This window comes from Acidobacteriota bacterium, from assembly GCA_016703965.1.
Lineage (GTDB): Bacteria > Acidobacteriota > Blastocatellia > Pyrinomonadales > Pyrinomonadaceae > OLB17.
In genome coordinates this window covers 1-922,746 of sequence record JADJBB010000021.1, presented here as the reverse complement: position 1 = coordinate 922,746, position 922,746 = coordinate 1, and the positions used below count along the sequence as shown (strand labels likewise).

The following is a 922,746-nucleotide window of genomic DNA, read 5'->3' as shown; positions in this document are numbered from 1 at the left end:
GGGAAAATCTGCCGAGGCTATCGCTTTGATCGAGTCCGCAAAAAAAGCCGGTCAGGACGTGACTGCCGACGCTTATCCGTACACCGCGTGGGCGTCAACGATCACTGTTCTCGTCCCGAGCCGCAAACATGAAGATCGAACTGAAGTTGAGACTGGAATTGCAAACGTGGGTGGTGCTGATAAGATCCTGATAACAAGCCATTCGGCGAACCGCTCGTACGAGATGAAAACACTCGCGGAAATTGCGGCATCGAAAAATATTACGCCGGTCGATCTTTACATCGAGATCGTCAAAAACGGCGGTGCGGGTGTTGTTTGTAATTCGATGAACGAAGACGACGTCAAAGCGTTTTACCAACGCCCATGGGTAATGGTCTCAAGCGACGGCGGCATCGGCAGCCGTCATCCGCGTGGAACCGGAACATTCACCCGCGTCCTCGGCAAATTCGTCCGAGAAAACAAATGGCTCTCTCTCGAAGAAGCCGTTCACAAAATGTCAGCCATGCCCGCCGCGCGTTTAGGCCTGAAAGACCGTGGTCTGATCAAAAAAGGAATGATCGCTGATCTTGTATTGTTCGACGCGAATACTGTGATCGATAAAGCAACATTTGCCGAGCCCCAGACGTTTTCGACCGGCATTCGCGCGACATTTGTAAATGGAACCAAAGTCTGGGACGGAGAGAAAATAACCAACAATACGCCCGGAGCGATCCTTAGACGGAAATAATTTTTAGCCCGCCAGCGCGTTCCGCTGGATCTCAAACAGCCGGTTTATTCCCGTGTCGGCAAGGATCAGCATTTCGTCCATCTGCTCACGCGAAAAGGGTTCGCGTTCGGCGGTGCCCTGTAATTCGATGAATTTGCCGGTGCCAGTGCAAACGACGTTCATATCGACGTCGGCGTTGGAATCTTCGACGTAGGCGAGATCAAGGATCGGCGTTACCTCAATAATACCAACGCTGACGGCGGCGACTTCGCTGATGATCGGATTTGTCTTTATCACGCCCGTCTTTACGAGCTTTCGGCAAGCAAGAGCAAGCGCGACGTACGCGCCGGTAATAGACGCACAGCGTGTTCCGCCGTCGGCTTGGATCACGTCACAATCCACATAGATCTGGCGTTCGCCCAGCAGTTTTGTATCGACGATCGCTCGCAAACTGCGGCCTATCAGCCGCTGAATTTCCTGCGTTCTGCCTGAAGGGCCGTTCTTCGTCTCACGCTGGGTACGAGTATTCGTCGCCCGCGGCAGCATCGCGTATTCGGCGGTGACCCAGCCGAGCCCTCTGTTTCGCATGAACATCGGCACGCGGTCCTCGACCGAAGCCGTGCAAATAACTTTCGTCCCGCCAACTTCAATCAGTGCCGAGCCTTCCGCATACGGCGAGATATTTGGCGTGATCTTGGTATTGCGGATCTGATCGTAGGTTCGGTTATCGGTTCTGATGTATGTCATGCTAATTTCTCTTCGGTTCCTAAACGGCCGGAACCTCTATCGCCTCGAGTTTTGAAGGCTTCGTGCCCAAAAATCTTTCGGCGACCCGTGAAAATCGATCCGCTGCGTCGGTGACGAAGAAATGGTCGAGATCGTCACAAAGTTCGCGAGTGCCGGCGACCAAATTCGGATTCCCGAGGCCTTTTTCCAGCAGCAGCTTTTCGACCTCTTCCGCCGTCGCTTCGCCTGAATCAACAAGCTTAACATTCTCGCCGACGGTTTGCTGAATCACGTCCCGCAGGATCGGATAATGCGTGCAGCCCAAAACCAATGCGTCAGGCTGAAATTCCTTCATCTGAGCCAGATATTTCGCCGCGATCGAATAGGTTTCCGCCTCGCCCGTCCAGCCTTCTTCGGCGAGCGGAACGAAAAGCGGACAGCCTGTTTGATAAACTTCGGCAGTCTCAGAGGCTCTTCGGATCGCCTCAAAATAGGCGTTGCTGGCAACCGTCGCCTCGGTCGCGATCACGCCGATCTTTGGGTGTTCGATGCCTTTTGTGATCTCAACCGCCTTTCGCCCGCCCGGACCGATCACGCCGACGACATCAAGGCCGATCTTCTCTCGGATCTTTGGCAAGGCCAAAGCCGACGCCGTGTTACACGCCACGACCAGCATTTTTATGCCCCGCGATGCCAAAAATACTGAATTCTCGATCGCATATCGCTCTACGGTCGCGAGAGATTTAGTTCCGTACGGCACCCGAGCAGTATCGCCAAGGTAAATAAAATGCTCGTTGGGCAGACGGTTGTGCAAGGCCCGGTAAACCGTCAGCCCGCCAACGCCCGAATCAAATATGCCGATCGGTAAAGTTCTCATTAACTAGTTTTCCCAGCGCGCGATCGAAGCAGGACGAAACCTGCGATCCCGACGGCGATCAGTAGCGCGAGAATTCGAAAAATTGGGCTTTGAGTAAGTGAACTGATAGTCGAAAATAACCAGCTTTCCGGTACGTCCTTAACGGGTTCGGTCGAGAGCCCCTGTTTCATTTCCAGACGCTTTTTTGCACCTTTCAAAAGGTCTTCAACCTTCTCCATTGCCTCTTTTTCGACTACGGCGTGAGCCATTCCGCTCAGCACACCGCCAAGCGAATCCGAGCGAGAAATGCTCGTAAATATTAGATATGTCTCAGCAGATTCGCCGGCACCTAACCGGATGAACCACGAAAACCCGAGTGATGCGTCGACGTAATGGCTTGCGTAGATCTGCTTTGTCGCCAGCGTCAGAACGAGATCATCGTTCACCTTCCGCGAATACCCTAGACTGTGTGTCAGTGTCACGATCGGCTTCAGCCCCGAATCTACGTTTGACCAGTCCAGCCTGCTCTCAGCTCCTGAAAGCTCCAATGCGGGGAATTTCTTCAGATAATTCACAAATTCCGGAGCAAGGCTGTGGACCATAACCGATTGCTCGAGCAGCACGCGGTATTCGTCGACCAAACGAACAGGATCTTTCTGATCCACATATTCGATCAGTGCCTGGTCACCGCGCTTACTGTAATCGTTGGAATATTCGACGAGCATCTGCTTGAAAAGGCTCGTCGCCTGAATCTCTTGCTGGGCCGAATTCCAATCAACTTCTGTCTGGAAACGCCTGATCATCCGCGCCGAAAGCTTAAGGTCACATTTACCGACGATACAGTTCTTAATGCTCTCGATATCTTTATCCTTAAGGGTGAGAGCTGCGAGGTCCTGTAAAACAGGCGGTGACGACAACCTGCCGCCATCGAGCAAAGCTCTGTTGTCCCTCTGGCTCAGCACCTCGCGAAAAGCCGCGAGGTCGATGCTTTGGACATCCCGCAACCGCACCGCCCCAAAGACAGATACCTTTCGTTTATCCTTCAGTTTTAAGACTTTAACGAGAAAGTCGCCGTTATTGAGCGTTGTGATCTCGTCTGCGGATAAGGCCGCATCGTCGGTAATAAGCCTGACGAATTTCTCCTTCGAGAGCTGCGCGGACGCGATCGGGGTCGACACAAATAGCAACCCGACCAACCCAAACATCAATAAACTCGCGGCTCGACGGCATCGCATAAGACCACACTTTCCTATTCGATTATCACCCAATTCTGCAAATAATAAAACGGACCTGAAACTTCTATTTTGAAGTCTCAGATCCGTTTTTTGAAATGGTGGAGGCGGCGGGAATCGAACCCGCATCCAAAGGTTGCGACCAGTAAAATCTACACGTTTAGTCGAGTTCACTTATGTTTCGCATACGATGAGCAGATGAACCGACAAGACCTCTTCGTACGCTAACCCGGCTAACATTTCGGGCTTCGTTCGCAGGTGGTGAACGAGCCCTAGCTTGTACTGAGTTATGCCTTACGCGGTCGCTACAAGCTGACTTCCGGTAAGACACTTGAGGTTAGTATTTAAACTAAGCTGCAAGGGCTAATTCTTGATTAGCATTTGTTTTTTGCAAGTTTTTTTAACGAGCTCACAAGCAAAAAGCCCGACGTGCATTCAAAGATCTATACAAGCCCCTGTCGAAGCCTGTCGCCCCCATTAGGGAAAGCTAGTCTACCCCATTGAGATGAAAAACAAAAGGTAGACGTTGCCGACCATTTCGAGGCGCAAAAACCGCCAATTTTCGATCGAGATCCGAGTGAAATTTTTTGTCCGACCCCAAATTTTCCAATTTTCACCCCAATTCCCCCCAAACCCCCATTTTCACTGCCATTGGTCAAACTACTTTCCCAGATTGTTCACACCAAAACCCGAGATTGGTAGAGTAATTCCCAAGTTTGGTCAAACGTTTTCCGAGACGAAAACCACCAATTTCCGGCACGCACCGATACCAAATTTGACGAATTCCGGTCCGCCGTCGATTTTCTTTCGATGGGTACCAAGATGGGGATAAGATGGGAAATCGCGCAGAAAATTGAAAAGAGGTCCCCCCTTGCGCTACTGCGATCCTCATCGACGGCAATCGGATATTTTTGAATCGCAACATCGCAAGTCTGACCACAAAATTTTATAAGAACTGCAATATCGCACGCCTGAGTCGTCAACACTCCGGTTTCGTAGGAAGCCGGAATGCTTGAGAAATTACGATAGCAGGCGTATGATTGCGGAAAAATAATCCCATCTTCCCAATTATGAAATATCCCAGAAAAGACGTCCGCAGTTTTGGTTTTGCGTTAAAGCACTCTCGACCAGTTATCTTTGGCTTGGTCTTATCGCTATTGGTGATCTTTGCGCTTTTTCAGAACGGCGGACGGGTCGTCGAGGCTGATTCGAGCATCGGAAATGTTGCTGTCTGTTCAAATCCCCGAGCCATTACCGTTAATCCCGTGACAAATAAAATCTACGTAGCCTGTACCGGCGGCGGAGTCGCTGTGATTGACGGTTCTAACAACTCCACCTCCGGAGGGGGGAGTGGGGATCGGCCCTACGCCGTTGCAGTCAACCCCGTAACCAGTAAAGTGTATGTTGCAAATCTCGGGGGCAATAACGTAACCGTTACGGATACAAATGACAACTCGACCGCGACCGTGACTACCGGCACGAATCCATATGAGATCTCAATAAACTCGATCACAAACAAGATCTATGTCGCCAATTCAGGTAGCAACAATGTAACAGTGATAGACGGAATAACCAACTCCACAACAAACGTTTCCGTTGGCGATTTACCCGTTGCCGTCGCGGTCAATCCGGTAACGAACAAAATATACGTAGCTAATAGTGGTAGCGGGAATTTAACCGTCATTGACGGTGCGACCAACTCGACAACAACGGTTGCGGCTGGTACGGGCCCCCGTGACATTGTCGTCAACCCGGTGACGAATAAGATTTACGTCGCGGTTGAATTCGGTTCGAGCGTAAGAGTAATAGACGGAACTAACAATTCGACGATAAGCGTACCGGTCGGTACAAATCCATACGCCGTCGCGGTGAATCCGGTCACGAATAAGATATATGTTGCTAATCAGGGTAGCAATACCGTGACGGTAATCGATGGTATGAATAACTCGACGTCAACCGTTCCAACGGTGCCAAATCCAGGTGCAGTCGCGATCAATTCGGTTACGAATAAAATCTATGTCGTTGGCGGAGGCGTCACGGTCATCGATGGTGCAAACAATTCGACGACAAATTTGGGAGCGGGTGGCATTCAGCCATTCGCCGTCGCCGTTAATCCCGTAACGAATAAGGTCTATGTCACGAATCTACAAAGCTCAAATGTGACGGTTATTGACGGTTCGTACAACACAACAGTAACAGTAGCGGCTGGTACCACGCCGATTGCCATTGCAACAAATCCAGTGACCAATAGGACGTACGTTGCGAACCGCGACAGCAACAACGTGACGGTAATTGACGGGACTAACAACACAACTGCAACCGTTCCCGTTGGCATAAATCCTCATGCGCTTGCGATCAACCCGACAACTAACAAAATCTATGTGGCGAATCGTAACAGCAACAGTGTTACCGTCATCGACGGCGGCAGCAACTCAACAGTCTCCGTGCCCGTTGGCAGCAATCCACTTCAGTTTTCGATCGCCGTTAACGCAGTTACTAACAAAATCTATGTTGCTAATTACGGAGACAACAACATTACGATTATCGAGGGTTCAAATAACTCCACGACTAGCGTGGCGGTGGGAATAGGACCATACGGGATCGACGTGAATCCGGTTACGAATAAGATCTACGTTGCGAATTCCGGTAGTTCGACCGTAACAGTGATAGACGGCAACAATAACACGGCGGCGACGGTCCCAGTCGGTGAGCGTCCAAACTTTGTTGCTGTAAATGCGGTGACAAACAGGGCTTACGTTGCCAATTTTAATTCTAATGACGTGACTGTGATCGATGGAGCCAATAACAATACCATAACCGTGCCGACCGTTTTGCAACCCATTAGTTTGGCAATCAATTCGATTACGAATCGAGTCTATGTTGGCCCAATCGGCGGCAGTCTAATGACTATAATTGATGGTTTCACCAACATCTCGACGACGTTACCGGTTGCGTCAAGAGGCTTGGCGGTAAATACGGCCAACAATAAGATCTATGCAATAAATAATAATCCCCTAACGGTGATAGATGGGACAAATAATTCGACCACGACAGTTGCAGTCGGGTCGGGGTCCGAAGCCATCGCGGTCAATCCGATTACGAATAAAGTATATGTCGCTAATATAGGGACCTCGAATGTATCGATCATCACCCCTGCTCCTAGTAATTCGATCCCACTCAATACCGTTGCAGAGCCTTTTCCCTCAAATACGACACCAAGTGCAACTCCAACGTTCACATTGACCGCAACGTCTACGTATTCTCCGACCGTACCTCCGCCAAGGAACATTTATTTCCAGATGGACACGACCAACGGGACATGGACAAGGGCCACGAATTCCGGAAGCACGGCGACGACAGTTACGGCAAACGCAATACCCGCTACTTTGCAGAGGGGATTGCACACTATTTATTTCTTTGCGACCGACGGTTCAGACGCGACTTCGATTAATCCGATCACGGGTGAGCAGTTGGTAGAGACTGAATCTGTTGAACTAGGTACAAGTTCACCGGAATCTAGTCCGGTGATTGGCGGGATCAATGCGTACTCGTTCCTAGCGAATATTCCGTGCACGTTCGGGGTCACCCCAAACTCCCAGAACTTCGGGTCGTCGGCTGGAGCAAGCTCGGCAACGGTGGAAACAAATGGTTGCTCCTGGAACGCGGTCAGCAATAATCCATGGATAACGGTCACTGGAGGAAATTCCAGATCAGGTAATGGCTTGTTCTCTTTTTCCGTAGCGGCGAACAATGGTCCGGCGCGAACGGGAACCATAACGATAGGCGGACAGACGGTCACGATAAATCAAGCAAATGCCTGCACATATTCAATTTCGCCGTCTAATAGCAATATTTCCGCTAACGGCGGGAACGGTACGACAAACGTGACCAGCGTCACTGGTTGCACATGGGCTGCCGCCAGCAACGACGCTTGGATCACTATTACAGGCGGAAGTTCAGGGAGCGGTAATGGAACCGTTTCATATAGTGTTCAACCAACGAACGGTCCGGCACGGACGGGAACCTTTACAGTTGGCGGACAAACTTTTACGGTCTCTCAAGCCTCCGGTTGCACGTATTCACTCGCACCAACGAGTACGAGTATCGGTTCAGGAGCAGTTGGTAGTAGTTTCGCTTTAACTACCTCAAATAGCGGATGTACTTGGACATCGGTAAGCAATAATCCCTGGATAACGATCAGCGGAGGAACCAGCGGAACGGGCAATGGAACAGTCTTTTTTAACGTTCAGGCGAACACCGGCCCTGCACGAACCGGAACGATAACCACTGGCGGACAGACATTCACGATCGATCAGGCGAATGGTTGCACGTTCGCTCTTTCCGCTCCGAGTGCCAATATCGCGGCTGGCGGAGGAAACAGCAGCTTCACGGTCACAACCGTTGCTGGTTGTTCTCGAACGGCCGTCAGTAATGACGCCTGGATAACAGTTACCGGAGGAGGTTCGGGCACTGGCACTGGAACGGTTTCCTTCAGTGTGCAGCCAAACATCGGGCCAGCTCGAACCGGGACCATTACAGCGGCGGGACAAACATTTACGATAAACCAAGGTTCCGGATGTACGTTCTCGATCTCGCCGACGAGCGCAAATGCTTCGGCAACAGGCGGCAATGGAAGTTTCGCCCTTACAACGGTCGCGGGCTGTAATTGGACGGCAGTTAGCACCGTGCCGTGGATAACGATAACCAGCGGAAGTTCCGGTTCGGGTAATGGCGATATTTCATTCAGCGTGGAAGCAAATACGCTAAATGCCCGTTCGGGAACTATTACTGCAGGCGGAAGAACGTTTGCGGTGAATCAGGCTACGGGCTGTACGTTTTCTCTATCATTACAAAGCGTTAGTATCGCTGCTTTTGCCAGCACTGGCGGGTTTTCGATCAATGGCATTCCGGCGTGCTCTTGGACGGCAGTAAGTAACGATCCGTGGATAACAATAACCGGCAACAATTCCGGCAACGGCAGCGGCAATATTTCATTCACGGCAACGGCTAACTCCGGACCACCGAGAGTTGGGACAATAACTGCTGGTGGACAGACCTTTACGGTTAATCAGGCAAATGGCTGTGCATTTGCGTTTTCGCCAAATGGCACTTCGTTTTCGGCGAGTGGCGGAGTGGGTGGTTTTAACGTCACAACAAATAGCGCTTGTATTTGGACAGCGATAAGCAACGCAAACTGGATAAATGTAACCTCTGGCTCAGGTACGGGGAACGGCTCAGTTACATTTTCTGTTCTGGGTAACAACGGGGCCGCTCGAACTGGTGAGATATCGATCGCATCGCAGATATTTACTGTCAACCAACTCGCACCAAATAACCTGGTGTCGATCACAGGTCGTGTATTAACGCCTACCGGGCTTGGGGTTCGCAATGCTCTGGTAATACTAACTGACTCCCAAGGAACACGGCAGACCGCTACGACGAGTTCCTTTGGCGTGTACACGTTTACCAGCGTGCGATCGGGCGAATCATATTTTCTAGGGGTTAGCTCAAAGCGTTATCGGTTTGCTCCAAGATCTATAACTCCAACTGCAAACATGACGGATATCGACCTGATCGGATTGGAATAGCGCCGTTCAGGGATCTTGATGTTATCTTTTTAGACGGCGGGAAAGCTCGCCGTCTTTTTTTATGGATTTTTTTGAGTTGACTTTAGAAACTATTGATGTGACTTCGGTGGCGCGGCGGGTTGTGCCGGAGGGGTGTGGGGCGACGGTTACGCTTGATGGGTATGCTCGGCGGTTTACGCGGGTTAGGGAGACGGGTGAGGTTCGGGAGACGGAGTATTTGGTTTATGAGGCCTATGAGCCGATGGCTCTGAAGGAGATGGAGAAGCTGATCGGGCGGGTGAAAGGCGAGTTTGAGATTGCGAATGTGGGGATCGTGCATCGGTTGGGACGGCTCGCGATCGGAGAGACGAGTGTCGTGATATCGGTCGCGGCTCCACATCGTCGGGCCGCGTTTGCGGCTTGTGAGTGGCTGATAAAGGAACTAAAACGGACGGTGCCGATCTGGAAAAAGGAAGTCTATGCCGATGGCGAGGTCTGGGTCGAGGGCGATGCAGCGGAGCACATACCAGCGACAGAAGAAAAATGAATTGCCTCCAGCTTTAGCTGGAGGTCAACGGCAATTAAGATTGGGCTTTAGCCAAATCGCGATACCTATACGGGCCCGCGAACGTTTCGGCTGAAGCCTATCTTTTTTACACAAAAAAACCTCCAGCTAAAGCTGGAGGCAATTGAAAAAACTCTTCATAAATTTAAGACTTATTTCACCGGCGCACCTGATGCCGCCTTGTCGCCTTGCATTCCGAAGGGGATGGTGGTGCGGCCTTCGGTGGAGCGGCTGAGGAGCCATTTGCCGTCGGTGGGGCGGAAGACGCCGAGGTCGGTGCGGCCGTCGCCGTCGAAATCTCCGGGCGAAGGCACGTCGGTAGCTAGGCCGAATTTGGTGTAATCAGGCTCCTGCGTGGTGCTCTGATAGATGTACCAGACGCCGTCGGACGGGCGATAGACGGCGAGATCGGCTTTGCCGTCGCCATCGTAGTCGGCGGGAACCGGTTTGTCTTCGCCGAGGCCCCATTTCGCGACGAGATTTCCCTCTTTCGAACGCATGATGTGCCACGTGCCTTCGGATGGGCGAAAGAGCGCGACGTCGGCGATGCCGTCGCCGTTGTAGTCAGCGGGAACAGGCTTGTCTTCCTTGATGCCGTACGGGATCGTGACCGAGCCAGCGGTCGAAAGGTTGATCCACCATTGGCCTTCGGACGGGCGATAGACTGCCATGTCGGCTTTGCCGTCGCCATCGTAATCAGCCGGTGCGGGAATGTCGGTGCCGAGGCCATATTTTAACTGGGTGATCGTGCCGGTCGAGCTTTCGATGATGTGCCAGGTTCCCTCGGAAGCACGGTAAACGGCGATGTCGGTCTTGCCGTCGCCGTCGTAATCCGCCGGGACGATCGTGTCCGTCGCGACGCCGAAGGTCGTCTGAAAACCGCCTTCGCTCGACCGCGAAATATGCCAACGTCCGTCAGCCGGACGAAAAACCGTCAGATCCGACCGCCCGTCGCCATCAAAATCAAAAGCCACATGCTTCTGCTGCTGAGGCACCGCCAACATCGAACCCGCCAAGCAAAGAACTGCCGAAAACAAACCTATCGCCTTTTTCATATTCGCTCACCGCCGTATTTCTGGATAATAACATCTTTAGAGATGCTTCGGATAGGGTTTTGCGATGCTTGCGGTGTTTCGCTTTAGCCTCCGGAGACAGCGGTAAATATCGCAAGCTCATCGCCATCGCGGATGATCTCGTCGCCAGTGGCGTATTCCTCATTGATCGCAAGCAGTAATTTGCGGGACGCGAGCTCGGGCGTTGCGGCCAGCAATTGTTCGAGTGCAGCTTTGCTTGTGCTCCCCGGCACGATCTCAATTTCGTTGGAGCGCTTACCGGCAGCGTCCGCGATCGCACCGAAGAAAAGGACCTTTACTTTCATAGGGTCTAGCTTATTAAATTCCTCATATAAAAGTCATAGCCGCTGTATAATTAATACAGATACTATGGCCGCTGCAAAGATCAAGATCGCAAAGCCCAACGGTATCGAGATCGGCTCTCGTGCAGCGATTCGGCATTTTGTTGACGATTCGTTCGACCGCATCACCGGGGCGAGGCTGATCGGCGGGAATTCCGTCCGGCTCCTGGTCGATGCTACGGAAAACTATCCGGCTTGGATGGATGCGATCGAGAATGCCCGTGAGCGGATCTATTTTGAGAGCTATATCATCCACGATGACGAACAGGGCTACATTTTTGCTGATGCACTGATCAAAAAGGCGAAGGAGGGAGTCGAGGTAAAACTTATCTACGATTGGCTCGGCGGCGTGGGGAAGACTTCACGATCCTATTGGAGGCTCCTTCGCAATAACGGCATCGAGGTAAGGAGATTCAATCCGCCGAGCCTCCTCGACCCGTTGGCGATCCTCAACCGTGATCACCGAAAAACCCTCGTCGTCGATGGCCAAACAGCTTTTATCAGCGGGCTTTGCATCGGCAAAGCGTGGGTCGGTGATCCAGAAAAAGGAATTCCGCCGTGGCGCGACACCGGCGTGCAGGTAACCGGTCCGGCCGTCGCGGATGTGGAGGATGCATTTGCTAACGTCTGGGCAGCGATCGGCAGCCCGCTGGAAAGAACCAGGCATCGTAAACATAAAAGAAATGACGACGCAGGATCAGTTGCTCTCCGTGTTGTTCAGAGCGAACCCGGAAAAGCATGCGTTTACCGAACGGATCAACTGCTTGCCGCGTCGGCACGGGAAACGATGTGGATCAGCGATGCGTATTTTGTGGGCATTCCGTCTTATCTTCAGTCGCTTAAAGACGCGGCCGGCGATGGTGTAGACGTTCGGATCCTGGTTCCTCAAGCAACGGACATAATGATCGTTCGGGATACGACCCGTTCAACTTACCGTCCACTTATCGAAGCAGGTGTGCGCGTCTTCGAATGGAACGGGCCGATGATGCATGCAAAAACTGCAGTTTTTGATGGGAAATTCTCGCGCGTTGGTTCCACGAACTTAAATATTTCGAGCTGGTTCGGAAATTATGAGTTGGACGTGCTGGTCGAGGATGAAGGGTTTGGCCGGCAAATGCAGGAAATGTTTATAACGGATCTTGCCGGAGCTACGGAAATAGTCCTTGAGGACACATTCCGTAAAAAACGCCTGCATCGCACCAAACGCCTCAAGCCCCGTAACGGAACCGGAAGCGTTCGGAAAGCAACGGCCGGAGCCCTGAACGTGGCGACATCCCTAGGCGCCGCTATGACGAACCGCGTACCGCTCGGTGCTGCCGAATCTCGGCTGCTATTTATCGTCGGAACGCTGCTGCTGCTTCTCGCGGCCCTTCTGATCAAATTCCCTCGAGGTGCATCAACGCCGTTCGTGGTGCTGCTCCTACTTTTCGCGATCCCGACTCTAATAAAAGGGATCAGAGCGTATTGGAGACAAAGATGAGCAAACTTCGCATCGCGACCTACAATATCCATAAATGCGTTGGGATTGACCGCAGATATTCTCCGGAACGCATCGCCGAAGTTCTTGAGGAGATAGATGCCGACGTTATCGCCCTTCAGGAGGTTTTGTGTCATTCCCGGGAAAACCGGCGTGATCATCAGGCCGAGTTTATTGCAAATGCTTTAGGGATGGACTTTCGATTGGGTGAGAACCGCAGGATACGAGGCGGCGAATACGGGAACGCGACGCTGAGCCGACTTCCGATCGATTCTTTCCGAAATCACGAGATCACGGTCAGCCGGTATGAGCCTCGTGGCTGTCTGCGGACCGAGATCAGGCTGCATGACGGAAGGGTTTTGCAGTTTTTTAATCTGCACATGGGAACTTCGTTTTTTGAAAGGCGAAAGCAAGTCCACAATCTGCTTGCCGATCATGTATTGGACGCCCACGGATTGGCAGGTGACAGGATGATCGCCGGCGACTTTAACGAGTGGATCAGCGGCATCACGACGAAGCTTCTACGCTCAAAATTCAGAAGCGTCGAACCAAAGCTCCATCTCGGTACGAGCCGCAGTTTTCCGGGATTCCTACCTCTGATGCATTTAGATCACATCTACTTCGACGATACTTTTACGCTCACGAACGCGACTTTGCACAGAACTAAGCTTTCGCGCGTCGCCTCCGACCATCTGCCGATATTCGCTGATTTCGAGTTCTGATCTATCTACCGAATTGCTCCGTCTATCGGACTCGATGCGGACGCGTAAAGCCGCTTAGGCATACGACCGGAAAGAAATGCGAGGCGGCCGGCTTGGACGGCTAGGTTCATGGCGGTGGCCATGGCTGGGGCGTCGTGGGCTTCGGCGATTGCGGTGTTCATGAGGATGGCGTCGGCACCGAGTTCCATCGCAATGGCGGCGTCGGATGGGACACCGACGCCGGCGTCGACGATGATGATCGCGTCGGGCAATTGCTCACGCATTATTCGCAAATTCGAAGGGTTCTGCACGCCCATTCCCGAACCGATCGGCGCGGCGAGCGGCATCACGGCGGGGCAGCCGGCGGCGAGCAGCTTTTTGGCCATTATCAGGTCGTCCGTGAAATACGGCAGGACGATAAAGCCTTCTTTTACCAATATTTTAGCGGCTTCGAGAGTTTGCTCGTTGTCGGGCAGCAGCGTTATTGGATCGCCTATAACTTCGAGCTTTATCCAGTCCGTTTCAAGTGCCTCGCGTGCCAGACGAGCCGTGCGGATCGCGTGGTCAGCGTCGTAGCATCCTGCGGTGTTGGGCAGGATCTTCATGGTTGGCGAAAGGTGGTCGAGAAAGGATTCGGTCGAGCCGTCGAGCGGCACGCGGTTTACCGCGACGGTCACCATTTCGGCACCTGAAGCGACATGCGCCGCCTTCATTTCGTCATACGAACGATATTTGCCCGTGCCGATTATTAGCCGTGAAGAAAATGTGGTGCCTGCGAGTGAAAATTGATCTGACATTACTCCAATTTTTACTTATGTAGAGAAAGAAAACAATTCTCCACACGGCAAGAAGAAAATTAGCCACAGAGGCCACAGAGAGACTGAGAGGAAACGTTTATGGACTATCGGCGGCAATCGGTAAGGATCGGAAGAGTCGGAACATGTCTCATCTTCCTCTGTGTCCTCTGTGGCTAACGCGTCATCCGCCGCCAACAAAATGGACGACCTCGATCTTGTCTGCGTCATTAAGGACAGTCTGCTGCCAGTCGGTTCGTCGAACGACGGAATTGTTTAGTTCAATGGCAACGCGTTGTTTTGGAAGGGAAAAATGCTCGAGCAGCCGATCTAGATCGATCGCGTGCGGGACGAAGCGCTTTTCTCCGTTAAGAAATATTTGGATCTCCGACATTATTTCAATAATCCGTCTTCGATCTGATTATTTCAAATTTGAGATCTGAGATTTGAAAGGGCAGTGGCGAAGCATGAAGATCCTATCTCGCCGCAGTCAACTTTTCACGGATCCATGCCTAGCCCGGCGTAACGACCCGCCTTAGCTCTATCTCTTCCCCGTCAGCGATCGCCCGGATCAGAAGGGCGGCGCGGCCGGCTTGGAAGTGAGGTAGCTGCAGATGTACGCGGGCGAGGCCGTTGGCGTCGGTCGTGGCGTGGAAGATGACCGGGCGAAAGCTCGACCCGAGGACCTTGATCATGATCTGCGCATTGGTCACGACCTTACGTTCGGTGCCGCGGCAGATCATAATGCTGACCGTTCGGCGGTCGCCGCCTTTGAATTTGCTGTCGCTCAGCAATTCGAGGCTGAGCTTTTGATTTGTTGAGCGTTCGAGGCCTGAGAGTTCGCTGACGACCGCTACGGCATCATCCGGAAGTATCTCGATCTCATCGTCCTCGATGATATGTACCGCGTCGAGAACCAGTTCCTCCTCAAACATATCGCCCGGAACCAGCCGGATGACTTTTTCGGTCTCCACCATGCCGATCTTGATCGGCGCTCGCGGAACCACGGGTGCCCGGTCGATCACAGGAACGGCGGGCAGCGGCACGGTGACACGCGGCGTTTCGGTAATGGCCTCAGCGAGTATCGCGGCGTCTGCCGGCTGAAGAAGCGGTTCGGTATCGGGTTTGATCTTTGCCTTCCCGCCAGCGGACGCGGCTCGCGTCATTTTCACGAGCTCATCAATGCGCCCGGCCTTGACCGCGGCACACATGAGCTTGTGTTGGCGGGAGAGACGTTCAGTGACTTCTTTTTCGTCGTAATCGACTACGCTAAGGTCTTCGTAGGTCGAGCGCTTGCTCGCGAGGATCGTGCCCTTGTCGTAAACAAGCGTCATGATCATGCGGGCGGGCGCACCTTTATCCTCGGTCTGCACGTGATACGTGATTCCCTGATAATCGATGTCGGTGTTGAAGCCTGAGATCACAAAACTATTTTAACGGAATGAGGAGGAAAAAGCGGCGAAAAAGAGCGCGCGTCAGCCACCTTTAAAATTATCACACGCGTTTTGAATGGGTCAACGAATAAATCATTTACAGTCAGTAAAATGCCAATTATTCGGGCTATGACTGCCTTGACACTCCTAAGCGGTTAAACTACGATTTAGTTTGAGCCAAGAAACGCTGATCTTATTGCGGAATGCGAGCCATTTCTACGGTTTTTTGCGGTTAATAAGTTAAAAGAAGATGTCGGAATACAATGTTTTCGATTACGTTCCCATCGGGATCATGTTTTTGGTCGCGGCGGGATTTGGCGCGAGTCAGCTGCTCGTCACTCAGCTTATCGGCCCGCGTAAACGTACGGCCACAAAGCTTATGCCGTATGAATGCGGCAAGGATCCGGTAGGCGGGGCACGCGATAAATTCTCAGTGAAGTTTTACGCCGTTGCCGTTATCTTCCTCCTGTTCGATATCGAAGTCCTGTTCATAATCCCATTCGCCGTAGCGTTTAAGAGCCTACTGGCCGAAGAAAAGCTGAGCGGCATCGCATACGGCACGATCGCGTTTGTCGAGATCCTTATCTTCGTCGCTACGTTGGTGATCGGATACATCTACGTCTGGAAGAAAGGCATCTTCGATTGGGGCCTGCAGGCTCGTGCGGAAGCTCGCCAAGAGGCGAAAAACCTGGCGAAACGCCGGCGTGAAGAAGCTGTTGCAAAAATGAAGCTTGCAGCTTAGGAAGTCGTGAGTCGTCAGTCTGGAGTGGCGAGAGTTCCTCCATCTCCAGATCGCCACTCCAACTTAAAGAAATATGGGTTTAGAAAACACTCTATTCGAATCGCTGCCCGATGTCGTCACCGTAAATCTCGACGCCGTGGTTAACTGGGCACGAAAGAGCAGCCTATGGCCGGCGACGTTTGGGCTTGCATGCTGCGCGATCGAGATGATGAATTCCGCGGCCAGCTCGCGTAACGATCTTTCGCGATTCGGGGCGGAAACCTTTCGGGCTTCGCCGCGGCAGGCGGACGTAATGATCGTTTCGGGACGCGTTTCGCGTAAGATGGCACCGGTACTCCGCCGCGTCTACGACCAGATGCCTGAACCAAAATGGGTTATCTCGATGGGAGCCTGCGCGACCTCGGGCGGTGTATTTGATAATTACGCCATCGTGCAGGGCGTCGATAAGATCGTTCCGGTCGATATTTACATCCCGGGATGTCCGCCGCGTCCGGAAATGCTGGTACATGCGATCCTGATGCTTCAGGACAAGATCATGAAGGAATCGGTCAAGGATCGTCGAGACACGTTCGAAGCTGAATCGCGGCAGTCGATTGCTCCCGGAACGCTGCCTGTAACCGAGGCGACTGCCCTGGAACGCGAAATGCACGCCGAGGTCGATGCCGGAACAGCTACGCGGCCGTATTCGGTGCCGTCAAAGCACGAAAGACGACGAAGTTCGTAACAGGTTTATATGACTGAGAAACTCCACGGTTACGTGGAACAGATAAAAGAAAAGAACGCAGATTGGGTCGTCTCGGTTGTCGAGGGGCACGCGTCTTCGCCTAAAGGTCTTGCTTACCGAGGACGAGCCGAATGTCAGCACCGTATCGATGCTCTGGCAAACCGCAAATTGGCACGAACGCGAGACTTACGACCTGGTCGGGATAAAATTTGACGGCCATCCTGATCTGCGGCGCATCTTGCTGCCATCGGATTTTGACGGCCATGCATTGAGAAAGGACTATCCGCTGCGAGGCTACGAGCCTTACAGCATGAATTAATTATGGCGACAGCTGTAGAAAACATTCCAAGCCAGTTCGAGGTTCTCGACCAGCCTCTCGAGTCTGAAATGACCCTCTCGATGGGGCCGCAGCATCCGTCGACCCATGGCGTTTTGCGTCTGGATCTCAAACTCGACGGCGAACTTGTCGTCAACGTCGTTCCCGACATTGGCTATCTCCACACCGGCATGGAGAAGTTGTTCGAGTACAAGAAATATCAGCAAGGCATCGTCATCACCGATCGGATGGATTATCTAAATCCGCTCGGCAACAACCTGGCATATGTAATGGCGGCCGAAAAGCTGCTCGATCTGGAGATCCCCGAGCGGGCTCAGGTCATTCGCGTCCTGATGTGCGAACTCCAGCGGATAGCGTCGCACATGGTATGGCTGGGCACGCACGCTCTTGACCTCGGGGCGATGTCGATGATCTTTTTCTGTTTCCGCCAGCGGGAGAAGATCCTTAACCTGATCGAATCTGCCTCCGGCGGCCGCATGACGCCGAGTTATTTCCGGATCGGCGGGCTTATGATGGATCTGCCCGCCGGATTCGATAATCGCTGCCGACAGTTTTTGGATGACTTTCCGGAGGCACTCGAAACTTTCGATACACTCGTCACCGGTAACACTATCTGGATGAGCCGCACAAAAGGTATCGGCGTGATCGACAAAGAAGAAGCCATCAACTGGGGACTGACCGGCCCGAGCCTGCGCGGCAGCGGCGTCAACGTCGATATACGCCGTACAAACCCGTACTCGGGATACGAGACTTACGATTTCGAGGTTCCGGTGGAAAATGACGGCGACGTTTGGGCGAGATTCATGGTACGCATGCGCGAACTTCGAGAATCGCACAAGATCATTCGCCAGGCTCTGGAAAGATTAAAACCGGGGCCGATCAAAGCTGATAGTCCGAAGATCGTTCTGCCTGATCGCGATGATATGCGAAAGCATATGGATTCGCTGATCCACCACTTCCTGATCGTCGCCGAGGGCTTCAATGTGCCCGAAGGCGAGGTTTATCACGCGATCGAAGCCTCAAAGGGCGAACTCGGCGTTTATATGAAATCGAACGGCGGTCCGAAACCCGAACGCGTCCATTTCCGCGGCCCGTCATTCGTAAATCTCGCCGCTCTGCCCGTAATGAGCGAGGGCGAAATGGTCGCGGATGTCGTGGCGATCATTGGGTCGTTGGATATTGTTCTGGGAGAGATCGATCGGTAGATATGGCCGGGGAATATGATTCAAAACTCGACCAACTAACAGGATTAGTTGAAACGTTAACCAAAAAGGTTGACAGGTCTATTGGAGGCCTTGACGAATTAAGATTGGAAATGCGGGGTCTCCGTACTGAAGTGAATGGACACACTTCCCGCTTCGATCGAATAGATAGTCAAATTGCGGTGGTGTCGGGTCGACAGGGCGATATCATTAGCAAAGTAATTGATATCCGAAAAGAGTTAACCGCGACCTCTGCATCGATTAACGATCAATCCGTTAAGATCCTGGAGATGTGGAACCGGCTCGTGGATATTCAGGGCACATTTTAATACTTGGACGAAAGAGTTATAAGTATTGAGATGGAGGTTAAGAATCTTGCGAATTTGATAAATGAAGTCATCGTTAAGATGGACGCAAAGATCAATGTTCAGTCCAATATTGAAGAAATTGATCGGCGCATAACGCGAATAGAAGAAAGACTGGCAGCGTAAAAATGGCAGCAGCTACCCCTACAAGTTTCACAGACACAGTTCTCGTCACCGACGAGGTCGCGGAGTTTTCTCCGGCGGTCGTCGAGGAGATGAGGTCGCATTTAACAAAATATCCGGCGAACCGAACCCGTTCGGCACTGATCCCTCTGCTATTTGTCGTACAGCGGGAACGCGGCTGGCTCGATAACGCGGGCGTGAATTTCCTGGCGAAGTTCCTGAATCTCGAGGTCACGGACGTATGGGAAACCGCGACGTTCTATTCGATGTTCAACCTGCGAAAAGTTGGGCGTCACCACATCCAGATCTGCAAAACGCTCTCGTGCAAGATCATGGGCGAGCCGGATATCACGGAGCATATTTGCTCAAAACTCGGCATTCATCCCGGCGAAACGACCCCGGACGAGAAATTTACCGTCACAATGGTCGAGTGTTTAGGCAGCTGCGGTACGGCACCGATGATGCAGATCGGATTTGATTATCATGAAGATCTGACGATCGAAAAAGTAGATAAGATTTTGGCGGATTGTAAGTAGCATGAACTATAAAGTTGCGTTACATCAAACCGACGAAGGTTTCAGCGTTTCATGCCCTGCATTGCCAGGATGCTGGTCACAGGGCGAAACTGAGCAAGAGGCTCTGGATAACATCCGGGAAGCCATTCGTGAATATCTTGATGTAGTTGAGATGAACTTGCTCGGAGCCGAAATCAGAGAGGTGGAGGTCGCGGCATAATGCCGAAGATCTCCGGCATTAACCATCTGAGAGCGGTTGGAGCTTTAGAAAAAGCTGGATTTTGGATTGCGAGACAAGGCAAGCATATTGTCATGACGAACGGTGAGCGAATCGTAACGATTCCCCGCCACAATCCGGTAAATGCCCTGACAATGGGCGGGATCGTTAAGGATGCGGGATTAACGGAAGCCGAATTCAAGCGATACCTTTAGAATATGAACAACGTAGGCGTACGGCTTACGTTCAAAAGAAAATGGAAATTAAAGCGATCGGCTGCGAGCCATTGTCACTCAAGCGAATGCACATCAAAGATGGGCACACGCTAAAGGTGTATCGCGATACCGGCGGTTACAAATCACTGGAAAAGGCACTGAAGATGTCGCCGGCGGACATCATCGAGGAAGTTAAAAAGAGCGCGCTTCGCGGTCGCGGCGGTGCAGGCTTCCCAACGGGAATGAAATGGTCGTTCGTGCCGAAAGACTCACCGAAGACCAAATACGGCGTCTGTAATGCTGACGAATCGGAGCCCGGCAGTTTCAAGGACCGCTATTTGATGGAACGCGATCCTCATGCTGTTATCGAGGGCATGATCATCGCCGGTCATGCTCTGGGTTCAACAGTTGGATACATTTACGCCCGCGGGGAATACCATTATTTGATCGACGTCATGGACGTCGCGATCGCCGAAGCCCGCGAAGCAGGCCTGCTTGGCAAAAATATACTTGGCTCCGGCCTCGATTTCGAGCTTCATACGCATACCGGAGCCGGAGCGTATATCTGCGGCGAAGAGACCGCTTTGCTCAGTTCACTCGAAGGCTATCGCGGACATCCGCGAATGAAGCCGCCCTTCCCTGCCGTCGAGGGGCTTTACGCTTCGCCGACGGTCGTAAATAATGTCGAGACGTTCACGTCCGTTCCACAGATCATTGAAATGGGCGGTATTGAATGGCGAGATCTCGGCACTGAAAAATCGGGCGGCACAAAGCTTTGGTCGATCAGCGGCCACGTCAAAAAACCGGGTGTTTACGAGCTTCCGATGGGCTATTCCGATATGGAAAAGTTCATTTACGAGGATTGCGGCGGAATGCTTCGCAGCGATAAAAAGCTGAAGGCTGTGATCCCGGGCGGTTCCAGCGTTTATATCATGCGTGCCGATCAGATCATCGGCAAGAAGGTCACGCTCGATTACGAAGGCCTCGTTGCGGCGGGTTCCCTGCTCGGCACGGGCGGCATGATGGTGATGGACGAGACCGTCGACATCATGGATACGACCAAAAATCTGACCGAATTTTACAAGCACGAATCCTGCGGCTGGTGCACACCTTGCCGCGAAGGAACCGACTGGCTCGTCAAGATCTTTAACCGTATCTCAACCGGCGACGGCAAGCCTGAGGACGCACAACTCTTGCTCGACATTTGCGATAACATCGAGGGTAAATCGTTCTGCGCACTCGGCGATGCGGCGGCGTGGCCCATTCAGTCGGCGATCAAGCAGTTTCCGGAAGATTTTAAGAAGTGGCTGGTCGACAAGGCCGCTTCGAACGGCGTTCAGCCGAATATTTGACAACTAAATGACCGCGAACAAACTCCTTAGATCAGCTGCGTACTTTGCACAGATCGGGATACTTGTGTTCGCATTCTCTCTTGCGGCTTTTGGGCAGGGCAAGAATCCGGTGATCCTTGTGCCGGGACTTTGGGGATCGGAACTTCGTCACAAAGATACCAACGAACGGATCTGGTTCAAGGCGTTCAAGTCGAAATCTGAAGACCTTCGCCTGCCGATCAACCCGGATCTTAGTAAGAACCGCGACAACCTCGTCCCGGGTGATGTCTTGAGAGAAGTAAAGCTCGGAGTCTTCCCGGTAATCGATGTATACGGCGGTTTTCTAAAGGCGATGGCGGTTCGCGGCGGTTACCGCGAGGAAAAGTGGGATTCGCCTTCGGAAGATGGTTTTGCGGATTCGCTTTACGTTTTTCCGTATGATTGGCGGCTCGATTGCGTTGAGAACGCAAGAATGCTGGTCAGGAAGGTCGAGGCTCTAAAGATAAAGCTCAAGAAGCCTGATCTAAAGTTTGATATTGTCGCCCATTCGATGGGCGGACTCATCGCCCGGTATGCCGCGATGTACGGCGATGCTGACCTTCCGAGTGGGAATGCTAAGCCTCAGCCGACGTGGGCGGGCTCGAAGCTCTTTGATAGGATCATTCTTTTAGGTACGCCGAACGAGGGCTCCGCTCTCGCTTTGGGCAATCTAGTAAACGGTTTCACTGTGAACGGAATGCGTATCGATCTACCGTTCATGGAGGACTCATCGAAGTTCACCGTTTTCTCGATTCCGTCAGCCTATCAGCTTTTACCGGCTCCCGGCACGTTCCGGGCGTTTGACGAAAACCTACAGCCGTTGGCCATCGACCTGTACAACCCAAAGGTTTGGTCGAAATATGGCTGGAACCCGGTGGATGACAAAGATTTTGAGGCTGAATTTAAAGCCATCAAGAAAGTAGATGCCGAGAGCTTTTTTGTGGCGAACCTCAACCGGGCGAAGCGATTTCATGAAGTTTTGAACGCCGCGGACGGCAAGTCGGATGACATAGAATTCTACGCGATCGGATCAGACTGCCGAGCGGCACTTGATGCAGTTGTTATTTATCAGGACGTGAAGACGAAAAAGTGGAACACACTTTTTCAAGCAAATGATCTCACTACGTCCAGCGGCAAAAAGATCCCGGCTGAAGACGTGAAAAAAGTAATGTTCACGTCAGGCGACAGAATCGTCAGCAAACGGTCATTTGCCGCGGAGACGCTATCTAAAGTGACGGGTTCGTCGGTCTTTAATAGCAGATCGAACCACTTTATTTGCGGCGAGCACGATAGACTCGCTGCTAACTCGAGAATTCAGGAGTACATCATCGGGCTCTTGAGCAAACCTACTGAGACGATGATAAAGGAGAATTAATTGTTATGGGAAAAGGCGATAAACGTTCACGACGCGGAAAAATATTTGCAGGCAGCTTCGGCAAAACACGCCCGAAGAAAAAAGCAACGGCGGTAAAACCGGCAGAAGAAACAACAGCGAAGAAAAAAGGCAAGTAGCCGCTCGCTCGAACCGTGAATTTAGCAGATCGATCAGCGGACCGTTAGAGCCCGCCGAAACGCGGTATTCGAAATAGAATTAATGTCAGAACAGATAAAAGTAACAATAAACGAACAGGAATATGAGGTCGACAAAGGTGCTCGGCTGATCGACGTGTGCCGTGAGAATGGCCATGGAGTTCCATCGTTTTGCTATTACCAGGACCTTGCCGTTCAGGCTTCGTGCCGTATGTGCCTGGTTCGCATCGACAAAATGCCGAAGTTGCAGACCTCGTGCACGATCAACTGCACCGACGGCATGGTCGTCACCACGCAGAGTGAAGAGGTCGAAAAGGCTCAGCGCGCGATGGGCGAATTCCTGTTGGCAAATCACCCGCTAGATTGCCCGGTATGCGATCGCGGCGGCGAATGCGAACTCCAGGAGGTCATTTTCGACTGGGGCGACGTCGAACAGCGTTTCACGGAGAAAAAGAACGCTGACCCCGAAAAATATCTTTCACCGATCGTCGCCAACGACCCGCAGCGCTGCATCTTGTGCAAACGCTGCACACGCGTCTGCGACGAATGGATGGGCGAGGACGCGATCGAAGCCGGAAACCGCGGCGTGAATACCGTCATCGGAACCTACGGCGGCTGGCTGAACTGCTCGCAGTGCGGAAACTGTATAGAGGTCTGCCCGACCGGAACTCTGCTCGACGGCGTTTATCGCCACGAAACGCGGCCATGGGAACTCGAACAGACGGTTACGACCGACGTTTACGGCTCGGACGGAATGCAGCTTTCGATCGGCTCGCGAGCAGGTAAGGTTCACCGTATCGTTGCCCGCGACCGCTACGTTAATGGCCTGAATGGTGAGTTCCTCGACGTGAAGGCCCGCTTCGCTCACGAATTCATCAATCACTCGGACCGTATCAAAACGCCGATGATCCGCTATTCCAAGGGCGGTAAACTCATTCCCGCAACATGGGATGCAGCGATCAAGTTTGCGGCGGACAAGTTAAAAGTGCATGGAAAGAACGTCGGCGTCATTGCGAGCCCGCGACTGACGAACGAGGCCGTTTTCACTCTCAAGAAATTTGCGACGGACGTTGCTGGCTCAGGAAATTACGCCGTTTCGGATGCGAGCGATGTTGCGGCGGTTTTCGACAATCTCAGTGCCCCGCTCTGCACGCACAAAGAAATTCGCCACGCCGCGACCATCGTTCTAATCGGCGGCGAGCCTGAAGAAGAGCAGAGCTACACGGCAAAACAGATCCGCCAGGCCGTACGTAACGGCGGTGCCGAATTCATCTGCATCAACGATACGCCGATCAATCTTTCGCGGCGTGCGACGCAGTTCGTTCATGTTAATCCGGGAACCGTCGATGCGTTCGCATTAGGATTCGTTGACGAATCGAGTGATGCAATGATCGCAGAAAAATGCGGTGTTGATACCGCTGTGATCGAAGCCGCAGGTAGAATGATCGAGGAAACACAGGGCGATCTGATCATCATGATCGGGTCAGACCTATCGATTGACGCACAGGCTCTGATCGCCGGGTCTGTTGGAAAACTGGCTGGCGAAGGCCGCCGGGTTTTGCTCCATCCACTTGCGAAATATAACAACTCGGTCGGTGCTCACGATGTAACCTCGGGCCGCAAGTCGGTCGATGAGGTCGTCAAAAATTCAAAAGCATTGCTGATCGGCGGCAGCTTGCAGGATGCAAGCGTACTTGCGGGCAAGGATTTTGTCGTCGTTCAGGAGCTTTTCCAGACCGAGACGACCGATCACGCGGATGTCGTTTTCCCGGCAGCGAGTTTTGCTGAGGTTGACGGAACGTTTACGAACAACGCCGGCAACGTCCAGCGTGTCCGCAAGGCCATCGAGCCCGTCCATCAGGCAAAACCTGACTGGATGATCACGAGCCTGCTTGCAAAAGAAATGGGAACGCCGATAACGGCTGAACTTTCGGTATCGGCTATTTTCCGCACGATCGCCGACGTTGTTCCGGCATACGAAGGCCTTCGTTATCCTTCGCTGAAAGATGAATCATCGCCTGTCCAGGCAAAATACGCTCTTGTGAGCGGAAAAGATATGTCGGCCGAGATCTCGGCTGTTAAGAGCTGGCTCGATTCGGTTCCAGCCCGCGGAGAGAAGAACACAACAGTCCCGAAAGTCGGCCATAAACTGCATCGCCTGACGACGATGACGAGCAAGACGCAGCAGTTCCATCTGCTCGCGCACGGCAATCCGAAACCGGCAAATCTGTTAGTTTCGCCGCTTGTGCAGTTCGGGCTTGACGGCAAGCCGCGTGAAGAAGGTTTGGCTGAGGCTGCGGCCGTGGGAGTTTCGGACCGCTCCGCTCCCGGTAAATAGTTTTTGATATGGAATCTGTCCTAAAAACTGCATTTCCTTTTATTGTCTACGCGGCTGCGATCGGCGGAGCCTTCGGCGGCGTGATGATGATCGTTGCCTACACAGTGCTCGCCGAGCGAAAAGTGTTGGGATGGATCCAGGGACGCGTCGGGCCAAACCGCGTCGGGCCGTGGGGACTATTTCAGCCATTCGCCGACCTTTTGAAATTTATTTTCAAAGAAGATCTAACGCCTGATAAATCGACGAAATTCGTATATTTCCTCGCACCTTTGGTCGCTTTGACGTGTGCGTTGATGCCGATGGTCGTTTATCCATTCGGGCCGCGCATCGCCGATCCGCTGGGCTGGCTAGTTCCATATGTTTCCGGGGTCGCGTATCTGGGCGATGCCACGGCGTGGATCGCTGAACAGGCGAGGAATATGCCGCTAACTATTGCCAGCATTGATGTTGGCGTACTTTTTGTGCTCGGCATTACTTCGGTCGGCGTTTACGGCATTGCCCTCGCAGGCTGGTCGTCGAACAGCAAATATTCGCTCATGGGCGGCCTGCGTTCATCGGCACAGATGATTTCGTACGAGCTCGCTATGGGAGCCTCGGTGATCGGCGTCGTCATGCTGGCAGGAACGCTCGACCTGAACGGCATTATCCTCGCTCAGACGCAATCGCCGTTCAAATGGTTCATCATTCCGCAGTTCATCGGCTTCATGGTGTTCCTGATCTCGGCATTTGCGGAAACGAACCGCGTGCCGTTCGACCTGCCTGAGGCAGAAACAGAACTCGTCGCCGGTTTTCACACTGAATATTCGGCACTTAAATTCGCACTGTTCTTCATGGCGGAATACGTGAACATGTTCACGGTTTCCGTGATGTGTACGGTCTTGTTCCTCGGCGGATGGTACGTGCCGGGTCTCGGCCATATTTTTGAGCCAGGCTCGATCCCGTACGCTTTGATAAGCCACGTTGCGTTCATCGGAAAGATAATTGCTTTCTTGTTCCTCTACATCTGGATCCGCGGGACGCTGCCGCGTTTCCGTTTTGATCAGCTGATGAACTTCGGCTGGAAATTTTTGCTGCCGGTCGCCATCGGAAATGTGATCCTGACGATCGTTATTGTGTTCTTTTTGAATAGGTAAGGAGAGTGGTTGGTTGTCAGTGGCGCGTGGTCAGTGACAGCCAAGTCGGACGCGTTCTGACTGACCACTAACTACCGACCACTATTTATGGTATCGACCGTTCTATTTTTCATGTTTGCGGGCCTCGCGATCGCTTCGGCGATATCGATGGTCTATCACAAGAATCCGCTCTACAGCGCGATCTCGCTGGTCGGCGTCTTCATTTCGCTTTCGTGCATCTATGTGACGCTTGCGGCTCCGTTCATCGCCGCCGTGCAGATCCTCATCTATGCCGGAGCGATAATGGTGTTGGTCGTATTCGTCATCATGCTTCTGAACATGGACGAGGACCGGCCACTCAACCGCTTGAAATATCTCTACGCACTCGGCGGCGGACTTGGCGTTTTGCTGCTCGCACAGACATTTTTCATTTTTTACGCGGTAATGCGTGCTCCTAACGTTCCGGCTGATCAGGCACTAAGTGCCGGTAAGACGATGACCATCGGCCAGGCAATGTACACGGAATATCTGCTGCCGGTCGAGATCGTCGGCGTTCTGCTGCTGATGGCGGTGATCGGCTCGGTCATCCTGGCGAGGCGTTTGAGCCCGCCGCAGTTGGAACTCGTTATCGACAACGAGCTTGAGATCAGGCACGAAGAAGAAGCCAAGGACGGGCTCGGCATCGCCCTTTAATAGTATGGAACCAAGTTTAGCCAGCTATTTGGCACTTTCAGGAATACTTTTTACGATCGGCTGCGTCGGCGTTATTTTCAAACGCAACGCGATCGGGATGTTCATGTGCATCGAGTTGATGCTCAACGCCGTGAACCTGACATTTGTCGCATTCTCGCGATACTACGGTGACACGACCGGCCAGCTTTTTGTCTTTATGGTCATGGCCGTCGCCGCCTGCGAGGCCGCCGTTGGCCTCGGTATCATCATCGCATTCTTCCGCAACAGTATGTCGGTCGATGTCGATGACGCGAATTTGTTAAAGAATTAGTAGATGGCACTCGAGATGCGGGAAATTTGCGAGCAGTGCGAACAACCTCTCGCGGCAAACGGCGAAGCATACATTTGCTCATACGAATGCACATTTTGCCCCGATTGCACGAATAGGATGAGTTCGGTTTGTCCGAACTGCGGAGGCGAGTTGGTTCCGCGTCCGAAGAGAAAAGGATAATGGTTGAAAATAACCTTTTAAGTCTAATAATTTTTGCCCCGCTCGCCGGAGCCGTGATCAATTGGCTGATCGGCGGACGGCTGAAGAATGAGCTGTTTAGCGGAATTGTCGCATGCTCGACGATAGCGATCTCGGCGGCGGTAGCGTTTTATGTCGCGTTCGTGGCGGGCGGCGGAGCTTTGTTTATCGACAAACCGGTTCTGGACCATCTCTGGACGTGGATACAGGTTGGTAATTTCCGTGCGGACTTTGGTCTCGGCATGGATCGTCTGAGCGGCATTTACGCCTGTTTTATTACGTTTGTCGGGCTGCTCATTCACATCTTTGCGACGGGCTACATGCACCAGGACAAAGGATTCTATCGCTTTTTTGCGTATCTGAACCTGTTCATGTTCTCGATGCTGACCTTGGTCCTTGCAGATAATTATCTGCTGATGTTTGTCGGCTGGGAAGGCGTGGGGCTCTGTTCCTACCTGCTGATCGGCTATTACATAAAGAAAGACGAAGCCCGAAAGGCAGCCAAGAAAGCTTTCGTCATGAACCGCATCGGCGACTGGGGCGTGCTTGTCGGCATCTTTCTCGTATTCACGCTGACGGGTTCGATCTCGTTCTTTGATAAGACCGTTGACGGCCAGCAGGTGCATAGTGTCTTCACCTTTGTGGTTGAAAATATGTCGGCCGACCCCTTCACGTGGGGAGCGATCGTTGCCGGCGGCCTGACCTCGGTTGGTGTGTTGCTCTTCATCGGGGCAACAGGTAAATCCGCTCAGATCCCACTCTTGACGTGGCTGCCGGACGCGATGGCCGGCCCGACGCCTGTTTCTGCACTTATCCACGCCGCGACGATGGTCACGGCGGGTGTTTATCTCGTGGTCCGTTCGAATGCGATCTATCAGTTCGCACCGACCGCGATGTGGATCATTGCGATCATCGGTGCAGCTACCGCGATCTTTGCGGCTTCGATCGCGATCGCACAAAACGATATTAAGAAGGTTCTCGCTTACTCCACCGTTTCGCAGCTTGGATTTATGTTCCTCGCCGCCGGTGTCGGAGCATTTACAGTCGCGATCTTTCACGTGATGACGCATGCGTTTTTCAAAGCGTTGCTCTTCCTCGGTTCAGGTTCGGTCATTCACGGAATGCACCACGAGCAGGACATGCGGAAGATGGGCAACCTGAAAAAGTACATGCCCATTACGTTCATCACGATGGCGACCGGTTGGCTGGCTATCTGCGGTATTCCGATCTTTGCCGGCTTTTTCTCGAAGGACGAAATTCTCTATAAGACCTTCGCCGCCGATACCTATTTCCCGCAGCGTCCATTCCCGGGCGAAGAGATCCTCTGGGTGATAGCGACGCTAACCGCGGTTCTAACCGCAGTTTACATGACCCGAATGATGATCATGACATTCGGGGGCAAAGAGCGTTTTCACGATGAGATCGAAGGCGAGCACCACGACGCACACTTAGGTGCGCGTCGAGCATGCGGGACATGGGACAGATGACGCACATGCCGCGGACGATGACGAAGAGGAACATCATCATATGCCGCACGATTTCAAGCCGCACGAATCGCCGTGGTCGATGACCGTGCCGCTGATCGTACTCGCCGTTCTCTCGACCTTTGGGGGACTTGTTGGAATTCCTTACGCTATGAGTTCCTTCTTCGGTGGGGGCGACATCAATGTTTTCGAACACACGCTCGACCCAGTGATCGCAGAGAAGCACGAAGTGCCGCACGGCCTGGCGGAAGGCGACAAGAAAGCCGGATCGGAGCACGCGACCGAAAAACCGACCATCAAAACTGAGGAACACGGGGAAACTCATTCGCCTGAGGTCATTGCAAAAGAACGCTGGCTCGCACTTCTTTCAACGGTTCTTGCGGCAATCGGCATCGTCATCGGCTTTGTTTTATTCAAGAACAATCCGCTCCGTAAGATGCCGAAGATCCTCGAGCAGAAATGGCGGCTCGATGAGCTCTACAATGGCTACATTGTTGACCCTATCACGCGTTTTTCACGCGTACGGCTCTGGAAAGGCTTCGACGTTGGATTTATCGACGGCATCGTCAACGGGATCGCGAGTTTTGTCATGGAATTTGGCAACGTCGTTCGCAGCACTCAGGTCGGCTTTGTCCGCAGCTATGCCGCGATCATTGTGATCGGTGCTTTGGCAGTTGTCGGATACTTTATTTATTACGGTTTGAAACTTGTAGGTTAATGGAACGCCGGCATCTTGCCGGCCGGACCTGCCGGCAAGATGCCGGCGTTCCAATATGGACTTCTTTAACGAAAATCTCTTAACGATCCTCATCCTGCTGCCTTTGGTTGGAGCTGTACTGACACTTGCTCACCAGATGTTCTGGAAACAGGAAGGCCAGCTTAAGTGGGTGACGCTTGGGTTTACATTGCTCAATTTCGTCGTCTCGCTTGCTCTGTTCTCAAAATCGGCGATCGCAGGTCCGGGAGGGTTCTTTTTTGAAAAGAACGTTCCCTGGATCAAGGCGATAAATACGAATTTTCACGTCGGCGTCGACGGGCTGAGCTTCTGGCTTGTGATACTGACGACGTTTATTATGCCGATCGCGGTGATATCGACGTGGCATGCTGTCGAGAAGCGCGTCACGGCGTTCTACGTCTTTCTGCTTCTGCTCGAATCAGCGATGATCGGCGTGTTCGTCTCGCTCGATCTGCTCGTTTTCTACCTGTTTTTCGAAGCCTCGCTCATCCCGATGTTTTTCCTCATCGGCGTCTGGGGAGGTGAGAATCGCATCTACGCGGCGGTCAAATTCTTTATTTTTACGGCACTCGGCAGCTTGTTGATGCTGGTCGCGATCATCGGGCTTTATTACATTTACGCTGATCAGACCGGATTTGGCGGTTCATTCGATTTCGTGTCGATACTAACGGCGATGAAGAATGGCACGCTTGTATTGCCGCCGCAAACGGGAATGCTCTTGTTCCTCGCGTTCGCATTGGCATTTGCGATCAAGGTGCCCGTCTTCCCGTTCCACACGTGGCTTCCTGACGCGCACACCGAGGCTCCAACCGCCGGTTCCATTATCCTCGCCGCTGTTTTGCTGAAGATGGGAACGTACGGTTTGATGCGTTTTAACTTCTCGCTCTTCCCAGATCAGAGCCGCGAAACGGCGTGGATATTCATCACGCTCGCGATCATCGGCATCATTTACGGAGCTCTCGTTGCGATGGTGCAGCCTGATGTGAAACGCCTCGTTGCGTATTCATCGGTCGCCCACATGGGCTTTGTGATCCTGGGAATGTTCTCGTTCACTGAGGCCGGAATGCAGGGCGCACTTTACACGATGCTCGCTCACGGCGTGACGACCGGAGCATTATTCCTGCTCGTCGGCTATATCTACGAACGCCGTCATACCCGCGAGATAACGCAGTTTGGCGGGATCGCAAACGTAATGCCGATCTATGCGACGGTTTTCGTGATCACCACGATGGCCTCGGTCGGATTGCCGTTCCTGAATGGATTCGTCGGTGAATTTCTGATCATGGTCGGGATGTTCACGTCGAAAGTTCTTCCGGTAACCGCGAGCGTCAATTGGAACTACGTCGCAGCAATGGTAGCCGGAACAGGTGTCATCTTCGCAGCGGTTTATCTGCTCTGGATGGTTCAGCGGGTCTTTTTTGGCAAGGTCACGAACGAAAAGAATAAAACACTCGCCGACCTGAGCTGGCGCGAGATCGGCCTGATGATCCCGCTGATCATTCTCATGGTTTACATGGGTGTCTTCCCGAAACCGATCCTTCACCGTTCAGAGAGTGTTGTAAAAGCGATCCAGGAACGGGTGATGCACCAGGCTGGCGGAACGATCGAGCACGCGGATGCCAAGACACCGAGTGAGGCCCCGAAGGCGGAGCACTAAAATCGAATTTTTGAAAGTAAAATGAACACGTTCTTTCTTGCAGACCTATTAACACCGAACGTCAGCATCTCGATCATTCTCCCTGAGCTGATCGTTGCTCTCGCCGGTATTGTCGTAATGCTTTACGACAGCTTCTTTCCAAAACAGCGAACTGTTTCAGGAGTGATCTCCCTGCTCGGCCTCGCCGCTGCCGGCGTTGTGCTGGCGACGATGTGGGGCGGCGATTCGCCCGCATCCGGCTGGAACGGCATGATCGCCCACGACAATCTGCGGCTTGCGTTCTCGTTCGTGTTTCTTTTTGTTTCTGCAATGACCGTGCTCATCTCAACGGTTTGGGTCGAGCGTGAAGATGTCCCGGTCGGTGAATACCATTGTCTGCTCCTGTTCGCGACATTCGGAATGATGATGATGTCGGCTGGCAATGATCTTGTGATCATTTTCCTCGGCCTCGAAACGCTTTCGATCGCGACTTATGTAATGGCTGGCCTTAGAAAGAGCGATCTCAAATCGAACGAATCCGCGATGAAATACTTCATCCTCGGCTCGTTCGCATCAGCATTCCTGCTCTACGGAATGGCCCTGATCTACGGAGCAACCGGCCAGACGAATCTGACCCAGATCGCGTTAAAGATAGCTGATCCTAACTTCCCCGGCCTGCTTCTGGTTGGCGGAGCAATGATGATCATCGGCTTCGGATTTAAGATCGCAATGGCTCCTTTCCATGTATGGACACCGGACGTTTACGAGGGAGCTCCAACGCCGATCACCGGCTTTATGGCCGCAGGCCCTAAGGCCGCAGCGTTTGCCTCATTCCTGCGAGTATTTGTTCTTGGCCTGCCTCTCATCGCGGGAGCTCAGGCTTCCGGCTACCTGCACGAAACCTGGATCACGGCGCTTTCAGTACTGGCAATGGCAACAATTATTGTCGGCAACGTATCAGCGATAATGCAGGATAACGTGAAGAGAATTCTCGCGTATTCATCGATCGCCCACGCCGGTTATGCCCTCGTCGGTTTTATCGGAGCGGGACTGGCCAAAACCACCCAAGCCCGTGACGAAGCCATCGCGGCCGTCGCGTTTTACCTTCTCACTTACGCCGTTACTAATCTCGGGGCCTTCACAATCGTCACTCTGCTTGCTCAAAAGAACGACCGCCGCACCGATGTCGAGGATTATAACGGTATCGGCTTTAAATCACCTGTACTGGCATTTTCGCTATCACTGTTCATGCTCTCGCTCTTTGGCCTGCCGCTGACAGCGGGATTCATGGGCAAGATCCTGGTGTTTCGCCCGGCGCTCGAAGCGGGAAATCCGCTGGTGACGACGCTGGTCGTTGTCGCTGTCATTGGCTCGGCGATCTCTGCCTACTACTATTTACGGCTTATCGTCGTGATGTTCTTCCGTGAGCGAACGACCCAATGGATCGAGCCGAAGATGTCTGCACCGCTTACAGCAGCACTGGTCATCGCGATCCTCGGCGTTTTTTACCTTGGCATCTTCAGCGATGGATTGATCCAGAAATTTGCTAAATCGCCTTCCGGTGCGGTTATCGCGGCTGATAGATAGTTTCGATGGATATTGCCGCTGACATTGCCGTCGCTCTGGCCGACGATTGGCTTCCCGTTATTTACCGCGACAAGATCCGTGCTCAGCGAACCCGCTCGCTCAAGGTCGAGGTTCCGGCCCGCGAAAATAACGCTGAGATCCAATACACACTGCTGGGAATCGAACTAAAGATCGGGAAACACCGTTTCGCCTGTCCGGATCTGGCGACTGCCCGGTACATGCGGGTCTTTGCCCGTTTCGGCTGTTCGGATTTTGCGATCCCGTACGACATTTCAAAGATCTCCGCGACCGCCGACGAGCTTGAAACGTCATGGCAGCGAACCCTGCTGATCCTCGGATCCTTGGTTCAGGACAAACCGGCGAGAACGGCCGCTTCGCTCCGGACTAGACTCGTAAAAGCGATCAGAACCCAGATCGAAGCTATCGGCCCGGGTGATGCAATGCCTGCCTTTGATCGACAAACGCGGCAGCGTCCGTGATGTTAATTTTTCCCACCCGGCAGATCGCGCCTTTACCGATCTTTTATTGATGTTATAATCGTGTGACACGCTGTTAACAGCGTGATAATGCGAAATTAATACAGATATGTTCGACGCCGTGGCCCAAGTAACCGAACCCGAAAAGCTCCCGTTTCCTTACAACAAGAGCACATATTGCCGTTACGAACCGATCGAGAAACGGATCGATTATGCCAAGGTACTGATCGTAAACGACTTGCTGCGTTATGAATCGGACATTTCGGGACTCGCATACAAAGACTGGGGCGAAACGCTTGAAGCGAAACTTGCCTTCGAACGAAAGGTCGCCGGCATGGCCTGTAACAATATCGCCAATAACGTCCTGAGGCTCGTAAAAAATCCTAAGACGATGACGGTCCATTTGTCTGAGGTCGCCGATGCCGCTGAAAAGTTCATGCCGGACGCGATCGTGATGAGCGGAACGTTTGCGGATTTCGACTATTACAATCCTGCCCACATCGCCAGCACCAAAAGATTCCTCGCCGAAACGAAGATCCCGGTTCTGGCTATATGCGGTGCGCACCAGCTCGTGGCAATGGCCTTTGGAGCCAAGCTTAGAACGCTCGACGATCTGGAGCTTGCCGAAAAACGAACTGACCGCATTGTCGAGTACCAGTATCGCTTTGTAAAGATCATTGATAAGTCAGATCCGATATTTGAAGGCAACGATGATAAAAGGTCCGGCATTTGGCAGGAATACACGACGAACGACGACATCCTGCGCGTATGGCAGAATCACGGCGTTCAGGTTGTTGGCGTTCCTGCAGGCTTTAAGCTGCTCGCTACGTCCTATCTCTGCAAGAATCAGATGATGGTCAAGCGAAACGACGGGCAACTGATCTACTGCGTTCAATTCCATCTGGAGAAATCATTCGAGGATTGGTCAAAAAATCCCACTCGCTGGGAACATCCGAATGAATCGCGCGATGGCCGCATTTTGTTTGAAAACTTCCTTCGCCTGGCTTTGGCTCACGGGAGCAACGCTTAGCGCTTTGCCGCAAGCGGTCTCATCATTATCTTCTGGCCGACCGGCTTTCCGCTCACATACTCCTTGTGACATCCGCCCATGAAATCCCCGAGTAAGTATTGCGTCTCAAATCCTTTTGCGGCAACGCTCATAATGAAGGTGGTATTGTTTGTTTCCCCCGTTTGCAGCCTCAATTTCCCATCGTCGAACTTCCCAACCATCTGATCGGTTTCCCATTTAAACCAGGCGGCCTCGTATAGGTACTTAAAATCCTCGATATTGTAGCTATTGATATATCTTTCAGCCTTGTCCTTTGGAACCTCGAGGAAGGTCGTATCGCCGGTCCGTTGCCATGAGACGAACTTCTTCGGCGAGCCGTACAGAAACTCCGCGATCATCTCCTCGTGTTTTTGCCAGCCATTGTCCGCTCTGTTTTTCGGCATTAGGTAGAAAAGCTGATAGTTCACGCTGCGGGCCGGAACGGTTCGTTCTGGATAGTCTAGCCGAATGGTCCTGATCGACCCGCCGCAGTACTGGGCGTTTGTCCTCGATGCGAGAGCAGTGAGAGCGGCGATCGCTATCAAGCAAATTACGAAGCAATTTGAGCATCTAATAACTCGATCCATGATTTTCATATTAAGGGAACGCGCTCGACCGGATTATTTTGCACCGTTCGGTTTCTTGACTTTCAATTTACCCTGTAATATCACTCATATGGTACCGAAAAGGAGAATTTTTATGAGACGTACGATCTTAGCCGCGGTTTTTGCGGCATCGGCATTATTGACCTTGAACGTTGGCGCCAACGCCCAGACGGATGAGCTTCGAGCGGCGACCGGCCTGCCGATGAAGATCGGACAATCGGCGGTTTTTGGCCAGATCACGTTAAAGAAATTCTCCGCAAATGAGCCGAAGCCGACGCTGAACGTCATTCTTCTTGAAGGTGGTTCTCAGCTCGAACGCGTGCAGCCGAACGATGCCGGCTGGTACAAATTCGAAAAATTCCCTCGCGGATCGGCGACGCTGATCGTCGAACTGAATAACAATGAGATAGCCCGAATGGTCGTGACGATCGGGGCAAGCCGGCTGATCAGGCAGGATTTTGAGCTGGATTGGGCCGAGGCAAAACGGCTGGGTTTGACCGGTGTCGTCTCCGCAAAGGACTCATACCAGCGAAACGCCGAGGCGGCGAAAGCTTTCGATATGGCAATGAAGCACATCAAGGAGAAGAACCTGGATAAAGCCACATCGGAACTGAAGGAGATCATAGCCAAAGACCCTAAGGACTATGTAGCCTGGACCGAGCTCGGGACCATTTATTTCAAGAAAGACAATCTCAACGACGCCGAGGCGTGTTATTTCAGGGCTATCGAGCAGAAGAAAGATTACGTCGTGGCGCTACTTAACCTCGGCAAACTCTACATCTCTCAAAAGAAGGCTGATGATGCCGTACTGGTACTCTCAAATGCGGTCAAGGACAATGCGGACTCGGCCGACGTTCAGCAGTACCTCGGCGAAGCGTATCTGCTGGCCAAGAAAGGCTCGCTCGCCGTCAGTCACCTTAACGAAGCTATCAAGCTCGCTCCGATGGAAAAGGCAGAGGTTCACCTTCGCCTCGCGGCCCTTTATGATGGGGCGAAGTTGAAGGACAGAGCGTCCGCTGAATACAAGGCGTTCCTGGCAAAGAAGCCGGACTACCCGGAAAAAGCACAGCTCGAGAAATACATCGCTGAGAATCCGCCAAAATAGTTCTGTTTTATCAATAAAGAAAGAGGCTGTCCGAATATGATCCGGACAGCCTCTTTTTATTGGAATGCCTTGCACTATGACTAGAAATCGTAGCGAAGGGCGAACTGCATGATCCTTGGCGAATTACGCATATCGGTGTAACGGCCGAACGATGCGGTGGCGGCAGATCCGGTATAGCCGATCGTCGTCGCTGCCTGGCCGTCGAAGAACGGCGTGTTCGTTACGTTGAAGACATCCCAGCGAAACGTCAGCTTGTGGCCTTCGCGATAAGGCATGTCAAAGGACTTTGCGAGACCCGCATCGATGTTGAACGATCCGGGATAGCGAACACCGTTTCGGGTTCCCGTTTCGCCCGGATGCGGCGTGCGGAACGCAGCGTACGCAGCGTTCGGATCTGCGAACAGGTTGGGCAGCGTGCAACCGGTCGTGCATGATGAAGCCTTAGCGCCATAATACGTTCCAGTCGCAACCGGACGAAGCTGCGTGTTGTAGCTGCGGATGTTCCAGTTCGTCTGCCAGCCGGTCGAATCGTACCAGCCGTCAACCACCGGATAGCCCGAATCGTAACGGAAAATTCCACTCATCTGCCAGCCGCCGACCAGTGCGTTGAGCACCTTGTTCATGCCAGAGCCGAACTTGCGGCCCTTGCCGATCGGGATGTCCCAAATACCGTTGAAGTTAGCAACGTGCTTGAGGTCAAAATCGGACGGCGCACGCTGATCTCTAAGCCTGAAAGCATTCAAGATAAAGGTCGAACCGAACAAGCCGCCGGTCTGAAGGCCTGACGAATCATCGAGCGATTTGGCAAACGTATAGTTAAAGTCCCACGTTACGCCGGCCGAAAGACGCTGACGGAATGTGAGTGTCGCACCGTGATAGTCAGAGGTACCGACCGTTCCAAATGCTGACAGTGAGTCATATTGGCCCTGGAAGAAGTAGCGCGAACCAGACGCCTGATCGAGCAGCTGCATCGTGTAGGTCCAGTCACCCGCATTCGGCTGCAGGCCGTAAACGGCTTGAGTGTTGGTACAAGTTGCTGGTGTACCAGTCGGGCACCCAAAGTAGTTCCGGAGCGTGCCCGGAGCCCACATATTGTCGTAGAACGGGATCGATGCAACGGTCGATGCGGCCGCACCAGCCTGAAGCTGGCGATCAAGGATCGTCCCTGCCTCGTTAAAGCTGACGCCGGAAATCGGGTCACGGATATCACGAAGCATCATCACGTCGCGTCCAGCCAAAAGGTTGCGTGCGAGACGTCCGACGTACGCGGCATCCATCCAGATATTGCCAGGAAGTTTGCGGCCATAGCTGATGTTCCACGAATAGTTGATCGGCGACTGCAGGTCCTGGTCAAGCGAAGTCTCGATCTTGCCAGCTCCCGGATTTCGGAATGGTGCCGTCTGCGGGAAGCTCAGATTTGCCGGTGTGATGATGTTCGGCAGTGTTCTGATCGACATGCTTGGGCCCGTGTAAAGCGGTGCCGGATTGGTCGTCAGATTAAAGGTGTTAACATTGATACTCGATGCAGACGAGAATCCCAGTGTGTTGGATCCGTCCCAATTGGTCGCGAGCTGCTGGCCGAAATAATCATTGGTGATCGAAAAACCAGCACGAAAGACCGATTCTGATTCCTTGCCGAAAAGCTTACCCAAAAATCCGGACTTAAAATCCGGCGACCATGCGACCGAAAGACGCGGCTGGAAGTTATCTTTATCCATCGGGTAGATACTGTCCTTGCCGTTGACCTTGCCGGCGAGACGAACGGAAAGCGGCTCTCTGTAGTTGCCGCCAATGTTCATCGCTAACCTCGCATTTTCAAGATACGTCGACAATTGGATGCTCGGAACGGTCTCGTAGCCCTGAGTCTCGTAAACCGGAACGCTGAGGCCGTATCGCAAGCCCATGGTGAATGTTACGTTCGGACGGAACTTCCATGAATCCTGAACATAGAAATCATATTCTTCTGTCTTGAATTCGCGTTTAATACCTGTGTTTGCACCAACGAGCGAACCGTCGGTCTTGAAATTAAAGTTTGCGCCGTAACCGCTCAAGCGACCAATAAGCGCAACCAAAGCTCCCTGTGTTGGAACGTCCCATGCCGAAGCAACGCTTCTGGTTGCTCCCGTCTGGGCGGTAATGTACTGGTTGATCGCTGTTCTGGCAGCATTGCTCGCGTACGCACTCGGGTTTGTCTGGCCGTTGTCGAACGCTTTGGAAAAATCAACTCGAGTGTTCTTGATCAGACGAATGTTGGTACCGAACTGCCACGTATGGTTACCTTTGATCCAGGTAATATCGTCGGTGATATTCGTAGTCGGATTGGTGCGGTTGAATGTACGGACAAACCCGCTCGGCTGAAAGATATAACGGAACGAGATCGCCGGATCATTCGAGTCGCCCTGGTTGCTGAATGCGATACGCGTCTGGCCATAGCTGAAGCGGTTGGTCAGATTGCTGCTCAGCAGCCATGTGTGCGATGCCGCAAAACCCATCGGGTGGCTCCATGTATTGGTCGCCGGCGTATCAGGAAAATACGGAGCGGCACCGGTGATATCCTGCTGATAGTTGCCGCGGAGCGAGATCACATGCTTCTGATCTCGGGTCACATTCCAGTCGATACGTGCGGTGTGAGCATTTTGCTCAACTGGCGTCGAAGCGTTGAATCGGAAACCACCACTGTTACGGCCATCGCCGAGCGTGTTGTCATTAGCTCGATATCGAGCCGAAACCGTCGAGAAAAGCGTTGGAACAAGCGGGTTGACGTCAACCATCGCGACGTTGTTGATCGTGAAGGTATTTATCGCCGCGGTTCCGATGGTCCAGGATTGGCCGGTATTATCGACGAACTGGATCTGCCCGGCTCCGAGGCTTGCGAGCGGGACGGTGCGGGAAACCGAGGTTCCCTTTGCTTCGCGCATTCCTTCGTAGTTGTAGAAAAAGAAAAGTTTGTCCTTAACGATAGGGCCGCCGAGACGTCCGCCAAAAAGATTGCGGATCAGTTTTGGCCGAGGGATCTTTGGATCGCCCACTGCCGCACGTCCCGATATCACGTCAGGATCAGTCGCGACAAAACTGCCGGCTGCGTTGTTGAACCAATCATTAGCACTCGTCGCGGTGTTACGATGATATTCGTAGAGTGCTCCGGTGAATTTGTTTGAACCGCTCTTCGTGATCAGCGAGATCTGGGCACCCGATGAACGGCCTTTGCTGGCGTCAGGATTCGATGTCGTAACGCGAAACTCGTCGACCGAGTCAGGGTTGACACGCAGAACCGGCGAGAAAGCCGAAGCATTTTGTTGGTTGTTAACGTCGATACCGTCAAGTGTTATATTCGCCTGGTCAGAGCGTCCGCCCGTAACCGAGCCGTCCGGTGTAACACCGGCCTGAAGGCTCAAAAGGTTAGCGACGTTTCGTCCCTGCAGCGGAAGCTGTTCGATCTGACGTGAAACGAAGGTATTACCGAGACTGGCGTCAGCGACGTTGACGATACTTTCCAGTCCGCCGGCGTCAACCATAACGGTCTCCGTGACCTGGCCGATCTCGAGGACGACGTTGATCGTGCTCGAGCTGTCGACCGCCGCTTTGAAATTCGCGACCGTAGCTTTTTTGAAGCCGGTCATCTCGACCTCGATCTTATACATTCCGGGTGCGGTCGACGGGAATGTGTAAACGCCAGCATCGTTTGAGACCGCTGAACGTCCAGAGCCACCTTGAGCACCAATTAGTTTTACCGTCGCGCCGGCTACGGCCCGGCCCTGCGGATCGGTGATGCTACCGGTTACGGTCGATGTACCTACTTGCGCCAAGGCAGACGCAGTAAAAAGTACGATCATCAGAGCTGATGTTAAAAAACTAACCATCAGGTTCCTATTTTTCATACATTTCCTCCTAAATTACCTCTTGAAAACGCCTTCCCAAAGTTTTTCCGGGATGGCCAAAAAATCCACTCACGCCAAAACCAGGGTCCGTATTGCCGTTGGACCCGAGGTGCGTTTTTTGGGATACAAATAGCTAGTCATCTAAAGATTAATTACCCCTCCAAGGGTATGAACTAATGCTAAGAACGATCTGAGCGTAAATTTTCTATCACAATTAAATGGATGGACGATTTGGTCAAGGCACACAGCGTGCCATCAAACGGGATACTGGGGCTATAACGCTGTGTTGGCGGCAGAATAGCTTTATCAGCTTAAAAAATACGGTTTCAAAATGCCAAATTGGGGATTTTTGCCTTGATCCGGCTTGCCGTCGCCTCGCGAAACGAAGGATCTCGGTCCCTCATTCGAGCGGTTCGGGCTCAAAATGTGGAAGTTTCGAATAGTTTTATGGAGAAATTTTCAAATAAATGGATAAGATCCGTTTATGTTCACATTGATCGTTCTTTGATCGCCGCGGCGTCGGTAAGCCGCTTTGCTAGTATCTCTGCGTTTTTGGCGGCAGTCGCCCCCATCCCGGCGGCCGAGACGATCGTGGGTGCGACCGGATTTGCAACATCACCCACCACAAAAACGCCTTCAATATTCGTCGAGCATGCGGCGTCGACTTTTATATAGCCGTTTTGATCAAGCTCGATCTGGTCCTGAAAAAGGTCGGTATTTGGCATGACACCCACCCTGATCAAAACCGCATCCGCCGCCATAACAGAGCTTTCAGCCGTTGCTGTATCGAATAACTCGACTGCGCTGACATTAGTGTTCCCACATATCGATGTGATGCGGGTATTCAGCCTGAAAGTCACATTCTGCATATGCGAGGCAGTCTCGATGAAGTGGGGCCGAGCTCGAAATTCATTGCTCCTGTGGACAAGCGTAACGGTTCTCGCATTTTCTCCGAGAATGATCGCATTCTCAAGAGCAGCATCGCCGCCGCCAACAATTACAACGTCCTTCCCGGCAACAGTTTCCCGATTCCTTACTCCGGAATCAAGGATCCCGCGCCCAACGAATTCATCCTCGCCCGCCACTCCCAATTTTCGCCTGCGGACTCCGGTAGCGATAATGATCGCGTTCGAAGTCAGGCTCGCGCCATTTTCCATCCAGATCGTCTTTGACGCGAGGTCAACGCGGCTGATCGCTACGCCGGTGCGGCGTTCGACCTTACCGTGCACGACCTGAGAAAGGAAGCTATCGCGGATCTCCTGTCCGGTCGACTCCTCTATTCCGGGATAGTTTCTTATCAGATTGAAGGTCCGCAATAATTGGCCGCCAAACTCTTCTTCTTTTTCGAGCAATACAGCTCTCATTCCCAGATCAGAGCACCAAAGAGCTGCCGACAAACCCGCTGGGCCGCCGCCGATAATTATCACGTCGTAGTCGGGAATGATATTTGTCATCGGATCGAAAATGTTACGAATTTTTGTCAACGGGAAGCGCCAATATTTGTCACATTCAGGCATCGGCGGCGTATCGCGGCCGGGCGAGACAGGATCCAGCAGCCTGTTTACAGCCATTATTTTAGGCATAAATACTAGTTTTAACAATGCGTGCCGCACCGCGATCATCGTGGCATCGGTATTGCCTTTGAGTCCCGTGCCGAATTGGGTACTTGCTCATGTAGCCCATTCCAAAACTCTCAAAGAACCGAACTTCCCGCCTGACACATTATGAGATTAGATTTCGACACTAGTTCCACCGCTTTTCCGCTTGTTGAAAATGAAGTCCACGAAAACGCCTTTTCGGCCAGCTCGTGGGACTTTGACTCGCTGCTAAAAAAGGGCATCGCTGCCGCACAAAGCGGTGACCGCGACCATGCTCGAAAGTTGCTCTCACAAGCGACTGCTCTCAACCCCGCAAGCGAGGACGCCTGGATGTGGCTCGCTTCGATCAGCGATTATCCTGAGGAGCTTCTCGCATTCCTCAATCGCGTTCTAGAGATCAATCCGGCAAACGAGAAGGCAGCGGAATGGCGTTCGGCAACGAACTCTTTGCTGGCGAAAACCTTCGTTCAGCGTGCTCTCGCCGCCCGGAACGATGGTTCAATGGCACTCGCGTCACAGTGCCTCGAACAGGCACTGGCCCACGATGAAAACTGCGAGCCCGCATGGTTCTGGAAAGCCGCTCTCGCGGCTTCAGATGATCAGAAGCTCGAATTTTATGATCGGACCCTAGCCCTCAATCCTGAGAACACCGACGCAGCCGAAGCCGTCGAGAAGATCAATTTTTCCCGTACCGTCGCCAGACTTGAGGAAGCAAGTGCGTTTGTCGCCGCCGGCGAAACCGAAAAGGCGGCAGAACTGCTCGAACCTTTGTTCAACCACGAATCCCCGGAGATCCGCGAGAACGCATGGTTGATCATGGCGGATACCGCCGGCACTGACGACGAGAAAGTCGAATTTCTCAATAAAGTCCTCGAGGTCAACCCCGCAAATCAGCACGCACAGGATACGATCACCGCGATCAAACGCTCGCGTTCGAAGGCTGCCTTCGACGAAGCAAGATCCGCCGCCGCAACCGGTGACCGACAGAAGGCACTGGATATCCTCGATAATTTTGTAAAAGATGTTCCCGATTCGGGCGACGCCTGGCTGCTCAAATCGCACCTTTCGGTCTCGCTCGACGAAAAGGTCGAAGCTCTCGAAAAAGCTCTCGAAATAGATCCTGAGAATGCCGCCGCCCGCTCCGGCCTCGCGTTTCTCTCCCTGACATTTGGCTCGGCCCCCGAACAGAAGGAAGAAGTAAAGACCGAAGCCCCTGAAGAACTTGTTGCCGCACCGGTCGAAGAAACTGCTGCATCGGAAGAAGTGTTCGCGCCGGAACCGGTCGAAACAGTTCAGGAAGAGCCGGTTTTTGCGATGGAAGCTCCCGCAATGCCGGCCGCCGAATCGGAAGCTTTCGTTGACGGATCGGTCGAAGAATCGCGTCCGACGCAAGCTCTCGACGCCGCCGTCGAATTCGCATACCGCCAGACGGAAGAGACATTCAAGATCGAAGAACCGCAACCCGTCGTCGACACTCAGGTCGATGCCGCCTCGATGTTCGAACCTGAAGCCGCTCCTGCGGCCGAGGAAGATACACACGAAACTGTCGCATTCAGCAGCGAACCTACCGAAGTGATGGAATTCACGGCACCGCCTGAACCGCATCGCTCGGTCGAGGAAATGTTCGGCCCGGTCGTCGAAGATGCAGATCCAAGCACCGAGACGATGGACAGCCTCGCTCCGTTTGTTCAGGAAGCTTTGAACCCGGATCCGTTTATCTCAGAAGCACCGGTTTCGCACTTTGATCGGATGTTCGAAGAACCCGCACCAGTTGAATCTCCTGCATTTTTTGAAGAAGTTTTTGGATCTGTTGAACAGGTCGCTCCGGCTGCGAACGCCTGCCCATTCTGCTTTTCGCCGAATGATGCTCAGGCTTTTGAGTGCGTTTCGTGCAATGCGACCCTCACGCTCTCTGACCTCGAAAAGCTCCTCGCCGGCACCAACGCAAACCGTGAAATCGTCCAGAATGCCGTCACCTCTATGGAGGCAGAATGGAACATGCGCGAATTTTCCGAAGCGGAATTTACCGCTCTCGCGATCGGCCATTTCAATCTCGGGAACAGCGACGCCGGATTCAGGTATCTGCAGGAAGCGTGCAGGCTCAACCCGAATAACGTAATTCTCTCGGGCCAGGTCAACACCATCGCTATCCGCATGGAAGAGATGCGCCGCCAGTCAGAATCCCACCTGGCAATGCCGAAAGGCAAAAAGATACTGGTCGTTGACGACAGCCCGACCGTCCGCAAATTGATCTCCGGCAAGCTTGAAAAATCAGGCCATCTCGTCGTCTGTGCCGTTGACGGCGTCGATGCACTCGCCAAGCTTGATGAAGGAATGCCGGACCTCGTTCTGCTCGATATCACAATGCCGCGTATGGACGGTTACGAGGTCTGCAAACAGATTCGTGCAAATCCGGCCGGAAAAAATCTTCCCGTTGTGATGATCTCAGGCAAGGACGGTTTCTTTGACAAGGTCCGCGGCCGCATGGCCGGAACCAGCGGTTACGTCACGAAGCCATTCGGCCCGGAAACTCTCATGAAAGCACTCGAAACCTATCTGCTTCCAGACGAAGTCGAGGTTAGCTAGATCCTGCCTAGACCGCTCATGCCCCGGCGGTAACGATGGACCGAGAAAAACTCCAAACATTTGTAATGGCTGCCGAGGATGATCTCGCATCTGTCCGAAGCAGCCTTCTTATAGTCGCTCAGACTGGTGACGCGTCGGACCTCGACGTTCCGCGTCGCAATCTCGCACGCCTTAAGGCCGCATCTCTCGCGAATGAGATGCCCGCGATCGAAAAGCTCTGCTGCGAATGCGAAGAGCTGATCGACCAGTTCAGTTCGGCTGAGAAGATCTCGCCCGGTGCCGCTTATTCGGCACTGGATATCGTCGCGCGTATCGAAGCTGCTGTTTGGGACGTTCCGATGCACTCGGAAGATTTCTTATCTGATATTGCCGGTTTCATCGAGGCGTCATTCGATGATCTGATGCCGCGAAAAGAGCATATACCGGAGCCGGCGGCTGAAGAATTTGAGATCGACGAAGAAACGCTCGACATCTTTCGCTCCGAGGCCGACGATCTGCTCTCGAATATCGCCGAAAATCTCGGCATCCTTTCCGAATTCCCCGCCGACCAGAATGCTCTGTGGGAAGTTCGCCGCAATGCCCACACTTTCAAAGGCGCCGCCGGCATCGTCGGGCTTAAAGAGGCGTCTGAGACCGCTCATCGGATGGAAGACCTGCTCGACAAAATGGTCGAGACGCGTTGCGAAGCCGTGCCCGAGATCCTGAGTTTCCTCGTCGCATCCTCAAAACGCCTTACCGATATCGCAGCCGCCAAGTCTTTTGACGACGACGGAGACCTGGACCGAAGGTACGCTGCCGCCATGGCGTGCTTATCCTTGTCAGGCAATGGCGACAAACCACGGCCCGAAAACTCGGCGGCTACGACCCAAGCCCCGACCCGACCCGACCCTTCCAGATCAACGACGACACCCATCGTCCGCGTCTCGCTGGACAGGCTAGACGAACTGATCAAACTCTCAAGAAGCTTGATCGTTAACCGTTCTGCAGTCGAGGAAAGGATCGCGGACTTCGGCCTGATGAACGATCAGAGCGCCGAGGCGATCGGAAAATTTGAAGTTCTCTTAGAAGCTCAAAAAGCGCTGACAGACGAGATCCAGACGAAACTGCTTCGCATTCGTATGGTCAAATTCGGCACGCTTGAGACACGGCTCGGCCGCAATGTGAACGTAACCTGCACGGACGAAGGTAAAAAAGCGGTCCTCGAGATCGAGAATGGCGAGGTCGAGATCGACACGCAGGTGATCGACGCTCTGATCGAGCCGATGCTGCACCTTCTGAAAAACGCCGTCGTTCACGGCATCGAATCACCGGACACGCGCCGCCTGATCGGCAAACCGGAACGCGGCCGCATCGTCGTCAGTATCGAAGCTGATGACGAAGCCATCGTCTTATCTGTAACGGATGACGGCGGCGGCATCTCTCCGACGAAGCTGCGGGAAAAAGCAATAGCCAGCGGGATCATCACCGAGCATCAGGCCGATTCGATGAGCGACCGCGACGCACTGGAGTTGATATTCAATCGAGGCCTTACCACCGCCGACAAGCTCGACATGAACGCCGGTCGCGGAGTCGGGATGAGCATCGTCAAAGAAGCGATCGAGAGCCGCGGAGGCACTGTGATCGTTAAGTCAGAACCGCAACGCGGAACGACGTTTACGATACTAATGCCGCTCGGTACACAACCCGCCAGTGTGGAGAATATAGCCGTCTCTGTGGCCGAAAATACGTCATCTGATCTGCCGCCGCTCGTCCTCATCGTCGACGACAGCCCGAGTATCCGCCGCCAGTCCACCAAACTCGTCGAGCAAGCCGGCCTCCGCGTCATCACCGCCAACAATGGCGCCGACGCCCTCGAGCTGCTGCTCAACGGCGAATGGGAACCCGATCTTATTCTCTCAGACGTAGAAATGCCGCAGATCGACGGCTGGGGTTTCCTCGAATACATAAAGACCGACGAAAACTTCGGCCACTTCCCCGTCGTCATGGTCACATCCCTCGACGCCGAGAACCATCGCCAAAGAGCCCTCGAGCTGGGAGCATCCGATTACCTGATCAAGCCCCTAAAAGAAAACGACCTCGCACGAGTCATCAACACCATAATCCGCCCCAAGTCACAACAGCCCGCGTAAACAGAACGGGCGGCCAAAACGAAAACATTAAAACGCACGATTCGGAAGCCCATAAACCTCTCTTTCGTGCCTTTTCGTACTTTCGGCGTGACGCTGAATTGATCCCGCTCGGTCTTCCGGTCGCTAATTCTGGGCTATCGATTGGATTTCTTTTGGATTGTCGACTTGTTCGACTTCTGACAAAGTGAAACGGCTAACGATCATAGATCATTATTCTTTCGTGAAGGCTTTGCTGGTGGTGATGGTCCAGATATCGGGAACCGGTTGAGCGAACGAGATGCTCTTAGTAAACACCAGCTTTGAACCTTGATAGTCGCTGAATGCCTGGATGTCGCTGACTTTTCCCGCGACATTTAAGAAACCGGAAACGCGGTTCTTCCCGGCGTCATTGATGAAGTAGCTGCTTTCGATAGCGACGCTGTCACCTTCAAATACGGGACTGCCGTCCTCTGAGGCTCCTGACCTTATGATCCAAACTCCGGTTCCATTGTCGCGGTTCGGAGATCTGGTGGTAAATACCGCGCCCGTCTGATCCAGGAACTTTTCAAAAACGCGTAGATGCTCAGTCCAGCCACAGGCGTCGAGGTAGCCGCCATTAGGGTACATATTCCTGAGATGAACGCGGTCGCCAATAACGAGTGGTTCGTCTTTTTCTTTCCCGCTTGCCGAAATAACTTCCCAACTGCCGGAGCCATTCTCGCGGTTTGGGTCTATGTGGGTTGATACGAACATTGTCTCGGTGGGAACTTGTTTGAATTCCGGTTTGGTCCAAACGGCTCCCCACGCGTCGAGGTACGAGCCGTCGTTCGGGTAACGATTTTGAAGATTAACGATCGAGCCGATCTTAACTTGCGATCTTTCATCCCCTATAGAGCGATTCGCAACGTCTCCTCGTCGGGATTTTATCCAGCTATCGTCATTATCACTCGATACGGAAGCTCCGGCGGTGGTCTGAGTATTTTTCCAGTAAGACGAAAAGCCGAGGCCGGCGAGCACGACGACTAAAACCAGAACCGCCGCTGTGACCAGAAATATCCTGGACGAGCGAAAGCTCGATAATGCGGAATGCCGCGAATAGGCCTTTTTCTCGTCTTTTTTTACCAGCGTACTATCGTCGATCGTGATAGTTTCTTCGCCGCGGAAATACTGGACGGTTTGTTCCTCTACAATTAGTGTGTTCTCTTTCGGGTAGGAGATCGTCACCTCCGGAGTGAACCGGTATCCAAGCTTTGGAACGGTCTCGATGACACGCGGGCCGCCTAAATTATCTTCCAGTAACGTTCTAAGCCACGAAACATTTCGGGCAAGCGTATTTTCCTCGACATAAGTTCCAGGCCAAACCGCTTCAAGCAATTCATCCTTTCTCGTCGTGCGTCCGGCGTTCTCGACAAAGAAAAAAAGAAGGTCAAACTGCTTCGGCTTGAGCGGAAGATGCTCATTACCGCGCCGCAAAAGACGCTCCGAGGCGTCTAGCGAGAATTCACCGAAGTGATAAAACATCGATGTTTGTTGAGGTTTAGCTCTATCCAAAAGAAATCCTAAAATAATCCAAAAAAAATCAAGACCTTTGGGAGCGGTTCGAATAAATTACCAAAAATCGATTAAAAGTTTAAGCCGAAACGATGAAAATCAGCCGAAAAATTGAAATGTGGGTCAAAACCGACCGCCGTTACATCATTCAAGAGTCGCCCGCGACCTCACCCGTGAACTGTCCGGCCTGCGGCGAGCAAATGCTAACCGCTGCATCATCGGCCCGCATTTTAGGCATCACGCAGCGGCGTGTTTTCCAGATAGTCGAGATGGGCGGTGCCCATTACTCGGATAACACGGCCGATTCGGAAATGATCTGTCTTTCATCTCTCTCGGCATTTTTAGACGCAGGGCGAGGATACACAGGCAGTTCGCTGCCGCTCGTGATCGAAGGCTCGGCAGACAGTTTCTCGAGCCCGTTGGAGGTTGATAGAAAAATAAACTAGGAGAAAAAAATGAAAAAAATAATGTTCTTTACGATGTTGTTGGGTTTGATGTTTGTTTTTAGCAGTACTGCTTCGGCTCAAGGTGTGGTCTTCAAGATTAACGGTTCCGGAAAAATGCGGCCCTTGGTTGGGGAGAAAATTACGTTTACGGTTCACACGCTCAACGCCGATGTGCCTGAACTAGGACTTAAGAAAGGCGTTAACGTCTGCTTGATAGGAGTATTTTCAGGCGGACAGCAGGCAACCATCTACTTAAAGATCGATTGCTCTAAGACCAAGATCGGAAACAACATCGCAAAGATCACTAAGGTTGATAACCCGGTCCCGGAAATGATCAAGGGCGATATCGTAACACTTGATCTGCCGAAAAGCGCGTTTACCATCTCTCGCGGAAATACGGTTTTCGGCAGGACATATTACAAATTCTAAACGACGTTTCGCCTTGTAATTGTACACGGCGCAGCTCTTAGCTCTCCCTATCACGATAGAAAAGGAGAATCTAGTAAATGAAATATTCGATTTTAATAAGCACCCTGTTTTTGCTTGTCATCGTCTCCGCAGGCGATGTATCAGCTCAAAACTGCCGGCCCAATGCAAATCAGATCGCAATTTTTGACGATTGGAAATTCGAAGGAAAGTGCAAGGTACTTGATATTGCAGGATATGCGACGCCCGAGGCGTTGGGATTTGATAACGACAGTATCTCTTCGATCCTGGTTGGCAAAAATGTACAGGTCGAGATCTGCCAGAACGACCTTTATAAAGGTACCTGCGAGACGCTGGTAAGTGATAACGATTTTCTGGGAAACACGAGCGTTGGCAACGATTCGGTCTCATCGATCCGGATCACACGCAAGGGGCCGGGCGGCCGCACTTCGGCAGCGGCGGCGACCGGAGTAGAAGGGCTCAGAAAGCTCCTTATGGGCTCCTGGATCTTCGATACAGATAAGACCGTCAAGATCGTTTACGGCGTAAGCAGCTACAAGTCCTACATCAAGGGCAAATACAGTCGGACCTCACCATATAAGCTCATCGAGCCAAATACTATCGAATACTCCAACTCAGAAGGCGCGATCCGTCAGGGGCTACTCCGCTTTGAGAACAACAACAGGAAGATGGTTCTGGAACGGCCCGATATCGGCGAAACATTTACATACACACGGGTCGGCAAATAGTTTAAAGATGACCGAAAGGAGACACAGAAGTGAAGAGATCATTTTCAATAGGAGTTTTGTTAGGGCTTTTGATGTTCGCGGCAGCGAGTGCGTCTGCCCAGAACTGTGTGCCAAACGCCAACCAGATAGCCGTTTTCGAAAACGACAATTTTCAAGGAAGGTGTAAGGTGATCAACATTGGCGATTTCCCATCACCGCAGCAAATGGGCTTCGATAATGACAGCATTACTTCGCTCAAAGTTGGAGCGAATGTTCAGGTTGACGTTTGTGGCGATGACAATTATCAGGGAGGGTGCCAGACCTACGGAGAGGATGCCCGGACACTAGTTGGCACGAATATCGGAAACGATTCGATCTCTTCGCTCAGGGTGTACCGCAAGAACGCTCCTGCCGTTATTAAACCGCAACCGGCAAATACGAAACCTGGAAACACAAATAAAATGGACGTATTCGGCGCCTTGGACCTCGTCGGAACCATAGACAAGCTCAGGGGAACCTGGCTGGGCAATTCCTTGGATGGTAAGCCGCGAAAATATGTATTTACGAACGACGGCGAACTATTCGTACTCGACCCTGATGGTAATTATGCGTACAGTCGGTTCATTTATTCGGTTAGAGACAGTCAGAACATTGAAGTGCTCGGAAACCAATTTCAAGTGGTCAAGGCAAAAATGACGCTGAAAGGCGATCGGCTTACACTGGCTTGGGAGACCACGCCGGCACGTACAACTGAACTAAGAATTGAATCTGACACGCCGGCCCCGAACCCCGGGACTGGCTGTGGAGACAGATGTGCACCGATCGGGAATTGGGTAGGTGTTCCCGGGAGTCCTACGGCCGGTGAACGTGTATCCGTGTTATTTGATGGGGGGTACGATGTTCATTGGCTGTCTTCCCAGAACGGTGGAGCGTGGAAATTGGACAAATTGGGGTATTGGGGAGGGATGAGCTCAGCGAATCTTAAACTTTCGCGCACGGGTAGCGAAGAATTGCACAAGGTGTCGTTTTCGGGAGATACAATGACGCTCGAAGAAAACGAAGTGAAAAAAACATACCAGCGTCTCAAACTTCCTAAGAAGTGACTTTCGGACTACGATCAGCCGAATCTACCAGACTAAGAAGACCGCTTCACAGACGACTGCAATACCTGCGAGAACGGGGTAACTGCGGATCGCGAGGAGACTTGTGCCCCGAAATCCTCGAGTTCGAGGCATACAAAAAACGGAGAAAATTGAATATGAAGAAACTAATTTTTATCGGATTGTGCCTCGGATTCATTTTCGCGGCCGCCGAAACGGCTTCGGCCCAATTTTGTAAACCAAATGCCAATCAGGTCGCCATATTTAACGATTGGCGGTTTGAAGGGGCTTGCAAGATCCTGAACCCAGGCAATTACCCCACTCCGCAGAGTATGGGAATGCCCAACGATAGCATCACATCGATCATGGTTGGTGCGAACGTCCAGGTCGAGCTTTGCGCGGATAACGATTTCCAAGGGGCTTGCCAGACTTTCGATTCGAACAACGATTTCCTGGAGAATACGCGTGTGGGGAACGATAATGTTTCGTCACTCCGCATCGTCATGAAGAATAACGCCGGCGGAAACCCGAATCCGCAGGGTGCCGCAGGCGGAACCGGTCCATTTTGCAGGCCAAACATCAATCAGATCGCGATCTTCAACGACGCCCAATTTGGGGGACAGTGCAAAATATTGAACCCGGGTGACTTCCGCACGCCACAGAGTATGGGGATGCCGAATGACAGCATCTCTTCGATCATCGTGGGGGCGAGCGTGCAGGTAGAACTCTGTGCTGACGACGATTTCCAGGGCGCATGCCAGACGTTCGGTTCCGATAACAATTTTCTTGGCAACACTCGCGTCGGGAATGATAATGTCTCGTCGCTGCGTATCTTTAGGAAGGGCGCCGCCGCCGGCAACCCGAATCCTGCGCCGCCACCTGTTGCTCAGCAGCAGGCCCCGCCCCCGCCTGCGAATCTGCCACCTCCAACCGACGAGGTGATCTTTGTTTTTAAGAACAAAGCCAACGTAACCAACTGCACACCCAATCCCGGCTGGGCAAAATGTATCCAGATGGCCGAACCAACGATCAGGATCATGGCGACCAAGGCCGTAAGCCAGTCAGCGATGAACGGCGTGGCAAACGTCTATTCCGAGATGATGAGGCGCCTCGGCCCCAAGTATCCGAAGAACAAGCTGGATACATTCATCGTTCACGTGACAAACGCCGAACCGTGGTCGGAGCTGATCAACCTGGCACCGATCGGGATGGCGTATCCGCAAACACCGTATGAGCGCAGCGGCGATAACCTTCGCGGCTACGGAAACCCTGATAATCTCTGGATCACGGAAATGATGATCTGTAAAACGGGCGTCCAGACGAGACGGACCCCGGATACCCAGTATCGGTCATTCGACCAGGTTGTCCATGAATTCGGACATTCGCTTCACTCGAATTACCTTACAGACCAGTTCGTAGACAGTACATTCAAGTTCGATAAGTCGATGACGCCGCTGGAGAGCTTCCCGTATCGGATCCAGCAGTGGTTTCGAGTACCCAACATGGATGTGGTTCCGATTTCGCCAAAAGAGGATTCCTTTATGAAGGGCTTCTTCACCGCGAGAGCTACTTTCTCGTGCGACGGTTACAAACCATAGATCACTCTCGACGCCGGGGAACACCCACGTTCCCCGACGTCTCACCTTTGACCAATCTCCGAAATACCTCTACCAATCTCACACAAACCGCTCAAAAACCCGGTATTTTCCTCTACCAATTATGACCCGTTTTTTGCCCCTAGCCGTGCGGTGCGGATAGCTGAAAGGCCGTATTTATCTGCCTCTCACATGTCAACGCAAAAAAAGTGTGAAACGATTCACACTTTTTATTGGGTATTTCTTGGTAAAGTTTGGCGAAAAGTGAAAAAACAAGAAAAGTTCGCTGTCAGCAGTGAGCTGTCAGCAGTCCGGGCTGAACGCTTCTTGCCTGCTCACCGCCAACTGCCTACCGCCTACTTTTCAACTGACCGGTGGTTTGCTCGGGCGGATCTCGACCTTGCTGGGCAGCGTTCGTGCATCCATTTTCAAAAGGTCGATGACGACCTCGGCGATGTCTTCGGGTTGGATCTGCCACATCTTTTCGGCGGACGGCGTGTCGTTGCCGAAATAGGTATTGACGCTGCCGGGGCAGATGTAGCTGACCTTGATGTCGTCCTGGCGAACCTCCTGCATGAGGGCCTCGGAAAAGCCGTTAAGGCCGAATTTTGAGGCGTTGTAGGCTGCCATTTTGGGATGGGCGTTCTGGCCGGCGAGCGATGAAATGTTAATGATGTAACCGCCGCCGCGTATCTTCATCAGCGGCACCGCGTAATGGCAGGCATAGTAAACGCCGAACAGATTGGTTTCGACCGTTTGCCGAAACTCATCCGGCGTGATCTGCTCGACCGTTTTCCCCATGATCCCGATCCCGGCGTTATTGACCAGAATATCGACGCCGCCGAGCACTCGCTCGCAATCAGCCAGAATCGAACGCACCTGTTCGTCATTGCGGACGTCGCAACTGCGTCCTACAGCCTTGCCTCTCAACGCCAGCGTTTTAAGTGCTCCCTCGACGGCCGAAACGGTTCGTCCGCAAATAAAAACACTCGCTCCGGCATCTAATAATTTCTCAGCTATCGCATAGCCGATCCCCTTGGTGCCGCCCGTAACGACGCCGACTTTGTTAGCTAAATTCATAATTTGTTATGGCTTAAAATCGGAATCACTTCTTAAAACTACTTCTGAGATCTGAGTTTTGGCGACTCGGTATTTCTGAGCTCCTTCCAGAGGACGATAAGAGTTCCATCCACGTCAAAACCAACTGTCCGGAACAGGACTATTACATCACGCCGTTTATCATAGTCGAGTTCATTGAACACAACTCCCTGAAACGACTGTACAACTTCGCCCCGATAAGCGATCGACCTCAGTCCGTAGGTCATATTCATCTCTGCAGCCGCTGTATTTGCGTAGCGAAATCCACCCGCTTCGACCCCAGCCTCAAACTTTCGATTGGTTTCTGTAACCACCTTGATCGCGTCTGCCGGCTGAAACTGAGGCAGATACGCCACACCGTCTGACATAAGATCTAAGCTCTCGATCGGAAGATCCCCGAGCTTTACGAGGATTCCCTGCGTCAGCGCCCCCGGCGTAATAAATTTAGCTCCGCTAAAGGAAATATCGGATACACCCCGCATTCGGTAACCATGCTTCCGGAAAGAATAGGCATTGCCGGCACCGGGGAATGGATATTTTAAGCAATCACCCTCGGGCCGGGCCATCCCGATGATCTCGGCACACCCGAGGTCGGGCGTTATTCTAAAAATGCCGGTATTCGGCCGCGATAAAAACGAATCGAAAACAGACCTGATCTCGGGGGCGATGGCTACTGTGGAAAGCTCGTTTGCCATCGGCACCCTGTAGAGAGGATCGACGTACTTGGTAAGCATCTCCTTATTCTCACCCGCCTGCTTTATCTGCTCATCCTTTGGCTTGTTTTTTAGTTTGGTGATCTCATAATCAGAGTTGCGATTATACGCGGGTGTCGGAGTGCCGACCGTGATCGGAGCGGGCGTGGCTGAGACTTGAAATGCGAGCGCCGACGTAAATACCGCGGAAACAAGCACTACGCAAATTGCAGCTAAATACTTCATCTTCTTTTGTGGCGAAAGCTCTTTTTTCCTTACTATCTGGGATCGGCGATCTTCGGAGAGTCTAGATTCCGCATCTCGCGCCACAAAAGCGTTAAGCTCCCGTCAGGTGACATCCTAACTACGCGGAACGCCACAATTATGTCCGTCCTCTTATCAAACGATAATTCGTTAAACCGTACCCCTTCAAAATCGCGTGCAACATAAGCTTTATAAGCGATCGAACGCAGCAAATACGTCACATTTATCTTGGCCGGCACGACCTTGGAATAGACATGTTCGCCATCGATCACTCGCCTTGAAAATGACAGATTCTGCTCTCTTATCTTTTCAAACTGCGTTGCCGGCACAAAATCTGTCATGAATTTCAGCCCCGGCGAGCTGTCGTTCAGATGCTCAAGCTGAACGTCACCGATATTCGCCAAAAACCCTTGCGAACCCTGGCCAAAGGCCAAAAAGCTGCGTCCGTCATAGATCAGATCAGCAAAACGCCACTGCCTGTGCGTGCGTGTGCGAAACGAAAAAGCCGCCCCGCCGCCCGGAATTTTAAGCATATCGCATCGGTCCGATCGGTTAGTCTGGAAGGTGATCTCGTCGCATCCGTAGTCAGGCATCAGCCGCACTAACCCGAAATTCTTATTCTTGAGAAGGTCCGCGTATTTTGATAGGTCTTCTGTATCCGGAGCGACCGCCCTTTGTTCCTGGTCGGTCGGATTGCGATAGAGCTCCCGTATTCGCTCAAGCTTCAGACGTTCCTCGACGGTTCCATTCGAATTAATTCGATTTATGTCGTCCCGGCCGTCTGCACGAGTGCGCTCATTGAGCGTATGAGACAGCAAACTGGCTTCTCTTTCCTTTTGACGTACCACGCCCGTGCCTGCCTGACCATAAGCGATCGAACCGGAAAGCAGGGTGATCGAAAGAGCTAGAGAAAGGAACTTCATACTAACTGCCTTTCAACTTGGGGATAAGCAACTCGTTTACAACCTTGGGGTTTGCTTTTCCCTGCGATGCCTTCATCACCTGGCCAACAAAGAAGCCGAACAGCTTTTCGTTACCTCCGCGATATGCATCGACGTTTGCCTGGTTAGCGCCGATCACTTCATCAATGATCTTTTCGATCGCCCCGCTGTCCGAAACCTGCTCAAAGCCTTTATCTTTAATAACCTGAGGAGCAGGTTTGCCAGTAGCGAACATCTCAATGAGAACTTCCTTGCCCTGATTATTGTTGATCGATCCGGAGCTGATCGTATTCAAGAGCTCGGCGAGATCCTCGGCAGTCGTCAGACTCTCCACAACGCCCTTTCCGGAATTGTTAAGCTCGCGCGTAAGCTCGCCGAGTATCCAATTCGCAGACATTTTTGGATTCGCGGTGATGCGGGCCGTAGTCTCAAAATAGGCCGCAAGATCCTTGTCGGTAACGAGCTGCGACGCATCCGAAAAAGTAAGCCCATAAACCTCGATGAACCGGTCGCGCATCGTATCGGGCATCTCAGGCATTTCTCTCTTAACCTGCTCGATAAACTCCGGCGAAACTCTTACCGGCTGCAGATCAGGTTCGGGAAAATAACGGTAATCATGCGCGTCCTCTTTACTGCGCATAAATCGCGTGCGGTTGTTCTTCTCATCCCAAAGACGCGATTCCTGATTTACCTCTTCACCTTTTTCGTGAGCCTCGATCTGACGCTCGATCTCATATTCGATCGCCTTTTGCATGAAACGAACCGAGTTTAGATTTTTTAGCTCAACCTTGTTTCGAAACGCAGTTTCACCGACCTTTCGAACCGAAACATTCGCCTCGCAGCGAAGGTTTCCCTTCTCCATATCTGCATCACTCGCCCCGACCCACTGCAGCGCACGGCGCACGTGATTCACGTAATCATAAGCCTGCCACGACGAGCGAAAATCCGGCGAAGTAACGATCTCACCAAGCGGAGTCCCAGCCCGATTCAGGTCGATGTAAGAATATTTGTCTGTCTCAGGAAGTCCTTCGTGAACGTTCTTCCCCGCGTCTTCCTCAAGGTGCATCCGCTGAATGTGAATGGTCATCGGCTTCCATTCTTCGACGCGTCCATGCTCATCCCGGTCCGCGGTGAGAATGGTCAAATGCCCATTGGCTGAAAACGGTTTATCGTATTGTGAGATCTGATAGCCCTTCGGCAGATCGGGATAGAAATAATTCTTGCGGGAAAACACCGATGTTTCCTGGATCTCAAGCCCCAATGCCAAAGCGGCGCGGGCCGCGAGATCGATCACCCGTTTGTTCAAAACAGGCAACGCCCCGGGCAGACCCAGACATGTCGGACACGTATTCGAATTTGGCTCGCCGCCCGTCTCGACCGCACACGAGCAAAAGATCTTAGAATCTGTCGCCAACTGAGCATGGATCTCCATGCCAATAACTGCTTCCCAACCTTCTTTCATAAATAATTATCTGCGCACCCGCTTGAAAGCCGGCTGCGATGGAGTGCGGCTGCCTGTCGGCCAAAACGTTCCGCCGCCAATATAGCCTGACTGCTGATAAACATACTGCGGACGCGGCGACCTATATCTCCGGCCATTAGACCAATAATAGATCGATCCATATCCTTGCGGCTGTGGGATGTGCAGGATTTGGACAGACGGCTGCTCATACACGCCCATCGCCGCGTTCAGACGTTCACGGTCGAGTTCCTCGCTTCTCAGTTTTTCGGATAGCCGTTCCGTTTCGATACGGCTGTGTTCCCGCCGCCGCTCCAATTCCGTCGGAGACGGCATTCCGAGGCGTTCGTAGTTTTCGCGATATTCGCGCTCCGCCGCCAGTCGAGCCTGCCGGTATTTCTCAAGGTCGGCATTTGTAACGGTCTTATTTTGCGCCATAGAGGAGATTGCCGTTGCCGCAATAAAAAACATCAAAGCCGCGATCTTAAATCTCATAACTATCGTCTCCAGTTTTTTGATTTTAACACGAAGTTTGATGCTAACGATAGCAATACAGTTAACCGCGAAAACCGCGAAAGGGACGAAAAAAGAAAATTCCTGATTCCGCCCCTTTTCGCTACATTCGCGGTTAATACGTCTTAGAATCCGAAGCTCAAACCGACGCGACACGTGGCCTTGGCCGTACGAAATCCGTTCTCGAAATATTCCTGGTTAAAAACATTCTCGATCGTGCCAAAAAGCCGCAGCGTCATCTTCTCGCTCTTGATCCCAAACGTGTAACCACCGGTCAGGTCGCCCTTTCGATTTCCCTTGAACCGAAACACATACGTTTGGAAAGATGTGTTGCTAGAGATCGGGGCAAGATACGTCGATGTAGCAAGAAAATCTAGGTTTACCCAGAATCGTTTGAATCGTTGTGTCGCCACAAACGTGAACTGATGATCAGGAATCCCGAGCGTCTTCAGATTCGAATTCCCCGTGACCTGCGGCGTCCGCTGGAGGCTGTTGGTGACCGTGTACGATGCAAAAATGTCCGTTGAACGAGTCGCCTTTGCCTTCACGCTAAATTCGCCGCCCCGAACAATACCGCCTTGCTGATTCACATAACCGCCGAATGGACGGGACGTTGAGCCAATATTTGCGACCACATTTCCGTAACCAATAATATCCGTCAGCTTTGTATAGAAGTATGTTGCGGAGAGCCGAACGCGTTCGCTCGCAAGATTTTGCTCGATTCCAGCGTCAAACGCGATCGTTTTCTCAGGCTTCAAAAATGGATCGCCGATAGCGGTAAAACTCGGTGTGCCAAAACTTGAAAAGAACGAACCGTACCGTTCGTACAAAGACAGAACGCGATAGCCATTACCCACATGAGCACGAAGTTTGGTCCCCGAAGTTCTGAAAAAATACGACGCAGCCCCGTCAAATGTGGTTGCAGTCGGCGGATCGCTGAGCGTCAGGTTGCTATACAGCGCGTTCGTCAAACTAAATCCCGGCCGGTCGAGGCTGAAACTCTGTACACGGGCACTACCCGCAAGCTGCAGACGCCCGTCCACCAAACTGACCAGATCCTGCACGTAAAAGGTGCTGCTCTTTTGACCGGCCCGTGTGAAGAAATTGCCGGTTCCGCTCGCCGTCCGGCCATCGTTGCCATATTTCTCACTCTCGAACTCATACCCGGCGGTAAATTGATTAGCGTCATTCGGCGTCCAGTTGATGTGGGCATTTGCGGTCTGGACCGCACCGTCGTAAATGCTGGTCGATGCACTCTGAAACCCTGAACCGAGAACGCCGTTATCGTTCGTTCGTTTCGTTTGCAGTCCCTGAAAGTACCCGCCGATCACAACCCTGCTGTTAATGACCTGGTTTACGACAAATTGACCGCTAAAAAATCGCGATCTTTGTTTGTTATCCGGATCATTAGCATCCGTGCAAAAATTCACATTCGGGTTAGCAGATATGATCGACGCGTTACTCGATGGCGGTGTGCCCAAGGTGTCGGGGCTGGAGTTCAGCCTTACATCTGCATCTGAAAAGAAGACGCGGCCCGAGATGTTTGTCTTCGAAGATGGATCAGCGTCGATACGCGTTTGAAAATTCGTATTGTTCGCATTGTCCTGGCCGTCTATACCTTTCGTATAAGCGGTCCGTGACAATGCCGCGTTTATGCCGAATCTGCCGTTTTCGGCCCCATGCGAAATATTGCCGCGAAACCGTCCCAGCCCGAGGCCGCCGACAGCTCCGCCGATCTGGCCGTGTGTACCTTTTCGAGTTTGCGGTGTCTGAAAATCGATAGTGCCGCCGATCGCGTTCGTGCCGTAAACCGACGAACCCGAACCACGCAAAACTTCAACCTTGCTGACGCTCGTCAGCGTAAGATCGCTCAAAAACGCCGACGCGTCGCCCGTGATCGCCGTCACATCGCGAAACCTGATCCCATCGATCAGAATGGCCGTGTCCTGATTTCTCAAACCCCGAGTCTTGATAGACGCTAGGCGTCCAAAACCACCCAGTTGCTGTACACGAAAACCCGGGATCGAACGCAAACTATCTACCAGGGAAAAATCAGCCCGATCACGCATTTCCTGGCCGTCGATAACGTCGACGGTTTTCGAAACTTGCTCTATCGTCTGCGTTCGATTGGCCGCAACGACGACAACGTCAGCGAGTTCACCTGCCGAAAGCTGGCCGTTTTTCACGCTGACGCTCGCCTGTTTATTGCCATAAACAAGCAAATATCTGCCGTCCTCAATTCCCTCGAATCGATAAACGCCGTCGGCATCGGTCTTTGTCTCAAATGATCCGCTCGCGGATAAGAGTCGTACGGTTTGATTAGCGACGATCTGTCCCAGGTCTTTTAAGCGGCCGTAAACTGGCGCGGTTTGCTGCGCCGTAATACCGATGCACAATAACGAAATAAAAAAAACTAATCTAAAAAACTTCATGAAGCTCCTTTTCTACCCATCGCAGAATGGTTCAAAACCCAAACGATCGAGCAAAGTTCCCGGCTTACCTAATTTCAGACTTTGGATTGCCGATTTTTGATTCTCCGAAAGAAATCCAAAATCTAGAATCCGAAATCTAAAATCGAGCTCACGGTTGCGTGGGCAGTGTTGGACTTTCACCAAACTTCCATTGCATCGAATGTCAAAAGTGATTGTTGATCGTTGATGGTTGTATTTTCTTACATCGATCCGCGATCAGCGATCAACCATCAATATATTGCCGTAACACGTAATTTACGACTCGCTGGATTTTCATCCAACAAAACTTTTACTCCGAAAACGTCTTGAACATTGTCGGCAGTTAAAACTTTTTCAGGCGGTCCCGCCGCGGCAATGCGTCCTCGGTGCAGCATTATGATCTCGTCGGCAAATTCCGCCGCGAGATTCAGGTCATGAGTGATTACGATCGCCGAGTAATTACTTTGTGAGCACCGCTCACGAACCAGCCGAAACATCATCGCCTGGTGTGCGAGATCTAGATTCGCAGTCGGCTCGTCGAGCAACAGGATCTTGGCTCCAGTTGCCAACGCTCTCGCCAACACAACTCGCTGTCGCTCGCCGCCAGACAAATGATTCATCAATCGCGTTTCAAATCCGCTGAGGTCACAATCCGCTAACGCTTTTTTCGCGAATTCGATATCCGCATCACTCTCCCAACCAAACGCATTCCCGTGAACGAACCGCCCAGACAGCACGAACTCCAAAACTGTTACTGGAAACCGCGTTTCATTTTCCTGAGCGACTACTGCAATATTCTCAGCTATCTCACGCCGCGAAATGTCAGCGAGACGTTTCCCATCGAGCGTGACCTCGCCCGACGACAGCGGCAGCGTGCCGTTCAGAGCTTTTATCAGCGTAGTTTTCCCCGCTCCGTTGGCACCAAGAAGAACGACGACACAGCCCGGCTCCAGCGAAAACGAGATCTCCTGCAAAACCTCGCACGCTCCATAACTTATAGTGGCATTTCTCACATCCAACATTTTCTTAAACAGGGATAAAGGGGATAAAGGGGATAAAGGGGATAATTGCCTGTTTTGAAATCCCTTTCATCCCCTCCATCCCTGTTAATTTCTCCGCAACAAATAAATAAACATCGGAGCACCAATTAACGCCGTGACAGCGCCGACTGGTAGTTCCCTGGGAGCGATCGCCGTCCGCGCGATCGTGTCTGCAAAGACCACGAAGATGGCTCCAGCGATCGCCGAGCACGGAACGACCAAACGATTGTCGCTCCCGACGCTCAATCTCACCAGATGCGGGACTATCAAGCCCACGTAACCGACCGAACCGCTCGCGGCAACAGCCGCACCGACAACCAAGCTTGCGGCACCGAAAACCAGCATTCGAACGCGGCCAACCTCGACACCAAAATCAAATGCGTCGCGTTCGCCGACCATCATCAGATTCAAGGCCCGAGCCTGCGACATTAGAACGATCGTGCCGACGATCACGGCTCCAAGGCTGAGATAAACGCCGTTCCGCGTGGCTTGCGAAAGGTCGCCGAGGAGCCAAAATGTGAAGCTTCGGAGCTTCGCCGCGTCCAGCAGCGTCGTGAGCATCACGATCACGGACGATAAAAAAGTGGTGACGATCACCCCCGACAAAATCAACCGCTCGACATTCATCCCCGCCCGGCTCTTCGCCATTCGATAAACGGCGACCGTCGCGAGCCCCGCTCCCGCAAACGCAAGCAATGGCCGCGTGATCTCAAGGCTCTGAAAAAACACGAACGCTAGCATTGTTCCGAGCGCCGCTCCATTCGAAACTCCCAACAAGTAAGGCTCAGCCAACGGATTTCTTAGTAGCGATTGCAACCCTGCCCCCGCCACCGCCAAACTCGCGCCGACGCAAGCCCCAAGCAATATCCTCGGCAAACGGATATCAAAAAGTATCGAGGCCTGCTGCTCGTTCAGATCAAATATTGGCAACCGTTCGGCCCCCAAGAGCACAGCCAAAATTATCGCGGCAGCCAATGCAGCGAGTAATGCTAATCCGATAATAATGGCCTTACGATTCACGATGGTTAATTCGAAATAAGGTAGACGTGAAAAATCTTAAGTTATAACTTCTCACTCGAAACTTATTACTTATTCGGGAACTTCTCCGGATGCAGATCCTTCGCGATCTGTTCCAACGCATCCACCAACCTAGGCCCCGGCCGCGACAGCAGATCGGCATTTACCTTATATACTCGACCGTTTTTCACCGCCGGAGAATTCTTGAAAACCTCATTAGGTTCGCGGTTGTCCTCACTGTCCGACAAGATAATGGCTTCAGGATCTAGAGCCAATGCTGTTTCTTTGCTTAATTTCGGATACGCGGTCTCGACCTGGCGGGTCACTGACTCGGCAGCCGCTTTGCCGAGCGCTGTTGTTAAAAATGATTGATTTCCTATAGTAAATAACGGCTCTTTCGATATCTGAACGAAGACACGCGTTCGAGTGTCGCCCGCCGTCTTTTGGATCGTATTAATTCGTGTGGTCAGGTCTGAAATGAGCTTAGAAGAAATGTCCTTTGACCCAAATATGTCCCCGAGATCGCTTAGGTTCTTCATCAGAGCATCGAGTGAATCTGCTTTCGTCACATAAACCGCTATCTTATTCGCCTCAAGCGTTTTCATGAACGCCTCGATCTGCGAAGCGGTCGAAACAAAAACAACATCCGGCTTTAGCGCGATGATCGATTCCATGTTCGGATTCATCGTGTCGCCGATCTTCGCAATTGACTTGGCAGCTTCCGGGTAGTTGCAGAATGTCGTCACGCCAACAAGCCGGTCGCCTGCACCGACGGCAAAAATATTTTCGGTCAGATTTGGCGCAAGCGAAACGACCCTTGTTATCTTCACCGGTACTGCGACGGTTCGACCGAGATCGTCAGTAACCTGTCGCATGGCGACGGTTGCGGGTGCGTTTGTATTAGGAATCGAAACATTGCTCCGGCAGCCCGCAAATACGGCGACTGCGAAGAACATCACTGTCAGCACCTTTCCGCTTTTTATTTTTTTTAACTTCAGCTTTCTACTCCTTCCCCAAAACCAAAAACGCCTCGTTTTATCGCAGTCGACGTACATCGACCAGAAAAACAAGGCGTTCCAAAATATTAAAATAGAAAGCTCGTGTCTGCCTGCGATGTTTTGACGCGAAACATCTACCAACGGCAAATACGTTTGAGGCAGGAAATCTGACTTATCGATTTTGAATTTTAGATCGCTGATTTTGGATTGAAAAATAATCCAAAATCTAAAATCGCAAATCCAAAATCGCATCACAGTGACGCGATCGTGCGGGAATCTCACCCGGCTTACCCTGTTTCTTTGCTGGTCACAATAGACCTGCTCCTCAGACGTTTAATTATCAATACCACAGTATCAGGGCTAGCGGTGTTCGAGTCAATCGCCAGGGACAATCGCTATTTCTGGCCGAAACACTCAGCTGGCACATTCTCGAGCGTGTTGACCATGAGCATGTCCACAACAGCGTTAAAGTCGCCGCCGGTTTCCTCGTATACGCGAAGCTGCTCATCGGCCGAGGTGCCGCGATCAAGGATCGTATGAATATGCTCGATCTCATGACGCGAATCGAGCGGGTCGACCACATCGTCAACAAATTCAAGCAGTTCGCGTATCAGGTCCCGCGCCGGAACCTCTTTCTGTTTGCCCAGATCGAGCATCATACCGTCAAGCCCGTAGCGGATCGCCCGCCATTTATTTTCGAGGATCAACCGGCGATGATAGATGCGGAAACCGAGATTGCCGTCGTTGAGCACCATCAATTTCGCAACGATCGCCTGGAACAAAGCAGCGATCGCGATCGTGTCATCAACTCGGGTCGGGATGTCGCAAATACGAAATTCGAGTGTTGGGAAAAGATGATGCGGACGCACATCCCACCAGATCTTCGACCCATTCTGGATGCAGTTCATCTTGACCAGCAGGTCAACATAAGCCTGATATTGCGCATAAGATTCGAACGTGTCGGGTATCTCGGTACGCGGGAATTTCTTGAAAACCTCGGACCGATATGATTTCAGCCCCGTGTTGAAACCCAGCCAAAATGGCGACGATGTCGTCAAAGCCAGAACATGCGGCAGGAAATAACGGGCCGCATTCATAACCTGAATACGTTTTTCCATATCGGGAATACCGACATGGACGTGGAGCCCAAAGATCAGCAGGCTGCGGGCCACCATCTGCAATTCGTCAACCAGTAATTTATATCGATCACCGTCGTAGATCTCCTGTTCGGACCACTTCGAAAAAGGATGCGTCGATGCAGCGACGATGGCCATTCCCTTCTTCTGTGCAAGGCTCGAAATGATGCACCGCAACGTCGAAAGGTCTTCACGCGCTTCCTTAATGTTTGCGCAAACGCCAGTACCGACCTCGATCATCGACTGGATCATTTCAGGCTTGATCTTCTCACCAAGCAGCAGCTTGCCTTCCTCGAGGATCTCAGAAACATGCGATTTTAACTCGCGCGTTGTAGGATCAACGATCTGAAATTCTTCCTCGATGCCAAGCGTGAATTGATCAAACATAAGTTTTTTTTGATTCCAAAGTCCAAGAGTCCAGATTCGCTGATCTTTATGCTATTTCACTTAAGAATGTCTCATCGTCGGCACTTAGGTCCTTGAATCTGACTCCGACGCCATGGCCCGGGTCCGAGTAAACGACCGTGCCTAGAATATTCATCGAGCGTTCGCCAATGTTAAGAGCCATTACGATCGGCGTGCCGACGTCGAGCGGGGCAGTGGTTGTCATATACAAGCCGCCCGAGCCGATATCGCGCGTGTTTGCAATGCCGGTGCCATCGCCGCCTTCGAAGCGGACGTCAACTATCAGCTTTTTACGGTCGGAGGTACGCCGTTCGGAGGGCAGACGTGCGTCACTGAGGTCTGTTTCAGTCATAAATTGTGTGAGTTCTTTCCAGTTAAGATCTGTGATGAATCTGTTTCACATTCTAACTCAAAGTATTTGTATTACATAGAGAAATTTGACGTGAATGTCGCGAAATTCGCGGCAGCGTGACCGGAGGGGCAAGCATCCTTGCTTGCCGCTCCAGTCATGCTTCGCTTAGCTTTTTCCGCCGAGCTCTTTTGCAACCTTCAAAAACGCTTTAGCTGCGTGCGAAAGTTCGGAGTTTCGGCGATAGATGATGTTCAATTTACGTTCGAGCTTCATTTCCTTCACCGACAGCTCTTTCAATAATCCCGCATTGATCTCGGCTCTCGCAGTGATACGCGGGACGAGGGCAAGGCCGACTCCGCGGGCGACAAGTCGTTTAATTGCTTCGAGCGAAGGCAGCTCGACGGAGATATTGAGCCGCGTTTTATGCTTTTCAAAAGTCTCGATGACCTTTTGCCGATACGGTGACGGCGCATTATGGGCGACGAAGGTCTCGGTACCCAGGTCTTTTATCGAAACCTCAGTAAATTTTGCGAGATGATGTTTTGGCGAAACGACGAGCACGAGCTCGTCGCTCATCGCGCTGATCGAACGCAGCGATTCGTCATTCGGCGTGAACGAAATGACTCCCAGCTCGACTTCGCGGGCGGTTATTTGTTTTGGGATGCGGCTGGCGACGCCGCGCTGAACTTCGATCTTGATCAGCGGATGCTGTTTTCTGAATTCCTCGATGACCGGCAGCAAATAAAAAACGGTATGTTCGTTCGCGCTGATGGTGACCTTGCCATGCTGCAAGTTCCGCATCTCGGTGATTGCCTGCTGGGCATGCAGCCGGAGGTTGAGCATCTGCTTGGCATGGCTGAGTAAAACTTCGCCTGCAAACGTAAGTGTTCCATCCTTCGAAGAGCGGTCAAAGAGCTTTTCGCCGATCTCGCTTTCGAGGCGGCGTATCGCCTGGCTGATCGCGGGCTGTGTTCGATTCAGAACTTCGGCTGCTCGCGAGAAACTTCGCTCGCGAGCGACTGTCACTAAAACTTCAAGCTGGTTAATATCCATCGCGTCCCGGCGGAGAGAGTCAAACCTATTTATATACCGTCAGTGTATTGCTAAATCGCCCGAGTGCAAACCCGTGCGGCCCCTCAACGTACTCACCAAATTATAATTTCATAACTAGACATTATGCAAATATCAGTAACATAATATTGACTTATTATATTGCGGTTGTATAACATCAGGCTATGTGGCGGCAAACCCTGCGCTTTTGCCGCCTCAACCTCAGGAGAAAAATACTATGAGTAACACGAGAATCGCGATCTTCGACACAACGCTGCGTGATGGCGAGCAGTCACCCGGCTGCTCTATGTACCTTGAGGAAAAGATATCTATGGCCCGCCAGCTCGAAAAGCTCGGCGTTGATGTGATCGAAGCCGGATTCCCCTTCGCATCCGAAGGCGATTTCAAATCGGTCGTTGCCGTCGCGGAAGAATGCCGCAATACGACGATCGCCGCATTATGCCGCACGGTCACCTCTGATATTCACAGTGCAGCAAATGCACTGAAGAAAGCCAAACGTGCCCGCATTCACACATTTGTCGCGACGTCTGACATTCATCTCCAATACAAGTTGAAAAAGAGCCGGGACGAGGTCATTGAGATGGCTTCGCACGCCGTTGCCGCTGCTCGCGAATGCGCCGATGAAGTCGAATTTTCGGCCGAGGACGCAACCCGTAGCGATGTCGATTTTCTTTGTCAGGTCTTTAATGCTGCCGTCGATGCCGGTGCGACCATTCTGAACGTTCCCGACACGGTTGGCTACACGCTGCCAAATGAGTACGCCGCGTTGATCGCCGCCGTGAAAGAACGCGTGGTCGGTGATAAAGACGTAACCATCAGCGTCCACTGTCACAACGATCTCGGCCTCGCCGTCGCCAACAGCCTCGCCGCGATCGAAGCCGGAGCCACGCAGGTCGAATGCACCATCAACGGCGTCGGTGAACGTGCGGGCAACGCTTCGCTTGAGGAATTGATAATGGCAATGACCGTTCGTGCGGACAAGATGCCGTACAGCAACAACATTGTCACGACCGAGCTTTATCCGACGAGCCAACTGCTCTCCTCGATCGTCAGCTTCGGCGTCCAGCCGAACAAGGCTATCGTCGGACGTAATGCTTTTGCCCACGAGGCCGGCATTCATCAGCATGGAGTGTTGAGCAACCCGCTTTGTTACGAGATAATGACGCCTGAATCGGTCGGCGTGCCGAAAAACAGCATCGTCCTCGGTAAACACTCTGGCCGCCACGCGCTGATCGCCCGGTACGAAGCTCTCGGGTTCAACCTGAACGACAGCGAGATCGCCAGCATCTACCCGCGTTTCATCGCCCTGGCAGACCGCAAAAAGAACGTGTACGACCAGGACCTAATGGCCCTCGCTCCAGCTCGCGGGCCGACGGCAATTGCAGCCTAGAGAAAGAGTTTTAACCACAGATGGACGCAGATAAACACAGATAAAGAAAGGCTATCTGTTCTAACTTATCTCCCTATCTGCGTCCATCTGCGGTTAATCTGTGTCTTCCTGCTGCTTTTCGACTTTGCGTTCAAAACGCTGAGTATTGAATTGAATATATGAAGATCACGATCCTGCCGGGTGACGGTATTGGGCCTGAAGTTTGTCGGCAATCGGTCAATGTTTTGACTGAGGTTGCAGCTGCGTTTGAGATCTCCATCGAGACCGAAGAACATCTGATCGGCGGTTCCGCGATCAAGGCGACCGGCTCGCCATTCCCTGCCGAGACCGAAGCCGCTTGCATCAGCAGCGACGCCGTTCTGCTCGGTGCGGTCGGAGCTCCGGAATTTGACCATCTCTTGCCCGAACATCGGCCCGAGATCGGCTTGTTGAAACTTCGCCAGGCCCTCGGCGGATTTGCCAATCTTCGCCCGGCTGCGGCCGTTCCGGCACTGATCGATTCTTCACCGCTGCGCCGCGAGATATTCGAAGGGACCGACCTGCTCATCGTCCGCGAACTGCTCGGCGGGCTTTACTTCGGCACACCACGCGGCTTCAACGAAGATAATACCGTAGGTTACAACACGATGCGCTACTCCGTCACCGAGGTCGAACGGGTGGCCCACGTTGCTTTCCAATCAGCTCGCGGCCGCCGCAAAAAACTTACCTCGGTCGATAAAGCAAACGTCCTCGAAGCCTCACGCCTCTGGCGTCAAACCGTTACCAAGGTTGCTGAGCAATATCCCGACGTTGCTCTCGATCACCTGTTTGTCGATGCCTGTGCGATGCATCTCGTAACCGATCCGAAGCAGTTCGACGTGATCCTGACGGAAAATCTTTTCGGTGACATCCTCTCAGACGAAGCCGCCGTTCTGACCGGTTCGCTCGGTATGCTTCCGTCCGCAACGATCGGCGGAAAGGTCGATTTTTACGAACCGATCCACGGCTCGGCACCTGAAATTGCCGGCAAGAACATCGCCAACCCGCTCGGCGCGATAGCGTCAGCGGCGATGCTCTTGCGATACACAGCCAAAAATGAATTGGCGGCGGCTGCGATAGAAAAAGCTATAAACTGGGTACTCGAAAAAGGCCACCGCACCGCAGACATCGCCGGAGCCGGCGGAAAAGTAGTAAATTCGACCACCGAAATGGGCGCAATGGTCGCCAGCCGTGCCGTCGAATTTGCGAATGTGAATAACGCGTATCACGCGGTTTAATTGAATGCAAAAGCCCGCGCATTAGCAAGGGCGACTCAAGCGGCCTAATTGAGAGTTGACATGTTGTATCATATATGATACATTGTTTCTCATATGTCTTACTGCGAGAATTTTGTCAGAATTAACTTCAGATCTAAGCATGGCCGTGCCCCAACCCGGACGAGCTAGTGTTTTTTCCAAATGAGACGATTTCTGGCTGTAAATGCAAGTGGATAAGGCAGTTAAACCGTCTCACTTTGTCCACGCAAGTGAGACGGCTAATGAATTGAACGCTGGTGTACAGTTTCATATGAAAACCCTCTACGACAAGATATGGGACCGCCATCTGGTCCACGCCGAGGCAGGAAAACCTTCGCTCCTGTACATCGATCTGCACTTGATCCACGAAGTGACCAGCCCTCAGGCTTTTGAGGGATTACGGCTCGCGGGGCGGAAACTTCGACGTCCGGAACTCACGTTCGGCACGATCGACCACGCCATCCCGACGATCAACCGCAATCTGCCGTTCAAAGATCCGATCGCCGCACAGCAGGTCAAGACCTTACGCGAAAACTGCAAAGAATTCGGCGTCGCTCTCTATGACCTCGACCGCATCGAACAAGGGATCATCCACGTTTTCGGCCCGGAACAAGGCCTGACGCAGCCCGGAATGACGATCGTCTGCGGCGATTCGCATACTTCGACGCACGGTGCTTTTGGAGCGCTTGCCTTTGGAATTGGCACTAGCGAGGTCGAGCATGTGTTTGCAACGCAGTGTCTGCAGCAGGATAGGTCAAAGAATTTCTGCATCAACGTCGAAGGTGAGCTTCCCTTCGGCGTGACGTCAAAAGACGTTATCCTCGGCATTATCAACGAGATAGGAGCCAACGGCGGTGTCGGCCACGTGATCGAATACACTGGCTCCGCGATCCGCAGCCTCTCGATGGAAGGCCGCATGACCGTCTGCAACATGAGCATCGAGGGCGGCGCAAAAGCTGGATTGATCGCTCCGGACGAGACGACATTCGAATACATCAAGGGCAAACCATTCGCTCCGAAAAACTGGGAAGCGGCGGTCGAAGATTGGAGATCACTCACGACCGACGAAGGTGCTCATTTCGACAAGACCGTCGAGATCGACGCCGCTTCGCTCGAACCATATGTCACGTGGGGAACTTCGCCGGATATGTCGGTTAAGGTCAGCGACGCTGTTCCCGATCTGAGCGATGCACGCGATGAAAATGAGGCGAAGTCGTTCGAGCGGATGTATCAGTATATGGGCGTTGAGCCTTCGCAGCGGATCGACCAGATCGCGATCGACCGTGCATTCATCGGCTCGTGTACAAATTCCCGCATCGAAGACCTCCGCGAAGCCGCCAAAGTCGCGAAAGGCTACAGCGTCAGCGGCCGCGTGAACGCGATGATCGTTCCCGGCTCGATGCAGATAAAACGGCAGGCTGAAGAGGAAGGTTTGGCGAAAATATTCACCGACGCCGGTTTCGAATGGCGCGACGCCGGATGCTCGATGTGCCTCGCCATGAACGAAGACATACTCCAACCGGGCGAACGCTGCGCATCGACCAGCAACCGCAATTTCGAAGGCCGCCAGGGCCGCGGCGGACGCACACACCTCGTTTCACCCATGATGGCCGCCGCAGCGGCGATCGCAGGGCATTTTGTGGATGTGCGGGATTGGAAGTTTAATGACTAGGGAGGAAGTTACAGGGAAAGGGATGGAGGAGATATCGAAAACCCTCCATGCTCAAACAACTCTTCTGCAGCATCCACTTTATCCCCTTCATCCCTGTAAATACTTCCTCTGCAACGTGGCGGTGAAATACTATGGACAAATTCACGACATTCGAAGGCTTGGTCGCTCCTTTGTTTCAGACGAATATCGACACCGACCAGATCATCCCAAAACAATTCCTCACCCGCATCGAACGCACGGGTTACGGCGCGTTTTTGTTTAATGACTGGCGGTTGAACCCGGATGGTTCGCCGAGGGCGGATTTTGTTCTCAACGATCCAAAATACGCCGGAGCTTCGATCCTTGTTGCCGGAGCAAATTTCGGCTGCGGATCGTCGCGTGAGCATGCTCCGTGGAGTCTGCTGGATTATGGCTTTCGGGCAGTGATCGCTCCGAGCTTTGGCGATATCTTTTTTAATAACAGCCTGAAGAACGGCTTTCTGCCGGTTCGTCTGGATGAAAAGGTCGTGGAGGGCATCGTCGAAAAAGCGAAAACGCTCGATAATTACAAACTCACCATCGACCTCGAACACAAAACCGTCACCGACGATCACGGCCTCAATGCTTCATTCGAGATCGACGAATTCCGTCGCTTCTGCCTGCTCAACGGGCTAGACGACATTGGCCTGACGCTGCAAAACGAGGGCAAGATCACCGAATATGAACAAAAGACCGGCATTGCATCACACTTCGCCACTGCGTAACGTGTTTGCATTTTATACCGCGTCAAGCTACGATAATTGTTCGTTAAACTGAGATTTTATAGGTTTAGCTTGGCCGATAATAGCGGCTTTTTTCATTATGGGATTTTCGACCGTCGCCATTCACGCAGGCAACGAACCTGACATTGCCACGGGGGCGGTCAGCGTTCCGATCTACCAGACATCTACCTACAAGCAGGAAGCCCTCGGCAAACCGACTGGCGGTTACGAATACGCTCGAACCCAAAACCCGACCCGCTCGGCATTAGAAAGAAACATTTCAGCTCTCGAGAACGCCAAATTCGGCTTCGCCTTTGCGTCAGGAATGTCCGCGATCGACACGACGCTAAAGCTCGTAAAAGCAGGCGATCACGTCATCCTCGGCGACAACACCTACGGCGGAACGTTCCGGCTTTTTAACCGCATTCTGAAAGATTACGGCATCGAATTTGACCTCGCCGACACTTCGGATCTCTCGAATCTCGAAAAAGCATTCAAGCCGAACACGAAAATGGTCTTTGTCGAAACGCCGACAAACCCGATCATGACCATCACAGACCTGAAGGGTGTTTCCGGCCTTGCCCATGCAAATGGTGCGAAGGTCGTCTGTGACAACACTTTCATGTCGCCATATTTTCAGCGGCCGATCGATCTTGGTGTCGATATTGTGGTTCATTCCACTACTAAATATCTGAACGGCCACTCGGACAGCGTGGGCGGCTTTGTCGCTCTCAACGATGAGAAAGACGCAGAATGGATCGGATTTGTGCAGAACGCGATCGGAGCGATCTTGTCACCAATGGATTCGTTTCTGGTTCTGCGCGGAACAAAAACGCTTGCCCTCCGCATGGAAGCACACGATAAGAACGGCCGTATGGTCGCAAACTTCCTTGCCGAGCATCCGAAGGTTGAAAAAGTTTACTATCCCGGGCTCGCCTCACATCCGCAGCACGAACTGGCAAAACGCCAGCAGACGGGCTTCGGCGGAATGGTTTCGTTCGAAACAGGTTCGCTCGATAATGCACGAAAAGTTTTAGAGGGCGTTAAGCTCTGCACGCTGGGTGAAAGCCTCGGCGGCGTCGAAAGCCTGATCTCGCATCCGGCCTCGATGACACACGCGTCCATTCCTGAGGCAACGCGTGCTAAACTAGGAATTACTGACGGCCTGGTACGAATCTCGGTCGGGATCGAGGATGTCGAAGACATTCTGGAAGATCTTGATCAGGCACTTACTTAGGTTCAAAGTTCCAAGTTTCAGGTTCCGAGTTTGTGGAATTCGTGCTAATTTGATTTAACTTGGAACCGGAACTCGAAACTGATATCTATGTTTACTGTTGAGACACACGCCGCCTCGCACATCGGACGCGTCCGAAAAGGAAACGAGGACAACTACCTTCTGCTAAACATCTCGGACGCCAAGGCGTGGACGAGCTCGCAGGAGGACGGCGAATTTGTCATCGAAAGCCAGAAGTTCGACGTGACCGCTAACGGCGTTGTTATGGCGGTATCTGATGGTATGGGCGGAGCTTTAGCCGGCGAGGTCGCGAGCACAATGGCGGTCGAAACGGTGAGCGAAAAGATGCTCGACGAGGATTCGGATCAAACGTTAACGCCGGAGGAACAGGACCACTACCTCATCAGCAAACTCTACAACGCCACCGTTTTCGCCAACTATCTCATTCACCAGCAAGGCCGGACCGACCCACAGTTTCAGGGCATGGGAGCGACTTTTACCGGGATAGGTGTTACGCCTTCGTCAGCAGACATTATTCAAGTTGGTGACAGCCGCGCCTATCTTGTCCGCAGCGGCAAGATCTATCAGGTTACTAAAGACCAATCGCTTGTCCAACAGCTGATCGACGCTCACCAAATTTCGCCTGAAGAAGCTGAAACACACACACTTAAAAACGTGATCCTCCAAGCCCTTGGTGCCCAGAACGAGATATACCCTGTCTCTGCGCGGGTTACGCCTTGTAGGAATGATGTTTTTATTCTCTGCAGCGACGGCCTCTCAAATAAGGTAGGCGCGACAGACATGCAGCGGATCGTTCTCGATAATCAAGATGGACTGCAGAATGCTTGTGCGGAACTCGTTAAACTCGCCAATCAGAATGGTGGTGAAGACAACATCACGGTCGTCATCGCTAAATTCACTGGCGAGGGTCTCTCTGAACCGGTTGAAGAAGGCGTCAAGCTCGAACTCATAGATCTCGGCGGCATCCACGATACTGCAGATCAGGACCTCGGTGATGAAGATACGACCGAGATCATGAACCGCAGGCTCGAGGATTAATTCTCGTTGCGCCACTCGGGAAGTTCATTCGTCACCCGTCGAACGTAGATCGACGAGCCTCTAACTTCAACCACTTCGACCTTTTCGCCCTGGATCAAATCTGTTTCGCCCTCGATCGGATAGGCGGTCCACGTCGAACCATAAACTTTTACGGCTGCTTCGTTCAGCGCCCCTTTGCTCGCCTCCGACACCGTTCCAACCTTTCCGGGCAGGCCATCAACGCCGGACTTCATAGCATTCTTGTCATCGTGCGAAAAGTAGGCCGAGAAGATCGTCCTAGACATTGCCGTCAGGCTGATCGAAGTTATCGCAAATACAAGAAACTGCAAGAACAACCCGCCACCAAGCACGCCGACCAGAGCTGCAGCTATCGCTCCGATACCGAACCAAAGCAGCACAAACCCAAGCGTAAATATCTCCGCCACGATCAGCACGACACCCAAAACAAGCCACGGTATCCAAGCAAGTTGATCCATCAACTAGAATATACACGAATTAGCATGAATTTGATCACTGGTTTCAGGACTTTGGACTTCCGACTTCACTGACAAGTGACCCAAGACAACTGACAATGACTTCCTACTCGTGGTAATCTCTTAACACGGTTGCTGGGGTGGCGGAATTGGTAGACGCCCAGGACTTAAAATCCTGTGTCCTTAGGGACGTACGGGTTCGATTCCCGTCCCCAGTACCACTTAATCCTCAAGAACTTATCAATTTCTCAACGTACTTTGCGGTTTATTTAGAAACTGAGACGGAGTATTTGATGTTCGTCGCTGGCTTCAAGTTTTTTGCTGTGAGCACGATCCTGGTGATTGTCCGATCATTCCATTTTGACTTAAAGCTGCTGTATTCGGGGCCTTCCATAGACGGTTTTTCTAACGCAGATACAGCCCAGGCATTCGCATCATAACTCAGGACGACGACTTTTCCGCTAGGCATGGTAAGTCTGATCTTGCCTGGCTCCGAGATATCACCATCGCATACCGTCATAAAAACTTGCTGCAACGAAACAGGTTTTGCTATCGAATAATCATCAACGATAACTACAGTGTCGGCCTCACGATCGAGTTTTACGGTTCGGTTCCAGAAATTTATCCCAGCTTCTTTGGGATAGGCTTTCGAAATATCCATCGAGAGGGATGTAACGTTGTCATCCGATGAGTGCTTAACGTTTGAGGCTGTGAAAACCTTGCCAGCTTTCTGGCCGAAGCCGTTTATGATCGGCAGGTTGTGATATTCGGATTGCGTGAACCACAGCTCGTAGCGTTTTGATGAGAACGTTTTTGAGGTGTAGTTGCCGCGTCCGGTGTCGATAATCACTGGCTCGTTCCCTAAATAAACGATAAAGTCGCCAACATCATTGTGGTTGTGACTTTCGTCATTGTGCCCGGCGTGTGAGGCTAGGAAGAGACCGGATCTGGTTCTGGCCGTCATTGCCTCGATGTCCGAGAACCATGCGTCTGTAACCGGTGTGTAAGAGATTGTCGCGCTTGGCAGGTCTTTCACCGTCAGATAATTATCGATCCGTCGTGGTTTTTGAAAGCCCTCGCCGATCGTTAGCTTGTTTCTAGAATAGAGATATTGGCCAAATTCACTCAGCTTTTCGCCCTTGATCGCTTTTCCAAATCGATAAAGCAGCAGACCATCACCGCTGAATTTCGGATCTGCATCAGCAAAATCAACGAAATAATTATCCGCGATGTGCATCTTGTAGATGTAGGACGCCATCTTTTTGATCAACGGGTTATCGTAGATCGAGACGCGGCCGTTGGTCGCACTTTTTAGCACCTCAAGCGAATCAAATACACTGCCTCCCGCCGCGAACCAGTAGCTCGGCCCTTCGTCACAACCGCCATCTTCGCCGAGGCCGTTGATGTAGATATCGAGCCATTTCATGTACTGATAAAGGTTTTCCGCCCGCTTTGCCTCGTCCGGTTCGAGCAGGAGATTGGCGGTCATCAGGTTGGACATGATCCACGGGTTCCAGTTATTGACCTTCGTTGTGGCGTCTAGCCAGTTGTAGCGTTTTGCCTGTTTGATCGGTTCAAAGATCTTGCTGTACGCATCTGAGTAAATGCGTTTTCGCAGCAAAGGCGAAACTTTGTCGAGCTTTTCGCCAACGAAATAATCGGTTAACGCGAGCGTCGCCGCAGTTTCCGCGCCAAATAGATCGACCGTTGGATCGTCAGCGTCCGGCAAACCACTTCTTGCCTTTTGTACGGCGAGATGAGCCGGAACGCCCCAATACGTTTCTTCACATATGGCCCAGACGTAATTCGCAATTGCATCGGTAAATCGGCCTTTGTTCTCGATCGATTCTGCTAAGACGAGATCCATCAACTGATTACGGCGGCCAAACGACTTGGCCTCAAACCGGCCGCGATCGCCATTTCTCACATATTCGAGGATCAGGGTTGCCGGGATCTGCGGTATCTCTTTGGCGAGTGCCTGCTCACCTTTCTTCACGATCTCGTCTAGCAGGGTCTGCGGCACGCGGGCCTTCCATTCGGCCGGAGTTTTCGGGTACGGCTTCCACGCCGCCTTTGAGATAAGGCTGGCTTTTACGTCTTCGAGCTTGTAACGTGTTGCGAGCAGATTTCGTTGAGTGATCTGTCCAAAAACTGGACCCGAAAGGAGGATCAGGAAAATAATATATCGGAGCATATGACCCTTTTGGATTGGCATTATCTTGTAACACGATTATCTCGAAATTAGCTAATAGCTGTGAGCTCAAACGAGATAGCTAATCATGCTAATCTGAACTAGATGGGGGATTCGAACAAACGATCGCAGGCGATATTCGTGATCGCAGGTCCAACGGCGTCGGGCAAAACCGCTCTCGGGGTTGAGCTTGCTCTTCGTGTTGGTGGCGAGGTGATCAATTGCGATTCCGTGCAGATCTATCAGGGAATTCAGCTTGCTACCGCCAAACCCAGCGATGAAGAAATGCGAGGTGTGCCGCATCATTTGATCGGCTACGTGGATCCGAATATCGATTACACCGCGGGCGATTGGGCCCGCGATGCGGCAGCGAAGATCTACGAGATAGAATCTCGCGGCAAGGTTCCGATCCTGGTTGGCGGAACAGGATTTTACCTCCGTACCCTGCGTCAGCCATTGTTTGAGAGTCCAAAAACCGATACAGAATTGCGTGAGCGTTTCCGAACGATCCACAAAGATCACGGTTCTGAGCATCTTCATCGCATGCTTACTCGCGTCGATCGACAAACTGCCGAAAAGCTCGAACCTCGCGATTACATTCGCGTGATCCGTGCTCTCGAAGTTTATTTTCAAACTGGCGAGCCTCTCTCCAAACAGCAGTCAAATCTGCCAGAGCCTCCTGAATTTGCGGATCGGCTGAGCATTTTAGTACTCGATCCGCCGCGAGCCGAATTGTATGAAAAAATTAATGCCCGGGCCGAACTGCATTTTGCAGCAGGGCTCGTAAATGAAGTGAAACAGTTACTTGCAGACGGCGTAACAGATAGAGGGAATGCACTCGGCGCTCACGCGTATCGCCGGGTTTGTGAGTTTCTTCGGGGTGAGCGAACCCTGGAATCTGCTATCGAGCGATCAAAACAGGACGTTCGCAATTATGCCAAACGGCAAATGACGTGGTTCAGACGCGAGCCGGGCGTTATCTGGCTTGCTGGTTTTGGGACTGACCCGGCGATCATCAGCAAACTTTTCGAGCTGACCGGGAAGGAAGGTGGAACCACGAAATGACACGAAAAAGATAGCACTTGTTTTCGTGTTATTTCGTGGTTTTAGAACCGCTCTGACGAAAAAGATTGTCGTCTTGAGATTATTTGGTATAATCTCAGCGGGTTCCCTTACTAGAAAACTTAGACTTGAGGAATTGTTATGGAAAAGCAGGCTGCCCAGAACATTCAGGATGCCTTTCTAAACTCAGCTCGCCGCGAGCGGATAACGGTCGTAATTCATCTCCTTCAGGGGGCTACCGTTTCCGGGCGCATTAAGAGCTTTGATAAATTTTCGGTCTTGCTGGACGTCGGCGGCCCTGATGTATTGATCTTCAAGCATGCGATCTCCTCGATATCGCAGGAGCGGCGGCCCGCACCTGAACACCATTCGGCTTGAACGGCAAATTCATTACCTTTGAGGGCATCGACGGCAGCGGCAAATCGACACAGTTGAAAATGCTGGAGGCTGTTCTACGCAATAACGGCGTTGACCTCGTCATCACCCGCGAACCCGGCGGTACCGCACTCGGCAGAGCCTTGCGTGAAGCATTCCTCGAGACAACCGAACAAGTCGCACCAATGGCCGAGCTGCTGTCATTTGCCGCTGACCGGGCCCAACACGTCGAATTTCTTATAAAACCCGCGATCGCAAATGGCCGCGTTGTCATCTCAGATCGCTATGCGGACGCGACATTCGCATATCAGGGAGCCGGCCGCGGATTTCCGGAAGATAAAGTTCAACAAGTCATCGACCTTGCCACCGGTGGCCTAAAACCCGATCTCACTCTCTTTTTCGACATCGACGTTAGCGAAGCCATCAACCGCATGGCCGCTCGCGACGAATCCCACGCCAAACGCAACCGAATGGACGACGAGACCGCCGAGTTTTATACTCGGGTAAGGAATTCATACCTCGGTATCGCGGAGCGCGAGCCTGATAGGTTTAAGGTCGTGGATGCTTCCGGATCTATCGAAAAGATCCATGAGAAAGTGAAATTGATCGTCAACAATATGTTGGCCCAATAGTTGTAAACTTTTTTGTGCTTTTTGTGCCTTCTCGCGGCTAACCATTCTGGATGTTCAAAAATCTCGTCGGAAACGAACACGTCAAACAAACCCTGCGGCATCTGATCGCCAAGGGACGTGTGCCGAATTCCATGCTGCTTGCTGGCGACGAGGGAATCGGTAAGCGGCAATTCGCGATCGAGCTGTGCCGTTCGCTGATCTGCCAAGATCTTACCGATGGTGAGGCGTGCGGTGACTGTCCGGCGTGCCGCCGTGCCGGAACCTTCGCCTTCCCCAAACCCGACGACAAAGACGCCCACAAACGCGTCATTTTCTCAGATCACCCCGACGTCGGAATGGTCATCGCCTACAACCGAAACATCTCAGTCGACGCGATCCGCCATCTTGAATCCGAAGCCAACTTTCGCCCGTACGAAGCTCAATCCCGGTTCTTCATCATCGATAATGCCGACAAGATGAACGATCCGTCGGCAAATGCCCTGCTCAAAACGTTGGAGGAGCCGCCTGCAGGATCGCATATCTTCCTTGTTACCTCACGAGCCGATTCTATGCTGCCGACCATACGTTCTCGCTGCCAGATGCTAAGATTCGCTCCGGTTGGCACCGATGAGATCGAAAAATACCTGATCGCCGACCGTGCCTTCACCCACGACGAAGCCAAACTCGCCGCCCGGCTTTCACGCGGCAGCACTGGCAGAGCCGTCGCGATAAATATCGAGAAATTTCGCCAAAGGCGCGACCGCATGCTCGCAGTTGTGACTAATGCTCTGGAAACGAGCGACCGTGCGGCTCTGCTTCGCATCTCAGAAGAGATTAATGACGCTAAGAATAAGGATACCTTCGAAGAAAGTATCGACGTTCTCGCATCGCTTCTCCACGACGTATGGACGCTGCGTGTCAGCGGCGATGATCTGCGAGTGGTTAACTCCGATCTGTCTGATCGTCTCGGTGGCCTCGCTCGCCGGCCGGAAGCAGACAACATCCCCTCGTGGCTTGCCGACATCGACACGATGCGAGAGAATTTTGCTGTCAATATCAATCGGAAGATCGCCGCGGACGCACTATTCGTTTCGATGGCGTCTAATTAACATGCAGGCTGAACAGAACATTCCAGCGATCGATCTCAGTCCGATGACCGAGCGAATAGTCGCGGGCCTCGGGGCCGTTGTTATGGTTGCTGGATCGGGAGCGGTCGCGTATTTTGACCCAGCCAAAGCTAGTCTTTTTCCCGTTTGTCCGCTGTTCGCATTAACGGGCTGTGCGTGTCCTGGATGCGGATTGACGCGCGGGTTTCACGCATTATTTCGCGGCGATATCATCACGGCCCTCGATTTTAATGCATTGATCCCGTTATGGGCTTTGATCTGTGGTTGGGTGACGGTTTCGCTTGTCTTACTGGCAATTCGCGGCCGTGGACTCTACATGTGGCCGACCCGGCCTAAGTTCATGTACGCTTTTATGGTCGTCCTGGTGACATTTGGCGTATTGAGAAACATTCCTGCGTGGCCGCTGACGATCCTTTTTCCTTGATAGCTTAACGTCAGGACAACGAGCTTTTTTTTAACGCAAAGTCGCAGAGAAACAAAAAACGCAAAGGTAAGAAGGCCGCTACAAATTAGCTTCTACATCCTTCCTTTGCGTCTTCGCGACTTTGCGTTAAAAATTTCTTAAGTGATCTGAACTAGCGGTTTCGCTTCGAGCAGTGATTTCGCACCCGCACCTTCTTTTCTCAGAATTTCGACCTCTTTTACAAATTCCTCAACGATGTCAGCTCCAGCGACCTTTCGCATCGGGACGCCGTCTTTGAAGATCATGCCGACCTGGCGGCCGAAGGTGATGCCGAGCTGCGAATCGTGGGCTTCGCCGGGACCGTTGACGGCACAACCCATTATTGAAAGATGGAGCGGTTCCTCGACGTGGGCGAGGCGGCGTTCGACCTCGGTAACGATCTCGACGAAATTATCGATATCGAGCCGTCCGCAGGTCGGACACGCAACGACTGTGACGCCGCGTTTGCGGAGTTCGAGTGATTTGAGAATTTCCCAGCCCACGCGAACTTCCTCGTGTGGTTCTGCCGCCAGAGAAACACGGATCGTATCGCCAATCCCTTCGTGAAGGAGTATTCCAAGCCCGATCGCGGACTTGATCGTTCCGCCAAATGGCGTTCCGGCCTCGGTCACGCCGAGATGCAGCGGATAATCGACCTTTTCCGCCATCAAACGGTACGCCGCGACCATGCGGTTTACATCGGACGCTTTGAGCGAGATGATCGTGTCGGAAAAGCCAAGATCTTCGAGAATGCGGACATGGCGCATGCCGCTTTCAACCATTGCCTCGGGTGTCGCAGTGCCGTATTTTTTGAGGAGGTCTTTTTCGAGCGAACCACCGTTAACACCAATGCGGATGGGTACTTTACGAGCCTCCGCGGCGCGCACGACCTCACGGACGCGGTCGATCGACCCGATGTTTCCGGGATTCAGACGGAGTTTATCGATTCCTGCGTCAAGAGCTTTGAGCGCGAGTTTGTAATGAAAATGAATGTCCGCGACGATCGGCACATTGGTGCGTTTGCGTATCTCGTACATCGCCGCCGCCGCATCATCGTCAGGCACCGCAATTCGGACGATCTCGCAGCCGGCCGTGACCATTTCCTCGATCTGATGGATAGTTCCGTCGACGTCAGTCGTGTCGGTCTTCGTCATCGACTGCACCACGACCGGTGCTCCACCGCCGATCTGAATGTCGCGAACCATTACTGGTCTTGAAACTCGTTTCATATAACGGAACGCAGGCTGCCAGCCTGCGTTTCTCCAAAATATTATGTTACAAACTCGCAGGCTGGCAGCCTGCGTTCCGACTATCTTCCGATCAACCTAGATACGTCAAAGAAAATAACCGTCACCATCAGCAACAGGACGATCGCGAGGCCGCTTAGCTGGATTCTCTCTTTCGCCGCCATCGACAGGGTTTTACCGAACCAGGACATTACTTTCTCGATACCGAGAACCATGATCTGTCCGCCATCGAGCATCGGAATAGGCAGCAGGTTCATCACGCCAAGGCTAAGTGATATGTACATCAAAACCGAAAGCAGCCCGAAAAATCCGCTCGCAAAAACTGTCGTTACAATGACTTGGCCGATTCCGATCGGGCCCGAAACTGTGTCGCGCGCCGAGCGTTCGCCCGTTCCAACCTGACCGAGGGCTTTGCCGGTGAGACGTAAAATTCGCAGGTTTTGATTGACCGCTTCGCTAAACGCTCCGACAACGCCGACCGGTTCTCGCGTCACCATTAGAGACGAGTCGAAACCGATGCCGATACGCCATTCGCCGTCCTTCTGGACAGCGCTGGTCGTGATCTCGCTGCGTTGACCGTTGCGGTTTACGACGAGCTTGATCGGCTGATCTTTCGCTTCGCCGACCAGGATCTTCATCTCCTGGCTGTTGCGAATGGCTTTTTCGTTGACCGAAGTGATCCAGTCGCCCTTTTGCAGCCCTGACGCTCCAGCCGGCATCGTCGAATCGATCGAGCCGACAATTACGGGTTCAGTTCCCGCATCAGGTGCCATATCGAGAAAACCGCCCGATTGGCCATTTTCAGTTACTTTCGAGGGGGTGATCTTGAGATCTTTGCGCTGTCCATTACGTTCAACTGCTATCAAGACTTCTTTTTCCGGGATGAGCAGTGCATCGTCCTGAATGCGGTCCCACGAGGGATTTTCGATGCCGTCAAAACTCACGATTCGGTCGCCCGCCTGAAGTCCGGCTTTTGCCGCTGCACCGTCAGTCTTAACAAATCCGACGATCGGAGCGGGATTAGCCGGGATTCCGTACATCAGGTTCAACGTGAACGGTATTGCAAGAGCCAGCACGATATTCATGAACGGTCCGCCGATCATCACAAAGAACTTTTGCCAACGCGGACGCAGTTCGTATAGCTCAGAATCCGGAACTGGTTCTGCCGTGCTATCTTTAGCCTCAAGCGGCCCGGCTCCGTCATCGCCATAGAGTTTTACATAAGCTCCAAGCGGGATCGCCGACACTCGGTAATCCGTGTGGCCGATCTTGACCCCGAATAAACGCGGCCCCAAACCAAAGAAAGAATATGCCTCGACCCGCATCCCAAAGATCTTGGCCACGATGAAATGGCCGAACTCGTGGATGTTTATGGCAACACCGAGGACGAAAACTATAGCTAAAACTGCGATCAGAATATCTGGCATTTCAATAAATCCTACTAAAGGCTGTCAGTTAGACACACACTAACACGTTCCGGTTGCAGATAAACTCAGTTAGCTGCCACCGTTTTACTGAGTTTCATTATAGCGCGTGAGCGGGCCCATGTGTCAGTTTCCAAGATCGCCTCGAGGCTGTCGGCAGGCCGAGCTTCGTGTTCATCCATCACCGCTCGGTTGATCGCGGCGATCTCACTAAGCCTGATATTGCCATCGAGAAAGGCCTGAACGGCTATCTCGTTCGCTCCATTAAGAACTGCGGGCATCGTACCGCCGGTTCGAAGCGCCGAATACGCGAGACCGAGGCATGGGAAACGATCGAGATCGGGCTCTTCGAAATCTAGGCGGCTCAGCGTCGCGAGATCGAGCGGCGGCGTGCAGTTTTGCTGGCGAGACGGATATGTTAGAGCATATTGAATGGCATGCTTCATGTCGGTAACGCCCATCTGAGCAATGATCGAGCCGTCGATCATTTCGACCATCGAATGAACCACGGATTGCGGATGCACGACCACCGAGATCTGATCTGCCTCAAAGCCAAAAAGCCATTTAGCCTCAATGACTTCCAAGCCTTTGTTCATCAGTGTCGCCGAGTCGATCGTGATCTTCTCGCCCATTTTCCAATTCGGGTGATTGAGAGCTTCGTCGCGCGTGGCGTCTTCTATTTCTTCTCTGGTTTTCGTACGAAAAGGCCCGCCGGATGCGGTCAGGATGAGGCGTTTCACCTCTGTTGGATCTTCGCCCCGCAGGCATTGGTGAATGGCATTGTGTTCGCTGTCGACCGGGAGGATCTCCGCACCGGAACGCGCGGCAGCGGCGGTCATTAGCTCTCCGGCGATCACCAGGGTTTCTTTATTGGCTATAGCTACTCGCTTTCCGGCCTCGATCGCCCGCAGCGTCGGAACGAGACCGACGGCCCCGACAATTGCGGAAACTGCTGTCTCAGAGTCAGGATGGGTGGCTACCGAAACGAGCCCGTCATCACCAACTTCGATCTGCGGTATACGGCCTCCGATCCGTCCAATTTCCAATTTGAGCTGATCGGCGGATGCCGCGTCCTGGCAGGATACAAGTTCCGGCTGAAACCTCGCGATCTGCTCGGCAAATTTGAGTATATTGCGCCCGGCGGCCATCGCCACTACGCGAAAGTCGCCTAAATGTTCGATAACTTGGAGGGTATTGCAGCCGATCGAACCGGTGGAGCCTAGAATTGAGATTGGCTTCATACAGGATTTATAGAATACCACAATAAGTTCTTCCGATCGCCGTGTCGCGGGTATTGGCAGCCAGGGCTAAACGGTGGCCCGATCAGCTCATATTCTTTCTATCCTGCCTCTGAACAAAATCCTGCGGAGCTTCCATCCGGTTTAGCTTCAGTTCGCCTGCGGCCTGTTTGTCGGCGAGAAACTGATTGAATTCCGATGATCTGTTTTTCGGAACACTAAGCGTCCGCCATTCTGACGAGCGAAAGTGTTTGGCCAGGAAAACGATCTGCCCGATGTGATACGCATAATGCGTCATCTGCCGGTTCAACGCCTCGCAGATCGAGTGCGGTTCGCCGCGGATCGTTACCTTTCGCGAAAAATCTTCCACCGTCAGCGGCTCGATGTTATCGAACAAAACCTTCCAGCCTGATTCCCAAAACGCCATCAGCGATTCGCGGCTATCACCGGTCAGCTCAAATTCGGAATCGCGATCGCGAAAGTCTTTCTCACCATCTGTCGTCAAAAAATCGGTCCAACGCGATCTCAAATTGCCGGCTATGTGCTTCACGATCAGCGCGATCGAGTTCGCCTCAGGATCGATCAAGGCAAAGAAATCTTCATCGCTGACCTGCTCGATCGCCCGCTCGGCCAATTTTTTATAGTTTGCGAACGATTGGATCGCGTCTGAGTGATAATTCCTGATAATTTCGGTCATCTTGTTCTCTCAATATCCGCCGCATCAAGATATGTTTTGGACAGTTCCAGTGCTGCAAATATGTCGCGTGTAAAGTTCTTTCTGCCGACCCTTTCGACGAATCCGCTCTTTCGCATTATTCTGTAGACGCCGCGGGAAACCCCTGAAAATACCAGCACCTGGCCATTTCCGGCGGCCTCGTTCGCCAGCTCTTCAAGAACATGAACGCCACTCGCGTCGATGGTCGGGACTTGTCGCATCCTGAGGACGAGAACCTTAGGCTTCGTCGCGACTATACGGATCGACTCCTTGAATTGCCTGACAGCACCAAAAAATAACGATCCATAGATCTCAAAGACTTCAACACCCTTCGGGATCTCGATTCCCGCCATGTCACGTCCCCGAAACTCCTCATCCTCTTTTAGATTCTCAGTTATCAGGTCGACGTGCGTTTCGGTCGACATCTTTTGAAGGAATAGGAAAGCAGCGAGAAGTATCCCGACCTGGATCGCGACCGTCAATTCAATGAATACCGTTAGAAAGAAAGTTGCCAACAGGACGGCAATATCGCCTCGGGGACTGCTGAGCAAATGCTTGAATTCCCGCCATTCGCTCATGTTATAGGCGACAACGATCAGGATCGCCGCGAGCGTGGCCATCGGGATCATCGCTGCCCACTTGCCAATGAACAGAAGCACAAGGAGCAGAAATACGCAGTGTATGATCGCCGAGACGGGCGTCGTTCCGCCGCTCTTGATGTTTGTGGCGGTTCGGGCAATTGCCCCGGTTGCCGGAACTCCGCCGAACATCACAGAGACGATATTGCCCGCGCCTTGGGCGATAAGCTCCATGTTCGAACGATGGCGCGTTCCCATCATTCCGTCAGCGACCACAGCCGCAAGGAGAGATTCGAGGCCCGCAAGTATCGCGATCGTGATCGCCGGCGAGAACATGTCCTGGACCATCGCCCATGTCACGACCGGAAAATGCGGCATCGGCAATGTGTTCGGAACACCGCCAAATCGGGATTCGATCGTCGCGACCGGTATTTGAAAATACTGGACCACGAACGTCACCACGAGGATCGCGATCAGTGGCCCGGGCACGCGGTGCGTCACCTTCGGCCATAGAATGATGATCAATAATGAAGCCGCTCCAACCGCGATCGTGTATGGATCGATCGTTGCAGCGTGACGAACGTATTCGATCCATTTTTCGACAAAATCAGCCGGAACTTTGTCGATCTTCAGCCCGAGAAAATCGCTGACTTGTGACGAAAAAATGATGAGAGCAATGCCCGATGTAAATCCGATAACGACGGGATATGGGACGAATTTGAGAAAGGCTCCCATTCGGGCGAGCCCCATAATTATCAGTAAAACGCCCGCGATCAGCGTCGCTACAACCAGGCCGTCGTAGCCGTATTTCTGTACGATGCCGTAAACGATGACGATGAACGCACCGGTCGGCCCGCTGATCTGCGCACGCGATCCGCCGAGTACAGCGATCACGAATCCCGCAAAGATCGCCGTATAAAGCCCTTGCTCCGGCTTAACGCCGGACGCTATCGCGAGGGCGATAGCCAGCGGCAATGCCACAACCCCAACCGTCAAACCGCCCAAAAGATCGCCCTGAAACTGTTTCAGCGTGTATCCCTCGCGTAAAACAGTTATGAGCTTCGGTTCGAGTTTGCGGTACATTGGCGTTCCTGGTTAGATTATTCGTGTGCCGTCTTACTTTGCGTATCGCGATAGTAATCTTGAATAAAATCGCGCATGGGGAATTGCCACCAGCCAATGCCGAATTTTTCGGCTTCTTCGCTGGCCTGTTTGGCGTTCCAGCCGTCGTGCTTGATGCGATAGACAGCCATCACCGTTCCCGTTCGGTCGGCACCGCGGCGGCAATGGACGAAGACCGGTTGATTTTCCGGGAAGATCGATCGCGGACTCGATAGCCTCGATATCCTTTATGCTGGGACGACTCCAGTTTGCGAGCGGCATGTTGATGAACCGCAGCCCGGCGGCCTCGGCGATTTCTTTTTCCCGGCGAGCTCGTTCATCATCGTCGCGAAGGCTGATGACCGTAGCGAAACCTTGCTTCTTCAGCTCGGCAAACCCTGCGTCCTTAGGCTGCCCTCCGCGAGCTAGTTTGTCATTGACACGGAAGAAATTCGGCAAATCCTCAGATCCCACGCTGGCGTGCGATAGAAAATAAGACGTTAAGATCAGAACCAGAACTGCTGCTGCCGCGACGATACCGCGTTTTGCGTTACTCATATTATCTTGGATGCTATCTCAGACCGCGGATATGTATTCTGTTCACCGGTGCTCAGGTTCTTAAGCGTCACCGTGTTCTCAGCTATCTCGCTTTCGCCGATAACGCACACCCAAGGCACTTTTATTGAATCAGCATACTTGAACTGCTTACCAAGCTTATCAGCTTCAGGATAGACGGTCGTGCGGACGCCAGCCGTACGAAGTTCGGATGCAAGTTTCAGCGAATCGCCGATAGTTTCTTTGCCCGCGATCGTCACCAGCACGTCGGCCGGCGTCGATTCAGCGATCTCAGGCGGGAACATCCCGCGTTCTTCCATCACAACTAAAATGCGCTCGAGGCCGAGCGAAAACCCGCAAGCGGGGATCTGTTCCTTGCCAAACATGCCGATCAAACCGTCGTAACGTCCACCGCCGCCGAGACTGCCAGCGAGATCGGGGACGCTGATCTCCATGATCGCTCCGGTGTAATACGAAAGTCCTCGAGCAAGACTCGGATCTATGAGGATCGGAGACATCTCGGCGTATTTCAGTATCTCGCCAAACTCAGTTAGTGTTTCATTGCTAACGATATTGATGAGGTTGGCAAGAATCGTGGGGTTAATATCCTTTTCCTGATTATGGATCTCAGTCGTTTTCGCGAAGATCTCCATAAGCATCGTCGCCGCCTCGTCTGAGACCCCGCGAGAGTTCAATTCCGCCGCAACGCCGTCGGCACCGATCTTGTCGAGCTTATCTATTGCCACGAGAGCCTCGGTATGGAGCTCGCCGGGAACTCCGGCTTTGTCGAGAATGTCGGTCAATACGCGTCGGTCGTTGAGGCGGATCGTGAAATTGTCGAATCCTAGCTTCTTCAAAATTTCGCTGACGGCCGAAATAAGTTCCCCCTCGACGACCATCGAACTCGAGCCGATCGCATCAACATCACACTGATAAAACTCCCTAAAACGCCCGCGAGCCGGGCGATCAGCCCTCCAGACAGGCTGTATCTGATATCGCTTAAAAAACTTTGGCAGATCGTTCTTGTTATTCGCAACGACACGCGCGAGCGGAACGGTTAGATCGTACCGCAGGGCAAGATCGGAAAGGTCGGATTCTCTAAGCTCCTGTCTCCCGTCTCCTGTCTCCTGTCTCAACTTCTCGCCGCGTTTCAGTATTTTGAAGACCAGCTGATTCCCTTCTTCTCCATATTTGCCTAATAAAGTTTCGATGTTTTCGACAGCGGGCGTTTCGAGAGGCTCAAAGCCGTAGGATTCGTAGACTTCCTTGATGATGCCGATGACGTAGTTGCGTTTTCGGACGTCAGCGGGCAGGAAATCGCGCATTCCGCGGGCCGGGTTTGTACTTGCCATAAAAAACATTTTAGCCACGAATTACACGAATAGCACGAATCAGAATTCTTATTAGTGAAATTTGTGTAATGAGGATGTCTGAACGGTCCCGCCTTGGCCGTGGAGCGGCCGCAGAAAATAGCCAGATGCGAAGCTTCTGGTAAAGTAGTCGCGTGACCTCGCCGCGTCGGAGATGCGGTAAGATTAGCTGGTGCGGCTTCACCGCACTTAGATTCAGGGAATGCCGACAACCAGAAGCTCCGCATCTGGCTATTTTCTTACGCCGCTTCACGGCGAAGATTTTAATTTAGCCACTACCGCTCCACCGCCTAAATTGACTTTTCTTATTCGGGAGATTCGTGTAATTAGTGGCTAAATCCTTTTCACGATGCCATCAGTTCGACGATGTTTTCGATGTCGAACGAGAACGCGAAGACGGTTTCATCGTCCGACCTGACAATGCAGCCGCCCTCGCCGAGAACATCCAGCCCGGACGTTCGGGTTTCGATCACAATTCCCTCGTCAAACGGCGACTCGCAGGGCAACGCCGGATCGATAAAGACCGGCTTTCGTCCCGTCGACCGAAGAATCGCGCCAAGCTCGGTCAGCGTGTCGATGTTAACGATATTCAGCAAATTGCTGACGACGGTTTGGTTAATGTCGCGTTCCTGATTAAGGATCTCATCAGTCGTCAGGAAAAGCTCGGCAAGGACGGTCGAGGCATTTTCGGAAACGCCGGCCTCCTGCAATTCCGCCACAAAGCCCTCGATGTTGAATTTGCTAAAGCCACGAATAGCAGCAAAGGTCTTCTGCCGCAGTTTCGCGGGAACGCGAACCGTCTCCAATATGCTCGCCAACACGTCACTGTGACTAAGATAGATCGCAAAATTCTGCACGCCCAACCGCTCAAGCGTCTCATTCACCGCAAGTATCGCGTTCGCCTCGATCGAACTGTCGTCACTGCCGATATTCACCTGGAATGAAGCGCCGCTTTCAAGTCGTTCGAAACCGTAGCGCTCGCAAATTTCCTTAATAACGCTCGTCACGTGATCGCGTTTTTCAACATCACGAATCCCAGTGACTGCTTTGGTACTTGCCATGCTGCTATTTTACCGCAGAGAGGGAGAGAAAGAAATTTTGACCACAGATGGACACAGATCACGAGTTAGGGATTTGCCCGCGAAATACGCGAAATGACGCGAAATGTGATGAAAACAGAATGGCTGGGCAGCAAAGCCAAGTGCTGCCTTAGTTCTTCTGTTTTTCGCGCACTTTCGCGTATTTCGCGGGGAAGATCGGTCTTGATCTTGGTCGCGAGTTAGGGCTTTTGCCCGCGAAATACGCGAAATGACGCGAAATGTGATGAAAACGGAATGGCTGGGCAGCAAAGCCAAGTGCTGCCTTATTCACTGCCTTAGTTCTTCTGTTTTTCGCGCACTTTCGCGTATTTCGCGGGCAAGATCGGTCTTGATCTTGGTCGCGAGTTAGGGCTTTTGCCCGCGAAATACGCGAAATGACGCGAAATGGGATGAAAACAGAATGGCTCGCAACAAACCGAGTGCTACCTAGTTCATTTCCTTAGTTCTTCTTTTTTTCGCGTACTTTCGCGTATTTCGCGGGGAAGATCCGTCTTGATCTTGGTCGCGAGTTAGGGCTTTTGCCCGCGAAATGACGCGAAATGACGCGAAATGGGATGAAACCAGAACGACTCGCAGCAAGTCGAGTGCTGCCTCGTTCATTTCCTTAGTTCTTCTTTTTTTCGCGTACTTTCGCGTATTTCGCGGGCAGGATCTTTTCTGATCAGGAGTACTGATCTTTAAGTTCAACGTAGTTTCGCCACGACTTTTCCAGCATCGCGAGTTCGTCGGCAGTGAGTTCACGTTTTACTCTGGCGGGCGAGCCGACGACGAGAGAATTTGGCGGTATTTGCGTGCCCGGTGTTATCAACGCTCCCGCTCCGACGAGCGAATTGCGGCCGATCCGTGCCCCGTCCATGATTATCGCTCCCATGCCAATTAGACAACCGCTCTCGACATAGCACGCGTGCAGCGTGACACGGTGACCGATGGTGATGTTCTCTTCGAGGATGGTCGGCAAACCTTTGGAGCTGACATGGATCATCGTCATGTCCTGCACATTAGTCCGTGCCCCGACGCGAATATAATTCACATCCCCGCGAAGCACCGACCCATACCAAACGCTCGCATCCTCACCGATCTCAACGTCACCGATTATGACGGAATCGTCGGTCACGAAGGCGGTTTCGTGGATCTTTGGGTGAATGGAATTAAAGGGTTTTATCATGAGAACGCTTGGAAAGGTATCTTGATTTGTTCCGTGTTATTCCGTGCGATCCGTGGTGAAATTCCAAAGAATTAACCACGGATCACACTGAACGACACGGAACATGAAACGAAATTGTCATATCTTGATCGCATTATCTGGCAAATTTTCTTCGAATCGTCCCAACGGCTTGCTCCAGTTCCGTTACTTTCAATAGTTTTGCCGCGATCACGAATGAGACCGCACCCGCAGCGATCGGAACGAAGGCCTCGACTATTCTGAGCACGAGCGTCGCCGAGCCGTAATGGCCGAGCAGAGCGTGATAGCTCGCGTACGCAGCAACGGACATTACTGCTGATGCAGCCGCGATCTTTAGGAACGAAAAGATAATGTTGCGGCCATTGAGCCGCTTTATGCGGCCACGCAAGATCAATGCGAGGGCAAAGAAATTAACGAGAGCAACGATCGACGTGGCCAAGGCAACGCCGACATGGCCGTATCCACGCGGCGTTTCGGGCGTGACGCCGTAATTCGAGAGCCATTCGCGAAGGAAGTAGGAACCAATAAGGTTAACGCCGATCGACGCGAGAGCTATGATCATCGGCGTCTTGGCGTCGTTCAGGGCGTAGAAAGCGGGCGACAGGATCTTGATCGCGGCATAACCCGTAAGGCCGACAGAGTACCCGGCCAGCGCGGCAGCCGTCATACTAGTGTCCATCGCGTCGAATTTCCCGCGTTCATAGATCATCCGAACGATCGGCTCGCCCAGAATTATTAGCCCGCATGCCGACGGCAGCGTGAGCAGAAAGACCAGATTCATCGACGAAGAGATCGTATCGCGAAGGTCCTTAATTTTCCCTTCACTCGCGAGACGCGACATCACCGGAATTGCCGCCGTTCCTACAGCCACTCCGAAAACGCCGATCGGCAGCTGCATCAGCCGGAACGAGTAGCTGAGCCAGCTATTTGCCCCATCTATCCCAGCAACGAAATACGTGTTTATCATCACGTTTACCTGAACGGCCGACGTGCCGATTATCGCAGGCCCCATCAAGGCCATTACCTTGCGAACGCCTTCGTCTGCAAAGCTGAGTATCGGGGTAAAGCGAAAGCCAACGCGGATCAGCGACGGTATTTGCATCAAAAACTGCGCAGCTCCGCCAAGTAAAGTTCCGATCGCCATCCCGATAATTGCCCATTGCGATGCGAAGTCCGGGATAGCGGTCTTGTCATTTGACTCGGTCCAACCACCGCCGCTCAGCCAGTAAGCTACACCGAGCCCCACAATTATCGAGACAATATTGAAAACCGTAGAGGCCGAAGCCGGAACCCCAAAAACGCCTTTAGTATTCAAAACCCCCATCGCCAGGGCCGCCAGAGCGACCAGCATTATGAACGGGAACATTATCTGCGACAGCGTCGTCGCAAGTGCGGCTTTCTCAGGCGAGAAGCCATCTGCGATCAGCCCCACGAACTGCTTCGAAAATATGATGCCGACGATGCAGATCACGCTCATCACGACCGCAAGCAGATTGAGCACCAGGCTCGCGAGCCGCCAGGCTTCTTTTTCGCCCTTGTTTATCTGGTAATCGGTAAAAACCTTAACGAAAGCAACTGACAAAGCTCCCTCGGCAAACAGGTCGCGAAGGACATTTGGGATACGAAACGCCACGACATAGGCGTCATATAAAAACCCGGCACCAAAATACTTGGCAAAGATGACCTCACGCAGTAAACCCAAAACGCGCGAGAACATGACCGCGATCGAGACGATACCGGCAGAGCGGGCTACGCTGGTTTGTTTTGTCGCGGGTTTGGTTTCGGCCTCATCTATCGCCGCTGGTTCGGCAAGCGATTCGGGAGTTTCGGTCATCCCCTCTGACTCAGGTGCCGGCGTGTTTGTATTGTTGTCGCTCATCGGTCGAGCCGAAATTATCTCACGTTGGGTGCTAAGAAAAAAGACGATGTCTCGTGTTTGGCACTTAGCAGGAAATAAGGCTTTTTCTCTGAGGCTGCTGACCTATTTTTGGCGTACTGTTTTGCGACAAAATTGGTAAAGGATTTTGCACAAAAACACCTTCGACCAATCTCCCAAATAACTCTACCAATCAAGGCATTTATGCACGACAGAGCGGCCAACTCCTTTGACCAAACCAGTCTTTTCGCGTTTGATAACGCCGCAAACAGGGCTTTTTGTGAAAAGTGTGAATCGTTTCACACTTTTTGAACCCCAATTAGGCCTGCGCATGATTTTGCACTTTTTTTTCACCCCAAAAATAAAAAAAGAGGCTGCCTTTTCAGACAGCCTCAGATCGTTAAAGTTGTTCCCGCATTTCTAGTTGCCGTACGCGTAACCCGTCGGATAGCTGACCCGAGTTCGCGCGAGCCTCGTATCGAGTGAGATCACATCGTAGGTCATCGGCATCGCTCCGCCAAATTGGCCCTGCACGAGCGATACAAATCCGTTCTGGAAGCTCCGGAATTTGGCAACGCCGCCTCGCATGTTAAAGATAACGAACAGCAGCCGGCCATTCCGAGTGTTGACCTCACCAGCCAAGGCGCTGACACCGCCGTCTGTGTTGGGAAGCGTGCCGGTTTTACCAACAACGCTGCCGCGGGCAAAATCCGCGTCAAATCTTCCTTCGAGCGTTCCCTTATCGATCCCGGCTACCGGCATGATATCGGCAAACGTCATTTTGTAGCGTGCTAAGTCATTCCTAAGCGAACGCAGCAACTTCATCATCGCGTTAGGCGTCACACGGTTGTACCCAAGGCCGCTCGACGTTGCGATCGAGAATTCCTGCGGTTGGACACCGGCATTTAGCTGAACGAGCCGGGCCACCGCAAATGGACCACCGACAAGGTCACCTAATTTCTCAGCCAGGAAATTATTTGAGTAACACATCGTCGCCTTAAGTATCTCGCGAAGCTGTGTGGACTCATGGGTAAATAGCAGATTTAGATTGCTAGGTATTGGCTGGACATATGTCGAACCCGTAAAAGTTACGCCCGGGACGAAATTGACCTGATTAAACTTGCCGGAATACGACAAATGGTTCAGCCAAAGCTTAGTTGCAGCAGCGTTGCGCTTCGACATGTCCATCGTCGAAGCCAGTGTTTGGGCAGAAACGAGCGACGAGCCGGAGTAGTTCATCACGAAATTATCCGTCACGATAAGGTCGCCCGATACGGTTCGAACACCTAGCCGATTTAGCTCATAAGCCAACGTAACAGCATGCTGGTATCCAAACATCGGGTCTTTGCCCGATACATAAAGGTTGCCGTTCAGTGTGCCTGTATTGCGATCGATCGCGCCATCTGTATAGACGTTGGTCATGAACCGAAACTCCGGGCCAAAAGTCTTAAGAACCGCGTATGTGGTTGCGATCTTTACATTTGACGCCGGATTGAAGGTAAAGTTCGAGTTGCTCTCGACCACGACGTTCCCGTCAAGCGATTCGACTAAAATACCGGAATATCCCGGAGGCTGCACCTCGGCCAGAGCCGGAAACAGCGTTCGCATTCCACCCATCGGAACTGCTGTCGAACTGCCGGTTTTCGAAACCAGAGGCGTCGGTGTAGGAATTACTTGATTCGACTGACTGGCCGAGTAATTCTCGTTCTTTACCTGAATATCCTGCAGCAGCGGCGATTTGGATTGACCAACGCTCACGGCTGTCAAAACAAACGGAAGTAGAGCGACAAGTAATGATCGAAGAATATTTTCGGCAGGCCTTTTCATTGAACTTTTATCGCTTGTTTTGATCGGTAGGCAGGATGGGCGCCAAAGTCGTCTGACGCAATTAAGAGAATAGCACAGAGGCTGCCAAGTTTTCAAATTTTTGGATTTTCCATGTCCACGCCATAAACCGAGTCGCCGTGTCCTAAGATGATTTCAGGTCGGTCAGCGATGCATCCGATCAATGAAATGCCTACTGACTGCTTTTTTATACACAAATCCAGTCAGAAATGAAAGGTTTTTTAGGCGGAATCGCTAACAGTACGATTTACGTGGTCCCGGCAGCCGCGGCTTTTTGCAGGTACTTGACCATGGTGATCTGGGTTCCATCGTCAGTTTTATTGATATTGACCTCATCCATCAAGCCCTTAATAAGTTTCAGTCCCCACCCTCGCCGGGCCGCGTCCGGGGCATTTGGGTTAGGCTGTTTATCGGTAAGCCGAACACCACGGTTTGTGACGGTGATCGTGATCTTGTCGGCGGCGACTGAGAATTTTTGATGAATTCGGCGGTCAGGACTAAGTGAATGTTCTGTGGCGTTTATGCAAGCCTCGACAAGTGCGGTCTTGATCTGATTGATCGATCTGGTAGGAAAGTTGTGCCGTTTCGCGATCTCTTCGACGGTATGGGCTGCGATCATTTCTGTATCCTCACCCATGGGCACGACGATCTCGTAATCGTCGGCAGAATCGGCCTTTTCCGGCGACATATCCGCATTGAGGAGCGAAGCTAAGAGGTCAACCTGCTTGCGGCTCGATCCTAGTGCCCCGCGATCGTTAAGGACACCGATAGCTTCGGGATCGAATCCTTCCGGAGCGATCAGCCAAAGTTGGTACGCAGCAAAACCGGAGGCTACCGCTACCATTTCGAGCCGATCACACCAAAATTCTGTGACATCGCGCTTCGCTTCGAGTTTTGAATCGATCTGGACGACCACCCACGCAACTTCGTCTCTATTGGCGTTGTCACGGAACCCAAGTCCGACCGCCGAACGCTCTGGCTCGCACTTTTCGTTGAGTTTCGGGTAAAATGCCGACGTTTTCGCTGTGTAGACGATGTGCGGCAACTCGATGACCGTATTGTCCTCTTTCAACAATTTCAGGACTCGCTCGTCATCAACTCCTTTGAGTTCTTCCTTGAATCGCGAGTAATCGAACAATGCCCCGGATATGCGCCGTCCGTCAAATGCAGTCAGCAACCCACGAAGGCCGATCGACGAGGTTTGGCGATAAAACCGGGCCAAAAGCTGAGGCGCCCGCTTTATATTTTTCGCGAGAGTATCACCGACAACTGTCGCCCGCTGTTCGCGATCCATCTCCAGACGTTTCCGTCCGGCGATCCAGTCGCAAAGGACGATGTTTTCCGGGTCGAGCACCACCGAATCGGAGCTGACATTTAGAATTTCGGCTTGGTGAAGTGAATCCAGCAGAACCTCAAATTCCGGATCTGGCAAATGCAGATGCCGTCTCCAGTAATTTACGGGTACGCTGCTGCTCCGCGCGGCAATATTCTCCGCCAAAAGCCACATGACCTTAGATCGATGGGCCGCATTCGGTACCAGTTCGTCGATCAAATCATCAAAATAACAACCGATCCGCCCACCAAATATCTCGTCCGTGTAAACCTGTTCGACGTGCTCAAAAGAGTTCAGGTCGTGCCCGGCTGCCAAGGCGGCAGCAAAGATCGAGCTGATAAAACCAGCGTTAGAAACCAGTTGGACCGCAACGAGATCACGGGTTTGCTCGTTCATCTTTACTCCACTCTTCCTGGAGAGATATTTAGCAAATGCTCCCGCTTCCTCAAAAGAAAAGGTGTCGAACGGGATGGTGTCGAATTCTGTACTTGCAAACAATGCCCGACGACGGCCAGCAAGTACAATTGGCAGCGATGCGCGTTCAAAGGTACCGCTCACAGCATCAAACAACGCCTCGCCGCCGCCCAGTTCCTTAGCGACGTGCAGGTTGTCAACCAACAGGAATGGCCGCGCACCGTTTGCCGCAGCACGTAGCGGAGCACCCAGGCAATTTCGTATCGAGCTCGGGTCGTCAAGTCCTTCCTGCACGGACATTTCCACCAGCCGATCGACCCAGTATCCGTCCTCAGGTACCGCCAGATCAGCAATTTCATTCAAGTCAGGAGCGGACTCGATTATTTTAGGATCGGCACGGCGAAATGCTACGGTCTGCTGCAAGAACTCGCGGAGAAACCTCCTGGCGGCGTTATGAGCGGTTCTATCGCTTTTCCTGAACTCAAAGTAAAACGGGATCGTTTCGCCTTGCTCAATGAACAACCGGTCGTAAGCATGCCTGAGAAGTTCGGAAGTACCGATGCGTGGTGCAACGAGAAGAAGAAGGCCGCCTGAACCGTCTCTGGCATGCTTGAGCAGCCTATCGACATGCGAGGCCCGACCAACAAAATCGGTCTGATCCGTTCTCGCGAATATCCTTTTCACCAAAGGTCTTCTCATCGGGCTACTGCTAATTCTTCGATCTAAAAGTCTAGTTTTTCAAATGGAAGGACGCGATTGCGGCCTCGTTTTTTCGCCTCATACAATGCCTTATCAGCTGCTTTAACGAGATCGATCGCGGAGCAGAGATCGGCAGAACAACTTGCAATACCGATACTTATCGTAACGCGGCGATGCGGGAATCTAGTTTCGGCAATGTTGCTCCGAATACGCTCGGCAATTGCCCCAGCTTCTTCACCGGTCGTCTGTGGAAGCAGGATCGAAAACTCCTCACCGCCGTACCGGGCCGCAACGTCAGCACCGCGCAGCGTCTCGCGAATAACGTGGCCAACGAGTTTGAGTGCCTCGTCGCCGGCCGGATGGCCGAATTGGTCGTTGTAAGATTTAAAATGATCGACGTCGATCATCATAAAACTCATCGGAAATCCGTGCCGATTAGAGCGTTTTACCTCTTCCATCAAGCGAGCCTCGATATATCGGCGATTTAGAAGCCCCGTAAGAGCGTCGGTCACAGACAACTGTTCGAACTCACCCGCTTTTTCCTTCAGCGAAGCACGATCGATGGCAACCGCTAGCTGCGGAGCGATTGCGTTGAAAAGATTGAGTGAGCCCCGATCAAAAGGCTTTCCCGTCACTCTGTCAGCAAAACTCATCACTCCGATAGTACGGCCCGAGATCGACAGCGGACAACTTATGAACGATGCGGTCTTGTAATTTCGGCTTGCTCCCGCCGGCGGCAAGCCAGTTTTTGCGACGTCTGGAACGATGATCGGTTTATTCTTATCAAAAACGAGCCTTGCTACACGAGCCCCGACGACCTCGTCCTTGCCGGGGCGGCCCAAGCCGCCAATAAGAGCCATCAACTGGAGCGACTGCGACCGTTCGTCGAGGATCATTAATGACGCTCGCTCTGCCCCGAGCATCTCGGCCGCATTCTGTGTGAGCTTTAGCCAGAGGTCGTCCGCATCAATGTTTTTCAGGCTTTCGCTGAATCTTCGAACAGCCGTCGAGAGCGATTCGCCGCGTGCGACCTGGCTGCGGAGCCGCAGGATCTCAAGCTGCGGAGCGATCGACTGGCAAATACGCGCGATATGGCGTTTTACTTTTTCCTCCTCGATGTTTTCGAGGATCGCTATCGCGGCCGATATCTCGCCGCCGAGGCCGATCGGGAAAAGGTACATCGTCCGCGGCTTCGCTTCGGCTCCTTCTTTAGGCTTCTCGTTGATCTCAAGCGGCATTTCTTTCTGAGCCGCTTCGATCAAACGATGGTCGTCCGAAGCAATACCAAGCCGAACCTTGCGGTTTTTCATTTCGCCGTATGCTGCGGCGTTTTCAAGGCGTTTGTCGTTTTTTTCGAGCCAAACGGTGGCTGAGAGACCATATTGAATTGCGATAAATTCAAGGATCGAATCCGCCGCCTTCGGATAGTCGACCTTTAAAAGCGACCCAAAGAAAGAGCGCCACGCACGAGCTTCAGCAGCACGCTTTTCATTAGATCTTGGTTTTTCCTCAACGATGGCCTCTATTTCTGGTTCACTGTTGACGGGTGCGGGCTCGGTTTGGGATTCAGTAGCTTGCCTGATCTCAAGAAACGGCTCGTCATCCACACTTTTCTTTTCAACCGATTGCTGAACAGCCTTTTGGGGCGTCGGTACGAGGCCGAGTTCGCGGTTGAATCGGGCAACGATATTTGATTGAGCCGAAACAGGTTTTGGCCGTGGCGGCTCGATGTTTTTTGCCTCGATTATCGGCTGAACGGTATTTTCTGGACGCGTATGGCTTGGTTCCGGTGTTTCTGCTAACTCAGGTTCCACAGCTTCAACACGTAACGTTCTTGGCATCAGGACCTCGATCTCGGCGGCAGCTTTGTCGAGTACGGACGCAGAACCGGCGAGCAGAACATTCTCAAAAAACTCAGCCGGAGAATGATCTTTCCAGTCGCCAGATATCGCCCGCGTGGTAGCCCGCCGGTAATTTTCGGCTTTTATAAAGGTACGCCCGATTATTGCGACCAGTGGAACGCCTTCGTCATCGACGGGCACAACGCGGCATTCCAGCCCTGCGTGGCACGTGAATGAAACAGTCGCACCGACCTCTGATGCCTCTTCGAACGCGGTGCCGCAAAATGCTTTGCAATGCGTGTTGAATTTCCCGGCCGGATTGAGACTGCGACAGATCGAGTTATTGTTCGCAACATAGATCTCGGTCGAGGCCTGATCGACAAGGGCCACCGCGATGCCGTTTTTGTCAGCCAGTCGATCTATTGCTGCTTTGTCCGATATTCCCTGCTGCACTTTTCGTTTTCTCGCAAAAATAATTGGTTCCCGCCCCCTATGATATTCGCTCGGCGTTACCTACATCGATTTGTTATGTACCAGCAAAAACGGTTAATAGGTGGATAGTTTCACGAAAAAATTAGACCGGGGAACGAACGGTCGTAATCCTCTTCAATTGTCTATTGTTCGCTATCGTACTTTCAAACGCTGCCAATACGAATAATCTGTATTGGCAGGTGCGGCTCACTGTGAGCCGCTTCGATAAATAAACATTTTTTCGCAATATTCACGGAGGTAAGTACGATGATCAATGATTACGAAGCAACAGTGCCGATGACCGGAGGTTATGCAGAAACATCTAGCACCGATACGAATGGTGACACGATCTCAATCCTGAACGGCTTGATCCAGACATGCCGCGACGGGCAGGAAGGATTCAAGGTCGCTGCCGAAGGCATAGAGCGATCGGAGCTGAAAACGGTTTTCTACGAATTCTCGCAGCAGCGTGCTGATTTCGTCGGCGTTCTCCAAGAGCTTGTCCGTTCGCTCGGCGGGGATCCGGAAAACAGCGGCAGCGTTTCCGCGGCTTTGCATCGCGGATGGATGGATATCAAATCCCTCGTTACGGGCAAGGATGAGGAGGCTATCCTCAACGAATGCGAACGTGGCGAAGATTACGCCAAGGACGCGTATGCCGAGGCCCTGAAAACGGCCTTACCGGCCAACATCAACGACGTCTTGGTCCAGCAGTCACAAGCCGTATTCGCGGCTCACAACCGGATAAAGGCTCTAAGAAATGCTGAAAGCCAAAAGGCTGCAACGCCAGGCTCTTTCTAAGGAACCCCACACCGTAATACAAAGATAGGCTGTCCGGAAGGGCAGTCTTTTTTGTTGGCGGCCGGACGTTTCTAGACGCTAAAACCGGTTCAAAATAGCTTCCTCAACCGGTGACATTTCGTGTTTTTTCACTTTTCGCTATTGTTTACCAAAAAATACCTTATAAAGAATGTGGCACGTGCCACATCTTTATAGAATTGATCGTCAAAAGGTAGATAAATACTTGGTTTCAGCGACTAGATACGGCCTAAACCGGCCTAGATCCGATGCTCGATTGGTAGAGGAAATGACGGCGTTTCGGGGCCCTTATCGGGAGTTTGGTAAAGGTATCTGGGAGATTGGTCAAACGTGTTGTTGGAGTGAAAACTCTTCCGAATCGCAACTAAATTGCGCCAAACCGGCCGCAGCATTTTCCTCGATATTTGGGTGCGTCGCGCTGATGCGGATGCAGGCAGCCTGGTGGCGCGGTTTGATCTCGACCAGTTGCGGCGATATCGTTTTGCATTCGGGGATGGCGTATTGGCAGCGGGTGTGGAAATGGCAGCCCGCAGGCGGGTCGATCGGTGAAGGGACATCGCCTTTCAGAATGATACGCTCGCGTTTTGCCTCCACCTCCGGGTCGGGGACAGGTACGGCTGAGATCAGGGCTTTGGTATACGGCATCAGCGGGTCACGGTATATGTCTTTGCCGTCGGCGAGTTCGACGATGCGGCCGAGATACATCACGGCTACGCGGTCCGAGAGGTGGCGGATAGCGCGGAGGTCGTGCGAAATAAAAAGATACGTCAGCCCTTTTTCCGCCTGCAGACGCTGCATCAGGTTCATGATCTGGGCCTGGATCGAGACATCGAGAGCTGAGATCGGTTCATCGGCGATTATAAATTCGGGATCGACCGCGAGTGCCCTTGCAATGCCGATACGCTGACGCTGGCCGCCTGAGAATTCATGCGGATAGCGTTTCGCGAACCGTCGGCTCAGTCCCACCGTTTCCATTAGATCCTGAACCATCGCATCGACCGATCTACCGTTCGCAAGGCCGAAAGTGCGTATCGGCTCGCCGATAATGCCGCCCACCGTCCTTCGCGGATTGAGGCTCGCGTACGGATCTTGAAAGATCATCTGCAAATGTTTTCGCTGCTCGCGCATCGCTGATCTGGGCAAGTGCGCGAGATCCTGGCTGTTGTAGATCACCTTGCCGCCGGTCGGTTCGGTGAGCCTTAAAATAGCCTTTCCAAGAGTCGATTTCCCGCAGCCCGATTCACCGACGAGGCCGAGTGTCTCGCCTCTTCTGATATCGAGCGAAACTCCATCGACCGCCTTGACCGTTTTCGCGGCGCTGAACAACCCGCCGCCTGAACGGTAGTGGACCTTCAGATCCCGGATCGAGATAAGGTTGTCGTTTTGTTCGGCCATTCTTATTTGATCGGCGGCTCGATGGTAACAGGTGATTCGGTGTCGTAATTCACCGTCACGTGTTTCAGCATGCCGTTGGAATATTCGACATATATCTTCATCGGAAGGCCTGACGCTTTAGATATCCAGCTTTTTGATGTAAACGGGTAATTTCCGACCGGCGTAACATTCTTGTACGAATAAACGAGGGCCGGTTTGCCGTCTAACATTTCCTCGCCCTCGAATTTCACGTCCGAAAGCGATTTTAGACCTTCGTCGGTAAACGAATCACGCAGATTCGGTATCGTTTTCGCATCGCCGGGCATCTTTGACCACGAGCCGCCGGCCGCCTTCATGTACGATTGGCCGCCGATCATTATCATCTCCATTCCCGCACCGGTTCCGGCGAGGTAGCTGATGTGATAGCGGTCGGGAGCGACGTAATCGATCTGCGACTTGATCTCGGTTTGCCCGACGCCTTCCGTCTTGGCGGAGAACGACTTAAGATCGATGAATTTTTTCGAGGCCGCAATAACGTCTGCCTTAGGATCCCTGCCACCCGAAGCCGAACCGCCGGAACTGCCGCTTCCGGAGCCAGATCCGCCGCCCTTTAGCGAATCAATGAACTTGCAGCCCAAACCAACGCTGCACAAGAGCAGCAGTATCAAGGTCAATCTCTTCATAGCGACTCCTCAAAAACTTCCTTAGCAAAATGGCAAAGCGAGCGATGGTTCACGTTTATCTCGACGAACGGCGGAAACTCGCTGCGGCAAATGTCCTGCGCCCGGTCGCACCGCTCGGCGAACGGACAGCCAGGAGGTAAATTGGCAACATCCGGCGGCAAACCGGGGATCTGATACAGCGGCTCGCCGTGCTCGTGGAGCGGATCCGGAACAGAACGGAGTAAGCCTTTTGTGTACGGATTTGCCGGCCGGTCGAAAAGTTCGAGCGTCGGAGCTTGTTCGAAGACCTTGCCGGCATACATAACGATGATCTTGTCCGTCATTCCTGCCACAACACCCAGGTCGTGGGTGATCAGGATGACACTCGTGCCCATTCGGGTTCGTAGATCTTTGATCAGTTCCAGGATCTGTGCCTGGATGGTGACATCGAGTGCGGTCGTCGGTTCGTCGGCGATGAGTAATTCGGGATCGCAGCTCAGGCCCATTGCGATCATCACGCGCTGGCGCATACCGCCTGAGAATTCGTGCGGATAGCTGTCCATGCGCGATTCGGCGTCTGAGATGCCGACCATTTTGAGCATCTTTATGGCGTGTTCGCGTGCCTGCTGTTTTGTGTGGCCGAGGTGAAGCTCCGTGACCTCCATCAGTTGCCGCGAGATCTTCATGAACGGATTGAGCGACGTCATCGGGTCCTGAAAGATCATCGCGATCCGTTTGCCGCGAAGCTTTCGCACTGCGTCCATCGGCAATTGCAGCACATCAACGCCGTCAAATATCACACGGCCGCCGGCGATCTTGCCCGGCGGTTCCTGAATGAGCCGCATGATCGAGAGATTCGTCACCGATTTCCCGCTGCCCGATTCGCCGACGATGCCGAGCGTTTCGCCCTTTTTCAGCTCGAACGAGATGCCGTCAACGGCCTTCACCACGCCATCCTCAGTCGAGAAGTACGTCTTCAGGCCATCCACGGTCAATATGTTTTCGCCGTCTTTCGTCATTTCTTAGCGTCGCACTGCCTCAGCCCCGTTTTCTCGGTGATATCGATCTCGGTTATTAGATTTCGCTTGCCGTATCGGTTGTAGTAAAAATTGATGCCCGGATATTCGAACCCGTCTTTCGGCTTGCCGTAGATCTTTTCCGTTTCCTCTTTGGTCGATCTGCCGAGCACGATCCCCTTGGTCGTTTTGCCTTTGTACGGCGATTTTATTTCGATCAGAAAGATCTCTTCGGTCTTGTCACTCTGGCAAAAATAGAACGAAACTCCGGCATTGTCATAGGTCATCTGGTACGAATACTTCTTATTGACCTCCCAACGATAGACCTTGCCAAATTTCTTGATCACATCCTTCGAGGTCGATCTGCCGACAACAATTCCGTCGATCCCGACACCTTCTTTAATGATTTTTAACCCACCGGGCTTGGCCGGTTGCGTCGGCTTCGCCTGAGCCTTGGCCGTTGGTTTTGTCTGCAATGCCGGTTTTCCCGGTAATAACTGGCCGCTTACTATTACTGCGGAAAATAGAATACTTACGCTTAAAAAAATTACCTTTCTCACTAACTAAAAAAACATCTCCTAGAATTTCCGCGTCTGCGGATCGAGGGCATCACGAATACCATCGCCCAAAAAGTTCAATGAAAACAGCGTCAAAGCCATCGTCAACCCCGGAAAGATCAGCTGCCACGGGAATATCGCCACATTCTTGATACCGTCTGCGGCAAGGCTGCCCCACGACGCGAACGGCGGCTGAACGCCGAGCCCAAGGAACGACAGAAATGCCTCGCTCAGCATCACGCTCGGCACCGTCAGCGTCGCGTAAACGATCACCGGGCCGAGGGCGTTCGGGATCAGATGACGAAAGATAATGCCGAAATTTGAAACGCCGGTCGCTCGTGCCGCCATGACGAATTCCTGATTTTTAAGGCTCAGTATCTGCCCGCGAACCACCCGAGCCATCGTCAGCCAGGAAACCAGCCCGAGGGCGAAGAACAGAAGGAATATCTGGCTTAAAGCCTGATTTCCCGCCCCGCCAAAAGTTTCCGAAAGGAACTTTATCCATGCCGGGGTTCCCGCTCCGCCAAAAACGCTTAGCAAAACGATGACGATCAAAATGTACGGGATCGAGTAGAAAATATCGACGATCCGCATCATGATGTTATCGGCCCGGCCGCCTAGAAATCCCGCGACCGCTCCGTACGAAACACCGACGATGAGCGAAACCGTCGTCGAGATCAATCCGACGATCAGTGAAATGCGTCCGCCCTGCAGTACACGTGCGAAAATATCGCGCCCGGCATCATCTGTGCCCATCAGGTGCTTGAACGACGGCGGCATTGCTCTGACCAGGGCACGGTCCGTCGGAATAAGATCGTACGTATATCCGGTCGTCCAATAGATGATCGACGGTCCAATTGTCACGCCAACCAGCAGCACGCCAAGCACGACCAGGCCGAAGACCGCGAGTTTGTTCCGCAGCAGCCGTTTCCAGGCGTCACGCCAAAGTGATGTGCCTTTTATTATTTGGACTTCGTCCGGCATATCTATTCGTAGCGGATCCGCGGATCCAAAAATCCGTATGTCACGTCGACTATCAGATTAAAAACCATGATCATAATCGACAAAAAAGCGACCACTCCAAGTATTAGCGGCTCATCGCGGTTGAAAACCGCTTGAATAAACACGTTGCCGAGGCCGGGGATCGCGAACACCTTTTCGACCACGACCGTTCCCGCGAGCAAAGCGGCGAGTGCCGGGCCCGTGAAAGAAACTACCGGGATCAAGCCGCCGCGGATAGCGTGGCGCAGCAGCACTGACCAGTCGCTCAGGCCCTTCGCCCGGGCCGTTCGGATGTAATCTGATCGCATTACCTCGAGCATTCCGGCACGGGTCAGGCGCGCTATGTAAGCTGCATAAATTCCCGCGAGCGTACACACCGGCAAGATGAGCGAGGAAATGCCGTTCCACCGAGCCGGCGGCAGCAGGTAGAACCAGAAAGAAAATATCAGAACGAACAGCGGCCCGAGCACGAAATTAGGTATCGAAAGGCCGAGCATCGCTAGCCCCATGGAACCGTAATCGAACGAAGAATTTTGCCGCAAAGCCGCTACTGTTCCCGCCGAAAGCCCCAAGAGCAGCGCCAGCAGATAACCAAGAATACCGATAGTCGCCGAATATGGCAGATGCCGCCAGATGATCTCGTTGACCGACTGGCCCTGATACTTCAGCGAATCGCCAAAATCGCCGCGAATGATGTTTGACATCATTATCCCGTACTGCGTGTACCAGGGTTTATCGAGCCCATATTTCTTACGGATCGTCGCCTCGACCGCCGGCGGCAGCTTTTTCTCAGCCGTGTAGAAATTTCCCGGAGCGACACGGATCAATCCCCACGTCAACGTCACAACAACGAGAGCCATGGGGATAATGACCAGCAATCTGCGTAGGATAAAACTAAGCATCTATAATCTTTTACTTCGCCGCTGCCTTTTGCGTACTCATCAGATCCTGCAGCTGTTTATCAACCTGAGGATCGCTGTGCGAAAGGATATTTTCGACATCCGTGTCCCATTTGGCCGGATCTCGCTCAATGTAAACAAATTTCCACGGCAAGAGCGTTCCAGGATTTGGGTACATACCTTTGACGTACGGTTTCTTCATCCAGTTCGTCGCGTTCGTGGTTAGCGGGACGGATGGCTGCTGTTCCATTAGATAAAATTCCGCCCGTGCGAGCATTTCAAACCGCTTTGTCGCATCAAGCTCGGCATTGGCGTCGTCGAGCATCTTGTTGAACTTAGGATCGTTGAAACCGGAATCGCCGTTATTAGGATAGCCGTAATGAAGCGAGATAAACGTGTACGGATCCATATAGTCGCCCGACCAGAGACTTTGGGCAAAGCCAGTGTAGTTTACCTCATGACGATCCTTCAAGAATGTCTTGAACTCCTGACTTTTCAACGGAACGGTGACACCCAGATTCTGTTTCCACTGCGCCTGGACGAATTCGGCGACCGATTTATTACTCTCGTTCGTATTGAACATCAGCGAAACAGTATCCGTGGGAAACGTCGGGCAGACAAAGCCGTCACCGCTTTTCTCTACTGGAAAACCCGCATCGGTAAGCATTTTACGAGCCCCGTCGGCGTCAAATTTATTATTTTTGGCCCATTCCTCGGGCGGCACTCCGCGCTCTTTTCTGACCTCCTCGCTTATCTTTTCACGGGCCTTGTCATATGCGGGAAAGATGCCCGCCGGCGTTATGTCGTAAAGCGGTTTTGTGATTATCCGAAAATTTGAAAGAGCGACGCGGTCAACCGCCATTGCAAACGCCTTACGCACCTTTACGTTGTCGAAGGGCGCCTTCCGGATGTTCATGCTGTAGTACGCGGTGGAGCCCTCCGGAAAATTAAGGTATTCGTCTTTGTAATTCTTAACCTCGCCGATCCACGACGTCACAACCGAGTGATTAAGAAACGCGTCAATGGAACCGGCTTTGTAGAGGTTGAGGATCGTTGAATTTTCTTCGATCGGATAGAGAGCGATACCATCCAGATGAACATTGGCCGCGTCCCAGTAATTTGGGTCCTTTTCCAGGACCAGAGCATCGTACGGCCGATGTTCTTTCAAACGAAAAGGCCCGCTGCTCACAATATTCTTCGGTTTTGTCCAGTCTTTGCCCCATTTATCGATGGCCTGTCTCGGCACCACGCGGAAAAACTGATGAGCCAGTAAACCGACAAAGAATGGTGCACTCTGGCGCAGCGTTATGCGAAGCGTGTGATCATCGATGGCCTCGACGCCAATATCCTCGCCTTTGACCGGGACGAATTCAGCCCCGTCGACCGCCGCCTTAAGTTTTGGATCGGCATCGAGCTGCTTTGCACGTTTCTTCTCATCGCCATCAAGCATCAGCCGCGTCGGCGAATGCTGAAAGGTATGGAATGCGCTCTCGGGCCCGATGGTGCTTCCGAGTTTTTCCTCGCCCTTAAAATCCCTGGCTAAAAGGAATGAGTCGCCCTTTCTAACAAAGACCTGACCGGTGTTGAACCCCTCAGCATACTTTATAAAGAAACCCAGTTCCGTCGATGAAGAAATCGTCGCCGGGGCAAATCCGCGGCGAAAACTATAAACGAAATCATTAGCCGTGATCGGCGTACCGTCACTGAATTTCGCATTGTCGCGCAAGTGAAAAACAAATTCGTCCACGTCCGCGCTAATCTCCCAACTTTGAGCGATCGCGGGTATCGGCTGCAGATCTTTTGGGCCGTATTCTACGAGGCCCTCGTAAAGGGCCATGTAAACGCGGGCCTCGGGCTGGCCGGACGACACGTGCGGGTCGAGCGTCTCGGGTTCCGAGCCGCTGACGTAGCGGAGAACGTTATCGGTGGGCGCGACAGTTTTTCCAAAATAGCGGCCGCCGCCAGGCGGCGTACACGCGGACAAAAGCACGCCTATCGCAAATAATGCGAACGCGTTACGCATTCTGCCAATTCTATGTCTCAACATAAGGATCGCAGGAAAAACGGACCAATTGTCGTTGCTTTATAGACCGTCAGTGTAAAACTACCGCCCAGATCGCGGCTGCCAGTTGTTGTCTATACTAACCTCTTTTAGTGAATGCGCGTCAAGGGCGTTCATCTCAAATCCCCGAATGTAAGGCTTCACGAGAGAGTAAGATGTCGGAAAATAAAGTGGGATAACCTTTAGTTCGTAAACCACATCAGCCTCACTGAGGATCGGCGATCCTTCGGGCTTTTCGACCGGCGGCTCAGTATCATTCAGGTCAAACGGCCCGCCTTCGGGCGATGTTCCGGGGTCCGACAACCGCTTTTCTTCGAGGAGGCTCTCAGCCTCGGCCTTGATCTCAGCCGGAGTTTTTTCGATCTGCGTTTTTTCCGCTGAACCAAGAACGGATTCGATATTGACAAGTTCGTCATTCGCCGGCAGAACAACGCCGCGTCTCAGCAGGTCGTACTCACCGCTTTTTTTGATCTCATCGATCTCGGACGACTCTTTTACGGTGATCACGGTGTCAAGGTTTAGATTCTGCTTCCACATGCGGGCGACCGAACGGGCGACACGCTGCTGGACGTCATTGCGATTGATGACGAGGCGGATCCGCGGGAAACCTTCGCCATTTGGGAAGCCGGCCTTTTCAAGCAGCTGCTTTGCCTTAGCTGTGTCGAGAGCAAGCGGCTCTTTACGCGTCTCGCCGAGCGGAAAGAATGAATACGCTGGCTGATTCATTCCCTCGAGGTCGCCATCGGTCAGCTTTGCCCGGTCGATCGCCACTGCCAAAGCCTCGCGGACGCGGCGGTCATTGTAAGGAGCTTTTGTCTCGTTGAATTCGTAAAAATTGAGAGCACTGTGGGCCGTGCGGCGGAAATCTTCGTAAGGCGTGAGCAATTTCAAGGCCAGGGGCTCGAATGAAGCGTTCGTGATCACATCGACTTCGCCTTTTTTGTAAGCGTTGAGCGCATTTTCGGCCGAACTCGCGGCGACAAAACGCACGCGTTCGAGAGCAATGGCTTTACGATTCCAGTAGGTTTCCGAGCGTTCCATAGAAATACCATCCTCAGCGACCTTCGTTATCTTGAACGCTCCGTTCGTCACCGTCGCCGGATCGATACGCGGGCCTTCATCACCTGCGGTACCCTGATAAACAGGCCGGAAAATGGGATTCGCAACAAGCTTTGGAAAATCCCTGTCCGGCAGGACAAGCGATATCTTTAACGTAAGATCATCGAGGGCTTCAACGCCAAACTGTGGTGTGGCAGGTGTTGCTTTTACTACCGGAGCCTGAGGCGTCTCGGCGGGTTTTGCGGTCGGCTGCGGGATCGCCATTTGAGTTTTTGGCACGATCTCGGCACTCCGGATCATTTCACCGCTGACGGTATTTTCCGACGGAACGGCCTGCAGAAAGTCAGTAGGAGCACCATTGTCAGTCTCCGTTTTCGCTTCCATTCCAACGATGTTTTGGAACAGATAGGCGGTCGATAGCTTGTCCTGAAGGGCGGCAAGACGCTTCCACGAAGCGACAAAATCCGTTGCCGTTACACGCTCGTTGTTGGACCAGCGGGCGTCCTTTCGCAGCGTGAAGGTCCAGGTTTTTAGATCGTCGCTCGATTCCCATTTCTCGGCAACGCCGGGTATTTCGTGCAAACTCTTGCTGTCAAGGTCGGTCAGCCCTTCATAGGCTGCTCGAACAATGTCGGTTTCCGGTGCGGCTGAGGCTTTCGCCGGGTCGAGCGATCTTGGCGTTTTGCCGTTGCTCCAGCGGAGTTCCTGCTTTGGCGGCGGGACGGTTTGGGCAAAAAATGGCTCGACCTTTGGCTGCTGAAGCTCAGAACAAGCGGTTAACAGCAGAGCCAAAAGCGCGACAAGAGCGGTCGGTCCAAGACGGACAAACTTAATTGCCTTCGGGAATTTTCGAGCCGCTTTCCTCATTAGAAAACTACTTGATGGAGCTCAACTCTTGGAATACTTCGACCACCTGCTCGCGGGTCTCTTCGAAGCCGCGGGAGGTGTCGATCAGGTATTGGGCAAACCGTTTTTTCTCTTCCTGCGGCATCTGGGCGGCGATGCGTTTCCGGGCGTCTGTTTCGCTCAAATTATCGCGTAACATCAGCCGTTCCAATTGTATCGCGCTTTCGCACCAAACGACAATTAGTTTGTCGAAGCGCTTGTAACCGCCAGACTCGATCGTAAGGGCCGCGTCGATGATCGCGATGCCGTTCGGATCCATTGCAGCCACATTTTTGATCCAATCGTTTTGAGCATCAAAAACGCGTGGATGAATGATCGAATTCAGCAAAAGCCGCTTTTCCTCCCCGGAAAAAACGATTCCCGCCATTTTTTTGCGATCGAGTGATCCATCGGCTTGCAAAACATCCCCGCCAAACTGCCGGACGATCTCGCTGAGCCCCTCGGTCCCAACCGCCACCACATCACGCGCCGTCTGATCGGCATCGAGAATATGGCAGCCAAGTTCGCGAAAAACGCTGCAAACAAACGACTTGCCAACCGCAATAGAGCCTGTGAGGCCGACTGTGAGCATTCGAATTATTTCCGAAATAGCTGAGAACTGAAAGCTAGTAGCCGAAGGCTATCTTCCATGCCGCTCCGCCAGTTTACCAACGTTATATTCGGCGATCTCGGCCAAGGTCAATCCTAGTTCGTCGGCGCAGGCTGAGATGTACCATAGAACGTCACCGAGTTCGTCCTTTAGTTTCAGCCGGGTTTCGTCGGTAATAACTCCGCCGTGATCGCGTTGGATCTTCTTGACGATATTCGCTACTTCGCCCGCCTCACCCGTCAGCCCGAGAGTCGGGTATTCGAGGTTTTCCATCCGGCGAGGGTAAAGAGCCGTCTGGCTTGCTTCTTTTTGATATTCTTCAAAGTTCATATTTTTACTTGCCGCAAGGAGGCAAAAAAGCGCAAAAAAGGATCTATTTTTTGTATCTTTGAGCTTTTCCGCGGCTAATCTAATCTTCTTCTCACCCTCGCTGCCTCGACCGTATTCTTCATCAGCATTGCGACCGTCAATAGCCCGACCCCGCCGGGAACGGGCGTGAAGTTCGCGGCCTTTTCCATCGCATCCCTTGGATTTACGTCACCGACAAGAGTGGATCCACGCTTTTCGATCGTTGCGAGGCGTTTTTCGAGATCTTCTGCGGGGAACATCTCGTTCGCTGTCGCCGCGTCGGAAAAATTGTTTATACCGACATCGATCACCGTCGCACCTTCGCCAATGTGTTCGGCGCGGATAAAACCCGCGCGGCCGATCGCGGCGACCAGAATGTCAGCCTGCCGCGTGATCGCGGGCAGATCTTTGGTACGCGAATGGCAAATGGTGACCGTAGCGTTTTCCTTGAGCAACAGCATCGCCATCGGCTTGCCGACGATGTTGCTGCGTCCGACGATGACGGCGTGTTTGCCGGCGATCTCAATGTCAGAACGCCTCAGAATTTCGATCACGCCCGCCGGAGTGCACGGAGCGAGCGCCGGATAGCCCTGCGTCAGACGTCCGGCGTTGATCGGGTGAAAGCCATCTACATCTTTGGCAGGATCGATCCGTTCGAGGATCTCGCGTTCCTCGATGTGTTTCGGCAGCGGAAGCTGGACGAGAATTCCGTCAACATCATTGCGGGCGTTCAATTCTTCGACGACCGCAATGATCTTTTCCTGGGTCGTTTCAGCCGGAAAATGGAGATGCTCGGAAATGATGCCAAGTTCCTCCGCCGTTCGCACCTTGCTGCCGACATAAACTGAGGAAGCCGCATCTTCACCGACACGCACGACGACGAGGCACGGGGAAAATCCGTGTATCTCACGAAGATCAGAAACCTCACTCGCAACCTCGGATTTTATTAGATCCGCGATGACCTTGCCGCTTAAAATTCTTGCTGTCATATGTATTTTTTGATTTTAACGTATGTGCCGAAACTTTGCTAAAATCAGGGCTAATGAAACGCTCTTTCGCCCGATCTCTGCTAATTCTGCTATGCGTGAACCTCACCTTTTCGCAGAATATTGCCGAAGCAGAAAAAAAGATCTCGCAGGCGGTAGAATCCAGGAGTTACGACACGGCACTCACGGAACTTCTGAACCTGCGGACAAGCGACGTGGCCGCGTTCAACACTAAAGATCACGACTACCTGCTTGCCCGAATGGCAGAATCGACCGGCGATCTCGCTCTTGCGATGTCCACATACCGGACGGTTGCAGATCGGAATTCCCCACTTAAGCCATACGCTCTAAAACACCTTGCGCAGATCGCTCGTTCGACCGGGAATTTGCTCCTCGAACGAATTTATCTGAATGAGATCCAAATGTTCACCCCTGAAAGTTTGGCGGCAAAAGCTGCGGTCTATCGGCTCGCCCGCAACAGCTTCGAAGTTGGGAATTATGGGGAAACAATAAGGATCCTGAGCAGTTCTCCTCGGGATACGACCAAGGCTGTGGATATTGCGACCGACCGGGAAACAAAAGGACTGCTCGCCGAGGCCTATTTCCGAAACGGGCAGACACAGCAGGCGCACGACGCTTTCGCGGCGCTGCTCGATTCCGTTCCGAATGCCGCACAGCCCGACGATATTGCGCTGATCGCGGTGCGCGATCTGGATGCCATCGATGGTGGTGAAAAAGGTAAAAAGGCTCCTGCGCTTGCCGAGGCTGAGCATTTTCGGCGGGCGAATGTCTATCAATTCAATCGCGAATTTGCGGACGCTCGCCTTCATTACGAAGCCTTGATCGCGAACTTTGGTACCGGAACGAATGCGGCGAATGCGGTCTTTCAGATTGGACGCGGCTTTGCCCAGCAGGCCAATTTTGTTGAGGCTTTGAAATGGTACGAACGCGTGATCGAGCAGTATCCACAAAGTACGGCAGCGAAAGATGCTCTGCTCCAGGCGGCATCGGCTTATGGACGAGTTGTGCGTCCGAAGGAAGCGACGAAGCGTTACCAGCTTTTCATCGACAAATATCCGGACGACGAGCGGCTCGACCGGGCGTACCTCAATATCGTCGATATTCTCCGAGACCAGGGCGAAGACACCGACGCGATCAGAGCCTGTGAGAAGATACGCGATGTTTTCAAAGGGAAACCGCCCGAGGCGATCGCCCTGTTTACCGAAGCCCGCATTTATTTTGCCCGCGAAGAATGGCAGAACGCGGTCGATACGCTTGAAAAACTTAAGTCGTTCAACGACCTCGGCGGTGCAACCGTTCCGGGCGGAACGAGCGTCAGCGAGGTCACGTTTCTAAATGGTTTTGCTCTCGAAAAGCTGAATAAATTCCCGGAGGCGATCGAAACATACCTCTCGATCAATGACGGACGGGGAGAATATTACGGCTGGCGGGCGACGGAACGCCTAAAAGCTATGGCGGCGAATGAAACGGCAAAACCGTTTTTTTCGCAAGCCATCGGCAGAGCTTCCGCCGCGTTGGCCAGCGGTGATGCCGAGGCGAAGAGAAAAAATGCCATTGCTATATTGCGGCTTTCGGACAATGCGGATATCCGCGAACGAGCCGTTTCTGTCTTAAGATCCACGGAACCGCCATTGCCCAAAGGGCTCGATCGGACCGAACCGAAAGCCGTTAAGGGAAGATCTTTAGCTGATAAGTTCATAGCTCTCGGGCTTTATGACGAGGCTGTTTTTGAGATCGAGGCGGCAGCAACCGATCGTGCAAAATTGCCGTTAGAAAAGTTGCTTGCAGATCTGGTGGCATTCGAACGCGGCGACCGGGCTGATCGCGTGATGGAGTTCGTCGAGCCGATCTGGCGTTCAGTTCCTGCCGATTTCCCGATCGAGCTAATGCCGCGCCGCCAGATCGAGATGCTGTATCCGGTGCCATTCAAGGAAGAACTGCTAAAATTCGCCCCCGAACGCGGCGTCGATCCGCGTTTGCTGCTCGCGATAATGCGTCAGGAATCGCGATTTCGGCCCGATGCAAAATCGAACGCTGCGGCCCGCGGGTTGATGCAGTTCATTTCGACCACGTCCAATCGGGTCGCAGCCGAATTGAACCGCGGCAATTTTCAACAGGACGAACTCTATTCACCGCCGACGGCCATCTTGTTTGGCTCGCAGTATCTTTCAACGCTCTTTAGAACATTTCCCGGCCAAGCCGACGCGGTGGTTGCGAGCTGCAACGGAGGCGAAGACAATATGACCCGTTGGCTCAACCGTTCGCGATCGAATATTCCGGAGCGGTACGTTCCCGAAGTTGTCTATTCTCAGTCGAAAGATTACGTTCAGCGCGTAATGGCGAGCTATCGGATGTATAGATTTCTCTACGACGAACAGCTTCGGCCGACCGGGCGTTAAATTTAGGCCGTGCTCGATTTATATGAGCGGTCGATATATTCTTAAAGATAATGCGTGCTTTTATCATTGCGATTTTCGTTGCTTTTGTGTTTTCAGGGTGCTCAGGCACGAGCGGTCCCGGCCCGGCTAGTGCCTCGGCCAAACGCTATCCGATCAAAGGAAAAGTAGTATCGGTCGATAAGGCCGCCAAAAAAGCCAAGATCGATCATGAACGTGTCGAGGGCTATATGGAACCGATGACCATGGACTTCCCGATCCATGCCGATTGGGCATGGGATGAGCTCACGCCCGGAGCTGAAATAAAAGGCGATCTCGTCGTTGATAATGCGGCAAAAGAACCGTACTGGATCGAGAACATCGGGATCATTGCTGCCGCAAAGCCCGGCCAACCGGTTCCCGAAATCAATGAGAACTTTGCACAGGTCGAGAAAGAGGTTCCAGAATTTACACTCACAAATCAGGACGGAAAAAAATTTTCGTTGAAAGATTATCGCGGCAAGGCTCTGGCGATCACATTCATTTATTCACGCTGTCCGCTGCCGGATTACTGCATCAAGATGTCCACGGCATTCAGCGATCTGGCCTTGCAGCTAAATACTGATCCAGAATTTAAGGACAAGATCAGGCTGCTCAGCATCTCGTTCGATCCGGAAAACGACTCGCCGGAGAAGCTCAGATCTTATGGGATAGGCTACTTGGGCAAAGGTGCGAAGCCCGATTTCACTGTGTGGCAGTTGGCCGTAGGGGCAGATGCTGAGGTGCGAAAGATCGCCGACTTCTTTGGCCTGAGATATGAAGTTGACGCCAACGACAAAACGCAGATCAACCACAGCCTGCGAACCGCGGTCATCTCGCCCGACGGTAAGGTCGTAAAGATAATTCCCGGGAACGAATGGACACCGGCCGAGCTTCTGAGCGAACTTAAAGGCTCACTCGCGAAGCCGAATTAAACAAAACTAACGAGATAGACGTACCACCCACATCTCGATCCGAATAACTTAAGGAGCGTATATGCGAAAAATATTGGTTCGTCTATCGGTTTGTGTTCTTATCTTCACCGTCGCAGCTTCGGCTCAGAAGCGGATCATCACAGAAAAAGATCTGTTTGATTTTAACTGGATCGCCGATGCTCAAATATCACCTGATGGGTCGAGCGTAGCATTCGTTAAGGTCAACGTTAACGCGGCAAAGACCAACTACGACACGTCGATCTGGACCGTTTCAACCAGCGGAACAGAAGAACCGCGTCGGCTGACGAGTGGGATCCGCGATTCGTCCCCGCGTTGGTCGCCGGATGGCAAGTTGTTAACGTTTGTCCGGGGAGCAGAGGCGGGCGGTGCTCCTCAGCTTTATATGCTGTCGATGGCCGGCGGCGATTCGTGGGCATACACATCCGTCATTCGCGGAGCGGGCGGGCCAATTTGGTCGCCCGACGGCAAGTGGATCGCCTTCGGAAACAGTGCGAACGCCGAAGATCTCGCCAAACAAGGCAAGCCCGCGGTACCTGCCGAACGTGAGAGCGACGTTCGTGTCATCACGCGTGCCGTTTACCGATCCGACGGCGGCGGTTACACCGACCCGACGCACCCAAATCACCTTTGGGTCATCGCCGCACCACGCAGCCCGGAAGAAAAACCAACGCCTAAGCAGCTCACCAGCGGGCCCTACAGCGAAGGCGGCTTTGTCTGGTCAAAGGACAGTTCGTCGATCTACTTCACCACCAACCGCGTCGCCGAGCCATATTACGAAGACCCGGGCACGCAGGTCTATTCCGTCGCCCTGTCCGGCGGTGAACCGACGCTGCTGACAAAACTTGATATGGGCGTAGGCGGCCTGACCTTGAGCCCGGACGGCAAGAAATTCGCGTTCGTCGCATCCGCTCCGTCGAAGCCGGTAAAATCCTACACTCAGCCTGACCTATGGGTTATGGATGTCGCGAAGAATGCCCAGCCCATAAATCTGACCACTGCCTTTGATTATGATGTTGCCGGCGGAGTCGGCGGCGACCAGGCACCGCCCCGAGGCGGCGGTGGCGGCGGGATCGCGTGGTCACCTGACGGTCGATCGATTTTGAGCACCTACGGCAAAGAGGGATCCGCTAATATAGGACGTTTCGACGCATCCGACGGAAAATTGGCCGATATCACGACTGGTAAACAAGCCGTTTCCGGTTTTCGCTTGACGACGGACGGCTCGAAAATGGTTTACGCTGTTTCTACACCAACCAAGATCGGCGACCTTTATTTATCGGAAAAAGGCGGCCAGCCGAAGCAGCTCACTCGGATCAACGAAAAGCTTTTCTCCAAGCTCAACATGACCGAACCCGAAGAGATCTGGTACACGAGCTTTGACGGCAAGAAAGTTCAGACGTGGGTGCAGCGACCGCCGGATTTTGACCCGAGTAAGAAATATCCGCTGATCCTCAACATCCACGGCGGACCGCATGCGGCATACGGTTATATCTTCGATCACGAATTCCAATGGATGGCTGCAAAGGGCTATGTCGTTGTTTATCCAAACCCACGTGGCTCAACGACTTACGGCCAGGAATTCGGCAATATCATCCAGCACAATTACCCGGGCGATGACCATTTAGATCTGATGGCGGCGGTCGATGAGGTGATAAAACGCGGCTATATCGACGAGAAAAAACTCGGCATCACCGGCGGCAGCGGCGGCGGCGTGCTGACAAATTGGGCCGTTACAAAAACGAACCGCTTCGCCGCCGCAGTCTCGCAGCGCGATATTTCGGACTGGGCGGCTTGGTGGTATACCGCCGATTTCGCGCAGTTTCAGCCAAGCTGGTTCAAAGGTGCTCCGTTTGAGGACGAAGGCTTCAAAAAACGCTCCGCCATCACTTACGTAGACAAGATCCAGACGCCTATGATGTTCATCCTCGGCGAAGCCGATTACCGCACGCCCCCGACTGCCGGCGGCGAAGAGCTTTTCCGTGCCCTAAAATACCGTAAGATCCCGACGGTCATGGTCCGCTTCCCCGGCGAAGGCCACGAGCTCTCACGCTCAGGCCAGCCTTGGCACCGTATCGAGCGTTTGCAGCATATTGTTGGATGGTTCGATAAATGGATGTTGGGTGCGGCTAAGCCGGAATACGAAATTCCGCAGGTGAAATAGAAGTGCTTAGATCAAAAAACTTGGTTTCCAGCAACGATCGTACGAACAACATCGCAACCACTTGCCGAAAAAACGAGGGCCGCATGAATATCACCGATCGGTTGGATAGCAGGATGGTCGAGTGAGATAACAGCGATGTCTGCCTGTTTCCCGGGTTCTAAAGTTCCAATAATCTTGTCGAGGCCAAGGGCTTTGGCGCCGCCGAGCGTTGCGGTTTCGAGTGCTTCCCTTGGCTCAATGAATCGTGCCGAGCCTTCGCGGTTGCGGGCGGCGAGGACAGCAAAGCGGGCTTCTTCCAGCAGGTCGCAGACATTGTTGCTGGCTACCGAATCGCTGCCGAGGCCGACATCAATGCCGGCGTCGAGAAACGCTTCGAAAGGTGCATAGCCGTGCCCAAATTTGGCATTCGATTTCGGGCAATGGGCGATCTTGGCTCCGTTCCACTCGATCCTTTTGATATCGTTCGACGAAACTCTTACGCAATGAGCGAGCAGCGGTTGGGCCGAGAGAACACCTAAACGCTCCAGATATTCGATCGGCGTTGAGCGCGGACTTTCCCATTCAAGATCGAACCGCTCGTAAAATCCTCTGAATAATCCCGTCCCGTGAGCCAAGAGTTCCGTTTCGTCCGCCGATTCGGCGACGTGTATCGAGAGCGGAACACGGTTGATTATCGAGTATTGAGCGATCAGTTCAAACAACCGCGAGCCGACCGTGTAGGGCGAGTGAGGTGATAATCCGACCTTCACGAGCTCATTCTCTTCATTGCGGAGGGCTTCGTATTTCGCGGCGAGTTTTAAAAAATCTTCGTCAGCGGTGCGATTGTCAGGCGAGAATTCAGTTTCCTGAAAAACGATCCCGCGCAGACCGACCTGTTTCAAAGCCGCGATCCCCGCATGGCCCATTCGCCCTATATCACCAAAACAAGTGACGCCGGCACGGGCTCCTTCGCGAGCACCTGCGACAGCCGCGTCGCAGATGTCCTGATCAGAGAGTTCCGCACGCAGGCCGTTCAATTTAAGAAGCCATGCGCTAAAATCGTGTTCCACATCATCGAGACTCCCGCGCATAGACGTTATCTCGAGATGTGAATGGCAATTCACAAATCCCGGCAAGATCGCCGCGTTACCCATGTCTTCAAACTCTGCCTGGGGAAATCTTGCCGAAAGATGCTCAAGGGTTCCGACTGCGACTATTGAGCTGCCATCGATCGCAACCGCACCGTTTTCGATAGGTGCGGTCGAGATCGGAAGAACGTATTTTCCTGTAAGTAACCTCATATATCACTGCCGCCCCTGTTCCGAACGGTAACGAGCAAGGATCGAGGTTACGTAGCTTTTGGTTGACGCGATACCAATGCGATCGACAAACTCACTCTCAGAGACCGTAGTTACATCGCTTTCCTTCGCCCATTCCTCAACGCGGCTTGGGCCGGCGTTGTATGCAGCGAGGGTCATTGAGGTTTCAGCGGGACGGCCGCGGTAGCGTTCGCGAAGCTTTTCGAGATACCAGCAGCCAACCTGAATATTACGCTCAGGTTCGGCTAAAAATTCGTTCACATTGTCCGACGCCTGCCTCTCGAATTCCTTAAATCCAGTTTCCTTTGCCCATTCGCGAGCGACAAGGGGTGTTACCTGCATCAACCCAACCTCAGCGTCAGCCCCAATCTTCCACGAACGGAACCACGTTTCTTCATATATCAGGCTCCAGACAAGCTTTTCATCGAGGCGATAAACGCGGGCCTGCCGCGAAATGAGTTCGTCGTATCGATGCTCCCAGTAGGATGGAAAGAAGTAACCGCCCGTTACTAACAACATGGCAATAATGATCAGGCATGACAAAAGATACCGGAACATTTGAAAGGTTTGGCCTTACGCGCCGCGAGACGATCGGAGTTCTACTGTTTCGTTATTATCTGAGGATCTATCGTCGCTCTGTTCGACCTGAAAATGCGCAATTCGCGTTGAACGCGTCCCCGAACGAGCTGTCTCTGCAAAAAGATCAACATCGTAATCGGATTCGAGCGCCATCTCGCGGCGGATCTCAAGTAGAACTTCTAAAAACTTTGGACGACGATACATATACCTTAGTGAACAATTGTTCACCGTTGGTACAGATTCGTCAACAACGAGGGCGGTTTGTTCTCGAGTTTATTTTACTGGACAAGCGCGATCGTTGATACGTCATCGTACATAGGCGCCGCAAGACCAGCATCTTGCTTCTCGGAAAGAAAGGCTTTTAACTCAGCGAACCGCATTGGTTTGGCAAAAAGGAATCCTTGTCCACCTTCGCATTCTAAGCGGGTAAGCAGATCGCGCTGCGCTTCGGTCTCGACGCCTTCAGCAACAACCTTGAGTCCCAGGGTTCTTGCCAGATTAATTATTGCGCGAACAATTTCGTCGTTATTGCCAGCTTCGTCGATCATGGACACAAATGATCGGTCGATCTTCAACGCCGATATAGGCAATTTCCTGAGATAGCCAAGATTGGAGTATCCGGTGCCGAAATCGTCAACATCGATCTCTATTCCCATGTTACGAAGTTGGTTCAACATTCCGACGGCGCGGTCCTGATGCTCAAAAAAGACCGATTCGGTGATCTCGAGTTTTAGGTCAGTCGGAGAAAAACCGGTTTCAGCCAGAATATCCTCAATGCTCTTTACTAGTCCGTTCTGGCTAAACTGCCGGCAGGAAAGGTTTACACTGACAGAATACTTGTGCAGGTCTGTACTTCTGCTCTGGAGTGAACCGATCTCTCGGCAGGCACGCCGCAGTACTTGTTCGCAGAGACGGTCAATTAGGCCGATCTCTTCGGCAAGGGGAATGAACTTTGTAGGGGCGATCTTACCAAGCTCGGGATGATCCCAACGAGCAAGCGATTCAAAACACTCGATCTCGCCGGATTTGAGCGAGTAGATCGGCTGGTAAAAGACTTCTATCTCTTCCCGTTCGACCGCACGGCGAAGATCGGTCTCGAGTTTGAGAATCTCCTTCGCGGCACTGTGCATCTCTTCGTCAAAAACCTCATGACGCGCCTTACCGGCTCGTTTTGCCTGATACATTGCCGTGTCAGCATCTCGCATCACATCTTCAGATGCTGAGTGTTTATCGGTTGCGTGCAGAATTCCGATACTTGCCGAGCTATAGACCTCGTGGCCGCGCAGGTCGAACGGGATTCCGAATTTCTGCTGAATGCGCGAAGCGATCCGCGTTACCTCGGCCGTATCGAACGTGCCTTCGACCAATATCGTGAATTCATCGCCACCCAGGCGAGCAACGAGATCGGACGGACGCATACATTCTCTCAAGCGGGACGAGATCTCCTTGAGCAGCTCATCACCGATCAAATGCCCGAGACTGTCGTTTACGTATTTAAATCGATCCAGATCGATAAACAGAACGCTCACTTTGTACTCGTCAACGAGCCGTCGTCGCTCCAAAGCGCGGTCGAGACTCTTCATAAAGAGCAAGCGATTCGGCAGTCCCGTTAGAGCATCATGCGTCGCATCGTGCTGCAGTTTTTCTTCCGCACTCTTTTTATCCGTGATGTCCTGTATCTGAAAGATGAGGTTCGGCTGTTTCGTTTTAGTATCATTCGCCGCTGAGACGCTCCAGGATGTCCAGACAGTCCGCCCGGTTTTGTGGATATAACGCTGCTCCATCTGACAGTTAGCGATCTTGCCGGCGAGTAATTCGTGAACTTTGACGAGCGTTAGTCCTAGGTCCTCAGGTAGGGTTATGGATTGGAAATCAGTCGCGAGAAAATCGGTTTCGGTGTACCCGAGTATCTCAGTCAATGCATGGTTTGCCTTTAGCCATTGGCCGGTTGGCGATACCAGACCAATACCGATCGGAGCGTAGTCAAAGGCACTTCGAAAGCGTTCCTCTGATTCCCGTAACGCGTCAGACTGAGACTCCATGATCTTTGCGTACTGCTCGGCCTGTTCCGCCTGCTGCATCGAGATCTCAACGTTCTTGAGATACATCCGGTACGATAGAAACACGAAGAAAATGACAGGGAATGTTGCGAGCAGAATACCAAGGCCTAAAACATCTGCAACCTGAACAAGCAATCCCGCGCTTGCGGCTCCGACGAAGTACGAAAAGAATGTCCAGATGTATTTCGTCTTCCACGTTTCCCACAAAGGGATGTGGTCTTTCAATGCTCCGTGGATCGACGCGAAAGACGTATTAACAAGGAACTGAGTAAGCGCGATAAGCGAGAGGGCGATAATAAAGCTGGAAGTGTTTTCACCGTGCCCATGCAGTTGATTTTCGGTGTAAAGCCCTGACATCTTCAAAACAAGCACCACGGCACTTGTTGAAATAGCCATGGTTGCCGAGTTAAAGAACACCGTTAGCTTGCGATTACAAAAGCGCCATGATGAAGCCGCAGCCTCGATCGCTGCCAGAATTACGGCGAACTCGCCGCCATATAGGATAAGGGCAAGAAATATAAAGATATCAGATACCGATATATGCGATTTGAATCGCGGTATCTGGATCGTAATGCGCGACCCAACTCCGATAGTGAAGACGAAGAGAAGAAGCAGATAGACGTCGATGACCGCGACACGGACTGTTGCGAGCGCAAAGAGTACGCACACAAGTCCTGCGACTATAACGGTCGCCATATATCTATCGGATATCTTTGTTCGATCCATCTTGATCAAGTTTTGCCGGAATTTTTTTCGGCTAAACAGGCGGTAAAGCGTTGGTTAGGAACGGGACGTTTGGTGTGAAAGAGGTTAACTAAAAGATAATAAAGGGAAGGCCGTAAACCACGCCTTCCCTATTATCAGTTAACTTAACATTTTTGTCTACTGTTATTTTTTGTTAAACAAACAACGTGGTGCACTCATCCGAACTTCGGAATCCGGCTTTTTCGAAGCTGCGGTGAGCAGATCCGAAATCCACATTGCTCAACAAGCAAACATTAGCGACGCGTGAGAGAAGTTCGACTGTGAGGGCCGAAAGACACTTGGGACCGATGCCTTTTCCGCGATATTCCTCACCGACGAAAACACCTTCCAGGTAGGCGACTTCGCTCGTCTCAGCGATGATATCGGCCTTGAAGACCAACTTATCACCGTCGAATACAACGAACACGCGGCCCTGCTCGATGCGTCTTGCGACTCTCTTAAGGAAACCTTCCCGGTCACGGATCATCGGATCGACGCCGCATTCGATAAAGGCAACCTCAGCCTGAGCCTCGGCTATCGGCAGCAGCTCACTTGCGTCCGCCAATCTAAGTCCGCAATCGGTTCCCTGAACCATGAACGGGAAAGCGGCTTCGAATAGACGCTCGACGCAGGTTAGACGCGGCTGACGGAGCCCGTCGGTCATGTGGTTCCAGAAGGTCTGGGCAGCGTCACCACTCGACATGATCAGGTGGATCGGTGTCTCTGCGGTTTTCGCTACGAATGCAAGGGCTCTGATAGCGGCGTCCGTGTGGGCTTCGACGAGTGTCGAGTGACCGATGAGGGCCACGCCTTCCAGCTTTCCTTCCGAGTTGCGATATCCGTAGAACTTACCACGATTCAATTCGCTGACGATACCGTTATCAGTAATGAAGCTTGTCATCACAACCGTGTGAACCGGACGGATCGTCAAAAATGCTAGTACTTCTGCGGTGTTGTTTTCTTGTAGTTCCCGAACTTTACTCAGATCGGGCGTGATCGATACGAAGGGCATTCCCGATTTTCGACGCACTTCGAGCGTGTTGGCATTTAATGTATGCAGCATGATATTTTCTCCTTTTTTACAATTCTTATGTGGTTAATTGTTGTAAATAGATACCTACTGCATTGAGGGAGTATCTTCGCCAAATAAGACGCTGTCACCGACCAGGACTCCGTCGCCGACTAGTACGCCGTCTCCAACTAGTACGCCGTCTCCGACGAGTACACCGTCCCCGACGAGTACACCGTCCCCGACGAGTACACCATCGCCAACGAGCACACCATCTCCAACTAGTACGCCGTCTCCAACGAGTACGCCATCGCCAACGAGTACGCCGTCTCCAACGAGTACGCCGTATGATAGCCAGGTCGTTCCGGAACCAGTTGGTCCGCCATTGCTGGTGACCACGTTTCTGTTTACGTTGAGGCCTGTGGTGAATGCACCGCTGGTGGTTAGGTTGAAGCCGCCGTTAGCAAAACTGACACCCTGGCCAAACGTGTTTGCACGATTGTAGACCGTCTGGTACTGCGACACGAGGTTCTGTCCGGTCATGAACGTGTGGTCGCCGGTGATGAGTTGTGCCCACTGGAATGAGCCTGAGCTTGGGGTCGGCATTGACCAGCCTGCGGGGACGGTTGAAGTGCCCTTTGCCATGCCGTCGAATTCAACGTCCGTACGGAGCGACCTTGCGAGTCTGACGGCACCGTCGATGTTGAGTTGGCCCGCTCCCTGTTCGAAGGTGTTGGCACCGGCGACAGGCTGAGCGGTGTATTGCATGATCATTTTAACCATGCCGGGAGTGAGTTTTGGGTTGACCTGCATGAGCAGGGCAGCCGCACCGGAGACGACCGGAGCCGACATTGAGGTGCCGCTCATGGTCATCGTGGCATCGTCGGTGGTTTCACCTGCAACCGGCGCATTAATGAGGCTCGGGTTGAGGAGAGACATCACATTGCCGACGGCGTTGTAAGAAATAAGTCTGTTGCCCGGAGCGACGATGTCCGGTTTGATGAGGTTGTCATAGACGCGCATGCCGTTCGCTGTGGTGAAAAAGCTGCGTGTCGGGCCGCGTGAGCTGAAGCTGGCGACCGTATCGTCGCCCGGATCCGAAGTTCCGTAGCTGTTTGTTGCTCCGACCGTGATCGCATAAGGGCTGTTGCCCGGCGAGTGAATGCGGCCGTACGTTCTGACACCGTTCGCGTTTTTGCCCAAGTTACCTGCGGCAGCAATGACGACGATGCCGGCTTGTACCATTTCCTTGACCTTATTGCAGATCGGGTCGTTCATGTAGCTATCGACTGCGGTAGTGCCCAGGCTGAGGTTCGCGACCTTGATGTTGTAAGTGCCTTTGTTCTGGATGATCCAGTCAAGGCCGTCAAGCAGCCACGAAGTGTTGCCTTCGCCGTTGTTGCCGAGAACTTTAACGCTGATGATGTTCGCATTTGGAGCGATGCCTTTGTACGCGTTGTTGCGATTCGAAGCACTTCCGACCGCGAGGCCCGCGACGTGTGTTCCGTGGCCGTAGTTGTCAGACGTTGCGTTTTGCTGCGAGCTTGTGAAGTTCACGTTCGCCGTAATTCTCGAAGCTCCGTTCTTGAAACCCTTGTGATTAGATTGAATGCCGGAATCGACAATGGCAACGCCAACGCCAGTTCCGTCGAGCGTGTAAGCCGAACGGCCGTTCATCGCAGGCTGCGAACGCATCGCGGCGGCTCCGGTCGTTTCTTCGATGTGGCCGGTCACGGTCAGCGGACGATCCGGCGAAGCGTAGTTGATCAAGGCCGCTGCTTGAGAGCGAATTGAGGGCTGAAAGCGGAAGATTGACGACCAGCGTTTCGCTGCGGCCAATGCGGTCGGTGATGCGTGCCTGGCCGCTTGCGAGAAGCGAGCGAAGAGCACCATTGTCGGCATCTTTTGCCTGCAGAACGACGTCGACGCGTTTCTTGCCAGACGGGTCCTGCTGCATCATTTCGCGAAGGTCAGGCGAGATGTTGTCGCCCTTAAAGCCTTCATCCTTTTTCGTGTCTGCCGAAGCTACAGCCGAAGCAGTCGCCGCGGCATTTGTACGGTCATGGACGAGAATACCGTCAAAATACTTCGCGATCTCAACCTGCGAATCGATACGCTGTTCGAAATCTTCGAACGAGCTGGCACCGATCACAATTAGCTTTCCTTCAGCGATCGCCGCAAAAAGATCGTTTTTGACCGAGGTGGAACCGACGAGGTTCGTCAGTTCGTCGACAAAGAGGATCGTCTGGCCTTTCGACGCGACGGCATCTTTCACAAGGGCATTGACAGCCTCTGCGATCGCCGCCGGGGTGCGGGCATTTGAAAACAAAACATCAGTTTCCAGTTTTAAGATCGTCTTGTTTGCGAGGTTCGCCGGAACGGTTCCCTTCGCAATACGCAATGCGGCCTGCTCGACAATTGCCTGCTGGACGCCTTTATTTTCATTGACGACGACCGGCTGGCGGACACCTTCTCCCAACACCTTGATAAGACGCATTGTCTCTGCTTCAAGGCTCAGGTCTGCACGCAATCTACCTTCACGGCCTAGCTGCGTCAGATCGGTGGTGTACTTAGCGGTCGCTGTCGAAACAACGTTGTATTTCTCAGAACGCAACGCGTCTACCGCGAATACGTTCGAGAATACGAACGACGCGAGTATCGCAATTGCTGCGAATCTCCTTGTCGTTGTAAAACCGAAAACTGATATTTTCATTTCCAAATCTCCTTAGTGGGACCAAAATTGACGGCGCTTGCCGCCGATTTCCATAAATCAAAGCGCGTGCCAAAAGACTAACCTGTTGTGTATGCGTCACTTAGGGATTTTTCATTCGTTTAACGTTGTTTGTATTTGAATCAGTTTGAACGATGTTGACCGGTCATCGTGACCGATAATCGTTCATTTCGACAAAATTTGAATGCGGCTCATTGGTCAGAGGAGTGGAAAGCCGACTGGCGGTGTAGGTACCTGATTGGTAGAGGTAAATCGGAGATTGGTCAAACGTGTATTTCCAGCGTTTTTCGGTGATCTACGAAGATCTCCGGACCCAAAGAACCCAAAAGGCCCTCCGTGACACCTATCCTCGGAAATCACCGCCGCGATCCCGCAAAGCTATGCACGATCGCGACCGGCAACGCCCGGAAAAAATACCCGATAGCTATCGCCTCTCGTCGATCTATAGTCGGCCGCGACGCTTTGAATGGAGTGCTCCAGAGACACCACCTGCACACGATCGCCGAAAAAGAATCGAAAGCCCGCAGCCTGAGCCTCTCACCCAACGCGAAGCGTGACTGGAGCGGCATGCATCCCTGCTTGCCACACTGCGGCTTCTGCAGTGTTAAGCTCTGAATATTCCACAACCTGCTTCGCACCTCGACGCACTAGCACCGAGGAAGCCTCGGCGAGACAAGCAAAGATGCATGTCGCTCCTGTCACACTTCCCTTTGTTGCAATTTGAAATATTCCTTGCTATGTTGACCGTACGTTGCATTTGTGCAACAATTAATAAAAGGAGAATAAAGAAAAATGCTAGATCAATGGGAAGTTTTCACCGCCGGGCCGACGAAGCCGAAGGAAGACCGCTTGTACCTATCACTCAACCACAAAGGCCAGATCTTAATTAACCGCCGGGCTCTCGAGGCCATCGGCTCGCCTGAAGCTGTCGAGCTGCTCTTTAGCAAACCGACCTCCAAGATCGGCATCCGCCGCGTCTCACCAAAGATGACCAGCGCCTTCCCCCTAAAAGACCGCCCCGACAGCTACGCAAAAATGATCCATGCCAGCCCCTTTTGCCGAAACTACAACATAAAAGTAAAAGGCACCGTCGCCTTCAACCACGTAGAATTAGACAACGAGGCCATGCTGATCCTCGATCTGGCGAATACGTCGAGGGTGAGTAGAGTCCCAGGTCAGAACCACCTTCGGTAGCGGGTGGTTTAACGACGGCGATCCATCGACCCGATATCAGAATTGATCTCCAGGCTTCGCCCGAGTGATTTCCAGGGAGCTCAGCCCGCGTAGCGGGTGTCGGCATAAAGCCACGGGGCGTAAGCCCGTGGAATGTGCGAATCTTTGGGCCCAAGCCCGCGAAGCGGGTGACAGAGCTTTCAGGTCCTATTTGATCGCGAAGGTTGTGGGCTGGCGCCCGCTACGCGGGCTTTGATCTGCCTTGTTTCCGTTCCACGGGTTTACACCCGTGGCTTTATGCATGTCACCCGCTACGCGGGCTCCGGATCAACATATCAGGCGAACGATGGTGATGGCAACTACGCTTCCTTGAGTGAGAACTCGCATGAACGTCCGGGAGCGAATAGAATGTCCAAAGCCGATCGTCAAATTAAAAAACGGCCGGTTCCGCAGTTGGAACCGGCCGTTCAGCTAGGTTAATTAGGCGATCAACGCATTGCCGATGTGTTGTCACCGTTGATCAGGATATTTTGTGACGAAGTTACGTCACCGACCAGTACTCCGTCTCCGACCAGTACGCCGTCCCCGACGAGTACCCCGTCTCCGACCAGTACTCCGTCGCCGACGAGTACCCCGTCCCCAACTAGTACTCCCGAGGCTAGGAAGATATTGCCGCCGCCCATCGCCGTACCGTTGCTGGTTAGAACGTTTTGATTGAGGGTAAGTCCGGCAGCATACAATCCATTGAACGATGGCGAGCCGCTTGTGTTGTAGCCGATGCCCGACTCAAACCAGCGGTTGTTCAAATAGACCTCCTGGAATTGAAGAGCAAGGTTCTGTCCCTTTAGGTAAAAGTGATTTGTCAGAATACCCTGAGCCCACGAGAACGTGCTTCCACCGATGGTCGATGTCGCCGTAGGAAATGTCTGACCCGCCTGGACAAGGCCATTGCCCTTTTTAAGGGTGTTATAGTCCTTATCAAATTTATACACGCGAGCCATCTTCACTGCACCGTCAATGTTCAGCTGGCCGGCACCTTGTTCGAGCATGTTAACGCCCGTAAGCGGCTGGGCCGAATATTCCAGGATCATCTTGACCGTTGACGGCGTGAGATTAGGATTCATCTGGAATAACAGTGCCGCCGCACCTGAGACCATCGGAGTCGACATCGACGTTCCGCTGAGGTACATCACGTCGTTGTCTTCTCCTGAGAGATCCATCGGCGTGGTCATTAACGACGGGTTGCTGGTATAGAGCAGTGCGCTGTTGCGAGCCTTGGCTCCGACGATCTTGTTGCCGGGAGCTACCAGGTCAGGTTTGATGACATTGTCGTAGTGCTTGCCGGTCGCATCCGTGTAGTAGCTGCGGGTGGGGCCGTGCGAACTGTATGTCGCCATGATGTCATCGCTGCGTGAATCCGTTCCGAGGCCGTTGCTGGCACCGACGGTCAGTACCGAAGGGTCGTTCCCCGGCGAATGGACCTGGCCGTAGATCTTCTGTCCGGCGGCGTTCTTGCCGTGGTTCCCGGCTGCCGCGACGACGAGGATGCCGTAGCTGTTGAGGCTCTGGACCTTTCGGCACAGCGGGTCGTTCGTCCACGTATCGATCGACGGAACTCCGAGGCTCAGGTTAGCGACACGAATGTTATGTGTTGCCCGATTTGTGATGATCCAATCCAATGCCGCGAGCAGCCCGGCGGTCGTGCCTTTGCCCTGGCTGTTCAGCACTTTCAGGTTAAGTATCTTGGCTCCGGGTGCGATACCGCGATACGAGCCCGTGTCGCGGGATGCGTTGCCCGCGGCGATCGAGGCGACGTGCGTTCCATGTCCGTAATTGTCTTCGGTCGACGTTTCGCCCGGGACAAAGCTCATATTTGTCGCGATCCGCGAACCGCCGTCATTGAAGGCGAAATGTCCCGCGTGCATACCGGAATCGAGTATTGCGATGCCAACATTTGCTCCATTCAGCGTGTAGGCCGAGGTGCGGCCAAATCCGGCTGCCTGAGCACGCATCGCGGCAACACCCGACGTATTTTCAACGTGGCCGAGAGCCTCGATCGTTCTGTTTGGCGAAACGTAGTTGATCGTCCCGCTTGTCGAGAGTTCATTCAGGGTCGAGAGCGGAAGATTTACGACGAGCGTGTCGCTGCTGCCTATGCGGTCGGTCACGTTCGCCTGTCCGCTTGCGAGCAGGGACCGCAGGACCGAGCTGTCAGCATCTTTTGCCTGCAGTATCGTATCGACGCGTGTCCGGCCAGTTGGGTCTTTCTCCATCATTTCGCGGAGATCAGGCGAGATGTTGTCACCTCTGAATCCGGTTTCCCCGGCACTTGATCTTTCCTCATTGACGGCAACGGCATTGCTGCGGTCAGTTACGAGAATACCGGCAAAAAAACCGGCGATTTCTGGCTGCGAGTCGATCCGCTCGTCATAATCGAGGACCGAGCTGGCGCCGATCATTACGAGCTTTCCGTTGGCAATTGCCGTAAAGAGATCGTTTTTGACCGATGCCGAACCGACGAGGTTCGTCAGTTCATCGATGAAGAGGATGGTTTGGCCTTTCGACGCTATCGCATCTTTGATGATCGCGTTGACGGCCTCCGCGATCGCCGCCGGGGTACGAGCATTTGAAAACAAAACATCAGTTTCCAGTTTTAAGATCGTCTTGTTTGCGAGGTTTCCCGGCACGGTTCCCTTCGCAATACGTAGTGCGGCCTGCTCGACAATTGCCTGCTGAACCGCTTTATCCTCATTGACGACGACCGGCTGACGGACACCTTCGCCTAACACCTTGATGAGACGCATCGTCTCTGCTTCAAAGCTCAGGTCTGCACGCAATCTACCTTCACGGCCTAGCTGCGTCAGATCAGTGGTGTACTTAGCGGTCGCTGTCGAAACAACGTTGTATTTCTCAGAATGGATCGCGTCTACCGCGAATACGTTCGAGAAGACGAACGAAGCAAGGATCGCGATCGCCGCGAATCTCTTTGTCGTTCTAAAACCGAAAATCGATATCTTCATCTCTAACTCCTATGATCAGGACATATGGCGAGTCGTACCGCCGCGATTGCTATTACAAGGCTCGTGCCACTATGCTAAATATTTGATATATATAGGTTTAGGCGTTTTGAAGGTTTGACGTCGGAGATAAAGTCGATCAGATCGATGGTTTTGACCGGTCAAATTGACCGAAGATCTGTCACTTCGGACTGGAGGTCATCAATACGAGATCGATCGCGAAACTCGATCAAAAAATTAAAGGTTTTGGATAAATGAACGAAAAGAATAGTGGGACGGCCGGAGTTAGTTTGTTCACCTCCCAGTGCGTAACTTCGACCGGTCCCATTTTGAACACCTCCCGGTGATGCTGGCTATGAAATGCACGGCCAGCGTTCTGAGACGAAAGAGACGCCCGGCGTTGGGAGACGCGGGGCTTCGTTGGGAAAATTCGTCGGGGGAGAGTTTCGTGTTTTCGTCGGGGCGAGTCGAAAAAGGTTCCTTCAGTTGTCACCTGTTCTCCGATCAAGGAGTAAATTACCTTCCGGGGCCGCCAGACGGATGATCTATTATTCAAACCCTGTGCCGCTAACCTATCTCGCTGATAGAGATAGAGTTAGCGGCTTTTTCTGTTTTACCGCGTTCGAATCAGTGTCAATATGAACGATTCCGAGTCGGTCACGGCGATCGAATCATTCGATATGACATGATCTCGGGCGCAAAAAAACAGGGAAGGTTTTACCCTTCCCTGTTTGATAAACAAGCTTTTGCTGAACCGATCCCGATCAGATATTCAGAACGTCGATCAGTTCCTGCACAGCAGCGGCTGATTTATGCAGAGCGGTGCGTTCGTCGTTGGTCAGGCTGATCTCGATGATCTGCTCGACGCCGTTCTTGCCGAGTTTGACCGGGACGCCGACGAAGAGATTTGAAACACCATATTCGCCTTCGAGGAAGACAGCACAGGGTAGGATCTTTTTCTTGTCCTTAAGGATGGCTTCGGCCATTTCGACCGCTCCGAGCGATGGAGCGTAGTATGCCGAGCCGGTTTTGAGCAGGCCGACGATCTCGGCGCCGCCATTGGCGGTGCGGGTGATGATCGCGTCGAGTTTTTCCTTTGAGATAAGTTCGGTGATCGGGATGCCGGCAACTGTCGAATAACGCGGCAGCGGAACCATCGTGTCGCCGTGGCCACCGAGCACGAAGCAGGTAACATTCTCGACCGATACATCGAGTTCCTCAGCCACAAAGCAACGCATACGTGCTGAATCAAGCACGCCGGCCATTCCCAGAACGCGGTTCTTAGGGAAACCAGAACGACGGAACGCAACCTGTGCCATAGCATCGAGCGGATTCGAAACGACGATGATGACCGCGTTCGGTGAGTATTTAGCGACCTGGTCGGTTACCGAACCGACGATGTCGGAGTTGGTTTTCAAAAGATCGTCGCGGCTCATACCAGGTTTACGCGGCAAACCAGCGGTGATGATGACGATATCCGAATTCGCGGTCTCCTCGTAGCTGTTGGCACCGACCAGCTTCACATCAAATCCGTCGATCGGAGCGGCCTGTGCCAGATCGAGGCATTTGCCCTGCGGGGTGCCTTCGACGATATCAACCAAAACCACGTCGGCCAGCTCTTTGCTAGCGATCCAATGAGCAGCCGTCGCACCGACGTTTCCTGCTCCGACAACCGTTACTTTGTTTCTTCCAGCAGCCATTATTTTATTCTCTCCAAGATAATCGAATTTATACGTGTTTTATTAAAGAATCTATTTTATGATGTGTGGAAAGTTCCCGCAAACAGGTCTTACAAGATTATGAAAATTATATCGTTTCGTTCGGCGGTGTGCGCCGCTCTGATCTCCATAATGTGCTCGGCAGGTTTTGCTCAGATGAGCCCTTCGTCCTTCTCGGGCAAACGCGTCAAACGCATCGTCGTGCGCAACGCCATGGTGGTCGACGGCAGCGGGAAACCGGCGGCCGGGCCGTTTGATATTGTGGTGGAGAATGATGTGATCACGCAGATCGTATCCTTCGATCCGGTCGCGGCGAAAGAGGGCAAGGCGAGGCGGCCTGAGAAAGGCGATCTGGATATCGATGCGACGGGCAAATACGTTTTGCCCGGGCTGATCAATCTGCACGGCCACACGCAGGACGAACGCGCGGGCATTCCGATGCCGGTCGAGTACGTGACAAAGATGTGGCTCGCGTGCGGCATCACGACGGTGCGGGACGCGTGGGCTTCGAAGAAGGTGCTCGGGTTTCGCGATCAGATCAACGCCGGAACACTCGTCGGGCCGCGGATCTTTCCATATGGCGGATATTTCGACGCTCCGACTCCCGCGACCGCCGAACAGGCACGCCAACGCGTTCGCGATCTGAAAGCCGCCGGCTACGATGGCATCAAGCTCTACACCATCGACCGCGACCTGATGGCAGCGATGATGGACGAAGCGAAAAAACAGGGCATGCGCGTAATGCATCACGTCGGCGTCGAAGAAACGAACGCGTGGGACGACATAAAAGGCGGCACGACCAGCATAGAGCATTGGTACGGCATTCCCGACGCCGCGATCGAGAGCGGCAGGCAAAATTTTCCGGCGACCTACAATTACAACAATGAAGTCGACCGCTTTCGCTACGCCGGACGCTTGTGGCGTGAGGCTGATCCTGCAAAGCTCGACAAAGTACTCGACGGAATGGTCGCCGGCGGCGTTGCCTGGGACCCGACGCTCGTCATCTACGAAGCATCACGCGACCTGCAGCGTGCCCAGACGAATCCGGCGTTTGTGGAATACTTGCATCCTGTTCTCGAAGAGTATTTCAAACCAAACCCGGCCAATCACGGCTCGTATTTCATCGGCTGGAGCACTACCGACGAGACCTTTTGGAAGGAAAATTACCGTATCTGGATGAAAGCCGTCTATGATTTCGAAAAGAAAGGCGGCCTGATCGGCACGGGTGAGGATGCCGGTTTCATCTACCAAATGTACGGCTTCGGCCTGATCCGCGAACTCGAACTCCACCAGGAAGCCGGCTTCTCACCACTCATGGTCATCCAGCACGCAACCTCAAACGGTGCCAAGATCCTCGGCAAAGAAGACACGCTCGGCCGCGTTCGCGTCGGCTACAAAGCCGATCTGATCGTCGTCAACGGCAACCCGCTCGAGAATTTCAAAGTCCTCTCGCCCCTCGGCGTCGAAGAGATCCGCGACGGCAAAACCGTCAAAACCGGCGGCATCGAATGGACCATCAAAGACGGCATCCCATACCACGCCCCGACATTGGCAGGCGAGATCAGGGCGATGGTCGCTGCCGCGCGAAAGGGTCAGAAGTAGGTCCGATCTTGATATCGTTTTGGTGAGGAAAGATGTAACGGTCTAACGAAAACGAATCCCAAAGACTCTTCCTCGCAGCTAAATACCGCAGCGTTAAAGAAAGCGTACACGGCACTCAATGACGCCGCGTAGCGGCAACCTGAATTTAGCCGTGGGTTTAAACCCACGGATCCAGCGATTCATATGATCTCGTCGCGTAGCGACGAATGAATATTATGGATCGGATTCAATCGTCGCTACGCGACGACGATCATTTTTCGCGCAATCCGTGGGTTAAAACCCACGGCTAAATTCAACTGATCGCTACGCGATCTATGATGAAAATCGTATTAAAGTTAAACAATGAAATTCGAAAAACTCGTCCCAAACATCTTTTACGTCGACATCGCCGATGGGTTGAAATTCTTTGTCGATTGTCTGGGTTTCACGATCAAACATGATGAAATACCATCGCACAAACCATTCTGCGTACTCGAACGAGACGGCCTGCGGATCAACCTGTTCCAAAACGCCAACCTCGCCAAAGAGCACAGCCCCGAGTTCAGGTTAGTGACCAAAAATATCGAAGAGGTCTACGAAAAAGTCTCCACGTCCTATCCCCAATTCCTCCACCCAAACCTTCCCAAGATCACCCTCCGCCCATGGGGAGCCAAAGAATTTGCATTGATGGACGGACAGGTTGGGGTGGTTATTCAGGAGTGGTGAAATACACCTGATGCAAACCGAGGACTACGAAGGGCATCCCATTCGGTAATGAAGAATTGTTTTTATTTGTTCATCGTCCTTTTTGGATTATCGACCGTAGTCCATGCGGATTCATGGAGATTGCCCACGGTCGAGAAGTATTGTTCTGCAAACAAGAAGTATTGCTTGAAGGTTGAACCGAAAAAGCTCGAAAGCCGGTTAGCTTATTTTCAGGACAAGGTTGACGAGACAGATAATGCTGGAGCTGTAAAGGGTATTCCGCATAACATCTGCAAAGGAACCCTCTCCGCGAAAGGAAAGACACTTTGGAACGTACGACTTGATAATGACGTCGCCCCGGTTAGTGTTCTTATTTCCGACAACGGAGACTACGTCATAACGTTCGATAACTGGCATGGCGTAGGCCACGGCGATAATGTTGTTGCGATTTACAACGGTAAAACGGGCACTCTGATCAAGAAACTCGGATTGACAGACTTTCTGACGGAAAGTGACATAGACAATCTTCCGGCAAGCACCAGTTCAATTCACTGGTACGGCACCCACCAAATTGATTATGAGATGAGCCAACTCATCCTAAAAGTGGTCAAGCCTGCGAAGGATGAACAATTCTTCGATATTCGTGTAAATCTCCAAAACGGTGAGGTCTTGGATCAGGTGAAAGACAAAATCCCATCTCTCCATTTCCTCCTTTCCTCAAAACAGGCTGAAGAGAAAGACCCCGTTTTCCCGGTCAAAGAAAATACAACGACCTGTGCGTCAATCGACGTGGCTTCGCAAATCTCCACCGCCGATCTGAATAAGAGGATTGTTTCAAGCGAAATGCCCAACTATCCACCGGCCGCAATAGCAGTCAGAGCGATAGGAGAATCTGTTTTTGAGCTAGTCATTTCGCCCGAGGGTGAGCTCGAGTGTGTGGTTCCGATTTCCGGCCATCCATTATTGAGAGCGGCCCTTATGAACGCGATGAAAAAGTGGAACTTTGAGAAAAGTGAGGCTAGGTATGCAGGAAAAATTATTATAGAAGGTAAATTCGTCCTGATGCTCAACGGCAACGTCATTAAGGAATAATAGCTATTTATACTTTTTCCGCAATCGGTTTTCGACTCGCAAACACTTCAGGCTTTCGTGGTGGCAACGAAACGGACTTTACGCCAGATGTCCGTTGGCGTACGCGAGCATCTTCGACGATAGCATCAATATCATGGTTAAACTTCGCCGCGTTTTCTTCGCGGATTCGCCGCACTTCCTGAATTAATTCTGGGCATTCGTCACACAGGGTTCTTTTATTAGTATTTCAAAAGTTGAACGAATCCGGCCTGCTCAAAATTGTGGTCAGCGGTCAGCGCATCGGAAATATCTCGATCCTGCATTATCACAAAACGCGAACAATCAATGAGGCTCCAATTCTTATCTTCTCGTTCGGTGAGCAAGGTCCACGAACGATGGTCGAGCGATTCGTCAACGTGAACTATCTCGACCGAATCAGATGACTTGATGCCGTGAACGTAGGTAATGATTCGAGGTTTCGGCAGACGAAGCGGACTCATCAAGACAGCCGTAAGTTCTGCGATAATGTAGTTTGAGGTGACGAGCTTTGCTCCAGATTGTCGGATCGCGGAATAAACGGCATCAGCTTTCTTATGAAAGCCTTCATTGCGATCGAGCAGGCTTGCCCAACCGGAAGTGTCGACGAATACAGGTTTCATTCATCCTTGCCTCGCATTTCCAGCAGCACAGCCTCACCAATATACTTGTCATGATTGGTTCCCCAATCGCCGATACCGGTATCGAGAGTGCCGATCAGCCGGTCTAGCGGATCGTCACCGAATTTCGGATAGTCGCGACTGATGATCTCCTGAGCGACAAATTCCTCGATAGGCTTGCCATTCTTCGATGCCTTTTCCGCAAGATTCTTATAAACCCGCTCTGGCAATTCCAATGTCAGTGAATGTGTCATACAACCGCCTCAGGCACAATTTTATCACATGCAATCCATTCTCAAAATCAAAATCTTCGCGGGCTTCCCGAAACCGTTCGGTTGCACTTGACATTTGCAACTGATTGGTTGCATACTCTTGCTTGTGAGCATGAAGCGAGACATTTTTCAGGCTATTGCGGATCCGACGCGGCGGGCGATCATTGCTTTGATCGCTTTGCAGGCGATGACGCCGAATGCTATTGCGGAGCATTTTGACACGTCGCGGCAGGCGGTTTCTAAGCATTTGCGGATATTGACGGAATGCGATGTGGTGACGCCGGAGCAGCGGGGGCGAGAGATCTATTACCGGTTGGAGATCGACAAAATGAAAGAGATCGACGAATGGTTAGAGCAGTATAGAAAGATCTGGGAAAGCCGGTTTGAGCAGCTTGATGTGTTGCTTACCGTGTTAAAACACCAAGAAAAACAGGAGCGAAAGATATGAAACCAGCCGAAGCAAGCCTGCCGTCAGATACCGAGGTGCTCGTAAAACGGAGCTTCGACGCTCCCGCCAAGCTGGTGTGGCGGGCCTACGTGGAACCGGACCTGATGCGTCGTTGGTGCGGTAGCACGCCCGGTTGGACGATGCCTGTCTGCGAGATGGATATGCGCGTCGGCGGCGAGTATCAATGGCGTTGGCGGAGTGACGCGAACGGTATGGAGTTCGGATTCACGGGGGAGGTTCTTGAGGTCGTTGCGCACGCGAAGATCGTTCATACGCAGATCTTCGATCCCGGCAATATGGGCATTTCGATGGGCGGTGAACCGTCGATCATTACCGTTACTTTCGACGAGGTCGACGGTATCACGAACGTCGCCACCACGATCAAATATGCCTCGCAGACCGACCGCGACGCAGCCCTCGAAACCGGCATGACGGACGGCATGGAGATGAACTACCAGCGACTCGATGGAGTTCTAGCCGAAATGTAATGAGCGATAGTTATATGGATTTTATAGTTAATAAAGAGACGAAGACGGTCACGATAACAAAAGAGTTTAATGCCGGGCTGAGGTTGGTCTGGGACGCATATACAAAGGCGGAACTGCTCGACCAGTGGTGGGCGCCGAAGCCTTTTGCGTCACGGACAAAGGTCATGGACTTTGCCGTTGGCGGCAAGAGATTTTACGCAATGGTCAGCCCCGAAGGCGTCGAGCGTTGGGTTTTGCAGAAATATACTTCGATCACGCCGAAAAGCAATTTCAAGCTCTTCAATACATTCGCCGACGCGGACGAAAATGTAGAATTACCGGGCTCTGATTGGGACCTGAGTTTCAGCGAGCAGGACGGAAAGACGACGGTTCACGTTTCTATCTACAACGAATCCTTGGAACGCCTCGAGCGCATGATCGAATTCGGCTTCCGCGAAGGTACGATGGCTCAATTGCAAAATCTGGAAGAGTTGTTGAAAGAGATGTCAGTGGATCGAGGTGCCGCGTAGCGGTTGTTTGAATTTAGCCGTGGACGTTTGTCCACGGGAATTGAGAATAATTGATCCTCGTCGCGTAGCGACGAATGAATGTTATGGCGCGGAATTCAATCGTCGCTACGTGACGCGAATCATTCATTTGACGTACCGTGGACAAACGTCCACGGCTAAAATCATCTGATCGCTACGCGATCCAGGAAACTCATGAAAGTACAAGACCAGTTAAAAGAGTTTATTGCCAGTCACTCGGAACCAAAGCGCGGCGAGATGCAGGCATTGCACGACCTGATCCGGCAAGTAAGTCCGGGTTGTAAATTGTGGTTTCTCGACGGCAAAGATGCGAACGGTAAGGTCGTTTCTAATCCGGATATCGGGTACGGATCCCGCCCACATAAATACGCCGATGGCACGGTCAGCGAGTTCTATCAGATCGGCCTGAGCCCAAACAAAACCGGGATATCTGTCTACATCCTCGGCATCGAAGACAAGAAATACCTGACCGAAACATACGCCAGCACCCTCGGCAAAGCGACCGTGACCGGGTATTGCATCAGGTTCAAAACTCTAAAAGATATAAACACGGATGTCCTCGAAGCGGCAATTCGATATGGGCTTATGGGCTCAGAATGAAAAAGGTCTTAAACTCTTGGTTTATGACCGGGGCGGCGACGACTGCGGTTCAGGTCGTAATAGAAATGGATCTATGGTAATGAACAGGCTGGAAGAACTTCGGTCCGCCAACTTATCGCCGCGTTTAATAGATAGTTAAAGGAGACAAATGAAACAACCAATTCGTGGTCTTGTTGCTTTGGCAATAATAATAGGGCTGACTCTAGCTTCGCTTGGTACAGCACAAACTAGGCAGATCTCGTCGGGTGTTGTTTTGACAAACGTATATGAAGCTTTTGGTAAAGACAACAAAGAACTCAAACAAGATTTCGGTTTCTCGGCCGTTGTCGAATACAAAGGGAAGATGATCCTGTTTGATTCAGGAACAGATGCCAATGTCTTTGAACGAAATCTCAAGGCGTTGAAAATTGACCTTAGAAAGATAGATATTGCCGTTGTGTCGCACGGACACTATGACCACATCGGCGGCTTTGATTACCTCTTGAGTGTCAATCCAAAAGTTAAGATCTATGCCCCTGCGGATTTCTTTTCGCTGGGAGCACCGATCAAATTTCCTTTTCGTGAAACCGAACCCGACGCGGCAAAAACATTGCCAAAGGAAATGCAATACTTCGGCGGCGACACCGTCATCGAAGGTATGATAACTGTGCCGACCGGCCGATTTTGGAGATCTGATGTGGAATACCTGACCGTGGCCAAGGAGGTTCTGCCGGGGGTAACGATCATTGCGACGACTTCCAAACTGATGGGAACATTTATCAAATACCCGCCGTTTGACGAGAATCCACAGTTTATCGGGATGCCAGAATTATCGCTCGCTCTTGCGACGGCAAATGGCGAAATTATTATTTCCGGCTGCTCGCACAGCACGATCGAATCCATCATTCAGGAAACCAAAAAAGTTCGCAAAGAAAAGATCTATGTTGTGGTCGGCGGATTTCATCTAATTCCATACAAACGGGAATATATCGAAGGCCTGGCACAGCGAATGAAGGACGAATACCAGGTCGAGTCCGTAGCGCCGGCCCACTGCTCCGGACAGCTCGGCTTTTCAATTTTCCAAAAAGCCTTTGGCGATAAATATAAGTTCTTCGGCCTTGGCGAACGTCTTGTTTTATAGACGCTACTGACGCATCGATGTACCGAGGACGATCACTCCCTTTCCGCAGTGTCGTATCGGTGCAGCATCTTTAGATCCCAAGCAAACGCACTGCTTATCCGACATATCAAATTGAGAGGCGTCAAAACAATGAGAAAAATAATTGCAGCGGAATTCATGACGATCGATGGTGTCATACAGAACGAGGAAAATGATGGCGACGGGTTTAAGTATGGCGGGTGGTTTTTTCCCTATGCGGACGAGGTGACGGGCGGCGTGGTGCAGGAGCGGCTGGCTAGACGGATGGATCTGCTGTTGGGGCGGAAGACCTTTGACGGTTGGGAGACGTACTGGCCGACGCATTCGAACTTCTGGCCGAACGTCATGACCGCAACGAAGTACGTCGCTTCGAACACACGCGACTCCAGCGATTGGCAGCCAAACGTATTCCTCAGCGGCGACATCGCTGAAAAGATCCGCGAGATCAAACAACAGGACGGCCCCGACATCTACGTCATGGGCAGCGCCGATCTGCTCCAGACCCTTTTCAAAAACGACCTCGTCGATGAGATGGAGCTAATGATAATCCCGATCACCCTCGGCACCGGAAAACGCCTCTTCGAAAGCGGCACCATCCCTGCGTCCTTCAAGGTGACAAGCAGCCAGATCGCCCCGAAAGGCATCATCTGCGTCACATACCAACGCGACGGTGACGTAAAAACCGGAGCCCCTCAGATAAAAGTGGACGATTAGTGCGCTCTGCTGTAGTGCAAGTTTGTCGTCCTACATCTCTTTAAGAAGAAGACTCTTTGCGGCCGGAATATTCGAGGGCGGCGATAGAACTTATCAGCCCGAGCGCGATGACAACGATGCGTATATATTCGAAATTGACCCAGGTCGTCACTTTGCTCTTGAGTTCTACGGGATCGAAATTCGTCGTCGAGCCCATATACATATTGATCGGGACAAAGATAGCGAAAGTTCCCGCCATGACGACGACCGCGATCAAAAACGTTAAGCCGGCAAATAGACGAACATTGCCCTTTTCACGCCAAACGGCAATTAACGCCACCAACGATGTCAGCAAACATCCGAACTGGGCGATCGCAAAGAAATCTGCGGGACTTCCGATACGCAGAAAATCCACGTATCTGACCACATCGGCAACCTCGCCGGACTTCCAGTTAGTGACGAGCACGAGCGATTCGTAAATGTGTCCGGAAAAGTGGAAACAATAGAACAGGACGGCGGCAAACAGCAATATTCGCTTCATAGTAGTTGAAGCCTCCTCGGTTGCTTTGACTTGAATTAGTGCAACACCTTTATAGTCCTTTGCTGCATAATAACCAAACGCCGAATGTTACTACTTAATAATGTTATTCCTGGCTACGAAGGCAGCCCGTGCCGAGAATGCAATCATCTGATTTCATAGTCTTTTGAGACGTGTTCGCGGCGTGAGAAAAATTATTACTTGGAGACCAAATATGAAGACAACAGCTTTTATTCTGATAATGTTCCTGTCCGGCGTTGCATCGGCACAGCAGAAACCGGTTACGGGCTATGCACCGGTTAACGGATTGAAGATGTATTACGAGATCAATGGAAGCGGAGAGCCGGTGGTGCTGCTTCATGGGGCGTTTATGGCGATCACGGACGACTGGCGTTTGTGGATCAACGAACTCGCCAAAACGCGGAAAGTCATTGCCGTCGAAATGCAGGGCCACGGGCGGACTACCGACATCAAACGCGATATCACTTACGAAAACCTCTCGGACGACGTCGCCGGACTGCTTGACTATCTTAAGATCCCGAAAGCGGATATTGTCGGTTACAGTTTGGGTGCAGGCACGGCGATGATGACGGCGATCCGGCATCCGGAAAAAGTGCGAAGGGTCGTCAGCATGTCCGCCCCGATCCGCCGCGACGGCTGGGTCAAAGAAGCTAACGACGCATGGCCCAATTTCTCGCCGGAGCTATTCAAAGGCACGCCCGCCGAAACCGAACGGGAGAAACTTAATCCTGTGCCGAACAGCTTCACGGATTTCTTCAACCACATCAAAGCCGCGGCAATGAGGCCATATGATTTCGGCGCCGACAATCTGAAGGCCACAAAAGCTCCATTCTTCTTCATCCACGGCGACGCCGACGGCGTACGGATCGACCACATTGCCGAAATGTACCGCCTCAAGGGCGGCGGCAACACCCACGCCGACATGCAGCCGCGTTCCGAATCGAGACTCGCCATCTTGCCCAACACAACCCACGTCACACTAATGGACCGCATGACAACGATCGTCCCGATGGTGAACGACTTTCTCAAAGCGAAGCAGCCGAAACAGTAGAAAGGCGAACTATCATCAGATCTGGCACTAATTCGCCCAATACAATTTTCTAAGTCTTTCTGTTAGTGAGTGATCGCTTTAGCGTCTTTTAAGGACGCTGCATGCTTCCAAAGTTCATCAAATATGGCGTAGTAATTTTTAAACATATCCTCATCAGCGAGACCTGTATTCGTGAATAAAATGACACCTACTTTTTGAGTCGGGTCATAAAGCATTTCCGTTTTTACTCCGGGGTCGGCTCCTCCGTGTCCGATCCTGGTTGTTTTGGCTTTGGTAGCCCAGAAAATTCCGGAGTTTGTTTCGGTTAAATCGATATTTTCAGGTTTATTTGACGCGGTATATTGAAATTTAAGCATTTCCTCAACCGATCGCTTTTTTAGAATTCTGGCTCCGTTATATTTCCCCGAATTTAATAAACAGACAAAGAACTTCGATAAATCTGAGACCGATGTACGAACTCCGCCATCAGGGTAGGTTGTTAGGCCGTACAACTGAATAGGTTTAATGCCGTCTGGTTGTTTATCATAAAGTTTTGAGTGGTTGGCCAGCTTAATTTCGGAAAAGAACCAACCCGTATCGTCCATCTTCAACGGTTTGAAAATATATCGTTTACTGTAAGCATTCAATTTCATACCGGTTCTGATTTCAACTATGTAGCCTGCTAACCCTGCGGCAATATTGGAATACTCCCGATAAGATCCTTGTCTTTTATTCAAATAATTATCCTTCGAATAATATTTACCGTTCGTTTCAAAGTAGTTTTTCAGAAACTCTCCCAACGGTTCCGGAGAATCGCCGCCGGAATGGTACGAAGTCCTATAGATCGAAGATCGGTCTGTGATCCCGGAAGTATGTGTGGTCAGATTTCTCAATGTAATCCTATCATTGGGGAAAAATGGATTAATCACTTTGAAAGGCAGATAGCTATTAATATCTTCGTCAAGAGATACTTTTTTTTCTTCAACGGCGCGCATCAAAGACGCTCCCGTAAAAGTTTTGCTGATCGATCCGATATTCATGATCGTATCTGGCGTGAAGGTTGTTTTCGTCTCTTTGTCAGCATATCCATATCCTTTGATCCAGACCAATTTTCTGTTCACAATGATTGCTGCCCCAAGTCCAACCAATCCTGATTCATTCATTTTCCTTTCAACAAAGCTATCGAGCGAATTCTCTTTTTTAGCCGGAGCTTGTCCCACAGCAAATTGCACGGCGAGCAAATACAACGCGAAAAGAGTCAAAAAACGATTAGACCGAACGAGATTCATGCGCATAAAAATATGTACCCTTTAACAAAAAACATCGAGCCATTAATTGTATCGCTAAAGAACGAAAAGTAGGGTTGGACTTGATGGAATGAAGACAGTTAATCCGACATGGAGTAGAATCGAAATGTTCGCTGTGTTTCTGTGGTGATAAATCCGGGAGAAAAATATATGGCAAAGGTAACGGGCATCGGCGGGGTATTTTTTAAGAGTGCGGGCAAGGGAGCGGATCTCGCGGCGTGGTATGAGAAAAATCTCGGCATCAGCCTCGAGAGCTGGGGCGGCTCGATACTGAAGTGGACTGACGATAAAGTCGTCGACGGCGGCATGACGGTCTGGAGCACGGCCGACAGCGAGTCAAAATGGTTCAGCCCGAGCGAGTCCTCGTTCATGATCAACTATCGCATTGACGATATGGATGAAATGCTCGAACAGCTCAAGACAAATGGCGTCGAGATCATCAAAGGCCCCGACACGGATTTCAACGGAAAATTCGCCTGGATCATGGATCCCGACGGCAACAAGGTCGAACTCTGGGAACCGGCGGTTTAGCCGAGTCAGAACCGGCCCCATTTATCACAAAAGTGAGAAAGCCCGACGTGCTCTCCCCTTCACGTCGGGCTTCTTCAATATGGCCGGGACTTAATGTTACGGCCACACTTTTGATGTCAGGTCTTCCTCATCGACGACCCAGTCGCTATGGCTCCCGGTTCTGACACGTGTTTTCAATAGTCGAGCACCGGAAGAAGTACTTCCTTTTTCAACTCGATCTCAAATTCCTGGTCCTTTCGCAGCCTCACGTCTTTGCCTTTTCTCAACAAGGCGACTGTTCCACCTGCCCCGGCACCGGCGGCTCCGCCAATCAGCGGGCCCGCAGTAGTTCGGGTTGCCGCTCCGATCGCGGCCCCGGCGGCGGCTGCTCCGAGGATGCTGAGTGCGGTGAACGCATTCGAAGACCTTTCCGCAAGCGGTTTGATCATCGTGCCCTCGATCCGGCGAGTTTCGCTCGGGAATTTGATCGTCTCAAATACCACATCAAGGCTTCCGCCCTGGCTTCCTCCGGCGGCAGTTTTTACCGCTTTTACGCGGCCCTCGACGACGGTTCCGATCGGCAGAACGACTGCTTCGCGAACTTTGACCGGTTTGGCGATGGTCGCGAGGAATGTGTCGTTCACGCTCGATACTTTCGAGTTGATCTCAGCATCGAGCTTAAGCGTGATCCGCGTCCCGGCCGGCAGACGATAGATCGAATCCGCCTGAGCGTACAAAAGAACTGAATTTGCAAATATCAATAGCGAGAGTGCCGTTAACTTTCCTACACAAGCGAAGCGGTGCATAAAACCAACCTCCAATCTTCGCGTTCGTGCGGCTCTCCGCCTCACGCGAATCTATTTAGCAATGACCGTGCCATCGGCCACAAGTTACAAATAAAAGGCAAGAATGTCGAGAATTGCACACTTTTTACAATCACTCATTCTGCTTGACGAACCTTTTATAACCGTTTCGGGTATTGGATGCACGAAATGGGAGAAGTGTTGGAAGTGAGCGGTTGGCGGTGAGCAGTAAGCGGTAAGCAGCAATCAGTAAGCAGTTCGATGATGCCGTCTTGCTCCAACTGCTCACCGCTGAACGCTGAACGCTCACTCCTCACTGCAAAATAGGATGCCCGCCGCCTTTGCTGTGGTCGGCGGTGGCGTTATAGCGGCGGCGATCGTTGTGATAGAGCACGATGTGCTCTCCCTCATAGCGGACGACGTCGGAAATGCGGTCAAACTTGTTCTGATGCTCCGCGATAATGAACGCGCAAGGCGTGTACGCGAGCACCATTCCGGCGGCGTAAATATAACCGCCCTGATCATATACACTGCCCGCATATTGCTGCGCACCGACCGCAAAATCAGGCGAATACTCACCCGCCGCATTTTTCGTCCGATCGGCCCTGGCGATGTAGATCGTGTAATCCGAGTAATTCAAACGGGTCCGGTAACCATTCTTTCGAGATACGGCAAATAGGTCAGTCAGCCCTTTGTCGATGGCATTCAAGACGGTCGCCGTCGGCCTATTTACGGCGTAGATCGTCGCGCCTTTCGGCGTTTTCGCGGAGATGGTAAACCGGTCGCCCGTAATGCTTTGAGCCTTCGCTGTAACGCTCGAGTTCTGTCCGTACGCAATTGAGCCAACGCAGGTCACGACAGCAAACATCCAAGCCAGCGTTAAGAGTGATAGTTTTTTCATATTAACTCCCAGTTGCGTCAGTGCAATTAGGATACCAAACCTGCCTTGCCGCCGGTTGGATTTGAATCGCGGTACAATTTTGCAGTATTATTCGCCTTTCTAAGGTTCCAACCAAGATCTTCTAGTTTTATGTATCTGAAACAACCTTTTATTTACTTTCCCTATAAACGATCGGCCACAATTGCCGCAGCAATATCACTCCTGGTGGTCGGAGCTCTTTTTCGAACCGAAGGAATCTTGGTTCGTGCTGATTCAGTTATCGGCAATGTAACGGTTGGCACAGGCCCGAGTGCCGTTGCTGTAAATCCAATAACAAATAAGATCTATGTCGCGAACGCCGGAAGTTCCACCGTGTCGGTCGTTGATGGTACAAACAACGCGACAGGTACGATCCCGGTTGGCACGAATCCCTCTGCGATCGCGATCAACGCAGCGACAAATAAGATCTACGTAACCAATCGCGGTAATGGCACCGTGACTGTAATCGACGGTGCGGACAACTCCGCAGTGACACTTTCGGTCGGTTCGTCACCGGGGGCGATCGCGGTCAATTCGGTAACGAACAAGATCTATGTGACCAATCAGAATAGCTCCGATGTGACAGTTATTAATGGGATCGATAACTCGACTGTGAACGTCCCTTCAGGGGCATTTCCTGACGCGGTCGCCGTAAATATCGCTACGAATAAGATCTATGTAGCTAATATCAATAGTTCGACGGTCACGGTCATCGACGGTGACACCAATTCTGCGACCAGTGTCGCCACCGGGATCGGCCCGCATGCTTTGGCGGCCAATCCGGTTACCAACAAGATCTACGTTGCTAATGGCGGATCAAACGGTACCGTCACTGTCATTGACGGGACAAACAACTCAACTACGACCGTAGCGGTGGGTGCTTTCCCTAACTACGTCGCCGTTAATCCGGTTACGAATAAAGCGTATGTTACGAGTCATAGCGGTCAGTTGACGATAGTTGATGGTGCTGATAACTCTACAACCTCGGTGTCCACGGGTCTCGAATCATTTGCGGTGGCGGTCAATGCGGTCACAAATAAGATATATGTTTCGCACCAAAACAACGGGGGGCTTGTGTCGGTTATCGATGGAGCGAACAACTCAACCACAAACGTTGCGACCGGGGCATCGTTTCAAACAGCGATCGCCATTAACCCGGTCACCCATACGACCTATGTCGCCAACCAGGGGAGCTCGTCTATTTCGGTTATCGATGGTTCTGACAACAATAAGGAATTCGTGCCGGCAGGCTCGGGTCCACATCGATTAGCGATAAACCCCGTCACGAATAAGATCTATGTCGCCAATCAGGACAGTGCGAATGTAACGGTAATTGATGGAAATAATAACGCTGTTTCGACAGTTGCCGCCGGTTCAATTCCCTACGCCGTTGCTCTCAATCCGATCACTAATAAGATCTATGTAGCAAACTGCGGTGCCTGTGCACCCGGGGGGTCTGGGCCCGGCAGCGTCACGGTCATAGACGGCACTAACAACTCAACTGTCACGCTCACGGCGGGCTCGGGCCCAAATGGAGTTGCGGTCAATGCTGTAACGGACAAGATCTATATTACTAACTTCTTCAGCGGTGATGTGACGGTGATCGACGGAACCAATAATTCGACTTCGACCGTCGCAGTTGGGAGTCGCCCCGTTGCGGTGGCGGTTAACCCGGTCACCAATAAAGCCTACGTCGTGAATCGTGACAGCTCAACTATAACTGTGATCGACGAGAATAACGCGACGTTGAATGTACCCGTCTCCCAGAATCCCCAAGCAGTTGCAGTAAATACGGTAACAAACAAGATCTATGTTTCAGGCGGGCTCAGCGATGTTGCCGTGATCGATGGAACCAATAACACGATATCGACTATTTCGGTCGCAAATAATCCCACTACTGTTGCAGTTAACTCGAGAACAAATAAGATCTACGTTCTCAGCTGTCCTAGTTGCGGCATAGGCGGCCCGGGAATAGTCACGATATTGGACGGGGCGAATAATTCGACCTCGTCGGTCGCTGCGGGCGGCGGTTCCACCGACCTAACCGTTAATCCTGCCAATAATAAGATCTACGTTTCCAATTTTAATGCCAACACAATTACAGCGATCGACGGAACCAATAACTCATCATCAATCGTATTTAGCGACCGCTCTCCCTTAGGCATAGCAGCTAATCCAATAACCAACAAGGTATATTCCGCTACGTTCGGTTCCAGAACCGTAACCGTGATCACGCCGAACCGGACAGGTACGAGTTCGCTCAATACGACTGTCACACCTCTTCCCGGAAATACGACGACAAATTCAAGGCCGACATTTACACTGACAGCCAGTTCAGCGTTCTCGCCCAATGCTCCGCCGCCAAGGAACATCTACTACCAGTTCGATACGAGGAACGGGCCGTGGACCAAGGCGGTCAATACAGCTAGTACGGCGACATCTCTCACCGCGACCGCGGCACCGATCGGCGTTTTTGCAGGGCTGCAAAATGGTATCCACACCTTGTATTTCTTCGCTACCGACGGCTTCGATTCGACGTCGATCAATTCAGCTGTGAATGAACTGGGCGATGCAGCAAGTCTGGAATCGTCATCCATTATAGGCGGTGTTAATGCCTATACGTTTTTGGTAAGCGCCCCACAATTCCAGGTTGCAGCGTCTATTTCCGGGCGGGTTTTCACACCAAATGGCCAAGCTCTAAGAAACACAGTCGTGAAGCTCACGTACGAGGCGGGCAACAGCACGACGGCAACGACAAGTTCGTTCGGCGTTTATCGCTTTGATGGGCTACTACCCGGTTCGACCTACACCCTCAGCGTTGTTTCAAAACGTTATCGATTCACACCAAGAGAATTGACTGTTAACACGAGTCTGACAAATGTGGATTTCGTTGGATTAGAATAGGAATTTACTGCGAGATGAATCGGAAAGCGATTACCGCCAAAATAATTAACAAGACGATCACTGCCCCAACGATCTGTGAGCGGGAAAATCGCATTTAATTTACCCAACTCGACTTGGCGGGGCCGTCGAGCAATAGCGCCGGATTTATCTTGAACTGCAGCATTTTCGCCGTCTCACGCCCGCCGTCGCCGCCTTTTCGCTGGACGGTGATTCGGCCGATCTTGAGGTTGCCGTTGCGGGTTAGCTCGACCTTGCCCGCGGCAAAAAAGGCGATCGTTTCGGCATCAGTTTTGATCACCCAACGCGTCTTGTCCGTCGCCTTCATCGCGACCATTACCCAACCCGCGGCGTGCGAACCGTCGCCCGCGAAAAGATCCGAAACGATCTCTGCCTTTTTCGCGGTAAAGAAATCGATCACCGCCTTTTGCGAAGCCGCATCGAGTTCGTTTAGGTACATACGGTTGGTTTCACGAGAGGGTTTGATCGGCGGTGTTTCTCCGACGAACAATTTAAGCGCCGCCTGAACATCCGCGGGCATTTTCCACATCTTTGCATAGGTCGCGAGCCAGCGTTTGTCGATCTGGTTAAATCCGGTCGGGCTGGAGACGAGCTTGATCGAGATCCCCTCCCGACTGGAGCGCAAGCGTCCCGCTTGCCCGCCTTCAGTATTTTTCTCTCTCGTTGTCACCACGACTTCAACGTCTGCCTTCTCGCCGTGTGGCTTCGCGGCAACCACATTCTCGATCTCGGCGAGTTTGTAATTCATCGCGACGAGCCAATCCTGTGCGTCTTTGTCGCCTTTCCAATTGTTAAATTTGTCACGGATCTCGTCCTCGTTCTTGAAGCCGTTCTTAGCAGTATTCGAACCGAGCGCGACCTTTGCGGCGCTCGACGTTTGCCCGTAAGCGCCGGAAAAGCAGCCGACGATCAGCAAAAACAGGAACAATAGAACGATACGTGAGCGAATTAACATCGTTTGAAAAGAAATTTGATTGATAATATTCGAGTCTTGGCGTAATTTCAATGAAACGAGTTGAGGAAACATGAAATGCCGAACAGATCCTTCCGCACAGTAAACATTCTTGTAGCTCTAGCGATAATTGTACTCGCTTCAGGCATGCTCGTGGCCCAATCCGGGCGCCGCCTTCCAAAGGGCAGTCCGCCAATTGTAACCCCGACACCGACACCGGAGCTGGTTCAGCAGTCAAAACCACCACCGCAGCCGGACTTTATCCTGAAGGTCTATTCTGACATCGAACTAGGCAGCACTTTCGGCTTGCCGATGCCGGAAAGGATGCAAAGGTGGGCGGTTGAGAGACTGAAAAAGACGCCACTGCTCGACGTTCGCGATGCGGGCCTCGTCAATCGCCGTGATGCCATCAAACAAGCGAAAGTCGAGACCGCGGCTTATGTCGTCCTGCTCGAGCTCGAGGCCGACCCGTTCGTGCCCTATGGAACGAACGCGGTTCGCGCGATGCAACTCCATCTAACCGTTTATCATCCGGTGACGGCGAAAGTTAAGTTCAAACGAACACTCGCAATTGGTCAGAATTCGACTCGGCTGCCTGGTACGCGAACAGTCTTGCAGGCTTGTAATCCGGGCCTGTATGGCAACGAACTGCTTCTCCTTGAGGCAAGCATTGAGGCAGCGGATTCTGTGATGAACACGTTCAACGTCCCGCTGCCGCCGCTCTGCAGCGGAACGGGGATCTAGAGAAAAACGATGGATACAGCAACCAATATCCTTATAGGAATTGTCGCCGCTCTGCACCTTTATTTTCTGGTTCTGGAGATGTTTTTGTGGGACAAAGCGCCAGGTTTCAGGGCGTTCGGCCACACTCCGGAGCACGCTGCGATCACGAAAAAGCTGGCTGCAAATCAAGGCCTATACAACGGGTTTCTTGCCGCCGGGTTGATCTTTGGCATCGTCGCCGGAGCTCACGACGGTTTTCACATAAAGATCTTTTTCCTCACCTGCGTGATCGTTGCCGGAATTTTCGGCGCGGTCACGGTCAGCCGAAAGATATTTTTCATTCAAGCACTACCGGCGCTCATCGCACTTATTTTGCTGCATCTGCACTGATGCCCAAAGTAATAGCCGGTCGTTCGGCATAGGTTTATACTTGCAAGCTACATATGCCGGATATCAAGTTAGTTACAAAAGTCATTTTCGGCCTGCTTTTTATCGCGGCCGGAGCTAATCATTTTCGCGATCCAAAATTTTACGAGGCGATCATGCCGCCGTATTTGCCGTGGCACTATGCACTGGTGATCATCAGCGGCATCGCCGAAGTTGTGCTTGGGATCGGGCTTCTGATACCGAAGGCCAGCGTCTATTCGGCCTGGGGATTGATCCTGCTGCTGATCGCGGTTTTCCCGGCGAATATCCACATGACCATGCACCCTGAGCTTTATCCGAACATTCCCGTCATTGGGCTTTGGCTGAGATTGCCGTTGCAGGGCCTACTGATCGCGTGGGCGTATTGGTACACCCGTTAGCTGGCGATCAATATATCGCGTGCCAGAATGTCAGCGTTTAGCGAACCGCGTGTCACCTGATCATAAACGAAAATGCGATCGCGGCCTTCGCGTTTTGCCTGATATAGGGCGGCATCGGCTAGTTTGATAAGGTCTGCCTCGGTCATATCAAAATTAGCAAAAACAGTAGCTATCCCGGCGCTTACGGTCAGGAATTCGCTGGTCAGAGATTCGCTGTGACGAATCTGCATTTGACGGATACTTTCGACCGCCTCTTCGGCGATCTGCAGAGCACCGGCGGCATCGGTTCCGCCGAGGACCATGGCAAATTCTTCGCCGCCAAATCTTGCCACGAGGTCGGTCGGACGGTGAATAGTTCCGGCAAACGCCTCGGCAACTCGCTGCAAACAATCATCGCCGGCGTGGTGGCCGTACGTGTCGTTGTAAAGCTTGAAATGATCGATATCGATCATGATGAGCGATATCTCTGTCTTAAAACGCACAGCCCGGTGCCATTCGTCAGCCAGAAATGCTTCAAATCTTCGACGGTTACCGATCTTGGTAAGGCCGTCGGAATTGGCGAGATTTTGTAGATTCTCGTTTGCCTGGGCGAGTTCGGCGGTGCGCTCGGCGACGAGCCGTGTGAGCTTTCGCTCACGGGCTTCGAGTTGGTGAACGCTGATCTTCCAGATAAGCAGAAGTCCGAGTGCCGCGATCAAAACACAAAGGAAAATAAAGGCCCAGGTCTGGTAAAAATAGGGCCAGAGGTCCAGTTTTACGGTCGCATCATGCTCGCTCCACACGCCGTCGCTATTGGACGCCCTAACGCGGAACGAGTAATTTCCGGGCGGCAGATACGAGTAGTTTGCAACTCGACGCGTTCCGGCTTCGATCCATTCTTCGTCGTGGCCTTCCATTTTATATTGGAATTTTATCTGTTCCGGCTTGATCGTACTGATACCCGTGTAGCGGATCTCAAGGTCCTGATGGCCCGGCTCTATAGAAGCACCGCCCAGAAATCCGATGGATCGCCGCTCAGACAAGACGTCTTCGACCACGACATTCGGCGGCTGGGGATTTGGCGTTTCGGCGGCCGGATCTACTATCGAAACTCCCTCTTGCGTCGGGAACCATATCTTTCCGTCCTTGTCTCTCAAACTTGCCGGCTGACGGCCGCCGTTACATTCGTTCGAGAGCATTCCGTCCTCTTTTCCATAGCCCACGCTGTTAATGTTTGTGATGTGGCCATCGGCAAGGTCGTTGAGCTCCTGTTTTTTAACGCGATAGATGCCCCGATTTGAGCTGATCCAGAAGTACCCGGCTCCATCCTCCTCGATCGCAAATACACCGCTGCTATAGAGGCCGTTCGATTCCTTGTAATTCACGAACTCGCCGTCCTTGAACCGGCTCATGCCTTCGTCGTAAGTACCGATCCAGAACGTACCGGCCTTGTCCTCATAGATCGTGCGCACGTAGTTGCCGGCGAGGCCTTCTCTTTTTGTATAGTTGGTGAACTGTCCGTTCTCGAACCTGCTTAGGCCGCCGTAGCCGCCAAACCACAGAACACCTTTTGCGTCCTCGTGGATAAAGGTCATGAACTCGTTGGGCAAACCGTCTGATGTGTTGTATCTTGCGACCTGGCGATAGTCGCGAAACTGGATCAAGCCCTTATTCGTTGCGGCCCAGACATTGCCCTGGCTGTCATTTTTGATCGCGAAAACGTGCGAGCCGTCGAAAATAGATTCCGCTTTGCCGTTTGAGACGACAAAAATGCCGCCGCCGTTCAGGCCGACCCACATCTTGCCGTTCGCGTCCTCATATAATGACTGCACCGACATACGCCCGGTGTGCCACTGCTTGTTCTCTGGAACCGTCGTATCGACGGGCCTGATATCAAGAGCCTCGAACTTTCCGTTGCGATAGATGCTCAGGCCTTTTGTCGAGCCGATCCAGATATTGTCCTCGTGGTCACGAAGCATGGGATAGATCTCGGAATGATCGATCCCATCGGCCGTACTGTAACCCTGAATGACCTGTTTTCGTCGGCGGATCAATCCTTTGTCCGTGGCGAGCCACGTCGTGCCCTCGCGGTCGTTGAACAGGTCCACGATCGACGTACTCTTCAAACCGTAGCTAGTGCCCCATATACTCAGAGCGTCGCCATTGAACTGGACCAACCCGACACCGGTGCTGGACGCGCCGCCGCTCGAAAGCCAGACGCTGCCGTCCGCTTCCTGCCAGAATGAATGATAGATCGAGTTTGATGGAAGTCCGTCCTTGTCACTAAAGGTCTTAAGAACGCCGTTCGTGATGCGGTGGACCGAATTTTCACCCAGCCAAAGCGACCCGTCGCGGTCCTCAAAGATGTTAGGACGGAATTTGAGATCCGTGAAATCGATCGGGATGAAATTACTCTGGCCTTCACGCTCCTCAAAAACACCGTTGCGCGTAACGGTCCAGCGGATACCGAACTTACCGTTAACGATCTGATCGGCTTCGTACGGTATCTGTTTCTCGACAAACTCAAATTTGCCATCGTTTAGGTGATACCAACTGCGGCCCGTACGGTCCTCGTCTTCGCTCAGAAAGCGCAGTTGGCCGTCGGGCTCCGCCTCGATCTTTCCGATATAGTGGCCCGGAACCTGATCTGACGAAAGCGTTGTAAAAACGCCATTTCGATAGATCGTCAAAATGCCGTCCTCCATCGTCGTGGCGTAGATGGTACCGTCCTTGTCGGCATAAATGCCCGTAAAACGGTTGTTTGCGATGCCTTTTGTATTTCCCTTATTGAATGTCGTGAACCGTAAGCCGTCAAACCTAACGAGCCCGTCGAACGTGGTAAACCAGAGGTAACCATCCGGCGTCTGCGTTACCTGGCGAACGCCATTTTGCGGCAGGCCGTTATCGGTCGTCCAGGAATCGAAACGATATTGGCCGAGAACGCGGAATGACGCAGCCAGGCCAACTATTAGGCAAAAACCGATCAATAACTTTCGTTGGAGATTCATTAGGAGAGCACGTTAGCGAGGAAATGTGGAGGAAGAGGGACAAAAACGGAGAGCGTATCGATAACGCCAAATATTATTAAACAACAATGTTCAAACTGCCGTCAATAGTTTTGTTTTTCAGGAGAGAAAAGATCTTTAGTACATCTTCGTCACATCGACGCCAGTGTAATAATGTTTGATGATCTCGTCATATTTCACGCCCATTTTAGCGAGGCCGAACGCTCCGTACTGGCACATCCCGACGCCGTGGCCCCAACCGCGGCCCGTAAAGGTATAGCTGGCAACCGTCGACCCGCTGTAGCGTTTATTGATGACAAAAAGCTGTTCGTTGAGACGCAAGGCCGAACGGATCTTGCCGCCCTTGAGGATCTTGGTACCGTTGGAGCCAACTATCTCAAGCTCTACTGCCCGTCGCGAATATCCAACTTTCTTAACATTCAGATCATAGAGCGTGCCGATGCCGCGAACATAGCGTGAGAGCCGCGACTGTACATCGCCGGCCCCGAGAGATTTGTTCCAAAGGACGAAGGGCGACAGGTTTTCAGCCGTGGTTGGCGTATCGGTCGGTTTGATCTCAAGATATTTGACCGCGCCGAGGGCATCGAGCTGATAATTGACCGTCTCCCCGCCAACGAGGGCAGCTTCCTTGACCGGATACATCGTCGCTCCGAATTCACGGAACAGAAACACGTCGGGCCGTATCACGAGCTGCTTTTCTGTCTTTCCGGTTCTCAATACGAGTTTGCCATCGATCGAAGCTTTCGTAGTTGCGGTCAAAGTCTCGGTCATCCACTTTTTCTTTTCGTAGATCTGGCGGATCAGGCGCAGCATCCTGGCTCTTGAGAATGGCCGGTTCGGCTTTAGCGTCAGGTCGGGATGGATCGCGAAATATCCGTCGCGGAGCAGCAGAGCAAAGTCAGCACGCCTTTCCTTTGGGATCTCTGCGGCATCATCGAAGGAAAGCTGATAGTTAATGTCAGAATCGGTCAGCATCGTGTCCGCGTAACCCGGCGCGTAGATGAAGCTGGAAATGATGCGGGCGAGTTCGGTCGGCTTAGCCGTGTTTTTATCGACGTTCGGATAGGTTTTGCCGAAGCGGCCTGCGAGATTATTTAGCCAGTTCGACATTTCGCTTTCAGTCGGAACGTCCTCAAACCAATCATCCGTCATCTGCGTCGTCGAAAGTTGAAAGCCGTTCGAAGCAAGCACGGACATCAGCCGGACGAGCTCGAGATTTCCCTCGTCGCGGAGTTTGGCAGGAATTCGTGAGGTCTTTACAAAGAACGGCTCGAAATGGCGACGGCCTTCGAGCGAGCATTCGACGCCTTTCAGGTACGGCTCGCTCTTGTCAAAGATATTTTCGCCGTCCTCGGTTCGTCCGCCGCAGGTCGACGTGAAATATGCCATGATCGGCTTGCCTTGGTACGTTGCAACCATTCCCCGGGTTGCTTGAACCGCCTGGGTTCCCATTTTCGTCTCGATCGAAACGCCCTTATAAACCTGCGACCAGATCGTCGGCACCATGTCGAAACCCTGTTTCCCGTATCCGCCGATATTCGCGATCGCATAGGTTCGAGCGGCGACGGCCTGCGCCTTTTGAGCCTCGAGCTGAGGCAAGCCGAGTTCCGCCGGAACAACGCCAAGCAGGTAATCTTCGAGCGGAACTACATTGACGACGGTGAGTGAGCCGCGAGCGTTAACAAAGACCTCGATCTTGCCGCGGTAGGCTTTTCCATTGAGGCGAACGGGATTTGACCGCTCGTTGACGGACCCAAAGGCGATCGATTTTAACGATGAATATCTGGCAGGCTCGCTCGGGCCGTTGACAATAACCTCACGCAGGTTGGCGGCGACCGTTCCCGTCACATTGGGTTGCGTCGAACCCGTTGGTTTGATCAGGCTGCGAACCTCTGATGGGCCGCCGGCCTTGAGCTGCTGCGACAAAGCGATGGCGTCTTCAGAAACAACCGTCTTTTTCTCAACGACCACGACAGCATCATCAAACCCCTTTTCCGCAAGTCTTGCCTTTAGTTCGTCCGCTTCAATACTAGATTCCTTGACTGAACCGACCCAGATCTTCCAGGTGTTCGATGCAGTGTCGAGGCTCGTTAGTGCCGTTTCGCCGGTGGCCTCCCGGATCTCGTAAGCCATCGTGTTCGCATCATTTTGTGACGGCAGGTTCTGAAATTCAATGCGGTAATTCTCGATCTCGGGCGGCCGATAAGCCCTCGCCGAAACCGTCACCCGGGTGGTCGCCAGCAATTTGGACGGCTCGTCCGGGCTCACCGCAACCAGCGATGAATCGGTTGTGGTGATCGATACAGAGCTCGAGTTCGTCGAGAGCCCGATCCTGATCATCGGCTCAGAAGCAAGCCTCGTGAATTCAATAGTGTCCGCCGAGATCGTACCGACGATCAAGATAACGAGAGCAAATACCGAGATCCAACGTCGAATTGCCATCTTTTAATGATATCAAATTAATTCTTTGCAGATGAGCTCTTTTCCCGAGAACTTCTTCCAGAGCACGAAACTTAATTGACGCAGCGGACGAATGCCATTTTTAAACCTATGGGAAGAACGCAGCCGGAATTTACAACTGATCTCGCAACGGTACTCGAACGGGTTGAGACGGTCGACCCGATTCGATACGCCCGTACGAGGAATTTTATCGACGGCGATGTAACTTATCTATCGCCGTACATCTCGCGTGGCGTTATATCGACGAAATACGTGTTGAAGCGAACCCTTGCTCGCGGGTTCGAGCCGCGAAAGGTCGAAAAGTTTATCCAGGAACTCGCCTGGCGTGAGTTTTACCAGCGAACGTGGCAGGTAAAAGAAGAGATGATCGACCGCGATCTGAGGCAGCCGCAGGAAGGTGTCGCGAATTCACAGATCGCCTCCTCGATAGTTAACGCAGTTACCGGGATCGAGGCGGTCGATTCGGCGATCAAGGAATTTTACGAAACGGGCTATCTACACAACCACGTCCGAATGTATACCGCGGCGATCGCCTGCAACATTGGCCGCAGCCATTGGCGTACACCCGCCCGCTGGATGTACTACCACCTGCTCGACGGAGACTGGGCGAGCAACGCGATCAGTTGGCAATGGGTCGCGGGAACGGCGAGCAGTAAGAAATACTTTGCGAATCAAGAGAACATCAACCGCTATTGTCACACGCGTCAGACCGGCACTTTTTTGGACGTTGACTATGCCGATTTTGATTCAATGAATATTCCGGCGGAACTATCGGAAACAACCTCGCCGGTTATGACTACATATCTGCCCGAAACAAAACAGCTCGAGATCGATAAGTCGATCCCGACGCTGATCTACAACAGCTACAACCTCGACCCGAATTGGAATGCAGATCTTACAGCAAACCGCGTCCTTCTACTCGAACCGTCGCATTTCCTGCGCTATCCGGTCTCGTCCAAGGTAATGGACTTCATACTGGCTGTTGCTCAAAACGTCGAGGGCATTCAGATGTTCGTCGGCGAATTCGGAGATCTATTAAGAAATTACGGGCCCGCAGACATCAGGTATAAGGAACATCCTCTGAACGGTCATTACGTTGGCACCGAGGAGAGCCGTGATTGGATGTTCGACGTGCGTGGGTATTTTTCGTCGTTTTTCTCATTCTGGAAAAAATGCGAGCGTCAGCTTAATTAACTTCTTATGCTTATTAATTATAATGAGATCACCGAACTCGACCGTATCTACCGCCTAAATCTGATCAATGCGATCACCGGTATCAAACCTGCAAACCTGATCGGCACGATCTCGGCTGATGGGCGGACAAACCTTGCTATATTCAGCTCAGTCGTCCATCTCGGCAGCGATCCGGCGATCATCGGAATGATCCTTCGCCCGGCGGGTGAAGTTCGTCGCCACACGTATGAGAACATCATTGAGTCCGGCGTTTACACAATAAACCACGTTACACCGGCGATCATCGAGCGAGCTCATTACACATCGGCAAAATTTCCGCGTGATATATCAGAGTTCGACGCGTGCGGTTTGACGGAGGAGTATTTGGATGGCTTCGCAGCTCCGTTCGTTCAGGAAAGCTCTATCAAAATAGGTTTGAAGTTCGAAGAAGAGATACCGATCGAACGAAACGGAACTTCGCTAATCATCGGCAGCATTCAGGTCGCGTCGGTTCCGGACGAGGCAAATAACGACGGACACCTCGACCTCGAGAGATCTAACACGGTCGGCATCTCAGGGCTCAACAGCTACTACACGGTGCAGAAGAAAGCTCAATTTCCTTACGCGCGGCCGGAAGAACTGCCGAAATTCGAGTAAATGCTTGAATGCCGGCTATTTTTCTAGAGCATTGAATATGAACGGAAATGTCCCCCAACTTTGTCCGCGATGCTGCGGGCGGAAAGCGAACAGGATGATCCTGCCTTTTCCGTACGAAGCCTCAGCGAGAGCTGTTTTACCGTTCACGAATTTTTCACCCAGCATCCAGCCGGACAATAACGCATCTTTTTTTGCGTAACGTGCGATCGTCCTGACCTTCTTATCATCGGTTACGTCAAAAGCCGAGCTGTTCGTGAAATATGCGGCCGTGTCCGCCCGCAGGCCTTTTGCGAGCGGGTCGTTTGTTTCAACTTCGAGCTTTACGACCGAACCGGGATTATAGAATTCACTGCGTTTCAGGCCGGTGACCACGTTCTTGATCGGCAGGTTAAATCGCTTTATCGCCATTTCGCAGGAATCGTCAAAGCAGATCAGTGTGCCGCCATCGGAGACAAATTTCTTGAGATTTTCGACTCCGGGCTCGCCGATACCACCCGCGAGTTCGGCTGGATATCGATCCGCGCTTAAGCCCTTTACGATCGTGTTTTCGCCGTCGGCAGGAAGTATCAGAGCATCGACTTTTAGCTCACCACCGCGAATGTCTTTGTCGGTGATCGAACGATACGGTATTTGAAACGTATCGAAGACGAGCCGCGTCCAGCCCTCGTCCATCGATCCTGAGTAACTCTTGTAAAGACCGATCTTAGGATTCGTCTTCAGCGGATTCGGTTGTTTTGCGAACGGCGTTCCCTGCGGCCCAAGGTTCATCACGGCTCGTGCCTGATCGATGTTCTCAACCTTTTTGAGCGTCGATCTGTCTTTTTCCAGGTCACGGATCTGCCATACGGTTTCGGCCTCGACACCCATCTGAAGCGGCAGCGTCCAGCCGGCGACATCGTACGGTACCTCAGCCTCTCCATTGGCATTGCGGCGGTCGGGATAGACCTGCTTCTCAAACAGGCTGAGGACGTTATTCTTCTGCGGCTGATTCACGAAGACAAGAAAGCTGCCGAGGGGCATTTCGTGAAAGACCTGGGTCGCCTTTTCGTGCTTAACGTAAAGCTCCTGTGTCATCTGGTAAACTTCCATCCCCTGAGCCATCAAGATCTCGAGAAAACGCGATACTGTACCTGCATTCGGCTGCCCTGCGGGCACGATGAACGCGACTGGATCTTCGCCTGTTGGAGACAGATTTGCTTTACCAAGATCATAGAAATTCTGGAGATATCGCGGGCGGAATTTTGCCGCCATTTGAAGTAGGCTTCGCGACGCGGACATCTCGATATTCGCGATGTCCACCGGCCTCCAAAGGCCGCCTTCCCAAGTGTCGGGATAGTTGGTCGCAGGCTCGAGCAGATTCGAAAGGCCGCGGGTCGCACGGTTTCTCGCCAGGTCTTCTTTCTTGATCGTGACCGGCGACATCAGATTCGTGCTGGCAGCTTCGGACAGAATACCGATCGAATTGTGATAGTAAGGAGCGGAGCGAAAGCCGCCATGCCACCATGTGTCGTACGTCGAATTAGTTGCAACGCCTGCTATATTCTTTGCCTGTAGATCGGCGGCCATTTTGTATCCGATCAGTCCGACCTCTCGCAGAATAGATGGCGAGATTCTGGGATTAATCGGATCAAAGAATGGCGGGATAATGAACCGCGAGTTATTCTGCCCTTGTTGGTGAACGTCGTAAACGAACTGCGGAAACCACTGCTGCCAAAAGAACTTTGTGATCGTCTGAGTCTCGACGAGGTTGAGCATGAACCAGTCACGGTTGTCGTCGTGGCCCGCATAGTGATGATAGAGTTCAGGCGGCGAGGTGCCTTCGCTCTTAGTGCCGAGCGTTTTGCGGTACCAGTTCGCCACAATGTCGATACCGTCAGGGTTGGACGACGGGATCAGGAGCAGGATCGTGTTGTCGAGGATCTCTTTGGTTTCGCTATCATTCGCTGTCGCAAGTTCGTAGGCAAGATTCATCGACATCTGCGACGCAACGATCTCTGTCGAATGGATCGAACATGAGATCGAGACGATCGTTTTACCGTTCTTGATCAGGTCGGCAAGTTCTTTTTCGTCCTTTACGGTTCGCGGGTCGGCGAGTTTTGCTGAGATCTGACGGTATTTCTCAAGATTCTTGATGTTGTCCGGCGACGAAATGAATGAAACGATCAGCGGATTTCCATTCGTCGTTTTTCCGATCTCCTTGACCGCGACCTTGTTGCTGGCTTTATCGAGCTTCGTAAAGTAATCGTTGATCTGTTTCCAGTCAGCGATCGTCTTGTCATCCGTCGGATTAAATCCAAGAACTGATTTCGGGCTCGGAACTTGAGCGGCGATAGCGAGGCTAAAGAATGTTATTAAACCGCAGATCCGCAGGGCCGCGGAGAAAGAATGGGCAAATTCACTAATGTTGAACTTACGAAATCGAGTAGAAATGTTCATAATCTTAAAATCCTACCCTCAGCGTCTTTGCGACTCTGCGGTAAAAACCAAATATGGCGAACGAATATCTTGAAGCGGTAGAGCAAAATCAGAAACTGACTTTTCCTGTTCAGAAGTCTAACAAATCGAGCCTTGCCGGGAAAATACGGTATTGGTGGAGTTGGTTTGTAGCCTGTTCGCTTTTGCTCTTCATTGCGACGCCCGCACTGTTATTTCTTTGGATAATTAACCGCCGAATGTGGCTTTATCCGCTGGCGCAATGGGGAGCGAGAACATGGCTTCATGCGTGCGGTGCAACGGTTAAGGTGACCGGGCAGGAGAATATAGACCCGAACCGCAGCTACGTTTTTGCTTCGAATCACCGTTCGTACCTCGATACCGCAACCTTGTTTTTCTATGCCGGACAGAAGATGGGTTTAGTTGCAAAAGCTGAGCTGCTGAAAGCTCCGGTTCTCGGCCAGGGCATGGGCTTCGTGAATATCATCGCCATCGACCGCAGCAACCCCGAACGCGCTGTCGCCTCGATGAAAAAAGCTCGCGAGGTGATGGACGATGGCTATTCGTTCGGCGTCTTTGTCGAGGGAACGCGCGGAATGCCGGGCGAACTGCTGCCCTTCAAGAAAGGAGCATTTCACCTCGCACTTCAGACCGGTTCGGCGATCGTGCCCGTGGCGATAAAAAATTCTGATTGGATGATGGGTAAGCGAACGGGCGTGGCTTTCAGCGGTGAGATCGAAATGGTACTCCTCAAGCCGATCGAGACCGAGCGGAAAACCGCTGAGGACCTGATGGATCTGCTCAAGGAAACGAGGCTTGCTATCGCCGAGGAACTGGGAGATAGTGAAAAATAAAAAGAGCAGAGACGCGATAATTACGCGCTCTGCTCTTTACTTTTAACTTTGCAATTTTAACTATTAGCTACTCCGGCTTCTTCGCCGTCGGTTTAGGGGTTGGCGTCGGCGTTGGCGTTGGGTCGTCGTCGAGGATCCTGACCTCCGATCGGCCGACCGAGTACTCTGTGTACCTTACGCGCATCCTGATTCGAAGAACGGCTCCGTCATCAAAAACAAGTTCATCATCAGCCCGGGCATCTGACGGGAACCAATATTTGCCGTCGATCTGCTCCCTCGTGGTTTCGACGATCGGGAATTTATTTTTCTTGGTCTCAGGCAGGCCTTTGCCGCGGGATTTTACGATCATCAGGTCATCGACATCGACCCAGATCCGGCCCATAAAATATCTCTGCTTTGTCTTGCTCGCGTCCGGCATGACCTTTGGCGCAACGTCAAATACGTACAAATTCAGCTCATCGATCTTCTGCATACCGACGTATGAAAACTTGTATTGCGAGACCATCGATGGCTCGAGCGCGAACGGATTGACGCCGCCGAGATCCTCAAGATCCTCCGGCGTAACCATTCCGGGTGGAGTCGTTGCGATCGGAGCGAAAAGTATCTTCTCAAATCGAACGCCCTCAGAATTGAAGGTCATGTATGAATCACGCCGGTAGGTGCCCGCGATCTGGCCGCCCAGCCCGATCTCGTTGACCGTGGCATACCGCTTGAACGCGTAACTTCGCAGTGCGACGCGAAAATCACCCTCATTCTCAGTGACCTTTTTAATTATTCGATCGATCTCCGCCTGGCTGAGCTCTTTCCGCGTTATGTTATCAGCAACCTGCGCCGAGGCGATCATCGAGACAGCCGCGAGGAGAAGTAATAAGACAAGGTTCTTTTTCATTCTGTTTAGATTATCTTACACGAGCTAAAAGCATAGATGCCAGACGAAGCGAAATAGTTGACAGGCGAAAAGCAGTTCATTGAACGAGGGCACTTTTGGCAGCTATCATACGCACAAAACAAAAACGGGCTCGAAAGCCCGTTTTTAGTGAGAATTAGAAATTTATTTTTAATCAACAAAGTCGATCTGCACTCTGTGAGGAATGATGCCTGCCTTGTGGCCCTCATCGAGCAATAGCCGGACGGCCTCGCGGCCGCGGTCGCCGTAGTCGAGCGTCAGGTCATTGACCCACATCGCGACGAATCGATCGGCAAGCTCCGGCTGCATATCGCGTGCGAACTGCATCGCATATGCAAGCGCGTCCTCGCGGTTCTCCATCGAGTAGGCAATGCTGGCGTGCAGGTATTTCGAAACTTCTTTCATCAATTCCGGACCAAGGTCGCGGCGGATGACGTTACCGCCCATTGGGAGCGGCAGCGAAGTTTTCTCATGCCACCATTCGCCGAGATCGAGAACCTTATACAAGCCCAACTGATGATAGAAAAGCTGGCCTTCGTGGATGAGCAAACCTGCGTCGACATCGCCCTTCAAAACTGTGTCGATGATCTCGTCAAACGGGACGACGACGTGTTCAAAATCGGCGTTATAGATCTTGAGCGCGAGATATGCACTCGTCAGTTCACCGGGAACCGCGATCTTCATTTTGCCGATGTCTTCGGCTTTTTTGGGTTCTTTCGACACAACGATCGGGCCATATTTATCACCGATGCTTGCTCCGTGCGGCAACAGTGCGTATTTGTCCGCGATGTACGCGTAAGCGTGGAAGGAAACGGCCGTCACATCAAAGACGCCGTTTTTGGCATCTTCGTTGAGCGTTTGAATATCCTTGAGCGTGTGCTCAAACTTCAGGCCTGGGGTCTCAAGCTTGTTTGTAGCAAGCCCATAAAACATGAAAGCATCATCCGAATCGGGCGAATGAGCAACAGTGATGGTCCGTTTTCCGGGAGTTTCGTTAGCGTTTACTGGCATACTTCTAAACCTGGGAGGTGTACACATTGGTGTCGTACAAAACCCTTATTCTACCGTTTTCAGCGTGTTTGGCAAATAGGCCGTCTAACTCTTTGACCATCTCGTCGAAAACAGCATCGGACTCGTTCGGCATGTAGGAAGACGACAGCATACGGCCTTTAATTCCATCGAAATCGAAATCCTGATGATTTGGAAATGTCGTGGCGGCGTATTCCGTTCGAAAGAAATCCGATAATTGATCTCCAGCGATATTCTCGTGACGAACATTGCCGTAATCGTAAGCGTATTTGATGAGGAATGCCTCGTAGTCCACCAAAAATGGGGTGGAATCGAGCTGCCGCTCGTTCCAGATCAGCACGATATGGCCGCCGGGTTTGAGAATTCGGTTAAATTCGGTGCGAGTTTTCTCCGGCTCGAACCAGTGAAATGCCTGGGCCGCAACGACGAGGTCGACCGAGTTTTCTGGAAGCGATGTGTCCGTCGAGTTTGCGTCGACAAGCTCGAATTCAGGAAAGCCAGCGAGATATTCGACAGCCGCCTCACGCATCGCGGCGTTTGGCTCAATTCCGATAACGCGGTTCCCGTTTTCGAGGAATATCCTGGATGAAATGCCGGTTCCACAACCGATATCGGCGATGACCGAATCTAACGTCAGGCCACACTTTTCCGCCAAATAGCCGATGATCGCCGCCGGATAGTGCGGACGATATTTTATGTAGTTGGCAACGCGGTTAGAAAATCTTTCGACGGAATCGGTCATTTTAGTCCCCCGCGAGGAAAAAGCCCATCTTCCAGACACCTCGTTTCTTGGTAAATCCGGCGCGGTAATCAATGCTGCTGCGGACAAATTCGTTTTTCACATAACCCTTTTGCCCGCCCAGGGTTTTAATCTCCCACCACTCGGGATATTCCGACTTGCCGCTCTTAGGAATGGTTTCAGGCTCGATCTGAACGATATTGTACGAGAGTTTGCCGATCACCTCGGCATTCATGTTGGGCTGTTTGCGAAGATTCACGTTGTTGCCAAAGATGACCTGATAGTCAAAAGCGTCAAGATCCTCAGGCCAAGTCGTAAAAGTATATGGTGCCATGAATGTCGTCGTTCCACCTTTTTCGAACGTTCCGCCGTTCTTGAGAACCGTCAAGAATTCCTTCCAGAACCTGCTGTTCTTAGACGTTAACTTCCAGTCGCGTTTGAAGTTTGCGATACCGTCAACGCCGCCGAAGCCAAGTTGTATCTTTGGATCGACGATCGAAAGGACATACTTCGCGTCACGCCGCTCCGTGGCGGCGATCAGTTTGGTGCGGAAAGCCAGAAACGAAGAGTCTTTCGCCGCCTCATCTACCGGTTTTACGTACCTTTCCTGGGCAGCATTACAAATAGTAAGAATTGACAGCACAAACAAAATTGAAACGGATCTTTTCACGGGATCTCCTCCTTAACTTCCTCGCCCGTCCACTGCGATCTCTTCGAATGTGGTATATCGAACTGATCCAGGATGCGAAAGCATAGATGCTCTACAAGGTCGTCGATTGTCTTAGGCCGGTGATAAAAGCCGGGACTTGCAGGCAGAATGCTGGCTCCGGCGTGCGTGAGCTTGAGCATATTTTCGAGATGGATCGCATTGTAGGGCGTTTCACGCGGGACGAGGACGAGCCTGCGCCGTTCCTTTAGGCATACATCCGCCGCCCGATGGACGAGGTTCGTACCGGCTCCCGAGGCGATCGAACCTATCGTTCCCATTGAACACGGCACAATGATCATTCCGGCCTGTTTATTCGACCCGGAGGAAGGCTTCGCCGCAAAATTATCGAGCCGCCAGAACCGGATGATCTTTGATCCGGCCTCGAGGCCGAGCCACGCATTGATCTTCGCGGCGTCAGGATCTTTTAGATTAACGCCCATTTCGACCTGGGCGACGGTCGCGGCCGTGCCGGACATGATGAGATTGATGGTCTCCACAACGCCGCTCGCTGCGAGCAGCTGCAGGGTTCGTTGTGCATAGATAGTGCCCGAGGCACCGGTGATCGCAAGTGTAATTTCCATATCAGGCCAACTATGAGTTTAGCGGTGTACGAGAAACTAACAAAGTCAGAAAGCTCCGTCAGAGCTCGGCACAGTTACAATTGCAACCAAATCTAGGCTAAAGTTATCCAATTAGCTGCCTACCCTTTATTTGATGGCTTTCGCCAGACAGCTTTCAGGCATCACATCTGCGAAACATTATGTCGAGATACAAAACGATCCCGCTACTAACCCTTATCTTTCTCTCGGCCTTTGCCGCGTTCGCACAATCGACGGGTAAATCGCCCGTTATCATAATTCCGGGCATAACAGGTTCCGACCTGGTAAATCCTAAGACCGGCAAGACTGTCTGGTTCAGCCTGAAACGCGATAAGGAAGATGACTTGCGGCTGCCGATGAGGTCGCCGGTACTTAGTGCAAACCGCGACAGTTTGGTTCCCAAAGATATTATCCGCAAGGTCGAACTATCGGTTCTGCCGGATGTCGAGGTCTATCAATCGCTCATCGACGCCCTCAAGAGCCGCGGCTACACCGAAGGAAATTGGGACAAGCCTGAGGCGTCGGATGTCTTCTATGTGTTTCCTTACGACTGGCGGCGTGACAACGTCGAGACCGCCCGTCTGCTTTTTCAAAGGATCGAAAAGACAAAACGCTTGCTCAAACGACCGAAACTTAAATTTGACATCCTCGCCCACTCGATGGGCGGCCTGATCGCACGTTACGCCGCGATGTACGGCAAGGCAGAACCGCCCGCAACCGCTTCGCCCAAGCCAACGTGGGCCGGAGCCATTCACATCGACAAATTGATGATGTTCGGCACACCGAACGAAGGCGCGATGGATTCGCTGAACTCGCTCATCAATGGCTATCCGATCGTCGCCGACCGGAAACTGCCGTTCATTGATGACCTGCGGCCCGAAGACGTTATGAGCAATCCGTCGGGCTTTCAACTGCTGCCGCACCAAAATTCGGCCCGATTCCTTGATGAGAACCTCCAGCCCATGAATGTTGATATCTACAATATCGACACCTGGATCAAATACGGTTGGGGTGCTATCGCGGATCCAAAGTTTCTGAGCAAGCTGAAAGGGGCACCGCAAACCGGGGACGTGGTTAAGAAGACGAATATGTCTGAGCCCACCAACGGACGGAGCTACGACGATCTGCTTGTTGAAAAAACCACATATGCTCAGGTTCGCTCGTATTTTATTTCCGCACTCACCCGCGCAAAACGCTTTCAGGCCGCACTCGATGCCCCTTCACCTTCGACGCCGATCCGGATCTTCGCCTACGGCGGGAACTGCTCCGAAACACTCGATGCTGTGGTCATCGTCCGCGACGAAAAGAACAATCGGTGGGAAACGATCGTTGAACCTAAGAATTTTAAGGGAACGGGCGGAAAAGAAATTAAGAAGGATGCAGTTAAGGCCGCTATATATGCCATCGGTGACGGCCGCGTAACGCAGCGCTCATTGCTAAGTGAAACAAGTGTCAATGGAGGCCCGGTGATCGAGAATATAGCCTTTGCGTTATCATTCTTCGCCTGCGGCACGCATACAAAACTCTTTCTAGCTCAGGCGATCCAAGACAGCTTTCTCAGCGCCTTGGTTGTGGAGAAGGCTATGCAGCCTTAGGGGTTCAGCAGGACGAACAACCGATCGGCCCAATCAGACTTCGCACTTCTCAATATCTCGTATTGGGCCTGTGCCATTTCTGTTTTGCCTAATTTGATGTACGCGCGGCCGAGGTTATAGCGGGCCTTTTCGAAATCCTGATTATAGTTGATCGCTGTGTTCAGAGGTTCTACGCTTTCCTCAGCCTTGCCGGCTTCGAGCAGGCTTTCGCCGAGATTCCCGTAGGTTTTGGCGTCAGGGCGATATATCTTTAAGGATTCGAATATAGCGGCTGCGTCCGCATATCGCTTAAGCCTGAACAGCGCAAGGCCGAGCTTGTCCATGGCGTTCGCGTGATCTGGTTTGATCGCGATCGCCCGGCGATAGGCCAGGATCTCTTCGTCAGTGCGGGTCAGTTTTCCGAGCGCCAAACCGAGCGAATACTGTGTTTCCGCATTACCGTCATCGAGCCGGATCGCCTGGCGGAAGGCATCGACCGCTTCCTTATACTGGCCCAAAGCGTAGCTCGATGCTCCAATATTGACATTAACCGCCGCCCAATCAGGCCGGATCTTTGCCGCCTGCCGGGATGCCCGCAAGGCGTCGGTATGTTTTTCTAGAATGCCGTAGCAATAACCCGTCTGATACCATGCCTCGGCATACGTTGGGTCAGTGTCCGCCGCCTTTTCAAAATATGGAACTGCACGAGCATAATCATCCCGCGAAAGTTGAGCCAGGCCTTGCGAATACAGACGCTCGGCAGCCGATCGCTTATTCTTTTGCGTTTCTGAATTTAGTGACGAGAAGGTTTGGAGCTCGGTAACCTTGAGCTGCGAAATTCGTTCGGCAGGCACGGCAAAATTCAGGCTTTGGCCCTCGGCTGCCTGAAGCGTCGCAACGCCGATCACCTGCCCCGCCATATTTACCACGGGCGAACCCGAGGAACCCGGCGATATGGGCGCAGTTATCTGAATGATCTTTCCATAACCGCCGATCTCGCGTACGGCAGAGACGATTCCGTTCGAAACACTGCCCTCGAGCCCGTACGGGTTGCCGACGACAACTACCGATTCCCCTTCCAACGGCACCGCCTTGACGATAGGCAACGGGTTCGCCGAGCCTTTTGGCACATCGACCGAGAGCAAGGCGAGGTCGCCTTCGCCATCGATCGCTAAAACTCCCTTTACAGTGTATTTCTTGCCGTCGAGCAAATGGATCTCGACGCGGGAGGCTCTTTCGATGACGTGCCGGTTCGTAATTATGCGATCGCCGGCGATAAAGAAACCGCTCCCGCGCGAAAGGGTAACATCCTTTGCATCGAACGTCTCGATCGCGACGGCAGACGGCTTTATCCGCTTGACGAGCTCCGGCAAGAAGTCCTGCGCGTTGGCTGTTCCCGCGAAACACGCGAAAAGCACGAAAAAGAGGAGTATTGATCTGAGTGGACGCGAACTCATTGCTGCTTTCGGAATTATAGGCGTTTTAGACCGAGGTAACAATGATTTCTCGTCAACACGCCGCTGAATGACCGATCAAGCCGCCTTACTAATTTCTAAAATTTAATGTTTTTGTAACATCCCGTTCATACGCTATTAAGTCAGTCCGCCTAGACTGTCGATTACGCAGTAGAAATTTCATACAATCAGACAATCGATATGCAGCATACAATTCTGATCATCGAAGATGATGCGGACATAGCTGAAGGGTTGCAGTACAACCTCAAGCGCGAGGGTTTTCGCACATTGATCGCCGAGTCAGGTGAGAAGGGTTTGCGTCTCGCTCTCGACGAAAAGAACCGGCCTTCGCTGATCCTGCTCGATCTGATGCTTCCCGGAATGAGCGGCATGGAACTCTGCCGCCGTCTTCGCCGCGAATCCCTCACCGAAAAAACGCCAGTCATCATGCTTACCGCCAAAGCAGCCGAAGGAGACAAGATCCTTGGCCTCGATACCGGAGCCGATGATTACATCATCAAACCGTTCTCGATCAAAGAAGTGATAGCCCGCGTACGTTCCGTTCTGCGGCGGGTCGACACGGAAACTTCGCCAACCTACTCTGACCCTCAGTTGACCGTCGACTTTGCTGACATGCGGGTCACGTGCACGGATCGTGCGGTTAAGCTCACGCGAAAAGAATTTGCCCTGCTCGAGCATTTGATCCAAAACTCCGGCCGCGTTGCCTCGCGTCAGCAGCTGCTCGACAACGTCTGGGGCTACAGCTATTTCGGCGACACCCGTACGCTCGACGTCCACATCCGGCGCCTCCGGCAAAAGCTGGATGAATGCGGCTCATGTATTGAAACCGTAGTCGGCGTGGGTTATCGTTTTATCGGATGTAAGTAATATCTGCTCTCAAATATGAATGCCGCCGTGATCGAGCTGCCTGCAACGCAGACCTCGAACCAGATACTGCAAAAAATACTCGACACGACACGCGAAGGCGTGATCGTGGTCGACTCTACAATGCGGATCGCTCACTGTAACGTACCGGCGGCGGTGGCGTTTGCCCGTGACGGCGGGCTGGAACTTGAGACAAAACGCCTCAGCGAGGTGATCCGCGACCTGGACCTGCACGAAGCTTTTCGCAAAGCGATAGTCTCTCAAATATCGAGCGATGTCCGCCTCGAATTGCCGACCGCCGAAAAGCGAAAATTTGACGTTCACATTGCACCGATCGAGCTCAGCGGCGAGAATTTTTCGATCGGATTCTTTTACGAAACCACCCAGATCGACCGGCTCGAGATGGTCCGTCAGGAATTTCTTTCAAACATCTCGCACGAGCTGCGAACGCCGCTTACCTCGATCCTCGCCTTTGTCGAAACGCTCGAGGACGGCGGTATCGACGACAAAGAGAATAACCTCCATTTCCTCAACGTCATCCGTCGGAACGCCGAGCGGATGCACAGCTTGATCGCTGATATCCTCGAGCTTTCGCTGATCGAATCAGGCAATGTCGCCGTCAATATCCGCGAAATTCGGCTGCACACTGCCGTGCAGGACGTGATGAATACCCTCTCGGCAAAGGCGAAAGAACGCGAGATCGCCCTCCGAAATCTGGTGCCGGAGCAAGCGGTGATATTCGCGGATTCCGTTCGGCTCGAACAAATGCTAACGAATCTGATCGACAACGCGATCAAATTTAATCGTCACAGCGGCTCAGTTACGGTCGATTTTGACCAGGCAGATGGCCGTGACGTAATATCTGTCGAGGATACCGGCGAAGGCATTTTGCCGGAACATGCACAAAGGATCTTTGAGAGATTTTATCGGGCGGACCGAGCCCGTTCGCGCGAGATCGGCGGCACCGGCCTTGGCCTCGCGATCGTCAAACACCTTGCCCGTCTGCACGGCGGCGAGGTCGCGGTGACATCAACACTCGGCTCTGGAACGACCTTCAGGATCGAACTGCCTTCTTAAACCCGGGAACGCAGGCGCCCTCGCCCGCAAGCGTCCTGCTTCGAGTGTGCTAAAGTATGCAGTAATCGATCAAGGTGAACAATTCTGATCAAGGTCACACCGGAGGAACCGGCTTTGCAGGCCAGGGCTCCTAAGTTCCAAGGGCTGTAAACGCCTCACCCGCGAACTTAAAGTGCGTTTCCTCATCATTGCTGACCGCCCCGAGTTTCTTATAAAACTCGATCGCCGGCGTATTCCAATCCAAAACCTGAAAATCGATGCGATCAAAGCCGCGATCAGCAGTAATACGGGCGATCTCCTTCAGCATCGCCTTCCCGTTTCCACCGCCCTGGAATTCCGGCTTTAGATAGATATCCTCGAGATGCATCCCGCGTTCACCGCGAAAGCTGGAGAAATTTGGATAGAAAAGTGCGTAGCCTGCCAGCATATCGCCACTCCGGGCGACCAAGCCCTCAACCATCGCATCGGCTCCAAACAAGGCGGCGTAAAACCGTTCCGCCGTTGCCGTGCAATACTCGCTCAGCTTTTCGTACTCGGCAAATTCCTTTAGAAGCTCCAAAACGCCCGGAATGTCGCCGGGTTCCATTTTTCGAATCGTTAAAGTCATACAGGTCAGAACCGCCTGCGTAAGCGGGCGGAACAAAGATCAATTCCAAACAACTACCTAGCCTTGCACCAACCCAAACTATAAGCACACTTACGCAGCCGGTTCTGCCAAAAGGGCTGTCCATTTTACCGGACAGCCCTTCGTTCAAAATTACAAAAACAAAACTATGGCTTTTTCTTTGCCGGCGTCGTTACCTTCTGCGGCGTGACGTTCTGTTCTTTCTTCAGCGTTTCGATCAAAGCAACCGCGTCGGCTTTGAATTTGTTCGTGTCCGGCGCGATGCCGACGAATTTCTGGAGGAGATTTGATCCTTCCTGCAGCTTGGTCTTATCGTTGTTGATATAGCCAATGTTGACGAGGCTCAATCCCGCTCCGACAAGTGCATCAGGGTTATCCGGCGTTGTTTCCAGGATAGCCTTGTAGGCGACGATAGCATTGTCCGAATCGCCGACTACGCGATAAAGGTCTGCAAGAGCCAGGCTCGCAGCGGCCTTTTTTGCGGCATCCGGCTCATTCGCCTGATATTCCGGGATCATGACCTTAGCTACTTCGATCACACTTGGATCGACCTGCTCGGTGCGTACCGCCATCTGGAATACCTCGACAGAGCCGCGGAGCGTTCCCATCTTATTGCTGTCGTAGTTCGCTTTGTCGGTAATATCGGTAGCCGGTGCATCCTTGAGAACCTTCCACGAGTTCAAGTATCCGGCCGCCGCGTCCGCAAAATCTTTCTTAGCTTTGTTAAATGCTTCGACCTTGGCAGTTACATCAGATCCGGCTTTGATGCCGACGTTGTAGCTGTCAACGCCTCTGGTTCTCAGGGCGATGCCGCGGTTGTTGTAAAAGATCGGTGCGCTGCCGACGTAAAGCGGATCGGCTGCGATGCCTTCATCATACTTCGTGATCGCAAGGTCCATGTTCTTGGCGGAGAAAGCTTCGTTGCCGGCCTTGAGAGCAGCGGTAACGATCTCGTTGGTCTGCTGGGCTTTCTTGTTCTTTTCCTCGACCTCTTTCTTTTTGGACTCGTATTCAGCCTGAGCCTTCTTCATTTCCTCGGTGTTCTGAACCGCTTCCGGACTTCCGGCCGCCACCTTCGGCTTAGCTGCCTGGGCCCTTACATCAGCCTCAGCCATCTTGCTGCCGTCACCGGGATTCATTGTGATCAGGAGGCGTTCCTGTCCGGCTTTGACGTTCGTCAGATAGGTCGGTGCCGCACCCGGTGCCGAGACGGATAGAATGAACGTCCAGCCGAGCTGAAGGCCGGCGAAGTTGAATTCACCACGCTTATTCGTCTTTGCGGGCGGCGAACTCGCCTTGATGTCGGTTCTAAAAACCTCAACCAATGCTCCCTCAACCGGAACTCGCGTACCATCGGCCTTTAGCATTTCGACGGTGCCGGTTACCGGGGCATTCTGGGCAAAAATGGCGACACCGCCGACAAAAATAACGATGCCGGCAAAAATGAATGAAATTAATGACTTGCGAAACATATACGTCCTCCGATATTAACAAACGACCGATATTGGCGACTCGTAAGATGCGCGAACCTTATCGAGGGTTTGTAATAATTCCCTCTATTCTAAACCAATTTCCACGAAATTCCGAAGCAAGAGCGGGCCGCCTAATAAGTTTACCGCTAAAAATCTGATATACCGAAAACTTGCAGCGATCCGAAGTGGGAACATTGCCCTAGTTTTTGAAGACAGATAGAAAGGATCAAGCGGATGACCACCGATCTTCCTAAATACTTCCGCTTTGGTCCGCGTTCAAAAAGCGATGTAACTAACTCTTGTGACTTGCCGCACATCGCGGTGGGCCGAGCCCTGTGATAATCTACTCAATTAAATTTTTGGAGCGTCACAGCTCCCACGTGAGATACATGACCTACAGAGTTTTCAATTTCAGTGCCGGCCCGGCGGCGATACCGCTTCCAGTTCTAGAACGGGCACAGGCCGAGCTTCTTTCAGTCAACGGCATCGGAATGAGCGTGATGGAGATCAGCCACCGCTCGACGCAGTTCGAAGCCATCCTCGCGGGAGCCGAACAAGGCCTTCGCGACGTTCTGAACGTGCCCGACAATTTCCGCATTTTGTTTATGCAGGGTGGGGCGTCGATGCAGTTCTCGATGATACCGATCAATTTTCTGGGTGCGGACCAAACAGCCGATTACGTCATCACCGGTTTCTGGGGCCGCAAAGCCCTTGTCGAGGCCCAGCGTTGCGGCAACGTCAACGTGATCTACACCTCCGCCGAAAGCGGCTATCGTACGACGCCGGGTCAGGCCGAGCTGAATTTCAGTCCGGATGCACGCTACGTCCATTACGTCGCGAACGAGACCATCGAGGGAGTTGAGTTTCAATACGACATCGAGGGCGCCGGCATTCCGGTCATCTGCGATATGTCGTCAAATATCATGTCGAAACCGGTAGATTTCGATAAATTCGCGATGGTTTACAACGGCGCCCAAAAGAATATCGGCCCGAGCGGTATCGCTGTCGTTTTCATCCGCGAAGATATGCTCGAGATCATCCCGCAAGGCCTGCATTCGCTGCTCGATTACCGTAATGTTGCTGCCAATGATTCGATGGCGAATACGCCGAACACCTGGGCCATCTACATTGTCGGCCTCGTGTGCGATTGGCTCAAAGAGCAAGGCGGCCTCGCAGCGATGCAAAAGCGAAACATCGAAAAGGCCGGTCTGCTGTATAACGCGCTCGACACCAGCGACGGTTATTTCACCGGCCACGCGAACCACGATGTACGTTCCATGATGAACGTAACATTCAAACTGCCGACCCCGGAACTCGACGAAAAATTCTGCGCCGAAGCCGAACAAAATGGCCTCGACGGCCTACGCGGCCACCGCTCACTCGGCGGTATCCGAGCCTCGATCTACAACGCCTTCCCGAGAGAAGGCGTCACGGCATTGGTCGATTTTATGCAGGATTTCGCCCAAAAGAACGGATAAAGACTGGAGCGCAAGCGTCCTGCTTGCCAACGCCGGTTCCTCCGGCGTAACGGCGATTCGGATTAAAACCACATTGCATCCCTATCGGCGCGTTTTTCACACGCTTAGTAAGGCCGCTGCCAGCTCCGCTTCCTCACCTTCGCCCACCGTCCGGAGGTCGATCATCACGCGGTCGTCAACAATTCGGGTAATGATCGGTGTAGGAGCATTACGCAGTGCGAATTCCAATCGCGAAGCGGACAAATGAGTATGACTAACAGCTATCAAAGCGGTTTCCGGCGTCACATTTGGCGCAGCTCCGCCGCCGACGGCGGAAACGCCATCGACAATTTCAAATTTCAGATCTGAAATTTGAGATGCCGAATCCCGCGGATCTTCAGAAGCAGCGACAGCCGAGTTGACGAATCGCTCTGCTCTTTCCCGAATTTCGGCCTTGGTCATCGACAGCATCCGCAACACCGGAACGTCATCGGCCTCGGAGCCTCTGCGATATACCTCGAGCGTTGCTTCGAGCGCCGCGTAGGTCAGTTTATCGACCCGCAATGCCCTGTACAGCGGATGTTTTCGTAAGCGTTCAATATATTCAGCCTTACCGGCAATGATGCCGGATTGTGGGCCGCCGAGGAGTTTGTCGCCGCTGAATGTAACGATATCGACACCCGCCGCGATCGAGACATTCACCTGCGGCTCGTCTGTCAGCCCGAGGCCGCTGAGGTCGATCAACGCTCCCGATCCAATGTCTTCGTACAGCACGATCCCGGATCGATGTGCCAGATCGGCGAGTTCGTCCAGGCCCGGCATTGAGGTGAATCCGACAATGCGGTAATTCGACGGATGAACCCGGAGGATCACGCGAGTCTGCTCATTGATCGCCTTTTCGTAATCAGCAAGTTTTGTGCGATTTGTCGTCCCGACCTCGCGAAGAACCGCTCCGGATTGGGTGAGAACATCCGGCACGCGGAAATCACCGCCGATCTCGACCATTTCCCCCCGCGAGATGATCACCTCGCCGCCGAAACCGAACCCTGTCAGCACAAAAAACGCCGCTGCGGCACAATTATTGACGATCAAAACGCTCTCGGCTCCGGTCAGTTCAGCCAGCAATTCCTCAGCCCGCTGGCCGCGTCTGCCGCGTTTGCCGGTATTGATGTCATATTCGAGCGTGCAGTAACCGGCGGCATCGGCGATCGCCATACGTGCGTTCTCCGAGAGCGGAGCACGGCCGAGATTGGTGTGAATGACGACACCTGTGGCGTTAATAACACGATGGCTGCCGGCCAACCGTTCAAGTCTCCAGGCTTCTGATAATTTGCTCTCCGCATTGCAAAGAAGGTCGTATTTTGAAAGCTCCGAGCTTGGATCTGACGAAATTTCGCTCCGCAGTTCCGCGATCACAGCACGGGCAAGCACTGCGGCATGTCTCTCGCCGGCGGCCGAGATGATCGCGGAACCGGTCTCTGAACGCAGCACCTCATCGACGGAGGGCAGATTACGAAGCACGGAATTTGGAGCTGAGGCTGATGGCATATTTTTATCTTATCCGAAGTAGTTGAAGAAAAACATGGAATTCCTGCCGTGTTATAGCTATTATTTAAATAGCGGCTCCCCGCGCCCGCTTCTCACCCAAAGGAAAATCAAGATCATGGCTCTAGGAAAACAATACGGCAACCAACTAACGCGCAAACAGGAAGAGGTCGAATTCGATCAAAAACTAAGCCGGCTTGAGGACGACATCCGCAAGCTGAAGATCGATTTTGACATCTATTTTAATGGTGCCACAAAACGTGCTCCGCTCGAGGCTCGCGCCCGGCTTGAATCAACCATAAAACGCCTCGCCGATCACCGGACCATGAGCTTTGCCCAGCGATATTACCTCAATACGCTCGTCTCCCGATTCACCTCGTACCGCGAACTCTGGCGGCGAACTTTGAAAGCCAAGGGCGAGGAAATGACGTAAGAGAAAAGAAGTAACCACGAAATAACACAAAAAAGACACAAAAAACTTGTGTCTTTTTGTGTCTCTTATAGCATTTTCGTGACTGAGACTTTTGCATGAAAACTCCTCTCCAAAAAAGACGAAAAAAGGCAGCCTTGCCCGACTGCCTTTTTTCTGATTTTACTTGGGAGTTGCCCCTACGCGACTTTCATCACGTTCTCGGCCTGAGGCCCTTTTGGACCGTCGGTTACTTCGAACTCAACTTCCTGGCCCTGGATCAGGGTTTTGTACCCGTCACCGCCAATGGCGCTGTAATGAACGAAAATATCCTGTTCGCCGGGCTGCTCAATAAATCCGTAGCCCTTTGCGTTGTTAAACCATTTGACCTTGCCGATAGCTTTTGACATCACTCTGTAAATCCTCCTAAAACTTCTAGTTCCTCATATAATTTTTCTGCCCACCTTTATCGGGATCATGGCAGAAAACAAACCGCCCCACACACTGCGCCAAAAACGGCACGGCTTCCGGTGCGGAAAAAGTTCTACTTCGCACGTCTCATTACAAATAAATCGAGACCTTAAAATGCAAGATCTTAGTTGTATTTTGCTTGGGTTGTGTTAATAGACGAATGGAAATTTAACCAAATCTCGAACTTCTGTCAAGGGATTTTTCCCCATTTCGGGGAAAATTGACATAAATATGCCGATACCGCAAGATAAAGCCAATATTTGCGGACTAAAGAGCCTCCAACCATGTCATCTGAATACGGTCAAAACGCACTGCTTACTTACAACGAATACCTGAAAGTTCCGTCGCTGCTCGAGCAGCAGCGAACGCTTTCGGACCCAACGAGCCACGATGAGTTACTGTTCATCATCATCCACCAAACCTACGAATTGTGGTTCAAACAGATCCTTCACGAGATCGACGCAACCATAAAATGGCTCGGTGAAGGCCGTATGTTCCGGGCGAATCACAGCCTTCGCGGTGTGGTCTCGATAGAGCGGATCCTGGTAACGCAGATCCACATTCTGGAATCGATGGCACCGATCGGTTTCCTCGAATTTCGCGACAAGCTCAATCCGGCGAGCGGTTTTCAATCAATGCAGTTTCGCGAGCTTGAATTCGTTTCAGGAGCAAAGGACGAGAAGATCCTCGCTTCGTTTAAGAACGATGAATTTGCCTTCGAACGCCTGACCCGCAGATTTGGCGAACCAACGCTCGCCGATACCTTTTGGGAACTCTGCGCCCGAAGTGGCTTAACGGTCCAAACCCACGATGACCGAGTTGCCGCAACCGTCCAGATCCTCAAAGATCCTGAAAAGAACGCCGAACTTTATAACATGCAGGACCTGCTCATCGAGCACGACGAACTGATCGTCTCTTGGCGCCACAACCACATTCTCATGGTCGAGAGAATGCTCGGCATGAAACGGGGTACGGGCGGCTCAGACGGTGTTGGCTATCTCATGACCACGCTCTCGAAAAAATTCTTCCCTGAGATATGGGAAGCCCGAACCCACTTAAAGATCGCACCACTTGCATAACGCCATGTTCAAAAGATACTTTTCGCTTGCTCTTATCCTGCTTCTAGTGGGCGCCGCCTTCGGTCAGAACGTCCGCATAACGATCCTGCACGTTAACGACGTCTATCAGTTTGCACCCGTCGAAGGTGGAAAACGCGGCGGATTGGCTCGCCTTATGACGCTCAAAAAAGCCGCGATGGCTGAAAACCCGAACACGATATTCACGCTTGGCGGCGATACGCTCTCGCCGTCGGTCGAGACCCGCACGTATCGCGGGGCACAGATGATCGATGCCTGGAATGCGGTTGGGCTCGACCTCGCGGTTTTTGGAAATCATGAGTTCGACGTCAAAACCGCTGAACTTCTCGCTCGGATGAAGGAATCGAAATTCACGTGGCTCGGTGCAAACGTGATCGACGTGAAAACCAAAAAGATCTTCGCCGATACACCGCCGTATGTCGTCCGCGAATTTGGCGGCATCAAGATCGGTTTCGTCGGCCTGCTGCTGCCAGAGACCAAGCAAACATCGTCGATGGATGAAACGCTGACCGTCACCGATTACTGCTCGACTGCGAAAATAATTGTCAAGGAAATGCGTAAAAAAGCGAAGGTAAACGCGGTTGTCGGCCTGACGCATCTTTCCATGGCCCAGGACAAAAATCTCGCCAAATGTGCCGATTTTGACCTTATCCTCGGCGGCCACGAGCATACTCTGCTCCAGTCATCATCGAACGGAACGCCGATATTCAAAATGACGGCTGACTCCCGCGAACTCGGCAAATTTAACTTGAATTTTGACGCGAAAACGAAGCGGCTTGAGAGCTTCGATTGGGAAATAATACCCGTAACAGACAGGATCGCCGACGCACCGGAGTTTGCTCCGGTGATGGAGAAATATCGCGGCTTGCTCGAAAAACTCGCCGAGCGGGTCGGAGCCACGACCGAACGGCTCGACGCCCTTTCCATCTCGTCGCGAACCATGGAAACGAATATTGGCAACTTCATCGCCGATTCATACCGCAACGCGGGCCAAGCTGATATCGGTTTTGTCAACGGCGGCTCGATCCGTGCTGACCTTGTCTACGAGCCCGGCGTACTGACAAAACGCGACGTGCTGTCGATCCTGCCGTTCAACAACCCGATCGTAAAGGTCGAGCTGACCGGCAAACTCCTAAAACAGATCCTCGAACACAGCGTCGCCCGCAGCGGCCCGGGCGAAGATGGAGAACCGGGCAGATTCCCGCAGGTTTCGGGCCTGAAATTCTCATATGATCCAAAAAAACCTGCAGGCAGCCGCGTCGTCGCCGTGACGGTTGGCGGCTCGCCACTCGATGAAACGAACACCTACACACTCGCAACATCAGACTTTCTCGTATCGCGCGGCGGCGACGGCTACACAATGTTCAAGGACGCCAAGGTCGTCTCATCAGCCGCCAACGCTCCAAAAGATTCCGACGCCTTCGAAGCCGCGATCCGAAACGCTCAAAACTCGACCATCTCGCCGGTTGTTGAAGGGCGAATCGTGAGAGTGAACTAGGATCTGATCTCTTCCTTGGCGACTTTGCGTTCGCACTTTGCGGCTTTGCGGGAAACCAGCAAGACATTTCCCGCAAAGTCGCAAAAGATATAGCAGGGCCGCAATGAAAAGCCTATCTACTCTCATTCCCCAGCCGATCCACACTTTTCACAATCACCCTCTCGATCTGTCGATCAGCTGATAGTACGATCGACCGCTCGCTTGCTGGTAGGACCGAGCTGCTCCAGCCGTTTTTGTCTTTAGCGTAGACGACGAACCAGAACGCTTTTCGGCTGCCTTTTTCGGTCCAGGAAACAGTGACGCGATCTTGGCCGCGTTTTATCTTAACTGTTGGTGACGCAGGGCGTTTGGTGGTGATCCATGGGAATGCGGGTATGACCGCGTCGCGTTTGTAGACCTCGCCCGCGAGTTTGTTTTGGATGCCGCCCATGTCTTTTCTCAACGACCTTTGGCTGAAGAAGATCGCTCCGTGGGTCAGCTCGTCCTGGTGCGTCGCTGCGATCTGTGACGCGATCTCGCCTGCGGTGAAGGTCGGCGTTTCGCCGATTCTGTACACAGGAATTCCCGGCCAGATATGACGCTTTTTCACATTTTGAGATTTCCACCAATCGAGCAGATTCGGAAAACTCAGCCCTTTTCTCGCAGTTTCCCAATATAGCTGCGGGGCCAGATAGTCGACCGTTCCGTCCTGCAGCCATTTGCGGGCATCGGCGTAAAGCTCGGCGTAGGCGTTGAAGCCTGCGATATCTTTATCCGGTATCGGCTGCCAGATTCCGAATGGCGAGATGCCGTAAACGACCTCGGGTTTGATTCGTTTGATCTCGCGTCCCACTGATTCGATGAATTCGTTTACATGCGAACGACGCCAATCGGCACGACTCGGCGGTTTCTTTTCGATCCCGCCGGGAGCCATCTGATTGATAACGTACAGATAGTCCCGCCAATTTTGTTCATCCGGAAACTCGATCTTCTTGCCTTCGGCGTCAGTCTCGGCGTACGGGTAGAAATAATCGTCAAAGTGAACGCCGTCGATATCATAGCGGCGAACCACATCCTTGATCACCTTAAGCGAATGTGCCTTTGCTCGCGGATCGGTCGGGTCGAGCCACATCGACCTGCCGTATTGGCGAACTATCGACGGCTGTTTTTTGGAAACATGATCGTCCGACATCGTTTTCGCCGATGGATGATACGCACGATACGGATTGAACCACGCGTGAACTAGAATGCCGCGTTTGTGAGCCTCAGCAACCATGAACTCCAGCGGGTCGAACGCTTGAGAGCGTCCCATCTGTCCCGTCAAAAACTCAGACCAAGGCTCAAGCCTTGACCGGTACAAGGCATCCGCCATCGGCCGCACCTGAAACACCACCGCATTGAGACGCAGCTTTTTCGCGAGATCGAGGATCGCGATCAGCTCGGCCTTTTGTTCAGCGATCGGCAGATTTTTCTTTGTGGGAAAATCGATGTTATCCACCGTCGCGACCCAAACCGCACGGAATTCACGATCGATCTGCGGCAACGGCTGGGCGGCGACGCAGATCATTGAGTTCAGAATGAGGAATAGAAGCATTCCAAGATTGCTATACATACTTGCTCACATTGTTGTATTTTCCGACTTTTCGACTGGAGGGTGAGCATCCTGCTCGCCCTTAAACGCCTGGTATTTCGCTGCAGTTGCGAGAAAACCATGGGAGAGCAGGATGCCACCCTCCAGTCGCGATCAAACAAACACAGCGAAGACCTCATTCGAAAACAGCTTGCCCTTTCTAGTCAATTTCAAGTTAGAACCGCCAAGATCGATCAATCCATTCTCAGCAAGATCGTCGAGTGCACGATGATACTTTTCCACCAGATCAAAACCAAATCGCCGGTAAAACGCGTGTTGATCGATCCCGGATTCGAGCCGCAGACCGAGAAATATGAACTCGGAAGCGATCTCGATGTCCTCACGCATCACTTCGGCAGTTTTGTTTTCCTCGATCATCGAGACGTATTTCGCTGTGTCGCGTTCGTTAGCGTATCGCTGGCCTCCATCAAACGAATGGGCTGAGACGCCAAAGCCAAGAACGGGATCGAGCGTCCAGTACTTACTGTTGTGCCGCGACTCAAAGCCGGGGCGGGCAAAGTTTGAGATCTCGTATTGCTCGTATCCGGCGGCGGCGAGGCGGTCGAGCATTAGTTCGTACATCTCGGCGGCGAGTTCGGGGTCAGGGTCGGGCTGGCGGCGGCTGCGAACCTGCTCAGCGAGCGGCGTGCCCTCGTGGATCTCGAGCAGATAGAGCGAGAGATGTTCGGGGTTCATTTGGATCGCTTCGTCGAGGTTGCGTTCCCAATCTGCTAGGGTCTGGCCGGGCAAACCGGCGATCAGGTCAAAGCTGACGTTGTCAAAACCAGCCTCGCGAAGCATCCTGAACGTCTGCCGTGCGTCATTGGCATCATGCCCACGGGCGAGCAGTCTGAGCGAGCGTTCGTCGAAGGTCTGCACGCCGAAACTCGCGCGATTTATCCCCAACGAACGGAATGCCTGCAGCGTTTCCGGTGTGACGGTCGCGGGATTCATCTCCATTGTGATCTCGGCTGCGGGGTCAACGCTGAATTTCGAGTGGACGGCATCTAGGATTCGTTCGAGTTGATCCGGCTTCAGCAAAGACGGCGTGCCGCCGCCGAAGTAGATAGTGTCGATGTCAGAACCGCCTGTATAAGCGGGCGAAAGTGCCGTGGGAATCGAGCTAGATCGCATTCCAAGTTCGTTCCGCCCGATTACGCAGGTGGTTCTGACCTCTTGGCAGATCGCATAAACATACCGCTCGACCGCATCATTGCTTCGATAGATGTCGGTCGCGAAATCGCAATAGGAGCAACGCGACTTGCAGAATGGGATGTGGAGATAGATTCCGGCGGGCATAACGACTATTCTATGGCGTGGAGGCGTTTAGCAAAAGATGAACACTGAACAAATATCGTATTACGTAAACGCTGGCTCCTTCGGCTTGGTCGTAATGCTCTGGTTTATTTTCGGCTGGACCTTCCTGATTCGCAAGAAACCAACTTCGGCACCAGATACGAAACGCGCACCCAGATCCTGGGCCGGACTCATTCTCCAAGGGGTTGGGTTTGGTCTCGTCTGGGCGTTATACCGCGTTCCTTTTGGATCACCGTTGATAAACGGTCAATTCGCCGTGAACATCGTCCTTCAGATCGTCGCTGTTGTGCTTGCGGTCGCGAGCATCTGGCTTGCTGTATCGGCGATCAATGAACTTGGCAAACAGTGGAGCCTCGCAGCACGACTGACCGAGGGCCATAAGCTAATAACATCAGGAGTATACGGTATCGTTCGACACCCTATTTACACTGCAATGTTCGGGATCATGGTAGCAACCGGAATTATTTTTAGTAATTGGATAGCGATTCCTGCCGCCGTCGTTATCTTCGTGATTGGAACAAAGATCCGGACAGATCTTGAAGAAGCCCTCCTTCGTGAAGCCTTTGGCGAGGAGTTCACGAAGTGGGAGGCAAAAGTGCCGGCGCTCGTCCCCTTTATCAAATGACGCAAGCCTCTAAAACGGCTATCTCTCAGGAACCATCTCAGGTTGATAGTACAAACCCGCTCCGGGGCCCAAAGGCAACCCAAATGTGAACCACACGATCAAGAAAACTGTCCATCCAATAAAGAAGACCAATGAATATGGCATCATGAGCGACATTATCGTACCAATACCAGCTTTAGGATCGTATTTCTGAGCAAAGGCTACGATCAGCGGGAAATATGACATCAGAGGCGTAATAATGTTGCAAACGCTGTCGCCGATACGGTACGAAGCCTGAGCGAGCTCGGGCGAGTAACCGAGCAGCATGAGCATCGGAACAAAGACCGGTGCCATCACGGCCCACTTGGCTGAGGCAGAACCAATAAACAGATCAAGGAGTATGGACAGGACGACAAACGCGATGATCAGCGTGATGCCGCTAAGCTGAAGCCCCTTGAGCAGTTCCGCACCTTCAACCGCAAGTATCAATCCCAGATTGGACCAGTTAAAAAATGCGACAAATTGCGAGGCAAAGAATGCCAAAACAAGATAGACCGCCATGGTCTTCATCGAGTTTTCCATCGCGGCGATCACTTCTTCTACCTTTTTAAAAGTTCGCGAAGCGAAGCCATAAACCAGTCCGAGTAAGACTCCGCCAAAGAAAATAAATGCAATGATCCCGGATAGAAATGGTGATTTCAGCAAGCTGCCGGTTTTAGGATCGCGAAGAAATCCACTGGGCGGGATCGTTCCCCAAAGTATGAGGCCCACAAAAACAGCAGCAGCCACCGCAGTCCATAAAAGAGCTCGTTTCTCGACAGGTAAAAGCTTTTCTAAACTGTTAGCCTTAGCCTCACCCTGGTATTCACCGAGACGGGGAGCTATCACGCGTTCCGTCATCCAGGCTCCCAAGACGGTAATAAGAAATGTCGACGCGGCCATGAAGTAGAAATTTGAAGCGGGAGTAACGACGTACGCTGTCTCGATGATCCGGGCTGCCTCTTGCGTAAGCCCGGCCAGTAGAGCATCGGTAGGGCCGAGCAGCAAATTCGCGCTAAAGCCGCCGGAAACGCCGGCAAATGCAGCCGCTAGTCCGACCAGCGGATGCCTCCCAACCGCCAGGAAGATCATTGCGGAAAGCGGGATCAAAACAACGTAACCGATATCGCTGGCCATATTCGACATGACCCCGGCGAAAATAACGACCACCGTGAGAAGCCGACGAGGAGCGGACAGCACCAAAGCTCGCAAAACAGCCGAGATAAGGCCGCTTGCCTCAGCCACGGCGATTCCCATTATCCCCACAAGAACGACTCCAAGTGGAGCGAAACCCGTGAAGTTTGTGACCAAGCCGGTTAGGATCCGGTGCAATCCATCCACGCTTAACAGATTTACCGCTTTTACGGTCTCGCCGGTTCCAGGATGAACTACGGAAAGGCCGGACCAGGAAACGATGGCGGACAAGATCAAAGTTACAACGGCAAACCCAACGAAAAGAAGGGCCGGATTAGGTATAGCGTTTCCGACCTTCTCGATCCGGTTCAGTAACCGGCCAAGAAATCCGAATTCTGGCGATGATTTTGCAGCAGTCGTCATGTTTCAAATTCTCCGTTTTCAGTAGATCTCACGTAGTAATATCCAGCCCAAAGGTGTGGACGGAAATGTACGAACTTGTTGATTTAGCTAGGAGACCGCAGCGAAATCGCGACACGGGTTAATCCTTACGATAAAGTAAGGATTATAAGAAATCAAGCTTAGTGGAACGGGATCTCAATTTTGGTTAGTTGCTTAATCGGTTTTCAAGGCCATCCGACCAAGCACGCTCAAGGTCGTCAGCCGGCAGCGAAACAGCCCTGGTACCGTCGACAGAGATATCGAGTACGGAGGCACCAACCTCGCCAATAATCTGAAATGGGCAGGTTCCCACAACGGCCTTAACCTTTTCAAGCACCTCGGGAGCAAAGCTAACGACAATACGAGAAGGACTTTCGCCAAATAGAAGAGGATCGATCGCCAGGCCATTGGAGCTAATATCGACAGTAGCTCCCGTCGTATGGCGTCCGAGTGACGAAAAGCAGCTTTCCGCGATCGCGACGGCGATGCCGCCGTCCGAGCAATCGTGGGCCGAGGACAGAAGCATCTGGTCGGCGAGTCTAAGCAGCGTGTCCTGGACCAGCTTTTCGGCTTCGAGATCGATCTGCGGAACTTTGCCGTTCGCTATCAGTTCGTCGGTCGTGTAGCCGAGAATGGTTTGGCTGTATTCGCTGGCAGCGAGGTCGTCTTTTGTTTCGCCGAGGACGGCGATGATGTCGCCTTCGTTTTTGAAGCCGTGGGTGATGATCTTTCGCGTGTCATCGATCAGGCCGACCATGCCGATCGTCGGCGTCGGCAGAATTCCTTTTCCGTCCGTTTCGTTGTAGAACGAGACGTTGCCTGAAACGATCGGCGTGTCGAACGCATTACACGCGTCGGCAATGCCATCGATAACCTCAGAGAAACTCCACATCACCTCAGGCCGCTCGGGCGAAGCGAAATTAAGGCAGTTCGTGACCGCGATCGGGGTTGCCCCGACACAAACGACGTTTCGCGCAGCCTCAGCAACCGCGAGTTTTGCACCGTTTTTGGGGTCGATCGCGGTGAATTTGCCGTTCCCGTCCAAACACATCGCGATCGCGCGGCGGGTTTCCTTGACGCGAATGACCGCCGCGTCAGCTCCCGGCGTGATCACCGTGTTCGTGCGAACCATCGTGTCGTACTGCTCGTAAACCCAGCGTTTGGAGCAGATGTTGGACGACAAGAGAAGCATTTTTAATGCTTCGTTTGGGTCTTCGGTCCTTGGCGTTTGCCGGAACCCACCCGCTAACGCAGGTGGTTCTGCCTTTTGTGGCGCTGTCATCGGCCGATTGTATTTCGGAGCTTCGTCTGTCAGTGCCATGACCGGCAGATCGGCCATCAGCTCGCCATTGTGGACGATCTTGAGGCGGTCGCCTTCGACCACTCGGCCGATGGTCACGCAGTCGAGGTCCCACTTGTTAAAGATCTCGACGACCTCTTTTTCGCGACCCTTGCGGGCGACGATAAGCATTCGCTCCTGCGATTCGGAGAGCAGCATTTCGTATGCGGTCATACCGGTTTCACGCTGCGGAACGAGCGTCAGATCTAGCTCGAGGCCGTTGCCTGCACGGGCAGCCATTTCGACGGACGAACTCGTGAGCCCCGCAGCGCCCATGTCCTGGATGCCTTCGATCGCTCCGCTGCGCATGGCTTCGAGACAGGCTTCGAGAAGGAGCTTTTCAAGGAACGGATCGCCGACCTGGACCGTTGGGCGTTTTTCGAGGGCTTCCTCATCAAACTCCGCCGACGCCATCGTCGCTCCGTGAATACCGTCACGTCCGGTTTTTGCTCCTGCGTACAAAACTGGATTGCCGATACCTTCAGCCTTGCCGAAAAAGATCTGGTCTTTGCGGACGATGCCTAGAGCGAAGGCGTTCACGAGCGGATTTAGACTATACGATTCGTCAAAAACGACCTCGCCGCCGACGGTTGGCACGCCGAAGCAGTTGCCGTAATGGCCGATGCCTTCGACGCAGCCTTTGAGGATGGAGCGGTTGCGGGCTTGGACCTTTTCGTCGGATCCAGTCACCACGGCTCCCGGTTCTGACCCGAGCGGACCGAATCTAAGCGAATTCATCGCTGCGATCGGCCTTGCTCCCATTGTGAAAACGTCTCGCAGGATTCCGCCGACGCCGGTTGCGGCCCCTTGGAATGGCTCGATGAAGCTTGGGTGATTGTGCGATTCAACCTTGAACGCCACGCACCAGTCGTCGCCGATATCGACCACGCCGGCATTCTCGCCGGGCGGTACGATCACACGCGGGCCGGTGACGGGCAGACGCTTGAGATGTACGCGCGATGACTTGTAAGAACAGTGCTCTGACCACATCACACTAAAGACGCCGAGCTCCGTAATATTGGGCTCGCGGCCCATTAATTCTATGATCTTTTGGTACTCGTCAGGTTTGAGGCCGTGCTGTTCGACTATCTCGGGCGTGATACTGGTCATCGTTTATATAGAGCGAAAATGCCACCTAAAATAAACAAAAGAGTTTATGCGTTTCGGATGTTATTATCAAACCTGCACGCATAAACTCTGTGTTAATCGGACTGTGATATCAATCGTCACGGAGCCGCCGGTGCTCCAAAAGCCGCCCATTCCTCTCTCGCGGGGCCATAGATGCCGGGAACTTTGAGTCCAGCTTGACGCATCAGAACTGTCATTCGTCCTCGATGATGGGCCTGGTGAGCGATCAGATAAAAAAGCGTCATTCCGCGCGACCAAGTTTCACCGTACATGTCGTCTTCGATCAGAAGCGTTTCTGCGGTCCAGTTTTTTGAAACCTCATCACCAACCGATTTGCCGCCAATACCGTATATGCGGGCGATCTCGGCCGCACTTGTCGGGCATTCACTATCCGGGGCCGGAGCGTCGATGTTGAGGCCAACGAGCCCGAGCATTTCGTGCAGTGTTATCGCCAGATGCCACGCCAGATAGCCGAGCGTTCGCCCTTCGTCATTGACCTTCTGACCTAGCGATTCGTCGGTCAGGTTGAGCAACACCTTGCCTGTCATTTCCGCCTCGTAGTCCCAGGCAGTTCGAAAATCTTCTATTGTTCCGAACATAATATTTGCATTCTATGGCATAAGGATCTTATCGATCTCTGCCGTCACCGTCTCGTATTTAACCTTGCCCATCCGAATATACGCCGTCTCGCCCGAAGGCGCGAAAAGAATGGTTAGCGGAAGGTTACCGCTCCAGTCCTTGGCGACCATTGTGATCGCTGCGCTTTCATCAGCCGTTTTGAGTAGATAAGCCGGCATTTCGGCTTTTACCTCGGTGAGAAATTTAGGGACAAGCGTCTTGATATCGGCGAGGTCATCGAGCGAAACCGTCACAAGATCGATCTTACCTTTGTACGCGGTATCGATCTTTACGAGATCGGGAAACTCTTCGCGGCATGGGTCGCACCACGTCGCCCAAAAATTTATAAGCAACGGCTTTCCTTTCGGCTTTATCAATGCCTTGAGCCCTTCGATATCGATCTGGGTAACGTTCGGCACGGAAGCCGCGGCGTTCTTGGCAGGCGTTTTGGGCTTTTTCACTTGCGAAAAAACCGGTAAAGCGACCGTAAACATGAAGACGGCGCAGAGCGCCGTCTTTGCGAAAAAAACAAGCTTATTAGACATAAGATCTTTCTACTGAGCCGCGATCTTCTTTATCGTGCAGCCAAATGCGTTCTTGCGTGTATTTACAACCTTCTGACCGGCGAGCGATTGATCGAAAGCTGTTCTAAGGTACTGCTCTGTGATGGCCTTGCCCGAACGGTCGTTGTCGATCGCACCGTGATATAGAAGCACATTTTTGGCATCCACGTAGTATGCCTCAGGCGTCACGCTGGCTCCGAGTTTGTCGGCGAGTTTATTGCCTTTGTCGATAAGCATTGGGAACTTGAAATTCTGATCGGCGTCAGTCTTAACCCAGTTAAAATCTTCAGTCGAATTGGAATTTATCCCGATAAAAGTTATGCCTTTCGCCTTATAATCTGCGGCAACCGCGTTTATGCGTTCGATATATCCCTTTACAACCGGGCACTGTGCCGACAAGAACATCACCACCGTACCATTTTTACCCTTCAGGCTGTTAAGGCTATGCGTACCACCGTCTGTGCCGGAAAGAGTAAAGTCATCCATCGTGACTCCAACCGCGATTCCCTGTGCTCTGCCCGCGATCGCTAAAGCGAGCACTATAGTGAATAGAAAAATAACTCTTTTCATTTGAAATTCCTCCAGGTCAAAAATGATCTAAATTTAACTAAGTTTAGCAATGAATACCGCTCGGTTACAAGTTTTTCCTTTTATTACGCCAGTCCCTGTAAAACGGTTTCGCTTCCGTTTCCAACAATATTTCTTTTTTGATGCAGCAAATCCCAAATATGGCTATAATTATGCGAACAAAGTCTTTACTATCCATTGGAACTTAAGTGTTGAATTCAGGCGAAATACTCTCGCACTATAAGATCGTTTCCGCGATCGGAGCGGGCGGAATGGGCGAGGTCTATCTTGCCGAGGACTCAAAGCTCGGCCGTCAGGTCGCGCTTAAAGTTCTGCTGAGCGAGGTTTCCGGAGATAAAGATCGGGTCAATCGATTCGTTCAGGAAGCTAAGGCCGCGTCAGCTCTTAATCATCCGAATATCCTCACGGTTTTCGAGATCGGAAATTACGAGGGGTCGCAATACATCGCGACCGAGTTGATAAAGGGCTTTACGCTCCGCGACCACATAAGGAGCGAGCCGATCAGTCTGATCGCTTCACTCGACATCGCACTGCAGATAACCGCCGCACTTGGCGCGGCTCACGAAGCCGGGATCATTCATCGTGATATCAAACCGGAAAATATCATGATCCGGCAGGATGGCCTGGTGAAGGTGCTTGATTTCGGACTAGCAAAGCTTTTGCCTAACAGCGCCCAGAGCATCGAAACGACTCTGCCGCACCTCAATACAAAGCCGGGAATGATCGTCGGTACGGTCGCGTACATGTCGCCCGAACAGGCTAGGGGAAGGCCGATCGACCCGAGAAGCGACATTTTTAGCCTTGGGATCGTGCTATTTGAGATGTTCGCCGGCAAGCGGCCATTCGAAGGTGAAAGCCATCTTGATCTGATCAGTTCTATCCTTAAAGACGATCCGCCCGCACTTCGCCAGGTCGTACCTGATCTGCCGCGGCAACTCGAACGTATCGTCGATAAAACGCTTAGGAAAGACCGCGACCATAGGTATCAAAGCGTCAGAGATCTGCATATAGACATAGAAGACCTCAGAGACGAATTGAAATTTGAGGCAAAACTCAACAAGAGCGTTCATCCGACCCTCGAACGAGCGATCCACGAAACGAATCAGGACAGCCTGCTGAATACGCAAAGCAAACTACGCTCTGCTCTTACAACCAGCATCTCAAAAACCCGAAGGTTCACAGTGCTACATGCTCTGGTCTTTGTACTTTTGACGGCTTCGATCGTTGGCTCCGTCTGGTATTTCCGGCCCGCGAGCGGGTCAAATGCAATCACGGCAGTCTATAAAACTACGGAGGTCGCCAGTTGGACGAGTGCACCGGGGGAACTGTTCGGAACGGCAAGTATCTCGCCTGATGGGAAACTAGTCGCTTTCGCCTCGACGCGTTCAGGCACCAAAGGCATATGGGTAACGCAGACTAACTCAACGGATGCGATCCAGGTCACGAACGATGCGTTCCCAAATACCGATCCGATCTGGTCGCCAAAGGGCGATGAGATCGCATTTGTATCGCAGCGGCCAGGAGCGGATGGCTCACCAACCATAGGTATTTGGCGTGTTGGTGCCCTCGGCGGTACGCCGCGGTCTATCGCCGCGTTCACTGACGGCAGCAGTCAGCTTCGCCGCTGGACCTCCACCGGAAAGATCTATTACGAGCTGAACGGTGAACTCTACGCTGTCGAAATAGCCAGCGGAACCACTCAGAAGGTCACATCGTTCGGCGACAACAAGGCGAAATGGACAGACATTTCGGCCGACGAAAAAACGATCGCCTATGCGACCGGCACAGACACCGATTGGGAAATATTCTCGAGCGATCTGGCAACCAAAAAAGTGACTCAGATCGCTAAAGGAAAGGGCAAGCTCGATAAGTACATCGCGTGGCTGCCTGAGAAGGGTCAGCTTTTTTTCAGCACCACGGCGGATGAGGTCCAGCAAATGTTCGCCACGACATCGGGATCGGGAGTGAATGAACGGATCGCGACCCCGGAATCGGAAAGCAGCATCGTTGACGCCGCGCCTGACGGCCGCTCCATCATTTTGAGTTCGGCGAAAGAGGAATCAAACCTCTGGGGCGTTCCAGTTGCGGGTGGGGCTGAGAATCCAGTCTCCCGCGACCTCAATGCGAAACTCTGGCCCGATGTCTCGCCTGACGGCCAGCGAGTCGTTTTCCAATCCGTAAAGGGCCTTAGCTCAGGTAACAGGCTTCTGAGATCCAACATCGTCGTAAAGTCGCTAAAACCGGCAACCGACAGTGAGCGACCAACAACGATTGCTGAGAACGGTTTTCTTCCTGCTTGGTCGCCCGACGGCTCCGCCGTGGCATATCGCAAGATCAACGGGCAAGAACACGAACTCTATCTCGTGAACGCTAGCGGTGGCGGCGAGCGCCTGCTTGCGGCGACCGGTATTTCACGTGTTGGCTATTCGATCTCCCCATACAATCAGGTCGAGAGCCGTTACTATGATTGGGCTCCCGATAGTTCCTCGATAGCCTTTGTCCGTGAACAAGACAAGATCGCGAACCTCTATTTAGTGTCACGTCGAGATGGAGCCGAGACGAAGCTCACAAATTTTAGTGAACCTGGGGTTGTTTTAAACGCTCCGGAGTGGTCGTCGGACGGCAAGCGAATAGTATTTTCGTATCAATACAAGAACCGCGACGAAAACGGAAAAGCCAAGCGTGGATTGAAGGTCGTTGATATTTCAAGCGGGCAGATAACTCAGGTTTTTGAAACCGACCGCATCTTCCGCCTTATTGGCTGGACATCCGACGAGAATGGGGTGATTATAGTCGAACCGAGCAAAGAATTTAGTGGGCTGCCGCCCGAAACGAAAGTTATCCGAATCGCTATTTCAGGCGGTGCCGAGAGTCTGGTCACGAGTCTTAAGAACATATATTTCTATAATATTTTCCTGTCTAAAGACAGAAAGCAGCTGGCGTACGCCGCGCGCGATCAGAACCTGGACAATATCTGGGTTCTCGCGACGGCAGGAGGAACGCCGCGGAGGCTGACGAATAACAACGATTCAGGATCGTATTTCTCAAAACTCGCGTGGGTACCTGACGGTAGTTCGATCGTATTCGGTAAGCAAACGCGATTCAGCGTGCTATCGTCAATGAACTTTTCGAATTCGGAATAAGGGAGATAATTATGAAGAAATCACTTGCAAAGTTTGCTCTTTTTCTTATAGTTGCTGCCGTCATTACGACCGGTTGCAGTGCACCATCGGACCAGAACAAGAACACCGCGTCAACTAACAAGTCGAACACTCCGGTCCTGCAAACGACGCCCACCTGCGATGATGCTGAGATAACGAGTCTCCTGGAAAAGACCTATTCGTCGCCACCTTTTGCTGCCGATTCCATGTATTTTAATTACTTCTCGAAAGGCTGCGTAGTCACCCTTTACGGCGGCGTAAGCAGCGCGAGTATTCGTCAACAGGCGATCCTTGCCGCAGAGGATACCAAGGGCGTTTCCAAAGTAATAACTGACAAGTTCTACCCAAATACAACAACTACTTCGAAGCCTATTCCCGGATCTTGCGCATGTCCGGACGGTTACAAACCCTGTGGGGATATATGTATTCCAAACGGCGATCAATGCAACATAAAAGGGGAGACTTGCAAAAAGATCACGGCTACGACGGTGCCCGGTAACAAGGCTCCCTAACCTAAGGGTCGCCCAGTATTGAAATAGCTCCCTTAGGTCAAAAACACGAGGTTAAAGTATGAGGTCATTTAATTTACTCCGTTCATTACTTTCCGTTTCGGTATTTGCCATAGCTTTTTTCGCAACCGCCGGCTCGAATACTGTTCAAGCACAAACCTGTCCGAAGACCGACGAAGAGACCGTCGTCGCTATCGTCGACGCGATCAAAGCCGACAGCGTGCTCGCGCCGCAGCTTTCGCATATCGTCGTTGGGTCGGTGAACAAGTTTGTAAAGCTGCAGGGCTGGACCGATAACTCGAAGAATTACCAGCGTCTGATGGATCTCGTGCGGGACGTCGGGTGTCCTACAGCGATCAACGTAAATAGATTTGAAGAGACTCCGCCGCCCGCCGACAGCCCGCTTCGCCCGCAGCCCGGCGGATGCGGCCCTGGTACAAAGCAATGCGGTGACGTTTGCATCCCCGAGGGCGACACATGTTCTGCCAAGGGAACGAAAGCGACAGACTGACCGTTGCCTCAGATCCGCTTTGAGCCTAAACTGGTTATGTATACATAACTGGTATTTTTGTCATGAAAACTTATAGCGACATCCTCAGTCTAATCGGCAATACGCCCCTCGTGCGTATCAATAACATCACCAGAGAGCACAAGATCAAGGCTCAGGTTTACGCCAAAATGGAGAGCCTGAATCCGGGGTATTCCGTCAAGGATAGGATCGGAATCTCCATGATCGACTGGGCCGAGCGCGAAGGCGTGCTCAAGAAAGGTGGGACGATCATCGAGGCGACGTCGGGTAACACTGGCATCGGCCTGGCCCTAGTTGCAGCGGTTCGCGGATACAAATGTATTTTCGTGCTTACTGAAAAAGCCTCGACCGAAAAGGTCCGCTATCTTAAAGGTTTAGGTGCCGACATCGTGGTGTGTCCGGCCGCGGCAAAGCCCGGAACGCCCGACCATTACGTGGCGACGGCGAAACGGATCTCCGAGGAAACCCCGAATTCCTTCTATCCGGACCAGTACAATCATCCTGAGAATCCGGCAGCCCATTACCGCACGACCGGACCTGAGATCTGGAACGATACTGACGGCAAGATAACGCATTTTGTCGCAAGCATCGGTACCGGAGGCACCATCAGCGGCACGGCCCGTTATCTTAAGGAGATGAACCCGAATATCAAGGTCATCGGCGCTGACCCGTACGGTTCGATCTTTAAGACGTATAAAGAATCCGGTTTCGTTCCCGAAGCAACTCCCTATTTAGTAGAGGGGATCGGGCAAAATTTGCCGGTTGGAAACGCCGACGTCGGGATCATCGATGAGATCATCAATATCACCGACCGCGAGTCCTTCAACTCCGCACGAGAAATGGCTCGCCGCGAAGGTATTTTTAGCGGTGGATCAGCGGGAACGATCTTCGCTGCCGCTCTAAAAGTCGCTAAGGATCTTAGCGAGGACGATATCCTGGTATTCATCGTCTGCGATACGGGTGAGCATTATCTATCTAAGTTCTACTCAGACGAGTGGATGAAGGAAAAACTGATGCTAGAGCCGCAGCGGATCACTGCGGGATTGATCGCAGAAACCAAGAACTCGGGTTCGCCGCCGGTCCTTATTTCAGTCTCACCAGATCAGACTCTAAGCTCCGCTCTGAGCCTGATGAGCGAGAATGGAGTGACCCAAATGCCGGTTTTGGAAGAGCATAGATCAGTCGGCAGCATTCGCGAAAGCCACGTACTCGCCAAGCTTCTCGAAAACCGTGAACTGCTCGACGGCAAGGTCGGCGATGTCATGGACGAGAGTTTTCCGGTCCTCGAGGCCGACGCAAGCCTGGTTCAGATCAAGGCGAAACTAAAAAAATATCCGGCAGTTTTGATCGAAGATTTTAAGCGAATTACTGCTATAATCACTCGGTCTGACGTTTTGGATATTCAAAAATAAGCGGGTTTGTGCTGTTGGGCTAGAACGATGAGCAACGGATCCAATTCAAACAACGGCGAATGGCAAATGCCAGATCCGATATTTCGGTCCTCTGCGGGAAAGACGCCGAAGTCTGCCAAGAAGTACGTAGACCCTGATGATATCGATACGGAAGCTCCGGAGTTTTCTGAAGCAGATACGGATGAATTTGATACTGAGCCTATCGATCAGGAAGAGATAGATACGGAAACGCCAGACGCTGAAGCCGAAGAAGAAACGAGAGAATACCCGGTCGCGCCTGTTGACGATGAACTCGCTAGCCCAACCGTTCGGACCTCCGAAAAGCAAACGAAATCAGCCGGCGGATGTGCAAAAAGCATGTTGATGTTGGTCGGCTTCACGACGTTTGCGGTTCTAATGGTCGTTGCGATCTTGATTTACTATCTATTCTATTACACGCCTGCAAACACGACGTTCTAGCTATTCTTCACGCTTTCCGTGCGTAACTGTAGTCTTCCATTTCCCGCCGACCCAGGTTTTTGTAGTGATCGTGGTCATTCGGTCGTCCGAGGCGGTCGCGTCTTCTTCGACCGAGCGTATCTTAAACGGCTTGTTGTTGACCACGATAAATTCCTCGGCAATGTGATAGCAGCAACCGCTTTTATCGAGCGTGCTCAAGCGTTTCCGTTTCTTATCGACCTCGAACATTCCGAGATGCTCACCGAGAGCTGAAAACTCCTTGCTGTAAACAAACTTCCCCGCCGCCCGCGATGACAAGTAAACATTGTATGAAGGCCCGCCGTATGAACCGTTTGCCCCGTTGCAGATTGCCACGTCTTCCATGCCGTCAAAATTGAAGTCACCAACATTTACAACGCTCTGGTCGTCATAAAGCAGTGAAATATTGGTCAGCGGCTGTCCCGCCTGAGAAAGTTGGATCTGCGTATCGTCTAGTTCGATGACCTGATAAGGTTTCGACCCGTTCTTCTTGAAAAACGAGAACGACGCTTTGCCGGTGCAATAACCGTCATCACATTTCTCGACCTTTACCTTGATATCGAAATATTTCGAGGCGTTCTTCACGTCGAACGTCGTTTGAACGAACGCCGACGTACTAAACACGAGAACAAGTGCGACCACCAATCCCTTCATAATCTAGGTTTACTACAACTGTCGTAACTGGCGACTTAAACTACGGATGCGTCATGTCTTCAGCCTTGACGAGTTCATCAAAACGTTCAGCGGTCAGAAGCTCAAGTTGGACGGCAGACTCTTTGAGAGAGATGCCTTTCTTGTGAGCATTTTTGGCAAGTTTGGCCGCGTTGTCATAGCCGATATGCTGATTGAGCGCCGTCACGAGCATAAGCGAATCTCTAAGGTAGTGGTCGATCTGCTCGCGATTCAGCTCGATGCCCTTTATGCAGTAATCAACAAATCCGTGGCAAGCGTCGTGTATCAGCCTGACGGAATGCAGGAAATTGTGGATCATCACGGGCTTAAAAACATTGAGTTCAAAATTCCCCTGTGAACCCGCAAATCCGATAGCAGCATCATTTCCAAACACCTGAACGGCGACCATCGTCATCGCCTCGCTCTGCGTCGGATTGACCTTGCCTGGCATGATCGAACTTCCGGGCTCGTTCTCCGGCAGCGAGATCTCGCCGATGCCGCAACGCGGGCCGGACGCGAGCCAACGGATGTCGTTCGCGATCTTCATCAGCGAACCGGCGAGAGTTTTCAACCCGCCCGAAGCAAACACGACCTCGTCGTGTGCCGACAAAGCAGCAAATTTGTCAGGATGCGATTTGAACGGCAGACCTGTAAGTTCGGCGATCTTTGCCGCTGCGCGTTCTGCGAATTCCGGATGAGCATTCAGCCCCGTTCCGACCGCCGTTCCGCCGATCGCGAGATCCATCAGGCCGGGCAAAACCATCCCGAGCCGTTCGATGTCGCGCTTGACAAGATTTGCCCAACCGCCGAATTCCTGGCTGACCGTCACCGGCGTCGCGTCCTGCAGATGCGTTCGACCGATCTTAACGACGCCCTCGAATTCATGTGCTTTTGCCTCGATCGCGTCCTGAACCTTTTGAACCTCAGGGATCAATGCAGTCAGACGTTCCGCTGCCGCGATGTACATCGCCGTTGGGAAGGTATCATTCGACGATTGCGATTTGTTCACGTCGTCATTCGGATGTACCGGCTTTTTCGAGCCCATCACGCCGCCGGCGATCTCGATCGCGCGGTTCGAGATGACCTCGTTGGCGTTCATGTTCGTCTGCGTTCCCGAACCTGTCTGCCAAACCCGAAGCGGAAAATGCGCGTCGAGCTTACCCTCGATCACCTCGTCCGCGGCCTGAATAATGAGAGCGAGCTTGTCATCGGGCAATTTCCCGAGGTCGTTGTTCACGATCGCGGCGGCTTTTTTCAGAATTCCGAGAGCCCTGATCACCTCACGCGGCATGACATCGAACCCGATATCGAAATGCTTCAGCGACCGCTGCGTCTGAGCTCCCCAATACGCCGAATTCGGCACCTCGATCTCACCCATCGAGTCAGTCTCAATACGTGTTCCAACTGCTTTTTCTGTTGCTTCTGACATAAATTTGATTTCGAGACACAACCTGATTTTATATCAGTTTTGTGAATGAAAAAAGATGATCGGACGTCAAAACCGAAGAATACATACTTGAATCCTTTTACTAATACTAAATGACGCCGATATCCGTAAGGCAGCGTTTGATACGTTCGAACGAAAGGCCGATATTGTTATCGAGTCCGACCGAAAACCGCACAAGCCCCTCGCTCAGGCCCATCGCTTCGCGTTCCTCGATCGGTATTTCAGAGGATGTGCTGTGCCCGGGAGCGCTGAAAAGGGTCTTAAAATACCCGAGGCTCACGGCGAGATATCCGACCTTTTCCTGCTGCATTCGGGTCATTAGATCGTTTGCACTGCCAAGCGTGCCTACATCAACAGCAAGCATTCCGCCATAACCGTATCCGGGATTCATTAGGCGTGTCAGAAGCTCATGCTGCGGATGTTCCGGCAAACCCGGGTAATAGACATTCAGGCCGAGAGCCCGCAGACTTTCTGCCAGGAACATCGCGTTCACACTATGCTGGCGCATGCGCAAATGCAGCGAATGCATGTTTTTTAAGATGCTCGCCGCCCTGGTGCTGTCGAGAACGGCGCCCAGCAGCATGGAAGCTCCCGAATTGATATCCGTTAACCGATGAATAAACTCATCGCTCGCGCAGACTGCACCGGCGACACAGTCACTAGTACCGTTGATGTATTTCGTCAGGCTGTGGACGACGACATCCGCCCCGTGCCGTATCGGCGAAAGTATCATCGGGCTAAAGGTGTTATCGACCACGAGTTTAATGCCGTGCTTCTTACAAAGTGCCGACAGAGAAGGGATATCAGCCACCTCGAGCAGCGGGTTGCTCATCGATTCGCAATAGATCACCCTGGTCTTGTCGGTTATGAGTGAGCGAACCTTTTCGAGGTCAGCGAGATCGGTGAAATGGGTCGTAATACGGAATCGGGGAAGGAAATTCTTGAATAACGCGTAGGTTCCGCCGTATATCGTTCTGGATGAGATGATCTCGTCACCGCTGTCGCATAATTGCACGATAGTGGACGAGATCGCAGCCATTCCGGAGGCCTTTGCCTGTGCCGATTCGCTGTCTTCCATCCGGGCAAGTGCGTCGGAGAGAAACTTGTTCGTCGGGTTCCAGTGCCGCGAATACAGAAAACACCCTTCGATCTCATGGTCGAAAAGCTCTTCCATGCGGTCCGGGGTCATGAAAGTAAAAGTAGACGAATCGGTGATCGACGGGTTTACGTCACCAAACTCACCAAACACCAGAAAATCTTGTATTGCGTTGCTGGGGTCAAAGTTTGTACTCATATGATCGTCCTGAAAGGGTGAATTCTGACTTTGTCGCCGGCCTATAATCCCGCCAGAAACTACTTCTCATGGTTTTTTCCGGCTGCGCACCAGACCTTTTACGAACTGACAAACAGGTAAAATATTTCCAACGTCTATTTTGGCGGCGGTATATTGTGAGGCGGCCTTGTCTCCATCGGCAAGCCGGCGGCCTGCCATGCTACCGTTCCGCCGGTGACGTTGAGGACGTTATTAAATCCTGCATCCTTCAGAATTTCAGCCGCCTTCTTTGACCGGTTTCCTGTCTGACAGATCAGGTACACTGGCTCGTTTTTTTCGAGTTTGTCGAAACTGGCGGTAAGCGTATCGAGTGGGATATTTTCGGCTCGAGCGGCGTGACCGCCCCCATATTCCTCAGAGGTCCTAACATCAATGAACTGCGAGTAAGCCTTCGAAACAGCGGTTTGAGCGGCGGCCGGCGAGATCTCTTTTATTTCGGTCGCGACATTTGGAACGCCGGAATCAGTATTTTTTGTCGAGGCTTTGTCACAGCCCGTAACGAAAAGTATGGCAAAAGTAATAACTAGTAAGTACTTCATAAGCTCTCCTACTTAGAGTTGGCGCAGGCGGTCGCCGAGATCTTTGTTTCGAGTCCAGCCTCGATCCACGCGGCGGTTCCGCCGGTTACGTTAAATATTTTTCGAAACCCGGCATTTTCCAAAATGCTTGTCCCGAGACTTGAACGATATCCGCCCTGGCAGATCACGTAAGTCGGTGTGTTCGGATCGAGTTTGTCAAAATCCACCGCCAGCCGGTCAAGCGGTATATTAATGGTCCTGTCAGCATGCCCGGCGGCGTGCTCGGCCGGGCGGCGGACGTCGACGAATTGGAGATATTTCTCGGTTTGCGTCAGTTCGCTGACCTCGTTTACCGACACTTGTTCGATGCTTTTCGTCTCGCCTTTGTAATTGTGGAGCAGGATGAAGCCGGTCACCGTTTCATGCCCGACGCGGGCGAGCCGCGTGCAGGCCTCATCGACCTGAGTTTCGTTGTCGGCAACGATCGCGATCGGCGTTCCGATCGGCACGAGCGTTCCGGCCCACGACGCAAATTGGCCGCCGAGGCCTATATTTATAGAATTCGGGATGTGCTTTTCGCCGTATTCGAGATTCTGCCGAATGTCGATCACGACACCGTCAAAAGCCTGTATTTCCTCGGTTGAAAATTCTTGCGGTTTCGCCAGATCCGTCAGCGGAGCTGAACCTTCGAGATTTTTAGCTGCACTTTTTGGAAAATACGCGGGAACCTCCGGTTGGTCGGCGGCGACGATCTTTACGAACTGCTCTTTCGTCATCGGCTGCAAAGCGTAGTTGAACTTGCGCTGATTGCCGAGGGTCGACCATGTTTCTTTCGAGAGCGATTTGCCGCAAAGGCTTCCGGCTCCGTGGGCCGGATAGACCTCGGTTTCGTCCGGTAACGTCAGGATCTTTTCGTGGAGCGAATCATAGAGCATCCCGCCCATCTGCTCCGCCGTAAAGCCCTTCGATCCGATCAGATCAGGGCGGCCCACATCGCCGATAAAGAGCGTATCGCCGGTAAACATCTTCTGCGGTGCGGACGGATCTTCGGTGTCGGTCGCGACGATCGTTATACCTTCCGGCGTATGGCCGGGCGTCTCAAGGAATTTCAGAGCGATAGCTCCGACATGCAATTCATCACCATCGCTGACCTTATGGGTTGGAAATTGCGTATTCGCCCGCTGACCATAAACGATCTCTGCTCCGGTCTTCGCCGCAAGTTCGACGTGTCCGCTTACAAAATCAGCGTGCGAATGCGTCTCGATTATATATTTGATCTGTTGGCCGTGTGACGCGGCTTCTTCAATATACTGCTGCACGTCACGCTGTGGATCGATGATCGCGGCTTCCGTGCCGGAGCCAATATAGTAAGAAGCGTGCGAGAGACAACCTAAATAAAATTGCTTAAAATACATAACTCTTTCTCCAATATTCCTATCTTATCAATTCTAAAAGATTACAGAGTAGTTTTTGACCACCAGAAAAGCGGCCACTCCCAAAACGAGGACTGCGAACATACTCTGCAGACGAGCGGCCGGGATCCGATGCGACAGCATCGTGCCGACGAACGCTCCGCCAACCGCTAGAGCCATCACTTCTATAGTGATCGTCCAATCAAAAACGCTCTGACTCATATGGCCGATAAGTCCCGCGGCGCAATTCAGGAAAATAACGAACAGCGATGTTCCTATCGCCTTTTTCATATCCAGCCCGCCGAAAAAAACCAGTGCCGGGACGATCAAAAATCCGCCGCCAACCCCGAGAAACCCGGTCAATACGCCGACGCCCAATCCGGCAAAGATCCCCTGAAATGGATGCGCCTTATGCGGTTTGTCGCTGATCGCGTGATTTCGCCGCCAAATCATCGATATGGCTACGACAAACATCAAGAGTCCAAAGATCAAGAGCAAAACCTCCGCTGAAACAAGCTTTGTTAAAGGCGAACCGATGAACGCTCCGACAATTCCCGAGAGACCGAATAGCAGCCCGCTTGAAAGGTCTACGTTATCCCTCCGCCAATGCAGATACGAGCCAAGGATACTCGTCGCGCCCACCACGGCAAGCGACATTCCAACCGCCTCATGCGGGCCGACACCAAGAAGGTAAACCAGTATCGGAACCGTCAAGATCGATCCGCCACCGCCTATCAGGCCGAGCGACAAGCCGATGACCGCGCTCAATATTAATCCAATGATAAATAATGCAGACATTCTAATTCCTATTTCGCCTGGGCTGGAGCTTCACACGCAGCAGGAGCCCTGTTCCATGGCATTCTCGCGAGGATCATTCCCATAGCGCATGTATCCGTGGCTGCCGAGAACATCAGGCCGGCTCCAACGAGAGCCGAAACGACGATCACGTACGGCGAAAGGAAAACACTCAGAAGAATACCCGCCACCACAAATAGACCCGCAGCAAATCGCACTTGACGTTCTAGCGACCATACCGTCGATCCGCCCTTTACGATAGGCAGGTTTGCTCCCGACCAGGCCGTCATACCACCCTGTATGACATGAATGTCCGTAAACCCCTTCTTCATCAACCTTTCGGCGGCTTGGTTGGCTCGATTGCCGGAACGGCACATCAGATAGACCGGTTTCGTATGATCGATCTCCGCCTCATGCTTCTCAAAATTTGAGAGCGGCATGAACTGAGCATCGGCGATCCGCTCGCTGTTGAACTCCGAAAACTCGCGTACATCTATCACTTGGCATTCGCCGCCGGTGTCCAAGAGCTCATTTATTTCCTGTACAGTGGCCTGTTTGATCATTATTGTTGAAATTCCTCGTATTAAGTAATATACTCACTTCATATATGAGCATATAACTATATCGTTATATTGTCAAAAGAAAAAATGAAGGATCATCAAAAAATGAAAGGTGAAACGGTAGGGTTGGTGGCCGCTAGATTTAAGGTTCTCGCCGAACCCATTCGCCTCGAGATACTACAATATCTGGAAAACGGTGAGGCGAGCGTGACAGATGTCACGAAAGCTGTAGAGTCGACCCAACCGAACGTGAGCAAACACTTAAGGATCCTACAGAACGAGGGCCTTGTTGCGAAACGCCAGCAAGGAAACACGGTATATTATAGGATCGCGGATGAATCCATTTTTGAGCTTTGCGATCTGGTTTGCTGCAGTTTGAAAGAGCGATTTTTGGCAAGAAGTTCGATTTTCGGCTGAATATTTTATCCATTGCGAACATATTCGATAATGAATCGCGGCGGCTCACCTTCCTCCCCCGGCATTTCGACAAAATCAGTTTGTGTCAACCCGTTGTGTTTGAAACGCGAAAGATCTCTGCGCGACATCGGCCACGGAAGAATATCTGGCTCGACGTCGTCTTCGCGGCCGCGCGTGACAACAACTAGTTTTCCGTTTTGCGCAACAAATCCCGCGATCGCATCGACCACCTGCGGCCGCATTTCGAGCGGCAGCGGCTGGATGGTGTAGATCTCCAGCACAAATTCAAAAGCCCCGAGCCAGCCGCGAAATGGCTCGAACAGATCGCATGTTTCGAAAACGATATCAGTGTCGCCGTGCAGCTTTTTCGCCCACTCGATCGCGGTCGGCGAGATGTCGAAGGCCGTCACCTTGAATCCCAGATCGAGCAAATATCGGGCATCGTCGCCCAGCCCGCAGCCGACGACCAACGCCGTTCTTCCATTGCCCGCTAACGCGGTCGATTCAGCCCACGCTCTGAAATACTTGTTCGGCGTCAGATCTGCCCACGGGATCAGATCGTTATTCCCAGCTGATTCCTTGTAAAGAGCCTCAAACCAGCCGGTCACATCGCCGCGTTTTGCAAATTCTTCCTGTAACTCCCGCGTTCTCGCACGCGGATCGGGCACGAGCTCATCTTCAGAATTCATACAAACCTCTATTGATACTTTACGCCTCGAGTTCACGCCTTTCTACCTGAGAGGCTTTATACGCCGGAAAGGAGTAAGAATTATGCGAGATATCATCACGAAAATCCTACTGATCATGTCGCTGGCCTTAACAACGATCTTTCCGCAGGAGATCTATGGGGCGACGGTCGAAAAACGCGTTTTGTTTCCGAAAGGAAAAGGCAAGATGACCTTTCGAGGCAAGCTGCCGCGTGAGTTCGATTACGATGCGTACGTTTTCTCGGCTAAAAAGGGACGCTATATCACCGTAAAACTGATCACAGCCGACAGCGACGCTTACGTAGCAGTGTATGAAACAAAAACCCTCGGCCCGGACGAGGACGCGATCTTGCCAAACGACAAGCGTTCCATCGAATGGACCGGCCAGCTTCCCGTGGGCGGCGAATACAGCGTTCAGGTCTACGACGCGTCCGAAAACACCATGAGCAGAGCCGCTTATACCATTGAGATAACGCTGAACTGAAACGAGAGCCTGATGCGGCGGTGACAAGCGCGATCACTTCTGTCATGAACGCATCCCATCTTGGTCCGATCTCCGCGGCATTTCGGGCCCATCTCGGCACCCATCTCAAAATATCGGCAGCTAAGGCTTCATCTGACCGAAACGGATCGAAAATGGGCATTTTGGAGGCAGAAAACACATTCGACCAATCCAGCATTTACCTCTACCAATCCGGGGAATTTTGACACGAATGTGGTGATCTACCTCTACCAATTCGATGACGTTTTCGGCTGTCGCGGACGGTAAGGGCATCGCTGGAAGTGGCTGTTTATCGAGGGTAGGGCGTCGATTCACAAAAAAGTGTGAATCGATTCACACTTTTTCGGTCGGATTTTTGGTAAAAATTCGCGAAAACTAAAAATTACAAAAAAGTTCACGCGAATCTCACGATGCTCGAGACCAAAATTAACATCCGAAAACGAGTAATTTTACTCAGTTGGTGAGCCTGATTCCTCCCAAGCGTGCCAGCCGCCGGTCATCGACCAGACGTTCGTATAGCCCATTTTTTGCAAATTATCGGTCGCAAGTGCTGAGCGAAAGCCGCCGCCGCAGTAGAGGATGATCTCGGCATCCTTGTCGGGGATCGTCTGAACGATATCGCGTTCGATGACGCCGCGGCCCATGTGTCTCGCACCGGTAGCGTGGGCCGAGGCGTACTCATTGTCCTCGCGAACGTCTATCAGAGTCGCCCCATTCGCCACGCGTTCCTTCGTTTCGTCCACCGAAATCTCGCGCACGTTCGGCATAACGTCATTTACCAGTATTAAGAATTCATTTGAGTGTTCCATAGATTTCCTATAAGATTACCGCAATTTCCACGACAACTGACCGTTCAGACAACATAGTTTTTAACGAAACTAGATTTTTAGATCATAGGAGAAGATTACATGAAGAATATTTCACTATTTTTGGTTGTACTATTTTGCATCGGCCTCACAGGCTGCAGCAAAGACGCGGAGATAAATGCGTTTATCACAGACTTTGACGCCGCGACGAAAGAGATCGTCGCCAAGATCGATGCCAACCCCACGGCTGCCGGGATGGACGAAGCCCAAAAGGCGTTTGATGGGAAAAAAGCGAGCCTGAAGGCAAAGTTTGACGGCATTAAAGGTGCTATGGGATTTCAGGTGAGCGCGGACACGAAGAAAAAGCTCGAGGAGAGCATGGCGAACAGCGGGAAAGCCCTGCTCGACGTTTCGATGAAAAACGCAATGAAACTAGCGACGGACAAGGAAGCCACTGCTAAATTTAAGACGCTTCTGAATGATTTTCAATCGACTTTCGCGGTAACAAAGTAGCTCCGCAGCGGATGGAAACTGACGCGGTGAGACATCGAGGCTCACCGCGTTTTTGTTTGTATGCGGTTAACTCGCTATAATTCTCCTTTGGCTATATATCTCACTTTTTATCAGAGGACACTACATTGGCAGAACAATTTGACGTAACAATCATCGGATCAGGACCAGGCGGCTATGTCGCTGCGGTCCGCGCGGGACAGCTTGGACTAAAGGTCGCGATCATCGAGAAGGAAAAAGATGCTCGTCTCGGCGGCACCTGCGGCCTTCGCGGCTGTATCCCGACAAAAGCTTTGCTCAACGCGGCTCATTTGTATGAAAAAGCCAGCCATTTTGAGAACTTTGGCCTCAAAGTCACGGGATTGAGCTACGACTGGGCAGGCGTTCAGAAATATAAATCCGATGTCGTCGCCAAAAACTCAGCCGGCGTGACCTATCTGATGAAAAAGAACAAAGCCACCATATTCAACGGCTTTGGCAAGATCGTCGGAAAAGGCAAGGTCGAGGTCGCTCTCGCTGACGGCAAGAAGGAGACGATCGAAACCAAGAACATCATTATCGCTACCGGTTCCGTGGTGCGTCCAATTCCGGGATTTGAAACCGACGGTAAACAGGTCGTCAATTCCGATCACATTCTTGAACTCACCAAGGTTCCGAAGTCAATGATCGTGATGGGCTCCGGAGCCGTGGGCGTGGAATTCGCGAGTGTCTACCACCGTTTCGGCTGCGATACCACGGTAGTCGAACTGATGGACCGCATCGTGCCGATCGAGGACGCGGATGTTTCGAAAGAACTCGCCCGCTCTTTTAAAAAATCCGGCATCAAATGCGAGACCGGCATCAAACTCGACAAACTGACCAAGGACAAAAAAGGCGTTAAGGTTTCCGGTAAGAATTCAAAAGGTGTTGATGTGACTTTCGAAGCTGAAATGCTCCTCGTCGCCGTCGGCCGCATGCCGTCGATCGAAGGCATCGGCCTCGAAAATACCAAGGTCGTTGTCAACCCGCGCGGCACGATCAAGGTCAACGAATACTGTGAGACCGACGAACCAAACGTTTTCGCCATCGGCGACGTGATCGACACCGCCTGGCTTGCTCACCTCGCGTCGAAGGAAGGTATTCTCGTCGTCGAAAAGATCGCCGGCAAAAAGGTCGAGCCGATCAAACAAAATCTCGTCCCGAACTGCACATACTGCGACCCCGAAGTCGCCAGCGTCGGCCTGACCGAAGAAAAAGCCAAAGCCGCAGGCTACGACGTAAAGGTCGGCAAATTCCCGTTCTCGGCGTCGGGTAAAGCTCGCATCCTCGGCGAGACTGACGGCTTCGTCAAGATCGTCTCCGAGAAAAAATACGACGAGGTCCTCGGCGTCCACATCATCGGCCCCCACGCCACCGAACTCCTTGCCGAAGCCTGCGTCGGCATGGCTCTAGAAACAACTGCCGACGAACTAGGCCGCATCATCCACGCCCACCCAACCGTTTCCGAAGCCGTAATGGAAGCCGCCGAAGGTGTGCATGATCTGACTATTCATATGTAAAGCTTTCGAGCATTCGTATAGCGTAATTGGAACGAGAGGCTATCTGCCTCTCGTTTTTTTGTTATACTTCCGCTAACCAAACACAACTTAGAAAGTTCAGATCTCCGAGCAGAAGCGGCCATGAACAAATACAAGAATCTTCACAAATGGATGATCATCCCGCTGGTCGTCATGCAGCTAGGAATATTCATGGACTATTGGGGCGACTTCTCTGAGAATGCGTGGTCGGTACATGTCCATTATTGGACGGGAACGGCCTGGTATCTCTTTCTCATTCTTCAGCCGTACTATGCGACCCACGGCCAGATAGTTAGACACAGAACGCTTGGGATAATCGGTATGTTCGTCGCCGGCGGCGTCTGCCTGACGGCACTGAGCATGATGTATCGCGATTTCGCGTCAGCACAGAATTCGATCGCCAATCCTGAGCGATTCGGCCCGTTTCAAGCCTGGTTCTTTTATGGAGTCGCGGCGGTCGAGATCGTGATGATGACAGCATTCGGCTATGCGGTCATCAAGAGCATAATCCATCGCAAAGAGATCGAAAATCATTCGTGGTGGCTGATCTCGACAGTATTTTTGATAATGATGCCTGCGTTAGCACGTGGGATACAATTCGCTTGGATCGGTATAAACTTTAGTGACTGGCCAAACGTCAACATAATGACGCCCGTCTACATTGGTCAAGGTCTACTAATCGGAATGATCGTGCTCGCCGCGTGGAAATTTGGCACACTAAGGCACCCTGCGACCTATATCGCAATTGGCGTTAACCTCTTTGTTTGTCTTCTCGAGCCGCTCGGCCGCTCAGCGACTGTCGTGGCGTTCTTGAAGGCCTTGATCAAAGGTTAGGTCTGGCTCTTTACGGTATAGACATCCTCGCCTCCGTCCATTTCCCTCTCGTAAAATCCGGAAACTTGATCGGCATCGAGCCTTTTTGGACCGATATTTCGCTCAAAGGGCCGGGAGCCGACCACGCGGCGGCGTCGTAGACGTCCATGTCGGGGACGAGGCCTTCGCGGAAGCATTGGACTAGACGCCAGCACATTAGATAATCCATGCCGCCGTGGCCGCCGAGTTTGCGGGCCTGTTCGCCTTCGAAACGCCAGAGGTCGTGTTCGTATTTGGCTTTGTAGGCGTCGATCGGCTGCCATTGGTGGCCACCTTTGTCTTTTTCGATATAGATGCGCGACGGGTAATCGCGAAACACGCCGTTGGTTCCCTGGATCAGATTAATTCGGTCGTACGGCCGCGGTGTCGAAACGTTGTGCTGAACCATGATCGTCCGGCCTTTGGCGGTTTTGATCAGGTTTGTGCTGTAATCGCCGCATTTGTAGACTTCCTTTTGACGCGGGTCGTCAGCCGCGAGCTTTTCTTTTCTAAATTCCTGCAGCCCCAGACTTCCCGAGTTCATCGCCACCATGTGGTCAAAACGGTCGCCGCGATTGATGTTCATGTAATTCGCGACCGGGCCGAGGCCGTGGGTGGGATAGAGATTGCTGTCACGTAAAGTGTGATGCCTGCGGCGCCATAAACCTTCATCACGAGTCTCAAACAATATCTCCCGCAGGTCGTGATTGTACGCACCTTCGCCGTGCACGATATCGCCGAGCAATCCGGCTCGGACGATGTTCAGGATCAGCAGCTCGTCGTAATCGTAGCAGCAATTCTCCATCATCATCATGTGCTTTCGGGTCTTTTCTGAAGTATCAACGAGAGCCCACAGATCCTTAAGCGTGTATCCCGCCGGAACCTCACTGCACGCGTGTTTCCCCGCATTCATCGCCGCCAAGGCCTGCGGCACGTGCCATTCCCAGGGCGTTGCGATATAGACGACATCGATGTCGTCGCGTTTGAGCAATTCCTCGTAGCCGAGATCGCCTTTGACGTAAACTGCCGGTGCGGGCTGGCCGGCTTTCTCAAGGATCGCCTTAGCTTTATCAGCCTTTTCCTGAACCACATCGCAAACCGCCGTGATCTTCACATTCGGAATATTCACGAATTCGCTCAGAATGCTGCGTCCGCGAAGTCCGGTGCCGATCATCGCAACCCGAACCGTATCGCGCTTTTCGAGCGGCACGCCGATCATCGTTTTCCCAACCGGGGCCGAACCTGCGATCAGTTCGCTGAGCACAGTCTCATTCTCAGCCGCAGCCTTCGTTTCAACGCCAAACAGGCTCAGTCCCAGCCCCGCCAACGCAGTATTTCGCAGCATCTCGCGGCGAGTTTGTTTGTTTTCGCTCATTTTTGTAGTTTCCTGATGAAGATGATAGAACTCCTTAATATTACACCTGGAATTGTTTCCCCTCAAACCAGTTTCCCGTTACAATTAGGTTTTTATGAATGCCACCGCCACATCCTATCCGCGTAACAAGATCAAGATCCTTTTGCTCGAGAATATTTCTGACGCTGCCGTCGCTGAGTTAGAGGCTGGTAATTACCATGAGATCACGCGACTTGGCGGGGCTTTGAGCGAGGCCGAGCTGATCGAGGCAGTGAAAAGCGTGCATCTGATCGGCATCCGGTCTAAGACGCATATCTCGAGAGCGGTTATCGACGCGGCGGACAAACTTCTTGCCATCGGAGCCTTCTGCATCGGCGTCAATCAGATCGATCTGCAGGCGGCGACGGAAAAGGGCGTCGCGGTCTTTAATGCTCCTTATTCTAATACGCGGTCCGTCGCCGAGCTTGTCATCGGCCTTTGCGTGATGCTGATCCGCAAAATTGCGGATAAGAACGCGGCCGCGCATCGCGGTGAATGGCTGAAAGAAGCAAAAGGCAGTTACGAGCTTCGCGGCAAGACACTTGGGATCATCGGCTACGGTAACATCGGTTCGCAGGTTTCGATAATGGCAGAGGCGATGGGGATGCAGGTGGTCTATTTCGACATCGCCATCAAACTGCCGCACGGGAATGCAAAACAGATCCGTGAACTCTCAGACCTGCTTGAACAGTCCGATATCGTTACTCTACACGTTCCGTCGGATGCGACCACGCGGAATATGATCAATTCCGAAACGCTCCATAAAATGCGGAAAGGCAGCATCCTGATCAATTACAGCCGCGGAGACGTCGTTGACCTTGATGCTCTGAAAACCGCGATCGACGAAGGCGTGATCGTTGGAGCCGCGGTCGATGTTTTTCCGCAGGAACCTGAAAAGAACAGCGATAAATTTGAGACGGTTCTTCAGAATCTGCCCAACGTCATTCTCACGCCGCATATCGGCGGTTCGACCGAGGAAGCCCAGGCAAACATCGGCCTCGACGTGACCGCAAAGCTCATCAAATACCTCGAATTCGGCACCTCCGAAGGCTCACACACCGTTCCGCCCGTTTCCCTGCCGCCGCAGGCCGGAACGCACCGCATACTGCACATTCACCAAAACATCCCCGGCGTCCTCGGCGAGATCAACTCACGACTCTCAGCCCGCGGCATCAACATCGTCGGCCAGTATCTCAAGACCAACGAGACGATCGGCTACGTCATCCTCGATATCGACTCGGCCCTTTCAAAGGATGCGTTCGAGATCCTGAAGGACGTGGGCGGCACGATCAAAACGCGGATGATCTACTGATCGAAACCCAAAAAATCTGGGGCGGAATTTTTCTGTAAAAACATGCGCGGTCCCCAAACGCACTCAAAAAGTGTGAATCGATTCACACTTTCCCCAAAACGCCCGTATTTACGACAGTCTGTAACCAAAACCACCCGATTGGTCAAAGGAAAATCACCTCTACCAACGACAAAAAGCCGAGATTGGTCGAAGGACTTTGCGAGATTGGTCGAACGTTAAATGGAAGAAAAAATGCCTGCAAAAAAGCACTTTGTCGGGTTTGAAAACCGCCTTACGCTCCGAGCGCCAAACTCCGACTGGAGCGGCGAGCATCCCTGCTTGCCACGCTGCGGCCTCCGCAGTGTAATGCGCGTGATCGTTCTCGACCTGGTTTGATCGCCGACGCTCAACACCGGCAAAGCCCAGGTGTGCAAGCAAGGATGCTCGCCGCTCCAGTCCGGTCGTCACACCATCAGATTTTCTTATAACTGCGTGCATTTTCATGCTACGATGCACGCATGAAAACTCTTTTGCTGATTTCCCTGTTGGCGGGTTTGTCGTTTGGTCAGTCCATCCCACAATGCAATGTGGCGGTTGAAAAGCTTCCAGTGGTGCATGGCATCAGATTGAGAATGCCGGTGTCGGAGCTCGTCAAGCTTCCAGTTGTCGAAAAGCCTTCCCGCACGCCCGTCGGAGCGCGGGATTTCGAATCCGAGAAGCGAGTCGAAACCAAGGGTGGCAAAGATCGTCCGCTGTTCTACCTGCGCACTTTTGACGAAAAGGTATTTGCGCTTGTGGTTTATGACGAAACTATCTCGGCGAATATTGACGATTTTGTGTTAAGACTCACGAATACCCTCAACTTGCCGCTCAGTTCCTGGTACAAACATTCCAACTCTCAGATCATTTCCTGTCAGGAGTTTGAAATAACGGTCAACCCGACACCTAATTATCTAACGCTGCTCGATCTCCCAGGCTCCAAAACGGTCCTTCGTGCCGCAGAGGCTGAAATTCAGAAACGGTGGAAGCCGTAGCCATCAAAACTGCCATGGCCGAAAAACCTTTACATTATTGCCGCCGCAAACTACATTTGTTGAAAAGGGGATTTTGCAATGAGATTTAGATCGGCGGACGGTGTCTTTCGTTTTTTTCTTTCTCTACTGATCGTTTTTGGTTTCGTGATCGCGCCTGACGCGGCTTTGGCTGCGTCGGTGGACCGGACTGCGCTTTCGGCGGATCAGCGGGTGGTGCAGGTTTTGTCGCGATTGACTTTTGGGGCGCGGCCGGGGGATGTGGAGCGGGTGAGGAAGATGGGCGTTGAGGCGTTTATCGCGCAGCAGCTTGACCCGGATTCGATCGATGATTCGGCTTTGATGAAACGGCTTGAGAAGCTGCCGACTTTGAATCTTTCTACGCCTGTTCTCGCGGAGCAGTATAATCCGCCGAAGCCCGTTCAGTTGGCAGTGGGCGGTGGGCAGTTGGCAGGGGCAGGAACACCGACGCCGGCTCAGGTGGCGGTTGGCAGTGGGCAGTCGGCGGTCCCACAGATGGTGAAGCCGATGGAAATGCAGGCGGCAGAAATGCAGCCTTCGCCGACCCCGACTGTGAAACCCAGCCCCACGCCGACGCCTAAGAATCCGCAGATGGTGATCACGGAATTGCAGCGGGCTAAGCTCTTGCGGGCGGTTTATAGCGAGCGGCAACTGGGTGAGATGGTGGTGGATTTTTGGGAAAACCATTTCAGCATTTACGGGAATAAGGATGCGACGCGGTGGATGATGACTTCGTTTGACCGTGATGTGGTGCGGCCGTTTTCGTTTGGAAGGTTTCGCGATCTGTTGGGAGCGACGGCGAAGTCGCCCGCGATGCTTTTTTACCTCGACAACTGGCAATCGAGCCTTTTGAAAGAATATCCCGCGACCAAAGACAAACCGGCACGCAAATCGGGCGGCATCAATGAGAACTACGCCCGCGAGCTTTTGGAGCTGCACACGATGGGCGTCGATGGCGGTTACACGCAGAAAGACGTACAGGAAGTCGCCCGCTGCTTCACCGGCTGGAGCATTCGCAAACCCAACGAAGAAGGGCTGTTTGTTTACAATCCCGGCAATCATGACAATGGCGAAAAGACCGTGCTCGGCGTCAAGATCCCGGCCGGCGGCGGCATCGGTGACGGCGAACGCGTCCTCGATATTCTTGCCAAAAATCCGAAGACTGCGCAGTTCATTTCGACAAAGTTAGCCCGCCGTTTTCTTGGTGACAACCCTTCGCCGGTGGTCATCGACCGGGCGGCGAAAACGTTTCTCGCGACCGACGGTTCGATCAGGGAGACGCTGCGAAGCATTATCACTTCGCCGCAGTTTTTTAACACGGCCTCGTTTCAGACGAAGGTGAAATCGCCGTTCGAGTTTGTCGCCTCGTCGCTCCGCATCACAAATGCCGAGACCGACGGCCAGCGGCCCGTGCTCGACTGGATCACCAAAATGGGCCAGCCCGTTTACGGCCGCCTGACACCAGACGGCTACCCCGACAAAAGCAGCGAATGGCTCTCAAGCAACGACCTGCTCGCCCGGTTCAATTTCGCCTCCGCCCTCGCGATGAACACGATCAAGGGCACGACGGTAAATACCGCCAAGCTGATAACGCACGACAAAACGCCATTAACCCGGGCCGGTTTCGCTCGTCAGATGATCATCGGCACAGTCTCCGACAAGACCCTCGCCGCGATCGAAAAACTAACCGTCGATCTGCCGCCGCCAACCATGGTCCAAACCTCGGCCCCCGCAAAACCCGAACCCGCCGACGCACGAGAAAAAGCCCTGAATAGCCAGCTCGTCGCCCTTGCTCTTGGTGCGCCGGAGTTTCAGAGGAAGTAACCGACTGGAGCGGCGAGCATCCCTGCTTGCCACACTGCGGCTTCCGCAGTGTTACGTTCGCGGGCTTTCTCAATTTGATTCTGGCTCAGGGCTTTACACCGATGAAGCATCGATGTGGCAAGCAGGGATGCTTGCCGCTCCAGTCCGCCGCTCCAGTCGGCCGCTCCAGCCCGCGCTTCAGTCGGTGTCTCTTTCAGTGCGAGTGATTATCGGTTAGAATCGAACCCATGAAAATTGCGAAGATCGCTATATTTGTGTGCTCTGTTTGCGCGCTTTCGATGACGGCATTTGGTCAGTGGGTCAGGCAGACGGTTGAGACGAAGGCCAGCTTTCGCGGGCTTTCGGTTGTCAGCGAAAAGGTCGTTTGGGCGAGCGGGACTGGTGGAACTGTGATCCGAACGGTTGACGGCGGTGCGACGTGGAAAGTGATAGCCGTGCCTGATGCAGCGAAACTCGATTTTCGCGACATCGAGGCGTTCGACGAGAATACTGCCTATATTCTCAGCATCGGCAATGGAGACAGCTCACGTATATATAAAACAGTTGACGGTGGAGCGACGTGGAAACAGCAGTTCGTCGGAACGCAAAAAGAGACGTTCTTCGACGCTCTCGCGTGTTGGGACAAAAACAACTGCCTCGCCATGAGCGACCCCGTCGGCGGGCATTATTATCTGATCGCGACCAAGGACGGCGAAAAATGGGATCCGGTCGTGAGCAACAAAATGGCCGCGACGATCGATGGTGAAGCCGCCTTTGCCGCGAGCGGAACCTGCCTGATCGCGAATGGCAAAACTAACGCCTTCATCGTCTCCGGCGGCGACGCGGCCCGCGTTTTCAAATCGACTGACCGCGGCGTGACGTGGACGGTCGCAAATTCGCCGATCGTCTCCGGCACCTCAGGCAGCGGCATTTTCTCGATCGCCATGTGGGACACCAAAAACGGCGTCATCGTCGGCGGCAACTACGAAAAGCCTACTGAGAATAGATCGAATCTTGCCTTCACCACCGACGGCGGAACGACTTGGACCGCCGCGAAGGGCCTTTTCGGCTACCGCTCGGGAGTCGCCTACGTTGACAGCAAACACATCGTTGCCGTGGGTTCGGGCGGCTCGGACATGTCCGTTGACGGCGGCAAAACCTGGACGAATATCGACAAGCTAAATTGGAACGCCGTGCAGGCAAAAGGCAAGAAGGCCATTTGGGCCGTCGGAGCCAGCGGGCTCGTCGCGGTGATGAAATGAGCTTCGCGTGGTACGACGTCATCGGCACGCTCGGAACGGCGATCATCATCATCACTTACGTTCTGCTCCAACTCGAGCGGGTGCGGAGCGAGCAATTGCTCTATTCGCTGCTAAATGCCGCCGGGGCGGCGTTGATCATCATTTCGCTTTGCTTTAACTTTAATTTCCCGGCGTTCGTTGTTGAATTTTTCTGGTTATTGATCAGCCTGTTCGGCATAGCGAAATATATTTGGCTGCAGCAAAACAAACCTGAGACGAAGTAAGGATTAGGTCGCTTATGGTTTTCCTGATCCTCAACTTTTTCCAGTACACGGAAAAGAAGTACGCTGACCCAACATTTAGCATCTTTATGGGGCTCGGAGCCGTTACCCTTTTGGGTATTGGCGTTTATTATGCAGTAAAAATTGGCACGAAGAAGCGAGCGGCAAATGATAGGATCTGGGAAGAAGCTACGACGGCTCTTGGGCTGATACGTAGTGAAGACTGGAGTTTTGGCGTAAAGCCCATGAAGGGTACGATAGACGGTCGTGACGTCGTGTTTTCATCGCTTAGCGTGGAGCTAAAGTACTCGTGGACCCATCGGCTCTATCGTTATAACCTGTGCCGTCTTTCATTCAACTCTCCGCTGGGAACGGCATTTGGCGTGATACCGAAAACGGCCAATCTGTGGCAGAACGTGGGTGGAAATATTCCTTTGCACCATGCCACTTTTAATGAGCATTTTAAGGTTTGGGCGGAGGACAAAGACTTCCTGACCGAGCTTTTAACAACGCCCCTTGATGAAGAGGGTGGGCCGAAGCTCACCGATGAGCTGGCGGATCGGGCGGATCGGCAACAGCAGTGGGTTCATTTTACCGAATCGATTCTAGAGTTCGGTTACCGTTATAAAGATCGTTATGACCTGAAAGAGAACGACGATCTCGAAGCTCAGCTTCGAAAGACCTTCAGCGAGGCTGTGGAATTTGCTGCGAGGGTCGAACGCCGTGTCGAAAGGCTCCGCCAACGGACGCCTTCGATCCACTTACAGGATCAACTATGAAATGGATCGTCGAAAGAGCTAGATATCTCTCATACATTCCTATATTCGGGATGCTTGTTGGCGTGCTCGCTGCGATCTATGTAGGCGCGGAAAAGACGGTCAAGGTCGTTCAGATCGCGGTGTTGCATTATGAGACCAACAGCCCGACACTCTATATTTTATTTGAGGCTCTCGACAGTTTTCTGGTGGCGGTCGCGTTGCTTGTTATTTCGGTAAGCCTTTATGAACTGTTCATCGGCGGGCTAAAGGTGCCGGATTGGATGCTCGTTAAGAACCTCGACGAGTTGAAAGCAAAATTCGGCTCAGTGCTGATCCCGATCATGGCTGTGAAGTTCGTGCAGAAGCTTTTGCAGTCAGACAGCTCACTCGAAACACTGTATTACGGGATCGCCGTCGCTCTCGTGTCCTTTGCATTGACCGCATTCAACTTCGTCGCTGACCGGCACAAAGAAGCCGACAGGTCTAATGAATCAACCGAAAACGAGACGCGGGCGGAAGACCTTAAGATCAAATAGCATAATTATGCATAGCTTCACGAGCGTTCCATTCAAAGCTAAGACATTTCACGGACTCTCTGAAGTCAATGGGGTGGCAAAATTTTCCGGCGCCGGGATCGTGCTTGAGTTTGAGACCAAGCTCTTTGGCCTGATCTCAGACGGCGTAAAGGAAAGCCGCATTCCGATCGGCGAGGTGATGGACATTAAGTTCAGGAAAGGAGTGTTCAAACGGGGTGCAAAGATCGAGATCCGCACGAAATCCCTCGCCACCATGGTCAACCTGCCGAATGAGGACGGCAAACTGATCCTCAAGCTAAAACCCGAGGATTTCGACCGTGCCCGCGAAGCCGTCGACCGCCTCGTCCGCGACATCGCCACCCACGAAGCCGCCCTGCCGCCAGCACACACGCCGGTGAGTGTACTATTTGATGCAGGTGAGGATGAGACGCAGGAGTTGAAGAATGAGTGACTTATTTGAATGGGATCCTAATAAAGCGAGCAGCAATTTCAGAAAACACGGCGTGTCTTTTCAAGAGGCTACGTCGATTTTTGGCGATCCGCTCTCGATCACGATCTCAGATCGGAAACATTCTGACATCGAAGACCGATTTCTAATTACCGGATATTCTAATGCAGGCAGGCAAATAGTTGTCTCTCATGCCTTCAGGAATGGTAAGATTAGGATAATTTCGGCAAGAATAGCTACACCGGCGGAGCGAAGAAATTATGAACGGAATAGATGAAGAAGATGACGAAATGCTTGACGAATACGACTTTTCCGATGGTGTTCGCGGGAAATATGTTGATCTCGTCGCCGCGGCAGGCTTGATCAGGCTTGAGCCTGACGTGGCCAAGGTTTTTACGACCTCAGAGTCAGTAAACGCAACTCTGCGAGGTTTGTTACCTGTAATTAACGCTCAAGCTGAAAAGCTGCAGCACAACTGACTGTTTGTCCGCCTCCGCAGGAGTCCGACTATGAGACGGAGAATCGTAATTGTTTTTCTCAACATCGCGATAATGTTCGCACTTCCCGTTTATTCTCTATCTAAGACTACCGGATCTAGCTGCTTCGAATATCGACCACCTTCACGGGCAGTAACCTATTTTCGCTCAGTTAAGCGTAGTGTTAAGAAATTGTTCGGTCTGTACAAATATTCCTGTATTCTAATTAACCAATACCCAAACGTAGATCGATTGATCCTGAATCGAGGCATCATCGATCTTTCCTCCGGAGTAAACACCTCGGTGGAAGTAACAACCGAAGCGGCGGATCACGAAAACGATGTACTAACTCACATGTACGACGTTTCGGGCGGCAGCATCGTGGGCGTTGGCAGAAATGTAATTTGGAGGCTTGATGGCTCTGCTCCTGGCCGTTACTCGATCAGAGCGTGGGTGGATGATGGTATGGGTGACTGCGGACGGAGCCTAACCCAGACTATTGTAGTAGTAGACTCCGAGAATTAAAGTAATGCACACGAAAGATCTTAGGAGATCTTCTAACCGATAGCTTAAGCAAAACAAATGGGATCAAGGCAGTTCTCGAAACTGCTTTGATCCCATTCCACAAAATCTACTTAATTACTGAGCCATTCTCGGATCTGGTTTCGCCACAACCTTGTATTCCTTTGGCGGATCGACGCCGAGGAGGTTTTTGACGAAGTAATCCCAGCGGCGGCGCATCATGTAGTTCGAGTCGGCGCCGTAGCCGTGACGGGCGTTCGGGAAGATGATCAGGTCAAAATCCTTGTTGGCTTTGACGAGAGCATCGACCACGAGATACGTGTTGTACGGCGGGACGTTGTCGTCCATGTTGCCGTGGGCGAGCAGGAGTTTGCCCTGCAGGTTTTTAGCGTATTCCTGATTTGCCTGCGTTTTGTAATTATCGCCCGAGAGAAGGCCGATGTAGCGTTCGCCCCAGTCGTCTTCGTAGTTGCGGTTATCGTGATTGCCCGATTCCGAGATGCCGACCTTGTAGAATTCCGGATGGCGGAACATCGCCGCGGCGGTCGCAAAACCGCCGCCCGAATGGCCCCACACGCCGACGCGGGTCGTGTCCATGTACGGATACTTCGCGGCGAGCTGCTTGATGCCTGAGATCTGATCTTCGAGTGTGTTGTCGGCCATGTTGCCGTAGCAGACGTCGTGGAACGATTTCGAACGGTCAGGGTTACACGTTCCGTCGATGATCACGACCACAAATCCGAGTTCCGCGAGAGCTTGATGATCTCCGCGCGAAGCCGAGAACGAACGTCCGCCCACGCCGCCGCCCTGCGGGCCGGGATAGATGTAGTTGATGACCGGATATTTTTTCGCGGGATCGAGATTTGTCGGCGTGAACATCAAGCCGTAGAGATCCCATCTCGCGTCGCGTGATTTGACAGTGATCGGCGTGACCGGCTTCCAACCGGCGGCACGCAGACGCGACACGTCGGCCTTTTCGAGATCAGCGATCTTTTTTCCGTTCGTATCTCTTAAAACCGCGACAGGGGGCACATCGGGTTTGGAATAGTTGTCGACGATATACTTGCCATCCGGCGAAAGTGTTACCTGGTGGTTGCCGTCTTCAGGAGTCAAAAGCTGGAGGCCGGTTCCGTCAAAATTAATCTTGTAGAAATGCGAGAAATACGGATCACGTCCGGCTTCGCGGCCGTTTGCGTTGAAGTATATGACACGCGCTTTTGGGTCGATCTTCTCTACCGCCGTGACGACAAAATTGCCTTTCGTGATCTGGTTCTTTACCTTGCCGGTCGTCAAGTCGTAGAGGTATAAATGGCCCCAGTCATCGCGTTCCGAGTACCAGATCGCTTCGTTGGTTGTTGGGTAATATTCCCAGTTCTCACGGCCCTGGCCTGATTCGTACTGTGTTTTAACGACTTCCTCAAATACTTCGCGAATGTCGCCCGTCGCGACGTTTGCGACCCGCAGTTTTGCTACCTTGTGGTCACGCGAGCTTGAGATAAATGCAAATGTCGCTCCGTCGTTGCTCCAACGCATATCGCCCGTTGAAATATCGTCGCCCAAAGTGCCGCGATGCTCGTCCGGCGCCATCTTGAATCGAACCATCTTACCAGTCTCAACATCGATCACGACGCGATGGAGCTTGGCGATCTCTTTGTCGGTCGGAAGCGGATATTTCCAGGCTTCGAGCTTTCCGGCTCCGACTGCGGTCGATGCGAGATACATATCGCTGACATGACGCTGATCCTGCTGAAAGGTTGCAACCTTTTTCGAATCCGGCGACCACAGAACGATCGGGCGGTCGCTGTGCCTCCAGCCGGCGTTGTCTGTCGCGTAGCCGAAATCCTTTACACCGTCGGTCGTTAGCTGCGTTTCCTTGCTCGACGCGATGTCTTTAACCCAGAGATTCCAGTCTTTGATATAAACCTGTTTCTTACCGTCCGGCGATGTCGATACCAGACCGCCGCCGCCAAATCGTCCGCCAGGGCCGGCCGGTCCGGCTGGAGCGGTGACGCCGATAGCTGCCGCGGTCGCGCCCGTCTGACGTGAACCGTCAACCGGGTTGATCATCACAAATTCCCGCCCCGTAGCGGTGAGAACGCTGTACCAAAAGCGCCCGTCCGGCAAAAAAGTAGGCCGAACGCCGGCACGGTCAACGAACGGAGCCGTGCCCGACGCCAGCATCTTGGAAGCGCGATCATAATCGGCCGAGCTCAAAGGCTGCTGGGCAAATGCCATCGAGGCGAATGCCAGTAAAATAGACGCAAAGGTAACTATCGAGATTCTTTTCATTGGGTTTCTATCCGATCCTGAATTTTTGGTTGCGACAATTCATTTGTCAGTTCTGTAGTGAGTTGAAACATATTCTATCTCACACACGGCTTTTGTCACAGAAAAGCCGCGTATTTGATATTATTTTGATTTCACGTTTCTAGGGTTGTATTACGCAGTCGGGAGAAAAAAGTATGCCGAAATATGTGATCGAGAGAGAAATTCCGGGCGTTGGCGATTCGACAGCCGATGCTCTGCAGGCGGTTTCGCAAACATCGTGCAGCGTTTTGAAGGATCTCGGCCCGCAGATCCAATGGGTCCAAAGCTATGTGACCGGCGACAAGATCTATTGTGTGTACATCGCCCCGAATGAGGATATGATACGCGAACACGCCACGCGCGGCGGCTTTCCCGCCAACCGGATCTCCGAGATCAAGGCGATCATCGACCCGACCACAGCAGAAGTCTAAATGGCCCAAAGAGAAATAGAACTTGGCCGCCAAACGGCGACCCACGTCATCGCACCCGCTTACATCCAGCGCGCGGTCTTTATCGCCGTCCTCTCCTTCATGTTCTTTCTGGCAATGATCTTTGCCGCCTACATTCGTCCGCACATCCTGTATTTCTTTCTGGCAACGGCATTTCTGATCGTTTATCTGATAACGATGTTCTCATTTGTAATGCAGCGAAAAGCCAATGTCGAGGTTTACGAAAATGGCTTTAGATACCGGAAGAATATCGTGCTATGGAATGAGATCAGGGAGGTGAGCGAGAACGGTGTGGTTAGTTTCGGAAGCGGAAAAACACTGACCATTCCCAGTACTCTGAACAATGCTGGGAATGTTGTTAGTGAAATAAGACGGCGTGCGTCGATCTAAGCGGCGAAGCGACTGGAGCGGCAAGCATCCCTGCTTGCCACACCGAGGCTTCCTCGGTGTTCGACTATCGCAAACTTTTATCAATCTCGGTGCATAAGCGGTTTTCAACCGCTGGCAAGCAGAGATGCTTGCCGCTCCAGTCACCGGTGCTCCAGTCTGTTTCTCTTAATCTCACATTTTTTGTATTCTTTTAAGTTGACCTATCGTTTGTGTCGGTCAGCGGAGAATTTATGAGCATTGAAGTCGTAATGCCCCAGATGGGCGAATCGATAACCGAGGGAACCGTTTCGAAATGGCTGAAACAGGTCGGTGAACGCGTTGAAAAAGACGAGCCGATCCTCGAGATCTCGACCGATAAGGTCGATGCAGAAGTACCGAGCCCCGGAGCCGGGGTTCTGCTCGAAGTCAGAACCGCAGAAGGCGAAACTGTCGAGGTCGGAACTGTGGTAGCGGTCATCGGTGAGGAAGGTGCCGTGAGCAGTGAGCAGTCGGCGGTCAGCAGTCAGCCCGCGCCTGTCGCAGAAGCCGCCGCAGCCGTTGCTCCGCCGGAGCCAATAGTTCCAGAACCTCAGCCCGAGATCGAAGCGATAAAAATGCCCGAGCCTGAACCTGCTGCTGCTCCTGCAACTTCAACTTCAACTTCTTCAACAGAGGTCGTAATGCCCCAGATGGGCGAATCGATCACCGAGGGTACCGTTTCAAAATGGCTGAAGGCGGTCGGTGACGAAATAGAAAAAGACGAGCCGCTGCTCGAGATCTCGACAGATAAGGTCGATGCCGAAGTTCCCTCGCCAGCGGCTGGTAAGCTTCTCGCGATCAATGTTGAGGAAGGCGAAACGGTCGAGGTCGGGTCGGTTTTAGCGTTGGTTGGCGGTGGGCAGATGGCAGTAGCCAGTACACCTGCGGCTGCTCCGGTTGCAGTTCCGACTCCCGAACCAACACCGGTTGCTCCGGTTACTCCGCCAGTTCAGGCGGCCGCAGCTGCGGCTTCGTCGGCTCCGGTCTCGACGCTCAAAGTTTCTGGCTCGCTCGACGAGCTTCGCCGTCAAAAATCGAGCCCGCTCGTTCGTAACATCGCAAAAGAACACGGCATCGACATCACCAGGATCCCCGGCAGCGGCCTCAGCGGCCGTGTCACGAAGGACGATATCCTGTCGTTCATCGAAACCGGTGCAGCGCTTCGCCCGCAGGATCTGCTTGTGAAGGGTGCCGCGTCCGTCGCTGTTCCGTCAACGGCATCCGCTTCGAAGCCAAGCTTTACTGCACCGCCGATAGTGACCGCAATGGACGACCGCGTCGAGAAGATGTCGGTGATGCGGAAAAAGATATCGGAACACATGACGTTCTCAAAACAAACGTCGGCACACGTGACGAGCGTTTACGAGATCGACATGACTAATGTCGCAAAGTTCCGCAAGGCGAATCAGGACGCGTTCACAGCAAAATACGGCACAAAACTTACGTTCATGCCGTTCATCTTTCAGGCTGTAACCGCCGCGATCCGCGAGCACCGCATCGTCAATTCGCAGATCGACGGCGACAACATCGTTTATAAGGGCGATATCAACATCGGTATGGCCGTCGCGCTTGATTGGGGGTTGATCGTTCCGGTCATAAAACGTGCGGGAACTCTCTCGCTCGCCGAGCTTGCGACCACGGCGAACGACCTCGCCGATCGTGCACGAACCAAAAAACTGATGCCCGACGAAGTTCAGGGCGGAACATTTACCGTAACAAATCCCGGGGTTTTCGGCGGCCTGTTCGGCACACCGATCATCAATCAGCCGCAGGTGGCGATCCTTTGTGTCGGCACGATCGAAAAACGACCGAAGGTAATGACCACACCGGACGGCGACGATTATATCGCTATTCGCCAGATGGCATACTTTGCCCTGACGTACGACCATCGGGTGGTTGATGGGGCTGATGCCGAGAAATTCCTAGCCTATATGAAGGGCTATCTTGAGAGTGCCCCGTTCAGTATTTGATCTTTACGAAATTATCTCTGGATTCGCGGCTGTTTTTACTTGCAGCCGCGAATTACATTTTCACTCCCGTTTTACGGGCTTCATAATAAGCTCTTATACCGCTAAAGAAAATTCTTTATGCCTGTTTGGGCTTTATGTATACTTTAATACTGTGACTAGACGCTTGGGTTAGTAATCTAACAGACAACGCGGCCCTCTCGGCTAGCGTCTAGTATGAGGTTAGCTCATCAACCAAAGTTTATCTTAGAGGAGTCAGTTGTTATGTATAAAAAATTATCAGTTTTGGCCCTGGCGTTAACGCTTGGCGTAGTTTCGGCTTTTGCCCAGACGGGACAGGTCAGAAACGCAGTTGCCGGTCAGAAATACAAGATCAAAGGCGTTGTTGTAGCTAAGGAAGATACGAATACTTTTGTTGTCCGCGATTCGGTCGGGGTCGATACCCGCGTCGTTATTGCACCGAACGCGAGTATTAAGAACAACGGGTTCTTTGGCGGCGACAAATATCCGGTTGCGGCTCTCGTCCGCGGCTTGATGATGGAAATTGAAGGAATCGGCGAAAGCGCCGGATCGGTTTCCGTGAATAAGGTTCGATTCGACAAGACAGCCCTTCAGACGGCACAGGCGATCGATTCACGCGTGACCCCGGCCGAGGAACGTCTCAGTGCTGCCGAGCAGAACGCCGAACGCGTCTCCGGCCAGATCGATGAACTGATGGCCATCTCAAATGCTGCCAAAGGTGGAGCTAAAGCTGCTCAGGACACCGCTGATGCGGCAGTTGCCGGAGTGAATGCGACAAACAAACGCATCACCGACATGGACGACTATATCGTTCAGTCAACAGCGACCGTGAACTTTAGGGTCAACAGTGCCGTGCTTTCACCGGAAGGCAAATCTTCGCTTGACCAGCTCGCCACCGCTGCACTGACGATGAAAGGCTACATGATCGAAGTCACCGGTTTCGCCTCTGCCGAAGGCAGTGCTAAGGCCAACAAGGCTCTTAGCGACCGCCGTGCTCAGGCTGTAAAGGAATACTTGATCGAAAACCACAATATTCCGCTTCGCCGGATGAGCACGTCATATGGTTTTGGCGAACTTCAGGCAGTCGCCGATAATACGTCCAAAGAAGGCCGTGAGCAGAATCGCCGCGTCGAGGTTAAGCTTCTTGTTAGCCGCGGCCTCAACCAGACCGTCGAGGTCAAATCGAGCAACGATATCAACGAAAAGTAATTTGTTCGAATATTGGGCACCTGAAGCGACGGAAACATCTGTCGCTTCGGTGTCCTCTTATTTTGCCGTTCGTTTACGGAGTTCCTAAATGCGTAATTCATCTTGGTTCGGCCTGGTCTTAGCCCTTTTCGGCGGTATTGCCGTAAACGCACAGACACCGACCCCGAAACCCGCCGACGATGAGGTAATTAAGGTCGAATCCCGGCTCGTGGTCGTGCCGGTTTCCGTAACTGACGCCAATGGCGAACCAATTCTTGGACTAAAAGCTGAGAACTTCCGCGTCGGTGAGGACGGTAAAGCTCAGATCATCGATCAGGTTACAAATGCCGAAGCCACACCGCTGGAGATCGCTCTGCTCGTGGACGTTTCCGGCAGCGTTAACCCGCTTTTTGATTTTGAGATAAAGGCCGCTGCCCAGTTTCTGGAAAGCGTAATGAAAGGCGACGACAGGGCCACGATCTTTTTGATAGGCGATAAGCCGATCTCAGCAATGGCGAGGGAAAACTCGGCCCAGGCCGCGATCCGGGTTCGCTCGATCATGCCCTCGGGTAAGTTCACGGCGTTTTACGACACGGTTTCCGCTGCTGCAAAATACCTGCAAAAAAATGCTCCGGTTCGCAGCCGCCGCGTGATCGTTGCCTTGACCGATGGCGAGGACAATTGGAGCGACCTGACCCGCGAAGCGGAAAAAGCCAATTATCGCGACATCGACGTCAATTCACTCACCCCGGAAAAGCGAAATCAGCTCGCCGCACGGACTGACGCGGCTCATTTGCAGGCTCAAGCCCAGATCCTTCGTGACCTGCAGAATGCTGATTCGGTCTTTTACGTAATCAATCCGGCGGGCGATTCGTACAAACTTAACAAGATAAGTAAGCGTGCGCAGATCGGTTTGGAGCGGTTTTCAGTCGATACGGGCGGAACGGCATTCTTACCAAAATTCCTCTCGACCAACATGAAAGATCCGCTGCTAAATGGGATCAATTCGAAGCGTAACGAGGAAACGCTTGATCGCATCTTCAAGCAGCTGACCGGCGAACTACGTGCCCAATATTTGATCCAGTATTATTCCGACGCTGATTTTCCGGTCAATAAGTACGTCAAGCTCGACGTCGGCCTACAAAATTCCGGCGGCCTCCGGCTGCGTTCGCGGCAGGGATATTACGTAAAGTAAAAAGGCACTGGCGTTTGCTCGGAATGCTTTTACATCGTTCTTTCGACTTCCCGAATAACCACTTCACCTTTTACTTCGGTCATCGTTTTCTTCTTTTTCGTCGGCGGCACGGCGATCTTGCCCATGACATACGGATCTTCTTTTGGCTTATTGGAATTCGTGTCTGGGTTGATCGCGATAGCTCCCATCAACGGCCTCGGTTCCGGGGTAGGCGTTGAGTACGGGATCATTTCACCGACGACGACACGTGTCGCCTTCGAGAATATCGAAACAAAGAACACGCCTGTCAAAATAGCCATCAGCAGCGAAGCCGCTGCGGTCGCGAAAACGCGTGTTCGATGTTTCACACCGGCCAAACCGACCGGGCAATCAGTAGTAATAACGCTGCCGTCGGCACGCTGGTAGAACCGGACGCAAAGACGGCCTTCCGCATTGAGGATCAACGATTCAGCTTCGGTCTTCGTCATTCCTGAAAGGTTGTAAACATTCAGCTTACAGTCGCCGCAAAATCTCTTCCGTTCGTCGCCGTACATTTCGTTCCAGTCAGCCGAACATGGGCTCGCGATCTTTACATTCTCCAAAGGGCTGTCAAATTCAGGCATATAAAAGCTCCGTTCAAATAGATTCAGCAGTTGCTGTTGTTCTATTGAACGGAGCCTGAAAAGTTTCTTGCGTAAACTAGACGTTTATTTGTTTGATGATCGCAGCGAAAGAGCCGGATCTTAACTGCTCGAGCGAAAGCCCGGTCCGTTCCAATGCTCCCTGTTCGGTTAACGCACCGCAGTTGATCGCCCTAGTGAAATAATTTAGCAAGCCCTGTCCGGTAGCCGCATCGTCAAAATTATTGCCGACCAGGGTCGCCTGGGCTGCTTTTTCAAGGAAATTATTCAGCCGGTCGGACGTCTGGTCGAGGCCTTCGAGAAAGAAGGAGTAAACAGCGGCGTAACGGGCCGGAATTTGTGCCGGATGAAGGTCCCAGCCCTGGTAAAACCCATTCTGCAGTGCCCAACGGCAATTATCGTAATGAAGCCGCCATGCTGAACGAACCACTGCTTCGTTCTCCGTGATCTGCTCCGCAGATAGAGCATCTCCCCGATGCGGGGCGATCGGCATTACCGTTGTTACACCATCCGAGAGATAAACGCCGGTCCTAGCGAGCGAAACCTGCATGATCTGCCGGGCAAGATCGCACGAAGGATGCCGCAGATCCTGGTACTGGGCGGTGACCCCGCAATCGGCGGTGTAATCGAACGCACCGAAATGAGCGCCCCGACATCGTCCCCTGGCGGCTGCGACGAGTTCCGGCAACGCGGATCGGCCGTCCGGCGAAATGATCGACTGCACCGTCTCGATCATGATCTCGATCTTGATGATCCCAGGTTTGAGGTTTAGTCGGGCTTCGATCTCATCGAGAATGTCGGCGAGAGCGGTCACTTGTGCGGGCGAAACGATCTTTGGGAGCGTGACTACAAAATTCTCCGGCAATCTTCCGTCCGTTTCGCGGCATAAAGCCGTAAGATATAGGACAAGTGTTCTGATCGACCGCGCGAGGGTTTCCGGGCTGAAGGATTTGATCCGAATGCCAAAAAATGGCGGCAGAGTTCCGGCAGCCAGAGCCTTTGAGGTTTCCTCCGTAGCGGTTACGGCGTGGCCGTCCTCTTCGGCATCCGTTCTTACCCCATAGCCATCTTCAAAATCGATCCTCAGATCCTCGATAGCTTCTCGAGCCAGTTTTTCGTTAACACGGGCATGGACGATCTCACCCAGGGCAGACGGCAGGCCAAAAATACTGGCAAAAGCACCACTGTCATGAGCAAAGCCCGCCAGCGACTTTGCCGCGATCACTCCAAGCTTATTTGTTGTGTCTGCTTTAAAGAGATGCGCTCCGCCGTAAACCGTGTGGATCGGCTGGCGCTCGGGGCGTTCTCCGGGATATTGATCAGCAATAGAGGCTAAGGCTGGACTCAACTGAGCGGTGACCCTTTTCACCATATCAGAGGAAAGTGTGCTGTTCATCGAGGTATTTTCTACGACTCAACGGCCTCGAAATGTCGAATATCCAAAGGGACTCAGCAATAGCGGCACGTGGTAGTGCTGCATCGGATCCTTCACCACAAAACTAATGGTGATCTGCGGGAAAAAGCACTCAATGCTCTTCAGCAAAAAATACGGGCCGATCTCGAATATCAACCGGTAGTGTCCGGGTAAGAACACGTCTTTCGGCTCGAGCAGATCGTTTATTCGCCCGTCAACGTCGGTGATACCTTCGGCGATAGCCTGCCAGCCGGCTGAATGTGTCTTCCGTTCAAGTACAGCGGGAATTCCTGCACCGGGACGGCCTGAGGTTGTGTCGAGTATGTATGTTGTTATCCCGCTCATTTTTCTAGTAGTTTGTTAAGCCTGCTCACGAGAACTTTCCTATGTTCCTCGGCGGCTATCTGTATTTCCGTCTCAACGGAGTTCCCAAGACGCGCCCGGCATATTGCGAGCATTTCATCGGAACTCTTCCCATTAGGCCACACCACAAATATAAACCCGAACTTCGCCTTATACAAGCTCGCTAATTCCGCCAGTTCTATCGCGGGAAGATCGACCTGCAGGGTCGAGAATGCGGCGGCCCATTCCGCAGGCGGCAGGGCGAACCATATCGAATCCGCCGCCTCATACAAGCTGTCAAGCATTACAAACGGACGCTTCTCGGCCATACTCCGAGCCCAGAGCTCCGAACCGCTGCATGAACGAAATACATCCATCGCCTCGTCCGCTGATAGGTCGTTAAGCCAGGCTAAATTCTTGTATATTTGAAAAGTTTCCAATTGCTTGTCATTTATAACACAAATAAGAACTTATGCTCCATAAAAGGGAGCTCAGTGTCGGCTAATTAACCACTGCCGGGGCTCGCATTATTGTGAACATCATGAAAAAGTGTGATCTTAGTTTGTTTTTCGAACAAACTTTGTGTACCTTAATCTGGAAAACCCCTCAAGTGCGATAAGTTTAGATGAAAAAGATATACCTTCATGGAGCAAAAGACCAAATCGCGCGACATAATACGATCCGGGATATTAACAAACAGATCGTACTAAATTATGTTCGAGCTAGATCTCCGATCTCGCGAGCCGAGATCGCTCGCGAGACATCTCTGCAGCGTTCGACCGTTTCGGCGATCGTAGATAATTTGACGGCCGAAGGGCTGATCGAAGAGATAGGAACAGGCGATTCGACAGGTGGCCGCAAGCCGACATTGCTGCGGCTGCGAACGGGAACGCCAGCTGTTATCGGAGTTGATGTGACGCCTCGGGAGACAACTATCGTTCTCGCCGACCTGACCGGGAGCATTATGCGGAGCGAGGTCTTTCCGACCTCTCCGGACATCGGCTACATGAACGAGCAGATCCTGTCGAAGGTGACGCACTTTGCCGACAACAATCCAGGAACCGGCCTGGAAGTCGGGATCAGCATTCCCGGCATCGCCGACCAGGAATCCGGCAGAATGCTGTATATACCGTACTTTCAATGGTCAGATTGGGACATCGGTCAGCGGATCCACGCAGCCACCGGCTTGCCCGTGATCATTGACAACGACGCAAATGCGGTCGCTCTCGCCGAGCTCTGGTTCGGGTCAGACGAGATAAAGAGAACGCGAAACTTCATAATGCTTCTGATCGCCGAGGGTATCGGAACCGGAATCATCGTCGACGGCCAGGTCTACCGCGGCGAGAGCGGCGCGGCGGGCGAATTCGGCCATATGTTCGTCGGCGAGAATGCACCGGTCACGTGCTCGTGCGGCCGACGCGATTGCTGGGAGGCACATGCCTCTGAAAAAGCGATAATTCAACGGTATGGTTCGGTAAATGGCCACGGTGCGGCAGCTATCGATATCGAAAGATTTATCGGCCTGGCAAAAAACGGCGAACGTCAGGCGACAAGGGTTTTGAACGAAACGGCAAGATATCTTGGTATCGGTATATCCAATTTGATCATCGGCTTCAGCCCGGAGACGATCGTCGTCTCGGGGAGCATTGTTAAAGCGTGGGATCTGATCAGCGAAGAGATAAATGAGATGGCAAAGCGCAGTATTCGCCACGAACTCGTCCGAACTAACATCGTTCCGTCGGCTTTGGGTGATAATCCGACAATATTGGGCTCGATAAGCCTAGTTCTGTCGAGAAAATTTGCCTCGGCAAATTAATTTTCAAGTTTTTTTTTGATTTTTGGCGAATTTATTCTTGACATCGGGTTACGTTTATATTAAAACTTTGTTTGTTTACACAACAAACAATAATTCTGTTTCTCATTGGCATTTTCCGTAATTTAGATTTCTGGTTGGCAAGCTGCTCGATTTATTCGGTGTCTGCGATGCTGATCTTAACTTTTCAGAGGTGATCAGTCGTATGAAAAAAAGCAAACTACTTACATTCAAGCGGATCGTTATGTTAACGATCTCGATCCTGAGCGTCGTAACGTTCGGCATCGCGCAGACGGAATCTGCCCGGATCTCGGGCTCCGTCATGGACGCTAACGGAGCAGCCATCAGCGGCGCAACCGTTAGCCTTAGATCGATCGGCACGGGCCGCGAAGTCAAAACGGTCAGCGGAGCAGACGGAACATACAGCATTCTGTCGCTGCAGCCGGGCCGCTACCAGATCGAAGTTGGTCAGACCAATTTTAAGACGACCAAACAAGAGATAACTCTCGAGGTTGCACAGAACGCGGATCTCAATTTTAGCCTTGAAGCAGGCGCGGTATCCGAGACGGTGACGGTCACGAGCGATATTCCGCAGGTAGATAGTACGACATCTGCACTAAGTCAGGTGATCCAGGGACGAGAAGCGGTAGACCTTCCTCTTAACGGACGAAATGTTCTCGAACTCGCCCGCCTGACCCCCGGCGTCACACAGGGAGTTCCCGCTGGATTTGCGACGGGCGTTTCCGGCAATGCCGAGACGTACCGAGCGCGTAACACCGGCGGTGCGGCTTTATCGGTAAACGGCCAGCGAACACAGGCGAACAATTTCCTGCTCGATGGCGTTGATAATAACGAATCGCTGGTAAACACGATCAACGTATTCCCTTCGGCTGAAGCGGTTCAGGAATTCCGCGTCCAAACGAGCGTCGCAACGGCTGAATTCGGCCGCGGCGGCGGCGGTATCATCAATTCCGTCGTCAAATCGGGAACTAATGATTTCTTCGGCAGTGCATTTGGTTTTGTGAGAAATGACAACCTTGATGCAAGGCCGACATTTGAACAATCGAAACGCGAATTTCGCCGCGGACAGTTCGGCGGCACCTTTGGCGGAGCGATCTGGAAAGACAAGATCTTTTTCTTCGGCGATTACGAAGGCCTTCGCCAGTTTCTGCCGGTGAGCCAGGATTTTGCGTCGGTACCGACTGCCGCCTTCCGCACGGGTAATTTTTCGACGCTTACTACCCAGCTGAAAGACCCGCTTACCGGACTGAACGTCTGTGTAAACGGAACGACGACGAACGGGATCCTTTGCACGAACGGAAACGGCGTGGCATTCAACCGCCTCGACCAGCTCGCTGGCAATCGTCTCAATCCCGTTGGATTGAAATATCTCCAGGCGTTCCCGCTGCCTAACAACGGAACAGGATTCCAGAGTAACTACGTCTCGACACGTGTCGAGAACACGAACACTGACACTTTCGATATCAGAGGTGACGCTTCCCTCTCGACCAACAATCAGATGTTCGGCCGCTTTAGCAAAGGCCGTTTTCGTCAGACGACGACCTCAAGGCTGCCTGATCTGCCGGCCGGATTTGGTTCGGGAACGAACCCGACCGATACACAAGGCTTAGTTGTCGGCCTGAACTCGGTTCTGAGTTCGAGGGTCGTAAATGAATTTCGTATTCAGGCGAACCGCATCAAATTCGGCTATACCCCTCCATTCTTTGACCGGGCCATCTCAGCCGATCTTGGAATTCCGAATGCAAACCGCGATGCTAACCTCGGCGGCGGGGCATTGATCGGCGGCTATAACGGCCAGCTCGAATATACGGGTGATTTCGGCCCGTATCTGGTTCCGCAGAACACATATCAGATCGTTGACAGCGTCAGCTTCACGAGCGGGAGCCATACCTTAAAATTCGGCGGTACGATCATCCGGCGCGATGTCGCCCTCTATCGTCCGAACCGCGGTAAAGGCTATTTCTTCCTGATCGGTAACGGCGACCCGTCGCAGTGCGGCGGTGCAGCTTCGACGGGCAATGAACAGGCCGACCTGCTTATTGGATTCGTCTGTAACTATCAGATCGGCCCGCCGTTCGGAACGGTCGGCACGCGAAACTGGGAGAACGGCCTGTTTGCTCAGGATGACTGGAAGGTTTCGAGCAGACTAACGCTGAATCTCGGCCTTCGTTATGAATACTTCACAAACCCGACGGAAATGTACGGCCGTCAGGCAAACTTTGATCTCGCCACCGGACGCCTCGTCGTTGCGTCAGGCAACAAGGATTCGCTAACCGATACTGATACCAACAATTTCGGCCCGCGTATCGGATTCGCGTACGATCTTGACGGCAAGGGCAAATCATCGCTTCGCGGCGGTTACGGTTTGTTCTACTTCCTCGATCGCGGCGGTATCGACAACCAGCTTGCCCAGAATCCACCTTACAGCGGATTCTCGCAGTTCAACTACACCGACGGCGTCCGTATCACGCTTTCAGGACGTGCCCCCAATAACTCGCTTGATTCGCGTCTCGCGACCGGTGCTTTGCCGCTGGGCAGCGTCTCGGATGTTAATTTAAACAATCCTCAGAACGTCACCGTCCTGGCTATCAGGCCGGATAACAAGACCTCGAACATTCACCAGTTCAACATTCAGTACCAGCGTCAGCTGACCGATAACACGGCACTCAGCGTCGGTTACGTTGGAACTCGCGGCCGCAACCTGGCTCTTTATTACAACCTGAACGGAAACATCCGCGAAGCCGGAACGAACGTCGCGTGTCCTAACGGACGCACGACCGCACCGTGCTACACGAACGGCGGACGTGTCAATGTTCGCGACGACAACGGCAAATCGCAGTATGATTCGCTTCAGGTACAGCTCAATCGACGCTTTTCGAACGGTTGGCAGTATCGTGCGGCTTACACCTATTCGAAGACCAAAGATAACGGCGAAGGTGCCTTCGACAGCGTTGCGGATCTTAACCTCAACTTTGTCGAGCCGTTCGCGACCTCGCGTCTCGATTTCCCGCATGTCTTCTCGTTCGAAACGGTTTACGATCTTCCGTGGGGAACCGGACGACGTTGGGGCACCAACTGGAATCGCGGTTTGAACGCGGTACTTGGCGGATGGCAGATCAACGGCATCTTCCGTGCACAGAGCGGCCAGACCTTCGACGTTCGTCGCGATGGTGTGAGAGTTGACCTAACCGGCGATCCGTATACCGGCAACAACAGCCTGTATCTGAACCGCTCAGCGTTCACTAACGCACCGGCGACTCGTTTCGGCAATCTCGGACGCAACAGCCTTCGCGGGCCGTCGGGTCAGCAGGTTAATATGGGACTAAGCAAGGATTTCGGGATCACGGAACGGGTTAAGTTCCAGTTCCGTGCCGAGTTCTTTAACCTGTTCAATACGCCGCAGCTTACGCCGCCGAATACCGATCTGAACAACACCAGCACCTCGAACGGTTTTGGTACGATCACGTCGACCTATGGATTTACGAATCGTCAGATCCAGTTCGGAGCACGTCTGCAATTCTAGGCAGCACGCTCAACGGAGCGTAGCCTAAAGTTGTTGTTTTTCAGGGCGTGAAACATAATGTTTTCACGCCCTGATTTTATAAAGAGACGATGGACTTACGCGACAAATATGATCTGGCAGGAGCGGATCGAACCAGATTCGCAGCTGACGGCCATATTTTACTGAGGTCGGTCGCGACGGCGGATGAGATCGCTGCATTTGGGCCCGCGATCCGCGATGCAGGTTTCCGCTATAACAACGAATCACGAAATATCGAAGAAAGAGATACATACGGCAAGGCGTTCCTGCAGACGACGAATCTATGGATGCGGGATACTACTGTCAAGAAATTTGTCTTTAGCCGAAGATTTGCCCAGCTTGCGGCCGAACTGCTTGGCGTAGAAAAGGTTCGGCTTTATCACGATCAGGCTCTCTTTAAGGAGGCGGGCGGCGGTGCGACGCCTTGGCATCAGGACCAATATTATTGGCCGCTCGATACCGACCGCACGATCACAATGTGGATGCCGCTCGTCGATATTGACGAAACGATGGGAATGATCACCTTCGCATCCGGCTCACATGTAAAAGGGCCGATCGGAAGTCAGGCGATCTCGGACGAGAGCCAGGAAACATATGAGGCTTACATTCGCGACGAAAAGTTTGAGATTTCAAAGGCCGCGTCGATGAAAGCAGGTGATGCGACATTTCATCTGGGTTGGACGATCCACGGAGCGGGCGAAAATCGGTCGGAATCGAGACTCCGCGAAGTGATGACGATCATCTATTTCGCGGACGGAGCCCGGATCGCAAACCCGCAGAACGAGAATCAGATCGCCGATCTGAACGCCTGGCTGGACGGAAAAGAGCCGGGGACGCTTGCGGACGGCGCGCTAAGCCCGGTTTTGAATTAGTAATTTTATGCCCAATAAATTTCCGCGAGCTTCAGGAATTCTTCTTCATCCGACTTCGCTGCCCGGCAAGTATGGCATCGGCGATCTCGGCAGCGAAGCTTACCGTTTCGTCGATTTCCTGGCTGCGGCTCGTCAAGCTTACTGGCAGATCCTTCCGCTTGGGCCGACCGGATTTGGCGATTCACCTTATCAATGCTTCTCGGCCTTTGCCGGCAACCCGCTGATGATCTCGCCGGAAATGCTGATCGAGGACGGCTTGATCACCGAAACGGACCTTTCCGACCTGCCGGATTTTGAGGAACACAAGGTGGATTTCGGAGGCGTTTATAATTGGAAAACCCAACTTCTCCCCCGGGCCTTCGAAGGTTTTCATCACATCACCAGCGTGGATCTTCGCGGCAAATTTGAGACCTTTTGCCAGCAGAACGACTTCTGGCTGGATGACTACGCCCTTTACCGAGCGGTCAAATTACAACAGGATCAAAAGGCTTGGTTCGAATGGCCATCAGCCCTTAAATTGCGAGACGGCAATGCCATCGAGGAAGCTCACGAGAACCTCTACGACCAGGTCCAGGCTGAAAAATTCTATCAGTTCCTGTTCTTCAGGCAGTGGTTTGAGCTCAAAGAATACGCCAATCGCAAGGGCATCAAGATCATCGGCGATATTCCGATCTTCGTCGCTGCCGATTCAGCCGACGTATGGTGCAATCAAAAAAAATTCAAGCTGAACGAGGACGGCACAGCAAAGGTCGTTGCCGGTGTTCCCCCTGACTATTTTTCGAAGACGGGGCAACTATGGGGCAATCCGATCTACGATTGGGACGCTATGCAGGCTGACGATTTTCGATGGTGGATCGCTCGCGTTGCATCAACACTGCAAACGGTGGACGTCGTTCGCATCGATCATTTTCGCGGGTTTGCAGCTTCGTGGGAAGTTCCGGGAAAAGACAAAACTGCCGAGAACGGACGCTGGGTCGACGTGCCCGGAAAGGAGCTTTTTATCGCCCTCAAACGCTCGCTCGGCGACCTCGCCATCATTGCCGAAGACCTCGGCGTCATCACGCCAGATGTTGAAGAACTGCGTGACGGCTTCGGCTATCCGGGAATGCGTATCCTGCAGTTCGCCTTTGGCGGCGACGCAAAAAATCACGATCTGCCGCACAACTACATCAAGAATTGCGTCGCCTACACGGGCACTCACGACAACGATACAACGGTCGGTTGGTACAACTCACAGGCCGGAGCAGGCTCGACCCGGGACGAAAAAGAGATCAGCCGCGAACACGACTACTGCCTGAGTTACCTCGCTTCAGATGGTAAAGAGATCCATTGGGACTTTATCCGGGCAGTATGGGCGTCAGTTGCGGATACGGCGATCGCTCCGATGCAGGATGTGCTGGGGTTAGGCACGGAAGCCCGTATGAATTTGCCTGCGTCAGATTCGGGCAACTGGTACTGGCGATGCAGTCGTGCCGATCTTTCTGAAGAGAACGCAGCCAGATTGAAAGAACTGTCGGAAATTTATGGCCGGAGCGTCGGAAGCTAAGAAAAAGACCAAGAATGCAAAGGCAGCTCGAACTTCAGCCGCTCCTCGCTCGAGGACGAGAGCCTTGCGGAATTGGTTTGATGATCTTTTTGAGAGGCATGTGAATGTCTTCTTTGTCGCTGGAGCGATGTTGTTTTTTGTCGCAATGCTGGCTCTCAAATTCTCGTTCTATTACGTCGAAGGCCTCGCGTCAGTCGCTCTCCTGATCTTTGGGGCGGTATTTCTCTGGAAATACCATGACGCAGTCTTTCCGCTCCGTTTCAAGTTTTCCGAAGACTCGGTCTGGCTTTATGTCGGATTGTTTGCCTTCTTGGGATTTATATTCGACGGGGCCGGAAACGCCTTCTACAACAAGCCGCTGGAGCTTCTTTGCCCTACAGCCTCAAGGCTGGCGAGAGAAGTAGTTTCGATAGAAACATCTGACGGCACTGAATTTGGCCAGGCTTTCATATGCGTGTCGCGGATCGGCGGCGAAAATGTCGAGATCGCCTGGTACCTGGTGGACATGATCCGGATCGCTGAATACATCGTAATTGCCTTTGTTTTGATCGCGGTGTGCCGCGCAATACTTTTTTGGAAACATGCAAAATAAAATACGCCTCATAATAGTCTTGCTTTTAGCTGCCTACGTTCTACCGGCGGCGGCTCAGACCCCGACAGTCGAAAAAATAGATCCGCCGAATTGGTGGACGGGAATGACGATCAACCCGGTCCGCGTGCTGCTTCGCGGCACCGGCCTGAAGAGTGCGACGGTCACAGTTCCTACCGGTTTGAGTGCCGGCAATTACAAACACAGCGAGAACGGCCATTATCTGTTCTTTGATCTTACGATTCCACCAACAACGGCTCCGGGCATAAAGAAACTGTCGGTTAACGGAAACGGTAAAACAACTACATTCGATTTTGAGGTCAACTCGCGGCCGTCGGCAGTTGGGAAATATCAAGGATTCTCGCCGGACGACGTCATCTACCTGCTGATGCCTGACCGGTTTGCTGACGGTGACACTTCAAATAATGACCCCGCGATCTCAAAAGGCCTTTACGACCGCAGCAAAACGCGGCGATATCACGGCGGCGATCTCGAGGGCATCATCAGCAAACTCCCCTATCTCAAATCGCTCGGAGTGACCGCGATCTGGACGACACCGATCTACGACAACAACAACAAGCTCGACGAAAAGGAAGTTTACGACGGGGAAAAAACCACGGGATACCACGGCTACGGCGCGGTCGATATGTACAGCGTCGATGAGCATTTCGGCGATGTTGATAAATTAAAAGAGCTGGTCGACAAAGCCCACGCTATGGGCCTCAAAATGGTCCAGGATCAGGTCGCCAACCACACCGGGCCGTATCACGTCTGGGCAAATGATCCGCCGACACCGAGCTGGTGGAACGGCACCGCCGACAATCATCTCTCGAACAACTGGCAAAAATGGACGACGATGAATCCGCGCGCGTCCTACCAGACGCAGCGGCGCAATCTCGAAGGATGGTTCGTCGATATTCTTCCCGACTTTAACCAGGACGATCCCGAGGTCGAAAAATACCTGATCCAGAACAGCATTTGGTGGATCGAGCGAGTCGGTTACGACGCGATCCGTATGGATACGCTGCCGCACGTGCCGCGTACCTTTTGGGCGAAATGGGGAGCCGCGATCAAGCGTCAATATCCAAAGGTAAACATTCTCGGCGAGCTTTTCGACGGCGATCCGGCATTGCTCTCGTATTTTCAGACCGGCCGCAAAGGCCACGACGGCATCGACACGCAGATCGACACGCTCTTCGATTTCACAACGTATTACGCGATCCGCGATGCGTTCGCCCAGGGAAAATCGATCCGTGCGGTCTCACAGGCATTCGCCCACGACTGGCTCTACCCGCGGCCCGAGGTTCTCTCGACTTTCCTCGGCAATCACGACGTCGGACGCTTTCTCGGCGAACCCGGAGCGACCGTCGAAGGCCTGAAACTCGCAAACACGCTCATCATGACCTCACGCGGCACGCCGATCCTTTATTACGGCGACGAGATCGCCATGAAAAGCGGCGGCGACCCGGAAAACAGGCGTGATTTCCCTGGCGGTTTTCCGGCTGACGGCATCGACAAGTTCGCCGCACCAGGAAGAAACGCGGTGGAAAAAGACGTTTGGGATCACCTGGCAAAACTCGGAAAACTCCGTCAAACATTCGAACCGCTCCGCCGCGGCAAAACCATTGACCTGCTCGACGAAGAACAGCAGATGGCGTACGCACGCATGACCGACAAGGAAGCAATTGTGGTCGTTTTCAACAACGAGACGAAGCCTGCAACGGTAACGTTCGATGTGTCGATGATCAAGCAGACGAAGACCAATGGCTCGTTTGTAGATCTGCTTGACGAGCCTCGGTCCTTCGAAGTAAAGAACGGCAGCGTAAATGTCGAGCTGCCGGCTCGTTCTGCTCGCATTCTGCGCGGCGTAACTCTGCGATGAAATTCGTTCTAGACCTATTCCTATTTTTCGCGTCCTTTTCGCGTATTTCGCGGGCAGATAAAACGTTATGCAAAACAAACCAAAGTTAACATTCTGGCAGATCTGGAACATGAGCTTCGGCTTTCTCGGCATCCAGTTCGGCTGGGGATTGCAGATGGCGAATATGTCGCCGATCTACAAATATCTCGGCGCTGATGAGAGTTCGCTGCCATATCTCTGGCTTGCCGGGCCGCTCACGGGGTTGCTGATCCAGCCGATCGTCGGGGCGATGAGCGACCGGACATGGACGCGGCTCGGGCGTCGCCGTCCGTTCTTTCTGGTCGGTGCGATCATCGCGAGTATTTGTTTGATCCTGATGCCGAATTCGTCTGCAGTTTGGATGGCGGCGAGCTTGCTTTGGATAATGGACGCGTCGATCAATATCACGATGGAACCGTTCCGTGCATTCGTCGGCGACAAACTGCCTGAGGAGCAGCGGACGCTCGGATTCGTGATGCAATCGTTCTTTATCGGCATCGGATCGACGCTCGCGAATGCCCTGCCATACATCCTTACCTGGCTTGGCGTGGTTGGAATAATGAAGAGCGGCATTCCGTATTCAACGCTGATCGCATTCATCGTCGGAGCGGCGGCATTCCTGAGCGCGGTTCTTTGGACTGTCTTTACGACAGACGAATTTCCGCCGGATGACATCGAGAGTTTTCGCAGAAAGAATGCCGAGGGCAGCATCGTCGGGAATATCCTAAAAGAAGTCGGTGACGCATTCCGCGAGATGCCGACAACCATGAAGCAACTCGCGATCGTCCAATTTTTCACGTGGTTTGCTTTGCCGTTCATGTGGCAATTCTACGGGCTGACCGTTGCTCGTCACGTTTTCGGAGCGGTCGACGACCATTCTGACCTATTTAAGCAAGGAACCGAATGGGGCGGCGTGTGCTTTGCGATCTATAACCTGGTTTGCTTTCTTGTCGCCTTCGGCATTCCGCCACTCGCTGCAAAGATAGGCCGCAAGGGCGTACACATGATCTGCCTGACCTGCGGCGGCCTTGGGCTTATATCGACGTATTTTGCTGGTAATCCATACTTTCTCTGGATCGGAATGATCGGCGTCGGCATTGCCTGGGCTTCGGTCCTTTCGATGCCCTATGTCATTCTCGCCGGAGCGATCAAGCCGGAAAGAATGGGCGTTTACATGGGTGTTTTCAATTTGTTCATCGTTATTCCGCAGGTCGTTCAGAGTTTCCTGACGCCGCAGATCTACAAGTCAATACTTGGCAATAACCCACTGAACGCGGTCATCCTCGGCGGCATCTCAATGCTCGTCGCGGCAGTCTCCGTACTGGTTGTAAAAGATATCGGAGCAGCGAAGATCGAGGGAATCGGCGGCGGCAGCCACTAATGTCATTATGCAGAAGCGAATTTTAATACTCTCGGTAATTTCCATCTTTCTTGCGAGCTGCGTTTTTGGCCAGCAGCCATCGCGGGACGTTTCTAAGGAAACTGCTCGCAGCTCGCAAGATTGGATTCGCGACGCGGTTATCTATCAGATCTGGGAACGCGCGTATTCGCAAAAAGGCGATTTTAATTCGATCACGGCAGATCTCGACCGCATTAAGAACCTTGGCGCCGATGTTTTGTGGCTGATGCCGGTTCATCCGATCGGGCAGGTCAAGAAGAAAGGTTCGGTCGGTTCGCCATATGCGGTTCGAGATTATTACGGCGTCAATCCCGATTACGGAACGCCCGCCGATCTCAAACGCCTCGTCGCCGAAGCCCACAAACGCGGCTTAAAAGTCATCATCGACGTCGTCGTCAACCATACCGCCTGGGACAACAAACTTATCACCGAGCATCCAGAATTCTACAAAAAGAATGAAAAAGGCGAGATCATTCCGCCCGTTCCTGATTGGGCAGATGTCGCGGGGCTCGATTACGAAAAACCGGCCGTTCGGAAATACATCATCGAGAATTTCAAAAGCTGGATCCGCGATTACGACCTCGACGGTTTTCGGTGCGATGTGGCGCTGTTCATTCCGACCGATTTCTGGGAAGAAGCCCGAGCCGAGGTTGATAAAGTAAAGGCAAATACCATATGGCTCGCCGAAGCCGAAAAGGCGGACCTGCTCGTGAAAGCTTTCGATGTCGATTATTCGTGGAATATGCACGGCGCTTTGACCGAGGTTATGCAGGGCGTAAAGCCAGCGTCAGCCTTGAGGAGGATATGGGAAGAGCAGGCCGCGACTTTCGCGAAAGGCTCGATCCGCATGCGTTTCTCCGACAATCACGACGAACGCCGGGCGATCGTGCGATTTGGCGAGAAAGGTGCTCTCGCGGCTCAGACGCTCGCCTTCACGCTCGACGGTGTGCCGCTGATATACAACGGAATGGAAGTTGGCGATACCGCCGAATCCGGTGCTCCGGCACTATTCGAAAAGCTGCCGATCTTCTGGCAATTCGCTGAACGCCGGCCCGAATTTCCGCGTTTCTACAAGGCAATGACTTCTTTGCGAAAAAGCAGCGTCGCCCTTCGTCGCGGCGATGTTAATTGGCTAAAGAATTCGGACGAGAACCGCGTCCTGACGTTCACACGCCGCTCGGGCAATGAGGAACTGCTGATCGCGATCAACATGACCAACGCACCGTTTTTTGGCTCGGTCGAAGCAAGCGGAAATTTTGAGGAGATCACGCCAAACATCGGCAACCCGCTGCCGCCTGACGATGAAAAATCAAAGCCGCCCGCGAAGGCAAATGTCGCATTGCCAACGCTAAGTTTAGACAGTTTTGGGTTTAGAATATTCAAACGAAAGTAAAACTCGTCTAAACCGATATGAAAAAGCGACTTATCTGGCTCACATTCGTAATTGCTCTCTTGCCATTGGCAGCCTCGGCTCAGTCAAAAACGCCGAAGACCGTGCGAGATTTCTTCATGGTGCTGCCCGACAAATATTTCAGCCTCGATTGCTGCATGACCATGCCGAGATCGAAGCAAAAGCCAGAGTATTTGAAACGGTATCTCAAGGTCGAAGACACCGCTAACGGCTACATGAGCGGCTATGGCGACGCGGCTCAGGAAGGCTTTGTGATGGCCCTTTTCAAACGTCCGAACGGCAGCTATCTGATCGGCTTTTACACCTACGGCGAAGGCGGCATTGAGGATACGCCGTGGACAGTTTTTCTCGATTATAAAGCCGGGAAATGGACCGACGTTTCGCGTAAATCGATCGCGAATTACAGCAAAGAAAAATACGTTTACGAATTGCCGCGAAACGGTACGACCGTTCAGGTCTTTGAGAAAGACGAGAACGGCACCGACTGGAACAAAGGCAAAAAGCTCCACGACCTTGTTTGGAAAGATGGTAAGTTTACACTATCAAAATAGCTCCTTCGATCGATCCAAGTAGCAGAAAAATGCGAAAACTTACAGGCTTGCTTTCTCTTATCTCATTATTTTTCATTTCAGCAACTGTTCCCTTGGGCCAGACTGCACCGAGAGTGTACGTGCTTAACGCGAAAACTCTGCAGGAACGCCGCAAAGCGGTTCTTGATCCAAAAACCGCCGCGCAATACGTACGTTCGATCAAGCGGCTGACGTCAGACGCTGACAGGGCCCTAAAGGTCGAGATCGCTCCCGTTACGTCGAAAACTGCCTCACCGCCGAGCGGCGATAAGCACGATTACATGAGCCAGGCTCCGTATTTCTGGAAGAATCCGGACACGAAAACCGGCTTCCCATACATCCGCCGCGACGGCGAGCGAAACCCCGAGATCCTGCAATATCCCGATCACACGCTGATGGACGACATGGTAAAGACCGTCGAGACGCTGTCGATCGGCTATTACTTCACCGGAAAAGAAGAATATGCCGCACGAGCCGCGACGATCCTGCGGATGTGGTTCCTCGGTGCAAAAACGAAAATGAACCCGCATCTGGAATACGCGCAGGCAATACCGGGGCTGAATACGGGACGCGGTATCGGGATCATTGAGACCCACGGCCTGATCCGCGTCGTTGACTCGATCGGATTGCTCGCGGCTTCAAAAGCCTGGACAAAAGACGATCAAGCCGGCCTCGAAACCTGGTTCGGCAAATACGTCACGTGGCTCACCGAAAGCAAAAACGGCCGCGACGAGGCTGCGGCTAAGAACAATCACGGCACGATCTACGACGTTCAGGTCGCATCGTTCGCTTTGTTCGCGGGTAAACCCGATATCGCCAAAAAGCTGATCGAATCGGCAAAAGCAAACCGCATCGCCAAACAGATCGAGCCCGACGGCAAACAGCCGCTCGAGCTCGAACGCACCAAGGCGTGGAGCTACAGCACGATGAATCTGGGCGGATTTGTTGAGCTCGCCCTGCTCGGCGACGCTGTCGGCATCGACCTCTGGAGCTATCAAACATCGGACGGCCGCAGCATTCGTAAGGCGTTCGACTGGCTGTATCCCTTCGCCGACGGCAAGAAAAAATGGGAATACCAGCAGATCGAGCCGCTCCTCGGCGAACGCCTCTACGACCAGATGAGGAAAGCCAAAGATAAATACCGCGACGACAAATTCAAGGCCGCGTTATCGGCGATCCCATCCATGTCACCAGACGACCGCGACTGGCTTTTGCTGCTTTAGTCGAGTTTTACCTCAGATGGACACGGATAGACACAGATAAGAAAAGATGGAAATCAGCGCTAAAAGCAAAACGTGGGTAATCTTTCCTGTGTACCGTTTCTTATCCGTGTCCATCTTTATCCATCTGTCGTTAATTCTTTTCTCGCTCGCCATCACAGCCCAAACCATCTCACCCGGCGGCCCAGGCAAGGACGCCCAGTGGGCGACCGCCGGTAAACAAGCCGTCGGCACATCCGCTTCGCTCGAATCAAAGGTCTGGTTCACACTCGCTCAGGGCGTGATGACCGAGGTTTATTATCCGGATGTGACGGTTGCGAATGTTCACCTCCTGCAATTCCTCGTCGTCGATCCCAAAACAAAAAAGGTCGAAACCGAGCAGGACGACGCGATCCACGAGATCAAAGTCCTACGGCCTGATTCGCTGACATTTCAGCAGGTGAATACGGCGAAGTCAGGGAAATGGAAGATCTCTAAAACCTATGCAGCCGATCAAAAAAGTAACTCCATCTTGATAAAAGTTGAATTTCTGCCAAAAGTGAGCGGCCTGCGATTGTACGTCTTTTACGATCCCTCTCTGGCAAATAGCGGCATGCACGACAGCGGCGCGTACTACCTCGCTAAGCCATCTGATCCCTCGGATCAAAGATCAAAAGATGTTCTCTCCGGATTCGTTGGCTATGACGGCGAGATCTCATCATTTCTCCATATCAGCGGTAAGATGGAAGAAGCATGGACAGGTCCGATCGGTCCGAACGATGGTCTTACACAGCTTCGCAAGGGTGGAACGATAAACAGCCGACAAACAAATGCTGAAAGTGGAAATATCGTTCAGATCGCTCGCGTTACACACCCTAGGAACTTCGTTGTAACTCTGTCGTTTGCTCGAACGATCGATGACGTAGTCAAAGAGCCATTCAGATCGTGGATTCAGTACGCGTTCAAAGATTGGACTACACCACCAAAACGGGAGGCCTCAAAATTTGCAGATTATGTCGAACGCCTTTTTGTTGAGTATGAACGCGAGTGGGCCGATTACGTCAAAACCATCCCTAAAGTCGATCCCAAATTCCAGGCCCAGTTCAACATGGCTGCGATGCAGTTAAAGGCTCTTGAAGATAAGACTGCGCGTGGGGCGAATATTGCTAGTTTGACGGTTCCGTGGGGCGGTGGTGAGAATGCGAACGAAAATAATGTCGGCGGATATCATCTCGTTTGGGCACGCGATCTGTATCAGGTTTTTACGGCGTACATGGCGCTTGGCGATAGGGCGGCGGCGGAGCGGGCTTTGGATTTTTTGCTGAAGGTTCAGCAAAAGCCGGATGGCAGTTTTCCGCAGAATTCGTGGCTCGACGGCAAGCCTTTCTGGGGTTCGCTTCAGATGGACGAGGTCGCTTTTCCGCTGATTATGGCGTGGCAGCTTGGAAGGTTTGATAAGGCGACTTACGAAAATCACCTGAAAAAAGCGGCCGATTTCATCGTCAAAAACGGCCCCGCGACGCCGCAGGAGCGTTGGGAAGAGGAATCCGGCTATTCGCCATCGACCATCGCCGCCGAGATCGCCGGGCTCGTGTGTGCCGCCGACATTGCAAAGCGAAACGGCGATACAGCCTCCGCCGCAAAATATCTCGCAACCGCCGACAATTGGCACGCCAATATCGAAAATTGGACCGCGACCAAAACCGGCAAATACGGCGACGGCAACTATTACCTCCGCATCACCCAGAACGGCAAACCCGATGCCGGTGAAATGATCGAGATCAATAACGGCTCCGGCACCTATGACGAACGCGACATCGTCGACGCGGGCTTCCTCGAACTCGTACGCCTCGGCCTCAAACCCGCGAACGATCCGCTGATCGCCAAATCGGTAAAGGTTATCGACCAAGTCATCAAGGTCACAACGCCGAACGGTGACGGCTTCTACCGCTACAACCACGACGGGTACGGCGAAATGGATGACGGACGGCGTTGGAACTTTGACGGAAAATATACAGGGAAAGGGCGTTTATGGGTTCTGCTTTCCGGCGAACGCGGCCAATATGAAATCGCTCTTTGCAATGAAACCATCAAAAAGATCCAACTTGATGGATTCAATTGCAACGAAAAGGAAATGGATGGTTGGCGATATAATCGGCTCGACGCGATGGCGAAATTCGCCAACGAAGGCCTCATGATCCCCGAACAAGTCTGGGACAAACCAGATCTCAGATCTCCCGATAAACAATTCGTCCCCGACCTGAAGTTTGGCGAGGGCACCGGTTCGGCAACGCCGCTTGCGTGGTCGATGGCACAGTTCATTCGCCTCGCGACGAATATCAAAGCCGGAAAAAACCTTGACACGCCGCAGGTGGTTTACGACCGATATGTTAGTGGAAACCGATAAGACATCCTTTATTTTCCTTGACTTAGAACCAGATTTCGCGTAAATTTTATCAACTTCTCAGCAGACAATTTAGTTATTCTCGTATAAGCAGCAGGTTCGTCTTTATGGCATCTAATCTGGTATCGATTCAGCGGCGAGGATTTGGTCAGACGATGCGCAGGGACAACTGGTGGGTCGCGCCGCTGCTGACCTTCATTGGGCTTGGAGCGTTCGTTGTGTATTCAACGTGGGCAGCATTTCAGGGCCAGCATTACAGCTTTGGCAATTATTTGTCACCGTTCTATTCGCCTGAGATATTCGGAAATTCGCCTCACGCGCTCTTCGGCCCGCCGCCGAGCTGGCTGCCGTCGTGGCTGCCGTTTTCGCCCGCTTTGCTTATCCTGTGGGCTCCCGGCGGATTTCGGTTCACGTGCTATTACTATCGCGGAGCCTACTACAAAGCCATGTGGGCCGATCCGATCGCCTGTGCCGTTGGCGAACCGCGCAAAGGCTATCGCGGCGAAAACTGGTTCCCGCTGGTTATGCAAAACATCCATCGCTATTTTCTCTATCTTGCACTAATATTTTTGTTCTTCCTCGCCTACGACGCGTGGAATGCGATGTGGTTCCTCGGCCCAGACGGCAAACAGCATTTTGGCATCGGCGTAGGAACTATCGTCCTGACGGCGAATGTCTTTTGCCTCGGCTTCTACACCCTAAGCTGCCATAGCCTGCGGCATCTCGTCGGCGGCGTTTATGACGTGCTTTCGAACAAACCGATCAGGAAAAAAGCGTACGGCTGCGTCAGCGCGCTGAACAAACGGCACATGTTATTCGCGTGGATCAGCTTGTTTGTGGTCGGGTTTTCGGATATCTACGTGCGGATGTGCTCGATGGGCGTTTGGAAAGATTTCAGATTTTTTTAGCGATGAGACGTTCTTTGGAAGGAAGGAATAACTGATCTAACGAGCATCAGTTGCCACTAGCTTCAGCTAGTGGAGAGAAGTAGATAAGGAAATAGGCTTTAGCCGAAATATTCTTAAAATAAAGCTACGCAAACTTGAGCACGTATGCCTTGGATAAGGGTCTGGTTACATTTTGTTTGGGCGACAAAAAATCATGCTCCACTTCTCAGTGACAACATCCGGCAGTCTGTTTTTCAACATATCCGAGAGAATGCCAGAACAAAAGGTATATTTATCGATCACATAAACGGATACATAGATCATGTACATTGCTTGATATCGCTTGGCAGCGATCAGTCGATAGAAAAGATAATGCAGCTCTTAAAGGGCGAGTCCTCATTTTGGATTAACAAAAGCGGACTCACCAACCATAAGTTTGAATGGCAGAACGAATACTTTGTTGTTTCGGTAAATCCGGCGGGTTTGAACAGTGTTCGGCGTTATATAGCAAGTCAAGAGGAGCATCATCGGCAAGCAACGTTTGAGCAAGAGTTCGATAATTTTCTCGTCCGAGCTGGTTTTCATAGATTTCCTGATTCGCACTAGTTTCGGCTAAAGCCTTGTCTTTTGTTTGCTGAGTCCACTAGCTAAAGCTAGTGGCAACTGATAAGAATGGATTATCCAATATTTGAACACGACGTTATCGTCATCGGTGCTGGTGGAGCGGGGCTTCGGGCGGCTATTGAGGCCTCGGGCTCGGGTGTGAGCGTCGGGCTGATATGCAAGTCCTTGCTCGGCAAGGCTCACACCGTGATGGCTGAGGGCGGCATGGCGGCGGCGATGGGGAATGTCGATGACCGCGACAATTGGCGGGTACATTTCGCTGACACGATGCGCGGCGGCCAATACGTAAATAACTGGCGAATGGCCGAGCTTCATGCAAAAGAGGCCCCGGACCGCGTCAAAGAATTAGAGGCCTGGGGTGCAGTTTTTGACCGCACAAAAGACGGCAAGATCCTCCAGCGAAATTTCGGCGGGCATCGCTATCCGAGGCTTGCTCACGTTGGCGACCGTACCGGTTTAGAGCTGATCCGTACGCTCCAAGATCACGGTATTCATCAGGGCATTGAGGTTTACATGGAGGTCACCGTGCTTTCACTGCTGAAAGACGGTGATCGCGTGGTCGGCTGTCTCGCATATGAGCGTGAACACGGGCGTTTTCGCATTTATAAATGCAAGGCGTTGGTGCTGGCGACCGGCGGCATCGGGCGGGCGTACAAGATCACTTCTAATTCGTGGGAAGGAACTGGCGATGGCCACGCTCTCGCTTACGACGCCGGAGCTGAGCTGATCGATATGGAATTTATCCAGTTCCACCCGACCGGCATGGTCTGGCCGCCGTCGGTTCGCGGAATTCTCGTCACCGAAGGCGTCCGCGGCGAAGGCGGCATTTTGCGTAACAGCGAAGGCAAGCGGTTCATGTTCGACGACATTCCGGACAACTACAAAGACCAAACCGCCGACAACGAAGAGGAAGGCTGGCGATACGTGACCGGTGACAAAAACGCCCGACGCCCGCCCGAACTCCTTACCCGCGACCACGTCGCCCGCTGCATCATGCGCGAGGTCAAAGCCGGACGCGGTTCGCCGCACGGCGGAGTTTACCTCGACATCGCCTGGATCAAAGAAAAGATACAAAACGCACCGGACCACATTAAGAAGAAGCTTCCGTCGATGTATCACCAGTTCAAGCAGCTCGCGAATCTCGACATCACGACCACACCGATGGAGGTTGGGCCGACGACGCATTATGTGATGGGCGGCATTCGGGTTGATGCGGATACGCAGGCATCGACCGTACCTGGATTATTCGCGGCAGGTGAATGCGCGGCAGGTATCAACGGTGCGAACCGTCTCGGGGGCAATTCACTCTCAGATCTCATCGTTTTCGGCAAGCGAGCCGGTGAATATGCCGCGATCTTTGCCAAAGAGAACGGCCACGGCACGATCGACAACGACCAGGTCGCCAAGATCGCGAAAAGCGCACTCGAACCATTTGAACGAGAAGGCGGGGAGAATCCGTACACGATCCAACACGATCTGCAGGAATTGATGCAGGCAAATGTCGGCATCGTCCGCACACAGGACGAGATGATCGAGGCTCTGAACGGCCTCGATATTCTCAGAAACCGAGCCGCACGGACATTTGTCCCCGGCAACATCGATTTCAACCCCGGCTGGCACACGGCACTCGACCTGCACAACCTGCTCATCGTCTCCGAAGCCATCGCCCGGGCGGCAATCGAACGCACGGAGAGCCGCGGCGGCCATTTTCGCGAAGATTTCCAGGCAAAAGATCCGGAATTTGCCAAATTCAACTTCGCCCTCAAAAAGACCGAAGACGGCGCGATGGCGATCTCAAAAATTCCGATTCCGGAAATGCCGGATTATTTGAAAGAGGTTATTAAGGAAATGGGATAGAAAGATAGTAACCACTAAAATACACGAAAGAAACACGAAAAAAGAATTCCTAATTTGGTGTTTTTTTGGTGTCCTTTCGTGGTTCCAAAATCTTATGTCCGAGTTGTTGTATAAGGAAGAGGTTTACCTGATTGCGGGGGCAATGTTCGAAGTATATAAGACGCTCGGGATCGGCTTCCTCGAACCAATTTACCAAGAGGCTTTGGCGGTTGAGTTTACAAAAAGATCGATTCCGTTTGAACGTGAAAAACCGTTGGAATTGTATTACAAGGATGTATTGTTGGAAAAGAAGTATTGTCCTGATTTCGTGTGTTTCGGAGAGATAATTCTTGAGCTCAAGGTATTGCCGAAGCTTTCAAATATTGAGGTTGCTCAACTCCTAAACTATCTAAAGATCACAAAAATGAAATTAGGAGTCTTAGCAAATTTTGGAAGCACACCGCATCTCGAATGGAAACGATACGTGCTTTAACTCATTTTAGTGCTTTTTCGTGTTTTTTAGTGGTTACTATTTCCTATGGCACAAGCAACATTTAGTATCAGACGTGGTGGGCGTGAGACGGCGGAGATGGTCGATTATCGGACCGATGTGACCGAGGGAATGGTTGTGCTTGATGCGGTGCATCAGATACAGGCTGAGTCGGCACCGGATCTGGCTTGCCGTTGGAACTGTAAAGCCGGCAAGTGCGGTTCGTGCTCGGCTGAGATCAACGGCATGCCGAAGCTGATGTGCATGACGAGGCTCGATACTATTCCGCTCGACGAGCCCGTGACCATCGAACCAATGCGAGCCTTTCCGCCGGTCAAGGATCTGATCACCGACGTAAGTTGGAATTACGAGGTCAAAAAACGCATCAAGAAATTCAAACCCCGTAAACCAGACGCCGAGGACGGAACATGGCGAATGCAGCAGGAAGATATCGACCGCGTGCAGGAATTCCGTAAATGCATCGAGTGCTACCTATGTCAGGACGTCTGCCACGTGCTTCGCGATCATGAAAAGCACCAGGAATTCATTGGCCCGCGATTTCTGGTCTATACGGCTGCATTAGAGATGCACCCGCTCGATACGGAGAACCGAACCGAGGATCTAAAGGAACTATTCGGCATCGGCTACTGCAACATCACTAAATGCTGCACTAAGGTTTGCCCGGAGCATATTACGATCACCGATAACGCTATCATTCCACTCAAGGAACGCGTGGTTGACGAACATTACGATCCGATCGGAAAACTGGTAAAATTGTTTAGAAAGAAGTAGTCGGATCGTTAAATGAAGTATTCACAGGCCGCTTGGGCCGAAAAAAGAGCTCGCGGCATCGTCCGTTTTTTGTTGATCGAGGGTGTCCTATTCACAGGCGGCCCTTTTGCCGTTATATTGCAGGTTGTCGGCTATTTCTTTTTAGCGGATGCTGATCAGACGTTTGGGCAGTATTTCACCATGACGCGTACTTGGGTGACGTTCTTTTTTCATGGTACTCTGTTCGGCGGGATCATGGGTTTTATTAACTGGCGGCGAAATGAAAAGGCTTTTGCTGCCCAGAGTATGGATGTACAGTAGCTCTCTCGAAGGGAAACTAACATGTTCGAATTAAAACCGTTACACGTCGAGGCGATTCCCGCCGCACTCGAAAAAGCCAATCGCTATCGCCTCCTCAACGAACCCGGAGCAGCCGAGAGCATCTATCTCGATATTCTCGCCATAGATCCTGAGAATCAGGAAGCCCTGAAAAATCTTGTCCTCGCGATGAGCGACCGTTTTGGCAAGGACTACGCGATCGGCGATGCCCGGATAACTGAATTCGTCACGCGCATCAAGAGCGACTACGAACGCACATACTACACAGGCATCATGTATGAGCGTCGTGCCAAGGCAGTTCTCGCCAAAAATGGTATCGGCGCATACGAGCTATTTCGTCAGGCAATGGACTGCTTTGAAACCGCCGAAGCGATGCGGCCCGCCGGAAACGATGATCCGATCCTGAGGTGGAATGGATGTGCCCGCATCATCAACCGCAACAACCTCGAACCTCGCGACATGCCGGACGATTTTATCGAGTAGTTTGCTTGCGGCTTAGCGTGGCTTGTGCGATAGTTTATTCGCTGCAAACAGTTGTATTATCACTAGCTTGTTCTATTAAGTATTTTTGTTAAGGAGACAAATATTATGGCAGGTAAATTTGAGTTAAAGGTGAGTGCAAACGGCAAATATCACTTCAATCTAAAGGCCGGCAATGGCCAGATCATCCTCTCGAGCGAAATGTATGAATCGAAGGCCGCAGCTGAAAATGGCATCGCTTCGGTGCAGAAAAATGGCGGCGACGACGCTCGCTTTGAACGAAAAGAATCATCGAACGGCAAACCGTATTTCAACCTCAAAGCCTCGAACGGCCAGGTGATCGGAAAAAGCGAAATGTATGAGTCGGTCGCCTCTATGGAAAATGGCATCGAATCCGTCAAAAAGAACGCTCCCGACGCAACGACTGTCGAAGTCTAGTGCTTTTTAGATCAAAAAAATAACAATAGCCCTGGCGTCGAGCTCGGGCTATTTTGCTGTTAACTCGGTTAGTAACCACGAATAAAACACCAAATTGAATTGATTGCTTTAGTGCCATTTCGTGTTCTTTAGTGGTTCCGGTCTTATCTCTATGTATAGAACAATCCTTGGTATCGAACGTCTCCTTTCCGACAAGATCGGCCTTATTCGAGGGCTTCGCATCGGCCTTGTATGTAATCAGGCCTCGGTCATTCCTGATACATTTGTCCACGCGGCTGACGCCTTTGGTGAATGCAGCGAATTTCAGCTGACAACGCTCTTTGGCCCGCAGCATGGGATTCGCGGCGATGTGCAGGACAACATGATCGAGACACCGCACACTGTCGACGAACGCACAGGCAAGCCCGTTTACTCGCTCTACAGCGAAACGCGCGAACCGACGGAGGATATGGTCAAGGACATCGATGCCTTTGTCATCGATCTGCAGGACGTCGGCTGCCGCATCTACACGTTCGTTTATACGATGGCGAACTGTATGCGGGCGGCGAAACAGTTCGGCAAAAAAGTGATCGTCTGCGACCGGCCGAATCCGATCAACGGCCTGGGCGTCGAGGGGAACATCACTGAACACGAGTTCAAATCTTTTGTCGGCCAATTCGAATTGCCGACCCGACACGGAATGACGATCGGCGAGCTCGCGCAGATGTTCAACGAACATTTCGGGATCGGCTGCGACCTGACGGTTGTAAAAATGGGTGGCTGGGGCCGTGAAATGTGGGGCGACCATACCGGTTTGCCTTGGATCCTGCCTTCGCCGAACATTCCGACCGTCGACAGTTGCGTCGTTTTCCCTGCGACCGTTCATATCGAGGGCACCGAGATAAGCGAAGGCCGCGGTACTACCAAACCATTCGAGCTGAACGGCGCACCGTTTATTGATCCTTACGAATGGGTTCGCGAGCTGGAAAAATTCAACTTTGAGGGAGTTAAATTCCGTCACGTCTTTTTCCGCCCGACATTCCAAAAATGCGCCGAACAAACATGCGGCGGCGTCCAGATCCACGTCACCGACCGCGAGGCCTTCACGCCCGTCATCGTCGGAATCGCCATGATCAAGACCGCCTACGATATGTACACAGAGCACTTCCAGTGGAAACAGGAAGCGTACGAATATGTCTTTGACGTAAACCCGTTCGATGTCGTCTGCGGCACGGATAAGATCCGTAAACAGATCGAAAGCGGCGTCTCGCTCGCCGAGATCGAGGCAGATTGGGCCGACGGGCTGGCCGCGTTCCGCGAGGCGAGGAAGCCGTATTTGATGTATTGATCAAATTTAAGACGGCTTAAAGCTGACGATATTTTCTGCCATTCCTTGAAACACGAAATAGTGGAACGGCAGGACCGAGTACCAATATAGGCGGCCGAAAAGGCCCTTGGGACGGAACGTGGCTGTTTGTTTCAGATAGTCTTGCCCGTCCTTTTCGACGATCATGAATTCCAGCCAGGCTTCGCCGGGCAGCTTCATTTCGGCATAAAGCAATAGCCTTTTTTGCGATTTGTCGGCAACCAAAACACGCCAAAAATCGAGCGTATCACCCGCGTTAATGCTGTTGAGGTTGGTCCTGCCACGACGAAGCCCGACGCCGCCAAACATCTTGTCCATAATGCCTCTGATCGACCACAGCCAGTTCGTGTAATACCAGCCGCGCTTCCCGCCGATCGACCAGATGTTGTCGAGCACCTGATCAACGTCAGTTGTGATCGGGATATGCCGTTCGTCAACAAAGCACCCGTTAACCGGCACTTCTAGATGCTCACGCAAGGAATTGTCCCGATAGCTCGAGACGAGCGAATCTTTCCAGCTTGAAAGCACACTGTTCTGACCAATTTTTTGAAAAGCGAGCTTCACCGACTCTCTGTAGGTCATCGGTTGAATACCGAGTCGTTTGCCGAGATCGTTTGGCTCCGCGATGACCTCGACTTTCATACTATTGACCAGATTGACGGCGAGCCGGTAGGACGTGCTCGTTACAAAATACAGCCAGTATGACGAAAGCTTTGGCGTCATTATCGGAACCGTAAAAATATACCGTTTCAATCCGCGAACTTCCGCAAATTGGAGCAGCATTTCCTTGTACGTCATTACGTCCGGGCCGCCGATGTCGTAGGACTGTCCGTAGGTGTCCTCGCGCATCAGGACGCCGGTCAGATATTCGAGTACGTTGCGGCTAGCGATGGGCTGGGTCTTTGTATTCAGCCATTTCGGCGTGATCATTATGGGGAGCTTCTCGGCCAGATCGCGGATGATCTCGAACGAAGAGCTTCCCGAGCCGACAATTATCGCGGCCTTGAGCGACGTCACCGGAACCTTGCTAGTACGCAGAACCTCGTCGACTTTCTTCCTTGACGCTAGGTGTTTCGAGAGTATTTTCTCGTTCGTGATCCCGCCGAGATAGATGATCTGTTTCGCGGATGTTTGGTCGACCAACTTAACAAAATTCGATGCGGCGGTCTCCTCCAGCTTTTCGAATCCGGACGAGTCGTCGTCACTCATCGAATGGATCAGATAGTACGCGGCATCGATCTCCTGCAGCTCAGGTCGAGCTGAACTATCCTTTAGAAAGTCGATCTCGACCACCGAAACTTTCGGATCGGCATAGAAACCATCGACGGGAAACCGGGCCTTATCGCGGACCGCGCAGACGACCTCGCACCCCTGCTGTATTAGAAGAGGCAGAAGTCGCTTGCCGATATAGCCGTTGGCTCCGGTGAGTAGAATTCTCATTAATGGTAGTTTACTACCATAGCGTGTCTAGACATCGATGCTGACTCGACCAGATCAAAACCGCTAGGTCTTTTTGCACCGACGTTTTGGCTTCGAACACTTGCCCGCTAGCAGTTTACAACGTTTTTGATATGAATATTCCGGTTTCGCAGGTCGATGCCGCCTTCGAGGATGGATTTGAGATTGCCGAGGTAGAATGTCCAGCCGTAGGAACAATCGACGTAAATTCCGCGGTCGGGATCGTCAGGAATTCGGCTTTGCGTTAGTTCAACGACGCTCTCGTCGCTTTCTTCTTTGATCGTAACGGTTACCAGGCAGTTCTGCGTAAATGTGAAAGCAAATCGATCGTGGCCGTTAGCCTCCGCGATCATGCCGCTCTCGCTCACGTCATCGAGATACCCGTGCCATCGCCAGTGATAAAGATCGCCGGGCTCGACCGGGCGATCTTGATTGCGTGGGCTGCCGTCGGCACCGGAATATTCCGCCGCCCGCAGGAACCATCGCTCGATCTGGGACGGGATCGCCCACGCCTCATAGATGGCGTGGATCGGCGAACCGACCGTAATTCGACGCGTGAATGTGCTCCAGTCGCGAGCCATTCTATATAACTCCTAAAACCAGCTTTTCTTGCTCTTACCGCCGAAGATGCTGCCCAGCACACCGCGAACGATGCTGTTGCCGATCTGGCGGCCGATCGAGCTGCTGGCGGAGCGGGCTACGCTTTTCGTTACCGATTCGATGAGCGAATCATTACGGCTGCTGCTCTTCGCTGCCCGCTCTTCGTCCTTTGCTGCCTTTTCCGCTTCCTTCGCGGCGGCCTCGGCTTCGGCAAGCTGCTGCTGTTCGGCGGCGCGTGCCTCGGCTTTGACCTGCAGCAGTTCGTACGCGGATTCCCGGTCGACAGCGTTTTCATAGACACCGGCAACAAGCGAATTTGCGATCAATTGTTGACGCTGTTCGGGCGTGATCGGCCCGATATGTCCGGCCGGCGGCACGACGAAAGCACGATCCACCATGGTCGGAACGCCCTTCTCATCGAGCGTCGAGATCAAAACCTCACCGACGCCGAGTTCGGTGATGACGGTTTCAGTATCGATCTTCGGATTTACGCGGAACGAGCTCGCCGCCGCACGAACGCCTTTCTGCTCCTGCGGAGTGTAAGCCCTGAGGGCGTGCTGAACACGGTTGCCGAGTTGAGCGAGAACCTTTTCCGGAATATCGGCCGGGTTTTGCGTGACAAAATAAACGCCGACACCCTTGGAACGGATCAGTCGAACGACCTGCTCGACCTTATCGATCAGAGCCTGCGGAGCGTCTGAAAAAAGCAGATGCGCTTCGTCGAAGAAGAAAACGAGCTTCGGTTTTTCAAGGTCGCCGGCTTCGGGCAGCGATTCAAAAAGCTCGGAAAGCAGCCAGAGCAGGAACGTCGAATATAGTTTTGGAGCATTAATGAGCTGATCGGCCGCGAGCAGGTTCAAAACGCCTTTTCCGCCGACGGTCTGCATGAAATCTTCGAGCTTGACGGCTGGTTCGCCAAAGAATTGATCGCCGCCCTGCTCATCGATCTGCAAAAGCCCGCGTTGGATCGCACCGACCGAAGCGGTCGAGACGTTGCCGTACTGCAGCGTCAATTCATCGGCATTCGTGCCGACATACTGCATCAGTGCCTGCAGATCCTTCAGGTCGAGCAGCATGAGCCCGTTGTCGTCGGCCCACTTGAACGCGATCGACAGCACGCCTTCCTGTGTGTCGTTGAGCTGCAAAAGCCGCGAGAGCAGCAGCGGCCCCATTTCCGAAACCGTCGCCCGCAGCGGATGCCCTTGCTTGCCAAAAACATCCCACACCGTCGCCGGAAATTGTTCGAAAGCGGGCGTGATGCCGAGCTGGGTATTACGCGCGTCGATCTTCGGATTGCCGCCGCCAATTTGCGTAACCCCGGTCAGGTCACCTTTGATATCGGCCATAAAAACCGGAACACCGCGCGAGCTAAATCCCTCAGCTAGCTTTTGCAGCGTAACGGTTTTACCCGTTCCGGTCGCACCTGTAATAACGCCGTGGCGATTGGCCATCTGCGGCAAAAGGAAAAATTCGTTGGCATCAATTTTGGCAACGAGAATTGGTTCTGTCATATATGTGTAGTTATCGGTGGTCAGTTGTCAGTTGTCAGAAGCTCCTAACTGGCCACTGACAACCGATAACTGACCACTGCTCTTAGCAATTTTCGTACTTCCAGTTCCTCGCCTTGCCCTCAGCGAGCCATTCGATGGTGGTGGCCAGCCGTTTATCGCGAGTCGCTTCTGATTTCGCTCCTGATATCCATTCAACGTAATCCTTCTTTTTCGAATATGGAAAATTGTTAAACGTCGCGGCCGCAGCCTCGTCGCGAGCGAGGGCTTCGAGTAAAATATCGGGCACGACCAACTCTTTTCTTTCGGCAGCAGGCTTCGTCTTTACCACTTTTACACCGTCGTCGTTGAGCTTTACGGCCTTGATGATGAGCGCCTTCATCGTCTCGTCGTCGGGCAGGTCGCTGATCGCGGTGATCCGCCCAAAGCTGCCCATCGCCGTCTTTTCGCTCGGCAAAGCCGCATCGTCCATCAGCGAATGCTTCCAAAAACCGAAAGCACAATGCCCCTTGAACGACGCCATGCTGCAAAACATCCCTTTGTAGTCGAAATGCGGAAAGCTCCACTTCATAGTCTCCGTCAGATCAGGACAAGCCTCGTGAACCAGAGCCCGAATGTGGCGAAGTATCGGCTTCGCAAAATCGTTCGACTTCTCAATATACGCGTCAACTCGCGGATCTATCGTCGGCATAGCGCTACTATACTGCAAAAACTGTTCGTTGCCGAAGCCCGCAAGAAGTAAGGGCTCCCTTATCAGTTTCTTAAAAAATCCATTCCCCCGAGATCCGGATATTTGTCGCCTTTTTTAAATACGATCGCCGGTGCGTCCTTCCTCGATAACTGCTTCCATACGAGCGTCAAGACTCCCGCTTCGTCCCTTCGAATAACGCGGAATACATAGACCGAATCGTTGCGTTCTTTATATCGAAGAACCCTCTCAAGACTCAATTCACCATATGGCGTTTTATAGGTTACGTTTCCCTTTCTATTAAACTCGATCTTTCTTACTGCGAACGTCGGTCCGGCGGATGTAACAACACTCTCGGAAAAGACGTAACCACCTGCTGCAACTCCTTTCGTAAAGAGTTTAGAAGACGCTTCTGCTTCCCAAGCTGTGGTGGCCGGCACATAATGAATAAGGTGTTTAACAGGGAGATGAGTAGCGGTCACATTCTCGATCGCCATGTCGCCGAGCGACACCATGATCGATTGAGAAAATAGTCCTTTGCTAATAAATCGATCCTTCAAATAACCGACGTCGCCGCCGCCGTATTTTCCGGCCCTGAAAGAATAAAGTGAACTGTCCGGCACAAATCCCCTACAATCGCCGGCAACGTTGATCAATCGCTTTTGAACACAGCCTTGGTCGGGAAACAGTTTGAAGATGCCAGTATTTTCTCCTTTCAGAAATTCCGCATATCGCAAGCGGTCAGCCGCATCAACACTGCGTATGGCATCAAGTTCCTTGATACTGGCTTTATCAAGCCCTTTCCTCCCGGAAGTCCGCGGCCGCCATACTCCTACCTCCGTCCTCTGAGTCTCAAGCGCGGGCCAGTCGGACGGCGGTTGTGAGAAAGTCGGTATAGCCAAACCTGTCGAGATCAACGACATCGACATAAAAAGCCAGAACTTCATATGTGCCAATACCTCCGCAGATCGTGAAATGCACCGTATTATATCCGATTTTCTTTGCGAATAACCAATTTCAACCCTGACCATTTCTCGTCTACCGCACAAACTTTGACGTCCACCAGCCCGAGCGGAAACGCGGCTTCGCGGATGGTATCCTCGGTGATCTCGGTCGGCAGCTTCGCCGCCTTTTTGTACCACGAGACCCAGATCGAACCGTCCTGTTTAATACGATGCCGAAGCACCGCAAGCTGGGAAAAAAGCTCGTCGCGGCTGTTCGTGAAAAGATGCGCGATCTCTATATCGGCCCGCTGCCCGCCCTCAAAGATCTCCACCCCATCCGGCACCGGAGCAACCAACTGCCCATAATCATCAGGCGCATTCACAGCCAACACCGCCATGCCCGCCTTCATCCCCAACTTCTTTGAGAGCGGCGTTGCCGAATATCCGGTATTCATAAATTCAACGTGGCCCGCGTAGCGGGTCTCAGCATAAAGCAACGCGGCGTAAGCCCGTGGATACGGTAAAAAATCTACCAAGCCATCGTAGACGGCAGCAGAACGTGGTGTCAACGATCTGGAATGAACACAGACAATTTTCATCCGCTATCGCGGGTTCCAATATATCGTGCGCTTATCCACGGGTTTGCACCCGTGGCTTTATGCTTACACCCGCTACGCGGGCTGACGATCATCACATCACCTATTCGGTTCTGGGCATCAATTTGTTCTCTTCTTTCTCTTCCTCGGGCCGACGGTGATAGTTACTGTTTCGGTTAGCTTTAGGTAGAGGCAGCCGGCGGCGTCGGTCGCGGGGTCGATGAATTTTTCGGCGGCGGTGATGCGGATGCCGAAGTGTTTGCAGAACGGGTTTGCGTAGATGACGCGGCTGCCGCCGTGCTGCTGAGGCTTGAGCGTAAAAGCGTTGGCAGCGGTAACGCATTGGGTCGGTTCGAGGACGATCATGTTCTTTGGCCGGTTGTAATAGAGATAGACCGCCGTCGGGCGGCCCATCATCTGGTGGAGCTTGCCGTTTATGAAGATCTTGCCCTTGGCATCGATCGTCGCGTGGACGCGTTCCGAATACGGAACCGTCGGACCGCCCATGAATTTTTCACATTGTCTGTCGAGTGTTTGCATAATTTTCCGGATCTTTGAATTTGGATTTTAGGTTTTAGGTTTTAGGTTTAGGCCGTTGCCTGAATATTTCATAGATAGCACACTATCCCATATAAGTCAAGCTTTTTTCGTGCCCGTTTCGTGTTCATTCGTCACCAATAGCCTTTAAAGACCACAACACGGATCACGCCAAGATCCAGCTTTGCTTTCGCCGCTCTTGCCTGACGCTCGCGGCCTTTGGCGATTTGGACGGTTTTACGAAATATCTCGGAAAAGCGGTCAGGGATGTGTCGCGTTTGGTCATACAATATGCACTTTGGTCCTACAAACGACACATTGAGCGACACATCTTGCAGTGCGTTCTTTTCTTGAATGATCGTAAACGCAAATTCTCGCTGATCATTGGTAAACAACGGATCGGACGCCAGTTGCGATTGATTTAATCATCGAATTGCTACATAATCGATAATTTTGATATTTACGAGTGCACCGATACCGTACGTTCACCTGTCGGTGGCCGTTCGGACAAAGATAACAACACAATATGAACAGTTACGTGATTTATTTAGTGCCCGCGTTGGGAGTTTTGGGGTTGATCGTGATGGCGATCAAGTCGGCATGGGTCAGTAAGCAGGATGCGGGTGACCCGAACATGCAGGAGCTCGCCGGCTATATTGCCGACGGAGCGATGGCGTTTTTGAAGGCCGAATGGCGAGTGCTCAGCGTCTTTGTTCTATTCACCGCCGTACTGCTCGCTTATTCCGGAACGATCCATGAGGTAAACGGCAAAGAGATCCACTCGAGCTGGGTCATTTCGATCGCCTTTATAATCGGTGCGGTTTTCTCCGCGACCGCGGGCTACATCGGGATGAAGGTCGCGACCAAGGCAAACGTCCGCACGACCCAAGCTGCCCGCACAAGCCTCAAACAGGCACTGAAAGTCTCATTCACCGGCGGAACGGTGATGGGCCTCGGCGTTGCCGGCCTGGCGGTTTTTGGACTGGGCGGCCTGTTCATTGCCTTCCTCGCACTGTTCGCGGGCCTGGGAGCAAATCAAGTAAAGACAGCGATCGAGGTGTTGACCGGTTTCTCGCTCGGAGCTGAGTCGATCGCACTCTTTGCACGCGTCGGCGGTGGTATTTATACCAAAGCGGCCGACGTCGGGGCCGACCTGGTTGGTAAGGTCGAGGCGGGAATTCCCGAGGACGACGTTCGTAACCCTGCGACCATAGCCGATAACGTCGGCGATAACGTGGGCGACGTTGCCGGTATGGGAGCCGATCTTTTCGGTTCGTACGTCGCGACGATCCTTGCAACCATGGTTTTGGGACAAGAGATCAAGGTAGTGGATTCATTCGGCGGCATGTCGCCGATCCTGTTGCCGATGGTTATCTGCGGTCTCGGCATCGTTTTTTCGATCGCCGGCTGCGCACTGGTCACGATCAAGGACGATAAATCCAGCGTCCAAAATGCTCTGAATATCGGCAATTGGTCGTCGATCGTGCTAACGGTCATCGCTTCGTATTTCGTTGTGATGTGGATGCTGCCCGAAAACTTGACGTGGTCCAACCCGGCTCGTGGAGCCGCTTTCACCCGAAACGGTGTATTCGGTGCTATCGTCGTCGGCAGCATTGTCGGTGCGATCATGAGTATCGTTACTGAATATTTCACCGCCATGGGCAAAAAGCCGGTGCTGTCGATCGTTCGCCAATCCTCAACCGGGCACGCGACAAATATCATCGGCGGCTTGTCGGTCGGCATGAAGTCGACGGTCATCCCCGTACTGACGCTCGCCGGCGGTATCATCGCTTCATACTATTTTGCAGGTTTGTATGGTGTGGCTATTGCCGCTGCCGGCATGATGGCGACAACAGCCATGCAGCTCGCGATCGATGCCTTTGGCCCGATCGCCGACAACGCCGGCGGTATCGCGGAAATGAGCCAGCTGCCGCCTGAGGTACGCGAAAGAACGGACAATCTCGATGCAGTCGGAAATACAACGGCCGCAACCGGAAAGGGCTTTGCGATCGCATCAGCAGCCCTGACATCGCTCGCTTTGTTCGCAGCTTTCGTCGGAATGGCCGGCATCGACCGTATCGACATCTACAAAGCGAACGTCCTCGCCGGCCTGTTTGTCGGTGGAATGATCCCGTTCATCTTTTCGGCGTTGTGCATCCAGGCGGTTGGTAAGGCCGCGATGGAAATGGTTGAAGAAGTTCGCCGCCAGTTCCGCGAGATTCCGGGCATTATGGAGCACAAAGCTAAGCCGGAATACGAAAAATGCGTTGCCATTTCAACCAACGCATCGATCAGACAAATGATGATGCCGGGAGCCATCGCTCTGATCACTCCGGTTCTCGTCGGGTTTACATTCGGGCCCGAGGTTCTGGGCGGCTTGCTCGCGGGTGTCACCGTATCCGGAGTTCTGATGGGGATCTTCCAGTCAAATGCCGGCGGTGCATGGGACAATGCGAAAAAGTCGTTTGAAAAAGGCGTCGAGATAAACGGAGAGATGTACTACAAAGGATCGGAGCCCCACAAAGCATCTGTTACAGGAGACACGGTCGGTGATCCGTTCAAAGACACATCGGGTCCCTCGATGAACATCCTGATCAAGCTGATGTCAATTGTGTCGTTGGTCATCGCACCTTTCATTTCCGGAATTTCGAGATAGATCCTCGCGTTCTGGACGATTATTAAGACTATTGGGCCACTGTCAGAACTACTGACAAGTGGCCCGATGGTTTTTAGGCATACCAATTTACGATCTTAGGTATCACAAAAACCGTGCTGCGAGTGAGGTATCTTCACACGACAGCAACTTCATGCTAAAGTTTTCCGAAGATTATTTACGTCCCTTCATCAATGCTGGCCACACGGCCGTGCATTTTAACCAAAAAGGTAATTTAAAGAGAGATTTAGTTATATTATGAAAAATGTACTCAGCACCGTCGCTCTCGCTTTCATTTTCTTAACAGCATTACAACTATCGGCGTCGGCCCAGGATGAACGCCCCGGTATCAAGATCGATGCGATCGCGAAGGCGGGTGATAAGGTCGGGGATTTTGTTCCCAAAGGTTGGAAGATCGAGGAAAATGTCTCTGGCGACCTAAATGGCGATGGCATCGCGGATCATGCGTTAAAGCTGATCGAAGACATTAAGTCGACGCCCGATGAACCCGCGGACCGTAACCGTGCGCTTGTTCTCGTTTTTGCCAACAATGACGGTAAACTTACGCGGGCTGCTGTCTCAGACAAACTGCTGCAATGTACGTCTTGCGGCGGTGCGTTTTACGGGGTAGTTGATGCTCCCGCGAACGTGAAGATCGAGAAAGGCGTTCTCATCGTTGACCAAGACCGTGGTTCTCGCGAGGTGACCGAGACTACATATCGGTTTAGATATGACGAGCAGCCCTCGATGTTTATCCTGATCGGCTTTGATTACACGAGCCGCGACCGTGCGAATGGCGAAGTTTCGTCGGAAAGTACGAATTACCTCACCGGCAAACGGATCACCACGACCGGCAAAGGCAAGAAAACCACGACGAAGACTACGACTGTCCAGAAAATGCGTTACAGCCTCGAGGAAGTCGATGCCGACAAGTTTGACGAAGAAGCGACGAACCGCTTGGGGTTGGGTTGATCATTCCTGGTGCAGCCAGATGAAGGAACGGCTCGATGAACTCCTTGGCTCGTGGCGGCTTTGCGATAATTACGTTCGGGCTCCTGAAACATTCATAAGATCAATGAATCTCTGAAACAAATACTCAGAATCATGCGGCCCGGGAGCTGATTCGGGATGGTACTGGACGCTGAAAACCGGCAGGGTTTTGTGGCGTAGGCCGGCAACCGTGTGGTCGTTGAGGTTGATGTGCGTGACCTCGACGTCCGCCGGCAGGCTGTCGGCATCGACCGCGAAACCGTGATTGTGGGCGGTGATCTCGATCTTGCCCGTAGTCAGGTCCTTGATCGGCTGGTTGCCGCCGCGGTGGCCGAATTTTAGTTTGTAAGTCGATCCGCCAAATGCCTCGCCGATCAGTTGGTGACCGAGGCAAATGCCGAACATTGGTTTTTGTGAGGCGACCAGCTTTTTGATCTCCGCGACCACTGACGTCATCGATGCCGGATCGCCGGGGCCATTTGAAAGAAAAACGCCGTCAGGTTTTAGAGCCATTACCTCGTCTGCGGTCGTTTCCGACGGCACAACCGTAATCCGGCAGCCGAACTTGGCAAATTCCCGCAGGCTGTTAGTTTTAACGCCAAAATCGTAGGCGACGATATGGTATTTCTCTTCGTCAGCAGCTGGATAATCGTATTCTTCGTGAGCCGTGACAGCACTGGCTAGTTCGCGGTTAGCCATCTCGGGTGAGGCGAGGACTTTGTTGAGAAGCGACTGAGGGTCGAGATCGACGGTGGAGATCACGCTGCGCATCGCTCCCTTGTCGCGAATGTGGCGGACTAGGGCACGCGTATCGATATGCTCAATGCCGACGATGTTATTTTGCTTTAAGTAATCCTGCAGCGACATTGTCGAGCGAAAATTCGACGCGATGCGGCTCGCTTCCCGGACAACAAAACCCTCCACCCAAGGGCGGCGTGATTCGACGTCTTCGGCGTTGGTACCGTAGTTGCCGATCAGCGGATACGTCATGCAGACGATCTGCCCGGCGTAGCTTGGGTCGGTCAGTATCTCCTGATAACCGGACATCGAGGTGTTGAACACCATCTCGCCAAACGCTTCGCCGTCCGCCCCAAAAGAAACGCCTGAAAAAGTCCGCCCGTCCTCAAGAACCAAGATCGCCTTACTCATAAACCCTAGATTTTACCGCATTGTTCCATTTTGCAGAAGCCCACGCGTCAGCGAGGGCGTTTCACACAAACTGAGCTCTTCGCCCTTGTTCAATCAGAGCCTTTTCAGTGGTTCGCATGACCAGAGATCGTTCAATTTGCATTTCCAACACCGTCTCACTTTCGTGGACAAAGTGAGACGGCTTAAATATCGTGTTTCCAACGTTTTACCGTCAAAAATCGTCTCATTTGCGAAAAACAGCACACAGAAGTGAGGCGGGCTCACATATCCCACTTAGGTGCGCAAAAATGGGACGGGTTAATCTGCTGATATCAAACACTTTACAGCCAAAATTCATCCCATTTACGAAAAATGCTAATGCCAAAGTGGGATGGCTTACATTTTTAACCCAAGCGAGTATTTTTACGATGCTTTATAAAACTTATCAAAGATCCTCGTGCATCCGCTATTAATACGTTTCGGAACGCAACAATGTTGCAACGATAGCACAAATTATCCCAAAAGTCAAGATATTTTTTCCCGAGAGGCCCAAGCCCGACTGGAGCGGCACGGTTGCGTTTCGCAACACTGGCAAGTATTTTTTGCCAGTACCATCCCTTCTTGCCGTACTGCGGCTTTCGCAGTGTAAGGGGTGTGATCGTTCTCAACCTGGGTTTGATCTCCGCCGCTCAACACCGGTGTGGCAAGCAAGGATGCTCGCCACTCCAGTCAGGATCTTTTCCTTTTCTTCGGTTCCACAAACAGCCCAGCCGTGTATTTCTCATACAGTTCGAAGAGGAAGACCATGCGGCCGGCTTCGGTGGTGAAGGGTTGGGGGCGGCGGGCGAGGTCGACGGCGCGGTCGAGGTCGTTGTGGGCCTTCACCAGCGTGGGCGGCATTGTCAGCGGGTCGTAGAGATCGGCGAGCGAACTATTTGGAAACCCGGCACGCGCATCCAAAACTCTCTGAGCGGCAGTCTCGATCGCTTCGATCTTAAGACTTTTCGAGTACGGGGAAAAGGGGAAAACAGGGTCATCTATGAAGTTAAGCCATGAGTCAAGCGCACTTCGTCGGTCGCACCGAGTTTTGGTGTGATTCGAAGTCATGTTCGTTTCGACAATAACCAACCCGCCTCCTTTTATTGTTAGATTTACTTTCAGTTCGCACCGCCGTTTGTGGCGAGTGCCATCATCTATTCGTGCACAGATTTAACTGGCTACATGAAACTAGATCGGCTCATCCCGACGCTTTATCGAGATGGCTGGCCGTGCCATCAGACCTTCAGAGACTGAAGATTTCTCTTCACCTCTCCTGACCCCTCGCACAGGCCAACTTCGCCCCGCCGGTTGCAAACTGTTCGTAGCTGATGTTGTCACGAAGCATGACGTAACAGTTGATGAGCAGTTTGCGGGCCGCTGCGACTTTTGCTTTCGGGCGGCCGCGTCGACGGCTAACTTGTAAGTAATGTGCCTTGATCCCATGATCGCGGCACGTCTGGGCGGCCTGACCGAGCAGATGCCTCGTGAGTCGCGAGCCATGCTTGCTGATCGAGCCTATTCGTCTCTTCTCGCCGGAGCTTTTCTCCAGCGGGTCCAGTCCTACGAACGCGACTACCTCTTCCTTGCGTCGAAAGCGGCGGACGTCGCCTAGTGTGTGAATGAGTGCCAGAGCGGTGACCACTCCGATGCCCGGATGCGTCATCAGAAGGCGCGTCTTTGCATCTTTATCCGCCTCCTCCGCAAGTTTCGCGTCAAAGGCCGCTATCTCTTTAGACAATTCGTTGTATAAAGAAAACCGCGATATGACGATGAGCCGCTCCATATCGGTCGAAACCGCATCGAGAAGCTCTTTCTGCCGTTTAAGTGTCTGAAGCCGAAACTTATCGAGCCCCTTCGATCGAGCGAACGCCTGTAGCGTGTTTGCGATCGATGTACGCTTCTTCACCAGAAAATGCCGATGATTGAGCATCGTGAGCATCTCGCGGCTCCGCTCGCTCCTCGGCGTGATCTCGGGAAACGAGCCGTTCACCAGGAGATCCAGGATCGTCTCCGCATCACGAAAGTCGTTCTTGTGTCGCGACAACGCAGCTCGCCTGATCAGCCTCGGATCACCTATCTTTACCTTTATTCCGTTTTCAAAGAGCAGCTTTTCAAACCACCACAAACAACCCGTCGCCTCTACCCCGACAACCACCTCGTCTCCAAACTTGCGATAAAACGCCTTCAAAGACTGCTTGTCCGAATGCAGAAACTGCCGATACCGCACCTCTCCATCCCTCTCGTCACAATAAGCAACCGTCTGCTCGTATGGGTGAAAATCAACCCCGATGTATACTGTCATTGTTGATTCCATCGGGTCAGTTTCTTGTCAAAACTCTGAGTGTTTTCTAACACTCGACTCCGATGGAATCAACTTCATAACATCAGGCCTGCAATTGTGCAATTCTTCTACTGACCGCCGCGTGATCGTGGCTCAACTGACCTTTGTTAAAAGTCTTTAGTTACTTCTCTTCGAAACGAGTTTCTTTCTTTGCGGGCGGTGTTAGCGGGATGCCGTTTTCGTATTCGCCATGTTCGAGAAATCCGATATTTGATGGCTTCCAGTAGCGGAAAAAGGCTTTGCCGTAGATGTATTTTTCGGGAACGAGGCCCCAGTAGCGGGAATCGGACGAATTATCGCGGTTATCTCCCATAACGAAGTAGTGATGCTCATCGACCTTTTTCACCATCGGCGGCGGCATTGTCTGGGTGTATTCCTTGTCGAGATAGTCCTCGTTCAGCTCCTTACCGTCCACGAGGACACGCCCGTTTCTCAGTTCGACCGTCTCACCTGGCAATCCGATGACACGCTTTACATAAGATTTGTCAGGATCGTTCGGGAACCAAAAAACAACGATGTCGCCACGTTCGATGTGGCCCCAGCTTACGCTCTGGATGCGGTAGTAAACCAGCTTGTTAACCAAAAGGCGTTCGCCATCATGGAGCTGCGGCAGCATCGACGTGCCCTCAACAACAACCGGCTGCACAAAAAAGACTCCGAACAAGATGAAGACGATGATTATCAGGAATATATCGCGGATCAGCTTAAACCCTTCGGACCAAAGCCCCTGACGCGATTCTTTGGCGATATGGGTGACGTCGATATCACGGTCGTCAAAGACCGAAACGAGTCCAAATTCAACCTGATTTTTCTTCCGTAGATCCAACATAATTCGGCATTGCGCCTTTTACACGCGGGCGATTGGTGGTTCGCCCCTCAACCTTTTATAATCCGCCTTGTCGACTCAGTTTGTCAAAGGAAATTTGCCATGAACCCAGCTATCCGCTCACTATTTCCGGCCACGGAAAAATACGCTTACCTCAACAGTGCCGCCGTTTCACCGATACCGACCACGGCTATCGAGGCGATCAACTGGCAGCTCTCCGATGTCGCAACGAACGGATCGGTAAACTTCAATGAATGGGTCGCTACCAAAGGTAGATGTCGCTCGATCATTAGTGAGATGCTAAATGTCCGCCCCGAGCAGGTCGCTTTCTTGCGAAATACGTCGGATGGATTTGCGTCGATCGCGAACGGCCTAACCTGGAAGGCGGGTGACAACATAGTCAGTTTTGCCCGGGAGTTTCCTGCGAATTTCTACGCCTGGCGAAGTATACGCGATGATCACGGCGTCGAATTAAGACTGTGTGAGGAAATCGGCGGCCGCGTCGACGTCGACACAATGATCGCGATGATCGATGCGCATACCAAGGTCGTTGCCATCTCCGCTATCCAGTTCGCGTCCGGTTTCAAAGCGGATCTGGAACGCATCGGCCGTGCAGCTCGTGCGGTGGACGCTTTATTTTGTGTGGATATCATTCAGGGTTTGGGACAAATGCCCTTCGACCTGCCGGCTCAGTTCGTGGATGCTTCGTGCGGAGCAAGCCACAAATGGCTGTGTGCTCCTGAGGGCTGCGGTTATATCTATCTATCGGACAGAGCACGTGAGCGCGTCAAACCAACACTTGTCGGCTGGATCAGCGTCGAAACGCCTTGGGATTTTGAGGACCGTGCTCAACCGTTCAAACCGACCGCTCTCGCATGGGAAAGCGGGACTGGTCCGGCATCTCTGTTCTATGGCTTAGAACAGAGTCTAAAACTCCTTCACGATGCCGGGGCCGTTAATATTCAGCGGTATTTAGAGCAATTATCCAACTACGTTTGCGACGGCCTCGCCAGCAAAAACTACGACATCATCAGCTCGCGGTCCGCGGAAGAAAGATCAGCCATCGTTTGTATCAAACATCGCGGCGGGATCCCGTCAAACCATATCGCGGCCGAACTCGAAGCCGTCGGCGTCATCGTCAGCCCGCGCGGGGACCGCCTGCGGATCGCACCACATTTTTATAATAACGCTGAGGATATTGAGAGATTGATCAATGCTCTGCCGGCCTAGTCGCCAAGCAATCTGTCCGGAACGATCTCAGGCGTAAAACCATCCAGATTAAGGCGTGTCATTCCGCCAGCGTCAGTATAGGCGTACATCTTGGAGCGTTTGCCGTCGCGGAAATAGAAGAAGAAATAACCAACCACAAGCCCGACGAAGATCGACGCGACGATCCCGCCGACGATCACCATAAGGGTCGATAGGAAAATATCAGCCGTCGTCAGCACAAACGCCCGCTCCGCACTTATGGCAAAGGGATTTTTGCCGAGCCAGGTTATCTGCTTTTCATATTTGACCTGATCGATCAGAGCGTTTGCGGCGGAGCTGCCCGAGGCGTCCATGACAACGACGTTGTAATTGCCGATGCGGCGATTGAAAGTTTTTCCGTCGTTATTCGCGTCGATCGCAGCGTTGATCTTCTGGTCTGTCTCGACGGAGACCTGCGGGCTGGCGAATTCCACGATCAACAGCTTACCTGCTTCATACTGTGCCGTAACGGCTTCGGTTCCGGCGGTGAAATCGATCAGATCGATGATCGGGCGTTCACCGAGCGCTTTCTTGAGATCAGCAGAGCTAAGGGCGAAGGCCGTCGATTCGCGCCGATTCTCCCAATCCGGAAGATGCTTAACCAGAACAGGTACACCGTCGATCTCTGAGATCTCCTGGCTTTTGTATGGTATCGAACTAACACCCTGGCCGAGCGCGGTTAAGCTTAAAGCACACGCCAGAAGTAAAGCGGCGAAGGAACCTCTTAAAATAACCTTGATAGATTTCTTCAACATTCGGCCGGACTGGAGCATATATCTTAGCAATTCATAAGATTTTAGCATTCTTTCAGGCGATCGGCCTGAAAAAGACATGTATACATCATACACCAAAACGTGTAGCGCTTGACGGTTCCGTCATACGGAAAGGTTTATGCATCTGGAATGTGATGAAATTCGAAAAGAGAAATATGCCTACAAAATGGAACAAAATCCTTTCAGAAGCGTCAAATTACTGAATAGATATTGATTCTCATTGTTTGGCACGGCAATTGAAAGGTCATATTGACGAGGGGGGAAATACAATGACAACAGATACATTAAATTTTCCGGTTTTTCATAGCGAACAGGGTATAGATACAGATGAGGTCTTTTTTACCTCGAATGCAAAAGTAATGGACCTCGGCACAGCCAAGGATTTTGACCTGACTAAGGCAGCCGCGAACGGCGACATGGGAGCCTTTGAGGAGATCTACAAACGTCATCACAGACGTGTTTATTCGATCTGCTTGCGGATGCTCTCGAGCCCTACCGAGGCCGAAGACCTGACACAGGACGTCTTCATACAGCTATACCGCAAGGTAGGCAGTTTCCGCGGCGACTCGGCCTTCACGACCTGGCTGCACCGCATGACCGTAAATCAGGTTCTCATGCATTTCCGCAAGCGGACCGTGAAATACGAAAAGACCACCGAGGAAGGCGAAACGCCTGATCAGATGGTCACCGGAACAACCGATCCCAATAAGATGCGGATCGTCGACAAGATCGCCCTCGACAACGCGATCGAGCAATTGCCGACCGGCTATAAGAATGTCTTCGTCCTGCACGATGTCGAAGGATTCGAACACGAAGAAGTCGCCCGCATCCTGGGCTGCTCAGTCGGAACTTCGAAATCACAGCTTCACAAAGCTCGACTCAAATTGCAGAAGCTTCTTAAGAAAAAAGCAAACCCGAGAATGATCGGTGTTACCGCATAAACAATTCGAAATCATATGATATTAAGGGCCTCTCAGAAATGAGAGGTCTTTTTCTTTTGCGTCGAACCATCAAAATAAAGCATCATTCTTTCTTAAGAACGAATAGAATATCCAAAATCAAAGATTTATCGTATAATATCGTATTATTTATACGATTCTAGTTGATTTCATTCTTGAACATAAGGTAGAACTATATATGGAAAATCTAAAGCCAAAAGATGCTGCCGACCTGATCGGGATCAGTTATCCAACGATCAAGCAGTGGATCTACGAAGGCAAGATCAAGTCGATCAAGACGCCCGGCGGCCACCACCGCATCCCGGCGAGTGAGGTCGAGCGGGTTTCCGGCAATAAACCGGAAGCCGGGTTGAAGAAGAGCAAAGCTATCTCGCGTATCCCGGAACTGATAAGCGTGAGGAATCGCCTTAACGGCGTTGTTACCAATATCAGCTATGAGGGCCTCTTCGCTGAGATCACAGTCGATGTGGGTGGGCAACGGATAGTTTCGATCATTACGCGTCAGGGATGTGAAGAAATGGGCCTGCGTATCGGAATGAATGCCTTTGCTCTTTTCAAGGCGACGGAGGTCATGATCAGCCGAGGATAGACATCTCGAGTGCGGCTTTAGTTTTCCTAATAAATTAAAAAGGGGAAGTTACGGATGCCGAACGAGAACGTGTTAGAAGTTGAAAGAAAAGTACGAGATCATTTTCACGCCGATGCAGAGCGATTCGATGCGATCTACAAGAAAGAAAAAGGTGCCTTTGCAAGTTTTGTCGATAATCATTGGCGGGGCGTAGTTCAAAAGCGTCTTGAGGTCAACGTAGCAAAGCTGCAGCCGCTCGCAGGCAAAAGCGTCATGGACGTAGGCTGCGGTTCCGGGCGATTCTGCTTTGAGTATGCCAAGCACGGTGCAACTCGAGTGCTGGGTGTTGATTTTGCCTCAGGAATGATAGATATCGCGAATGAGTTAGCTCGCGATTTTGGTGTTCAGGAGCAGTGTGAGTTCCGGGTCGGAACATTTCCCCAGATAATCAATGACAGCGATCTGCCTTTCGACGCTTCGACCGCGAACGGCTTTTTTGACTACGTCGCAGAGCCGATCCCGATCATCGAAAAAATGCGGGAAATGACTCGCGGAACGATGATCATGAGTTTCCCCAAAGCCCTCGAGTTTCGCATACCGCTGCGGCGGATACGGTTTTGGCTGAAGGGAACTCCACTATTTCTCTACAGAAAGAACCAGCTGACTCAAATTCTGGAAAAAGCCGGTGTTACAGATTACGACCTCATCGATCTCGGACGGGATTATCTGATCGTCGCCCGCGTTTGACCCGCTTTTTCGGCCCCTAGAAAAATAGGACTTTTTCAAGCCCCGGTATCTGCTATGCAGATACCGAGACACTTTTACTGCGTGAGCAAAACGCAACCTGAGCATTTTTATACAAACTCTAACGGAAAAAAACTTAAGAAAATGATGAATACGAAAACCCCAATAACCGTCGCAAAAGGTGACGGGATCGGACCTGAGATAATGGATGCCACGATTAAGATCCTCTCCGCGGCCGAAGCCCGGATCGACGTCGAATTGATCGACATTGGAGAAAAAGTATATTTATCCGGAAATACGGCCGGCATTGCACCGGAAGCGTGGGATTCGCTCCGCAGGACCAAGGTTTTCCTGAAAGCTCCGATCACCACGCCGCAGGGCGGCGGTTACAAATCGCTGAATGTTACCGTTCGTAAGACTCTGGGACTCTACGCGAACGTCCGCCCTTGTGTGTCCTATCACCCTTTTGTCGACACCAAGCATCCGGTCATGAACATGGTGATCGTCCGCGAGAATGAGGAAGATCTATACGCCGGTATCGAACATCGTCAGACCCGCGAGGTCTATCAATGCTTAAAGCTAATTACGCGGCCGGGCTGCGAAAAGATAGTCCGTTATGCGTTCGAATACGCACGCCTGAATAACCGTAAAAAAGTAACTTGCTTTACCAAAGATAACATCATGAAAATGACCGATGGGCTTTTTCATAAGGTTTTCGATGAGATCGCGGCCGAATACCCGTCGATTGAAAATGAGCACTGGATCGTCGATATCGGTGCGGCAAAGCTCGCAGATACGCCGGAAAACTTCGACGTGATCGTGATGCCGAACCTGTATGGCGATATCTTGTCGGATGTCGCTGCCCAGATCACGGGATCGGTCGGCCTGGCAGGTTCGGCAAACATCGGCGAGAGCATTGCAATGTTTGAGGCGATACATGGTTCGGCCCCGGATATTGCCGGGCAGAATGTTGCGAATCCGTCCGGGCTGCTGCATGGGGCGATCATGATGCTCGTCCATATTGGCCAGCCGGACGTGGCGGAGAAGGTCCATAACGCCTGGATCCGCACCATCGAAGACGGGATTCATACCGCCGACATTTTCAAAGAAAATACAAGTGCTAGAAAGGTTGGAACATCGGAGTTCGCTGAGGCCATTATTGAACGACTTGGCCAGAAGCCTCTTACGCTTCAAACGGTAGAATATGCAAAGACCGGCGAGGTGATTTCAACAAAATACACACCGGCTCACGAGCTCGGCAAGATAGTCAAAAAGACGGTCGGTGCGGACGTATTCGTTGAATGGAAAAGCGGTTCACCGGACGATCTTGGCAACAAAATGCGCGAGGCCAACGGCTACGGATTCGAGCTTCAGATGATCACCAATCGAGGCGTAAAGGTCTTTCCAGGCGGTATGCCGGAAACCTTTTGCACAGATCACTGGCGGTGTCGGTTCATGGGAACGGGCGATTCGGTCACGACGGCGCAGATAGTCGAACTGCTAAAGCGGATCGACGATCTAGGCATCGAGTTCATCAAACTCGAGAACCTCTGCACCTTCGACGGCGAGATCGGATACTCACTGGGCCAGGGGCAGTAGATCAGCTAGGCGTTAAACAAATTAAACACGCAGTATGGATGATCTACACTCAACCGCCACCATGCAATACCGTTCATTCTGGATCGGCTGCTCGGATGATGCATGTTTAGAGTCCGGGTGGCCGTCAGAAATCAGGTCGGAGACGGTGATACACACTAGTCTCGCAAACCAGATGCCGCATGGTGATCTGGGAATCCTCGCGGCCCTCGAGTGGGCGATCAATGTACACAATATCGAGCGAATAGTGATCTGCGGCCACTATCGCTGCAAGGTGATCGAAGCTGCAGCCAAGGGCGATACCGGTGAGATCGTTGGACACTGGCTATCGCCCTTGAAAAAGATCGTCGCCCAGCATCAAGAATGGCTTTCGGAACTTTCGTCGGAGCAAAGACTTGACGCTCTTTGCGAACTAAATGCCGTCTATCAAGCATTGAACACCAGCAAAAGTGCCGCTATTCAGGCAGCATGGAGAAAAAACCGCACGATCTCGCTGTCGGCGGTTATCAATGATCTATCGACGGGACGTCTTCGCGACCTTAACTTTGTCCTGACGGCCGGATCCGATCTTCCTAAAGAATTTGAATCGGCGATCAGCTTATTGAAAGACCGCTGGCTGGTTCTGACGGGATCTCCAACTCTTTGAGAAGATCCCTAAAATGCCTTCGCTCCTGCCTCCGCTACGGCGTGGTCCTGATCGCCGCTGCCGCCGGAAACGCCGATCGAACCGACAACTTTTTTGCCCTTTTTGATCGGAATACCGCCGGCGAAGATCATGACCTTACCACCATTCGATGCGTGAATGCCGAAGAACTGGTCGCCTGACTGGCTGTGCCCGGCGAGGTCTTTGGTTGAGATGTCGAACGCCCGCGATGTCCAGGCTTTTTTGATCGAGATATCAATGCTGCCGATCCACGCGCCGTCCATCCGTACGTGGGCGACCAAATTGCCGCCCGCATCCGCGACCGCAATGTTCATCGGCTGCCCGATCTCCGCTGCCTTTGCTTCGGCAGCTGCAATAATTCTTCGTGCGTCTTCTAAATTGATCATTACATTCCCCTTATTCTAATTGTCTTCTAAGAAACCGACTCAATTATCTCAATATCCCGCCGGGCTAGTTCCGCAACAAACTTCTCTGGATCGATAGCTTTTTCTTGCGGCGTCGCTCCGCGCGAGATAACATCGCCACTGGCCATCATTTGGGCGATGATGGAGGCTGGGAAGGCGGTTGTTCGCATCATGGCTGACATTCCGGTCTGCTCGTCAAGTTTATCGACGATATCGTACCGAAGCTTTTTCGTTTCGCCATTTTGACTACCGACGAAATCGACGCGTACGAGTACGTAATCGGGCCCATCGGCGGGCAGGTGCTTTTGCAAGAGCTCGCCGAAGACCTTTCGTGGCTTCACCTTCTGAAAGTCCACGACCATTTCTTCGCTCGAGCAAAGCCCGAGGTCGATCATCGTTTTGAACTTGTCGCAGTGTCCTGCATACCGGATCGTTTTGTAATCAAGCTCTTTGATATTGCCGAGAAATGTGTCCGGCAGCGTCGATGTACCGCCGCTGGTTTGAAACGCCTCGAGTGGCGGAAAGCCAGCAAACTCTAGTGATTCGAGTTCTGTCATCGAATCGACTTCGACGATCTTGCCGTCACGTATCACGCGGGCGACCTCGATGTATTCGTTGATCAGGCCTTCGACTGAGAAGACAAGCTGGTAATTCAGCGGTGGCTGCGGGTGCTGCGGCAGGCCACCAACTCGGATGTGGATCTCGTCAACCTTTTCAAACTTCGCGGCACCGTGCATTGCCAAGATGGAGACCATCCCGGGAGCAAGTCCGCAGTCGGGAATTATGTTGATCCCAGCGGAATTCGCCTCAGCGTCGAGAGCTAGTTGTTCGTCAACAATGTAATTATTCCCGCCGAGATCGCAGAAATTAGCTCCAACTTCGATCGCTGCCTTTGAAAGCGAAACGTTGTACCAATAATTCACGCACGAGATCACCGAATCGTGGCCGCGAAACAGTTCGACGATATCATCATAGTTCGAAGCATCGATCTGCTTTGCAGTAATATTCCCGCCAACCGAAACTGCAACAGCCTCAGCCTTAGCCATATCAAAGTCTGCGACAGTGACGCTTTCGACAGCGGGAGAATTGTGAATTAAATCAAAAACAGCGCCGTGCCCCATTCGCCCGGCGCCGAGAACTAGTATTTTCATAAATGTTTGTTCGCTGATGATTGTTCGTTGATCGTTGTTAGAGATGTTGAGATACTTGGCAACAACGAACAACCATCAACGATCCACGATCAAAACTTTCTATCCCCAATCATCCAATTTCTCAGGCTCGAGAGCCGCGAGGGTTGCTCCGGCTACTTCCCAGACCTTTTTCTTCCATTCGCGAAGGTTTTCGGTCAGCATCAACGCGGCCTGGGGATGAGCTGCATTGCGTTCGAGGCGAATCACCTCGGCCGTTACCGATACTTCGTCATCAGGGTTTTCTGTCACGGTCAGATGTACCTTTCCGCCGACCAGCGGCAAATGACGGGGCAGGTAAACGAGCGTGCCGTGAGGGCCGACGTTGTCAGTGAGGCCTTCCTGAATGACCTCTTTTCCGTTCGCATCTTTCCACCGGACACGGATCGGATATGAGATAACATGCCGCGCTCCCTGACGTCTTTCCCGCATAATTGATCCTCCCGAAAACTTCGTCGATTACCGCTTGTAAACAACCCCAAATATAGCCTGAGATCGCCCCCTAATTCTACCAAAATCGAATTTTTTTCACACACCTAAGCGCCTTATAATTCAGCAATTGCATATAGCATAAGGGCTTGCGGTTTTTACCGCGTTGGACAAACATTTCCCAAACTGATATTCTCATAACAAGTTCCGACTCAAGGGAGGACGGAAACAGGTCGAAATACGTCGGCCGAAACAGTCTTCGTGCGATGCGAATAGTGGCTGATGACCCAAATCTCAGACGCTATTTTTGCATTTAAACGGGGTACGTAATAAATGGAGAAGATTGATGAAAAAGCTCGTTAGAGGAGGCGCGATCCTGTTGGTCCTAAGCATGTGCGTTGTCTTTATTTACGCAAATGTTCCGGCAGAATCCACTCTCGTTATAGCGAATGATTCGCAAACTACAATTGAAAACACTATTTCCGATAATTTGGAAAGCATTTTAATAGAACCACAGACGGACGATACCAACAAAAAACTGGTCAAAACGACTGGTTCGGTACGAGCATCAGGCATGGGAGCCAGCCGCGGGGCATTCTCCGCGACCGCCTATTGCCTCTCTGGAAAAACAGCTTTGGGCCACGGCGTTCGCCGCGGTATCATCGCCGCAGATCCCAGGGTGTTAAAGCTCGGTTCTAAAATAACGATCGATGCCGGCCCTTGGAGCGGAACCTATCTGGTTTCGGACACAGGCGGTGCGATCAAAGGTAAAAAGCTCGATATCTGGGTTCCCAACTGCTCCGAAGCCCGCAAATTCGGCCGCAGGTCAGTTCAGGTTTTTTCAACACAATAATTAAAAAAGTAATTTAATAAAATAATATTAACGCCCCGAGAGATCGGGGCGTTTTTTTTGACTGGAGGGTGAGCATCCTGCTCGCCCTATTGCCCCGAGATTCCGATCAGCTTAACACCGAGGAAGCCTCGGCGTGGCAAGCACGGATGCTTGCCGCTCCAGTCTGTAACCGCCCGCCGACATTCTTCGTCTAACCTAATGCGATACACAATTCGCTTGACGGGCCGTGCTTAAAGCGGAACGGCATAACTGTCTTTGGACTGAATCAACAGGAGGTAGGCGGCAATGAGGAAAGGTCTTGTTTTTCTGGTGCTCATATTTGGATCAAAGATCGTAGTATTCGGCCAGGATTCGCCGCCGGTTTTGAAGGGCAACGAACCAGCCGTAAAAGCCACGCCGCCTGTTGTCAAAGAAACAAATGCCCCGTCCACTCAGCCCGCCGCGAAGCCCTCGCCGTCGCCTGACGACGAGATCATCAGTGTCGAGACCAATCTCGTGACCACGCCGGTTTCCGTGCTAGACCGTAACGGCCGCTTTATACCTGGGCTCAAGAAAAAGGATTTCAAGATCTACGACAACGGCGTGCTGCAGGACATCACGTATTTTCAGTCCGAGGAACAGCCATTCACGGTCATCCTGATGATCGACATCAGCCCTTCGACCAAATATAAAATGGACGAGATCCATTACGCAGCTGTTACGTTCGTCAACCAGCTCCGGCCGACCGATAAGGTTTTGGTCGTGGCATTCGACCAAAGAGTCAGGCTGCTAACGGAGGAAGCCACCTCGGACAAACAAAAGATCTATTCCGCGATCTACAAATCGACTTTCGGCAGCGGCACAAGCCTTTACGAAGCCGTTAGCATCGTCACAGATCTCGACCTGATCAAGGTCTCAGGCCGAAAGGCTGTCGTGCTTTTCACCGATGGAGTGGATACCACGTCGCGGCAGGCGAGCTTTGAATCGACCGTTGCCGGCGTTCAGGAAGTCGATGCCCTGATATATCCGATCCGCTACAACACCCAGCAAAGCGTCGGCGGTGTGGTCTCGACCGCGACCGGAGCCCCGGCAGTACTTCCTAAGGACATTGCCGATCTGATGGCAGCTCGTGGGATTACGATCGACCCGCGTGTGATGAACACCGGAGCCCGCGGAACTTCGCCGGCGGCGTACGCCAAAGGCAAAGAGTTTCTCGAAAAGATCGCCGAAGCCAGCGGCGGACGCATCTTTGAGGCTGATGATCTCAAAAACCTCGAGGCATCGTTTGCCGGTGTTGCCGAGGAGCTCCGTCGTCAATACTCTATCGGCTATTACCCCGAAAATCCGGGTCAGCCCGGCGAACGCCGTTACGTGAAGATCAAAGTCATCCGTCCAAACACCGTCGTGCGAGCAAAGAACGGTTATGTGATCCGGCAAACTAGAAGCAAGCTAGATCGAGCGGATGGCAGCGGTATATTTGCTCTAAGATAATGAGCCTGCAAAGTCCGTGCGAAAACTAGGGCCGATCACGCGAAGTTAGGATTAGCATTCTTGACTGACCGGCCTTGGCGACGCGGGGGCTTACGCACGTCGTTCTTGCTCCTGAAACATTCGTTTCTTGCCCTGCGTATCTTATTTCAGATACACTCAAAAAATTCACAAAAGATACGGTTCCCATATTTCCGACTGGAGATATGACGCCATCATTTCAGGAGAACCTATGCGCCTAACCGATCCGTTTAAGAAAATTCTTGCCCTTCTCGCGATGTTCGTGCTCGTCCTACCCTTTCCCCTTTCTGCTCAGGACACGAAGCCGGACGAGAAAAAAGAAGAGAAGAAGTCCGAAACTCCGCCGCTGCCGTTGAAAGTTGCTGAGACACTGAAGTTTACGACGAACGAAGGCACCTGGATGTCGCTCGACGTTTCTCCTGATGGGAAATGGATGACGTTTGACATGCTTGGGGACATTTACACGCTGCCGATCGAGGGCGGTGTGGCAAAGCGGATCCATGGCGGGATGTCATTCGAGAGCCAGCCGAAATTCTCTCCTGATGGTCAATGGATCGCGTTCCTATCGGATCGCAGCGGTGCGGAAAACCTTTGGGTAATGAAACCCGATGGTTCCGACGCAAAGGCCATTACAAAAGACACCAAGTCGATGTTCGTATCGCCGTCGTGGACCGAGGATGGCAATTACATAATGGTCTCAAAATCGGACCAGTCGATCGGGCCGTTTCATCCCTATATGTATCACAAGGACGGCGGTTCGGGCCTATCGATCGGACCGCCGCCACCACCGCTTCCGGGGCCGGGCCAAGCCGGGCCGGCGACTCCGCGAATGAATATGATGGGTCTTCAGGCTTCGCCGGACGGGAAATTCATATATTGGGCCCAGCGAAGCGGGGCATTTGAATACAATGCAAGATTCCCGATGTGGCAGGTCATGAGATTCGACCGCGATACCGGCGAGACCTCTCGGATCACCAATACTCAGGGTTCCGCCATGCGGCCGGTGCTCTCGCCGGATGGTAGGAACATGGTTTACGCCACGCGTTACGAAACGAAAACGGCTCTCCGTGTTCGGAATCTCGAGAGCAGCCAGGAACGTTGGCTGATCGGAAATGTCACCCGCGACGATCAGGAATCGCGGGCTACCCGCGACACCTTTCCGGGCTACGATTTTATGCCAGACGGCAGATCGCTCATCGTTCCCGTAAACGGCAAGATCGCGAAGGTCGATTTTGCAAGCGGCGCGGCAACTGATATTCCGTTTACCGTGAATGTCGAAGCTGAGATCGGGCCGCGGGTTCATTTCGATTACCGGGTTGACGACAGTTCAACCGTTAACGCTCGCCTCATCCGTTATCCAGCTATCTCGCCGGATGGCAAACGCGTGGCATTCACTGCATTCAGCAAGCTTTACACAATGGATCTCGCAGGCGGCACGCCAAAGCGTCTTACTACCAGTGACGAGGGTGAATTCATGCCGACTTGGTCGCCCGACGGTAAGAATATCGCTTATGTAACATGGACAAATGCGGGTGGGCACATATATTCCATTTCCGCCGAAGGCGGGAATGCTCGAAAGCTAACGACAGCAGCGGCGTATTACTCATCGCCGGTTTATTCGCCCGATGGTTCGAAGATCGTCTTCATCACCGGAGCTGTCGACGATCAGCTATTTGCGGACATACGCGAAGGCCATGAGTTTTCGTCGCCGGAAGAAGAGATCTTGCATCTGGGATCAAATCCCCGTGAGATCACCGGGCCGGGCGGCTCGACCGGAACCGACCTGAAATATATCCCAGCAAATGGCGGTGTCTCAACTCTGATCGCTTCTGCCCAAGGCGGGCGTTCGCCCCATTTTTCGGACGATCCGAACCGCGTGTACCTGACCACCGGCGGCGGCCTGGCTTCGATCCGGCTGGATGGTTTCGACCGCCGTGTGCACGTGCGCGTGACCGGAAAAGGTACGCCTCCGCAACAGCCGACCGCAAGCGTGATGCGAATTTCGCCCGACCGCAGCCGCGTGTTTCTTGAGCTGCAGGCAAGCATTACATCGTCACAGTGCCGCGAACAGGCCGCGAAACGGTCAACGTCAGTCTCGCTTCGCCGACCTCGAATGTTCCCGTCAAAAAGATGTCGGCCTTCGGCGGCGACTATCTGGATTTCGCTCGTGACGGCAAGAACGTTAGCTGGTCGTGGGGAACGAAGCTTTATCGCCAGTCGGTCGATTCAGATAAGCCGAGCGAATACGACATCACCGTCACGACCGCCCGCAGTAAGCCGAAAGGCAGCGTCCTGCTTACCGGAGCTCGTATTGTTTCCATGAAAGGCGACGAGGTTATTGAAAGAGGCGACCTTCTAGTTACCGACAACCGAATCGCCGCTCTCGGTCCAAAGGGCAAGGTAACTGTGCCGGCGGGAACGAAGGTGGTCGATGTGACCGGCAAAACTATCATTCCCGGTTTCGTCGATGTCCACGCCCACATGTGGCCGCCGCGAGACCTGCATCAGGACCAGGTATGGCAATATCTCGCTAATCTCGCTTACGGCGTCACCACTACCCGTGATCCTCAGAGCTCGACAACGGACGTATATGCCTACGCAGATCTGGTCGAGACGGGCGAGATACTTGGGCCCCGTGTTTTCACGACCGGGCCGGGCGTTTTCTCGAATCTAGGTCTCGACGATAAAGATTCGGTAAATAATTATATTAAACGCTACCGCGATGCCTACAAAACCGACACACTCAAACAGTATGTCGTCGGCGATCGCAACATTCGCCAGATGGTCGCGATGGCATGTACAGACAACAAGATCACGCCGACCACCGAGGGTGCGCTCGACATGAAGCTCGACCTTTCTCAGATGATCGACGGATATTCCGGCAACGAACACAGTTTGCCGATCCAGCCCATATATAATGATGTGATCCAATTCGTCGCGAAGACGAAGACGTTTTATACGCCGACGACTCTAGTCGCATATGGCAGCCCGTGGCTCGAAAATCATTTCTTTGAGACGACCGATGTACTCAAAAATCAGCGGCTCGCCCGCTATATCCCGCGCGAACTGATAAACGGAATGATGCGGCGACGGCCGCAGTGGTTCGCTCCTGAGGAATACAACTACGGCGGTGTCGCGAAAGGTGCAGCCGCGGTGGTCAAAGCCGGCGGCCGCGTCGGCATCGGCGGTCATGGCCAGATGCAGGGCATTGGGGTTCATTGGGAGATTTGGTCGATCCAGTCCGGCGGCCTGAGCAATCTCGAGACACTTCGTGTTGCCACCATCTTTGGGGCCGAAGCCATCGGCCTGTCGCAGGACGTCGGCTCACTCGAGCCCGGCAAGCTCGCCGACCTGCAGATCCTCGACGGCAACCCGCTCGCAGATATCCGCAACACGAACACTATCAAAATGGTGATGAAAAACGGCGAGCTCTTTGATGCTGAAACGCTTAACCAAGTCTGGCCGCAGCAAAAACCGCTCGGTAAACAGTATTGGTGGGATCTCGATCCGAAGTAAGAAGCGGAACTCGGAACAGCGGCTCTGGTATGGGCGGGAAGGGCAAACTCTTTTCCGCCCATTACTGCGCTAGATCTGAGTTTCACCGTGAGGTCTTTCCGTGAAAGATCGATGTCTAACCCATAACCACAAAAAAGAAAACCTTGACATTAAACAATGTTTAATCCATTATCGATAGTGGAAAAGCCCGCCAAGACGGTGCTTTTCGAATGCTCTTTTCAGGCATAACGATTCAACTTCCGCGTTCTTTTCAATTTAGAAAACCTCCTCTCGAATTCCATTTCGATCGTTCCGTCCCATTCTAATGGAACAACCTCTCCACCTCGAAACCAATAGCGATGTCACCCTGCTGCCTGCGGGGGCGAGGTTTGATCGCGACAGCAGCGATGATGCCCAGCCAACGGGCATCACGATATTGCCGTTCGACGATCTGCACGTTACAGACGGCGGACGCTCAACGCTGCAAAGCCTGGGCGATACGATCTTTAATTCGATCAGCGATGCGATCGTCATCGTCGATCAGGATGCGGTTATAATACGGGTCAATCCAGCGACGTTGACGCTCACAGGGTTTACCGAAAACGAATTGCTCGGCAAGCCCATCGACGTGCTGTCACGCAACGGCAGCATGTTCGGAAAGATATTCCGTCGCACTCTCGCCAAGAACAGCTTTTCGCAAAGGCTCGAGACATATTGCCCACGCAAGGACGGAAGCCATTTTCCGGTCTCGGTCTCAGCGTCAAAGATATTCGATCCTGAAAGCAAAACGTATAATATCGTCTGTGTGGCCCGGGATGTTACCCGGGAAAAGCGACTCGAGGCAGAATCGCGTGCGATCTCAAAGATCATCCACGGCGTGACGACCACCGCAAACCTTGACGAACTGCTCCTGCTTATTCACCGAACGATCAAGAAGATCGTCTATGCGGAAAACTTCTTCGTAGCCCTTTTCGACCCACAGACAGAGATGCTGTCGATGCAGTTTTGGGTCGACAAATACGACCCAATGCCCGCGCCGCTGAAAGTCGGCCGCAGCATGAGCGCCTACGTATTTCGCACGGGCAGGTCGATGCTGCTAACGCACGAGGATTCTATGCGCCTGATAGCTGAGGGCGAGGTTGAATCAGTTGGAACCGACTCGCCGATCTGGCTCGGCGTCCCGCTCAAAACGCCCGACGGCTCTATCGGCGTGCTGGTCGTTCAGGATTACGAAAACACTGATACCTACACCCAGCAGGATGTCGAACTTCTTACATCGGTCGCTGACCAGATCGCGATGGCCATCGAGAGAAAGCGGGCCGAGGAGGCTCTTCAGCTCAGTCACCAGCGATTCGAACTGATCACTCGAGCAACCAGCGATGCAATTTGGGATTGGAACCTTTCCACGAACGAATTGTGGTGGAACGAGGGTTTTCAAAAACTGTTCGGCTACATCGGCGACGAGATCGGAACGGACCTTTCCTCCTGGACCGCACGGCTGCACCCTGACGATCGCGATCGTGTGACCTCCAGCGTTCACCGTCAGATTGAAAGCGGGCAGCACAATTGGACCGACGAGTACCGGTTTCGTCGCAAAGACGGTTCCTACGCTTTCGTGGTTGACCGCGGTTATGTTGTTTACGGCCCTGAGAACAAACCGATCCGAATGCTCGGGTCGATGATGGATGTCACCGAGCGGAAATCGCTTGAGGCACAGCTCACCCACCAGGCACTGCACGATCCGCTTACCAAGATCGCAAACCGGGCTCTCTTTCGCGACCGAGTTGAGCACGCTCTCGCCCGATTGACCAGAAACCATGTTTCGATCGCCGTGCTGTTCCTGGATCTGGATAATTTCAAATCTATCAACGATTCACTCGGCCACGCGGCTGGCGACAAACTCCTGGTCCACGTCGCCGAGCGTCTTCAGGACTGCCTTCGGAATTCCGACACCGCCGCCCGCCTTGGCGGTGATGAATTTGCCGTACTGATCGAATCCGTCACCCACGAAGACGAATCGGTAAACATAGCTAACCGTATCCTCGAGGTTTTCCGTGAGCCGTTCTCGATCGAGGGCAATGAGGTTTACGTTGGTACCAGCATCGGGATCGCCGCTGGCTCTGTTGAAACGTCCGGCTCAGAAGAACTGCTCCGGAACGCCGACCTCGCAATGTACCTCGCTAAGGGCCGCGGAAAAGGCAAATACGTCGTCTTTGAAACCAAAATGCACGAGGCCCTAATGGAGCGTATCGAGCTAGAGGCAGACCTCAGGCGCGGTATCGATGAACGAGAGTTCGTCCTCCACTACCAACCCATCTTCGACCTGCGGTCCAAACGCATTCTCGGGATGGAGGCACTCGTCCGATGGCAGCACCCACGATCCGGACTGATCCCGCCGATGAAATTCATCCCACTCGCCGAAGAAACGAACCTGATCGTTCCTCTTGGCGAATGGATACTCGGTGAGGCGTGTCGGCAGGTACAGGAATGGCGCAGCGGATCTGATGCCGCGGCCAACATATCTGTTACGGTGAATATATCGATCCGGCAGTTCATGCAGAAGGAGCTTGCCGACATTGTCAGGAAAGCACTCGAAGCAACTGGCTTGCCGCCGCGGTCGCTGATCCTCGAGATAACCGAGAGTTTCATGCTCCAGGATACAGAGGCCACTATACTGAAACTTCACGAGCTGAAAAAACTCGGCATTCGTCTCGCGATCGACGATTTTGGAACGGGCTATTCCAGCCTTAGTTATCTTCAGCGGTTCCCGATCGATATCCTAAAAATAGACAAATCTTTCATCGACAAGCTTGGCCAGGGCAGCGAGGGTAACGCCGTCGCACGGGCTATCATCATGATGGGCGATTCGCTTAATCTAAAAACCATCGCCGAAGGGATCGAACATCCTGACCAGATCACGGTTCTCCAATATCTTGGCTGCGAAGCCGGCCAGGGATATCATTTTGCAAAGCCGTTGACAAAAACCGAGATGGACTCGTTCCTGCTTGCGAATCGAACGTCAGTTTAGTTTGATCTGAACAAAGCAAGCCTTCAAATGAAAAAGCCCCGTGTTCCGACACGGGGCTTTTCGATCTATATATGCTAATACATATATATTATCCGATCGACACGCTTCCCTTCCTCCTGGCTGCGTAGACCCTTGCCATCGTGCGGCAATTGTCGAAGATCTTTGACGTAACCGGGCCTGATGCGGGCGAATCGACTGTGCCAGCCGCACGGCCGGCTTTGATGAGCCAGCCCGCAACCGCAGCGGCGTTTAGGTCGTATGTCGGTGTCCATTCTTCGTTGATCGGGGCGAGCCCATTGGCATCCTCGAGCGAAGCGGCGGTGAGCAATTCGCTGAGATCGTCCTCGCTCAAAACCGGCTCCGCATCCCAGGCGGTAAGTTGTTTTAATTTATCTAGTGAATTCATAGTTTTTTTGAGTTGGAGAGTTGCAGAGTTGCAGAGTGAGTTTCCAAAATCGTCCGTTGCTTTCACAACTCAGGTACTCTGGCACTCTGCAACTCTGCTAACCATTAAGCTTTGTCCGCGATGAGCATGGCTAACGCCGTCGGCCGTACTACCTTGGCGCCGTATACGTGGAGGCCTTTGACCGCGTCGCCAAATCTTTTTTCCGGCTTGTAGGTCTGCACGTCCACGATCTGCTCGGCGTACGAGGTCGCGATCGAATGACCGGCGATTATCTTGTATTTCGCGCCGGACGTATTCGGTACGTTGTTGGATTTGATGATCGAAAATCCGGCCGCCGCACCGACCTCGCCATTGCGGATCGCGATGTCCGAGCGACGCGTTCCTGCCTTTACGAACCGCTCGTCCTTAAGCAGCAGCCCGTGAAACCAGGCCGGCACGATGACGAATCTGCCGTCGATCGGCGTGTTCGCCTCATCGAGAAGAACGCCCAGATCGACGAGGTATTCGTAGGCGTTGTCCTTGGTCGGAACCTCGGGCGATGCGTTGGAACCGATCTTATTGTCTGTGACGACCGCAGCTTCCATCGCGGCGGCAAGGAATGTATCAGCATGATCACGCAGTGACCACGAGGCTCGGCGCATCGCTTCGTCGAGCACGTTGACGTTCTGCTGGGCACGGTCGACGCTGTCAACATAGAAGTTGAAGTATTTCGCCTGATCGATCAGCAGCGTCTGCTCGGCATCGGTCAGCGTTTCGGGGTCGCCGATGTCTGTGTCCTTGGTATAATCGTCAACCGTCACGTCGCCGATCGACGCGATCTTGACCGTATTTCCGCTCGCACGGATCTCACCTTCGTAATCGCGGTTACACACATTCGCCTGTCCATATACAAGCGATCTCTCAAGAGCGACAAGCAATCTCGCCGCCCATACTGTTGGTATAAAATCTAAAGCCATATTCTTAATTTCCTTTTTTTAATCGCCACCAGTTTTAGCTAGTGGGCCGTTTTTTAGCTAGTCCAGATCGTTTTCCGTGGCGTTCCGTGTTTTCCGTGGTTAAGATCTTTTTTTTCCACCACGGATCGCACGGAACGAACACGGAACAAGAGAAATGGGCATTCCTTACGCTTGAGCCAGCGTCCGCTTCACCTCTTCCCAGTCGAGCTTAGCGATCTCGGTGGGTTTCATTTTGGCGAGGGTATCTTTGCTAAGACGCGGGACCGGTGCAGTTCCTGCACCGGCATCGATTGACGCGGGCGGCGTGGCGCCGCCGAACTGCTCGGGAAAATCGCGTCGCAGACGATCGACGACCGCCGCCGCATTCGTGAGCGAACCGTCATCCGCAAACTGCAGATCACCCTTTACCGCCTCAAACAAAAGCTCCGGCGACCTCGCCCCAATCCGCTCCAACTCGCCCGTTATCTGCCGGTGAGCCGAAGCCGTTCGGATCGTCGCCTTGAGCTGTTCGTTCTCAGCTTTTAGTTGTGTAACCAAGTCAGAACCGCCTGCGTAAGCGGGCGGAACGACGACTGATGTTTCGTCATTCGTTTCCGCCGAACCGCCGGCGGACAATGCCGGTACAAACGGCAATTCTGGTTGTGTATTTATTTCAGTTTGTTTCTTCATAATTTCTTCTCTTAGTTGGAAGCGATAACTAACGCATTTCATCCATTTCCTTTACATCCGCGACGCCATAGCCTGCTTCGATCAACGCTTTATCTACCGGCAATCCGATCTGTCGTTTGAGCAGGATGTTTTCGAGGAATTCGCGTTCTGAGAGCGGCGATGGGTCTTCCCATTCGGTGATGAGTTTTGCGTCGCTGCCGTGTTCGATCTTGAGGGCGAAGGCCATCACGTCGGCCCAGACCTGGCCGAAGTTTTCCTGGCGGTCACGGACCTTGGCGATGAAGCGCGTCTCTGATTTTTTCAGAGCCTCGCCGCTCGGCAGGCCGGCGTTGACCTGCAAAAAATAATGCAGCGGCGTGCCCGTAACCGACGCCATGTCGATGCGAAAACTGTCCTTCACTTTCAGGAACTGCTCTAACTGGGCGGTCTCAAAATCGCCAAATTTTGCGGAAGGATTTCCCGCGATCCACAGATGATCGACACCGCTTTCGAACGGAGCGATCGTCTTGCCCTGCTCGTCATATTCGACCTCGATACCGGCGGCCCAGCGTTGGCGAAAGGCGGAATATTCCATCGCGACCAGCATGTCGAGCACGGATTTGTTCAGCCCGTCCTGCACCGGCATCGCTGCCTCAAGCTCGGAGCGCCCTAACTGGCCCAGGTCGGCGTTGTTGGCAAAATGAAACACCGGAACAACGCCGTACGGATTTGCGATCACGGAATCTACCGCGTCACTGGTCTCGTCTGAGAACGCGATCATATCCGCGGGATCGGGCAATGTATCCGCTTTCGTCCGGCTGATAAACCGCTCGATGCGGTCCGGATAGAATAAGTTCAGACGTATACGTTTATCCGCATTTGTCCATGCCTTGGCGGCCCATGCAATGCTTCCGGGATCCCCGTTATCATGGACAACCGTAATGCCTGATGCGGTATTCGGGTAGAGCACGCGCCATTCACGTTCGGCCAAACGAACATATACGCATCACCGCATTTGAGAGCTTCCTTGTGAACCTCGCCCGCCCTCGACGCCATCCGATTACGAAACCAGATGTTTCGAGTTGCCGCGTTTACTGAATTAGCTGAGTTGTGAGTTGATGCCTCGACGCTGAAACCAGTGACGCGGAGCTTGTCGCGAACCGCGTCGCAGATCACGGGGCAGAGGTTGAGTGCGAATTCGCGAAACAGTGTTCCGAAGGTGTTCTCGAATTTCTCGGTCGCAAACGCCAGATCGTGGTCGCCGTTGTAATAGCGGATCGGCTTGTCGTATCGGCCGCTGTTCGCACGGAGGTTGGTTAGTGCTTTTTCAATGTCGTTGTTCATATGTGGTCTTCTTTTTGTTTTATCCAGCCGCCACTGGCGAGCAGGATGCTCGCCCTCCAGTCATTTCAGAACTGCGATCGTCGCGGCTCCGATCAGGATGTCGCCGATGCGTCGCCAGGGCGATGGCTTTTTCTTTTTTAAGGTCTCGATGAATTTGTCTTGCGACGCGATGACCGTGTCTTTGGCGGCGATGGTTTCGTTCTTTGCGGCCACAGCGGTTTTTAGTGCTTCGGATTCGCTGCGACGCGTTTCGTTTAGCTCAGTGAGCAATGCGGTTGCTGCCTTTTCGGTTGTGAGACGTTCGGTTAAGGAACGGTTTTCGCTTTCTAGTGACGCGGCGAATGTTCTTGTCTTTTCCAGTTCAACGGCGGTCGCCATGCAGGCCGCGATCACGTCACTCGCACGGGTGGCCGAGCTCGGCGAGCTTATTGCAGAGTTCGGCGTTGGTCGCGGTGATTGTGCGTGTGCGACGCGCGGCGTCAGCGGTGCTGCGAGCATTACGGCTATTAAGCTTAAGTTTTTCCAGTTCTTCATCTTGTTTCCTCGCGAGTTGATTAACCTCGGTGAGTTTGGTTTCGAGATAGTCGATCTTTTGTTTGTATTGTGCGGCCTCGAGTTCTTTCGCGGCGGCCGTTTGCTGGTTTTCGTTTGCAATCGCTTTTGCGGCGGCTACTTGAGATTCGAGCTTTGCGATCTGGTGATTTGACCAGCCGTAGCTGAGCAGCGTGGCCGCAAAGACCGCGGCTGTCGCAGCAGCTATGTAGATCTTTTGTTTAGTAATCATAATTTCTGTCTGGAACCCGACTGGAGGGTGAGCATCTTGCTCGCCAATGCTCTGGCATTAAGTCAATGGCGAGTTGGATGCTCACCCTCCGGTCATTTCTTTTCGCGTCGCGTGAGATAGATCTGCACGACGACGTCGATCGTTTTGCCAAGCGTGAAAAACGTGATCGGCAGCACGATCGCCGAGACGATGGAGATCAGCGTGCCAGCTTCGATGGTCGTAATGATCGACGAAAGCGAGCTGATCCAGGCTAATAGAATGTTTTTTGTGTCGTTCATATTGGTAGTCAGCAGTTGGCAGTGAGCAGTGAGCAGTTTTTAGGAACGTGCTTCTCTTATTTTTCCGAGCGTTATTTGTCGATAGAGGTAAAGGAGCGTCAGCGACGCGGCGATGATGGCGACGGTGATCCAGACAATGCGCGGCATGCCGACGAGAACGCCTAAGATGCCCCAAATAGCTTGAGAAAGTGATCCGGCTACCGTGGTCCAGAGCGATTTCGCTGCGTCCTTACGGGTCGCAACGGCTGTTACCACTCCGTCGACACGGTCAAATTTTTCGGCCGCCGAACTCGTAATGTCAGAGACGGTTTGCAGAACGGAGCTTTCTTCGTTCTGATCCGCCCTGATCTCGGGTTGAGGTGACCCGGCGTCTATCGGTCCGCGTGTCTCGCCCTCTAACTCAGCGGGCAGACGAACTCCGTGTACGGTGACCGGCAGCCGCAATTCCCAATTCCCTATCGCGATCTGGTCGAGGAAGAATTTTGTGCGGTAGTTAGTTGCCTTGAGTCTTCTGATCTCGGTGAGCCAGCGGTGCCGGGCCCTAACGTATTCCGTGATCCAGCTTTTTTCGAAGGCGAGCGGTTCCGGTTTGGTCGTCCGCACTGTGCTGTTTACGCGGGCCGATATCAGTTCCCACGAACCGTGTGTCACCGAATCATAAACGACCGCCAGCGAAAGCGGCGTTACAAATCTCATCCGCTCGCAGATCTCCATCGCGGGGCGCAAATAGCGTTCATAAGCGACGAGGCGTTGAGCGGCCTTCATTTCACCCGTGATCGCGGCGGTTTTCAGGGTTCGTTTAAAGAGCTCGTTGCCTGCCAATTGCTCGATCGCCGCAGTGGTTTTCTTCGCGAGCACCGGCAGAGTGGAGGTAAAGATCTCGCGGCCGAGCTGCCCGCCGTTTGCCAGATATTCTCGAACGACCGCCGCCAGCGAGCCCGAGCGGTGCGTGAACTGATTGATCCCATACGAAACGCCCGCACCGTCATTCAGCACCACGCATGCCGCATAATCGCCGAACGGTTTTGACGTTTCAAATACATGGACGATCGCGAGAGCCTTCAATTTGTCGTTTTCTGTAAATGCCATAGTTTTATGTGTTGTATTCTGTACAATGATCGGACGACTCGGGGCGACAAGTGTGTCGAGGCTTTATTCGCCGCTTGCGTTTCGTCCGACCGTGAACAGGCTATGACAAAGAACAATAAAATGAAATGCCATTATGCACAGATCGTTATATTATGCACACATTGATATGTTTTTCTCACATTGTATAGTTTTGCGTAAATTGTATAACTTTGCACAAAAGGCCCGAGCGGCGGCGTGCAAGATCTGGCTGATCTTCACAGGTGCGTATAAACATTTGTTTTATTTCGGCGTTGAAAAATTGCAGTTCGACGGTCATTTAGAAATTTCGGTGCGACGAATAAATACCGGCTATAACGCGGCCGCGAAAGTCTAAATGATTGAATCTGTGTTAACTAGGTGTCTTTTTGTATTGAGAATGCGGGAAAATGCGCCTATACTTCGGCTATATAGCAAGTTTTAAAAGCCTTAGCGCTCAGTCGCTCAAATTTTCGCGTCCGCCGGGCGCCTTCGATACCAATAATCGTTTCTCGGCCTTTCAGGAGTCGTTATGTCAAAAAAAGTTAATTCGTCCCGTCGTTTGATCATCAGCTTTGCAATTTTCGCCGTTCTCGGTGCACTAGCCCTCGCCTTCAATTCCGCCGGAGCAAACGCTGCGGGAAATTCGGTTGTAGATTCCATCAAAGGCTTTTTTGGGGTTCAGCTCAATGTGTTGCCGGATGATACCAGACCGGATCTATCGTCAGGGATCGTCATCAGCCAGGTTTACGGTGGTGGGGGAAATAGCGGAGCGACATACACTCATGACTTCATTGAACTTTTTAATCGAGGTTCGGTTCCTGTAGATGTAACTGGTTGGTCTATCCAGTACGCCTCATCGAGCGGTACGACGTGGGCAAATCAAACGAACCTGCCAAGTGTGACCATACAGCCGGGAAAGTATTTCCTTATTCAGGAGTTCTCGCAAGCGGCGGTCGGATTGTCTTTGCCTACGCCTGATTTGATTGCTTCGCCAGCGATAAACATGAGCGGAGCCTCGGGCAAATTGGCTCTTGTAAATAGCACGACAGCGTTAACCGGATCATGCCCCACTGGAGGTGGTATTGTAGATTTCGTCGGATACGGAACTGCCAACTGTTTCGAGGGTTCGGCAACAGGAACCCTCAGCAACACAACGGCAGCTATCCGCGGAGCCGCGGGCTGTACCGAAACAGATCAAAACGGAACGGACTTTTCCGTCGCAGCTCCGACGCCAAGAAACAGCTCGACGGCAGCAAATCTGTGTAGTGGTGGCCCAACTCCAACCCCTACGCCAACACCAAGCCCAACCCCAACTCCGAACGATCTGACCGTGACTATTTCGCCGAGTTCGCCGGTTTATGGCGGGTCGGTGGTAAGTTCGCCGGCGGGTATTAGTTGCCCATTCGTTGCTTGTACTGTTTTTTGGGGGCAGGATCAAAATGTCCAGTTGACCGCGACCCCGAATTCGGGCTTTGTTTTCACCAATTGGAGCGGCGACTGCTCGGGAACAAACCCGGTAACAAATATCGTGATGAACAGCAGCAACAAGACCTGCACTGCTAATTTCACGGAGGATGCTCCGACTCCGACGCCAACACCGACTCCAACTCCAACTCCAACTCCAACTCCAACTCCGACTCCAACGCCAACTCCAACACCGACGCCGACTCCAACGCCGACACCGACGCCAACTCCAACGCCGGCACCGACGGCGACACCGACGCCTTCGCCGACGCCGGCTGGATGTGTTGTGGATCCGGTCGTTATCAACGCGAATGACAACGGTCCGGGCAGTTTGCGTCAGGCGGTTATTGATGCGTGTCCGTTCAGCACGATCAGGTTTAGCGGGGACTTTGAGATCCTCCTTACGTCGGGTAACATCGTGATCGATAAGCCGTTGACCATCGATGGCGAAACCAACTCGGTAATTGTCAGCGGTAACAGCAGGAGCCGCGTCTTCTATATCGGTTCGATCTTTAGATCTGGTGAAGCTCCTGACGGCGAGTCGCTTGACGTAATTCTCAAGTCGCTCAGGATCCTCGACGGACGTGAATTTGCGGGCGGTTGTATCTTTACCTCATTCGGCGCGAATCTTACGATCGAGCGATCGACCTTGGGGGTTTGCAGAAACAACCTTCCAAACAGCCCTGAAGAGGAAGTAAACGCACCGACGGGCGGCAATGGCGGTGGAGCTATCTACGTTGAATTCAGCTCTACCGTCAACATCATCGAATCATCCCTTGAGAACAACAACTCGGGCTTCGGCCCCGGCGGAGCGATGTATGTTGCAGGCAATGCCAGCGTAACGCGTTCCACTCTTTATAATAATTCAAGCATCGGTAGCGACGGCGGAGCGATCTATGTGAGTGGATTCATCACCCGTCCGGAAAGCCCTGATGCCGCTGTCAGCGGCCAGCTCAGCCTGGTCAATTCGACCGTTTCCGGAAACTCGACCAGCGGTGCGGCTCGTGGCGACGGCAGCACCCCCGGGTTTGGCGGTGGTATCTACGGCGGTCCCGGGTCTGTGATATCGCTTACAAATTCGACCATTACCGACAACTTTGGCGGATCGAACGGCGCAGGTGTCTATGTTGAAAACCTAATGGGCCGCGGTGATGTAGTTGGCTTTGGCGTGACCGCCCGTACGACGCTCATTGCTAAAAACGGTAACGGTGCGTCAGACGTCGCAGGGCAATTCAATTCGCTCGGATATAACCTGATCGGCAATGCCGGCAGTTCGATTGGTTTCTCCAGTGGTACCAACGACATCGTTGGTACTCCACAAACCCCGATCGACCCGCTCCTTATGCCTTTGGCAGATAACGGCGGGCCGACATTAACTCATAGCCTCAGTCCCGGAAGTCCGGCTATCGATAAAGGAGCCACCGCTCCTGATGTATCCTCTGACCAACGAAATCTGACTCGTCCGGTCGATGATCCCCTAGTTGCAAACGCTCCGAACGGAAATGGCTCGGATATCGGTGCGTTCGAAGTTCAAGGTGTCGCGCCAACGCCAACGCCGACTCCAACTCCAACTCCAACTCCAACTCCAACTCCGACGCCGACGCCGACGCCGACGCCTACGCCAACACCGACGCCGACACCGACGCCTTCTCCGACGCCGACGCCGACGCCGACTCCGACTCCGACGCCAACGCCGACGCCGACTCCAAGTCCGACTCCAAGTCCGACGCCGACGCCGACGCCGTCTCCAACGCCGTCTCCGACGCCGATCCCTGTTGGGCCTCTGTTTGCGGTTAACTCGGTCACGCGTAACGAGACGAATTCGGGCACGACCGCGTTTATCTTTGAGGTCACGATCACTCAGTTGCCGGGTCTCGGACAACCGGCTCGAACGGTTGATTTCACCACTGTTGACGGAACCGCATTAGCCGCTAACAACGATTATGTGCCGCGTTCCGGAACGATCACCTTCACTTCGAATTCGCCGACGCTTCAGACCATAGCCGTTACGGTTAACGGCGACATCACGTTCGAGGCAAATGAAGTGTTCTTTATGAGACTCTCGAATCCGGTCGGCGGCAGCATTATCGGCGGCGACGGGGTTGGAACGATCTTTAACGACGACGTTGAACCTTCGTTCTCGATCAATGATGTTTCGGCGAACGAAGGTAATGCGGGAACGACGCCGTTCACGTTTACGATCACTCGTTCGGGCAATCCGACTTCGTTCAGTTCGCTGGTGACCTATTCCACGGCGAACCAGACGGCAACGGCACCTGGCGATTACACGGCGGTCTCGAACGGTACGGTCACATTCTTACCGACCGAGACGTCGAAAACAGTCACCGTTCTGGTTAACGGCGACACCGCTGTCGAGCCGAATGAGACGTTCCTCGTCGACATGACGACCGTTTCGAACGGCATCATCGGCAGAGCGACCGGAACCGGAACGATCCTTAACGACGACGGCGGAATAACGCCGACGCCGACGCCGACGCCGACGCCGGCCGGAACCCCGACGCCGACACCGACACCGCTTCCAACGCGGCCGGAAGGCGACGTGGTCGACGGCAGCGGCGGCCCGCTGGGCGACAATCAGGTCCTGTCGAACGACGTTTCGTACATCCGACAGGTCGTTCTCGGCAACCTGCCGGCGATCCCGGCGGGAGCTCAGTTCCAGGCAGCGGATGTCAATCTCGACGTTCCGGGAGCCTGCGGAAACGCCCAGATCGAGGCCGGCGACGTGACCGTCATCCGCGGCTACAACCTCGGAGTGCTCAACGGCGTACCGATCACCACCAAACCGGTCTGCGGCCCGACCGCTCCGGTTGCGACGCGGACGGATTCGCCTGAAGTTGTTGGACGCATCATCCGTGCAGTCAACACCACGTCCACGGCAGGACAGACGGTAGCCGTCTCGTTCCAGCTCGATTCGCAGGGCGACGAGGCTTCGGCCAGCTTTACGGTAAACTGGAACCCGGCAGTGTTCACATATGTGAGCTCAACCGCAGGTGCCGGCGTACCAACGGGCACGAACCTTGGAGTCAACACCAGCCAGACGGCAGCAGGACGCCTCGGCGTATTGCTTGATGCTACGAACACGTATGCAGCAGGCACCCGCCAGATCCTGACGGTCACGTTCACGGTTGCAGCAAACGCTGCAGTCGGAACGTATCCGGTGACCTTCTCGAGCACCCCGACCGCCCAGAGCGTGTCGAATGCTCAGGGAGCCTTGCTTGCTACGACCTATGAAGCAGGCAATATCGTCATCGGCCCAACAGCCGCTGGTGTGACCGTCTCGGGAAGGATCACGAATGCCAACGGCCAGGGCGTGAGAGGAGCAACGGTCGTTATCACCGATCCGACGGGCAGCCGCAGGTCGGTGACGACAGGCTCATTTGGCTTCTATAGCTTCGAAGATGTCGAAGCCGGCCAGAGCTACGTCATCGGCGTCACGTCGAAACGCTACCGCTTCGGTTCACGGGTCGTTAACGTGACGGACTCACTTACTGATGTCGATTTCGTCGGACAGGAATAGGCTTTCCTGTTCATTTCATCTAACCAAGAGGCGGCCTTAGCGGGCCGCTTTTTGTTTGACGCGGTCAAAATGGGTAGTGGGTCAATATGAAATAATACTGGGGACGGGCCTAGCTCGGCGACCTCTGCGTCTTACTTTGCGACCTCTGCGAGGCTTAAAGTTGGTATGTCTTCAAGTAGATTCCTCGCAGAGTTCGCAGAGAGAAGACGCTGAGATCGCACTCTATTGAGGATCACAATTTCAAACTGACCCACCAGCTAAAATGAAAAATTATTGACAGTAGTGGACAATTCGAATACACTTTAAGTTCTCTCTCGTGTTGAGATCTCGGATAATTTGAGATATTGAATTCCTGCGATCGCTGCCCGTCGTAGTCTTGGGAGTCGTAAAAACCGCTACTTTTGCGTCCATACCTATGCCGGAACAATTTTTTTCTATTTAGAGGAGCCAGTAAAGATAATGAGTAATTCAGCAGTTTCGTCGGGTCGCAAGACTTTTTTAATGTTTGGGGCCGTTTTATTTTTGGCAGTTTCAGGGTTTGTCGCCGGATCGGCCAATGCTCAGGGCGGGCGCGTCATCCGTGCAACCAGCGTCGCGGTGAATGCCGGCCAGCAGGCGGTTGTGCAGATCCAGTTGGATTCGCAGGGTAACGAATCGTCAACGAGCTTCAGCTTTAACTTCAACCCGGCTGTTTTGACCAACCCGGTCGTCACGATCGGAAATGGCGTTCCGGCTAACTCAAATCTTGGCACCAACACGAATAATGCTGCCGCCGGGCAGATCGGCGTCCTGGTCGATTCGACCAACACCTACGCCGCCGGCACCCGCAACATCGTGACCGTTACTTTCACGGTTCCCGCGAATGCCCCGATCGGTTTATATCCGGTAACGTTTGGCGATACGCCGACGTCGCGCAGCGTATCGAGCGCAGTCGGTGCTTTGCTGCCAACGACCTACACTAACGGCAGCGTCCAGGTCGGTTCGACCGCCGCCGGAGTTGATATCTCAGGCCGTGTCGTAACCCCGGATGGCCGCGGTATCAGAAATGCTTCGGTCTTCATCACCGACGCCTCAGGTGCACGCCGCCAGGCAACGACCAGCTCATTCGGCATCTACCGCTTCGCAGACGTCGAATCCGGCAAGACCTACACCATCAGCGTCGCCTCGAAACAGTACCGCTTCACCCCACGCATTATCCAGGTCGTCGATACCCTGACTGACTTCGATTTTGTTGGACAGCAGTAACTAGTACCTTTCTTAAGGAAAAGGCCGGGAGAAGCGATTCTCCCGGCCTTTTCGTTTGTTCCGTCCTCCGATTGGAGCTCCGGGCGTACCCGCTTGCCCGCTTGCCCGCGGCGAAGCTCGCGGTTGGCTGAGGTTGCTACAACTCCGGCGCGCCAGCCCTTCAGGTGTTGAAAGCGGGACGCCCAGCTTGCCAATCAAAAAGGGCTGCCTTTTTCAGACAGCCCTTTATTCTTATCGATCAATAAGACCTTACCAGATCTCACATACCTTCTCGCGGATCATTTTGGCCGGCGCTTTGCAGCCAAAGGCTTGGGCAAATTCGGGCATGTTTGAGAGCGGGCCGTTGACGCGCCATTTGGGGAGCGAGTGCGGGTTGCCGGCGACCTGCTGGCGTTCCGCCTCGGGCGTGTATTTGCCCGCCCAAACCTGTGCCCAGCCGAGGAAGAAACGCTGTTCGGCGGTGAATCCGTCGATGTCCTTAGGACGCGGTTTGCCCTGGAGCGATTTCAGATAGGCGTGGTACGAGACCGTGAGGCCCGCGAAATCACCGATATTTTCGCCGAGCGTAAGAGCTCCGTTGATATTCAGGCCCGGCTGCACTTCGTAACCATTGAACTGATCCACAACACATTTGGTGCGCTCGTTGAATTTAGCTGTGTCCTCGGGCGTCCACCACGATTTCAGGTTACCCTCGGCATCAAAGCGGGCTCCCTGATCGTCAAAACCGTGAGTGATCTCGTGGCCAATGACCCCGCCGATCGCTCCGTAATTGAGAGCGTCGTCCGCATTAAAATTGAAGAATGGCGGCTGCAGAATGCCGGCCGGGAAAGTAATATCGTTATTCTGCGGGCTGTATGAGGCATTGACCGTCGGCGGCGTCATGCCCATACGCGTCTTGTCGCGCGGCTTGCCGAGGTCCTCGAAATTCCGCTTGATCTGAAACGCCGCCGATCGCAGAGTGTTGCCGGCAAAGGACTTGCGGTCGATGGTCAACCCTTTGTAACCGCGAAGCTTATCCGGATAGCCGATCTTGCGCTTGAAGGTCGAGAGCTTTGTCGCGGCCTGTTTTTTCGTCTCCGGACTCATCCATTTCAGGCCTTCGATCCGGTCCTTCATCGAAGCCATGAGGTTATCGATCAGCTCATTCATACGAGCCTTGGCGGCAGGAGTGAATGCGAGCTTCGCGTATTCCATGCCGAGGGCTTCGCCGAGATTGCCGTCAACCGTCTGCACACAGGTCTTCCACCGCGCCTGGCGTTCCTTCTGGCCGCTGAGGTATCTTCCGAAGAAATCAAAATTCTCATCCGCGAACGCTTTCGGCAATGCCGAGGCCGTCGCGTTCACCGCCATGAAGCGAAAATACGCCTTCCAGTTTTCCACCGGAACGTCGCTCATCATTGCATTCATTTCCGTGAAGAACTTCGCCGGAGCGATGTTTACATCCGGCATTGAGGGAACGCCGCGTTCCTTCATATACTCGCTCCACAAGAAATTTGGCGTTAGCTGCTGAGCGGCGGCCATCGTGATCTTGTTATAGCTATTATCAGGATTGCGGCGCTCTACCGGCGTAAGCTGAACCTTAGCAAGCCGCGTCTGCATTTCCATTACCGTCGCGGCGTGGGCGGCAGCGGCAGCGGGCGTATCGCCCAGGAGTTTGAACATATTCGTCACGTAAGCAACAAATTTTGCACGCGTTTCGACCGATTTCGGATCGTCCTTAGTGTAATAATCGCGGTTCGGCAGGCTGGTGCCGCCCTGCGCTGCACTTAGGATGAGTTGATTCGAATCCTTCGCATCGGCCGCCGCTCCAAATCCAAAAACCGCGGGCAAGCCGGCATTGTGCATTCGTGCGATCTGCTTCAGCACGTCGTCGTGCGTCTTTACACTGTCGATCTGGGCGAGGAACGGCTTGAGCGGCTCGATGCCCGACTTTTCGATCGCATCCTCGTTCATGCAGGTTTCGTATAGGTCGCCGATCATCTGCGGGTTCGATCCCGCTTTTGCTTTTTCCCGAGCTGCCTTTTCGAGCACGTCTTTGAGCAGAGCATTGTTTGAATCGGCAAGCATATTGAATGTGCCCCACCGCGATTCTGTCGGCGGGATCTGCGTGGTCTTCAGCCAGGTTCCGTTGGCGTACTGGAAAAAGTCCTCGCAAGCGTCGGTCGACTTGTCCATGCGGGCCGTGTCGAAGCCCGAACTTTGTGCAAAGGCACTCGTGCAGATCGAAAGCGCAATTCCCATTACCGCCATCGATCGAAATAAACTATTTCTCATGTGTGATACTCCTGAAAGGTTTTTTGTCTAATACGGATGATATAGGAAAAAGTATACCAATATTACAAAACCGGCTTAAAATTAGCGGCCACACGATCTCGCAGTTCGGCCGCTAGCTCCTTGCGATCTAAATTAACAACCGGCGCATCGCCAAAAGTTATCACCGCCGTATATTCCGGCGCCTTAAAAAGCCGCCACATGTGGGCGAAAAAGCTGATGTCTTCCCACCAGCAGACGAGAATGTGTGCGGGCAATTCTCCCGCCGGGGCCTTGTAGCTTAGCGTAGCGTACGAGACCGGGATTTCGGCCCTCGCGGCAAATTCGAGGAACGAGGAATTGAAAGGATAGATCTGATCGCCTTTGGTCGAGATGCCCTCGGGAAAAACGACCACACCTTCGCCGGCGTCGAGGCGTTCGACGATGAGTTCGCCGGCACGCGGAATGTCGCGGCGGTTCGAGCGGTCAATGAAGATCGAGCCCATGTCGCGGCAGATGCGCCCGGCGAGGAACCACGATTCGATCTCTGCTTTAGCGACGAAGACGCCCTTCACCACAGCTCGTAAGGCGGCGATATCGGTGTAGCTGAGATGATTGGCGACCAGGAAAAATGGCGGTTTCGGCGGCGTGCCGACGACCTCGATCTGCATGTTCGAGATGCTGACAAAGCTCTTCGTCCAGGCTCCAAAGATCACCTGCCGCCAGTAGATCTTGTTCGGGACAAAGAAATGCGTGACGAACCAAAACGAGTGCAACCCGATCGTCGATGCGGTGAAAAGCAAAAGTCTGACAGCGGCTCTGATATTCCTCATCGATTTGTATCGTCGATCTTCTTGAAATTATATCTTACGAGAAATTTCATCGCCATCGGTTTGGTGCCGCGCATTGCCGGCCGCCAATTCATCGCGCGAATGTTACGTTCTACGGATTCGTCCAGACCGAAACCGGCCCACCGAACGGGTTCGATGGCGACGACCGTTCCCTTTTCGTCGAGATATATGACCGCATCGACCGTCGCCTTAACGTCGAAGAGAGATGCCTGCGTCGTGTATTCCGGCTTTGTCCGACGGTAAGGTATCGGTGCTTTGAGATCCTTGCCCGCCGCCGGATCGTCAGGAACCTCTTCGTAATTAGGCAGTTCCGCTTCGCTCAACTCCAGTTTAATGGCGGTTTTCAATTTCAGTCCGATCTCGTCCGAAAGAGCCGCGACGGAATCACTGAGTTGCCGTGCGGCGGCCTCCGGTCTCGGTGCTTCGAATTTTTGCAGTTTCCAATAGATAAGCCTTCCGGTTCGCGAGCTCACACCATATATTACAGCGTACGATTCATAGTATTCCGCCCGCTGAAACGCGCTCCGGCGCTGTGTCGCTGACCTTATTAATAAGAAGGCATCGCAGCCGATCGCGGTTCCGATGAGCTTTGATTGCCCGGTGGTGAGATTGAACGGCGTGTCGGGCGAAACCGACAGATACGCCGATTCCGCCAAAGAATCGTCGAGAACTTTAAGTTTTTCGTTAAGACGTTCCCCCAGAGTTTCCGCAAAACTGCGGCTCGCCGCTGCTTTGTCAGGCGTTAGAAGAGCGACAGTCTGAGCATCATTTGCGACAGCCGAAAGTACAAGCAAGCAAAAAAGAAAAATGTAAAAACCGATCTTCCCTTGCACCTTTGCCCCTTCGCGTCTTTGCGTTAAAACTCCGTCCTTCCCGCTCAAAGTGTTAAACACTTCCGTGATAAAGCTCGCCGATCTTGCCCTTCAATTCAGCCGGAAAACAAATGCGGTGGATGCGGTAGCCTTCCTGCAGGCCGCGGACCGCAGCACTGACCGACGATATCTCACGGATCGCCGGACGCGAAAATCCGTCCTCGACATAGATCAGGTCCTTGTCATCCGCTGAGCCTTTTCCGTAGAAGGAATAGGGCGCATTCCGGGCGCTGTCCTCGACAAAATAGTAGTCCGGATCGAAGCCGCCGTCGGCGACGATCTGCCGCGCTTTTTCGATGAATTCCACTCGCTCGGGCTCGGGCATATCGAGGTCGAATGCCTTGAAAAGCCGTCGGTCGAGGAACCGTTTCGCGAGGTCCGCGAGGATCGGATCGGATGCATGCTGCCAGCGTTTTATGCTGAACATCACGTCCATATCGTCGAGTTCGAGGTGCTCTTTCAGGTTCAGCTTGTCGCCCGAAAGTATTTTATCCATTGGCGTTCCGCCCGCCTGCCAGATCTCGACACCGTTTCTTACAAGGAAAAGCGCGCGGCTCATCAGCACTTTCAGGATCGCCTCGGCCGAGCGCAGCGTGCGGTGAAAATACACCTGGCGGTACATGTAATATCTCGCCTGCAAATAATCTTCGACGGCGTAAATACCGGGCGCCGAAACGTACAGGTGATCGCCCGCTTCGTTGATCTCGATCGACTTGATTATCCACTCCAGATCATAGACGCCGTACTTCGCTCCGGTCATCAAGCTGTCGCGAAGGAGATAGTCCATCCGGTCGACGTCGAGCTGCGACGAAACGAGCTGCGCCAGAGCTCGATGCCTGTAATCGCCGCGGATGATCGACGCCACATCGGCAGCGAGATCGGGCGAAAAAGTGTTTAACATTTTCCCGATCCCGGTCTCGCTGCTCAGGACTGCTTCGATCGTAAATTGCTCATGATGAAACCCGAGGATCGACTCGATCACATGCGAGAATGGCCCGTGGCCGATGTCGTGGACGAGGGCAGCAATGCGGACCGCGGTTTGGGCTTCGTCAGGGATCTGATAGCTAAGCCGGAGCTTCGCGATCATACGCGTCGCGAGGTGAAACGCCCCGAGCGAATGGGTGAACCGCGAATGCTCGGCCGACTGGTAGGCAAAATAGGCGAGCCCGAGCTGGCGGATCCGCCGCAGCCGCTGAAATTCCGGCGTATCGACAAGCGAAACGGTCAGACGGCCTTCGGGCGAATCCGTGTTCACGCGAATAATGTTGTGGACCGAATCACGGTAAATTCGCTCTGCCAATCTGTTCCTCCAGATCCGAACCCGACAAATGAATAAGACTTGTTCTCATTATCAAAGTATCGAGTTCAGATTGTAAACTCCAGTTCGCCGATGCTAGCAAAACGAGGCGGCGAAGAATCGTATAAAATCGTATAGATGTATATGACTACAGCAATATCAGATTTTCTCCTACACCATTAGAAAATTTTCAAAAATCCAAAAAAATATCCATCAATTTGGAGATTTTTCAAAATCTTGAATCATCTTGCATAAAACCCGCGCGCTCCGGCGCGCCGCACTATGCCGTAAATCATCTATTTTCAATATTTTACGAGATCTCTCGGACAGAACACATCTTTGGCTTCTAATTTGTATACATATCTGTGAAAACTTGTTCAAAAAATGATTTTGACAGATTTTGTAAAGGATATAGTTAAGGAGAAAATCATGAGAAAAAATCTAATTTTTATTTCATCGATCGTACTGAGCGTCGTGCTTTTCAGCATGAGTGCATTTGCTCAGTCACAGTTCGGTGCAATTTCCGGAACCGTTTCCGACCAGAATGGTGCTGTTGTGCCTAATGCGTCGGTCACCGTTTCAGGTGTCAGCATCGGTTTCAGCCGTGTTGTCACCACTGATTCAAATGGTTTCTATGCTGCCCGTCAGCTGCCACCAGGAACGTACAACGTTTCGGTCGGTGCTGTTCAGGGTTTTGCAGCACAGACATTGAAGAATCAGCTTGTTACTCTCGAAACCACGAGCACCGTTAACATCACCATGTCCGTTGCCGGACAGGGCGTTTCGGTTGACGTCTCGGGCAGCGACCTCGTCGCTCCTGTTGACGCTACGGATTCGAAAGTTCAGACCAACGTTGGAGCAGCGAAGATCGCTTTGCTTCCTAAAGGCGTTGATTTTACATCGATCCTGAAGACGGCTCCTGGAACACGCGGCGAAGGACTCGCCGGCGGTTTCTCGATCGACGGTGCTTCGGGTTCTGAGAACGTTTTCGTTATCGACGGCCAGGAAGTTACAAACTTCCGTACCGGTACACTCAACGGTGTAAATGCTATTCCGACCCAGTTCGTCCAGGAAGTTCAGATCAAATCTTCGGGTTTTGAAGCTGAATTCGGCGGCGCGACCGGCGGTGTGGTCAGCGTTGTTACTAAGGGTGGCTCGAACGATCTTCACGGTGAATTTGGTTCGCAGTTTGCGACCTCGAAGTTGAACGGCAATCCACGTCCGACGCTTCTTCGCTTCACCAATGGTTCTGGCGCAACGTTTCTTCAGAGATCAGAGTATTTCACGGCTCCTAAGGCCGGATTTACGAACTGGTTCCCAACGGCTAACCTTAACGGTGCGCTTATAAAGGACAAAGTATGGTTCTCAGGCAGCTACACGCCGCAGATCTATGAAAGCAATGTTACGACGGATTTCTACACAAATGCTCCTGCAACGCAGCTTGGCACCCAGGCAGCAAGAACTTTCGTTCAGCGTCAGACATACAACAACAAAACAACCTATGAGTATGCATTCGGACGTATCGATGCAGCTCCGATCAATTCGCTCCGCTTGAGCTCGACGTACCTCTGGAACCCGCAGATCAACGAAGGCGTTATTCCTTTCGGTACGACAAGCTTCGGCGGTACGCCTGCTACGGTCAACTTTGGCGGTTCGATCGGTACGCTTTCGGGACAAGACCTTTATAGCCGTCAGGGCGGCCGTGTCAGCTCGAACAACTTCACCGCTCAGGCTGCATGGACGCCGCTTAGCAGCGTGATCGCCAGCTTCCGCTTTTCCCGCGGATTCCTGAATGAAAAGGGTAACAACTACTTTGTTCCTAGTGCTACACGTTATGTCTGCCAGAACGGTTCGAACACGATCACCGGTGCCTGCACAACAGGAACCGTTGACGCAGCCAACAGCCAGACCGTAAAGGACGTTTCTGTTCGTACCAACTACGAGGGTGATTTCACCTACTTCTCAAACCTTGGTGTCCGTCAGGAGATCAAGGGCGGCTATCAGCGTTTCCGTATCAAGAACGAAGTGGATTCGGGCTACGTAGTACCTGGCCGTCTTGACTTCTACTACGGCTTCACTGCTAACGACCTCGGTGCTCCATACACCCAGCTTCCTCTCTGCGCAACTGGTCAGACCACCAACTGCGTAGTCGGAACTGGTGAATTGATCCGCTTTGGTGCTTTTGGTGTCGGCCAGAACACAAATCAGTCGATCTACGTTCAGGACAAGATCCAATTCGCCGGCCGCTTTACGGTCAATGCTGGTATCCGTATTGAGAAAGAAGACCTTCCTTCGTTCAACGGCCTTGCCCCACCGATCAACTTTGGTTGGGGTGATAAGGTAGCTCCACGTCTTGGTTTTGCTTTTGCACTAAATAAGGCGGGCACCTCCAAGATCTTCGGTAGCTATGGCAAATTCTATGATCGTTTGAAATTTGAACTTCCTCGCGGATCGTTCGGCGGTAACTTCTACCGCGTTGATTTCTTCGACATTCTTCCGACGACCGGTAACTTCCGTTCGATCACGACCTCGGGTGTCATTGGTAACTTCAACGACCGTCCGGGTGGTTCGTGCCCAAATACCGGCTTTATCGGTTCGGGAATTAGCCGCTGCCAGTTTGATTATCGTATCGCGTCGAATGACCCTAATGCGACGATCTTTGATGGTAAGGTCGATCCGGATGCGAAACCATTCCAGCAGGATGAATTCACGGTTGGTTTCCAGCACGAGCTGAGCCGTAACTATGTTTTCGGTTCGCGTTTCGTGTACAAGGATGTCAAACAGGCAATTGAAGATGCTGGTATCCGCAACAACGAAGGCAGCGAAGCTTACATTCTCGGAAATCCGGGTTCGGGCCTCCACCTTCAGGTTCTTCAGCAGCTCGGTTACACCAAATCGATCAAACCGCAGAGAAACTACAAGGGCCTTGACGTTTCGCTTGATCGTAGATTGTCAAACAACTACTACTTCAACCTTAACTACACCTGGAGCCGTCTCTATGGTAACTACTCAGGTCTGGCTAGCTCGGACGAAGCAGGACGTACGTCACCAGGCGTCAACCGCTTCTTCGACCTTCCGTTTATCGGATTTACTGCAAAGGGAAATCCTGACAACGGCCTTTTGGCTACTGATCGTACGCACGTTTTCAACGCGTATGGTGCTTACATCTTTGATTGGAAAGGCAGCAAGACCAATACGACTGAGTTCGGTGGTTACACGACGTTCCAGTCGGGTACGCCTCAGTCAACCCTCGTTGGCTTCGTAGTTCCGCTTTTCCTTAACGAACGCGGTGACCTCGGCCGTACTCCGATGTATACACAGACCGATATCAACATCACGCACAAATACAAATTTGGACGTGATGGTCGATTCACAGTCGCTGGCGATCTGAACATTCTCAACCTCTTTGACGAAAAGAATGTCACCAGCATCCAGACGACACTTTCAGCGGTTACCACGAGCCCGTCGACTTTCGGTCTCAATGAAGTAGCCGGTGCGAATGCATGGACCGCAGGTTCACTTCGCAGCCAGTTGCTTACCTATCTTGAAGGTACGCCAACCGCTCTGAACCGCAAGCTCAACACTTTCGGTCAGGCAAACGGCTATCAGGGAGCACGTTCAGTTCGCTTCGGTCTTCGCTTCTTCTTTTAATTAAAAAGAAACTGGTCCTAGGACATTCCACCGCCCGGGTTCGCCCGGGCGGTTTTTTGCGCACTATGCCGGGAAGACGTAGATCGTCCGGCGGATCATGAGAGCGGACTGAGGAGATAGGTGGGAATGTAAGAAGGTTCGCGGGTATGTAAAAGCGGGCCGAAGCGCATAGGATGAAGTAGTAAGACGAAAGCCCCGAACCGTCACCACACCTTCCCATCTTCCTACCATTTAGGACCCCATCTCAGTTTCCTCGCCATCGGGCCTCAGATCCACCCGTTCCCCCCCCGCGATATTCAAGAATAGGTAGAGTATTTTGGTCCAACGGACGTTTGACCTATCTCGCAATTACCTCTACCAATCAGGCACTTTTAAGCCGCTGCCGGGTGATTCACATTTGACCAATACCACCTTTTTTGGCCGAAAAGTGGTAAAAATACGCCATATTTTCAAAAGTGTGAATCGATTCACACTTTTCGACTGGTAAAGTTCAAAAACAAAAAAAGATCACCCCAAAAAATTGAGGTGACCATGTTCGAGATCTCTGATTTGAGCCGCGTGTCCTAGCCTAACCGAAGCTGGCTGATCAGCCGTTTGATCTTTTCGGCATCGGGATGATCAGGCTTGACCTTGAGATAATGCTCAAGCTCATCGGCCGCGAGCCTTGTGTTCTTGAGGTTGTAAACATAAAGCAAAGCGAGGTTCCACGAGGCATCGGCGAGCAGGCCGTTCGATAGCTTCTTTGCCTTGAGCATCGACTTCTCCGCATCGATATAATTCTTGCCCTGCCTCAATGCTATACCTAGCAAGAGATTTATATCAGCCGAGTCGGGAGCGATATCCGCCGCCTTCTTCGCAGCTTCGATGGCTCCGGGGATCTGCTTTTGAGCGTATCTTGCAAAGGCAAGGCCGTACCAACTATTCGAAGATTTCGCATTGATCGTCGATGCTTTTTCGAACTGAACTGCCGCATCTGCGTAACGCTGCATTTTGAGCTGTTCCACACCTAAGCGATCCAGTGCGAGAAAATAATCCGGAAAGAGTTTGATGGCCTGTTCGAGGCCAGCAACCCCTGCGTCAGTCCGATTAGCGGCAAGATCGACGATTGCCCTGTCATAAAGTGTCTTGGCGGTTTCCGGGGTCTCCTGAGCGAAGACCACCTGTGCTGCCCCGGGCGAGCCCTTTGCATCGCGCCGTGCCTTTAGGTAGAAATCCTTATATTGGATATCCGAGACATTCCTGCTACCAACACTCGTTACCAGTTCCACCTCTTGTGTTTGTTCTTCATAGTCCGTACCAAATGGACGAACACGCACCGAATAGCGACCGGCGGTGAGGTTCCCAAAGGTGAATGAACCAGATCCATTGGTTTTCGTACGCTGAAGGACGGATTCGACATCGTTTCGCAGTTCGACATAGATGTCCGCGAGAGCCCGGCGATTAGCTCCAAATACCTGGCCGGTGATCCTGCTTGTTGCCTGCTGGCCAAAGGTGATTCCCTGAAACAGCATCACACAGCAGGAGATAAGAAGCATAGACGCGGAACCGCGAACTACCAATTTTTTCATAGTACCCAACCCTCCAAAAAAATGATGCTGCGGCCCGCGGGGAAAGCTCTAGCTGAGAAAATGCCCCATCTTTTCCTTCTTGGTCCGCATATATCCGGCCGCCTCTTCCTCAGCAGCGACCTCGATCGGAATTCTCTCAACGATCTGCAGGCCTGCCCGCTCCAGAGCGGCTAGCTTGTCCGGATTGTTCGATATCACCCGAACCTTGCACAAGCCCAGATCGAACAAGATCTCAGCGCACTGCTGATAATCACGCGCATCGACGGCAAAGCCGAGTTCCTCATTAGCCTCGACCGTGTCGGCACCCTCGTCCTGAAGAGCGTAGGCACGTATTTTATTGATAATGCCAATCCCGCGGCCTTCCTGCTGCTGATAAACGATGGCTCCGCGGCCCTCTGCCTCGATCATTTCCATCGCCCTGTGAAGCTGCGGCCCACAATCGCATTTGACCGAGCCGAAAACGTCTCCGGTCAGGCATTGCGAGTGTATCCTAACGAGCGTCGGCGTCTCGCCATCCATCTCTCCCTTATATAAAACAACGAACTCCTCTTCGCTGATCAGCGAACGATATCCGGCGATCCTGAAATCACCGGTCTGTGTCGGAAGCTTAGCTGATGCCACCCTTTCTACGGTTATTGCGCGCGTCGGCCACGGACAGTCACAAGCGCTTTCCGCGAAAATCGAATTCTCTAGCATTTGAACTCCTATAGACGAAATTATACTCCCAATTTCAAAGAAATTGTATAGTTAATTTCGTCCGAAACCGCGTTTTGGATTAGTAATAGAAGGAAAATCGCGTGTTTTGCGTGAAATAGCTGCGAACCAGCCGGCGCGAGCCGATCATTAAGCAAATCCGGGCTCACTTTGATGAAGTGATGCTCCCGGATCCGAAGTTAAGTGCAGCTTTTCATCGGAGTATTGAAGTTGATATAAACGCCAGTACAATCCGCGTTCTGTAAGCAATTCATTGTGGGTTCCCATCTCCCGCAGCTCGCCGTGATGGAGCACGATTATCCGGTCGCATTTCTGTATCGTGGAGAGCCGATGGGCGACAACGAGCGATGTTCGCCCGTTCATTACACGCTCGACCGCCTGCTGGATAAGCTGCTCGGTCTCAGTGTCGATCGAGCTCGTCGCCTCATCGAGAATAAGTATCTTTGGATCGAAAGCGAGAGCCCGGGCGAATGAGATGAGTTGCTTTTGCCCTACCGAAAGGCCGGCACCGCGTTCGCGAACCTCCGATCCGTAACCGCCGTCGAGCTTTCGGACGAATTCATCGGCGTGAACCTCGCGGGCCGCCCACTCAACGCGCTCACGATCGATCGCGGCGCTGCCCAGCTTGATATTATTCTCGATCGTTCCGCTGAACAGAAAAACATCCTGCAAAACGACTGCAAAATTAGAACGCAGAGCCTGCAAGTCCCATTCGCGAACGTCCACCCCGTCCAACAGGATCCTTCCCTTCTGAACGTCGTAGAACCGCATCAGAAGGTTAGTGATCGTGGTTTTCCCCGAACCCGTGTGTCCAACCAGAGCAATGCTCTCAGCAAGATCGACCTTGAATGAGACATCCTTCAGGACCCAATCCTCACCCTTGTACGCAAACCAAACATTCTGAAATTCTATCTCGCCTGATGCCTTTCCCGTCTTTACTGGCTTATCGGGTGTGGTTATCTCGACCTCACGATCGAGTAGAATAAAGATCCGGTGCGAAGCAACGATCGCTGCCTGCAGCACATTAAATTTATCCGATAGATCGCGGATCGGCTGAAATAACTGGAGCGAATACTGAATGAACGATGCCAAAATACCGACCGTCAAAGCCGATCCTGCGGCCGCAAACCCGCCGAGTGTCTCGAAACCAAAGGCAACGATCACTAAAGCAATACCAATAGAACCAATAAAATCCACCAGCGGATAAAAGATCGAGTAGTAGTAGATCGTCTCGATGTTCGCGGTTCGGTAATCATCATTGATCTCGCGAAAACGCCCTTTCGCCTTCGCCTCGGCGTTGAAAAGCTGAACGGTTTGGGCCCCGGAAATGTACTCCTGGAGAAATGCATTGAGCTTCGAATTGCGGGTCCGGACGCGGTCAAAGCCATTGCGGGCGTGTTTGCGAAACCAGTTCGTCGCCGTAAAAAGCAGCGGAACGGTGATCAGCGAGACCAAAGCAAGCTTCCAATCGAGCCAAAACATTATCCCGATGATCGCAAAAATGATCACCAGATCGCCCAGGACATCGATCACCCCGGACGTAAAAAGCTCATTGAGAGCATCGACGTCGCCAGTCAAACGCGTCATCGTCCGTCCGACAGGATATTGATCGTAATATGCTACTTCCTGCTTTTGTAGCTTGGTAAAAAGCTCTGTCCTGAGATCGAACATAACCTTCTGCCCAACATGATTTAGCAGAACTTCCTGTGTGTAGGAAAAGAGAAATCTTAGGAGAAATACGCCGAAAAACGCGAGTGCGAAGAGCCAAACGCCGTCAACACGTTTCGGTGTTATGTAGTCATCCACCGCCATCTTTGTAAAAAATGGCTGGGTGGCGATCAGGATGTTTGTCAACAGCGTTAGAACCAACGCGATCGCCGCAAGCCGCCAATACGGGCCTAGATAACGCAGTAGACGGCGAGCAACTCGGAAGTCGTAAGTCTTCCCGATCGCGTCTTCCTCGTGATATTTGCGGACCTCTTCTGACATTGGCAAAGCTTGATTTTAGGTTTTGAGATGTAGATTCGCAAAGCGTTAACCGTGTATTCTGTTTAGGTGAACCGCTTTCTCACAGAACACAAAGACAACTGGCAGCGGCTCGAAGATCTGCTTTCGATGCTCCACGGTACCGGTTTAAAAGGGCTTTCAAGGATGGAGGTCCGCGAATTTGGCGAGCTTTACCGCCGCGCAGCGTCGGATCTTGCTATCGCCCGAGCAGAGACACGCGATCCGAAATTAATAAATTATCTCAACAGTCTCGTCATCCGGGCACACGGTCGTATCTATCGTGCCGAGAGCCAAGGCGCGGGATTGATCTGGAAATTTTTTACTGAGGAATTTCCGCAAACATTTCGTCGCAACTGGCGATATATGGCTGTCGCCTTTGGACTCTTCGTGGGATTTGCTCTCTTTGGATTTATCGCAACCTGGATCGATATCGATTTTACTCATTTTGTCATGCTTTCCGGCATAAGCTCTGAGATCACGGCGAATAATCAGTGGTGGAAAGGGCTGAATGACGCAAATCAGATCGGCGCGACCAAAATCCTCTCGAATAACATTCTTGTCACCTTTCGTGTATTTGCGATGGGAGCGTTCTTTGGGATCGGGGCGTTTTACGATCTCGCATTCGAAGGAGCGAGGCTCGGGAGCGTATTTGCTGCCTGTTATAAGCTAAACCCGCCATTTGGGAATGCCCTCGCAAGCTTCGTCGTCGGACACGGCGTGATCGAGCTTTCTACCATTTTCTTCTGCGGCGGAGCAGGAATGATGATCGGCTACGCGATGATAGATCCAGGAGATCTGACACGTGCCCAGGCGCTGAAAAAGAAAGGTCTGGAAGCCGCTCGTATTGTGATCGGATGTGCCTGTTTTCTCGTCATCGCGGGCACGATCGAAGGATTTCTTTCACCTTCCGACCTACCGCCGATTGTAAAGATCGCAACCGGCGTGGGCACCGGCATTGCAATGTACTCATATCTGTTTCTGGCAGGACATCCAAAAGAAGTCTAATTACTAGAACACAGTGTTCTCGATCGATCGGATCTCGACGCCAAACGCCAGTTTTGCAGAACGTTTCATGGCTTTCGGATCGCCTGACGTGAGAAACTCATCAACTCGGTCGGTGTCTATCTCCCATTTCGAGATCTTTTTTACGAGCGAAGTAGCAGGATCGATGAACTCCGTTTCTGCCGAAACCAGCTCCCTGAGTAACGGTGTTATTGCGGGATAATGCGTGCAGGCAAGTAGAATATGTGTGCAGTTTTTTATCGGATCGAGGATCTTTTTTGCCTCGCGGCGGAGTTTGTCAGATGAGATATCGCCACCCTCGATCAAGCCGGAGAGGGGTTGCGCAATTCGCTGTTCTATCTCTAAACCATGAGCCGCAAACCCGTTTCGATAAACCCGGGAAAGCAATGTCCGTCGTCCGCCGATGACGGCGAGTTTGGTTGGATTATGGCTCATAGACGCAGCGATCGCGTTGTCGATCATACCTTCGATCTTTATACCTTGATCGGTCAAGAACGGGATCGCGGTACTTGCTGCGTTGCAGCCAATAACAAGATGCGTGACACCTCGTTTTTTCAAGGAAGCCACCACGCTGTTCAATCTGGAAACGAGTTCCGGGCGCGTCATTTTCCCGTATGGAGTTGCTCCGGTGTCGGAAAAATAGACGACGGGCACGCCAAGCTCTTCTTTCACCAGCTTGTAGATGCTGATGCCGCCGATTCCCCAATCAATGATCGCTAACTTTTTCATCACGGATAGGATAGCTTGACCTCAACGCCGCGCTCGACCGGGCCGCTGTCGAATGCGACGATCCGAGAGTTCCACGCCATATTGAGCGTCTCGATCTTCTGTCCCGGGAAGCGGCTTTCGAGATACCATTTCATCTCGTGCTCAGAGCGGATCGGGTTGTACTCGAGCATTTTTTTCCAATCGGGATGCGATACAAGCTTTTGCAGGGCAGCATCAAAAGCGGCATTTTTTTTCTGCTCCGCTTTCGTTTTCAGCTTATCTTTTAGCAATCGCGGATACTCGCCTATGGCGACCGGAACCGTCACCATATCAATGATAAGAAACTTGCCGTCTGGCTTCATGACGCGTTTGATCTCAGCCAAAAGCGGATCCCAATCCAGATATCTAAACGACATCAGCGACGTTACCGCATCAAATGAATTGTCCGGGAATGGCAGTACGGGCCCGTTTATTTGCTGAAAAGAAATGTGTTCATTTCCCGCATTCTTAAGTTTTGCCCGCTCGATGATCCCGCCGGATTCATCAACGCCGATGCCGGAACCGATGCGTTCACGCAGTGCATAAAGCAATGCACCGTTTCCACAGCCGATGTCGAGCATGTCGATCTTGCCCGAGGGAAGATGTTCGTTGAGCCAATCCCATTCGACCTTTCGAACACGAATATCCTGAAACGCGGCGTCATAAAGCTCGGCAACATGGTCGTACGAAGTATCTCCATCCGGTGGACGCGGCTCGAAACGTTTCATTTCCTCGGCAGGCATAAATCCAAGCCGCTTCTGGGCCGAAGCCAGAAAACCATGCGATTTCCGGCCTTTGCAGCCGATCGTGTAGAGCTTTCCGTCGGTACCATCACCTGCCGCGACGTATCTTTCTTTGCTTCGCGAGAACGTCGTGTACCAAAAGAACCCGTAGGTCGGCACATTAAAAGTTCGGGCAAAAAACGGTGCAAACCAACGTGCCGACCGGCAGCAATGAAACGCGGCCGTTCCATCCTCGGCAAACGGTATCTCTATCTGCTCCCATTCGTACGGCGAAAACTGTTCAGGAAATGCGACCGTTCCATACATCGGCCCGTACATCCCGGAATGGCCGACAAAATGAAACTCGCTGATCTTCCTTCCGGCATCGCGAATCTCGGCGATCGCTGCCAAAATATCCCGCTTGCTTTCAACCGCCCGCGTAACAATATCGCCCGAAAAACCACCATCACGCCTCTCAGCTGCAAGCGTCTTCGCCACCACCGGAAACTGATTGCCGCCGAGACGATATTTGGTTGTGTAAACAATTAGAATTACAGAATCAGCCGGCATAGATCGATAAAATTTTTCCCGTCTAATGATAACGAAAGCTCAATCTTTCACATAGACATAAGTTCGCCAGATCGTCAACGCACTTACCTATCTGCTCAAAAGAAACTCACGAATCTCACGGACGATCCTTTCCTTCAGCTTTGGATCCCGATAAAAGCTATGGTAAGTGTTGCGAAGAACTACGACCTTACCGTTCGCCATTTCTTTTCTGAACTGCTCGATATTCTTCCATTGTCGAGGCTGGACAACAGTCTCGACAAATGCCTGGGCTATTTTCCGAGTAGCTTCGTCCGTCTCGGGCTTGAGGCCCCAGTGCTCTTCAGTAATAGCATAGTAACTCAAGGCGGGGGCCTTTATCTTTGTGTAGGATGGGCGGAAGCGGTCTTGAGATCTCATCATCGCCGCTTCTATTCTTGTGGAAGGATCGTCGGCCGTTTGGCTTAACAGCGGATCCAATTTCTCAAGTGCGGAAACGTCTCGGCGGTCGTAAGCTGCATCCAGATACACAAGCTTGATAACACGTTTCGGGTAGATTGTCGCGAACCGGGTCAGTTCGTCGCCGCCCGCCGAGAATCCTATTAGGTTAACCCGTTTGATCTTCATCCCATCAAGGAACTTTCGTACATCCTCGACTAGATTATCTGTTTCGTAGCCGCTCTCGATCTTTTCGGACTGCCCGTGTCCGCGGCGGGTCAATCCCAAAACACGAAATTTGTCGGTGAATTTCGGAGCCATTTCATCAAAGTTGTGAGCGCTGCCAGGAAAACCATGAAGAAATAGGATCACCTCACCCATGCCGCCCCAATCCAGATAATGAAGTCTCACGCCGTTCACGGTGAAAAAGTCACTCTTGTGCGGCGATTCATCTCTTGGAGAAGCCTTTACAGTGGAAGCGACTGGAACAGGGCTCGTTTCCTGTGCAATGACATTCTGCATTGATAAAAGAACTGCAACAAGAAAAATTATCAGTAATGATTTCAATGCTAACCTCCTGCTTCAAGTCTCCCCATTCGATCGGCTCGGCGATCTTTGAGCGTTTTCGTGCCAGTTGTTAAAGCAATCCTCGCTCCTTCACCTTCAAATAAGCCTCGAGCAGTTTGGGTGTGAGCGTCTGCGCTGTGACATCAAGGGCCATTCCGCCAAGAGATTCAACCAGTCTGAGTGCAGATTCTCGCTGGTGGATCATTTCTTCGGCGGCAGATTGGGTAAAGACATCTTTGATGTCCGCCGGCGATCGGCTGACGGCGGCGTTCAAGTCGCGGTCACCGATGGTCGCAACGAGCGGCAAGTGTCTGGGACGGAGCAAACGGAGCGAATTTATCAGTTCTTTTGAACTATCTTTATCAACCAGATCCGTAAGTACCACAACGAAAGCACGTTTTTTCGTATTAGAAGCGATGTACTGGAAGGCACGTGCGTACGACGGCTCGATCAACTCGGGCTCAATATCATGAAGCGCTTCGAGAACGGCGTCAAGGTGTTCCAGGCCGCGTTTCGGCGGCAGGTATTTGAGAATACGACGGCCAAAGACAACGAGGCCGCAGTTGTCACCGGCACGAGCCGATGCCGACATCAAGGCGAGGCTCGCGTGGAGTGCAGTGTCGAATTTAGTCTCTTCGCCAATGCGTCCGGTCATAAGACGGCCGGCATCGAGGGCAATAATAACGGTCTGATCGCGTTCGATCTGGTACTGGCGCGTGGTTAGTTTTGACCGTCTTGCGGTTGCCGTCCAGGAGATATGGCGAAGTTCATCGCCGCGAACGTAATCGCGCATCGACTCAAATTCACGGCCCTCGCCTCGGCGGATCGCCCTCCGTTGGATCGCGAGAAATGACCGGGCACCGAGAGCCTTGAGTTCCATTTCGCGTGCCCGCCGCATATTGGGATAGACCTTTACCGACTGAGCCTCGCCCAGCGAAATTTGACACCACACCAGCCCGAACCTTGACAAAAATCTGACAGCTGTCATCCCAAATTCATATCTGCCACGCTTTTTTGGAGTTAGATGGTAGAAGAATTCCGCCGTAGTTTGCCCTTGAACGGAAAACTCCGCTTCTCGCGTCTCATCGAGCTTCATTGCCGAAGGGAATTCGTCTTTGATCCGCAGGTGTATGGTCCGCTCGGTGGCGTTGTCGATCCGAATGCTGACCTTAGTTGGATCGCGGATAGCGAATCTTTTGTCGAATTCACGGGAGAGTTGAAAGCCTTCTGGAAGCCTTCGGCTGGTAAAATAATCGGCCACCGCGGCGGCAATTAGCAGAATATCAAACGCTAATACGCCATATCTCAGCACGGCAAAGTTCCACGATAGCGACAGCGGAATAGCCGCGATCGCCAGCAGAATATAAAAGCGGCGTGAAAATACAAATCGCATCGAAGGCTTGATTATATCATCCGAGCTTACGATCCTCAGCCGAATTAATAATTACCGCGGATACAACTTTTCGGCCCGATAGAGGTTCAAATAGGTGTTCGAGGGAGAAAAACCGTGAAAGCTTTATACACGATCCTGATCTGCCTGCTCCTCACAGCCGGAGTTTATTGCCAAACCGATCCACCGGCAACTCCCGCTATCGAAGAGGTCTACCTAGCTAGAGACAATGGCGAGGAGAAGGCAGGGGAACAGGTCACAGAATTCCGCACGACCGACGTGCCCATTTACTGTGTTGTGTTGCTCGATTCGGCCGCGAAAACGGTTGTGAAGATGAATTTTGTCGCCGTGGCAGTTGCCGGAGTCAAGCCTGAGACAAAGGTTGTAACTGCCTCATATACGACGAACGCCGGTCAGAACCGCGTTAATTTCACAGGCCGCCCTGAAGGCAAATGGACGCCCGGAACGTACCGCGTGGACTTATATGTAGACGGCAAGATCGCAGAGAATGTGCAGTTCGAGATCAAAGGTACGGGAACGGTAAACGGAATTACTTCGGCCGCGAAATATATGCAGCCAGCTGCAGAACCGCCCAAACCGAAGCCGGCAAAACGGCCGCGACCCTAACATCAAAAATGCCCGCCAGCTCTAAAGCTCGCGGGCATTGTTCTTTTCTGGGTATCTCTAACGACTACCAGCGATTCTCACGACGGCCTCCGCCGCCCCCGCCATAGCCCCCGCCGCCATAATTATTGCCGCCCCCGCCATAGCCGCCTCGGCTGCCGCGATCTTCACGCGGTTTTGCCTCATTGACCTTGATCTGACGTCCGGCAAATTCTTGGCCGTCGAGTTCCGAGATCGCTTTTTCGCCATCAGCCTGGTTCGCCATTTCGACAAAACCGAAGCCTCGTGAACGGCCGGTTTCACGGTCCTCAACGACGCTCGCCGAATCGACAGCTCCGATGCCGGCGAATAAAGCTTCGAGATCCTGGCTCGACGTCTGGAACGAAAGATTACCTACATACAGTTTCATTGACATAAAAATATTACCTTCTTCCCGTGATTTGCGGGAACATCCAAAGAAGTATCGAAAATCGGAGATATTCTTAGCAGAAACCAAGATATCCGTGCCTTCGAGCGTCTCAAGAGAGCTACTTCCAACCAAAAAACAACCAACCCTCTTAAAATCTCTAACGCGTCGGACAAAACCTGAGTGTTATCGGGGGCACATCACCGTTAATGTGCGAGAGCAGGACTACCTGAAAATAATAATTAATCCAGATCGATAGATGCAAATGTGTGCGGTCGAATAACATTCTATTTATCGCTTTTGGCGACTAGGTCGGATCAAAAGCACGCCGATAACCAGCCATATCATTGTGGCTGAGGTGAGGCATATGGGCACAAACCAAATGGTGGCTGCATGATTTACAAAAGCTACGAATGGATCGTCCGGGGTATAGAACACCGTTACCGGATCTCCTTTAGCATAGGCATCAATAAAAACGGTTTTGCCCACATTCGTATAGATCTTTTGCTTCGCCGCCGTCTCGAATGAAACTGCATAATCATAGAATGTGGCCGGCACTTTTCCTTGCGTAGTTGAGATCGTAATGTTCGCTATTACCCCGACGGACTTGGAGTAGGTCATGATCTTGACCAAGTTCAGAGCTGAAAGGATCGATACGATCAACAGCAAGAACAGCGGCACTGAAAAAACCGCAGCACGTGCTAATAGTAATGAGCCGTGACCGTCGAATTCTGATTGTATCGGTTCGTCCATAAACCTATTTTATCGCCTGCAGTCATTTTGGCGAGGTGGTGAGCGGGGTTATGGAAGACTTCCGAACTAAGAATTGGTTTTTGCTGAAGGATCATTGAATCGCCGCAAGAATTTCGCCCAGCTTTTCTTGCGCGATCGCTTCACCCAGAGCGATAAATTCGGCCCTTTTCCCGATCTGGTCAGCCCTTAAATGGGCGATCCGGGGTTCTACCGACACGTCCGCCTGATTGCTTTGATTTTTCGAAGAGGAACTGAGCAATATCAACGCGGATTGAAGAATCATCCCGAGAGCAGTTCTTGGCTTTCCGAGAAAGTTCGACCCGCAGGCCAGTAAATCGACCGCTATCACGACGTCTGCTCCTAATTGCCTTACCGCATTGGTCGGCGTGAGCGATACCGCTCCGCCGTCTATGAGTGTGCGGCCCTTTTCATCGGTCATCGGAGCAAAAACGCCGGGAACCGCGCAGCTTGCCTGGATCGCAAATATCATGTCACCCTTATCCCGCAAAACGACCTCTTCACCGCGTCGGAGGTCACACGCGACCGCGGCAAAAGGGATCTTTATACCTTCGAATCTTGTTACCGGGAAATGACTCGCAAGAAAGCGGCCCATCGGTGCATTTGACAGCATAGCAATAGGCGACATCGATGGCCTGGTCATATTCGTCCAGCCCACTTTTTCTGCCATTGCGAGGATATCCTCGATCGACATTCCGGACGCAAATGCACCGCCGATGATCGACCCGGCCGAAGTTCCGGCAATCATGTCGATCGGAACATTATTCTCGACCAGTACCTTCAGCACACCGATATGAGCAAACCCGCGTGCTCCGCCGCCGGAAAGTGCAAGGCCGATCTTTTTGGGCATAAATATTAACCGCCTGTTACAAACCTAATTGATTTTAACTACTCATTATGGAAAACTTAAAGCCCTAAATGACCTTGCACGAATCAGCCCCTTTTCCACGTCAGAGCACGATCGCCGATATTGCGGCGGGTGAGCAAGCGTGCCCGGTTTGTTCGCGGGATACGCAGGATGAATATGTGCCGCTCGTTTCGCTGCCTGAAGATCTGTCAAAGCTGATCCGGGCGAATGCTCCTGATACGGCGGACTTTCAGGCTGTTTGTGCACGATGTGTGAGGCTTTTTGAGCGAGCGAAGGACCACATCATTGCCGACGCAGCGATGCAAAAGGACGGTTCGCACGTACTTTCGACGCCGCTGCGGCTGGATGCCGACGAGCGTTTTACTGGAAAAGGCGTGACAATCGCGTTTCTCGATTCGGGCTTTTATCCGCATGTCGACCTGACCACGCCGCGAAACCGCATCCTCGCATACCGAAGCCTGATCGACCAGGACGGCGATCTTTCGTCGCTGTTTCAGCCGGACGTTGCGAGTTGGCACGGGATGATGACCTCGGTCGTGGCAGCCGGGAATGGCTCGCTATCGAACGGTTTCTACCGTGGAATGGCTCCTGACGCTGACGTGGTTCTCATCAAACTCGCCCGAACCGGCCGCATTACCGACCAGAACATCCAGGACGGCCTGGAATGGGTACTCGAAAACCGCGAGAGATACAACATTAGGGTCGTCAATATCTCGGCCGGCGGCGACGAAGAGTTAAGCTATCTGCACGATCCGCTTTCGCAGGCGGTCGAGGCTTGTTCAGCAGCCGGGATCACGGTTGTTTGTGCGGTTGGCAATGCCGGGCATCTACCAAATCACCCGGTCGTACCGCCCGCCAGTGCTCCATCGGCGATCGCGGTTGGCGGTTTGGATGACAACAATTCGATAAATCGTGCAAAACGCGGAATGTACCGCTCGTCCTATGGTCCGACGATCGACGGGCTGCAAAAGCCTGAGGTTATCGCGTCATCGATCTGGGTTCCCGCTCCGATACTCCCGAACACACCGACGGCTCAGCAGGCGGCACTGCTTGAGAAGCTCGATAAGGCTCAGGACGACGAGCTCCACGGAATTATTCACGAATACCGCGGCACCGACCCCGAGCTTGACGCAGCTCACGACCGGCCCGTGCATAGCATTCGCCAGATCATTCTGCTGAAAATTCGCCGTGAGAACGTCATCACCAAGCACTACAAATACGTCGATGGCACATCGTTCTCGGCTCCGATCGTCTCGTCGCTTGCAGCACAGATGCTCGAGGCCAATCCGGACCTTACGCCGTCGCAGATCAAAAAGATCCTCATCTCAACATCCGAACGCCTGCCTCAATATGAGGTCGACCGCCAAGGCTGGGGCGTCATCGATCCGCGTCGGGCGGTTGAGGCGGCTCTTTCACTTCGCTAAAGATCCACTTTTTGGGAGAAGAATTTTGTGCAAACGGTTCTGTCGCCGCTTTAAAGTGTGAATCGTTTCACACTTTTCAAAATATGGCGTATTTTCGACATTTTTAGAGCAAAACAGGGCGATTGGTGAAAGGTGAATCGCCCTCTGCCGCCCTAAAACCCGCTGATTGGTAGAGTAAAATGGCAGATTGGTCGAAGGTTTTTTTCATAAAATTACTTTACCAACGGCGGAAAAATTTGTGACCTGCCCGCCATCGATAGCATCTTGCATCGAAAATCGAGATGGGCGGGTTGATGGTGGCACGATGGGAAGTATTAATGAAGAGAACGCAGAAAACAACCTTTTCAGCTCTTTAAAAAGCTGATCGACCGAGGATCTGTGAGATCCCCGGTCGATCAAGTTCATTCCGGCTAGTTTATCTAAAAAAATTATAGTCCGTTCGCATTCCCCGCCGGGCGGTTGGTCAGCGGCGGCGGACGCGGGCCCGTTCTGGGCGTTCCGAGCGGGGTCGGCTGCGTATTTGCGGGCGGACGAGTGTTCGCGGGCGATGGCGTGTCGGTCGATTCCGGCGTTGGAGTCCGAACAGGTGACGGCGTTGGGCTCGGTTTTGGCGTCGGCGTTGGCGAAGGCCGCGTGTTCGCGTTGGCATTCACGTTCGTGTTCATGTTGAAATTCGAATTCAGATTGAAATTCGAGTTCATATTCGAATTCGTATTGAAATTCGCATTAAAATTGAAATTCGAGTCGAATCCGAGATTGGTATTGAGGTTTGTATTCTGATTGGCGTTGATATTGACGTTCGTGTTGGCGGGGGTGTCTTTTTTCAGCAGCCAGAAGATACCGACGCCGACGCCGAGCACGAAAAGCGTGCCGATGATCGTCAAAAACACTGTCCTCGCCGTATTCGGCGGGGGAGGCGGAACGACGAAGCCCTGGGCCGTCCGCGACCTGACCGTAGAGGTCTGCGTCTCCGAAGTAGGAATTACGATCCGCTCTGATTGCCCCTGCGAATCGTACGCGATCGGCTGATCATCGGGAATAAGGGGTTTGCGGCGGATGATCGTCTCCTGGCCAAAATCGTCATCCTCGACCGTCTCGCTCGGGATCGCGGTAAACGTCGGCTGTGCCTCATCGAGGAGCGGCGTGCCGTCCTTAGTACAAAACCTGATCACCTCTTCGTCGTAACGTTCGCTGCAGACCGGACAGTATTTCATAAGGTTATTTGTGCGTGGTGAGTAGATCTAAAAGCGTCCTCTAGACACTTACGCATCTTATCACGAAATGTTTTGAGCAGTGCAAAGCCGGTGCGTTCTGCGGCGATCGTCGTCAGGCGACATCTTCTTTCACATGATCTGCACCGCCGCAATTTAAACGGATCCTGGTCGGCTATATGTCTTTATTTTTTGCTTCATCGTAATAGTTTTGCCTCTTATTCGGGATCAGGGCGTGTCTGGAGCATGTTGAATAAATTCATTTTCGTCGCGTTTCTTACCGTCGGTTGTTTTCTTTCCGTTTCGTCCCAAGTCCGGACGTGTGATCTCACAGAGGCTGACTTACCACTTTTTGACCGCGTCAGATATGGAATGACGGTTCAGGATCAGCGTGACGGCACGTTTGGAATCGGAATTGGACAGGGAGCAGGTCCGCTTTGGCCGGGCCCGAATGATAAGCCCTTTTTCGAATATCAAGCGGTAACCTTTAGAGCCGCCAAGGTTATTCGAATCGTTGGATACCATCGGCCTGACGCTTCGACCAAGCCGGTTCCATTGGTGAAAGCAATGACTCAAAGATATTCAATTCCGACTGCAGCTTGGCACTTTTGGGATATGGATGAGCAAGCGATTGCCTATTGCAAGGGATTTACAATCCATATCACTTACGCAACGACGACGGTTTCTCCTTTCTCTGAGAGTGAAACGGAGCAATAAAGCGCCACATCATTTGGCTCTGCGGATAACCTGATTCGAATTTCCCGCAAAGCCGCTAAGCAGGACGCAAAGAACGCAAAGTAAGAGCTAAAACTCAAACCTGAATCCAAATATCGGCAACCTTTTATCCTCGCCCAGCATTCGCGGGGTTCGGCGGTTGAATTCGTAGCTTGGCTGGACGACGCTTCGGTAGTTTGTAAGGTTGAAAATGTCGATATACGGTGAGATCGAAACGCGTTTGAAGGCGAAACGACGCTCGGCCCGAAGGTCGAAGCTCGCGAAATTTGGCAGCCGAAGCGCGTTTATATCCGATGCGGAAGCGATCCGTTGGATGAAGGTTCCCGCCGCGACCGTTATCGCCGTTCGGCGCGTGTATGGCAGGCCGCTTGCGATGCGGTATTTGGCGGCGATGTTGAATCCCTTGAAACTCGTGATGCCGATAAGCGTGAGCTGGTGCGGGCGTTCGAGATCGGATGGCATCTCGAGGCCGCCCGCCGTCAATTTGCGGTCAGATATAACGTATCCATACGAAGCCTGCCCGGTAAGAAAGCCCGTCAGCGCACGATGCACCGACACCTCAAAACCACTCGCCGTCCCGCTGCCGGAGTTAAAATATCGCCCGTTCGACACAAAAGCCGGCGTTGGCCCGACCTGCTGGACAACGAGATCGCTGTAAGATTTGCGAAACGCCTCGACGCGGATGCGTGTGTCCTCACGAACCATCCATTCCACGCCGCCGATAATGTGCGTTGCGGATTGGGTTTTCAGATCCTGGTTGAGCGGCGTCAGCGAAAATTGGAAAGCCGAAGGCGGCTGGCGATAAATGCCGGTCGCAAACGTCAGTGCGACTGTGTTCGAAGCATTGAACCGGGCCGCAAACCGCGGGCTCGCGAGCGTTTCGCCAGTCAGACCGTAATGGTCCAGACGAATGCCCGGTGTGATAGAGAAACGGTTCGTCACATTGACGACGGCTTGTGCGTATAGATTTCCGGACGTGCTGTTCGACAGCCGAAAGCGGTACTGCCGCGTCGGTGCGACGTATTCTTCCTCAAGCGGGCTGTAGAGATTTCCGGCCCGCTCGAAGGTGTAGTAATTTACCCCGTCTATTTGCAGAGCACCGCCAAACGAGAGTCGCACCTTCTGATCCGGCATCCACGAAACGTCTTCTTTCACGCCGGTCTGCGAATCGCGCAGGTTACGCTGGCGCTGTAGGACCGATGTATACGGAAGGTAAAACATTCCGTCGTTGTGGGCAATATTGTGCCAAACGGTCGTCTGGGCGAGCGTTTTGGCATTGATGGTCGTGCTCAGCGTCGTGCCGAGAATATGCCGCTGCGACGTTCGCCGCATGCGAAAACGGTCGGTGCGGCGGTCGATATTTTGGGCCTGAGCGTCGGTCTGGTTGAAGGTTTCGAAGAAGTTGAGTGCCGTGAACGTCAGCTTATTTCGCGGCGTCAGGTCGTAGACGAATTTGTTCGTGAAATCGAGCGTTCGCGGATAACCGATGATGCCCGCGTCAGCAATTCCGGCGACATCGAGAGCAACGTCGATATAGCTGCGGCGGGCTGAGAACAGCCAACTGCCGCGTTTAGCGATCGGCACATCGAGGCTGCCGCCCATCGTTCCGGAATCGGCAAAAAGCACGCCCTGCACACGCCGTCGATTAGCCTCGCGAATTCCGACATCCAGCACGGACGACATCTTGTCGCCGTATTTCGCCCCAAAACCGCCGGCAGAAAACTCTGCCCGGTCGAACGCATCCGGCGGTAGTATCGAAGCCCGCCCGCCACGCGGCCCGTCGTATTGGTCGGTAAAATAGGTGAAATCACGGACCGGAATATTATCGATGTAGGTAAGATTCTCATTCGGCGTACCGCCGCGAACGATCAGATCGGCAAACTCGGCCGAGGCAGCCGTTACTCCGGGCAAAGAATTGATCGCCCGCAGCGGATCGCCGCCGCTGCCCGGCGTTGTACGCAGGTCTTCGCGCCGAAGCGTCACGCTGCTCACCGCCTGATCGACATTCTCGGTAAAGGTCTCGCTCCGCACCTCGACCTCAGCCGACAGTGTCACATCCAGCTCCGCATTCACCACCGTATCACGCCCCGCCGTCACGCCGACTTGGTTGATCACAAGCGTCGCAAAACCCGCGTACGAGATGCGGATCGCGTACACGCCCTGTGCAACCTCGAGCCTGTAGTTGCCCTTCTCATCAGCCTGAGCCTCTTGGGCTCCAGCGATCTCAACCCTCGCGGCAACCGGCTGCCCGGTCGATCGCTCAGCCACGCGGCCGGTGATAAACCCTTTGTTTTGAGCACTAACAATACACGTTAGCGAAAGGACCAGAATCAGCCAGAGAATCAACTTAGTCATAATTTAGGGATGATGATAATTCAAACCGGTCAATTATAAAATCACCGGTTGCGAATGCCCGCAGTTCGAGCGGGCTTCTGAATTTTCTATTGCTCGATGTATCCTATTCACTATGCAAAAGCGTGAGAAATACAAGGTCGGGCTTGTTCAGATGTCGATGGGTGAGGATGTCGATGCCAACCTGAAAAAGGCAGTCGAATTTGTCCGCGAGGCGGCCGCGAACGGTGCAAAGATCATCTGTCTGCCCGAGATGTTTCGGTCGATGTATTTTTGCCAGTCGGAGGATCACAGCCAGTTTGACCTTGCGGAATCGATCCCGGGGCCGTCGACAAATGCGTTGGCAAAGGTCGCGGACGAATTCGGCGTTACGGTTATCGCCCCGATATTCGAGGAACGAGCACTCGGCCTCTACCACAACAGCCTCGTCATCATAAAACCTCACAAAGAGGTCGCCGGCGTCTATCGCAAGATGCACATTCCGGACGACCCTGCATACTATGAAAAGTTTTACTTCACGCCGGGCGATATGGGTTTTAAGGCGTTCGACACCGACTTCGGCCGTATCGGCACGCTGATCTGCTGGGACCAATGGTACCCCGAAGGCGCGAGGCTGACGGCGCTTCGCGGGGCTGAGATCTTGTTTTATCCGACGGCGATCGGCTGGCATCCTGACGAAAAGGCTGAATTCGGCCACCAACAGCAAGATGCGTGGCGGACGATCCAACGTTCACACTCGATCGCCAACGGAGTTTACGTCGCCGGTGTAAACCGCGTCGGCCACGAGATCATGATCGACGGGACGCCGGGAATCGAATTCTGGGGCCACACCTTCCTCAGCGATCCGTTCGGCGTCATCGTCGCTGAAGCCACCGACGAATCCGAACAGATCGTCTATGGCGAGGTCGACCCGTCCCGAATCCAGGAGATCCGCCGCCACTGGCCGTTTTTGCGTGATCGGCGGATCGATGAGTATGGGGATATTACGAAGAGGTTCATCGACTGATCTCATCGGCCGGAACGCAGGAGCCCTCGCCTGCAAGCGTCCTGCTTTGAGGACGCTGACTATCTTGGTGATTCGACACGTTGAAAAATAATTTACTCCGTCACGCCGGAGGAACCGGCGTTACAGGCGAAGGCTCCTGCGTTCCAGTCAAATAATGTCCTCAAACGAACTAACAAACTCGCCCGCCTCGCTCGGCTTTTGCATGCCCGCCGAATGGGAGCCGCACGAGGCGGTCTGGCTTGGTTGGCCGCACAACGGTTCCGATTGGCCGGGGAAGATCGCGGCGATCCATTTTGTCTACGGCGAGATCGTTCGGCGGATCGCGGAGAGTGAGACGGCGCGTATCATCGTCAACGACGCGAAACATGAGGCTAAAGCTCGCGGCATTTTGAACAAGATCGGCGTTTCGCCCGAGATGGTCGAGTTCTTCCAGATCCCGTCGAACCGCGGCTGGACGCGCGATTTTGGGCCGATCTTTGTAAAGAATGAGACGGAAACCGCGATCGCCGGATTCAAATTCAACGCCTGGGCAAAATACGACGATCACGAACTCGATTCGGAGATAGCCAAAAAGCTCGCCAAAAAACTTAAGAAGCAATATTTCCCGATAAAGCACGACGGCAAACCCTTCGTTCTCGAAGGCGGTGCCATCGACGTCAATGGCAAAGGCGATCTTTTGACCACGGAAGAATGTTTGCTGGATCAGGAAGTGCAGGTCCGAAATCCGGGATTATCAAAGATTGAAATTGAGCAGGTTTTAGCGGAAAGCCTCGGCGCGACGAACGTGCTCTGGCTAAACAAAGGCATCGCAGGCGATGACACGCACGGTCACATAGACGACCTGTGCCGCTTCGTCGATGCCAAAACCGTGGTTCTCTGTCGTGAATCAAATCCAAAGGATGCCAACTACGCTTTACTCGAAGAAAACCGCGAACGCCTCGAAGGCTTTCGCCTACAAAACCGTTCAAAGATCAACATCGAGTTCCTGCCAATGCCCGAGCCGCTCCACTATCGCGGCCAACGCCTGCCGGCAAGCTACGCAAACTTTCTGATAACCAACTCATCCGTCCTAGTCCCAACTTTCAACGACGCCAACGACCGCATTGCCTTAAATAGACTCGCCGAGCTCTTCCCCAAACGAAAAGTCATCGGCATCCACGCCGTCGATCTCGTCTGGGGCCTCGGAACGCTGCATTGTTTATCTCAGCAGCAACCCGCGTAATTTACGCAGCTCTGCGGATCCATTCCGCCTCGTATTCCGGAAACACGATGATCGCAGGATGAACGTCAAAGGCTTTTGCTAGTTGCTCACCTCGACGTTTGCCGATCGAGACCTTGTTATTTTCGAGCAGGCTCAGATTAGTAATGCTGATGCCCGAACGGTTACACAGCTCCTGCTGCGTCCACCCTTTCATTTCTCTAAGGATCTGAATAACACGGCCCGTAGATAAAGAGATATGCGGTTCGGCGGGTATAAAATCCTTGTTTTTCATTACTAAATTCTCCTAATATTTGTGCGGAGTGATCTCAAGTACGAAGACGGTTACAACGTCATTCTCAACTGAGTATATGACCCGGTATTGGAGGCTAAGTCGTGAAGACCGCTCACCTTCCCGCTCGCCTTTGAGTTTCTCATCGTGAAAGCCCGGGAATTCACGAAGTTTCTCGGGTCCATGACGGTATATAAGTTCTTTCCAGACTTCATATTTCTCAACTACCTGCGGAGGCAATTTCCTCGCGGCTTTTCGAATATCACGATGCTCAAGTATCTTCCACATCTTCTTATTTAATAACTTATCATTTTTAATAAGTCAATGGTTAATTCAGATACTCATGCCTCTTCTCGCCTATCTCCACCGGAGCATCAAATACCGAAGCTTCCTCTTCCAGATTCCAGATCTCGTACAAAACCGCAGGGCATTCTGTGATGAAGCGGGACGGTTTTTGGAGAACCGTTTGCCGGTTGTAGTCGGTCATGAGCAGCGGATATGTGAGGTAAAGCTCGTCCTTGGCACGCGTGATAGCGACGTACCAGAGGCGGCGTTCTTCTTCTTCGCTGTCGATCTCGCGAAGCGAGCGAGGCGAAGGGAATTTGCCTTCGGCGGCCCAGATGAGGAAGACGGCTTTCCACTCGAGGCCCTTTGCCTGATGGACGCTGGTGAGCGTGAGCAGTTCGTCTTCGTCGCCGCCTGAGACGATCTCTTCGCCGACGAGCGGCTGCGGCTCTTTGAATCGCTCGGTCGATAGCAGGGCGAGTTCGGAGAGGAATTCGTCGGTCGTTTTGTAGCGTGTTGCATACGCCCCGAGGCCTTTTAGATCCTCAATGCGTGCCTCGGCGTTTTCGTAGTTTTCCTGTAAATACTGCTCGTAACCGTGGGTCAGGATCAGCTCGATCTGTTTCGAAGGGTTGTCACGATTTTCCTGGCTTGAAAGTAGTTCGAGCAGGACGACGAAGGATTTCCACGGCTGGCTCGCCGCAAAACGGCCTCCAACAGCTCGGATCGATTCGAGAGCAAGCGTTCCCGCCCGCAGCGACGCTGCTTCGGCGTCAGCGTTTCCGGCCGCTGGATTAATGGCAAGCTCGTTCGGTCGTGGCCCAGTCGTTACGATCGCCTCGAACACACGATTGGCCGTCGCATTCCCGACGCCGGGAACCATCTTTAATATTCGCTTCCACGCCAGTTCGTCTCGCGGGTTAACGATCACGCGCAGGTACGAGATGACGTCCTTTATATGTGCCTGCTCGAAAAACCGCACGCCTGATTGGATGCGGTATGGGATGTTTCGTCTCGTCAGCTCCAATTGCAGCTCGATCGAATGGTAATGCGAGCGGTACATGACGGCGATGTCTTCGAGATTGATTCCTTCTTCGCGAAGCTCCAAAATTCGCGAGGCTACGAACGCCGATTGCTGCTCGACATCGCTGCACGGCACCATCGCCGGTTTGAGATCACGCGAACGCTTGACCGCCGTCAGCATCTTTGGGAATTGCTTGCGGTTGTGCGAGATCGAGGTGTTTGCGAGGCCGAGGATCTCGGGTGTCGAGCGGTAGTTTGTTTCCAGCTTGTAAAGAGCGGCCTCGGGATAGCGTTTGGGAAATTCGTAGATATTCGTAAATTCCGCACCACGCCACGCGAAGATCGATTGGGCATCGTCGCCGACGACCATGACGTTGCGGTGTTTGACGGCGAGCAGGTCGATGATCTCGGCTTGGAGGCGGTTGGTGTCCTGATATTCGTCGACCAGAATGTGTTGGAATTGATCTGCGTAAAGGGCGTGGATCTCCTCTTTTTCGATCAACAGGCGTTTTACGTTGATCAGCAGATCATCGTAATCCATCACATTCCGCTCTTGTTTACGGGCTTGATAGATCAGATCGATGCGTTTGATCTCATCCGTAAGCGGTTCGAAATACGGGTATTTTCCGACGATGACATTTTCGATCGGCAGGTCGGTGTTGTTTGCGTACGAGATGATGCCCTGGATGACGTCGGGTTTTGGGAAGCGTTTTGCTTTGGTATCGATCGAGGCTTCGTCGATACAAACGCTGATAAAATCGTTCGCGTCTTCGCTGTCGAGGATCGAATAATTAGAATCAAACCCGATGCTGACCGCGTGCCGCCGCAGGATCTGATTCGCGATCCGGTGAAACGTCCCACCCCAGACGCGATGAACGTTCTGCGAACCCGTGAGCGATTCAACCCGCCGCAGCATCTCTTTCGAGGCACGATTAGTAAACGTCGCGAGCAGAATCCGCTGCGGCGAAACGCCGTGCTCGATCAGATACGCCACCCGATAGGTGATCGCCCGCGTCTTGCCCGTGCCCGCACCCGCGACCACCAAGGCTGCCTTAGGCTGCGCCGTTACGACCGCAAACTGCTCGTCATTCAGTTCAGCGCGGTAGCGCGTGAGCTTTTCGGGCAGCGAATTCTTATCGCGTTTTACGACGTATTTTTTCATCTGTGCAACGTAATATTATCACGGATGACAAAAAGTCAGAACCACCCCGCGAGAGTGCTCGCTCTCGGGCTTTCTCGGCAAAAAAGCTTTACAATCAAAAACTCTGCGTTTAAACTCGCACTCAGCTTATTTTTAGGAGAAGTAAAGAATGCAGAAGATGTTGAAAGTTACAGCGGTTTTGGGCTTTGCCGCCGCCGGTGTTTTTGTTTTTTCCACGAGTAATGCACGGGCTATCGCGGCCGCTTCGCCGGCGGAATCGCTGGAATCGTCCCGTTCGCTTTATCGTACGCACTGCGCGAGCTGCCACGGCAATGACGGGCGTTCAAATACCGAAAAGGGCCGCAAGCTCGAGGCAGACGACATTAGCGGCACCACCGACAGCATCGAAAAGATATCGCGGATGATCGCCAACGGAAAGGGCGACATGCCCGGCTTCAAGAAGAAGCTGACCGCCGCCCAGATAAAATCGATCGCGAATTACGTTAAAACCCTTTAACAAAACGCCGCCGAGGATTACCATCGGCGGCGTTTCCCTTTTTAACTCGCTTAATCGCTAAGTTGAACAGAATTGAGGATATTTCTGAACGCGTTGTTGTAGTTGTATGACTCATCGCTCGGAACAACGGTCACGAGGTAGAACAACTGGCCGTTTCTGAGCTGTGTAGTGTAAACCGTAACGACCTCAGTTCGTCCCGTCACAGGCGAACGTCCCGACATCTGCGTAGTGTAACCATTTCGCCCGCCAAGATTGCGGCTAACGAGGCTGCCATTCTGCCGCAGGTAAGAATTGCCCTGCAGCGTCTCGTCAACGTACGCCTGCGACTTGCTGCGAAGGCTCGAGCCCTGGCCCTGATAGACGCCGACCATTACGCCGTGAGTTATTCCCTGATCGCCGAACGCACCTTGCGGCGCAAACTGAGATCCATCTTGGCCGCTGAAATCCTGCCAATTGCTCGGGACACTGATCCGCAGCCATTCTACGCCCGAATATGCACGAAGACGGGTCGAAGGATTCGGCACATTATTAGAATATTTGCCGGATGCGGTTGGATTTTCAGTAGGTTGTCCAGAGCCGCTCTTGGTTATCTCGGCCATTGTTCTCGCGGGCGGCATAGCACGGAATTTCGCCTGTGTCCGCTCGAAATCGCGGGTGATCTTGATCGGATTTCCCGATACACGCAAATACTGGGCTTCGCGGTTGATCGCCTCAAAACGGTTGCCCGGATTCGGATGGCTGCTCATCCATTCCGGCCCGCCGCCACCGCCTTGCTGCTCGATCGTGCGAAACATGTTTGCCAGATCCCGCGGATCATAACCGGCATCCGCCATGATCTTTGCACCGAGCATGTCGGCTTGAGATTCGTATTCACGGCTGTATTTGGCTTGCCAAACGGCAGCAGCCATTGCACCGGCCTGCGCTCCGGCTTGGCCACCGAGAATAGCTCCGCCCAGAATGAGGCCGATCGTACCTAATGTATTCTTTGCGCTGGACTGTTTCGTTGCCTGAGCGGTCGCGTGCCGAAGGGCTACGTGACTGATCTCATGGGCCATGACGCCGGCCATTTCGCCCTCATTTTTGGCTGCCTCGATCATTCCGCGGTTGATGTACATTGGGCCGCCGGGCAGGGCAAATGCGTTGATATCGCTCGCATTGACCCATTTGAATCGATAATTGAATGCCGGCTCATTGAACTGGCGCGGGATCGAGGCAACCAGGCGGCTCCCAACGCGTTCGATATACGCCTGGGCATCGGAATCGTTGATCAGCGGAAACTGCTTCTCGACCTCACGCGAGGCCTCGCTGCCGAGCTTTACATCCTCCGAAACCTTGTATTTATTCTTCGGCGCAACGATCTGCGTCTGCTGGGCAATAGCCGCAACAGGCACGATCCACATTGTCGCGACCATTGCCGCGACGGTAATTCTCTTGACAAAATTTTGTCTATTCATAAACCCTCCGAGATCTTGTTTCCACGATTCTAATGCGCGTCTGCTTTCAACACAATGACGCGGTACGAGGCGCAGGTAAGATGAGATACTGGTAACGACAGTTCGCCGCAAAGGATGCGGGCGATATTATCAAAATGTTAATAAGATGTTACAAATACGCTCCAATCTCCCATCCGCTTTTAAAAGTTAAGTATAATGTAACCTTTCCGGCAGCGGCTCTGAACTATAATCGTCTGAGCACTTTATGAGCGAACATACGCATGCGTCATCGTTTGAGCCATACCCGGAATCTTTCGGCGCCTTCGCCGTTGATACGATGAACACCAGCGAAAAAATAGCCCAGCTCGACCTGCTTCGCGATAAGATCCTGCTGCTTGGCGGCAAGACCGAGGAAGCGGTTGATCGGGCCGTACGCTCGCTGACCGAGCGCGATACGGATCTCGCACGCAGCGTTTGTGCAAATGACGAGCTGATCGATCAGATGGAGCTCGAGATCGACCGATTGTGCGTTGATATTCTGGCTTCCCAGCGTCCGACCGAGCATGACCTGCGGCTTGTAGTTTCGGTCGCGAAGATCACGCCGATCCTCGAGCGTATCGCCGATCATGCCTCAAGCATCGCCGAAGCCGCAATAATCCTTAATAACGAACCGCAGATCGACAGTTACGTCGATTTTTCGATGATGGCCGAGATCGCTGCAAGAATGCTAAGCGAGGCCCTCAATGCGTTCACGTCAGAAGATTCGGCCGCATCGCGTGAGATCATTGCTCGAGACCTGACGCTCGATAAATGCTACGGCCGCGTTTTTGATGGTCTGATCCAGACGATGGCAAGAAATTCTGCTGCCGCAAATGGTGCCGCGCGTCTGCTCTTCGTTGCGAAACACATTGAGCGTATCGGCGATTATGTAAAAGATATTTGCGAACTGAATGTATACCTGACCGAGGCGGTATTTATAAAACACAGTTCGCGCTAGTCAAACGCTATAGACATGGGTCTGGCGTTGGAATATATTAGTTTCACATTTCAAAACTTAGTATCGGAGACATCGAATAATGGCTTTTAGCTTTTTACCGAAGGAAGACAAATATTTTGCGCTATTTTCGCAAATGACAGAAAAGATACAGGAAGCTGCGGCTGTCCTGGTCGAACTCATGAGCGGACAATATGAGAATTTCGATGTCCTGTCGAAAAAGATCAAGAATATTGAGCACGAATGTGATGAACTCAATCACAGCATCACGACAAAGCTGAACAAATCGTTCATTACGCCATTCGATCGCGAAGATATCTATACGCTTTCGGTTGCGCTCGATGACGTCTGTGATTACATTGACGCGGCGGCTCGGGCGGTTGTGATGTATGACATTCGCGAGTCAGATCCTTTCGCCGTTGAACTCGCGGTCGTACTGCAGAAACAGGCCCATGAGATCCATGGAGCTGTCTCCTACCTCAAAGTCGCAAAAGGCATGGAGCAGCATTTGCTTGACATCCAGCGTCTCGAAAACGATGCGGACGATGTCTATTTCCGGGCAATGGCGAATCTCTTTAAGAATTCAACCGACGCGATCCGGGTGATCAAATGGAAGGAGATCTACGAAATTCTCGAAAACGGCACCGACCGCTGCGAGAGTGTCGGCAACATCATCGAGAGCATTATTCTCAAGCACAACTAGGCTGTTCGTGATCTAAGACACCAAGACTATGGAACCCGTTACAGCTCTGGTCATATTCATTATCGCCGTCGCATTGATATTCGATTACACGAATGGCATGCACGATGCGGCGAACTCTATAGCTACCGTCGTTTCTACGCGCGTCCTTTCGCCCGGCGTTGCTGTGATGTGGGCGGCGTTCTTCAATTTCATCGCCTTTGCTGTTTTTGGCACCGGCGTTGCAAAAATGATCGGCGGCGGCCTCGTCGACCTCAAACCCATCGCGTCAGACCAGCATTTGCTTGTGCTGCTCGCCGGGTTGGTCGGTGTTATTGCCTGGAACCTTATCACCTGGTATCTCGGCCTGCCGACATCGAGTTCGCACGCGTTGATCGGCGGTTATGCAGGTGCCGCAGTTGCCGCAGCATGGGGATTTGGCGTTATCATTCCGGCAGGTTGGTATCTCACTCTCAGCTTCATCATCGGGGCACCGCTGATCGGTATGACGCTCGGCTTCGTGCTGATGACGTCGGTTTACTGGCTGTTCCGTAAAATGCCGGTTTCGAGGGTCGATAAAGGCTTTCGCGTCGGCCAGCTACTTTCCGCAGCCGCGTATTCGCTCGGCCACGGCGGTAACGATGCTCAGAAGACAATGGGCATCATCACAGCGGTGCTCGTAGCAGGTAACATTCTTCAGCCGGCCATCATTCCTTGTAAAGATCTCGCGGCTACCGCACCTTGTACCGGGCTTCCTGATATCCCGCTTTGGGTCGTGCTCGCAGCACACGGAGCGATCGGCCTCGGCACACTGACCGGCGGCTGGCGTATCGTCAAGACCATGGGATCGAAGATCGCAAAGCTCCAACCCGTCGGCGGATTCTGCGCTGAGACGGCAGGCGCGGTCACACTCGCCTTTGCAACCCATTTCGGTATTCCTGTCTCGACCACGCACACGATCACCGGAGCCATCGTCGGCGTCGGCTCAGCCAAACGCTTCTCCGCCGTAAAATGGGGCGTCGCGGGCCGCATCGTTTGGGCCTGGGTTCTCACCATTCCGATGGCGGGTATCATCGCAGCGATATCTTATGGGATAATTCATTTGATCGATAAAGCTGTAACGGGCCGCTAACTGTCAGAACCGCCTGCGTGAGCGGGCGGCAGGCTGTCTGGCTTCATCCAACATTTGTTTACCAATAGCGCTTTTCGACTCTGGGTTCGTTCCATCCGCTTGCGCAGAGGGTTCTGACCCGACCACCGCCGCTTGCACAACCTCTGTTAAAAGCGCAATCATTCGAGTATGTCAGCCGTTCTCGAACAAACCCGTGTCATCGAAGATTACCTGGTCATGCCCGACGCTGAGGTCGCTGAGCGGATCGAAGAAGCACGCCGCGAACTCGGGCCGCGTGTCGTCATTCTCGGCCACCATTATCAGCGCGACGATGTGATAAAACACGCTGATCTGACGGGTGATTCGTACCAGCTGTCAGTGATGGCTTCGCAGACCGAGGCGGAATATATCGTCTTTTGCGGCGTCCATTTCATGGCGGAGTCTGCCGATATTCTCGGCAAAGACCACCAGCGTGTCATCCTGCCCGACCTCGGAGCCGGATGCTCGATGGCAGATATGGCCTCGATCGATCAGGTCGAGGATGCGTGGGAACAGCTTCGCGAGATCGGCGTGCTTAAAAACAAGGTCGCGCCGATCACCTACATGAATTCGACCGCACAGATCAAGGCCTTCTGCGGCCGCAACGAAGGCGTCGTTTGCACATCGTCGAATGCGATACCGCTCTTCGATATCTATCTGAAGGAATTCGACAAAATGTTCTTCTTTCCCGATCAGCATCTGGGTAGGAACACCGGTTCGAAATTCGGCATTCTGCTCGACAAAATGGTGCTGTGGAATCCGCACGAGGAACTCGGCGGCAATACCGAAGAGCAACTTCACGAGGCGAAACTCATCCTCTGGCGTGGCCATTGCTCAGTCCACGGCCGATTCAAAGCCTGGCACGTCGACAAGATCCGCGAAGACCATCCCGGAATGCAGGTCATCGTTCATCCCGAATGCCCTAAAGAGGTGGTCGATCTCGCCGATCTTGATGGCTCGACCTCATTCATCATCAAAACGGTCGAAAACTCGCCCGTCGGTTCAAAATGGGCGATCGGCACTGAGGTAAATCTCGTCAACCGCCTGCAGGCACGCTTCCCCGACAAGGAGATCCGCCTGCTCGCCCACGACCTCTGCATGTGCGCGACCATGTACCGCATCGCCCCGCAAAACCTCGCCTGGGCAATGGAAAATCTGGTCGACGGCAATGTCGTCAATGAGATCGTCGTCGATGACAAAACCAAGCATTTTGCAAATGTGGCGTTGAAGCGAATGATCGATTTTACCGAGACCGGTCAGAACCGGGAGCGATAACGACTGGGTTTTTCGCCCGTGGTTAACTCAACATTCATGTGTCTTGTCATACTAGTTAAGATCCCACCCAGATTGGTATCAGATGTATCAGAATTTACCGAGAAGGGCACTACTTCAACGCTAGCCCTCAATCTCCATGGCACTACTGGGTTTTTTAATTCTGGTGACTTGGTTTTCAGCATCTGCGAGCTCGGTGAGGGCTGCGCGTGCAGCATGCTTTCCGATGATGCGGATTGGAACCATCCGTTTTGGGACTTTCGACCAGAGGTTCTGAAGGACCTCGCCTCTCTTCTAACGCGAATTGGCGAGAGTGTAATCGAAGAATTGTCGGTCGAAGCGTTGTGGGCGGGTGACGAGTCGCGTGAATCGATCTATCTCTCGCTTCCGCAGCTCGAGCAGTTAGTTCTAAAAAACCAAATCGGCACCAAAACACAATATCGAGTCTTGGCTAGCTAAAACGATAGAGGCGATTTTTACCAACGCCGCACGGCCGCATTTCATCCCACACTTAACTCTCCCAAATTGCACTATTTTGCTTTCGCTCTCCGGAGGATCTATGAAAAAACGTATTTCAATATTTTTATTTTTACTATTAACTACTGCAGGTGCAGCATTTGGACAAACGTCCTGGCTCGACCGTCCATTGAATAACTGGAACAACGGCAACGGAACCGTGCCGAATGCTCCGCGTACGCTTGTTGCGATCAGTGCGCAGTGTCAGAGCCAGATCCGTCAGCCGGACAGCATTGCTGATCGCGCTGTGACGCGGGCCGGTTGGTCGCTTTTCGGCGCAGCTCAGACGTTCGGACAGGTAGCGGTTGTTAACGCCATGTCGGGAACTGACGGCATGTGCCGGCCTTCGCTGTACAACACATTTGTTTTTGTTAACGGACGCTACGCAGGTTCACTTTCGCCGACCACGATGGAATCGCGGTCGGACGGTTCACTTTCGCAGGCGAGCCTTACGGGCGTCGACAGCATTACAGCGGAATTTGCGCGCTACCGTTCGAGTGACGCGCTATGCTGCCCGTCGCAGAAAAGCATCGTGACATACTCGATCACAGCCGGAGCCCGGACGCTCGTTAGGGCAAACGACGTCAGCACCGTCCAGACCTGCGATACGGACAATGGCGGTGTTTCGACGCAGGATAATGTTGTTTCAGGGACGGTCACATATCGCCAGCGGATCGCTCTTCCGGCGACAGCGGTACTCACCGTCAAGCTCGTTGACGTTTCGCGAGCAGATGCTTCGGCAATAACGATCGTCGAACAACGCGTTGATACCGCAGGCAAACAGGTGCCGTTCTCGTTCGACATGGCCTACGACCGCACAAGGATCGTCGAGCGAAACCGCTATGCCGTTCAGGCCGAGATCCGCGACGCCGGCCGTCTGATCTACATTACAGATACGAGTTATCCGGTGATCACGCAAGGCAATCCGAAAAATGTCGAGATCGTCCTCGTCCCGGTCGGCGGAGGCGGACAAGGAGGCGGCGTTCGCAATAATACGATCCGCGGCACTGTCACCTATCTGCAAAGGATCACGCTTCCTACAAATTCGGACGTTAAGGTTTGGCTTGTTGATACCGCAAACCCGACCGGCGCGGCAGTTGCGGAAACCACGTTTGCGACCGCAAATAAACAGGTTCCGTTCCAGTTCGAACTCCGATATGAACAGCGTGACCTGGATCGCCAAAAGAATTACGAGCTGCGGGCCGAGATCCGTTCGAACGGTGTGGTTCGGTTCCGCACTGCGAATGGCACGCCGGTCAACCTTCGCAGCAATCAGAATATCGACACGATCGAGCTGATCCTGGCCGCAGGAGCCGACGAGGCTGCCGTCATCACGGGTAAGAGTATTTCGCTGTCGAAATTTGGCGCGGGTTCGCTGAAGATCGGTACGGGACCGTCCCAGTTCATTCTCCGAGGCGCTGTTACCGTCGCCACTGACGGTACGGCGACAGTGACCGTGGGTTCAACCGTATTTACCGGAAAGCTGACCTTTTTCGACCAAAGTCGACTTCGCATCACGGTGACCAATTCGGGCGATGCAGACGCGAGCGGAGAGATCGAGGTCTCGTACACCGACCGCCGGTTGAATTCGATATCGGGCGTCAATCTGATGCTTGATGGACAGGAAGTGGCTTTGAGATTCTAATCTTGGTCTGATCGACAAGCGGTATATAAGCCCGCGCATGAGCAAGGGCGGATCATTCAACGTGGATGTTTCGCCATTACTCACGCGCGGGCTTCCGCACAGGAAACGCGGCTCATTTTTGTGGGGCTTGCTTTATTCCTACGCCGGTAACAAAATATTAGAAAGAGGTACAAATATGAGCGAAGCTGACAAGACGGGAATTTCACGCAGGCGGTGCCGCGAGATAATGACAAAAAACGTACGAACGGCCTCGCCTGAGATGAGCGTTAGAGATGTTGCCGCGTTGATGCGTGAGGGCGATATGGGAGCTGTTCCGATCGTCGATGCGGGCAAGCTGATCGGTATCGTCACCGACCGCGACATCGTCGTCCGTGTGGTAGCCGAAGGGAAAGATACAGCGACACCGGTCTCTGAAGGGATGACAACCAAGCTGTTTACAGTTACACCCGACGAGTACGTTTTCGAAGCCATCCGTCTGATGGGCGACAAACAGGTCCGCCGCGTTCCTGTTATTAATGAAAGTGGAGATCTCGCCGGAATTATTGCAATGGCCGACGTCGCCCTCGAAACCGAAGACGAACGCGAGATCGCAGAAACGCTGGAAGAGATCTCGAGCGGCAGTGCTTTCTGGAGTAAGAACTAACACTAACGACCGACTACCGACAACTGTCCCATGGCCAAATCAACCAACCGTTTATTTCAATTCACCGGAACGTCAAAGGATGTCCGTTCCGGACAGCTTTGGTATCCGGCGGCTGATGTTTACCAGACGCTGGACGGCTGGGTTGTGAAGGTCGAGCTTGCCGGGGTTTCGGCGGAAGATATCCAGATCGATATTCAAGGCAACGTTCTATACGTCGCAGGCTGTCGAAAGGACAAGTCGTGCGCGACCGGCGTTTCTTACCAACAAATGGAGATCGCCTATAGCAGTTTTGAAAAGACACTGCGGTTTCCGGCGACGATCGACGGAGCGTCTGTGATGCACGAGTTTGAGAATGGTCTGTTGATAATCAGCCTGCGCAAGGCTCAATAGGAAAATATGGCTGACGAAATTATTCAGGAGCAGAAACCGGAAGCAGCATCTCAGATGCAGATAGCCGTACTTCCGCTGCAAAATACGACGCTGTTTCCGGAGACGATCGTTCCTCTAGCGGTCGGTCGTGAACGATCGACACGGGCGGTTGAATCAGCGCTTGCGACCGAAGAAAAGCTTATTGCCTGCATTACGACCAAGACCGAGAACGTGACGGGTGACGATGCCGGATACGACGATCTGTACAAAGTCGGAACGCTTGTGAACATCAAGCGAATGATGCGAAACGAAGGCATCATGCAGCTTATCGTTCAGGGGATCAGTCGTTTCGAGGTGTTGGAATGGACGGGCGAACAGCCTTTCCTAAAGGCAAAAATACAGGTTCTTCCTGAGCTTCGCCGCGTGGATGCGGAGGAGATCGAGGCTCTGAAACGCAATATTCACGGCATGATCCAGGAGGCCCTGGCTCTGCTGCCGCAGGTTCCGCCCGAGGTCCGAATGGCGATCATGACGCAGGAAGATCCGGTTCAGCTTGCCTATTTTCTAGCCTCAGTTCTCGATCTTGGTACTGAGACCGAGCAGAAAATGCTTGAGTCGAGCACCGTTGACGGCCTGCTGACGCTGACCCACGCCGCTCTCGCCCGCGAGGTCGAGATCATGCAGATCCGCTCGAAGATCGCGACCGAGGCGCAGCACGAAATGGACAAATCGCAGCGTGATTACGTCCTGCGCCAGCAGATGAAGGCGATCCAGAAGGAGCTCGGCGACGAAGATTCCGGCGAGGCCGCCGAGGCGTCGCAAGTTCGCGAACGTTTAGAAAAAGCCGATCTTCCCGACGAGGTACGCAAAGAAGCGACACGCGAGTTGAAACGCATGGAGCAGCTTCCTCAGTCGGCACCTGACTATCACGTCATTCGCACATATCTCGATTACATTCTCGAACTGCCGTGGCGAAAGGCGAGCGAGGAAAAACTCGACCTGAATGAAGCCCGCAAGATCCTCGACGAAGACCACTACGGCCTCGAGGACATCAAGGAACGCATTCTGGAATCGCTCGCGGTCGTCAAACTGCGGCCCGATTCGAAAAGCCCGATCATTCTATTTGTCGGACCTCCGGGAGTTGGTAAAACATCTCTCGGCCGCTCGATCGCACGGGCTTTGGGGCGTGAATTCGATAGATTAAGCCTCGGCGGAATGCGCGACGAGGCAGAATTGAGAGGCCATCGCCGCACCTATATCGGTGCGATGCCGGGCCGAATCCTGCAATCGCTGCGGCGGGTCGGCGTGAACAATCCGGTGATGATGCTCGACGAGATCGACAAGCTGGGCAACGATTTCCGCGGCGATCCGGCGTCTGCTCTGCTTGAGATACTCGATCCGGCGCAGAACAACACGTTTCGCGATAATTATCTCGACCTGCCGTTCGACCTCTCAAAGGTCTTTTTTATCGCGACCGCAAATCAGCTGCAGCCGATCCCGATGCCGCTTCGCGACCGAATGGAGATCATCCAGCTCGCCGGTTACAGCGACCGCGAGAAGCTGAACATCGCCAAACAATACCTCGTCCCCCGTCAGATCAAGGAAAACGGCCTGACCGACGAGCAATTGGTCATCACGGACGATGCTCTGAACCTTCTGACATCGCGTTACACTCGCGAGGCCGGCGTTCGGCAGCTTGAGCGAACGGTCGGCAATCTTGCCCGAAAGGTCGCCCTCAAAGTTGCCCAAGGCCTGACAGAACAGGTCACGATCACCGCCGAGGAGATCAAAGGCTATCTCGGGCCGCCGCGTGTTTATCCTGAGGAAGCCAGAAAAGAACTTCCGCCGGGAGTTGCGACCGGAATGGCATGGACGGAAATGGGAGGCGAGGTTCTGTTTATCGAGGCTACGTTGTTGCCCGGCGGCAGCGGTTTGACGCTTACCGGCCAGCTTGGCGATGTGATGAAGGAATCGGCGCAGGCCGCCCGCAGCTACCTGTGGTCACACGCTGCAGAATTCGGCATCGATCCCGATCTGATCAAGCAGAACGGCATTCACATACACGTTCCTGCCGGCTCGATCCCAAAGGACGGGCCGAGTGCCGGTGTGACGATGGCGACCGCTATGGCTTCGCTCTACACGGGCCGCAAGGTCCGCTCCGATACATCGATGACCGGTGAGATAACGCTTTCCGGCCTTGTTTTTCCGGTTGGCGGCATAAAAGAAAAGGTGCTCGCCGCGCACCGAGCAGGCATACGGCGTATCATTCTGCCATCGCGAAATGAGGCTGATACTGAGGAAATTCCGGAAGATGTGCGGAAGGAGCTGGAGATCATTCCGGCCGCGTGGATCAGCGAAGTTCTGAATGCTGCTCTGGAGACTCCGAAATCCGGCCAAGGTGAAAGTCCATTTATCGTCGGCAGTGCCGAGCCGAGCGTAGACGGCCAGAGCGAGCGGTTGATCGTCAAGGAAAATTAACGCGGCGGAACCCGGACCCGTGAAAATATTGACAAACGGAGGCCTGGCTAACATAATTACAGGAGGTTCGCCCCATCTGATTTACCCGGCTTCTGTATTTTTGCCTCTGGTTTATCAACTTAGAAAAATCCATCGCAAAAAATTATTTGGCTGCGAGTAGGTTATTAGGACTGACATTGCGGCTTCCCCATGTGGAAGGATCGAAGACAATCATGAACTTTTTTGGAAAATTCTTTACTGTTAACCGGCTTGCATTGCTTGCTATAGCCGCTTTCGCGATATCGGCGACGGTTGTGATGCGGCCTGAGGCAACAAAGGCGAGTGACGACAGTCCGCTCGGCGGACGCACCTTGACGGTTGTATCAACGTCAGGCCAGGCAGGAACTCCGGTTACGGTTTCGATCGAATTGGATTCTCAGGGCGATGAGGTTGCATCCAGCTTTTCGCTTAATTTCGATCCGGCGATCCTCAGCAATCCGGTAGTTGCACTCGGCTCGGGAGTTCCGGCGGGATCCAACCTTTCGGTCAACTTGAATCAAGCGGCTACTGGCAGGATCGGCATCCTCGTCGATTCGACAAACCCGTTCCTGGTTTCGCCGCCAAACCGACAAGTTATTACCGTAACCTTCAACATCGCCGCAAACGCTCCGACCGGTGCAACCGCTATCACGTTTGTCACGACTCCGACGCCGTTAAGCATATCCAGTGCCCTCGGAGCACTCTTGCCGGCCGTATATCAGGTCGGCACCGTAACGGTCACGCCACCGGCTGTTTCATTCGTGACCATCGGCGGGAAGGTTACGACGCCGGCGGGCCAGAATCTGAGGAACGTGACGGTAAACCTAATTGATTCGAACAACGTTAGAAGAGTCGCGACGACGAGTTCGTTCGGCATCTATAGTTTTGCAAACGTAGCGACCGGTCAGAGCTACACTCTTACGGTCACCTCGAAGCGGTACCGATTCTCGCCGCGAATAGAAACGATCACAGCGAGCGTTTCGAATCTTGATTTTGTCGGACTTGAATAAGTAAAGGCTTGTTGAGCTCATTCTTTTTTCTAATAGCGGCCCTCCGGGCCGCTTTTCTCATCTCAGTCGACTTAAATGCGAAACTTCCGGCATTCTGATAATCTTATTGGTTGGTTCCCGGTACTAGTTCTTTATGGATCTCAACCTGATTAGAAATTTCTCGATCATCGCCCACATCGATCACGGCAAATCGACGCTCGCCGACCGGCTATTGCAGATAACCGGTGCAGTTGCGGAGCGCGATATGGAGGCACAGCTGCTCGACGACATGGATCTCGAGCGCGAACGCGGTATTACGATCAAATCCCACGCTGTTCGTCTCGATTACAAGGCAAAGGACGGCAAAGACTACGTTCTGAATCTGATCGACACGCCGGGCCACGTGGATTTCACCTATGAAGTTTCGCGTTCCCTCTCGGCCTGCGAAGGCGCTCTGCTTATCGTTGATGCATCTCAGGGCGTCGAGGCACAGACGCTCGCGAACACTTACCTTGCTCTCGAAAACGACCTCGAGCTCGTTCCCGTACTAAATAAGATCGACCTGCCGTCTGCTGAACCTGACCGCATAAAGGAACAGATCGAGAACATCATCGGCCTCGATGCGAGCGAAGCTGTTTTGACCTCAGCCAAATCCGGCCTCGGTGTCGAAGACGTGCTCGAAGCGATCGTGGCGAAAATACCGCCGCCAAAAGGCGACCGGAATGCGCCGCTGAAGGCTCTTATTTTCGACAGCTGGTACGACTCATATCGCGGCGTCATCGTGCTGTTTCGCGTCATCGACGGGACGATCAAGAAGGGAATGAAGATCAGATTCTTCAACACCGGCCGTGAGTATCTGGTTGAAACCATTGGCGTTAATCGCCCTCGTCCAACGCCCATCGGCGAACTCGGACCCGGCGAAGTTGGATTTATTACCGCTTCTATCAAGACCGTCGCGGACGTTCAGATCGGCGACACGATCACGGATTCCGCTCGTCCGGTGACCGAAGCTCTGCCTGGATTTAAGGAAGTGAAGCCCATGGTCTTCGCGGGGCTTTATCCGATCGACTCGGCACAGTACGAAGACCTTCGGGACGCGATGGACAAGCTGCGGCTGAACGATTCGTCGTTCTTTTACGAGCCGGAAAGCTCCACCGCACTCGGCTTCGGCTTCCGCTGCGGGTTCCTCGGGCTTCTCCACATGGAGATCATTCAGGAACGGCTGGAGCGCGAATTCAACCTCGAACTCATCACAACCGCACCCGGCGTGCGTTATCGCGTGACTACTACCGACGGCGAGGTGGCGGAGATCGACAGCCCTTCGAAAATGCCTGATACCGGCCGCATCACAAAGATCGAGGAACCTTACATCGAGGCCACGATCCTCACCAACGATGCTTTTCTGGGCGGCATTCTTCCGCTGCTCGATGAGAAACGCGGCGTGCAGAAAAAATTTGAGTACATCACCACCGATCGCGTGATGCTCATTTACGATCTGCCGCTCAATGAGATCGTGCTTGATTTTTACGACCGGCTTAAGAGCGTTTCGAAGGGTTACGCGTCACTTGATTATCATGTCTCGGGTTATCGTGAAAGTAAACTCGTCAAGCTCGACGTCCTAGTTTCAGGCGAGCCCGTTGACGCGCTCTCCATAATTCTTCACACGGACACAGCCACCGCAAAAGGCCGTCTGCTGACCGCCAAGATGAAGGAACTCATCCCGCGTCAGATGTTCGAAGTCGCTATCCAGGCGGCCATCGGCAACAAGGTCATCGCCCGCGAAACCGTCAAGGCCATGGGCAAAAACGTCATTGCCAAATGCTACGGCGGCGACATCTCACGCAAACGCAAACTACTAGAAAAACAAAAAGAAGGCAAAAAGCGAATGAAAAAAGTCGGCCGCGTGGAGATACCGCAGGAAGCTTTCCTGGCCGTATTGAAGGTGAACGAAAGTTGATCTACTTTGCCTGCGATTTCGCTTTGTAGTTTGGTCGAGCGACCTTATACATCTCCCATTGTATCTTTTCCATCAGGCCATCGTTGTACATGTCGAAGTGCGTTTTGCCTTCGAGATAGACGATGCTTGCATCGCTTCCGAGCTTCTTAAGTTCAGCCTCTAGCAGGCGTACCGATTCGTCGAGATGAAACGTGTCGGCCGATCCAACCCAAATGTGCAGCTTGCCCTTCAGTTTTGGCCCGAGAGCTTTCCAGTTTTCACGAAGCATTTTTGAGATATCGTACTTTTCCCAGGCTTTGACGATAACGGGATCGATAGCACCGGTATCAAAATCGTAGAGCTTCATCGGTTGGCCATCGTCACCTTTTGGTGAGAAAACCGCGTTGAACGACCCCATCTGTCCGCCGTAGTATCCAAGCACGCGTTCCTGCTGTGCGTACTGGCGAAGTGTCGCGAGATCCTTTCCCTTGTCTCGAACAAGGCCATATTCTTTGCCGTTGGCGTCCGAATAGACGTTCTTGTTCGCATAAAGATCGGGACCGGTAAAGTTGCGAAAATCGACGGGATCCGGCGATGTTGACCAAGTACCGCCAAAGAATTCGGGGTTGTTTACCATTGTCCAGAGCGTCGTCCAGCCACCGGACGAATGTCCTGTAAGAAAGCGGCCACTCGCTTTTGCGTCCATACGGAACTGCTTTTCGAGATAGGGAATGAACTCCCTGACGAGCGCGGTTCCCCACGGACCGTTGTTCGCCGAATCTGCAAAGACGCTGTGGCCGAGCGGCACTTGTGCCTCGAGAAAAACGCTTATCATTTCAGGACGTTTTCCTTCTAGGATTTCCTTTTCACGCTGCGGTGCCCCACGGAGCGGGTTCAGATGAGTGCCGCCGTAACCGCTCACGTTGTAGATCACCGGATATTTTTGCGTTGTTTTGTCGTAGCCCGGCGGCAGTATCACCGATGCCTTCATCTTGATCGGCCGCCCCCAAAATGCAGACAGCATAGGGCTCTCAAACTCGACAAGACGCGCATTCGCCGGCACATCGATCTTTCGTTGGGGTACCGCTTTGTAGAGCTTTAATTCTGCTGTCAAAAACGGAGCTGTCGCTTTCACTACCTCGCTGTAAACATCGCCCGAGCCGGGCCCGTTGTAGGTATAGGAGTAGTCGCGATCAAGCAACGCAAAGATCTGATAGTTTCCGGCCGGTGCGGCAGAAAAAGCTGTAGGAAACGATAGTGAATCCGGATCGATCTCGATAGATCTACCCGTGGCGAGACCGGAAACCTCGGTGCCTGAGATCCACACAGCCTGCGGATCCATTGGATCGGAGCCAAACCCGTCGGTCGGTTTGCCGTCATCCTTTCGCATAAAGATCAGAAGCCGGCCCGATAGCGGTTCGGTGACGCCGTCGATCTTCTCAGCAACATTGATCTTCAAACGGATAGGCGCCGCCGCTGCATGCATGGCCGTAAACGCCGAAACAACCGACAATACCAGGCTGAAGAGAACTATTCGATAACGTTGATTTTTCATGTCTGGTCAATCTCCCTCACTTTTGAACTAACGGTGATACGGCATGAAAAGTTCTATTCGAATCGCCGCCCGGACCACGCATTTAAGGATCGGTCATTCCTGTTTCTTAGCTCGTGTAGTTCGTCCCGCCTGATTATATTCAAGGCCGGTAACCTTACCCTCTGCATTCTTGACGAACGTGATCGTCGCATCAACGACCTTCAGAAAGAAAGTTGTCTCGCTCTCTGCAAACATTTCTACCGCTCGCGGTTGTCCAGGCGGGAGAAAGGTTAACCCATTTCCGCCCTTGCCGATAACAAATGATAGTCCTGGGGCTACAGTGTAGGTACCAACGTAAATATCTTCCGCTGCGGGATTGAGCGAGATCTCCTTACGTTCTTTGGGTAGCTCGTATTTCTCTCCATAGAGGATCGCGAGCAGGTCGTTGCCAATGACATTTGCCATTCCCGCTGTGTTGTTGAGCAGGACAATTACAACCGAATTATCAGCCGGAATGCGAGTAATATAGGTGTTAAACCCATCGATGCCGCCGGTATGCGATTGCATTGAGCGGCGGTTCCAAGGGCCCATTCCCCAGCCGTAACCGTAGTTTCGTTTTTCGGGCGTGAAAATTATGTCGAGCGACTTTTTCGACAGCAATTTTTCAGAATTCAGAGCCTCGCTCCAACGCAGCATGTCGGCGGTCGTGGAATACAATGCTCCGGCGGAAAACGGAGCCTTCATGTTGATCACATCCGCAACGACATTGTCACTGCCCTTTTTCGAATAGCCGACCGCGAAGTTCTTGCCAGCCTGTTTCCCGTCGTCGTAACCGCTGTCGGGCATTTTTAGCGGCTCGAAAATATTGGCTTTGAGAAACTCTGAATACCTTTTGCCAGAAGCTTTCTCGATAATCAAACCGAGCATCAAATAGCCGGTGTTCGAGTATTCAAAATCGCTGCCGGGAGCAAATTTCAGGGGCAAAGATCGCACTAGATCGAGAACCTGAACAGTCGAGAGATCTTCACTCTTCTTAGTCCGCCATTCGGGAAGAGCGGTGAAATTAGGTACTCCTGCGGTGTGCGTCAGCAGTTGGTGGATCGTTATCGCCTTCCACGCCTCGGGGCAATTGTCGAGATATTTGCAGGCGTTATCCTGAACACTGAGTTTTCCTTTCTCCTGCAACAACATGACGGCCGCCGCCGTGAACTGCTTTGTCAGGGATCCGAGACGATATCTCAGGGCCGGAGCGTTCTGTGTTTTTGTTTCGGCATTTGCGAAGCCGAACCCCTTGCTCACCAGAACCTTGCCGCCGCGAGCAACTAGGACCGAGCCGCCAATTTTTTTCACGTTCCAGTACGCGTTAAGATACTCATCAACTTTCGCATCAATGCCGGGAGCCGCCCCCGTTTGGGCCAAACTCGTGAGGCTGAGCGATGCAAACAGGAGAAAGAGCGTTATTAGATTTCCGATAGGCTTTGTCGATTTCATTAGGAATCCTCGATTGTTGATCTTATGGCGCAGTTATTTCTCACCGTGTTGGGTAAGGCGTAGCGAAGGCGAAAAAGGTATCACTTTTTTTAAGATGCCTTGATAAAATCCGCGACTTTTGTCTCGACTACATTTCGTATTTCTTTAAGCTCCTCGTCGGTGTCGGCTTCAAACCGCAAAACGAGGATCGCTTGAGTGTTCGAAGGCCTCACCAAACCCCAGCCATGCTCGAACTGAATCCTAGCTCCGTCGATAGTAATTACATTGTGCTCACGGGCGAAGTAATCGGCTATGCGGTCTACGACATCGAATTTTATGTCGTCGGGGCAAGGCATTCGCAGTTCGGGAGTGGCGTAGGTTTTTGGAAGGCCGGCAAAGAAGTGTGAGAAAGGCTCATCGGTGTTCGAGAGCATTTCGATTAGCCTAGCTCCGGCATACGTCGCATCGTCGAAACCGTAGAATCTGTCAGCAAAGAAGATATGGCCGCTCATTTCTCCGGCTAACAGAGCACCGGTCTCTTTCATCTTGGCTTTGATGATCGAGTGGCCGGCTTTCCACATCAGAGGTTTGCCGCCGTGTTTTTCGATATCGTCGAAGAGCGTTTGGGTGCATTTTACTTCGGAGATGATAGTTGCCCCCGGGTTCTCGGCGAGGACGGAACGCGAGATCGGTATCATCAGTTCGTCGCCCCAGATGATCCGGCCGGTTTCGTCAACGACGCCTATTCGGTCTCCATCGCCGTCGAAGGCAATGCCAATATCTGCCTTATTTTCCCGAACAACGGCGACCAGATCGTGGAGATTTTCTTCGACAGTAGGATCTGCGTGGTGATTTGGGAAGGTTGAATCGGGTTCGGCGTATAGTTCGACAACCTCGACTCCAAGAGATTTATAAACCGGAACGGCCGTAACGCCGCCCATTCCATTTCCGGCATCGACAACGACTTTCAGCCTGCGGTTTCCGAGATTAACTCGCGATGCGATATCTCGGCAATATTCGTCGAGAACCTCGATTGTCTCGACCGCACCGTTTCCCGTCTCGAATTGACCGGCGAGCGCAATATCTCTGATCTCACGTATCTGTGACCCAAAAAGGGATGCCGTTTCGAGACTTACCTTAAATCCGTTATGATCGGCCGGGTTGTGCGAGCCCGTGATCATAACGCCGCCGTCAACGTTTTGTGTAAATGTTGTGTGGTATAAAACCGGCGTCGGAACCATTCCGATCTGCACAACATCGCAGCCCGAGGCATTCAAGCCACGCGTCAGTATCTGGCAATATCTGGGTGAGCTTTCGCGTGCGTCAAAGCCGATCGCTATGCGTTTCGCTCCGTTGTTTCGCAGGAAAGTGCCGATCGCGCGGGCGAGAGTTGCGACGATTTCGTCGGTAAGTTGTTGGCCGACGATGCCGCGGATATCGTATTCCCTAAAAATGTTTGGATCCATATAGTCTCGGGCAAAGACAATTCTTACGTATCGACGCCTGCCTGGCAACGCGGGAGGCAAGAAAATCGAGTGTGCCGCGACCCGATTTTTGCTATACTTTCGCTTTTACGGCGGGGCAACAGCCGCCGCTCGAACCGCATCGAATTTATGCGTCAAATAGTAATTATGAGAAGATCGCCGCTTTTTCTTTCATTCCAGATCCTGGGCCTGTGCGTCGTTTTTGCAACGGCCATTTCGGCCCAAACCGTGAAACCCGCTCCGACCGCAACTCCGCCGGGCGATGATACAGGTTCAACCAAGGTTTTTGAAGTTCGGCTTCCGGTCACGGTCACAGATAAGAAAAATCTCGTTAGTGGTCTGACGAAAAATGACTTTCTGATCTTCGAAGATGGCGTGCAGCAAGAGGTGACCTTTTTCTCGGACGAGAAAACAAATCCGCCTGTTTACGTTGGCGTTCTAATGGATACTTCACCGTCTGCTGCGGGCAAGATCAATTTTTCTAAAGAAGCGGCCAAAAATTTCATTTTCACCGTGACAAGGCTGCGAAAGGATAAAGCCGCGTTCATGACCTTCGACCACGAAGTGACGCTACAGCAAGATTTTACTGACAAACTTGATCTGCTCGACCGTGCCGTCGATAAAGTGAAGAAACCCGGATCGCAGACCGCGATGTACGACGCGGTCTGGCAGTTTACTGACGAAAAGCTGAGAAACGTTCCGGGTCGCCGCGTCATCGTTATCATCACCGATGGAGACGATACGTTCAGCCGAGCTGAGCTAAAAGATGCGATCGATATCGCCCAGCGAACCGAGACAACCATTTTCGGCATCTCTACAAAAGCCGGTTTCCTGGGAACAGTTCCCGGCGTTGAGGCTGGAACGGTCAAGGATAAGGGTGACAAATTGTTGACGCAGCTCTGCGAAGACACGGGCGGTGAAGCGTTCTTCACCGGCGACATGATCGAGTTGGAGCGGGCATTTACCAGAATTTCCCAGGAATTGCGATCGCAGTATCTCGTGACATACAAGCCAGCCAATCAGAATTACGATGGCCGTGAACGTAAGATCGAGGTGAAACTTGCGGATAAGGAAAAGGCCGGCAAATACAAGATACGCACGAAATCGAGCTATCGGCAGATCAAAGATACGTTGAAGTAGGAGTTTTGCAACAGATGATTTCGAGAAACAGGATCCTGGCCGCGCTGACAGCAGTTTTTTCGCTGGTTTGGCTGATCGGGTTTGCTGAGGCCGACGCCCAGCAAGCTCCGCCTAATCCTCAGACGAAGTCGGCAACACCAACGCCGACCGCAACGCCTCCGCCGGTCGACGATCCCGAAGTGATCAAGATCGACAGCGACGTCGTAAACATTCTGTTTACCGCTCAGGATAAGAACCGCCGTCTGCTAACGACCCTCGGCCAGGGCGATGTCAAACTGCTCGAAAACGGCGAGCCGCAAGAGATCGTTGCCTTTTCACGGCAGGTCGATCTGCCGCTGAGCCTCGCGATCCTGATCGATGTTAGTGCTTCGCAGGAGCGAACGCTGCCGGAGGAGAAACTGGCGGCTATTTCTTTCCTTGAAACTGTAATTCGCCCCGCAAAAGACGAGGTCTGCGTCGTATCCTTTACGGGCGAAGCCACGCTCGAACAGGGAATGACAAACAATATGCAGCGGCTTCGCCGAGCGGTGAGCGCCGTGCGTTTCAATCCGCCCTCAGGCTATATTGGCGGCGGCGTTATCGCTGGAACACCACCGATCTCAGGCGATAATCAGGCCGTGCAGGGCTCGACCGCGATCTGGGATGCGATCTGGGTCACGTCGGACGAAATCCTTGGACCCGCGCCGGAACGCACACGCCGGGCGATCATCCTGCTTAGCGATGGCGTCAATACATTCGGCAAAAAGAAGCTGGATGACGCCGTTCAGGCGGCTCTTAGATCAGAGGCGGTCATCTACTCGATCGGTATCGGCGATAACTTCTACAGCGGCGTGGATAAAGGCTCACTAAACAAGATCTCGGAACGAACCGGCGGACGCGCATATTACCCAAGGGACGAAGGCGAATTGCGGGATGCATTCAAACAGATCCAGGACGAGATGCGGTCTCAATATTTGATTGCCTACGAACCAACGAATCAGAATCGTGACGGATCGTACCGAAAGATCGAGATCCAGGTGACGAACCCGAAACTAAAGGACGAAAAGGTAAAAGTAACGCATCGGCAAGGCTATTTTGCCAAGACGCAGAAAAAATAACGAACTACAAACTTAAGAATTGGATCACACTACCTTAGGGTCGCTGAGGAATTGTTATCCTTTTTTCTCCATCTCCGATCAACCGTGTTCCGGCCAATTCAGCCACCACTGGTTGCCAAATTGATCAACGAAGCCGGCCGAACGCCCATATCCGCGCTCACCCGGTTCTTGGTTGCCCATCGCACCATTTTCAACGGCCTTAGAGTAGAGTTCATCAACTTTTTCCGTCACCAAATACATCGGAGCCGGAAACGGCGGCCAGGCCTCGCTCGCCTGCCCGAGCAGGATCGTCCCGCCATTTAGGCTAAACTCGGCATGCATAAGCGATTCATCCGGATGCCGCACGATCAGCTTCTCCTCGGCATCGAAAACCGCTTTGATAAACTCGATAAACTCGTCCGCTTTCTCAACAACGAGATACGGCATTATGGGTTGGTAATAGTCGGGAACGCTCATAGCTCTAAACCTCTATAGATCTCGCGGCGATGACCGATCCTCAACAAGAAGATGTTCTCAGCATCTATGGAGAAGATCATTCGATAATCACGTATTACTACCACCCGGAAAACCCCGGTTAATCCAGTCATTCGCTTTACGTTTAAAGAAGGTCAAAGATATTTACTGCGAGTTTGGTTGCGGTTTGAAAAGCTTCTTCCTGAACATCCCCAGATAAACGTCGGATGTCCCGCCCGAACCTGTTTGTCCTCTGAATTTTTCTATTGGACGAAATCGGCAAAGCTCGTCACCTCGGTGAAATCCTTATCTTTCTGCTCAGTTCGGGCCTCCTGCAAACCTTCCAAAAATTCAGCGTTGTAGAGTTCGTTGGGCGAGACGATCCTGCCGAGAAAAGTCTGTAAGGTTTGATAAGCCTTTGTCACTTCGCGTAATTCATCTTCAGATATTTCCAGAGTGATGCTTTTCATAATGTCCAAATTATGCCACAAATATTAAGCGAAATATACAATATTTCTGTTTCGTTTTAGGACGTCGCAACCGACGTGATCCACCAAGTATTCCCGAACGGATCTTTAACGCCGCAGCTTCGGCCGTAGTCCTGGTCGTCTGGCGGCATGATGATCTCTGATCCGTTTGCAACGGCTTTGGCATATGTTTCGTCCGCGTTCTCGACATAGACGAACATGTTTGCCGTCTGCGGCGTCCATTGATCTCGGCTGTTTGAGAACATGACCGTACAGCCGCCGATCTGAGCCTCGCAATGGCCGACGATGTCGTCTCGCATACTTTCGTGCGTGATGTCGGCGTCAAAAACCGTCTTGATAAACTCGATGAAGCCCGTGGCGTCCTCCATCATTAAATACGGCATTACCGCCTGATGTCCTTTTGGTATTTCCATAGTTTTAACCGCCTCCTAGAACTCTCGTAATAATATAGTAGAATTTCTATTTCGACGATGAACAATAATTCAAGGAATAGCATTTTAGAGAGCCTCGCGAGGCTTTTATTCGAAAACAAGGCCGACATTGTCGCCGCCAACAAGCTCGACGTCGAAGCCTGTCCACCCGACAATGAGGTGATCCTCGACCGTCTTAAGGTCAGCGAAGAGAAGGTGGATACGATGATCGCGTCAGTAAAAAGCGTGATGAATTCACCTGACGTTGTTGGGCAGGTGATCTCGTCATATGTTCGCGAGGACGGCCTGCGGATAGAGAATCGCCGCGTTCCTTTCGGCACTATCCTGATCATCTACGAAGCACGTCCCGACGTCTCGATCGAGGCTGCGATCATCGCCCTCAAAGCCGGAAACAAGATCCTGCTCAAAGGCGGCAAGGAAGCTAGAAACACCAATCTGTTTCTCGCGAAACTCTGGCAACTAGCTCTCAAAGAAAATGATGCGGACCTGGAAATGGTTCAGTATCTCGACCTCTCCCGAGAAGAAACGCGGAGCCTGATCCGCGGGGAATTCGAAAAATTCGACCTCGTTATTCCTCGCGGCGGCGAGGCGTTGATAGATTTTGTTCTGCGAAATTCGACAGCTCCGGTGATCGTCAGCGGACGGGGGAACAACTTTCTGTACATCGACAGCGAAGCCGATTTTGACATGGCGATCAAGATAGCCGTCAACGGCAAGCAGCGTCTGAGCGTTTGCAATGCTCTGGATAAGATATTAGTAAATGCGGATCTGCCCGATCTCGATGCCAAAACACTGCAGCTGATCGCTGCCTTGCGTGAGCAGAATATCGAGATCATCGGCGACGAAGAGCTAGTCGAAATAGATCCGACGGTGACGCCGATCCCAGATGAGGACATTTGGTACGACGAGTTTTTGTCCGCAAAGATCGTCATCGGCGTCGTCGCCTCAACGGAGGAAGCGATCGAGACGATCAATGAATACTCCGGCGGGCATTCGGCCGCGATCGTCACGGCAAATAGCGAGACGGCCGATCGATTTCTGAACGAGGTCGATTGCGCAGCGGTATATCATAACGCCTCGACCCGGTTCACCGACGGAGGCCAACTCGGGCTCGGAGCTGAGATCGCGATCTCGACTCAAAAGCTCCATTTCCGCGGCCCGCTCGGAGCAGAGCATTTGCTGACGAATAAATGGTTCGTGTACGGCAACGGGCAGCTAAGGAACTAAATGGCCGGAACGCAGGCGCCCTCGCCTGCAAGCGTCCTGCTTTGAGGACGCTGACGAACGCGGTAATGTTGCACGTTGAAGAAACCGACGCTACATCACGCCGGAGGAACCGGCGTTGCAGGCGAGGGCGCCTGCGTTCCGGCCTTTATGAAGAAAAAGTTAGTCCTAAAAATAGGAACATCAACGCTCACGAGCGGTACAAAACTGATCTCTCGCGGTAAGATCGAGGACATCGGCCGGCAGATATTGGAATTGCGCGACGAGTACGACATCGTGCTCGTCTCATCCGGTGCGATCGCTGCGGCGAAGCAGTACATCAATATCAAAGACAGCGGAAAACCGGTGGAATCGAAACAAGCTATGGCCGCGATCGGCCAGCCGCTTTTGATGCGGATATACAACGAGGTCTTTAGTGATTTTGGCATTCCAACCGCCCAATGCTTGATGACGTATCGTGATTTTGAGAATGAAACTTCGCGGCAAAACACTCTTAATACGATCACCGAACTACTCAAATACAACTACCTACCGATCATCAACGAAAACGACACCACCTCGGTCGAAGAGATCCTGCTCGGCGATAACGACAAACTCTCAGCCCTCGTCGCGACGCTAATTCACGCCGATCTACTCGTGCTCGCGAGCGACATCGACGGAGTTTTTGACAAGAACCCTCACCTTCACACAGATGCGAAACTTATCGCTGAAATAAATGATATTGACGAAGCCCGCAGCCTCGTCGAAGAACGCGATTCCGGCCTCGGAACCGGCGGGATGAATTCTAAGCTTGAAGCAGCGATGATCTGCCAGCACGCAAATACCGAGACATGGATCGTAAACGGCGGCGTTCCCAACTTTATGGTCAACGCCCTCGCGGGCAAGATCCCGTACACAAAATTTACTACTTCATGAACTGGGCGGGGGCAAGCGGCCGATTGGTAAATCGAGCCTTGAGAACAGCTCCCTTGAACCAATAGACCTTGTTCTGGCGAACGCCGATCGATGTAATGCCTTTGCCAAACGTTTTGAAATTGATCTTGCCTGCAAGCTCCAGCTTTCCGTCCACATAATGCCGCATTTCCGTGCCATCATAAACAAGAGCGATATGATACCAACGACCAGCCTGATGTTTAAAATTCTCGGCAAATAACGGCATTCGGTTATCGCCGGATTTTAGAAAGGTATCTAGAAACCATTCGTTTCCGTTCAGCCTGGTTTCAAGCATCGCACGGCTCTCAACGTTTTCCGTGTCCTCAACGTGCAGCCACCGCTGCTCTTTTTCACCACCAGCGTCAGGCCGAAAGACGGCTTCGATAGTAAATCTGTAGGCACCGGCGAGCGGATTGTTCGAGATAAATAGCCCATCCCGCATACCGTTAAAAACAACAGCTTTGCCGCGGTCGGTTTTGACGACTTTGGGGGCTCCCATTACTTCGACGTCGTGGCCGCCTATCTTTTTGATGTTATCGACTTTCCAGATGACGGAACGCCGGGTAATTTCACCAATCTGGGCATAACCCGCCAAAGCGGAAACGAGAATGAGTAGAATGGAAAAGAGCCGCATCGAAAGAGTTTAGTACGGGAACATCTCAACCTTTGTGACGACGCCTTTTTTCATGCGGATCACCCAAAACACGCCGTATTCAGTATCGAGCAGATTTCGGAATAGCTCCTTTTTCGCCAAAAGATTAGCGAGCGCCGGGATCGTATTGCTATGGCCGACGATGAGGTAATGATCGGTCTTGGTCGGCATTATCTTGGCGACGAGATCAGCCTGTTTTGTTGGATCATAGGTCTGGATCTCTTTATTTCGCTTTTTCGCGATCGGTTCCACAGTTTGTTTCGTCCGCTTATAGTCGGTAGCGAATATTTCGTGTGGTTTATATTTCTTCAGAACCTTTGCGAGCCGCTCAGCCCGCTGTCGGCCCTCAGGCGACAGATCCGGATCGCCCTTATCGGTATCGACCGGCGGCATTTTCTCAGCATGACGGACGAGGACGATGGTTTTGTTTGTTTGAGCTGAAGCGTCAGCCAAGGCAAAAAACAGAAGCGCGGCGATCAACAAAAGCCAGGTTCTCATATAAGGAACTATCTCTCTTCCCAACAAATAGTTAAGTCCGATCATTTAAATTGGGTTATTTCCAGGGACTTGAATGCCCAGTCACGATCCGAGTTGATCAACAGCGAATTATATCCAGCATTCTTAACATTCAGAAGAAAAAAGACATGATTTTCTGCTTTATCTATTACTTGTTCGTCAACTGGTAAAGGGCCTTCGGCGGTTACATCCGACCCTAAAAAAACTTGCTTTTGCCCGCTAACCCGATCTCGATCGATACATCAAGGATGTAGATCCCAGGTTTTGCCACATAGTAGGACAAAAACACGCCGTCAAGCGATTTTCCGGCGGTTCGACCCCGCAGATAAACCGTATCCGCCCACGGAATTACACCATTGGCGTTACTAAAACTGATCTCGGCGCCCGCTAAATTCTGTTCCCCCGAGTTCTTTATCAAGGATATGAATTGAGCCGGGGCAAGCGTTCCGCTATTGACCTGCTCGGGAGGTACGCTGGGTAATTTTGTTTTTACCAGCGTCTTTATACGACTTAGTCTATCAGTTGCCGTGATCGGTTTTATAACCACTGGCTTATAGTCTTTTGGCTTCCTAAGTACGGTTTGCCCGATCGCAGAAATTGAAAAAACCGAAAAGACCGCAAGCGTCGCTGCTAGCGAGATTCTCATATCTTTAGCTCCTAATTTTCACGTGATATTAGCCTATGTACCGGACGGAGGCAAGTACGGTGTTGGCTCTAAACGAACATCTTCCCCGGATTCAATATCCCGTTAGGGTCGAACACTTTTTTGATGCCTTTCATGACCTCGAGTGTCGGTTTGTCGATGGCGTAGTGCATGTATTGGGATTTTACGTAGCCGATGCCGTGTTCGCCGCTGATGGTACCGCCGAGTTCGACTGAGAGTTGAAATGTTTCGGACACACATTTACGGGCTCGCTCTATCGAGTCTGGGTCGTCGCGGTCGCACATGAAATTAACGTGGATGTTGCCGTCGCCCGCGTGGCCGAAGTTGGCAACGAAAGTGCCGTGCTTTTTCCCGATCTGCTCGACCGCGGCGACGAGCTCCGGCACGCGCGAACGTGGAACCACGACATCTTCGTTTATTTTCAACGTACCGTATTTCATCAATGATGGTGAGATAGCACGCCGAACGTCCCAAAGTTTGTCTTCTTCCTCTTTGGATTTGGCACGCAGAATATCGAATCCGCCGTTTTCGGCGATGATGCGTTCGATGGTGAGCGCATTTTTCTCGACTTCCTCGCGGGAACCATCAACCGCGACGAGCAAGATCGCCTCAGCCTCCTTCGATAGCCCAAATGCAAAATTCTCCTCAACAGCCGCCACGCAAAACTTGTCGATGACCTCCATTGCCATCGGAAGCAAGCCTTCCGGCGTGAATTTGGTCAGGACTTTGCAAGCGGACTCCATCGAGCGAAAATTTGCCCGCACGGTCGAGGTCGCTTCGGGCATCGGGAGCAGTTTCAGCGTGGCCTCGGTGATGATGCCGAGCATCCCCTCGCTGCCGCACATCAGGCCGGTCAGATCGAATCCGACAACGTTCTTAACCGTCTTGCCGCCGGTTCTGATGATCTCGCCCGTCGCTGTGACGACCTCCATGCCCAGAACGTGATGTTTCGTCACGCCGTATTTCGGCGTTCGCATTCCGCCCGCGTTTTCCGCAATATTTCCGCCAATAAACGAGTCCTTGTACGATGCAGGATCGGGAGCGAACATCAATCCCTGCTTTTCAACCGCTTGCTGTAATTCAAACGTCGTAATTCCCGGCTGGCAGATCGCGTAGAGATCGTCGGCATTGATCTCGATGATCCTATTCATCCGGTCGGTCCCGATCACGATCCCGCCATCAACCGGGACGGCTCCGCCTGTGTAACCGACCCCGCCGCCGCGGGCAGTTACGGGAAACAAAAATTCGTTGGCGAGTTTCAATATCTCGACCATCTGGGCTGTCGATCCCGGGAAAACAACCGCCTCCGGCGGAAACTTCTCCTTAACAGCATCAGCTCCGTAGGGCTCTACCTTTTCGGGATCGACGATCACATTTTCTGCGCCAACGATCGCTCGCAGCTTCTCTAAAACGTTCGGGTTTGAGGCGGCGGTCGTTTGCCGGCCGTGTGATTTGAAATGGATCGATTCGAACATATTCCTGACCCTGCCTAGCTTTTATGATACCCAATCGATCACTTATCTGCTAAATTAGGCTGTATCGACACAATCTCTCCCAAGCAGGTTTTAAGCACACAAATTCTAAAGGATGGTAAACGAGGCGTCTTTTTTATGTCTGAGACTGAGAAGCAAGAACTAAGATACGATGAGTACGAATTGGCTGAGACCACCGATCTCGACGATCATACGCCTGACCCGCCTTCGGGACTGCCGCTTCACTTCAAGATATTAATCGGCCTAGCGGTTGGCGTTTTGGGCGGCCTCGCCATCAACTGGTCTCTGGGCGGGTCCAATCCATGGATCAGTTGGATCGTCGACAATTTTACGCGACCGATCGGCCAGCTTTTTCTGAATCTTCTGTTGATGATCGTGGTCCCACTCGTCTTTTCATCGCTCGTCGTAGGCGTCGCAGGCATAGGCGACATTCGAAAGCTAGGCCGCATCGGCCTGAAATCTTTCGGGTACACCATCATCATATCTGCGATCTCCGTCATTATTGGATTAACGCTTGCAAACACGATCAGGCCCGGCGAACGCATCAGTCCCGATACTGCTGCAAAACTCGAGGCCGAGTTCAGCACGGCTGGCGCAGCGGCGACTGACGCCCAAAAGAAAGCCTCCGAAGCTTCAAAGGCAGACAGTGTTTTGATGCAGGCTGTAAAGACCATCGTTCCAAGCAATATCTTCAATTCGATTTCCAGTGCGAGCCCTAATATGCTCCACATAATGTTCTTCGCCCTGATCGTGGGCGTCGCCGTCACTTTACTTCCCGACAACGTCTCCAAACCATTCATCGAGATAAATCAGTCACTATTTGCCGTAACGGCAAAAATAATCGATATCGTGATGAAGTTTGCTCCCTACGCCGTTGCGTGCCTGTTATTCAATAACATCGCTCAGTTTGGGCTCGAACTTCTTTTTTCGCTTGGGTGGTTTGTTGTCACCGTGCTTCTCGGCCTTAGCATTCACTTTTTCGGCGTATTCTCGCTCTCCGTTTGGTTGTTGTCGAAGATAAGCCCGATCGAGTTTCTAAAACGTATACAAACCGTCATATTAACAGCCTTCTCAACTTCTTCATCGAACGCGACTCTTCCAACGGCTCTTCGCGTTACTCATGAAAATTTGGGTGTTCCTAAGGATATCAACAGCTTTGTTCTTACCGTTGGGGCGACGGCAAACCAGAACGGTACAGCGCTGTACGAAGGTGTGACTGTGCTGTTCCTCGCTCAGCTTGCGGGCGTTGAGCTGACGCTGTCAGTCCAATTGATGGTCGTCTACCTCGCAATTCTTGGCGGCATCGGTACTGCGGGTGTGCCGAGCGGATCAATTCCGTTCATTATCGGAATTCTGTTTATGATCGGCATCGATCCGGCGCTGATCGCGGTTATTCTCGGCGTGGACAGACTGCTCGATATGTGCCGAACGACCCTGAATGTTGTCGGTGACATCACTGCCGCTACCTTCGTTGCTCGAAGCGAAGGTTTCGAATTGCTGGCGAGTTCGGAACAGCATACGGCCTAAGCTCTCGACCCAACCCCCGAGAGCTTAGGCCGCCGAGTTCAGTACCAAATTCTTTTGATTTCTGCTAGACTCTGTCAAACCAGACCCATTCGAAATTAGAGGCTTGCTCAAGCCGCTTTCTGCCTGTTTGGAGTAAACACAAATTATGAAACTGCCAAAGATCTCTTTGACATGGAAGATCATGATCGGTCTCGTGCTGGGAATTTTCCTCGGCTGGCTGATCCGCGAGATCGATATCAAATCCGGCGACCATCATGTTTTCGGAATGGAGACGCAGACGCTGCTGTCGTTCATTCGATCACTGTCGACGCTTTTTTTGAATCTCATTAAATCGATCATCGCACCGTTGATCTTTGCGACGCTGGTTGTCGGCATTTCCGGTACGGGCGATATTAAGCAGGTAGGCAGGATCGGTGTAAAATCGCTCATCTACTTCGAAGTCGTTACGACACTAGCTCTCGTCATTGGACTCGCGGCGGTGAATATTACGCGACCAGGTGACGGTGTTTCGCTTGCGGGGATCGCGAAGGGCGAAGATAAAGCAGTCTTAGCACAGAAAGCCCAAACATATTCCAAGGAATCGACGGAGGCAGCAACAAAAGCAGCGGAGCTTCGCGCCCAGGCCGCGACCAATCCGAATGCTCTGGCTGAAGCAGAAGTTCAGACGTCGATCGCTGCTCAAAAAGCGGCGGACGCGGTGGCAGCAACATCGAAAGGCCTGACCGCTCCGGAACCTCCGGCAAAACCGCAATCTTTCGGCGACATTATCGCTCATCTGTCCCCAACATCGATCATCAAGGCGATGGCCGAGGGTGATGTGCTGCAGATCGTAATATTCTCCGTAATTTTTGCGCTCGCAGTGACGGCGATAGGTAAAAAAGCTCAAGCCGTTGTGGATTGGTGCCAATCACTGGCGGATATCATGTTCAAATTTACTGAATTTGTAATGAAGTTCGCCCCAGTCGGTGTCGGTGCGGCCATGGCATATACCATCGCGCATAATGAACAAGGTTTAGGTGTATTAAAGAACCTAGGTGCGCTCGTTTTGACCCTTTACGGAGCTCTGATCGTCTTCGCGGGTGTAGTCCTCTTGCCCATTGCTCTGGCATTCAAAGTTCCGCTTAAGGATTTCTTCAACGCGGTCAAAACCCCAGCGTCGATAGCGTTTGCGACTACGTCAAGCGAATCCGCTTTGCCAAAAGCGATGGAGAATCTCGCTCGGCTAGGCGTTCCGCGTCGAATTGTCGGTTTCGTTTTGCCGACGGGCTACAGCTTTAATCTTGACGGAACAACGCTATACCTTGCTCTAGCTTCAATATTTGTCGCACAGGCAGCCGGAGTCGAATTGTCATGGACTCAGCAGATCATCATGCTCGCCACGCTGATGCTCACGTCTAAAGGCGTCGCGGGTGTCCCGCGTGCGTCGCTCGTCATCCTGCTGGGAACATTGGCCTCATTCGCTCTGCCGGTTGAGGGCGTTATCCTCATCCTCGGCGTCGACGAACTCATGGACATGGCCCGGACAGCCATCAACGTCGTCGGCAACTGCCTTGCCACCGTCGTCATCGCCAAATGGGAAGGTGCGTTCCGAAACGAGGAATGGGAACGTGAAGAAGCCGAACTCGAGGCGGTCACCGGCCTGGAACCGATAGTCGGAACGTAAAGGACCTATATGTTCCCGATCGGCGACGACAACTCTGACAGGCGTATTCAACCGATAGTGAACTATTCGTTCATCGGTATTAATATTCTTGTGTTCTTGCTGCTGCAGCAGCTCGGCGGAAATGATGCGTTTACCTACGCGTTCTCGCTCGTTCCCAGGGAGATCACCACGGGCGTCGATCTAACGGGTGTGCAGATAATCCGCGATTCGTTCGGAAACACGGCTCAGATACCGCAATACGCAACACCGCTGCCCGTGTATTTCAACTTTCTCAGCTCGATGTTCATGCATGGCGATATCATGCATATCTTCGGCAATATGCTGTTCCTCTTTGTTTTCGGGGACAACCTCGAAAACCTTCTCGGACACATCCGGTACGCGGTTTTTTATATCGTGGTCGGCGTTGCTGCCGCAATGGCTCAGATCTTGATGAACTCCGATTCGATCATCCCGATGCTCGGAGCATCAGGTGCGATCTCGGGTGTTCTGGGCGGATATTTACTGATGTTTCCAAACCGGCAGGTTAAGGCATTGATCTTCAATTTTCTCACGACCGTGCCAGCTTATGTCGCTCTCGGGATCTGGATCGTTTACCAGATCGTACTCGGTTATCTTTCACCATCAAGCGGCGGCGGGGTCGCTTATGCAGCTCACATCGGCGGATTTGTCGCCGGGTTCGCGTTGATCAAGGTTTTTGCCATCGGTCGTCCTACATAAAAACCGCCGACGGCCAGAAGGCTGGCTGCCGGCGGAAATTCTTCAGACAGAATAAATCTATTGCCGCTGAAATTCGGGAGTTCCTAGGACGAGGCTGACCGCCTTAAAAACATCCGGATTGCCTGTCGGATTCAGTAACCGAGCCTGGCGGTTTTGGCCGCCTTGCTGGCCAGGCGTTCTCATATTTGGAACCTCGACCTCGTCTGTGAGCTCTTTTCCTGCCTTCACGTCGGGAAGCGGCTGCTCGAGCTGCTTCAAAAGATTTGCCTTGGTCGCCGGTGAGATATCGCCATCCAGTATCTCAGCGATCGCTCGGTCGAGCGATTTTGCCTTATCTGTGGTTGAAAAGTCCTTTAGATCCACGCGGGTTCCGGGGATACGATTACTTGCGATCGCTACCGCAAAATTAAGCCGTTCGAGCAACGCACCCGTATTCACCCAGTCCTCCGCCGTATCCGGATAACCGGTCGGTGCCTGATATCCATACGGAACCTCACCAAGTTTGTTGAGCATTGCAAGAAACGCCGGGCTCGCATTCGTATTGCCACCGAGTGCACGGATCGAGCTGACGGCGAGTTCAAATGGCGATTTGATCTTCGCACGGTAAATTTCGGGTGCGAAAAATTCTTTATCGCCGAAAAGAGCTTTTAGCGTGGTCTTAATGTCGCCTTTCGACTTTTGAAAAGCCTCCGCGACGCGGCCGACCAGAGCGTCGCTCGGGTTATCACTGACGAATTTATTCGCGAGCTTGCGGGCGATGAATTTCGCCGTCTGCGGTCGCGAAACGAGAATGTCGATGACCTTAAGGCCGTCCTTAACGCCGCCTTCGTTTACTGTCTCGCCAAGAACCTTTTTCGGATTCGGATCGTGCCACCGAGGATTGAAATAGAATTCGCCGCTTTCGACATCGTCAGGAATGCCCGCTTGTTTTTGAAGCCGTGCGAGACGCTTTTCTTCGGTACCGTCGATCATGCTCGCTGCCGCACGGCGATAACCGCGCGGATCTGTGATAGTCCAACCGGTGAACGCTTTAGCAACCTCGATGATGTCAGCCTGCGTGTATCCACCATCGACACCGAGCGTGTGTAGCTCCATTAGCTCACGGGCGTAATTCTCGTTAATGCCGCGTTTTGGACGCTGCTGCTGCTGATTTTGCGCGGCTTTCATATCCCTCAGCCGCTGATCGATCTGTTCGTCGGTCACGCCGAATTGAGTCTTGATCCGCTCGCGTGCCTGCCTCGGCAGCTTGCCGTCGCGAAGCATCGACTGAAGAAATGCCGCCGCTGCCGGATTTACCGCTCGTGCGTTGGGCGATACGGATTCGAAATTATCTAAAAAGAACAGCATCGCCGGGTGCTGGGCGGTTCCGACAACGAGATCCTTGAAGTTACCAAGCGCGTTCTTTCTCAGGACGTCGCGTTCATAGCTCGGTATGTACCATCTAACCGCTGCTTTTCCGGAAAATACATTGAAATGGTTTTGCCAAAAATCGACCATCACTTCCTGCAGCTGTTTTTCCGAATAAACTGCACGTAACACGCGATTTGCGACTATCTGCGGAACCAATTGACCCGCAGGTTTGAGGTCGTATTTTGCGTAGATCTGCTGTATTTTGTCACGGCGTTCCTGCTGCTCTTCCTTTGTCATAGCATCAGGATCTTTAGGGGCTTCAGCCGGTGTAGCCGCAGTTTTTTGTGTCTGGGCGTTCGCCTGAGCCACTCGGCCGCCTTCTAATTGGCGAAGCAGAGCCCCCGGATTCGGATATTTTGCAAATACCTCAGCCGTTGACATATTAAAGACCTCGAGTCCTTTAACTTTAGCTTCGGCAACCGAATCGTCGATCGCACCGGGATTTAGCTGCTGGTCGATGTACCTTTGCAGCCCGATCGCTTTAACCTTCGCGACATCACCAGGACGAGCTCCGAAGCCGAGGCGGTTGAGGACGTGAATGATCTTCTGATCCTCGCTCAATGGCTTTGCAATGCTTTTGGCGTCAACCCTTAGCACCATCGCCGGAGCAAGCATTGCTGCTATCGAAGCGGCAGCAAAAACCTTTTTTAGCAGAGAAATGCGTTTATTCATGATGTATTACCCCGTGAATGATAAATGTGGAAAAAGTATTCCTGCCAACTTAGACGCCCTCACGGTTCAAAAGGACGAAGTAAATAGACAAGAGCGGTCCAAATTCTTGAAAACATACAACAATAGCCTAAGGCATCACATCCAAGTTTAGACTTTAGGCCGCTCTAGGCTAAAATGACCGTTAGGTCGCGTGAATAGTAGAGGAAAAGATGAAATCGAATAAGCTCTCGTTTGTTATGTTGTTGTGCCTGATCGCTCTAGCAGCCTTCTCGGCTGTGGCTCAGGACGACGTGTTTAACGATCCAACCGTTGACTACAGCTTTACCATTCCGGAGGCAAAGTGGAAGATGACGGTGAAGCCGTCCGCCACCAGCCCTAACGTTGAGTACGTTTACGGCGACCGTTTCGATGGACACCTTGAAGTCAGAAAACTCTCGATTCCCAAAGGTTCGATAATGGCGGACGTCGTCCAGGACGAAGAACAGAAGCTTCAGTTCCGGCCGGGATTTGTCTCGGGAAAAGAAGAGCTGATCTCCGGGAAACTGAAAGGCTCCGTTTACAATTTTGAATACGTTGCAGCCGGACGCAACATGAGCGGTAGGTTTTATTTCTTAAAGGCGAACGACACGACAATTTATATTCTGCGTTTTACGGGGCAGAAAGATTCACTTCGCGGGCTGCGAAATCAAACGGATTCGATCGCCAGGACCTTCAGCGTTAAGGCAGGCTAAGGTTACATTTGGCTCCGTTCTTAAAGATGTAGCCACTACTCACGCGTTTACAAAGTTCTGCAAACTGTGCGGCATCGATCTTTTCGAGCCGCATTTTTTGCGTCACGGCACTATCAAGTTCTGTCAGGATCTTAATATCGAACCTTTCAGCTTTGCTTAACAAGCTCCACGCGGTCTGCCCGCTAACCTGATACTTTGCGCAAAGGCGTTCGGCCAGTCCGCCTTCATTTTCCGCGTCGAACCATTTTAGAAAATCATCGCGGCCCAAACCATCCGTACACTCAGCAAGGAAAACGATCGTCCCTCCCTCGTTGCACGCATGCGATGCGGCCTCAAGCGCCTTGTGCGCCTGAATCATGTTAATGTCGTACGGAAAGCCGCCGCAGCTGACGACAACGAGATCACGTTTTTCAGGAATAGTGACGGTGTGTGCCGCCCCGTAGGAATGGCAGGCTGCTCGATGCGATACTTTCCAGTTACCGCAAAACAGATCGACGGCATCGCCTTTGTCATTTACCACCGTGGTAATCGCAAATGCCGGATCGATCTTCGCTACGACCTCCATGAATGATTCGTGAACCGCATTTCCATCAAGCAAACTCGTATCAACTCCATTGCGGCGCGATTTTGTCGAGCAATCGAATGCCAGCTTGTGCGTTTCCGATATCGTTCTTGCCGAGGCAAGACCCGGGCATACAAGCTTTCGCCCGCCCGTAAAACCTGCGAAATAATGGAACGAAACGCCGCCTATCAGGATCACGTGGTCGTGTTCAACGAGGGCTCGATTCAGCTCGATCGGGATACCGCCGGACGTTTCGCCGAGTTGGATAAGCTGCATCAGATCTCGCGGATCGTGATCGAGCGTTTTTATTCGCTGAAATATGAATGGCGTCAGGATTACGGCTTTTTCTTCGTCCGTTACCTTGCGGTGAATGCCGGTAGCAAAGATGATCCGGATGTCGTGCGGTGCGGTCCCGTTCGCGATCAGGCGGCGAACCACGAGGTTTATGATCTGTCCGCACGCCGTTTGCCGCGTGGCATCTGGAACGACGATCAGGACTGACTCGCCCGCGTTTACGACCTCTTCGAGAGCTGGCGAATCTATCGGCTGATCAAGTTTCTCACCGATCTCGATATCCGACAGCGCAGTTTGTTCGGAAGCTTCGCCGAGCACCTCGAACCGTTCGTCGTGATCAAAGGAGATAGTTCCGTGTCCGTATTTAAGGTCAATGATTGGCATCGTAGGGTCGATCTGGCCATTAATGCTGCTTGGCAGGCTCGAAACAACGTGAACCGGTTTCACAAACGTAGATCGCGTCGTCTTCGCGGCCGATGGTTTCCATCTGGATCGTCAGATGATCAATTCCAAATGAGGCGTGAAGACGGTCTCGAACCTTTACCAGCAAATCTGAATGAACGACGGTTTCGTCATGACTGATATGTGCGGACAGTGCTTCCATGCCCGACGATATGGTCCAGACATGGAGGTCGTGGACACCGGCGACACCGGTAGTTTCCAGAATAGTGTTTTCAACGGCGGCAAGGTCAATATGCTTTGGCGTTCCCTCGAGTAAAACGTTTACCGAATCCATGATGAGCCGCCACGAGCCAAAGATAATTATCAGGCTGATCGACACGCTGCAGAGCGGATCTGCCCATAACCAGCCGAAAGCTGCGATCAAAATACCTGCGACGATCGCCGTCACGGAGCCGAGCAGATCGCCCATCACATGGAGCCACGCTCCGCGCATATTCAGATCATGCTGATGACCGTGATGCAGGAGCTTTGCGGCGACGATGTTTACGATCAGGCCGCCGACCGCGATGACCGCGAGCCGCGTTCCGTTGATCACCGGCGGCGTTTGCCAACGTTCGTAGGCTTCGTAGATGACCCAGATCGAGAGCAGAACGAGCGCGATTCCATTTACAAAAGCGGCGAGGATCTCGAGGCGATAATAACCAAATGTCTTCTTAGCAGTCGCCGGCCGGCTTGCGAACCAGATCGCCGAGAGCGTCAGCGTCAGAGCCGCGACGTCAGTAAGCATGTGGCCTGCGTCGGCGATGAGCGCAAGCGAATTGGTCAGCCAACCACCGACCGCTTCGACGAGCATGTATAGAAACGTCAGCCCGAGCGCGAATTTCAGCCGCCCAGTACGGCTCAGGTTCGAATCGCTATGTTCATGACTGTGTCCCATCTAGATTAGTAGCGCCTGAGCACCGCACCGTTGCGAAGAGATATGATAAATCCGCTGCGGTTGCCGCGATCATCGGTTATCTCGACGGCCGACTCAACCGACGGGGAGGATATCTGCATTTTGAACGCCCCATCACTTCCCGAATTTGTCTCACGGCCCTGCGATTTTACCGTGACACCCGGCCGAGTCCGGCCGCTCAGAATGTAAACATTGCCGCCGACACGTTCTACGCTCCACTCAGATGCGTCGATAGTAATACTCTCTCCCGCGCGAACTACCATGAACTTCCACGGGTCATTCCAATTTGTCACCTGACCTGAGCGCCCCGTAGCTTTGACCCGCCAATAGTAGTTTCCGGGTGAAAGAGCCGCTAGCCGGAAATCACGGCCCGTCAGCCCGCTGCGGTCAACCATTATGGCGTCAGAAGCGAATGTCGGGGATCGCGAAACCTGCAGATGATAGCTGGCCGCCGGATTTCCCTCGGCATCCTGCCAGCTAAACCCAACATTTACGCCGCTGCCCGAATCAACTAGCTGCCCCGAGTTATCAGGCGAAAGTGGACGCGGAGCCTGCATCAACCGCTCTTTCTCCGACAGCTTTCCGCCTTTGACCGACGCAAATTCGTTCTCGCTAATTGTCGTTTTCTCGCCGCCGATGGTCGTTTCCACGCCGCCGCGACTGATGCGGATCTCGCCCTGATTGGTTTGCGAATCGGCATCGAATGTCGCATCAGTATTTGATAGAAGCTTGTTCTCTGAATCCGCGACCTCGACGATGTTATTCGTATCCTGCGCCTGTTCATCAGTGCGAACGTTCAGCTGTCCGTCGTCGAGCATGACGCGCACGTTGCGACCGCCGAGAAACGTTTTGTTGTCCTTGATCGTGATCGCACCGTTCGGCCTAAGCTGGTACCGCGAGCCGTCGATCATCTGAATGATCGCCCGGCCGTCTGACATCGTCTGGATTATATCGCCAGGTGAAGCGTAAGTTGCCTTGGTAACAAGGATCGTTTCGCGAGTCGCTGCGCGTGTAATTCGCACCTCTCCCTCGAATGAGAGAATGCGGGCGGAATCTTTAGGAATATCTTCTTTTTCGTCCGGTATGAACCAGTTGTGCTTCGACGCGTACCAAGTTCCGCCAGCCAGTGACGCAGCGATGACGATAACCGCGATAGTGCCCCAGATCGTGCTCTTGCGGATATTCCACCAGTCAACGTAAAATTTTCGGTACTGATTGTCCGGCATTTTCGTGGCTTAGATAAACTCTTCCTCGTCCGAAATTAATTCTTCTTCTGCATCCACTTCCTCCGCTGGAGCGGGAAAAACCATCGAGATCAGGATCGAAAGCAAGATCGCGCCGGCGACGACGCCGAGCGAGATATTGATGACCGCCTGCTCAAATTCGTGGTTATTGTAACGCCGCAGAAAATCGGCAAACGCCGAAGTGCTGCCCTCGCCCATTGCCATCATCAGCCCTGTTCCAAGCAGAGGCAGCAGCATTTTTGCACCGATAAATGTGAGCACGAATGCGAGGCCGTATTTCAGGTAATGAAACTTGCTGGCAAGATCGGCCAGCAGGAAAAAGAACGTCCTGAGACCGAGTATCGCGAAGATATTCGAAGTATAAACAATGAACCGATCGGTCGTGATCCCAAATATTGCAGGGATCGAATCGACCGCGAAAACCAGATCAGTAAACTCGATGACGATCAGAACGAGCAGTAAAAGCGTTCCGGTTTTGACGCCATCTTTGACGGTGAAGAATTTCTCTTCGTCGTAATGCTTGCTGATGCGGATGTATTTGGTCGCGAGCTTAACGATCGCACTCTCGTGCGGCTCGAAATTATCCTCGTCATTCCCGAACATCTTCAGGCCCGTGTAGACCAGGAACGCTCCGAAAATATAGATGATCCAGTGAAACCGCTCGACCAGCTCGGCTCCCGCAAAGATCATCACCATACGCATTACAAGCGCACCCATGATGCCCCAAAACAGCACGCGATGCTGAAATTTCTTGGGAACTTTAAAGAAAGTGAAGATGAGCAGGATGACGAAAAGATTATCGACCGAGAGCGAGAGTTCGATCAGGTAGCCCGTCAAAAAGAGTTTCCCTTGGGCAAGGGCGAGATTCCAGTCGCCCGTGTGATTGCCCACCTGAAAATAGACGAACACATTGAAGGTAAGGGCTAATGAGACCCAAATGATGCTCCAGACAATGGTTTCCTTACGCGTTGGCGCGTGAGATTTGCGGTTGACGATACCGATATCGACAAAAAGCGCCGTCAGCACCACACCAAAAAAGGTTATCCAAACCCAATAAGGGTGCTCAACAGGTGTCATAAAAAATAAGCGTTAAAGTGTTTTCTCGATCCTATCTATGATCCTTCTCAAACCTTCGGCATCGACCCTGGAAAAATCATTCAGCCTTTCGCTGTCAACATCCAGCACGCCAACCACCTCACCATTCGCCGCCCTGATCGGCAGAACGATCTCTGATCTTGACGCCGACGCACAGGCGATATGCCCAGGGAATTCATCTACATTCGGCACGATCACGGTTTCACCGGTCGAATAGGCGTGGCCGCAGACACCCTTGTCAAAATCTATCCGCGTACAAGCCAACGGCCCCTGGAAAGGTCCTAAAACAAGCTGGCCTTCCTTCTTCAAATAAAACCCGACCCAAAAGAACCCGAAAACTTCCTTCAGCACCGCCGCGACGTTCGCCAGATTGGCGATCAGGTCCGTCTCGCCCTCGATCAAAGCCGCGATCTGCGGCACGATCTCGTCATAACGGGTCGTCCGGTCAGCCCCAAGCGAAAATGCAACTGCTTCAGCCATAACCTTTAAGTTTACTTGGTGCAGCGATATCGGGCAAATGATTTGTTTTGGATGCAATTGCGGAGTCAAGCCAAAGAAAATAGCCGCTACTTTTCAGTTAGCGGCTATTTTGTTGAAATGTCTGCCAATATCTAGTTTGATCTGAAGCGTCTTACGGCCTCAAGAAAAACGCTTTGTTCCTGACGCGGCGGACCTGGTTGCGGCTCGAATGCGGAGCCAAGATGAATGACACCGCTTCCATCCGCGGGAAGCTCGAATATTCCCTGCGAACCACGCACGGTTGTCAGAGCGGACGCCTGGCCATCGGCCGGTTTTAAGAAAAGTACATAATTCTTGTTATTGACCATTTTCAACAGATAGGGCGTTAGACTCATCAGCAGGCCGCCACCCGCTTCTTTTGCAAGGCCGCCGGGCAATCTTACGGTTACGGTGTCCAGCCCGCAGGTAGCGACCCCTTGAGAATGAGCTATTTTAGGTTGCCGGAAGGAATCGTAAGCGAATGAAAAACTAAATCCAATCGCTCCAAGCATGATGAGGAAAAATACATATCTCCTCACGGCTTGTCCTCCTTTTTCGATGGCTCAAACGGAATCCATCGATTCTCCTGAACCGGGTCTCTTCGCATAAATTGACCGATCGCAAAGCCCGTACCATCAGCAAAGAAGATGAAACTTGCTTCGATCTGTATCTTATTTACATCGTCAATGTTCATTCTTTTAGAGATGAACCGAACCATATTTTCATATTGTTCCGCGAGCGAGATCTGAATCTTCTCCCCTTTTTGGATGCTGAGCGGTTTTACTGGCAGCTCTGCCGGATTTACCGGTCTGCCGGGGCGCTTTCCGAGGAGGAATACACAGTTCATCTGGTTGCCGGTCGCTTTGGTTTCCGGAAATCGGATTCTCATTTCTATTCCGACGATTTCCTGTTCTGAAATATTCTCGGCGTCAAATGCGACCTTCGCGATCCATCCACGATTTTCGCGGAAACTTTCGCCAAAAATTCTTCCGGAGGTTCCTACCTTCAGTTCGGAGAACTTTATTTGAGGATTGGTTAGCGGGGTGCCCAAGCTTATTTGTTTGTCAACTGTCTGAGCAAACACTTGAGAAGTTCGTGCATAGCTGCCTGCAATAAATCCTGAAGCCAGAACAAAACCTGACAGCAAAGCTAATTTTAGGGCAAAGCGGAAACTCATTACCCTGGGCTGAAAAACAGACACAAAGAACTTTCGCAAGTTCATGAAATCTCCTTAATGCTGCTGCAACAGCGGAATGGGTGATAGCCGTCGATCAGGACGATCGAACGACCGGGATGTTAGAGTTCAGGGGTAGAACTTAAAAAGGAGTATAGCCCCTTCTGCAAAATCGCGTCAATTTTTTTCTTTTTAGAACTCCTGAGACGGTAAACGCTTGTAATATATACTGTTCGAATGGAAGAACTCGGCAAGATCCTATCTATCGCCATCGGCGGAGCTTTCGGAGCGGTCGCTCGTTACCTGATCAACGTCTCGCCCCTAAATGCGGTTTTTGATAAATTCCCGCTGCCGACGTTCGTTATCAACATTACTGGTTCTTTTCTGATCGGATTCTTGATGATCCTGTTCGCGGACAAATATTCATCGAACGAGAACCTGAGGATGGCAATAATTGTTGGTTTTCTCGGTGCTTTTACGACTTTCTCGACCTTTGAAATGGAGATGTTCGGGCTCTTTAAGGAAAGGCAGTTGATCACCGCTTTTCTGTATCTCGCCCTTAGCGTGATCGTCGGATTTTTGGGCGTAGTCGCAGGTGTAAGTTTAGGACGCCGGGTTGTTTAGCCGCCGTTTTGCTTCGCGGACGAGATCGACCGCTTTTTTGGCAGTATCGGCGGTCGCGGTCAGATGTCCCATCTTGCGGCCGATACGCGGTTCGACCTTTCCGTAAAGATGCAATTTCACGTTGGGCAATTCTAACGCTGCGGCCCAGTTCGGCTCGCCGTTCGACCAAACATCGCCCAGCAAATTCGCCATCGCCGCCGGACGGTAAAACTCGGTCGAGCCCAACGGCAAACCGCAAACGGCCCGCAATTGCTGCTCAAACTGCGACGTCACACACGCGTCAAATGTCAGATGCCCCGAATTATGGGGCCTCGGCGCAAGTTCGTTAACGAGCAGCTTTTCGTCACGCGTCAAGAAAAACTCGACACACAACGTGCCGACATAATCCAGAGAATCCGCGATGCTGCGTGTGATCTCAACCGCGTCAGCAAAGACCTTCTCCGAAACAACCGCCGGTGCGAACGATACGTCGAGGATGTGATTAGCATGCTCGTTCTCGATGACGCGAAAATGGGCAAAATTACCCTTCCGATCACGGGCACAGACGACAGAAACCTCTTTTTCAAAATCGACGAAAGCCTCAAGCACAGCGTCGGCTCCGTTCAGCCCGGCGAAAGCGGCTTCTACATCGCCCGCCGCTTTGATCTTCGCCTGCCCTTTGCCGTCGTAGCCGAATCCGGCCGTTTTTAGCACGCATGGAAGCCCGAGTTCGCTGACCGCGGCCCGCAATTCGTCGATAGTCTTAATATGCCGAAACGGCGTGACGGGAAAACCGTTTGACGACAAAAACGTCTTTTCACGCAAACGGTTCTGCGTCGTGTGCAGTATCTCGCCCTTTGGAAAGACCTCGACAAACTCCGCCGCCGCATCGACTGTCGCTGCAGGGACATTCTCAAACTCAAACGTCACCACATCCACACTCTGTGCAAACGTCCGCACCTCGAACAGATTGTCGTAACCCGCGCAGGTCTCGATATCCGCCACTTGCCCGGTCGGCGTGTCGCTCTCAGGCGAAAAGGTATGCACGCGATAGCCCATCTTACGAGCCTCGATCGCAAACATACGCCCGAGCTGCCCGCTGCCGAAAACGCCTATCGTCGAACCCGGAAGGATCATATAAATCTCTGGAAAAACAAGAGATTAGCACAGAGTGTTGCGGAATATCGAAGTGGCGAAAGGAGTTATTTCTAAAACTGACGGATTCTGATTAGGGGATATTTTACCGCTTTCGCGACGCGATCTGCGTGTCTTGTTTCCGTTCTCTTTCTACCTTCCGATTGACCTGTTTGCTTCTATCGCTGGATGAGATGACTGAATGCAGTGCGGATTCAGGAAGCGGTAGCGATGCCGCTGGATTCGGAGCGGCAAGTTCTCTGGTCGAGTTACCATCGAACATAGAATAGATATATGGCGAACCGACGGCGATCACCGCCGCGATGGCCGTGACTGCCAAATTCCGCTGCCACCTCGTGAACCGCGAGTGAACACCTTTAGGGTTATCGTTTGCAGATTCCTGCGGGCCGAGCCAACGATTGCACCGCCGGCAGTGAGTGTTTTTGACAACATTCGCCGACGTACAATATCTGCAAGCTCTTATATCTCTGCGCATTTTGATAAAAACGAGAGTCGTCCAAGACGCTCTCGCTGTAACAAATGCACAATGATAAACAAGTTTTACTTTTTACTAATATTATTTTTCGTATCTTTGTTTCGGAGCCGTTCGAGCACTGCAGCACTCTCGAGTTCACGCAACGCGTCTGCGGCGATCCATTTGGCGGAGGTCGTGCCCTGCTGCCTAGTTCGCATCGCTGCCTGCACAGCGAGGCCATTTAGAGTCAAGCTGCGTTTGCCGATCTGTCGAAGCGCCCAATTGACAGCCTTTTTAACAAAATTTCGTGGATCTTCCGAGTGTAGCTCGATGAGCGGGAAAAACGCGGCAAGCTTGTCGTCCGGAGCCTTCTTATCATGAACCGCCAGGTAAGCCATCATCGAAAAACCTGCGCGTTTCTCAAATTCCGGCTCGCGAGCCGTCCACTCGACGGCTTTTTCGTAAGCATACGGCGTCCGGCAAAATAGATAACCGCAGGCACCGTCGACCGTTGCCCAATTGTCAAAATCGCAACACCACGCGTCCATCTGCTCCGGCGTGACGAGCTTAGGATCGTCGATCAAATACGCGACGGCACGCGCCTCGTATATCTCGCTCCGCCAAAGCTCCCCGGCGACCGCATGGCGGTCGGATACCAGCTTCTTGACCTCTTTGGCAAACGCTTTAACCTCAGGGGCCGATATCCCGAGCAGTTCCTTCGTTCTTATCGCATATCGCTCGTAAACGCCTGTCCGCGACGGATCGGCGAGTTCGCGAAGCTCGGAAATGATCTCTTCAGCGGTCATTTATTGAGCGGGACGAGCGGCCTCGGGAAAATCAATGTAAACGTCTGCGACAAGGTTCGCGATGATCCCGGGAATGGCCGAATCGAGATTTGCGAACACGATAACACTCAATTTGTCCTCGGGAAAGATCGCGAGATCTGATCTGAAACCAGCCAGACTGCCGCCATGACCGAGCCGTTTCTTACCGCGATAAGCACCGACCACAAACCCATATCCATACGGGGCCAACTGGCCGTCGTTCAGCTTATAAGCAGTCATCATCGACGCCAGAGTCTCTTTCTTCAACGGTCCGCCGTTCTCGAGGGCGAGATCGAATTTGATCATGTCTTTGAGATTCGAGTAAAAAGCACCGCTCGGACGCAGGGCTCGATATGATTCCGCATTCGACATTTTTGCCCCGTCAATGACGTAAGCTCCGGAACGATTCTGGATAATGTCAAAATTCGAGGTCGTTCGCGTCGCTGACATACCCAGCGGTTTGAAGATCAGTTCGCTAAGATAATCGGGCCACGCTTTGCCGCTCACGCGAGTGATGATCTCGGCGAGCGAGAAGTAACCTACGTTGCAATATTGATATTTCTCGCCCGGCGCAAAAACTAGCGGCACAGGAAAAGCTGTCTTGATCACGTCGTAATTCGGCTGGAGCTTCAGCGGATCAAAGCCCGGAGCCTCGCGGATGATGCCCGACGTGTGGCTCAGCAGATTGCGGATCTTGATCCCTTTCCACGTATCCGGAGCTTCTGGAAAATACTTCCCGACCGGATCGTCGAGCCCGATCTTGCCTTCCTCTACCAGTTTCATCACTCCGATGGCGATGATCGGTTTGCTGATCGAACCGATCTTGAACGCCGTCTCGCTCGTTACCGGAACGTTCAACTCGACATTCGCCAGGCCATAACCCTTTTCCCTTGATCACCTTGCCATTGCGTATCACCGCGACCGCCACGCCGGGAATCTTCTGCCGCTGCATCTCCGCCACGACGACCTTATCAACCTCATCGCTTTGAGCCGAAACCCCAAGAGCCAGCGTGTAAAATAAAAGAGCGAGCCCAAAACTCGCATAAATTCTGCTGAGATAAAGACGTTTGTATTTACTGATCATTTTTTCTCCTTATCCAGCTTAGAACGAAGAACGCTTTTGGTTTGTTCACTGCGAAATTTATGCAGTTTCTTTCGAAGATCGGGACGCGAATTCGCAAGTATCGAGATCGCCAAAAGCGCCGCGTTCTTGGCTCCCGCTTGCCCGATCGCTAGCGTTCCAACCGGAACGCCAGCCGGCATCTGAGCGATCGAAAGCAGCGAATCGAGCCCCTTCAACGCTCGGCTTTCAACCGGAACGCCGAGCACCGGCAAAACTGTCTGCGAAGCGCACATTCCCGGCAGATGAGCGGCGCCGCCGGCACCGGCGATGATGACCTCGATGCCGCGTTCTTCTGCCGTTTTTGCAAATTCGAATAGCAGATCAGGCGTGCGGTGCGCGGACACCACCTTGCTCTCGTGCGCCACGCCAAATTCGTCGAGCGTCTGCGAAGCGATCTCCATCGTCGGCCAGTCCGACTTGCTGCCCATTATTATCGACACCAGCGGTTGGGCGATCTTGGATTTTGGATTTTGGATCTTGGATTTCAATTTTTCGCTGACTCCTGTCTGATCACTGATTCAAACTTGTCCCACGCGGCGATCGTGCTTCGCCAGTAGACGATCTCGCCGTCCTTGTTGATAACGATATTTTTTGGATAAACGGCGACGCGAAAAGCCTTGATCAGGGCGTCTGCGTCCGTGGTCTGCGGATAATCGAATCGCTCTTTAGACAGATATTTCTTGACGTCGCCCGCCGGATCGGCCGTTATCGCGAGGAAAACCACATCCTCATGACCCGCGAATTTCGCCTTTAGTTCATTCAGTTTCGGCTGATGTGCCCGGCAAGATGCACAGCCGATAAACCAGAAATTGAGCACCACGACCTTGCCTTTCAATGCAGCCAGATCGACGCGGTTTCCGTCGAGCGTTTTGACCGAAAACGCAGGAGCCGCCATGCCTTCCTGCGGGACCTTTTGCAGTTGAAATTCTTTCGTGCCGTCTGCCAGCGTTTTTACGATCGTGGCATCGGGGTAGTTGAAATTCGCCATTCTGATATCCACGAATTCGTTATTCGACACCAAATTCCCATCCGAATCGCGAAAGATCTCCTTCGAGCCCTGCGAGAAAGACGACCCTGCAAGACACAGGACGACCGCGAATATCGATAGAAAGGAAAACTGACGCATATTCTTAATAATATCTCACTTTGCCTTTATCCTCGATATGGTCTTTCCTTTCAATTCACTCGGCTTGTCCATATCGCTGATCGCCAATTCGACCGCGGCCGACAGCAGATCTCTGACCGCGTCGTTTCGATAGTCTTCGCGTTTTGCGACCGGGATATGACGCATTAGATTTCCGGTTCCTTTCAAAAGCTTATGCGGATCTGGCAGCAGCGTGCCCTTATTCAGGCCGAGATTTACGTGATTCGTGTAGATCGGTAAAACGCAGAACGTGTCGGCCAGCCGGTCTGACAGCGAAAACCCCGCCGTCAATGCGTGCGTATGATAAAGCAGTTCATTGCTATCCGGATATATCTCCAAAACAAACTCCCGCAGATCAATAAACAGCTCGATCAGCTCTGGCTGCTTGAATTCCAGCAGGTAGAGAAAGTCCGGGTGTATCTGTCTGATATTCATTGCGGATCAAACCGAATAACTCATTTCGTTCGAAGCGTTGCGATGATCGCGATCATTCTTTCGAGGCCATTCTCGTTTTTAGACGATGCACGAGCATTCAGATCGCCAGTCTCGTTTGTCGCGGCAGTCAGCGTTCCCGTGCTTGTTTTTACAACCGACCACACAACATCGTCTTTAATAAGCCGCGACCTTAAAAATGGCTTTGTCTCGGTATCTGAACCGGAATGTATTCCCTGTCCCTTTTTTATCTCGACGAACCCGTAGAGATCAGACGCCGGATCTTTGGCGAGGATGTTGTACCCGAGCTGCCCTTCTTTTCCGCGGGCTTCTGCAACGCGTAATGTTTCAGGTATCGAAATATAGTAATTCGATTCGCCCAGCCGTGTTTCGACCAGGCCAGCTTCAGTCGATGGCATAACAACGCGTAAGGCCTGCGGGCCGCAGCCAGCCGAGAACAAGAGCAAAGCCACGATCAACAAATGGATATGTACGGTAGAGCTCTTCATACAATCTGTCGGAGAGGTGTGAGAAGAATAATCTTACGAGCGAAATTTACCTTTTATCTCAAAGCAACTTAAGATAGCGTTAATTGTTTAGTGTACTAAACAAGATCCTGAGTTCTAAATATACGCTCAAACTCAGCAATAAAACCGGTCGATAGACCCAACCTTTATATTAAAACAGGCGATAAAATGGCAGACAAATCAAAGATCTATTACACATTGACGGACGAGGCTCCGATGCTCGCGACGTTTTCTTTTTTACCGATAGTTAAGGCGTTTACCAAGGCTGCGGACATCGACATTGAGGTTCCCGATATCTCGCTCGCGGGTCGCATTTTGGCTAACTTTCCGGAGTATCTGACAGGCGAACAAAAGACACCCGATGCACTCGCACAGTTGGGCGAACTCGCGACCAAACCGGAAGCCAACATCATCAAGCTTCCAAACGTCTCGGCCTCCGTTCCGCAGCTTGAGGAAGCGATCTCCGAACTTCAGAAACAGGGCTATGCGCTGCCAAATTACCCCGTCGAGCCCAAGACTGACGAAGAAAAGGCCATCAACAAGAAATATGCCAAGGCCCTCGGAAGTGCCGTAAATCCGGTCCTGCGAGAAGGAAACAGCGACCGCCGGGCCCCAAAAGCCGTAAAGAATTACGCCAAGGTCAATCCGCACCGGATGGGTGTGTGGGCCGCCGATTCGAAAACCTCGGTCGCGCACATGACCAGCGGCGATTTCTTTGGGACGGAAAATTCTACAACTGTTGAAAACGACGGTAAATTCCGCAACGTTTTCTACGGCAGCGACGGTTCCGAAAAGGTTCTGAAGGACTTCGCTCCGTTAAAAGCGGGCGAGGTGATCGATTCGTCGGTGATGACGCTTTCGGCGTTGACATCGTTCGTCAAAGAAGCGATCGCTGAAGCAAAAGAGAAAGACGTTCTGCTTTCAGCTCACCTGAAAGCGACGATGATGAAGATCTCTGACCCGATCATTTTCGGAGCGATCGTCGAGACCTATTTCAAGGACGTTTTTGAGAAATACAAGGACGTTTTTGCCGAGCTGGATATCAATCCGAACTACGGCCTCGCAACGCTAAACGAGAAGATCTCGGGACATCCGCAAGAGGCTGAGATCAAAGCGGACATCGCAAATACCATTCAAAACAGTGCGAAGCTCGCGATGGTCAATTCCGACAAAGGCATCACGAATTTCCACGTTTCATCAGACGTGATAGTCGATGCGTCGATGGCGGCTCTCGTTCGAGGCGGCGGCAAAATGTGGAACGCGGAAGGCAATGAAGAAGATACGGTCTGCATCATCCCCGACCGCACCTATGCCGGATTTTACGCGGCGATCATCGACGACATGAAGCAGAACGGAGCGATCGACCCGAAAACTTTCGGTTCCGTTCCAAACGTCGGCCTGATGGCTCAAAAGGCCGAGGAATACGGTTCGCACGACAAAACATTCCAGATCGCGGGCGAAGGCACGGTTAAGGTCGAGGACGAAAACGGAAACGTCCTGCTCGAACAAAGCGTGCAGAACGGCGATATTTTCAGAATGTGCCAGGCCAAAGACGCTCCGATCCAGGACTGGGTAAAACTCGCGGTAAACCGTGCAAGACTTTCCGACACGCCGGCAATATTCTGGCTCGATCACGACCGTGCACACGACGCTCAGATCATCAAAAAGGTCGAAAAATACCTCAAAGATCACGATCTTACCGGCCTTGACATCCAGATCATGGACGTCAAAGACGCCGTTGCCGCGACCTTAAAACGTGCGCGCGAAGGCAAGGACACGATCTCGGTTTCGGGCAATGTTTTGCGTGATTATCTGACCGATATGTTCCCTATTTTGGAACTCGGAACCTCGGCCAAGATGCTCTCGATCGTCCCGCTCATGAACGGCGGCGGTTTGTTCGAGACCGGAGCCGGCGGCTCGGCTCCGAAACACATCCAGCAGTTCCTGCAAGAGGGTTATCTGCGTTGGGATTCGCTCGGCGAATTCCTGGCTCTGCAGGCAAGTTTCGAGCACGTCGCACAGACCACGGGCAATAATAAAGCCCAGATCCTCGCCGATGCCCTGGACGCGGCGAATGCAAAATTCCTCGCAACCGACAAATCGCCTGCCAGAAAGGTCGGCCAGATCGACAACCGCGGCTCGCATTTCTATCTGGCGATGTATTGGGCCGAAGCTCTAGCCGAACAAACCGCGGACGCCGAGATCGCCGCAAAATTTGCTCCGGTCGCCAAAGCTTTGCAGGAAAACGAAGCAAAGATCAACGATGAACTGATCGGAGCACAAGGAAAGCCACAGGATGTCGGCGGATATTATCATCCGGATCCTGACAAGGCATACGCTGCGATGCGGCCTTCCGGCACGCTGAACGCGATCGTCGATGCCATCTAAAGCACTATGTTAGCAGGCTAACATAACGTTAGCCCGCTAACTAAATGGCAACTTTCATCTGAAATTAGGCGTCAATACAAATGTTCAGCTCGTTTTTGGTGATTTCTTTCACGAGCCGAAACGGTGCAGTGGCTGGCGTAAAAACCCAGCCATCTCCCCATTTCTAATACAAAGCTTCTAGTTAAGCAAAATCCGCGTTATTCGATCTTAGCTCCGTTAGGAGCGAAATGTTTGTAGAAGACCCATCAAGGATCTCTCGCCGAGCTCCATAGGAGCGGAACCATCTCCGTGACATAACAACGACGGTGTCGCCCCTGAAGGGGCTGGACAATATCTTCTGACGATCCGTTTCTACAAACATGCCGCTCCTACGGAGCTCGATCATTCGTCTCGATCAACCTTCTTATCTTGGCGGCCTTGCTTCTTAAGGCTTTGCGTTGAAATCTCTTCGAACCAAAAAACGGGTGGGACGATGCCAGCTCTCCCGCTACCCTTCAAACACATCTTTCTTCGCAAAGCCGTCTTTTTTTATCTTTCTCAATTTGGTTCTCAGTTCGCTGTCGAGTTTGGTGACGATGCGTCGCAGCTTCTGTTCGGGGCGGGCCATGAAATAGGTGACGTGGGTGGTTTCGTAGCCGTTTGGCGAGTGGGGTGAGAAATAGTAGTTCGACACGCAGCGGCGCACGCCGTCGGCCTTGACCTCGTTGACGGAGTGGAATGACTTGTCGTTCGTCGACATCAGGACGAGGCGGTTGAAGAGGCTCGGGATCTCGATCGGTGTCGTTACATTCGCGTCCCAGAGTTCGAGATTGCCGCCGTTCGCCGCGTCCCAATCGGGCGTGATGTAGTAGAGCAGGTTGAGCACGCGGTAATTCTGCTGTTCGCCGTCGTGAGAATTGTCGATATGCGGATTCAGAAAATGTCCGCGCGACATCGCACTCAGGCCGCCGGCATAAAGATGCGGATCGCCGACCGCGTCACTGATGCCCGTGAGTTCGGCGACGCGCTCGATCACCCGCTTTTCCTGAAAAGCGAAGGTGATGTCCGAAATTATCGGGTCAAATTTGTCGAGGCTTTTCGAAGTATGCTTCCGTTCACGAAACGTATCCATCAGCCGCATTTCGCTTGGCGGCGGAAACGCATCAGAGACGCGGCGTGCGACGTCATACGGCAGCAGATCGTCGATGGCCGTAAAATGAGCCGCGACACCCTTGTCCGCCGCAAAGTCAGCTTTGATCGCGTCGCTGTTTTGGTTGAGCCGGTCTATTATGAGTTGAACAAATTCCTCGCGCATCTTTACATTATCGGATATTGGCGGCCTATTAGAAAATGACTGAGTTCCGGGTTGTAATTAGCCGCAGATAACGCAGAAAAAACGGATAGGCGCAGATAGATCGTAATTTATTTATACATATCCGCGTCATCTGCGGTTAGATCAACTGAGATCTCCACGAAGCTGGGTAGCGGGGAGTTTTCAGAGATGTCTACGATAATAATCTGACCATTTCACAAACGTGTGCGTCTAAGGTTGTGGCTGATAAAATATTTTTCACGGGATAAGCAATTATGGATAGACGATATTTTTTGAAAACGAGCGGCATCGGGCTGGCGAGCTTTGGGTTTATGGCGGCGGCGCCGGATTTTTTGCATCAGTTTGCAACTGCGGCTGCTGTGCGAGAAGGCTACGGCAAGAAGAAGGTGCTGGTCACGATTTTCCAACGCGGAGCGGTCGACGGCCTGAACATGGTCGTGCCTTATGCTGAAGACTCGTATTACAGCCTGCGTCCCACGATCGCCATTCCGGCACCGAACAAACCGAACGGTGCGATCGATCTCGATGGATTCTTCGGCCTGCACCCGAGCATGAAACCGCTCGAATCGTTCTGGAAAAACAAAAATCTCGCTATCGTGACCGCCGCCGGTTCGCCTGACAATACGCGTTCACACTTCGACGCTCAGGATTACATGGAATCCGGGACGCCCGGCAACAAAGGCACTAAGGACGGTTGGCTCAATCGCGTCCTGCAGGGCACGGGCGGCAAGGACGATTCGCCATTCCGTGCCGTCGCGATGACGCAGCAGCTGCCGCGTTCGCTCTACGGCCGCTCGCCTTCGGTCGCGATGGCAAATTTGGCTGATTTTTCGATCAAAGCCGGTGTCTATTCGAACAACATGAAAGGCGGTTTCGAAGGGCTGTATCAGCAGAACGCCAAAGATTCGCTCGGCGAGACCGGAAAGGAGACTTTCGAAGCGGTCAATTATCTAAAGACCGCCAATCCCGCGCAGTACAAACCCGAAAACGGTGCGGTTTATCCGACAACCGGTTTGGGACGCTCGCTCCAGCAGATCGCCCAGCTTATCAAAGCCGGTGTTGGATTAGAGGTTGCGTTCGCCGAAATGGGCGGCTGGGACACCCACACAAATCAGGGCCAGGGCAATAACCCTTCACAGGGCCAGCTCGCTAATTTGCTCAAGGATTTTGCGTCGGCGATCGCTGCTTTTGGAACAGATCTCGGCAAACGTATGGACGACGTCGTTGTGATCACGATGTCCGAATTCGGCCGCACCGCTAAAGAAAACGGTTCACGCGGAACCGACCACGGCCACGGCAACTCGATGTTCATCCTCGGCGGCAACGTCAAAGGCGGCAAGGTCTACGCCGACTGGAAGGGCCTCAAACCCGACCAGCTAAACGAAGGCCGCGACCTCTCGGTCACCACCGATTTCCGCGACGTCTTCGCCGAAGCCGCGAGTAAACACATGGGAGCGAAAGACCTGTCTAAGATATTTCCCACCTACTCCGCGACCAAGGAGAAATTCAGAGGATATCTAAGTTAAGAAATTAACAAAACGAGAGACACAAAAAGCCCGGACGCAAAGTTCCGGGCTTTCGTGACTTTTGGAGTTTGTTTCGGATGACCGGTCATGGGCGACATGACCGGAACGGCAGATGGATGTAGTGATCAATTTCGATGATGACGCTATTGATGTTTGTGGATGACGAACGGTTTGCGCCGCCGCGGTCCGCAAAAACACGTTTGACCAATCTCACAAATACCTCTACCAATCCAGGGTTTTAGTTTGACCAGACCGGCAAAAACCCTTGACCAAAGTCAATAAAACCGGGCATCCTGCGTGATCTGCTAGCCAATGCCTAACTATGGCTCAAAAATCCGACGTTTTTCGTTCCACATGCTGGATGCTATTCCATTTTTCTCAGTCTCAAGCGAAGAGCCTGAAGCTTGATAAATCCTTCGGCATCGATCTGGTCGTATGCTCCGGCATCGTCTTCGAAGGTGACGATGCGCTCGCGGTAGAGCGAATTCGGAGATTTGCGGCCTAGGATCGTGACGTTGCCTTTGTAGAGCTTGATGCGGACATCGCCGTTAACCGTTTCCTGGGTTTGGTTGATCATCGATTTGAGGATCTCGAATTCGGGGGCGAACCAGAAGCCGTAGTAGATGGATTCGGCGAATTTTGTACCGAATGAATCTCGCAGGCGGCCGACCTCGCGGTCCATGGTGATGGACTCGAGGGCACGGTGAGCGGCTTGCAGGATCGTCACGCCGGGCGTCTCGTAAACGCCGCGTGATTTCATTCCGACGAAGCGATTCTCGACCAGATCGACGCGGCCGATGCCGTGTTCGCCGCCGAGGTAGTTGAGCTTGGTCAGCAGATCGACCGCACCGTATTTTTCACCGTCGATCGCGACCGGCTCGCCTTTTTCGAACGAGATCGTAAGTTCCTGAGCGGTGTTCGAGGCGTTTTCGGGTGATTTGGTGAGCAGGAAGATGTTCTCCGGAGGAGCGGCCCACGGGTCTTCGAGAATGCCGCCTTCGTAAGAGATGTGCATCAGGTTACGATCCATCGAATATGGTTTGTCGGCGGTCGCGGTAACGGGAATACCGTGTTTCGCACAATACGCTATCAGATCCGCACGTCCCTTAAATTCCCAATGCCGCCACGGGGCCACGACCTTGATGTCGGGCTGCAGAGAGTAGTATGTCAGCTCAAAACGCACCTGGTCATTGCCCTTTCCGGTCGCTCCGTGAGCTACAGCGTCGGCTCCTTCCATCTGCGCGATCTCGATCTGACGTTTAGCGATAACCGGCCGAGCGAGCGATGTGCCGAGCAGGTAAACGCCTTCGTATAAAGCATTTGCTTTGACCGCCATCCAGACGAAGTCTTTGACAAACTCCTCGCGAAGATCCTCGACGTAGAGTTTCGAAGCACCGGTTGCCTTTGCCTTTTCCTCGAGCCCGGTCAGTTCTTCGCCCTGGCCGACATCGGCGCAGTAGCAGATGACTTCGCAGCCGTAAGTTTCCTTGAGCCACAAAAGCATGGCCGACGTATCGAGGCCGCCGGAATAGGCGAGGACGATCTTATTGATTTTCTTGGTCATAGCAATGGATATTTTAAAGCCGATACCGATCCGATAGCAGTTTTCGGCGCTTTCAAAAATAAACTACAATTATAGCCGTACGGAGATATAAATGACCAAATCAGGCCAACTTTGGGGCGGGCGGTTCACGGAAAAACCGGATGAAACGTTTGCAGAATTCAACGATTCGTTTCGGTTCGACAAACGGCTGTTCGCGGCGGACGTTCGCGGCTGTATCGCGCATGCGAATGGATTGAAACGGGCTAGGGTAATCACTAATCTTGAAGCGGTATCGATACTGGAAGGCCTTGATGAACTCATCGAGCATGCCGCAAGTGATCCCGCGTTTTTTCTCCATTCGAATTCCGAAGATGTCCATTCATTCATTGAGGGAAAGCTGATAGATCTCATCGGCGATACCGGACGAAAACTGCACACCGGACGCAGTCGTAACGATCAGGTCGCGACCGCATTTCGCTTGTGGCTGCGTGATGAATTAGACGCGATATCGTCGTTGATTCATCTTGCCCAGTCATCGCTCGTATCGCTTGCAGAACGCCATCGCGAAGCCGTTTTGCCGGGCTACACACATCTGCAGCGGGCACAGCCCGTGATGTGGGCACATTGGTGTCTCGCGTATTTTGAAATGCTGAAACGCGACAGCGAACGTCTTGCTGATGCCCGCAAACGTGTCAATATTTTGCCGTTAGGTTCGGCAGCACTTGCAGGTACGAGCTTCCCGATCGACCGCGAATCTGTGGCTGCCGAGCTTAGATTTGAAGGCGTTTCGGCAAACAGCCTTGATGCAGTTTCGGACCGTGATTTTGCGGTAGAATTTACCGCGGCGTGCTCGCTGATCATGGTCCATCTTTCGCGGCTGGCTGAGGATCTGATCATATATTGTTCGAACGAATTTGGGTTTGTAACGCTCAGCGATGCGGTTTCGTCGGGATCAAGCCTGATGCCGCAGAAGAAAAATCCGGACGCTCTGGAGCTGCTTCGAGGCAAAGCCGGACGAGTTTTCGGCCACCAGATGGGTTTGCTCGCCACCATCAAAGGCCTGCCACTCGCCTATAATAAGGACATGCAGGAGGACAAGGAAGCCGTTTTTGATACGGTCGACACCGTGAGCATTTCCCTCCGAGCCGCATCGATCGTGTTGGACAATGCGACCTTGAATGAAGAAAGGGCTCTCGCAGCTGCAACAAAAGGATATCTCAACGCCACCGAGCTCGCGGATTATCTGGTTAAGAAAGGCGTGCCGTTTCGAACCGGACACGAAATCGTCGGGCGTGCCGTTCTGTATGCGATCAGCGAAGGAAAAGAGCTTCATGAGCTGAGCGTCGAACAACTGAAAGAGTTTTCGTCCGAAATCGGCGAGGATGTAGCGGATGCGTTGAGTTTAGGATCGACGCTCGGGGCAAAGGATGCCATCGGCGGTACGTCGCCTTCGCGTGTGACAGAAGCCTTAACAGCCGCTCGTGCATTTCTCGATAAGTAGATGGAAAGATCAGTTCTACTAAAAAGTGTTGCCGAGAATGAGCTAATGCAGTTCCTCGGCGTCAAGATCATTGAGGCGACTGGCGATCGTGTGGTGCTGACGATGGAGGTCACCCCAAAGGTTCATCAGTACGTCGGCATTATGAACGGTGGAGTTTCACTGTATCTTTGCGAAACGGCCGCCTCGATCGGTGTTGTGGCGGGAGCGGATCTGACAAAGGTGACTCCGGTCGGCGTGGAGATAAACGCGAATCATCTGCGGGCGGTGAGCAAAGGCGTTTTGACCGTTGAGGCTTCGCCGATACATTCGGGCCGTTCGATGAGCGTTTGGAAGATCGAGATAACCAACGATAAGGGAAAGCTGGTTTGTACTTCGCGGCTGACGATGTTCATTCAAAACAGAGCCGCGTACCGGCCGGAATGATCTAAATGCACGGTTTTACGCGAAATCTGATCACGGAATGGCGGCGGCTCGGGTTGCCGTTTGGAGATGAGACCGTGGTCGTTGCGGTTTCGGGCGGTGCGGATTCGTTGAGCTTGCTGCTTGGAATGCAGGAGCTTCGCCAGCGAGAAAAACTCGCGGTTCGGCTCGTCGCTGCTCATTTTAATCACGGCATCCGCGATGGCGAGAGTGATGCGGACGAGGATTTTGTCCGAAAACTCGCAATAGAACGAAAGATCGAACTAGCCGTCGGCCACGGCAAAGTCAGCCGCGAAGGCAATCTCGAACAAAATGCACGTCTGGCTCGCTACGAGTTTCTCAAAACCACTGCGGAAAATCTGAACGCTCACTGCGTGCTGACCGGACACACGATAAACGATCAGGCCGAGACCTTTCTTCTAAACCTCATCCGCGGCAGCGGGCCAGACGGATTGAGCGGGATGACGGCCGTGAGGAATCTTGGAAGCGAAACCGCTACTCTGCTTGTTCGTCCTATGTTGACGTGGGCGAAACGGTCGGATACGGAAGGCTATTGCCATGATCTCGGCGTCGAGTACCGCTACGACACGATGAACGAGGACACGGCTTTCAAACGCGTCAGAATTCGAAAAATTCTGCTTCCATTGCTTGAGGATTTTAATCCCCATATCATCGAAACGCTCGCGAATACGGCGGCTTTGATGCAGCAGTTACCGAAATCGACCGAGCAGGGAAACCGTTTGGAACTCGGAGACGAACTGTTACTTGGAGACCTGAAACAGCTCTCGGAAGCCGATCTGAAGGGGCTGATCCGAGACTGGTTAGGGCGTCATCGTGGAAGCACGAGGCAATTGGCTCTGAAACATATAGAGGCGGTTGCTCGTTTGATAGTGAGCACAAAGAGCGGCCGAAACGTCGAATTGCCGGGCGGCCAAGTGATCAAAACAGGCGGGCGCTTGGTTTATAAGGAAAATAAGGTTGAAAAAAAGGGTTTGGACATCTAAAATCGAAGGTTGGCGTTTGAGATAGTCGCAAGTGGCATTTGGCACAACGCATTAGCGTATCTCTTCATCCAAACAGCATTGTGAAGCTCTGCTAAGAGCTGATCCGGAGGCTATAAATTGAGTTCTAAGGCAAAACAGGTTTTATTGTGGTTAATGATCATCTCGAGCGCTCTCGTTTTCGTCTGGTATTTGCAGACGAAGCAGACAACTCCGCCGAAGGAATTATCTTTCGACGCCGCACTGACACAGATCAAAAACAAGGACATCAAAGAAGTAACGGTCAAGCAAGATTCGCTCGAATTGGTAAGCAAGACCGACAATCAGAAGCTGTCCACGCGTCTGGATCTGAGCGATTCGACACGCGATCAGATCTTTGCTGCAGCAAAAGAAACTGACACCGTCATCAAGCTCGAACCCCCATCAAGCGGCCTCGGTTGGCAAATCCTTGTCACCCTTTTGCCGTTCATACTTCTCATGGGCTTCCTCGCTTTCACCCTGCGACAAATGCAGGCTGGCGGGAACAAAGCTCTCAGCTTTGGGAAATCAAAGGCAAAGCTGCTCAATAACCAGCAAAAACGCGTTACCTTCAAGGACGTGGCCGGTGTCGACGAAGCCAAAGAAGAGTTGCAGGAGATCATAGAATTTCTTAAAGATCCACAAAAGTTCCAGAAGCTCGGCGGCAAAATTCCTAAGGGAGTTTTGATGGTTGGCCCTCCGGGAACCGGTAAAACTTTGCTTGCCAAGGCAGTTGCCGGCGAAGCAAACGTTCCTTTCTTCTCGATCTCGGGTTCTGATTTCGTCGAAATGTTTGTCGGTGTCGGAGCTTCGCGTGTTCGCGACCTTTTCGAACAGGGCAAGAAAAATGCTCCGTGCATCATTTTTATCGATGAGATCGACGCAGTCGGCCGCCATCGCGGTGCCGGTCTAGGCGGTGGACATGATGAGCGTGAACAGACGCTGAACCAGCTTCTCGTCGAGATGGACGGTTTCGAATCGAATGATGGCGTTATCCTAGTCGCTTCGACCAACCGACCTGACGTTCTCGATCCGGCACTTCTTCGTCCGGGCCGTTTTGACCGCCGCGTTGTCGTTGGCCGTCCAGACGTTCGCGGACGTGAGGGAATCCTGAAGGTTCATACCCGCAAGATCCCTCTCGACGAAAAGGTCGACGTGAATGTAATCGCCCGCGGAACCCCGGGATTCACCGGTGCAGATCTCGCCAATATTGTTAACGAAGCCGCTCTCAACGCCGCTCGCTATAATAAAAAGGTCGTGACAATGAACGACTTCGAGATCGCCAAAGACAAGGTAATGATGGGTGCCGAGCGTAAGAGCATGGTCATTTCTGACGATGAAAAGCGTATCACTGCGTATCACGAAGCTGGCCACACACTAGTTGGACTCAAGGTCCCGAGTGTCGATCCGGTTCATAAGGTTACGATCATTCCCCGTGGAATGGCGCTGGGCCTGACGATGTATCTGCCGGAAAAAGATCGCTTGAGCGCAACGAAAGAGTATTTGCTCGGCAACATCGCAATGTCGATGGGCGGCCGTATCGCTGAAGATATTTTCATTGGCAGCATCACCACCGGTGCCTCGAATGACATCGAGAAAGCCACTGAGATCGCCCGTGCAATGGTCTGCGAATACGGCATGAGCAGCCTTGGGCCGCTGGCTTACGGTAAAAAGGAAGAGCAGATATTCCTCGGCCGTGAGATATCACAGCACCGCGATTACTCTGAAGACACCGCGATCAAGATAGACCAAGAGGTGCAAAAGATCATCAATGAGCAGTACGCTCTAGCTGAGACCATCATCAAAGAGAATCGAGATGCCATGATCCGCTTGGCTGAAGCTCTGCTGGAATTCGAAACGCTCGACGGTGTGCAGATACGCCGAGTGGTCGCGGGTTTACCTCTAGATAGTGACAATTCGCCGACAACTGACAACGACGGCACGTCGGAGAAAGAAGAGGCGTCGAACAATTCGTTCAAAAAACCTATTCTGCCGCCGATCACCGGAAATAATCCGGCAACCGCGTAAAGTCAGAGCCGGAAGCGATAGCGACGTAGTTACCTAAAAAGGCAAAAGTAAGCTCGGCTTTACTTTTGCCTTTTTCCTTTCTACCTTTGCCCTTATGAAGTCATGGCACACATCTCGCCGTCAGATCCGTCTTGAACGTCCTCTCGTGATGGGAATACTGAACGTCACGCCTGACAGCTTTTCTGATGGCGGTAAATATTTGTCGGCTGACGCCGCATTGCGCCGGGCTGAAGCCATGATCAACGACGGAGCCGACATCCTCGACGTCGGCGGCGAATCAGCTCGTCCCGGGAGTGCGTCTGTTTCCCCTCAAGAAGAAATATCCCGAACAATTCCCGTTATTAAAGCGATCGCGGCTCGCTTCGACACACCGGTCTCGATCGACACAACAAAATCATCAGTTGCAAAAGCTGCTATCGATGCCGGAGCAGAGATTATTAACGATATTTCAGCCCTTCGATTTGACGCAAAGATCGCGAAAATCGCGGCAGAGTCGGGATCTGGCCTTGTTTTGATGCACTCTCGTGGCGAATTTGAGTCTATGCATTCGCAGGCGCCGCTTGACGACATATTTACGGACATGAGAACCGGTTTTCGACGGGCGATCGATCTTGCATTGACGGACGGCGTCCAGAATGGCCGCATAGTTCTGGATATCGGGCTCGGATTTGGGAAGACCTTTGGACAAAACTTAGAGTTGATAGCAAAACTTGATAAAATCATCGCTGATTTTAGAGATTACCCGATGCTCGTCGGCTCGTCGCGAAAATCTTTCATCGGCAAGCTTCTGGACGGAGTACCGACCGCGGAAAGACTGTACGGCAGCCTTGCAAGTGGAGCGATCGCGGTATTTAATGGAGCATCGATCCTGAGGGTTCACGATGTAAAGGAAACGGTCGATGCGATAAAGGTCGCGGTTGCTATTCGAAAGGAGAAGGGTGTATGAGATTTTCGGTCATTTTTCTGCTACTTTTGCTTTCGTCGTTGGCAGGAATTGGTTTTGCTGACATCCCGCCCGATCCGGGCTACAAACGCGTTTCGCTAAACCTCATAATTCAACCGCAAGAAGATTTCAGTGATTACCGCTTTTTCGTCAAAACCGGCGCTCAGTTAAATGAGATCAAGCTTAGATCGGGCGAGCAATTTGTAATTAAGCCTCAGGGCGGCGGGTCTTATTATCGTTCAGGTACATTGCTCGCAATTCCAAAAACTTCCCTTGCGAAGCTCAGCGAAGCTGCTATCGGCAGCGAACTGAACGAAATGCAGAAGGCCATTTATGATGGCAAGGTTCCTGAATCGATCGAGCTGGTCAGACACAGCTTCATTCGCGACGTACCCATCAAGGATGCGGCGAGAATGAAGGATCCGGTCTTTAAGATCGAAATAAGTGAATCGACCGTGAAGGCTACATTGGTAGCGGGAAATACGACCGAAACGGAAGTTAACACGACTCAATATTCCCGCGAACCCAAAACCCCATTGTTCTGGGCCACTGTTGGCGGTGGCTCGCTTTTGACACTGGCTTTTATCTTTCTTGGCGTCTGGGTTATACGGCGTTCAAAATCAAAACCTAACGAGTTCGGGCGATCAAATGAAGTATTTTAGAGTTATACCACTACTTGCGATCCTGTTTTTGTCATCGGGTTTTACTGACTGTTATAAACCGGTGACCAACTCCGGTTTGCCGAAGAATATAAAGGTAGTGGCGGTCCCTGCGTTTCAGTTCGAAGCGAAGGGCTTTCGATACAGAGTCGAATCGCGATTTACTGAAGCCGTCAGCCGAGAGATCATAAAACGGGGCAACGGATTAAAGGTTCAGGCTTCACGTACTGGAGCAGATGCGGTCCTCGAAGGTACGATCCGCGATTTCAGCTTTACCGGCGTCCTGCTCGACAGCAGCGGCCGTGCCCGGGTTTACGAAGTTACGATCGTAACCGCTGTCACGATCCGCGACCTCCGCGAGGACAAAATACTCTACGACAATCAGAATTTTACGTTTCGCGATTCGTTTGAATTCACATCCGACCCTAGGTCGTTCTTTAACGAAGAAGACCCCGCAGTCGAACGCATGTCTCGAGCCTTCGCAGAAGCCGCAGTATCCGCTTTCGTTAACGGAATGGGCGTGAAGGATGATAAGAAGTAGTTCCTCCGCGTATGTCTGCGTCAATTCTCTTGTATGGTTCTTACCCGTGAAGATCTTCGTAATCAGTTAACGCGACATGAGATCGCACCTGTCTATGTTCTTTTTGGACAGGAAACATACCTGCGCGATATCGCGGCGAAGTATATTACCGACAGAGCTTTCGCACCTGGAGATTTTCGGGATTTTAACGAGACGGTTTTCAGTTTGGACGGGGAAGATAATTTGCAAAGGGCGTTGGCCGCTGCAGAGCAGCTGCCGATGATGGCGACGCGGCGGGTCGTTCGGGTGGATAATGTTCGCGTTTCGGCAACTGGCTTCCGGGATACGATCAACGAGCATCATGAAGCTGCTCTAACCGCTTATCTCGCTAATCCCTCTCCAAGCTCCGTGGTTATATTTATTGCGGACGAACTCAACGGCGTCAGGAAGATGGGTAAGTACCTACGCGAGAAGATGACGGCCGTCGAATTTACTCAGCTGGATGACAAACAGTTTGCCGACTGGGCGCATAAAGCGGTTATCGATGCAGGTGCGGAAATAGACGATCTAGCCCTACGCCTTTTTATATCGCGAGTGAATAAAGATGTGCGGCGGCTTTCGAATGAGATCAACAAACTCGCCGCTGCCGCATTGCCTGAGAAGCGAATCACCGCCGAACTTATTGACGCTCTCGTTCCTAACTCGAAGGAGCTGAGCAACTTCGATCTCACCGATCATCTCGTTGCCGGCAGAAAAGATAAGGCTCTGGCCGCTCTAAAGAGAATCCTGGATGACGGAGCCGAACCACTCGCGCTGCTCGGGCTGATCTCCTACAATTTTCGCCGTCTATTAATAGCAAAAGATATGATGGATCGGTCCGCTCCGCGTCAAGAGATCGCGTCCGCGGCAAAGCTATTCGGGCGCGGCCAGGACGAATTTCTCGCATCCGCCCGTCGGGTGGACAAAGACAAACTCGTAAACGCCATTCAGCTTATTTCTAAAGCAGATCTCGCTATAAAGACCTCGATCGGCGGCAGCGGGAACGCCGGTTCGCGCCTACAGATCGAAATGCTTGTCTGCGAATTGGCTCTATGAACTAGATAGGCATCAAGCCTGATGCTCGGTTGAAATAGTTGTAGAGATCGTTGTAATCGCCCAAGGCCCGGTTCAAGATGAGCGGAAGCTGCGTGAGGTCTTTCGAATTAACGATCAGGTTTAGATTCCTAAGGAAAGCATCGTGGGCGTTCATCGTTACGCCTGTATCCTCAAGCGAGATCAAGAACAATCGTCGACGCTCCGACGAATACATAGCGTTTGCCTTCTGCTGGATAACAGCCGCTCCGCCCATATCGGCCGCGAAATCCGGTGAGAAAATTAGGATCTCTGTCTTGCCTTCTCTCAACCTTTCGTTAGCCTGCGCTGGCGTTTGAGCAACGTAAACTTTGTAGCCGGATTTCGCCAGCAACTTTGCCGTTTCATCAGCCCGCTGTCCTAGACAGAGTAGTATCCGACGCGGCTTTTCTGCTATTGACTCGTCCTCTACGGCACTTTTGTCGGACTGTAGAGCTCCAATGAGAGATCTTAAGGCACTGTTTATCTGAAAATCGTTTTCCTTCGCCGCAAAATCCTGTGCACCTTCGGACGCTGCTGCTGCCGGCTGATTCGCCGCAAGCTGGTCAACCGTAGAAAGGCCTTTGCCGGACGCATCTTTTTGCACACGTAGCAGATTCTGACATCTGGGACATCGAACCGAAAAGTTCCCACTCGGAATTTTCGATTCGTCTAATTGTAAAGAAACAGAGCAATTATCGCAGCGTATTATCATGGCAGTAGTCAATCAGCAGTGCTCGGTCGAGTGGCCAGTGGTCGGAGGAGCAGAAAAAACGGTCGCGATCGCTTTTCGACCACCGTTCACTACCAACGGTCCAAGCTTATTCGATCATATTCAGAACAGAATCAGGATTATCAGTCGGCGGCGGCGGCATCATTGGCGACATAGACGACGCCGGGCGAGTAGCCGGTTGATGCTTCTTAACATAATCTTCGGTCGATGAAAGTCCCTTCAGATGAAGTAGAAGATTGTTTTGGTTGGTTGCAAACGAGAGCCCGTCTTCCATTGTGATCTGCTTGCTCTCGATCATATGGCGAATGACGGTATCAAAATCCTGCATTCCGTCGATCTCTCCGTCGCGGATCGCGTCCAGGAGCGACTTGCCCTCCGTCTCACCTTTTTCAATATATTCACGGGTACGCGGATTCGACTTGAGGATCTCGACAGCGGCGATTCGACCCCGTCCGTCTGCGGTTGGGATAAGACGCTGGGAGACGATGTACCTAAATGTCTGGGCGAGACGCGTCCTAATTATCCGCTCCTCATTTTTCGGATAAAGTCCGACGATGCGGTCGATAGTTTTCGAAGCGTCGATCGTATGTAGCGTTGAGAGAACCAGATGGCCCGTTTCGGCTGCCTCGAGGGCTATCTCCGCCGTCTCAAGGTCACGCATCTCACCCACCAAGATAACCTTCGGCGCCTGTCGGAGAGCTGCACGCAGTGCCGAGGCAAAATCTTTTGTATCTGCACCGACTTCGCGCTGATTTATGGTCGATTTCTTGTGTGTATGCAAGAATTCGATCGGATCTTCGATGGTTACAATATGGTATGCTTTGGTCTCGTTTATACGATCGATTATCGCTGCGAGAGTCGAACTTTTACCGGAACCGGTCGGCCCAGTCAGAAGTACTACCCCGTTCCTGATATCGGCGATCTCCGCTAGTTGTTGCGGCAACTTCAACGCCTCAAAACTCGGTATCTCATGCGGAATAACTCGCATCACTATAGAGTACGAATTCCGCTGCTGAAAAATATTTACGCGAAAACGGCATTTACCCGGTAACGCATAGCTAAGATCGGCCGTGCGATATTTCACAAGATGTGACGCAGCGTCCGGATTATCCCGAACGAGCGACATCGCTATCATTTCGGTTTGAAACGCCGAAAGCTTTCCAAGCCCGATCGGCGACGCCGGATAGAGCACGCCGTTGATCTCAACCTGCGGTTTTTGGCCACACGAGAAATTAAGATCGCTGACGTTCTCGGACACGAGCAACATCTGCTCAATTATGGGTGCTATATCAAGCAAACTCATGGTTTGGAAATACTCCTGCGAGGTGGACTGACAAGGAGGGAATCTCTGGTATGCAATTACGGCGATCACTAACGGTTCTCGCCGACACGAGTATTATCAACTATTATGGATCGCAAATGCAAGTTTATTTTCAAACTTACAAAACATTATTTATCATTGCGTTCGGGAGGTAAGTATTGCGAAATGCTTATATTGATCTGCGATGTTATCGGGTTCTGAGAGAATTGCTCCGATCATTGCCGCCGAATCAGCGCCAGCCTGAATTACCGATCTGAGCTTGTTACCACTTATCCCACCGATGGCTACAAGCGGAAGATCACCTATCGACTGGCGAATGGTCTTTATCGCTTCGGTTTCAACCACGGGATCGGGATTTTCTTTCGTAGTCGTCTGAAAGATCGGCCCATACGCAACATAATCAATCGGAAGGTCGACGGCTGCAATGACCTGTTCGATTGAATGCGTGGAGAAACCAATGATCGCCTCGGGACCGAGGATCTGCCGTGCAAGTTCGGGTGACAAGTCATCCTGACCCAAGTGCACGCCATCGGCCTTTAACGCTCGGGCAATATCCACACGGTCATTTATAAGGATTTTCACACCGCGCCCACGGGCAAAGTTGATCACCGCGTTTGCTTGCTCGAAAAAGTCGCGGGGCGAAGCATGTTTTTCCCGAAGTTGGATAAACTCCGCACCGCCGGCAACAAGCCGCCTAACTTGCTCAAGATGCGATAGGCCGGAGATCTGCGTATCGGTGATGGGATAAATTCTTGGTAGATCGAGTTTCAACCTTTTAGAGTTCAGTCAATTGTTCCTTTTTTCGAAAGTGGCTTAACTTTAAACAAAGAGCGACTTGATCATTAGGAAGCAATCCTCGCCATCGCTGTAGTATTTATTTATTCGCTGCACTATCGTATAGCCGCAGCGCTTATAAAGTTCCTGTGCAGAAGTATTGCCAACCCTAACCTCAAGCATAACCGTACCTATCTCACGCTGGAGCAAGGCATTTTCAAGGTGTTCGAGAAGGCGATTGGCGATGCCGCGACGCCGATGTTCGGGGGCAACGCCGATCGTCGTGATATGAGCTGCGTTTCGCTCCTTGACCATCACAAATGCAAAGCCGACGATCTCGTTTGACGGCGTAACCATACGGTAGCTCAGCGTCCGAGGTTCGTTAAGCAGGTAATCGAAGGTATATTTTGTGTAATTGTCACCGTTACGAAAACACCGCAGGTTAAGCTTGAGTACCTGAGAAAGATGATCGTGCGTCAGCGGCCGGATCGAATACGTCATCGGCGGTGCCGGAACGATATTTTCAGGCTCGGAAAAGATTCCCGGCACAAAGAAATTTCTAATTGTCTCAAGTACGGCCATACGAAATAGTTTCGAGTAAAGGAATCTTAGAGTACCAGAGTGCCGGAGTCACCGCATGATACTACCCTTTTCCAGGCTTCAAAACTTGATAACTCACCAACCGTCTAAACTACAAACATGCAATCGCCATAGCTGTAAAACCTGTATTCTTCGATGATGGCATGACGGTATGCACTCATTATAAGTTCGTGACCGCCAAAAGTAGAAGTGAGGACAAGGAGTGAGCTTAGGGGCAGATGAAAATTGGTTAGCAGAGCATCGATCGCCCGAAATTTGTAGCCGGGCGTGATCGTCAGATCGGCCGAATGCGAACCGGCTAAAAAGCTGTCGTATCGGGTGAGAGTGGTCTCCAGAGCCCTTGTCGCGGTCGTCCCAACGGCTACAATACGGCGTTTTTCTGATTTCGCACCGTTTAAGATCTCGGCGGTTTCGTCGCTAATCGCATACCTTTCAGCCGAAACTTGGTGCTGCGTAAGATCATCAACCCGAACCGGTTCAAAGGTTCCGTAACCGACATGCAGAGTAATCTCGGCAACCGTAACCCCAATATCTTTAATGTCCTCGAGAACCTCGGGAGTAAAATGCAGCCCGGCGGTCGGTGCGGCAATTGCTCCGCGATTTTTAGCGAAAACCGTCTGGTACCGTTCCCTGTCTGAGTCTATTGCCGAGGATTCGCGTTTAATATATGGCGGAAGCGGTGTCATTCCGATCTCGTCGAGTACCTCGTAAAAATCCCGTGTGCATTCAAACCTTACGAACACCTTCCCATCTTCCGTTTTGTTAACAACCTCAGCGGTCAACTCGTCGCCGAAATGAACTCGTTTCCCGCTATGCAAACGTCTTGCCGGCCGGGCAAGCGTTTCCCAGTTGCCGTCTGCCGTTTCGCGCACGAGAAATAGCTCGATGTTTGCTCCCGTTTCGCTTCGACCAAGTAATCGGGCCGGAAAGACCTTTGTATTGTTCAAAACCAGCACGTCGCCGCTGCGTAGAAACTTCGGCAGGGCTGCGAAACGCCTATCCGAGAAACTCTGCGAAGAACGATCAACGACGAGCATCCGCGAAGCCTTTCTGTCCACAAGAGGTTCCTGAGCGATCAGCTCCGGTGGAAGTTCAAAATTGAATTCCGAAATCAGCATAACTACTTAGGCAAAATAAAACGGCACACTCGCTAAAAGTGTGCCGTTTTTCTAACACCGGACCATCTGAAAGCCGGACGATCCGTCTAAACTAAAACCACCTTTGTTTGATTAATTTTCATATTATCACCCCCAGTGGAAATAGTATGCCACAAAGCTTTTTGCAAAAGCTAGCAAATTTTTGAAATAGTTGACCTTAGGTTATCCGGTTGCTCTCGGCGCTACGGAAGCTCTCGGAAATGACGAACCGAATGACCCTGATGGCAATGCCGTCCCCAAAATAGCGGTCGGCCAAAGCAGTGGTCTTGACCTATCGGTTTCGTAGTTCTATTATCTAAAGTTCGATGCCGGGGTGGCGAAATTGGTATACGCACCAGACTCAAAATCTGGCGGGCTTAACGCCCATGTCGGTTCGACTCCGACCCTCGGCAAACCTTCTTCTCAACCGCTGTTCGTTTTCGAGCCACATCATTCCGCGAATGGATACATAGTGATTTGCCACCCCGCGGCCATTCACAGTGAGGTATTTGGGATACGGCCGAAAAAACTGTCCGCGAAGAAACGGATAGTTTCTCGAATGAGAGCCTAATCCGAAACGTGATGATGATTAGGATGTGCTCTACTTGTTCAGGGGTGAATGTTTGCTGGATTAAACCTCTCAGGTAGACATACGTCGGAAATCTCACCGAGATCCTCTTTGGTCGCGTTCTTCGCTGCGAGCTCAGCATTCACCTTTTCGATCATGTTTCTAGCCTGCAAACTTCTCACTTGATGAATCATGAAACATAGTGATCAGCTGTAGATGATTCAAGCCAAAGGTCTGGAGATCGTTAAACTGAACACAAAAGTTCCGACGCTGTGTCTGGTCACCGGCCCACGTTTTTCATCCCAACTTTCCCCTTAGAACTTTCAGACCGGGTTTCCTGTTAATCAGATCGATCAGGTTTCGTCTGTGCGGTATTGCCCTTCTTACGATCCTATTTTGTTGTGGAATATGAGTCGGCAAACACAGGAACTCCGGGAAACGGAGTTTCCGAGGTGATGCGGCGCACAGTCAAACAATTGTTAACGATTTACTCTATAAGAAAGGAACGTGCAAAGATCCACGGCACCCTTTGTAAAAATGGCAGGCTTACGCAAGCGATCGTCCTCGACGCGGGCAAAAGTGGGTGGAGCTCGAATATTAAATTCGACGAGATGAGGAGTATTCTAAACTCAGAAGCTTTGTATGATACACCAGAAAAGCTGTTTTGAAGTGTAGTACCCAGTTAGGGTATTACCCCGCAGAAATGTGATGGAAAAAGCTCAAAAACCTTACGGCAGTACGGCGGGATCGAAGGATGAAGAGGTCGAGGCGAATATCTATGCTGGTGAGACAAGTCAATCAAAATCGGGCAATAGATCCGAGAACGTTCAAAAATGGCTCATCAGATCTGGCGTTTTAGCGGTCATTGTTTTGCTTGTCGTCGCAGTCGTATGGCTTATGCGGCGTCCGAAATCCGTTGACTTGGTGGAACCAAAACCCGCAACCATCACCGAGACGATCTCAGGCAGCGGAACCGTCGGCGGCGAGACGGAATCAAATGTGGGAGCTCAGTTACAAGGCATTGTACAAAAGCTCTATGTAAAAGAAGGCGACAGCATCGTGCGGGGCCAGCAATTGGCCCTGATAAAAAATGATGTCGCCGAGGCACAGATCTGGCAGGCTCGATCCGCCGTCGTCACCGCTCGAGCGCAGTTAGCTCAAGTATCTCGTGACGCATTAGGTTCCGATATCAATGCTGCGGTGGAGCAGGTCAATCAAGCGATCGCTCAGGTCGAACAGCAGCGGTCGGTAATCGCCCAGACGGAAAAGAGTGTCAATCAGGGCAGTTCAGTACTTGAACAACTCCTATCTGAAAAGGACTTGGCAGTAAAGGAACTCGGGCGAAGCAGTTCTCTGGTAAAAAGCGGTGACATTTCTCGCTCCGAATATGATCGTGATTTAAATATTCTTAAGGTTGCCGAAAAACGAGTCGAAGCACAAAAACAGGCGATCGAAGTGTCGCGGGCCAATGTTCGTTCTGCCCAGTCGGGCCTTAAATCGTTGGAAGCCAATGTTCGAGTCCTGCAGTCCCGGCTTCGCACGATACAGGGTGGAGCAAGAGACGAAGACATCAGAGTAGCCCAAAGTCGGGTTGCTGAAACGGAGCGGGCTCTAAGTGTTGCCGAAGAGCAGGCCGGAAATGCGTCCGTCACCGCCCCCTTTGCCGGAACCGTAACAAAGATCAATGCGGAGACGGGGCAGTCTGTTGGCAGTCTCGGGGTACTTACGCTGGTCAGCGTAGAACCTGAAATTCGCATTGATGTCGATGAAAGCAATCTTTCGGTATTGAAGGTGGGTCAAGAGGCAGTTATCTCGTCCGACCCATTTTCCGAGAATGCCTTTAGCGGCAGAGTTTCCGAACTGGGAGCGGCGGTGGATCAGGTTCGCGGGACGATAACAATAAAGGTGATCCCCGACAATCCGCCCGATTGGCTTCGGCTTGGCCAGACGATAAACGTCAATATAATTACGGCCAAAAGCGTCAGCCGTCTGTTGATTCCTCAGACCGCACCGGTGCGGGTCGGCGACGAAACGGTGGTCTTTATCATCGTAGACGGCAAAGCTGCCCAGAAGCCAGTCGTCACACGTCTGCCAACAAAGGACGGCGTGCCGGTGATCTCGGGGCTTGAAGCCGAAGATCGAATTATCGCCGCGCCTACAAATATTAAGGTGGGAGACCGTGTGCAGCCGAGGTGATTTTGATGAAACCATTCGGTGACATAGTAATTTCGGCCTTGATCCCAAAGTCCTACCGTTTCGAGTTTCGTCTCGCGGTGCGGCATCTGTTTTCAGGTGGCTTGCAGACCCTTTTGACAATTAGCGCCGTGGCGACCGGCGTCATAATCGTTATATTCATTACGTCCCTGATCTTCGGTCTGCAGAACATGATGTCTGTTCTATTAACAGAGTCGATCCCTCACGTAACGGTGCAGGTCGAAGACCCGAAACCCAAGCCTCTTGAGATCCCCGAGAGCCCTACGTCAAGCCGAATTGAAGTATCCGCGTCGCGACTGAAGTTTATCGACAACTGGGACGAAGTGGTCACTATGCTCAGAGGATTGCCCAATGTTAGTGGCGTCGCTCCGGTAGTAAACGGCCAGGGGTTTGCCTCGAAGGGTGCAAATCCGATCGGGGTTTCGGTAGTTGGGGCCGATCCCGAACTTTTAGATGTCATTACGCCGATCATAAGGGATCTGGTTAGCGGCAGATACAAGAGCTTGAGCAGCGACGAGATCGTCATAGATACGGAGCTTGCAAAGGATCTGAACGTTACGGTTGGCGAACGAATAAGACTCGCGTCAAGCTCAAATCAAGCCGATTCATTCACAATTGCGGGGATCTATAATCGTGGCCAGGGCCGCGGAAGTGCTTATGTAACACTTCGTAATGCACAGAGTCTTTTCGGACTCGGCACTTCGGTAAATATCATCTACATAAAGGTTTATGACATTTATGCGGTTGAGGACCTATCGAACACGATAATGGCATTAACAAAATATGAAGCTCGGCCGTGGACCCGTGACTATTCCCGAAATCTGACCAATTTGCAGATGATGGGCATATCGGCTTATTTGATCTCAGCCTTTAGCCTGATCGCATCCGCGTTCGCGATCGCCTCGGTTCTAATTGTTTCAGTACTTCAAAAATCTACTGAGATCGGCATCCTGAGGAGTATGGGAGCCCGGCAGTCTCAAATATCGACAGTTTTCGTGTTTCAAGGCTTGGGTGTTGCGATCATTGGAAGTTCGGTCGGAGCGGTACTAGGCACTACGATCGCCTACCTCATCAGTTTGCCGACCAGAGCGGCCGTGGCCGGGCAGGAACCGCTTGCCCTCTTTCCGGTAAAGATCTTTCCAATGTATATCGGGCTTGCAATGCTGGCAGCGATCATCACGACCGTGATCGCCGCAGTTCTGCCCGCACGGCGGGCCGCCAAACTCAATCCGGTCGACGTAATGCGATAAGACACAGGAAAATGGGCAGTTCAGCCAGTACACAGGTAGCAGACGAGCGATCAAAGGCCGAATTGCCTATTGTTATCGAAACGCGGGGGCTGAAAAAAACATACTTCGGCAAGATCGATGTACCGGTGCTTTTTGGTTTGGACATCGAGATCCGGGCACGCGAATTTGTTGCGATCGTCGGCCAGTCAGGCAGCGGCAAATCTACATTGCTCAACATCTTAGGTGCACTGGATATCCCGACGGGAGGCACAGTTTTGATAAACGGTGTAGACATTTCGACCCTGGACGACGATGGCCTGGCCCGCCTTCGAAGCGATGACGTCGGCTTTATTTTTCAGGCGCATTATCTACTTGACGAATTCACATGCATTGAAAACGCCCTGATGCCGATAACGATCCGTAGAGGCGAGGCATCGGATGAGGAACGCGAAATGGTTCTGGCACTGCTCAAGCGGGTCGGGTTAGGTGACCAAATCAATAAACATCCGGATGAAATGAGCGGCGGACAGAATCAGCGCTGTGCAATTGTGAGGGCGTTGGCGAATTCTCCGAAGATAGTGCTCGCCGACGAACCGACGGGAAATCTCGACAGCCAGTCCGGTGCCGAGGTCTTCGAAATGATGCGTGAGATGAACCGTGAAAGCGGAGTTGCATTCGTCATGATCACACACGACGATCGTCTGGCTCAGGCCGCCGACCGCATATTGTTAATCCAGGATGGAAATATTTTAGAAATAAGCAAAGAGGAACATCGCCGAAAGATGAGTATTTTGGCTGAAAGTGCGAAATTACGGGAATAGGGAAAAGAAACTCAGCAAGACCAAGATACAAGTTTATGTCGCATCTTCGATGGGAGTACTGTTGGCAGATTCATTCCGGCGTTTTTTTTCGGCTCGAAAAATGGATTCGCTCGAACTATCTAACAACTTCAACTGAACACGGGGCTCGGTTGGCAATCGCAAGAGCAACACAACCGAGAGAATATTTTTCCGACAAACTTGTTTCGGATGTCGCACCTAGAAATATCGCATCGGCATTCCATTTTGTTGCTGCACTAATCAACACCATTTGGGGGTTGCCCGAATATATATGCAGAGTTGCGGGATAGCTGACTTCACGCAATAAATGTATGGCATCGCGAGCCAAATTATTTGCCCATTTTGTTTCGCCTTCCATTCGCCCCTCTACCATACCCTCGATAGGCTGAAAAACCCGGCCCGGCTTCAACAAAGTAAAAGGATCGGTAACAGTAACGAGACGTATAGTGGGCTTTGTCTTCCACGGGCGGGACGCGACCTTTCTTATTGCTGTAATTGAACCCGGTGAGCCGTCAAATCCAACAATGACCGTGAGATTTGAATCAGAAGGTGGAGACCTAAAGCGAGATATTCGAACGGTGCATCTCGCCTCAGCTAAAACAATTTGTGAAGTGCTTCCAAGGCCGGTATCTTCGTCGGACGAAAGTCCCCGTTCGCCTATCACAATAAGATCAGGCCTAAACTTACTTGCCTTTTCCAAAATTTCGCGGGCCGGCGAACCGCAAATGACTTCGACTTCAACGCTCCAATCCGGAAAAAACGAAAGTAATTCTTCCTGTGCGAGACGGACATTTGCCATTGTTTCCGTCATGTTTCGGTCGATCTGCTCGCGGTGTTTTTGAAAACAGGCTTTCTCTTCCCTATTTAACTGGCCAATGATGATGCGTGGAGCCCCAGTCGGGAGCCAGATCTCACACACCGAAATAATTATTATCTGAGCTTTTTTCGGTAGTCCACTAGATCGCAATTCCCCAAGAACCCCGTGAGCATATCCCGAACCATCGTAGGCGATTAGAATTTTTGAGATGTCGGAGCCGTTTTCTACCATAATGATCCTATCGCCAAAGGTAGTCACTGATCTAACCATCCGAAGTCTTAGAACCAATAAGACGTGCTGTATCACGAGCGATCAGCAATTCCTCGTTGGTCGGGATGACAAAAATCTTCAGCCGTGATCCTCCGGTGTTAATGATTCCCTCTTTTCCGCCGGTCATTGATTCATTAAGCTGCGAATCTACCTCTCCGCCAAACCACGACAAGTAGTCACAGATCATCCGCCGAACCTCGGAGGAATTTTCGCCGATACCGCCGGTAAAAATGAGGGCGTCTGCACCATTCATAGCCGCTAAATACGATCCTATATACTTACTCGCCCGGTAACAGAAGATCTCGATCGCAAGGCTCGAGCGGCGATCCCCGTTCTCCTTCGACTCGGCGAGCAATTCGCGCATATCGTTTGTTAGGCCGGACAGTCCCAACAGGCCTGACTGTTTATTGACCAGCGATTCGATCTCTAACGCCGACAGACCTTCTTTGGCGGCAACAAAGTCGATGATAGCCGGATCGAAGTCGCCTGCTCGGGTTCCCATTACGAGGCCTTCGAGTGGCGTCATTCCCATCGAAGTGTCGATCGACTTGCCGCCTTTGATCGCAGTTGCGGAACAGCCGTTGCCGAGGTGGAGAGCGATCACATTTACCTGCTCTCGCGGGATATTCAGCAAAGTGCGGTACCGGTAAGCGACGTATCGATTTGAAGTGCCGTGAAATCCGTAACGGCGAATCTTGTGACGCCGGTAGAGTTGATAAGGCAAGGCATAGAGAAATGATTTTTCTGGCAAAGTCTGGTGAAAAGCAGTATCGAAAACGGCCACTTGGACAATTCCCTTCCCGAAGATCTCACGGGCCGCGCGAATTCCGCTAATGTTGGCCGGATTGTGAAGCGGTGCGAGTTCGATGCAGTCTTCGATGCCTCGGAGGATGTCGTCACTGATAATTACCGATTCGGAAAAGTGTTCGCCGCCGTGGACGACCCGGTGGCCAACTGCTTGAATGTCGCCCAGACCGTTCACCTCGGCGATCTCTGAAGCGTCGGATACTATCCACCTAACAATCATCTCGACCGCCGATCTCATATCCCTGATCGGGGCCGCCGAGCGTTGCGGTGTTTTGCCTTCAGCGGTTTGCGTAATGATCGCGGCCCCGCCGATGCGCTCAATAGTGCCGTGAGCCAAACGCTTGTCATCATTCTTCTCGATGCGATCGAGGTCAGTGGCTATAAGTTGAAACTTAAGTGACGAGCTGCCGCAATTTAAGACCAGGATATTCATGATTTTAGTGCTGAATCCTTAGAATAGCCCAGCCACGCCCGTACGGAGGTTTCTCCTCGTAAATATTTTTACGACCTCTACAATCCCGACCGGCAAAATGACGGCGAATAGAATCACTATAAGATCGGTTCCCGTTGGCGGGACGGTATCAAGAACTCGAGCGAGCGGCGGAAAGTAGATCGCAAAGGCCTGCAGAACTATGACGACGCCCGTGGCGGCAAAAATATATGGATTACTAAAATCAAAAGCAGAGCGGGTTTGCGATCGGCAATTATAAAGGTGCCCGAGTTGGGCTCCCACGACGGCAAGCAGCGTTATCGTGCGAGCGTGTGCCCCTTCGCCGTAAGTCTGGAAAGCCCAATAATAAACGGCGATGGTTACGGCCGCAAGCATTATTCCCTGCCACGAGATCGTGAATAAAAATGGTCCGGACAGCAGATTTTCCCGCAGTTTCGGACGCCGACTCATTGTTTCCTGAGAGGGAGGTTCTACAGCCAGAGCAAGTGCAGGAAATATATCGGTGATTAGATTTACCCAAAGAATTTGTAAAGGAAGAAGGGGCAACGGATAACCTGCCGCGATCGGGATGAAAATAACAATTATTTCGCCCAAGTTACTCGAAAACATCAGGTGAACAAATTTAGTGATATTAGCATAGATCGATCGTCCGCCTTCGATAGACTTTACGATCGTTGCAAAGTTATCGTCCGTTAGAACTATGTCGGCGGCTTCTTTGGCGACTTCGGTGCCGCGCAGTCCCATCGCAATTCCAATATCGGCACGCTTCAGGGCTGGAGCGTCATTCACACCGTCGCCGGTCACCGCAACTATCTCTCCCGCATTCTGCAAGGCCTCGACGATGCGCAGTTTGTCTTCCGGCGTAACGCGAGCAAAAACGTTTGCGTCCCTCGCCATTTGCGCGATCTCTTCGCTATTAGCGGCTGTTAGATCGTCTGAATGGAATGCAAAGATATCTTGCCCATCACTCAGGCGAAGTTCCTCGGCGATCGCCCTGGCAGTATTTATCTGATCCCCTGTCAACATGACGACGCGAATTCCCGCTTGCCGTGCTTGCCGGACAGCGGTGGCCACGCCTTCGCGTAACGGATCGGTCATCCCGGCGAAACCCAAAAACGTGTAGCCGTTTGAAATCTCTGCGTTTGAAGAAGGATTGAATACCTCGTCTAGCGGTTTTTCCGCAAAAGCCAGGACACGTAGAGCCCGGCTCGCCATGGATTCATTGATCTTTAAGAATTCTCGGCGAAACCCCTCGTCGAGAATTCTAATGCTTCCAGCGGTCGTTATGAAGTGGCTACAGATATCAAGCACCACTGCGGGGGCACCTTTCATCCCGGCAAATTGTTTTGCATCGCCACTCTCAGACACGGTGATCATCCGCTTCGTAGAAGCATCGAAGGGATGCTCAAAGATCTTTTTATACTTTGATCGCTCAGCAGGGGCGTTTAGTCCATATTTATCGGCCGCGATGAGCAACGCCGTTTCGGTAGGATCTCCGATGGCTCGCTTGTCTTTTTCGAGATCGGGATCAAATGAAGCTTCGTTACACAAAACACTCACTCGAAGGAGACGGAGGAACGCATCATTTGGCGATGCGGTTAGTTGGCTGTCTGAAAGTTTGATCACTTCACCATCAGAGAGCTGAAATTCCTGAACCGTCAGTCTATTTTCGGTCAGTGTGCCGGTCTTGTCTGTGCAGATCACCGAAGTGCTTCCAAGTGTTTCGACGGCCGAAAGTTTGCGTACGATCGCATTTCGGCGGGCCATTCGCATTACGCCGAGAGCCAAGATCAGAGTGGTAACGGCGGGCAGGCCTTCCGGAACTGCGGCAACAGCAAGGCTTATCGCTACTTCGAACATCAGCCAAAGATCGTCTCCGCGCAAATAGCCCGCAATCATGGTCGCGACGGCAACCACGACCACAATATAGACAAGCCACTTGCCCATCACCTGAAGTTTTAGTTCGAGAGGTGTTTTTCCCGGGGAAGTTTCATTCAATAAGCGGCCGATGCGGCCAATTTCGGTTTTTTCACCAGTGGCAGTCACAACCCCGAGAGCCCGTCCACGTACAATGTTCGATCCGAGGTATAACATCGATCGGCGTTCGGCAAGCGGAGCCGAAGCCGATACGGCACCACTCATCTTTGCAACCGGCAAGCTTTCACCCGTTAGTGACGATTCATCCGTATATAAATTGGCGGTCTCTACGAGTAGTGAATCAGCCGGAACGCAGTCGCCGGCGGTTAAAACGACAATGTCACCCGATACCAGATCGCTTGAATCGACGATCCGCTCACCACCTTCACGCCGAACACGCGCAAATGTGTGCGTCGCTTTCCGCAACGCATCGAGTGCTCGCCCCGCCTGCCACTCGATCGCAAAACCGATCAGAGCGTTTAGAACGAGCACCGTCAAAATAGCTACCGCTTCGAGCCGACTTTCGGTAAACCACGCGACGACGGCCGCAAATGCCAACAGCCAGATCACGATACTGGCGAACTGCCTCAGAAAGATCTGCCACCAAGCGGGTCCTTTGGAAGTCGCGATCGTGTTTGTACCGTCGCGCAACTGCCTTGCTAACGCTTCATTATTTGAAAGGCCTTTTGATGGGTCGACTTTAAGAAAATCTGTGATCTTATCTACCGAATAGGAATAGGGAGCAGCTGAAAGCGAATGGAGCGAATCTTCTTTTCGGAGAACGTTGTTGGAATTATTTATTCCATTATTTTTGTTTGACATCGTGATACGCGATCTCACCTATCGCATAGACAAAGAGCCTAATAACTCCATTTCCAGTCCCGAATCTCGGGCATGTCGTCGCCAAATTCGTTGATGTATTGACGATGCTCAAAAAGGCGATCACGCATTATTTGTTTGACATGAGATCCACCGTTTTTAATTTTTGGAACGCGGTCAACAACATCCATAACCAAATGAAAGCGGTCGAGGTCATTTAGCACGACCATATCGAACGGTGTTGTAGTGGTGCCCTCTTCCTTGTAGCCGCGAACGTGCATATTGTGATGATTGGTTCGGCGATATGTTAGGCGGTGGATCAGGGTTGGATAACCGTGAAAGGCAAAGATGATCGGCTTGTCAGTAGTAAAAATCGAATCAAAATCATCGTCGGAAAGTCCGTGCGGGTGGTCCGATTCCGGCTGTAATTTCATCAGATCGACGACATTAACGAAGCGGATCTTTAGCTCAGGGAAATTCTGACGGAGAATATCGACCGCCGCCAGAGTTTCAAGCGTCGGCACGTCGCCAGCACAAGCCATTACAACATCCGGCTCGTCGTTAACCCCACAGCCCGCCCATTCCCAAATACCGATACCGGACGCACAGTGCTTAGCTGCGGAGTCAATATCGAGATACTGGAGAGACGGCTGCTTTCCCGCAACGATGACGTTTATATAATTGCGACTCCGCAAACAGTGGTCTGTGACGGAGAGAAGCGTGTTTGCGTCGGGCGGAAGATAAACGCGAACGACCTCGGCCTTTTTATTGATCACATGGTCAAGAAAGCCGGGATCTTGATGAGAGAATCCATTGTGATCCTGCCGCCAGACGTGCGAAGTGAGCAGGTAATTCAGTGATGCGATCGGCCGGCGCCAAGGAGTATTGCGAGTAACCTTCAGCCATTTGGCGTGCTGATTGAACATCGAGTCGATGACATGAATAAACGCTTCATAACACGAGAACAATCCGTGTCGTCCGGTAAGCAAATAACCCTCAAGCCAGCCCTGACAGAGGTGTTCGCTCAAGATCTCCATTACGCGGCCATCGGGAGCCAGATGATCGTCAGTCGGAAGTATCGGCTGAACGGAAACCCGGTTCGTCGCCTCAAAGATGTCGCCGAGGCGATTCGATGCCGTCTCGTCCGGCCCCATGACGCGAAAGTTCTGTTTTGCGGCATTACTTTTCACAATGTCGCTTAAAAAATGGCCAGTAACGCGCGTTGCCTCCGCCTTTATCGTTCCGGGTTTTGGGACATCAACGGCATAGTTTCTAAAATCCGGCATTTTTAGATCCTTGAGCAACCGACCCCCGTTTGCGTGCGGATTAGCTCCCATTCGCCGCTCGCCTTTTGGCGCGAGATCTGCCAGTTCCGGGACTAACTTCCCTTCGTCATCAAAGAGTTCCTCCGGTTTGTAGCTGAGCATCCACTCTTCGAGCATCCTGAGATGCTCTGGCTTGGTCGCGAGTTCCGCCAGAGGTACTTGATGCGAGCGAAAGGAATTCTCAGTGGGCAGACCGTCCACAAATTTAGGCCCCGTCCAGCCTTTTCGCGAGCGTAAGACGATCATCGGCCATTGAGGGCGACCCGAAAAGCCGTCAATGCGAGCCTCTCGCTGAATTGCCTTTATTTCGGCGATCACGGTTTCCAAAGTCTCCGCCATGAGGGGATGCATGATGTCGGAGTCATGTCCCTCCACAAAGTAAGGCTTGTGACCGTAGCCGATAAGCAGACTGGTAAGTTCCTCGTCACTCAATCGGCCAAGAACCGTTGGGTTTGCGATCTTATAGCCGTTTAGGTGCAATATGGGCAATACCGCGCCGTCCCGAACGGGATTCAGAAATTTGTTCGAGTGCCAGCTTGCCGCCAATGCCCCAGTTTCGGCTTCACCATCTCCGATGACACACGCCGCGATCAGATCAGGATTGTCAAAAACGGCTCCATAAGCATGCGCAAGTGAATAGCCTAATTCGCCACCTTCATGGATCGATCCTGGAGTTTCCGGCGCTACATGGCTCGGGATACCGCCGGGAAATGAAAATTGCTTAAACAGCTTTTTCAGGCCGTCGGCATCTTGCGAGATGTTAGGATAAAATTCACTGTAGGTGCCTTCGAGATATGTGTTAGCAACGATCCCCGGCCCACCGTGTCCGGGCCCCGCTATATAAATGACATTAAGATCGTGTTCTTTGATAAGCCGATTGAGGTGAACATAAATAAAGTTCAGACCGGGCGTTGTTCCCCAATGACCGAGTAATCGACGTTTTACATGGTCGATCTTCAACGGCTCACGGAGCAGCGGATTATCTAGTAAGTAAATTTGACCGACCGAAAGATAGTTCGCCGCCCGCCAGTAAGCGTTCATCATCTGCATCAGATGATTTGATAGCGGCTTTAATTCTGTCTCCACAGTGATTCCCAACTAACGCAACGTGAAACGCCGATCGGCAAACTCGTACCTATGCGATCATCAACCGCACTTCTTGTTTAGACGGGACTTTGCCTGTCATTACGACCTTTTCGTCAATGACGATGGCTGGCATCGACATAATGTCGTATTACATGATATTCTGGATGTCTTCGATCTTTTCAATGTTGGCTTCGACACCTGTCTCGGTTAATGTTTCGCGAATGACCGCTTCGGTAAGTTTGCATTTCGCACACCCTGTGCCTAGGATCTTTATCGTTTTTATGTTTCGATTCTAAACGTTTTACGTTTACCTCTCTGTGCGTTGCATCACACCCGTCAGATCCGTTCCGGGTGCGACGGTGTTAAACACGGTCCCGAATTTCTTCACATTGTCGTGGAGCAACTCCAACCGCTGTTCGGATTCATCGGTATCGACAACGATCTTGTATGTGATCGATTCCAATCTCGGCGGCACGTCCTGTCTCACGCCTTCGATCCTGACGGTCACGCCTCGAAGCGAAAACTTGAGGATCGGCGTCACGCGTTCGATGCCCTTGATTATGCACGCCGTTATGGCCGCCAGTAACAGTTCGGCGGGATTGAAGGCGTCCGGGTTTCCTGCCATGTCCGTGTCAAGCCGGATCTCTGCTGATTTACATCTAGCCAGACTGCCGTGTTCGTCGACACGAGCGGATTCGACGTGAAACGTTAACTTATCTTTTTTGTTCTCCATATCATTCACAATAAACAAATATTACTAATCAAAACCAATATTCTCGGGCGTCGGTCCAGCACAGCAAAATTATGCTAGGCTCGATCTGAGTCGACGCTTGGTAGCTACCCTCAGTGGGATTCACAAGATCCAGTTAAAGAAATACCCAGAGACAATAATGCAGGTCGTGACTATGCCGAAAAAGATGGCGATCAGTTTGATGGTCATCACGTTTTTGAGCAGCATTGCCTCGGGAATCGACAGCCCGACGACTGCCATCATAAAGGCGAGCGAAGTCCCGATCGGGATGCCTTTGGTGACTAAGACCTGAATAACTGGAACGATCCCGGTCGCATTCGCATACATTGGGACACCGATAGCAACGGCAAGCAGGACGGCATACCACGTATCTTTGCCGATTTAAGCCTCAAAGAATCCTTCGGGAACATAGCCGTGCATTGCGGCACCGACCGCGATGCCGATGAGAATGTAGGGCGTCACGCTCTTTACGATACCGAGGGCCTCGCGGGCGATCTCGGGCAGGCGTTGGACAAATGTTTTCGGTTCGGCCACAAAGGCTTCGCGATCGGCTTCGGCTTCTTTCCAGAGTTTGTACACCCAATCGGTCAATAAATGTTCGGCTTGAGCCGATCCATTACGATGCCACTGACAACGCCAAGCCTTATGCCTGTTGCGACATGGATCACTGTAGTTTTTAGCCCGAAAACCGATAAGAATCGCAACAGCTACCTCGTTAACAAGCGGTGAAGTCACCAGAAACGCAAACGTCACGCCTAGCGGAATACCGCCCCGCACAAATCCAATAAACAGCGGCATGGACGAGCAGGAACAGAACGGTGTCGCCGCCCCGAACGTGGAAGCCAGCAGGTACTCGCCGCCATAGAGTTTGTTTCGAGAAAGGAATGAGCGTATTCTTTCTATCGGAAAGTAGGCATTCACAATGCCCATCACGAACGTGATCAAAAATAGTAGAATTGTGATCTTGATCGTGTCAAAGACGAAGAAATTGAGAGCGTCACCCAAAGCTGAGCCCTGTTCGATACCAATCATGCTATAGATCAGCCAGTCCGACAATGATTGAACCCAGTCAAACATACTTACTATAAGCATCGCCGCTCCGGAAACGCGCATCGGGAAGCCTAGTGCAACAAGCGGTGATCAGATCCGGGACATAAAGCGATCGCGTTTTACATGAACTAAGAAATCTGGATAATCGGAATTTCAGGTAAACCTTGTCATCCTGTTCCCTTTCGACAACCCTCTCAGTTCGGATCCCCGCACTTACATTCTTAACGATGCCGCTATGACCCGGTTTTGGTTCCTTAAAATCTGACCTCCTTGAAGTTGCAGTTGCGATAAAAACGATAACTACCACCGAAAAAATGATCAATTTAATGCTGTGCAATGAGAGTAATATTTTAATGAGTTTCACGATCTTGTCCTTTGATCGGACTCAGTCCGAGGCCGGAATGGCACTTGAGTTCCGAGTCGGTAGCAAACGGATTCCGAAATATTGTTGAGCATAATTGCGAATAAGCTCTCAGCTATATTTTCTCGCTATCTGGCGAATTTCTTGCACGAACCTTTTCCTATCCAAGAAAAGGGTGGCCCTCAATTCCATGATGAACCGTATTTGATAAGACGCCTTCGATCCTGCTAATTTGATTTGACGGTCCGTGGGCAATAACGACATAATTGCCAGCCTTAATTTGAGCCTCATATTCGATAATGCTGTTTTTTGGAATACCGAGGCCGTAGAGCCCTGCACCCAGTGCACTCAAGCCTCCAACGACGACCGCACCTTCGAGAGCTGCAATGATCCATCCGATGATTTGGCCGGCAAGCAGAACCGGACCAATTCCGGGAATAACAAAGAATGCCGAACCGAACAATAGACCCCATAAACCACCCCAGAAAGCCCCGCCTCGACCCCAGGCTTTCATCCGGTCGCCATTATTGTAGTAACCGATCACGTGTTCTTCGGTATGAAAGTCCTTGCCGACGATAGACAACTGCTTCATATCAAAGCCCGATCTCTGTAATTCTCGTACCGCCTTTTCCGCCTCTTCGTGGCTGTCGTAGACCGCTAGAACGGATTCGCGCTTGATCGTGAGTGCCTCTTGTACCTTTGCTTTAACCTGTCCTGCTTCTGTTTGCATTTTCACCTCAATAATCTATTCTCTATCCGAAACTCGCCAAGAGGCGTCATAGCGATTGAACCCTCCGCCATCTAATGCGTAAAACCCAACACACTAAAACTAATAAGACCAAGGTTATCCTTTTCTACGGCTACAGTTGGTGCTGTAGCACACACGATCAAAAGGTGAATAATCCTTGTGTCCTAAAATGCGGCGATAATTGAGCCCTTTATGACAACCGAAAACCCATCAAAGATATCTGTCTACGTTGAGCTCGCGGGAAATATCGCAGTACCAGTGGCATTTGTCGCCGCTGTAAACTGCGAAACTAGGACATTGCGATCTTGTTCCGGGGAGCCGCAAAGTTCCAGACATGACGGTCTCTGGATAAAAAAGGTTGCTGATCCAAAGAACACGCAACAAAGTATGACGGGTGGCGCCGTTCTACCCTGGTCGCTGACTAAATTTTCGCGGCCAGAGAAGTTACCCTAATCCCGCTCGGGGTTCTCAGAATCTCCCATAACAACGGATATCTCATGGGTTTGCCCGTCTTGGATCAAAGGAATATCCCCCGATGGTAATATCGTTCCATCAAGGCGAACCACTGCTACGCCGCTGCAAATGCCAGATGGGTTTTCTACCTTTATCTTAAATAGCGTTTTTTCCCGGCGATAGTTAATCTCAAAACTGCGCCAGCTTCGGGGAATACAGGGCTCAATTGTTAGAACGTCTCCCTGAAGATGAAAACCAAGTATCGATTCTAGTGCCGCGCGATACATCCAACTGGCTGCGCCTGTGTACCAGGTCCAGCCGCCGCGGCCGATGTGATTTAGTTCGTTATACACGTCACCCGCCACGACATACGGCTCGACCTTATATTTGTGAAGGCCCGCGCGTGTAGAAGCATGGTTGATCGGATTAAGTAAAGCGAAAAGTTCGCCGGCTTTGTCTCCGTCACCGAGCATTGCAAAAGCGATGACCGTCCAGATCGCGGCGTGAGTGTATTGTCCGCCATTCTCACGAACACCGGGAAGGTAGCCTTTAATATAACCGGGATTCACAGGACTTTTATCGAAGGGCGGCGTAAACAGAAGTATTAAGCCGTCGCCACGCCGTATCAAATATTCGTCAACCGATGCCATTGCGCGCGCTGCCTGCTGCGGGTTCGCCCCGCCCGAGATAACGCTCCAGGACTGCGCGATGGAGTCGATCTTGCATTCCTCGTTTTCAGCTGATCCAAGCGGGGTGCCGTCGTCAAAATATGCTCGGCGAAACCAATTTCCGTCCCAGGCGTTCTTCTCAAGGGCGCTTTTCAGATCTTCCGCATGTTTAAGATATATTGCGTTTCGATCTTCTTCGCCCCGGACCTTACAAAAGGGCGTGAACTCTTTTAGTGTGTTGATCAAAAACCAGCCGACCCAGACGCTTTCGCCCAGTCCCTTGTTACCAACGCTGCTCATCCCGTCGTTCCAGTCGCCTGATCCCATTAGGGGCAATCCGTTTATGCCGGTCGCGAGACTATGGTCGACGGCTCGGGCACAGTGTTCAAACAGGGTCGCGGTTTGCACGGAAGTTGTCGGCTTGGTGTAAGAGTCGTCCTGTCCTTCAACAAGCAACGGAGCCTCAACAAATGAAACCATCTCGTCGAAGACTAACTGATCGCCTGTAACATTGACGTAAAAGCTTGCGACGAATGGCAACCATAAAAGGTCATCTGAGAAACGTGTGCGAACACCCCTATCCGATGGCGGATGCCACCAATGCTGCACGTCGCCTTCTTCAAATTGATGGGCCGCAGCGAGCAGGATCTGCTCACGAGCTATCTCGGGCTTCGTATAAACTAACGACATTACGTCCTGCAATTGGTCGCGAAACCCAAAAGCCCCGCCGGATTGATAAAATGCGGAGCGTGCCCAGACGCGGCAAGCGAGTGATTGGCACAAGAGCCAACGGTTTACTATCGTATCTAGAGACGCTTCTGGGGTACGCACTTCGATCGCACCTAGCAGATCGTCCCAATAAGCCGTGACGGCGGCGAATGACTCTTTAACAGTGTTCAGTGCCGTAAACTTTTTAACGGTCTTTTCTGCTTCCTCGTTCGATTCGCATTCGCCTATCAAAAATACGATCTCCCGTACTTCGTCGGGTTCGAGTTCGATCATTGTCTGCAGTGCAGCGCAAGGATCCAGGCCGGCACCAATACGGCCCGACAACTTTTCGCGTTTCAGGGCAGCGGGATCTTCCAGGCTCCCGTTTCGGCCCACAAACTCCTTTCGATCGCACGTGAACGAGGTTAATTTCGCGCTCGTCGCAACAAAGGCAACGCGTCCGGCAAACTCATTATTGTATGGATTCCGTGCGCGGATAAAGCTGTTTGTGTCGTCGATTACGGTAATAATGAACGGCGCCGTTTGGCTGCGGTCAAAACCCAGGACAAGTTCACTGTAGCTCGTAATGGATAACTTTCGCCTGCGGCCGGTTCGATTGTGGAGCCTCAACAGAGATATCTTTACGGTTGCATCGAGCGGAACAAATTGAACGAGCTCCTGGGAAATACCATGGCGCGGATGCTCAAAGATGGTGTAGCCCTGACCATGTTTGATCGTATACGGTTCCGATTCCCGAATTGGTAGGGCTGTGGGTGTCCAAACCGACCCCGATTCTTCATCTCGCAGGTAAATTACTTCGCCGGGCGGATCGCTGACGGCGTCGTTGGACCACGGCGTGAGTCTATTTTCGCGGCTGTTTACCGACCACGTAAATCCCGATCCCGTTTCCGAAACCTGAAAACCAAACTCGCTGTTGTTAGCGATCACATTCAGCCAGGGAGCCGGTGTCCATTGCCCGTCACCCAAAACCGTGACATACTCCTTGCCCTCCTGACCAAATCCACCGAGGCCATTAAAAAAGGATAGTTCTGGCTGCGGCGTCGCTGGTTCAGGATAGTGTCGATTCGGACTTTTGGCGACAAAAGGCCTCGGCAAAGATGTCTCGACGGTTTTACGTAAAAGTTCGTCTTCCAGGCCGCCACGCTCGCCCACGATAACTACACGGGCAACAACATGGAGAAGAATGCGGTCGGCTTCTGGTATTTGATCCGTTCTTCTTAGAAAGATCCCTCCGGTTTTATCCAGCAGATTCGCTTCGCCGCTCGTACGGACAATTCTTGTCAATTCATCCTGAAGCGTCTGCATATAGCTCTGCGCGTTGTCATTAAGGATGACCAGATCAAAGATTAGCCCCTTCAGCCGCAAATATTCGTGAGCATTCAGCATCTGACGGGCAAGCGGCAGGTCTTCGGCACGGTTGATGCGAACAAGAACGACGGGTAGGTCGCCCCCGATTCCATACGGCCAGAGGTCCGACTGTGCTTTGGTATTTAGTTTCAAGACACCCGGACGGGATCGGAGGGTAACATCTGTGTAGAGGATGTGAGCGGCAAGGCGCTGAAATAAATATGCACTCTCCGGCTCAATGTTCAAATGGCGCATTTCGACCTGTGAACGCGTCCACGCCAATGTAGCTTCACGATCGAAGATGCTAACGTCATGATATTTATCGGCAAGCCGCAACGCCTCGTCATGCGAGGCCGCGACCGCCGTTGAAAATGTCACGCAAGCCGTTTCGCGGGGCTCGATACGCATGCAGCATCGCAATGAAAAGATCGGGTCCAGCACCGATCCCACTGTATTTGAAAGTGGGCGGTTTTCTATTACAGCCCTCGGCCCGCGAGTATCATGTCCACGTCCCAGGAACCGGGCCCGATCGGTTTCATACTGGACGGCTCCTACGGTTTCGGCGTCGGTCGCGATCGTGTGTATTGCCCAGATAGGTTCATCCGTTTCGGCCCGCGGACGCCGTTTGGCGATGAGGGAATTTTCGTCGGAATTAAACTCCGTTTCAATAGATAGGTTGCTGAACGCAGGATGCGCGGCATCGGCTTTTGGCGGTGCCAAAACAATTTCCGCGTAACTTGTGACCTCTATCTCTATCGCTTTTGACGAATTATTGGTAACTGCAACACGCCGAATTTCGGCGTTGTCTTCGGGTGAAACAATTATTTCTGTGCGTGTGTCGGTATGGCCGTCACTTCTTTTGATCACCGCTTTATCTTCGGAAAAGGCTACTTCGTAAAATTCCGGCTTACGGCCTAACGGCTGATAGCCGCCCGACCAAACGTCTCCGCTTTCCACATTACGCAAATAGACGAAACTGCCCCAAAGATCTCGTGTAGTATCTTCACGCCAACGCGTTACGGCAATATCCTTGTGCGTTGAATAACCGGCCCCGGAGGTAGTTACCATAACGGAATATATGCCGTTGGACAGAAGCTGAACGCGCGGCGTAATCGTGTTGGGGGTGTTGAAAACCCGTGTCACCCGTCCGGAAAGTTGCCGAACCACACGCCCCGACAGCACCTCTTCGGCACGCGGATGAGAGGCCGGAGCTCCGTGTGGAATCCGCTCCTGCAGCAGTAACTCAGTTGCTTTAACGAGAGGTTCGGAATGGAAACGTTCCTGTATGACATTGGCGTGAACCAGATTGTTAAGCGCAACTAGGATCATTCCCTGATGATGGGCCATGTATGCCTTTACGATCGCAAAGGTTTGATCATGCGGCAGGCGTTCCGTCGTGTAATCGATAGATTCGTAAAAGCCGAAACGGGCGAGCATCCCATTTGTTGCGAGATGGCGAAGGTTGTTCATCGCTTCGTTCGGAGAGATCGCTGCGGCCAGTGCGGTAGCGTAGGGAGCAACGACTAGATCTTCACTCAAACCACGTTTTAGTCCCAGTCCCGGAACACCAAATGCCTGATATTGGTAATTTAGTTGTAGATCCCGGGCATTGAACGCACACTCCGAGATACCCCATGGAACGCTGTTCTTCGCACCATACTCGATCTGTCTTTGCACGACGGCCTTGTAGGTCTGACTTAGTAGCGTCTCTTCATAGTCGTGCATCACGAGGAGCGGCATCAGGTATTCGAACATCGTGCCGGTCCAGGAGACTAGTGCACGGCTTGAGTCTACCGGGGTCAGTGATCGCCCCAGGCGAAACCAATGTTCCTGCTCGACCTCGTCCTTCGCAATGGCGACAAAACTGGCTAACCGAGATTCGGAGGCAAGCAGATCATAAAACGAATTGTCACGCTTTTCCTTGTCCACGTTGTAACCGATGACAAACACCTTTCGTTCCTCATCCAGAAGAAAATCAAAGTTCATTTCTTTGACGATCTCTGAGCTTTGCGAAGCGTAGGAATTCAGATTTGCCAGCGTCCCGAGGGCCGATTGCTCGGCCTTCTTGACCTTAGACATCAGAATCTTGAGAGCGTTGTCTGCGGCGTCAAATCCTGTTCCGCCTACCTTCGAACTCTCGATCTCCAATGTAATCCGGGAGAGTCGAAGCAAAATGCCCTCGTAAAGTTCGGGGAGTTGAGATAACGAAGGGAATAGATTTAAAAGATCCGTTAGTTCCCTCCATTCCTGCTGAATTGAGGGAAAATCACGGTCGATTATCTGGGACAATTTGGAAAAGTCCTTTTCCTGCCAGGGAATAAAAGTTTTGATGTCCCGGAGAAATGTCTGAGCTTGATGCGATAGATCCGACGACCAGAATCCTAACTCGTTAAAATGTTTGCTGCCGTGTTCCAGAGTCAGAGCCCGTGTGATATCCCCTATGACCTCGATATGAGATATCAGGGATTCCAGCAATTTTACCCAGGCATCAGGTGTTTCTACCGGTTGATTTTTTAACAGTCGGAGACTGGCGTCGATCTCCGAATGAAGCTGTTTAATGCTAACCCCTTCGGTACGCCGATTGACTACCCCCATCTGATTTGCTTCTTCACGCATCATTTGGAGTGAATCGGCGAGTCCTTCCATTACGTGCGTGTCGAGCAAATTACGATTCAAGATCTCCATAACGGCTTGCTTGACGGCCAGCAAGTGACCGGCGAGATTCCCGCTGTCCACACTGGAAATATAGCGAGGGGCAAGTGGCGCGAGCGTTTCAGTGTTATACCAGTTTAGGTAGTGTCCGCGGACTTTTTCGAGCTTTCCAAGCGTGGCAAACGTAAGTCCTAGTCTTTCGGTCAACTCAAGCGTGCCTATATAACCAAAATCATGAGCAGAAATTGTCGACAGCAGCAAAAGGCCAATATTTGTGGGCGAAGTGCGGTGAGCGATCTTCGGCTGCGGGTCTTCCTGAAAATTGTCAGGCGGCAGCCAATGCGACTCGTCACCAACAAACGTCTCAAAAAAGCGCCACGTTCGCCTGGCTATCATTCTTGCCAGTTTTATCTGCTCATCGTTTAGGGGGCGCCGTATGTTTGGCGGACGTAGACTTACCCGATACGCGATTAGAGGCGAAACCATCCATAGAAGTAAGAATGGAGCGGCGATCAGCAAAACTGAGGGATGAAACCAGAGAACCAGTATGAAGCTGACGATGGATAAAATAATCGCGACTCCCATTGATCGCAGGTAAGAAGCGGGGTCGTGTTTCGTATCAACCTCGCTTTGCGCGGCCGTCTTCCACTCGAGCAGATTCTTTTGGGATATCAGTACGCGATATAGAGTGCGAATGACCGCGTCAGAATTCGAATATGCCTGATAAGCCAGCACGGCAAAGACGATCAATACCTGCTGTGTGTTGGTCTTTACATCGCCCAAAACACTCCAAAAATGACTCGTCCACGGAATACCCCGGGGATGCGTCATTATATTGGTCTGCAAATGAGCGTAAACGGGAAAGGCTAAAACGAAGACGATGAAGGACGTCCACCATAAGGCAGGCCCGGGCATTAGGGTCCAAATGGTCAGAAGCCACAAAAAAATGGCGGGAGCTACCAGGCTACGACGTAGATTATCGAGAATCTTCCAACGCGAGATTACAGGCAGCTCGTTCCGCATATTCTTACCTTCGCCGTTCTTGACCCACGGCATAAGCCAGGCCGCAATCTGCCAATCGCCACGAACCCAACGATGCGAGCGCTTTGAATATGTATCAAAATGCGTCGGAAAATCGTCGAGCAGTTCGATATCGGTTACTAAACCACATCGAGCATATAGACCCTCGAAGAGGTCATGGCTGAGGACGCAGTTCTCGGGCACCCGGTTTCTCAACGCTGCTGAAAAGACGTCGACGTCATAAAGCCCCTTGCCAGTGAAGCTTCCCTCACCAAATAGGTCTTGATAGATATCCGAAGAGGCAGTAGTGTATGGATCAATGCCCGTATTTCCAGAAAATATCCGGGCAAAATAAGACCGGGACGCACTTGTCAGCGAGATGCTGACCCGCGGCTGCAAAATGCCAAATCCTTTAGTTACCCGCTGAAGACCCTCATCAAAAAAGGCCCGATTTAGCGGATGGGATGCAATGCCGATGAGTTTGCGGGCCGAATCACGCGGCAGTTGGGTATCTGAATCCAGAGTTATTACGAATTTTGTTTTTCTAAGGAGCTCTTCTTCCGCTGTTACGATCGTGAAGCTGGTATTTTGGCTACCACGAAGCAATCCATTAAATTCTTCGAGTTTTCCGCGTTTACGCTCCCAGCCCATCCATTTTTGTTCGCTTTCATTCCACAGGCGTCGACGATGGAAAAGGTGAAATTTCTGACCATTGGTCTGTCTATATTTTCGATTTAAATCTGCGATTCCAGCGTTTGCGGATTCTAGAATTGCCGCATCTTCCATCATTTCTTCAGTCGCGGCATCTCCAAAATCACTGAGCAGGGCAAAATATATGTTGTCGTTATTATTGGCCAGGCTGTAAACCTCGAGCTTTTCAAGCATGCCGGCAACACTCGATTCGTTTGTTAAAAGAGTGGGAATCACAACGAAGGTTTGAGCGTCGGCCGGTATCGCTTTGGAAGTCTCCATTTGAGGCAGAGTCCGCGGTGGGATCAATAGAGTGAAATCCCAGTTCAGAATGCTCAAGGCCATTTCACTCGCCGGGATCAAAGACATTAGGGCAAAGAACACGATAAGCGGCAAACCCGCTCCAAAATGCCATGCAACGGATACTAGCAAGGTGACGGTTAAAACTGTCAAAAATGCTGCAGAACCAAGGTAGGCAAATGCAGGAAACTTGAGGATAAGGGAGACCAGCTTTTCAGAGAATTTATAACGGTAGGCAAATTCCTTTTCGAGGATTGCCACACCCTTATCTATCAGAAAATAGCCGATATGAGATTCTCTCAGATCCTGAGCGTGTGTCGGAAGTGCTGCGGCAGCCAGTTCAACAACTTTGTCCGCAACCGTTAACTCGTCTGTTTTCGTCCGTTTCGCGATCCTCTCAATAACTTTGCGGTAACGGTCACGCGTGGCAAAGTTCATGTCCGAATAGACTTCGGCAGGATCCGTTTGGAGCAGTGGGTCGATCAAACTGACATTCTCAAAAAAAGTGTTCCAGTCGATCGTTGAGAGCAAACGCATACTCGTGATGGCATTTCCGATCGTGACCTGGGTGGTAGCCTGACGCTGATATTCCGCATCAACAATCTCGTGTATGCTCGTCCCTTGTTTATTGAGCCGATCTGACAGCCATTTATATCCGGCAGCAATTAAAAGGTCCTGATCGCGTAATTGACGGGTGAACTGCTCCACATACGCGCTTCCGAACGTCGTTCTTTTGCCCAACCTTTTTTTCAATAATGGCAAGACTTCATTCGGTCGCGTGTTAGCGAGTTCCAACAATTCATCCGCGAGATCGTCAGCTTCTTCACGCTCTTCGCGTGCGACAACGATGAGTTGGGCCAATCTGCGCAGATTTTCTACCAATGCAAAGCGGAGCGTGATCGCGACCGCCCATAATTCACCGATCGTTAACGGTGTGACCGCCTGATAAGCTCGAAGAAATCTAGCAAGCGTGTCAACCTCGAGTCGGCTGTCAGTGTGGGCGATGATCGACATGGCGACCGCATATATTCGCGGAAACCCGGCAAACTCTCCTTCCGACAGTTTTGGCAGCTCACGATAGAAACCAGCGGGAAGATCCTCTTGAATCTCACGCAGTTGTTCCTCAACAATGTGAAAGTTGTCCACAAGCCACTCTGCTGCCTGAGATACTGCTCGTTCTTCACGAATAGCATTAGCCAGAGAATAGTAGGCCGCAATCAGCACCTCGCGATTATCTTCAAGTCGTGGGTGTAATTTCTGAAATCGTTTAGGGAAGTCAACCGATTTATGCTCGTTCGCCAGAATGGCCGCAAACTGTTCTAGGCGTTCGACGCTATAGAGCTCACCGCGAATCGGATCATAATTCTCGTTTTGATTAAAAATATTCTTAAAAAAATCGGACTTCGAAAAAGATAGCTTCGCCATGTTCTTTTTATTTTTTTAACTCAAACCTTCCGGATTCCTAACTTGACCCAATAGCAAAAAGCGGGTGGTTCAGGTTTAACCCTAAATCACCCGACGAGGCCGCGTTCCCTACAGCAAAGTAATGCGGCACTCGCCGCGTCCCTTAAAACCCGTCATCCCCGCTCCGCCCGACTTTTCAGTGATACTAGGCGCCGGGGATAGTGAAGAGACTTTAGATAAGGCTATTAGAAAACCGAGGGAATGTTTGTGTGCTGTCGTACATTCAGCAGAGTTATAGAGGAGTGTGTGATGTGGGCGGCTTCGCTAACGTTCGCGGCATCCACCGCCAGAGCAAAGCGTACGATCGTTTTCCCATTTAAAGATAAGAGCTTCAATGCTACCGAGTTTAAGTCCTCTAAAAAGAATATCTTGCACAAACACCCGACGCCTCGATCAATTCAAGCATATATGCGACTATGATCGGCTTTGCTCATTTCGATGGTTTGCCCGTACTCGATAAGCAAAATGCGGTCGGCTTGTTGTGCCAGCCGGTCGTCATGGGTGATCATCACAAACGCAACACCTCTTTCTCTGTTCATCTCCCGCATCAAACTAAAAACTTCTTCACCTGAATTTCGATCTAGGTTGCCCGTTGGTTCATCAGCCAGAATGATCTTAGGAGAATTTGCGAGCGAGTGGACGATTGCGCATCGCTGGTTTTGGCCGCCACTCATTTCATCTGAATATTTATGGTCTGCTCGCTTTATCCAACTCGGTGCAGAAGTTCCAGAACTCGCGCAGTTTGCTCATTGTTGGGTTCCCCGTGCCGAATTGTGATCGGCATCAATGCATTTTCAAGACAGGTAAACTCATTGAGCAAATAGTGGGACTGAAAGATAAATCCGATCTGTTCGCTTCGGAGGTGAGCCAAACCGTCTTCGTCAAGATCCGAAATATCGATGTTATTTATGAATACCTTTCCGGCAGTCGGAACGTCGAGAGCACCCAGAATGTTTAGCAGGGTTGATTTACCGCGACGCCACCGATTGCCTATCAAACCCCTTCCTCACTGCCTCCCGCCTGAACTCATTGTCATATTTCTTAATGATTTCCAGAGAATCGAAAAGGCGGAATTCGAAATTTCACGTCTGAACCCAGAACTATTCTTAGAAATTCTTTATTTCCTTACCAAAGATATCCAAGTATGTCGTGGCGTTCGCATCGTCTGCTACCGAAGGAGATCGTTGCGGCTTTTCGAGATGGTCAGAAATGACCTTTTAAGACATTTCCGATCAAAATATCACAATCTATTTCAAGCAAAAATAAGTGGACACGGCCAATGATCTTAACCGTGTCCAAGCGTTAGATCGCCTACGATCTGCAGAATTCGGGGAGTGAAGCGGTAGCGTCTCGATGTGATCGTGAAGGTCAACGTTACTCCGTTCGGTACATTGGTAAATGAGAAAATACCGAACGAACTCGTGGTCGTGGTTCGACGAACACCCTGAGTATCTATGATCGAAACCCGTGTGTTCCGCAGAGCGATCCCGGTCGGGGTCACGACACGGCCTGAAACCGTAACGCCCGAGGCTAGTTTGCTGATGAAAACATCTGAGGCTCCACCGACGTTTGGTGCCTGTATAGGACTGGCTGTCGGGAAATTGACCGAGGCTGTCCGGCCGAAAATGTAAGAGTTCCCAAACGAATCGATGGCTATGTCGGCGCCCGAGTCGAGGCCTTAAAGAAAGCATCCGCCGTTGAGGAAACGGCGGCGGCCTCTGGGGTGTTGGAGTTACCCGTGGACGGAAGATAATCGACGGTACGTTGATTAAAAGTATTGTTAAGAAATTCCTTTACAAGGTTGGGAAACTCAGTGTCCCACCAATCGATGAGTCCCGGCCAGCGCGCAAGTCCCGATTGGTTTGTGTACCGAAGCAATTTTGGTTACTTGCGTAAGATTCAACTCATCCGTCGACAGGCCCGTTGGACTTAGACCAAGCCATTACCAATCTTTGAATGAAAGTAGTGGAGAGAAAGTGGATAGAATATGATTTTGTTTTTCCTATTTATTGCATTTAATAGACTTACAGTCTTATTAGGCTCCGACCCTCGGTACCACATTCTTGGAGATACGATAACCGGCGCTCAAGCCGGTTTTTTTGGAGCTAAAATTGAGATGAATTTTTGATCCAAACCCGAATTTTCCCGATTTTCCCCCATTTCCTGCAAAATGCCCATTTTTACTGACTTTGGTCAAAGGACTTTGCCTGATTGTTCACACGAAAACCGGAGATTGGTAAAGTAATTCCCGAGATTGGTCGAACGTGTTTTGAGACTGGAAAACATCAATTTTCGGGGCGCACCGATGCCAAATTTGATGAATTTCGATTCGCCGTCGAATCTCTCTCGATGGGTACTAAGATGGGGATAAGATGGGAAGCGTGCAGAAAATAGAGTCAGTCGCCTTAAAGTCCTTCTCAATTCAAAATTCGACATTCAAATTTCTGCATTGCTTCCCCCACTGATCCCGGAACTTCAGGTGAGAGATGTGCCAAAAAGGAATTTGTAAGACGTTTAACTATTGACTTACTTTTTATGCTCGTGCTACGATTTTGTTTAGGTGGTAAATATGGAAACAACATCTACGACCAAGGGCCAGGTGGTGATTCCCTCAGCCGTTCGTCGCAAGTTGGGCATCAAGGCTGGCACGCGGTTCAGCGTCGAAGTTAACGAAGAAAATACGCAGATCATCCTCACGCCTATCACACGCGAATACATCAAGAGCATGGCCGGAAAGTTCCGTGATCTGCCGCTTATTGAGGATCTGGAGCGAGAGCGTCGGTTGGATAGGGAGCGTGAGGACCGCAAGTTCGATAACCTGCTCGGAAGATGAAAACTCGCCAAACCATCGTATTCGATTCGTGGCCGATGATGGCGTATCTTCAGGGCGAGCCGCCCGTTGACCGGATAATCGACATCCTCGCCGATGCTAATGATCGCGGCGATACCTTATTAATGTCTGTCGTCAATGCAGGCGAGGTCTGGTACTCCATCGCGTCGCGCCGTGGTCCCGAAGCGGCCGATAGTGCTATCGCGATCATCCGCAGCCTCGGTATCGAACTCGTCGACGTCGATTGGGAAACCACCCAGATCGCCGCCCGCTTCAAAGCCAAAGGCGGCATCTCCTACGCCGACTGCTTCGCCGCCGCCCTCTGTCTCAGAACCGCGAGCCGTAGCGACCGGGCATCCTGCGTCCTGCTCACAGGCGACCAAGAGTTCAAACGCGTCGAAGACGAGATCACCATCACCTGGCTCTAGAACTTATTTCCTTTCCTAATTCGTTATTCGTTTTTCAACATTCTGCATTTCCCGGCCTACACTGATACAGGAACTCCGGATTCGCGAGGTACCGAAATGAGTGAGCACATCGTCAAAGTCACGTATACCGAAGAGTTGATCCGTTCGGCGGCCAGGTCTTATTGGAGGCGGGGCTTCGGCAATGCTGGGCTGATCGCGCTTGGCTTGGTTGGTTTTTGGTGCCTTGTGATGGCGTGGCTTCGGGTAGATTCGTGGATACTTAGCTTCTTCGCAGGTGCGTGGGTCATCTGTCTAGTGGTCGTCGTCGTCATATATGTCGGCATCCGCAACCGAGGGTTAAATATCTATCGCAAGATGGACAATAAAACCGCGACGTTCACCTTCACCGAAACAGGCATCGCTATCGAAGCCGACAACGGCAAATCCGAAATTCCGTGGAAGACGATCGATACTGTGATCCAGTATCCCGATCAATGGCTCTTCAGCATCTCCAGCAGCTACCTCACCCTCCCAACCGCCTCTGTAACGACCGAAACCAAAGAGTACATCCTCGCCCACTGCCCCAAAACCAAATGACTGGATACCTATAGGTCGTTCGTCATCCGAAATTCGACATGCAATATTCTGCATTTTGTTTCCCTCCACTGATCCAGGAACTGCGGGTAAAGGAGGTTCGAAAAACCAGGAATAGGGCTTTAAGAATATTCTCTGCGAATTTGCTGGGAACATAGGCAATAGTCGACGCATAATAACTATGTCGAAAGGCTCTTTAAACCTGGGTCAGGTTTAGCGATTGCAATTTCGTACGACTAACAACCGTACTCATCTGACAACGGTAATTATGAGGATGAATAAGCCTAAATGTAAAATAGAATCTCAACTGCCTTATGCGACGCTATTACTCATCGCGAAATCGTAATCGGACACTGGACATAGGCGCCGTATATCTCAAAGTGGACGACTTATATACATTCTTTGAACAGAAGCAATATTTTAAAGAAAAATTAGAAATAAGTGGTAACTCGGTACCCGAGACCGCCCGCCGTTTAGCAAGTTTGGCACTACAGTTTTGTCCTTTTCCCATTAAAGCTTGGCCGGAGGGCCTAAAGACTGAGGATGCCATATTTGATCTGCTGGAATTTCTTTTCGATCATATATCGAAACCCGGTGAATTAGTGTCGATGAGTAACGAAGGTTATCAATATTACGACTTCATAGACTATGACGAGGCACAAGGCAAAAAGGAGTTTCGAGAACTGGCGAATTCCTTCCTTTGCGATTACCGGGATGGATATGAAATTTCAGCGGAAGGGCGAATTCTGAGCTTAGACCCGGAACTTGGTGGTATTCTAAGCGCCGAAATCATACCCTATAACAAGGTCAAGGTTGACGATAAGGTCCGCCTTGCGATTCTAAAGTGGCGCAACCGCCATTTGGATTTGTCACAGCGAAAAGACGCAATCCGTGAATTGGCCGATGTCTTTGAATGGCTGAAAAAATCGGGCGACCTCGGGAAAGTTTTTTCAACTAAGGACGATTCTGATCTATTTAATATTGCGAACAATTTTCATATTCGTCACCACAACCCAGCTCAATCCTCAAACTACGACGAAAGAATTTGGTGTTCATGGATGTTTCATTTCTACCTCGCATCTTACCATGCGCTTGTTCGACTTTTAATTCGAAGGGCCGAGGCAGCTTCTAATGGGAAGGGCGTGGCGATGTCATAAATTTCTGTAGCATCACCGAATTCGAAGTGAGTCTTTAATTCAAAAGTGGAGTCTATTCTGTTGCCTTTTCAGGACAGCTACCCTGTCAATCGATGGTGGCACTGGTTTAAAAGTGTCGTCAGTTCTAGTCAATGAGTATTTCTTGGATTGAAACGCACGGAGGCTCTTGTAATCGATTTCACCAACTAAAATAGTATTATTAAGTCCGCCTTTGAGTTTTAGCAAATCTTTTTTGACTGTCGACGACGGTTGAGTAAGCCTCGAGTCCCCGAATTTGCTGTTGTTAACCTGAGCGACATAACAGTGAATATCTCTGCTCAACGATTCGACGATATTTGAAAAATAACTTACGTCGGCGTTCCACTCGGAAGCAACGATCAGATCCACTTTTGACTGAAACAGTGTCCGATGGGATATGTCAGCCAGTTCTATGCAGTAATATGGAGCAAGGTACAGACCGCGCCAATTAATCAAATCGTATCGAAAGATTTCGGGTTTAGGGATCGTTAATCCTCGTCCATGGACTTCTAACATTTCTTTCGGGGAATAGTGGTTTTTTAGGCGCAATAAAACGACGCAATCATTTACCCCACGCCAAGTGAAGGGAACCAATGTCAACAGAAGGTTGTGCGAGATATTATTGGCGACCCAGTGTTCCAGTCCGGCAACAACAAGTATTTGATGCTGAGCCGAGAATCGAGCCAAATCATGAGCCCAAGCATAGGGCACGGAACATTCTGGTAAGAGGACTGCTTGAACGTTTTCAACTCTCGATGCTTTCAGGAGTTTTGAAAGCACATCATAACGTGCAACGTCGAGCTTAGGTTTTCCTTCGATACTTGCGAGGAAATTCGACTCATCAAGACTCATATTTGCAAACGAAATACGAGGCTTTGCGGTGAATTGATTCTCTAGATCAATCTGAAATTCGCGAATCGAGAAGTCCCCTGAAGATCCTAAAAATGACTGAACCGGAACGGGATTGCTTACAAATAGATTTTTTCGGCGTTTTTCAGCGGATTTTCCGGGAATGCGCCCCGTGTGCATGCGATTTATCCTTTCATAGATTTCAAAGGCCCTGTCGAGGTAATAATTTGATTCTCCAAAAATCGCTGAACGTCCGCAATCATCAGTATTGTTTGCGGGAGTGCACGTATTCTGCATCACGTCAGCGTTTGCAGTGGACAGACAACATTCCCAAAAATGGACTGGTCGCGGCGATGTGTCTAGGAACTTTTGCGAGAAGCTGAAAGGCGATCTCCTCATTTTTCACTCCCATGGAATAGTGGCTCCGCAAGGTTTAGATCAAGTTCTTCGGCTGCCTCGGTAAAGCTTAGTAAGGGTTGCGTTACATAGTTATGCCGGACCATATTACTACGCCGGTACCTAAGAACGAAAGATTCGTCAATCTCGATGCCATATTCTTCAATGGGACTTCGTACAATCGTATGCCATGGAAATCGCTCAGTTTGCAAGGAAATCTTTGTTCGTCGACTGATTTCCGGATGTTCTGCTACAAATTTTGGATTAATACTCAAAGCGAGTTCGAGAGATGCAAAAAGATGTCGAATCAAGGATCTTTTTATCAGCTTGAGAAGACGAGGCGGGTTAGATGTCACGAGATAGATTTTGTCTATCTCTCCCAGCGTATGGGTGAAAAAATTTACAAACCCTTTTCTGTCGTTAGTTATGATCAATAGAGTAAAAACCTTCTCCCACGAGCGATAAAAAATCAAGGTGTTAAGCCCTTGAAAAAGCTTAACAATCTTGCTCGATTCAATTTTTTTCTCCTTGCCACTTCTTCTAAGCGCCGCAAAAATCGAATTCGCTAGGTACACGCTCATACCATATCTATTTTCTTTATAATCTTTAAGGGTCCGGATTTTCCCCTCCGAGTCATCAAAGATTAGGTGATAGGCTTGCTTCTCAAAATACTCTTCCATCAACGCGGAGTCAGGAAGATCTCTAAACTCACTCGATTTAATGCGTAATTCGTGCTTAAGCTTATCCAACGCAGCAATTGACTGAGTGTGATCGAAGAAGAATAGTAGGGTCTTATCTGGCTGTACTGAACAGCCGTCCGCGCAGCCGAGTTTAAACCGTCTGTCATCCGCGTTTTTTGTTCCAACTAATGTAACTAAAGGGTAGAGAGTCCTTAAAACATACCGTTCTAGTTCAGATAAATCCTCCCATGAAAAATCCACAACATCATCATTTTTAGTGGTCTTTGTATAATTTTCAAAGCTGAACTGCGACCCTTGGCATCCGACGTTGCTATCTAAAGCCAAGTCCGGATTCGAAATCACAATTAGAATGTCATCCACATACCGTCCATAGTAGAGCGGGCGCAAATTGCTTACGACTGCATCATCAAAATTTCTCAAGTACCAATTCGCTATGACATATGACGAATTTAGCCCAATCGGCAGAATTATTCGGTCATTATCTTGAATTGAAAATTCACCTGAATCAAGCTCTTTTAGCTTTTGATTGAATCGAGAGTGGATCTCCTTAAACAAACCGTGGAGGAAATCGTTCTCAGGAATGGAACACGCCTTTTCAATCTCACTAAAATTGATTGAAATTGAATAGAAATAATTCTTAACATCCAGACTTAAGATTGCTATGTTTTCGCCTTTAGCTAAACGTTCGCTCGCCTCTCGCATTCCGTCATCCCGCCATTTTTGGTATTGACGAAAGTACGGTTTGAACAAGGCAGTTCCACCCACTAACTCGGCTGTTCTGTCGACTGTTGAAACGCCCTCGGAGCCATCACTTGCGGTCAGAATCAACCGATTTCCAAGACAATGCGGGGAAAGTAGCCGATCAAGTTTATATCCGTATCTCATTATCCAAAGTGTAGCGACAATGTGAAGCTCAACCGGTAACTCGGCGAAGATCGTGGTCCGCGTTACCTCGTATTTCGAACTTATACGTTGATTAGTGACAAAGTTACCTAGCTCTTTCTCGCTACTATGGGGGGCGACTACTTTCTTTGGATATGCGGTTGCAGAGATTTGATTTAAAAAGAAGTTAAAGAACTCCCCGCCCACCTCAGCAGACTCAAGAGCCTTTTCGATTATGTCGAATTTCTTTAGAAAATTCAGTTCTTTTTCTGAATCATCTTCAAGTCCGTAAATCTCGGGAAATGAAGGGGTTGATCTATCATTTAGTCCGGTTTCAAAGATTGCGATCTGTCGACGCTGAATTACCTCATTCAAATCATAATAAATTTGCTTTTTATACTTGAAATAAGCGGTTCTAACGTCGCCCCATTCTTCCGGCTGATATTTTAACTTCAATCTTATCCTAAGCCTCCATGCGGGGTTGAATAGCTTGATCACCTATAGATGTGATACGACTTATACCATATTATTGGTACACCTGAAAGGGTTATTGCGACGTTAGTCGGTTAGAAGTTCTCATTTATGCGCAGACCGCTATGTCGCCTTTGATGGCTTGAGAGTATCGGGGCTCGGAGTCGTTGGGAAACAAAACCACCCCTAGTACAAGTGGGCTTCTGGCCTGATCCACATCAAACTGTTTGAGAGGTCGAACGTCACGACGCATTGGCTGAGGAAGGGTTGGCCTAGGTTGCCGTCCATTATTAGGTCGGTGACCATGACGGGGGTGTCGATGGGGATGCCGTTGGCGGCGAACCGTGGGTTGTCGCTTTAGCACTGGGCGCGTTCTGCCAGGCCAGAAACCGCACGGCTACAATCAGATCGCCGCGATGCGGCGGCGGCGGTAATACTAGATCGTGGGAACGTCAGGGTTTTTAGCCGTTGGCAAGCAGGGATGGTTCTGGCAAAAAATACTTGCCATTGTTGCGATACGCAACCGTGCCGCTCCGGTCTTTAGACCTCGATCAGGATCTCGACTTGGATCCTTCTTTTGGCTTCGTCGAGGAAGCGTTCGATGGCGGTGGCTATTTTTTGGTTGGTTAGGATCTGGCGGAGCTCGGGGCGTTTTTCTTCGAGGGGCGGGAGGAGAAGGCCCGGGGTGCGGCGGCGGAATTCGGGGGTGTAGATGTCGCGGTAGTATCGCTGCTCTTCGTCGGCGGTGACCACGACGAAGGAGCCGAAGCGGAAATCGATGTACTTTTCGATCGCGACGCGCTGGGCGATCAGGCTTTCGAAGGCGTCGTCCTTGACCGAGGCGAAACCGACCTGTTTGAGACGCGTTTCGAAAGCGGCGGTGGTCGGGAAATAGCTGAGCGTTTCGGCGATCTTGGCGGCGATCTCTTTGTCCGTAGGCGCCGCGCGCGGCAGGCGTTCGGCCTCGAGAGCGAAGATGCGCTGGTTGATGAGGATCTGTAGCGCACGGTTGAGGTCTTCGGAACTGGGCTTTTCGAGCGTGATGCCGGGCTGCAGTGCCATCTGCCAGAGAATGTCGGAGTAGGTGATGAGCTGCGGTTTGCGCAGCCCATCGGTGACGACCGCGACCGTTTTGTCCACAACCTCCTGGGCATGGATCGAGAACGCCGTCAGCAGCACGAACAACGCAATTATCGCTTTTTGGCAAGATCTCATGTTTTGTTAGTTTTTCACTCGTTCGGGTGCAGTGTCAATGACTGGAGGGTGAGCATCCTGCTCGCCCGTGGCGTATCTTCTTCTCACCCGAAGATCTTCACCGTCGGATGCCTCGGTGTGGCGAGCAAGATGCTCACCCTCCAGTCACGTAATTCGCCCTTGCTTACGCGCGGGCTTGTGCCACGGGCCGTTAAACTTCTTGACACAGTGTTTAATATCGTTTTTAATTAGAGAGGAAGTTTTCTGATTGCTTCCCTTATCACTTTGCTCCTAAACGGCCGTTCACATCTATCCGATTCACCCGGCTGACCGTAAATAATGCTGACATCTTCGCCGCCGAAAAAAGACGCGAGCAATTCTGCCTTGGCAGCGCCTGCGGAAGATAACTCTAATGAACTTAGGTTCATATCGGAGTTAGGGCGGAGCCTGCTCTTTACGGTGCACCCCAAAAAAGTCGCGAACCGCGTCGCGGGCGCCATACTCAATGGAGTAGATGCGGTGACGTGCGTGTTTGTTGCCGAGCTTGACAGCATCGGCTTGATCACCTGTGAAATGGGCCGCGATGGCGAGTGTGAGGATGGTTTGCTGCGACGCGAGAAGTTTGAAAAGTGGCTGAGTTTTATGCCGCCGCAGGTTGGGTATTCTGAGACCGACGCAGCGGAATTCATGATCGCGGGCCAGGAACATGCGAGTGAATATATCTCACCGCTTCACATTAACGGCGAAATACGCGGAGCGATCATCGTCGGATTTGAGACTGCGGAGGAATTTTCGGAACGCAAAACACGCCTGATCGAGGCCGCTACCACGATGGCCGCGATGAGCGTGAATCTGTCGGCTCATTACGAACTCGCGCTGCACAATTCGATCAACGAGGCTCGCGAGGAACATCGCAAGTTTACGGAATCTGTGCTCGACGCATTGCCGGTTTCGCTTTACGTCGTCGACCGCGATTACCGCATCGTCACCTGGAACCGCCACCGCGAGGTCGGCGCTCAGGGAATACCGCGTGATATCGCGATCGGCAGGAACGTTTTTGACGTACTTGAAAAATACCCGCAGGGACGCGTTAAAGAGGAATTTGAACGCGCTTTCCGCACCGGCAGGATCGAACGCATCGAGCAGCAAACAGTCGCGGACGACGGTTCGACGCGGCATTGGATGGTCAGCAAAGTCCCGATGAAAAACGCCGACAACGGCGACGTCACGCACGTGATCACGGTCGGCGAAGACGTCACAATGCGTGTCGAGGCCGTGCAGGCCGTCAACCGTGCCGAAAAACTCGCCGCGGTCGGCCGTCTCGCCGCTGGTGTTGTTCACGAAATAAACAATCCGCTCGCCACGATCGCCGCCTGTGCCGAAGCTTTGGAACAGCGCATCGACGAAGGTGCTTTCGAAATGTCGGAATCTGCCGACGACCTGACCGAGTATCTCGGCTTGATCAAAAGCGAGGCGTTTCGCTGCAAGACGATCACGACCGACCTTCTCGATTTTAGCCGCATCCGCGCGGGCGAACGTACGCCGATCGATGTGGGCGACGTCGTCCGCTCGACGGCGAATCTTATTTCTCACCAAAAACGCGGCGAAGGCATTTCGCAGCGAGTCGATATCGAATCCGACCTGCCGTACGTTTCAGCCGACGGCGGCCAGATACAGCAAGCCGTGATCGCCCTCGCGACGAACGCGATCGACGCGATGACGGAGGGCGGAATTCTCACATTCCGAGCCTTCACAAAGGGCAGCCGCGTCGTCATCGAGGTCGAAGACACCGGTTCCGGCATTGCGCAGGAAGACATGTCGAAGATCTTTGAACCCTTCTTCACAACCAAAGAGGTCGGAAAAGGCACGGGTCTCGGCCTCGCGGTCTGCTACGGCATTGTTTCCGAACACGGCGGACGCATCAGCGTTCGTTCGACGGTTAACAAGGGCACAACCTTCAGCATCTTCCTTCCAGTGGCCAGATAGCCGCAATTCTTCCAACCCCCAAACAAATGGCAAAACTATTAGTAGTCGACGATGAGAAGAACCTTAGAATGGTGGTTCAAAAAGAAATGGCCCGCCAGGGCCACGAGGTCGAATGCGCCTCTGACGGCGAAGCCGCGTGGGAAATGCTCGAGGAGCAGGACTTCGACGTGCTGCTGTGCGACATAAATATGCCGCGGCTCGACGGCATGGGATTGCTCCGACGCACACGCGAACGCAGCCAGAATCCGCCCGAGGTCATCATGCTCACGGGTCAAGCGACCGTCGAATCGGCGATCCAGGCAATGAAACTCGGCGCGTACGATTACCTCACCAAACCCTACCGCATCGGCGAACTCTCGGCTCTTGTAACCGCCGCCGCAGAAAAACAGCAGCTCAAGGTCGACAACCAACGCCTGCGCGCCCAGATCGCTCGAACACATCAATCGCTGCCGGAGATCGTTGCCGAATCGCGGCAGATGAAGGAAGCGTTGCGGCTCGTGCAGCGTGTGGCTCCATCGGATACTTCGGTAATGATCACGGGCGAATCGGGCGTGGGTAAGGAGTTGATCGCGCAGGCGATCCATCGTCTGAGCCGCCGTGCGGACAAGCCTTTTATCGATCTGAACTGCGCAGCTTTGCAGGATACTCTGCTTGAGAGCGAATTGTTCGGCCACGAAGCGGGAGCGTTTTCGGGAGCACGGGTTCGTAAACTTGGGCTGTTTGAGATAGCGGACGGCGGGACGATATTTCTTGACGAGGTTATGGAAATGCCGATGCAGCTTCAATCGAAACTGCTGCGGGCACTGGAAACGCGTTCGTTCTTCCGCGTCGGTGGTGTGAAAAAGGTCGAGGTCGATGTTCGGCTAGTTGCCGCAACAAATCGGAACAAAGAGCAGGCGATCAATGACGGCATTTTCCGCGCCGATCTGATGTACCGGATCAACAGCTTTGAGATCGTTATCCCGCCGCTGCGTGAGCGTCGCGAAGACATCGAGCCACTCGCGCGTCACTTGCTCCACAAACTAGCCGGAGCCGGTGCACCCGAAATGTCCCCCGCGACGATCGAGGCTCTTTCAGCATTTGACTGGTCAGGCAACGTCCGCCAGCTCCGCAACTGCCTCGAGCGCGCCTTGTTGCTCTGCGACAACAACATGATCACGCCTCGCGAACTGCCGCCCGAGATCGCATTCCGAACCGAAACCCCGAGCGTCTCAGTCAGCTACAACGCCCCGCAGGCAACGCAGAGCGTCGGCACATTCCAAAATTCCCCATCAAACAACCTCCGCGACGTCGAACGCCAACAAATAATCGGAGCCCTCGAAAAAACCGGCTGGCACCGCGGCAAAACCGCCGAATTGCTGGGCATTTCGCCTTCGACGTTGTATCGACGGTTGAGGGAGTATGATCTGGATGTGAGGTAACGTGAAAGAAACCGGTCAAAACTATTGCGAAGAACGAACTGTTAACTCAAACGGTAAGTCCCATCGCCGGAACGAGCTAACTTTTGGCTTCTCGGCTTCGAACTTCTTGATCGGCAGATTTCCCTTTCCTAAAACGTCGAGAAAATCTTTAGACAACGAGCCGAGCGGGCGAGTATCTGAATACGCGTGCGTTCGGAGTTCGCTTTCGGATCCGTTCGCAAAGACAAGATAAGTTTCATTGAGAGCGAAATGATAATCGCAGATGGATCCCCTGTTATCACCATTCGAGCCCCACATTTCATCCGTCACCAAGACGACGTTTGAAGCTGGCATCTTCCGGGACTCCATTGCGAAACGCACATTGGATCACCTTGCGAAGTACCCGAGTAAGCAAATCTATGTGGCCCTCAGCGTTACCTTTCCGACCCCGCTCAGGTTGACATGCTGTCGAGCCTGCCACAGATCGTAGTTGTACTGCATTGCCAACCAGCTTTCAGCGCTTCGTCCGAGAGCTTTGGAGAGCCGTAAAGCCATTTCCGGGCTGACGCGGTTTGTTCCGTTCAAAACCCGGCTTAACGTTGAAGCCGCGACTCCAAGTTTTGCTGCAAGCTCGCGGCCGCTTATGTTGTTAGGCTCCAAATAGATATCGGCAATGAATTCGCCGGGATGTGGCGGATTGTGCATGGTCATTAGTGATAATCCTCGTAATCTAAAATGTGAGCATCGCCGTCATGAAATTCAAACGTCATACGCCAGTTCCCGTTGACCCAAACCGACCAGCGAGAAATCTCTTGACCTTTGAGCCGATGGAGCCGAAAACCCGGAATCTCCATATCAACGATCGATTGAGCAGTATCTAAAGCCGCTAATAACATTCGGAGACGTTTGGCATGGTGCGGCTGAATGCCTACGACGCTTCCCGATTCAAAGTACTTCTTGAGCCCCTTGTGCCGGAAAGACTTGATCATACCTAACTATACACCGTTGCCCAACACGCAACAAGCAAATTTGTTATGCGCTCAAGATCTTAATTATGTACAAGAACCGTTGTTCCGAAAGCGGCATTAGTTTCTTTTTGAAAAGGACGTTTTGACCCTCGAGGGCCTTTTGAAGGTTTTCGCCGCCGAAGAAGAGGAGTTGGGATTTGCCGGACCATTTGATCAGGCGGGGCAGTTTTTCCGTGAATTTATCGAGAGCACGGCAGGTTACTGCTTCGCAATGGCCGAGGTTTGTTTCGGAGAATTGCGTTGGCGATAGGCGCGTGCGGTGTTTTAGTCTGAGTTTTTCGACCGCAAGGGTTAGGAACTTGGACTTTTTTTCTTTTGATTCGATAAGCACGGCTTTGAGGTCTTCGCGGGCGAGCAGGCACGGTATCGACGGCAAGCCGCCGCCGGTTCCAACGTCGGCGAACCAGATGCCGTTCGGCAGATATTCGAGCAGCGTGAGCGATTCCAGGATGTGGCGAGTCGCAAATTCCTCAGGCGTTGACGGGCCGACAAGGTGGAGGATTTCGTTGTGTTCCTGGATCAGGTCGTAATAGTCGGCGAGCCGCTCGACGGCGTCGTCAGCAAGCTCGATGCCGAATGTCGCCTGGTTATCTCTGAGACCTTTTATGAATTCTGTTCGCATAATAGTGAGTTTCACGCAACGTCGCTAAGAACGCAAAGAAAATCGGGAGTCGACATAGTACCGACTCCCGACTCGTAAAATTGGTGCGGACGAATGGAATCGAACCATCACGGGATTGCTCCCACAGGCTTCTGAGACCTGCGCGTCTACCAGTTCCGCCACGTCCGCACGTTTGGCGAACCTTGAGAATACTAATTCGGTACGAGAAATTCAAGATGACAAGTCAGAACCGCCTTGCGTAAGCGGGCGGTAAGGCGGCCGAGATCCGAGGATATTGGGTAATATCGCGATCGTTCCGCCCGCTTACGCGAGGCGGTTCTGACATTTTTGCTATATTGGATACGTGCCAAGCCATCTCGCCGACAATCTGAATGACATCCGCGAGCGTATCGTGAATGCGGCAAAATGCTCGGGCCGCGATCCATCGGACATAAAGTTGGTTGCCGTGAGCAAAACGCATCCGGTCGAGACATTGCGGGAAGCGATGGATGCGGGAGCCACGGTTTTTGGTGAAAACAAAGTCCAAGAAGGCGAATCGAAGATCCGCGAGATCGGCCGCGGGGATGTTGAATGGCATTTGATCGGCCATTTACAATCAAATAAAGCCCGCAAGGCGGCACAGCTTTTTGACGTTATCCAATCCGTCGATTCCATCGAACTCGCGGAGCGGCTCGAGCGTATCTGTATTGACGAAGGCCGCGTTGAACTGTCGGTTTTCGTGCAGGTCGATCTGGCGGGCGAAGAGACTAAATCCGGCATTCCTGAGAGTGAACTGCCGAAATTAGTTGCTCATTTGAAAACCTGTAAACGGCTGCGATTTGACGGTTTAATGGTTCTTCCGCCGTTTTTCGATGATGCTGAAGTGACTCGGCCATTCTTCTGCAGATTGCGAGCGATCCGTGATGAACTCGCTGCTCAAAATGCGTTTTCGAATGTCCGCGGTGAGCTTTCGATGGGAATGAGCCATGATTTTGAGGTCGCGATCGAAGAGGGTGCGACGGTCGTTCGAGTGGGAACGGCGATTTTTGGAGGAAGAGTTTAGCCACAGAGAACACAGAGGGCTTACTTTGTAACGATATGCTTTCAGGTTTAGTTTATCCAATATTTAGCCTCATTGTCTGGTGCGTTTTTGGCGTGTTTCTGGGCATTTTGCTGTTGCGGCTGATATTTAATTACAGCGATCCAAATCCCTTTGGCAAGGTCGGCAGGTTTGGGTTTAAGGTGCGAAAGGCGACTGAGCGGTGGGTTTATCCGGCGACGAGGTTTTTTGCGATGTACCGCATTGATACGAGGCTCGCACCGCTGGTGACGATATTTATCGGGCTTGTTATAACCTACTTTTTCACGCAGATAATCGGGAATACTTTTTTTGTGATCGATGGGCTCTCGGCCGGTGTGATGGCCGGGAATCCTAAGGTGATCATCGGTTTTATTCTCTACGGTTTGCTTAGCATTCTGGTGCTGTTTATCTTCCTGCGATTTCTGGCTTCGTGGTTCGTCTTTTCGCAAAAGACGTTCTTTGCGCTCGTCATCAAAGTAACCGACCCGATCATGCTGCCCGTCCAGCGGTTGATACCGCCGATCGGGATGTTCGATATTTCGGCGATGCTCGTGCTTTTGGTTATCAGCTTTTTGCAGTCGATAGTGCTGAACATATTTGTCCGAGGCTAGGAAACATCGGCTATTCGTCGTCCTCAGCCTCATTTTCTTCCGCTTCGTCCTCAGGTTTTACGCCGGCGGTCATCAGTTCAAATGCGGGCAGACGTGCGATGCCGGGCATCGGGACCTCGCCCTTGACCGAGAACCAGATGATCTCGTTCAATTCGCGAGGGTTTGCCATGTCCGCATGTTCGAGATCCTGCCGGTCTGTCATTCTCATAAACTCAAGCATTGCCGTCGTTGGTTTCTCGGGCGGGTAGAGGTTATCGAGCGCCACGCTTGGCAGGATCGCGGAAAACGGCCGTGTGTCGGGTGTGGTTGTAAATATATCGATCGGCGTCGCATTCGCGTCGAGGAAGTTCATCGGCGGCATTCCCAGACACACCTCGATCGTGCGGATCAGGCTGACCGTGTTATGAAACTCATGGACGAGAGCCCCGCTGCGGTTATAGGCCGAAATAACAAGAGCGGGTGAACGGTGGGCATCAACATGGTCGGGCCCATCCTGTGCATCGTCCTCTACGACAAAGATCGCTGTGTCTTTCCAATACGGACTGTTCGAAACTTCCTCGACGAGGCGGCCCAGGGCATAGTCGTTTTCCGCGACGTAGAATTGTGGGGTCGGAATCCCCTTGTTCAATCCGGCCGTGTGGTCATTCGAGAGCCGGACAATAGACAGATTTGGCAATGTATCGCCTTTTCCGGACTGTTGATCTGCAACGAAACCGCGAAATTCCTTTTGCCAATCGCCAAACCGCGAGCTGCCGCGAAGCTTTGGGTCGGCATGGTCCGGCTGGATCGCCGGATCGAATTGCGTTGCCGATTCCCTCGCCATGCGGTAAGAATCGACGGTCATAGAATCCGGCGTTGAGGTGTCATAATTTCGTGCCGTTGGCGAATAATGCCCTTCGAGCGAGCGCTTGGTCGCAAATGCAGTGACCGTCGGTGAGATATCCGGATATTTTTTGGATTGGCGTGTATTTACCTCTTTAACGTCTTCGGCGGAGACGGTTGCGACAAACTCGCCGTAATTACGGTAGCTTAGCCCCGCCCGCTTGGCGGCGTCCCATAGATAAAGTGTTTCCGGCTCGGCAACGTCGCGATCGCCTTGCAGATATGGGACGTATTTCTTTTGAAAGTTAGCAATGTCCTCGGCACTCGCCGGAAGGTCAAAAACCGAAGGTAAGGCGACCGGCGGCCTTCCCGATGGCGGCTCATACGAAGGCAGACGATTGAATCCCTCATAATCATAGGTACGGCCGCGGCCCGAATAATTCCAGCGAAACGCCTTATCGACGTAATCATTCGAAAAAGCCGCTGTCGACCAATTATGCCCGTCGGGGCTCGCTTCAGCATTCACAAAGAATCTATCAAGCACGCCAAACCGTAGGGCGAGCGCACGCGCGTTCGGGGTAATATTTTGCTTTTGTCCGCTCGGCGATTTTGCTGCGTCACCGGCTCCGAATATCGCGACTGACGGATCGCCATCCGCCTTTTGCCCATTGCCGGCAGCGGTAAGATCACCGAAGACCTGATCGTACGTGCGGTTCTCACGAATGACATAGATCACGTGTTTGAATGGAGATTTGCCGCCGCCAAAGATGCTTTTTTTCTCGCGGCCGATCAGTCCGTTATTCCGCATCGCCGTCTGAGTATAAGTAAAGAGCTGCGGCTCGTCCGGAGCGGTCACCACACTTATGTTGCCTGAAACAACCACCGCACTGTACATTCCCGTCTTGCTGCGGCCGGCGGGAAAACTCTCGTTCGGCATGTTCGGATAAAAACCGGAATCGTTACTTGTATGGGAGGAATTATCGGCTCCGGTGCCTTTGCCATTCGCAATAAATACCTGATTTCCGACTACTGCAACCGCTGATGCGTAGTTTCCGGTTGGAATGAACCCGGCCAATTTCGACGGGGTTTTCTTAGACGGTATCTTCGCGAGGCTTATCTGTGCTACGGCATTCGCGTGAGCATTCGCGACGTAGAGAGTCTGTTCGTCCTCGCTCAGTGCTAGACCTTCCGGGCTCGCTCCGTTCAAGGCAGTTTCCGCAAGACGGACGTTTATCGTCTCGATCACCTTGTCCGTAACAGTATCGATCACCGAAACCGCGTCGGCGTCCGAATTAACAACATAGAGTCGCGTCTGCTGACGGTTGAGAAGCATCGCGGTCGGATGGCGTTCGACGGCTATGTGCCTGACCTGTTTTGGCCGCAGCGGATCGACAACCGCGATCGTCGCGTCACCCCACAGGGAAACGTAGGTTTTCGCGACCTTTTTCCCTTTGACGACGAGTTTCACGTCGTACGGATACAGCATCTGTGACGACCCGGCGCGATGCAGATCTATTCGCTGTAAACGGCGCGAATCTCGCAGGTCAGAAACGACACCGAGCGTGTCGCCGAGATTGTTTGCGACAAAAAGAGTCTCGCCATCAGGACTAAGGCCGAGGCCTGTCGGATAGACGGCGGCGACATTGCCGTTATAATTCGGCGATGGAGCATTTTCAGTAAATCCCGATACATCGATCGACGGAGCGTCGAATTTGGCATCAGGCTTGTTACCCGGAAGCAAAGGCATCGGCAACGCCGGATCAAAACCCATGATCCAGATCTTGTTTTCATACCCGCCCGAAACATAAAGCTGAAATGTTCCATCTGCCTTTGGCGTTTCATTAAAAACCAAGCCGACATTCGCACTCTGCGGCGACGGGAAATAAACGTTTTGAATTACCCTGGGTTCCGGCTTTAAGTTGAGATCAATGACCGAAAGCGTCTGCTGCGCCTTGCTCTTGGAATTTACCTGAACGCCGTAGCCGCTGTTTACCGCGATCAAATACCGGCCTTTGCCATCCGGGCCCGTTTTATCCGGCGTACGAACAAAATTCACCGTAAGCGGAGCAACCGCGGTCATACCGGTCGCAGAGTCAGCGATAAGCCGTCCCGCAGGCGTCGTTTTCCGATCGGCGCCAGTTTCTTCGATCGCGTCAGCCACGACCTTTGGCGATCCGGGAATGCCGAAATACAAAAGGCCGGCCGAGCAGACCATTATCAAACCTAGGACCCCAACCGAACGGACGCGCGATATTTTAAGCATTGTGATTTCCCGGAAAAGACAGATTTGTCAGCTATAATAACCCGAAACCTGTTAATTCGGTATTAAAAAAGCGTGTCAATTAACCTTACAGAACATCCGGACGGCATCGTCGTTGCCGTCCGCGTCATACCGCGTGCGTCGAGGAGCGAGATCGTTGGCGAACACGACGGTTCGCTAAAGGTCCGCATCTGTTCGCCGCCGGTTGACGGAGCTGCGAATGCCGAAATTATACGACTATTTGCCAAGCATTTCGGTGTTTCTAAGAGCGAAGTTTCGATCATCAGTGGCGAAACTTCGAAAAATAAAAGAATTAAGATCGAAAACCTGTCAGTATCGAAGTTTGAGGAGCTAATAAAATGAAGAATCAAATTTCGTTCATGTCAGGTTTATTCGATACGCAGGCAACGATCCCGGCGGTTGCAAACGACCGGCATTTTGGCGAGGATCTCGCGAAATGGATGATCGTAAAATCGAAGGGAAGCGAGTTCGTCTTTCATACACCGGTAAAAAGCGCGGACGGTTGGTCGGAATCGGTCACCGCAAATGGCGAGAATTTTATCCTCGATTTTGGCATCGTGAACGAAACGATCGGCGACGAATACGCCGGCTGGACCATCACCATCGATAAGCCGCGTACCTGGGGACTATTTGGTTCAAAAGACTCCCCTTCGCGCGGCCGGCTTTGCGATCTGATCCACAATATCCTGCGTGACGAGCGGCAGATCCGCGAGGTGCAGTGGAGCTAAAGGCATCAGTCATTTTTGCGCCGTAATAATGTTGCGTGATATATTCGTTTATTCGATTTTAGTTCAACAAAACAAAGGTTTTTTATCACATGTCAGGACATTCCAAGTGGCACACAATTAAGCACAAGAAAGGTGCTCTCGACGCTAAACGCGGTAAGATATTTACCAAGCTGATCAAAGAGATCACCGTCGCGGCCCGCACCGGCGGCAGCGGCGACGTTGACGCGAATGCACGTCTGCGAAAGGCTGTCAGCGACGCAAAAGGGCTCAACATGCCCAATGACACCATCGATCGCGCCATCAAACGCGGCACCGGCCAGCTCGAAGGCGTCGCATACGACGAGATCACCTACGAAGGCTACGGCCCGAACGGCGTCGCGATCCTCGTCGAGACCATGACCGACAACCGTAACCGCACGGTCGCTGAGCTTCGTCACCTGTTCTCGAAGAACGGCGGCAACCTCGGCGAAGCCGGTTCGGTCGCGTGGATGTTCGATAAAAAAGGCTACATCGTAGTCGATAAGGCCGCAAAATCAGAAGACGAGCTATTCGAGATCGCTATCGAAGCCGGAGCCGATGATATGCAGGACGAGGGCGATGTCTTCGAGATCTACACCGCCCCCGACGCCTTCGAAGCCGTGACCGACGCAATTAAAGCCGCCGGCATCGAGCCCCAGGCCGCTGAGGTCTCAATGATCCCCCAAAACTACATCGCGCTAACCGGTGCCGACGCCAAAACCATGATGAAACTCTACGACGCCATCGATGACAACGATGACGTGCAGAAGGTTTACGCGAATTTTGATATTGATGAGAGTGAGATGGAGTAGCGTGTGTCTCACTTTGTTCCGCCCTTTTTGCTGGCTGGGCCATGATCGTAACTGAGTATTCGCGCCATTTTCCACACGCCTTCATTTAAGAGCCACAATTGTAAGAATCTGGCACGCCCGTCGAGGAATTCAGGTTTGCCTTTCTGGTTTACGTAAAATACGTGTTCGCCGGAGATGATTGCGCCGTAAATTACTTTGCCATTTTCCAGTGGAAAAACTTGCACTGTTCGTTCAACCGCTACACGCCGTAAATGCGAATTCGGATCGCCGCAAAGTCCATTTTTCAGAGCGTTCATGAAATTCTCATGTCCAATTGTCGGTCCACCTTTGTCATGGAAAAACTCGACATCGTCCGTGAACATCGGCCCAAATGCAGAAATGTCGCACTTGTTATAAGCCCTCCAAAAAGCAGCGTCTTTGGCAAGTATCGTCTCATTCAACCTCTCTAAATCCTGTTGGGCAGAGACATTTAGCCAACAAAAATTTAACAAAAGGAAAGCAACAATGATCAAGCTCTGTTTTGGCATAGTTGAAAGTCAAAACGTATTTTGCGGGAGCAATGTTCGTAAAATTATCGTCCCGTTTGACGCCTACTTCAACGTCTCCAACACTTTCATCGCCTGATTCCGATATCCAACCATATTCTTATCCGAATACGAGGCCGTGGAGCGAAGATATTCATTCAGAGCTCCGCGGGCTTCGTCTTTGCGGCCGGCTTCGGCGTAGAGCATTCCCAAACGCAGAATTACATTTTTTGATTCGGGCAGCATTTCGACGCGAGCTCGAGTGACGTAGCTTTCGAGTTCGCGCATGGCGTCGGATTTGTTTCCGGCCTGGTAATGAGCGACAGCGAGCTTTTCGGTCAGGGCGGCGGCGTAGATCGGAAGATCTTTGCGGGCGTCGAGGAAATTCCGGATCGCCAGGTCGTATTTTTTCTGCTCGACGTAGGTTATCCCGAGCGATTCGTACACCTGATACGTGGCATAGGCGTCCTGCTGGTCCGCTGGGGTTGCGAGAGCAGCTTGCAGATCTTTTTCCGCATTGTCGAACTGTTTTACAGCGTTGTAATTGCGGCCGCGGCCGTAATAGGCACGCATCGTGGGCTTTTTGGCGATCGCCATCGAGTAAGCTGCGATCGCATCCTCATATCTTTTTTCCTCCGCGAGAGCACTTCCAAGTTGGAGTGAGGTGAACGCCGAATCGTCGATGTTCTTTGTCCAGGTCCAAAGAGCGAGTTCGTTGGCCCACGCGAAGTTGTATCTGACCGTCTGAACACCAAACAACAACGCCACAACACATCCGGCGATCAGCAAGTTCCTTTCGCTCAGCACCTTCCCCGCGAGCGGCACGAGCAGCATCAACGCTCCGAGCAGCGGCAGATAGAGATAGCGATCGTGGACGATCTGTTCGGACGGGAATGCCGTCGCGTTCATCGCCGGGATGAGCGGCAGCAGGAAGATCGCGGCCGCGAGCATCGCACGTTTTGACGATCGAGCAACATATATAACTCCCGCGATCGCTGCAAGGGAGATGAAAAGCGGAACGACAAAATTCAACCCTCCGATCTCTTTGACCGGAGAGAGCGGGTAATTGATGGCGATTAAGATGGGAGCGAAGATCTGCTTCAGATAAAAAGCAAACATTTGCGGCACGCTAATCACTGCATCAAACAACGCCACCGCATCATCCGGCGGCCTCGCGATGGCACCGATAATACTGAGCCTAATAAGAAAACATGCGACTGCCGACGCAGCGAGTGCCAGCAACGGTGTGTTCAGCGAACTCTGCCTTACCTCAGTACCGTCGGTATCATCCTTGAGAACAAAATAATAGATCGGCAGGCAGAGAATGCCGATCTCTTTTGAACCGAGAGCGGCTGCATAGAACAGGATCATCAAAAGTAGATCTTTGTTCGACCGCGAGCTGCGATAGCTCGTCGCAAACCACAACGAACCGAGTAACGTCAGCGAAAATAACAGATCCGGTGAACCTGCGATCCATGCGACAGACTCCACGTGAACGGGATGAACCGCAAAGATCAACGCGATCACAAACACCACGACCGCTGAATATTGCCAACGCCGCAAAAGCAAAAATGCGAGCACGCTGACACCAGTATGCAGCAGCACGTTAACCACATGCCATCCCAAGGGGCTCGTGCCGAAAAGACGGAAACAGACGATATTCAGCAGCGTAAACGTCGGCCGCCAATAGTTGCTCGCCGCCTGCGTACCGTCGCCCTTGAACGCCCAAACGTCGGAGCTTAAGGCTTTCCAAAACAGCGAATTATCCTGGATCAGCGTATTGCGGATGATCTGTCGCGTGTCATCATAGACAAATTCTCCGGTCAACGAATTCGCAAAAACGAGTACACAAACAACTGCGATCGGGACCAACCATTTTAGTTCGTTGCGATATTTCACGGTGAACCTATTTTGCACCGCTCCGCGCCTCGCCTTCAAGGTGAGCCGCTAAAAATTGTTGAGGACCTTTGTGTGTCCTTCTTATGCAGATATCCAAACAAGCGCGCGGCATATTGAAAAGGTGAGTTAGCGTCGTCATGCCGTTAATGTGATAACAATCGTTTCACCTCTTCAAGTTCGGGTGCCGTATCGAATAGCTGCCCGTTCGCGAGCCTTTACCGCCTCGATCTCGCGGTCGCGGGGCGGGGCGTTCGTGACGTAGGAATTCAGCATTTCCTGAGCAGCCGCTGCGACGCGTTCGACAGCGAGGTTGAATGCTTCTTCGTTGGCTTTGGACGGTTTGGTAAACCCGGATAGCTTACGAACGAACTGTATCGCTGAGGCGTTTACTTCGTCTGTAGTCGCTGGCGGATCGAAATTAAAGAGCGTTTTGATATTTCTGCACATAACGTTATTCCACGTCCCGAAGTGTCAGGAAGTTTCGAACTGATCGGACACAGTGGTCAATGTTAACTAAAGATCCGACGCCCATTCGCGAACAACGCGGGCGATCTCGGCAAAAATGTCTTCGGTCGACTGGCGAGTTCTTTTAAGGATCTTGAAACTGTGATCGGCTGTATCCAGAAGGTGAAGCGTTGCTTTGTTGCCAAGGCCATTCACGACCGGCTCAAGCAGATCAAGCTCACCGAGGGCATCTCTCGTGCCGCTCAGGAAAAGCATCGGAATGTCGATCAGCTTGAGATGCTCAGCCCGCTTTGTCGCCGGCTCACCTGCGGGATGCAGCGGAAAGGCAAAGAACACCAAACCTCTCACGCCGTCGATCGGCTCCTCACTCTGCGCGGTCGAAGTCATCCGCCCGCTAAACGAGTGCCCGCCCGCAAGTATCGGCAGATCCGGCGCCGCCTCACTCGCAGCCCTGACCGCCGACCGTATCGTCTCAGTACAGGTCACCTGCGAATTCCTCCCGCCACCTTTTTCCGAATAAGGAAAGTTATAACGAAACGTCGCGATGCCCTGCTCAGCCAATCGTTCAGCGATCGTCGCCTGCATCGGCGTTCGCATATTCGAACTCGCCCCGTGTCCGAGGACGAGCAGATGCGTCGCATTTTCGGGCCGCATCAGAATTGCAGAGACTTCGCCTTTTTCAGGCGTTGCAAGAAACCTTAACTCATCGAAAGCATATGGCATAAAATATGTCCGAGCATTTTATTTTTCACGTGGCCGATCCTGCTCAAGTGATTTTAACAAAACACCTTCGAGTAAATGAGGCAAATTGTTGGTTAACGCGTCAAGTGGTTCCACTTCAACACAGCGTTTGGGATCGAAGTCATCAACTACCTTTATTACCTTGCCGTTAAATCGCAGTTCAATTACCCGAGCAGGTTGATCGGTTTCCCTTTTGTTGCATTTGTCCCGAAGTTCGGTGGCAGGTTCTGCAAAATTCGAGAGATGAGTCTCAGATACCTGAGTCCACAAGGTCTCTAATTGCTCTGTAGACAAAAGTCGCTCCTCACTAACCTCTTTTTTGGGATATAGGAAAGTAACCGTAACCTTTCCATTTGATTCGACAAGATATCTGGTTGCAGCTAACGGGATAAAAAAGTTACCGTTTCCTTCGTAATAATTCAATTGAAAATCAGGCGGTATCCTCTCTCGACCATTAACGGGTTCCGGCTGAAATTCTGTTGAACTCAAACACCCAGTCGTCAGGATCGCAGACAGAGCCAGAGATAATAAGTGTATATTTTGCAAAATCGGTTCTCAATCAATTACTTCTGCGGCACCAATTTTACGCTGAGGTCACAACCGACGGCTTCGGCGTAGCGTTTGAGGGTCGCGATCGAAGGTCTATGTTTGCCAACGCCCTCAAGTCTTGAGACCGCACTTTTCGTTGTTCCCATTTTTGCGGCGACAGCGTCCTGGGTTAAGCCCGCCCGGGAACGAGCTCGGAGCATTTGTCGAGCGATCTCGTACTCAAGCTCAAGGGCCTCGTAAGCTTCCTTGAAGCCAGGCCGTTTGTAAGCCTCTTCGAGCATCCCTTTATGGTCATGCTTTACCGGTTTGTATTCACGATCAGTCATTTCTTTACCTTCTTGACCCTATTGCGGGCTATTGTGATTTCCCTCTCAGGCGTTTTCTGTGTTTTCTTGATGAACGCGTGAATGATGATGACTCTTCGTCCTAAAAGGTAACAATAAAATGCACGTCCAATTCCGCTTCGTCCCCGAGGTCTGAGTTCGAACATTCCATCTCCCATTGCCCTGGAATGCGGCATTCGAAGTATCGGCCCAAATTCTTCGACTAGCCCCAGCAATCTCAGATAGTCGGCGTAGAGATCAGCTGGCCACGCCATGATCTCGTCCTTGAGCTGTTGATCGTAATATCCGACCTCGAACTTCATAGTAAATGTTAGCAAATGTGCTAACTCACATCAACGGATAATTTTAGAGATTCGTAACGTCCACGCAAATTTCCCGTTTGATCTATTTCTAAACTCGTCAGGAATATCTACGGTAAATCCATTCGCCGTTCGTTTCCATGACAGTTCTTTGTCGAAACCAAGAAGGCTGACTTTTGCTCCGTCCGCAGCAACTATCCCTTCAATGACCAAGCTCGCAGGCGGGGCTGTTTCATTTTCGTCGGCCATGTAGATCGCGAAGACAGTTCCGTCACGCAGCGACGTGAAGGCTACCTTGCCTTGTTTGTAGGGGGCGATCGGGCGTGTGTTGTAGATGGCTTCGTTGTTGATGCTCATCCAGGCGGCGATGTCTCGCAGGCGGGTGTAGGCGTCGGGGGCGAAGTCGCCTTTGGGGCTGGGGCCGATGTTGAGGAGGAAATTCCCGCCCTTTGCGACGACGTCAACGAGCGTATGGATCAACTGACGAGAAGGTTTGTAGACATCGTTCGGCACGTAAGACCATGAGGTCGCCATGGTCATGCAGGTTTCCCAAGGGTACGGCAGCGGTGCGTCGGGAACTTTTTGCTCGGGTGTGCGGTAATTCTCAAATTGCCCGTGAACGTCACGGTCGACGATGATAATTCCGGGCTGATTTTTGCGTGCCATCCCGGCGATCCGCGGCATGTCGATATCCTGCGGCCATGGCACGCGGCCGCTGCCCGCGACCGGATCTTTCGGCATGCCCGGCCGAACCCAACCGCCGTCGAGCCAGAGGATATCGACCTTTCCGTAGCCGGTCGTCAGTTCGTCGATCTGGTTATAGGTGAAGTCTTTGAACCGATTCCATTTGTCGGGATGCTTGGTGGTGTCGTAATTCGTATTACGGTCCGGTGTCGCCCAGAATGGATCCCAATAATTGTCGCTGTGCCAGTCAGGCTTCGAAAAATACGCTCCGATGCCAAAATTCTCGCGGCGGAATGCTTTAAAGATCTCTTTCGTTACATCAGCTCGCGGGTTCCGGTGAAACGGAACGTTTGCGGCGGTGATTTTGTAGTCCGAAAACTTGGTATCGAACATATTGAAGCCGTCATGGTGCTTCGTAGTAAACACGACGTACTTCATCCCCGCATCGCTTGCAGCTTTTGCCCATTTGTCAGGATCGAATTGGACCGGGTTGAATGTCGTGGGAAGCTTCTCATATTGCTTCACGTAATCGACATAATTACTGCCTTTCGGCCGGCGGCACCAATCGACGTCCTCCGCGCAGATCGACCACGATTCAACAATTCCCCACTGGCTGTAAGGTCCCCAGTGCATCAACAGACCAAATTTCCAGTCCTGCCATTGGTCGAGTTTTTTGAGCACAAGGGAATCTGTTTCCGAGACATATGGCTCCGTTTGGGCCAGTGCGGAATGGGTGGTAAGAAATAGTAAAACCGAAACGCCGATGACACTGATGGATCTGAGGAAAATCATTATGGATCCGTAAACGAATTAGGTTATTTGAAGATCGAGATCACGGATACCCGAATCCCCTTCAACTTTAGTGTCGAAAGATCACCGATACTTTTCATCATGATGTTATTGTTCGCCGTGAACAGCTTTGCCGGACGCGCATAGCTTGGCTTGTTGAGCGAACCGCGAACGAAGTCGGCATTTGAGATACCGATTGCATTACGGTCAGCGTAGCTTTGGCTGGTTATCTGATACAAAACCCAGTCTCCTCGCTCAGCGTTCGCGAGAACCACTGCGGGGCGAAGTTTCGAAGCCGTCAGATCGCTGAATGGGAAGCGGACCAGAACTACTGTTCCAACTGAAGGTGTGACCAAGCCTTGTCCTCCTCGTCCTTGAGCCAATCGGCAGCTAGTGCGTTTTCACTCAACAACGCTGTTTCCGGGATGTCGGGTTCGGACATTTCTTCGAGTACGGTAACGATCGCACGATGTCCTCGGGGTAGAAGCAGATCATTCAGCACTCTTACCTTACCGCTTTCATCTATTACTGCTTCGACAGTCTGTATCATATGGGAAATATTTTGCCGCTATTTGGCGGAAAGAGCAAGGATTTGCCCGAGATCTCAGGCGTGAAAATTCTTCTTTAGCCTCTGCCAAACCTCGAAATATTCGCTCTGCAGCTGCGACGTTTCCATCGCAAATTTCGTCGGCCGAATTATATAACGAGATTCGAACATGAACGCCATCGTGCCTTCGAGTTTTTGCGGTTTGAGATCGGCGTTCGATGCTTTTTCAAACGCATCGAGGTCGGGGCCGTGGGCGGACATTTGGTTGTGGAGCGAGCCGCCGCCGGGCACGAAGCCTGTTTCCTTCGCATCATAGGCACCGTAGATGAGGCCCATGTATTCGGACATGTAGTTGCGGTGATACCACGGCGGGCGGAAGGTGTTTTCGGCTACCAGCCACCGTTCTGGGAAGATCGCAAAGTCGCAATTCGCGACGCCCGCCTCGCCTGACGGAGAAGTGAGAACAGTAAAAATGCTAGGATCCGGGTGATCGTATGAGATCGAACCGATCGTGTTGAAACGACGCAGGTCGTAGCGGTACGGGGCGTAGTTGCCATGCCACGCGACGACGTCGAGCGGCGAGTGATCGATCTCGCACGACCACAGATTTCCCGCAAACTTAGCGACCTGTTCGAACTCGCCCTCGCGATCCTCGAACCACGCGACGGGCGTCTCGAAATCGCGCGGATTTGCGAGGCCGTTAGCTCCGATAGGGCCGAGGTCGGGCAGGCGAAACTGTGAGCCGTAATTCTCGCAAATGTAGCCGCGGCACTTTTTGTCGTCCGGATGCGGTTCGACCCGAAATCTCACACCGCGAGGAATACAAACGATCGAACCCGGCCCCGCTTGTATCGGTCCTAATTCGGTCAGGAAACCTAACCTTCCCATCTCCGGCACGATCAGCATCTCGGCGTCGGCGTTATAAAAATAACGGTCGCCCATGCCTTTGTTAAAGGTGTAGATGTGAATCCCGATGCCCATCTGTGACATCAGATCGCCGTTTAGAGCTATCGTCGTGATCCCGTCAATAAAATCGGTCGGCTCATCCGGAACCGGCAGCGGATCCCAACGAAGCTGATTCGGCGTGACGTCGATGTCATCGGGCTTACTTTGCCACTTGCCGTTGCCTATCCGCTCGAAGGGACGATGCATGACAGACGGCCGAATACGGTACGTCCACGTACGCTTATTTCCCGCACGCGGCACCGTAAACGCCGTTCCCGAAAGCTGCTCGGCATATAATCCCAACGGAGCCTTCTGTGGCGAGTTCTGGCCCACGGGCAATGCCCCCTCGACTGCTTCGGTCGCAAATTCGTTGCCAAAACCAGTTTGGTATTTGAGGTTCATAGGTTAATTTACAGGCATAAAGGAGATAAAAGGGATAGTAAGATCGATCTCTTTTATCCACTTCATCCCAGTCTAAAGTTTCTTACATCGGTACACGCGGATTCGCCCCATCGAGCTTAACGATCAGCTCGCCAAACAATGTATTTGCCCACGCGAACCATTTTCTTGTGAATTTCACAGGGTCGTCTGGGTTGAATGATTCGTGCATGAATCCGGTGCCGGCGTGCGTGCGTTTGATCATGGCGAGGCAGTTGGCGATCTCTGCGCTGTTGGTCGAGGTCAGGGCCCGCATCGTGATGCCGATGTGCCAGATCGAGCGTTTGCCGGTGTGCGGGCTGCCGACTCCTTCGGCGGCGTTGCCCTTAGCAAAATATGGATTCGAATCACTCAGCACAAACCGCCGCGTGTTCTGATAGATCGAGTTTGTGACCGGAACGAAACCCAGGTACGGGATCGACATCAGATTTGGCACGTTCGCGTCGTCCATGAACATCGCGTTTCCAAAACCGTCGACCTCGTACGCGAAAATTCGGCCGAATTTCGGATGGTCCACGACAGCGTGCCTAATTACCGCCTGCTCAACCTCAGTGGCAAGCGAGCGGCATTCGGCGGCGAATTTCGCATCTTTTACGACCGCCTGAAACATCTCTGCCAAATGACGCAGTTCAACAACCGCGAACATATTCGACGGTATCAGGAACGGCAGTATCGTAGAATCGTCAGACGGACGAAACGCCGAACGCAGCAATCCGCAGGGTTTTACCGGATAGCCCTCGCCCTGAAACGGCGGTGCGTCGAACATGTCCGTCGTCCGGCGAATAAACCGGTACGGGCTCGGGCCGTCTTTTAGCTGTTCGGTGCGGAATGTGCGATAGATCGTCCGCATCGCTTCCTCCCATTCGGCATCAAATGGCGTCGCGTCGCCCGTCGTCTTCCAATACTGATACGAAAGCCGCATCGCATAACAAAGCGAATCGACCTCCCATTTCCGTTCATGAACGCCGGGCTTATTCTTAGGCAGATCGTCCCAGCCCTTACCGTTCGGGTCTTTAAGAAACGCATTGGCGTAAGGATCGAGCAGGATCGAAAACGCGTGGCGATGTATCAACCCGCGGATCATAACCCGCAGCTTCTCGTCCGTCTTAGCCAACGGTAAATACGGCGTAACCTGCGCCGTCGAATCGCGCAGCCAAAGAGCGTCAATGTCACCGGTTATGACAAAACTGTCCGGCTTTCCATCCCTTGTCCCAGTAAAAACAGTCGTGTCGAGTGTGTTCGGATAGCAATTCTCAAACAGCCAGGCGAGTTCCGGGTCCTTGATCCGAGATTTGACAGCAGCGATCTGCTGCTCGACTGCGGTACTGACAAACTTTCGATCGCCAATCGCGGGCCTATGCGACTCGAAGGTCTGCGTAGCGGGAAAAGCGTTCTTCTCCATAATCAACGTCAAACCCGCAGCCGTTGCAAAACCGATGAAATCTCGTCTATCCATTTATCGAAGTATATCGGAACCGAGAAAAATTTTGCCCACGAAACACGCGAAACTCACGAAAAAAGTTTGCTTTAATTTCGCACTTTTCGCGGGTTTCGAGGGCAAATTTCTTACAGGTTTCCTCGTCTACGCTGCTCTTCCTCTATCGAGACAAAGAGAGCCTTAAAGTTACCTTTCCCAAAGCCTTTACACCCTTTGCGCTGGAGGATCTCGTAGAAAACCGTCGGCCGGTCTTCGACCGGTTTAGTGAAGATCTGAAGGAGATACCCCTCGTCGTCGCGGTCGACGAGGATGCCGAGTTTTTTGAGGCTTGGGATATCTTCGTCGATGTCACCGACGCGGCTCGACAGATCGTCGTAATATGTGTCGGGAATGGTTAAGAATTCGACCCCATTTTCCATCAGCTTGGCGACGGTCGAGCGGATGTCGCGGCATAGCAAAGCGATGTGCTGAGCTCCGGCGCCTCGATAAAATTCGATGTATTCCTGGATCTGTGATTTGCCGCCTTTGCCCATCGCCGGCTCATTGATCGGGAATTTGATATTGTGTCCGCCGTCCGACATGACGATCGACATCAGAGCCGAATACTCGGTCGATATATCGTTATCGTCGAACGTTATGTAACGGAAAAAGCCCATCACATCGCGGTAAAAATCGCACCATTTGGTCATCTGGCCCAGCTCGACGTTGCCGACGATGTGATCGACCAGCATGATACCCGTCGGCTCGCCTTCGACTTTTTGCTCGACAAAGCCGGGCAGGAAAACGCCGTTGTAATTGTGGCCGTTATTGTTGTTGTACGAGAGAAACGAATGGATCGTATCGCCATAAGTAGCGATCGAAGCGTGGCGAACTACGCCATGCTCATCGCCGTGATCGTGCGGTTCCTCGACCGGCGTCGCTCCGCGCCGTACTGCCTCATGAAAAGCATGATCGGCATCCTCGACCAAAAACGCAATATCATGTACGCCGTCGCCGTGCTGCTTGATATGCTCAGACCCAGGATGCTCGGGCGACATCGGCGTCGATAAAATAAAATTGATATTCGACTGCTTCAGCAGGTAGCTCGTCACCTCACGATTCCCCGTCTCAAGCCCCATATACCCGGCCCGCGAAAACCCGAACGCCTTACGATAATAAAACTCCGCCTGCTTAGCATTGCCGACGTAGAATTCGACGTGGTGGATCTTTTTAAGTCCTAGTGGATTTTGTGTAGTCATAGAAAAAGTTTAATTAACGTTGTTTCGAAGAGAATCAAGGATTTTATAAAAGCCCTTCCAATAATTGCGGAATCCGTTCTGAGCAGCCGCGTCAGGGCTTCCATAGTAACCAGAACTCAAAACCTCTTTGAAATTAGTAGCAAATAATTCTTTGCCCTGTTTCCCAGATGGCCAGACTAAATCGAAGTATTGCCACGCTAATCCCTCATTACCCGTGTAGATCAAATTTAACATTTCCGCCCAAAACGCTTCTTCGAATTGTTCGCCATCGTCCGTGTATGGCTCCAGGCTGATTTTCAGCCTAGCTGTTCTAGCTAAATTCTTAATTGCCGAGAGTGTCGGGGGAGGCTTTTTCATTAATTCAAAATTTGGGCGTAGTACTCCGTTGTTAAATTCAAGAATCACTCGCGGCATTGGCGAACATGCAAAACACGCATTCCAGTAGGCAAAATTGTTCTCGCTGGTTTCAAACCGCAATCCTCCGGCCGGATTCAAACTTTTGGCAACAAGTCCCGCATGCTGAGTGTCTAGCTCTTCGATCAAATCAACCGTTCTTCCCAAATTAAAAAAGAATGTTGTGAAACAGCAGTGACTACCGCCCGAATAGTAATCAATCATCACGTCGGGAATTCCATCTCCCGTCTTATCTAGTGTATTTCTAATCAGAGCGGATGCTTCTTTCGCGGATTTGAAGGCGGAAACAAACACATCGTCGGCAAATGAATAACCCACGGAACCCTGCCCGAAACTCCGAAGTATCTTCTTCTTGAGACCGTCTTTTTCAAAAACGACAATTGACAGACCGGATTCATCCCCGACCTCGGGAGTCGTATAAATTCTAATGTCGTAACCGTTGATTCTCCGCAAGGCTTTTTGTTTTGACCCATTGGGAAGGGTAAACCCTACTGCATACTGTACTGTAATGTTTTGTCGGTCTTTTACCTCAGAACCCTCATCATATTTTAAAACTAATGTATATTCACCGCTCGAAGGAGCAGTGAATAATAGGGCATCGTCATCACCACCAATTGCAAGTGGCTTTCCAGAAGGGTCCAAGATGCCAGAATGAAGAATCAGTTCATCGCTAACTAGCCACGAGACATCAACAATGTCATTTTCGGTTAGCCGTAAAGCAAACACCTTTCCGTTACCTGGCGTTAGCGAAAAGGTCACTGGCTGAACCGGCTTTAATAATTGAGGCTGTTCTGACACGACAGAACTACTTCGAGTTTGACTGACAGGTGTATTGTTGCCAACAGGTTGGCCCCAATCATTCTTAAATAAATATTCAAGTTGCCGCGTTACTGTAATCGGCTCGTTTTGTTTTTTTTCTGGTTCGAAAAGTATGTTTTTAGCGGCAACCCTTGCCATATCCGATAGACCATCCGGCAATCCAGTGACAATCTCAATATTCCCAATTTTGCCCGAGGCCAAAAACGTAACGGCCAACCTTACAGTACCTTGAAGCTTATTTTTTCGTGCTTCTGCTGTAAATTCCGCTTTTGGCATTAGTACGATTCTGAACGGTTCCGAAGCTGTTTGCGTGGGGTTAGCAAAGAAAGGCGTTCTCTGATCGATTTGGGCTGCTGAAGCCCCACTGAGCCAAAATGCTAAAACCACCGACAGACCAAGTTTAAATATCGTCTTCATCGTGTCTAGATACTTCCACTTAAAAACTCTCACTATCGAGCATACATAAGTTTTCTGCCTCTGTCAAAAAAAGGCTACGCTATTTTCCAAAGCTTTCAATATACTTCCGCGTCACTTCTTTCAATTCTGCATACGACGGAATCACGTACAGGATCTTTTGCATATCGCTGTAAGTGTATTCGTGATTGATGACCTGCTCCAGATCAAAAGGTCGGCGTTCGACCTGGTCGGAGAAGGCATGTTCGAGTTCGCCGAATGACGAGAGCAGGCCGGCTCCGTAGGCTTTGATGTCGCCTTCGTGCTCGACCATGCCGAATTCGACGGTGAACCAGTAGAGACGGCCGAGTTCTTCGAGCTGTTTGTCGGTCGCGATCCTTGCTCCGTGTCCGATGAACTGCGAGAAGTCGGCAAAATTCGGGTTCGTGAACATCGGAATGTGGCCGATGGCCTCATGGACGATATCCGGTTCGGGTGTGTATGCCGGGTGCGAATGGTGGCGGATGTACTGCGTGCAAAGCATGACGCGGTACGAGAGCCAAGAGAGAAATCCGCGGGTTTCGACCAGCCCTTCGATCGGGGCGAGGCGAAATCCGGTTAGCTCTTTCAAACGGCGGTTCATTTCCGATAGCTGTGGTATCTGGTCGGTTCGTATGCCGAGATCCTTTTTTGCCCGCAGATAAAAAGGGCTCGCATACCGCTGCTGTAATTCCTCGAGTTCTTCGGCGACGTAGCGCCATACGCGCTGTTCGCGGGCGTTGTAGTCAACATCCGTGATCTGACCGGTTTCGCGAAAACTCTTCGCACACTGCGCTATATAGTCGCGGCGTGCCCGGTATTCCTTGTCATTTGCACCGGGATGGTCGAGGTGAAGTTCGTTGATGTTCTCGAACTTAAGATCACGAAATTCCGGCAGATCGTCATCGGAAACGCGGAAATTTGCGATCTCGACTTCGGGCTCGGTCGCGGTTTGGAAGGTTTCGGTCAGCATTTGTGCAGCGGCTCCTGTCATACGTTCGATGGTCGCAAAGAGGTGAGAAGTTATCCTCGAATTAGTTATTTTAATGGATATGACAAATCCGTTGAATGGCATTCGTAAGGAATTATGCTAAATTGCCTTTAGATTATTAGTTTGTTAGCAGGAATGGCTTTATGATCGACGAGATCGACCGAAAGATATTAAAGGAACTCCAGGAAGACGCCCGGACTAGCTACGCCGAGCTCGGTCGAAGGGTCGGACTAACAACTCCGGCAGTGATCGAGCGCGTTCGCAAGCTCGAGGATGCCGCGATCATCACCGGTTATCGAGCGGACATTGACACCGCGAAAGTCGGCCTCCCGATCACAGCTTTCATCCGCATGAGCATCACCGGCGTCGATTACAGCCACATCATCGAGGTCGTCCAGGGCTCGACCGAGGTTCTCGAATGCCACCGCGGAACCGGCGGCGATTCGTTTATTATGAAAGTCGCCGTCGCCTCGGTCGAACACCTTCAGGAAGTCATCGACCGCCTCGTTCCCTATGGCATCACAACCACGACGATCGTTTTGTCATCGCCCGTGAAGCGAAGAATAATTGAGGTCTGAATAGAAAAGAGACTTTCCGAGCAAGTCGAAAAGCCTCTTAGAGAACAGGCAAGCAACCCTATTTTGCGTTCAGCTTCGTCTGTAGATCATCGTAAGGAACTAGCTACGATCATGCCGGGCATGTTGACCGGGGAACCGATCTGAGCCAGAAACCCTCCCTTTACGTCGCCCGTTTTGAATGTAGTAAAGCCGATGCGATATAGTCCTGCGGTCAATGCCCGCATCGGATCGCTCAGTTCGCTGGTCAAACGCATAAGTGAATTATATTTGCTGCCGCTCGGGTTTGCGGGCATTTCGCTGCTGTCGTCGTTGCGGTCGAAAGTGTTCCAGGATGCGGATTTAGCTTTTGATTTGATGTCCGCTGAGCTGAAGATCCCCGACGCTTTGTCGAATGCGATCCAGGTGTCGAAATAGCTGGCTTTGTCGGCTGCGTTCTTTTCGTAGTTGCCGCTGATAAAATCGGTCGCTGACGGTTTTTCGCCGTCGGGAACGGGCGAGATCATCCGAATCCCCAACTCCGGCGCCGCGACCGGAATCCAGACGTAGATGTAATAGTATTTCTTCCCACCTTTCTCCTCATCCGGTTTCGTGTCGCCACTGACGTAGCCATAATAGCTCGTAACGGACGTGTACGGCAGCCTGATCTCTTTGCCCATGATGCTCTTCTTGCCCAGATCGGCACCGAATTTACCTAGTTTTTGAGCTTGTGCGAATGTGCCACATGTGGCAAGCAGAAGCATGATTAATAGTGTCTTTTTCATTGTTTTGTGTATGTTTTTCCAATCTATGTGATGGCCGGACCAATTGAGGTCCGATCGAAAAATGGTTCCGCATTTCGGGTATTCAAACGAAGCAGAGACCGGTTGTTTTGCTCGATTTTCTCGAATTTTACGTAGACGTAGCCTTAAGCCATACGATGATGTATGCCATTTTTAGTTCCTCCTTGGGTTGTGTTTGTTAAGCCTTTGCCGGCGTCAGTTCCAGTTTCCGATCAGGACGAAGCCTGCCCAGAAATATGGATGGGCGAACGATTTCCCGTTCGTCTTGCCGGTAATAAGTCTCTTTTGGGCCCTTTGCAAAGCCTCAGCTTTCGTTAATTTGGGATCGTCTTTTCGCTCGCGATAGAAGCTCTGCATCAGGAGCGAGGTGCTCTCGTCATAGACGGCCCAGAGTGTTGCAAGTACGGCCTTACCGCTTTTTGCCTGGATCGCAGCGGCCAGGGAATCAACCTCAAAACCCCGCGAATCGGTCGTCAGAGCCGTATTACAAGCCGAAAGTGTAACTAGCTCGACGTCACTGAAATCTATGTCTGCCGAATTTCCGATCTCTTCGAGAGACAACACTTTTCCGTTGCCTAAAAACAGGAACGAATTCGACCAGTTGTCCCCGAGCCGGAAATGGCTGGCGAGATGAACAACATTGAACTTTCGCTTGCCGTCAGCATTTCGAGCGGCGAGCGATTCTTTTAACTTATTGAGCGTAAAATCTTTATCCAGATATCGCTTTCCACCCAGGATGCCGGTTTCGGACGGATTGCTTTCGTCGTGAATGATCGCCATCAGCTCTTCGCGGGTTCCGGGCAGAGCGTCGAGCTTCATCGGTTGGCCCTTTGACTCCGGAAAACTGACGGTTTGTTCTTCAGAGATTCCCATCCCTAGAGCGGTCCAATCCGCGCTGTTTCCGGACAAACGCTCACGTGTTCGCGGCGTTAGCACGACGTTCTGGTACTTTTCGCCGAGGTACGTCACGCCGTCGGGCGAGAGGGCGGCGATCGGAATGTACCTAAGCGTTCCGTCGAGCGACCAGACAAGCGTTTTGGCTCCTGAGGCGGCGAGTTCCTTTTCGACAGGCTTTACTAGAATGTCGTAAAGCTCCTTTCCGAGCGGCCGCGGATCGATCGAAGTATCCTGCAAGGCGTCCCTGAAACGCCGCACTTTTTTGTTCAGCAGACCGGTTTCGATCTCGGTCTTGCCATCGATCTGGATCGTCGGCGTCGTGAGGATGACGCGGTATCGCCGCTCGGTGACTACGGTGTAGAGCGAGACAACGCCGGGGCCGAGATCCCTTGCGGTCGATTGCAGTGTCGAGTCAGCCGCGACTCCGGCAGCGTTGTCGGTGCCGATCTCGTTGACGAGTTCTTTCTCGAGAAAGAGTTTGAACGCTGCGGTGATGTCTGCAGCCTGAGCGTTGAGCTTGGCGAGCTTCTTTTGTTCGTCCGCGGGTTGGGCTTTTGCGGTTGGAACTCCGTCGAGAGTGAAGTTCCTTTCCTGCGTTGCTCTCACATCCGCTGCGATCTCAGCTGCACGGTCAGCGAGGTGTCGATATCGCTCAAGTAGCGCTCGCTCCTTCGCGGTTAAAGTAGCCCGGCGGCCGAGGCTTTTGATCTCGCTTTGGTCGCGTTGGACGAAGTCCGAGAACTCCTCTTCTTTCAGCATTTGCAGGACTTCGTTAGCCTCCGCAAGCCTGCCTAAACCAATCAGCAGATCTGCAAGAAAGCGGAACTTGTCGGTGAGCTGGTTATTGTAGGTTCGTACGCGGACATCTTTCGACTGCCGCATCGCCTGGCGGATCTGCTGGTATTCGTTGACCGCCTGTTTGCCGTAGAAGGCGGCAACCTTTGGATTTGCGTTTGCCCACGACTCCATCTGGCTGATGCCGACGGCGACGCTGACGCTCTCGATACCGTTTGCCTTCCAGATCGCCAGAACATCGCGATAAAAGCTAACCGGTTTTGGCTGATCGCTCGAGCCGGCCATTCGGGGATCGTTGAAGATCGACTCCGGCTCCTCGCGGTAATACACCGTGAACGGCTGATTAAAATACTGGACGTAATAACGCTCTGAGCCTTGCGAAAACCGCGGATCGAGGCGGTCTCCGTTCCGGTCGTAACCGCGTTTTGGCGGCACGATGGCTAGCTCGTCGTATTTGAAAACGGTTCGCTTTCCGACGAGTTCGTCATATAGGAACCCGAGTTTAGCTAGCGACCGCTCATCAAGATCGCGGCCTTTCAGAGCGCGAAAGATAGCGAGAGCTTGCTCGTAGGTTTCCGATGCAAGCGCATTTTTCTCATTCTGAGCATATGCCGAACCGAGACCGAGATACGAACACGCAACCGCTCCATCATCTCGAAGCTCGGCATAAGCTTTCGCGGCGTTGGCAAAATTCTCGGCGGCCAGAACCGGTTTCTGCTCCCGCAGATAGATCCTGCCCATCTCGAATGCCGAGCCAGCCTCACGGCGTTTGAAAAACTCCGGCGGCAGCGGACGCGGGCTAACCGGCTGTGCTGTGACCGCCGCGGCGAAACATACACAAACGAGTGCCCACGCCCTTAAGATGTTCTCTGCTCCGATTTTCATACGCTTGCTTGCGTATAGGGAACGGACCACGGCCCGTGAACCTGCAAAAAACTTTTAGCTAGTTCCACGCGACCCTGCTTCGCAGCCGCAAAATGCACCGGTCTTTTCCCATGATCTCAAAAACCGAAAGCATCGACGGACCAACAGCAACTCCCGTCAGGAGCGTTCGGGCACCGTTCATGATAACGCCAAGTTTTGTACCCTTTTCTTCGGTGAAGGCTTTTACGACCTCTTCGATATTTGCTTCGGAAAACGGTTTGTCGGCAAACTCTGTTTCGAAACGATCGGCGAGTTTGGGCAGCCAGATTTTCAGATCCGGGAACTTATTCAGATTCTTTTCGATCGCTGCCTGGTCAAAATCATAGTCTTCGCTGAAATACGCACGGCCCTGTGAAGAGAAATCCTTGAGCGTGAAAAACCGCTGGCGGATAAGGTTGATCGTTTGGATGAACCAGTCGTACGAGCCGTGTTCCGGCAGATCGACGGCGACTCCCGCTGGGCGTTCGTCGGCTCCGGCGTCGGCGGCTGAGCTGATCGTCTCGGTTAAGGCACGGCCTTCGGGTTCGTATTCTTCGCGCCAGAGCTTGGCGGACTTTAGTTCGGCTTTGACGAATGGCAGCAGCTCGCCGACGGGCATTGTGCGGATGTATTCGGCGTTCATCCATTGGGCTTTGTCGTCGGTCCATTTGCGCGGATCATTTTCAGTGAAATTGAAAACCGCGTTCGAGCGGTGGATGCCATCGAGCGAGAATTTTTGGACGAGTTCTTCGAGCGAGTAGATCTCTTTCTCTTCACCCGCCGACCAGCCGAGCAGGGCGAGGAAATTGCGGAACGCGGCAGCGAGAAATCCCGCATCGCGATATGTCGTCATCGAGACTACCTCACCATGTTTGCGCTTCGAAAGCTTGCCTTTGTTGGGCGCCATGATCAGCGGCAAATGCGCAAATGTCGGCGGCGTGATGCCGAGGGCTTCGTATATAAGGACTTGCTTGTGGGTGTTCGTCAGGTGATCCTGCCCGCGAATGACGTGCGTGATCGCCATCTCGATATCGTCACAAACCACGGCGAGATTATAGAGCGGATGGCCGTCGGAGCGGAGCAAAACCAGATCTTCCGTCTCGGTGTAATCTCGTTCCTGCAGGCCGTAAACCGCATCTTCAAATGAAGTCTTGCCGGTCACAGCGACTTTTAATCTGATAGCAAAGGGTTCTCCGGCATTCGCACGGGCTTCACTTTCCTGCGCGGACAAATCGCGGTATGGATTATCCCGCATGTTCTTTTCGCCCTGATTTGCACGTGCTCGATCTTTGATGGTGTCCTTAACGTTGGCATCGTTCGGCTCCGCCTTGGGCGTGAAATCGCGATAGGCTTTGCCCTCAGCGAGGAGCTTTTTGGCAGTTGCACGATGCTTGTCGGCGTTGTCGGATTGGAAAACGATCTCTTCGTCATGGCTCAGTTCCAGCCAAGCGAGGCCGTCGAGAATCGAGCGGGTTGATTCCTCGGTTGAGCGGGCGAGGTCCGTGTCCTCGATGCGAACCAGGAACTTGCCGCCCGTGCGCCGTGCGCAAAGATAGTTAAAAAGCGCGGTTTCGCGCTGCCAATATGTAAATAACCCGTCGGGCTCGGTGCGAATCTTACTCTTACAGTCATAACGAAGTAGTTTCCCGTATCGACGAGCAGAACGCAAAAGCACTACCGAAGCCTGGCCGCTATTCGCTTACTTGCCCACAGGTTTCTGCATTAGTGCATTTAGTTCAGTCAATTGTTCGGAAAGCTCGCTGATCTTGCGCAAAACATCGCGTTTGAATTTTGCATCCTTGATCTCATCTTTTCCGTCAACGAGGAATGAACCGTTGGGATCGAGAACAAGTTTGTCTATGTCGTTGCGATCCTCGAGGCCATTTTCATGGGCGATGATATCGAGGTCTTCTTTCGTCAGCAGTTCACTCTTCAACGCGGCTGCATCTTGCTTGCCGTTCTTGATGAGTGTTTTAGGCCCGCCTTCAGTTATTAATTCGATCGTCGGTGACGCATATTTAAGGCGTGCGAGGATGTAGTTTATAAACAGCAACGCGAGGGCTCCAACGAGGCCGCCGATCAGCGAATTATCCTGGCCTATTATTGCGTTTTGAACAGTATTCGAAATCGACAAGATCACGACCAGATCAAATGGGTTGAGCTGGGCTAGTTCGCGCTTGCCGAATAAGCGGATCATCACGATCAGCACCGCGTAAACGATCATGGGCCGCAAGATCTTTTCGGCCCATGTCGCGGTCGCGTCCAATGTGAACATATTGGTCCACGTCGATGCCTCGAAAATTGCCAGGTGAAACTCAATAAACATACCGTTACTCCATCAGGTCGAATGCTTTATCGAGTTTACTGGTCGGACAGTGGATTGCACAGAGCAGCCGTGCGAGGCAAGACATAGACCCCGGTTCTATTCATTCAGCCAAAATCTCTTTTTTCCGCAGGATCGCGGCACTCAGCAGGGTCACGATAATGCCGACCGGTAGTATCTCCATCAGCGTCATTCCAAAACGAATGAACGGATTCTTATACATTTCCATCATCGAAGCCATTTCGGCCATTGTCTTATCGATCTCAGCCTGCGGCGTGCCCTTCTGCTTGAGCTGGCTGACGTAATGTTCGGTATATTCCTCGACGAACTTATTCGACGGGCTGACCTGCATGTAAACTTCCCAGCTCGATGCATAGACGAATGATGCCAGCAGCGTGATCAGGAAACCGACCAAAACGCCTTTCCAGAAGCCGATCTTCCGTCCGTTCTGGTTATCGCGAAATGATTTGATCCCAAAAAACACCATCGACAACGCGACTAGCATCGAGCCGTAGCCGAAGTATTCGCCGTTGTCGAAATTGATGATGCCCTTTGACCAAAGGTACATCGAGATCAAGAAAAGGCTCGTGATGATAGCCCCGGAAATGAGGCCGTAAGTGATAACAATTTTTCGCATAGAAATTTCCTCCGTTTTTGCGAAATATTACGTGAGCCAGGCAGAAATACAATCGGCCGAAAGTATGAATTCGCGTCGATACGGCCAAATCATACTTAAGTTCTAGGGCAGAATGCGAAGTTCCTTGGCTTTTTGTATCGCCTGCGTGCGGCGTCGGGCGTCGAGCTTGAGAAAAAGGCTGGAGAGGTGAGTTTTGATCGTGCTGGTCGAAACGAAAAGTTTATCGGCGATCTCCTGATTCGAAAGGCCGAGTGCGATATTTTCGAGAACTTCGTATTCGCGTTTTGTAATGCAGAGGCGTTTTAGTCTTTCGACATCGAGCGTAAAGCCGTCGGTCTGAACTGACTCGACCGGTTTTTTGTGAGTGAGCCGCCAACCGATCCACGCGCCTAAGGCTATAAAAAAGACAGCGACAAGGCCGAGATAGAGTTCGAGCGTCAGGCCGCGAACAAAAAAGCGGTATTCAAAAAACTTCAGCAGCCCCATTAGCAGAGCCATCGCCACGCCGTAAAGTAAAATGCTTCTACGAAAGGTCATCTCTGAACAACAATACCCCAAAAAAGCAAAAAGCCGCCAAATTCGCATTTGACGGCCTTTCTAATATTAATGGCGGAGACGACAGGATTCGAACCTGTGGTAGTCTTTTGGACTACAACGATTTAGCAAACCGCCGCTTTCAGCCGCTCAGCCACGTCTCCATCCCTGCCATTTAGGCAGAACTCAATTCTAGCCGACAAGCAAACTTTGTCAAGTTTATCGCATCTTAAGTTTACAGAACGGCCCCGATCCGCCTTGACAGGCTTGATTTTTGCGAACAAAATACCAAAGTTACCGATATTGCCGTTTAAAATGCTTTTTTCTACACGGACACAACAACTGCTCCTGACGACATTTGTGATGCTGATGGCGATCGGCGTCGCACCTGCTTCTTCGTCTGCGGCCATTAATGTGACAGTAGAAAAGGCCGGACCGCTCGGTGTCGTCAGAGGATTTGTTCGTGACGATAGCGGAAGCCCGATCGCTGATGCTGCTGTCGCGATCTTTCATTCAGGTACAACAAAACTTCTAAAGCAGGTTACCGCGGGACGCGACGGTAGTTTCCTGGCCAAGATCGTTCCTGGCACGTACACGGTTCTCGCGGTCGCCCAAGGGTTTAATCCGTCCTATATTTTCGGTGTTGATGTTGGACGTTCTACTGAGATCAGCTACGGTTTCAAACTGGAACGAGCAGGAAACGGTAATACGCTTCCTGAAAAACGCCTCGACAAGAACAGTTCCAAATGGCGGATACGTGCCGCGCAGATGCAGCGGGCTATCTATCAGAATCAGGAAGGCAGCACGCCGATCGATGACGACGCTGTAGCGGAAAATGACGATACAGATGATCGCACGGTCCATCGCAAAGGGCAGACGGTTTTTGAGACTTATTTCGCGGGTTCCGATCGTGGCTCCTACTCGGGTATAAATTTTGCGACCTTCATTCCGGTCGGCGAAACCACGGATTTTGTAGTTGCTGGCCAAACCGGAATTGGCGGACGTTCGCCGCAACGGTTGGAAACTTCGCTGAAGCTAAATCCGATAGACGGGCATCAGTTACGATTCAATTCGTCGGTCGCGAAACTCGGAAACGTCGCGGTCGGTAATGAAACAAAACAGCTCGGCCAGATCTCGATACAAGGCCTCGACGAGTGGAAGATCCGCGAAGGAGTGATCCTGGTATATGGCCTCGACTACTCACGGTTTTTCAGCGGCAGCGATGACTCGTCGCTTTCTCCGCGAGTGGGGCTGCAGTTCGATATAAACGCAAAGACTCGCCTGCGCAGTGCCTTCACCACCCAGACCGAAGAAAAGACCTGGGCAAACGCGATCGATCTCGAAGGGCAGAATGTTGCGTTTTCAGACCCGGTTGCCGTAGAAGACCTTGTCGTGGAGTATGGCAAGCCGCAGATCAATCGCAGCCGCAGGTTGGAATTTGGGATCGAGCGAATAATCGATAACCGGTCAAGCGTAGAAGCCAACGTATTTTTTGACACAACGCTTGGGCGCGGCGTCGGTATCAATAGCTTTGCTATCGATAATCTCGGCGGCGACGGTTTTGGTGACTTCGTTGCTAACCAACAGGGCCGGGCTCAAGGAGTTCGGGTCGTTTATTCTCGCCGCGTTAGTGATATTTTATCGGCTTCGGTCGGTTATTCAGCTGGAAATGGTCAAAAGCTATCGAACGGGGCGGCGGTTACCTCACCCTCCAAACTCTTTGAAAACGATTTCTTTCAGACGTTTTTCGCTCAGCTTGCGGCGGATCTAAAAACCGGAACCAGCGTCAGAACGATATATCGACTTTCGCCGCAGGCGACGGTTTTTGCGATCGATCCCTTCAAAGGGCGGCTCGCCATCTACGATCCGGGTTTGAGCGTTTTCGTTACGCAATCGCTGCCGACTTTGGGGCTTCCGATCCGTGCCCAAGCGATCGTTGACGCACGAAATATTTTCGATTTTCAATCGGGTGTCTTCGGTGAAGAAGGCGGCCTGAGGCTAAACGCTCACCGTAGAATGGTGCGTGGCGGCATCCAAGTTAGGTTCTAAAAACATCCGCAGAGAAGACGGTTTTTGCACAGAAAGATTTTCCTTCTCTGTGGCGCTGTTATCAATGCGGATTTTGTTTTTTCCAAATTATTGGATTCTCTAGCAAAATGCTGAATTCCCGCAAAGCACGATTTAGTTTTCCCGTCGGATTTACCGGCATTTTTCGAACAAAATCGACTTCCCAAACAAAGTTTGAACATTTTTGCATTTGGAACGCATTTTGCGTTGTAAATCCATTGGCGCAGTATGCCTTTTTAGGATGAAAGAAAAAATGCTGACAAGTTGGAGCCTTATATGGCTTCTAGCGTCCGTGCTGTTCGTTACAGCCGGGGCTTTGAGCTTGTCTCAGCGTGCATTTCAAAACCTCCCCCCCACGGATGGCGTGCTCTGGAGCCAACGTGCAGACGGGGTGTATGCCGAGAAAGTGACAACGGCTCTTGCCGGATCGCGAGCCGGTATCCCGGTTGGTGCAAAACTTACCGGCATCGGGCTGGATAGCGATAATCTGGAGGAGATCACCTCAGTCGCAGATGTCGCGATGTATCTCGACGCAGCCGGAGTTGGCGGCAGCCTCACGTACTCTTTTCAGAAGCCGTTTTACACCTCCGCGGACAATAATTACGTCGCCGATCTGCGAAATATTGACTCGGTCGAAAGGTGGACTCCGTCAATAATTTTCCTGACCATCGTTGGGTTCGTTTGGCTAGGAGTAGGAATATTTGTTCTTTTCAAACAGGGCAGCAGTTCCCCTTTTGTTCTCCATTTCGCGATGGTATGCCTCGCGGCATTCGTTTTTCACACATATCGTTCCATCGGCATCGGCCGCGATTTTGATCTCGCGATCGATCTGCTCGACAACATCGCATTAGCATTTTTCTCTCCGCTTTTTCTGCATTTTTGCATAAGGTATCCGGTCAGGAGCGATATTTTTTTCGGTCAGCGTTGGAAAACTTACGTTCTCTACGTTCCGGCCGCATTACTTTCTGTAACTCTCATTTTCTTGTCGCTCGTGCCTCAATTCTGGCCGGAATCGGGAACGACTGCTGCACTGGCCAAGGTATCGGACAGCCTAAATCTATTCGGCTTCCTGTATCGAACGAACTTTTTTCATTTCGTTGTCGGCGTTTCGGCGGGAGCGTCGCTGCTCGTATGGCGGTTCTTCAAGAACAGCCAACCGGTCGTTCGACAGCGTTTGGAAATGGGCGATGTGGGGAACGATCGCGGCCATATTTCCAGTCGTCGTAATGCAACTGATCACGCGGTTCGGGGTCCAAATACCGGAAGATAATTTCAGCGCAGCGATCACAACGCTGCCGCTCGCTCTGATACCGTTAAGTTTTGGCCATTCGGTCGTTCGCTATCGGCTGATGGATGTCGATGTCGTTGTTCGGCGGGCTCTCGTTTACGCGATGACAACGGTCGCAATCGCCATGATGATCGGAGCAGTTGCTCTCGGATTGGTTTTCCTTGCGGTCGGCAACAATCTCTCGCCTACCGAGATCACGCTTCGAGCCCTGATCGCGATCGTGGCAATGGGAGCGATCGTGCTGCTCAGCGAGCCGCTTAAGAAATTTCTGCAGGAACGTGCTGATCGCTTTTTCTACGGCGAGCGTTACGATCTGCGGCGCAGCCTTCTCGATTTTGGCAGAACGTTGTCAGCAACTACTGCTCTTGATCCTTTGCTCGACGGGCTCGCTCAGCGGCTGCGGCAGGTTCTGGATGTGCAAAAGGTCGCGATCTTTATCGAGGATGACCAGTCACCTGAAAATTATCGCCTGGCGAAATCGGTGGGCTTAAGTGAGGAATATAAGATCCCAAACGATTTTCGCACGATGATCCGCCAAAAATCGGCGGCCAAGGGTGTTGTTCGAGCAGACGAATTTGATGCACCAGAATTCGACATTACGCTGGCAGACGTAAATGGAAATGGCCACAGTAAAGCCGTTATTCGGCAGGAGCTTCATTACTTTGTCCCGTGCTTAGCGGGCGGACAAATGATAGCCGTTATCGGCCTGGGACGAGCGACGGACGGCTCGCTGCTTTCTTCAGAAGATCTCGATATCCTTAAAACCGTCTCAGGATACATCGCCGTTGCAATCGAAAACAGCCGTCTTTACGGCCAGCAAAAACAACATACTGAGGAACTCGCCCTTCTCAAGGAATTTAACGAGTCGATCGTAGAATCGGTCAACGTCGGCCTGCTTGCGGTTGACGAAGACGGCCGAATCATTCGATGCAACTCGCCATTCGAGCAGATGATGGGCCTCGATCGCGATCAGGTTGTGGGCCGCGTTGTTGAAGATATTTTTGACCAAAGTTTTGCTTTGAATCTCGAAAACATCCTCGGCAAATCTCGGTGGCACTTAACGGAGATCCGTAACGCTTACAAGCTGCATACCTACGACAAGGGCGGCAAATCGCTCATTCTAAACGTCGCCGTCGCTCCGCTCCGATCAGTTTCAAACCAACAAACTGGAGCCATCATCGTCCTGGAAAACGTCTCGTCACGTGTAAAGCTTGAAGAAACACTACAGCAGAGCGAAAAACTTTCAAGCATCGGCCTGCTCGCGGCTGGCGTCGCTCATGAAGTGAACACGCCGCTGACAGGCGTTTCCAGCTACACGCAAATGCTGCTCGGAATGATACCCGAGACCGATCCGAAGCACGCCCTCCTGCAGAAAATGCAGCGCCAGACGGACCGTGCCTCGAACATCGTGGGAAATCTACTTAATTTTTCCCGTACCGGCAATGCTGAGGAGTTTGGCGAGATCCAGATCAACAAGCTCTTGAATGATACGCTTCAGCTGCTCGAACCTCAGCTTCGCAAATCGAGTATCGAGATCGTTAAGGAATACTCAGAAGATCTGCCGATGATCTCAGGCAGCGGCGGTAAATTGCAGCAGGTGTTCACCAATCTTATTCTCAACGCTCGCGATGCGATGTTTGAGAACGGTACCATCAGGCTCCGCACTTTCGCCGGAAACGACTACGGCGTGGTTATCGAGGTGATCGACAACGGACAGGGAATCCCGACCGCGAATCTCAAAAAGGTCTTCGATCCGTTCTTCACCACCAAGGGCGTCGGAAACGGAACGGGCCTCGGACTTGCCGTGTCGTACGGCATCGTTCAGGAACACAATGGAGCGATCGAAGCTTTCAGTGCTGAGGGTGAAGGAACGACTTTTCGCCTTATCTTTCCGGCCGCAAAGGATGCTATCAAACAAAGAGCGGTAAGCTAAGCGATCATCTTTTCATTTGCGGTTCTCGCAAAATACAGAGCAACCAGAAAAGCCACGAACATGATCCCTGAAGCCGTCCAGAATGTGCGGTACAGCGTGGAATCATCAACCAGATTCAGCGAATTATTCAGAAGCAGGCCGCCGAGAACCGGCCCGATCACGCGGGCCAGAGATGCTCCGGACTGCATGATCCCGAGCGTTCGGCCTTGATCTTTTTCAGAAGCCGTTTTTGACGCAAGACTTGTCAGGCCCGGCGATGCCAGGGAATTTCCAAATGCGAGCAGCGCGGTTCCGAGCAAAAGAACTGTAACTCCTCCATATCCGGGCCCCACGATCGGAACCAAGAAAAGGCTCGCCACCATCATCAAACACCCCGCAACAACCAATGTAGACTCGCCGAATTTTTGTACCAGGCGATTGAATAGAACGCCCTGAGCAATAATTGCGATTATCCCGATAAAGGCGAATAAATAACCATTCTGCTCCGCCGTAAAGCCGAACCGAAATGCCGTGTAGAGTACAAAAGCATAGGTCATGATCGAGAACGCGGTGACAAGCAGGAAGTAGACGATATTGATCTCTCTAAACTCCTTGTGGGCAAACGATTCGAATATCTCCAGGAAGCGATTCTTCCGTTTTGGTGCCTCAGCCCGCTTTTCGGGGGTTAGCGATTCGGGAAGAATAAAATAGAGAACTATTGCGTTAACGAGCGACAGCGCGGCGGCGAAGAAAAATGGTACGTGGACGCCATATTTGCTGAGGATCCCCGCACCCGCAGGCCCGAAAACAAACCCTAGCCCAAATGCCGCACCGAAGAGCCCCATTCCTTTTGCCCGATTTTCCTTCGATGTAACGTCAGCGATGTAGGCCTGGGCGGTCGAGATATTCCCGCCTGTTATCCCGCCAATGATCCGGCCAACAAATACAAGGAGCAATGTGCCTGCAAAACCTATGACAAAATAACCGGCCGCCGAACCCAAAATGCTAATAAACAGCACGGGGCGCCGTCCGTACCGATCAGATAATCGGCCCAGGATCGGCGAAAAGAAAAACTGCATTAGTGAATAGGTCGCGACCAGAAACCCGATCTGTAAAGGTGTCGCATTGTACGGGTCGGTATTCGCGTAGTACGGCAGGATCGGGATCACCATTCCAAATCCGATCAGATCAACAAAGATCGTAACGAAAATGATTATAAGTGGGGCGGTGAAGAATTTTTCGTTAGTCGTCGTCTTCGTCTCGTCTTGCATTTTTATCAAACTGAACCCGGCGGTAAAGATCCGGAAGGGGAATGGTTAGATCGACTGAGGCTAGCTCGACAATATCGCTCTTTTCATTGAAATAATAAGTTATCCAACCGCCATTTGGCTGACGGCGATGGACCTCAACGTTCATCTTGTGCTGGTCGACAACCACATATTCCTGAACGCTCGGCATCTGCTGGTAGAAAAGAAGCTTTTCGCGGCGATCGATCTTTTTGGTCGAAGGCGAGGTTACCTCAATGATGAGTATTGGGTTGTTTCGAAAGTATGGATCGTCCGGGGTTTCCTCACAAGAAACCAATACATCAGGGTAATAGTAAACCTTGCTTGTAACTCTAACTTTGATATCGCCGAAAAAGGGCTCGCACTTTGACCCGCGAAGATGCATCGAAAGCGTTGTGACTATCTCACCTACTATTCGGTTATGATTGTCACTACCACCCGCCATCGCGTAGACTTCGCCATCAACAAACTCATGTCTTATCGGACTTACCTTCTCTCCTTCGAGATAGTCCTCAACGCTGAGCTTGGTCTTTAGTTTTGGCAAACCCATACTCAAATTTTAGCAAAGTTTTGATTCATAGTAGAATATTGTTTCAGTAAACCACAGCTTGCCGGAGATATATATCGAATGTTCAAATCCACGATTGTTCTTGTTCTGCTTGCCGCATTTTTATTTGCTATGAATCAGGAAACACCTGCTCAAAAAAAGCCGGCTCAAAAGCCGACGCCGGCGCCTGTTGTTAAGGCGGTTCCGCCTGAGATCAGCTATACGGTCTCGATGTCCAAGCCCTGGACCCATCTGCTCGAGGTTGAGATGAAGGTCAAATGGGCACAAATGCCTGAGAAAGCCGAGCTGAAAATGCCGGTCTGGACGCCGGGCAGCTACCTGATCCGGGAATATGCACGTCACGTGCAGAATTTCTCGGCCAAAGATGCCTCGGGCAACGAGCTCACGTGGGCAAAATCGAACAAAAATACCTGGGCTATCGATACCAAGGGCGCAAAGGAAATAGTTGCGAAGTACCTTGTTTATTCGAATGAATTGACCGTTCGAACCAACGAGGTGAATGATGAACACGCCTTTTGGAATAACTCAGCAGCATTGTTCTTTGTAAAAGATCATTTGGCTGCTCCATCGACGGTAAAGGTTAACCCGTACGGTAATTGGCGGGTCGCAACAGGCCTTCCGCCGGTCGAAGGCCAGGCAAATACGTTCAGGGCAGAAAACTACGATGTTCTTTATGATTCGCCATTTGAGGTTAGTGATTTCAAGGAATACAAGTTCGATGTTCAGGGAAAATCGCACCGGTTTGTCATCACCGGCGAGGGCAATTATGATCTGAAAAAGCTGGCTGTAGACACGGCCAAGATCGTTGAGGAGAGCTATAAGATATTTGGCGAGCTGGCTTATGACAATTATACGTTCATTGTAAATACACGCGGCGGTGGTGGTTTGGAGCATTTGAACTCAACTGCTCTTCAGACGAACCGATTCGGATTCAAGCCCGACGCCCGCTACAAGGGCTTTCTGGGCCTCGTTGCACATGAATATTTTCACAATTTCAACGTCAAGCGCATCCGCCCCGATGCTCTCGGGCCTTTCGATTACGAGAACGAGAACTACACCAAGCTTCTCTGGGTCGCCGAGGGTGGAACTGAGTACTATTCGAATCTGCTTCTCGTCCGTGCCGGGCTTATCTCAGATAAGGAGTTCCTACGTCAGCGAGCGGCTGGGATCCAGGCACTGCAGAATCGGCCGGGCCGGCTCGAGACCAGCGTGGAATCCGCAAGTTTCGATGCGTGGATCAAGTATTACCGGCCTGATGAGAACGCGGTCAACAACCAGATCTCTTACTACGACAAGGGCGAGATCGTAAATATGATGCTCGATATGGCGATCCGGGCCTCGTCGGGCGGTGCGAAATCGCTGGACGATGTGATGCGGCATCTCTATACGGAATTCTTCAAGAAAGGCAAGAACTATACGCCCGCCGATTATCAGAAGTCATGTGAAACGATGGCGGGAAAGAGTCTCGATGATTTCTTTGCGAAATACGTTCGCGGCGTTGCTGAGATCGATTACAACGCGTTCGCTAACCCATTCGGGCTCAATCTGAACATGAAGACGCCGAACGCTTCCAAGGCCTATATCGGTGCCGACACCGCCGAAGCCAACGGAGTTCTCAGCATCCGCTCGATCTCGGCCGGAACGCCGGCTTACGATCAGGGCCTCAACACCGGTGACCAGATCGTGGCGATCGACGGCTATCGGGCGAGTACTCAGTTCATGACAAGCTATCTGAATGAAAAGAAGCCGAACGACAAGGTCAAGCTCACGATCTTCCGGTTCGACAAGCTGCGCGATATCGATTTCAAATTGGGAAATGATAAGAGACAGGAATATGATTTCTCTGTCATTTCCGGCGCTACCGAAGAGCAGAAGAAACTCTACAAACAGTACCTGAACGGTGACCTCTAAACCGGTCGATATTTGTCAGAAAATAGAAGCCGCTGCGGATCTCAGGCAGCGGCTTTTTTGCTTCAGAATCGGAGCCCCGCGAGTGGAACTTCTGTGTAAGATCACTTTTCACCAAACTTTACCAAGAATTACCCAATAAAAACTGTGAATCGATTCACACTTTTACCGATACCAAGGCTGAGACCCTCATAAATACTGGCTTTTGCCCACTCTTCCGTCGCCGCCGGAGGCAAAAACAGCCGTGCGATTGGTAGAGGTGAATCACCCCATTTTTCACTGTTTCACGAAGTTTGGTAGAGGTATTTGGGAGATTGGTCGAAGGTCTTTGCTAGACGCGCGGATTATACTTTAGAGCGAAGCTGTTAAGGAAGAATTCCTTGCATTTCACATCTCAAGGGAATATTCTGATTTTTACTTTCAAAAAGCTTGAAAGCGACCTTTTCCACGGTTGTCTTGCCTCTCTGATCGTCTGCAACCTTTCTATCGCAAGACATTCCGGCTCTCCCGCGAGAGCATAGATTGTATATTTTTTTGCTGAACATTCTTCAATCCCTAACTGGAGGACTCTCACGGTGGAAGAACAAATTTTAGATTTTCAGGAACACTTGCTCGAACATTTGGATGAAGATTGGACGGTAGAGATGATGGCTAAAAAGACTGGTATCTCGCTGTCTCATTTCCCCGTAGCCTTCAAAAGGGTTCTCAAAAACTCGCCAGCGGCCTGGCTAAAAGAAAAGCGTCTGGAAAAAGCAATACATCTCATCGAAATAACGTACGACCACATCGACCAGATCGGCATCCACGTCGGGATACCTGACCCCAGTCATTTTGCCCGCGACTTCAAGAAGAAATTCCGCCTTACGCCGACTCAATACCGCAGCCTTTTCCATAAAAGACACCGCCACAAAAGCGAAAATGGACAGGAATGATGGTTTTGGCTCAGAATCCGTTGTTTTGGCTCAAGAATAGTTGTTGACCCACTTGATTTCCGCCTCATAATTAACATAACGGCACAATTTCTCAATAAGGGGCTAAAAAAATGAAAAAATCTACAGTAACGTCTTTTATATCTTGTCGTATTTTGGTGTTTGGGGTTGTTTTAGGTTTGGCCGCTTCGGGTTTTTTGACTGAGTCAATAAAAGCACAAGGTGAACGTGTAATTAGAGCGACAAATGTGTCAGTACCCGGTGGTTTCGCGACTCCAGTCACAATTAACTTTCAGCTCGTTGCTCAGGGTGACGAATCCTCGGTAGGTTTCAGCTTCTACTATCCGCAGACAGTGCTGAGCGACCCGGTCATTAGAATCGGCAGCGGGGTTCCTGCCGAATCTTCTATCGCGACAAACACTACTTTACCGGGTCAGATCGGCATTCGTATTGACTCGACGAACACCTACAGCACCGGTACAAGAAATATTGCTAGTGTCACTTTTACATTTCGGGGGAATGCCCCGGTCGGCGTCTATCAGATCGCGTTCGCTAGCGTTCCGATACCGCAAAGTGTTTCTAATGCAACGGGAGTCCTACTTCCAGCCACATACGAACCAGGGTATGTTGTAGTTGGTGCAGCCGCGGCCGGAGTCGAAGTCTCGGGGCGAGTTCTTACATCGGATGGCCGCGGGATCAGAAATGCTATCGTTGTGGTCACCGACGCAAATGGCATCAGTCGTATCACGACAACTAGCTCTTTTGGCCACTATCGATTTACCGATATCGAAGCAGGTCGCTCTTACACGATTGGGGTCAATTCGCGACGATATCGTTTTACGCCACGCATACTTCAATTCGTCGATACTTTGATTGATTTCGACTTTGTCGGTCAGCAGTAACTCATAACTTTTATTAAACAGAAATGTAATAACGGGAAGCCAGATCTAAGGCTTCCGAGGATACCACTACGAGAATATTGACTTTATTTTTGTCTTTTTTGTGTCTCTCGCTTTGCATCAAAGCCGTAGAGTATCCTATCGACCGACTCGACCAGCGTAGTTTACCGCTCGATAGTACCTATACTTATGATCGAACAGGAAGCGGCATCCACACTTACCTTGTCGATGACACATTGCGCTATACCCATCAAGAATTCGGCGGACGGGCCGATATCGTTTACGATCCATGCAATTTGAACCCTTCAAGTCCTGGGTTGAATCATGGAACAATGGTTGCGGGATTATTGGGCAGTTCTTCGTACGGTGCAGCCACGAGCAGTTATATTCATTTGGTCTCGAATTGCTCACCGCCGCCAAACTACCCAAATCCACTTATTGCTGCCGCCAACTGGATTACAACAAATAGGATTGATCCGGCTGTCGTCGTTATCTCTTACAATTCCAGGTTCTTCGGCGCGGCTGAGGTGACTGCGATTAATACATCTATCTCATCGGGGGTTACTTGGGTAGTCGCTGCGGGCAACGATTCAGCAGATGCGTGTCCGCAAACTCAACTCGACGCAATTGTTGTGGGTGCGTTATATATCAATAGTGCCGAATACTTAACCAGCTATTCGAACTATGGTAGCTGCGTAACCCTGTTTGCGTCGGGCGGCGGAACCAGCACGACCAATACGAGCGACACCGCGACCACCTCTTTTTATGGAACGTCAGCCTCAACTCCGTGAGTTGGAGGGGTTGTGGCATTGATGCGTGAGGCCGACCCTAACGCTAGCCCCACAACAATAAAACAGCGGCTGATCGATTGGTCAACGAAGGGCGAAATATCCGGAAATCTAAACGGATCGCCTAACCGCATCGCCTATTCGCTTGAGACAACTATTTCGGGCAAAGTAACAAATGCGTTCGGCATAGCTCTATCTAATATAGCGGTTAAACTGACCGACTCAAATGGTGGGTACAGACTTGCAACGACTAGTTCATTTGGACTGTACAGATTCGAGAACGTTATACCCTACGACGACTATACGGTGACAGCTTCCAGCAAACGATATAGATTTGCTCCACAAGTTTTGAATGATGTAACCGTAAGTTTGACGGATGTGGATCTAATAGGACTCGAGTAACGCTGGATGATCCTAAATCGTTTGGGCATGATAAGTCTTTGAATTACCTTTCGTCACATCGAGAAAATGGGGTCAGTTAATTTCGCATTTCCTTTTCTTGTCCACTGTTCATTGTTTGGCCGCTACTGACACGCGATTGCCGACTTGGTATTATTCATTGATGCGTTTGGGTCGTTTACCATATCGGGTTTTGGTATTGCTGTGTTTTGTCGCGGTGTTGGCGGGTTGTGAGAGCAGTATGTTCAAGCAGCAGAATGTCGCGCCGCCGACGGTTGGCAGTGTGCCGGCGGTTCGGTTGAATTTCCGGTATGAGGCTGATGTTCCGGCTCCGGCGGCTGATGCCGGCAAGCCTGCGGCGGAGACGCGGAGCGAGGCGATCCAGGCTGATTTTGATAATGCTCGGCCGCAGGAAATACTCGACAAAACGATCGCGTCGCCTGACAAAAAGCGGATCGTAGCCGTTTATCATAAGGTCACGGACTACAGCTCGGAGTATCGGCTCGATATGTACTCGGCGGACGGCAAGCTGTTGAAGAAGCTGACGTCGGACACGATGGCAGTGCATTTTCCGGATACGATCGTCTGGTCGCCTGATTCTTCGTCGCTCGCATTTGTTGCAATGATACGGGTTGTTGCTCCGGATCTGGGGTTGACAACATTGCCGACGCCTGCACCTGTTGTTCCGCCAATTGATAACGCGAACACTGCCCCTGACGGCAACACCGCCGACGTGACGGCACCAGCCGCACCGACACCGGCCGCACCGACTGGAATTCTCACGTTTCGTACCGAGCAGATCTACACGTGCACGGCGGACGGAACGGGCGTAAAAGCGATCACGGAGAACGAAGGAATTATCTACTTTTACTACGCCTGGTCGCCCGACAGCACGATGCTCGTGGCTCTGGCTGCGACAGCTCGCGAATGGAAATATCTCGAGGTCATGGCCGCCAGCAAGGGCGAGGCACTCGTTCCGCAGGGACGTCCGCGGATAATCGAAAAGAACGGGCGCGAACGCCGTCTCGATGACAATTTAACGTCAGTCAGGCCGGTCTGGTCTTCGGATTCGACGAAGGTCGCGGCGGCTTTTGATACGCAGGTGCGAATTTACGATGCGGCCGGTGTTAACCCCACACAGGCGGCGATACCGCTTCGCAATCAGCTCTTGATCTCGTCGCAGGCGTACGACCGCAATCAGCAGCGGATCTCACAGGGCGGCGATGCCAATGTTGACGCAAACACACAGGCACAAGCGACGCCGGATCAGCCGCTTTCGACGCTGCCCGATGAGAAACTGCTCGTTTCCTACAACCCGATCGTCGAGATCGCCTGGACGGCCGAAGACACGCTTTATCTGCAGACCGCGTATCTAAAACGCATGAAGAACGAGGCCGACAGCGTACGCAGCTTTGCCCGCTGGCACCGGCTGATATTTACAGCTCAACCGACAATTACATCAAATAGACCATGAGATACGAATCGATCGCCGATATCTATTCGGCAAACCAGAAGTTTCGGGATGAATTTGCCGCAACCGTAAGCGGTATTTCGCCCGACGAAGCGACCGCTTTGCCCGAGGGCGAGAAATGGAACATCCAGCAGATCGTTGAGCACGTTTCGATCGTCGGATCGGGGATATCGCAGATATGCGCCAAACTGCTTGCCGGTGCAAGGGAAGGCAACATCCCATCTGACGGCAGCTTTAAATTGTCCGCGAATTTTGGCGAACGGGCGGCAGCCATCGCCGACACAAAGGTCGAGGCCCCCGAACGCGTTCACCCGACCGGCGAGGTCAGCATCGGCCAGGCTCTCGCCACGCTCGCGGCGGCAACCGAGGCTTTTGCCTTGCTCCGGCCAGACCTTGAGAGCTACGACCTCTCGGCCCATACCTTTCCACACCCATTCTTCGGCCCGCTAAACGCCGGCGAATGGCTCGTCATGGCCGGCCTCCACGAACATCGGCACGCAGCCCAGATCGAACGTTTGTTGGCGAAGGTCAGGGGATAGATCTTTGATTTTAGATCTTTGATCTTTGGTTCCTGGCTGTTTTCCCGCAAAGTCGCAAAGGGGGCAAAGTCCGCAAAGTTAAGATGTCGCTAAAGGATGGTCGATTGTGGTCATGTGCCAAAAAACATCCATATTCCCAAGCCTGTGAAGCAGCCGACATAATAAAAGCTACGCGTGGAGCCTTTGGCGGAACATGTAGATCGTGTCGTTTAGGTTAGGGCTTGTAAAACGGGCGTAACGGCGACCCGACCAACTTCTATCGCCTGTTACACAGGCTTGATAAACCATAAATGCGACAACCCCAGGTTCCGCTCTGCTTTACCTGGGGCTAACATTATTACGCTGCTTCGCAGCTAAAGGAATCCCTGGCTAATAGTAGCCTTGCCGTCGACCCGAAAAAATTTTTGCGATCACCGCAGTATTAGAAACGACATCGTCCCAGCAATAAAAAACCCGGCTGAATGGAGGGTGTATCCAGCCGGGGAACGACTTCAAACAATATTTCATCATAGCGAACTATCGGCACGTCTGAAGTCATTAGTGTGATGTAGCTCGCTTTACAAATCGTTGCTATAAATCGATGTTAATGCCATTTTTATGGCGGTGGCGACTTTTACTCAATAAGTTTTTCTTGTACTATCTATCAGCAATACTGAATACAGTGATTTTTTTATGGACAAGTTTAAGATACGCGGCGGCAAGCCGCGCTGAGAGGAAAGATCGAGATCGGCGGAGCGAAAAATTCAGCCCTGCCATGCCTCGCGGCGACGCTGCTGACGGCGGAAACGGTGACGCTGCATAACGTGCCTTATGTTAAGGACCTGATCACGCAGCGTCGTTTGCTTGAGGATCTGGGCGCTACCGTTCTAACACCGGAACTGCGTACGCACAAGGTTACAGCGGGAAAGATCGAGACATTTGAAGCTCCGTATGAGCTGGTCAAAACAATGCGCGCGAGCGTCTTGGCTCTCGGGCCGCTGCTTGGTCGGTTCGGGCAGGCAAAGGTGAGTTTGCCCGGCGGTTGTGCGATCGGAACGCGTCCGATCGACCTGCATCTGAAGGCTTTTGAGCAATTGGGAGCGACGGTTTCGCTGGAATCGGGCGATGTTGTCGCTCGCGCTCCACAAGGTCGATTGATCGGCGCGATCATCGATTTTGAAAAGGTCACCGTCACCGGAACCGAGAACGTGATGATGGCCGCCTCGCTCGCCAGAGGCAAAACCATCATCAAAAACGCCGCCAAGGAACCCGAGATCGAGGACCTCGCCGACCTGCTTAATAAGATGGGAGCCCGCATCAAGGGTGCCGGAACCGCAGTGATCGAGATCGAGGGTGTCGAAGCTCTCGGTGGAGCCGAGCACACGATCATTCCCGACCGTATCGAGACCGGAACATTCATGGTCGCGGCCGCGATCACCGGCGGCGAGATCGAGATCAAAAGCTGCCGTCCCGAACATCTGACCGCCGTCATCGAAAAACTTCGCGAAGCCGGAGTCGATATCGAAGAACTTAATTCCAGCACGCTGCTCGTAAAGGTCGGCAGCGGCGGCTTGAAGGCTATCGATATCACCACAAAAGAGCATCCGGGTTTCCCGACCGACATGCAGGCGCAGTACATGGCGCTGATGACGCAGGCCGAGGGCGAATCGAAGGTGGTCGAGACCATATTCGAAAACCGCTTTATGCACGCCTCGGAGCTTATCAGAATGGGCGCCGACATCACTATCCACGGCAATACGGCGGTCGTTCACGGCAAAACAAAGCTTATGGGCGCCCGCATTATCGCTTCTGATCTTCGAGCATCGGCTTCGCTCGTTCTGGCAGCACTGTGTGCCGAAGGCGAGACGACGATCGACCGCGTTTACCACATCGACCGCGGCTATGAAACGATCGTCCGCAAGCTGCGATCGCTCGGTGCCGATATCGAACGCGTCAAGGAAGGCATCCCCGCGACCGAGGCGGCAGGCTAACATCGGACGCTGACTCATTCATTTATATTGCGTTATGGATAAAATCACGATAGGCATTATGCTCACCATCTTGGTCTTTGCTGGATGTGATTCGAAAACTTCCACCCAGAGAGACTCAGGAGATTTGTCGTCGATCTATCCTTCGAATGTAACCAAAGTTGAAAACGCCTTACCACGCCAAATATTGCTGTTAATCGGAAGGGGCGGTTGTTGCAACGGACATATAATTTACATTGGACTAGACGGAACACTTGACTATTCTGTTGGTGTATATCACATGGCAAATCCAAATTTGGCGAGTGCCAGAGTTCCTGAAATAGCCGTGTTCGATACTAGTCAAATTACCCGCAACGAGCATTATGCACCGAAGAAGGTCAAGCTTTCTGATAGTGCCCTTAGAAGGCTCTCCGAGACAATCAGAAAAACTGAAACGATCTCATTTATGGATAGTAGAGTCGTTAAAGATGCCTACCAATTCAATTTATACATAGATGAACGTCTAGTTGCATCTGGTTATAGATCAATCGATCAAGCTCCGCCTGAAAAACTTCAGGAACTTCTAACACTTATTATTGATCAGGTGGGACTTTACGATCTCCCGGGCATGGCATAGTGAGAATCTGAGATGTGAAGCTCCAGGTCGCAACGCTGTCAGACGCGTCCATAATTTACGATTCCAACCGTCTGTGGTTTAATAGCGTCATAGAAATATGAGCGCTGAAGACTGCATTTTTTGTAAGATCGCCGATGGCCGCATACCGTCCACGCTTGTCCACGAGGACGACGTGTGCGTGGCGTTCAACGATCTAAGTCCGCAGGCTCCAACGCATATTCTGGTCATTCCGCGTGAACACATTGATTCGCTCGACAAAGCCGGTGCGGAACACTCGGCCGCTCTCGGACATTTGCTGACGACCTCTGCGGAGATCGCGCGGAAACAGGGCTTTGCCGAGGATGGCTACCGCGTCGTGATCAATACTAATTCAGACGGCGGACAGACCGTTTTTCACCTTCACGTACACCTGCTTGCAGGCCGACAGTTCATCTTCCCTCCGGGCTAAGGCGGCATTTTTTCCAATATTGTTATGAAACCGATCCTTGTATTAATTGGATGTTTGTCGCTCGCATTGGCGGGGTGCGGCGGTGCGCCGTCAAATGCAAACAACGCTGCTGTTTCAACTGAAAACACCAACACGGCCCCGGCCGTCTCACAGTTCGCGTCTATCACCGACGCTAACGCGGCACTGGCCGAGGGTAAGCGTTTGCTTGACGAAAATCAGACCGAGACGGCGATCGAAGCTTTAAAACGAGCGGTCGAACTCGACGCCGACCTCGCCGAAGCTCATTTTCAGCTCGGCGTTGCTTATGCATTGCTCGAGATGCAGAACGAGCAGTCGGGCAAGGTGACGGAACCGGCTTCGAATTCAAAGGAAGCAGCGAAAAAGACAAAATCGGAAAAAGCTTTTGAGGATGCGGTCAAAGCGTATAAGAAATGGCTGGCCAAAAACCCGAAAGACGATAACGCCTACTATTATCTCGGCCGCACCTACGCGAAGCTAATGCAGGATGACGATGCCGAGGAAGCCTTTCAGGAAGCCGTCAAGCTCAAACCGGAAGACAGTGAATATCAGACAGAGCTCGGCAGTATCCTGATAAAGCTCGCCAAATACAGCGAAGCGATCAAGCCGCTAAAAAAGGCGATCGAGCTCGACAGCTCCAACGGCCGTGCCGCAGATCTGCTGGAGGACGCGGAAGCGGGCAAAAAACGGGTCGATTACGTTTCTACCGACAAAAACTCGAACATGGCCGTCACAGGAAAAGGAGCGAACTCGAATTCTAATTCGAACTCAAGCTCAAATTCGGCGATGCCGTCTAACTCCACTTCGCCTAGACCGCCCGAGGCGAACACTAAACCCAAAAAGCCCGAACCGGAGCCAAAATCTAAGAAAGGCGATCCCAAAGATGACCGCCCGAGAACCGTTCCCGGCAAACCGTAGCTGCGTTAGGATGACGCAAAAACACACACTTCCTGGCACAAGTGTGTCAACTTGACATCGTAGATACAAAGCGACACATTATCGTTAGCTTTTCATATGTTTGGCGAACGATCCAACCGACATACCGAACCGTCCTCCGCGCTATCACTCGAACGCCGGATGAGCATGCACGAGGCCCGCGAGGCGATCATCGACCGCCTGGCCCGCGACCTGCCGACCGACATCGACCTCGAACGCTTTCTGAACGTTGTCGTTTCCGAGATCGGCCGCATGCTCAACGCCGACCGCTGTGACCTGCTCCAGCTCAGCGAAGGCAAAGACCTTGTCATCAGCCACGAATGGCGAAAGGACAAATCGGTCCCCAAAAGCCACGGCACGACGATACCGTTCGACACGGCAAAGCTCGCCGAGCGTTTTGATATCACAAAACCCATCCGCATCAACGATACCTCAGCAGCGAAAGATCCGACTCTGAAGTTCTTTGCAAAAGCTCTCGAAACACGCTCTTTGCTGGTGATCCCGATCATGCTGAATGGGAATGTGCTCGGATTGCTCGGCCTACACGACACGCACGAGCCGCGTCAATGGCTCGACGAAGAGGTCTCCTTTCTCGAATCCATCGCCCGCCAGCTCGCTATTGGCTATCAATACACGAGCCTCTACGTCGCCCAGGAACAGGAAAGCCGCCGGACAAACGCCCTGCTTGAGATCGCAAATACGCTGAATTCGCACTCGGATTTCAAAGAAGTTTCGGAACTCGTGATGGAGCGTGCGATCAACCTTGTCGGTGCCGATTACGGAGCTCTAGGTGTGCTGGATCAATCCGGAACACGCATTTCGCTCGCCACTTTCAAGTCTGCCGAAGGCATAAAACTCGGCAAGATCCTGAAAATGATCGAGCAGCACAACAAATCGCTCGCGCTCGATTCGTTTGCAAAACTAGGCGAACTGCTGCGTGAAGGCAAGACCCTCAAACTAGCCGATTCCGAGTTGCCGTTTGCGATTCGTTTGTTTTTTAACACACAGCTTCGCGGCAAGGCGGCGTTGGTGACGCCGGTACACGTTGCGGGCAAAGCGTTCGGGCTGCTGGGCTTTGTATGGAGCAAGCAGAGCACGTTCGAGGACCACGACATCGCCTTGATCGAGGGCATCGCCGACCAGATCGGCACTGCGCTCGAACGCGACCAACTCTCGACCGAGGTCATGCGGCTCAAGAGCGAACTGCACCAGAAACAGAGCGAGATCGTCGGCCAGGCACCGGGCATTCGGCGTGCGATCGAGCTCGGACTCAACGTTGCCGATACGAACACTACCGTTCTGATCCTTGGCGAATCCGGCACCGGCAAGGAGCTGATCGCAAATCTGATCCACTACAACTCGGGCCGCGAAAGCATGCCTTTCGTCAAGATAAACTGCGGTGCGATACCGGAAACCCTGCTCGAAAGTGAACTTTTCGGCCACGAGAAAGGTGCGTTTACGGATGCGCGTTCGCAGCGGCAGGGACGGTTTGAAGAAGCGAGCGGCGGAACCTTGTTTCTCGACGAGATCGGCGAAATGTCCTTGCAGGCGCAAGTTCGGCTGCTGCGGGTTTTGCAGGACGGCGAATTCACGCGTGTCGGCGGCAAGCACGTCCTGAAAACCGACGTCCGCGTCATTGCCGCGACCAACACCGATCTCGAACGAGCGATCGAGGACGGCACGTTTCGCAAGGATCTTTTTTACCGCCTGTCAGTTTTCCCGATCTCGCTTCCGCCGCTGCGGACACGGGTCGAGGACATCAATCTGCTGGTCTTTCATTTCCTCGAGGAATACAAGAAAAAATCCGGCCGCTTTATCTCCGGAATATCAAAAGAAGCGATGCGTGCACTCGTCAATTACAACTGGCCCGGCAACGTCCGTGAGCTGGAAAATGCGATCGAACGTGCCGTCATCATCGCCTCGGGCCGCCAGATCGAACTCGACGACCTACCCGAAGCCATCAGTCGCACTGCCGAGAATTCGTCCGCCCCCGCCCGGTTCGAACGTGCCTCAGCCGCCGGCGAAGGCCGCAATATCGGTATCAATATCCCCCTACCCTCCGCAATGGACGAGATCGAAAAACAAGTGATCGAGGCCACGCTCGAATACACCGACGGCGACAAATCACAGGCTGCACGCCTGCTAAACATCGGCCGCAAAACGCTTTATCGCAAACTGGAAATTTACGAGGATGATATTACTGATAACTAGCTAAAAGGAGATCTTCATGTCCGCTACAACATTGGAATGGCTGGTTATATTGGTCTTTTTCCTGCTTCTAGTTGGGGCAATGGCAGGCGAGATCGGTTGGCTGGTCGTGAAAAAATGGACGACCGTTGGCCGTGCAGCCGCTCTCGTTATAACGAGCAACATCGTCAGCATGACGATCGGTTCGTTTCTCGTCGGGGCTATTATGCTCATCCTTTTCATGATGGTCATGGGCCCCGCTGGCCGCGGCAGCGACGCTCCTGAAAGCGCCTATGTTATTGGTATCGCTCTTGCTTTGATCATCCCGCCTGTTCTACTGCTTGCAGCAAAACGCATCATGCTTGCCATCCTTAAGATAAGATCGGGTTCTTCAGCCTGGGTTTATTCAGCAGTATCGACGGTTCTGACATTTTTGATAACACTCGTGCCGACAGCCGTCTTTATTTACGTCATCTCCAGAAAATAGCTCCATGGACATTGCATCGCTATGGAAATAATCGTCGGCACAGCCGGTCACATCGATCACGGTAAAACCGCGCTGATCAAGGCTCTATCTGGCGTTGATGCCGATCGTCTGCCGGAGGAAAAGCGGCGTGGTATCACGGTCGATCTTGGATTTGCAGAGATGAGTATCGGCGACGTGCATTTTGGCTTTGTCGATGTACCCGGACATGAGCGTTTCGTTAAGAATATGCTTGCCGGTGCCAGCGGGATCGACATCGTCATGCTGGTGATAGCTGCAGATGAAGGAGTGATGCCGCAGACCCGCGAGCATTTCGATATTTGCCGATTGCTCGGTGTCAAAGCGGGGATAGTCGTTCTTACCAAGTTAGATCTGGTCGATGCCGAGACGCTGGAATTCGCCAAACTCGATGCCGCGGAGCTGGTAGAAGGATCTTTTCTCGAACACGCACCGGTCATCGCGGTCAGTTCACGCTCGGGCTCAGGGATCGCAGAACTGAAAGAAACGCTTTTGGTAGTTAGTCGCGACCTGCCGGCGCGAAATGATCACCTCATCACGCGTCTGCCGATCGATCGCAGCTTTTCCGTCAAAGGATTTGGTGCGGTTGTGACTGGAACGCTTGCATCGGGAACAATACGCGAGGGAGAGGACATTGAATTGCTTCCCACAAAAGCAAAGGTCAGAGTTCGCGGCGTACAAACGCATGGCAAAGCAGTCAGATCCGCCTCTGCCGGACAGCGTGTCGCGGTCAATCTCGGCGGCATAGATCATTCGAAGATCGAGCGTGGAATGCTGCTCGCTGAGCCGGGTGTTATGCGGCCAACGCAGATCTTTGACGCCGAGATCGAGGTTTTGGCGGATGCTGCAAAACCGGTTCGATCGCGTCAGCGGGTACGCGTTCACATCGGAACCGTTGAAGCCCTGGCGAGAATTCAGGTTCTAAATGAAGCGGGCGAGATCGCGGAGGGCCAAAAAGATCTCGTCCAGATACGACTCGAAACTTCAGTCGTTGCGGTTCCTTGCGAGAGATTCATAATCCGCCGCTATTCACCGCAGCTTACGATCGCCGGCGGAATTGTGATAGATAATTCCGCAGTAAAACACCGCCGCAAAGACCTTTCGAAGGTACGGGAATATCTCAATAGTCTTTCAAACACTGAAAATTCGAGTGAAAAAACACATCTCCTGATCACCGCGGCAGGGCCTTCGGGGCTGAGTTTTGCCGATCTGCGATCCCGAACCGGACTCCAACAAAACTTGGTCGAGAACGCAACAGAAACACTGATCTCGGCAGACGAAGTGGTAAACGCCGAAGGGAGATTTGTCGAAAAGGCTGCATTTGAAACTTTAATAGCCTCGGTTGAGAACGCGGTTGGCGAGTTTCACAAAAGTGACCCGCTCGCCAAAGGAATTTCCAGAGAAGCACTTCGCGAAAAACTCTTCGCATATCTTCCAAATGAGATATTGCATGCGGTCATTACGGAGTTGGAATCAGCGGGCACGATAGCTTTAGACCGCGAATCAATTCGTCTGAGTTCGTATCAAACAACGCTTTCACCTGCAGAGGCTGCGTTGAAAACCAAGATCTTCGAGGCGTACCGAACCGCAGGGCTGGAAGTGCCTAAGGTCGAAGACGTTTTGAACGGTGCGGTCGCGGGAACCTCTTTCACACGAAACGACGCCCGAAAATTCTTTCAGCTATTTCTCGATTCCGGAGAAATTGTTAAAGTTAGCGAGGAATTCTATTTCCTAAAAAGCAAGATCGCGAAGCTTGTCGAAAAGCTAAAGCAGTTTGCGGCCGCCTCGGGCGATCGCAGCATTGACATGGCGCAGTTTAAGGATCTCGCCGCTGTTTCGCGAAAGTACGCGATACCGCTGATCGAGTATTTTGACCGCGAACGCGTGACCGTTCGCCGCGGCGACATACGTATCATTCTGTAATGCAAAAATTCCTGACAGCACGCTGGAAAGACCTGATCATGGCCAACTACGAGGTTGACCCGTCGATTCTGATCCCGCGTCTGCCCGCCGGAACCGAGCTAGATCTGCAGGACGGGAAATGCTTTGTCAGCCTAGTCGGGTTCATGTTTCTCGACACGCGGGTTTTGGGCATTCCGATACCGTTTCACGTCAATTTCGAAGAGGTGAATTTACGCTTTTACAACAAACGCGAGGTGGACGGCGAAACCCGGCGAGCAGTGTGTTTTGTTAAGGAGATCGTGCCCAGATTTGCGATCGCAACTGTCGCACGCGTCATGTACGGTGAGCCGTACGAATGCTGGACGATGAGCCACGAACGCACGGAAACCACCGTCTCCTACGACTGGTCAAAGGGCGGTAGCACGAATCATCTGAGCGTCGACATCGGCGAAAGCATAGGCGTTCCGGCAGCAGGATCGCACGGTGAATTCATCATCGAACACTACTGGGGCTACACCAAACGCGGCGACTCACGCGTCGACGAATACAAGGTCGAGCATCCAAAATGGGAACTATTCTCGGTCAAGAACGACGTTATCGATGTAGATTTCGGCGCTACGTACGGCGAAGAGTTCGCATTTCTCGCCGGACAGAAGCCGTATTCGGTCTTGCTGGCAAAAGGTTCGGAGGTTGCGGTTTATAAAGGTGCGAGAATCAACAGTTGATCCTCCCTTTGCGGTCTTTGCGGTCTTTGCGGGAAATTAGGGCAGGTTCCCCCGCAAAGTCGCAAAGGGAAGACGCAAAGCCGCAAAGGAGAAGAAAAGGATTTATGATCATCGGCATCGTCGCCATTTCACAAAACTACGCGATCGGCAAAGGCGGAAAGTTGCCATGGCATTACAGCGCCGATCTTAAGTTTTTTAAGGAAACAACGACTGATAACGTTGTCGTGATGGGAGCGAACACGTGGCGTTCGATCGGCAAGCCACTACCGAACCGTTTGAACATCGTCCTCTCACGCAGCGGAAATGTTGATACGCCGCCAAATATCTTAAAACTCAGCTCAAAGGCCGAGGTCGTTGAGCTTGCTAAATATCTTGATCGCGACGTTTACATCATTGGCGGTGCCCAAACTTACAAGAATTTTGCTGACGTGATCGATCAGTGGATCGTGACTTTTGTTCCGATCGAGGTTGAGAATGCGGACACATTTATGCCGCAGGATTTTCTCAACGGATTCATCTTAGAAAAAACTGATGACCTTGGTGACGGCCTGATCACAAAAACTCTGCGCAGAAGCTGATTTTGGTGTAAAATCGTCGCGAAAGGAGAAAAACCGATATGATGGGCGGAAAAACCTGGGACGAGTGGATCGAGGAATATTCTGAAGGGCATCAGCACCCGATCAATCAACTGACGCACAAATTCGGCATTCCGATGATCATGCTGTCGCTGCTTTTGGTACCCGTCTCGTTCTTTGTCGCCGGTGCATGGCGCGTGGCTCTCGGGCTATTCGTCGTTGGCTGGATCCTACAGTTCATCGGCCATTATTTCGAAGGCAAACCACCCGAATTCTTAAAAGACTATCGCTTCCTGCTCGTCGGTTCGCGTTGGTGGTTTAAGAAAACGTTTGGCTGATATCAGCTAGTAGCTATCAGCTATTTCGATTCCACTGCATAAAAATCTCAGATCTTGAAACAACCGCTCATTTTGGCTTTAGATATCGGTACGTCCAGCGTCCGCTCCGCTCTTTATGATGGGCAAGCGAATGCTGTTCCGCGTGCGTTTGTCAAGATCGAGCGCACGCTGACCGTCACCACTGACGGCGGAGCTGAGATCGATGCTGACGAAGCCGTCGCTCAGGTTGCCGCGGCGATCGATGCACTTCTCGAAAAAACCACAGCGCATATAACGCACATCGCCTCCTGCTCATTCTGGCACAGCCTCGTCGGCGTGGATGCGAAAGGCAAGCCGACGACTAAGGTCTTTGGCTGGGCGGACACGCGGAGCGGGAAATATACTGAGGTACTCAAAAAACGATTCGACGAGAATGAAACCCACAACCGCACCGGCGCTCATTTTCATTCAAGTTTTTGGCCGGCGAAATTGTTGTGGCTGCGAAAGGATTTTCCCGATGTATTTGTCAAAACCGAGCGGTGGCTTTCGTTTAGCGATTACGTAGCTCTGAAGCTTTTCGGCACCGCGACAACCAGCGTCTCGATGGCGTCGGGAACGGGAATTTTTGACATCAGAAAGTGCGATTGGGATCCGGAATTGCTGAAATTCCTAAAGGTCAAGGCCGCAAATCTGCCTGCGATGGTCGCAAACGATTCCGATACCTTTACCCTAAACAAAAAATACGCCAAACGCTGGCCCCGGCTCGCTCACGCCAAATGGTTTCTCCCCGTCGCCGACGGAGCGACCGACAACATCGGTGCGGGTTGTTTCACCAACACGCAAGCCGCGTTAATGGTCGGCACTTCTGGAGCGATGCGCGTCGCATACGAAGGCGAACCGCCGGGTCATATCCCGGAAGGTCTATGGTGTTATCGCGTCAACCGCAAAATGTGCGTACTCGGCGGAGCGTTGTCCGACGGCGGCAATCTTGCCCAATGGATGCGCGACAACTTGCGTTTAGGAAGTGATGCGGACGACGTCGTGAGGCAAAGACTCGGAACATCTTCGACAATAAAGATCGCCCCTTTTTTCAATGGCGAACGCAGCACCGGCTACAACGAATCCGCCACCGGAGCGATCATCGGGCTTACTGCCGCTCACGATGCGTACGACATCTACCGAGCCGCAATGGAAGCAGTCGCCTATCGATTTGCTGATATTCTCAGACGCCTTGAAACCGTTTTCAAGATCGAACAGATCATCGCCTCGGGCGGAGCACTCCGCGAATCGCCTGTTTGGACAGAGATCATCTCGAAAGCTCTGAACCGCGAATTGACCATGAGCGAGGCTCGCGAATCATCTTCTCGCGGTGCGGTTTTGCTTGCGCTCGAAAGTCTTGGCAGAATATAGATTACGCAGAAGATTTCATTAATGACGGCGAGCTCGTAAATATTTATCGAGATCGGCACGTTCGATATTACGGAGAACCCATGGCAACTGCGACTCAACCGAAAAAAATCACCGACCTCGACCAGCTTTGTATAAATACGATCCGCACGCTTTCGCTTGACGCGATACAGAAGGCGAATTCCGGGCATCCGGGATTGCCGCTGGGCATGGCGCCGTCGGCGTATGTTTTGTGGACGAAGTTTTTGCGGCACAACCCTAAGAATCCGAAGTGGTTTGGCCGAGACCGGTTTTTGCTATCGGCGGGGCACGGGTCGATGCTGATCTATTCGCTGTTGCATCTGACGGGTTACGACTTGTCGCTCGATGAACTGAAGAATTTTCGGCAACTGCATTCAAAAACGCCGGGGCACCCTGAAAACATCATCACTGCCGGAGTCGAGATCACGACCGGGCCGCTGGGACAAGGCTTTGCGAACGGTGTCGGAATGGGCATCGCCGAGGCACATCTGGCGGCAAAGTTTAACCGAAAGGGTTTCCCGGTCGTTGATAATTACATTTACTGCATCTGCTCCGACGGCGACCTGATGGAAGGCGTCGCGTACGAAGCTGCTTCGCTCGCCGGGCATCTGCAGCTCGGAAATCTGATATATCTCTACGACGATAACGAGATCACGATCGACGGTTCGACCGATCTCGCGTTTACTGAGGATCGGACGAAGCGGTTCGAAGCCGCCGGTTGGCACGTGCTCGATGTCGCAGATGGCAACGACCTGAAAGCAATCGAAAAGGCGATCAAGGACGCTCAAAAGGTTAAGAATAAGCCCTCACTGATCCGCGTTCACACGATCATCGGCTTCGGAATGCCAAAGGCGGGAACGAGCAAGGCTCACTCCGACGCTCCAGGCGACGAAGCTGTCAAGGAAACCAAACGCAATCTCGGCTGGCCCGAGGACAAGCAGTTTTTCATTCCAAAAGAAGCCCTGACGCATTTCCGCTCGGCCGTCAATAACGGTGCGGCGATGGAGAAGGAATGGAACGCCCTCGTCAAAAAATACGAAAAGCAACATCCTGAGATCGGTGCCGAATTTCACGCGATCCGAATGGGCGATCTGCCCGCCGGTTGGGAAAAGAGCCTGCCGAAATTTGACGGTGTCGAGGCAAAAGCCACACGTGCGTACAGCGGCGAGGTGATCAACGCGATCGCCGACTCTCTGCCTTCTCTGATCGGTGGTTCGGCCGATCTGAAACCTTCGAATAACACGTATATCAATTCGTCCGCGGACATCCAGCCGGGAACCTTTGAGAACCGCAACATTCATTACGGCATCCGCGAACACGCGATGGGCGCGGCGATGAACGGCATGGCCCTGTACGGCAGCGTGATACCTTTTGGCGGGACGTTTCAGACGTTTTCGGATTACATGCGTCCGGCGATCCGCCTTGCGGCTTTGTCGCATATTCAGACGATATTTGTCTTCACGCACGACTCGATCGGCCTCGGCGAAGACGGCCCGACGCACCAGTCCGTCGAGCACATCGCAGCAATGCGTGCGATCCCAAACCTCGCTGTAATTCGCCCCTGCGACGCCCACGAAACCCGCGAAGCCTGGCGTGCAGCAATCAAACGTCAGCACACTCCGACCGCATTTGCCCTCTCTCGTCAGAAAGTCGCCCTGATCGACCGCAAGAAATACGCGGACGCCAAAGGCCTCCACAAAGGTGCTTACATCCTCGCCGAGGCCGAGACCAAAGCCGGAAAAGAAACCGCTCCAAAACTGATAATCATCGCCACCGGCTCCGAAGTCGGCCTCGCGATGGAAGCCCGCGAAAAGCTCAATACCGAAGGCACGCCGACCCGCGTAGTCTCGATGCCGTGCTGGGAATTCTTCGACGAGCAATCCGCCAAATACAAAGAAGAGGTGCTGCCCGCCAAAATCACCGCCCGCCTCGCCGTCGAAGCCGGCGTCTCGATGGGCTGGTCAAAATACGTAGGCGACAAAGGTGATACGCTCTGTGTCGATAAATTCGGAACCTCTGCTCCGGCTGAAGATGTGTTTAAGGATTACGGGTTTACGGTGGAGAACGTTAAAAGACTCGCCTGTAATCTCCTAAAATAGCAGACACGAATGAATGTCGAGACGATAAAAACGCCGTCTTTGCTGCTCGATCTAGATCGAGTCAGACGCAACGCTGCTCGTATCAGCGACATTGCAAGTAAAAACCGAACGCGGCTCCGTGCGCATATCAAGACCCACAAATGCATCGAAGTCGCGAAGATCCAAACCGCAGGCCACAACGGAGCTATCACAGTTTCGACCTTGGCTGAGGCTAGGGATTTTGCGGCTAATGGATTTACGGATATTACATACGCGGTTCCGATCGAACCGGGAAAGTTTGCCGACGCGACCGAGATCTTGCGAGGTGGTGTAAAGCTCAATCTGCTCACGGACAATGCTGAGTCTGCCAAACTGCTCGATGAGGCTGCCGGTCGAGCCATTGTCAAATTTGAGGTTTTCGTCAAGATCGATTGCGGCACGCATCGTGTTGGTGTCGAGCCGCATACGGCTGAGGCCGTCGATATTCCGAGACAGCTTTCAGATGCGAAGAATCTGCATTTTGCCGGAATTCTCACGCACGCCGGGCATTCGTACGACGTTAAAACTGTTGACGAGATCAAGGCGATCGCTCGTCACGAGCGGGATGTGATGGTCGAACATGCGGCAAAGCTTCGTTGGCTCGGTATCGAGGTTCCGACCGTCAGCATCGGCTCGACCCCGACGATCAACCACATCGACCATCTCGACGGCATCGACGAAGTTCGGCCCGGGAATTATATTTTCTTTGATAACTATCAGGCGACGCTCGGGAGCTGTTCGTTCGACGACACAGCTTTGACCGTGCTCGCTGCGATAGTCCATCGCGACGCATCGCGGCGAAAGATCGTGATCGACGCCGGCGGTATCGCGATGTCAAAAGATCGCGGCCCAGTTCATCTAGATCCACAGTGCGGCTACGGCCGCGTGCTCGATCTCGACGGCAACCCGGCCGGCCTTAGTCTCGATTCGCTATCTCAGGAACACGGCGTCATGCATGCGGCGGATGACGCCATATTCAACCGCTTCAAGATCGGCGACCGCGTTCGTATCCTCGCAAATCACTCCTGCATGACCGCCGCTCAACATACGCATTATAATGTTCTCGAGAACGGCGAGATCGTTGATCAGTGGAAGATCCACGCGGGTTGGTAGCTGCGTTTTGCCGGGAACGCGGTCGCCCTCGCCTGAAAGCGTCCTGCTCTGGGAACGCTAATGAAGCCGATGATCAGTAGTGTTGAACGAGAGGTGTGGGTTAGTTGCCGCAGGTCGAGTGTTCCCAGCTCACCAGTTTCATGTTCGAATACTGGTCCATCGTAACGACCGTTCTGATGACTTGGGTTTTGCCTTCTTCGGCGACCCTCATGCAAACGCGGTAGATCATGGCGAACATTCCTTTGTTCTCGCATTTCAAAATTCCGGCGAGCGTGTGTTTCACCTTGGTGTCTGCTGAATGGTTTTTGATGGCAAAATCCGCTGTGAGGCCGATGCCGACATCGGTATTCGAAACGTCTTAAAGTCTCCGTCCCCGGGCGACGCAGCTGCGGACGGAGCTGTAGCACCGTCCCCGTCTTCGTCCTCACCGCAATCTGAGGCTTCCCAGCTTAGAAGTTTGTAAACACCCTTCAGATCAACATTTACGATGACTTTCACAAAAACATCGGCCGAATCCTGGCCCTCGGCTCCGCTGTCACTGACCTTGAGGCACATTCGGTAATTGCTGCCAGCGACCGCCTGACGCTCGGCTTTTACGACCGAGATGAACTCGATCTCTTTTTCGGATCGCTTCGCTTCCGCCGAAACCGCGAACAATGCCGCTTTTTTTGCAGCCGGATCTGTTTTTGCTATCTCTTTATATCCGCCGAGGAGCGGAGGGCCCTGGGCCGCAGCCTGAGACACACAAAAGAGAGCAGCCGTTACCATCATCATCGTAACGAATAGTGTTTTTCTCATAGTTTTTCTCCTGAATCTAGAACTACCGAATTGTATTCCTATTTTCTGCCTAATATAGTGCCCTGATCGCGTCTTAGCTTACCGACCATATCCTTCTCCGGCGGAGCTCCATCCGGCAGAATGATGTTGGTGTTGAAGACCACAAGCGAAGCCATACGTTTCGCGGGGTCAAAGTCGAGATAACTGATAAACCCGTTCTGATCGCCGCCGTGGCCGAGATGTGTGGGCGAAAGCGTTTTGTCGATAAAATAGATCAGCCCGATGTCGGTCGTGAAGCCCTTATTCCCATTCGCGTCCGCCTCGGTCTTGAGCTGCGGCTGCCACATTTCCTCGAGCGATGACCGTTTTAGGACCGTGTTATATCTCTCAACAAGAGTGCGGTCGTCGCCACCAGCCCCAACGAGAAAATTCAGATACTTGACCATATCCGGGATCGGCGAATTTAAACCGCTGTTCGAAACCGTTATTCCAGTGTTCGCGTCGAATTTCCCTTCCGTCCGTTTACCGTTTTCGATGTAGTAGGAATGCGAGCGGTCCTTGAGCAAATGATACGGCGTCGCGTCGAAATAGCTTCGGTACATCTCCAGCGGTTTTAGGATGTTTTTATCGATATAGACCTCATAGTCGTCTTTAGTGAGCGTTTCGATGATGCGTCCTAAAAATACGATGCCCGGATTTGAATAGCTGAATTTACTGCCCGGTTTGAAGCGAATTTCCGTGTACGGAAACATCGCAACGAGCTGAGAATACTCCTGCGGTTCAAAAGGTTCCCAATCCTTACCACCCGCAAACGGCCATGTTCCGCCTCGAAATCCGGCCGAGTGTGTCATCAGATGCCTGATCGTGATCTCATCCATAAACGCGAACGAATTGTGAACAGCTCTTAATTCAGGTAGGTATTTTGTGACCGGATCGTCGAGTTTCAACAGTCCGCGATCGCGAAGCTGCATGATCGCGATACCCGTGAACGGTTTTGTGTTCGACGCCCAGTGATAGATCGTGTTTTCATCGACCGGTTGATTTTTTTCGAGGTTTGCCGAGCCGTATTTGTAGTCGGCGACTAGCTTGTTATCACGTACTAAGACAAAGCTGCTGCCAACAATGCCGTTGTCTTTCAGCTCTTTCTCATAGAGCGTTTTGAAGTTTTTAAGGGCTTCTGCCGATTGTGCGCTCATTGTAATTACATTAACCGAAAGAGCCAAGACAAATAGAAAGATCCAATTGCACCGCTCCATAAGGTTTGCCCTCGACATACGCTTGATTTTTGTGAACTCCAAAATAATAATTACGGACGCAGTATTATACAAGTGCAAGAACCCAGTCGCTATTGCTCCCGGTTCTGACTCAGCTGTTATATTATTTAGATAATGAGTGTTTACGAGGAATCAACTGAAGCCCAACAATTTGCCAGCCGCGTGATTGCGGATCATGCCCGCTCGACCGCCTTTGCCATCGCCGACGGCATCCTGCCGGGAAACGAAGGCCGCAACTACGTCCTGCGGAAGATAATGCGGCGTGCCATCTACCACGGCCGCGAACATCTGGGTTTGAACGAACCTTTCTTTCACAAGGTCTGCGATTTCGTCGTCACCGAGATGAGTGGAGCGTATCCTGAACTCGAAGCTCAGCGTGACTTCATCAGCAAGATGGTCAAGATCGAGGAGGAGCGGTTTGCCAATACCGTTACCGTCGGCCTTGGCCGTTTGAACGATCTCGGCCTCTCGGCGTCGACGCCTAAGGATAACGAGCTGTTCCTGGCGATCGGCAAATTGTACGACACATTCGGCACGCCGCGAGATCTGATCCGCGTTTATCTGGAAGAAAAAGGGCTGGAATTTGAAGAAGACGATTTTAACGAGCGTTTTGATACGGCTTTGCAGGAGTTGCAAAAGCAAGGCGATGTCGGGCACACAACGCGTAAATCCCAGCCTTCGCCGATATATGCCGAACTGCTTGATAAATTCGGTATGAATCAATTTCATGGCTATGACACGATCCAGATCGCGGATGCGAAGGTCGTCGCCATCCTTGATGGTGACACGCCAGTTGCCGAACTGACGGCCGGTGCTCAGGGCAGTGTTGTGCTCGACAACACGCCGTTCTACGCCGAATCGGGCGGACAGGTTGGCGATACCGGCGTTATCGTGAAAACGACCTTTAGCAAGGGCGACGAAAGCGGCGGGATGATAAAAACGGGCGGTGTTGCTTCGAAAGCGACCGTTTCCGACACTTATTCACCTGTTTCGGGATTGATCATACACAAGGTCTCGATACTCGCTGGCTCGCTCGAGGTCGGTGACGAGGTCGTCGCGACGGTCGACGCCGAGAAACGCGATGCGACGCGGCGAAATCATACCGCCACGCACCTCGTTCATGCAGCATTGAGAGAAGTTTTGGGAACGCATGTGAAACAGGCGGGTTCGGTCGTCGGGCCGAGCGTTTTGCGGTTCGATTTTACCCATTACCAGCCGATGACCGCCGATGAGATCGCCGAGGTCGAGGACCTGGTGAATCGTTACATTCTTAAAAACGATCCGGTCAACACAAACGTCATGGCGATCGAGGAAGCTATGGCCTGCGGGGCGATGGCTTTGTTTGGTGAGAAATATGGTTCGGCGGTACGCGTTTTGAGTGTTGGCGACGGCGTTTTCTCGAAAGAACTATGCGGCGGAACTCACGTCCGCGCAACTGGCGACATCGGCAGCTTTAAGATCACCGGCGACGAAGCGATCGCTTCCGGCGTGCGTCGTATTCGTGCGATCACCGGCTTTGACGCGTTCTCACGCTTCCGCGAAGATGAACGCCTCATCGAACGCAGCCTGCACGAACTCAACACTCAGCGTGACAACCTGCCGAACGCGATCGCTCGCCTGCAGGAAGAGCTCAAAAAGACCCGCAAGGAAATGGATGAGCTAAAGCTCAAAATGGCTCTCGGTGCTCAAGGTGCAGACGGCGGCGAGCAGAACGAACCGCGTGAGATCAACGGCGTAACGGTTTTGGCAAAACAAGTTGACGGGCTCGATGCGAATGGTACGCGTCAGCTTTCAGACACACTGCTAGCTCGTCTCAAATCCGGCGTCGTTATCATCGGACGCTCTGACGAAGGCAAGGTCGGCCTGATCGTCCGTGTATCCGACGACCTTACGGGAAAGGTCAGGGCAGGCGACATCATCCGCGAGATCGCCCCGATCGTCGGCGGACGCGGCGGCGGAAAAGCCGACATGGCCGAAGGCGGCGGCACGGAGCCGTATAGATTGAGCGAAGCGATCGAAGCGAGCTATGGTGTGATCGAGAAAATGCTCGGCTAGAGCTTCGCGGCGGACGGACGAACCCGAAAGAATTTCACCGCAGATAAACGCGGATGAGCGCAGATCATATTTTCTGATCTGCGCTCATCCCCGTTTATCTGCGGTTAATTTTCTTTTTACTGCTTACGCAGCGGGTTCTAACACGATCTCGTAACTCGTCGTGATCTCAGCCGTCGGCTTGACCGTTGCGGCGACCGAACAATAGGTTTCGTCCGACAGTCTGATAGCATCGGCGACCGCCTTTTCTGAAATATTGCGGCCGGTAACGATGTGTTTGATGTGGAGCTTGATAAAGGCCTTCGGCATTTCGTCGCGACGCCAGCCTTCGATCTCGACGCGGTAGTCGGTAACATCCTGACGTTTTTTCTTCAGGATCGACTCGACGTCGAATGCGGTACATCCGGCGACGGCGACGAGGAGATTCTCGAGCGGCGTCGGGGCGGCTTTGCGTTCGCCGTTGGCGTCCATTAGCTGAGCGTGTCCGCTCGGCGGTGTGCCGATGAAAAAATCGTCACCGGCGTATCGAACTGTTGCTTTGTATGTTCCTGTTGCCATAATTTCCTCTTCGTTTTTAAGCTGCTGCTGAAGCAGTGGTGCTTGTCGGTGTAAGCGATTCGTGGATCTCGACCTCTTTAGGTTGAAGTTTCTTCTTATTATTTGCCGTGACGAGCATCACGGATACGACGATGATCGCGGCTCCGATCAGCATCTGAGCGGTGAGCGATTCGCCGGCGATGATCCATCCGAGGAAGACCGCCACGACCGGATTGACATAAGCATACGTCGAAACTGCCGACGCGGAAGCATTCTGCATCAGCCAGCTATATGCAGTATAGGCGACCAACGCACCGACAAATATCAGATACGCCAGAGCTATCCATGACGTGGACGAAACTGCCCGGTAATCGAATGTTTGCCATTCACCGGCGATCGCGCTGACGACCGTCAGGATCAATCCGCCGGCCAGCATCTGCATTCCGGCGGCGAGGACGTTGGATCTCGCGGTTGGAGCCGTCGCTCCGTACAACGAACCGAACGCCCAACCGATCGTTGCTATAACGACCATAAAGATGCCAAACCATTGCGAATTGCCGCTCGCTCCCACTGCGTCCGGGCGGCCGAGAATAAGCAATGCGACGCCGATAAATCCGATAAGCAGGCCAAGCGTTACCTTGTAATTAGGCTTTCCGCGGCCCATGAACATCCAACCAAGCGTCACCATCCAAAATGGATTCGAGGCGATGAGCAAAGCCGTCATGCTCGATGAAATATAATGTTCGGCAACAACAACTGCTCCGTTTCCAACGCCAAGCAAAAGCGCTCCAACAATGAAGCTTGTCCGCCAATGAACCGCCTTAGGCTTTTCGTAGCTTGGCGACAAACGTGCGAAGCCGTACAAAATGCCGCCCGCGATCAGGAATCGAACTCCCGCCATCAGAAACGTCGGCAGCGTCTCGATCGCATATTTGATCGCAAGATATGTGGATCCCCAGATCAAATAAACCGCCGCGAATGCTGCGATCAAAAAGATCAGTTTCTGTTTTTCATCTGCTGTTCTAACCGCGCTCATCACTTCACCCCTTGCGTGCTTTACCTTCCAGATGCAAAGCGGTCGTTTCCTTGTATGTTTGCAGAACGACGATGGTTTTCGTGCTGACCACGCTCGGTATCGTCCTTATTTTTTCGCGATGTAGTTTTGTTAGCGCGTCAGTATCTTTGGTACGGATCTTAAGCAAAAAGCAGTCTTCGCCAGCGACATCGTGGACCTCAAGCACCTCTGGGATCGCCGCGAGAGCCTCTTCGGCTTCGCTTCCGCATTCACTGGTCTTCACCGTGACAAAGACCGTCAGCCCAAATTCGACCGCCCGCGGATCGATCTCAGTACGATAACCGCGAATGATGCCGCGGTCCTCTAATTTGCGAATCCGCTCCAATACCGCCGAAGGAGCCAGCCCGATCTGCCTCGCGATCTCGGCGTTCGAAATACGCGCATCGTTTTGTAGTATCGTTAGTATTTGTTCGTCTATGCCGTCAATCATTCGGTATTTTACCTCTTCAGCAGAATAACCATCGGCACAAAGCTTGTCAAGGACTATTTTCGACGCGGTGGTGCACTTGCTGAGCATACCCTGCCAAATTGCGTTATAATCTGGGCTGAATGAAGTTTTTTCCAAACCTTGTTTTTACGATCCTACTAGTTGTCACCTTAGCGTGTTCTGCTTCCGCACAAAAAACGATTTATGTTTCGCCCGCTGGTGACGACAAGCACGACGGCAAAACCGCGAAGACCGCTTTCAGGACCATCCAACACGCCCTTGACGTGGCGAAGCCCGGGACCAGCATTGATCTCTCGCCCGGCATCTACCACGAAACGCTCACGACAAGAATCAACGGCTCCGAAGCCGCTCCGATCGTCGTTCGCGGCGGCGACAATGCCAAGTCGAAGGATAGGCGTTACAAAACCATCCTTTACGGATCTGGCCGAATAGTGAATATCGATCACAGCTATTACAGGTTCGAAGGTTTTGCGATCGACGGCCAGGAGGCGTTAGCGGGAAAAGCGTATCCGACCGACCCGTCAAAGGTCACTGCATTTAAGGACGAAAATCGGTCGATCATCAAGGACAGCAAGCTTATCTACATCGGCAGCGACGATGCGACCAGATACCTGACCGGCATCAAGATCATGAACATGTATCTGCGCGGTGCCGGCGGTGAGTGCATCCGCCTACGCAACGGCGCTCATCATAACGAGATATCGGATTCCGTGATCGAATACTGTGGAATGTTTACCAAAGACCGAGGGGTAGACAGCTTCAGATACCATAATGGCGAAGCGATCTACATCGGCACGAGCCCGAAATCGACAACTCAGCCGATGTACGCAAATGATACGTCGAATAACAATATCGCGAGGCGAAACATCATCAACACCTACGGCTCAGAATGTTTTAACGTAAAGGAAAACGCCAACCGCAACGTTTTCGCGGGCAATGAATGCCGGTATAATCTGGAGCCCGCTGAATTCTCGGGTAGCAATGTCGAGCTTCGCGGTGATAATAATGTAGTCGAGGGAAACCTGATAACCGAGAGCTTCGGCGTCAACGTCAAGCTCAAAAGCGACGCGGCAGATTATGACAAGGGCGGAAATATCATCCGCAACAACACGCTCTCGCACGCTCAGAAGGGTAACATCAGCAACGATCATAAAGCCGCCGTCATTTGCGGAAACAAGCTCGACAGCACGATCCAACGCGGAACGACCAAAGAAGCAGCCGGAAGACCTTGTGAGAGGAAGTAACACAACCATGATCGCTACAGCCGACTCCGCAGAAAAGACGATAATTTCCTACAACCCCGCAACCGGCGAAGAGGTCGGCCGCGTACGCATTTCGTCGGCTGAAGATGTCCAGAAAGCGGTCACTCTTTCGCGTGCTGCTTCTCGTGAATGGCGACAGACTTCATTTGCCGCCAGACGCGATCTGATGATGCGTGCCCGCGAGGTGATACTAGCTGAGGTCGACGAGATCGCTCACCTGATCTCGCGAGAATCCGGGAAGCCCTTCGGCGAGGCGATCGCGATGGAGATCGCACCGGTTCTAGATCTGATGCAGTATTTTGCGCGGAACACGGAAAAGCTTTTAAAGCCAGCAAAAATCGGCATCGGGCTCTACGCACTGATGGGCCGCTCGTCGAAGATCATCTATCAGCCTCTCGGCGTTGTGGGGATAATTCCGGCGTGGAATTATCCGTTTTCGATTCCGCTCGGCGAAGCTGTCATGGCTTTGATGGCCGGAAATACGGTTGTGATCAAGCCGTCAGAACTAACGCCGCTCGTGGGGGTAAAGATCCGCGATATATTTGAGAAAGCCGGATTTCCGCAGAACGCGGTTCAGGTCGTGACCGGCGACGGCTCGACCGGGGCCGCCCTCGTCGAAGCGGCTCCTGACAAAATAATGTTCACCGGCTCGGTCGCCACTGGAAAAAAGATCGCGGCTGCGGCCGCAAAGAATCTCACTTCCGTCGTGCTCGAACTCGGCGGCAAGGACCCGATGATCGTCTTCGCTGACGCCAATCTCGAACTTGCTGCCAGAGCCGCCGTCTGGGGAGCGTTTTGTAACAGCGGCCAGTCTTGCTCATCGGTAGAGCGGCTTTACGTGCAGGAAAGTGTCGCAGCGGAACTTACGCGGAAGATCGTGGAAAAAACAAAACGACTCAAGCAGGGATTTGGCGATCGTGAGGACGTTTCGGTCGGAGCAATGTCATCAGAACGGCAGATCAAGATCGTCGAGGATCACGTCGAGGATTTCCGTGCTTCTGGAGCAAAAATTGAGATCGGCGGAAGACGCAATCCCGAATTCGAAGGCCTTTTCTACGAACCAACCGTCATTACAAACGCCAACAACGATATGCGCGCGATGCAGGAAGAAACGTTCGGCCCGACGCTGCCGATAGCGACGTTTTCTACCGAGGAAGAAGCGATCCGCCTTGCCAACGACAGCGAATTCGGCCTTACCGCCAGCGTCTGGACCCGCGACCGTGCCAAAGGCGAACGCGTCGCACGTCAGATCGAAGCCGGCTCGGTCTGCATCAACGAAGTTCTGTACACCCACGGCATCGGCCAAACGCCGTGGGGCGGCTTCAAAAATTCCGGCCTCGGCCGCACCCACGGTCGCGAAGGCCTGATGGAACTCGTCCAGCCCCAGCATATTCACATCAACAAACTCGCCTTGCTGCCAGATGCGTGGTGGATGCCTTATTCTGCTACCGCGGTCGAAACATTCCGCGGATTTGCGACCAAGTTTGCGTCTGGCTCGCTGCTAAAAACTACCACGCTGATGCCGCAGCTATTAAAGCGTATCCGTGAACTATTAAAGCGATAGGTTTCGCGGAGGTAATCTATTACTTTCGCTGTTTCAACATCCATTCGATGACGTCGGCCCTTCCGTAAGATGGATCCCAGGCGTTGTGATTGGCTCCAGGGATCTCGGTGTAGCGAACGTCGGCCCCGACCTTCTTGAGGGCCGCCTCCATCTGACGGGAATCTTCCGGCAAGACTATATCGTCCTTGTTCCCGTGCAAGATCCAGATCGGTATGCGAGCAACCTTGGCGGCGAGACTCGGGTATATTTCTCCGCGGCTGACCGACGGAATTATTGCCGGGTACATAATGCCGTTTGACGGGCTCTTAAAGTCGGATACAAATCCGCATACGACGACGAGCGCCGCAAATCTGTCGGCGTATCTTGAGCCAAGAAACCATGTTCCGTTTCCGCCCGCAGAATAACCCGTCAGGTAAAGGCGCGACCGGTCGCCATTAAATTCCTTGACAGCATTATCCAGCGCCTGCATAGCGGCTTTTCCGCCATCGAGCTGCCAGCCGGGCGTGCCGTCAGGTTTAGCCTGAGGAAAGACGATTATCGCGGGAAACCGTTCCGGATGAAGGCGAACTGCAGTCGCCAGGCCAACCTGCGTTTGCTTTAGACCATCGTTTCCATATTCGCCGCCCCCATGAAGAGCTACGATCACCGGCCATTTTTGTGCCTTGGAGAATTCACGAGGCACATAGACCTGATAGCGGTACTCAAGCTTATTGAGAACAAGAGACCTGTTTAGAAAACCAGTTTCGACACGCTTCTGCGCAGGAGCCGCGAGGCTGCAAATAAAAAGAGATACGATGATAAGAATTGGTCGCATAAACATCCGGGATCGGGCAAGGCCGATTATTTTACTGATCCGGCGGGGATCCTTTCTGCCCGCATTGCAGCATGATAAGCAAAGGACGCGAGGACAATAGCCGATTGCTTAAGATCATTTTCGCTCACACGTTCGAAGGTGTCCATATTCGTATGATGCACCCGCGTGTCGTAGAGGTCGTAGTTCTGGACGGCGTTAAAGCCCAGGACGCCGGCACGGTTGAATGATACGTGGTCGGTGCTGCCTATGGGCTGAATGATGTTCTTACGCGCACCGAGGTCTCTGAATGGCTCCAGCCAGGCGTCGAAGATAGGTTTTACGGCTGAGTTATTCTCAAGATACCAGCCATAGATCGGCCCGCTGCCCGGATCCTGGTTGAAATAGACGTCAAATTTTTCTCTCGCGGCTTTGTTCGCATCTCCTGCTAAGTTTTTTGTTACCCACCTCTGCGAACCGAATAATCCTTGCTCCTCACCGCTCCAGATAGCGACCTTGATCGTGCGTCGCGGTTTCGCCCCGATAGCTTTAAGTATTCTCATTGCTTCGAGAGCGGCGGCAGATCCATCGGCGTTGTCGGCCGCACCAGTTCCGGAATGCCACGAATCGAGATGTGCTCCTATCATTACGGTCTCGTCCTTGAGATCTGAGCCTGGAAGTTCGGCGAGGACGTTGTATCCATTTTTGTCCTCTGTGTGATATTTGGTCTGCACGTTGACCCGCAGCTTTACCTTCACACCGAGTTCGAGCATGCGGACGATCATGTTGTAATGCTCGGCGCTGAGTATCACGCTCGGCATCGCCGCTTCGGCATTGTCGCGGCCGAGGATGAACATCGTGCCGTGTTCCCCGCGATTCGGCCGAAGGATGACGCCTGCACCTGTTTCAAATAAGGCTTTATTCATCGCGGCCGGTGTGATGAATGGTGAAGAACCTTGAGGTGGACGCGGCTGGCCGATCGGCACGGCTTCTTCGAACGCCGTCGGCTGCTTGCGGTCGATCCGCTCGAACGAATCCTGCAGCGGCTGGCTCAATACGATAGCACCCTTGAGCTGGCCTTTCATTTTTTCGAGATCGGCGGCAGTTTTATTGCCAACAAGAACTGGTGTGGCCACGATCTCACCCGCAGTCGATGCGGACCAAGCCTCGGCGTAACCAACGAGCGGCATATAGCGAGGCTCGATCATTTCGACCGTCTGCTTTTCCAGCGTCCAGCCGCGGCCGAATTCCCACGGCTCAAGCCGTGGATCGCTCAATCCCCACTCCTTCAACCGCGACTGCGAATACGCCGCCGCCGTCTTAGCCGCCGGCGAACCGGTCAATCTTGGCCCGATCACCTCGGTAAAATGCTCAAAGGTTTTCAAAACCTGTGACCGGTTGAGGCCTTCGTCGCGGATCTTTGCATTCATCGCGGCATCGACCGGCTCTTGCGCAGCGATCGAACTGGCAAGGATCAAGGAAATAAGACTAAGAGCGGTAAGTTGTTTTAAACGCATAGGTATTTTGAGCTTTTACGGTTTTGTTTCGAACCTAACATACGCCGCCACGCATATCCACAACACGCGAATATGCCATGATTTCGATTGTATGACGACACGTAATGCGAACCATCTTTTTTTGGCCACGGAAATCCGGCGCGCGGATAACGCAGATAGATCACTGAAAATCGATGGAGATCTGCGTTATCTACGTCACCTGCGGTTAAATTTTTTGGAGCAATTGTTTTTTATTCCGGCTCATCACCACGGATCGATCCGACGGTTATGCCGCAGCAGGGCTGAATATCGGTTCTCGTCACAAACGCCTTATCGCCTTTCGGGGCGGTAATGAGGAATTTGTAAGCTTTTGGATACGGGCCTTTGTGATCTAGAGCCATACCATCGTTGTAATAGATCTGAAACCATGCCGTTTTACCGGGCTCGAGTGTTACAGCAACAGGTTTGCGGTCACTTTCTGCCAAGCCGTTCGGATAATCGTTGCTGTATTTCGCCTTGCCGTTCGCGAGAGCCTGTCCTGCCTTGTTCAGGACAACAAACGTCGGAAACCCCCTGAGTGTGCACGGTTGATCCGACATATTTGTGAAAATGAACTTCTGATAACGCTTTCCGCCCATATCGGCGTCTTCTTCGCCTGCGGCCATCTTTAATTTCGCGCATTTATTCTGGACAACTGGCGCCGGGCTTTGAGCATTAATGGCAATGCTCATGCAAAAAACGAACATCGCGAGTGGGATCGCTCTCAATTTCATTTTGTTCATAATGTTTCTCGCTATTTGTAGCATTTCTGCTTGAAAACCGTTTTGGTTCCGCCCTCATTGAGGGTCAGCACGGTCGTTCCTCTCGTGCCGGTGAATTTGCGGTCGCCGAGGCTGAATGAGATCTTGTCGTAGTTTTTGCCGGTGACTTCAGCGGGAACGAGGACCGGATCCTTCAGCTCGCCTTCCGCTTCAGCAGCAAGCACGAACCAGTTGCCGCCGCTGTCGGTAATGTAAAACTCCATCCCGCCGACATCGCCGCCGCTGCCTGTCGATATGTTGCTGAACGTCCCGCCGCACGCGCGCTTGAGCACGATCTTTTTGTCGAAGTATTTCGTGGTCAAAGAGGCTGCCGCTACGATTCCCTTGAACTGGCGATCCCCATTATCGCCGGGAAGGGTGAATTCGATGGTGCGCATGTCCTTTCCCGTCATTTTCGCTTTGACCAGGACGGGGCTATTGATCGTACCGCCCGGTGCCTCGGTCACGAGTGCAAATGTATCGTTAGCCGACTGCGTCAGGTAGATCGAGATGCCGTAAGAGTCGCCGGATTCACGGCTAGACATCTTTATCCCCTCGTAATAGCCGCTCGTGCTAAAGGCCGCCGGTTTTTTCTGCGCAGCTGCCGAGGAAACGATAACCAGGCAGACCAGGATCAGAGTTGAAATTCGACCAAACAAGTTCATAATTTCTCCAACTACTTCTTCATCCCAATAATCGCCAGTATAGCCGTCAATACGCGCTGCGTACCAAGATAGCTGTCCGTAGAGTCAAAAATCTCGCCAACCGAATGCATTCCCTGCCACTTGCCGCCCGAGCCGATCGTCACCGCCGGAATCCCAAACCGCATCGGCATTCCCGAATCCGTGCTGCTCGCGGTCAGGTTCGGCGTGATGCCGAGAGCCTTGTCAGCGGCGAGTATTGCCTGAACGATCGGTGCATCCGGAGCTTGCAGCCCGACAGGACGCTGACCGATCATCTGGATCTCGACGGTCAGCCTCGCCGCATCGGTCTTCGACGAGTTTTCCTCTTCGAGCGACCTTTGCACGGCTTTTTTGAAATTCGCATCAAGTTTTTCCAATTCGCCTGCACTGATCGACCGCAGATCGACTTCCATAGAAGCTGTCTGGGCGATCGAGTTTACCGTTGTGCCGCCTTCGATCTTACCGACATTGTAGGTCGTTCGCGGATCTTTTAGCACAGTTAATTTTGCAATCTTATCAATGGCCCGGCCGAGGGCATGGATAGCGCTTGGACGCCCGAATTCGAAATAGCTGTGCCCGCCCGGCCCGCGAAAAGTCACACGATATCGATTGCTGCCGATCTCGCGGTTCACGATGTCATAACCGGACGCGTCAAGGCCGATGAAATGCGTGATCTTGCCCTTGAGTTCCTCTTTCACAATGTGCCCAACGCCATTTAGGTTACCGAGGCCTTCCTCGCCAACGTCGGCGACGAAGATCATGTTTCCTTTCGTCTCAATTCTGGCTTCATTCAACGCTCTGACGATGGCAAGTATCACCGCCAAACCTCTAGCGTCGTCGCCAATTCCGGGCCCCGTGAGGATGTTGCCGTTCCGCCTGACCTTTACATCTGTTCCTTCGGGAAAAACTGTGTCGAGATGCGCCGCGATCACGAGCGTTTGCGACGGATCGGTTCCAGACCGCTCGCCTATCACGTTTCCAACCGCGTCGATCCGCACGTTTGAAAGGCCTAGCTCGGTGAACCTCTGCTTGTAGTATTTCGCTCTGTTGCCTTCTTTGAATGTCGGTGCCGGGATCTCGGCAGTTTTGATCTGTTCCTCGATGGTCTCGGGCTCGATGGATCTTATGAATTCGAGAGCCCGTTTTACTTTGGGCGAGTTGATATCGACGGGCGGGCTTTGTGCAAATGAGGCTGACGCCGATATGACAAAGCAGCCGGTGAGGAAAATAGTTTTTCGGATCAAACGCAGCATAGATTCTTTAAATATTGAATTCCGCCACAACCGGAGCGTGGTCGCTTGGCTTTTCCAATCCGCGAGGCCCTTTATCTATCCAGCAATCAGTACAGACCTCAGCCAACGGGGGCGAGGCCCAGATGTGGTCAATGCGAAGTCCGCGATCCTTTTCAAAATCATGATGAAAATTGCTCCACCACGAAAACTCACGTTCGCTGCCGTTCAATTGTCGAAAAAGGTCGACGAAACCCCATTTTTTCAGATCCAGGATCGCGTCCCGTTCCGGCTTCGAAAAATGCATTTTGTTACGCCAAAGCTGCGGGTTCCAAACGTCCATCTCATGCGGAGCGACGTTGATATCGCCGCATAATAGGACTTCGTCGTCGGTCTCAAAATTATCGTCAAACAGCTTTCGCAACTTGGCTATCCAATCGAGTTTGTAAACAAATTTATCGCTCCCGAACTTAGTTCCATGCGGAACATAAGCATTCACAACCCGAATGCCATCGATCGTTGCTGCGATGAGACGTTTTGACTCACTCGCGTCGTTGTCCACAAAGTTTTTCTGCACATCATCGAGCGGCAGCTTCGACACGATCGCAACACCGTTATAAGCCTTCTCGCCATGAACCGCAATATGCTCAAACCCGATCTGCTTAAACCGCTGAAGTGGGAACTTCTCGTCAACACATTTCGTCTCCTGCAAACAAAGAACATCAGGCTGATTCGCCTCGCACCAGTCAATTACATGCTGGATGCGCGAACCTATCGAGTTAATATTCCAGGTGGCGATCTTCAATTGCAGTCCGCTAAGCAAGCCTGTCGATCCAATAATCGGGTCGCCGGTGCTGGTGCGCGATAGCTAAAATAAAAATATGATCGGATTCGATCGAATAGAGTAATTTATAAGGAAACTTGTGCAGGAGACACTTTCTAACTTCACCTCTTTCGACGGACCAAGCTTGCGGATATCGAGCGATCCTCAACACCGCCGCTTTAACCTCAGACTTGAACCTTTCGCCAAGTCCCTCGAACTCAAGTCCAAGATACAAAACGGCATCGTCCAGTTCTTGTTGAGCTAAAGTTGAAAACCGAACCTTCATACGTCAGAACCGAAGATCTCTTCCATCGATACGCTCCCTAACCGGCCTTCTCGATATGCCTTCAGTCTATGTTCGGCTTCATCAGCCCATATCTCGTCGAGATCGCTGTCCGGAACATCTAGGCTGTTTAACAAACCTTCAACCACTTTGTATCTTTCATCCGGCCTCAGCTTCAGCGCTTGTTCAAGAATTTCTATATTACTCATACGATCACCGATCCTATTTTATCTTCACCTTCAACGTAAACGGCACACCGACGGATTTTTCGTCGTTCATCACAACGACGATCATGTATTTGCCGTTCATTGGCAGGTCGCCGTTGTAGGTTTTAACCATAGTTGCGATCGTGTCTTCGTCCGGCGGCGGGGCCATGAGAGAGAAGATCAGCTCTGAGCTTTTGCCGACCAGTTCGATTTCGATCGTCTGGCCCGCATTTGCACCGAGCTTGTAAACATAGCTCATGCCGTATTTGGCGGTGCCGGAGACGATAGCCTCGTGTTTGCCCTTCGCAAACTTGATCTCCTTGGTCACCACCGTTCCCGCCATGTTCTGAGCCGAAACGGCCGACGACGCTCCGATAAATACGAGGCATGCCGCGAGAAGCGTAATTTTCACTACAAATTTCATCGTTTCATCTTCTATTAATTCTTAATTTTTAGCTTTTTGCAGATCCTGCATTTTAGCGAGTCCTGCTTTCAGAGCTTCGATGTATTCGCTAAGGACTTTTTCGGTTCCTTTGCCTGAGCTTTCAAAACGGCCGGGGTTAAAATACAGCGTCTGCGGTTGCTGCTTGCCCTTTTCATCGGCGAACGAATAGAAACTCACCCAAAACTTATCTGAATAGCGGAAGAAGACATTCTCGCCATCTTTACCGTCGGCGGCTTTCATCTGGACGTTAAAGATCTCAAGATCGTTGATCAGTTTCGGCAGATTGTGCATATCTATCGAAAATGTGGTTCCGCCGTCAAGCGTGTAGAAGCGATCCGCTTGCGCATCGATCCGATAAGAAACCGTCACAGAGAGGCCAAACTTAGGATTACCGACCGGGTATTTTTTCGCAAGCACCACACTTCCCGGTGTTTCCAGCACGCGTTCGTAGTTACTTTTCGGCGCCGTGGCTGCGGCCTCCTGTGAAAATACGAGTCCTGGAAAAGCCGCCAAAACGAGAAACGAGATAAAACTTATTGACCTAAACATTCCCTACCTCACGATCTGAATAGTACCGCCAGCAGCGACACGGCCCCCGCTGACCACCTTTGCATTGATTCCGCGGAGGTTATGTTTCCGGCCGAATTCGGAATTCGCATATTTCATAGCGTCCATGCCAAAACGCTCAACAAATTTTTTACAGCCGAGATGCGGCACCGACGTCACCTCGATCAGAGCTTCGCCGATCAAAAGTCGCGTGCCGACCGGCAAATTCTCACCGCTCAGATCCAGATCGACAAAGAACTGATCCCCAGCTAGCGGAACTCGATGCCGATCACCAGCGATCAGCTCGGCAAAGCGATAATTCATCAAATTGAGCTGCATCTCAGGATGCCCGAGCCCGTTACCTGTCCGCGAACTGCCGCGAGTCAGCCAATTGTCGCCGACGAGGCCAGTTTCGACATTAAGCATCCCACTCTCCAAAACCTCGCGTTTGTTCCCCTTTGGACGACGAACGATCAGTTCGATAAGTCCGTTATCTTTGGGCGACGCGAGAATATGGTTGATCTCCTGTTCGATCTCAGCAGTCGTTAGATGCGTGTTGAATAGTAGACCGTCCATCTAGTTTTCAAAATCCGCGATCACCGGTGCATGATCACTCGGCAAGTCGAGGTAGCGCGGCGACTTGTCGATCACACAAGTTTTCGCGGTCGAGGCGAGTTTTGGCGTTGTCCAAATGTGATCGATGCGCAAACCGTGATTTTTCTGCCACGCTCCGGCACGATAATCCCACCAGGAAAACTCCTGAACCTTGCCGTTGAGCCGCCGGAAAACGTCTTCGAAACCCCATTGCCTTACGTACTCGATCGCCGCCCGTTCGGGCTTTGAAAAATGAAGCTTTCCGGCGTACGCACCGGCGTTCCAGACGTCTTCCGGGTAATGTCCGACGTTGAAATCACCGCAAAGCAACACGTTTTCATTGGTATCGCAGGTCGCGTCAAAATATCGCCGTAGCCGGATAAGCCAATCCAGCTTGAATTTGAATTTATCTGACCAAAGCTCAGAGCCATTCGGAATGTATGTGTTCACAATACGAACGCCGCCGACGGTCGCGGCGATCATGCGTTTTGGAGCATCGTCCGCGTCGCCCGGAAAACCCATCTGCACGTCATCGATCGCCAGGCCTTTCGAAAGTATCGCGACGCCGTTATACGCTTTTTCGCCCGTAAACACCGACGTGTAACCCGCCTCGGCGAGAATGCCGTCGGGGAAATTTTCGTCAACCGTTTTCGTCTCCTGCACACACAAAACGTCTGGCTCCGCATCGCGAAGCCAACTGATCAGTTGCGGCAATCTGACGTTTATTGAATTTACATTCCAGGTGGCGATCTTCATTTGGCAAATTTTATCAAAGAAATGTCAGAACCGCCTGCGTAAGCGGGCGGAACGAATCTCAACTATTCATACTGGATCGTCTTTCTGTCCGCTAACGCGGGCTGTTCTGGCCGGAGTTTCGCTCCCAAAAAACCCCCTCCGAAAATCCCTGTATCGAAATATCCTCTTCGGCCCTCTCCAGCCGCTTCTGAGCGATCAGACAGTAACCTTCATCCGCTTCGATCGCGACAAAATCGCGGCCAAGCTTTTTTGCCGCGACAGAGGTCGTCCCGCTGCCGGCAAAGGGATCGAGTATGAGGTCGCTGGGGTTAGTGCTCGCGAGGATCACCTTTGCTAGGAGCTTTTCTGGCTTTTGCGTTGGATGATCGGTGTTTTCGGGCATCGACCAGAATGGAATTGTGATGTCCGTCCAGATATTCGAGGGATGCGTGTCGCGAAAATTGCCCGTTTCGTCCGCCTTCCAGTCTTTTGGTTTGCCGTTCTCTTTATACGGTGCCAAGACTTTGCGGCGAAGCTTCACAGCTTCCAGATTAAAAGTGAATTTGTCGGAAACCGTAAAGAACCAAATATCTTCGGCCGAGTTCTTCCAATTCGCTTTTGCTCCACGGCCTTTTTCGCGTTCCCATGTGATGCGGTTTTGGAGCTTGAAATATTTCGACCCGACCCGCTGTATCGCCGAGCTCGAACGCCAATCGCCACATATATAGATGCTCGCTGTCGGTTTCAGCAGCGGAATACACAACGAAAGCCACGAATCGAGCCACGCCTCGTAATCGTCCGAGGTAAGTTCGCGGAAAGTTTCCTGGCCGAAAGATTTAGTCAGATTGTACGGAGGATCGGCAAACAAGAGGTCGAAGCTTGCCGACGGCAATTGGCCGAGAACCGGGAAAGAATCTCCGCAGATAACCCTATTGCGAAGTTCGTCTATCGTGCCGTGAGCGTCAAACAAAAGACTCGACCGCAGGCTCTCGGCCTCGCCCGGTTCAAGCTCGATCGTCCTGTTTCTCGGGGCCTTTGGTTTTGCTGGTTTTGACGAACCGTGCATAATGAGCCAATAAAACTTTAGCATAGCTAAGAATCTTTAAAAATTCCGTTAATGCTGTACGAAATGTTCATAGTATCGTTAGGTCGTTTTAGCTGGATCGCGAGGTTAGTAGTTATGGTGTCACTGTACCTCGCCATTCTCGTTGCTTCGGGATCGAGTCAGGTAGATCGCGTGTCGATCAATACAAGGGCGGGACAAAAGGTCGATCGATTTATCCGCCAGAAAATGGCGACCGAGCAAATTCCCGGAGTCCAGATCGCCGTTGTCCAAAACGGCAAGATCCTAAAAATTGGCAGCTACGGGTTTTCAAACCTCGAGTTAAACACGCCCGTAACGTCAGAAACTATGTTCGAGATCGCGTCGAATAGCAAGCAGTTCACGGCAGGAGCGATCTTACTTTTGTGCGAAGACAAGAAGCTCGGCCTAGACGACAGCGTCACTAAATACCTACGAGGCCTGCCGCCTGAATATGATCCTGTCACGATCCGCCAGTTGCTCGATCATACTTCAGGCGTGAAAGACTACATTGAAGAATTCCAACTCGAACGGCGACTCGATTATACAAATGAGCAATTGGTCGAACATATCGGCGCAAATAAGCTCAATTTTTTACCCAGTGAGAATGCCCGTTACAGCACAACTGGATATCTGTTGCTTGGACTCGTCATTGAGAAGATTACCGGCAAACCATATGCTGATTTCCTAAGCGAGCGTATCTTCAAGCCTCTCGGAATGAAACATACTAGGGTGATCAGTCTCGCGGACATCATTCCCGGCCGTGCAACGGGCTACATTCTTGAAAAAGGAAAGCTCAGACACGGACGGTACGTTGCACAAACCCTGCGCTCCAGTGCCGATATCGGGATGATGACAACCGCGTCGGACATGGCTAAATGGGATCTGGCTCTAAACGGCACCAATCTCTTTGACAGAAAAAGTCTGGACGTCATGTTTAACCCCGGACGGCTAAGTAATGGTGATCTCGCCCGCAATGACTGGAACGGCTATTTTGGAGCAGGATGGTTCGTCGACGATTATCTTGGTAATCGCGAGATCAACCACGGCGGAACATTGATTACGGGATTTCACTGCAATATTTCGAAGTTTATCGATAAAGACTTGACCGTGATCGTATTGACCAATCGTTTGAGATCTAACCCGTCGATGCTCGGTTATTCGATAGCTGGATTCTACGACGCAAGTTTGCGCCCTCCGCATCTGATGGATGCAAAACGAGATTGCGATACACAACGTACCGAGGGACTTCGCGATCTTTTGCTCAAAGTGGCCGATGGCTCGGATGTTGGACCCTGGATAACAACCGGGTTTCGATCGTGGTTGTCCTCCGAGAACGGGCCGAAGTCCGATATCAAAGAGGCGATGACGGGCGCAAAGATGCTCTCGTTCATCGCTTGTAAGAATGTTGCGGGTCTAGGCGTTGAACGGATCCGGTCGGCGATTGAGACTATATGCACTTACAAGGCCTTCAATGCCGCGAAAAGCCACTATATAACCGCGTACCTTGATCCAAATGGAAAATTGGCGGACACCTGGATCTATACCAGCGATAACTAAAACCCGCTACTTTCTCGAATTAGTCACCCTAACCTCACCGTCCTTGACCCTAAAAACGCGCGCGTGATACTCTTAGCAGTTTGATAAATGAGGCGCTTTCTGCCCTCTTAGACCCAGATAGCGGGTTAATAAGATTATGCATTTGCTGGCACTTGCCGAGACAATTCAGCTTTTTCCTGATGGCACATTGTTTATCCATGTCGGTTTGATCCTGGTGATGATCTGGGTGCTAAACCGCACGCTTTACCGTCCGCTCAATCGGGTCATCGCGGCCCGCGAGAAAAATAAAGGCGGGCACTCAAGCGAGGCTGTGACACTGCTCAAGGATGTCGAGGAAAAAGAAACACACTATAGCCGCGAATTGCTGGAAACGCGTTCGAAAGGTTATGAGCTGATTGAAAAAGAGCAGAAAGCTGCGACGGAAGCCCGCGACAAGCAGCTTAGCAACATAAAAGCTGAGGTTGCGTCCTCTCTGGAATCCGGCAAAGCAGAACTCGCAAAACAGGCAGCAGATGCCCAGGCGGCAATGCGTACTGACGCCGAAAAGATAGCAGACAGCATCGCGGCAAGTATTTTGAAAGGCTAGTTTTGATTATGTTAGCGTTCTTCACTACATCCTTACTGCTTCTCGCCGGTGGCGGCGGTTTTTACGACCGCTACTTTAATATCCCCGGCTTTGAGGCGTGGAAATTTCTCAATCTGGCGATTTTTATCGCACTAATGATCTACGTCGCGAAAAAGCCGCTGAGCGAAGCTTTTAAGGCTAAGCGCGAACAGATCCGTGCGGAATTGATCAAGGCGGAAGCAGAGAAACAAGCGGCGCTCGCAAAACTAACAACTGCCGAGGCAAAGCTCGCTCAGCTCGAAGCTGAGAAAGAGAGCGTTCTCAAAAAAGCAAAGGACGAAGCAGCTTTCGAGGCGAAACGTCTCGCAGAAACTACTCAAATTGAGGTTGACCGCATTCGCCAACAGGCTGAGGCCGAGCTCAACAGGCTCCAAATGCTGTCGCGAGCGGAACTTCGACGGTTTTCGGCAGAGGAGAGCATTCGGTTAGCGGAGCAGAAACTGCGTGCCCAGATCAATAGTGACGAAGATGTAAGACTCGTCCGGGCAAGCATCCAAGAGATCGGAGGGCTGAACTAATATGAATACCGAAACGATCGCCCGCCGCTACTCGACCGCACTCGCAGATGCCGTTCTCGCCGCCGGAGATACTGCCACCGTTAAGTCGGAGCTTGCCGATTGGGCAAAACTTTTCGGAGAGAGTACAGAACTGCAGACTGTTTTCGGTAATCCCTCGATCGCTCACGAAAGCAAGGTCAGGGTCCTGGACGGCCTCATAGCAAAAGTAAAGCCTTCCAAGACAACCGCGAATTTTCTAAAGGTCCTGCTTCAGAACGGACGCCTGGCTGAGATCTGCGAGATCAACGACCGCTTCGATTCGGTTCTTGATGAACGCAGCGGGATCGTGTCAGCCGAGATCATCTCGGCCCGCGAGTTGCCGGGCAGCGAACGCGGTGAATTTGAAAAAAATCTTGAAAAGCTTACCGGCAAGAAAGTGAGTGTCAATTATTCGATCGATCAGGACCTGATCGGCGGTGTCGTCACCCGCATCGGATCCACCGTTTATGATGGATCGGTCAAAACAAAATTGGAGAATTTGAAAGAGCAATTGGTAAATGGATAGTTGTCATCAGTCCGAACCGACAGCTGAAAAGAATATGGAATCAATTAAAGCTAGCGAGATCAACGAGATCATTCGTGCACAGATCGAGAATTTTGATGCATCGATGACGGTCAACGAAGTCGGGACCGTCATCAAGGTCGGCGACGGTCTTGCCGAGATCTATGGCCTGGAAAAGGTCATGGCCGGCGAGCTGCTGGAATTCCCGTACGGAGTTCGCGGCCTCGCCCTTAATCTTGAGGAAGACAAGGTCGGCTGTGTGCTTTTCGGAGATTTTCAGAAGATCAAAGAGGGCGACGAAGCCAAGCGTACCAAGCGCATCATGAGCGTTCCGGTCGGCGACGCGATGATCGGCCGTGTGGTCGATGCTCTCGGTAACCCGATCGACGGTAAAGGCGAGATCATCACGGACACGTACTTTCCGGTCGAGCAGATCGCTCCCGGAATTATCGACCGTCAGCCGGTTAAAGAACCGCTTCAGACCGGTCTGAAAGCTATCGATTCGATGGTTCCCGTTGGCCGCGGCCAGCGTGAGTTGATCATCGGGGACCGCCAGACGGGTAAAACCGCCGTTGCCATCGACACGATCATCAACCAGAAGGGCAAAGACGTGATCTGCGTTTACGTAGCGATCGGACAGAAAGCGTCCACCGTTGCTCAGGTTCGTCAGAAGCTCGAAGAGTTTGGTGCGATGGATTACACCATCATCGTCAACGCTTCGGCGTCCGATCCGGCGGCTATGCAGTTCCTGGCTCCGTATTCGGGCTGTGCGATGGGCGAATATTTCCGCGACAACGGCCGCCACGCTCTGACGATCTACGACGATCTTTCGAAACAGGCTGCTGCGTACCGCGAAATTTCGCTTCTGCTTCGTCGTCCTCCGGGCCGCGAAGCTTATCCTGGCGACGTTTTCTACTTACACTCACGCCTGCTCGAGCGCGCCGCCAAGATGTCGGACAAACGCGGCGGCGGTTCACTGACCTCGCTTCCGATCATCGAAACGCAGGCAGGCGATATCTCGGCGTACATTCCGACCAACGTGATCTCGATCACCGACGGCCAGATCTTCCTCGAGAGCGATCTGTTCAACTCGGGCGTCCGTCCGGCTATCAACGTAGGAAACTCAGTTTCCCGTGTGGGCGGTTCAGCACAGATCAAGGCCATGAAGCAGGTCGCCGGTACGCTGCGTATCGATCTCGCACAGTTTCGCGAGCTCGCGGCTTTCGCCCAGTTTGGCTCGGATCTCGACAAATCAACTCAGGCTCAGCTCGAGCGAGGCCGTCGTCTTACCGAGATCCTCAAGCAGCCTCAGTATAAGCCGATGGACGTCGTTGAACAGGTTCTCATCATCTGGACAGTGTCCAATGGCCTGGCAGACGATATCGAAGTCTCTGACCTCAAGCGTTTCGAAGAGGAATTGACGAAGTTTGCCGAGGAATCGCATCCGGGCGTTTTGAACACGCTCCGCGAGAAAAAATCGATCGACGACGATCTGAAAGCGGCGATGAAGGAAGCGGTTGAAGATTTCAAAGCGACCCGTTGGGCAACGGCAGCAAGTGCTGCGGCTTAGTAAAGACAAATAGGACGTATAGGACCTATACGTCCTATCTTAGATAAAGAAAATGGCAAGTCTTCTGGACATGCGCCGACGTATCAAGTCGGTCAAGAATACACAACAGATCACCAAAGCGATGAAGATGGTCGCGGCGGCGAAACTGAAGCGTGCGCAGGATCGCGTGACCGCTTCTCGTCCGTTTGCGACCAAGATGTCGGACGTGCTGGGTGCGTTGAGTTCAAAGGTCGCGGGTGAATTTTCGCATCCGCTGCTTGACGAACGCGGTGATGAAAAATACCTCATCGTCCTCGTAAGTGCCGACAAAGGCCTCGCCGGTGCCATCAATGCCAACGTTATCAAGGAGACGCAGGCTTTCCTAAAATCGAACGCGGGCAAGGAAACATCGATGGTCACCGTGGGCCGCAAAGGACGTGATTTCTTCAAACGCCGCCAGGCCGTGATCCTCGACGAATACGTCGGTGTGATGGGCGGTCAGGTCAAATACTCGGATGCTGCCGATATCGCTGCCAAGGTGATCAAGACGTTTACCGAGGACACATCGATCGACAAGGTTTTTGTTGTCTTCACAGAATTCAAAACCGTCCTGACGCAGAAACCTCTTGTTCAGCAGCTTTTGCCTCTGACCAGAACGGCTGAGAATTCCGAAGGCGAAACCGCGGCTGAGGCTGAATATATCTACGAGCAGCCGCCTGCCGAAATATTCGGTAAATTGCTGCCAAAACAGGTTGAAACGCAGATCTACCGCGGAATGATCGAGACGATCGCATCGTTCTTTGGCTCGCAGATGACCGCTATGGATTCGGCATCAAAGAATGCCGGAGAGTTAATTGATACTTTGACCCTAAACATGAACCGCATCCGTCAAGCGGCGATCACCAAAGAAATTATTGAAGTCGTCTCCGGAGCAGCCGCAGCTTAGCTCTTAAACAAAGTATCTAAAACCCTTAGGCCCACAGTCGGAATCGACTTTGGGCCTTTTGATTGGAGGGTTAGCATCCGGCTCGCCCACCGTCGGCCCTGAAAGTTATATTCGCTCCTCTTCAACTGAAAATATCGGAGGTACGCGCCGAGAAGAATACCTACGCTCCAGCCGGTTTGGACTTTGGACACGCTTTGGTTTATCCTTTGCTTGCTTTTCGCAACAAAAACTTTAGCTAGATTGGAGGGATCATTATGTTAGCAGTTGTTGGTTCTTTGATCGCGTTCATCGGTGCTATTTGGCTGATCGTGACCGCGGTCCAGACAGGGCAGACCACAGGTGACAAAGTGCTGTGGGGACTTGTCAATTTCTTTTGCCAGCCGCTCGGCGGAATTGTCTTTTACATCGTCAAAAAGCAGGGCTTGATACCACTTCTGATGGTAATCGGGGGATGGATCCTGATCGTTGTTGGTGGGGGTGCCAACTTCTCGATGGGCAATTTGCCTAATTAATTGTGACTAAAATTCAGGATATTTATGGGCGCGTACTGCTTTCTGCTTACGCGCCTCTCTTATTATGGCTCGGCGTGATTTTTTTCCTGTCGACCGGCAGCGGCTCATCGACGGAGACATCCCGGATCATCGGACCATTGATCGCGTTCTTTTTTCCTTCTGCGGACGAAGCTTTTATTCAGATCGTCCACGCGGCGGTACGAAAGACCGCGCACGTAACGGAATACGCGATCCTCGCCTCGCTTGCGGCACGGGCATTCCTAACTTCATCGATCGTGTGGCTCAGCAAATACTGGGCATTGTGGGCAATTCTGCTGGTTGCTGTCGCTGCCTCGATCGACGAATTCAATCAGAGCTTTAATGTCCAACGCACGGGATCTCCGATGGATACACTGCTGGATATTTCGGGCGGCTTGTTGGCACTTACGCTGATCTGGATGATTCGCAAGAGAAAGCGGCCGACAAATTAGCTCGTTTCCTGCTCACCCGCGAACCGATCTGCTGGTAACATGCCCCTCGAGCCAATCAGTGATTCTTCCAAAATTCCGAACTTTGTGGCATATTCTATCGTTAAGAACTTTGCAAGGAGATTTGATAAATGAGTATTTTCGACAAGGTTAAAGAGGCGGCATTAAATCAGTTCATCGAGGTCATCGAGTGGCTTGATAATACGGGCGATACGATGGTCTATCGCTTTCCGGTCGCGGGCCAGGAGATCAAGAACGGCGCACAGCTGATCGTCCGCGAATCGCAGGCTGCGGTCTTCGTTTTTGAGGGCCAAGTTGCTGACGTTTTCACGCCCGGCAAATACGAGATCGATGGCGGCAACACGCCGATCCTGTCGAAGCTCGGGGCTTGGAAATTCGGCTTCAATTCTCCTTTCAAATCGGAAGTTTATTTCGTTAATACTAAGCAGTTCACTGATATGAAATGGGGCACGTCGAACCCGATCATGCTCCGCGACGCGGATTTTGGCATCGTGCAGCTGCGTGCTTTTGGTGCCTACAGCATGCGAGTAGCAAGCCCGGGCGATTTTATTAAAGAGATCGCCGGAACAAATGCCCATTTCAGCACTGACGATATCGAGGGCCAGCTCAAACGTGCGATCGTCACTGAATTCTCAGACGCGATCGGCGAACTAAAGATCCCGGCACTTGATCTTGCGTCTCAATACAAAGAGATCGGCGACAAGATCCGGGGAATGATCAATGTTGACTTTGGGTCATATGGCCTTGAGGTTACGAAGTTTTATGTCGAGAATGTCAGCGTACCGCAAGAGGTTCAGGACGCGATCAACAAGCGGGCCGCAATGGGCGCGATCGGCAACGTCGATCAATATATGAAGTTCCAGGCTGCTGACGCACTTCGCGATGCGGCACAGAACGAGGGCGGCGGTGCCGGCCTAGGTGCGGGATTGGGTGCGGGATTTGCTGTCGGAAATCAGATGGTCAATGCCTTCGCCCCGCAGGGCGGCGGTGCTGGCGGGCAACAGACCTCTGCTCCGGTCGCTGCCACAGTTGCATGCCCAACCTGTAGCAAGGCAAACGCTGCCGGCGTGAAATTCTGCTCAGAATGCGGCGGCAAGATGGAGATCGCCCAGGTACCATGCGTCAAATGCGGAGCAAATCTTCGCGAAGGCGCGAAATTCTGCTCAGAATGCGGCTCGTCGCAGGAAAAAGCAAGATGCGGCAGCTGCCAGTTCGAACTCGCAGCCGGAGCCAAATTCTGCCCTGAATGCGGAACAAAGACCGAAGCAAGCTAATCAAAAGCTAAAAGGCAAAAGGCAAAATAGAGAGCAGTCATGCGAATGCCTCGATTTTGCCTTTTTACTTTTGCCTTTTTCCTCTACTATTAAAAATTATGGCTATCAGCCCCGAACTTCTCGAGATCCTTCGCTGCCCCAAATGTAAATCAGAGGTTAAGATCGACGACGCCCAAACGCGTCTGAAGTGCGTAAACCCGGAATGCAGCCTCGTCTACCCGATCCGCGACGAGATCCCCGTCATGCTCGTCGACGAAGCGACGGTCGAGAAATAATGGGAAACAGCGAGATCGACTGGAGCAATGTAAAACGCATTCTCGTCGTAAAGCTCCGATCTATCGGCGACACCGTGCTCGCCACACCGTCGCTGATCGCTCTCCGGCGATTCGTACCTAACGCTCAAATAGATATCCTGCTCGAAGACTGGGTTGCTCCCCTTATCGAAGGCCACGATGCGATCGATAACGTCATCAGCGTCGGTAAAAGTTCGCCCGAACGCCTAAAGGTTGCACAACAGCTACGCCGCCAAAATTACGACGTGGCATTTAACCTCCATGGCGGCACGACGGCAACATTCTTCACGGCCGCCTCGCGTGCAAAGCATCGAGTCGGCTTTGCTGATTACCAATACTCATTCCTCTACAACCACCTTCTCTCATCAGCGTCCGATTTTTGGAAAAGCGAATTCACTCACTCGGCAGAACAGCAGCTGGCGTTGATAGGATTTGTCGGTGTTCCGGTCGAAGATCGGCCAAAAACACGCCTTGTCGTGAACGAAAAAGTTGCCGCCCAAGTCAGAACCGCCTGCGTAAGCGGGCGGAACGAAGCCAAGGGTTTTGCTCTTATCCACCCCGCAAGTGCCTTCGTTACCAAGCAATGGCCGACCGAAAGCTTCGCAAAAACCGCCGAATTCCTTGTTGCCAAAAGCCTGAACGTATTTGCCGTCGCGGGAAAAAATGAAACAGCGATTCTCGACAAATTAAAAAAACTTTCCAACGTTCCGATCACAACATTCAACGATCTATCGCTCCCGGAAATAACGGCACTTGCCTCTCAAGCAAAGATCTTCGTCGGCAACGACTCCGGCATCGCTCACATTGTCGCCGCTGTCGGAACACCATCGGTAGTTGTATTCGGATCATCGAACCGCAACCACTGGCGTCCGTGGACCGACGCACCGAGCGACATCGTCTACGAAGAGTTCGCCTGCCAGCCTTGTCCGGGCTATGAATGCAAGGAATTTGGCGAGCCGAAATGTATACTCTCAGTTCGTCCGAAGGCCGTATTTTCGGCGCTATCACGCCTACTTTCGTAGTCGCATTTCTTGACACAAACCAGCGCAAACACTAGTATTTATAGTTTCGACTATTGTAGCCGAACTGTCTCTATATGTTTGAGTCGTTATCCGACAAACTGAAGAAATCGCTGAAGAATCTGCGTGGCCAGGGTACCTTGACGCCTGAGCATGTGGATGCGGCTTTGCGCGAGATACGGATGGCTCTGCTTGAGGCAGACGTTAACTACAAGGTCGCGAAGGATTTTGTCGATGCGGTTCGCGTAAAGGCTGAGGGACAAGAGGTTTGGCAGGACCTGAAGCCGCACGAGCAGGTCGTTAAGATCGTCTATGACGAACTGAGCGAACTGATGGGCGGCACTTCGTCGCGGCTTGTTTTCACCAAACAAACGCCGAACGTCGTGATGATCGTCGGTCTACAAGGTTCGGGTAAAACGACCTCGACCGGTAAGATCTCGCGTTGGCTCGCGGACAACCAGGAACGCAAGCCTTTGCTCGTCTCCGTTGACGTTTACCGTCCGGCGGCTCGTGAGCAGTTGAAGGTTGTGGCTAATGCCGTCGGCGTAGCGGTTTACGAGGCGAAAGAGACTTCGGATCCGATGACGATCGTTCGCGGTGCTGTGAAACATGCGACCGAATTCGGCTTTGACACGCTGATGATCGACACGGCCGGGCGTCTGCATATCGACGACGACCTGATGGTCGAGCTCGAGCAGATCAAGGCTGAGACGAAACCGGTCGAAGTGCTGTTTGTCGCTGATGCGATGACGGGGCAGGATGCTGTTCGTTCGGCCGAGGTTTTTCACGAACGAGTCGGTATCACCGGCGTTGTCCTAACCAAGATGGACGGCGATGCTCGCGGCGGTGCGGCACTTTCGATCAAGCAGGTCATCGGCCAGCCGGTGAAGTTTGTCGGTGTCGGCGAAAAATACGACGCGATCGAGCCATTTTATCCCGATCGCATTGCCCAGCGAATCTTGGGAATGGGCGATGTTCTGAGCCTCATCGAGGAAGTTCAGGGCAAGATCGACGAAAAAGAAGCGCAAGAGCAGTTGCGGAAAATGACGACGAATCAGTTTTCGCTCGAAGATTTTCGCAATCAGCTTGGACAGTTCAAAAAGCTCGGCTCGATGTCAAAATTGATGAAGATGCTGCCCGAGCAGCTCACCGGCGGCATGCAGATCACCGACGAGCAATCAGCCGTCGTTGATCATCAGATGCAGCGTACCGAAGCGATCATCGGCTCGATGACCAAGCTCGAACGCAATAATCACAAGGTCATCGACGCGAGTCGCAAAACGCGTATAGCAAAAGGCAGCGGCTCAACCATAGCTGAGGTCAACCAGCTCATCCGCCAGTACGAGCAGATGAAAAAGATGATGTCGCAGATGAGTCGCGGAAGCGGAATGTTTGGCGGTTTGGGTAAGAAAATGATGGGCGGCTTGGCTGGCGGGCTTGGCGGTCTGCTAGGCGGAGGCGGCGACATGGGCCTCGATGATGACGATTTTGGCGGCAATAACGGCAATGCGGGTGGCAATGCAAACGAATCCTTGTCGCAGAGAATTAAGAAGAAAAAGAGACACAAGAAACGGAGATAGTTGGTTGTTCGTAGATCGCGGATCGTTGTCAGATACAACGAACAACGATCCACCGACAACGAACCAGCAAAAATTATGTTAGCAATTAGTTTAATGAGAATGGGCGCTAAAGGGAAACCGTTTTATCGCCTCGTGGTAAAGGAAAAACGCAGCAAACGCGATGGCAAGTATCTCGAAAACGTAGGTACTTACAACCCGATGCTGAACCCGGCAGAGGTCATTTTGAAGCATGACCGCATCAGCTACTGGATCGGTGTCGGCGCACAGCCAACCGATACTGTTAAAAGCCTGATCAAGAACAACCCGGCTGAAGCAGCAGTCGCAGAATAGGAAATAGCCCCAGAGAATACCGAGTATTTCTCTGAGTCCTCTGTGGCAGAGATCTAGGATGAAAGAAGCTGTCGAAAGAATCATCAAAGCGCTCGTTGGCGAGCCCGATGCCGTTGAGGTTTCGGAGAGCGGCGACGGGAAAAACGTGCGCATCGCGGTGCGTGTTGCGGAATCCGACATGGGCCGCATCATCGGCCGCGAGGGCCGTACGATAAAAGCGATCCGCAGCATTCTTTTCATCGCCGGGCAAAAACAGAACAAGCGATTTCAGCTCGATCTGGTCGAAGATTAGTGGAACGCCGCCATCTTGGCGGCAGGATGCCAGCGTTCCATGGAAGAACTTGTTTCGATCGCCAACATCGTCAGAACCCGCGGCCTAAAAGGCGAGGTTGTGGCAGATCTGCTGACCGATTTTCCAGAGCGCTTTGACGCTCTGGTCGATGTGATAGGCGTTCGCGAAAACGGCGAGCGGCTCGAATTGAAAATTGAAAAGTTTTGGTTCCAGAACGGCCGCGTGATCCTGAAATTCGCTGGATTCGACACGATCGAACAAGGCGAAGCGCTCAGAAACGTCGAGATCTGCGTACCTGAGTCAGATGCGGTCGAGCTTGACGACGGCGAGTATTTCGACTGGGAACTCGAGGGCTGTAAGGTCGAAACGATCGATGGAACCAATATCGGCGAGGTTCGGGAATTAATGCGAACCGGCGGCACGGAGCTTCTCGTCGTCACAGGTGAGTCAAAAGAGTACTTGATCCCATTTGCGGAGACCATCTGTGTTGACGTCGATGTCGAGAATAAGTTGATAAAGATCGACCCGCCGGAAGGACTTCTTGAATTTTAGATCTCAAATTTAGAATTTGAGATCGGTTGAATTTAAGAAAAGACATGAAGATCGATGTTTTGACAATTTTTCCCGAGTTCTTCGACGCTGTCTTTGATTTTGGAATTATTCGCCGGGCTAAGCTCGCAGATATCGTCGAGATAGACGTTGCCGACTTACGTGAGTTTACGACGGACAAGCACAGGATGGTCGATGATCGGCCTTTTGGCGGTGGCGATGGGATGGTTTTGAAACCGGAACCGATATTCGCCGCAGTTGAAAATTTGATAGGAACGAGCGATCGCGAAGCGTATCCATCAGGAACGCACGTCGTGCTCCTCTCGCCGCAAGGGAAGCCTTTCATTCAGGCGGACGCTCAACGTTTTGCTGACGAAGCAAAGCATGTCGTTTTCATCTGCGGCCGCTACGAAGGTGTAGACGAGCGAGTGAATGAGACACTCGTGACGGATGAGATATCGATCGGCGACTATGTTTTGTCAGGTGGCGAACCCGCAGCGATCGTGATCGTCGACAGCATCGTCAGGCTTTTGCCGGATGCGTTGGGAAGCGAGACTTCGGCCGCGAACGACTCATTCTCAGATGGTTTGCTTGACTGCCCGCACTATACGCGGCCAGCTGAGTTTCGTGGGATGACAGTTCCCGAGGTTTTATTGAACGGCAATCATGCCGAAATTGAGAAATGGCGTCGTGAAAAGGCGCTGGAAAAAACCAGATCTATTAGAAAAGATCTATTAACAGGAGAAAATGGTGAAATGTAGCCGGCGAATGCCGCCTACCTCTGGCCGAAAATAAAATGAACAGACTAGATTTTGTCGAAAAGACACAACTCAAAGATAACGTACCAACATTTCAGCCAGGCGACACGCTTCGCGTAAGCGTTCGCATTAAGGAAGGCAACAAGGAACGCCTCCAGGCTTTCGAGGGCATCTGCATCGCCATTAAACACGGCGGCGTCCGCGAAACCGTCACTGTCCGCAAGGTCAGCTTCGGCGTGGGAGTCGAACGTATTTTCCCGCTGCACGCGACCGTCATCGATCACATCGACGTGATCCGCCGTGGTAAGGTACGCCGTGCTAAGCTTTATTACCTGCGTGACCTTCGCGGTAAGGCAGCTCGTATCAAGGAACGCGATACACGCGCTAAGAAAGTACAGCCGGGCAAGTAGTTGGTCAACTGATAGACAATGCGAAACGCGGGAAAATCGGATCTAGGCAAAGCGTATGGATCGGATTCCCGCGTTTCGCTCTTTGATAATTTCGAGGTTTCAGGCATCGGACTCGTTTTTGAGGAACAGGCTTGGGCCGAAGGCTATAAGCTTGTTGCGGGGCTCGATGAGGTTGGCCGCGGATGCCTTGCCGGCCCGGTCGTTACGGCCGCATGTATTCTTGATCCAAATAAATCGTTACCCGAGGGCCTCGACGATTCAAAAAAGCTTTCGGAAGCCGTCCGCTACGAGATCGCCGCGCGGCTAAAGGCGGACTGCATAGCCTTCTCCATTGGCCAGATCGAGGCAGAGGAGATCGACCGGATCAACATTCTCGAAGCAACAAAACAAGCGATGCTCAATGCTGTCGCCTCACTCACACCAGAGCCGGATTTCCTTCTCATAGACGCACTCTATCTGAAACGGTCGCCGCTGCCGCAAAAGTCCATTATCAAAGGCGACTCGATCTCAGCATCTATCGCCGCCGCATCGATCCTCGCAAAAACATACCGCGACGATCTGATGAAGGCCTACGATACGGAATACCCGCAATACGGTTTCGCGGGCCACAAAGGGTACGGAGCTGCGACGCATCTCGAAGCTCTCAGAATCCACGGCCCATGCATTCTCCACCGCAAAACCTTTCGCGGCGTCCTGCCGGGAACGCAGCCGCCCTCGGCTGCAACGCTGGTTCCTCCAGCGTGATTACGTTTCGGTTGAATATAGTTGAGTTGTCACCACGTTCGTCAGCGTCCTGATACAGAACGCTTGCAGGCGAGGGAGCCTGCGTTCCCGGCTATAACTCAAACCAATCCGTCGGGCTCTTTGGTTGCGAGAGAGATATTTTTGTCTCGGCTCTAAAAAGCGGCGGCCTCATTTGGAGGGCGATCTCGGCGGTTATGCGGGCAAGATTTGGTTCATTCGCACGCTGTGAAAGGTGAGCGAGGACTATGTGGCGTGCACGCCCGTCGAAATCGTTTGTAAGCCAATCGGAAAGGTCTTCGTTTGAGAGGTGGCCCGTGTTGGACATGATCCTTTGCTTGAGATCCCAAGTGTAAACAGAGCAAGCCCTGAGCATATCCCGGCTGTGGTTCGATTCAACGACGATCGCATCACAGCCCGTTAGTTTTTCCTTTATCAGCATCGAGATATGACCGAAATCCATCAACGTCGCTACCTTTACACCGTCCTTTTTCGCGATAAAGCCAAAATTATCCACCGCATCGTGGGGCACGCTGAATGGTTCGAAATCTATGTCGCCGATGCGGAATTCGCGGGTCGATTCGATCTCCTGGGTTCGGTCTTTGAGAGCAGAACGGCGTTTTGAGGACTCGCTGTCGCCGTTCTGGCCACCGGCCTTCGTGTCGTAAAAGGCATCCTCTGTAATACGCGATATATAGACCGGGCAGTTCACCGCGCTCATCAAAACGCGTAGCCCGCCGATGTGATCGCCGTGCTCGTGGGTGACCATGATGCCGTCCAGTTTATCCGGAGAAACGCCAACCTCAGCAAGCCGCTTCACGATCTCACGCGCACTCATGCCAGCATCCACGAGCACGTTCGTCGTTTCGCTCGAGATCAGTACCGCATTACCGGTCGAACCGCTGCCAAGAATCGTAAATCTCATAGCAAAAATCCAACTAAAGAGATCACCGCGTACGTTTTTCCCGCTGAAACCGCGGCCGCAGTGCACTCGCCATGGCCCGACGCGTAATAAAACTCGGGATATAGCTTCCGAGCAATGCTCCGATCTTGTTCGCGATACCTGAAACCACTTTCGTACGGCCGCTTTTCATTGCTCGGATCGCGGTCTCAACGACCTGCTCGACCGTCTGCTGGCCCTTGACCTGCACAGGCCTGTCGATCCTCGACGCCGCAAAAAAATTCGTCTGCGTCGAACCGGGACACAGAGCTAAAACCTGTATTCCATAAGGCCGATTTTCCTCTGCGACCGCTTCCGAAAAAGAGGTAACAAAAGCCTTCGTCGCCGCGTACGTTGCCATGAACGGGATCGGTTGAAATCCGGCCGCGGACGAGACATTTACGATCGTTCCGCTCTTTCTCTCACGCATCGGCTTAAGGTATGCATGGGTGATCGCCACAAGAGCCGCAATATTTAACTCTATCATCTGCAGCTCGCGATCTATATTTAGCTTGGCAAAATCGCCGCTCGAGCCGAAACCAGCGTTATTTATCAGGCAGTCGATCTCGATATTGTGTTTTTGCGTTTCTGCGAAGAGCGTGAGATCGGCATTCGGTTCGGCGAGATCGAGGACGATATAGTGAGCCCAAATATCGTGCTTGAGCATCAGCTCATCGCAAAGCTCATGCAACGCCTTTTCAGAACGGGCAACCAGCACGAGATCGTGGCCCTCGGTAGCGAGCCTCCGTGCGAAGCCTTCGCCGATACCGCTCGATGCACCCGTGATCAGCGTAGCTTTCATAGATCATCTTCAGCTTCAGCCGCAGGTAAAAAAGAAAAATAGACCGACCATGCGGCGGAAACAACTATGATCGCCGTACCAGCAAATCTTATGATGCTGGCGATCCCCTTTGTCGATCCCAGCATACCAAAATGGTCGAGCATGTAGTTCCAATCGTGAAAACTGCCTTCGCTGCCTGTAAAGCCGCTCGTCAATACCAATTGCATTACTACGGCGTCAGAAGCATAGACCCACACATTCAGAATACTCTGTCCGACCCACATCGACACGATAGCCGCCGAATAATAGCTCCGCTGCCAGATAAAATACCCTACAAATATCAACGGCAGGATAACTTGAAAGAGCGAACCGCCCGCGATCATCATAAATTCGCCAAATATCCGGAACAGCAAATGCCCGGTCTCATGGATCGGCAGATCGACGATATCAAGAAAACTGCCGTTCATCGGAGCGTAGGCGATCGAGAGAAAATAGATGCTCAATACGATCGCGAGGATCAGTTTTGGAATATTTGGCCGCATCTTTCCGATAAATTTACGCTTTTGAACCAAAGAACTCGCTTTGCGAGATAGCATACTGTACGCAGTTCATACCGTAATGCTTCAATGTTCCTTCGTATTTCATCCCGCACTTTTCCATTATTCGCCACGATCCAGTGTTTGCAGGGTCGGCAACAGCAACGATACGCTCGAGCCCGGCGGTTTCAAAACCGTACTTTATCCAAGCCGAGGCGCATTCATAGCCATAACCTTGCCGCCAGTGTTTTTCGGCAAGATTATAGCCGACCTCGATCTCGCCGGTATCCTCAAGCGGCTGCAAACCGCTGGTTCCGATCCGCTCACCGGTTGATTTCAGGGTCATGATCGAGAATCCAAAACCATACTTTTCGTGGCACTCGAGGTAGAAGGGCAGCCGAGCGGTCAATGCCTCAGCGTTCTGCATCTTAATACCGCCCATGTAACGGTAAACAGCAGGAACGGATCGCAGCTCGATCAGCCACGGCAGCTCCGCCGGAGTGATCTTTTCAATTATTAATCTCTCGGTTTCGAACATAAAAGAGGTTACGGAGAGAGCCGAATAATATTCCAGCTTTCGCCGTCCAGTTTGTACACGATCCGGTCGTGCAGGCGGCTCGGACGACCTTGCCAGAATTCGATCTGATCTGGGATGACACGGTAACCGCCCCAATGCGGTGGCCGGGGCACGTTGCCACTTGCGTATTTAACCAGTAGCTTTGCCGCCTTAGCTGCCACGGTCATTTTCGAATCGATCGTCTCGCTTTGATTTGACGCCCATGCGCCTACTCGGCTCGTGAAAGGCCGGGATTTGAAATACTCGTCTGATTCCTCCGCCGAGACCTTGCTTACCAGTCCGGTGATCCTCACCTGACGTTCCAGCTCGGGCCAGAAGAATGTTAGAGCAGCGAAAGGGTTGTCGGCTAGCTCGCGGCCTTTTTGGCTGTTGTAGTTGGTGTAAAAGACGAAACCACTGTTGTCAAAGCCCTTGAGAAGCACCATTCGAGATGACGGCCGGCCCTCGGCGCTCGCGGTCGAAAGCGACATTGCGGTCGGCTCCGGCAGTTCGGCGGTGATCGCCTCATCCATCCAGCGGCCGAACTGAACAAAGGGATCGTTGGCAACCTGCTCTTCGGACAGCCCTTCCCGCGAGTAGTCCCGCCTGATATGTGCGAGGTCTTTGTTTTCCATCTTTTAGATCAAGTGGATGAGCAGTCCGTCCTTTAGCTTCGGCTCGAACCATGTCGATTTCGGCGGCATGATCTCGCCCATGTCTGATACGGCAAAGAGGTCGTCCATTGTGGTCCGAAACATAGAGAACGCTACCTTAGCTTCACCCGAATCGACCATTTTCTTCAGTTCCGCAGTTCCGCGGGCTCCGCCGACGAAAGCTATTCGCGTATCTGTTCGCGGGTCGCCGATGCCGAGAACCGGAGCGAGGAGGTAGTTCTGCAGGATGCTCACATCGAGCCCCGTGATCGCGTCGAATTTGACCGGATGGTCGGGCTTGAACCGCAGTTTGTACCAAGCGCCTTCGAAATACATGCTCATCTCGCCGCGTTTATCCGGCGTTTCGTCGATCGATTCGACCAGTAGAAAATAATCACGTATCTTATCGAAGAATTCATCGCGGCTAAGTCCGTTGAGGTCCTTGACCACCCGGTTGTAGGGCAGGATGTTTAGATCCTCAGAGGGAAACATCCCCGCTATAACAAAATTGTATTCTTCCTCGCCGGTGTGATGCGTATTTGCTTCGCGCATCTTGTCACGAGCGAGTTTCGCGCTCTCGGCACGGTGGTGGCCGTCGGCTACGTAGAGAGCAGGAAGCTCGGCGAAAGCCTCGACCCACACATCCGTGTAGACCATCCGCCAAACCGTCTGCTCGACGTTCTGCCGGCAAGTGAAATGGTAGATCGGCTCACCTGTTACAGCATCCGCGATCAGGCCGCGAATGTCGTCCGTGTTTCGAAATGCCAGAAATATCAAGCCGGTCTGAGCTCCGACCGCGAGCATATGCGCCGTGCGGTCGGCGACCTTGTCGGGCCGAGTTTTCTCGTGCTTCTTGATAAGCCCGGCGTCGTATTCAGCGATCGAGCAGCATGCAACAACACCCGTCTGCGATTGATCTCCATCTTTCAAGCGGTAGACATAGATCGCGTCCTCATCATCCTGAACCAGAACACCGGAGCGTATGAACTCTTCCAGATTTTGTTTTGCCCGCTCAAAAACCGTTTCGCTTGACGGCTTTTCCGCCTCAGAATATTCACCCTCGGGCCGCGTGACGCGCAGGAAACTGAGCGAATTATCGGCGATCAACTCGCGCACCTCGCTGTCATAGATCACGTCATACGGCACGCAAGCCACGAATTCCGCCTTATCAGCAGGTGGGCGAAGGGCTTTGAAGGGCTTAATTGTTGACATATTAGTAGGTCGATCTGTTTCCGTTGATCAGCTCGTCAAGCTCTTTCTCCTGGTCCTCGATGTCCTTCAGCATCTGGTCGGCATAGCCTTGCTTGTCGATCTTCCAGACGCCGTCTTCGCGGACGAACGGGACAGTTTCCCAACTGCCATATGAATTCTTGACCTGCAGACTCGCCTTATCACCATCGACCTTCTCATTGCGAATGTCCATTGAGGTCTGGTTTTCGCTGAGCAAAGTCTCGCGCTTGACGATGTCATCGACGGTCACGCCCTGGGCTTTGGCTTCCTTCTCGTGCATCTTGATGGTCGCATCCGAAAGGAGAAGCTTCATCGTCGTATAGTCTTTAGCCTTCAGAGCCTTGATGTAGGTCATAAATGTCTCTTTCGGCGTGGCAGGACGCTGCGGCGTGCAGGCCACGATCGAGATAGCAAGGGCGAAAATAAGGAGTCTTGACCAATTACGCATTTTACGGATACCTTTGAACAAAGTTACTCAAAACTTTGATTATAGCTCAAAAGCAGGGAGCCAAAAACGAATGGAACGCAAAATTCTCGATGTCGGACAGCTAACCGACGCCCTCAAGACCCTCGACGGATGGAGCGTCGACGGCAAACTGCTGAAGAAAAGTGTCAAGTTCGACAACTTCGCACAAGCTCTCGACCACGTCAACCGCGTCGGAGCCCTCGCCGAAGCCGCCGATCATCACCCGGATATCACCTTCGGCTGGGGCTACGCCGACATCACCCTGACCACCCACGACCGCGGCGGGATAACCGATGTGGACGTCGCACTCGCAGGTAAGATCGATAAACTCTAAAACAGCTAGGCCCGTACCGTTGACACGGACAATGATAGGCGTAGAGTAAGGTTATGGAAGCAGTACTGCCAATTCTCGGTGCCTTTATCGTTGTTGTGTTCATCATTCTATCTGGGATCAGAATTGCCCAGGAGTACCAACGGGCCGTTGTCTTTCGGCTAGGTAGATTCGTCGGAATAAAAGGCCCGGGCATTTACTATCTTATCCCGCTGATCGACCGCCAGCAGAAGGTCGATACCCGCACAGCAACCGTCAACCTCGAACAGCAGGAAACCATCACAAAGGACAGCGTCACGATCAAGGTCAATGCCGTTCTGTGGTTTCGCATCGTCGAGGCCTCGAAAGCGATTCTCGAGGTTGTCAATTACGAGCAGGCGGTCTATCAATTTTCCGTCACAGCCCTGAGAAACATCATCGGTCAGCATTCACTTGACGAGGTTTTGAAAGGCCGCGAAGAGATCAATCGAACCCTGCAGGAGATCGTTGATTCGACGACCGAACCGTGGGGGATCAAGATCGAGATGGTCGAGATGAAGGACGTTGAGATCCCAGAATCGATGCAGCGTGCTATGGCCCGCGAGGCTGAGGCGATCCGCGAAAAACGCGCCCGTATCGTCAAAGCCGAAGCCGAGCTCGAAGCCTCGATCAAGCTCACCCAAGGCGCCAAACAAATGGAAGAAAGCCCGATCGCCCTCGAACTCCGCCGCATGCAGATGCTCTCAGAGATCGGCATCGACAACAATACGACGACGATCGTTCTGATCCCGTCGGAGTTTTCCGAAGCGGCCCGTGGGGTCGCGATGATGGGAAAACTCAAAAAGGACTAACCCCCGGGAACGCAGGCGCCCTCGCCTGCAACGCCGGTTCGTCCGGCGTGATGGTGTTGGGTTCGTTCGAGCTGAGAAATGCTAACGTGCGGCACACTGCCGAAGCGGCAGCGTTTGCAAGCGGACGCTTGCGCTCCAGTCATCTTATAAAAACCTCGTCGACAAATATCCATGGATCGCCGCCGGCACCGAGGTGCCAGGATGGGATCTTGCCGAAGTTGTAGGCTCGCATGCGGATGTAGCGGGCCTTTGTCGGTGTGACGGTTTGGCGGTATTCGCGAGCCGTTGGGGTCAGGTCGGTTTGGGGGAAGCCGGGTTTTATTTCGGCGATCTTGGTGAAGGTTTTGCCGTCGGTTGACGCTTCAAATTCCACTCGGTCGGGCATCCATATCCATGGCAGAGCAACTTGCAGGAAACTCGCTCCGACCTCGGAAACGGGTGTTTCCCTCTGCATATCGATCACCGCCTCATACGTTTTGCCCTGCACGCCCTGCCATTCGCCGCTCGCAAAATTGACCGTCCCGCGGATGCCGTCGATGATGGCGTTGTCGCCGCCGCCGGTGTATTGCGAGCTGTATTTTGACATGACCTTCACGCTCCAGTCGTTTGGACGTTTAATAAATAGAGCAGAAACAGGCTTGCTCGGATCACCGGTGGAACCTGCGGCGATTGCCTTGACGGTTGTCGTGTGATCGAGGCTGAAAGACCGTTCGTAAACGTCGCTTTTTCCAATGACCGGTTCGTCGCCATTTGTCGTGTAGTATATCTTCACGTCCGGCGTCGCGGTTGAGATCGAGACCTCGACCTTGTCTTTTATGGTTCGCTCGCCGTTTATAACCGGAACGCTGACGGTTTGTCCACCGATGCTCGAAACCGGAAACTCCGAAAAAGCCCCCATCGCCGGGGCATCGGTCATCGAGAATTCCAGCACGCCGCCCTTCATCAGATCGGCGTGGGTTAGGAATGCTTTTTTGTGCGGCACGCCGTTCAGGGTTGCGGACTGGATGTAAAAATTCTTTGCCGAAACGCCTTTCGCGCGGATGGTGAAGGTTTTGCCGTTTTCGAGGCGGTACTTCATCTCGGGGAAGAGCGGCGTGCCGAAGGCGTATTCCGCCTTGCCCGGTGCGACCTGGTAAAAGCCGCTGGCGGACATGATGTACCACGCCGACATCTGGCCGCAGTCTTCGTTGCCGATCAGGCCGTCGGGTGCGGGATGGTAAAATTCGTCCATTATCCGGCGGACCAATTTTTGGGTTTTCCAGGGCTGGCCGATATAATCGTAGAGATACGTAATGTGATGCGAAGGCTCGTTGCCGTGAGCGTACTGGCCAATGAGGCCGGTCAGGTCAGCCTGTTCGCGGCCGCCGAGTTTCTGGTCGGTATTGAACAGCTCATCGAGCTTCGCCGTAAACTTTTCACGCCCGCCGTGAAGCTTCACCAGATGCTCGACATCCTGCGGAACGAAGAACGAATACTGCCACGAATTGCCCTCGGTAAAACCGAATGTCACTTCGTTGGGAGCAAAAGGCTCGACAAAACCGCCGTTCTTCTTAGGGCGGAAAAAGCCGATCTTTGGGTCGAAGAGATTTTCGAAGTAACGTCCGCGTTTTAGATACTGCCTATACTCGTTCAGATACTTGGTTTTCTCGACATCAATTGGGAACGAGGCGATACCGGTCTTCGGGTCATAACTTGGCTTCGGGCCGTTCTTCGACGGTTTAGACTCCCGATACATAAGAACTTTGGCCATTTGCGCAATACACCAATCGTCATAAGCATATTCCATCGTTCGCGAGACGGATTCGTTTTCGTCTTCCATCGAGATGTAGCCGCGTTTTTTGTAGCCGGCTAGGCCGAAGTGGTCGAGTTCGGCGGAGTGCTTGGCGGCGGCGTAGGCTTTTTCGTAGTCGAAGCCGGTCAGCCCCTTCGCCATCGCGTCCGCAATGACCGAGACCGAGTGATAGCCGATCATACAGTCCGTCTCATTCGCCGCCAGCTCCCAAACCGGCAAACGCCCGCCCTGCTCATATTGCCGGATAAACGTATTGATAAAATCCACCGTCCGCTTCTGATCGATGATCGTATAAAGCGGGTGCGCGGCGCGAAAGGTGTCCCAAAGCGAGAAGATCGTGTACTGATCGCCCGACGCTTCCTTTTTCGTCCCGGTCGGCGCCACTCCGCGATCGCTTTTCGCTCCGCGTGCGGTTCGCTCGGGCCCGAGTTTGCGAACTTGCGACAGGCTATGCACCTTTTTATCCATCCCGAGATACGATCCATCGACATCGTTAAAGATATTCGGCTGGATCATCGTGTGATAAAGCGCCGTATAAAACGTCGTCGTCTGATCATCCGTCCCACCCGAAACCTCGATCTTCGACAGCTCCTTATTCCAAGCCGCCTTGGCATCGGCACGAACCTTCTCAAAATCCCACCCGGGAAGCTCGGCAGCGAGATTCTTACGGGCACCTTCGATGGAGACGTGGGAAATGGCGACTTTTACTAATACTTGCTGACTTTTAGATGTGTCAAAATGTAAAACTCCCCGTAAACGATCTCCTTTCCCACCTCCCGATGTGATCGACCCACTGTTGCCAATAAGTGGAAAATCAAACGGCCTTGAAAACTCAGCTACGAAGTAGATCGCCTGATCTTTAGCCCACGAAGAAGATCGGCGATAGCCTTCGATCCTTCGGTCCCCGACAACCTTTAATTCTGAATCTAGTACTCTGTCTCTCCATTTCAGGTCGATCAAAATATTTGCGCCGCTATCAGAACGAGGAAAAGTATACCGGTGAAATCCAACGCGGGTTCTTGCAGTCAACTCCGCCAAAATATTGCCGTCATCCAAGCGAACCGAATAATAACCTGGCTCGGCATGCTCATTTGCATGTGAAAATTTAGACCCTCCGCTTAACGCGACGGCGTCGGCAAATCTGACTGCGCCGGTTTGGGGCATAAACAAAACATCACAATAATCCGGAATGCCCGTGCCGTTCAGGTGGGTGTGCGAAAAACCGTAGATCGTGTCGTCGGAGTAGTGATAGCCGCTCGATCCGTCCCAGTTGTCGATCCGCGTGTCGGGCGAGAGCTGCACCATTCCAAACGGCATCGTCGCCCCCGGAAACGTATGCCCATGCCCGCCCGTGCCAATGAAGGGGTTGACCCATTTGGCAAGATCACGCGTCTGGGCGGCGAGGCCGATCGAGAATGCAAAGACAGCAATAATGGCAAAAAGCTTGGTTTTCATACTATTTCCAGTCGATCACTTTCAGCACGATCTGTTTATAATCATCCTTTTCATACAAAACGCCGATGCGTTTCGTGTCGATCATTACGATATCAGAATACGCGGTGAAATCACGCCCTTTAGGGTTGTCAATGCGGTCGATCAAATGCTCTTTCATCCACGTCCGCCCCGCGTCAAAACTTATCCGAACGGTCAAGCCGTTGCGATGCGAGCTGTCGGCGTTATTTGCGAAGGCTAGCGTTTTCCCCTTGATCCGCAGCAGGCTCCCCTCGCAAACCGGATCGGGAAGAGCGGTGTCGAATCCGGCGTCTTTCCACGTCGCACCGCCATCGTCGCTACGGGCCGTGATGCGGTATTTTTGATCGCCTTTCTGATTGCGGGCGTTGATCAAAACGCCGCCGCCGCCGATCTCAGCGGCGGTCGATTCGTTACTGCCGGCGATGCCGACATCGCCCGAGAGTTTGAACGTAAGGCCATGGTCGTCAGAATAGAATGCCGACGCCATGTAGTCTTCGAACGTCTTCGACGGCTCGCCTTTTGAATAGTTCATCGGAACGAGCAGACGGCCGCGGTATTTGCCCTCGGTCAGTTGTATCGCGTGCCCCGGCGTGTTGGCGTACGAACGCCATTCGGGGCGTTTGACCTGCGATGTGATATTTACAGCCGCGGACCAAGTGCGGCCTTCGTCGATCGAGGTTTTGTACCATACCTCACGCGTACCACGGCCGCGGCGAACTTCCTGCTCGTTACGGTCGCCTGTATTGTAGAAAAGGAACAAGCGTCCCCGTGGAAAACGCGGGTCGAACAGATCAACGACCGGAGCCGGATTTCCCGCCTGCATCGTGCCGTTTTCGGCAACTGCCTGCATCGCGGACCAGGTCTTCCCGCCATCGCTGCTGGTTCGCATGACGATATCGATATCACCAAAATCGCTCCCGCCCTTACGCCGAGCCTCGGCAAAGGCTAGCAGCTTGCCGCTTTTGAGCTTAACGATCGCCGGAATTCGATAGGTCGCCGCTCCGTCTTTGCCGCTCTCAAAAACGACTTTATCCTGCGGCTGCACCAAGCCAGCGAGCAGGAATATCGTCATTAACAGAAATATCAATCTCATTTCCGGGTATCGAATAAACGCAGGGTCGAGATCGCGGGCGACGCCTTTGCTTCGTCAAACACGACGCGAACGCCTGTCGTCGCGGTTCGCGGGAACTTCAGGATCCGCTTGTAACCGATCGTTGTCGCCGTCGCAACGGTTTGGAATTCGCTGCCGTTCCAGGTCTGGACCGTAAAACGCTTAATCCGCTGGCCCAGAGCGATGTATTCCTGAAGCATAACGCCGTCGATACTGGTTTCGCGGCCAAGATCGAGCGTAAGCGTGGCATTCGTCACGCCGTCAGTAGTCGTCCAATATGTGTCGTACGAGCCGTCGATGACATTTGCGGGTGCAAATCGAGAGCCGCGAGTATTCGATGTGGTGATCGTGCCTTTGGCAAGGTTAGTACCGAAAGCCATTTCGCGGGCGGCTTTAAATTCCATTAACCGCGCGATGTCGTTCTCGTTGACGAGGCCGCGGCGGTCGACGCCTATATTCAACAGCAGGTTGCAGTTGCGGCCGACGGAGCCGAGCCAGATATCCATAAGTTGGCTCACGCTTTTGATTTTCTTATCTTCCTCAGCGTGGTAGAACCAGCCCGGACGGATCGACACGTCGCATTCGGCAGGTATCCACGAAGTGCCGTTCTCGTCGCCGTGGTTTAGAGCTTTTTCATCGGCAAAGCCGGGGAACGAGCCTTCGTTGTCGCGGGTTGACCAGTTGGTTTCGCCCGCAATTCCGCGTTCGTTGCCGACCCAGCGAATGTCGGGCCCGGCGTCGCTGAAGATGATCGTGTCGGGCTGTTCGCGTTTGATGGTCGAGAAAAAGCCGCCGAAATCATAGACCATCCGTTTTTTGTTATCGTTCGCGCCGTCGAGCCACGACTCGAATACCGGGCCGTAGTTTGTGAGCAGCTCGTGCCATTGTTGCTTATAGATCTGGTTATACCGCGGCGTGCCGTACAGCGGATGATTGCGGTCCCACGGCGAGATGTAGATGCCGAATTTGAGGCCGTATTCGCGAGCGGCGGCGGAAAGCTCCTTCAGCACATCGCCCTTACCGTCACGCCACTTTGAATTCTTGACCGAATACTCCGTCGTCGCCGAAGGCCACAAACAAAAACCGTCGTGATGTTTCGCCGTGATAATAATGCCCTTCATTCCCGCGGCCCTCACCACCCTCGCCCACTGCCGAGCGTCAAACGCCGTCGGGTTAAAATCCCCCGCCGGAGCCCGGCCCTCGCCCCATTCGTGATCGGTAAAGGTGTTGATCCCGAAATGGATGAACGCGTAATACTCAAGCTTTTGCCAGGCTAGCTGGGATCGGGTTGGGATCGGAAGGATCGGTCTGGGTGGCTGAGTTTTTGCCCAAACGCCAAGCGCCATTATCGAGATACAAAATAATATTTTGAGCAGCTTATTCACTGATCTTAACTTGCCGGGTTTCTCTTTTGAATCGCTTCAACGGCGTACTTTGCTGAGTCCTTAACATCTCGCTTACGGCTACTTAGATGCTTTTCCAGGATCGGTATTGCCCTCATCGTTCCTATGTCATTGAGCACTTCATTTGCGTATACCACATCGAAAGAATCCGTACTTTGCCTAGAGATCTCGATTGCGACTTCTTCGGCTCTAGGATCCTGACTCCGTTTCAATGCACTTATTGCGGAATGACGTATCAGCCACTTGGAATTCTTCGTAGCCTCAATCAAGAGAGACAGATCTGTTCCAACGGGTTTGATAATGTCCGCAAGGCTGTCGAATATCGAACCAACAATATATTGATCTTTCTCCACCGAGGTTCGGTCGATCAAAAATTGAGCAACCGAATCATCCTCAGTGTTTTTGGCGACCTTCCCAAGTATAAAATAGGCAGCTCCTCGGACTTTCTTGTCTGACTCACTCCCAATACGTTCTTTCAAAGTGGGAATCAACTCAATGTCAGTTAAAGTCTCTGCTTCCCTGAGTGCTTTCCATGACACCGTCTTGCTACTGTTAAATGTGCCCGCTGCTTGAGGCTCAGCATCAGCTGAACTCAGTATTCTCTGGATCAAATCGTCAACTACCTCTTTCCGCGTTTGGGGCATAAGATCAATTAGTGCACGAGTTCCCCGCCGCTGATCTGTCGCAAACCTTGGCCTTTTAGCCCGACGCGGAAACGGAAATGGGCGTCGCCCTCACGGTGGTTGTAGCGCAGGGCGATCTTGTGCAGGCCGGCTTTGAGCGGAACGACGACCGATTTCATCTTGCGGTCCTTGGTTCCGGCGTCGTCGATCAGCATTTTTCCGCCGAGGTCGAGCGACGCGTCCCAGGTCGAATCGATCTGCAGTTCGTAGATGCCATCCTGAGCGATCTTTAGATAGCCTTCAAACGCAACCCCAAACGATTTTTTGAGGTCGATCTCTTTTTCAAATTGCGTCAGAAAGATCGAACGCGTCTCGCCCTTTTTAGCCGGCGGATCCTGAGCAAATTGGGCACTTGGGACGACGAGACTGTAGTTCACGCCGGGTTTTGTTTCAGCTAGAGTGACTGGTTCGCGCATCGCTCCGCGGACGACCGTAGCTGTGTAAACGACGCTCTTGCGGCCCACTGCGTTGATCACGACGGTTTTGAGCGTAGCAGATCTGCCGTCCGCGAGCGTGATCTCGACGGGCTTTGTATAAAGCGTCGAACGCTCGTCCGGCGTTGAACCGTCGACCGTGTACCTGACCTGCATTCCAGCCATCGGTTTTAGCGTGATCAGCGTTTTCTCTTTGTCCGTGATGACGTTTTGCAGCCCTTCGGGCTCGGGGATGCGGTAATTTACGTTTTGACGGTCGAGCAGCGGCAAGTTACCGGCGAGGCGGCGTTTGAAGTCGGCGAAGTTCTTGTTTTCTGGTGTTGACCAGACGCTTTCGGCGATGGCGAGCATTCGCGGGAAGGCCATGTATTCGAGTTTGTCGCCGGTTTCGATGTACTCTGTCCAAAGGTTTGCCTGGCCGCCGAGGATGTATTTTTGCTCATCAGCGGTCAGCTCTTTCGGCATCGGGTCGAACTGATAGACCTTCTCGAGCGGCAGAAATCCGCCGATGTTGAGCAGTTCATACGCCGGATCACCCTGGCCGTAATCGAGGTAGGCGAAGTCGGTCGGGGTCATGATCACGTCGTGTTTCTGCTTTGCGGCCTCGATGCCGCCCTTCATTCCGCGCCAGCTCATGATCGTCGCGTTCGGAGCGACGCCGCCTTCGAGGATCTCGTCCCAACCGATGATCTTTTTGCCTTTGGAATTAACGAATTTCTCCATCCGCCGGACGAAATAGCTCTGCACTTCGTGTTCGTCCTTGAGATTTTCGCGTTTCTTCAGCTCCTGAACATAGGGCGAATCTTTCCAAAAGTCTTTTAAAACCTCATCACCGCCGATATGAATGTAAGGCGATTCGGGAAAGAGCTTGATCGTCTCGTCGAGGACGTCTTCGAGAAACTTAAACGTCTCCTCGGTCGGACAGAAGACCTCTTTGAAGATGCCCCATGTCTTCTTCACTTCGAACTTGTAATTGCTCGCGGCACATCCATTTCCGAGCTCAGGATACGCCGCCAAAGCCGCCGACGCGTGGCCCGGCAGCTCGATCTCGGGCACGACATTTATATATTTCGCTTTTGCATAAGCGACTACATCTTTGATCTCTTCCTGCGTATAAAACCCCTCGACAGGCCGCCCGTCGCCCTTAAAAACCGTCGAATAAACGCCCTCGTGACTCTCCGGTCGCTTCGACCCGATCTCGGTCAGCTTAGGATACTTCTTGATCTCGATCCGCCACCCCTGATCGTCCGTCAAATGCCAGTGGAATTGATTGAATTTGTACTGAGCCAGCAGGTCGATGAACTTTTTGACGAACGAAACCGGCAGGAAGTGCCGCGCAACATCGAGATGCATACCGCGGTATGGGAAACGTGGTTGATCAGAAAGACCGAAAGCCGGAACCTTCGCTTCGTTTTTAGCATCCGCAGGCAACACCTGGAGCAGCGATTGCAGCCCGTAAAAGACCCCTCGTTCGTCACCTGAGATCTCGATCGCATCCGGCGTAACCCTAAGCATATACGCTTCCATTGCAGCTGTCGAAGGCGCGTTCTTGGCATCGAATGTCGCAAATCGAATGACATTCTTAGCCTGCGGCCGGGTCGTCATCTGAAGCTCGAAACCATACCGCTGCCTGAGCACTGCATTCAACAGCGAGCCAAACTTACGGCTAGAATCTGAGATCGCAAGGATCTTTGTCTTGTTGTTCAACTTGAACTCGCCCTTGCCCGCCGAGATCAGCTGCGGCTGCGGAATGATCGTGATCTCGTCGGCCTGAGCAAACGCAAACGAAACGAAAAGAAGACAGAACGCGGCAGCGAAGAAGGTATATTTCATTGTTATCAGAACGGAGCTTTGGTGGTTTAGTACTTGGCTCCAATCATAGCAAATCCAAAAATTCTTTCAATTCTGTCGGCAATTCCTGTGTGAATTCGAGACGTTCTTTGGTTTTTGGGTGGGTGAATGAGAGTTTTTCGGCGTGGAGAAAGAAGCGGCGCATTGAGGCGATGCCGTTTCTTACGTAGCTGTCCATGACGGTGTTGTCGCGGCCTTCGTTGTAGATCTCGTCGCCAACTACCGGGTGATTGAGATAGCCCATGTGGACGCGGATCTGGTGTGTGCGGCCGGTTTTGATCTCGATGTCGAGGAGCGTGAATTTGTCGAAACGCTTTCGCACCTTCCACAGCGAAACGGCACTGCGTCCGTGCGTTGCGACCTTCATCCGCAGGCGATTGTGCTTGTTGCGGCCGATCGGCGCGTCGACCTTGCCCATATTCTGTTCGAGCGAGCCGTGGACGAGCGCGACATACGATTTATACACCTCGCGTTCGCGAAACTGCTCAGACAGTGCCTCGTGCATTTCGTCCGATTTAGCGACAACGATCAGGCCCGATGTGTCTTTGTCGAGGCGATGAACGATGCCGATGCGCGTGCTTCCAGGATTGTCCCGATTCTGTTCGGCGAATGATTCGGCAAAATGATAGGCGATCGCGTTCGCGAGCGTTCCGGTCTGAACTCCGGCTCCGGGATGGACGACCATTCCCGCCGGTTTGTTAATGACGGCAAGGAACTCGTCCTCGTAAACTATATCGAGCGGTATGTTCTCAGGCTCGAAGACCGTCGCCTGGATCTCGACCAACTCGACCTCGATCTCGTCATTGTCCCGAACCTTGTGCGATGGTTTTACTGACTTTTCGTTGACGAGAACATCCTCGTTCTCGATCAATTTCTGCAGCTTAGAGCGCGACCAGCCTTCGATCCGATCAGCCAGGTACGCGTCAAGACGCATTCCCGCGTCATCGGGTTCGACGGTGAAGGTTAATGACGTTTCGGTGTCGCTGGTTTGTGTATCCTGAGTTTCGATCAATTTATTTCCCCGCCGTGTCCGCACACAGCCTCTACTTGAACTATCTACCGAACGGCCCTCTCAAGCAAGTCCACTATCGAAACTCGCTTATTACCGAACGCGGTCCGCTGCCAGTGCGGCAGGAGCGGATCGATGATCATAAAGAGCAGAATGCCCTCTTCCTGCGACCAATTTTTGCCTCCGCGGCGGATCAGTTTCGACGCCGTTTTCTCATCGAGGCCATCCGAGATCGCGGCGTGGTAACCCGCCCAGTTTGCGACACCTTCCATCGTAAGAAATACGTCCTCGACCTCTTCGAATTTCTTCTTTTCACCAACGTAGAAATCATTTCGGCGTTGCTTGATCGCGTTGAGCAGCAGCCTTGCAGCAGCGCGTTTTTTTGTTATATTCGTCTCTTCCGCAGCAGAATTCGCTAGCGAGATCTCGTCCAGATAGGCTTTGCGAAAACGCTCATCCTTGCCAAAGGTGTTCTGAATAATATCATCGTCAAAATTCTCGATATCCTTCAGCTCTTTCTCGATCTGACTCAATCTCACGAAAAAATTTCGATGATATGTGTGCGTCAGTTCATGAACGTAAACCGCCCGAACGAGTGTCGGGACGTTCTTCTCGCCCTGCAAATGCTCGGCTCTCGACCAGATCGATGGTAGAGCGGCGACAAAGAACGAGCGTTTATCATTGTCGAAATTCGCCGCAAAACTTATCAACCGTGCCGGAATTACCTGTGAATCAGGAAGCCGTATCTTTCCATTATGAGCTGCCGAAAATACCGTCGTTCGTTTACCGGCAAGGTATTGAGTTTGCTTTTTTGTTCCCAAACGTTGAAAAAACCTGTCATCCGGATCGAAGTTAAATACACAATTTTCATCAAACAAGACCAGCCAAGGCATCTTTGCTGGTTTTAATTTAAGCTGATCGCGCCGGACCGATTTCCAAACCTTCATTGTTCGATCGAGCCATGCCAAATCCTTGGGTTCAGGCAAACATTCGGCAGATACGTTACCGAAAAAGGTGGCGATCGTGAGTACCAAAATCAGGAGTTGGATCGTTTTTTTGTTCGTTTGCGGAAGCAGATCGAGACTATATGACATAGAACGGGGATGGCCAAAGACATTATCGGCCAGCCGCGATCAAAGGGCAAATCTATTAAGGGCGGAACCAGGTTGATGAGCTCTCCGTTGAGAGCCCATCAGCAGCTCCATTGATTATTCGGCGGGTTTATCGCTTGGTAACAGCTCAACATATTTGCCGAGAGCTTTGACCATGTCGCGCATTTTGACGGATTCTTTTCTGGTACGAACGACGACGACCACCTTGGATCCCCATTTCGTGCGATTTTCATCAATATACTGACGGCGGATCATGTCCATCCGGCGGAACGCCTCTCGGTTTCGTTCATCCTGAGATGATCGACGTTGACGTTCGTAATCGAGTTCGCTGCGCAGATAACTGGCACCGTTCGAGGTTGGGTCGGCGGCGAGTTGTCGTTCAATCTCGATCTCGTGGTCCGTTTTTGCCATTGGTTCAGGTTCGACGAGCTTTAGATTGCCGACCACCCAATCGCTGCTTGGCAAACCGCCGCCGTCGAGATCCATTTCGATGCCGCGATTTGAGATCCTGACGTCTGTGATGTGGGCACGCGTTCCGTTCTTAACGGCGACGCCGTACTCCTTTAGCAAAGTGTTACATTTTGTGGCGTTATAACTAACATCAGTATTATCCATGACAAAATCTATGCCAGAATTTATCGCTGGCAGATCCATTTTGACAAGGACGGTGCGGCCCACCAGAGCTTTCTTTATCCGCTGTTCACCATCATCCTGTCCTCGAACGATCGGCGAAAATACAGCTAAGACCGCAAGCAGCAACCAAAAAAACCTACGCATATTCTCCTCCTACTCAATGGAAAATTCGGACAGCACGATTTTGATTTACGCCAGAGCTTGCCGACTCTGAACGGGTCGTGATGCCGGAAAAACAGGACACAAAACCACAGCAGAATCGTGAACCAACTGAAGGATCCCACATTTTCTACCGCGGATCGTCGCAACTAACATTTGATCGAGAAACGTCTAGTACTGGGATGTTACTCCAATTTGAGAGAGCGTGTCTAGAAGTTTTTTCGGGCTGTTTTTATGGATGAGAGGCCGTAGAGGCAGCGTTTACCTTTTTGAGGCGAATGATGAGAAAGATTATCGCACCGACAGCAACCAAAAGGCTGATCCCCTGTGAAGTGGAGAGACCCGTAAGTGTTGTAAATCCGAACAGATCGCCACGCGGATCGTCGCGGATGAATTCGATGGAAAATCTGACGAGCGTGTAGATGATGCCGTAAACGATCAGCACCTGGCCATCAAATTTTTTGTGTTTGTGAAGCCAAAACAGAAAACCGAAAACCGCGAGCATTGTCAGGCTTTCGATCATTTGGGTCGGGTATAAATATAAGTCGGCTCCGTCCGGACCGACGATTGGAACGCCGGTGTATTCGTGGCCAGCGTCGGTAAAATGCACGCCGAGCGGGCTGTCGCAAACCTTTCCCCAACAGCAACCCGCGGCAAAACAACCTTGCCGCCCGATCGCCTGTCCGAGTGCAACGCCAGGTGCAAGTGCATCCGCTACCTTCCAAAACGGCAGTTTATACAGCGGAACCAGAACGGCGACGCTGATCAAGCCGCCAAGCAACCCGCCGTAAACCACACCACCCGACCGCAGAAAATCGAGCGTAAAGACATTGACGTTATCGTCAACCAGTATCATCAACAGCTTCGAACCAACAAGCCCGCCGACAAGCACCCAAAGGCCAAGGTCGTAGATTCGCTCACGCGGCAATCCATCGCGAGCCGCAAGGCGGGACGCAACGAACAGGGCAAGCAGCATTCCCAACGCCAAAAAAATGCCGTAGGTGGTTACAGGAAATGTGCCTATTCTAAATAGTTCGGGATACATAAGTCAGAATCCGCTTCAAGCAACGAGCAACAAACACCGTTAGAGGCCGATCTAATTTTCCAATTTAGGCCTTCCAAACTTTGACTCATAAATCGCGAACGAGGCGCCAAAAATCAAAGCTAAAATTGCTGACAAAAGCAGTAGTAGAAATCCAATGGTGATTGAAAACAAAACCACTTCTCCGTCAAAGTGCTTTTGAATCATTTCAGCAGTTTGCATCTCCAACGGCAATGCTGAGCGAGCCGCGAACTCTTGAGCAAACAAACAGACCTCTCCAAATATACAAGCTCCTACGCACAGGATGCCCGTTATACCTATGAATTTACCTCCATCAGTCATTCCGTACTCTCTATAGTCCGTTCTTCCGCCTGCCGTTTCTTCGAAAAAAACATATCGATCAGCAGCAGACCCGCTCCAACACAAATAGCAGCGTCGGCAACATTGAACGTCGGGTAATGCCAGCTGCCGAATTGCACGTCAATAAAATCGATCACAAAGCCCAATCTTAGACGGTCTACGACGTTGCCGACGATGCCCGCTAAAAGTAGGGCGAGCGAGCCAAGCACACGGTCGTCGGTGCGCGGGGTTCGCCAGAAAAAGTACATCACGAGCGTCGCCGCAACTATTGCGACAACAGATAATCCCCAACGTCCAGAATCGCCGTGGTCGTCCAGCATCGAGAACGCCACACCCGTATTCTGGGCATACGCAAAATTCAAAAACCCCGGAATCACCGACCTGTCACCATCAAAACGCAGTGAGCGTGCCGCCCAGGCTTTGGTGGTCTGGTCTATCATGAATACCCCGCCGGAAATGGCGAGGTAGGCTAGTTTCCAAATGATGTCTTTCTTATCCACTAATTCTTCTTCAGCTCGATGGCCGGTTTTGGCTCTGCATAAAAGCTCTTATTAACGATCTTCCATTCGCCGTTGAACTTAAGCAGCGTCATAAAATCGGTAAATTTCACTGTCGGATATTCCAGAATGATCGTAGCCGTTGCGGCAGTGCCAACGATCTCGATCTTGCCGAACCGCCGGTGATCTTTTCGCTTGTCCTCGTCCGCCGCCGGCTTTCCAGTGAATGCCCGTTTGATAAACGCGTCAAACGTCTCGGTAACGTATTTGCCATCACGGACGAAGGTCATATTGCCCTCGGTATGAAACGCTTTTCGCGCAAACTCAGGATCGCCGGTTGCGTGTGCCTTGACGTAATTTTCAAGCGGGATCTTTACCGCGTCCATCTCGCTTGTTTGCCCATGTGCAAATGCCGCGAGGCTAAACATAAAAATAGACGCAATAACCAAATATCTTCTATTCATTGGAATATTCCCTTGGTCAACCAAAAAAATACGTTTTCCGTCCTATCGAGTTTCACCTAATTACTCAGTATACGGAAATATCGCCTTCGGAGCCTTGTAGCGTTTCCACCAATCGGCGTAGCAAACGTCCGTGCAGCCGATGTCGTAATGCACGACCTTCCACTTGCCCGCTGTTTTTTTGAGCAGGGCAAAGAAATTGTTATCGAACATATCCGCGTCCTTAGCTTCCTGATACGGCGTGCCGCGATAGTTCGGAGCACCGCCGCCCGGAGTCTGCGGCTGTCCGCCGATAAAAGCCCAGGTCGCCGTCACATTAAAATGGTCTGCCGCGAAAACTATCGGCTGCTTTAATTCACGTTCGACCGGGATGCGTAGCGCGTCGAGGATCGCCTTTCGCTCCGGCGAACCTTTTTCCGGCGTATGAACAGCTTGTCCGTATGCCAGACAAGTAGCGGTCATTATTAACGCGATAGTGATGATCACGCGGCTTAACATAACTGACTCCTATATGATCTCCAAAAGAGCGTCATTGCATCGCTCACACACCGTCGGAAAAGCCTCAAAATCGCCGACGTGAACGGAATAGTTCCAACACCTTTCACATTTCTCACCGTCGGCTTTTTGGATCTCGACGGCAAATTTCTCGCCCTCGTGAACCTCGACCTGCGAGACAATGAAGATGTATCGGAGCTGCGAATAATAGTCGAGCAGCAGACGCGTCGTTGAGGCGTCGGTCGTCAGAATGACCTTTGCCTCGAGCGACGAGCCGATCTGCTTGTCGTTACGGGCGGTTTCCAGAGCCTTTAGAACCTCATCGCGGAGCGAGAAGATCTTTTCCCAGTTATCGGCGAGTCCGGAATTGTCGGCTTCAATGACCTTTGGAAATTCCGCAATGTGGACCGAAGCCTCACGTACGCCCGGCAGGTTTTCCCATGCTTCATCCGACGTGAAAACAAGGATCGGCGAAAGCAGACGACAAAGCGAATCTGCGATCTGGAACAAAGCCGTCTGTGCCGACCGGCGCTCGACCGACTTCGGAGCGAATATATACAAACGATCTTTAATGATGTCGAAATATCGAGCCGACAGCGTTACCGTGCAAAAATTGTACAGCGCGTTATATGCCGCCTGAAAATCGTAGGCTTCATATGCGGCGAGCACCTTTTCGGTCACGTCATTAAGCCCGGCGAGTGCCCACAGGTCGATGTCGAGCATGTCGTTCGGCGCGACAGAGTCGGTCGCCGGGTCAAATTCGACGAGATTGCCGAGCACGTAGCGCAGCGTGTTTCGCATCTTGCGATACGCATCGACGACGCGCGAAAGGATCTCATCCGAACATCTCACATCTTCGGTATAATCCACGGCCGCCGCCCAGAGACGCAGGATCTCGGCACCGGATTTGTCGATGATCTCGTGCGGAGCGGTGACGTTGCCAATGGATTTCGACTGCTTTCTGCCTTCACCATCGACAACCCAGCCGTGAGTGATGATCTGTTTGTACGGCGCAAGGTCGTGTGCCGCGATACCGCAGCTAAGGCTCGAATTGAACCAGCCACGATACTGGTCGCCACCCTCGAGGTAAACATCAGCCGGGAATCTCAATGTTTCGCCGCGAGTCTCAAGCACAGCAACGCAGCTCGAGCCGGAATCGAACCAAACGTCGAGAATATCCGTCTCTTTGCGAAAATCCGCACTGCCGCACGCGCATTTGAATCCTTCAGGAAGCAATTCATGCTCGGGCCTTGCGTACCATGCGTCAGCAGTTTCGACTGCAAAAATATCGGCAACGTGATCAACGATCTTTGGATCGGCGACCTCTTGATCACAGGCTTGGCAATAAAAAACCGGGATCGGCACGCCCCACGCACGCTGACGCGAAACGCACCAGTCAGGACGGCCCTTGAACATGTTGTTCATCCGGCCCTCGCCCCACTCGGGCAGCCATTTTACGCTCTTTATCTCCTGCATCGCTCGCTCGCGAAGAGACGAGCCGCCAACCGCTTCATCCATCGAAATGAACCACTGCGGCGTCGCTCGGAAGATGACCGGATTCTTGCACCGCCAGCAATGCGGATAGCGGTGATCGTATCGCTCAACGTTAACCAAAGCACCGCGTTCGCGAAGGAATTCGACGATCTTCGGGTTCGCCTCAAAAACGCTCAGGCCCGCAAAATGCTCGACCTCAGCCGTGAACCGGCCGGCGGCATCGACCGGAGCATAAACCTCGAGTCCGTATTTTTTACCGACCGCGAAGTCATCCGCGCCGTGTCCGGGAGCGGTGTGAACACATCCTGTTCCTGATTTTCCAGCACCCTTGCTCTCGTGCTTTGCGTCGAGTTCGACCTCGGCATCAGCCTCGCCGAGCGTGACGTGGTCGGCATTCATTATGAGCGACGAACGGTCGAGCCAGGCGTGCATGGCTTCGAGACGGTCGAGTTTTGAGCCTTTGAACCGGGCGATCTCTTCGAATTCGGCAAAGCCGCAAGTTTCCGCAAAAGCACCCGCGAGCTCACTCGCGACGATATAAACTTCAAAGGGAGAACCACCTGCGTCAGCGGGTGGTTTTACTTCGATCGCCGAATAATCGAAATCCGGATGCACCGTGATGCCAAGATTTGCGGGCAGCGTCCAGGGCGTCGTCGTCCAAATGACTACAAAAACATTTTTACCCGCCAGAGCCGGATCGATCTGCGCAGGGTCGGATTTCATCGGGAATTTTACATAAACCGAGGGCGAATGATGCTCGCGGTACTCGACCTCAGCCTCGGCAAGGGCAGTCTGGTCGTGAATGCACCAATAGACCGGACGCAGGCCCTTGTAAACGAAGCCGCGTTCGAGAAATTTGCCGAAGAGGCGGGCCGTCGACGATTCGTATTCGGCAGACATCGTCAGATACGGTGTTTTCCATTCGCCGAGGATGCCCAGGCGCTGAAAGTCGCGCGTCTGGTTATTCATCGCCGTCGACGCGTGTTCGCGGCAGATGCGCCGAAAGCTCGACACTGGAATATCAGCCTTATTCTTACCCTTCTCCGCCAATTTCTTCTCGACCAAAGTCTCGATCGGCAGCCCGTGACAATCGTACCCAGGCACATACGGAGCCTCAAAACCCATCATCGAGCGCGTTTTGACGACGAAATCCTTGAGGATCTTATTCAGCGCGGTACCGATGTGAATGTCCGCATTCGCATACGGCGGGCCGTCGTGCAGGATGAATTTCTCTCGCCCTTTTCGAGCCTCAAGCACCTTGTCATAAAGCCCCATCTCCTGCCATTTCTTCAAACGCGCAGGCTCGCTCTGGCCCAGATTTGCCTTCTGCGAAAAATCCGTTTTCGGCAGATTAACTGTTTTCTTTAGATCTATTTGTTCACTCATCGATATAAATCAAAAAGCCCCAAGCCGTTTGTTAGCTTGGGACCGATAAAAAGCAAAATTTTGCCATCGCTCAACTTACGTTAAGCACCGTCCCATAGATGGAGATGATAATTGGCGATAGCCTCCGCATAATTCCTAAATCTTATCACAAGATCTGGCAATTTCCACCTTATAAACTACTCTTCCTCCACCGTACACAACAGCGGATATTCCCTCGCCTTCGCCAGATTCATTGCCTTGTTGCATTTCACGGTGGCGATCTCGTACGGGTAGATGCCGGCGATTCCCATCCCTTCGTTGTGGACTTTTAGCATGATCGTAAAGGCCTCGGCGTCTTCGCGGTTGAAGACGTACTGAAGAATGAAAACGACAAATTCCATTGTCGTGAAATCATCGTTGTGCAGCAGGACCTTGTAGAGCTTAGGCTTTTCAAGCTTGATCTCGCTCTCGGTCATCACCTCGCCGCCGCCATCGATGTCTGGAAAGTCGGACATAAAGAAAAGTATAGACTTGCCGGAAGTTTTTTGCTAAATTTCAGATGCGCTGTTTACTAAGTAATCAATTTAACGATTTTCTGCTGTCCCGGAACTGAAACCCGGCGTCGATTGGACGTTTGGTAACCCATCGGCAAATGAAAAAGACCCTGACCTCAACTTCGTCGTCTGCGGCGGCACGTGCGATCTCTTTTGAGAGCATCGATGCGGTGTTTCGCAGCGTGGGGCAAAAGCTTCGCGAAGGGCTTTCGCGTGATGCCGAACAGATCCTGACACAAACCATCGAGGGATACGACCACACGCCTGACAATCTGGCCAATCTCAAACGGCTTCTGTCATTCACACTCGAAACCGCCGGACGCTATAAAGAATCGCTTGAGACGATCCGCGAATTTGCTGACGAAGAGCATCTCGCGACCCTCGGTATCGAAACGCAGGTCAAGGTCATCACCCAGCTCGCGATCTCATACAACAACACGGGCGACCAGCCTAAGGCGATCACGCTGCTCAAGGAAAATCGCAAAAAGGCCGGTGAAAATGATCTGAATCACCTTTTTGGCAGCATAAATATCGCTCTCGCACGCGTTTACCGGAAGCTCGCCGAATTCCCGATCTGCCGGGATTTTGCCGAGAAGGCACTTGATCGCTTTCGTGACGACGGAAATTGGCTCGGAATGGCTGAGGCATATCGCGAGATCGCCAACAGCTATCATCAGGAAGGCAACAGTGAGAGATCCATCGAGATCTTTAAGCAGGGAATTCAGATCATCGGCGAAAACTCCGCGCCGTTCATGCTCGGAAAGCTTTATACCGACATGTCGGGTGCGTACTGGTTCCTCCGCCGCCCGCAGGACGGCATCGCGTGTCTTGAGAAATCGATCGAGTTCTTTGACCAGACCGCCCACGCGCTGAACAGCGTCGTCGCCTACAATAATCTCGGCATTAACCTGATGCTCATCGGCGAATGGAACAAGGCCGAAGACATGATCAAGCGAGCTCTCGATATCGCCGAAAAAGAAGGCTCCGTCCACGTCGCGGGCATTTACGATTCGCTCGGCGAGCTGCAGATCCTTCGCGGCGACCTGACCGGCGCAGAAGAGCTGCTTGAAAAGGCGGTCAATTTTGCAGCGGGCCATAAACACGCGTGGTATACCGTTCAATCGATGCGCAATCTCGCCCGCTGTTATCTGGCTCAGGGTAAGGTCAAAAAGGCCATCGCCAAAGCGCAGGAAACGATAAAACGCTGCGGCGAGATCGGCGATAAACATTACGCCAACATGGCCGGCCTCGTGCTGGCTGAGGCCTATGTCGATCAGGGATTGATCGAGGAATGCGAGGTTTCGCTCGCTGCGATCGAAGAAAGCGACCCGTCGGCAGATTTTTTTGTGTTGGGAAATATCCAGCGTATTCGCGGCCTCGCTGCCCTGGCGGCCGAGGACACAGAGCTTGCGGTGCATCATTTCAGCCGCGGACTTACCATATTTGAGACAGCCGAAGATCTCTATCATGCCGGATTGATCCATCATCTGCTCGGAGCAAATCTGGATAAGCGAAACAACGCCCGGGCGCGTCGACATTTGTCATCGGCAGCCGATATTTTCAGGAAACTTGGCCTCGACGAAAACCTCGCCGCAGTCCGCCGCGACCTTACACGGGTCGAGGCTTTGCCCGCCGGCAGCGATGCAAAACCGATCGAGCGCCGGACGAACTCCGTCGTCTCCCAGCTTTTGACCGTTCGCCTTGCCGAGGCAACCGCGTCTCGCGAATTACTCTTCCGCGAGCTCGTCGCCGTACTCCAACAGGAAAGCAACGCCAGAAAGATCGTCATCGCTCAATACAACGACCAAAAACGGCTCTATCCCTTTATCACGCATGGCTATTCGCCGCAGGAAAGCAACGAGCTGATCGGCAAACTTAACGAAGCGATCGCTAAGAACGACGAAAAAGGGTTTTCGCGGGCAAAGAACATCGCAGTTTTTCACCTTCGCGGTTCATCGGCAGCTTCGCCCGCGGTTTTGCTGTTGAACCCGCAATCGGGAGCGGTTTTGAATGACGAAAGTGCGCTCGCTCCGCTTTTGCGAGTGGTCGAGCTCGGCATGGACGTCATCGGGCTTCGCGAAAAGGACAAATCGGCACCGACGGAACGCGAGACGAGCCCGTACACGTCAAACAGCCTGATGCCGGGATTTATTCACTCTTCACCGGCGATGACATCGCTGGTTGAGGAAGTCTATAAGATACGCTCGTCCGATGTGACCGTGCTAGTCACCGGCGAGAGCGGAACGGGTAAGGAGCTGGTTTCCCGGGCAATTCACGCACTTTCGAATCGAAAAGATAAGATATTCGTGCCATTCAACTGCACTGCCGTTCCAAAGGAACTTGCCGATGCTCACCTGTTTGGTTATAAAAAGGGTTCGTTTACCGGAGCCGTCGCCGATTCGCCCGGAACTATCCGCACAGCCGATGGCGGAACGCTCTTTCTCGATGAGATCGGCGATCTTCCGCTCGATGTACAGCCCAAATTACTTAGATTCCTGCAGGAAGGTGAGATCCAGCCGCTTGGCGAAAAGAAACCGCTAAAGGTAGATGTCCGCATCATCGCCGCGACCAACATGCCGCTCGAGGATAAGGTCGCGGACGGCACGTTCCGCGAGGATCTGTTTTATCGTTTGAACGTCATCCGCCTGCGCGTGCCGCCGCTTCGCGAACGCCGCAGCGAGATACCGCCGATCGTCAATTACTATCTCAACCACTATTCCGAGCGGTTCAATAAGCACCACCTCTCGATCACGCCGCAAACGGTCGATATGCTGATGGTCTGCAATTGGGAAGGCAACGTCCGCCAGCTCTGCAACGAGATCCAACGCGTCGTCGCGCGCGCGGTCGATAACGAGGTCATCACACCCGATCACCTCTCACCCGAACTAAAACGAAGCGCCAAACCGCTCACGCCTTTTGACGTGGGCTCGAACGTAAAACCCATCGCGAGCTACGACGGTTCATTCTCACCCTTCTCCAACATCCCAACCGGCGGCACCCTGGAGAGCGCCGTCTCAGAACTCGAAATGCAGCTCATCAAATCCGCCCTCACCCGCCACAACTGGAACATCTCACGCGTCGCCACCGAACTAGGCCTAACCCGCCGCGGGCTGTACCTAAAGCTCTCAAGATACGGAATAGAAAAGGCCGCTTAGTTTGACAGTTCGCTTTCTAAGACCGTTTCAAGATCACGAGCTGAATGCAGGATACGCATTATTCGTACGCCGGTTGCGGTGGGATAGTAAAAGATACAATAGGAAGCTTTGGGAAATGATCGCAGATCGGTCATTATTTCCGGACGCAGTTTTCCGGCATCAGGATTCGTCGACAGCATTGCGAATATCGCAAGCACTTCGGAGATAAATCTGTCAGCATTTTCAGGATCGAATTGTGCGAAGTATAACCAGATGCCGTCCAGGTCATCGACGGCTAGTGGTGCGATCGTAAACTCGCTCATCATCGACTATGCCTTTGATCTGCTAAACGTTCGCGCCCGCGTTCCATTATAGACCGTCCCAAATCACTAAGTTCGTCATAAGAACCAATTGTGATGAACTGGCCGTTATCATATTGCAATTCCGCTTTCGAGATCTCATGACGCAGGGCTTCTAGTTTTTTCTTGCTGATATGCTCGTTCTCATCCATAATCCGAAGAGCGGCTCCGACCACTTCTTCGGCCGAATCGAACTGCCCAGATCGAATCTTTTCAGTAATAAACGATTCGTTTTCTGGCGATAAGTCAATATTCATATTTGCAGGATATTCCGAATAGTTTCGTTAGTCAACGCAAAATTTGGGTTCAATTTTAGCCTTCTGGTGGCAAACCTGCCGAACAAGTTAATCCATTTGATATGAAAACTTGTAAGATCCCGAGCCAACCCTCACGACCGAGTTAGAGCCCTCTTCTTTCGCGTCCAGGATCCCGTTTTGTTTCGATAGAGGCTTTCCGCTTAACTCGACGAAAGCAAGCTTTGCCTTTGGCAAACGTACAGTTGCGGTCGTGTTCACCGGCACCTCGACCGACAGCTCGATCGCATTTCCTGTGATCTCCCACGCCGATCTGACCTTTCCGTAAACCGATTCGTGGCTCACACTTACTTTTCTAAATCCCCCTCCGGGATGCGGCTCGATCAGAATGTGTTTGTAGCCGGGCGCAGATTCGTCGATCTTGATTCCCGCCATGTTCCGGTACATCCATTCGCCGATCGCTCCGTAGGCGTAGTGATTGAAGGAGTTCATGCCCGGATCCTGGAACGAGCCATCCGGTTTTTGGCCGTCCCAGCGTTCCCAGATCGTGGTCGCACCGTTTTTGACCGGGTAGAGCCATGACGGGTATTTTTCGTTGTTCAGCAGCATAAACGCCTCGTCCCAATAGCCGTAGCGGCTGAGAACATTGCAAATATAAGGCGTGCCGACGAAGCCGGTCGTGACGTGTTTGAAACTGCGAACGTCCTTAGCCAATCTTTCGGCCGCGCTTTCCCGCATGTTCTCGGGCAGCAGGTCGAATTGGAGAGCCAGCGTGTAGGCAGTCTGTGTGTTCTCGCCGATGCGGCCTGATCCGCTGACATATTCGCGAAGAAAAGCGGCCTTTATTTTCTCGAGCAGTTCGCCGTACGCCTTTTCGTCTTCGGTTTTGCCAAGAAGTTGCGCCGTTCGGCGGAGGAGATCGGTCGAATGTGCAAAGAACGCTGTTGCGATCAGATCCTTACCCGTTGTCGCGCCGGGGTAATCCGACCGATTCGTCGCGAAGGCCAGCCAGTCGCCGAAGTGCTGATCTCCATCCCAAACGTAGTCATCGCCTGCCCGGTTTCGCTCGTATTCGACCCATTTCTTCATGCTCGGGTATTGTTCCTCGAGAATGCGTTTGTCGCCGTAGCTCTGGTACATCGTCCATGGAATGACCACTGCTGCATCCGCCCACGCGGCCGATCCGGCCTGAGGGCGGTTCGGACGGCTCAGAATATCCGGGATAACGTGCGGAATGCTGCCCGATTCGAGCTGATCGACTGCCATGTCCCTTAGCCATTTGGTGTAGAACGCCGAAACGTCCATGTTGAATTCGGCCGTCGGTGCAAACATTTGCGCGTCACCGGTCCAGCCCATTCGTTCGTCACGCTGCGGGCAGTCGGTCGGGACATCTAGGAAATTACCCTTTTGGCCCCAAATGATGTTGTGCTGGAGCTGATTTATCAGCGGATTCGAGGTCTCAAATTCGCTCGTGGGCTGCATATCCGAGTGGATAACGACTCCTGTCAGATCATCCACCGTCAATTCGCCCGGATAACCTCTGATCGCTACGTATCGAAAGCCCTGGAAGGTGAAATGCGGCTCGTAGGTCTCCGCCTCGCCGCCCTTGAGGGTGTACCGGACGACCTGTTTTGCACCGCGAAGGTTCGCAAGATACACGTTCCCGTCTTTATCGAGCACCTCGGCGTGGCGGATATCGATGTTTGTTCCAGCCGGGCCTTTTACTTTAAGTTTTACCCAGCCGACCATGTTCTGCCCCATATCGGCAACGGTATCGCCAGCCGGTGTCTTAAAGACCTTGACCGGCTTTATTTCCTGGATAGCCCGGACCGGATTTCCCATTGAGGCGACGAGATCGACCTTTGGATATTCCGCAAGGCGAACATTCGTCCACGACGCATCAGCAAATCCCGGCTCGGACCAGCCTTTTCTCTCAAGCCGCGCGTCGTAGGTTTCGCCGTCATAGATCTTTGACATCAGGATCGGGCCGGTCGAGGATCTCCAGTCTTTGTCGGTGACGATCGTCTCTTCGTTCCCGTCGCGGTACGTGATCTTTATCTGCATCAGCAATGCAAGCCGGTCACCGTAGCGGTAATTGTTGTACCCGATCCCGCGATACCATCCGTCGCCAAGCGTAATGCCGACCGCATTATCGCCCTTTTTTAATTGGTCGGTCAGGTCATAAACCTGGTACTGCAGACGCTTGTTATAGCTCGTCCAACCCGGCGTGAAAAGATGATCGCTCACGCGGTTTCCATTGAGCTGAAACTCGTATAAACCGCGACTCGTCACATAAGCCCGTGCCCGCACAACATCGCCGCGAACATTAAACGCCCGCCGCAGCATCGGTGCCGGCGAAGGCTTCGAAACATCTGCCGACTGCTCCGGCTCGATCCAATTCGCCATCCAATCGGAGGTCTGCAAAAGCCCCATTTCCCAATAAGAAGTCTCGCTCGACGACACAACCTCGCCGTTACTCAACCAAACCTTCACCTGCCAAAAAACTCGGTCACCCGAACGCTGCTCCGGCCCGCTATATGCGACCTGATTCGATTCGCTCGAAGCGACCTTGCCCGAGTCCCACACCGGCGTTTCCTTCCCCGCAAGAGCGGCCTCACTCTTTGCGACCTTGATCTGATAAGCCGTCTGAATGAGCGCGTGTTCGGAAGATACGATCTGCCAGCTCAACCGCGGACGCTTTACATCTATGCCGACGGGATTCTTTAGGTATTCGCTCTTCAGTTCAACGACCTTAGCGGCAACCTTTGTTTGCCCGTCAGTGATGCCAACCAGTAAGACGAATGGAGTAAGCAAAAAAAGGAAAATGGATTGTTTGATGGACATGGTTTTGAACCTTTTCGACAAGCGCTAAGCATTGACGCTCTTTTTCGTAGATCCCTGCCGGTTCTTTCTGAGGGAACTCGCACAATCTATCGAGATCAATGAAGTTGATATTTACCAGCTGTTTTCTACGCTCATAATATAGTCGAACAGGTATGCGGTCAACGAGACTATCCATCGCTATTGTCGGGCGCGTTAGGCGGCCTGAGGCCGGCTTACTTTTGGCTCACGACGTTTTCTATGACCGATACTGACTGTGGTGGCCAGGTTTAGTTCCAGGACACCAGTGTCGTCGATCTCGGGGTTAACAAATGCCTCTGTTCCTTGTACCTTGATACCGAAATGGCGACAGAACGGTGAGGCGTTGATACCGAAGGAGCCGCCTTTATCTACAACTGGAAATGCCTCGGAAAGTTGGGCGTGGGCCGGGCTGATCCCAATCACGCCGTCTTTACGGTTGAACATCAGCTCGACCGCCTCGGCATTTGAGAGCAGTTTGTGGACGTTACGGTTCATCATCAGCAAGCCTTTCTTGTTGATTGTGATATGGATCCTCTCTCCTGGCGGCTTCGTCGGGCCGCCGGTGTATTTTTCCCAATACTCGATCATAAATTTATCTCCTTTTCTTTGCGTATTTGAATGTATGTTTCATAAATAGCACATTTATTGTAAAAAGTCAAGTTTTTTTGTCTGGATCGGGTCAGAACCGCCTGCGTAAGCGGGCGGAGCGAAGGTGCGGATCGATCCACGTGTTTTCTCTCTTAACCTGAATGCAATACCTTTGTTTCGAATCCTGACGATGATCAATGTCGGCGTTCGTTTCCGCCCGCTTACGCAGGCGGTTCTGACCCGGAGCTGGGCGTGATTGAGATAAGCGGCGAGATGGGTGTTAATTGCGTTTGTTGCGATGAGCGAGGTGACGGCGAACGTGGAGTTGAGTGAATGCTGATCAAGGAGCAAAAATGCCCGAAAACAACGTTCGACCAATCGGCGAAATACCTCTACCAATCAGGACGAAACCGGACGGCGGAGCATCGTTTTACTGTGACCAATCGAGTGGTTTTTGGCGTTGTTAATCATTCCCGGAGATCGATCTCAGTTCGGCGACGATCGCGGGCAGGACCGAGAGCAATTTTTCGACCTCATCGGCCGTATTAAATCGCCCGAGCGAGAAGCGGATAGAGCCCATCGCCCGTGAATACGGGACGTTCATCGCCTGCAGGACTGGCGAGGCCGTGCGGTCGTGTGAATTGCAGGCCGAACCGGTCGATACGCAAATGCCATTTTCGTCGAGGCGGTGGAGGATCATCTCGCCGTTGGTATTTTCGAAAGAGATATTCGAGGTGTTCGGCAGGCGTTTCGCCGAGTCGGATGTGCCGTTAAGCCAAGCGTTTGGAATAGTTTGCAGGATCTCGTTTTCTAACCGATCACGCAGCTTTCGGATCTCGTCCATCGGCGTCAGGTCGCACGCTGATCGAGCCGCCGCACCGAGCCCGGCGATTTGGTGAACGGCCTCGGTTCCCGCGCGCCGGCCGCCTTCCTGTCCGCCGCCGATCAGCATTGACGGCAGCTTGACGCCATCGCGCAGATATAACGCCCCGATGCCCTTCGGGCCGTGGAATTTGTGGGCTGAGAGTGAGAAAAGATCGATCGGTGTCTCGTTCAGGCCGATCGGTATTTTGCCGACCGCATTTACGCCATCGACATGAAACAGGGCATCCGAACGGCTCTTAACGATCTCGCCTATCTCCCTGACAGGAAATAAGATACCGGTTTCGTTATTGGCGAGCATCGTCGAAACGACGGCCGTTTCATCGCACAACGCAGATCGCAATTCGTCGAGATCGAGCGAGCCTTCTTCGTCGACATCGAGCCAGGTCACGCGGTAGTTCTGTTGTTCCAGCTTCAGGCAGAGTTTCCGTACCGCTTCGTGCTCAACGCGGGTCGTAATTATGTGGTCTTTGCCCGGATCTGCCTCAAGAGCACCGAGGATCGCCCAATTGTCGCTCTCAGTTCCGCCGGATGTGAAAACTATTTCGTTCGGATGGCTTGCACCGAGCAACTTTGCGACGTCTTCCCGCGTGCCTGATATTACTTTCTTCGACTCGGATGCGAGCGAATATGCCGAGGACGGATTACCATATGAGCCTTGTAAAAACGGCTGCATAGCCTCAAAAACCTCAGGTGCGGGCTGTGTCGTAGCATTATTGTCGAGATAGATCATTCGGGCCTCGTATTTGATTTACGATTTTAGCCTTTAGCCATTACAATTACGAATACATTGAACGCCAGACTTACAATCACTGAACCGACCGGCCGAACCTTTCACACGGAGATCGACCTGAAAACGACCTTCACCATTGGCCGTGCCAAGGAGAATGACGTCGTCCTAAACGACCGCCGCGTCTCGCGTAAACATGCATTTATTTTCCCGGAAAACGGCAGCTTCAAAATAGTGGATGGCTTTATCGAAAGCGGCCAACTGTATCGCAGCGTTAATCACATTTTCATTAATGGAAAATTGCAGCTCGAGCACGTGCTGAAGGACGGAGATACGATCCTGATCGGCGAGAGTCGGATAGATTTTCAGGTGATGGAGATCGCCGTACCCGAAGCAACGTACATTGACGTTCCGCCGACTGAGAACGTCGTTTTCCAGCGTGATGATAAGCCAAAAACCGTAAATTTTGATGATGCTCCTCTCGGACACACGCAGGTTCAGATCTCAGTAAACGAGATCATCGGCCGAAAATCGAACTTGTCACTTGAAACGGCCGTCGCCACACCGGCTGAAATAAAGGAGCTGCGCCGAAAGGCAAAGATACTGGAACTCCTCTTCGAAATGAGCAAAACGCTCGGCACTGTCTTTGAGCTTGAGGAGATTTTTGAAAAAGCAACGGATCTGATCTTCCGCGGAACCCCGGCCGACCGCGTCGTAGCCTTGCTCGCGGAAGAGGGAAAAGACGGAACGATAGATGGCAGCAAGCTGTATCAGATCGGTGCAAAAACTCGTGACGCTACCTTTGAAAAACTTACCGAAAAGATGGCGGTAAGCCGGACCATCACAAATCGAGTAATGACCGACCGCGTGGCGATCCTCTCACAGGATGCAAAGACCGATGAGCAGTTTCACGGGGCCGAGTCCATTGTTTCACAGGGTGTGAGGTCGACCATCTGCGCACCGCTTGTTACAGCTGCTAACGTTCACGGCGTTATCTATGCTGACCGCCTCGATCCTTTTGCAGCATTTTCGCCTGATCACCTTGAGATGATCAGCGCCCTTGCTGCTTTGACGGCCGTCACTGTTGAGACGGTCAAGGCTCACAAACGATTGGCCCGCGAAGAGGTCGCCAGAGCGAACTACAGCCGGTTCATGCCCGAGTACGTAGTGAAGCAGCTGCTTGAAAATCCCGATTCGTTCCGTCTGGGCGGGGCAAATCAGACGATCACAGTTTTGTTCGCGGACATTCGAGGCTTTACCGCGATCTCGGAGCGAGAAAATCCGGAAGATGTTGTCCGGCTTTTGAATCATTATTTCACGGCAATGTCGGAAATAATTTTCGAACACGGCGGAACCCTCGATAAATACATTGGCGATGGCCTGATGGCACTTTTCGGCGCTCCGACAGCTACACCCGAGGATGCTCGAAACGCCCTAAATGCTGCGGTAGCAATGCAGCGTGAGCTTCTGACACTCAAGGAAGAGCTAAGCGAGGAAGGCTTTTCGAAGATCTCCGTCGGCATCGGCCTCCACACCGGTGTCGCCACGATCGGCTATATTGGCTCGGAGAGAAGGTCGGAGTATACGGCAATCGGTGACACCGTCAATCTTGCCTCTCGACTCGAATCGAATACCGTTGGCGGCCAGATACTCATTAGCGAGGCTACGGCACGAGCTGCTGGCAATGTCTTTCCTCTGCTGAGACGTGAACCTCTCATGGTAAAAAACAGGCAGCAGCCGGTTGATCTTTATGAGGTGCATTGGAAGCTTTAGTGTTGGAACGTGTGCTAAATTAGGAATATACTTAGAAAGTTCAGTGATCGGTTATCTTTATGCTTAAGATCTCATCGCTAAAGAGACTCGTAACGGATTCGATGGCCATCGACCTTGGAACGGCTAGTACTATCATAGCCGTCAAAGGCCGTGGTGTCGTTCTGGACGAACCAAGTCTCGTAGCCATAAACGAGACAACTGATGAGATAGTTGCCTTCGGCCTGGAAGCAGCCGAAATGACAGGGCGAGAAGGCCGCGACGTCAACGTCCGAGCACCTCTGATTGGCGGCGTCGTTGCCGATTTCGAACGAACCAAGAAAATGCTCGGTTACTTTGTCAAAAAGGCAAAGACGGGCGGCTCAAATATTTCGCTCCAAGCCGTCATGAGCCTGGTTTCGGATGTGACCCACGTTGAACAGCGTGCCCTTTTACACGCCGCAGAAGAAGCTCATATTGGTAAGGTCTTCATGATGGAAGAGGGCCTTGCCGCCGCGTTTGGCGCCGGTGTTTTGCCCTCCGACAAACGAGCATCGGCGGTTGTAGATATTGGAGCGGGAACAACAAACATAGCTATCGTGGCAAAGGGGTCAGTTGTTCATTCGACCTCTGAGCGCTATGGCAGCCATGCTATTAACGAGAGCATAGCGACACACCTGCGCCGTCATCGCGGACTGCAGGTTGGCGAGGAAACCACTGAACTTCTGAAAACGACTTTTGCATCGACCTTTCTTCCGGAAGATATCTCAAAATCAATGAGCGTCCGCGGACGCGACGTAACCACGGGCGGCCCCGGAGCTGTTGAGGTTACGGCGGGTGAGATCTATCCGATCGTCGAGGGTATTGTTCGACGGATCGCCCTGCGTGTTAAGGACACCCTTACCGAACTTCGGCCGGAGGTTGCGGCGGATATCTATGATCGCGGCGTCATCATAACCGGCGGCGGAGCGTTGCTTGAGGGCATAGATCAATATCTTCGCTCGTTCATCAATCTGCCGGTAACGATTGCCGAGGAACCCCGCTACGCAACTGTCAACGGCCTCGTAAAAATGTTCGACGACGAAAAACTGCTCGAACGCGTCGCCCGCAACGAACTCAGCGTACTGCAGAATGCCGAGATCCCATTCGAGGTATAAGGTTTTTCCCGCAAGATCCAAGGAACTATCTCTGGTAAAATGCGTTTGTTCTTATGCTATTCTTTAGCTTAATGATGAACGTCCGTTCGTCTCGCGCCCGAACACTGGAATCGTGTTGAATCATGCAGCTTGAAAACTACATTCCGACGATCAGCAACCTGCGAAATGTCCTCGACATTGCGCTGGTTTTTATCATCGTTTATGTCGTTCTCAAGCTCTTCCGAGGGACGCGCGCCGTCCCGACACTGGTTGGAATCGTAATCCTTTCGCTGCTTTACTGGATCTCGATCACACAGGAACTTGCAACGCTGGAATTCGTTTTGCGGTATGCCGTCGGATTTATCGGGATCGCGATCATCGTTCTCTTTCAGTCCGAAATTAGACAGGCTCTAATGTATTTTGCCAATCGCTTTCGCTTTCCGATATTGAAACGGCAGCGAGGGCAATTTGGCGGGAGTGTTTTTGACGAGATAGTGCTTGCAGTGACAACCCTGGCGACCGAAAAAACCGGTGCGTTGATCGTTATTGAGCGTAATGTGGGGCTTCGCAACTTCATCGACGCGGGTGTGCAGATAGATGCGCGGATAAGTTACGATCTGCTGGTCTCGATCTTTCATCCGGAAACGCCGCTTCATGACGGCGCCGTTGTTATCCAGAACGAACGAATCGCTGCCGCTTCCGTCTTTCTGCCGCTGACCAAGAATCCCGAGATCTCACGCGAACTGGGAACGCGTCACCGTGCCGCGATCGGTATTACCGAAGGCTCTGATGCGATCTCGCTCGTCGTTTCGGAAGAAACCGGGCTCATCACTTATGTTGAGGCCGGTCAGGTTCGCCGAAATATCGAGACTACGCAGCTTCGCAAGCTTCTGCTTGATGCTCTCGACATTCCGATGGTCGAGTCACGCCGCGATAATCCTAAAGCCATGGCCGAAGTTGAGTCGGACGCTACAGTTGGATAAGAAGTTTGGTTTGATGAGTGACGTCGTACAACAAAAAAAGCCGCAAAAACTATTTTTCAGGCACATTCTCAGAAAGGTCTTTCTCGAGGATTGGGGCTTGAAGCTGGTTGCTCTTGCGATTACGCTGGCGCTTTGGCTTGGTGTTACGGGCTTGAGTACGCCAACCAAAACCCGCATTAACGTGCCCCTCAACCTCAATGTTGCGAGTGACGCTCAGATAACCAACGTACCGCAACAGCAGGTCGAGATCGAGATCAGCGGCGATAAACGCAAGGTCGATCAGATCGCGCGCGGCGAACTGACGGCATTTCTGGATCTGACCGAAATGAAAACCGGAAATTGGGTCGTTTCACTATCGCCGGATACGGTCTTTGTACCGTTGCCGCAAGGCGTCAAACTTGTGGATGTCGTGCCAGGCCGCATCGGAATAAATCTAGAAGCGGTGGAGGAAAAGGAGATAGAGGTCCAGCCCGAAACTTTCGGCGAAGTCGCTGCCGGATTTGAGGTGTACTCATCTTTGCCGATCCCGCCGAGGATACGCGTTCGCGGGCCGGCAAGTGTCGTGCGTGTTCTCGAATATGTCCAAACCGACCGTATAGATATTTCGGACAAAAAGGCTGATTTTACTGCACGTCAGGTAGCAGTTTCGTCGCCAAATGCTCAGGCAGCTATCCTCAATACGGTTGTTGATGTCATATTCCGGATCGGTGAACGCCGCATCGAACGTACGTTTACTGTTCCTGTCTTCGGTGAGCCTGGCAAGACGGCAAGCTTTGTAGTTTTTGGCCCAAAAACTCCGCTCCAGAAGGCAAAAACTGACGAGTTTAAGGTCGAAATGTACCTCGATGGCACGGGCGAACTAAAGCCACAAGTGATTCTGCCCACAGAACTTGAAGATCTGTCGGAAGTCCGAAAGCTCAAGATAAATTAAACGCTCGAGTATTCGAAACCAAGCAAGAAGGCGGAAATATCGACCCGCATCTCTTCGGTTATCTCGTGCTTTGCAGCATAGTGCTTTGAGCGGTAGTTCGGCAGCCGCGAAGCGAGTTTTGAGTTAAATTCGGAAAATTGCTCCTGGGTATAAAATTCGTCATCATCGCCGTAAAGATAGAATGTCTCAGCGGAAGATGACTTGTAGAGCTCGTTCGTTTCAAGATCACCGGGAATTCCGCCACAGACGCCGATAATGCCTCTCAATGCATTCGGATACGTAAAAGCGAACCGAAAATTCAACGCACAAGCTTGAGAAAAACCGTACATAAAGACCTTTTCGGGATCGATCGATCCGTCGCATTCGAGTTTGCCGATCACATCCAACACAAATTTGTGATGTAGCCGAATGTGTTCCTCAGGCCGCTGATCCGAAAGCCATCCATAACCGATACGATAACCATCATCCGTCCGCCGAAAATGCGGATGCGGAGCCTGTATCGCCGCAATAACATATCTGTCACCCGCGACCGCTCGAGCCTCACGCATCATGTACCGCTTGTGAGCTCCGTAGCCATGAACCGCGATAAGAAGCGGCGCAGGTTTTGAGATATTTTCAGGTACAAAAAGGTCGTAATAGAGATTGATCTCCGCCTTCACGGATAGATCGGCTTGAAATGTGATCGCGGACATATGTTTTAACTTAGAAACATACTACCAAATCGCTTATGACGAATAGAACAAATTCATTGCAATCGGCGTATTTAGAACTTGGGCCAAACAAAAAACCAAAATGAAGAATAATCGTCTGCAGTATCTGTTTTCGTTCCTCCTCTTATTCGCGTTTTTCACGACCACGCTGCCGCTTGCCGCGCGGGCCCAAACCGGCTCTGCTGCGGTCGCTCCGGCGAGCCAATACGCCAAAGTTCTGGCCGAGATCGAATTAAAGGTCGAAGCCCGCCGCAGTGAACTTGGCATTCCCGGAATGTCGCTGGTCATCGTCAAGGACGACCAGATCATCTATATAAAGGGCTTAGGATACAAGGACTTTGAGAAAAAGATCGTAGTTACGCCGGACACGCAATTCGCGATCGGCTCGGCGACCAAGGCATTCACAGCCCTTTCGGTACTGATGACCGCCGACGAAGGTAAGCTCTCACTGGATGACTCGCCGAAGAAGCTGCTCCCGTACTTCAAGATGTACGACCCCGAGACCGACAAGAACCTCACGATACGTGATCTTTTGTCACATTCATCGGGCCTTAACCGCACTGACCTTGCGATGATCACTGGAAAGCTTAGCCGGGCCGAGCTCATACAGGTCGCCGCCCAGGCGAAGCCGACAGCCAAGCTCCGCGAGAAATTCCAATATCAGAACATTATGTTCACCGCCGCAGGCGAGATCGTCACGCAGGCGCAGAAAACACCTTGGGAAAAATTCGTTCCGGAGCGTATCTTCAAGCCGCTCGGTATGACTAACACCACGATGCTCATCAGCGAGATGGCGAAGGCAAAGGATTTCTCATTCGGCTACGACTATAATTTTGACACCAAAGAAACGATCAAGCGCCCATTCCGGTCGATCGACGAGGTCGCGCCGGCGGGCTCGATCAATTCGTCGGCTCGCGACATGGCGGAGTGGCTGCGGTTTGTAATGAATGGCGGCACCGTGAATGGCAAACGCCTCGTTTCGGAAAAAAACTTCGCTGAGTGGATAAAGCCGCAGATGAAAGTATCGGGCACGATGGATTACGGTTTTGGCTGGTTCATTCAGAAATGGAACGGCCTAACGGTCGTCCAGCACGGCGGCAACATCGACGGGTTCAACTCGATGGTTGCGATGATCCCGGAAAAAAAGCTAGGTTTCGTCATGCTGACCAACGTTTCGGGATCAAGCCTCGGCGGCGACCTCATCCCTTTGATCTTTTCGAACATCCTTGACGGCCCTAAGGCCGAGGCTACGGGTGAGAAACTTTCGCTCAAGACAATGCAATTCATGGCCGGCAAGTATCGCCTCGCTGCCGCAAATATGGATATGGAGGTCAAGATCGTCGGTGAAGATATGTTCCTGGTTGTACCCGGACAGCCGGAATACAAGCTTGTACGTACTGCTCCCCGGCAATTCAAGATGGAAGGTGCACCGGACGGATTTGCGGTGAAGTTCACCCCCGAGACCGGCGATGCGACCGAGATGTTCCTACAACAGCCGCAGGGCAACTTTACACTGCCTCGCGTCGGCCCTGACGGCAACGTCGTCAAATCGGCAGCCGCAACCACCAGTACGGGTAAAACAACCGATCTGATCGGGACATACATGACGCCCGCGGGCATCGCCGCGGTTGAGATAAAAGAATCGGAAGGTAAAGTTACCTTTAACATTACTGGCCAACAGCCGTACACATTAACCGATAAGAGCAACGGCTCGTATTCTCTCACTCCGCTTCCTGACACTTATTCACTCAAACCAAAACGTGACGAGTCCGGAAAGGTCACCAGCGTCGTCGTCACGCAGCCAGAGGGCGAATTCGAGTTCAAACGTGCCGGCGAAAATTCGCTGCCAAAGATCACCGTCGATGAACTCCATAAAAAGGCGCTCGACGCAGCTGGCGGCGAGGCGAATTGGAGAAAGCTTACAACACGGGTGACCGAGGCTGATATCGATCTCGAAAATCAGGGTGTAAAAGCCAAAGTCACCTCATGGTCAAAGGCCCCGAACAAGGCCGCGTCCGAAACGACATTCATCGCCCTCGGGAAGACGATCGCGAACGGGTGGGATTACTTTGACGGCACCACCGGCGAGCAGATATACAGTTTTTCGCCCGCTGAGAAATACACTGGAAAACGTCTTGAAGATGCGCGTTTGGCAGCAGATTTTTACGGCCCACTCGATTGGACCGCCAACTACAAACGCGTCGCGGTCACCGGCACAGCAAAGATCAACGGGGAAGATGCATTCGTTGTTGATTTTGAGCCAAAGGCGGGCACGGCATTCAAGGAGTATTACTCGACAACGACATTCCTCCTGCTGAAACGTGATGGCGTTGAGGCATCGAGCACCAGCTCGCAGCAGATACCGTACAGCATCACGTTCAGTGATTACCGCGTTGTCGACGGAATAAAGTTACCATTCCGAACAGTCACGAACTCTATCTCGAACGGTGACATCGTAACGGTACTAACGTCGGTCAAACATAATGTCACGATCGACGACAAGATCTTCGGTCCGCAGAAAAAATAAGAAAAACCTCAAAACGGAGCCGCGAGTAGCAGATCTAGTTCAACTTGCTACTCGCGGCTTCGGCTCACGCAATGGGTTTATGCCGCTGTCTGTTCGATGTCGATCGAGATCTGACGCCATTTGCCTTGGAGAAATCGGGTGACGCTTAGAACGCATCGAGCAATGTGCCCGGCAAATATGGCAAGCCAGATGTGCAGAGGTTCTAGTGTGCCTACTTGTTTGATAGTGAAGCATATACCCAGCGGGATCATCACTTGGGAAATTATTGAAATATAAAGCGGGCTTTTCGTGTCTCCCGTTCCTTGCAAACCGCCGGTATAGGTCAATGCGACTGAGATGAAAAGGCCGGAAAATGCAAGAATTCGGAGAAGCTGCACACCGATCGTAACTGCGTCAGGATCAGTCATTCCAAATATTGCAAGCAGCTGTGCCGGGAAGAAGAAGAAAAAGAAGCCGAGAAATGTTGATCCGATCAATCCGAAACGGGCCGCCGTATTAACCGCCGCAAATGCTCTGTCGGGATGTCCGGCACCTATATTCTGGCCCGCCACCGCGGCCGCTGCCCCCATTAATCCAACCGATGTCCACGTGATCAGGGAGAATAGCTGCGTGTACGAAACGGCAAAAGCAGCTTGCGCTGCGGCACTCTGAGCTAGCGAACCTATGAACGAGAGCATAAGAACGCCACCCACATTCATTGCGATTCCCTGAAATCCCGCCGGAAGGCCATACTTGAAAAGAGACCTTATCACCTTCCAGTCGGGCGCCCAACTTTGGCCCCGCGGAAAGCCGACGACCCAGCCTCCACTCCACATTTTATAGATCGAAAATAGACCGACGCTTCCGGTCGCGATGCTCGTGCCGATGGCTGCTCCGGCTGTTCCAAATGCCGGAATTGGCCCGAGCCCGCGGATGAAAACGATGTTCAGTAACAAATTCAATATCGTCATGACGATGCCGAGCAGCATCGGGGTTTTCGCATCACCCGCCGATCTGAGAGCTCCACTCGTCATAAAATAGATGAGCAAGCCGAAACTGAAGACAAAAGTTATCCGCAAGAATGGTAAAGCTTCTGCTTTAACCCCGGCGTCGGAGCTGACGAAATCAAGCAAATATGGCGCAGTGAAATACCCGATTGGAGCCATTATTCCCACCGCGATAAATGTTGCGGTCAGGAATGCCTGATAGACCGTCCGGTTTACTTTTTCTGCCTCATGAGCGCCCGCAAAACGAGCAACAAGTACTGCCATTCCCGTAAATATTGAAGCAATAAATACGATAACGACCAGAAATATCTGAAAGCTGATCCCGATGGCGGCGTTTGCTTTGTACCCGACAAGATTGCCGACCAAAACGTGATCGACGATCCCCTGCATACCCGCGATGGCATTCGTGAGCATTGTCGGCCACGCTATTTTCCAGACGGCGCTCGACAAGGGCCCCTCGACGATCGAGCGGTCGAATTTTGATTTTTTTGGAGCAGGTTGTTCGGCGGCGGCTTCCTCTGCGAGGGCTGCAGCTTCCAGTTCAGTGCTTTCCGTCATTTTGGCGTTGATATCAGAACTACAAACTACAATATTACCGCCAAACGCGAATGTCGAGCGGATCGTTCTTCCACGCTAATGCATTTAGCTGAAAGATCCGCCTAAGCTTTCGCCTTTCGCCCCCAGGCAATGAACGCACAAAGCAGGCCAACGATCGCCGGAACAACTGCCATTGCCGGTGTCGGGGTCATCGAAGTAATAACCACGGCGCCGATCATAATTATTATCAAGAGGGTAGCGGCCAGCGGCGTAAGAAATGGCTTGATCTTGGTCAGCCATGGCACCACCAAACCTATACCACCCAAGATCTCAGATATCCCTATAAACAAGAAGAAGGCATGCGGTAAATTTACGGGCGTACCCTTCGCCATTTCTTCATACGGCATGACGAACTTCATCACGCCGGAAAACACAAACAGCAACCCAAGCAAGATCTGAACCACCCACAAAACTATATTCATTTTGTTTCCTTACTGCTTTCCTTCCACGACCGTCTTCATCTGCGACAGTCCTTTTTCAAAATCGCCCCCGACCAGCTTGTCCATATCCATGAACATCCATACGGCCTTCATTAGAAAATTGTTTTTCCCAGCCATCGTCCAGATCACGTCGGTTTTTTCACCATTGGGTTTAAAGTTGAATTCGGTTATATTCTTTGCCGCAAACGGTTTGATAAACTCGAGATCGACGGCAATGTGCTCGTTCGGATGGCTTTGCGTGATCGTCATGTTGCCTTCGCCGACCTCGTCATTTCCAACCCAGGCATACCTCGCACCAACGCCTGCCGGCGGACCGGAATACGTTGCCTTCATCGCGGGGTCGATCTTTGCCCACGGAGACCATGCTTCCCAGTTGTGAAAGTCATTGACTTGTTCAAAGACAGTTGCCGCTCGTGCGTTGAGCGTGACAGACCTGGTTATCTTAAAATCTGAAGGCTGAAGCGCCACGACTATACAGAACACCACGACGATGAGAACGACAAACGCCACGATGCCAAGGATCGCTTTCTTGATCATAATTTTTCTCCAATGATTGCGAATTTATAACATCTTTTTGCTTATCGGCCAAATATTTCTTTACGCGTGACCTGGAGAAATCTTAAATTAACGGGGTCCGATCCAGGCTATTAGTTTATTGTAAAAGGTTAACTGCAAACCTTAAATATTTGCTATCGGCAAAAAAGTCATCTATAAATAGGCGGTATGAAACAGTGCCCGTCCTGCCTAACAACCTACACGGACGAAACATTAAGATTCTGTCTCGCTGACGGCAGCATTTTATCGGCACTCGATGAAGAACAAGCGACATTGATCCGAACCTCCGGCATCCGGCCCGCTGAAGAGACGGCTGTAATGGGTAAGGCCGAACCCGTACGCGTTGACCTCCCGATCGCGGGCATGCCTTCGACGAGGGCTTCTCAACCGCAAGTACCACCGAGCTCAGGTTCGTCGAGTGTCGTATTAAAGATCATCGTAGCAGTGATCGGCCTCGGGATACTGGCTCTCCTATTGGTCGGTGCGGCAGGAGCTGTATATTATTTCGCTTCCGGCAAGGAAGTGCCGCCGGCCTCAAATTCCGTAAATACAAGACAACCGCCAACTTCGCCAACGCCCGTAAAAGATGACCGTGATGAGCTTCGCGACCAGATCGCCAATCTGCAGAAGCAACTCAATGAGCAGAAAAAGACGACTCTTCCGACAAACAGTACGATAGCCCAGCCAAAACAATCGGCGACTACAACGACCGCCAGAGCAAATTCACCGAGCGACGGTTTTCTAGCTCTCAGGTCTTTGCCAAATAGTGAGATCGGTGAACGAATTCTAAAAATTCCACACGGAGCGACAGTTACCGTTGGAGCTTGCGGGCCGGTCATCAAACCGGTATCGAGATCAGGCCGATGGTGTCAAGCAACCTATAATGGATATTCCGGCTGGGTCTTTGACGCCTATCTTTTGTACTAAAAAGAAAGAGTGCGGCTTTTTTGGAAAGCCGCACTCGGTAGGTTTCATTTGGTAGGTATAAATGAAGGGTATTTATGAATTCACTCATTTAACGACTGAGCGGTGCCGAAGGGGGATAGTAGAAATTCCCCGATGTTTTGAAGCTCTCTGTATCAAACCTCCTGCGTGCTCCACATTCTGTACACGCCCGATACGAACCTCGTAAATCTTTGAACGGCCGACTTAGATCTTTATGCCGGCATCCGAATAATCTGCCCAGAATTCCTATTTCACGTCCGAGCGAACTTTCTTTTCTATCAATTCCACGCTCGAGTGTCAAATTATGTTGCAAAACTTCTTGCATTTTTTTTCTCCGTCACATTTATTTCTTTTCGTGACCGTCTCAATTCTTAGAACGAGACCGGGGAAAGCTTTTGCAATCTATATGATGAAAGCACCTCGAAAAAGGTTTGATTAGTTTCTTTATTAACCTATTACTTTCTCTTGTCTCTTTTATTCGCTAAAATCGTGCAAAAAGATTCAGGAGTTTTACGCAAATGAAATTTAAACGTTTTTCGCTCGCAGTTATGTTCGCCGGAGTACTTTTGCTCGGCAATCTTCCTGCATTTGCCTGGGACGAGACCGGGCACAAGATCACGGCATACATCGCATGGCAGCGAATGACGCCCGAGACACGTGAAAAAGTGATGAAGATCCTGCTTTCGGCTCCTGAAGATTCGCAGATCGGCTCTTATTACCTTGCTTATGGTGCCAGATCGCAAGAATCAAGAAAGCGGGAATATTTCATGCTGATGGCAACGTGGGCAGATATCATTCGCGACCGGGCGCTTAACACGCGCTACACGAAATATCACAAAGGCAATTGGCACTATGCCGACACATTCTGGCAGTGGAAGGACGGAAAGGCTGTTTTTATCGAAAACGCGGAGGACAGCGGACTGGCTTCTCAGAAGCTTTCTGAGTTTGCACAGCTAATACGCGGCTCGGCTCCCGACGCCGAAAAAGCCGTAGCGATCGTCTGGCTCGAGCACATTATAGGCGACCTTCACCAACCGCTGCACACTTCGGCAAAGGTTAACGATTCAAACCCCAAGGGCGATCAGGGCGGCAATCTTTTCTTTTTGACACCAAAAGGAACGCCGCGTGAGAAGCAGGAAAACCTGCATTCGTATTGGGACGGAATAATCGGACGCTATTCGCCGAACGCCAAGGATCAGTGCGATGCCGATTATATCGATCCGATCGCCCAGGACATCATGAAGCTTCATCCGTACGACAAGCTGAAGGACAAGATCAATCCCGACAAATTTGATATCTGGACGAAAGAAAGCCTCGATATTGCTACGAGTTTCGTTTATAAGGATCTGAAGTTTTTCGAAAGCCCGTCGGACAAATACAAAAAAACCGCTTATGAGATTTCCCAGGAACGACTCGCTCTCGCGGGATACCGCATGGGTGATCTTTTCAATGAGGCTTTTGGCTCAGCTTCGACAATGGCCCCGGTTCCTGCCGCTTCTACGGGCTCTGTCCCGTGCAAGATCATCCGTAAGGTAATGTATCCAGTTACGCAGAATAGCTCGGTCAAACAGACTCTTGAGATCTCGCTGCTCGATCTCTGCCCGACACAGATCGCGGCGCGTCCGATGTATTCATTTATGATCGATGGCAAACCGGTCATGAAGGAATATGACGTGCTGAAAACATTCAAAAACGAAGCGGAAGCAAAGAAATACGCTGTCGATAACAAAATTACAGACGTAGTTTTTTAGTCTGGCTATCAAATGACAGCAAACGAGATACTCCACTACTATTCTGGCCGCCTACCGGCAATTATTGATTCGATCCGTGAGATAGTCGATATCGAATCCCCTTCGCTCGATGCGGAACGCAGCCGCGACGTTGTTAATTGGGTCGAAGGCTCATTTCGCGCAACGGGCGTCGACCTGAAATTTGAGCGGGAATCGTGTCCTGACGGCGATCATCTCGTTATTCGGGCGTTCCCTAGCGAAGGCAAACACACAATGCTGCTAGGCCACACGGATACGGTTCACCCGGTCGGCACCAACGAGCTGAACCCGACACGGATCGAAGGCGACAAATTCTACGGCTGCGGGATCTTTGACATGAAGGCCAACATTATTCTGATGGTCGAGGCTTTCAGATTTTTGAATGACCATGGCCTCAAACCTGCTCGGCCAATATCTATCTTTTTATCGTGCGACGAAGAGGTCGGCAGCTTTTCCGGCCGCCCGATCCTCGAGCGTGTCGCTGCGGATGCGGAACGCTGTTACGTATTCGAACCCTCCGCCGATGGTAAAGTTAAAACGGGCCGCAAAGGAACTGGCCTATTCACGATTCGCACGCACGGCGTCCCGGCCCACGCCGGGCTCGAACCGGAAAAAGGTGCGAATGCAATAGCCGAACTCGCCCGCCACATCGACGAGATCCACGCAATCGCAAATCCTGCTGTCGGCACAACCGTGAACGTCTGCACGATCCGTGGCGGCACAACCTCAAATGTCATCCCCGAACACGCCGAATGCGAGGTCGACGTCCGTTTCAGCTCAATGGCGGAGGCAGAACGGGTCGATGCGTCATTCCGATCTTTGCGGTCAGATGACGAACGCGTCTCGCTAGAGATCCTGGGTGGGATCAATCGTCCGCCGATGGAACGAACAGATGCTGCTGTCTCGCTATACGAAAATGCACGGAAACACGCCGTAGAATTTAACTATGAACTCGGCGAAACTCAAGTGGGCGGCGCGTCCGACGGCAACTTTGTCGCCGCTTTGGGCGTTCCGGTTTTAGATGGGTTGGGCATCGCGGGTTCGGGGGCTCATACTTTGGGTGAGAATATTTTGATTGATGACATCGCAAATCGAGCAGCACTCGTGACATTACTAATAAGTGCGGCATGAAATGAGACAAATTGGAAATTGTTAATTGGTAGGAAAATACATTTTTTATAACCAATTTACAATTTTGCAGTTTCCAATTAACAATTCTCGGAGGCGCATCTCGTCCGGTGATGGGCGCGGTCTTCAAAACCGTTGTGAGGGCGCGAGAGCGTACTCAAGTGGGTTCGACTCCCACACGCCTCCGCCAGTTTGATTTTGGATTGGTGATTTTGGATGAATTCAAGCAGCGGACTAAAGACATTGCTTTAGGAATCATTAAATTGGTAGAGTCCCCTTCCTAGAACAGCTTCTGCCGATATTATTGGAAAACAGCTCCTGAGATCGGGAACCTCCGTCGGAGCAAATTACCGGGCATCTTGCAGGGCTAAATCTACTGCTGACATCATCAATAAACTTTCGATCGTTGAGGAAGAAGCTGATGAAAGTATGTTCTGGATAGAATTGTTGATAGAATCCGAAATCGTTGCCGAGCGGAACTGTCGACATTGTACGCGGATAGGAACGAGATCGTTGCCATGACAGTAACCTCCATCAAGACTCTTCGAATGAAAAAGGAGAGCGAATCTAAAATCCAAAATCGGCAATCTAAAATCACCAAATGATTGAATGGATCGCTTTAAATATGACGCCGGGCGTTGGTCCGCGAGCGGCGACCAAGCTTTTGGAGCGGTTTGGATCGGCTTCGGCGATCTTTCACGCACGGCGGCCGGAGCTTGAATCTTTGCGGATCAAGCCGGCGACGATCGAGAGCATCATTAAACGTGAATTTTTTGATACGGCTGAGACCGAGCTGAAACGTGTTAAGGAATTTGGCGGTGATGTTTTGATCCTTGATGACGGCAGCTATCCTGCTTTGCTACGTGAGATCGACGACCCGCCGCCGGTTCTGTATGTTAAGGGCGACTGGCAAGCGTGTTTTGAGCAGCCCGGAGTTGGCGTGATCGGTTCGCGGATGTGTTCGACGTATGGGGAAAATGCGTCGGAGATGTTGTCGAGGGATCTGGCTTCGCGTGGTGTGACTATTGTTTCGGGGCTCGCTCGCGGGATCGACACGGCAGCACATCGCGGAGCGATCCGCGGCCAGGGGCGAACGGTTGGCGTGATGGGAACGGGGATCGACACCGTTTATCCCAAAGAAAACACGAACCTTGCACGCGAGATCCTCTCAAACGGCGGATGCCTTGTCACACAGTTCCCTCTCGGCACGCCTCCTTTAAAGGACAACTTTCCCTATCGCAATAGAATCATAAGCGGGCTAAGCTTAGGTGTTTTGATAGTCGAGGCTTCGGAAAGGAGCGGCTCTTTAATAACGGCGCGGCTCGCGATGGAGCAAAACCGGGAGATCATGGCCGTACCCGGAAACATCACATCCGGGAACTCGTTCGGCACGAATTATTTGATCAAGAGCGGTGCCAAGCTTGTCCAGCAATGGCAGGATGTTGTTGCCGAACTGCCCAGCGAGATCTCGGCGGCGATCCTGCCGCCAAAGATCGACCGGTCGGTTCCCGATCAAGCCGAGAAAAAACAGACGCCGGTTCCCGCCGACCTAACGCCCCAGGAACGCACGGTTTGGGGCCTGCTCACCCCGGACGAATCGACACATGTTGACGTGCTGCTCCAATCCAGCGGGCTGTCATTCGGCGATTTGAATAATGCTCTGGTTTCGCTCGATCTTCGCGATCTGATCCGCGTTTTGCCGGGTAAGCATTACGCCCGACGGATCTGATGGCTCGAGCCTTTGAGATTCCTAAAAATTCCGCTATAGTCCAAACCTTGCATTGACAAGGCTGTTAGCACGGTGTTACTAGTCTTAAACGTCAGCACTGAAAAAGGTGTCTGACGTATTTTTTTCCCACGCCGAAATATGTCAAAGAATTTGTTAATAGTAGAAAGCCCGGCAAAAGCCAAGACCATCGAGAAGATCCTGGGAAAGGATTTTCAGGTCAATAGCTGCTACGGCCACATCCGCGACCTCGAAAAGTCGGCAATGGGTATCGACATCGAAAATGATTTCGAACCACGTTATATAGTTCCGGATGAAAAGAAAAAAGTGGTCAGCGAGCTGAGGTCATTGGCCAAAAAGTCAGACGAAGTCTGGCTAGCGACTGACGAAGACCGCGAGGGCGAAGCAATTAGCTGGCATCTTTGTGAAGTCCTGGGCCTCAACCCGGTGACGACCAAACGAATCGTTTTTCATGAGATCACCAAACCCGCGATCGAAGCTGCGGTAAAGAATCCACGCACTGTAAACATGGATCTGGTGATGGCGCAGCAGGCACGCCGCGTGCTGGATCGCATCGTCGGATTTGAATTGAGCCCCGTGTTATGGCGAAAGATCAGTACCAGCAATAAAAACCTCAGTGCCGGCCGCGTGCAGAGCGTTGCCGTACGCCTCATTGCAGATCGGGAACGCGAGATCAATGCATTTCAGCAGGAAAGTCATTTCAAGATAGAAGGTTTATTTTTCGCTGATGATATAACCGGCAAACAAGTCACTTTTAAAGCCGAAGGAAAGAAACAGGACAGTGCCCAGGATGCGGAAACATTTCTGAAGGGCTGCGTCGGAGCTAACTATAAAGTAACTGATGTTCGTGTAAAGCCGGGTAAAAGAACTCCGGCTCCGCCATTTACCACCTCAACACTTCAGCAGGAAGCATCGAGAAAGCTCGGCTACGGCGTGGCCCGAACGATGCAGATCGCCCAGAAGCTGTATGAGAATGGCCATATTACGTACATGCGAACTGACAGTGTGAGCCTTAGCGCAACAGCCCTCGCCGACATTACGCAGACGGTAAGCAGCCTTTACGGTGATAGATATCAGCAGTTCCGAAAGTTCAAGAATAAGAACGAGTCCGCTCAGGAAGCTCACGAGGCCATTCGCCCGACCTACACTAGCAAGACCTCAATTCCGGAAGAGGAATGGCAGAGATTATACGAATTGATCTGGAAGCGAACGATGGCCTCGCAGATGGCCGATGCTGAGCTGGAAAAAACGACGGTTAAGATCGAGATCTCCACTAATAAGGAAGAATTGACAGCTTCGGGAGAAGTCTTGAAATTCGATGGCTTTCTGAAGGTCTATCAGGAAGATAAGGATGAAGATGACGCGGAAGAATCATCAGAAGGCCTTTTGCCGCCGATGACTGTGGGCCAATCGCTGCCGCTTTCGGAACTTAGAGCAACGGAAAGGTTCAGCCGAGCTCAGCCGAGATACACTGAAGCCTCGCTGGTCAAAAAATTAGAAGAGCTTGGCATCGGCCGACCATCGACGTATGCACCGACGATCTCCACGATCCAGAAAAGGGAACACGTTGAAAAAAGAGATAAGGAAGGTACGCCGAGAGCCTACAGGATACTGGTATTAAAAGATGATCTCATCAGTAAGAGAGAAGCATCTGAGAATACCGGTGCAGAAAAGGCTAAGTTGTTCCCGACGGATCTCGGGCTCGTGGTGACCGATTTTCTCAAGCAGTATTTCGACGCCATCATGGACTACGGTTTCACTGCCAAGATCGAACAAGAGTTTGATGAGGTGGCCGGCGGAAAGCTGGAATGGAATGTAATGCTCGAGGAGTTTTACGGCCCGTTCAAGAAAGATGTCGATAACACCATCGAACGAGCAGAGCGCGTAAAAGCTGAGCGGATACTTGGCATCGACCCCGAATCCGGAAAACCGGTGGTTGCCCGTATGGCCCGCTATGGCCCGATCATCCAGATCGGCAGCGTCGATGAAGAAGAAAAGCCGAAGTTTGCAAAGGTCCCAACAGGGCAAAGCATCGAAACCATCACGTTTGAGGAAGCGCTGGGTCTCTTCAAACTTCAAGCGGCGATGGGCACCTATGAGGGCAAAGAACTGTCGGCCGGCATTGGCCGCTTCGGGCCGTATGTAAAATGGGGCGACGAATTTGTCTCGATACCTCGCGGCACCGACCTTGCGACGGTGGACACGGACAAGGCGATCGAATTCATAAAGGCTAAACAGGTGGCGGACGCTCCTGTTGGTGAGTACGACGGAAAGCCGATCACAAAAGGTACAGGACGTTTCGGGCCTTTCATTAAATGGGACGGGTTGTTCATCAATGTGCCGCGGCGATATGATCTCGCCAACCTTACCCAGGCCGAGATGAATGAACTCATCGAAGCAAAGGTCAGCAAAGAAGCAAACCGGTATATACAACGCTGGGAGGCTGAAAAAATATCGCTGGAGAATGCTCGTTGGGGCCCGGTCATCAAATTCGGTAAAAAGATCATTTCGGTCCCGAAAAAGGCCGACGGTACACGAGCCACTGCGGAAGAGGCAGCAGTTCTGACGCTGGAAGAGGTTAAAAAACTTATTGAAGCCGAGATACCGGACGCTTTTGTGAAAAAGACGAGGTCTCCGGCTAAAAAGCAACCTGCCACGAGAACTGCGTCGAGGAATGGCAGATAGCCGAATGTTCGGACGATCAAATTTTTTCTTCGAAGAAAACCACAGGAAGGATGGTACAGTTAGGTATTGCCAAAATTAGGAATGTGATTATAAAATGGCATTCGATAACGAAATCGTAACATCCGTCGATAAGATGTAAAGCTCGGTAACAGCTTGGGATAAGCTACGCATGAAAGAGAATCTCCAGTTCCTACAAGCATTTCTTAAGAATCCGGCCAAGGTCGGCGCGATAGCGCCGAGTTCGCCTGAACTGGCGGCAGAAATGCTGCAGGGAATTCATCCTGACGATCACAACATCGTGCTCGAACTCGGTGTAGGAACAGGAGCGATCACAAAATTCCTTCGCGAGATCGTTCCAAGCAAAGCCTCATATCTTGGCCTCGAACTTGATCCTGACCTGGTAAAAACCCTCAACGAAAAGTATCCGGATATGAATATCATCTGCGGCAATGCCACTGATGCATATTCGATCCATAGGGAATCCGGCCTCGGTAAAGTGCGTTACCTTGTTTGCTGCCTTCCTTTCGTTTCATTGCCAAAGGAGATCAGCCAGGCAGTTCTTGTTGAATTACAAAAATTCATGGACGAAGGCTGTGAATTGAGGATATTTCAGTACGCCCACGGCTATTACCTTCCGCCGGCGATCAAGCTTCGCGAATTTATGAAGAATCGCTACGGCAAATCACGCCGCAGCCCGCTCGTTCTGAAGAACATGCCGCCGGCGTTCACTCTTACCTGGTCAACGATCTAGCAAGAACATTACTTTGATACCAAGCTATCGCGGCGATTGAAACATTTTCGCCGCGATATTAGTATTACCTCTTTAAATTCGCGAGACTATTTTCAGGAGAAATATTCATGTTACGACGCAAGATCTTAGGCGCAGCTCTCATCTACGCTTTCTTAGTACCTACATTGTCCTTTGCTCAGGGAACGGCTCCGGCAAGGGTTTACACCGCGCCGCAGGCCGACATCGAAAAGATCAAGGATGAAGGAATGAACCGCTCGCAGGTGATGCAAACGCTCAGTTACCTGACCGATGTCATTGGTTCGCGGCTGACCGGTTCGCCAAATCTAAAGCGTGCCAACGAATGGACGCGCGACACGATGGCGAAATGGGGAATGCAGAACGCCAAGCTCGAAGCCTGGGGCCCGTTCGGCCGCGGCTGGGCTTTGAAGAGCTTCTCGGCCGAGATCGTTGATCCGCAAACGCTGCCTTTACTTGCATTTCCAAAAGCCTGGTCACCGTCGACCAAAGGGCCGATCACCGGTGACGTGGTTTTCGTTGAGATCAAAAAGGACGAGGATTTTGCTAAGTACAAAGGCCAGTTGAAAGGCAAGATCGTGCTAATGTCGGCACCGCGTGAGCTGAAAGCAGATTTTGGCGGAATGGGAGCACGGCTGAGCGACGACGAACTCGCGAAACTCGCCGCCGCTCCAGATCCGAACGACCCGAAAAAACCGGCTGCTCCGGCGGTTGATTTTTCTTCGCCGCAGATGGCTCCGCGTATCGCCCGCTTCATGCTCGGCCTCAAAATGATGAACTTCCTGGTGGAAGAAGGAGCGGCGGTCGCGATCGATAACAGCGGAAACGGCAGCGGCGGAACGATCTTCGTACAGGGTGCAGATGTGGCTCAGCCGATCCCGGCGAGCATCATGGAATACTTCACGAACCCGAACCGTCTCGCGCCGCAGCAGAAGGCGGCCGAGGCAAAGATGATCCCTCAGATGGTTGTCGCGACCGAGGATTATAACCGCATGGTTCGGATGATCCAGCATGGCGTTAAGCCAAAGATGACGGTGAATATCCAGTCGCAGTACTACGACGAAGACCAGATGGCTTATAACACGGTCGCCGAGATCCCCGGAAGTGATCCGACGCTCAAGAGCGAATTGGTTATGCTCGGCGGCCATATTGATTCGTGGCACGCGGGAACCGGAGCAACCGACAACGGTGCCGGTGTCGCGGTTGCGATGGAAGCGGCACGCATTATCATCGCTAGCGGCCTGAAACCACGCCGCACGATCCGCGTCGGCCTGTGGTCGGGCGAAGAACAAGGGCTTTACGGATCAGCCGCATACGTCAAGCAGCATCTCGGCGACATGACCGGCGGGCCAAATCTATTTGGAGCCCCGGATCCAAGCGGTGCGAAACCTACGCTGGTTAAAGGTGCTGATTACGACAAACTCTCTGCCTACTACAATCTCGACAATGGAACCGGAAAGATCCGTGGAGTTTATATGCAGGGCAATTCGGCGGTTCGCCCGTATTTCGAAGCGTGGCTCGCACCATTCTCGGATCTCGGAGCTAAAACCCTGACCATGTCGAACACCGGCGGAACCGATCACCTTTCATTCGACCGCATCGGACTGCCGGGTTTTCAGTTCATACAGGATGAGATCGAGTACGATACTCGAACACACCACTCGAATCAGGACGTTTTCGACCGTATTCAAGGCGATGATATGAAACAGGCGGCAACGATCATGGCTGCCTTCGTCTATCAGACCGCAATGATGAACGAGAAAATGCCGCGGAAGGAATTTAAGTAAGCATCAATTAGCTTTCAAGCTACCGCCCGGAAATGATGAACTATCGTTCTTCGTTTCCGGGCGGTTTTTTCGTTTTTGCAGCGTAACTCTAAGTGTTTACAATTCTTTACACTTTCGGGGCGGTTTTACAGTAAAAAACAGGTGTTTTCACAGCTCGGGACTGCAACCTTTTAACGGCTTTTGTGGTATAAATACCTAAATCTGATTAAAGATCCAACTAAAATTTAGGAGAAATAATATTATGCTTCGACGCAAAATTGCGGGCGTGCTGCTGATCCATGCATTCCTGCTTCCGGCGTTCACGTTCGGACAAACAGCACCAAAAATTTACGAGGCTCCAAAGGAGATCGTCGATAAGATCAAAGACGAGGGAATGAACCGTTCGCAGGTTATGAAAACCCTCAGCTACATGAGCGACGTCATTGGGCCGAGACTGACCGGCTCGCCGGGACTCAAGCGTGCGAACGAATGGACACGCGATCAAATGGCAAGCTGGGGGCTGCAGAATGCACACCTCGAGGCGTGGGGACCCTTCGGACGCGGATGGACGCTCAAGCGATACTATGCAATGGTTGACGGCCCGACCGCCTTTCCAGTGATCTCATACCCAAAAGCATGGTCACCCGGTACCGACACGCTGATGCCGCCTCCGCCGCCGGTCGATCCGAAAGCAAAAGGAAAACCTGCTGCAGCTCCGGCAAGCACTAGTACTGCGTTCACTGGCGAAGTCGTTCGCTTTAACGCCACAAAGGAAGAAGATCTCGAACAATACAAAGGCAAACTGAAAGGCAAGATCATCCTCATGAGCCCAACGCGCGAGGTCAAAGCTTGGCTCGAAGCTCCGGGCAAGCGTTTTACGGATGCCGAACTGCTCGCTCTCGCCGATGCTCCTGATCCGGCAGCAGCTCGCCGCCCGGCCGGTGCTCCGGCTGGCGGACCTGGCGGCCCGGGAGGCAATTTTGCTCAGGCGGCCCAGTTCAATGGCCGTAGAATGAGATTTTTGGTAGAGGAAGGTGCAGCGATCTTGCTTGACGCCGGACGCGGCGATGGCGGTACGATCTTTGTGCAGGGAGCTGCAGCCGTTCCGCCGGCAACCCCGACGCCAGGCGTGCCAAACCCGACAGTTCGCGATAAAGCCGCAAAAGTTCCTATCCAGATCAGTGCCGCGGTCGAACACTACAACCGCATTGCCCGCATGGTCGATGCCGGTGAAAAAGTTACGATGACGGTAGACCTGGCTGTCGAATTTCAGGATGCTGATCCGATGTCCTACAACACGATCGCTGAGATCCCGGGTACCGACAAAGCAGACGAGATCGTCATGCTCGGCGGCCACATTGATTCGTGGCAGGCCGGAACCGGTGCAACCGACAATGGCGCAGGCTGCGCCGTTATGATGGAAGCCGTCCGCATTCTCCAGACCCTCGGCCTCAAACCTCGCCGTACGATCCGCGTTGGCCTGTGGAGCGGTGAAGAGCAGGGATTGCTTGGCTCGCGTGCTTACGTTCGCCAGCACTTCGGCTACCGCGGTGATCCAAATGCTCCGGCATTCGGCGGCGGCGGTGGAGGCGGTCAAAACCAAACACCTCAGCCGCTGACAAAGCTTGCTGAATATGACAAGCTCTCAGCTTATTTCAATATCGATAACGGAACTGGTAAAGTTCGCGGCGTCTATATGCAGGGAAATGAAGCTGTCAGGCCGATCTTCCGCAACTGGCTGGCACCGTTCAAGGAAATGGGAGCGAATACGCTTTCTCTTTCGAATACGGGCGGAACCGACCATCTTAGCTTCGACGGTATCGGTTTACCGGGCTTCCAGTTCATTCAGGATGCTGTCGAGTATGACACCAGAACACATCACTCGAACATGGACGTTTTCGACCGTATTCAGGCTGATGACATGAAGCAGATGTCGATCATTCTCGCGACCTTTGTCTATCAGACCGCAATGATGGACGAGAAAATGCCGAGAAAGCCAATTCAATAAAAACCCGATCGGGATTTTTGCTCATTAGTCCGTTCGAAGCAGCTAGACAGTCGCTGCTTCGAACGGATTTTTGTTTGAAATTGTGTGCGTTTGGGGTAACATCGATCAACAAGTAGAACCTCAAACAAAACATATGAATGCCATTCAATTTGTACCTGGTGCGATCGACGCCGGCGGCTGTGTAAGTAACGCGTGGGACATGCTGAAGAAAAATTACGGCATGTATCTCGGCATTGCGATCGTTGCAATGCTGCTGACCGGCTGCATCCCCTGTCTCAATATCTTTATCATGGGCCCGATAATGGGTGGCGTTTTTTTCGTCGCTCTCAGAGATATGCGCGGCGAACCGGTGGATTTCGGCATGATGTTCAAAGGTTTCGAGAAATTCGTTCCTTTGATGGTCATCGGATTGATCCAGTCGATACCGGGGGTGATCGCTCAGATCCTGCGATTTACGATCGATATCGGCCAAATCGGCCTCGGCGGGAAAAATGGCGATTACCAGTTCTTTCAATCTGGTGATAACAGCGTTCTGGCGGGTGGACTCGCTCTGATCGGCGTTGTCGTCGGCCTGGTTTTCATGGTAATTGCGATCGTCTGGTGGATGATCATGTTTTTTGCGATACCGCTCGCTATGGAAAACGAAATCGGCCCGATCGACGCGATAAAACTCAGCGCCCGAGCCGCAATGAGCAACATCGGCGGCCTGTTCGTTCTAATGATATTTGAGATCCTGGTCATGCTCGTCGGCGTACTGATGATCTGCGTCGGAGCTTTTCTCATCTCATTTCCGTTGATTCTTATAGCCAACGTGTTCGCATTCCGGCAGGTCTTCCCATGGGCAGGGCAGCAATTTAACATGGCTCCGCCGCCCCCTAACGCGTACGGTTCGAGCTTTGGCAGCGGAATGTAATTTTTAAAACGAGAGTTCCATATATAGCACGCCGTCGTTTGGATTATCGTAGTACGGTTCGATCGGTCGAAAGCCGTGGGTTTCATAGAGACTCACGGCTTTTCCCATTTTTGGCGGGTATGTGTCGAGTCTTATAGCTTGATAGCCGGTCGCACAAGCATCCTCGATGATCGTTTCGATCAACGCAATACCGATCTTTTGCCCGCGAAACTCGTCTCGAACGAAAAGCCGCTTCATCTCGCAGATACCTTCGCCGAGATCGCGCAAGGCGATGCATCCCGCGAGTCTTCCGCCCGAGTACGCAAGATAAAGCCTGCCGTCGGGCGGTGCATATCTGCCGGGCAATGAGGCGAGTTCAGCCTCAAATCCCTGAAAACAGAGATCGAGCCCGAGCCATTTTTCGTATTCGCGAAAGATCAGCCGCGCGGCTTCGATCTCGTCTTCGGTTTGTACCTGAATGATCTCGATCATAACTATTGCAGTTTTACGCGCGGCGTTTAGCTGATGCAAGTTGGCACTGAAAAACCTTTCAGCTAGAATCAAATCTTTATGGAACTAGCAGTCGAACAGTACAAGGTCGCAAACGAACCCTATTATTTGCCGGTCGGGCGTGAGGTCGAGCTTTTTGAAGCCGCCTACGCGGCCAAGCTTCCCGCGATGCTCAAGGGCCCGACGGGCTGCGGCAAGACGCGTTTTGTCGAATACATGGCGCATCGGCTCAATCGCCCGCTGATCACTGTCGCCTGTCACGAAGACCTCTCGTCCACCGATCTTGTCGGCCGCTTCCTACTCGAGGGCGAAGAAACCGTCTGGCACGACGGCCCGTTGACCGCTGCTGTCCGAGCCGGTGCGATCTGCTATCTCGACGAGGTTGTCGAGGCACGCAAAGATACCGTTGTTATCATCCATCCGCTGACCGACGACCGCCGCCGTCTGCCCATCGAGAAACGCGGAACGGTGATCGAGGCCCCGCCGGAATTCATGCTGGTCGTCTCGTACAATCCGGGCTATCAGTCGATCCTGAAAGACCTCAAACAATCGACCCGTCAGCGCTTCGTCGCGATGGAATTCGACTATCCGAACGCCGAGTCCGAAACCGAGATCGTCGCCAAAGAAGGCGGCATCGACACCGCAACCGCCGCCGACCTTGTCACCATCGGCCAAAAGGTGAGAAACCTCCGCGGCCACGGCCTCGAAGAAGGCGTCTCAACCCGCCTCCTCATCTACGCCGCCCAAATGATCGCCCAGGGCATCCCACCCATCGACGCCGCCGAGGTTGCGATCTGCTCTCCGATCACCGACGACCGTGAGCTGCAGCGCAGCATTCGTGAGATCGTGACAACGATAATTTGATATATGAAAACGGATGAGCAGAGGAAAACTTGATAGCGAAACCGCCTCGAAAGTTAATGATGAGCTACCGGACGTTGACGGAGTCAGGTGTTCCTCTCTCCAATTGGATCCGGGCATGATCTCGATGGGGTTTCCAGTTGGTAGTACAAACCCCATAGCGGCAGTTTGTCTGCAAGACGCAACATCGGTTCTGCAAGAGGCAAGATATGCTCTGTTTGAAGGCCTTGCACATTTGGTTTGGTATCGAGAAAAGAGTGATCCGCCCAACGACCATCTTGCTTTGTTCTTCGGTAAGTTTTACGCGGACGATGTAGCCCTTCGCCTTTATGCCTCAGCCGAACATCTCGCTAATGCAATAGTTAGTATTCTCGATATTGAAAGCAAAATAACGGATTTTAAGAAATCAACAAAACTAGGCGTTTCAAGTCAGCAAGCAATAGTTGGCAAATACCTCGCTAAGAACCTACCAAAGCACGAAATCACGAAATCAATTCTCACTTTAAGAGACTCGAAGGATTGGAAAAAAACCAGAGACTACCGCGATGAGTGGGTGCATGGTAAACCTCCGATCATTAAAGGGCTTGGCATCGAATATGAACGCCGCAATAGACTGATCGTCACAGACAATACAGTAGGCGTAACCTTTGGTTCCGGTGATGAGCCGACCCATTCAGTTGATGAACTAGTTGACTTCACCAAGACTTCACTATATCTACTGACCGGCGTTACGAAGCAAATCGTTGAATATTTCATTAATTTTCTGAATGAAAATCAGCAGACTGAATTCTGATAAAAAAGAGACCTGTATGCAGGACCGCTCAGGGCCTCGATCAAAAAATAAGAATTAACACCAAATTAACGTCGTGTTCACATCCTGTTAAAACTGCCGCAATACTCTCGTTAGTTGAATCCAAATCCTTCAAGACGAATATTGCAAGCTGCTATTTAAGCGGCAGCCACAGAACAGGAGTTAACATGAAAGTTTCGGTTAGCATAAGATCGATCTCTATCTTTGTCCTCATAATTTTAATATCAACTTTTTCATTGATCGCTCAGTCCGATTCCGGCAGTGCTGCCGTCGAAGGAACTGTTAAAGATCAAAATGGTGCCGTAATTCAGGGAGCTACGGTCGTTATCAAAAACAAAGATACCGGCCTCGAGCGCACAGTCGTTTCAGGAGCCAATGGCTCGTTTTCGGCAAGTGTCCTGCCGGTCGGGACGTACAGTCTGACAGCGAGGTCGCAGGGCTTCGCTGAAAAACCGATGACGTTTGTACTCAGGGTCGGCGAAACCACGCCGATCGAGATCACGTTAGCACCGCAAGGGGCCAGCGTTTCGATCGACGTCACCGGTGATTCCGATACGATCGGTACAGAAACGGAATCGACAGGAACGACGATCTCTCCGCGGCTCGTCAGCGACCTGCCGGTTCGTGGACGTAATTTTACCGAGTTTGCCCAGCTAACACCGGCGGTTATTCAAGAAGGTGATCGCAACGGCCTCGTTATTTCCGGCCAGCGTTCTATTAATTCGAACGTAGCCGTCGACGGTGCCGATTTTAACGACGCTCTGCAGGGAAACCAGCGCGGCGGCAACGAGCAGGTATTCTTCTTTCCGCAAACTGCGATCCGTGAATTTCAGGTCGTTCGTTCCGGTGCGACTGCGGAGGTCGGCCGTACTGGCGGCGGCTTTGTCAACGCTGTTACAAAATCGGGAACCAACGAGGTTCGCGGCGAAGTCTTTTACTTTAACCGGAACAAGCAGTTGACCTCGCCTGATGCGTTCGGCCAGGATCTTGACAACGCCCAGAATCAGTTCGGTGGTTCGATCGGCGGGCCGATCAAGCGGGACAAGGCGTTCTTTTTTGTTGGCCTTGAGCAAAATTACCTGCGCGTTCCCTTCGTGGTGAAATTTCAGACGATCCCCGGTGCAACCGTCCCGGCAAGCGTTTCGGCGCTTGAGGGGGAACAGCGCGGTACAAATAACCCGACCGCGCTATTTGCCCGTACCGATTTCATTCTTAACCAGGCCAATACGCTGAATATTCAATACAGCTACACCCGATTCCGTGGCGAAAACTTCAGCTTCGAGAATCCGCGGCAGGACATTGCGGTTGAGGGGAATTACGCTCGCGGAACCAAGAGCCACGGCTTGAAAGGATCGCTGGTATCCGTTCTCAGCCCGAGATTTATTAATGAAGTAAGGGCTCAGATCGGAACCGACAAGCGGATCGAGGAACCGAATACGACCTCAGGCCAGGCCGTGATCGCAAATTTCGGTACGCTCGGCGGCGACCGTGCTCGTCCGCGTCGTTTTGAAACCGTACGATACCAGATCACCGATAACGTCAGTTACGAGGCAGGAAGCCATAAAGTCCGGTTTGGCTTTGACGCGAACATAAATGATGTCACGCAGCAGCGTGAGTCAAACACGCAGCCGCGATTCGATTTTGAAAGCCGCACGCAGCAAGGCGCGACATCGATCGACAACTATGCCGCCGGACGGCCGCGTCGTTTCCGCCAGTCGCTTCCCTCGGCTGATCCGAACGACCTTGTTTACACGGGGACGCAGAAGGAATTTGCTCTATTTGTTCAGGATAAATATAAGGTTTCGAGCGAACTGTCGCTCAACTTTGGCCTTCGTTGGGAAGCGCAGATAAATCCGCAGCCCAAAAAGCCGAATCCGCTGTTCCCGGTCACTGCCCTGATCCCTAACGATCTCAAGCAATGGCAGCCGCGGCTCGGGTTAGCCTATGACGTACGAGGCAAAGGCGAAACGGTTGTCAGGCTTTCGGCAGGTATTTTTGCCGCCCGGACGCCGGCAAACCTATTTCAGCGTGTCTCGACCGATAACGGCCTGACCGTGCAGGAGATCGAGATCGCCGAGGTCACCGCTTGCCGTAATTCGGCCGTTGTGGCGTTGCCTAACTGTCTGCTTCGCGGGCCTAATGCTCTGATCACGTACCCAAACAGATTTTCAACGCTTACGCCGGCTCTTGCTCCGTATGTTCTGAAACAGCGTGTTTTCGGCTTTGACCCGAATTTCAAGAATCCAAGATCGGCGCAGTTCTCGGCAACGGTAGAACAAAAGATCTCCAAAGGACTTGTGCTGACCGCCGGATATATCCGCAACTCGACATGGAACCTTCAGCGCCGCATCGACCGCAACCTTTTCCCGCCCACCGTCCTTGCGAATGGTTATCTCAGCTGGTCGACGACGCGTCCGAATACGACCATCGCTCAGCTTGAGATCAACGAATCGTCGGCTCACTCGACCTACGACGCATTGACACTCTCACTGCGACGCCGGTTCGCGAACCGTTTCCAGTTCGAGGCGAATTATACTTTTGCCAATAACCGCGACGACGATTCGAATGAACGCAGCTTCTCACGCGAGACGACCTTGAATCCGTTGAATCTCAAACTCGAAGCCGGGCCGTCGAAACAGGACGTTCGTCATAACCTGAATATCAGCGGCCTCTACGATCTCGGCAAAGGATTTACCATTAGCAGCATCATTGTGACAAGAAGCGGATTTCCCTATACGGCCGTCGTCGAGGATGGAAGCGATACGAATGGAGACGCTAACGACGCCAATGAACGCGTCGTGATCGGCGGAAAGATCTCCGATCGTTTTGCATTCCGCCAGCCACACTTCTTTAACATGGATATTCGTCTGCTGAAGGCTTTCCGGTTTACCGAGACAAAGAAGCTCGAACTTTCAGCCGAGGTCTATAACGTAACAAGAAATACGAATAAAGGCTTTGGCGTGGACGCGATCAACAACTACTGCACGAGCAGCGCTGCATTGGCCAACACCGCGAACCCGCTGAACATTACCTGCCCGACCGGGTTCTTCCCGTTCATCAGAGCCGGCGAACCGACGAGTGCTCCGTCAACCGCACGTTTCGGCGGCCCTCGTCAGGTGCAGCTTGGAGCCAGGTTTACGTTCTAGATCGGTTCAATTGATGCTTACTTAAAAAGACGGATCCGGCGAGCAGTTGCTATAAACTGCTCGCCGGATCTCATTATCGAGATATTAAAATACATGCTTCTAAGATCCTTTGCTACCGCCTTATTCCTCGTATCCTGCTTCGTTTCCTCCGCCATCGCTCAAGAATGGCGTCCCGTGGGCGGCAGCCGGCAATCGAATATTAGTGGAATGGCTGTGATCGGTCAGGCGAAGCAGACAACGACACTGCTGGTTGTCCATGACAACAAGAAAGCGGAACAGATGCACGCGACGCTGATCAGTATAACGGGCAGCGATTCACCGCTCTATACGCCGCTAAAGTGGACAAATGACGTCGCTCTGGATATTGAAGCGGTCACATCGGTTCCGGGCGTTAGCGGCCAGTTTATCGCTTTTACTGCCGCTGGCCGTGCCTATCACATAAAGATCGACATTAAGTCTGCGACGGTTGACGTGATCAAGTCGTTTGACGTGCCTTCCATCCCGAAAGACGCTGATTTCGAGGCGTTCGATCTTCAGAAGATCAACGGGACGCTTACAGCTGTCTGGGCCGAACGGGGCAGCCCCACGAAGCCAGCGACCATCTTTTGGAGCAAATTTGACCTCGATGAACATAAGTTTTCAGATGTCGGATCAGCCACGTTTCGTGTGCCGTTCCCGGCAAATGACGTCCGGCATATCTCCGATCTGAAGGCCGACACGTCCGGGGCCATTTTCGTTACGTCGGCCTCAGATCCGGGCAACGACGGGCCATTTTCGTCGGCTTTCTATTTCGCCGGAGTTTTGCGAACGGACGAGCAAAAACGGACGACCTTTGCCCAATCCTCTTTTTTCACGCCCATCTTTCGCTTTGCCTATCAAAAAGTCGAAGCCTTTGATTTCGTTCCCGGCCTCAACGGCGGCCTTATCTTTGGAACCGATAACGAAAATCTTGGATCCTCCATCTTTTTAACATTCTGATCACCTCCACCGCAGATTTAACGTTCATTTAACCTGATTGTCACCCCCGCGTAACCTCTTTCGCCTACCCTTTCGATTGATAACCCGATTTCCAGGACTTTAAGCAAGGGGACGCCCGGCATCTGCCGGGCGCGTTTGCGTCGCAATTAAATTTAAACCTTTTCTAAGGAGTATTATGAGACTTAAAGATTTCTCTACCAGAATCTCTATTTTACTGATCGTAATGATCACTTTTGTGGTGGGCACTTTTGCCCAGGCCGACGGGCGCATTGCAGGTACGGTCACAGATGCCAACGGAGGCGTCATTCCAGGAGCGACCGTAACCGTTACCAATGAATTGACCGGCGAAACGCGGTCGGTTACAGCAGGCTCTGACGGCTCGTTCCTCGTCGTGGCTCTTAAGGCTACGAAGTACACCCTAACAGCCAGCGGGACGAACTTCGAAACGACGACGAAAAAGTCCGTGGATCTTCTTGTTGGTCAGCAATTGAACTTTGACCTGGTACTTCAGGCAAAAGGCGTTTCTGTGCAGGTTGATATCGTGTCTGGCGAGGATACGATCGCCAACACCTCGTCTGCCAGCATGAGTGCGAATGTTAACGCCCGCGAGGTCGAAGGACTTCCGGTCAACGGCCGTCAGCTTTCGCAGCTCTATCTGCAGGCTCCGGGCGGTGTCAACAGCGGAACCGGAACCTTCTCAGACATCCGCTTCTCGGGTCGTGCAAATAACCAGAACGTAATTCGGTACGACGGGGTAGAAGGAACTGCCATCATTGATGCCAGCCCGGGTAACTTGAACGGTGAGATACCGTCGCCTTTCCGTCTGCAGTCGAGCCTCGAGAATGTACAGGAATTTCGCGTAGATTCGAATAACTTTCCAGCCGAGTATGGAACCGGAACCGGCGGCCAGATCAGCGTGGTCACAAAATCAGGCGGCAACGAATTTCACGGCTCAGTGTTTGAGTATCTGCGCCGAGACAAGCTGGACGCACGCAACTTCTTTGAAAACTCATCGCCCGGGATCGATAAGAGCCCTCTCAAACTCGATCAGTTTGGCGGTTCGATCGGCGGCCCGATCATCAAGAACAAACTCTTCTTTTTCGGCAGCTACGAACAATACCGCGGGCGATTTGGCCTGAACTTTGTTGAGGCCGCTCCGGCCCTGTCGCTTGCAGCACCTGGAGCTTTGATCCCGGGAACATCTACTCCTGTAAATCCACTGATCCAGCCTTTTATCGCGGCATTCCGCTCATCGGCCGCGACGGTCGTTCCCGGCGGATCGGCAGTGTCTGGTTTTGAGATCCTGCAGCTTCAGGATCTTGAGAAGACGGACGAAAAAGCATTTGCGGCGCGTTTCGACTATCAGGTGAACCCGAATCACAAGGTTTACCTCCGCTACTTCCGCGACGAAGGAAAGGACATCTCGCCGGAGGGTGTTTCAGGCCGGGTCGTTTCGATCCAGGCAACACCCCAGAACGGCGTTGCCGGCCTGCAATCGCTCCTGAAGAACGACGGCACGCTCATCAATGAATTCAAGGTCGGTTTCAATGGTGCCCGAACCCGTGTGAACGGTCAGGCCCCAACGGTGAACGGACTCGATTTTTCGGCCATCACGTTGAATATTTCGGGCAGCGTGGCAAATACGGGAATTGCCGGACAGGGAACTTCTTCGGGTATCTCGATCCCCGGCGGTCTCGTTCGAGCCAACTCGGCGACTAACGGCCGCGGACAACCATATACACCGTATTCGCTCGGCTTTATCGACAGCCTGAGCTGGATCCGCGGCAATCACAACGTCAAATTTGGCGGTGAATATCGCATGATCCGAATGTACACGGACCGCCTCGGCGGGACGACCTACACATTTTCAAATCTGGCGAGTTTCCTCGCAAACACACCGACCTCGGTTCAATACCTCGGCGACGTAAGTGCGGCGAGCCCGTTCAATAACGGTGCAACCGGTCAGCGTTTGGCGAAGCAGGAATACTATATCGGCTATGGTCAAGACGAGTGGAAGATCAAACCGGGTCTAACACTCAGCTACGGCATGCGATACGAATATTACTCTCCGCTTCGCGAAGACCGCAACTTGCAGGTGCTTCTCGACATTACGACCGGAACTTTGAAACCGCCGACCGAAGCCGCTTTCCAATCTTCGAAATCGAATTTTGGCCCGCGTGTAGCATTGACCTGGTCGCCGGATCAGGATGGCACGGGCTTCTTCTCCGGCGGCAAGACCGTATTCCGCGGCGGCATCGGCCTCTATTATGGCCCGGGCCAGACGGAAGATCAGATCCAGCCGATCGAGAGCGACCGTATCAGCTCAACCATCACGAGCGGAACGCTGCTCGCATTCCCTGCAAACATTTCGGGAATCATCTCAAACTTTGCAAGTAACCCGACTAACCGCAGCTATCAGCCGCGTGCGTACTCGAACAACTACAAGATCCCCGAGCGGATCGTTCAGTACAGCTTCTCCTGGCAGCAGCAGTTGCCATACAACCTAACCTCGACGGTCGCCTACGTTGGCAGCCAGGGCCGCAACTTGTTTTTGAGAAGCGTCGCCAACCAGATCCTTCCTGGATCGACGACGATCCTCAACGGATCCAATATTCCGACCGGCGTCGGCGTGGTCAACCGCACCAACGCTACTGGACAGGTGATAGGTGTAAACACGATCCGCCAATTCAGCATCGTCAGCGGTACGACGGTTTCTAACCCATATGCAGAGGTCGACTACAAAACTTCGGGCGGTGACGACAGGTACAATGCTCTGCAGATGTCACTTCAGCGTAGCTTCCGTACTGGTTTGACAATGAACCTGCAGTACACCTTCGGCAAGAGCGAAGGCAACACGGCTGGTTCGAACGAGGCTCGTACGTCCGCTCAGCTCGATAATTTCGAGGCTGACCGCGGCCGTAACAACTTCGACGTACGCCACACGTTCAACCTGAGTGCACTCTACGAACTGCCGATCGGAAAGGGCAGAACCTACGATCTCGGCCGTGCTGGAAACGCACTGCTCGGCGGTTGGGAAGTCGGCGGCATCGTCAACGCCCGCAGCGGAGTGCCTGTTGAGGTCCTGGTGGTTCGTCCGGACGTGGTGGTTCAATGCACGCTTGCGGCCGGCTGTCCGAATGGATCCGGCGGTACATTTGCCAATGGTTTCGTTGCCAACCTTCCGACCTTCGGAACGAGCTTCCCGTCGCTGCCGACCGGCTTTGTCGCTGTCGTCAACACGCCCGGCGGCGGCAACTCGCGAAACATCCGTCGTCCTAATCTGGTCGCCGGAGTCGATCCGTATCTCAACAACGACCGTAACTTCATCAATCCGGCTGCGTTTGCAACACCAGCACCGGGCCAGTGGGGCGATTTCAAGAGAAATGAATTGTCAGGGCCGACATTCCGTCAGTTCGACATGATTCTCGCGAAACGGTTCAGATTTACGGAATCGGTGAACTTTGAGTTCAGAACGGAGTTCTTCAACATCTTTAACCAGACGAACTTTGCTAACCCGTCAACGACCCTTAGCAATGCTCTGCCGAATCTGGCATTCAACGCGACCACGAGTGTTTATTCGGCATCGACATCAAACGTCGTGCAGCCGGGCCAGGCATTCACGCAGGGTGCGGCCGGTGCGACATTCGGCCTGCTTCGTTCGACCGTTGGACGAACTGTTGGACTGGGCTCGAACAGACAGGTCCAGTTTGCTTTCAGGCTTAACTTCTAGCTGACGGCATTAACAAGGGGAACGAATTGAGGCTGCCGGAAAAGGCAGCCTCTTTTCAATTTTTTGGGGTGATAAAAATGTACATTTCGATGAGCCATTCAGATTCCCGCTATAAAAGTGTGAATCGATTCACACTTTAAAGAAAAACCCCTATTTAACCCATTTCCAAACGCGAAAAGGTACGATTGGTCGTAGGAAGCTGCCTGTCTGTCCTTCGAAAATGCTTTGATTGGTAGAGTTATTTGCCTGTTTGGTCAAAGGTATTTCGACGAAAACTACTCTACCATTCGTTTCCGTAGATCTTGGCGGCGCTTGCATGATGAAAAATCAGCGGGCTCTGCAGATCGCCGAGGCCGCTGACGTTTTTTGGTTTGAAAAGCGACAACTATTTCGCCGCCGTCGTCTGCTTTTCTTTCGGGTCGAAAGGATTGGCAAGATATTTCTTAACCGATTCCTGAGCATTGTCGTAGTTATCGCCGAGAGCCTCGGCGCGTTTGTAGGCAGCTACGGCTCGCGTGCGGTCGCCTTTGCCGTCGTAGGCGTTGCCCATTTTGATATTGGACCAGACCGATAGCCACGCCGGATTCAGGTTTCCGGCGAGAGCGGCTTTGAAATTATCGATCGCGAGGTCAAAGTTTCGCTGTTCGAGGAAAAGCAGGCCGAGGTGGTAATAGATCCAGGAATTTGAACGGTCGAGCTTTAACGCCGCTTCGAACTGTGCCTGAGCCTCAACGTAGTTACCTTCCTTGAACTGCTCGATGCCGCGGCGGGCAATAGATGAGACACGAAGGTCGGGCGAGATGCGCAGCAGTTTGTAGCCCGGGTCGATGACGACATTTATGGGCTTTCCGGTCGATTCGATATTAAAATCGGCGCTTGCCTCTTCCATATCGAGCTTGACGGTCGTGATACCCTGATCGCCTTCCGAACGGAGTTGAACCTCGACCGGCAGACGAAGGTTGTCGTAATTCTGCTTAACGGTGCCGCGCGTGACGAATTTACCACCCTTCGTCCTGATGATCAGATAATCGCTCGAAAATTCAGGCACGCCCGTTCCCTCGACCCAACGGGCAAAAAAGTAACGCATCGGCTGGCCAGCGACCTGCGTCGTCAGCTTTTCAAAATCGTCGATCGAGGCACTCTTGCCGCGATATTGCTGCAGATAGGTGCGAAGCAGCTGGTCAAATTTCTGGTCACCCAGCGTCTCGCGAAGAAGCTTGAAAACGAATGCCCCTTTCGCGTACATGATGTACTGATAAGCACTGCTCTGATCATCGAGATTTGCCGGGGCACGCAGTAGCGAAGCCGTCTGTTCGAACGTAAGTGATTTCTCAAGGAGTTCGCGGCGAAGCCCGTCGAGCTTTGCTCCGTCGGTCTCACTCTCGCGCAGGCTGAATGCACAATATTCGGCCAACCCCTGCGAAAGCCATGCTTCGTCAAAAGATTTCAATCCAACGGTCAAGCCCCACCATTGAAACGCCGCTTCGCGTTGAAGTCTCGAGTAGGTGATGTCGCGAGCTTCTTCAAATGGACGAGAGGCGATAAAGAGCATGCCCTTCGACGAGTAAAAATCGAGGCTTTCGTCATCGATCTGAACGACGATCAGCTTTTTGCCGTAATCTGCCGGGCCAAAGCGTTTGGTGTAATCAACCAAAGCTTTACCGAGCGTTTCACCGTACGCCGCAACCTGAGCCTCGCTGCCGGGCCGGGTATTGAACTGTAGTTCCTGATCGCTGATCCGAAGAGTTTTCTGCGCGTATTTTCCGTAAGCAAAATTACCGATCAGAGCCGGCGTTGACTGCACAAAACGGCTCTTGCCGCCAACATTCGTCACCGGAGCATCGCTGTAACCGACGAGCTGAAATCCGGCGGGAAGTGAGATACTTATGTCCGCCATTGACGGATCGGCCGCATAATCGTGAAAAGGGAACCAGCGAGCCGCATACATCAGATAGCCGCTAGTGTCACCAACCGAAGCAAGACGTTTTGACAGCAGTGGGCCGCCGGCCGGAGTGTCGAGAACGCCGCTGTATTTGAAACGAAGCGTGACCGATGTGCCTTTTGTCACATTGTCGCCCAGATCGATACGAACGTGCGGGCCGAGATCACTGCTATTTGACTGGTCCTGAACAAATGTAACTGGGTTCACGGCCGGCTGAACGGCCGGTTTCGGCGTCGCTTTTGGAGCGGTGGGCGAGACCGGAGCGGCGGGTGTCATCACAAGCACTTTGTCCTGTCGCGTGATCGTGTCGACCTTGAGCGAACCATTAAGCTCGAATGAAACCGTCCGCGTGTCTTCGAGCGGTGTGAAGGTGACGTCAACCGTCGCGTTCAGCTTCCGCTCAGTCGGTATGAGGGCAACGTCCATTACATAATTCGTAACGTCAAAAGGAGTTCGCTTAACCTGCTGTGCAAGGATCGGCAGCGAGAGCAGCGTTGAAAAAAGGGCGATCTTAAATCCGCTTGTAATAAACTTAGTCATCATTCAGTAACCCGCAAAAATCCGTCTAAATATAGCTTCCTTATGATGTTCGTAGTAACGAAATCGTTTGCTTTTCGTGAATAAGTACAAGGCAGCGGCTAGAACGGCCGCATGAAATCGACAGACACGACCTTTTCTGCGATCGCCCGCCCGATAGCCACAACCGCCTGATGCTCGGGATGATCGGTGTAATGGTCAAGCGCCTCACGGTCGGGAAAATGCGCTACGAGGCCTGTATCGAACGAACGGTCGAGATGCAAAATGTCACTGCCTACATCGAGGCTGTTGATATTTGGTATAAGTGAGGCAAGGGCCGCGAGACGTTCGCGATGCTCGATCCGAGCACTCTCGTCAACATCCGGCCTGTATTTCCAGCAAACAATATGGATCAGCATGAGAACATTTTCGCACGGATCGGCTGATTTCTCATGCGAAGAATGCGAAACCGTATACTCTTGCGTTATTGAAATATTTTTTGAGATTTTCGCCGTAGATTTGGATCCGATCTATAATTTTCAGCGAAACGTAAGGTGTATGAACAAAAGCTTTTTTGAACCCCTTGAGTATTATGCTTCGACAGCGATGGACGGGATCGCTGACCTGCTCGGAAATAGCGGCGGGAAGCTTCGCGATGCTCCTTCCGACGGAACGGTGACGCTGCCGCAGGCTCTGTACGCGCAAGCTGACGTGCAGACCGAATGGTGGTACTACACCGGTCACTGCAAGACCGAGACGGGCCGCGAATTCGGCTTCGAGCTCGTATTCTTCAAACGCCGCACTGACCTCGACAAGATCGGCGTCTTCCCGATGTCCGCCCTCGCGAATCCAATGTATTTCGCCCATTTTGCGATCTCTGACGTCACAGCCGGCATTTTCCGATACGACCACGTTCGCAGTTTCAATAAGCCGCTAGATACGCCCGTCTCGATGAGCGAAACAGCCTGCGACGTGCGGTTGGGAGATTGGTCTTTGCGTGAGGTGGCGGGCAAACACATCCTCCACGCTACGCTCAGTGACGGAACTGTTTTTGATGCCGTCCTCGAATCTGACAAACCGATCGTTCTCAATGGCGAAAATGGGAGCGGCATCACGCTTAAAAAATCTGGAGCATCGAACCATTTTTCTTACACCCGAATGAAGGTCGACGGCCAGATGACGAGAGACGGCGAACTAGACCGCTTCACCGGCAACGCCTGGATGGACCGCGAATACGGTATCTGGGAACAGGGCGAATGGGATTGGTTCAGCATCCAGTTCGACGACGATACTGAGCTGATGATCTATCAGTTTGACGATGCAGAAGGCCACGTGAAGAGCGATTCTACCGGGACTTTTGTTAATGCAGACGGTACCTGCAAATATCTCACGCGTTCCGATTTCGTTATCGAGGCGACCGACACTTGGACCAGCCCCAAAACCGGAGCCGAATACCCGAGCAGCTGGCGGGTTCGGGTCGCCGCCTTAGATATCGACATCAATATCCGTCCGCTCATCAAGGATCAGGAACTCGACACTCGCGGTTCGACGATGATCGTTTACTGGGAAGGAGCGTGTGAGGTTTCAGGTACTAAAGGTCAGCAAAACGTCGGCGGACGGGCCTATGTCGAACTCGTCGGATATGACCGCTCGCACGAAAAGATCGGAATTACTGATTTTCTTTTCGGCAAAGTGTTCGATCAGGTGAAAGGTAGTCTGCCGTTTTAGAATGCGAAAATCCGCGCGGTGCACAAGCCGGCGCGTAAGCAAGGGCGTATCACTCAAGTTGGATGTTTCGCCCTTGCTTACGCGCGGGCTTTTGCATCTTCCTCGCACCATTTTTTGGTTACTTCATGCCGGTATTCAAACATCTTTTCCAGCTTTGGCACCACCGCGAACGGCGCCGCTATTGCTCCAAAGATCGAAAATGGCGGCTCGTATTCTATCTCGTCTCTAAGGATCGCTCCTTCGGCATGCGGTTTTATGATGTGCCGGTGACGCCAGCTTTTAAATGGCCCTGAGATCTGGATATCCTCAAATAAATGGGGCGGATCGTACGCTGTGTGCTCGGCCACCCATCGGACAGTAAACAATCCAAATAGTTTGTTATCGATGATCGCCCGAGACCCGATGACCGAGATATCGGCCATCTGGATCACGGTCGCATCTTCCCACGGCGGTACGAGTCTCGCGAATGCGTCGGGTAATTGGTGAAATGCAAAAACCCGCTCCGGCGAGGCTTTGATAACGCTTTCCTTGATAAATTCCATATCTGTTGATCCGATTCGAAGCTAACACATTGGTCTGACCTTTGAAACTAGGCTCGAGAACTGCTTTAATACCTCAAACCAATTAAATTAGGATTCGCACAAACAAGGTAAACGGAGTCAAAAGATAAATGGCGGAAAACGCACAGGATCTGGGAGCGGTATATAACGATCAGGTTTCGAAATCGAAGATCTGGCAGGTGATCGGCGCATCGGCGGTCGGTACGATGATCGAGTGGTACGATTTCTACATCTTCGGCAGCCTCGCCGGTATCATCGCACCGCTTTTTTATCCGCCGGGCAATGATACGTTTGCGTATATCGCGTACCTTGCGACCTTTGCGGTTGGATTTATCGTACGGCCGTTCGGAGCCCTGTTTTTTGGCAGGATCGGCGATGTTGTCGGCCGGAAATATGCTTTTCTGGTCACACTGCTGATAATGGGCGGAGCAACCGCCGTCATTGGTTTTCTGCCTACCTACGCGCAGATCGGCATTGCAGCGCCGATAATCCTGCTGCTCATCCGCGTTCTGCAGGGGCTCGCACTTGGCGGTGAATATGGCGGGGCTGCAGTCTATGTCGCCGAACACGTGCCTGATAATCGGCGCGGTTTTTACACCTCATTCATACAGATCACCGCTACTTTGGGGCTGTTTCTATCGCTCGCCGTTATTCTCACAGTTCAAAATCTGATGAGCCCGGATCAGTTTGCCGGAAAGGCGGGAACGATCAGCGGTTGGCGTATTCCGTTTTTGATCTCTATCTTGCTGGTTGGTGTTTCTCTCTACATTCGACTGCGGATGAAGGAATCGCCGATCTTTGAACAGGTAAAAAGCTCCGGCATGACCTCGGCAAATCCGTTGATCGAAGCTTTTACCAAGTGGAAAAACCTTAAGATCGTCTTGATCTCACTGCTCGGCGCGACGGCCGGTCAAGGCGTTGTTTGGTATACGGGACAGTTCTATGCACTCTTTTATCTGCAAAAGATCCTCAACGTCGATGTGACCTCCGCAAACTATATCATCGCCGTCGCTCTGCTGATGGGAATGCCGTTGTTCGTTGTATTTGGAGCTCTAAGCGACCGGGTGGGCCGCAAGTGGATCATCATGGCCGGCTGCCTTTTGGCATTGATGACATATCTGCCGATCTATCACGGAATGCAGGCGGCATCGGGCTCAAACGTCGAAACAGCCAGTTCGCAAAAGAATCCCGCCACCGGAGAAACTACATTGACGCCGATGGCCCGCAATGCCGAGGGCGTCTTAGCTCCCGCCCCAAAGGTGCTCGTCTATTCGTCTTTCGGTAATTTCATTTCAAATTCGACCGCGTGGAAGTTAATTCTCCTCGTCTTTTTACAAGTTATTTGGGTAACGATGGTCTATGGCCCGATCGCCGCTTATCTGGTCGAGGCGTTCCCCGCAAAAATACGATATACAGCTCTCTCTTTGCCGTATCACATCGGGAACGGGGTTTTTGGCGGGTTGCTGCCGCTGATCGGCGTGACCGTTATCGCTCAAACCGGAAATATTTATGCGGGCCTCTATTATCCGATGACGATCGCGGCGATCACCGTGATCATCGGCACGATATTTCTAAAGGAAACCCATGGGCACAAGATCTGGGCGGAGGTTGGGAGTAAATAGAGATTTATTTCAATGTTTTCTCGCCCTTGGGAGCCCATTTTTTCAAGAAAGCTGTGAATTTCGGCAGGTCATAGCCATTACCCTTTTCCAGTACTGATGTGTCCTGAGAATGAAGCAGCTTGCCCGTTTCGTCCAAGACGAAGAGGTGCGGATAGCCTTGTATTTCGGGATAGGACGCCAAAAAGGCTTCATTTTCGTTCTCTTCGCTCATATTTATCTTTACCCAGATAAAATTAGTGTCGCGGAGCTTCCTGAGCGAGCTAGTCTGATACAGGTACTTGTCCAACAAAACACACCAGCCGCACCATTCGCCTCCGACATCGAGGATTATTCGCTTTCCATTCTTCGAAGCTGACTCGACCGCAGATGCGAGATCAGCATTCGGATCACGCTTCGGATCAAATTTTTCGCGCGGAATGACCGCGACAGCCTTTTTTGCGGGCTTTTTTGGGCCTGGATCTTGACTCAAGGCAGATACCGAAAACAGAAGAACTGCGATCAGGGAAAGTGAGAGAGTTTTCATAAGGATTCGGCGGCCAATCTTCGATTTAGGATCTTCCAGACCTTTGTTAGATGCCGCTCCTCGACCCGAACACTGCCTACCGACAACCGCAGCGTAAAATTTCCGTTGAGTTTTGTATGCGATAGATACGCTTCGCCCGAGGCATTGATGTCGTTCATGATACGCTCATTAAGATCGTTGAGTTTGTCGGAAGCAATGCCTTTCGGATGCAGGCGAAAGCAAACGAGCGCGAACGGAACCGGGGCCATCATTTCAAAATCTGGCGATTCCTCGACCCAAGAGGCAAATAACCGGGCAAGACGGCAGTGTTCGCGGAGGCGTGCGATCAAACCTTCACGGCCGAAGTAGCGGATGACGAACCAGAATTTGAGAGAACGAAATCGGCGACCAAGCTGCACGCCGTAATCCATTCCGTTCTTGACGGTTTGCTCGTCGCTGGTCTTCAGATATTCCGCCACGAGCGAAAACGCGTCTTTTAGTACGCTCAGATCTTTGCAATACAAGACAGACAGATCGAACGGAGTGAACAGCCATTTATGCGGATTCACAACGATCGAATCCGCGCGTTCCCAGCCCTTAAAATGCTCGCGAAACTCCGGCACGATGGCCGTCGAGCCCGCATAAGCCGTGTCGACGTGCAGCCAAATGCCGTATTTCTCGCAAATATCCGCGATCTGATCGACGGGATCGACGCTTGAGGTCGATGTCGTACCGATCGTAGGGATCACACAGATAGGTTTGTAACCGGCGGCGATGTCTTGCTCGATAGCTTCAGCCAGCTTCTCGGGGATCATCTCGAACCGCTCATTGCATTCGATCTTTCGCAGGGACTTAAGTCCCAAACCGAGTGTGATCACTCCCTTGTCGATCGAAGAATGAACATGTTCTGAGCAGTAAACCCTCAGCAGCGGCACGTCATCACGCCCGCTCATTCCGGCTTCGCGAATGCTCAAACCTGCCTTTTCGCGAGCTGCCGCGATCGCGTGCATTGTCGAGACCGAGGCCGTGTCGTAAATGATCCCTTCGAATTGGTCGGGGAGATCCATCATCTGCCGCAGCCAGTCGAGCACGACATCTTCGAGCTCGGTCGAGGCGGGAGCAGTTCGCCATAGCATCGCCTTCATGTCAAAAGCCGCCGTGAACATCTCGCCAAAGACGCCGACTGACGACGTCGATGTCGAGAAGAGGCCGTGGAAATTCGGGTGATTCCAATGCGTGACCGCCGGCAGGATCAGCTTATCCATATCCGCCAGAACATCCCCAAAATCCCCACCTTTCTCCGGAGCGGACTTCGGCAGGCTGTTTTTCAGCCAATCAGGCTCGACCTGCGAAAGGACCGGCATATTCTCCATCTCGTCGAAGTAGTTTGCCAGCCAATCAACGACCTGATAGCCGTACTTTCGAAATTCATCCGTCGGCATATCGCCGGTTTCACTTGCTTTATTGTTCATGTGTTGTCGATATCATATCGCATCCGGCCGTATGCTATAAAATTCCCACAGGCTCCACACATGGTGCAAGTTATTGATTCTCCAGCGGCGAATTCATAAAAAACCACAAAAATTCACTCGACACTTTTGGTAATACACGTATAATATCCCTACGAAACTCTCCAACTGAGTGATACAGTCGCTACGCCCGTTTCAGATCGGACGCGACATAGATACGCAAGACCTCAAAAACAAGATTGGAACGTGTGGCCTCTGGCGGCGTTTCGTTTGCGATGACTCGGAATGAATATGGCATCAGATCCGGAAGCTGAAAAGGAAACACGCGAAGGTTTTATACGCGGTCTCGGCCTGCTCGATTCAACAATGATCGTCGCCGGGTCGATGATCGGTTCGGGCATTTTTATCGTCTCGGCAGATATCGCCCGCCAGGTCGGCTCTCCCGGATGGCTGCTTGTTGTGTGGCTGGTAACAGGATTTCTGACGGTCGGCGCGGCTCTTTCCTATGGCGAACTCGCCGCGATGATGCCGCGTGCCGGCGGAATGTACGTCTATTTAAAGGAAGCCTTCTCTCCGCTGTGGGGCTTTTTGTACGGCTGGACGCATTTTCTTGTCATTGGAACGGCGACGATAGCGGCGGTTTCGGTCGCGTTTAGCCGGTTTACAGGCATTCTTTTTCCGAAAATATCCGAAAGCAATTATCTTATCGAACCTATTCGCATCGGTTCGTCCAGCTACGCTCTTTCGTTGTCTACCGCCCAGCTGCTAGGGATCGTCATGATCGTGGCGCTAACGTTTATGAATACGCGCGGGCTAAAGCTCGGTAAGCTTGTTCAGAATACCTTTACTTTCGCCAAGACCGGCTCGCTCATCGCACTTATAATTCTGGGGATAATTGTAGGGCTCGTCTGGTATCCCGAGATCGCGGCTGCCAATTTCGGCGATCTTTGGACAGTGCGCGGCAGTGTGCAAAACGTCGGTGCGACTCCGGCAAACGACTCGGCCGCGACTTTGACCTCGCTGTTGACTGCGTTGGGGATGCTGATCGCGATCTGCGTCGCTCAAACAAACTCGCTCTTTTCCGCAGACGCCTGGCACAACGTGACGTTCACGGCGGGCGAGGTCGTAAATCCGAAACGCAATCTGCCGCTCTCGCTCCTGCTTGGAACGGGTGGAGTGATCGCTCTTTATTTGCTCGCCAATATAGCCTATTTGGTTACGCTTCGGTTTGAGGACATGCAGAAGATACCGAGTGATCGAGTCGGTTCGGCAACTGCCGATGTCATCTTCCCTGGAGCAGGGGCCGTGATAATGGCGATCGCGATCATGATCTCGACCTTTGGCTGCAATAACGGCCTTATCATCTCTGGAGCCCGCGCCTATTACGCAATGGCAAAGGATGGACTCTTCTTCAAAGCGGCCGGTGAACTAAATAAATTTCACGTGCCGGCCTGGGCGATCGTTATCCAGGGCATTTTGTCGGTACTATACGTTCTGCCGCGCACGGTAAATCAGGCTGCGGACGGCAAAGTCACTTACGGCAATCTATACGGCGATCTACTCACCTACGTGATCTCAGCCGCCTTGATCTTTTACATTCTGGCGATCGCGGCAGTTTTTGTGCTCAGAGTGAAACAACCTGACGCCGAACGCCCGTATAAAGCATTTGGATATCCGATAATCCCGGCCCTGTATATAATCGGAGCCTCGATCATCCTGGTCGTTCTGTTCGTCTATCAGACAACAGCGACCTGGCCTGGACTTGTTATCGTTCTTACCGGCGTTCCGGTTTACTTCATTTGGAAGGCAATGGCCGCTAATACTGCTCGCCAATAACAGGCCTAGTAGGAGCAGACGGATTCGGCCATCACAAAAAAGATTATCGTTAAATCAACCTTAGGAGGTTTTCATGTCACTTTTCGCGACTAAACCAATTTCCCGGATCATCGCCGAATCTCAGGAGACCGGCGAACACACTCTAAAGAAAACGTTGAGCGCCCTTGATCTGACAATGCTCGGCGTAGGTGCGATCATTGGAACGGGCATTTTTGTTCTGACAGGCCAAGCTGCCGGTAAACACGCGGGGCCCGCCGTTATCATCTCAATGATAATTGCCGGTATCGTGAGCGCTTTCGCAGCGCTCTGTTATTCCGAGTTTGCAGCCAGCGTACCGATCTCCGGTTCGGCTTACGCTTACGGCTACGGAACACTTGGCGAATTTATCGCCTGGATCATCGGCTGGGATCTTATTCTCGAATATGCTTTCGGCGCCGCGACAGTTGCGGTCGGATGGTCGGGATATGTGGTCAGTCTCTTCCGCGATACGCTTGGGATCAACTTCCCGTTAGCTCTCAGCGCTCCACCCGGAACCGAACTGAAAGACGCTGCCGGTGCGGTGATCGGACACGGAATTTTTAACCTGCCCGCGGCGCTGATCGCTGTTGCCGTCACGCTGCTTCTTATCCGCGGTATCAAAGAGTCTGCAAGCTTTAACTCGGTCATCGTGTTGGTCAAGGTCCTCGTGGTGGTTCTCTTTATCATCGCGGGCATCGGCTACGTCAATACGAACAATATCGGCATCGGTTGTACCGTTGGGGCTCCGGGCTGTGCGCAGTTTATGCCTTATGGCTTTAGCGGCGTTGTTACCGGTGCGGCCGTGATCTTCTTCGCATACATCGGTTTTGACGCTGTTTCTACAGCTGCACAAGAAGCGAAGAACCCGCAACGCGATATGCCGATCGGTATCATGGGATCGCTGGCGATCTGTACTGTTCTCTATATCCTGGTCGCAGGCATTATGGTCGGCTTGGTCGATTACAAGCTCCTTACCAATGCCGCCGCCCCGATCGCGGTTGCTATTGATGCCGCTTTGCAAAAGGCTCAGGGCACGACCATGGGAACCATTCTCTACGCTTTCCCAACGATCATTAAGGTCGGTGCCGTGCTCGGCCTGAGCTCGACAATGGTCGTTATGACGATGGGCCAGCCACGCGTCTTCTATTCGATGTCGAAGGATGGCCTGCTTCCCGCATGGGCAGCGAAGATCCACCCGAAATTCCAGACACCACATATTACGACGGCTATAACAGGCGTTATCGTAGCGATCCTCGCCGGTTTTGTGCCGATCAGTCTTTTGGGTGAACTGGTCAGTATCGGAACGCTGTTCGCATTTGTGATCGTTGGTGTAGGCATCATCATTCTGAGGTCATCAAATCCGGCATTGAATCGGCCGTTCAAGGTGCCTCTCTCGCCTTTCATTCCGATCGCAACGGTTTTGTCCGCTGCTTATTTGATGAACAGTCTGCCGCTTGACACATGGATCCGTCTGATCGTGTGGATGTCGATCGGACTGGTTATCTATTTCGCATACAGCTATACGCACAGCAAGATCGGCCTCGATCCTAGTCGCGAGGGCGATGAGGTCGAATCGAACTATAAGCCGCCGATAGCTGCGGCGATCGCGATCGTTCTGGCAATGGCCTTGACGGTTTGGCAGGTGTCGCATCTAGTGTGGATCGAAATGGCTGTTCGCTTATTCGCCTGGGGCGTGACCGGAGTGCTTGTCATAGTGCTGATGTACGGAAAGGGCGATCGCAGCAGTACGAAGTGCTCAAACCAGAAACATTGGCCTGGCTGCAACCGGACTCAATCTGGCAATATGGCTTGGCATTACCTACTGGTTCTTCATTCATTACGCCGAGCTTCACACCGGCAAGTAAACTAAACCCGCAAGGGTATGCCCGCCGCAGAGATCACTGCTTTTAAGTGATCTCTGCGGCGGTTTTAATTTGCGCATGGGCATTACTTAATACCTTGTTGACTCGGCATTCAGCTTTTCACCGCAGTCATTCCGCCGCCTGAGGGCATAACAAGCGAAGCGGACCCGCCTTAGTTAATGTTTGCCACCAATTATCGCGGCCATACTCGGTCTAACGTTCAGTCGTTAAGCTGCGGATTCATTCTGGAAATTGTTCTCTCCAGCTTTATTGATCGTGATCTAAACGTGCAATGTAACGCGTTAAAGCCCTGCTCCCCGCAGATCGATATCAGGCTTGGCTATGCTTCAAAAAGGTAGTTATCGCGCGTTAGATCGGATCGCATTGTTACGGAAAGTAGTCCTCTGGACATCTGCTGGCATTGGCTGGCAAGAGCTGCTTGGAGCCGGCTTAGGGACAAAAAAACGGCTGCCTTTTCAGACAGCCGTAAGAAACATCGCAAATTAGGAATATTAGTTCGCGTCAGTGGGTGTCAAGCCAGCTGTCGGAGCGTCGATCTTATCAAGTGCGTCCTTGTAGACCTTGATGTAACCGCCAGTCTCCATTTTTTGCTTGGCCGCTGCGAGATAATCGGAAAAAACCGCTGATCTCTTTTTCGAGAGCATGGTTTCGATCAGGCCGCTTCGCTGTTTGGCAAAATCGGCGGTATTAGCATCCTCACGCTTGTTTACGCCAACGACGTACCAGTTATCTCCAACCTTGATCGGCGTCTTGGTCACATCGCCCACTTTCATCGCAAAAAGGGCGTCTTCCAGAGCTTCGCTAGTTCCGGCGGTCGGGCCTTCGCCAAGCGGGGAACCGAGAATGAGGTTCTTCTGATCTTTGGCAGTCATGCCTTTTGCAGTTGCCGAGGCACCGAGAGCACTTGCGGATGCTGCACCTGAAGCGATCTGCTTCGCGATCTCTTCGACTTGCGAGCGAGCTTTCTCGAGCTTCACGACGTCAACGATCTGAGCCTTGACCTCGTCAAATTCAGCGTCACGCGGCTCTTTCTTATCAGCCAGCATCGGGATCGCGAAACCATTCTGGATCGGGGTCTTTTCGCCGACATCGCCGACATTGGCGAGCGGGCCGATGCCTTCTTCGAACTGCGGCGAGATACCAATGTTAGGCACGTCATCACCCGGCTTAACGAACGCAGTTTCCTTGACCATATCGGCAGCCGACATATTCGCTTCTGCCGCGAATGCCTGAGCTGTTTTAACCGGATCTTTGGTTTCTTTAAGCGACGTAACGATCTTCTGTGCGAGTTCCGCAGCGACCGCGTAGGCCTTGCGATTTCGCAAACTGACCTCGATCTCTTTCTTGGCCTGGTCGTAGGATTTAGGCACGTCTTCCCCGCGGCGGAGAATGAAGTAGCGGCCTTGATAGCTGATCGGCTCGGTGACATCGCCTGGCTTCATTTTGAGCAGACGTTGATATGGATCGTCAGCTTTGTTGGGGTTCTCGCGAACCGGTCCCGAGAGTTTACCGCCGTTCTGGGCAGTTCCCGGATTTTCTGAATGGCCTTTAGCCAAAATGGCAAATGCTTCTTCCGTAACACTCGGCCCATCTTTTTTAGCCTGCTGAACGAGTTCGGCGGCCTTGGCAGCGACCTGGCCATCGAGTTCTGGTTTGGGAACGCGAAGAACGATCTCCTGGCCGTTCACACCGGCGAGCTTTTTGTCAGCCGGCAGAGCATCATATTCGGTCTTAAGGTCGGCATCAGAGATCTGCAGCTTTTCGCCAAGCTTTGCGGTGTTAACAAAAACGTACTTGATCTTCTTCTGCGGAACGCTGATGTAGTAGCTCGTCTTGTTCTTTTCAAAATAATCTCTTAGTTCGGCGTCGGTCGGCACGATGGTCTTGGCAAGTTCCGTGCTGTTCACCGCAACGTAGTTGACGTCGAATTTAGTGTTCTTACGCTGAAAGTCATTAAGGACTTCTTCCTCGGAGACAGTGACGCCCGATGTGAGAAAAGCGTTGAGTTTCTGAGCACTGAGATCATCACGAACGCTCTGTTCGTAGGTCGCGATGCTGCCAAACTGCTCCTTTACATTCTGCTCATATTGGGCCTGATCAAACGGTTTTCCGTCCGTCGGCTTGTTCTGCTCTCTTAGTTTAGCGGCTACCTCAGCATCGCTCGCCGTAAGGCCGAGGCGTTCTGCCTCAACGCGCGTGATGCGGCTGCTGATCAGGCCGTCAAGCATCATTCTCGTTGGGAATGATTGGCCGCGGCTGAACTGGGCGTAATTTTCTTTCTGCCTGACTAGCTCGCCGATCGAGATCTTCTGTCCCGAAACCGAGGCAACCGTCTCATCGCTTTGAGCAAGGTTCGCGGAGACCGCGTTGTTACGAGCCGGCGTGTAGAAAAATACAAGGCTGCCCACCATCAAAATGGCGAACAAAAACAGAACGAAATTTCGCGTCTTCTCAAGACGGGTAAAGAACTTTAACATCGAGATACACCTACACCTTTGAAATACTGACTTTTAGTCAAAAAGAGACAATCCGCAATTCTAACAAAAACACCGCTGAAAGCCAATTAAACAAGGCTCGCGCGCCGAATAGCGGGCGATTATATGCCCAGCACTCCTACTTCCTCAATTTATTTCTCCTTGCGGTTTAGTATCATTTCACTGATTATTAGAGAGTTAGGCGGCCGTTTATGATTAGCAAGAAGATCAATTCTGTCGGCATCGTCGTAAAGCCGGGCCATGAAGAGGCAAAGGCGACGGCGGCAGAGCTTTCAGTGTGGCTCAGAAAACACCGCTTAGGCGAATCATGCGAAATGGTTTCCGCCGGTGATATTTCGGGCGGCCGGACGCCGAGGATGAAGGCCGATCTGATCGTTGTTCTTGGCGGCGACGGCACAATGATCTCGGCTGCACGTCTCGTCAAAGACCCAGAGACACTAGTTCTCGGCATCAACTACGGAAGTCTCGGTTATCTTACGGATTTTCGTATCGAAGAGATGTTTCCCGCGGTCGAGGCGATAATCGCGGGGAATTACGAGATAGACCGCCGCGTAATGCTCGAAGCAGAACATTGGCGTGGTGAAGAGAGACTCGCGACCGGACGGATCCTCAACGACGTCGTCGTCAACAAAGCAGCCCTCGCGCGGATAATCGAGATCGACGTCAAGCTAAACGATCTTTTCGTTAATACATTTCGCGCCGACGGTCTGATAGTTTCGACGCCTACGGGCTCGACCGCATACAACCTCTCAGCCGGCGGCCCGATCGTTTACCCGTCAATGAACGCCGTCGTGCTGACGCCGATATGCCCATTCACGCTAACAAATCGCCCGATCGTCGTCCCTGACAGCGCCGCCATCGAACTAACTCTCCACCACGAAAACGAAGGGGTCGTCCTCAGCCTCGACGGCCAAACCGGCTACCCAATGCGCGCCAAAGACCGCATCATCATCCGCAAGAGCGAAACCACATTCAACCTGGTGCAGCCCGCCAATCGAAACTATTTTGATGTTTTGAGGGATAAACTGAAGTGGGGAAGGTAGTGAGATATTAAAACATAAAACACAAGTCTCGAAGCTGTGGTTCAAAGTCGTATTGATCAAATCAACTGATCTGGTCGTTACCCTTCGGAAACCCTCTGAAACCACTGAAACTTGCCAGACTCTTTCCAGCCGTCTTAAATGCAACGCCTTCGCGAGGAGTTCCTGCTGGAGATTCATCGGGATTGAGGCGCCGGTCGAGCATTTGCCTTGGAATTGATGACCCCTCCCCGGGAACTCTTCGTCAGCACCCCCCCCAAAAGACTGATCTGATCGTCATCCTCATTCCCGGAAACCCTCCGGAAAACCATAAACTTTCCCAGATCGCATTTTCCAGCTTTTGGCGTTTAACTTTCAACCCGGTCACCTTCCGAGCATGTTTCTTCGCCGGTCGCGATCCTGCTGGGCCAGATTCTTGGGGCTCCTTTCCCCAGGGGGTCCGCAGGGATGACTATCTTATCGTGAAAGCAGGGCCGGTTGAGCATTTACCGTGATACGCCGAACTTCGATCACCAGGCTGCGATCATCGGGCCTTTAAGGCCTTCGTCCGCCGCAAGTTCTCGCGGAGTTCGTAGCCGACGGTTGTTCGACGCCGTGTGATCCTTTGGCTTTGACTCCTTGGACGAGTTTTGCGAGGTGGCCGTGGCCTTCATTTCAGCATTTGCCGCCTTGACCTGGAGAAAGTTCGGCGGAGTGATAGGCGTAAACGGCTCATGCTTCTGAGCGGTAAAGTAGGATCGTTGACGATGTTAAAATAATAAGATTTCTACTCACGCAAAAACGTTCTCGCGGGCGAGCCATCTCCGGTAGCTCCGTCATATTTTAAGGGCGAGCAGATCAGTTCGTAATCGCCCGCCGGAACCGAGCGAAGGTCGACGCCTTCCAAAATAACAACCTCTTTCTCAAGCAAAGTGATATGCACCGGATGCCCGGGCGAGCCGCTTTTTTCGATCGAGAGATAGTCGATACCGACGAGAACGATGCCGCTGTCGACGAGCAATTTTGCAGTTGCCGGTGTCAGATAAGAAAAATCCGTTCTAAATCCAAGCTCCGGCGTCGCCCAGAATGATGAATTCTGCGTTTTGAAAAGCACGCGGCTGACTCCGGCGAGATCGCCGACGTGCTCAGGCTCGATCGCGACGACATCGGTTGGAACCTCAATGACGCGGCACGGGCCGACGAGCTTGTTTGGGTCGAGTTCGTGAACGCGTTTTGCACCGTCGATAAAATGGTTCGGTGCATCGACGTGCGTTGCCGTGTGAACGCCGAGTGATATCTGTGAAACGTTGGCCGACGACCCTTTTGCGATCGCCTTGAACGAATTGATCTCGACGCCCGGATCGCCCTTATAGATTGGAGTTTCGGCGCTAATGGCAACCGTTATGTCGTGTATTTTCTTCATTTTACCGCCGTGAATTTTCCGTTGACCTTGGTGAGTTTCGTGACCGCGTTTGCACCGACCTTGCGATATTTGCTGTTCTCGCCTGAGAAGTATTTTTGTTTGTAGAACACGGGAACCGCGCCGGGCTTCGCGGTAAGTTTCCACGCGGCAACTGCTTCTGTGTCGGCAAATTCTTCCGCTTTATACCAGCCGATACCTTTTGGAATCCCGCCGGCAAATTCCATCAGATCAACGCCAACGCCGCCCTGCCCCTGATGCATTCCGCCTGAATAGGCGAGCGCAAATTCATCGAGCCCATTTTGGTTAATGTCGGGAACCGCGTTAACCCCAACGGTCCAACCTGCCTCCGAGATGTAATTCCCCACGACATTGCCGCCTTCGATCAAAACGAGCCCGACCCATCCAAAGCCATTTCCGGTCTGGCAATACTGGTAGAAAATAAGCCGCTGTTTCGCCCCTGCTTTAGAAAACGCTCCATCCGCAAAGCCCGCAACTTCGATCGAATCGGCATTGCAGGTCTCGGACGAGATCGATCTTTTTACCGCCGGCAGAGCCGAATCAAAAAGAGCCTGATCAGCAGCAGATAATTTCACCTCCACAGCTTCTTTTGTCGGGTCGTGAACGACGACCGTGCCCTGAGAAAATACGGATAATGTACAACCCGCCAACACCGCAAAAGCGAACGCCAACACTCTCGTTTTCATAATGTTTAGAGCATAGTTCAAATGCCGTACGGCGCACAAGATTTGCTTTCTGCAGGGCATTGAACTTACGCTTGTTTCTATGGATATCGAACACATTGAAAAAGGCGGCCGCGGAGCCTTTATCGTTCGCGGAGACGGCAAGCGACTCGCGGAGATGGCATACAAAACCGAAGGCGACACGGCGTTCACTATCGATCACACCGAGATAGACGAGAGCCTCCGCGGTCAAAAGGTCGGTGACAAGTTGCTCGCTGCTGCCGTGGAACATGCTCGCAAGAAAAATTTGAAGATCCACGCGACGTGTTCGTTCGCGCTGAAAAAGCTGCATGGAAATGCAGAGTACGCAGACGTTTTTGAGGAGCAGTAGATGCATCAGCCGCGTATTTCAGCCTCGAGCTATTCAAATACCGCACCGCTCGTCTGGTCGTTCCTCTACGGCAAAAACCACGGCAAGGCCGAGTTGATCATGGACACAGCTCCCGCGCGTTCGGCGGAACTGCTCATGCAGGATCGCGTGGATGCGGCCCTTGTCCCTGTGATCGCCTACCAAATGATCGAGGGAGTCCGGCTTGTTCCTGATGTGTGTGTGGGTGCGCGAGAACGTGTCCGCAGCGTCTGTCTCGTCACTAAGGGCTCTGATTTAGCAGATGTCCGCAGCGTGTCTCTCGACACTTCGTCGCGGACCTCGGTCGCTCTTACAAAAATCATCTTTCGTGAATTCCTAGGCTTTGAGCCTGTCTGGAAGGTAGCACGCCCCGATATCGAAGAAATGCTCGCCGATTCTGACGCGGCTCTGTTGATCGGCGATCCAGCCCTACGACTTTCCGCCGACTCCAGACTCCAGACTCCGAACTCCGGACTCAAATATTACGATCTCGCCGAACTCTGGAAGCATCACACCGGCTTCGGATTCGTCTTCGCGATGTGGATGACCCGCCGCGACAGCGTCGAGATCGATTTTGCCTCGGCGCGAAACGAAGGCATCGCCCACATCGACGAGATCATCGCCAACTACGAAACCGACATCCATCTCGGCCGCGACGAGATGCGGAAGTATTTGTCGGAGAACATTTCGTATTCAATAGACGATCCGATGAGAAGCGGGATGGAGCTTTATTTCAAACTCGCTGAAAAACACGGATTGATCTCCAAAGCAAATGGCCTGCAGTTCGTTAAGTAGTTGCTTGTTTGCAAGGGATCTGCACGCTGCGACTTACGGTCAGAATTCAATTATCGGTCGTTTTAGCTCGTTATAGAGCACTTTGTCTATGATCTTGCCGTCGTTTTCCTTCAGATGTTCGACGACAATGAGCGCGTGGTGAATACGGGTGTCGATATCCTTCGACCTTGAGAGCAAATATAGGAGCGAACGCTGTTTTCCCTTGCCGAGAGCGTGGAAAAGCCGGTCGCCTTCCGGGTCCTGATTTAAAACTTCTTCAAATTCCTCGGGCATCGGCAGGCCGTATTTGCTTTCGTCTTTGACGAGCACCACATCAACCATGTCGCCCGCAACGATGCCGACCTCGTCACGTTTTTTCTTATTGACAATGATGTAGAACACCTCGCCCCACGGCAGCAGAGCACACTGAAATGGTTCGCCGCCGTTAATCGAGCAAACGACACGCTTGAATTTGTCTTCGAACGCGAAATTCGCGACGATCTCCTTCTCAACGATCAAAAAATGCCAGCCCGAACCTGTTGACGAGATAGTCAGCTCGGTTTTGAATTTTACATCCTTTACCTCTTTTGCCATTTTATATCGCCGATCGCATCGCCAGATGCTGTTCGCTGTAAACAAATTTCCCGTCAGACCGTTTCAGAAGCTCGATCCCAGCCAGGCTGCGGGCGATGCGGCGGTCGGGATCTTTTACAAAGACCACGAGCTTGAGCATCAACCGCTGATCGCCTGGTGAAAGGGCGTTGAACAGCCTTTCGCCCTCCGCATCCTGCCGCAGAACCTCGGCAAATTCCTCCGGCATCGGCATCCCGTATTTGCTCGTGTCCTTGCTTAGTTCGACCGTTACCGTGTCGCCAATATCGACTCCAAGAGTTTTTCTAAGCTGCTTGCTGAGCGTTAAAAAATAGTCGCCTTTACTCGGAAAAAGCGAGCAGTTAAATGGCTCGCCGCCATTCAGCGAACACATCACACGCCGCAGATTTCCATTGAACCCAAAATCGGCGACCAAAGCCTTCTCTACCCGCAAGATATGCCATGGCGGATCGCTGTCGGTGATCTCGACGTGCGATTCGAATTTTGCGTGCGGCACTGTATCCATTGCGTGTCTTACAGTTTAGTTTTGTATTTTGTTAAAATAAAGGCAATGAAAAGCGATATTCAGCCTATTTTGGATAAGGCCTTGGGCGGCGAACGCCTAACGACCGACGATTGTACTACTCTTCTCGAATCGAACGATTTTGTCCGCATCGGCCTCGCGGCTGACGAGATCCGGCAACGTAAAAATCCCGGCGATGTCGTTACTTATATCATCGACCGCAACATCAACTACACCAACGTTTGCAACGTCGTCTGCACGTTCTGCGCGTTCTATCGGCGTCCGGGAAAGCCCGACACGTACGTACATTCGATCGAGGAAATTTGCAGCCGTATCGACGAAACCATCGCCCTCGGCGGCACCGGCGTATTGATGCAGGGCGGCCTGCATCCTGATTTTAATATCGAGTGGTATGAGGATCTGCTCTCGACGCTCCACGCAAAATACCCAAAATTCCAGCTCCACTGCTTCTCACCGCCCGAGATACACAACATCTCGCTGATCTCAAAACTAGATTACGAGACGATCCTGCGTCGTCTGAAAGCCGCAGGCCTCAATTCAATGCCCGGCGGCGGTGGAGAGATACTCGATGACGAGGTTCGTGCGAGAGTGTCAACCAAATGCAACACCCAGCAATGGCTCGACGTGATGCGTGCCGTTCACAAGGTCGGCCTGATCTCGACGGGCACGATGATGTTCGGCATAGGTGACAAGATCGAACATCGTGTGCGGCATCTTGACCGCATCCGCGAGGTTCAGGATGAAGCTCTCGCGGCGAGAGCCGTCGATCCAAACTACGGCGAATTCACCGCCTTCATCCCCTGGACATTCCAACGCGAAAATACCGCTCTCGGCCGCAAGATCACCGAAGAACCGACCGGCATCGATTACCTAAAAATGCTTGCCGTCTCGCGCCTCTTCCTCGACAATATCCAACACATCCAGGCCTCATGGCTAACTCAAGGCATAAAACTAGGTCAAACGAGTCTGCGTTTTGGCGCCGACGATATGGGCTCCATCATGATCGAAGAAAACGTAGTCTCCGCCGCAGGTGCCCATAACGAAGCCAACGAGAGAGATCTGAGATACCAGATCCGGGAGGCTGGCTTCGTTCCACAGCAGCGAGATATTCTCTACAAGTATATAGATCGTGAAAACGTCGATTCACTAGATAGAAGCGACTCGATGAAGTTGAAGCAATTGAGCGTCGCGTTTGCGGATTAATCGGTTATTCAACTGAATTGATGAAGAATTCGATACCATCTCCCTGGCTTGGTCCGACTCGCGGATATCTATTCGACTGGATAACTCAGAAGTGGGTTCAAATGACGGGGCTGACTGTTGATCTAGATTCGCACAGATGGCTTGATGGTCCCATAGGCGAACCCTCAGGAATCGGGGGAGATTATTTCAACCGCCTATCGGAGAAGGATGGCCTCGAACTGCGGCGGAATGTGCCAGAAGTTGTCCTCATTCAGGAACTTACGACACTTGAAAGCGACAGTTTTGATCTGAATCAACTCGATCCACAAGTACGAAACTTCTACGAGCATACGTCAAATTATGATCTGGACGTTTGGGCTGAATGGTCGAGTGTTTTCAGGCCATTTGGCAGATTACTCGCTTTTTTCTTCAGTCGCCGTCTTCAGCAGCTAAACGTACCTTTGTCTTCGCTCGAAACCAGTCATGGCATGACCAGTGAGGTTATTCAGTTAGCTGAACCCGATTCAGGAGCCATCAAATACGTCGCCTGGCTTAGACATCTAGTTGGAACAGGACACGTCCTTTATGCTGGCTGTTACTCTGCCTGTAAGGTACCTGGATTTGACGGAGTTTGCGTAAAGGTTGTCTTTCCGCTGCCGAATGGAAATGCGATCGTATTAATGAAACCCTCAATTGGCAATGATGGATCCTTGACTGTCACTTCTTCGGGAAACAAGTTTGGCGATCCCGGCTTCTATTTTGTTGTGCACAAGAGTGATGGAGACGTTACTGCGAGATATGTAAGAACAATGCGAGAAAGCATTCATGTATACCCCGATGCGAACTCGGTTGTGCGGGCCAACCACATTTTGAAGATTTTTGGGTTTACTTTTTTACGCCTACACTATCGGATGGTGCCAAAGATGAGCTAATTTTTCTTGTCAACTTGTCAAGAAAATCCTAGAATCAAATTATGAAAAGCCTAAACGTCGGAGAATTTAAAGCTCAGCTTTCGGACGTACTTGAAAAGGTTCAGCAAGGTGAGAGTTTTGGCATTTTGTTTGGTAAAAACAAAACTCTTATCGCAGAAATCAATCCACCACGAAAGCAGAAGAAAAAAGGTAAACGAAAACTGGGCATTCTTGAGGGAAAAGCAAGAGTGGTGTTTGCTGACGATTTTAAGATGACTGAAGAAGAGTTCATTAATCTTAGATGAGGCTTCTGCTAGACACACATGTCTTCCTATGGACGATACTTGAGCTGAAACGTCTACCGAACTCAGTGATCAAGGCGATTCAAGATCCTGGAAACGAGGTTTTCGTAAGCGCCGTTAGTTTTTGGGAGATATCGATAAAATCAAGGCTAGGTAAGATCGATCTGATCGACCTTACTACCTCAGATCTGATCCCTTCCGCAACGGCGATGGGCTTCTTGACGATCGGCCTTGCCTCCGATGAAGCAGTTTCTCAGGATAAGCTTAAAGAAAATACCCATTTCGACCCCTTCGACCGCATGCTGATCTGGCAAGCCATTCAGCGGGACTTGGTTCTAGTCAGCAGCGATCCCGAATTTAAGAAATTTAAGACGGATGGCCTGAAATTGCTGTGGAAATAGTCCTTGGCTGAAATGTTTCCCAAAAAACCCGCACCATCAGTGCTATTCTTTTGTTCGAATACATACCTCGAAACAACTTGGAGTAAATGACGATGACCCTTTTCAATTCAACTGTCCGGAGATATTTTCAGATCCTGATCTTAGTTCTCGCCATCGGCGGCTTTCATCAATTGCTAGCGTCTGACTGGTCCAACACGATCGCCGCGGTTGTTTTGAACGACCGGCTTTATACGATCGAGAAAAGCGGGGCTCTTTATGGCGTCGATCTTGGCAGCGGAAAATGGGCGCAGATCGGGAAATCTGAGTTTGCGAATACACGGCTCTTGTTTGCCGGGAACCGCAATCTGCTGACGATCGAGAACGACGGCAGTCTCTATCGGATCGATCCGTCGAATGGTTCGTGGGCTCAAGTCGGAAAGGCTGGTGATTGGAAAGGGACGCTGGCTGGAGCTTTTGTGAATGGTCGGCTTTACACAGTGGAGTCAAGCGGTGCGATGTATGCGACGAATCCCGGAACCGGCGTTTGGGCTCAGGTCGGAAAGTCGGAATTTGGGAATTCGCTGCGGCTTTTTGCAACGGACGATTCGCTGTATTCGATCGAAAAGGACGGCAGCCTGTATTGGATCAGCCCTGCCGACGGCTCATGGAAGCGGATCGGCAAGGCGGGCGACTGGAAGAATACGACCGCCCGCACAACCCTGAACGGCAAGATCTACACCACCGAGGCAAGCGGAGCGTTGTACGAAACCAATCCGTCAAACGATACGTGGCGGCAGGTTGGTAAAACCGAGTTTGGAAAGACGCGGTTCTTGTTCAGTGCGAATGGCTCCTTGTATTCGATGGAAAACGGCGGGATCTATCGCATCAACCCAGTCACTGGAGCCTGGGTCGCCGTCGGATAAATTATGGGGGCAAAGATCGCTGCATTTCTATTAACAGTGACCGCCTGCATTACTGCGGCGGTCATTTTATTGTCGGTGCTCATCCTGGCGATGAATGGTTACAGCGAGAGCGACGCGATGTGGGGGCTTGGTACCTTTGTGGTGTTCGCGTTCCTGGCCTCGGTATTTGCTGGGATCGGTTCGATAATCCTGGTCTCCAGGCTGCAAACGAGACAGTTCAGCGTGGCAAAAGGTTTGTTGATCGCAATTCCAGTCTCCTCGATCGTCGGTGTCGGGCTGATCTTCGCCAGCGCATTGATCGGTGTCGGAGTTGCTGAATTCGTCCGCGTAAACTATTGACCAATGCCTCAGATCGTCCTCGAAACATTTATCAATGCTTCCCCCGAAACGTGTTTCGACCTGATACGCGATGATCGCATTCATATTGAGACAACCGCGAAAACGAAAGAAAGTGCTTTTGACGGTGGGACGAATACCAAGATCGGATTGGGACAAACTGTCACATTCGAGGGAACGCATTTTGGCTTCCGGCAGCAGTTGACAATGAAGGTCGTGAAGTTCGAAAGGCCGGTGTTGTTTGTCGATGAAATGACCGACGGAACTTTTAGTTCGTTCCGGCACATCCACGAGTTTACTCGGCACGAAGCGGTAACCCTCATGCTCGATACATTGACCTGGACTTCGCCTTACGGAATGTTGGGTAGGATAGTCGACAAATTTCTTATCAAGCGTCACCTTCGGAATCTAGTCAGCAGGAGGAATGCTCGGCTGAAGCAGATCGCCGAAGCCGAGAATATCTCCACATAATGACCACCGTTCCCGCGTAGATCAATTCGAGGTTGGCGATGAAACGGCTAGGCGCTTGATCAGAACGGCCGCGGCATCCTTTGTCGATTTTGTACTTGCCTCTGACATTGCTTTCGTCGCATCGAGGTTTACGCCGCGTTTTTCGAATGTCTGTGAAAAGATCACTTGGCAAGTTTTGGCATCGACGGCCCGCAGATTAAATTTGACCACCGTTTCATAGCTTTTTACGCCGTAGAGCGACGACTTTTGCTTTGCACTGTATTCGCTGACGTTTCCTATGACCAGAATTTTTGCTCCGGTCTTTTCACCGATAGCCGTAACGGTCGTTGCATTGACCGTTTCGCCGTTTATAGCTTTCAGCATTTCAGGCTCGATAGTAGACGACTTTGCTTTATCGGCGACATCAAATTTGGTGCTGCTGAGCAGTTCGCCGATCAGCAGGTCGGTTAATTCACTTCCGCCATAAACCGCTTTGCCGGATTCAGCGAATGGGATCACCGCGATGCTTGGTTTACCATCGGTTTGGGGAAAAGCAGAAGCAACAAATATCAGACCACAAAATGCAGCCAGAGCAAGCGTACTCATCCTAACGCGGAGGAAAGACTTCATAAATTCTCCTTGGATACTAGCGGATATTAGCTCACTGATGCAGGCCGATCTGGAACAAGAACAGCGACAAACATTAATACAAGTCTCTTGCAATTTCAGTCAAGTAACTGGCGAGATTATAGTTCGGGCAATTAATATTGTAAAGAGATATGCTGGCTGTTTCAGTTTTCTTTGCATCCTCTAATTACGAATCTATTACAAACTCATCGCAGTGAACCTGTTAGTCTAATACTGTCCTTACTTTAGCTTCGTCATCATATTCTCTTAATGCAAAATGTTTTAACGTTCAAGCGGGTCAGCCAGACGATCAACTGGCGAAACGCCATCATGGTAACGGTGTTTCATATCGTCGCCATCGGGGTTTTCTTCACATTTAGCTGGCAGAATTTTGCCGCACTAGTTATCGGAAACTGGATCGTCGGGAGCCTCGGCGTCGGGCTCGGTTGGCACCGTCTGCTGACGCACCGGAGTTTTAAGGCACCAAAGTGGCTCGAGTATCTGCTCTCGTCGCTCGCCTGTATGTCAATGCAGGATCCGCCGGATAAGTGGATCGCTACGCATCGGATGCACCACGCATTTACTGATACCGACAAAGATCCGCACTCGATCCGCCCCGGTTTCTGGTGGGCGCAGATCGGTTGGGTCGTTTGGGGCAAGGCTCAGGATCACGATAACGCGACGCTTCAAAAGTACGTTCCCGATCTGATGAAAGACCGCGGCCACGTGCTGATCTCAAACTTTTATTTGGTTCCGATCATTCTGTCCATAGGCGTTTTCTTTGCGATTGGCGGTTGGTCGATGGTCATTTGGGGAGTTTTTGCACGCGTCGTTTACGGCTGGCACACGACGTGGTTCGTCAATTCGCTCTCGCACATGTATGGCGGCAGGCCGCACGAGACGGGCGATATGTCGACCAACAACTGGTTCGTCGCGATCCTCACCTTTGGCGAGGGCTGGCACAATAACCACCACATGTGGCCGACCTCGGCGAGACACGGAACGGAGTGGTATCAGTTCGATCAGAACTGGATAACCATTCGCCTTTTCGAAAAACTCGGCTGGGCAAAAAATATACGTTTATTTAACACCGAAAAGCCGCAGATCGAATTGAAACAAGCCGCGTAAACGACTAACATTCGGGGGATATGAATATCAGTAGAATGTCATGTTCCCCGCGTTTGATCGTTCTCTTTTTGTGCTTTTTTGCTTCGGCGATATCGGCGCAAAACAAGATCGAGAACGTCGTCCTCGTCACGCTCGATGGAGCGCGTACGCAGGAAATATTCGGTGGCTTGGACGCCGATATTTTTCGCAGCGTAAATAAGAATTTCGAAAAGACAGCCGCATTTAAGAATTACAACGCCGCGACCCCTAAAGAACGCCGTGAGCTGCTCATGCCATTCTTCTGGAAGACGCTGATGACAGAACACGGCTCGATCGCCGGCAACCGTGAGCTTAAAAGCGAGGCAAAGACGACAAACAAGCTCTTCTTTTCCTATCCCGGCTACTCAGAGATCCTGACTGGCGAAGCTCACGACGATGTCATTAAGAGCAACGGCCATCCGCAGAATCCTTATCCTTCATTTCTCGATTTTCTGACCCGCAAGCTTGGAAAAGGTCCGAACGCCGTCGCCGAATTTTCGTCCTGGGACGCATTTATGCGGATCGCCACGAACAAGCCGGGTTCGTTTGTCGTTAACGCCGCCTACGAAACCTATCCGACCAAAAACCCTGAGATCAATGAGCTTTTCCGCCTGCAGTCCGAGGTTCTCGCTCCATGGCCGAGCGTGCGTCACGACTATTTCACGTTCAAGCTCGCGATGGCTCACATGAAGGAGTTTCAGACGCGGGCGATCCACATAGGGTTTGACGAGACCGACGATTACGCTCATGACAAGAACTACGAAAGGATTTTGGATACTCTGCACAAAACAGACAACTGGCTGAAAGAGCTGTGGAATTTTGTCGAGAAAGACCCGCGATACAAAGGTATAACAGCGATCATGATCACTGTCGACCATGGTCGCGGTAACTCGCCGAAAGACTGGTCCGATCATGGCGAAGACGTTCCCGAGGCGCAGAATATTTGGATGGCATTCGTCATTCCGGGTGTCGACCTTCGTGGTGAATGGAGAAATACCGAACCGATCTATCAAAATCAGATAGCCGCGTCGCTTTGCCGTTTGATGGGTTTTGATTATAGTGAGAATAATCCGAACGCCGGCAAGCCAATAGCCCGGCTATTCGAAAAGCGATGATCCAAAACTACACAGAATTTTGGGATTTTTACGTGCAGGAGCATTCTAAGCCGCTCACGCGTACCCTACATTTTGTCGGCACATCACTCGGCATTCTTCTTCTTGTTTGGTTCATCGGACGCGGTACTTGGTATTACTTTCCGCTTTGTTTTCTGAGCGGATATGGATTCGCGTGGTTCGCCCATTTTTCGGTAGAAAAGAATAAACCGGCCTCATTCAAATATCCGCTGTGGTCGTTCATTTCGGATTACAAAATGATGTGGTTCATGATGACGGGCCGGATGAATGCCGAGGTCGAGCGCGTTATGTCGGAAGTTTAACCACATAGAAACATAGACACATAAATGTTGTTCCTTCCGACCAAACTATGTTCCCTAACTTCCTGTGGTTCAAATAGCTCCCGAGATCAGCTCAAGTGATCGATCAAAACGATAAGAAACCCCAAAATGTCCGCCGTCGAATTCCTCGTGGATGTGTTCGATGCCGTGATCTTTCAGCCGTTTTGATAAGATCCTAGCTCCGACATCGAGATTGAATTCGTCACTTTTTCCGGCGTCGAGAAAAAGCAATTTTAACGACTTTAGATCTTTTGCGTGCTTTGCAACGAGACGAACCGGATCGTGTCCGAGCCAACGCTCCCATACATCCTGCCGCATTTCTCCGGTTTCGAGATCAAACGGCAGGTCGAAATCAGTCCCGTTTGGCGAATAGCACGCGCTCATTCCGATCGTGTTGATCGCGGCATGGGCGTCGCGGCCGTGCTTTTCGGTTGACCAGATCTTTTCCATTAAAGCTTTCGGGTCGCCCTTGATCAGGCGGAAGGCCTTGGCAAAATCCTGCGGCAGGCAGTATTCGAAATAGCAATCGCCCGCGATCGAGCAGATCATCCCAAACTGATCCGCGTGCCGCATTCCCATGATCAGCGAACCGTAACCGCCCGACGATTTTCCCATCGCGGCTCGCGAATCTCGTGACGAAATCGTTCGAAATCTTTCATCAATGAGCGGCACGATCTCCCGAGTCAGATAGTCCTCGTATCTGCCGGTCGCGGTTGAATTTATATACTGCGAACCGCCGAAATATGTAAAGCAATCCGGCATGACGACGATCATTGGGCTTATCGTTCCAGCGGCGATCAGGCGGTCCATTCGCTCGGCGATGTTGGGCGTGAATGCCGAATCGTTCATCAGCATCTGCCCGCGGCCGGTGAAACCGGTCAAGCAATAGACCGTCGGATATCTTTCGTCGCTTTCCTCATAACCCGGCGGCAGATAGACAAAAAGATCGCGCTCATGCGGGTCGCCCAGCGGATTACCCTTTAATACTGTGCTCTCGTGCCGTACATTTGTGACCGTGCCGCGTGGTTGATCGGTGAATCTGTTCATTTTTCCGAAATTATAGCGTAGAATTCGAGAATATGTTCGCTGACGAGTTGATCAACATTGATTCCAACGCCCTGAACACGACTATCGAATTCCTGACCGCGATGGTCACACCTGCCCTGCTTATCTCGGCAACCGGTTCGCTCGTGCTCTCGACCTCGACGCGTCTGGGTCGCGTGGTCGATCGCGTTCGTCAGCTCGAGATACGTCTCGGCGAGCTGATCTATGTCGAGGACCGCGATGAGGTGCCGCTTTACGATAAACGTGTTGAGGTCGTGGTCGATCTGCTCGACAAAGTCACCAGCCGTTCGCGCATATTGCAGCGTGCTCTCGGCACATTCTACTACGGCATCGGTGCATTCGTTCTGACAAGCGTCCTCATCGCAACGGCGGCATTTCTTACAAAATACAGGATGCTCCAGCTCTTCCCGATCGCATTTGGGATCGGGGGCATCATGTGCCTGTTTTGGGGCAGCCTGCTGATGATCAAAGAGACCAGAATGGCGACCGCGACGGTGAATGCAGAGATGGATTTTACGTGGGAACTCGCCCGCAACGTTGCTCCTGACGACATTACCAGTAAATACGCAAAACACGGCAGACACAACGGCTTGAACACCGCCAAACTAAAGGAAAAACGTGAACGCAAAGTATCTAACACTCTTGGCGGAGAATAGACCTAATGAAAAAATCTTGGTATTCCGCAAAGTGTATATTTCGTCTTCCGGCGACTGATTCCCGTCGCCAAATTTATGAAGAAAGGATAATTTTGATCGAGGCTAAAGACTGGGATTCCGCTATTAAGAAGGCCGAGAAAGAAGCAAATCAGTATTGTGATGATTCCTTGGGCTCTGAGTTTACGGGCTTCGTAGATGTATTTCATTTGTTCGATAAAAAGGTCAGCAATAAAACAGAAATATTTTCCTCAATGCAGACTAGTGATCTAAATTCGACTGAGTATTTGAATCATTTTTATCCTGATATGCCAGATGACTGTGAAGCAGAAGGACAAACTCATCGTTGGCATAAAAAAGATGATAAACACCAAAGTTGTTATCATTGCCGCGTGGTTATTAAGAGTTAAGTGACTGGGATGGCTGATACACAACCTAATTATATTGGGCTTTTAGATTCGGGTGAGTTGGAGTCTCGGGTCAAGCGGCTCGAAGTTCTCCTCGCCTCCTGCACTATCTGCCCGAAAGACTGCGGCAACAACCGGCTCAATGACGAGATCGCGGCGTGCTATTCGGGCCGTCTACCGATCGTCTCGTCATACACCGCCCATTTTGGCGAAGAGCCGTGTCTATCGGGCACCAATGGTGCGGGAAACATATTCTTCGGCAACTGCAATCTCCGCTGCGTTTACTGCCAGAATTATCAGATCTCGCAAACCTGGAAAACGCAGAAAAAGAACGAGATAACCCATGAACGCCTCGCCGAGATGATGCTTGAGCTGCAGGCAAAAGGCGTGCACAACATCGGCTTTGTCTCGCCCACACATTTTGCCCCGCAGATGGCCCGCGGGATCTTGCTTGCGGCCCAACAAGGGCTGACGCTGCCGATCGTTTACAACACGAACGCCTACGATTCGGTCGAGGTCCTGCGGCTGCTCGATGGCATCGTTGATATCTATCTGCCTGATCTGAAATACGCCGATTCGGACGCCGGTTTTCAGTATTCCAAGGTTCGCGATTACAAGGAACACGCCCGTGCCGCGATCAAGGAAATGCACCGCCAAATGGGCGACACGCTGCAGTTTGGCGAAGACGGTTTGCTGAAACGCGGCCTCATGATCCGCCTGCTGGTCCTGCCAAACGGCATCGCCGACATCGAATCAAACCTACGCTGGATCCGTGACGAATTATCACCCAAAACCGCCATCTCGCTCATGGCCCAATACTACGCCACCAACAAAGCCGCGACCGACGACCGCTATATTCTATTGTCTCGTCGCATCTCCGAAGGCGAATGGTTCGAAGCCGTATCTTTACTGGAAGATATCGGCATGGAAGAAGGCTTCATGCAGGAATACGAATCGGCATCACATTACTACCGGCCTGATTTTAACGACGCGGAGAAGCCGTTTAAGGATATTAGGGATTTTCAATAGACCTTTCCGGGAGGAGTCGTGAGGAAATACTACTTTTCAGTTATCAGTATCGTGGTGCTTTTGTTGTCGCTGCTCGCATTCTCGGACAACCTGATCACCGACGTCGGACAAGAGAGCAATCACGACCCTAAGTTCGTCATTCACGGGATCATTTTGCTTTTGTGGATGGTCATTTTTGTTATTCAGACCACCTTTATTCGTAAAGATAATTTGGAGGCTCACAAAAAATTAGGCATTGCCGGCATGATAGTCGCGGCCGGTGTGGTGATAAGCACCTTTTACATCTTTATTGCCACCTACAAGGGCTGGGGCAATCTTGCATTCTATGCAAGGCCCAATCGGTTTTTCATGGTGAGCTTTGCAGTCCTGATCTTTGCGGCCTACAAATATCGAAAAATACCCGAGAAACACAAGCGACTGATTCTGGTAGCTATCTTTTACATGTTAGAGCCGATACTGAGTCGCTCTTTAGACATGTTTGTAGATGTAAATCTTTTAATCAGTATCCCTCTGGTATGGAATGCGTTTTTTATCTCCCTCTTTGTCTACGACTGGGTCACGATCAGGAAAGTACATTTTATTTCGTATATGGGATTTATCTGGTTCTACGCAGTATGGGTGATAAGTTTTCTGACATAAAATAACAAAATGACCACTGGAAATATCGCACCGAATTTCACCCTATTAGATGGCGACGGCAACAGCTGGACGCTCAACGAACACCAAGGCAAACCGGTGGTTCTGCTCTTTTATCCGGGCGATAATACACCGGTTTGTACGGCGCAGCTTTGTTCGGTTCGGGATCACTGGTCGGAGTATCAGGCGACGGGGGCTGAGGTTGTCGGGATATCGACCGACACGGTCGAGTCGCATAAGGGGTTTGCTGATAAGAATCAGTTGCCGCTGCGGCTTTTGTCGGACGCGGACCGCAAGGTTTCGGAGCTGTACGACATGAAATCCTGGCTCCCCGGCCGTTCGGCCCGCGGTGTGGTCGTCATCGACGGCAACGGCAAGGTCGCATATCACAAGGTGCAGGCTGTGAGCCTTTTTAAGCCTTCGGACGATGATGTTTTGGCAGCTATTCTGTTGGCAAAAGGAATGTGACTGGAGGGTGAGCATCCTGCTCGCCCGTTTTTGAGTGGATCGTCAGTGAAACAATCCCTACGCCATCACGCCGGAGGAACCTGCTTGGCAAGCAAGATGCTTGCGCTCCAGTCTGTGATAAAATCTCTCTATGGCTTTATTTGGTGATAAATTTAAATGTGGACGCTGCGATCAGAAGACCGAGCCGATCGGTTACGCGCCGATACCTACGGAACTGGGTCAAAAGATCGGTGAAGAGATGTGTCAGGGCTGCTGGAAAGAGTGGCTGCAAAAGCAGAACCAGCTCATCAACCACTTCGGCTTGGACGTTTCAAATCCCGATTCGCATCAGTTCCTCTTCGATAACATGAAGATCTTCTTCTACAACGAAGGCGTCGAGCTGGCCCAGATCGACACTTCGCAGGAAGGAAAGGTCAATTGGTAAATGGAACGCCGGCTTCAAGCCGGCGTGTTAAGCGATGAAATATCTCTGGCTAATTCTACTCCTCGCCGGCATATGGTTTCTCGCAAGTGCCGCGACCACGAACGGCCTTTTGCCAAGTGGCCATGGATTTGGCAGGATCTCAGAGATCGTGATCGGGTTGTTCCTGATCGCCTACGCCATCTTCCGCTTTAAAAAGAAATAGCCTTTACTTCGCAGCCTTCTCAAACTTCAGAGAAACCGAATTCATACAATATCTCAATCCCGTCGGCTGCGGCCCATCGTCGAAGACGTGGCCGAGATGTCCGCCGCAGCGGGCGCATTCGACCTCGGTGCGTTCGTAGCCGAGCAGTTTGTCGGTTTTTTCGACTACGTTCTTTTTGTTGATCGGCTCGTAAAAGCTCGGCCAGCCGGTGCCTGACTCGAACTTTGTTTTCGAGCTGAAAAGCTTGAGATGACACGCGGCACAGTAATAATCGCCGTCCTCGTGATTGTCAGCGTATTCACCCGTGAAGGCGCGTTCGGTTCCTTCTTCGCGAAGAACATGATATGCCTCGGCCGAAAGCTCCTTTCTCCACGCTTCGTCGGTCTTGACGACCTTTTGCCCGTCAAAAACATCGTCCGCTCCGGGCTTTGCCCCATTTTTCGCCGGTGTCGGTGCGGTCTCAGCTATCGGCTCAGCGACCTTTGCGGTTTCAGTCGCGGCTTTGCTCGCACATGCGAAACCGATAACTGCCGTTATCGCTGCAAGTATCAAAATTGCGGTGAATGTATGAATGTTTCTCATAATATGTATAAATGTAGCGCACGTTGCTAACGTTGTTACTATTCAGTTCGGTGAGCGGTTTATTCCGGATTCGGAAATGTGGAATGCAAAAGCCCGCGCGTAAGCAAGGGCGTTATACTCGAGTTGAATGATTCGCCCTTGCTGACGCGCGGGCTTTTGCAACGAGCGGGAATAATCCATGCACTCTCAGGCATTATTGAGCTGGCGGGCAAATATGTTTGGTTTGGGACGGGAGCGGGAAAAAGAATGGGCGGCGTTCGAGGCTGAGGCTTTGCCGTTGATGCCGGACGTGTATCGCGTCGCGTACTGGCTCGTCCGCGACAAGGAAACTGCCGAGGATCTGACGCAGGAAACGTTTGTTCAGGCGCTGAGATCTTTCCACCGCTATTCGCCCGACACCAACTGCCGTGCCTGGCTCGTCACGATCCTCTATCGCGTCAACGGCAAACGCCGTATGAAGCTCGGCCAGCTCAAGCTCGTCGAGGACACCGAGGAGCAGATCGCCCAAACCGTCGCCTTCGAACCGCCGATCCCGCAGAATCTGAGGGACGAAGAGATCATTGAAGCTATTCGCCGCGTTCCCGCAAAATTTGCCCAGGTCGTTCTGCTGACGGATGTCGAGGAATTTTCGTACAAGGAAGCCGCCGAGCTGCTTCAGGTGCCGATCGGAACGATAATGTCGCGGCTCCACCGCGGACGACGCTTGCTCAGACAGGAATTGACAGGCTTTAACGCACAAGGCAGGATCGCCGCCGAAGGATAGGATGTTATGGATTGCAGAGAACTAAAAGCAATGATCGACTCGTACATCAGCGATGAACTGCTGGTCGAGACCAATCACGAAGTGCTCAGACACCTCGAAAGTTGCGCCGATTGCCGATACGAAATGTCATCGCGCCGTGCGTTAAAGGCTCAGCTTCGTCACGCCGTTAAGAACTCCGCTGAGGTGCAGATCGACCCGGTTTACTATTCGAGAATGGCGGCAGAACTTAAGGAAACAGCGATGAATCCAGGCTGGATTGAAAAGCTGACGGGCGGTTTTCATGTTCCCGCACGCATGGTTGCGGTCGGTTTTGCCTGTCTGCTTCTGGCGGTGACCGGGACGATGGTTTGGATGAATCGCACGAATGTTTTCGTAACGCTCAATAACAACACTGATATCGTTAAAGCCGTCCGTGCTTCGTGGGCCGAGCTGACCTCGCTCGCGGTCGGCGATCACGAGAATTGTGCCGTCAAATACAATCTAAAAGAAGACCCGATCACCCTCGACGAGGCCGCAACAAAATTTGGGGCGTATAATAAAGATCTCGACAACGTAATGATGGCGGGGTTCAAGGGCACTGCAAACGCGGAGGTTTCGGGTGACGTAGAGTTTATTGAGTCTCACTCTTGCGTTTACGAGGGCCGCAGATTTGCTCACGTTGTCGTCAAACACAAAGGAAAAATGGTCTCTATTCTGATGACCGATACCGACCTGCCGGGCGATAGTTATGGCATCCAAACGGCGCTCTACGACGGCGCGGTCGGAGCCGCAGGCTTTCTGGCGGGGCATCACGCGGTTTTCATCGTGTCGCAGCTAGCGGAGTCTGACAATGTAGTGCTCGCAAATGCGATCGCACCAGCGATCCGCTCTCATGTCGAGAAACCGACAATGTAAAATGGACGAATACGAGGATAAAGATGCAAAAGCTGCTTGAAAAGAAACATCCGCTCGCCATCCGCTGGATGCACTGGATCAATTTTCCGCTCCTGACAATGATGATCTGGAGCGGGATTCTGATCTATTGGGCAAATCAGGTGTACGGAATCAGGCTGTTCGGCTACGAACTGTTCAAGTTTTTCCCGCCCTGGTTCTTTGAGATCTCGAAGGTTGATTTTTGGGGTTACAAAATACCGGACTATCTGCCGCCGTGGGCTTATGAATGGACAAACATCCCGCAGCGTCTCGCCGAGGGCATGCAGCTCCATTTCTTTTTCATGTGGCTTTTTGCCATAAATGGTCTCATCTACGTTATTTATACGATCGTCTCCGGCGAATGGCGTTCGATCTTGCCAGTCCCCAGCTCGCTCAAGCGTGCACCGCTCGTCGCCCTGCACGACGCTCACATCGTCAAAGAAAAACCGCCGCAGGGAAAATACAACGACGCCCAACGCATTGCATATACGAGCGTGATCGTGATGGGCATGGGCTCGGTACTTACCGGCCTTTCGATCTACAAACCGCTTCAGCTGTCGTTTTTGACAGCACTATTTGGCGGCTACGAATGGGCCCGGTGGATACATTTTTGGCTGACGATCAGCTTTGTTCTGTTTTTTTTAGTGCACGTTTTTCAGGTCATCATGGCGGGCTGGCGCAATTTTCGCTCGATGATAACGGGCTATGACATTGTCGATGCGGTCGAGCCTAATGCGGAGCCTATCAAAGCTGGCGAGGAGGCGACGGTATGAGCAAAGATATCGATAAAGAAATACTGGTCGAAAAAGTGCGTGAATTCGAAAGACGAACGGGCCACACCGTCGATTCGTTTCCCGACGACCCGCAAAACACAGCCTCGATCCTAGGCGAGCACCGCTATCTCAGCGAGCCGATGTCGGTGGAGGACGCGAAAAAAGAAATGTCCGCACGGTCACGCCGCTACTTTCTCTCCATAGGTGCGACTACGTTGCTTGGGATCATTGGATGGCGGTCGTTGTCTGACGAGACGAAAGATCTTCTATTTAAGTCAAAAGATCGACTACTTCTAAAAACATTCGAGTTTAATGAAAGTGTAAGTCAGTTCTTCTTTCGTCCGACTAAACTAGCTCCTGAATTTCCGCCGGAACAAGTGACGCCGATCAGAACCAACGGTTTCGAAGGCCTCGAACAAGAGATCGACGTTGCCGCGTGGACGCTAACCGTCGCCGGGCTCGCCGGACGTGTCGACGATCTTGTCATCACCATGGCCGACATCAAAAAGCTGCCGCGGACCGAGATGATCACGGAATTCAAATGCATCGAGGGCTGGAGCACGATCGTGCATTGGGCAGGCGTGAAATTCTCAGATTTCGCTGCGGTTTATAAACCAAAGACCACAAGCGGTGCTCCGCCGGACGTCGCTGGAAAGCCCGAAGATCTTTTGCCATATGTCGCCATGTCCACACCGGATGAAAAATACTACGTCGGCTGGGATATGCCGAGCATCATGCACCCGCAGACGCTGCTCGCCTACGAAATGAACGGCGAACCGCTGCGACCCGAGAACGGTGCGCCTCTGCGGATCGCTTCGCCGACCAAGTACGGCATTAAACAGATCAAACGCCTCGGGCGGATCGAATTTACGAGCGAACGGCCGAAGGATTTCTGGGCGGAATATGGTTATGATTGGTACTCAGGGCATTAGACCCCCGGGAAAAACCCCCGGGGGGAGGGGGGGGAAATTAAGACCGTGGAAAACCCCCCCTTGCTTGCGGGTTTGGTATTGCGACATCGTTCGGAGCAGTATTTGACCTCATCCCACACCTTTTCCCAGCGTTTGCGCCACGAGAATGGCCGGTTGCAGCGGATGCAGACCTTCTCGGGAAGTGTAGATTTAGTAAAACGCTTTTTCGGTTCCACAATACGATGATACTCGACCGGCTGGAGATCATAAACGAGGAATTTCACGCTGCCGAGGTGGAGCCGGCGATGCTCGACCTATTGCTCGCCGAGGGCTGGCGGCATTTTGGCACACATTTTTTTCGTTACAATTACGGCATCTATGAAAACGAGATCCGCCGCGTTCTGCCGCTGCGGATACGCGTAAACGATCTCCGTTTTTCCAAAAGCCAACGCCGCGTTCTAAACCGAAACGATGATCTGCAGACCGAGATCGTTTCTCTCCAGATCACGCCTGAGCTGCACGACCTGTTTCACCGGCATAAGGCGAGGTTCAAAAGCGGAGTGCCCGATTCCATTTACGATTTCGTCTCCCGCGAGCCGAACGCACCGACCGAATGCCGTTCCGTGATGGTTCACGAAAACGGAAAACTCGTCGCCGCAAGCTTCTTCGACGTCGGCACCGAATCGGTCTCAAGTATCTACGGTATCTTCGATCCCGAGATGCGCTCGCAAAGCCTCGGTATTTTCACGATGCTCAAAGAAATAGAATTCGCCCGCGAACACGCCAAACCGCTCTACTATCACGGCTACGCCTACGAGGGCGAATCCTTCTACGACTACAAAAAACGCTTCGGAGCTTTAGAAATATTCGACTGGAATGGAAATTGGACTGGAGCGCAAGCGTCCCGCTTGCCAACACCGGTTCCTCCGGCGTGACGACGTTCGACCTTCCGAAGCTTATCAATCCCCGGCGCCGTCAGCGTTCTTGCGAACGCTTGGCAAGCGGGACGCTTGCGCTCCAGTCATGGCTTACCCGCAAAATAAAATGACGCAGATCAGAGTTTTCTGATCTGCGTCATTTGCGTTGATCTGCGGCTAACATCTTCCGTCGGTTAAAGGCGGTTCTGACTTACCAGATCCGGCAATAGTCTTTTCTTACCATCGGATCATTCGCCTTGCACTGAAATGCCTTTGCAAACTCAGGCATGTTCGACATCGGGCCGTTTACGCGGAAGCGGGCGATGGCGTGGGGGTCGTTTTGGGCTTGGAAAGCCTCGCCCTGGGGCGTTGAGACTTCGGCCCAGGCCTGTGCCCAGCCGAGGAAGAAACGCTGTTCGGGTGTCAGGTTGTCGATGTTTGCTGGCTTGGGTTTGCCCTCCATCGATTTTTCGAACGCGGCAAATGCCATCGTCAGGCCGCCGAGATCGGCTGTGTTCTCGCCGAGCGTGAGCTTGCCGTTCATAAACACATCGCCGCCGACCTTGTACTTGCTGAACTGATCGACGACACACGCTCCACGCTCTTCGAACGTCTTGCGGTCAGCGTCGGTCCACCACGTTTTCAGGTTACCCTGGGCGTCGTATTTGCTGCCCTCGTCGTCAAAACCGTGCGTGATCTCGTGCCCGATCACGGCACCGATGCCGCCGTAGTTGATGGCATCATCCGCTGCCGAATCAAAGAATGGCGGCTGCAGAATTCCCGGCCGGAAAAACGATCTCGTTGAACTGCGGATTGTTGTACGCATTCACCGTCGGCGGCGTCATTCCCCATTCGGCACGGTCGACCGGCTTCGTGGCCTTTGCCATGTTTCGCTTGATCAGAAATTCGCTCGCTTTCAGATTGTTCTGAAAATATGATCCGCGTTCCAGCTCGAGGCCCTTGTAGCCTTCAAGTTTGTCGGGATAGCCGATCTTTCGCGTGTATGCAGCAAGCTTTTCGAGTGCTTTTGTCTTTGTTGCATCACTCATCCAGTCGAGCTTTTGGATGCGTTCTTTGTAGGCAGCAAACAGGTTGTCGATCAGCTCGTTCATCCGCTTTTTGGCGGCTGGCGAGAATGCGGTCTTTACAAACTCCTGCCCCAGGGATTCGCCGATCACGCCATCGACCTCAGCCGTGCAAACCTTCCAACGGGCCTGCTGTTCCTGAACTCCGAAGAGGTATTTTGCATTGAAATTAAAAGACTCGTCACGAAACGCCTTCGTCAGATTGCCTGCCGAATCGGCGATGACGATCCAGCGAAGATATGCCTTCCAATCCGAGATAGGAACCTCGGTCAGCATTTTGCTCAGTTCCTCAAAAAACTTCGGCTGGCCGACATTTACTTCCTTGACGCTCGCGACGCCGCGTTCTTTCAGGTAATCGGTCCACGAGAAATTTGGTGTGAGCTGTGCGAGCTCGGCGAGAGTCTTTTTGTTGTAGTTCGCTTCAGAATCGCGAAGCTCGACCGGCGGTCTTGCAGCCGATGCAAAACGCTTCTGGATCGCCATCACCGTCTTAGCTTCGGCGGCCGCAGCCTCTGGTGAGTCGCCCGCGAGCTTGAACATGTTGGTCATGTATTCCGCATATTTCTGGCGGGTCTCGACCGATTTAGGGTCGTCCTTGAACCAGTAATCGCGGTTCGGCAGCCCGACACCGCCCTGCGAAGCCGACGCGAGGTTGACATTGCTGTTCTTGTCATCGGTCCCGATACCAAAACGGAAAAATCCGCCCAAACCACGATTGTGGTTCATCGCGATCTGTTTCTGGAGGTCTTTGACACTCGAAACTTTAGCCGCCTCAGCGAGGAAAGGTTTGATCGGCTCTATGCCAGCCTTTTCCAGTGCCTCTTCATTCATGCACGAAGCGTAATAGTCGCCGACTAGCTGCGTATCGCTGCCCTTGGCGGCGTTGGTTGTTTTAGCGGCCGTTTCGACGACCTTTTTGAGAACGTTCTGGTTGTTCTCATAAACGATCGTAAAGCTGCCCCAGCTCGGATATTCGGCCGGGATCTTGGTAGTTTTGAGCCAGGTGCCGTTGGCATACTGGTAAAAATCGTTACACGCCTCAACCGACGTATCCATCCGGCTCGTGTCAAAGCCCTTGCTCTGACCCAACGTCACCATCGAAACCGAAAAGAGTACGATAAGGGCGGTAAAATATTTGGTAATAGAACCCATGTTTTTCTAAAACTCCTTGAAAATGTTTACTGGCAAATTACTTAAACCAGATACGAAAAAACGGCACAAGAGTTTCAAACCAAAGCGAAGCGTGACTGGAGCGCGAGCGTCCCGCTTGCCAACGCCGGTTCCTCCGGCGTGAGGACGCTTAATATACTTCGACGTGAGCAAACCTCAGCACCGTCAGCGTTCTCACGAACGCTTGGCAAGCGGGACGCTTGCGCTCCAGTCACAATCCCTTCGTCCAAGCAATATACTTTTTCGAATCAAACTTCTTCCCCGTACTGCCGCTCGTCATGTATCTTATCTGGCCGAAGACCTCGCGTTCCATCCATGGGCGGTCGTGTTTGCCGAAGCACCATAGGATTCCGCAGTAAGAATTCGGGTTGCGGCCGTCGAGGCAGTATTTGTTGTTGAGATGCACCAGGGTTTCGAACGCCACCTCGTACGAAGGCGTCCAGGCGATCACGTTTTTGCCCCACAGCATCCGCACATAATTGTGCATCTCACCGGTCACGACCATCTCGCGTTGGGCGGCGTTCCACAGCTCGTCGTGCGTCTCACCGCGTTCTAATTGTTCCATCGAATAGAGATGCGAGCGTTCATCGGTCGCGTGTTCCCGCATCGTTTTGTGAACCCAGGCCGGCAAGGCGTCGAGCGATTCGTATTTATCGTTGAACAACGTCATGTTATACGACAGCTCGCGGCGGACGATCAGTTCCTCGAGATATGCATCGATCGATTCCTGAGGCGCGTCAGCCTTTTGTACCTCAAGTGCGATCTCAAGCGCGGACAAATATCCAAAGTGCAGATACGAAGACAGCCGCGACGAACCGTCTCGATCCGGCTTGCTCCGCGCCTTGTCATAATCAGGCAATATCTCGTCAACGAATTTCTTAAGCCGCTTTCTTCCTTCGATCGTGCCGCCGTGGTACTGATCGGACGCTGGAACGGTGTGATCGATGTCGCATTCGGCAACGAGTTTGGCGATGTTGTCGGCAGTGACGACCGTCTCGGGGCAATCGACCTCAAGGTCATTGCTTTTGACGTCAATGTCCTCGAACGGCAGCGGTTTTAGATAGCGGTCGAGCAGCTTCTTTATCTTCGGCCTGATGGTGTAGGCGGCGTATTCTTCCTTATCGAATTTTGACATCGGAACCACGCCATTCGAATCGACCGCGAATACGGGAATTTCGGCTCTCTCGGCGATCCGGCGGTTGTGTTCCGGGATGATGAAGCATGGGAAATCGTCGGTGACGATCAAAGCCGCATCTTTGGCAAGCTTCGCGACAGTCTGCTTTGGCGAAGCCTTATCTTTCTGCAGATAAAAGACATAGCGGATCCCGAGCTTTTCAAAAGCCGCCTGTTTTTCCTCCACGCCTTCCAAAATAAAGGTATGAATGCGATCTGAGGCCCACGGGTAGTAATATTTCAGCCCCTCATAAACAACCAGCGACAGCTTCAGCTCATTCGCCCGGCGGATCGCGTAGATCAGCGAATGATTATTGTCCACACGCTTATACATCTGCATCCAATACAGCACGTACCGCGACTTTTCGTTAACGGGCTTGTCGTTGAGCTGGAGAACTCTTTCGTTGATTCGCATCGAGTGTATTATAAGAAAGATATAGCCACAGAGAACACAGAGGAAGATGAGTTTATGAATAAGAGAAATATTGTTACAAGGGATGCATTCGCTTCTATACCGCTTTTGGTTTCTTGCCTTATCCTTCTCTGTGTCCTCTGTGGCCAATCAAAAGCTCAGGAATTCAAAACCCTAAAACCCGGCGTCGAGTACGCCGAGGTCACCAAAGAGATCAGCGGGCTCAAGGTCAATATGAACCTGCTCCGCCTCGACCTCAAAAAAGTCCGCATCGACGTCCACCACGCCATGGACGCCGCCATTGGAACCGAGAAAACCTCCTCGATCGCCACTCGGCATGGAGCTTTTGCGGCGATCAATGCGGGATTTTTTAGATTAGATAACAGTATTTGGGCGGGTGATGATGTAGGAGCGCTGCAGATCGACCGAAAATTGTTGAGTGAATCAACGAACGACAGGATTGCCCTAATGATAAGTAATGACAGTCCGTTTGCTCCCGTGTTGATGGAGCGGGTGCGACAAAATTACGATATTCGCGTATCGAGCACGGTTCGGGGCGTGTTGCGGTTCGACATCAGTGCCTCGGGCATAAACCGGGAGCGAAAAAAAGGGGAAATCATCGTATTTACTCCGGAGTTTAACAGAACAACCTTGACGAACAATGACGGTACAGAAGTTATCGTGCGTCCCGGCAGATGCTCAGTAGTGCGACAAGGACAGGGCAGCAGCCAGATCCCATCGGACGGTTTTGTGATCTCAGCCGAAACTAATCGAGTAGCGGAATTGGCCGCGTTCTCAAAATGCACTACACGTGGCTCCCTTTTCGCCAATGTGACAACAGTAGATAAATCGGGAAATACGCGTTTTATCTTTCCTCCCCGTAACAGGATTGAAGATGTTATTGCGGGAGCTCCCCAGCTCATCAACAACGGCAAGATCGACATCACCTGGCAAGAAGAAAAATCCTCTAAATCCTTCGTCGAAACCCGCCATCCGCGAACCGCAGTCGCAAAACTCAAAGACGGGAAATTCCTTATGATCACCGTCGATGGCCGGAGCGAGTCGAGTGGTGGCATCGGGCTGCAGGATCTGGCGGAATATCTGCTGAGCCTCGGGGCGACCGACGCGATGAATCTCGACGGCGGCGGCTCGACCACGATGTTCGTCGACGGCAAAGTTGTCAATCATCCGTCCGACAAAGAAGGCGAACGAAAAGTAAGCGATGCGCTCGTCGTGACACTCAGAAAAAAGTGACCTGATTTCGCCTCACGCGGGCAAAACGCGGATCTGCTGAGAGAAACCGCGATATCTGGCTGAAAAACGTTTGACCAATCTCGTAAATACCTCTACCAATCTCACAAACCAATTCGACCACACCATGCAAATTACTCTACCAAACCCAGTAAACACGGGAGCTTCATTATTTAAGCCCGACTCGCGTAAACAATCTTGATATTCGCGCCGTAATAGTGCTAGATTCACGCATAAGTTCTTAAGCAAAAAACCAATTTTATGAAACGATTCCTGATCGCGTTTTGCCTCCTCGTCTCTATCGCTCAGCTCGTCTCTGCGCAGGCTCCGGCCCGAAAAACCATCTCGTCCGTAATCGAAAAGCTGCAAAAGATCGACGGCTTTATGCCGCTCTATATCGACGCGGACGCGGGCAAGATATATATTGAGATCTCGCGGTTTAACAAGGAGTTTCTCTATCTCGTCAGCCTGCCGACCGGCGTAGGTTCGAACCCGCTCGGGCTCGACCGCGGGCAGTTAGGGACGACGAAGGTCGTGACATTCGAGCGGGCCGGGAACAAGGTTTTGCTGGTGCAGCCAAACTACGAGTTCCGCGCCCTCGGTGGCGACCCCGCACAGCGAAAATCAGTCGAGGAATCGTTTGCAAAGTCCGTGATCTGGGGCTTTCGAGTCGAGGCATCCGAAGGTGACAAGATCCTGGTCGATGCAACCAACTTCCTCATCCGCGATGCCCACGGCGTCGGCGAACGCATCAATCAGTCTCGCCAGGGTAACTACAATTTTGACGAAAGCCGCAGTGCTCTCTATCTGCCGAATACCAAGGGCTTTCCGAAAAATACCGAAGTCGAGGCGACGATCACATTGACCGCCGGCGGCGACACCAGCAACCTCGTCGGCCAGGTCACGCCGACCGCCAAGCATGTGACTGTCCGCGAACGCCACTCGTTCGTTGAGCTGCCCGACGAGAAATACCGCCCACGCAAATTCGACCCGCGGACCGGCGGCATCTCGATCAGCTTTTACGATTACGGTACGGACATTAACGAGGACCTAGAAAAACGCTGGATCCAGCGTCACCGCCTCGAGAAAAAAGATCCGAACGCAGCCGTCAGCGATCCTGTAAAACCGATCATCTATTACGTCGATAACGGCGCGCCGAAGGCAATTCAGGACGCGCTGATAGAGGGAGCTTCGTGGTGGAATCAGGCTTACGAGGCGGCGGGTTTTCGCAATGCGTTTCAGGTCAAGGTCCTGCCGCCGGACGCCGATCCGATGGACATTCGCTACAACGTGATCAACTGGGTCCACCGATCGACCCGCGGCTGGTCGATCGGCGACAGCGTGGTCGATCCGCGAACAGGCGAGGTCTTGAAGGGCGACGTGACGCTCGACTCGCAGCGGGCACGGCAGGATTTCCTGCTCGGTGCCGGAATGTCGCCGCAATATAAGTCAAGTATGGCCTGCGAGTTCGGATTAATGCCGGATGTCGATTATCTCTCCGCTGATGGTTCGGCAGCTGAGGTAACAGCAATGTCATATGCACGAATTCGGCAGCTCTCTGCTCATGAGGTCGGGCATACGCTCGGGTTTACCCACAATTTCGCCGCGAGTACATACAGCCGTGCTTCGGTGATGGACTATCCGGCACCGATGGTCGAGATCAAGAACGGCAAGCTGGATTTCTCCAATGCCTACGCAGTCGGCATTGGAGCGTTCGATAAGTTTCAGGTGCGTTATGCATACTCCCAGTTTGCTCCCGGAGCCAATGAGGACGCCGAGCTCGATAAGATAGTGAACGAAGGCGTGGCGAACGGCATGCTCTTCCTCGGCGACCAGGACGCCCGGCCTGCGGGCGGAGCGAATCCGCTGGCAAACCTCTGGGACAACGGCCCGGATCCGGTCGCGATGCTTAAACACGAAATGCAGGTCCGCCGTATCGGTATTAATCAATTCGGGATTCAGAATATCCCGACCGGCACGCCCCTATCCGAGCTTGAGAACAAATTCCTGCCGCTCTATCTGCACCATCGTTATCAACTAACGGCGGCGATCAAAACGCTCGGTGGAGTTTATTACTCGTTCGCGATGCGAACCGGCAACGGCCCGATCCCGGCAAAATACAACGACATCGTCCCCGCCGATCGGCAACGCGAAGCCCTGAACGTAGTTCTAAACACGATCGACCCGGCGGGACTCGTCATTCCGGATAACATTCTCAAACTCATCCCGCCGACCGCATACGGCTATCGCTCGGGCCGCTCGGAGTTGTTTGCCAAGCGGACTAACCCGACCTTTGACCCGATCGGAGCCGCAGAGATAGCTGCGGATGTCGCTATCAGCGGCTTGCTGGAACCGAACCGGGCGGCGAGAATGGTCGATTTTAATTCAAGAGATAAGGCTAATCCGCACTTCCGCGAAGTGGTCGACGCAATAATTAAAATGGCATGGAAGCCGCAACCCGACAGTCGGCAGACAGCCATTGCTCGTGCGATCCAGAGCCTGACGGTCTCGCGTTTAATGGATCTCGCGGCAAACGGAAATGCCCAGCCGCAGGTTCGCTCTGTCGCCGTCGAAGCTCTTCGCGGCCTGCTCGCGACGCTAAAGCGGACACCAGCGATAGGCGATGCAGCCGCACATAACCGTGCAATGGCAGACGACATCGACCGCTTCCTGACGAGGCCCGACGCACCGCGTAAACAGACAACGCCGCTCGCAACACCGCCGGGAGATCCGATCGGCTAGCTAAGGTTATTTAGATATTTGACAATTAGATCCGGTGAAAACTCGGCAGAGATAAGCCCGATGTAATTGTCCGGCCTGAGCAGGACGAAAAACGGTTCGTCGGTTCCGAACGCCTCTTTGACCTTGTCATCGAGCGGAATGATCGACGTATCGGCGAGACCGCTCCATGATTCCATCATTTCCTTCGGCAGCGGCGGGACTTCCGTTTCGCCATCAAGAAAGAGTAGAAGATGGAACTTTGGATCCCGCAAACGGTCATAGATGCTGCATCCATCTATCTCGAACCACGGCATTCGATCGCCCGCCTTTACCTGGAAGTCTGCATGATCTGAGCTCAGCGAGCTTTGGCGATAGCTGATCCCGATCTGCGAAACCAGCGGAAAGATCATCTTCTTGACCGCGTCGAAACTAAGGGCGAGCCCCAGAACATGCGGAAAAATGTGCGTCCGCACAAACGACGTGAACCACTCGTCGCTCGAACCGAGTTCGAACATTCTGTCAGTCGTCCGCAACAAACGCTGAGCATTTGGCAGACGTTCTTCGTTGTAGGTATCAAGCAGCTTCTCGCCAGCTCTAGATTTACAGGCCAGGGCAAGTTTCCAGGCAAGGTTGTAACCGTCTTGTATCCCAGTGTTCATTCCCTGACCGCCGGCCGGAGTGTGAATGTGTGCGGCATCGCCCGCGACAAAGCATCGGCCTTTCGAGAAAGCATTTACTGCTCGGGAATGTACCTTGTAAACGGAAAACCAATTCACATGGCTGATATCCAATCTCAGCTCCGTGTCCGCCTCGATCTGGCGTTCGATCTCTTCGAATAGAATTTCGCCTGCGTCTATATCGTGCCCTTCCGGAAAAGTGCCGACGATGCGGTAGCGGTTGTCGCCGACCATCGGGAAAAAGGCGGTGAGCGTATGCGTTGCAAGGCAGACCTGGAGGGCATCATGCGGATATTCCCAGTCTATCTGGACATCCGCGACGTAGAACAAGCGGTCGACCGTTTCGCCTTCAAACGTCAGGCCAAGCTGGTGACGGACCAGGCTTTTCGCTCCGTCGCAGCCCACGAGGTATTTGGCTTTGATAATTTGCTCGGTGCCATCCGCATTGGCAATTATGGCAGCTACTCGGGAATCATCCTGCGTAAACGACGTGAGATGCTGGTTCCAGTGCACCTTGCGGCCCTCGGCAACGATATGATCGTAAAGAAGCTTTTCATGTTGGCCCTGCTCGACGACAAGCATAAATGGGTAGGCGCTCATCCCGGCTCCGATATCTTTGAGCACCGCTTCGCCGCGAACCTCGCCGCCGGCGATCATTCGAACCTTTTCCGCCGGCTTGCCAAGTGCGATCAGTTTATCGGCAAGGCCGATCTGCTCATAGATCTCAAGCGTCCGTGCCTGAACACCGATGGCCCGCGAAAACGGCGTAGTCGTATCTTTGGTATCAATTATGACGAAATCGACGCCATACCGGATCAACTGGCAAGCAAGCGCCAAGCCCGTCGGCCCGGCTCCGATGATGAGAATGTCGGTATCCATGAGGGCATTTTAATAGCTTTTTGGCGAATTTCAAGGGATTTTTTTGATGCTATGAAAATACGAGTAAAAACACCCAAACGAACTACACATAGATTTCTATTTGGCTGCTTGCTGATTTTTATCCTGTGTCCTGTCGCGGCACTAGCCGACAAGGTCGATGACTATGTTCGAGCTCAAATGACGGAACGGCACGTTCCCGGTGCCGCGTTTGCCGTCATTATAAAAGGTAGGGTAATTAAAATGAAAGGCTACGGCATGGCAAGCGTAGAGTTTGACGCTCCGGTCACCGTCGATACCGTTTTTGAGATCGGTTCTGTCTCAAAACAGATGACCGCGGCTGCGATTTTGCTCTTGGTCGAGGATGGAAAGGTTAAGCTCGATGAGCGAATCTCGGCATGTCTGCCAAACACGCCGTATGCATGGAAAGACGTGACGGTAAGAAATTTGCTCACGCATTCATCCGGTATAAAAAGCTACACAAGCCTCGACGGATTTGAGCTTTCGCGAAGGCTGACCGCCGATCAGTTCATCGCCAAGCTTGCCACACACCCGCTTGAATTCACGCCCGGCGAACGCAACATATACAGCAACAGTGGTTTCAATCTGCTCGCCTTTATCGTCGAGGCAAGGTCAGGGATGAAGTACATCGAGTTCATGCGAAAACGCATCTTCGGGCCGCTGGGAATGACGAAAACTACCGACCGAGACCCGCAGTTCATTGTGAAATACCGTGCGAACGGCTACGAATGGGAACGGGACCACCTCGCCGGCCGCGACGCAAGCCTCACAGATCTCACCGGAGCCGGCTCGATCGTCTCTACGATCGGCGACATGGTCAAATGGAGCAAGGCTGTTGGCAGTGAATCTTTCCTAAAGCAGTCGAGCCGCACCGAATGGTGGAAGAAGTTCGTTTTTAACAGCGGCAAGGAATCGCCGTACGGTTTTGGCTGGCGTATCTCTGAGATACGCTCGCATCGTCTTATTGGCCATACCGGTCAAACCGCCGGATTCGGATCGGCGCATTTTCGGTATCCCGATGCCGACACGATCGTGATCGCCCTCACAAACATCGGCGAAAACGGAGTCGGCGGTGCGATTGCCGCGGGCGTTGCAAAACTCTATATGCCGTCAATATCGATCCGGGCCATGAAACTAGTTGCTAACCCTGACACGGTGCGGGCGAGGAAAGTTTTGGATGCTTTGGTCGCAAGGCTTTCGAACAAGCCTGACGGCCCCTTGATGACCAAACAGCTTATTCAAAACCTTTCGACCCAACGGGCTAAAGAAGCCAACAACCGAATCGCGTCTTTCGGCGCGACGAGGAGCGTGGAACTTGTCGGTATAGAGAGAACCGATGGGAAAGATTATTATCTTTATCGTGCGGCCGCCGGACGGCGGCTATTCCTTTGGCGTCTTGCGTTTGATGCAGATCTCAAGATCTCCGAGATGAACCTTGACGACGAAGAATGATCTTTAAAGATGGTCTAGAAGCCGGTCAACAGCATGCCGTCATTTTGCTGGCGGCCTCGGCCGAGGGCGAGCGTTTTGCCGTCACGGTTCCATGCGAATGAAAAGATCCGCTCCTTTGGCAATTCTAGGAGTAGGCGGCGTTCGCCTGTGGCGAACGACTGACGCCACAGCCGCGCAGCGTCAGGTTGATTATCAACATAGTCAAAACTGAGGCCACCATCCGAGAATTCGATGGTTGGATTTTGAGTTTTGATGTTTATAATTCGTGGCTCTGCGGACCTTGCTAGATCGAGAAGGGCGATGTCCGCGGTATCAGTATCATTCTCTTCCTTCTGACTCTTGAAGGCCAGATAACGCCCATCCGGCGACAGCGAAAGAAAACTACCCGGTGCGAGTTTTCCCTGCTCGGTCAACATCTCCCGCCTGCCGTCGGCGAGTGACTGTCGCCACAGAACATTTCCTTTGGGATTTCGCTGAATGTAGTAGACGACGATGCCATCGTGCGAGACGACTGGTAGGAAGTCTGCGTTGTCGTCATCCGGCGATACCTGCGCCGGGTTCGAGCCATCGCTGTCGATCCGCCAAATTCGGCGCTTACCGGTGCGTGACGACTCGAAGAATACGTACTTTCCATCAGCCGTCACGAATGGATTTTCATTGCTGGGGCCCACATTCTCGGTCAACGCCTTTCGCACACCATCCTCGGGCCGGAGCGACCAGAGATCGATATTGCCGGTGATCCGCGTAGCGTAGATAATGCGGCCGTCCGGTGCCCAATTCATCCCGGAGGTGCCGTCACGGTTGAGATTGCCGAATGTGATCTGTTTCTGCTCGTCCAGGTTTGTGCCTTGCAGTGTCCAGATGTGAGAGTAAACGGAGAACTGGCGGGCGATCATTTTTTGCCCATCAAGGGAGACCGATAGAGTCCGGTAATTATTGAGATCGTTGGTGATCCGCTGAAGTGCCCGGTCAGACAAACTCAGCTTCCACAGTTGAAAGAAACGATTATTCTCGCGCCCGGTAATCAGCATTGAGGAATCACTGGGAAGCCATGCAACCTGCTCGATCTGAACAAGATCGGGTGTCGGAACCGTTTCGGCACTTCCGCTCGATGCATCAACGAGGACAAGGCTCGATGTATTCCGTTGATTTGGCGATTGCTCTATGATCGCGATTCGTTTTCCGTCCTGCGACCACGAGGGAAAGCCGGTTCGGAAGATGCTGAACGGAAGATTTCGGGTGAAAAGCTTTTGCTCCTCGCCGCCAGCCGTCGCCCTCACGATCAGAGCCCACTCGCCTTGCGTCGGAAAAAACCGTACAAACGCCATTCGCTCTCCGTCCGGAGAAAAACCTACGGTGCTCCAAACGCGTTCAGCAACGAGTTTTGCCTGGCCGCCAAACCTTGATACCTGATAAAGATTGCCGCTGGCATCGAAACTGTCCTCGTCGCGAAAATAGATGGACTCGCCATCATAGGAGAACTGGAGATTACCAAATTTTTGGTGATCAGCGATCGAAAGTTTTACGCTGCTCCCATTGGCAACATCCTGAAGATAGATGGCGTTTTCCCGCACAAACGCAAATGCTTTGCCATCCGGCGCGATTATCGGGAAAGTGATATCGCCTGAGAAAGTAAGTTTCTCAAATTTTACCGATTCGACTGGTGCGGAACGCCCCGGGCTGAAATATCGCGATGCGATAAAGCCCGACGCTGCAAAAACTGCGAGCAAGACCAACCCCAAGGCTATCGCTAATGGCCGATAGCTTCGACCGGAAGGTCGATCATCGGTTGCGGGCTCAACCGGTAAACGCCTGTCGAGAACGCCTTCGACCGGAACCGCCATACGGTACCCGCGCTTAGGTACGGTCTCGATCATAGATTTCGCGCCATTTCGGTCAAGAACTTTTCGGAGGGAGTAGATACTTTGGGTGATATTGCTTTCTTCGACGAAGGAATCGGCCCAGATCGTTTCCATCAGCTCGTCTTTCGACACGACACCGCCTCGACGCTCGACAAGCATGCGTAGAACCTCGAACACGCGAGCCTGCAGCGGTACGATCTCACCATCGCGACGTAAGACCTTTTCCTCGATCTCGAGGCGAAATTCACCAAATTGGAACCAATTCTTATCCGCGGTGTCCATCAAATGTAGCCAATTGAGAAAAAATTGATATGTTTCTTAGGATTTTTATCCCACCGAGCCCCCAAACTGCTCACTGTCAAAGGCAAGTTATTCTACGACATATTACAGACGCCACAAAGTATTTTGATGTTACGCATTTACGAAATCACTATCCTTTTGATCGCAACCCTCGTCGTATTCTCATGCGGTACCAGGATGCGAACGGTCGCTCTCAGTGATGTTTGTCGCGAACCCAGTGATAATGCGGTCAAGGTTGAGGGCTACTTTCGGCTACCTCAAGTTTCAGATTGGATTGGTGACGACTACGGTTCAGGCCAGTACCGCCTGTTGCTAGTCGAAAAGCTTGACGGCGGCGGCTCATTCGTTACCGCGACTGTTTCAGCCACTGGGTCACACGAAAGAAACCACATCGACGCTTTACCAGCCAGCTATACCTACGATGATGTGCGTATCAACACCGATTCGGGAAGAACTGTTTCGGCTAGAGAGCGTGTGGCAGTTACGGGTCGCGTCCAAAAAGATTCTAACCCATGCATATTGCGGATCGAGCGCATAGATACGCTGCCGCTTTAATGATTAACGACCTACGCAAGGAGAAAATGATGAAACGACATTTATTGACGATCTTGTTGGTGCTTGGCTTTTCGGTAATCGGAAAAGCTCAGGGTGCGTGTAACGCACTCGATGTGAACATGGGCTATGCAAACAACGCGCTGGCCAGCTCACTCGCGAACACATGGCACATAGTAAGTGACGATATGCAGAAACTGCTTTTTACGCCCGACATTTGGAAGGCCGAGCTTGCCAAGGTCATGAACTGTTCGCCGTCAAGCTTTCCGCCGAACTGGATGGACCGTGTGCGTACAAATTATGACGAGCTCAAGGCCGCTGTCGAAAGTGAAGCTAAGACACGCGTCTGGAAAGAACGTCCTTTTCAACGGCCAACGGAGCAGGCGTTGGTCAAAGCGAAGTATACAGCCAAATATCCCGGACTGACGATCTACAAGATCGGTTCAAACTATAACGACTGGAATGTTTTTAAGAATTCACTTGGTATTCCGACAAACCGGTATGTTCGCGGTGAGATTCTGATCAAGATTCCAGGCCGCCCTTATTGTCAGGCCCAGGAATGGGTCGTTAAGCAGGCATACAAAGGCGGCAGCTACGGAGCATCAGTCGCGGAGAATATAGGCGGAGCGGGCTACTTCGTAGTTTGTCCATAGGTTTCAAGAACAAGTAATAAAAGGAGATAGTGATGAGAATCAAGTCATTTTCAATTTTTGTGATCACAGTTTTGGCATTGGTCGGATTTGGCGCGGTGTCAGTCCAGTCGCAGCCATCGGCTGCGCAGGTCAAAAAAGACGTTTCTGGACCAAAGACGATCTCCGTCACGGTCCACGGAGCCGGAACGCGAGTTTGGAGCAAGGGCTATTCGAAGTATGTATGGGATGTTCCCTACTCGGCAAAGGTTAAAAGCGAAGAGCCCGGCGTGAACATTCTCGTTGAGGCAACGGCATCGTACGACATCGCCGGTGGCCGCTACGTTTACTGGAAATCTTTTGTCGGCTCGAATCTTTTCGAAGGTATCCCAAATCCGACCGAGACTGAGGTTGCGGCATTGCTGCAAAAATTTGGGCCGCAGCCGATCATGATGGGCGAATTCTATTCTGCAGTCAAAATCGAAGGCATAAGACTTGCGGACAAGCCTAGGTTTGAATGGCACAATCTTAATTCTGTCTCCTTCACTGTCTACGCCACATTCACAGAACAGGTCAATTACACAACAACGCGTCGCATTGCCAAGCCCTACCGAGCAAGACTCTATCGCGACGGCAAGACAATGCCGTGGAAGAGTATTGGGCAGTCAGATAACCCGAACGACGACGAGGTCATTATCGTCCTATAGGAGATCAAATGAAACCACTTTTAACACTATCAATCGTCGCGATAGCCTTGGCACTGGTCGGATGCGGTGGTCTCTCGTCCTCGCCCAAAATGGATGTCACGATCGGCGGCAAAACCAACAGCTACGCCATCAAGGACGCCAAGATGATGAAGCTGCAGCAAGGTAGCGGCGATAACGCTAAAGCTCAGTATCAGATCCACCTTGCTACGTTCGAGCTGACGGAGACCAGCGATGTTTCCAAGCCGCTGACGGAGAACGGCCAGGCTGTGATCTCGATCGAGGTTTACGACAAGAAGGGCACAACGCGCGACAGCGTGCCCACACCAACGACGTTTCCGGCAAAGAGCAACAACTTTGCCGAGGCGAGCTTTGGCAGCGTCTTCATATCCTATTTTGAGGATGGCAAGCTGATCCGAAAAACTCCCGCCGACTTTTCCGCTGACAATAAGGACAAGGACGGGTCGGTTAAATTCAATTCGGTCAGCGGCGAGACCGTCACCGGCGAAGCTGACCTCAAGATAACCGACAAGATCACACTCAAAGGAAACTTTACGGCAAAGATCGTCGGAAAGGAGTTTTAGCATGAAACAGTTTTTGGTTGCGGCATTCGTTCTGCTCAGTTCGAGCTTAGCCTTTGGGCAGAGCAAGTGTTTTGAAAACAATGGACTAAAGGACGGACATTCGATCGAAATGTCTATCAGCGGGAAGTCTGTCACCGGTAGCTTTGGCATCGCTCCTGATTACGACACCGACCGTATCAAACGGTACGACTTTACCGGAACTGTTAGCGGCACAGTGTTAACAGTTCGGTTTTCCGATCAAACGCCCGATGCTCTGCCGACGACACCGGCAAATAAGCGATGGACGATCGTGCGTTCCGCCAGCGGAGAAAAGCTCCGCGTGATGCTCTACGGCAAGAACTACAACACAAACAAGTGGAGCAACTACACAGTCGACTACACATCGTGCAAAGATCCGTACGACGAGGCCGCTAAGAGAGCGAAGCGAATAACATTCGCTAAGGGAACAAACTCGTGGGCCGCGGCCGTTAGTTTTACAAACAAAGGTGAAAAAAAGAGTTACAAACTCGGCCTTCGCTCAGGTCAGAAGGTTTCCGTTTTGGCTCCAGGTTGCGGTATATCGTTCTTCTACCCTAATAAAACGCCCTACGAGGAAGGAACTGCCATCGACACGTGGGGCAGCGAAAAGCTGCCGCAGACGGGCGACTATCTTTTTGTGATCTCACCGGCAGGCGAACCTGGAAAGTGTTCTGTGAGATTTGAAGTGAGGTAAAAAACGATGGCATCGAGACTTCAAGATAAACGCCGCTTAAAGGCCGTCATTCTGAATTTCCTGATCAGCGGAGTTTCGTATTTGCTGCTGATACTCGGCCTGATCGCCGGCCTCTTTCCGTACAGCAAGCTCGCACGCTTTGTAAACATCTCGGCTCAAACGCCACTTAATTACTGGATCATGATCGTCGGCCTGTTCCTGATCGGCACCGTCTTTCTTGGCCTCGCTCTGTGGTCGGTAAAGCGATATCGCAGCTACATTGGCAGCTATCAATAAAAACTAAACTTAAACAACAAAATAGGAGAATCGAATGAAACCGTCCCTACTATTAGCAGTTTTTGCCTCGGCCGCGTTGATCTCGGCATGCGGCGGCGCTGCGACCAATACCACTAATTCTTCAGCCAACAATGCGGCTGTCGCGAAAGCACCAGAAAAGAAGGAAGAGAAACCAGCGGTAACGCTTAAGCCCGGTGAAGTTCCATTTGACGGAATGTCGAATGTCGCGACAACCGCAAAGGCCGGCGACATCGTTCTAACGATCGACGAGGCAAAGATCGCCGAGATCGCAGGCGGTGCCAAAGACCCAACTGCGATCTTCAATAACCGCGTAATGGTCACACCGGGCGAACTCGAATCAGAGGTAGAGGACAGCTTCAAAAAGAAATACAAGGTCGCCAACGCCTACATCATCGCGATTCCAAAGGGCCAGAAAGCGAAAGTTGGAGATGTCGTCCTGACCTGGTGGCAATCCGGCGGTGGCATGATGCGTGGCTACGTGACGGACGCTGCCAACCCGGCCGAGCCGACCGTTCGCTATCTCGGGATGTCGCCGCGTGAGGACAAGAGCGACAAGCTGAAGCCGGATTCGTTTATCGTAGTCAATAACGAATGGGCGCCCGGTGCTGCACTTGTTTCTAAAGACGCAAACGGAACTGAGTTCGCCTACGTGCTTCGCGTAAACGGTGACAAAGTTCTGATTTCCGGGTTTGCCCGAAAGCTGAGAGTTAGGTCAAAGGCCGATCTCACGCCGATATCATATAAACCGAATTTCAAGGTAGGTGATGAAGTAAAAGCTTCATTTATGTCTTCGTTCGACCCTGCGACCGTGGTTGCGATCGACCCGAAAGCAGGAAAAGTAAAGGTAAAGCGTGTCCGTCCTGACGAGGAGAAAGATCTTGATTTTGGTGAGGTGACGAAATGAAAAAACTATTAGTAATTACGATGTGTGCACTTCTGATGTCTGCATGCGGTGGCGGCGGAAGTTCGAGCCTCAGCATAAAGGCTGGCGGCAAAGACGTTCCAATGAGTGTCAAATCGAGCGGTTCGGACAAGAGCGTTTTTACCTACACGCCCGGAGTCGGCCAGCCGCCTGTAACGGCAACGTCGTTCTCCGCGATGTTGGGAAACTACGAAATGGAGACGACCAACTTCGCAACGATGAAAAAGAAGATGACATCGGCCGATCAGGCCCGAGTTTCTTTCTCTATCTACGGCGAAGCGGGCACCGGGCTAAACGATGAGATCAAACCGGGGACTTACAAGGTGGATAAAGAGGGCCGATTCATGAGTGTCAGCACTGTGACAGTCACAACCTTTGCCGATGGCAAGGACAAAGAAACGTACTTCGACCTCAGAGCGGCTGATGCGAAAGGCGAGATAAAGGTCACGTCCGTAACTACCGACGCTGTAAGTGGTTCGATCGATGTTTCGCAGGGCGACAATTCCGTAAAGGGGAACTTTACGGCAAAGATTGCAAAGAAATAAAAAGTTTTGAGGAGGAAACCAATGAAATTGTATAGAAAAATGACGATCCTGGCGATCATCACGGTCTTCGTAGCCACGATCACTGCAACACCGTTCGATCAGCCGTTTATGCAAGCGGCCTTAAACGATTTGAAGGCAGCTCAGAATCATCTGAAGAACGCGACGGCAGACAAGGGAGGACATCGTCAGCGGGCGATGGATTTCACTGCCGGAGCGATCAACGCTGTAAACAAAGGCATCGACTACGACCGCACGCACATAACGCCAGGGCCAGGCAAGCGAAATAGCACTGACCTAGAAGTTATACCGGTTTTACCGGACCAGCCGAACATGGAAAAGGCACGGGAATCTCTTAAGAATGCTCTCGCAAATCTACGCAAGGCCTCGGCAGACAAAGGCGGCTTTCGCGAACAGGCGATGGCAATGACAAACAATGCCATCAACTCGGTAAACGCCGGTATCCAGTACGACCGAACTCATTAAGATTCTCCGAGTCTAGGTCTGAGAGGAGACTGTCTGAAAGGGCAGTCTTTCTTTATTTTTACGGGAAGTGAAGGTTCCGCCGATCGTTATCTACATGCGAGCTGTTTTTCGAGTCGCTTGAATGCCTCAACCATTGGCAGGTACGCGGTGGTTTTGTCGCTCATATTGCTCAGCGGTAGCTTCGTTCCGCAGATCAGTGCCGGAATGATGATAGATACCTGAATTCTTTGCCATCTCACTTTTCCGAAGAGCCTAAAAATTCAGCACCAGCGTATCGTGTGCCACGTCGACCAGAACGCTACCGCCGTAGGTCAGCTTGCCAAACAGGATCTCACTTGCAAGCGGTTGTTTGACACGGTCGTGGATGAGACGCGACATCGGGCGGGCGCCATAGCGAGCGTCGAAGCCGTTTTTGGCAAGCCATTCTCTGGCTTCCTCTGTAAGTTTGACGAGGACGCGTTTTTCGGCGAGCTGGCCGTTTAGTTCTTTGATGAACTTATCGACGATCAGCTTGATCACGTCGAGGTCAAGGGCCTTGAACGGCACCCATGCATCGAGGCGGTTACGGAATTCGGGTGTGAAGGTCCGCTCAATGGCTCCTTTGGCGTTGCCTTTGGTCTCGGAGCCGTTGCGGAAACCCATCCCACCCGAGGACAGTTCGCGGGCACCCGCATTCGTCGTCATGATGAGGATCACGTTGCGAAAATCTGCTTTCTTACCGTTGTTATCCGTCAATGTCGCACTGTCCATCACCTGCAGCAGCAGATTGAATAGATTCGGGTGAGCCTTTTCGATCTCGTCGAGAACAAGAACCGCATGCGGCGTCCGCATGATCGCCTCGGTCAGCAATCCGCCCTGATCGAACCCGACGTAGCCCGGCGGCGCGCCGATGAGCCGCGAGACCGTGTGCGGTTCGGCGTATTCGCTCATGTCGTAGCGAAGGAATTCGACCCCAAGCGTTTCCGCGAGTTGCTTCGAAACTTCCGTTTTACCGACACCGGTCGGTCCTGAAAACAGGAATGAACCGACCGGTTTTGTCTGCGCCCCGAGCCCGGCACGCGAGATCTGGATCGCATCGACGATCTTGTCGATCGCCTCGTCCTGGCCGAATATCGTCTTCTTAATATCTTCGCGCAGCGTTTTGAGCCGCACCTTTTCGTCCGCAACAACGGTTTTAGGTGGAATCTTCGCCATTCGGGCAATGGTGTTCTCGACCATCTGAACTGAAACCTTCTTGGGCCGCTTACTGGCCGGCAGCAGCTTAACCGACGCACCGACCTCGTCGATAACGTCAATTGCCTTGTCCGGCAAAAACCGGTCGCCGATGTATTTGCCGGCAAGCTCGGCGGCGGTTTTGAGCGATTCGTTAGAATATTTTACGCCGTGGTGAGCCTCATAAAACTTCTTTAGGCCTTTCAGGATCTGGAATGTTTCATCGACCGTCGGCTCGTTGATATCGATCCGCTGAAAACGGCGAGCGAGAGCTCGGTCGCGGTCGAATGCCGCTTTGTATTCCGCATGCGTCGTCGAACCGATACAGCGAAGGTCGCCGGCCGCGAGTGCGGGCTTCAAGATATTTGAAGCATCCATCGAACCGCCCGAGACGGCCCCTGCTCCGACGATCGTGTGGATCTCGTCGATGAAAAGTATCGCATTCTCTTCCTGTTTGATCTCGTTGATTATCGCTTTGAACCGCTGTTCAAAATCACCGCGATAACGCGTTCCGGCGATAACGGCTCCCATATCGAGAGCGAAGACCTTGGCTCCCTGCAAAACCTCGGGAACATCGCCTTCGCTAATCTTGAGAGCAAGGCCCTCGGCTAAGGCGGTTTTGCCGACGCCTGGTTCACCTACATAGAGCGGATTATTCTTCTTTCGTCTGCATAGGACCTGAATGGTGCGTTCGATCTCTGCCGCACGGCCTACGATCGGGTCGATCTGGCCCGCGGCGGCCTTTGCGACCAACTCGACGGTAAAGCTTTCGAGCGGATTCTTTCGCTGCGGTAAACCAACACCATCGAAATCGTCTTCGTCATCGATACCGTCAGGCAGCATATCGCCGTGGTCGATCTTTGAGATGCCGTGGGAAATATAATTCAAAATATCGAGCCGCGTGACACCCTGCTGGAGCAGAAGATAGACGGCATAGGATTGCTCCGCCTGATACATTGAGGCCAAAATATTCCCGCCGTCCACCGCACCCTGACCACTACCCTCGGCCTGTAAAACTGCGTAGGAAATGGTCGACTGAAACGTCGGAGTAAGCTCGGGCATGTGTTTCGCCGTTGGCGGTATTTTTTCGAGCTGCTCCTCGAAATACTGCTGCAAAGCTCTGCCAAGCTCCTCGAGATCGGCCCCGCAATTGAATAATATATCTCGTGCGGATACGTCCTCAAGCAATGCGAATAGCAGATGCTCAAGCGTCACATACTCATTCTTATGCCTGACCGCTTCATCGACCGCGTAGCTTAATGTTTCTTCTAATTCTCTCGTCAGCATCGTTTCCTTATTTTAATCTTAACAGTTTTGATGCGAATGAAAATAGTTACGTCTATTTGCTAGAGAATTCTTACGCCATCAGGACATATCTCGCAAACATGCGTATTGAAATCGATATCCGTTTCATCATAGATGCCGTTCATACGGTAGCTAACTTCATTCGCTAACGCGCGGGTTGCGCTCAGCATAAATATCGACGGCCCTGAGCCTGAAATGCCACCGCCCAATGCTCCGGCGTCCAGGCTTGCCGCTTTTATCTGGTCAAATTTAGGGATCAGTGATTTTCGGACCGGTTCGACGATCGTGTCTTCGAGCGAGCGGGCGATAAGGGCGTAGTCGCCCTTGGCTAGGGCGGCGACGAGTGAACCTAGGTTACTCCAATTGCGGATGGCACTTTTTAGGGGAACTTCCTTGGGAAGGATAGCACGGGCTTCGCTGGTTTTTATCTCGATCTGCGGATGAATAACTGTCGCGAACAGAGGCGGGAAATCTATTTCGACGATATCGAGCGGATCGGTAGAGCGAACGAGCGTAAATCCGCCGTAGATGCACGGTGCTAGATTATCGGCGTGACGGGAGCCCGAGGCGAGAGCTTCGCCGGCCATGGCGAGGTCGACAAGTTCGAGCTTTGTGAAGCGGTCATCGAGTAAACGGTTTGCCGCGACAACGGCACCGCACGCACTCGCCGCACTTGATCCAATACCGCTGCCGGGCATGATATTTTTCTTTATTTCTACTTCGAAGCCAAAATCGACATTGGCCGCCGCGAGTAAGGCGAGCAGGGCAACGCCGGCGACATTCTTCTGAGGTTCGGTAGGTAAGCCGTAATTGTCTAAGTTGATGATCCGAACCCCGGGTTCGTCTATCTTTCGCAACGTCATCTCATCGCAAGGCTCGGACAGAGCAAAACCGAGGCAATCGAATCCGCATACAACGTTTGCCACGGTCGCAGGAGCTAGCACACTAATTTCAACCATATTTTAGAAAACGACCGTTTCGGGTATCATTAAGTTTGATTATATTTGCCGCAGGAATATAACTGTTTTGGTTTTATTGCTGTCAGCGGCGTGAAAACGATTCGATAGATGCACTACTTTAGCACAAACCGCACCTCGCCTCATGTCTCATTCGGCAAGGCTGTTCTTAACGGCCAACCCGACGACAAAGGGCTCTACTTTCCGTCTGAGATTCCGAAACTTTCGGCTGAATTTCTCAATGGGTTTCGCTCCAACTCAGACGCTCAAATCGCATTTGACGTGATCCGTCCATACATCGGCGGCGAGATACCTGACGAAGAGCTTTTCAAGATCTGCGAGGAGACGGTAAATTTTGATTTCCCGCTTGTTCCTATAACGGACCGCATCTCGACACTCGAACTCTTTCACGGGCCGACGCTTGCATTTAAAGACGTCGGAGCGAGATTCATGAGCCGCTGCCTCGGCTATTTTTCGCGGGGTAAAAAGGAAAAAACGATCGTCATCGTCGCAACCTCGGGCGACACGGGCGGAGCGGTCGCGGCGGGCTTTCACGGCGTCGAAGACATCGAGGTTGTGATTCTATATCCGAAAGGAAAGGTCAGCAAGGTGCAGGAACTGCAGTTAACCACGCTCGGCGGTAATGTAACTACATTGGAATTACATGGTAATTTTGACGATTGCCAGGCTCTTGCGAAACAGGCTCTCGCAGACAGCGATCTGCAGTCAAAAGTTACCCTCACATCCGCTAACTCCATAAACGTCGCCCGCTGGCTGCCACAGCAATTCTACTATTTCTACGCCCTGAAACAATGGCAGGGCAAACCGCCGGTGATCTCGGTTCCAAGCGGTAATTTCGGTAACCTCGCGTCGGGCATTCTCGCACACATCTCAGGCTTGCCGGTCGCGAAATTTATCGCGGCATGTAATGCAAATGATGTTGTCACGCGATTTCTGGATACAGAAGATTACGAACCACGCGAGTCCATCGCCACGCTTTCAAATGCGATGGACGTCGGAAGCCCCAGCAATTTCGTACGAATTCTGGAGATCTTCGACAATAAATTCGTCGACCTCAAAGAAAAACTCGTATCCGTCAGCATCTCTGACGAGACCACTGCTTCGACGATGCGTGAGATATACGCACAAAGTAATTACATTTTAGATCCGCACGGCGCAGTTGGTTTTCGTGCTCTCGATGACTATTTAAATGCTTACGACGGAATGAATGGAATAGTGCTTGAGACGGCTCATCCGGTTAAGTTCGATTCTGTAACTGAGATACTCGGCACGCAAGGTAATGTTCCGCCGAGCGTGAAGGAACTGCTTTCAAAAGAGAAAGTGAGTATCGAAATGGGTAACGACTACGGTCGATTAAAAGAGATTTTGGTTAGTAAGATCTGACTCGCGGACAAGATGTCTGCGGTCCAATGTTTTATGAAGGTATTAAAGTTTGGCGGCTCGTCGGTGGGCAGTGCCGCGACAATGGAAAAAGTTATTGAGATCGTTCGAGAGTCTCTTGAATCAGGTCCTTGTGCCGTCGTACTGTCGGCAATGCAGGGAACCACGGACGCACTGATCGAGGCCGGACGGTCGGCGGAACGTGGTGATGATGGCTACATCGAGATGCTCAGCAATATTCGCGAAAAACACAAAGCCGCCGTCACCGAGCTTTTCGGCGACGAAGAACACGGTGCTATCTCAGATTTTCTTGCTTCGACGATCCGTGAGCTAAGCGATCTGTGTGAAGGAGTCCGCCTGGTACGAGAGCTTTCACCTAAGACTCTGGATCGTATCTTGAGCTTCGGCGAGATCGTCTCGACTCGAATTGTTTCTGCCAAGTTGTCTGCTTTGGGCGTAAAGAATACGTGGATGGACAGCCGTCAGCTCATTAAAACAAATTCTAACCACGGGAACGCTGCGGTGGATTTTACCGAGACCAATAAGTTATTGCAAGACGCAGTTGCTAACGAGAATACCCAATTGCATATTTTTCCGGGTTTCATCGCTTCCGACCCCGGCGGATTTACCACTACGCTCGGTCGCGGAGGCTCGGATTATACGGCGGCGATAATTGCCGCGGCCGTCGATGCCGAAATTCTGGAGATATGGACCGACGTTTCTGGAATGATGACGGCGGATCCTCGATTTGTCCGTAATGTCCGGCAAATCCCGCGTATCACTTATCGCGAGGCGATGGAGTTGTCGCATTTTGGTGCAAAGGTAATCTATCCGCCGACGATCCAACCGGTTATGGCGAAGGGAATTCCGGTTCTTGTCAAAAACACCTTTGCTCCGAAGGACGTCGGCACGCTGATCGAGGCAGAATCGCAAGCCGAATCTGATATCATCCGCGGCATCACCAGCATCGATAAGATCACGGTCGTCAGCCTCGAGGGCAGCGGCATGGTCGGCATTCCCGGCTTTTCGAAACGCCTGTTCGACGCGCTGTCCCGGGCCGAGATAAATGTAATTCTCATTACGCAAAGTTCGTCCGAGCACTCGATCTGTGTCGCGATCGAGGATAAGTTTGCCAACCGTGCGAAACGCGTCGTCGATCGCGAATTTGAATACGAGATCAACCTCGGCCGCATTGATCCGCTCAAGGTTGAAAACGGTTTCTCGATCCTCGCCCTCGTCGGCGACAAAATGAAGGAACACACCGGCGTCAGCGGCAAGATGTTCACGACGCTCGGCAATAACGGCATCAACATCCACGCGATCGCCCAGGGCTCAAGCGAGCGAAACATATCCGCGATCATCGCCTCTAAGGATGTGCGAAAGGCCGTAAATACGCTGCACGAAGCCTTTTTCTCAGACGGCAACAAGCAGGTCAACGTCTACATCGCCGGCGTCGGTACGGTCGGCAGCCGGTTGATAGATCAGCTTCGCTCTCAGCATGATCACCTTTCGAGTGACCTGCGGCTGAATCTGCGCGTTGTCGGCGTTGCGAACAGCAAACGTGCCCTGCTCGGAACCGAGGGTGTTGATCTGGAAAATTATAAGGAAACCCTGCCCGCATCCGGCGATATGGACGTTGCGGCATTTACGGACGCGATCATCGAAGAAAACCTTAGAAATTCGATCTTCGTCGATGTGACGGCGAGCCCGGTAGTTGTCGGAACGTACGAAAAGCTGTTGGCAAAGAGCATCTCGGTCATCGCCTGTAACAAGATCGCGGCTTCATCCGATTATGAAAATTACTCTCATTTGAAGGAACTCGCCCGCGAATACGGCACCAACTTTTTCTTCGAGACCAACGTCGGCGCCGGGTTGCCGATCATACACACGCTCGGCGATCTTGTTCGCAGCGGAGACAAGGTGAACCGTATTGAAGCCGTTCTGTCGGGAACGCTCAATTTTGTCTTTAACAATTACGACGGCTCGCGAAAATTTGCCGAGGTAGTATGCCAGGCTCAGGACGAAGGCTACACCGAGCCTGACCCGCGGCTTGACCTGAGCGGTACGGACGTCGCCCGCAAAATACTGATCCTCGCCCGCGAATCTGGTTATAAGATGGAGATGGACGACATCACGAATTCCGGCTTCCTGCCCGATTCATGCCTCGCGGGTAGCGTCGATGATTTTTACAAGGAGCTTGAGAAGCACGACGATCATTTCCGCGGCCTGCTCGAGAAAGCGGCTGTGCAGGGCCTGACGCTTAAATACATCGCATCATTTGTCGATGGCCGTGCCTCGGTCGGTCTGCAATCGATCGGCCCTAACCACAACTTTGCGAACCTCTCGGGCAAGGACAACGCTGTGCTCTTTTACACCAAACGATATTCCGAACAGCCGCTCGTCATCAAAGGTGCAGGAGCTGGAGCGGATGTTACCGCAGCCGGTGTATTCGCAGATATCATCAGAGCGGCGAGATCATAAATGGGTGGAGAAGATAAACGTCAACAATTTACAGGAGTTCCAGACGTTTCGCACTGAACTGAGAAAACGCCTGATACCCTCGGAAGCGGCGTTTTGGAATATTGTGAAGAGTTCAAATCTCGACGGACTAAAGTTTCGGCGGCAACACTCGGTTGGGAAGTATATTCTCGATTTCTACTGCCCGTCCGAAAGACTAGCCGTCGATCTCGACGGCGAAGGCCATTACGGCGTGCTGCAAGAGATCCACGACAACGAGCGAAAGCGATTCTTAAGGTATTTTGGGATAAAGGTTATCAGGTTTGAGAACGAGATGGTTTTTGAAGAACCGGTTTGCGTTGTTGAACGGATTCGAGCGAGTTTTGGCTGGAAAAGCAGATCGCCTGAATAAAAACTCCCCTCCTTTGTAAGGAGGGGAGTTTTCAAATCTCTCATATCCTCAACGGCATAACAATATATTTGTAGTCGTAAGTCGTCTCGCCGGCGATGGACATTTGGGTTTGGGCGTTGGAGTCTTTGAAGTCGAAGGTGATCCGCAGCGGGGATCTGCCCTCTTTAGCAGGGGCAGCGGCAGTCGCAGCCGCACCGTCAGAAGAGTCTGAGGCGGCTGATTCGCTGCCGGCGAGGAATACATCACCGGTTGCGGCGTTGGTTAGGAATTCCAGGAGGTACTGCCAGTTGAAGCCTAGCTGGACGGCTTCGCCGTGGTAGTCGGCCTGGACGACCTCGGTGCCTTCGCCTTCTTCGGCCGATTGGGCGGTTACTTCGATTTCGCCTTCTCTTACATTCAGGCGGATGGAACGGTTGCGGTCGTCGGCGATGAGGGACATGCGGCGGACGGCGTTTCTCATTTCTTCGAGGTCGAAGACGACGGATTTGTCGTTGTCCTTGGGCATGACCATTTCGTAATTTGGGAACTGGCCCGAGAGTTTGCGGGTGATCAGCAGACGGCCTTCGGTTTCGAAGTAGATGTGGTTCGGGTCCTCACCGAACGAGACCTCGCCGACGCCGCGGGAAAGCTTGATCAGCTCGAGCAGAGCCTTTTTCGGGATGAGCGTGTCCATCACAGCTTCTTTGTCGTCGATCGCACGTTCGACATAGGCGAGGCGATGGCCGTCGGTCGTGACCATCTTGGCCGAGCCGTCGCCGATAACAAATTTCGCACCCGAGAGCGTAAAGCGTGACTGCTCGTTAGTGATCGCAAAGGCCGTGTTACGGATAAAATACGCAAACGTCTCGGCTGGCAGACGAAGCGGCGTCGATTTGAACTGCGGTATCTCAGGGAACTGGTCGCGGCTCACACCCGCCAGGCGATAGCTCGCTCGGCTCGATTTCATTGTGACCCATTCGTTGTCCTCTTTTTTGAAATGAACATCGCCGCTGTCCAGAGCCCGGACGATATCAAACAGCTTGCGGGCCTGGATGCAGATCGCACCGGATTTGATGATCTCAGCCTCGGCATCGCAGCGGATCGTGCAGTCGAGGTCGGTCCCGACGATGCGGATCTCACCCTCGCCTAGTGACTCGATCAGGATGTTCGACAAGACAGGGATCGTCGTCTTACGCTCGACGACGCCCTGGATATATCCCAACTCTTCTTTCAATACGCTCTGTTTGATCTTGAATTCCATAACTTTAAATAACTCCTGACTGATGTAATTCCCCACCCGCTACCGCAGGTGGTACTGACTGTCTTTTCCTAAACCTATTTAAGATTCCAATAAGAGTTAGATCTTAGTAGTAAGAAATAGGCCCTGTGTAAATGTGTAAAAGCGGGCTAAGCCCTTATAAAACAACCTCTTTTCCGTCCACAAGTGCATGTGGAAAACCTGTGGAAAACTATCACTGTCTGTGAATAGCTTTGATGTCTCCCGCTTTTCCACCGATGTCCACAACCGCTTTTTTGCGGCAATTGCGGATAAGTGGAAAACTGATGTTCAAATATCTGTAAATAAACGACTTACGCCGAACATAACGCTTTGCATCATGTGGAAAAGGTTTACACGGATTTAACGTTAAAAAACCTTTAATTAACTGCAAAGATTATCGATAAGGTCTTTTATCTCCCTGTGGAAATTCCGGTCGTCCTTATCGAGCGATTCCATCTTGCTGACCGAGTGCATCACGGTCGTGTGATGCTTCCCGCCGAACTCTCTGCCGATCTCGGGGAAGCTGTGCCGGGTCAGACGTTTACAAAGATACATCGCCATCTGCCGCGGTACCGCTATAGCCCGCGTGTTGCTCTTTGACTTCAGTTCTTCGACCGTCATGCCGTAATGCGAGGCAACGGTACGGGCGATGTGATCCATCGTCAGGCCTGCCGGACGCTCAGCGTCGAGGATGTTCTTCATCGATTCCTGAGCGAGCTGCTTGGTGATCGGTACTCCTTTCATCGACGAGATGGCTACCAGGCGGACGAGCGAGCCCTCGAGCTCGCGGACGTTGCTCTTGACCTTGCCGGCGACGTAGATGGCGATGTCATCATCTAGCCGAATGCCGTCTATATCAGCTTTACGTTTGAGAATGGCGACCTTTGTTTCGAGATCGGGAGGCTCAAGATCAGCGATCAATCCCCATTGGAAACGAGAATGCAGCCTCTCCTCAAGCGTCGGTATCTCCTGCGGCGGGCAATCTGATGACACGACGATCTGTTTCTGGCCGTTATGAAGCGTGTTAAATGTATGGAAAAACTCTTCCTGAGTACGTTCCTTGCCCGCCATGAACTGTACGTCGTCCATCAAAAGCACGTCGATCGAACGGTACTTATCGCGAAACGCCGGTGTCTTGTTAAAGCGGATAGCATTGATCAGCTCGTTCATAAAACGCTCTGACGTTATATACGCCACACGCATATGCGGGCTGCGGGCCTTTATCGTGTTTCCGATCGCGTGCATCAGGTGGGTTTTCCCGAGGCCGACGCCGCCGTATATAAAGAGCGGGTTGTAGGTCGTGCCCGGTGATTCGGCCGTAGCCTTGGCCGCGGCGTGGGCAAACTGGTTACAGGAACCGACGACGAACTTTTCAAACGTGTATCTAGGATTCAGGCCATCATCCGCCGGATCTATCTCTATTAGGTTTGAAACACGGGCTGCCTCATGGGTTATCTTTACGCCTGAGTTCTTTGGCGAGAAAAAGAAATCCGCTTCCTCCTCGAAAGGCGTCGGAACCGGTTGATCGGGATCAATCGTCCACTCGATGGTAAACCCGGGCATGTTCACTTCCTCGAGCACCTGCTTAAGCAGGTCCGTGTAGTACATGCATACCCAGTCTTTCGCCATCTGGCCGGCACGCAGGTTTATGACAAGACCTTTTTCGTCGAGTCCTTCGATCGTGATAGGACGAAACCAAGTGTTATAGATGTCGGAGTTTAGACGAGTTTTAAGGGTGCTCAAAACCTCGTTCCAGAGAGTAATTTTTGGGGCAGTTTCTTTCAAGATCATCGTTCAGGAGGCGCTTAACGCGCGTCATCCTCTTATGCAATATCTCAGTGTCGGCTCACGGGCCGATTCGGTGTTTTTTTCCTCACACACCGTGTGACTAAAAGTCGTTTTGTTTTGGTAGTTTCCGTTCCCGTTGAAGCTAGATCCGCCGTAAGTTATTCACAGGAAATCCACAATAAAAAGGAATAAGCGCATAAACCCTAAGGTATTGCATTAAAGCCTTTATTTTCAATCATTTACGGCGTTTCCTTATATTGGAAACGGGTAACAGACTAACACGAATAATAGGTCGAAGCAAACCGAAATCCACAGCTTTTTTTCGGACGTTTAACACGAATTTAACTTCCTTTTATGACAACAATTCGGCTCAAATTTCGAATGTGTTAGACTAAGAAATCGACCGGTCTTTTGATCAAAAAATGTCCAAAAACGACGAAAAAAATAAAAAAAAAAATCGTGATACAGAAGAAAATCTACCGGCCTTCTTTTCTCGACTAGAAGACGCTTGCAAAGGCCTCTTTTATATAAGCGAAATAGACGCTCCTGTAGAGGCTTTTGCGTCAAAGACAGATTCGTTTGTCGGTGGCGATATTGTACAACAGATCGCTGGAAAGACCGACGAGACGATCGAGGAAGCAGATTTTACAAAGTTTTTTGAAAGGCTGACAGCGGTCAAGGATTGGCACGGAGAACAAGAGAAGACGAGGGCCAAAAAATTCCTCGACCTGCAAAAGCTGATCGAGGAAAATCTGAGCAACAGAAAGGTTTTTAGGATCGGTGATATCCGGATCAGGATATACGCCGTTGGATTAGACAGCGAGGGACGTCTCGTCGGAATTAAGACGAACGCTGTCGAGACTTAAATTACCTAGGAGAAACACGACTGCCGCCGCTCGTCGATTTGATCACGCCGAACGGCGTTCCGGTATAGATCACCTTACTCGCACCCGAGGCTTCAGCTCTCAACTCACCCGAGACTCTTAACATTACGTTACTTGCACCGCTGGCGTCGACATTGGCGTCGCCGACCTGCAGGCTCTCCGCATCTATCTTCGTAGCTCCGCTGACGTCAACTGTTAACTTACCAGCTTCGCCAGAAACTTTCACCTTCGAGGCACCTGACGAATCTATTCCAAATTCACTTGTTTTGATGTCATTGGCCGTCACATTTGCGACACCGGAAACATCAAGATTTTCGATCTCGGGAGCGTTAACACGCACACGGATCGGGCCGGTTGGTGAGATCTTTTTCGAGGTTTCGATATAAAGTACGCCATTACGAACGTCGGTCTTGATATATTGCAGGAGATTGTCGTCAGCCTCGACCTCGACGCTGAATTCCTTCTGAGCATTGATCTCGACCTGAAACACACCGCCTACATCCACGCCTTTGAAACCCGTAGCGTTTCGGGCATCCGTCGCCGTATTTCCCGAACCTTTCACGCCCTTAAAATTGAACGAGAAGTTAAAGAACGGTCGCGACGATTTACCAAATGAGAAAACACTTCCAACCGTGATGCCGATTATAAGAGCGGCGATAAAAACAAAAATTCCGATTCTTTTCATATAAATGCCTCCAGATGATGCTTGTGAGCTGACAAGACAAACGATGCTGTGCGTGTAAAAGTTCGCAAGAAATCGATAAGCCAGCCGTACTCTAAATGATCTAAAACCGCATCTGCTTGTAAACGCGTTGGTTACCCTGTATTTTCGAGTCAAATTCGGTCTATAATCAACGGCAAAATTTCCGATAAAAATAATGGCTAAATATACTCTTCGCGAGAAATTCCGGTATCACTTCGAGAACACAATGTCGGGTGGGCCGATCGCAGTTATCCGGTGGCTGGCGATCGTTTCGATCGTTTCGGTCGTAGTGCTGGGTGCGATAATTGTGATCCTCGGCATTACAGGCTCAACCGAGCCCGACGCGGAACCGCTCGGTTTCGTCGAAGGCACCTGGAAAAGCCTCATGGCGACGCTCGATCCAGGAACGATGGGCGGCGACGAAGGTTGGGATTTTCGTATCGTGAGGTTTATCGCGACGCTTATCGGCATTTTCGTTATCTCGATACTGATCGGTTCGATCGCTTCGGGCATTGACCAAAAGATCGAGGAATTGAAACGCGGCCGCTCGCGAGTTCTCAACGGTAACCACACGCTTATACTTGGCTGGTCGCCAAAGATCTTTACGATCATTACGGAGTTGATCGAGGCGAATTCGAACCAGAAGAAGCCATGTATTGTTATTTTGTCCGAAATGGACAAGGTCGAGGCTGAAGAAGAGATAAAGAGCCGAATCCCCGACTTCGGCAATACAAAGATAGTCGTTCGCAGCGGATCTACGCTCGAGTCTTCGGCGGCCGAGATGGTTAACATCAACGAGGCTCGATCGATCATCGTTCTTGCTCCCGAAGTCGAAAATCCCGACACCCATGTGATCAAAACGGTTCTCGGCATAACAAATGGCCGTCACCGAAAATCCGAGCCTTACCACATAGTCGCCGAGATAAAGGACGAGCGAAATATGGAGGCCGCTGAGCTCGTCGGAAACGGCGAGACCGTCTATGTTCTCTCAGAAGATCTCATCGCGCGCATCATTGCGCAGACGTGCCGCCAATCGGGTCTAAGCGTTGTGTATAGCGATCTGCTTCAGTTCGAGGGCGACGAGATATATTTTGAGTCGGTTCCGTCCTCGCTGGTCGGGAAAACCTACCGCGATTCGCTTTTTGCCTATGAAGATTCAGCGATCATTGGCGTGTTTACTGACGAAAACGATGTTTTGATCAACCCGCCGATGGACCGAGTGTACAAGGCGGGTGACAGCGTGATCGCCATTTCTGAGGACGATGATACGGTGGTGGCGAATGGCCGGACCGAGGTAAAACTCGATACTTCGCTATTCAACCATAGCGAGGAAAACGGCTTGCGGGAAGAAAACACACTTGTACTCGGCTGGAACGACAAAGGCGGACGCATCATCGCGGAGCTTGATAATTATGTAAAGGAAGGCTCGCACGTGCTGGTCGTCGCAAGTGACCCGACGGTCGAATCCGAAGTTTCCAGGGTCGAAGCCGATCTCGTGAATCAAAAGATCGCATTCTGCGAGGGCGACACGGCCGAAAAGAAGACGCTGCTCGACATCAATACGCAGAGCTTTGACCACATCATCGTGCTAAGTAACCGTGATATAGACATTCAGGAAAGTGATGCAAAAACGTTGATCTCGCTGCTGCATCTGCGAGGTATTTCTGAGAGTCTGGGCGTTGATTACAGTATCGTCACCGAAATGCTCGACATGCGAAACCGGGAATTGGGTGTCGTGGCAAAGGCTGATGATTTCGTAGTCAGCGACAATCTGATCAGCCTGATGCTCAGCCAGCTTAGCGAAAACCGCGAGCTGAAAAAAGTTTATGACATCCTATTTCAGGCCGAAGGTTCGGAGATATATCTGAAACCAGTTTCGCGTTACGTAAAAACAGGGACCGAAATGGATTTCTACACAGTGACCGCCGCCGCCGCCGAACTCAACGAATCTGCCATCGGCTATCGGATCACAAGTCAGTGCCATGACGCAGAGAACCTATACGGCGTTAACCTTAATCCGAACAAATCGAAACGGGTGAGCTTTAACGATGACGATATGATAATCGTTTTGAGCGAGGATTAAGAGATACTCCCCAGCGAACCTGTAGATGACACAAAGCTGCTATAGAGCTGGATCACGAGGATCGGACCAAAAAAACTGATGGCCGCAAGTCAGTTACACAAACCCTTATCAACGTAAACTTTATTCCCGCTGGAATTCAGGTAATAACAACCTCCGCGTGAGCCTTTCAGATAGGTTCGGCCGTCGACGGTTTTTGCTGATGCAGATCCGGTAGAAACTACTGCGGCCGGTTTGGGTGCGTTTGGCGGCGTGGCTGGCCCGGCCTTTCGTTCAGCTTCGGCTTTCGCTTCGGCGTCCGGATTGGGAACTGTCGTCGCCTGCCACGCAACGACTTGCCATTTGCCTGAGCGTTTGATGAACGTGCCGGTGTTGAGATGATTAGAAACGGACTTTGTGCCGTCGGCTTTGGTCGTATTGCCGACCAGCTTGAATGCAACGACCGCAGCATTGCCGTACTGCTGGATCTTAATATCCTCTGCCGTGTAAACAGTAACAGGATCTCCGGGCTTGAGCGGCGGGGCCGAGCGAACACCTTTCATCAGGTCAGCCTTGTTCGTACGCGTACCGGCTGACCGTGTGTAGATCAGGTCCTCAGCCCAAAACCTGTCATGAACCGCGGCATCATTTCGTCCTGCACCAGCGAGAAATTCGTTAAGCAGTCTTGTGAGTTCAGCGGCGTCAGGAGCTGCCTGAGCATAAAGAGGGACACTGGTAAACAAAAACAGAGCAAAGATCGTGATGAGTCGTTTCATATTTGGGCCTCAGATTTATGAATACGTTAACCCAAACTTCCACTCGAACAAAATATTGAGTGAAAGCCATTGCTTTTTTAGCCGTAGATAGGCGTAGATGACGTGGATAGAAATGTTCCTGATCTGCGTCATCTGCGTTTATCTGCGGCCAAAAATTCTTATTCGTATCTAAGCGACTCGATCGGATTCAGACGGCTCGCCCGTATAGCTGGCAGCACGCCGGCGATGAAGGCGATCGTGCAGACGAGAAACAGCACCATCAGTATCGAGGGAATCGTGAAAACAAAGAGCGTGTAACCCTCGAACGAGGCGGAATACACTTTGATAAGCACCTGATTTGCGATCATCCCGACGATGATCCCGACCACCGTTCCGAGCATTGCTCCCCAGAATCCGATCAAAACCGATTCGAGCGAAAAGATCGCGAATATCTTGCCGCGGCCCATGCCGAGAGCTTTTTGCAGGCCGATCTCTTTTGTGCGTTCGAGAACGGCGATAACGAGCGTATTGATGATGCCGAATGAAGCGGCAAGCAGGGCAATGAAGGCGACGAGGCTCATTCCTATCTTGAAGATACCGATAGCATCGTAGGTCCGCTTGTCACGATCAGCGATGGTCTCGGCGGTGAAGTTCTTTTCATCGAGCTTCTTTTTCAGCGCCTCGACCGTAGCCGTGTCGCTCGACGCAAGCTGGAATGTAAAATCAAAGAACTTACCGGCATCGCCCGGAGCACGCTGATCGGCATGGATCATAGCGGCGGTTCTGGTATCGACAAAGGACGTCATCAGGGTCATAAAACCCTTTGTCGCCACGCCTACGATCTGGAGATTTGTTGTTTTCAGCGTCTTATTGTGATCTTTGTAGGCGATCGTCGCATATTTGCCGATCAGCGATTCGATGTTGTCATTACTCAGGCCTTTAGCGAGGCCGAGCGGAAGTACGAGCTGGCTCTCGCCGCTAATGGTCTTTCCTGCCTCGGTCTTTTGCTTCAGGCCCTGCGATATCATCCCGAGGTCTATGTTGTATTTCTTGACGCCGTCGAGCGTTATGTATTCGGCGTCTATGCCATAGCGCGGAGTTACGGTTTTGACCTCAGGCCAGCCGGCGACCAGATTCTGCATCTGTTCGAGCGTGGCGAGTTGAGCGGTCGGGTCGATCTCGTCAGGATTTGAAGGCGTTTGAGTCTCCTCTTTATATTCCCGCGGAGCATCTCGAGGCGTGTCGTCTTTTTTCTCCATCTTGCGGCGGACGAAAACGACCCCGTCGCCCTCGATATTCTTGACCTGACTCTCGACATAGCTGCGAAGCCCGTCGCCGATGCCGTTTGTCATCGTGAGCGTGAACGAACCAACAAATATCGCCGCCACCGTGAGCAGCGTGCGGAGCTTGTTGCGAAAAAGGTTGCGGTTAGCGATCTTGATCAGGTCCCAGAATTTCATCGTGCCGCCTCCCCTTTGTATTCAGCTATGATCTTTCCATCTTTCATCTCGATTATGCGTCCGCATTTCTTTGCCAGATCCGGATCATGAGTCACGATCACGAGCGTAATGCCTTGCTCGCGATTAAGGTCAAACAGCATTCTTTCGACCGCCTCGCCGGTGTTTGAATCAAGATTTCCGGTCGGCTCGTCAGCAAAGATGACACTCGGCTTTCCGACAAGCGCGCGCGCGATGCAGACTCGCTGTTTCTCACCGCCGGAGAGATCTTTCGCCTTATTATCAGTTTTGTCGGCCAAGCCAACGGCGGCGAGAGCAAGGTCGGCTTCGGTGATCATCTCAAATTCCGACACCCCGCGGATCCGCAGCGGCAGAACAACGTTCTCAAAGACCGTCTCACGCCCGTTGAGGAAAAACTGTTGAAAAACGAATCCGAATTTTTCATTCCGCAGCCGGTTCTTTTCAGGTTCCGACATCGTCGATGTATCGTCGCCATCGACGTAAACATAGCCCTCGGTCGGGCCATCGAGACACGCGAGCAAATGCATCAAGGTCGATTTGCCGCTGCCGGATTTACCGACGATCGCGATGCAGTCGCCCCTTGCGATCTTAAGGTCCACGTTATTTAGGGCATTAAAACCGACACCGTCGCTAACGTAGGTTTTTGAAAGCCCACTCGCCTCGAGCATCGGCCTGCCTATGATCTGTGTTGCCTCGGCCACGGGAGCGGCATTTTCACGCGGCATTTCAACCAGCAGTTGATCAAGCGTCGGTTCAGGGGCGTACGCTGGCGGTTCAATTTCTGGTGCACCCGCCGGCATCGGGATCATCGGCAAAGGTACGGGCTCGGCTGCCGCTGTGCGTTTCTTGCGCACGGGTTTGATCGGTTCTGCTTCTTCAGCGGCCGGCGAAGGTTCTGAAACTGTAATAACCGGGAGTTGTTCCGTCGGCGATCCTGGATCGATAATTGGTGCCCTTACGTCTTCTTTTACCTTCTCAACGCGCTTTCTCGGGGCCTTCGGTGCAGGTGCTTGGCCTTGCAGTTCGGCGAGCAGGCCATCGACCGCGTGTTTATCGCGAGCTTCGCGTTCGCGATCTACTGTCCGGTTCAAGTCATTGTTAAATCGGACACCGTTTTCGAGAGTCCAAAATGCCCGGTTGAGCAGTGCGTACATCGTCACGATCTCTCGCTGCGGCTCCGGCAAGCCGAGAGCATCCATAACCGCATTGCTGTAAATCGTACCGTGATGCGTGCCGTACCAACTTGCCTTTATTCGCCCTATCGCCTCGAGCGGATCGCCCTGAGCAAGGCTGTCGAGATCGACGAGACCCGAGAATTTACCTTCGTGAACCATTACATTCTTTCCAGCGATATCACCAAAATATGTATATGGCCGAATGCGGTCGAAATATCTTTTATATTGAGAATTGACGTAGGCGAGAACCTTTTCGAGTTTTTCGTCGAGGACGCCGGTCTGCTTTCCCCAATCCGTCACAACTTTGGTAACACGAGCGACCTCAGCTGACCAGGAGTCAACCAGATCTTTGTCATCGCCAAAGAGAACGCCGAATTTTCCATTGTTCGGCACCGTGCTCAATTGGCGGAATATGTTTGCAACCTCCGCCCCGATGGATCGCAGCTCGTCGTCATTCAGCGTCTCGATGACATCGTTGATATCGGTTCCCAGCAGCTTGTTCTGTATTTGAAAAGCAACGGGCAGCCACGTTTTGGAATAATCCTCGGCAAGTATCTCAGGAACCTTGATCCCCTTCGATCTGAACAACGGTATGTGCTTGTGCGAACCGAGCATGAAACGCGGCTCGGCGTTGAGACGAAAGATGTACTCGCGTTCGCCGATCGCAACGGAATAGACCTCGTTGCAAATCCCTGTCGTTATTCGCGTAACACTCTTCGGTGCGGCCCCGAATTCTTTTTTTGCGATCTGCTCGATCGCGTCGTTGTGCTTGTTTACGGTCATCTAGCTCACTCTAACGGCAAAACCAGCTATTAAGTTCTTTAGAATACTTATTTTGCGTAAAAATAAAACTGTACCGCCTGAAGCACACCGATAAAAAATCCAAACAAGGCTCCAAACAGCTCGATCGTACGCAGATGCTCTTTTGCGACGGACATGACAAGCGATTCGAGTTTCTCGGGCGGATAATTGCGGATCTTTTCGCGGACCATTCCGGCGACGTCAAATTCGGCAACGGCATCCGGCAATTTGGTGTGAACTGCCGAGATGATCGCATCCGTCAACGACGTGCTTGCCTCCCGCAGCTTTGCTTCCGGAATATGATCACCGAGTTTGCCGATCGGTTTTGAAAGCAGCTTATCGATCTGGCCGGCGAGAATGTCGTTTATGATATTCGACGTTTCCTCGCGGGAAATGATGTCGACGAGGCCTGCGGCGAGCATGCGTTTCAGTTTTTCTTCCGACTCAGGATGAATGATCTGCAGAATCGCGTCGATGCTGTGCGGGCGGAGTTTGTTGAGTGTTTCGCTTAGGTATTTCGAGATTCCTAAGATGGTCTCTTCACTCTGCAGCTGTCCGAGTGCGACTTTCGTCACTTGTTCCTTGAACCGCACAAGCTGCTCCGGAGCGACGGCCCCGATCACGATCGGAAGCGGTTTCGCGAGAGCGTTATCGATGCTTGTGGCGATAAATGTACGAGCTTCCTCGACAAAAAACGTGCCATTCAATGCTTCTTCGATACGTTTTGGCAGGCTTTCGTTGACGAGATCATCGACCTCGCCCAGAAGCGTTTCGCGTGAAACGAAGATCTTTTTAAAGAAAGACAGGTTTTCGTAATAGTCGTGAACCTCGTGCTTGATCAGCGAACTGATCTGATTTCGGGTTTTCTCGGTTGCGGCAATTTCGGCGATCTGACGCATAGCGGGCTCGATCTGCTCGTTCGCCTTCTCTTTTAATAGCTCTATCGCGTCGTCCGTGAACATCTTGCCAAGCGGCGTTTCGGCGTTAAGCAGATCGTCGATGCGGCGGCTTAGAAATTCGCGAACATTAGTCTCGAGAGCCGTCGATTTCACTGCGGTCCGAATGCGTTCGTCGAGAAAGCCCGTGATCTTGGCAAATGCCTCGTCATCGACCACCTCCGAGACACGTTTGCCGAGCACATCATCGACCCGCCGCGTCACAAACCCGCGGATCGTCTCAAGCGATTCCTCGCTCTTCAGCACCGATCGGATATGCTCAGCCAGCTTTAACTGCAAAGCCGATATCGCATCCAAAATCGGTTCGCGCACATTCTTAGGCAAAGCCTCGATCAGCGACGGATAATCTTCCGACAAGATCTCGTTGGTATAGGAATCGACAACATTCTGTATCTTACGGCGGAGAAAATCATTCCCAGTGAGCTGTTCGATGATCGTGTCTTTTGAAACAAGCTCGTCGCCCACCGCTTTGCCGATGGCATTCGCTAGGCGGTCGCGGTGGCGCGGGATCATGCCCTGGGGAAATACGGTGAAGCCAAAAAGCCTAACTGGAAGCCGCGGCCGAAATAGCATTCTCACCGCCAGCCACGCACCTGCATAACCGTGACCGGTTGCAAAAATGATCAAGAGCGTGATCTGAACCCAGATATTTTTGAAGATCGGAGCGAGGGAATTGATGATGTCGTTTAGGAAATCCATTGAAATAGCGGAAAGCACGATCGAATGAAGGAGTGACAAGTATATCGCTCACACCTTACTACCCCATTTATCGAGTTCGATGCCGCAATCGCAAGTCCATCCTCCCCACAGTGCCTGTCGTAAGTTCCTAGGCCGCCGAACCGCGGGTGCGACTGTTCCGCAGCTAAAGCAGGTTACTTTTTCAAAATTGATTCCAAACTTTCCCTTCCTTCTAAAAGTGCTCATCACAAGAAAAAGAATAAGTATGAGGCCAACCCCAATTGGTATAAGTATAAGTGGCATTAAAATATCTGAAACCCTTTCGACCGCAAACAAAACTCCGCAAATTCCTGCATCCAGTCATGGCTGGCACTGTAGTTTTTCCATTGCTCGTCGCCGTCGCGGTGAAGCGTCATATCGTCGGGTGCGTCGGTAATACTCAGATCGCCGAAGACACGTTTATTCGGCGCAAGTTTTGGGAGCCATTCGTTCTGGATCCTCGTGCCGATCTCGTGTGCCTCCTCGACCGAGATCTTCACGCCGGTCGCGTTATAGTTCATCTGACGCAGCTGCCCCTCGCCGACTATATCGAGGCTCCGGATAACCTCGAGAGCGGCTTTCCAATTCCATACGCTTGCGGTGAATTCAAAGTTCTCGCTGCCTAGATCCGTTAATGTGAAGCTCATATTTGTTTCCTATAAAAATGCTAAACGGCAAACGAGTGTTTGGTCAATGAGTTTAGCGGGTGAAAGCGATATAATTTCATTTTTACCAAAATGAAGCATCAGGTACCGATCAGGATCGTCGTCAAAAGGCCGTTGCCCGGCGTTGCAATGATGATCCAGCGGGGAAAATTCGAGTTTCTCCCGCCGGTCTCGAGATCGGACGAACGGTTTGTGTACGAATTCGACATTACCGTCGATACGACCGAAAGTAGGCCGAATTTTCTGGGTGAATATTCCCAGGGACCGAAAAACGCCAGATTTATCTACGTCAATTCCGGCACCTACGCCGACCAGCACTCGATCTGGGGTCGCCGGGCAAAGGTTTCGTTAATGGACATCACCAGCAAGCAAATTCAACAAGTGATCTCAAAAGCCGAAACCGTTCTCGAAACCGAATTCGAAGGCGTCGGCCGCGACGGCGGCCCAACCTGCGCAAGCGTCAAAGGCATCGTGTGGAAAGTAACGCCGGTGTGACCGTTTATTGAAAATAATATGACCCAATCAATTTCCTACGCCGACGCCGGCGTTTCGATCGACAATGCAAATCTTGCCGTGGCGAAGATCCGCGAATATGCACGCTCGACGTTCAATGAACGCACGCTGACCGAGATCGGCAGTTTTGGCGGGATGTTTGCCGGGGCGTTTCCGAATATGGCGGAGCCGATATTGGTTGCGTCAGCGGACGGCGTAGGGACGAAGCTGAAACTGGCGTTCGACACCGGCATTCACAACACCGTCGGAGCGGATCTCGTAAATCACTGCGTCAACGACATCCTCGTCCAAGGTGCGCGGCCGCTCTTCTTTCTCGATTATTTTGCCACCGGCAAACTCGAACCCGAAGTCACAGCCTCAGTAGTCGAAGGCATGGCCCGGGCCTGCCGCGAAAACGGCTGCGTCCTGCTCGGCGGCGAAACCGCAGAAATGCCTTCAATGTATGCCGATGGCGAATACGATTTAGCCGGTTTCATCGTCGGCGTCGTCGATAAACCAAAGGTCATCGACGGCAAATCGATCACACCGGGCGATGTCGTCCTCGGCATTCCATCGACCGGTCTTCAAACCAACGGTTATTCCCTCGCCCGCAAACTCTTTTTCGAGGTCGGCGGCTACACACCCGATTCCTACATCGACGAACTGGGAAAGACGGTGGGCGAAGCTTTGCTCGAAACTCACGCCAGCTTCCTCCCACAGATCGGCCCTTTGTTAGATTCAGGCATTATAAAAGGCCTCGTCCACATCACCGGCGGCGGCTTTCTCGAAAACATCCCCCGCATCCTCCCTGCGTGTGTCTCCGTAGAAATAAACCGAGGCTCCTGGCCCGAACTCCCAATATTCGGCATGATGCAGCAACTCGGCAATGTTGATGAAAAAGAGATGTTCCGGACTTTTAATATGGGGATCGGGATGATCGTGGTTTGTTCCGAATCTGATCTGACGGCGGTCACGGAACGAATAGCGAATTGCTACCAAATCGGGAGCGTTACGACGGGAGATAGAAGCGTGGAAGTCTCCAGTTAATAGTATAGGGTGTGGGAAAGCGGTATACACTACGTCGGGAACCTAGCGGTTGACCCCCCAGAATTGTTTTTTCGGTCACACGTCCTTATGAATAGCGCGATAGGCGTTATTTCCACGTCACAATGTAGTTATATTTTACTTTTCCATTTCGATACGCATTTAACCAATTAGCTTTGACAATTCTTACAATCGCCCTTTTTCCACCTATGTTATTGTAATCATCTGGGCGAAAGTAAAAACCGTCTTTAATACAAGCCCCTAATTCACTTTCGCCTCTTGGACAATCTTTTTCATTATCATCTAGGTTTTTCGCAATATGGATCAAAATATCAAGACATACGTGACCTACAGGAACTTTAGGGTATGGTTTCCCCGTAACGTAACCGCCGATAAATATTGCTGAAGTCGGGCGCGTGTCGTCTAAACATTCAATTAAAAGCGGAACTGCTTTATCCTTCAAAGCAACAATATCCCGAACCTCCTTTTTCGGCGGGATAACTTCGCCATCATTGTCCTGATACAGGGCTAAAACCGTTGCGTCGTGAGCTCCATCTTCGCCATAAGTTACAAGTTCCGGCGCCCCAACTAACGCATCTATCAAACCTTGATTTGAAGGATCTGAAGTCCTCTGGGAATTTACAAGTGGAGAGTCCGAAGGCGTAGGATTAAGGTTTCGGCTTTGCATCTGCAACGCCGTTGAGCAGGAAGCCGTTGTCAGCAATGAAAAAACTAAGAGTAAGTTTCTCATAACTCAAACTGTCATAGTTAAATCGTGGGCTACGTTTCCATAATTGGCAGACCGATTCGCTGGCATTCAGACTAGCTCAAGGTTCACTTTCTTGCCAAGAGCCTTGGCGTATTTCCGCACGAATTTGACCGACATACTTCCAGTACTTTCTTCTATTCGCGATACGACAGATTTCGTTGTGCCCATTTTCGTTGCCAATTCCTCCCTATCTAATCCGGCTGCCTGACGTAACTTTTTGAGTGACACACCAAACTCGTCAATATACGCAAGTTCATTAATAGTAGTCATATTTTAGTAGTGATACCTCGCCTGCAAAAACGAGATTCGGTCATCCAGAACCATGTAGACGACTCGATGTTCTTTGTTTAATCGGCGCGACCATGTTCCGGCTTGCTTGTGTCGGAGCGGCTCTGGTTTTCCGATGCCTTCGAATGGTTCGCGAATGGTGGCTTCGACAATATCTAGCAGCTTGACCGTCAGTCTTCGATCTTGCTGCGCCCAATAGCGAAGGTCGTCGAGAAACTGGGGCTGGAAGACCGCATCACGTTTCTTATTTGCCTTTTCGTTTCTCTGCACCAAATTCCTTTCGTAGCTCCTCGATCGAGATCTTTTCTCCTTCACCCGCCAAAGTTTGCTCGATCGCCTTGTTTAGACGTTCAGCATTCTTTGGCGATCGAAACAAATACTCTGTCTCCATCAGGCTCGCCAGTTCATCTGAATCGATCATGGACACCGACGAGCGGCCGCGACGTTTGATCACCACGATTTCGCAATCATCTGTTACCTGATCCATTAATGATGCGAGATTGCTTCGTGCTTCACTATAGCTGACTTCTAATGACATAATGCCTCCGCGAGTTGTACAATGTTATTGTACGTAGATTCGGAAAATAGTCAATGAAAATTGGAATTCTCATCTCAGGCCGTGGGTCTAATATGGTGGCGTTGGTCGATGCTGTTAAGAGCGGCGAAATACCGGCGTCTGAAGTTGTCGTGGTCATTAGCGACAAGCCCGATGCGGGCGGTTTGGAAAAAGCTCGCGAGCGTGGAGTTGAAACGGTTGTCGTTGAAAGAAATGGCCGGAAACGGGCGGAGCATGACGCTGAGATAATCGCCGAGCTGCAAAAACGCGGAGTCGAACTAGTTTGCCTCGCGGGTTACATGCGCCTTCTATCGCCGTCATTCGTCCAGGCATTCCCGAACCGCATTATTAACATCCACCCGAGCCTGCTGCCCGCATTTCCCGGACTCGATGCCCAGAAACAGGCTTTCGACGCCGGCGTTCCGGTCACCGGCTGCACAGTCCACTACGTCGACGAACTCCTAGACCACGGCGAGGTGATCTTGCAGAAAGAGGTCGAGGTTTTGGATAGCGACTCGGTCGAGACACTATCGACCCGCATCCTCGAACACGAGCATCATCTATATATTGCCGCCGTCAGGGAGATTGTTCGCCTTCGCGTGCGATGTAAATAAGTTCATGTTATTGTATCGGCACAATTAACTTCGCTAGGAGAAAAATATGCAACCGATCACACGCTCAATATTGGCTTTGCTACTTATGACCGCCTGCTTTGCCGGGGCAGGAGCAGTTCATGCGCAAACAAAACTCGATATCATGCCGGATGTCGTTTATGGCCATAAGGACGGCATGGCTCTGACCATGGACGTCATAAAACCAAAGACAAATGCTAACGGTGCGGCGGTCATATATGTGGTCAGCGGTGGTTATGTCTCAAACTATCTTCCTCCGCAAGACCTAGCTCAAGTGCCTATTTTTAGAGATCTTCTTGACAAGGGGTTCACCCTAATTGCATTACGACACGGCGGCAGCCCGAAATACCTGGTCCCCGACATCGTCGGCGATGTTCGCCGGGGAGTTCGATTCGTCCGGTATAACGCCAAACAATGGGGCGTCGATCCGAATCGTCTCGGCGCGTTTGGTGCCAGTGCAGGCGGGCATCTCTCGCTAATGATCGGCACCGCTTCAGACAATGGCGATCCCAAGGCGAAAGAGGAATTTATGAAGGAGAGCGATCGCGTCGCTGCGGTCGTGGCCTTTTTCCCGCCCGTAGATATGCGTCCGATTGCCCGTGGCCTCAATGCCCCAAATGACGGCAGCGTCGGTTCACGCTTTCCAGCGCTGAATTTCGAAAAGGAGAAGGCTGCAGATTATTCGCCAATTGTTTTTGTGACCCCGGATGATCCGCCCACGCTGCTTATTCATGGCGATAAGGACTCATTGGTCCCGATCAGCAACAGCCAGACTATTTACGAAGCGTTTCAGAAAAACAAAGTCAAATCGAGCTTCGTCACGATCCCAGGTGCGGACCATGGCTTCCAAAACGACGACGCAAAACGTTCGCGTGACCTGACCGTGGCATGGTTTGAGCAAACCTTAGGCAAAGACGTGGGTAAAGGGAAAGTTAATTAATGAACAGTGAACACAAGAGAATCATCTATTCACTGTTCCCTCTCTATTGCGCGTCGGGTGATGGAGCGCCCGGTTCGAGATCTTGGCGGTTCTGAGGTTTAGGATCAGGATCCCGTCCAGATCGATCTCGGCATCGGTGAATTCCAGTGTTTCTTTGATAACCAGGCTGCATTCCGAAAGCAGGCGAAAGGCGGATATTTTTTTCCCGCCGTGTCTGCCTGATCTGTTCGCCTTATAGGCGTTCAGCATCTTTTCGACGGTCGGTTTCAGGCCGATCGTGTTGTTGGCAGGGTCATACAGCAGTTTGAAAGCCGTCGGCGCGCCGGCCTGTTCGTATGCGGCACGGTTCAAGACGATGGTTCCCCGGCTGTTTATCGTCACATACAACCCCGCCCACTGCGCCCGAGTGCTGTCGTTTTTTATTTCCTTCCATTCTCGTTTCATATGTTTCTCTCCACCATTTAATTTTTGGTAATCTAGCATAGATGCATAAATGTTGCAAGAATAAAACAAATAACTCACGGCTGGGCGTGGCCTAATGGTGTGATGCTCGTCTAATTTCTTAGTTCGCGGCTCGTTTGCGGCTTTGCGTCTTTGCGGGAGATCGGATCCGTGAGATCGGGGTTTCCTGCAAAGTCGCAAAGAATAAACGCAAAGTAACGTAAAGAAGAGGAGGAAACACCCCAACGGGGCCGTTGATGCTGTGGGTGATCAAATTGATGATGAAGGAGAGCTAAAGGTGTGATGGCCGGTGTGCCCGAAGTCCGACAAACGGCAAAAACACCTTTACCAATCAGGGTATTAACTAACGACAGTCGAAAAATACCTTTGACCTAACAACCAGTTATGGACAAATATGACGTCGTTTTTACCGTTCGTTCGTAATTTAGGAATCGCCGTCAATTTTCGATTCGAAATGCAGGGTCGTCATGCCACCCTTGTCGTCGGCAAATTCGAGCATGTTGATGCTTTTGTCGCTATCATATTGAGCTGAGATGCCGCGGACGTTCTTTAGTTCGTCGGTCATCGACGCCAGGGTTCCGTGTTTGTCGTAGCTGCGCACGACCGTAACCGTATTTGCGGAGATCGAGATCGATTCAAAACTGCCTTCCTGCTGCTCTTCTTTGAAGCTTCCGTTCGGGCCGTAGATCTCAAATCTAGCCCGGCGTCCTTTATTGCGTTTGGTAAAGTCACTCAGGAATGTTTCCCATTTCCTTGGTTCGACTATCGATATCATTGTCATGAGAACATTGCCCTCCTAAAATGTTAGATCGTTTGAGATCTATTTTTCGCCTTAAATGTATCATCGCAAGTGACGTGTGACCTATGCAGGTCATTTATGTTAGATCTTTGAGGGCTTCGGGTGCATAGGCACAATATATTGTACTTAGAAAGCGGGTAATCCGAATACGTATCCAAGATAGCGGATTCGTTGGACGATGTTCACAAAGAGCCCGTTTTTATTGAGGTTTCGGTTTTGACAAGTATCACATCCAGCGCGTAAACTCTAGGTTTTCACTTTCGAGTGAGATCTAATGGAGAGCGACTATGCCGAAGAGAACATATCAACCGAACAATCGACGTCGTGCGAAGAAGCACGGATTCCGTGCACGCATGGCGACCAAGAATGGCCGCGCTGTGATCAAACGCCGCCGTGCGAAAGGACGCAAGCGATTAACAGTTCACCATTATTAAGTTTTGGCCTGCCGAAAGAAGATCGGATAGCGAAACGCGCCGATTTTCTGCGGGTCTATGAACAAGGTGTCCGTTTTGAAGGCCGTTTTATGACGGTTTTCATTTTGCCCGCAAGTGTGGGACGTCACCGCGTAGGCATAACCGCTACAAAAAAGGCTATCGGCAAGGCCCACGACCGAAACCGCGCTAAGCGGTTATTGCGGGAAAGCTTTAGGCTCAGCCGGGTTGAACTGGACGCGATCGACACGAAATACGATTGGGTCATTAACGCTCGAAGAAGCATTTTGCGGGGAAAGCTTGAGCATCCGTTAGCGGAATTTAAGTCGATCGCTGCCAAGGTTGGGCGGATCGAGGCAAAAGATATATTGCCACAGAGTACACAGAGCGATACAGAGGAATAAAAGGCTTTCTGCCGTTTTTGGTTTACTCTCTGTTTTCTCTATGTACTCTGTGGCAAACTCTTTTTTGAGATGAAGTTTTTGGTTCTCGATATTCTGGGCATTTATAAGGCGTTCCTGTCGCCATTTTTGCCGCCCGCGTGCCGGTTTGAACCGACCTGTTCGGAATACGCGAGAGAGGCCGTTGAGAAATACGGCGCGATACGTGGAACATGGATGGGCTTAACACGTATTTTAAGGTGTCAGCCGCTGTGCAAAGGCGGGCACGATCCGGTGAAGTGATTTTGGATTGTCGATTTTAGATTTTGGATTGGTTTTGGTTTTATCCAATCCAAAATCCCAGATCTAAAATCCAAAATGTAAAGATGGAAAATCAAGGTAACAGCAGTAATCAATCTCGTTTTCTGATAGCCGCGGTCCTGTCGATGGCGATACTTTTTGGATGGCAATATTTCTTTGCCCCCAAACCGCCCCCGGTCGATAACGCGAATTCCAACACGGCCGCGAACACCGCTGCGAACGCTAATACAGCATCTCCGGTTCCTACTCCTGCTCCTGCTCCGCTGCCGGAAACCGCAGCCGCAACTACGCCGGACACCACGCCGAACCGTTCGATCACGATCAAATCACCTCTATACGAGGTTAAGCTCGATTCCAAAGGAGCTTTGGCAACGAGCTGGATCATCGTAAAGAACAAATCGCCCCGGGCTGATTTTCCTGTCTACGCCGACGGCTCGCACGAGGGCGAGCAAAAGCCTTTGCAGCTTATTTCGGATGAAGCCCTGAAACGCAGCCCGCGTGAGATACCGTTTCGCCTTGCGACTGACGATCAGGGCCTGACGACGCTTCTGAATGACCGCAATTATGCGGTTTCGGTACCGGAGGAGACCATTACTCTGGCTGACGGTGCGGAAAAGCAGATCGATTTTACGCTGACCGACTCGAGCGGCGTTGAGGTTAAGAAATCGTTCCTTTTCAGAGCAAACAGCTATGTCGCGGACGTTGCCGTGACGGTCAAACGCGGAGGCCAGACGATCCCAAACACCAAACTCGTCATCGGGGCAAGCATCGGCGACCACGCGATAAATAACCACAATTTTTACCACATCGAATCTGAGACCGTCGCCGCCGTAAACGGCGATATTAAGCGGCATCAGGGAAATTACACCTTCACGTACGATGCGAACGGCCAGGCCTCGCTATCTGACGCAGGTACGGTCGACTGGGCGGGCGTTGGTGATGCGTACTTCGCGATGACCGCGATCCCGGCAGCTCCGGCTCAGGGCGTGGAATATAAGGCTTCGAAATATGACGTTCAAACGAAGCCGTTCTTTGAAAGCATTTTCCAGTGGATACTGCGTAATGCCAAGACGTCCGAGACGAGGCACCTCGTTACCGTTTATCTTCCGATACCGGCGGATGGCTCCGTTACCAAGGTCTTTACAGGCACCAAAGACTATTTCCTGCTCGCTGAGCTCAGTAAGAATTCCGCCTCGCAGCTTGGACGTGAGGTCGAAATAACGAACCTTATCAACTTCAGCAACTACTGGTGGCTCCGTTGGCTCACCAAACCGCTGTCGATCCCGATCGTATATTCGCTCAACTTTTTTAACGGTCTCACGAATAACTACGGGGTCGCGATCATCGTCTTTACGTTCCTGTTCTACTCGCTGCTCTTCCCGTTGAGATGGTCGCAATCGCGTTCATTCAAGAAAGCCTCCGGCAACGCGCCGAAGATGAAGGCCATCCAGGACCAGATCAAGGAGCTCCAAAAGAAGGGGGTTCCCAACGACGATCCCCGCATGCGTCAGCTTCAGATGGACCAACTGAAGATGACCAAGGACGCCCTCCCCATCGGCGGCTGCCTGCCGATGCTACTGCAGTTCCCGCTGCTCATAGCGTTCTACACAGCCATCACGATCGCGGTAGACGTGCGTCAGTCAACATTCATCTGGCTTCCTGACCTATCAGCAGCCGACCCATGGCACCTGCTGGAATTTGCCTTTGCGTTCTCGATGATACTATCGATGAAGTTCACTCCGCAGGCTGCTGTTGTGACTCCTGAGCAGGCAATGCAGCAGAAGATGATGACTTACCTCATGCCGGCCATGATGTTGTGGGTAATGTGGGCCGCACCGTCGGGATTATTGCTATATTGGTTTTTTGGTAACATCGTCAGCTTCGGACAGCAGATGCTGATCAACCGAATGAACAAGCCGAATACACCACCTGGAATGGAGATAGTTGATTCGGTCCCGAAAGGTGCGAAGAAGGTGAAGCCGAAGCTTTCGACAACCTAACTTGAACGCTGGCCGCTCGCAAGGTCTGAGGTGGATCTAATTAATTAAGTACAGTCAGGCTGGAAGCCTGCTCCAATTTATGAATCAAACATGTGAAAACGCGAAGGATTTTCTTGCTGGACTAGTAGCTGACATGCGTTTCGACCTTACCGTTGATTCAGAATGGAACGAAGAAGGCTGTTTACTTAACCTCAGCGGTGAAGATTCACATTATGCCTTGGCGGAAAACGGCGAACTGCTTGACGCGTTTGAAGTCGTCCTGTTTCAGGCGTTTGGCCGTGAACTTGATCGCGAACACCGTTTCGTCGTCGATGCCGAGGGATTTAGGCAGACACGTAAGGCAGAACTTCACGCGATGGCCCGCTTTGCGGCAGATCAGGTGCGTAAGAATGGACGGCCGTTTACGTTTGGAGTCCTAAACTCAACCGAACGCCGCATCATCCACATGACATTGCAGAAGGAAGAAGATCTTTTCACAGAATCGGTCGGTGACGGTCGTGAGCGGCGCCTACAGGTTCGTCTGCAGTAAGCAGCTGATCTTTATTTACCGCGAAGTCGGTCCCATCGCAAACCCAAGAAGGTCAGGGCCTGGCTTTTCGTTTGGGAATTTGTGCCTCATTACTATGACGGTGGCGGTGTCACCAGCTTGATAGTTTGTTTTTAACGAGGATATCGGGAACAATTACTTCCTGATCTCTCGATTTCACCAAATACGCTCGATATATAAGGCCTCGCCATCTTTGGCTGTGAAACCTTTTAAGACTTTCGGTTGAGCCGATTCTGAATCTGCTTAGGGTGTTAGCGAATTAGCGGCAGTCCAACCGACGGTGAATATAAGCACAGGCAGGGCTACCCCGAGAAGCGATTTTTTTTGTCATGGAATTCCTTAGATTGAGCTACAACCGAACATTATCACGCTAGTCGCAAGCTTTTGTTTCGAAATGCCACTAACATTTAGGATATGCCGAACACCATTGTCGCACTTGCAACACCCACGGGCCGCAGCGGCATCGGAATTGTCCGCCTGAGCGGTGGCGAATCGCTCGGGATAACGAAGAAATTGGTCAATGATGACGGCTTTTCACCCGCACCCCGCGCCGCACATCTCAAACAACTTCACGAACCACATACCGGCGAAGTAATAGACGAAGCGATAATCGCGTATTTCAAGGCACCGCATTCCTTCACCGGCGAAGACGTTGTCGAGATAAGCTGTCACGGGTCGCCCGTTGTCCTGCGACGGGTAATCGACGTTTGTCTTGGCTTGGACGCACGGATGGCCGATGCGGGTGAATTCTCGCTTCGTGCTCTCGCAAATGGGAGGATGAACCTTGCTGAGGCGGAGGCAATACGGGATCTGATCGATGCACAAACTACCGCATCGGCGCGGCAGGCGATCCGGCAGATGCGTGGGGAATTTTCTAACCGGCTTCAGCCTATAAAGGATGATCTTCTAAATGTGATAGTTGTTCTTGAATCCGCACTTGAGTTCGTCGAGGACGATCTCCCGGAAGTTCAGGCGGAAGGAGTGAAAACCAAAATAGCAGCGATCGCAGCTGAGATTGAAAGACTTGCGTCGACATTCAAAGCCGGTCGTCTAATACGCGAGGGGCTAAGAGTCGCTTTAGTTGGGCGTCCGAATGTGGGTAAGTCTAGTCTTTTCAATGCTTTACTGGGCAGCGACCGTGCTATTGTAACTGAGATCGCCGGAACGACGCGGGATCAAGTCCACGAGAGATTTACCATTGGCGATATTCCGATCTCCTTGATCGATACGGCTGGGCTTCGCGAAACGACCGACATGGTCGAAAGTATAGGCGTTGAACGTTCGAGGGCAACCATGGCGGACGCCGATATTGTTGTCGTAATGCTTGACGCTAGTGTACAGACATCGGATGAAGACCGGGAAATTCTTGCTAGCGTAAAGGATTTGAATTACATCGTCGCGCTGAATAAGATCGACAAAGTTCCGTCTACAGATGTTGATCGCATTGTCGCCGCAGAAAACTCGAGCCTTGCATACCTTCGTGAAAGGCTAATTCCCCTTTCTGCCAAAACTGGCGAAGGCCTCGACGATCTAAAACACAACATTGTCGGACCGTTTAGAGCCGAGGATGTATCAACCTCGGGATTTCTTGTTACCGATGCGAGACATCATGACCTGCTCACCCGAGCGAAAGATGAGATCGAAAACTCGCTGGAATTAATGAACCAAAAGATAAGCGAAGAGATCGTTCTTATCGGCCTTCACAATGCCCTCCGCTATCTTGGTCAGATCACGGGCGAAACTACCACCGAAGACATGCTAACTCGTATCTTTTCAACATTTTGCATCGGAAAGTAGATAGCCGCAGGATACCAACCCTGGCAATTATTCGTTGCGCAAACCAGACGAATTCAATATAGTTAAGAGTTTCGCTGCCCAAATGGGGCTTGATTTTGTATGTTTGACGAAAGTTTTGATGTGATCGTTATAGGTGCTGGCCACGCGGGTTGCGAGGCGGCGTCTGCCTCCGCGCGTCTCGGTGCCGAGACGGCGCTGGTCACCATAAATCTAGATCTAATCGGACAGATGTCGTGTAACCCTGCGGTCGGCGGTATTGCTAAAGGCCATGTTGTTCGTGAGATCGATGCACTGGGCGGTATCATGGGCCGCGTTATCGATCGGACGGGAATTCAGTTTCGACTATTGAACCGTTCGCGGGGGCCCGCTGTCCAATCGCCGCGTGCTCAGGCAGACCGCAGCCTGTACCGAACTGAGATGCGCCGGGTACTCGAATCAACGCCGAATCTGCACCTTCGTCAAGGCGTAGTGATTGACCTAAATATTGAGAACAAAAGAGTTGTCGGCGTAGAGCTGCAAGATTCCCGCCGTTTTTCGGCCAAATCAGTTGTCATCGCGACCGGCACATTTCTGAACGGCACGATCCATGCCGGGCGAAAAACCTTTTCGGCTGGCCGTGCGGGTGAACCTGCATCCATCGAGCTTGCCGAGAGCCTGAAAGCTCATGGTTTTCCGGTCGGTCGCCTAAAAACCGGAACGCCGCCGCGGCTTGATGGACGCACCATCGACTGGGATGCTTTCGAGCCGCAGCCGGCTGACGAAAAGCCCGTGGCATTTTCATTTGCCACCGAGAGAATCGAGCAGGATCAGGTACAGTGCTACATCGGTTACACAAGTGAGCGACTGCATCAGACGATTCGCGATAATCTGCATCAATCGCCGTTGTACTCAGGGAAGATCACCGGCATTGGACCCCGATATTGCCCGTCTATTGAAGACAAAGTCGTAAAGTTTGCCGATAAGAACCGCCATCAACTATTCCTCGAGCCCGAGGGAAGAGACACAAATGAGGTGTACCTCAATGGCTTCTCCACATCGCTTCCGTCGGCTTTGCAGCTTGAGTTGCTGAGGATGGTCGAGGGGTTTGAAAAGGTTCAAATAATCAGGCCAGGCTATGCCATCGAGTATGATTTCGTCGACCCGCGTGAAATGCGGCCGACGATGGAATCGACCCGTATGGACGGCTTGTTTCTTGCTGGACAGATCAACGGAACGACTGGTTACGAAGAGGCCGCATGCCAAGGCTTGATGGCGGGAATTAACGCCGCGTTCTCGACTCAGGGCCGCAAACCGTTTATTTTAGGGCGCGATGAAGCATATATTGGCGTTCTAACAGACGATCTCATCCGCCACGGGGTTGACGAGCCCTATAGGCTCTTTACGTCCCGTGCGGAAGCGAGATTAACACTTCGGCACGACAACGCCGATGAGCGTCTCTCACCGAAAGGCCGGGAAGCGGGGCTTTTGGGTGACATGGACTGGGAAAGGTTCAATTCAAAGCGTGACCGCATCGCAAATCTTCGAAGTCTGCTCGATCACACGCGTTTCAAGCGTTCGTCGGTTGAATACGCTAGTGTTTCTCAGATGCTTGGTGTTGATCTGGGTGATTCGATCACGCTCTCTCAGTTAGCTATGCGGCAGGGAGTAAATTCGGATCTTATCAAACGCCTGCTTCCCCCGGATGTTGCTGAAGAACTAAAAGAGACCGATCTGGAAACCGCTTTGGCCGATTCTTTGTACAGCGGCTACATAGCTAAGCAAAAGATCGCTACCGAAAGAGTAAACCACCACGACACTCTCAAAGTGCCTGAACACTTCCAGTTTGCAACGATCGGCGGGCTTTCGGCGGAAATGGTGGAGCGGCTCGAACGAGCCAGGCCCCAGAACTTCGCCCAGGTTCGTAGTATTGCTGGTTTGACGCCAGCAGCAGTTTCATCTGTTCTCGTTCATCTGACCGCGAACACGGCTAATCGGACAAGTCAAAACTAATATCTCTTAAAAGTGTGAATCGATTCACACTTTCTTCTTTCGTCCATCCTAACCATCTTCAATTTTGGGGGAGAATTTTGCGGTAATATTTACTCGCCGCTATAAAAAGTGTGAATCGATTCACACTTTGGGCCAAATCGCGTATTTACGGGCTATTTACCTTAATTGGTCGAAGTTTCCTGCCTTTTGTCGCCATAAAACCGCCTGATTGGTCGAATGCGAATTCGAGATAGGTCAAACGTGCAAGCGACAATGATACCTTTACCAATCTTGTTGCTGAAAGTGTGAATCGATTCACACTTTCAAATCGAGTCCGCCTCCCGTTCGAGAAATTGGCTTGTATATGTGAATCGATTCACATTCCGGGAAAAAAACTCAAAAAGTGTGAATCGATTCACACTTTTCTCGATTTAGGGAATGAGTTCGCGGTGTGCTAACTTAATCAATTGAAGATCTCGTCTTAAAATGGGCAAAGTAATAGCGATAGCAAATCAAAAAGGCGGTGTTGGCAAGACAACTACTGCCGTGAATCTGTCAGCGGCGTTGGCAGCTGAAGGCAAAAAAGTGTTGCTTGTGGATGCTGATCCGCAAGCCAACGCGACCTCTGGTGCTGGTGTCCCGCGCGTTGCGGGCAGGAAAACCTTATATAATGCACTGGTTTCTGGCGATTCGCCTCGCGAAATGGTTCTTCCGACCGAGATCGACACTCTTTGGGTTCTCCCGGCAGATAAGAATCTTGCCGGGGCTGAGATAGAACTCGTAGAACGGGCAAATAGAAACTACGCGCTGCGAGAGGCTCTGGCCCAGGTTCGTGATTATTTTCATTACGTACTGATCGATTGTCCGCCGTCGCTAGGAATATTGACCGTGAATGGCCTGACGGCTGCCGATTCGTTATTGGTTCCTATTCAATGCGAGTATTACGCACTTGAGGGTGTGACCGAGCTTTTTGACACACTTGCCCGGCTACGACGTGAATTGAATCCAAAGCTAGCGATCGAGGGCCTGCTGCTTACGATGTTTGACGAGCGGACCAATCTCTCGTCCGCAGTTGCCAAGGATCTGCGGGATTTCTACGGCAGCCAAGTGCTCGAAACGGTGATACCGCGAAATGTGCGTCTTGCCGAGGCTCCGAGCTTTGGCAAACCAATATTATTGTATGATCCGCGTTCGCGCGGTGCTGAGAGTTATGTCCAACTCGCCAAGGAGATAATAAAGAATGGCTAGACAAACACTGGGACGAGGTTTGAGTGCACTGCTGGGAGACGAACAACCGACGCCTGCTGGTGAGGCTCCGTCATATGAGATCGACATAGATCTGATCGAGCCTAATCCGGAGCAACCGCGTACGCGTTTTGCGGAGGCGAACCTTGAGGAACTGACCAAATCGATCCGGGCGAATGGCGTGATCCAGCCGATCGTTGTCCGTAAATTTGGCACTCGATATCAGATCGTTGCGGGTGAACGGCGTTGGAGGGCATCGCAGCGAGCCGAATTGCGGCGCATACCGGCTATTGTAAAGGAAGTATCAGACGAAAAGCTGCTCGAGATCGCTCTGATCGAGAATATTCAGAGACATGAGCTAAACCCGCTCGAAGAAGCTCGTGCATACCGTAAACTTATTGATACCATTGGACTTACGCAGGAACAGGTAGCTGACCGGATCGGTAAAGAAAGGTCCTCGGTGGCTGCCAGTATGCGGCTTCTACGGCTTCCGGAAGAGATACAGAGGCTGATCGAAGAAGGCGGGCTGACTTCTGCCCACGGGAGAGCACTGCTCGGCACGGACGACGCAAAGATACAGAAGGTCGCGGCGATGGCTGCGATTGAGCACAACTGGTCGGTTCGTGAGACAGAAAAGGCTCTGCGGCGTATCAAGAAGGGCGACCTGCCTGACGACAATTCGGCGAAACCTGAACGGGTTGTTGACCCGAATGTGAAGGCGGCTGAGACGAAGCTCATGCGTACGTTGAATACGAATGTGAAGATCCACGAAGGCAGGAAGGGTATCGGGGGAAAGATAGAGATCGAGTACTACAGCCTCGACGATCTTGATCGTATTTTTTCGGTTATCTTAAAGAAATAAAAGGAGTTACGGGAATGCAGAAGCGTTTGACGGAAATGGTCGATTGCGCCGGTTGAGTGGCCAAACTCGCCCCCGGCGACCTTGCTCAAGTTTTGAGCAAACTTCCGAAACAAAATAGCGAAAATGTGATCGTCGGTTTCGATACTTCCGACGACGCGGGAGTTTTTCGCCTTTCGGACGAGATCGCGCTTGTTCAAACCCTTGATTTCTTTACTCCTGTTGCGGACGATCCTGAGATCTATGGGCGCGTCGCGGCGGTCAATTCGCTTAACGACGTTTACGCGATGGGCGGGACTCCCATATCGGCTCTTTCGATCGTCTGTTATCCGCAAAAAGGTGATTGGGATATCCTCGGTGAGATACTGAAAGGCGGGCAGGCCGCGATGACCGAGGCTGGGGTCGTGATCCTCGGCGGGCATTCGGTTGATGACAAGGAAATGAAGTTCGGGTATGCCGTCACAGGGATCATACATCCTGATAAGGTCGTTACAAATGCGGGGGCAAAACCGGGGGATGTGTTGATCCTGACCAAACCCATAGGAACCGGCGCGATCAATACAGCAGTTAAACGCGGAAAGGCGAGCCCTGAAACAGAAGCCGCGGCGATCGCGGCAATGACCACTTCGGCTGCACACGCGTCTAAAGTAATGCAGTTGGTCGGTGCGAACGCCTGCACGGATGTCACCGGCTTTGGATTGATCGGCCATGCGTTTGAGATGGCAAAGGGCAGCAACGTGACGTTAAATATTGATTCTAAAGCAGTTCCGCTGCTGCCTGACGTTTTAGAGCTTATTTCACAGGGAATGTTGACGCGAGGTGATAAGAACAATCGCGTTTATGTTGGCGAAACCGTTAGAATAAAGGAAAGCGTTTCGGGCGAAATGCAGAGCGCCCTGTTTGACCCGCAGACGGCGGGCGGCCTGCTCATCAGCCTGTCGGAATCGAACGCCGCGAAGTTCTTGCAAGATGTCGATGGTGCGGTCATCATCGGCAGCGTCGCGGCGGGCAGTAATTATTGCATCGAGGTAAGTTAAGTGTTTTTGTTCATCTTCGAATCTATTGGTACCTCCGAATTGATACTTGTAGGTATCGTTGCGCTTATCTTCCTCGGCCCGAGAAAATTACCAGAACTTGCAAAGAAAGCAGGGAAGATCATGGCTGAGTTTCGCGGTACTGCAAACGAATTCAAGCAGACGTGGGAAAAAGAAGTTAACTTTGAGGAAGAGGCTAAAGCTTTCAGCCTTGGCAGCCTGGATGCGGAGGCCGTAGCTCGGGATGAGTCCGGAGCGACACCGGAAACGACCACTGTCATTCCTGACGCCCCGGCGATCCGGGCGGCTGATCCGGAAGCTTTCAAACACATGATCGAATCCAGCGAAACTCCAAAACCTGCCGAAGTACTCATCGAAAACTCACCTGCGAGCGATAAGAAGAACTGGCTCTAGACATCAATGGATCAAATCGAATCAGGTCAGGAATTGGAACCGGGCGCTCAGATGTCGTTTCTCGAACATCTCGACGAGCTTCGTAAGCGCCTTGTTAAAGCCGTACTTATCCTGATCGTCTCTTTTCTTGTTTGTTTTTATTTCGGTCAAACGATCTATAACTTTCTGTCGATCCCAGTGCGGCAGGCTTTGTCCAAGGCCGAAAGGCGGCAATGGCCGATCGGCGGACTGACCGGCGACGAGAAAATACTCGCTATCAGCGAGATGAAAGAGGGAGACAGCGGCAGATTTACGCTGGACAAGGATACAACGCTTGGCGGGGCACTGCTTAGAGCCGGAACATCGGTTAATGCAAAAGCCGTGACAGATACGGATGGTAAGTTGGGCCTCTTTACGACCGAGAAGATCATTACCAACAATGCGATCGTGCCCGAGGGGGTCAGGCTCCCGGTTCCCCTCGATAAAGTCTTGCCAAATCAAGATGAGAGAATGACGGTAACGACAACGACCGAGCAGTTCACTCTGATCGTCACGGTTTCGCTTTATGCTGCAATTGCCCTCGCTCTGCCGCTTTTGCTCTGGCAGGTTTGGGGATTTATCTCACCCGCACTTTATAAGCATGAACGGCGATATGTGACGCCATTTGTTGGGCTCTCAACAGTTTCGTTCGTTATCGGAGCGGCATTTGCCTACTATATACTATTCCCTCCGGCGGTCGCTTTTCTGCTCAATTACGGCGACGGCGAGTTTCAGCTGCAGCTTCGTGCGACGGAGTATCTGGATTTCATCACGATCATTATGCTTGCGATGGGATTGATCTTTCAGATGCCGGCCATCACGTATGTTTTGGCTCGGATCGGGATCGTTTCCGCCGGAATGCTGATCCGCAGCTGGAAAATATCGCTCATTATCATTTTGATCGTAGCAGCAGTAGTTTCTCCAACGGCCGACGTTGTCAACATGATGTTGTTTGCAGCACCGATGATGGGACTATATGTTGTGTCGGTATTTATCGCTTGGTTTTTCAATAGAAAAAGGCGAACCGATGCTGAGGCTGAGAAGGCTTAGGATGCAACCATTTACCTTCCTTTTTGCATCTTGAATAGTTAGACAGAAGTGTCTAGAATCTTTTAGATAAAAGGTTATTAGGAATCATACTTGTTCAAACGGTTGATTTCTTCCGGAGTTTTACCGCTATGTCAAAAGTACTTGGATTTAGGAAAGTTTTGATGGCATTCGTGGCCGCTGGTTTGGGGATAACTGCAGTTATTGCTCAGCCGCCCGCGAAGAAAGATCCAAATGATCCGATGAGCAACTCTCGCAACGTGACGGCCGAGGCGAACAAGGTCTATAAGAAGTGGCTGGATAACGACGTCGCGTACATCATTACGGATCAGGAAAAAAAGGCATTTAAGGCACTAACGACAGACGAAGAGCGCGAGAATTTCATTGAAAATTTCTGGCGCCGCCGGGATCCAAATCCGGACACCGAGGAAAACGAATACCGTGAAGAGTATTACGAACGTATCGCGTATGCCAATCAGCACTTCGCGTCGGGTATCCCGGGATGGAAGACAGATCGCGGCCGCGTTTACATAGCGCATGGCAAGCCTGATTCCGTCGAGTCGCATCCGTCTGGCGGTTCCTATGATCGTCCAAGCTGGGAAGGCGGCGGATCGACGAGTACATACCCGTTTGAGATCTGGTTTTACCGTCACCTCGATGGGGTCGGTGATGGGCTGGAGATCGAGTTTGTCGACCCAACCGGAACGGGCGAGTACCGCATGGCCCGTGATGCGAGTGAAAAGGATGCTCTGAAGATGGTTCCGGGCGCGGGTCTCACGACATCGGAGCAGCTGGGACTCTCGGATAAGGCTGATCGCATAACCGGTAATAACGGTTACAACCAGAATTACCAACGTGAGCAGGACACGATGTTTCGCCGGCTCGAGATCCAGGCAAATTTGCAGCGTCCGCCGACTGTTAAGTTCAGCGACCTGCAGGGTATCGCGGGCGGCGACTCAGGCGTTATTGACAGCAATCCGCTCGATTTCGACCTTCGCGTCGATTTCTTCCGTCAGTCCGACGACCGCGTGATCACGGCATTTACCGTGCAGGCGGGCAACAAGGAATTGACCTTTGATGAAGTCGGCGGATTGAAGCAGGCGACGATGAACATCTTTGGACGCATTACCGCCGTCTCTGGCAAGCGTTCGGGCATTTTTGAAGATTCTGTTTCAGCAACTGCAACGGCTGAAGAGCTAAATGACGCAAGAGACCGAAAATCGGTCTATCAGAAAGCGATCGCTCTTACCCCAGGCACATACAAGGTTGACGTTGTGGTCCGTGATGTTAAATCGGGAAACAAGGGGATCCAAAATCTCGGTTTTGTTGTACCGCGGTACGATGAGAAGAAGCTCTCAACATCTTCGCTGATAATGGCCTCCAAACTGCGAGCGACAACTGACCGCGACATCGGTTCGTCATTCGTGATCGGTAACGCAAAAGTGATCCCGAATTTGTCGGGAGTTTACAAGCAGGGCCAGGAAGTCGGGCTCTACATGCAGGTTTACAATGCAGGCATCGACCAGACCACACTTCGTCCGGCGGTGGATGTTACCTACATTCTTTCCAAAGATGGCAAGGAATTATTAAAGCAGCCTGAGGACTGGGGCGGTTTGAGCGATTCCGGACAACGGTTGACTCTTGCCAGATTGCTACCGACTACGCTTATGCCGCTTGGCGATTATGAGCTCAAGGTCTTGATCAAAGACCGTGTCGGCGGACAGGTCATTGAGAACAAGGGCAAGTTCACGATCACAAACTAAGATCGTTGAAATTCAGTTTAAGCTGCTGTATTCATAGGAATGCAGCAGCTTTCTTCTATTTTGCGCGGCGTTTAATTTCTATCAACGGCGAATTCTTCCCTTCGCTGCCTGCAAAGATCGAAGTCCCGTCGGCACTGTAGCAAACCGACTCGCCGCCTTTCCGGTTTCCGAGATCGATCGGCGCCGCGGTCTGCTTCCATATCATGTCAAATTCCATTTCTCCGGCCGGCAGAGCGTATTCATACGCCTGTGTGTAATCGCAGATGATCACTCGCTGTCCGTCGGGTGAGATATCGCCGCCCGTCAGGAATCCATTTGGAATTGCCGGAACCGAGAGTTCTCCTATCTTTTCGGCCTTTTGTATCGATGATCTGTTGAATTCAGGCTTAAGCCGATAAACACCGGCGGGACCGCTCACACGTTTTGTGACGACATAAATATCGCCCGATCGAGGATGTACCATCAGCGTCTCCGCGTCCTGGTTGAAATCCGGATACGAAAACTGCAGCGATTCTGCATCTGCGGTGATGAGCGGTTCGTTTCGCGAAGAACCAGAAGCGGCGGAATTCACGGTCGGTTCGATCACACGAAAGACCGCATGGTCCGGACGCTTCGTTTTGTTGTCACCTATCTCGCCGATGTAGATATAACATCTGCCGCGGCCGTCTTTGAATACGGCAATATCTTCCCAGTCGATATTCTCACCGTTCGGTACCTTCCACGTTCCCAGGCTCTCTCCGGAATCATTTATAGCATAAAGAAATGAGCCATCACCTGAGTCATTGTGTGTCCAAAGAGTATTCTCCTGGCACTTTGAAGCAGCGATTCCGCTGCTTTCTGTAATATCGGGTGAATGGATCTGTCCGTTGATCTGTGGCGATCCATAGCTTGAATCTGCGGGTTTGGTTTCGCTGCGTGTCGAAACCAACCCACATCCGGCGGATAGAAAGGAAGCAGTGAAAACAGAAATGACAAATCCACAGATTTTAGCTATCATTCTTTTCGACATACTTCGCTACATGCATTATAACGTAGAGGTTATCGTGCCAGTTCAAAACTTATTGCTAAAGTTTTCGTAAGGTAAAGCGTGATGATCGTTGGAACCGAATGGCTGATCGAGGCGACAGGCTGTGAGCCGGACGCTCTGCGCGATGAGAACGCGATCCGATCGATCTTGTCGCGCGTTATCGACGACCTCGGCCTGCGGTCTATCGGCTCCGTCTGGCATAAATTCGACGGTGAGGGCGGTGTTACAGGCCTCATCGCACTCACCGAATCGCACCTTGCCTGCCATACGTATCCTGAATACGGAACAGCCACATTTAACTTATATTGCTGCCGAACGCGGCCCGAATGGAACTGGGAAGGCGAGCTAAAAGCGGCCCTCGACGCGGCTGACGTAACAGTGACCAGGATCGAACGCGGAACCAGGGAAGACATTGCCGGTGTCCGGAATTTGGGTTCGGATATGAGATTTGAAATTGCCGGAGGTGAGCAATGAGCGTTCTTCAGGCGAATTGTCCGTCGTGCGGCGGGCCCATAGAATTCAAGGCCGGATCGACCATCGTTCTCGTTTGCCCGTTCTGCCGCTCGGCGATATCGCGAACCGATCGTGCCTTGGAAGACCTTGGCAAGGTCGCTGACATAGTTGATTCAGAATCTCCGCTCAAGCTCGGGCTTAAAGGCACATACAAGGAGGCAAGATTTGAACTTACTGGCCGGGCTCAAAACAAGCATGAGCTCGGAGGTTCGTGGGACGAGTGGTACGCAACATTCTCGAACGGCTGGGTTGGCTGGCTTGCCGAGGCTCAAGGGCGTTTTTATTTAACCTTTTATCAGCCGCTGCCTGCCGGCGTTTCGCTGCCGTCATTCGAAGGCCTTCAGCTTGGCCAGGTTGTCACCGAGATCCCAAGCCCGATGCCTCTCATGGTGCAGGAGAAAGGGCGTGGAACCTCGATCGCTGCTGAAGGGGAAATTCCGTATAAGCTGACGCCGAACGAGGATTTTCAGTTTGCCGACCTTGCCGGAAAGAACAATGCGTTCGCGACGATCGACTACAGTATGTCGCCGCCGTGGGTATTTATCGGAAATCAGGTAACGCTCGATGAGATCGGGCTGGGCGATGCAAGATCGGTAAAGCGTGAAGGCAAGCGCGTCTCGGCTGCCGGACTGCCGTGTCCGAATTGCGGCGGCCCGCTGAATCTGATCGCTCCCGACAAAGCCGAACGGGTAACTTGCCCGAATTGCGATTCGCTGCTTGATGTAAATCAAGGCAATATTTCATACCTCAAAGCGCTCGATCAGACTAACGTGCCGGAATTTGTCGCTCCGATCGGTGCTGAAGGTACCTTCCCCGGCGATGTTAAATTCAAGATCATCGGAGCCGTTGTCCGCAGCGTTACGATCGACGGAGAGAAGTACTATTGGCACGAGTATCTGCTCTACAATCCTATGATCGGCTTTAGGTGGCTCGTCCATTCGGACAATCATTGGAATTTTGTAGAACCGGTCAATCCGGCTGATGTTGCTCAGGATAACGTCTTTGTCGCTGGAAGCACCGTCGAATACAACGGCCGCAAATTCAAGATATTTCAGGACGCTCCGGCGGTCACGGAATACGTAAAAGGCGAATTCTATTGGCGAGTCGAGCAGGGCGAAACCGTTCGAGCGATAGATTACGTTGCGGCACCGGTCATGCTGTCGCAGGAGATATCGGCCAACGAGATCAACTGGTCCGCGGGCACTTACATGACCAACGACGAGGTCGAGAAAGCCTTCGGGATCTCCGGACTTCCGCGGCCGTGGGGTGTTGCGCCGAACCAGCCGTTTACCGGCAGGTTCTATTACACATGGGGAGCCTTGCCGCTGCTTGCTCTCTTAGCGGTTGCGATCTTTATGATACCGTTCAGCGGACTCACGAATACGGTATTAAATCAGGAAGTCGTCCTTCCGCCGCTCGTAAACGCCACGACTGCACAGGCCGTTTTTAGTCAGCCATTCGATCTTAAAGCGAACCGAAATGTACGTATAACTGCAGGGGCACAGGTCGATAATTCCTGGGCCGACCTCGACATCGATCTCGTCAAGGACGGAACGACCGAGGAGATCGAATCCGTTAATATTCCGGTCGAATATTACAGCGGCAGCGACAGCGACGGAGCGTGGACCGAGGGTGATAAAAAGAGCGACGCCACGATCTCGTCATTGCCGGCGGGCAAGTATACGCTTCGTGTCGAAGGCACGTGGCAAAATTGGCAGGCACAAATGCCCGTTACCGTTAAGGTTGAGCAGAACGTTAACCGGGGCGTAAATTTCATCTGTGCGTTTCTGATCCTTCTTATCGTGCCAGTCATCGGGTTGATCAGAAAGGTATCGTTCGAGGGCAGCAGATGGAAAGATAGTATGTTCAGCTCGGCGTCATCCGGCGGATCGGATGATTCGGATTAGTTCCGAAGTTAAAAAGTTACTAAGTTGCGAGGAAGCTTGAAACCTTGGAACTTCGAAGCTCCACAACTTCGTAACTAAGAAAAGAAGTTATGTTAAAAAAACTGTACATGGTATTTGGTGTCGGCGTATTGAGCTTTTACGCGTTATCTTCCTGGTTTGGCTGGGAACTGGCCAATTCCGGCAGTAAATCGCGTTTAGGCGTGCCGTTCTTTTATTCAGGATTTCGTGGAGGAAAATAATGTTGAATCTTGCAGCAATCGCCCCGACTCTGGGCATGGTCGTCAAGATGGAAGAGCTTTGGCCGGTAATGGCGACGACCGTGATCTTCGTCGCGATCGGCCTTATCGTCTTTGCCTTGGCATTTTTGATTGTCGTTCTTGTTGCCCCCTTTTCGGTTAAGAAAGAGATAGAAGAAGATCAGAATACTGCTCTTGCGATCATTATCGGAGCTCTCATTATCGGCATCGCGATCATAATTGCATCGGCGATCAATGGCTAGTTCTCGGGATTCAGATGGGATCGGCAGGATAAGCAGGATATTGCTTTTTGATCCTGTCAGTCCTGTTCATCCTGTTTGAATTCCTTAAATGAAAAGCACTCCGCTACTCTTTCTTAACGTTATAATCATCGCGACCTGCGGCCTGATATATGAGCTGCTGGCTGCAACCGTATCATCCTACGTACTTGGCGATTCCGTAACCCAATTTTCGTTCATCATCGGCGTCTATCTTTTTGCGATGGGCGTCGGATCTTACCTCTCCAAATACGTAGAAAAGAATGTCGCTGAAAAGTTCATCGATATCGAACTCGCAGTCGCGGTCATCGGCGGCTTTTCGGCCCCGTTGCTTTTTCTGACCTTTGCGTACGTTTCGTATTTCGGCATCATTCTTTACACGCTAGTCTTCATCATAGGAACTCTCGTCGGGCTTGAGATACCGCTGCTGATGCGGATCCTAAAAGATAAGCTTGATTTCAAAGATCTAGTTTCCCGCGTTCTCGCCCTCGATTATGTCGGAGCCCTGGTAGCTTCGCTTTTGTTTCCGATATTTCTTGTTCCAAAGCTCGGCCTCAATCGAACTTCGCTCATATTTGGAATGCTAAACGCTGGCGTTGGCATCTGGGCGACGTGGCTGCTCGAACCGCTGCTTTCGAAACGAAAGATCACGATCCTCCGCGTCAAAGGTTTTATAATCATCGTTCTGCTCGGGATCGGAATGATCAAAGCCGATCGGCTTACCACGTTTGCTGAGGATGGGTTATTTGTCGATAACATAATCTACGCAAAAAGCTCGTCGTATCAACGTATTGTAGTTACGAAGGGCAAGGTTGGCTATTCGCTCTTTCTCAACGGTAATCTCCAGTTCAATTCATTCGACGAGTATCGCTACCACGAAGCGCTTGTCCATCCGGCATTCGCCGCGTTTCCGGGCGAGCCAAAGCGCGTGCTAATTCTAGGCGGTGGTGACGGTCTCGCGGCCCGCGAGATATTGAAATACAAGTCGGTCGAGTTTGTCCAAATGGTCGATCTCGATCCTGAAATGACGCGGGTCGCATATTCCGTTCCGGTTCTCGGCGAGCTGAATCATCACTCGTTCGACGACCCTCGAATGCACGTAACAAATGCCGACGCATACGTCTGGATGGATCAGGAAAAAATAGAGCCCTTTGACATCGCGATCGTCGACTTTCCAGACCCAAATAACTTCGCTCTAGGCAAACTCTATACGACCCGCTTTTACAATCTCCTAAAACAAAAGCTCAAACCGGAATCGTCCGTTGTCATTCAAACCACGTCGCCGCTCATCGCCCGAAACTCATTCTGGTGCGTTATGAAAACGCTTGAAACCAGCGGTTACACGGTCAAACCATATCAAACTGCCGTTCCCAGTTTCGGGATCTGGGGCTACGCTCTTGCCAAACTTCAACCATTCGAAACACCAAAAACACCGCCGCCGGGCATCGAGCTGCGATTCCTAAACAACGAGACATTCGCATCAATGTTTGAATTCCCGAGCGATACATCGAAGCCAAGCGAAGATCTGGAAGTAAATCGGCTCGATAATCAGGCCCTTGTTAGGTATTACGAGACTGAGTGGCGGCGATTTGAACAGTGATTTTTCAAAATAGCTGAAAACTGATAGCTATTAGCTGATATGAAAGAAATACTAAGAGAAAAATCATATGCGTTCGCTCTCAGGATCGTGAATCTCAGTGAGTATCTTCATAAAGAAAAACACGAATATGTACTTTCAAGAAAGGTTCTCGATTCAGGAACGAATATTGGGCTATTCATCGAAGAAGGAAAGCAGGGAACAAATACTTAGGATTTCCGAGCTCGGTACGCCGTCGCAAACAAGGAAGCCTTCAAAACTAACTTCCTTCTACGTTTACTACGCGATGGCAATTTTATCACCGAACGGTTGGCTCACTCACTTTTGGACGATTGCGAAGAATTACAAAAGATGCTTATCGCAACCCTTAAAACCGCTATCAGCTTTCAGCTATTTCGAATGAACCTCACCCGACGAGAATTATTGACTGCGTTTCTTGGAGCACCTCTTGCGTGCGCGGCATGTTCTTCGGAACGCGAACGCACTTTTCCAGAAGGTGAGATCGTTGGTCAATCGGCAACGCTCGGGCATATACTGCGTGAGAATCGCAGTTTTGAGGTTCCGGCGGATAAATGGGAAACGAAAAAGGTTGCAATAATTGGCGGCGGGATCGCGGGTTTGTCGGCGGCTTGGAAGCTGAAGAAAGAGAATTTTGATGATTTCGTCTTGTTGGAATTAGAGAAAGAGGTTGGCGGAACGTCCGCGAGTGGGAAAGGTGAACCGGTTGGTTATCCATGGGCGGCGCATTATTTGCCGGTTCCATTTCAAGAGAATATTGAGTTAGTTTCACTTCTCGAAGAAATGTCGTTGCTTGAAGGCCGTGGGCCGGAAGGCGAAATTATTGCAAAAGAGCAGTTTCTCTGCCGCGAGCCAGAGGAGCGCGTTTATTACAAGGGCCGTTGGTACGAAGGGCTGTATTTGCAGGTTGGGGCGAGCGAGGATGATAAACGGCAATTCGCTGAGTTTCAAAAGATCATTGATGGCTGGGTGAATTGGCGTGATTCGTCGGGTAAGCGGGCGTTTGTGGTGCCGTTAGCACATTGCTCGACCGATGCTGAGGTTACTTCGCTGGATAAGATATCGCTCGGCGATTGGCTGCGGCAAAAGGGCTTTACGTCGGAGCGGTTGTTTTGGTATTGCGATTACGCCACCCGTGACGATTACGGTCTAAAGGCAGATCAAGCCTCAGCTTGGGTTGGGCTGTTTTATTTTTGTTCCAGGGTTCGCAAGAGCGGCGTCGAATCACAGCCTTTTATCACATGTCCTGAGGGCAACGGGCAGTTTGTCCATCACTTCCTCGATAAAGTGAAGGAAAACGTGCGGAGGTCGCACATCGTGGTTTCGGTCGTGCCGACTGACAAGGGCGTCGATGTGATCTGTCTTGACGGTAGTGAGATCCGCGGTTTTCATTGCGAAAGGGCGATCTACGCTTCGCCGATGTTTACGGCACCGTATGTTATTCGTGGATTTCGCGAGGAAGCTCCGTTTGCGGCGGCAGAATTCCAACACAACGCCTGGTTTGTCGCAAACCTTTTTTTGAAAGACCGACCAAAACCGCGCTTTGCCAAGGATTTTCCGCTCTCCTGGGACAACGTCATCTACGAAAGCCCGTCGCTCGGATACGTGACCGCCACGCATCAAAAAGGAATCGACTATGGGCCCACGATCCTGACCTATTATTACCCGATGTGCCACGAGCCGAACGGCCGGACGACGCTTTTCAACTACGACTGGAAACAGCTCGCCGATGTCTGCCTGACCGATCTCTCGCGAGCTCATTCGGATATTTACGAGCTGACAACCCGCATCGACATAATGCGCTGGGGCCATGCGATGATCAGTCCGCGGCCAAACTTCATCCACAGCGGCGTTCGTGAAAAGGCAATGAAGCCGTATCGCAACATCCATTTCGCGCACACAGACCTCAGTGGTATCGCACTTTTCGAGGAAGCGTTCTATCATGGATTGCGAGCGGCTTCAGAAATTGTGCGAATTACATGAGCAATATTGAACTACGGCCTACCGATCTCCATTGGCTCGACGGAAGCGATCCGTTTGAGGATTGCTGTCTCCACGGTGGCGTCTACTTGAAAATAGGAGACACGCTTCTTTCTGATGGAGGGGATAAGGAGTGGACGGTAAGCACGGCTGCATATAATCTCTTGAAAACAATACAGGAGGACCATGAGATCAGCGAAGGACGACTATTGATTCCTCACTGCGGACATACGATGTGGGTTGAAGAAAGTGAGCCGGACGGTCTATATCTCGGCGGCTGCGATATAGGAATTGACTGGACAATCAAGCATGAAGCTGGCAAGGTCGTGCATGAAATTGGGGATGATCTAAGTATCGAAACAAATTCTGATGTTTGGCGAAAAGCCGTGTGTCAGTTCTCCGATGATGTATTCGAGTTCTTCATGACTGCTTGGCCAAAACGTATAGCTGATAAAGACGATTTGAAGGGATTTGAGCTTTTTATGAGATTGTGGGGTCAACGTCGAATCGAGGCAAATGTTGGATGATGCAATCCGAGTCCGCCATTCAAGTCAAAACTGTGACTGACCGCTGGCTGTTTTCCTCATCCATTGACCTTACCGTCTTTCTGGGTAGTGCTATTTTGTCTCTTCTGCTTTTAGCGGTTGGTTCTCAGATAGGAGCTTTGAACGGTGATTCTCCCGAATGGACGTGGATCACAGGCGTTCTGCTGATCGATGTCGCCCACGTTTGGTCCACGTCGTTTCGGGTCTACCTTGATAAAGAGGAACTAAAGCGGAGAGCACCGTTGTACCTTCTCGTTCCGATCGCCGGTTATGCTATCGGCGTTGCACTGTATTCTGAGGGCGAGCTCGTCTTTTGGAAGGTGCTGGCGGCGGTCGCGGTTTTTCATTTTGTGCGGCAGCAGTATGGTTGGGTCAATTTGTATCGGCGGAGGTTAGGCGAGACGGCGAATTGGACTTGGTGGATCGATGCTTCGGCGGTTTATCTCGCAAGCGTATATCCGCTGGCGTTTTGGATGACACGGCTGCCGCGAAATTTCGAATGGTTCGTGCAAAACGATTTTGTCTCGCTGCCGACGGTGGTTGAGACGGTGTTGTTTCCGCTCTACGTCATCGCTCTCACCGCTTATTTTGCGAAATCGATCTACCAGTATTTCACGACCGGGTTTCTAAACATCGGCAAAGACATCATCGTCGCCACCACCGCGATCTGCTGGTACATCGGCATCGTCTATTTCAACTCTGACTACGCGTTCACCGTTACAAACGTCATAATCCACGGCGTTCCGTATTTCGCCCTGATCTACATCTACGCCAAATACCGCCGCGAAACCGCCGGGCCGGTTTACCGCACGCTGTCATCAAACTGGCTGATCTTCCTCGCCACACTCTGGGCGCTCGCTTATGTCGAGGAGCTATTCTGGCATCGCGGCGTGTGGCACGAGAAACAGTGGCTTTTCGGCAGCGACTGGAACTGGGGAAACCTAAAAATGTACCTCGTCCCACTCCTCGCACTGCCGCAGATGACGCATTATGTTCTCGATGGATTCATCTGGCGACGCGGAAGCCATCCTGAGTTCCGCTTGTTCTGATAATTTTCGCCGCAGATAAACGCAAATAAAGCAGATAAGGCTAAAGCCCTATCTGGGTCATCTTAGCCGTTTCAACTTAACGGCTAAATTATCCGTCCTGAACGAAAGATCATTGGCTTCGGTGCCGCTGGATTTGCCGGAGCACGTGGTGCTGGCGGCGTGAGGATGCGGCCTTCGCCGTCTTTCGTGTCAAATAGGAAACCGCTGTCCTTTGACGCTTCCGGTGTGACCGAGATGGTCTGGCGTTTTCCGCTACGAACAATCGTGAGTTGGACGTCGCCTTCCTTCTTGCTGTTGACTTCGCGGATGAGATCGAGCTGGCTGATTACGGCTTTGCTGTTTGCATCGATGATGATGTCACCGGCTTTGAGCCCCGCCTTTGCCGCGGGTGAGTTGTCACGAACTTCGCTGATCAGCAAACCATCATCAACGCCGAAATGCTGGGCGAGCTGCTTGGTCAGATCCGTGACGCCGACGCCGATCTGGCGGCTGTTACTTGAGGACCATGCAAAAACCTTGCCCTCGCCGCCGCCCGGGAGCGAGAAACTGCGGAAGCCTTCGCTGTCCGGCAGATCTTTCAGCTGCGGGAAATCCTTGAGCATCGGAAAGTCCTTTAACTGCGGAAGATCGCGGAGCTTTTCGAGATCAAGTTTTTCAAGGCCGCCCGGACCCGAGAGCTTAAAGTTGCCTTCGCCAAATTTCATACCCGGGCGTTTTGCGATCGTTGCTGTGATCTCTTGTTCGCTGCCTCCGCGTGCGATCGTTAGTTTTACTTGATGATCCGGTTCGACCTCACCGATCAGCCTGGTCAGCTTGCGTGTACTGGTTACTTCGTCGCCGTTAAACCGAACGATAACGTCGCCATCCTTTAGTCCTGCTGCGGCCGCGGGAGAATTCTCGAGGACCTTCTCGACCGCCACGCCCCGAACATCCCGAAGGCCGAATTTGCTAAAATTCTCTTTAGTAACCTCAACCGTCTGAACGCCAAGATAACCGCCATCGTCTTCAAATGAAAAAGCAAATGCCTGCGGAGCGAGCGTTTTTTCTTTCTTCGGCTCCGGCGTCTGGCCGATCACAAACGTGAACGCCGACGTGATGATCATTACCGAACTCAAATATCGATTAAACATAAAAAATGCCTCCAAAAAAATTGGTTTCGCAAATATGAAAGACGAAGCTTTCTCCGAATTGGTTACATTTTTTGTTGCGCAAGGAATTGTTGTGGTTGCCTGACCCCGTGCAAAAGCCCGCTCGTTAGCAAGGGCGAATCATTCAACTCTGTTTGCAACGGTATGCCTGTGGTTAGAATGCTTCCGCTGAATTCACGTTCGCAAATCGCCCTTGTTTACGCGCGGGCTTGTGCCACGCTATCCGCGCTTCAATTTCCCAAGTTTTTCAACGGCTGCTTCCAGCGTTTCGTCCTTTTTACAGAAACAGAATCTGACTAGCTGCGAACCTCCGGAGCCGCGATAGAATGACGAACCCGGGACGACCGCTACGCCGATCTCGCGAATGAGGTGTTTGGTGAATTCGATGTCGCTGGGGAAGCCGAATTCGGAGATGTCGCACATCACGTAGTACGCACCGTCAGGCGAATCGCATTTGAAACCGGCGTTTTGAAGAGCGGGAATTATAAAGTCGCGTTTCTGCTGATATTCGATCTGCAGAGCGTCGTAATACGACGGCGGCAAACCCATTGCGTAGGTTCCGGCGTGCTGCAGCGGATTGGCGGCTCCGACGGTGAGGAAATCGTGGACCTTACGGATCGCCGAAGTGATATCCGGCGGTGCAATGCAATAGCCCACGCGCCAGCCGGTGACCGAGTATGTTTTTGACAGCGAATTTACTACGACGGTACGTTCGCGCATGCCTTCGATATTTGCCATGCAAGTGTGGCTTAGCGGATCGTCATCGGCGTGACCGGAGTAGATGATGTGTTCGTAGATCTCGTCAGTAAAGCAGAGTACGTCAAACTCTTTGCAGAGATCGGCAATGAACTCGAGTTCGTCTTTTGTATAGACTTTGCCCGTCGGATTGTTCGGATTGCAGATGATGATCGCCTTGGTTTTCTCGTTAAAGGCAGCACGCAGCTCTTCGCGGTCGAAGACAAAACCATTCTCGGTTCGATAGAGCGGAACATGCCGCGGCGTCGCATCCGATAGGATCGCGTCTGGTGCGTAATTCTCGTAAAACGGCTCGAAAACTATAACTTCCTCGGTCGGGTCGACGGTCGCCATCATTGCGGCGATCATCCCTTCGGTCGAACCGCACGTGACGGTGATCTCGGTTTCGGGGTCGAGGTCGAGCCCGAGAAACCACATCGTCTTTTTAGCGATCGCATCGCGAAAACTCTTAACGCCCCACGTTACTGCATACTGGTTGTGATCATCCAGGATCGCTTCGACCGCCTTCTGTTTGATGTCCTCAGGAGCGGGCCAATCGGGAAATCCCTGGCCGAGATTAACGGCTCCGTACTTCACAGCTTCACGCGACATCTCGCGGATGACCGATTCGGTAAAGCTGCCTGCCTTTCTGGAAATGCGTGATCTAGATGGTCTTAGTTGTGTCATTATCTTGCAAATATTTTATCACGATATGAAAAGCGAACTACCAAGCCGCTTTCACTCATCAAACTTACTTCGCCCCGTGAGCGCCAAAAAGAGTTGTTTCACCAGCCAACGTGCGATAAACTCTAGCGCTAACGTATATCGGAGGTATTTTTCCGTATGAAGAACTTATTTATTCTTTCAAGCATTATTTCGGTCTTTCTCACCGGCTCGATTTTCGGCCAGACCGAGGTTTCAAAACTTGTCCAATCAACCACCGTTTCGCCGTCAGGGGCGAATACACCGAAGGGCTACGTTTTCGGCCCGGGCGATGAGATCTCAGGAAAATTCATTGGCGAGGCAGATTATAATTTCACGGTCACCGTCGATGAGAACGGTAAGATCGAGTTGCCCTTCTCGGACGGTGTCCAGATCGTCGCACAATGTAAGACCGAGCAGGAGCTTAAGGCCGATATCAATAAGCTGCTGACGAAATATCTTAAGAATCCTCAATGGAATCTGCGAACTGAGAAAAGGGTAAAGGCGCCTGTCAGAGTTTTTGGCGAGGTAAATTCACCCTCGCCGGTAGAACTGACGCGAAGATCGACGTTATTAGAGCTCATCTCTTTCGCCAATGGCCCGACAAAAGATGCCGGCAGGGTTGTTCAGGTTTATCGTCCGTTGAGAAAACAATGTTCTGAGGGAGACGAATCGCAGAATTGGACTCCGGAGAGTGGCGATCCCAATGAGATCCCGTCCAGGATCTACAAATTATCAGCGATGGCGCAGGGGCTCCAGTCCGATAACCCGGTCATTTTGCCCGGCGATGTTATCTACGTCCCACAGGCAACTCCGGTCTATATTGTCGGCGAGGTTCGCCAGCCAGGCGCTATCCTGCTGAAAAAAGACGGCGGAACCACGCTGTTTCAGGCCGTTAACATGGTAAATGGCGTCAACCCGGAAGCGAAGAGCAAGGAAGTTAAGATCTATCGCAAAAGGTCTGGCTCGATCGAGCAGGACGTGATAGTTGCAAACCTGGAGAAGATCAGAAAGGGTGAGCAGCCGGATATTTATCTTGAGCCTTACGATATGGTTGTCGTTGACAAGGCGAAAAAGCCGTTGGCACTCATTATTGCAGAGTTTGCGATCGGAGCCGGAAAACAGGTCATCTCGTCGGCTGCGAATACCGGCGGTATGCGTGTGATGTACTAGTGAATTCTAAAATTCGAAGGCTGTTCAGGGACGTGCGTTATCGGCGTCCCTGTACATTTTGTCGATAACGTCGCGGTATTTTTCGTCTATTACGCGGCGTTTTACTTTGAGGGTCGGCGTAAGCTCGCCGGTCTCCACGGAGAGTTCGTTTACAAGCAGAGCGAATGCCTTGACACGTTCATACTGAGCAAGCGTCGTTGTCATTGCATCGATCTGCCGGGCGATCAGATCAATGATCCGCGGATCAGAGCAGTAGTCCTCCGGCGTGTGAAGGTCGAGCTCCTTTAGCTTTGCGTAACTCTCGAGCATCTCAAAATTTGGGACGATCAGGGCCGCCGCGAATTTTCGTTCGTTCCCGACGAGCACCGCCTGATTTACAAATCGCGATGCTCGCAGCATCTGCTCGATATGTGTTGGGGCGATATATTTGCCGCCTGAGGTTTTGAAGAGTTCCTTTTTACGATCGGTGATCTTCAGGAACCCATCGGCATCGATCTCGCCGATGTCACCTGTACGGAAATAGCCGTCATCTGTAAATGCTTCCTTCGTCGCCTCGGGTTTGTGATAATAGCCGAGCATAACATTCGGCCCTTTTACCTCGATCTCGCCGTCCGCAGCAATACGGACTTTCACATCTCGGATGGGCTGGCCGACGGTTCCGACGCGAAACGTTGTCGGGTTGTTCGACGATATAACCGGCGAAGTTTCCGTCAGTCCGTAACCCTGCATGATCGAAATTCCCGCACCAGTAAATATCAAATAGATATCGTCTGAAAGTGCCGCACCGCCCGTTATACAAAAACGCAGCCGTCCGCCGAAAAAGTCGCGCAGCTTCGAATAGATGATCGTATCCGCGATGCTGTGTTTCGCCATTAGAGCCATCGGGATCGGCTGTTTCTCCTCGTTGAGCGTGGCGTATTCTTTAGCGACATCCATTGCCCAATCGAAGATCATCTCGTTGACGCGGCTTGAAAGAGCCGCTTTCATCCGAGCCCGTTCAAAAACCTTTTCAAATATCCGCGGCACGCCGACAAAGATCGTGGGACGAACCTCTTTCAGATTGTCCGGAGCTTTGTCGATCGATTCGGCATAGAAAACCCGCATTCCGGCTCTGATGTAGACGTACATTCCACCGCGTTCGAAGACGTGTGACAGAGGCAGCACCGATAGCGAAACGTCGTCGGGCGAGAAATCGTATTTCTCACTCGCGTTGACTACATTCGAAACAAGATTTGCATGGCTGAGCATCACGCCCTTCGGTTCGCCGGTCGTGCCGCTCGTGTAGATAAGTGTTGCGATATCGGTCGAGGCGATCTGGTGACGAAGCTCGGATGAGAGCTCGGGTTTCTCATCTCTAAGCCGTGCCCCCATCGATTCCAAGACCGACAGCGAGATGATCGGTCCATCCGCCATCGGGCCGGAATCGAAGAGGATTATTTTTTCCAGAGATCTGCATTCTTTGATCGCTGGCAGGATCCGTTCGTATGTCGCCCGGTCTTGCAGAAAGAAGACGCGGGCTTCCGAATCGTCGATGATGTACTGGATCGCCTTGTTAGCTGACGTCGTGTAGATCGGAACATCGATCACACCGCCGAACTGGCAGCCGGCGTCAGTAAGCGTCCATTCAGGCGAGTTCGCAGCAAGGATCGCGGCACGGTCGCCTTTCCGAAGGCCGATCGAATGGAGGCCGAGAGAGATATTCTCGGAGCGGCGAATTATCTCAGATGATGAGATCGGTAGCCATTCGCCATTCTTTTTATAATTGAGGGCATCGGGCAGATCGAATTTCGTTGCAGATGCTAAAAACAGATCTGCAAGCGTCGGCGGAAACTCGGCAAAGTAAGCCGCGTCCGATAAAACGCCGTTTTCGATGCTGTCATGCGCTCCGTCGATCATTTTGCCAGGCTACCTCCCAGAAATATCTTCAAAACTTCGCCCGCCATCGGCTCGAGCGGGTAGTCTTTAACAGACAAAACCCAATTCGTCACCATCTCATCCAGTGCGCCGTAGAGTATCTTCGCCGCGACGATCGGCTTAATATCGTCACGAAATACGCCCACCTTTTGCCCGTCAGCGATCGTTGTACGGATAATATCGAGGTATTCACTAAATCCGGCAGCAGAAAATTCCTGCATGAACTTCGTCGACCCGCGAAGCTCCACCTGAAATACGATCGCCATATCGCGGTCGGCACCCAGACGGCTCAGGTGCAGTTCTGCGATACGTTTGAGTTTTTCGGTCGGCTCGTCAAGGGAGGCGATCTCTCTTTTGCCCTCAGCAATAAACTCAGCCATCGCACGGTCAAATATCGAATGCAGTATCTCGTCCTTGCTCTTGAAATAAAGATAAACAGTTCCGTCAGCGATCCCAGCCTCGCCGGCGATATCCGACACCTTTGAATTAAAATAGCCCCGCCCCGCGAAAACCTTGGTTGCGGCTCGCAGGATAGCTTCTCTTTTATCGGTAACGACAGCTCGGGCTGGCGAACCACTTCGGACTGGTTTCGGCATAAAAAGGCGGTTATGAATGAACCGTCATTCAGTATGCCTCTAGGCTATAACAAATGCGAAATTGAAAGCAAGAAAAATCGTGAGTGGATGGGCTTTAGTATTAAAATGAAAAACCGATTTGGTTCGGACGAATCCAAAATCCCAAATCGGCGATCCAAAATCTAAATGGCGGAGAGGACAGGACTCGAACCTGCAAGCGATCACTCGCGGTAGTTTTCAAGACTACTGCCTTACCAATTAGGCTACCTCTCCGCACGAGAGGCGAATTCAAAATATAACCGAAAATTTCACGCTAAACAAATATAAAATCATCGACCGCCCTCAGATCCGCAGAAACTTCTGACGAGTTGATACCCGACTGGAGGGGAGCATCTTGCTCGCCCGTGATCGGAAACCTAGTTAAAAAACCTAAAGGCGAGCAAGGATGCTCGCGCTCCAGTCATTTCGAGACAAGCTTCGCGATCGTCGAATCCAACGAGCCGGTCTTGTCATAACCGCTCGCCCGGAACTGGACCACGCCGGATCGGTCGATAACAAAAAACGATGGGAAGCCCATATCGAGATTGCCGCTGCGATCGCGGTCGGCGTATTGGAGCACGGTGCCGAAGCTGTTCGGGACGATCTGAAATTTGAAAGAATTGTTTTTGAGATATCCGTTGATCTTTTCCTCGTTCTCCATGGAAAGGGCGAGAAATACGACCTTTGCCGGGTCGTAGCGAGAGGTCATCGTGTTCAGTTTAGGTATTTCGTGATGGCAGATCGCACAGCGTGTTGACCAGAATGTCATCACGACCACGCGGCCGCGAAGTTCGCTGAGTTCAAACGGTGTCCCGTCCATCATCGCACCCGAAAACGAAGGTGCGGCCGAACCGATCTTAATGCTCTGCTGCCCGAACGCAGCGGCAGCAAAGAAAACTGTAAGGGCGATGAGCGAGATGATGCGGTCCATATTACGTGTGGTTAAAGAATGTTTTGCATTCTCTTTAAACATATTAGCAATATTTCGCTGTATTTTAGAATTTCTTTTCTTACGGGAGACTTCCGGCTGCAGAAGCCCGCGCGTAAGCAAGGGCGCATCATCCTACTTGAGCGATCCGCCCTTGCCTAACGCGCGGTCTTCTGCATTCTGATAAAATCTACCGAATGTTCCTCGAATCTGTCGAAGCTCAAAATTTCCGTAATCTGAACGGCTCGATAGCCTTTTCGCACGGCCTAAATGTACTCGTCGGCGAGAACGGACAGGGCAAGACGAATTGGCTGGAGGCGATCGCTGTGCTGGCTTCGACGCGTTCTTTTCGGACGGCGAGACTGCTGGACGCAGTTAACTTCGGCAGCGATACAGCTATGGTCCGCGGCGATGTCCGCGAATCGCCTGAGATCGTCCGCGAACTCCGCATCATCATCGCCGGCAATACTAAAACGCTTCTTATCAACGATAAAAAGGAAACGGTCAATCGCTATCTCGGGCAGCTCCATGCAGTTGTATTTAATTCGGATGAGCTAGAGATCATACGCGGCCAGCCCGATTCGCGACGGCGATTTTTGGACGCGGGAATTGTCTCGCTTCATCCGCCGTTCATCCAGGTCTTTACCGATTACAACCGCGTGATCAAGCAAAAGAATGCGTTGCTCCAGTCCGCACGCGATAACGAGTTTCCGCTCGAAAAGGTATCCGAAATGCTGGAGCCCTGGAACTCGCAGCTCGCCAAACTCGCCGCCAAGATCCACCGGGCCCGCGTCCGTTTCATTGAACGTATCAACGAGGTTCTCGAAAAGAAACTCTTCGCCCGCGAAGAGCTTTCCGTCCGCTATCTCTCATCCCTTGAGGACAAAGGCGACCTCGCGGATTACGAAAACCTGATCACCGAACGCCTGAAGTTGCGTGTCCAAGCCGAGGTCGTGTCAGGCCACGCTCTGATCGGCACGCACCGCGACGACATGGAGCTAAAATTTGACGGCCACGACATCCGCAAATTCGGTTCTGCCGGCCAACAGCGAAGCACTCTCCTTCTCCTGCAGCTCGCCAGCATTTCCGTCTTCAACGCAACTCGCGGCGAATATCCGCTCTTTCTTATCGATGACATCGACGCCGAACTAGACTACCGCCGCATCGGCAAACTGCTCGAATTTTTGGACGGCAAAACGCAGACGTTCGTAACCACGTCGAAGGAAAGTTTTGTCGCGCGATTTGGCTCCCTGGCACAGGTTTTTCAAGTCACGGCTGGAAAGGCTGAAATGCAATAAAATTAAGTGTTTTGTTGCTAACCGCTCTGTAAAAATCATTCAAAAAATGGTAATATAGGATGTTATTTTCAGCGTTCGATTTATGTCTGGCGCGTGGTTTTCGTGGAGGAATCGGGTATGAGCGATGAGCAGCGTGAAATTATCGAGATCGATCCGGAAAAGATGAGTGGAACCCCCGTGTTTCGCGGAACACGAGTACCTATTCAGAACCTTTTCGATTACTTGGAAGCCGGGGATAGTTTGGAGACATTTCTCGATCACTTCCCAACGGTTGACCGCGGGCAAGCCGTCGGGGTCATTGAGTTGTTGAAAGAAAAGGTGTTCGAGGACTATGCGATTGCTGCTTGACGAATGCGTTCCGCGGCCCCTGCGAAGACACTTCGCAGGACACGACGTCTCGACCATTGAACAGGCTGGCTACAAAAGCCTAAAGAACGGAGCATTGCTCGCTGCGGCAAACAAAGATTTTGATGTTCTAGTAACGGTCGATAAGAATATTCAGTATCAGCAGAATACCGATAATCTCCAAATTTCAATACTCGTTCTGTCTGCTCGAACAAACAATCTGTCAAATCTTTTGCCTCTTATTCCGAGTGCCCTCAAGGCACTGGAAACAATCGGCAAAAGGATGATCGTCAGAGTAATAAATTAGATAAGAGGTTTTAAAAATTGGCTACAGCACAACCAGAATACGGGGCAGATTCCATTACAGTTCTTGAGGGGCGCGATGCGGTCCGTAAGCGTCCGGCGATGTATATCGGCTCAACCAGCGAGATCGGTTTGCACCACCTTGTTTACGAGGTGGTCGATAACTCGGTCGATGAGGCTCTCGCGGGTTATTGCGACACGATCGAGGTCGTGATCCACATGGACAATTCGATCACCGTCGTCGATAACGGCCGCGGCATCCCGACTGACATGCATAAGCAGGAAGGCCGTTCGGCAGCTGAGGTCGTCATGACGATCCTCCACGCGGGTGGTAAGTTCGACTCGAATTCGTACAAAGTTTCCGGCGGCCTCCATGGCGTCGGCGTATCTTGCGTAAACTTTCTTAGCGAATATCTGCGGCTTGAGATCTGGCGTGATGGCGTGACGCATGAGATGGAATTCGAGGCCGGCATCCCGGTCGCACCGCTCATCAAAACCGGCACGACGACTAAACGCGGTACCAAGATCACGTTCCGCCCTGACTCGAGCATCTTCGAAACGACCATTTACAGCTTCGAAAAACTCTCCGAGCGCCTTCGCGAAAAAGCCTTTTTGAACAAAGGTATCCGTATCTTCATCAAGGACGAACGTGAAGAACCCGAAAAGTCGCATGAATTTTACTACAAAGGCGGCATTGCAGAATTTGTAAAACATCTCAACCGAAATAAGGCTCCGCTGCACGACGAACCCCTTTATTTTGAACAAATTAGCGATGAGCTTTCGATCGAGGTGTCGATGCAGTACAACGACAGCTACGACGAGAAGATCTTCTCATTCGCTAACAACATCAATACCGTCGATGGCGGCACGCACCTTTCCGGTTTCCGCGGTGCGATCACGCGAACTATCAACAACTACGCTGAATCGTCGGGCATGGTCAAGAATGCGAAGGTCACGCTCACCGGCGACGATGTTCGCGAAGGTTTGGTCGCCGTGATCTCGGTCAAGATCCCGCAGCCGCAGTTCGAAGGGCAGACGAAAGGTAAGCTCAATTCACCGGTCAAAGGCCCGGTCGAATCGTTCCTGAACGAAAAGCTAGGCGAATTTTTCGAGCAGAATCCGGCCGTGGCGAAGAAGATCGTTGGTAAGGCGGTCGATGCTGCACGAGCCCGCGATGCCGCCCGTAAAGCGCGAGAGATCGTGAGAAAGAGCGCGTTAGGCACGTCCACACTTCCCGGCAAATTGGCTGACTGTCAGGAAAAAGACCCGGCTTTGTCAGAGATCTACATCGTCGAGGGAGATTCCGCAGGCGGGTCGGCCAAGCAGGGCCGCGACCGTAAGAATCAGGCTGTTTTGCCGCTCAAGGGTAAGATCCTGAACGTGGAAAAAGCTCGTTTCGACAAAATGCTCGGCCACGGCGAGATCAAGGCTTTGATCACGGCGCTTGGAACCGGCATCGGCAAAGACGATTTTGACGTCGCGAAACTTCGCTACCACAAGATCTGCCTGATGACCGACGCTGACGTCGACGGCAGCCACATCCGCACGCTCTTGCTGACGTTTTTCTACCGTCAGATGCCGGAACTGCTTGAAAATGGTTACGTTTACATCGCCCAGCCGCCGCTTTATAAAGTAAAACGCGGCAAAAAGGAAGAGTACATCAAGGATGAAAAGGCCTTTTTCCGATACCTGATGCGCATGGCGACAGGCGATTCGAACATCACCTCGAACGGCAACGCAATCGAGGGCCGCCTGCTGTCAAAGGCTCTGGAGCAGACCAAAGAACTAGGCCTTTACGCCGAACGCATAGCCCGTCGTGTTTACAGTGACCCGAAACTGGCTGAGCTTTTGCTCGAAGCTTTTGCCGGCAAAGACGGCGTGATCACGAAAAATCCGATGCGCATCCGCAAGGTTTTTGGCGAACAGGAATTAATGGCCGAGATCGAGGGCAAGCTCTCAGCCGCCGGATACGCTACCGAGCTGACCAATGACGAAGAGCACAGCCTCTGGGAGATCGACATCTCGTATCCCAACGGCCAGCGGCTCAAGATCGACTGGAATCTTGCCAGCTATGTCGAATTTCAAAAGGCGATCGAGCTTAAAAAATCACTTGCGATCGATTTTCCGGGCCCGTTCGTCCTTGGCGAAGACGGCAAGAGCGAAACTATCCAGACCCACGAGGAACTCCTCGAAAAGGTCATGGCGATGGCCAAAAAAGACCTCACCATCCAGCGTTATAAAGGCCTCGGCGAGATGAACCCCGAACAGCTCTGGGAAACCACCATGGACCCCGAGAAACGCACCATGCTCCAGGTGCGTATCGAGGACGCCATCGAAACCGACGGCATCTTCACCGTCCTAATGGGCGACCAGGTCGAACCACGGCGTAAATTCATCGAGGACAATGCGCTGGACGTTAAGAATCTGGACGTATAGTTCCGCTCGTGGAAATGTATTTACACCATGCCCGTTTTCGTATGGAAACGGGCATTTTTATCGTACAAGAGAATATTTGCTTTTACGTTCGACCTCGACTACTCTCCAATAAACTGAGAGCTCTCCTCGCTAAAGTTGCCATTTCTCAAACGGAATAAAACTCTTTCACCTCGTTATTACATCTAATAAGGCATCATTATGAAAAAAAGAATTACGCTCGTGAGCCGCTCTCTCTTATTAGCCTTTGCTTTCTCAGTCGCTGCTTCGGCGCAGACGGCAACACCCACGCCGCAGAACGATGTGGACGACGTGGTTAAGATCACGACCAAGCTCGTTCAGGTCGATGTTGTCGTTACTGACAAAAAAGGCAATCAAGTCCGCGACCTCGGTGCGGCGGACTTTGAACTGCTGCAGGACGGCAAGGCGCAGAAAATAACTGGTGTGACGTACGTGCCGATCGATTCGGCTCAGGTTACGAACACCGTTACGACAACTGGCGAAAAGCCAAAGAACGGAGTTCCGCCGCCGCCCGCCAAACGCGCTAGTGGCCAGGCTGGGCGTGTGATCGCGGTGATGGTCGATGACGGCTCGTGTGCTGCATCTCTATGGGGAATTAACTCAGCAAAGGACGGGATCAAGCGGTTTATCAATGAGCAAATGCTGCCGGATGACTTTGTCGCGATCTATCGGACCCGAGCGGGAAGCAGCACTTATCAGCAATATACATCGGACAAGGCTGTTTTGCTGAACGCGGCGGAAAAGATCCGTTGGTATCCGCCCCCACCAGGGTGCGGCACCGACGACGGTAGCTTCAATGCTAAAGAAACCCGCGGTACAAAGGCCGACGGAGCCACCGGCATCGACACAGTGGGTCAGGAATCTGAGGCCGAGAAGAAGAGCCGCGAATACCGCGAAGATGCGATCAAAAATAACCAGGTTGTCGGAACGATCGGCGTCCTCAGATATGCGATCCGCGGACTTGAACGAGCGCCGGGCCGCAAACTGATGTTTGTTTTTTCTGACGCACTAGCGTTTCGCAGCCGCCAAAATGAGACGCTGGGCGCCCGAGACGCTATGAGAGACGTTACCGATGCCGCAAATAGGGCGGGCGTGGTCGTCAATACATTTTCGCTTCGTGGGGCGGAAGTTCCGGGGATGATCGAGGCGAGAGATGACGTTGATGTGAAGACCGGTTCTTCAACTCCTATCTCAAATGCCCGGATCGCCGATTCACTAAAGGGCAAGGAAGGTCTGGCCGAACTCGCCTATGAGACCGGCGGTAACTTTTATCAGGGCGCGGATCGTTTGAACGTGCCGATGGGCGAGGTCTTACGTCGGGAATCCGGATATTACCTTCTCGCCTACGAGCCCGCCGAGGGGTCGTTCAAAGATAAGAAATTCAACAAGATCGAGGTAAACGTTAAGATACCTGACCTTAACGTCGCATACCGTGCCGGTTTTGTGGGTGTTCCGGACGCGGAGGTCGTGAAGCGCAAGAGTAAGAGTACCGAAAGCGATCTATATGACGCGATAGCGTCGCCTCTGCCTAAGCCTGGGCTGAACATCGACTTGTCGGCATTCTTCGGCAATTCGGCAACGGCCGGAAATTACGTCCGCTCGCTGATGCACATCGATGGCAGTGCGCTTTTGTTCAGCGATGAGCCGAATGGCCAGAAAAAGGCGGTGCTTGATGTCGTTGCCGTGACGATGAATGAGAAAAACGAGGTCATCGACGATTTTAACAGGACGCACACGCTGAAGTTCGACCCGGCGACCGCGGAACGCATAGCGCGTGACGGGCTGACGTATTCGACCGATGTGCCGATCAAAACGCCGGGCAGCTATACGTTTCGCGTTGCGGTTCGCGATGGCAACAGCAAACAGATCGGTTCGTCGAGCCAGGTCGTGCAGATACCTGATCTGAAACGCTCGGACATCTTCCTCTCAGGCCTGTCGATCGCGGGTGTGGATGACAAGGGCAATTTCGAGAGGCTAGGCCCGACCACTGCCGAAACCGCCATCGGCCTGCCCGCGTCCGCCTCCGTACCGTCGATCCGCCGTTTCAAACGCGGCTCGGTCGTCGCGTATTCATACTCGATCTATAACGCCCGGCTGGGCAGTGCCGACAAACAGCCCAAGATCACGGTCCAGGTCAATCTCTATAAAGACGGCAAGCTCGTCGCTGAGGGCGCACCCGCACCATGGAAACCCGAAAACCAACCTGATCTCACACGGATCAACGATTTCGGCTACATACGCCTCGCCCAAACCGAGCCCGGCGAATACGCCCTCCAGCTCATCGTCCGTGACACCCTCGGCAGCAAAAACGCCGTCTCGAGCCAGTGGGTGGATTTTGAGGTCGTCGATTAGCTTGGCGGCGGGATACTATTGACGAATAATTTTCGCCTTAGCGAGTGGAGGCAGAATGAAATTCGCAAAATATACATTTCTTATCGCCGGCATTTACGGCCTCGTGGTGCTGTTGCCGCAGTATTTTCTCGAACAAAAGATCGAGACGGATACGCCGCCGGCGATCACGCATCCTGAGTTTTTCTATGGCTTTATTGGCGTGGCGATCGCGTTTCAGCTCGTGTTTCTGATCATCAGCCGCGATCCGCAGCGTTACCGGCTGTTCATCCTGCCGTCGATCGTCGAAAAATTCAGCTTCGGCATCGCTGCCGCCGCTCTCTTCGCCACCGGCCGCCTCGATCCGCAAATGTTCGCTGCCGGAATGATCGATACCGTTCTTGGGCTTTTGTTTATCGTAAGCTGGTTCAAAACCAAAGAATAAAAGTCCCGCGTCCCGATCAGCTGCCGGCGATACCAGCCCCGAAAACCCGCCGCGGCTCCAAGGAACTGCGAGTATGGGCGACATCATAGAATAAAACGTGCTCCCGAAAAAGAAGGCTGGCGAGTTAGCTCACCAACCTGAATGGTTTTTCGGAAGTATGTTATTTAGCGGTCGTCGCTGTCACCGTCCGAGTCCTTTTTTCCACGATCATCTGCGTCACCGCGATTGTTCGGCCGGTTCGCTGCCGGCTTGTTTGCCGATCTTGAATCGTCGCGATCCAGTGGTTTCGTAGCTCTTGTGGCGTTCGAACTATTTGAGACTGTGCTATTTGACGCTCTAACGTCATCTGCATCGCCATCATTGCGTGTGGCTGAGGTTGGCGAGCTTGCCGAGTTTGTGTTCGAAACTACCGCATTCGTCTGGGTTTTCGGAGTTTCCTTATCTTTAGTTGCTCCGCCGCACCCGACCGATAAGGATAATGCTCCTGCGATCACCGTCAAAATAATTGCTTTATTCATAAAGTTCTCCCTTTTTTTGCTATTGGTTCAATCGTCATCACCATCGTCTTTCTCCTTTTTAGGAACTGCGTTGTTTTGTGCTGTCGGATCCATCACCGCGTGAACGCCCAGCTGGTGAACTAGTATGCCTCCCTGATGTGCGGTGTTCATCAGCAGCACAACGCCGGAGCCGTAGAAGAGCAGAAAGGCAAGATTAAGCGGGATCAAGATAGCCCGCGAAAGCTCTTTCTTGAAAAGCATTGGTGCAAATAAGATCACGCCAAATATTGCGGTCAATGCCGTGAAGACAGTCCTCGTCGTCTCGGCAAGCTCCTCGTGTTCCTCGAGTGCGGACTCGACATTGTTGATATGTTCGGCGAGCTCGCCTGCGGCCTCGCCGGTCGAGACGGCAACGAAAGTTGCGATCGTACCGATCAGCATCAGGACAAATGCGGCGATCAGAAAGGTTCGCCCGTTTTTTGGCATAAGAAGGCCCATCAGGATGATGATCGGGGCCACGATCAACAGGGCGATCGGAAAATGTATGATTATTGGATGAAGACCGTCCCAGCTTGGAATTGGCGGAAACATATTATTACTCCTTAATGAAACAGCTGCGGGTGTTTGTTTGGTATGAGGTATGACACCCGCAGCTTCCCCCTTGAAAAATTGGCAAAAAGAGCTAGTTGATCGATTCAAACTTTTCTTTCGGCGTGAAATCGACCGGGCACTTCTGCAGATCGGCGTCCATGGTCGTGTAGCCGCAGGTCGAGCAGACAAAGAATGTCGCCTTTCCGCCCTTCCAGTCGGCGAGGTTTGCTAGGGCGTCAGCGTATAGCTTTGCGTGCTCGCCCTCGGCAGTCTTCGCAAAATTGAAAGTTCTCAGGGCTTCCTTGTTGCCGCTGCTGCGGGCCTCGGTCATAAATTCGGTGTACATTTTGTCGCGTTCGTAGGTCTCGCCCTCGATCGCACCTTTTAGATTTTCGGCGGTTGTTTTGACTTCGGCTGCCTTGATGTCAGCCGTTGGAGATCCGCCCATCTTCTTTATCACTTCAGCGTGATTGTTCTTATGGATCTCCTCGGCACGAGCGGCGGCTCTGAAAAGGCTGCCCACCTTTGTATAGCCTTCGTCGTCAGCCTTCTTCGCAAAAGCGAGATACTTTGCATTGGCATTGCTCTCGCCGTTGAAGGCAGTTTGGAGGTTTTCGAGCGTTTTGGTTGCAGTCTTTTCACCCTGTGGTACCGCCGATTTTGCCGTATCGATCATGTCACCGCTATGGCTGGCACAATCGGTGAGCATTACGACCGCGAGCAGGCACGCCGCCGCGGCTGCAAAAAAACTGATCGAAAATGTGTTGAAACGTTTGGCTGCTTGGTTGTTCATAGATCTCCTTAGTAGAAATGAATTGCCGGATATTTTCTCGGCTTTCTACCAGGTACTATTGCAACGTTGACGCCAAATCATGACGTGTTCTAAGTAGCTGTAAATGTTAGGTTTAATGCGGCGTGAGAGCCGGTATGCAGGTTAGTCCGTCGTAATTTTAATACGGGGCCGACACGTTATGTCGGAATTTTAGGACACGCTATTGCAGGTGGTGCTTCTTTATCTTGTATGCGATGTCGCTCCGCGAAATGCCAAGTCTCCGCGCCGCCTCAGCCTGTACTCCGCCCGAATCGCTCAGGGCATGTTTAATTAACCGCGATTCGATCGAGTCAAGGAATGTCGGGAGGTCAGTATTCGGCGGAAGCGTTTCGGCCGTCCGTGTGATGGGTTCATTAGATCCTCCGTTGGAAGCCAGAACCAGATCCTCACTCGAGATCACGTTGCCTGAAGCGAGTATGCAGGCTCGCTCGACGAGATTCCTGAGTTCACGGACATTACCGGGAAACGAGTATGACATCAGCTTGGCTATTGCCTCCGGGCTTACGATCCGCGGGCTGACCTTAAGTTCGCGAGATACCTGTTTGATGAGGAAATCGACTAACACCGGGATATCGTCTCTGCGGTTTCTTAGCGGCGGGATCTCGATCGGCACAACAGCCAGGCGGTAATATAGGTCTTCGCGAAAAAGCCCTTCCTTTACCCGCTCATGCAGGTTTCTATGTGTCGCAACGATCACGCGAACGTCCACCGTTCTGGGTACAGTGGCGCCGACACGGAGGAACTGGCCATCGGTCAAAACACGCAGCAGTTTTGCCTGTAGTCCGAGCGACATCTCACCAGCCTCGTCCAGGAAAAGCGTTCCATGATTGGCCGCCTCGAATAGTCCCTGGCGAGGTTTATCGGCCCCCGTGAACGAACCTTTTTCATGGCCAAACAGCTCGGATTCAAGCAAATGTTCAGATACCGCGGCACAGTTGACGGCGAGGAACGTTGTCTGCGAACGCGAACTGCCTTTGTGAATCGCTCGAGCAACGAGTTCTTTTCCGGTGCCCGTCTCACCCGTAATAAGCACGGTCGCATTTGTCGGGGCGACTTTTGCGATCGTTTCCTTTAAGTGTGTGATGGCGAGGCTTACGCCCAGGATCTCGTCAGCGAATGCAAACCGTTTCGCTTCCTCCCGTAAAACTTCGTTCTCACGAAGCAGTTGTGTCCGCTCGGTTGCACGTTTCGCTACGGCGGTGACAACCTCCGGGACAAAGGGTTTTGAGATGAAATCAAACGCTCCCGCCTGCATCGCCTCGACGGCTAGCTCGACGGTTGCGAGTGCGGTCAAGATCACGACCGGCAAACTTGGCTCATTCTCACGGCAAAACCTGAGGACGTCAAAGCCGTCGCCGTCCGGCATCTTCTTATCCGAGATGACCAGATCGAACGCCTCGGTCGCAAGCTTCGAGAGAGCAGACGTAACGCCGCTCGCTTCTGACACCGTATGGCCGGCTTCCTGCAAGATCAGCGTCAGGATCCGGCGCATGTTCTGCTCGTCATCAATGATCAGTATTCGTGCCATTTATTGCCGCCAGTTAAAACCGTATCTCAAACCTCACCTTACCATTTTCATTGGCTGCAAGAAACACATCTCCGCCATGCGCTCTCGCAATATTTCTTACGATCGAGAGCCCGAGGCCAGTTCCTTTCACGCCGTTCGTGAAGAACGGTTCGAATATCCTCGGTGCGATATCTTCCGGAATGGCGCTGCCTTCATTTTCGAGAAAGAGGATCGACCTCGCTCCATCTTTATAGGCTCCCAAGTGGATCTTGCCGTTTGGTGCAGCGGCGTTGAGTGCGTTAGTAAGCAGATTGAGAAGAGCCTGCTGCATCTGCGTCTCATCCATCATGAAAGACAACTCTTGGTCGCATAGCACCTCTACCGTCAGGCTTTTCTCGACAAGACGTGCCTTCGCAAGACCCGCGATGTAATCGAGCGTTTGATGTACTAAAACCGATTTCAGCTCGGGTTCTTTTGTCCGCGCAAAGGCCAGAAAATCAGTCGTCAACGTTTCGAGCCGCTTCGCTTCTTCGGTTGCAATGTTGAACATCTCCAGCCTAATCGCCGAGCCGGGTTCATGCTTCTCAGCCATTTTTAGCGAACTCGCGATCATCGACACCGGGTTCCGGATCTCGTGCGCTATCGCGCTCGACAATTGCCCGACCGCCGCGAGTTTTTCCTCGGCAACGAGCTTTTCCTGCAGGATCCGCAGGTCTTCCAAACTGCGCCCTAGTTTTTCCTCCTCTCTGCGCAGGCTGCCGACGAGGAGCCACACGACCGTGGCGACGACCAGGAAGATAAGCGAGACCGTCGCCGCCTCAAAATACTCGCTCACATCCACCGGCGGATGAGCCCTAAAGAAAAGCCACACCTCGAAGAAGGTCAACACGATGGTCACTGCCGTGACCGCCAGCGTACGAGCGAGGTCAAACCGGTACGCCGCCGAAAGGATCGGGATGATCATCAGCACCGAATAATGGCTGTCCGCCGTCCCGCCCGATATCGAAGCAGCAAAGGCAAACGTAATATTGAGCGCAATTGAGACAAATACGTGAATATTTACATAAGAAGCAGGAGAGTCCAGGGGTAGCCGCTGCAGCCACAGCAGCTCGACAACCAATATGACGAAGCGGGTTGCGAGCGTAACGAGCAGCAGCAGCGAAGGCCTGCCGAGCAGTGAAATAAAGCTGATATGTACAAAAAACAACGCCGCGAGCACCGCGATGTTCAATAGAATGAGCACCGTTTCCTGCTCTTTATACGTTTTAATATTCGTCATCGCTCATCCAGCCGGCTTCCCAGTTCCAATAATAGTATGGAACAAGGCAATCCCAATGCCGCGATTCCGCTTAAATCTGGCGGTTGCCGAGACAGATCACGCTGGACCTACGGACGCGCTCGGAAATCGCGAGTTAGCGAACGTTCGGAGCGAGCCAAAGGCGACTGTTTGCGAGGTCAATGGTCATGACGTATTGGGTGAGGAAGGGTTGGCCGAGGTTGCCGTCCATGATCATGTCGGTGACCATGACGGGGCTGTCGATGGGGATGCCGGGGGCGGCGAGGTGTTTTAGGCGTTGGTCTTTGGCGGCCGGGTCGAGGCCGAAGAGGGCGGCGTGGTCGCGGGAGATGAGGGAGACGCCGCCGGCTCCGGAATCGAGCGTGAGCCAGGTCATCCCGGCCGAGGTCGGAACTCCGGCAAAAACGCTCAGGCACCGTGCCGAGCATTCGCGTGAGACGCGGAGCGGCATTTCGCGCATCGACTTTGTGCGTTTGGCGAGGCCTTTGGGCGTTTCTATGGTTATGGTCGCGGCGGTCTGGTCGATGGTGATGGCTTTGCCGTCAAAGGCGTCGAGCGAGAGTATGCCGTCCGGCGTCCGGTCACCCGCAAAGCGGTCGCCGAAATCGAATTTCCCGACGCTCACCTTTGTCAGCGAAACGCCGCCGGCCTTGAGCTCGACATCATCACAATGCGGCCCGCTCGCCTTCTCGCCGAACATGTTGTAACCCGTCGTCCGGCCCCAGAATTTGCAGTCGATGCCCTCGAGGAATTTGTCCGTCAGCAGCGTCACACCGCCGCCCGTGTCGAACAGAAAATCACCTTCCTTGCCCTTCACCGTCAAATGCACCGTCCAAAGCGCCTTCCGAAACCGCTGCAATTTGATCACCTGAGGTGCGGATGAAGCACGGGCATCCGCGATCCCAAAGCTCGTTAGGAGGAGGACAGTCATCAATGCGAAATGTAGTTTTTTGATCATGCTGTTAGTAAAGGCGGTAATTTCTCGGCACAAGTATCGTTCCGCATAAATACACCGCAGGGAACGGAAATGTGACGGCAATATTTAATGGTTTCGGTTGGGATACGGAGCGTGATGAAAACCAGCGCCTGCGGCAGCGGTGCGGCAACGTTCGCAAACGTTTGACCAATCCCGGAAATACCTCTACCAATCTACGGCGAACATCTGCCGAAAGAGCCATTTTAGTTCGACCTATTGAGTTGCAGTTCGGAGCCGGGGCAGCTCGGTGTGGATCGCCGAAAGCCAGTGTTTATGGGCTTTTTAGCCTTCGTTTTGTAAAAGTGTGAATCGATTCACACTTTTTAGGCGGTAATTTTTGGTAAAGTTTGGCGAAAAGTGATTTTACACAAAATGTCACGGTCGCGATCATGCCTTTCGAGCACTACCGAGCCCTCATGATCCGTACACCAATTTTAAATCGCTCTAACCGATATCCTGCCGGGCGGTGCCTTCGATCTCGAGGATCAGATCAGCGCCGTAGGCTTTGGCGGGCGTTTGGAAGCCGGGTTTGAAGTTGCCGGCGAGGATCTTTTCGGCGATGTTCAGGGCGGCGATGGCGGTCAACGTGTAGCCTTCGGGGCCTTGCTGGCGTGATTCAACGCGGTTGCCGTCGGCATCGGAGGCTTCGCCCCACATGAGGGTTTTGCCTTTTTCGCGTTCCGCATCAGACGGGCCGCCGGGCGGGATGTTTCGCTGGAGGTACTTCTGCACAAAGCCGGTTGCCATCAGCCAGCCGAGGTAGCGCGTCATTTTCATCGTCTTGAGCGCCGCCGGCGGAACGACGGTGTAGACCTCGATATTTGGAATGCCGGTCGAGTGAAACGCGGTCGACACGTCACCCCAAGGGATCGTAACGCCCGTGCGGCGCACCTCGCCGAGGTCGATCTCACGGGTCTTCCAGCCAGCCGGAACGGGTGTGATCTTGCCGTCTTTACGAATAGCACCGCCGCGGCCGACGTTCATGGTCATCGTCGCCTGCGTGCCGTGCGACATCCGGCCCATGCCGTACCACGCGAGCGTCAGATGCGTTGCGGACGGCAGGCGGTTCTTCAGATGCATCGCGAGACAATCGGACGGCACTACGTCGAATCCGACACCAGGCATCACCATTATCCCGGCGTCCTCGGCCTTATTCCCCATCGCCGCGCAGGTCTCGAAAACGCTGATCTCGCCCGTGATGTCGGTGTAATGCTTTCGGTTGCGGAGACAGGCCTTGACCATGGGCACGCTAGTGATAGAAAACGGCCCCGCACAATGCAGCACCATATCAACTTCCTGCATCGCAGCATCGAGTTTTGCGGTGTTGTCGAGCGAAAATACGCGGTATTCGAAACCGTATCTGGCGGCGAGTTCGCTGACTTTCGCTTCGTTACGACCCGCAAGGATCGGCTTCAAACCACGCTCCGCCGCAAACCGCGTGATCAATTCGCCCGTGTAGCCATTCGCTCCGTAGATCAGGAATTTGTTTGTCATGGTGTTTGAATTTTCACGCAAAGCCGGCGGTTACGCAAAGGTTATTCGAGGATTTTCTGCACGCGGCCCACTTGGCCGTCGGTCAGCCTCACCTTTATGCCGTGCGGGTGGTTTGGGGAATTTGTGAGCAGATCCTTGACCACGCCGGTCGTTTGTTTGCCGGTGCGCTGGTCTTGTTTGAGGACGATCGCGACGTTCATTCCGGAGCGGATGTTGTTTCGGATGCGGTGCGGCATTTTAGGTGTTCTCGAGAATGCGGCGGAGGAGCATTAGCTGGCCGAGGTGATACGCATTATGGTCAGCGACGAGCAGAACCTCGCGAAGCAGCGTTTGGCCGGTGCCTTGCGGGAATGGTGCGAAAAGGTCGGTCTTTTCGTCCGAAACGAGATCACGGATGGTTTGCAGGTCGGCGAGTATCTGCTCGGTCGAGCGCCGCCAGTCCTCGGCGGTTGCGACATCTTTGGGCCAATAGCCGTCGGGGAAATCAGGCGAAACATGTTTAGCATTGCGGCTGAATTCCAAGATATCCCACTGTGCGAGGCGGATGTGGTCGAGCAGTTCCCATGGCGTGTGCGGCGAGTGGTCGATACGCGTGTTTATATGTTCGAGCGGGAAGCCGCTAAGCGCCGTCTTGATATCAATGTGGGCTGATCTACTGTCGAGCAGTTCGAGCAGGTGTTCACGCTGGCTTGATTCATCGTTCATAAAGCTAAAACAGTGTCAGCCGCCGCTCCTGTGTAGCTTTGAGTTTATCCAAAAAATGGTTGCGGTCAATCTCTACTGCTCCAAGAGCCTCAAGATGCGGCGTCATTACCTGGGCGTCGAGCCAGGTTGCGCCCTGTTCTCGGAGGTGATCGATCAGGAAGAGAAGCGCGAGTTTTGAGGCGTTTGGGGTTTTGTAGAACATCGATTCACCGCAGAAAACGCCGCCTGCGTCGATGCCGTAGAGGCCGCCGGCGAGTGTGCGGTCGGGGTACCAGGCTTCGATGCTGTGGGCAGTGCCTTGAAGATGGAGCTCTGTGTAAACACTGATGAATTCCGGTGAGATCCATGTACCGCCCTGACCGGGCCGATGGGCCATGGCGCATTCCCGGATCACCTCTCGGAAGGCCTTGTCGATCGTGAACGTCAGATCGGACTTTCGCCTCACTTTCTCAAGGCTTCGCGGAATGGTGAGGTCTTTGAAATCGAGTACCGCCCGCCATTCCGGGCAATGCCATGGCAGCGGCAAACCCTCGGTATTCCATGGAAAAATGCCTTTTTGATAGGCCTCGCGAACATTTTCGACGGTCAACGGTGCGCCGAATGAGATCACATCGTGCGAACGGAAAAAATAATCGCCGATCGCGACCCATTCGGGGTAACGGTGGGTTCGCGGATCGGGAAAAGCGGCCATAGATAGATTTTAACCACATAGGAAGATAGAACACATAGAGCGAAACCCTATGTTGCTATCTTCCTATGTGGTTTGATCAGACCTAAACCGTTTTCAGCTTCCACTTTCCTCGTTTGAAAAGCAGAGCTGTGGAAACGGCTAGGATCGAGAATGAGATAGTGATCGCCCAGAAGCCCCCCTGCGGTCCCCAGCCGAAGTGCTTCGAAAGTACGTACGCGAGCGGAATCTCGATCATCCAAAAGACGATGAAATTGAGATAAGTCGGCGTCCAGGTGTCTCCGGCGCCGTTGAAGGAGCTTTCCATCACCATGCCGAGGCCGTAGAACGCGTAGCCGTAACCAACGATGCGCAGACAGTCGCGAGCGAAAGCAGAAACCTCAGGTTCCTGTGTGAAAATACCGACCACTGCACCCGAAAAGAAGACAAAGAATGCACCGGCGATACCGAGAAGCGCGGCGTTCAGAATTCCCGCTGTCCAGACCGAGCGTTCGGCACGTTCGGGTTTTCCGGCACCGAGGTTTTGACCGACAAGTGTTGCCGCCGCATTAGCTAAGCCAACCGCCGGAAGCAGGACGAACATTATCACGCGAAGCCCGATCTGGTAGCCCGCCAAAGCAACGGTTCCGAAACCGGCAAGAATCATTACCAGAGCGCTCCAACTGAGCGTCGCGATCAGAAACTGCAGTACGGCGGTTGCCGAGAGGGTTATAAGCGACCAGAGAAGTTTCGGGTCAAACGTCCAATGCTCGCGCTTAACATTCAGCCGGCCGTTGTCGCGTATGAACAATGCCCATACGGCAAAGATCACACCGATACCACGCCCGCAGACAGTTGCCACAGCCGCGCCCGTAACGCCAAGCTCCGGAAATGGTCCGATGCCGAATATGAACAGCGGACAGAACAAAATGTTCAATCCATTAGCAATTATTAGCACCCGCAAAGCGATCGCTGCGTCACCTGCTCCGCGAAAGATGCCGTTGAGCAGGAAGAGGAAAACGATCACGATGTTCGTGCCGAGCATGATCCGCATGAACGGCGTGCCGAGTTCGATGACGTGCGGTTCGGCACCGAGCAGGTGAAACAGTTTCGGAGCAAAGATCACGCCCGCCGTGCCCATTGCGAGCGAGACGATCAGGCCGAGATAGACGACGTGCGTTGCCGTTCGAGCTGCACCGTCGAGGTCCTGTTCGCCGACACGGCGAGCAACCGTTGCGGTCGCTCCGATCGATAAACCGATAGCGACGGCGTACGTCAAAACCAGAATTGATTCGGTCAATCCAACAACAGCCACTGATTCTGCACCGAGTTTTGCAACAAAAAAGGTATCGACGATCGCAAAAAGCGATTCCATCGACATTTCGAGGATCATTGGGATCGCGAGGATTATGAGCGCGGGAAGTATCGGCCCTTCGGTGAAGTTTCGGCTGGTACCAAGGAACGTTTCTTTTATGATCGACGCAAATGAATTATTTAACGGGTCCGATGACGGAGCCTCAGCATTTCTAGACATATATAAAAAATGGGGTTTAAGACGGCACAAAAACGTACCACGAACGTCTGTTTTCACGCACGCTGCAGGCGAAGAACGAACACAAATGTTGGGGATTAATTAGCGGATGGCAAGCTTCATGATTCGACGACTATAGCATATTGAATAGGCGAGATGGAAGCCAAAGTGCGAAAAATTCTCTACTGCTATTCGAAACCGCTCGGGAAAGCCTTCGTCCCCGGATCTCCGTGTTCTTATAAACCAAATAGAGTCAATCATTTGAAGGATGATGTGGAATCAGTAATAAAAGCTGAGTTCTGGCACATATATTGCCCAGATTGGTAGTGTGAGCAAGTCTCAGCAATACAAAATTTGGGCGACCATCGGTGTTATTCTGACGGCTTTCGTTCTGAATCTATCCGACACCCTCGCTCAGGAACGGCGGCCATTCGAAATGCTGGTTGTCGGTGATTCGCATATCTCCGGGCAGGGGTTAAAGGACCCGAACAAATTCTATTTTATCGTTAAAGAATGGATCCAGACCGACGTATTTGGGGCAACACGCCAGGTTAATCTAAAGGTAAAGGCACACGCAGGCTCGCGGATCAATCTCCATCCGGAAGAAGTCAAGGCGATGAAGAAATCGGGCGACGATATCGATCTGCCACGCTACGTCGAGGCAAATCTATCGGCTCCTAGTATCAGGATGCAGATCGAGGTTGCGAAAAGTGAATATCCCGACCCCGGAAAAGTAGACCTTGTTGTTTTGTCTGGCTGCATCACTGATGTTCTGGTAATGGATATCGTCAGCCCGTTCTACCCAATGAAGAAGCTGCACGAACGGATACAAAGATTCTGCGGAGGATCGATGCTGGGTATGCTGGACCAGGTCACGACTGCGTTTCCCAACGCACGCGTAGTAGTCGTCGGTTATGCGCCGATCGCATCGCGGCAGAGCGACATTAAGACCACAGCTCGCTACTTTTTTAAGATCATCAGCTTTCCGCCAAAGTTGCAGTCCCTTGCTACAAACCCGGTAATGAGGCAGTTTCTCAAGCCTTTTCGAGACAAGTTTGCCCAGAGATCTGATGTTTGGATCGCGGAATCTAATAAGGAGATCAGGGCGGCGATCGCTAAGACAAATTTGGGCTTTTTGGAACCGCGTGTTTTCTTCGTCGAGACTCCGATCAAGCCGGAGTCAAGTTACGGAACGACCAACCCGATGGTTTGGGAGGTGGGGCCGAACCATGAACCAAATGATGAGACATTTGTCGAGCGAAAGGCGGGGTGTGCTCAGGTATTCAAGGAAATGAAGTACCAGCACTACGGCCGCCTATCGACAAGAATGTGCGAATTATCCTCGATCGCCCATCCCAATGTCGCGGGCTCGCGAGCCTATGCAGAGGCTATCAAGGAAATTCTGAGGACAAATGTCCTATTGCCTTAGTAGTTTAAGAATACATATGCGAAGCGAAACAGAAACCAATCCGTGGATCAAAACTAACTGGAAATATCTGTTGATCGGGCTGATAGTTTTTGGCTCCCTAGCGGTGATGTTCCTTCAAGCGCCTATCGCCCAGAATCAGAATTATCACGCTTTCGCCGACGGCCGGCCCTTTTTGGGCGTGCCTAATTTTGGTGATGTCGCGTCGAATCTTGCTTTCCTGATCGTTGGCGTAGCAGGTTTGTGGCTATGCATTCGGAGGGATCTGGGCGGTCTCAGAAACGCCTGGTTTGTTATGTTCGCCGGGATCGCTCTCGTCGGTATAGCTTCGTCGTACTACCATTTGACGCCTAATGACCGGACGCTCGTCTGGGATCGAATGACGCTGACCGTAGGATTCATGGGCCTTTTTATTGCGTTGTTGGGCGAATACATAAGCGATCGGTTTCGCGCACTGCTACTTCCCGCAGTTATCCTCGGGGTTTTCAGCGTTCTTTATTGGAGCTGGTTTGATGATCTTCGGCTCTATATTTGGGTTCAGATGGTTCCGCTTTTGATCGTTCCATTTGTAATGCTGCTGTTTCCTGCCAAGTATTCTCACCAATGGCTTATCTTTGTCGGAGCTCTTCTTTACGGATCGGCAAAGCTTACCGAGCTTGGTGATAAGGTGGTTTTCGCTGCCACTCAAGGGATAATTAGCGGGCATACGTTGAAGCATTTGCTGGCTGCTGCTGGCTGCTGGGCGATCTTCCTTGCTCTCAAGAGAAGGCATCTCGTGTTTAGCCCGGCAGGCTGAGTGCTTTACATTGCTCATAAAAATCAATTAATCTGTGCCATCAAAACCAGTTCAATTTTAAGATCGGTCGTTTTTCCTACGCACAAAATATGAGTCTTCGTGAAAAGCGTGTTATCCGCGTCAACCGTCGTGATTTCCTAAAAGCCCTGGGTGCAGCATCGCTGTTTGCCGCGGTAAACGGTCGCGGAATGTCCTCATGGAATAACACAAGCGAACCGTTTGAGTTTCTGGTGATCGGCGATTCGCTTATCTGGGGCCAGGGCCTGCCGGAGGCGGACAAGTTCTATACACTCACCGAGGACTGGCTAAGGAAGGAAGTTTTCCGGGGAACGCGCGAGGTCGCATTGACGGTTAAGGCTCACTCAGGTGCGACCATTCGTTTCGATCCAAAAGAGGCGACTAAGTACCGGGCGAGCGGAAAGGACGAATCTTCTTACTATCCGGGCGAGGTCAACGTATCAACGCCAAGTATGTTCAAACAGGTCGAGATGGCTGCCGATGATCATAAGAAACGCGGCGTGGCACGCGGCGCTGATCTGGTGATGCTGACTGCAGGAATTACCGACATTGCTGTTGAGGGTGTGCTGGATCCGTTCGGCGATATTAAAAAGCTGGAGTTGTTTATCGCGGAGGTATGTCGAGGCCGAGTCGGTTCACTCCTTGAAAACATAGCCCAAAATAATCCCGACGCTCTCATTGCGGTGGTTGGATATTACCCGATACTCTCAGAGAATTCTTCAAGCAGCAAGGTCTTCAACGCCTGGCTTGAGACCTTAAATGTACCCTCATTCATTCAAGGATTATTAAATAATCCCGTCATGCGTCCGATCGTTTTCAGCAAACTGCTAAAGAGAGCGATCAAGCGTTCCCGACTCTGGATCTCCGAATCCGACCGCAACTTCCGGGCAGCAATTGCTGATCATAATGCAAAGGTCGGCCGCGAGCAGGCGATCTTCATTAAAGCACCGCTGACCGAGGAGAACGTCGTTGAGTCGCCAAAAACGATGCTCTTCCGGATGAGAAAAGACGGAACGGTCGAAGACCCGCTCTACGCCCAGCGAAAGATCGAATGCAAGGTTGCCCTCGACGAATTAAAGCGAACTACCGGGGTAAAATACTCGCCGAAACGCTGTTCGTATGCTGCGGTTGGTCACCCAGATAAGGCCGGGGCCAAACTATATGCCGAGGCAATTACGCGGGAATTGCGGCCATTCCTAGTAAGCTGACCAAGCAGCCAAAACCTTCGCAAACCAGATCCGTCCGTCTGAAAGCCAGTATTGACGGACATCTTCCTTGGCTTGGTTCGAAACTAAACTCAACGTCAAGATAGCGGATTCCAAAGTCGTCGGGGTGAAGGCGTGTTGCGTCAAGTGCGTTTAGCCTGTCAGAATGAATTTGGTGTTATGAAGATCGCGGTAGCAATGAGCGGTGGTGTCGATAGTTCGGCTGCTGCTGCATTATTAAAGGAACAGGGGCACGAACTCGTTGGCTTCACGATGCAGTTGTGGAATCAGCGGCGCGGCATCAGTGTGGATGAGAATGGCGATCCGCTACCGTCGCGTTGCTGTTCGCTCGACGATGTTTACGATGCACGGCGGGTGGCCGAGGGACTCGGGTTTCCGTTTTACGTGTTGAATCTGGAGAAGGATTTCGAACGCGATGTGGTAGAGCCTTTCGTCCAGAGCTATCTCGACGGCGAAACGCCGATACCTTGTGTGGCGTGCAACTCGCGTTTGAAATTTGCTTCGCTCGATAAAATGGCGGTTTCTCTGGGATGTGATAAGGTCGCGACGGGACATTTTGCCCGTGTCGAGTACGACGAAGCCGCAAACCGCTATCGGCTATTTCGCGGCAAAAATCATTGGAAGGATCAGAGCTATTTTCTCTGGGAACTCAACCAGGAACAGCTATCGCGAGCCTATTTTCCACTTGGCGAGATGGCGAAAACTGAGGTTCGTGACATTGCCCGCGGCGCCAATCTCTACACAGCGGAGAAGCAGGAATCGCAGGAGATCTGCTTCGTGCCTGATGGGAAATACTCAGAGTTCATTGATCGTTATCTCGATCATGAAGGCCGCGAAAGCGATCTGCCCGAGGGCGGCGAGATCGTCAACACAGCCGGCGAAGCGGTGGGAACCCACACGGGCATTCACCGCTATACGATCGGCCAACGCCGCGGCCTGGGCATAGCTCACGAAAAACCGCTCTACGTTCTGCAGATCGAGCGGGCAAAGAATCAAATCATTGTCGGCGAGGCGGAAGAGCTTGAAGCATGCGAATTTACCGCGAAGGGCGTGAATTGGGTAGCTTTCGACGAGCCGACAGAACCCGTGCGGGCAAATGTAAAGATCCGCTATCGTCACGAGCCGGCTGCGGCGACGATCTACCCGTTGCCCGAGGCGCACGCACGCATCGTCTTCGACGAGCCGCAACGTGCGATCACGCCCGGACAGGCAACGATATTTTACGATATAGAAACCAGCGAAGAAGTAGTCGGCGGAGGCTGGATCATCAGAACATAGGAGAGACCGAAATATGCCAACAGCAAAAAAACGACCAAGCAAAGCGGCCAAGGCCGCCAAACGCATCGTCAGCGAATCAAAACTGCTGACGAACAAAAGTGAACGCGAAACCCAATCAAGTGCCGATGTCGTCGCTTCGTCAGTGACGCCGAGAACCAGCACGGGCATCAAGCCACGTCCGGACAAGAAACGCGGGTAAAGATCAGATGAAAAAGTCTGAATTGCGAAAACTACACCTTGAAAAGCGAGCCGCTTTAACGCGAGAGGGTGTTGCGGCAATGAGCGAGCAGATCGCTCAGCAGTTCTTTGAAAATACAGACCTGGCCGATGTAAGAACTTTGCATACCTTCATTCCGATCCATAGATTCAATGAGGTTGATACTTCTTTGATCTATTCCAGGCTGTGGCTCGACTTTCCGGAAATTGCTACAGCGGCTCCTCGAACGGACCTTTCAAATGGCCGGATCGAGAGCGTGCAGTTTGATGCAAGCACCGCATGGACCGAGAACCATTGGGGAATCCGCGAGCCTACAGACGGTGAACTAATCGATCCGAAATTGATAGATCTGGTAATTGTTCCGCTCCTTTGTTTTGACGAATATGGACAGCGGGTTGGTTATGGAAAAGGTATGTACGACCGCTTTCTCGCTCGATGCAGGTCGGATTGCTTGAAAGTCGGCGTCAGCTTCTTTCCACCGGTTGGCTCAATTGAGGACATAAATGAAGCCGATATTCGTCTTAATGCGTGCATAACACTAGACAGAGTTTATCGGCCGCCAAAGGAAAAGGATGCGGTCAAATGACACGCATCCTTGAATATAGATCTTTGAAAACTTAAGCTTGTTTTGCTTTGAGCAGGTCGCGGATCTCGGTAAGCAGTGCTTCCTGAGGTGGCGGCGGAGTCGCGGCGGCGAGCTTTTTGAAGTACTCCATTGCCGCTTTGGCGATCAGGAACATTACAAATCCGACGATCAAAAATGTGATGATATCGGATATGAACTGGCCGTACCGCAGGAGCGGAGCACCACTTTTTACGGCCGCATCGATCTGTTCCGGAGTCGCTCCCGGGCCGAGTTTGCCGCTGAGGTCGTAGAATTTCGTCTTAAAATCGATTCCTCCCGTAATAAGACCAACGACCGGCATAACCAGTCCTTCTGTAAAAGTCGTAACGATCTTTCCAAATGCCGCACCCAAAATTACGCCGATCGCGAGATCAAGCACATTGCCGCGAGCTATAAAGGCCTTGAATTCATTTAACATAATATTTTCCTTTTCAATTGGTGGTCATCGGACAAAAAAAGGCGGGTCTTGCCCGCCTTACAAAAACAAAAGCTTTTCGATGTTAAACCGAGGCCGCCTCGGCGGATTCCTCATCCTCATCGTCTGCTATATATGCGTCGTTATCGACCGCAACAGGTGCTGCGACCGCAGCGGCCTGCTGCTCGTATTGAATTGCAGCCGTAACGGCTTCCTCTTCCTGGACTTCACGGGCCTTGAGCATCGAGCAGCTTCCTTCAAGGATCGCACCTTCTTCAACGATCAGCCGTGGGCTGTGGATGTTGCCAAGCACGCGGGCGGTTCGGCCGAGTTGGAGCTTTTCCGTGGCAACTATGTCCCCATTTACCGTCCCATTGATCATAGCCGCCGCGACGTGGATATTCGCGTCGACCTGACCATTCGTTCCAATGATCAAAGTGCCTGATTCTGACGACACCGTTCCTATCAAATGGCCGTCGACACGGAGCATCGCGTGGAATTGGGTTTCGCCCGTCAAAGTCGTCCCGTGGCCTACAAATCCGCTCAGGCGGCCTTCTTTGATGTCGCGGGCCATGGAGTCGCTCTCCGAAATTGCCCGTGAGCCGGTCGAAACTGCAGCCTGCTCGGCGTATCTGTAAGCTTGTTCGGGAGTTGGTTGGTCGGTATCTGGTAGGTCGGCCCTGCTGCCTCTGCCCATTCTGATCATAATGTTTACTTAGCCTCTCTTAAATTGTATTGGACGGGAAAGTCGGAAAATCCGCCTCTCAAATCAGGCAGTGATGGCACCGGCACGCGACCTCAGTTCTATCGAAAATTCCCTTAAAATAGATAATAGTTAGGTTTTGGGCGTGTGTCTAGTCATTTTATGTGGTTGTCAAAAGCGGCGGCGCGTGTCAAAATCTAGAGTTTTCGAGTGGAGAAGTAAATAAGGTGCAGGGAGAGACCAGAACAAGAGGCAAATTGCTGAAGAAGATCGGCCGGGCGATCAACGATTTTTCGATGATCGAAGAGGGCGACAAGGTCATGGTCTGCCTTTCGGGCGGTAAGGACAGCTACGCGATGCTTGACCTGCTGCTGGATGTACAGCGGCGTGCACCTGTGAATTTCTCGCTTCTCGCAGTCAATCTCGACCAAAAACAGCCGGATTTTCCCGAGGAAGTGCTGCCTAATTACCTGACTGAACGCGGCGTTCCGTACCGCATAGTCGAAGAAGACACCTACTCGATCGTCACCGCCCACATTCCCGAAGGCAAAACGTATTGTTCCCTGTGTTCGCGATTGAGACGAGGCATTTTGTATAACGTCGCGGTCGAAGAAGGCTGTACAAAGATCGCGCTCGGCCACCATGCGGACGATATCATCGCGACCTTTTTGATGAATCTCTTCTACGTCGGCCAGCTAAAGGCAATGCCGCCAATACTTAAGAGCGACGACGGACGCAACACCGTGATCCGGCCGCTCGCGTATTGCCAGGAAGCCGAGATCGCGAAATACGCCGAGGAGCAGCAGTTTCCGATCATCCCGTGCAACCTCTGCGGAGCCCAGCCGAACCTAAAACGTGCAAGAGTAAAACGCTTGATCAGCGAGCTCGAAAAGGAAACGCCCTACATTCGTCCAACCATGATGACGGCGCTCACAAACGTCACAGGTTCGCACCTGCTCGACAACAAACTCTATGATTTCAAGAACTTCGAGCCGATGATCAAGGCGATCCCCGCCGGCCACGGCTCGGTGGAAAAGGAACTCGACGAGATATTCGATCACTCCGAAGCCGCCTTCACCCCAAATCTGATGGCTTCCGCCGGGCTCGTCGAGCCGGGAACGATCGTCGGATAGTTAGAACGAGCAGCCGGGTCAGAACCGGGAGCGACAGCTTTAGCACTGGCCGCGTTTTGCCAGGCCAGAACCGACTGGGTAAACCTCACCGAGCGAAGTCAAGACCGACAAAATAGTCTTTTTTGATACCTTAGGTAGAGCAAAATTCAGCCTGTCGCACAGCAAACCGCCTGATTGGTAGAGTAAATCCCGAGATTGGTAGAGTAGTTTTCACTGCTCTGTCGGGAATTGTGATGTTGCTGATTATGCCTCATGCCTCACGAACTCATAATTTCTTTCACACCGCCGATAAAACCGGCTATTAGGCCTGTTATCAACCCTGCAAAAGTAGGCAAAGTACGCAAAACCATACAATTTGAGAAAAACATGTCATTTTGTGCATAACATGTCGATCTGTGAATAATGGCATTTCATTTCGCGCCCGGTTTCCGTACGATGTTTTTCGACAGGAGAAAAACAACTATGAAAACCATGTGGAAAGAAATATCCCGCGACCCGACCCGCGGCCAGTGGGCCGCACTTTATGTGACCATCAACACCAAAGGCTGGATCGTCCTGAGCCGCCTCACCCACGACCGACTCGGCTCGCCGAAAGCCTACCAACTGCTTTTCGACCCGGTAAATAACCGCATTGGCCTTAAACCATCTGCCCTCGCCGGTAAAAATGCCTACCCAGCCGGGCCGCAGGGCCCATGCGGCGGCAAGGTCATCCGCGCATACCGCCTGCTCCAGGACTGCAGCATCTCGATCCCCGAAACTCTCCAGTTCTTCGACGCCGAGATCGACCACGACGGCATCCTCATCCTCGACCTCCGCACCGCCCGCGTCTCCCCGAGAGCCGCCCGCCACCGCGAAAACCGCAAAACTAAGGTCGCGGGAACAAAGGTCGCAGAGACGTAAAGATAAAAATGTCCTCGCCGCATCGCGGCGGCCGAATGTAGCCGTGCGGTTTTAACCCACGGTTAGCTGGTGTTGAATTATCCCGCGTCGCGTCAGCGACGGTTGAAAAGTCTTTGGGCTTAGGACCCTATGATTTGCGGAAATGGTTCCGCCTTTCCGTGCAGTCCACCAGCTATAGCGAGGCTACGCCTCCGCTTTCTTGCGTTTGATGTCGAATTCAACTACTTTGAAAGCCAATGCCATTTAGACCTAACGAAATCACAAAACAACACGTTCTTCACGCGGTTGCTAAGATCGAATCTGAAAACATACCGTTGATTCCTTCTACTAGGTATGACGTATTCATAGACGGTAAACCCTACCCGCCAAAAGAAATCATGCGTTATGCGCACGAGCAATTGGACGGCGAGAAACGATGGGAATACTCCGGGGGTCCGCCAACCTTTCGATTTTTGGAGCGAATGGGATTTGAGGTTAAGAAGAAAGCCCAAGGCGTCGATCCAGTATTGGACGTGATCGAGCGGTACAAAAACCACATCAAAGAAACCCAACTGGTGGACGAACTCTATAAATGGAGGCTACTCAAGCAGTTTCATGGTCGCCCAAATCTTGACGCGACCGATTTCGTCGAAGATGTCAAAGGCATTAACTACTCCAATTTGATTTTTCAAACTGCAAGGTCCGTCATCCGACATATCGCTCAGAATGCAAGCGAAGCCTACCGAAAAGCGTTTCGAGCTTTTTTCGACGAAGAGATACCTTTGTCGACCCGAATGAGTCGGTTCCGAACGGAAGTTCTGAGAATTTACCGTGAAGTTGAGCCCGTCGAGCGGTATGGTGATTTTCACGACGAACGGACGATGGCAACGTTGCTCACTTATCACGATCCGGAAAAATACACATTTTACAAAGATTCCTACTATAAGAGGTACTGCGAGCTGCTTGGCATAAAGTCTAAGAAGACCGGTGAAAAGTATGTTCATTACCTTGATCTAATTGACGATATAATTACGGATTACATCGCAGACGATGAGGAATTATTGACGTCAGTTGATAGTCTGCTCACCGACGACTGTTTTGAGGACCCGAATCATCGAATCTTGGCCCAGGATATTTTGTACCAAATGTTGGATAAGTCGGTTGAAACCAATTATTGGGTGTTTCAGGCTAATCCGAAAATGTACGACCTTGAAGAAGGCTTGAGAAGCGAGCTGGTAGATACTTGGACCGTTTCGGCTCACAAGGAGAAGATCAAAGCTGGCGATAAGCTAATATTGTGGTCTACCGGAAAACGGGCCGGATGTTACGCACTTGCTGAAGTAACCGAGGAACCTCGAATAATTGACGCTTCGGCTGATGACTACCTTTGGAAAGTCGAAGATAAAAACTCCTTCAAAGCGGGAATCAAAGTTACCCACAATTTGATCGACGCGCCGATCTTTCAAGACAGAATTAAATCAACTCCGGGCCTAAAACATTTGAAAGCTGGAATGCAGGGCACGAACTTCTCGGCGACAAAACAGCAGTATGAAATTCTCCGCGGTCTTGTTGAACATCCACAGAGTCCAAGGGAGGACACAGCAATGACTGGAATTCAAAATTTCCCGGCAACCAACACTATTCTTTATGGTCCCCCTGGAACTGGCAAGACTTATAACAGCATAGACAAGGCCGTAGAAATCGTTGACAACATCGCATCGTCAGATCACGCAGTAAACAAAAGTCGATTTGATGAACTTCGTCAGCAAGGTCAGATCGAATTTGTAACATTCCACCAAAACTACGCTTATGAAGACTTTGTGGTCGGCCTACGGCCTGATGTTGAAGTCGAGAGGCTTAGGTTCCAAAACCACAAGGGCATCTTTTATCAGATGGTAAAGAAGGCCAGAGATAATTATGAGGCCTTTGTTGCCGGTACTGGAAAAAGGAAATCCTTTGACGAGGTCTTTCAACAGATAATTGAACCTCTGGATCGGTCTCAAGAAATCGAAATCAAGATGATTTCCGGCATCTCATTTTGGATAACTGAGGTATCAGACAAGTCTATCTCGTTTCGAAAACAATCGGGGGGTACTCAACACACTCTCAGTATCAACACGCTCCGAGATTTGGTCGACGATATTAGAGACATCCCGTCAGGACTTGGCCCTTATTACGAACCCCTTGTCAATCTGATCAAGAAAAGCCGCCAAACAACGGAAGCGGCAGAACCTGTCAAGAATTTTGTCTTGATAATTGATGAGATTAACCGCGCAAATATCTCAAGGGTATTCGGTGAGTTGATTACATTGCTAGAAGAAGACAAAAGACTGGGCGCGGAAAATGAACTTAAAGTGACCCTACCAAACGGTGAAAAGGATTTCGGAGTGCCGCCAAATCTTTTCGTAATCGGCACAATGAACACGGCAGATAAATCAATCGCTTTGATAGATATTGCACTTCGGAGGCGGTTCGATTTCATTGGATATTACCCGAAATACGAAGTACTTTCGGACGACGCAGCTAACCTGCTGCGGACAATCAATGCTCAAATATTCGAAAAGAAGAAATCGGCGGACTATTTGATTGGGCATGCCTACTTTATGAGCGGCGTTCCAATCGAGTCCATTCTTAGAAACAAAGTTGTTCCGCTTTTGACCGAGTACTTTGCTGGAAAGACAGATATCGTCAGTGACATCTTCGCAGGTACAGAATGGACGGTTTCTTACAACACTAATTCGTTCGATTGGGACATTTCGGAATCTTAGAATGAGCGTAATATTTGAATATGGAAACTGGACTCGAACTACACACGCAAACGAACTGAAGGGAATCCTGCGTGAAGTCTGGGACCAACGCTTGTTCGTTAATTCGGAAGAAGAACTGACCGAAGATGAGCAGGACAAAAGATACCAGCCATTTTTAAAATTCGATGGAGAGCAGATACGTGCAAATAACTATGTTGGATTTATCCAAAATGAAGATGAAGTAATTGAGATCTATCCTAAGGTCTTTCGAGATTTGGCCGATGCAGTCGAACGGAAAGACTTAATGCTCCATCATATTTTCTACTGGTTTAGCTATTGCAGAAAATGGCGATTTCCATTTACTCGGGCCACTCTCGAAACGACCGAAATAGATCAATTCCCAGAATTGATCATAAACCTTATCGCGAAACAATTCTTTGAAACGGTTTCGAACCAACCACTCGTGGTATACCAGCCGATCGAGGAAGCTCTAAAAACCCCAAGAGGCTCGATAAACTTCAAGAGATACATAAACCACGGGCTTTCTCATGGAAATTTTCACATTATCGATTGCGACCACGAACCGTTTTCGTTTGATAACCGGGTAAATCGGATCATCAAGCATTGTTCGCGTCTGTTATTGAATCAGACGAAATTTGCGGAGAATCTGCGCGTACTTCAAGATGTGATCTTTATTCTAGATGAGGTAGAAGACACTGTATGTACCGTCCACGACGTTGAAAGCGTTTCGATCAATTCCTTCTTCACAGATTACTTTCTTGTGATGGAATCATGCCGAATGATCCTCGCTCAGCAGCTGTATTCGAGCAATCCGAGCGACTTGTCTCAATGGTGCCTTTTGTTCCCGATGGAATACATTTTTGAGGATTTCTTTGCCGGATTTCTAAAGAGCAATTTCAGCCACGACTGGAAAGTCGAATACCACAAATCCAATGCATATCTAGTTGATAATCCTCGTGTTTTTCAGATGCAGCATGACATATTTTTGACCGCAAGAAGCAATCCTGATCGGAAGATAATTGTGGATACGAAATACAAGGTTCGCGACACAAAGTTTAAAGAAGATCTAAAGAAAGGTGTTTCACAGGGTGACCTTTATCAGATGGTAAGTTACGCATTGAAGCGAGGATGCACCGACCTCATTCTGGTCTATCCAAATATCTCGGAATCGCAAAACGAAGCTGATAGATTTGAAATATTTTCCGGATTCGAAGGTCACGAAAAGATAACTATCATCGCGATAGAAATCCCATTTTGGTCGTTTAGAGAATTCCACCGACTTGACGACAAGTTATATTCCATTGTGAACAAATGTCTGATTAATATTATCGGCTCCAGTACCGAGGCAGAGCCACGGGAACTTTTCGTGTAAGCCAGAAGACCTTTCGCCCGTCGCTGACGCGACGCGGGGGATTTTTCTTTACGCCTTTCCGTGGGTTGAAACCCACGGCTACATTCATGGATCGCTACGCGATCGAGGTAGGGCAGTATGTCGGAAATGCCGACATACTCCCCTTTATTGATCCCGGCCTGCCACTTCAATGCATATCAAACAGCAAAAACTCGGTATTGTCGCTCCCGGCTTTTAGTTTTAGGGCCGTTTCGTCGCTGATCGCGGCTCCGTCGCCGGGGTTTAGGGTTTCGCCGTTTACGTCGAGGGTTCCGCTGATGAGCTGGATCCAGGCGTAGCGTTTTTCGGGAAGGTCGAGCGAGACCTTTTCGCCATCATTCAACACCGAGGCGTAGAGTTTTACGTCCTGGTTGATGTGGACCGAGCCGTCATCGCCGCCGCGTGAGGCTACGAGTTTTAGCTTGCCTTGTTTTAATTCCGGATCGAAATATTTCTGCTCGTAGCTCGGGGTCAGGTCTGCTTTTTCGGGCAGGATCCAGATCTGGAGCAGGTGCGTTTCGTCGGTCGGGCTGCTGTATTCGCTATGGAGCACGCCGGTTCCGGCGGTCATTCGCTGGATCTCGTTCGGGCGGACGGTTTCGCCGTTTCCCATTGAATCGCGGTGCGAGAGTTCGCCCGAGATCACGTAGGTCAGGATCTCCATATCGCGATGCCCGTGCTTCGGAAAGCCCTGATCTGCCTGGATTCGGTCTTCGTTTATCACCCGCAGCGAGCGAAAGCCCATGTACCGCGGGTCGAAATAATCGGCAAATGAAAATGTAAATTTGGTATCGAGCCAACCATGATTAGCTGCCCCGCGTTCGTTCGATCGTCTTATCTTGATCATCGTAAAACTCCTTTGATATTTAGATATTACAGTGAGACGAACGGGTTGTAATCATCAATTGCGGTGAGGGGGATCTAGTTATTTCGGGTGAGACGAGTTTGAAACAACGGATTAGCGCAGATTAACACAGATATCTGTTGGCTGCTCCGATCTGCGTCAATCCGCGTAAATCAGTTGTTATTTCTTCCTGGCGATCATCAGGCCGTCGCGGATCGGGAAGAGGACGTTCTCGACGCGGTTGTCGGCGAGGATCTTTTGATTGTATTCGTGAAGTGCCTGCGTGTTTTCGTCTTTCACTTCGTCGAGAACTTTGCCGCTCCACAGGACATTGTCAGCGATGATGAAGCCGCCGGGGCGGACTTTGTCGAAGACTAGATCGTAGTATTTTGAATAATTTGGTTTGTCGGCGTCGATGAAGACGAGGTCGAAGGTTTCCGAGAGATTCGGGATGATGTCCGTGCCGCTGCCGAGGATGAATTCGATACGGCGGCGATATGCGGTTTTTTCGACGTATGAGCGGGCGACCTTGTTGGTGTCTTCCTGTATATCCAATGTAATTACTTTGCCGCCGTCAGCCAGGCCTTCGGCAAAACAGAGAGCGGAATAGCCGAGATACGTCCCGATCTCAAGCACGAGCTTTGGCCGGATCATGTGAGAGAACATCGAAAGAATTCGCCCCTGCACGAAGCCCGAGAGCATAGACGAGTCTTCGTAATGTGCGTAACAGTGTGCTCGAAGGTCGGCGAGGACGGAGCTTTCGTTTGAGGTGAATTGTTCAGCGTAGTTGATCCATGAATCTTGCATAAATTTAGGTCCGGCTCTGGTCCGCCCGCTTACGCAGGCGGTTCTGACTAGAGGTCCACTCTCACAAGTCCGCGTTTTATCGCCGTGGTTGTCGCCGATGTGCGATCCGACACCCCGATCTTGCCGAAGATGTTTTGAACGTGCGTTTTTACGGTGTTTTCAGAGATATCGAGGGCAAAGGCGATCTCTTTATTAGACATTCCGCCGACGATCATGCGGAGCACGTTGGATTCGGTGGCGGTCAATTCCTCGCCGCCGACGTGCTCGCTGAGGATCTTGGCGATGTCGGCGGGAATGTATTTGCGGCCCGCGTTTACGGTGCGGATGGCTTTCAAAAGCTCGTCGGGCTCGACGTCTTTGCATATATAGCCAAGCGCTCCTTTCCGCAAAGCCCGCGTTATCTCGGCGTCACCGGCGTGTTCGGCGAGGACGATGATCTTTGCTGACGGTGTAGCTACAAAGTAATTATCAAGGTCGTCGATCGTACAGGAATCAGGGAAACGCAGGCCTAGGATAGCGACGTCCGGTTTCAGCTCGGCAAAGCTTTTCAATCCGTCCGCAGCATTGTCAGCTTCGCCGATCAGCTCAATATCGTCTGTCGCCGCAAGCAGGGTCTTGATGCCGAGGCGAGTGAGCGTTTGGTTTTCGATGAGGAGAACTCTGATCATAACCGGGAACGCAGGAGCCCTCGCCTGCTGGCGCCGGTTCCTCCGGCGTGATGTTGCACAATTACCAGATCCGTCAGCGTCCTCAGAGCAGGACGCTTGCAGGCGAGGGCGCCTGCGTTCCCGGCTATTTGCGGGCGATGCCGCCGATCAGTGACGCCGGGGCGAACAGAAAGATCGCCGAGATCTGGGTGTAATGCTCGCCCGTCGAGTTGAAAAACGAGAATGCGGCAAATGCAGCCATTATGACTGCGAGCACGATGTTAACCGTCATAGAGTCCGCGGCGGCAATCAACTTAGCGACATATCCACCGAAAAACGCGAAGACGCAGCCAAAGATGACAACGCCAAATTTGGTCATCAGTCCAGTTTCCGCATGCGGGTCAATACCGCTAATATTAAAAAGCAGCACCGCCGACACAGCAAAGATCATGTAGCCGACTATCACAGCGGCGGTATTTCTGACGATCTTCATTTAGTTTTTCGCGGCTAACCCAGCAGCAAATTCGACGATCGGGCGGATCAGATCGGTGTCATAATTTGTCTTAACATGCTGCATGACGGCAGTGATACGCTCGAGGCCCATTCCGGTGTCGACCGACGGAGCGGGCAGCGGCGTGAGTTTGAAGGAGCCGTCCGCCTCCTGTGTGCGGTTGTACTGCATGAAGACCAGATTCCAGATCTCCATCGTGGTGTCGCCCTCGCCGTTGACCCATTTGGGATGATTTTTCTCAGGGTCGTCGGGATCGTCACCCATATAATAATGTATCTCCGAACACGGCCCGCACGGCCCGGTGTCGCCCATCTGCCAGAAGTTATCTTTGCGCCCAAAGCCAAGCACGCGTTCCGGTTTGGCACCGACCGACTCCCACAAAGCACGGGCTTCGTCATCAGGCCCGACCTCGTCGTCCCCCTCAAAAACCGAGAACCACAGCCGCGATTCATCAAGCTTCAGCTCATTGACCAGAAAATCCCACGCAAACGTGATCGCTTCCTTCTTAAAGTAGTCGCCAAACGAAAAATTGCCCAGCATCTCGAAGAACGTGTGATGCCGAGCCGTCTTGCCGACCTCGTCGAGGTCATTGTGCTTACCGCCTGCGCGGATACATTTTTGCGAGGTCGCGGCCCGTTTGTAGTCGCGCTTCTCGTCGCCAAGGAATACATCCTTAAACTGGTTCATCCCAGCGTTCGTAAACAGCAGCGTCGGGTCGTTCGCCGGCAAAAGCGGCGAAGAATGCACGATCTTATGATCGTGGCGTTCAAAATACTCCAGGAATTTGGCTCTGATCTCATTTCCGGTCATATAAAAACTTTAACACAAAGCATTTGTTCGGTGCATCGCCGCCAAAAAAGCCGGATACATGTCGGGATCCGGCTTACGTTTCGGTTTGGCTGAGGTCTCTATTTCGCGGCTTTGAACCGCAAAGCCACGCCGTTCATACAGTAGCGAAGGCCGGTCGGTTGTGGGCCGTCGTCAAAAACGTGGCCGAGATGCGAATGGCAGCGGGCACATTCGACCTCGATCCGCTCTTCGGCGAGGCTTCTGTCGATCTTCTCTTTGACGTTCTTTTTGAAGATCGGCTCGAAAAAGCTGGGCCAGCCGGTACCCGATTCAAATTTTGCCTTTGAGCTGAATAGTGCCAGCCCGCACGCGTTGCAGTAGAACGTACCGTTCTTTTTTACATTATTGAGCGGGCTTGAGTACGGGCGTTCGGTTCCTTCCTGTCTAAGCACGTAGAACTCGGAGGCTGAGAGTTCACGCTTCCACTCGGCATCGGATTTGACCAATTCCTTTCCGTCAAACTCACTATCTATCAAAATTAACTCACGCTCACCGTCGGCCTTTTTCGTTTTAGCGGGTGTCGGTGACGGCTCGGCGGAAATTCCGTTGGACGCCGCCGCCGCTCTTAAAAAGGAGCCGGCAACGATATACCCGAAAACCGAAAAAATTGCCGTAAGGATAAAAACTGAAAGTCCTAGTTTTTTCATATACACACCCTGCTAATAATATAGCCCCGTTCGACGGTTTGCGTCAGAACGGGGCTAGGATCTATTTCATCTTTCATGGTCTGGCCGGTTTGTATAGATCCGGTTTCAACCGATCAGATGTCGCTCAGTGGCCTAAGGACTTTCCCTATTTGGCTGCCCGACATACCCCTCCAGAAACGCCGGACTGCCAAACCCTTGAAATTTTGCCTTAGACCACTGAACGGTGTTGCTGAACCAATTATTTGGGCAACACAACTGAATCGATAACGTGGATAACGCCGTTCGAACCCTTCAGATCAACTGCGGTAACGGTCGCTTTGCCGCCTTTTTCGTCCTTCAGGGCGACGTTCTTGCCATCCATCATTGCCCAGAGCTTTCCGCCAGAAACGGTGGTCAATTCAACCTTACCGTTACCTTTCTTGATAGCTGCGACAACTGCTTTCGAATCGAGATTTCCTGCAACTACGTGGTAGGTGAGGATATTTGCGAGCATTGCTTTGTTCTCTGGCTTGAGAAGCGTAGCGACAGTGCCTGCAGGCAGCTTTTCAAAAGCGGCGTTGACCGGAGCGAACACTGTGAAAGGCCCTGCACCCTGAAGCGTTCCAACGAGGTCGGCAGCCTTAACGGCTGCAACCAATGTGGTGTGATCCGGCGAACCGACTGCGATATCAACGATCGTCTTGTCCTGTGCTGAAACAGCCGACGAACCTGCGAAAATGCTAAGTGCTAAAACAACTAGTCCTAAAAATGATTTCATAACTGTAATTCTCCCTTGTTCTTCTGAATATTTATTAAAGGTTTAAGTTCCCTTTGGTGAGCAATTCGCAACGGTGAAAAATTTAGATTCAAATTTTTTTTTGGAACTGAAGTTCTGCGGAGTGGAGGAGAATGCGTGGTGGGCCAGAAGCAAGTCGATCTTGATCGCAAGCGATCATTCGTCACCGCCGTCCTCATGGAATCGGCCTTCGGTAATTGAGGACATCTTTTCGCGGATCAGATCAAAGCCGAAGCCCTGGCGGGCGAGGAAGGCGTAGAATTTTTGCGAGTCTTCGCGCGTTTCGGGCTTGCCCTTTAGCCGCAGACGTTTGGCGATCGCTTTGTCGATCTGGTCGGCTTCGGGGATCTCTTCAAATGCCTCGGCTATCGCATTATCAACCACGTCGCGGTCCAGCTTTCTGTTTGCCATAGATTGCTGGAGGCGGCGTTTGCCTTGCGGCTTTTGGCGGAGCTTTGAGAGCGCGACCTCGCGGGCGTATTGCTCATCGTCGAGATATTTGTAGCCCTTTAGCTTTTCGATCACTTCGTCAACGATCGCGGCGTCTGTCCACGGCTTTTCGAGCAGGCGTTCGCGGAGCTCGCGGACGGAGCGAGCTTTCGCAGCGAGCAGATTGCCCGCACGCTTCATGGTCTTTTCGCGCGAACGCTCGCTGATGACGCGATCTTCGTCTTTTATTGGCTGTCGCCGCTGCCGCATGACGTAAGTTTGGTGCAAAAGCCCACACGTAAGCAAGGGCTGATCGCGACGTTTGGATGGAGAAGTTCCGGTTGGATTCAAATGTGCTCTATATTGAATGAATCGCCCTTGCTAACGCGCGAGCTTCTGCAAAGGTTAGACTTAATTCGTGAATGGAATATTGATCATAGACAAGCCTGCCGGGATCACTTCGCACGATGTCGTGTACAAAGTGCGGCGGGCACTGAAAACAAAACGGGTTGGCCATACGGGGACGCTCGATCCTTTTGCGACTGGCGTGATGGTGATACTTGTTGGTCAGGCGACGCGGCTCGCGCAGTTTTTGGATAAGGATGTTAAGGAATATGAGGCGGTCGTGAGGTTTGGGTTTGAGACTGACACGGGAGATGTTACGGGAGTGCGGAGTGCGGAGTGTGGAGTGCGGAATGAAGAAATACCCGCGCTACTCGAGCGCACGGAATGGGAAGAGATCTTCGCAGCATTTCGCGGCGAGATCGAGCAGATTCCGCCAATGTACTCGGCAAAGAAGATCGATGGAAAAAAACTATATGAACTGGCCCGCAAAGGCGAAGCAGTTGAGCGAAAACCAGTAAGTATCAATATCCATAGATTGGATGTAGCAGACGACAAAGAATTCCGCATTCCGGAATCCGAACTCCGCATTCATGTCGCCTGCTCCGCCGGAACATACATTCGTACGCTCGCCGAAGACATCGGCCGCCGCGTGGGCACCGGTGCACACCTGACCGAGCTTCGCCGCACCGCCGCGGGAAAATTCTCGATCTCGCAATCAATTACTTTAGAAGAGCTTGCCGAGATGGAAGATGCGGAGGGCCGTCTGATCCCAATGGAAAAAGCCGTCGAACACCTTGCAAAGATCGAGCTAAACGAAGACCGGGCGAAGAAAACGAGGAACGGACTTTCTACGCGAGTTTTTGACGTTTCATACACGGACGGTGAGGCTGTGCAGATGCTGGATGAGGCGAAAACGCTGATCGCCATCGGATTTTATGATGCAGCGGAGAATGTTGTTCAACCGAAGGTGGTTTTGGTATAGAATTGCGGTGGAGGAACTCAATATGATCGTCGGGTTTTCTAAACGGTTTCTGATGGTCGCCATGTTGTTAGCGGCGTCGGGTTTCTCAACATTAATTCTTGCTCAAGGAATCGGTGTTGAACCAAAATTCGTGACTCTTGAGAAACGCCAGACGAAAGATGGTGTTGATAACTATATTAATGCCGCCTTTAGTTTCAGGTTTGGAGTAAATGGTGAGGAAGGGCGAAAGCTGACGAGGAATAATTGGGACGTTCTGTTCGGAAATAGCCCGATAGCCGATGCATTTTCGGTCACGATGATCGTTGATGACCGCAGTCGGATAATTGATCTCGGCAAAGGTGACTGGAGTAGCGTTCCGGTGACGCCTTTTCTACCGTGTTATGACAATCCGACCAGAGAAAAGGATGTTCCGGCGATCGTCAGCAACATGTATCTCGTCCATTCGTGCGATTCGAATGACGATCATGAGGCCATTTTTCGGGTTGAAGAACTCAATTCTAAGAAAAATGTGACGATCTCCTGGAAATTGATCGCAAAGTAAACGCAATCAGATGAAAAAACGAAATCTAGCGATAGCAGTTGGCGGTGCCGTGGGTGGAGCGGTTGGCGCGGCGGTGGCTGTGAAGCTTCTGACACGGGCGGACACTGTGAGATGGGATATGGTCGCCGATCATGTCGTGCATTCTGAGCGGTCGCATTTCGTAAATGTCGACGGAGCCCGCGTGCATTATCAGGAATTCGGCGACGCGACGAAGCCGCCAATGATATTGATCCACGGTTACACGGCATCGGTTTATGTATGGAAAACTGCGGCTCCGATGTTGGCTGAGGCTGGGTTTCGCGTGATCGCGGTCGATTTGCTGGGATTTGGATATTCGGAAAAGCCTTCGTGGTTTGATTACTCTATCCAGGGACAGGCGAGGATGATATCGCGGTTCATGAATAATCTGGGCATCGGGCGTGCGGTCATAGTAGGGAGTTCGTATGGCGGTGCAGTGGCGCTCGATCTGACGCTTGATAATCCTGATTATGTCGAAAAACTCGTCCTTGTTGACGCTGTCTGTAACGACGAACCAACCAGTCACCCGATCTTAAAACTGGCCTCGGTTCGCGGATTGGGCGAAGCCATAACACCGTTTCTCATCGATTCTAAGGCATTCCTCCGTTTCCGCATGCAAGGCACACTCGCGAAAGCCAATCACCACATGATCACCGAAGAACGCATCGACTCGATCCGCCGTCCGCTCCACGCCGCCGACGGGCACCACGCGGTCCTTGCCACCTCGCGTGCCTGGGATGCCGACCGCCTCGAACAAGACGCGCACCTCATAAACCAGCAAACTCTCATAATCTGGGGCGACCAAGACACGGTCATCCCGATCAAAAACGGCTACAAACTCCACCAGGAGATCCTAAATTCCCGCTTCGTCATCCTAAAAGACTGCGGCCACGTCCCGCAAGAGGAAAAGAGCGAGATCTTTACGGAACTTGTGAGCGAGTTTGCGCACGATCGTAAGGGCAAGATCGAGTCAAGGGAAGGGGATGATGTGCGGTTGGAATTGTAGTTTGAGCGAATGGCATGTGGAAACGAGTAATCGGGGCTGTTGTTGGACTGATTTATGCCGTGTTGTACGGGTTTTGGACCATGCTAATTACTGGCGGCGGGCACGGTAATTTTCTGTGGTTTATGCTGTTCGCCATAGCCGAGTTTTTAGGGCTGTTTTTCCCTGTTGTGGGATTTCTTGTAGTTGATTTGCATCCGAAATGGGCGAAGATAATCTTCGGTGGTGTGCTGATAGCCAGCGTTTTTCTTACCGCATATTTAATTCTCGGAGGTCTTGGTGAAGATGGAACAGCGGATTTAATTAAGTCGTGGAATCGTGACCAATTTGGGTTCATCTTTTTCTCGGTCATACACATCGCTCCATTCGTGGGCCTTACTCTAGTTTTTCTCAAGAGCATTTTCATTGACGGTCCGGATGCAAGCTAACCACTGGACGTCTCGCGAATAATCACTTAGTGGCTGAAAATTACATTCTTTACGGAAAAGGTGTTTTTACAACGGTCTGCATTTCAGGAGGTGCGGGGCTGTTTTGGGATAAACATTGGAAACGTCTTTTATCCAATGCCAAAAAACTAGATATTGATATTTCTCAGTACAGTTATCAATCTGTTCTCGATAAGCTACACAAAATCACAATTACTGAGCGGATTGATACCGGGCGTGCTCGAATTTCGTTTTTAGACAGTAATCCGAGCCGACTTTGGCCATCCGTCGAATCTCCGGGCGAAGTAACCAAATTGCTGATCGAGGCTACCGATCGCCTTGTTCGCGAAACAGATCACAAGATAACGACGTCTTCGTTTCCAGTAAACTCACGCTCACCGCTCGTCGGCGTCAAATCCTGCAATTATCTCGAACCGATCATGTCGCTCGATGAAGCAAAGGCCCGTGGCTTTCACGAGGCGATACGTTTGAATGAATGCGGATTTGTGACGAGTGCGTGTATGGCGAATGTGTTTTGGGTGAAGGGCGGTGAGCTGTTTACGCCGGGTTTGGCGATGGGCTGTTTGGCAGGGACGACGCGGGACTTTGTGTTTGAGAATATTGATTGCCGTGAGGTTGAGGTTGGGATCGAGGCGTTAAAGGACGCGGACGCGATCTTTTTAACCTCGGCGGGTATCGGGGTCGTGCAGGTCGCGGAGTTTGAGGGGCGACGGTTGGAGAAGGTTGATCATCCGATACTGCATTTGCTGCCTTATTAAATGTGAGAGGGCGTGCACTCTGACCTCATTCCTTGAGAGAGCCCTTACTTCGTGCGGGCTTCCGCATAATTAGACAGGAAAATACACCAAAAAGCACGAAAATATATTTCGTGACTCTTTGGTGTATTTTTGTGGTTCCGATTCTTAGTTACCCTGCGGTTTCGAAGAGTGCGAGGATCTGTTTGCCCTCGTTGGAACGCGGATCGATGGTGCGGAGGTGTTTGTGCCCCTGCATTTCCCAGATCGCGGTTACCGTTCCCTCTTTCTCAACTGCCTGATACGAAACGTCTTCCGGCTCGGCCGCCGCTTCGATTGCTACCACCGGCTCTTCGGCCGTCTGTACTGCTTCTTCTGACATCAAAAATTAATCGTCTCCTTAGGTCTCTGCAACTATTAAACTGGTAATAGAAAAGAGATTCTTACACATCGAGCCTTATTTTGTCGAGTTCTGATCTGAATCAGAGGACAACATCGCTCTTATTTTCTTGATCGTTATATATAAATGCAGTTTATCGTCCTTCAACTCGGTCAGTCCGAAACGCAGATAAAACTGCCGAGCCTCCTCGTTCAGTGCATAAACCTCGACCGCGTATATACCAAGATGTTCGGCTAGATCTACAGATCTCTTAAAAGCATGGAACAAAAGGGCACGACCGAGTCGCTCGCCCTGCGCCGAACGATCAACCGCTAATCTGCCTAGATGTACAACCGGAATGGGATATCTAGGCAGATTTTCAGGAGCCAACTCAAAATCGAAAGCACTGCTAGAAATGGTGTAGTAACCATAGATCTTCTCGTCATTCTCTTTGACCGCGACGTAGGTTCGCCCTAAACCCCGTTCATTATTCTGTCTCGCGAATTTGCGCAAAAATAGATTGAGGCTTTCGATGCCACAATCGAAAGCCTCTCTATCGTTTGATTTAGAAATCGGTTCGATCCTGAACAGCGTTTTCATTCGGCAATCAGTTCTTTCATTGCTTTGAAAGCGTCGATCAATTTCTCATTTGGCTCGGTGTCAGAGTCAAGCATCGCCAAGAAGATGTCACGGTCACGATTTGTAAGACGACGAAGACGATGACGTTCCAATACCTGTTCCGCAGATATAGCAAGGCTGGAGATAGTAAAATCAGTTACTGATACTCCCGAAACTAGGGCAGCTTCTTCGATCTCATCCTTAATATGTTGCGGTAACCTGATACTAAGGCGTGATGTGGTGGTTTCAGTAGCTTGCATAATATCCTCTCATTCCAGGCTTAGTGTGGCACGCTGCCGTACAAGAGTCAATCTTTTTCCTGAGTTTCGTCTATTTCGCCCGCCTCAGATCCAGCTCGTAGAACCAAAAATCGTTGTTCGGTTGATCGACCTTTAGCTGGTCGGTCTTGCCGTCTTTATCGATCGTGAAAGTTACAAAGCCTCGCGGAAAATTGTACGAAACGGAGGGGCGCCATTTTATACGCCACGTGTCGTAATGCCAGTGTTCGAGGTCGGCGACGAAGTTCGGCGAGGGGAGAAATCGCATCACAAGCTTGCCGCTTTCCTCAGCGATGGTGACGTCGCCGTAGAGTTTATCGGAATATTTTCCGGCATAGCCGGCTAGGGCCAAAGTTGGTTTGGTGTTCTGGACGCGGGCGGCCTCGGACTTTGCCGTTTCGTCATCGGCAAATTTCTTCATTCCGGCGACCTGAGCTTTTGCTTCCTCGTTCCAATCGCGTTTCGGTGCTCCGACCAGAACGTCGCGGATCTTGTTCATCATGATCGTGAACGTGGGCGATTCGCTGTTGGTGAGAACGACGAAACCGGCATTTTCCTCGGGGATCAGAACGGTGTACGACAGCATTCCGTCCAGTCCGCCGCTGTGGTTGATGATCTTTCTGCCGTAGTAATCGTAAACGAACCAGCCGCTGGCAACCCCTGAGAAATGACGCGGCTGAATTCCGCTCGTCGGCTGCGGCCCGATCTGCTGGGCCAGATATGGCTGGTGCATTCCCCAGGCCTGAGCTTCGCTAAAGATCTGCTTGCCTTCAAATTTCCCGCGTCCAAGCTGTGTGCGTACCCATTTTGAGAGATCGTTGACCGACGAATTCAACGCGGCGGCGGCGTATGCTCCGTCGACGTTGCCGCGGTTGAGCTTGCGCAGCGTCCCGGCGGATTCGTTATGAGGCCACGCGGCATTGTCAGGCAGGTTATTGATGCTGCAGACGGTTCGAACCATGCCAAGCGGTGTAAGGATTCGCTCGGTGACGAAAGAGCACCACGATTTGCCCGAAACTTTCTCAACGACCTTTCCGGCGGCGATGAACATCAGGTTTTGATAGCCGAATTGCGTTCGAAAGCTCGAAACAGGTTTCAGAAAACGGACGCGACGAAGGATCTCATCGGGCGAATATGTCGTTTCATACCACAGCAGGTCGCCGCTGAAAGTATCGAGCCCGACTCGGTGCGTGACGAGATCGCGGATCGTCAATTCGCTCGTTACCCAAGGGTCGTATAGTTGAAAGTCGGGCAAATATTTCGAAACCTTGTCATTCCAGTCAAGCTTTTTTTCATCGACGAGAATGGCAAGGCTCGCGACCGTGAAAGCCTTCGAATTCGAAGCGATGGCAAAGACCGTGTTCTCATCTACTTTGTCAGGTTTGCCAAGTTCGCGAATGCCGTAGCCCTTTGCAGAAACGACCTTGTCATCTTTGATCACGGCGATCGCCATGCCTGCACCCGATTTGCCGGCCCAGGTTTGGGTGACCGTGTTCGCGTAGTCGTCGATCTCCTTGAGCTTTTCATCGAGAGTTTGGGTGTAGACAAAAAGCTGGAAGACAAAAATTAAACTGATAATGCCGGTAAGTCTTTTCATACTGGTTTGGGTTTGAGTTCGGATTGGTTTTCGACGGTACTTGCAGGACCCATAGATTAACAAAACGCTCCGCGAGAAACGATTCTAGCGCAAAACTGCAGTAAACGGTTTGCAAAACCAATTTAAGGCCGCCGCCGCTTAGCGTCCGGCAAGGCTAAGTGCCTGAAAAGAAAATACTTTGCTTTTTGCAGTGCCAAGTGTTATTCTCGCCCGAATCTAAGCCAGTTTCCAAACTTATTCGATTAGACAATTTAGGAGCATATTGATGACAACCCGTAGGAACCCGGCCGCCCGTTTGGCGCATATTGATTTTACTTTCGATCGTATTTTTATTTTCTTCACTGACCGAGATAATGGCTGTTGGCAAATCTCAGCTTTGGCAGCAGACCGATGCCAGCCGCGTGCCCACGCTCGGCCGCCGGCAACTCTCGCCCGAGAAGTCGGTTTCATTTAAGCTCGACGCGGCGGCGCTCGCTCAGTACATGAGCGATATGCCCCGTGAATTTACCAATGAAGCGAGATTGAAAAATGTCATCGTCGAGATCCCAATGCCGGACGGCACGCTGCAGCGTTTTCGTATCGAGGATTCACCAGTCCTCGCCTTCGACGAGGAGGCGGGGATCGGCATAAGAAACGCGAGGGTCACGATGATCGGCCCCGGCGGAACGCGGCGGACGGCTACAACAAGTTCTTTTGGCGTTTATTCTTTCCAGAATGTCACACGCGGCTTTACGTATACCATTACCGTCTCATCAAAACGCTACCGGTTCGCACCAAACATTATTGTAGCGGACGATACGCGGACTGATGTTGATTTTGTAGGCTTGGAATAGGCGGCCGAAATGATAATGATCAGGCTGTTCGGAGAGCGATCTTCGGACAGCCTTTTTTGATTTCCGAGTGATGGTGCAAAAATCTTTATTGAAAGTTGGCACCGCAGCAACTACAATCAGCGTAAACCACGGCGTGTCTCCGTTTCCCGACGCCAAGCCGTAAACAAACATCCATCAACTGTCAGAACAATAAGGGGCTGAGCCAGAAGCGTCGAGCATTACCATGAAAAAGCCTATCGGAATTTTTACTCTGGTTGCGGTATTAGCCGTTGCGTTTTTTGCAGCTATAACCTGGCGGGCCGATGCTCAAAGGTTGATCTCAAGCGGAAGTCAGCCGATAGCTGAAAACCGCAAAGATATTTCTCCCGAACTGCAGGCCCGGATGATCGCTGATCGTGAAGGCGAGATTGGGCCCGGCACGGATCTGTCCAAGGTTCCCAGAGCTTTTCCAGAGGCAGGGACGATCGTCTATGCCTACGAGAATTTAAATAAGCATCTTATAAGCTTTGACGCATCGGAACCGGGTACTTTACTTACCGACATTGCTCTGACGGGGTTAGGCGACGACGAAATATTTGGTTTAGATTTTCGTCCTGCTGACGGGATGCTCTATGGCATTGCTACGGGAGGTTTCCCAACACCTGGGAAATTGGTCAGGATCAATGTGATTACCGGTGAAGTGGTTCGTGTCCATCCTACGAACAACGTGCCCTCGATCATCGATACGTTCTACGGCTTTGATTTTGATCCTGTCGAGGATCGAATTAGGAATGTTGGTAGCCAAGCAACCAACCGCCGTCTCGATCCGAATACCGGTCAACTCGCGGCAAACGATACGACGCTGAGATATGCGGCCGGTGATGTTAATGCAGGCGTTGTTCCCAGGGTCGTGCACATAGCTAGTACCACAACGTCAGGTGTTACTACGACATATGGTGTTGATATCCAGGCAAATACACTCGTTCGCGTTGGCGGCGTAAATGGAAATCCGTCACCTAACGGTGGCCAGTTGACCACTATCGGAAATCTCGGTGTTGATCCGACGAATTTCGGCTCGATGGATATCAAGCCGGGAGCGACAAATGCGTACGCTTCGCTATTCATCGATTCTGTTCCAATTTTTGTCAGCATCGATCTTGCCACGGGAGCGGCGTCAATTATTGGAAGGGTCGGCGGTAGCGAAACCCAGGTGATCGACGGCATCGCTATTCAAACAGGACCGATCATCGTTCCTACTCCGACGCCGGGTTTGACCCCAACCCCGACACCTGGAGGTTCGCCGACACCAACACCGACCATGACGCCGACCCCAACCCCGACACCAACACCGACCGTGATGCCGACCCCAACACCAACGGTGGTGCCAACCCCAACCCCAACTCCTGTTCCGCCTAATACACCCACGGTACGCGTAGTTTCCACCATTGCTCTTCCGGGCCAATCCGTTAATGTTGTCTTTGAGTTCTTGGCCTTTGGTGGTGAGAGGCGTATATCATTCACGACTAATTATAATGCGGCGGTGATGACAGATCCGATCGTTACGCTGGGGTCGGGAGTTCCCGTAGGAACAGGAATAATAACCGATATCAGTCAGGCGGCGGCAGGCAGGCTTGGTATAACCGTTGATTCACCATCAGATTTCCCTGCGGGAACTCGCCAGTTGCTATCGATCGCCTTCTTTGTTTCACCAGGTGCGCCACCCGGTATCTACCCGATAACATTTGGTAATTCACCCGTGCCGAGTGAGATCCGAAATAGCAGCGGCAGTACCATTTCGTCATATTTCCAGTCTGGATTTGTAGCATTTGGTATTACTGCCGCCGGCGTTGAGGTTTCGGGGCGAGTCCTGACACCTGATGGGCGCGGCATACGCAATGCATCGGTATCGTTGGTCGGGGCCGATGGTTTGAGGCGTGTGGTGACGACGAGTTCGTTTGGCATCTATCGGTTCGAGGACGTTGAGGCGGGCGGCAGTTATATCGTGAGCGTCGGGTCTAAACGCTACAATTTTTCTCCGCGAATCGTACAGGTCGTCGATCCGGTGACTGATCTAGACTTCATCGGGAATTAAGGCAGTTCTTAAGTTTTATTTAGCGTTTTCAGTATTTGCTTGTGACAATTCTCTAAAAGAAAGACCGCGTTTAGTGATGAGGAGCCAGCCGATGGCCGTCCAAAACAGAATACGGCCCTTGCGGATGATCGCAAGCGTCACGCCGACGCCGGCTGCAAGGGCGATGGCGTTGCCGACGAATTGGGCTCCGGCTTCGTCAACGCCGATGTTGAACGGGATGAGCTTGAAGACGATCGTAACGAGGCGGCTGATGGATTCGAGAAGAAAGGCAGTCATGACGCTGGCGGTTTCACCGCTCAGACGGCTGAGGATGTATAAAACCTCGGCGATCCCGAGTACGTGATAGACGGCCTCAAGCAGGCAGATCGGAATAAAACGGCCGGGATGACGCCGATAGAATCCGTAGATCAGATTTTCGAAGAGCCTGACGTGCAGCCGTCCATTCTCGAGGATCCTTTTGAAGAAGCCCCGGCGATAGATCATTTCACATAGTTCGCTTGCCATGTGCCATTGGCGGATGACCATCAGGATCCCGAGAAGGATCAGGACGATCAGCGTGACGATCATGGCATTGATGGTCCAAACCACACCTTCGTCGACAGCCGAAACGCGGAGCATCACTATTGCTCCAAAGATCAGATAAATACCCGTGACCAGACTGTAAAAGAGGTTCTCATTTGCGACGGACGAAAGGCCCGCGACGAGCGGTATTTGCTTGCGTACCGCGACCGCCTTTGAGGTTCCGCTGATGAGGATGCCAAGCGGCAGGGTGCTGCTCATCGCTTCGCCAATAACGACCCCAGGGATCGTGTCGCGCATACTCAGATAGTACGGCTCGTGGACCGAGAGTTTCCACGCCAAGGCGCGGACACAGATCCTGACAAAATAGATCGAAAGGATCACCGCGAAGCCCGCAAATCCAAAACGCACGACGCCCTCAAGGATCTCGTGAAAACCTATCGAATAGACCAGGAACGCAAAAACACCAATTCCGCAAAGCGTCATAATGGCGGCCGCGAGCTTAAGTCTTGTGAATCGTTTTTGTGTGGGTTGCGGGGTTTCGATAGCGGAATTCACGTGCTTTGCCTTTGCCAGATGGCTTGATTAGAATGGTATTTTATCGATAGTTATTTAACAAAACCTGTTTAGGAAATTATATGAATACAGCCACAGCAGCCGCATTATCAAACGTCGGATTGACCGTTTTGTCTGAGGAAGAAGAATTGTTTCGAGCTTCGGTTCGAGAATTTGCCGAGGGTGAGGTTCGCCCGCGTGTCGAGCAGATGGAGCACGCCTCGAAACTCGATCCAGACCTGATCAAACAATGTTTCGAGCTGGGCCTGATGGCGATCGAATCGCCCGAGGAATACGGCGGTGCGGGCTCAACGATCTTTAACGCGATCATCGCGATCGAAGAGATCGCCCGCGTCGACGCTTCGCTGTCAGTCTTTGTCGATGTGCACAACACGCTCGTGACTAACGCCTTCATGCGATGGGGAAACGATGACCTGAAAAAGAAGTATCTGACGCAAATGGCCGAATCGAAGGTCGGAGCATTCGCTCTATCCGAAGCAAGCTCCGGATCCGATGCGTTCGCGTTAAAAACCCGTGCTGTAGATAAAGGTGATCATTACGAACTAAATGGCCAAAAACTCTGGATCACTAATGGCAACGAAGCCGAGATATTTATCGTCTTCGCGACGATCGACCCTGACGCCGGCTATAAAGGCATCACGGCTTTCATCGTCGAAAAGAGCTTCGAAGGGTTCGCGGTCGGTAAGAAGGAAGATAAGCTCGGAATCCGCGCTTCATCCACCACTGAACTCATCCTCGACGGCTGCAAAGTGCCGAAGGAAAACGTTTTGGGCGAGGTCGGCAAAGGTTACAAGATCTCGATCGAGACCCTCAACGAAGGCCGCGTCGGCATTGGAGCCCAGATGCTCGGCATCGCTCAGGGAGCATTCGAAGCCGCCGTTAAATATACAAAAGAACGCGAGCAATTTGGCCAGGCGATCGGCAATTTTCAGGCGGTCCAATTCCAACTCGCCGAAATGGCAGTCGAAATCGAAGCGACACGCCTGCTCGTCTATAACGCAGCCCGTCTAAAAGACGCCGGCAAGCCGTTCTTAAAAGAAGCCGCCATGGCAAAGCTCTACTCGTCGCGCTGTGCTGAAGCGGTCGCGTCAAAAGCCATCGAGCTTTTCGGCGGCTATGGCTACGTGAAAGATTACCCGGTCGAAAAATTCTGGCGCGACTCTAAGATCGGAGCGATATACGAAGGCACGTCGAACATGCAGCTTCAGACGATCGCTAAATTGATAACGAAGTAGTTTTACGAATTTTCTTGTTTGAGCGAATCGCCTCCGATATAATCGCCTCATTCTATGGACGATAGCTCTGCGGACATTATTTACGAATTTGGCTCTTTCCGGGCTGATATCGTCGGACGTCGGTTGTATTGCGGAGCAGACGTGCTTCCGCTAAGTTCAAAGGCGTTCGATACGCTCACCGTCCTGCTCAGAAATTCGGGTAAGGCCCTGACCCGCGAAGCTCTTATAGACGCAGTTTGGGACGACACCGTTGTCGAGGGCAACAACCTGAATCAGCAGATATCCGCGCTCAGAAAAGCTTTCGGCGAAAATAAATTTATCGTAACTGTTCCGGGGAAAGGATACAGCTTCGTTGTTCCGGTTCGTCGAGCTTATTTCGCTGAGGTTTGCGAGAAACCGCGAGCATCGAGGACGCGAATTCGTGCTTTTGATTTCGATAACGGAAGATGGACGGGATTTACGATCGCGATCCTGTACATCATCGCGTTTTGCTTGCCGTTCTTGGTTTCGGCGGTTCGAAATGCCGTTTCGGGGAATCGATCGCAGAGTCTTGCCGTGCTGCAATTCAAGGCCGATCGAGGTGATGAATTTATCGGGCAGGGTATCAGCGAGACGCTGCGTGCACGACTTGGCAGTGTAGCGGATCTAACGGTCCGTCCTGGTTCGACGGTAAGTACCGACCGTGATGTAATGGCTGCCGGACGCGAGTTGAATGATGACTCAGTCGTGACAGGTTCGGTTCAGCGGGCCGACAACCGTATTCGCATCACGGTCGAAATGGTCGATATTGATGATGCGCGTATTGTTTGGGCGAAGACTTTTGATGACGATGCGGCGAATATATTCGCTCTTCAGGACTCGATCGTGGGAGAGGTCGCAAGCGTGCTGCGCGTTCGTTTGACGTCTGGTGTCTATAATTTTTCGATCGGAGCCTTTCAAACCCAAGCTTCCTAAAACATGAATCCAGTTTCTATCCGCCAAGCCACCGTTGAAGATGCAAAACCTCTGACCGATCTTGCATACACCACCTTCTGGGACGCCTTTGCACATCATCCAAAAAACGCTCCCGACGACCTTAATCACTACATGCGGCAGGCATTCACGGTCGAGCAGATCGCCGAGGAACTTGCTGACGAGAATTCTATTTTCCTGATCGCCGAGATCGAAGGAAAATCCGCCGGTTACGCAAAGCTGATCATCGGCAGTATCGAGGATGGCATTATGGCGACCCGGCCGGTCGAGCTGTCACGGCTCTATTCGCATCAAGAGTTCCTAGGCAAAGGCGTAGGACAGAATCTGATGGATGCGTGCTTTGAATTTGCAAAGCACAACAACCATGACGTTATGTGGCTCGGCGTCTGGGAATACAACCCGCGGGCACAGCGGTTCTATGAAAAGAACGGCTTTTGCGAGGTTGGGAAACACACTTTTCAGCTTGGGTCGGATCCACAGACGGATCTGTTGATGCAGAAGGAACTATAGCCACAGAGAACACCGAGACGACTGAGACTTTTTTTGCTCAATGCCTCTGTGAACTCTGTGGCTAGTACTTTGACTTACTGTCACAAGTGCATTATTGTCGCATGTGTGCGACAGATAATTAACCCTCCAAATCCCTACAACAAATATACATCTGAATACGTCGGCGAACCGCCGCCGACCAAGCTTAAGATCTTTGAGGAGACCGCGACCAAGAAGATGATCACGAAGGCGTTCGCGTCCGATTGGGAAGGCGGCTGGCGTTACACGGTCAACTGCTACCGCGGGTGCATACACGGCTGCACTTACTGTTTTGCGCGGCAGTATCACGAGTATCTGGGCTATGGAGCCGGAACGGATTTTGAGACAAAGATCGTCGTAAAACCGAACGCTCCGCAATTGCTCCGACAGGAGCTGAAAAAAACGCGCGACAAAATGCCGCATTTGGATTTTTCTTTCGCGACGGATCCGTATCTGCCGCTTGAGGCGAGTTATGAGCTGACGCGCAGGTGTTTGGAGGTATGCGTTGATTTTCAGGTGCCGGTTGGCGTGATAACGAAAGCGCCGCTGGTGACCCGCGACATCGACCTTTTGCAAAAATTGAAAAAGGTCTCCGTCTTTTTCTCGCTTCCTTTTCTGACGAAAGAAAGGTCAAACCCGTTCGAACCGTACACGCCGGTTCCAGAGGCGCGGTTTCGGGCGATGCGAACGCTTGCGGATGCAGGAATTACGGTCGGGATCGGAATCGCGCCCGTCATTCCCGGCTATAACGAATCTGACATTCCGGGTTTGCTTGAACGTGCAAAGGAATCCGGAGCTACCCGAGCATTTATGTCGATGCTGCATCTCGATACCGATTCGATCGAGTCGTATTTTGTCGAAAAAATGCACGAACGCCTGCCGCCCACACGCGTCACCAAGATCATCAACACCATGAAACGCGAACGCGGCGGCTCGCTAAGGCACGCTACCTACAAAGACCGCATGACGGGCAAAACCGAACAGTGGGAAGTGACGACAAAGCTGTTTGAGTTTCACGCAAAGCGGCTCGGATTCAAGCAGCAAGAAAAACCGGTGGAGGAAGAGGCAGTTTTAGCGGCTCCTCAGCAATTGCGGCTTTTCTAGTCGTTAGAATTCGGAAATCAGGATAACGTCATACAGGCGTCGGCCTTTAGAGATGGCGAGGGACGAGCCTTCGCGATTCCACGAGAGCATGTTGATCGTTGCGGCCCTCTCCGAATACAGAACGGTCGGCGTCCCGCCATCGAGAGCTTGCCGCATGATCCGAGCTTCGCCGCCTACACTCTCTGCGTAATCGATGCTTTTACTATCCGGCGACCAGGTGAACTGTTCTGTCGGCAGCTTGAGCGAGCGTGATTCACCACCGCGGACGGGTATTATCGTGTATTGGATCTGGCCGCCCTCATCACTTTCGTCTGACCTGCCCTTTATTTCGCACGCCGCCAAAAGGCTTCCGTCCGGTGAGAGAACGAGGCGTTCGGGAGAAATGGAGCCGGTGTTTTCAACGGGCTGAGTTTCTCCATTAGCAAGCGAGGTCCTCATTACCGTCGATCCGTCGCGGGAGCGGCGGATATAGTACATAGTTTGGCCGTCCGGAGACAATTGTGGTTGAGTGTTGTTCTCTTTGTCGCCAAAAGTGATCTGTGTCTGGGTCCCGCCGCTTGCGTCCATTCGCCAAATTTGCGAGGTTCCGGTTCGCGTCGATGTGAAATATAGCGTCTTGCCGTCCGGCGAAAGGGCGGGATTGGCGTTAACATCACCAGACTCTTTGGTTAGTTGTACGCGATCTAGTTCGCCGGGACCAGCCTTCCAAAGATCGACATTGCCGAATACTCTGGAGGAATAAATGACGCTACCGTCCGGAGTCCACTGCATTCCCAGAATGCCGTCCCGGCTGAGATTGCCAAAGGTGATCTGTTTTTGAGCATTGAAATTAGCCGCAGAGGCCGCCCAGACGTGCGAAAATGTTGTGTAGTCGCCGGATATGACCCGCTTGCCATCGGCTGAGATCGAGATGCTGCGATAGATATTGTTGTCGTTAGTTACGCGACTGAGCCGTCCGTCCGGGTATGAGATCTTCCATATCTGAAAATACGTTTGGCCCTCGCGAGCGATGGTGAGTATCGCGCTGCCATCTGGCAGCCATACTGCCTGTTCAAATCTACGAAGCGGTCGCGGGGCAAATTCCTGGACTGCCGAGCTGAAAACGTCATAAACGACCAGTTGTGAACGTGGGGCTTGGCTTTCGCGGCTAATCGTTGACACGACGATCTTGCTGCCATCCGACGACCAGGCGGGTGCTCCGAACAAGACGTAGCTAGTCGGTTCGCTGACACTCGCCAGCTCCCTTTCGGCTCCGGTGGCAAGATCCTCGATAACAACGCTATGCCTGTTTGATTCGCGCTGATCGCGGATAAATGCCGCCTGCTTTCCGTCCCGCGAAAAACTAATGCCGCTCCAAACATTCTTCGCGATCACCTTTGGCTCGCCGCCGTCTATCCCGATCGCATAAATGTCGCCGCCCATAACGAAACGGCTTTCCGCCCGAAATGCTATTGAGCGTCCGTCAGGTGTGAACTGAATAAATCCGCACTTTGTATTCTCCGGCAGTTTGATGAGTTTCGGCTCATCCTTATCGATCGGCTGGATATAGAGATAGCCTTCGCGGACAAAGGCAAAAGAGTGGCCATCGGGAGCGATCACGGGAAACTCTGCAGTTCCTGCAGCGGTTAGCTTGCGAAAGACCGGCTTTCGTTCAACCGAGCCGCTCGATTCTCGCTTAGAAACAAAATAAGCTCCGGTCCCAAGTCCAGCCAAAATCAGCAAACCAACAATGCCGGCAACAAATAACAGACGGCGGTCTTTCCTCGCCTTTGTCGTCCTCGGCTCGCTCGCAGCTGCTGGATAACCGCCGCCGTGTTCGACACTGCCTCTGAACACATATCCTTTACGCGGAAGCGTCTCGATCCAATCTTTGTAGTCTTCAGTTTTGCCAAGCGTTTTTCGCAGCAGGTAGATATTCTGCGTGAGATTGCTTTCCTCGACGAACGCGTCCTTCCATATCGCGTCCATCATTTCGCGCTTTGAGATCACTGTTCCGTGTCGCTCGACGAGCAGCGTTAGCGTATCGAACACCCTTGGCGGCAGGACGATCATCTCGCCGTCACGGCGCAGCGTCCGCTCAACGGTATCCAGTTGAAAGTCGCCAAAACAGTATAAATGGCTAGCGTTATTAGACTTATCGGTCATTGATAAATGATTGATAAATAAATGAGCGGTTCCTTGAGGACATTTTAACAAGAAAGCGACAAATTACACGTACAAAATTTTCCAGCCTCAGGAGGAAATACACAATGTTAGGAAAACTAGCTTTATTCATCACTGTAGCCGCATTTTTCATGGCCGCCTGTGGCGGCGAACGCCATATTTACAAAGGTACGCTCACGACCACTATCGAAACTTCCGCATACGGCGAATATGTCGGGAGCGGGAATGACGAAGTCGACGTCACAGTAACCAAATACGGCGAGGACAAGATGTCAGTCAATTTCAAAACCGCGGGCGACAGCAAAATAAAGACTGAAATGGAAAGCTGTACGCTCCAGATGATCAGGATCGGCTCGGACTGGACCGAGGATGGTTCCAAGCGATGCACGGCCGGCGGCCAGGAATATCAGATATTGAAAGGAACAGGTGTCACGTCTGGCAAAGAACTGCGGCTCTCGTTCGAAGCAGTTCCATTCGGCACCGGTAAGACAAATAAGTACCGATTTGAAGGCACAGAAAGCTGAGGTGAAATCATGAACAAATATACAAAGATCACTGCGTTTCTAGTGGCGATATTCGGATCGCTGGCGTTTTCATTAAACGCATTTGGCCAGGCTGCGGAATATCAGGAGCGCGATAGGTTCCTTAGCGAGGCCCGTAAGTACGAGAGTTCTGTCCTTGCGTTTACGGTCGTTTATGATCCGAAACTAAAATCGAAAATGTCATCAACCTACTATCCCCCGACCGAGGCGGCAAAGTGGAACGAGGTCATGGGCGATCTGGCGGAGCTGGATGTTATTTGCAGGAAGTATCCAAGTATGAAGAATCCGCCGGGACGCCAGCCCGAACTTGCTTACCTGCCAAAATCCTGGTGCGAGATCGCCGCAAATCGTCTTGAGCTGAGGAAAAAGGCCGTTCAGGTCGGTGCCGAGTACGAGCTGAGAAACCGGACGCAGAATCGCATTTACGATATGGAGAATGCGATGCGAAACAATTTCGAGAGCGTCCTCGACGACTACCAGATGCTGGCATTTGAGCCAGATGTATATCGGCAAAAGATGGCAGCGGAGCTACAAGCCGAATACGCCAAGCGTGGAGCTCAACTGCCCACCGATTTTTTCGATAAGTACGCAGAGATCGGTCCGAAAATGAAAACGCGTATAGAGGAACAGATGGCGACGCGAACGTGGACGATGCCGACGATCAAAGATGCGGCTCTCGAATCGTTGATGCGCGGCCAATATGCAAAAAGTTCCGCGCTATCAAAGGCGACTGTCCTAAAGGTCGGCTTCGTCGCCACAGGCTGGGCGTCGGTCGATGAGCTGACATGGATGAGTACGACCGGGAACGTCAGCCTTTATCGCGTTCATCCCGGTGCTCAGCGATTCAAACGGGGTTATGTCCTGGTCAAAATGCCGAACCGCCCGGAATGTCAGGCACGCGAATTTGTCTTGAGGCAGGACCGTGCCGGAGGCGGGTTTGGCGGGACCAAAGTCGAAGACCTCGGTGCAGGCGGGATCTTTGTTAGTTGTCCGTGAGGAGAAAATTATGAAAATAGCTGGATTACTTATTGGGATCGGATTAACGCTGCTCTCGGGCATCGCCCTCGTCATATTTCTGATGCTGCCGTCGATGACGAATAACCGCGTGAATATGAAAGAGGCGATGGTCGGCATCATTCCGTCGCTGCTGTTTGGCTTTATCGGGCTCGTCATCACGGCCATCGCGGCGTTTGTGATGTTAAAGGAAAAGAAAACCACGGATCAGAACTAGTTCGATCGGAGAAAATATGAAAACAAAGTTAATAATCACTTTTGCCGCCATGGCGATGTGTGCGTGCGGCGGGGTTACAAACAACACTTCGAACTCAAGCAGATCGAACTCGAATACCTCATCCAGTGCAAATACGAACACAAATTCAGATACTAAGAGTGCTTCGTCGGAAGGCGAAAAACCTGCTATTAACAAGGATGCGTTTGGGTTCTACACGGAGATCAAAGAGTCGCCGGACCCAAAAGCTTTCATTGGCCGTTCGGTGACGGTTACTGAGCTTGACCTAAAAGAGATCGAACCGTCGACGCTGCACCTCGGCTACAGCTGGTATTTCTTTGTCGAGTGCGAAGGCTCATTCAGTGACTACATGTCCGTAAAAGATGTGGTCGCCAAGCGTGCCAAGGACAACCCCGTACAGGCAACAATAAAGGGTGTCATCAAAGAAGCTAGCAAGGATAAAGTAACGCTCGATCCGTGCGTGCTGACAGATGTCAAGAAATAGATCTTTGGCCGCAAATGAACTGTCGGAACACGGGATAAATACATCCTCCTGTCTTCTATCTGCGTCATCCGCGTTTATCTGCGGCCAAAATTTCCGTTATGCTAGACCTCATGCAAAACCGCATCGAAGTCTTTGAACAAATGTTGGCCGCCGATCCTGAGAACACAATGGTGATGTTCGGCCTCGCTAAGGAATACGAAAAGCTTGAGCAGCACGCGAAAGTGATCGATCTGCTCGAAACCTATCTCGCCAAATACGATGACGAAGGCAATGCCTACGGTGTCCTCGCAAATGCCTATAATCGCTCAGGCAAGCGCGAAAAAGCGATCGAAACCTACAAAAAAGGCATCGACGTGGCGATGTCACACGGCCATCCGTCGATGGCCAATGAGTATCGGATGACGTTGGATCTGGATTTTGCGGATTAAGCCAGCGAACGGATCTTTTCTAGTAAGTCTGCGGCTCTGGACTCACCGAACCAGTCCAAAACCAACTGCATTTTGTCAGCATCCTTAAGAAACTCTGCGAACGGTGTCGCTTCGTCTATCAGAGTCGAATAATCGTCATTCGGCCCGTAGCGGACGAGGAATTTTTGAAGGCGGATCTGTTTTCCCGCTTCGTCGAGTAGTGCGACGTATTCCTCGGATTGATAATAGTCGCCATCGGCGCGCTTGCTGGCGGTTAGCTGCATTTTATTGAGCGGTTGGTACAGGTGCGCAGGGTTGGATCGATGCTTTCTTGATCCTAACTGGTTTTTCCGGCTTTTCCTCGGTCACAGGAGCTTTGTTGATCGCATCGACCACCTCCATTCCGGTCGTTACACGGCCGAAGGCGGCAAATTTGCCGTCAAGATGCGAGCCGTTGCTAACCAAAATAAAGAAATTGCTAGTCGCGGTATTTGGCTCTTCACTGCGGGCCATTGAGAGAATGCCGCGTTCGTGCAGGATCTTGTTTGGTTCGTCGGGAATGGTTTTGCGTGCGCGTGCGCCGAGATCGCGGGTGACGCCGCCGGTTCGCGTCCAGATATTGCCGCCCTGAATGACAAAATTCGGTACCACGCGGCTGAAAGTCGTCGTGTCCAAAGCTCCGATCGCGACTAGATTTAGAAAATTACGAACAGATTCCGGTGCGCTTTCGGGATACATCTCGGCCTGGATGTCGCCTGATTCCGTCTCTAGCTTAACGCATTTTGACGCCATGGCCTTAACGTCGGCCTTGTCGAAGGGCTCTACGGCAGGCGTTGCTTCGGGCCGGGCATTTGTTTTGGGTGGTTCTGGTTTTGCTGGAGTCGGCGACGGAAGAGCCACGACCTGAGCCTTTGCGGCCGGGACAAAAAACAAAACAGCGAACATTAACGTAAATAAAAGGCGTCCAAACATTACCGCTACATTTTCCGTAAAAGCGGTTCACGTGTAAAGTGAAAACATCGGAGAATAACTAAACACACACCATGAAAAAGATCTCAATTTTCCTAACTATCGTTCTTTTCGCCCTACCCATGTTCGCTCAGCGTCAGCTCGGGGTGAAACCAACCGAGACCGGCGGTCCGTTAACCTTTGAGCAATCGGTCTATGACGTACTCGATTACGACATCACGGTCGCCGCCGATCCTGCCGACCAGTCGATAAAAGGAACGACCGTTATGACGGCCCGGATAGTGATACCGACGAACGTCATCGTTCTCGATCTCGACACGCCTTTCACGATCGAGAAGGCAACGGAAGGCGGTAAGGACGTACACTTTCAACGCAAGGAAGGGAAGATCTGGATCTGGTTCCCGATGACCAAACAGGTCGGGGAGACGTTGAAAACGTCGATCACTTATTCAGGTAAACCGCGTATCGCTCCAAATCCTCCGTGGGTCGGCGGCTTTATGTGGAAGAAAACGCCAAATGGTGCCGATTGGATCTCGGTCGCCCTGCAAAACGACGGCGCCGATCTGCTTTTCCCGTGTAAGGATCATCCGTCGGACAAACCTGCGACTTCGTCGATGCACATCACGGTTCCCGACCCGCTGATCGCGGTCGGCCCGGGCCGATATGTCGCTGTTCGTAAAAACAGCAACGGCACATCCACCTTTGACTGGCGAATGACGAATCCGATCTCGAATTACTCGCTCGTTTTCAACGCCGCTCCATACAAACTGATCGAGGATACAGTTAAAAGCGTTACGGGTGAGATCATGCCGATCAAGTTCTACATCCTTCCCGAAGATTTCGAAAAAGGCCCGAGCCTGATCGCTGAACAGAAGAAATACGTCGCATTTTTCGAGAAATTTCTCGGGCCGTACCCTTTCCGTTCGCAAAAGATCGGAATCGTCGAAACGCCGCATCTCGGTATGGAACACTCGACCGCGATCGCCTATGGTAACGGCTTCAAATACGACAAAACCGGCGCAGACTGGCTGCTACTTCACGAATTCGGCCACGAATGGTGGGCAAATCTCGTGACCGCCAGCGATTGGCGTGATTTCTGGATCCACGAAGGGTTTCAGTCCTTTATGGACACGCTCTGGGTAGAGGAAACTCAGGGTAAGGATGCCTATTTCGCCGCCATGAAAAACCGTGCGAAAGGCTTCAAAAACAAACAGCCCGTCGCTCCGCGCGAAGCCAAGATCGCCTATCAGGTCTATATGTCCGAGCCTGATTACCTCAATTCCGACGGCGACATCTACGGCAAAGGAGCTTATTTCCTACATACGCTCCGCTACCTCATCGGCGACGAAGCCTTCTTCAAAGCCCTCCGCCACATGGCCTACCCGACCAAGGAAATGGAAACCTACACCGACGGCCGCCAAACACGCCTCGTCAACACCGACGATTTCCTGACCATCGCCGAACAGGATTCGGGGATGAAGCTGGGTTGGTTGTTTGAGATGTATTTGAGACAGCCGAAGCTCCCAAGACTCAGCGTTTCCGGAACTGGTGCCGGCTCATCGGGCACGCTTCGACTAAGTTGGGAAACTCCAAACAACATCCCTTTCCCGATGCCGATCGACATCGAGATCGATGGCAAGATCCAACGAGTCGAGATGAAGGACGGAAAAGCGACGGTTTCATATACTGGTTCAATCCCAGTTATCGACCCAAAAGGGTGGGTTTTGAAGGCCGAAAATCCTGTTGCACCTCCTAAGAATTAGGTTCGTCTTATAACGGTCAGCCTGTATTAAGAGGCTGACCGCATCTGTCCAAATTGCCCCAAATCCCGCGATTTGCTATCGTAGTTAGTTACCCGTCTATTAATAATTGTTATAAAAAGGACTTATAGAATGGCGACTGGAACTAAGAAAGTGGATACGAAAGCAGCGGCGCGGAATGGCAAGGCGGTCGTGGCGGAGAAGGCAAAGACGACTGAGGCTGACGGATTTGTCGAGAATAAGAAAGTGCAGAAAACTGCCAAAGCGGTGACTGCAAAGCCTGCCAAGACCGCTGCAACCAAGAACGCAAATCATCATGGCCTCGATGCCGAAACGCTCGTCCGGCTTTATCGCACGATGTACATGTCGAGGCGTATAGACGACAAAGAGATCCAGCTCAAGGGCCAGAATAAGATATTTTTCCAGATCTCAGGTGCCGGACATGAGGGAATTCTCGCGGCGGCGGCCCTATGCATGAAGCCGGGCTACGATTGGTTCTTCCCTTACTATCGCGATCGAGCTTTGATGCTCGGCCTTGGAATGACAGCACAGGAGATGCTGTGGTCGTCGGTCGGAGCTGAGCCGGATCCGAATTCGCACGGCCGTCAGATGCCTTCTCACTGGGGCTGCACGCGGCTGAATGTCCCTTCGCAGTCGTCGTGTACCGGGTCGCAAGCCCTGCACGCGGTCGGTGCTGCTGAAGCCGGATATCGAGCGGGCCTTGTCGAAGGGCTGAAAGAGCAGATCACTGGTTATCAGTCCGACCAGGTCGTCTATATGTCTGTCGGTGACGGCACGACCAGTGAGGGCGAATGGTGGGAATCGCTCAATACGGCTTGTAATCTGAAACTGCCGGTCATTTTTCTAGTCGAGGATAACGGTTATGCGATCTCCACCCCGGTTGAGGTAGGAGTTGCCGGCGGCGATATTTCGAAACTCGTATCTGGCTTTCCAAACCTTTACATACAAAAATGTGACGGCACGGACGTGCTCGAGAGTTACGCTACTTTTAAGAAAGCGGTCGAATATTGCCGCGAGCGGAAAGGCCCGGCGTTCGTTCATGCCAAGGTCGTTCGTCCTTATTCACATTCACTTTCCGACGACGAAAAACTATATCGCATCCCCGAGGAACTCGAGGCTGACGCGGCAACTGATCCGATCCAGAAATTTGCCGAGTTTCTGATGACCGATGGCGTTGTATCTTCAGAGCAGTTGGAAGCGCTAAGAAAAGAGGTCGACGCTGAGGTTACAAAGGCTTCGGACATTGCGGTCGATACGCCGCAACCTGCGCCAGAGACTGCATTGCGAAATGTATTCTCACCTGACGTCGATCCTACTGACCGTCGAATATTTGATACCGAGGACGGGGCAGAACTCTCGGGAAATGCCGGTACGATGGTCGATCTCATCAACCGCTGCATGCACGAGGAAATGGCTCGTGACGAACGTATAGTGGTCTTTGGCGAGGATGTCGCTGATTGTTCACGCGAAGAATATCTCGATCAGGTCAAAGGCAAAGGCGGAGTGTTCAAGGTTACTGCGAATTTGCAACGCAAATTCGGCTCGGCACGCGTCTTCAATTCGCCGCTTGCCGAGGCAAATATCGTCGGCCGCGGGATCGGAATGGCTCTTCGTAACCTTAAACCTGTTGTCGAGATCCAGTTTTTTGATTATATTTTCCCCGCGATGCACCAGATCCGTAACGAACTGGCGACGATGCGCTGGCGTTCGGATGGCGAGTCGAAGGCACCGATGGTCCTTCGGGTTCCGGTTGGCGGTTATCTGAAGGGTGGTGCGGTCTATCACTCGCAATCGGGCACGACGCTTTTTGCGCACACGCCGGGACTCATGATCGTTTATCCGTCTACAGCACTCGATGCCAATGGTCTCCTAAGAACGGCGATCCGCTGCGACGATCCGGTGATGTTTCTCGAACACAAACATCTCTATCGCCAGGTCTATAATAAGTCGCAGTATCCGTCGAAGGATTTTCTGATCCCGTTCGGCAAGGCTAAAAAGGTGCGCGAGGGCAGTGATGTCACGATCGTCACCTACGGAGCTCTCGTCGAGCGTGCGAATCAGGCCTGCAAGCGCCTCGAACAACAAGGCATCACCGTCGATCTCATCGACCTGCGGACGCTCGTCCCATACGATTGGGAAGCCGTCGCCGAATCCGTTAAGAAAACGAGCCGCGTCATCGTCGCTCACGAGGATCCGATCTCGTACGGCTACGGTGCAGAACTCGCCGCGCGGATCTCTGACGAGCTTTTCGAATACCTTGACGCTCCGGTCCGCCGTGTCGGTGCGACCGACACGTTCGTCGGCTACGCTCCGCAGCTTGAGGATTTCATCCTTCCGCAGAGCGAAGATGTCGAAATAGCGGTGCAGGAATTAATGAAGTACTAACAAAATCGGGCGCAACTTTTCGTTTTTGCCTGCGTATCTAGTCGTGTACCAATTCGAATTATGCTCGATCGCAATACGTCTAAGTTGTTTCGTTTAACCGCCGGTTTCGGACTTGCCTGTGCATTTTCGCTTCCCGGTTTTGCTCAGCAGTCCGACGATCGGCCGGTGATTGTCCGTCCCGGCGCTCCCGGCCAGCCGACCAAGGTTTTACCTGCCGATACAAAACCAAACCTACCGCCGCGTTCGCTAAAAGACGTCGAGTTCATGCAGGGAATGATCATGCATCACGCCCAGGCTGTAGAAATGGGGGCTTTGATCGAGGAGCGGACCCAGAACAAAGAGCTTCGCACGCTTGGTGCCCGCATCAGCCATTCACAATCCGACGAAATGAATTTCATGAAACGCTGGCTTATAGCTCGCGGAGAATCGACGTCAATGAAAATGGCGGGAATGGGCGGAATGGAAATGGACATGCCCGGTATGGACCACAGCAAACACAACATGCTCATGCCGGGAATGCTCACTCCGAGACAGATGGACGCCTTGAAAAAGGCGAAAGGAGCCGAGTTCGACATGCTATTTTTGACCGGAATGATCCAGCATCACGGTGGAGCGCTTACGATGGTCAAGGAACTTTACGACACCGCCGGGGCCGGTCAGGATGCTGAGCTTTTCAATTTCACGACCGATGTCGACAGCGGCCAGCGTGCCGAGATCAAGATAATGCAGACCATGCTTGATAAAAAGCCATAGAGGAGAAACGATGAATCAGATCCGTACCGTTACAGTTCGTTTATTAGCTGCTTCGCTATTTTTATGTTCGGCACTTGCTGCCGGAGTCTTTGCGCAGGGCCTCGAAAAAGCTCCGCCGCTGCCCGCTGGAATGACCGGTTCAAACCCGGACGATCCGCGTTCAAAATTGTCACCCGGTCTATTTGACGCCGGCGAAGCCGCGATGGGAATCAAGCATCTGATGCTGCTCAGAAAGCCCGATGCTTTCCAGCTCGGCGTCGACCCAAACAGCCCGAAGGTCGATAAGGCCTTGACCGCGTTGGGCGTTCCTCCGGGAGCTCAGATCCCCGCGGCGATGAAAATGAGCTTTGCCGGACTCGCATTCGCTAATTCCGACATCGCCTTTCAGGGTAATCACCTTTTCCTGGGGAACTTCTACGGGATGAATATCTATGACATCTCGGATCCGGCAAAAGCAAAGCTCGTGACGTCGATGCTCTGTCCGGGTGGGCAGGGCGATGTTTCTGTCTATAAGAATTTGATGTTCATGTCGGTCGAGATGCCGAATGGCCGTATCGATTGTGGTGAACAGGGATTTGCTCCGCCACCACCGCCGGCAGCCGGTCAGGCTCCGCAGCAAGGGCCGCCAGCCGCGCAGAAAGACCGTTTCCGCGGTGTCAGGATCTTTGATATTTCAGACATCAGGAGCCCAAAGCAGGTTGGTTTTGTTCAGACATGCCGCGGTTCGCACACGCATACGCTGGTGACCGATCCTAAGGACAGCTCGAACATTTACGTTTATGTTTCCGGTACATCATTTGTTCGACAGGATGAAGAATTAGGAGGGTGCTCGGGCGGTACGCCGGATAAGAATCCGAATACAGCACTTTTCCGCATCGACGTTATCAAGGTCCCGCTGGCCGCGCCGCAGGATGCGAAGATCGTTTCGAGTCCGAGGATCTTTGGCGATCAGGCGACCGGCAAGATCAACGCGCTGACCGATGCCGGATCGCATGAGAATAAGGGCCGTCCGGTCGAGACCGATCAGTGTCACGACATCACAGTTTACCCTGAGATCGGCCTGGCTGCCGGAGCGTGCTCGGGCAACGGGATTTTACTTGATATCAAAGATCCAGCAAATCCAAAGCGCATTGAGGCAGTAAACGACCCCAATTATGCCTACTGGCACTCAGCATCATTCTCGAACGACGGCAAAAAGGTCGTCTACACCGACGAATGGGGTGGGGGAATGGGTGCTCGCTGCCGTGCGACCGATCCTAACAAATGGGGAGCCAACGCGATCTTTAACCTGAACGGCGGCAAACTTGCGTTCGCTAACTATTACAAACTGCCGGCTGCCCAGACCGACAGCGAGAATTGCGTGGCGCATAACGGTTCGCTCGTTCCTGTTCCGGGCCGCGATCTGAAGATCCAGGCATGGTATCAGGGCGGCATTTCGCTGATGGATTTCACCGACGCTGCAAACCCGATGGAGATCGCATATTTTGACCGCGGCCCGATCGATCCTAATATGATCGTGCTCGCCGGTTCCTGGTCGGCATATTGGTACAACGGCCGTATCTACTCGTCTGAGATCGCACGTGGCCTCGACATCTTTGAACTGGCACCGACCAAGTTTATGACGCAGAACGAGATCGATGCGGCAAAAACGGTCCAGGTACCTTCATTGAACGTGCAGATGCAGGAGAAGATCCGTTGGGGCAACCAACTTGTCGTTGCGAAAGCGTACCTCGACCAGCTTGAGCGTTCGCAAGGCCTATCGGCAGGCGAGATCGCGTCGATGAGAGATGCTATCAAGAAAGCCGAAGGCTCAAAGAATGCGAAAGACCTAAAATCGTCCGCAGCATCGGCGGAGAAAGCTGCCAAGTCCGCCAAGAATGCAACGGACGCAGCCCGCCTCAAAGCCTTGGCTAATGTGCTGAAGCAGCCTACGTTCTAGTATGTCCCTTTACTCGTTCAGCCGCTGTAAACCGCAGCGGCTGAACGACTTACACTCAAAAAAAATGCAAACAAGATCGCTTCTGTTCGCAACGCTGTTTCTGACAGCGTTTTTTTGATACGGCGCCGTGATGCAAAGTAGGTCACGGCTTTGTTTCCCGTAGACAAAGGGATGATTATTGGTCGGAATTCGAGGTCATAGAGATCGGAGGAAAATTCTAAATTATGTCAAAAGTAGTGGTTCAGGCATTTGGAATGTCGCTCGACGGTTTTTCGGCCGGGCCGGATCAGAGTCTGGAGGCACCGCTCGGAACGACCGGGCCCGAGATCATGGATTGGTTTTTTCCAACGAAAACATTCATCAGCCAGCACGGCGGTGGAGACGGCGGCGAGACGGGGATCGATGACGGCTTTGCGGCAGAGTCGATGGCTGGCAAAGGTGCGTGGATACTTGGGCGTAATATGTTCGGGCCGATCCGCGGCCCTTGGCTCGACGATGAGTGGAAGGGTTGGTGGGGCGACGAACCGCCTTATCATGTTCCTGCCTTTGTGCTGACGAATCACCCTCGTGATCCGCTCGTGATGAAAGGCGGCACAACGTTCCACTTCGTCACGGACGGCATTCATTCGGCTCTCGAACAGGCTAAGGCCGCAGCGGGCGACAAAGACATCCGCATCGGCGGCGGCCCCGCAACCCTCCGCCAATATATGCAGGCACGCCTGATCGACGAACTCCACATCGCCGTCCGTCCAATAATCCTGGGCCGCGGCGAACCGCTCTTCACCGGCCTCGACCTTCGCGAACTCGGCTACAAGGTCGACAAATATGTTCCCGGCGAGCGGGCTGTGCACGTATTCGTAAAGAGACTATTGGCTGAAAAATAACGCTGGCGACAATAGAAATTGACAGCAGTTAAAATAAAAATTGTTTTTTTATCCCAAATGCCTTACCGTTACGGAAAAGGCCTGTGAGGTATTAAACATGAAAGGACTTTTCCATTTGATGTTGTTAATCGCATTGCTTTCGGTTCTTCCAATTGGGGCAAGTGCTCAAACGAACTTACTAATTAATTCCAGAGCGGATGAGGGTGCGATCAGCTGGCGTTCGAGCGGGAAAACTTCCATCGAGGATCAGAATGGCAATAGCGTCTTCGTAATTCGTGATAATTGTCTTGCGAACTTCAGCCAAAAAGTTGGGATTGGCGAGAAGGACGCCGCCAAATTCGCATTGCTGATAGGCAAAGGTTCTAGCGAACGAATAAATCCGGACGGTGCGATCACTGGTTTGCCTTACCTATACGGATCCATGTTAAGTTCCTCGTCCGAACGAGGAGGTACGATCTCCGATTATCTACAGGGCCAGGCAATGCTTCTTAATACAAAAGTAGCGGACGAGTGGGGTACGATGTACGGTATTTTTCCGGTTCCGAAAGGAACCGTAGCGATCCAATTCATGCTTAATCAGGCGGAGAGAAGAGGCGTACCGCCAAACGGATCGGCAGCACGATTCGATGATCTCGGTTTGTATCTCTTCGACTCGCGCGAGGAAGCTCTAAAATTTATTGAAACCTATAAGTAAGATCGTAAACGTCTATAAACTTGCGAGCTTATAAATGCCAGTAGTCAACCTTTCGGCAAAGCCCTCATCTACGAGTTGATGATTCGCCCGGCCAGATTCCCAGCGATAAAAGCCGAATTTTTTTGAGAGGTCGCCGAGCAGGGTCATTCCGTTGACTGTCAAAAACGTGCGGGCTAGTTCGCTGACGGCTTCGTCTCTGGGCATTTTTATGGCGAGTTCGTCGGGGAAACGGGCTTCGGCGAGGGTCCAGATGTAGGTGAATTTTGGGACGTAGAGAACCTCTTGCGGGACGACCTTCATGTGCTTTTGGAGCTCGTCGATGGCTTTGGTAAGGTCGGCTTTGTTTTCGAATCCGCACTCGGAGCGCAGATCGGCAGTAGCCATTTCCCACTCCTTGCGAAGGACTTTCAAAACCTTTTGGGCGTTTGCGGAGAGCGTTTCCTTTTCTTCTTTTCGCGTGCAGCCCCAGATCGAGTTAAAGACCGGGATCATTCGCGGGGCGAGGAACCAGGAATTGCCTTTTACCAATTTCCCGTAGTAGACCTTGCCTCTCGCAACGACTTCGTCCTTCAGCACCCACGCCCGGCTCGCTTCATAGTCTTTTTGCACGGTGGGCGGCATGTGAGCATCGCGGCGTCCGCAGACGGCGATGTAAACCGACGGCAGTTCTTTGCGGATGTCTGTCATCCCAAGGCAAAACCCCAGATCCTCGACCATCGCCTCGACCTGCTCGGCGGTGTCGACCTTGAGCGATTCCTCGCGATGCCATTTGCGGTCGCGATATTGTTCGATCTCTTCCGGAAGGTCTCTCACGAGAATATTTAACCACAAGGCCACCGAGAACACAGAGTTAAAAAAAGGCCGGGTACCATTTAGCCCGGCCGTAACTGATCTGGTTTTTGGAGGGGATCTTTATCGATCACGCTGCAGTGGTGACGAGGAAACGACCGTGATCGTCGAGCCCTGCTGAAGTTGAATGTCACCTTTGCCCTGGATAGCAACAGTTCCGGCTCCGCCGCCGCCGCCGATGATGGCTCCGAGGACAGCACCTTTTCCTCCTCCGGCGATGGCCCCGATCACTGCACCGATTCCGGCTCCGATACCGCCGCGTTTGGCGGTTTGTTTGGTCTGGCTTTCGCCTTTTATCGTGCCTTCGTTATCGACGGTCGCGTTCTTGCCGTTCAGTGCCTGCACCGACTGTAGATTACCAGCAAAATCGTAGGTTTGGCCGTTTCGGAGCGTGATCTTCTCAAAATTTAGAGTGACCTTTGGCTCGCCGTTGATGGCCCCTGAACGCTGCAGATTACTAATGTAACCCTCGACAGTCGCACCGCGGAATTCGTCGGGCGACTGCACCGTCATCTTAAAACGATCATTGTTCTGCGAGACCTTCGTGTTGATCTCGTTATCCAAAATGCCTGTGATGCTGACCCCGTTCGGCACGGTGTAATTACCGGGACGCGATGTCACGGCCGATGGCGCCCCAACGCGGCCTCCGCTATTTCCGTTGTTTACGCCCGTGCCGCCGTTCGAGATCGTTCCCGAATTATCATTGTCTGAATAGCCGCCGTTCGGGTCCGAAGATGCCGTCGCCGAGCCGCTCTTGATCCCGAGCTGTGCGACCGAATCGGTCTTGTTGTAGACGCTTTCAGCAAAGACGGTCTGGTTCAGATAGTCGGTAGTGATACGGCGTGACACCTTCAGCACTTTGCCATCGCTTTCGGAAACAAATGTGATCGTATAATCCGTTTCGCCGCCGAGACTTGAGACTACGAGTTTGTCCCCCGTGAGAGTGGCTTTCATACGGATCGTCTTGCCGCTCGGCGATTGCTCGGTCTTTTCACGGCCGTCGGCCGTGAAAAGAACCGGCGATGCATTCGTGGTCGCAAGTGTCACCTGATTGCCGCGAATATCCAGAGCGATCTGCTCCGGAGCGGTGAGTTTTTCTTTGAGGTCCGCACCCTGCTCGGCACCGAGTTTGGTGTCGGTAATTACGTCATCCACATTCTCACTGCGGGCGGCATCGAGGTCATAAGTGCCCGAAAGCCCAACGCTTAGCGTCTTACCGACGATCGGTGCGGGGCGGTAATTGTCGTCCTGTGCGCTGCTGCGGTTATTCCAGTTCGTTGTAATGCCATAATTCGTGCCCAGGCGGTCGATCTGCCGGCGAACGCCGGCCCAGTCGTCCTCGACCCGCTGATTTTGTCGGTTGGATCGCATAAATTCATCGATCCGACGTGCGGCCGCGACGATAGCACTTATGTCATCGCGATTCTCACGCCTGCGGTCGTAAAGATCCTGAAACTGCTGCACACTGTTCCGTAATGACCTGATATCGGCCGAAACCTCGGAAAGCTGATCGCCGTTAGACGACGTGCTCTGCATCTGATATCGAAGGTTCGTCTCAAAATCCTCGATCTTCGAATTAAGGCTGCGGACCGCATCGCGAATATCGCGATCATCACGCTTCTGTGCCGTGGCAAGCCCCGTCAACCCAAGAACCAGCGACAAGATCATCACCGAAAACGACAAACTGTTCATCAAATTTTTCATCATTAACCTCGCAAAAGCGCCAGTCGGAATGTGCGCGAACTATTCCGCGTTGTTATGAAGCATATTTCGTGCCATTGGTTGTTTTGCTTCCGCCGAGCCATCGAGAGTAATGTGCTAAAATTTCCTGATTAGCGATAAAATGCGGTTTTTTGGAAGATTATCTTTAAGGCGGCGAGTGGTACGATTCGGTGCCGGGTATTTTCACCTAGACCATATCGTGCGCTCTATCTACGTTTCCGATCCGCATGCTGATTCCTGAACCATAATGAAAAGACTCTTCATATTGATCTACTTAATAGTGATGCTGGCAGTTTCCGCGGCTGCTCAAAAGCTCCATTCGCCAAAGATCGACTCTTACGTCCTACCCGACGACCTGCATATCCAGATCGTCAAAGCCGAAGACTCGCGCGATCCGGCTCCGGTCGTCGCGATGCTGACGAACGTAAATTCGGCGATACGCTACCGAGCGGCGCTCGCTGCCGGACGGATCGGTGATGATAAGGCTCTGCCGGGCCTGACCGCTTTGCTTTCGGACAGCGTCGTAGAAGTGCGAGCGATGGCGGCGTTTGCTATCGGCGAAGTTGAGTCTGCAAAAGGCGCCGATGCGATCCTGAAAGTTCTAAATGATCCGGCCGCTCCACACCAGGTCAGGGCACGAGCCGTCGAAGCCGCCGGCAAGATCGCCGCGGCCAATCCGCGTGATGCGAAAACGAAAGACCTTGGCGATGCCATCGTCAACACTCTAAGAACTGAAGATGTACGTGGAGAAAAGCAGGATCACGACGTTGTCCTGATGGCGATAACTGCTGCGCTAAGGGCGAGGCCGGCCGGAGCAGATGCCGCGGTTGCGAAATTTCTCACAAGCACTAACGCCAGAATTCGCGGCGATGCCGGGAATACACTTTCGCGGCTGCGTGCCAAAAATGCTAACGCCGAACTGCGTTCGATGCTCCGCCGCGACCCTGATGTGAACGCTCGCGCAAATGCCGCCAGGGCCCTCGGTGCTGCCGAGGACAAAGAAGCTTACGACCTTTTGCTCGATGCCGCTGTAAATGGCGATGATCAGCGTGTGCGCGTGTCGGCGATCAGGTCGCTCGGTTCACTGAAAGAGGATAAGGCTCTCGAACCTCTTGTAGAACACGGAAACAAACTAATAGAGCAGGCGAAAAAGACGCGTTCGGCAAACCCGTCCGAAAAGACAGAGTTGCTCGAGATAGCGGCCGTTGTCGGCCGGCTCGTGCCGAATTCTTACAATGACAAGGCAGTTGATTTCCTGCAGGCGCTTCGAAAACTCGATCGTTTTCGATCAGGCGAGACAGAAACGGCTCTTGCGACGGTTGCTCCGAGCGGTTATGTCGGTGAATTCAACCTCGATAACAACGGCTATTCCGACTGGCGGGTGGCCGATGCTTATGCCGACGGCCTCGGGGTGATCGCGGCTTCGACCGATGCGAAGCTGAAACTGAAAGGAGCCGAGGCACTTACGAAGTTCATTGCCGGCATGGCAACAGGGGTTAAACCTCGATATCAGAGCGAAATGTTGAAAGCGATCCCTGGGCTTCAGCGGACGAATGCAGCATTTAAACCCGATAATCTAAACGACATTCTGAGGAACATGCTCAAGAATGAGGACGTCAATGTCCGGGCTGCAGCGGCTGATCTGATCGCCTCGCAACCTCAGTCGAAAGAGAACACGGATGCGTTGAAAAGCGCTTTCAGCTTTTCATTTATCCGCGATAGACGATCAGATGATGCGTTGCTCGGGATAATGGGAGCACTCTATCGGCTGAACAAAAAGGAATCCGTCGGTATCCTGCTGACAGCCCTCAACTCACCGAATTACCTGATCCGCCGGCGAGCGATCCAGCAACTCTCAGATGCTGAGCTGCAGAAGGAATCTCCGGGCGTTCCCGTTTCTCTCGAAGAAGCCAGGAAGAATGGCAAGGACAAAGTCATGCCGTATTCGCCGATGGCAGGATCGTTTTTGGGACAGGTTTTGAACAAAGACGCTGATTATCGCCGTGCTCTGTCGCGTAAGAATGGATCGGCGACCGCTGTATTTCAAACCTCAAAAGGCAATTTCTCGATCTCACTCAACGGCGGTGATGCCCCGCTAACGGTGGATAATTTTATCCAGCTAGCTCGACGCGGATATTTCAACGGTGCCGAGGTTCACCGCGTGGTCGCGAATTTCGTCATGCAGGATGGCGATCCGACCGGGACCGGCTCGGGCGGGCCGGGACTTTCGATCCGCTGCGAGATCAACATGGCGGAGTTCGAACGCGGCTCGGTCGGCATGGCCCTTTCGGGCAAAGACACCGGCGGTTCGCAATGGTTCGTCGACCACGCACCACAGCCGCACCTCGACGGCGGCTACACGGTTTTTGGTAAAGTGAACGAAACCGGCATGAAGGTCGTAGATAGTATTGTTCGTGGCGACAAGATCCTGCGTGTGACCATAATTGGAAGATGATAGCCACAGAGTGCACAGAGAGAATGGATAGTGTTGTGGCGATCGAAGTGCATCAAAACGCGGCCTTTTGACCAGTTTCGGGGCGAAGATGCTCCTTCAAGGGATAAAAATCTCTCTGTGCCCTCTGTGGCTAGAACATATGGACGAACTCGATCTCCAGCAAAAGCAGATCCAGGTCGAAAAAGGGCTTGACGAGCTTTCGTATTATCTTGACGGGCTGTTTCGTGTTCCCGGCGTAGGTTGGCGGTTTGGGCTGGATGCTTTGATAGGGTTGATCCCGAATGTGGGCGATACGCTGACGTCGTTTGCTTCGTTTTATATCTTATTTGCGGGCGTTCGCTACGGCGTGCCGAAGATAACGCTTTTGCGAATGGCATTCAATATCGGGCTTGATTACGTGGTCGGAATGGTACCGTTCATCGGCGATGCGTTCGATTTTGTTTGGAAGGCGAATAAGCAGAACATGGATCTGATCCGAACACGGGCGGCGGGCCATGGCACCGGGACGACGAGCGATTATGTCTTTGTTTTCGGGCTCATCGGGTTGCTCATTTGCGTACTGATCTTCTCGATACTCGCCAGCATATATGTGCTTGCATGGCTAGCAATTGCGATAACGAATGCGACGATATAATTCGCGCACACGCAAGAACAAACAAAAAATGGGCGGTCAGAGGAAACTCTGACCGCCCTTAGCGTTGTTAGGAAAAAGTATTAAGCCGTCGCGGCATGAGCCGGGAACATCTTATCGAGAGCACCCTGCAGCACGCTGATGCCGAATTCGCCGGCGGCGCGTGTTTTGAGCTTGCCCTCTGCATCGAATAAATAATATACGGGCACCCAACCTTGTTCGTTTAAAAATGCGTCTTTAACTTTATGAAGGCTGTCGACCGCCGTGGGTTCGGTGATCTTGTTTGCCTCGATAGCTTCGTTTACCGTATCGAGATCGGTATCGGCCTCGTAACGCGGCATGTGGACCGCGATCGTCTTAAGCCCGAGCTCTCCGTACTTTGCCTTCAACTCGTTGAGCTGCGGCATTTTTTCTTTGCAGATTCCGCACGAAACGGCCCAAAAGTGGACCAGCACAGGATGGCCTTTGGCGTGTTCTAATGTGTCTTCGAGAGATCCGTTGAACCACGTGGTAGCTCCTTCGAGCGACGGCATCTCATCTCCAATTCTCATTGGCATAGTAAATCTCCTGGAAAAACTTGCCACAGAGAACACAGAGAAATTCTTTATGGATCTCTGCGTTCTCTGTGGCTAAGATCTTTATACTTTCAAGTTTTCCTGACCTGGTTTCCAGTCAGCCGAGCACAGACCGCCGGTCTGCAGGCCCTGCAGGACGCGGAGTGTTTCGTCGACCGAGCGTCCGATGTTGAGATCGTGGACGACTGCATATTGCAGAACGCCGTCAGGGTTGATGATGTAGAGGCCGCGAAGAGCAATATTGGCTTCCTCGACCAGGATGTTGTACGCACGAGCAAGTTTACCGCCTACGTCAGATGCGAGCGGGTATTTCAGCCCTTCGATGCCGTTTTTGTCCCGCGGCGTGTTGATCCAAGCGCGGTGCGAGTGGACCGAATCGGTCGAGATGCCGAGAACTTCGGCTCCAACGCCGTTGAGTTCGTCCAAACGATCCGAAAAAGCGGTCAGCTCGGTCGGGCAGACGAACGTGAAATCGAGCGGGTAGAACAAAAGGATGAGCCATTTGCCCTTGTAGTCCGAAAGCTTGACGTTCTCGGCGAGCGTCTGCATATTCTTGGTCGACGGCATGTTAAAATCCGGTGCCGGTTTGCCGACTTTCGCCAAGGTGGTCGTGTTTTCTGTTGCAGTTCCTGTAGCTGTTGACATGTGTTTTATATATCTCCTTATTTATGATTTGCCACCGAGAACACAGAGAGAATGAGGAATTAAAAAACGATTGCTAATAATTAAGAGCCTCTCTTGCTCTCTGTGTTCTCTGCGGCTAAGTTCTTACGCAGTCCGGGCAAAGGCCCCTTAAAGTAAATTCTAAAAATTCGGGCTTAAATTTCGACATCGCTGCGGCCCGGTTCACCAGTTCCTCCGGATGATCCATTTCGATATCGACCAGCTTGCCGCACGCTGTGCAGATCGCATGATCGTGCCGGGCGGTCATTCGGTCGAATCGGCTTGCACCATTGCCAAACTGTATCTCGGCAATATGTCCGGCCTCTTTCAAAAACCTTAGCGAGTTGTAAACCGTCGCAAACGAAATGCTCGGCAGCTTCGCCTTGGCCTCCGCAAAAACCTCATTCGCCGTCAAATGCGAATGCGACTCACGAATGACCGACAAAACTACCTCCCGCTGCCGCGTTAAACCTAAATTTTGTGTTGATGTAAATTCCATGATCACCACTTGTAGTTAGAATAATTCTAATTCCAGCCGTTGTCAAGTGCGGATGAGTCTGGGCTCTTGTGCTGTTACAAAAAAGCCGGGCGGACATCGGTCCGCCCGGAAAGAGTTGATCGACTTGTGGGAACCTTTTGGAGCCACTCACGCACTGACTCAAGCCTCGTGTCTTGGCGACAGGCGAGAAAAAAAAGGCGGACACGCGGTCCGCCTTGAGGAGCTAGACTCTGCAGGGAAAGTCTATGGCTTGCCGGCTTTGGCCGGGGATGAGACCATGACGGTTTTTGGAGCGGTTGGGGCTTTCCCGGCTGCTGCAGGGCTTGTTACGCGATAGACAGTTCCATTCTCAGAAACCTTCTTGTATTCGGTCGGAACCGCAAACAGAGACGGATCGGGTTCGCTGCGGACGATGTTCGTCAGCTTATAGGTCTGCTCGCCGGAACGCGGATCGGTATTTTTCGAGTAAACGACCATTCCGATCTCCTTTGAGTACCAACGCTCGTAAACGATCTCGATCGGACGCTCGTTGCCGATCGCACCTGCGGGAATGGTCGTCGTGCGGCGTGTTCCTTCGGCAGATACGCCTTCGAAATCACGGGTGCCGAGTTCTTCCGTTCGGGTTTCATACTTTGGCCCACCTGCCTTTGAAAGCACGAGCGGTTCACCCTGGACGCTGATCCCCTGAGCCGCGATCGCCGGAACGGTCTGAATGCTCAGCGGAACACCGACTTTGAGCTCACCATTAAGCTTGGTGGCGGTCGTGGCGAGCACTTTAGCCTTCCGGACTTCGGCCATCTCGGCTTCGCCTAGTTTGGAACCGGCGATCGTGATCGATTTCTGGCCAGCCGGCATTTCGATAACGCGAGCCGTTTTCAGATCCGAATCGAGGACGTATTTTTGTCCCTGAACAGGATTTGAGATCGAAACTCCGTCACCGAACGAGAACGTAGTTCCAAAAACGTTGCCGAAAGCCGATTTGCCCTCCCGGCGTATGCGGCCCTCGCTGTTGCGCCAGAACTTCGAGGTCGAGCTGCGGACTATGCGGTTGCCATCGGCGAGTGTCTGCACGCTTTCATTTACTTCATCCGCTTGCAGCGGTGAATTCTTCTGTATGCCGAATCCCTGAGCCGAGGCGAGTTCAGCGACGACCTTTGCCTGCAGGTTATATACCTGAGCTGCTTCAGCGTATGCCTTCGTGGCCTCGACCGGAGCCTTTGCTGCCGGTTCCTGAGCCATAGCTGCACCGGCGGCCGACACGATAATTAGTGTACTAACAAAAATCTTCATTTTTCTCTCCTAATGATACAAACAGATCTAATCGATCATGCGGATGGCGCGTGTGACGCCGTCGCGGCCGATCAGTAGATCGGCTTTTATGACCGTGTCGTCATTCTCGAGCGGAATGTTGACACCGAGTGCAAAAAGCGATGAACGTTTCATTTCAACTCTGACCACCTGGCCGCCGCCGGACATTTCGTCCGGGTCACCGGTGTATGAAACCGGTAGAAAACGCGTGTCCGGTTCCGCAATGCGCCGCGGCCTGCTGACAGGCTCGGTACGCAGTAAGATTGCCTTTTCGGCCTTCGGTTCGTCTTTGGTCGTACGGTCCGCCGAAAGTTTTCCAGTGATCGGCTGAGGAGGAACCTCGGACCGTACGACCTCCGGATCGGCAATATCCGGAACCTTACTATTTACTACTTGAACCGGTGCCTTGATCGTGGTTGTCTCTGGTTTACTGGGTATATATTTGCTAGGTGTATAAAGATAAATTGCTCCGGCGGCAGCGAGAACGGTTAACGCCATTCCCGAATATGCTATGACGTAACGGCGAACCGGTGATGTTTTGCGAAGCTCAGCGATCGACGCGGCCTGATCTGCTGCGATACGCTCTCTGACGAGGGAAAAGAGGTCGGGCTTTGCGACAATATCATCTATCACGGTCGCCGCGAGCGGCTCGGTATCGAACAGGCGTTTGCCTATCTGGTCGAGCTTTTGATTGTCATATCCTTTTTTCATTTCTCTCACTAAACACGACGATATCTAAGGGGCCGCGGTTACAAAAACCTTTTCAAAACCTTTCTCACAGCCGCCCGGGCACGCCATGCTTTGATCTTTACATTTGACCGCGACCAGCCAAAGATCTCCGCGATATCGACCGTCGACATCTCGTCCGAATACAGCATCTGCAGCAGCATTCTGTCTTCATCTGGGATCATTGCGAGCAGCTTCTCGGCAAGGTCGCGATCGAGTAAGGTCTTTTCGGCGGTGAGCGATGTGTCAGCGGTGAGCTGCAGCAATGCATCGGCCTCGGCTTCGGAAAGTTCGCAGTTCAGGCGTTCGGGTTTTCGCCTTTGGCTGCGAAGGACGTCAAAACTTGTGTTTGTCGTGATGCGGACCAGCCAGCTTGAGAGCGAACGATCATATTTACCCTGGAAGTTCTTTAGTTCTGTAAAGGCCTTGGCAAAGGCGATCTGGACGATCTCCTCGACCTCTTCCGGCCGTTTGAAATAGCGGCTGGCGATGATCGCGACGAGCCGTTTGTGACGGTCAAATATTTCCTCGAAAGCAAACGCATCACCCGCGAGAACCAGATCGACCAGTTGATTATCCGTCCGCTCGACGCACACATGCGCATCGGTGCTCATATCGTCAGCCCGATGAATAAAGTTCTCTTTCTGCAATGCCGTTTGGTAACTGCTCATTCGAGATCGAGTTTTGATACCCGTCGAAACCAATGACGAAGCAGCGGCCGCGACGGTTACAAACTATTCATTCACTACCGATAGCGACGGCTCCGGAGCGAAAGCCCGCGCGTCAGCAAGCACGGATCCTCAAAGCCGAGCATCATGAAAACTCCTACGAGTAAAAACCAATTTTTGTTTTGTACAACTGAATTTTTGGCAGGGCGGATCGCTCATCCTTCGAGCGGATCTTATGTATTCTTCCGGTGCGTGCTCCGGTGGAATTTTGGTAAAGAAAAAACCGTCCGAAAAACGTTTGACCAATCAGCCAAAAACCTCTACCAATCGCGGCGATGCACTTTACCTATCGGCGAAAAAGTGCCCGACAGGGCCCAAAACAACTTTACCAAGGAACTCCAATCAGCAGAGCAACTTACATAGATCCGTATCAGCCGAAACGGAAAGTGTGAAACGATTCACACTTTTGAAACCACCCTGAATTGGGCGTTTATGCGGTGAACTTACGGAACAGAAAATTAAACCAAAATAGTTTCCCCCAAAAACTCACTTCGCTCGTTCGATCACGAGCCGGCGCCTCGCCTGAACGACCAGGCCGGCACGTTTCGAGGTGACGTCGATCACGCGCTCGGCAACGCCGCGGCTTTCGGTGACCGGGAATTTGGGCGTATACGTGACGACGTATGACGCGTCGATCATCCGGGCTACGAGCGATGCCTTTTCCTTCATTTCATCAACTCCGGCGGGTGAAATGAACTCGCCATTCGTATCCTCAGCCAGCTTTGCGAGCTGCTCCTCGCTGGTTTTTAGATCGGCCTTCCGGGCTTTCATTTTGTTGATCAGCGTACGGTCTAAATTGATAGTTGGGCCGACCTTGACGCCTTTGTCTTTGACGCCGTTTGGCAGCGTAGCTTGTATCTCGTCCGGCATCGCTTTGGGCGGCGGCGAATTCGAAATGCCCTTGGTCCGCGGCTCGATATCGGCCGCCTCCATTGACGTGTAACTAAGTACATGCACGCTGATATCTGTTCCAAGCAAGCTCTGAAAAGCATCGAACTTTTCAGAGGAACGCCCAAGGCTGTCAGTGCCGTCCGTGATCAGAACCAGATGCCGGTTGTCGTTCGGAGTTTTTAATAGGTATTCCGTAGCTAGTTTCAAAGCGTCAACAAAAACAGAGCGACGGCCAAATTTGGTTCGTTTTATCGCATCAGCTATTTCCGCTCTATTCTCTGACCATTCCGAAACGATCTCAGCCTTATCACTGTATTGGAGTATTGAAACAGCATCACCGGCACGGAGCGAATTTATAACGCCAAGGGCGACCTTTCGCGTCGTATCCAGCGACTTGATGCTGCGAAGTTCACCGCCCGTATCCATTACGATCAGGACGTTTGCCGGAATACGACGAACGCTCTCAGGCACGTGGATGATATTGTTTTCGGTGATCACCAGGTCTTTCGTCGTGACATCGCGAAAGAACTCGCCATTCTGATCAAAAGCAAGGACGTTCAGCTTTATCTCTTCAGTGACGACCTTTAACGTTTCATCAACGGGTGTAGGAGTTGGCGTCGGCTGAACGCGGCCGCTTTGAGCGTTGATAAATGCTGAACAAACAAAGATCGTCACAACAGCCAGCGCCGACCTTTTGGCAAGTAAAAATGATCTCATCACAAGGTATGATGCCGGGAACAGTTGAATCTTTGTATATCCACCGATGGGACTATAATTTCGGGTTTTCTTCTACGAAATCTATGAGGTTGCCGACATAGCTTGCAAAGCCCGGACATGTAATGCCGTGTGAACTTAGAAGTTCGCTCGAGAGGCCCGTATCGTAGGTCTGCGAAAGAAAAAAGTACGGGACGGCGTTGTGTGGTAACCCGGTGACGGCCGGGGAAATGCCGGTGTGAAGAAACCATTCGGCGATACGCATCGGCAACTGAAACTCCGAACGCCTGCCGCTGAGATCCTTGGCGATTACATCAAATATCTCGGTAGTCGTCAGCGGTGCCGGATCGGCTATCGCGACCGTTTTTCCGATCGTTTTTAGGTCACGCGATAGAGCGGCAATGCTCTCGACCACGAAATCGACCGGCACAAGGTTGAGCCGTACCGATGGATTGCCGATATTGACCAGTCGAAGGATCGAAGGCATTTTTCGCAAGTAATTTATCAGATAGTAAATGCCGTCATATTTTACTGTTTCTCCGGTCATTGAATCACCGACGACCACCGACGGCCGAAAGATCGTTACGGGCAGATGACTTTTCAACTTATCGACCTCGATCTCAGCCAGATATTTGGTTTCCTCGTAAAAATTACGAAAGCCGGCCTTGTGTTCAAGATCAGTCTCGAGGATGACGCCGTTGCGGTTTCCGGCTACATAACACGTCGAAACGTAGTTGTAACGGCGAAGATTCTTGACGGAGCAGACGAGATCGTTTACGTGCCTTGTGCCCTCGAGGTTGACCTTGAACGCAACATCTTTCGAAACGCCCAGGTCATACGCCGCAGCCAGGTGGAAAACGTCGGTCGTTTCGTACTGGATCGTCTGGAGATCGTCGTTCGTGATGCCAAGATTAGGCAGCGTGATATCGCCTTCGACAATGACAAAGCTCTCAAGTGGTATCTGGTGGATCTCTGCGATGGCTTCGAGTTCCGAAATTGCCTTATGAACAAAATGCGGCTGAACCAGAACAAAAAATTGGGTCTCGGGCTTAATTAAGAGTTCGAGTAGTCGTCCGGCTATGAAGCCGGGGAAACCTGTAATAAAGATCGACTCGCGATAAAGCATAGAACCTCTCTATTTTATCAACTTCCCGAATGATTTGCGGGTACGTCTATTCAAATCATTCAAAAAAAGTGTTTACAGAGGTTCAGATGCTATGCTAAGTTTATGGACGCTCTTGTAAGTGTATGAAAATCCAGGAAATGAGGTCGGGCATCCTGCATCGAAATAGGAAACCTGACCCTGCAAAACGAAATAATGTTTTTGAGATGCGTTCGATCAGCGAGCCAATATTTGATGACGTACTGCCGAGCGCGATCGAAAGCGAGCTGGAAAAACCAATGTGGTCCGTCGTTTCATTTAACCAGCGGCAGGCAGGCGCTTTGACGTATAAGCAGGCCGCAGATCTACTATCGGAATTAGATGCCTACGATATTCCCGGACTGTGTATCATTACCGACGATGCGGCATCGAGATTGAAAAGCTAAAACTCCAGCACTACCTTTCCAAAAGTCTTATTTGACCCCAGATATTTGTAGGCATTGACCACTTCGCCAGCGGCGAAAACGTGGTCGAGATTGGGTCGGATAGCGCCTGAAATCAGGTGCGGGATAATGTCGCGGACGAAACTGCTTGTTGCGGCCGCTTTCTCTTTCTTCGATCGTGCCCGGAGGACTGTTCCGATTATCTGCGCCCGTTTCTGCAGAACCTTCGAGAGATCAAATTCCGCCTGGGCTCCGGAAGTAAGACCAACCAGGATCAAACGCCCTCGCAGAGCAAGACTCTGAATATTCTCCTGAAAATAGGCGGCTCCGACAAGATCGAGGATGATATCGGCGCCTTTACCTGCGCTGGCAGACAAGACCTCTTCTGAAAAAAAAGGCGGATCGCCGACTGTTAGCCCGACGTCCAACCCAAGGTTCTTGCACTGTTCGATCTTATCCGGTGTTCGCGATGTTCCAATTACGAAACAGCCATTCGCCTTCGCGATTTGCATCCCGGCAAGGCCGACTCCGGAGCCGACAGCGTGGATCAAAACCTCGTCACCAGCTGCCATTCCACATTGGGTTACAAGTGCGTCGTGCGCGGTAATGAACGCTTCGGGTATTGCCGCTGCTTCGTTGAAACTTAGATTATCAGGGATCCTTGCGATCAGAGATCCATCGGTCAAGAGAAATTCAGCCTGAGCCTCACCGGCGGTGATACCGAAGACGCGTTCGCCGATCTTCCAATCCTCGACCGCTTCGCCAACTGCCGCGATCTCTCCGGCGAATTCCAGTCCCGGGATGTTCGGCGAGTAACCCGGCGGCGGCGGATAGTGGCCGCGAGCCTGGATCAGATCAGCGCGATTTAAACCCGCCGATTTAACCCGAACTAAGACCTGTTCGTCCTGCAGATGAGCTGGTTCTGCAACTTCGCTCACCGAAACATCCAGATCGGGCCCGAAGCTTTTTATAAAAACTGCTTTCACTATTTTTTTAGTCTTGGAACGATGTTCTTTGCCTTCAGAGAATTTCCGGTAGCTCGTTCGAGGTCAGCGATCGCTTTATTGAGCTCTGTTCGAGCTCGCAGTTCATTACTTCGGGCGACGGTTAGAGCGGTTTGGCGTTCAAGAACCTTGTATATATCGGATTGTCCCTCATCTAGCTTTCTTTGCTCGGATTCGTACTGTTTTACCGAATTTTCTCGAGCAACAGCCGCGAACCGTAATCGAGCTTCCCCTGTTCGGATCGCCTGCAGGGCATTTCGTACGTCAACCTGGATCGCCTGCTCGAGCTGTTCGCGTTGGGTTTCAAGGCGTTCGGCCTCGACTTTTGCTCTGCCGAGTTGAGCCTCGGCCGTTTTATCGCCGAAGAGCGGCAAATTAAAATTAATGCCGAATCGCAGCACAGGATAACGGTTGGCAAAAAGGCCCGCGAACGGATTTCCGGTCAACAGAGCAAGGTTCGCCTGCTGCTGAATGCACGCCGGCGAGGTCGGGTTGGTCGAGCACGGCGTCGGGAACGTCGGGCTGAAGTTAGGATTCTGGCTGCCGCCTATGCCCGATGTATTGTAGCTAGCAAAAAAGTCAACCTGCGGCTTGGTCTGTTCCTTATAGAGCTTTTGATCGAGAGAATTGATCTCTTTTTGAGTCGTATTTATCTCGAGCTCAGCTCGATTGACCAGAGCGAGATCCATTGCCTCGGTAACCGTTACTCGCGGTATGTCACGCTCAACCGATTCTGTCGGCGTGAGAGCTTCGTTCCAGATATCTCCGTTTCGGTTCGGCGACACCAGATTCTTAAGAGAATTTTCCGCGATATTTACGAGATTTAAAGCGTCATAAACAGCTTGCTCGAAATTCGCCACCTGGGTTTCAGCCGCCACAATATCGATGGGGGCGAGCTGGCCTTCGTTGACCAAGCGACGGTTGTGTTCGAGCTGAGATTTGGCATCGCGAAGGGCTTCTCGTTGAACCTGCAGATTTCTCAGGCCGTATGTCAGATCCCAATAAGATTTTTCGACGCCGGAGACGATCTCGATAGAACGCTGCTGGAATTGCGTATCGGTCAGCGAAATATTACGCTTTGCGATCTCGATCGTTCGCCTGGTCTGATCAAATTTGCGCCCGCGAAACAGCGGCTGGTTCACGGAAAAGCTTAGGCCGGTATTATATTGCGGACTCAGGATCGAGATAGGGTTATCGGTCGAGACCCGCGAGTTATTGAAGCCGCCAGTAAAGACAGTTCCGTATTTTGGAGCAAATGCCTGAAGTTGTGCATTACCGACGAGTGAACCGACCGTATTTTTCTGATTATTGCTGAAAATACTTACGTTTGCCGTTGTAGAACGATCATAATAAGCCGTGCCTGACAATCGCGGCTGGTAGAATCCCCGCGCGGCGGCGAGGTCAAATTCGGCTATCGAAACACCCTTGCGTGAAACCTCAATATCTTTGTTGTTTTCCAGCGCAAGCTCGACCGCCTCCCTGAGCGAAAGGGCTCTCTGCCGGAGCATGTCGACGCCTACACGCCCCAGATCAGGCTGCGAACGCTTGTCGGACCTGTAGTCCGGCGCGATCGAGGGAACGCCTTTTATCTCATCCGGAGTCGTCGTTTGTACATCATTTACGACCGGAGTGGGTGTCGGCGTTGGCGACGCGTCCTGGGCACAGAGATCCGTGCCGCAAGCAGCCAAAATTAATAATAAAATTAAATAAAAATGCCGATACATATAAAAAGGGCCGTAATTATTTGCCAATAAGTGAACTTGCCGTTGAGGCAACACGCCGCTTCATACCCCCAAATAACCATGAGCCAAAGCGGTTGACATACCTGAACAATCGAAGCTCAGCCAGATCGTCGAATAAAGAGTAGAAAACTGGAACGGCTAGCAATGTCAGAAGCAGACACATCGACTGACCGCCGACCACGAGCACGCCGATCGACCTGTTTGTCCCGGAACCCGCGCCAGTCGATACAACCAGCGGAAGCATACCGGCGACTAGGGCGATCGTTGTCATCAGGATCGGACGGAGTCGGTCGCGATTGGCTTGTATGATCGCGTCGTATCGCGACATTCCCGTGGAACGCAAATGGTTTGTATGGTCGATCTGTAAGATCGCGTTTTTCTTGACGACGCCGAAAAGTAAAAGCAGTCCGAGTCCGGAGAAGATGTTGACCGTTTGCCCAGCGATCAGAAGACTAAAGATGCCGAATGGTATTGAAAGCGGTAGTGTCAGAAGGATCGTGACCGGGTGAATAAAGGATTCGAACTGGGCTGCCAGCACTATGTACATAAAGATAAATGACAGTGCGAACGCAAGCAGAAAGTAGAACCCGGCTTTTCCCATCTCCTTAGATTGGCCGACGTATCCAGTACGATAGGTCGCCGGGAGATCCAGATCTTTGACGTAGCTGTCAATTGCCGACGTTATGCTCGCGGCCGAACCACCCGGCCTAGTGTTACCAAGGATCGTCACCTGACGCTGCCGGTTAGTTCGGTCCACCGAACTTGGCCCGGTTCCGGATGATGATGAAACGACCCGATCCAGGGTAACCCAGCCTAGCTTGCTAGATGGGACGATAACGCGTTTCAATCCTTCCACGCTCGTTCGGTATGGATTTATTGCACGAACACGCACCTCATATTGATCGGTTCCCGAACTGAACGTTGTTGCTTCTTGTCCGGCAACCAGAGTATTCAACGCTTGCGAGACATCACCAACGCGAACACCAAGGTCCGCGGCTGTGTCACGATCCACGGAGAGCCGTACTTCGGGCTTGCCGCTGATCAACGTAGAGTCAACGTCGACCGCGTCCGGGATAGTTTTCATTTTCGCCATGATCTTGTCGGAATACTCAGACAGTTTTGCCAGATCAGGGCCGGCGATCATGAATTGAACGTTTGCATTTCGAAAGCCGCCGCCGGAGAAGGCTTGAACAGGTTGAACGCCGGTACGCAACTCGGGCGGAAATTTCGCCGAGATCAGATCGCGAGTTTCAGCCATTAGCTGTTCCTGCGATTTTTGCCGGTCTTTGATGTCGCTCAGCTTCACATAGATCGTTCCCGCGTTAACTACTTGCTGCTGCCCGCCACCGACGGTCGCAAGCGTGTCAGTCACCCCCGGAAGTTTGCGTATCTCGGCAGCAATTCGTTCGAACATTAAGGACGAAGCCGTCAAACTTGAGCCTTCAGGAACGCGAACGGAGACCTCATACTGAGATTGATCGTCCACAGGCAAAAAGTTCTTACCAACGGACATGAATAGTGGAACGATGCTTATAAAAACAAGCAGACAAAGAGTGACGATCACCCATCGATGGTTCATTGAGAACCGAAGCAGCGAAGCGTAACCCCGATCAAGAATTCTGAACCAGCCGGTGTATTTGCTGTCGTTCTGAACCGGCTCGATCATTCCATCGCCTTTTATTTCTTCCTTCTCTTTTTCGGTTTCAGGCGTTTCCTTATGTTTTTTTATCAACCTGGCCGCGAGCATCGGCGTTAGGGTGAATGAAACGATCAAGGAAACAAGCACGGCGAAGGATGCGGTCAGGCCAAAGGAAGACATGAATCGGCCGACGATTCCCTGCATGAAGCCGATCGGCACGAACACCGCCATCAGCGAAAGAGTTGTTGCCAGGACCGCCAATCCGATCTCCCGCGTTCCTTCTATCGCCGCCTGGAAAGGATTCATCCCCTTTTCCTCAACGAATCGATAGATGTTCTCGAGTACGACAATTGCGTCGTCAATAACGATACCCACCATGAGCGTAAGGCTCAGCATGGTTATCGAATTGAGCGTATATCCCATCGCATACATCAGGGCAAATGTTGAAATAATTGAGGTAGGGATCGCCAGCCCGGCGATCAGGGTCGAGCGGAAACTCCACAGGAACAGGAAAACCACGATCGCAGCAAGGATCGAACCGACGATCAAATGTTCTTCGATGGCATGAAGAGAATTCTCAATGAAAATTGAGTTATCACCGATTATCCGAACCTGATAGCTCTTCGGCAGGGTCGGCAGGATCTCATTGAGTTTTTCTTTTACTGCCCGAGCAGTAGCTACGGTATTTTGGCCTGACTGTTTCGCGACGATAAGGGTTACTGCGGGCTGGCCATTAAGGCGGGCCTCGGAACGCAGTTCCTGGGCTCCGTCCTCAACGTAGCCCAGGTCCTTTACCTTAACTTGATAGGCTCCACGCGTGGCTACGACAACGTCGCTGAATTCCTCTACCTTCTGGATCTTACCCACGGTTCGCACACTGGTTTCCGTCTGACCTTCATCCAGGCGACCGCTCGGAAATTCCATGTTCTGGATCTTCAGGGAGCCGGAAACTTCGGCAGGTGTTACATTGTACGAACGCATTTTGTCCGGATCGACCCAGACGTTGATCTGCCGTTCCTGACCACCGATGATCGTGATCTGGCCGACGCCGTTTACGGATTCGATAGGTTCTTTGATCTTCTTGCGGGCAAGTTCGGTGATCTCGCGGATCGACGTGGGAGCTGAAACCGTCACACGAAGTACCGGTGCAGCGTCAGTATCTAACTTCTGAACGGTCGGCTGTTCCGCTGTTTCAGGAAGGTTAGGGATCACCGTCTGAACGCGGTTCTCTACCTCTTGAGCGGCAACGTTAACGTCCTTTTCCAAGACGAATTGGACAAAAACCTGCGATATACCTTCAATTGAGGATGAACGCAACTCGTCGATACCGCTGATGGTATTGACAGCTTCTTCAACCTTGTCGGTTATTTCGGTTTCGATCTCCTGCGGCGAAGCCCCGGGATTTACTACCGTGATGGTTATGGTCGGGAAGTCGATCTTGGGAAATAGATCGACCCCAAGACTCAGGAACGAAAACGCGCCCACGACAACGAGCGACAAGATCAACATCGTCGCAAACACAGGACGCTTTACACAAACTTCAGCTAACCACTGCATAATTCTTGCCCCTTGTTAATTCACCTGACGGACGAAGATCCCGTCGAACAATTCATTGAGATTGCTGGTCGCGATCGTTTCCCCTTCAGCTATACCCTGTTTAACCTGGATAAGGTCGTTCTCCAGCAGTCCCGTCTGAATAAGGCGTTCGCGAACCGCCCCGTCCTTCACCACATATACTTTATTGAGGTCACCTTCGGTCTTTATCGCAGAGGCCGGGATCATGACTGCGTTCTCTGGTTTTGATTGCGTGACACGAACCGTTGCGAACTGACCTGGTTTGAGCAGTCCGTCGCCATTTGGGACTTCGGCCTCGACGATCAGTGTGCGGGCCGTCGTGTTTACATTTGGCAGGATCCGTACGACCGTGCCGGCGAATGTGCGTTCGGGATACGCACTGGTTTGCATCGAGATTCCCTGGCCGACCGCAACCTTACCGATCGATGCTTCTGGAACGTCGATCCGCAATCGAAGTGATGACGTACGGACGATCGTTGCGACCTTAGTATTAGGGGCGTTTGGCGTGAGGAATTCTCCGAGGTCGGCAACACGCTCTGAAACGTATCCGCTGATCGGTGCCAGAATCACCATGTCTGATATCGCCTTTCGCGCCTGATCGATCTGTGTTTCCGAGGTCGTAACCGCACTCTTTGCAGCTGCGACCTGAGCCTCGGCAGAATTAATGGCTTTTACCGCGACCGCTGCATTGGAGCGAGCTTCGTCAAGCTGGCCGAGCAACGCATCACGCTGCGACCGCCGCTGATCAAGGATCGATCTGGAAACGTCACCAGTTGCATAAAGCTTTTCAGCCCGGGCTAATTCCTTTTCTGCGAGAACGAGGTTAGCCTTGGTAGATTTGACCTGCGAAAAGGTCTCGATATCGAATACCTCGCCGTCCTTCACGCCAAGGCGGATCTGGGCCTGCCGAAGTGCTGCGATCGCAGTTCCAACCGCTTTTTTCTGCTGTTCAACTTGGGCCTGAGCCTGTTCGAGCCGGATGCGAGCGTCACGGTCGTCCATTCTTACAAGAACGCTACCCTTGGTGACGTAGCTTCCGACGTCAAAATTAACCTCGACGACCTTGCCGCCTACGACCGGTGCGACATCCGTCTGGGCATCGCTCGCAAGGTTACCGGTCGCTTCAAAATAGGTCGGTATTTGCCGCGTAATTGCCTGAGCCGTATTGATGTCAACTGTCGTCGGTTGCGCACTGCTTGAGTTCGCATTGGTATTTGCGCCTCGCGAACCGCACCCCGTAAAGGCGAGTAGCGTCGACAGGGCGACAGCCAGAGTTGTAACGTTAAAAGTCCTACTTCTCATCATTAGTAATTAGCTTCTCGGCAGTTATGCCCGGATGCCTTTTAGCAGAATTTCCGCAAAATTCTTCGCCGCTTCCTCGTTTGTGATATCAAGGATGTTACGTTGCTTGTCCCAGAGAATATTGTTGAGCGAATGGTGGATCATCATTCCCATAAACGCCCTAACCGCGATCTTTGGCTCAAACTGGCGAAAGACACCATCCCGCTGTCTTTCCTCGATATAGCCGCCGATAAAACCGTAGATACGGGCGACGAACTCCCCAAAAAATCGTTCTGCCAGGTCATGCTCCTCGAGAGCACTGTAAAACAGCAACCGCATGAAACCGACATCTTCGTGATGTTTATCAAGAGCGGTTTTTGCGAGATTGTAGAAGACCGCAAAATCATCTTTTTGCCTAATCGCCTCAGCAAGGGCCTTGTTCTCTTCCCACGGAAAACGCTGCACGCCGTCCTGACAACCCTTGTTATGCAGGATCGCTCCGTAGAGCTCGTCCTTGCTGGCAAAATGGCGAAACACCATCGCCTCAGAAACACCGGAAGCTTTCGCTATCTCTTTTGTGGTCGTTCCCTTAAACCCACGCTTCGAAAACAGATCGACCGCCGTCTGCAATATCTGCTCACGCCGGGCATCACCCGTCATACGGCCCGGATGCTCACATTTGAAAAGATCTTTGATCAATATCTATTCTCCATAAAGTAAGTGCTTACTTACTTGAACAGATAGACTCGCATTTTGGAAATATCTTTGTCAACCACAAATGTGATGCGCATCACATAAAGTTGATCGATGGAACAAATCTCGCGAGAAATTCGTTACAACTAATAAGGCGAGAAAAACATCTCAGCCGTCGCATTATTGATTATTTTTAATAATTCGGGAGTATCTTGATATGTCAGAATTTGAAGCAGAAGTTAAGAAAGCAGAACAGGAATTGGAACAGAGCCTGATACCGGTTGGATCGCCAGCCGACAAGGTGACGGATGACGAGTTTTTAGGAGACCTAAAGATGCAGGCACAGGAATACGGACAGAAGATTCAGGACGCAGCCGTTAAGGCCAAGGATTTTGCCAACGACAAGTTCGCCCAAGCAGGCGATAAGTTCAAGGAACTATCGAACAAGGACCCGAAGGAACTTGTCGAAGACGCAAAGGAATTCGCCCGCCAGAAGCCGGGCCAGACGATCCTTATTTCTGCGGCGATCGGTCTTATTGTCGGATTGATCTTGAAGAGTGGGCGTAGGTCGTAACCAGCCGAGCGGCGTCGAACGATTAGATAGTCAAATTATAAAGACCGCCAGGAAATGGCGGTCTTTTTCTTTTCCCTTTAGGGGTTCCGCAGCGGGCCTGCTATAAAGAAAAAACATCTAGTTGCGTTCTCGTTGGACAGAACGCAAAAACCCGAATAATATTGGAAAGTCTTTTTAATACCTTCAAATTCGGAGTCATCTAAATGACTAATTTCAACTGGCTTCTGGACGGAAGCATTGTCGGGCTTTATTTGCTTGTGACGATGGCGGCGGGATTGTACGTGCGGAAGTATGTCGGCAAAGTCGATGATTTTCTGGTCGCGGGCCGCGAGATGAATGTCTATTTGGGCATCGCTTCGCTTGCTGCAACCGAATTCGGCATAGTTACGTGTATGTACACGGCCGAGGCGGGGTACAAATACGGCTTTGCCGGCGCTACCCCGGGGATTGCTATGGCACTGTCGATGCTCGTGATCGGTTATACGGGCTTCTGCATCAAACCGCTCCGTGATTCCGGCGTGATAACGATACCTCAATTGATCGAGAAGCAATTCGGACCGCGAGTTCGCTGGGCCGCTGGGGTCGTGATCGTGCTCGGCGGATTGCTGAACATGGGCGTTTTTCTGCGAATCGGCGGGCAGTTTTTAGTTACGATCGTTGGGCTAAAGGTCACTTCCTTTAACCTTTTCGGCTATCAGGTTGGCTATTTAGAAGCGATGATGACAGTCCTGCTTGTCGGCGTTGCGACCTATACGATTCTCGGCGGAATGCTTTCGGTTCTAATCACCGATTTTCTACAGTTTGTCGTGATGAGCGTCGGGTTGATCGCGGTTACGCTGCTCGTGTTAGTTTACGTTGGCTGGGACAAGATCGTGACCACGGTCGAGGCTAATTACGGTGCGGGCGGATTCAATCCTTTCGTACATCCGGATCTTGGTTGGCCGTACGTACTTTTTCAGGTAATGCTCAATTTTGCGGCAGTTCTGACCTGGCAGACAACTATTGCCCGCGTTCTAGCGGCAAAGGATTCATTGACTGGACAGAAGATCTATGTGCGAACAAGTTTCTTTTTCGTATGCCGATTCCTCATTCCCGGCATTTGGGGAATTGCCGCTCTCGCCACGCTTGGCCAGGTGACTAATTCCCTAGACGCGATGCCCACATTCCTTGCTACATTTGTTCCTGTTGGGCTTATGGGATTGTGTATAGCTGCAATGCTTGCGGCTGATATGTCGACAGACTCGAGTTATATGCTTACATGGGGAAGTGTCATTTATAACGACATCATGGGTCCATTTCGAAAAGAGGCCTGGTCCGAAAAAAAGGGAATCTTGATCAATCGCATGATCGTAGCCCTGATCGGGGTGTTTCTGTTATTTTACGGATTGTGGTATCCCCTCGAGGGCGATGTTTGGACATATCTAGGTATAACCGGCACGATATATCTCGCCAGTATTTCGGTGCTGCTTATCTCGTCTTGCTATTGGAAAGGCGCAAATAGCTGGGGTGCTTTCGGATCGATATTCTTTGCTGCTGCAATACCGGTAATGTTCCTGGTGCTGGAGAAGACTCCAGGAACCAAGGATCTTGCTAAACAGATCGGCCCTTACTATTCAGGCATCGCGGCTTACGTATTTTCGGCTTTAGCGATGTTTACCTTCTCACTGCTCAAACCTCGAAAAGGAGAGATCGCATGAGGTACATTTGGCTCATTCTTACCATAACAGCTGTTGTTTGGTACACATTTGTGACTGCTTACGTAGCATTCAAAGGCGTGACGGACATCAAAGAAATGTTGAAGAAACTGGGTGAGAAAGATTGATCAGCCCAGATCGCATTCCGATGGACGGGCCGTGAAGAATTCGCAAACCCCCGAATGCTGCGGGAAGCGGTTCCTATAAACTCTTTGCCACTCCGCCTTGAATCCTTCAGCGTCGGACCTGGTAAGAAGAGCATAAACACTCCCGCCAAAACCGGCACCAAAAGCGGAGGCTGCAACGACGCCGATCTCTCGAGCCGAACGCTGCAAAAATGACGTTTCCGTGATCTGGTTGCCGAGAAACCGCTCGGCATTTTCCTGTGAGATATCGATCGCATCACCAATATCAGCGATCCTGCCGGCCGCGAGCATCTCGATGACTGACGGGATGATCTCAAAATTCTCGATCCGAAACTGCTCAACACGGCTCAGCAGATCGCGTGTCATAAAGGCTGACCTCATTCCCCTGATCTTCGAAAGAACCTCATCAACCCCGAATTCCTCAAACATTCGTGAAAAGGTCAGACCCCTTCCAACGGTTGAGGTTACCTCGGAAACCATTCGAGAAATGCGGTTATAGCTATCGCGTGCTGTTCCGGTTTTCTCAGCCGCGACGCCGCTTGATGCGACAACGAATGAATACGTCTCAGGAAATGGAAAGTCCGCATCGTGCCGGAGCGGTGAAAACGAAAACGCACTAAGTTTATCTGCCTTTCCCAGAACTATCGCTGCATGATCCTGGCTGCCGCCAAATGTTCCCACGCCCGCGGAACCAGCCAATTCACGAAAACTCTGACCATTCTCGACGCATCCCAGATATTCCGCGAGGTCGAGTTTGTCGTGAATATTATCCTGATACCGGCTTGATCCCCGAAGATCGTTTACAAGATCCAGGGCCGCAAATACCATTATCATTAACGCACTTGAACTCGAAAGTCCTGCAGCCTTAGGAAGATCGCTATTGAAGCGAATCTTAACGCCGTTTTTTAATCCTTCCGGAAAGTTTGTCCCAAGACGGCGTACGACCTCGGCAGCGTAGTTTGTCCAATGGCCGGGCAAAATGGTCGGATCCTTCAGAGGTACGGAGATCCTTTCGCTTATATCGAGATTTTCTAGAACGACGAGCGGTTCCGAATGGTCTTCAAGTTCGGCATGAAACCCGCGGTCGATCGCGCATACTACACTGCGCCCGCCGCAATAGTCGGTATGTTTTCCAAGAAACTCGATACGGCCGGGAATGAACATTATTTACTATTGAGGAAATTAGAAACGCCTTCGATATCGGCACGGCTCGACAGGTCTAGCACGCCTTCATCAGTCTTTATGGCGGCGAACTGTACGCCGAGGCAATCGATCGCATACTGAACAGCCGCCGTTATCTCATATTCCCCACGCTCAGACGGTTCAACAGCGCGGCATGCTTCATAGATCGTTGGTGGAAACAACCACGCGTTCATCGATACAAATGAATTCAGGTCGACCCGTTTCGGCTTCTCAACGACCCGACGGAGTAGACCGTTCGGATCGATCTCAACCGTGGCAAACTTCGCGATCCGTTCTTCTCCGATGTTGCTTTTGTCTATTAGAGCTGCGCGTTCGAACGCGAGCATCGCCGGGCGCCCCTTTTCACGCAATCGACGCAGGCTTTCGACAGGATAGAGATTGTCCGAGTTTACAACGAGAAAAAGATCGTCGTCGACACAACTCTCAGCGGCCAGAACAGCATCCGCGGTTCCGTTGGGCTCGATTTGCGTCGCGAAACCGACACCAATTCCTTTGGTTGAACAGTATTCACGAATCGCATTATGCTCAGGCCCGATCACGAGGCAAATATCGGTGAAACCGGCAGCGGAGAGATTTTCAACTATCAATTCAAGCAGTGTTTTGCCGTTTGCGACCGGAACGAGAGCTTTAATTCCGGCGCTGGCGATGCGTTCCTGTTCCGGGGTTAGGTCAACACCTGCGGCTTCAGCCCGCATTCGCGTACCTAAGCCCCGCGCGAGAATAACCGCCTTTTGGGGAAGTTTAGACACTCGTACTACTTGTTGGGGGAATCCTTAAATATCTTTTCCCGCGTTTGAAATCCGTCCTTAACGACCGTCGACTCAATATTATCCTTGTCAACAGGGATCGGCTCGATCAGGATCGAAGGTACATCGATGCGGCCGTTATTAACCGTTCGCGTCGCCCCGCTCGGCTGCTTTTTCGCAAGTGCAACTGCGGCATCGACCGCCGCGGGGGCGAGGCGTGATATCGGCTTATAAACGGTCATTGTTTGCGTTCCTTTTACGATCCGCTGTAAAGCCGCGAGCTCCGCATCCTGTCCGGAAACCAGAACCTTTCCTGCGAGCCCCTGCGAGATCAACGCCTCGATAACGCCGCCCGCTGTTCCGTCGTTCGAAACGACGAAAGCGTCGATCTTGTTGTTGTTCTGAGTAAGTGCATTTTCTGCATGCTTAAGAGCTTCCTCGACCAGCCATTCTTTCGCCCACTGGTCCGCAACGACCTTGATATCGCCGCGATCGATCGCTGCCTGGAGAATGTTTAGCTGGCCTTTTCGCAGCAAGGTAGCGTTGTTATCCGTCGGAGCTCCGCCTATCAGAGCGTAATTGCCCTTCGGCATTCTTTCGAAAAGATACTTCGCCTGCAACTCCCCGACCTTTTCGTTGTCAAAGGACACATAAAGGTCAGGAGCGCTGTTGCGGACCAGGCGGTCGTAGGAGATCACCGGAACATTCTGCTTCTTCGCCATCTCGACCATCGCGCCAGCAACCTCGGCGTTGTGGGGGACGAGAACCAGAACATCGATCCCCTGCGTCAGTAAACTCTCAACCTGCTTCATCTGAGCATCGTCGTTGCCATCGGCGGTCTGCAGCAAGACTTCCGCACCGAGCTCGGCAGCACGTGCCAGAAAAAGGTCACGGTCCTTCTGCCAACGTTCCTGCTTGAGAGCATCCATGGCAAAACCGATGCGGATCTTTTTCTCGCCCGGCTTTGCCGAATTCGTTGCGGCCGGTTGTTTACATCCTGACCATGCCGCGACGGCAAGTAAAAGAAACAAAAGAAGTGCCTTCGGTCTCATCATGAGTATTACGCCTATTTAACTCTCTGAACTGGAAAAGTCTTGCCGTCTGCACGATAAAATGTGCCGGTGTTATAACTGTCGTCGTCGAACTCAAACCTGTTCGGCCCGCCTTTGTCATCTGATTCGAATGTATTTCCTTCCTTAAAGAAGAACACCTCGACACCAGTACCTTTTGCCCATTTGACCTCAAATGCCATCTTAACCGGTTTAACCGTCGCGCTCGTATCGCCGACCTTGAACTTGCCCTGAAACTCACCATTTTCGGCCCTTCCGGGCTTGTCGGGATACGTTTCTTTGAGCCATTTCATCAGGTTCTCGCCATTGCCATACTGGATATTATCGATCTTCCAACTTCCTTTTACCTGCTTAAGTTCAAATGTGAGGACTTCTTTCCGCCCGCCGTTCGTAAAGGTCACCGGCACCGACGCGACAATGCCGGTAACAGTTGCCTTACCGATCGCAAAATTCTTAATGTCCGGATCCTGTGTGTTATAAAGCGGATCGCCGTCAATCGCGCCTACCTCACCGCTGCTGCTTGTAGCGTCTTTCCAGATCAGGTCGGCCAGTTCTTTGGTGAAATACTTATCTACGAGCGCACGGTTTTTGGTTTGAAAGAATGGGCTATTTTTGCCGTCGTGCTGTTTATAGAGATCCGCTACCAACGCGGCAGCGGCGGAGCTTTGCGATTCAGCCGCGGCTGAGGAAGGCGTTCCAGCAGGTTCGGTAACACTGGCATTTGCGGGCGAATTAATAGGAGCAGAATTCGAATTAATGTTCGTAGAAAGGTTGAAAGAACACGCCGTATTTGCGGCGAACAATATTGTAAAAGCCGTAGTTTTTATAAAAAAAGCAGTTTTCATGTTCATAGATCTCAACGTATACTAAGGCAGAACTACGGTACTCACAAAACCGCACACGATCAGGCCTCCAGCGAACCTTCGGTTTGCGTCAGCCGCTCGAGAGCTTTTCTGCTAATAATAGCGATGGTAATTATTGCCAGAACGCTCGCGACCGCCCCTATTACAAAGATGTAGGTGTCCCGAGTGTTGTTCAGATTCAGTTCTGCCAGGCCGGAACCAACAAACGCCATCGACGCCGATCGAGGCAGCATACCCGCGGCAGTCCCGATAACGAAAGCCCAAAAAGGAACTCGTGACGCGGCAAGCAAAAAGTTGGTGAACGCAAAAGGCATCACTACCGACAACCGAAGCAATAATATGATCAAGGTCGTCTTTTTAAGGTTGTCCTGCAGCAGCGAATCATAGATCGCGGTCGATCGCGGGTGTTTCTTTAGAATCTCCGGGAAACGATTTCCGCTTATCTGCGTATTGATAACGAAGGATATTATGGACGCACCGACGACGCCGATCATAAGCACGACCAGGCCAAGCTCGAAACTAAATGCCCAACCGCTTACAATACCGATGACGTTTGTGGGCAAAAGTGCGAGACCACAGAAGAACAGAGTACCCGTGAGAAACACCAGGATACCGAGTTCCCAATTCTCCCGCAGCCAATGCCCGATCGGAAGTAGAAATATCAGTAAGATCGAGCTGCCGACTATCGGAAGAAGAGTCGAGACAACCGCCATTGGGGTAAGATGGCCGAGATCTTTTAGATTTTCTCGTACTTTTTTGATCACTTATTCGAAATAATAACACCTGCAACCGGAGCCCGCATCGAGCTCATGTATATTGTAGTAACATTTCGCCATACACCTATGAAGCACCCAAGCCGTATAACTCTAGTTTTTTCACTGCTAGCATTTGTATTCTGTACGCAGTTCGCGTTTGCGCAAAAGCCACTTCAGATAACACACACAGTTTCTCTGTCGGACCCGGCAACACAGCAATTCCACGTCACTACAGACATAAGCAAGATCGATCAGCCTCAGCTCGATCTGAGTCTGCCGACATGGACACCCGGCTGGTACACGGTTGAGAACTATTTTAAGAATGTGCTGCGGTTTCGCGTGACCGACTCGAGCGGTCGGGTTCTTCCCCTGCGGATGTCGCGAAAGCAGACTTGGAATATCGATACTCGCGGGCTGAAAGAAATACGCGTCGATTATGATTACAGCGCAACCGTCCTCGGCCTCAACCAGGCAAAGATCGCGACGGATTTTGCGTTCTTCACGGGAATCCAACTCTTTCTCGAACCGAACGGCCATAAAAATGATCCTGCAACAGTAAAATTTCAGATACCTCAGGGCTGGAAACTTCTTACGGCCCTAAAAGACACTACAGATCCGATGGTTTTCACTGCGGCAGATTATGATGTGCTCGTAGACGCTCCCGTAATGATGGGCAATTTTGACGTTACTAAATTTGAGGTCGAGGGCAAACCTCACTACTTCGCCGCGGCTCCCGCAGGTGTTTTTAACGCTGAGAAATCACGCAGATTTACCGAGATCTGGGCTAATACGATCAAGGCCGAGAGCGCGATTTTCGTAGGATTGCCATATGAAAAGTATATCGCGTTCTACTTCTTCATACCCGCGCAATCAAATGCGAGCGGTGCCCTCGAGCACCTCAATTCCTACGTCGCCTTCGCTCCGGCGGGTGAGCGTTCCACGCCGGAAGGCATCATCGGAACCGGAGCTCACGAATTTTTTCACCTCTGGAACGTAAAACGTATTCGACCGGCCGAAATGTGGCCGTATGATTATTCGCGTGAGAACGAGACGCCGCTGCTCTGGGTTTCTGAGGGTTTTACTAATTATTACGGAATTATCGGAACCTATCGAGGAGGAGTGACTACCAAGGAGCAGTTCCTCAGCAGCGCCGCTAACGCCGCTGCTGGGATCGAAAACAGCGAGGCACGCAAATACATCTCTCCCGCCAATTCGTCCGTTTCGACATGGGCCGGTTACGACACGCCGACCGCATTTGGAATTTCCTATTACACACAGGGACAGAACCTGGCGGCTTTACTCGACCTCTCTATCAGAAACGATACCGACGGCCGTTCGAGTCTCGACGATCTAATGCGCGCCCTCTTTAATGATCACTACAAAAAAGGTAAGGGCTTCACGACGACCGATATGATCGGGATCATTAACAAACTGACTAAGAAAGACTACACGGATTTTTACAACAAGTACGTCTTCGGCACTGAAGTTCCCGATTACGAGCGCATCTTTGGCTACGCGGGTTATGACCTGGTGAAAAAAATAGAGAGCACTCCGGATTTCGGTTTCTCGATCCGTCCTCGTAACGGGGGGTTCGGTATCAACGGCGTTGAGACTGGCGGTGCCGCCGCCGCCGCCGGATTAAAGGTTGGCGATGTCATTACAAAGATAAACGGAGGTGCGCCATTTGATGCCCCTTTCGGAACATTTTCAGGAAAGGAAATAAAACTAACCGTTAACCGCGATGGTAAAGAGATCGAAATGCCAATGAAGGTCGGTTCGCGTGAATTCACCAGCTTCAGCCTGGCAGAAAAGAGCAACGCGACCGTTCAGCAGTTGAAGATCCGTGAGGGCTGGTTGAAAAGGTAGTTATTCGACCGTGGTTTTCAATTCACTAAATAGCTCGATAAAATCCGTCAGTTGATAATTTGCATTGAGGCCGCTGGGATTTGGCAGGAGCCAGATCCCGGTGTTGCCGACTTTCTCTTCCTGTAAGCCGACTCGCGCCTTTGGCCGGTCAAATGCGGTTCGATATGCACCGAGGCCGAGGACACCGAGCATCTTCGGTTTGAAGAGATCGAGCTTTTCAAGCAGAATCTTTCCACCCGCGATAAACTCTTCCTTTGACAGCTCATCCGCTCTTGCCGTCGTTCGCTCTACAAAACACGTTATTCCGTAACCGCTGTCGAGCAGTTCCGCCTCTTCCGAGGGGTCGAGCAAGCGATCGGTAAATCCGGCGCCATAAAGAACTTTCCAAAACCGATTCCCCGGCCGGGCGAAGTGCAGCCCGGTCGCACCTGAATACAATCCTGGATTAATGCCGCAAAAAAGCACCTTCAGATCAGGTCCGATGATGTCTTCTATTGTTAGGTGAACTGCGTCAGCGAGTTCCTGTTTTGTTGGTTTTCGTGCTGCCATGTTTTGTAGCAATATCATAGCGTCTCGTCCTGTTATTTAGATATTGCCGGTAAGTAGATAGCCGCTTAAATGGTAAAATCAAGCGATCAAAACAGATGCCGATAGGGACCCAAAATATCGTTGAATTTAAGAGCGTCAGCTTTGAGATCGGCGGCTCAAAGATCCTCGAGTCTCTAAATTTCGCTGTATCAAAGGGCGAGATCCTGATCCTGCTAGGTGAATCGGGCTGCGGCAAAACCACTACGTTAAAACTCATCAACCGTCTTATCGAACCGACGTCTGGAATGATCCTCGTCGAGCAAAAACCGACGTCCAAATGGGATAAGATCGATCTCCGGCGTCATATTGGCTACGTTTTGCAGGACGGAGGGCTTTTCCCTCACATGACGGTCGAGCAAAACGTTGGTCTGCCGCTCGCGATCAAGGATATAAACACAAAAAACGAGCGACGAGTCAACGAAATGCTAGATCTGGTCGGCCTTGACCCCGCGAAATTCGCAAACCGTTACCCGCACGAACTTTCCGGCGGCCAACGGCAACGCGTTGGAGTCGCACGGGCTCTGGTTACTGATCCTGATCTGTTGCTGCTAGACGAACCCTTCGGTGCTCTCGACGCGATAACTCGGACGAATCTACAGAAAGAGTTTGCGAAACTTGTTAAAGAACTCGGTAAAACTGCTGTCTTCGTCACGCACGACCTCCACGAGGCGATGCTGTTGGGCTCGCGAATAGCTCTGATGGAAAAGGGCAGTATCGTCCTCCTCGAAACGCCCGGGAATTTCCGACTTTCCGAGATTCCGCTCGTCCGTGCCTATCTCGATACGATCACGGTGCCCACTTGAACAAAAACTGGGTTATATTATTGAAACGATGAACAACACAGGTCAGAACAGACGCGAGTTTTTGAAAGCGGGAGCAGCCGGCCTGGCGGCGATCGCATTCTTTCGAAATGCCAAAGGCGAGATCGTCGTCGCAGCCGCGGAAGGCGATCCCTTTCCAGAGCTTGTCGAGGTCACGATCCCACAGCTTCAGGCTCAGATGAAGTTGGGCAAGCTTACAGCCCGCCGTTTGACCGAGATGTATCTCGAACGGATCAAACAGATTGACACAAAAACGCATTCCGTCCTCGAACTAAATCCCGACGCCCTGACGATCGCCGATGCGCTCGACAAAGAGCGGAAAAAGGGCAAAGTTCGCGGGCCCATGCACGGCATTCCCGTTTTGATCAAGGACAATATTGACACGGCCGATAAAATGCACACTACAGCCGGTTCGTGGGCACTGTATGACGCACCAACGCCAAAACAGGATTCGCCTCTGGCCGCGGGCCTACGCAAGGCCGGTGCCGTCATTCTTGGTAAGACAAATCTTAGCGAATGGGCAAACTTCCGGGCCAATCCCAGAAATGGCCGGGGAACCAGCGGCTGGTCAGGACGAGGTGGCCAGACGAATATGCCGTACTTTCTCGATCAGAATCCGAGTGGTTCGAGCTCAGGGTCAGGCGTTTCGGTTTCGGCCAATCTGTGTGCCGTCGCTATCGGCACTGAAACAAATGGCTCGATAATCTCGCCGGCTGTCACCAACGGTGTGGTTGGTCTCAAACCGACCGTCGGTCTCGTCCCGCGCACCGGGATCGTCCCGATCTCACATACACAGGACACCGCCGGGCCGATGACGCGAACCGTAACTGACGCTGCAATTTTGCTCGGAGCGATCGCTGGAACGGACAAACTCGATTCCGCGACCGCTGAAGCTGATAAGAAAAAAGCAAAGGATTACACCAAATTTCTCGATGCCGGAGGCCTCGAAGGTGCCCGACTCGGTCTCGTTTTTACACCCCCGCAGCGGAACGGCGATCTCTACAAAGCTTACTTCCAGCCGTTTATCGATAAGATGAAAGACGCGGGAGCAACTCTTGTTGACGTGACCTTCCCAGATTACGGACCGACACAAGCCGACCGGCTCGCCATTTTGCAATACGAATTTAAGGCCGATATTGCGAAATACCTAGCCGCTCGGGGAGGCAAATATAAAACCCTCGAAGACCTGATCAAATTTAACGAAGACAATAAGGACAAGGAGCTCCAGATCTTCGGTCAGGAGATATTCATCGATTCGCAAAAGCGTGGCGATCTCACAGATAAAGCATACACGGTCGCCATCGCCAAAGTCCGCAGATCCGTCCGCGAAGACGGCATCGATGGCCTGATCGCAAAAAATAACCTCGACGCCTTCGTCGGCCCCACAAGCGGAGCCGCCTACTCAGTAGCCGCGGTGGCAGGCTATCCGTCGATCACGGTGCCGCTCGGACTTCGCGAGATACCGGCCGGCACTGCCCAAAACGGTACCGCGATCCCGGCCTCGATCCAGGCCACCGGCATGCTGTTTATGGGAACCGCCTGGTCAGAACCAAAGTTGCTCAAATATGCATACGCCTTCGAACAGCTGGCGAAAGGACGCGTGACGCCGCAGTTTTTACCGACGTTTCCGAAGAAGTAGTGACAGAGTTCCTTCGCTTCCTCAGTTCAAACTGGCCTGAGCTGCTCACGCTGACCCGCGAGCATATTTTTCTTGTGTTTATTTCGACGGGTTTCGCGGTGCTGTTTGGTGTTCCGCTTGGTGTTTTGCTGACTCGTGTTAGGTCGCTTCAAACGCCGGTACTGGGCTTTGCGAACATTATGCAGACCGTGCCGAGCCTCGCACTTTTCGGGCTTCTGATCCCAATTCCATTCATCGGCGGCATCGGCGCTAGAACTGCGATCATCGCTCTGGCACTTTACGCACTGCTGCCGGTTATCCGCAATACGGTCACGGGAATTCTCGGGATCGATCCGAAAACAAAGGAAGCCGCGATCGCCCTCGGGATGACTGAATGGCAGAGGCTAAAGATCGTCGAACTGCCGCTCGCGATGCCGGTTATGTTGACTGGGATTCGTGTCGCAGTGGTTATTTCCGTTGGTGTTGCAACCGTTGCAGCGGCAGTTGGAGCAGGCGGATTGGGAACATATATCTTCCGAGGCCTGCGGCAAAACGACAATAATCTACTAATCGCCGGAGCCTTAGCCTCAGCTCTGCTCGCTCTGATCTGCGATTTCGCTCTCGGGCAATTTGAAAAGAGCTACGCAATCGGTGAACGCAAACACGCGGGCCGTCGAAGGTTCATAGCCGCCGGAGTAGCCGCCGCTCTGGCTATCGTTGTTGGTCTCGGCTTTATTTCAAATTTCAGATCTGATATCTCAAAGAACACGCTCGAAACCGGGATCGAGAAGAAAGATCAGAAAACGGTTGTCGTAGGTTCAAAAGATTTTACGGAATCAGTTATCCTCGCCGAGATCCTCGCTCAAATGCTTGAAAAGGAGGGCGTAGCGGTCACACGCCAATTCGAGCTCGGCGGCAACATTGCCCACGAAAGCCTGCTCTCCAGCAAGATCGACGTCTATCCCGAATACACCGGCACCGCCTACACCGCTATCCTGAAACATGTTCCAATCACCGATGCCCAGACGGTTTACGACCAGACAAAAGCGGAATACGCCGAAAATTTTAAGCTCGACGTCAGTCCGTCACTCGGGTTTTCAAATGATTTTGCGATCCTCGTTCGCGGCGAAGTCGCTCGGCAAAGCAATCTCAAAACCATCTCCGACGCGGTGCCGCTCGCCAAAAATTGGCAAGCCGGATTTGGCCAGGATTTCATGTCTCGAGCGGATGGATACGCCGGATTTTCGAAAGCCTACGGTTTTTCCTTCTCCAAACAGCCCCGCGAAATGGATCTCTCGCTTACAGTTCGCGCACTCGCTGGCAAACAGCTCGACATTATCGCCGGCAACTCGACCGACGGCTTGATAGCCGCTCTTGACCTATTCCAACTAGAGGACGATAAACATTTCTTTCCGCCCTACCAGGCAGTGTTCATCTCGCGTCTGGAAGTCAGCGAAACGCTAAGAGCAACTCTTTCAAAACTTAAAAATGCCATCTCAACCGACGAAATGCGAAAGATGAACTACGAGGTTGACGGCAACAAGCGAACGCCTAAGGAAGTCGCGGCGGAGTGGCTCGCAAAACAATAGCTTGCTATTTATCGTAAACTGTTGTAATCTCATAACTTGATAATTCCGTATCTCATTCATCGACGGTAAACTCGCCTTTATGTTAGGGCGTAATAGATAGTTCGAGGCACGGTTCGTTAATAACTGTTAGAAGATGTTCCCTGAGAAGGTGAACTCCTCGAACGTAGGTTCCTTCCTTGCTACCGTTTCACTGAAGATCACACCGCGTTAGTAGCTTCTTATTACAATCCCGAAGAAATATTCGGCAGTCGTATTGTGTTTACTTAATTGTATTCACAGTGATGGCTCCGGTGAATTATAGGTTTACCGGCATAAGCGCAGGATGCGTCTTCAGTAGATATAATTTTATTTAATTAATGACTTTTAAAGATTTAGGCTTGCTTCCGTTTTTGACGGATAAGTGCGAGCAGATGGGTTACACAGAACCGACGCCGGTTCAACAACAAGCAATTCCGGTCCTTCTTCAGGGCGGAGACATTCTCGCCAGTGCCGAAACAGGTACAGGCAAAACCGCAGCTTTTCTTCTGCCGATCATTCAGCAGTTGAGCGAGAGCAAGAACAAACCGGGAACGAAGGTTCTCGTCCTTTCGCCGACGCGCGAATTGGCTAACCAGACCGAGGCTGCCTGCCGCGAGTTCGCCCCTAAGGGCATCACGTGCACGGCGATCATCGGCGGAGCCGGTTACAAACGTCAGATCGACAGCCTCAAGCGTGGTGCAAATATCATCATCGCGACACCTGGCCGCCTGATCGATTTTATGGATCAGGGCTTGATCGATTTCCGCGGACTGACGCATCTCGTCCTCGACGAAGCCGACCGCATGCTCGATATGGGCTTCCTGCCGTCGATCAAACGCATCGTCAAGGTCATCCCGGCTAAACGCCAGACGCTTTTCTTCTCGGCAACGATGTCAGGCGAGATCGAGCACATTGCCTATGCAATGCTAACCGATCCAACGTTCATCGAGGTTAGCAAACGCGGCAAGGCCGCAGTGACGATCGAACAGACCGCATATCCGGTTGCACAGCAATCGAAAATGCCTCTCCTCCTCGACTTGCTCGATAAGGAAAACTTCGACCGCGTCCTGGTTTTCACCCGCACTAAGCGTGGTGCTGACCGTGTCGCCCATATCCTCGAGAAGCGTGACCACAAATCGAACCGCATCCACGGTGACCGTTCACAGTCACAGCGTGAGGCTGCTCTTCGCAGCTTCAAATCCGGACATACGAACGTCCTGGTTGCGACCGACGTGGCGGCACGAGGTATCGATATCGATTCGATCTCACATGTGATAAACTATGATATACCCGAGGCTCCGGAGGATTACGTTCACCGCATCGGTCGAACGGGCCGTGCCGGAAAAAACGGAACAGCGATCACGCTGTTCACCGTTGCCGAAGAACATTCGATGCGTGCCATCGAACGTCTGACGGGTGAGAAAGTCGAACGCGTTGTCCTTCCTGATTTTGGCGGACACGACTTTACTCCTGCAGCAGTCAAGAAAAACGGTACGTCGGCTCGTAAGAGCTTCCGATCGTTTGGCCGCCGCAGATAAGATAGGCAGGTGAAATTATGAAAGAAAAAGCTTACGCAGTAGACGATTCGGTTGAAATGATGTGTTCGGCATGCGACCTTGAGCAAAATCACAAGGTCGTGACCGTCACCAAACAGGGCAAAATAACCAAAGCTGCCTGCGAGACCTGTGAAACGGTCAGTACATTTGCCCGGGGCGTAAAAACCTCGGTTTCGGTCTCGAGCGGCGGCAGAGCTGCTTCGCCCTATGACCGTTCACGCAAGTACCGCAAGGGCCAGGCCATGACGCACGACAAGTTCGGTCATGGCGAAGTTACCGCGGTCATCGAACCCCAAAAGATCGATGTCCTCTTCGGCGACCAAACCCGTCGGCTGATCCACGCACAGATCTAAACCAAGCTTCGGGAATCAACGCGTACCTGATGATAGTTTTACTTTCAAAAAGGCCAGTCAGAAAACCGCAAGGTTATCTGATTGGCCTTTTTAAGCTTTCAGCGATCAGCGGTCAGCATTCTGCCTTCCTCAGCTCTTTGCTGACCGCTGACTGCTCACTACCAAAATGGACAACAAATACCAGATCGTAAAACCCAAAAAGCCCGAGACCAAGATCGAGATCCTGCAGCAAAAGATCGAGGACCTGGTAAAGGTCCGTGACCAGGAAAAGGACCTCGCCGCCAAACGGAAACTCAACGCCGAGATCATGACCCTCTATGCCCAATACGAGCGTTTAAAGCTGTGATCGGATAACGTGACTTTTTGTGTAAAATCACTTTTCACCAAACTTTACCAAAAAATACCGCATAAAAAGTGTGAATCGATTCACACTTTTGCCATCCTAAGTCCTGAGAGCCCTATAAATACTGGCTTTCAGTGATTCACACCAAGCCGTGAGAGCCAAAAACCGGATGTGCGTAGGTAGAGGAAAATGCCCCGTTTTCGAGCGGTTTGCGTGAGATTGGTAGAGGTATTTGCGAGATTGGTGAAACGTGACTGGAGCGCATGCGTCCCCGCTTGCCGACGCCCGTTCCTCCGGCGTGAAGAGCTTAGTATTTTTCAACTTGAATAATAAATCACGTCCGTTGAGCGTCCCGAAGCGGAACGCTTGCAAGCGAGGGAGCCTGCGTTCCCGGGTGGCTATAGCTGTGATCGTTCTATTCCCACTCGATCGTGCTTGGGGGTTTGGACGAGATATCGTAGACGACACGGTTTACGCCGCGGACTTCGCTGGTGATCCGCGACGAGACCGCCGCGAGGAAATCATGCGGCAGGCGTGCCCAGTCGGCGGTCATGCCGTCGGTTGAGGTGACGGCTCGGAGGGCTACGGTTCGTTCGTAGGTGCGGAAATCGCCCATGACGCCGACCGACTGGATCGGGAGCAGCACGGCGAAGGCTTGCCAGACGTCCTGGTAGATGCCGAAATTGTGCAGTTCCTCGATAAAGACGCGATCGGCTTTTTGGAGCAGCTCGACCTTTTCCGGTGTGATGTCGCCGAGGATGCGAACGCCGAGCCCGGGGCCGGGAAATGGATGCCGCTGGAGAATTTCGTCGGGAATGCCGAGATCCTTGCCGATCAGCCTGACCTCGTCCTTGAAAAGCTCACGCAGAGGCTCGATAAGCTTAAGGTCCATCTTTTCCGGCAGGCCGCCGACGTTGTGGTGTGATTTGATCGTGACGGACGAACCTCGCAGGCTGACGGACTCGATCACATCGGGATAAAGCGTGCCCTGAACCAGCCATTTTGTGCCCTCGACCTTTTTCGCTTCGGCATCGAAAACGTCAATGAATTTGGCTCCGATCGCTTTTCGCTTTAGTTCAGGATCGACCACATTTGCGAGGACAGAGTAGAAATCTTCAGATGCATCGACTCCGCGGACGTTGAGATGCAGATTGTTTTTATAGACCTCGAGGGTGTCTTCGAACTCGCGGTAGCGAAGCAATCCGTTATTCACAAAGATGCAAGTCTGCCGGTCGCCGATCGCTTCGTGGACGAGCACGGCCGCGACGGTCGAATCGACACCGCCCGATAGGCCGCAGACAACATTATCGGTCGGGCCGACGATGTCGCGGATCTTCTCGATCTCTTCCTTGATAAATTGCGCGGGTGTCCAATCGCCTTTGCATTTACAAATATCAAATATGAAATTTCTGATTATTTCCTTGCCCAAAGGCGTGTGGCTGACCTCGGGATGAAACTGAACACAGTAGATGCCGCGTTCCGGATTCTCGATCGCCGTGGGCACGTCTTCGCTGGTTGCGACTGCGACAAAACCATCGGGCATACGCGTCATGTGGTCGCCGTGGCTCATCCAGACGTCGAGTTCGAAAGGAAGTTCATTGAACAATGCCGTTTTGCCGCTTAAAACTTTCACGCGAGCAGCGCCGTATTCGCGGCGGTTTGCCGGCTCGATCGACCCGCCGAGGTCGAGAGCAACGAGCTGCATTCCGTAACAGATGCCGAGGATCGGAACATTGAGTTTTTGATAAAACCCTTCCTCAACGCGCGGAGCGTCCTCATCCGTCACGCTCGACGGCCCGCCAGACAAAATAACGCCCATCGGCCGTTTCGCCGCGATCGCGTCCGCCGATAGATGAAATGGATGTATCTCGCAATAAACGCCCTGCTCACGCACACGCCGAGCGATGAGCTGCGTGTACTGTGAGCCAAAATCGAGGATAATTATGGTTTCGTGATGCAAAATAGAACGGCTCCCGAGTTTGTATAAAGAGAGAATTATACGCCGTTCGCCAGCGTTTGCAGAATGTGAACGCGGGGAAGATCTGAAACTCTATCCGGCATTCGGACGAAAGAACAATATTGTCGCTGGCTCGTTAACATTGTGGAATACGATTTCCTAAACATTAGAAGCATCCTCATCTTTATCTGCATCCTGCAAGGTCTGATCTTTGCGGGGCTGCTCGTAAATCGCGGGATCAAGCAGAGGACGAAAGCCGATCTGTGGCTCGCGTTGCTGCTGGTCGTACTGAGCTCGAGCCTGATCACGCCGTTTATCGGGTTTGCGAATGTTTATGACCTGAATCAATGGCTAACGTACTTTCCTTTCTCGATCAGCTATCTGCCGCCGGTTCTGGTCTGGTTTTACGTACTTAGTCTGACGAATTCGCAGTGGAAATTAACACGAAAGGACCTGCTTTATCTGATCCCAACGGCCGTGTATCTTGTATTCCGGTTCACGATATTTTTTCAGAGCGAGGCTTGGAAAGGATGGTTTGATGGGGCGTATTACCGTCCGGTCATAGGGCCGCTGGTATTTGCGACCGAATTCGCGTGGAGCGTGCTGCTGTTATTTTGGTCGATCCGGCATTACCGGAAATACCGAAATTGGCTCGACGAAAATTTCTCCGACACTGAAAAGATTAAGTTCGACTGGCTGCGGAATTTTCTTTACACGTTTTCGGCGATCCTGCTGCTCGGGGCGTTGTTTGATTTTACGAACAGTTTTCTGTTTCGGCTTTCTTATATTCAGTACTTTTATTTTGAGGTAGTTCTCGCGCTTTCGACCTACTATTTAGCGGTTGCTGGCTATCTACGGTCAAAAACCATTGACCTGACTTTTTCTGATGCTCCCGCCAAGGCGACCGAATCGCGGCGTTCGCTACTTTCCGACAACGAACTAGAACGCCTGAAAGAAAAGCTGCAGGCCGTAATGCGCGACGAACGGCCCTATCTCGAACCCACGATCACGCTGACCGACCTGACGCGGATCGTCGGCGTCAATTCCAACGTGCTCTCGCACGCGATCAATCAGGGATTTGATAAGAATTTCAACGATTTCATAAACGAATACCGAATAAACGAAGTCAAATCCAAGCTCCGTGACGCCGACGAATCGTCGCTGCTCGCCATCGCCTTCGACAGCGGTTTTAATTCAAAAGCCACCTTCAACCGGGCATTCAAAAAATTTACCGGCGTTTCGCCAAAGGAATATCAGGACAATTTGACCGCTAAATAGTCTCAAATCATCACAAATAAGCCTCAAATGATGATGTGAGGCGATGTGCTGCTCCGCGAGCCGTAATCTCGAATCAGTACGAACACTACTTCGAGAGGAAACAGATGAACAAATTATTCTTAGCAGCGATCTTAGCCTTAATAACCTTTGCGGGAACCGCAGTTTCACAAAGTAAAACCTTCTATCAAACCATCGACGGAAACTGGGAAGGAACGCTTGAGTATCAAGACTATTCGGAAAACAAACGCGTAAAGCTCAAGACATTTCTGATAGTTAAAGCCGCTGTAGACGGTAATTCTGCCGAGATCACGACCGTTTACGACGACTTTGGGACGATCATTAAAGATGTCGAAACAGAGAAGATCGATACAGCCGCGAAGAGATTCCTATCAGGCGATTTTGAATACAAGATCGAATCGGTCGAGAACGGAAAGATCGTCCTGCTCGGCAGCGGCCAGGACGGCGAGAAGGTTGAGCCGATGCGAAAGACGATCACTTTTGACGACAATTCCTTAACTTTCTTAAAGGAAACGCGAACGCCGTGGCAATTCCGCAATCGACTCACACTAAAGCGAACGAGTGAGAACATTCTCGAAAAAAAGACATTTTCACCGGCACAGTTAAAAGAAGATCTTGAGGTGCTGAAGAAGGCTTTGGTTTCACTGCATCCAGGTGTCTATCGCTACAACACACCCGAAAACCTGGAGCGCGAGTTCGCCAAGATCGAGGCAAAACTCAACACGCCGCTATCCGAGAATACCGCCTTTCTTTTGTTTTCGCAGCTTACCGAAAAGATCAAATGCGGCCACACCTATCTGAATCCGTACAATCAAAACAGCGTCGTCCGAGAGCGGATATTCAACGGCAAGACCTTTCTTCCATTCTATTTCCGCATCATCGATGGTAGGTTCATCGTCACCGAAAACGCCTCGCCAAATCCCCTCGCACTCGGAAGTGAGATCACAAAGATCAATGGAATTCCAGTCAAGAAGATCATTGACGAACTATTGACCGTAACAAGAGGTGACGGGAATTCAACGCTCGAACATCGGATCAATTCACTGGAATTAACCCGCTTTGAGGCAGAAAGATACGCCCTCTTCGATATGTATTTCCCACTGTTTTTCCCTGTCAGAGACGAGAAGTTTTCGATCGAGGCGATAGATCTTGTCACTAAGAAGAAGATCAACTTTCATGTTCCTGCCGTAACCAAGTCAGACCGCAAACAGGAAATGGCTAAGCGTTACGGCAAAACGCCTACGTACGACGACGGCTGGAAATTTGAGATCCAGGATAATTCGACGGGCTACCTGAAGGTCGAGAATTTCATCACCTGGCGGCTCAAAACGATAAAATTCAAGGAGTTTCTGGCAAATGCATTCGCAGAGCTGCGGGCAAAAAATATCAAAAACCTTATCATCGACGTTCGCGGAAACGGCGGCGGCGATATGGATCCCGGATTTGAGATCTCGCGCTATTTGGCCAAGCAACAGCTGCCGCCGTACGCCGAAAGCCGGCGACTGGTACGCAATGTCTCGGCAAACCCGGAACTTTCTAAATTTGTCAGCACCTACGATGATGCGATCATGTACGCACTCAAAAACGGCGTTCCGGCAGCATTTTATCGAAAGTTTGACGCAAATTACTTCGAGATAATCGGCCGCGAAGACTATCCGGCTGTCGAACCTTACGAGAACAATTTCACCGGACGCACATTTGTTATCGCTGATTCAAGTAACGCCTCCGCGACCTTCCAGTTTCTCGACTATATCCAGCAAAACCGTCTCGCAACCATCGTCGGCCAAACGACGGGTGGCAATAAACAAGGGATAAATGGTGGCAATTACCTATTCCTGACGCTGCCGAACTCAAAAGCTGAGATCGATATTCCGCTCTATTTCCAGTCACCGCTGAAGCCGAAAAAAGACGAGAGCGTCGTGCCAGAGATCGTCGTAAAAAGAAAAACCGAGGACATCGGCAACAAGTTCGACCGCGAGATGGATGTGATCAGAGCCATGATCGCAAAGGGAATTCGCCAATAAACTTGACAACGGACGGGGAAATTTTTAATCTTTAGGTTCGCCACCGTTAGGCAGCGATATTCCGCAGTAGCTCAATGGCAGAGCATTCGGCTGTTAACCGAAGGGTTGTAAGTTCGAGTCTTACCTGCGGAGCCAATTTAATCAATAGGTTACGGGCACCAAGTTGGTGCCCGTTTCTTGTTGCACACATTTCTGCACACATTTTTTGCCTGGGCATTACTAATGTCGTGGACTTCAATTCCGACGTGTCTCAAGTACGGATGATTACAGTCCGGTTCGTATGGACGATCTTCGCATGAGCGTCGACAAGGATGCGGTAGAATACGCTCTAAATCGCTAATAAAGTTTAGATTAGGCGACCGTTAGCCGGTGGAGGATAGATGAATATGTTGGTTCAATTTGGCGCTTCGCTCTTTGATTTTGTTGCATTCGCGACTTTAATTTCGAGTGCATTTTCACAAACTCGCCGCCTTCGAAAAAGCCCTCGAGGCCGATCCAAACTACAAGTCCCCCAAACCAACCTCGCCAAGCTCAAGGAACAAATGGCCGGCGGCTCAACAGGAGCCCCTGCGTCGATATCGGCAGGATATTTCCAACTCGACTTTCCAAGCCATTTCTCACATGGACGTAAGGAGCCTCGGTTCCTGGAAGGCGGCATCCCGGTTTCTGGCTACAATGGCGGGGAGTCGCCCATGGTCTGGCTGGCAAAGTGCAAGACCCCGAATGGTGATGGCATCTGCTACCCGACCCATTTGGATTGGAGCGTGCCGGGGTATCAGTCAAGCGGGATCATGCTCTCGACCAATCTCTCATGGTGGGGTGATCAACTTCAAGGCAAGCCTGCATTTCGATTAACTGTGGAGGGCAGGCTCGTAATCGAAAGGTCGTTGGTTCGACTCCGATGGGCGGCTCCATTCTTTCAATAAGTTACGGGCACCAAGCTAGTGCCCGTTTTTGCGTTCCCACCTGAATTCCCACCTAATTTTCTTGAAATCGAGATCTACCAATATCAGCGCAGCGACTCCGAGAACAGAAGTGTCGGCAAACACGTTGCATGGCCGCAGAAGTATATGCTCTCACGAAGAAGATTCTGACTCTGGCTGGGTGCCCGTGACGGCGATTTACGCATCAGGATTTGCTAAAGCAAGAATGTGAGGTTCTGTCATGAATTACCTTAGCAAGGGAAACATCCACGTTCCGGGGCTATTTAAATGCTTTACATTCTTAGCGTTCTTATGTACAATCCGACATATTTTAAAAGAATGACTATTCGTAGTCTGTCCGGTGAGTAGTCGGATAACTATGGCTTTCAGGTGCAGCTCCTATGGATAACTTGCACGATTCTGAAGTCGCGGCTTCTGCGAAGGCGGATTCGTCTAAACTTTCGGAAACAACAACAATCGATTTCAATGAACCGGGCACACTCGTAGGCCGGGTACTTGATGGCCGCTTTTTCATCGAGAAAAATCTTACGGATGGTGGTGCAGACACTGGCGGAATAGGTGTCGTCTATCTGGCCAAAGATACCAAGTTGATGGGAAAGGATGTGGTCGTCAAGATCCTGAATGAGAATGCTCTCAAACATCCTGATATCGTTCGCAAATTCGAACACGAGAAAGAAGCTCTTATTAGGCTCGACCATCCCGGCATTGTCAGGATCCTCGATTCAGGTATCCTCAACGACGGAAATCCATTCATGGTAATGGATTATATTCGAGGGCACTCGCTCCGCAAGGCGATACAACTCGCAGGCAGATTACCCCTTGATGTTGCCGCGAATGTTATCGAAAGTGTCACTGACGCGTTAACAGCAGCCCACAGCGAAAAAGTCTTACATCGCGATATCAAGCCCGAAAATATTATGCTGACTCCGATCGAGGAAGGCCTCTATCGAGTTCGTCTAATCGATTTTGGCATTGCTCGAGTTGGGGAGTCGAAGCTTGCGCCAGAAACGGAGATTTCACGAGCCATCGGCTCGATACTTTACATAGCCCCGGAACAATTGATCGGCAGATTGGACCTGACGCCGGCGGCTGATATTTTCTCGACGGCTATAGTTGCTTACGAAATACTAACGGGTGAGGTACCGTTCAAACCAGTTGCCCTAGCCGAGATGTATCAGCTCGAAAAGGACGGAGTGATCACCCCACCTACTGCATTGCGTCCCGACATGCCTCGCGAAGCGGAGCGAATTCTACTCTCGGCCCTTGAGTTCGACCCAGAAAAGCGTCCGCAAAATGCTAGAGCGTTCGGCCGCTATCTCGCGCATGAATTGCGAAGTGACGGGCGGGAAACGGATCGTTTTTTTGCCTCGATCAAGACAGAATTCCACAGTTCACCCACTCAGTCGATGGAACTCGAGCATGCTATCGAATTTGACACGATCAAACGCATTGAAGCCACTAGCCCGGTCGACAAGCTGCTCCGAGCGGCCAAGTTTGTATTGCCGGTCGCAATAGTTCTTGCATTGATCGGAATAACTGGCGCTTATTTTGCCTGGAATTCAGCTGCACCTTCGCCACCGGCCGCTCAACCTTCGGCGAATAGCCTCCCGAACGACCTTGGCCCTGAGCGGAAATTTGCGTATTACCTTATGGTCCAGAAAATGCGCAATGGTAAACCATTCGAAGCCCCATACCGCTCCACTGGGCAGGCGACGGTTGAGCGATTACCAAACGATTATGACGTTTGTGCCCGAATCAGAAGGCTACATGTACGTTTTCAATCAGGGTAAGAATAAGAATGGGAACTTGGAATACTCCTTACTGTTCCCTACCCCACTTAGGAATAATGGCGTGTCTAAGGTCGCCGCCGGGCAGACTGTCGAAGTAGCCGGCAACGTGAGCGGGGAGCGCGGAACTGAGATCAATTGGATGATATGGGCGAAGGAGTCCGTTCCTGAACTTGAGAATATAGTCAAGATAGCATTTGCCACCCAGACCGGTATAGTTAACCCCGCGGGCGGTCAGACACTTAGAGCTTTTCTCGAAAAGAATCAAAAAGAGATACCGGCAATCGAAAAGGACGCGGTGAATCTGCAGTCGATCATTAGAGCAAGGGGTGACGAAGTCGTTCACCGGTTTGAACTGGAGCACCAGTGAACTTCGATCTTTTATAAAGATAACATCCAAGGTCATGAGTAATGCGAATTAAGGATCGCTTTGGAGGTTATTACTTTTTCTATGAGGATGCTCTCCACTAAAATCCTTCTTTCACCTAACGTACGCCTATTTTTGTTTGGCGGTACGATATCGGCCCAACGTAACGTCCACAAGCAGATACAAACACAGAAACGAGTCATATTAACAGTAGAATCTTGCGCCCGTTTGTGGCCACTCACCTTCGCAGATATTCGCGTGACGCAGTCGATTCATTGGGGAGACGCTAAAAAAGGTAGTCCGATGATCGGGCTTCGTTATGGATTGGTTTAGCAGCGAACGAATTTTGTTTATGGAGTATTGAAAGAAAACCATCCTATAAATCAATAAGAGTAACGGACATGAAAAGAACCCTCTCTCGGATATTTTTTATCGCGGCCGCCACTGCATTAGCGGTTATTGGAAGCAAGGCCCAGGAATATCGCGGTGTTGTTCCTGGCCTCGTCAGATATGTAAAAGATGGAAAGGTGAAAGAATCGAGCCTGTACGACAGTAGCCATGCACTAGTGATCGGTATGAACGATTACAAGTACTGGAAACCATTGCAGGGCCCCGGTCGAGATGTTGAAGCTGTAAGGTCCGTCTTAACCGAACACGGATTCGACGTCACGGTAAAAATGAATCTCACCGGCGTTGAGTTAAAAAAGGCTATCGAGACTTTTGTCAATACATACGGTTTAGACGGCAACAAGCGGATACTCGTCTATTTTGCGGGACACGGACATACGCTGAAATCCCCTGATGGTCGCGATTTTGGCTATATTGTTCCAATTGATGCTCCGGATCCCAGAAAGAACGAACTGCTATTCAAGCAAGTCGCCCTTGATTTCAAGACAATTACAGGTATTGCAGGCAGCATTCAGACCAAGCACTCGCTATTTGTATTCGACAGCTGTTTTTCGGGCCACCTCACCACCCGGTCTGACAGCAATACAATTCCTCCGTCGATCTCAGAGTTTATAAGCAAACCAGTTCGCCAGTTCATCACCTCGGGCAGTGCAAACCAGGAAGTGAATGACGACAGTGCATTTCGTCGGTTCTTTGTTTCCGGTTTACAAGGGGAAGCCGATCTCAATCGTGATTCCTTTGTAACCGCAAATGAACTGTTTAATTACCTTTCAAAGAAAGTTGTCGATGAAATGAAACGGGAACAAACGCCCACCTATGGAAAGATCGAGGACGCTGAACTCAGATTTGGAGACATGGTTTTCGCTCTGAAAAAGAACGTACCGCCCGACACGTCTGAGGATAGGTTGTTCGAAGAAGCCAAAGAAGCGAATACTGTTCAATCTTACTCTGTGTTTCTGAACACGCAGAGATCGGGAAAATACTCAGCTCAAGCGTTGAATTTGTTTCTTAATGCTTACAACCGCGAGAATCGGGATTCGCCAAAGATATCTGTCGCAGCTCAGCCTACGGCCGCGGTCTATCGAGCCGCAGAACTTGCACCAAAACCATTCGAATTTGACACCGTCATGTTGGATGGAATGGGTGCGGAAATAACAAAAGAAAGAAAAACCGCCAATTCGGTTGATGAAGATCTCGGGAATGGAGTTACGATTCGCCTGGTCCAAATTCCATATGGGAAATTCAAGATGGGCAGCGTCGACGCGGAACCGATCCACAACGTCGACATTCCGGCTTTTTTTATGGGGGTGAACGAGATAACAAAAAAGGAATGGGAGGCGGTCGCCAAAATGCCCAAGGTGAAGATCTCCTTGAAAAAAGATCCCGCACCGAATCTGGTCGGCGATGATCTGCCCGTCGTGAATATATCCTGGGCAGACGCGATCGAGTTCTGCGAACGACTAAGCCGATTCACCGGGCATGTATATACCCTGCCGTCTGAGGCCGAGTGGGAATATGCTGCTCGAGCGGGGTCTGATGCGTTGTTCGCGTTTGGACCGCGGTTAAAGGATGATCTGGCTAATTTCGATGCAAGTAACATTTCAAAAGAGAACGTACAGGGGCAAGCTCGTAACCGTTTGATGCCGGTTGGCAGTTTCCGCTTCGCGAATCGATTTGGACTTTTCAATATGCACGGAAATGCCGCCGAATGGGTTTTTGATAGCTGGGTTCCTAACTACGTAGGTGCTCCCGCCGACGGAACCGCCCGGATCACGACAAGCGAAAAAAAGGTGATCCGCGGAGGCAATTACGAACTGACCGCGACTGGTGTCTGTTCGACGTGCAGGAGTTGGCTCGACGTCGGATCTTACTCTAATAAGGTCGGGTTCCGTATCGTTTTGCGTTCGACGGTCGGCAATTAAGGGATCGAATGGGAGGCTTTATGCAGCTTGCGATAAGAAACGGGCGATACTTCATCCTCTTTTTGCTTATCTTATTCAGTATTTCTCTTTCTCGTACCGCTCACTGCCAGACTCCGAAGGGGAACGTCGATGAGATCTCGGTTGTGACTTTCTTCCCTGATAAAAAGACAAGTGTGGTCATGGCCAACGATGCCACCTATCCGGGGGTTCGCGGAGACTATAAGGTTGACTTAAACGAACGGGGCATCGCCACTATTGAAGTTAACCTGAAAAAACTTCCATCGGTTTTTGACCTGCAGGGAACATTCTCAACCTATGTCCTTTGGGCCGTACTGGATGATGGGTCGACAGTTTTCTTGAGACAGATCCCATCCAGCAAGGAGGAAACTGTTGATCGGGATTTCAAAGATGAGTTTTCTCGCGGAAAGAGCTTTGCGCTAGTGCTCACGGCAGAACCTCACCATATGGTAAGGGAACCCAGCCGAACCATCATCCTTCGCAGCGGCCCCGCCGTCGGTGATAACGCTAATAGAACTAGCCCCAAAAAGGTTCAGTATCAGTTGAGCGAGAACGACTATTTTCAGGATCGCCCGAAAGTCGACAAGAAAAAAGATAAGGAATACAGAGAATTTCGTCGGACACCTCTTTCCTTATTAGGGGCGCGATATGCCGTTACGATGGCCTCGAATGCCGGGGCCGACACGGAAGCTTCGAAATTGCTAAACGAAGCGCGGGATTCACTTAATAAGGTGAATCAGCTCTGGCAACAAAAAGGAAATGAAAAGGAGATCGAGTCACTGGCCAATATTACGATCGGGCTTGCTGCGAATGCCGAGAAGAAGGCTATCGAAAGCAGACGGGTTCAGAAAATCGACCAGGAGAAATCGCGGGCAGCATCGGCTCTCGACGAATCCGTCGATGAGCTTCGCCAGGCAAATGAAAAGATCGAACGTCTCACTGAGGAACTCAATACAGTAAGAGCCCGCAGGGACAGCCTCGAACGCGACTATCTGAATAAGGAATCGCAGAGCAATCGTCTCGAAAAGGATGCCCGCGATGCCGTGAAAAAAGCAGAAGACTTTGCTGCCGAGAATCTGGAACTGAGGATCGACATTGAAAAGCTGAAAGACGAGGTTCAACGTTACAGAGCCGCAAAGGAGTTCTTAGATGAGATGCCGGTTCTTGAAGGCTTCTTGAAGACCTTTGGGGTCGTTCAGAAAAAGCCGAATGGCTTAGTTCTCACGATCAATGAACCGTATTGGATGCAGCCGGATTCCGCCGAATTTGCGACTGAAAATCTTGAAAGACTGGAAACACTGGCGAAAAAGATCGCGGATTCTAAGTTCATTCGTATCCAGATCAGTTCTTTCTCAACGGCAACTGGTGAAAATGTACCTGCCGGGCAGGCTTTTGCTGAAATTCGTGGGGCAGCCATAAGGGAGTACTTCAAAAAGTTTGGGGTGGATCCCAAACGCATGACCGCAAAGGCGTTTGTGCAGGGGCCGCTGGCAGGAAAGCCTAAAAAAGGCTTGCCGATAAATTTGAATTGGATCGAGATCGATTTTGCGTCATTAGACTGATCAGCAATAATTGGACTGTTTCAACGTCTTAGGTATGAAGAATTCGCAGTAGAGAACGAGCGCTGGCCGCTGTTCGTTTTACAAATAGGAGAGAAGAGCATGATAAGAGTTTCCGGTAATTTTTCCGATTCGTCTTTGTTAGTCTTCAAAGCACAGAATTTCCTGGCCGGGATTCTACTGCTCATACTCCTGACGGTTGTCAGCATAGGTGCCCAGGATACCGTGACAGGTGGTTTTCAGGGTGACGTAAGCGATAATCGGACCGGTAACCCGATCGCCGGTGCTGTCGTGACTATCAGGAGCGACCAAACGGGCGCCACATATAACCTAACGACCGATTCTAAGGGCGTTTTCTTTCAGGGATTACTTGCTCCCGGTTCCTATCAGATAAGGATCGCCGTACCGGGCTTCAGGGAAAGGCTACTCCGTCGCGTGATACGGATCACCGCAACTGGAGACATCGTGCCTGTACCCGTTTCGATGGAGCCGGAAACTACACCTTCGGCTTCGCCCGTCGTTCCCGAAGAGCCCGATAATATACGGGTGGTGATCAACACGATCGACGCTCGCCGTTCGTCTTCCACGAAAAAAGAGGAGATAGCTCAGATCCCTATCGGTGGGAATGGAATTACGCGGAGTTTTGATGAGATCGCTCTTCTCGTCCCCGGCGTTGCCCCGCCGCCTCAAACGATCGGCGATGTGGCGGGTCCCGGAGTAGGCCCTGGGGTCGGTTCGGCAGGCCAGTTCTCGGTTAATGGGCTTCGCTCCCGTGGTAACAACTTCACCGTTGACGGTTCCGACAATAACGACGAGGACATCGGCGTTAGGCGGCAAGGATTTATCTCATTCATCCCGCAGCCGATAGAATCTATTGAAGAATTCAGCATAATAACGCTGCTTGCTCCTGCTCAATTCGGCCGCAATATCGGAGCCCAGGTGAATGCCGTTTCAAAAGCCGGCGGCAATAAGTTTAACGGATCACTCTACGGCCACTTCAATTCCAGCCGCCTTAACGCTCGAAACCAGTTTGACAGCACGAATGGCGATGCCACCTCGCCGCTTCGAACGGCGGCTTCGCAATCGGTACTGCTAGACGGGCAACCAATAACCGTTCGAAATCAGAGCGGCGGGGAAGATCCTTTCACATTTGCAGAAGGTGGGGGAACCGTTGGCGGAGCGATGCTGCCGAACAGACTCTTCTACTTTTTCTCTGGAGAATATCAGCGGATCAATGCCCAACGCGAGAAAAACTTCGCTGTGCCGACGGTTGAGCAACGCGGGCCGTTTAGATCCGGAGCGACCGGTATTGCGTCCAATTTTTTTACCGGCACTCAGTTTCAGACGCCTCTCTTTCCAACAGGGCCGAACAGCAATGCTGTTTTCAGCCTTTTTCCTTTCGTAAATGATCCAACTGGTATCTATGGTGCGAACACATTCACGCAAACCCTGCGGGCAGATGGCCGCGGGGTTATTCTCTCGGGCCGGCTGGACGATAATTTCAAGATCGGTGACCGGGCCCAGTCGATTACCGGCCGTTATAATTTCACCGATGACGACAAGACGATCCCAGCCGTCAACGAAGCGATCTTCTCCACCGTCCGGTCAAAGATCCAGACACACAATCTTTCGCTTTTCCTCAACAGCGATCTAAGTGAGGCTTCTTCATCCAGCCGGTTGTTCAATCAGGTTCGCTTTTCGGTCGGGCAGACCCATCTGAAATTTGACGAGGTTCGTAATACCGATTTTCTGACGCCAAGCGATGATCTGCCGAACACACCGTTCATGCTGAACACGCGGGCGATATTCAACGTGACGCTGCCTCAGTACAACGGTCAGGCACGCTACACACGCATCCAGCCCGGTTTTGGGGTCGTGCCGGAATCCGTTGAAAACGTCATCGGCCCGCTTGGCCAGGTCGTTATTGCCGGCTTCAGCCCGCTGGGTGTTGATGTATATAATTTCCCGCAGGATCGAATCAACCGAACCTATCAGATCGCGGACGAGCTGTCGTGGAGGATCGGCCGCCATGCATTCGTATTTGGAGCCGACATCCGCCGCACCGATCTAAACAGCGATCTACCGCGGCTGGCCCGTACATTGCTGACCTTCAACGGGGCTCCGAGATTGATCGCGGAAATGGGACGTGCTCGAATGGAGGAATCGGTGATTTCTGTTTCCTGCCTCAGAGCGATCCGCGTTCGATCATTCGTCCTGAGGATCTGGTTGGGTTCGGAGCAGCGAGCAATTCCATTCTCACGCTCAACGTCGATCGACCGGATTCGCGGGTGAAACTACAGTACGATCAGCTGAATTTCTATGCCCAGGACACGTGGCGTGTGAATTCAGCGTTGTCGCTTTCATTCGGCCTTCGCTACGAATACAACACACCCGTTCATGAGGTTGACGGGTTGATCGAGAAAACGTTCTCTGACCCGCGCCTTACGCTCGTGCCGGTTCTGAGAGATCTGATAAACAACCGCTCGACTCTATATGCACCGGACCGCAACAATTTTGGCCCGCGTGTAGGTGTCGCTTATTCGGCAAATCTACTTGGCGACAAGCGTATCAGCGTTTTTCGGGCAGGCTACGGGCTCTTTTATGACCAGATCCTCGGTGCTGTCGCCAATCAGTCGCGAAATGTCTTTCCGACCTATCTGACCTTCAATTACGCGGCGTCGATCTTCAGCGGGTTTGGTTTGTCGATCGATAACCCCGCCATGTCAACGATCAATGGGGTTCCGCTGCGGCGTCCAGGGACGGTGAATGCCTACAATATCGCGGGCTTTAATGCCGCCGGCACGTCGTTTGCCGATGTTCTCTTACTCTCCGGAAATTTCTTTGCAAATTCGATAAACGTGACGCTGCCCAGCGAAAAGATGGAGATGCCGATGGCACATCATTATGCGTTCATCATTGAGCAGCAATTGAGTAAAAACTACACATTTTCAGTAGGCTATGTTGGAACCGCAGGCCGAAACCTGCTTCGATTTACGACGCCGAACCTTGGTTCAAGCCTGACGGTCTCACCTACGAGTCTGGAATCCAGCCCTTTCGCGGCTGTGCCGATCGCTCGCGGGTCTCTTTTTATTCCCTCTAGACCGCTTGATCGAGTAAACGCTGGTGGATATGAATCGCTCGGAGCAGTCAACCAGTTCGAAACTACCGCGCCGTCAAATTATCACTCTCTGCAAAGCCAACTACAGGCACGCTTTCTGAACCGGCTGAATTTCCAGCTTTCGTACACGTTCTCAAAGGCAACGGATGAAGTTTCGGATGTTTTCGATCTTGCGGGAGCGTACGTTCTGCCGCAAAACAGTTTTGATCTGAAAGCGGAGAGCGGGCCGGCAAATTTTGATGTACGGCACCGGATTGCATATGACCTCGTTTACAGTTTTCCCGCAGTCGATGGAAATCGCTTCATCCGCCATCTAACCAGGGATCTGCAGATCGCCACCACGGGAAGATTTCACTCGGGCCAACCCTTTACAGTTAATAGCGTCATCGACGTAAACCTCGACGGCAACGTAACTGACCGGCTAAACACGCTGCAGGGAATCGCCATAACCGGAGACCGCAGCCAACCGTTGCGGCTTACTACAGCCAATACGGCTTCGCTGCTCGCCCCATTCGGCCAAAACGGCCAGATCGGCCGCAACACATTCCGAGCAGGCAACGTCCTCGAACTCGACGTCTCAGTCATCAAACAATTCAAATTCGACACAACCCGGCTCACCTTCCGAACCGACATCTTCAACATCATCGACCGAGCCAACTACGGCATCCCCATCCGCCTGCTCGAGGCACCAGGCTTTGGCCGGGCGGTCAACACGGTCACGCCGGGAAGCCGGGTGCAGTTTTCGGTTAAATTTGAGTTTTAGCTGTGCTGATATATGGCGTGACACGCGGTCAATAGCATTTGGGTTGGCCGATGGAAAGTTAGAAAGGGGGTTTTGAAAGGAGATCATCTGAAATGCTCAAGCCTTACCAGACTATTCGCGGCCTTTGCTTTGTTATGTTGGCTTTCGTCCCCCTTACTGGCCCTTATTACTTAGGCGGTACAAAGGCCCAGGTCCAGGAGAAAATTAGCTCGCCGGGAGCGGTTTTCACCGTAACTAATACTAATGACAGCGGCGCAGGGAGTTTTCGGCAGGCGATTATCGACAGCAATAACGCTGCGGGATCGGACACGATCGCTTTTAACATAGCGGGCTCCGGAATCCGTACCATTACACCTTTGAGTAGCTTGCCTTCAGTTACCGAAACATCCATCATTGACGGCACCACACAGCCAGGCTTCACCGGGGTACCACTCATCGAAATTAACGGAGCCAGCGCGGGAAATTCGAACGGTTTAGTCGTTGACGCTAATGGTGCAACGGTTAAGGGTTTTGTAATAAATCGATTCCAGTCGGCCGGCATTCTGATCAATGGAAGCAATAATACGATCGCGGGAAATTATATCGGGACGAATGCTACGGGAATGGTACCTTTAGCGAATAATTTTGGCGGCATCCAGATCGTTGCTCCGGCTAGTAACAACTTAATAGGCGGCGTGACCGCTGCAGATCGAAATGTTGTTTCCGGTAACGTGATCGCTGGAATTGCTATCCAATCAATAACAAATGTGGTGAGTCCCCGGCAACTGGAAACCGAGTGCAGGGTAATTTCATTGGAGTTGCGGCCGACGGCATCACTTCACTTGGCAATACCGCCGGTAGTCAAGTCGGATGGGGAATCGGGATTTTCCGCCTTGCGAGCGGCAATTTTATAGGCGGGACGGGTAACGGTGAGGGAAATGTGATCGCAAATAATGACGGACCAGGAATAGGCGTTTTCACTTCTCCATTTCCGAACGGACCTACACTTTCGAACAGTATCCTCAACAACTCTATTTTTAACAAAGGCGCCCTCGGTATCGATCTCCAGAGTACAGGAGTCACCCGCAACGAACTTAACGATACCGACACCGGTGCCAACAACCAACAAAACTATCCAATACTCACTTCGGTTAGTGAATCCGCTGGTAATACGTTGATCCAGGGTTTATTGAACTCAACACCGAACACCAATTTTCAAATTCAATTCTTTAGCAATCCTTCGTGCGACTCATCTGGATTCGGCGAAGGACGAACATTTGTCGGTTCAGCTAATGTTTCGACAAATGCGAACGGTAACGCAGTTATTAACTCGATATTTACATCCGTCCCAACCACCGGTTACGTTACGTCCCTCGCAACCAGCTTCGACGGTAGCAATAATCCCTTAGATACTTCCGAATTTTCTCCCTGCCTTTCGCGCCAAACGGTGAACCTAAAGGCCGATTATCAGTTCCAGGGTAACCTGAATAGTACAGTTGCTGGAGCACCGCCAATGACGAATTTAACTGGCAGTGGAGGTGCAAATTCGTTCGTTGCTGATACGGTTGACGGTTATACCCGGCAGTCGCTTCGCTACCCGTTCAATAGTGGTCTTTCTGTTAGTACTGCGGGTGGACTGGTTCCGAATGGCGCCTATACGATTGTCATACTTTTCCGTTTTGACCAGGTGAACAATCTTCGTCGGGTTATTAGTTTTGATAACCGAACCAGTGACGATGGAGCCTACATTGAGAATGGACGTTTTCAAACGGAGCCCACGACGACGACTGCTTTTTTGCCGAGTACATACATCCAGGCAGTGCTAGTCCGGGACGAAAGCGGCCGTATACAAGCATACCGAGACGGTGCCTTGAGAATCGATCAGGTCGATACCGATTTTGTTATCAGTCCGGCAAACGTGTTGAGTTTTTTTCAGGACGATGCCGTGCCAATAATTCCTGATGCCTCTGCCGGAAATGTCGCAAGAATAAGGCTCTACGACGGCCCGCTGTCGACTTCCCAGGTTCGATCCTTGGATCGTCTGCCTAATGTAGGCGGCGGCGAACAGTCGTTACTGTTTGTCAGCGGACGTGACGGATTCAATGAAATTTACACAATGAACGCCGACGGCGGCAATCAACAGCGGCTGACAGATAACGAACTGTCGGAAGTGTCTCCCAAATGGTCGTCCAACAGACTGAAAATAACATTCAACAGACGTGAAAATGCCTCTGTGCCAACTCAAATATGGGTCATGAATGCCGACGGAACCGGGCAGGTCAATATTTCTAATTCGAATAGCACCGACCAAGAATCCTCGTGGAGACCTGACGGCGCAAAGATAATGTTTTCCCGTTGTGATCCCAGCGGAGTTTGCGATATATACACCATGAATCCCGACGGTACCGGGCAGACTCCGTTGACTGGTGTGAATACAACCGGAGACGAATACTCGCCAGCCTTCTCGCGAGATGGAACGAAGATCATTTTTATCAGGCAGAGTGCTACCTTTACTAATCCAAACATCTTTACCGCGAACGTCGATGGCTCCAACGTTCAGCAACTAACGTCCACGGCTTCTCCGGTCAGCTATGCATCCCCAACCTTCTCGCCGAACGGTACTCAGGTTGCGGTCTCACGATCATCCACCGCGGCCTCGACTTCCGCCGAGATCTTTACCATGACTTCGACCGGGGGGAGCCAAACAAATATAACCAACAATGCCGTGTCTGATAGTTCACCACAGTGGTCGCCGGACGGCACCAGAATCTTCTTTTCGAGTTTACGAGACACTATTTCGGAGACATACGTAATGAACTCAAACGGCACTTCTCCCGTTCGATTGACGGTAAATTCCTCTACTGAAGGTGCATCTGATTGGGCATTGGCGCCAGCAGGAGCATGTCCAACCGCATTTATTGGGGTCGGCCAAACATACCCTGGGTTGATGGATGCAGGTACCTGCTTAATCAGCACGGATCGAACTGACCTCTTTGCCTTCACGGGAACCGCCGGCCAGCAGGTTGCGATCTCGATGGAGACATCGCAGTTCTTTTCGAAGATCGAGCTTTTGAATCCGTCAGGAACGGTCATACAAACGGCGGGAGGAGTAAATGGGGTGAATAATGCTCGGTTGCCGGCGACGGGGTATTTCCCCTTGCCGGTGGCGGGGACGTATACGATCCGGGCTATCGCGGCGTTTGGGGGGAGTGGGAATTATACGATCTCGCTGTATGAGGCCCCGGTACAGTCTTGTACATATTCAGCATCGCCCGCTGCGGCGGATTTTTCCGTCTTGGGCGGTCTGTATAGTTTTGATGTGATAACCCAGCCCGGATGTCCGCCGGCGACGGCTCCGCCTGCGACCGGGGCGGCGTATACGGGACTAACTTACGGCGGCGGCCGCGTGAGCCTCACTGTTACACCGAATCCAGGTGGGTTCCGATTTGAGAACATAAGCGTGGGCGGCTCGACGTTTCAGATAAATCAATGCGGACAAGGAGCTCCGGGTAACGATAACTTCGCTAATGCTTATCCCATCTCGGGTACAGATAGTCCGCCTAATGCGATCGACATAACGAGCAATACCCTCGCAACCGCCGAGAATGCAGAGCCGGCCCATGCGGGCAATCCAGCCACGAAGTCGGTGTGGTTCGCGTGGACGACGCCGGCTTTGAGTTCGGGGCTGTACAGCTTTTCGACGTCGGGGTCGAGCTTTGACACGGTGATGGCGATCTATGCGTGCCCGGGGCCGCTGAGCGGCTGCACGTTCGGGAATATTACTCCGGTTGGGACTAATGATGATACGACCTTTTATGATGTGACAAGTAAGGTGAATTTCCGTGCCGATGCGGGACGGACCTACATGATCGCGGTCGACGGCAAGAATGGAGCTTCGGGAACGATCGAGTTGTCGTGGCGGCGGTACTCGAGGCTGTTTCGTCTATACCTGCAAAACTATAACGGTAACCAGTCACCGCTGGTCCCTGACACTGTCACGGCAAGCAACGGCTCGAATACAGTCATTCCGACGCTCGTCTCATTAGGTGTGTATGAGTTCAATCTGCCGGCCGATAACACAACGTACACGGTGACTATCACAGGCCCGACGGGTATTGTCTGGGACCCGAACAACTTTCCGCTGGATACGTCGTTCCGCTATCTCGATGAACTGATGCGAGGTGACAGCCCTGACGGGGCGACGGGCGGGCAGAACACGGTGTCGAACGCCCAGAACCAGACGCCGAGATACATCTACGGCTATATCAGAAACATCACACAGCCCGAACTGAACGGCCTCTCAGTGATCATCGGTTCGTCGAGAGGGCCCAACCCGCGTGAGGAATTCCCGTGCTCGCCGCTTGGGTTCCAATCGATCGCAGCGGTACCGTATGCGACCTACCAATGCCTGTCACAGCCGAATACGCTGCACGACATCGTACCAAACAAGGCGGGAAAGAACTTCACGATCTCGGTGCTCTCGTTCGATGTGCCGATAACGACGCAGTACAACGGCACACCGGGCAGCAGTTTTATCGCCTCGAATGTACCGACCTATGACCTTACCGGCCGGGTACTTGCAGGAGGAGCGGGAACGCGGGTCGATCTGACATATACCCCAACGGGTAATACGCAGCCGATCTCACTGCGAGCGACCACGACGGGGGACGGCTCGTTTGCCTTTCCGAATCTGGTTGCGAACACCTACCGGCTGAAGGCGACCCGAACTGGCTTTGTCTTTACGGATCCGGATCCGGTTAACCTGCAGTCGAACCAAGCGGTAGATATAACTCCTGAAGCCGCGTGCAGTTACACGCCGGCAAATATCACATCGATCCCGGTGGGCGGCGGCCTCGCCCAGTTTAGTGTTACAACCAATCAGCCAACATGTGAATGGCTGGCGGCGAGCGATGTTCCGTGGATCACGATCAATTCAGGAGCGATAGTGGGCAACGGCCCGGTACACTTCACGGCCCAGGCAAATACTGGAGCCGGCCGGATCGGGTCGGTCAGGATCCAGGGGAGAACGGACCCGATCCTGGTGCAGCAGGCAACGACGAACCCGACCTTCGGTACGATCGCAGGCCGGGTCTTAACCCCGTCGGGGATCGCGCTGAGAAACGCCGTGGTGACGATCATCGACTCAGCGGGCCAAAGACAGACAGCCGCGACAAGCTCGTTCGGGGTCTATAACTTCACAAATGTCCAACTCGGCCAGATCTACACGGCAACGGTCACGTCCAAACGATACCGCTTCACCGCCAGAACCCTTCCGTTCACGACAAACCTGAACGGCGTTGACTTTGTGGGTCTTGAGTAAATCGATCGAAGGAATGTAGTTCGCCGAGTAGAAGCTTGGCAAGAAGAAAAATGAGAAAACAAGCGTTCCTGATCAAGAAATTCACGATCTGTTCACACAAACTCCGAGTGCGAACCGACTTCTTCAATTTCCTAAACCGTACCACCTACGGCATCCCCGTAAGAATCCTAGAGTCCCAGGGATTCGGCAAAGCGGTAAACACGGCTCCGCACGGACGGCAGAAGTTTTCGCTTAAATATGAATTTTCGCCGCCAAGCTGCGTGTGCGGCAATTGGTCGAGTGACGGAGATATGCCTGGTACTCGGGCAAATAAACTGGAGATCTCATTTGCAGGATCAGTTTTCATGCAAAGCCGGAGAGAGAATGTTGTTTAGTAAATCGCGACATCAACGTGGATTCCCATTATTTCTGTTGATTTTCTTCACCGGGTGCTTCGCCGCCCTTTCGGTTTATTTCGGAGTACGTGCCGGGGCTCAGCCGGGCGTTGACACGAATCGGCCATTTGCGACGCTGACGGTTACGAATACTAACGACAGCGGAGCAGGAAGTCTGCGGCAGACGGTGATTGACGCGCTACCCGGCGATACGATCGTTTTTGGCGGCGGGGTTACCGGAGCCATTACGCTTTCGAGCGGTGAGATCCTGATCAACAAGAACCTGACCATAGACGGCCCCGGTGCAGCTGCTCTGGCTATATCGGGTAACAATTCGAGCCGCATTTTCAATTTTGGCGGGGCGGCCGTAACTGTGGAAGGTCTGACAATTCGCAATGGACGTTCCGCCGGCGGCGCGGCGATGCAAGCATTAGGTACGACACTTACCTTCAATGATCTGGTCATTACGAACAACGTCGGTACCGGGGATGCGGGGGTGATGGTTACCAGTGCTGCGACCTTAAACATCAATCGCTCGACAATATCAAATAATACCGCGCTACAAATATCTGCCCTCTATTTGAGTTCTTCCACAACGACGATCACGGATTCAACATTCACGGGCAATTCGGGAAATAACGGTGACGTCATCAGGAATGAGGGGTCGACCTCGACATTGATCAATACGACTATTAGCGGCAACACCAGCAACAACCGGACCTCGGGTATTCGAAACAATCCGGCTGGAGGGGTTTCAGTCTTAAATCTGACGAATTGCACGATAACGAATAACACAACGGCAAATGCCGGCCAAAGGGGGGCGATCTGGCTGGAAGCAACCGGAACGAATGTCGTGACAATCAGAAATTCGATCGTCTCCGGCAACACGTCCGGCGGTGTGCCATTTGATATCGAGGGAACTGTCAGCCCATCGAGTTCATTTAACCTGATCGGGACCGGCGGCGGGCTGACTAATGGCGTAAACAGCAACATTGTCGGTGTAAATAATCCCCAGCTCGCGCCCCTCGGAGCGAATGGAGGTGCGACTCAGACGCATGCGTTGCTTGGGGCCAGTTCCGCGATCGACCAGGGCAGCAGTTTTGGTTCGACCACCGATCAACGAGGATCACCGCGGCCAATCGATCTTCCCCAGCCAAATGCCGTGGGTGGCGATGGTGCCGACATCGGGGCTTTCGAGTCCCAGGCAGGCGGCCAATCGACACTTACGGTGACAAACACGAATGACAGCGGCGTCGGCAGTTTGCGGCAGGCGGTGGCCGATGCGGCGCCCGGCGATACGATCGTATTTGGCGGTGGCGTGACGGGTACGATCGCATTGACGACGGCCCCGATCGCTTTCACCAAAAATGTAACCATTAATGGTCCCGGCGCGAATGTTCTCTCCGTGTCGGGTAACCTCGAACGCCGGGTCTTTGTCATGACCGGCACCCTTGGCATCACCGTCGTCGTGAATGGGCTGACGATAACCGGAGGTAGGGGCACGGGCGACGGGGCGGGCATCAACACGTTTGTTGATCTGACGCTGAACGACTGTGTTGTTTCAAACAATATTGCGACCGGCAATGGGGGCGGGATCCATAACCGCGGAATACTGACGATCAACCGCTCATCCGTTTCAAACAATACAGCTGGCCAGGGCGGCGGGATCTTCAATTTTGCGGCAAGCCCCGGGGCCGGCCGAACAACGATCGTTAACACCACGGTGTATGGGAATACGGCAAATCTGGAGGCCGGCGGCGGGATCGCAAACATTGGATTTAGCGGTACGGCTGCCGCTGAGCTTTCATTGACAAATGCTACGGTAGCGGCGAACGTGAGCCCGCTCACTGGCGGAATTCATACCGAGGATTTCGGCGCGCCGGCCGTTACGTCGATCCGGAACACGATCATTGCAAATAGCTCTTTGCCTAACCTTTCGAGAACAGGGACCGCCGCAACTTTTCAATCGCTGGGCTACAACCTGACAGGCGACGCGGGCAGCGGACTGCTTATTGGTAAGGGGGATATCGTCAATGCCGACCCGCTACTTGGCCCGTCCTCGTCTGGGGGTAATTCTACAGGTGTTTACACGTTGCTCTTCGGAAGTCCGGCGATAGATAAGGGGAGCAGTTTCGGTTCCACGACCGACCAGCGCGGGCCGGGCTTTGGTCGACCGATAGATCTGACAGGGATACCGAATGCCGCTGGAGGCGACGGCTCCGACATTGGAGCATTCGAGGCTCAGACGGCCCCATCCGGGGCGGCTGGAAATCCGCAGATCTTATTTACATCTAATCGCGACGGCAACACCGAGGTTTACAAGATGGATGCCGACGGAACGAACCAGACGCGTCTGACGAACACACCGGAAAATGAGGCTGGTGGGTATTGGTCACCTAATGGTCAGAAAATACTCTACGGGAAAACGGTCAGTACAAATAATATTCAGATCTGGACGATGAACGCCGACGGCACCGGGCAGACGATGATATCTGAGGCGACTGAGCGGAATACTTCTTCTATTTGGTCGCCCGACGGGCAGAAGGTGCTTTTTGCTCGCGGCCCGACGAACATCACGGAGCGAATCTGGGTGATGAACGCTGACGGGTCGAACAAAGCTCAGCTAACAAATCCGCCCGCTCTCGACAAATCACCGGCCTGGTCTCCGGATGGTACGCGGATCGTGTTTTCAAGATGCAATGCGTCGTTCGTTTGCGACGTCTACACAATGTTCGCCGATGGTTCGAACCAGATCAACCTCACCGCGAGCAATCCGAACGACGACGACAACGCCGTATTCACGCCTGATGGCAGTAAGCTAGTTTTCGGCGGCCAGACGACGCCAGACGACTACAACGCTTTCGTCATGAATGCCGACGGCACTGGCCGTCAGGCGTTAACGAATTCCGCACCGCCGCCAAGTTTTGCGACCGCGGGCAGGACAGCAATGTCTCCAATTGGTGCTGTCGTGGCTCTAGCGTTTCGTGATGGCGTGGCGGTAAATGGTACCGATCTTGAAATCTACTCGGTCGCCGCGAACGGCACAGGTTTAACGAACCTTACAAACAATTCAGTGCTCGAATTGTTCGGCGATTGGTCGCCCGACGGATCAAAAATCGCCTTCATGAGCCGTCGCGATGTGGCGGTGAATGAGATATACACGATGAACGCCAACGGGACCGGCGTGGTTCGGCTGACAAATAATAATGCGATCGACACGGTTACCGACTGGTTCACGCCGCCGGTTGGATTTTGTTCAACCAGAAATATTTCAATCGGCTCCAGCGAGGCTAGTTCGATAAATGGGGCGACATGTGTGATCGGGGCAGATAGGACCGAAACGTTCACGTTTTCCGGTAATGCCAATCGGCAGATCGCGATCTCGATGGAGACATCGCAGTTCTTTTCGAAGATCGAGTTCGTGAATCCGTCGGGGGCTGTTATCGCGACGGTGGGTGGTGTGAATGGAGTTAACAATTCGCGGCTGCCCGCTTCGGGGTATTTTACGCTGCCGGTGACGGGAACGTATACGATACGGGCTATCGCGGCGTTTGGGGGGAGTGGGAATTATACGATCTCGCTTTATGAAGCTCCTGTTCAGGCTTGTACATATTCATTGTCGCCGACGCGGACTGATGTGCAGTCTTCGGGTGGCACTTTCTCGTTCGATGTGGTCACGCAGCCCGGTTGTCCGCCCGCTACTGCCCCCTCCGCTGCAGGAACGTTCTATACGAACGCGAGCTACGCAGGCGGGCGTGTGACGTTCACAGTTCCCGCGTTCGGCGGAACGACCGATCGGCAGGAAGTGATGACAGTAGCCGGACAGAGCCACACGATATTTCAATACTGCACGTGCCCGCCGACGAATGACTTTGTCGATAACCCGAACCTTATTACCGGCATCAACAGCCCGCCGAACGCCCCGGAACGCGGCTCGAATACGAATGCGAGTGCCCAGAACGGAGAGCCCGCTCATGCGGGCAATCCGGCGTCGAAGTCCGTCTGGTACGCCTGGACGACGCCTGCTTTGAGTTCGGGGCTGTACAGTTTCTCGACCTCAGGCTCTAGTTTCGACACGGTGATGGCGATCTATGCCTGTCCTACGTCCGCGAGCGGGTGTACGTTCGCCAACATGACCCTAGTTGGATCGAATGACGATACGACGTTCTATGATGTAACGAGCAAGGTGAACTTCCGGGCGACGGCGGGGACAACATATCTGATCGCCATCGACGGGAAGAACGGAGCTTCGGGCACGATCGAGTTGTCGTGGCGGCAGTACCAGAGGCTGTTCAGGCTTTATCTGCAGAACTACAACGGTAACCAGTCACCGTTGGTCCCTGACACTGTCACGGCAAGCAACGGCACGAATACGGTCATCCCGACGCTCGTCTCATTAGGGGTGTACGAGTTCAACCTGCCGGCCGACAACACAACGTACACGGTGACGATCACCGGCCCGACCGGGATCGTTTGGGACCCGAACAACTTCCCGCTCGATTCGTCGTTCCGGTACCTCGACGAACTGATGCGAGGTGAAAGTCCTGATGGAGCGACGGGCGGGCAGAACACGGTGTCGAACGCCCAGAACCAGACGCCGAGATACATCTACGGCTATATCAGAAACATCACACAGCCTGAGCTTTCGGGCCTATCAGTGATCATCGGTTCGTCGAGAGGGCCCAACCCGCGAGAGGAATTCCCGTGCTCGCCGCTTGGGTTCCAGTCGATAGCAGCGGTGCCGTACGCGACCTACCAGTGCCTGTCGCAGCCCAATACGCTGCACGACATCGTGCCGAACAAGGCGGGAAAGAACTTTACGATCTCGGTGCTCTCGTTCGATGTGCCGATAACGACGCAGTACAACGGTACACCGGGCAGCAGCTTTATCGCCTCGAATGTGCCGACCTATGATCTCACCGGCCGTGTGCTCGCTGGCGGAGCGGGAACGCGGGTCGATCTGACATATACCCCAACGGGCAATACGCAGCCGATCTCGCTGCGAGCGACAACGGCAGCGGATGGTTCCTTTGCCTTCCTGAACCTGGTCGCCAATACCTACCGGCTGAAAGCGACCCGGACCGGCTTTGTCTTTACGGATCCGGATCCGGTCAACCTGCAATCGAACCAAACGGTAGATATAACTCCTGAATCCGCGTGCAGTTACACGCCGGGGAATATCACATCGATCCCGGTGGGCGGCGGCCTCGCCCAGTTCACGGTGACGACCAATCAGCCAACATGTGAATGGCTGGCGGCGAGCGATGTGCCGTGGATCACGATCAACTCGGGAGCGATAGTGGGCAACGGCCCGGTACACTTCACGGCCCAGGCAAATACGGGAGCCGGCCGGATCGGTTCGGTCCGGATCCAGGGGAGAACGGACCCGATCCTGGTGCAGCAGGCAACGACGAACCCGACCTTCGGCACGATCTCAGGCCGGGTGCTGACCCCCAACCTCACCGCTCTGAGAAATGCCATCGTGACGATCATCGATTCGACCGGGAACCGCCAAACGACGACCACCAGCTCCTTCGGCGTCTACAACTTCACGAACGTCCAGCTCGGCCAGATCTACACCGCCACGGTCACATCCAAACGCTTCCGCTTCAGCCCAAAGACGATCCAGTTCACCGCGAGCTTGAGCGGTATCGAGTTTGTTGGACTGGAGTAACAAAACGGCGATTTTCGCCAATAGTAAATAAGATGAGTTAAGTTGGAAACTAAACCATAAAAATGAAATATCTCAAGGTGCGGCATCGGCGGTTTTACGGGCGGACAGGAGTGTCCACGCTCCGGTAGGAGAGCGGAAAATCTTATCCCTTGTGTGGTTTCGCTCTCTACGCTATCTTCGCTGCTCAGGTATTCGTGAATAGGGGCAATAAATTTGGTCAGCGCCTTTTGGCCCGAGAGCGAGTGCAGAATATCTGTTCGAATAGCGGTGTTTAAAAAACGAATCCGGAAGTATTTTGAGCCGTTATAGTGACAGTCGTCGCCCTGTACTTATATAGGGGAATAAAACATCAGGGAGATCACAAAATAATGAGATTTGGTGACGTTCGTCGCATTACTGGTATCATCGGGGCTTCAAAAATTCGATTCCTCAGGAACCTTTGCCTGCTGGCTACAGTCGGCCTGTCCCTCTTTGCCCTCGATCACGGCGACCCCACTAGAGCCCAGGAACAACCAGAGTTTCCATCATCCTCCTTTGCAACGTTCACCGTCATCAACACAAATGACAGCGGAGCGGGGAGCCTTCGACAGGCGATCATCGACGCCAATAACGCTGTGGGGCTGGACACTATCAATTTTAATATTCCCGGTGCAGGGTTGCATACGATAACGCCGTTGTCATCCCTTCCCTTCGTGACCAGTTCTGTCACGATTGACGCTACCACGCAACTGGGGTTTGCAGGATCGCCGATCATCGAATTGGACGGTACAAGTGCGGGATCCAACACCAGCGGTCTAATCATAACCGCTGGCAACAGTCGGATCAAAGGATTGATCATTAATAGGTTCAGTGGGATCGGTATTGAACTCTTCAATTGCTCAAACAGCACGATCGAAGGAAACTATATCGGCACGAACGCTGCCGGAACAGTCGCACTTCCTAATGTAAATTATGGAATTATTATCGGATACAACAATTCGAACAATAATGTAATCGGAGGATTAACTGCGGCCTCTCGAAATGTAATTTCTGGTAATCATCAAGCTGGTATTGGTATTAGCGGCTCCTCAAATAATCAGATTTTGGGTAATTACATCGGTACGAATCCTGCGGGTTCCGCAGCGATTCCAAATGACTATGGGATCTTCATCGCTAACACCGCTTTAAACAATGTCGTAGGGGGAACTGCTTCCGGATCAAGGAATATTATTTCGGGTAACCTCTTCGACGGAATATTAATTCTACAACAATTGGATTCGACAGGTAATCAGATAGTTGGGAACTATATCGGTACAGATGTGTCCGGTGGCTCAGCGATACCGAACGTCCGAGGTATTAGCTCGACGGCGAGCAACAACCTAATAGGTGGAAGCGGTGCAAACGCTGGGAACGTGATCGCTTTTAATAGCGGGCTTGGAATCCGAGTCTATTCAACATCTGATACGGGAGTTAGCGATAGTATCTTGGGAAACTCGATCTTCTCAAATGGAGGTCTCGGCATTGACCTCGCGGACAATGGAGTTACGCTTAACGACATTGGCGACGGAGATTCGGGGTCGAACAACCTTCAGAACTTCCCCGTTCTTACCGCTGCTACATCGATCGGCGGTGGCAGTGCCAGCATTCAGGGTACCCTCAACTCAGTGGCAAATACCTCGTTCCGGATCGAATTCTTTTCCAATCCGTCTTGCGACGCATCGGGGAATGGTGAGGGAAAGACTTATCTCGGAACGACAAACGTGACAACGAATGCGAACGGTGATGCGGCGATCAATGCAACTGTAACGGCGCCATCGGTGGGGTATTCAGTCACCTCGACTGCCACAAGACTCTTAGCGGGTAATCCGACTGACACATCCGAGTTTTCTGCGTGTCGGCCATATTCGGCGGGATCTCTTCAGTTCAGTGCCCCAGCATATTTTACATTAGAAAGCGGCAATGTTTTCTTCGGCGTAAACGTTACCCGAACGGGCGGCAATGCGGGCTCCGTGAGCACCGGGGTTTATTCATGTGAACCCTTTAGCGGGTCTCCTTACGCAACGCCTGGACAGGATTATTCTCTTTTATCGGGCGGTGTGGGCTTTGGCGATGGCGATGCAAATCCGCAATTTGTTCCCATCCAGTTGATAGACGATGCGATATTTGAAAGTTCAGAGACCATTCAACTTTGTTTGGCGAACCCGTCCGGCGGAGCGGTCATTGGTTCGCCCAGCGTGACGCAGGTTATCCTGAATGAAAATGATCCGCCGCCGACCCTTACGATCAATAATATTACCGCAAACGAAGGAAACAGCGGAACGACGGCGTTCCTATTTACAGTCACAAAAACCGGTGCGACGAGTGTAAATGCGGCGGTCAACGCCGCTACGCAAAATGGTACCGCGACAACAGCAGGTGGTGATTATCAATCAACTTCCGGGAATCTGACGTTCCTGCCGGTCGAAACGACTAAAACATTTTCGGTATTAGTCAACGGAGACACAATATTCGAACCTGACGAAACCTTTTTAGTTAATCTTACCGCCCCGACCAATGCCGCGATTTCGAATGGAGTTGGAACAGGGACAATTACCAATGACGACCCCCAAACGCCCAGCGTATCGGTCGCGGTGGCCCCCGCGAGTGTAATCGAAGGAAGCGGGGCCTCGCTGACCTACACTTTCACGCGTAGCAGCGCGGCCGCTGGTGCTCAAACGATCAATTTTAATGTTGGGGGCACTGCTCAGTACCCCACCGATTATAACGTAAACAGTCCGAGCCAACCGGCGACATTTTCGGCGGCCAATGGGACGGTTACCTTTGCGGCCGCAAGCCTGACCGCCATCGTCAACGTAACCCCGATAAACGCTCAAATGGTTGAGCCGGATGAAACGATAATTCTAACGGTTACTCCGGGCGCCGGATACACCGTTACCGCGCCAACGTCGGCGACAGGAACCATCATCAATGACGACACCGACATTACCTGTATAGGACCTGCTCCTGCATCGGTTAATGAAAACAGCGGTCTGGCGATGGCCTATACGTGTACGAGAAATGGTGTGACGGCAACGGCCGCGTCGATTCCGTTCACGCTCGGCGGCACGGCTACTTTCTCGATTGACTATACCGTCACGGGCAACATATCGGGTGTGAATGCGGCTGGAGGTGCTCTCAATTTTGGTGCTGGTTTTACGACCGCCACGGTTAATATAAACCCGGTTGCTGACCCGGTTGTTGAGGCGGACGAGACCGTTATCGTTGCCTTTGCCACCGGTCCTGGATTTAGTATTGTTCCGAACCCCACAGTTCTGACCGGCACGATTGTCAATGACGATCAGGATGTATCAGTCGCTGTTTCGCTGACAAATCCGGTGAGTCCGGGCAACTCGGTGAATGAGGACGGCACGGTGAACTTGCTCTACACCTTTACCAGAGTTACGTCGCTTGGTCTGCAGGCTCAGCCTTTGACGGTCAACTTCACGACCACTGGTACGGCAACGAATCCACCCGACTTCACGCAGACGGCTACTGGAACGATCACATTCCTGGCCGGTCAGGCGACCCGAACGATGGTCGTTGATCCGACGCCGGATTCAACGGTCGAGCCCGACGAAACGGTGTTTATCACGGTGACGCCGGGTTCAGGTTATAACGCGCAACCGCCCGGTGCGGTCGGCACAATCACAAACGACGATGCTCCGATTGGTGGCTGTCCGACCGGTAGCATTGAGTATGGGCAGAGTATCCTATCAGTTATCGATCCGTCATCCTGCCTGATCGACGGAGACCTTACCGAGCTTTACACATTTAATGGCACAGCCGGACAGCAGATCGTTATTACGATGTCGAGCGACAGCTTCTTTACACGGCTTCAATTATTCGATCCTTCGAATAATATGGTGGATCAAACGCCACCAAATGGTTCGGTCACTGATTCGAGGCTGCCGGGCAGCGGCTTGCTGACTCTACCCGCGGCAGGAGCTTACATTATTAGGGCGCGTGCTCAGTCGGGCGGAATCGGGGCTTATCGGCTATCGCTCTATTTGCGGCCGGCAACAGGCTGTACGTATTCTTTCACTCCACGGACAAACGCGGTTGCCGCGGGCGGTGCTTTTGCATTTTTTGTTGTGACGCAACCAGGTTGCCCGCCGGCAGATACACCAGCCAATTCAGGACAAATATACAATAGTCTGACCTATCGGGGCGGACTGGTGAAATTCAATGTCCTGCCAAATGGTGCGAACACCCGCACTGGAACGATACCTATAAACAGCCAAACGCATCTGATAAATCAGTTCGGAACGGCGGTGCCGTCGAATGATAATTTCGCGAATGCCCTTGCCATTACCGGCATTAGTAGCAAAACAGCAACGTTCCCGACTCTGGAGCAAGCTGAAGTGCCTGACGCTCCCATTATCGGCTACAATTTATCCGCGACCGCGGAAGCCGGAGAGCCAGCCCACGCTGCAATTAACGCTGCGAAATCGGTGTGGTATTCTTGGACGACGCCTGCTGCGAGCAGCGGGCTCTATAGTTTTACGACGTCGGGAAGCGATTTTGATACGGTTATGGCTGTTTACTCGTGTCCTGCATCCGGTGTCTGCTCATTTGCGAATATAACCGCTGTGGGCGCAAATGATGATACGACTTTCTATGACAATACGAGCAAGGTGAACTTCCGCGCAGTGGCTGGAACACGCTACATGATTGCGGTCGATGGTAAGAACGGAGCAAGCGGCAGCATACAATTGTCATGGCGTTCGTACGAACGCTTGTTCCGTCTGTACCTTCAAAATTATAATGGCTTTCCGTCTGCTTTTGTGCCGGACAGCATTTCGGCATCCAATGGCTCAAATACAGTAATCCCATCCTTGGTTTCGCGGAGCGTCTATGAATTTAGTCTCCCTGTGGATAATTCGGTTTACGTAGTCAATATTACGGGACCAGCGGGCATCGTTTGGGATCCAAACAACTTCCCTTTGACGACGGCTTTTAGAGAAGCAGGGGACTCTACGTTAGCGACTCAGATCGGTAACCAAAATGTCGTGTCCAATGCCCAAAGTCAAACCCCGCAGCATGTTAGCGGCTTTATTCGCAATATTTCGCTCGGCGAGATTCCTACTCTCTCCGTATTTATCGGATCTTCGCGTGGCCCGAACCCAGTCGATGCCCGCCCCTGTACCCCGCTCGGCCAACAGACGATCCAGCCCTTTCAATACGCAGTTTACGATTGCCTTTCGCAGCCCGACACGCTGCATGAAATAGTTCCGAGTATGGCGAATAAGATCTTCGTATTGCCGAGCCGGATTTTCGAGCACCCGATTGAGGCTAAAGAAACCGGCGGTCCTGTGCCGCCTCAAGCACTTGTGGCCACAAATTCGGCGACATACAATTTGGCTGGCCGCGTTCTTTCGGGTGGGGCGGGAACAACTGTCGATCTCCAATTTACCCCTACAGGAACTACTCAGGAAATTAGCCTGCGGACGACTACGAACGAGCTGGGTGCGTTCAGCTTTACAAATCTTGCTCCGAACACCTATAAGCTCAAGGCGACGAAGCCCGGGTATACTTTCGTGTCGCCCTCACCGATCTCGCTCCAATCGAACCTTACCGGTGTAGAGATATCTTCGCAGGCGCCTTGCACGTTCACACCGGCGAGTCTTTCGGCTATTTCTGCATCTGGAGGATCGAATCAGATCAACGTTACCACCAGTCATCCCGGCTGCGAATGGACAGCGACGAGCGACGTTCCGTGGATCATAATCAACTCCGGCGAGATTGTCGGGAACCAACCCGTGTTCTTTACCGTTGCGGCGAACGCGGGAGCCGCCAGAGAAGGGACGATCCGGATACGCAATCGTCCAGATCCGGTCGTGATCCTGCAGGCGGCGGGAACAATCCCTCTGAGTTTCGAGGGCGATCTAGTTGATGCGGTAGGAACGGCCGCAGGCGGCGATGGCGTACTTGCGAATGATGTTTTGACTATTCGGCGCTTCGTTCTCGGCCTCGCGACTGCCGTAACCACGCCAAACCAATTTCAACGGGCCGATTGTGCCCCGCGCGATGTCTCGTCGAATACTTATGGTGACGGAGCAATAAATTCAACGGACGTGACCGTCGTGAGGCGATACAATCTGGGCATTGATCCGCCGACCGCAGCCGCTGGTCCGGCGGTGCCGGCTGGGACTTTTGCCGAACGCCTGAACGGAGGCCCGCGGTTCGATCCGTTTTATCTGGGGCCGATCGTCCGGATAACCGACTCCGAGGGAATCGCTGGGAAGAAAGTAAAGGTCTGGATAAAACTTGATTCCCAAGGAGATGTCGCATCGGGCAGTTTTACGCTCAATTTTAACCCTAAAGCGTTCAGTTTGGTATCGGTGGGGCTCAGAGCAGATATGCCGGCCGAGACCAATTTGATGCTGAATACAAACGATAGCCGCTTGGGACGCTTAGGTGTACTTTTAGATTCGACCAGAACATACGAATCAGGGAACCGACCTATTATGGTATTTACATTCGACGTTTCTCCTGATGCGATGCCGGGAATTTATCCCTTAGTGATCAATGGCTCGTTAGCTCCGCTCAGCCTATCAGACGCATACGGGAATCTAATCATGGCGACGTATCCTTCGGGACAAGTATTGGTCCGTCCGTCGGAAGGTAAATATTGAACCGGACTATGACTCGACCGAAAAATATGGTGAAACGGTTGGTATTGCTCTCGCTTTCGATCTGCTTCTTAATGGGAGCTTGGATGCTGACTGCTCCATCCTCGGCGGCTGGTTTGGCCCAGAATCAACGGCCTGAGCTTGTGCTACAGACTGGGCATAGCAAACTTGTAAAATCAGTCGTTTTTGGCCCTGACGGGAAATGGCTCGCCACGGCGAGCTTCGACAGCACGATCCGCATCTGGGAATTGGAGGATGGCCGAGAGATCCGCTCTTTAGCCGGGCACAAGGGCGGTGTAAATAGTCTTGCGTGTAGTCCTGACGGCCGGGCCCTTGTGTCTGGGGGAAGTGACGGCACGATCCGCGTTTGGGACGTCGAAACCGGTGCCGAGTTGAATAAGTTTGTCCGCCTGACTGCTATAAATTCGGTGAAATTCAGTCCCGACGGGAAGCGAATAGCCTTCAGCGGCGGCGAAAACTCGGTCGTGGTCATAGAACTTTCGTCCGCCCAACCGCCGGTGGAACTTGGAATCCACAAGGATCGCGTCAGTGTCCTCGCTTTTAGCAAGGACGGCAAATTCGTAGCCTCAGGTAGTGAGGATAAAACCATCAGGATCTGGGATCTCGAGAAACGCGGTAAGTCTCGCGAACTGACAGGGAACACCGGTGGTATCGGTGCTTTGAGGTTCAGCGACGATGGCAAATTGCTCGCATCCGGTGGTTTGGATAACTCGGTGCGTCTCTGGCAGGCCTCGAACGGCGATTCGAAGGGCGTCCTTAAAGGTCACGCGGCTGGCGTAATGGCCTTGTTTTTCGCGTCCGCAGAGGTCCTTGTTTCGGCAGACAAGAGCGGGACGATCAAGAAATGGAATTTCGTTTCGAAGTCTGAGATCAGCTCCATCGGCGGAAAGACCGATGTGAATACCTTTGGCGAGGCGGAATCAGCTGGCTTTAACAGCGATGGAACATTGCTTGCGACCGGTAATGAGAGCCCGACCGCAACGATCATATCAACCGCCGACGGAGCGAGGGCTGCGGTCCTTGAAAACAATACGATCGGATACTACGGTGTTTCGTTCAGTCGCGATAAGCATTGGATGGCGGCAGCCGGATTCGATAACACCGTAAAACTGTGGGATCTGCAAACCGGACAATCCCTTTCCCCGCTTAAAGGGCACAGCGGACGCGTGCGGGCCGTCGTTTTTTTGCCGGACGATCGACACCTTGTTTCGGCCAGCAGCGATAATTCGATCAGGGTGTGGGACGGCATTACTTCGACTACGACTGCGACATTGAAAGGGCATACCAAACAGGTCGCAACCATCGCTGCGGGCAGCATTGGAAAAATTCTTGTTTCCGGTAGTTCTGATCAAACCGTCGGCCTATGGGACTTGGAAAACATGAAAGAGCCGCGATTACTGAAAGGCCACACAGGTGAAGTGATATCAGTGTCGATCACAAGTGATGAACGTTTTGCAGCTTCAGCGAGCATGGATGGAACGATCAAACTGTGGGATGTTGCCACAGGAACGCTGATCCGGACGATAGAACCACGGGCAGGAGAGGTTGACACGGTGAGTTTCAGCCCCGACGGAAAGTACCTCGCATCCGGGGGAATTAACAAAACCGTCAGCCTGTGGGATGTCGCGACCGGGGACCTCATCAGGCAATTTACCGGACACTCCGAACAGATCTACTCGGTTGGCTTCAGTTCGGACGGTAAGCGGATCGTCTCGACCGGGGTTGACCGAACCGTGCGGACCTGGAACTCAGCCGACGGCAAAGAGATCCAAAAGATGGAGGCCCACGTCGGGTCGGTCTTTACGGCTGGGTTCCTGCCGGATGATAAACAGATAGCTTCGGCGAGCGAAGACGGCAGCATCATCATTTGGAATTCTGAGACCGGAGCTCGAATATCAACGCTGCTGAGCCTGAGGAATAGCGATGACTGGCTGGTAGTCACCCCCGAAGGTTTCTTTGACGGTTCCCAGCCCTCGTGGCGTCAGATTTCCTGGAGGTTTGATAGAAACACATTTAATGTAAAACCGGTTGAAGAATTCTTCAGCGAATTCTGGTTGCCCGGATTACTGTCAGAATTACTAAACGACCGAAAATTGCCCGGAAACCTGGATATATCGACAAAAGATCGCCGTCAGCCCGTTTTGAGACTTGCGGTTGGTGAACTGGGAAACGGCCCCGTTGTTACGGCCAGGGAATTAAAGGTTGTCATCGACATATCGCAAGCCCCGGCAGGTGCAAAGGACGTGCGCCTCTTTCGAAACGGAACCTTGACCAAGGTTTGGAGAGGCGACGTCTTGAAAGGCCAGAGCAGGATCCGGCTCGAGGCGTCGATACCGATGGTCGCGGGTGAGAACCGGGTGACCGTTTATGCATTCAATTCAGACGATATCAAGAGCAAGGACGCGACATTGACGATAACGGGCTCGCCTTCCCTCGCTCGGCGGGGCGTGCTTTATATACTAGCGATCGGGATTAACTCTTATGCAAATGAAGAGTTTAACCTCAACTATGCTGTCGATGACGCAAATGAATTTGCCGGCGAATTTAGACGGCAGCAGATAAAACTGAACACTTACGAGCGCGTCGACCTTGTTACTTTGCTAAATGGATCAGCAACGAAGGCCAACATTCTAAACGCCTTGAGCGGCCTATCCGCAAAGATCCAGCCTGAGGATGCGGTTGCAGTCTATTTTGCGGGCCACGGCCTCGCTGAGCAGCAGCATTTTTATCTGATCCCGCACGATCTGGGTTACGCAGGTATGCGGGATGCGATCGATGCCGCAGCGATCGCGAAGATCACGGCCAGCGGCCTTTCGAATGAAGAACTTGAAAAGGCCGTCGAGAATATCGATGCTGGTCAGTTCCTACTGGTAATCGATGCGTGCAATTCCGGCCAGGCACTAGAGACGCAGGAAACGCGGCGCGGCCCGATGAATAGCAAGGGTTTGGCACAACTCGCACACGAAAAGGGGATCTATATTCTGACGGCTTCGCAAGGGTTTCAGGCAGCAAAGGAAGATGCTAGGCTCGGCCACGGATATCTGACCTTTGCACTGATCGAAGAAGGTCTAAAAGGGAGTGTCGCCGACCGCAAGCCAAAGGACGGGCAGATCCTTATCCGCGAGTGGCTCGATTTTGCCGCCGAACGTGTGCCGCAGATCGACCAGGAAGAAAACGACAGAAATGGAAAGAAACGATCTCGCCAACTTGAGCGAGAAAAAGCAAATAAAGCTGGAAAAGCTGATGCCCGGGCGTTGCAGCGGCCGCGTGTATTTTATCGGCGAGAGGTCGAGCCTAGGCCGATGGTCGTCGGGAGCCCGTGATCGGGACACCAAAGTTAGTTATTAGGACAATTGTGGAGGAGCAATATGAAGATAAAATTTCTGTCACGAATTGCGGCTGTGTGTATGGTAATGATGCTCGCGACGATTATTGCGGCGGGCCAGGACGATGTTCAAACCAGGTCGATCTTGTCACCGGATTTTGCCGGAAAGCGTGCGCCGAATTCAAAGATAGCACCGAAGATACGGCTTGAATATAAGCCCGTTCGTAGCTACAACAATCCGTCTCGCCGGGTTCCGTCAAAGAAGCCGGCGGTTCCGGCCGCGGCTTCCTCAGCAAAATCAACTGTTGAGAATACGGTGGATATCGGAATGACAATGTGGAAACTGCGTCCGCCGGCTGAAAACGAGGCAGGGTTTATGTTTCCGGTCGTCGATGACAAACAGAAAAAAAGCCTATGGGTCGCCGAACGGGTAGATTCGGAAACGAGTTTTACGCCGGGCGATAAAGTTCGCCTCGCTGTCGAGGCAACCTTTCCAGGCTACCTTTACATATTCGATCGCGAGACTTACTCTGACGGTACCCTGGGCGAGCCTTACCTAATATTTCCTGAGACGCTTAACGAAGACAATTTCCTGGCTCCAGGCATGATCGTTGATATTCCCGATCAGCGGGAGGAAATGCCCTACTTTAACATTAAAATCAGAAAGCCCTTATATACAGGTGAAAGGCTCTCGGTGATCATCTCAACGCGGCCCCTGACCAAGTTCGCGATCGACGATGAGGGGAAACTGATCGACGAGGCGGACCTGGTTCAAATGGAATTCGAATCCGATGCTCAACTCTTTAGCCGGAACGACAAAACCGATAGGATCTACACCAAGTCCGAAGCAAAATCAGCTTGTGGAATAGTAACGCGTCAACTCGAACGCACCAAAACCGCCGGCAAACCGTGCGGCAAGGCGGCAGAGACCCTGACACCCAACGAACCGCTGCCGCAGTCGATCTTCCGGATAAAGACCACTCCCGGCAAGCCCGCGTTAGCCTTCGTAACGCTGAGGGTGAAAGCAAAGTAGATAGCCGATGTACGCCGGATGACCTGGAAATGCAGAGCCCCTCGTTGGCGATTCGGTCCCGTTTTTTCCGATTTGCGCGTATTATTCATTTGGCAAGGTGATCTCGGCTAACCGGGATCAACTGAGGCAACCCTGAAAGATGCTTTTGCTGCCCGGATACTGGCAGAACATAATGATACTTTGGGCGCACTTGATACGAGGACTTTCGATTCGGAAGATACTGCCTCTGAGGAGGCTACTCTATTAGCACCTTCTTGACTTGTATCAGTAACATTTATACAAATTATGTCTATTTACCTGCTGCCCACCATCTGCCGCGATGTTTACTTGAGTCGGATTGTTGATCGTAACTTTCCCGTATCGCCGCAAATCCCGAAGCTGTCTCAGCGTTCGCATATAAATTCGGTTCCACCTGTCGGCCATTTGCACCGCATGTTCGAGAGCCTTGGCGGCCGAATGTTTCTTTTGTGCCTTGTGAGTCAACCACATCTTTTTGCAAATTTTCGATATCGGATACAGGCTTCACTTCTGTACTCAAATGGCTCTAGCCGGATTTAGTTATCTAAGAAGTTATCTATGACTGCGTTGTTAATCTATGCTATCGCATGTTACAAGTAATGACTAAAAACAGCCCTAAATCAAGGGGCAACATAAGGTTACAGGCACTTATGAACTTTCGTTTGATAACGTATGTTATCGTATGTTACAAGAAAGCAACGGCTGTTAACCGAAGGGTTGTAAGTTCGAGTCTTACCTGCGGAGCCATTTAGATCAACGAGTTACGGGCACCAGATCGGTGCCCGTCTTTTTTATTAACTTTTTGCGCACAATCGCACCACAAGCTGAAAACTAGCAAACAGGATCAGACCCGTGTCGTGGATAGAATCCATTGACCGGACTGTTTGCTGGAATTCAGATCAGCATAGCCTTTTCAGCTCGGCGTATGGCTTCAAGCCGGGTGTGGGCACCTAGTTTTTGGAAAATGTTCCGGATGTGATTGTTGACGGTTGTGCGGCTGATAAAGAGTGATTCTGCGATGTCGGTAGTCGTTTCGCCTTTTGAGAGAAGAACCAGTATCTCTATCTCACGTTTTGAAAGTTCGGTATGATTTGTCGGCGTGCGTTTGGCAGAAAGCATTTCCGCAACATTCACCTCAGACAGGTTCGTTTCCTTCACCACAAAATCACGCATTAGGAGCTCAAAACGCTTCTGCAGATCTGCCGGACGGACAACGTGGATGGTGTACCGCGGAGCAGCATCGGCCGCCTCGACCATCAGGACCGTAATGTTGCACCACTGCTGCCTTCCGTTCGCGTTGACTTGTATCTCGTAGCTTTTTACCGGCTGGTGGTTTCGCGCCTGGTGTTGGATCGTACAGTCTTTGCTGCAGTTTCGGCCGCATTCGTCGCGACCCTGGATGACGTCACTGCAAAAACGCCCGATCGCTTCCCTTTTTTCTATTCCAAACAACTCGACCGCAGACGCGTTCCAGGCCGCGATCAGGCCGTTAGGGTCGATCGCAAATGCCGGGTCGCCTGTCCCCTCGACGAGTTTCCTGATGTCTCTAATCTTCACTGGTCAAAGTAATCAAAAAAATGATTCGAAGTAATTATTGTCCGACAAACCCAATTAATACAAATATTAAAGCGGAGAAAATAATCCACTTTCTGGGCATAAGCGGATGGTCTTTTCAAAAGGCACGGGGTACGGGATTAAGGCATTAGCGTATTTGGCGCGGACTGACCTACGCCTATGCGGATTGAACGAGATCGCTGCCGGCGAGAATATACCGCCCGAGTTTTTGAGAAAGCTGCTTGGGGAATTGCGGCGGCACCGTATTGTTCAGTCGGTCAAAGGTGTTCACGGAGGATATTTGCTCGGCCGTGACCCGCACGAGATAACGCTCTGGGATGTTTTTAGCGCTCTCGATCAGGATCCCTATCTGGACGAGTGCATTCTCTGCAATTCACGGGACGAAACGCCGGCGTGTTCATTCTGCGGTGAATGGAAACGGATACGTGACGATCTGGTCACGCACTTAAAGGGCAGCACGATTGCTGATTTCGCGGAGTACAACGTCGGAAGTGGATAACAAGGGGAACCGACCTTCCCTACAGTAGGCTCCCCGGGCAAACTTAACGAAATGATACTTACTTGGATCGCGATCATAGCCAGTTTATTGATGGGCGGGGCATCAGTGCTGATATTCATATTTGCAGTAAAACGGGACTATTTTAAGGATATCGAAGAGGCAAAATATCAGGTTTTTTGGTCCGATGTTGAAGAATCAGCGGGCAAGGTTGAGGAGGACATAAATAATGAGCGAAAAAAATGACGCTCGCAACACAACTGAGGTCGGCGAGCCGATCTCGCGGCGAAAGGTATTGGCTTGGTTGACGACAATGGGGCTCTTTGGCTCGGCGATCGTTACTGTCTTCTCGAATCTGGTCTTTATCAAGCCGCGGGCGACTTACGGCCAACCGATGAGATTTAGTATCGGAACGCCGGACGAATTTCCTCCGGGGACACGGATCGCTCTCGGTACGCAGAAGATAGCCGTCATTCGTGAGGGCGATAAGATGGCCGCGATCTCAACCACCTGCACACACCTCGGGTGCATCGTTGGCGTCGCGGACACCGGATTTGCGTGTCCGTGCCACGGTTCGCGTTACGACCAAGATGGCAACGTGACCGGCGGTCCGGCACCTAAGGCATTGCCATGGTTCGAGCTATCTCTTGCTCCAAATGGCGAGCTTGAGGTCGATAAGAGTAAAGAGATCAAAGCTGGGAAATGGTTTACCGTATGAGCGACACTAGCCAGACAAAGAACATATTGAGCGTGATCCGAAACATGCCGGCAGCCGTTTGGTCCTCGGTTTTTCGGCATAATCTCCCGCATACGGATCTGGGGCGATCGCAGACGAGCTTCACAAATTTCTTTCTGCATATGCACCCGGTCAAGGTCCATAAGAACACGCTGCGGCCGTGGTTCACGATGGGTTTGGGGCTCATTAGCTTATTCCTCTTCCTTATATTGACGGTGACTGGCGTGTTGCTGATGTTCTATTACGTTCCATCTACAACTCAGGCGTATGACCGAATGCTTGATCTGCGGGGCTCGGTCGCCTTCGGAGATTTTTTGCGGAACATGCACCGGTGGTCTGCGCACGGGATGGTCGCTGCCGTCTTTCTGCATATGTGCCGCGTATTCTTCACTGGCTCGTATAAGAAACCGCGTGAATTCAACTGGGTATTGGGCGTTGGGCTATTTCTTCTGACACTCTTTCTTAGCTTTACGGGTTATCTGCTCCCGTGGGACCAGCTTGCGTTCTGGGCGATCACTGTTGGAACCGCTATTGCAGGCTATGCTCCTGTGTTTGGCGAACAGATCAGATTTTTACTACTCGGTGATACGACCGTAGGGCAAGAAGCCCTGCTTCGCTTCTATGTTCTGCATGTCGCGGTGTTGCCTATAGCTATGGTGACAATGATCGCGATCCACTTCTGGCGGATCCGCAAAGACGGCGGGCTTTCGCGTCCTGTGGCATCGGATATCGTCGTCGATCCCGCACCACCGCAGGAGCTGGCCTTGCCCGGAGCGATCAATCTTATTGAAAAGAAACGTTACGGTGTGCAGGGTGTGGTTCGTGGGCCATTCACTAAGGTTGGCAACGTACCGGATAATTCGGTTTATAGCTATCCAAACCTGCTGCTTGCCGAACTTTTCGTTCTTATCCTGACCATCTTTGGCGTGCTGGCAGTGTCATATTTCTTTAACGCTCCGCTCGAAGAGCCGGTCAACGTACTTCATCCACCAAATCCTGCAAAAGCACCGTGGTATTTTCTCGGCCTGCAGGAGATGGTCAGCTACTCAGCATTCTGGGGCGGAGTCGGGATACCGGCTATCGAGGTACTGATCCTGTTTCTCGTGCCATATTTTGATAGGGCACAAAAAGGCATAGGCCTATGGTTCTCGCGCGAACGGCTGCTGGCGAACACGCTCTTTGGGACGTTCGTGGTCGTCAATATTGTCCTCATTATTATCGGAACCTTTTTCCGGGGTCAGAATTGGGAGTTTGTGTCGCCGTTTTAGAACGGATCGAGGATTGATGGTATGAAGATGCGTTTATCACTGGCAGTTGCGAGCATTGCGATCCTGGTCGTACATGGACTCGTATTTTATCAGCAGTTTTTCCATAAATGGGAAAACTATCAAACATCATATTTCGATCAGGCACGCACATTGGCAAAAACCGATGCCGAACGTGAGGCGATAGCCGGACGCAGCCCTAAGATCGAGCAGATCATCGTGACCCAATTTGGCAGTGAGCGCGTTGATCGATGTACGACGTGTCACATCGCGTCCGACGATCCGCGGTTCAAGGACTCACCGCACCCCTACAAATCGCATCCTTTCTCTGAGGAACTTGGTGACAAACTCGTGGACGGTAAATGGGAACGCCGGCATAAATTCTCAGATATAGGCTGTACCGTTTGCCACGACGGGCAAGGCCGGGGATTGAAGGAGTTTTTCGCCCACGGCGAAGATGAATTCTGGCCGGAACCGATGCTCGGTTATGTGACCCAGGAAAACTGGCGGGTAGATTTCAAAGACAAGCTCAAAGGCAAAGAGTTCATGCAGGCAAACTGTGCTCAGTGCCACACCGACAAAGATTTCAAAAGCACGCCACTCGTAAACAAGGGCCGCGAGTTGTTCATTCAAAAAAACTGCTACGGCTGTCATCGTATCGAGGGTATCTCAAACGGAACGCTTGGCCCTGACCTATCGGACGTCGGCAAGAAGTGGAAGATCGATTACCTGTGGGAATCAGTCGTTGACCCGCGTGCCAATAGCGCGACATCATTCATGCCGAAATTTAACCTCAATGATGACGAGGTTAGAGCTTTGGTCACGTTCCTCAAGAGCCGTCGGGGCTTTAATTATTCGGAAACCACACTCGACCGCTATCGGGCGACACTCAACAAAGGTCAGGCACCGCCGACACCGTCGACTGCCGCAACCACTTCGAACGTTCCTGTTTCTGGAGATTTGGCCAAGACGGGCGAGCAACTCATAAATGAAAGGGCGTGTGCCGCCTGTCATAAGATCGGTGATAAAGACGGCGGGATCGCACCTGATCTGTCATTCGAAGGGCTGATGAAGGATGAAAAGTGGATCATCGCCCACTTTAAGGATCCGCGTTCGGTTATTCCCGATTCGATAATGCCGACCTTTGCCTTCTCGGACGGTGACTATAAGTCGATGACAGCGTATCTATTGAGCCTTAACAAGGCCCCGACACTGAATAACCCGCAGGAGATCTACCAAAGTCTCTGCATCAGGTGCCACGGCCAAAACGGAGACGGCCACGGTATGATCTCGACCTACCTCGATCCCTATCCGCGTGATTTTACGAACGCCGGGTTTATGAATAGCAAGACAGACGAACGTTTGGCGAACTCGATTAAGAACGGAGTGGCTGGTACATCGATGCCGGCATGGGGGAAAGTTCTGAATGACGAGCAGATAAAAGGTGTGCTCGCATACATCAATCAGAGCTTTACAAAAGATGCTCGCCGCGAAATCAAACCGCGTGATGTGCCTGAACAGAATCCCGTGCCAATGTCGACGGAATCTATAGCTCGCGGTGAACAGGCATATTTGATGCGATGCACCGGTTGCCACGGCCGAAAGGCGGACGGCAAAGGCCCCAATTCGCTCGACATCCTGCCGCGGCCACGCAATTTGCTCAACTCACAGTTTGTAAGTAATGCCACGGATCGGCGGCTGTTCGAGTCCATCCTTTATGGTGTACAGGGAAGCGCTATGCCGCCGTGGATCGATTACGGCCTGACAAAAAATGATGTTGGCGACCTCGTGAACTACATCCGGAGCCTGAACGCAGGCAAAAAAGACGTACTGGCTATGAACTTGTTCGCTACGGGGCACTAGGTTTTGAACGGAGACGATATGCAAAAAGAAGAAACAATTCAAGACGCCGGTGAGATACCGGTCGCGGTATCAGCCGGTAATTTGGAGTCCTCGCATGAGGACACGACAGTGAAGCTGTTCCTAATAAGTTCGATCGCGTATTTCTTCATAGTCGGGATCGTGGCTTTGATCATCGCGGCCAAATTCGTGATGCCGACATTTCTCGGAACGATTCCAGAACTGACATATGGGCGCATGCGGCCGCTACACGTCAACGGCATGCTCTTCGGCTGGCTGCTGGCCTGCGACATGGGACTAATGTATTACATCGTACCGAGGCTTTGCGGCGTAAAGATCTGGAGTGAAAAACTCGGGTTAGCCACAGGTGTTTTATGGAATGTGATCATCCTCGGCGCGGTCGTCTCGTTGGTGATGGGATGGAACCAGGGTTGGGAATACGCCGAGCTTCCCATGCCGCTTGACGTACTTGTCGTAGTTGCCTGGCTGATGTTCGGTGCGAACATCTTCATGACGATCGCGAATCGCAAATACAAAGCGATGTATGTTTCGCTCTGGTATGCGATGGGTACGATCCTTTGGACGGCATTCGTGTATCTGACCGGAAATTTTGCAACGCTCTTTACTACCGGTGTTAACCAGGCAAATCTGAACTGGATGTATGTCCACAACGCGGTCGGTTTGATCTTTACGCCGGTCGGATTGGCGATCGCGTATTACTTCATTCCAAAGTCCTCAAACACACCGCTGTATAATCACAAGCTCTCGATGGTCGGGTTCTGGTCGCTGGCATTTGTCTACGTCTGGACCGGAGCCCATCACATGCTTCATGGGCCGATCTCGCAGTGGCTGCAGACGATCACGATCGTATTTTCCGTGATGCTGTTGGTTCCTGTATGGGCGGCTGTCTATAACTTTTTTGCAACGATGAAGGGGCAATGGCATCAACTCAGGGACAACGTATCTTTGAAGTTCCTGATGTCAGGCGTCGTGTTTTACCTGCTTACCTGCTTCCAGGGACCGATGCACAGCCTCAGAGCGGTAAGTGCGATCGTATCGAAGACCGACTGGATACCCGGACACGCTCATATGGCGGTTTTGGGAGCGTTTTCGTTCTTCGCGATAGCCGGTGCGTATCACATCGTACCGCTCGTTTTTAACACGGAGTTATACTCCAAATCGTTGGCGAACTGGAGCTTCTGGCTGTTCCTGATCGGAGGCCTCGGCTTTTTTGTCACGCTGTGGCTCGGCGGGTTCTGGCAGGGATGGCAGTGGAACAACCCGTCGATCCCATTTATCGACACAGTCATCGCCCTTAAGCCGATCTGGCACACACGGCTCGCTTCGGGCGTGCTGATGTTCGGCGGGATCGTGGCATTCGCATACAACGTGCTCGCAACGATCGTCGGGGCAAAGGGACATACGGTGGAGGCTCAACCCGCGGCAGCCTAACGGCTGGGAGAAGGACCGCATTTGGAGGATTCTATGTTTCAAAAAGCTGATTACAACGCCGTATTTTTTGTCGCCGCCGCACTCGTGATGTTTTTTATCGGCGGGTTGCTTACGACGGTCGCTCCACCGTTGATCGACCAAAGCTGGACTACGCCGTTTGAGAACAACGACACGGGCAATGGGCCGACGGGCAAACTCGTTCAATTAAATGAACAAGAGCAAAAAGGCAGGGCTATCTATATCCGTGAGGGCTGCTGGTATTGTCACACGCAGCAGGTCCGAACGCTGTTGGCCGATACGAAACGTTACGGCTGGCGTGGCGTTGACGCACCGATCTCGACACCCGATGAATTTGTTTATGACAACCCTCATATGTTTGGAACCAAACGGACAGGGCCGGATCTCGCACGCGTCGGCGGCAAATATAATGCTCAGTGGCACAAAGCCCATTTCCGCAATCCTGCCGATCTCGTTCCGGGTTCTATAATGCCGCCGTTCCCGTGGATCGCCAATAATCCTGAGGAACTGGACGCGTTGGTCGCTTATATGCAGACGCTCGGACGAGCAAAAAACTGGCGGCCGGATAACGATTACGAAAAATAGATCTAACGGAGACTGAAATGAACGACGACAAAGAAACAGACGAGATCAAAGAATATGCCGGCGGTTGGATGACAGAGCGTAAGGGAACCCCGATACCGCTATTCCTGAAAATATCGTGGGCCGTGATTCCGCTCGCTATGCTGACTTATCTGATCGTTTATCGTAACGGCGAGACGACCCATGCAGACCGCGGCGTGCTTGTTCAGGCATTTAATAAGGCGACCGGAACGGCAGATTGGTTCATGTATTTCGTCGGAGCTCTGATCTTGATCTATATCATTATTTTGGTTTCGTTCGGATTCAAAAAGCTCCGCAAGTAAAGGATCGTGATGAGTGAAGAAACGCTGCAATTTGAAGCGGTCGACCACAAGGACGCGGACTATTGGATGAAGATGGTCAAGTGTCAGGACGCTTGCCCTGTTCACACCGACGCCTGCGGATATGTGACCGCGATCGCTGAAGGGCGCGATCTTGATGCTTATAAGATCGCCCGGGCGACCAACCCATTCGCGTCGATCTGTGGCCGCGTATGCGGTGCACCGTGCGAGGCAAATTGCCGCCGCGGCTCGCTCGACACACCGATCACCATCCGCGCTTTAAAGCGTTTTGTAAATGAGAAATACGGCCCCGAAACCGGAGATTTCACGCATTATCGCGATGGCTGCAATACAAAGATGTTACCGCCGGAACAAGGCAGCGGCGAACGCATAGCCGTTGTCGGAGCTGGTGTTGCAGGTCTGACCGTTGCGCACGATCTCGTCCAGCTTGGCTACAAAGTGACCGTCTTTGAGGCATACGACGAACCTGGCGGAATGCTCACGGCCGGTGTCCCGATCTACCGGCTGCCGCGAGAACTCGTGAAAGCTGAGATCGAGGCGATCCTTTCGATGGGGGTCGAGCTGAAATGCAATATGCGCCTCGGCCGGGATTTTACGATCGAATCACTCCGCAATGACGGCTATAAAGCGATCTTTCTCGGCATCGGGCTGCAAAAGGGCCGCAAGATACCGCTTGAGGGTTCGGATCTGCCGCAGGTTTTTGACGGGCTCGATTTTTTGCGTGCTTTCAACGACGGCAAGCCGATGGAACTCGGCCGCCGGATCGTTGTCATTGGCGGCGGCAATGTCGCTTTCGACGTCGCCCGTTCTGCGGTTCGACCGATGAAAGTTCCGATGGCGGACGCCGATTCTGATATGGAACGCAGTGAACGGCTTGCCTATGACGTCGCCCGTTCCGCACTTCGTCTGAGCGGCGATAAAGAAGTCCACATCGTCTGCCTAGAAAAACGAAATGAAATGCCGGCCGACGAGATCGAGATCGTGGAGGGCGAAGAAGAAGGCATCCATCTCCACGACGGCCGCGGCCCGCGAATTATCTTGAACGAAGAAGGCTATGTGACTGGCCTCCGGACAGTCAAATGCCTATCGGTTTTTGATGACAACGGCAAATTTAGCCCCGTGTTTGACGAACAAGCGGTCGATGACATCGCGGCCGATACGATCATGTTTGCCATTGGCCAGCAGTCGGATCTGACGTTTCTCGCTCCCGGCGACGGCGTCGATGTTGAGAACGGTTTGATCAAGGTCGACCCCGACACATATCAGACGACCGCACCTGACGTTTTCGCCTGCGGCGACGTCGCTCACGGCCCGCGGCTGTTTATCCACGCCATCGCATCGGCACAGATCGCGGCCCGTTCGATGCACGATTATCTGTGCGGAACGCGAACAGACGTCGTCGTGAAAAAGAGCTGGGAACCCGCCAATTACACGATGGTCGACGGCTGGGATCAGATGCGTCGCGAACTGCCGCCGGCACTCGAAAGCGAACGCCGTGCATCGTCGAACGACATCGTTGAGATCAATTACAGCCCTGCCGAGGCACGCAAACAGGCGGCCCGTTGTCTGCGGTGCAACGTCAATACGATCTTTGACACCTCCATCTGTATCGCCTGCAACGGCTGCGTCGATGTTTGCCCTGAAAACCTGATCAAGCTTGTCGGCCTCAGCCAGGTCCGCTCCGACAGCTATCTGATGCAGATCGCATCGGATTCGCTCGGCATCGAGGAGGACGATCTGAAAGGTTACAGCGACGAAGAGTTATCCGAACTCGGCGGCATAATGCTCAAGGACGAATCGACCTGCATCCGCTGCGCGATGTGTGCCTCGCGGTGCCCGACGCACGCTATATTAATGAAGCGGTTCAACTTTACCCGCGAGTGCGTTACCATCCACGCACCTAACCCGAAGATCAAATATCAGGCTTCGAATTAGCTTTCGGGAAGGTGCGAAATATTTAGCGGTCGAGATCGGAAAAACTGTGGCGAACACGAGTGAACTAAATGAATGCCTGGGAGTTTTACGTAATATTTGCATTGGGTCTTTTCAGCAGCCTGCACTGTGTTTCCATGTGTGGGCCGATCGTACTGTCATACAGCCTACCGCTGGGTCGGCGTAAATTCTCAGAGCAGGCACTAGCTCACATTTTCTATAATATTGGGCGTATTCTAACCTATGCGGTGCTCGGTGCCGCCGCCGGCCTTTTTGGCGGAACCGTTGGTTTCATAGGGCAATTGGCAGGTTTCCAGAATGTCGCGGCGATCGTTGCCGGCGTCATGATGGTCATTGCCGGTCTGCTTATGCTTGACCTGATACCGAGTCGCCGCCTGCAAAAATTCAATCCGCTACTTTACACCTCGCGTTTCTTGCGGCCCCTTGGCAGTCGGTTTTCATCGACATCGGTCGGCAGCAAATTTTCGCTTGGGCTAATGCTCGGTTTTCTGCCATGCGGCTTGATCTATGCGGCCCTGCTTAAGTCAATGGCGACGGGCACAGTGTTTGCAGGTGCATTAACGATGATGGCATTCGGACTTGGCACCGCTGGATCTCTTCTCGCGATCGGTCTGTTCTCGTCGGCTTTCAGCTTTAAGTTCAGCCGTTGGGGAAGTCGGCTCGCTGCGGTCAGTGTTTTGCTTCTCGGCCTGTTCATGATCTCACGCGGCGTGATGCCGCTCGTCATGGCAAAGCCCGATGCACCTGACGCGGTTCCGGAATGCCACACGCATTGACCGGGGAAGGAATCTGTATGAACGGAGCAACCACACCAGAAACCGTTGAGAATAGGATCGGCACTCTGCCGCCACCTGCCGCGACACCGCGTGTCCGGAAAAAGCTGCCGGTCGTAAACAAGGATTTTAAACTCGACAAAAACAACTGGCACCGCCTTCGCCGGGTTATCCATCTCGGGTGTTTCTTGATCTTCGTTTCGCTGCCGTTCTTTAATGTTGTGCGGTTCGACATCCCGCATGAGCGATTTTACTTTGCGGGTTTTGAGCTTTGGATCAATGAATTTGCCATCGTATTTTTCTCGCTGATGTTCCTATTGTTTGTCGTCGCGGCCGCGTCGATGCTTTACGGGCGGATTTACTGCGGATACCTGTGTCCGCAGATGATATTCAGCGAGGCGTCGATAAATCTTGAGAATAAGGTCAAATCGTTTGTCAGCAAGACCTTTGCCAAACAGAGCATGACGGCCCGTAAATGGATAACCCGCGTGGCTGTTTACGCGGTTCTGGGTATCGCCTCGGTCTTTCTGGCGTTCGTTTTTATCGCGTATTTTGTCGAGCCGTGCGACCTTTTCGGGCGGCTTGTTTCGTTGGATATTGTCACCGCCGGCGGCATCGCAGGTGCGGCGGCGACTCTGGTGACGTTTATCGACTTTGCGTTTCTAAGGCAAAAGTTCTGCACGACCGTTTGCCCGTATGGCTATTTGCAGGGCATCCTCGGCGACGACAATACGCTCGTCGTTCAATACCGTGATCCAGAGCAGATCTGCGTCGAATGCAAAAAATGCGTCCATATTTGCCATATGGATATCGACATCCGCACGTCGCCGTTTCAGATCGAATGCATACACTGCGGCGAATGCATCGACGCCTGCAAGTCGATCATGGGCAAATTTGGCAAAGACACCTTGGTTCACTACGCCTGGGGTGAAAAGGGCGAATTGCTGGGCGACAAGCACGTCAAATGGTACCGCCGAATCGGCCTGCGTGACGCCAAACGGCTCGCCGTTCTCGGCATTATTATCGTGTACGCGTCGGCCCTGACGGTTGTCTTTTCGATGCGGCACAACGTGCTCACCCGTGTTATGCCAAACCGGGCAACGCTGTACCGCGTCGGCGATGACGGCCGTGTTTACAACACTTTCCGGATGATCCTGGCAAATCGCGGCAAGACAGACGCCACGGTCTCGCTTGAGATCCAAGGGCTACAGGACCCCGTTATGACCCTGCCGTCAAATACCATCGCGATCAAAGCCGGCGATTCGGTCGAGCAGGAATTTGAGATTTCGGTTCCGGCCAACCGCTCGGCTGACCAGGTCAATCATTTTGACATTGTCAGCACCGTCACGCCTGACGGGACAACGGACACATTTAACGAAACATTTATCATGCCGCTGGAGAACGTAAAGAAATGAAAAAGAAGATCGCTTCATATTTTGGAGAACATCAGGTAGCCATACTTCGGTATATGTTGGGGGCGATATGTGTGCTCTTTATAGGAATATTGATCACCGTCTATTTTGTCGCTAAACAGGCGAACCCCATATTCCTCGACGAAAAGGGTAAACCGGTCCAATCACAGAGCGAGACTCAAAAACAATATTGATGACAAACGGACCACTAACCCAAACATGCGACCTGTGTGGATTGTCCGTCGGCCGCAACCCTTTTACGCAGCCCTTTGCCGGTGTGTCGAAAGCGTTCTGCTGCGTCGGCTGCCTTAATGTATACACCATCCTTACCGAAAGCGGTGTCGTCGCGAGGGGCGAGGACATCCGCGACACCGAGGTTTTTAGACAAAGCCTCGCTCTCGGCCTGATCTCAAACCGGGCAGAGGCCGACGCGGAGATCGTCATCCCTCCCAACGCCCTGACCAAAGAGACGCTCCTGTATGTTTCGGGTATGTGGTGCACGGCGTGCTCGTGGCTGATCGAAAACAGCCTGATGAAAGAACGAGGCGTCGTTTCGGCTGAGGCGTTCTTTGCCTCCGACCTCGTCAAGGTCAAATATTGTCCTCAATACCTGCCGCCCGAACGGATCACAAAACGGATCGAACAGCTCGGGTACAAAGCAAGCGAATTTGATCCAGACAACGAAACCGCCGCCGCCGAAAAGCGTGACATGGTGCTTCGCATCGGTGTCGCGGCTTTTCTCTGGCTAAATATAATGACCCTGAGCGTGCCGCTCTATGTCGGCTATTTTCAAGAGATCAACTCGAGCGTAAAATACCTGTTTCCGTTCATCCTGATGGTGCTGACTGCTCCGGTCATCTTTTACTCGGCAAAACCTATCCTGAAACTCGCCTGGACCGGCCTGCTAAACCGATCGATCCGGATGGAGACTCTTCTCGCCACGGGCATCTTGGCGGCTTATATATATAGCTCTATACAGGCGTTTCGCGGCGAGACACTTGTCTATTTTGATACCGCTGCGGCAATCGTGACGCTAGTCCTGGTCGGCAAACTGATGGAACGCGGTGCCAAGGAGCGGACGACCCGGGCGATCTCCATGCTCTACCGGCTGATGCCAAAAAAGGTGCGCCTTTTTGTCGCCGGCGCCGAACGCTTTGTCGCGATCGACGCACTAAACGAGGGCGACGTCTTTGTCGTAAAGGCAGGCGAACGCATTCCCGCCGACGGCGTCATCACTGAGGGCAAGACCCACACCGACGAATCGCTCCTCACGGGCGAATCAAATCCGATAGGCAAGGACGTTGGCAGTGCCGTCGTCTCAGGCAGTTTAAACGTCAATAACGTGATTCACGTCCGAGCCACAAAAGTGGGCGAGGACACCACTTTGTCAAAGATCATCGGCCTTGTCGAACACGCCATCAGCAGCCGCTCGGATCTCGAACGAACTGTCGATAAGGTTTCGCGAATCTTTGTCCCGAGCGTGATCGTCGTCGCCGCGGTCGCTTTTGCCGTCTGCGTCGGTTTTGGTTTTACGTCCGAAGAAGAAGCGATGATGCGGGCGATCACTATACTTGTCATCGCCTGCCCATGTGCTCTCGGGCTCGCCACGCCACTCGCCATCACGGCCGCGGTCGGTGCGGCGTCACGCAGCGGGATATTGGTCAGCGACAGCAGTGTCCTTGAAACGATCCGCGATGTCGACGTGGTCGTTTTTGACAAGACCGGCACTATCACCGATGGCAAATTCGAACTCGTCGATTTTGCCCTCTCATCTGCAAGTTCTATTCCAAATGCCGCCGTGGTCGGCGTTGGTGCCGCTCATTCCATATCTGTCGGAATTCCGCTAGATGCCCCCGAGATATTTGAGAAGACCTATCTGCCGCTGATCGCCGCACTCGAAAAATACTCCGAGCACCCGCTCGGCAATGCCGCTGTCCGTTACGCCGAAAGCTGTTTTGCCACGCCGGGCGATGTCCACAACGTCGAGATCCACAAGGGGCTCGGCATCTCAGGCGAAGCCGCGGGTCGGCGGGTTTTTGTCGGCAATCATCGCCTCGCCGAAATGGAACAGTGCATCCCCTCGCCCGTTCTCAAAGACACGGCACGCACATGGGAAGAGGCCGGCCGGACCGCCGCATATTTCGGGATAGACGGCGAGGTCAAGGGCTCGCTTGCCTTTGGCGACACCGTCAAGCCTGAGGTCGCCGCCATCGTCGCGGATCTCAAACGCCGCGGCATCCGCTCGATCATCATCTCGGGCGACTCTGAGGCGACGACGCGTTTTGTCGCCGATCAGGTCGGTGCCGACGATTTTCGTGCCGGGGCCCTGCCCTCTGACAAAGCCGCCGCGATCGCCGAATTCCAAGCCGCCGGGTCTGTGGTCGCCATGATCGGTGACGGCATCAATGACGCCCCCGCACTCGCCCAGGCCGATCTCGGCATCGCCATGGGCTCCGGCACCGACATCGCGATGAAGGCCGCCGACATTGTACTCGTCGGCGATTCGTTCAAGAAACTTCCCGCGGTATTTGAACTGTCGAAAAAGGCTTGGGGGATCGTTCGCCAGAACCTCTTCTGGGCATTTTTTTACAACACCATCGGAATGAGTCTCGCCGTCACCGGTGTCCTCAACCCCATCATGGCGGCTGCGGCCATGTTGCTATCCAGCCTCAGCGTCATCGGTAACTCAATGCGTCTGAATCAAAACAGAAATACCTCTGGTTAACTGGCGGATAGGCAACCAAAAAATCACTACGTAAGCGTGAGCAGGCATGAATCGCAGTAACGTTCTACGCCCAATTTGGAACAGCTGAACTTATTTTCATTTGGTTTACTTTGAATAGATTGCTTGAGTTATCTAGAAAGTTATCTATGATCCCCGCGATATACGGTGTTATCATATGTTACAAGCATCGTCCCAAAACCGTTCTAAATACAGGGGCAACAGAAGGTTACTGCCACTTATGAACTTTCGTTTGATACCGTATGTTATCGTATGTTACAAGAAGGCAACGGCTGTTAACCGAAGGGTGTAAGTTCGAGTCTTACCTGCGGAGCCAATCTTTACAACAACTTAGCGGCAGTCCCCAGGACTGCCGTTTTCCTTTTTCCCGTTATCTTTCCCGTTATCCAAAATAACCGATCGTGCGAGTGTCATCATTTAAATATCACTTTGATATTTAAATGATATTTCTTTGACATGTATATGATCGGTTCGAAGGACAAATAGATCCATATTTTCGAGGACTACTAGGTTTAAAATTGTGTCTGCTTTGTGGGGAATTCCCCGTTTTATTTGTCAACCAGGAAGCTCATGTCCGCTGTTGACGAATACATTCGTTCTCGATCGAAATGGAGAGGGATGTACGTAAATGTCGCCTTTGGATTAATTGGAGCTCATTCAACGATTGGTTAGAAAGCCTGCAATGAAAGCTGCTTGCAATTGGACATATTCATGCCTGTAATGGACGTGGTCTGAAAACGCCTCCGATGGGAATGTTCGGCTGAAGGAGTTCAGGTCAATGATCGGAACGTTAACCTTTTCAAAATAAAGCTTAGCTGCCTGGTTGTAATCTTCGACGTCTTTGCTGTCGCGAAAGAAACCGACATTCTTGCTATTGTGGATATCGTCATTCACGGGGGTAGAATTTATCCAGATCAGTTTCATTTTCATCGTTCTGGCTAGATTTCGGATCTTCATGAGATTTGTCTTGTATTCAGCCAATTCGATTGCCTTCTTGCCCGTTATTTTGTCGGACTTTATATCGTGCAGACCGCAATTGACCAGAAGAACATCGGCCGAAAAGTTCTTATCTTTCTGTAGCGTTTGAAGATATTGAACCACCATCCTCGAATCGCCACCGTTGCACCGACGGGCTTATCTAGATCTTGAATGGCTTCGCCGTTATCCCGTTTGCGATCATACAGATACCTTCCTTCCACGAACTTTTTCAAATACGGCCCATATTGAATGGAAATGCTGTCACCGATCACAAACAGTTTCCTTTTTGTTTGAGCGCTTCCGCTGCAAACGATGCACATAAGTAGAATTAGAACAGAAAGGGTTCGTTTTGCCGCGGGTGAGACGTCTGCATCGGTTACGAAAGTTATCCCCGCCAATGGTGCAATTGCTTTCCTTTTCAATGTCAAAAAAGGACAAACAATTGAATACACAGTCGACTATGACTTCAAAGAGAGCGACCTAAGAGTCTATTTGGGCGAACCGGGCGATCAGGATGCTTCAATACCTTCCGCTTCGAAAGCCCCTCAAAAGTTCGTCGTTAAAAAATCCGGCGACCACATGTTGGAGGTGACAAATACTACTAGGAAAAAAGCGACAATTACGCTCTTCCTTGATGTTGAGGCCCCTGCTTCAACCTCGGCAAACGTCGGTTCTTCCGGTTCGGAAAGAATTCTTACCCGAGGCGAAACCTCCGCGTCTGTTTCCAAAGATATTCCCGCCAATGGTGCAGTCGATTTCCTTTTCAATCTCAAAAGAGGGCAAACCATCAATTACACGGTCGAATATGACTTCAAAGAGAGCGACCTAAGAGTCTATTTGGGTGAACCGGGCGACCAGGATTCTTCGATACCTTCTCGTGCAAAAACCCCGAAAACATTTGTCGTCAAGAAATCCGGCGACCACCGATTGGATGTTACAAATACAACCAAGAAAAAAGCGCTAATTACGCTCTTCCTTGACGTTGAATAGAAAGAAGTGGAGAAGATTCTTCAGAACCTTCCGCACCAAAGGCCCCCAACATTTGTCGTCAGGAAATCCGGCGACCAGAATTTGGAGGTTACGAATACAACCAATAAAAAGTCACAATTACGCTTTATTTGGATATTCAATAAAAAGAAAGCTGTGCTGAAAAATCTGCTTATCGTGGAAGATAATCCATTGATGCGACGCCTGATCAAAAGCGTCGTGGAGGATCTGGCGTTATCATCCACGAATGCGAGGACGGAGCCGATGCCCTGGCCGCCTATGAAGAACATTGTCCCGATTGGGTCCTGATGGACGTCGAAATGAAACTAAAAGACGGCATCACGGCCACGCGGGAGATCATTAATGCATATCCCAATGCAAAGATACTCATCCTGACAAAATACGACTCCGGGCGCATCCGCGATCAAGCCAAAAAAGCCGGGGCGAGCATATTTGTACCAAAAGAACAACTACTTGCAATCCGGGAAATCGACCTTATGTTGGGGTAAAATGATCCAACCGGGCTGGGGGGCAGACAGACTAATGGCATCGAAGTACAGATCGGGTTGGTTTTCCGCCACACGCGCCGGGGCATAGATTCCCCAACTTATCTCCGGTCAATGAAGCCGATCCACCTACTCGTTTGTTTTAAGGTAATATCTAGGGCGGTAAAATCTTGTAGCTTTTCAAGATCTTATTTGCTGGCCCAAACATTATCCTTTGTGTCCGAATCGGGGAATCTCCCGTAAGGATCTAGAGTAATCTTGTGGATCTTACGTTTTCCAAAATCTAGGACGGCTTGAAAATCACGGTCGCCATTGAACCAGACATCTTCGTTCCATTTTATGATCGCCGTATTATCGTCGACTATTTGTGCGTTTGGCATTGCCTTGATCTTTTCGGTACCGTCAGAAAATTCGACTTTGAGCACCACAGGCGAGGGCATCTCGCCTGCTTGATGAATCGTAACTATCGCCTTGTCTCCTTTCCAAACAACTTCCTTGATCGAGCCGTCAACTCTTTCTGTGGTGAATAGCCAGTAATACCAGAACCAATTTAGGTCACGGCCAAGCTCTTTGTTCATGAAGAAAGTGAAATCCCAGGGTGACGGATGTTTGAACGCCCATGTTTCCACATATTTCTTAAGGGCCGAATTCATCGCAGCGTCACCGACTATTCCCCCTAACATCGAAAACATCGGTGATGTTTTGTTGTAGGTTTGATAACCATAGAAGGTTCCTCCATAGTTGGCATTCCACATCATCATCGGTTCATCTTCGTTACCGCTGACCCTACCGTAGCTCTGCCCCAGAAGATCTAGGTTAAATGGTCTCCCACCAGCGTCGGCAGCCGAAAGAATGTTTGAATATTGATTAAAACCTTCGTCCATCCAGCCGTATCGCGTCTCGTTTGTTCCCACCATCATCGGAAGCCATTGATGAAAAGTCTCGTGATCCGCGGCTCCCTGATTTGAGTTGATAACCATCGGATACTCCATTCCGGCACTTGGTCCGTCTTGCAGCGTCAACTGCGGAAAGGCGTATGGGATCAGTAGTTTTGAATAGAATTCCAGGGCATGGCGAGACCTTTTCCCGGCGCTTTCAAAGAAGCGAGATCTTTCGGGAAGGTAGAACATGTGAATAGGAACATAGCCTTTGGTCGGAATATTTGCTCTCGTCGTTCGCCATACAAATTCATTGGAGGTCGCCCACGCAAAATCGTTGACTTTCTCTGCCACGAAATGCCAGATATTCCTGTCGCGTGGTAATAGGGCTTTGCCGACTCCTCGTTCGTCTTTCTTGACGATCATTACTTCTTCGTCGGTCTTTAAAGCAGACGCAAGGCGTTCACGAACAAAAGGTGCAACTGCCTCATTGGCATTTTGCAGCACTCCCGTTCCACTAACGATCCAGCCCGCAGGAACCTCGATCTTGACGTCAAACTTTCCGTAATTGTTGTAAAATTCCGACGGTCCGAGGTAAACATTTGTGTCCCAACCACGCTGATCGTCGTATTTTGCCAGACGCGGAAACCATTGAGTCGGCTGGAAAAGTTTGGCGTCCCAACGTTGTGTCATCCGATGTCCTTGGCCGTCTGCTCCGCCAGGCAGTTTTGTGTTCCAGTCAATTTCAAGGGTCGCCAGAGAACGCGGTGCGATCGGTGTCGCGAGCATCAGCGTAGCAACAGTTTGATCTAAACCAATTGCATAGGATCTTTCGATCTTCGACTGCCCCGACTGGCGCTGTGGTGCCGGTGATTTCAGATCGACCTCAACTCCATTTATTTTGATCCGGGTAAGGGCCATTCCATCAGTAGTTTCGGCAGGCACGGAAAAGCCTCGCGGCACTCGCGGACGAAAAATATTATGGTCAAGCCGCAAAACGATGCGGTCAAGTGCATCCGGACTATTATTATGGATGGTGATCGTCTCGCTGCCGGTTATGGTTTGCGTGGAAGGGTTCAGACTTGCATTGATCGAAAAATCGGTTTCCAATTGCCAATAATTCGCCCCCGGACGACCAGAAGTATTTCTCGTTCCAGCCTGATACGCCTTCCGAATTGAATTTGTCAGCGGAATACTCCGGCGTATGGCCCGCTTTGCTGAGCCCCCCGAATCCTGGAGAATCGTAGGATTCAGAGGAGCTTCGGTCGTCTGTACCTGTCCGAAACCACTGCAGTTTAAGAACACGAGCCCGAGAATAATTCTTAATTTCATAACATTCCTTTACGAAAAGCCTATTTGATAACCCCATGAATTTTCGTCATTCTAACTGTTTGTCATTGACCCCTTCGAAATAATACTACAACAGGGAAATCTTGAGCGGCGATGCGACCGATTTGTGCGTTGTCATTCCTAGGTTGAATCCGTGGGGAGCTGGCCTTCATCCCCTTCGCCAAAAAAACTCTTGACGAGATTCTGTTTTGCAGGCAATGTATCAAAATTCGATACATGATCTGAGCCGCTCCACCGGCGACGAGTGAAGAAAGCGGTTCCCCGGCGTTTCTTGAAGATCATTTTTACGGTGCTTACTCCCGAATTGAAGTCTCCCATAGGGGTTCCTTTTCGCCAGTTCCCGGCCGTCACTAACCTATACAATTGAGCTCAATAGGAGAGCCCCCCATGTCCCTGAAACCGTCATCCGCGAGTTCGAAGTGTCAAAAACTTCTCGGTGCCCTCGTGGCGTCTGTTCTCGTATTCCTCAGAAAGAGGGTGACGGCGAGGCCGGCCTTGCCGAGGTTTACGAAGGAGTTGAGAAGGTTCGGATAGACCGTCGACGAACCGTAGTTCCGACCCGCCGCGGCTCTTGCTCCATTATTCAGTTGCTGCAAGGTGGTTTCTGATAATCCATCGAAAAAGTCGGTGGAAAATATAACGGATAGTCCTCCATGTTTTCTAGGGATTTTGGGGACTATAAAATCCGGAACTTGGATCTTTCCCGTTATCGGTGAAAAAGGTGTCAAAATCCCGATCTAATGGACACAAGGGTTTATGGAATTTTACGGGGGCATTTCCTTTTCGTTGAACGAGTTATCGACATCCGTGGCTATCTGTGAATACGGGTGAAATGGTCTCGAGGGCGGCTGTTGACCGAAGGGTTGTAAGTTCGAGTATTACCTGCGGAGCCAAATTAACTAATAGTTTAGGCCGTTCAGCAATGAGCGGCCTTACTGTTCCCAAATTTCCACCAAAAACACCCCAAAAGGGCGCCAAAAAGCCCGGGCAATCGCAATTCACCGTAAAATCAGACATGACCCGAACCCAGCATACGTGGTTCTAAGCATTAACGACCAAAATCGCCTCAAACTTCATCTAGATTTCTCGGGTCAATTTCATATCCTTCGGTTCGGCGATGACTATCGGCACGGGCTCGATTTCAACATTGCTTGCATCCAGGCCGTAAGCATAATCTTCGCGGACGCTAAACCACCGGCGGAGGAAATAATACGAGTGCATTATGAAATTTTGTTTGAACGGCAATTCGTTCTCGTGACTCAAAAATGAGCTATGAAGGACGAAACGGATGTCGCCGTCGATGTCGTATTTCTCGAGCGCGGGATGGCGACTGGCAATATTAACCTCCTTGTTCTTTTGCAAGTCTTTTAGAGCAAGGTCGAAAAAGTAATTCAGACGGGGTTCAATTCGGAAGCCCAGCGTAAACGTAATAAAATAAACGTCTTCTTGCTCCAGGATGTCGACTTTGTATTTCATCGTGAAAGGTTCGTTGTCAGTTTTCACGTGAACAAACCAATAAACATCGGCCCGTTTCGGCGTTTTTTCAAGAACCGAACGAATCGTTTCCTGTTCGATTTTTTTGGGCGAATCCGAGCTCGTCAGGTAAACGAGGTGCGTCGCATACTGGGGCAGAGTGGTATCGTTACTGAGCTCCGTGAGCGTCTTAAAAAACGGTCCTGTGTCTTCCATAACCGTTAATGAACGGCGTACTACTCTGCCTTTGTACCAGATCCACATCACCGCAAACAGGATGAATCCAATGAAAATCGAGATAAAACCACCCTCGGGAAATTTTTCGAGATTGGCGATAAAAAATGCCCCTTCAATAACGACAAAAACCAGAGTGATCAATGCCGTCAGAACGATCGGAACGCGTCTTGAATAAAGATAGACAGCCAGCAAAACTGTTGTCATCAGCATCGTTAACGTGACCGCCAAGCCGTAAGCGGCCTCCATGTTCTTTGATTCGCGGAAATAAAAGACCACAAATATGCAGCCCGCCATTAATAACCAGTTGACTTGGGGAATATACAGCTGTCCGCGAAAATCGGTTGGATAACAGATCCTTTGCCGTGACCAAAAATTGAGACGGATCGCTTCGCCAACTAATGTGAAACTTCCGGAGATCAGGGCTTGCGAAGCGATGATCGCCGCACTTGTCGCTATCAAAATGCCAAATGGCAAGATGACGGGCGGCACGATCGAATAAAATGGCGCCGCTCCTTCGAGTGTCGTTCCGACCTTCGACATTAACCACGCCGATTGTCCCGCGTATGACAAAATCAGGCATATTTTGACGTAGACCCAACTTATCCGAATGTTGCCCCGCCCCACGTGTCCCATGTCGGCATATAGAGCTTCGGCTCCGGTCGTGCAAAGAAAGACGGCTCCGAGCAGGAAGAAGCCATGTGGATAATCCACTATCATCTGATAGGCGTAGTAAGGATTTAACGCTCGCAAAACCGAAAAATCCTGTGCTAGCGACATCAAACCGATGACGCCGATAAACGTGAACCAGATCATCATCACCGGACCGAAGAGTTTGCCGATTAGCTGTGTTCCAAACTGCTGTGTGACAAATAGGGCAATCAAGATTGCAATTACGATCGGCACGGTCGGAATGGTCGGTGAATAGATTCGCAGGCCTTCGATTGCCGACGAAACCGAGATCGGAGCGGTAATAATCCCATCCGCAAGCAAAAACGCTCCACCTATAATTGCGGGGTACACGAGCCAACTTCCCGAGTAACGCTTGATCAGCGAATAAAGCGAAAAAATTCCGCCTTCACCGTTGTTGTCGGCACGGAGCGAAAGGTAGGCGTATTTGCCGGTCGTTAAAAGTGTCAGCGTCCAAAAAACAGCCGAAAGTCCACCCAGTGCAAGAACGGGATCGATCGTCCGCGTCCCCACAATTGCCGACATGGCGTAAAGCGGGGACGTCCCGATGTCGCCAAAAACGATCCCCAAAGTTACCAAAAAGCCCGCAAAGGTAACTTTATTAATGCGGTGATGCTTATCCGTGTGCGTCATATTCGAAGTATTTACCTAAAAGGTCCCCTGATACCTGGACTCAGGAGACAATTAGTTCGTGTACGTTTGGCTTTTGCGGCCGTCCGGCGAGCTTAGGTTTCTCGGACATACAAACGTTCGAGCGCATGTTTGCTGATCGTGCCGATAACCACTACTACAATTATTGTTGCGGCGATCCCAAATATAATTAGCGCGGTGTTCTGTTGGTTATCGAATGTCAATTCTGAAAGTCCCGCACCTAGAAAAACAACCGCCGAAGAACGCGGTAGCATCCCGACGAAGGTACCGATAACAAACGACTTCATCGGAACACGAGCCGCCGACATTAAAAAGTTCGTCAACGCAAAAGGCATGGCCGGCGAAAGCCGTAGCAGGGAGATTATCAATGCCGCTCGCCACATGCTCTGCCCGACCAAGGCCTGATAAATCGCTTTCGCTTTTGGATGCGTCTCAAAAACATGCGGAAGTCTGTCACCAACAAGGCGCGAGTGGATCAGGAACGAAAACAAAGCCGCCCCCACGATACCCGTGATCAGAACTGCAATTCCCAAGTCGAAACTAAACGTCCAACCCGCAAGTACGCCGACGATATTGGTCGGGAGGAGTGCAAACCCACAAAATAAAAGGATCCCCAGGAAATAGAGCGGCGTGCCGATTTCCCAGTTTTCGCGCAGCCAATTCCCAAGTGGCTGCGCGAACAATATCAAAACCGCACTTCCAAGTATTGGCAGTAACGTTGTTACGACAGCGATCGGTGTGAGTCTTCCCAACTCTCTGAAATATTGGTAGATTTTCCGCAAAAGTTCCTTGCTTGCTTGATTGTCTTTAAAAACTTTACTCGGTTGGAGTGCCTCGTTCGGCAGGTTTCTTAGTTGATAAACTTCACAGCTCCTATTTCCAAATTATAAACCCCGCCAACCAGAATGACTTTGCCGGTGTCAACCAGCCTTTCAGGATCGGACTATCCTTTGTGCTTCCTTCCATCACTAATACCTCGACAGTGTCAACCGTTCGCGGCGGCAAATGTCGTGGTAGTGATCTCTTTTTATTCCTTAGCGTAATCAACTTCTATTAGCCAAAAGCAACTCGCGTGCCTACAACGATCTGCGGAATAGGTTAGCGGTCTCATGGCTGTCTTCCGAGTGAAAACCGTGTCCGGATTGCGACCACTGGCGGCTCAACTACCGCACCTTGCAACAGATGTGTGGCAATTTGGGACCCATCGAAGCACCTTGATCCTTACTCCCTACCCACCAAAATTCCGGAATGCACTGTCTGGATTCTCTTTAAGTTCTTTTCCATATTTCGAAGGACTGCCACTTGGCTTGCAACACGGTGTCTTGAAAGCGCGAAAGGCCGTTGTGCCGATGAGATGAACGAAGTAGAGCAATGTTCAAACAACGCAGAAGTGAGATTGCGAAAAAAAACCAGTCAAGGTGGCGGCTCGCGATCTGCTGTCCATAGAATCATCAAACAATGAAACAGAAAATAACGCTGGGAAACACCTCTTCGGACGAGTGGGATGAAAACAATTTGCAGCTTTTGTTAGTTGTGCCGCTCGTGCAGACGGCGTGGGCCCGTGGAGCTATTGCACGAAGCGAAAAGAACCTGATTTTTTAGGCTGCTCGGGAGGCATGGTTTTCGCTGAGGAAATCAAATAGAGTAGGGGAGTGGATAGACCCGAAAGGGTTCGGCCGCCGGTAATGCCGCTCGCCGCACCCGAGCTATCGATTACTTTGCCCGTGGACTTATTCTTATTCGGAGGTTAACGCCGAAACCGTGAATGTTTTTAATTATTCCTTGTCGGTTTCTTTGCCAGACGTAGAAAAAATCGCTTGTCAAATTCTTGTTTATCCGCTTATTAAAACCAAAAAACAGTCGATTCCGCGTTATCTGTTTAGATTCAAACTGGTAGTAAACTTCATCCATCACATAGGGTTGAAATTTCTTTATTGGAAAGATAACTTGGATCCTACTGCGATAAAATGTAGGGTCGTTAGCAAGCGATTGACGTTTGCGATAGTCGAGCATATTTCGTTGCCGCAATTGCACTTTTGTCCAATCTTTTTGCAGATTCAAGGCAAAGCGAAAACGGCTTTCAAAAGCAGTTCGCCGGCCTCGCGTCGTTTCCGCACGGTAAAGATAACTTGGTTGCAGACTGATAAATTTATTGAAACGATATTCAAATCCGGCACCGATACGTTTATCGCCACCCTGGATCGTATTTCGCCCTAACCTGAAATTTCCAATAAACTGAATCGCAAACCGATCAAGTTCTTTGCCGTTTTCGTCTTTTGATGTGATCAGGGGCAAGCTGACTATGGTTTCATTCCAAAATTGCAAATCGCTATTGCTTTGAGATAACGAAACGCTCGATATACAGAACAAAATTGCAATCGCCGGAAATATTTGATTTTTCATCACTTCCTAATTAACCCCCTCCCGGCTAGTCTAGTTCGGTTTCCTGAGATCTCGGGGTCCCGGTTGATGCGAGCGACGACCTGTTTTAGGTCAATAGATGAGCTGTTGTTTCGGGAATCGATACGCCGCGAGTTTGCCGTAGTTTTCGCCATCTGACCGGGCGACCATCCACGCCGTTAGATTGTCTTTGCGTTGCGGTGTGAATGGCAGCATACGGATAAACCCTTCTTTCTGCTCGCCTGGCAATTTCATTATTGTCGAATACGGCTCCATTGATCTGGCTTCTTCCTTATCATTGGTACCGGGTGTCTGGGCTATCGTCCATTGATCTTCCTTGTTATAGAACTCCTGCGGCTCATTCATTTTATACGTCGCCTACACGCCTTCCGGCTCAAGAAGAACCGTCGAACAGATAGAATAAGTCCACATCCCCCTTGTCCATCGATTACAAGTGGTTTCCGTTTCTTTCGACGGCTCTTTTAATGACTGGAAAGCAAGCGTCGTACCACGTTCCCCCGTGGTACAACACTATCCCTTGATATCGATGAAAGATGGTTACAACAAAGAAATGACGGAGGAATTTTAGATGTTCTGATGTATTAGACGCGAAAAACGAAAAGCCGATAATTCTAGTCGAGATCTTCTTTGACGTTGAGATTGTCCCAGTTCACCCCAATGCTGGGCCGGAAAGAAACAGCGGCGAATCAATTAAACATATTGCCTTTAGCTTTTTCGAGGCTTCGTTCTGCTTACTCACCACAGGCCGAAAAAACGGCGTTACACATCGAAACAACGGGGACTCACGAAATTAGTTTTGCTTTCGTTTCCATAAATATTCAGAAACTGGCTGCGTCGTCTTTTTGAATCGGCAGATCAGAGTTGCTTTCACGATACTCGTCTAGTTTGCGGTAAAGGGTTTTTCGGTCTAAGCCGAGCGTTTCGGCCGCGCGCGATTTGTTACCGCCGGATTCACGAAGGACCTCCAAGATATATTCGCGTTCCAGGTCGGCAAGCGTCAGACGTTTCGATTTTGCGGTGGCGAGAATTGCGGTAGTTTGACTACTCGCCTCGCGTATCCGGTCGGGCAAGTCCTCGATCGTCAAAACCGGGCCACGTGCCAGAGCAACCGCTCTTTCAATTGTGTTTTCCAATTCGCGCACATTACCTTGCCACGAATACACGGTCAGCAGCGCGAGCGTGTCAGGAGTGATCGAACGAGGTACGGTGTTTTGTTTTTTTGCGATCTTCGCCAAAAAATGTTCGACCAGCAGGGGAATGTCAAAGGTGCGAATTCGCAGAGGCGGGACAGAGAGATGAATAACGTTGATGCGCCAATACAGATCTTCCCGAAATTCGCCGCTTGCCACCGCTTTCTCCAAATCACGGTTGCTTGCCGCGATCAAACGCACGTCAACCTGCCTTTCCCTATTGTCACCGACTCGGCGTATCGTGCTTTCCTGCAAGACTCGCAATAGTTTCGGCTGTATGTTGAGAGGTAATTCTCCGATTTCATCCAGAAAAAGGGTTCCACCGTCGGCGGTTTCAAACAAACCCGCTCGCGCCTGCCGAGCTCCAGTGAATGCTTGTCCGGTATGTCCGAAAAGTTCCGATTCGACTAGTTCCACCGGAATCGCGGCGCAGTTGACGGCGACAAACTCTTTCCGGCTGCGGGTCGAGGCGTCATGAACCGCTCGGGCGACGAGTTCTTTGCCCGTCCCGCTCTCGCCTGTGATCAGAATGTTGCTATCGGAAGGTCCAGCGCGGCTGATAATATCCTGGAGTTCGCGCATCGGGCGCGATGCTCCGATAATTCGGGTGTCCAAAGCCGGAATCTCGCGGAGCAGCATAGCATGAGCTCTGGCGGCCTCCGTCTGCATCAGAGCACCGGTGACAACTTCCAGTAAGTCTTTTGTCGAAAACGGCTTGGTTAGATACGAATATGCTCCTTGTTTGACCATTTCGACCGCATTTTCGACCGAGCCGAAGGCCGTTATGACGATGACCGGAGTTTCTGTGCGCGTCTGGCGCACCTTCACCAGAAGCTCGTCGCCCCTAAGTTCAGGCATCCGCACGTCGGTCACAACCAAATCGATCTTTTCCTGTTTGTTCTCGATGTGCGCGAGAGCGAAACGGCCATTTACTGCGGTAACAACTTCAAAATCCGCCTCAGTCAGGACTTCTTCGAGTAGCTCGCGCATGTCGGCGTCGTCTTCGACAATTAGAATTCGCTCTTTCATAGTTCTTCGTTCGTTGGTAAATAAATTGTAAACCTTGCCCCATTAGCGGTATTGTTCGAGGCTTCGATAATTCCGCCGTGTTCTTCGACGATCCGGCGCGAGACGGACAATCCTAGGCCCGTTCCCTCGCCGATGGCTTTGGTTGTGTAAAACGGCTCAAAGATTCGTTCGAGATTGTCGGGAGCGATGCCAGTGCCTGTGTCCGAGATCTCGACTACGACAAAGTTTTTGTCGTCACGTACGGTTTTGGAAATTTCGATCTTTAGTGCTCCGCCGGCCGACATTGCATGAAAGGCGTTATTGAAAATGTTGAAAAAGACCTGCCGGAGAAAGTCACCATCGCCCAAAATCGTCAAACCATTGTTTGCTTCGAAATCGATTCTTATCGTTTCACTCGCCTCAAATCCTTCAAGCACAGATTTTATCAGGTCGCCAATTCGAATTTCTTCTAACTGTAAATCATAAGGACGCGCCAGATTTAAAAGCTGTCGGACGATATGCGTGATCCGGACGCATTGGGATCGAATGATGGTTAGATTCTTGATCCGTTTTTCGACCGCCACGTTCGGCCTGCCGAGCAACTGTTCCGCCCGTGCGTCGATCACGTTGAGCGGAGCACCAAGTTCGTGGGCAATGCCGCTGGCGAGTCTTCCGACGGACGCTAGACGTTCGCTGTGGCGAAGTTCCTTTTCTAGATTTAAACGGGTTTCCGTTTCAGTCTGAGCCGCACTGCGTTGCTCGGCCAGATTCTCGGCCATTCGGTTAAACTCTGCGGCTAGCTGAGCGAGTTCGGAATGAGAATCTTTCACGGCTACGCGGTGCGATAGATCTCCACGTCCCAATGCTCTCGCTCCAACGAGAAGTGCCTCAATAGGGCGCGTGAGGTTTTGGCGTAAAACGATAAAAACAAGGAGAAAAATCGTCGCCAGCAACAGCAGAGTGGTTGAAAGCCAATTTAGGCGCGCCCGGGCAATATCGTTTTCAAGGAGTGCGAGAGGTTTTACGATTTCCACCGCGCCCCGTTTTTCGTCCGCCAATTTGATAGGCAGAAGAATGGACAAAAATTTACGATTCTGGATAAGTCTCACAAACTCGACCGGTTCACCCAACTCCAAAACCATTTTCAGTTCAGGCGGCTGGCGAAATTCCGCAGCGGTTACGATCTGTGAAAGAGACCGCAAATCGCCGCTCTCGCCAAAAAGGAATACGCCGTAAACCCGACTGTTTTCATGCAACCGGTCGACCAGTCTCTGAGCATCCGCCGTTCGTCCATTTTGATAATTTTCTTCGAGAGCGATTTGCAAAGTAACGGCGTGCGCCCGCAATTCGTCACGCAAAGTCGATTCGAGGGCGGCTTCACGCTGCCGCAAGCTTAAAAAACTTGCGATCAACATCACTGCACCGACGCCGAGCGTTAGCAGCAGAACTAATTTTGTGTTGATCCTCATCAGTTAAATCTGACTCCGATTGTGGCATGACAACTCATGGTTGTGGAAATTCACTACAGTTGATCGGCCTCTTCACACTTCTATGCTCTGCCATGAGTATGTGAGAGGGTCTACTATTTTTCCTTGTCTTTCCTTGATTTCATCGATATTCGGCAACAGCATTTGGCGGTACTTTTTTTACCTGGGTCCGTGGCACTTGTCTTGCAAACAGTCTTTGCACAAATCGAGCCACGCAATCGGGGCGAACATTCTAAGGTTATCGAGGTGACGTGATGAAAAACAAATTGATGAGAAAGCTATATCGGCTTATTGGAGAGAGTCTTTTCCCGCTATTAATACAGCGGTTTAGGAACCGGCCAAACTTCGCCGGAACCAAACGGCACAAAGAGGTATCGCCTGTGCGCGGAGATCTATCAACGGTTCTAAAGTTCTTAAAACACCGTTTAGGACAAACAGCTTCGAAGAGGCATTAGACCCAACTAGTCCACCCTAAGTTGAGCAGCCAAGATCTTGCGTTTTTTCAGCCGGAACAAATGCGTCTCAGGCACGGAGCCGTTCAGCAATCGTTCTTTCTGGCGACAGGCACAATCGCCCTTCAGCACGGGCTATAGGAGAAATTAAAATGAGCTCATTTTTTGTACGAGGATTTAGGGAGTATAAACGGCACATTGCCATGAAAAAAGCCTTTGTTGAGTGGGCCGAGCGATTGAAAACGATTTTGATGTCGGTTGATATAAAGGTGTCCGGCGGCGAGGCTGCTGAACGGGCACGAATTTACAACCATTCATCCCTTCTGCTCATGCCGCTTGTCGAAATCGCCTGGTCGGACGGACGCATAACTCGGGGCGAATTGGATCCGATCGTCCAGGCGGCTGGGGTTTATGGGTTGGTCGAGACTTCCGACGGCTATCGTGAATTGATGGAGGATTTGCTTTCGCGTCCGGCTCCGTCAAAGGTCGACGCAATGTGGGATGCATTTGGAGGATTGTTGAAAGATCTGCCCGATGATAGTCGAAAACTCGTATCATTTGGCCTTCTAAGCCAGGCCCAATTCGTCGCCGAGCAAGGCTCTGACAGCGTAATCGAGTTTCTCCGAGGCGAAAGAATAACCATAAACCAGGAAGAAGCGCTGCTGTTTCTCGCTAATCAACTAGAAAAAGCAAAGGAGGTCGCTGTGGAGGCTGATATTAAGAAAATCGTCGCTGCCAGGCTGGAAATAGAAAACACTCAAAGGGGGATTGAGGAACCCGCTGTTAACGGTGAGTATTTCCGGGAAGCCGAGGGTATGGCAACTCTCGACGACTATGCCCAATTGATTCCGCTCGTACCTCTCGTTAAAACCGCCTGGGCCGAGGGCAGAGTGACCAAACGCGAACGACATCTTGTTTTTGAGGCGGCCGCGCGAATGGGGATAAAGGACGGCTCAACGGCCCATCAACGACTGGCGGAATGGCTTGAATTGCATCCGACGGACGAGTTTTACGACCTATCGCTCGACATTCTGCGGCAGCGTTGGCAACATCTCGACGCGGACGAAAAAAGTCAGCGTAAATTCGATGTGCTTGCCGACTGCACTCGGATTGCCGAAGCGTCGGGCGGATCGGCCAATTTTCCGGCGGGCGGCGTGAAGATCTGCGACGAGGAAATTCACACCGTCAAACTCATTGCCAAGAAGCTAAACATCGCAGCGACGGTTTAAATCAACGATAAATCAAGTCAAAGGAGAAACGAGTAATGAAACCCGATTATCAATTTCCGCCTCAAGTAATTGTTTGGCGGGTAAAAGTGGTAATCACCAACAAAGATCGTTGATACGAGGAGACTTATATAATTATCATGTCAAAGAGATTTCAAATAGCTATAACCATTTTTAGTCTACTGCTTATTATCGGGGCTTCCTTCGGCATTGTCTGGGATGCGCAGAGAACAAACGAAAAGAACGAACGCGCCCCAAGGGAGATTTCTTCGCCGTAGGGAATAGAGTAGATGATCTCATCCAAACGCAGATGAAAGAATGCAAAAATACCGTGGAGTAGCAGCCGAAAAAGTCAGAGGAAGAAAATCGCAGTAGGTTCATTTACGGTGAAGAGTTTCTGCTTGCGAATGACCAGATCGAAATAAAAACTTGAGGAGCCAAAAAGATGAAAACCCTAAGGACCGGTATCTTAATTTTGATTGCGATCGCGGACCGGGATCCGAGTGAAATTTTTTGTCAAACCCCAATTTTTCCCATTTCCACCCCAAACCCCGCCAAACCGCCGTCGTTACTGACTTTGGTCAAAGGACTATCCCGCTCTGGTCACACTAAAACCCGAGATTGGTAGAGCAATTCCCAAGATTGGTCAAACGTTTTCCGGGACCGGAAAACACCAAGTTCCGCGGCGCGCTGGTGCCAAATCTGATGAGTTTTGCTTCGACGTCGATTTTCTCTCGATGGGTACCAAGATGGGGACAAGATGGGATATCTTGCAGAAAATAGAAAATAAGGTCATTCTCGCGTTATTACGATTCTCGTTGACGCCAATCGGGTATTTTTAAATCGCAATATCGCGAGTCTGACCCGAATTCCTTTCTTCAATAACGAAAGGGTCCCCGGTTAAGCCTATCTCGGTTTATCTGGTGGACGGTTCCATTTTTTGTATAGGTGTGACAGGCGTTTCTCATTCTCAAAGGACTGCTTGGCAAGGCGGGCTTGGTTTTGAAGTGCGGAGCGAACGGATAGCAGCAGGAACTCAGCTTCAGCAAACTTTTTTTGGGCGGTCAAACATTCGCCGAACGCGCTGTCGATCTCAATTCGGAGCTCGTTTTCGGGTGGCAGTGTGCCGGCTGCAGTTTTTGCATCACGAAGTTGCGTTTCAGCGACGTCCAGTCGTCCGCGCTTCACTAATGCGAGGCCAAGTGCCGCCTTTGACTGAAGCAGAAGCGGGTTGTCAGGGCGTCGTGTTGCCGAAAAAATGTCCACCGATGTTTGTAGGTCTTTAATCGCCTTATCCAGATCGCCGGTCAAGATATGCATCTTTCCGGACATCTGTTTTAAATAGGCGATATTTGGGTTCGGATCTCCTAACACGTCCCTGTATACTTCCTCGGCCTGATCCAGGCACGTTTCCGCCTCGCCATACCTTTCTTTTACTATAAGGATCCGGCCCAGGAAACCGGCGGCCTGAGCGATATAAATTCGAAACCGCGGGTCGAGGCCTTCGCCCCTGGCGATCGTTTGCCGAAATATCAATTCCGCCTCATCCAATTGTCCGAGCGCCTCATGCGCAAGAGCCGTCTGATTCAACGTTGCAAGATAATATCCATGCTGTTCCCCCAAGGCGAGTCCAATGAGAACGGAGGCCTCGGTCGACGCGGCTAGCGCTCCGGCCGCATCACCCTTCTGCATCACGTTTGCTGAGTAACCGAAAAGGGCATATCCGAGATCTTCGTTTGATCCCGATCCATTTCGCGCAATTTTGACAGCCCGTTCGGAAACAGCGGAGCCTTCCTCGAATTTGGCCTGATATGCAAGTGCCATTCCTAGCCACGCGAGGCTTGAACCCGTAACCGGGTGATCAGGTCCATTTGCCTTTTCGCTCAAAGTAACTGCATCGCGCAGGGCGGTTTCGGCGTTAGAGTACAATATGAGACTCACGTATGTTCTGCCGAGGGCAAGCAGGATCTTTGCCAATGCTGCCGGATCGTCAGCCAATTCAAGCCTTGCTCGATTCGACGCTTCTGCGAGCACGTCCCTGACCTTCACATCTGCGCCCTTTGCCTCGGGAGCGGCCGAGCTGAGGATGCTCTGGAGGAAAGCGTTCATTTTTTCAGATCGCTCCTGGGCCCTGCTGGCAACTCGAGCCTGCCATGTTGTTGTAATAATTCCGGCGATCAGAATCATGCCGATCATGAGCACCGACCCAACACCGATCCAGTGTCGTTTGATAAATTTTGAACTCCGATAGGCAAAAGTGTCTTCTGATGCTCTGATCGGCAACCCGCGCAGGTGGCGGTCGATGTCTTCGGCCATCTGCTCGACTGAGCGATAACGCCGTGCCGGCTCTTTTCGCATCGCCATGAGCACAATATTATCGATGTCGCCCTTTAGCGATTGGTGCCGTTTTATGGTTAACCGATCCCTACCGGTTGAAGTATTGAGCACTTTCAAACTCGGCTTTTCCGGTTCAACGGTCGACGCCTCATGGATCATTTTCTCGAAAGGCATTGGCTCCGAACCAAATGGACGGCATCCGGTTAGCAGTTCGTAAAGTACAACGCCGAGAGAATAAACATCCGAAGCAGTTGATATTGGCTCCCCTCGCAATTGTTCCGGCGAGGCATAGGCGGGGGTCAGTGCGCGAAAGGCCGTTGAGGTCCGAAACGCATTATTCTCGATGTCGGCTATTTTTGCGAGGCCAAAATCGAGAAGCTTAGGCTCACCGCCCGGTGTCACAAGAATGTTTGAGGGTTTAATATCTAGGTGAACGATCAAGTTGCCGTGGGCATAGGCAAATGCGCGGCAAATTTTCAAAAATATGCGTAGGCGATCATCGAGTGAGAGATCATGCTTTTCGGCGTGATCGTTCAGCAGGTCGCCAGCGACGTATTCCATCACCAAATAAGGCAACCCATCATCGGTAACCCCGCCGTCAAGCAGACGGGCGATATTCGGGTGATTCAGACCGGCCAGTATCTGCCTTTCCTGTCTAAAGCGCCGAATACTTTCTCGGCCGAGGAAAGCACTGCTGACAACCTTGATAGCGACTTCCTGCTGAAATTCACCGTCCGCCCTCGTAGCAAGGAACACCGTTCCCATTCCACCTCGTCCGATCTCGCGTACGATCCTGTACTGTCCGATCAACTTGTTTTCCGCCGATCCCGTATCGATCGGCAGAGCGTCCGGCACGGCAAATGCGGGTGCCTCGATGAAGTTTTCGACTTCGCCGTTTGCACTCAGCAGAGCGACGATCTCGACCCGAAGGTCATTGTTACCGTTGCAGGCAACATCGAGTTTATTTTTACGTTCAGACGGCGGGAGATCAACGATCTCTGAGAAGATGTCTTTGACTTGTTTCCACAATTCCGCGTCCATACATCAAGCTTTCATCCGATTGAAAAGCCATGCTTTTGCTATCTGCCAGTCACGTTTCACTGTCGAATCAGAGACGGCCAGGGCATGGGCGGTTTCCTCGATCGTTAAGCCGCCAAAGAAACGGAGTTCGACGATCCTTGCCTGCTGCGGATCGAAAGTCGCAAGTTCGTTCAGAGCGTCGTCAATGGATAACAGATCGACCTCGCTGCGGTTTGGAAAGCTGACGGCCTGATCAAGCGCGATCGTTCGCAGGCCGCCGCCGCGCTTCAATGCATTCTTCTCGCGGGCGTAGTCGACAAGTATCTTTCGCATCATTTGAGCGGCGGCGGCAAAGAAGTGGGCACGATTTTGCCATGACACGTTCTTCCAGTCAACAAGCTGAATATAGGCCTCGTGAACGAGTGCCGTAGCCTGCAGCGTGTGGTCGCTACGCTCGTTCTTCATGTAACCATGAGCGAGACGGCGCAATTCGTCATACACAAGAAGCAACAACCGCTCGGGAGCAGCCTCGTCCCCAGAGCCGATGGCCTCTAGCATCTGCGTGACATCTTGCGCATCATCCATATAGGTTCCCTGAATTATACGCCTAAACGCCAAATCTACAGATTTAGTTTAAGTTTTTTGACCTAATTTGTTGCCGTATTACGCCTTGTACGGCAGATCGGATCGTTTTTCCAGGGGAGGAGCAGGGAGATGAAGAGGACGAAGGCATTTTGGTGGAGCAAAATAATAGTGGCCGCCACGGTGGTCGGTAGCATCTGCGCAGCGGCAGCTGGATCGTGGTGGACAGGCCTCACCGTCGCGAACAGTGAGGGATCAGGGGTGTCAACACTCGCCAATGGCAAGATCGCGTTCACGAGTACCCGTAACGGAGGCAGCGAAATCTACGTAATGGATGCCAACGGCGCGAATCAGACTCGTCTGACGAACAATTCGGCGTCGGATAATCGTCCTGCCTGGTCGCCCGCCGGCACGAAGATCGCGTTTAACAGCACACGTGATGGCAACAATGAGGTCTATGTAATGGACGCCAACGGCGCGAATCAGACTCGCCTTACAAACAATTCGGCCTCGGATGAAGATCCCTGTTGGTCACCCGACGGCACGAAGATCGCGTTTGCGAGCACGCGTGACGGCAATTATGAGGTCTACGTAATGGATGCGAATGGGGTGAATCAGACACGCCTCACAAACAGTACGGGAACTGATTACGCACCGAGCTGGTCAACCGATGGTACGAAGATCGTGTTTTCGAGCCTGCGTGACGGCAACTACGAGATCTACGTAATGGACGCCAACGGCGCAAATCAGACCCGTCTGACAAACAGTGCCCTAAACAACCAGTTTCCTGCTTGGTCTCCGGACGGCACAAAGATCACTTTTCAAAGTAACCGTGACGGCACCTACGAGATCTACTCGATGGATGCCAACGGATCGAATCAAACTCGGCTGACCAACAATGCCGCGGACGACGGAGACGCAGCTTTCGCGCCGGACGGGACGAAGATCGTGTTTTCAAGCAGCCGTGATGGCAACGCAGAAGTCTACGTCATGGACGCCATCGGCACAAATCAGACGCGCCTTACGAACAATATGGCACAAGATGGCGAACCCGACTGGCAGCCGGTGGCTACGCCAACCGCGACACCGACTCCAACTCTGACGCCAACTCCAACGCCGACGCCAACTCCAACACCCACACCTACGCCCCCAGCCTGCCCAACATGCTTTTCAAGTGCGCAATCGGGCAGCTGGGGCAATGCGGCCACGTGGGGTGGCGTTGCGGTGCCTGGATGCAATGACAGCGTGACGATCAACAGCGGGCACGTCGTCACGCTCGACGGAAACCGATGCGCGTTCAACGTCACGATAAACAATGGGGGTACGCTCGATCTTGGTGGCTTCGAATTCAATTTCAGCGGCAATGGCGTAACATTCACAAATAACGGTACATTTGCCAACAGCGGCGGTTTCAACCGTCTTATTGCCGCCAATGGCGGTGCCCATCAGACGTTCGCCGGGACCGGCACGTACAGCGGCAACCTTAGACTCCAGAATGTGAATGTATTCTGGCATTTTACTACAGGAGCAAATTTCACCTTCAACAGCGCAACTAACAACGTCAATATTCAACTTGAAAACGGAGTGTTGGACCTGCAAAACGGGCCACTCACGATCGCAGGTCCGTCCGGTGGACCAAACTATGTCATTTTCGAGAAGACCGGGGGAGATATTACCGGTCCGGGTGGGCTAAAAACGCAGGGTAATGTGAGGCTCAAGGCTACCAATAACATCATTACCCCCGTCGAAACCGTCAGCGGTACGGCTCAGGGCGAGGGCCTCTTCAGATCTGGTTGGACCGTGGGTACCGGTGCGTCACTTTCGCCGAGCGGTACCCTGAACATATCCAACCAAAACGGAGGCTCAGGCTTGATCATTGACAGCGGAGCAAGCGTTGATCTCGCTGGGAATCAACTAAACATAGCGTTCAATGCCCCGTTCACCAATAATGGCACTGTCAATAACAGCGGTGCGTTCAGCCGTATAGGTTTTACGGACAATGGCGTACATGCACTCGGCGGAAACGGCTTATACAGCGGCAACGTTGGACTCGAGATTATCAATAACACAACGAACATCCAGCCCGGTTCTTCACTCACCTTTGGTGCTCCGGCTGGCAACACTAATATTCAGGTTGATAACGGAGCCCTCCTCAACTTTAACGGACCCGGGAGCCTCACTTTGTCGGGAGGCGTCTCGAATCTCTCGAACAACGGTGCGATCAAATTCAATGAAAACGGCGCTTCCTGTGCCTCGGCTAGCAGGATACAGATCCGCTCCAGCGAAAACGGCACACAACGCGCCTGGAGCGGCAACTCAATGGCGCTAGTCAATGTTGACGTCCGCGATCAGGCAGGCACCGCAGTCGCAGGCGTTACGGGCGGCATTGATTCAGGCAATAACGGCACTAACTGGGCATTTAATGCTCCTTGTGCAAGTGCTCCGACACCGACGCCAACGCCGGTTGCAACCCCAACTCCGACGCCACCTCCAATGGTTACACCGACCCCTACGCCATCGGTTTCACCGACTCCGACGCCTGAGGCGACGCCATTTACGCCTGCGGGGACGAACGTTACGACGATCAATCCTGTTGGGAACGGCAGCGTCAACTTTTCGTCGGTTGCAAACGGTGGTATTACTGCTTTTACGCCGATCGATCCGATGACAGCCGGCCTGCCGCCTTCAGGATTCACGCTTTTGGGTGGAAACACCTCATACGAAATATCAACGACCGCGACAGTGACTCCGCCGATCGTCGTTTGTCTTCGTGCAAATGGGGTTGAAGACACCACCCTTTTCGGGCTCGTCCGGATTCTTCACGGTGAGAACGGTGAGCTCGTGGACCGCACGATCCTGGCTCCAGATAGTCCGGCCCCCGATTTTGCAACCCGTACCGTTTGTGCCAGGGTTAATTCCCTTTCTCCATTTGTCGCGGCTTTTGCACCGGTATCGTCCACCGTCACCGTTTCGGGCCGCGTTTTAACCCCGACTGGACTGGGGCTTCGCAATGCGGTCGTTTCGATGTTCGATTCAGCTGGCGTCAGGCAAACGGCAACGACCAGTTCGTTTGGTATATATACCTTCGACAATGTTCAGGCAGGCGGGAATTACATCATCAGTGTCGCGTCGAAACGCTACCGTTTTGCACCCAAAACGATGACGATCAGCACCAACCTGTCAAACGTGGATTTCGTCGGGTTGGAGTGAGATAAGGACACTCGTCTTTTTAGACGGCGGGAACTCTCGCCGTCTTTTTTATGGCTTTTTTAAGTTGACTGGGGATCCGTCCAGAAAGGCCGTTGCGGTGGGTCCTGGTGTAAGACTCTCAGAATTATCAGGCTTTACTGTTTTAGGGCTAAAAAATATTCGCAAGGGCCCTTTGGCGCGTTTCAAGCTGATCTTTCAGCCGGGTACAAACCAGATCGCATAAGTCGAATATCGTCTCGTCCGTAACGCGGTAATTCGCCGTCAGACCGTCTTTCCGGCGGGTAACGATCCCGCCTTCGAGCAGAACACCGAGGTGTTTGGAGACGTTAGCCTGGTTTGCCCCGGTCGCATTCACGAGCTCGCCAACGCTCATTTCTTTATCGCCAAGAGTATGCAGGATCCTAAGCCGGGTCGGCTCGGATAAGAGCCGAAACCTTCCGGCGATCAACTGCAATGCTTCGTCACTTAGTTCCTTACTTGTCATAATTAAATTCAAAACGACAGAAATCATTAAATTACTATATTACTCGTTAGCGATGTATTATTCAAGATACAATCTTCCGCTATTAGGAAAACGTTCCGGTTTCAAGAATATCTCCCTTACGACGTACGTTGCTATACTTTATAATTATATAGTAATATTAAGCTGTAAGAATGGAGAAGATTATGAAAACACTATTAGTGATATTGACAACAACACTTCTTTTTATTGGATGCTCAACCGCAAAGACCGAGGTGCGTGATACTGCGGTAGATTTACCAACAAATACGGTAGTTCAGGGCTCAGAGTCCGACAAGCTGGATGAGAAAACTCAAAAGGCTCTAGTTCTGGCGCTGGATGACGAACGACGGGCTCAGGCGACCTATCAAGCGGTCCTGAACAAATTCCCCGGAGCCCGTCCTTTTATTAACATCATCGAGGCCGAGAAAACTCATGAGGCACTTCTGCTTCCATTGTTCGCCAAATACAGGGTTGATGTGCCTAAGAACGAATTCGATCCGGCAAAGATCGCGGTTCCGAGTGGATTAGCCGAATCTTGCAAGGTCGGTGTCACTGCAGAAAACGAGAATATTGCTCTGTATGACGAGTTCCTAGCGTTTGTGAAGGAATCCGATATCAAGGAGGTATTCGTTCGCCTTCAAAGAGCGTCTCGAGAAAATCACCTGCCTGCCTTCACGCGTTGTAGCGAAGGCGGAATGGGTAATGGGAAAGGACGAGGGCGGCCATTCTAAGGAGATAGGTACTATGTATGAACTATTGATAATTGCCGGCATATTTGGCTTCTGGCTTTTGCTGCAGCTGGTGATCCTGCCAAGACTCGGCTACAGCACCTGAATGAGAGGTGCATGTGACGTCGAGTCTCGGCGTACTAGATCAAATTCGAAGTTAAATGAAGATAAGATCGCCCCACAGGATAACTACAAATAGCGAAAGGAGGTTGTTATGGAAAGATCAGAGGTTCTATGCAAAGCGTTCGATTCGGCGGACGGATCCGAATTCTGGCGATACCCATCGCATAAAGTTCTTGGTGTTTTCTCTGAACCCGATCAGGTATCCGGTCTAATAACGGGTCTGAAAGAGGCTGGACTCCACGATGATAAGATCGTTGTGTTTTGCTCGCGAGACGGGGAAAAGGAAATTGACTTCACGAATGAGAAGCACGGATTTTGGGCGTCACTTGTCCAATATTTTTTGGCATTGAGCGCGGAGCACAGTTATCTGGAGTATTACCAGAAGGAACTTCACGCCGGACACTTCCTTGTCGGAGTCGTAGTTTCCGATCGCGAGCAGAAGACGGCGGTTTCCGACCTGATGCATAAAAATGGCGGTCAACGTATTACGTATTTTGGCTCCTGGGTGATCGAAGAGATCGCAAATAAGACTGAACACGAAGAAAGCGGATATGCATTTCGGAGGAATGTCGACGGTTCGTTCGCGTCCGTTCTTGAACGGACGAAAAACGGCCTGAAGGACGAGGGGTTCGGCGTATTGACCGAGATCGACCTGAAGGAGAAATTCAAAGAAAAGCTCGACATCGATTTTCCCGGCTATGTCATCCTCGGCGCCTGCAATCCTTCATTGGCGTATCAGGCTCTCGAAGAGGAGATCGAACTCGGACTTCTATTGCCCTGTAACGTTGTTGTTTACGAGAAGGACGGCGAAACCGTTGTCGCGGCCATCGATGCAAGGAAAATGCTCGCGGTGACTGACAATCGAAAGCTCGATAGCTTTGCCTTGTCTGTGAATGAAAAATTGCGGCGAGCGATCGACAGTATTTGATAGGCACTTCTCAACATATGCCAAGCGGCTTAGAAATTTTTCTGTGGATCCTGGCAAGCGGGATCCTGATGAGTGCGATCGCACTGGTCGGCAGTGGAACGTTCTTTCTGCTGGGCGAACGGCTCGAAAAGTTTCTCTTGCCGCTCGTTGCTTTTTCGGCCGGTGCCCTTATCGGAGGGGCGTTTTTTCATTTGATCCCGGCAAGTTTAGAGAAAGCAGGGATCGATCTTACCGTATTTATCTGGGTGCTTGCGGGATTTTCTCTATTTTTTGCCATCGAGCAGTTTTTGCACTGGCATCATTGCCGAAGAGCTGAGACGGCCTGCAAAAAGCCATTAACCTACCTGATCCTCATCGGCGACGGTGTCCACAATTTTATCGACGGGATGGCGATTGCCGGCACTTTCCTATTGGATGTTCGATTGGGAATGGCCGCATTTTTAGCGGCGGCGCTGCATGAGTTACCGCAAGAGTTGGGTGACATGAGTGTCCTTCTGTATGGCGGCTGGTCGAAGCGTCAGGCCTTGGTATTCAATTTCCTTTCTTCATTGACGTTTTTCGGCGGTGGGCTTCTTGTATTCGCGGTTTCGTCACAATTTGACGTATCTTTCCTGATACCGTTCGCTGCCGGGAATTTTCTTTACATCGGTGCCTCGGATCTTATACCTGAAGTCAATAAGCACGAAAGCCTGATTGCTAATATCAAGCATTTTGTTTCGTTTATCATCGGCCTGGGACTGATGTTGGTGGTGAAGGTAATACTGGAATAAGAAACAAATTCGTGACCTTGAAGTTCGAAAAAGTAAGGAGCAAAAAAATGAGAACAATTAAGATCCTCGGCACGGGTTGTGCCAAATGCAAACAAACCGAAGCGGTTATCCGCGAAACACTCGACGAAATGGGAGTTTCGGCAAATGTTGAAAAGATCGAAGACATCCAGCAAATAATGGCCTACGACGTGATGTCTACGCCTGCGGTTGTTTTGGACGAGAAGGTGATGATTCGCGGGAAAGTGCCGAGCAAGGATGAGATCAAGGCAATGTTCGCCTAACCAATGTTTGATTGGCTGCAACATATCGCCGATTGGCTGATCTACAGCGTTTTCGGTATCGAAAAAGGATCCCACCTTGGCGATGCCCTGAATTTTTTCGTCTACGATACCGTCAAGATCCTGATCTTGCTCTTTGTTATCACGTTCATAATGGGCATCGTTAATGCCTATTTTCCGGTCGAGAGAATTCGTTCTTTTCTCTCTCGAAATAAACTTTACGGGCTCGAATATCTTTTTGCATCGATCTTTGGGGCGGCAACTCCGTTTTGTTCCTGCTCTTCGGTTCCTCTCTTCATTGGATTTGTGAAGGGCGGAATTCCGCTCGGCGTGACGTTTGCTTTCTTGGTTACCTCGCCGCTTGTAAACGAAGTTGCGGTCGCGGTTTTACTCGGTTCTTTCGGATTGAGGACTACTATAATTTATGTGGCAACGGGCGTTTTGCTCGGTGTCGTTAGCGGCTTGATTCTATCCGTTTTGAAACTTGAATACCTTTTGACGGATTGGGTGAGGGATATCTGGGAAAAGGCCGAAGCTGAACGCGAAGCATTTCTCGGCGAACGAAAGACCTTTTTACGGCGAATTCCCGACATTGCCAAAGAAGCCTTCGGGATCGTGAAAAGCGTTTTTCCCTTTGTTTTGATCGGTATCGGAATAGGTGCGGCGATGCACGGTTACATTCCGGAGGGTTTTTTTGAAAACTACATCGGGAAAGACACATGGTACGCGGTGCCACTTGCCGTCATTCTGGGAGTTCCAATGTATGCAAATGCGAGCGGGATCGTGCCTATTATTCAGGTTTTCGTCAGCAAGGGAATTCCCATCGGAACTTCGCTTGCATTTATGATGGCGGTCGTCGGGCTTTCGATCCCTGAAGCGCTACTGCTCAAAAAAGTGATGACAGTAAAACTGATCGCCATATTTTTCAGCGTTGTTACCATTTGCATCGTCTTTTCGGGTTACCTTTTCAACTGGGTATTATGAAATCGAAACTACATTATTCTTTGTTCCTTTTAGGCTTGCTTTTGTTTTTTACTATAGGCAGTTTTATGGCCTGCGCCCAGGTTTTAAGTAAGAATCAGATAACGACTGCGAATTCAGTCGGTAACGGTTATTCAATATCTCTAGAGCCTTTTGTTATTGGCGGTTTTACGGGACTGCAATCATTTGCCGCGGGACAACTAGATGGTAAGTGGTTGCTGATCGGCGGACGAACCGACGGGCTTCACCGAATGCAGCCGTTCGCGTCATTTGCGGAAAGCGGGAACAATACAAATATCGTGGTAATCGATCCCGAAGCCAAGCAGATTTGGAGCTCAAAGGTCAGTGATCTGCCGCCCGCTCTGAATGAGCAACTGCAATCTACGAACATGCAGTTTATTCAGCGTGGCAAAACACTCTACCTGATCGGCGGTTATGGTTACAGCCGGACGACAGGTAACCACGTCACTCACAACAAATTAACAGCCGTGAAAGTTGATTGTTTGATCCTGGCTGTCCAAAAGGGAACGTCAATTGCCCCGTGTTTTCGACAGATCTCAGATCCTGCTTTCGCCGTTACCGGCGGACAGATCGGGAGAATTGGCGAAACATACTACTTGGTCGGCGGTCAAAAATTCGACGGGCGATACAATCCGATGGGGCCAGACCACGGACCCGGCTTTTCTCAGCAATACAGCAATCAAATAAGAAAATTTCGGATAAAGGACGATGGCGTTTCTTTGGCCGGCGAAATTCTCCCTGGCGTGACGGATCAGGTAAATCTGCACAGGCGAGACTTCAATATGCTCCCTCAGATCTTTCCGAACAATATTCCCGGCTTTACAGTATTTTCTGGCGTTTTCCAGGTCGGTGCCAATTTGCCCTATACAAATACGGTGGATGTTTTCGGTGACAAACATACGGTAAACGGTTCGTTCACCCAGTATCTCAATCACTATCATTGCGCAAAGGTTGCCTTGTACGATGCGGAAGATCAGAAGATGGAGAATATTTTCTTCGGTGGGATCAGCCAATATGAAGAAAATGCAGGAACTCTAATTAGCAACAAAGACGTTCCTTTTACTCGAGTGATAGCTAAGGTCAGTCGCGAAAAGGATGGGAAAATGATCGAAACAAAGATCGCGGATCTACCTGAATACTTGGGAGCTGGAGCGGAGTTTTTGGTCAATTCAAACTTGCCGACGTATGAAAATGAGATCGTGAAGGTCAACGAGGTCAAGGCTGACCGCATTTTGCTCGGACATATTATCGGTGGGATCCACAGCACGCAAAAGACCGTTTTTTTCAGTAATAGCGGACGAGAGAGCAGAGCAAACAACGCTATTTACAAGGTGTGGCTGACCAGACTAACCAAATAGAACCGCAAGATCTTTCCTCGATAGCTGTCAACTAAATTCTATCAACCCTAGTTTGCAAATTGATATCTGCAAGCATTCATCTTTCGCAACGTACTCATCATCCTCATTGGCAGCAGCCTTTTTCAGCTATTCATTCTGCGATCGGATTCCAATCGTTTTGACCTTGACACTCGCCACCCAATAGGACTATATTACTATATAGTAATTTATGGATTGGGTTTCAATTCGGTTCGAGGTGACGATATGACGATAGGAAAAATGATAGATCTGATAGCAGGTGTATTTGTATTTGCGAGTGTTGTACTCGGCTTTTGGGTCAGTCCGTACTTCTTCTATTTTACGGGCTTTGTCGGTCTTAATTTGGCGCAGTCGGCAATTACGGGCTGGTGCCCGATGATGACGATACTGAGAATGGCGGGTGTTAAAGAAGCTTCATCAAACACTTTTTTGTTGCGAGCTATTATGTTCACCCATCCATCAAATACCAACTTTCGTGTCCTGCCATCTTTTTTGTTCCTGTTGGCCTTGCTGCTCATTTCAGGATCAGAGATCTCGGCTCAGAGCATTTTCCCGCCAAAACTGGCTCTCACGGATGCTGTTGAAAAGGCTCTGGCTACAAACCCACAAACAAGGATCTCGGAGTCCCGGTTGAAGATAGCGGATCTGAAAATAAAAGAAACGAAAACCGGAAAGCAGCCATTCGTGCAGTTTAGCCAGTCGGTCATTCGGAGCAACAATCCAGTATTCGTTTTTGGCTCTCTGCTCGAACAGGGGCGGTTTGGTACGTCAAATTTTGCGATCGACTCGCTTAATAATCCCAAGGGACTCACAAATCTTCGTTCGCTGGTCAGCGGCTCAATGCCATTATTCGACCAATATCAGACTAAGGCTCGGGTTGAGCTTGCGGCCACGGCAAAGAGTCAGGCCGAACTGCAGGCTGAGGCAGTCCGGCAGCAGTTGCGCTTTGATGTGGTCCGTAACTTTTACGGTGCGGTCCTCGGCAAGGAAATGCTAAGGGTTAGTGAAGAGGCTGTCAGGTCAGCTGAGGCTAACCGCAAGAAGACGAAAGATATGGTTGATGTCGGTATGACGACGGACGCTGATTTTTTGGCGGCCGAGGTCGAACTCGCAAACGCCGGGCAGCAGAAGCTGGAGGCAGAGAGCCAACTCACCGTAACCACTGCAGCATTAAACTTGCTGCTGGGAGACAAGCCGGAATTCCAGCGCGAGATCATTGGGGATCTTCAGGAAAAGTACTTCCCCGTAGACGATCAGGATGAGTCGATCCGTGTTGCCCTCACCAACCGGCCTGATTATTTAAGCTCAGAACTCAGTATTAAAAACTCAAAGCGACAGACCAAGGCGGTTAAGGACCTCAAGCTTCCGAAGGTTGATGCTTTCGGTAATTTTGGCTACAGCTCACCCTATATTGCGAATGGCAGTACGGATTATACGGTTGGGGTAAGCCTGACGTACACACTTTTTGACGCAGGCCGCAAGGCTAGGAACGAGCAGGCGGCCGAGGCTGAAACGCTTGCAGAAAGCGAAAGAAGTGTATTGGCAAATCAGATCAGCCTCGGCGTAGTAAGAGCGTTTCAGGACCATAAGACGGCAAAGGCAAAGATCCAGGTTTCGATCAAGAGCATAACTCAGGCAGAAGAAAGCCTGAGGATCGTCCAGGACCGCTACAAGTTTGGATTGACAACTTTTAACGAGGTGATCAGATCCGAGTCGGCCTTGGTCCGGGCGAAACACAACCTTTTGACAGCGCGGTATGAATATTATGTCTCGTATGCGTCCTTGCTGCTGGCGACGGGACGGCTGACAGACACACGGCTTTTTGAATAGACGGTGAAGGTATGAAAACGAAAATTGCATTGATAACGGCGACTGTGACGTTCGCCATCCTTACCGCCTCGTGCAGCAAGGAAAAGGTCCCTGACGCAGAAATGCCGGCGGCGGCCGAAGTGAAGAACGTAACGATCGTAAAGGTATCGCGTTCGTCTATCGAGGATTTTTACGAAGCTACAGGCACCGTCAAGGCTAAAACAACGACTCAGGTTTCGGCTAACATGATGGGCCGTATCATTTCGTTCCCGGCGGCTGAGGGAGACACTGTTTCCCGCGGCCAGGTACTGGTTGAGATCGATAACAGTGAGAGTAAAGCTCAACTTGCAAGAGCTCAGGCCGCACTGAAAGAGGCTCAGGCATCACTCGTTGAGGTAGCACGTTCGGTTGACAGTGCCAATGCCGGTGTACGGACAGCCGAGGCAAATAAGCAACTCGCGGAGAAGACATTCGCCAGATATAAGGAACTGTACGAACGTCGTTCCGCAAGCGCACAGGAATTTGATGAGGCTCAATCGCGGTTGAGCGCGTCAACCTCAGAACTCGAACGCGCTCGTGCGAATGTGCAGACGATACTCTCAAAGAACAAGCAGATAAACGCCCGGATCGATCAGGCGAAAGCTGAGATCGCGAATACACAGGTTTATGCAGGCTATTCGAAGATCGTTTCGCCGGTTTCGGGAATTGTGGTTAAGAAGTTCGCCGAGGCCGGGGCGACCGCAGCTCCCGGAACGCCACTTCTATCGATAGAGGACAATTCGCAGTACCGGCTTGAAGCCGCCGTCGAGGAATCGCGTTCGCGATCGATCCGTGTTGGCGGGCGCGTATCTGTGCGGATCGATGCTCTCGGCGAAGGCGAATTTATATCCACGATCGCCGAGATCATGCCAACTTCCGATGCAGCGAGCCGCAGCTATACAGTCAAGATCGATCTGCCGTCAAATCCGGCGTTAAGGACCGGGCTTTACGGCCTCGCAAGGTTCCCGATCGCACAAAAGGAAGCAATTACATTACCTCAAACGGCGATCGTGCAGCGCGGCCAATTGACTGGTGTCTATGTGGTCGGAGGCGATGGGAAGGTTCAGTTCAGGATCGTTACCACAGGTAAAACATCTGAGGGAATGACTGAGATATTGTCGGGCGTCAATGAAGGCGACGAGATCGCAAACTCTGAAATCGAGAAACTGAGCGACGGCACAAAGGTCAGGTAAGAAAATGAAAGATCTCGGCATCGCAGGCAAACTCGCCAAAGCATTTATCCAGTCAAAGCTGACCCCGCTGATCATTGCAGCGTCCGTTTTGCTCGGTATCGGCGCCGTCGTCATGCTGCCGCGCGAAGAGGAACCGCAGATCATCGTACCGATGGTCGATGTAATGGTGCAGATGCCCGGGGCTTCGTCCGACGAGGTCGAGCAGCGTGTGACCAAGCCGATCGAAAAACTGCTGTGGGAGATTCCTGGTGTCGAGTATATATATTCAACTTCATCGCCCGGAGCTTCGATCGTTATTGTGCGGTTCAAGGTCGGACAGAATGAAGAGGATGCACTCGTCCATCTCAATCAAAAGCTGTTTTCCAACGTCGATCAAACTCCGTTCGGAGCCTCATCACCGCTTGTAAAACAGCGTTCGATCGACGATGTGCCGATCCTAGCCCTGACATTGTCGAGTGCAGATCACGATCATTTTTTGCTCCGGCGGGTTGCAGCACAGGTCAGCGACCAAATAAAAGAAGTAACAGATGTCTCCGATGTGCAGATCATCGGCGGACAGCGGCGGCAGGTCCGCGTTTTGCTGGACGACGCAAAAATGGCGTCCCGTAATATCGCGCCAGCCGCCATTATCCCGATGCTGCAGCAGTCTAACCAGCAGCAGGTATCGGGAAATTTCTCATCGCAAAACCGCGAAGTCCTTGTCGAGACGGGCAATTTTTTGGCGACCGCTGACGATGTCAGCAGCGTGGTAGTTGGTGTTTTTGGCGACCGGCCAGTGTTCCTGCGTGACGTAGCATCGATAGTGGATGGGCCGGAAGAGCCGGCGGACTACGTTATGTACGGCGAACGCGGTACAAACGGCGTCGATCCGGCGGTCACGATCGCAGTTTCAAAAAGAAAAGGCACAAACGCGATCGAGATCGCGGACAAGGTCCTCGCTAAGGTCGCGTCGCTTAAAGGAGCTTCGATCCCCAATAATATTCGGGTTACAGAAACGCGAAATTACGGCGAGACCGCCGCCGAAAAATCGAATGAACTGCTCCTGCATATGCTGATCGCCATCGCGTCGGTTTCGGTGCTGATCATGCTGGCACTCGGGATTCGCGAATCGGGCATTGTGGCGATCGCCATACCGGTGACCTTAGCTTTGACGCTCGCCGTCTTTTATTTTTACGGCTACACGCTCAATCGCATAACTCTTTTTGCACTCATATTCTCGATCGGCATTTTGGTCGACGATGCCATAGTTGTGGTCGAAAATATGACGCGCCATTACAATCTGCCCGAAAACAAGGGGCGGCCGCTTGTCGACATCGCGGTCGCCGCAGTTGACGAAGTTGGTAACCCGACGATCCTCGCGACCTTTGCAGTAATGGCGGCGATCCTGCCGATGGCGTTTGTCGGCGGGTTGATGGGGCCGTATATGAGGCCGATACCGATCGGTGCTTCAGCGGCGATGGTATTTTCGATGCTTGTAGCCTTTGTCGTAACGCCATGGGCGAGCCTGAAAATGCTCAAGCGTGACGTCAAACACGAACACGGAAAAGAGGGCTATACGACCCGACTCTATCGAAAGGTGATGAACCGCATCATCTGTCGGCCGGAGTGGCGTTACGTTTTTCTTGGGGGCGTAGTCTTTCTGCTGCTCGCGTCAATGTCTTTGGTCGCTTTGAAGGCAGTCAAGGTCAAGATGCTGCCGTTTGACAACAAGAGCGAGTTTCAGGTGATCGTCGATATGCCGGAGGGCTCGACGCTCGAACAGACGGCAGCCGCTACCCGCGAACTCGCAGGATTCGTCGGCACGATGCCCGAGGTTGTCAATTATCAGATGTACGTCGGCACATCGGCGCCATACAATTTTAACGGCTTGGTCCGTCACTATTTCCTGCGTCGAGGATCAAATGTCGCGGATATTCAGGTCAATCTACTTTCGAAAGATGAACGCTCATTGCAAAGTCACGACATTGCAAAACGTGTTCGCCCCGCCTTGCAGCAGATCGCACAGAAATATGGTGCGAACGTCAAAATAGCCGAGGTTCCGCCCGGCCCGCCAGTTCTTCAGACCATAGTTGCCGAAGTTTACGGCCCCGCCTATGAAAGACAGATCGAGATCGCCCGGAATATACGCGACATCCTTGAACAAACCGACGGCGTCGTTGACGTCGATTGGTATGTAGAGGATAACCAGACAAAATACAGCCTTAAGATCGACAAAGAAAAAGCAGCAATGAACGGCATAACCGCCGAGCAGATAACCCAAACGATGCGTGTCGCCGTGGACGGTATGAATGTCGGCCTGCTGCATCTGCCGAACGAAAAGGAAGACGCATACATTAACCTTCGCCTGCCGAAAGCCGACCGCTCAAGCATCGCCGATATTCAGAGCATAAAGGTTGTAGGGAACCGCGGAAATCTAGTTCCGGTCTCAGAACTCGTAACAGTTCAGGAACTAAAGAACGACAAGAGTATCTATCACAAGAATCTGATGCCGGTCGTATACGTCACCGCAGACGTTGCCGGTGCCATCGAAAGTCCTGTGTATGCGATCCTGGGACTGAACGAAAAGGTGGACGCCATGAAGCTGCCTGAGGGCTATGCACTCGAACGCTATGTCGCATCGCAGCCATTCCTGACCGACAAGTATTCGATGAAATGGGACGGCGAATGGCACATCACCTACGAGGTCTTTCGCGATATGGGTATCGCCTTTGCCGCGGTGATGGTGCTTATCTACATTCTCGTCGTCGGCTGGTTCCAGTCGTTCAAGACGCCGCTTACGATAATGGCAGCGATACCATTTTCACTCGTCGGTATCTTGCCCGCCCACGCTCTGATGGGAGCATTTTTCACTGCCACATCAATGATCGGCTTTATTGCGGGAGCCGGGATCGTGGTTAGAAATTCCATAATTCTCGTCGATTTCGTTCAGCTTAGAATGTCCCACGGGATGCCGCTGATCGAGGCTGTTGTCGATGCCGGAGCTGTTCGGTTCCGTCCGATGCTGCTAACGGCGGCGGCGGTGATCGTTGGATCATCCGTTATGCTGTTCGATCCGATCTTTCAGGGGCTCGCCATTTCATTGATGGCAGGAGAAGTTGCGTCGTTATTGCTCTCGAGAATGGCAGTACCCGTTCTCTTTTATTTAAGTGAACGTAAGGCCCACCCTGGAACATCAGACGGCACTTCCGATCAATGTCCTACCGATCCCAGTTCGCAAGCCCTCAGTGATGTCTTGGAGCCCGGGGTGTCTGGGGATAACGATGCCGAGTGACTCGCGTGGAAGCAGCCAAAGGCGTGAAAAATCTCGCACCTGTCCGCCAACTTCTCAGAAGTTACTGCACGGGTGAACAGATGTTCTAGCGCATGTCCCCTATTTTTCCTCGTAAAAACAAACATTATCGCTACGCTGGTATTTGGCACGTTGGTTGCGGAGTAATTCATCTGTTGACTAAGTTTGTTCTCAATGAGAACGAAACGGAACAAGAGGAAAACCGTGAACGATACATTGATCGACCCATTCGAGATAGTGAGACGTGAGGATTATTCCGACGTAACCTACATGCTCGAAGTCCGCCACCCGATGATGGCCCGTGCCGCCCAGCCAGGCCAATTTGTCATCGTTATGTCACACGCTGATGGCGAGCGTATCCCACTTACTATTGCAGATTTCGATCGTGAGAAAGGGACGATCACGCTCGTCATTCAGGCGGTCGGTAAGACGACGCTCGAGATGCAGCAGACTTGTCAGGTTGGCACATCCCTGTACGGAATGGCGGGCCCGATGGGAATCCCAAGCCATCTCAGCGACGCCAAAAAGGTCGTGTGCGTCGGCGGCGGCCTTGGTGTTGCCCCCGTCTATCCGCAGGCACGTGCCTGGAAAGAACACGGAGCTTACGTCATTGGCGTGCTCGGCTTTAGGAATCAGGACCTCGTCTTTTGGGAAAACAAGTTCCGTGCGATATGCGACGAACTTATCATCTGCACCGACGACGGTTCTGCGGGTATCAAGGGATTTGTTACCGACGGTATCAAACTCGCTCTGGAAAAACACCCCGACATCGAGGAATTCGTCGCGATCGGCCCGCCGGTAATGATGAAGGCAAGTGCCGAAGCCACACGGCCGTCAGGCGTTAAGACGATGGTCAGCCTCAACCCGATCATGGTCGACGGAACCGGTATGTGCGGTGGATGTCGCGTGAAGGTCGGCGAAGTGGTCAAATTCGCGTGCGTCGACGGGCCCGATTTCGACGGCCACCAGGTCGATTTCGACGACCTTATGGTGCGGCTGCGGCGTTACAAAGAGGAAGAAAAGGCGGCGACCGAGCGTTGGTCGGAAACGTGCAGAATGCGGAATGTTGGCGGCGAAGTGATCGCCTTTCCCGAATGAGATTTTACAGTCACGGAGTTAGGTCCAGATGGCGAAGAAGCGGACAGTTAGAAGTATTCCACAGGAGCGGACGCCGGTCCGCGAACTCGACCCGGTCGTGCGGGCGACGAATTTCGAAGAGGTGAATTGCGGCTACACCGAACCCGAGGCCATCCTTGAATCAACACGCTGCCTGTTTTGCCCAGAACCGAAATGCATCGACGGCTGCCCAGTGAACATAAACATTCCGGCTTTTATTCAGAAGATCGGCGAGAAGGATTTTCGCGGTGCGTACGACGTTATCACCGGAACGAACCTGCTACCGGCAGTCTGCGGACGTGTTTGTCCCCAGGAAAACCAATGCGAAGGCGTGTGCGTCGTCGGTGAGAGCCTCATTCCGGTCGCTATCGGCCGTCTTGAGAGATTCGTTGGCGATCTCGCGATCCAAAATAACTGGGTGAATCTGCCTTATATAGAACCAACTGTGTTCAGGATCGGTATCGTCGGCTCCGGCCCTGCCGGAATGGCATGCGCCGCTGACATGGCGAAAGCCGGCTGCAAAGTAACGGTATTTGAGGCGTTCCACGAACCGGGCGGCGTACTTCGGTATGGAATTCCGGACTTCCGGCTGCCGAATACAGTTGTCGATGCCGAGATCGAAAAGTTAAAACAGCTTGGCGTGAAATTTGAATGTAATACGCTTGTCGGCCGGCTCTTCACGATCGAGCAGATGATCAAGGAGCTAGGGTTCCACGGCGTATTCATAGGAACCGGTGCCGGATATCCGACGATGCTCGGTATTCCCGGCGACTCGCTCAATGGTGTGCTTTCGGCAAACGAACTTCTGACACGCTGCAATCTGATGAAGGCGCGTGAATTTCCGAATGTCGACACGCCGCTGCCGCTTGGCAAGCATGTTGTCGTCGTTGGAGCGGGAAACACAGCGATGGACGCACTTCGTGTCAGCAAACGCCTCGGTGCCGAGAATGTCACATGCGTTTATCGCCGTTCGAAGGCAGAGGCGCCGGCTCGCGCCGAGGAAGTCCACCACGCGGAGCAGGAGGGGATCGAGTTTCACTGGCTCAGCAACCCGGTCGAGATCCTGGATGACGGCGAAGGCTCGGTTTACGCGATGCGATGCATCCGGATGGAGCTTGGCGAACCGGACGACTCGGGACGCAGACGGCCGGTTGCCGTTCCCGGAAGCGAATTTGAGATCGAGACCGATCAGGTAGTATTCGCGATCGGCACGAACGCCAATCCGATTATCGGCCAGACTTCAAAACTTAAGCTCAATAAATGGGGCTACATCCAGACGGACGAAAACTTAATGACGTCGATGGCGGGCGTTTTTGCCGGCGGAGATATTGTTACAGGTGCGGCGACGGTGATCGAAGCAATGGGTGCTGGCCGAAAGGCAGCCCGGGGCATGAAAGAGTATCTCGGAATTAGGGACGTCGGGCGTTCAGATCGGAAGGAAACGCTGTTCGGCATTGACGTTCGCGAACATAATTTTACACGAGTAAGGGCGGCATGATCATGGCATTAGATGACGGCATAAAACCCAACGAACCGGCCGCGAACGGCAATCACGCAAATCGCGTTTCTGCCAGGCTGAAGGAACACATCGTTGAGATCATTAGCGATTCGGGTGAGGGAGCACAAAAATGCGGCCAGTCATTCGGCTCGATCGTTGCTCGAACGGGCCACGGTGTTTGGACTGTTGAGATCATACCTGCCGAGATCCGTCCGCCGGCACGCAGCGTTGCCGGAGCCAGCGGCAATCGTATCCGTTTCGGTGAAAAACGAGTCACGAACGGCGGTAATGAAACAGATCTGGTGGTCGCGTTCAACGAACAGGTCCTTCTAGGCCGCGTAGTATCAAAAGAATTGAAGCCCGGCTGCACAATTCTTCTTGAATCGATGTGGCGGGACGATCCAAATCCGAGCATCAAGAGATCCTACATTGAGACTTACGATCAACTCGTCGCTGCCGGCTATCGGGTCTACGAGATCCCGATGGAGAACGAGTGCCACAAGCACGTCGCTGACTCCAGAAAGGGCAAGAATATGTTCGCTCTCGGTATGCTGTGCAGCTGCTACAGCCTCGACCTGCAGATCGCACGTGAACAGGTCGCTCTTACCTTCGGTAAGAAATCAGCAAAGGTGGTCAGTACAAATATCCAGCTGCTTGAGGCTGGCTTTGCCTGGGCAGAAGCAAATCTGGATTTCAGGTACGAGATACCATCTTCGAAAGCAACAGAACCTCAAATAGTCGTGAATGGTAACACGGCTCTTGCTCTCGGCGTGCTTGCGTCGGGCATGGAAATTTGTGCGATGTACCCGATCACGCCGGCGACTTCCGCGTCGCATTATTTAAGCGATGCGTTTGAGAAGGTCGGCGGCGTTGTGCATCAAGCTGAGGACGAGATCGCCGCGTGCGCTTTCGCGATCGGCGCCTCCTATGCAGGAAAGTGTACGGTGACGATAACATCCGGCCCCGGATATTCGCTGAAACAAGAGGCCATCGGTTTGGCGGTCATGGGTGAGATCCCACTCGTCGTTGTAAACGTAATGCGCGGCGGACCAAGCACGGGCCAACCGACGAAGACCGAGCAGGGCGACCTGATGACAACGATCTTCGGCAGCCATGGAGACGCGCCAAAGGTAGTGATCGCTCCCGGAACTATCGAGGAGTGTTTCTACTCCGTTATCACTGCACGCAAGATCGCGGAGACCTTCAACATGGTCGTCGTGATCCTGTCGGATGCAAATCTCGCGACTTCTCAGGCACCATTTACACGGCCGTCGTTTGACGAGGCATGGATGGCACCGCCGATCGACCAAAGTGCCGTTCCGGCAGGTGCAAAACCTTACGATTGGGATCCGAAAACCGGACTTGCTCGCCGCTTCATACCGGGACAGCCGGGCGGAATGCACACGCTGACCGGACTCGCACATGACGTAAACAGTCACGTCGCATACGATCCTGAGATCAATCAGCAGGGAATGCGGGCGAGAAGCTTGAAGCTTGCCGCATTACAGAAGACGCTGCTTCCGCCAACTGTCTTTGGCGATCCGACCGGCGATCTACTCGTTATCGGTTGGGGAAGCACGAAGGGCGCGATCGAAGAAGCTGTCGAGGAATTTCGCGAAGAGGGAAAGCGGGTTTCGTCGCTCCACCTGACATTCATTCAGCCGATGCCACCCGGGATCAAAGAGATCCTCGCCGGATTCAAGAAGATCATCACGATCGAAAACAACTGGAGCGACGATCCTAACGACGAGATAATCGACGAGACCAATCGGCGGTATTCCGCTCTCGCGATGCTGCTGCGGGCACGATATCTCTTCGACATAGATTGCTGGAGCGAGTGCCGCGGCACGCCGCTCAAACCGAACACCGTCCGCCGCGTGATACTGGAGGCACTTTCATGAAAGCCGCGACTCAAACCATTAGCGCAAGCGAGTGCTTGCTCCGCATGTACGAAGAACATCATGAGATCGAGGATTACCAGAAAGGCGTTCCTCGATGGTGTACCGGCTGCGGAGACAACGCGATCCTGACCGCCGTCCAGCGACTCTGCCGTGACGAGGGTTTGCTGCCGGAAAAGACGGTGTTCGTGTCCGGCATCGGCTGCTCTAGCCGTCTGCCGCACTACATGAACACATACGGTTTTCATGGCATTCACGGCCGTGCACTTCCCGTTGCCGAAGGTGTGAAGCTCGCACGTCCGGAACTTGACGTTTTCGTAAACACCGGCGACGGTGACTGCTGCAGTATCGGTGCCGCCCATTGGATTCACGCAGTTCGGTACAACATGGACCTGACCATGATGCTCCATGACAACCAGATCTATGGCTTGACGAAAAAGCAGGCGTCGCCGACTTCGCCAATTGGAACAAAAAGCAATACGACACCTCGAGGTTCATATCTCGAAGCTCTCAATCCGCTGACAGTCACGCTCGGAATTTCAAATGTTTCATTTGTCGCCCAGGTCGTGGACTGGATACCTGAGGTGCTCTATCAGGTGATTTCCGCCGCATACCATCACAAAGGATTTTCATTTATTCGTATCGTGCAGCGTTGCCCCGAGTGGCTTCCCAAACAGATGGATCCGTGGATGCATGACCCGCAGCGTGTCCTTCTTCTGCATCACGAAAACGGCCTCGAGATCAGCCCGTCGCTTGCAAAGGTCTACACAAAGATGGAGGAACACGACCCGTCAAACATGAACCGTGCTCGTGAGATCGCATCGAGCGACGACCCGATCCCGGTCGGCATCCTTTATCGTGATGAGGACGTTCCGTGCTACGAAGACCTTAGGCACGATCCGCGGCTTCGGACGACGGAGATGGTCAAGCGCGGACTTGAAGCTGAATTAGATAAATTCACAGTGTGGCCGGAGGGAGCGCAGCCCGCTTAAGACGACAAAATGCAAGCGAAATTCCAAGATCAGATAGCGTTTTATCTTACCGGCCGCCGAGAGGGCTCAAAGCTGCAGCCGCTTGACGGATCGTTTCGCCCGGCGCTTTTTGCCCGTGTCACAGACCTTAGTTCGCTGCGATATGACTATCCGTTGGTCCTCAACGACAACGCGGCGCCCGGCCGTTCGCTTCTTTCTCTTAGCCATCTCGTTGATGACGCAGTTGAGTCACTGGGCGAGAATGCAGATCGCGATCGGATCGCTCGCCACGGCTACAAATTAGAGGCCGAATTGCGAAAGGAATTAACCTCCCTCGGCTCCGGCGACTTCGGTCAGATGTGGAATGAAGCAACCGCACGAATTTCGAATAATGGCGATCCTGCGATAGAAGATTCAGCCAAAAGGCTTTGGACACATTTTGACGCAAGCGGAGCGTTAGTGGACGCAGACGAAGAGCTTGCATCTCGTGCGATCTATCATGCTTGGCATTCGGTTCAGGTAAGCAAGGCAAAATTGTTTCGTCAAAAAGCAGAACGGCTGCTGCAAAGGCTCCGCGACATTCTCGAGGCCGAAGTAGTCGGCTCGGCCGTCGGGCGTGCTCCTGACCGGCTGAGGGCAGGCGTCGGATCTGCATTTGCGTCGACATTCGATTTCAATGCGTTTTCGCGGCTTCTCGTCGAAGCAAAGCCAAGTTTCGAGCTCTCGTTGGAACGTCGAACACGGATCGAAGACCTCATTGAAGTCCTGGAAAGGCAGCGGTTCTTTCCGATCGGAAACAACGTGAATGAGGCCTACTCGTTTGCGTTCTTCAAGTGCTCGGATGCTCTCGACGCGTACACCGAGCGGCACGACGAAGCCGTAGAATTACTGAAAACGCTTGCGATCGGCGACCTTGAAACAAAGGGCGAATACCGCGAATCGGTTCACGATGTTCTCTTTGACGGCTTTGGTGCGAGCGGCCTCGATGCCGAAGAACTTGCCGTGCTGCCGGACTATTTTGTCTGCACGGATGCCGGAACGCTCGATGCCGCTGAGACGGCGCAAATGGTTGAGCTTCTCGCCGCTGGATTGCCGATCAAGGTACTTGTCCGAACGGACGACGTTCTTGAGCCCTCAAAGGTAGCCGAAGGTCACGTAGCATTGGGCTTGCGCGCCCGCCAACTCGTTAACACCGCGATCGGATTGACTGATGTTTTCGTATTTCAGTCTGGTGCATCGCAACTTTTCCGGATGCGAGAATCGCTTCTTCGGGGACTGTCGTACGACGGTCCGGCGCTTTTCAGCATATTTTCGGGAGCGACCAGGCACAACTCTGACGTGCCGCCTTATTTAGTGGCGGCGGCGGCGATGGAGTCACGTGTATTTCCGGCCATCGTCTACGACCCGTCTGCCGGGTCCGACTGGGCGACGCGGCTTGCGGTCAGTGAGAACCCGAGTCTCGACGACGATTGGCCAATGCACAAGTTTCTATTCGAGGACGAATCGTTACAGGCCGAAACGGAGGATCTGGCTTTTACGCTCGCGGATTTTATGTCGATGGACGATCGTTTCTCCGGACACTTTGCGATCGTCCCGGCCGAAGACTGCAGCGACGATCTGATCCCGGTCCCGCAGGCCTTAGAAGCACCCGGCACCGGCATGCCGAGTGAAGTGCCGGTTGTTACGCTCGTTAATTCAGATGGCCGCATCCAACGCGCGATCGTCGATGACCGATTGCTGCGCGAAACTCGGCGATGCCTCACAATGTGGCACAGCCTGCAGGAATTAGGCGGAATCCATAATTCGCACGCGGAGCGTTTGTTGGCGAAAGAACTCAAATCTCGCTCGACCGAAACGGCTGCGAAGGCACAAACCGTCGAGGTTCCAAAAGCCGAAGCCACCACCGCACCGGAACCCGTTGCCGCCGTTGTCGCCACGATCGTCGAACCCGCCGCGGAAGACCACGGCGACGATCCGTACATTGAAACGGCACGGTGCACATCATGCAACGAATGCACGAACGTCAACCCGCGAATGTTTGCCTACAACGCTGAGAAGCAAGCGTATATAGCCGATCCCGACGCCGGAACTTATCGCCAATTAGTCGAAGCCGCCGAGGGATGCCAAGTCTCGATAATTCACCCCGGAAAGCCCCGCAACCTAAAGGAGCCGGGCGTAGAAGATCTGATCAAACGAGCCGCCGAATTTAATTAAATGTAAGTCTATCTCAGGGCCATTCCTGAGTTCGAGATGCTCGGCCCGACGCAGGATATATCCGTGCGTTTGCCGGGTAAAGCATTTCCGTAAGTGCAAGTGCCATAGTCTACGAACGAATCGATCCGGCATGTTTACGGAATTGATCACGATCCGCTTTTTGGAGTTGTTTCTTTTCCGGTTGATGTAACTGTATATAATGGTCAATATATCGAAGAGGTTCCAACACTATACTTTCAATAGCAAGTTTGTTTTATACGTCTAATACGCGTATGGAATCGCAAAAGAATAACAGATCGTAAGAGGGGAAATCGTATGAGGATCTGCCGGTTTATTCTCGTTTCGTTTATATTTACCGCGTCCATCGCAGCGCAGAACGGGCAGCCAGGTGCGGGCTCAGGGGTTAATCGGTTTGATCCTTCGAACTATATATGGTTCTCGATTCCTGCGGCAAAGTGGGACGAGGCCCTGCCTGTGGGAAACGGCAGGCTAGGCGCGATGATCTTTGGCGGGATCGCCGAGGAACGCCTTCAGCTCAATGAGGACACATACTGGTCCGGCGGGCCGTACTCGACGGTGGTCAAGGGTGGCTACAAAGTACTGCCTGAGATACAGCGGTTGGTTTTTGCCGAACGCTACCTTGATGCACACAACCTATTCGGCCGAAATTTGATGGGCTATCCGGTCGAGCAGCAAAAATACCAGAGCCTCGCCAATCTGCATCTGTTCTTTGACCACGGTAAGGACGCGAAGGATTACCAGCGGTCGCTCGACCTCAAGACCGGCATATCAACGACCACGTACACCGCAAACGGCATTACCTACAAACGCGAGGTGATAGCCTCGGCGCCGGATCAGGTGATCGCGGTCAGGCTGACGGCCGACCGGCCGGGAAGTATTACGCTGACCGCAAATCTTCGCGGCGTGAGGAATCAGGCTCATTCCAATTACGGGACAGACTATTTCCGGATGGATGCGGTCGGGCAGGACGGCCTGGCGGTCACGGGCAAGTCGGCTGACTACCTCGGTGTCGCGGGAAAGCTGAGGTACGAAGGCCGACTAAAGACCGTTGCGGACGGCGGTACGGTCAGGACGAACGGCGTCGATCTGCGGATCGAAAAGGCCGACGCCGTAACGCTCTATTTCGCGGCGGCGACGAATTTTGTCGATTACCGCGACGTCAGCGGCGATCAGCACAAGCGGGTTGAGGACTATTTGAGTAATGTGAACGGAAAACGCTACGAGACCGTCAAGGCCGCGGCACTGTCGGACTACAAAGCTTTCTACGACCGTGCTTCGCTTTCACTGCCGACGACTGAAACCTCAAGCCTGCCGACGAACGATCGCAAGGAAAAAGCCCAAACCTCGCCCGATCCGAGCCTGGCGGCTCTAGCATACAATTTCGGGCGATACCTGTTGATCTCATCATCGCGGCCGGGCACGCAGCCGGCGAACCTGCAAGGCATCTGGAACGACGACCAGAATCCGGCGTGGGACTCGAAATACACGACCAACATTAACGCTCAGATGAACTACTGGGCGGTCGATTCGGCAAATCTGTCGGAGCTCGGCACGCCATTCTACAAAATGATCGGGGAGCTGACCGATCAGGGCTCGCAGGTCGCCCGCGAGCATTACGGCGCCGGCGGCTGGGTGTTTCACCAAAATACCGACATTTGGCGAGTCGCGGCACCGATGGACGGCCCGAGCTGGGGCACATTCACTGTCGGCGGGGCGTGGCTGACGACGCATTTGTGGGAGCACTACGAGTATTCGCAGGACAAGGCGTTTCTTGCCGAGAATTATCCCGTGATGGAGGGCTCGGTGCAGTTCTTTATGGACTTTCTCGTAAAGCACCCGAACGGTAAATGGCTGGTCACGAATCCGTCGACATCACCCGAGAACTTCCCAGACGGCGGCGGCAACAAGCCGTATTTTGACGAGGTCACCGGCAGCCGCATTCCCGGCACGACGATCTGTGCAGGTTCGTCGATCGATATGCAGATCCTGCATGATCTATTCGGTTACTATTTGAAGGCGTCAGAGATACTTGGCAAGAGTTCGCCGCTTGTTGACCGCGTTCGAGAGGCAAGGGAGCAGCTTGTGCCGCCGCAGATCGGGTCGGACGGCTCGCTGCAGGAGTGGGCGGACGATTGGCGTTCGCTCGAGAAAAATCATCGTCATTTTTCTCATCTCTACGGGCTTTATCCCGGCCGTGTGCTGTGGGACAAGCGGACGCCAGCACTGATCGACGCTTACAAAAAGGTGCTGAACGAACGCGGTGATGGCGGAAAGGGCTTTTCGATGGCTTGGAAGATGGCGTTGTGGGCGCGACTCAGCGACGGCAACCGTGCAAATAAGATATTCAAGAACTATCTGAACGAGCAGAGCTGTTCGCAACTGTTCGCACTGTGCGGCAAGTCGCTGCAGGTCGACGGCTCACTGGGTATGACCGCCGCGATCACGGAAATGCTCATGCAGTCGCAGGACGGCGTCATCAACCTACTGCCGGCGTTGCCCGACGAATGGCCGAGCGGCGAATTTCGAGGGGTGAGGGTCCGTGGCGGGTTTGAACTGGACTTTCAGTGGGCCAACAAACGGATCACGCAGATAAAAGTAATCTCGAAAGCAGGGGGCACTTTCCGCTTGAAAACCGATTCGGCATTAAATTTAAGGGCAAATGGTTCCCAGCGATCATTGTCGCCGAAAGACGGTATCATCGAATTGCCGACGTTAAAGGGCGGGGAATATTTGCTGCGGCTGCTATAGACCTGGCGGAAGACACAATCTAAACTCTAAAAACATGAAGATCAGAGCAATTATCATCGCAAGCATTTTGCTATCCATCGTTGCGGCATTCTCGCTGCCGGTGCGGGCACAGGACAACGCACTAACGCTCGAGAATATTTACGCGAACCGTACCTTTCGATCGAAGGGCTTCGGGCCTGTGCGGTGGATGAGGGACAGCAAGGGTTACTCGACGGTCGAGACCGACAAGGACACCGGCGGCCAGGAGATCGTGCGTTACGACGCTCAGTCGGGCGAGCGTTCGGTGCTGGTGGCGGCAAAACAGCTCATTCCCGCAGGAGCACAAAAGCCGCTCGGGATCGACAACTACGAGTGGTCTGACGACAACGCCCGTATGCTGATCTTTACGAATACGAAGAAGGTCTGGCGCTATAACACACGCGGCGATTATTGGGTGCTCGATCTCAAGAGCGGCAAGCTGCAGCAATTGGGCAAAGGTTTGGATGAAAGCACGCTGATGTTTGCTAAATTCTCGCCCGACGGCACGCGGGTCGGCTATGTTAGCAAGCAGAACATTTACGTCGAGGACATCGCGACCGGCAAGATCACGCAGATCACGGCGGACGGCGGCGGCAACATCATCAACGGCACTTTCGACTGGGTCTATGAAGAAGAACTCGATTGCCGCGACGGTTTTCGCTGGAGCCCGGACGGCAAGACGATCGCCTACTGGCAATCGGACACTAAGAACATTGGCACGTTCTACCTGATCGACAACGTATCTGATATTTATTCGAAACCGATACCGCTTCCCTATCCAAAGGTCGGCACCAAGCTCTCGGCGGTCAAGGTCGGCGTAATTCCAGCCGCAGGCGGCGCGACGAAGTGGTTCGACATACCCGGCGATCCAACAAACAACTACATCGCCCGCATGGAGTTCATCCCGAATTCGAACGAGCTGATGATCCAGCAGTTGAACCGCCTGCAGAACACCAACAAGGTCTGGATCGGCGACGCGGGCAAGCTGACGCTAAACAATATCCTGACCGAGACGGATGAGGCGTTTCTCGATGTTCACGACAATATCCGCTGGCTCGACGGCGAGAAGTATTTCACCTGGACCAGCGAACGCGACGGCTGGATGCACCTTTACCGCGTTTCGCGCGACGGCAAGGAGATCAGACCGATCACGAACGGCGATTTCGACGTGGTCAATATCAACTGCATCGATCCGGCCGGCGGTTATGTCTATTACATCGCGTCGCCGGATAGCTTTATCGACCGCTATCTGTACCGCAGCCGTCTCGACGGTACAGGCAAGGCCGAACGTGTCACGCCGCCCAATACGCCGGGACATCACTCGTATCAGATGTCGGCGGACGCGAAGTGGGCGATCCACACTTACAACAATGCGACCACGCCGAACAGGATATCGCTCGTGTACGTTCCCGATCACAAGGAAACAAAGTTGATGGAGGACAACCGTGAGCTAAAAGCAAAATACGACGCCCTCGGTGTGAAGCCCAAGGAGTTCTTTAAGGTGGATATCGGTGACGACAAGCTCGATGCTTATATGATCAGGCCGGCGAACTTCGACCCGGCCAAGAAATATCCGCTGCTTTTCTATGTTTACGGTGAGCCGGCCGGCACGACTGTCCAGAATAACTGGGACGGCGGAGAAGGGCTGTGGCATCAATATCTTGCCCAGAAAGGCTATGTCGTCGTCAGCGTCGATAACCGCGGAACGCGGACGCCTCGCGGGCATAAGTGGCGGCAGTCGATCTACGGTCAGATAGGCATACTTGCGTCTGAAGATCAGAGCAAGGCGGCGAAGAAGATCCTTAGCACCTACCCGTTCCTCGACCCTGCGAGAGTCGGTATGTGGGGCTGGAGCGGCGGCGGGCAGATGACGCTTAACTGCATGTTCCGCTATCCGGACATCTACAAAACAGGCATCGCGGTCTCATTTGTCTCCGACCAAAAGCTCTATGACGCTACATATCAAGAGCGTTACATGGGCCTGCTGGATACCAACGCGAAGGGCTATTTTGACGGCTCACCGATCAATCACGCCAAGAATCTAAAGGGCAACTTGATGATCATCCACGGAACCGGCGACGACAATGTTCACTATCAGAGCTTTGAAATGCTGGTTAACGAATTGATCAAAAATAACAAGCTGTTCACGATGATGTCGTACCCGATGAGGTCTCACGGTATCAGTGAGGGAGCGAATACGACGCTGCATCTGCGGCGAACCATGGAGAAATATTGGTTAGCTAACCTCTAATAGAGATGACGACATATCCTAGTATCTTCAACGACGTGATCGGCCCGGTAATGCGCGGGCCTTCGAGTTCGCACTGTGCGGCTTCACTGCTAATTGCCCGGCTGTGCCGCGACCTGATGGGCGGGCGGATCGATAACATCCTCATCGAATTCGACCCGAACGGATCTCTAGCTACAACCCACAAAGACCAGGGCTCTGATATGGGCTTGTTTGGTGGCTTTCTGGGTTGGGACGCCGACGATGAGCGTTTGCCGGAATCGGAAAAGCATATCGCCGATGCCGGGATATCAGTCTCTATCGAGATCGTCGATATTGGGGCTGCTCACCCGAACACATATAAGATCACACTTTCAAATTCTGTTGAAACACGCCGACTGACAGCGATCTCGACTGGCGGCGGGATGATCGAGGTTACGGAGATCGACGGAGCTCCCGTGTCGATGGCGGGCGACTATTTTGAGACTCTGATCTACACCACATCACCTGAAGAAGTTCGAAAATTAGTGATGGATCGCATCCGACACGAATACGTTGAGGTGCATGCCGGAGAGATGGGGTTTGTCGAGATCAAATCACGCGAATTCCCGGCGGCCGAAATCGTCGACGAACTGCTTGCGCGGCTGGATGTCATGTTTATCAGAAAGCTTGAGCCAGTATTGCCAGTGCTCGCACGCCGGGAACTGTTTGTGCCTTTCGAAAGCTGCGAAGAAATGCTGGCCTTCAATGACGGAAAGGATTTTTCCCTGTGGGAGTTAGCGGCCGAATACGAAAGTGCCCGGGGTGGGATCTCAAAGGCCGAGGTTTTCGAAAAAATGCGTGCGATCGTTCAGATAATGGGCAGTGCGATCAAGACCGGACTTAAAGGAACAGAATACTCAGACCGAATTCTTGGCAGCCAGTCGCTGCAGATGAGGGAACAACTTGATAGCCGGAACCTGATCGGCGGTGATGCAAATAACACCATAATTATGTACGTGTCGGCGACGATGGAGGTAAAGAGCTCAATGGGTGTGGTAGTAGCTGCACCTACTGCCGGTTCGTGCGGAGCTTTGCCTGGTGCTGTTTTCGGCGTCGCAGAATCGCTCGATCTGTCCGAAGATGATGTCGTGAAGGCGATGCTTGCTGCCGGTATTATTGGCGTATTCATCGCATCGCGAGCGACCTTTGCGGCCGAGGTCGGCGGCTGTATGGCTGAAACGGGCTCCGGCGGCGGCATGGCGGCGGCAGCGATTGCTATGATGGCCGGAGGTACTCTTTCTCAATCGATCGGTGCGGCATCGTTAGCCTTGCAGAATTCGCTCGGACTGATCTGCGATCCCATCGGTAACCGCGTCGAAGCTCCTTGCTTAGGGCGAAACGTCATGGCAGCTACTAACGCGGTTGCCTGTGCGAACATGGCTCTGTCGAACTATGAGCACCTGATCCCGCTCGATGAGGTGATCGATACAATGAAAGAGGTCGGCGACCGGATCCACAACACACTTCGATGCACGAATCTAGGCGGGCTTTCAATCACAAGTACGGCTAAAAAGATCGGCGAAACACTATCTGAGCAACAAGCATTTTTCAAGAGCTGCTAAAGCATTCCCCCACGGATTCTCGAGAGTCTAACAACGAATGCGACGAGAATCCCGGGCATCGCATTCGATATAAACGCGATATCAACGAGCCTTGCCCTTCGGCCGAACAAGGTTGCAGCTTGAAGTTAAAAGCGATCGGTTCTATGCTAACGATACCGAAACCCGGATGGAAGAGAAGCCGATAACCCAATTGCTGCAGGAGCTTCGAGCACGTGAGGGGAAATCACTTGATGACCTACTCCCGCTGGTCTACGATGAACTGCGCCGCCTTGCTAACGGCTATCTCAGTCGGGAACGTGCAAATCATACACTCCAGCCCACCGCTTTAGTACACGAGGCGTATCTGAAGTTGATCGGGCATGATCAGCTCGAATGGCAAAACCGGGCGCATTTTTTTGGCATTTCGGCCCGGATCATGCGGGAGATCCTGATCGATCATGCCCGCGGGAAAAACCGCCTTAAGCGCGGTGGCGATGGGCTGACTCAGATCGATCTCCAGGACGCGATCAGTTTTTCGATCGATCGGCCGCTCGACGTACTGATCGTGGACGAAGCAATGACAAAACTTGAAATGCTCGATGAACGCCAGGCAAGGATCGTCGAGATGAAATTCTTTGGTGGATTAACAGTAGAGGAGATCGCCGAAGTGCTCGACATCTCGCCTGCCACGGTAAAACGAGAGTGGTCGACGGCAAAACTGTTTCTTTATAAGGCACTGGACGGTTCGTAAGGAATAGGAATGGATTCACAGCGCTGGCAGACGATCAAGCAGATCCTTGAAAAAGCGATCGATCTTAATCCAGAAGAAAGGAGTTCGTATCTTGCCGATGTCTGCGGCGAAGACGCGGAACTCCTGCGCGAGGCCGAAGCCCTCCTCGAGTACTCAGATCCCGACGCAGATGTCCTCGAAATGCCTGCATTTAGTGGTATTACCGGCCAAACCGGCGGTTCTCTGATCGGGGAAAAGATCGGCAGTTATAAGGTTGTCGCGGAATTAGGCGCTGGTGGAATGGGATCGGTTTACCTCGCTTCGCGCGTTGATGGTGCGTTTAAGCAGGACGTCGCGTTGAAACTTATAAAGCGGGGAATGGATTCCGACGCGATCCTCAAACGGTTTTACACCGAAAGACAGATCCTCGCTTCGCTGCAGCATCCGAATATCGCACACCTGATCGATGGCGGAACTACCGAACATGGCCTCCCATTCTTCGTCATGGAGTATGTCGATGGCCTTAGTATCATGGACTACGCGGAACGCGAGGACCTCGATCTGAGCGAGCGGCTTAAGATGTTCACCGAGGTCTGCAGGGCTGTAACTTTTGCCCATCAAAATCTGATCATCCATCGTGACCTGAAACCGTCGAATATCCTCGTTACCGACAGCGGATCTCCAAAACTACTGGATTTCGGGATCGCCAAGCTCCTCCGGCCTGAAGCTTCCGGCGTTGAAACGGCAACCCAAAACTTCATTTTTACTCCTGAATACGCTTCACCTGAACAGGTACGCGGCGAAAAACTCACGACCGCATCTGATATTTATTCGCTCGGGGTGATCCTTTACGAACTGCTCACCGGCAGCCGACCGCACAAAGCAGATGGCGGCAATATCAGCGAGATAATCAGGGAGGTTTGCGATTCTGAACCGGAACGGCCGTCGTCGGTTGTAAGCCGAGCCTCGACAGGCCCTAAAGACACGATCGAAAACGAACGCAGAACTACCCGACATCACTCACAATTGCTGAAACCCAATGCGTTACGCGGTGATCTTGATAACATCATCCTTAAGGCTCTCCGCAAAGAACCGGAACGTCGATATTCGTCAGTCGAACAGCTGAAAGACGATATCCTAAATCATTTAGCGGGTTTGCCTGTTACTGCCTCGGCCGATACATGGTCGTATCGCTCCTTAAAATTCATTCGGAGAAATAGGATCGGCGTTGCCGCTTCAGCCCTTATCCTGATAACTATTCTCGGCGGGATCGGAGCGACGCTCTATCAGGCAAAAAAAGCCGAAGCTCGATTTAACGATGTTCGGCAGTTAGCAAATTCCTTTTTATTCGAGTTTCACGATGCGATCGAAGATCTGCCAGGATCAACCCCAGCACGGGAACTTGTTGTTAAACGGGCTGTTGAATACCTGGACAAACTCGCCGCAGAATCCGTCAACGATGCCACCATCCAACGCGAGCTCGCAACGGCGTACGAAAAGATCGGCCGGATCCAGGGAAACTCATATTATTCGAATCTGGGTGATACGGATGGAGCGACTAAGAGTTACAACCGTTCTCTCGAGATCCGCCAGCGCCTCGCGGATGCGAACCCGAAAGATCTAGCCCTGCAGCAGGAACTCGCGAACAGTTACGAGGGCGTCGGCGATATGCTTTACACCGGTAATGACCTGGTTGCGGGCCTCGCCTCTTACGAGAAAGCGGTCGCCATCCGTGAAGCCGTTCTTGCCGCAGAACCTGTAAATCTGAATAATCGTTTTGATCTAGCGACCGTTCTGGGAAAACGCGGCGACATCAAGGGAATGGAAGGTTTCCCTAACCTCGGTGATACTCCCGGTGCTTTGGAAAGCTATAAACGCGCCGTTTCGCTTTGTGACTTACTACTTGAAGTAGAACCGACGAATACAAAATTCCGTTCGGGGTTCGCATCACTGCTTTCTTTTTCTGCGATGCTCCAGACCGTTACCGGAGACACAAAAGGAGCGATCGAGAGTGGGAAGCGTGCCGTCGATATCACCGAATCGCTTCTGGCGGCCGACCCAAACAGTACAAAACTTGAAACTCAGCTAATGTCGAGCCTAGTTGTTCTACGTTTTCCACTTCTCGACGAAGGCCGTACGGCTGAGGCGGTTGAAAATGCCCGGCGGGTCATACAGACGATGGAAAAGCTCAGTGCTGTCGACCCAAAGAACGTCCAAAACCGACGAAACCTCAGCGTCAGCTATAACAGCCTGGGAATGTGTCTTCTAAAAGCGAACGATCCCGGTGGTGCGGTCGATAGCCATCGACGTTCTCTCGCTATCATCACGGAGATCTCGGGTAGTGATCCGGCGAGTAATGAGAACGCCCGGGATGTAGTAATAACCAAACAATACCTTGCCGAGGCGTTGTTTGCGGCAGGTGATAGTAAAACCGCTCTTGCAATGCTGCGGCAATCCATTCCTTTCTATGAAGGAGCGATCGCTGCCGACAATCCGGATATTCAGACTCTTGACGATTACGGGCTCGCTCTTGGCAATATTGGCAAAATACTTGCCGCAACAGGTGATCTGGCTGGTGCTGCGGAGTCATTTCGCCGCGCACTTCCTTTTGCCGAAGAAGTTATGAAGAAAGCACCGCATAGTGTGCGGTTCAGGACACGTCACGCTTTGATCTTTTTTGAGGCCGGAAAAGTCTTCGCAAGGCTGTCGACTACCGAAAAAGGCGAAAAGAGCGAGGCAGCCAAGAGTGATTCATGTGACTTTCTAAGACGAAGTTTCGGAATGCTGGATGCTTTGAGATCAAGCGGTAGTCTTAGCCCCATTTACGCCGGCCAGCCGGAACAAGTGGCTAAAGAGCTATCTTTCTGCAATTCGTGACCTCAAAATACAGCCGCATCCGGCGGCGAAGTATCATCTGCGATTTTTATTCTCCATGATCTGGATATAATTGCTTCGTTCGAATGCTGTTGGATCTGCGACATGGAGTTGGCTCATTGTTCCCCTAAAGGAATCGATTGATTGAAACGGCATATCCTTCATATACAGATCAAGATCAGCCAACGTGTCCTTTATCCACGGGATTCCATGGCTTAGGATGGCCGAAGCACACATCCCAACATCGGCTCCTGCGAGAATATATTTGATCAGCTCGGTCGCACTATGAATACCAGTTGTCGCTGCCAGCGAAACAGGGACACGGCCGTAAAGCACTGCGATCCACAACAGCGGAAGGCGGATCTCTGACCGGACGCTGAGATCGAGATTTGGTATCACGGCCAGTTCTTCGACGTCGAAGTCAGGCTGATAGAACCGATTGAAAAGTACGAGGGCGTCTGCACCCGCTAGCTGCAGCCGTTGTGAGATATTACCGATCGACGAAAAATACGGGTTTAGCTTAACGGCGATCGGTATGGTAATGGTCTCGCGCAACATTTTGACGATATCGATATACCGCTGCTCAACCTCGGACGAGGTCATGTTAATGTCCGCAGGAATGAAATAAATGTTCACTTCGAGACCGTCGGCCCCGGCCTGCTCGATCTCGCGCCCATATTCTATCCATCCTTCGGGCGTGATGCCGTTAAGGCTGCCGATTATAGGGATATCGACTCGCTCTTTTGCCTTTCGGATGATCTCAAGATATTTTGCAGTCCCAACCGAGTAGTCCTGCATTTCGGGGAAGAAATACGACGATTCGGCCGAGGAGTTTGATGTCATCCGATCGATCAGCTCAAAACGTTCCGTTTCCTGTCGTATCTGCTCTTCGAAAAGGGAAAACATAACGACCGCTCCGGCTCCGGCGTCTTCCATTGCGACGATATTCTCTACTCTTTGCGATAAAGGGTTTGCTGAAACCACCAACGGCGTCCTCAGGGTCAACCCCATATATTTTGTACTTAGATCGGGCATAAAGTTTCCTCCTTTCTTGAATTAAAAAACGGGCTGAAATGAACTCGCTCCAAAGCCTGCCATTTCCTCATACGTCTTCCATCTGAGGTCGGCTATTTCCTGTGCAAGGGTCATAAGCCGCTCGGCTTCTTGTGGAGCTGTTTGGGTCAGAACCTTATACCGCAGCTCGTTATAAGCGTATTTCTTCAGCGAGATCGATGGTTTTGGGGAATCAAGAACGAACGGATTCTGGTCGTTCTTTCTGAGCACAGGGTTGTATCGGATCAGCGGCCAGTAACCGCTTGCGACCGCCAGTTTTTGCTGGTTCAAGCCTTTTTCCATGTCGATCCCGTGGGCAATGCAGTGGCTGTAGGCGAGGATCAGCGACGGACCGTCATAAGCCTCGGCTTCGCGTAACGCGAGCAGCGTCTGTTGCGGATTTGCTCCCATCGCGATCTGCGCGACATAAACATTGCCGTATGATATCGCCTGTAGTGCAAGATCTTTCTTGCCGACTCGCTTGCCTGCCGCGGCGAATTTTGCGGATGCAGCGGTCGGAGTTGCCTTCGACATTTGGCCGCCAGTGTTCGAATAGACCTCCGTATCTAGAACGAGGACATTGATGTTTCGTCCGGTCGCCAAAGCGTGGTCCAATCCGCCCGAGCCAATATCGTACGCCCAACCGTCGCCGCCGATCAGCCATACGCTGCGGTGGACGAGTTGATCGGCAACGGAACGGAGATGTCTGGCTTCGGACTTATCGATCCGAGCAAGTTTTACTTTCAGTTCGGCAACACGCAGCCGCTGCCTTTTGATCTCGCTTTCCAGATGCTGCGGGGCAACTGTTAATCCGTCTACAAGTTCATCACCGAGTTCCGGCCGCAGAATTTGCAGCAGCTGATGGGCGGTCGCCAGCTGCTTGTCAGCGGTCAAGCGCATTCCGAGTCCGAATTCTGCGTTGTCCTCAAACAGGGAATTCGACCACGCCGGCCCCTGACCACAGGCGTTGGATGTCCAGGGCGTAGTTGGCAGGTTGCCGCCATAGATCGATGAGCAGCCCGTAGCGTTTGCCACCAGCAGCCGGTCGCCGAATAACTGCGTAAGCACCTTGATGTAAGGCGTTTCGCCGCAGCCGGCGCATGCTCCTGAGAATTCAAAATAAGGTTCGAGGAACTGAACCCCATGTACAGTTGAGAAGTCGACCTCCGGTTTCTCGTTCTGCGGCAGTTTTTCAAAAAAGTCGATCCTTTCGCGGTCCGGCTCAAGATCGGCGGCCTTATCGCCGAGGTTTATTGCCCGTTTATTCTTACCTCCCGGTGCATCGACGGGGCAGACCTCGTAGCAAAGGTTGCAGCCGGTGCAGTCTTCAAGATAGACGTTTAGAGAATACTTCGTCTCCGGAAATCCGCGGGCGTTGATCGGTGACGACTTAAAACCGTTTGGAGCATCTTTCAAATGATCTTTGTGAAAGAACTTCGATCGGATAACGCTGTGCGGGCAGACGAAGCTGCAATTTCCACACTGGATGCAGGAATCCGGATCCCAGACCGCAATTCGGTTCGAGACGTTCCGTTTTTCCCATTTCGAGGTTCCATTTGGGTAAGTTCCGTCAACCGGCATCGCACTGACCGGGATCGAGTCTCCGTGGCCCGAGATCATCATTTGAGTAACGGTGCGGACAAACTCCGGGGCCTTGATCGATATTCCTTGAGCGGGAGCGTCGCCGGCGGTCGTAGTTCCGGGAATCGCGACCTCGAACAGATTCTCAAGTGTTTTATCGACCGCGACAAAGTTCTTTTCAACAACTGCACGCCCCTTTTTTAGATAGGTCTTCTCGATCGCCTTTTTGATCTGAGCGATCGCCTCATCAGGCGGGAGCACGCCCGAGAGGGCGAAGAAACAGGTCTGCATTATCGTGTTGATACGGCCTGCCATTCCTGTTTTTTTAGCAACGTCATCCGCGTTGATCACATAAAGCTTGAGATTTTTGTCGAGGATCGCCTGCTGTACGGAGAGCGGGATACGATCCCAGACCTCATCTTTGCCGTACGGGCTATTCAAGAGGAATGTCGCTCCCACCTTAGCGAACGAGAGCATCTCGACCTTCTCCAGAAAATTGAACTGGTGACAGGCGATAAAATCCGCCGATGTTATCAAGTACGGGGCCTTGATCGGATCCTTGCCGAATCGAAGATGCGACACGGTCATCGCTCCTGATTTTTTTGAATCGTAAACAAAATAGCCCTGTGCCGACAGATCAGTATTTTCACCGATGATCTTGATGCTGTTTTTATTTGCTCCAACCGTGCCGTCAGCTCCGAGGCCGAAAAATAATGCCTGGGTCCAACCGGATTCGTCCAGTTTAAAACTGCTGTCGACATCGAGGCTCGTCATTCCGACATCATCGATGATGCCAACGGTGAAGTGGTTCTTAGGTGACCCGGCCCACAAATTGTCAAAAACTGCTTTGACCATCGCCGGCGTAAATTCTTTTGACGACAGTCCGTAGCGGCCGCCTACAACCAGCGGCATTGATGGCAATGTCCCGGCGGAAACAGCCTCCATCAGTGTGATCATCACATCCTGATAAAGCGGCTCGCCTGAAGCACCGGATTCTTTTGTGCGATCTAGAACCGCGATATTTTTGGCCGTTGATGGGAGGGTCGCGATAAAGTCAGCGGCTGGAAATGGCCTGTATAAGGTCATCTGGATAACGCCCGTTCTCTCACCATTCGCGGCGAGGAAAGCAGCAGTTTCCGAAGCCGTTTCGACGCCGGATCCCATGATCACGATCACATTTTCAGCGTCAGGAGCGCCGTAGTACTTGACCGGGGAATATTCGCGGCCGGTAAGTTCCGCAAACTTCCGCATTTCTTCTTTAAGGATCGACGGAACTGCGGTGTAGAAAGTGTTAACGGTCTCGCGGCCCTGGAAATAGACGTCGGGGTTCTGAGCGGTGCCGCGGATGAAAGGTTTGTCAGGATTTAGCGCACGGTTCCGATGTTCGAAAACGAGATCGTCATCGATCATCGCGCGGATCTGTTCGTCTGAGAGGAAATCGATCTTGTTGACCTCATGCGAGGTCCTGAATCCGTCAAAGAAATGAATGAATGGAATTCGCGATCTGAGCGTCGTCGCCTGGGCGATCAGGGCCATGTCATGGGCTTCCTGAACACTGGCTGACGCCAGGAGTGCAAAACCGGTCGTCCGCGCGGCCATTACGTCCTGGTGATCGCCGAATATTGAGAGGCCCTGAGCCGCGAGCGAGCGAGCCGCGACATGAAAGACCGCCGCGGTGAGTTCGCCGGCGATCTTATACATATTCGGCAGCATCAGCATAAGGCCCTGAGATGCCGTAAAGGTGGTCGTCAGAGAGCCGGTCTGCAGGGCTCCGTGGACAGTGCCCGCAGCTCCGCCCTCACTCTGCATCTCGATCACCTCGGGGATATTGCCCCAAATATTCTTGATGTCTTTTGCCGACCATTCATCGGCGAACTCAGCCATCGCTGATGAAGGCGTGATCGGATAGATCGCGCAGACCTCGTTCACGCGGTATGCGACATGGACCGCCGCTTCGTTTCCATCAAGTGTTACCGGTCGTTGTGTAGAATAACTCATTAGATTGTTGCTGCCTTTGGTTCAGCTATCATGTCGATCGCGTGACACGGGCATTGCTCAAAACAGGTCCCGCAGCCGGTGCAGAGGCTGTAGTTAAATTTGTAACGCATTCCAGACCCGAGCTTGATAATTGCGTGCTCAGGGCAAGCTCCGAAGCATCCGTCGCATTCGAAACAATTCCCGCAGGAATAGCACCGCTGTGCTTCGTAACGAGCCTCTTCCTCCGACAATCCGGAGACGATCTCCTCAAATCCGGTCACGGCTTTATCGGGCTCAACGTGAGCCTGTTCGCGTGCCTCGGCGCTCGTGCGGTACCAAATGTGAAGCTGCTCGACAGGAACCAAAGCGTTACTAGCCGGCTTTTCGTAGGTTTTTCCGCTTAGCCATGCGTCGATATTCCGGGCCGCTTTTTTTCCGTGTCCGGTCGCGATCGTCACGGTTCGTTCGCTTGGGACCATATCGCCGCCGGCAAATATCCCGGCGTGCCCGGTCATCATGTGCTTATCGACGATGACAGTACCGTCGCTGTCAAAGCTCACACCTTCGACGCCCTCAAGAAATGCTGTTTCGGTTGCTTGTCCGAGTGCGAGAATGACCGAGTCGGCCTCAAGCGTTTCGAATGTGCCGGTCGGTACCGGCTTTCCATCCTTGATCTCCATCCGCTCGACGGTCATTGACGCGGTGTCAAAATCGCGTATTGTGGTTAGCCAATGGATCTTGATGCCTTCGCTCAGAGCTTCGTCGGCTTCGAAATCGTGGGCGGGCATATGCTCGCGGTCGCGGCGGTAGATTATCAATGCTTCCTCGGCACCAAGTCGTTTGGCAGTCCTGGCTGCATCCATCGCGGTGTTGCCGCCGCCGTATATCGCGACACGCCGGCCGATCGCAGGAGTGTTGCCGAGTTCGACATCCTTCAAAAATGTGACAGCGTCAAGTATTTTGCTTGCGTCTCTCGCAGGAATGTCCGTTTTCTTACCGATGTGAGCCCCGATCGCGATAAAGACCGCATCAAAATTCCCTGCTGTTTTTTCGGCTAGAACATCCTCAACCTTATGGTTGAGAATGATCTTGACGCCCAGGTCTTCGATCCGTTTGATCTCTGCTCGCAGCACATTACGCGGAAGCCGGTAGGCCGGAATGCCGAAGTTCATCATTCCGCCCGCCATCGGGCCGGCCTCGTAAATAGTTACATCATGCCCCAAGCGAGCAAGATGATATGCCGCCGAAAGGCCGCTTGGGCCCGAGCCAATGATCAAAACACGATTTCCCGAATTGCGTTTCGGCGCTGGGAAAGCCCATCCCTCCGAGATCGCCATGTCGCCTAGGAATCGCTCAACTGAATGGATACTGACTGAGGTGTCGACGGAGCCGCGATTGCACGAGCTCTCGCACGGGTGATAACAAACCCTGCCGTGGATCGCGGCCATCGGATTATCGTCGGTCAGGCATTTCCAGGCTTCGAAATAACGCCCTGCCTGCGCATGGGAAAGCCATGCCTGAATATTCTCGCCCGCCGGACACGCATTATTGCATGGTGGGAAAAAGTCGGTGTAAACCGGCCGCTGGCTGCGCGATGGGCCAGTTCCTGTACCATGTTCTTTTAGATCGGGTTTCTTGGTTAGATCGGTTTTTGGTTGTGATGTTTCACTTTTCATACATGATCACCGACTTGCACTGACAACTAACCGCTTTGGCAATAGGCGTGCCATCTCAAAAGCGCCTCGGAAATGCGTAATTACGCCGACGTCAGGCATCGCGATAGGTACGTAATCTGATCAATAACACGTAATTCTTCGCACGAGGCGGAAATTCTTCACGGTTTTCGCTAGATCTGTTGGTGCCGGATCGCAATTATCTTGGGTGTGCGGTTTATCACTTACAATCTTGTTTTCTCTGCAATAATGAGCGTATGGGAACCGGACCGGATGCGAATATTTCATCGGCGGAGAAGCTGGTCGCATCGCCTTCGGTGGATCGTTCGGCTGAGATAGTGCTTGAGAATCCCCACGGCGAACATGGAGATCGTGTTGCCGCAGCTCTTTTCGTAGATATTCAGAAAGGCCTGACGACAGAAGAGGTAAGGTTCCGATCAAAGCGAGACGGGCCCAATACCCTTTCGATGGAGAAGGGCGACGCGTGGTGGACACTTCTCTTACGTCAGTTTTCCAGTATTGTCGTTTGGCTGCTTCTGGCGGCGGCAATTGTCTCCTTGATAACAGATGATATCGCTGAGGCTGTGGCAATACTTGTTGTCCTGCTCGTTAATGCTGCCATCGGGTTTGCGATCGAATGGCGGGCCGGCCGCGCGCTTGATGCACTTCGCAAAACGACGGCGGCTACTGCCCGGGTTCGACGCAACGGCAGCGAGAAGATCGTCGACGCGGCGGAACTTGTTATCGGCGACATAATTAGCCTGGCGGCTGGCGACCGCGTACCGGCAGATGCACGTCTGATCGAAGCGATAAATCTTCAAACCGACGAATCCGCCCTGACCGGGGAGAGCGTTCCGGTAACAAAAACGGCAGAACCCGTATCAATTGCGTCAGTCCTTACTGAACGCAGGTCGATGGCCTATCTGGCGACGATGGTAGTAGCGGGCCGCGCGGTTGCGATCGTCACAGCCACCGGTTCGGCAACCGAAGTAGGCCGCGTCGGCAATCTGCTGGCGAAAACACGATCCGAAGCGACACCGCTTGAGCGTAGGCTAGCGTCATTGGGAAGGATGCTCGTGTATGGCGTTTTGGCGATCGCGGCGATCGTGATGTTGGCCGGATTCCTCCGCGGCGACGATCCAGCCCTGATGTTAAGGGTTTCAATAAGCCTTGCTGTAGCCGCGGTTCCGGAAGCGCTTCCGGCAATGACGACCTTGATCCTCGCTCTCGGTGTTTTGCGCATGGCCCGACAACGGGCCATCGTCCGCAAACTCTCAGCCGTTGAAGCTCTCGGCAGTACGACGGTCATTTGTACTGACAAAACCGGCACCTTGACCGAAAATCGAATGACCGTCCGCGAATACCGGTTGTCGGATGGTCAGTCTTTCGAACTCGAGAACCACGGCCCCGTCAGTGTGGTATTAGATCGCCTTCTACGGACAAGCGTGCTGTGCAATGACGCCGCTTTTGATTCGGGACCCGCAAAACACGATACGATCGGCGATCCAACCGAGACAGCTCTGCTTGTCGCTGCCGACCTGCTGGAAAGAAACGCTGCCGCCGAACGCCTTAGGTACGAAAAAGTGCGCGAATGTCCGTTTGACGCAGTGTCAAAACGGATGACCGCAGTTCTGCGTGACAAGAACACAGACAAATACATCGCCGTTCTTAAAGGCGCGCCGAGCGTCGTACTCGGGATGTGCTCAGATTTTATAACTGACGACGGATCGTTGGAACCGCTCGACGACGAAATGCGTGCCAGCTTTCTTTCGATAAATGAGGACATGGCATCGAGCGGCCTTCGTGTCCTTGCATTTGCCGACCGCTCGCTTGAGACAGCACAGGAGGAGATCGAACGAGGTTACACCTTCCTTGGTTTTTCCGGCATGACCGACCCGCCGCGGCAAGGGGTCGAATCAGCGATACGAACCGCCCAGGAAGCCGGTATTCGCATCGTGATGCTGACAGGAGACCAGGTTATGACCGCAGGCGCAATAGCACGCGAGCTGAACTTGAGCCCGGACGGGGATATTTATTCTATTCATGCCAGCGAGATCACGGCGATGGATGACACGGCTCTGGCCCAGGCTGCTGCCCGGGCTCACGTTTTTGCCCGGGTTTCGCCTGAGGACAAACTTCGGATCGTCGAAGCTCTGCAAAAGGCCGGAGAGATCGTCGCGGTCACTGGCGATGGTATCAACGACGCGCCTGCATTAAAGAGGTCAGATATCGGTATTGCAATGGGCTTGCGCGGAACCGAGGTGGCGAAAGAGGCGGCCGATGTGGTTCTGACAGACGACAATTTCGCGACGATCGTCAAGGCAATTGAGGGCGGCCGAACAATCTACGCCAACATCATAAAGTTCGTCCACTTGATGTTCTCGCACAATCTTGGCGAGGTGCTCGTCATTTTTGCAGCCCTCGTTTCGGGGCTGCCGCTGCCGCTATTGCCGCTTCAGATACTATGGCTCAATATCATAACGGACGTTTTTCCGGCATTGGCCCTGGCGGTCGAACCCGCGTCGGGAGAAACCATGGGGCAGCATCCGCGGTCTTCCGGCGGAGCTTTATTCTCGCCGCAGTTCTTGTTCCTCATTTGCTGGCAGGGGCTTATGCTATCGGCCATAACTCTCGCCGCCTATGTGTGGGCACTTGATGCATACGGCGATGGAGCGCATGCCCGGACGGTGGCACTACTGGCGCTTGTTGGAGTTGAGCTTGGCCATTCGTTCAATTGCAGGTCGCGGACGCGCTCCGCTTTTAATGGTTTCTTTACGAATCCTTATATCTTTGGAGCAGCGATGATCATGGTCATCCTGCAAACGGCTGCCTTTACCATCAGCCCGCTTTCACGGCTGCTCGACCTCGTAACTCCTAATTTCAATGATCTAGCGGTTACGCTCTTGTGTGTGTTGACCCCAGTCGTGATCGTTGAACTGACCAAAGTGTTCGCTCGTTACGGAGTTGATCGTCGGTCGCAGGCTCAGGCCTAGATCGTCCGCTAAGCCTCCAGATAGACGCGATGGAGCATCGACGAGGATGTCTGAAGGGCCGAGATCCTGAGCAAGACTCTGGTAGAGTTGTTTCGCGACAAAAACCTTTGACCAATCTGCCAAATACCTCTACCAATGTGTGAGTTTTATGGCCGACAACACCGCATATTCCTACGACCAATCCAGCCATTTTTCGTTTGATAATGCCGAAAACAGGGCTTTCTATGAAAAGTGTGAATCGATTCACACTTTTCGGACGTCAATTTGGTTCATGCACTTTTTTTCACCACCAAAACTGATCGAGGCTGCCCTTTCAGACAGCCTCGTAACAGTATGGGGGTTAGCCGAAAAAGGTCGGCTTGTGGATCGCTGAAGGACTTTTATACCCTGGAGCCTGCGGAGGCAGAGTATGGGGCGATTGAGGTGATATCTTCTGCACCGACCGATGCCCGGATCTTTTCGATCAGTTCATCGGGGCCAAAAGGCTTTTCTATGAAGGCAGTTTCCGATCCAAGGTCAATTCCTTCATCAAACTGGTGTCCGCTGTACCCGGACATTATTATCGTTCTCATATCCGGGCGGATCTGGGACGCGGCGAACTGCAATTCCGAGCCGTTCATGCCCGGCATGATCATATCGGTCAAAAGTAAGTGGATCCGGTCCGCGAACGTGCGGCAGATCTCGAGTGCCTCGTCACCGTTGGTTACCGCAATGACTTTATACCCGTGTTTCGTCAGAACGCTTTGAATTAGGTTCCGCACCGCGATCTCATCCTCAACGAGCAGGATAGTGCCGGAAGCCGAAGAGACTCCGGGAGAACTGCTTATCGGCGTTCTGGTCGCGGAGCTTTCGGTAGCGTGTGGAAGATAGACCCTGAAAGTCGAACCCTTTCCCGGCTCGCTTTCAACTGAAATATCTCCGCCTGATTGTTTGACTATCCCGTAAACGGTCGACAGCCCAAGGCCGGTACCCTTACCGGTTTCCTTGGTCGTAAAGAATGGCTCAAAAAGCCGTCGGCGGGTTTGGTCGTCCATTCCGATCCCGGTGTCTCGGACTGTCAGTTCCACGAACGGGCCGGATGTGACAACGACATTTTCGTGCGAAAAATCTCCGTCCAGATAGCGGTTTCGAGTCGTGATCGTTAAGGTACCGCCATTAGGCATAGCATCGCCTGCGTTTACTACCAAATTCACGATCACTTGGGTGATCTGGCTCGGGTCAACCTTGATATTACCAAGCTGCGGGTCGAGATCGATCCGAAACTGGATATCTTCCTTAACGATGCGCCGCAGCATGCGCTCCGTATCCGTAACGGCGGCATTTAAATTATGGACGACCGGCGTCAAGACACGGCGGCGACTAAAAGAGAGCAGCTGGGTTGTTAAGGCCGCCGCCCGAGTGCCGGCATGATTGATCTCCAGAATATAATCACGCAGTGGATCATCGGCCGGCATGTTCTGAAGCGTCAGATCACTGTACCCCGAGATCGCAGTGAGAATATTGTTAAAATCGTGGGCCACGCCACCTGCAAGTACGCCGATCGCTTCCATTTTCTGGGCCTGTACGAGCTGATCTTCAAGCTGCTTCCTTTCGGTAATGTCGCGGATCACTGTCAGCGTATTCCCGTCGGGCATTACCGTTGCAATTACCTCGCCGGGGAAGGTTGAGCCGTCCTTTCGCCGGTACTCCCACTCCTGGTAGTACTCGAGGTCGGTGTTAAGGCCGAAAAGTGTCTCGCCTAGATGCGGTACTTCCCTCGGGATAAAGATGTTGGTCGCGTGAAGGCCAATAAATTCCTCACGCGTGTAGCCCAGCATTCGACAGAGTGTTTCATTGGCGTCGATGTAAAAACTATCTTGATCGGCGATGGCAATACCGTCAGGAGAGTACTCGAAAAGGGTTCGATACCTTTCTTCGCTAGCCTCTCTTGCCAGTTCCGCCCTGGTGCGCTCCGTAACATCAGTCACGACAGCAACAACCGAAACGATCTCGCCGTTCACTTCGGTCGGTTCATATCTAACATCGTAGTAACGAGTGCCTCGAAGGGTCGGACACCTTAGTTCATAACGAAAGCTTTGACCAGCAAACGCACGGTCGAGACTCGGCCCGATCTGCTTGTCATAGAGCGTGGAGTGAACCTCGGATACCTTGCGGCCGGTGATGTTGGCCGTTGGAAGTTCGAATATTTCTGCATAAGCCGAATTCACAAAAGCGAAACGCCGGCTGCTGTTGATCATTACAAGCCCAACTTGAGCCTTCTCCGTAACCAACTTCAAGCGATCTTCGCTGGCCCTGTGTCTTTCTTCTGCTCTGCGAAGCTCAGTGACGTCAACCATTGACGAGATAACCCGCTGCTCGTCATTTATCTCAACAAAAACAGCTCCAACGATCACATTTCTTCGTTTACCGGTACGGGTCGTTATTTCCACCTCACGGTCGATGATCGTATTATGCTCGCTAAGGTGCCGACAAAGTTCATTTTCAGCTTCTTCCGGAAGAAGTCCACAATCCACGACGGTCTTTCCTTTAATACTATCCAGATCCCAACCCGTTAGCTCGGTGAATTCACTGTTTACCTCAATAAAAGTTCTGTCGCTCCACCGGTTGACCGCCATCGATACAGGGCAACTGCCGAACACCCTTGAAAGCCTGGCCTCGCTCGTTCTAAGAGCGTCAGAAGTTCTTATCCGCTCTGTAACATCGACCGAATGGATCAATCGAGCCGTTCCATTCTTATCCTCAATATCCTGCGTCGATAATTCTACATAGAATACGCTGCCATCTTTGCGCCGGTGCTTTGACACAGCTATTGCAATGTCACGGCGAACCATGCCTACGCCTTCAGTCTTTCCAGGATCGAATTCCTCATCGTCAAGCGTAAGATCCTTTAGAGACAGGTCTAAGAATTCTTCATGCGAATAGCCGTATACCGTAGTCGCTGCTTTGTTTACGGTAATAAACTTGTTCGTTTTGACGTCGAGTATAAAGACAGGGAACGGGCTGTGGTCGAACAGCGAACCGAAGCGGGTCTCGCTTTGCTGAGCTTTAGCAATATATTTCCGAACTGAACTTGTTGCAAAAGCCAAAGCCGAACCAAAAAGTAAGAAGGTCACCAACTGCAGCGTCCTGGAAGCGTCCGGTTGAAGCTCGGAAAGTTGGGGCATTAGCAGGAATTGAGCTCCAGCTGCGGACAATATCTCGGCGACGATAGCGGGACCGCGTCCGAAAAGCCACGCCGCTGCCGTAACTGCACCAAAAAAAAGAGCAAACGGGGTCTGTATTGCCAACTGCTCTATCTGGATGGTAGCCAGCAGAGCAATGCAAACAATAATGACGGCACAGCTATACCGCGCCAAAGGGGTTTGGGAAAAACTCAACATCCGGTCACTCGACTATCCTCCCCCAACGACCGGCCGAAACCGGTTCACCAAAAAAAGGGATAATTACCCGAGTATTCTGCCTTTACTAAATCGATTTAGCTGGGCGGCAGAATCTAAAGCTAAGGATCTGAAGGCGTTGTAGCTACTAGCAGACCGACGGTTAACCGGTTTGTTAGGAAGCAACGGTAGGCCAGTTGCCGCTGACCTTACTTTTCAGAGTACCTCTACCTAAATTGAAAATTTCAGACAGCGAAAACTAGAAAGTATTCACTGCTTATTAGTTTTCTTCAAAGGCGGGTTTCCAAAGCAATATCACTATATGCAGAAACAAAGTGGGTGTCAAGTACGATTGGTTGTGGTACTTAATGTATAACATTAAACTCGCGAGGTATATGTCGTCAGGGAATCGACAGCCATATCCGACTGGATTCGGACGGCGGCAGAATCATTGATCGACAGGGGAAGGCTGATGACGAAGGTCGTACCGTGCCCCGGCAGGCTGGTCACGTCGATCGTACCCTTGTGTTTTTCGACGATAACGGTATGTGAGATCGCGAGTCCCTGACCTGTGCCTTTTCCGACTTCCTTTGTCGTAAAGAAAGGGTCAAAGATCTTCTTGCGTATCTCCTCGGGCATGCCGCAGCCGGTGTCGCTGATTTGGACCTCAACGTGATCGCCCTTGTTCTTTGTTTTGATCGCGATCGTTCCTTTACCGCCTGGATCGGTCTTCATCACGTCGGCTATAGCATGAGAGGCATTGACGATCATGTTGAGGATGACCTGATTGAATTCGCTGGTCAGGCACGGTACCAAGGGCAGGTCCCGGTCGTAGTCGGTGACAATGTTAGCGACGTATTTCCATTCGTTGCTTGCAACTGTAATTGTACTTTCGATCGCCTTATTAAGATCGGTTGCATGGAAATCGTTCGAACCGGGATGTGCAAAATCCTTCATCGATTGCACGATCTTGCTAATTCGCTCAACGCCGTCGAGTGCCTGGTCGAATGCCTTTGGCACCTCGTCATTCAGATAGCCTATATCTGCCGTTTCTACCGCATTCGTAAATTTATCGACTTCGTCGGTGCTCAAACCACCAGGCCGGTCAGCGCTTAGGATTTCAGTCGCAAGCTTCAGAACGGAGCTATAGTCATTAAAGCTGTCGCGTAGAAAGCGAACATTATCGCCGACGTACTGAGCCGGAGTATTTATCTCGTGGGCGATGCCGGCGGCGAGCTGGCCGATCGATTCCAGTTTCTGGGCCTGGCGAAGCTGGGCCTCGAGATTTTTTCGTTCTGTAAGATCTGTTGCGATCCCGAGAATATACTCGACGCCGGCCGTACCCATCAATGGCCGCTTAACTGACTGAAGCCAATGGATGTTGCCTTGCGCATCGAGGACTTTCTCCTCCTGATTTATGTATTCCTGTTTGTTGCTGATGACAAAATGGTCGGAGAGATCGTATCGGGCGGCATCCTCGTTCGGGCCGATCAGTTCCTGGTCAGTTTTGCCGATAACGTCCTTGACGTCCTTTCCGTGCAGGGCAGCAAATGCATAGTTTGTGAGCACGTAGCGTCCAAGCTTATCTTTTACATAGATCAGATTGGGGACGTTATCGATAACGCGATTGAGGAAGCTTTTCGCATCGAACATTTCGTTCTCTGCCCTTTTTCGATCGATCGCAACGGCGATCTGATCACCGATCGACGCAAGCAATTCGAGATCTCGCTGGCCGTAAACAGTACTGTCGTCATAATGTTGAACTGCCAGGACACCAATAACCCCTTTAGGCGTTCGTAATGGCACTCCAAGCCAAACAGCCGGACGCCGGCCGATCATTTCGATCTCACCGTCTTCGATCAACGATTCGATCGCAGAATCAGTTAGCAGCATCGGTTCGCCGATGCGAAATGCATAGCCCGTCAGGCCATTTCCCAGTTTCCCGGGCGGCGGGACAAGTTCATATTTATCGACGAAGAACTCCATATCAAGCGTCGACGTTTTGGCGTCGTATAGAGCTACGAAGCAGTTTTCTGAATACAGAAAGCGACTGATCGAATGATAGATATGGTCGA

General features: G+C 52.1%; 817 protein-coding genes, 7 tRNA genes, 1 other RNA gene, 5 pseudogenes and 1 riboswitch (1 of these 831 only partly in view). Of the genes and pseudogenes, 439 read left to right on the top strand and 391 right to left on the bottom strand.

Annotation, left to right across the window (positions count from 1 at the left end; all coding sequences use genetic code 11):
- A protein-coding gene (locus IPG22_11650; GenBank protein ID MBK6588939.1) for a D-aminoacylase crosses the window boundary here: on the top strand, positions 1 to 727 show its 3' portion. Its footprint begins 785 nt before the window's first position; only the last 727 of its 1,512 coding nucleotides appear in the window; the start codon falls outside the window, past its left edge; the stop codon is at positions 725 to 727.
- A gap of 3 nt (positions 728 to 730) precedes the next feature.
- Here the strand turns inward: IPG22_11650 and rph are convergent, their stop codons facing one another.
- From rph to ssrA, 4 genes are all read right to left on the bottom strand, one after another.
- Entirely contained in the window at positions 731 to 1,453 is a 723-nt protein-coding gene (rph, locus tag IPG22_11645) for a ribonuclease PH (protein MBK6588938.1), read from the bottom strand.
- Between the two features lie 19 nt (positions 1,454 to 1,472).
- Positions 1,473 to 2,309, bottom strand: a complete 837-nt coding sequence (locus IPG22_11640; protein ID MBK6588937.1) for a glutamate racemase — start codon at positions 2,307 to 2,309, stop codon at positions 1,473 to 1,475.
- Positions 2,309 to 3,523: a hypothetical protein gene (locus IPG22_11635; protein MBK6588936.1), complete on the bottom strand. Its 1,215-nt coding sequence runs from the start codon at positions 3,521 to 3,523 to the stop codon at positions 2,309 to 2,311. Before IPG22_11635 ends, IPG22_11640 begins: the two co-directional genes overlap by 1 nt.
- A gap of 96 nt (positions 3,524 to 3,619) precedes the next feature.
- Positions 3,620 to 3,996: a transfer-messenger RNA gene (gene ssrA, locus IPG22_11630) on the bottom strand.
- Between the two features lie 594 nt (positions 3,997 to 4,590).
- Between ssrA and IPG22_11625 the strand changes: the two genes are divergently transcribed.
- Both IPG22_11625 and IPG22_11620 read left to right on the top strand, forming a co-directional pair.
- On the top strand, positions 4,591 to 9,108 hold the full coding sequence (locus tag IPG22_11625; GenBank protein ID MBK6588935.1) for a hypothetical protein: 4,518 nt from the start codon (positions 4,591 to 4,593) through the stop codon (positions 9,106 to 9,108).
- A gap of 61 nt (positions 9,109 to 9,169) precedes the next feature.
- On the top strand, positions 9,170 to 9,634 hold the full coding sequence (locus IPG22_11620) for a molybdenum cofactor biosynthesis protein MoaE (protein MBK6588934.1): 465 nt from the start codon (positions 9,170 to 9,172) through the stop codon (positions 9,632 to 9,634).
- 170 nt (positions 9,635 to 9,804) lie between these two features.
- Here the strand turns inward: IPG22_11620 and IPG22_11615 are convergent, their stop codons facing one another.
- Positions 9,805 to 10,707, bottom strand: coding sequence for a VCBS repeat-containing protein (locus tag IPG22_11615; protein MBK6588933.1), 903 nt, complete (start codon positions 10,705 to 10,707; stop codon positions 9,805 to 9,807).
- 83 nt (positions 10,708 to 10,790) lie between these two features.
- Complete coding sequence (locus IPG22_11610; GenBank protein MBK6588932.1) at positions 10,791 to 11,030, bottom strand: MoaD/ThiS family protein; 240 nt, start codon at positions 11,028 to 11,030, stop codon at positions 10,791 to 10,793.
- Positions 11,031 to 11,094: 64 nt separating this feature from the next.
- Here IPG22_11610 and IPG22_11605 point away from each other — a divergent pair, with 64 nt between their 5' ends.
- Together IPG22_11605 and IPG22_11600 are read left to right on the top strand one after the other, a co-directional pair.
- Complete coding sequence (locus IPG22_11605; protein MBK6588931.1) at positions 11,095 to 12,546, top strand: cardiolipin synthase B; 1,452 nt, start codon at positions 11,095 to 11,097, stop codon at positions 12,544 to 12,546.
- Positions 12,531 to 13,265: an endonuclease/exonuclease/phosphatase family protein gene (locus IPG22_11600; GenBank protein MBK6588930.1), complete on the top strand. Its 735-nt coding sequence runs from the start codon at positions 12,531 to 12,533 to the stop codon at positions 13,263 to 13,265. Before IPG22_11605 ends, IPG22_11600 begins: the two co-directional genes overlap by 16 nt.
- Positions 13,266 to 13,270: 5 nt before the next feature.
- Here IPG22_11600 and IPG22_11595 read toward each other — a convergent pair whose 3' ends face one another.
- From IPG22_11595 to IPG22_11585, 3 genes are all read right to left on the bottom strand, one after another.
- A complete protein-coding gene (locus IPG22_11595) occupies positions 13,271 to 14,041 on the bottom strand; it encodes a thiazole synthase (protein MBK6588929.1) in 771 nt (256 codons plus the stop codon).
- A gap of 181 nt (positions 14,042 to 14,222) precedes the next feature.
- Positions 14,223 to 14,432: a sulfur carrier protein ThiS gene (gene thiS, locus IPG22_11590; protein MBK6588928.1), complete on the bottom strand. Its 210-nt coding sequence runs from the start codon at positions 14,430 to 14,432 to the stop codon at positions 14,223 to 14,225.
- 118 nt (positions 14,433 to 14,550) lie between these two features.
- Positions 14,551 to 15,462 (bottom strand): hypothetical protein, encoded by a 912-nt coding sequence (locus tag IPG22_11585; protein ID MBK6588927.1) that lies wholly within the window; start codon positions 15,460 to 15,462, stop codon positions 14,551 to 14,553.
- A gap of 259 nt (positions 15,463 to 15,721) precedes the next feature.
- Between IPG22_11585 and IPG22_11580 the strand changes: the two genes are divergently transcribed.
- The 21 genes from IPG22_11580 to IPG22_11480 all read left to right on the top strand — a co-directional run bounded on the left by IPG22_11580 (position 15,722) and on the right by IPG22_11480 (position 34,411).
- Positions 15,722 to 16,213 carry an NADH-quinone oxidoreductase subunit A gene (locus IPG22_11580; protein MBK6588926.1) on the top strand — a complete coding sequence of 164 codons (492 nt, stop codon included), beginning with the start codon at positions 15,722 to 15,724 and terminating at the stop codon, positions 16,211 to 16,213.
- A 73-nt stretch (positions 16,214 to 16,286) separates the two neighbouring features.
- Positions 16,287 to 16,937, top strand: a complete 651-nt coding sequence (locus tag IPG22_11575) for an NADH-quinone oxidoreductase subunit B (GenBank protein MBK6588925.1) — start codon at positions 16,287 to 16,289, stop codon at positions 16,935 to 16,937.
- 61 nt (positions 16,938 to 16,998) lie between these two features.
- Positions 16,999 to 17,256, top strand: coding sequence for an NADH-quinone oxidoreductase subunit C (locus IPG22_11570; protein ID MBK6588924.1), 258 nt, complete (start codon positions 16,999 to 17,001; stop codon positions 17,254 to 17,256).
- Between the two features lie 2 nt (positions 17,257 to 17,258).
- Positions 17,259 to 18,479: an NADH dehydrogenase (quinone) subunit D gene (nuoD, locus tag IPG22_11565; GenBank protein ID MBK6588923.1), complete on the top strand. Its 1,221-nt coding sequence runs from the start codon at positions 17,259 to 17,261 to the stop codon at positions 18,477 to 18,479.
- 490 nt (positions 18,480 to 18,969) lie between these two features.
- Entirely contained in the window at positions 18,970 to 19,500 is a 531-nt protein-coding gene (locus IPG22_11560) for an NAD(P)H-dependent oxidoreductase subunit E (protein ID MBK6588922.1), read from the top strand.
- Between the two features lies 1 nt (position 19,501).
- Entirely contained in the window at positions 19,502 to 19,699 is a 198-nt protein-coding gene (locus IPG22_11555) for a type II toxin-antitoxin system HicB family antitoxin (GenBank protein MBK6588921.1), read from the top strand.
- Positions 19,699 to 19,911: a type II toxin-antitoxin system HicA family toxin gene (locus tag IPG22_11550; GenBank protein MBK6588920.1), complete on the top strand. Its 213-nt coding sequence runs from the start codon at positions 19,699 to 19,701 to the stop codon at positions 19,909 to 19,911. The genes IPG22_11555 and IPG22_11550 overlap by 1 nt, the downstream gene beginning before the upstream one ends.
- 86 nt (positions 19,912 to 19,997) lie before the next feature.
- Positions 19,998 to 21,263, top strand: coding sequence for an NADH-quinone oxidoreductase subunit NuoF (nuoF, locus tag IPG22_11545; protein MBK6588919.1), 1,266 nt, complete (start codon positions 19,998 to 20,000; stop codon positions 21,261 to 21,263).
- A 7-nt stretch (positions 21,264 to 21,270) separates the two neighbouring features.
- Positions 21,271 to 22,656: a hypothetical protein gene (locus IPG22_11540; protein ID MBK6588918.1), complete on the top strand. Its 1,386-nt coding sequence runs from the start codon at positions 21,271 to 21,273 to the stop codon at positions 22,654 to 22,656.
- A gap of 5 nt (positions 22,657 to 22,661) precedes the next feature.
- On the top strand, positions 22,662 to 22,793 hold the full coding sequence (locus IPG22_11535) for a 30S ribosomal protein THX (GenBank protein MBK6588917.1): 132 nt from the start codon (positions 22,662 to 22,664) through the stop codon (positions 22,791 to 22,793).
- Positions 22,794 to 22,875: 82 nt separating this feature from the next.
- Positions 22,876 to 25,149, top strand: a complete 2,274-nt coding sequence (locus IPG22_11530) for a molybdopterin-dependent oxidoreductase (protein ID MBK6588916.1) — start codon at positions 22,876 to 22,878, stop codon at positions 25,147 to 25,149.
- 8 nt (positions 25,150 to 25,157) lie between these two features.
- A complete protein-coding gene (nuoH, locus tag IPG22_11525) occupies positions 25,158 to 26,282 on the top strand; it encodes an NADH-quinone oxidoreductase subunit NuoH (GenBank protein ID MBK6588915.1) in 1,125 nt (374 codons plus the stop codon).
- Positions 26,283 to 26,369: 87 nt separating this feature from the next.
- Complete coding sequence (locus tag IPG22_11520; GenBank protein MBK6588914.1) at positions 26,370 to 26,954, top strand: NADH-quinone oxidoreductase subunit J; 585 nt, start codon at positions 26,370 to 26,372, stop codon at positions 26,952 to 26,954.
- 4 nt (positions 26,955 to 26,958) lie between these two features.
- The gene (gene nuoK / locus IPG22_11515; GenBank protein MBK6588913.1) at positions 26,959 to 27,264 is read left to right on the top strand and encodes an NADH-quinone oxidoreductase subunit NuoK; all 306 of its coding nucleotides are present in this window, start codon (positions 26,959 to 26,961) and stop codon (positions 27,262 to 27,264) included.
- A 3-nt stretch (positions 27,265 to 27,267) separates the two neighbouring features.
- Complete coding sequence (locus IPG22_11510; GenBank protein MBK6588912.1) at positions 27,268 to 27,444, top strand: DUF1272 domain-containing protein; 177 nt, start codon at positions 27,268 to 27,270, stop codon at positions 27,442 to 27,444.
- On the top strand, positions 27,444 to 28,949 hold the full coding sequence (gene nuoL, locus IPG22_11505; protein ID MBK6588911.1) for an NADH-quinone oxidoreductase subunit L: 1,506 nt from the start codon (positions 27,444 to 27,446) through the stop codon (positions 28,947 to 28,949). The genes IPG22_11510 and nuoL overlap by 1 nt, the downstream gene beginning before the upstream one ends.
- A 40-nt stretch (positions 28,950 to 28,989) precedes the next feature.
- Positions 28,990 to 29,664: a hypothetical protein gene (locus tag IPG22_11500; GenBank protein MBK6588910.1), complete on the top strand. Its 675-nt coding sequence runs from the start codon at positions 28,990 to 28,992 to the stop codon at positions 29,662 to 29,664.
- 55 nt (positions 29,665 to 29,719) lie between these two features.
- Complete coding sequence (locus IPG22_11495) at positions 29,720 to 31,339, top strand: NADH-quinone oxidoreductase subunit M (GenBank protein ID MBK6588909.1); 1,620 nt, start codon at positions 29,720 to 29,722, stop codon at positions 31,337 to 31,339.
- 21 nt (positions 31,340 to 31,360) lie between these two features.
- Complete coding sequence (locus IPG22_11490) at positions 31,361 to 32,905, top strand: NADH-quinone oxidoreductase subunit N (GenBank protein MBK6588908.1); 1,545 nt, start codon at positions 31,361 to 31,363, stop codon at positions 32,903 to 32,905.
- A 5-nt stretch (positions 32,906 to 32,910) separates the two neighbouring features.
- Positions 32,911 to 33,384, top strand: a complete 474-nt coding sequence (locus IPG22_11485; GenBank protein ID MBK6588907.1) for a hypothetical protein — start codon at positions 32,911 to 32,913, stop codon at positions 33,382 to 33,384.
- Positions 33,385 to 33,490: 106 nt separating this feature from the next.
- The gene (locus tag IPG22_11480) at positions 33,491 to 34,411 is read left to right on the top strand and encodes a hypothetical protein (protein ID MBK6588906.1); all 921 of its coding nucleotides are present in this window, start codon (positions 33,491 to 33,493) and stop codon (positions 34,409 to 34,411) included.
- Here IPG22_11480 and IPG22_11475 read toward each other — a convergent pair.
- Positions 34,408 to 35,016 carry a hypothetical protein gene (locus IPG22_11475; GenBank protein ID MBK6588905.1) on the bottom strand — a complete coding sequence of 203 codons (609 nt, stop codon included), beginning with the start codon at positions 35,014 to 35,016 and terminating at the stop codon, positions 34,408 to 34,410. The genes IPG22_11480 and IPG22_11475 overlap by 4 nt on opposite strands.
- A 112-nt stretch (positions 35,017 to 35,128) precedes the next feature.
- Between IPG22_11475 and IPG22_11470 the strand changes: the two genes are divergently transcribed.
- On the top strand, positions 35,129 to 36,139 hold the full coding sequence (locus IPG22_11470; protein MBK6588904.1) for a tetratricopeptide repeat protein: 1,011 nt from the start codon (positions 35,129 to 35,131) through the stop codon (positions 36,137 to 36,139).
- An 80-nt stretch (positions 36,140 to 36,219) separates the two neighbouring features.
- Here IPG22_11470 and IPG22_11465 read toward each other — a convergent pair whose 3' ends face one another.
- Complete coding sequence (locus IPG22_11465; GenBank protein MBK6588903.1) at positions 36,220 to 40,017, bottom strand: TonB-dependent receptor; 3,798 nt, start codon at positions 40,015 to 40,017, stop codon at positions 36,220 to 36,222.
- Between the two features lie 488 nt (positions 40,018 to 40,505).
- On the bottom strand, positions 40,506 to 41,588 hold the full coding sequence (locus IPG22_11460) for an FAD-dependent oxidoreductase (GenBank protein ID MBK6588902.1): 1,083 nt from the start codon (positions 41,586 to 41,588) through the stop codon (positions 40,506 to 40,508).
- A gap of 153 nt (positions 41,589 to 41,741) precedes the next feature.
- On the opposite strand from IPG22_11460, the gene IPG22_11455 reads away from it, so the two are divergent.
- Entirely contained in the window at positions 41,742 to 44,201 is a 2,460-nt protein-coding gene (locus IPG22_11455; protein MBK6588901.1) for a response regulator, read from the top strand.
- Between the two features lie 35 nt (positions 44,202 to 44,236).
- Complete coding sequence (locus IPG22_11450; protein MBK6588900.1) at positions 44,237 to 46,330, top strand: response regulator; 2,094 nt, start codon at positions 44,237 to 44,239, stop codon at positions 46,328 to 46,330.
- Positions 46,331 to 46,540: 210 nt separating this feature from the next.
- Here IPG22_11450 and IPG22_11445 read toward each other — a convergent pair whose 3' ends face one another.
- Positions 46,541 to 47,860, bottom strand: a complete 1,320-nt coding sequence (locus IPG22_11445) for a transcriptional regulator (protein ID MBK6588899.1) — start codon at positions 47,858 to 47,860, stop codon at positions 46,541 to 46,543.
- A gap of 92 nt (positions 47,861 to 47,952) precedes the next feature.
- Here IPG22_11445 and IPG22_11440 point away from each other — a divergent pair, with 92 nt between their 5' ends.
- The 5 genes from IPG22_11440 (at position 47,953) to IPG22_11420 (ending at position 52,158) form a co-directional block, all read left to right on the top strand.
- On the top strand, positions 47,953 to 48,306 hold the full coding sequence (locus tag IPG22_11440; protein ID MBK6588898.1) for a hypothetical protein: 354 nt from the start codon (positions 47,953 to 47,955) through the stop codon (positions 48,304 to 48,306).
- A 9-nt stretch (positions 48,307 to 48,315) separates the two neighbouring features.
- A complete protein-coding gene (locus IPG22_11435; GenBank protein MBK6588897.1) occupies positions 48,316 to 48,735 on the top strand; it encodes a hypothetical protein in 420 nt (139 codons plus the stop codon).
- Between the two features lie 77 nt (positions 48,736 to 48,812).
- Positions 48,813 to 49,481, top strand: a complete 669-nt coding sequence (locus tag IPG22_11430; protein ID MBK6588896.1) for a hypothetical protein — start codon at positions 48,813 to 48,815, stop codon at positions 49,479 to 49,481.
- Positions 49,482 to 49,510: 29 nt separating this feature from the next.
- A complete protein-coding gene (locus IPG22_11425; protein MBK6588895.1) occupies positions 49,511 to 50,563 on the top strand; it encodes a hypothetical protein in 1,053 nt (350 codons plus the stop codon).
- Between the two features lie 155 nt (positions 50,564 to 50,718).
- Entirely contained in the window at positions 50,719 to 52,158 is a 1,440-nt protein-coding gene (locus IPG22_11420; protein ID MBK6588894.1) for a hypothetical protein, read from the top strand.
- A gap of 360 nt (positions 52,159 to 52,518) precedes the next feature.
- On the opposite strand, the gene IPG22_11415 is transcribed toward IPG22_11420, so the two are convergent.
- The 12 genes from IPG22_11415 to IPG22_11360 form a co-directional block, all read right to left on the bottom strand.
- Positions 52,519 to 53,235 carry an SDR family oxidoreductase gene (locus IPG22_11415; protein MBK6588893.1) on the bottom strand — a complete coding sequence of 239 codons (717 nt, stop codon included), beginning with the start codon at positions 53,233 to 53,235 and terminating at the stop codon, positions 52,519 to 52,521.
- 38 nt (positions 53,236 to 53,273) lie between these two features.
- Positions 53,274 to 54,191, bottom strand: coding sequence for a hypothetical protein (locus IPG22_11410; GenBank protein ID MBK6588892.1), 918 nt, complete (start codon positions 54,189 to 54,191; stop codon positions 53,274 to 53,276).
- A 32-nt stretch (positions 54,192 to 54,223) separates the two neighbouring features.
- Positions 54,224 to 55,132, bottom strand: coding sequence for a hypothetical protein (locus tag IPG22_11405; protein MBK6588891.1), 909 nt, complete (start codon positions 55,130 to 55,132; stop codon positions 54,224 to 54,226).
- Position 55,133: 1 nt separating this feature from the next.
- Positions 55,134 to 56,612, bottom strand: a complete 1,479-nt coding sequence (gatB, locus tag IPG22_11400) for an Asp-tRNA(Asn)/Glu-tRNA(Gln) amidotransferase subunit GatB (protein ID MBK6588890.1) — start codon at positions 56,610 to 56,612, stop codon at positions 55,134 to 55,136.
- A 6-nt stretch (positions 56,613 to 56,618) separates the two neighbouring features.
- Positions 56,619 to 57,104, bottom strand: coding sequence for a hypothetical protein (locus tag IPG22_11395; GenBank protein MBK6588889.1), 486 nt, complete (start codon positions 57,102 to 57,104; stop codon positions 56,619 to 56,621).
- Between the two features lie 143 nt (positions 57,105 to 57,247).
- On the bottom strand, positions 57,248 to 59,554 hold the full coding sequence (locus IPG22_11390) for a TonB-dependent receptor (protein ID MBK6588888.1): 2,307 nt from the start codon (positions 59,552 to 59,554) through the stop codon (positions 57,248 to 57,250).
- Positions 59,555 to 59,586: 32 nt separating this feature from the next.
- Positions 59,587 to 59,788, bottom strand: a riboswitch (cobalamin riboswitch).
- Positions 59,789 to 59,823: 35 nt separating this feature from the next.
- Positions 59,824 to 60,585, bottom strand: a complete 762-nt coding sequence (locus IPG22_11385) for an ABC transporter ATP-binding protein (protein ID MBK6588887.1) — start codon at positions 60,583 to 60,585, stop codon at positions 59,824 to 59,826.
- Between the two features lie 93 nt (positions 60,586 to 60,678).
- Complete coding sequence (locus IPG22_11380) at positions 60,679 to 61,632, bottom strand: iron ABC transporter permease (GenBank protein MBK6588886.1); 954 nt, start codon at positions 61,630 to 61,632, stop codon at positions 60,679 to 60,681.
- Positions 61,633 to 61,697: 65 nt separating this feature from the next.
- Entirely contained in the window at positions 61,698 to 62,585 is an 888-nt protein-coding gene (locus tag IPG22_11375) for an ABC transporter substrate-binding protein (protein ID MBK6588885.1), read from the bottom strand.
- A gap of 437 nt (positions 62,586 to 63,022) precedes the next feature.
- Entirely contained in the window at positions 63,023 to 64,150 is a 1,128-nt protein-coding gene (locus IPG22_11370; protein ID MBK6588884.1) for a carboxylate-amine ligase, read from the bottom strand.
- A gap of 46 nt (positions 64,151 to 64,196) precedes the next feature.
- The gene (locus tag IPG22_11365; protein ID MBK6588883.1) at positions 64,197 to 64,520 is read right to left on the bottom strand and encodes a PilZ domain-containing protein; all 324 of its coding nucleotides are present in this window, start codon (positions 64,518 to 64,520) and stop codon (positions 64,197 to 64,199) included.
- A 165-nt stretch (positions 64,521 to 64,685) separates the two neighbouring features.
- Entirely contained in the window at positions 64,686 to 65,573 is an 888-nt protein-coding gene (locus IPG22_11360) for a LysR family transcriptional regulator (protein MBK6588882.1), read from the bottom strand.
- A 235-nt stretch (positions 65,574 to 65,808) separates the two neighbouring features.
- Between IPG22_11360 and IPG22_11355 the strand changes: the two genes are divergently transcribed.
- The 6 genes from IPG22_11355 to IPG22_11330 all read left to right on the top strand — a co-directional run bounded on the left by IPG22_11355 (position 65,809) and on the right by IPG22_11330 (position 72,960).
- The gene (locus IPG22_11355; GenBank protein MBK6588881.1) at positions 65,809 to 66,981 is read left to right on the top strand and encodes a 2-isopropylmalate synthase; all 1,173 of its coding nucleotides are present in this window, start codon (positions 65,809 to 65,811) and stop codon (positions 66,979 to 66,981) included.
- Positions 66,982 to 67,139: 158 nt separating this feature from the next.
- Entirely contained in the window at positions 67,140 to 68,237 is a 1,098-nt protein-coding gene (leuB, locus tag IPG22_11350) for a 3-isopropylmalate dehydrogenase (GenBank protein MBK6588880.1), read from the top strand.
- 289 nt (positions 68,238 to 68,526) lie between these two features.
- Complete coding sequence (leuC, locus tag IPG22_11345) at positions 68,527 to 69,927, top strand: 3-isopropylmalate dehydratase large subunit (GenBank protein MBK6588879.1); 1,401 nt, start codon at positions 68,527 to 68,529, stop codon at positions 69,925 to 69,927.
- A 131-nt stretch (positions 69,928 to 70,058) separates the two neighbouring features.
- Entirely contained in the window at positions 70,059 to 70,670 is a 612-nt protein-coding gene (gene leuD / locus IPG22_11340; GenBank protein MBK6588878.1) for a 3-isopropylmalate dehydratase small subunit, read from the top strand.
- 97 nt (positions 70,671 to 70,767) lie between these two features.
- Positions 70,768 to 71,904, top strand: a complete 1,137-nt coding sequence (locus IPG22_11335; GenBank protein MBK6588877.1) for a cystathionine gamma-synthase — start codon at positions 70,768 to 70,770, stop codon at positions 71,902 to 71,904.
- An 87-nt stretch (positions 71,905 to 71,991) separates the two neighbouring features.
- Positions 71,992 to 72,960 carry a serine/threonine-protein phosphatase gene (locus IPG22_11330; GenBank protein ID MBK6588876.1) on the top strand — a complete coding sequence of 323 codons (969 nt, stop codon included), beginning with the start codon at positions 71,992 to 71,994 and terminating at the stop codon, positions 72,958 to 72,960.
- Here IPG22_11330 and IPG22_11325 read toward each other — a convergent pair.
- The gene (locus IPG22_11325; GenBank protein ID MBK6588875.1) at positions 72,957 to 73,436 is read right to left on the bottom strand and encodes an NfeD family protein; all 480 of its coding nucleotides are present in this window, start codon (positions 73,434 to 73,436) and stop codon (positions 72,957 to 72,959) included. The genes IPG22_11330 and IPG22_11325 overlap by 4 nt on opposite strands.
- 131 nt (positions 73,437 to 73,567) lie before the next feature.
- On the opposite strand from IPG22_11325, the gene IPG22_11320 reads away from it, so the two are divergent.
- A tRNA-Leu gene (locus tag IPG22_11320) sits at positions 73,568 to 73,654 on the top strand.
- A gap of 44 nt (positions 73,655 to 73,698) precedes the next feature.
- On the opposite strand, the gene IPG22_11315 is transcribed toward IPG22_11320, so the two are convergent.
- Positions 73,699 to 75,627, bottom strand: a complete 1,929-nt coding sequence (locus tag IPG22_11315; protein MBK6588874.1) for a heparinase II/III family protein — start codon at positions 75,625 to 75,627, stop codon at positions 73,699 to 73,701.
- 102 nt (positions 75,628 to 75,729) lie between these two features.
- On the opposite strand from IPG22_11315, the gene miaA reads away from it, so the two are divergent.
- From miaA to IPG22_11290, 5 genes are all read left to right on the top strand, one after another.
- The gene (miaA, locus tag IPG22_11310; GenBank protein ID MBK6588873.1) at positions 75,730 to 76,689 is read left to right on the top strand and encodes a tRNA (adenosine(37)-N6)-dimethylallyltransferase MiaA; all 960 of its coding nucleotides are present in this window, start codon (positions 75,730 to 75,732) and stop codon (positions 76,687 to 76,689) included.
- Between the two features lie 138 nt (positions 76,690 to 76,827).
- A complete protein-coding gene (gene hfq, locus IPG22_11305) occupies positions 76,828 to 77,064 on the top strand; it encodes an RNA chaperone Hfq (protein MBK6588872.1) in 237 nt (78 codons plus the stop codon).
- On the top strand, positions 77,061 to 77,693 hold the full coding sequence (locus tag IPG22_11300) for a dTMP kinase (protein ID MBK6588871.1): 633 nt from the start codon (positions 77,061 to 77,063) through the stop codon (positions 77,691 to 77,693). The genes hfq and IPG22_11300 overlap by 4 nt, the downstream gene beginning before the upstream one ends.
- A 50-nt stretch (positions 77,694 to 77,743) precedes the next feature.
- Entirely contained in the window at positions 77,744 to 78,781 is a 1,038-nt protein-coding gene (locus IPG22_11295; protein ID MBK6588870.1) for a DNA polymerase III subunit delta', read from the top strand.
- 1 nt (position 78,782) lies between these two features.
- Positions 78,783 to 79,223, top strand: a complete 441-nt coding sequence (locus tag IPG22_11290) for a DUF2752 domain-containing protein (protein MBK6588869.1) — start codon at positions 78,783 to 78,785, stop codon at positions 79,221 to 79,223.
- A 137-nt stretch (positions 79,224 to 79,360) separates the two neighbouring features.
- On the opposite strand, the gene ispG is transcribed toward IPG22_11290, so the two are convergent.
- From ispG to IPG22_11225, 13 genes are all read right to left on the bottom strand, one after another.
- A complete protein-coding gene (gene ispG / locus IPG22_11285; protein ID MBK6588868.1) occupies positions 79,361 to 80,470 on the bottom strand; it encodes a flavodoxin-dependent (E)-4-hydroxy-3-methylbut-2-enyl-diphosphate synthase in 1,110 nt (369 codons plus the stop codon).
- A gap of 80 nt (positions 80,471 to 80,550) precedes the next feature.
- Positions 80,551 to 81,915 carry an RIP metalloprotease RseP gene (gene rseP, locus IPG22_11280; protein ID MBK6588867.1) on the bottom strand — a complete coding sequence of 455 codons (1,365 nt, stop codon included), beginning with the start codon at positions 81,913 to 81,915 and terminating at the stop codon, positions 80,551 to 80,553.
- A gap of 65 nt (positions 81,916 to 81,980) precedes the next feature.
- Complete coding sequence (locus IPG22_11275; protein ID MBK6588866.1) at positions 81,981 to 83,153, bottom strand: 1-deoxy-D-xylulose-5-phosphate reductoisomerase; 1,173 nt, start codon at positions 83,151 to 83,153, stop codon at positions 81,981 to 81,983.
- Positions 83,154 to 83,235: 82 nt separating this feature from the next.
- On the bottom strand, positions 83,236 to 83,847 hold the full coding sequence (locus IPG22_11270) for a DUF1572 family protein (GenBank protein MBK6588865.1): 612 nt from the start codon (positions 83,845 to 83,847) through the stop codon (positions 83,236 to 83,238).
- Positions 83,844 to 85,526 carry a sulfate permease gene (sulP, locus tag IPG22_11265; protein MBK6588864.1) on the bottom strand — a complete coding sequence of 561 codons (1,683 nt, stop codon included), beginning with the start codon at positions 85,524 to 85,526 and terminating at the stop codon, positions 83,844 to 83,846. Before sulP ends, IPG22_11270 begins: the two co-directional genes overlap by 4 nt.
- Positions 85,527 to 85,559: 33 nt before the next feature.
- Positions 85,560 to 86,102: a hypothetical protein gene (locus IPG22_11260; GenBank protein ID MBK6588863.1), complete on the bottom strand. Its 543-nt coding sequence runs from the start codon at positions 86,100 to 86,102 to the stop codon at positions 85,560 to 85,562.
- Positions 86,099 to 87,451, bottom strand: coding sequence for a histidine--tRNA ligase (gene hisS / locus IPG22_11255; GenBank protein MBK6588862.1), 1,353 nt, complete (start codon positions 87,449 to 87,451; stop codon positions 86,099 to 86,101). The genes IPG22_11260 and hisS overlap by 4 nt, the downstream gene beginning before the upstream one ends.
- Before the next feature lie 362 nt (positions 87,452 to 87,813).
- Positions 87,814 to 88,530 carry an ATP phosphoribosyltransferase regulatory subunit gene (locus IPG22_11250; GenBank protein ID MBK6588861.1) on the bottom strand — a complete coding sequence of 239 codons (717 nt, stop codon included), beginning with the start codon at positions 88,528 to 88,530 and terminating at the stop codon, positions 87,814 to 87,816.
- Between the two features lie 700 nt (positions 88,531 to 89,230).
- Entirely contained in the window at positions 89,231 to 89,734 is a 504-nt protein-coding gene (locus IPG22_11245; protein MBK6588860.1) for a gamma carbonic anhydrase family protein, read from the bottom strand.
- A gap of 133 nt (positions 89,735 to 89,867) precedes the next feature.
- On the bottom strand, positions 89,868 to 91,631 hold the full coding sequence (murJ, locus tag IPG22_11240) for a murein biosynthesis integral membrane protein MurJ (protein ID MBK6588859.1): 1,764 nt from the start codon (positions 91,629 to 91,631) through the stop codon (positions 89,868 to 89,870).
- Between the two features lie 417 nt (positions 91,632 to 92,048).
- Positions 92,049 to 93,455: a D-alanyl-D-alanine carboxypeptidase gene (locus tag IPG22_11235; protein ID MBK6588858.1), complete on the bottom strand. Its 1,407-nt coding sequence runs from the start codon at positions 93,453 to 93,455 to the stop codon at positions 92,049 to 92,051.
- Between the two features lie 265 nt (positions 93,456 to 93,720).
- Positions 93,721 to 95,904, bottom strand: a complete 2,184-nt coding sequence (locus IPG22_11230; protein ID MBK6588857.1) for an ATP-binding protein — start codon at positions 95,902 to 95,904, stop codon at positions 93,721 to 93,723.
- A gap of 38 nt (positions 95,905 to 95,942) precedes the next feature.
- A complete protein-coding gene (locus IPG22_11225) occupies positions 95,943 to 98,213 on the bottom strand; it encodes a diguanylate cyclase (GenBank protein ID MBK6588856.1) in 2,271 nt (756 codons plus the stop codon).
- Positions 98,214 to 98,528: 315 nt separating this feature from the next.
- Between IPG22_11225 and IPG22_11220 the strand changes: the two genes are divergently transcribed.
- Positions 98,529 to 99,032 (top strand): PA2169 family four-helix-bundle protein, encoded by a 504-nt coding sequence (locus tag IPG22_11220; GenBank protein ID MBK6588855.1) that lies wholly within the window; start codon positions 98,529 to 98,531, stop codon positions 99,030 to 99,032.
- 342 nt (positions 99,033 to 99,374) lie between these two features.
- Here the strand turns inward: IPG22_11220 and IPG22_11215 are convergent, their stop codons facing one another.
- The 11 genes from IPG22_11215 to IPG22_11165 form a co-directional block, all read right to left on the bottom strand.
- Positions 99,375 to 100,445: an ATP-binding cassette domain-containing protein gene (locus IPG22_11215; GenBank protein MBK6588854.1), complete on the bottom strand. Its 1,071-nt coding sequence runs from the start codon at positions 100,443 to 100,445 to the stop codon at positions 99,375 to 99,377.
- 2 nt (positions 100,446 to 100,447) lie between these two features.
- Positions 100,448 to 101,107: a hypothetical protein gene (locus tag IPG22_11210; protein MBK6588853.1), complete on the bottom strand. Its 660-nt coding sequence runs from the start codon at positions 101,105 to 101,107 to the stop codon at positions 100,448 to 100,450.
- Entirely contained in the window at positions 101,104 to 102,105 is a 1,002-nt protein-coding gene (locus IPG22_11205) for an ABC transporter ATP-binding protein (protein MBK6588852.1), read from the bottom strand. The genes IPG22_11210 and IPG22_11205 overlap by 4 nt, the downstream gene beginning before the upstream one ends.
- Positions 102,102 to 102,662 (bottom strand): hypothetical protein, encoded by a 561-nt coding sequence (locus IPG22_11200; protein ID MBK6588851.1) that lies wholly within the window; start codon positions 102,660 to 102,662, stop codon positions 102,102 to 102,104. Before IPG22_11200 ends, IPG22_11205 begins: the two co-directional genes overlap by 4 nt.
- Before the next feature lie 18 nt (positions 102,663 to 102,680).
- Complete coding sequence (locus IPG22_11195; protein MBK6588850.1) at positions 102,681 to 103,643, bottom strand: ABC transporter permease; 963 nt, start codon at positions 103,641 to 103,643, stop codon at positions 102,681 to 102,683.
- A 2-nt stretch (positions 103,644 to 103,645) separates the two neighbouring features.
- Positions 103,646 to 104,563 carry an ABC transporter permease gene (locus IPG22_11190; GenBank protein ID MBK6588849.1) on the bottom strand — a complete coding sequence of 306 codons (918 nt, stop codon included), beginning with the start codon at positions 104,561 to 104,563 and terminating at the stop codon, positions 103,646 to 103,648.
- 10 nt (positions 104,564 to 104,573) lie between these two features.
- A complete protein-coding gene (locus IPG22_11185; GenBank protein MBK6588848.1) occupies positions 104,574 to 106,583 on the bottom strand; it encodes a peptide ABC transporter substrate-binding protein in 2,010 nt (669 codons plus the stop codon).
- 81 nt (positions 106,584 to 106,664) lie between these two features.
- Entirely contained in the window at positions 106,665 to 108,548 is a 1,884-nt protein-coding gene (locus IPG22_11180; protein MBK6588847.1) for a peptide ABC transporter substrate-binding protein, read from the bottom strand.
- A gap of 7 nt (positions 108,549 to 108,555) precedes the next feature.
- The gene (locus IPG22_11175) at positions 108,556 to 109,158 is read right to left on the bottom strand and encodes a dephospho-CoA kinase (protein MBK6588846.1); all 603 of its coding nucleotides are present in this window, start codon (positions 109,156 to 109,158) and stop codon (positions 108,556 to 108,558) included.
- A gap of 48 nt (positions 109,159 to 109,206) precedes the next feature.
- Positions 109,207 to 109,506 carry a nucleoside triphosphate pyrophosphohydrolase family protein gene (locus tag IPG22_11170; GenBank protein MBK6588845.1) on the bottom strand — a complete coding sequence of 100 codons (300 nt, stop codon included), beginning with the start codon at positions 109,504 to 109,506 and terminating at the stop codon, positions 109,207 to 109,209.
- 74 nt (positions 109,507 to 109,580) lie between these two features.
- A complete protein-coding gene (locus tag IPG22_11165) occupies positions 109,581 to 110,513 on the bottom strand; it encodes a bifunctional 5,10-methylenetetrahydrofolate dehydrogenase/5,10-methenyltetrahydrofolate cyclohydrolase (protein MBK6588844.1) in 933 nt (310 codons plus the stop codon).
- Between the two features lie 53 nt (positions 110,514 to 110,566).
- On the opposite strand from IPG22_11165, the gene IPG22_11160 reads away from it, so the two are divergent.
- The 3 genes from IPG22_11160 (at position 110,567) to IPG22_11150 (ending at position 116,062) form a co-directional block, all read left to right on the top strand.
- Positions 110,567 to 112,930 (top strand): transglycosylase SLT domain-containing protein, encoded by a 2,364-nt coding sequence (locus tag IPG22_11160; protein MBK6588843.1) that lies wholly within the window; start codon positions 110,567 to 110,569, stop codon positions 112,928 to 112,930.
- Between the two features lie 50 nt (positions 112,931 to 112,980).
- On the top strand, positions 112,981 to 113,880 hold the full coding sequence (locus IPG22_11155) for an SCO family protein (GenBank protein MBK6588842.1): 900 nt from the start codon (positions 112,981 to 112,983) through the stop codon (positions 113,878 to 113,880).
- A 61-nt stretch (positions 113,881 to 113,941) separates the two neighbouring features.
- Positions 113,942 to 116,062: a S9 family peptidase gene (locus IPG22_11150; GenBank protein MBK6588841.1), complete on the top strand. Its 2,121-nt coding sequence runs from the start codon at positions 113,942 to 113,944 to the stop codon at positions 116,060 to 116,062.
- Positions 116,063 to 116,073: 11 nt separating this feature from the next.
- On the opposite strand, the gene IPG22_11145 is transcribed toward IPG22_11150, so the two are convergent.
- From IPG22_11145 to IPG22_11120, 6 genes are all read right to left on the bottom strand, one after another.
- Positions 116,074 to 117,342 (bottom strand): amidohydrolase family protein, encoded by a 1,269-nt coding sequence (locus IPG22_11145; GenBank protein ID MBK6588840.1) that lies wholly within the window; start codon positions 117,340 to 117,342, stop codon positions 116,074 to 116,076.
- Positions 117,343 to 117,345: 3 nt separating this feature from the next.
- On the bottom strand, positions 117,346 to 117,879 hold the full coding sequence (locus IPG22_11140; protein ID MBK6588839.1) for a lytic transglycosylase domain-containing protein: 534 nt from the start codon (positions 117,877 to 117,879) through the stop codon (positions 117,346 to 117,348).
- Between the two features lie 54 nt (positions 117,880 to 117,933).
- The gene (locus tag IPG22_11135) at positions 117,934 to 118,143 is read right to left on the bottom strand and encodes a hypothetical protein (GenBank protein MBK6588838.1); all 210 of its coding nucleotides are present in this window, start codon (positions 118,141 to 118,143) and stop codon (positions 117,934 to 117,936) included.
- A gap of 74 nt (positions 118,144 to 118,217) precedes the next feature.
- Positions 118,218 to 120,695 (bottom strand): EAL domain-containing protein, encoded by a 2,478-nt coding sequence (locus tag IPG22_11130; GenBank protein ID MBK6588837.1) that lies wholly within the window; start codon positions 120,693 to 120,695, stop codon positions 118,218 to 118,220.
- A 202-nt stretch (positions 120,696 to 120,897) separates the two neighbouring features.
- Positions 120,898 to 121,806 (bottom strand): GNAT family N-acetyltransferase, encoded by a 909-nt coding sequence (locus IPG22_11125; GenBank protein MBK6588836.1) that lies wholly within the window; start codon positions 121,804 to 121,806, stop codon positions 120,898 to 120,900.
- A 54-nt stretch (positions 121,807 to 121,860) separates the two neighbouring features.
- Positions 121,861 to 123,522, bottom strand: coding sequence for a S8 family serine peptidase (locus IPG22_11120; GenBank protein ID MBK6588835.1), 1,662 nt, complete (start codon positions 123,520 to 123,522; stop codon positions 121,861 to 121,863).
- Positions 123,523 to 124,819: 1,297 nt separating this feature from the next.
- On the opposite strand from IPG22_11120, the gene IPG22_11115 reads away from it, so the two are divergent.
- Positions 124,820 to 125,098, top strand: coding sequence for a hypothetical protein (locus tag IPG22_11115; GenBank protein ID MBK6588834.1), 279 nt, complete (start codon positions 124,820 to 124,822; stop codon positions 125,096 to 125,098).
- Positions 125,099 to 125,275: 177 nt separating this feature from the next.
- On the top strand, positions 125,276 to 125,677 hold the full coding sequence (locus IPG22_11110; GenBank protein MBK6588833.1) for a hypothetical protein: 402 nt from the start codon (positions 125,276 to 125,278) through the stop codon (positions 125,675 to 125,677).
- 467 nt (positions 125,678 to 126,144) lie between these two features.
- Here IPG22_11110 and IPG22_11105 read toward each other — a convergent pair whose 3' ends face one another.
- A complete protein-coding gene (locus IPG22_11105; protein ID MBK6588832.1) occupies positions 126,145 to 128,676 on the bottom strand; it encodes a S8 family serine peptidase in 2,532 nt (843 codons plus the stop codon).
- Between the two features lie 761 nt (positions 128,677 to 129,437).
- Positions 129,438 to 130,373: a malate dehydrogenase gene (gene mdh / locus IPG22_11100; protein ID MBK6588831.1), complete on the bottom strand. Its 936-nt coding sequence runs from the start codon at positions 130,371 to 130,373 to the stop codon at positions 129,438 to 129,440.
- A 150-nt stretch (positions 130,374 to 130,523) separates the two neighbouring features.
- Here mdh and IPG22_11095 point away from each other — a divergent pair, with 150 nt between their 5' ends.
- The 3 genes from IPG22_11095 (at position 130,524) to IPG22_11085 (ending at position 133,769) form a co-directional block, all read left to right on the top strand.
- Positions 130,524 to 131,993 carry an amidohydrolase family protein gene (locus IPG22_11095; GenBank protein ID MBK6588830.1) on the top strand — a complete coding sequence of 490 codons (1,470 nt, stop codon included), beginning with the start codon at positions 130,524 to 130,526 and terminating at the stop codon, positions 131,991 to 131,993.
- Positions 131,994 to 132,335: 342 nt separating this feature from the next.
- Positions 132,336 to 132,698, top strand: a complete 363-nt coding sequence (locus IPG22_11090; GenBank protein ID MBK6588829.1) for a hypothetical protein — start codon at positions 132,336 to 132,338, stop codon at positions 132,696 to 132,698.
- A gap of 165 nt (positions 132,699 to 132,863) precedes the next feature.
- Positions 132,864 to 133,769: a hypothetical protein gene (locus IPG22_11085; GenBank protein ID MBK6588828.1), complete on the top strand. Its 906-nt coding sequence runs from the start codon at positions 132,864 to 132,866 to the stop codon at positions 133,767 to 133,769.
- A gap of 218 nt (positions 133,770 to 133,987) precedes the next feature.
- On the opposite strand, the gene IPG22_11080 is transcribed toward IPG22_11085, so the two are convergent.
- A complete protein-coding gene (locus IPG22_11080) occupies positions 133,988 to 134,407 on the bottom strand; it encodes a PIN domain-containing protein (GenBank protein ID MBK6588827.1) in 420 nt (139 codons plus the stop codon).
- A complete protein-coding gene (locus IPG22_11075) occupies positions 134,404 to 134,658 on the bottom strand; it encodes a hypothetical protein (protein ID MBK6588826.1) in 255 nt (84 codons plus the stop codon). The genes IPG22_11080 and IPG22_11075 overlap by 4 nt, the downstream gene beginning before the upstream one ends.
- 130 nt (positions 134,659 to 134,788) lie before the next feature.
- On the opposite strand from IPG22_11075, the gene IPG22_11070 reads away from it, so the two are divergent.
- The 6 genes from IPG22_11070 (at position 134,789) to IPG22_11045 (ending at position 138,591) form a co-directional block, all read left to right on the top strand.
- A complete protein-coding gene (locus IPG22_11070; GenBank protein MBK6588825.1) occupies positions 134,789 to 135,124 on the top strand; it encodes a winged helix-turn-helix transcriptional regulator in 336 nt (111 codons plus the stop codon).
- The gene (locus tag IPG22_11065) at positions 135,121 to 135,612 is read left to right on the top strand and encodes an SRPBCC family protein (GenBank protein MBK6588824.1); all 492 of its coding nucleotides are present in this window, start codon (positions 135,121 to 135,123) and stop codon (positions 135,610 to 135,612) included. Before IPG22_11070 ends, IPG22_11065 begins: the two co-directional genes overlap by 4 nt.
- On the top strand, positions 135,612 to 136,121 hold the full coding sequence (locus IPG22_11060; protein ID MBK6588823.1) for an SRPBCC domain-containing protein: 510 nt from the start codon (positions 135,612 to 135,614) through the stop codon (positions 136,119 to 136,121). The genes IPG22_11065 and IPG22_11060 overlap by 1 nt, the downstream gene beginning before the upstream one ends.
- A 192-nt stretch (positions 136,122 to 136,313) precedes the next feature.
- Positions 136,314 to 136,739 carry a DUF1801 domain-containing protein gene (locus IPG22_11055; GenBank protein MBK6588822.1) on the top strand — a complete coding sequence of 142 codons (426 nt, stop codon included), beginning with the start codon at positions 136,314 to 136,316 and terminating at the stop codon, positions 136,737 to 136,739.
- Between the two features lie 148 nt (positions 136,740 to 136,887).
- Positions 136,888 to 137,859: an MBL fold metallo-hydrolase gene (locus tag IPG22_11050; GenBank protein ID MBK6588821.1), complete on the top strand. Its 972-nt coding sequence runs from the start codon at positions 136,888 to 136,890 to the stop codon at positions 137,857 to 137,859.
- Between the two features lie 129 nt (positions 137,860 to 137,988).
- Entirely contained in the window at positions 137,989 to 138,591 is a 603-nt protein-coding gene (locus IPG22_11045; GenBank protein MBK6588820.1) for a dihydrofolate reductase, read from the top strand.
- A 40-nt stretch (positions 138,592 to 138,631) separates the two neighbouring features.
- On the opposite strand, the gene IPG22_11040 is transcribed toward IPG22_11045, so the two are convergent.
- Positions 138,632 to 139,111 carry a DUF1772 domain-containing protein gene (locus IPG22_11040; protein MBK6588819.1) on the bottom strand — a complete coding sequence of 160 codons (480 nt, stop codon included), beginning with the start codon at positions 139,109 to 139,111 and terminating at the stop codon, positions 138,632 to 138,634.
- Between the two features lie 238 nt (positions 139,112 to 139,349).
- Between IPG22_11040 and IPG22_11035 the strand changes: the two genes are divergently transcribed.
- Positions 139,350 to 140,180 carry an alpha/beta hydrolase gene (locus tag IPG22_11035; GenBank protein ID MBK6588818.1) on the top strand — a complete coding sequence of 277 codons (831 nt, stop codon included), beginning with the start codon at positions 139,350 to 139,352 and terminating at the stop codon, positions 140,178 to 140,180.
- A 62-nt stretch (positions 140,181 to 140,242) separates the two neighbouring features.
- Here IPG22_11035 and IPG22_11030 read toward each other — a convergent pair whose 3' ends face one another.
- The gene (locus IPG22_11030) at positions 140,243 to 141,448 is read right to left on the bottom strand and encodes a serine hydrolase (protein MBK6588817.1); all 1,206 of its coding nucleotides are present in this window, start codon (positions 141,446 to 141,448) and stop codon (positions 140,243 to 140,245) included.
- A gap of 168 nt (positions 141,449 to 141,616) precedes the next feature.
- On the opposite strand from IPG22_11030, the gene IPG22_11025 reads away from it, so the two are divergent.
- Positions 141,617 to 141,997, top strand: coding sequence for a VOC family protein (locus IPG22_11025; protein ID MBK6588816.1), 381 nt, complete (start codon positions 141,617 to 141,619; stop codon positions 141,995 to 141,997).
- Positions 141,998 to 142,170: 173 nt separating this feature from the next.
- On the opposite strand, the gene IPG22_11020 is transcribed toward IPG22_11025, so the two are convergent.
- Both IPG22_11020 and IPG22_11015 read right to left on the bottom strand, forming a co-directional pair.
- Positions 142,171 to 142,782 carry a hypothetical protein gene (locus IPG22_11020; GenBank protein MBK6588815.1) on the bottom strand — a complete coding sequence of 204 codons (612 nt, stop codon included), beginning with the start codon at positions 142,780 to 142,782 and terminating at the stop codon, positions 142,171 to 142,173.
- Between the two features lie 310 nt (positions 142,783 to 143,092).
- Positions 143,093 to 143,680, bottom strand: coding sequence for a hypothetical protein (locus IPG22_11015; GenBank protein MBK6588814.1), 588 nt, complete (start codon positions 143,678 to 143,680; stop codon positions 143,093 to 143,095).
- A 129-nt stretch (positions 143,681 to 143,809) separates the two neighbouring features.
- Between IPG22_11015 and IPG22_11010 the strand changes: the two genes are divergently transcribed.
- Positions 143,810 to 146,602 (top strand): hypothetical protein, encoded by a 2,793-nt coding sequence (locus IPG22_11010; protein MBK6588813.1) that lies wholly within the window; start codon positions 143,810 to 143,812, stop codon positions 146,600 to 146,602.
- A gap of 94 nt (positions 146,603 to 146,696) precedes the next feature.
- Here IPG22_11010 and IPG22_11005 read toward each other — a convergent pair whose 3' ends face one another.
- The gene (locus IPG22_11005; protein MBK6588812.1) at positions 146,697 to 147,575 is read right to left on the bottom strand and encodes a type II restriction endonuclease; all 879 of its coding nucleotides are present in this window, start codon (positions 147,573 to 147,575) and stop codon (positions 146,697 to 146,699) included.
- A 75-nt stretch (positions 147,576 to 147,650) separates the two neighbouring features.
- Between IPG22_11005 and IPG22_11000 the strand changes: the two genes are divergently transcribed.
- From IPG22_11000 to IPG22_10990, 3 genes are read left to right on the top strand one after another with little or no spacing between them, the layout of a single operon-like run.
- A complete protein-coding gene (locus IPG22_11000) occupies positions 147,651 to 148,316 on the top strand; it encodes a hypothetical protein (protein MBK6588811.1) in 666 nt (221 codons plus the stop codon).
- Positions 148,317 to 148,325: 9 nt separating this feature from the next.
- Positions 148,326 to 148,685: a DUF1304 domain-containing protein gene (locus tag IPG22_10995; GenBank protein MBK6588810.1), complete on the top strand. Its 360-nt coding sequence runs from the start codon at positions 148,326 to 148,328 to the stop codon at positions 148,683 to 148,685.
- A 53-nt stretch (positions 148,686 to 148,738) separates the two neighbouring features.
- A complete protein-coding gene (locus tag IPG22_10990; protein MBK6588809.1) occupies positions 148,739 to 149,101 on the top strand; it encodes a DoxX family membrane protein in 363 nt (120 codons plus the stop codon).
- On the opposite strand, the gene IPG22_10985 is transcribed toward IPG22_10990, so the two are convergent.
- Complete coding sequence (locus IPG22_10985; protein ID MBK6588808.1) at positions 149,098 to 152,088, bottom strand: diguanylate cyclase; 2,991 nt, start codon at positions 152,086 to 152,088, stop codon at positions 149,098 to 149,100. The two genes, IPG22_10990 and IPG22_10985, sit on opposite strands and share 4 nt — an antisense overlap.
- Positions 152,089 to 152,223: 135 nt before the next feature.
- Positions 152,224 to 154,548, bottom strand: a complete 2,325-nt coding sequence (locus IPG22_10980) for a SpoIID/LytB domain-containing protein (GenBank protein MBK6588807.1) — start codon at positions 154,546 to 154,548, stop codon at positions 152,224 to 152,226.
- A 108-nt stretch (positions 154,549 to 154,656) separates the two neighbouring features.
- Here IPG22_10980 and IPG22_10975 point away from each other — a divergent pair, with 108 nt between their 5' ends.
- Together IPG22_10975 and IPG22_10970 are read left to right on the top strand one after the other, a co-directional pair.
- Positions 154,657 to 155,760 carry a deoxyribodipyrimidine photolyase gene (locus tag IPG22_10975; GenBank protein MBK6588806.1) on the top strand — a complete coding sequence of 368 codons (1,104 nt, stop codon included), beginning with the start codon at positions 154,657 to 154,659 and terminating at the stop codon, positions 155,758 to 155,760.
- A gap of 6 nt (positions 155,761 to 155,766) precedes the next feature.
- Positions 155,767 to 156,396: a flavin reductase family protein gene (locus IPG22_10970; GenBank protein ID MBK6588805.1), complete on the top strand. Its 630-nt coding sequence runs from the start codon at positions 155,767 to 155,769 to the stop codon at positions 156,394 to 156,396.
- A gap of 15 nt (positions 156,397 to 156,411) precedes the next feature.
- Here IPG22_10970 and IPG22_10965 read toward each other — a convergent pair whose 3' ends face one another.
- On the bottom strand, positions 156,412 to 158,832 hold the full coding sequence (locus tag IPG22_10965; protein MBK6588804.1) for a hypothetical protein: 2,421 nt from the start codon (positions 158,830 to 158,832) through the stop codon (positions 156,412 to 156,414).
- Positions 158,833 to 158,885: 53 nt separating this feature from the next.
- Here IPG22_10965 and IPG22_10960 point away from each other — a divergent pair, with 53 nt between their 5' ends.
- Positions 158,886 to 159,683, top strand: coding sequence for a 1-acyl-sn-glycerol-3-phosphate acyltransferase (locus tag IPG22_10960; protein ID MBK6588803.1), 798 nt, complete (start codon positions 158,886 to 158,888; stop codon positions 159,681 to 159,683).
- Positions 159,684 to 159,750: 67 nt separating this feature from the next.
- Here IPG22_10960 and IPG22_10955 read toward each other — a convergent pair whose 3' ends face one another.
- The 5 genes from IPG22_10955 to IPG22_10935 form a co-directional block, all read right to left on the bottom strand.
- Positions 159,751 to 160,572 carry a hypothetical protein gene (locus IPG22_10955; GenBank protein MBK6588802.1) on the bottom strand — a complete coding sequence of 274 codons (822 nt, stop codon included), beginning with the start codon at positions 160,570 to 160,572 and terminating at the stop codon, positions 159,751 to 159,753.
- A 168-nt stretch (positions 160,573 to 160,740) separates the two neighbouring features.
- Positions 160,741 to 161,601 (bottom strand): ABC transporter substrate-binding protein, encoded by an 861-nt coding sequence (locus IPG22_10950; protein MBK6588801.1) that lies wholly within the window; start codon positions 161,599 to 161,601, stop codon positions 160,741 to 160,743.
- A gap of 4 nt (positions 161,602 to 161,605) precedes the next feature.
- The gene (locus tag IPG22_10945; protein MBK6588800.1) at positions 161,606 to 162,361 is read right to left on the bottom strand and encodes a class I SAM-dependent methyltransferase; all 756 of its coding nucleotides are present in this window, start codon (positions 162,359 to 162,361) and stop codon (positions 161,606 to 161,608) included.
- A 1-nt stretch (position 162,362) separates the two neighbouring features.
- Positions 162,363 to 163,028 carry an SH3 domain-containing protein gene (locus IPG22_10940; GenBank protein MBK6588799.1) on the bottom strand — a complete coding sequence of 222 codons (666 nt, stop codon included), beginning with the start codon at positions 163,026 to 163,028 and terminating at the stop codon, positions 162,363 to 162,365.
- Positions 163,025 to 163,648 carry a UbiX family flavin prenyltransferase gene (locus IPG22_10935; protein MBK6588798.1) on the bottom strand — a complete coding sequence of 208 codons (624 nt, stop codon included), beginning with the start codon at positions 163,646 to 163,648 and terminating at the stop codon, positions 163,025 to 163,027. The genes IPG22_10940 and IPG22_10935 overlap by 4 nt, the downstream gene beginning before the upstream one ends.
- Before the next feature lie 179 nt (positions 163,649 to 163,827).
- On the opposite strand from IPG22_10935, the gene IPG22_10930 reads away from it, so the two are divergent.
- The gene (locus IPG22_10930; protein MBK6588797.1) at positions 163,828 to 165,261 is read left to right on the top strand and encodes a hypothetical protein; all 1,434 of its coding nucleotides are present in this window, start codon (positions 163,828 to 163,830) and stop codon (positions 165,259 to 165,261) included.
- Here IPG22_10930 and IPG22_10925 read toward each other — a convergent pair.
- On the bottom strand, positions 165,258 to 166,697 hold the full coding sequence (locus IPG22_10925) for a trypsin-like peptidase domain-containing protein (GenBank protein ID MBK6588796.1): 1,440 nt from the start codon (positions 166,695 to 166,697) through the stop codon (positions 165,258 to 165,260). The genes IPG22_10930 and IPG22_10925 overlap by 4 nt on opposite strands.
- A gap of 198 nt (positions 166,698 to 166,895) precedes the next feature.
- Between IPG22_10925 and IPG22_10920 the strand changes: the two genes are divergently transcribed.
- The gene (locus IPG22_10920; protein ID MBK6588795.1) at positions 166,896 to 167,582 is read left to right on the top strand and encodes a response regulator transcription factor; all 687 of its coding nucleotides are present in this window, start codon (positions 166,896 to 166,898) and stop codon (positions 167,580 to 167,582) included.
- 15 nt (positions 167,583 to 167,597) lie between these two features.
- Complete coding sequence (locus IPG22_10915) at positions 167,598 to 168,656, top strand: ATP-binding protein (GenBank protein MBK6588794.1); 1,059 nt, start codon at positions 167,598 to 167,600, stop codon at positions 168,654 to 168,656.
- A gap of 130 nt (positions 168,657 to 168,786) precedes the next feature.
- Here IPG22_10915 and IPG22_10910 read toward each other — a convergent pair whose 3' ends face one another.
- The gene (locus IPG22_10910) at positions 168,787 to 169,242 is read right to left on the bottom strand and encodes a GNAT family N-acetyltransferase (protein ID MBK6588793.1); all 456 of its coding nucleotides are present in this window, start codon (positions 169,240 to 169,242) and stop codon (positions 168,787 to 168,789) included.
- Between the two features lie 185 nt (positions 169,243 to 169,427).
- Positions 169,428 to 170,753, bottom strand: coding sequence for a carboxypeptidase regulatory-like domain-containing protein (locus IPG22_10905; GenBank protein ID MBK6588792.1), 1,326 nt, complete (start codon positions 170,751 to 170,753; stop codon positions 169,428 to 169,430).
- 389 nt (positions 170,754 to 171,142) lie between these two features.
- Between IPG22_10905 and serC the strand changes: the two genes are divergently transcribed.
- On the top strand, positions 171,143 to 172,231 hold the full coding sequence (serC, locus tag IPG22_10900) for a 3-phosphoserine/phosphohydroxythreonine transaminase (protein MBK6588791.1): 1,089 nt from the start codon (positions 171,143 to 171,145) through the stop codon (positions 172,229 to 172,231).
- 96 nt (positions 172,232 to 172,327) lie between these two features.
- Here the strand turns inward: serC and IPG22_10895 are convergent, their stop codons facing one another.
- Entirely contained in the window at positions 172,328 to 173,758 is a 1,431-nt protein-coding gene (locus IPG22_10895; GenBank protein MBK6588790.1) for an L-seryl-tRNA(Sec) selenium transferase, read from the bottom strand.
- A 115-nt stretch (positions 173,759 to 173,873) separates the two neighbouring features.
- Here IPG22_10895 and IPG22_10890 point away from each other — a divergent pair, with 115 nt between their 5' ends.
- Positions 173,874 to 174,188, top strand: a complete 315-nt coding sequence (locus IPG22_10890; protein MBK6588789.1) for a hypothetical protein — start codon at positions 173,874 to 173,876, stop codon at positions 174,186 to 174,188.
- Positions 174,189 to 174,364: 176 nt separating this feature from the next.
- On the opposite strand, the gene IPG22_10885 is transcribed toward IPG22_10890, so the two are convergent.
- Positions 174,365 to 174,574: a cold shock domain-containing protein gene (locus IPG22_10885; protein ID MBK6588788.1), complete on the bottom strand. Its 210-nt coding sequence runs from the start codon at positions 174,572 to 174,574 to the stop codon at positions 174,365 to 174,367.
- Between the two features lie 345 nt (positions 174,575 to 174,919).
- Between IPG22_10885 and IPG22_10880 the strand changes: the two genes are divergently transcribed.
- Both IPG22_10880 and IPG22_10875 read left to right on the top strand, forming a co-directional pair.
- A complete protein-coding gene (locus tag IPG22_10880; protein MBK6588787.1) occupies positions 174,920 to 175,714 on the top strand; it encodes a tryptophan 2,3-dioxygenase in 795 nt (264 codons plus the stop codon).
- Positions 175,715 to 175,718: 4 nt separating this feature from the next.
- Entirely contained in the window at positions 175,719 to 177,230 is a 1,512-nt protein-coding gene (locus tag IPG22_10875) for a 5'-nucleotidase C-terminal domain-containing protein (protein MBK6588786.1), read from the top strand.
- Positions 177,231 to 177,342: 112 nt separating this feature from the next.
- Here IPG22_10875 and IPG22_10870 read toward each other — a convergent pair whose 3' ends face one another.
- Together IPG22_10870 and hemW are read right to left on the bottom strand one after the other, a co-directional pair.
- A complete protein-coding gene (locus tag IPG22_10870; GenBank protein ID MBK6588785.1) occupies positions 177,343 to 178,803 on the bottom strand; it encodes a family 10 glycosylhydrolase in 1,461 nt (486 codons plus the stop codon).
- Between the two features lie 150 nt (positions 178,804 to 178,953).
- Positions 178,954 to 180,138, bottom strand: a complete 1,185-nt coding sequence (gene hemW, locus IPG22_10865) for a radical SAM family heme chaperone HemW (GenBank protein ID MBK6588784.1) — start codon at positions 180,136 to 180,138, stop codon at positions 178,954 to 178,956.
- 37 nt (positions 180,139 to 180,175) lie between these two features.
- Between hemW and IPG22_10860 the strand changes: the two genes are divergently transcribed.
- Complete coding sequence (locus tag IPG22_10860) at positions 180,176 to 180,781, top strand: isoprenylcysteine carboxylmethyltransferase family protein (GenBank protein MBK6588783.1); 606 nt, start codon at positions 180,176 to 180,178, stop codon at positions 180,779 to 180,781.
- An 18-nt stretch (positions 180,782 to 180,799) separates the two neighbouring features.
- Here IPG22_10860 and IPG22_10855 read toward each other — a convergent pair whose 3' ends face one another.
- The 5 genes from IPG22_10855 to IPG22_10835 all read right to left on the bottom strand — a co-directional run bounded on the left by IPG22_10855 (position 180,800) and on the right by IPG22_10835 (position 186,592).
- On the bottom strand, positions 180,800 to 182,356 hold the full coding sequence (locus tag IPG22_10855; GenBank protein MBK6588782.1) for an AbgT family transporter: 1,557 nt from the start codon (positions 182,354 to 182,356) through the stop codon (positions 180,800 to 180,802).
- Positions 182,357 to 182,540: 184 nt separating this feature from the next.
- Positions 182,541 to 184,823: a phosphoribosylformylglycinamidine synthase subunit PurL gene (gene purL, locus IPG22_10850; protein MBK6588781.1), complete on the bottom strand. Its 2,283-nt coding sequence runs from the start codon at positions 184,821 to 184,823 to the stop codon at positions 182,541 to 182,543.
- A 116-nt stretch (positions 184,824 to 184,939) separates the two neighbouring features.
- On the bottom strand, positions 184,940 to 185,440 hold the full coding sequence (locus tag IPG22_10845) for a hypothetical protein (GenBank protein ID MBK6588780.1): 501 nt from the start codon (positions 185,438 to 185,440) through the stop codon (positions 184,940 to 184,942).
- 12 nt (positions 185,441 to 185,452) lie between these two features.
- Positions 185,453 to 186,004: a redoxin domain-containing protein gene (locus IPG22_10840; protein ID MBK6588779.1), complete on the bottom strand. Its 552-nt coding sequence runs from the start codon at positions 186,002 to 186,004 to the stop codon at positions 185,453 to 185,455.
- Positions 186,005 to 186,013: 9 nt separating this feature from the next.
- The gene (locus IPG22_10835; GenBank protein MBK6588778.1) at positions 186,014 to 186,592 is read right to left on the bottom strand and encodes a redoxin domain-containing protein; all 579 of its coding nucleotides are present in this window, start codon (positions 186,590 to 186,592) and stop codon (positions 186,014 to 186,016) included.
- A 206-nt stretch (positions 186,593 to 186,798) separates the two neighbouring features.
- Here IPG22_10835 and IPG22_10830 point away from each other — a divergent pair, with 206 nt between their 5' ends.
- The 5 genes from IPG22_10830 (at position 186,799) to IPG22_10810 (ending at position 192,680) form a co-directional block, all read left to right on the top strand.
- Positions 186,799 to 189,753: a serine/threonine-protein kinase gene (locus IPG22_10830; protein MBK6588777.1), complete on the top strand. Its 2,955-nt coding sequence runs from the start codon at positions 186,799 to 186,801 to the stop codon at positions 189,751 to 189,753.
- 11 nt (positions 189,754 to 189,764) lie between these two features.
- The gene (locus tag IPG22_10825; protein MBK6588776.1) at positions 189,765 to 190,283 is read left to right on the top strand and encodes a BON domain-containing protein; all 519 of its coding nucleotides are present in this window, start codon (positions 189,765 to 189,767) and stop codon (positions 190,281 to 190,283) included.
- A 58-nt stretch (positions 190,284 to 190,341) separates the two neighbouring features.
- The gene (locus IPG22_10820; protein MBK6588775.1) at positions 190,342 to 190,791 is read left to right on the top strand and encodes a hypothetical protein; all 450 of its coding nucleotides are present in this window, start codon (positions 190,342 to 190,344) and stop codon (positions 190,789 to 190,791) included.
- Between the two features lie 62 nt (positions 190,792 to 190,853).
- Positions 190,854 to 192,221: a pyridoxal-phosphate dependent enzyme gene (locus IPG22_10815; GenBank protein MBK6588774.1), complete on the top strand. Its 1,368-nt coding sequence runs from the start codon at positions 190,854 to 190,856 to the stop codon at positions 192,219 to 192,221.
- A gap of 27 nt (positions 192,222 to 192,248) precedes the next feature.
- Complete coding sequence (locus IPG22_10810) at positions 192,249 to 192,680, top strand: hypothetical protein (protein ID MBK6588773.1); 432 nt, start codon at positions 192,249 to 192,251, stop codon at positions 192,678 to 192,680.
- Here the strand turns inward: IPG22_10810 and IPG22_10805 are convergent, their stop codons facing one another.
- The 7 genes from IPG22_10805 to IPG22_10775 form a co-directional block, all read right to left on the bottom strand.
- Positions 192,681 to 193,352: an FG-GAP repeat protein gene (locus IPG22_10805; protein ID MBK6588772.1), complete on the bottom strand. Its 672-nt coding sequence runs from the start codon at positions 193,350 to 193,352 to the stop codon at positions 192,681 to 192,683.
- A gap of 40 nt (positions 193,353 to 193,392) precedes the next feature.
- Positions 193,393 to 194,799 (bottom strand): class II fumarate hydratase, encoded by a 1,407-nt coding sequence (gene fumC / locus IPG22_10800; GenBank protein MBK6588771.1) that lies wholly within the window; start codon positions 194,797 to 194,799, stop codon positions 193,393 to 193,395.
- A gap of 106 nt (positions 194,800 to 194,905) precedes the next feature.
- Positions 194,906 to 196,111 (bottom strand): aminotransferase class I/II-fold pyridoxal phosphate-dependent enzyme, encoded by a 1,206-nt coding sequence (locus IPG22_10795; protein MBK6588770.1) that lies wholly within the window; start codon positions 196,109 to 196,111, stop codon positions 194,906 to 194,908.
- Between the two features lie 134 nt (positions 196,112 to 196,245).
- The gene (locus tag IPG22_10790; GenBank protein MBK6588769.1) at positions 196,246 to 196,689 is read right to left on the bottom strand and encodes a rhodanese-like domain-containing protein; all 444 of its coding nucleotides are present in this window, start codon (positions 196,687 to 196,689) and stop codon (positions 196,246 to 196,248) included.
- A gap of 8 nt (positions 196,690 to 196,697) precedes the next feature.
- Entirely contained in the window at positions 196,698 to 198,083 is a 1,386-nt protein-coding gene (locus tag IPG22_10785) for an MBL fold metallo-hydrolase (GenBank protein MBK6588768.1), read from the bottom strand.
- A 33-nt stretch (positions 198,084 to 198,116) separates the two neighbouring features.
- Positions 198,117 to 198,878, bottom strand: coding sequence for a sulfite exporter TauE/SafE family protein (locus IPG22_10780; protein ID MBK6588767.1), 762 nt, complete (start codon positions 198,876 to 198,878; stop codon positions 198,117 to 198,119).
- Positions 198,879 to 198,886: 8 nt separating this feature from the next.
- Positions 198,887 to 199,438 carry a rhodanese-like domain-containing protein gene (locus tag IPG22_10775; protein ID MBK6588766.1) on the bottom strand — a complete coding sequence of 184 codons (552 nt, stop codon included), beginning with the start codon at positions 199,436 to 199,438 and terminating at the stop codon, positions 198,887 to 198,889.
- A gap of 84 nt (positions 199,439 to 199,522) precedes the next feature.
- Between IPG22_10775 and IPG22_10770 the strand changes: the two genes are divergently transcribed.
- Entirely contained in the window at positions 199,523 to 199,852 is a 330-nt protein-coding gene (locus IPG22_10770) for a winged helix-turn-helix transcriptional regulator (GenBank protein MBK6588765.1), read from the top strand.
- Positions 199,853 to 199,857: 5 nt separating this feature from the next.
- Here IPG22_10770 and IPG22_10765 read toward each other — a convergent pair whose 3' ends face one another.
- Positions 199,858 to 200,541 carry a class I SAM-dependent methyltransferase gene (locus IPG22_10765; protein ID MBK6588764.1) on the bottom strand — a complete coding sequence of 228 codons (684 nt, stop codon included), beginning with the start codon at positions 200,539 to 200,541 and terminating at the stop codon, positions 199,858 to 199,860.
- 82 nt (positions 200,542 to 200,623) lie between these two features.
- Here IPG22_10765 and IPG22_10760 point away from each other — a divergent pair, with 82 nt between their 5' ends.
- Positions 200,624 to 201,043, top strand: coding sequence for a hypothetical protein (locus IPG22_10760; protein MBK6588763.1), 420 nt, complete (start codon positions 200,624 to 200,626; stop codon positions 201,041 to 201,043).
- Positions 201,044 to 201,510: 467 nt separating this feature from the next.
- On the opposite strand, the gene IPG22_10755 is transcribed toward IPG22_10760, so the two are convergent.
- The gene (locus tag IPG22_10755) at positions 201,511 to 201,870 is read right to left on the bottom strand and encodes a sulfurtransferase (GenBank protein ID MBK6588762.1); all 360 of its coding nucleotides are present in this window, start codon (positions 201,868 to 201,870) and stop codon (positions 201,511 to 201,513) included.
- A gap of 99 nt (positions 201,871 to 201,969) precedes the next feature.
- On the opposite strand from IPG22_10755, the gene IPG22_10750 reads away from it, so the two are divergent.
- The 3 genes from IPG22_10750 (at position 201,970) to IPG22_10740 (ending at position 204,767) form a co-directional block, all read left to right on the top strand.
- Positions 201,970 to 202,380 carry a hypothetical protein gene (locus IPG22_10750; protein MBK6588761.1) on the top strand — a complete coding sequence of 137 codons (411 nt, stop codon included), beginning with the start codon at positions 201,970 to 201,972 and terminating at the stop codon, positions 202,378 to 202,380.
- 125 nt (positions 202,381 to 202,505) lie between these two features.
- A complete protein-coding gene (gene lpdA / locus IPG22_10745) occupies positions 202,506 to 203,915 on the top strand; it encodes a dihydrolipoyl dehydrogenase (protein ID MBK6588760.1) in 1,410 nt (469 codons plus the stop codon).
- Positions 203,916 to 204,035: 120 nt separating this feature from the next.
- Entirely contained in the window at positions 204,036 to 204,767 is a 732-nt protein-coding gene (locus IPG22_10740; protein MBK6588759.1) for a hypothetical protein, read from the top strand.
- A gap of 10 nt (positions 204,768 to 204,777) precedes the next feature.
- Here the strand turns inward: IPG22_10740 and IPG22_10735 are convergent, their stop codons facing one another.
- Positions 204,778 to 206,130 carry a Gfo/Idh/MocA family oxidoreductase gene (locus IPG22_10735; GenBank protein ID MBK6588758.1) on the bottom strand — a complete coding sequence of 451 codons (1,353 nt, stop codon included), beginning with the start codon at positions 206,128 to 206,130 and terminating at the stop codon, positions 204,778 to 204,780.
- Between the two features lie 124 nt (positions 206,131 to 206,254).
- Here IPG22_10735 and serA point away from each other — a divergent pair, with 124 nt between their 5' ends.
- The 12 genes from serA to IPG22_10675 all read left to right on the top strand — a co-directional run bounded on the left by serA (position 206,255) and on the right by IPG22_10675 (position 214,589).
- Positions 206,255 to 207,490: a phosphoglycerate dehydrogenase gene (gene serA, locus IPG22_10730; GenBank protein ID MBK6588757.1), complete on the top strand. Its 1,236-nt coding sequence runs from the start codon at positions 206,255 to 206,257 to the stop codon at positions 207,488 to 207,490.
- Positions 207,491 to 207,709: 219 nt separating this feature from the next.
- A complete protein-coding gene (locus IPG22_10725) occupies positions 207,710 to 207,865 on the top strand; it encodes a hypothetical protein (protein ID MBK6588756.1) in 156 nt (51 codons plus the stop codon).
- A gap of 191 nt (positions 207,866 to 208,056) precedes the next feature.
- A complete protein-coding gene (locus IPG22_10720; GenBank protein ID MBK6588755.1) occupies positions 208,057 to 208,503 on the top strand; it encodes a hypothetical protein in 447 nt (148 codons plus the stop codon).
- 78 nt (positions 208,504 to 208,581) lie between these two features.
- The gene (locus IPG22_10715) at positions 208,582 to 210,345 is read left to right on the top strand and encodes a DUF1800 family protein (GenBank protein ID MBK6588754.1); all 1,764 of its coding nucleotides are present in this window, start codon (positions 208,582 to 208,584) and stop codon (positions 210,343 to 210,345) included.
- A 278-nt stretch (positions 210,346 to 210,623) separates the two neighbouring features.
- Complete coding sequence (locus IPG22_10710) at positions 210,624 to 211,586, top strand: glycosyl hydrolase (protein ID MBK6588753.1); 963 nt, start codon at positions 210,624 to 210,626, stop codon at positions 211,584 to 211,586.
- Entirely contained in the window at positions 211,583 to 211,849 is a 267-nt protein-coding gene (locus IPG22_10705) for a hypothetical protein (protein ID MBK6588752.1), read from the top strand. Before IPG22_10710 ends, IPG22_10705 begins: the two co-directional genes overlap by 4 nt.
- Before the next feature lie 14 nt (positions 211,850 to 211,863).
- On the top strand, positions 211,864 to 212,625 hold the full coding sequence (locus IPG22_10700) for a hypothetical protein (GenBank protein MBK6588751.1): 762 nt from the start codon (positions 211,864 to 211,866) through the stop codon (positions 212,623 to 212,625).
- Positions 212,622 to 213,140 carry a YqhA family protein gene (locus tag IPG22_10695; protein MBK6588750.1) on the top strand — a complete coding sequence of 173 codons (519 nt, stop codon included), beginning with the start codon at positions 212,622 to 212,624 and terminating at the stop codon, positions 213,138 to 213,140. Before IPG22_10700 ends, IPG22_10695 begins: the two co-directional genes overlap by 4 nt.
- Positions 213,141 to 213,147: 7 nt before the next feature.
- Entirely contained in the window at positions 213,148 to 213,591 is a 444-nt protein-coding gene (locus IPG22_10690; protein ID MBK6588749.1) for a hypothetical protein, read from the top strand.
- Positions 213,584 to 213,865 (top strand): BrnT family toxin, encoded by a 282-nt coding sequence (locus tag IPG22_10685; protein ID MBK6588748.1) that lies wholly within the window; start codon positions 213,584 to 213,586, stop codon positions 213,863 to 213,865. The genes IPG22_10690 and IPG22_10685 overlap by 8 nt, the downstream gene beginning before the upstream one ends.
- Positions 213,849 to 214,067: a hypothetical protein gene (locus tag IPG22_10680; protein ID MBK6588747.1), complete on the top strand. Its 219-nt coding sequence runs from the start codon at positions 213,849 to 213,851 to the stop codon at positions 214,065 to 214,067. The genes IPG22_10685 and IPG22_10680 overlap by 17 nt, the downstream gene beginning before the upstream one ends.
- 30 nt (positions 214,068 to 214,097) lie before the next feature.
- The gene (locus IPG22_10675) at positions 214,098 to 214,589 is read left to right on the top strand and encodes a hypothetical protein (protein MBK6588746.1); all 492 of its coding nucleotides are present in this window, start codon (positions 214,098 to 214,100) and stop codon (positions 214,587 to 214,589) included.
- A 114-nt stretch (positions 214,590 to 214,703) separates the two neighbouring features.
- Here the strand turns inward: IPG22_10675 and IPG22_10670 are convergent, their stop codons facing one another.
- Entirely contained in the window at positions 214,704 to 216,875 is a 2,172-nt protein-coding gene (locus tag IPG22_10670; protein MBK6588745.1) for a DPP IV N-terminal domain-containing protein, read from the bottom strand.
- Positions 216,876 to 217,048: 173 nt separating this feature from the next.
- Between IPG22_10670 and IPG22_10665 the strand changes: the two genes are divergently transcribed.
- From IPG22_10665 to IPG22_10645, 5 genes are all read left to right on the top strand, one after another.
- Positions 217,049 to 217,324: a DUF4242 domain-containing protein gene (locus IPG22_10665; GenBank protein ID MBK6588744.1), complete on the top strand. Its 276-nt coding sequence runs from the start codon at positions 217,049 to 217,051 to the stop codon at positions 217,322 to 217,324.
- Complete coding sequence (locus IPG22_10660; protein MBK6588743.1) at positions 217,325 to 217,732, top strand: hypothetical protein; 408 nt, start codon at positions 217,325 to 217,327, stop codon at positions 217,730 to 217,732. It begins immediately after the preceding gene.
- 230 nt (positions 217,733 to 217,962) lie between these two features.
- Positions 217,963 to 219,720, top strand: a complete 1,758-nt coding sequence (gene sucB / locus IPG22_10655; GenBank protein MBK6588742.1) for a 2-oxoglutarate dehydrogenase, E2 component, dihydrolipoamide succinyltransferase — start codon at positions 217,963 to 217,965, stop codon at positions 219,718 to 219,720.
- Between the two features lie 261 nt (positions 219,721 to 219,981).
- Positions 219,982 to 220,947 carry an OmpA family protein gene (locus tag IPG22_10650; protein MBK6588741.1) on the top strand — a complete coding sequence of 322 codons (966 nt, stop codon included), beginning with the start codon at positions 219,982 to 219,984 and terminating at the stop codon, positions 220,945 to 220,947.
- Between the two features lie 88 nt (positions 220,948 to 221,035).
- Positions 221,036 to 222,121 (top strand): VWA domain-containing protein, encoded by a 1,086-nt coding sequence (locus IPG22_10645; protein MBK6588740.1) that lies wholly within the window; start codon positions 221,036 to 221,038, stop codon positions 222,119 to 222,121.
- A gap of 29 nt (positions 222,122 to 222,150) precedes the next feature.
- On the opposite strand, the gene IPG22_10640 is transcribed toward IPG22_10645, so the two are convergent.
- The 4 genes from IPG22_10640 to IPG22_10625 all read right to left on the bottom strand — a co-directional run bounded on the left by IPG22_10640 (position 222,151) and on the right by IPG22_10625 (position 224,937).
- Positions 222,151 to 222,723, bottom strand: a complete 573-nt coding sequence (locus IPG22_10640) for a hypothetical protein (GenBank protein MBK6588739.1) — start codon at positions 222,721 to 222,723, stop codon at positions 222,151 to 222,153.
- Between the two features lie 76 nt (positions 222,724 to 222,799).
- Positions 222,800 to 224,137: a phosphoenolpyruvate kinase gene (locus IPG22_10635; protein ID MBK6588738.1), complete on the bottom strand. Its 1,338-nt coding sequence runs from the start codon at positions 224,135 to 224,137 to the stop codon at positions 222,800 to 222,802.
- 18 nt (positions 224,138 to 224,155) lie between these two features.
- Complete coding sequence (uraH, locus tag IPG22_10630; protein MBK6588737.1) at positions 224,156 to 224,500, bottom strand: hydroxyisourate hydrolase; 345 nt, start codon at positions 224,498 to 224,500, stop codon at positions 224,156 to 224,158.
- The gene (locus IPG22_10625) at positions 224,497 to 224,937 is read right to left on the bottom strand and encodes a hypothetical protein (protein MBK6588736.1); all 441 of its coding nucleotides are present in this window, start codon (positions 224,935 to 224,937) and stop codon (positions 224,497 to 224,499) included. Before IPG22_10625 ends, uraH begins: the two co-directional genes overlap by 4 nt.
- Before the next feature lie 185 nt (positions 224,938 to 225,122).
- Here IPG22_10625 and IPG22_10620 point away from each other — a divergent pair, with 185 nt between their 5' ends.
- The 20 genes from IPG22_10620 to IPG22_10525 all read left to right on the top strand — a co-directional run bounded on the left by IPG22_10620 (position 225,123) and on the right by IPG22_10525 (position 248,953).
- Positions 225,123 to 226,313: an ROK family transcriptional regulator gene (locus IPG22_10620; GenBank protein MBK6588735.1), complete on the top strand. Its 1,191-nt coding sequence runs from the start codon at positions 225,123 to 225,125 to the stop codon at positions 226,311 to 226,313.
- 202 nt (positions 226,314 to 226,515) lie between these two features.
- A complete protein-coding gene (locus IPG22_10615; protein ID MBK6588734.1) occupies positions 226,516 to 229,854 on the top strand; it encodes a TonB-dependent receptor in 3,339 nt (1,112 codons plus the stop codon).
- 89 nt (positions 229,855 to 229,943) lie between these two features.
- On the top strand, positions 229,944 to 230,744 hold the full coding sequence (locus IPG22_10610; protein MBK6588733.1) for a phytanoyl-CoA dioxygenase family protein: 801 nt from the start codon (positions 229,944 to 229,946) through the stop codon (positions 230,742 to 230,744).
- A gap of 7 nt (positions 230,745 to 230,751) precedes the next feature.
- The gene (malQ, locus tag IPG22_10605; GenBank protein ID MBK6588732.1) at positions 230,752 to 232,290 is read left to right on the top strand and encodes a 4-alpha-glucanotransferase; all 1,539 of its coding nucleotides are present in this window, start codon (positions 230,752 to 230,754) and stop codon (positions 232,288 to 232,290) included.
- The gene (locus tag IPG22_10600) at positions 232,268 to 232,882 is read left to right on the top strand and encodes a hypothetical protein (GenBank protein MBK6588731.1); all 615 of its coding nucleotides are present in this window, start codon (positions 232,268 to 232,270) and stop codon (positions 232,880 to 232,882) included. Before malQ ends, IPG22_10600 begins: the two co-directional genes overlap by 23 nt.
- Positions 232,872 to 234,761, top strand: a complete 1,890-nt coding sequence (locus tag IPG22_10595) for a cyclomaltodextrinase N-terminal domain-containing protein (protein MBK6588730.1) — start codon at positions 232,872 to 232,874, stop codon at positions 234,759 to 234,761. The genes IPG22_10600 and IPG22_10595 overlap by 11 nt, the downstream gene beginning before the upstream one ends.
- A 109-nt stretch (positions 234,762 to 234,870) precedes the next feature.
- On the top strand, positions 234,871 to 236,160 hold the full coding sequence (locus IPG22_10590; GenBank protein MBK6588729.1) for an MFS transporter: 1,290 nt from the start codon (positions 234,871 to 234,873) through the stop codon (positions 236,158 to 236,160).
- 7 nt (positions 236,161 to 236,167) lie between these two features.
- A complete protein-coding gene (locus IPG22_10585; GenBank protein MBK6588728.1) occupies positions 236,168 to 237,571 on the top strand; it encodes a family 10 glycosylhydrolase in 1,404 nt (467 codons plus the stop codon).
- A gap of 17 nt (positions 237,572 to 237,588) precedes the next feature.
- Positions 237,589 to 238,140 carry a hypothetical protein gene (locus IPG22_10580; GenBank protein ID MBK6588727.1) on the top strand — a complete coding sequence of 184 codons (552 nt, stop codon included), beginning with the start codon at positions 237,589 to 237,591 and terminating at the stop codon, positions 238,138 to 238,140.
- Positions 238,141 to 238,169: 29 nt separating this feature from the next.
- On the top strand, positions 238,170 to 239,381 hold the full coding sequence (locus tag IPG22_10575; GenBank protein ID MBK6588726.1) for an alginate lyase family protein: 1,212 nt from the start codon (positions 238,170 to 238,172) through the stop codon (positions 239,379 to 239,381).
- A 106-nt stretch (positions 239,382 to 239,487) separates the two neighbouring features.
- Complete coding sequence (locus IPG22_10570; protein ID MBK6588725.1) at positions 239,488 to 241,764, top strand: glucoamylase; 2,277 nt, start codon at positions 239,488 to 239,490, stop codon at positions 241,762 to 241,764.
- A gap of 104 nt (positions 241,765 to 241,868) precedes the next feature.
- On the top strand, positions 241,869 to 242,669 hold the full coding sequence (locus IPG22_10565) for a succinate dehydrogenase (GenBank protein ID MBK6588724.1): 801 nt from the start codon (positions 241,869 to 241,871) through the stop codon (positions 242,667 to 242,669).
- A 144-nt stretch (positions 242,670 to 242,813) separates the two neighbouring features.
- Entirely contained in the window at positions 242,814 to 243,254 is a 441-nt protein-coding gene (tnpA, locus tag IPG22_10560; protein MBK6588723.1) for an IS200/IS605 family transposase, read from the top strand.
- A 66-nt stretch (positions 243,255 to 243,320) separates the two neighbouring features.
- Positions 243,321 to 245,129 carry a fumarate reductase/succinate dehydrogenase flavoprotein subunit gene (locus tag IPG22_10555; GenBank protein ID MBK6588722.1) on the top strand — a complete coding sequence of 603 codons (1,809 nt, stop codon included), beginning with the start codon at positions 243,321 to 243,323 and terminating at the stop codon, positions 245,127 to 245,129.
- 94 nt (positions 245,130 to 245,223) lie between these two features.
- Positions 245,224 to 245,601 (top strand): GxxExxY protein, encoded by a 378-nt coding sequence (locus tag IPG22_10550; protein MBK6588721.1) that lies wholly within the window; start codon positions 245,224 to 245,226, stop codon positions 245,599 to 245,601.
- A gap of 45 nt (positions 245,602 to 245,646) precedes the next feature.
- The gene (locus IPG22_10545; protein MBK6588720.1) at positions 245,647 to 246,390 is read left to right on the top strand and encodes a succinate dehydrogenase/fumarate reductase iron-sulfur subunit; all 744 of its coding nucleotides are present in this window, start codon (positions 245,647 to 245,649) and stop codon (positions 246,388 to 246,390) included.
- Positions 246,391 to 246,402: 12 nt separating this feature from the next.
- Positions 246,403 to 246,690 (top strand): hypothetical protein, encoded by a 288-nt coding sequence (locus IPG22_10540; GenBank protein MBK6588719.1) that lies wholly within the window; start codon positions 246,403 to 246,405, stop codon positions 246,688 to 246,690.
- Between the two features lie 21 nt (positions 246,691 to 246,711).
- Positions 246,712 to 247,191, top strand: a complete 480-nt coding sequence (locus IPG22_10535; GenBank protein ID MBK6588718.1) for a hypothetical protein — start codon at positions 246,712 to 246,714, stop codon at positions 247,189 to 247,191.
- Between the two features lie 105 nt (positions 247,192 to 247,296).
- Entirely contained in the window at positions 247,297 to 247,626 is a 330-nt protein-coding gene (locus tag IPG22_10530) for a YegP family protein (GenBank protein MBK6588717.1), read from the top strand.
- 151 nt (positions 247,627 to 247,777) lie between these two features.
- Entirely contained in the window at positions 247,778 to 248,953 is a 1,176-nt protein-coding gene (locus tag IPG22_10525; GenBank protein ID MBK6588716.1) for a DUF1343 domain-containing protein, read from the top strand.
- Positions 248,954 to 248,959: 6 nt separating this feature from the next.
- Here IPG22_10525 and IPG22_10520 read toward each other — a convergent pair whose 3' ends face one another.
- The 8 genes from IPG22_10520 to IPG22_10485 form a co-directional block, all read right to left on the bottom strand.
- Positions 248,960 to 250,411, bottom strand: coding sequence for an SDR family oxidoreductase (locus IPG22_10520; protein MBK6588715.1), 1,452 nt, complete (start codon positions 250,409 to 250,411; stop codon positions 248,960 to 248,962).
- A 107-nt stretch (positions 250,412 to 250,518) separates the two neighbouring features.
- On the bottom strand, positions 250,519 to 251,010 hold the full coding sequence (locus tag IPG22_10515) for an SRPBCC domain-containing protein (GenBank protein MBK6588714.1): 492 nt from the start codon (positions 251,008 to 251,010) through the stop codon (positions 250,519 to 250,521).
- 12 nt (positions 251,011 to 251,022) lie between these two features.
- Positions 251,023 to 252,540, bottom strand: a complete 1,518-nt coding sequence (locus IPG22_10510; protein MBK6588713.1) for a DUF853 family protein — start codon at positions 252,538 to 252,540, stop codon at positions 251,023 to 251,025.
- Positions 252,541 to 252,622: 82 nt separating this feature from the next.
- On the bottom strand, positions 252,623 to 253,228 hold the full coding sequence (locus tag IPG22_10505) for a YdeI/OmpD-associated family protein (protein ID MBK6588712.1): 606 nt from the start codon (positions 253,226 to 253,228) through the stop codon (positions 252,623 to 252,625).
- Positions 253,229 to 253,290: 62 nt separating this feature from the next.
- Complete coding sequence (locus tag IPG22_10500; GenBank protein ID MBK6588711.1) at positions 253,291 to 254,172, bottom strand: hypothetical protein; 882 nt, start codon at positions 254,170 to 254,172, stop codon at positions 253,291 to 253,293.
- Between the two features lie 38 nt (positions 254,173 to 254,210).
- On the bottom strand, positions 254,211 to 254,624 hold the full coding sequence (locus IPG22_10495; protein MBK6588710.1) for a DUF3052 family protein: 414 nt from the start codon (positions 254,622 to 254,624) through the stop codon (positions 254,211 to 254,213).
- Positions 254,625 to 254,885: 261 nt separating this feature from the next.
- Complete coding sequence (locus tag IPG22_10490) at positions 254,886 to 255,305, bottom strand: hypothetical protein (GenBank protein ID MBK6588709.1); 420 nt, start codon at positions 255,303 to 255,305, stop codon at positions 254,886 to 254,888.
- 131 nt (positions 255,306 to 255,436) lie between these two features.
- A complete protein-coding gene (locus IPG22_10485; protein MBK6588708.1) occupies positions 255,437 to 255,697 on the bottom strand; it encodes a hypothetical protein in 261 nt (86 codons plus the stop codon).
- A 131-nt stretch (positions 255,698 to 255,828) separates the two neighbouring features.
- Between IPG22_10485 and IPG22_10480 the strand changes: the two genes are divergently transcribed.
- A complete protein-coding gene (locus tag IPG22_10480; protein MBK6588707.1) occupies positions 255,829 to 257,958 on the top strand; it encodes a sodium-translocating pyrophosphatase in 2,130 nt (709 codons plus the stop codon).
- A gap of 255 nt (positions 257,959 to 258,213) precedes the next feature.
- Positions 258,214 to 258,927 (top strand): hypothetical protein, encoded by a 714-nt coding sequence (locus IPG22_10475; GenBank protein MBK6588706.1) that lies wholly within the window; start codon positions 258,214 to 258,216, stop codon positions 258,925 to 258,927.
- Between the two features lie 69 nt (positions 258,928 to 258,996).
- On the opposite strand, the gene carA is transcribed toward IPG22_10475, so the two are convergent.
- The 4 genes from carA to lepB form a co-directional block, all read right to left on the bottom strand.
- Positions 258,997 to 260,094: a glutamine-hydrolyzing carbamoyl-phosphate synthase small subunit gene (carA, locus tag IPG22_10470; GenBank protein MBK6588705.1), complete on the bottom strand. Its 1,098-nt coding sequence runs from the start codon at positions 260,092 to 260,094 to the stop codon at positions 258,997 to 258,999.
- Positions 260,095 to 260,802: 708 nt separating this feature from the next.
- Complete coding sequence (locus IPG22_10465; GenBank protein ID MBK6588704.1) at positions 260,803 to 261,114, bottom strand: DNA methylase; 312 nt, start codon at positions 261,112 to 261,114, stop codon at positions 260,803 to 260,805.
- A gap of 262 nt (positions 261,115 to 261,376) precedes the next feature.
- Entirely contained in the window at positions 261,377 to 262,414 is a 1,038-nt protein-coding gene (locus IPG22_10460; protein MBK6588703.1) for an IS110 family transposase, read from the bottom strand.
- A 160-nt stretch (positions 262,415 to 262,574) separates the two neighbouring features.
- Positions 262,575 to 263,282 (bottom strand): signal peptidase I, encoded by a 708-nt coding sequence (lepB, locus tag IPG22_10455; GenBank protein ID MBK6588702.1) that lies wholly within the window; start codon positions 263,280 to 263,282, stop codon positions 262,575 to 262,577.
- Between the two features lie 99 nt (positions 263,283 to 263,381).
- On the opposite strand from lepB, the gene IPG22_10450 reads away from it, so the two are divergent.
- On the top strand, positions 263,382 to 264,509 hold the full coding sequence (locus IPG22_10450; GenBank protein ID MBK6588701.1) for an aminotransferase class V-fold PLP-dependent enzyme: 1,128 nt from the start codon (positions 263,382 to 263,384) through the stop codon (positions 264,507 to 264,509).
- Here the strand turns inward: IPG22_10450 and IPG22_10445 are convergent.
- The gene (locus tag IPG22_10445) at positions 264,506 to 265,282 is read right to left on the bottom strand and encodes a hypothetical protein (GenBank protein ID MBK6588700.1); all 777 of its coding nucleotides are present in this window, start codon (positions 265,280 to 265,282) and stop codon (positions 264,506 to 264,508) included. The genes IPG22_10450 and IPG22_10445 overlap by 4 nt on opposite strands.
- 377 nt (positions 265,283 to 265,659) lie before the next feature.
- On the opposite strand from IPG22_10445, the gene IPG22_10440 reads away from it, so the two are divergent.
- The 5 genes from IPG22_10440 to IPG22_10420 all read left to right on the top strand — a co-directional run bounded on the left by IPG22_10440 (position 265,660) and on the right by IPG22_10420 (position 269,813).
- Positions 265,660 to 266,241, top strand: coding sequence for an RNA polymerase sigma factor (locus IPG22_10440; protein ID MBK6588699.1), 582 nt, complete (start codon positions 265,660 to 265,662; stop codon positions 266,239 to 266,241).
- A gap of 196 nt (positions 266,242 to 266,437) precedes the next feature.
- On the top strand, positions 266,438 to 266,848 hold the full coding sequence (locus IPG22_10435; GenBank protein MBK6588698.1) for a helix-turn-helix transcriptional regulator: 411 nt from the start codon (positions 266,438 to 266,440) through the stop codon (positions 266,846 to 266,848).
- A gap of 54 nt (positions 266,849 to 266,902) precedes the next feature.
- Complete coding sequence (locus IPG22_10430; protein MBK6588697.1) at positions 266,903 to 267,574, top strand: methyltransferase domain-containing protein; 672 nt, start codon at positions 266,903 to 266,905, stop codon at positions 267,572 to 267,574.
- Between the two features lie 144 nt (positions 267,575 to 267,718).
- Positions 267,719 to 269,170 (top strand): NADP-dependent isocitrate dehydrogenase, encoded by a 1,452-nt coding sequence (locus IPG22_10425; GenBank protein ID MBK6588696.1) that lies wholly within the window; start codon positions 267,719 to 267,721, stop codon positions 269,168 to 269,170.
- A gap of 34 nt (positions 269,171 to 269,204) precedes the next feature.
- Complete coding sequence (locus IPG22_10420; protein MBK6588695.1) at positions 269,205 to 269,813, top strand: hypothetical protein; 609 nt, start codon at positions 269,205 to 269,207, stop codon at positions 269,811 to 269,813.
- Positions 269,814 to 269,821: 8 nt separating this feature from the next.
- Here IPG22_10420 and IPG22_10415 read toward each other — a convergent pair whose 3' ends face one another.
- The 3 genes from IPG22_10415 to IPG22_10405 form a co-directional block, all read right to left on the bottom strand.
- Positions 269,822 to 270,217 (bottom strand): heme-binding protein, encoded by a 396-nt coding sequence (locus IPG22_10415; GenBank protein MBK6588694.1) that lies wholly within the window; start codon positions 270,215 to 270,217, stop codon positions 269,822 to 269,824.
- A gap of 26 nt (positions 270,218 to 270,243) precedes the next feature.
- Complete coding sequence (locus IPG22_10410) at positions 270,244 to 271,386, bottom strand: saccharopine dehydrogenase NADP-binding domain-containing protein (protein ID MBK6588693.1); 1,143 nt, start codon at positions 271,384 to 271,386, stop codon at positions 270,244 to 270,246.
- Positions 271,387 to 271,485: 99 nt separating this feature from the next.
- Positions 271,486 to 271,854, bottom strand: coding sequence for a PilZ domain-containing protein (locus tag IPG22_10405; protein ID MBK6588692.1), 369 nt, complete (start codon positions 271,852 to 271,854; stop codon positions 271,486 to 271,488).
- 343 nt (positions 271,855 to 272,197) lie between these two features.
- Here IPG22_10405 and IPG22_10400 point away from each other — a divergent pair, with 343 nt between their 5' ends.
- The 4 genes from IPG22_10400 to IPG22_10385 all read left to right on the top strand — a co-directional run bounded on the left by IPG22_10400 (position 272,198) and on the right by IPG22_10385 (position 280,715).
- Entirely contained in the window at positions 272,198 to 272,704 is a 507-nt protein-coding gene (locus IPG22_10400; GenBank protein MBK6588691.1) for a 3D domain-containing protein, read from the top strand.
- 285 nt (positions 272,705 to 272,989) lie between these two features.
- Complete coding sequence (locus IPG22_10395; protein MBK6588690.1) at positions 272,990 to 274,174, top strand: VWA domain-containing protein; 1,185 nt, start codon at positions 272,990 to 272,992, stop codon at positions 274,172 to 274,174.
- A gap of 229 nt (positions 274,175 to 274,403) precedes the next feature.
- Positions 274,404 to 276,515 carry a PD40 domain-containing protein gene (locus IPG22_10390; GenBank protein ID MBK6588689.1) on the top strand — a complete coding sequence of 704 codons (2,112 nt, stop codon included), beginning with the start codon at positions 274,404 to 274,406 and terminating at the stop codon, positions 276,513 to 276,515.
- A gap of 1,497 nt (positions 276,516 to 278,012) precedes the next feature.
- Positions 278,013 to 280,715 carry an EAL domain-containing protein gene (locus IPG22_10385; GenBank protein ID MBK6588688.1) on the top strand — a complete coding sequence of 901 codons (2,703 nt, stop codon included), beginning with the start codon at positions 278,013 to 278,015 and terminating at the stop codon, positions 280,713 to 280,715.
- Positions 280,716 to 280,803: 88 nt separating this feature from the next.
- On the opposite strand, the gene IPG22_10380 is transcribed toward IPG22_10385, so the two are convergent.
- The 9 genes from IPG22_10380 to IPG22_10340 form a co-directional block, all read right to left on the bottom strand.
- A complete protein-coding gene (locus IPG22_10380) occupies positions 280,804 to 281,121 on the bottom strand; it encodes a hypothetical protein (GenBank protein MBK6588687.1) in 318 nt (105 codons plus the stop codon).
- Between the two features lie 104 nt (positions 281,122 to 281,225).
- The gene (locus IPG22_10375; GenBank protein ID MBK6588686.1) at positions 281,226 to 282,077 is read right to left on the bottom strand and encodes a P22 coat protein - protein 5 domain protein; all 852 of its coding nucleotides are present in this window, start codon (positions 282,075 to 282,077) and stop codon (positions 281,226 to 281,228) included.
- 165 nt (positions 282,078 to 282,242) lie between these two features.
- Positions 282,243 to 282,746: a hypothetical protein gene (locus tag IPG22_10370; protein MBK6588685.1), complete on the bottom strand. Its 504-nt coding sequence runs from the start codon at positions 282,744 to 282,746 to the stop codon at positions 282,243 to 282,245.
- Positions 282,747 to 282,774: 28 nt separating this feature from the next.
- Entirely contained in the window at positions 282,775 to 283,695 is a 921-nt protein-coding gene (locus IPG22_10365) for a phage portal protein (protein MBK6588684.1), read from the bottom strand.
- Entirely contained in the window at positions 283,581 to 284,069 is a 489-nt protein-coding gene (locus IPG22_10360; protein MBK6588683.1) for a phage portal protein, read from the bottom strand. Before IPG22_10360 ends, IPG22_10365 begins: the two co-directional genes overlap by 115 nt.
- Before the next feature lie 60 nt (positions 284,070 to 284,129).
- Positions 284,130 to 284,447, bottom strand: coding sequence for a hypothetical protein (locus IPG22_10355; protein ID MBK6588682.1), 318 nt, complete (start codon positions 284,445 to 284,447; stop codon positions 284,130 to 284,132).
- A gap of 16 nt (positions 284,448 to 284,463) precedes the next feature.
- On the bottom strand, positions 284,464 to 284,853 hold the full coding sequence (locus tag IPG22_10350) for a hypothetical protein (GenBank protein MBK6588681.1): 390 nt from the start codon (positions 284,851 to 284,853) through the stop codon (positions 284,464 to 284,466).
- A gap of 92 nt (positions 284,854 to 284,945) precedes the next feature.
- Positions 284,946 to 285,131, bottom strand: coding sequence for a hypothetical protein (locus IPG22_10345; GenBank protein ID MBK6588680.1), 186 nt, complete (start codon positions 285,129 to 285,131; stop codon positions 284,946 to 284,948).
- A gap of 39 nt (positions 285,132 to 285,170) precedes the next feature.
- Complete coding sequence (locus IPG22_10340) at positions 285,171 to 286,220, bottom strand: chitosanase (protein ID MBK6588679.1); 1,050 nt, start codon at positions 286,218 to 286,220, stop codon at positions 285,171 to 285,173.
- Positions 286,221 to 286,767: 547 nt separating this feature from the next.
- Here IPG22_10340 and IPG22_10335 point away from each other — a divergent pair.
- Together IPG22_10335 and IPG22_10330 are read left to right on the top strand one after the other, a co-directional pair.
- Positions 286,768 to 291,240, top strand: a complete 4,473-nt coding sequence (locus tag IPG22_10335; protein ID MBK6588678.1) for a lamin tail domain-containing protein — start codon at positions 286,768 to 286,770, stop codon at positions 291,238 to 291,240.
- 459 nt (positions 291,241 to 291,699) lie between these two features.
- Positions 291,700 to 292,485, top strand: coding sequence for a carboxypeptidase regulatory-like domain-containing protein (locus IPG22_10330; protein MBK6588677.1), 786 nt, complete (start codon positions 291,700 to 291,702; stop codon positions 292,483 to 292,485).
- Between the two features lie 249 nt (positions 292,486 to 292,734).
- Here the strand turns inward: IPG22_10330 and IPG22_10325 are convergent, their stop codons facing one another.
- The 4 genes from IPG22_10325 to IPG22_10310 form a co-directional block, all read right to left on the bottom strand.
- Positions 292,735 to 294,759 carry a M13 family metallopeptidase gene (locus IPG22_10325; protein ID MBK6588676.1) on the bottom strand — a complete coding sequence of 675 codons (2,025 nt, stop codon included), beginning with the start codon at positions 294,757 to 294,759 and terminating at the stop codon, positions 292,735 to 292,737.
- Positions 294,760 to 294,821: 62 nt separating this feature from the next.
- Complete coding sequence (locus IPG22_10320; GenBank protein MBK6588675.1) at positions 294,822 to 295,568, bottom strand: 1-acyl-sn-glycerol-3-phosphate acyltransferase; 747 nt, start codon at positions 295,566 to 295,568, stop codon at positions 294,822 to 294,824.
- Positions 295,565 to 296,479 (bottom strand): energy transducer TonB, encoded by a 915-nt coding sequence (locus IPG22_10315; protein ID MBK6588674.1) that lies wholly within the window; start codon positions 296,477 to 296,479, stop codon positions 295,565 to 295,567. Before IPG22_10315 ends, IPG22_10320 begins: the two co-directional genes overlap by 4 nt.
- Positions 296,472 to 297,758 (bottom strand): HD domain-containing protein, encoded by a 1,287-nt coding sequence (locus IPG22_10310; GenBank protein MBK6588673.1) that lies wholly within the window; start codon positions 297,756 to 297,758, stop codon positions 296,472 to 296,474. The genes IPG22_10315 and IPG22_10310 overlap by 8 nt, the downstream gene beginning before the upstream one ends.
- 426 nt (positions 297,759 to 298,184) lie before the next feature.
- On the opposite strand from IPG22_10310, the gene IPG22_10305 reads away from it, so the two are divergent.
- Positions 298,185 to 301,406, top strand: coding sequence for a TonB-dependent receptor (locus IPG22_10305; protein ID MBK6588672.1), 3,222 nt, complete (start codon positions 298,185 to 298,187; stop codon positions 301,404 to 301,406).
- 563 nt (positions 301,407 to 301,969) lie between these two features.
- Here the strand turns inward: IPG22_10305 and IPG22_10300 are convergent.
- From IPG22_10300 to IPG22_10290, 3 genes are all read right to left on the bottom strand, one after another.
- On the bottom strand, positions 301,970 to 302,974 hold the full coding sequence (locus tag IPG22_10300; protein MBK6588671.1) for a carboxypeptidase regulatory-like domain-containing protein: 1,005 nt from the start codon (positions 302,972 to 302,974) through the stop codon (positions 301,970 to 301,972).
- 48 nt (positions 302,975 to 303,022) lie between these two features.
- Entirely contained in the window at positions 303,023 to 303,670 is a 648-nt protein-coding gene (gene ribA, locus IPG22_10295) for a GTP cyclohydrolase II (GenBank protein ID MBK6588670.1), read from the bottom strand.
- 147 nt (positions 303,671 to 303,817) lie between these two features.
- Positions 303,818 to 305,677 (bottom strand): ABC transporter ATP-binding protein, encoded by a 1,860-nt coding sequence (locus tag IPG22_10290; GenBank protein MBK6588669.1) that lies wholly within the window; start codon positions 305,675 to 305,677, stop codon positions 303,818 to 303,820.
- Positions 305,678 to 305,743: 66 nt separating this feature from the next.
- Here IPG22_10290 and IPG22_10285 point away from each other — a divergent pair, with 66 nt between their 5' ends.
- On the top strand, positions 305,744 to 306,700 hold the full coding sequence (locus IPG22_10285; protein ID MBK6588668.1) for a stage II sporulation protein M: 957 nt from the start codon (positions 305,744 to 305,746) through the stop codon (positions 306,698 to 306,700).
- 3 nt (positions 306,701 to 306,703) lie between these two features.
- Here the strand turns inward: IPG22_10285 and IPG22_10280 are convergent, their stop codons facing one another.
- The 4 genes from IPG22_10280 to IPG22_10265 all read right to left on the bottom strand — a co-directional run bounded on the left by IPG22_10280 (position 306,704) and on the right by IPG22_10265 (position 311,131).
- Complete coding sequence (locus IPG22_10280; protein ID MBK6588667.1) at positions 306,704 to 307,447, bottom strand: aspartate/glutamate racemase family protein; 744 nt, start codon at positions 307,445 to 307,447, stop codon at positions 306,704 to 306,706.
- The gene (locus IPG22_10275; protein ID MBK6588666.1) at positions 307,447 to 308,757 is read right to left on the bottom strand and encodes a class I SAM-dependent methyltransferase; all 1,311 of its coding nucleotides are present in this window, start codon (positions 308,755 to 308,757) and stop codon (positions 307,447 to 307,449) included. The genes IPG22_10280 and IPG22_10275 overlap by 1 nt, the downstream gene beginning before the upstream one ends.
- A gap of 87 nt (positions 308,758 to 308,844) precedes the next feature.
- Positions 308,845 to 309,738, bottom strand: a complete 894-nt coding sequence (locus IPG22_10270) for an alpha/beta hydrolase (GenBank protein ID MBK6588665.1) — start codon at positions 309,736 to 309,738, stop codon at positions 308,845 to 308,847.
- Between the two features lie 70 nt (positions 309,739 to 309,808).
- A complete protein-coding gene (locus IPG22_10265; protein MBK6588664.1) occupies positions 309,809 to 311,131 on the bottom strand; it encodes a DUF58 domain-containing protein in 1,323 nt (440 codons plus the stop codon).
- Between the two features lie 114 nt (positions 311,132 to 311,245).
- Here IPG22_10265 and IPG22_10260 point away from each other — a divergent pair, with 114 nt between their 5' ends.
- Positions 311,246 to 311,755 carry a hypothetical protein gene (locus IPG22_10260; GenBank protein MBK6588663.1) on the top strand — a complete coding sequence of 170 codons (510 nt, stop codon included), beginning with the start codon at positions 311,246 to 311,248 and terminating at the stop codon, positions 311,753 to 311,755.
- A 64-nt stretch (positions 311,756 to 311,819) separates the two neighbouring features.
- On the opposite strand, the gene IPG22_10255 is transcribed toward IPG22_10260, so the two are convergent.
- From IPG22_10255 to IPG22_10245, 3 genes are all read right to left on the bottom strand, one after another.
- A complete protein-coding gene (locus tag IPG22_10255; protein MBK6588662.1) occupies positions 311,820 to 312,167 on the bottom strand; it encodes an RNA-binding protein in 348 nt (115 codons plus the stop codon).
- 282 nt (positions 312,168 to 312,449) lie between these two features.
- On the bottom strand, positions 312,450 to 312,911 hold the full coding sequence (locus tag IPG22_10250) for a DUF3592 domain-containing protein (protein ID MBK6588661.1): 462 nt from the start codon (positions 312,909 to 312,911) through the stop codon (positions 312,450 to 312,452).
- A 91-nt stretch (positions 312,912 to 313,002) separates the two neighbouring features.
- On the bottom strand, positions 313,003 to 313,779 hold the full coding sequence (locus tag IPG22_10245; GenBank protein MBK6588660.1) for a patatin-like phospholipase family protein: 777 nt from the start codon (positions 313,777 to 313,779) through the stop codon (positions 313,003 to 313,005).
- A 317-nt stretch (positions 313,780 to 314,096) separates the two neighbouring features.
- On the opposite strand from IPG22_10245, the gene IPG22_10240 reads away from it, so the two are divergent.
- Positions 314,097 to 315,221 carry a S8 family serine peptidase gene (locus IPG22_10240; protein MBK6588659.1) on the top strand — a complete coding sequence of 375 codons (1,125 nt, stop codon included), beginning with the start codon at positions 314,097 to 314,099 and terminating at the stop codon, positions 315,219 to 315,221.
- A gap of 428 nt (positions 315,222 to 315,649) precedes the next feature.
- Here the strand turns inward: IPG22_10240 and IPG22_10235 are convergent, their stop codons facing one another.
- Positions 315,650 to 316,435: a hypothetical protein gene (locus tag IPG22_10235; GenBank protein MBK6588658.1), complete on the bottom strand. Its 786-nt coding sequence runs from the start codon at positions 316,433 to 316,435 to the stop codon at positions 315,650 to 315,652.
- Between the two features lie 72 nt (positions 316,436 to 316,507).
- On the opposite strand from IPG22_10235, the gene IPG22_10230 reads away from it, so the two are divergent.
- Positions 316,508 to 317,149 carry a hypothetical protein gene (locus tag IPG22_10230; GenBank protein ID MBK6588657.1) on the top strand — a complete coding sequence of 214 codons (642 nt, stop codon included), beginning with the start codon at positions 316,508 to 316,510 and terminating at the stop codon, positions 317,147 to 317,149.
- Between the two features lie 87 nt (positions 317,150 to 317,236).
- On the opposite strand, the gene IPG22_10225 is transcribed toward IPG22_10230, so the two are convergent.
- Positions 317,237 to 319,522, bottom strand: a complete 2,286-nt coding sequence (locus tag IPG22_10225) for a TonB-dependent receptor (protein MBK6588656.1) — start codon at positions 319,520 to 319,522, stop codon at positions 317,237 to 317,239.
- 112 nt (positions 319,523 to 319,634) lie between these two features.
- Here IPG22_10225 and IPG22_10220 point away from each other — a divergent pair, with 112 nt between their 5' ends.
- Positions 319,635 to 320,525 carry a carbon-nitrogen hydrolase gene (locus tag IPG22_10220; protein ID MBK6588655.1) on the top strand — a complete coding sequence of 297 codons (891 nt, stop codon included), beginning with the start codon at positions 319,635 to 319,637 and terminating at the stop codon, positions 320,523 to 320,525.
- A gap of 154 nt (positions 320,526 to 320,679) precedes the next feature.
- Entirely contained in the window at positions 320,680 to 321,747 is a 1,068-nt protein-coding gene (locus IPG22_10215) for an agmatine deiminase family protein (GenBank protein ID MBK6588654.1), read from the top strand.
- A 1-nt stretch (position 321,748) separates the two neighbouring features.
- On the opposite strand, the gene IPG22_10210 is transcribed toward IPG22_10215, so the two are convergent.
- From IPG22_10210 to IPG22_10200, 3 genes are read right to left on the bottom strand one after another with little or no spacing between them, the layout of a single operon-like run.
- Positions 321,749 to 322,018, bottom strand: a complete 270-nt coding sequence (locus tag IPG22_10210) for a helix-turn-helix transcriptional regulator (GenBank protein MBK6588653.1) — start codon at positions 322,016 to 322,018, stop codon at positions 321,749 to 321,751.
- A gap of 12 nt (positions 322,019 to 322,030) precedes the next feature.
- Entirely contained in the window at positions 322,031 to 322,303 is a 273-nt protein-coding gene (locus tag IPG22_10205; protein MBK6588652.1) for a type II toxin-antitoxin system mRNA interferase toxin, RelE/StbE family, read from the bottom strand.
- Between the two features lie 40 nt (positions 322,304 to 322,343).
- Complete coding sequence (locus IPG22_10200) at positions 322,344 to 324,485, bottom strand: ATP-dependent helicase (protein ID MBK6588651.1); 2,142 nt, start codon at positions 324,483 to 324,485, stop codon at positions 322,344 to 322,346.
- A gap of 148 nt (positions 324,486 to 324,633) precedes the next feature.
- Between IPG22_10200 and IPG22_10195 the strand changes: the two genes are divergently transcribed.
- The gene (locus IPG22_10195; GenBank protein MBK6588650.1) at positions 324,634 to 324,981 is read left to right on the top strand and encodes a c-type cytochrome; all 348 of its coding nucleotides are present in this window, start codon (positions 324,634 to 324,636) and stop codon (positions 324,979 to 324,981) included.
- Between the two features lie 50 nt (positions 324,982 to 325,031).
- On the opposite strand, the gene IPG22_10190 is transcribed toward IPG22_10195, so the two are convergent.
- Complete coding sequence (locus IPG22_10190) at positions 325,032 to 326,435, bottom strand: M48 family metalloprotease (protein MBK6588649.1); 1,404 nt, start codon at positions 326,433 to 326,435, stop codon at positions 325,032 to 325,034.
- 244 nt (positions 326,436 to 326,679) lie between these two features.
- Between IPG22_10190 and phoU the strand changes: the two genes are divergently transcribed.
- From phoU to lepA, 11 genes are all read left to right on the top strand, one after another.
- Positions 326,680 to 327,411 (top strand): phosphate signaling complex protein PhoU, encoded by a 732-nt coding sequence (gene phoU, locus IPG22_10185; GenBank protein ID MBK6588648.1) that lies wholly within the window; start codon positions 326,680 to 326,682, stop codon positions 327,409 to 327,411.
- Between the two features lie 133 nt (positions 327,412 to 327,544).
- A complete protein-coding gene (locus IPG22_10180; protein MBK6588647.1) occupies positions 327,545 to 328,111 on the top strand; it encodes a DUF47 domain-containing protein in 567 nt (188 codons plus the stop codon).
- 28 nt (positions 328,112 to 328,139) lie between these two features.
- Positions 328,140 to 329,219, top strand: a complete 1,080-nt coding sequence (locus IPG22_10175; protein ID MBK6588646.1) for an inorganic phosphate transporter — start codon at positions 328,140 to 328,142, stop codon at positions 329,217 to 329,219.
- A 168-nt stretch (positions 329,220 to 329,387) separates the two neighbouring features.
- Positions 329,388 to 330,512, top strand: coding sequence for a quinolinate synthase NadA (gene nadA, locus IPG22_10170; protein ID MBK6588645.1), 1,125 nt, complete (start codon positions 329,388 to 329,390; stop codon positions 330,510 to 330,512).
- Between the two features lie 72 nt (positions 330,513 to 330,584).
- Positions 330,585 to 330,968, top strand: a complete 384-nt coding sequence (locus IPG22_10165) for a hypothetical protein (protein MBK6588644.1) — start codon at positions 330,585 to 330,587, stop codon at positions 330,966 to 330,968.
- Positions 330,969 to 331,068: 100 nt separating this feature from the next.
- Positions 331,069 to 332,670, top strand: a complete 1,602-nt coding sequence (locus IPG22_10160; protein ID MBK6588643.1) for a YbaY family lipoprotein — start codon at positions 331,069 to 331,071, stop codon at positions 332,668 to 332,670.
- 175 nt (positions 332,671 to 332,845) lie between these two features.
- Positions 332,846 to 333,313 (top strand): CBS domain-containing protein, encoded by a 468-nt coding sequence (locus tag IPG22_10155; GenBank protein ID MBK6588642.1) that lies wholly within the window; start codon positions 332,846 to 332,848, stop codon positions 333,311 to 333,313.
- A gap of 30 nt (positions 333,314 to 333,343) precedes the next feature.
- Positions 333,344 to 333,703 carry an Hsp20/alpha crystallin family protein gene (locus tag IPG22_10150; protein MBK6588641.1) on the top strand — a complete coding sequence of 120 codons (360 nt, stop codon included), beginning with the start codon at positions 333,344 to 333,346 and terminating at the stop codon, positions 333,701 to 333,703.
- Positions 333,704 to 333,757: 54 nt separating this feature from the next.
- Positions 333,758 to 336,160, top strand: coding sequence for an endopeptidase La (lon, locus tag IPG22_10145; GenBank protein ID MBK6588640.1), 2,403 nt, complete (start codon positions 333,758 to 333,760; stop codon positions 336,158 to 336,160).
- 212 nt (positions 336,161 to 336,372) lie between these two features.
- Entirely contained in the window at positions 336,373 to 337,188 is an 816-nt protein-coding gene (locus tag IPG22_10140; GenBank protein ID MBK6588639.1) for a carboxypeptidase regulatory-like domain-containing protein, read from the top strand.
- Positions 337,189 to 337,321: 133 nt separating this feature from the next.
- A complete protein-coding gene (gene lepA / locus IPG22_10135; protein MBK6588638.1) occupies positions 337,322 to 339,124 on the top strand; it encodes an elongation factor 4 in 1,803 nt (600 codons plus the stop codon).
- Position 339,125: 1 nt separating this feature from the next.
- On the opposite strand, the gene IPG22_10130 is transcribed toward lepA, so the two are convergent.
- The 3 genes from IPG22_10130 to IPG22_10120 all read right to left on the bottom strand — a co-directional run bounded on the left by IPG22_10130 (position 339,126) and on the right by IPG22_10120 (position 343,573).
- Positions 339,126 to 340,589 carry an enterochelin esterase gene (locus tag IPG22_10130; GenBank protein ID MBK6588637.1) on the bottom strand — a complete coding sequence of 488 codons (1,464 nt, stop codon included), beginning with the start codon at positions 340,587 to 340,589 and terminating at the stop codon, positions 339,126 to 339,128.
- Between the two features lie 162 nt (positions 340,590 to 340,751).
- Positions 340,752 to 342,128 carry a serine hydrolase gene (locus tag IPG22_10125; GenBank protein MBK6588636.1) on the bottom strand — a complete coding sequence of 459 codons (1,377 nt, stop codon included), beginning with the start codon at positions 342,126 to 342,128 and terminating at the stop codon, positions 340,752 to 340,754.
- Between the two features lie 89 nt (positions 342,129 to 342,217).
- Complete coding sequence (locus IPG22_10120) at positions 342,218 to 343,573, bottom strand: phosphomannomutase/phosphoglucomutase (protein MBK6588635.1); 1,356 nt, start codon at positions 343,571 to 343,573, stop codon at positions 342,218 to 342,220.
- A gap of 165 nt (positions 343,574 to 343,738) precedes the next feature.
- On the opposite strand from IPG22_10120, the gene IPG22_10115 reads away from it, so the two are divergent.
- Together IPG22_10115 and IPG22_10110 are read left to right on the top strand one after the other, a co-directional pair.
- Positions 343,739 to 344,731 carry a VWA domain-containing protein gene (locus IPG22_10115; GenBank protein ID MBK6588634.1) on the top strand — a complete coding sequence of 331 codons (993 nt, stop codon included), beginning with the start codon at positions 343,739 to 343,741 and terminating at the stop codon, positions 344,729 to 344,731.
- A gap of 14 nt (positions 344,732 to 344,745) precedes the next feature.
- The gene (locus IPG22_10110) at positions 344,746 to 345,828 is read left to right on the top strand and encodes a VWA domain-containing protein (GenBank protein ID MBK6588633.1); all 1,083 of its coding nucleotides are present in this window, start codon (positions 344,746 to 344,748) and stop codon (positions 345,826 to 345,828) included.
- A gap of 78 nt (positions 345,829 to 345,906) precedes the next feature.
- Here the strand turns inward: IPG22_10110 and IPG22_10105 are convergent, their stop codons facing one another.
- The 4 genes from IPG22_10105 to IPG22_10090 all read right to left on the bottom strand — a co-directional run bounded on the left by IPG22_10105 (position 345,907) and on the right by IPG22_10090 (position 347,182).
- Complete coding sequence (locus tag IPG22_10105) at positions 345,907 to 346,284, bottom strand: VOC family protein (protein ID MBK6588632.1); 378 nt, start codon at positions 346,282 to 346,284, stop codon at positions 345,907 to 345,909.
- On the bottom strand, positions 346,281 to 346,415 hold the full coding sequence (locus IPG22_10100) for a type II toxin-antitoxin system RelE/ParE family toxin (GenBank protein ID MBK6588631.1): 135 nt from the start codon (positions 346,413 to 346,415) through the stop codon (positions 346,281 to 346,283). The genes IPG22_10105 and IPG22_10100 overlap by 4 nt, the downstream gene beginning before the upstream one ends.
- Before the next feature lie 129 nt (positions 346,416 to 346,544).
- On the bottom strand, positions 346,545 to 346,751 hold the full coding sequence (locus IPG22_10095; protein ID MBK6588630.1) for a hypothetical protein: 207 nt from the start codon (positions 346,749 to 346,751) through the stop codon (positions 346,545 to 346,547).
- A 56-nt stretch (positions 346,752 to 346,807) separates the two neighbouring features.
- A complete protein-coding gene (locus IPG22_10090; protein MBK6588629.1) occupies positions 346,808 to 347,182 on the bottom strand; it encodes a VOC family protein in 375 nt (124 codons plus the stop codon).
- 57 nt (positions 347,183 to 347,239) lie between these two features.
- Here IPG22_10090 and IPG22_10085 point away from each other — a divergent pair, with 57 nt between their 5' ends.
- On the top strand, positions 347,240 to 348,427 hold the full coding sequence (locus IPG22_10085) for a glutamate-5-semialdehyde dehydrogenase (GenBank protein ID MBK6588628.1): 1,188 nt from the start codon (positions 347,240 to 347,242) through the stop codon (positions 348,425 to 348,427).
- Positions 348,428 to 348,574: 147 nt separating this feature from the next.
- Positions 348,575 to 349,339 (top strand): glutamate 5-kinase, encoded by a 765-nt coding sequence (proB, locus tag IPG22_10080; GenBank protein MBK6588627.1) that lies wholly within the window; start codon positions 348,575 to 348,577, stop codon positions 349,337 to 349,339.
- On the opposite strand, the gene IPG22_10075 is transcribed toward proB, so the two are convergent.
- From IPG22_10075 to IPG22_10060, 4 genes are all read right to left on the bottom strand, one after another.
- Complete coding sequence (locus IPG22_10075) at positions 349,329 to 349,991, bottom strand: LamG domain-containing protein (protein ID MBK6588626.1); 663 nt, start codon at positions 349,989 to 349,991, stop codon at positions 349,329 to 349,331. The genes proB and IPG22_10075 overlap by 11 nt on opposite strands.
- A gap of 9 nt (positions 349,992 to 350,000) precedes the next feature.
- On the bottom strand, positions 350,001 to 350,552 hold the full coding sequence (locus IPG22_10070) for a histidine phosphatase family protein (GenBank protein ID MBK6588625.1): 552 nt from the start codon (positions 350,550 to 350,552) through the stop codon (positions 350,001 to 350,003).
- A 169-nt stretch (positions 350,553 to 350,721) separates the two neighbouring features.
- The gene (locus IPG22_10065; protein MBK6588624.1) at positions 350,722 to 351,171 is read right to left on the bottom strand and encodes a hypothetical protein; all 450 of its coding nucleotides are present in this window, start codon (positions 351,169 to 351,171) and stop codon (positions 350,722 to 350,724) included.
- A gap of 68 nt (positions 351,172 to 351,239) precedes the next feature.
- Positions 351,240 to 352,664, bottom strand: a complete 1,425-nt coding sequence (locus tag IPG22_10060; protein ID MBK6588623.1) for an FAD-binding protein — start codon at positions 352,662 to 352,664, stop codon at positions 351,240 to 351,242.
- A 135-nt stretch (positions 352,665 to 352,799) separates the two neighbouring features.
- On the opposite strand from IPG22_10060, the gene IPG22_10055 reads away from it, so the two are divergent.
- From IPG22_10055 to IPG22_10045, 3 genes are all read left to right on the top strand, one after another.
- Positions 352,800 to 354,209 (top strand): dicarboxylate/amino acid:cation symporter, encoded by a 1,410-nt coding sequence (locus IPG22_10055; GenBank protein MBK6588622.1) that lies wholly within the window; start codon positions 352,800 to 352,802, stop codon positions 354,207 to 354,209.
- A 145-nt stretch (positions 354,210 to 354,354) separates the two neighbouring features.
- Positions 354,355 to 355,872: a cation:dicarboxylase symporter family transporter gene (locus tag IPG22_10050; GenBank protein MBK6588621.1), complete on the top strand. Its 1,518-nt coding sequence runs from the start codon at positions 354,355 to 354,357 to the stop codon at positions 355,870 to 355,872.
- Positions 355,873 to 355,881: 9 nt separating this feature from the next.
- Positions 355,882 to 356,589, top strand: a complete 708-nt coding sequence (locus IPG22_10045; protein ID MBK6588620.1) for a rhomboid family intramembrane serine protease — start codon at positions 355,882 to 355,884, stop codon at positions 356,587 to 356,589.
- Positions 356,590 to 356,646: 57 nt separating this feature from the next.
- Here IPG22_10045 and IPG22_10040 read toward each other — a convergent pair whose 3' ends face one another.
- The gene (locus IPG22_10040) at positions 356,647 to 358,671 is read right to left on the bottom strand and encodes a DUF1800 domain-containing protein (protein MBK6588619.1); all 2,025 of its coding nucleotides are present in this window, start codon (positions 358,669 to 358,671) and stop codon (positions 356,647 to 356,649) included.
- Between the two features lie 209 nt (positions 358,672 to 358,880).
- Between IPG22_10040 and IPG22_10035 the strand changes: the two genes are divergently transcribed.
- A complete protein-coding gene (locus tag IPG22_10035; GenBank protein MBK6588618.1) occupies positions 358,881 to 359,402 on the top strand; it encodes a hypothetical protein in 522 nt (173 codons plus the stop codon).
- Here the strand turns inward: IPG22_10035 and larA are convergent.
- The 7 genes from larA to IPG22_10000 all read right to left on the bottom strand — a co-directional run bounded on the left by larA (position 359,389) and on the right by IPG22_10000 (position 365,653).
- Positions 359,389 to 360,705, bottom strand: coding sequence for a nickel-dependent lactate racemase (gene larA, locus IPG22_10030; GenBank protein ID MBK6588617.1), 1,317 nt, complete (start codon positions 360,703 to 360,705; stop codon positions 359,389 to 359,391). The two genes, IPG22_10035 and larA, sit on opposite strands and share 14 nt — an antisense overlap.
- Positions 360,662 to 361,597 carry a cation transporter gene (locus IPG22_10025; GenBank protein ID MBK6588616.1) on the bottom strand — a complete coding sequence of 312 codons (936 nt, stop codon included), beginning with the start codon at positions 361,595 to 361,597 and terminating at the stop codon, positions 360,662 to 360,664. Before IPG22_10025 ends, larA begins: the two co-directional genes overlap by 44 nt.
- 5 nt (positions 361,598 to 361,602) lie before the next feature.
- Positions 361,603 to 362,841, bottom strand: a complete 1,239-nt coding sequence (locus tag IPG22_10020) for a carboxypeptidase regulatory-like domain-containing protein (GenBank protein MBK6588615.1) — start codon at positions 362,839 to 362,841, stop codon at positions 361,603 to 361,605.
- Positions 362,842 to 362,850: 9 nt separating this feature from the next.
- Positions 362,851 to 363,936, bottom strand: a complete 1,086-nt coding sequence (locus tag IPG22_10015; GenBank protein MBK6588614.1) for a TerC family protein — start codon at positions 363,934 to 363,936, stop codon at positions 362,851 to 362,853.
- A 12-nt stretch (positions 363,937 to 363,948) separates the two neighbouring features.
- On the bottom strand, positions 363,949 to 364,434 hold the full coding sequence (locus tag IPG22_10010) for a GAF domain-containing protein (protein ID MBK6588613.1): 486 nt from the start codon (positions 364,432 to 364,434) through the stop codon (positions 363,949 to 363,951).
- A gap of 131 nt (positions 364,435 to 364,565) precedes the next feature.
- A complete protein-coding gene (locus tag IPG22_10005) occupies positions 364,566 to 364,991 on the bottom strand; it encodes a hypothetical protein (protein ID MBK6588612.1) in 426 nt (141 codons plus the stop codon).
- Entirely contained in the window at positions 364,988 to 365,653 is a 666-nt protein-coding gene (locus IPG22_10000) for a hypothetical protein (protein ID MBK6588611.1), read from the bottom strand. Before IPG22_10000 ends, IPG22_10005 begins: the two co-directional genes overlap by 4 nt.
- Positions 365,654 to 365,863: 210 nt before the next feature.
- On the opposite strand from IPG22_10000, the gene crcB reads away from it, so the two are divergent.
- Positions 365,864 to 366,250 (top strand): fluoride efflux transporter CrcB, encoded by a 387-nt coding sequence (crcB, locus tag IPG22_09995; GenBank protein ID MBK6588610.1) that lies wholly within the window; start codon positions 365,864 to 365,866, stop codon positions 366,248 to 366,250.
- On the opposite strand, the gene IPG22_09990 is transcribed toward crcB, so the two are convergent.
- From IPG22_09990 to IPG22_09955, 8 genes are all read right to left on the bottom strand, one after another.
- Positions 366,230 to 367,366: a 5-(carboxyamino)imidazole ribonucleotide synthase gene (locus IPG22_09990; GenBank protein MBK6588609.1), complete on the bottom strand. Its 1,137-nt coding sequence runs from the start codon at positions 367,364 to 367,366 to the stop codon at positions 366,230 to 366,232. The genes crcB and IPG22_09990 overlap by 21 nt on opposite strands.
- Before the next feature lie 103 nt (positions 367,367 to 367,469).
- Positions 367,470 to 367,703, bottom strand: coding sequence for a hypothetical protein (locus tag IPG22_09985; protein ID MBK6588608.1), 234 nt, complete (start codon positions 367,701 to 367,703; stop codon positions 367,470 to 367,472).
- 221 nt (positions 367,704 to 367,924) lie between these two features.
- Positions 367,925 to 368,644, bottom strand: coding sequence for a DNA alkylation repair protein (locus tag IPG22_09980; protein ID MBK6588607.1), 720 nt, complete (start codon positions 368,642 to 368,644; stop codon positions 367,925 to 367,927).
- On the bottom strand, positions 368,645 to 369,520 hold the full coding sequence (locus IPG22_09975) for a beta-lactamase family protein (protein ID MBK6588606.1): 876 nt from the start codon (positions 369,518 to 369,520) through the stop codon (positions 368,645 to 368,647).
- 222 nt (positions 369,521 to 369,742) lie between these two features.
- Positions 369,743 to 370,213 carry a 5-(carboxyamino)imidazole ribonucleotide mutase gene (gene purE / locus IPG22_09970; protein MBK6588605.1) on the bottom strand — a complete coding sequence of 157 codons (471 nt, stop codon included), beginning with the start codon at positions 370,211 to 370,213 and terminating at the stop codon, positions 369,743 to 369,745.
- A gap of 56 nt (positions 370,214 to 370,269) precedes the next feature.
- The gene (locus IPG22_09965; protein MBK6588604.1) at positions 370,270 to 370,911 is read right to left on the bottom strand and encodes a TlpA family protein disulfide reductase; all 642 of its coding nucleotides are present in this window, start codon (positions 370,909 to 370,911) and stop codon (positions 370,270 to 370,272) included.
- 15 nt (positions 370,912 to 370,926) lie between these two features.
- Entirely contained in the window at positions 370,927 to 371,364 is a 438-nt protein-coding gene (locus IPG22_09960; GenBank protein ID MBK6588603.1) for a DUF1801 domain-containing protein, read from the bottom strand.
- A gap of 20 nt (positions 371,365 to 371,384) precedes the next feature.
- On the bottom strand, positions 371,385 to 371,870 hold the full coding sequence (locus IPG22_09955) for a hypothetical protein (GenBank protein MBK6588602.1): 486 nt from the start codon (positions 371,868 to 371,870) through the stop codon (positions 371,385 to 371,387).
- Positions 371,871 to 372,056: 186 nt separating this feature from the next.
- Here IPG22_09955 and IPG22_09950 point away from each other — a divergent pair, with 186 nt between their 5' ends.
- Positions 372,057 to 374,276 (top strand): NADP-dependent isocitrate dehydrogenase, encoded by a 2,220-nt coding sequence (locus IPG22_09950; GenBank protein ID MBK6588601.1) that lies wholly within the window; start codon positions 372,057 to 372,059, stop codon positions 374,274 to 374,276.
- Positions 374,277 to 374,763: 487 nt separating this feature from the next.
- Here the strand turns inward: IPG22_09950 and IPG22_09945 are convergent, their stop codons facing one another.
- Positions 374,764 to 375,570 carry a 2OG-Fe(II) oxygenase gene (locus IPG22_09945; protein ID MBK6588600.1) on the bottom strand — a complete coding sequence of 269 codons (807 nt, stop codon included), beginning with the start codon at positions 375,568 to 375,570 and terminating at the stop codon, positions 374,764 to 374,766.
- Between the two features lie 272 nt (positions 375,571 to 375,842).
- On the opposite strand from IPG22_09945, the gene IPG22_09940 reads away from it, so the two are divergent.
- The gene (locus tag IPG22_09940) at positions 375,843 to 377,114 is read left to right on the top strand and encodes a DUF1501 domain-containing protein (GenBank protein ID MBK6588599.1); all 1,272 of its coding nucleotides are present in this window, start codon (positions 375,843 to 375,845) and stop codon (positions 377,112 to 377,114) included.
- A gap of 364 nt (positions 377,115 to 377,478) precedes the next feature.
- Here the strand turns inward: IPG22_09940 and IPG22_09935 are convergent, their stop codons facing one another.
- Entirely contained in the window at positions 377,479 to 378,678 is a 1,200-nt protein-coding gene (locus IPG22_09935) for an argininosuccinate synthase (GenBank protein ID MBK6588598.1), read from the bottom strand.
- Between the two features lie 91 nt (positions 378,679 to 378,769).
- On the opposite strand from IPG22_09935, the gene argH reads away from it, so the two are divergent.
- The 8 genes from argH to holA all read left to right on the top strand — a co-directional run bounded on the left by argH (position 378,770) and on the right by holA (position 386,842).
- Positions 378,770 to 380,158, top strand: a complete 1,389-nt coding sequence (gene argH, locus IPG22_09930; protein ID MBK6588597.1) for an argininosuccinate lyase — start codon at positions 378,770 to 378,772, stop codon at positions 380,156 to 380,158.
- Complete coding sequence (locus IPG22_09925; GenBank protein ID MBK6588596.1) at positions 380,159 to 380,581, top strand: PaaI family thioesterase; 423 nt, start codon at positions 380,159 to 380,161, stop codon at positions 380,579 to 380,581. It abuts the gene before it with no gap.
- 5 nt (positions 380,582 to 380,586) lie between these two features.
- The gene (gene tilS, locus IPG22_09920; GenBank protein ID MBK6588595.1) at positions 380,587 to 381,582 is read left to right on the top strand and encodes a tRNA lysidine(34) synthetase TilS; all 996 of its coding nucleotides are present in this window, start codon (positions 380,587 to 380,589) and stop codon (positions 381,580 to 381,582) included.
- Positions 381,583 to 381,735: 153 nt separating this feature from the next.
- Positions 381,736 to 383,625 (top strand): ATP-dependent zinc metalloprotease FtsH, encoded by a 1,890-nt coding sequence (gene ftsH, locus IPG22_09915; GenBank protein ID MBK6588594.1) that lies wholly within the window; start codon positions 381,736 to 381,738, stop codon positions 383,623 to 383,625.
- 94 nt (positions 383,626 to 383,719) lie between these two features.
- Entirely contained in the window at positions 383,720 to 384,571 is an 852-nt protein-coding gene (gene folP, locus IPG22_09910; GenBank protein ID MBK6588593.1) for a dihydropteroate synthase, read from the top strand.
- Positions 384,568 to 385,230 carry a hypothetical protein gene (locus tag IPG22_09905; GenBank protein MBK6588592.1) on the top strand — a complete coding sequence of 221 codons (663 nt, stop codon included), beginning with the start codon at positions 384,568 to 384,570 and terminating at the stop codon, positions 385,228 to 385,230. The genes folP and IPG22_09905 overlap by 4 nt, the downstream gene beginning before the upstream one ends.
- Positions 385,217 to 385,768 carry an LptE family protein gene (locus IPG22_09900; GenBank protein ID MBK6588591.1) on the top strand — a complete coding sequence of 184 codons (552 nt, stop codon included), beginning with the start codon at positions 385,217 to 385,219 and terminating at the stop codon, positions 385,766 to 385,768. The genes IPG22_09905 and IPG22_09900 overlap by 14 nt, the downstream gene beginning before the upstream one ends.
- 33 nt (positions 385,769 to 385,801) lie before the next feature.
- Complete coding sequence (gene holA / locus IPG22_09895) at positions 385,802 to 386,842, top strand: DNA polymerase III subunit delta (GenBank protein ID MBK6588590.1); 1,041 nt, start codon at positions 385,802 to 385,804, stop codon at positions 386,840 to 386,842.
- A 1-nt stretch (position 386,843) separates the two neighbouring features.
- On the opposite strand, the gene IPG22_09890 is transcribed toward holA, so the two are convergent.
- The 5 genes from IPG22_09890 to queA form a co-directional block, all read right to left on the bottom strand.
- Entirely contained in the window at positions 386,844 to 387,572 is a 729-nt protein-coding gene (locus IPG22_09890) for a zinc-ribbon domain-containing protein (GenBank protein ID MBK6588589.1), read from the bottom strand.
- A gap of 106 nt (positions 387,573 to 387,678) precedes the next feature.
- Positions 387,679 to 388,893, bottom strand: coding sequence for a PilT/PilU family type 4a pilus ATPase (locus IPG22_09885; GenBank protein ID MBK6588588.1), 1,215 nt, complete (start codon positions 388,891 to 388,893; stop codon positions 387,679 to 387,681).
- A 153-nt stretch (positions 388,894 to 389,046) separates the two neighbouring features.
- Positions 389,047 to 389,697, bottom strand: coding sequence for a thiamine phosphate synthase (gene thiE / locus IPG22_09880; GenBank protein MBK6588587.1), 651 nt, complete (start codon positions 389,695 to 389,697; stop codon positions 389,047 to 389,049).
- A gap of 33 nt (positions 389,698 to 389,730) precedes the next feature.
- The gene (gene rimI / locus IPG22_09875; protein ID MBK6588586.1) at positions 389,731 to 390,267 is read right to left on the bottom strand and encodes a ribosomal protein S18-alanine N-acetyltransferase; all 537 of its coding nucleotides are present in this window, start codon (positions 390,265 to 390,267) and stop codon (positions 389,731 to 389,733) included.
- 104 nt (positions 390,268 to 390,371) lie between these two features.
- Entirely contained in the window at positions 390,372 to 391,403 is a 1,032-nt protein-coding gene (gene queA, locus IPG22_09870; protein MBK6588585.1) for a tRNA preQ1(34) S-adenosylmethionine ribosyltransferase-isomerase QueA, read from the bottom strand.
- A 346-nt stretch (positions 391,404 to 391,749) separates the two neighbouring features.
- Between queA and IPG22_09865 the strand changes: the two genes are divergently transcribed.
- From IPG22_09865 to IPG22_09850, 4 genes are all read left to right on the top strand, one after another.
- A tRNA-Leu gene (locus tag IPG22_09865) sits at positions 391,750 to 391,834 on the top strand.
- Positions 391,835 to 392,697: 863 nt separating this feature from the next.
- Entirely contained in the window at positions 392,698 to 394,185 is a 1,488-nt protein-coding gene (locus IPG22_09860; GenBank protein MBK6588584.1) for an efflux RND transporter periplasmic adaptor subunit, read from the top strand.
- Positions 394,186 to 394,190: 5 nt separating this feature from the next.
- Entirely contained in the window at positions 394,191 to 395,453 is a 1,263-nt protein-coding gene (locus IPG22_09855) for an ABC transporter permease (protein ID MBK6588583.1), read from the top strand.
- Between the two features lie 11 nt (positions 395,454 to 395,464).
- Complete coding sequence (locus IPG22_09850) at positions 395,465 to 396,253, top strand: ABC transporter ATP-binding protein (GenBank protein MBK6588582.1); 789 nt, start codon at positions 395,465 to 395,467, stop codon at positions 396,251 to 396,253.
- Between the two features lie 115 nt (positions 396,254 to 396,368).
- Here IPG22_09850 and IPG22_09845 read toward each other — a convergent pair whose 3' ends face one another.
- The 13 genes and pseudogenes from IPG22_09845 to IPG22_09785 all read right to left on the bottom strand — a co-directional run bounded on the left by IPG22_09845 (position 396,369) and on the right by IPG22_09785 (position 417,653).
- Positions 396,369 to 397,358, bottom strand: a complete 990-nt coding sequence (locus IPG22_09845) for a universal stress protein (protein ID MBK6588581.1) — start codon at positions 397,356 to 397,358, stop codon at positions 396,369 to 396,371.
- Complete coding sequence (locus tag IPG22_09840) at positions 397,351 to 398,598, bottom strand: acetate kinase (GenBank protein ID MBK6588580.1); 1,248 nt, start codon at positions 398,596 to 398,598, stop codon at positions 397,351 to 397,353. Before IPG22_09840 ends, IPG22_09845 begins: the two co-directional genes overlap by 8 nt.
- A gap of 18 nt (positions 398,599 to 398,616) precedes the next feature.
- On the bottom strand, positions 398,617 to 401,355 hold the full coding sequence (locus IPG22_09835; GenBank protein MBK6588579.1) for a cation-transporting P-type ATPase: 2,739 nt from the start codon (positions 401,353 to 401,355) through the stop codon (positions 398,617 to 398,619).
- A gap of 38 nt (positions 401,356 to 401,393) precedes the next feature.
- Complete coding sequence (locus IPG22_09830) at positions 401,394 to 403,775, bottom strand: phosphoketolase family protein (protein MBK6588578.1); 2,382 nt, start codon at positions 403,773 to 403,775, stop codon at positions 401,394 to 401,396.
- 37 nt (positions 403,776 to 403,812) lie between these two features.
- Positions 403,813 to 404,046: pseudogene (locus tag IPG22_09825) on the bottom strand (TM0996/MTH895 family glutaredoxin-like protein).
- 24 nt (positions 404,047 to 404,070) lie between these two features.
- Complete coding sequence (locus IPG22_09820; GenBank protein MBK6588577.1) at positions 404,071 to 404,496, bottom strand: OsmC family protein; 426 nt, start codon at positions 404,494 to 404,496, stop codon at positions 404,071 to 404,073.
- 120 nt (positions 404,497 to 404,616) lie between these two features.
- A pseudogene (locus tag IPG22_09815) lies at positions 404,617 to 405,591 on the bottom strand (permease).
- Between the two features lie 494 nt (positions 405,592 to 406,085).
- Positions 406,086 to 406,604, bottom strand: a complete 519-nt coding sequence (locus tag IPG22_09810; protein MBK6588576.1) for a hypothetical protein — start codon at positions 406,602 to 406,604, stop codon at positions 406,086 to 406,088.
- Positions 406,605 to 407,122: 518 nt separating this feature from the next.
- Positions 407,123 to 415,957 (bottom strand): phosphorylase, encoded by an 8,835-nt coding sequence (locus IPG22_09805; protein MBK6588575.1) that lies wholly within the window; start codon positions 415,955 to 415,957, stop codon positions 407,123 to 407,125.
- Between the two features lie 437 nt (positions 415,958 to 416,394).
- Entirely contained in the window at positions 416,395 to 416,670 is a 276-nt protein-coding gene (locus IPG22_09800) for an ATP-binding cassette domain-containing protein (GenBank protein MBK6588574.1), read from the bottom strand.
- 29 nt (positions 416,671 to 416,699) lie between these two features.
- Positions 416,700 to 416,993, bottom strand: a complete 294-nt coding sequence (locus IPG22_09795; GenBank protein MBK6588573.1) for an ATP-binding cassette domain-containing protein — start codon at positions 416,991 to 416,993, stop codon at positions 416,700 to 416,702.
- A gap of 288 nt (positions 416,994 to 417,281) precedes the next feature.
- On the bottom strand, positions 417,282 to 417,497 hold the full coding sequence (locus IPG22_09790; protein ID MBK6588572.1) for a hypothetical protein: 216 nt from the start codon (positions 417,495 to 417,497) through the stop codon (positions 417,282 to 417,284).
- Positions 417,498 to 417,590: 93 nt separating this feature from the next.
- A pseudogene (locus IPG22_09785) lies at positions 417,591 to 417,653 on the bottom strand (SBBP repeat-containing protein).
- A 912-nt stretch (positions 417,654 to 418,565) separates the two neighbouring features.
- Here IPG22_09785 and IPG22_09780 point away from each other — a divergent pair.
- The 4 genes from IPG22_09780 (at position 418,566) to IPG22_09765 (ending at position 420,984) form a co-directional block, all read left to right on the top strand.
- The gene (locus IPG22_09780) at positions 418,566 to 418,829 is read left to right on the top strand and encodes an AbrB/MazE/SpoVT family DNA-binding domain-containing protein (GenBank protein MBK6588571.1); all 264 of its coding nucleotides are present in this window, start codon (positions 418,566 to 418,568) and stop codon (positions 418,827 to 418,829) included.
- Positions 418,826 to 419,254, top strand: a complete 429-nt coding sequence (locus IPG22_09775) for a type II toxin-antitoxin system VapC family toxin (protein ID MBK6588570.1) — start codon at positions 418,826 to 418,828, stop codon at positions 419,252 to 419,254. Before IPG22_09780 ends, IPG22_09775 begins: the two co-directional genes overlap by 4 nt.
- 96 nt (positions 419,255 to 419,350) lie before the next feature.
- Positions 419,351 to 419,830, top strand: a complete 480-nt coding sequence (locus IPG22_09770; protein MBK6588569.1) for a YcxB family protein — start codon at positions 419,351 to 419,353, stop codon at positions 419,828 to 419,830.
- 377 nt (positions 419,831 to 420,207) lie between these two features.
- The gene (locus IPG22_09765) at positions 420,208 to 420,984 is read left to right on the top strand and encodes a hypothetical protein (protein ID MBK6588568.1); all 777 of its coding nucleotides are present in this window, start codon (positions 420,208 to 420,210) and stop codon (positions 420,982 to 420,984) included.
- Positions 420,985 to 421,023: 39 nt separating this feature from the next.
- Here IPG22_09765 and IPG22_09760 read toward each other — a convergent pair whose 3' ends face one another.
- The 3 genes from IPG22_09760 to IPG22_09750 all read right to left on the bottom strand — a co-directional run bounded on the left by IPG22_09760 (position 421,024) and on the right by IPG22_09750 (position 425,516).
- Complete coding sequence (locus IPG22_09760; protein MBK6588567.1) at positions 421,024 to 422,250, bottom strand: hypothetical protein; 1,227 nt, start codon at positions 422,248 to 422,250, stop codon at positions 421,024 to 421,026.
- Entirely contained in the window at positions 422,247 to 424,328 is a 2,082-nt protein-coding gene (locus IPG22_09755; GenBank protein MBK6588566.1) for an RNA-directed DNA polymerase, read from the bottom strand. The genes IPG22_09760 and IPG22_09755 overlap by 4 nt, the downstream gene beginning before the upstream one ends.
- A 513-nt stretch (positions 424,329 to 424,841) precedes the next feature.
- Positions 424,842 to 425,516 (bottom strand): hypothetical protein, encoded by a 675-nt coding sequence (locus IPG22_09750; protein ID MBK6588565.1) that lies wholly within the window; start codon positions 425,514 to 425,516, stop codon positions 424,842 to 424,844.
- Positions 425,517 to 425,834: 318 nt separating this feature from the next.
- On the opposite strand from IPG22_09750, the gene IPG22_09745 reads away from it, so the two are divergent.
- Both IPG22_09745 and IPG22_09740 read left to right on the top strand, forming a co-directional pair.
- Positions 425,835 to 427,481 carry a PAS domain-containing protein gene (locus IPG22_09745; protein MBK6588564.1) on the top strand — a complete coding sequence of 549 codons (1,647 nt, stop codon included), beginning with the start codon at positions 425,835 to 425,837 and terminating at the stop codon, positions 427,479 to 427,481.
- 26 nt (positions 427,482 to 427,507) lie between these two features.
- Entirely contained in the window at positions 427,508 to 428,902 is a 1,395-nt protein-coding gene (locus IPG22_09740; protein ID MBK6588563.1) for a sigma-54-dependent Fis family transcriptional regulator, read from the top strand.
- A gap of 21 nt (positions 428,903 to 428,923) precedes the next feature.
- On the opposite strand, the gene IPG22_09735 is transcribed toward IPG22_09740, so the two are convergent.
- The 5 genes from IPG22_09735 to IPG22_09715 all read right to left on the bottom strand — a co-directional run bounded on the left by IPG22_09735 (position 428,924) and on the right by IPG22_09715 (position 430,699).
- The gene (locus IPG22_09735) at positions 428,924 to 429,235 is read right to left on the bottom strand and encodes a hypothetical protein (protein ID MBK6588562.1); all 312 of its coding nucleotides are present in this window, start codon (positions 429,233 to 429,235) and stop codon (positions 428,924 to 428,926) included.
- A gap of 63 nt (positions 429,236 to 429,298) precedes the next feature.
- Positions 429,299 to 429,592, bottom strand: a complete 294-nt coding sequence (locus IPG22_09730) for a HigA family addiction module antidote protein (protein ID MBK6588561.1) — start codon at positions 429,590 to 429,592, stop codon at positions 429,299 to 429,301.
- A complete protein-coding gene (locus tag IPG22_09725) occupies positions 429,592 to 429,870 on the bottom strand; it encodes a type II toxin-antitoxin system RelE/ParE family toxin (GenBank protein ID MBK6588560.1) in 279 nt (92 codons plus the stop codon). The genes IPG22_09730 and IPG22_09725 overlap by 1 nt, the downstream gene beginning before the upstream one ends.
- 43 nt (positions 429,871 to 429,913) lie before the next feature.
- On the bottom strand, positions 429,914 to 430,531 hold the full coding sequence (gene rsmG, locus IPG22_09720; GenBank protein ID MBK6588559.1) for a 16S rRNA (guanine(527)-N(7))-methyltransferase RsmG: 618 nt from the start codon (positions 430,529 to 430,531) through the stop codon (positions 429,914 to 429,916).
- A gap of 81 nt (positions 430,532 to 430,612) precedes the next feature.
- Positions 430,613 to 430,699: transfer RNA gene (locus IPG22_09715), tRNA-Leu, on the bottom strand.
- A 175-nt stretch (positions 430,700 to 430,874) separates the two neighbouring features.
- Here IPG22_09715 and IPG22_09710 point away from each other — a divergent pair.
- Together IPG22_09710 and IPG22_09705 are read left to right on the top strand one after the other, a co-directional pair.
- Entirely contained in the window at positions 430,875 to 431,573 is a 699-nt protein-coding gene (locus tag IPG22_09710) for a YggS family pyridoxal phosphate-dependent enzyme (protein MBK6588558.1), read from the top strand.
- Between the two features lie 35 nt (positions 431,574 to 431,608).
- Complete coding sequence (locus tag IPG22_09705; GenBank protein ID MBK6588557.1) at positions 431,609 to 432,202, top strand: YggT family protein; 594 nt, start codon at positions 431,609 to 431,611, stop codon at positions 432,200 to 432,202.
- 10 nt (positions 432,203 to 432,212) lie between these two features.
- On the opposite strand, the gene IPG22_09700 is transcribed toward IPG22_09705, so the two are convergent.
- Positions 432,213 to 435,287, bottom strand: coding sequence for a hypothetical protein (locus IPG22_09700; GenBank protein MBK6588556.1), 3,075 nt, complete (start codon positions 435,285 to 435,287; stop codon positions 432,213 to 432,215).
- Between the two features lie 78 nt (positions 435,288 to 435,365).
- Here IPG22_09700 and IPG22_09695 point away from each other — a divergent pair, with 78 nt between their 5' ends.
- From IPG22_09695 to IPG22_09685, 3 genes are all read left to right on the top strand, one after another.
- Positions 435,366 to 435,647, top strand: coding sequence for a YggU family protein (locus IPG22_09695; GenBank protein ID MBK6588555.1), 282 nt, complete (start codon positions 435,366 to 435,368; stop codon positions 435,645 to 435,647).
- Positions 435,644 to 436,033, top strand: coding sequence for a hypothetical protein (locus IPG22_09690; GenBank protein ID MBK6588554.1), 390 nt, complete (start codon positions 435,644 to 435,646; stop codon positions 436,031 to 436,033). The genes IPG22_09695 and IPG22_09690 overlap by 4 nt, the downstream gene beginning before the upstream one ends.
- An 89-nt stretch (positions 436,034 to 436,122) precedes the next feature.
- Positions 436,123 to 436,863: a YebC/PmpR family DNA-binding transcriptional regulator gene (locus tag IPG22_09685; protein MBK6588553.1), complete on the top strand. Its 741-nt coding sequence runs from the start codon at positions 436,123 to 436,125 to the stop codon at positions 436,861 to 436,863.
- A gap of 8 nt (positions 436,864 to 436,871) precedes the next feature.
- Here IPG22_09685 and IPG22_09680 read toward each other — a convergent pair whose 3' ends face one another.
- From IPG22_09680 to IPG22_09610, 15 genes are all read right to left on the bottom strand, one after another.
- Positions 436,872 to 437,390, bottom strand: a complete 519-nt coding sequence (locus IPG22_09680; protein ID MBK6588552.1) for a nuclear transport factor 2 family protein — start codon at positions 437,388 to 437,390, stop codon at positions 436,872 to 436,874.
- Between the two features lie 63 nt (positions 437,391 to 437,453).
- Positions 437,454 to 439,286 carry a tetratricopeptide repeat protein gene (locus IPG22_09675; GenBank protein ID MBK6588551.1) on the bottom strand — a complete coding sequence of 611 codons (1,833 nt, stop codon included), beginning with the start codon at positions 439,284 to 439,286 and terminating at the stop codon, positions 437,454 to 437,456.
- Positions 439,287 to 439,457: 171 nt separating this feature from the next.
- Entirely contained in the window at positions 439,458 to 439,733 is a 276-nt protein-coding gene (locus tag IPG22_09670) for a DUF2277 domain-containing protein (protein MBK6588550.1), read from the bottom strand.
- A gap of 66 nt (positions 439,734 to 439,799) precedes the next feature.
- On the bottom strand, positions 439,800 to 440,474 hold the full coding sequence (locus IPG22_09665) for an alpha/beta hydrolase (protein MBK6588549.1): 675 nt from the start codon (positions 440,472 to 440,474) through the stop codon (positions 439,800 to 439,802).
- 18 nt (positions 440,475 to 440,492) lie between these two features.
- Positions 440,493 to 440,981: a hypothetical protein gene (locus IPG22_09660; GenBank protein ID MBK6588548.1), complete on the bottom strand. Its 489-nt coding sequence runs from the start codon at positions 440,979 to 440,981 to the stop codon at positions 440,493 to 440,495.
- Between the two features lie 74 nt (positions 440,982 to 441,055).
- The gene (locus IPG22_09655) at positions 441,056 to 441,367 is read right to left on the bottom strand and encodes a helix-turn-helix transcriptional regulator (protein MBK6588547.1); all 312 of its coding nucleotides are present in this window, start codon (positions 441,365 to 441,367) and stop codon (positions 441,056 to 441,058) included.
- Positions 441,364 to 441,687, bottom strand: coding sequence for a type II toxin-antitoxin system RelE/ParE family toxin (locus tag IPG22_09650; protein ID MBK6588546.1), 324 nt, complete (start codon positions 441,685 to 441,687; stop codon positions 441,364 to 441,366). The genes IPG22_09655 and IPG22_09650 overlap by 4 nt, the downstream gene beginning before the upstream one ends.
- Positions 441,688 to 441,717: 30 nt before the next feature.
- Positions 441,718 to 443,160 (bottom strand): alpha-L-fucosidase, encoded by a 1,443-nt coding sequence (locus IPG22_09645; GenBank protein MBK6588545.1) that lies wholly within the window; start codon positions 443,158 to 443,160, stop codon positions 441,718 to 441,720.
- Positions 443,161 to 443,183: 23 nt separating this feature from the next.
- Positions 443,184 to 443,513 (bottom strand): type II toxin-antitoxin system PemK/MazF family toxin, encoded by a 330-nt coding sequence (locus tag IPG22_09640; GenBank protein MBK6588544.1) that lies wholly within the window; start codon positions 443,511 to 443,513, stop codon positions 443,184 to 443,186.
- Complete coding sequence (locus IPG22_09635) at positions 443,486 to 443,707, bottom strand: hypothetical protein (GenBank protein ID MBK6588543.1); 222 nt, start codon at positions 443,705 to 443,707, stop codon at positions 443,486 to 443,488. Before IPG22_09635 ends, IPG22_09640 begins: the two co-directional genes overlap by 28 nt.
- Positions 443,708 to 443,761: 54 nt before the next feature.
- Positions 443,762 to 445,051, bottom strand: coding sequence for a homogentisate 1,2-dioxygenase (locus IPG22_09630; GenBank protein MBK6588542.1), 1,290 nt, complete (start codon positions 445,049 to 445,051; stop codon positions 443,762 to 443,764).
- An 82-nt stretch (positions 445,052 to 445,133) separates the two neighbouring features.
- Complete coding sequence (locus IPG22_09625; GenBank protein MBK6588541.1) at positions 445,134 to 446,543, bottom strand: glycoside hydrolase family 125 protein; 1,410 nt, start codon at positions 446,541 to 446,543, stop codon at positions 445,134 to 445,136.
- 110 nt (positions 446,544 to 446,653) lie between these two features.
- Positions 446,654 to 447,763, bottom strand: a complete 1,110-nt coding sequence (hppD, locus tag IPG22_09620; GenBank protein ID MBK6588540.1) for a 4-hydroxyphenylpyruvate dioxygenase — start codon at positions 447,761 to 447,763, stop codon at positions 446,654 to 446,656.
- A gap of 9 nt (positions 447,764 to 447,772) precedes the next feature.
- Positions 447,773 to 449,413 carry an energy transducer TonB gene (locus IPG22_09615; GenBank protein MBK6588539.1) on the bottom strand — a complete coding sequence of 547 codons (1,641 nt, stop codon included), beginning with the start codon at positions 449,411 to 449,413 and terminating at the stop codon, positions 447,773 to 447,775.
- 79 nt (positions 449,414 to 449,492) lie between these two features.
- Complete coding sequence (locus tag IPG22_09610) at positions 449,493 to 450,422, bottom strand: phenylalanine 4-monooxygenase (GenBank protein MBK6588538.1); 930 nt, start codon at positions 450,420 to 450,422, stop codon at positions 449,493 to 449,495.
- Positions 450,423 to 450,562: 140 nt separating this feature from the next.
- On the opposite strand from IPG22_09610, the gene IPG22_09605 reads away from it, so the two are divergent.
- Positions 450,563 to 450,997 (top strand): Lrp/AsnC family transcriptional regulator, encoded by a 435-nt coding sequence (locus IPG22_09605; protein MBK6588537.1) that lies wholly within the window; start codon positions 450,563 to 450,565, stop codon positions 450,995 to 450,997.
- 86 nt (positions 450,998 to 451,083) lie between these two features.
- Here the strand turns inward: IPG22_09605 and IPG22_09600 are convergent, their stop codons facing one another.
- The 7 genes and pseudogenes from IPG22_09600 to IPG22_09570 all read right to left on the bottom strand — a co-directional run bounded on the left by IPG22_09600 (position 451,084) and on the right by IPG22_09570 (position 458,029).
- Positions 451,084 to 451,758 (bottom strand): hypothetical protein, encoded by a 675-nt coding sequence (locus tag IPG22_09600; protein MBK6588536.1) that lies wholly within the window; start codon positions 451,756 to 451,758, stop codon positions 451,084 to 451,086.
- Positions 451,759 to 451,971: 213 nt separating this feature from the next.
- The gene (locus IPG22_09595; protein MBK6588535.1) at positions 451,972 to 454,353 is read right to left on the bottom strand and encodes a CHAT domain-containing protein; all 2,382 of its coding nucleotides are present in this window, start codon (positions 454,351 to 454,353) and stop codon (positions 451,972 to 451,974) included.
- 58 nt (positions 454,354 to 454,411) lie between these two features.
- A pseudogene (locus IPG22_09590) lies at positions 454,412 to 456,003 on the bottom strand (glutamate--tRNA ligase).
- Between the two features lie 67 nt (positions 456,004 to 456,070).
- On the bottom strand, positions 456,071 to 456,646 hold the full coding sequence (locus IPG22_09585) for a DUF421 domain-containing protein (GenBank protein MBK6588534.1): 576 nt from the start codon (positions 456,644 to 456,646) through the stop codon (positions 456,071 to 456,073).
- A gap of 151 nt (positions 456,647 to 456,797) precedes the next feature.
- Entirely contained in the window at positions 456,798 to 457,331 is a 534-nt protein-coding gene (locus tag IPG22_09580) for a DUF4199 domain-containing protein (GenBank protein MBK6588533.1), read from the bottom strand.
- Positions 457,332 to 457,433: 102 nt separating this feature from the next.
- Positions 457,434 to 457,868: a response regulator transcription factor gene (locus tag IPG22_09575; GenBank protein MBK6588532.1), complete on the bottom strand. Its 435-nt coding sequence runs from the start codon at positions 457,866 to 457,868 to the stop codon at positions 457,434 to 457,436.
- A 70-nt stretch (positions 457,869 to 457,938) separates the two neighbouring features.
- Positions 457,939 to 458,029: transfer RNA gene (locus IPG22_09570), tRNA-Ser, on the bottom strand.
- A 151-nt stretch (positions 458,030 to 458,180) separates the two neighbouring features.
- Here IPG22_09570 and IPG22_09565 point away from each other — a divergent pair.
- The 3 genes from IPG22_09565 to IPG22_09555 all read left to right on the top strand — a co-directional run bounded on the left by IPG22_09565 (position 458,181) and on the right by IPG22_09555 (position 463,153).
- Positions 458,181 to 459,914: a carboxypeptidase regulatory-like domain-containing protein gene (locus IPG22_09565; protein MBK6588531.1), complete on the top strand. Its 1,734-nt coding sequence runs from the start codon at positions 458,181 to 458,183 to the stop codon at positions 459,912 to 459,914.
- 271 nt (positions 459,915 to 460,185) lie between these two features.
- Positions 460,186 to 461,202 (top strand): hypothetical protein, encoded by a 1,017-nt coding sequence (locus tag IPG22_09560; GenBank protein MBK6588530.1) that lies wholly within the window; start codon positions 460,186 to 460,188, stop codon positions 461,200 to 461,202.
- Complete coding sequence (locus tag IPG22_09555; GenBank protein ID MBK6588529.1) at positions 461,120 to 463,153, top strand: PAS domain S-box protein; 2,034 nt, start codon at positions 461,120 to 461,122, stop codon at positions 463,151 to 463,153. Before IPG22_09560 ends, IPG22_09555 begins: the two co-directional genes overlap by 83 nt.
- Here IPG22_09555 and IPG22_09550 read toward each other — a convergent pair.
- Entirely contained in the window at positions 463,150 to 464,403 is a 1,254-nt protein-coding gene (locus IPG22_09550) for an MFS transporter (protein MBK6588528.1), read from the bottom strand. The two genes, IPG22_09555 and IPG22_09550, sit on opposite strands and share 4 nt — an antisense overlap.
- Positions 464,375 to 464,968, bottom strand: coding sequence for a Uma2 family endonuclease (locus IPG22_09545; GenBank protein ID MBK6588527.1), 594 nt, complete (start codon positions 464,966 to 464,968; stop codon positions 464,375 to 464,377). The genes IPG22_09550 and IPG22_09545 overlap by 29 nt, the downstream gene beginning before the upstream one ends.
- 78 nt (positions 464,969 to 465,046) lie before the next feature.
- Between IPG22_09545 and IPG22_09540 the strand changes: the two genes are divergently transcribed.
- From IPG22_09540 to IPG22_09445, 20 genes are all read left to right on the top strand, one after another.
- Positions 465,047 to 466,897, top strand: a complete 1,851-nt coding sequence (locus tag IPG22_09540) for a M61 family metallopeptidase (protein MBK6588526.1) — start codon at positions 465,047 to 465,049, stop codon at positions 466,895 to 466,897.
- Positions 466,898 to 467,469: 572 nt separating this feature from the next.
- A complete protein-coding gene (locus tag IPG22_09535; GenBank protein ID MBK6588525.1) occupies positions 467,470 to 467,826 on the top strand; it encodes a helix-turn-helix transcriptional regulator in 357 nt (118 codons plus the stop codon).
- A 245-nt stretch (positions 467,827 to 468,071) separates the two neighbouring features.
- A complete protein-coding gene (locus IPG22_09530; GenBank protein MBK6588524.1) occupies positions 468,072 to 468,725 on the top strand; it encodes a carboxypeptidase regulatory-like domain-containing protein in 654 nt (217 codons plus the stop codon).
- 329 nt (positions 468,726 to 469,054) lie between these two features.
- Entirely contained in the window at positions 469,055 to 469,513 is a 459-nt protein-coding gene (locus IPG22_09525) for a S8 family serine peptidase (protein ID MBK6588523.1), read from the top strand.
- Between the two features lie 21 nt (positions 469,514 to 469,534).
- Positions 469,535 to 469,912, top strand: coding sequence for a carboxypeptidase regulatory-like domain-containing protein (locus IPG22_09520; GenBank protein ID MBK6588522.1), 378 nt, complete (start codon positions 469,535 to 469,537; stop codon positions 469,910 to 469,912).
- A gap of 238 nt (positions 469,913 to 470,150) precedes the next feature.
- Positions 470,151 to 471,383, top strand: coding sequence for a hypothetical protein (locus IPG22_09515; protein MBK6588521.1), 1,233 nt, complete (start codon positions 470,151 to 470,153; stop codon positions 471,381 to 471,383).
- Positions 471,380 to 471,919: a DinB family protein gene (locus IPG22_09510; protein ID MBK6588520.1), complete on the top strand. Its 540-nt coding sequence runs from the start codon at positions 471,380 to 471,382 to the stop codon at positions 471,917 to 471,919. Before IPG22_09515 ends, IPG22_09510 begins: the two co-directional genes overlap by 4 nt.
- A 707-nt stretch (positions 471,920 to 472,626) precedes the next feature.
- Complete coding sequence (gene murA, locus IPG22_09505) at positions 472,627 to 473,889, top strand: UDP-N-acetylglucosamine 1-carboxyvinyltransferase (protein ID MBK6588519.1); 1,263 nt, start codon at positions 472,627 to 472,629, stop codon at positions 473,887 to 473,889.
- Positions 473,890 to 473,923: 34 nt separating this feature from the next.
- The gene (locus IPG22_09500) at positions 473,924 to 474,502 is read left to right on the top strand and encodes a hypothetical protein (protein MBK6588518.1); all 579 of its coding nucleotides are present in this window, start codon (positions 473,924 to 473,926) and stop codon (positions 474,500 to 474,502) included.
- A gap of 97 nt (positions 474,503 to 474,599) precedes the next feature.
- Complete coding sequence (locus tag IPG22_09495; protein MBK6588517.1) at positions 474,600 to 474,950, top strand: histidine triad nucleotide-binding protein; 351 nt, start codon at positions 474,600 to 474,602, stop codon at positions 474,948 to 474,950.
- 24 nt (positions 474,951 to 474,974) lie between these two features.
- Positions 474,975 to 475,886 (top strand): tetratricopeptide repeat protein, encoded by a 912-nt coding sequence (locus IPG22_09490; protein MBK6588516.1) that lies wholly within the window; start codon positions 474,975 to 474,977, stop codon positions 475,884 to 475,886.
- Between the two features lie 159 nt (positions 475,887 to 476,045).
- Positions 476,046 to 478,115: a sigma 54-interacting transcriptional regulator gene (locus IPG22_09485; GenBank protein ID MBK6588515.1), complete on the top strand. Its 2,070-nt coding sequence runs from the start codon at positions 476,046 to 476,048 to the stop codon at positions 478,113 to 478,115.
- A 16-nt stretch (positions 478,116 to 478,131) separates the two neighbouring features.
- Positions 478,132 to 478,578 carry a hypothetical protein gene (locus IPG22_09480; GenBank protein ID MBK6588514.1) on the top strand — a complete coding sequence of 149 codons (447 nt, stop codon included), beginning with the start codon at positions 478,132 to 478,134 and terminating at the stop codon, positions 478,576 to 478,578.
- A gap of 21 nt (positions 478,579 to 478,599) precedes the next feature.
- Positions 478,600 to 480,516, top strand: a complete 1,917-nt coding sequence (selB, locus tag IPG22_09475; protein ID MBK6588513.1) for a selenocysteine-specific translation elongation factor — start codon at positions 478,600 to 478,602, stop codon at positions 480,514 to 480,516.
- Positions 480,516 to 481,220, top strand: coding sequence for a DUF2071 domain-containing protein (locus tag IPG22_09470; protein ID MBK6588512.1), 705 nt, complete (start codon positions 480,516 to 480,518; stop codon positions 481,218 to 481,220). The genes selB and IPG22_09470 overlap by 1 nt, the downstream gene beginning before the upstream one ends.
- A gap of 104 nt (positions 481,221 to 481,324) precedes the next feature.
- Positions 481,325 to 481,798, top strand: coding sequence for a dihydrofolate reductase (locus IPG22_09465; GenBank protein ID MBK6588511.1), 474 nt, complete (start codon positions 481,325 to 481,327; stop codon positions 481,796 to 481,798).
- Positions 481,799 to 481,836: 38 nt separating this feature from the next.
- Entirely contained in the window at positions 481,837 to 482,133 is a 297-nt protein-coding gene (locus IPG22_09460; protein MBK6588510.1) for a DUF962 domain-containing protein, read from the top strand.
- Between the two features lie 54 nt (positions 482,134 to 482,187).
- Positions 482,188 to 483,522 (top strand): gluconokinase, encoded by a 1,335-nt coding sequence (locus IPG22_09455; protein ID MBK6588509.1) that lies wholly within the window; start codon positions 482,188 to 482,190, stop codon positions 483,520 to 483,522.
- A gap of 80 nt (positions 483,523 to 483,602) precedes the next feature.
- Complete coding sequence (tkt, locus tag IPG22_09450) at positions 483,603 to 485,639, top strand: transketolase (GenBank protein ID MBK6588508.1); 2,037 nt, start codon at positions 483,603 to 483,605, stop codon at positions 485,637 to 485,639.
- A 9-nt stretch (positions 485,640 to 485,648) separates the two neighbouring features.
- Positions 485,649 to 486,770, top strand: coding sequence for an alanine racemase (locus IPG22_09445; GenBank protein ID MBK6588507.1), 1,122 nt, complete (start codon positions 485,649 to 485,651; stop codon positions 486,768 to 486,770).
- A gap of 100 nt (positions 486,771 to 486,870) precedes the next feature.
- On the opposite strand, the gene IPG22_09440 is transcribed toward IPG22_09445, so the two are convergent.
- Genes IPG22_09440 through IPG22_09430 form a run of 3 tightly spaced genes read right to left on the bottom strand, consistent with a single transcriptional unit; the run spans position 486,871 to position 488,743 of the window.
- Positions 486,871 to 487,053 carry a hypothetical protein gene (locus IPG22_09440; GenBank protein MBK6588506.1) on the bottom strand — a complete coding sequence of 61 codons (183 nt, stop codon included), beginning with the start codon at positions 487,051 to 487,053 and terminating at the stop codon, positions 486,871 to 486,873.
- Positions 487,050 to 487,568 (bottom strand): hypothetical protein, encoded by a 519-nt coding sequence (locus IPG22_09435; protein ID MBK6588505.1) that lies wholly within the window; start codon positions 487,566 to 487,568, stop codon positions 487,050 to 487,052. Before IPG22_09435 ends, IPG22_09440 begins: the two co-directional genes overlap by 4 nt.
- Positions 487,569 to 487,606: 38 nt before the next feature.
- Positions 487,607 to 488,743, bottom strand: coding sequence for a beta-lactamase family protein (locus IPG22_09430; GenBank protein ID MBK6588504.1), 1,137 nt, complete (start codon positions 488,741 to 488,743; stop codon positions 487,607 to 487,609).
- A 192-nt stretch (positions 488,744 to 488,935) separates the two neighbouring features.
- Between IPG22_09430 and alaS the strand changes: the two genes are divergently transcribed.
- Positions 488,936 to 490,876, top strand: coding sequence for an alanine--tRNA ligase (alaS, locus tag IPG22_09425; protein ID MBK6588503.1), 1,941 nt, complete (start codon positions 488,936 to 488,938; stop codon positions 490,874 to 490,876).
- 123 nt (positions 490,877 to 490,999) lie between these two features.
- Here the strand turns inward: alaS and IPG22_09420 are convergent, their stop codons facing one another.
- From IPG22_09420 to IPG22_09410, 3 genes are read right to left on the bottom strand one after another with little or no spacing between them, the layout of a single operon-like run.
- Positions 491,000 to 491,431 carry an OsmC family protein gene (locus IPG22_09420; GenBank protein MBK6588502.1) on the bottom strand — a complete coding sequence of 144 codons (432 nt, stop codon included), beginning with the start codon at positions 491,429 to 491,431 and terminating at the stop codon, positions 491,000 to 491,002.
- A gap of 16 nt (positions 491,432 to 491,447) precedes the next feature.
- The gene (locus IPG22_09415) at positions 491,448 to 492,446 is read right to left on the bottom strand and encodes an EamA family transporter (GenBank protein ID MBK6588501.1); all 999 of its coding nucleotides are present in this window, start codon (positions 492,444 to 492,446) and stop codon (positions 491,448 to 491,450) included.
- 4 nt (positions 492,447 to 492,450) lie between these two features.
- Positions 492,451 to 492,915, bottom strand: a complete 465-nt coding sequence (locus IPG22_09410) for an Lrp/AsnC family transcriptional regulator (GenBank protein ID MBK6588500.1) — start codon at positions 492,913 to 492,915, stop codon at positions 492,451 to 492,453.
- A 119-nt stretch (positions 492,916 to 493,034) separates the two neighbouring features.
- Here IPG22_09410 and IPG22_09405 point away from each other — a divergent pair, with 119 nt between their 5' ends.
- Positions 493,035 to 494,177 (top strand): DUF1565 domain-containing protein, encoded by a 1,143-nt coding sequence (locus IPG22_09405; GenBank protein ID MBK6588499.1) that lies wholly within the window; start codon positions 493,035 to 493,037, stop codon positions 494,175 to 494,177.
- A gap of 7 nt (positions 494,178 to 494,184) precedes the next feature.
- Entirely contained in the window at positions 494,185 to 495,759 is a 1,575-nt protein-coding gene (locus IPG22_09400; protein ID MBK6588498.1) for an aldehyde dehydrogenase family protein, read from the top strand.
- A gap of 19 nt (positions 495,760 to 495,778) precedes the next feature.
- Here the strand turns inward: IPG22_09400 and IPG22_09395 are convergent, their stop codons facing one another.
- From IPG22_09395 to IPG22_09335, 13 genes are all read right to left on the bottom strand, one after another.
- On the bottom strand, positions 495,779 to 496,573 hold the full coding sequence (locus IPG22_09395; protein MBK6588497.1) for a prolyl oligopeptidase family serine peptidase: 795 nt from the start codon (positions 496,571 to 496,573) through the stop codon (positions 495,779 to 495,781).
- 26 nt (positions 496,574 to 496,599) lie between these two features.
- Complete coding sequence (locus IPG22_09390) at positions 496,600 to 498,066, bottom strand: M20/M25/M40 family metallo-hydrolase (GenBank protein ID MBK6588496.1); 1,467 nt, start codon at positions 498,064 to 498,066, stop codon at positions 496,600 to 496,602.
- A 230-nt stretch (positions 498,067 to 498,296) separates the two neighbouring features.
- Entirely contained in the window at positions 498,297 to 498,827 is a 531-nt protein-coding gene (locus IPG22_09385) for a DUF4232 domain-containing protein (protein MBK6588495.1), read from the bottom strand.
- Between the two features lie 11 nt (positions 498,828 to 498,838).
- Positions 498,839 to 499,510 carry a hypothetical protein gene (locus tag IPG22_09380; GenBank protein MBK6588494.1) on the bottom strand — a complete coding sequence of 224 codons (672 nt, stop codon included), beginning with the start codon at positions 499,508 to 499,510 and terminating at the stop codon, positions 498,839 to 498,841.
- A gap of 11 nt (positions 499,511 to 499,521) precedes the next feature.
- Positions 499,522 to 500,781 carry a M20/M25/M40 family metallo-hydrolase gene (locus IPG22_09375; GenBank protein MBK6588493.1) on the bottom strand — a complete coding sequence of 420 codons (1,260 nt, stop codon included), beginning with the start codon at positions 500,779 to 500,781 and terminating at the stop codon, positions 499,522 to 499,524.
- A 7-nt stretch (positions 500,782 to 500,788) separates the two neighbouring features.
- Positions 500,789 to 501,562 (bottom strand): exodeoxyribonuclease III, encoded by a 774-nt coding sequence (gene xth / locus IPG22_09370; protein ID MBK6588492.1) that lies wholly within the window; start codon positions 501,560 to 501,562, stop codon positions 500,789 to 500,791.
- 10 nt (positions 501,563 to 501,572) lie between these two features.
- Positions 501,573 to 501,866, bottom strand: a complete 294-nt coding sequence (locus IPG22_09365; protein ID MBK6588491.1) for a type II toxin-antitoxin system RelE/ParE family toxin — start codon at positions 501,864 to 501,866, stop codon at positions 501,573 to 501,575.
- Positions 501,863 to 502,072: an addiction module protein gene (locus IPG22_09360; GenBank protein MBK6588490.1), complete on the bottom strand. Its 210-nt coding sequence runs from the start codon at positions 502,070 to 502,072 to the stop codon at positions 501,863 to 501,865. The genes IPG22_09365 and IPG22_09360 overlap by 4 nt, the downstream gene beginning before the upstream one ends.
- A 13-nt stretch (positions 502,073 to 502,085) precedes the next feature.
- Complete coding sequence (locus tag IPG22_09355) at positions 502,086 to 502,493, bottom strand: hypothetical protein (protein MBK6588489.1); 408 nt, start codon at positions 502,491 to 502,493, stop codon at positions 502,086 to 502,088.
- Positions 502,494 to 502,514: 21 nt separating this feature from the next.
- Positions 502,515 to 503,063, bottom strand: coding sequence for a hypothetical protein (locus IPG22_09350; GenBank protein ID MBK6588488.1), 549 nt, complete (start codon positions 503,061 to 503,063; stop codon positions 502,515 to 502,517).
- A 3-nt stretch (positions 503,064 to 503,066) separates the two neighbouring features.
- Positions 503,067 to 503,636, bottom strand: coding sequence for an MOSC domain-containing protein (locus IPG22_09345; protein MBK6588487.1), 570 nt, complete (start codon positions 503,634 to 503,636; stop codon positions 503,067 to 503,069).
- The gene (xth, locus tag IPG22_09340) at positions 503,637 to 504,410 is read right to left on the bottom strand and encodes an exodeoxyribonuclease III (protein MBK6588486.1); all 774 of its coding nucleotides are present in this window, start codon (positions 504,408 to 504,410) and stop codon (positions 503,637 to 503,639) included.
- Between the two features lie 91 nt (positions 504,411 to 504,501).
- A complete protein-coding gene (locus tag IPG22_09335) occupies positions 504,502 to 505,455 on the bottom strand; it encodes a site-specific DNA-methyltransferase (GenBank protein MBK6588485.1) in 954 nt (317 codons plus the stop codon).
- A gap of 114 nt (positions 505,456 to 505,569) precedes the next feature.
- Between IPG22_09335 and IPG22_09330 the strand changes: the two genes are divergently transcribed.
- The 18 genes from IPG22_09330 to IPG22_09245 all read left to right on the top strand — a co-directional run bounded on the left by IPG22_09330 (position 505,570) and on the right by IPG22_09245 (position 519,458).
- Positions 505,570 to 507,030, top strand: a complete 1,461-nt coding sequence (locus tag IPG22_09330) for a beta-lactamase family protein (protein ID MBK6588484.1) — start codon at positions 505,570 to 505,572, stop codon at positions 507,028 to 507,030.
- Between the two features lie 136 nt (positions 507,031 to 507,166).
- Complete coding sequence (locus IPG22_09325) at positions 507,167 to 507,616, top strand: ATP synthase F0 subunit B (protein ID MBK6588483.1); 450 nt, start codon at positions 507,167 to 507,169, stop codon at positions 507,614 to 507,616.
- Between the two features lie 8 nt (positions 507,617 to 507,624).
- A complete protein-coding gene (locus IPG22_09320) occupies positions 507,625 to 508,173 on the top strand; it encodes a hypothetical protein (protein ID MBK6588482.1) in 549 nt (182 codons plus the stop codon).
- 1 nt (position 508,174) lies between these two features.
- A complete protein-coding gene (gene atpH, locus IPG22_09315) occupies positions 508,175 to 508,717 on the top strand; it encodes an ATP synthase F1 subunit delta (protein ID MBK6588481.1) in 543 nt (180 codons plus the stop codon).
- A gap of 34 nt (positions 508,718 to 508,751) precedes the next feature.
- Positions 508,752 to 510,284, top strand: coding sequence for a F0F1 ATP synthase subunit alpha (locus IPG22_09310; GenBank protein ID MBK6588480.1), 1,533 nt, complete (start codon positions 508,752 to 508,754; stop codon positions 510,282 to 510,284).
- Between the two features lie 52 nt (positions 510,285 to 510,336).
- On the top strand, positions 510,337 to 511,209 hold the full coding sequence (gene atpG / locus IPG22_09305) for an ATP synthase F1 subunit gamma (GenBank protein ID MBK6588479.1): 873 nt from the start codon (positions 510,337 to 510,339) through the stop codon (positions 511,207 to 511,209).
- A 254-nt stretch (positions 511,210 to 511,463) separates the two neighbouring features.
- Complete coding sequence (locus IPG22_09300) at positions 511,464 to 511,721, top strand: hypothetical protein (protein ID MBK6588478.1); 258 nt, start codon at positions 511,464 to 511,466, stop codon at positions 511,719 to 511,721.
- A 2-nt stretch (positions 511,722 to 511,723) separates the two neighbouring features.
- Complete coding sequence (locus IPG22_09295; GenBank protein ID MBK6588477.1) at positions 511,724 to 512,191, top strand: VanZ family protein; 468 nt, start codon at positions 511,724 to 511,726, stop codon at positions 512,189 to 512,191.
- Positions 512,192 to 512,319: 128 nt separating this feature from the next.
- Positions 512,320 to 513,483, top strand: coding sequence for an SPFH domain-containing protein (locus IPG22_09290; GenBank protein MBK6588476.1), 1,164 nt, complete (start codon positions 512,320 to 512,322; stop codon positions 513,481 to 513,483).
- A 98-nt stretch (positions 513,484 to 513,581) separates the two neighbouring features.
- Positions 513,582 to 513,758, top strand: coding sequence for a Trm112 family protein (locus IPG22_09285; protein ID MBK6588475.1), 177 nt, complete (start codon positions 513,582 to 513,584; stop codon positions 513,756 to 513,758).
- Positions 513,758 to 514,798 (top strand): glycosyltransferase family 9 protein, encoded by a 1,041-nt coding sequence (locus IPG22_09280; protein ID MBK6588474.1) that lies wholly within the window; start codon positions 513,758 to 513,760, stop codon positions 514,796 to 514,798. Before IPG22_09285 ends, IPG22_09280 begins: the two co-directional genes overlap by 1 nt.
- A 74-nt stretch (positions 514,799 to 514,872) precedes the next feature.
- A complete protein-coding gene (ffh, locus tag IPG22_09275; protein ID MBK6588473.1) occupies positions 514,873 to 516,375 on the top strand; it encodes a signal recognition particle protein in 1,503 nt (500 codons plus the stop codon).
- A gap of 72 nt (positions 516,376 to 516,447) precedes the next feature.
- Positions 516,448 to 516,705 carry a 30S ribosomal protein S16 gene (gene rpsP / locus IPG22_09270; protein ID MBK6588472.1) on the top strand — a complete coding sequence of 86 codons (258 nt, stop codon included), beginning with the start codon at positions 516,448 to 516,450 and terminating at the stop codon, positions 516,703 to 516,705.
- Between the two features lie 58 nt (positions 516,706 to 516,763).
- A complete protein-coding gene (locus tag IPG22_09265) occupies positions 516,764 to 516,997 on the top strand; it encodes a KH domain-containing protein (GenBank protein MBK6588471.1) in 234 nt (77 codons plus the stop codon).
- A 39-nt stretch (positions 516,998 to 517,036) separates the two neighbouring features.
- A complete protein-coding gene (gene rimM / locus IPG22_09260; protein MBK6588470.1) occupies positions 517,037 to 517,549 on the top strand; it encodes a 16S rRNA processing protein RimM in 513 nt (170 codons plus the stop codon).
- 44 nt (positions 517,550 to 517,593) lie between these two features.
- A complete protein-coding gene (gene trmD / locus IPG22_09255) occupies positions 517,594 to 518,307 on the top strand; it encodes a tRNA (guanosine(37)-N1)-methyltransferase TrmD (GenBank protein MBK6588469.1) in 714 nt (237 codons plus the stop codon).
- 35 nt (positions 518,308 to 518,342) lie between these two features.
- Positions 518,343 to 518,714 (top strand): 50S ribosomal protein L19, encoded by a 372-nt coding sequence (gene rplS, locus IPG22_09250; protein MBK6588468.1) that lies wholly within the window; start codon positions 518,343 to 518,345, stop codon positions 518,712 to 518,714.
- Between the two features lie 18 nt (positions 518,715 to 518,732).
- Complete coding sequence (locus IPG22_09245; GenBank protein MBK6588467.1) at positions 518,733 to 519,458, top strand: ribonuclease HII; 726 nt, start codon at positions 518,733 to 518,735, stop codon at positions 519,456 to 519,458.
- Positions 519,459 to 519,549: 91 nt separating this feature from the next.
- Here the strand turns inward: IPG22_09245 and IPG22_09240 are convergent, their stop codons facing one another.
- The 7 genes from IPG22_09240 to IPG22_09210 are packed head-to-tail and all read right to left on the bottom strand — an operon-like array spanning position 519,550 to position 524,599.
- The gene (locus IPG22_09240) at positions 519,550 to 520,380 is read right to left on the bottom strand and encodes an MBL fold metallo-hydrolase (GenBank protein ID MBK6588466.1); all 831 of its coding nucleotides are present in this window, start codon (positions 520,378 to 520,380) and stop codon (positions 519,550 to 519,552) included.
- A gap of 22 nt (positions 520,381 to 520,402) precedes the next feature.
- Positions 520,403 to 521,197, bottom strand: coding sequence for an SDR family oxidoreductase (locus IPG22_09235; GenBank protein MBK6588465.1), 795 nt, complete (start codon positions 521,195 to 521,197; stop codon positions 520,403 to 520,405).
- A complete protein-coding gene (locus IPG22_09230) occupies positions 521,194 to 521,772 on the bottom strand; it encodes a hypothetical protein (GenBank protein MBK6588464.1) in 579 nt (192 codons plus the stop codon). Before IPG22_09230 ends, IPG22_09235 begins: the two co-directional genes overlap by 4 nt.
- Positions 521,732 to 522,250 carry a GNAT family N-acetyltransferase gene (locus IPG22_09225; protein MBK6588463.1) on the bottom strand — a complete coding sequence of 173 codons (519 nt, stop codon included), beginning with the start codon at positions 522,248 to 522,250 and terminating at the stop codon, positions 521,732 to 521,734. The genes IPG22_09230 and IPG22_09225 overlap by 41 nt, the downstream gene beginning before the upstream one ends.
- An 8-nt stretch (positions 522,251 to 522,258) precedes the next feature.
- Positions 522,259 to 522,903, bottom strand: coding sequence for a pyridoxamine 5'-phosphate oxidase (gene pdxH / locus IPG22_09220; GenBank protein MBK6588462.1), 645 nt, complete (start codon positions 522,901 to 522,903; stop codon positions 522,259 to 522,261).
- A 3-nt stretch (positions 522,904 to 522,906) separates the two neighbouring features.
- A complete protein-coding gene (locus IPG22_09215; protein MBK6588461.1) occupies positions 522,907 to 524,133 on the bottom strand; it encodes a DUF1015 domain-containing protein in 1,227 nt (408 codons plus the stop codon).
- A gap of 1 nt (position 524,134) precedes the next feature.
- Positions 524,135 to 524,599 (bottom strand): DUF4878 domain-containing protein, encoded by a 465-nt coding sequence (locus IPG22_09210; GenBank protein MBK6588460.1) that lies wholly within the window; start codon positions 524,597 to 524,599, stop codon positions 524,135 to 524,137.
- Positions 524,600 to 524,669: 70 nt separating this feature from the next.
- Between IPG22_09210 and IPG22_09205 the strand changes: the two genes are divergently transcribed.
- Complete coding sequence (locus IPG22_09205) at positions 524,670 to 524,951, top strand: 4a-hydroxytetrahydrobiopterin dehydratase (protein ID MBK6588459.1); 282 nt, start codon at positions 524,670 to 524,672, stop codon at positions 524,949 to 524,951.
- A 53-nt stretch (positions 524,952 to 525,004) separates the two neighbouring features.
- Positions 525,005 to 525,778: a slipin family protein gene (locus IPG22_09200; GenBank protein ID MBK6588458.1), complete on the top strand. Its 774-nt coding sequence runs from the start codon at positions 525,005 to 525,007 to the stop codon at positions 525,776 to 525,778.
- Positions 525,779 to 525,917: 139 nt separating this feature from the next.
- On the opposite strand, the gene IPG22_09195 is transcribed toward IPG22_09200, so the two are convergent.
- The 15 genes from IPG22_09195 to IPG22_09125 form a co-directional block, all read right to left on the bottom strand.
- Complete coding sequence (locus tag IPG22_09195; GenBank protein ID MBK6588457.1) at positions 525,918 to 529,025, bottom strand: GH92 family glycosyl hydrolase; 3,108 nt, start codon at positions 529,023 to 529,025, stop codon at positions 525,918 to 525,920.
- 1 nt (position 529,026) lies between these two features.
- Entirely contained in the window at positions 529,027 to 530,136 is a 1,110-nt protein-coding gene (locus IPG22_09190; protein ID MBK6588456.1) for an exo-alpha-sialidase, read from the bottom strand.
- The gene (locus IPG22_09185) at positions 530,133 to 531,500 is read right to left on the bottom strand and encodes an alpha-L-fucosidase (GenBank protein MBK6588455.1); all 1,368 of its coding nucleotides are present in this window, start codon (positions 531,498 to 531,500) and stop codon (positions 530,133 to 530,135) included. Before IPG22_09185 ends, IPG22_09190 begins: the two co-directional genes overlap by 4 nt.
- A 44-nt stretch (positions 531,501 to 531,544) precedes the next feature.
- Positions 531,545 to 532,201, bottom strand: coding sequence for a hypothetical protein (locus tag IPG22_09180; GenBank protein ID MBK6588454.1), 657 nt, complete (start codon positions 532,199 to 532,201; stop codon positions 531,545 to 531,547).
- Between the two features lie 8 nt (positions 532,202 to 532,209).
- Complete coding sequence (locus tag IPG22_09175; protein MBK6588453.1) at positions 532,210 to 534,507, bottom strand: family 20 glycosylhydrolase; 2,298 nt, start codon at positions 534,505 to 534,507, stop codon at positions 532,210 to 532,212.
- A 43-nt stretch (positions 534,508 to 534,550) separates the two neighbouring features.
- The gene (locus IPG22_09170) at positions 534,551 to 535,537 is read right to left on the bottom strand and encodes an RluA family pseudouridine synthase (GenBank protein ID MBK6588452.1); all 987 of its coding nucleotides are present in this window, start codon (positions 535,535 to 535,537) and stop codon (positions 534,551 to 534,553) included.
- 44 nt (positions 535,538 to 535,581) lie between these two features.
- Positions 535,582 to 536,628, bottom strand: a complete 1,047-nt coding sequence (locus IPG22_09165) for a hypothetical protein (GenBank protein ID MBK6588451.1) — start codon at positions 536,626 to 536,628, stop codon at positions 535,582 to 535,584.
- Between the two features lie 114 nt (positions 536,629 to 536,742).
- Complete coding sequence (locus IPG22_09160; protein ID MBK6588450.1) at positions 536,743 to 537,423, bottom strand: hypothetical protein; 681 nt, start codon at positions 537,421 to 537,423, stop codon at positions 536,743 to 536,745.
- 247 nt (positions 537,424 to 537,670) lie between these two features.
- Positions 537,671 to 538,483: a prolipoprotein diacylglyceryl transferase gene (gene lgt / locus IPG22_09155; protein MBK6588449.1), complete on the bottom strand. Its 813-nt coding sequence runs from the start codon at positions 538,481 to 538,483 to the stop codon at positions 537,671 to 537,673.
- Positions 538,484 to 538,534: 51 nt separating this feature from the next.
- Positions 538,535 to 538,822: a hypothetical protein gene (locus tag IPG22_09150; protein MBK6588448.1), complete on the bottom strand. Its 288-nt coding sequence runs from the start codon at positions 538,820 to 538,822 to the stop codon at positions 538,535 to 538,537.
- Positions 538,819 to 539,340, bottom strand: a complete 522-nt coding sequence (gene lspA / locus IPG22_09145; GenBank protein ID MBK6588447.1) for a signal peptidase II — start codon at positions 539,338 to 539,340, stop codon at positions 538,819 to 538,821. The genes IPG22_09150 and lspA overlap by 4 nt, the downstream gene beginning before the upstream one ends.
- Complete coding sequence (locus IPG22_09140) at positions 539,340 to 539,801, bottom strand: nuclear transport factor 2 family protein (protein MBK6588446.1); 462 nt, start codon at positions 539,799 to 539,801, stop codon at positions 539,340 to 539,342. Before IPG22_09140 ends, lspA begins: the two co-directional genes overlap by 1 nt.
- Before the next feature lie 60 nt (positions 539,802 to 539,861).
- On the bottom strand, positions 539,862 to 540,296 hold the full coding sequence (locus IPG22_09135; protein ID MBK6588445.1) for a hypothetical protein: 435 nt from the start codon (positions 540,294 to 540,296) through the stop codon (positions 539,862 to 539,864).
- Positions 540,297 to 540,305: 9 nt separating this feature from the next.
- Entirely contained in the window at positions 540,306 to 543,173 is a 2,868-nt protein-coding gene (gene ileS, locus IPG22_09130) for an isoleucine--tRNA ligase (GenBank protein MBK6588444.1), read from the bottom strand.
- A 176-nt stretch (positions 543,174 to 543,349) separates the two neighbouring features.
- Entirely contained in the window at positions 543,350 to 543,667 is a 318-nt protein-coding gene (locus IPG22_09125) for an ATP-dependent Clp protease adaptor ClpS (GenBank protein ID MBK6588443.1), read from the bottom strand.
- A gap of 137 nt (positions 543,668 to 543,804) precedes the next feature.
- Between IPG22_09125 and IPG22_09120 the strand changes: the two genes are divergently transcribed.
- Positions 543,805 to 546,861 carry a sigma 54-interacting transcriptional regulator gene (locus IPG22_09120; protein MBK6588442.1) on the top strand — a complete coding sequence of 1,019 codons (3,057 nt, stop codon included), beginning with the start codon at positions 543,805 to 543,807 and terminating at the stop codon, positions 546,859 to 546,861.
- Here IPG22_09120 and IPG22_09115 read toward each other — a convergent pair.
- From IPG22_09115 to IPG22_09090, 6 genes are all read right to left on the bottom strand, one after another.
- Entirely contained in the window at positions 546,858 to 547,163 is a 306-nt protein-coding gene (locus IPG22_09115; protein ID MBK6588441.1) for a type II toxin-antitoxin system RelE/ParE family toxin, read from the bottom strand. The two genes, IPG22_09120 and IPG22_09115, sit on opposite strands and share 4 nt — an antisense overlap.
- Positions 547,163 to 547,456: a type II toxin-antitoxin system ParD family antitoxin gene (locus IPG22_09110; GenBank protein MBK6588440.1), complete on the bottom strand. Its 294-nt coding sequence runs from the start codon at positions 547,454 to 547,456 to the stop codon at positions 547,163 to 547,165. The genes IPG22_09115 and IPG22_09110 overlap by 1 nt, the downstream gene beginning before the upstream one ends.
- An 87-nt stretch (positions 547,457 to 547,543) precedes the next feature.
- A complete protein-coding gene (locus tag IPG22_09105; GenBank protein MBK6588439.1) occupies positions 547,544 to 550,297 on the bottom strand; it encodes a family 78 glycoside hydrolase catalytic domain in 2,754 nt (917 codons plus the stop codon).
- A gap of 192 nt (positions 550,298 to 550,489) precedes the next feature.
- On the bottom strand, positions 550,490 to 550,903 hold the full coding sequence (locus IPG22_09100) for a hypothetical protein (GenBank protein MBK6588438.1): 414 nt from the start codon (positions 550,901 to 550,903) through the stop codon (positions 550,490 to 550,492).
- A gap of 54 nt (positions 550,904 to 550,957) precedes the next feature.
- The gene (locus tag IPG22_09095; GenBank protein MBK6588437.1) at positions 550,958 to 551,254 is read right to left on the bottom strand and encodes a hypothetical protein; all 297 of its coding nucleotides are present in this window, start codon (positions 551,252 to 551,254) and stop codon (positions 550,958 to 550,960) included.
- Between the two features lie 112 nt (positions 551,255 to 551,366).
- Positions 551,367 to 552,518, bottom strand: a complete 1,152-nt coding sequence (locus IPG22_09090; GenBank protein MBK6588436.1) for an aminotransferase class V-fold PLP-dependent enzyme — start codon at positions 552,516 to 552,518, stop codon at positions 551,367 to 551,369.
- A 57-nt stretch (positions 552,519 to 552,575) separates the two neighbouring features.
- Here IPG22_09090 and IPG22_09085 point away from each other — a divergent pair, with 57 nt between their 5' ends.
- The 4 genes from IPG22_09085 (at position 552,576) to IPG22_09070 (ending at position 557,314) form a co-directional block, all read left to right on the top strand.
- Positions 552,576 to 554,288 (top strand): FHA domain-containing protein, encoded by a 1,713-nt coding sequence (locus IPG22_09085; protein MBK6588435.1) that lies wholly within the window; start codon positions 552,576 to 552,578, stop codon positions 554,286 to 554,288.
- A gap of 59 nt (positions 554,289 to 554,347) precedes the next feature.
- Positions 554,348 to 555,421, top strand: coding sequence for a rod shape-determining protein (locus IPG22_09080; protein ID MBK6588434.1), 1,074 nt, complete (start codon positions 554,348 to 554,350; stop codon positions 555,419 to 555,421).
- Between the two features lie 122 nt (positions 555,422 to 555,543).
- Positions 555,544 to 556,383, top strand: coding sequence for a TIGR00159 family protein (locus IPG22_09075; protein ID MBK6588433.1), 840 nt, complete (start codon positions 555,544 to 555,546; stop codon positions 556,381 to 556,383).
- 13 nt (positions 556,384 to 556,396) lie between these two features.
- Entirely contained in the window at positions 556,397 to 557,314 is a 918-nt protein-coding gene (locus tag IPG22_09070) for a YbbR-like domain-containing protein (protein MBK6588432.1), read from the top strand.
- Here the strand turns inward: IPG22_09070 and IPG22_09065 are convergent.
- On the bottom strand, positions 557,311 to 558,006 hold the full coding sequence (locus IPG22_09065) for a hypothetical protein (GenBank protein ID MBK6588431.1): 696 nt from the start codon (positions 558,004 to 558,006) through the stop codon (positions 557,311 to 557,313). The two genes, IPG22_09070 and IPG22_09065, sit on opposite strands and share 4 nt — an antisense overlap.
- A gap of 100 nt (positions 558,007 to 558,106) precedes the next feature.
- On the opposite strand from IPG22_09065, the gene IPG22_09060 reads away from it, so the two are divergent.
- A complete protein-coding gene (locus tag IPG22_09060; protein ID MBK6588430.1) occupies positions 558,107 to 560,551 on the top strand; it encodes a serine hydrolase in 2,445 nt (814 codons plus the stop codon).
- Positions 560,552 to 560,628: 77 nt separating this feature from the next.
- Here IPG22_09060 and IPG22_09055 read toward each other — a convergent pair whose 3' ends face one another.
- The 3 genes from IPG22_09055 to IPG22_09045 form a co-directional block, all read right to left on the bottom strand.
- A complete protein-coding gene (locus tag IPG22_09055; GenBank protein ID MBK6588429.1) occupies positions 560,629 to 562,095 on the bottom strand; it encodes an MATE family efflux transporter in 1,467 nt (488 codons plus the stop codon).
- Between the two features lie 101 nt (positions 562,096 to 562,196).
- The gene (locus tag IPG22_09050; protein ID MBK6588428.1) at positions 562,197 to 562,556 is read right to left on the bottom strand and encodes a DoxX family protein; all 360 of its coding nucleotides are present in this window, start codon (positions 562,554 to 562,556) and stop codon (positions 562,197 to 562,199) included.
- A 9-nt stretch (positions 562,557 to 562,565) separates the two neighbouring features.
- Positions 562,566 to 563,111 (bottom strand): SRPBCC family protein, encoded by a 546-nt coding sequence (locus IPG22_09045; GenBank protein MBK6588427.1) that lies wholly within the window; start codon positions 563,109 to 563,111, stop codon positions 562,566 to 562,568.
- Positions 563,112 to 563,297: 186 nt separating this feature from the next.
- On the opposite strand from IPG22_09045, the gene IPG22_09040 reads away from it, so the two are divergent.
- The 11 genes and pseudogenes from IPG22_09040 to IPG22_08990 all read left to right on the top strand — a co-directional run bounded on the left by IPG22_09040 (position 563,298) and on the right by IPG22_08990 (position 576,856).
- Positions 563,298 to 564,056 (top strand): SH3 domain-containing protein, encoded by a 759-nt coding sequence (locus tag IPG22_09040; protein ID MBK6588426.1) that lies wholly within the window; start codon positions 563,298 to 563,300, stop codon positions 564,054 to 564,056.
- Between the two features lie 536 nt (positions 564,057 to 564,592).
- Entirely contained in the window at positions 564,593 to 565,825 is a 1,233-nt protein-coding gene (locus IPG22_09035; GenBank protein ID MBK6588425.1) for a S1/P1 nuclease, read from the top strand.
- A 12-nt stretch (positions 565,826 to 565,837) separates the two neighbouring features.
- Complete coding sequence (locus tag IPG22_09030) at positions 565,838 to 566,974, top strand: M20 family metallopeptidase (protein MBK6588424.1); 1,137 nt, start codon at positions 565,838 to 565,840, stop codon at positions 566,972 to 566,974.
- 89 nt (positions 566,975 to 567,063) lie between these two features.
- A tRNA-Sec gene (locus IPG22_09025) sits at positions 567,064 to 567,161 on the top strand.
- A gap of 16 nt (positions 567,162 to 567,177) precedes the next feature.
- Positions 567,178 to 567,576: pseudogene (locus IPG22_09020) on the top strand (four helix bundle protein).
- Complete coding sequence (gene dprA / locus IPG22_09015; GenBank protein MBK6588423.1) at positions 567,573 to 568,700, top strand: DNA-protecting protein DprA; 1,128 nt, start codon at positions 567,573 to 567,575, stop codon at positions 568,698 to 568,700. Before IPG22_09020 ends, dprA begins: the two are co-directional and overlap by 4 nt.
- A 138-nt stretch (positions 568,701 to 568,838) precedes the next feature.
- Positions 568,839 to 571,403, top strand: coding sequence for a type I DNA topoisomerase (topA, locus tag IPG22_09010; protein MBK6588422.1), 2,565 nt, complete (start codon positions 568,839 to 568,841; stop codon positions 571,401 to 571,403).
- Positions 571,404 to 571,572: 169 nt separating this feature from the next.
- On the top strand, positions 571,573 to 572,154 hold the full coding sequence (locus IPG22_09005; GenBank protein ID MBK6588421.1) for a methyltransferase domain-containing protein: 582 nt from the start codon (positions 571,573 to 571,575) through the stop codon (positions 572,152 to 572,154).
- A 107-nt stretch (positions 572,155 to 572,261) separates the two neighbouring features.
- Entirely contained in the window at positions 572,262 to 573,956 is a 1,695-nt protein-coding gene (locus IPG22_09000) for a M20/M25/M40 family metallo-hydrolase (GenBank protein ID MBK6588420.1), read from the top strand.
- Positions 573,957 to 574,197: 241 nt separating this feature from the next.
- Positions 574,198 to 575,943 carry a M20/M25/M40 family metallo-hydrolase gene (locus tag IPG22_08995; protein MBK6588419.1) on the top strand — a complete coding sequence of 582 codons (1,746 nt, stop codon included), beginning with the start codon at positions 574,198 to 574,200 and terminating at the stop codon, positions 575,941 to 575,943.
- 133 nt (positions 575,944 to 576,076) lie between these two features.
- Positions 576,077 to 576,856: a hypothetical protein gene (locus IPG22_08990; GenBank protein MBK6588418.1), complete on the top strand. Its 780-nt coding sequence runs from the start codon at positions 576,077 to 576,079 to the stop codon at positions 576,854 to 576,856.
- Between the two features lie 3 nt (positions 576,857 to 576,859).
- Here IPG22_08990 and IPG22_08985 read toward each other — a convergent pair whose 3' ends face one another.
- Entirely contained in the window at positions 576,860 to 577,327 is a 468-nt protein-coding gene (locus tag IPG22_08985; GenBank protein MBK6588417.1) for a GNAT family N-acetyltransferase, read from the bottom strand.
- 78 nt (positions 577,328 to 577,405) lie between these two features.
- Between IPG22_08985 and IPG22_08980 the strand changes: the two genes are divergently transcribed.
- The 5 genes from IPG22_08980 (at position 577,406) to IPG22_08960 (ending at position 586,871) form a co-directional block, all read left to right on the top strand.
- Positions 577,406 to 578,209 carry a CbbQ/NirQ/NorQ/GpvN family protein gene (locus IPG22_08980; protein MBK6588416.1) on the top strand — a complete coding sequence of 268 codons (804 nt, stop codon included), beginning with the start codon at positions 577,406 to 577,408 and terminating at the stop codon, positions 578,207 to 578,209.
- Between the two features lie 13 nt (positions 578,210 to 578,222).
- The gene (locus IPG22_08975; GenBank protein ID MBK6588415.1) at positions 578,223 to 578,999 is read left to right on the top strand and encodes a hypothetical protein; all 777 of its coding nucleotides are present in this window, start codon (positions 578,223 to 578,225) and stop codon (positions 578,997 to 578,999) included.
- Positions 579,000 to 579,184: 185 nt separating this feature from the next.
- Positions 579,185 to 582,163, top strand: coding sequence for a TonB-dependent receptor (locus tag IPG22_08970; GenBank protein MBK6588414.1), 2,979 nt, complete (start codon positions 579,185 to 579,187; stop codon positions 582,161 to 582,163).
- Positions 582,164 to 582,256: 93 nt separating this feature from the next.
- The gene (locus IPG22_08965; GenBank protein ID MBK6588413.1) at positions 582,257 to 583,141 is read left to right on the top strand and encodes a hypothetical protein; all 885 of its coding nucleotides are present in this window, start codon (positions 582,257 to 582,259) and stop codon (positions 583,139 to 583,141) included.
- Between the two features lie 175 nt (positions 583,142 to 583,316).
- Complete coding sequence (locus IPG22_08960; GenBank protein ID MBK6588412.1) at positions 583,317 to 586,871, top strand: TonB-dependent receptor; 3,555 nt, start codon at positions 583,317 to 583,319, stop codon at positions 586,869 to 586,871.
- Between the two features lie 385 nt (positions 586,872 to 587,256).
- Here the strand turns inward: IPG22_08960 and IPG22_08955 are convergent, their stop codons facing one another.
- Positions 587,257 to 589,353 (bottom strand): tetratricopeptide repeat protein, encoded by a 2,097-nt coding sequence (locus tag IPG22_08955; protein ID MBK6588411.1) that lies wholly within the window; start codon positions 589,351 to 589,353, stop codon positions 587,257 to 587,259.
- Positions 589,354 to 589,451: 98 nt separating this feature from the next.
- Entirely contained in the window at positions 589,452 to 589,748 is a 297-nt protein-coding gene (locus IPG22_08950; GenBank protein ID MBK6588410.1) for a Dabb family protein, read from the bottom strand.
- A gap of 139 nt (positions 589,749 to 589,887) precedes the next feature.
- On the opposite strand from IPG22_08950, the gene IPG22_08945 reads away from it, so the two are divergent.
- Positions 589,888 to 591,057 (top strand): hypothetical protein, encoded by a 1,170-nt coding sequence (locus IPG22_08945; GenBank protein ID MBK6588409.1) that lies wholly within the window; start codon positions 589,888 to 589,890, stop codon positions 591,055 to 591,057.
- A gap of 77 nt (positions 591,058 to 591,134) precedes the next feature.
- Here the strand turns inward: IPG22_08945 and IPG22_08940 are convergent, their stop codons facing one another.
- Positions 591,135 to 591,599, bottom strand: a complete 465-nt coding sequence (locus tag IPG22_08940) for an SRPBCC family protein (GenBank protein MBK6588408.1) — start codon at positions 591,597 to 591,599, stop codon at positions 591,135 to 591,137.
- Between the two features lie 128 nt (positions 591,600 to 591,727).
- Between IPG22_08940 and IPG22_08935 the strand changes: the two genes are divergently transcribed.
- On the top strand, positions 591,728 to 593,239 hold the full coding sequence (locus IPG22_08935) for an MHS family MFS transporter (GenBank protein MBK6588407.1): 1,512 nt from the start codon (positions 591,728 to 591,730) through the stop codon (positions 593,237 to 593,239).
- Between the two features lie 4 nt (positions 593,240 to 593,243).
- Here the strand turns inward: IPG22_08935 and IPG22_08930 are convergent, their stop codons facing one another.
- On the bottom strand, positions 593,244 to 593,768 hold the full coding sequence (locus IPG22_08930; protein ID MBK6588406.1) for a thioredoxin family protein: 525 nt from the start codon (positions 593,766 to 593,768) through the stop codon (positions 593,244 to 593,246).
- Entirely contained in the window at positions 593,759 to 595,213 is a 1,455-nt protein-coding gene (locus IPG22_08925) for an amino acid decarboxylase (protein ID MBK6588405.1), read from the bottom strand. The genes IPG22_08930 and IPG22_08925 overlap by 10 nt, the downstream gene beginning before the upstream one ends.
- Positions 595,214 to 595,501: 288 nt before the next feature.
- Between IPG22_08925 and IPG22_08920 the strand changes: the two genes are divergently transcribed.
- Positions 595,502 to 597,046, top strand: a complete 1,545-nt coding sequence (locus tag IPG22_08920; protein ID MBK6588404.1) for an amino acid permease — start codon at positions 595,502 to 595,504, stop codon at positions 597,044 to 597,046.
- 73 nt (positions 597,047 to 597,119) lie between these two features.
- Positions 597,120 to 598,934 carry an amino acid permease gene (locus IPG22_08915; GenBank protein ID MBK6588403.1) on the top strand — a complete coding sequence of 605 codons (1,815 nt, stop codon included), beginning with the start codon at positions 597,120 to 597,122 and terminating at the stop codon, positions 598,932 to 598,934.
- Between the two features lie 504 nt (positions 598,935 to 599,438).
- On the opposite strand, the gene IPG22_08910 is transcribed toward IPG22_08915, so the two are convergent.
- On the bottom strand, positions 599,439 to 601,424 hold the full coding sequence (locus IPG22_08910) for a peptidyl-prolyl cis-trans isomerase (GenBank protein ID MBK6588402.1): 1,986 nt from the start codon (positions 601,422 to 601,424) through the stop codon (positions 599,439 to 599,441).
- Between the two features lie 209 nt (positions 601,425 to 601,633).
- On the opposite strand from IPG22_08910, the gene IPG22_08905 reads away from it, so the two are divergent.
- Positions 601,634 to 602,485, top strand: a complete 852-nt coding sequence (locus tag IPG22_08905) for an NAD(+)/NADH kinase (GenBank protein MBK6588401.1) — start codon at positions 601,634 to 601,636, stop codon at positions 602,483 to 602,485.
- Positions 602,486 to 602,991: 506 nt separating this feature from the next.
- Here IPG22_08905 and IPG22_08900 read toward each other — a convergent pair.
- From IPG22_08900 to IPG22_08890, 3 genes are all read right to left on the bottom strand, one after another.
- Positions 602,992 to 603,135, bottom strand: coding sequence for a hypothetical protein (locus IPG22_08900; protein ID MBK6588400.1), 144 nt, complete (start codon positions 603,133 to 603,135; stop codon positions 602,992 to 602,994).
- 113 nt (positions 603,136 to 603,248) lie between these two features.
- Complete coding sequence (locus IPG22_08895; GenBank protein ID MBK6588399.1) at positions 603,249 to 603,884, bottom strand: cyclase family protein; 636 nt, start codon at positions 603,882 to 603,884, stop codon at positions 603,249 to 603,251.
- Positions 603,881 to 604,588, bottom strand: coding sequence for a hypothetical protein (locus IPG22_08890; protein ID MBK6588398.1), 708 nt, complete (start codon positions 604,586 to 604,588; stop codon positions 603,881 to 603,883). Before IPG22_08890 ends, IPG22_08895 begins: the two co-directional genes overlap by 4 nt.
- Before the next feature lie 79 nt (positions 604,589 to 604,667).
- On the opposite strand from IPG22_08890, the gene IPG22_08885 reads away from it, so the two are divergent.
- Positions 604,668 to 604,955, top strand: coding sequence for an N-acetyltransferase (locus tag IPG22_08885; GenBank protein ID MBK6588397.1), 288 nt, complete (start codon positions 604,668 to 604,670; stop codon positions 604,953 to 604,955).
- Complete coding sequence (locus IPG22_08880) at positions 604,956 to 605,768, top strand: menaquinone biosynthesis protein (GenBank protein ID MBK6588396.1); 813 nt, start codon at positions 604,956 to 604,958, stop codon at positions 605,766 to 605,768. It begins immediately after the preceding gene.
- 39 nt (positions 605,769 to 605,807) lie between these two features.
- Here IPG22_08880 and IPG22_08875 read toward each other — a convergent pair whose 3' ends face one another.
- Positions 605,808 to 606,341, bottom strand: coding sequence for a DUF1905 domain-containing protein (locus IPG22_08875; protein MBK6588395.1), 534 nt, complete (start codon positions 606,339 to 606,341; stop codon positions 605,808 to 605,810).
- 1 nt (position 606,342) lies between these two features.
- A complete protein-coding gene (locus IPG22_08870; GenBank protein ID MBK6588394.1) occupies positions 606,343 to 606,864 on the bottom strand; it encodes a DUF1905 domain-containing protein in 522 nt (173 codons plus the stop codon).
- Positions 606,865 to 606,909: 45 nt separating this feature from the next.
- Between IPG22_08870 and mqnC the strand changes: the two genes are divergently transcribed.
- From mqnC to IPG22_08835, 7 genes are all read left to right on the top strand, one after another.
- Positions 606,910 to 608,085, top strand: coding sequence for a dehypoxanthine futalosine cyclase (gene mqnC, locus IPG22_08865; protein ID MBK6588393.1), 1,176 nt, complete (start codon positions 606,910 to 606,912; stop codon positions 608,083 to 608,085).
- A gap of 20 nt (positions 608,086 to 608,105) precedes the next feature.
- Entirely contained in the window at positions 608,106 to 608,996 is an 891-nt protein-coding gene (locus IPG22_08860) for a hypothetical protein (protein MBK6588392.1), read from the top strand.
- Between the two features lie 41 nt (positions 608,997 to 609,037).
- Positions 609,038 to 609,280 (top strand): prevent-host-death protein, encoded by a 243-nt coding sequence (locus IPG22_08855; protein ID MBK6588391.1) that lies wholly within the window; start codon positions 609,038 to 609,040, stop codon positions 609,278 to 609,280.
- Positions 609,277 to 609,678 (top strand): type II toxin-antitoxin system VapC family toxin, encoded by a 402-nt coding sequence (locus IPG22_08850; GenBank protein MBK6588390.1) that lies wholly within the window; start codon positions 609,277 to 609,279, stop codon positions 609,676 to 609,678. Before IPG22_08855 ends, IPG22_08850 begins: the two co-directional genes overlap by 4 nt.
- A 92-nt stretch (positions 609,679 to 609,770) precedes the next feature.
- Positions 609,771 to 610,580, top strand: coding sequence for a hypothetical protein (locus IPG22_08845; protein MBK6588389.1), 810 nt, complete (start codon positions 609,771 to 609,773; stop codon positions 610,578 to 610,580).
- 3 nt (positions 610,581 to 610,583) lie between these two features.
- The gene (locus IPG22_08840) at positions 610,584 to 610,919 is read left to right on the top strand and encodes a hypothetical protein (GenBank protein ID MBK6588388.1); all 336 of its coding nucleotides are present in this window, start codon (positions 610,584 to 610,586) and stop codon (positions 610,917 to 610,919) included.
- 3 nt (positions 610,920 to 610,922) lie between these two features.
- Positions 610,923 to 611,387, top strand: coding sequence for an SRPBCC family protein (locus IPG22_08835; protein MBK6588387.1), 465 nt, complete (start codon positions 610,923 to 610,925; stop codon positions 611,385 to 611,387).
- Between the two features lie 21 nt (positions 611,388 to 611,408).
- Here the strand turns inward: IPG22_08835 and IPG22_08830 are convergent, their stop codons facing one another.
- The gene (locus tag IPG22_08830; GenBank protein ID MBK6588386.1) at positions 611,409 to 611,996 is read right to left on the bottom strand and encodes a hypothetical protein; all 588 of its coding nucleotides are present in this window, start codon (positions 611,994 to 611,996) and stop codon (positions 611,409 to 611,411) included.
- A 267-nt stretch (positions 611,997 to 612,263) separates the two neighbouring features.
- On the opposite strand from IPG22_08830, the gene IPG22_08825 reads away from it, so the two are divergent.
- The 3 genes from IPG22_08825 to IPG22_08815 are packed head-to-tail and all read left to right on the top strand — an operon-like array spanning position 612,264 to position 614,574.
- Complete coding sequence (locus IPG22_08825) at positions 612,264 to 613,121, top strand: fatty acid desaturase (GenBank protein MBK6588385.1); 858 nt, start codon at positions 612,264 to 612,266, stop codon at positions 613,119 to 613,121.
- A 20-nt stretch (positions 613,122 to 613,141) separates the two neighbouring features.
- Positions 613,142 to 614,254: an alkaline phosphatase family protein gene (locus tag IPG22_08820; protein MBK6588384.1), complete on the top strand. Its 1,113-nt coding sequence runs from the start codon at positions 613,142 to 613,144 to the stop codon at positions 614,252 to 614,254.
- On the top strand, positions 614,251 to 614,574 hold the full coding sequence (locus IPG22_08815) for a DUF962 domain-containing protein (GenBank protein MBK6588383.1): 324 nt from the start codon (positions 614,251 to 614,253) through the stop codon (positions 614,572 to 614,574). The genes IPG22_08820 and IPG22_08815 overlap by 4 nt, the downstream gene beginning before the upstream one ends.
- 69 nt (positions 614,575 to 614,643) lie before the next feature.
- Here the strand turns inward: IPG22_08815 and IPG22_08810 are convergent, their stop codons facing one another.
- Positions 614,644 to 615,639: an esterase gene (locus IPG22_08810; protein ID MBK6588382.1), complete on the bottom strand. Its 996-nt coding sequence runs from the start codon at positions 615,637 to 615,639 to the stop codon at positions 614,644 to 614,646.
- A gap of 32 nt (positions 615,640 to 615,671) precedes the next feature.
- Between IPG22_08810 and IPG22_08805 the strand changes: the two genes are divergently transcribed.
- From IPG22_08805 to IPG22_08775, 7 genes are all read left to right on the top strand, one after another.
- Complete coding sequence (locus IPG22_08805) at positions 615,672 to 616,313, top strand: DUF2721 domain-containing protein (GenBank protein ID MBK6588381.1); 642 nt, start codon at positions 615,672 to 615,674, stop codon at positions 616,311 to 616,313.
- 5 nt (positions 616,314 to 616,318) lie between these two features.
- Positions 616,319 to 616,720 (top strand): DUF4288 domain-containing protein, encoded by a 402-nt coding sequence (locus IPG22_08800; GenBank protein MBK6588380.1) that lies wholly within the window; start codon positions 616,319 to 616,321, stop codon positions 616,718 to 616,720.
- A 9-nt stretch (positions 616,721 to 616,729) separates the two neighbouring features.
- Complete coding sequence (locus IPG22_08795) at positions 616,730 to 617,746, top strand: radical SAM protein (protein MBK6588379.1); 1,017 nt, start codon at positions 616,730 to 616,732, stop codon at positions 617,744 to 617,746.
- Positions 617,747 to 617,764: 18 nt separating this feature from the next.
- Positions 617,765 to 618,385 carry a hypothetical protein gene (locus tag IPG22_08790; GenBank protein ID MBK6588378.1) on the top strand — a complete coding sequence of 207 codons (621 nt, stop codon included), beginning with the start codon at positions 617,765 to 617,767 and terminating at the stop codon, positions 618,383 to 618,385.
- 9 nt (positions 618,386 to 618,394) lie between these two features.
- Positions 618,395 to 618,850 carry a peroxiredoxin gene (locus IPG22_08785; protein MBK6588377.1) on the top strand — a complete coding sequence of 152 codons (456 nt, stop codon included), beginning with the start codon at positions 618,395 to 618,397 and terminating at the stop codon, positions 618,848 to 618,850.
- Between the two features lie 130 nt (positions 618,851 to 618,980).
- Positions 618,981 to 619,274 carry a Fe(2+)-trafficking protein gene (locus IPG22_08780; protein MBK6588376.1) on the top strand — a complete coding sequence of 98 codons (294 nt, stop codon included), beginning with the start codon at positions 618,981 to 618,983 and terminating at the stop codon, positions 619,272 to 619,274.
- 34 nt (positions 619,275 to 619,308) lie between these two features.
- Positions 619,309 to 619,476 (top strand): hypothetical protein, encoded by a 168-nt coding sequence (locus IPG22_08775; protein MBK6588375.1) that lies wholly within the window; start codon positions 619,309 to 619,311, stop codon positions 619,474 to 619,476.
- Between the two features lie 3 nt (positions 619,477 to 619,479).
- Here IPG22_08775 and msrB (IPG22_08770) read toward each other — a convergent pair whose 3' ends face one another.
- A complete protein-coding gene (gene msrB, locus IPG22_08770) occupies positions 619,480 to 620,058 on the bottom strand; it encodes a peptide-methionine (R)-S-oxide reductase MsrB (GenBank protein ID MBK6588374.1) in 579 nt (192 codons plus the stop codon).
- Positions 620,059 to 620,272: 214 nt separating this feature from the next.
- Between msrB (IPG22_08770) and IPG22_08765 the strand changes: the two genes are divergently transcribed.
- From IPG22_08765 to IPG22_08750, 4 genes are read left to right on the top strand one after another with little or no spacing between them, the layout of a single operon-like run.
- On the top strand, positions 620,273 to 620,821 hold the full coding sequence (locus tag IPG22_08765) for an RNA polymerase sigma factor (GenBank protein ID MBK6588373.1): 549 nt from the start codon (positions 620,273 to 620,275) through the stop codon (positions 620,819 to 620,821).
- Between the two features lie 6 nt (positions 620,822 to 620,827).
- The gene (locus IPG22_08760; GenBank protein ID MBK6588372.1) at positions 620,828 to 621,715 is read left to right on the top strand and encodes a zf-HC2 domain-containing protein; all 888 of its coding nucleotides are present in this window, start codon (positions 620,828 to 620,830) and stop codon (positions 621,713 to 621,715) included.
- Positions 621,716 to 621,738: 23 nt separating this feature from the next.
- Positions 621,739 to 622,506: a cytochrome b/b6 domain-containing protein gene (locus tag IPG22_08755; protein MBK6588371.1), complete on the top strand. Its 768-nt coding sequence runs from the start codon at positions 621,739 to 621,741 to the stop codon at positions 622,504 to 622,506.
- Positions 622,503 to 623,438 carry a molybdopterin-dependent oxidoreductase gene (locus tag IPG22_08750; GenBank protein MBK6588370.1) on the top strand — a complete coding sequence of 312 codons (936 nt, stop codon included), beginning with the start codon at positions 622,503 to 622,505 and terminating at the stop codon, positions 623,436 to 623,438. Before IPG22_08755 ends, IPG22_08750 begins: the two co-directional genes overlap by 4 nt.
- On the opposite strand, the gene IPG22_08745 is transcribed toward IPG22_08750, so the two are convergent.
- Positions 623,435 to 623,653 carry a DUF2256 domain-containing protein gene (locus tag IPG22_08745; protein ID MBK6588369.1) on the bottom strand — a complete coding sequence of 73 codons (219 nt, stop codon included), beginning with the start codon at positions 623,651 to 623,653 and terminating at the stop codon, positions 623,435 to 623,437. The two genes, IPG22_08750 and IPG22_08745, sit on opposite strands and share 4 nt — an antisense overlap.
- A gap of 6 nt (positions 623,654 to 623,659) precedes the next feature.
- Here IPG22_08745 and IPG22_08740 point away from each other — a divergent pair, with 6 nt between their 5' ends.
- Positions 623,660 to 624,352: a GNAT family N-acetyltransferase gene (locus IPG22_08740; protein ID MBK6588368.1), complete on the top strand. Its 693-nt coding sequence runs from the start codon at positions 623,660 to 623,662 to the stop codon at positions 624,350 to 624,352.
- Positions 624,353 to 624,545: 193 nt separating this feature from the next.
- Here IPG22_08740 and IPG22_08735 read toward each other — a convergent pair whose 3' ends face one another.
- The 3 genes from IPG22_08735 to IPG22_08725 all read right to left on the bottom strand — a co-directional run bounded on the left by IPG22_08735 (position 624,546) and on the right by IPG22_08725 (position 628,177).
- Positions 624,546 to 625,160: a M13 family metallopeptidase gene (locus tag IPG22_08735; protein MBK6588367.1), complete on the bottom strand. Its 615-nt coding sequence runs from the start codon at positions 625,158 to 625,160 to the stop codon at positions 624,546 to 624,548.
- Positions 625,090 to 626,571 (bottom strand): M13 family metallopeptidase, encoded by a 1,482-nt coding sequence (locus tag IPG22_08730; GenBank protein MBK6588366.1) that lies wholly within the window; start codon positions 626,569 to 626,571, stop codon positions 625,090 to 625,092. Before IPG22_08730 ends, IPG22_08735 begins: the two co-directional genes overlap by 71 nt.
- A gap of 229 nt (positions 626,572 to 626,800) precedes the next feature.
- Positions 626,801 to 628,177 (bottom strand): deoxyribodipyrimidine photo-lyase, encoded by a 1,377-nt coding sequence (locus IPG22_08725; protein ID MBK6588365.1) that lies wholly within the window; start codon positions 628,175 to 628,177, stop codon positions 626,801 to 626,803.
- A gap of 54 nt (positions 628,178 to 628,231) precedes the next feature.
- On the opposite strand from IPG22_08725, the gene IPG22_08720 reads away from it, so the two are divergent.
- Positions 628,232 to 629,428 carry a phosphodiester glycosidase family protein gene (locus IPG22_08720; GenBank protein MBK6588364.1) on the top strand — a complete coding sequence of 399 codons (1,197 nt, stop codon included), beginning with the start codon at positions 628,232 to 628,234 and terminating at the stop codon, positions 629,426 to 629,428.
- A gap of 258 nt (positions 629,429 to 629,686) precedes the next feature.
- The gene (locus IPG22_08715) at positions 629,687 to 632,167 is read left to right on the top strand and encodes a zinc-dependent metalloprotease (GenBank protein ID MBK6588363.1); all 2,481 of its coding nucleotides are present in this window, start codon (positions 629,687 to 629,689) and stop codon (positions 632,165 to 632,167) included.
- Here IPG22_08715 and IPG22_08710 read toward each other — a convergent pair.
- Positions 632,164 to 633,702, bottom strand: coding sequence for an FAD-dependent monooxygenase (locus IPG22_08710; protein ID MBK6588362.1), 1,539 nt, complete (start codon positions 633,700 to 633,702; stop codon positions 632,164 to 632,166). The two genes, IPG22_08715 and IPG22_08710, sit on opposite strands and share 4 nt — an antisense overlap.
- 108 nt (positions 633,703 to 633,810) lie before the next feature.
- Between IPG22_08710 and IPG22_08705 the strand changes: the two genes are divergently transcribed.
- Complete coding sequence (locus IPG22_08705) at positions 633,811 to 635,172, top strand: beta-lactamase family protein (GenBank protein ID MBK6588361.1); 1,362 nt, start codon at positions 633,811 to 633,813, stop codon at positions 635,170 to 635,172.
- A gap of 14 nt (positions 635,173 to 635,186) precedes the next feature.
- Here the strand turns inward: IPG22_08705 and IPG22_08700 are convergent, their stop codons facing one another.
- Positions 635,187 to 637,316: a PD40 domain-containing protein gene (locus tag IPG22_08700; protein MBK6588360.1), complete on the bottom strand. Its 2,130-nt coding sequence runs from the start codon at positions 637,314 to 637,316 to the stop codon at positions 635,187 to 635,189.
- Between the two features lie 126 nt (positions 637,317 to 637,442).
- Here IPG22_08700 and IPG22_08695 point away from each other — a divergent pair, with 126 nt between their 5' ends.
- Genes IPG22_08695 through IPG22_08655 form a run of 9 tightly spaced genes read left to right on the top strand, consistent with a single transcriptional unit; the run spans position 637,443 to position 642,762 of the window.
- On the top strand, positions 637,443 to 637,889 hold the full coding sequence (locus IPG22_08695; protein ID MBK6588359.1) for a hypothetical protein: 447 nt from the start codon (positions 637,443 to 637,445) through the stop codon (positions 637,887 to 637,889).
- A 29-nt stretch (positions 637,890 to 637,918) separates the two neighbouring features.
- Positions 637,919 to 638,539, top strand: coding sequence for a hypothetical protein (locus tag IPG22_08690; protein ID MBK6588358.1), 621 nt, complete (start codon positions 637,919 to 637,921; stop codon positions 638,537 to 638,539).
- A 32-nt stretch (positions 638,540 to 638,571) separates the two neighbouring features.
- Positions 638,572 to 639,222, top strand: a complete 651-nt coding sequence (locus IPG22_08685) for a hypothetical protein (protein ID MBK6588357.1) — start codon at positions 638,572 to 638,574, stop codon at positions 639,220 to 639,222.
- Positions 639,223 to 639,230: 8 nt separating this feature from the next.
- A complete protein-coding gene (locus tag IPG22_08680) occupies positions 639,231 to 639,803 on the top strand; it encodes a hypothetical protein (protein ID MBK6588356.1) in 573 nt (190 codons plus the stop codon).
- A 1-nt stretch (position 639,804) separates the two neighbouring features.
- Complete coding sequence (locus IPG22_08675; GenBank protein MBK6588355.1) at positions 639,805 to 640,515, top strand: hypothetical protein; 711 nt, start codon at positions 639,805 to 639,807, stop codon at positions 640,513 to 640,515.
- A 6-nt stretch (positions 640,516 to 640,521) separates the two neighbouring features.
- Complete coding sequence (locus IPG22_08670; GenBank protein ID MBK6588354.1) at positions 640,522 to 640,791, top strand: hypothetical protein; 270 nt, start codon at positions 640,522 to 640,524, stop codon at positions 640,789 to 640,791.
- Between the two features lie 34 nt (positions 640,792 to 640,825).
- Positions 640,826 to 641,716 (top strand): hypothetical protein, encoded by an 891-nt coding sequence (locus IPG22_08665; protein ID MBK6588353.1) that lies wholly within the window; start codon positions 640,826 to 640,828, stop codon positions 641,714 to 641,716.
- Complete coding sequence (locus IPG22_08660; GenBank protein ID MBK6588352.1) at positions 641,713 to 642,279, top strand: hypothetical protein; 567 nt, start codon at positions 641,713 to 641,715, stop codon at positions 642,277 to 642,279. Before IPG22_08665 ends, IPG22_08660 begins: the two co-directional genes overlap by 4 nt.
- Before the next feature lie 21 nt (positions 642,280 to 642,300).
- Positions 642,301 to 642,762: a hypothetical protein gene (locus IPG22_08655; GenBank protein ID MBK6588351.1), complete on the top strand. Its 462-nt coding sequence runs from the start codon at positions 642,301 to 642,303 to the stop codon at positions 642,760 to 642,762.
- Positions 642,763 to 642,848: 86 nt separating this feature from the next.
- Here the strand turns inward: IPG22_08655 and IPG22_08650 are convergent, their stop codons facing one another.
- Genes IPG22_08650 through IPG22_08640 form a run of 3 tightly spaced genes read right to left on the bottom strand, consistent with a single transcriptional unit; the run spans position 642,849 to position 646,238 of the window.
- Positions 642,849 to 643,001, bottom strand: a complete 153-nt coding sequence (locus IPG22_08650; GenBank protein MBK6588350.1) for a hypothetical protein — start codon at positions 642,999 to 643,001, stop codon at positions 642,849 to 642,851.
- 13 nt (positions 643,002 to 643,014) lie between these two features.
- The gene (clpA, locus tag IPG22_08645; GenBank protein ID MBK6588349.1) at positions 643,015 to 645,261 is read right to left on the bottom strand and encodes an ATP-dependent Clp protease ATP-binding subunit ClpA; all 2,247 of its coding nucleotides are present in this window, start codon (positions 645,259 to 645,261) and stop codon (positions 643,015 to 643,017) included.
- A gap of 59 nt (positions 645,262 to 645,320) precedes the next feature.
- A complete protein-coding gene (locus tag IPG22_08640; protein MBK6588348.1) occupies positions 645,321 to 646,238 on the bottom strand; it encodes a homoserine kinase in 918 nt (305 codons plus the stop codon).
- Between the two features lie 108 nt (positions 646,239 to 646,346).
- Between IPG22_08640 and thrC the strand changes: the two genes are divergently transcribed.
- Genes thrC through IPG22_08625 form a run of 3 tightly spaced genes read left to right on the top strand, consistent with a single transcriptional unit; the run spans position 646,347 to position 650,505 of the window.
- Entirely contained in the window at positions 646,347 to 647,639 is a 1,293-nt protein-coding gene (thrC, locus tag IPG22_08635; GenBank protein MBK6588347.1) for a threonine synthase, read from the top strand.
- 33 nt (positions 647,640 to 647,672) lie between these two features.
- Positions 647,673 to 650,117, top strand: a complete 2,445-nt coding sequence (gene thrA / locus IPG22_08630; protein MBK6588346.1) for a bifunctional aspartate kinase/homoserine dehydrogenase I — start codon at positions 647,673 to 647,675, stop codon at positions 650,115 to 650,117.
- Positions 650,065 to 650,505 carry an endonuclease domain-containing protein gene (locus tag IPG22_08625; GenBank protein ID MBK6588345.1) on the top strand — a complete coding sequence of 147 codons (441 nt, stop codon included), beginning with the start codon at positions 650,065 to 650,067 and terminating at the stop codon, positions 650,503 to 650,505. The genes thrA and IPG22_08625 overlap by 53 nt, the downstream gene beginning before the upstream one ends.
- 40 nt (positions 650,506 to 650,545) lie before the next feature.
- On the opposite strand, the gene dnaN is transcribed toward IPG22_08625, so the two are convergent.
- Both dnaN and dnaA read right to left on the bottom strand, forming a co-directional pair.
- Positions 650,546 to 651,745, bottom strand: a complete 1,200-nt coding sequence (gene dnaN, locus IPG22_08620; protein ID MBK6588344.1) for a DNA polymerase III subunit beta — start codon at positions 651,743 to 651,745, stop codon at positions 650,546 to 650,548.
- Positions 651,746 to 652,144: 399 nt separating this feature from the next.
- Positions 652,145 to 653,554 (bottom strand): chromosomal replication initiator protein DnaA, encoded by a 1,410-nt coding sequence (gene dnaA / locus IPG22_08615; protein ID MBK6588343.1) that lies wholly within the window; start codon positions 653,552 to 653,554, stop codon positions 652,145 to 652,147.
- A 419-nt stretch (positions 653,555 to 653,973) separates the two neighbouring features.
- On the opposite strand from dnaA, the gene IPG22_08610 reads away from it, so the two are divergent.
- The gene (locus IPG22_08610; protein ID MBK6588342.1) at positions 653,974 to 654,417 is read left to right on the top strand and encodes a nuclease A inhibitor family protein; all 444 of its coding nucleotides are present in this window, start codon (positions 653,974 to 653,976) and stop codon (positions 654,415 to 654,417) included.
- A gap of 1 nt (position 654,418) precedes the next feature.
- Here the strand turns inward: IPG22_08610 and IPG22_08605 are convergent, their stop codons facing one another.
- Positions 654,419 to 655,120 (bottom strand): DUF2807 domain-containing protein, encoded by a 702-nt coding sequence (locus IPG22_08605; GenBank protein ID MBK6588341.1) that lies wholly within the window; start codon positions 655,118 to 655,120, stop codon positions 654,419 to 654,421.
- Positions 655,121 to 655,313: 193 nt separating this feature from the next.
- Between IPG22_08605 and IPG22_08600 the strand changes: the two genes are divergently transcribed.
- Positions 655,314 to 657,221: an NAD-binding protein gene (locus IPG22_08600; GenBank protein MBK6588340.1), complete on the top strand. Its 1,908-nt coding sequence runs from the start codon at positions 655,314 to 655,316 to the stop codon at positions 657,219 to 657,221.
- 89 nt (positions 657,222 to 657,310) lie between these two features.
- Here the strand turns inward: IPG22_08600 and IPG22_08595 are convergent, their stop codons facing one another.
- The 5 genes from IPG22_08595 to IPG22_08575 form a co-directional block, all read right to left on the bottom strand.
- Positions 657,311 to 657,973 (bottom strand): nuclear transport factor 2 family protein, encoded by a 663-nt coding sequence (locus IPG22_08595; protein ID MBK6588339.1) that lies wholly within the window; start codon positions 657,971 to 657,973, stop codon positions 657,311 to 657,313.
- A 158-nt stretch (positions 657,974 to 658,131) separates the two neighbouring features.
- Complete coding sequence (locus IPG22_08590; GenBank protein MBK6588338.1) at positions 658,132 to 659,412, bottom strand: ABC transporter permease; 1,281 nt, start codon at positions 659,410 to 659,412, stop codon at positions 658,132 to 658,134.
- Positions 659,409 to 661,388: an ATP-binding cassette domain-containing protein gene (locus IPG22_08585; GenBank protein ID MBK6588337.1), complete on the bottom strand. Its 1,980-nt coding sequence runs from the start codon at positions 661,386 to 661,388 to the stop codon at positions 659,409 to 659,411. The genes IPG22_08590 and IPG22_08585 overlap by 4 nt, the downstream gene beginning before the upstream one ends.
- A gap of 47 nt (positions 661,389 to 661,435) precedes the next feature.
- Positions 661,436 to 663,061 carry a DUF445 family protein gene (locus tag IPG22_08580; GenBank protein MBK6588336.1) on the bottom strand — a complete coding sequence of 542 codons (1,626 nt, stop codon included), beginning with the start codon at positions 663,059 to 663,061 and terminating at the stop codon, positions 661,436 to 661,438.
- A gap of 281 nt (positions 663,062 to 663,342) precedes the next feature.
- On the bottom strand, positions 663,343 to 663,726 hold the full coding sequence (locus IPG22_08575; GenBank protein MBK6588335.1) for a hypothetical protein: 384 nt from the start codon (positions 663,724 to 663,726) through the stop codon (positions 663,343 to 663,345).
- A gap of 90 nt (positions 663,727 to 663,816) precedes the next feature.
- Between IPG22_08575 and IPG22_08570 the strand changes: the two genes are divergently transcribed.
- Entirely contained in the window at positions 663,817 to 664,239 is a 423-nt protein-coding gene (locus tag IPG22_08570; protein ID MBK6588334.1) for a hypothetical protein, read from the top strand.
- Positions 664,240 to 664,257: 18 nt separating this feature from the next.
- Positions 664,258 to 665,283, top strand: a complete 1,026-nt coding sequence (locus IPG22_08565; protein MBK6588333.1) for a phosphoribosylformylglycinamidine cyclo-ligase — start codon at positions 664,258 to 664,260, stop codon at positions 665,281 to 665,283.
- Positions 665,284 to 665,389: 106 nt separating this feature from the next.
- On the opposite strand, the gene IPG22_08560 is transcribed toward IPG22_08565, so the two are convergent.
- From IPG22_08560 to IPG22_08545, 4 genes are all read right to left on the bottom strand, one after another.
- Positions 665,390 to 666,031, bottom strand: coding sequence for a hypothetical protein (locus tag IPG22_08560; protein MBK6588332.1), 642 nt, complete (start codon positions 666,029 to 666,031; stop codon positions 665,390 to 665,392).
- A 66-nt stretch (positions 666,032 to 666,097) separates the two neighbouring features.
- Entirely contained in the window at positions 666,098 to 666,319 is a 222-nt protein-coding gene (locus IPG22_08555; GenBank protein ID MBK6588331.1) for a helix-turn-helix transcriptional regulator, read from the bottom strand.
- 3 nt (positions 666,320 to 666,322) lie between these two features.
- Entirely contained in the window at positions 666,323 to 666,607 is a 285-nt protein-coding gene (locus IPG22_08550; GenBank protein MBK6588330.1) for a Txe/YoeB family addiction module toxin, read from the bottom strand.
- The gene (locus IPG22_08545; GenBank protein ID MBK6588329.1) at positions 666,582 to 666,875 is read right to left on the bottom strand and encodes a type II toxin-antitoxin system prevent-host-death family antitoxin; all 294 of its coding nucleotides are present in this window, start codon (positions 666,873 to 666,875) and stop codon (positions 666,582 to 666,584) included. The genes IPG22_08550 and IPG22_08545 overlap by 26 nt, the downstream gene beginning before the upstream one ends.
- Before the next feature lie 53 nt (positions 666,876 to 666,928).
- On the opposite strand from IPG22_08545, the gene IPG22_08540 reads away from it, so the two are divergent.
- Complete coding sequence (locus tag IPG22_08540) at positions 666,929 to 667,507, top strand: phosphoribosylglycinamide formyltransferase (protein ID MBK6588328.1); 579 nt, start codon at positions 666,929 to 666,931, stop codon at positions 667,505 to 667,507.
- 46 nt (positions 667,508 to 667,553) lie between these two features.
- Complete coding sequence (locus IPG22_08535) at positions 667,554 to 668,465, top strand: alpha/beta hydrolase (GenBank protein MBK6588327.1); 912 nt, start codon at positions 667,554 to 667,556, stop codon at positions 668,463 to 668,465.
- A gap of 21 nt (positions 668,466 to 668,486) precedes the next feature.
- On the opposite strand, the gene IPG22_08530 is transcribed toward IPG22_08535, so the two are convergent.
- Together IPG22_08530 and IPG22_08525 are read right to left on the bottom strand one after the other, a co-directional pair.
- Complete coding sequence (locus tag IPG22_08530) at positions 668,487 to 668,909, bottom strand: hypothetical protein (protein MBK6588326.1); 423 nt, start codon at positions 668,907 to 668,909, stop codon at positions 668,487 to 668,489.
- Between the two features lie 442 nt (positions 668,910 to 669,351).
- Positions 669,352 to 669,708 (bottom strand): hypothetical protein, encoded by a 357-nt coding sequence (locus IPG22_08525; protein MBK6588325.1) that lies wholly within the window; start codon positions 669,706 to 669,708, stop codon positions 669,352 to 669,354.
- A 305-nt stretch (positions 669,709 to 670,013) separates the two neighbouring features.
- Here IPG22_08525 and rpmH point away from each other — a divergent pair, with 305 nt between their 5' ends.
- The 13 genes from rpmH to IPG22_08460 all read left to right on the top strand — a co-directional run bounded on the left by rpmH (position 670,014) and on the right by IPG22_08460 (position 683,550).
- Positions 670,014 to 670,160, top strand: a complete 147-nt coding sequence (gene rpmH, locus IPG22_08520; GenBank protein MBK6588324.1) for a 50S ribosomal protein L34 — start codon at positions 670,014 to 670,016, stop codon at positions 670,158 to 670,160.
- 89 nt (positions 670,161 to 670,249) lie between these two features.
- Entirely contained in the window at positions 670,250 to 670,561 is a 312-nt protein-coding gene (rnpA, locus tag IPG22_08515) for a ribonuclease P protein component (protein ID MBK6588323.1), read from the top strand.
- Positions 670,562 to 670,630: 69 nt separating this feature from the next.
- Positions 670,631 to 670,840, top strand: coding sequence for a membrane protein insertion efficiency factor YidD (gene yidD, locus IPG22_08510; GenBank protein MBK6588322.1), 210 nt, complete (start codon positions 670,631 to 670,633; stop codon positions 670,838 to 670,840).
- Between the two features lie 83 nt (positions 670,841 to 670,923).
- On the top strand, positions 670,924 to 672,858 hold the full coding sequence (yidC, locus tag IPG22_08505) for a membrane protein insertase YidC (GenBank protein ID MBK6588321.1): 1,935 nt from the start codon (positions 670,924 to 670,926) through the stop codon (positions 672,856 to 672,858).
- A 79-nt stretch (positions 672,859 to 672,937) separates the two neighbouring features.
- Complete coding sequence (locus IPG22_08500; GenBank protein ID MBK6588320.1) at positions 672,938 to 673,387, top strand: hypothetical protein; 450 nt, start codon at positions 672,938 to 672,940, stop codon at positions 673,385 to 673,387.
- Positions 673,388 to 673,819: 432 nt separating this feature from the next.
- A complete protein-coding gene (gene mnmE, locus IPG22_08495) occupies positions 673,820 to 675,202 on the top strand; it encodes a tRNA uridine-5-carboxymethylaminomethyl(34) synthesis GTPase MnmE (GenBank protein ID MBK6588319.1) in 1,383 nt (460 codons plus the stop codon).
- Between the two features lie 99 nt (positions 675,203 to 675,301).
- Positions 675,302 to 677,191 carry a tRNA uridine-5-carboxymethylaminomethyl(34) synthesis enzyme MnmG gene (gene mnmG, locus IPG22_08490; GenBank protein MBK6588318.1) on the top strand — a complete coding sequence of 630 codons (1,890 nt, stop codon included), beginning with the start codon at positions 675,302 to 675,304 and terminating at the stop codon, positions 677,189 to 677,191.
- A gap of 465 nt (positions 677,192 to 677,656) precedes the next feature.
- Positions 677,657 to 678,418 carry a ParA family protein gene (locus tag IPG22_08485; protein MBK6588317.1) on the top strand — a complete coding sequence of 254 codons (762 nt, stop codon included), beginning with the start codon at positions 677,657 to 677,659 and terminating at the stop codon, positions 678,416 to 678,418.
- A complete protein-coding gene (locus IPG22_08480) occupies positions 678,411 to 679,277 on the top strand; it encodes a ParB/RepB/Spo0J family partition protein (GenBank protein ID MBK6588316.1) in 867 nt (288 codons plus the stop codon). The genes IPG22_08485 and IPG22_08480 overlap by 8 nt, the downstream gene beginning before the upstream one ends.
- A 56-nt stretch (positions 679,278 to 679,333) precedes the next feature.
- Complete coding sequence (gene selD / locus IPG22_08475; protein ID MBK6588315.1) at positions 679,334 to 680,311, top strand: selenide, water dikinase SelD; 978 nt, start codon at positions 679,334 to 679,336, stop codon at positions 680,309 to 680,311.
- 24 nt (positions 680,312 to 680,335) lie between these two features.
- Complete coding sequence (gene tatB, locus IPG22_08470; protein ID MBK6588314.1) at positions 680,336 to 680,722, top strand: twin-arginine translocase subunit TatB; 387 nt, start codon at positions 680,336 to 680,338, stop codon at positions 680,720 to 680,722.
- 6 nt (positions 680,723 to 680,728) lie between these two features.
- Positions 680,729 to 681,790, top strand: a complete 1,062-nt coding sequence (gene tatC / locus IPG22_08465; GenBank protein MBK6588313.1) for a twin-arginine translocase subunit TatC — start codon at positions 680,729 to 680,731, stop codon at positions 681,788 to 681,790.
- A gap of 128 nt (positions 681,791 to 681,918) precedes the next feature.
- Positions 681,919 to 683,550, top strand: a complete 1,632-nt coding sequence (locus tag IPG22_08460; GenBank protein ID MBK6588312.1) for a GWxTD domain-containing protein — start codon at positions 681,919 to 681,921, stop codon at positions 683,548 to 683,550.
- 55 nt (positions 683,551 to 683,605) lie between these two features.
- On the opposite strand, the gene IPG22_08455 is transcribed toward IPG22_08460, so the two are convergent.
- Positions 683,606 to 684,547, bottom strand: a complete 942-nt coding sequence (locus IPG22_08455; GenBank protein MBK6588311.1) for a hypothetical protein — start codon at positions 684,545 to 684,547, stop codon at positions 683,606 to 683,608.
- A gap of 93 nt (positions 684,548 to 684,640) precedes the next feature.
- Between IPG22_08455 and speD the strand changes: the two genes are divergently transcribed.
- The 9 genes from speD to IPG22_08410 all read left to right on the top strand — a co-directional run bounded on the left by speD (position 684,641) and on the right by IPG22_08410 (position 692,700).
- The gene (gene speD / locus IPG22_08450; GenBank protein ID MBK6588310.1) at positions 684,641 to 685,051 is read left to right on the top strand and encodes an adenosylmethionine decarboxylase; all 411 of its coding nucleotides are present in this window, start codon (positions 684,641 to 684,643) and stop codon (positions 685,049 to 685,051) included.
- Entirely contained in the window at positions 685,048 to 686,997 is a 1,950-nt protein-coding gene (locus IPG22_08445; GenBank protein MBK6588309.1) for a DUF4178 domain-containing protein, read from the top strand. Before speD ends, IPG22_08445 begins: the two co-directional genes overlap by 4 nt.
- An 89-nt stretch (positions 686,998 to 687,086) precedes the next feature.
- Positions 687,087 to 687,236, top strand: a complete 150-nt coding sequence (locus tag IPG22_08440; protein ID MBK6588308.1) for a hypothetical protein — start codon at positions 687,087 to 687,089, stop codon at positions 687,234 to 687,236.
- Positions 687,236 to 687,496: a DUF350 domain-containing protein gene (locus tag IPG22_08435; GenBank protein ID MBK6588307.1), complete on the top strand. Its 261-nt coding sequence runs from the start codon at positions 687,236 to 687,238 to the stop codon at positions 687,494 to 687,496. The genes IPG22_08440 and IPG22_08435 overlap by 1 nt, the downstream gene beginning before the upstream one ends.
- An 88-nt stretch (positions 687,497 to 687,584) precedes the next feature.
- Positions 687,585 to 689,111 carry a polyamine aminopropyltransferase gene (locus IPG22_08430; GenBank protein ID MBK6588306.1) on the top strand — a complete coding sequence of 509 codons (1,527 nt, stop codon included), beginning with the start codon at positions 687,585 to 687,587 and terminating at the stop codon, positions 689,109 to 689,111.
- A gap of 39 nt (positions 689,112 to 689,150) precedes the next feature.
- Positions 689,151 to 689,321 (top strand): four helix bundle protein, encoded by a 171-nt coding sequence (locus IPG22_08425; GenBank protein ID MBK6588305.1) that lies wholly within the window; start codon positions 689,151 to 689,153, stop codon positions 689,319 to 689,321.
- 138 nt (positions 689,322 to 689,459) lie between these two features.
- On the top strand, positions 689,460 to 691,109 hold the full coding sequence (locus IPG22_08420; protein MBK6588304.1) for an FAD-dependent oxidoreductase: 1,650 nt from the start codon (positions 689,460 to 689,462) through the stop codon (positions 691,107 to 691,109).
- Positions 691,106 to 691,633, top strand: a complete 528-nt coding sequence (locus IPG22_08415; protein ID MBK6588303.1) for a hypothetical protein — start codon at positions 691,106 to 691,108, stop codon at positions 691,631 to 691,633. The genes IPG22_08420 and IPG22_08415 overlap by 4 nt, the downstream gene beginning before the upstream one ends.
- Positions 691,633 to 692,700: a hypothetical protein gene (locus IPG22_08410; GenBank protein ID MBK6588302.1), complete on the top strand. Its 1,068-nt coding sequence runs from the start codon at positions 691,633 to 691,635 to the stop codon at positions 692,698 to 692,700. The genes IPG22_08415 and IPG22_08410 overlap by 1 nt, the downstream gene beginning before the upstream one ends.
- An 83-nt stretch (positions 692,701 to 692,783) precedes the next feature.
- Here IPG22_08410 and IPG22_08405 read toward each other — a convergent pair whose 3' ends face one another.
- Together IPG22_08405 and IPG22_08400 are read right to left on the bottom strand one after the other, a co-directional pair.
- Positions 692,784 to 693,830: a PDZ domain-containing protein gene (locus tag IPG22_08405; GenBank protein MBK6588301.1), complete on the bottom strand. Its 1,047-nt coding sequence runs from the start codon at positions 693,828 to 693,830 to the stop codon at positions 692,784 to 692,786.
- Between the two features lie 237 nt (positions 693,831 to 694,067).
- Positions 694,068 to 695,270: an aminotransferase class I/II-fold pyridoxal phosphate-dependent enzyme gene (locus tag IPG22_08400; protein MBK6588300.1), complete on the bottom strand. Its 1,203-nt coding sequence runs from the start codon at positions 695,268 to 695,270 to the stop codon at positions 694,068 to 694,070.
- Positions 695,271 to 695,426: 156 nt separating this feature from the next.
- Here IPG22_08400 and IPG22_08395 point away from each other — a divergent pair, with 156 nt between their 5' ends.
- A complete protein-coding gene (locus IPG22_08395) occupies positions 695,427 to 696,458 on the top strand; it encodes an SLBB domain-containing protein (GenBank protein ID MBK6588299.1) in 1,032 nt (343 codons plus the stop codon).
- Between the two features lie 24 nt (positions 696,459 to 696,482).
- On the opposite strand, the gene IPG22_08390 is transcribed toward IPG22_08395, so the two are convergent.
- The 4 genes from IPG22_08390 to IPG22_08375 form a co-directional block, all read right to left on the bottom strand.
- Positions 696,483 to 698,354 (bottom strand): long-chain fatty acid--CoA ligase, encoded by a 1,872-nt coding sequence (locus IPG22_08390; GenBank protein MBK6588298.1) that lies wholly within the window; start codon positions 698,352 to 698,354, stop codon positions 696,483 to 696,485.
- Positions 698,351 to 698,968 carry a TetR/AcrR family transcriptional regulator gene (locus IPG22_08385; protein ID MBK6588297.1) on the bottom strand — a complete coding sequence of 206 codons (618 nt, stop codon included), beginning with the start codon at positions 698,966 to 698,968 and terminating at the stop codon, positions 698,351 to 698,353. Before IPG22_08385 ends, IPG22_08390 begins: the two co-directional genes overlap by 4 nt.
- Positions 698,969 to 699,134: 166 nt before the next feature.
- Positions 699,135 to 699,220 (bottom strand) — tRNA-Ser (locus IPG22_08380).
- A 187-nt stretch (positions 699,221 to 699,407) separates the two neighbouring features.
- Positions 699,408 to 699,959 (bottom strand): TlpA family protein disulfide reductase, encoded by a 552-nt coding sequence (locus IPG22_08375; protein MBK6588296.1) that lies wholly within the window; start codon positions 699,957 to 699,959, stop codon positions 699,408 to 699,410.
- A gap of 152 nt (positions 699,960 to 700,111) precedes the next feature.
- On the opposite strand from IPG22_08375, the gene recF reads away from it, so the two are divergent.
- From recF to IPG22_08345, 6 genes are all read left to right on the top strand, one after another.
- Positions 700,112 to 701,212, top strand: coding sequence for a DNA replication and repair protein RecF (gene recF / locus IPG22_08370; GenBank protein MBK6588295.1), 1,101 nt, complete (start codon positions 700,112 to 700,114; stop codon positions 701,210 to 701,212).
- A 117-nt stretch (positions 701,213 to 701,329) separates the two neighbouring features.
- Positions 701,330 to 701,560, top strand: a complete 231-nt coding sequence (locus IPG22_08365; GenBank protein ID MBK6588294.1) for a DUF433 domain-containing protein — start codon at positions 701,330 to 701,332, stop codon at positions 701,558 to 701,560.
- A complete protein-coding gene (locus tag IPG22_08360; protein ID MBK6588293.1) occupies positions 701,544 to 701,864 on the top strand; it encodes a DUF5615 family PIN-like protein in 321 nt (106 codons plus the stop codon). Before IPG22_08365 ends, IPG22_08360 begins: the two co-directional genes overlap by 17 nt.
- 17 nt (positions 701,865 to 701,881) lie before the next feature.
- On the top strand, positions 701,882 to 704,296 hold the full coding sequence (gyrB, locus tag IPG22_08355) for a DNA topoisomerase (ATP-hydrolyzing) subunit B (protein MBK6588292.1): 2,415 nt from the start codon (positions 701,882 to 701,884) through the stop codon (positions 704,294 to 704,296).
- A 198-nt stretch (positions 704,297 to 704,494) separates the two neighbouring features.
- Positions 704,495 to 706,666, top strand: a complete 2,172-nt coding sequence (locus IPG22_08350; GenBank protein ID MBK6588291.1) for a VWA domain-containing protein — start codon at positions 704,495 to 704,497, stop codon at positions 706,664 to 706,666.
- A 55-nt stretch (positions 706,667 to 706,721) separates the two neighbouring features.
- Positions 706,722 to 707,087 carry a hypothetical protein gene (locus IPG22_08345; GenBank protein ID MBK6588290.1) on the top strand — a complete coding sequence of 122 codons (366 nt, stop codon included), beginning with the start codon at positions 706,722 to 706,724 and terminating at the stop codon, positions 707,085 to 707,087.
- A 164-nt stretch (positions 707,088 to 707,251) separates the two neighbouring features.
- Here IPG22_08345 and IPG22_08340 read toward each other — a convergent pair whose 3' ends face one another.
- From IPG22_08340 to IPG22_08290, 11 genes are all read right to left on the bottom strand, one after another.
- The gene (locus tag IPG22_08340) at positions 707,252 to 707,605 is read right to left on the bottom strand and encodes a hypothetical protein (GenBank protein MBK6588289.1); all 354 of its coding nucleotides are present in this window, start codon (positions 707,603 to 707,605) and stop codon (positions 707,252 to 707,254) included.
- Positions 707,606 to 707,632: 27 nt separating this feature from the next.
- On the bottom strand, positions 707,633 to 708,175 hold the full coding sequence (locus IPG22_08335) for a hypothetical protein (GenBank protein MBK6588288.1): 543 nt from the start codon (positions 708,173 to 708,175) through the stop codon (positions 707,633 to 707,635).
- A 91-nt stretch (positions 708,176 to 708,266) separates the two neighbouring features.
- Entirely contained in the window at positions 708,267 to 708,851 is a 585-nt protein-coding gene (locus IPG22_08330; GenBank protein ID MBK6588287.1) for a rubrerythrin, read from the bottom strand.
- Between the two features lie 316 nt (positions 708,852 to 709,167).
- A complete protein-coding gene (locus IPG22_08325; protein MBK6588286.1) occupies positions 709,168 to 710,535 on the bottom strand; it encodes a sigma-54-dependent Fis family transcriptional regulator in 1,368 nt (455 codons plus the stop codon).
- A gap of 13 nt (positions 710,536 to 710,548) precedes the next feature.
- Positions 710,549 to 711,793, bottom strand: a complete 1,245-nt coding sequence (locus IPG22_08320; protein MBK6588285.1) for a hypothetical protein — start codon at positions 711,791 to 711,793, stop codon at positions 710,549 to 710,551.
- 133 nt (positions 711,794 to 711,926) lie between these two features.
- Positions 711,927 to 712,769 carry an aspartyl protease family protein gene (locus IPG22_08315; protein ID MBK6588284.1) on the bottom strand — a complete coding sequence of 281 codons (843 nt, stop codon included), beginning with the start codon at positions 712,767 to 712,769 and terminating at the stop codon, positions 711,927 to 711,929.
- A 462-nt stretch (positions 712,770 to 713,231) separates the two neighbouring features.
- Positions 713,232 to 714,281 (bottom strand): saccharopine dehydrogenase NADP-binding domain-containing protein, encoded by a 1,050-nt coding sequence (locus IPG22_08310; protein MBK6588283.1) that lies wholly within the window; start codon positions 714,279 to 714,281, stop codon positions 713,232 to 713,234.
- A gap of 41 nt (positions 714,282 to 714,322) precedes the next feature.
- The gene (locus tag IPG22_08305; GenBank protein MBK6588282.1) at positions 714,323 to 714,517 is read right to left on the bottom strand and encodes a YwbE family protein; all 195 of its coding nucleotides are present in this window, start codon (positions 714,515 to 714,517) and stop codon (positions 714,323 to 714,325) included.
- A gap of 1 nt (position 714,518) precedes the next feature.
- Positions 714,519 to 714,986, bottom strand: a complete 468-nt coding sequence (locus tag IPG22_08300) for a DinB family protein (GenBank protein MBK6588281.1) — start codon at positions 714,984 to 714,986, stop codon at positions 714,519 to 714,521.
- 4 nt (positions 714,987 to 714,990) lie between these two features.
- On the bottom strand, positions 714,991 to 715,677 hold the full coding sequence (locus tag IPG22_08295) for a leucyl/phenylalanyl-tRNA--protein transferase (protein ID MBK6588280.1): 687 nt from the start codon (positions 715,675 to 715,677) through the stop codon (positions 714,991 to 714,993).
- Positions 715,678 to 715,759: 82 nt separating this feature from the next.
- Positions 715,760 to 717,187: an MATE family efflux transporter gene (locus IPG22_08290; protein MBK6588279.1), complete on the bottom strand. Its 1,428-nt coding sequence runs from the start codon at positions 717,185 to 717,187 to the stop codon at positions 715,760 to 715,762.
- Positions 717,188 to 717,512: 325 nt separating this feature from the next.
- Here IPG22_08290 and IPG22_08285 point away from each other — a divergent pair, with 325 nt between their 5' ends.
- From IPG22_08285 to IPG22_08260, 6 genes are all read left to right on the top strand, one after another.
- On the top strand, positions 717,513 to 718,613 hold the full coding sequence (locus IPG22_08285) for a hypothetical protein (GenBank protein MBK6588278.1): 1,101 nt from the start codon (positions 717,513 to 717,515) through the stop codon (positions 718,611 to 718,613).
- A 16-nt stretch (positions 718,614 to 718,629) separates the two neighbouring features.
- Entirely contained in the window at positions 718,630 to 719,406 is a 777-nt protein-coding gene (locus tag IPG22_08280; GenBank protein MBK6588277.1) for a hypothetical protein, read from the top strand.
- A gap of 89 nt (positions 719,407 to 719,495) precedes the next feature.
- Complete coding sequence (locus IPG22_08275; GenBank protein ID MBK6588276.1) at positions 719,496 to 720,632, top strand: hypothetical protein; 1,137 nt, start codon at positions 719,496 to 719,498, stop codon at positions 720,630 to 720,632.
- Positions 720,633 to 720,809: 177 nt separating this feature from the next.
- On the top strand, positions 720,810 to 721,928 hold the full coding sequence (mnmA, locus tag IPG22_08270; protein MBK6588275.1) for a tRNA 2-thiouridine(34) synthase MnmA: 1,119 nt from the start codon (positions 720,810 to 720,812) through the stop codon (positions 721,926 to 721,928).
- Between the two features lie 13 nt (positions 721,929 to 721,941).
- Entirely contained in the window at positions 721,942 to 722,127 is a 186-nt protein-coding gene (locus IPG22_08265; GenBank protein MBK6588274.1) for a hypothetical protein, read from the top strand.
- 7 nt (positions 722,128 to 722,134) lie between these two features.
- The gene (locus IPG22_08260) at positions 722,135 to 722,731 is read left to right on the top strand and encodes a 5-formyltetrahydrofolate cyclo-ligase (GenBank protein MBK6588273.1); all 597 of its coding nucleotides are present in this window, start codon (positions 722,135 to 722,137) and stop codon (positions 722,729 to 722,731) included.
- Between the two features lie 31 nt (positions 722,732 to 722,762).
- Here IPG22_08260 and mscL read toward each other — a convergent pair whose 3' ends face one another.
- Complete coding sequence (gene mscL, locus IPG22_08255) at positions 722,763 to 723,188, bottom strand: large conductance mechanosensitive channel protein MscL (protein MBK6588272.1); 426 nt, start codon at positions 723,186 to 723,188, stop codon at positions 722,763 to 722,765.
- A gap of 82 nt (positions 723,189 to 723,270) precedes the next feature.
- Entirely contained in the window at positions 723,271 to 723,891 is a 621-nt protein-coding gene (locus IPG22_08250) for a polymer-forming cytoskeletal protein (GenBank protein ID MBK6588271.1), read from the bottom strand.
- A 161-nt stretch (positions 723,892 to 724,052) separates the two neighbouring features.
- Here IPG22_08250 and ttcA point away from each other — a divergent pair, with 161 nt between their 5' ends.
- The 4 genes from ttcA to IPG22_08230 all read left to right on the top strand — a co-directional run bounded on the left by ttcA (position 724,053) and on the right by IPG22_08230 (position 730,040).
- On the top strand, positions 724,053 to 725,021 hold the full coding sequence (gene ttcA, locus IPG22_08245; protein MBK6588270.1) for a tRNA 2-thiocytidine(32) synthetase TtcA: 969 nt from the start codon (positions 724,053 to 724,055) through the stop codon (positions 725,019 to 725,021).
- A gap of 462 nt (positions 725,022 to 725,483) precedes the next feature.
- Positions 725,484 to 725,921, top strand: coding sequence for a hypothetical protein (locus tag IPG22_08240; protein ID MBK6588269.1), 438 nt, complete (start codon positions 725,484 to 725,486; stop codon positions 725,919 to 725,921).
- 236 nt (positions 725,922 to 726,157) lie between these two features.
- Positions 726,158 to 728,668 carry an EVE domain-containing protein gene (locus IPG22_08235; protein MBK6588268.1) on the top strand — a complete coding sequence of 837 codons (2,511 nt, stop codon included), beginning with the start codon at positions 726,158 to 726,160 and terminating at the stop codon, positions 728,666 to 728,668.
- A 1-nt stretch (position 728,669) separates the two neighbouring features.
- Positions 728,670 to 730,040 (top strand): restriction endonuclease, encoded by a 1,371-nt coding sequence (locus IPG22_08230; GenBank protein MBK6588267.1) that lies wholly within the window; start codon positions 728,670 to 728,672, stop codon positions 730,038 to 730,040.
- 166 nt (positions 730,041 to 730,206) lie between these two features.
- On the opposite strand, the gene IPG22_08225 is transcribed toward IPG22_08230, so the two are convergent.
- The 8 genes from IPG22_08225 to IPG22_08190 form a co-directional block, all read right to left on the bottom strand.
- Positions 730,207 to 730,905 (bottom strand): pirin family protein, encoded by a 699-nt coding sequence (locus tag IPG22_08225; GenBank protein MBK6588266.1) that lies wholly within the window; start codon positions 730,903 to 730,905, stop codon positions 730,207 to 730,209.
- A gap of 177 nt (positions 730,906 to 731,082) precedes the next feature.
- Positions 731,083 to 731,709 carry a class I SAM-dependent methyltransferase gene (locus IPG22_08220; protein MBK6588265.1) on the bottom strand — a complete coding sequence of 209 codons (627 nt, stop codon included), beginning with the start codon at positions 731,707 to 731,709 and terminating at the stop codon, positions 731,083 to 731,085.
- Positions 731,710 to 731,756: 47 nt separating this feature from the next.
- Positions 731,757 to 732,377, bottom strand: coding sequence for a response regulator transcription factor (locus IPG22_08215; GenBank protein ID MBK6588264.1), 621 nt, complete (start codon positions 732,375 to 732,377; stop codon positions 731,757 to 731,759).
- Positions 732,378 to 732,501: 124 nt separating this feature from the next.
- Positions 732,502 to 732,849 carry a hypothetical protein gene (locus IPG22_08210; GenBank protein ID MBK6588263.1) on the bottom strand — a complete coding sequence of 116 codons (348 nt, stop codon included), beginning with the start codon at positions 732,847 to 732,849 and terminating at the stop codon, positions 732,502 to 732,504.
- Entirely contained in the window at positions 732,850 to 733,677 is an 828-nt protein-coding gene (locus tag IPG22_08205) for a hypothetical protein (GenBank protein MBK6588262.1), read from the bottom strand.
- Positions 733,678 to 733,775: 98 nt separating this feature from the next.
- Entirely contained in the window at positions 733,776 to 734,363 is a 588-nt protein-coding gene (msrB, locus tag IPG22_08200) for a peptide-methionine (R)-S-oxide reductase MsrB (GenBank protein ID MBK6588261.1), read from the bottom strand.
- Positions 734,364 to 734,601: 238 nt separating this feature from the next.
- Positions 734,602 to 735,120: a fasciclin domain-containing protein gene (locus tag IPG22_08195; protein MBK6588260.1), complete on the bottom strand. Its 519-nt coding sequence runs from the start codon at positions 735,118 to 735,120 to the stop codon at positions 734,602 to 734,604.
- A gap of 174 nt (positions 735,121 to 735,294) precedes the next feature.
- Positions 735,295 to 735,855 carry a RecX family transcriptional regulator gene (locus IPG22_08190; GenBank protein MBK6588259.1) on the bottom strand — a complete coding sequence of 187 codons (561 nt, stop codon included), beginning with the start codon at positions 735,853 to 735,855 and terminating at the stop codon, positions 735,295 to 735,297.
- A 130-nt stretch (positions 735,856 to 735,985) separates the two neighbouring features.
- On the opposite strand from IPG22_08190, the gene truB reads away from it, so the two are divergent.
- Genes truB through IPG22_08165 form a run of 5 tightly spaced genes read left to right on the top strand, consistent with a single transcriptional unit; the run spans position 735,986 to position 739,660 of the window.
- Positions 735,986 to 736,894 (top strand): tRNA pseudouridine(55) synthase TruB, encoded by a 909-nt coding sequence (gene truB, locus IPG22_08185; protein ID MBK6588258.1) that lies wholly within the window; start codon positions 735,986 to 735,988, stop codon positions 736,892 to 736,894.
- A gap of 7 nt (positions 736,895 to 736,901) precedes the next feature.
- Positions 736,902 to 737,435 (top strand): hypothetical protein, encoded by a 534-nt coding sequence (locus tag IPG22_08180; GenBank protein MBK6588257.1) that lies wholly within the window; start codon positions 736,902 to 736,904, stop codon positions 737,433 to 737,435.
- Between the two features lie 10 nt (positions 737,436 to 737,445).
- Positions 737,446 to 738,459: an alpha/beta hydrolase gene (locus tag IPG22_08175; GenBank protein ID MBK6588256.1), complete on the top strand. Its 1,014-nt coding sequence runs from the start codon at positions 737,446 to 737,448 to the stop codon at positions 738,457 to 738,459.
- Between the two features lie 14 nt (positions 738,460 to 738,473).
- Entirely contained in the window at positions 738,474 to 738,884 is a 411-nt protein-coding gene (locus tag IPG22_08170; protein MBK6588255.1) for a hypothetical protein, read from the top strand.
- Positions 738,885 to 738,913: 29 nt separating this feature from the next.
- The gene (locus IPG22_08165; GenBank protein MBK6588254.1) at positions 738,914 to 739,660 is read left to right on the top strand and encodes an aminotransferase class IV; all 747 of its coding nucleotides are present in this window, start codon (positions 738,914 to 738,916) and stop codon (positions 739,658 to 739,660) included.
- A gap of 148 nt (positions 739,661 to 739,808) precedes the next feature.
- Here the strand turns inward: IPG22_08165 and IPG22_08160 are convergent, their stop codons facing one another.
- The 4 genes from IPG22_08160 to IPG22_08145 form a co-directional block, all read right to left on the bottom strand.
- On the bottom strand, positions 739,809 to 740,018 hold the full coding sequence (locus tag IPG22_08160; GenBank protein ID MBK6588253.1) for a hypothetical protein: 210 nt from the start codon (positions 740,016 to 740,018) through the stop codon (positions 739,809 to 739,811).
- 75 nt (positions 740,019 to 740,093) lie between these two features.
- Positions 740,094 to 740,528: a GNAT family N-acetyltransferase gene (locus IPG22_08155; GenBank protein ID MBK6588252.1), complete on the bottom strand. Its 435-nt coding sequence runs from the start codon at positions 740,526 to 740,528 to the stop codon at positions 740,094 to 740,096.
- Between the two features lie 83 nt (positions 740,529 to 740,611).
- Complete coding sequence (locus IPG22_08150; protein ID MBK6588251.1) at positions 740,612 to 740,893, bottom strand: DUF1778 domain-containing protein; 282 nt, start codon at positions 740,891 to 740,893, stop codon at positions 740,612 to 740,614.
- Positions 740,894 to 740,963: 70 nt separating this feature from the next.
- Positions 740,964 to 742,508, bottom strand: coding sequence for a serine hydrolase (locus IPG22_08145; GenBank protein MBK6588250.1), 1,545 nt, complete (start codon positions 742,506 to 742,508; stop codon positions 740,964 to 740,966).
- Between the two features lie 353 nt (positions 742,509 to 742,861).
- On the opposite strand from IPG22_08145, the gene IPG22_08140 reads away from it, so the two are divergent.
- Positions 742,862 to 743,341, top strand: a complete 480-nt coding sequence (locus tag IPG22_08140; protein MBK6588249.1) for a carboxypeptidase regulatory-like domain-containing protein — start codon at positions 742,862 to 742,864, stop codon at positions 743,339 to 743,341.
- A 223-nt stretch (positions 743,342 to 743,564) separates the two neighbouring features.
- Positions 743,565 to 745,412: a DUF4394 domain-containing protein gene (locus IPG22_08135; protein MBK6588248.1), complete on the top strand. Its 1,848-nt coding sequence runs from the start codon at positions 743,565 to 743,567 to the stop codon at positions 745,410 to 745,412.
- 15 nt (positions 745,413 to 745,427) lie between these two features.
- On the opposite strand, the gene IPG22_08130 is transcribed toward IPG22_08135, so the two are convergent.
- A complete protein-coding gene (locus IPG22_08130) occupies positions 745,428 to 746,417 on the bottom strand; it encodes a flippase-like domain-containing protein (GenBank protein ID MBK6588247.1) in 990 nt (329 codons plus the stop codon).
- A gap of 152 nt (positions 746,418 to 746,569) precedes the next feature.
- Here IPG22_08130 and IPG22_08125 point away from each other — a divergent pair, with 152 nt between their 5' ends.
- The 4 genes from IPG22_08125 to IPG22_08110 all read left to right on the top strand — a co-directional run bounded on the left by IPG22_08125 (position 746,570) and on the right by IPG22_08110 (position 750,346).
- Positions 746,570 to 747,742: an acyl-CoA dehydrogenase gene (locus IPG22_08125; GenBank protein ID MBK6588246.1), complete on the top strand. Its 1,173-nt coding sequence runs from the start codon at positions 746,570 to 746,572 to the stop codon at positions 747,740 to 747,742.
- Positions 747,743 to 747,796: 54 nt separating this feature from the next.
- The gene (locus IPG22_08120; protein MBK6588245.1) at positions 747,797 to 748,696 is read left to right on the top strand and encodes a winged helix-turn-helix domain-containing protein; all 900 of its coding nucleotides are present in this window, start codon (positions 747,797 to 747,799) and stop codon (positions 748,694 to 748,696) included.
- A gap of 3 nt (positions 748,697 to 748,699) precedes the next feature.
- Positions 748,700 to 749,224 carry a GNAT family N-acetyltransferase gene (locus IPG22_08115; GenBank protein ID MBK6588244.1) on the top strand — a complete coding sequence of 175 codons (525 nt, stop codon included), beginning with the start codon at positions 748,700 to 748,702 and terminating at the stop codon, positions 749,222 to 749,224.
- 105 nt (positions 749,225 to 749,329) lie between these two features.
- The gene (locus IPG22_08110) at positions 749,330 to 750,346 is read left to right on the top strand and encodes a radical SAM protein (GenBank protein MBK6588243.1); all 1,017 of its coding nucleotides are present in this window, start codon (positions 749,330 to 749,332) and stop codon (positions 750,344 to 750,346) included.
- A gap of 3 nt (positions 750,347 to 750,349) precedes the next feature.
- On the opposite strand, the gene IPG22_08105 is transcribed toward IPG22_08110, so the two are convergent.
- Complete coding sequence (locus IPG22_08105; GenBank protein ID MBK6588242.1) at positions 750,350 to 752,491, bottom strand: PD40 domain-containing protein; 2,142 nt, start codon at positions 752,489 to 752,491, stop codon at positions 750,350 to 750,352.
- Positions 752,492 to 752,595: 104 nt separating this feature from the next.
- On the opposite strand from IPG22_08105, the gene IPG22_08100 reads away from it, so the two are divergent.
- The 5 genes from IPG22_08100 (at position 752,596) to IPG22_08080 (ending at position 755,212) form a co-directional block, all read left to right on the top strand.
- Positions 752,596 to 753,033 carry a hypothetical protein gene (locus IPG22_08100; protein MBK6588241.1) on the top strand — a complete coding sequence of 146 codons (438 nt, stop codon included), beginning with the start codon at positions 752,596 to 752,598 and terminating at the stop codon, positions 753,031 to 753,033.
- Between the two features lie 9 nt (positions 753,034 to 753,042).
- Positions 753,043 to 754,047, top strand: a complete 1,005-nt coding sequence (locus tag IPG22_08095; GenBank protein MBK6588240.1) for a hypothetical protein — start codon at positions 753,043 to 753,045, stop codon at positions 754,045 to 754,047.
- Positions 754,048 to 754,057: 10 nt separating this feature from the next.
- Entirely contained in the window at positions 754,058 to 754,282 is a 225-nt protein-coding gene (locus IPG22_08090) for a hypothetical protein (protein MBK6588239.1), read from the top strand.
- A 16-nt stretch (positions 754,283 to 754,298) separates the two neighbouring features.
- Complete coding sequence (locus IPG22_08085) at positions 754,299 to 754,784, top strand: hypothetical protein (protein ID MBK6588238.1); 486 nt, start codon at positions 754,299 to 754,301, stop codon at positions 754,782 to 754,784.
- A 98-nt stretch (positions 754,785 to 754,882) separates the two neighbouring features.
- The gene (locus tag IPG22_08080) at positions 754,883 to 755,212 is read left to right on the top strand and encodes a tetratricopeptide repeat protein (GenBank protein MBK6588237.1); all 330 of its coding nucleotides are present in this window, start codon (positions 754,883 to 754,885) and stop codon (positions 755,210 to 755,212) included.
- Here the strand turns inward: IPG22_08080 and IPG22_08075 are convergent.
- Both IPG22_08075 and IPG22_08070 read right to left on the bottom strand, forming a co-directional pair.
- Entirely contained in the window at positions 755,209 to 755,475 is a 267-nt protein-coding gene (locus tag IPG22_08075) for a hypothetical protein (protein MBK6588236.1), read from the bottom strand. The two genes, IPG22_08080 and IPG22_08075, sit on opposite strands and share 4 nt — an antisense overlap.
- A 1-nt stretch (position 755,476) precedes the next feature.
- A complete protein-coding gene (locus IPG22_08070; protein MBK6588235.1) occupies positions 755,477 to 756,163 on the bottom strand; it encodes a peptidylprolyl isomerase in 687 nt (228 codons plus the stop codon).
- Between the two features lie 71 nt (positions 756,164 to 756,234).
- Between IPG22_08070 and IPG22_08065 the strand changes: the two genes are divergently transcribed.
- From IPG22_08065 to IPG22_08040, 6 genes are all read left to right on the top strand, one after another.
- The gene (locus IPG22_08065; GenBank protein MBK6588234.1) at positions 756,235 to 757,923 is read left to right on the top strand and encodes a M1 family metallopeptidase; all 1,689 of its coding nucleotides are present in this window, start codon (positions 756,235 to 756,237) and stop codon (positions 757,921 to 757,923) included.
- A 354-nt stretch (positions 757,924 to 758,277) separates the two neighbouring features.
- A complete protein-coding gene (locus tag IPG22_08060) occupies positions 758,278 to 760,326 on the top strand; it encodes a dehydrogenase E1 component subunit alpha/beta (GenBank protein MBK6588233.1) in 2,049 nt (682 codons plus the stop codon).
- Positions 760,327 to 760,386: 60 nt separating this feature from the next.
- A complete protein-coding gene (locus IPG22_08055; GenBank protein MBK6588232.1) occupies positions 760,387 to 761,079 on the top strand; it encodes a DUF305 domain-containing protein in 693 nt (230 codons plus the stop codon).
- Between the two features lie 10 nt (positions 761,080 to 761,089).
- On the top strand, positions 761,090 to 763,018 hold the full coding sequence (locus IPG22_08050; protein ID MBK6588231.1) for a hypothetical protein: 1,929 nt from the start codon (positions 761,090 to 761,092) through the stop codon (positions 763,016 to 763,018).
- 224 nt (positions 763,019 to 763,242) lie between these two features.
- Positions 763,243 to 763,902: a dihydrofolate reductase family protein gene (locus tag IPG22_08045; protein MBK6588230.1), complete on the top strand. Its 660-nt coding sequence runs from the start codon at positions 763,243 to 763,245 to the stop codon at positions 763,900 to 763,902.
- 97 nt (positions 763,903 to 763,999) lie between these two features.
- Positions 764,000 to 764,596 (top strand): hypothetical protein, encoded by a 597-nt coding sequence (locus IPG22_08040; GenBank protein ID MBK6588229.1) that lies wholly within the window; start codon positions 764,000 to 764,002, stop codon positions 764,594 to 764,596.
- A 12-nt stretch (positions 764,597 to 764,608) separates the two neighbouring features.
- On the opposite strand, the gene IPG22_08035 is transcribed toward IPG22_08040, so the two are convergent.
- On the bottom strand, positions 764,609 to 765,409 hold the full coding sequence (locus tag IPG22_08035; protein MBK6588228.1) for a hypothetical protein: 801 nt from the start codon (positions 765,407 to 765,409) through the stop codon (positions 764,609 to 764,611).
- Between the two features lie 99 nt (positions 765,410 to 765,508).
- Positions 765,509 to 767,137, bottom strand: coding sequence for a hypothetical protein (locus IPG22_08030; GenBank protein MBK6588227.1), 1,629 nt, complete (start codon positions 767,135 to 767,137; stop codon positions 765,509 to 765,511).
- A gap of 277 nt (positions 767,138 to 767,414) precedes the next feature.
- Here IPG22_08030 and IPG22_08025 point away from each other — a divergent pair, with 277 nt between their 5' ends.
- Complete coding sequence (locus tag IPG22_08025; GenBank protein MBK6588226.1) at positions 767,415 to 769,622, top strand: peptidylprolyl isomerase; 2,208 nt, start codon at positions 767,415 to 767,417, stop codon at positions 769,620 to 769,622.
- A gap of 139 nt (positions 769,623 to 769,761) precedes the next feature.
- On the top strand, positions 769,762 to 770,256 hold the full coding sequence (locus IPG22_08020; GenBank protein ID MBK6588225.1) for a DUF4112 domain-containing protein: 495 nt from the start codon (positions 769,762 to 769,764) through the stop codon (positions 770,254 to 770,256).
- 80 nt (positions 770,257 to 770,336) lie between these two features.
- Here IPG22_08020 and IPG22_08015 read toward each other — a convergent pair whose 3' ends face one another.
- The 8 genes from IPG22_08015 to IPG22_07980 all read right to left on the bottom strand — a co-directional run bounded on the left by IPG22_08015 (position 770,337) and on the right by IPG22_07980 (position 777,483).
- On the bottom strand, positions 770,337 to 770,804 hold the full coding sequence (locus IPG22_08015; protein ID MBK6588224.1) for a TlpA family protein disulfide reductase: 468 nt from the start codon (positions 770,802 to 770,804) through the stop codon (positions 770,337 to 770,339).
- Between the two features lie 87 nt (positions 770,805 to 770,891).
- Entirely contained in the window at positions 770,892 to 771,473 is a 582-nt protein-coding gene (locus IPG22_08010) for a peroxiredoxin (GenBank protein ID MBK6588223.1), read from the bottom strand.
- A gap of 115 nt (positions 771,474 to 771,588) precedes the next feature.
- On the bottom strand, positions 771,589 to 771,990 hold the full coding sequence (locus IPG22_08005; protein ID MBK6588222.1) for a transcriptional repressor: 402 nt from the start codon (positions 771,988 to 771,990) through the stop codon (positions 771,589 to 771,591).
- Positions 771,991 to 772,233: 243 nt separating this feature from the next.
- Complete coding sequence (locus IPG22_08000) at positions 772,234 to 773,280, bottom strand: hypothetical protein (protein ID MBK6588221.1); 1,047 nt, start codon at positions 773,278 to 773,280, stop codon at positions 772,234 to 772,236.
- 27 nt (positions 773,281 to 773,307) lie between these two features.
- A complete protein-coding gene (locus IPG22_07995; GenBank protein ID MBK6588220.1) occupies positions 773,308 to 774,009 on the bottom strand; it encodes a hypothetical protein in 702 nt (233 codons plus the stop codon).
- A gap of 38 nt (positions 774,010 to 774,047) precedes the next feature.
- A complete protein-coding gene (locus tag IPG22_07990) occupies positions 774,048 to 774,695 on the bottom strand; it encodes a sigma-70 family RNA polymerase sigma factor (GenBank protein ID MBK6588219.1) in 648 nt (215 codons plus the stop codon).
- Positions 774,696 to 775,238: 543 nt separating this feature from the next.
- A complete protein-coding gene (locus IPG22_07985; GenBank protein MBK6588218.1) occupies positions 775,239 to 776,360 on the bottom strand; it encodes a VWA domain-containing protein in 1,122 nt (373 codons plus the stop codon).
- A 52-nt stretch (positions 776,361 to 776,412) separates the two neighbouring features.
- Positions 776,413 to 777,483, bottom strand: a complete 1,071-nt coding sequence (locus IPG22_07980; protein ID MBK6588217.1) for an SDR family oxidoreductase — start codon at positions 777,481 to 777,483, stop codon at positions 776,413 to 776,415.
- 122 nt (positions 777,484 to 777,605) lie between these two features.
- Between IPG22_07980 and IPG22_07975 the strand changes: the two genes are divergently transcribed.
- Complete coding sequence (locus IPG22_07975; protein MBK6588216.1) at positions 777,606 to 777,905, top strand: hypothetical protein; 300 nt, start codon at positions 777,606 to 777,608, stop codon at positions 777,903 to 777,905.
- Here IPG22_07975 and IPG22_07970 read toward each other — a convergent pair.
- The 5 genes from IPG22_07970 to IPG22_07950 are packed head-to-tail and all read right to left on the bottom strand — an operon-like array spanning position 777,902 to position 785,842.
- Complete coding sequence (locus IPG22_07970; protein MBK6588215.1) at positions 777,902 to 778,888, bottom strand: NAD(P)H-quinone oxidoreductase; 987 nt, start codon at positions 778,886 to 778,888, stop codon at positions 777,902 to 777,904. The genes IPG22_07975 and IPG22_07970 overlap by 4 nt on opposite strands.
- Positions 778,888 to 780,594: a TolC family protein gene (locus IPG22_07965; protein ID MBK6588214.1), complete on the bottom strand. Its 1,707-nt coding sequence runs from the start codon at positions 780,592 to 780,594 to the stop codon at positions 778,888 to 778,890. Before IPG22_07965 ends, IPG22_07970 begins: the two co-directional genes overlap by 1 nt.
- A gap of 52 nt (positions 780,595 to 780,646) precedes the next feature.
- Positions 780,647 to 783,844 carry an efflux RND transporter permease subunit gene (locus tag IPG22_07960; protein ID MBK6588213.1) on the bottom strand — a complete coding sequence of 1,066 codons (3,198 nt, stop codon included), beginning with the start codon at positions 783,842 to 783,844 and terminating at the stop codon, positions 780,647 to 780,649.
- Positions 783,845 to 783,859: 15 nt separating this feature from the next.
- Positions 783,860 to 785,164 carry an efflux RND transporter periplasmic adaptor subunit gene (locus tag IPG22_07955; GenBank protein MBK6588212.1) on the bottom strand — a complete coding sequence of 435 codons (1,305 nt, stop codon included), beginning with the start codon at positions 785,162 to 785,164 and terminating at the stop codon, positions 783,860 to 783,862.
- A gap of 24 nt (positions 785,165 to 785,188) precedes the next feature.
- Complete coding sequence (locus IPG22_07950) at positions 785,189 to 785,842, bottom strand: TetR/AcrR family transcriptional regulator (GenBank protein ID MBK6588211.1); 654 nt, start codon at positions 785,840 to 785,842, stop codon at positions 785,189 to 785,191.
- A gap of 211 nt (positions 785,843 to 786,053) precedes the next feature.
- Between IPG22_07950 and IPG22_07945 the strand changes: the two genes are divergently transcribed.
- Together IPG22_07945 and IPG22_07940 are read left to right on the top strand one after the other, a co-directional pair.
- Positions 786,054 to 786,410 (top strand): hypothetical protein, encoded by a 357-nt coding sequence (locus IPG22_07945; protein MBK6588210.1) that lies wholly within the window; start codon positions 786,054 to 786,056, stop codon positions 786,408 to 786,410.
- A 203-nt stretch (positions 786,411 to 786,613) separates the two neighbouring features.
- Positions 786,614 to 788,107: a sodium:solute symporter family protein gene (locus IPG22_07940; protein ID MBK6588209.1), complete on the top strand. Its 1,494-nt coding sequence runs from the start codon at positions 786,614 to 786,616 to the stop codon at positions 788,105 to 788,107.
- A 125-nt stretch (positions 788,108 to 788,232) separates the two neighbouring features.
- On the opposite strand, the gene IPG22_07935 is transcribed toward IPG22_07940, so the two are convergent.
- The 5 genes from IPG22_07935 to IPG22_07915 are packed head-to-tail and all read right to left on the bottom strand — an operon-like array spanning position 788,233 to position 792,896.
- Complete coding sequence (locus tag IPG22_07935; GenBank protein ID MBK6588208.1) at positions 788,233 to 789,414, bottom strand: galactokinase; 1,182 nt, start codon at positions 789,412 to 789,414, stop codon at positions 788,233 to 788,235.
- Positions 789,414 to 790,148 (bottom strand): nucleotidyltransferase family protein, encoded by a 735-nt coding sequence (locus IPG22_07930; protein ID MBK6588207.1) that lies wholly within the window; start codon positions 790,146 to 790,148, stop codon positions 789,414 to 789,416. The genes IPG22_07935 and IPG22_07930 overlap by 1 nt, the downstream gene beginning before the upstream one ends.
- 59 nt (positions 790,149 to 790,207) lie before the next feature.
- The gene (gene xylF, locus IPG22_07925; GenBank protein ID MBK6588206.1) at positions 790,208 to 791,251 is read right to left on the bottom strand and encodes a D-xylose ABC transporter substrate-binding protein; all 1,044 of its coding nucleotides are present in this window, start codon (positions 791,249 to 791,251) and stop codon (positions 790,208 to 790,210) included.
- Between the two features lie 14 nt (positions 791,252 to 791,265).
- The gene (locus IPG22_07920; protein MBK6588205.1) at positions 791,266 to 792,114 is read right to left on the bottom strand and encodes a DUF3828 domain-containing protein; all 849 of its coding nucleotides are present in this window, start codon (positions 792,112 to 792,114) and stop codon (positions 791,266 to 791,268) included.
- A gap of 59 nt (positions 792,115 to 792,173) precedes the next feature.
- Positions 792,174 to 792,896 (bottom strand): VTT domain-containing protein, encoded by a 723-nt coding sequence (locus IPG22_07915; protein ID MBK6588204.1) that lies wholly within the window; start codon positions 792,894 to 792,896, stop codon positions 792,174 to 792,176.
- 78 nt (positions 792,897 to 792,974) lie between these two features.
- Here IPG22_07915 and IPG22_07910 point away from each other — a divergent pair, with 78 nt between their 5' ends.
- Positions 792,975 to 794,753, top strand: a complete 1,779-nt coding sequence (locus IPG22_07910; protein ID MBK6588203.1) for a M61 family metallopeptidase — start codon at positions 792,975 to 792,977, stop codon at positions 794,751 to 794,753.
- On the opposite strand, the gene mug is transcribed toward IPG22_07910, so the two are convergent.
- Complete coding sequence (gene mug, locus IPG22_07905) at positions 794,754 to 795,302, bottom strand: G/U mismatch-specific DNA glycosylase (GenBank protein MBK6588202.1); 549 nt, start codon at positions 795,300 to 795,302, stop codon at positions 794,754 to 794,756.
- A 95-nt stretch (positions 795,303 to 795,397) separates the two neighbouring features.
- Here mug and IPG22_07900 point away from each other — a divergent pair, with 95 nt between their 5' ends.
- The 6 genes from IPG22_07900 to IPG22_07875 all read left to right on the top strand — a co-directional run bounded on the left by IPG22_07900 (position 795,398) and on the right by IPG22_07875 (position 801,642).
- Positions 795,398 to 796,144 carry an ATP-binding cassette domain-containing protein gene (locus tag IPG22_07900; GenBank protein ID MBK6588201.1) on the top strand — a complete coding sequence of 249 codons (747 nt, stop codon included), beginning with the start codon at positions 795,398 to 795,400 and terminating at the stop codon, positions 796,142 to 796,144.
- Between the two features lie 28 nt (positions 796,145 to 796,172).
- Complete coding sequence (locus IPG22_07895; protein MBK6588200.1) at positions 796,173 to 797,801, top strand: amidase; 1,629 nt, start codon at positions 796,173 to 796,175, stop codon at positions 797,799 to 797,801.
- Positions 797,802 to 797,842: 41 nt separating this feature from the next.
- On the top strand, positions 797,843 to 799,369 hold the full coding sequence (locus IPG22_07890; GenBank protein ID MBK6588199.1) for an ABC transporter permease/substrate-binding protein: 1,527 nt from the start codon (positions 797,843 to 797,845) through the stop codon (positions 799,367 to 799,369).
- A gap of 410 nt (positions 799,370 to 799,779) precedes the next feature.
- The gene (locus tag IPG22_07885) at positions 799,780 to 800,925 is read left to right on the top strand and encodes a DEAD/DEAH box helicase (protein MBK6588198.1); all 1,146 of its coding nucleotides are present in this window, start codon (positions 799,780 to 799,782) and stop codon (positions 800,923 to 800,925) included.
- A 17-nt stretch (positions 800,926 to 800,942) separates the two neighbouring features.
- Positions 800,943 to 801,296, top strand: a complete 354-nt coding sequence (locus tag IPG22_07880) for a hypothetical protein (GenBank protein ID MBK6588197.1) — start codon at positions 800,943 to 800,945, stop codon at positions 801,294 to 801,296.
- A 166-nt stretch (positions 801,297 to 801,462) separates the two neighbouring features.
- The gene (locus IPG22_07875) at positions 801,463 to 801,642 is read left to right on the top strand and encodes a hypothetical protein (GenBank protein ID MBK6588196.1); all 180 of its coding nucleotides are present in this window, start codon (positions 801,463 to 801,465) and stop codon (positions 801,640 to 801,642) included.
- A gap of 412 nt (positions 801,643 to 802,054) precedes the next feature.
- Here IPG22_07875 and guaA read toward each other — a convergent pair whose 3' ends face one another.
- On the bottom strand, positions 802,055 to 803,602 hold the full coding sequence (gene guaA, locus IPG22_07870; protein ID MBK6588195.1) for a glutamine-hydrolyzing GMP synthase: 1,548 nt from the start codon (positions 803,600 to 803,602) through the stop codon (positions 802,055 to 802,057).
- A 138-nt stretch (positions 803,603 to 803,740) separates the two neighbouring features.
- Between guaA and IPG22_07865 the strand changes: the two genes are divergently transcribed.
- The 17 genes from IPG22_07865 (at position 803,741) to IPG22_07785 (ending at position 840,178) form a co-directional block, all read left to right on the top strand.
- Positions 803,741 to 804,874 carry an AraC family transcriptional regulator gene (locus IPG22_07865; protein ID MBK6588194.1) on the top strand — a complete coding sequence of 378 codons (1,134 nt, stop codon included), beginning with the start codon at positions 803,741 to 803,743 and terminating at the stop codon, positions 804,872 to 804,874.
- Between the two features lie 104 nt (positions 804,875 to 804,978).
- Entirely contained in the window at positions 804,979 to 806,916 is a 1,938-nt protein-coding gene (locus tag IPG22_07860; GenBank protein MBK6588193.1) for a S41 family peptidase, read from the top strand.
- 60 nt (positions 806,917 to 806,976) lie between these two features.
- Positions 806,977 to 807,051: transfer RNA gene (locus IPG22_07855), tRNA-Asn, on the top strand.
- Positions 807,052 to 807,302: 251 nt separating this feature from the next.
- Complete coding sequence (locus tag IPG22_07850; GenBank protein MBK6588192.1) at positions 807,303 to 807,842, top strand: hypothetical protein; 540 nt, start codon at positions 807,303 to 807,305, stop codon at positions 807,840 to 807,842.
- Positions 807,843 to 808,240: 398 nt separating this feature from the next.
- Entirely contained in the window at positions 808,241 to 809,650 is a 1,410-nt protein-coding gene (locus IPG22_07845; protein MBK6588191.1) for a serine/threonine protein kinase, read from the top strand.
- Complete coding sequence (locus IPG22_07840; protein MBK6588190.1) at positions 809,607 to 810,017, top strand: hypothetical protein; 411 nt, start codon at positions 809,607 to 809,609, stop codon at positions 810,015 to 810,017. Before IPG22_07845 ends, IPG22_07840 begins: the two co-directional genes overlap by 44 nt.
- A 398-nt stretch (positions 810,018 to 810,415) precedes the next feature.
- Positions 810,416 to 812,344, top strand: coding sequence for an SUMF1/EgtB/PvdO family nonheme iron enzyme (locus tag IPG22_07835; protein ID MBK6588189.1), 1,929 nt, complete (start codon positions 810,416 to 810,418; stop codon positions 812,342 to 812,344).
- A 20-nt stretch (positions 812,345 to 812,364) separates the two neighbouring features.
- Positions 812,365 to 813,924, top strand: a complete 1,560-nt coding sequence (locus IPG22_07830; GenBank protein ID MBK6588188.1) for a DUF4398 domain-containing protein — start codon at positions 812,365 to 812,367, stop codon at positions 813,922 to 813,924.
- Between the two features lie 99 nt (positions 813,925 to 814,023).
- A complete protein-coding gene (locus IPG22_07825) occupies positions 814,024 to 816,213 on the top strand; it encodes a carboxypeptidase regulatory-like domain-containing protein (protein ID MBK6588187.1) in 2,190 nt (729 codons plus the stop codon).
- A complete protein-coding gene (locus IPG22_07820) occupies positions 816,210 to 817,802 on the top strand; it encodes a TonB-dependent receptor (protein MBK6588186.1) in 1,593 nt (530 codons plus the stop codon). The genes IPG22_07825 and IPG22_07820 overlap by 4 nt, the downstream gene beginning before the upstream one ends.
- Positions 817,803 to 817,894: 92 nt before the next feature.
- Positions 817,895 to 818,695, top strand: coding sequence for a hypothetical protein (locus IPG22_07815; GenBank protein ID MBK6588185.1), 801 nt, complete (start codon positions 817,895 to 817,897; stop codon positions 818,693 to 818,695).
- Positions 818,578 to 823,101 (top strand): PD40 domain-containing protein, encoded by a 4,524-nt coding sequence (locus tag IPG22_07810; protein MBK6588184.1) that lies wholly within the window; start codon positions 818,578 to 818,580, stop codon positions 823,099 to 823,101. Before IPG22_07815 ends, IPG22_07810 begins: the two co-directional genes overlap by 118 nt.
- A 50-nt stretch (positions 823,102 to 823,151) precedes the next feature.
- The gene (locus tag IPG22_07805) at positions 823,152 to 823,475 is read left to right on the top strand and encodes a hypothetical protein (protein MBK6588183.1); all 324 of its coding nucleotides are present in this window, start codon (positions 823,152 to 823,154) and stop codon (positions 823,473 to 823,475) included.
- Positions 823,465 to 829,149 (top strand): PD40 domain-containing protein, encoded by a 5,685-nt coding sequence (locus tag IPG22_07800; protein ID MBK6588182.1) that lies wholly within the window; start codon positions 823,465 to 823,467, stop codon positions 829,147 to 829,149. Before IPG22_07805 ends, IPG22_07800 begins: the two co-directional genes overlap by 11 nt.
- Positions 829,150 to 829,517: 368 nt before the next feature.
- Positions 829,518 to 835,802 carry a right-handed parallel beta-helix repeat-containing protein gene (locus IPG22_07795; protein MBK6588181.1) on the top strand — a complete coding sequence of 2,095 codons (6,285 nt, stop codon included), beginning with the start codon at positions 829,518 to 829,520 and terminating at the stop codon, positions 835,800 to 835,802.
- An 8-nt stretch (positions 835,803 to 835,810) separates the two neighbouring features.
- Positions 835,811 to 839,143 carry a caspase family protein gene (locus tag IPG22_07790; GenBank protein MBK6588180.1) on the top strand — a complete coding sequence of 1,111 codons (3,333 nt, stop codon included), beginning with the start codon at positions 835,811 to 835,813 and terminating at the stop codon, positions 839,141 to 839,143.
- Positions 839,144 to 839,188: 45 nt separating this feature from the next.
- Positions 839,189 to 840,178 carry a DUF4384 domain-containing protein gene (locus tag IPG22_07785; GenBank protein ID MBK6588179.1) on the top strand — a complete coding sequence of 330 codons (990 nt, stop codon included), beginning with the start codon at positions 839,189 to 839,191 and terminating at the stop codon, positions 840,176 to 840,178.
- Between the two features lie 912 nt (positions 840,179 to 841,090).
- Here the strand turns inward: IPG22_07785 and IPG22_07780 are convergent.
- Positions 841,091 to 841,753 (bottom strand): PAS domain-containing protein, encoded by a 663-nt coding sequence (locus IPG22_07780; GenBank protein MBK6588178.1) that lies wholly within the window; start codon positions 841,751 to 841,753, stop codon positions 841,091 to 841,093.
- 106 nt (positions 841,754 to 841,859) lie between these two features.
- On the opposite strand from IPG22_07780, the gene IPG22_07775 reads away from it, so the two are divergent.
- The 13 genes from IPG22_07775 to IPG22_07715 all read left to right on the top strand — a co-directional run bounded on the left by IPG22_07775 (position 841,860) and on the right by IPG22_07715 (position 855,384).
- Positions 841,860 to 842,270 (top strand): Rrf2 family transcriptional regulator, encoded by a 411-nt coding sequence (locus IPG22_07775; protein ID MBK6588177.1) that lies wholly within the window; start codon positions 841,860 to 841,862, stop codon positions 842,268 to 842,270.
- A 51-nt stretch (positions 842,271 to 842,321) separates the two neighbouring features.
- Positions 842,322 to 842,513 (top strand): hypothetical protein, encoded by a 192-nt coding sequence (locus IPG22_07770; GenBank protein MBK6588176.1) that lies wholly within the window; start codon positions 842,322 to 842,324, stop codon positions 842,511 to 842,513.
- Positions 842,497 to 842,985, top strand: a complete 489-nt coding sequence (locus IPG22_07765; protein MBK6588175.1) for a Rieske (2Fe-2S) protein — start codon at positions 842,497 to 842,499, stop codon at positions 842,983 to 842,985. Before IPG22_07770 ends, IPG22_07765 begins: the two co-directional genes overlap by 17 nt.
- Entirely contained in the window at positions 842,982 to 844,271 is a 1,290-nt protein-coding gene (locus IPG22_07760) for a cytochrome b N-terminal domain-containing protein (GenBank protein ID MBK6588174.1), read from the top strand. The genes IPG22_07765 and IPG22_07760 overlap by 4 nt, the downstream gene beginning before the upstream one ends.
- Before the next feature lie 21 nt (positions 844,272 to 844,292).
- The gene (locus IPG22_07755; GenBank protein ID MBK6588173.1) at positions 844,293 to 846,131 is read left to right on the top strand and encodes a c-type cytochrome; all 1,839 of its coding nucleotides are present in this window, start codon (positions 844,293 to 844,295) and stop codon (positions 846,129 to 846,131) included.
- An 18-nt stretch (positions 846,132 to 846,149) separates the two neighbouring features.
- Entirely contained in the window at positions 846,150 to 847,580 is a 1,431-nt protein-coding gene (locus IPG22_07750; protein ID MBK6588172.1) for a cbb3-type cytochrome c oxidase subunit I, read from the top strand.
- A gap of 33 nt (positions 847,581 to 847,613) precedes the next feature.
- Positions 847,614 to 848,183: a cbb3-type cytochrome c oxidase subunit II gene (locus IPG22_07745; GenBank protein ID MBK6588171.1), complete on the top strand. Its 570-nt coding sequence runs from the start codon at positions 847,614 to 847,616 to the stop codon at positions 848,181 to 848,183.
- A gap of 17 nt (positions 848,184 to 848,200) precedes the next feature.
- Positions 848,201 to 848,503: a hypothetical protein gene (locus IPG22_07740; protein MBK6588170.1), complete on the top strand. Its 303-nt coding sequence runs from the start codon at positions 848,201 to 848,203 to the stop codon at positions 848,501 to 848,503.
- Positions 848,504 to 848,512: 9 nt separating this feature from the next.
- Positions 848,513 to 850,456, top strand: a complete 1,944-nt coding sequence (locus IPG22_07735) for an FAD-dependent oxidoreductase (protein ID MBK6588169.1) — start codon at positions 848,513 to 848,515, stop codon at positions 850,454 to 850,456.
- 68 nt (positions 850,457 to 850,524) lie between these two features.
- Positions 850,525 to 851,250, top strand: a complete 726-nt coding sequence (locus tag IPG22_07730) for a sulfite exporter TauE/SafE family protein (protein MBK6588168.1) — start codon at positions 850,525 to 850,527, stop codon at positions 851,248 to 851,250.
- A 17-nt stretch (positions 851,251 to 851,267) separates the two neighbouring features.
- The gene (locus tag IPG22_07725; GenBank protein MBK6588167.1) at positions 851,268 to 852,662 is read left to right on the top strand and encodes a 4Fe-4S binding protein; all 1,395 of its coding nucleotides are present in this window, start codon (positions 851,268 to 851,270) and stop codon (positions 852,660 to 852,662) included.
- Positions 852,659 to 852,853, top strand: coding sequence for a hypothetical protein (locus tag IPG22_07720; GenBank protein MBK6588166.1), 195 nt, complete (start codon positions 852,659 to 852,661; stop codon positions 852,851 to 852,853). The genes IPG22_07725 and IPG22_07720 overlap by 4 nt, the downstream gene beginning before the upstream one ends.
- The gene (locus IPG22_07715; GenBank protein MBK6588165.1) at positions 852,853 to 855,384 is read left to right on the top strand and encodes a heavy metal translocating P-type ATPase; all 2,532 of its coding nucleotides are present in this window, start codon (positions 852,853 to 852,855) and stop codon (positions 855,382 to 855,384) included. Before IPG22_07720 ends, IPG22_07715 begins: the two co-directional genes overlap by 1 nt.
- A 675-nt stretch (positions 855,385 to 856,059) precedes the next feature.
- Here IPG22_07715 and IPG22_07710 read toward each other — a convergent pair.
- Complete coding sequence (locus IPG22_07710) at positions 856,060 to 856,506, bottom strand: SGNH/GDSL hydrolase family protein (GenBank protein MBK6588164.1); 447 nt, start codon at positions 856,504 to 856,506, stop codon at positions 856,060 to 856,062.
- Positions 856,507 to 856,692: 186 nt separating this feature from the next.
- On the opposite strand from IPG22_07710, the gene IPG22_07705 reads away from it, so the two are divergent.
- Together IPG22_07705 and IPG22_07700 are read left to right on the top strand one after the other, a co-directional pair.
- Positions 856,693 to 857,370 carry a hypothetical protein gene (locus IPG22_07705; protein MBK6588163.1) on the top strand — a complete coding sequence of 226 codons (678 nt, stop codon included), beginning with the start codon at positions 856,693 to 856,695 and terminating at the stop codon, positions 857,368 to 857,370.
- A gap of 188 nt (positions 857,371 to 857,558) precedes the next feature.
- A complete protein-coding gene (locus IPG22_07700) occupies positions 857,559 to 857,876 on the top strand; it encodes a response regulator transcription factor (GenBank protein MBK6588162.1) in 318 nt (105 codons plus the stop codon).
- Positions 857,877 to 858,061: 185 nt separating this feature from the next.
- Here IPG22_07700 and IPG22_07695 read toward each other — a convergent pair whose 3' ends face one another.
- The 4 genes from IPG22_07695 to IPG22_07680 all read right to left on the bottom strand — a co-directional run bounded on the left by IPG22_07695 (position 858,062) and on the right by IPG22_07680 (position 863,931).
- Positions 858,062 to 860,083: a M1 family metallopeptidase gene (locus IPG22_07695; GenBank protein ID MBK6588161.1), complete on the bottom strand. Its 2,022-nt coding sequence runs from the start codon at positions 860,081 to 860,083 to the stop codon at positions 858,062 to 858,064.
- 138 nt (positions 860,084 to 860,221) lie between these two features.
- Positions 860,222 to 860,419, bottom strand: a complete 198-nt coding sequence (locus IPG22_07690) for a hypothetical protein (protein ID MBK6588160.1) — start codon at positions 860,417 to 860,419, stop codon at positions 860,222 to 860,224.
- Between the two features lie 759 nt (positions 860,420 to 861,178).
- Positions 861,179 to 863,131 carry a KUP/HAK/KT family potassium transporter gene (locus IPG22_07685; GenBank protein ID MBK6588159.1) on the bottom strand — a complete coding sequence of 651 codons (1,953 nt, stop codon included), beginning with the start codon at positions 863,129 to 863,131 and terminating at the stop codon, positions 861,179 to 861,181.
- Positions 863,132 to 863,223: 92 nt separating this feature from the next.
- Entirely contained in the window at positions 863,224 to 863,931 is a 708-nt protein-coding gene (locus IPG22_07680; protein ID MBK6588158.1) for a VTT domain-containing protein, read from the bottom strand.
- A 676-nt stretch (positions 863,932 to 864,607) separates the two neighbouring features.
- Here IPG22_07680 and IPG22_07675 point away from each other — a divergent pair.
- A complete protein-coding gene (locus tag IPG22_07675; protein MBK6588157.1) occupies positions 864,608 to 864,751 on the top strand; it encodes a hypothetical protein in 144 nt (47 codons plus the stop codon).
- 111 nt (positions 864,752 to 864,862) lie between these two features.
- On the opposite strand, the gene IPG22_07670 is transcribed toward IPG22_07675, so the two are convergent.
- The 4 genes from IPG22_07670 to IPG22_07655 all read right to left on the bottom strand — a co-directional run bounded on the left by IPG22_07670 (position 864,863) and on the right by IPG22_07655 (position 869,237).
- On the bottom strand, positions 864,863 to 865,552 hold the full coding sequence (locus IPG22_07670) for a DUF2490 domain-containing protein (protein MBK6588156.1): 690 nt from the start codon (positions 865,550 to 865,552) through the stop codon (positions 864,863 to 864,865).
- 90 nt (positions 865,553 to 865,642) lie between these two features.
- Positions 865,643 to 865,915 (bottom strand): UPF0182 family protein, encoded by a 273-nt coding sequence (locus IPG22_07665; protein MBK6588155.1) that lies wholly within the window; start codon positions 865,913 to 865,915, stop codon positions 865,643 to 865,645.
- Between the two features lie 473 nt (positions 865,916 to 866,388).
- Positions 866,389 to 867,789: a sigma-54-dependent Fis family transcriptional regulator gene (locus IPG22_07660; protein MBK6588154.1), complete on the bottom strand. Its 1,401-nt coding sequence runs from the start codon at positions 867,787 to 867,789 to the stop codon at positions 866,389 to 866,391.
- A complete protein-coding gene (locus IPG22_07655) occupies positions 867,786 to 869,237 on the bottom strand; it encodes a HAMP domain-containing protein (protein ID MBK6588153.1) in 1,452 nt (483 codons plus the stop codon). Before IPG22_07655 ends, IPG22_07660 begins: the two co-directional genes overlap by 4 nt.
- A 622-nt stretch (positions 869,238 to 869,859) precedes the next feature.
- On the opposite strand from IPG22_07655, the gene IPG22_07650 reads away from it, so the two are divergent.
- Positions 869,860 to 870,936 carry a hypothetical protein gene (locus IPG22_07650; protein ID MBK6588152.1) on the top strand — a complete coding sequence of 359 codons (1,077 nt, stop codon included), beginning with the start codon at positions 869,860 to 869,862 and terminating at the stop codon, positions 870,934 to 870,936.
- 903 nt (positions 870,937 to 871,839) lie between these two features.
- Here the strand turns inward: IPG22_07650 and IPG22_07645 are convergent.
- Together IPG22_07645 and IPG22_07640 are read right to left on the bottom strand one after the other, a co-directional pair.
- Positions 871,840 to 874,311 carry a protein kinase gene (locus IPG22_07645; protein MBK6588151.1) on the bottom strand — a complete coding sequence of 824 codons (2,472 nt, stop codon included), beginning with the start codon at positions 874,309 to 874,311 and terminating at the stop codon, positions 871,840 to 871,842.
- A 3-nt stretch (positions 874,312 to 874,314) separates the two neighbouring features.
- Positions 874,315 to 874,875 carry a sigma-70 family RNA polymerase sigma factor gene (locus IPG22_07640; GenBank protein ID MBK6588150.1) on the bottom strand — a complete coding sequence of 187 codons (561 nt, stop codon included), beginning with the start codon at positions 874,873 to 874,875 and terminating at the stop codon, positions 874,315 to 874,317.
- Positions 874,876 to 875,004: 129 nt separating this feature from the next.
- Here IPG22_07640 and IPG22_07635 point away from each other — a divergent pair, with 129 nt between their 5' ends.
- On the top strand, positions 875,005 to 878,082 hold the full coding sequence (locus IPG22_07635) for a PD40 domain-containing protein (GenBank protein ID MBK6588149.1): 3,078 nt from the start codon (positions 875,005 to 875,007) through the stop codon (positions 878,080 to 878,082).
- A 148-nt stretch (positions 878,083 to 878,230) separates the two neighbouring features.
- On the opposite strand, the gene IPG22_07630 is transcribed toward IPG22_07635, so the two are convergent.
- A complete protein-coding gene (locus tag IPG22_07630; protein MBK6588148.1) occupies positions 878,231 to 878,593 on the bottom strand; it encodes a winged helix-turn-helix transcriptional regulator in 363 nt (120 codons plus the stop codon).
- A gap of 155 nt (positions 878,594 to 878,748) precedes the next feature.
- Here IPG22_07630 and IPG22_07625 point away from each other — a divergent pair, with 155 nt between their 5' ends.
- The 19 genes from IPG22_07625 (at position 878,749) to IPG22_07535 (ending at position 908,020) form a co-directional block, all read left to right on the top strand.
- Positions 878,749 to 879,315: a DUF2202 domain-containing protein gene (locus IPG22_07625; GenBank protein MBK6588147.1), complete on the top strand. Its 567-nt coding sequence runs from the start codon at positions 878,749 to 878,751 to the stop codon at positions 879,313 to 879,315.
- A 580-nt stretch (positions 879,316 to 879,895) separates the two neighbouring features.
- Positions 879,896 to 880,363 (top strand): DUF302 domain-containing protein, encoded by a 468-nt coding sequence (locus tag IPG22_07620; protein ID MBK6588146.1) that lies wholly within the window; start codon positions 879,896 to 879,898, stop codon positions 880,361 to 880,363.
- Positions 880,364 to 880,431: 68 nt separating this feature from the next.
- Entirely contained in the window at positions 880,432 to 881,133 is a 702-nt protein-coding gene (locus IPG22_07615) for a ZIP family metal transporter (protein ID MBK6588145.1), read from the top strand.
- Between the two features lie 47 nt (positions 881,134 to 881,180).
- Positions 881,181 to 881,414: a TM0996/MTH895 family glutaredoxin-like protein gene (locus tag IPG22_07610; protein ID MBK6588144.1), complete on the top strand. Its 234-nt coding sequence runs from the start codon at positions 881,181 to 881,183 to the stop codon at positions 881,412 to 881,414.
- Between the two features lie 3 nt (positions 881,415 to 881,417).
- Positions 881,418 to 882,395, top strand: coding sequence for a permease (locus tag IPG22_07605; protein MBK6588143.1), 978 nt, complete (start codon positions 881,418 to 881,420; stop codon positions 882,393 to 882,395).
- A 65-nt stretch (positions 882,396 to 882,460) separates the two neighbouring features.
- On the top strand, positions 882,461 to 883,771 hold the full coding sequence (locus IPG22_07600; GenBank protein MBK6588142.1) for a T9SS C-terminal target domain-containing protein: 1,311 nt from the start codon (positions 882,461 to 882,463) through the stop codon (positions 883,769 to 883,771).
- 243 nt (positions 883,772 to 884,014) lie between these two features.
- On the top strand, positions 884,015 to 885,619 hold the full coding sequence (locus IPG22_07595; GenBank protein ID MBK6588141.1) for a TolC family protein: 1,605 nt from the start codon (positions 884,015 to 884,017) through the stop codon (positions 885,617 to 885,619).
- An 11-nt stretch (positions 885,620 to 885,630) separates the two neighbouring features.
- Positions 885,631 to 886,830, top strand: coding sequence for an efflux RND transporter periplasmic adaptor subunit (locus tag IPG22_07590; GenBank protein ID MBK6588140.1), 1,200 nt, complete (start codon positions 885,631 to 885,633; stop codon positions 886,828 to 886,830).
- A gap of 4 nt (positions 886,831 to 886,834) precedes the next feature.
- A complete protein-coding gene (locus IPG22_07585) occupies positions 886,835 to 890,101 on the top strand; it encodes an efflux RND transporter permease subunit (GenBank protein ID MBK6588139.1) in 3,267 nt (1,088 codons plus the stop codon).
- 192 nt (positions 890,102 to 890,293) lie between these two features.
- A complete protein-coding gene (locus IPG22_07580; GenBank protein MBK6588138.1) occupies positions 890,294 to 891,217 on the top strand; it encodes a sulfide/dihydroorotate dehydrogenase-like FAD/NAD-binding protein in 924 nt (307 codons plus the stop codon).
- A 28-nt stretch (positions 891,218 to 891,245) separates the two neighbouring features.
- Positions 891,246 to 892,733 carry an NADPH-dependent glutamate synthase gene (gltA, locus tag IPG22_07575; GenBank protein ID MBK6588137.1) on the top strand — a complete coding sequence of 496 codons (1,488 nt, stop codon included), beginning with the start codon at positions 891,246 to 891,248 and terminating at the stop codon, positions 892,731 to 892,733.
- 2 nt (positions 892,734 to 892,735) lie between these two features.
- On the top strand, positions 892,736 to 894,634 hold the full coding sequence (locus IPG22_07570) for a 2-oxoacid:acceptor oxidoreductase subunit alpha (GenBank protein ID MBK6588136.1): 1,899 nt from the start codon (positions 892,736 to 892,738) through the stop codon (positions 894,632 to 894,634).
- Positions 894,631 to 895,623 (top strand): 2-oxoglutarate oxidoreductase, encoded by a 993-nt coding sequence (locus IPG22_07565; protein MBK6588135.1) that lies wholly within the window; start codon positions 894,631 to 894,633, stop codon positions 895,621 to 895,623. The genes IPG22_07570 and IPG22_07565 overlap by 4 nt, the downstream gene beginning before the upstream one ends.
- 9 nt (positions 895,624 to 895,632) lie before the next feature.
- Complete coding sequence (locus IPG22_07560) at positions 895,633 to 897,816, top strand: ferredoxin (GenBank protein MBK6588134.1); 2,184 nt, start codon at positions 895,633 to 895,635, stop codon at positions 897,814 to 897,816.
- A 315-nt stretch (positions 897,817 to 898,131) separates the two neighbouring features.
- Positions 898,132 to 900,585: a glycoside hydrolase family 95 protein gene (locus tag IPG22_07555; GenBank protein MBK6588133.1), complete on the top strand. Its 2,454-nt coding sequence runs from the start codon at positions 898,132 to 898,134 to the stop codon at positions 900,583 to 900,585.
- Between the two features lie 34 nt (positions 900,586 to 900,619).
- A complete protein-coding gene (locus IPG22_07550) occupies positions 900,620 to 902,854 on the top strand; it encodes a S9 family peptidase (GenBank protein ID MBK6588132.1) in 2,235 nt (744 codons plus the stop codon).
- 5 nt (positions 902,855 to 902,859) lie between these two features.
- Complete coding sequence (locus IPG22_07545) at positions 902,860 to 904,434, top strand: L-serine ammonia-lyase, iron-sulfur-dependent, subunit alpha (protein ID MBK6588131.1); 1,575 nt, start codon at positions 902,860 to 902,862, stop codon at positions 904,432 to 904,434.
- Between the two features lie 166 nt (positions 904,435 to 904,600).
- Entirely contained in the window at positions 904,601 to 905,164 is a 564-nt protein-coding gene (locus tag IPG22_07540; GenBank protein MBK6588130.1) for a sigma-70 family RNA polymerase sigma factor, read from the top strand.
- A gap of 9 nt (positions 905,165 to 905,173) precedes the next feature.
- Positions 905,174 to 908,020 carry a protein kinase gene (locus tag IPG22_07535; GenBank protein MBK6588129.1) on the top strand — a complete coding sequence of 949 codons (2,847 nt, stop codon included), beginning with the start codon at positions 905,174 to 905,176 and terminating at the stop codon, positions 908,018 to 908,020.
- 33 nt (positions 908,021 to 908,053) lie between these two features.
- Here IPG22_07535 and IPG22_07530 read toward each other — a convergent pair whose 3' ends face one another.
- Genes IPG22_07530 through IPG22_07520 form a run of 3 tightly spaced genes read right to left on the bottom strand, consistent with a single transcriptional unit; the run spans position 908,054 to position 914,304 of the window.
- Entirely contained in the window at positions 908,054 to 909,052 is a 999-nt protein-coding gene (locus tag IPG22_07530; GenBank protein MBK6588128.1) for a dihydroorotate dehydrogenase-like protein, read from the bottom strand.
- Between the two features lie 21 nt (positions 909,053 to 909,073).
- Entirely contained in the window at positions 909,074 to 912,649 is a 3,576-nt protein-coding gene (gene nifJ / locus IPG22_07525) for a pyruvate:ferredoxin (flavodoxin) oxidoreductase (protein ID MBK6588127.1), read from the bottom strand.
- A complete protein-coding gene (locus IPG22_07520; protein MBK6588126.1) occupies positions 912,649 to 914,304 on the bottom strand; it encodes an NAD(P)-binding protein in 1,656 nt (551 codons plus the stop codon). Before IPG22_07520 ends, nifJ begins: the two co-directional genes overlap by 1 nt.
- Positions 914,305 to 914,558: 254 nt before the next feature.
- Between IPG22_07520 and IPG22_07515 the strand changes: the two genes are divergently transcribed.
- Positions 914,559 to 917,294 carry a cation-transporting P-type ATPase gene (locus IPG22_07515; GenBank protein ID MBK6588125.1) on the top strand — a complete coding sequence of 912 codons (2,736 nt, stop codon included), beginning with the start codon at positions 914,559 to 914,561 and terminating at the stop codon, positions 917,292 to 917,294.
- 380 nt (positions 917,295 to 917,674) lie between these two features.
- Here the strand turns inward: IPG22_07515 and IPG22_07510 are convergent, their stop codons facing one another.
- Together IPG22_07510 and IPG22_07505 are read right to left on the bottom strand one after the other, a co-directional pair.
- Positions 917,675 to 920,674, bottom strand: a complete 3,000-nt coding sequence (locus tag IPG22_07510) for a PAS domain S-box protein (GenBank protein MBK6588124.1) — start codon at positions 920,672 to 920,674, stop codon at positions 917,675 to 917,677.
- Between the two features lie 375 nt (positions 920,675 to 921,049).
- The coding region (locus IPG22_07505; GenBank protein MBK6588123.1) for a GAF domain-containing protein at positions 921,050 to 922,746 on the bottom strand (1,697 nt) is incomplete at its 5' end.

Coding starts and splice junctions, on each gene's coding strand:
- IPG22_08530 (MBK6588326.1), bottom strand. CDS start 668,909: ATGAAACGAGAATGGAAGGAAATAAAAAACGACAGCACTCGGGCGCAG.
- IPG22_10480 (MBK6588707.1), top strand. CDS start 255,829: ATGAACAGTTACGTGATTTATTTAGTGCCCGCGTTGGGAGTTTTGGGG.
- IPG22_08695 (MBK6588359.1), top strand. CDS start 637,443: ATGTTACGCATTTACGAAATCACTATCCTTTTGATCGCAACCCTCGTC.
- IPG22_08860 (MBK6588392.1), top strand. CDS start 608,106: ATGAAGAATTCGATACCATCTCCCTGGCTTGGTCCGACTCGCGGATAT.
- IPG22_07760 (MBK6588174.1), top strand. CDS start 842,982: ATGAGCGACACTAGCCAGACAAAGAACATATTGAGCGTGATCCGAAAC.
- IPG22_08435 (MBK6588307.1), top strand. CDS start 687,236: ATGTTGAATCTTGCAGCAATCGCCCCGACTCTGGGCATGGTCGTCAAG.
- IPG22_07845 (MBK6588191.1), top strand. CDS start 808,241: ATGGATAACTTGCACGATTCTGAAGTCGCGGCTTCTGCGAAGGCGGAT.
- IPG22_07980 (MBK6588217.1), bottom strand. CDS start 777,483: ATGCTTTATCGCGAGTCGATCTTTATTACAGGTTTCCCCGGCTTCATA.
- IPG22_08755 (MBK6588371.1), top strand. CDS start 621,739: ATGCAAAAGCTGCTTGAAAAGAAACATCCGCTCGCCATCCGCTGGATG.
- IPG22_09780 (MBK6588571.1), top strand. CDS start 418,566: ATGGAAACAACATCTACGACCAAGGGCCAGGTGGTGATTCCCTCAGCC.
- IPG22_10905 (MBK6588792.1), bottom strand. CDS start 170,753: ATGTTTCGCAAGTCATTAATTTCATTCATTTTTGCCGGCATCGTTATT.
- IPG22_09750 (MBK6588565.1), bottom strand. CDS start 425,516: ATGAGATCTTGCCAAAAAGCGATAATTGCGTTGTTCGTGCTGCTGACG.
- IPG22_09210 (MBK6588460.1), bottom strand. CDS start 524,599: ATGCGTAATTGGTCAAGACTCCTTATTTTCGCCCTTGCTATCTCGATC.
- IPG22_10515 (MBK6588714.1), bottom strand. CDS start 251,010: ATGGCTCGCGACTGGAGCACATTCACGCGTCGAATTACGGTCGGTTCG.
- IPG22_10415 (MBK6588694.1), bottom strand. CDS start 270,217: ATGATCAATTTAGAAGACGCACGAAGAATTATTGCAGCTGCCGAAGCA.
- IPG22_10160 (MBK6588643.1), top strand. CDS start 331,069: ATGAAAAAACGTATTTCAATATTTTTATTTTTACTATTAACTACTGCA.
- IPG22_08810 (MBK6588382.1), bottom strand. CDS start 615,639: ATGAACAGATTCACCGATCAACCACGCGGCACGGTCACAAATGTACGG.
- IPG22_07885 (MBK6588198.1), top strand. CDS start 799,780: ATGGGTTACACAGAACCGACGCCGGTTCAACAACAAGCAATTCCGGTC.
- IPG22_08040 (MBK6588229.1), top strand. CDS start 764,000: ATGAAAGGACTTTTCCATTTGATGTTGTTAATCGCATTGCTTTCGGTT.
- IPG22_07775 (MBK6588177.1), top strand. CDS start 841,860: ATGGTCTTTTCAAAAGGCACGGGGTACGGGATTAAGGCATTAGCGTAT.
- IPG22_11260 (MBK6588863.1), bottom strand. CDS start 86,102: ATGAGTAACGCAAAACGCGGTATCGTCGCGGCAGCAGCAGTTCTGGTT.
- sucB (MBK6588742.1), top strand. CDS start 217,963: ATGAGCATTGAAGTCGTAATGCCCCAGATGGGCGAATCGATAACCGAG.
- IPG22_10845 (MBK6588780.1), bottom strand. CDS start 185,440: ATGTTCGGAACAATAGAAGATTTTCGAACTGCCTGGGACTACGAGGCG.
- IPG22_09125 (MBK6588443.1), bottom strand. CDS start 543,667: ATGTCCGACTTTCCAGACATCGATGGCGGCGGCGAGGTGATGACCGAG.
- IPG22_08945 (MBK6588409.1), top strand. CDS start 589,888: ATGAACAAAAGCTTTTTTGAACCCCTTGAGTATTATGCTTCGACAGCG.
- IPG22_10040 (MBK6588619.1), bottom strand. CDS start 358,671: ATGAATAAACGCATTTCTCTGCTAAAAAAGGTTTTTGCTGCCGCTTCG.
- IPG22_10205 (MBK6588652.1), bottom strand. CDS start 322,303: ATGTGGAAGATACTTGAGCATCGTGATATTCGAAAAGCCGCGAGGAAA.
- IPG22_08140 (MBK6588249.1), top strand. CDS start 742,862: ATGGCTGTTGGCAAATCTCAGCTTTGGCAGCAGACCGATGCCAGCCGC.
- IPG22_08850 (MBK6588390.1), top strand. CDS start 609,277: ATGAGGCTTCTGCTAGACACACATGTCTTCCTATGGACGATACTTGAG.
- IPG22_11610 (MBK6588932.1), bottom strand. CDS start 11,030: ATGAAAGTAAAGGTCCTTTTCTTCGGTGCGATCGCGGACGCTGCCGGT.
- IPG22_07880 (MBK6588197.1), top strand. CDS start 800,943: ATGAAAGAAAAAGCTTACGCAGTAGACGATTCGGTTGAAATGATGTGT.
- IPG22_11125 (MBK6588836.1), bottom strand. CDS start 121,806: ATGCTGCATACATTAAATGCCAACACGCTCGAAGTGCGTCGAAAATCG.
- IPG22_07875 (MBK6588196.1), top strand. CDS start 801,463: ATGGACAACAAATACCAGATCGTAAAACCCAAAAAGCCCGAGACCAAG.
- IPG22_10965 (MBK6588804.1), bottom strand. CDS start 158,832: ATGAACATTTCTACTCGATTTCGTAAGTTCAACATTAGTGAATTTGCC.
- IPG22_10065 (MBK6588624.1), bottom strand. CDS start 351,171: ATGAGAATCTCGCTAGCAGCGACGCTTGCGGTCTTTTCGGTTTTTTCA.
- queA (MBK6588585.1), bottom strand. CDS start 391,403: ATGCTGATTTCGGAATTCAATTTTGAACTTCCACCGGAGCTGATCGCT.
- IPG22_08045 (MBK6588230.1), top strand. CDS start 763,243: ATGTCAAAAGTAGTGGTTCAGGCATTTGGAATGTCGCTCGACGGTTTT.
- msrB (MBK6588261.1), bottom strand. CDS start 734,363: ATGAAAAAACTAGGACTTTCAGTTTTTATCCTTACGGCAATTTTTTCG.
- IPG22_11365 (MBK6588883.1), bottom strand. CDS start 64,520: ATGACTGAAACAGACCTCAGTGACGCACGTCTGCCCTCCGAACGGCGT.
- IPG22_07770 (MBK6588176.1), top strand. CDS start 842,322: ATGATACTTACTTGGATCGCGATCATAGCCAGTTTATTGATGGGCGGG.
- IPG22_07675 (MBK6588157.1), top strand. CDS start 864,608: ATGAAACAGAAAATAACGCTGGGAAACACCTCTTCGGACGAGTGGGAT.
- IPG22_11045 (MBK6588820.1), top strand. CDS start 137,989: ATGAGAAAAATAATTGCAGCGGAATTCATGACGATCGATGGTGTCATA.
- lepB (MBK6588702.1), bottom strand. CDS start 263,282: ATGTTGGATCTACGGAAGAAAAATCAGGTTGAATTTGGACTCGTTTCG.
- IPG22_08480 (MBK6588316.1), top strand. CDS start 678,411: ATGGCTAGACAAACACTGGGACGAGGTTTGAGTGCACTGCTGGGAGAC.
- IPG22_11520 (MBK6588914.1), top strand. CDS start 26,370: ATGGTATCGACCGTTCTATTTTTCATGTTTGCGGGCCTCGCGATCGCT.
- IPG22_09070 (MBK6588432.1), top strand. CDS start 556,397: ATGAGTGACGTCGTACAACAAAAAAAGCCGCAAAAACTATTTTTCAGG.
- IPG22_11355 (MBK6588881.1), top strand. CDS start 65,809: ATGAGTAACACGAGAATCGCGATCTTCGACACAACGCTGCGTGATGGC.
- IPG22_10235 (MBK6588658.1), bottom strand. CDS start 316,435: ATGAAATACTGTCCGGTCTGCAGCGAACGTTACGACGAAGAGGTGATC.
- IPG22_08335 (MBK6588288.1), bottom strand. CDS start 708,175: ATGTTTCCGCCAATTCCAAGCTGGGACGGTCTTCATCCAATAATCATA.
- IPG22_08500 (MBK6588320.1), top strand. CDS start 672,938: ATGAATCAAACATGTGAAAACGCGAAGGATTTTCTTGCTGGACTAGTA.
- IPG22_08885 (MBK6588397.1), top strand. CDS start 604,668: ATGGATATCGAACACATTGAAAAAGGCGGCCGCGGAGCCTTTATCGTT.
- IPG22_09525 (MBK6588523.1), top strand. CDS start 469,055: ATGGTTGCGGGATTATTGGGCAGTTCTTCGTACGGTGCAGCCACGAGC.
- IPG22_08740 (MBK6588368.1), top strand. CDS start 623,660: ATGATACTCGACCGGCTGGAGATCATAAACGAGGAATTTCACGCTGCC.
- IPG22_08310 (MBK6588283.1), bottom strand. CDS start 714,281: ATGACAAACAAATTCCTGATCTACGGAGCGAATGGCTACACGGGCGAA.
- IPG22_08545 (MBK6588329.1), bottom strand. CDS start 666,875: ATGTCATTAGAAGTCAGCTATAGTGAAGCACGAAGCAATCTCGCATCA.
- IPG22_10255 (MBK6588662.1), bottom strand. CDS start 312,167: ATGTCAATGAAACTGTATGTAGGTAATCTTTCGTTCCAGACGTCGAGC.
- IPG22_11075 (MBK6588826.1), bottom strand. CDS start 134,658: ATGACACATTCACTGACATTGGAATTGCCAGAGCGGGTTTATAAGAAT.
- IPG22_08395 (MBK6588299.1), top strand. CDS start 695,427: ATGAAGAACTTATTTATTCTTTCAAGCATTATTTCGGTCTTTCTCACC.
- IPG22_07585 (MBK6588139.1), top strand. CDS start 886,835: ATGAAAGATCTCGGCATCGCAGGCAAACTCGCCAAAGCATTTATCCAG.
- IPG22_11105 (MBK6588832.1), bottom strand. CDS start 128,676: ATGAAGATATCGATTTTCGGTTTTAGAACGACAAAGAGATTCGCGGCG.
- IPG22_08925 (MBK6588405.1), bottom strand. CDS start 595,213: ATGAACAATAAAGCAAGTGAAACCGGCGATATGCCGACGGATGAATTT.
- IPG22_09235 (MBK6588465.1), bottom strand. CDS start 521,197: ATGAAAGCTACGCTGATCACGGGTGCATCGAGCGGTATCGGCGAAGGC.
- IPG22_08315 (MBK6588284.1), bottom strand. CDS start 712,769: ATGATCAAAAAACTACATTTCGCATTGATGACTGTCCTCCTCCTAACG.
- trmD (MBK6588469.1), top strand. CDS start 517,594: ATGAAGATCGATGTTTTGACAATTTTTCCCGAGTTCTTCGACGCTGTC.
- IPG22_09265 (MBK6588471.1), top strand. CDS start 516,764: ATGAAAGAAGCTGTCGAAAGAATCATCAAAGCGCTCGTTGGCGAGCCC.
- IPG22_11375 (MBK6588885.1), bottom strand. CDS start 62,585: ATGTTCTTCGCAGTCGCCGTATTTGCGGGCTGCCGGAGCAATGTTTCG.
- IPG22_08710 (MBK6588362.1), bottom strand. CDS start 633,702: ATGGATACCGACATTCTCATCATCGGAGCCGGGCCGACGGGCTTGGCG.
- mscL (MBK6588272.1), bottom strand. CDS start 723,188: ATGTTAAATGAATTCAAGGCCTTTATAGCTCGCGGCAATGTGCTTGAT.
- IPG22_08425 (MBK6588305.1), top strand. CDS start 689,151: ATGAAAGAAATACTAAGAGAAAAATCATATGCGTTCGCTCTCAGGATC.
- IPG22_10740 (MBK6588759.1), top strand. CDS start 204,036: ATGAACAAATACAAGAATCTTCACAAATGGATGATCATCCCGCTGGTC.
- IPG22_08345 (MBK6588290.1), top strand. CDS start 706,722: ATGAAATTCGCAAAATATACATTTCTTATCGCCGGCATTTACGGCCTC.
- IPG22_08210 (MBK6588263.1), bottom strand. CDS start 732,849: ATGAAGATCGTCAGAAATACCGCCGCTGTGATAGTCGGCTACATGATC.
- rnpA (MBK6588323.1), top strand. CDS start 670,250: ATGACGGTTTTCATTTTGCCCGCAAGTGTGGGACGTCACCGCGTAGGC.
- IPG22_07685 (MBK6588159.1), bottom strand. CDS start 863,131: ATGACGCACACGGATAAGCATCACCGCATTAATAAAGTTACCTTTGCG.
- IPG22_09860 (MBK6588584.1), top strand. CDS start 392,698: ATGGAAAAAGCTCAAAAACCTTACGGCAGTACGGCGGGATCGAAGGAT.
- IPG22_11470 (MBK6588904.1), top strand. CDS start 35,129: ATGAGACGTACGATCTTAGCCGCGGTTTTTGCGGCATCGGCATTATTG.
- IPG22_08175 (MBK6588256.1), top strand. CDS start 737,446: ATGAAAAAACGAAATCTAGCGATAGCAGTTGGCGGTGCCGTGGGTGGA.
- IPG22_09180 (MBK6588454.1), bottom strand. CDS start 532,201: ATGCCCCAAACGCGGAAAGAGGTAGTTGACGATTTGATCCAGAGAATA.
- IPG22_09090 (MBK6588436.1), bottom strand. CDS start 552,518: ATGATCTATCTCGACAATAATGCTACGACACAGCCCGCACCTGAGGTT.
- ispG (MBK6588868.1), bottom strand. CDS start 80,470: ATGAAACGAGTTTCAAGACCAGTAATGGTTCGCGACATTCAGATCGGC.
- IPG22_10120 (MBK6588635.1), bottom strand. CDS start 343,573: ATGGATCCAAACATTTTTAGGGAATACGATATCCGCGGCATCGTCGGC.
- IPG22_07665 (MBK6588155.1), bottom strand. CDS start 865,915: ATGAATGAGCCGCAGGAGTTCTATAACAAGGAAGATCAATGGACGATA.
- IPG22_07595 (MBK6588141.1), top strand. CDS start 884,015: ATGACGATAGGAAAAATGATAGATCTGATAGCAGGTGTATTTGTATTT.
- IPG22_07565 (MBK6588135.1), top strand. CDS start 894,631: ATGAAAGCCGCGACTCAAACCATTAGCGCAAGCGAGTGCTTGCTCCGC.
- IPG22_09515 (MBK6588521.1), top strand. CDS start 470,151: ATGTTCAAGCAGCAGAATGTCGCGCCGCCGACGGTTGGCAGTGTGCCG.
- IPG22_08085 (MBK6588238.1), top strand. CDS start 754,299: ATGAAAACAAAGTTAATAATCACTTTTGCCGCCATGGCGATGTGTGCG.
- IPG22_08955 (MBK6588411.1), bottom strand. CDS start 589,353: ATGACTAAGTTTATTACAAGCGGATTTAAGATCGCCCTTTTTTCAACG.
- rimM (MBK6588470.1), top strand. CDS start 517,037: ATGGAAGAACTTGTTTCGATCGCCAACATCGTCAGAACCCGCGGCCTA.
- thrC (MBK6588347.1), top strand. CDS start 646,347: ATGCACTACTTTAGCACAAACCGCACCTCGCCTCATGTCTCATTCGGC.
- IPG22_09160 (MBK6588450.1), bottom strand. CDS start 537,423: ATGCGTAGGTTTTTTTGGTTGCTGCTTGCGGTCTTAGCTGTATTTTCG.
- IPG22_11540 (MBK6588918.1), top strand. CDS start 21,271: ATGACCGCGAACAAACTCCTTAGATCAGCTGCGTACTTTGCACAGATC.
- proB (MBK6588627.1), top strand. CDS start 348,575: ATGAAGAAAAAGTTAGTCCTAAAAATAGGAACATCAACGCTCACGAGC.
- IPG22_08600 (MBK6588340.1), top strand. CDS start 655,314: ATGGCTAAATATACTCTTCGCGAGAAATTCCGGTATCACTTCGAGAAC.
- IPG22_10345 (MBK6588680.1), bottom strand. CDS start 285,131: ATGAACGACACAAAAAACATTCTATTAGCCTGGATCAGCTCGCTTTCG.
- nuoL (MBK6588911.1), top strand. CDS start 27,444: ATGGTTGAAAATAACCTTTTAAGTCTAATAATTTTTGCCCCGCTCGCC.
- IPG22_11430 (MBK6588896.1), top strand. CDS start 48,813: ATGAAATATTCGATTTTAATAAGCACCCTGTTTTTGCTTGTCATCGTC.
- argH (MBK6588597.1), top strand. CDS start 378,770: ATGACCAAATCAGGCCAACTTTGGGGCGGGCGGTTCACGGAAAAACCG.
- IPG22_07725 (MBK6588167.1), top strand. CDS start 851,268: ATGAACGGAGCAACCACACCAGAAACCGTTGAGAATAGGATCGGCACT.
- IPG22_09430 (MBK6588504.1), bottom strand. CDS start 488,743: ATGAGCGCACAATCGGCAGAAGCCCTTAAAAACTTCAAAACGCTCTAT.
- nuoH (MBK6588915.1), top strand. CDS start 25,158: ATGGAATCTGTCCTAAAAACTGCATTTCCTTTTATTGTCTACGCGGCT.
- IPG22_07690 (MBK6588160.1), bottom strand. CDS start 860,419: ATGGGAGACTTCAATTCGGGAGTAAGCACCGTAAAAATGATCTTCAAG.
- rseP (MBK6588867.1), bottom strand. CDS start 81,915: ATGCCAGATATTCTGATCGCAGTTTTAGCTATAGTTTTCGTCCTCGGT.
- IPG22_10095 (MBK6588630.1), bottom strand. CDS start 346,751: ATGAAAAGCATCACTCTGGAAATATCTGAAGATGAATTACGCGAAGTG.
- IPG22_10395 (MBK6588690.1), top strand. CDS start 272,990: ATGAGGAAAGGTCTTGTTTTTCTGGTGCTCATATTTGGATCAAAGATC.
- IPG22_08625 (MBK6588345.1), top strand. CDS start 650,065: ATGTTACCGCAGCCGGTGTATTCGCAGATATCATCAGAGCGGCGAGAT.
- IPG22_11315 (MBK6588874.1), bottom strand. CDS start 75,627: ATGCTCCGATATATTATTTTCCTGATCCTCCTTTCGGGTCCAGTTTTT.
- IPG22_09855 (MBK6588583.1), top strand. CDS start 394,191: ATGAAACCATTCGGTGACATAGTAATTTCGGCCTTGATCCCAAAGTCC.
- IPG22_11065 (MBK6588824.1), top strand. CDS start 135,121: ATGAAACCAGCCGAAGCAAGCCTGCCGTCAGATACCGAGGTGCTCGTA.
- IPG22_08095 (MBK6588240.1), top strand. CDS start 753,043: ATGAACAAATATACAAAGATCACTGCGTTTCTAGTGGCGATATTCGGA.
- IPG22_10895 (MBK6588790.1), bottom strand. CDS start 173,758: ATGCCATCAGCCTCAGCTCCAAATTCCGTGCTTCGTAATCTGCCCTCC.
- IPG22_11185 (MBK6588848.1), bottom strand. CDS start 106,583: ATGCGTAACGCGTTCGCATTATTTGCGATAGGCGTGCTTTTGTCCGCG.
- malQ (MBK6588732.1), top strand. CDS start 230,752: ATGCCCAATAAATTTCCGCGAGCTTCAGGAATTCTTCTTCATCCGACT.
- IPG22_09800 (MBK6588574.1), bottom strand. CDS start 416,670: ATGAGTGGCGGCCAAAACCAGCGATGCGCAATCGTCCACTCGCTCGCA.
- IPG22_09670 (MBK6588550.1), bottom strand. CDS start 439,733: ATGTGCAGAAATATCAAAACGCTCTTTAATTTCGATCCGCCAGCGACT.
- IPG22_11475 (MBK6588905.1), bottom strand. CDS start 35,016: ATGGATCGAGTTATTAGATGCTCAAATTGCTTCGTAATTTGCTTGATA.
- IPG22_08880 (MBK6588396.1), top strand. CDS start 604,956: ATGCATCAGCCGCGTATTTCAGCCTCGAGCTATTCAAATACCGCACCG.
- IPG22_08870 (MBK6588394.1), bottom strand. CDS start 606,864: ATGGATACAGTGCCGCACGCAAAATTCGAATCGCACGTCGAGATCACC.
- IPG22_08890 (MBK6588398.1), bottom strand. CDS start 604,588: ATGAAAACGAGAGTGTTGGCGTTCGCTTTTGCGGTGTTGGCGGGTTGT.
- IPG22_09300 (MBK6588478.1), top strand. CDS start 511,464: ATGTTAGCAGTTGTTGGTTCTTTGATCGCGTTCATCGGTGCTATTTGG.
- IPG22_11070 (MBK6588825.1), top strand. CDS start 134,789: ATGAAGCGAGACATTTTTCAGGCTATTGCGGATCCGACGCGGCGGGCG.
- IPG22_08855 (MBK6588391.1), top strand. CDS start 609,038: ATGAAAAGCCTAAACGTCGGAGAATTTAAAGCTCAGCTTTCGGACGTA.
- IPG22_09950 (MBK6588601.1), top strand. CDS start 372,057: ATGGCAGACAAATCAAAGATCTATTACACATTGACGGACGAGGCTCCG.
- IPG22_11170 (MBK6588845.1), bottom strand. CDS start 109,506: ATGAACTTTGAAGAATATCAAAAAGAAGCAAGCCAGACGGCTCTTTAC.
- IPG22_10275 (MBK6588666.1), bottom strand. CDS start 308,757: ATGCCGGCTGATTCTGTAATTCTAATTGTTTACACAACCAAATATCGT.
- IPG22_07555 (MBK6588133.1), top strand. CDS start 898,132: ATGAGGATCTGCCGGTTTATTCTCGTTTCGTTTATATTTACCGCGTCC.
- IPG22_11440 (MBK6588898.1), top strand. CDS start 47,953: ATGAAAATCAGCCGAAAAATTGAAATGTGGGTCAAAACCGACCGCCGT.
- IPG22_10110 (MBK6588633.1), top strand. CDS start 344,746: ATGATTTCGAGAAACAGGATCCTGGCCGCGCTGACAGCAGTTTTTTCG.
- phoU (MBK6588648.1), top strand. CDS start 326,680: ATGAGCGAACATACGCATGCGTCATCGTTTGAGCCATACCCGGAATCT.
- mnmG (MBK6588318.1), top strand. CDS start 675,302: ATGTTTGACGAAAGTTTTGATGTGATCGTTATAGGTGCTGGCCACGCG.
- IPG22_08610 (MBK6588342.1), top strand. CDS start 653,974: ATGTCCAAAAACGACGAAAAAAATAAAAAAAAAAATCGTGATACAGAA.
- IPG22_08675 (MBK6588355.1), top strand. CDS start 639,805: ATGAAACAGTTTTTGGTTGCGGCATTCGTTCTGCTCAGTTCGAGCTTA.
- IPG22_08655 (MBK6588351.1), top strand. CDS start 642,301: ATGAAATTGTATAGAAAAATGACGATCCTGGCGATCATCACGGTCTTC.
- IPG22_10155 (MBK6588642.1), top strand. CDS start 332,846: ATGAGCGAAGCTGACAAGACGGGAATTTCACGCAGGCGGTGCCGCGAG.
- IPG22_08225 (MBK6588266.1), bottom strand. CDS start 730,905: ATGATCAAGATAAGACGATCGAACGAACGCGGGGCAGCTAATCATGGT.
- hemW (MBK6588784.1), bottom strand. CDS start 180,138: ATGCCCGCCGGAATCTATCTCCACATCCCATTCTGCAAGTCGCGTTGC.
- IPG22_11635 (MBK6588936.1), bottom strand. CDS start 3,523: ATGCGATGCCGTCGAGCCGCGAGTTTATTGATGTTTGGGTTGGTCGGG.
- IPG22_11080 (MBK6588827.1), bottom strand. CDS start 134,407: ATGAAACCTGTATTCGTCGACACTTCCGGTTGGGCAAGCCTGCTCGAT.
- IPG22_10425 (MBK6588696.1), top strand. CDS start 267,719: ATGAATACGAAAACCCCAATAACCGTCGCAAAAGGTGACGGGATCGGA.
- IPG22_08170 (MBK6588255.1), top strand. CDS start 738,474: ATGTGGAAACGAGTAATCGGGGCTGTTGTTGGACTGATTTATGCCGTG.
- IPG22_10765 (MBK6588764.1), bottom strand. CDS start 200,541: ATGAATTCTGAAGATGAGCTCGTGCCCGATCCGCGTGCGAGAACGCGG.
- IPG22_09605 (MBK6588537.1), top strand. CDS start 450,563: ATGATCGACGAGATCGACCGAAAGATATTAAAGGAACTCCAGGAAGAC.
- IPG22_11190 (MBK6588849.1), bottom strand. CDS start 104,563: ATGCTTAGTTTTATCCTACGCAGATTGCTGGTCATTATCCCCATGGCT.
- IPG22_08715 (MBK6588363.1), top strand. CDS start 629,687: ATGAAACGATTCCTGATCGCGTTTTGCCTCCTCGTCTCTATCGCTCAG.
- IPG22_08460 (MBK6588312.1), top strand. CDS start 681,919: ATGTCAAAAGTACTTGGATTTAGGAAAGTTTTGATGGCATTCGTGGCC.
- IPG22_08670 (MBK6588354.1), top strand. CDS start 640,522: ATGGCATCGAGACTTCAAGATAAACGCCGCTTAAAGGCCGTCATTCTG.
- IPG22_10550 (MBK6588721.1), top strand. CDS start 245,224: ATGTCCGAGTTGTTGTATAAGGAAGAGGTTTACCTGATTGCGGGGGCA.
- IPG22_09400 (MBK6588498.1), top strand. CDS start 494,185: ATGATCGCTACAGCCGACTCCGCAGAAAAGACGATAATTTCCTACAAC.
- IPG22_09630 (MBK6588542.1), bottom strand. CDS start 445,051: ATGAACCTCAAATACCAAACTGGTTTTGGCAACGAATTTGCGACCGAA.
- nuoK (MBK6588913.1), top strand. CDS start 26,959: ATGGAACCAAGTTTAGCCAGCTATTTGGCACTTTCAGGAATACTTTTT.
- IPG22_08240 (MBK6588269.1), top strand. CDS start 725,484: ATGAAAACCATGTGGAAAGAAATATCCCGCGACCCGACCCGCGGCCAG.
- IPG22_07805 (MBK6588183.1), top strand. CDS start 823,152: ATGAGAAAACAAGCGTTCCTGATCAAGAAATTCACGATCTGTTCACAC.
- nuoD (MBK6588923.1), top strand. CDS start 17,259: ATGGCGACAGCTGTAGAAAACATTCCAAGCCAGTTCGAGGTTCTCGAC.
- pdxH (MBK6588462.1), bottom strand. CDS start 522,903: ATGGAAAACAAAGACCTCGCACATATCAGGCGGGACTACTCGCGGGAA.
- IPG22_09595 (MBK6588535.1), bottom strand. CDS start 454,353: ATGAAAATCGGAGCAGAGAACATCTTAAGGGCGTGGGCACTCGTTTGT.
- IPG22_09465 (MBK6588511.1), top strand. CDS start 481,325: ATGATCATCGGCATCGTCGCCATTTCACAAAACTACGCGATCGGCAAA.
- IPG22_07710 (MBK6588164.1), bottom strand. CDS start 856,506: ATGGTGGTTCAATATCTTCAAACGCTACAGAAAGATAAGAACTTTTCG.
- IPG22_10645 (MBK6588740.1), top strand. CDS start 221,036: ATGCGTAATTCATCTTGGTTCGGCCTGGTCTTAGCCCTTTTCGGCGGT.
- IPG22_08660 (MBK6588352.1), top strand. CDS start 641,713: ATGAAAAAACTATTAGTAATTACGATGTGTGCACTTCTGATGTCTGCA.
- IPG22_10450 (MBK6588701.1), top strand. CDS start 263,382: ATGAACCCAGCTATCCGCTCACTATTTCCGGCCACGGAAAAATACGCT.
- IPG22_08960 (MBK6588412.1), top strand. CDS start 583,317: ATGAGACTTAAAGATTTCTCTACCAGAATCTCTATTTTACTGATCGTA.
- IPG22_10220 (MBK6588655.1), top strand. CDS start 319,635: ATGCAAAAGCGTGAGAAATACAAGGTCGGGCTTGTTCAGATGTCGATG.
- IPG22_09195 (MBK6588457.1), bottom strand. CDS start 529,025: ATGAAAACCAAGCTTTTTGCCATTATTGCTGTCTTTGCATTCTCGATC.
- IPG22_08965 (MBK6588413.1), top strand. CDS start 582,257: ATGCTTCTAAGATCCTTTGCTACCGCCTTATTCCTCGTATCCTGCTTC.
- IPG22_08440 (MBK6588308.1), top strand. CDS start 687,087: ATGTTAAAAAAACTGTACATGGTATTTGGTGTCGGCGTATTGAGCTTT.
- IPG22_10390 (MBK6588689.1), top strand. CDS start 274,404: ATGCGCCTAACCGATCCGTTTAAGAAAATTCTTGCCCTTCTCGCGATG.
- IPG22_07935 (MBK6588208.1), bottom strand. CDS start 789,414: ATGTTCATTCCCGGCCGTATCGAGTTTCTTGGAAAACATACCGACTAT.
- IPG22_11025 (MBK6588816.1), top strand. CDS start 141,617: ATGGCAAAGGTAACGGGCATCGGCGGGGTATTTTTTAAGAGTGCGGGC.
- IPG22_09745 (MBK6588564.1), top strand. CDS start 425,835: ATGCTGACATCTTCGCCGCCGAAAAAAGACGCGAGCAATTCTGCCTTG.
- IPG22_07895 (MBK6588200.1), top strand. CDS start 796,173: ATGAACAACACAGGTCAGAACAGACGCGAGTTTTTGAAAGCGGGAGCA.
- IPG22_11560 (MBK6588922.1), top strand. CDS start 18,970: ATGGCAGCAGCTACCCCTACAAGTTTCACAGACACAGTTCTCGTCACC.
- IPG22_09080 (MBK6588434.1), top strand. CDS start 554,348: ATGCTTAAGATCTCATCGCTAAAGAGACTCGTAACGGATTCGATGGCC.
- IPG22_09900 (MBK6588591.1), top strand. CDS start 385,217: ATGAAGTATTTTAGAGTTATACCACTACTTGCGATCCTGTTTTTGTCA.
- IPG22_08780 (MBK6588376.1), top strand. CDS start 618,981: ATGGCTTTATTTGGTGATAAATTTAAATGTGGACGCTGCGATCAGAAG.
- mdh (MBK6588831.1), bottom strand. CDS start 130,373: ATGGCTGCTGGAAGAAACAAAGTAACGGTTGTCGGAGCAGGAAACGTC.
- IPG22_09490 (MBK6588516.1), top strand. CDS start 474,975: ATGAAACCGATCCTTGTATTAATTGGATGTTTGTCGCTCGCATTGGCG.
- IPG22_11040 (MBK6588819.1), bottom strand. CDS start 139,111: ATGAAGCGAATATTGCTGTTTGCCGCCGTCCTGTTCTATTGTTTCCAC.
- IPG22_07590 (MBK6588140.1), top strand. CDS start 885,631: ATGAAAACGAAAATTGCATTGATAACGGCGACTGTGACGTTCGCCATC.
- IPG22_10780 (MBK6588767.1), bottom strand. CDS start 198,878: ATGTCTGCATTATTTATCATTGGATTAATATTGAGCGCGGTCATCGGC.
- gltA (MBK6588137.1), top strand. CDS start 891,246: ATGGCGAAGAAGCGGACAGTTAGAAGTATTCCACAGGAGCGGACGCCG.
- IPG22_10105 (MBK6588632.1), bottom strand. CDS start 346,284: ATGAGCGTTCCCGACTATTACCAACCCATAATGCCGTATCTCGTTGTT.
- IPG22_09980 (MBK6588607.1), bottom strand. CDS start 368,644: ATGACCGCTGAAGAGATCATTTCCGAGCTTCGCGAACTCGCCGATCCG.
- IPG22_08150 (MBK6588251.1), bottom strand. CDS start 740,893: ATGCAAGCTACTGAAACCACCACATCACGCCTTAGTATCAGGTTACCG.
- IPG22_07715 (MBK6588165.1), top strand. CDS start 852,853: ATGACAAACGGACCACTAACCCAAACATGCGACCTGTGTGGATTGTCC.
- IPG22_10545 (MBK6588720.1), top strand. CDS start 245,647: ATGGCACAAGCAACATTTAGTATCAGACGTGGTGGGCGTGAGACGGCG.
- IPG22_08410 (MBK6588302.1), top strand. CDS start 691,633: ATGCAATCCGAGTCCGCCATTCAAGTCAAAACTGTGACTGACCGCTGG.
- IPG22_09775 (MBK6588570.1), top strand. CDS start 418,826: ATGAAAACTCGCCAAACCATCGTATTCGATTCGTGGCCGATGATGGCG.
- IPG22_08265 (MBK6588274.1), top strand. CDS start 721,942: ATGCCAACAGCAAAAAAACGACCAAGCAAAGCGGCCAAGGCCGCCAAA.
- IPG22_09240 (MBK6588466.1), bottom strand. CDS start 520,380: ATGAGATTTACGATTCTTGGCAGCGGTTCGACCGGTAATGCGGTACTG.
- IPG22_10555 (MBK6588722.1), top strand. CDS start 243,321: ATGGATTATCCAATATTTGAACACGACGTTATCGTCATCGGTGCTGGT.
- IPG22_07600 (MBK6588142.1), top strand. CDS start 882,461: ATGGCCTGCGCCCAGGTTTTAAGTAAGAATCAGATAACGACTGCGAAT.
- IPG22_10520 (MBK6588715.1), bottom strand. CDS start 250,411: ATGAGAATTCTACTCACCGGAGCCAACGGCTATATCGGCAAGCGACTT.
- IPG22_07580 (MBK6588138.1), top strand. CDS start 890,294: ATGAGAACGAAACGGAACAAGAGGAAAACCGTGAACGATACATTGATC.
- IPG22_10375 (MBK6588686.1), bottom strand. CDS start 282,077: ATGGCTTTAGATTTTATACCAACAGTATGGGCGGCGAGATTGCTTGTC.
- IPG22_08900 (MBK6588400.1), bottom strand. CDS start 603,135: ATGAAGGCCACGGCCACCTCGCAAAACTCGTCCAAGGAGTCAAAGCCA.
- IPG22_09410 (MBK6588500.1), bottom strand. CDS start 492,915: ATGATTGACGGCATAGACGAACAAATACTAACGATACTACAAAACGAT.
- IPG22_10915 (MBK6588794.1), top strand. CDS start 167,598: ATGAATGCCGCCGTGATCGAGCTGCCTGCAACGCAGACCTCGAACCAG.
- IPG22_11295 (MBK6588870.1), top strand. CDS start 77,744: ATGTTCAAAAATCTCGTCGGAAACGAACACGTCAAACAAACCCTGCGG.
- IPG22_11145 (MBK6588840.1), bottom strand. CDS start 117,342: ATGAGGTTACTTACAGGAAAATACGTTCTTCCGATCTCGACCGCACCT.
- IPG22_09990 (MBK6588609.1), bottom strand. CDS start 367,366: ATGATCCTTCCGGGTTCGACGATAGGCGTTTTCGGCAGCGGGCAGCTC.
- ftsH (MBK6588594.1), top strand. CDS start 381,736: ATGATCATCTCGAGCGCTCTCGTTTTCGTCTGGTATTTGCAGACGAAG.
- IPG22_10180 (MBK6588647.1), top strand. CDS start 327,545: ATGACAGAAAAGATACAGGAAGCTGCGGCTGTCCTGGTCGAACTCATG.
- IPG22_10250 (MBK6588661.1), bottom strand. CDS start 312,911: ATGGACGAACCGATACAATCAGAATTCGACGGTCACGGCTCATTACTA.
- IPG22_07705 (MBK6588163.1), top strand. CDS start 856,693: ATGCACATAAGTAGAATTAGAACAGAAAGGGTTCGTTTTGCCGCGGGT.
- hisS (MBK6588862.1), bottom strand. CDS start 87,451: ATGGCAAGTACAAACCCGGCCCGCGGAATGCGCGATTTCCTGCCCGCT.
- IPG22_11390 (MBK6588888.1), bottom strand. CDS start 59,554: ATGAAGTTTTTTAGATTAGTTTTTTTTATTTCGTTATTGTGCATCGGT.
- IPG22_10025 (MBK6588616.1), bottom strand. CDS start 361,597: ATGGGACACAGTCATGAACATAGCGATTCGAACCTGAGCCGTACTGGG.
- rpmH (MBK6588324.1), top strand. CDS start 670,014: ATGCCGAAGAGAACATATCAACCGAACAATCGACGTCGTGCGAAGAAG.
- IPG22_08120 (MBK6588245.1), top strand. CDS start 747,797: ATGGACGATAGCTCTGCGGACATTATTTACGAATTTGGCTCTTTCCGG.
- IPG22_08685 (MBK6588357.1), top strand. CDS start 638,572: ATGAGAATCAAGTCATTTTCAATTTTTGTGATCACAGTTTTGGCATTG.
- rph (MBK6588938.1), bottom strand. CDS start 1,453: ATGACATACATCAGAACCGATAACCGAACCTACGATCAGATCCGCAAT.
- IPG22_08050 (MBK6588231.1), top strand. CDS start 761,090: ATGAATCAGATCCGTACCGTTACAGTTCGTTTATTAGCTGCTTCGCTA.
- IPG22_11030 (MBK6588817.1), bottom strand. CDS start 141,448: ATGAATCTCGTTCGGTCTAATCGTTTTTTGACTCTTTTCGCGTTGTAT.
- IPG22_07655 (MBK6588153.1), bottom strand. CDS start 869,237: ATGAGGATCAACACAAAATTAGTTCTGCTGCTAACGCTCGGCGTCGGT.
- IPG22_11220 (MBK6588855.1), top strand. CDS start 98,529: ATGACCGGAGGTTATGCAGAAACATCTAGCACCGATACGAATGGTGAC.
- IPG22_09075 (MBK6588433.1), top strand. CDS start 555,544: ATGCAGCTTGAAAACTACATTCCGACGATCAGCAACCTGCGAAATGTC.
- msrB (MBK6588374.1), bottom strand. CDS start 620,058: ATGAGAAACATTCATACATTCACCGCAATTTTGATACTTGCAGCGATA.
- IPG22_09580 (MBK6588533.1), bottom strand. CDS start 457,331: ATGCGAAAAATTGTTATCACTTACGGCCTCATTTCCGGGGCTATCATC.
- IPG22_07920 (MBK6588205.1), bottom strand. CDS start 792,114: ATGAAAACTGCTTTTTTTATAAAAACTACGGCTTTTACAATATTGTTC.
- IPG22_07815 (MBK6588185.1), top strand. CDS start 817,895: ATGCTCAAGCCTTACCAGACTATTCGCGGCCTTTGCTTTGTTATGTTG.
- IPG22_11135 (MBK6588838.1), bottom strand. CDS start 118,143: ATGTATCGTCGTCCAAAGTTTTTAGAAGTTCTACTTGAGATCCGCCGC.
- IPG22_10715 (MBK6588754.1), top strand. CDS start 208,582: ATGAGATTTAGATCGGCGGACGGTGTCTTTCGTTTTTTTCTTTCTCTA.
- IPG22_08990 (MBK6588418.1), top strand. CDS start 576,077: ATGAATGCCATTCAATTTGTACCTGGTGCGATCGACGCCGGCGGCTGT.
- IPG22_09055 (MBK6588429.1), bottom strand. CDS start 562,095: ATGACGGAAAGCACTGAACTGGAAGCTGCAGCCCTCGCAGAGGAAGCC.
- IPG22_08125 (MBK6588246.1), top strand. CDS start 746,570: ATGAATACAGCCACAGCAGCCGCATTATCAAACGTCGGATTGACCGTT.
- IPG22_09740 (MBK6588563.1), top strand. CDS start 427,508: ATGGCAAAACTATTAGTAGTCGACGATGAGAAGAACCTTAGAATGGTG.
- IPG22_10590 (MBK6588729.1), top strand. CDS start 234,871: ATGAGCTTCGGCTTTCTCGGCATCCAGTTCGGCTGGGGATTGCAGATG.
- IPG22_11015 (MBK6588814.1), bottom strand. CDS start 143,680: ATGAAAAAACTATCACTCTTAACGCTGGCTTGGATGTTTGCTGTCGTG.
- IPG22_07825 (MBK6588187.1), top strand. CDS start 814,024: ATGATAAGAGTTTCCGGTAATTTTTCCGATTCGTCTTTGTTAGTCTTC.
- IPG22_11290 (MBK6588869.1), top strand. CDS start 78,783: ATGCAGGCTGAACAGAACATTCCAGCGATCGATCTCAGTCCGATGACC.
- IPG22_11410 (MBK6588892.1), bottom strand. CDS start 54,191: ATGAAGTATTTAGCTGCAATTTGCGTAGTGCTTGTTTCCGCGGTATTT.
- IPG22_10975 (MBK6588806.1), top strand. CDS start 154,657: ATGGGAAGAACGCAGCCGGAATTTACAACTGATCTCGCAACGGTACTC.
- uraH (MBK6588737.1), bottom strand. CDS start 224,500: ATGAGCGGGATAACAACATACATACTCGACACAACCTCAGGCCGTCCC.
- IPG22_07785 (MBK6588179.1), top strand. CDS start 839,189: ATGAAGATAAAATTTCTGTCACGAATTGCGGCTGTGTGTATGGTAATG.
- IPG22_10615 (MBK6588734.1), top strand. CDS start 226,516: ATGAAAAAAAGCAAACTACTTACATTCAAGCGGATCGTTATGTTAACG.
- IPG22_10015 (MBK6588614.1), bottom strand. CDS start 363,936: ATGACACCTGTTGAGCACCCTTATTGGGTTTGGATAACCTTTTTTGGT.
- IPG22_10700 (MBK6588751.1), top strand. CDS start 211,864: ATGGTTTTCCTGATCCTCAACTTTTTCCAGTACACGGAAAAGAAGTAC.
- IPG22_10705 (MBK6588752.1), top strand. CDS start 211,583: ATGAGCTTCGCGTGGTACGACGTCATCGGCACGCTCGGAACGGCGATC.
- IPG22_11360 (MBK6588882.1), bottom strand. CDS start 65,573: ATGGATATTAACCAGCTTGAAGTTTTAGTGACAGTCGCTCGCGAGCGA.
- IPG22_08415 (MBK6588303.1), top strand. CDS start 691,106: ATGAGCAATATTGAACTACGGCCTACCGATCTCCATTGGCTCGACGGA.
- IPG22_09445 (MBK6588507.1), top strand. CDS start 485,649: ATGAATGTCGAGACGATAAAAACGCCGTCTTTGCTGCTCGATCTAGAT.
- IPG22_10725 (MBK6588756.1), top strand. CDS start 207,710: ATGGAAGAAAAAATGCCTGCAAAAAAGCACTTTGTCGGGTTTGAAAAC.
- IPG22_08820 (MBK6588384.1), top strand. CDS start 613,142: ATGAATATCAGTAGAATGTCATGTTCCCCGCGTTTGATCGTTCTCTTT.
- IPG22_11575 (MBK6588925.1), top strand. CDS start 16,287: ATGGGTTTAGAAAACACTCTATTCGAATCGCTGCCCGATGTCGTCACC.
- IPG22_08915 (MBK6588403.1), top strand. CDS start 597,120: ATGTCACTTTTCGCGACTAAACCAATTTCCCGGATCATCGCCGAATCT.
- IPG22_10340 (MBK6588679.1), bottom strand. CDS start 286,220: ATGGCATTTACAGAAAACGACAAATTGAAGGCTCTCGCGATCGTCCAT.
- IPG22_10445 (MBK6588700.1), bottom strand. CDS start 265,282: ATGTTGAAGAAATCTATCAAGGTTATTTTAAGAGGTTCCTTCGCCGCT.
- mug (MBK6588202.1), bottom strand. CDS start 795,302: ATGGCAGCACGAAAACCAACAAAACAGGAACTCGCTGACGCAGTTCAC.
- IPG22_08230 (MBK6588267.1), top strand. CDS start 728,670: ATGAGCGTAATATTTGAATATGGAAACTGGACTCGAACTACACACGCA.
- IPG22_09100 (MBK6588438.1), bottom strand. CDS start 550,903: ATGATCGAGTATTGGGAAAAATACACCGGCGGCCCGACGAAGCCGCCA.
- IPG22_10790 (MBK6588769.1), bottom strand. CDS start 196,689: ATGAAGTACTTACTAGTTATTACTTTTGCCATACTTTTCGTTACGGGC.
- IPG22_07795 (MBK6588181.1), top strand. CDS start 829,518: ATGAGATTTGGTGACGTTCGTCGCATTACTGGTATCATCGGGGCTTCA.
- IPG22_10650 (MBK6588741.1), top strand. CDS start 219,982: ATGTATAAAAAATTATCAGTTTTGGCCCTGGCGTTAACGCTTGGCGTA.
- IPG22_11465 (MBK6588903.1), bottom strand. CDS start 40,017: ATGAAAAATAGGAACCTGATGGTTAGTTTTTTAACATCAGCTCTGATG.
- IPG22_10760 (MBK6588763.1), top strand. CDS start 200,624: ATGCGAGATATCATCACGAAAATCCTACTGATCATGTCGCTGGCCTTA.
- IPG22_10855 (MBK6588782.1), bottom strand. CDS start 182,356: ATGACGACTGCTGCAAAATCATCGCCAGAATTCGGATTTCTTGGCCGG.
- hppD (MBK6588540.1), bottom strand. CDS start 447,763: ATGACTACACAAAATCCACTAGGACTTAAAAAGATCCACCACGTCGAA.
- IPG22_11535 (MBK6588917.1), top strand. CDS start 22,662: ATGGGAAAAGGCGATAAACGTTCACGACGCGGAAAAATATTTGCAGGC.
- IPG22_07910 (MBK6588203.1), top strand. CDS start 792,975: ATGAAGCACCCAAGCCGTATAACTCTAGTTTTTTCACTGCTAGCATTT.
- xylF (MBK6588206.1), bottom strand. CDS start 791,251: ATGAGACCGAAGGCACTTCTTTTGTTTCTTTTACTTGCCGTCGCGGCA.
- IPG22_08560 (MBK6588332.1), bottom strand. CDS start 666,031: ATGAGAAACTTACTCTTAGTTTTTTCATTGCTGACAACGGCTTCCTGC.
- IPG22_08525 (MBK6588325.1), bottom strand. CDS start 669,708: ATGACAATGATATCGATAGTCGAACCAAGGAAATGGGAAACATTCCTG.
- IPG22_07985 (MBK6588218.1), bottom strand. CDS start 776,360: ATGAGATCATTTTTACTTGCCAAAAGGTCGGCGCTGGCTGTTGTGACG.
- IPG22_11245 (MBK6588860.1), bottom strand. CDS start 89,734: ATGATAAAACCCTTTAATTCCATTCACCCAAAGATCCACGAAACCGCC.
- IPG22_09550 (MBK6588528.1), bottom strand. CDS start 464,403: ATGCAAGACGAGACGAAGACGACGACTAACGAAAAATTCTTCACCGCC.
- IPG22_11370 (MBK6588884.1), bottom strand. CDS start 64,150: ATGTTTGATCAATTCACGCTTGGCATCGAGGAAGAATTTCAGATCGTT.
- IPG22_09405 (MBK6588499.1), top strand. CDS start 493,035: ATGAAGTTTTTTCCAAACCTTGTTTTTACGATCCTACTAGTTGTCACC.
- thiS (MBK6588928.1), bottom strand. CDS start 14,432: ATGTCGGAGATCCAAATATTTCTTAACGGAGAAAAGCGCTTCGTCCCG.
- IPG22_07515 (MBK6588125.1), top strand. CDS start 914,559: ATGGGAACCGGACCGGATGCGAATATTTCATCGGCGGAGAAGCTGGTC.
- IPG22_09645 (MBK6588545.1), bottom strand. CDS start 443,160: ATGATTTTCCTCAGATCCATCAGTGTCATCGGCGTTTCGGTTTTACTA.
- IPG22_11140 (MBK6588839.1), bottom strand. CDS start 117,879: ATGTTGTTAGTAACGGGCGGTTACTTCTTTCCATCCTACTGGGAGCAT.
- IPG22_07740 (MBK6588170.1), top strand. CDS start 848,201: ATGAACGACGACAAAGAAACAGACGAGATCAAAGAATATGCCGGCGGT.
- IPG22_08105 (MBK6588242.1), bottom strand. CDS start 752,491: ATGACCGATAAGTCTAATAACGCTAGCCATTTATACTGTTTTGGCGAC.
- IPG22_09770 (MBK6588569.1), top strand. CDS start 419,351: ATGAGTGAGCACATCGTCAAAGTCACGTATACCGAAGAGTTGATCCGT.
- IPG22_07730 (MBK6588168.1), top strand. CDS start 850,525: ATGAATGCCTGGGAGTTTTACGTAATATTTGCATTGGGTCTTTTCAGC.
- IPG22_08090 (MBK6588239.1), top strand. CDS start 754,058: ATGAAAATAGCTGGATTACTTATTGGGATCGGATTAACGCTGCTCTCG.
- IPG22_09200 (MBK6588458.1), top strand. CDS start 525,005: ATGGAAGCAGTACTGCCAATTCTCGGTGCCTTTATCGTTGTTGTGTTC.
- IPG22_09185 (MBK6588455.1), bottom strand. CDS start 531,500: ATGGCGCTTGGCGTTTGGGCAAAAACTCAGCCACCCAGACCGATCCTT.
- IPG22_07535 (MBK6588129.1), top strand. CDS start 905,174: ATGGATTCACAGCGCTGGCAGACGATCAAGCAGATCCTTGAAAAAGCG.
- IPG22_08785 (MBK6588377.1), top strand. CDS start 618,395: ATGACCACTGGAAATATCGCACCGAATTTCACCCTATTAGATGGCGAC.
- IPG22_09330 (MBK6588484.1), top strand. CDS start 505,570: ATGGTGTCACTGTACCTCGCCATTCTCGTTGCTTCGGGATCGAGTCAG.
- IPG22_08905 (MBK6588401.1), top strand. CDS start 601,634: ATGATTAGCAAGAAGATCAATTCTGTCGGCATCGTCGTAAAGCCGGGC.
- IPG22_08765 (MBK6588373.1), top strand. CDS start 620,273: ATGTTTGGTTTGGGACGGGAGCGGGAAAAAGAATGGGCGGCGTTCGAG.
- IPG22_10060 (MBK6588623.1), bottom strand. CDS start 352,664: ATGTTCGAATCGATCCATTTCAAATCACACGGCCGGCAAACGACCGCC.
- IPG22_07945 (MBK6588210.1), top strand. CDS start 786,054: ATGTCAGAATTTGAAGCAGAAGTTAAGAAAGCAGAACAGGAATTGGAA.
- serA (MBK6588757.1), top strand. CDS start 206,255: ATGAATGCCACCGCCACATCCTATCCGCGTAACAAGATCAAGATCCTT.
- IPG22_09115 (MBK6588441.1), bottom strand. CDS start 547,163: ATGAGCGAGTTTACGATCGCACCACTAGCCGTCGATGACCTGGACGGC.
- IPG22_10880 (MBK6588787.1), top strand. CDS start 174,920: ATGTCATCTGAATACGGTCAAAACGCACTGCTTACTTACAACGAATAC.
- IPG22_09065 (MBK6588431.1), bottom strand. CDS start 558,006: ATGTCCGCGATCACATTTCAAGCCGATCTATCCGTGAAGGCGGAGATC.
- IPG22_10935 (MBK6588798.1), bottom strand. CDS start 163,648: ATGGAAATTACACTTGCGATCACCGGTGCCTCGGGCACTATCTATGCA.
- IPG22_07630 (MBK6588148.1), bottom strand. CDS start 878,593: ATGATTTCTGTCGTTTTGAATTTAATTATGACAAGTAAGGAACTAAGT.
- IPG22_09575 (MBK6588532.1), bottom strand. CDS start 457,868: ATGACCTTTCGTAGAAGCATTTTACTTTACGGCGTGGCGATGGCTCTG.
- IPG22_08940 (MBK6588408.1), bottom strand. CDS start 591,599: ATGGAATTTATCAAGGAAAGCGTTATCAAAGCCTCGCCGGAGCGGGTT.
- IPG22_08775 (MBK6588375.1), top strand. CDS start 619,309: ATGAAATATCTCTGGCTAATTCTACTCCTCGCCGGCATATGGTTTCTC.
- IPG22_10565 (MBK6588724.1), top strand. CDS start 241,869: ATGGCATCTAATCTGGTATCGATTCAGCGGCGAGGATTTGGTCAGACG.
- IPG22_10885 (MBK6588788.1), bottom strand. CDS start 174,574: ATGTCAAAAGCTATCGGCAAGGTCAAATGGTTTAACAACGCAAAGGGC.
- IPG22_09320 (MBK6588482.1), top strand. CDS start 507,625: ATGTTAGCGTTCTTCACTACATCCTTACTGCTTCTCGCCGGTGGCGGC.
- IPG22_08030 (MBK6588227.1), bottom strand. CDS start 767,137: ATGAACAGTTTGTCGTTTTCGGTGATGATCTTGTCGCTGGTTCTTGGG.
- IPG22_10225 (MBK6588656.1), bottom strand. CDS start 319,522: ATGACTAAGTTGATTCTCTGGCTGATTCTGGTCCTTTCGCTAACGTGT.
- IPG22_09380 (MBK6588494.1), bottom strand. CDS start 499,510: ATGAACTTGTTTGGTCGAATTTCAACTCTGATCCTGGTCTGCCTGGTT.
- IPG22_10055 (MBK6588622.1), top strand. CDS start 352,800: ATGTCTGAGACTGAGAAGCAAGAACTAAGATACGATGAGTACGAATTG.
- IPG22_10755 (MBK6588762.1), bottom strand. CDS start 201,870: ATGGAACACTCAAATGAATTCTTAATACTGGTAAATGACGTTATGCCG.
- IPG22_08320 (MBK6588285.1), bottom strand. CDS start 711,793: ATGACGAATATTAAAACGTATAAAGAGCAGGAAACGGTGCTCATTCTA.
- ileS (MBK6588444.1), bottom strand. CDS start 543,173: ATGAGTGAACAAATAGATCTAAAGAAAACAGTTAATCTGCCGAAAACG.
- IPG22_08720 (MBK6588364.1), top strand. CDS start 628,232: ATGAATAAGAGAAATATTGTTACAAGGGATGCATTCGCTTCTATACCG.
- tkt (MBK6588508.1), top strand. CDS start 483,603: ATGGCAACTGCGACTCAACCGAAAAAAATCACCGACCTCGACCAGCTT.
- IPG22_10980 (MBK6588807.1), bottom strand. CDS start 154,548: ATGGCAATTCGACGTTGGATCTCGGTATTTGCTCTCGTTATCTTGATC.
- IPG22_10385 (MBK6588688.1), top strand. CDS start 278,013: ATGGAACAACCTCTCCACCTCGAAACCAATAGCGATGTCACCCTGCTG.
- IPG22_11625 (MBK6588935.1), top strand. CDS start 4,591: ATGAAATATCCCAGAAAAGACGTCCGCAGTTTTGGTTTTGCGTTAAAG.
- IPG22_10685 (MBK6588748.1), top strand. CDS start 213,584: ATGAGTGACTTATTTGAATGGGATCCTAATAAAGCGAGCAGCAATTTC.
- IPG22_09845 (MBK6588581.1), bottom strand. CDS start 397,358: ATGGTTAGATCAGTGACTACCTTTGGCGATAGGATCATTATGGTAGAA.
- IPG22_10200 (MBK6588651.1), bottom strand. CDS start 324,485: ATGAAAAAATACGTCGTAAAACGCGATAAGAATTCGCTGCCCGAAAAG.
- IPG22_09415 (MBK6588501.1), bottom strand. CDS start 492,446: ATGAGCGCGGTTAGAACAGCAGATGAAAAACAGAAACTGATCTTTTTG.
- IPG22_08680 (MBK6588356.1), top strand. CDS start 639,231: ATGAAACCACTTTTAACACTATCAATCGTCGCGATAGCCTTGGCACTG.
- thrA (MBK6588346.1), top strand. CDS start 647,673: ATGAAGGTATTAAAGTTTGGCGGCTCGTCGGTGGGCAGTGCCGCGACA.
- IPG22_09205 (MBK6588459.1), top strand. CDS start 524,670: ATGGAACGCAAAATTCTCGATGTCGGACAGCTAACCGACGCCCTCAAG.
- IPG22_10540 (MBK6588719.1), top strand. CDS start 246,403: ATGAAGTATTCACAGGCCGCTTGGGCCGAAAAAAGAGCTCGCGGCATC.
- IPG22_08075 (MBK6588236.1), bottom strand. CDS start 755,475: ATGCAGCTAACCGCCAGCAAGCGCGCCGATGGCGACTATTATCAATCC.
- IPG22_09245 (MBK6588467.1), top strand. CDS start 518,733: ATGCGAAACGCGGGAAAATCGGATCTAGGCAAAGCGTATGGATCGGAT.
- IPG22_07605 (MBK6588143.1), top strand. CDS start 881,418: ATGTTTGATTGGCTGCAACATATCGCCGATTGGCTGATCTACAGCGTT.
- IPG22_10420 (MBK6588695.1), top strand. CDS start 269,205: ATGGATGATCTACACTCAACCGCCACCATGCAATACCGTTCATTCTGG.
- IPG22_09850 (MBK6588582.1), top strand. CDS start 395,465: ATGGGCAGTTCAGCCAGTACACAGGTAGCAGACGAGCGATCAAAGGCC.
- IPG22_08995 (MBK6588419.1), top strand. CDS start 574,198: ATGCTTCGACGCAAAATTGCGGGCGTGCTGCTGATCCATGCATTCCTG.
- IPG22_11490 (MBK6588908.1), top strand. CDS start 31,361: ATGAACACGTTCTTTCTTGCAGACCTATTAACACCGAACGTCAGCATC.
- IPG22_08540 (MBK6588328.1), top strand. CDS start 666,929: ATGAAAATTGGAATTCTCATCTCAGGCCGTGGGTCTAATATGGTGGCG.
- IPG22_07745 (MBK6588171.1), top strand. CDS start 847,614: ATGTTTCAAAAAGCTGATTACAACGCCGTATTTTTTGTCGCCGCCGCA.
- IPG22_09615 (MBK6588539.1), bottom strand. CDS start 449,413: ATGAAGACGATATTTAAACTTGGTCTGTCGGTGGTTTTAGCATTTTGG.
- mqnC (MBK6588393.1), top strand. CDS start 606,910: ATGAAAAGCGATATTCAGCCTATTTTGGATAAGGCCTTGGGCGGCGAA.
- IPG22_09000 (MBK6588420.1), top strand. CDS start 572,262: ATGTTACGACGCAAGATCTTAGGCGCAGCTCTCATCTACGCTTTCTTA.
- IPG22_09625 (MBK6588541.1), bottom strand. CDS start 446,543: ATGGATAGACGAGATTTCATCGGTTTTGCAACGGCTGCGGGTTTGACG.
- IPG22_11205 (MBK6588852.1), bottom strand. CDS start 102,105: ATGACGAAAGACGGCGAAAACATATTGACCGTGGATGGCCTGAAGACG.
- IPG22_08485 (MBK6588317.1), top strand. CDS start 677,657: ATGGGCAAAGTAATAGCGATAGCAAATCAAAAAGGCGGTGTTGGCAAG.
- IPG22_11510 (MBK6588912.1), top strand. CDS start 27,268: ATGGCACTCGAGATGCGGGAAATTTGCGAGCAGTGCGAACAACCTCTC.
- IPG22_10660 (MBK6588743.1), top strand. CDS start 217,325: ATGGCCCAAAGAGAAATAGAACTTGGCCGCCAAACGGCGACCCACGTC.
- IPG22_10475 (MBK6588706.1), top strand. CDS start 258,214: ATGAAAAATGTACTCAGCACCGTCGCTCTCGCTTTCATTTTCTTAACA.
- IPG22_07625 (MBK6588147.1), top strand. CDS start 878,749: ATGAAAACACTATTAGTGATATTGACAACAACACTTCTTTTTATTGGA.
- IPG22_09935 (MBK6588598.1), bottom strand. CDS start 378,678: ATGACCAAGAAAATCAATAAGATCGTCCTCGCCTATTCCGGCGGCCTC.
- IPG22_11530 (MBK6588916.1), top strand. CDS start 22,876: ATGTCAGAACAGATAAAAGTAACAATAAACGAACAGGAATATGAGGTC.
- IPG22_11235 (MBK6588858.1), bottom strand. CDS start 93,455: ATGAAAAGGCCTGCCGAAAATATTCTTCGATCATTACTTGTCGCTCTA.
- IPG22_10070 (MBK6588625.1), bottom strand. CDS start 350,552: ATGATCGGACTTAACTATTTGTTGGGAAGAGAGATAGTTCCTTATATG.
- IPG22_10770 (MBK6588765.1), top strand. CDS start 199,523: ATGAAGGATCATCAAAAAATGAAAGGTGAAACGGTAGGGTTGGTGGCC.
- IPG22_09230 (MBK6588464.1), bottom strand. CDS start 521,772: ATGCTATCTCGCAAAGCGAGTTCTTTGGTTCAAAAGCGTAAATTTATC.
- IPG22_07960 (MBK6588213.1), bottom strand. CDS start 783,844: ATGCAGTGGTTAGCTGAAGTTTGTGTAAAGCGTCCTGTGTTTGCGACG.
- IPG22_11005 (MBK6588812.1), bottom strand. CDS start 147,575: ATGTTAATTCGCTCACGTATCGTTCTATTGTTCCTGTTTTTGCTGATC.
- IPG22_08275 (MBK6588276.1), top strand. CDS start 719,496: ATGAGTCTTCGTGAAAAGCGTGTTATCCGCGTCAACCGTCGTGATTTC.
- IPG22_11460 (MBK6588902.1), bottom strand. CDS start 41,588: ATGGCTGTAAACAGGCTGCTGGATCCTGTCTCGCCCGGCCGCGATACG.
- IPG22_09955 (MBK6588602.1), bottom strand. CDS start 371,870: ATGAAGAGCTCTACCGTACATATCCATTTGTTGATCGTGGCTTTGCTC.
- IPG22_08970 (MBK6588414.1), top strand. CDS start 579,185: ATGAAAGTTTCGGTTAGCATAAGATCGATCTCTATCTTTGTCCTCATA.
- IPG22_07755 (MBK6588173.1), top strand. CDS start 844,293: ATGAAGATGCGTTTATCACTGGCAGTTGCGAGCATTGCGATCCTGGTC.
- nifJ (MBK6588127.1), bottom strand. CDS start 912,649: ATGAGTTATTCTACACAACGACCGGTAACACTTGATGGAAACGAAGCG.
- IPG22_09480 (MBK6588514.1), top strand. CDS start 478,132: ATGTCCGCTACAACATTGGAATGGCTGGTTATATTGGTCTTTTTCCTG.
- nuoF (MBK6588919.1), top strand. CDS start 19,998: ATGCACATCAAAGATGGGCACACGCTAAAGGTGTATCGCGATACCGGC.
- IPG22_10245 (MBK6588660.1), bottom strand. CDS start 313,779: ATGCCCAAAAAGATCGGCCTTGCACTTTCCGGCGGCGGAGCACGCGGG.
- IPG22_10585 (MBK6588728.1), top strand. CDS start 236,168: ATGCAGAAGCGAATTTTAATACTCTCGGTAATTTCCATCTTTCTTGCG.
- IPG22_11595 (MBK6588929.1), bottom strand. CDS start 14,041: ATGTCAGATCAATTTTCACTCGCAGGCACCACATTTTCTTCACGGCTA.
- IPG22_08640 (MBK6588348.1), bottom strand. CDS start 646,238: ATGGTTGAAATTAGTGTGCTAGCTCCTGCGACCGTGGCAAACGTTGTA.
- recF (MBK6588295.1), top strand. CDS start 700,112: ATGTTCCTCGAATCTGTCGAAGCTCAAAATTTCCGTAATCTGAACGGC.
- IPG22_09820 (MBK6588577.1), bottom strand. CDS start 404,496: ATGGAGAACAAAAAAGATAAGTTAACGTTTCACGTCGAATCCGCTCGT.
- IPG22_08385 (MBK6588297.1), bottom strand. CDS start 698,968: ATGCCGAAACCAGTCCGAAGTGGTTCGCCAGCCCGAGCTGTCGTTACC.
- IPG22_11485 (MBK6588907.1), top strand. CDS start 32,911: ATGGATATTGCCGCTGACATTGCCGTCGCTCTGGCCGACGATTGGCTT.
- IPG22_10140 (MBK6588639.1), top strand. CDS start 336,373: ATGAACTTTTTTGGAAAATTCTTTACTGTTAACCGGCTTGCATTGCTT.
- IPG22_11180 (MBK6588847.1), bottom strand. CDS start 108,548: ATGAGGAAAGCGGCTCGAAAATTCCCGAAGGCAATTAAGTTTGTCCGT.
- IPG22_10695 (MBK6588750.1), top strand. CDS start 212,622: ATGAAATGGATCGTCGAAAGAGCTAGATATCTCTCATACATTCCTATA.
- IPG22_10945 (MBK6588800.1), bottom strand. CDS start 162,361: ATGACCGATTCCGTCGAAAGATTTTCTAACCGCGTTGCCAACTACATA.
- IPG22_09760 (MBK6588567.1), bottom strand. CDS start 422,250: ATGAGGAGATCGCCTTTCAGCTTCTCGCAAAAGTTCCTAGACACATCG.
- IPG22_08725 (MBK6588365.1), bottom strand. CDS start 628,177: ATGCGAATCAACGAAAGAGTTCTCCAGCTCAACGACAAGCCCGTTAAC.
- IPG22_11605 (MBK6588931.1), top strand. CDS start 11,095: ATGGCCGCTGCAAAGATCAAGATCGCAAAGCCCAACGGTATCGAGATC.
- IPG22_09945 (MBK6588600.1), bottom strand. CDS start 375,570: ATGCGCGAGGAATTTGTTCAACTCATAATAGACCGGCTCAACCAAAAC.
- IPG22_08845 (MBK6588389.1), top strand. CDS start 609,771: ATGACCCTTTTCAATTCAACTGTCCGGAGATATTTTCAGATCCTGATC.
- IPG22_08080 (MBK6588237.1), top strand. CDS start 754,883: ATGCTAGACCTCATGCAAAACCGCATCGAAGTCTTTGAACAAATGTTG.
- IPG22_08815 (MBK6588383.1), top strand. CDS start 614,251: ATGATCCAAAACTACACAGAATTTTGGGATTTTTACGTGCAGGAGCAT.
- IPG22_08205 (MBK6588262.1), bottom strand. CDS start 733,677: ATGACCGGAAATGAGATCAGAGCCAAATTCCTGGAGTATTTTGAACGC.
- IPG22_11210 (MBK6588853.1), bottom strand. CDS start 101,107: ATGAAGAGATTGACCTTGATACTGCTGCTCTTGTGCAGCGTTGGTTTG.
- IPG22_07995 (MBK6588220.1), bottom strand. CDS start 774,009: ATGAAAAAAGGATATGACAATCAAAAGCTCGACCAGATAGGCAAACGC.
- IPG22_11580 (MBK6588926.1), top strand. CDS start 15,722: ATGTCGGAATACAATGTTTTCGATTACGTTCCCATCGGGATCATGTTT.
- IPG22_10130 (MBK6588637.1), bottom strand. CDS start 340,589: ATGCATGCAGCGGCGGCGCCTATCCGTTTGAAGATCAATGTTGCTGAG.
- IPG22_08005 (MBK6588222.1), bottom strand. CDS start 771,990: ATGGAATTTACATCAACACAAAATTTAGGTTTAACGCGGCAGCGGGAG.
- IPG22_08595 (MBK6588339.1), bottom strand. CDS start 657,973: ATGAAACGACTCATCACGATCTTTGCTCTGTTTTTGTTTACCAGTGTC.
- IPG22_07830 (MBK6588188.1), top strand. CDS start 812,365: ATGCAGCTTGCGATAAGAAACGGGCGATACTTCATCCTCTTTTTGCTT.
- IPG22_09390 (MBK6588496.1), bottom strand. CDS start 498,066: ATGCGTTTAAAACAACTTACCGCTCTTAGTCTTATTTCCTTGATCCTT.
- IPG22_07990 (MBK6588219.1), bottom strand. CDS start 774,695: ATGAGCAGTTACCAAACGGCATTGCAGAAAGAGAACTTTATTCATCGG.
- rplS (MBK6588468.1), top strand. CDS start 518,343: ATGAACAGACTAGATTTTGTCGAAAAGACACAACTCAAAGATAACGTA.
- IPG22_10640 (MBK6588739.1), bottom strand. CDS start 222,723: ATGCCTGAATTTGACAGCCCTTTGGAGAATGTAAAGATCGCGAGCCCA.
- IPG22_09375 (MBK6588493.1), bottom strand. CDS start 500,781: ATGCTGCGTTTGATCCGAAAAACTATTTTCCTCACCGGCTGCTTTGTC.
- IPG22_11620 (MBK6588934.1), top strand. CDS start 9,170: ATGGATTTTTTTGAGTTGACTTTAGAAACTATTGATGTGACTTCGGTG.
- IPG22_07930 (MBK6588207.1), bottom strand. CDS start 790,148: ATGCGGGCTGAAGCCGCAGGTGTTGACCTAACCCCGGAACAGGAACGC.
- IPG22_10410 (MBK6588693.1), bottom strand. CDS start 271,386: ATGAAAATACTAGTTCTCGGCGCCGGGCGAATGGGGCACGGCGCTGTT.
- IPG22_10820 (MBK6588775.1), top strand. CDS start 190,342: ATGAGGTCATTTAATTTACTCCGTTCATTACTTTCCGTTTCGGTATTT.
- IPG22_10670 (MBK6588745.1), bottom strand. CDS start 216,875: ATGAAAAGAATCTCGATAGTTACCTTTGCGTCTATTTTACTGGCATTC.
- IPG22_09680 (MBK6588552.1), bottom strand. CDS start 437,390: ATGCCAAAACAGAGCTTGATCATTGTTGCTTTCCTTTTGTTAAATTTT.
- IPG22_11130 (MBK6588837.1), bottom strand. CDS start 120,695: ATGGCGACCGTTATAGTCGCAGGACTTGTGTGCGTACTCTTTGCGCTC.
- IPG22_09395 (MBK6588497.1), bottom strand. CDS start 496,573: ATGCGACCAATTCTTATCATCGTATCTCTTTTTATTTGCAGCCTCGCG.
- IPG22_09840 (MBK6588580.1), bottom strand. CDS start 398,598: ATGAATATCCTGGTCTTAAATTGCGGCAGCTCGTCACTTAAGTTTCAA.
- gatB (MBK6588890.1), bottom strand. CDS start 56,612: ATGAAAGAAGGTTGGGAAGCAGTTATTGGCATGGAGATCCATGCTCAG.
- IPG22_08290 (MBK6588279.1), bottom strand. CDS start 717,187: ATGTCTAGAAATGCTGAGGCTCCGTCATCGGACCCGTTAAATAATTCA.
- IPG22_08250 (MBK6588271.1), bottom strand. CDS start 723,891: ATGATCAGAATGGGCAGAGGCAGCAGGGCCGACCTACCAGATACCGAC.
- IPG22_10925 (MBK6588796.1), bottom strand. CDS start 166,697: ATGAGTTCGCGTCCACTCAGATCAATACTCCTCTTTTTCGTGCTTTTC.
- IPG22_07900 (MBK6588201.1), top strand. CDS start 795,398: ATGCCGATAGGGACCCAAAATATCGTTGAATTTAAGAGCGTCAGCTTT.
- IPG22_09540 (MBK6588526.1), top strand. CDS start 465,047: ATGTTCAAATCCACGATTGTTCTTGTTCTGCTTGCCGCATTTTTATTT.
- IPG22_11615 (MBK6588933.1), bottom strand. CDS start 10,707: ATGAAAAAGGCGATAGGTTTGTTTTCGGCAGTTCTTTGCTTGGCGGGT.
- IPG22_10795 (MBK6588770.1), bottom strand. CDS start 196,111: ATGAGTACAAACTTTGACCCCAGCAACGCAATACAAGATTTTCTGGTG.
- IPG22_09355 (MBK6588489.1), bottom strand. CDS start 502,493: ATGAAATTTGTAGTGAAAATTACGCTTCTCGCGGCATGCCTCGTATTT.
- IPG22_07720 (MBK6588166.1), top strand. CDS start 852,659: ATGAAAAAGAAGATCGCTTCATATTTTGGAGAACATCAGGTAGCCATA.
- IPG22_07530 (MBK6588128.1), bottom strand. CDS start 909,052: ATGCCCGATCTAAGTACAAAATATATGGGGTTGACCCTGAGGACGCCG.
- IPG22_09120 (MBK6588442.1), top strand. CDS start 543,805: ATGAAAAAGACCCTGACCTCAACTTCGTCGTCTGCGGCGGCACGTGCG.
- IPG22_10045 (MBK6588620.1), top strand. CDS start 355,882: ATGTTCCCGATCGGCGACGACAACTCTGACAGGCGTATTCAACCGATA.
- IPG22_10265 (MBK6588664.1), bottom strand. CDS start 311,131: ATGCGATTTGTATTTTCACGCCGCTTTTATATTCTGCTGGCGATCGCG.
- IPG22_10360 (MBK6588683.1), bottom strand. CDS start 284,069: ATGAACAACGACATTGAAAAAGCACTAACCAACCTCCGTGCGAACAGC.
- IPG22_11335 (MBK6588877.1), top strand. CDS start 70,768: ATGGGATTTTCGACCGTCGCCATTCACGCAGGCAACGAACCTGACATT.
- IPG22_10010 (MBK6588613.1), bottom strand. CDS start 364,434: ATGGCTGAAGCAGTTGCATTTTCGCTTGGGGCTGACCGGACGACCCGT.
- IPG22_09175 (MBK6588453.1), bottom strand. CDS start 534,507: ATGAAATATACCTTCTTCGCTGCCGCGTTCTGTCTTCTTTTCGTTTCG.
- murJ (MBK6588859.1), bottom strand. CDS start 91,631: ATGAGCGACAACAATACAAACACGCCGGCACCTGAGTCAGAGGGGATG.
- IPG22_10330 (MBK6588677.1), top strand. CDS start 291,700: ATGAGTAATTCAGCAGTTTCGTCGGGTCGCAAGACTTTTTTAATGTTT.
- IPG22_09500 (MBK6588518.1), top strand. CDS start 473,924: ATGGATAAAATCACGATAGGCATTATGCTCACCATCTTGGTCTTTGCT.
- IPG22_07860 (MBK6588193.1), top strand. CDS start 804,979: ATGAACAAATTATTCTTAGCAGCGATCTTAGCCTTAATAACCTTTGCG.
- hfq (MBK6588872.1), top strand. CDS start 76,828: ATGGAAAAGCAGGCTGCCCAGAACATTCAGGATGCCTTTCTAAACTCA.
- IPG22_08805 (MBK6588381.1), top strand. CDS start 615,672: ATGTTCGCTGACGAGTTGATCAACATTGATTCCAACGCCCTGAACACG.
- IPG22_09610 (MBK6588538.1), bottom strand. CDS start 450,422: ATGACAGGAGCCGCTGCACAAATGCTGACCGAAACCTTCCAAACCGCG.
- IPG22_10440 (MBK6588699.1), top strand. CDS start 265,660: ATGGACCTCGGCACAGCCAAGGATTTTGACCTGACTAAGGCAGCCGCG.
- IPG22_08070 (MBK6588235.1), bottom strand. CDS start 756,163: ATGTTTGGACGCCTTTTATTTACGTTAATGTTCGCTGTTTTGTTTTTT.
- leuC (MBK6588879.1), top strand. CDS start 68,527: ATGAAAACCCTCTACGACAAGATATGGGACCGCCATCTGGTCCACGCC.
- IPG22_08730 (MBK6588366.1), bottom strand. CDS start 626,571: ATGGGTTCTATTACCAAATATTTTACCGCCCTTATCGTACTCTTTTCG.
- IPG22_08605 (MBK6588341.1), bottom strand. CDS start 655,120: ATGAAAAGAATCGGAATTTTTGTTTTTATCGCCGCTCTTATAATCGGC.
- IPG22_09890 (MBK6588589.1), bottom strand. CDS start 387,572: ATGATAATACGCTGCGATAATTGCTCTGTTTCTTTACAATTAGACGAA.
- IPG22_08920 (MBK6588404.1), top strand. CDS start 595,502: ATGGCATCAGATCCGGAAGCTGAAAAGGAAACACGCGAAGGTTTTATA.
- IPG22_10955 (MBK6588802.1), bottom strand. CDS start 160,572: ATGAAAAAGAACCTTGTCTTATTACTTCTCCTCGCGGCTGTCTCGATG.
- IPG22_10750 (MBK6588761.1), top strand. CDS start 201,970: ATGAAGAATATTTCACTATTTTTGGTTGTACTATTTTGCATCGGCCTC.
- IPG22_10535 (MBK6588718.1), top strand. CDS start 246,712: ATGTTCGAATTAAAACCGTTACACGTCGAGGCGATTCCCGCCGCACTC.
- IPG22_08055 (MBK6588232.1), top strand. CDS start 760,387: ATGCTCGATCGCAATACGTCTAAGTTGTTTCGTTTAACCGCCGGTTTC.
- IPG22_10435 (MBK6588698.1), top strand. CDS start 266,438: ATGGAAAATCTAAAGCCAAAAGATGCTGCCGACCTGATCGGGATCAGT.
- IPG22_09280 (MBK6588474.1), top strand. CDS start 513,758: ATGGGAAACAGCGAGATCGACTGGAGCAATGTAAAACGCATTCTCGTC.
- IPG22_10675 (MBK6588746.1), top strand. CDS start 214,098: ATGAGACGGAGAATCGTAATTGTTTTTCTCAACATCGCGATAATGTTC.
- purE (MBK6588605.1), bottom strand. CDS start 370,213: ATGGGCAGCAAGTCGGACTGGCCGACGATGGAGATCGCTTCGCAGACG.
- miaA (MBK6588873.1), top strand. CDS start 75,730: ATGGGGGATTCGAACAAACGATCGCAGGCGATATTCGTGATCGCAGGT.
- IPG22_08950 (MBK6588410.1), bottom strand. CDS start 589,748: ATGCTGATCCATATTGTTTGCTGGAAATACAGGCCGGATGTTGACGAG.
- IPG22_11270 (MBK6588865.1), bottom strand. CDS start 83,847: ATGACCGAAATTATCAGGAATTATCACTCAGACGCGATCCAATCGTTC.
- IPG22_10930 (MBK6588797.1), top strand. CDS start 163,828: ATGTCGAGATACAAAACGATCCCGCTACTAACCCTTATCTTTCTCTCG.
- IPG22_07800 (MBK6588182.1), top strand. CDS start 823,465: ATGTTGTTTAGTAAATCGCGACATCAACGTGGATTCCCATTATTTCTG.
- IPG22_10280 (MBK6588667.1), bottom strand. CDS start 307,447: ATGAAAAAGTTAGCGATCATTGATTGGGGAATCGGCGGCATCAGCATC.
- rimI (MBK6588586.1), bottom strand. CDS start 390,267: ATGGCCGTACTTGAGACAATTAGAAATTTCTTTGTGCCGGGAATCTTT.
- IPG22_09165 (MBK6588451.1), bottom strand. CDS start 536,628: ATGTCATATAGTCTCGATCTGCTTCCGCAAACGAACAAAAAAACGATC.
- IPG22_08895 (MBK6588399.1), bottom strand. CDS start 603,884: ATGAAGAAAATACACGACATAACGGTTGCCATTAGCGCCGAAACTCCA.
- IPG22_07750 (MBK6588172.1), top strand. CDS start 846,150: ATGCAAAAAGAAGAAACAATTCAAGACGCCGGTGAGATACCGGTCGCG.
- IPG22_08565 (MBK6588333.1), top strand. CDS start 664,258: ATGACCCAATCAATTTCCTACGCCGACGCCGGCGTTTCGATCGACAAT.
- lgt (MBK6588449.1), bottom strand. CDS start 538,483: ATGTATCCCGAACTATTTAGAATAGGCACATTTCCTGTAACCACCTAC.
- IPG22_08300 (MBK6588281.1), bottom strand. CDS start 714,986: ATGAACGATGAATCAAGCCAGCGTGAACACCTGCTCGAACTGCTCGAC.
- IPG22_10595 (MBK6588730.1), top strand. CDS start 232,872: ATGCAAAATAAAATACGCCTCATAATAGTCTTGCTTTTAGCTGCCTAC.
- folP (MBK6588593.1), top strand. CDS start 383,720: ATGAAGTCATGGCACACATCTCGCCGTCAGATCCGTCTTGAACGTCCT.
- IPG22_08215 (MBK6588264.1), bottom strand. CDS start 732,377: ATGATCAGAGTTCTCCTCATCGAAAACCAAACGCTCACTCGCCTCGGC.
- IPG22_11055 (MBK6588822.1), top strand. CDS start 136,314: ATGAAAGTACAAGACCAGTTAAAAGAGTTTATTGCCAGTCACTCGGAA.
- IPG22_10805 (MBK6588772.1), bottom strand. CDS start 193,352: ATGAAGGGATTGGTGGTCGCACTTGTTCTCGTGTTTAGTACGTCGGCG.
- IPG22_08975 (MBK6588415.1), top strand. CDS start 578,223: ATGAGCAGAGGAAAACTTGATAGCGAAACCGCCTCGAAAGTTAATGAT.
- IPG22_07695 (MBK6588161.1), bottom strand. CDS start 860,083: ATGAAATTAAGAATTATTCTCGGGCTCGTGTTCTTAAACTGCAGTGGT.
- IPG22_10835 (MBK6588778.1), bottom strand. CDS start 186,592: ATGAAAAGAGTTATTTTTCTATTCACTATAGTGCTCGCTTTAGCGATC.
- speD (MBK6588310.1), top strand. CDS start 684,641: ATGATCGTTGGAACCGAATGGCTGATCGAGGCGACAGGCTGTGAGCCG.
- IPG22_09510 (MBK6588520.1), top strand. CDS start 471,380: ATGAGATACGAATCGATCGCCGATATCTATTCGGCAAACCAGAAGTTT.
- IPG22_10300 (MBK6588671.1), bottom strand. CDS start 302,974: ATGAAAAAATTGGTAGTTCGCGGTTCCGCGTCTATGCTTCTTATCTCC.
- IPG22_08690 (MBK6588358.1), top strand. CDS start 637,919: ATGAAACGACATTTATTGACGATCTTGTTGGTGCTTGGCTTTTCGGTA.
- IPG22_07610 (MBK6588144.1), top strand. CDS start 881,181: ATGAGAACAATTAAGATCCTCGGCACGGGTTGTGCCAAATGCAAACAA.
- IPG22_10490 (MBK6588709.1), bottom strand. CDS start 255,305: ATGCAAACACTCGACAGACAATGTGAAAAATTCATGGGCGGTCCGACG.
- IPG22_09385 (MBK6588495.1), bottom strand. CDS start 498,827: ATGAACAAAATGAAATTGAGAGCGATCCCACTCGCGATGTTCGTTTTT.
- IPG22_09005 (MBK6588421.1), top strand. CDS start 571,573: ATGAAAGAGAATCTCCAGTTCCTACAAGCATTTCTTAAGAATCCGGCC.
- IPG22_11420 (MBK6588894.1), top strand. CDS start 50,719: ATGAAGAAACTAATTTTTATCGGATTGTGCCTCGGATTCATTTTCGCG.
- IPG22_10815 (MBK6588774.1), top strand. CDS start 190,854: ATGAAAACTTATAGCGACATCCTCAGTCTAATCGGCAATACGCCCCTC.
- IPG22_09520 (MBK6588522.1), top strand. CDS start 469,535: ATGCGTGAGGCCGACCCTAACGCTAGCCCCACAACAATAAAACAGCGG.
- IPG22_10525 (MBK6588716.1), top strand. CDS start 247,778: ATGTATAGAACAATCCTTGGTATCGAACGTCTCCTTTCCGACAAGATC.
- IPG22_08135 (MBK6588248.1), top strand. CDS start 743,565: ATGAAAAAGCCTATCGGAATTTTTACTCTGGTTGCGGTATTAGCCGTT.
- IPG22_08375 (MBK6588296.1), bottom strand. CDS start 699,959: ATGTTTAAAGAGAATGCAAAACATTCTTTAACCACACGTAATATGGAC.
- IPG22_09495 (MBK6588517.1), top strand. CDS start 474,600: ATGAGCGCTGAAGACTGCATTTTTTGTAAGATCGCCGATGGCCGCATA.
- IPG22_10305 (MBK6588672.1), top strand. CDS start 298,185: ATGAGAAAAAATCTAATTTTTATTTCATCGATCGTACTGAGCGTCGTG.
- IPG22_08340 (MBK6588289.1), bottom strand. CDS start 707,605: ATGAATAAAGCAATTATTTTGACGGTGATCGCAGGAGCATTATCCTTA.
- IPG22_08280 (MBK6588277.1), top strand. CDS start 718,630: ATGCGAAGCGAAACAGAAACCAATCCGTGGATCAAAACTAACTGGAAA.
- IPG22_09365 (MBK6588491.1), bottom strand. CDS start 501,866: ATGAAGGTTCGGTTTTCAACTTTAGCTCAACAAGAACTGGACGATGCC.
- IPG22_10050 (MBK6588621.1), top strand. CDS start 354,355: ATGAAACTGCCAAAGATCTCTTTGACATGGAAGATCATGATCGGTCTC.
- IPG22_07620 (MBK6588146.1), top strand. CDS start 879,896: ATGCATAAAAATGGCGGTCAACGTATTACGTATTTTGGCTCCTGGGTG.
- clpA (MBK6588349.1), bottom strand. CDS start 645,261: ATGCTGACGAGAGAATTAGAAGAAACATTAAGCTACGCGGTCGATGAA.
- IPG22_09965 (MBK6588604.1), bottom strand. CDS start 370,911: ATGCGTCAGTTTTCCTTTCTATCGATATTCGCGGTCGTCCTGTGTCTT.
- carA (MBK6588705.1), bottom strand. CDS start 260,094: ATGAGTAAGGCGATCTTGGTTCTTGAGGACGGGCGGACTTTTTCAGGC.
- IPG22_10505 (MBK6588712.1), bottom strand. CDS start 253,228: ATGCCGACGATAGATCCGCGAGTTGACGCGTATATTGAGAAGTCGAAC.
- IPG22_11020 (MBK6588815.1), bottom strand. CDS start 142,782: ATGCACCGCTTCGCTTGTGTAGGAAAGTTAACGGCACTCTCGCTATTG.
- IPG22_09545 (MBK6588527.1), bottom strand. CDS start 464,968: ATGGGTTTGCCAAAACTAAAGACCAAGCTCAGCGTTGAGGACTATCTC.
- tilS (MBK6588595.1), top strand. CDS start 380,587: ATGCACGGTTTTACGCGAAATCTGATCACGGAATGGCGGCGGCTCGGG.
- IPG22_11325 (MBK6588875.1), bottom strand. CDS start 73,436: ATGGATCAACTTGCTTGGATACCGTGGCTTGTTTTGGGTGTCGTGCTG.
- IPG22_10870 (MBK6588785.1), bottom strand. CDS start 178,803: ATGCTTCTATTCCTCATTCTGAACTCAATGATCTGCGTCGCCGCCCAG.
- IPG22_08195 (MBK6588260.1), bottom strand. CDS start 735,120: ATGAAATCATTTTTAGGACTAGTTGTTTTAGCACTTAGCATTTTCGCA.
- IPG22_08330 (MBK6588287.1), bottom strand. CDS start 708,851: ATGATCGATACGGCAAAATCGGCGGTACCACAGGGTGAAAAGACTGCA.
- IPG22_08665 (MBK6588353.1), top strand. CDS start 640,826: ATGAAACCGTCCCTACTATTAGCAGTTTTTGCCTCGGCCGCGTTGATC.
- IPG22_09060 (MBK6588430.1), top strand. CDS start 558,107: ATGAAGAATAATCGTCTGCAGTATCTGTTTTCGTTCCTCCTCTTATTC.
- IPG22_10990 (MBK6588809.1), top strand. CDS start 148,739: ATGCCGGATATCAAGTTAGTTACAAAAGTCATTTTCGGCCTGCTTTTT.
- alaS (MBK6588503.1), top strand. CDS start 488,936: ATGAGTGTTTACGAGGAATCAACTGAAGCCCAACAATTTGCCAGCCGC.
- IPG22_10840 (MBK6588779.1), bottom strand. CDS start 186,004: ATGTCTAATAAGCTTGTTTTTTTCGCAAAGACGGCGCTCTGCGCCGTC.
- IPG22_09690 (MBK6588554.1), top strand. CDS start 435,644: ATGAAGAATCAAATTTCGTTCATGTCAGGTTTATTCGATACGCAGGCA.
- IPG22_09225 (MBK6588463.1), bottom strand. CDS start 522,250: ATGTTCGAAACCGAGAGATTAATAATTGAAAAGATCACTCCGGCGGAG.
- IPG22_10020 (MBK6588615.1), bottom strand. CDS start 362,841: ATGCCGGACAATCAGTACCGAAAATTTTACGTTGACTGGTGGAATATC.
- IPG22_08405 (MBK6588301.1), bottom strand. CDS start 693,830: ATGTTTAATCGATATTTGAGTTCGGTAATGATCATCACGTCGGCGTTC.
- IPG22_10150 (MBK6588641.1), top strand. CDS start 333,344: ATGGCCAAATCAACCAACCGTTTATTTCAATTCACCGGAACGTCAAAG.
- IPG22_11035 (MBK6588818.1), top strand. CDS start 139,350: ATGTTCCTGTCCGGCGTTGCATCGGCACAGCAGAAACCGGTTACGGGC.
- IPG22_10970 (MBK6588805.1), top strand. CDS start 155,767: ATGCTTATTAATTATAATGAGATCACCGAACTCGACCGTATCTACCGC.
- IPG22_07640 (MBK6588150.1), bottom strand. CDS start 874,875: ATGGATGATGCGCAAGATGTCACGCAGATGCTAGAGGCCATCGGCTCT.
- IPG22_07735 (MBK6588169.1), top strand. CDS start 848,513: ATGAGTGAAGAAACGCTGCAATTTGAAGCGGTCGACCACAAGGACGCG.
- IPG22_08910 (MBK6588402.1), bottom strand. CDS start 601,424: ATGTTAAAGTTCTTTACCCGTCTTGAGAAGACGCGAAATTTCGTTCTG.
- IPG22_11250 (MBK6588861.1), bottom strand. CDS start 88,530: ATGGCAAGTACCAAAGCAGTCACTGGGATTCGTGATGTTGAAAAACGC.
- IPG22_09555 (MBK6588529.1), top strand. CDS start 461,120: ATGTGGGGAACGATCGCGGCCATATTTCCAGTCGTCGTAATGCAACTG.
- IPG22_11275 (MBK6588866.1), bottom strand. CDS start 83,153: ATGAAGCCAATCTCAATTCTAGGCTCCACCGGTTCGATCGGCTGCAAT.
- IPG22_10875 (MBK6588786.1), top strand. CDS start 175,719: ATGTTCAAAAGATACTTTTCGCTTGCTCTTATCCTGCTTCTAGTGGGC.
- IPG22_09190 (MBK6588456.1), bottom strand. CDS start 530,136: ATGAGATTGATATTTCTGTTAATGACGATATTCCTGCTCGCTGGCTTG.
- IPG22_07955 (MBK6588212.1), bottom strand. CDS start 785,164: ATGAGAAGTAGGACTTTTAACGTTACAACTCTGGCTGTCGCCCTGTCG.
- fumC (MBK6588771.1), bottom strand. CDS start 194,799: ATGTCAGAAGCAACAGAAAAAGCAGTTGGAACACGTATTGAGACTGAC.
- IPG22_09805 (MBK6588575.1), bottom strand. CDS start 415,957: ATGGCGAAGCTATCTTTTTCGAAGTCCGATTTTTTTAAGAATATTTTT.
- IPG22_08835 (MBK6588387.1), top strand. CDS start 610,923: ATGCCTCAGATCGTCCTCGAAACATTTATCAATGCTTCCCCCGAAACG.
- IPG22_09925 (MBK6588596.1), top strand. CDS start 380,159: ATGGAAAGATCAGTTCTACTAAAAAGTGTTGCCGAGAATGAGCTAATG.
- IPG22_09905 (MBK6588592.1), top strand. CDS start 384,568: ATGAGATTTTCGGTCATTTTTCTGCTACTTTTGCTTTCGTCGTTGGCA.
- IPG22_10240 (MBK6588659.1), top strand. CDS start 314,097: ATGCAAAAGGACGGTTCGCACGTACTTTCGACGCCGCTGCGGCTGGAT.
- IPG22_11000 (MBK6588811.1), top strand. CDS start 147,651: ATGCCGAACAGATCCTTCCGCACAGTAAACATTCTTGTAGCTCTAGCG.
- atpG (MBK6588479.1), top strand. CDS start 510,337: ATGGCAAGTCTTCTGGACATGCGCCGACGTATCAAGTCGGTCAAGAAT.
- IPG22_10735 (MBK6588758.1), bottom strand. CDS start 206,130: ATGCTGCGAAATACTGCGTTGGCGGGGCTGGGACTGAGCCTGTTTGGC.
- IPG22_10690 (MBK6588749.1), top strand. CDS start 213,148: ATGCATAGCTTCACGAGCGTTCCATTCAAAGCTAAGACATTTCACGGA.
- IPG22_09045 (MBK6588427.1), bottom strand. CDS start 563,111: ATGATCAAGAAAGCGATCCTTGGCATCGTGGCGTTTGTCGTTCTCATC.
- IPG22_07570 (MBK6588136.1), top strand. CDS start 892,736: ATGGCATTAGATGACGGCATAAAACCCAACGAACCGGCCGCGAACGGC.
- IPG22_11160 (MBK6588843.1), top strand. CDS start 110,567: ATGAAACGCTCTTTCGCCCGATCTCTGCTAATTCTGCTATGCGTGAAC.
- IPG22_10195 (MBK6588650.1), top strand. CDS start 324,634: ATGCAGAAGATGTTGAAAGTTACAGCGGTTTTGGGCTTTGCCGCCGCC.
- IPG22_08555 (MBK6588331.1), bottom strand. CDS start 666,319: ATGACTACTATTAATGAACTTGCGTATATTGACGAGTTTGGTGTGTCA.
- IPG22_11435 (MBK6588897.1), top strand. CDS start 48,316: ATGAAAAAAATAATGTTCTTTACGATGTTGTTGGGTTTGATGTTTGTT.
- IPG22_07645 (MBK6588151.1), bottom strand. CDS start 874,311: ATGGACGCGGAATTGTGGAAACAAGTCAAAGACATCTTCTCAGAGATC.
- IPG22_09040 (MBK6588426.1), top strand. CDS start 563,298: ATGAAACAGTGCCCGTCCTGCCTAACAACCTACACGGACGAAACATTA.
- IPG22_09485 (MBK6588515.1), top strand. CDS start 476,046: ATGAGCATGCACGAGGCCCGCGAGGCGATCATCGACCGCCTGGCCCGC.
- IPG22_08360 (MBK6588293.1), top strand. CDS start 701,544: ATGCGATTGCTGCTTGACGAATGCGTTCCGCGGCCCCTGCGAAGACAC.
- IPG22_08305 (MBK6588282.1), bottom strand. CDS start 714,517: ATGCCGCACCGCATCCGAAACAACATCCGCTCCGGAATGAACGTCGCG.
- IPG22_11395 (MBK6588889.1), bottom strand. CDS start 57,104: ATGAGATTTAAGATCGCGGCTTTGATGTTTTTTATTGCGGCAACGGCA.
- leuD (MBK6588878.1), top strand. CDS start 70,059: ATGGACAAATTCACGACATTCGAAGGCTTGGTCGCTCCTTTGTTTCAG.
- IPG22_08160 (MBK6588253.1), bottom strand. CDS start 740,018: ATGTCAGAAGAAGCAGTACAGACGGCCGAAGAGCCGGTGGTAGCAATC.
- IPG22_07835 (MBK6588189.1), top strand. CDS start 810,416: ATGAAAAGAACCCTCTCTCGGATATTTTTTATCGCGGCCGCCACTGCA.
- IPG22_10985 (MBK6588808.1), bottom strand. CDS start 152,088: ATGAATCTCCAACGAAAGTTATTGATCGGTTTTTGCCTAATAGTTGGC.
- IPG22_07560 (MBK6588134.1), top strand. CDS start 895,633: ATGCAAGCGAAATTCCAAGATCAGATAGCGTTTTATCTTACCGGCCGC.
- IPG22_09360 (MBK6588490.1), bottom strand. CDS start 502,072: ATGAGTAATATAGAAATTCTTGAACAAGCGCTGAAGCTGAGGCCGGAT.
- IPG22_10125 (MBK6588636.1), bottom strand. CDS start 342,128: ATGAAATCGACAAAGCCTATCGGAAATCTAATAACGCTCTTTCTCCTG.
- IPG22_08825 (MBK6588385.1), top strand. CDS start 612,264: ATGCAAAATGTTTTAACGTTCAAGCGGGTCAGCCAGACGATCAACTGG.
- IPG22_10430 (MBK6588697.1), top strand. CDS start 266,903: ATGCCGAACGAGAACGTGTTAGAAGTTGAAAGAAAAGTACGAGATCAT.
- IPG22_09655 (MBK6588547.1), bottom strand. CDS start 441,367: ATGACTGATCGTGAATACAAACCGGTAAAGCATGACCATAAAGGGATG.
- IPG22_10350 (MBK6588681.1), bottom strand. CDS start 284,853: ATGATTACTAAACAAAAGATCTACATAGCTGCTGCGACAGCCGCGGTC.
- IPG22_09685 (MBK6588553.1), top strand. CDS start 436,123: ATGTCAGGACATTCCAAGTGGCACACAATTAAGCACAAGAAAGGTGCT.
- IPG22_09730 (MBK6588561.1), bottom strand. CDS start 429,592: ATGACCATGCACAATCCGCCACATCCCGGCGAATTCATTGCCGATATC.
- IPG22_08575 (MBK6588335.1), bottom strand. CDS start 663,726: ATGAGCTTCACATTAACGGATCTAGGCAGCGAGAACTTTGAATTCACC.
- IPG22_09735 (MBK6588562.1), bottom strand. CDS start 429,235: ATGCCAGCTTCAAACGTCGTCTTGGTGACGGATGAAATGTGGGGCTCG.
- ribA (MBK6588670.1), bottom strand. CDS start 303,670: ATGCTAGAGAATTCGATTTTCGCGGAAAGCGCTTGTGACTGTCCGTGG.
- IPG22_08985 (MBK6588417.1), bottom strand. CDS start 577,327: ATGATCGAGATCATTCAGGTACAAACCGAAGACGAGATCGAAGCCGCG.
- IPG22_08130 (MBK6588247.1), bottom strand. CDS start 746,417: ATGACGCTTTGCGGAATTGGTGTTTTTGCGTTCCTGGTCTATTCGATA.
- IPG22_09150 (MBK6588448.1), bottom strand. CDS start 538,822: ATGACTGATGGAGGTAAATTCATAGGTATAACGGGCATCCTGTGCGTA.
- IPG22_09885 (MBK6588588.1), bottom strand. CDS start 388,893: ATGAGTTTGCTTGATATAGCACCCATAATTGAGCAGATGTTGCTCGTG.
- IPG22_09560 (MBK6588530.1), top strand. CDS start 460,186: ATGCTGACAAGTTGGAGCCTTATATGGCTTCTAGCGTCCGTGCTGTTC.
- crcB (MBK6588610.1), top strand. CDS start 365,864: ATGGAAGAACTCGGCAAGATCCTATCTATCGCCATCGGCGGAGCTTTC.
- IPG22_10775 (MBK6588766.1), bottom strand. CDS start 199,438: ATGATCAAACAGGCCACTGTACAGGAAATAAATGAGCTCTTGGACACC.
- IPG22_11330 (MBK6588876.1), top strand. CDS start 71,992: ATGTTTACTGTTGAGACACACGCCGCCTCGCACATCGGACGCGTCCGA.
- IPG22_07850 (MBK6588192.1), top strand. CDS start 807,303: ATGTTGGTTCAATTTGGCGCTTCGCTCTTTGATTTTGTTGCATTCGCG.
- IPG22_11050 (MBK6588821.1), top strand. CDS start 136,888: ATGAAACAACCAATTCGTGGTCTTGTTGCTTTGGCAATAATAATAGGG.
- IPG22_11450 (MBK6588900.1), top strand. CDS start 44,237: ATGGACCGAGAAAAACTCCAAACATTTGTAATGGCTGCCGAGGATGAT.
- IPG22_10320 (MBK6588675.1), bottom strand. CDS start 295,568: ATGAGGAATATCAGAGCCGCTGTCAGACTTTTGCTTTTCACCGCATCG.
- IPG22_10405 (MBK6588692.1), bottom strand. CDS start 271,854: ATGCGGGAAAGACGTCAGGGAGCGCGGCATGTTATCTCATATCCGATC.
- IPG22_09635 (MBK6588543.1), bottom strand. CDS start 443,707: ATGATACAGACTGTCGAAGCAGTAATAGATGAAAGCGGTAAGGTAAGA.
- IPG22_08235 (MBK6588268.1), top strand. CDS start 726,158: ATGCCATTTAGACCTAACGAAATCACAAAACAACACGTTCTTCACGCG.
- IPG22_08420 (MBK6588304.1), top strand. CDS start 689,460: ATGCTTATCGCAACCCTTAAAACCGCTATCAGCTTTCAGCTATTTCGA.
- IPG22_08750 (MBK6588370.1), top strand. CDS start 622,503: ATGAGCAAAGATATCGATAAAGAAATACTGGTCGAAAAAGTGCGTGAA.
- IPG22_09470 (MBK6588512.1), top strand. CDS start 480,516: ATGCAAAAATTCCTGACAGCACGCTGGAAAGACCTGATCATGGCCAAC.
- IPG22_10460 (MBK6588703.1), bottom strand. CDS start 262,414: ATGACAGTATACATCGGGGTTGATTTTCACCCATACGAGCAGACGGTT.
- IPG22_10620 (MBK6588735.1), top strand. CDS start 225,123: ATGAAAAAGATATACCTTCATGGAGCAAAAGACCAAATCGCGCGACAT.
- serC (MBK6588791.1), top strand. CDS start 171,143: ATGACCTACAGAGTTTTCAATTTCAGTGCCGGCCCGGCGGCGATACCG.
- IPG22_09650 (MBK6588546.1), bottom strand. CDS start 441,687: ATGAAGTTCGAGGTCGGATATTACGATCAACAGCTCAAGGACGAGATC.
- IPG22_07545 (MBK6588131.1), top strand. CDS start 902,860: ATGACGACATATCCTAGTATCTTCAACGACGTGATCGGCCCGGTAATG.
- IPG22_08325 (MBK6588286.1), bottom strand. CDS start 710,535: ATGGCACGAATACTGATCATTGATGACGAGCAGAACATGCGCCGGATC.
- IPG22_08800 (MBK6588380.1), top strand. CDS start 616,319: ATGAAAAAATCTTGGTATTCCGCAAAGTGTATATTTCGTCTTCCGGCG.
- IPG22_10610 (MBK6588733.1), top strand. CDS start 229,944: ATGGACTTACGCGACAAATATGATCTGGCAGGAGCGGATCGAACCAGA.
- IPG22_09285 (MBK6588475.1), top strand. CDS start 513,582: ATGGCTATCAGCCCCGAACTTCTCGAGATCCTTCGCTGCCCCAAATGT.
- nadA (MBK6588645.1), top strand. CDS start 329,388: ATGTCAGCCGTTCTCGAACAAACCCGTGTCATCGAAGATTACCTGGTC.
- IPG22_08115 (MBK6588244.1), top strand. CDS start 748,700: ATGAATCCAGTTTCTATCCGCCAAGCCACCGTTGAAGATGCAAAACCT.
- IPG22_08100 (MBK6588241.1), top strand. CDS start 752,596: ATGTTAGGAAAACTAGCTTTATTCATCACTGTAGCCGCATTTTTCATG.
- IPG22_08350 (MBK6588291.1), top strand. CDS start 704,495: ATGAAAAAAAGAATTACGCTCGTGAGCCGCTCTCTCTTATTAGCCTTT.
- IPG22_10325 (MBK6588676.1), bottom strand. CDS start 294,759: ATGAGAAATAGTTTATTTCGATCGATGGCGGTAATGGGAATTGCGCTT.
- IPG22_10575 (MBK6588726.1), top strand. CDS start 238,170: ATGCGAAAACTTACAGGCTTGCTTTCTCTTATCTCATTATTTTTCATT.
- purL (MBK6588781.1), bottom strand. CDS start 184,823: ATGACCAGTATCACGCCCGAGATAGTCGAACAGCACGGCCTCAAACCT.
- yidC (MBK6588321.1), top strand. CDS start 670,924: ATGGAAAATCAAGGTAACAGCAGTAATCAATCTCGTTTTCTGATAGCC.
- IPG22_10580 (MBK6588727.1), top strand. CDS start 237,589: ATGAAAAAGCGACTTATCTGGCTCACATTCGTAATTGCTCTCTTGCCA.
- IPG22_07540 (MBK6588130.1), top strand. CDS start 904,601: ATGGAAGAGAAGCCGATAACCCAATTGCTGCAGGAGCTTCGAGCACGT.
- IPG22_10495 (MBK6588710.1), bottom strand. CDS start 254,624: ATGAATACCGGATATTCGGCAACGCCGCTCTCAAAGAAGTTGGGGATG.
- IPG22_09110 (MBK6588440.1), bottom strand. CDS start 547,456: ATGAATATTGACTTATCGCCAGAAAACGAATCGTTTATTACTGAAAAG.
- IPG22_11215 (MBK6588854.1), bottom strand. CDS start 100,445: ATGGCCGAACAAAACGACAACCTTATCTCGATCCGGGATCTGAAGGTC.
- IPG22_08875 (MBK6588395.1), bottom strand. CDS start 606,341: ATGGCAAAAGAGGTAAAGGATGTAAAATTCAAAACCGAGCTGACTATC.
- IPG22_08700 (MBK6588360.1), bottom strand. CDS start 637,316: ATGGACACCGCGGATAAGAATTGGTTCCAATTTGGTGAATTTCGCCTC.
- holA (MBK6588590.1), top strand. CDS start 385,802: ATGGTTCTTACCCGTGAAGATCTTCGTAATCAGTTAACGCGACATGAG.
- IPG22_10890 (MBK6588789.1), top strand. CDS start 173,874: ATGGCTCTAGGAAAACAATACGGCAACCAACTAACGCGCAAACAGGAA.
- IPG22_11165 (MBK6588844.1), bottom strand. CDS start 110,513: ATGACAGCAAGAATTTTAAGCGGCAAGGTCATCGCGGATCTAATAAAA.
- IPG22_09030 (MBK6588424.1), top strand. CDS start 565,838: ATGACAGCAAACGAGATACTCCACTACTATTCTGGCCGCCTACCGGCA.
- IPG22_10210 (MBK6588653.1), bottom strand. CDS start 322,018: ATGAAAAACAAGGATTTTATACCCGCCGAACCGCATATCTCTTTATCT.
- IPG22_09335 (MBK6588485.1), bottom strand. CDS start 505,455: ATGCACGGTTCGTCAAAACCAGCAAAACCAAAGGCCCCGAGAAACAGG.
- IPG22_08445 (MBK6588309.1), top strand. CDS start 685,048: ATGAGCGTTCTTCAGGCGAATTGTCCGTCGTGCGGCGGGCCCATAGAA.
- IPG22_10995 (MBK6588810.1), top strand. CDS start 148,326: ATGGATACAGCAACCAATATCCTTATAGGAATTGTCGCCGCTCTGCAC.
- IPG22_08580 (MBK6588336.1), bottom strand. CDS start 663,061: ATGGATTTCCTAAACGACATCATCAATTCCCTCGCTCCGATCTTCAAA.
- IPG22_08020 (MBK6588225.1), top strand. CDS start 769,762: ATGGACGAACTCGATCTCCAGCAAAAGCAGATCCAGGTCGAAAAAGGG.
- IPG22_09585 (MBK6588534.1), bottom strand. CDS start 456,646: ATGTTCACATTGGACGCGACCGCGACATGGGCCGAAAAGATCTTGCGG.
- IPG22_09565 (MBK6588531.1), top strand. CDS start 458,181: ATGCTTTTTTCTACACGGACACAACAACTGCTCCTGACGACATTTGTG.
- IPG22_08145 (MBK6588250.1), bottom strand. CDS start 742,508: ATGAAAAGACTTACCGGCATTATCAGTTTAATTTTTGTCTTCCAGCTT.
- IPG22_08430 (MBK6588306.1), top strand. CDS start 687,585: ATGAAAAGCACTCCGCTACTCTTTCTTAACGTTATAATCATCGCGACC.
- IPG22_11555 (MBK6588921.1), top strand. CDS start 19,502: ATGAACTATAAAGTTGCGTTACATCAAACCGACGAAGGTTTCAGCGTT.
- IPG22_09420 (MBK6588502.1), bottom strand. CDS start 491,431: ATGGCAACAGGAACATACAAAGCAACAGTTCGATACGCCGGTGACGAT.
- IPG22_11090 (MBK6588829.1), top strand. CDS start 132,336: ATGAAATTCGAAAAACTCGTCCCAAACATCTTTTACGTCGACATCGCC.
- IPG22_09350 (MBK6588488.1), bottom strand. CDS start 503,063: ATGTTTAGGTCAATAAGTTTTATCTCGTTTCTCGTTTTGGCGGCTTTT.
- IPG22_07940 (MBK6588209.1), top strand. CDS start 786,614: ATGACTAATTTCAACTGGCTTCTGGACGGAAGCATTGTCGGGCTTTAT.
- IPG22_09035 (MBK6588425.1), top strand. CDS start 564,593: ATGAAATTTAAACGTTTTTCGCTCGCAGTTATGTTCGCCGGAGTACTT.
- IPG22_07615 (MBK6588145.1), top strand. CDS start 880,432: ATGAGTGCGATCGCACTGGTCGGCAGTGGAACGTTCTTTCTGCTGGGC.
- IPG22_11175 (MBK6588846.1), bottom strand. CDS start 109,158: ATGCTCACAGTCGGCCTCACAGGCTCTATTGCGGTTGGCAAGTCGTTT.
- lepA (MBK6588638.1), top strand. CDS start 337,322: ATGGATCTCAACCTGATTAGAAATTTCTCGATCATCGCCCACATCGAT.
- IPG22_11495 (MBK6588909.1), top strand. CDS start 29,720: ATGGACTTCTTTAACGAAAATCTCTTAACGATCCTCATCCTGCTGCCT.
- IPG22_10785 (MBK6588768.1), bottom strand. CDS start 198,083: ATGTATTTTAAGCAATTTTATTTAGGTTGTCTCTCGCACGCTTCTTAC.
- IPG22_08065 (MBK6588234.1), top strand. CDS start 756,235: ATGAAAAAGATCTCAATTTTCCTAACTATCGTTCTTTTCGCCCTACCC.
- IPG22_08400 (MBK6588300.1), bottom strand. CDS start 695,270: ATGACACAACTAAGACCATCTAGATCACGCATTTCCAGAAAGGCAGGC.
- IPG22_08980 (MBK6588416.1), top strand. CDS start 577,406: ATGGAACTAGCAGTCGAACAGTACAAGGTCGCAAACGAACCCTATTAT.
- IPG22_08000 (MBK6588221.1), bottom strand. CDS start 773,280: ATGAAGATTTTTGTTAGTACACTAATTATCGTGTCGGCCGCCGGTGCA.
- IPG22_08590 (MBK6588338.1), bottom strand. CDS start 659,412: ATGAAATTCTGGGACCTGATCAAGATCGCTAACCGCAACCTTTTTCGC.
- IPG22_10290 (MBK6588669.1), bottom strand. CDS start 305,677: ATGTCAGAAGAGGTCCGCAAATATCACGAGGAAGACGCGATCGGGAAG.
- IPG22_11455 (MBK6588901.1), top strand. CDS start 41,742: ATGAGATTAGATTTCGACACTAGTTCCACCGCTTTTCCGCTTGTTGAA.
- IPG22_07660 (MBK6588154.1), bottom strand. CDS start 867,789: ATGAAAGAGCGAATTCTAATTGTCGAAGACGACGCCGACATGCGCGAG.
- IPG22_10960 (MBK6588803.1), top strand. CDS start 158,886: ATGGCGAACGAATATCTTGAAGCGGTAGAGCAAAATCAGAAACTGACT.
- IPG22_07975 (MBK6588216.1), top strand. CDS start 777,606: ATGAAAATCCAGGAAATGAGGTCGGGCATCCTGCATCGAAATAGGAAA.
- IPG22_07635 (MBK6588149.1), top strand. CDS start 875,005: ATGAAGAGGACGAAGGCATTTTGGTGGAGCAAAATAATAGTGGCCGCC.
- IPG22_10355 (MBK6588682.1), bottom strand. CDS start 284,447: ATGGCGACCGCCGTTGAACTGGAAAAGACAAGAACATTCGCCGCGTCA.
- IPG22_11060 (MBK6588823.1), top strand. CDS start 135,612: ATGAGCGATAGTTATATGGATTTTATAGTTAATAAAGAGACGAAGACG.
- IPG22_09435 (MBK6588505.1), bottom strand. CDS start 487,568: ATGAGAAAAACACTATTCGTTACGATGATGATGGTAACGGCTGCTCTC.
- IPG22_10680 (MBK6588747.1), top strand. CDS start 213,849: ATGAACGGAATAGATGAAGAAGATGACGAAATGCTTGACGAATACGAC.
- dnaA (MBK6588343.1), bottom strand. CDS start 653,554: ATGATCTTGAAAGAAACTGCCCCAAAAATTACTCTCTGGAACGAGGTT.
- ffh (MBK6588473.1), top strand. CDS start 514,873: ATGTTTGAGTCGTTATCCGACAAACTGAAGAAATCGCTGAAGAATCTG.
- dprA (MBK6588423.1), top strand. CDS start 567,573: ATGATTGAATGGATCGCTTTAAATATGACGCCGGGCGTTGGTCCGCGA.
- IPG22_10335 (MBK6588678.1), top strand. CDS start 286,768: ATGTCAAAAAAAGTTAATTCGTCCCGTCGTTTGATCATCAGCTTTGCA.
- tatC (MBK6588313.1), top strand. CDS start 680,729: ATGGATCAAATCGAATCAGGTCAGGAATTGGAACCGGGCGCTCAGATG.
- IPG22_08060 (MBK6588233.1), top strand. CDS start 758,278: ATGTACATGTCGAGGCGTATAGACGACAAAGAGATCCAGCTCAAGGGC.
- IPG22_08010 (MBK6588223.1), bottom strand. CDS start 771,473: ATGTCAACAGCTACAGGAACTGCAACAGAAAACACGACCACCTTGGCG.
- sulP (MBK6588864.1), bottom strand. CDS start 85,526: ATGTACCGCAAACTCGAACCGAAGCTCATAACTGTTTTACGCGAGGGA.
- IPG22_11195 (MBK6588850.1), bottom strand. CDS start 103,643: ATGCCGGACGAAGTCCAAATAATAAAAGGCACATCACTTTGGCGTGAC.
- IPG22_11550 (MBK6588920.1), top strand. CDS start 19,699: ATGCCGAAGATCTCCGGCATTAACCATCTGAGAGCGGTTGGAGCTTTA.
- IPG22_07670 (MBK6588156.1), bottom strand. CDS start 865,552: ATGAAAAATCAAATATTTCCGGCGATTGCAATTTTGTTCTGTATATCG.
- IPG22_10860 (MBK6588783.1), top strand. CDS start 180,176: ATGAACACTGAACAAATATCGTATTACGTAAACGCTGGCTCCTTCGGC.
- atpH (MBK6588481.1), top strand. CDS start 508,175: ATGAATACCGAAACGATCGCCCGCCGCTACTCGACCGCACTCGCAGAT.
- IPG22_08735 (MBK6588367.1), bottom strand. CDS start 625,160: ATGCGTACAACAATCCGCAGTTCAACGAGATCGTTTTTCCGGCCGGGA.
- IPG22_07510 (MBK6588124.1), bottom strand. CDS start 920,674: ATGTTGAGTTTTTCCCAAACCCCTTTGGCGCGGTATAGCTGTGCCGTC.
- IPG22_09700 (MBK6588556.1), bottom strand. CDS start 435,287: ATGCTTAAAATATCGCGCGTCCGTTCGGTTGGGGTCCTAGGTTTGATA.
- IPG22_08795 (MBK6588379.1), top strand. CDS start 616,730: ATGGCTGATACACAACCTAATTATATTGGGCTTTTAGATTCGGGTGAG.
- IPG22_08570 (MBK6588334.1), top strand. CDS start 663,817: ATGAAGCATCAGGTACCGATCAGGATCGTCGTCAAAAGGCCGTTGCCC.
- IPG22_11480 (MBK6588906.1), top strand. CDS start 33,491: ATGTTCGACGCCGTGGCCCAAGTAACCGAACCCGAAAAGCTCCCGTTT.
- IPG22_11405 (MBK6588891.1), bottom strand. CDS start 55,132: ATGAAGTTCCTTTCTCTAGCTCTTTCGATCACCCTGCTTTCCGGTTCG.
- IPG22_11150 (MBK6588841.1), top strand. CDS start 113,942: ATGCGAAAAATATTGGTTCGTCTATCGGTTTGTGTTCTTATCTTCACC.
- IPG22_09940 (MBK6588599.1), top strand. CDS start 375,843: ATGGATAGACGATATTTTTTGAAAACGAGCGGCATCGGGCTGGCGAGC.
- IPG22_10500 (MBK6588711.1), bottom strand. CDS start 254,172: ATGAAGTTCTGGCTTTTTATGTCGATGTCGTTGATCTCGACAGGTTTG.
- IPG22_08025 (MBK6588226.1), top strand. CDS start 767,415: ATGAAAAGACTCTTCATATTGATCTACTTAATAGTGATGCTGGCAGTT.
- IPG22_09050 (MBK6588428.1), bottom strand. CDS start 562,556: ATGAATATAGTTTTGTGGGTGGTTCAGATCTTGCTTGGGTTGCTGTTT.
- IPG22_10920 (MBK6588795.1), top strand. CDS start 166,896: ATGCAGCATACAATTCTGATCATCGAAGATGATGCGGACATAGCTGAA.
- IPG22_10665 (MBK6588744.1), top strand. CDS start 217,049: ATGCCGAAATATGTGATCGAGAGAGAAATTCCGGGCGTTGGCGATTCG.
- IPG22_08365 (MBK6588294.1), top strand. CDS start 701,330: ATGAGCGATGAGCAGCGTGAAATTATCGAGATCGATCCGGAAAAGATG.
- selB (MBK6588513.1), top strand. CDS start 478,600: ATGGAAATAATCGTCGGCACAGCCGGTCACATCGATCACGGTAAAACC.
- IPG22_10090 (MBK6588629.1), bottom strand. CDS start 347,182: ATGGAAATACCAAAAGGACATCAGGCGGTAATGCCGTATTTAATGATG.
- IPG22_08585 (MBK6588337.1), bottom strand. CDS start 661,388: ATGACCGTAAACAAGCACAACGACGCGATCGAGCAGATCGCAAAAAAA.
- IPG22_09725 (MBK6588560.1), bottom strand. CDS start 429,870: ATGATCAAGTCTTTCCGGCACAAGGGGCTCAAGAAGTACTTTGAATCG.
- IPG22_08015 (MBK6588224.1), bottom strand. CDS start 770,804: ATGAGAATTGGAGATGAGATGCCGTCGCTCGAAGGAGCTACCACGTGG.
- IPG22_09140 (MBK6588446.1), bottom strand. CDS start 539,801: ATGAATAGAAGATATTTGGTTATTGCGTCTATTTTTATGTTTAGCCTC.
- IPG22_08455 (MBK6588311.1), bottom strand. CDS start 684,547: ATGATAGCTAAAATCTGTGGATTTGTCATTTCTGTTTTCACTGCTTCC.
- IPG22_09345 (MBK6588487.1), bottom strand. CDS start 503,636: ATGGACGGTCTACTATTCAACACGCATCTAACGACTGCTGAGATCGAA.
- yidD (MBK6588322.1), top strand. CDS start 670,631: ATGAAGTTTTTGGTTCTCGATATTCTGGGCATTTATAAGGCGTTCCTG.
- IPG22_11500 (MBK6588910.1), top strand. CDS start 28,990: ATGCCGCACGATTTCAAGCCGCACGAATCGCCGTGGTCGATGACCGTG.
- mnmA (MBK6588275.1), top strand. CDS start 720,810: ATGAAGATCGCGGTAGCAATGAGCGGTGGTGTCGATAGTTCGGCTGCT.
- IPG22_08260 (MBK6588273.1), top strand. CDS start 722,135: ATGAAAAAGTCTGAATTGCGAAAACTACACCTTGAAAAGCGAGCCGCT.
- IPG22_11155 (MBK6588842.1), top strand. CDS start 112,981: ATGCGTGCTTTTATCATTGCGATTTTCGTTGCTTTTGTGTTTTCAGGG.
- topA (MBK6588422.1), top strand. CDS start 568,839: ATGTCAAAGAATTTGTTAATAGTAGAAAGCCCGGCAAAAGCCAAGACC.
- IPG22_10950 (MBK6588801.1), bottom strand. CDS start 161,601: ATGCCAGTAAACGCTAACGAAACTCCCGGAAAACGGACCATCACTGTT.
- IPG22_07790 (MBK6588180.1), top strand. CDS start 835,811: ATGACTCGACCGAAAAATATGGTGAAACGGTTGGTATTGCTCTCGCTT.
- IPG22_07650 (MBK6588152.1), top strand. CDS start 869,860: ATGAGCTCATTTTTTGTACGAGGATTTAGGGAGTATAAACGGCACATT.
- IPG22_11095 (MBK6588830.1), top strand. CDS start 130,524: ATGTGCTCGGCAGGTTTTGCTCAGATGAGCCCTTCGTCCTTCTCGGGC.
- IPG22_08390 (MBK6588298.1), bottom strand. CDS start 698,354: ATGATCGACGGAGCGCATGACAGCATCGAAAACGGCGTTTTATCGGAC.
- IPG22_08840 (MBK6588388.1), top strand. CDS start 610,584: ATGGGGGCAAAGATCGCTGCATTTCTATTAACAGTGACCGCCTGCATT.
- IPG22_08535 (MBK6588327.1), top strand. CDS start 667,554: ATGCAACCGATCACACGCTCAATATTGGCTTTGCTACTTATGACCGCC.
- IPG22_10910 (MBK6588793.1), bottom strand. CDS start 169,242: ATGGAACCCGGCGACATTCCGGGCGTTTTGGAGCTTCTAAAGGAATTT.
- IPG22_09665 (MBK6588549.1), bottom strand. CDS start 440,474: ATGCCATATGCTTTCGATGAGTTAAGGTTTCTTGCAACGCCTGAAAAA.
- IPG22_08830 (MBK6588386.1), bottom strand. CDS start 611,996: ATGAAGTCTTTCCTCCGCGTTAGGATGAGTACGCTTGCTCTGGCTGCA.
- IPG22_09460 (MBK6588510.1), top strand. CDS start 481,837: ATGATGGGCGGAAAAACCTGGGACGAGTGGATCGAGGAATATTCTGAA.
- IPG22_08295 (MBK6588280.1), bottom strand. CDS start 715,677: ATGGCCGCTTTTCCCGATCCGCGAACCCACCGTTACCCCGAATGGGTC.
- IPG22_09705 (MBK6588557.1), top strand. CDS start 431,609: ATGCTTTCAGGTTTAGTTTATCCAATATTTAGCCTCATTGTCTGGTGC.
- IPG22_09325 (MBK6588483.1), top strand. CDS start 507,167: ATGCATTTGCTGGCACTTGCCGAGACAATTCAGCTTTTTCCTGATGGC.
- IPG22_10215 (MBK6588654.1), top strand. CDS start 320,680: ATGTCCTCAAACGAACTAACAAACTCGCCCGCCTCGCTCGGCTTTTGC.
- IPG22_11415 (MBK6588893.1), bottom strand. CDS start 53,235: ATGAATTTAGCTAACAAAGTCGGCGTCGTTACGGGCGGCACCAAGGGG.
- IPG22_10510 (MBK6588713.1), bottom strand. CDS start 252,540: ATGACAGAACCAATTCTCGTTGCCAAAATTGATGCCAACGAATTTTTC.
- IPG22_11010 (MBK6588813.1), top strand. CDS start 143,810: ATGTATCTGAAACAACCTTTTATTTACTTTCCCTATAAACGATCGGCC.
- IPG22_09290 (MBK6588476.1), top strand. CDS start 512,320: ATGAGTATTTTCGACAAGGTTAAAGAGGCGGCATTAAATCAGTTCATC.
- IPG22_11640 (MBK6588937.1), bottom strand. CDS start 2,309: ATGAGAACTTTACCGATCGGCATATTTGATTCGGGCGTTGGCGGGCTG.
- IPG22_08220 (MBK6588265.1), bottom strand. CDS start 731,709: ATGCAAGATTCATGGATCAACTACGCTGAACAATTCACCTCAAACGAA.
- IPG22_10400 (MBK6588691.1), top strand. CDS start 272,198: ATGAAAAAGCTCGTTAGAGGAGGCGCGATCCTGTTGGTCCTAAGCATG.
- tnpA (MBK6588723.1), top strand. CDS start 242,814: ATGCCTTGGATAAGGGTCTGGTTACATTTTGTTTGGGCGACAAAAAAT.
- xth (MBK6588486.1), bottom strand. CDS start 504,410: ATGAAGATCGCCACCTGGAATGTAAATTCAATAAACGTCAGATTGCCG.
- IPG22_09960 (MBK6588603.1), bottom strand. CDS start 371,364: ATGAATATCAGACAGATACACCCGGACTTTCTCTACCTGCTGGAATTC.
- rsmG (MBK6588559.1), bottom strand. CDS start 430,531: ATGCGAACAGAATTCATAAAAGGTCTCAGAGATAACCAGGCGACATTC.
- IPG22_08935 (MBK6588407.1), top strand. CDS start 591,728: ATGGCGGAAAACGCACAGGATCTGGGAGCGGTATATAACGATCAGGTT.
- IPG22_10530 (MBK6588717.1), top strand. CDS start 247,297: ATGGCAGGTAAATTTGAGTTAAAGGTGAGTGCAAACGGCAAATATCAC.
- mnmE (MBK6588319.1), top strand. CDS start 673,820: ATGCCGAACACCATTGTCGCACTTGCAACACCCACGGGCCGCAGCGGC.
- IPG22_10380 (MBK6588687.1), bottom strand. CDS start 281,121: ATGAATTCACTAGATAAATTAAAACAACTTACCGCCTGGGATGCGGAG.
- IPG22_10635 (MBK6588738.1), bottom strand. CDS start 224,137: ATGAACAGCACACTTTCCTCTGATATGGTGAAAAGGGTCACCGCTCAG.
- IPG22_08760 (MBK6588372.1), top strand. CDS start 620,828: ATGGATTGCAGAGAACTAAAAGCAATGATCGACTCGTACATCAGCGAT.
- leuB (MBK6588880.1), top strand. CDS start 67,140: ATGAAGATCACGATCCTGCCGGGTGACGGTATTGGGCCTGAAGTTTGT.
- IPG22_07765 (MBK6588175.1), top strand. CDS start 842,497: ATGAGCGAAAAAAATGACGCTCGCAACACAACTGAGGTCGGCGAGCCG.
- IPG22_10100 (MBK6588631.1), bottom strand. CDS start 346,415: ATGACTGGATTAACCGGGGTTTTCCGGGTGGTAGTAATACGTGATTAT.
- IPG22_10810 (MBK6588773.1), top strand. CDS start 192,249: ATGAGCAACGGATCCAATTCAAACAACGGCGAATGGCAAATGCCAGAT.
- IPG22_10075 (MBK6588626.1), bottom strand. CDS start 349,991: ATGCGGCTCTTTTCCATTCTACTCATTCTCGTTTCCGCTTTGGCGGGT.
- IPG22_07520 (MBK6588126.1), bottom strand. CDS start 914,304: ATGAAAAGTGAAACATCACAACCAAAAACCGATCTAACCAAGAAACCC.
- IPG22_10825 (MBK6588776.1), top strand. CDS start 189,765: ATGAAGAAATCACTTGCAAAGTTTGCTCTTTTTCTTATAGTTGCTGCC.
- IPG22_10175 (MBK6588646.1), top strand. CDS start 328,140: ATGGAACCCGTTACAGCTCTGGTCATATTCATTATCGCCGTCGCATTG.
- IPG22_10035 (MBK6588618.1), top strand. CDS start 358,881: ATGAAATCGAATAAGCTCTCGTTTGTTATGTTGTTGTGCCTGATCGCT.
- IPG22_09835 (MBK6588579.1), bottom strand. CDS start 401,355: ATGTCAAACAAAAATAATGGAATAAATAATTCCAACAACGTTCTCCGA.
- lon (MBK6588640.1), top strand. CDS start 333,758: ATGCAGATAGCCGTACTTCCGCTGCAAAATACGACGCTGTTTCCGGAG.
- IPG22_10085 (MBK6588628.1), top strand. CDS start 347,240: ATGAACAATAATTCAAGGAATAGCATTTTAGAGAGCCTCGCGAGGCTT.
- IPG22_10115 (MBK6588634.1), top strand. CDS start 343,739: ATGAGAAGATCGCCGCTTTTTCTTTCATTCCAGATCCTGGGCCTGTGC.
- IPG22_09135 (MBK6588445.1), bottom strand. CDS start 540,296: ATGTTAAGCCGCGTGATCATCACTATCGCGTTAATAATGACCGCTACT.
- IPG22_10710 (MBK6588753.1), top strand. CDS start 210,624: ATGACGGCATTTGGTCAGTGGGTCAGGCAGACGGTTGAGACGAAGGCC.
- IPG22_10370 (MBK6588685.1), bottom strand. CDS start 282,746: ATGAAGAAACAAACTGAAATAAATACACAACCAGAATTGCCGTTTGTA.
- dnaN (MBK6588344.1), bottom strand. CDS start 651,745: ATGGAATTCAAGATCAAACAGAGCGTATTGAAAGAAGAGTTGGGATAT.
- IPG22_10600 (MBK6588731.1), top strand. CDS start 232,268: ATGGCCGGAGCGTCGGAAGCTAAGAAAAAGACCAAGAATGCAAAGGCA.
- IPG22_09600 (MBK6588536.1), bottom strand. CDS start 451,758: ATGAAAAAGACACTATTAATCATGCTTCTGCTTGCCACATGTGGCACA.
- IPG22_07550 (MBK6588132.1), top strand. CDS start 900,620: ATGAAGATCAGAGCAATTATCATCGCAAGCATTTTGCTATCCATCGTT.
- IPG22_10190 (MBK6588649.1), bottom strand. CDS start 326,435: ATGAATAGACAAAATTTTGTCAAGAGAATTACCGTCGCGGCAATGGTC.
- IPG22_09105 (MBK6588439.1), bottom strand. CDS start 550,297: ATGTCCATCAAACAATCCATTTTCCTTTTTTTGCTTACTCCATTCGTC.
- IPG22_09310 (MBK6588480.1), top strand. CDS start 508,752: ATGGAATCAATTAAAGCTAGCGAGATCAACGAGATCATTCGTGCACAG.
- IPG22_09215 (MBK6588461.1), bottom strand. CDS start 524,133: ATGTCAACAATTAAGCCCTTCAAAGCCCTTCGCCCACCTGCTGATAAG.
- IPG22_11110 (MBK6588833.1), top strand. CDS start 125,276: ATGCTAGATCAATGGGAAGTTTTCACCGCCGGGCCGACGAAGCCGAAG.